The sequence below is a fragment of the Nocardioides anomalus genome, assembly GCF_011046535.1.
GTDB classification, from domain to species: Bacteria; Actinomycetota; Actinomycetes; order Propionibacteriales; family Nocardioidaceae; genus Nocardioides; species Nocardioides anomalus.
In genome coordinates this window covers 1,062,415-1,973,865 of the sequence record NZ_CP049257.1, presented here as the reverse complement: position 1 = coordinate 1,973,865, position 911,451 = coordinate 1,062,415, and the positions used below count along the sequence as shown (strand labels likewise).

The window sequence follows — 911,451 nt, the reverse complement described above, 5'->3', positions numbered from 1 at the left end:
GCGCGGCCGGACCACGCCGAGGGCCACCTGCCCGCTGACCTCGGTGACCCGCTCGCACGCGCCGGTCGCCACCCCGCAGCGGACCACGGCCTGCCGGGTGCCGTGGCGACGCGTGGAGGAGAGCGTGACGAGCGCGAGCACGTGCTCGTCGTCCTCGAAGACCACCCGGTCGACGCTCCCGGTCAGGTCGTCGACGGCGAAGGGGAAACGCGCCAGCTCCGCGCGGTCCGCCGTGCGCCGGACCACCACCGCCGGCACGGACGACCCGGTCCCCAGGGTCAGCGTCCGCACGCTCGCCTTGAGCGCACCGTCGTGGGTCCGGTCCTCGGTCTCGGGCGCGGCGCGCCGCCGGTGCACCCACGCGTCGACCAGGGCCTGGTCGGCCGGCGCCAGGTCGTGCGGTGCGCGGCGGTGGTAGACCGCGAGCTGCTCGCCGGTCCGGGCGTCGACCTCCCACAACGTCAGCGGCGAGGTCCGATCGGTGTGCTGGGCCCAGACGTGGCCGGTGCTCGCGACCAGCCGCGGTCCGTAGTCGTAGGTCTGGTAGGTCGCCCCCAGCCGCCGCACCGAGCCGTCGGCCGCGAGGGAGAAGAACCGGTCGCCGGAGTCCTCGCCGTCCTCGACGTACGCCGTCACCACCGGCCGCCCGTCCACCGCCCCGAGGATCTCGGCGTGGACGGCCTGGGCCGGGAACGACGTCCGCACCGTCGTGCCCCGCCAGGTCAGCGTGCCGTCCACCAGCGTCGGCACCAGCGTCGGCGGACCCAGCGGGAGGGTGGTGACGTCGATGACCACGGGCTGGGCGGCCGGGGCGGCGGGCTCCGGCACGGCCCGGCCGTCGTCGGCGTGGCACCCGGTCAGCAGCAGCGCGACGCCGACCAGCGCGGCGACGGAGGCACGGAGCGGCTGCACCCCGACGAGGCTACGCTCGCGTCCGGTCCGGAGCCCTCAGGCGAGCAGCTCCGCGACGGCGCGGATCTCCTCCGCACGGCCGAAGGACAGCAGCAACGTCGTCACGCCGGTCTCCTCCCACTGGGCGACCTTCTCCTTGACCTCGCTCGCGGTCCCGATGATGTGCATGTCCTCGACGAGCTCGTCGGGGATGAGTGCGGTGGCGCGGTCCTTGTCGCCGTTCAGGTAGAGCTTCTGCACCTCGGCGGCGAGGTCCTCGTAGCCCATGCGGACGAAGACCTGGTTGTGGAAGTTCATCTCCTGCGCGCCCATGCCGCCCATGTAGAGCGAGACGAAGGGCCGCATGGCGTCGACGACGGCGGCCTTCTCGGTCGCGTCGGCCACGACCTGGAGGTGACAGGTGGCGGCGATCTCGAAGTCGGCGCGGGTACGCCGGGCGCCGGGGCGCGCGAAGCCCTCGTCCAGCCAGGGCTGGTACATGCCGGCCGACTTCGGGGTGTAGAAGATCGGGATCCAGCCGTCGGCGATCTCGGCGGTCTGGGCGACGTTCTTCGGGCCCTCGGCGCCGAGCCAGATCGGGAGGTCGGCGCGCAGCGGGTGGGTGATGGGCTTGAGCGGCTTGCCGAGCCCGGTCGCGCCGGGGCCGGTGTAGGGCAGCGGGTGATGCGGGCCGGCGTGGGTGACCGGGGCCTCGCGGGCCAGCACCTGGCGGATGATGTCGACGACCTCGCGGGTGCGGGCCAGCGGCTTGCTGAACGGCTCGCCGTACCACCCCTCGACGACCTGCGGCCCGCTCACGCCCATGCCGAGCACGACCCGGCCGCCGGAGAGGTGGTCGAGGGTGAGGGCGTGCATGGCGATCGAGGTCGGCGTGCGCCCGGACATCTGGACGATCGAGGTGCCGAGGCGGACGCGGGAGGTCTCGCGGCCCCACCAGGCCAGCGGGGTGAACGCGTCGGAGCCCCAGGCCTCGGCGGTGAAGACCGCGTCGAAGCCGGACTCCTCGGCCGCGGCGACCAGGTCGCCGTGGTTCGCCGGGGGCTGCGCGCCCCAGTAGCCCAGCTGCAGACCCAGCTTCATGCCGCCACCCTCCGAGAGACCTTGAATCAGATTAGAACGTGTTCTAGTTTGCGTCCATGGCCCGCACCCTGTCCGCGCCCGTCACCGTAGCGTTCGACTACACCCGTTCGACCGGGCCGGTGCTGGGCCGCTTCCTGGGCGGGCTGCGCGAGGGCGTGGTGGTCGGCGGTCGTACGTCGGACGGGCGGGTCGTGGTCCCGCCGCCGGAGTTCGACCCGGTCACGCACGAGCCGACCCAGGACTTCGTCGAGGTGGCCGACACCGGCACCGTGACCAGCTGGACGTGGGTGCCCGAGCCGGTCAAGGGCCAGCCGCTGGACCGGCCGTTCGCCTTCGCGCTGGTCACCCTGGACGGTGCCGACGCCCCGCTGCTGCACGCGCTCGACGTGGCCTCGCCCGCCGACGTGCACACGGGCATGCGGGTGCGGATCCGCTGGCGCGAGGAGCGCACCGGCGACATCACCGACATCGCCTGCTTCGAACCGGCGCCGGACGCGGCCGAGGTGGCAGCGCCGCGCGAGCCGCTCCGGACGATCGACCCGGTCACCGGGATCGTGGTCCCGGTCGAGCTCGACTACCTCTACGCCGCCTCGCCCGAGGAGTCGTTGTTCTACACCTCGCTCAGCCAGGGCAAGCTCGTCGGCCAACGGTGCCCGCGGTGCGGGAAGGTCTACATCCCGCCGCGCAGCGCGTGCCCGTCCGACGGCACGCCGACCACCGACGAGGTGCCGCTGCCGGACACCGGCACGGTGACGACGTTCTGCATCGTCAACGTGCCGTTCCTGGGCCAGCGGATCACGCCGCCGTACGTCTCGGCGTACGTCCTGCTCGACGGCGCCGACATCGCCTTCCTGCACCTGATCCTGGACATCCCGGCCGAGGAGGTCCGGATGGGGATGCGGGTCAAGGCGGTGTGGAAGCCCGAGTCGGAGTGGGGCACGACGATCGAGAACATCAGCCACTTCGCGCCGACCGGGGAGCCGGACGCGGACTACGACACCTACAAGCAGCACCTCTGAGGGGGTCGGGATGCGTGACGTCGCCGTCGTCGGGTTCGCCCAGCGGCAGATGCAGGACTTCGACGGGTCGCCGACCTGCGTGGAGCTGCTCGTGCCGCTGTTCGCGGAGTGCTACGAGCAGACCGGCTGGACCCGGCGCGACGTGGGCTTCTGGTGCTCCGGGTCCAGCGACTACCTCGCTGGCCGGTCGTTCTCGTTCGTCCAGGCCGTCGACGCGATCGGGGTGATCCCGCCGGTCAACGAGTCGCACGTGGAGATGGACCTGGCCTGGGCGATGTACGAGGCCTGGCTCAAGATCCAGACCGGCGAGGTCGACACCGCGCTGGTCTACGCGTTCGGCAAGAGCTCGGCCGGCGTGCTGCGGCGGACGCTCAGCCTGCAGCTCGAGCCCTACACGATGACACCGATCTGGCCCGACACCGTCTCCCTCGCCGGCCTCCAGGCCCGCGCGGGCATCGACGCCGGCGTCTGGGACGAGCGGGCCATGGCCGAGGTGGCGAACCGGTCGCTGACGGACGCGGAGAAGAACGAGTACGCCGTGCGCAAGGGCGGCTCGTCGGTCGACGAGCTGCTGGCCCGGCCGGTGTACGCCGACCCGCTGCGCAAGCACGACTGCGCGCCGGTGACCGACGGCGCGGCCGCCCTGGTCCTCGCGGCCGGGGACCGGGCGCGCGAGGTGACCGACCGGCCCGCCTGGATCCGCTCGCTGGCCCACTTCGTCGACCCGATGAGCATGGGCACCCGCGACCTGACCCGCTCGCCGTCCGCGCAGCGGGCCGGCGAGGCCTGTGACCTGGACGGTGTGGAGGTGGCCGAGCTGCACGCGCCGTTCAGCCACCAGGAGCTCGTGCTGCGCCGCGAGCTGGGGCTCGCGGACGACGTGCGCGTCAACCCGTCGGGCGGGGCGCTGACGTCGAACCCGATGTTCTCCGCCGGCGGCATCCGGATCGGCGAGGCCGCCCGGCGGATCTGGAGCGGCGAGGCGGCCAGGACCCTGGGCCACGCGACGTCCGGACCGGCCCTGCAGCAGAACCTCGTGTGTGTGATGGGAGCTGACCACTGATGGGCAAGCAGCCGGCCGCGGTCGTCGGCGTGGGCCAGACCCACCACCGGGCCAAGCGTGAGGACGTCTCGATGGCGGGGCTGTGCCGCGAGGCCGTGGACCGCGCCCTCGAGGACGCCGGGATGACGCTCGACGAGGTCGACGCCATCGTCGTGGGCAAGGCGCCGGACCTCTTCGAGGGCGTGATGATGCCCGAGCTGTTCCTGGCCGAGGCCCTCGGCGCGGCCGGCAAGCCGCTGCTGCGCGTGCACACCGCCGGCTCGGTCGGCGGCTCCACCGCCATCGTCGCCGCCTCGCTCGTCCAGGCCGGCGTGCACCGCAAGGTGCTCACCGTCGCCTACGAGAAGCAGTCGGAGTCCAACGCCATGTGGGCGCTCTCGGTGCCCATCCCGTTCAACATGCCCGTGCACGCCGGCGCGGGCGGCTACTTCGCCCCGCACGTGCGCTCCTACATCCGGCGCTCCGGCGCGCCGAACCACATCGGCGCGATCGTCGCGGCCAAGGACCGGAACAACGCGCTCAAGAACCCCTACGCGCACCTGCACAACGAGGGCACCACGGTCGAGTCCGTGCTCGCCTCGCAGATGCTGTGGGACCCGATCCGGTACGACGAGACCTGCCCCTCCTCCGACGGCGCCTGCGCGCTGGTCATCGCCGCCGAGGACGTGGCCGGCGCCTCCCCCAACCCGGCCTGGATCCACGGCACCGTGATGCGCTCGGAGGCCACCACCGCCGCCGAGCGCGACCAGGTCAACCCGCAGGCCTCCCGCGACGCCGCCGCCGCGCTCTGGGAGCAGGCCGGCATCACCTCACCCCTCGACGAGATCGACGTGGCCGAGATCTACGTGCCGTTCTCGTGGTTCGAGCCCATGTGGCTCGAGTCCCTCGGCTTCGCGGACGAGGGCGAGGGGTGGCGGCTCACCGAGTCCGGCGGCACCGCCATGGACGGCGTGCTGCCGGTCAACTGCTCCGGCGGCGTGCTCTCCTCCAACCCCATCGGCGCCTCCGGCATGCTCCGCTTCGGCGAGGCCGCGCTCCAGGTCCGCGGCGCCGCCGGCGAGCACCAGGTCGACGGCGCCCGCAAGGCACTGGGCCACGCCTACGGCGGCGGCTCGCAGTTCTTCGCCATGTGGGTCGTGGGTGCGGAGAAGCCGACGCACTAGACGTACAGGCAGAACGGGTGGCCGTCCGGGTCGAGCAGCACCCGGACGTCCTCCTGCGGCTGGTGGGCGGCGAGCTCGGCGCCGAGCCCGACCGCGTGGCCCACGGCCGCGTCCAGGTCGTCGACCTGGAAGTCCAGGTGCAGCATCATCTGCTGCTCCCCCGGCGCGTTCGGCCAGACCGGCCGCACGTAGTCCCGCTCGAGGTGGAAGGTGAGGCCGGCGACCCCCTCCCCGGCGTCGACGGCCGCCTCGCCGGGGTCCATCTCGTCGGGCCGCCACAGCGGCCAGCCGAGCAGCTCGGAGTAGAACCGGGCGAGCGCCTCGGGGTCCGGGCTGTCGACGACCACGCCCCACCAGTCGTGGCGCGTCCAGCGGTCCTGGTCGGGTGTCCCTCGACGGCGACCGCGCATGCGGGCACCCTAGGGGAACGCCGGCCGTTGGGAGGGTCATGATCGAGATCGTCCGGACCAACGACGTCGCGTTGATCTCCGTGGTCGAGGGGCTGATGCAGGAGGCGGACATCCCCTGCTTCGTCGCCGACCGCAACTCCAGCGTCCTCGAGGGGACGCTCAACTTCCTGCAGATGCGGGTCATGGTGCCCGAGGAGCGCGAGGACGAGGCGCGCGAGCTGCTCACCGACGCCGAGCTGGGTCACTGGCTCAAGGCGCGCAGGTAGCGCGGCCGTTCGCCCTCCGCGAACGCCGGGCGCGACCGGCGCGTCGTACGACGTGCGGGCGTAGCCTCCGGACATGGGTGAGCTGATCCCGTTCCCGCGGCCGGAGACCGAGCCCGCGGAGCGTGAGCCGCTGTGGCGCGAGGCGGTGGGCCGCGAGCTGCGCGAGGAGCGTCACGACGTGGGCCGCACCCTGGCCGACGTGGCCGAGGAGGCGGGCGTCTCGACGCAGTACCTCTCCGAGGTCGAGCGCGGTCGCAAGGAGCCGAGCTCCGAGGTGCTCCAGGCCGTGGCCGGCGCGCTCGGGCTGCGGCTGGTCGACCTCACCACCCGCGTGGCGCGCCGGCTGACCGAGGTGCGCGGCCCGGTCTGCCTGGCGGCCTGATCAGTAGCCCGGGAAGACCGTCCGCAGGTCCTCCAGGCTCACGTCGCCGGTGACGGCGACGTCGGCCGGGGTGTGCTCCGGACGGAGCCGGCCCGTGATCAGCCGCACCCCGGCCTCGAAGGGCCCCTCGAAGGTCGCGGTGGCGCCCTCGGTGCCCGGCTCGAGGCGGACCGCGTCCTCGACGACCACGGTGTGGTCGCCGAGCGCGACCCTGGTCGGGCCGACGTCGCCGGGCTGGCCGACGAAGCCGAGCAGGAACGACATCGTCTCGGTGTAGTGCTCGGCCAGCAGCGACGCCGCCTCGTCGCTCAGCGTCGCCGCGGGGTCCAGCCCGGCGCGCACGTCCCAGGCGTGCAGCACGACCTCGTTCAGGCGCATGCCGACCGCGGTGGCCAACGGCACCGGCTGCGGCAGGAATCCGAGGTCGATCTGGGTCTGCTCGCGCTGCTCGGGCGTCATCGCCTCGTACGTCGCCACGAGCTCCTCGTCGCTGCCGAGGAAGCCGGAGGCCTGGTCGGCGGGGGCCATGGCGTTCCAGCGGTCCCAGATCTCGGTGTTCTCCGGGGCGTCCACGTCCGCGCTGGTCAGGGCGGCGACGACCGGGTAGCGGCCGATCTCCGCCCCGCTCCCGAGGTGGGAGAGGACGTCGGCGACCGACCACTCGCTCGCGCCGCTGGGCCCGGTCAGCTGCTCCTGGGTCAGCCCCGCCACCACCTCCGCCAGCTGGTCGTGCTGGGCGCGGAGCTCCGCGATGGACCGGTCGACGAGGTCGCTCACCCCTCGGACGGTAGCAACAGCATCGAGTCGCCGAACTCGTGCCAGAGGTAGTGCGGCGCCCCGGGCGCGGTGACGTCGGCGTACGCGCGGTCGACCAGCGCCCCACCGGCCACGGCCTCGAGCAGGTCCAGGTGCGAGGCCTCCGGCTCGTGCAGCCCGGTGAGCAGACCGCTCACCACCTGCGCCGGCCGGGCCGAGGAGAGCACCAGCGACGTCCACCCCGACGGCGGCCCGGAGGCGGCGCTCTCCAGGGCCCGCACCACCGTCGTCCCGACGGCGACGACGCGGCCGCCCTGGGCGAGCGTGAGGTCGACGAGCCCCCGGGTGGCCGGCGGCACGTCGTACCACTCCGCCTGGGGCGGCTCGTGGGCCTCCTGGCTGGCCACGCCGGTGTGCAGCACCAGCGGCGCCACCACGACGCCGGCCGCCATCAGGTCGACGAGGACCGCGCGGGACAGCGGCCGCCCGGCCGACGGCATCTCGGCGCTGCCCGGGACCGCGGCGTAGACGTTCTGCAGGTCCTCGATCGGCCACGCGCCGTCGACGTACGGGTAGCGGATCGGCTCGCCGTGCCGGCGCAGGTAGGCCACCCGGTCCACCACCGGCAGCGTGGTGGCCCGCCAGAGCCGGGTCTGGCCGGCCGGGTGCGGCGCGTGCAGCCGCAGGCGTACGCCGTCCGGGAGGCGCACCACCTCTCCGGCCGCGCCGCGCCGGGGGCCGTGCCCGTCGGGCCGGCGCAGCTCGACGACCCACGAGCCGTCGTCGAGCTCGGCCGAGACGTGCACGCCGCCGGGCAGGGCCGAGGGCAGCGTCGCGCTGGTGTTGACGACCAGCAGGTCGCCGGGCTCGAGCCAGTCGGCCAGCTCGCGGACCCGCCGGTGGTGGGTGCGGTCGGCGGTCACCACCGCCATCCGGACCTCGTCGCGGGCCAGGCCGCGGGCCTCGGGCGGCACCCGCGCCTCGCTGTCCGGCGGCAGCACGAAGCGCCGCGCCTGGTGCACCGCGCTCACGCCGGCACCGCCGCGAGCTCTGCGGCGCGGTAGCGCCCGCTGGGCAGCGTCCCCTCGAGCAGCCGGAGCAGGGCCGGGACCACCGTCTCCGGCTCCGGCCGGTCGGAGACGTCCTCGCCCGGGAACGCGTCCTGGTGCAGCTGGGTGCGCATGTCGCCCGGGTCCACGGCGTACACCCGCAGCACCGGCTCCTCGGCGGCCAGCACCCGCGAGGCGTGGTCGAGGGCGGCCTTGGAGGAGCCGTAGCCGCCCCACGTGCCGTAGGCCTCGACCGCGGCGTCCGAGCTGAGGTTGACCACGACGCCCGACCGGCGGCGCAGCTGGGGCAGCAGCGCCGCGGTCAGCACGACCGGCGCGACCAGGTTGACCTCCAGCAGCCGCACGTACGTCGCGGGGTCGAGCTCGGCCAGCGGCGGCAACGGGCTCAGGCCCAGGGTGCTGGCGTTGTTGACCAGGGCCGTGGCGCCGCCCAGCTCTGCCGCCACGTCGACCAGGTCCCGGCGGTGCGCCGGGTCGGCCACGTCGCCCGCGATGGCCGGGTGCGGGCCGCCGGGCAGGGCGCGGACGGCGTCGTGCAGGGCTCGTTCGTGGCGGGCGTCCAGGACCAGGGCCCAGCCGCGGCCGGCCAGCTCGTGGGCCAGCGCACGGCCGAGGCCCTGGGAGACGCCGGTGATGACAGCGACAGGAGTGCTCATGCCCACCAGCATGAAACTTCAAGTCCGCTTGAAGTCAACACCGGATCCCCTGATTCCCTCAGGAGGGCTCTTGCCGTGCCGATGGATGACCGAGCAACCCCTCTCGACCCGACCCCAGACAGAGGACCCGCTGTGACGACGACGACCACCTCCCGGCTCCCGGACTGGCTGCCGCGCGGCCGCGGCATCCCCGACAAGACCTGGGACATCCGGCACCGCTGGGTGGTCTGGATCCTCGTCGTCCAGTGCTTCGCGCTGTTCTGGTTCGCGCTCTTCCGCGGCAACAGCCTGACCCACAGCGTGTTCGAGGCCGCGCTGCCGGCGGAGTTCGCGCTGTTCGCGTCGGTCCAGTGGTTCAAGCGGTCGGTGCGCGCGGTCTTCGCCGCGACCGGCCTCATGGTCGTGTCCGCGACACTGGTCCACCTCTCCGACGGCTACATCGAGGCGCACTTCCACTTCTTCGTGATGATCCCGCTGGTGGCGCTCTACGAGAGCTGGCTGCCGTTCACGGTCGCGGTCGGGACCGTGCTGGTCCACCACGGCGTGATGGGGACCCTCGACCCCCAGGGCACGTTCAACCACGCGGCCGGCCAGCACCACCCCTGGGTGTGGGGTGGCATCCACGCCCTCGGCATCCTCGGCGCCTGCCTCGGCTCGATCGTCTACTGGCGCGCGCAGGAGAAGCTGCGCGACTCCCAGGCCCACCTCTCGACCAAGCTGGTGCACCAGGCCAGTCACGACGTCCTCACCGGGCTGCCCAACCGGGCGCTCTTCCTGGGCGAGCTCGAGCGGTTGCTCGACCTGCCGGTCGTGGACCGTCCCGAGGTCAGCGTGGTGCTGCTCGACATGGACGGGTTCAAGGAGGTCAACGACATGTTCGGCCACGGCTGTGGCGACCTGGTCCTCATCGAGGTGGCCCGCCGGCTCACCGCGTCCGTCCGCACCGGCGACATGGTCACCCGGCTCGGCGGCGACGAGTACGCCGTGCTCCTGGTCGGGGCCAACCGGCACGACGTCGAGGGCACCAGCAACCGGCTCCAGGAGGAGCTCTCCCAGCCCTTCGACCTCGGCGGCGCCCACGTCGACCTCGAGGTCAGCATCGGCATCGCGACCGCCGGCCCGGACCAGGACGCCGTGGCGGTGGTGCGCGACGCCGACGTGGCGATGTACCACGCCAAGGAGCAGCGGCTCGGCCGCGTGTTCTACGACGAGGACCAGCCCCTGCTCCACGTCGGTCCCCACACCGGCAACCGGCTGGCCCTGCTCGGCGACCTGCGCCGTGCCCTGGCCGAGCACGAGATCGTCCTGCACTACCAGCCCAAGGTGGACCTCACGAACGGGCGGATGGTCGGCGCCGAGGCGCTGGCCCGCTGGCAGCACCCCGAGCGCGGCCTGCTGCAGCCCGGCGCGTTCATCGACATGGTCGACCGGACCAACCTCAGCCGCGAGTTCACCGCCGAGGTCCTCGACATCGCGCTGCGCCAGATGCGCGAGTGGCAGGAGCTCGGCTTCGAGGTGCCGGTCTCGGTCAACCTGTCGCGCCGCTGCCTGCTGGACCCGTCGCTGCCGCGGATGGTCACCGACGCCCTGCGTCGCAACGGCGTGCGCCCGCACCTGCTCATCCTCGAGATCACCGAGATGACGATCGTGAGCGACCCCGAGCTGGCCGTGCGCATCCTGCACACCCTGCGCTCGCTCGGCGTGCGCATGTCGCTGGACGACTTCGGCACCGGCTACTCGTCGCTGTCCTACCTCAAGGACCTCCCGATCGACGAGCTGAAGATCGACCGCAGCTTCATGCGCCACCTCACCGAGGAGGGCTCGCGCGACTCGATCCTGGTCCGGGCCACCGTCGGCCTGGCCCACGACCTCGGCCTGTCGGTCGTGGCCGAGGGCGTGGAGGACCAGGCCACGCAGCGCGAGCTGGGGCTGCTGGACTGCGACGTCGCCCAGGGGTTCCACTTCGCCCGCCCCCTGCCGCCCAGCGACCTCGACGACTGGCTGCTGCGCGCCCAGCTGCCGACGCCGCGCGCGGTCAGCTGACGCTCAGCCGACGGGCAGCTTGCGCGAGTCCAGGACCGCGTCGGCCAGCCCGTAGGCGATCGCCTCCTCGGCCGACAGCACCAGGTCGCGCTCGGTGTCCTCGCGGATCTGCTCGGGGTCGCGGCCGGTGTGCCGGGCCAGGATCGACTCCATCTGCGAGCGCAGCCGGACGATCTCCTTGGCCTGGAGCGCCAGGTCGGGCAGCGCGCCCTGACCGCCGCCCGACGGCTGGTGGAGCACGACCCGCGAGTGCGGCAGCACGTGCCGGCGCCCCGGCTCCCCCGCGGCCAGCAGGACCGCGGCCGACGAGCCGGCCTGGCCGATGGCCGTCGTACCGACCGGCGAGCTGATGAACTGCAGGGTGTCGTAGATGGCCAGCATCGCCGTGACCGATCCGCCCGGGGAGTTGAGGTAGAGGTCGATCGGCGACGCCGCGCTCTCCGACTCCAGGTGCAGCAGCTGGGCGATGACGACGTTGGCCACGCCGTCGTCGATCTCGGTGCCGATGTAGACGATGCGGTCGGTGAGCAGGCGGCTGTAGATGTCGACCGCGCGCTCGCCGCGGACGGTCTTCTCGACGACGGACGGGATCGTGTACTGGCTCACCGGGCCAGCCCCATCCGCACCGGCTCGGCGCGCCGCGGGGTCACCTCGGCCACGTCGGTGAGCACAGCGTCGACGAAGCCGTACTCGCGGGCCTGCTCCGCGGTGAACCACCGGTCGCGCCGCGCGTCCCGCTCGATCCGCTCGACCGGCTGCCCGGTGTGCTCGGCGATGAGCCGCATCATCACGTTCTTGGTGTGCTCGAGGTTCTCGGCCTGGATCTCGATGTCGATGGCGGTGCCGCCGATCCCGGCGGAGCCCTGGTGCATCAGGATCCGGCTGTGCGGCAGTGCGAACCGCTTGCCCGGCGTGCCCGCGCTGAGCAGGAACTGCCCCATCGACGCCGCGAGCCCCATGGCCAGCGTGGCCACGTCGTTGGGAATCAGCCGCATGGTGTCGTAGATCGCGAGCCCGGCCGAGACAGAGCCGCCCGGGGAGTTGATGTAGAGCGCGATGTCGCGCCGCGGGTCCTCGGCGGAGAGCAGGAGCAGCTCGGCGCAGAGCTTGTTGGCGATGGCGTCGTCGACCTCCTGGCCCAGCACGATGATGCGCTGGTGCAGCAGCCGGTCGGCGGCGGAGAGGCCGGCGAGGTTGGGTGTCTGGCTCATGCTCCCGACGATGGTCGCCGGGCCGCCCCGGATCCAGGGGATCCGCTCAGAGCGGTTCTGCCCTCAGCAGCGCGAGCTCGTCCTCGGTCAGCTCCAGCGCGGCCGAGGCCAGCGCCGAGTCCAGCTGCTCGAGGGTGCTGACGCCCACGATGGGCCTCCAGCCGCGGCTCACCAGCCAGGCCAGGACCACCTGCGAGCGCGGCACTCCCCTGGCCCCGGCGACCTGGGTCAGCGCGGCGAGCCGCGCGGTCGTGCCCGGGTGGTCGTACGCCGCGGGAACGGCCGGTCGGCCCGGTCGTAGGAGCCCTGGACCAACGGGCTGTAGACCCACAGCTCGAGGTCGGGGTGGGTCTCGAGGTAGTCCACGGTCTCGTCGCTGACGAACCCGAACCGGTGGTCCTTGCCCGGCACCGGCGCACCCGGCCGCGGCCCGACGTACGACGTGGTGAGCTGCAGCGCGGTGTACGCCGCCACGCCGCTCGCCGCCGCCAGCGCCCGCGCCTGCTCGACCCGCCAGGTCGGGTGGTTGGAGACGCCGAGCCGCCCCACCAGGCCCTCCTCGACGAGCTCACCGAACGCGGCCACGGTCTCGGCCAGCGGCACGGACCGGTCCTCGCCGTGGGCCCAGTAGAGGTCGACCCGGTCTACGCCCAGCCGCTCCAGCGAGCGCCGGCACTCGCGGCCGATGACGTCGGCCGACAGCCCCTCGACCCCGCCGCCGTCGACCGGCTCCACCCCGACCTTGGTGGCCACGGTCAGCTCCTCGCGCACGCCCGGGTTGGCCGCCAGCCAGCGGCCGAGGACGGTCTCGCTCTGCCCGCCGTGCCCGGTGCCGGACGCCCAGAACGCGTAGCAGTTCGCCGTGTCGAGGATCCGGCCGCCCGCCGCGACGTAGCGGTCGAGCACCGCGAACGACGTCGCCTCGTCCGTGCGGGTGCCGAAGTACATCGTGCCGAGGACCAGCTCCATGCCCGTAGGCTTGCGCACATGATCGAGCTCCGCACCCCCGCGCAGGTCGAGGCGATGCGGCCGGCCGGCCGGTTCGTCGCCGAGGTCCTCGTCGCCCTGCGCGAGGCGGCCGCCGTCGGGGTCAACCTGCTCGAGCTCGACGAGCTGGCGCACCGGATGATCAAGGACCGCGGCGCCGAGTCGTGCTACATCGACTACCACCCGTCCTTCGGCGCCTCGCCGTTCGGCAAGGTGCTGTGCACCAGCGTCAACGACGCCGTGCTGCACGGGCTCCCCCACGACTACGCCCTCCAGGACGGCGACCTGCTGAGCCTGGACTTCGCCTGCGCCGTCGACGGCTGGGTGGCCGACTCGGCGATCAGCGTGGTCGTCGGCACCCCGCGCCAGGAGGACCTCGACCTCATCGAGACCGCCACCCTGGCCCTCGAGGCCGGCATCCTCCAGGCCCGGGTCGGCAACCGGCTCTACGACATCTCCGCGGCCATCGGCGACACCGCCCGCAAGGCCGGCCTGAGCGTCAACCTCCAGTTCGGCGGCCACGGCGTCGGCCGGACCATGCACGGGGACCCGCACGTGCCCAACGACGGCCGTGCCGGCCGGGGCTTCAAGCTCAAGCCGGGCCTGGTCATCGCCATCGAGCCGTGGTTCCTGCAGAGCACCGACGAGATCTACACCGACGCCGACGGCTGGACGCTGCGCAGCGCGGACGGCTCACGGGGCGCGCACATGGAGCACACCGTGGCCATCACCAAGGACGGTCCGCTCGTCCTCACCGACCGCGGCGGGCTCGAGTAGCGCGCCGGCCGCTCAGCCGGCGTAGGAGACCTGGAGCTCCTTGATCCCGTTGATCCACCCGTGCCGCAGCCGGCGCGGCTCGGCCAGCTGGGTGATGCCGGGGGCGTGGTCGGCCAGCGCGGTGAAGATGAGTCGCACCTCCTGGCGAGCCAGGTTGGCGCCGATGCAGTAGTGCGCGCCGTGGCCGCCGAAGGCCAGGTGCGGGTTGGGCGAGCGGGTGATGTCGAAGCGGTAGGGGTCGGCGAAGACGTCCTCGTCGTAGTTGGCCGAGCCGTAGAACAGCCCGACCCGCTGGCCCTGCCGGACCTCGACGTCGCCGACGCGGACGTCGTGCAGCGCGGTCCGCTGGAACACGTTGACCGGCGTGGCCACCCGGATCACCTCGTCGACCATGGTCTCGGGCCGCTCGTCGACCCAGAGCCGCCACTGGTCGGGGTTCGCCAGGAAGTGGTGCATGCCGTGCGTGATCGCGTTGCGGGTGGTCTCGTTGCCGGCCACGGTGAGGATGATGAAGAAGTAGCCGAACTCGTCGTCGGTGAGCCCGCGGCCGTCCTTGTCGGCGTTGATGAGCTTGGTGACGAGGTCGTCCCGGGGCTCCTCGCGGCGGGCCGCGGCCATCGTCATCGCGTAGCCGAGGATCTCGGCGGCGGCCAGGTCGGGCTCGCCCTGGTAGTCGGGGTCCTCGTTGGCCAGCATCTGGTTGGACCAGTCGAACAGCTTGGCCCGGTCCTCCTGGGGCACGCCGAGCAGGTCGGCGATCGCCTGGAGCGGCAGCTCCGCGGCGACCTCGGTCACGAAGTCGCCCGAGCCGCGGCGTACGGCGTCCTGGACGATCTGGTGCGCGCGCTCGGTCATGATCTGCTCGAGCGCGCCGATCGAGCGGGGCGTGAAGCCGCGGGAGATGATCCGCCGGGTGTTGGTGTGCTCGGGCGGGTCCTGGTTGAGCAGCATGACCCGCTGCAGCTCGACCATCTCGCGCAGCATCCCCTCCTGGAAGCGGATGATCGCGCCGTTCTCGGCCGAGGAGAAGTTCTTGGAGTCCTTCGAGACCGCCGAGACGTCGGCGTGCGTGGAGACGGCCCAGTAGCCGGTGCCGCCGAGCATCCCGTCGCGCGAGGACTGCGGCTGCTCGATCCAGTGGACCGGGGCCTGGCGCCGCAGCTCCTGGAAGCGCTCGTGCGGGACCGACTCCCAGATCACGTCGGGGTCGGTGGGGTCGTAGCCCTCGGGCAGCACGCTCGACTCTGTAGCACTCATCGGTAGGAGACCTCCAGCTCCTTGACTCCGTTGATCCAGCCGTGGCGCAGCCGCCGCGGCTCCCCGATCTGTCGGATGCCCGGTGCGTGCTCGGCCAGGGCGTCGAAGATCAGGTCGACCTCGAGCCGGGCCAGGTTGGCACCGATGCAGTAGTGCGCCCCGTGCCCGCCGAACGCCTGGTGCGGGTTGGGGTCGCGGGTGGTGTCGAAGGTGAACGGGTCGCCGAAGACGTCCTCGTCGAAGTTGGCGCTGGCGTAGAACAGCCCCACGCGCTGGCCGGCCTCGATGGGCACACCGCCGACCACCACGTCGCGCACGGCGGTGCGCTGGAAGACGGTGACCGGGCTGGCCCACCGGATGATCTCGTCGCCGGCGGTCGCCGGGCGCTCGCGCTTGTAGAGCTCCCACTGGTCGGGGTGCTGGAAGAAGGCGTGCATCCCGTGCGAGATCGCGTTGCGCGTGGTCTCGTTGCCGGCCACGGCCAGCAGGACCATGAAGAAGCCGAACTCGTCGTCGGTGAGTCCCCGGCCCTGCTCGCCGCTGGCGTCGATCTCGGCGCTCACCAGCCGGGTGATGATGTCGTCCTGCGGGTGCTTGCGACGCTCGTCGGCCAGCGCCATGGAGTAGGCCAGGATCTCCATGAACGCGACGGCCTGGTCGCCCTCCACCTCCGGGTCGTCGTAGCTCATCATCTGGTTGGACCAGTCGAAGAGCCGGCCGCGGTCCTCCTGCGGCACCCCGAGCAGCCCCGCGATGGCCTGCAGCGGCAGCTCGGCCGCGACGTCCTGGACGAAGTTGCCCTCCCCCCGGGCCACCGCCGCCTGCACGATCTCGACCGAGCGGCGTCGCAGGTCGTCGTGCAGCCGAGCGATGGCCCGCGGGGTGAACGCGCGGGAGACGATCTGGCGCAGCCGGGTGTGGTCGGGCGCGTCGTGGTTGATGAGCAGGAAGCGGGTGTTCTCCACGCCGTCGCGGTCCATGTCCGGGGCGAACCGGATGATCACGCCGTCGAGCCGGGTGGAGAAGTTGACCTGGTCCTTGGAGACCGCGGCCACGTCGGCGTGCCGGCTGAGCGCCCAGTAGCCGGTGTGGGCCGGGAAGCCGGCGCGCGCCGACGCCTCCTGCTCGACGTACGACACGGGCGCGGTGCGCCGCAGCTCCCGCATCGCCGCGTGCGGGACCCCCTCCTGCATCACGTCCGGATCGGTGAGGTCCGGTACGACGCTGGCGGGCTGCGCGGCGGTGGTCAAGGGCTGGCTCCTGGGGCCGATCTGGAACACGTTCTAGTGGGCGAGGCTACATACTCCCGGTACGCAGGGGAAGCGCTTGCTTGCCGCGAACGAGAACAGGTTCTACTTTTTCTGGACATGGGCACCCCCCGTGATCATCGACGCCGTCCGCACCCCGTTGGGCAAGCGCAACGGGTGGCTGGCCGGGGTGCACCCGGCGGCACTGCTCGGCTTCGTCCAGGGCGAGGTGCTGCGCCGCGCAGGACTCGACCCCGAGCTGGTCGAGCAGGTCGTGGGCGGCTGCGTGACCCAGGCCGGCGAGCAGTCCAACGACATGGTCCGCCGGGCCTGGCTCCACGCCGGGCTCCCCCAGCACACCGGCGCCACGACCATCGACGCCCAGTGCGGCTCCGGCCAGCAGTCGGCGCACCTGGTGCACGACATGGTCGCGGCCGGGACCATCGACGTCGGCATCGCCTGCGGGGTGGAGGCGATGTCGCGGATCCCGCTCGGCGCCAACGTGCCGCCCGGTCTCGGCGACCCCCGCCCCGACGACTGGACCATCGACATGCCCAACCAGTTCGAGGCCGCCGACCGGATCGCCGGCCGGCGGGGGCTGACGCGTGCGGACCTGGACGCCTTCGGGTTGGCCTCGCAGCAGAAGGCGCGCGTGGCCGTCGACGAGGGCCGCTTCAAGCGCGAGGTGGCGGCGTACGTCGCGCCCGTGCTCGGCGAGGACGGCGAGCCGACCGGCGAGACCCGGGTGGTCGACGCCGACCAGGGGCTGCGCGACACCACCCTCGAGGGGCTGGCCGGGCTGCGGACCGTGCTCCCCGACGGGCTGCACACGGCCGGCACGTCCTCGCAGATCTCCGACGGCGCCTCCGCGGTGCTCATCATGGACGAGGACAAGGCGCGCGCCCTGGGCCTCACCCCGCGGGCCCGGATCGTCTCGCACTGCCTGGTCGGCTCCGACCCCTACTACCACCTCGACGGGCCGGTCGAGGCCACCCAGCGGCTGCTCGACCGCACCGGGATGGCCATCGGGGACGTCGACCTGTTCGAGGTCAACGAGGCCTTCGCCTCCGTCGTCCTGTCCTGGGCCAGCCAGCACCGGCCGGACCTGGACAGGGTCAACGTCAACGGCGGTGCGATCGCCCTCGGGCACCCCGTGGGCTCCACCGGCACCCGGCTCCTGACCACGGCCCTGCACGAGCTCGAGCGGCGCGACGGCTCGACCGCGCTCGTCTCGATGTGCGCCGGCGGCGCGATGGCCACGGGCACGGTGCTCGAGCGGGTCTAGCCCAAGACGGCTCTCAGCGCCATGGCCTCTTCTGAGCATGGGCCGGCGCTGAGCCGCACCCCAAGATGAGGGGGTGCGCGCGAAGACTGTCCCTCTCCTTTTCCTCGGCCTCGTGGTCGGCCTGCTCCTCGGTCTGACAGGCACCGGCGCGACCGCCGCCTCGCTGACCAAGAGGAGCGTCAAGAAGATCGCCGCCAAGGTGGTCGACGCCAAGGCCGCCGACCTGACCGTCGCCCGCGCCACGACGGCTGACACGGCCAGGAACGCCGTCACGGTCGGGGGCGAGTCCGCCGCCCGGCTCGGGGTGCGACCGTTCGTCTGGACCAAGTCCGGCGGTGCCGTGGGCAACGGGCAGACGCTCCCGCTCGGGTCGGTGCCCTCCGGGTCCTACCTCGTGTCGATGCAGGTGCTCGACACCGGCTCGACCACCTGGCTGTCCTGCACCGTGACCAACACCGCGACCTTCGCGACGCTCGCCCTCGCCGCCAGCCCCGCGGCCCCGGGAAGGTTCGCCAGCGTCAGCGGCACGGCCCTCGCCACCGTCCCCGCCGGCAACACCCTGGGGCTCACCTGCAGCGGCAACGCCACCCTGCAAGCCGGGTCGAGCGTGCCGTGGCAGGTGACGCTGACCCCGGTCGCGAGCAGCACGCCGCTCGTCCCGTAGGCCGGCCTCAGCTCCCGTAGACCGGCTCCGGCTCGGGCGCCTGGGCCAGGAGCGCGCGCACCGCGGGGCCGACGTCGGCGGCCCGCCAGCGGGCGCCGGCGTCACGGGCCGGGCCGTGGGCCCAGCCGGTCTCGACGGTGAGGACGCTGCCGTCGATCTCGAGCACCCGGCCGGTGACGTCGCCGGAGTCCGTGGAGGCCAGCCAGGCCACGACGGGTGAGTTGTCCTCGGGCAGGGCCATGGCCGAGGTGTCGAAGGCGCCCTCGGTCATCCGCGTCTTCGCGACCGGGGCCACGGCGTTCACGGTCACGCCGTAGCGGCCCAGCTCCTGGGCGGCCACCAGGGTCAGCCCGGCGATGCCCGCCTTGGCCGCGGAGTACGTCGCCTGGCCGACCGAGCCCTGGAGACCGGCTCCGGAGGTGGTGTTGACCACGCGGGCCGCGCGCTGGCGGCCCTCCTTGGCCTCGGTGCGCCAGTAGGCGCCGGCGTGGCGCAGCGGGGCGAAGTGGCCCTTGAGGTGCACCCGGATCACGGCGTCCCACTCCTCCTCGGAGGTGTTGACGAGCATCCGGTCCCGGACGAACCCGGCGTTGTTGACCAGCACGTCGAGGCCGCCGAAGGTCTCCACCGCCTGGCGGACCATGGCCTCGGCCTGCGCGAAGTCGGCCACGTCGGCACCGTTGGCCACCGCCCGGCCGCCGGCCGCCTCGATCTCGGCCACCACCTCGTCGGCGGGCGAGTCGCCCGCCGCCTCGCCCGCGTTGGTCACGCCGTGGTCGTTGACCACCACCGCGGCGCCGTGGCGGGCCAGCTCGAGCGCGTGGGCGCGCCCGATGCCCCGGCCCGCGCCGGTCACGATGGCCACGCGGCCCTCCAGCAGTGCCGCCACAGCAGCCCCTCTCGTCCGGTTCAGTCGATGTGCAGGAAGACCGGCGGCTCGCCGCCGCCGTCGCAGGTGATCCGCGCGCCCGAGACGTACGACGCCAGGTCGCTGGCCAGGAACGCCGCGACCGCGCCGACCTCCTCCGGCCGGGCCATCCGGCCCAGCGGGATGGTGCGCTCGATCGCGGCCACGCGCGCGTCGCCGCCGTAGTGGTCGTCGCTGTCCTCGGTCCGGCACAGCCCGACGTCGATCGCGTTCACGCGCACCTCCGGCCCCCACTCCACGGCCAGGGACCGGGTGAGCGCGTCGAGCCCGGCCTTCGCCGCGCCGTACGCCGCGGTGGTGGGCGCGGGCCGGTGGGCGGCGATCGAGGAGATGTTCACGACCACCCCGCCGCCGGCCTGGCCCTGCATGACGGCGTGGGCGGCCTGGGCGACCAGCAGCGGGCTGAGCAGGTTGAGGCCGACGACCCTGTCGTGGAAGCGCGGGGACGCCGTGGCCGCGTCGGCCGCCGGGGCGCCGCCGGCGTTGTTGACGAGGACGTCGAGGCGCCCGTGGTCGCGCACCACCGCCGCGACCAGCGCGGCGACCGCGTCGGGGTCGCGGACGTCGCAGACGTGGTGGTCGGCGCTCACGTCGGCATCGACCTCGGAGCGGGAGCAGGTCACCACGTGCGCGCCGGCCTCCCGCAGCGCGGCGCTGACGCCGCGCCCGATGCCCCGCGTCCCGCCGGTGACCAGGGCCACCCGGCCGGTCAGGTCGACGGACAGCGGCATGCTGCTACCCTACCAAGCAAATGCTTGGTTTGTCGGCGAGGAGGTCCGGTGCCGGTCCGCAGTGAGCGCCGCGCCGACGGCATCCGCGTGGTGACCGTCGACGCTCCCCCGGTCAACGCGCTGACCGTCCAGGGCTGGTTCGACCTGGCCGCGGCACTCGACGAGGCGAGCGCCGACGCGCAGACGCGGGTCGTGGTGCTGCGGGCCGAGGGCCGCGGCTTCAACGCCGGCGTGGACATCAAGGAGATGCAGTCCACCGACGGCTTCGCCGCGCTGGTCGGGGCCAACCGCGGGTGCTTCGCGGCGTTCAAGGCGGTCTACGAGTGCGCGGTGCCGGTCATCGGCGCGGTGCACGGCTTCTGCCTGGGCGGCGGGGTCGGGCTGGTCGGCAACTGCGACGTGGTGGTGGCCAGCGAGGACGCCTCCTTCGGCGTCCCCGAGGTCAAGCAGGGCGCACTCGGCGCCGCGACCCACATGGCGCGGCTGGTGCCCCAGCACCTGATGCGCACGCTCTACTTCACCGCCCGCACCATCACCGCCGCCGAGCTGGTCCAGCACGGGTCGGTGTACGCCGTCGTGCCGCGCGAGCAGCTGGACGAGACCGCGCTGGAGCTGGCTGCCGACATCGCCGACAAGGACCCGCGGGTGATCCGCGCGGCCAAGGCCGCGCTCAACGGCATCGACCCGGTCGACGTGAACAAGAGCTACCGCTTCGAGCAGGGGTTCACCTTCGAGCTGAACCTGCTCGGGGTGAGCGACGAGCTGCGCGACGGCTTCGTGGGGAGGGACCGGTGACCAGGGGACCGCGCGACAAGACGATGAGCATCGAGCAGGTCGTCGACACCCTGGAGGACGGCCTCACCGTCGGCATCGGCGGCTGGGGCCCGCGGCGCAAGCCGATGGCCCTGGTCCGCGCGATCCTGCGCTCGGACCTGAAGGACCTCACGCTGGTCAGCTGGGGCGGCGCCGACGTCGGGCTGCTCACCCGCGCCGGCAAGGTCCGCAAGCTGGTCTACGCCTTCGTCTCCCTCGACTCGGTCCCCCTGGAGCCGAACTTCCAGCGCGCGCGCCAGGAGGGCACCATCCCCGAGGTCGTGGAGCTCGACGAGGGCATGTTCATGACCGGGCTGCAGGCCGCGGCCCAGCGCCTGCCGTTCCTGCCGATGCGGGCCGGGCTCGGCTCCGACGTGCTGACGCACAACCCCGCGATCAGGACCGTGACCAGCCCGTACGACGACGCGACCGAGCTGGTCGCCGTCCCGGCCCTGCGCCTCGACGTGGCCCTGGTCCACCTCAACCGAGCCGACCGGCACGGCAACGCGACGTACCTCGGCCCGGACCCCTACTTCGACGACCTGTTCTGCATGGCCGCCGAGCGCGCGTACGTCTCCTGCGAGCAGGTGGTCGACACCGCCGGACTCACCGTCGACACCCCGGTGCAGCGGGTGCTGCTCAACCGGATGATGGTCGACGGTGTGGTCGAGACGCCCCACGGGGCGCACTTCACCACGTGCACGCCGGACTACGAGCGCGACGAGCGGTTCCAACGGGCGTACGCCGCGGCGGCCGCCGGCAGCGACGAGGAGTGGGGGGCCTTCGAGGACCGCTTCCTGCGCGGCGACGAGACGGCCTACCAGGACGCGGTGCGCGCGTTCGCTCAGGAGCAGGCGTGACCCCGACCCGCGCGGACGTCTGCGCCGCCGCCATCGCCGATGCCTTCGCCGACGACGGCGAGCTGTTCGCCAGCCCGATGGGACTGCTGCCCACGCTCGGCGTGCGGCTGTGCCGGCTGACCCAGAACCCGGACCTGGTCCTCTCCGACGGCGAGGCGCTCTTCCTGGCCTCGCCCCCGCCGCTGTTCGCCCCGCTGTCGGCCGAGCGCGACGTGGTGGAGGGGTGGATCCCGTTCCGCAAGGTCTTCGACGTCATCGCCTACGGCAAGCGCCACGTGATGATGGGTGCCACCCAGGTCGACCGGCACGGCAACCAGAACATCTCCGCCATCGGCGACTTCGACCGCCCGAAGCGTCAGCTCCTCGGCTCGCGGGGAGCGCCCGGCAACACCGTCAACAACCGCACGTCCTACTGGGTGCCCAAGCACTCACCGCGCGTGTTCGTCGAGCAGGTCGACGTGGTCTCAGGGGTCGGCCCCGCGCGGGCGCGGGCGGCGGGCCCGGGCGCCGCGACGTACAACGACATCCACCGCATCGTCTCCAATCTCTGCGTCTTCGATGTGCAGGGCGAGGACCACACGCTAAGGCTGCGCTCGGTCCATCCCGGGGTGTCTGTGGAGGAGGTGCGGGAGGCGTCCGGCTGTGGATTCCAGGTGGACGGTGACGTCCCCGAGACCCGGCTGCCGACCGAGGAGGAGCTGGTCGTCATCACCGAGGTGCTGGACCCGAAGGGGCTGCGCTTCAAGGAGGTCCCGGACCAGTGACGGCACCGTGATCGCACAGCTGCTGCGCACGCCGTTCACCGACCTGGTCGGGGTGCGGCACCCGGTCGTGCAGACCGGGATGGGCTGGGTCTCCGGGCCGCGGCTGACCGTCGGCACGGCGAACGCCGGCGGGCTCGGCATCCTGGCCAGCGCCACCATGACCCTCGAGGAGCTCGAGCGGGCGATCCTCGAGGTCAAGCGCCGAACCGACCAGCCGTTCGGGGTCAACCTGCGCGCCGACGCCGGCGACGCCCCTGAACGGGTCGACCTGCTGATCAGGCACGGGGTGGAGGTCGCGTCGTTCGCGCTGGCGCCCCGGCAGGACCAGATCCGCAAGCTCAAGGACCACGGCATCGTGGTGATGCCGTCCATCGGGGCGGCCAAGCACGCCGTCAAGGTCGCGTCCTGGGGCGCCGACGCGGTCATGGTCCAGGGCGGCGAGGGCGGCGGCCACACGGGTGCCGTCCCGACCACGCTGCTGCTGCCCACCGTCCTGGACGCGGTGGACATCCCCGTGGTCGCGGCCGGCGGCTTCTTCGACGGTCGCGGCCTGGCCGCCGCGCTGTCGTACGGCGCCGCGGCGGTCGGCATGGGCACCCGCTTCCTGCTCACCCAGGACTCGGCGGTGCCCGACGCGGTCAAGCAGCTCTACCTGCAGACCGACCTCACCGGCACCGTGGTGACCAGCAAGGTCGACGGCATGCCGCACCGGATGCTGCGCACGGCGTTCGTGGACGAGGTCGAGGAGACCTCGTCGCTCAGGCGGCTCGGCCCGACCGTGCGGCGGACCCTGGAGTTCAAGCGCGACAGCGGCATGTCCTGGCGCCAGCTGGCCCGGGACGGCCGCGCCATGCGCACGGCCCAGGGCCGCACGCTGGCCCAGATGACCCTGGCCGCCAACACCCCCACGCTGCTCAAGGCCGGCCTCGTCGAGGGCGACACCACCGCCGGCATCCTGGCCTCGGGTCAGGTGGCCGGGGTCATCGACGACCTCCCGACGTGCGAGGAGCTCCTCGACCGCGTCGTCACCGGCGCGGTCGAGGAGCTGCGGCGCACCTCGTCGTACGTCCTCTAGCCGGCGTGGCCGTGGTCGCCCTCGGCCAGCGGTACCGGCGGTCCCGACGGACAGTGCCTAGAGGGAGCGCTGGAACTCCAGCTCGCGGCCGGCGATCCGGTAGCCGAGCTGCTCGTTGACGCCGATCATGTGGTCGTTGGACTCGGCGTTGAAGGTGCTGACGACCTCCAGCGCGGGCTCGGCGTCGCGCAGCCAGAGGTTCATCTCGGTCTTGAGCAGCAGCCCGAGGCGGTGGCCCCGGTGGTCCTGGGCGACGGCGGTGTCGTGCTGCCAGCCGCGGGCGGGCGTCTCCTCGTCGACGGCGACCACGCTGTGCCCGCCCAGCCGGCCGCTGTCGCGGTGCCGGGCCACGACGCGGTGGAGCCGGAAGCCGGCGGCGAGCTGGGCGTCCTCGTAGCCGCGGACCCGCTCGGGCGGGTAGACCTCGTCCTCGAGCTCCAGGTCGTCGGTGGGCGCGTCGTTGATCGCCTCGGTCAGCTCCCCCCAGCGCCACGAGCTGGTCGTCGGGGGTGCGGCCCTCCCACCGCTCCAGGTCGTACGCCGACGCGGCGGCCCGGGCCTCGTCGTGCAGGCGGGCCAGCTCGTCCCAGTCGAGCTCGTCGATCCGCTGCTGGCGCTGCACGGAGACGCTCTTCTGCTCGAAGCCGTGCCGCGCGGCGAAGCCGCGGGTCGTGTCGTCGTCCCAGCCGTCGATGCCGACCAGGGTGCGCCCGGCGGCCCTGGTCTCGACGAACAGGCGCGCCAGCAGCGCCGAGCCGTGGCCGCGACGCCGGTGGTCGGGGTGCACGGTCACGCCGAGCCAGGCCAGCTGCAGGTTGTCGTACTCGCTGACGGCGAGCGTGGCCACGCCGACCGGCGTCTCGTCGACCACGCCCAGGAACGGGACCTCGACCTCGCCGTCCCAGCCGTGCCGCAGCCGGGCCTCGGCGCGGCGCCGTGTCAAGGGCGGCTGCCACGGGGAGTCCACGGCCCGAGCGGCGCTCACGATCTCGGCGTACGCCGCGACCGGGTCGGTGTCGTCCGGGCCGAAGCGCGTGATCTCCACGCCTCGATGGTCACCGGCCGTCGAGCACCGCGCCACCCAATATCTCCAGCGCGGGCAGGGCGGCCTCGACCCGCTCCCGGTCGGCCGGGGGCAGCTCGGCCAGCCGGCGGCGCAGCGCCGCCAGCTTGGCCTCGCGTCCGGAGCCGACCAGTCGGCGTCCCTCGGGCGTGGCCGCGACCACCTGGGCCCGGCCGTCGAGCGGGTCCGCGCGGCGCACGACGAGGCCCTCGGCCTCGAGGGCGTTGACGATGCGGGTCATGGACGGCGCGGTGACCCCGATCGTCTCGGCCAGCGTGCCGATGCGCTGCGGGCCCTGCCCGTCGCCCTGACCGTCGAGCGCCACCAGCACGCTGAGGCCACCGGGGCCGACCGCGGAGCCCGGGACCTCCTGGCGCAGCGAGCGGACCAGCCGGGCGACGGCGACGTACAGCGCGAGGGCGGGGTCGTCGGCCACCGCTCAGTCCTCCTGGTGCACGTACTTGGCGCCGCCGAGGGCGGAGGCCGCCGCCGCGATGAGGCTCATGACCGCGGCGGCGAGGAAGACCACGACCAGCCCGTCGTGGAACGGCCCGGAGATGAGCTGGGGGAAGAACGTCTTCCCCGTCAGCGTGGTCGCGTGGTCGGCGGACAGCGAGTCCAGCGTGCCGGTCGGCTCGAGCAGGGTCTGGATGGGGTTGTAGCCCAGGAAGGAGGCGAACAGCGAGCCCACCGGCGGCAGGTCGGCGACCTGACCCGCCACGTCGCTCGGCACGCCCTGCGCGGTCAGCCCCGAGCGCAGGGAGCCGGGCAGGCTGCTGGCCAGGCCGGCCACCATGAGCGAGAAGAACAGGCCGATGGACAGCGCGCTGCCGGAGTTCATGAAGGTCCCGCGCATGCCGGACGCGGCACCGCGCTGGTCGGCGGGGACGCTGTTCATGATCATCGTGGCGTTGGGCGCGGCGAACAGCCCGGAGGCGAGCCCGTTGACCAGGAGCAGCAGCGCGAACACCCAGTAGTCGAAGTCCACCGGGATGAGCAGGAAGCCGATGAACGTGCCGGCCACCAGCACCAACCCGACGGTGGCGAACAGCCGCGCGCCGTACCGGTCGGACAGCCGGCCCGCGACCGGCCCGGCCACCAGGAAGCCGACGGTGAGCGGCAGCAGGTAGATGCCGGCCCACAGGGGCGTGGACTCGTAGTCGTAGCCGTGCAGCGGCAGCCAGATGCCCTGCAGCCAGATGATCAGCATGAACTGCAGGCCGCCGCGGGAGGTGGCCGCGAGCAGGCTGGCCAGGTTGCCGGCCGCGAACGGCCGGATCGCGAACAGGTGCATGGAGAACATCGGGTCCTCGACCCGCTGCTCGACGAGCACGAACGCGATCAGCAGCCCGATCCCGCCCACCAGGCCGGCCACGACCCACGGGTTGGTCCAGCCGGTGGCGTGGTCGCCGTAGGGCTGGATGCCGTAGGTGATCGCGACCAGCAGCGCGGTCAGCCCCACCGCGAAGGTCAGGTTGCCCCACCAGTCCATCGACGACGTGCGCCGGGAGCCCAGCTCGTGCAGCGAGCGGTAGCCCCACACCGTCCCGGCGATCGCGATCGGCACGCTGATCCAGAACACGGCGCGCCAGTCCCACTCCGCGACCAGCCCGCCGATGACCAGGCCGAGGAAGGACCCCGCCACCGCGGCGACGTTGTTGATCCCCAGCGCCATGCCGCGCTGGTGGGCCGGGAACGCGTCGGTGAGGATCGCCGCGGAGTTGGCGAAGATCATCGCGCCGCCGACGCCCTGCACGACGCGCAGCACGATCAGCCACATCGCGCCCGCGCCCTGGTCGAACGGGTCGACCGAGAGCAGCACCGAGCTGAGGGCGAAGACCAGGAAGCCGAGGTTGTACATCCGCACCCGGCCGTAGATGTCGCCCAGGCGACCGAGCAGGACGACCAGGACGGCCGAGACGACCAGGAAGCCCATGATCATCCACAGCAGGTAGCTGACGTTGCCGGGCTCGAGCGGGTCGAGGTGGATGCCGCGGAAGATCGCCGGCAGCGAGATGAGCACGATCGAGCTGTTGATGGTGGCCAGCAGCATCCCGAGCGTCGTGTTGGACAGCGCGACCCACCGGTAGTGCGGGTGGTCGGCGTCGACCCGGTGCGCCCGCGCCGGTCGGGAGGACTCGGTCGCGGTCACTCCCCGACGATACTTGACCTTGGCTAAGCAAATGCGGGGGGCCGTGCCTAGGCTCGGGGAATGGACCTGCACCTCCCCACCGAGACCCTGTCCCTCCCCCACGGCGCCGAGATGCCGCTGCTCGGCTTCGGCACCTGGCAGATCAAGGGCAAGGACGCCGTCCGCTCGACCGCGGCCGCGCTCGAGGCCGGCTACCGGCACCTGGACACCGCCACCGTCTACGGCAACGAGAGTGAGGTCGGCCGCGCGCTGGCCGAGAGCGGCGTGGCCCGCGACGACGTCTTCCTCACCACCAAGTGCCCGCCCAACCGCATCGGACGGGAGCTCGACACCCTGCGCGAGAGCCTGGACGCGCTCCAGACCGACCACGTCGACCTGTGGCTCATCCACTGGCCCGGCGACGACAACGTGGCGGTGTGGCGGGCCTTCGCCGAGGCCCAGGAGGCCGGGCTGGCCCGCGAGATCGGCGTCAGCAACTTCGACGCCGACCTGCTCGACGAGGTCACCGCGGCGGTCGGGGCCAAGCCGGCGGTCAACCAGATCGAGTGGAGCCCGCTGAAGTACGACGCCCGCGTGGCCGAGGCCCACCGCTCACGTGAGGTCGTGCTCGAGGGCTACAGCGCGCTGCGGGGCGGCACGCTGACCGACCCCGACATCGCCGCGATCGCCGAGCGGCTCGGCCGCACCCCCGCCCAGGTGATCATCCGCTGGCACCTGCAGCACCAGTTCGTGGCCATCCCCAAGTCGGTCAACGAGGACCGGATCCGCTCCAACGCCGACGTCGGCGACTTCGAGCTGAGCGACGAGGACATGGCCACGCTGGACTCGCTCTCCTAGTCGCGCAGACGCACAGAGGCCGCCACCCCCGAGGAGTGGCGGCCTCTGCTGTTCGTCAGGCCAGCGTCAGGTCAGCGTCAGGTCAGCCGACCGTCAGCGCCGTGTCGTCGATCACGAACGACGTCTGCAGCGAGCTGTCCTCGGTGCCGGTGAAGCTGATCGTCACCGTCTGCCCCGCGAGCGAGGAGACGTTGATCGACTTCTGGGTGTAGCCCGAGCCCTTGTTGAGGTTCGAGTACGTCGCCAGCGTGGTGCTGCCCGCCTTGACGGTCAGCTTGTCGTAGGCCGTCGAGGTGGTGGTCTCGGCGGTGTCGACGTGCAGCCAGAACGACAGCGTCGCGGTGCAGCCGGCCGGGATGGTGACCGACTGGCTCAGCGTGTCGGTGTGGGTGCTGCCGTAGCCGTCCAGCCACGCCTTCCACGAGCCGGCGTGGGCCGCCTGCTGCGCGGAGTTGTCCACCACGCCCGAGGACGCGGACCACGGTGTGGCCGACCCGGTCTCGAAGCCGGGGTTGCCGAGCTTCTGGCCGGGCGAGGTGCAGCCGCCACCGCCACCACCGGAGACGGTGAAGGTGAACGTGGCCGAGCCCGAGCCCCCGCCGGCCGCGGTCGCGGTGACGGTGGCGTTGTAGGTGCCGGCCGTGGTCGGCGTACCGGAGACGGTGCCGCCGGAGGAGACCGAGACGCCCGGCGGGAGGCCGGTGCCGGTCCAGGTGTACGGCGCGGTGCCGCCGCTGGCCGCCAGCGTGAAGCTGCTGATCGCCGTGCCGACCGTGCCGCTCTTGCTGCCCGGGTTGGTGACGCTCACACCGCCGGTGGCCGAGCAGGTCGGGTCGGCCGACTGCGCCGGCACCGAGACCGCGTCCCACGCCGCCTTGACCGCGTTGAACTCGGTGCAGCTGCCCGGGAAGAGGTTCTTCGCCGCGGTCAGCGTCCAGGTGCGGTACTTCAGGTAGGACGACGAGCTGGTCTTGAGCAGCATCGCGTTGTACATGACCTGCTGCGCCTTCTGGATGCCGATGCCGCTCACCGAGGAGCCGTTGCAGGTCGGGCTGGTCGGCTGGCCGTCACTCGGGTTCGAGCCCTCGGCGAGCAGGTAGTACCAGTGGTTGCCCGGGCCCGCCGCCGAGTGCACCTCGGAGCCGGGCGTCGAGGAGCTGTAGCAGTTGGCGTCACCGACGGCCGAGGGGTTGTACATCACCCGGATCGGGCCCTGGCCGACCAGGTTGACCTCCTCGCCCACGGTGAAGTCGGGCACGTCGGCCGGGTTGTTGGCGTACCACTCGGTCGCCGCCCCGAACGTGTCCGCGACGAACTCCTGGGTGCCGCCGCCGGAGATGCCACCGGGGGTCTTGTCGTCCACGCCGTGGCCGAACTCGTGCGCCACCACGTCGATGGAGCCGATCCACTTGCCACCGCTCTGGGTGTGGCCGACCTGCACCTGGGTGCCGTCGTAGTAGGCGTTGACGTCGTTGAGGCCGACGCGGATCGGCACCCAGCCGCCCGAGCCGTTCATGCCGTTGCGGCCGAGCCACGACGACAGCATCTGGCGCTCCTTCTCCGCGGAGTAGAACGCGTCCACGCAGCCGGTCTCGCGGTTGGTCGCGTCGCCGTTGCCCCACACGTCGTCGGTGCCGGTGAACGTGGCGTTGCCGCTGGCGTTCTGGCACTTGAGCGTCGTCGCGTTGCTGTTGGTCATGGAGTACGACGAGCCCGAGCCGCTGGTCGGGATGGTGACGTTGCCCTCCCACGCACCGGTGCCGGTGCCGGCGAGCACGTGCTCCTTGGTCGTCAGCACGCGGCCGGTCCGCGCGTCGACGTACACCGTCAGCCGGGACGGCTGGCCCTTCTTCGTGCCGGTCACCCAGGTCTCCCAGGCCAGCTTCGAGGTGCCGCGCTGGAGGACGACGAGCCGGGTCCGGCCGAGCTTCCCGTCGCGCACGCGCTGCAGGCTCTTGGCCCGCGCCGCCTGCTTGGCCACCGTGGCCTTCGTGCTCCGCAGCCTGGTCGGGCGGGTCTGCGCCACGCTCGTGGCCACCACGCGGCCGCGGTCGTCGGTGGAGACCACGAAGTCGCCGCCGACCACGGGCAGGCCGCGGTAGGTGCGCTGGTAGGGGACGTACTGCAGACCCAGCGAGGTCAGCACCTTGCCGGCCTTGAACCGGTCGTGCCGGGAGGCGTGGAGGACCTCCGGCTTCGCGGAGACCAGCCGGGCGGCGCTGGTGGCGGCCGCCACCTTGCCGCTCGGCGTCGCTGCCGCCTTCGTCGTCACCTTGGTCGCCGTGGCGTGCGGTGCGGCCGTGGCCCCGACCGCGCCGGCGCCGGTGGGCACCAGGGCGGTCATCGCCGCGGCGAGGGCGAACGACGCGCCCCCGTAGATGAGCCTTCTCACCCGAGAATCTCCTTTGGACGGGCTCGGTCGAGCCGTGAGTGGGGAGTGCCTGGATCAGGCGTGGCTCTGCTCGGGTGACGGACCGCCCGAGAAGGTCCAAGCGCTGACCTTCCTCCTGGCCGCTCGCCGCGGTCAACGGCCGACTTCTGCAGAAATGTGCAGTGCGAAGTTCTGCAAAAGTGCTCCTGACCGCCCGGCACACCTGCTGTCCTTTTGCCGTGTCCTCCCCCGCCCACCTCTCGCCGTCGCTGCACGCCCGACGGCTGCGCCACCTGGACCGCCCCGCCGCCCGCGCGACGTTCCGGCTGATGGCCGAGGTCTTCGGCGAGGACCACGCCCGGCTCCCCGACGAGCACCTCGACGCCCTGCTCGCCGACGACGGCTTCTGGGCCTACGCCGCCATCGAGGACTCCCGTGTCCAGGGCGGTCTCACCGCCCACCTGCTCCCCCGCACCCGCGAGGCCGGACACGAGCTGATGGTCTACGACCTCGCCGTCGCCACCGACCGCCAGCGCCAGGGCATCGGCCGGCTGCTCCTCGAGACGGTCCTCAGCGCCGCCCGCCACGTCGGCATCGCCGAGGTCTACGTCCCCGCCGACGCCCGCGACCTCGAGGCCCTGCAGTTCTACCGCGCGCTCGGCGGCGCCGAGGACCGCGTGCGGCACTTCAGCTGGCGCACGGGCGGGTGAGCACCGGAGGGCTCAGAGGCGCTCGATGATCGTCACGTTCGCCTGTCCGCCGCCCTCGCACATCGTCTGCAGTCCGTAACGGCCCCCGGTCCGCTCGAGCTCGTTGAGCAGCGTGGCCATGATGCGGGTGCCGGTGGCGCCGATGGGGTGGCCGAGCGCGATGCCGCCCCCGTTGACGTTGACCTTCTCGTGGGGCGCGCCGGTCTCGGCCATCCAGGCGAGCACGACGGAGGCGAAGGCCTCGTTGCACTCGAAGAGGTCGATGTCGTCGACGGTGAGGCCGGCCCTCTCGAGCGCGCGGTGGGTGGCGCGGATGGGGCCGGTGAGCATCCAGACGGGGTCGTCACCGGTGACGGAGAGGTGCACGACGCGGGCGCGCGGGGTCAGGTCGTACGTCGTCAGCGCGGCCTCGGAGGCGACGAGCAGGGCGGAGGACGCGTCGCAGATCTGCGAGGCCACGGCGGCGGTGATCCGGCCACCGGGAGCCAGGGGCTCCAGGGCGGCCATCTTCTCCAGCGACGTGTCCCGGGGGCACTGGTCGACCGCGAAGCTGGTGCCGTCGGGCAGGTCGACCGGGACCACCTCGCGGTCGAAGCGCCCCTCGGCGATCGCGGCCCGCGCGCGCTCGTGCGAGGCCAGGGCGTAGGCCTCGAGGTCCGAGCGCGAGAGGTCCCACCTCTCGGCGATCATCTCGGCCGAGCGGAACTGCGAGACCTCCTGGTCGCCGTACCGCTCGAGCCAGCCGGGTGACTCGGCGAACGGGGTGGAGAAGCCGTACTGCTGACCGACGACCATCGCGGCGCTGATGGGGATGGCGGACATGTTCTGCACGCCGCCGGCGACGACGAGGTCCTGGGTGCCGGACATGACGCCCTGGGCGGCGAAGTGCACGGCCTGCTGGGACGAGCCGCACTGGCGGTCGATGGTCACGCCCGGAACGTGGTCGGGCAGGCCGGCGACGAGCCAGGCGGTGCGGGCGACGTCGCCGGCCTGGGAGCCGATGGTGTCGCAGCAGCCGAGGATGACGTCGTCGACGGCGCCGGGGTCGACACCGGTGCGCTCGACGAGCGCAGCGATGCTGTGGGCGGCGAGGTCGGCGGAGTGCACGCCGGCTAGCGCGCCGCCGCGCTTGCCGACCGGGGTGCGGACGGCGTCGACGATGAAGGCCTCAGGCATGGAGGCTCCCGTTGGCGATGTCGACGCCGGCGTCGACGATGAGGGGCTGCGTCATCTCAGCCACGTTCGATCCCTTCGAGGAGGATGGAGAGGTACTGCTGCGCGATCTCGGTGTGCGTGCGCCGCCCGCCGGGGCGGTACCAGCTCACCGCGACCCAGACCGTGTCGCGGATGAAGCGGTAGGTCAGCTCGAGGTCCAGGTCGTCGCGGAGCACACCCGCGTCGACGCCGGAGCGCAGCAGCGTCATCCACACCTCGCGCGACTGCCGGTTGCGCTCGCCGAGGTAGGCGAAGCGGTCGAAGGTCAGCAGGTACGCCGCGTCGTTCTGGAAGATCGCCACCTCGTCGTGGTGCCGGTCGATGGCGTCGAAGGAGACGAGCACCGCGCGCTCGAGGCGGGCCCGCGGGTCGTCGTCGCTGGCCAGGATCTCGTCGTACTGGCCGAACAGCTCCTCCTGGAACGTCGACAGGATCTCGTCGACCATCGACTCCTTGGAGTCGAAGTGGTGGTAGAGGCTGCCGCTGAGGATCCCGGCCGCGTCGGCGATGTCGCGCACGGTCGTGTTGCGGAACCCCTTCTCGGCGAACAGGCGCGCGGCGATGCGCAGGAGCTCCTCGCGGCGGGTGGGTGTCGGCTCGGCGGTCACGTGCTCATGCTTGCTGACTCGACACGGCGACGACCTCGCCGGTCATGTACGAGGAGTAGTCGCTGGCCAGGAACACCATCACGTTGGCCACCTCCCACGGCTCGGCCGAGCGCCCGAACGCCTCGCGCGCGGTCAGCTCCTCGAGCAGCTCGTCGGAGGTCACCCGGGCCAGGAACGGGTGCATGACCAGCGACGGCGAGACCGCGTTGACGCGGATGCCGTACGGCGCGAGGTCCTTGGCCGCGCTCCGGGTCAGCGCCATCACCCCGGCCTTGGCCGCGGCGTAGTGCGCCTGCCCCTCCTGCGCCCGCCAGCCGATGACCGAGGCGTTGTTGACGATGACGCCGGGCTTGCCGGCCGCCACGAAGCGCTGCCCGGCCGCGCGCACGCACCGGAACGTCCCGGTCAGCGTGATGTCGAGGACCCGGCCCCACTGCTCGTCGGTCATCTCCAGCACCGAGGCGGTGCCGCCCAAGCCGGCGTTGTTGACCATCACGTCCACGCCGCCGACCTCGTCGGCCGCGTCGAGCAGCGCCTGCACCTGGGCCTCGTCGGTCACGTCGCACACCAGCTGGCGGACCCGGTCGGCGCCGAACTCCTCGGCCAGCGCGGCCTCGGCCTCGGCCAGCCGTCGCTCGTGGGTGTCGCTGAAGACCACGGCCCGCGCGCCCTCCTCGAGCGCGCGGCGCACGACGGCCGCGCCGATCCCGGCGCCGGCCGCGGCGGTCACCACGACGACCCGGTCGGCGAGCAGGTCGTGGCCCGCGACGTAGACGGGGGCGCTCACCGCTGCGCCCCCTTGGGCTCCCGGGGCAGGCCGAGCACCCGCTCGGCCAGGATGGTCCGCTGCACCTCGTCGCTCCCGCCGTAGATGGTGTCCGCGCGCGAGAACAGGAACAGCCGCTGCAGCTCGTCCAGCTCGTACGCCGAGTCCTCGGTCGCGGGCCGGGCCACCAGCCCGTCCAGACCCCGCACGTCCATGGCCACCTCGCCGAGGCGCTTGTGCCAGCCCGCCCACACCAGCTTGAAGACCGAGTCCCCACCCGGGGTCGCACCCGACAGCCCGCGCAGCGCCTGCCAGCGCATCACCTCGAGCTCGACGGCCAGCCCGGCCAGCCGGTCGCGCAGCACCGGGTCCTCGACCGCGCCGGTGGACCCGGCCAGGTCGACCACGGCCTCGAGCTCGCGCGCGAAGCCGATGACCTGGCCCAGCACCGAGACCCCGCGCTCGAAGCCGAGCAGCGCCATCGCCACCCGCCACCCGTCTCCGGGCGCGCCGACCACGTGCGAGGCCGGCGTCCGGGCACCGGTGAGGAAGACCTCGTTGAACTCCGAGCCGCCGGTCAGCTGCTCGATCGGGCGCACGTCCACGCCCTCCTGCTCGATCGGCACCAGCAGGAAGGACAGGCCCCGGTGGCGCTGCGAGCCGGGCTCGCTGCGGGCCAGCACGAACAGCCAGTCGCTGAGGTGGGCGTTGGACGTCCAGACCTTCTGCCCGTCCAGCACCCAGGTGTCGCCCTCGAGCGTCGCCCGCGTCGAGACGTTGGCCAGGTCCGAGCCGGCCCCCGGCTCGGAGTAGCCCTGCGCCCACAGCTCCTCGGCGGCCAGGATCGGCGGCAGGAACCGCTCCTGCTGCTCCGGCGTGCCGAAGGCCATCAGGGTCGGGCCGAGCAGCTCCTCGCCCAGGTGGTTGACCCGCGCGGGCGCTCCGGAGCGGGCGTACTCCTCGTGGAAGACCACCTGCTGCCACAGCGACAGGCCGCGCCCGCCGTGCTCGCGCGGCCAGCCGATCCCGGTCCAGCCGTGCTCGGCCAGGTGCCGGTTCCAGGCCAGCCGGCCCTCGAACGCCTCGTGGTCCTGGCCCGGGCCGCCCAGCCCACGGAGGGCGGCGAACTCACCGGTCAGGTGCTCCTCGAGCCAGCCGCGGACCTCGGCCCGGAAGGCCCGGTCCTCCGCCGACTCGATCAGGTCCACGTGCGCTACGCTACCAAGCAAATGCTTGGTTTGTCGCAGACGCTCCCCTCCCTGCTCCGCGAGGCCGCGGAGCGGTTCGGCGACCACGCGGCCTACGTCGAGGGCGACCGCGAGATCTCCTACGCCGAGCTCCTCGACCTCGTGGAGAGGACCAGCGAGGCCTACGTCGCCCGCGGCGTGCGCTGTGGCGACCGGGTGGTGCTCTGGGGCCCGAACAGCATCGACTGGGCCGTCGCCGCGCTCGCCGTGTCGTACGCCGGCGGGGTGCTCGTGCCGGTCAACAGCCGCTACGTCGGCCCCGAGGTCGCCGACGTCGCCGAGCGGACCCACGCCGCGCTGGTCGTCGTGCACGACGGGTTCCTGGGGCGCGACCAGCGGCGCGAGCTGGCCGACGCCGGCCTGAGCGCCGACGTCGTCACGCTGGCCGACCTCGTCGCGACCGCACGGGGCGGCGAGGGCCTGCGCCACGCGGACGTCGGACCCGACGACGTGGCCGACATCCTCTTCACCTCGGGCACGACGGGCCGCTCCAAGGGCGCGATGAGCGCGCACCGCCAGACCATCGGGGTGGCCCGCGCCTGGGCCGAGCTGGGCGGCGTGCGGCAGGACGACCGCTACCTGGCGGTCAACCCGTTCTTCCACTCCTTCGGCTACAAGGTCGGCATCGTGGTCGGGCTGCTCACCGGCTGCACGCTCTACCCCGTGGCCACCTTCGACGTCGGCGCGACCATGCGGCTCATCGAGGCCGAGCGGATCACGGTGTTCCCGGGCGCGCCGACGCTCTACCAGTCGATCCTCGCGGCACCCGACCGCGCCGAGCACGACCTGTCGAGCCTGCGGCTGGCAGTGACCGGTGCGGCCGTCGTACCCGTCGTCCTCATCGAGCGGATGCGCGACGAGCTGGGCATCGACCAGGTCGTCACGGCCTTCGGGATGACCGAGGCCGTCGTGGTGAGCATGTGCCGCGAGGGCGACTCGGCCGAGACCGTGGCCACCACCAACGGGCGCGCCATCCCCGGCATGCAGATGCGCATCGCGGACAACGGCGAGCTGCTGGTCCGCGGCGAGCACGTCATGCTCGGCTACCTCGACGACCCCGAGGCCACCCGCGAGGCCATCGACGCGGACGGCTGGCTGCACACCGGCGACATCGGCTCCCTCGACGACGACGGCAACCTGCGCATCACCGACCGGCTCAAGGACATGTACATCTCCGGCGGCTTCAACGTCTACCCGGCCGAGGTCGAGCAGGCCCTGCTGCGCATGGACGGCGTCGCCGACGTCGCGGTCGTCGGTGTCCCCGACGAGCGGCTCGGCGAGGTCGGCAAGGCCTTCGTCGTCGGCGACGTGACCCCGGAGGACGTCGTGGCCTTCGCGCGCGAGCGACTGGCCAACTTCAAGGTGCCGCGCCTGGTCGAGCGGGTCGACGCGCTCCCCCGCAACCTGTCCGGCAAGGTGCTGAAGGCGGAGCTGCGCCGTGGACCTTGAGCTGAGCGCCGATGAGCGCGCGTTCCAGGCCGAGGTGCGCGCCTGGCTGGCCGCGCACGTGCCGGCCGAGCCGCTGCCGTCCATGGACACCGCCGACGGCTTCGCGCGCCACCAGGAGTGGGAGGCCCGGCTCGCCGAGGCCCGCTGGTCGGTGGTGTCGTGGCCCGAGGAGTACCACGGCCGCGACGCCTCGCTGGTCGAGTGGGTGGTCTTCGAGGAGGAGTACCACCGCGCCGGCGCCCCCGGCCGGGTGTCGCAGAACGGCATCTTCCTGCTGGCCCCGATCCTGTTCGACCACGGCACCCCGGAGCAGCGCGACCGGTTCCTGCCGTCGATGGCGACGGGTGAGCGGATCTGGGCCCAGGCCTGGTCCGAGCCCGAGGCCGGCTCCGACCTGGCCTCGCTGCGGTCCACCGCCCGGCGCGACGACGAGCGCGGCGGCTGGGTCCTCAACGGACAGAAGACCTGGTCCTCGCGCGCGGCGTTCGCGCACTGGGGCTTCGGGCTGTTCCGCTCCGACCCCGAGGCCGAGCGGCACCGCGGGCTCACCTACTTCCTGTTCCCGCTCGACGCCGACGGCGTGACCGTGCGCCCGATCGCGCAGCTGGACGGCGAGGCCGGGTTCGCCGAGCTGTTCTTCGAGGACGTCTTCGTCCCCGACGCCGACGTCCTCGGCGCACCGGGCGACGGCTGGCGCGTGGCGATGTCGACGGCCGGCAACGAGCGCGGCCTGTCGCTGCGCTCCCCCGGCCGGTTCTGCGCCGCGGCCGACCGCCTGCTCGCGCTGTACGCCGAGCGCCCCGACGAGCGCGTCGCCGACCGGGTCGTCGACGCGTGGCTGGGCGCCCAGGCCTACCGGCTCTACACCTGGGGCACGGTGACCCGGCTCGCCGCCGGCGGCGACCTGGGCGCGGCCGGCTCGGTCAACAAGATCTTCTGGTCCGAGCTCGACATCGCGCTGCACGAGGCGGCCCTGGACCTCCTCGGCCCCGGGGCCGAGCTGGCGTCGTCGTGGCTGGACGGCTACACCTTCGCGCTGTCCGGCCCGATCTACGCCGGCACCAACGAGATCCAGCGCAACATCGTCGCCGAGCGCATCCTCGGGCTGCCGAGGGAGGCCCGGGGATGAGGTTCGAGCTCGACGCCGAGCACCGCGACTTCGCCGCCTCGCTCGACGCGCTGCTCGGCGCGGCCGGCACCCCGGCGGTCGCCCGCGCCTGGGCCGACGGCGACCACGAGCCCGGGCTCGCGCTGTGGGCGCGGCTGGCCGAGCTCGGCGTGACCTCGGTGGCCGACGCGCCGGTCTTCCTCGCCGTCGCCTTCGAGCGGCTCGGCTTCCACGCCGTGCCGGGGCCCTGGGTGGAGTCGGTGGCCTACCTCGGCCGCGAGGACGGCATCGGCACGGTCGCCGTGCCGCCCCACGTGCCGCTGGCCCTGGACGCCGACGCCGCCGGCCTCCCGGGGCTGGGTGCGCCGCAGGTGTCCGTCGACCGGACACGACGGCTGTTCCAGGTCGAGGCCACCGAGGCGGTCGACGAGGCCGCGTTCGACCGCGCCGTGCTCGCGGTCTCCGCGCAGCTGCTCGGGGCCGGCGAGCGCGTGCTGGCCGACTCGGTGGCCTACGTGAAGCAGCGCCGGCAGTTCGGCCGACCGATCGGGTCCTACCAGGCCGTCAAGCACGCGCTGGCCGACGTGCGGATCGCCCTGGACTTCGCCCGCCCGCTGGTCCTCGGCGCGGCCCTCGGCGAGGTGCCGACCTCGGCGGCCAAGGTCGCCGCGGGCGACGCGGCGTACCGCTCCGCGCGCACCGGGCTCCAGGTCCACGGCGCCATCGGCTACACCGCCGAGCTCGACCTGTCGCTGTGGCTGACCAAGATCCGCGCGCTCCTCACGGCGTGGGGCACGCCCGCGGTGCACCGGCAGCGGCTGCTCGAGGCGCTGACGGACGGGGCGGTCTGATGGACTTCGCGCTCTCCGAGGAGCAGCAGGCCCTCGCGAACACCGTCCGCGCGCTGCTCGACAAGCGGGCCGACGCCGGCGAGGACGAGCTCTGGCGGGCGCTCAGCGAGGAGGTGGGCGTGGCCGCGCTCGCGGTCCCCGAGGAGCACGACGGCGCGGGGGCCTCCCTGGTCGAGGCGGCGCTCGTGCTCGAGGAGGTCGGGCGCTCACTCGTGCCGTCGCCGCTGCTGGCCTCGGTGGTGGCGGCCGAGGCCCTGCTGGCCGGCGGCACCGACGAGGCCCGGGCGGAGCTGCTGCCCCGGATCGCGGCGGGCGAGCTCGCGGCCTTCGCGGTGCCGGGCGAGCCCGCCCTCTGGGCCGACCGGGCCGCGGTGCTGCTGGTGGCCGGCGACGCGCTGCTGCTGGCCGACGGACCGGGCCGGGCGCTGGCGTCGATGGACCAGACCCTCCACCTCGGCGTCGTGCCGGAGGCGGGCGGTCGCGAGATCGGCGACGCGGGCGCGGCCCGGGCGCGGGCCGACCTGGTCGGCGCCGTCGGCGTCGCCGCGCTGTCGGTCGGGCTGGCCTCCCGGGCACTCGAGATGACGGTGGCCTACAGCCGGGAGCGGGTGCAGTTCGGGCGGCCGATCGGCTCCTTCCAGGCCCTCAAGCACCGGATGGCCGACCTGCACGTCCTGGTCGAGATGTCCCGCTCGGCCGCCTGGGCCGCGGCGTACGCCGTCGCGCACGACACGCCCGACGCCGAGCGGCTCGCGCACGTGGCCAAGTCCTACTGCTCCGACGCGCTGAGCCGGGTGGCGGCCGAGACCGTGCAGCTGCACGGCGGCATCGCCATCACGTGGGAGCACGACGCCCAGCGGGTGTTCAAGCGCGCCCACGCGCTCGGTCAGCTCTACGGCGCACCCCACGTGCACCGCCGGCTCATCGCGCTGGCGGGGACTGCGCCGGCGGGTGCGTGACCGCCTCGAAGGCGCCGGCGGCCCGGCGCAGGTAGCGCTCCACCACGGCCAGCTCGTCCGCGGTGAACGAGGCGTCGAGCTCGGCGAGGCCGGCGAACATCGGCGCCAGGTGACCGAGGATCTCGCGCTGCCCTGACTCGGTGAGGTGCACCTCGACCCGCCGGCGGTCGTCGGCGTGCGGGCGCCGCTCGGCGTGACCGCGCTCGACCAGCCGGTCCACGATCCCGGTGGACGCGGCGGTGGATACCTCGAGCAGCCGCGCCACCTCGGCCGGCCCCATCGGCGCGCGGCTCAGGTGGTCCAGCGTGGTCATCTCTGTCTCCGACAGCCCGGCCCGGCGGGACACGGCGTGCCGCAGCCGCAGTCCTGCGCCGACGAGGTCGCGCAGCGCGAGAGTCGCTCCGGACGGGATCCGGCCGCCGGACACGTCGCCGGTCTGGGCCACTTTTGTCTCACCCACTTGGTTGCTAAGTTGCTTAGCGATCCTACTCGCTCAACCCAGGAGTCTGGCATGGTCCCGGTGCTCACCGGACGTCGTACGGCGTGGTTGGTCGCCCTCCTCCCCCTGCTGTTCGCCGGCGCCCTCATCGGGCTGCTGGGCGAGGCCGAGCACGACGCGAGGTCCACCGACGCGTTGCCGAGGGGTGCCGACAGCACCCTCGCCGCGCAGCTGCGGGACCGGCTGCCCGCCGACGACGCCTCGGTGGCGATCGTGCTCTGGACCGCCGACGAGGGCGCGCTGAGCCAGGCACAGCTGGGTGCGCTCCAGCAGCAGGCGACGGGGCTCGGCCAGGACGTCGCCCTGGTCCCGGCGCAGGACGGCACCGCGGCGCTGGCCGTCGTGCCGGTCGAGGCCACGTCGGCCACCCAGAACGCCGATCGGGTCGACGCGCTGCGCACCGATCTCGACCGCGGCGCCCCGGACGGGGTGACCGCGCAGGTCACCGGACCCGCCGCGGTCCAGGCCGACCTGGCCGCGGTCTTCGACGGCGCCAACACCCGGCTGCTCCTCGTCACCGCCGGCGTGGTCGCGCTGCTGCTGGTGCTGACCTACCGCAGCCCGCTGCTGTGGATCGTCCCGCTGGTCGTGGTCGGCGCCGCCGACCGGCTCTCGGCCGTGCTGGCCACGCACGTGCTGGCCCTGACCGGCACCGCGTGGGACGAGTCGACGGTCGGCATCCTCTCGGTGCTGGTCTTCGGCGCCGGCACCGACTACGCGCTGCTGCTCATCTCGCGCTACCGCGACGAGCTGCGCCGCCACGCGTCGCGGCACGAGGCGATGGCGCTCGCCGTACGCCGCACCGCCGAGGCCGTGCTGGCCAGCGCGACCACCGTCGTGCTCGGCCTGCTCACCCTGCTGCTCTCGCTCGTGCCGACCACGCGGGGGCTGGGCCTGGCCTGCGCCGTCGGCGTCGTGGTGGCCGCGACCTTCGTCCTGGTCGTGCTGCCGGCGGCGCTGGTGCTGTTCGGGCGCTGGGTCTTCTGGCCGCGGGTGCCGCGCGAGGGCGAGGTGTCCATCGTCGAGACCCGCTCGCTGTGGCGGCGGGTGGGCGACCGGGTGGCCGCCCGGCCGTCGGCGTTCATCGCCGGCACGCTGCTCCTCGTCGTCGCGCTGGGCTCCGGTCTGCTCGGCATCCGCACCGGCCTCGACAACGCCGACCAGTTCCTGGACGAGCCCGAGGCGATCGCCGCCTCCGAGCGGCTGGCCCAGTCCTTCCCGGCCGGCACCTCCGACCCCACCCAGGTGCTGACCCGCGCCGACGGCCAGCAGGTCCTGGCCGCCGTCGAGGGCTCGTCGGTGGTGGACAGCGCGCGCATCACCGCCCAGGGCGACGGCACCACCCAGATCGACGCCGTCCTGGACGCCGACCCCGGCTCGAGCGCGGCCGCCGACGACGTGCGCACCCTCCGCTCGGACCTGGCCGGCTTCGACGACACCCACGTGGGCGGCACCGAGGCGGAGACCATCGACGAGCGCGACGGCGCCCAGCGCGACGAGCTGGTGATCCTGCCGCTCATCCTCGGCCTGGTCCTCGTCGCGCTGGTGCTCCTGCTCCGCTCGCTGGTCGCGCCGCTGCTGCTCGTGGCCACGGTGCTCGCGACGTTCGCGGCCAGCCTGGGCGTCTCGTGGTGGGTGTTCACCGGCGTGCTCGGCTTCGACGCGCTCGACGTCGGCGTACCCCTGCTGGCCTTCCTGTTCCTCGTCGCCCTCGGCGTGGACTACAACATCTTCCTCGTCACGCGGGCGCGCGAGGAGGCCGTCGAGCACGGCAGCCGGGAGGGCATGCTGCGCGCGCTCGCCGCCACCGGCGGGGTCATCACCAGCGCCGGCATCCTGCTGGCCGCCGTGTTCGCGGTGCTCGGCGTGCTGCCGCTGGTCGTGCTGGCCCAGCTCGGCACCATCATCTGCATCGGCGTCCTGCTCGACACCCTGGTGGTGCGGACCGTGCTCGTGCCCGCCCTGGCCCTGCGCCTGGGCGACCGGTTCTGGTGGCCGCGACGCCCGGCCCGCCCGTCTGCCACCCTGGGCGGGTGAGCGATCCCGTCGTACCGGTCCGCGTCGTGCGCTTCGACGAGCTCGAGGCCGCCGACCCGACCCCCGGCATGCACCGCGAGCGCGCCTTCGAGCTGCCGATCCTGTGGTCCGGGCGCGTCACCACCCAGCCCGGCGCCCTCAGCGGGTGGCACCACCACGACCGCAACGAGACCAGCCTGTACGTCGTGCAGGGCGTGCTCCGCCTGGAGTTCGAGGGCTTCGACGGCCACGTCGACGCCGAGGCCGGCGACTTCGTGCACGTGCCGGCCTTCACCGTGCACCGCGAGTCCAACCCGACCGACCTGCCCTCGGTGGCGGTCATCGCCCGAGCCGGTGGCGCGACGCCGACGGTGAACGTCCCCGCTCCTCCTGGGCTCGCCTGACGGTCGGTGGGTGCAACCGCGCGCTGACCTTGTGGCAGGTGCTTGACACAAGGCGGGTGGGGTCGCAGGATCCGTTGTGTCAGGACCTTGGCACAAGGAGCGGGTGTGTTCGGGATCGGGATCGTCGAGTTGGCGGTGTTCGCGCTCGGCGCCGGCGCCCTGGTGGTGCTGGTGCTCTACCGCGCGACCCACGCCGTGGTCGTGGCCCTCGGCGGCCCCGGCGGGGAGACCGCCCCGGCCGCGCGCGCCTGGCAGCAGGTCCTCGCCGTCCGGGTGCTGGCCCTGGCCGTCGGCACGGTGCTCGCGGCGTTCACCTGGCGAGTGGGCGACCTGGGACGGGGCCAGATGCTGGCCCTGGCGGTGCTCGGCCTCTGCGTGCTGGCCGGCACGGCGGTCGGCGAGACCGTGATCCGGCCGCGCCCACCGGCCGGGCCGCGCACGGCGTCGCTGCGGCCGCGGCGGGTCCGCGACCACCTGCCGTGGACCGCCTGGCTGGTCGCGACCCAGGCGGTCCTGCTGGTCGCGCTCATGGTGCTGACCACGCTGACCGCGAGCACCGACGACCTCGGCCACGCGCGGGCGCTCGCCTGCTCGGCCGGAGGCCTGGGTGAACGGCGCTCGCCGTACCCGGGAGCGTTCTACACCGGTCCGCTCGCGATCGCGCTGCTGGTCGTCCTGGGCACCGCGACGCTCGCGGCGCGCCGGGTGGTCGACCGACCGCGCGGGATGGCCGACACCGAGGCGGGCGACGACCGGCTGCGGCGCGACTCGCTCGACGTCGTCGTGGCCGCGACCGGCGTCGCGCTCGGCTTCCCGCTGGCCGGTCTGGCCGCCACCGCCGGCTCGGCCATGACCGGACTGTCCGAGGCCTGCGCGCCCGGCTGGGCGCACCCGGTCGGTGCCGTCCTGCTCGTGGTCGCGCTCGTGTCGCTGGGCAGCGTCGCCGGGCTCCTCGGCCGGCTCTACCTCGGGCGGGGACCCCGCGGGTGAGGCTGAGCGTCGACCCGGCCGACCCCACCCCGCCGTACGAGCAGCTGCGCCGCCAGCTGCTCGACCTGGTGGGCACGGGCGCCCTGGCCCCGGGTGACCGGCTGCCGCCCCTGCGGCAGCTGGCCGGCGACCTGGGGCTCGCGGTCGGCACCGTGGCCCGCACCTACCGCGAGCTGGAGGCGGCCGGCGTGCTGACCTCACGCCGGGGCGGCGGCACCCGGGTCACGGACCAGGCGCGACGCCTGCCCGAGGCCGCCCGCCGCGCGCGGGTGCGCGAGCTCGCGGCGACCTACCTCGCGCACGCCCGGGCCCTCGGGGCCAGCGACGACGAGATCCGCGCCGCGCTGGACTAGGGACACCCCGCGGCGCTGCCCAGGTCAGGCCCTGGTCCGCCGTGAGCGAGCGCGTGCCGCCGGACCCGCGCCGAGCCGGGCGACCACCACGTCGTCGTCGGGCCAGGACGGCAGGGCCGGCGGCGGCGACGCCGTCAGGCGTTCTCGGCGTCGGTGGTGGCGTACTGGCCCCGGTAGAACAACAGCGGCCAGTCGATGCCGCTGTCGTCGGCGGGAAGGCCGAGGTCGAGGACGCGGCCGATGACGATGTGGTGGTCGCCGGCCTCGATGACCTGGTGGATGCGGCAGTCGACGTAGGCGAGCGTGTCCTGGATGAGCGGGGAGCCGGTGCCGGGCGCGGGGGTCCAGGTGACGCCGGCGAACTTGTCGGCGCCCTTGGAGGCCATCTGGTTGGAGAGCCAGGACTGGTCGGCGGCGAGGAAGTTGACGCAGAACTGGCCCGAGCGCTGGATGGCCGGCCACGCGCGGGACGTCTTGGCCGGGATGAACAGGACCAGCGGCGGGTTGAGCGAGACGCTCGAGAACGACTGGCAGGTCAGGCCGACCGGGGCGCCGCCGGAGATGGAGGTGACGACGGTGACGCCGGAGGCGAAGCGGCCGAGCACGTCGCGGAAGCGGCGGGCGGCGGCGACGGCCTCGGGGTCGTCCGCCTCGACGAGCACGTCCTCGCCGGCGCGCAGCTGCACGTCGTACATCGCATCGCCCAGCCAGGACTCGATGAGGTCGTGGCTCGGCCAGGTCTCGCGGGCGTCCGGCCGCATCCCCTCGGGGACCTCACCGTGCGGGACGCGGTGCCGATCGCTCACGGTGCCCACGGTAGGTCCTACGACCCGCCGCCGAAGTCGTGACCCCAGTAGGAGACGGCGGTCGACTCGCGGGCGACCCACTGCCGGTCGTCCACGGTGAGGCCGTCGGTGCCGAACTCGACGTCGAAGCCGGCCGGGGACTTCACGTAGAACGAGACCATCTCGTCGTTCATGTGCCGCCCGAGCGTGGCCGAGAGCGGCACCTGGTGCTTGCGGACCCGCTCCAGCGCGCGACCCACGTCGTCGAGCGCGGAGACCTCCAGCATGATGTGGACGCACTTGGCCGGGTTGGGCATCGGCAGGAACGCCAGCGAGTGGTGGCGCGGGTTCACGCCGAGGAAGCGCAGCCAGACCTTGGTGCCGGGCTCCTTGCCCACGAACTCCCCCGGCATCGACATCGAGTCGCGCAGCCGGAAGCCGAGGTCGTCGCGGTAGAACCGCAGCGCCTCCACGTCGTCGGTCACCGGCAGCACGACGTGGCCCATGCCCTGGTCGCCGGTGACGAAGCGGGCGGCGTACGGCGTCACGACGGGCCGGGCCTCGTAGGTGATGCCGTGGAACAGCTCGAAGACGTTGTCGAAGGGGTCGCGGAACCGCAGGAGCTCCTGGACCCGGCGCTCGTCGAGCTCCTCGCGGGTGCCCTCCTCGACCGCGATCCCCGCCTTCTCGAGGTGCTCGCGCGCCTCCTGGAGCGCGGCGTGGTCGGCCAGCTCCCAGCCGACGCAGTCGAGCTGGTCGACGTCGGAGGGGAAGACGACCAACCGGGAGGAGACCTCGTCGATGCGCCAGTACTGGTGGTCCGGCGACGGCCCGCGCCCGCGGGCCAGGCCGAGCACCTTGCCCGCGAACAGCTCCCACTGCTCGAGGTCGGTCGACGCCACGCGGACGTAGCCCATGGACTTGATGTCGATCATGACCGCTCCCGGTGCGCGGCCAGGAACGCCGTGGTCACCTCGGCGAACTCCTCGGCCGCCTCGATCTGCGCCCAGTGCCCGCAGTTGGGGAACACGTGCAGCCGGGCCCGCTTGATCGACTTGAGCGCGACCAGCGCGCCGTCGAGCGGGTTGACCCGGTCCTCGCGGCCCCAGGTGAGCAGGGTGTGGTGCTTGATCCGGTGCGCCTCGCGCCAGAGCATCCCGTCCTCGGCGGTGGCCGGGTCGAAGAACGACATGCCCATCGAGACCATCGCCTCGCGCGCGCCGGGCGCGGTGGCGTCGGCGTAGCGCATCTCCACGAGCTCGTCGGTCACCAGCCTCTGGTCGACGACCATGGTGGAGATGAACGCGCGGAGCGCCTCACGCGAGGGCTCGAGGTTGAACTCGGTGAGTCGGCGCACGCCCTCGGTGGGGTCGGCGTGGAAGAGGTTGTACGACAGCCCGCCCGGCCCCATGAGCACCAGCCGGCCGACGCGGTCGGGGTGCTCGAGGGTGAGGCGGGTGGCGGTGCCGCCGCCCAGGCTGTTGCCGAGCAGGTGGACCCTCTCGATGCCGAGCTCATCGAGCAGCCGCACGACGTGGTCGGCGGCGAAGCGGAAGTAGTTGCCGACCACCGACGGCTTGTCCGAGCCCCCGAAGCCCGGCATGTCCACGGCGAGGGTGCGGAACGACGTGGCGAAGCGCGGGATGGCCGGCTCGAAGTTCGACCTGGACGACGCCCCCGGGCCGCCGCCGTGCAGCAGCACCAGCGGCAGCCCCGCGCCGACCTCGGGGCGGGACGCGCCCTCGTCGTAGTAGGCGAGCGTGAGGTCGCCCGCCTTCGCGCTGTGCTGCCGGAGGGGCTCCTCCACCTCAGTACATCCCCGGGTCGATCTTGTGGCCGAACTCGTGGGCGCCGTACATCTGCAGCGCGCGCTCGGGGTCGTTGGCCGCGTGCACCCGACCGGCGTGCGCGTCGCGCCAGGCCCGCTGCAGCGGGGTGCCCTCGGCCAGCGCCCGACCGCCCGAGGCCTCGAAGAGGGAGTCGATCGCGTCGATCGCGCGCTGGGAGCCGATGACCTGGTCGCGGCGGACCTTGAGCCGCGTCTTGAGGGGGATCCGCTCGCCCTTGGCGACGTACTCCTGCTCCTCGCGGATGTTGTTGACCAGCAGCGCCCAGGCCGCGTCGATCTCGCTGCTCGCCCTGGCGATCCGGACCGCCGAGAACGGGTCGAGCGACGCCTTCTCCCCGAGGTACGCCGCGCGCGTGCGCTGCTGCTGCATGGCCACGTGGTCGTCGTAGGCGCCCATGGCGATGCCGATGATCGGGGTGGTGATGGTGCCGGTGAAGATCGAGTGGAACGGCAGCTTGTAGAGGTCGGAGGGGTTCTGCGCCTGACCCGGGCCCCGGCACTGGCCGGTCTCGCCCATGCTGAGGGTGAACGCCTCGGGCACGAACACGTCCTCGACCAGGATGTCGTTGGAGCCGGTGCCGGAGAGCCCGACCATGTGCCAGACGTCGAGGATCGCGTAGTCCTTGCGCGGCAGCATGAAGGTCTTGAAGTCGACGACGTTGCCGTCCTCGTTGAAGACCAGCCCGCCCAGCAGCACCCACTGGCAGTGGTCGCAGCCGGAGCTGAAGCTCCACTTGCCCGACAGCCGGTAGCCGCCGTCGGTCACGGTGGCCTTGCCGGTCGGGGCGTACGACGAGCTCAGCCGGGTCGCGGTGTCCTCGCCCCACACCGCCTGCTGCGCCTCGTCGGCGAACAGCGCCACCTGCCACGGGTGCACCCCGACCACGCTGGAGACCCAGCCGGTCGAGCCGCACGCGCTCGCGACGTCCCGGACCGCGGTGTAGAAGTCGACCGGGTCCGCCTCCAGCCCGTCGAAGCGCCGCGGCTGGAGCAGCCGGAAGAACCCGGTCTCCTCCAGTTCCTTGACCGACGACTCCGGGACGACCCGCAGCCGCTCGGCCTCGTCGGCCCGGTCGCGGAAGGTCGGGAGCAGGTCTCGGACCCCGTCGAGCACTGACTGAGTCGCAGCCTGGGACATCGCTCTCTCCTCCGTGTTGGTGCCCCTCCATACTAGAACACGTTCTAGTACGTGGTCGAGAGCGGGCCCCGGCCCCGGTCAGCCCTCTGCGGCGCGGGCCTCCCGCTCCACCTTCGCGACGTGGGCCGGCCAGTCGTAGCCGTCGTCCATGTTGGGGTCGCTCGCGTTCCGTCCGGCGGCGCCGTCGACCAGCTCGCGCACGATGTCGGCGTGACCCGCGTGCCGGTGCGTCTCGGTGGCCATGTGCACCAGGATCCGGTGCAGCGTCACCTCGTCGTCACCCTCGGGCCACCACGGCACGTGGCCGACGGTGTCGAGGTCGCACTGCTCGAAGGTGACCGCGGCGTGCGCCCAGGCCGTGCGGTAGAGGTCGAGCGCCCACTCCCGGCTCTCCCCGGCGGTGAGGAACAGGTCGTCGTTGGGGTCGGCGTCGTCGTCGTGCCAGGGCAGCGCGATGCCGCTGGGCCGCCCGAAGGTGTCGCCGAAGTAGCCGAGCTCGACGCTGGCGAGGTGCTTGACCAGACCGAGCAGGTTGGTGCCGGTCGGCGTGAGGGGCCGGCGGGCGTCGTGCTCGCTGAGGCCCTCGACCTTCCACACCACGGCGTCGCGCGCGGACTGGAGGTACTCGATCAGGGTCGCCTTGGGATCGTCCATGACCGCGACCCTGCCAACCACCACCGACAGGCGCCACCGCATTGCGTCGCATCCGCCACCCGGTGTGTGACGATCCTCCCCGTGACCGCCGAGGACGAGGCCCGCGCGCTGCTCCAGGAGCTCCAGGCGGCGGTCACCGACCGCGACCTCGACCGGCTCGTGTCCGTCTTCAGCGACGACCCCGTCGTCTTCGGCACCAACTCCACCAACCTCGGCGTCGACGAGCTCCAGACGTACGCCGCCGGTGTGCTCGCCGCCGAGCACACCCCGGTCTGGTCGTGGGACACCGTCATCGTGCTCGAGGAGTCCGACGACCGGGTGCTGTTCACGGTCATCGGCCGCACCGGCGTCGGCGCCGCCCTCAGTGAGCCGTTCCGGCTCAGCGCGCTGGCCGTGCGCCGGCCCGGCCGCGAGGCCGACTGGCGGCTGCGGCACTTCCACGGCTCCGTGCCCGAGCCGCTCTACTGAGGCGCCGCGCCCTCCCGGCTCCTGACCTGGCACGGCGCCTCCCGCACCGTGTGGGCTGCCGCAGCGACTGCGACCACGCTGGTCCGGCCCGCTAGGAGTTCGCGGCCGCCTTGTCGGCCTCGGCCCGGAGCATCAGCGCGATGTCGATGAGCTGGTCCTCCTGGCCGCCGATGAGCTTGCGGCGGCCGGCCTCGAACAGGATCTGGGCGCCGCTGACGCCGTAGCGCTCGGCGGCGTTGCCGGCGTGCTTGAGGAAGGAGCTGTAGACGCCGGCGTAGCCCATCATCAGCGTCATCCGGTCCAGCTGGCACTCCTCGGGCATGGCCGGCTTGATGACGTCCTCCGAGGCGTCGACGACCCGCAGGAAGTCCACGCCGGTGGTCCACCCGAGCTTGTCGCAGACGCCGACGAAGGCCTCGAGCGGGGTGTTGCCGGCGCCGGCGCCGAAGCGGCGGACGCTGCCGTCGATCTGGGTGGCGCCGGCGCGAGCGGCGATGATGGTGTTGGCGACTCCGAGGCCGAGGTTCTCGTGGCCGTGGAAGCCGACGTCGGCCTGGTCGCCGATCTCCGCGACCAGGGCGGCGACACGGTCGGCGGTCTGCTCCATGATGAGCGCGCCGGCCGAGTCCACGACGTACACGCACTGGCAGCCCGCGTCGACCATGACCCGCGCCTGCCGGGCCAGCACCTCGGGCGGCTGGGTGTGGCTCATCATGAGGAAGCCGACGGTCTCCAGCCCGAGCTCGCGCGCGAGCCCGAAGTGCTGGACCGAGACGTCGGCCTCGGTGCAGTGCGTGGCGATCCGGCAGATCTGGCCGCCGTTGTCCTGCGCGGCGCGGATGTCGTCCTTGGTGCCGACGCCGGGGAGCATGAGGAAGGCGATCTTGGCGCGCGTCGCGGTCTCGGCCGCGATCTTGATGAGCTCCTGCTCCCAGGTCCTGGAGAAGCCGTAGTTGAACGACGAGCCGCCGAGGCCGTCGCCGTGGGTCACCTCGATCACGGGTACGCCGGCCAGGTCGAGGGCCTCGACGATGTCGTGGCACTCCTGCGCGGTGAACTGGTGCCGCTTGTGGTGCGAGCCGTCGCGCAGGCAGGTGTCGGTCAGGCGCAGGTCGAGCGCGCCCCACGGCTCGGTGCCGTGGGTGCCGGACCAGGTGCGGGCGAGGTCGTCGCGCTCGTGCCTCACCGGCTCGCCGCCGTGGTGGAGGCCATCGACTCGCCGACCCGCGTCGCGGCGGCGGTCATGATGTCCAGGTTGCCGGAGTACGGCGGCAGGTAGTCGCCGGCGCCCTCCACCTCCACGAACACCGAGACCTTGAGGGCCCCCTGGGTGGCCGCGGACGGCTCGTCGAGCTGGGGCTCCTGGAGCAGCCGGTAGCCGGGCACGTACTCCTGGACCGCCCGCTCCATGGCGAAGACCGAGGCCACGATGGCGTCGCGGTCGGCATCGGGCGGCACCGCGCAGAAGATGGTGTCGCGCATGATCATCGGGGGGTCGGCGGGGTTGAGGATGATGATCGCCTTGCCCCGCTCGGCGCCGCCGATGCTCTCCACGCCGGCGGCCGTCGTCCGGGTGAACTCGTCGATGTTGGCGCGCGTCCCGGGGCCGGCGGAGACCGACGCGACCGAGGCCACGATCTCGGCGTACGACACCGGCGCGACGCGCGAGACCGCCGCGACGACGGGGATCGTGGCCTGGCCGCCGCAGGTGATCATGTTGACGTTGAGCGCGCCCAGGTGCTCGTCCCCGTTGACGGGCGGGATGACGGCCGGGCCGACCGCGGCCGGGGTGAGGTCGACCGCGCGGATGCCGGCCTCCTCGTAGCGCGGGGCGTAGTCCCGGTGGACGTACGCCGACGTGGCCTCGAAGATCAGGTCCGGCAGCTCGTCCTGCTCGAGCAGCCAGTCCACGCCCTCGTACGACGCCTCCAGGCCCTGCTCGGCCGCCAGCCTCAGCCCCTCGGAGGTCGGGTCCACGCCGATCATCCAGCGCGGCTCGATGACCTCGGAGCGCAGCAGCTTGTACATCAGGTCGGTGCCGATGTTGCCCGGCCCGACGATGGCGGCGGTCCTCTTCATCCCTGCTCCTCGAAGCTGACGGCGAGCGGCGCGAAGCCGCTGATGGAGGCGACGACCTCGTCGCCGGACGAGAACGGCACGAACGGCCCCAGCGCCCCGGACAGCACGACCTGGCCGGCGCGCAGCGGGTCGCCGAAGCGGTGGCACTGCACGGCCAGCCAGCGCAGCGCCTCGAGCGGGTCACCGAGGCAGGCCGCGCCGGTGCCCGAGGACCGCTCCTCGCCGTTGACGGTGAGCGACATCGTGACGTCGACCGGCGACAGCTCGTCCAGGGAGCGGCCGTCGGTGCCGACCACGAACAGCCCGCTCGAGGCGTTGTCGGCCACCGTGTCGGTGAAGGTGATGTCCCACGCCTCGATGCGCGAGTCCACGATCTCCAGGGCCGGCAGCGCCACCTCGACCGCGGCCCGCACCTCGTCGAGGGTGGGCTCGGCCAGGTCGAGGTCGGCGCCGAGCCGGAAGGCCACCTCGCCCTCGACCCGCGGCTGCAGCAGGGGTCGCATGGAGATCGGCGACTGCCCGGAGACGTCCATGTCGGAGAGCAGGTAGCCGAAGTCCGGCTGGTCGACGCCGAGCTGGTCCTGCACCGCCTTCGACGTCGCGCCGATCTTGCGGCCCACCACGGTGGCCCCGCCGTCCAGGCGCCGGCGCACCAGCCCCTGCTGCACGGCGTACGCCGCGGGGAGGTCGTCGGTGCCGATCAGGTCGCGCACCGGCGGGCACGGGACGCGGCTCTCCAGGGCGGTCGCCAGGCGCGCGGTGGCGGCCGCGACGGCGTCCGGGGAGGTCACCGGGTCAGAGTAGAACCTGTTACAGTTTTGCGCCATGAGCACCCCCCTCGTCGCCCTCCGGCGCGAGGGACCTGCCGGCCGAGGTGGACGTCGTCGTGGTGGGCGCCGGAGCGGCCGGGATGTGCGCCGCACTGGCCGCCGCCGCGCAGGGTCTGGACGTCGTGCTGCTCGAGAAGAGCGCCTTCTTCGGGGGCTCCACCGCCCGCAGTGGCGGCGGGGTCTGGATGCCCGGGAACGCCGCGCTCCGGGCCGCGGGCCAGGTCTCCCCCGACGACCTGGAGCAGGCCAAGCGCTACCTCGACGCCATCGTCGGCGACGACGTGCCCAAGACCCGCCGCGACACCTACCTCGAGCGCGGTCCCGAGGTCCTCGACTTCATCCACGCCCACACCCCGGTCCGGTTCACGTGGGTGCCGGACTACGCCGACTACCACCCCGAGGCGCCCGGCGGCCGCGCCCAGGGGCGCTCGTGCGAGCCGGTGCCGCTGGACGCGCGCTTCCTCGGCGACGAGCTGGAGCGCCTGCACCCGCAGTACACCAAGGCGCCGGCCAACCTCATCGTCACCCAGGCCGACTTCCGCAAGATCAGCCTCGGCCTGCGCACCTGGCGCGGGCCGGCGACCATGGCCAAGGTGCTGCTCAAGCGGGTGGTCAGCCTGCTGCGCGGACGGCGGATGTACGCCATGGGCAACGCCATCGCCATCGGCCTGCGCCAGGGGCTCGTCGACGCCGGTGTGCCGCTCCACTACGAGACCGAGCTGACCGGGCTCCTGCTCGAGGACGGCAGGGTCGTCGGCGTGGAGGCGGGCGGCCGCACCGTCCGCGCGCGGCACGGGGTGGTCCTGGGCAGCGGCGGCTTCGAGAAGAACCTCGCGCTGCGCGAGCAGCACCAGCCGCACCCGACGTCGATCGAGTGGACCACCGGGTCGCAGTTCAACGCCGGCGGCGGGCTGCTGGCCGGCGTCGCCGCGGGCGCGGCCACCGACCTCATGGACGACGCCTGGTGGGGGCCGACCATCCCGCTGCCGAACGGGCCGTGGTTCTGCCTGGCCGAGCGCAACCTGCCCGGCTCGATCATCGTCAACCAGGCCGGCCGGCGCTACATGAACGAGGCGCTGCCCTACGTCGAGGCCGTGCACGCGATGTACGACGGCGAGGCCACCGGCGTCGGCCACGTCCCGAGCTGGCTGGTGCTCGACCAGCGCTACCGCAACCGCTACCTGTTCGCCGGCCTCTCCCCCCGCCAGCCGTTCCCCGGCCGCTGGCTCAAGCACGGCGTGGTCAAGAAGGCCACCACCCTCGAGGCGCTCGCGGCCGAGATCGGCGTACCGGCCCAGGAGCTGACCGCCACCGTGACGCGCTTCAACACCTTCGCCGCGAGCGGCGTCGACGAGGACTTCCACCGCGGCGAGTCGGCCTACGACCAGTACTACTCCGACCCGACCGTGAAGCCGAACCCCTCGCTGCACGCCATCGACCAGGCGCCGTTCTACGCGGTGCAGATCGTGCCGGGCGACCTCGGCACCAAGGGCGGGCTGGTCACCGACGAGCGCGCGCGGGTGCTGCGCCCGGACGGCTCGGTCATCGAGGGCCTGTACGCCGCGGGGAACGTCTCGTCCGCGGTCATGGGCCACACCTACGCCGGGCCGGGGGCCACCATCGGGCCCGCGCTGGCCTTCGGCTACCTTGCCGCGGAAGACATCGCGACGAGGGTCGCGCGCAGGGAGAAGGAGAGCGCCTGATGCCGATCGACCCCGCCGTCGCGATCGGGGCCGAGCTCGGCCAGCGGCCGTTCTCCTGGTCCGCCAGCGACGTGCTGCTCTACCACCTGGCCATCGGGGCCGGCGGGAGTCCCGGCGACAACCTGGACCCGGCGGTGCTGCGCTGGACCGCCGAGCACGGCGACGCGCAGGTGCTGGCGTCCTTCGGCGTGGTCGCGCCGACCTTCCACGACACCGAGGCGCCGTCGGTGGAGATGCCCGGCGTGCAGATCGACCTCGGCCAGGTCGTGCACGGCTCGCAGTCCATCACCGTGCACGCGCCGATCCCGATGTCCGGCCGGGCCACCCAGACCACGACGATCACCGACGTCTGGGACAAGGGCAAGGCCGCCGTCATCTGGCAGGAGGCCACCGTCACCTCCGACGAGGGCCGCGACCTGTGGACCACCCGCTCGTCGATCTTCGTGCGCGGCGAGGGCGGCTTCGGCGGCGAGCGGGGCGGCTCCGAGCCGGTCGTGCTGCCCGACCGCGCGCCGGACGCCGAGACGACGTACGCCGTCGCGCCGAACCAGGCCCTGCTCTACCGGCTCTGCGGTGACCGCAACCCGCTGCACTCCGACCCGGCCTTCGCCCGGGCCGCGGGCTTCCCGGCCCCGATCCTGCACGGGCTCTGCTCCTACGGCATCGCCCTGCGCGAGCTGACCACCGCGCTGCTGGACGCCGACGCGACCCGCGTGGCGGGCTTCGCGGTGCGTTTCAGCGGCGTCGTCTTCCCCGGCGAGACGCTGCGCGTGCGCGGCTGGCACGAGGACGGCCGGATCGTCGGCGAGGCGACCGTCGCCGGCGGCGAGCGCGACGGGGCGCCCGTGCTCGGCGACGTGGTGCTCGAGCTCAGCTGACGAACGGCGCCACCAGCGCGACGAACGCCTCCGGGTCGTCGACCCACGAGAAGTGGCCGGCGCCCTCCTGGACGACCAACCGGCCGCGCGGGAACGCCGCGGCCACCTCGGCCATCGCGACGACCGGGTTGCCCACGTCGACGCTGCCGGCGAGCACCAGGACGTCGGCGTCGAGGGCGCGCAGGGCCGCGCGGGTGGCGTCCGGGTCGAGGGCACCCTCGGCGACGAAGTCCCAGGCCTCGGCGATCCGGCGCCCGTCCATCCAGCGGTCGTACGCACGGGTCTCGTCGTCCCACCGGCCGTGGGTGAACGGCGCGACCGCCCGCTCGTCGGCCGGGTCCTCCGAGCCGGCCTGGACGCGGGCCAGGGCGGCCGCGGCGTCGGCGTACCACGGCTCGGCGGAGCGTGACGCCGCCACGGCCGAGCGCGCGTCGTCGGGCACCGCCACGCCGAGGCCGCGGGGGCTCGGGGCGACGAGCAGCAGCCGCTCGACGCGGTCGGGGTGGCGCTCGGCGTAGCGGTAGGCCAGGTTGGCGCCCGCCGAGTGCCCCAGCAGGGCCAGCCGGTCGAGACCGAGGTGGCGCCGGACGGCCTCGACGTCGGGCACCTGCCGGTCGCAGCGGTACGTCGCGGGATCGGCCCGGTCGGACCCGCCGGTGCCGCGCGGGTCGAGCAGGGCCAGGGCCCGGTGGGAGGCCAGGCCACCGAGGTCGCGGAAGTACGCCGCGTCCAGCATCGGTCCACCCGGCAGGCAGAGCAGCGGCTCACCGGGGCCGTCGAGGAGGTGGAAGGCCAGCCGGGTGCCGTCGTCGGCGACCGCGTGTGTGGTCACGGGTGGCGGCCGGCCAGCACTCGCGCCACGTCGTCGGGAGCCGGCATCGCGGCGATCTCGGCGGCCACCCGCTGCGCCGCCGCGCGGAGGTCGCGATCCGCCAACAGCCGCTCGACCGCGACCCGGACCGCGTCCGCGCTCACCGCGCCCGGGCCCAGCACGAGCGCGGCGCCGGCGCGGACCCCGCCCTCGGCGTTGCGGAACTGGTCGGCGCCCTGAGGGACGCACAGCTGTGGGATCCCGCGGGCGAGCGCACCCAGGAACGTCCCGGAACCGCCGTGCGAGACGACGGCCGAGGTCCGGTCGAGCACGTCGCTCTGGTCCACCCAGCCCGCGACCGTGACGTGGTCGGGCTGCTCGCCCAGTGAGCCAGCGTCGAGACCGGGGCCGAGGGCCACGAGGACGCGGACGGGGAGCGCGGCGACGCCCCGGGCGAGCTCCTGGAGCAGCTCGACGCTGTGGTGGACGGTGCCCAGGGTCACGTAGACCAACGGCTCCGCCGGCCGCGGGGCCGGTGCCGCCGTGACGGGCCGGAGCGGCAGCACGTGGTTGATGTGCTCGGTGCTCGTCGTCTGCACGGCGGGAGGGCAGATGTCGAGGTAGCCGGCGTCGAAGCAGCCGGCGTGGGGCGGGACGTCGAGACCGTGCTCGCGCCACACCGGGGCGAGCCGGCGGCCGGCCTCCTCCAGCAGCGGCGGTGGGATCGCGGTGCCGAAGGAGTGGGTGACCACGGGCGCGCCGAGCACGGCGCCGACCAGCGGTGCGGCCAGCTCCGCCTGCTCGTGGACCAGGAGGTCCGGGCCCCAGTCGCGGGCGACGGCCAGGAGGTCCGCGGCCATGGGCGGGGCCAGAGCGGCGCCGAACATCCGGGGGAAGACGTACGCCGCGCGCTCCGGGCCCGGCCGCTCCTGCGCTCCGGTGAGGACCGCTGACCGGAGCGCCTGCTCCTCCGCGCCGTGCACGCCCGCCGCCACCGCCTCGATGCCGGCGGCGGTCACCAGTGGGGCGGCCTGGGTGGCGGTGGCCCACCGGACCTGGTGGCCGGCCTCCCGGAAGGCCCGGGCCAGCTGCAGCATCGGGACGACGTGTCCGGGGCCGGACGTCGAGGAGAACAGGACACGCATGGGCCACTGTGGCACGGGCCGGTCGCCCTCAGGCCGGCTTGCGCCCCACCACGTAGAGGCGGTCGGTGGCCTCCTGGCGCCGGGCGATCGCGCCGCGGTGGTACCACTCGAGGTCGCTCAGGCCGACCCGCTCGAGGAGCGCGATCACCGCGGCCGGGTCGTGGAGGACGAAGTCGAGGTCGACCGGGGCGCCGAACCAGTCGTCGTGGTGGCGGACCTCGGCGCCGGTGTGGAGCGCGACGACGAGCCAGCCGCCGGGCGCGAGCGGCCGGGTGAGGGCGCCGAGCGCCTCGGGCAGCTCGGAGCCGGCCAGGTGGATGAGGGAGTACCACGCCAGCACCGCCGACCAGCCGGGCGCGGACGTCGGGCGCATCAGCCGGCGCAGGTCGCCGACCTGGTAGTCGCCCTCAGGGAAGCGGCGCCGGGCCTCCTCGACCATCCGTGGCGAGAGGTCGAGGCCGGTGGCGTCGGCGCCGGCGTCGGCCAGGTAGGCGGTGACGTGGCCCGGCCCGGAGCCGACCTCGACCACCGGGCCACCGTCGGCGTGCGCGGCCACCCGGTCGAGCAGCCAGCGCTCGAAGGGCAGGTCGTCGAGCTCGGCGAGCAGGCTGGCGGCGTACCCCTCGGCGACGGCGTCGTACGACGCGCGCACGCGCTCGTCGCGCTGCTGACCGCCGGCCGCGAGCACCGAGTCGCGGTCGACCGCGGGCTCCGCCGCGGCCTCGGTGGCCACGGGCACGTCGCCGAGCAGGTGCGTCCAGCGGGTGTCGTGCTGGCCGCGCTGACGGGGCAGCTCGCGCACCAGCGGCTCCGGGCGCGCGGCCATCGCAGCGAGGACGGTCTCGACGGCGCCGCGGTCGGCGAAGGCGTGCAGCCGGTCCGTCCGGCTGCGCAGCTCGCCCGGCGCCTGTGGCCCGCGCAGCAGCAGCACCGTGACCAGGGCGCGCTCGGCGTCGTCGAGCTCGAGGACCTCGGTGAGGAGCTGGTGGTACTTCAGGGTCCGGCGACCGCTGTCGGACCACACGACCCGGACCAGGTGGCGGTCCTTGAGCCGCTTGAGCGCCGCCTCGACCGTCGGCTCGTCGTACTCCACGACGGGCTCGCGGCTGCTGGTCTGGTTGCAGCCGGTGCGGACCGCCGACAGGGTCAGCGGGTAGGTCGCGGGCACGGTGAGCTGCTTCTCCAGCAGCACCCCGAGCACCCGCTGCTCCTCGTCGTCCAGCACAGGCAGGGCCACACGGACACCCTACGAACACGGCACCGGCCGAGTCGCGTGAGATCTTCCGTGTCGACCGCTCATCAGGGGTCTGAAGCGCGGTCGGATCGTCTGCGGCTCGGCCGGTGTCGTGGTGGGGGGCAGCTGGTCTGTGGTGTCCCGTCGTCCAGGCTCAGGCGGCCAGGGTGCCGTTCAGCGGCTCGACGACCGGCTCGAGCAGCGGGTCGAGGGTCACGGCGAGGCGGCGCTCGAGGCGGCGCACCGCGCGGGCGCGGCGCCACTCGGTGGCCAGCGTGCGCAGCACCCGGAAGCCGTCGCGGAAGGTGCGCAGGTTGGACTCGCCGAACATCCGCAGCCGCTCCTGCGAGGGCACCTCGGTCACCGAGACGCGGGCGGCGGCGAGCCGGCAGCTGATGACGGTCTCGATCTCGAAGCCGTCGCCCCAGAGCATCGTGTCGCCGGAGGGCGCGGGGAGCCGGTGGTCGGGCAGGTCGAGCAGCGGCACCAGGTCGGCCCAGAACGCGTTGTAGCCGTAGCAGAGCTCGGTGTGCCGGACCCGGAAGAGCGTGTTGAAGACGCGGAGCAGGGCCCGGTTGCCGAGCCGCCGCAGCGGGGTGAGGTCGTCCGAGCCGCCCCCACCGGCGTGGCGGGTGCCCTTGGCGAAGTCGGCGCCCTGCTGGAGGGCCTCGACGAACCGGCCGATCTCGGCCGGGTCGGCCGAGCCGTCGGCGTCGAACATCACGACCACGTCGCCGGTGACCCGGGCGAAGCCGGCGGCCAGGGCGTTGCCCTTGCCGCGTCGCGACTGGAGCACGGTGATGAGGTCGGGCCGCGCCCGGCGGGCGGCCTGGACGGTGCCGTCGACCGATCCGCCGTCGATGAGGATCACCTCGTGCACCGGCGGCAGCAGCGGCAGCACCGCGGCCAGGTTCAGCGCCTCGTTGAGGGCCGGCACGACCACGCTGATCCGCGGGTCGCGGGTGTTGCGTCGTCCGACCCCGTCGGACAGGCCCTCAGAGCTGACCATGCGCGTGCCTCTCCCCTTCCCCCGTTCGTGCCGCGGCGACAGCCGGCGACGGCAGGAACGTTAGGCACGCCTCGACGCACCCGCACCCTGTCGCGCCGTTTCGTGTACCGATCGTGGAGGAGCGGCCCGGAATGTCACTGACTGGTGCCCCCGGTGTGGGTGTGTCTGGTGGGATCGGTCTGGACCCGCGCCCACGCCCGGGGCGATCAGGCCACGCTGACCAGCAGCTCGATGGTCTTCTCGTCGGGGTCCCAGCGCCGCAGCGTGGTGAGCCGGAGCACGACGTCCTCGGCGCCCACCGCGTCGACCGCGCGCTGGAGGTCGGCCCGCTCCAGGCGCCGGGCCAGCGTCACGTGGGGCAGCCAGCCCTGGTGCGGGAGCGCGCCGGTGGCGGCCCGCAGGTCCAGGACGGCGGCCAGGAGGGCGTCGGGCACGTCGACCGCTCGGGCCAGGGTCAGCCTGTGCCGGCCGAAGACGAGCAGCCCGGCGGCACGGACCTCGAGCGGCAGCAGCGCCCCGAGGTGCCCGACCGCGAGGTCGGCCGCGGCCGCCACGTCCGGAGCGGCCAGGAGGGTCACGTGGGGGGCGTTGCTGGCGCCGGTGTGGTCGAGCTGGGACGGCAGGCCGGCGTCGTGCAGGGCCTGCCAGTCCCGGCGTACGGCCTCCTCGCCGGCGTCGTCGGGGAGCAGCTCGAGGGCGTGCAGCATCAGGACGCGAGCCAGCGCTGCGCGCGGCGGGTGTGTTGGGCCTTCTTGCCGGGCGCCATGGCGTCGTAGAGGTTGGCCACCATCCGCGCGCGCGGGTTGGTCGCGAACACCTCACGGTGGTCGCGGATGAAGGTCCAGTAGAGCGCGTCCCAGTCCTCACGCCACTCCCCCGGCGGCAGGTCTGACATCTTGCGCAGGTAGTTGCTTCCCGAGACGTAGGGCTTGGTGGTGATGGCGGTGCCGGCGGCGAACTGGCTCATCGCGTAGACGTTGGGGACCATCACCCAGTCGTAGGCGTCGACGAACAGCTCCATGAACCACTCGTACGCCGCGTCCGGGTCGACGCGGAGCAGGCACATCGCGTTGCCGATCACCATGAGCCGCTCGATGTGGTGGGCGTAGCCGCGCTCCAGAGCGCGCTCGATGACCAGGTCGACCGGCGCCAGCCCGGTGGTGGCGTCCCACCACCCGTCGTCCAGCGTGCGGGTGTGGCCAAGCTGGTTGGTGGTGCGCATCCGTCGGCCCCACAGCACGTAGGTGGCGCGCATGTACTCCCGCCACCCGATCACCTGGCGGACGAACCCCTCCAGGCTGGCCAGGGGGACGTCGTCCACCGCCAGCGCCCGGTGGAGGACGTCCTGGGGACTCAGCAGCCCGATGTTGAGCCCCGGCGTGATCACGCTGTGGAAGACGAACGGGTGCTCGGCGCTCACCGCGTCCTCGTAGGGGCCGAACTGGTCGAACCGCTCGGCCAGGAACTGGCCGTAGCCCGCCTCGGCCTCCTCGTGGCTGGTCGGCCAGGCGAAGCTGTGGACGTTGCCGGGATGATCCGGGAACCGCTCACCGACCCAGGCGATCGCCTCCTCCACCTGGGGATGACGCGCGGGTGTGGACAGCTCCGGGACGGGGTGGCCCCTCGGGAGCTTCTTGCGGTTCTCCTCGTCGAAGGACCACTTCCCGCCCAGGGGCTGGTCGCCGCCCTCGACCAGCACGTCCAGGCGCTGGCGCTGCCAGGAGTAGAAGCTCCCCATGCGCGCGCCCCGGCCGGTGCCGTCGCCGAAGTAGCTCTTCAGGGTCGGCCGGTCGGTGAGGAAGTTCGGCGTCTCCAGCCACTCGGTGACCACCGGCGCCAGGTCGCGGCCGAGCCAGTCGTCCACCACGTCGTACGCCGTGACCTCGGTCGGGTCCAGCTCGTCCAGGACCTGGGCCAGGGCGGTCCGGCTCCGGCGACGGCCGTCGGTCTCGACGTAGCGCACCGCGAAGCCGGCCTCCTCCAGTCGCTCGGCGAACCGCTTCATCGAGGCCCGGTGCAGGACCAGCTTCTGGACGTGGAAGCGGTACTGCCGGAACAGCAGGTCGTGCTCGAGCAGCACGAACGTCGTCCCGTGCGGGGCGTCGAGGTGGTCCAGGAAGAGCTGGTGCGGCAGCACCAGCCGGACGCGCCGTTCCCCCATGGGTGACCGGTACCCCAGACTGCGGGCATGGGCGTTCTCGACGGCTGGGTGCAGGGTGAGTTCACCGCGAGCGGGGTCGCGCACCCGACGTACCGCAGGGGCAGCGGCCCCGGCGTGGTCATCATCGCCGAGATCCCCGGCATCACCGCCGACGTGGTCGGCTTCGCCGAGGAGGTCGTCGCCCTCGGCTGCACCGTCGTCCTGCCCCACCTGTTCGGGCAGGTGCCGTCCTCCGACTCCCCCGTCGCCGCCGCCCGCACCCTCGCCCAGTGCTGCGTGAACAGCGAGTTCAACAAGCTGCACCTGCGCCGCACCTCGCCCATCGCGGACTGGCTCCGCGCGCTGGCCCGCGACCTGCACGCCGAGCTGGGCGGCCCCGGCGTCGGTGCCCTCGGCATGTGCTTCACCGGTGGCTTCGCCCTGGCCATGATGGTCGACGACGCCGTCGCCGCTCCCGTCGTGGCCCAGCCCTCGCTGCCCTTCCCGATCGGCCGGGCCCGCGCCGCGGACCTCAACCTCTCCCCCGCCGACCTCGACCGCGTCAAGGAGCGCGCCGCCGCCGGCTGCCAGGTCCTCGGCCTGCGCTACACCGGCGACGTCGCCGTCGGCACCCGCTTCGAGACCCTCACCCGCGAGCTCGGTGACGCCTTCATCCGCGTCGAGTTCCCCGGTCGCAAGCACTCGACCCTCACCGCCCACCGCCAGCAGGCGGGCGTGGACGCGGTCCTCGACTTCTTCCGGGACAAGCTGCTCACGAGCGCTTGACCTCGAGCGCTCGAGGTTCCGCATGCTGGGGGCGTGACCGACACCACCACCGCACCGTGGCTGACGATCCAGCACATGGCCCGGCGGTCCGGCTTCAGCGAGCACACGCTGCGCTACTACGAGGACATCGGCCTGATCGGCCCGGTCCCGCGCGACGAGTCGAGCGGACACCGCCGCTACCCGCCCGAGGCGGCCGAGCGGATCGAGGCCCTCGCCTGCCTGCGCGCGACCGGGATGAGCATCGACGACATGCGTGCCTACCTGCGCGGGCTGTCCGCAGGGAGGGCGGCGGCGACAGAGATGGTCGACCTCTTCTCCGGGCACGCCGCGCGGCTGGAGGAGGAGCTGACCGCGCTGCGCCTGCGCCTGGACTACGTGCGGGCCAAGGCGGAGCTGTGGCAGTCGCGGGTCGACGACGACGAGCCCCGCGAGCAGCAGGCTCGGGCGCTCTCGAGCCGACTGGCGCAGCGGCTGCGCGGCGAGGACCGCGCATGAGCCACCGCGCCACCCGCCTCACCACCCCGTTCGGGCGCACGAGCAGCGCCGACGACGTGCTGCGGGGCGTGGACCTCGCCGGCCGGCACGCGCTGGTCACCGGCGCCAACACCGGCCTCGGCCGGGAGACGGCGCGGGCCCTGGCCGCCGCCGGCGCGTCGGTCACGGTCGCGGGTCGCAACGCCGACGCGGTGCGCGAGGCGGCCCGCGCGATCGCGGTGGCCACCGGCAACCCCCGGGTCGACCACCTGGTGGTGGACCTGGCGGACCTCGCGTCGGTCGACGCCGCGGTCGGGGGCTGGTCGCGACCCCTGGACGTGCTGGTCAACAACGCCGGTGTGATGGCCGTCCCCGAGCTGACCCGGACCCGACAGGGCCACGAGCTGCAGTTCGCGGTCAACGCCCTCGGCCACCTCGCCCTCACGCTCGGGCTGCACGACGCCCTGGCGCGCAGCGGCGACGCCCGCGTCGTCTGGCTGAGCTCCAACGCGCACCTGTTCTCGCCGCCCGTCCTCGGCGACCTCGACCGCCGCTTCCGCCCCTACGACCCGCTCCTGGCCTACGCCGAGGCCAAGGCCGCCACCGCCCTGCTCGCCGTCGAGACCGACCGGCGCTGGGCCGACGACGGCATCCGCGCCCAGGCCTGCAACCCCGGCGCGATCGCCACCGGCCTGCAGCAGCACACCGGCGGCCTGCAGACCCCGGTCGAGCGCCGGAAGACGGTGCCGCAGGGCGCGGCGACATCGGTCCTGCTGGCCGCCTCGCCGCTCCTGGCCGACGTCGGTGGACGCTACTTCGAGGACTGCGACGAGGCCGAGGTGCGCCACGAGAGCCCCGGGCTGTTCGGGACCGGGGTCGCCGACTACGTCCTCGACACCAGGCTGTCCGCGCTGCTGTGGGACCAGGCGGTCGCGCTGCTGTGAGGGCCCTCAGGGGCTGAGCGAACCGGCCCGTCGCTCACCCACGGGTGCAGTCGGCTCCCACCGGCGTCGAGCTCGGGCCGGCCGGCTGGCGGCACGCGGGTTCAGGTGAGGGCCTGGAGCACCGCCCCGTCCGCCACGGCGCCGGCGAGTCGGAAGCCGCCCAGGTGCAGCAACGGCGGCGCCAGGAAGCGGCCAGGGTCGACGCCGCGCGCCCGACCTGGACCGGCGAGAGCAACCGAGCAGGCCTACCGCAGAGGTGCTCGCCGACCCACGTCGTTGCCCACCCGGCGGCACCGAGCCGAGCCGAGCCGAGCCGCTCGGCGGGGAGCAGGGGTGATCGCCCCCTCCACGACACCCGACTCCAGGTGCCGGACGTCCCGCCACGTGCTGGTCACGGCGGGCACCGGGGTGCCCACGAGTGGGCGAGGACTCGGCGCCGTCAGGCGCTGAGGACGAGCCCGCTCGTCGGCACCCCGGTGCCCGCCGTGACCAGCACGTGCGGGACGTCCGCGACCTGGTTGACCGCCGTACCCCGGATCTGCCGGACCGCCTCGGCGATGCCGTTCATGCCGTGGATGTAGGCCTCGCCGAGCTGGCCGCCGTGGGTGTTGAGCGGGAGCCGGCCGCCGAGCTCGATGGCGCCGCCGGCGATGAAGTCCTTGGCCTCGCCGCGGCTGCAGAAGCCGAGCTCCTCGAGCTGCATGAGGACGTACGGCGTGAAGTGGTCGTAGAGGACGGCCATCGGCATGTCGCCGGGGGTGAGGCCGGACTGGCGCCAGAGCTCGCGACCGACGACGCCCATCTCGGGGATGCCGATGTCGTCGCGGTAGTAGGACGTCATCACGAACTGGTCGGCGCCGGAGCCCTGGGCGGCGGCGGTGACCACGGCCCGCGGGGCGGCGAGGTCGCGGGCGCGCTCGGCCGAGGTGACGACGAGGGCGACGGCGCCGTCGGACTCCTGGCAGCAGTCGAGCAGGTGGAGCGGGTCGACGATCATGCGGGAGGACTGGTGGTCCTCGAGCGTGATGGGACGCTGGAAGAAGAAGGCGTGGGGATTGGTGGCGGCGTGGCGCCGGTCGGCGACAGCGACGGCGCCGAAGTCGGCCGAGGTGGCGCCGTACTCGTGCATGTAGCGCCGCGCCTGCATGGCCACGGTCGCGGCGGGGGTGCCGAGCCCCATCGGGTAGGTCCAGGCGTTGTCCAGGCCGTTGGTGTTGACCTGGGTGGCGGCGGCCAGTGAGAACTGCCCGAAGCGCGACTCCGAGCGCTCGTTGAAGCCGCGGTAGCAGACCACGACGTCGGCCACGCCGGTGGCGACGGCCATCGCGGCCTGCTGGACGGTGGCGCAGGCGGCACCGCCGCCGTAGTTGATGCGGCTGAAGAAGCGCAGCTCGGGCAGGCCGAGCTCGCGCGCGACCGCGATCTCCGAGGAGGTGTCCATGGTGAACGTCGTGAGGCCGTCGACGTCGGCGGCGGTGAGGCCGCAGTCGGCCAGGGCGGCGCGGATGGCCTCGACCGAGAGCTGGAGCTCGGAGCGCCCGGACGCCTTGGAGAACTCGGTCGCCCCGATGCCGGCGATGGCGGCGGCGCCGGAGAGCGTCATGCGACGACCCGCACGGTGCCGGTGACGTGGTCACCCAGCGCGACCCGGCCGACGACGTCGATGGTGGCCACACCGTCGGACACGGAGGCGACGGTGCCGGAGAAGGTGAGCGTGTCGTAGGGGTACGCCGGCGCGCCGAGCCGGATCGCGATGCCCTTGAGCTCGACGTCGTGGCCGAGGGCGTCGGCGACGTAGCGCTCCACCAGGCCGTTGGTGGTGAGGATGTTCATGAAGATGTCCTGCGACCCGGCCGCCTGCGCGACGTCGCGGTCGTGGTGCACGTCCTGCCAGTCGCGGGTGGCGATCGCGGTGGCGACGATCGTGGTCGGGGTCAGCGGCAGGCTCCACTCCGGGAGCACGTCGCCGGGGCTCACGCCCGCCTCCAGGCCGGCAGGGTCAGCTCGTCGTCGATCCGCCGGAAGTCCACGCACAGCCGGTCGCCGATGGCGATCGTGTCGTCGGGCGCGTCGACCACCTCACCGACCATCCGCACGCCCTCGTCCAGGTCCAGCAGCGCGATGACCAGCGGCAGCTCCTTGCCGGGCACGGGCGGGTGCCGGTGCACGACGTAGGAGAAGACGGTGCCGAGCCCGGAGGCGACCACCCACCCCATGTCGTACGCCGGGCACGCGCGGCAGGCCGGCCCCGGCGGGAAGCGCAGGGTGCCGCAGGCGTTGCACCGCGGGATGCGCAGCTCGCCGGCCGCCGTGCCCTCCCAGAAGAAGGCCGAGTCGCGGTTCACCACCGGCCGCACGGTCACGAGGCGCGCTCCTTCGGGATGAACTTGAGGACGCGGAAGAGCATGGTCGCGACGACGTCGGCGCCGACGTACCAGGTGTTGCGCGAGGTCACGAAGTACCCCTCGCCCATCGCGGTCTGCTTCGGCCCCACCACGGAGTCCAGCGCACTGGTCACCCGGGGCCGCTCGCCCACCCGCAGGTAGCGCTCGTAGGTCTGCTCGCAGTTGGTGCCCAGCACCGCGGTGTAGCCCTGGGCGCTGAGGAACTCGGTCATCCGGCTGAGCGGGTCCTCGGGCGGCCGCCTGCGCCCGAGCCCCGGCATGGTCCACACCTGGGCCATCGAGGGCGGCGCCTCGTCGCCGTCGCGGAAGCGCGCGCTCTCGTAGCCCATCGCGTCCAGCCAGGTGCCGATGGTGGCGTCGTTGACGGGGTACGGCGCGAGCGACTCCGACGCCTCGCCGAGCGCCTTGATCCGCTCGGCCTCCGTCATGATCAGGTCGTGGCGGCCGGTCACCGCGGCACCCGTGGCAGCCCCAGCCCGAACATCGCGATCAGCTCGCGCTGCACCTCCTGCACGCCGCCGCCGAAGGTCAGCACGAGGTTCCGCTTCTTCTGCGCGTCCAGGTAGACCATGAGCGCGCCGGTCTCCGCCTCGGACGGGTCGCCGTAGCGGTGCACGACCCGGGTCAGCTCGTCGAGGAGCCCCTGGACCTGGTCGGCCGCGAAGACCTTGGACGACGAGGCGTCGCCGACCGAGATCTCGCCGGTCTCGGCGGCGCGGGCGACCTCCCAGTTGAGCAGCTCGTTGACGCGGAACACCGCGGTGGTCCGACCCATCAGCTCGACCACGTCGGGCCGCTCGGCCACGCCGGCCTTCCTCGCCCACTCGAGCACCCGGTCGCGCAGTCCCTCGATCCGGCCGGCCGGGCCGAGCATGACCCGCTCGTGGTTGAGCTGGGTGGTGATCAGCTTCCAGCCCTGGTTCTCCTCGCCGACCAGCATGTCGACCGGCACGCGGACGTCGTGGTAGTAGGTCGCGTTGACGTGGTGGCTGCCGTCCGCGGTGATGATCGGCGTCCAGGAGTAGCCGGGGTCGGTGGTGTCGACGATGAGGATCGAGATGCCGCGGTGCTTGGGCGCGTCCGGGTCGGTGCGCACCGCGAGCCAGACGTAGTCGGCCTGGTGCCCGCCGGTGGTCCACAGCTTCTGGCCGTTGACCACGTAGTGGTCGCCGTCGCGCCGCGCGCTGGTGCGCAGCGAGGCCAGGTCGGTCCCGGCGTCGGGCTCGGAGTAGCCGATGGCGAAGTGCACGTCACCGGCCAGGATGCGCTTGAGGAACAGCTCCTTCTGGCGCTGCGAGCCGTAGCGGATCAGCGTCGGGCCGACGGTCTGGAGCGTGACGGCCGGCAGGTGCACGTCGGCGTACTGCGCCTCGTTGGCGAAGACCGTCTGCTCGATCTCGCCGAGCCCCTGGCCGCCGTACTCCGCCGGCCAGCCGACGCCCATCTTCCCGTCCTCGCCCATCTGCCGCACGACGCGCTGGTAGGTCTCGCCGTGCCGGTCGAGCCCCATCTCGCGCTGGTCGTGCTGGGACGCGAGCCCGGTGAAGTACTCGCGGGTCTCGGCCTTGAACGCACGCTGGGCCGCGCTGAGCTCGAGGTTCTTGGTCGTCGGGTCCTCGACCGGGACCTGCTCGGCGCGCCCGTCGAGCAGGTGGACGATGTCGGTGACCCAGCTGGAGTAGTGGTGCAGGGGGTAGCTCTGGTCCACGCCCACGCCGCCGTGCAGGTGGTGACAGGTGCGCAGTGCGCGCGGCGCCTCGGTGCTGGTCCAGTACGCCGCGACGGCGAGGTCGTCGGCGGCCGGGATGCCGTGCCCCACGCGCCACGCGGCGTGGTCGGCGGCCAGGTCGAGGGTGCGCGAGGCGATGTAGACGTCGGCGACCTGCATCGCCACCGCCTGGAACTCGGCCAGGGTCCGACCGAACTGGGTCCGCCCCTTGACGTAGGCGGCGGTGAGGTCGCGCGCGCCCGCGACGAGCCCGGCCGCGGTGAGGGCGAGGCCGGCCGTCCACAGACCGGCCAGGAGCTCCGCGGCACCCGGCTCGAGGAGCTCGGCGGCCGCGCGGTCCAGGGCCACCGTGTACGTCGCGCCGACGGAGGAGCTCGTCCGGATCAGGCTCACCCCCGGGTCGCTCACCTCCACCAGCGCCACCACGGCCTCGTCGTGCTGCGTGCAGGTGACCAGCAGGTGGCTGGCCTGGCCGGCGTACGTCACCGCGAGCTTGCGGCCGGTCACCGTGCCGTCGGCGTACGTCGTGGGGGCGAGCTCCCTGACCGCGGGGGTGAGCACCCGCGTGCCGGTGACGACGTCGCGGAGCAGCGTGCGCTGGGCCTCGGAGCCGTGCGCGGCCAGGGTCAGCGCGCCGCAGCAGAGGGTCTCGAACACCGGCAGGTGCGCCGCCCGCGCGCCCGTCTCGCGGAGCAGCACCGCGACCTCGGGGAGTCCGAGGCCCTCGCCGCCGTACTCCTCCGGGACGGCCAGTCCCAGCAGGCCCGCGTCGGCCAGCTCGGCCCAGCCGCCGTCGCGCTCCAGCACGTCGGCGAGCACCGACCGGACCGCCGCCAGCGACTCCGCGCGCTCCGGCTCGAGCCCTGCCCGTCCGTCGGTCGCCACGGGCAAAACTGTAACGTGTTCTAGTCGGCGGGGCCACGCCCCGCGACCGCCGTGCGTGTGGGACGCTCGCCCCGTGAGCGAACGGCCCCAGGGTGCGGGCTGGCCGTCGTGGGTCTACGCCGTGGGCGTGCGCCCGGACCCACGGTTCAGCCTGGCCAACGAGCGCACCTTCCTGGCGTGGGTGCGCACATCACTGGCCATGCTGGCCGGTGGCGTGGCCCTCGACGCGGTCGACCTCGACGTCGACTCGGGACTGCAGACCGCACTCGCCGTCGCGCTCGTGCTCCTCGGCCTGCTCGGGGCGGTCGTCGCCTGGCTGCGCTGGGCCGCGGCCGAGCGGGCCATGCGCCTGCACCAGCCGCTGCCCGGCACCGCGGCGCTGGCCTGGCTGTCCCTCGTGCTCGTGGTGGTCGCCGCCCTCCTCGTGCTGCTGATCCTGTGACGACCCCCCGTGACCGTCCCGGAACCGTCCCGCAGCAGCCCGAGCACCTCGAGGACCAGGTCGAGCGCACCCTGCTGGCCTGGCGGCGCACCGCCCTCTCGATCCTGGCCGCCGGGCTGCTCATCGGCCACCTCACCGCCCAACGCACCAACCCGGCCGCGCTGGTCGTCTCGCTGCTCGGCATCGGCGCCGTGGTCGGCTTCGTCTGGCTCCGGCACGGCGTGAGCACGGCGGCGTCCGGGCTGGTCCTGGTCCTGGGCGTAGCACTGCTCGCCGTCGTCGTGCTCGTCGGCGTGGTGGCCTGAGACGGCGTTGACACCCGTCCGCGCCACCCCCAGGGTGGTCGGACCGCACGAGCAGTCTCGGGAGGACCTCGGTGAAGCGCTACCTCAAGGACGTCGACCCCGCGGTCTTCTGGGGCTCGGCCGTCGTCATCGCCGGCTTCGTGGTCTGGGGGGTCGCCGCCCCCGGGAGCCTCGGCTCGGTCATGACCACTGCCCTGAACTGGGTGATCGGCAACTTCGGGTGGGCGTTCATCGTGGTGGCCACCGGCGTGCTCGTGCTCTGCGTCTACCTCGCGATCTCTCCGTGGGGCCGGCTGCGCCTCGGCCCGGACGACTCGCGCCCGGAGTTCAGCACGTTCTCGTGGGTCTCGATGATGTTCGCCGCGGGCCTGGGCGCCGGGCTGCTCTTCTACGGCATCGCCGAGCCCGTCACGCACTGGTCCGCGCCGCCGCACGGCCTGGCCGAGCCGCGGACCGAGGAGGCGACGCTCACCGCGCTGCGCTACACCTACTTCCACTGGGGCTTCAACGGCTGGGCCATGTACGCCGTCATGGGCGGCGCGATGGCCTACTTCTCCTTCCGCAAGAACCTCCCCGTGCTGGTCAGCGCGACGTTCACCCCGATCCTCGGCAAGAACGCCACCACCCACCCGATCGGCCGGCTCGTCGACGCGCTCGCCATCGTCGCGACGCTGTTCGGCACCGCGACCGCGCTCGGCCTCAACGGGCTGCAGCTCAACAGCGGGCTCGACTACCTGCTCGACGTGCCGAAGTCGAACACCGTCGCCGTCCTCATCATCGTCGCGGTGACCGCGCTGTTCCTGGTCTCGGCCACGTCCGGCGTCGAGAAGGGCATCAACTTCCTGGCCAACCTGGGCTCGTTCGCCACCATCGGGCTGTTCCTGTTCTTCCTGATCGCCGGCGGCTCGACCGTGTTGATCGTCAGCAACGGCATCGAGTCCATCGGCAACTACGTCATCCAGGTGCTGCCGATGTCGCTGCAGACCGGCGTGGGCGACGAGCAGTGGATGGCCAGCTGGACGATCTTCTACTGGGCATGGTGGGTCTCGTGGGCGCCGTTCGTCGGCATGTTCGTGGCCCGCATCTCGCGCGGGCGCACCATCCGCGAGTTCATCGTCGGCGTGGTGGCGGCCCCGACCGGCTTCGGCTTCTTCTGGTTCGCGGTCGTCGGCGGCGTCGGCATCCGGCTCCAGGACACCGGCAAGGCCGACATCGTCGGCTCGCTGGCCACCCCGGAGCTCTCGCTGTTCACCGCCCTCGACGTGCTGCCGCTGCCCGTGCTCAGCTCCGCGCTGTGCATCGTGCTCATCGCGCTGTTCTTCATCAGCGGCGCCGACGCCGCCTCGATCGTGATGGCCACCATGGCCTCGCGCGGCAACCTCGAGCCGTCGAAGTTCGTGGTCGTCGTGCTCGGGGTGCTCATGGGCGGCATCGCCTGCGCGATGCTGCTGGTCGGCGGGCTCACCGCCCTGCAACAGGCGGCGGTGCTCGGCTCGGTGCCGTTCATGTTCGTGCTCATCGGGACGGCGTACTGCTGGGTCAAACAGCTGCGCGAGGACACGCGGGATCCCCAGGACGTGCAGGAGCGGGAGAAGGCCGAGTCCGCGGCATGAGGCGGCTGCTCCTGGCCGTGGCCGCTCTCGCGCTCCTCGCGGGTGGGTGCGGTGACGCCGGCGACGACACCGGCGGCTCGTCGCAGCCGCAGGGCGCGTCGCTGCGGGTGACCCTGGGGACCCAGGAGTTCCCCGAGGCGCGGATCCTCGGGGAGCTGTGGCGCCAGGCCCTGGCCACCAACGGGTACGCCGTCGACCTGCGCAAGGGCGTCGGGCCGGCCGAGGACCTCGACCAGGCCCTGCAGGACGGCACCATCGACGGCTACGTCGCCTACACCGGCACCGTCCTCTCCGTCGTGGCCGGCCAGGACGTCACCGGCCTGGACCCCGAGGAGACCTACGCCCAGGCCAAGGAGTTCTACGCCGGCCAGGACATGGTGATGAGCGACATGACGCCGTTCCAGAACAAGGACGCCATCGCCACCACCACGGCGTACGCCGAGGAGCACGACCTCACCGAGATCGGCGACCTCGCGGGGCTGGACTCCTTCACCCTCGGCGCGCGCCCCGAGTTCGAGGACCTCCAGCTCGGGCTGACCGGGCTGCAGGAGACCTACGGCCTCGACAACGCGGAGTTCGCGCCGGTCGAGCTGGGCGAGCAGTACACCGCGCTCGACGACGGCACCGCCCAGGCCGTCGACGCCTTCACCACCGACCCGCAGCTCGAGGGCGGCGGCTACCGGTTGCTGGAGGACCCCGAGCTGCTCTTCGGCTCGCAGAACGTCGTGATGGTCGTCGGGAAGGACGACCTCAAGAGGGTCGACGCGACGGCGTTCCTGCGCGTGGTGGACACCGTCAACAGCGAGCTCACCGAGGAGGCCATGGTGCGGATGAACGCCGAGGTCACCGAGGGCCGCAGCGACGAGGTGGTGGCGCGGGAGTTCCTGCGCAGCGTGGGGCTGGACCGACCGATCCGAGGAGACTGACCATGGCCGAACAGCCACCACGCAACCCCTTCGAGGGCGTCACCGACTTCTTCAGCGAGCTCGCCCGGATGCGTTCGATCGGGCTGCACGGCGGGGCCGAGCACGGCGTCGAGGCCGCCGAGCGGACGCACGCCTCGGCCTGGGTGCCGGCCACCGACATCCTGGCCCGCGGCGGCGACCTGGTCATCCGCGTCGAGCTCGCCGGCGTCGACCCCGAGGACGTCGACCTCAGCTTCAGCCACGGCGTGCTCACCGTGTCCGGCACCCGCCGCGCCGGCGAGGGCGACGACGACGCGGACTTCCTCATCCGCGAGCGCTTCTACGGCGCCTTCCGCCGCGCGATCACCCTGCCCGAGGGGACCGAGGCCGACCAGATCGCGGCCGAGTTCGACGACGGGCTCGTCGAGGTCACGGTCACCGGCGGCGTCCGGCCCGCCGACAGCACCCGCATCTCGCTGGCCGACCGGTCCGGCGGCGCGACCTCGCGGTCGGTGCGCGCGGACTGACCCCGTCCGGGCGGACGGGGCCGCCTCACTGGTGGATGAGGGCGATCCGGTCCCGCTCCTCGGGGCTGCCCGGCTCGGTCACGTCGGCCAGGTCGAAGCGGACGCTGTGGATCAGCCCCTCGAAGGCGTTGCGGACGGGCGGGTAGTCGTCGCACACCGGCGTACCGCGGTCGACACCGACGTTGAAGGTCTCGTCGAAGGAGAAGTAGTACGCCGTGGTGATCGGGATCCGCCCGGAGCCGACCTGGTGGCCGTCGACCTCGAGCACCACGCTGGCCCCGGAGCCGGGCGGCCCGCCGTCGTACTCGAAGCGGACGACCAGGTCGTGGCGACCGGGCAGCATCGGCTTGCCGCCGCGCACGACGGTGAGGTCGCGGCCCACGAAGTTGTAGGCGTAGTGCGGGATGCTGCCGACAGTGTAGAGCGACCAGCCACCGAAGCGCCCGCCCTGCGCGACCACCACGCCGTGGGTGCCGGTGACGACCTCGAGGTCGGCGGTGATGACGTGCGAGCGGTTCTTGACGTTGGGCGCGGCCTCTTCGGTGAGCCGGCCGACGCGCGGCCCGAAGGACATCGTGGACATGCCGGCGTGCAGGTCGAGGCGACCGGCGACCTCGGGGTTCTCGCGCTCGGTGACCCGGTCGTCGAGCGGGAAGACGTGGTGCCGGGTGGCCTCGGCCTCGAACACCCGCTTGAGCTCCTCCAGGCGCTCGGGGTGCTCGGCGGCCAGGTCGTGCGCCTGGCTCCAGTCGGTGCTGTGGTCGTAGAGCTCCCACCGGTCCTGGTCGAAGGGCCGGTCCACGCCGCCGACCATCTCCCACGGGATGCCGTGGCGGGTCACCGCGGTCCAGCCCTCGTGGTAGACGGCGCGGTTGCCGATCATCTCGAAGTACTGCGTCGTGCGGCGGTCCGCGGCGTCGGGGTCGTGGAAGGAGTAGGCCAGGCTGGTGCCCTCGATCGGCTGCTGCTCGACGCCCCCGAACTCCTCCGGCGCGGGCAGCCCGGCGGCCTCCAGGATCGTGGGCAGCACGTCGATGACGTGGTGCCACTGGTGCCGGATCTCACCGCGCGCCTCGATGCCGTTGCCCCAGCGCACGATCATGCCGTCGCGGGTGCCCCCGAGGTGGGCCAGCTGCTTGGTCCACGGGTACGGCGTGTTCATGGCCAGGGCCCAGCCGACGGGGTAGATCGGGTACGTCGTGGGGTCGCCCAGCGAGTCCAGGCGGGCGGCCATGTCGGCGGTCTCGTCCTGGATGCCGTGGCCCACGAGGTGCTCGCGGAAGGTGCCGCGCGGGCCGCCCTCGCCCGAGGCGCCGTTGTCGCCGAGCAGGTAGAAGATCAGCGTGTCCTCGAGCAACCCCAGCTCCTCGAGCGCGTCGACGAACCGGCCGACCTGCACGTCGGCGTGCTCGGCGAAGCCGGCGTAGGTCTCCATGAACCGCGCTGCGACCCGCTTCTCGGTCTCGTCCAGCTCGTCCCAGTGCGGCACGCCCTCGGCCCACGGCGCCAGCTCGGCGGTCTCGGGCACGATGCCGAGCTCCTTCTGCCGGGCCAGGGTGGCCTCGCGCTGGGCGTCCCAGCCGGCGTCGAACCTCCCGGCGTACTTCTCGCGCCACTCCGGGGCGACGTGGAACGGCGCGTGCGTGGCGCCGAGTGCGAGGTAGGTGAAGAACGGGCGGTCCGGGGTGATGGCCTGCTGGTTCTCCACCCACTGGATCGCCTGCTCGACCAGGTCCTCGGACAGGTGGTAGCCCTCCTCGGGCAGCTTGTCCGGCTCGATGGCGTAGCGGCCCTTGTAGAGCTGGGGGTACCAGTGGTTCATCTCGGCGCCCATGAAGCCGTAGAAGTAGTCGAACCCCTCCCCCATCGGCCAGCGCTGGAACGGCCCGGACGGGCTGACCTCGACCGGTGGCGTCTGGTGCCACTTGCCGATGGCCGCCGTGCAGTAGCCGTTGCCGCTGAGGATCTGCGCGATCGTCGCGGCGCTGGCCGGCCGGTAGCCGTGGTAGCCCGGCAGCGGCGTCGACATCTCGCTGGTCACGCCCATGCCCACCGAGTGGTGGTTGCGACCGGTCATCAGCGCCTGCCGGGTCGGGCTGCACAGCGAGGTCACGTGGAACCGGCTGTACCTCAGCCCCTCGTCGGCCAGCCGCTGCGCCGTCGGCATGTGCACCGGCCCGCCGTACGGCTCCGAGGCCCCGAACCCCATGTCGTCGATGAGCACCACCACGACGTTCGGAGCCTTGGGCGGCGTCTCGACCGGCCGGATCGGGCGGGTGCCCGTGTCGACGTCGAGCGGCAGGCGGCTGCGGTCGGGAGCGCGGTCGGGGGCGGCGGCGGCGTCGGCCACGGGTGGGGGACCTCCTGAACGTCGGACGGGTGTTCAGGCGTCACTGTGGGGGACGCGCCGGACTCCGGGCAAGCAGGCTCGCCCAGAGCGGTGAGACGACGCTCAGACCTCCGCTGGCTCGCGATCCGTCGTGCCGACGGCCTCGCGCAGCCGGTCCAGCTCGACCGGGAAGCGGCGGGCCAGGTCGTCGACGTCGTCCACGGCCTCGCGGCAGGCGATGACGCCGACCCCGACCCGGCCGTGGTGGGACATCACCGTGATGTTGAGCCCCGCGCCGTGGAAGACCGGACCGAGGGGGTAGAGGCCCTCGATGCGCGCGCCCAGGAAGTACAGCGGGACGGGCGGGCCGGGCACGTTGCTGATGACCAGGTTGTGCACGACGGGGTGCCGCTCGGCCAGGCGGAGCGAGGCGTACGCGCGGACGGCCAGCCCGAAGGTCCGGGGCGCGGCGAACTCGGCCCAGTCCTGGAGCGCGTCCGCGCTGATCGCCTGGTGGTGCTCCTTGGCGTGACGGTTGGCCGTGGCCAGCTCCTCGAGTCGCTCGAGCGGGTCCTCGACGTCGGTGCCGAGGCGGGCGAAGAGGGCCGAGACCTTGTTGGCGCCGTCGGAGCGCCGGGACTCCTCGCGCACCGAGACCGGGACGGTGGCCAGCAGCGAGGACGACGGCAGCTCGTCGCGGTCCTCGAGGTAGCCGCGCAGCGCCCCTCCGGCGACGGCCAGGACCACGTCGTTCACGGTGGTCCCGGTCGCCGCCTTGACCGCCTTGACGTCGCCGAGGTCCATGTCGGCCAGGGCGACGGCGCGGTGGCTGGTGATGGTGCCGTTGAACGGCGTGCGCGGTGCGGTCAGCGGCGCGGCCATCGCGGTGCCCTCGCGGGCCCGGCCGATGGTGCCGACGACGCTCCTCACCGTCGGCGCCAGCAGGTTGACGGTCTGGAACGGTCGCAGCCCGCTGCTCACCGCCGCGCGGCCGAGCAGCTCGAGCCGCCCGGGCTCGTGCGGCCAGCGCTTCTCCTCACCACCGCCGATCGGGTCGCCCTCGGGCTCCAGGCTGCACAGGTGCGATACCAGGTTGGCGCCGGAGACGCCGTCCACGGTGGCGTGGTGCATCTTGGAGAACACCGCGATCCGGTCGCGGCCGTCTTCGCCGGCGTAGCCCTCGATCACCCACATCTCCCACAGCGGCCGCGAGCGGTCCAGGGGCAGACCGGCCAGGTGGCTCGCGAGCTCGACCAGCTCGGCGTACCCACCCGGCGTGGGCAGCGACATCCGGTGCACGTGCCGCTCGATGTCGAAGTCGGTGTCGCGCACCCAGATCGGGTGGTCCAGGCCCAGCGGGACCCGGCGCAGCTTGCGGGTGAAGTCGGGGACGTCGCGCACCCGCTCCTCGATGCCGTCGCGGAACGCGCGGAACGAGTACGGCCCCGGCATCGTGGCCGGGTCCAGCACGATCAGCCCGCACACGTGCATCAGCTGTGCGGGGGTCTCGAGGTACAGGAAGCTCGCGTCGAGCCCGGACAGGCGGTCCATCATCCCTCCCTAGAACGTGTTCTACCCACCCCAACGAGCCAGACCGGCTCCCGGCTACGTGACGGCCGCCTCACCCCGGGGAACTCGCCGCCCCCGCGGGCCGTTGAGGCACCGTGCGCCTCGAGCAGGAACTCTCCCGCCAGTCCGACACCCTCCTCGCCCTGGGCTACCCGGCCGAGCTGGCCGCCGCAGCCGCCGCGCTGCTGGAGCCGCTGCGCGCCGTGGTCGGCGAAGAGGTGCGCTCGGAGCCGAGCGGCGCGTCCTTCGTGCTGGTCCCGGTGGGGCCGCCGGTCTCCGCACGCGTGCCGCTGCTGCGCCTGGGTGAGCGCACGGGCACGCTCAGCCGGCACTTCGCCGACGTGGACACCTTCGGCCCGAACCTCGAGGTGCCTCGGGCCGCGGCGTACGCCGTGGTGGGCGTCGAGCGCGGCGAGGAGTTCTGCGGCGTGCGGCCGGGCGAGGCGGCTCCGGTGATCGCCGACCGCGGCCGGAGCATGCTGACGCTCGAGGAGGGGCTGGCCTTCCTGCACGCCGTACCCAACGCGCTGGAGAAGAACCGCTGCTTCCACACCGGGGCGTCGCGGGGCACGGACAAGAGGGTGCCCGCGATCTGGATCGCGGAGCGGGCTCCCCACGTGGGCTGGTGCTGGGAGGGCAACCACCACACCTGGTTGGGCGTGGCCAGCGCCGCGGCCCGGGTGGCTCCGGCGCTCGCGGGGGCTGCCGGCGCCATGTGACCGACGAGTAACCTGGTGGGCGTGTCGTTCCGCCGCCGCGCCCTGCTGTACGCCGCCCTGACCGCCAACGCGATCCGCCCGCTGCCGGGGTTCCGCGCCGGCGTGCCGTCGTTCTTCGCGGGCTGGCTCACCACCGAGCTGGCGCCGCAGTGGCTCGCCGTGACCGCCGCCGACGCCGCCACCCACCTGACCGAGCGGCGCCGCGACCCGGTCGCCCTGGGCCTGGCCGGCGCGGCCGTGCTCGGCCTCGGCTACCTCGTCGACCAGGCCCGCCGCGACCGGCAGACCGCCGAGGAGGCGCTCACCGAGGCGCTGGGCGCCGACTACGCCGAGCAGCTCGACGCGCTGCCCACGCCGGCCGAGCTGGCCACGCCGTGGCGCTCGCTGGTCAACCCGTTCCGCACCTTCCGCAAGCCGCCGCAGACGATCCGGGTCGAGCGCGACATCGCCTTCGGGGAGGCCGGTCGCCGCAACCACCTGGACATCTACCGCCCGGCCGAGCCCACCGAGGACGCCCCGGTCCTGCTCCAGGTCCACGGCGGCGCCTGGATCCTGGGCAAGAAGGAGGAGCAGGGCGTCCCGCTCATGCAGCACCTGGCCGCCAAGGGCTGGGTGTGCGTGGCCATCAACTACCGGCTCTCCCCGCGCGACCCCTGGCCGGCCCAGGTCGTCGACGTCAAGAAGGCCGTCGCCTGGATCCGCGAGCACATCGCCGACTACGGCGGCGACCCGGCGTACGTCGCGATCACCGGCGGCTCGGCCGGCGGTCACCTCACCGCGCTGGCCGCGCTGACCCCCGGCGCGACCGAGTGGCAGCCCGGCTTCGAGGACGCCGACACCTCGGTCCAGCTCGCCGTGCCCCACTACGGCGTCTACGACTTCGCGGGCTCCACCGGCACCAAGGCCTCGACCAAGCTGCGCGACCTGTTCCTCACCAAGTGGGTCATGCAGACCACGTGGGAGGAGCACCCCGAGGTGTTCGAGGACGCCAGCCCCATCCTGCGCATCGGCCCGGACGCCCCCGACTTCTTCGTCATCCACGGCGCCCACGACACCCTCGTCCCCGTCGACCAGGCGCGGCAGTTCGTGGCCCGGCTGCGCGACGCCTCCCACCGCTCGGTGGTGTACGCCGAGCTGCCCGGCGCCCAGCACGCCTTCGACGTCTTCCCCTCGATCCGCTCGGCGCACGTGGTGCGCGCGATCGACCGGTACCTGCACTGGCACTGGAACCAGTACCGCCGCGACCGCGCCGGCGCCTCCCCCTCGGGGAGCACCCTGAGGACCGGGTCGGGGACACAATAGGGACAAATCCCGATGCGCGCGGTCGGTGCGCACGGGCAGGGTTGAGCCATGGCCTCCCCGACCCCGACCCCCGTGCACCGCCCCCGGCCGCCGCTCGACGCCGAGATGCTGCGGCTCATCCACCACGCGCGGCTGGCCAAGCGCCGCCGCCGCGCGCAGCGGGTGCTGACCCGCGCCTGACGGTCCTCGACCGAGCGTCAGCGAGGCAGCCCGAGGATGCGCTCGGCGGCCACGTTGCGCAGGATCTGGGTCGTACCGCCGGCGATGGACAGGCAGCGGGTGTTGAGCAGCTCCCAGAGGTCGCGGCGCAGCTGCTCGTCCGGGGCCAGCAGCCCGTCCTCCTGGAGCTCGACGACGAGCTCGGCGCCGTCCTGACGGTTGCGCACGCCGAGCAGCTTGGCCACCGAGGACTCCGCGCCGGGGCCGCGACCGGCCAGCGAGCGCAGGGTGGTGCGCACGCCGAGCAGCGCGCAGACCGTGGAGAGCGCCACGGCGCGGCCGACCCGGGCGCGCTGGGCGCCGGTCAGGTCGCGCTCGGCGGCGAGCGCCACGGCCCGTTCGGTCGACGTCCCCAGTCGGGTGGTGGCCATGGCCACGCGCTCGTTGGCCAGCGTGGTGCGGGCCAGCCTCCACCCGTCGCCGGGCGCGCCGACGAGGCCGTCGTCGGGCACGAACACCTCGTCGAGGAAGACCTCGTTGAACAGCGCCTCGCCGGTGATCTCGCGCAGCGGCCGGACGTCGATGCCCTCGGCACGCATGTCGACGAGGAAGTAGGAGATGCCGCGGTGCTGAGGCGCGTCGGGGTCGGTGCGGGCGAGGCAGATGCCCCAGTCGGCGCGCTCGGCCACGCTGGTCCACACCTTCTGACCGGTGAGCCGCCAGCCGCCGTCGACCCGCTCGGCGCGGGTGCGCAGCGAGGCCAGGTCGGAGCCGGAGCCCGGCTCGGAGAACAGCTGGCACCAGGTCACCTCGCCGCGCAGCGACGGCAGCACGAACCGCTCCCGCTGGGCGTCCGAGCCGTGCTCGAGGATCGTGGGCAGCGCCCACCCGGCGATGACGATGTCCGGCCGGGTGACGCCCGCCCGGGCCAGCTCCTCGTCGACCACCAGCTGGGTGACGGCGTCGGCCCCGAGTCCGTACGGCGCGGGCCAGTGCGGCGTGAGGTAGCCGGCCTCGACCAGCGCCGCTCGCCGCTCCCCCTCGGGCCGGGCCGCGATCCGCTCGGCGGTGGCCCGGGCCTCGGGTCGCACGGCGGCGTCGCGGCCCTCGAGGTCCACCGCCACCGCCCGGCGCACGCCGGCCACCGCCCGCTCGGTCAGCCGCACCGCGGCGGCGTCGGGATCGCCGACCAGCCCGCGCAGGGCCAGGGCCCGGCGCAGGTAGAGGTGCGCGTCGTGCTCGTAGGTGAAGCCGATCCCGCCCAGCACCTGGATGCAGGCCTTGGCCACGTCGACCGCGCCGTCGAAGCAGGTCACCGCGGCCACGTCGGCGGCGTAGGACCACTGCTCCTCGCCCGCCGCCGCCACCGATGATGCGGCGCCGGCCACGTCCCACGCGGCCGCGGTCACGGCCTCGGCGGTCTCGAGCATCTCGGCGCACAGGTGCTTGACGGCCTGGAAGGCGCCGATCTTCTGGCCGAACTGCTCGCGGACCTGGGCGTACTCCACCGCCGTCTCCAGGCACCACCGCGCCACGCCCGCGGCCTCGGCGGCCGCGAGGGTGACCGTCGCCCGGCGTACGACGTCGACCGGCTCGGCCGGCCCCACGCCCACCCGGCCCCAGCGCCGGGTCAGGTCGATGCCCGCCTCCGGGGTCGCCCCCTCCCGCTCGACCAGCCCGTCGGACCCCAGCACGTGGGTGGCGCCGGCCAGGTCGCCGGCCAGCCCGGAGGCGTGCACCACCGCGACCGCCGCCCCCTCGCCGAGGTCGGCCGACGGCGCCACCAGCGCGGCCACCGCGGTGGACAGCAGCGGCCCGGGGACCAGCGCGTGTGCGCACGCCTCGAGGGCCACCGCCTGGTCCAGGACCGAGCCGCCGCCCCCGCCGCACGACTGCGGCAGCGCGATGGTGGCCACGCCCATCTCGACGCACGCCTCCCACACGTCGGGGAACGCGGCGTCCGCCTCCGCCTCGTGCCGGCGCGCGAGCTCCGGGCCACCCAGCTTCGCCGCCCACTCGCGCACGCTGCGCGCCAGCTCGGCGTGCTCCTCGGTGATGCCGACGGACATGCGACTCCCTCGAACTAGAACGTGTTCTAACTCTACTAGAGTCGTCGGGTGACGGACACGCCCGCGGACCTGCCCGAGGCCTGGCTGAGCCACGCCCTGGACGCCAAGGGCTTCATGCCCGAGGACGAGGGGCTGCTGCTCCACCGCTGGGCCCGGGAGCGGCTGCCGCACGGACCGGCCCTCGAGGTCGGGACGTACTGCGGGAAGTCGGCGATCTACCTGGGCGCGGCGGCCCGCGAGGTGGGCGGGACGGTGTTCACCGTCGACCACCACCGCGGCTCGGAGGAGAACCAGGCCGGGTGGGAGCACCACGACCCGTCCCTGGTCGACCCGGAGTTCGGGCTGATGGACACGCTGCCGGTGTTCCGCCGGACGATCGCGCGCGCGGGGCTGGAGGACCAGGTGGTCGCGGTGGTCGGGCGGAGCAGGACGGTGAGCGCGCACTGGCGCGCGCCGCTGAGCCTGCTGTTCATCGACGGCGGGCACGCCGAGGTGCACGCGCAGAACGACTACGCGGGCTGGGCACCCTGGGTGCACGCCGGCGGCGCGCTGCTGATCCACGACGTCTTCCCCGACCCCGCGGACGGCGGGCAGCCGCCGTACCACGTGTTCCTGCGGGCGCTGGAGAGCGGGAGCTTCGAGGAGGTCGAGGCGCTCGGGTCGATGCGGGTGCTGCGGCGGACCTCAGGCGAGGCGGGCGACCCGGTCGGCTGAGGAGGGGCAGCCGCACTCCAGCGCGAGCTCGCCGAAGTGCGCGCCGAGCGAGGTGCCGCGCATGATGCCGGAGCCGGCGGTGGCGTGGCCGGCGACCTCGCCGAGGGCGTCGACGGCCAGGACGACGGCGGCGGCGGTGTACGTCGTGTGCTCGACCGGCCAGTGCACGTCGCGCGGCTCGTCGGTCGGGGTCCCGTCGTCGAAGACCCAGCCGGTCCAGTAGCGGCCGTCGTCCTCGCGCAGGTGCTGCACGTCGGCGAGCAGGGCCAGCGCGCGGCGGTGGTCGCCGATGGCGTCGAGGGCCATGGCCAGCTCGCAGGTCTCGGCGCCGGTCACCCAGGGGTTGGTGTCGACGCAGCGGATGCCGAGGCCGGGCACCACGAACTCCTCCCAGCGCGAGGCGAGCAGGTCGTGGGCCTCGGGCCCACGGACGGCGCCGCCCAGGACCGGGTAGTACCAGTCCATGGAGTAGGTCACCTTGTCCTCGAACCGGGCGCGGTGCTCGCGCACCGCGTGGCCGAGCCGACCGCCCGCCAGCTCCCACTCTGGCTGCGGGTCGTCGAGCAGCTCGGCCAGGGCGACGCCGGCGCGCAGCGACTGGTAGATCGACGACGAGCCGGCCAGCAGCGCGAACGGCTCGGTCGGCGTCCAGCGGATCCCGCCGAAGGGCAGCTGCTGGGACACGACCCAGTCCAGCCCGGCGCGGACCGACGGCCAGAACCGCTGCACGAAGGCCAGGTCGCGGCGCACCAGCCAGTGGTGCCACACCCCGACCGCGAGGTAGGCCGACATGTTGACCTCACCGCGCGCGTCCTCGGGCTCCCCCGCGACGATCTTCATCGGCCACGAGCCGTCGGCGCGCTGCATGGTCGGCACCCAGTCGTAGGCCGCCTCGGCGGCCTCGACCTCGCCGCCGACCAGCATGGCCATCGCGGCCTCGACGTGGTTCCAGACGTCGACGTGCTCGCCGACCGTCCACGGCACCGCACCACACGGCTCCTGCATGGCCGCGATCGCGGCGGCGGTCTCGGCGACCTGGCGCGCGGAGAGCACGCCCTCGACGTACGGCAGCTGCACGAGCGGGCTCACGCCGGCTTGCGGAAGTAGAGGACCAGGCTCTTGCCGATGAGGGGGTCGAGGACCCGGCCGGCCAGCTGGAGGGCCTTCGGCTGCTTCATGATCTCCCAGACCAGGAGCTTGTGGTAGGCCTTGGCCAGCGGGTGCTCGTCGTTGTCGACGCCGACCGCGCACTTGATCCACCAGTACGGCGCGTGCAGGCCGTGGGCGTAGTGCTTGCCCTCAAAGACCATCGCCTCGCCCGGCGTGCCGTCGTTCATCCGGCCCGCCTTGGTCACCTTGTCCACGAGCTCGTGGTCGGTGTAGATGCGGATGTGGCCGCCCTCGGCGTCGTGGTATTCGTCCGACAGCTTCCAGTTGATGACCTCGGGAAGCCAGCGCGGCACCGAGACGGCGAGCGTGCCGCCCGGGCGCAGGACCCGGACCAGCTCCTTGATCGCGTCGACGTCGGCGTGGATGTGCTCGAGCACCTCGGCGGCGACGACCCGGTCGAACTCGCCGTCGGCGAACGGCAGCTGGAGCGCGTCGCCCTGCTTGACGTCGGCCTCGGCGCCCGCGGGCACCTCGCCGGCCTGCTTCATGGCGTGGAACAGGTCGCTGACACCGGTCAGCTCGTCGGCGTCCATGTCGAAGGCGACGACGTCGGCGCCGCGGCGGTACATCTCGAAGGCGTGGCGGCCCGCGCCGCAGCCCATGTCGAGGACGCGGTCGCCCGGGCGCAGCCCGAGCCGGTCGAAGTCAACGGTCAGCACTAGCGCTTCTCCTGGTGGTACTCGTCGATCGTCTCGGCGTAGACCTGCGCGACCTGCTGGGCCACGGCCCGCCAGCTGAACAGCTCGTCGACGCGCCGGCGCCCGGCCGCGCCGTACGCCGCGCGGCGCTCGGGGTCGTCGAGCAGCGCGGCCAGGGCCGCCTCGAGCTCACCGACGTCGCCGGGCGTGACCAGGTCGGCGCACAGGCCGTCGGGGCCGACGACCTCGGGGATGGCGCCGGCGTCGGAGACGATGAGCGGCGTGCTGCAGGCCATCAGCTCGGCCGTCGGCAGCGAGAAGCCCTCGTAGAGGCTCGGCACGCACGCCACCTCGGCCGAGCCCATCAGCGCGACCAGCTCGGCGTCGCTGATGCCGTGCACGAAGCGGACCGCGTCGCCGATGGACAGCTTGTCGATGAGCTGCTCGGTGCGCCCGCCCGGTTTGGGCTGGGTGACCAGGACGAGCTCGACGTCGCGCTCGGTGCGGAGCTTGGCGAAGGCCTCGAGCAGGGTGGCGATGCCCTTCATCGGCGCGTCCGCGCTGGCCATGGCCATGATCCGGCCCGGCACCCGCGGCGCGGTCGGCGGCACGAAACAGTCGTCGACGCCGAGCGGGATGGAGAGCATGCGCGCGGGGTCGACCCCGAAGTCGGTGGCGATGTCGCGGCGCGAGGACTCCGAGGGCGTGATGACCCGGCGCGCGCGGCGCGCGACCTTGGCCTGCATGCGCAGGAAGCCGTACCAGCGGCTGAGGGTGAAGCGCCGCCACAGGCTCGGCGCCTGCGCGAGGTCGATGCGGCGGTCGAAGGTGATCGGGTGGTGGATGGTGGTCACCAGCGGCAGCCCCATCTGCTCGATCTTGAGCATCCCGTAGCCGAGGACCTGGTTGTCGTGGACGACGTCGAAGTCGCCGGTGCGCTCCGCGAGCAGCCGGGCTGCGCGGGTGCTGAAGGTCTTGGGCTCGGGGAAGCCGGCCGCGCACATGGTGAGGAACTCCTCGACGTCCACCCGGTCGCGGAACTCGCGCAGCTTCGGCACCCGGAACGGGTCGGGCTCGCGGTAGAGGTCCAGGCTCGGCACCTCGGTCAGCCGCACGCCCTCGTCGAGCTCGGGGTAGGGCTGACCCGAGAAGACCTCGACGCTGTGGCCGAGCGCGACGAGCTCACGGCTCAGGTGGCGGACGTAGACGCCCTGGCCTCCGCAGTGCGGCTTGCTGCGGTAGGACAGCAGTGCGATCCGCATCCGACTCCCCATCTCCCAGCTCCGGCGGGGCCGGCCCTGCGACGTACCAGAAACACGCCTGAAACTGGAACGTGTTCTATCATGGACCACTCCCGGTTAGCCTAGTGAGTGGCCCCAACGCGGGGCGCAGCAGGTTCCTGGTGGAAGGTTGGCGGGTGAGCAGCACGAACTCCCTGACGGTCGAGGACCTCGGGTCCGCCGCACAGCGCGACCGCCGCAAGCGCATCCTCGACGCCACCATCGCCCTGGCCACCCAGGGCGGCTTCGACGCGGTGCAGATGCGCGCCGTCGCCGAGCGCGCCGACGTCGCCCTCGGCACGCTCTACCGCTACTTCCCCTCCAAGATCCACCTGCTGGTCTCCGCCCTCGCCCGCGAGCTCGAGCGCGCCAACGCCGCCTTCGCCGACAAGCCCATCCCCGGCGACACCGCCTCCGAGCGCGTCATCTACGTGCTGCGCCGCACCAGTCGCGGCCTCCAGGGCGACCCGCACCTCACCGAGGCCCTCACCCGCGCCTTCATGTTCGCCGACGCCAGCGTCCAGGCCGAGATCCACACCGTCGGCATGCTGCTGTCCCGCATGACCACCCGCGCCATGCACCCCGAGCGCGAGGACGCCGAGCTCACCGACGACGACATCGCCATCGCGCGGGTCATCGGCGACGTGTGGCTGTCCGCGCTGGTGGGCTGGGTGACCGGCCGGACCTCCGCAGCCGACACCGCGGCCCAGATGGAGAAGGCCGTGCACCTGCTCCTGCGGGACTGACGTCCCTGCGTCGCAGGTGGGGTGCCTTCCCCACCTGGTCCGCCGCGTCGGCCGCTCCGTGATCCCCGGCCACCTGCTGGGGACGGCCTCAGCCGCACACGTGCCGGCGGATCCAGTCCCCGGTGTCCGCGGGTGCCAGGCGCCCGGCCAGCAGGTCGTCGGCGAAGACGACGGCCAGCTCGCTGAGCCGGCCGTCGGGTGAGTCCGGGCGGTCGCGGCGGGCGTGGACGCCGAGCCAGCGGGTGCGGTCGGCGCCGAGGACGGTGACGGCGCGGGCGGTGCCGGTGAAGTGGCGGGCCTGGCCGGCAGTGTGGTCGCGGAGCTCGGGGCGGAAGCCGCCGCCGAGCAGGCGGTTGCGGCCGCCGAGGAGCAGGGCGGGCCAGGCGGTGAGGGTGCCGCGCGGGATCCCAGCGACCTCGCGGGCGAGCTCGACGAGGAAGGTGCGCGGGTCGGGGTGGGCCGCGGCCAGGCGGTCGGCGGCGGCGGCGAGCTCGTGGCAGGCGTTCGGGGTCATGCCGACAGCGCCGAGACCTCGAAGAGGAAGCCAGCGATGCCGGCGGTGCCCTGCATCCAGCCGACGCCGGGCGGGAGGAGCGGGTCGTCGGCGCGGTGCTCGACGAAGCGCCAGTGCGCGCGGTCGCCGTCGACGTACGCACGGTCGGCCAGGGCGTCGGCCATCCGCAGCGCGAGGGCGGGGTCGTGCGGGAGGACCGCGGAGCCGACACCCGCGGTGCCGCAGCAGCGGCCGTCGTTGTCCCAGAAGCCGGGGTGGCGGCGCTCGGGGATGCCGGAGGTGCGCAGGGCCTCCAGGCAGCGCTCGAGCCAGACCGCGGGTGGATCGCCCGCGACATCGGTGACGCCGGCGGCGTCGAGGGCCTCGAAGAGGGCCAGGGAGCCGGCGGGGCCGTGGCACCAGTTCCAGGTGTAGGCGTCCTCGCCCGGCTTGGGCGGGATGCGACGGGGCACGGCGAGCGCGCCGCGCTCCAGCAGCGCGGGGTCCGCGAGGGAGACGAAGTGCTCGGCGCCGCGGCGGGCCGCGTCCACGAGGGCCGGGTCGTCGAGGGCCACGCCGGCGCGGGCCAGGACGCCGGCGATCCCGGCCAGGCCGTGGGAGTGGTTCGGCATCTCCACGGGCCGACCGTCCTCGAGCCTGTCGGGGGGCACGTGGCGGCGGGGCACGAACAGCCAGTTCAGCCCGTGCGGGGTCTCCTCGGCCTCGGCGAGCAGCAGGGCGGCGGCGTGGCGGACCAGCTCCGGGGCGTCCGCGACGAGGCCGCCGTGCACCAGCGCGCCCGTACCCAGCGTCACGTCGTTCCTGTGCTCCCACGTGGCCGGGTCGGCCGCCAGCAGCCGCGCGGTGATCGGCTCGACACCGGGCTCACCGAGCAGCGTCAGCGCCTCGAGGTCGCTGACCATCCCGTCGAAGAACGTCACGTCCTCGGTGGTGTGCGTGCGCAGCCGTACCCCCACGGCCTCGGCGAGCTCGGACTCGGCCGTGGTCCACGGCCGGACCAGCGCGACCCGGGTGAGCGCGTGGACGAGCCCGCCGACGCCGCTGTGCATGCCGTCTCGGTCCCAGCCGGGCTCGGTGTCGGCCGGCGTGAGCGGGATCCAGGGCCCGTGCTCGTCGTACCGCACCTGGTCGAGCACCCACGACCAGGCCGCCTCCGCCAGGGTGCGGTGGTCGGTCACGATCTCATCGTGTCAGCCCGGCGCAGGGGTAGCGTCCCTGTGTGCTCGTCGAGACCGCCGCAGCCCGCGTCCTCGGGGTGCCCGCGGACGCCGCGACCGTCCGGTTCGTCGAGGCGGACGAGGCGGAAGGGACCTGGGCCGGCCGACGACTGCTCCTGCTCGACGACCGGCCGGCGTACGAGCTGAGCTTCTGGTGCGGGACGTGCGGGCTGTTGTTCCGTCGTCTCGAGGGGGCCGACCACGCACCGTCGATCGACCACGACGACCTCCGCTCGAGGCTGGCCGCGGGGCTGGACGGCGTGGACAGCACGGTGGTCGACGCCTACGGCGCGGTCCTCGCGCGCGGCGAGCACCGGCCCCTCCTCCTCGAGCTCCGGCCACGCCTGGTGCAACCGGGCACGCCCGACGACTACTTCACCGTGGAGCAGGTCCGGGTCTGGGGCGTCGACCCGTTCTGGGGACTGCCGCAGTACCCCGCGACGCCCTACTACCGCACCACCACCCGCCGCCTGCAGGACGACACCACACTCCACGAGTTCGTGGTGGGGATGGTGCCGCCCCGCTACAACGACCCCGCCCAGGTCGACGCGTACGCCGATGCGATGGAGGCGGGGGCCGTGCCGTGCGCCGTGGCGGTGTCCGTGCTCGACGTCACCGCGCCGGCCACCACCCCGGGCGAGGAGTGGGGTTGGCACTGGGGCCTGACCCACTTCCTGCTGGACGGGCACCACAAGCTGCAGGCGGCGGCGCGCACCGGTCGGCCGGTCCGGCTGCTGTCCCTGCTCGCGCTGGACCACGGGCTCGCCACACGGGAGCAGGTGGACCGGGCGCTGGAAGCACGGGCGGCTACTCGATGAAGGCCGCCGTGGAGCCGCCCAGCTCCATGGCCGGCAACCCCAGCTTGCGGTGGTCCCAGGACCGCGTGCGCTCGACGTCGAGGCGGACGACGACCCGGTTCTTGGCCATGAACTCCACGAACGGCTTCATCTCCTCGGAGTACTGGCCGTGGTAGCGCTCGAACACGTCGATGCACACGTCCCACACCACGTCGGGGTCCTCGACCACGACGCCGGTGCCCTCGAGGGACACCCCGCGCAGCTGGTCGTAGGTGTGGCCGGCCTCGACCAGGAACGACATCCGCGGGTCGCGGCGCAGGTTCACGACCTTCTGCGACTTGGCCTTGGTCTCGATCCAGACCGTGCCCTCGCGCACGGCGTACCACATGCCGACGAGGTGGATCTGGCCCTGCGGACCGTACGTCGCCACCGTGGCCGAGCGCTGCTGGTGCAGGAAGGCGTCGACCTCCGCCTCGCTCATCACGACCTGGTCGCGCTGGTTGGCCACGCTCTGAACCTAGCCGCCGAAGGCGTGGGTCGCGGTGACGCCACCGTCGATGGCGATCTCGGCGCCGTTGATGTACGACGACTCGTCGGAGCCGAGGAACACGTAGAGCGGGGCCACGTCCTCGGGGTGGCCGACACGGCGCAGCGGGACCTTGGAGGCGCCGTACTCCATGGCCAGGTCGCCGCCGTGCACGCGCGTCATCGGGGTGTCGATCATGCCGGGGTGCACGGAGTTGACGCGGATGCCGAAGCGGCCCAGCTCGTGCGAGGCGCCCTTGGTCATGCCGCGGATCGCGAACTTGGTCGCGCCGTAGGCCACGGTGTTGGCCATGCCCCCGAGTCCCTCGGTGGAGGAGGCGTTGATGATCGAGCCGCCGCCGTTCGCCTTCATGGTCGCGACCACCGACTGCATGCCGAGCCAGCAGCCGAGCTGGTTGACCCGCCAGAGCAGCTCGACCTCCTCGACCGGCATCTCCTCGACGGTGCCGAAGCGCAGGATGCCGGCGTTGTTGGCCAGCACGCTCACCGGCCCGAACCGTTCCTCGGCGTCGGCCACCACCCTCGCCCAGGCGGCGCCGTCGGAGACGTCCAGCCGCGCGAAGTGAGCGGCGTCGCCGAGCTCGTCGGCCAGCGCCTGGCCCTGCTCCTCGGCCACGTCGGCCAGCACCACGCGGGCGCCTTCCGCGACGTACGCGCGGACGATGCCCTCGCCCTGCCCCATCGCCCCGCCGGTGACGATCGCGACCTTGCCTTCGAGCCGTCCCACGTCAGAGCGCCCCCTTCTGGGTCTGCAGGGCCATGATCGAGTCGGCCGCGAAGCCGACCGCGGGGTCGCGCTCGGAGAAGAACCCGCCGAGCTGGCGGTCCAGGTCCTCGGCGTCCCAGAGGCCGCCGGTCGTGTCGAAGCGCTGCTCGACCACCGGCGCCGCGACCAGGGCGACCATCCCGCCGTACACCACGAAGACCTGGCCGGTGATGCGCTCGGCGGCCGGCGAGGCGAGGTAGGCGACGAGTGGGGCGACGTGCTCGGGTGAGTACGGGTCGACCGCGAGGCCGGAGGTGTCCTCGCCGAAGACCTGCGCCGTCATGGCCGTGCGGGCGCGCGGACAGATCGCGTTGGCCCGCACGCCGGTCCGGGCCATCCCGCGCGCGGTCGAGAGCGTGAGCGCGGTGATCCCGGCCTTGGCCGCGGCGTAGTTGGCCTGGCCGGGCGAGCCGCCCAGGAACGCCTCGGAGGCGGTGTTGACGATGCTGCCGTACGCCGGCCCGCCGCTCTGCTTGGCCTGCGCACGCCAGTACGCCGCGGCGCCGCGCGAGAGCAGGAAGTGCCCGCGCAGGTGCACGCGGATGACGTCGTCCCACTCCTCGTCGGAGAGGTTGTAGAGCATCCGGTCGCGGGTCATGCCCGCGTTGTTGACCACCACGTCGAGCCGGCCGAACCCCTCGACCGCGGCCTCGACCATGGCGTCGGCGGTGGCCCGCTCCCCCACGTCGCCCTCGACGACGGCCACCTCGGCGCCGAGCCCCTTCAGCTCGTCGGCCGCCTCGTCGGCCGCACCCGGTAGGTCGTTGAGGACCACCCGCGCGCCCGCCCCCGCCAGGGCGACCGCCTCGGCCCGCCCCAGCCCGGCACCGGCCCCCGTGACGACCGCGACGCGACCGTCCAGCCCCGTGTCTGCCACCCGCTCAGTCCTCCAGCGAGATCGCCGCGCGCGGGCAGGCGGCCACCGCGCGCTTGACGTTCTCGATGTTCTCGTCGGTCGTCTGCTCGGTCTTGAGCTGGAGGAAGTCGTCGTCGTCCAGCTCGAACACCTCCGGGGCCATCGCCTCGCACAGCGCGTTGGACTCGCAGAGGTCGAAGTCGACCTTGATCCGCACCTTCAGCTCCCTTCACTGGAGTGGCCCGGGAACACCTTGGCGCTCGGGTCGATGGCCACGGTGGCGTTGTTGACGGCGGTGGCGGCCTCGCCGAAGCCGACCGCGATGAGCCGCACCTTGCCGGCGTACTCCGTGATGTCGCCGGCCGCGAAGACCCGCGGCAGGTTGGTGCGCATCGCCGAGTCCACGACGATGTGCCGCTTCTCCACCTCCAGGCCCCACTGCTGCATGGGACCGAGGTCGGCGATGAACCCGAGCGCGGCGACCAGCGCCTGCGCCTCGCGCTCCACGCTCTGGCCGTCGACGTCGAGGACGACGCTCTCCAGCGTGCCGTTGCCGCGCAGCTCGGTGACCTGGGCCTTGGTGATGACGTCCACGTCGGAGTCCAGCACCTGCTGCACCGTGCGCTCGTGGGCGCGGAACGCGTCGCGGCGGTGCACCAGCGCGATGGTCCGCGCGATGCCCTGCAGGTGCAGCGCCCAGTCGAAGGCACTGTCCCCGCCGCCGACGATCACGACGTCCTTGCCGGCGTACGGCTCGAAGGAGGGGACGAAGAACTCCATCCCCCGCCCCAGCCACCCCTCGCCGGCCGGCAGCGGCCGGGGGCTGAACTTGCCGATCCCCGCCGTGATGAGCACCGCCTTGGCCCGCACCTGGGTGCCGTCGTCGCAGGTGAGCGTGACGCCGTCGTCGTCGGTCTCGAGCGTGCTGGCCGTGCGATCGAGCAGGTACGCCGGCCGGGCCGTCGCCGCCTGCTCCACCAGCCCGTCCACCAGCGCCCGGCCCTTGACCGCCGGGAAGCCCGCCACGTCGAAGATCTGCTTCTCCGGGTACATCGCCGTCACCTGCCCGCCCAGCTCCGGAAGCGAGTCGACCACCGCCACCCGCAGCCCCCGGAACCCGGCGTAGTACGTCGCGTACAGCCCCGTGGGCCCCGCCCCGATGATCAGCAGATCCGTCTCGACGACCGCGTCAGCAGTGCTCACGGCGCCGATCCTCCCACTCGTCGAGACCACCCGGAACTGGAACGTGTTCTAGTTTGGCACGCCCGGCGCTGCGCCGCCACCACGGCGAGCACGGACCGAGGCACCCGACCGGCAGGCTCGGCGCGCCGGACCGTGCCGGGCGCCGCGTGTGCGCACGCGAGACGCGCCCAGCGCGGCGGGCGTGTGGACACGCGGCGCCCGGCACGGTCCGATGACAGCGCGCCGAGCACGGAGTGCCGGAGTCACGACCAGACTATTTGGTGTCGAGGTTGCTGACCACCCACCCGTCCTGCGTGTGGATGACCGTGACCAGGGCGCGGTACGGCGTGTAGGTGGTGTCGCCGCCGTCCTTGGAGATGTACTGGTTGAGGAAGACCAGGGCCTGGACCTCGGTGCGGGTCGCGTGCGTGACGCCCTGGGCGACGACGCGGGCCTGGACGACGGTCTTGTCGGCGACGAAGGCGTCCTTGATGTCGGCGGCGGTGGCGCGGTACTTGGTGGCGAAGTCCTGGGTCATCAGGGCGGCGGCCTCGTCGACCTCCTGGTCGTAGTCCTGCCAGCTGACGGCCACGATGGTCTCGGCGGCCTTGGCCGCGGCGTCGACGGCGGCGGTGGCGTCGTCGCCGCTGAGGACGACGGGCTGGGACGAGGGCTTCGCCGAGGCGTCGTCGCCGCGGGCGGCCCAGGCGAGGAGGGCGGCGGCGACCAGACCGAGGACCACCACAGCCGCGACCAGGACGCGGGTGGCCCGACGGCTGTCGAAGAGTGACGACAGCGGTGGCTGAGGAGGGCGTGCTGCGCCCGTCTCGAAGCCTGGTGACTCGGGGCTCCCCCCTCGACGCCGGCTCCTCGCTCGGCTGGCTTCGAGACGGTTGCTGCACAACCTCCTCAGCCACCGGGGGCGGCGCGTCCGGCGCGTCGTCCGGCGCGTCGTCCGGCGCGAGTGCCTCGGGCGCCGGGCGCTGGCCCGCGACGCGGCGGGGACGCGAGACCGGCGCGCGGGAGGACGCCGGGCGGCGGGGGTGCGGGCGGCTCACGAGACGAACTGCAGGTCGCTGGTCAGCCACCTGCCCTTCTCGAGGACGAGCTGGAGCTGGATGCGATAGATCTCGGCGCGGGGGGTGGGGCCGGTCTGCTTGTTCTGCACGGTCCCGTCGGTGGCCACGATGACGGTGGCGGAGTCGGGGTCCTGGGCGACGACCCCGGTCCACAGGACCTTGCCGGTGCGGACCGACTTGTTCTGGGTGAGCAGGTCGACGAGGGCGTCGGTGGACTGGGCGTACTGCTCCTTGAAGTCGCCGGTGGCCCCGGCCATGACCGCGTCGATCGAGGACTGGGCGTCCTCGTAGCTGATGTTGACGAAGGCGGTGGCCTCCTGGTTGGCCGCGGCCATCACGTCGGCGTAGCGCTGCTGCTCGCCGGCCGGGGCCTCGTCGAGCTCGACCATCCCCTGGACCGGGAGCGAGGTCGGTGCGGGGTCGTCCTGGAGCGCCCGGACGGCGGCGACGACGAGCAGCGCCGCGGCCGCCATGACCAGGACGTAGAGCAGGACGTTCACACGGGTGCGGGTCACGGAGCCGCCGCCACCGGCCCCACGAGCAGCCACTTCCACGCGTCGTCGCCGAGCACCGAGAGGTTGCCGGTGCTGCCCAGCCGCACCGGGTTCCCTGACTGGTCGACCACGCCGGAGATGATGCCGGACGTGGGGTCGTAGCCGCTGCGGTACGCCGCGCCGGGGTTGCCGTAGCGGCCCTCGGGTGAGTACGGCGTGCCGCGCTGGACGAAGGGCGGGCCGGCGGTGCACTGCGCCGGGTAGATCGGGGCGTCGGAGTAGTCCGACGGTGGTCGCCACTCGCTCGGCGGCTCGTAGCCCTGCGTGCAGGGCTGGACCCGCTGGTCCAGCTGCAGGTTCACGTGGCCGTAGCCGTCGCCCGGCGTTCCGGTGAAGCCGCTGGAGATGACGTGCGGGAAGACGACCAGCAGCTGCTCGACGCCGGCCAGGTGCATCATCACCGTCTGGTTGACGCTGGCCGTGTTGGCCAGGAGCACCGGCAGCGTCGGCTCGAGCTGGGTGAGCAGCTGGTCCACCTCGCGGGCCGTGCCCGGGGTGTCGGACAGCGTGGTGCGCAGGTCCTGGTCGCTCGCGGCCAGCGTCTTGGTGATCTTGGCCAGGTCGCGGGAGAAGGCGCGGATGTTCTCGCTCTGCCCCTGCTGGGTCTGCAGGACGGTGAGCCCGTCGTCGAGCAGCGCGCGGGTCTCGGCGGTGTGCGCGGAGGCCTCGTCGATGAACGTCGAGCCGCTGTCCAGCAGGGTCTGGAGCGGGCGGCCGGTGTCGTGGAACATCGTGCCGAGCTCGCGGACCACGACCTGGAGGTCCTTCTTGTCCACGGAGTCGACGAACGCGTTGAGCTCGACCAGCAGGTCGCCCTCGTCGACCGGGAGGGAGTCGGCGTCGCCGTGCAGGACGTCGCCGGCAGCGGCGTACGGGCCCCGGTCGTCGGGCGGCTCGAAGTCGAGGTACTGCTCCCCCACCGCCGAGAGGTTGTGGACGTACATCGGCGAGTCCTTGGGCAGCCGGGTGCCGTCCTCGAGCGCGAGGCCGAGGGTGACGCCCTTGGCCGTCGCGCTCATGTGCGAGACCTTGCCGATCTTGACGCCGCGGTAGGTCACCTCGCTGCCTACGTACAGGCCGCCGGAGGTCGGCAGGGTGGCCTGGACGGTCAGCCCGCGCCCGAGCACCTTGTCGACGAAGCCGAGGTAGGAGGCGGTGATGTAGACGATCCCCACCGCGCTCAGCACGAGGAACGCCGCGATCCGGATCCGGGTGCCGCGCGTCACGACCCACCTCCCAGCAGGCCGCGCGTGGTGCGGCCGGCCGCGGGCGCGCCGAGCGGGCCGAGGACGCCGTCGACCAGGCCCCCGAGGGTGTCGCCGAGTTCGTCGAGCGGGACCTGCGGGACGGTGTTGAGCAGCACGCACACCTGGTTGGTCTGGTACTTCGGCTGCTGGCACTTCTGACGCAGCTTGCTGAGCAGGTCCACGTCGGCCAGCACCTTGCGGCAGGCACCGCTGGTCAGGTCGCCGCTGTCGAGGCAGGCCTGGACGTCCTTGAGCACCTCACCGACCGGGGGCACGTCGGGGATCGGGATGTCCGGGATGGGGATGTCGGGGAACTTCGTGCCCGGCGGGAGGAGGTTCTCCAGGTTGATGTCGGCGCGGATCGAGGTGTTGGCGTAGTCACCGCGCACCACCTCCGAGGCCTCCTTGGGGAACGGGAAGCTGATGATCAGGTTGAGCCCCGGCGCGAGCTTGTCGCCGGCCTCGTGGAGCTTGGCCAGCACCGGCGCGAGGTGGTCGAGGGATCTGAGCAGGTCGTCCTTGCTGGACGTGATGACGCGGGTGCCGACCTCGCCGAGCCGGTCCAGCGCGGAGAGCATGGCGATCAGCTCGTCGTGCTGGTCGGCCAGCACCTCGATGGCCGGCCCGGCCACGTCGAGGGCGCCGGTGACGGTCTGCTTCTCGGCGTTGAGGGTGGCGGTGAGGTTGCTGACCGACTCCAGGGCCCGCAGGATGTCGGCCTTCTGGTCGTCGAGGGTGCCCACCACGTCGGTGAGCGAGCCGAGCAGGTGGCGCAGGTCCTCCTGCCGCCCGGTCATCGCCTTGTTGAGCTCCTCGGTGATGGTGCCGAGCTGGGCCACGCCGCCGCCGCTGAGCAGGAACGACAGCGCGCCGAGCACCTCCTCGACCTCCGGGTTGCGGCCGGTCGCGCTCAGCGGGATCGTGTCGCCGTCGCCGAGCCGGCCTGCGGACGCGGCCTCGGCGGGCGGCTCGAGGGCGACGTACTTCTCCCCCAGCAGGCTGACCTGGCGGATCTCGGCGATCGCGTTGTCGGGCAGGTCGACGTCCTGGCGCACCAGCAGCGTGACCTTGGCGTGCCAGCCGACCCGCTCGACGTCGGTCACCTCGCCGACGGTGACGTCGTCGACCTTGACCGGCGACTTCGGCACCACGTTGAGGATGTCGGCGAACTCCGCGGTGACGGTGAAGCCGTCCGAGGCGTCCACCGGGCCGCCCGGCAGCGGCAGGTCGTAGGCGCCGTCGAAGTCGCACGCCGAGGTCAGCGTGGCCAGCAGCGTGCCGGTCAGGAGCAGGACCAGCCCGCGCAGCGCCCGGGTCACGACCCACCTCCGAGCAGGCCCGTGAGGGTCGGGTCGAGGTCCGGGGCGTACTGCGCCTGCAGCTCGGCGGCCTGCCGGAGCTCGGCGCTGCGCTGCTGCTGCCGGGTGGGCGGCGCCGAGCCGCGCTCGGAGCGGATGTCGGCCTGCCGGCCCTGCGACGGGATGGGCGGGAGGTCGTCCTGCACCGGCTGGAGCAGCTGCTTGAAGATCGTGCAGGCCAGGTCCTTGGTGGCCTTGGGCATCGAGGACTGCTGGACGATCGCGCACAGGAACCCGTCGGCGTCCCAGAGCTGGCCCTGGATGCCGATGCGCGAGCCGATGCTCCCGGACTCCTGGTTGTAGGCCAGCGTCAGGTTGTTGATGGCCACCGGCGCCACCTGCAGCGCGGTGTCGATGCTGTCGCGCTCGGAGTTGATGGTCTTCATCAGCGAGGTCAGCTTCTCGACGTCGGTGACCAGCGCCTGCCGGTTGTCCTGCACGAAGGTCTTCACCGTGCCCACCGAGTCGGCCACCGCGCGCAAGGCCTTCGCGATCTCGGTCCGCTCGGTGACCAGCGACGCGGAGACGCCGGCCAGGTCCTTGACGAAGGCGCGCACCAGCTTGTCGTTGCTGGCCAGCGTGTCGGTGAACGTCGCGAGCTCGCTGACGGTGTCGAACAGCGGCCCGGCGCCGTCCCCGAACGTCGCGGCCGCCTGCGAGAGCTGGTTGATCATGTCGTTGCCGCGCTGGCCCTGGCCGTCCAGCGCGTTCGCACCTGCCTCGAGCAGGTGGTTGAGGGTGCCGTCCTCGTTCACACCGTTGGGCCCGAGCGCCTCGGCCAGGTCGCGGATGCTGGCGTAGATCCGGTCCAGCTCGACCGGTACGCCGGAGTCCGGCAGCGGGATGTCGGCGCCGTCACGGAGCTTCGGCCCGGCGGAGTAGACCGGGGTCAGCTGCACGAACCGGTCCGCCACCAGCGTCGGGGTGACCACCACGGCCTGGGCGTCCTCCGGGACGTCGACGTCGGCGTCGTACTCCATCTCCACGCGCACCGAGTTGCCCTCGGGGATCACCGCGGTCACCCGGCCGACGTTCACGCCGAGCACCCGCACGTCGGTGCCCTCGTACACGCTGACCGCGCGCGGGAAGTGCGCGGTCACCTTCGTGGTCTCCTCGGGCTGGCGCACCACGAAGAACGTCGCGGTCAGCAGCACGATGGCGATGACGACGACCCACAGGCGGGGGTTGAGGGAGAGGCGCACGGCGATCAGTCCGGGGGCCCGGGCAGGAACTCGCCCGTGGGGATCGCGGCCAGGTTGACGGCGTAGGCGTCGAACCACGGACCGGTGCCGATGATGTTGCCCAGGATCGAGGCGTACGGGCCGAGGGCGGCCAGGGTGGCCTTGAGCTCCTGGTCCTTGGAGTTGAGCAGCGAGAGCAGCTGGTCGACCTCGCGCAGGGCCGGCTCGAGCTGGGCCTGGTTGTCGGTGGCCACGCCCTTGAGCTGTTCCGACAGGTCGCGGGCGTTGACGAGCAGGCGGTGGATGGCGTCCTTGCGCTTCTCGACCTCCTCGAAGACCAGGCTGCTGTTGGACATCAGGTCGACGAGGTCCTCGCTCCGGTCGGCGAGCAGCGCGCTGACGTCGCGCGAGCTCTGCAGCAGGTGCTGGATCGCACCGTCGCGGGTGGCCACGCTCTGGCTGAGCCGCGCGATCCCGTCGAAGCTGGCCTGGATCTCGGGGGCCGAGGAGTTCACCGTGTCCGCGACCACGTCGAGCGCCTGGTCGAGCTGGGCGGTGTCGATCTGCTCGGTGGTCTCGGCCAGGTCTCCGAAGACGCCGACGATGTCGTAGGCCGACGAGGTGCGGTCCACCGGGATCGGGGTGTCCTCGTCGAGCTGGCCCTTGCCGTCGGGCTCGAGCTCGAGGTACTTCTCCCCCAGCAGGTTCAGCACCTCGACGCTGGCCTTGCTCTGCTCGCCGAAGTCCACGCCGTGGTCGACGTCGAAGGTGACCAGCACCTTGCCGTCGTCCAGCGCGACGTCCTGGACGCGGCCGACCCGGATGCCACCGACCTGGACCATGTTGCCCTGGTGCAGTCCGCTGGCGTCAGCGAAGTACGCCTGGTAGGTGTCGCCGCCGAAGCCGGGGAACTTGCTCAGGTTGAACGACGCCGCCATGACCAGCGCCATCACCACGAGCGTGATCGCGCCCAGGCGGAGCACCTGGGCGTCGGTGTAGCGCCTCACTGGCCCCCACCCCCGTCCGTGCTGCCGTCGGTGCCGGTCCCGGAGTCGTCGGACGGCGTCTCCGGGGCGCCGTTGCAGCGCGGGGCGGTGGAGTGGAAGTTCAGGTTGGCGACGGAGTCGAGGACCTGCTGCAGGCCGGGGATCGAGCCCAGGTTGCCGGGCAGCGTGATCCGGCCGGAGAAGCCGCAGACGTAGTAGTTGTACCAACTGCCGTAGGTGCCGGTGCGGGTCTGGTCGGTCATCGACTCGGGCAGCCGGTCGAGCAGCTCGACGACCTGCTGCTGGTTGGCCGGCTCGTTGAGCAGCTCGGCGAGCTTCTTGAGCTTCACCACGTCGGACCTGACCAGCGGCCGACCCTCGCGCAGCAGGTCGGCGACCACGACGGTGAGGTCGGAGATGTCGTCCAGGGAGCTGCCGATGGTGGTGCGGTCGCGGGCCAGGCCCGCCATCCAGCGCTGCAGCTGGGTGACCAGGGTGTTGAGCTCCTCGTGGCGCTGGTTGACGGTGTCCAGGGTGCCGGTGAGGTTGGTGATCACCTGGCCGATGAGCTGGTCGCGGTCGGCCAGGGTCGAGGTGAGCGAGGCGGTGTGGGTCAGCAGCTCCTGGATGGTGCCGCCCTCGCCCTGGAGGACCTGGATCAGGTTCATGCTCAGCTGGTTGACCTGGTCCGGTTTGAGCGCCTGGAACAACGGCTGGAACCCGTTGAACAGCGTGGTGAGGTCCAGCGCCGGCGAGGTCTGCGAGACCGGCAGGGTGTCGCCGTCCTCGAGCCGCTGGCCGGTCGGTCGGGGCGTGGTGGACACGGCCCGGGTGGCGGCACTGCCGGTGGCCGTCGCGGGGTCGTCGCCCACCCCCATCGACTCGGGCAGCGCATCGCCGTTCGCGTCGCCGGCCTCCAGGGCCAGGTAGCGGTCGCCGACCAGGTTGAGGAAGCGGATCTCGGCCCGGGAGGTCGTGGTCAGGGGCACGTCGGCCTTGACCCGGAAGGTCACCAGCGCCTGGGTGCGGTGGTAGTGCTCGACCTTGCGGACCTCCCCGACGCTGACCCCGGCGACGCGGACGTCGTCGCCCTTCTCCAGCATCGAGGCGCTGGAGAAGACGGCCCGGTAGGTCGTGCTGTCCCCGAACCCGAAGTTGCCCATGATCACCGCGAGCAGACCGGTGACCAGCAGCGAGACGATCGTGAAGATCAGCAGCTTGACCCCGGCCGCGATGGTGACGGCGTCGCGGGTGCTCACGGGCCGTCACCGCCGCGGACGACGGGACCGTAGAGCAGCGTCCCGAGCGCGCCGTACCCCGAGGCAGGCTTGCCGGTCTGGCCGGCCAGCAGCGCGTTGACCACCGCCTTGTCGGCCTCGGTGCCGGCGTACCCGCTGGCCATCCCGCCGCCGGCGGCTCCGTAGTCCGCAGCGGGGCGCCGCGCGCCGCCGCTGATGATCGTGGGGACGTCGGACGTCGGCGGGTGCTCGTCGATGTCCGAGCCCTCCTTGAACGCCGCGGGGGCGTTGGGCACGGGCGGGTCCGGGAGCCCGTCGCACCAGGGTCCGTGCCCGACCTCGCCGTACGTCGGTCGGTCGTCGGGGAAGTAGGAGTCGTACTGCGCGGTGCCGAACTCGATGTACTGCTTGATCTGGTTGCCCTCGAAGGTCTCGGCCAGGCGCGGGGCGTACTTCGCGGCACCCTCGATGAGGCAGGGGAACTCCGGGGAGTAGACGGCGAGCAGCTTGAGCACCGGCTCGGTGACCTGGCCGACCTGGATGAGGTTGGCCTCGTTGTCCGACAGGACCCGGGTCGAGGTGGTGGCCAGCCCCTGGAGGCCGGTGAAGAACGCGTGGAGGTCGTCGGCCTTCTCGATGACGGTCTTGCTGGTCACGGTGAGGTGGCCGAGCACGTCGATGAGGTCGGGGGCGGCCAGGTCGTAGGTGTCGGCCACGTCGGCCAGCGAGACCAGGTCCTCGCGCAGCGTCGGCAGCTTGTCGCTGATGGCGCCGAGGTACTCGTCGAGCTGGTCCAGGGTCTCGCCGAGCTGGTCACCGCGGCCCTGCAGGGCGGTGGCCAGCGCGTTCAGGGTGGCGTTGAGCTGGGCCGGCTCGACCGCGCGCAGCAGCGGGAACAGGTCGGACAGGATCTTGCTGAGCTCGACCGTCGTCTGCACCCGCTCGGCCGGGATCTGGTCGCCGTCCTGGAGGGTCCTGCCCGACGGGCTGTCCGGCTCGACGAAGGAGACGAACTTCTGGCCGAAGAGCGTGGTCGGGATGATCTGCACCCCGACGTTCTCGGGGATCTCGTCGGCGGCCTCGGGCTGGAGCGCGACGGTGATCACCGCCTGCCGGCCGTCCTGGCTGACGTCGCGGACCTGGCCGACGAGGACGCCGTGGAGCCGTACGTCGCCGTACTGCTCGAGCTGGAGCCCGGCCCGGTCGGCGTGGATGGTGATGGTGGTGACCGTCGTGAACTTCTTGGCCGAGATCGCGATGGACAGCGCGATGAGCAGGGCGATGACGGTGAGGAAGACGACGCCGGCCACCAGCAGGCGGGTGTGCTCCCGCCTGCTGTCGTGGTGGATGTTGACCAGCACCGTGGCGCCCCCTACCCGGTGATCCGCACCGTGGGGTTGCCGACCCACAGGGCATAGCTGATGAAGAAGTCGGCCACGACGATGGTCACGATGCTGGTGCGGATCGCGCGGCCCACGGCCATGCCGACGCCGGCCGGGCCACCGGACGCGGTGTAGCCGTAGTAGCAGTGGATGAGGATCACCGCGACGGCCAGCAGGATCAGCTTGAGGAAGCTGTAGAGGATGTCGATGGGCGGCAGGAACTGCAGGAAGTAGTGGTCGTAGGTGCCCGGCGACTGCCCGTAGATCAGGGTGACGATGAGCCGGGGCGAGAGGAACGACGCGGCCAGCGCCACGACGTACAGCGGGATGACGGCGATGAACGCGGCGACCATGCGCGTGGTGACCAGGAACGGCAGCGACGGGATGCCCATCACCTCGAGCGCGTCGATCTCCTCCGAGATCCGCATCGCGCCCAACCGCGCGGTGTAGCCGCAGCCGACGGTCGCGGCCAGGGCGATCGCGGAGACCAGCGGGGCGACCTCGCGGGTGTTGAAGTACGCCGAGATGAAGGCGCTGAACTTCGCGACGCCGAGCTGGCTCAGCGAGGCGTAGCCCTGGATGCCCACCTCGGTGCCGGCGAAGAAGGCCAGGAACGCGATGACGCCCACGGTGCCCGCGATGAGGGTGAGGCCGCCGGCGCCGAAGGTGATCTCGGCCAGGGTGTTGACGACCTCGCGCGGGTAGCGCCTGACCGCCCGCGGCGCCCAGGCCAGCGCCTTGACGTAGAACAGCAGCTGGTCGCCGTACTGCTCCAGGGCCCTGCGGCGTCCCTGGACCACCGCGCCCGCGACGCTGCCGATGCTCGCCATCCCCGTCCCGATCCCCTACAGCCCCGGTGGCGGGACGACCTGGAAGTAGATGGCCGTGATGACCGCGTTGAGGAAGAACAACAGCATGAACGCGACGATCACCGACTCGTTGACCGCGCGCCCGACGCCGCTGGGGCCACCGCCGGCGTTGAGGCCCTTGTAGGCGCCGACGATCGCGGCCAGCCAGCCGAAGACCACCGCCTTGATCATCGCGATGTAGAGGTCGGGCAGGCTCGCCAGGACGGTGAAGTTGGACAAGAACGCGCCGGCCGAGCCGCCCTGGACGATGACCGTGAAGAAGTAGCCGCCGCCGATGCCCGCGGCGATGACGATGCCGTTGATCATCGCCGCCACGAACATGGTGGCCAGCACGCGCGGCGCCACGAGCCGCTCGAGCGGGTCGACGCCGAGGACCTCCATGGCGTCGATCTCCTCGCGGATCTTGCGGGCGCCCATGTCGGAGCAGATGGCGCTGCCCGCGGCGCCGGCGATGATGAGCGCCGCCGCGATCGGAGCTGCCTCGCGGACCGTGGCCAGCACGGCGGTCGCCCCGGCGAAGGACTGGGCGCCGAGCTGTCCGGTGAGGTTGCCGACCTGGAGCGAGATGACCGCCCCGAACGGGATGCTCACCAGGATCGTCGGCAGCAGCGTGACGCTGGTGATGAACCAGGCCTGCTCCACGAACTCGCGGAACTGGAAGGGCCGGGTGAAGATCCGCTTGGTGACCTGGACGACCATCGCGGCGATCTCACCGGGGCCACGGATGACCGACACGGCACTGAACGCCATCGGTCACCTCCCCATACGTGCGACGGCCCAGGCAGAATAGAACGTGTTCTCGTTCTGCGCCACCGCCGCAGGCCACGACGAGGCCCACCCGCCTCCCCCGGGCCGGATCCGGGCGGCCTCGCCCTAGGCTGACCGCGTGGCGGAGCCGGTGTCGAGGGACGTGTGGTCGTCCTTCCAGCACGATCCCCGGGACCCGGCGAACGCCCCGCTGCGCGCCGCCGACGTCGATCGCGGTGTCGTCCAGCAGGTCCTCACCGAGGCCTTCGCCGACGGCCGCCTGGACCGCGAGGAGTACGACGAGCGCGCCACCGCCGCCCTCCAGGCGCGGACCCTCGGCGAGCTGCCACCGCTGGTGGCCGACCTGGTCCCCGACCGCCCGCTGCTGCCGGCGGCGAGCCCCCTGGCCGCGGCCACCTCGACCGACCTGGCTCAGCGCGCGCAGGAGAAGTGGGTGAGCGAACGGCGCGAGGCGGTGTTCAGCTTCCTCGGGTCGGTGCTCCTGTTCGGAGCCCTGTTCCTGTTCATCGAGGTGCCGTGGGTACTCATCGTCCCGTTGCTGGCCGGGCTCAGGATGCTGCGCACCCTCACCAGCGGGGACGAGATCCGGGCCGAGGAGGTCCGCCGGCTGGAGAAGAAGCGGGCCAAGGAGCTGCGCGCCCGCGACGAGCAGCAGCCCGAGTCGTGAACCGGGCCCTCCACTCGCTGCGGGGTCACCCCTCGGGCGTCCTGCTCGGCGGGCAGCTGCTCGTCGTCCTGGCCTTCCCGTTCCTCGACCACTCCACCGGCGGCCGCGCGGTGATCGGTGTGGTGCAGATGGTCCTGGTCTTCACCGCCGTGGCCGCCGTACGCCTCACGCCCGCGCTGTCGTGGGTGGCGCTGCTGCTCGGGCTGCCGGCCATGGTCTTCGCGGTCCTCGAGGCCATCGAGCCCGACACCGACTGGATCACGCTCACCTCCGCGCTCGTGCACGCGCCGTTCTACTTCTACGTCTCCTACGCGATGATCCGCTACCTGTTCCACGACGAGAAGGTCACGCGCGACGAGCTCTTCGCGACCGGTGCCGCCTTCACCGTCGTCGCCTGGGCCTTCGCCTACGTCTACGCCGCCGCCCAGGTGGTCTGGGGACCCGGCACCTTCGTGAGCGACGACGGCGACCACCAGCCGTGGTTCAACCTGCTCTTCCTGTCCTTCACCAACCTGACCAGCGTCGGCCTCTCCGACGTGCTGCCCATCGACCCCCACGCCCGCGCCTTCGTCATGGTCGAGCAGATCGTCGGTGTGCTGTACGTCGCGCTGGTCATCGCCCGCCTCGTCGGCCTCACCGTCGCCCGCGCCTCCGCGCGGTCCGACGGCGACGGCTGAGACCCCGCCGGTTCCCAGGCCCTCAGGGGTCCTCAGCCCTCCCAGCCAGCGGGGCAGTGCACCCGCGGCATGCGCCCGACGACGAGGCGGTAGGACTCGTCGACGGCCTCGAGCAGCTCGTCGTCGGGGACCCCGGCCAGCGACAGCGAGTTCCAGCCCGAGCGCCCGAGGTAGCGCATCACGGTGGCGGCGCCGGGGTGGCGCTCGAGCCACTCGTCGGCGACCTCGCGGGTGGCGCCGCCCTTGACCCCGACCTCGTCGGCGCCCAGGAACGCGAAGATCTTGCCGCGGTCGCCGGCGCCGACCTTGATGACCGGGTGGTCGTGCTCCCACGGGTGGTCCGCCCAGGCGCCCGGCTTGGCCAGGCAGTGCTCCTGGAGCCGGTCGACGTCCACGGGAGCCGACGCTAGCGCCCGCGCGGGTCGGGACCCCCTCACCCCTACGGGCGCCCCTTGCGGCAAAGTGCCACGTGAGGCGGGTGGGACGTCCTACGGTGTCAGCGCAGGGAGGAGGCGGCGTGGAGCTCTCGGAGCTGTACCGGGACATCGTGGAGACCTCCCCGGACGGGATCTGGGTCATCGACCTGGAGGGGCGCACCCTGTTCGCGAACCCCGAGATCGCCCGCATCCACCGCATCCCGCTCGAGGACGCCGCCCGGCTCACGGTCTTCGACACCCTGGACGAGCCGGGCCAGGAGCAGTTCCGCGCCCACCTGCGCGACGTGCGGTCCGGGCGGGTCAACCAGGCCGAGGTCGAGGTGCACTGGGTGCGCAGCGACGGCGAGCCGGTGTGGATGCTGTGCCGCGAGTCGGCGCTGCTCGACCGCGACGGCGAGGCGTGGGCGCTGCTGCACCGCTACACCGACCACACCACCCAGCACGAGCTGGTCGCGTCCCTGCGGGCCAGCGAGGACGCACTGGCCGACCAGGTCGCGCAGAACAACCTGATGCAGGCGGTGGCCAGCGCGGCCAACGAGGCCGAGACCCTGCGCGACGTGCTGCTCCAGGCGCGGCACATGGTGCTGCTGCACGACGACTGGGAGCGGGCCCGCGCCTTCGTGCCCGCCGCGGACGGCAGCGGCCGGGTCGAGCCGTTCTACGCCGTCGAGGGCGATGCCGAGGCCGACCGCGAGGACCCCTTCGCGGCGACCGAGCTGGAGCTGGCCCAGCAGTCCCACGACCGCCGAGCGGCGGTCTGGGACGAGCGCCGGCTGACCATCGCGTTCCCGGTCGTGCTCGACGAGGACGTGTACGCCGTCATCGCGATCACCTCCGCGCCCCCGTTGTGGCGCTTCGAGCTGATCGAGTCCATGGCGGGCCGGGTCGCTGAGCAGCTGGCCCGCGTGGCGTGGCGCGAGCGCGCCCAGCGCGAGCTCTCCCAGGCCCGCGACGCCGCGGAGGAGGCCTCGCGCCAGAAGTCGGAGTTCCTGGCCACCATGAGCCACGAGATCCGCACCCCGCTCAACGGGGTCATCGGCCTCAACGACCTGCTGCTGCGCACCGCCCTCAGCCTGGAGCAGCAGCGCCTCTCGACCGGCGTGCAGGTGGCCAGCCGCGCCCTGCTCGGACTGATCAACGACATCCTCGACTTCTCCAAGATCGAGGCCGGGCGGATGGAGCTGGAGCACCTCGACTTCGAGATCCGCCCGCTGCTGGAGCAGGTGGCCGGCATCCTCAACGAGGCCGCCCGCGACAAGGGCCTCGACCTCGTCGTCTCCTGTCACCCCGACGTCCCGGCCGTGCTCGGCGGCGACCCCACCCGGCTCGCCCAGGTGGTGACCAACCTGGTCTCGAACGCGGTGAAGTTCACCGAGCGCGGCGGCGTCATCGTGCGAGCCACCACGGCACCGGTCGAGGCCGAGGCGGAGTCCGGGGAGCCCGACGGGCCGCCGCGCGAGCAGGTGCAGCTGCAGGTCTCGGTGGGCGACACCGGCGTCGGCGTGCCCCAGACCAAGGTGGAGGACCTGTTCGACCCGTTCACCCAGGCCGACTCCTCCACGACCCGGATCTACGGCGGCACCGGCCTGGGGCTGGCGATCTCTCGCGAGATCGTCGAGGCCATGGGCGGCTCGCTCAGCTACGCCCCGAACTTCGGCGGCGGCAGCATCTTCACCGCCACCTTCGTCCTCGACGTCGGGAACCAGGACGGCGCCGGCGACCCCTCGGGCAGCACCGCCGACGCGCACGCCCGCCGGGCCCTGGCCGGGCGCCGCGCTCTGGTCGTCGACGACAACGAGACCAACCGCATCATCGCGCGCGAGCAGCTGGCCTGGTGGGGCGTGGAGTCCGACGAGGCGCCCTCGGTCGACGAGGGTCTCGCCCGGCTGGGCTCGGCCACGTACGACGTGGTGCTGCTCGACCTGGCCATGCCCCAGCAGGACGGCCTGGACCTGGCCCGCCAGGTCCGCGCCGACCACGCGAACGACGACCTGCGGCTGCTCATGCTGACCTCGGTCACCACCCTGCCGCCCGAGCAGCTGCGCGAGGCGGGCGTGGACGAGGTGCTGGCCAAGCCGGTCCTCTCCAGCGTGCTGCGCAGCACCCTGCTGCGGCTGCTGGTGGACGAGCCGCGACCCGAGGCGGTGAGCGAGCCCGAGCCGGTCCGCACCCAGACCAAGGGTCACGTGCTGGTGGTCGAAGACAACGCCGTGAACCAGATGGTCGCGACCGGGCTGCTCGGCGCCCTCGGCTACACCACCGAGACCGCCGACGACGGGCTGGCCGCGATCGAGGCCACCCAGGCCCGGGACTTCGACCTGATCCTCATGGACGTGCAGATGCCGCGGATGGACGGCTACACCGCGACCCGGCACATCCGCGAGGCCGAGGACGGGGCGCGCCGCCCGATCATCGCCATGACCGCCGCCGCCGTCGAGGGCGAGCGCGAGCGGTGCCTCGAGGCCGGCATGGACGACTTCCTCACCAAGCCCGTCGACCCCAAGCGGCTGGCCGAGACCCTGGAGCGCTGGCTGTCCCGCCCGGCGTACGCCGAGCGGCTGGAGATCGCACGACTCTCCGAGCTGCGCGAGCTCGACGACGGCGTCGGTCCGTCGTACATCGACCGGGCCATCGGCAACTTCCTGCGCAGCGCGGTGAGCGACGCGGAGGCGCTCACCGCCGCCGTGTCCGAGGGCGACCCGACCGCCGTCCGCAGCTTCGCGCACCGGATGGCCGGCGCGGCGCTCAACCTCGGCGCCCAGGCGCTCGGGACGACGGCCCGCGAGGTCGAGGAGCGCGCGGTGGCCGGTGACGTCGCCGGTGCGGCGGCCTTGCTCCCCCGGCTCGGTGCCGACCTCGAGGCCGACCTGGAGGCGCTGCGCGCCTACCAGCGCGAGCAGTTCCCGCTGCGCGCGCTCTGACTACTCGTCCTCGTCGCTGTCCTCGTCGCTGTCGTCGATGAGGCCCTCGCGCCGGGCGGCGGCCACGAGGTCGCGGATCTGCTGGACGCTCCCGCAGCCGGCGTCGATCTGCTCGTTGCGCTCCTTCAGGAAGGCCAGGCCCAGCTCGGCCCGGGCCTGCTCGCCGACCTCGTCCCGCGCGGGGTTGAGGATCGTGAGCTCCTCCTCGGTGAGGTGGTGGTTGATGAGCTTCGCGAGCTCCTCCACCGCGTCCTCGAAGGCCTGGGTGTCGGTGCCCTTGAGCTCGAGGACGGCCAGCATGGCCTCGTGGCCCTCGGCGTGCTCGTGCTCGCCGTGCTCGGCCTCCTCCTCGCTGATCGCGCGCTTGCGCTCGAGGCGTGGGTAGACGTGCCGCTCCTCGGCGATGGCGTGCGCGGTGTGCAGGGTCGCGAGCGCTCGGCGTACGGCGTCGCGGTCCGAGGAGCTGTCCCGCAGGTCGCGCAGCAGGGTCTCGAAGCGCCGGTGGTCGTCCAGGATCAGCTCGATGACGTCGCCCTGCACGGGGCGCCCCAGGTCGATGCTCGTCTCAGCCACGGCCGGCCAGTACCCGATCACGGCGCTTCGACGTGCGCCTCCCACCGGGCCCTGCGCTCGGCGTCGGTCTGCTCCCACCACGGCGGCTGGCCGCGCTCGCCCAGCGCGACCTTGGCCGCCTGGACGCCGTCTCGGGACCGGCGCTCCTCGTCGGTGCCCTTCGTGCGCCCGACCTCGCGACGCCAGGCCATCAGGACGTCGACCAGCTCCTGGCGGCGCTCCTCCGGGATGGCCGGGTCGCTGGCGCGCCAGCGGCGCCCGTCGATGACGACGTAGCGCCCGTCCTCGGTGTGCTCCACGCCACGAACCTAGGCTGGAGGCGATGACGGACCGTTCGCCCCGCGCCGCGCTGGCGCTGGTGGTGACGGTCACCGTGGTGCTCAGCGTGGTGCTCTCCCTGCTGCACCTGCCGTCCGCGGTGCTCTTCGCCTCGCTGATCGGCGGCATGGCGCACGCCCTGACGTCCCGGACGGTGCTGGAGTTGCCGGCGTGGTCCTACCGGCTGGCCCAGGGCGCCATCGGGGTGGTCATCGGCGCGGCCGTGAGCCTGCCCGCGCTGCGGCGCATCGGCCACGACGCGCTCCCGATCGGGCTGGTCATGGTGGCGACCCTGGCGCTCTCGGTCGCGGCCGGCCGGCTGCTCGCGCTGCGCCGCGACGTCTCGCCGGTGACCGGCGTCTTCTCGCTCATCGCCGGCGGCGCGTCCGGGGTCGTGGCCGTCGCGCGCGACCTCGGCGCGGACGAGCGGGTCGTGACGGTCGTGCAGTACCTCCGCGTCCTCGTCGTGCTGCTGACCATGCCGGTCGTCACCGCGGTCGTCTTCCACCCCGAGCGCGGCCAGGGCTCGCTGTCCGCCGCCGACGCCGGCCTGCCGCGCGACCTGGTCTTCGTCGTGGTGTCCCTCGCCCTGGGCAGCCTGCTGGCCCGGCTGGTCCGCTTCCCGACCGCCGCGCTGCTCGGCCCGCTCGCCGTCGCCGTGGCCCTCGCGCTCTCGGGCCGGCTCGGCGACGTGCAGGTGCCGACCGCGGTGCAGTACGTCGCGTTCGCGCTCATCGGCGTGCAGGTCGGCCTGCGCTTCACGAGGGCCAGCCTGGCCGCCATCACCCGGATGCTCCCGGTGGTGCTGGCCCTCATCGTCGGCATGGTCGTGGCCACCGCGCTCGTCGGCGCGCTGCTGGCCTGGGCCACCCCGGTCGACGGGCTCACGGCGTACCTCGCGACGACGCCGGGCGGCCTGTTCGCGGTGCTGTCCACGGCGGCCGACGCCGGCTCGGACGTGACCTACGTGCTCGCCGTCCAGCTCTGCCGCCTGCTGGTCATCCTCGCGCTCACCCCTCTCCTCGCACGCTGGCTGTCATCTCGGCGCGGTTGAGCACCGCGCGGGTGCGACGGCGGTAGCGCCAGACCTGGACCAGGCCCAGCGCCCAGAGCGGGTACTGCGTGGCCATCGCCCAGCGGAACCCGTCGGCGTCGTAGGCCGTGCTGGCGCCGGGCGTGCGCCAGTCGAGGACGAGCCCGATGGCGACGACCGCCACCAGACTGGCCGAGAAGCCGGCCTGGTTGATGATCCCGTTGGCGCTGGCCAGCCGCTCGGCCGGGTTGGACGTGCGGGCCAGGTCGAAGCCGATCATCGACGCCGGTCCCCCGATGCCTACGACCTGGGTCAGCACGACGAGCAGCCAGAACGGCGCGTGGCCCGGCCAGGCCAGCACCACCGTCCAGGTCGCGACGATCGCCCAGGTGATGACCAGCACCGTGGTCGACCGGTGCCACGGGTGCTGCCCGATGAGCCAGCCGATGGTGGGGCCGCTGTACATGAAGGCCACCACGACCAGGCTCAGCAGCAGTCCGGCCTGGCCCTCGCTCAGCCCCTCGCCCTTGACCAGGAACGGGAAGCCCCACAGCAGCGTGAACGCGTTGGCGCTGCACGGCGTGACGAAGTGCATCCAGAAGCCGAGCCGCGTGCCCGGCTGCGCCCAGCTGGCGGCCAGCCGCTCGCGCACGGTGGCCAGGGTCAGCCGCGGCCCGCGCAGGACCCGGCCCTCGGGGGCGTCGTGGACCAGCACCGCGACGGCGGCGGCGACGACCACGCTGACACCGGCCGCGAAGAGGTACGCCGGCGTCCAGCCGAGGTGCCCCAGCGCCCAGGTCATCGGGGTGGCCGCGGCGATGGCCCCGAGCTGGCCGACGGTGCCGGACAGCGCGGTGACCAGCGGGACCCGCCGGCCGGGGAACCAGCTGACCACCAGCCGCAACAGGCAGATCCAGGTGAGCGCGTCGCCCATCCCGACGAAGGTCCGGGCCAGCAGCGCCGCCCCGTAGCTCTGGGCCACGGCGAAGCCCGCCTGCGAGAGGGCCAGCACGACCGCGCCGGTGAGCATGACCGTCCGCGCGCCGTACCGGTCCACCAGCAGCCCGACCGGGATCTGCATCGCGGCGTACACCAGCAGCTGGAGCATGGTGAACGTCGCGAGCTGGGACGCGCTGATGTCGAAGCGGTCGGCCGCGGCCAGCCCGGCCACGGCCAGGCTGGAGCGGTGGAAGATGGCCAGGAGGTAGGCCGCGAGGCCGACGCCCCACACCACCCACGACCGCCGCACCCGGCCGACGCTATGCCTGTTCGCCGGGTCACACCGGCCCGGGTCAGCCCTCCCCGGGCAGGTCCTCGGTCACCTGCTCCCCCGGCTGGGTCGGGTCGATGGTGGTCTCGTCCGGGTCGGGGGCGTGCTCGTCCGGTGTCGTCGTCACGACCGGGCGGTACCCGGCTCGCGCTCCGGCGCGGGCGCCTCCGGGTCGTCGGTCCAGTTCGAGGCCCAGCGCAGCAGGTTGCCGCCGGAGGCGTCGTAGAAGTGCATGAGGCTGATCGGCGGGGAGTAGGCGTGCACGCTCACCGCCGGCGGGACCTGGTGGTTGCGCACGTCGTGGACGTACGCCGGCCCGAAGGCGACGGTGTCCCCGACCCGGCGCTGGTCGTTGACGAGCATGCCGCGCGCGTCGTGGCGCGGGCCGCTCCAGACGTACTCGGTCAGGGTGCCGCTGACCACGGTGAACGCACCCGAGGAGCCGCCGTGGTCGTGCAGCTCGGTGCCCTGCTCGGTGGTCCAGCTGATCAGCCACACGTCGACGTCGTCGTCCTGGTGGATGCGGACGTGGTAGCGGTCCTCGGTGTGGTACTCCGCGACGTGCTGACCGTCGCGCACGCGCTCGGCGTACTCGGCGACCACGGCCCGCAGCTCGGCGAGCGACAACTGGCGCCCGCTGACCGCGGGCCCGGGGAAGGTGGTGCTCACCGGACGATGGTGCCATAAACCGGAGTTAGTTGGTCAACATTGCCTACTAGTGCCGCTGGCGTGTCGAGAGCTGTGGTACGACTGCACCCGTGAGCGCCAGGTACTCCTCCGTCGACGAGCTGCTCGAGGCGGCCCGCGCCGACATCGTCCGGCTCGAGCCCGAGGCGGCCGCCGAGGCCGTCCGCGAGGGCGCCCGGCTGGTGGACATCCGACCCGAGTGGCAGCGGCGCGCGGACGGCGAGATCCCCGGTGCGGTCGTGGTGGAGCGCAACCACCTCGAATGGCGGCTGCACCCGGAGTCGGACGCGCGGATCCCGCTGGCCGACACCACCGAGCGCTGGGTCGTCTACTGCACCGAGGGCTACACCTCCTCGCTCGCCACCGCCGCGCTGGTCTCGCTGGGGGTGGACGCGTCCGACCTCATCGGCGGCATCCACGCCTGGCGCGCGGCCGGGCTGCCGACGGTCCCCGGCCCCACGCCCATCGAGCAGGTCGTCCGCGGCTGACGGCGGTGGAGCTCCGCTCGCTCGTCGCCCAGGCCCGCGGCCGGGAGCCCGTCGCCCCGCTGCTCACCGACGCCGCCCTGACGGCGCTGGACGAGGGCAGCCGACAGCTCGCGGAGCTGGCCGCGGGCGGCGAGGTCTACGGTCTCAGCACGGGCGTCGGGGCGCTGCGCGACGTCGCGGTGGACGCGGACGGCGGCGTCCCGCTCCGGCTGTGGCGCAGCCACGCGGCGCGCTTCGGCCCCGAGCTCGACGACGCCGACGCCCGGGCCGTCCTGCTGGCCCGCCTGGCCCAGCTGGCGGCCGGCCCGTCCGGGGTCTCGCCGGCGCTGGCCGTGGCCCTCGAAGGCGCCGTGGTGGCGGGCGCGGTCCCCGTCCTGCACGAGTACGGCGCGGTGGGGACCGCCGACCTGTCCGTCCTGGCCGAGCTCGCGCTGGCCCTGGTCGGCGAGGGGCCGTGGCGCGGCGCGGCGCCCCCTCCCGCGGTCCCGGCCGTCTCCGACGCGCTGCCCTTCCTCAGCAGCAACGCCGCCACCGTGGGCACCGGCGCGCTGGTCCACGCGGACCTCGTCGGGGTGCTGGCCGCCGCCGAGCGCGTCGCCGCCCTCTCCTGCCTCGCGCTGCGCGGCGCGCGCGAGGCCTACGACCCCCGGGTCTTCGACGAGCGCCGGGACCCGGAGGCCGCCGCGGTCGCCGCCCGCCTGACCGCCCTGCTCGACGCCGCGTCCGAGCGCGGCGCGCGCCTCCAGGACCCGTTCGCGCTGCGCACCCTCCCCCAGGTCCACGGCGTGGCCACCGCGGCGCTCGGAGGGCTCGAGGCCGCCCTGCGGGCCGAGCTCGACCACCCGCGCGAGAACCCGCTGCCGCTCCCCGGCGCGGCCCTGCACCACGGGCAGTTCCTGACCCAGCGCCTCGCCGCGGCGCTCGACGCCACGCGCGAGGCCCTGGTCGGCGTGGTCACTCTCAGCCAGGCCCGGCTCGCGGCCCTGGTCGACCCGCGCCTGAGCGGGCTCGCGGCCTTCCTGGCCGACGGGCCGCCGGGCAGCTCGGGCGTGATGATCCTGGAGTACGTCGCCGCCGACCTCGCCGCCCGCGTCCGCGGTGTCGCGCTCGCGACCACGCTCACCCGCACGACGCTCTCCCTCGGCCTGGAGGAGACCGCCAGCCACGCCACCCAGGGCGTGCACGCCGCCCGTGCGGTCGCCGGCCTCCTGCCCGACCTCCTGGCCTGCGAGCTCCTGGCCGCCGCCCGGGCCCTGCGCCTCGACCCCGCCCGGGTCCCGGACGGCGGTCCGGCCGCCGACCTGGCCCACTGCGCGCTGGCCGCGCTGGGCGACGTACCGCTGGCCGACCACCCGCTGGGCGACGAGCTGCGCGCCGCCGCGGACCTGGTGCGGGACTGGGCCGCGGACCCGGCCGTCAGCCGCTCAGCGCCGCCACGAGGCCGGTGAGGTCCTCGACCTCGACGTCGACACGGTCGTCTGCCGTCGGGCGCTCGGCTCCGGGGCGGGCGACGTACGCCGTGCGGAACCCGTGGCCCGCGGCGGCCCGCAGGTCCCACGGGTGGGCGGCGACGAACAGCGTGCGGGACGGCTCGAGGCGGAGCGTGTCGATGACGTGGAGGTAGGCCCGGGCGGCCGGCTTGAACGTGCCGACGGCGCCGGTCGACAGCACGACGTCCCAGCAGAGTCGTTGCGCGTGGGCGACCCGGGCCAGCGCGTCGAGGTCGCCGTTGCTCAGTGCCGCGACGAGCACGTGCTCGCGGAGCGCGGCCGTCGCGTCGGGCACCTCGGGCCAGGCGGCGTACGCCACGTCCACCGACGCCGCCACGGCCTCGGCCGCGTCGCCCCACGTCCCGCCGAGGGCGGTGACCGCGTCTCGGGCGGCCTCAGCCACCAGTCGCGCGTGCGGTCGCCAGGGGGCGCTCTCGGTGACCACGGCGGCCATGGCCGTGTCGAGGGCCGCGACCCAGCGATCGCGCAGCGACGAGGCGGACGTCACCCCGGTGTCGGCGGCCAACCGGCGGGCGGCGTCGACGACGACCGCGTCCTCGTCGACCAGCGTCCCGATCACGTCGAAGACCACCGCGTCGATCTCGGTCAGGGAGAACGGCGTCACGACGTCAGCCAAGCAGACCGGGGGCAGGTGCCGCGCCGACCTAGCGGTCGATGAGCGCCTGCATCGCCTCCGGGTAGCGGTCCCCCACCACCTTGACCTCCCGCGACGCCTCGTCGAGGTCGGCCAGGTCCTCCGTGGTCAGCTCGAGGTCGGCCGCGCCGAGGTTCTCCTCCAACCGTGAGCGCCGACGGGTGCCCGGGATCGGCACGACCCACGACCGCTGCGCGAGCAGCCAGGCCAGGGCGACCTGGCCGGTGGTGGCGCCGTGGCGCTCGGCCACCGTCCGCACCCGGTCGACCAGGGCCAGGTTGGCGGCGCGGGCCTCGGCGGTGAAGCGCGGCATCCCGGCCCGGATGTCGCCCTCGGTGAACTCCGTCGTGGCGTCGACCGCACCGGTCAGGAAGCCGCGGCCCAGCGGGCTGAACGGCACGAAGCCGATGCCCAGGTCCTCGAGCGTGGCCAGGATCTGGTCCTCCGGCTCGCGCCAGAAGAGGGAGTACTCGCTCTGCAGCGCCGTGACCTCCTGGACCGCGTGCGCCCGCCGGATCGTGTCGACCCCGGCCTCGGACAACCCGAAGTGGCCGACCTTGCCCTCGCCGATCAGCTCCCCGACCGTGCCGGCGACGTCCTCGATCGGCACGTCCGGGTCCACGCGGTGCTGGTAGAGCAGGTCGATCCGCTCGGTCCGCAGCCGCGACAGCGACCCCTCCACCGCCTCGCGGATGTGCTCGGGCCGGCTGTCGACCCTGCGGTCGCTGTCGCCGATGGCGAAGCCGAACTTCGTCGCGATGACCACCTGGTCCCGCAGTGGCTCGAGCGCCTCGCCGACGACCTCCTCGTTGTCGAACGGCCCGTAGACCTCCGCGGTGTCGAAGAGCGTCACCCCCACCTCGACCGCCTCACGCAGGAAGCGCACCATCTCCGGCCGCTCCGGCGACGGCCCGAACCCCTGGCTGATCCCCATGCAGCCCAACCCCAGGGCCGACACCTCGAGCCCGCTCGAACCCAGCTTGCGCGTGTCCATGACGCTCCCTCCGACGTGCGTGTCCTCGGCCTCCCGGTCGGTACCCGCGGCCGCTCCGCGTCCCTCAGCGCCGAGACCGGAGGAAGAGCCAGTAGCCGCCGACACTCGCCCTCGCCCGCTCCGCGGCCACCGCCACGCCAACAGCGACCACGGCGCTCAGGGCGAGGACGAGGCCGACCGCGAACACGGCGGGCGGCTCCCGTGGAGCGGTCGGGCCACGCCGGACCCCGGCCCTATGGGCGCGTGGCCGCGCGCCAGTCCGCCGCGGTCGCCGCGTCGTGGGCACGCGTGAACCCGCACGCCCAGGCGATCGGAGCGTCCAGCGGCGCCCCGCCCCAGCGCGGCTCCCCGCTCACGAGCAGCCGGGAGCCGATGTCGTACATCGCCGCGTCGCCCTCGGTCGGCTCCGCGCCCGTGCCCTGCAGGTCGACGGTGACCGTGTCGCCCTCGCCGCCGGCGAACCACTCGCGCACCTCGAAGGTCACGCCCGGGAACCCGAGGTCTGCTTCGCCGTCGCGGTCGGTGACCGACCGCCCGAGGTCTGTCACCACCCCGTCGAAGGCGAAGGCGCGCCCGGCCACCGCCTCGGGCGAGTACGACTCGACGCACGAGGCCTCGGCGCCACCGGCCTCCGGTCGGCCGGCGTCCGTGGTCGGGGTCACCACCCCCGAGGCGGCAACGGCGGGCGAGGCGTCGGTGGCGTCGGGACCGCTCGCCGGGCCGGCGCAGGCGGACAGCGACGTGGCCAGGCCGAGCAGGACCAGTGACGCCGCCTGTCGCCGCACCGCACTGCCTCCCGTCTGAGCACCCAGCCGTCGGACGCGCTGCCCCGGTCGCCGGGTTCCGGTCCGAGCAGCCTCCTCGCTCCGTGGCCGGACGACCAGCCTGGGACCGCGACCACGGACAGCGGGCGCGACGGGCCCCGTTCGAGCTCGCCGGGCGACTGCGCGACGAGATCAGCGAGCTCGAGGAGGAGCGGAGTCAGAGGGTGGCGGTCGCGAGCGCTAGCGAGTGGCCTCCATCATCTGGCGGAGCTCCTTCTTGAGCTCGGAGATCTCGTCGCGCAAGCGGGCGGCCACCTCGAACTGCAGCTCCGCGGCGGCGCCCTTCATCTGGTCGGTGAGATCCTGGATGAGCTGGGCGAGGTCGGAGCTGGGGAGGCCGGCGAGGTCCTTGGCGTGGTGGCCGGCGGCGCGGTCGCCGAGGACTGGGGTGGGCTGGCGGGGGCCGCCGCCCTTGGGCGGGCGGACGCCGCCGGCGCGGCCCTTGGCCTCGGTGCCGGCCCAGGTCTGGAGGAGCTCCTGGGTGGTCTCGTCCTCGCGGGCGAGCATCTCGGTGATGTCGGCGATCTTCTTGCGCAGCGGCTGCGGGTCGATGCCGTGGGCCTCGTTGTAGGCGATCTGCTTGTCGCGGCGCCGGTTGGTCTCGTCGATCGCGGCCTCCATGGAGGGCGTGACCTTGTCGGCGTACATGTGCACCTCGCCCGAGACGTTGCGGGCGGCGCGGCCGATGGTCTGGATGAGCGACTTGTCAGAGCGCAGGAAGCCCTCCTTGTCGGCGTCGAGGATGCTCACCAGTGAGACCTCGGGCAGGTCGAGGCCCTCGCGGAGCAGGTTGATGCCGACGAGGACGTCGTACTCCCCCAGGCGCAGGTCGCGCAGCAGCTCGATGCGCTTGAGGGTGTCGACCTCGGAGTGCAGGTAGCGGGTGCGGATGCCGGCGTCGAGGAGGTAGTCGGTGAGGTCCTCGGACATCTTCTTGGTCAGGGTGGTGACCAGGACGCGCTCGTTCTTCTGGGTGCGGTCGCGGATCGAGGAGATGAGGTCGTCGATCTGGCCCTTGGTCGGCTTGACCACGACCTGCGGGTCGATCAGGCCGGTCGGGCGGATGATCTGCTCGACCACGTGGGGCGGGGTGTTGCCGCCGACCTTGTCGAGCTCGTAGTTGCCCGGGGTGGCCGAGAGGTAGATCGTCTGCCCGATGCGCTCCAGGAACTCTTCCCAGCGCAGCGGCCGGTTGTCCATCGCGCTGGGCAGCCGGAAGCCGTGGTCGACCAGGTTGCGCTTGCGCGACATGTCGCCTTCGTACATCCCGCCGATCTGCGGCACCGCGACGTGCGACTCGTCGACCACGAGCACGAAATCCTCGGGGAAGTAGTCGAGCAGGGTGTTGGGCGCCGAGCCGGGCGTGCGGCCGTCCATGTGCATCGAGTAGTTCTCGATCCCCGCGCACGAGCCGACCTGGCGCATCATCTCGATGTCGTACGTCGTGCGCATGCGCAGGCGCTGGGCCTCGAGCAGCTTGCCCTCGCGCTCGAACTGGGCCAGCCGGTCCTCGAGCTCGAGCTCGATCCCGTGCACCGCCCGCTCCATCCGGTCGGGCCCGGCGACGTAGTGGGTGGCCGGGAAGACGTAGAGCTCCTGGTCCTCGGTGATCACCTCGCCCGTCACCGCGTGCAGGGTCATCAGCCGCTCGATCTCGTCGCCGAAGAACTCGATGCGGACCTGGTGCTCTTCGTAGACCGGGAAGATCTCGAGGGTGTCGCCGCGGACCCGGAAGTTGCCGCGGGCGAAGGTCATGTCGTTGCGGGTGTACTGCATCTGCACCAGCTGGCGCAGGATCGCGTCGCGGTCGTGCTCCTGGCCCACCTTGAGCCGCAGCATGCGGTCGACGTACTCCTGCGGGGTGCCGAGGCCGTAGATGCACGAGACCGTGGCCACCACGATCACGTCGCGTCGGGTCAGCAGCGAGTTGGTCGCCGAGTGGCGCAGCCGCTCGACCTCCTCGTTGATCGAGGAGTCCTTCTCGATGTAGGTGTCGGTCTGGGGGACGTAGGCCTCGGGCTGGTAGTAGTCGTAGTAGGAGACGAAGTACTCCACCGCGTTGTCCGGGAAGAGCTGGCGCAGCTCGTTGGCGAACTGCGCGGCCAGCGTCTTGTTGGGCTGCATCACCAGGACGGGCCGCTGGACCTGCTCGGCCACCCACGCCACGGTCGCGGTCTTGCCGGTGCCGGTCGCGCCGAGCAGCACGACGTCCTGCTCGCCGCCCTGGATCCGGCGCGTGATCTCCTTGATCGCGGCCGGCTGGTCACCCGAGGGCTCGAAGTCGGACACGACCTTGAACGGCGCCACGCGGCGCTCGAGGTCGGTGACTGGACGCATGCGTCGAGCCTACGGGCGACCACCGACAAGCGCCTGCGCCCAGCGCCAGGACCGCCTTACGATCGCGGCGTGAGCGCTCCCGGGACCACCGTGCGCGCCGTGACCGTCGACCGCCGACGGCACCGGCGGATCGTGCTCGACCTGGTCGTCGACCTGACCCGGCACCGCCCGGCGAGGTGGTGGGTGGGCGCGGCGCTGCTCACGCTGTTCGCGATCGGCGCCGGCCGTCAGGTCTGGTACGCCGGGCCGGCGGTCGCGGTCCCCGTGGTGCTCCTCCAGCTCCTCGTGTGGTGGCTCCGGGCCGCCCGCAGCGCCGCCGACGGGCTGGCCGTGGGACAGACGGTGAGCACCGGGTGGGCCGCGGACGGCGAGCTCGTCGTCACCGACGTCACCGGCCAGTACCGCCTGCCCCGGGGCTCGGTGCTGCTCGTCCGGCGCTCCGGACGCAACGCCAACGTCTACGGCCGCTCCCTGCAGTTCGTGATCCCGGGCGAGCTGCTCAGCGACGACGACGTCGCGTTCCTCGAGGGCCACGCGGCCGGACCCGGTCCGGTCGCGACATCCCCATCCGGGCTCGCCCGGTCCCTGCGCGTCACCGAGGAGGTGCAGACCCACCTGGTCGCGGACGCGACCTGGACCGTCGTCCGCACCGCCGACTTCCTCCTCCCTTACGTGGGCGCCGCCGGCTTTGCGCTGCTGGGGCTGCTCACCACCTGGGCCGGCTTCCTGTGGCTCGCCGGCGCCCTGCTGGCCCTCGCGGTCCCAGCCGCCGTGCGGTTCGTCCGCTGGCGCCGGGCGTTTCGAGCGGCGTTCCCGATCGGCCGGGTGCTGCACGCCGAGGTGACGCCCGAGCACCTCGCGGTCGAGACGCAGCACGGCACGCAGGTGCTGGCCTGGGACAACTTCGCGGCGGTCAGCAGCACCGACCACAACGTGCTGCTGCGGCACCGCCGACGCGCGTTCGGCGCCGCGCGCACGACACTGCTCCCCCTGGGACTGTTCCGGCCCGAGGACATCCACCAGCTCGCCGCCTCCGTGGGCGGTCGGCGCTGATGGCCGTCTCGCTCCTGCTCCGCCTCGTGGACGCCGACACTCCCGAGACCGTGTACGCCGAACCGGCCGGCCCGGCGTACCGCCTGACGCAGAGCGCGCTGGCCGCGCCGCTGGCCGCGGGCGACCTGGTGCGCTGCGCGAGGGACTCGGCCGGCGCCCTCCAGGTCGTCGACGTGGTCGAGCCGACCGACGCGGTGCTGACCGTCTTCGCGGCCGCGCCCGGACACGCCGAGGCGCTGGTGGCGCTGTGGACCGCCACCGGCGCGGGGGCGAGCCGGCGCGAGGGGCCGGTGCTGGTGACGACCTGGCCGGGCGTGCCCATGGACGCGGTGGCCCAGCAGCTCAACGGCGACGAGGACGCCGGGCGCGGTGAGTGGCTGCTGGCCGCGGAGCCCCACGAGCGGGTCCGCGCGACGCAGCACGACGTGGACTTCGGGCTCGGCTAGACGTCACTAGGCTGGAGGGGTGAGCGGGGCCAGCATGCAACGAGCGCTGCGGTGGCTCCGGCGGACCCTGGCGGTGGTGTTCGGGGTGCCGGTGCTGATCGGCATCGCGATGTCGCTGGTCGACTCCTACCGCCGGCGCGGCAAGAAGCCCAAGCCGTTCCCGACCACGCCGCCGGAGACGGTCGAGGTCGGCGAGGTGGGGATCACGACCTACACCTTCGGCCAGGACGTGTACGCCGACATGCTGGGCGCGATCGGGCGGGCGCAGCGGCAGGTGCTGTTCGAGACCTACATCTGGAAGGGCGACGAGGTCGGCGAGCAGTTCAAGGCGGCGCTGGTCGCGGCGGCCGAGCGCGGGGTCGAGGTCTACTGCATCTACGACGGGTTCGCGAACCTCGTGGTCTCGCCCCGTTTCAAGCGGTTCCCGACCTCGCTCAAGGTGCTGCGCTACCCGGTGTACGGCGCGGGGTGGCGCTTCTTCGACCTGCGGCGCTACGGCCGTGACCACCGCAAGATCCTGGTCGTCGACGACACCGAGGGCTACGTCGGCGGCTACAACATCGGCACGGCGTACGAGACCGAGTGGCGCGACACCCACGTGCGGGTGACCGGGCCCGCGGTGCAGGACCTGCGCCGGGCCTTCGCCGACTTCTGGAACCTGCACCGGCGCCGGCGGTTCCGGGCCAGCGAGCGGCCGCTGCTGGTGGAGACGGCCAGCGCGTGGGAGCCGCGGGTGCGGTTCCACCGCAACGTGCCGCGGCTGTGGATGTTCCCCATCCGCGGGATGTACATCGAGGCGATCAACCGGGCCTCGCGCAACATCTGGATGACCCACGCCTACTTCATCCCCGACACCGACTTCGTCGAGGCGCTCACCGCCGCCGCCCGCCGCGGGGTCGACGTACGCCTGCTGGTGCCGCTGAAGTCCAACCACGTGGTGGCCGACTGGCTCAGCCGCGGGTACTTCGCGCAGCTGCTCGAGGCGGGTGTGCGGATCTTCCGGTTCAAGGACGCGATGGTGCACGCCAAGACCTCGACCGTGGACGGCTCGTGGGTGACGGTGGGGACGGCGAACATCGACCGGCTCAGCCTCACCGGCAACTACGAGATCAACATGGAGGTCATCGACCCGGACTTCGCGGCCGCCCTGGAGGAGGTCTACCGCACCGACGAGTCCAACTGCATCGAGCTGACCCGCGGCGAGTGGGAGGCGCGCGACCTGCACCGGCGCTTCACCGAGATGGTCCTGAGGCCGTTGCGGCCGCTGCTCTGAGCTCGGGCGTCCGGGGGCTTCGGGTGCCTGCAACCGTGCGGTTGTAACGCTCAGTTACCGGCTCTTCCGACCCGTTGCGGCGGGTCGGAAGAGCCGGTAACTGCGCGTTACAAGCGGGGCCTGGGCCGGCGGGGGCGGTCAGCCCCCGGCGAGGCCCAGCTTGAGCTGGAGCATGAGCGCGAAGCGCTGGTCCGGGTCGTCCAGGTCGACCTCGGCGACCTCGGCGACGCGGCGCAGCCGGTAGCGGAACGTGTTGGGGTGCACGAACACCGCGCCCGAGGCGGCGACCACGTCGCCGAAGGCGTCGAGCCAGGCCGCGAGGGTGGCCACCAGCGTGCTGTGGTGGCGCCGGTCGTAGTCGAGCAGGCGCGCGAGCGCGCCGCTGGGCCGGTCGCCGCGGGCGGCGGCCAGGTCGCGCAGCTCGAGCACGAGGGCCTCGGCCTGGAGCTCGTCGAGGCGGCCGACGCGGCGGTCGGCGCGACCCTCGCGCAGCACCCGCAGCGAGCGGTCGACGCTGCTGCGGCTGTGGGCCAGGCCGGAGAGGTCGGGGGTGACCGGGCCGACCGCCGCGATGGTGGGCAGCCGGTCGCCGACGCGGTCGCGGAAGTCCTGGACGATGCGCACGGCGCTGGTCTCGCCCTGGTCGGCCGGGCCGAGCAGCGGCAGCAGCCCGTAGGCCACGCCGCCGATCTCGGCCACGGCGGAGCGGGGGTGGACGGCGGCGAGGTGCAGGGCGAAGGCGTCGCTGAGCCGCTGCCGCTCGTGGACCAGGTGGGCCGGGTCGGCGTCGCCGTCGTCCGGGGCGGCGTGGCGCTCGTCGTAGGCGATCCCGAGCACGAGCAGCGGCTGGCCGGTCAGGCCGAGCCGCTCGAGCGCCTCGGGGGCGCCGGGTCCGCCCTCGAGGGCGGAGCTGAGCAGGTCGGCCCGGACCCGGCGCTGGACGTCGGCGCCCGCGCGCACCCGCAGCAGGTGCAGGGCGACCAGGCCAGCAGCCTCGCGCAGGGCCTCGGTGCGCTCGGCGCTGAGCGGGCCGGGTACGGCGGCCCAGATCGAGCCCAGCACCTCGTCGCCGGCCCGGACGGCGATGGCCACGCGCGGGAGCGTGAAGCCCTGGCTGCCGTCGGCGATCGGCTCCACGAAGACCGGCTCGTCGCTGCGCATCAGCGCCCGGAACACGCCGGCCTCCTGCAGGTGCCGGGCGTAGCGCGCGGGCACCTGCCGGCCCAGGATCGTCTCCACGCGCGAGGGGTCGGCCTCGTCCTGGCGCCCGGAGAAGGCCAGCACCCGGGAGCTGCGGTCCTCGATGGTCACCGGTGCGTCCAGGAGGCCGGCGATGGCGTTGGCCACCGCGAACAGGTCCCCCGACGGCAGCCCGCCCAGCGACTCGGTCTCGCCGCCGCCCACGTCGCCGGCGGCCAGCACCGAGCGCAGCATCTCGGCGAGGTGCCCCCACGGCACGCCGCGCGACAGCCCGAGCAGGGCCACGCCCGCGGCGTCGGCGGCCGTGCGCACGTCGTCGGTCAGCACCACCGGCGCCCGCAGCACCACCCCGACGGCACCCTGCGCGCCGAGGGCGGACAGCAGCGCGACCACCTGCTCCGACGACTCCACGCCCACGCCGAGGACCAGGGCCCGCGCCGGCAGCACGGGCTGGTCGAGCGGATCGTGGATGACCACGCCGCCGAGCTCGCCCTCGTGCTCCACGTCTCCGTGCGCGAGGTCGAGCAGGGTCGCGCCCAGGTCGTCCAGGACGCGGCCCAGGCTGGCGCGCGGACGGGCGGAGGTCGTCGGCACCCCCCGACCGTAGGCCGCGAGCAGCAGGCCCGACTAGTGCCTCAGCACCAAACAGGCGTCCCGGATGGTGCTTCGGGACGAACTCAGAGCGCGATCCACTCGGTGGAGACGGTGACCTCGGCCAGCCGCTCCTCGAGCGGTACGACGCCCAGCCCGGGCCCGGTGGGCACGTCCAGGTGCCCGTCGGCCAGCACGAACGGCTCGGTCAGGTCCTCGGCGTAGTAGCGCCCCGACCCCGACGTGTCGCCGGGCAGCGTGAAGCCGGGCAGCGCGGCCAGCGCGACGTTGGCGGCGCGCCCCAGGCCGGTCTCGAGCATCCCGCCGCACCACACCGGGACGCCGGCGGCGACGCACACGTCGTGGATGCGCTTGGCCTCGAGGTAGCCGCCGACCCGACCCGGCTTGACGTTCACGATCCGGCACGCGCCCAGCCGGATCGCGGCCGCCGCCGTCTGGGCCGAGACGATCGACTCGTCCAGGCAGACCGGGGTCCTGATCAGCTTCGCCAGGTCGGCGTGGCCCAGGACGTCCTCCTCCTCCAGCGGCTGCTCGATGAGCAGCAGGTCGAAGGGGTCCAGCCGGGCCAGCTGTCCCGCGTCGGCGAGGGTGTAGGCCGTGTTGGCGTCGACCTGGAGCAGCACGTCGTCGCCGAACCGCTCGCGCACCGCACGCACCGGCTCGACGTCCCACCCGGGCTCGATCTTGAGCTTGATCCTGAGGTAGCCCTCGTCGAGGTAGCCGGCCACCGCGTCCAGCAGTTGCGGCACCGAGTCCATGATCCCGACCGAGACGCCGCACGGCACCCGTTCGTGCACGGCGCCCAGCTCGCGGGCGAACGACCGGCCGGCGGCCCGCAGCTCGGCGTCGAGCACGGCGGTCTCCAGCGCGGCCTTCGCCATCCGGTGGCCCTTGACCGGCGCGAGCAGCGGGGCCACGGCGTGCGCGCCGGTGAGCCGTCCGTCCGCCGAGCCGGCGGCCAGCCGCGGGACCAGGAAGCCGCGCAGCACGTCGGCCGCCGCGTCGGCGTACTCCGAGGAGTAGAGCGGCGCGGCCATGGCCACGCACTCCCCCCAGCCCTCGGCCGCATCGGTGACCACGCGGACGAGCAGGATGTCGCGGTCGGTCTCGGTGCCGAACGACGTGCGGAACGGCGACCGCAGCGGCATGGCCACCCGGCGCAGCTCGACACCGGTCATCTTCAGCGGCGTCACCGGACGCCCCGCACGACGTACCAGCCGGCGCGGTCGAAGCCGTCGATCCGCCCGCCCCGGCCGACCAAGGCGGTCAGCGCCTCGCGCACGGCCAGCCGCCAGCGCTGAGCCGTGGCCGGGTCGGTGGCGCGCAGCCGCCCGATGTCGGGGGGTACGCCGACCAGGAAGGTCCCGCTGCCGTCCAGCCGGCCGGGTGCGGGGCCGCCGTCGCCTCCCACCCCGAGCGCGACGGCGGCCCCGGTTGCGAGCTCGTCCGGAGCGGACGGGCCCACGCTCTCCCCGGCGCACGCCAGCGCGACGCGCGGGTCGCCGAGCCGCCACCGGACGAGGAGACGGTCGGAGTCGTCGTCGCCGTTGAGGGCATCGGCCATGGGGCCGTAGAAGTTGGGGAGGTACTCCGCCGCGGTCGCGCCCAGCTTGACCAGGTTGAAGTAGGCGTTGCGCGACACCAGCGGGTCGAAGGTCCAGGCGATCTCGCCGACGCCGCGCAGCATGGCCCACGAGCGCTGGTGCAGCTTGAGCGCGAAGCCGACGCTGCGCCCGCTCGCGGCCACGCCGGCGATGTGGCTGTGCAGCGCGTCCTCGCCCGGGGCGTGGAAGAAGCCGACGCAGGCGCCGACCAGCCGGCCGTCCTCGAAGGCGCCGCCGACGTAGTTGCCGGCCTTGGTGAAGGCCCGCAGGAGCTCGAGGGTCACCGGCGGGTTCTCGGCCCGGCCCCAGATCCCCGCGAACAGCGCGACCACGCCCTCGAGGTCGGCCAGGTCGGCGAGGTCGCGCACGGTCACGCCCGCGGCGCGCGCGGCGGCGTCGGCGGCCTGGACGGCGCGGTCCACGTCGCTCGCCACCCTCAGCTCGGTCATGGCTCCCATGCTGCTCAGGTCGTCGGGCGCGGTCATGGTCGCACCGCACCAGATGCGACGAGGTCGTTCGTCCGCACGGCCAGCAGCTCCTCGAGCAGCCCGCGCAGCAGCGCGGTCCGGCCGGGTAGCGCGTCGACGAGGACGTGCTCGTCCTCGGCGTGCGCACCGCCGCCGACCGCGCCGAGCCCGTCCAGGGTCGGGGTCCCGACGCCGGCGGTGAGGTTGCCGTCCGACGCGCCGCCCACGGAGGCGGCGCTGGGCGCAGGCAGGCCGAGCCGGTCCGCGACGGCCTGGGCCAGCGCGAACAGCGCGGCCGAGGCGGTGGCCTCCAGCGGCGGCCGGTTCGGGCCGCCGAACACCTCGACCTCGGCCCCCGGCAGCACCGGCGCCAGCGCCCGCAGGGCGCGGTCCACCCGCTCCTGCTCGGCCACCGTCCGCACGCGCACGTCGACCGAGAACGAGCCGCCGGCGGGCACGGTGTTGCTGGTGCTGCCGGACCGGCCGGCCGTCGGGGTGACCGTGGTGCCGGCAGAGGCGTCCCCCAGGCGCGCCACGGCCAGCACCTGGTGCGCGAGCTCGACGCTGGCGTTGACCCCGCGCTCGGGCTCCAGCCCGGCGTGGGCCGCGCGACCGGTCGCGCGCACGTCGTACAGCGAGACGCCCTTGCGCTCGGTCTTGAGCGCGCCGCCGTCGGCCGAGGCTTCGAGCACCAGGACGGCCTCGGCCAGCCGGGCCTCGTCCTCGACCAGGCCTCGTGAGCTGGGCGAGCCGAGCTCCTCGTCGCCGGTCACCAGCACGGTGACACCGTCCAGGCCGGCCGCGGCCGCGAAGGCCATGGCCACGCCAGCCAGCATGTCGAAGCAGCCCGGGCCGCGGAGCACGCCGCCCTCGACGGCGTACGGGCGGCGCTCGAGCGTGCCGAGCGGCCACACCGTGTCGTGGTGGCCGAGCAGCAGCACCCGCGACGGCCCGGAGCCGAGTCGCCAGCGCAGGTGGGTCCGGCCGTCCAGGACGATCCGCTCCGGCTCGACGCCCATCCGGGCCGCGCCGACGCCGGCGACCACGTCGGCGGAGCGCGCCACCGCGTCGAGGTCGGCCGACGGCGACTCGCACTCGACCAGCAGGCGGATGTCGTCGAGCAGAGCGTCCAGGTCGGTCACGACGAGACCTTGGGCGTGGCCCGCACGCCGAAGTGGAGGTACTTCTCGCCGGTCGGCAGCTCGTAGAACGTCACCGGCGCCCACGTCTCCACACCCGGCGGGCGCAGGGCGAACAGCGCCGGTCCGACGGGCACGAGGGGGTACTCCTCGACCGGGTCCGGCTCGAGCTCGGCCAGCGGCCCGGTCAACGTGGTGCGCAGCAGCGGCCCGTCCGGGCCCTGCTCGACGTCCATGCGCACCGAGGTGCGCTCGTAGGTGCCGACGTACGGCGTGATGTCGACCTCGGCGTCGGCCGGCGGGGTGAACCGCTCGGGCATCTGCACGCCGGCCAGCGCCGCGAACAGCTCGCGGTAGAGGTCCTCGTAGAGGTCGCGGGTGTGGCCCCCGTTGGTGAGCAGCGCGACGGCCAGTCCGCCGCCCTCGCCGTCGGGCAGCACGCGCAGGAACGCCGCCTGGCCCAGCGTGTTGCCGTCGTGGCCGACGAGCCGTTGCCCGCCCCAGCCGAAGCGGATCCAGCCCAGCCCCCAGGAGTCGCCCAGGATGATCTTGTCGGGCAGGTCGGCCTGGTGCGCGGCCATCGCGGCGGTGCTCTCCTCGCTCAGCAAGCGGGTGCCGTCGGCGGCGACGCCGCCGGTCAGGTGCATCCGGGCGAAGGCCAGCACGTCGGCCACCGGCGCCGAGACCAACCCGGCCGGTCCGATCGAGCGGGGCAGCTGCCAGGCCGCGGCCGGCACGGTCTCGCCGTCGCGCTGGTCGTGGCCCACGGCCGCGGCGTGCAGCAGCGCGTCCTCGGGCAGGGTGACCGTGCGCTCCAGGCCGAGCGGGACGTAGAGCTCGTCGCGCATCGCCTCGTCCCAGGTCTTCCCGGTCACCTGCTCGATGACCCGGCCCAGCAGCGCGTAGCCGGAGTTGCAGTAGGACCAGGTCGCGCCGAGCGGGTGGTTCTGCCCGGCCTCGCCGAGCACCTCGACGTACTTCTCCAGGCAGTCGTCGCCGCGGCCGGTGTCGGTGAACACGTCGCCGTCGATGCCGCTGGTGTGGGTGAGCAGGTGGCGCAGGGTGACCTGCTTGGTCACGTCGGGGTCGGCCAGCCGCAGCTCCGGCAGCACCTCGGCGATCGGGGAGTCCAGCTCGAGCAGGCCCTGGTCGACCAGTCGCATCGCGACGGTGGCGGTCCACACCTTGGTGATGGAGCCGATCTGGAAGAGCGCGTCGGTGCTGACCGGGTGCTGCGTGCGCACGTTGAGCACGCCGTGCGCCGCCTCGACCAGCTCGTCGGGCGCGCCGCCGCGGCCGGTGCGCAGGATGCCGAGCTGCGCGCCCGGGACGCCGTGCTTCTCGGCCAGCCGCTCGAGCCGGCGCTGCCAGTGCGCGGCGTCCAGCCGCGGCCGGCCGCCGCCGGTGGTGTACCGCTCGAGCCAGTCCAGGACCCGGCGGTTGAAGTCCAGGCGCTGCGACGGCGCCCCGAGCAGGATGAAGACGTGCGAGGCGCCGGGGTAGACGACGAGCTGGGTCTCCACTCCGAGCTCGACCAGGCTGGTGTGCCACTGCTGGCCCTGGCTGAGCGGGCAGGTCCGGTCGTCCTCGCCGTGCAGGACCAGCGTCGGGGTGCGGACCTGGGCGACCTGCGTGATCGGTGACATGGCGGCGTACCGCTCGGGCTCGTCCCAGGGCGTGCCGCCCAGCTCGTAGGCGGACAGGCAGAGGTCGTCGCTGGTGCCGTACATGCTGACCAGGTCGCTCACCGTCCCACCGGCGACCGCCGCGGCGAACCGGTCGTCGTGACCGGTGAGCCAGCAAGCCGTGAAGCCGCCGTAGCTGTAGCCGGCCACGGCCAACCGCTCCGGGTCGGCCAGCCCCTCGGCCACCAGCTGGTCGAGCGGCTCGAGGAAGTCCTTGGCGTCACCCACTCCCCAGGCGCCGTGCACGCCGTCGTAGAACGCCTCGCCGTAGCCGTCGCTGCCGCGCGGGTTGACCAGCAGCACCGCCCAGCCGCGCTCGACCAGCTCCTGGTGGTAGAGGTGGATCTCGTCGGCCGCGGCGTTCCACGCGTTGTGCGGGCCACCGTGCACGTCGAGCAGCAGCGGCTTGGGCCCGGGCCGCGCGGGGTCGTGGAGGAGCCAGCCCTCGACCTCGGTGCCGTCGGAGACCGTGAAGGTCCGCGCCTCGCGCGGGTGGTGCACGACGTCGGCCAGCGCCGCGCCGTGGTCGGTCAGCACGGTCTCGGTGCCGCCCTCGAGCGCCACGACCTCGCCGTACGACGTGGGCGTGGCCAGCGCCACGACCGCGCGGTCGCCGACCAACGAGAGCCCGGAGACGACCCGGCCCTCGCCGGCCAGCTCGGCGCGGGCGCCGGTGCCGTCGCTCGCGACCGACCACAGGTGGGTGCAGCCGCGCTCGCGCAGGCAGAACCAGACCCGGCCGTCGACCTCCACGGGCAGGCCGCCGGGGTAGGCCGGTGCACCCGGCATCACGTTGCGGTCCAGGCCCGCGGCCAGGTCGACCGGCTCGCCGCCGTCGAGCGGCACGCGCAGCAGGTGGGCGTGCCCGACCGGGTCGCCGGGGTAGCCCACCACGAGGAGGGCCGAGCCGTCCGGCGTCCACGTCGCGGCCGCGGCGATGCCGTCGGCCAGCGCGACCGTGCGGGGGTGGGCCAGCGCGTCGTCGACGTCGAGGGTGAGGACCGGGACGCGGAACCGCTCGCCCGTGCCTCGGGCGAAGACGAGGGTGCGGCCGTCCGGGCTCCAGCGCGGGGCGGCCACGTGGTGGTCGCCGTCGGTGACCTGGCGGACCGATCGCGCGGCCACGTCGAGGACGTGGAGCTGGCTGCGCGTCGCGCCGTAGGTCCCGGCGCCGTCGGCCTGGTAGTCGGTGCCGTCGGTGACCATCGGGCCCTCGGCCCCGCCGGTGGGGTCGACCGGGGCGGTGAAGGCCAGCCGCGCGCCGTCGGGGCTCCACTGCGGGGCACCGGCGCCGAGGGCCAGGTCGGTGAGGACGTCGACCTCGCCGCCGGCCACGTCGACCACCGCGACCTGGCCGCCGCGCAGGAAGGCCAGGCGGGAGCCGTCCGGTGACCACACCGGCGCGGTGTCGGCCGGACCGTGGGTGAGCCGCCGGTCCCGGTCGGTGACCAGCCACAGCTCGTCGACGTTGCGGTCCCCCTCGGCGTCGAGGGTGCGCAGCACGTAGGCCACGCGCGCACCGTCCGGGGAGAGGGCCGGCTGGCTCGGCACGGCGAACGCCGTGAGGTCGTCGATGCGGAGGCGTCGCGGCGAGGGGGGAGGTCATGACGGGGTGGTCCTTCCGGGTACGGCGGCCAGCAGCGCGCGCGTGTAGTCGTGACCGGGCTCGGAGAGGACCTGGGCGGTCGGCCCCTCCTCCACGATCCGGCCCTGGTGCATGACCGCGACGTGGCTGGCGACGTAGCGCACCACGGCGAGGTTGTGGGAGATGAACAGCATCGAGAGGCCCAGCTCGCGCTGGAGCTCGCGGACCAGGTTGAGCACCGCGCCCTGGATCGAGACGTCGAGGGCGGAGGTGATCTCGTCGGCGATGACCACCTGCGGACGACCGGCCAGGGCGCGGGCCAGGGCGACCCGCTGGCGCTGGCCACCGGAGAGCCGGGACGGGAGGTCGCCCGCGCGGGACGGGTCGAGGTGCACCATTTCCAAGAGCCGCTCGACCTCGGCGCGGCGTTCGGCGCGGGAGGCGCCCGGCGGCATGGCCTCGGCCACGCTCTGGCCGATGGACATCCGGGGGTCGAGCGAGGAGTAGGGGTCCTGGAAGACCATCTGGAGTGGCCGGCGCCGCCCACGGGTCGGGACCGGGGCGCCGTCGAGGGTGATCGTGCCGCCGCTCACCGGCGCCAGCCCGACGGCGGCGCGGGCCAGGGTGGACTTGCCCGACCCCGACTCCCCCACCAGCCCGACCACGCGCCCGGCGGGCACGGTGAGGCTGACGCCGTCCACGGCCAGCGTGCGGTCGTAGCGGACGGTCACGTCGTCGAAGCGCAGCTCGCTCACGGGGTCTCCAGCAGCTCGGACAGCTCGGCCAGGTCGGCGTCGGCCCGCACGACGGGGTCGGGCAGCGGCTCGCCGGCGTGCCAGCAGGCCACCCGGCCCTGGGCGGTGTCGACCAGGGGCGGGTCCTCCGCCCGGCAGCGCGCGTCGGCCAGCGGGCACCGCGGCGCGTAGGGGCACCCGGGCGGCACGGCGTCGGGGGTGACCGGGCGGCCGGGGATGGTGGCCAGCGGGGCGTCGAGGTCGGTGGCCATGTCCGGTACGGCGGCCACCAGCGCCCGCGTGTAGGGGTGCTGGGCGGCGGTGCGCAGACCGGCCGCGGGGAGCTCCTCGACGACCTGGCCGGCGTACATCACGAGGACGCGGTCGCAGACCTCGCCGACCACGGTGACGTCGTGGCTGATGAGGACCAGGGCCACGTCGTCGGCGTCGCGGATGGCGGCGAGCAGGTCGAGGACCTGCTGCTGGACGGTGACGTCGAGGGCCGTGGTCGGCTCGTCGGCCACGATCAGCGCGGGGGTGCCCATCAGGCCCATGCCGATCATGGCCCGCTGGCGCATGCCGCCGGAGTACTCGTGCGGGTAGCGCTGGGCGCGCTCGGCCGCGTCGGCGATCCGGACCGCGTCCAGCCGGTCGACGGCCCGGTCCAGCGCCTCGCGGCGGGTCATGCCGAGGTGGGTGGTGCCGACCTCGGCGAGCTGCCGGCCGATGCGCTGGGTCGGGTTGAACGACGTCATCGGGTCCTGGAAGACCATGGCCAGCGAGGTGCCGAGCATCCGGCGCTGGGCCGGGGTGTCCTGGGCCTGCAGGTCCTGGTCGAGCAGGGCCAGCCGGGAGGCGGTCACCGCGCCGGCGTCGACCAGGCACGACACCGCGAGCGCGGTGAGCGACTTGCCGGAGCCGGACTCCCCCACGATGCCGACGGACTCGCCGCGGCGCACGGTGAAGGAGACGCCGCGGACCGGGCGCACCGGCCCGTTCGCGCCGGGGAAGGTCACGACCAGGTCCTGCACGTCGAGGACCAGGTCGTCCTCGCGACCGGCCGCGGACCCGCCCGCGGGCGCCGCGTGGTCCACCCGGACGCGCCGGGTGTCGGGCAGCCGGATCCCGGCGATCGCGTCGACGCCGAGGCCCTTGGCCACCGACTCGCCGAACAGGTTGAAGGCCAGGCCGGCCAGGAGCACGGCGGCGCCGGGGACGAGAGCGGCGGCGGCGTTGACGTAGATCGAGCTGATCCCGTCGAACAGCAGCCGGCCCCAGTCGTACTGCGGCTGCTGGACGCCGAGGCCGAGGAAGGACAGCCCGGCGAAGGAGAGCAGCGCGCCGCCCGCGCCGATGGTGGCGTTGACGACCAGCGGCTCGGCGATGTTGGGCAGCACGTGGCGGACCAGGATGCGGGGGCGGCTGACCCCCGCGACCCGCGCGGCCGCGACGTAGTCACGCGACTCGACCCCGGCGACCATCGTCTGCACGAGCCGGCCGAAGGCCGGGGCGCCGGCCAGCCCGATGGCCAGCACCGCCCCCGTGGCGCCCACGCCGAAGATGACCGCGAAGAACAGCGCGAGCAGGATCCCGGGGAAGGCGACCGCGATGTTGATGACCGTGCCCATCAGCCGGCGCAGCCGGGAGCCCAGCAGGAACGACAGCGCGCCGAGGGCCAGCCCGGCGACCACGGCGATGACCGTCGCGGCCAGGGCGAGCCCGAGCGAGAGCCGGGTGGCGACCAGGGTGCGGTAGAGGATGTCGCGCCCGAGGTTGTCGGTGCCCGCCCAGTGCTGGCCGGACGGTCCGGCCAGGAGGTTGCTGGTGTCGATCGCGTTCGCGTCGTCGGTCCACAGCAGCGGACCGAGCACGGCCAGCGCGACGACCGCGACGGTCAGGGCGGTGGCGGCCAGGCCCAGGGGCGTGCGGAGCACGCTCGTCCATCGGCGCACGGCAGGTCAGTCCTCCCGGATCATCGAGCGCGGGTCGAGCAGCGCGAGGGCCACGTCGACGAGGGTGTTCACCAGCAGCACGCTGGCGCCGTACACGATCACCACGGCCTGCACGACCTGGTAGTCCTTGTTGAGGATCGAGGACACGATCGTGCTGCCGAGCCCGGGCCAGGCGAAGACGTTCTCGACCAGCACGGTGCTCGCCACCATCGCGCCCAGGATCAGCCCGCCGAGGGTGAGCGACGCGGTCAGCGCGTTGGGCAGCGCGTGGCCGAGGTAGACCCGGCGCTTGGGTAGCCGCTTGGCCCGCGCGGTGCGCACGAAGTCGGCCTCGAGCACCATCACCATCTCGATGCGCACGATCCGGGCCAGGATCGCCGCCGGGCCGATGGCCAGCGACAGCACCGGCAGGACGTACGCCGACGGGCTGTCGTTGCCGGCCACCGGCAGCCAGCCGAGGTTGACGCCGAAGACGTAGACGAGCAGCACGCCGAGCAGGAAGTCCGGGACGATGCCGAGGAACACGCTGGAGGAGGTGAAGACCAGCTCGGTGCGCCGCCCGTGGCCGCGCCGGGTCAGCACGCCCATGGCCACGCCCAGCGGCACGGCCACGAGCACGGCGACCAGGAAGGCCAGCAGGGCCAGCGCCAGCGTGGCCGGCAGGCGCTGCGACACGATCTCCGAGACCGGCAGCTGCGAGGTCAGCGAGGTGCCGAGGTCGCCGGTGAACAGGTGCTGCAGGTAGTGCCAGTACTGCACCAGCAGCGGGTCGTCCAGACCGATCTCCGCGCGCTTGGCCGCGACCAGCGCGGGCGGCGCGGTGGGCCCGAGGGCCGCGCGCACCGGGTCGCCCGGGATCAGGTGGATCATCAGGAACGACGCGGTGACCAGCACCCACAGGGAGACGACCAGCCGACCGAGCCGGCGCACGCCGAAGCGCAGCCAGGGGTGGACCGTCACCCCGCGCGCCGGGCGCACCGGCGCGGGGGGTGCAGGAGGGGCGACCGAGTTCGCCAGGGCCATGTCGCGGGACCGTCGCTGTCCGGGTCGCCGCTACTTGGCCAGCATGCGGATGCTGGTCGGCATGAAGGTGCCCGGGTAGTCGAACTGGGCGCCGTTGCCGTAGGTCTTCACCGCGCTGGTCGCGAAGGGGACGATGTCGGCGGCCGCGACCAGCTTGCTCTCGGCGTCGAGCCAGGTCTGGCAGCCCTCGGTCCCGGCCATCTGGGTGGCGGCCTTGACGCCCGCGGTGTAGTCGGCGTTGTCGATGCCGGAGAAGTTGGTGCCCTGGTCGGCCAGGCCCGGCCCGGAGAGGAACGGGACCAGCTGGTCGGGGCTGTTGACGTTGAGCGGCAGCCAGGCGATGTCCCAGTCCCCGGTCCCGAAGGTCGCTCCCTCGAGTGCGGTCTCGTCCACGCCCTTGGCGGTCACGTCGGCGCCGGCGGCCTTCCACTGCTGCACCGCGAGCTCCGCGGCCGCGGCCACGGCGCTGCCCGCCGCGCTGGAGTACAGGAAGGTCAGCTTCTGGCCGGCGAGCGGGCCCTTGGCCGCGTCGGCGTCCATGGCCGGCATGGCCGGGGTGATGGAGTCACCGGGGCAGGCGACCGGGGCCAGGCCCGCGAACGTGGTGGCCGGGCTGCCCTCGCCCGCCGTCGCCACCTTGGCCAGCTCGGCGTAGTCGACCGCCTGGGTCAGCGCCATCCGCACGGCGGGGTCGCTGGTGCCGTGGCCGGCGTCGTGGTTGAACCACTGCTCGCCCACCATCGCGGTGGTGCTGACGCTGAACAGCTTGGCCGCGTCGAGGCGCTTGGCGTCCGGGCCCTGGATGGTGGCCGCGTTGACCTCGCCGGACAGCAGCAGGTTGGAGGCGGTGCCCTCGTTCTGCACGATCTTCATCACGATCGTGTCGGGCATGCCGTTCTCGTCGGTGGTGGCGCCGTTCGGGCCCCAGGTGTAGCCGTCGCGGATCTGGTAGGTGTAGTGGTCGCCCGGCACGGCCTCGGTGAGCTCGTAGGGGCCGGTGCCCTCCGTGGTGTTCTTGAGTGCAGCCCGGTCCTGCATCCCCGAGGCGCACACCATCGGCAGGCTGGCCAGGCCGTTGAGCACGAACGGCGCGGGCTCGGCGAGCGTCATGGTGACGGTGCCGGCGGCGTCGTCGCCGGTGGCCTTCGCCCCGACCGGCACGAAGGTGCCGAGGTAGGGGCTCTTGTTCTTGGGGTCGCCCACGTAGCTGATGTTGTCGGCGGCCTGGCTCGCGGTGAACGGCGTGCCGTCGGAGCAGGTGATGCCCTGGGCGAGGGTGAGGGTGACCGTGGTGCCGTCGACCGTCCAGTCGGTGGCCAGCTGCGGCTCGACCTCGCCGGACTGCCCGTCCACGAAGACCAGGTTGTCGTAGGCGAGCTGGTTGACCGCGAACAGCTGGGTGCTGGCCGAGGACTGCGGGTCCAGCTTGCCGGGGTCGCCGGCCAGGGACATGGTGAAGGTCCCGCCGTCGACGTACTGCGACTCGGGGGCCGCGTTCTTGGTCTCGCCGCCGGCCGCGGGCTTGTCGTCGTCGCTGTCGCTGCCGCCCCCACAGCCGGCCAGGGCCGCGGCGACCGCCGTGGCGAGGAGGACGGTGCGCACCGTGCTGAGCTTCATGTCGTGATCTCTCTCGAGGCTGGCGGGAGGTCGGGTCGGGGCTGGGCGGGTCAGACGCCGGCGCGGCGCACGATGCGGCCGAGGAACAGGTAGCGCGAGCGCCCCTCGCCGTCGTCGCCGAGGAAGGCGTGCGGCATGTGCATGCCACGGTCCGGCTGGAGCGGGATGAGCATGTCGTCGCCGTAGCCCACGAGCTCGACGGTGCTGGTCTCCTCGCCGAGCTCGGCCAGGAAGCCCTTGGGCACGGTCTCGATCCAGACCCGGCCCTCGTCGTCCTGGCTGACGTTGAGGTCGTAGACCTCCGCGGAGTAGGTGCCGACGTAGCGGCTCGCGTCCACGGGCTCCGGGTGCGCGGGCGGCGTGGGCAGGGCCTTGGTCTGCACGCCGCCCAGCTCCTCGAGCACGTGGCCGACCACGTCGCGGTAGAGGCTGAACGCGTCCCCGCCGTTGCTGAGCAGCACGACCGCGAGCCCGTGCTCGGGCACCATCCGGCAGAACGCCGCCTGGCCGATCGTGTTGCCGTCGTGGCCGACGACCGCGCTGCTGGCGTCGTCGAAGCGCTCGAAGCCGAGGCCCCACGAGCTGCCCATCATGCCGATCGGCGGCAGGGTGACCTGCTGCTCCTGCATCCGGGCGCTGGTGCCCGGGGCCAGCACCCGGGTGCCGTCGGCCGCCGTGCCGTCCTCGAGGTGCATCCGGGCGAAGGCGAGCAGGTCACGGGCGCGCATGGTCAGCATCGAGCCGGCCGGTGCGTTGGAGCGGGCCATGGCCCAGACCGGCGCGGGCTGCTGGCCGCCACCGGGCTCCTGCTCCATGTGGCCGACGGCCGCCCGGAAGAGGATCGCCTCGTAGGCGTTGGTCGCGGTGTGGGTCAGCCCGAGCGGGCCGATGAGGTGCTCGCGCAGGGCCGCGTCGTACGTCGTGCCGCGGACCACCTCGACCAGCCGGCCGAGCACGCAGTAGCCGGCGTTGTTGTAGGAGAAGCGCTCCCCGGGCGGGAACAGCTGGGCGACGTCGCCGAGCGTGGCGACGTACTTCTCGACGCAGTCGTCGCCGAAGCCGGTGTCGGTGAAGATGTCGCCCTCGAAGCCCGCGGTGTGGCTCAGCAGCTGGCGCACGGTGATGACCGCGGCCGCCGCCTCGTCGGCGATCCGGAACTCCGGCAGGTAGGTCCGCACCGGCGCGTCGAGCTCGACCTCGCCCTCGTCGACCAGCTGCATGACCAGGGAGGCGGTCCAGAGCTTGGTGACCGAGCCGATCTGGAAGACCGAGTCCGCGGTGGCCTCGACGCCGGTGGACTTGCTCAGCAGGCCGCTCGCGCCGTCGACGACCTGCCCGTCGTGGAGGACGGCCCAGGCCGCGGCCGGGACGTCGTACTTCTCGAGCAGCTGCGGGACCTGCTCCTCCAACCAGCTGCCGACGTGCTCCAGATCACCCATGCCGACACGCTAGGAAGACCGGCAGCGGCGGTGTTCGTCGCGGGCGACCAACACCGCGGCGTGGCTTGGGGCGTCTCGACGAACCGCGGGGCTCAGCCGCCCAGGACCTCCCGGGTGCCGTCGGCCCAGACGACCAGGCCGGTGCGGCGCCGGCTGCGCAGCCAGCGGGCCGCGTCGCGGCCGAGGGCGAAGGCGGCCGTGGCATCGAGGTCGGCCCAGGTCAGGTCGTCGTGGACCACGGTGACCGAGGCGACGGCGTCGGGAACGGCCCCGGTGCGGGCGTCGACGACGTGGCCGCCGCGGTGGGCCAGCCCGGAGGTGGCGACGGCGCCGGCGCGGACGGGTACGACGGCCACGACGCGGGTGGGGTCGTGCGGGTCCTCGATCCCGATCCGCCAGGGCGGCGCGTCCGGGTCGGCCACGTGGGCGACCAGGTCTCCCCCGGCGCTCAGGCACACGTCGGTGTCGGGGAGCGCGCGCAACGGACGCGCGGCGCGCTCCACGGCCCAGCCCTTGACCACGCCGGTCGGGTCGAGGACGCCACCGCGGCGCACGTCGAAGGCGCCGTAGGACTGGAGCCGGGCCACCTCGCCGAGGGCCAGGACCTCGGCCACCTCGGGCGGCCCGTCGTCGACCGCCACCTCGCCGCGGCCCAGCCGGCTGACGAACGACTCGGGTCGGTAGGTGCTGAAGACGCGGTCCACGTCGCGCAGCGCGGCCAGGGCCTCGGCCCAGGCGCCGCGGGCGGCGGCGTCGTCGGTGTGCCGGCCACGCAGGGCCAGGCTGATGGGCAGGCCCATCACCTGCTCGACGTACCGCGCGGGCCTCGTCGCCGTGGCGCTCACGCCGACGCCTGGTCCAGGGCGGACTGCAGGGAGGTGAGGTAGCCCTGGCTGGTCACCGTGGCGCCGCTGACCATGTCGACGTGGGCGCTCTGGGCGTCGAGGGTCTCCTGGACCAGCCGGGGCAGGGCGAAGGAGTTGATCTGCTGGTCCTCGTGGCTGCCGCTGGGGTACTGCAGCACCTCGACGTCGGTGATGGTGCCGGAGGTGTCCAGGGTGAGCTGGACCTGGACCGGCCCCCAGCGGGTCTGGGCCACGTCGCCGGTCACCGTGCTGGTGCCCCCGCCCGTGCCACCGCCGCCCCCGCTGGCTGCGGCGACGCTCCTGGTCGACAGGCTGGCTCCGACCGGGGCCTGCGCGGTGGCGGCGGGGCCGGACGTGGACGTGTGGTAGCCGAAGAGCAGCACCACCGCCGAGAGCGTGCTCATCAGCCACAGGACGATGCGCTTCATGCGGTCACCACCGGAAGGTCTCGACGTGCAGGTGCTCGGGCGGGAGACCGGCGGCCAGGGCCGCGCGGCCGATCTCGGTGGCCCACTCCTCGGGGCCGCAGACGTAGACGTCGCGGTGGGCGAGGTCGGGCACGTGGTGCAGCAGGTGGCGCGGGTCGTTGCCGGGCGCGGTCCGGGAGCCGGGCAGGTCGACCACGCGCAGGCCGCGCTCGAGGCTCAGAGCGGCGAGCTCCTCGGCGAAGAGCGGGCGCTCGGCGTAGCGGTGGACGAGGACGGCCTCCCCCGGCCCGTAGTCCAGGCCCTCGGCCAGCGCGCGCAGCGGGGTGATCCCGACGCCGGCGCCGACGAGCGCGACGTGGCGCCGGGTGCGGACCCGCGCGCTGAGCCGGCCGTGCGGGCCCTCGACGAGCACGCGGGTGCCGGGACGCAGCCGCGCCACCTCGCGGCTGCCGTCACCGAGGTCCTTGACCGTGAGTCGCAGGCGGCGCCCGTCCGGCGCGGCGGACAGGGAGTACGGGTGCGCGCGGCTCCAGCCGGGACCGGCCAGGAAGCGCCAGGTGAGGAACTGGCCGGCCTCCACCGGCATCCGGTGCAGGTCGCGACCGGCCACGTGCACCGACACCACTCCGGGCGCCTCGGGGACGACTGCGGTGACGCGCAGGTCGTGGCGCAGGGTGCGGTACGCCGGGACGCCGACGCGCCAGACCAGCACCGCCACCGCGGCCAGCGCCCACGCCGTCCACCAGAACAGCGTGCGCGCCGCGGACCCGACGAACTGCTGACCGGTCCACAGCTGGTGCGGCAGGGCGAGGCCGACGCCGAGGTAGGCGTAGAGGTGCAGCAGGTGCCACGACTCGTAGCGCAGTCGCCGACGCGCCGCGCGGACGCTGGTCACCACGACCATGACCAGCGCGAGGGTGCCGGCAGCGGCGAGCAGCATCCCGGGGTCGTCGAGGACCAGCCGCCAGAGCCGGCCGGGGCTGGCGAGGAGGTCGCCGCCGGCGTACCCGACCGAGGTGGTGAGCACGTGGGTCACCATCAGGTCGAAGCCGACGAAGCCCACCACCCGGTGCACCCGCGCCAACCGGTCCTGGCCGAAGGCGCGCTCGAGCACCGGCACCCGAGCCATGAGCACGACCTGGGCCAGCAGCAGCACGCTGGCCACCAGGCCGGTGAGCCGACCCACGGACAGGACCAGGGCGCCACCGGCCAGCGGCGCGCCGAGCCCGCCGTCGGCGACCCACCAGTAGGTCACGAGCAGCAGGGACAGCCACAGCGTGGCGCCGGCGGCCAGGCGGGCTCCCTGGTCAGCGGCGGCCCGGCTCGGGCGCGGGCGCGCGACCGGGACCCGCGCGACCGTGGGGACGGTGGTCACGTCGGCGACCCGGAGGTGCCGCCACCCTGCGCGGGCGCGCCGGGGAGCTGACCGCCCGGAGCCTGACCGTTCTGGCTCCCGGTCTGGCCGCCGGGCAGGCCACCGTTCAGGCCACCGTTCAGGCCACCGGGCGGGCCCTGCTGCTGGAAGCCCGGCTGCTGGGTGCCCGCGTCGTCGGCGGTGGCCCGGCCCACGGCGAAGCCGCCCAGGCCCACGGCGACCAGGGCCGCCACCGCGGCGCCGGCGAGGGTCGCCCGGAGCCGGCTCCAGGGCGTCGGACCGGCGGGACCGGTCGGTGGCGTCGGCTCGGGGTGCGGTGTCTCGGTCATGTCCGGGAGTCTCCGGGGCTCATCTGATGACCGACCCGGCCCCGCCTGTGCGTCACCTGTGAGGACGGCGCGCTGCATGAAGACTCCGTGAAGCGACCGCGCGGGGTGCATCGTGGAGCCGTGCGGGTGCTGCTGGCCGAGGACGACCTGCGGCTGGCCGACGTCCTGACGCGGACGCTGGCCGAGGCCGGCTGGGACGTGGAGACCGTGCACGACGGGCTCTCGGCGTACCGCCGCGCGCTGCCCGACGGGATCCCCTACGACGTGCTCGTGCTCGACTGGATGCTCCCGGGCCTGGACGGGGTCGAGGTCTGCCGGCGGCTGCGCCGGCTGGGCGTGACCACGCCGGTGCTGGTGCTCACCGCCCGCGGCGAGGTGCGCGACCGGATCGAGGGGCTCGACGCGGGCGCAGACGACTACCTGCCCAAGCCGTTCGACCTCGACGAGCTGCTGGCCCGGCTCCGCGCGCTGCACCGCCGCACGGCGTACGCCGACCAGGACCACGTCAGTGTCGGCGACCTCACCGTCGACGCGGGCGCCCGGCGGGTGCACCGGGGCGAGGTCGAGGTCGAGCTGTCCACGCGGGAGTTCGACATCCTGTGGCTGCTGGCGAGCAACGCCGGGCGGGTGGTGTCGCGCTACGCGATCCTCGACGAGGTCTGGGACGGCGAGACCGACCTCAGCAGCAACGTCATCGACGTCCACGTCGCGGCCATCCGGCGCAAGGTGGACCGGCCCTTCGGCACCGCCAGCATCACCACCGTGCGGGGCGCCGGCTACCGGCTCGAGCGGTGAGCCGGCTCCCGCTCCGGGTCCGGCTGGTCGCCGGGTTCTCCCTGGCCATGCTGGTGCTGCTGACGGGGGCCGGCGCCTTCGTCTACTGGCGGGTGGAGTACGCCCTGGACCGCGGTCTGGACACCGACCTCACCCGCGCCACCGAGGTCATCTCCTCACGGGTCGGCGCGGACGGCACCGTGCGCGACCGCGACGAGGCCGAGGCGACCGGGACGACGTGGCAGGTCCTGAGCAGTGGGGGCGCCGCCCTCGACTCCGGCGGCCCGGCCACCGAGCGGCCGCTGCTGTCCCCCGCCGAGCTGGTCCCGGGCACCTACGACTCCGGGAGCCTGCTGCCGGCCTCGGACGAGCCCTACCGCATCCGGGTCTCCGACCTGCCCGGCGACCAGGTCCTCCTCGTCGGCGCGCACCGGGACCGCCGCGACGAGGCCCTGCGCGAGCTGCTCCTCCAGCTGGTCCTGGCCGGTGGCACCGCGCTGGTCGTCGCCTCGGCGGTGGGGTACGGCGTCGCGCGCTTCGCCCTGGCCCCGGTCGAGCGCTACCGGCGCCGCGCGGACGAGATCGCGGCCGGCGCGGTGGACGTCCGGCTCGACGTGCCGGACGGGGCCGACGACGAGGTCACCCGGCTCGGCCACACCCTCAACGAGATGCTGGACGCCCTCGACGAGTCGCTGGCCCGCGAGCGCCGCTTCGTGCAGGACGCCAGCCACGAGCTGCGCACGCCGCTGACCCTGCTCCGCTCCCGGATCCAGCTGGCCCGGCGCCGGCCCCGCTCGGTGGCCGACCACGAGGAGGTGCTCGAGGAGCTCGAGGTCGACGTCGACCGCCTGGCCGCGCTGGCCGAGCAGCTCCTGGAGCTCAGCACCGCCCGGCCCTCGCGCGAGGTGCTGCTCGACCGGGTCCGCACCAACCTGGTCACCAACGCCGAGCGGCACGGCGCCCCGCCCGTGCGGGAGACGACCGAGCGCCGCGGTGGCTACGAGGTGGTCACGGTCAGTGACGCCGGGCCGGGGATGCCGGCGGAGCTGCTGGCCACGGCCACCGAGCGGTTCACCCGCGCGCCCGAGGCCCGCTCGCGACCCGGGGCCGGCCTGGGCCTGGCCCTCGTCGCCCGCCTGGTCCACGACGCCGGGGGCGAGCTGCGCCTGTGCCACGCCGGCCACCACGTGTCGTACGGCGTCCCGACCGGGCTCGCCTGCACCCACGGCCCGGAGATGACCGCGACGGCGTACCTGCCCCTGGACTAGCCACGGACCGGCCGGGGGCACGCCGTGACCAGCGGCTTCACGTCCCCTTCATCTTCGCCGACCTAGGTTCCGGGTCGTGTTCGACACCGTCAACGGCCTGCCCGTCCACCCGCTCGTCGTGCACGCCGTCGTCGTGCTGCTGCCCCTGGCCTGCCTGGGGACCCTGGCCATCGCCGTCCGGCCGGCGTGGCGGCGCCCGTACGGCCCGCTCGTCGTGGCCAGCGCCGCTCTGGCCACCGTGCTGATCCCGGTGGCCACGTCCAGCGGCGAGCAGCTCGAGAAGCACGTCGGCGACCCCGGCCGGCACGCGGAGCTCGGCGACCAGCTCATCTGGTTCGCGATCCCGCTCCTGGTGCTGTCGCTGGCCCTGGTCGCGCTGGACCGCTGGCCGCGCGGCGGCACCGCGCTGGTCCGGACCGTCGGCGTGCTCGCTGTCGTGGCCGGCGTGGCCGCGTCCGTGCAGGTCTACCGGGTCGGCGACTCCGGCGCCCGCGCCGCGTGGGGCGACCAGATCTCGTCCTCCTCGGGCGGGGAGTGACTCAGCCCTCGAGCGAGGCCAGCAGCCGGTCCTGGCGCTGGGCACCGGTGAGGTCGACGACCCAGTCGCCGTCGCCCGTCGGCTGACCGCACGGCAGGGGCACGGCGTCGAAGTCCTGGCTCGGGTCGAGGCAGGCGACGTTGAGGACGGTCCCGGGGCCGCTGACCAGGCGCCGGACGGTGCCGCCGGAGCCGTCGTAGTCCACGTCCATGGCCAGCACCCGCGCCAGGGTGCGGCCGGGCACCGTGGGCGACGCGCTGTCCATCGCGCCGTCGACGGTGTAGCTGAAGTAGAGCTCGGTCGCGGCCTGGCGCAGCCGGATGGTCTGCGGGTTGGTGCCCACGGTGTCGCGGTGGGCCAGCATCTTGCCGTCCATGGACCGGACGACCAGGTCGAGGGACTCCACCGAGCCCGGGAGCAGGTCCGGGTCGGTCGTGGTCATGGAGAGCTGCTCGACCGGCTGCGCGGCCCGGATCCAGGTGCTGACCTCGACGCTGCCGTCGGCGGCGACGTCGCTGGCGACGTACATCCCCTCGGCCGGCATGTCCGCGGGGAAGGGCTGGACGTCACGCTCGACCTTGGGCCGCGACTCGGTCGGGGGCGCGGGGTCGGGGACGTCGTCGCGGTTGAACCAGGCGAAGGCCAGCGCGATGACGCCGACCACGACGGCCACGGCGGCCAGGGACCGCAGACCGCGGCTCACGGGCGCCGCACCGCCTTGGCCAGGGGCACGGCGGTCACCACGGCGAGGTTCTGGTAGCCCCCCCGCGCGGCGTCGTAGGGCCCCGCGCAGGTCACGAGGGTCAGCCGTCGCCGCCCGTCCGGGGAGTGCAGCGACGAGCGCGGGCCGATGGTGCCCTGCGGCCGCAGCCGCAGCGAGACGATGCGGAAGGCCTGCTTGAGGCCGGCGGACCAGACGTAGACCCGGTCGCCGCGGTGGACCGAGAGCAGGTCCGCGAACGGCCCCAGGCCCTGGGTCCGCGAGTCGACGTGAGCGGCGACGAGCGTGCTGCCGAACGGATCGCCCAGGCGAGAGCCCCCGCTCCACCAGCCGGCCACGTCGATGTCGGAGGGTACGTCGAGCAGCCCGTTGTCGGTGGTGCCTACCGGGCGGATGCCCACCCTGCGCCCGTCGGGGAGCTGGATGCCCTCCGGCGCCTCGGGGACGACGCCGCCGACGCGCTGGGCCACCGCCGCCGCGGGCGCGGAGTGCGGCGGCGGCGCGGTGGCGGCCAGGGTCGGGGTGGACGTCGCGGCCGGCTGGGGGTCGCCGACGGCGCACCCCGACCCGGCCGCCACGGCGACCGTGAGGGCGGCGGCGCTCACCGTCCGGAGAAGGTCCACACGCGCACCCGGTCGACCAGCCCCGCGGAGCCGGTGTCGATCTGGCTCGGCGCCTGGGACGCTGACGCGGTGCCGCCCGTCGTGCGGGTGATGACGTTCATCGAGCCGTCCTTGGGGTTGCCCACGGCGTAGACGGCCGTGATGGTGCCCGGCTCGAGGTCCACGTCGAGCGGGCCCAGGATCGGGTCGGCCTTGATGCCGGCGGGCAGCAGCGAGACCACGTGGGCACCCGCGGCCACGTCGGCCTGCGCGAACTCGCCGTTGGCGATGTTGGTGAAGACGGTCTGGCCGTCGACGACCACGTCGGCCGGCGCGGTGGTCGCGGTGTGCGCGAGCAGCACGCGGGCCTTGCCGGGGTCGATCGGGTCGCTCGGCGTCGGGTAGACGCTGACGACCGGCTGCCCGCCGACCTCGGCCGGGCGGTGCACGACGACGTCGCTGGCCTGGCCGGCGCTCACGTCGACGGTGGAGTCGATGGTCTGCTTGCCGTCGGTGAAGCTCACCTGGTGGCTGCCCACGGCCAGCTCGAGCGGACCGACGACGGTCCCCTCGGCGACGTCCTTGCGGACCGGCTGGCCGTCCACGGTGACGGTGAGCTGGACCTGTGGGACGGCCTGGATGAGCGCGACCTGGCCCACGGCGGCCTTGGCCGGGGTCTGGGCCCGGGGCGCCGCCTCCTGGGCGTCGCTGGCGAAGCTGACGGTGGCGACGGCGCCGGCCACGGTGAGCGCGGCGGCGGCCGAGACGGCACGGATGATGCGTGTAGGCATGACGGTGGATCCCCCCTGGGCGCGCACGGAGCGCGCCCACTCAGCACGCTATCCGGGGGCTGGTCGGCCAAAACGCTGGTCTGGTCAGGTCACCCCGAACTGGGTACGCGCCAGGAGCTGGCGCCGCTCGGCCGCCGTGGGGGCGAGCGCGGCGGCCCGCTCGAGCTCGTCGCGGGCCTCGGCCACGCGCCCGAGGCGCTGCAGCAGGTCGGCCCGCACGGCCGGCAGCAGGTGGCTCTCCCGCAGTGCCGGCTCGTCGGCCACCGCCTCCAGGGCGCTCAGCCCGGCCTCCGGACCCAACGCCATGCCCACCGCGACCGCCCGGTTGAGGGTGACCACCGGCGTCGGGGGCAGCAGGTCGTAGAGCGCCACCGCTCGCGACCAGTCCGTGTCCGCGGCACGTGCGGCCCGGTCGTGGACCAGCGCGAGGTGGGCCTGGACGGCGTACGGGCCCCGCGGCGGCGGCGCGAGCGCCTCGGCCTCGCCGATCGCCGACAGGTCCCAGCGACTGCGGTCCTGGTCCTCCAGCGTGACCAGCTCGCCGTCGACGACGCGGGCGTGGCGGCGGGCGTGCTGGGCGAGCATCAGCGCGAGCAGCCCGCGCGCCTCCTCCTCGTCGGGGAGCAGGTCCACGAGCAGCCGGCCGAGCCGGACGGCCTCGTCGGCGAGCTCGGGCGACGCGGCGCCGGCGTAGCCCTGGGTGAAGACCAGGTAGACCACAGCGAGCACACCGTCGAGCCGCTCGGGCAGGTCGCCCTCGTCCGGCACGCGGTAGGGGATGCCGGTGTGGGCGATGCGCCGCTTGGCCCGCAGCAGTCGTTGGCTCATCGTCGCCTCGGAGACGAGGAACATCCGGCCCACGTCGGCCGTGCTCAGGCCCGCGACGACCTTGAGCGTCAGCGCCACCCGGGCCTCGAGCGCCAGCGCCGGGTGGCAGCAGGTGAAGACCAGGCGCAGCGGGTCGTCCTCGATCACCGGTCGCTCCTCGGGTGGGTCGGGCGGCGACTCGGGGGCCGGCAGCTGGGCGAGCTTGGCCCGCTCCACCCCCGCCCGCCGCAGGACGTCGAGTGCCCGCCGGTGGGCGGTGGTGGTGAGCCAGGCCGCGGGGTTGCGGGGTACGCCGTCGCGCGGCCAGGTGCGCAGGGCGCGCTCGGCCGCGTCGGCCACCGAGTCCTCCGCCAGGTCCCAGTCGCGGGTGGTGCGGATCAGCGCCGCGACGATGCGCAGCCGCTCGGTGCGCACCGTCTCCGCCAGGACGTCCTCAACCTTCGACAAAGGGGCGCAGCTCCAGCCGTCCGCCCACCGCCATGGGGTGCTCGGCGGCGACCCCGATGGCCTCGTCGAGGTCCGCGCACTCCAGGACGTCGAATCCGACGATCCACTCGCGGGACTCGGCGTAGGGGCCGTCGGTGACCAGCAGCTCGCCACGGCGACGCACGACGCTGGTGGCGTCCTCGGCCATCCGGACCTGGTCGCCCATCAGCCGGACGCCCGCGGCGTCGTACTTCTGCACCCACTCCTCCACGTCGAGGGTGCCGGTCAGATCGTCGTCGCTCTGGTCGCGCTCCGGGTCGAGGGTGACGAGCATGAGGAACTTCATCGGGGTGCCTCCCTGGGCTGTGGGTGTCGGTCTCGCAGCACGACGAACGGGCGGGCCCGGATCCGACAGGCCTACCGCTTGACCGGCAGGTGGGTGCGCGGCGCCATCCGCGCGCCGTGCCGGGGCCGGTGCAGGCGGGCCACGGCGAGCAGGTGCGGCACGCGGCCGCGCTGGGGCCGCCACGGCTCGAGGAAGGCCTCCATCTCGGCGTCGTCGAACGGCGTGCCGGTCAGCGCCCAGCCGACGTCCTTGGCCACGTGGTAGTCGCCGAAGCTGACCGCGTCGGGGTCGCCGAACGCCTTCTGCCGCACCTCGGCGCTGGTCCACACCCCGACACCGGGCAGCGTCCGCAGGCGCCGGTCGGCCTCCTCGTGGCTCAGGGCGATCGTGCGCTCGAGGCTGTCGGCGACCCGGGCCACCGTCACCACGGTGCGGCTGCGCGCGGGGTCGATGTGCATGCGCAGCCACTCCCACGAGGGCACGGTGCGCAGCGCCTCGGGCGTCGGCTGCACCCAGAGCCGCCGCTCCACGCCGGGGCCGGGCGCGCGCTCGCCGTAGCGGTGCACCAGACGGCGGAAGCCCGCGAAGGCCTCCTGCCCGGTCACCTTCTGCTCGATGATCGCGGGGACCAGGGCCTCCATGACCAGGCCGCTGCGACCGAGCCGCACGTGGGCGTAGCGGCGGCGGATCTCGTGGAGGACCGGGTGGCGCGGCTCGAAGCCGCTCCAGTCGTCATGCGCCCCGAGCAGCGCCGGCACGTGCTCGAGCGCCCAGTCCGCGCCCTCGCCCCAGGCCTCCGCCCGGACCTCGCCGTGGCGCAGCGGGTCGATGGCCAACGTGGCCGTGCCGACCGGCGTACGGCGGCCGAGCCAGACCCGCCCGGACTCCTCCAGCCGGAACGTCGGGTCGCTGCCGCCGTGGCGCTGCTGGTGCAGCACGCTCACCACCGGGCAGGGCCAGTCGGGGCGCCACACCCGCACCTGACCGCCTGCCACGCGCACGAGCCTACGGCGCACCGCCGACGGGCTAGGTTGCGTGCCATGTCGCTGCAGGTGGCCGACGCCGACCGGGTCCGCACCCTCACCCTCGACCGGCCCGAGGCGCTGAACGCCTTCGACGAGGCGCTCTACGACGCGCTGGCCGACGCCCTGCTCGCCGCCGCGACCGACGACACCGTGGCCGTCGTCCTGCTCACCGGCGCCGGCCGCGCGTTCTGCGCCGGCACCGACCTGCACGAGATGCACCGGATCGCCACCGACCCGACGTTCCCACGCGGCCGGCACGGCTTCCCCGGACTCGTCGATGCCCTCGACGCCTTCCCCAAGCCGCTGGTCGTCGCGGTGAACGGCATCGGGCTGGGCATCGGCTGCACCGTGCTGGGCTTCGCCGACCTGGCCCTGATGGCCGCCGACGCCAGGCTCAAGTGCCCCTTCACCTCGCTCGGCGTCGCGCCCGAGGCCGCGTCGTCGTACCTCCTGCCCCTGCTCGTCGGCCGTCAGAACGCCGCCTGGCTGCTGCTGTCCTCGGAGTGGGTGAGCGCCGACGAGGCGCTCGGGATGGGGCTGGTCTGGCGGGTCTGCCCGCCCGAGACCCTCCTGGAGGAGGCCCACCGCCACGCCGCACTGCTCGCCTCGCGCCCCCTCTCCTCGCTGGTCGCGGTCAAGCGCACGGTCACCGAGCCCCGCCGCGCCGGCGTCGCGGCCGCCCGCGAGCGCGAGGGCGCCGCCTTCGCCGAGCTCATGGGCGGCCCGGCCAACCTCGAGGCGCTGGCCGCCTTCGCCCAGGGGCGGGCACCGGACTTCACGGCGCTGCCCCCCGGGTGGTGAGGTGAGCCCATGGCCCTCGTCTACCCCCACGCCACCCTCGAGCCGTCCAAGCGCGAGCTCATCGACGCCTGGCTGGCGTCGCGTCCCTGGTACGACGGTCAGCCGCGCAAGCCCACCGGCTCGTTCCGCTTCGACGACCCGGCCGGCGAGGTCGGGATGGAGGGCTTCCTGGTCGGCGGGGAGGGCCTGGACACGCTCTTCGTGCCGCTGACCTACCGCGCCGCGCCCCTCGAGGGCGCCGACGCGCACCTGGTCGGCACGACGGAGCACTCCGAGCTCGGCACGCGCTGGGTCCACGACGGCTGCGCCGACCCGGTCTTCGTGCGCGCCCTGGTGACCGCGATCGTCACCGGCGCCCGCGGGGTGGACCACGAGTACGACCTGGGCGACGGCCCCGAGACCAGGCCGACCAACGCCCAGGTCCAGGGCTCGGGCCGCGCGGACGCGGCGGTGGCGGGCGTCGAGCTCGTCGGGAGCCACGACGAGGGTCCGCTCACCGTGGTCGACGCCGGGCCGATCGAGCTCGTCGTCGCGCGCGTCGTCGGCACCCGGCTCGAGGCCGCCGAGGTGCTGCGGGCGAGCTGGAAGGGCGGCGAGGACGTCGCCATCGCCGGCGTGCGTCCCGGCTGAAGTCGACCAACTCAGTAGGCATACTCTGTTCAGAACGGGCAACCGGCAGGGCATGCGCAAGATCGTCCTGCTGGCCCTGGTCGGCCTCGGTGCGCAGCTGGTCGACGGCAGCACCGGCATGGCCTACGGCGTCACCTCGACCACGCTGCTCCTCGCGATCGGCACCAACCCCGCCGCGGCGTCGGCCACGGTGCACCTGGCCGAGATCGGCACCTGTCTGGTCTCCGGGGCCTCGCACTGGCGCTTCGGCAACGTCGACTGGTCGGTGGTGGCCAAGGTCGGGCTGCCCGGGGCGGTCGGGGCGTTCGCCGGCGCGACCTTCCTCTCCAGCCTGTCCACGGAGACCGCGGCGCCGCTGATGTCGGCAATCCTGCTGCTGCTCGGCGGCTACGTGCTGGCCCGGTTCACCTTCCGCGGGCTGTCGTCGGAGCACCTCGGCAAGCCCCTGCGCAAGCGCTTCCTGGCCCCGGTCGGGCTGGTGGGCGGCTTCGTGGACGCGACCGGTGGCGGCGGCTGGGGGCCGGTCAGCACCCCGGCGATCCTGGCCAGCGGCCGCCTGGAGCCGCGCAAGACCGTCGGCTCGGTGGACACCAGCGAGGTCCTCGTGGCCATCGCGGCCAGCATCGGCTTCATCGTCGGGATCGGCTCGGAGGGCGTCCGCTACACCTGGGTCCTCGCCCTGCTGGCCGGCGGCATCGTCGCGGCGCCGGTGGCGGCCTGGCTGGTCCGCCACATCCCGCCCCGCGTCCTCGGCTCGCTGGCCGGCGGGATCATCGTGCTGACCAACGCCCAGACCCTGCTGAAGAGCGACTTCGTCGACGCGTCGCTGACCACCCGCACCGCGGCGTACGTCGTGCTCGGGCTGGTGTGGGTGGCCGCGGTGGCGTACTCGTTCAGCGAGTACCGCAAGAACCGCGACGAGGAGCAGCGCATCGTCCGGCAGGCCGAGCCGGCCCTGGCCTAGGCCAGGTCGTGGTCCATCTCCAGCGGGGCCAGGGTCCCCAGTGACTCGGCGACGACGACCAGGTCGTCGCCGTGGGAGAGGCGGAAGTCCTCGGGCGGGTTGACGTAGGCCTGGCCGCCGCGGCTGACCGACAGCAGGGTGGCCCGGTGCTCCGAGCGCAGCTTGGCCGAGAGCTCGTCGACGGTGTAGCCGACGTAGTCGTCGGGCAGCTGGACGCGGTAGAGCTCGGAGCCGTCGCCGCCGGAGACGATGTCGGTGACCAGGTTGGCCAGCCCCGGGTAGAGCGAGGAGCGGGCCATGAGCCGCGAGACGAGCTGGCTCGAGACCAGGATCTCGTCGGCGTCGGCGCGCTGGAAGTGCTCGACGTGCTGGGGGTTGTTGACCTCCACGACGGTGCGGACCTGCGGGGCCAGGGACTCGATGGCCATGACGCACAGGATCGACTTCATGTCGGCCTCGTTGGACCCGTCGGCCGGGCAGACGACCGCGGCCATCGCGTCCTCGATGCCGGCCCGCTTGAGGTCCGCGGCGGTGGTGATGTCGCCGCTGACGAAGTAGACGCCCTCGCCGGCGGGGTTCTTGTCGGTGTCGTGGATGACCACGATCTTGGTCGTGTACTCGTCGGTCGAGAGCTCCTGGATCAGCTCGCGCGCGGTCGCGTTCCAGCCGCAGACGATGATGTGGTCGCGGTAGCCGGAGGCACCCATGCCCTGGCCCTCCTTGAGCAGGTAGTCGATGAGGAACCCGACCAGGGCTCCGGTGAGCGAGGCGACGATGGCGACGCCGAAGAGGATGAGCAGCCAGCCGACGACGTACCCGGTCACGGTGTGGACCCGGCCGGACTCGCCGGCGCTCATCACCGTGGTCAGCGACCAGTAGAACCAGCCGACGAACTGCTTGGAGAAGCCGCCGAGGCTGCTGAAGCCGCGGTCGGTCTCGTGGCGCTCCATCACCGTCACCAGCACCGAGGACAGCACCAGGATCCCGGCCAGGAAGACACCGAGACGGGAGAAGAACGAGGAGTCCATCCCGCTGGTCAGCCGCTTCACGTGGAAGGCGGCCCGGCGCAGGATCGGGATCGAGAAGAACGTCGAGAAGCGCTTCGGGATCACGGCCATGGCGCGGGTGATCATCCCACCGGCGGTGTCCCGCCCACATGACTCGTCCGAGTCATTGTGTCAGTCCGCGAGCAGCTCCGGCCGCGCCTCGGCGAGCACCTCGGCGCGGTCCTCGGGCAGGACGAACCCGGCCGCGACGGCCGCGTCGGTGGCCCGCTCGTACGCCGCGAGGTACGCCGCCCGGTCCGGCCAGAGCCGCCGCAGCACCTCGGCGTCGAGCGGGAGGGTGCTGCCGAAGAGCTGGCACAGGTAGGACGCGTCCGGGTCGGTGTCGCCGCGGTAGGTCTCCACCGGCGCCTCCACGCAGGGCGTCCGCACCCCGCCGACCGCGTTGCCGGCCCGGTCACGGACGAGCTCCCGGCCCTCGAGCGCGAGCCGGGCCGCGGTGGGCGCAGGGTCGCCGTCCCGGGCCCACCCGTCCAGCCAGCGCAGCGCCGCGCGCACCACGTAGGCCTGCTGGCCCCGGTTGACCGGCCGCGGACAGCCCAGCACCGCCTCGAACTCGCCGATCACGTAGCGGTCGGCGTGGGCCGTGCCGGCCACCTCCCACAGCCGCACCCGCGCGCCGTCGGGCTGGCGGGCGCGGACGTGGTCGAGCAGCCCGACCAGGTCGGTCTCGGTCTGCACCATGAGCACCGGCACGTCGAGGTCGTCGCGGATGGGCGCGGCCGCGCCGGTGCGGTAGGCCCGCGGGTCGACCGCCTCCCCCGGCTCGCCCAGCGGCATCGCCGCGGCACCCCGGGAGTGGATGAGGAAGCCGTCGAAGACGCCGGTCTGCTCGTGCACGACGTTGGCGAACGTGGTGAGCGCGTAGGCCGACTGCGACTCCCCCAGGGCCAGCCGGACGTCGACGACGAGGTCGGGCAGCAGGTCGTCGAGGGCCGCGGCCACCTGGGCGAAGATCGAGTAGGAGTACGCGTCGCCCGGGTGGTGCAGCGCGGCGTAGCGCTGCCGGCCCTTGATCCCGGTGGGCGCCACCCCGGCCACCCCGACCGCGGCGGCCCCGCCCTCGACGCCGACGTGCTGGGCCGAGACCCCGACCCAGGCGTGGCCCCGGCGGACGATCTCCGCCGCGAGGTAGGTCCAGTCCGGCGCGGCGTCGGAGCCGGAGGAGACGTTGAGCCACTCGACCACGACGGTGCCAGAGAACGACCCCGGGCTCGCGGGCCGGCGTACGGCGACCCGGGTGGCGTACGCCGCCGGCTCGTGCCCGGCGTACGAGACGGCGGTGCCGCGCGCGACGTGCTCGCTGCGCACGTAGTCCCAGGCGGCCAGGTCCGGCCCGGGCCGCGCCGACAGCAGCCCGTCGTTGCCCGGCGGCAGGGCCTCGAAGCTCGTCACCGCTGCTGGGCGACGCTCTGCTCGACCAGCGTCGCCAGCCGCGAGCCGGCCGGCCAGCCGGCGTAGTGGCACAGGAAGATGGCCGCCTCCCGCAGCGCCTCGGCGTCCAGGTCGCCGGAGGACAGCGCCGCCGGGACCTGGATGGTCAGCACGTCGTGGCCGCCGGTCCCGGTGAGCAGCCCGATCAGCAGCAGCCGGCGGTCCCGGTCGGAGAGGCCCGGGCGGTTCCAGATCTCGGCGAACAGGTGATCGGCGGTCAGGGCGAAGAAGTCACCCGACCCGTCGGTCATGTCGAAGCCGTAGACCTCCTCCATCCGCTCCAGCCCGCGGCGGCGCTCCTCGGGCAGGTCGTCGAACTTGCTCACAATCCGAGCCCCTTCGCCAGGTCCGCCCGCGAGAGCTCCGCGAGCGGTACGTCGACGTCCAGTGTGGCGGCCAGCTCGATGGCGAAGGACAGGTCCTTCTCGCCCAGCGCGCGGACGTGGTCGAAGACGCCCCACCAGAAGTCGTCCGGGTCGAGCGCCGCGGTCGTCGCGCGGTGCATGATCGCGCCCGGCCCGCCGGTGATCGCGTCGGTGTGGCGCACCACCTCGCCCAGCGCCCTGAGGTCCAGTCCCGACGCCTCGGCCAGCCGCTGCGCCTCGGTCACCGCGGTGAACGCGACGAAGTGGATGAGGTTGCGGGCCAGCTTCATCCGGGTGCCGGCCCCGAGGGGTCCGGCGTGCACGACCAGCGAGCCCATCGCCTCCAGCGCCGGGCGGGCCACCGCGACGTCCGCCTCGTCGCCGCCGACCATGATCGCCAGCGACCCGTCCGCTGCGCCCATCGGGCCGCCGCTCACCGGGGCGTCCAGGACCCGCAGGCCGAGGTCGGCCAGCGCGGCCGGCGTCTCGGGCGAGACGGTCGAGTGCACGACCAGCACCGGCGCGTGGCCGGATGCCCGCACCTCGGCCGCCACCGACCGCACCTGGTCGTCGTCGCGGACCATCACGCAGAGCACGTCGGCGTCGGCCACGTCGGCCACCGAGTCCACGGTCACCGCACCGTCCAGCTCGACCGGCACCACGTCGTGCACGCGCAGGTCGAACGGCACGGCCAGCCGCGCGGCCATCGGGCGGCCGATGGTGCCCAGCCCGACGAACCCGATGCGCGTCATGGCCGGAAGGTCTGGCCGCCGTCGACCGCGACGATCTGCCCGGTCACCCACGAGGCCTCGTCGGAGAGCAGGAACAGGCAGGCGCCGACCAGGTCCTCGGGCTGGCCCATCCGTTTGAGGGCGAGCCCCTTGACCAGCTCCCTCGCGGCGTCGCCGGCCTGCTTGTGCGTGGCCGCGGTGTCGGTCGGGCCGGGCGCGATCGCGTTGACCCGGATGCCCATGCCGCCGAGCTCGTGGGCCAGCTGCTGGGTCAGGCCGTTCAGGCCGGTCTTGGCCAGGCCGTAGAAGCCGGAGTAGAGGTATGCCGCGGTGGAGCTCTGGTTGACGATCGAGCCGCCACCGCGCTGCTGCATGGACCGGTAGCAGGCGCGGGTCATCACCAGGGCCCCGTCCATGTTCACCGACATGAACGTCCGGTAGTAGTCCCAGTCCACGCTGATCAGCAGGTCGAACTCCATGTCGCCGTAGATCGCGGCGTTGTTGACCAGCAGGTCGATGCCGCCGTACGCCGCCACCGCGGCCTCGGCCATCGCCGCCGCCGACTCGTGCGAGGAGACGTCGGTGCGGACGAACAGCCCGCCGATGTCCGCGGCGACCTCCTCCCCCGCATCGGCGTTGAGGTCGGCCACCACGACCGAGGCGCCCTCGCGGGCCAGCGCCCGGGCGTAGGCCTCGCCGATCCCCTGCGCCGCGCCGGTGACCACCGCGACCTTGTCCGTGAACCGGGTGCTCATGCGGGCTCCGCCATCGTCTTGGTCTCGAGGTACTCCTCGAAGCCGGCCACGCCCATCTCGCGGCCGACCCCGGACTGCTTGTAGCCGCCGAACGGCGCGTCCGGGCTGAACCACACCCCGCCGTTCACCGCGAGGGTGCCGGTCCGGATCCGCCGGGCCACCGCTCTGGCCCGCTCCAGGTCCCCGGAGTCCACCGAGCCGGAGAGGCCGTAGGCCGACTCGTTGGCGATCCGGACCGCGTCGTCGTCACCGTCGTGCGCGATGACCACCAGCACCGGCCCGAAGATCTCCTCCTGGGCCAGTCGGCTCGAGTTGTCGAGTCCCGCCACCACGGTGGGCTCGACCCAGAAGCCGTCCCGGTCGATCACGTGACCACCGGTGGCGAAGGTGCCGCCCTCCTCCTCGGCCAGCCGGAGGTAGGACTCGACCCGGTCGCGCTGCACCTGGGAGATGACCGGGCCGCAGATCGCGCCGGGGTCGGTCGGGTCCTGGGCCCCGATCGACTCCATCGTCTGCGCGGCGACCCGGACGGCCTCGTCGTACCTCTCGCGGGGCACGACCAGCCGCGTGGTGATCGCGCAGCCCTGGCCGGCGTGGATGCAGGCGGTGAAGGCCGTGGCGCCGGCCACCGCGGCGACGTCGGCGTCGTCGAGCGCGATCGCGGCCGACTTCCCGCCCAGCTCGAGGAACACCCGCTTGAGGGTCGGCGCCGCGGCCGCCATGATCGCGCGGCCGGTCGCGGTGGAGCCGGTGAACGACACCATGTCCACGCGCGGGTCGGTGGTCAGCACCGAGGCCACCTCGTCGGACCGCGGCGAGACCACGTTGAGCACGCCGGGCGGCAGGCCGGTGTGCTCGGCGGCCAGCCGGCCCAGCTCGCAGGCCAGCCAGGGCGTGTCCGGTGCCGGCTTGAGCACGACGGTGCACCCGGCCGCCAGCGCCGGGCCGACCTTGGCCAGGTTGATCTGGGTCGGGACGTTCCACGGCGTGATCGCGGCGACCACGCCGACCGGCTCGCGGCGTACCGTCCGCCGGCTCCGGATCCCCATCGGCGCCGCGACGCCGAGATCGGTCTCGTACGCGTAGGACTCGGCCAGGTCCGCGACCCAGCGCAGCCCGTCGACCGGGACGTCGAAGCCCGCCGCGGTCTGCATGAACGCCGGCATCCCGACCTCGGCGGTGGTCAGCGCCCCGAACGTCTCCGCGTGGTCGAGCAGCGCCCGGTGCAGCTGGCGCAGGCAGTGCACCCGCAGCGCGACGTCGGTCGACCAGTCCGACTCGTCGAACGCGCGCCGGGCGGCGGCGATGGCGGCGTCCACGTCGGCCGCGGTGGCGTCCGGCGCCTGGCCGATCTCGGCGCCGGTGGCGGGGTTGAGCACGGCGTAGGTCGCGCCGTCGCTGGCGGGGACCAGCGTGCCGTCGATCAGCAGCAGCGGCGGGGGCGGCAGGCTCACGCGTCCCCCACCACCGGCGGCCACACCGACGACGGCAGGTCGGCGTGGGTGAAGTGGCCCGGCTGCGACCTGCCGTCCAGCGACATCCGGTCCAGCAGCCCCTGCGGGGCCTTGCCGCTGCCGGCGATCTCCAGGAACGTCGTGGCGACGCTGCCCAGGTCGAACCAGTCCCGCTGCCAGGCGAACCCCTCGGGCGTCCAGCCGAACCACGAGCCGCCGATGCCGCGGATCTCGTACTCGCGCCCCGTGGCGTCGTCGGTGATCCCCGCGCGCTGCTTCCAGAAGCCGACGACCATCCCGTTGGTCTCGTCCATCACCGTGGCCACGTAGTCGTAGTGCCACCCGTCCAGCCCGGCCATCTCCAGCCCCAGCGCCCACTCGCGGATCTGCTCGCGGCCGACGGCCATGAAGTGCTCGTCGGGGGTGTACATCCAGCCGTACGTCGCGTCCTCGGTGTAGAAGTCCGCCATCGGCCCCCAGTCGCGCTCGGCCTCGGCGGTGCGGTTGGCGACCAGCCAGCGCTCCCAGAAGGCGTCCATCTCGGCGCGGTCGTACATCTAGGCCTCCTCGATCGACAGAGCCATGGCGGGGCAGTAGCGGACCGCGGCCTCGACCTCGGGCCGCAGGGTGTCGTCGGGGTGCTCCTGCAGGACGGCGACCCGGTCGTCGTCGGCGTGGCCGAACACGGTGGGCGCCTCGCCCTGGCACATCTGGTGGGCCTGGCACAGGTCCAGGTCGGCGACGACCCTCATGCCGGCCTCATCGCGCACGCTTCCGGTAGCGGACCCGGCACGGCTGCTGGAGCTGGATGACCATCTTGGAGACGTCGTCGCGGTAGCTCTCGCCGGGCTGGGTCATCTCGAACTCGTAGTCGCGCAGGAGGACCGAGAAAATGGCCTTGAGCTGCATCATCGCGAACGCGTTGCCCACGCACCGGTGCCTCCCGGCGCCGAACGGGATCCAGGTCCAGCGGTTCTGCAGGTCCTCCTGGCGGGGGTCCAGGTAGCGGCCCGGGTCGAAGAGGTCGGGCTCGGGGAAGTCCGTGGCGATCCGGTTCGAGACCCGCGGGCTCGCGGCCACCATGGTCCCGGGCGCGATCCTCTGCCCGGCCAGCTCGATCTCCTCCTGCACCACCCGGAGCAGGATGACCAGCGGTGGGTGCAGCCGCAGCGTCTCCTTGAGCGCCGCCTCCAGCCGCGGGATCGAGCGCAGCGCCTGGAAGCTGATCTCACTGCCGTCGGCGTAGAGGACGTCGAGCTCGGCCACCACGCCCTCCAGCACCTCGGGGTGGCGGAGCAGCTCGATCAGCGCCCAGGCCGCGGTGCCGGACGAGGTGTGGTGGCCGGCGAACATCATCGAGATGAAGATCCCGGTGATGTGGTCCGCGCTCATCTCGATCGAGATGAGGACGTCGAGCAGGTCGCGCTCCTCACGGGCGACCTTCCCGCGCTCCTGGCGCCGGTCGATGATCGCCTGGACCAGCGCGACCAGCTCCTCGCGGGCCGCGTCGCGGCGGCGGAAGGACTCGATGTCGGCGTACGGGTCGACGTAGGCCAGGGCGTCGGTGCCGCGCTCGAGCTCGTGGTAGTGCTGGGCGAAGCTCGCGTCCAGCTCCTCGCGGAACGGCTGGCCGATCAGGCAGCTCGACGTCGTGTAGATCGTCAGCTCGGCGAACCAGTCGAGCAGGTCGATCTCGCCCTCGTCGCCCCACTGGCCGACCATGCGGTCGATCTCGGCCTCGATGGTCTGCGCGTGGCCGCGCATCATGTCGCCGCGCAGGGCCTGGTTCTTCAGCATCTGCTGGCGCTCCTCGGGCGAGGCGTCGAAGACCACGCCCTGGCCGAAGATCGGCGTCATGAACGGGTACGCCGCCGCCTGGTCGAGGGTGGAGTCGGGCGCCCGGAAGAACTGCTCGTTGGCCTCCGCGCCACTGACCAGCACCACGTCGCGGTCGGCCAGCCGGAAGCGGCCGATGTCGCCGCACTCATCGCGGACCCGGTGGAACAGCCCGATGGGGTCCACCCGCAGCTCGGCCAGGTGGCCGAACCCGTCGTCGGGCACCGCGTAGGAGACCTCGGGGATGGTCATGCGTCCTCCAGGGGTGCTTCGGGGCTGACCTCGACCAGCTTGAGGTGCACGCCGCGCGGGGCGCCGACGACGGTGGCGATGGCCTCGGCCACGGCGGCCGGCTTCATGAAGTGCGGGTGGCGGGCCAGCCCGAAGCGCACCCACTGGTTGAGCACGAACGCCGCGTCGTCGGGATCCCAGTCCTCGCCCATCCCGCTCCAGGTCGGGCCGGGCCGGACCACGGAGGCGCGGACGCCGGTGCCCTCGAGCTCCAGCTGCAGGCTGGCCACCAGCCCCTCCAGCCCCCACTTGCTGGCGGAGTACGCCGCCATGAACGGCCGGGGCTGCACGGCGGTGTCGGAGGACACGAAGAGCAGGTCGCCGCGGCGCCGCTCCAGCATTCCCGGGACGAAGGCGCGGACCAGCCGGTGCGCCCCGACCATGGCCAGGTCCAGCTCGCGGGTGACGCGCTCGGAGTCGATCTCGGTCAGCTTGCCGGGGGCGACCGCGCCGGCGTTCGAGACGACCACCTCGATCGGGCCGAGCTCGTCGGTCACCGCCTTCGCGAACGCCTGCACCGACCCGTCGTCGGTCAGGTCGAGCGCGTGGACCGCTGCCTCGCCGCCGTCGGCCCGGATCTGCGCGGCGACCTCCTCCAGCCGGTCGGTGCGCCGGGCGCCGAGCGCGACCGGGAACCCGGCCCTGGCCAAGGTCAGCGCCGTGGCCGCGCCGATGCCGGAGCTGGCGCCGGTCACCACGGCGGGCCGGCGCGCGGGCTGGTCGTACTTGCTCATCGCGCCACCACGCTCATCGGGACCGAGGCGAAGCCGCGCACGTTGAGCGAGTGCACCCGGACGCTCCGGTCGTGGTCCACCTCGACCTCGCCGACCCGGCGCACCAGCGCGGTCAGCGCGACGCGGGCCTCGAGCCGGGCCAGGTTCGCGCCCAGGCAGAAGTGGCGGCCGCCGCCGAAGGACAGCAGCGGGGCCAGCTCGTCGGGCTCGCGGTGCACGTCGTACTCGTCCGGTCGGGAGAAGACGCGCTCGTCGCGGTTGGCCGAGCCCAGGCAGAGCAGCAGCTTGGAGCCGGCCGGCGCGGTGCGGCCGTGCAGCTCGACGTCCTGGAGGAGGAGGCGGGCCAGCAGCTGGCTGGAGGTGTCGAAGCGGAGCGTCTCCTCGATCCAGGGCGCGACCAGGGTCTCGTCCGCGAACACCGCCTCCAGCTGGTCGGGGTGCCGGGTCAGGTGGAAGACCGCGTGGCCGAGCAGCTTGGTCGTGGTCTCGTTCCCGGCCACCACCATGAGGAAGAGGAAGGCGATGACGTCCTCGTCGGTCAACCGGTCGCCGTCCACCTGCGCCGCGATGAGCGCGCTGGTCAGGTCGTCGCTGGGCGCGCGCCGGCGCCGGTCGACCATCTCCTGGTAGTACGCCGCGAGCCAGAGCGCGGCCTCCATGCCGGCCTGCGGCACGTCGTGCACGCCGTCCTCGCGGTGCACGACGACGTCGGCCTGCCGCCGCACTTCGGCCCGGTCCTCCTCGGGCACGCCCATCAGCTCGGAGATGACGTCCATCGGCAGCTTGCCGGCGAAGTCGGTGATCCAGTCGAAGGTGCCGGCGTCGAGGCACGCGCCGAGGTACCGGTCGGTGAGCGCCTGGATGCTCGGCAGCAGGTCGTGGACCCGGCGCGGGGTGAACCCGCGGGAGACGAGGGACCGGAGCCGCTTCTGGCGGGGCGGGTCCATCCCCAGGATGGACATCACGCGGTGCGCGTCCGGGCTCCAGGCCGACTTCTCGATGGCCACGCCGTAGGAGTTGGAGTAGGTGCCCTCGGTGCGCAGCGCCTCGGCGATGTCGGCGTGCCGGCTCAGTGCCCAGAGGTCGAGGTCGGGGTTGTGGTGCAGCGGCTCGTGCTCCCGGAGGTGGGCGTACGTCGGGTAGGGGTCCTCCTGGAAGCCGTAGTCGTACGGGTCGAGCCTCACGCGTTCCCCCTCACCACGGTCGTGACCACGCGCTCGAGCCGGGCCGGCAGGTCGGCGTAAGAGATGAGGCCGAGGCCGGTCTGCAGCAGCGCACCGGTGAGCGCCAGCAGCAGCGCGTCGAGGACGTCCTCGTCGGCTGCGTCGCCGAGCGCCTCCCGGAACCGGCCGACCAGCTCCGCGCCGATGCTGACCCGGACCCGCTCGACGTCGGGGTCGGTGCCGAGCAGCGCGTGGTTGGCCGCGGCCGCGAGGTGCGGCCGCTCCTGCAGCACGCGCGCCAGGTGGGTGGTCACGCTGACCACCCGGTCGCGTGGCGTTCGGCCGGCGATCTCCGGTGGGTGCGCCAGCAGGACCTCGCGGTGGAACAGCTCGGCGAACAGGTGGTTGCGCGAGCTCAGGTAGTTGTACGCCGTCGCGGTGGACGTCCCGGCCCGGTTGGCCACCCCGCGGATGGTGAGCGCCTCGACCCCGGCGTCCTGCAGCTCCTCGTCGGCCGCACGCAGCAACCGGTCCAGGGTGGCGGCCTGCGGCACCTTGACGGCGTTGGACACCTGTCCAAACTAGAACGTGTTCTCGTGCGGTGTCTAGAGGCTGAAGGCCAGCACGACCGCGCCGGCGGTGATGGCCACGGCCGGCAGCAGCCGGCGCCGGGCCGCCTGCTCGTGCAGCACGAAGGCGCCGATGACCACCCCGACCGCGATGCTCAGCTCGCGCAGCGCGGCGATGGCCGCCAGCGCCCCCGAGGTCTGGGCGACCAGCACCAGCCCGTAGGCCAGCAGCGACACCGCTCCCCCGGTCAGCCCGAGCAGGACCTGGCGACGCTCGACCTGACGCAGCCGGCGACCGCGGCGCACGACGGCGACCAGCGGCAGCACCCACGACTGCAGGAGGAACAGCCAGCCGGCGTACGCCACGACCGGCGCGCCGCCGGAGACCGCGAGCCCGTCCACGACGGTGTAGCCCGCGATGGCCGCGCCGGTCCCCAGCGCCGCGGCCAGCCCGCGACCCGGGCCGCGACCGCCGACCAGCGTGACGCCCAGCAGCCCGGCGACGACCAGCGCGACGCCCACGACGACGTCCGGACCGAGCGGCGAGCGCGGCGCGAAGAACGACGCCACCGCGGTCAGCGCGACGCCGGTCCCCCGGGCGATCGGGTAGGACCGGCTCAGGTCGCCGTGCTCGTAGCTGGCCCAGAGCAGCAGCATGTACGCCACGTGCAGGGCCGCGCTCAGGGCGGCCAGGGCCAGGTGGTGCCCGTCGATCGGCCCACCGGTCACCACCAGGACCGCGCCCAGCGCGAAGGCGGACGTGCACAGCAGCGCGAAGCCGACGAGCCGGTCCGTCGCCGCGTGCGCGATCGCGTTCCACGTCGCGTGCATGACCGCAGCGATCAGGACGAGCACCACGACCAGCGGTCCGGGGTCGAGGTGCACCCGCGGCACCTTACGGCTGCTCGTCCCGCCGTCGGCGCAGGAACCGGCGCTCGCGCTCGTCGGTGGTGAGCGCCAGCGCCCGCCCGTACGCCGCGCGCGCCTCGTCGTGGCGCCCGAGCCGGCGCAGCAGCTCGGCACGGGTGGAGTGCAGGTAGGGGTAGCCGTCGAGCCGCCCCGCCTCCGCGTCGACCAGCGCGAGCGCCTGCGCGGTGTCGCCCCGCTCGGCCACCGCGACGGCCCGGTTGAGCCGGACGACGGGCGAGCCGGTGCGCTCGGCCAGCTCGGCGTACAGCGCGGCGACCTGCTCCCAGTCCACCGGGTCGGCGGTCTGGAGGACGGCGACGGCCGCCTGGAGGGCGTACGGCCCGCGTGGGCCGATGGCCCGGTCCGCGTGGCGCCGGGCCTCGGCGAGCTGGGCGTGGTCCCAGCGGGTGCGGTCCTGGTCCGCGAGCAGGACCAGGTCGTCGCCGTCGCGGCGGGCGGCCCGGCGGGCGTGGTGGGCCAGCATCAGCGCCAGCAGCCCGTGCACCTCCGCCTCGTCCGGCATCAGCGCCAGCAGCACCCGGCCGAGCCGGAGGGCCTCGTCCTCGAGGTCCACGCGGCCGGCGTACCCCTGGTTGTAGACGAGGTACACCACGGCCAGCACGACCCCGAGCCGCTCGGGCAGGAGGTGGTCCGGCGGGACGCGGAACGGGATGCCGGCGCCGGCGACCTTCCGCTTGGCCCGGGTGAGCCGCTTCTTCATGGTCTCCGGGGCGACGAGGAACGCGGCGGCGATCTCCTCGGTGCTCAGCCCGCCGACCGCGCGGAGGGTGAGCGCGACCTGCGCGTCCTGGGCGAGGGCGGGGTGGCAGCAGGTGAAGAGCAGCTCGAGCCGCTCGTCGGGGATCGTGCTCGGGTCCACGTCGGCGACCTCCTCGGGCCGGTCGAGCAGCGGCAGCTTCGCCGCGAGGGTCCTGGCGCGCCGCAGCTGGTCCAGGGCGTGGTTGCGCGCGGTGCGGACGAGCCAGCCGGCGGGGTTGGCCGGCACGCCGTCGCGCGGCCAGCGCTCGGCGGCGGTGGCGAACGCGGCCTGGACCGCGTCCTCGGCCAGGTCGAGGTCGCGGAGCAGGCCGACCAGGACGGCGAGGACGCGGCCCCACTCGTCCCGGAAGACCTGCTCCAGCTCCTCCACGCTCAGCGCACCCTCGGCGCACCGTCAGTGGGGTGGCAGCAGGAAGGGCCGGACCTCGACCGCGCCGCCCATCCGGGCCGCCGGCACGCGCGCCGCGATCTCCAGCGCGCCGTCGAGGTCGTCGGCCTCGACCAGGTAGTAGCCGCCCATGACCTCCTTGGTGTCGGCGAACGGGCCGTCGGTGACCAGCGCGGAGCCGTCGGCGACGCGGACCGTCGAGGCCAGGTCGGCGCCCTGGAGGTGGCCGCCGCCCCAGACGCGGGGGTCCTCGCGGATCGCGAGGTACTCGGCGGTCACCGCCGCCCGCTCCTCGTCGGTGTCGCCGTCCTGGGCGTGCGGGTCGGTGTAGATGAGCAGGGCGTAGTGCACGGTGACTCCTCGGTGTCGGTGTCGTCTGACATCTTGATGACGAACGGCGCCCCGCTCCGGGGACACGCGCAGGCGAACTCGTGGAGGACTGTCCGATGCTGCTGGCCGACCTGGTCGCGACCTCGGCCGAGGTCGCGGCCACGCGCTCGCGCAAGGCCAAGACCGCGGCGCTGGCCGCACTGCTGTCCTCGGTCGGCACGGCACCGCCCGAGGAGATCGCGGTGGTGACGTCCTACCTGGCCGGCTCGCTGCGGCAGCGCCGGACCGGGCTCGGCTGGCGGTCGCTGTCCGCGCTGCCGCCGCCCGCTCCCTCGCCGTCGCTGAGCGTGCTCGAGGTGGACGCGGCCTTCACCGCCATGGCCGAGCTCTCCGGGCCGGGCTCGCAGAACGCCCGGTCCGAGGCCGTCGCCGCGCTGTTCGCCCGCGCCACCCCCGACGAGCAGCGCTGGCTGCGGGGCGTGGTCACCGGCGAGGTCCGCCAGGGCGCGCTCGACTCGCTGGTCCAGGAGGGGCTGGCCGCGGCCGGCGGCGTCCCGCTCGCGGCCGTCCGGCGCGCGGCCATGATGGCCGGCTCCACGGTGGCCGTCGCGCCCGCCGCGCTGAGCGGCTCCGAGGACGCGCTCGCGACGTACGCCCTCGAGGTGATGCGCCCGGTCCTGCCCATGCTGGCCTCGTCGGCCACCACCGTCGCGGCCGCGATGGCGAAGGCCGGCGGCGGCCCCGGCCGCCCCGTGGCCGTGGACACCAAGCTCGACGGCGTCCGGATCCAGGTGCACCGCTCCGGCTCCTCGGTGTCGATCGCCACCCGCTCGCTGGAGGACATCACCGCCCGCCTGCCCGAGGTGGTCGACGTCGTCCGCGCCCTGCCCGCCTCCCAGGTCGTGCTCGACGGCGAGGTCCTCGCTCTCGACGACCACGGCCGCCCCCGGCCCTTCCAGGAGACCGCGTCCCGCGCCGCGATGAGCGAGGGCGTCCACCTCACGCCCTACTTCTTCGACCTGCTCCACCTCGACGGCCGCGACCTCGTCGACGCCCCCGGCTCCGAGCGCCTCGCGGCGCTGGCCGCGCTCGTCCCCGACGAGCACCTCGTCCCCCGCGTCGTCACCGACGACGTCGACGAGGCCGACGCCTTCACCGCCCGCGTCCTCGAGCTCGGCCACGAGGGCGTCGTGGTCAAGGACCTCGCCGCGCCGTACGACGCCGGCCGCCGCGGCTCCGCCTGGGTCAAGGTCAAGCCGGTGCACACGCTCGACCTCGTGGTGCTGGCGGTCGAGTGGGGGTCCGGTCGGCGCCGCGGGTGGCTGTCGAACATCCACCTGGGGGCCCGGGACGGGGACGGGTTCGTGATGCTCGGCAAGACCTTCAAGGGCATGACCGACGAGATGCTGGCCTGGCAGACCGAGCGCTTCACCGCCCTTGCCCGCGACCCCGAGCACGTCCGCGACGCCCACGTGGTCGAGCTCCGGCCCGAGCAGGTGGTCGAGATCGCCTTCGACGGCCTCCAGCGCTCGACGCGCTACCCCGGCGGACTCGCGCTGCGCTTCGCCCGGGTGCTGCGCTACCGCGACGACAAGACCGCGGCGGAGGCCGACACCATCGAGACGGTGCGAGCGCTGCTGTGAGTCACAGCAACGCTCGCACGGTGCCTCGCTCAGCCCTTGATGAGGTGCAGCCAGTCCATCTCGCCGGCGAAGTAGTCGCAGCTGTCGGCACCGGTCGCGGGGTTGCTCGTGTCGCAGTCGAACTTGCCCCCGATCGTCCACGGCTTGCGGTTGTCGATGGTGCCCGTCGGCTTGCGGATGCGCTTGTTGAACACACCGTCGACGTAGAGGCGGACCTCGCTCGGGGTCCGCTCGCACCGGATGGTGTGCCAGGCGCCGTCGCTGGTGTAGATGCTCGACTTCACCGCGGCCTGACCCGAGGGTGACTTGAACATGCAGCTCATGTAGCCCCCTGGTTGCTGGAACTTGACCTGACCGCCCGCAGTCGTGGCCTGTCCCTTCTGCACCACGTTGCCGAACTTCACGGTGGAGCGGAACCGGAACTCCACGGTGAAGTTGCCCGCGCCCGGGTCGAGCGACCCGTCCGGCGCTTCGTTGACCATGATCAGGTGGTCCGCGCCGTAGTACGTCGTGGCGTCCGGCGGGTGCCGGTCGATCACCGCCGACGTCCCCGTCATCTTGATGTGCGACCCGATGGCACCGTTGTGCCCGAACCCTGAGCCGTCGACCGCGACGGTCGACCCGGGGCTCTCGTTGAACTCCAGGTCGAGTGTGGTCTGAGTGGCCGCATAGGCGGCCGGTGTCGAGATGCTGGTCGCGGCGAGCGCCGCCGCGACGCCCACCAACCCCATGAACTTCCTCGCGCGCACTGGTGTCTCCCTCTCTGGCAACCGGCGGCAACAACCGCGGCGTCAGGATGTCCCGTCAAGACGGCTCTGCCGGGCCGACCCCGCCATATCACCAACATCGGTGATGCCGGCGGTCGAGCCAACGCTGACGAACCCGTCACACTCGTGCAACTCGGAGTTGCACACCGTTTACCATCGGATCGTGGCCACCCGCGCACCCGAGACCGACGGCCGCCGCAGTGCGGCGGCGGCGCGGCGGCGGGCGCGGGAGAAGGAGATCATCGCGGCGACCCGGGCGCTCTTCGACGAGCGTGGCGTGCGCGACGCGCAGATCGAGGACATCGCGCGGGCGGTGGGGATCAACCGGGCCATCGTCTACCGACACTTCTCCGGCAAGGAGGAGCTGTTCGCGCTCACCCTGGTGAGCTACCTCGACGAGCTGCACGCGGCGCTGCAGGGCGCGGCCGGCGGCGGGCTGAGCCCGGAGCGGACGCTGGAGAGCCTGGTCGGGGCGTTCGTGGACTACGGGCTGGCCCACCCGGCCTTCATCGACTGCGCGCAGGCACTGATGCGGCGCAGCGGCCCGGAGCTCCTGGACGAGATCAGCGAGAGCGCGCTGTTCCGCCTCGGGCGCGGGATCAGCGGCTGCCTGGCCGTGCTGCAGGAGGCCCTCCAGGCCGGCGTCGACGCGGGCCGGTTCACCGTCGAGGACCCGGCGCTGCTGGCCAACACCCTGTACGCCAGCGGGCTCGGCGCGCTCCAGCTCGCGCGGGTCGGGATCCTGGTCGCCGAGGCCACGCCCGGCGTGCCGACGGTCGGCGAGATCTCGCCGGAGCAGGTCCGCGCCTACCTCGTCGACTCCGCCCTGGCGCTCGTCACCCGCTAGGACGGCGCGGCGCCCGGGCCGCGGCCCGCACGAACGCCAGAGTGCCCGGGTGGACCACGCCTGGCACATCGAGCAGCGCGAGTACGACCGCCAGGAGAGCCGCCGCGGCACCCGGCACGCGTGGGACCAGCTCGACCCGCGTCGTACGGCGCTGGTGGTGGTCGACGTGGTCCCTTCTTCTTCGAGGACAACGACTACGTCCGCGGCACGGTGCCGCGGATCAACACCCTCGCGACCGCACTGCGGGCGAGGGGTGGCACCGTCGCCTGGGTCGTGCCGACGTCGCGTGAGCTGCCCCCGCGCGACGTGGAGTTCTTCGGGGCGGACATCGCGGCGATGTTCAACGCCTCCGGCGGCAAGGGCCCGGTCCGCGCGCGGCTCTGGCCGGAGCTGGAGCCCGCGGACGACGACGTGTACGCCGAGAAGACGGCCTTCAGCGCGTTCTTCGCCGGCGCCAGCGACCTGCACGAGCAGCTGCAGGCCCGAGGGATCGAGAACCTGGTCGTCGCAGGCACCGTGACCAACGTCTGCGTGGAGGGCACGGTCCGCGACGCGGCCGGGCTCGGCTACCGCGTGGTCCTGGTCGCCGACGCCTGTGCGGCGCGGCGCGACCAGGACCACAACGCGACCCTGCACGTGGTCTACCGGACGTTCGGCGACGTCCGGCCGACCAGCGAGGTGCTGGAGCTGTTCTAGGGTGCGTCGACCACGTCAGCGCACCCTAGGCGCGCTCGAGGATCGCCACGACGCCCTGGCCGCCGGCGGCGCAGATCGAGATCAGGCCGCGGCCGGTCCCACCCGAGGAGCTCGCCAGCAGCTTGGCCAGCACCGGCACGATCCGGCCGCCGGTGGCGGCGAAGGGGTGGCCGGCGGCCAGCGAGGAGCCGTTGACGTTGAGCTTGGCGCGGTCGATCGAGCCCAGGGGCGCGTCGAGGCCGAGGCGCTCCTTGCTGAACACCGGGTCCTCCCAGGCCTTGAGCGTGGACAGCACCTGCGAGGCGAAGGCCTCGTGGATCTCGTAGTAGTCGAAGTCCTGCAGCGTGAGCCCCTCGCGCTGGAGCATCCGCGCGACGGCGTACGCCGGGGCCATGAGCAGCCCCTCGCCGCCGTGCACGTAGTCCACGGCCGCGGTCTCGTACGCCGTCAGGTAGGCCAGCGGCTCCAGGCCGTGCTCCGAGGCCCACTCCTCCGAGCCGAGCAGCACCGCGGAGGCGCCGTCGGTCAGCGGGGTCGAGTTGCCCGCGGTCATCGTGGCGGACTCCCCGCGACCGAAGACCGGCTTGAGCTTCGCCAGCTTCTCCACGCTCGAGTCCGGACGCAGGTTGTTGTCCTTCTCCAACCCGCGGAACGGCGTGATCAGGTCGTCCATGAACCCGGCGTCGTAGGCCGCGGCCAGGTGCTGGTGCGACGCGGCGGCGAGCTCGTCCTGCTCCTCGCGGCCGATCTGCCACTCCAGCGCGGTCAGCGCGGCGTGCTCGCCCATCGACAGCCCGGTGCGCGGCTCGCCGTTCTGCGGGATGGACAGCCCGATGTCGCCGGGCCTGATCGCGGCGAGGGCCTTGAGGCGCGAGGTGGTGTCGCGAGCCGCGTTGACCTTCATCAGCTTCTTGCGCAGCTTCTCCGAGATCGCGACGGGCGCGTCGGAGGTGGTGTCCGAGCCGCCGCCGACGCCGGAGTCGATCTGGCCGAGCGCGATCTTGTTGGCCACCTCGATGACGGCCTGGAGGCCGGTGCCGCAGGCCTGCTGGATGTCGATGGCGGGGGTCTCGGGCGAGAGCTTCGAGCCCAGGACCGCCTCGCGGGCGAGGTTGAAGTCGCGGGAGTGCTTGAGCACCGCGCCGGCCACGACCTCGCCGAGCCGCTCACCCTCGAGGCCGAAGCGGGTGGCCAGCCCGTCGAGGGTGGCGGTCAGCATGTCCTGGTTGGAGGCCGAGGAGTAGGCGGTGTTGGACCGCGCGAAGGGGATCCGGTTGCCGCCGAGGACCGCGACGCGACGAGTGGACGAGTTCATGGGGCAAGTTTCTCGCGGGTAACTTGGTGGGACAAGCCATTGAGGCGGGCGTCACGAAAAGTGGACACCCAGTTACACAGAGAGTTGCAATAGAGCCATGAGCGACCGCTACCAGGACTTCGCGTCCAACCCGATCGGCAAGCTGCTGGTCAAGAACCTCGGCCTCCCGAGCCCGACGAAGCTGGAGCGGTACACCGCCGGCGCGCCGCTCGTGGACGGCACCGTCGTCGTCGGCGGCACCGGCCGTCTGGTCGAGTCGCTCCCGGGCCTGCTGGACCAGCTCGGCATCGCCAGCACGGTCACGGCCGAGGACGGCGAGCGCTACAAGGGCCTGGTCTTCGACGCCACCGGGCTCGCGTCGACCGAGGAGCTGCACGCACTGCGCGACTTCTTCACGCCCAAGCTGCGCAGCCTCGGGACCTGCCCGCGCGTGGTCGTCATCGGTACGCCGCCCGAGCAGCTCAAGGGCTCCGAGCGCGTCGCACAGCGCGCCCTCGAGGGCTTCACCCGCAGCCTCGGCAAGGAGATCGGCAAGGGCGGCACCGTCCAGCTGGTCTACGTGGCCGAGGGGGCCGAGGCGGCCGCGACGTCCACGCTCGGCTTCCTGCTGAGCCCCAAGTCGGCGTACGTCTCGGGCCAGGTCGTCCGGATCGGCGCCCACGGGACCACGGAGGCCGGCGAGGTCGCTGACTGGACCCTGCCGCTGGCCGGCCGCGTCGCGCTGGTCACCGGCGCGAGCCGTGGCATCGGCGAGCAGATCGCCCGCGTGCTGCACCGCGACGGCGCGACCGTGGTCGGGGTCGACGTGCCCCAGGCCGCCGACGCGCTCCAGACGCTGATGAAGGAGCTCGGCGGCGACTGGCTGGCCCTCGACATCACCCAGAAGGACGCGCCGCAGCGCATCGCGCACCACCTGACGGAGAAGCACGGCGGCGTGGACGTGGTCGTGCACAACGCCGGCATCACCCGCGACAAGAAGCTCGCCAACATGGGCGAGGACAAGTGGGACGCCGTGATCGGCGTCAACGTGACCGCGCCGGAGCGCATCACCCGCGAGCTGCTCGACCAGGGCGTGGTCCACGCCAACGGCCGCATCATCGGCGTGGCCTCGATCGCCGGCATCGCCGGCAACGTGGGCCAGACCAACTACGCCGCCTCCAAGGCCGGCGTCATCGGGCTGGTCGACTCGCTGGCCGACGAGGTCGGCGACGGCATCACCATCAACGCCGTCGCGCCCGGCTTCATCGTCACCGACATGACCGCTGCCGTGCCGTTCGCGACCCGCGAGGTCGGCCAGCGGCTCAACGCCATGTCCCAGGGCGGGCTGCCGGTCGACGTGGCCGAGACGATCGCGTGGTACGCCTCCCCCGGGTCCACCGCCGTCAACGGCAACGTGGTCCGCGTCTGCGGCCAGATGATGCTGGGCGCCTGATGAGCAACCCCGCGCTCACCCTGGCCCGGGCGGCGCTGCCGTCGATCCCGCTGGTCAACCAGCTGCCCGGCATCCGCAAGACCGGTGGCGCGTTCGCCGGCCTCTCGCGCACCGGGCCGGCCACCACCATCGAGCGCGACCACGTCACGGCGTACGCGCGGGTCTGCGGCTTCCCGGACAAGGACACAGTGCCGCTCCCCTACCCGCACCTGCTGGCCTTCGGGCTGCAGATGGCGATCATGAGCGACCCGGGCTTCCCCGCGCCCGCGATCGGCACCGTGCACGTGGAGAACTCCATCACCCAGCACCGGCCGCTGCGCATCGGTGAGAGCGTCAACGTCACCGTCAACGTCACCGACCCGCGCCCGCACGCCAAGGGCACGGTCTACGACTTCCACACCCTCGTGCGCACCGACGGCGAGACGGTGTGGGAGGAGACCTCGTCCTACCTGCGGCGCGGGCGCGGCGACGACGGCGCGTCCTCCGGCCCGGCCTTCCCGGACGCCGAGCCCAACGGCGTGGTGTGGAAGCTGCCCGCCGACCTCGGCCGGCGCTACGCCGCGGTCTCGGGCGACCACAACCCGATCCACCTCTACCCGCTGACCGCCAAGGCGCTGGGCTTCCCGCGCCAGATCGCCCACGGCATGTGGACGATGGCCCGCTGCGTGGCCTACCTGGAGAACCGACTGCCCGACGAGGTCCGCGTGGACGTGGCCTTCAAGAAGCCGGTCCTGCTGCCCGGATCCGTGGCCTTCGGCTCGACGCCCGTCGACGGCGGCTACGCGTTCGCGCTGAGCAGCCCGAGGAGCGGTGCGCCGCACCTGGCCGGGCGGACCACCGCGCTCTAGCGAACCCGGCGGCCCGGCGGAGCGTCGTACCGGTCATGACGAGGTGGACGCTCCTGGCCCTGCTGCTCACGACCGCGCCGCTCGCGGCGGTGACCGCCGCTCCCGCGGTGGCCGCGCCGACCTGCGACGGGCGCGCGGCGACGATCTCCGGCGCCGGCGACCTGGTCGGCACCTCCGGCGCCGACGTCATCGTGGCCACGGACAAGACCGCGACGGTCCGTGCCGGCGGCGGCGACGACGTGGTCTGCGGCAGCCTGCACGTGTTCGGCGGCCGCGGCGCCGACCGGATCCTGTTCGACGGGCACGTCACCTGGCGCGACACGATCTACATCGAGGCCGGCGCCGGCGACGACCTGATCCGCTTCGACGGCGACCAGGAGAGCCCGGCCGCCGGCACCCGCGAGGGCATCTACGCCGGCTCCGGGGACGACACCGTCATCGGCTCCGACGGCATGCTGTGGTTCTTCGGCGGCCCCGGGGACGACCGGCTCGTGGCCCGCGGCGGCGGCGACCTCATGGACGGCGGCCCCGGCGACGACCTCCTCCTCGGCGGTCCTGGACAGGAGATCGCGGCCGGCGGCACGGGCAACGACGTCCTCAGGGGCCGCGGCGCCCAGGACGAGCTCGCCGGCGGCCCCGGCCGCGACGAGGCCTGGGGCGGCGGCGACACCGACGTCTGCTACGACAACGAGGTCCAGCACTCCTGCGAGGCCGACGACTGGGTCTAGGCGCCGCGCGGGGACAGGGCGATGGCCGCGGCGCCGAGCAGGGTGAGCGCGGCGGCGACCAGGGCGGCGTGGTTCCAGCCGGCGTACAGGTCGGCGCCGGTGTGGGTGGCCACGGTGACGAACAGCGTGATCCCGCAGGCGGCGCCGAGGTAGCGGGCGGTGTTGTTGGCCCCCGAGCCCATGGCGGCGCGGTCGGGTGGCACGGCGGCGACGGCCTCGCGCCCGAGCAGGCTGTTGAGGACGCCGGTGCCGAGCCCCGCGAGCACGAAGGGCAGCACCACCCGCCACAGCGGCGAGCCGGCGTCGAGGCCCCAGGTGAGGAGCTGGCCGGCGGCGACGACGACGAGGAACAGGGCGACCGGACGCGGGCCCTCGAGCGGGTGCGGGATCCGGCGGACGAGCAGGGAGGTGACGACGCCGGTGCCGGCCCAGGCCACGGCGGGCAGGCTGGCCGCCCAGAGGCCGCGGCCGTAGCCGAGCTGGACCATGGCCGGGCTGAACGACGCCATGCCGATCATCCCGGCGCCGAGGACCAGCGAGCCGGCGGTGGCGGCGCGGAAGCGCAGGTGGCGCAGCAGCTCGGGGTCGAGCAGGGGGGGCCTCGACCCGCCGCTCGACGAGGACGAACGCCGCGAGCGCGACCACCGCGGCCCCGGCGAGGACCACCGTGGGCAGGTCCACTCCGTTGCGGCCCTGGGTGAGCGCGGAGACGGCCAGGGTCATGCCGGCCACCAGGAGCACGAGGCCGGCCACGTCGACCCGGGCGCGCACCACGGCCGCGGACTCGGCCAGGCCGCGGCGACTGACCGGGACGAGCACGACGGCGGCCGCCGCGGTGACCCAGTAGCTCGGCCGCCAGCCCGACCCGACGTCCAGCAGCGAGTCGAGGAGCGCGGCCAGCAGCACGCCGCCGGCGATGCCGAGCCCGACGGCCGCACCCCACGCCGAGGTGGCCCGCAGCCGCTCCGGGCCGAGCGGGTAGCGGTGGGCCAGCGCGGCCAGCCCGCAGGCCAGCACCGCCGCGCCGCCGACACCCTCGACCACCCGGCCGGCCACGAACAGCACCGGCTCGGCGGCGACGCCGCACACGAGTGCTCCGAGCGCGGTGGCGACCAGGCCGGCGACGTACACCCGGCGCCGGCCGAGCGAGTCGCCGACGACCCCGGCCGCGAGCAGCGCGCCGGCCAGCCCGACGCTCATCGAGCTCAGCACCCACGCACGCGCCACCGGGCCCGCGCCGAGGTCGGCGGCGGTGGCCGGGATGGTCGCGATCGGTGTCACGTAGGTGACCAGGACCAGCGCGGTCCCGAGCACCACGGGGAGCAGGGGCGTCGAGGTGTCGACGGCCGGCGGAGTCAGTTTGATTTCCGAACTCACCCCTGGGACGCTAGCACCCGTGTCCGCCCCCGTCACCCTGGCCCGCCTGCCCGGACGACCGTGCCCGATCGCCGCGTCCCTCGAGGTCGTCGGGGAGCGCTGGGCCCTCCTGGTCGTCCGCGAGATCGTCCTCGGCAGCACCCGCTTCGACCAGATCGTGCGAGGCACCGGCGCCCCGCGCGACCGCGTCGCGGCCCGGCTCAAGGTCCTGGAGGAGGCCGGCGTGGTCGAGCGCCGGGCCTACCAGGAGCGGCCGCAGCGCTTCGAGTACGCGCTGACCGACGCCGGCCGCGCGCTGGTCCCGGTGCTCGACGCGCTGCTCACCTGGGGGCTCGAGCACGTCGTCGCGCCCGACGACCCGGACCGGGTGGCGCACTACCCGGCGCCGAGCGAGCGACTGCGCAGGCAGGCGTGAGCGCCGAGTGGGGTGCGCCCCGGACCAAGACGGTCACCTGGTACGACCCGTCCATCGGCGCCGCGCAGGGGCTGCGGATGGCCGGACTCGACTACCTCTCCGCCATCCGCGACGGCGTGCTGCCGCCCGCGCCGATCTCGGGGCTCATGGACTTCGGCGTCACCGAGGTCGAGGCGGGCCGCGCGGTGTTCACCTGCCGCCCCGACGAGTCGGCTTACAACCCGATCGGCGTCGTCCACGGCGGCCTGGTGTGCACGCTGCTCGACTCGGTGTGCGCCTGCGCCGTGCACAGCACGCTGCCGCTCGGCCGGGGCTACACCTCGATCGAGATCAAGGTCAGCTACCTCAAGGCGGTGACCTCGCGCAGCGGTCTGCTGACCGCCACCGGCACGGTGGTCAAGGTCGGCAGCCGGGTGGCATTCAGCGAGGGCGTGGTCACCGACGAGGCCGGCACCGCGGTCGCCACCGCGACCAGCACCTGCCTCGTCTTCGACGTGCCCCAGTCCTAGGCCGTCACCGGGTCGGGTTGCCGAAGGCGATCTTGCGCACCCGGTGGCTCTGGGCCGCCGGCGCGACCGCACCGCGCTTGTTGAACGTCGCGGTCGCCGGGCTCCACACACCGAGGTCGGTGAGCCCGTTGCCGTCCCAGTCACCGGTGACCGGCACGTCGCCGGGGGTGCCGAAGACGACCGTGGTCGTGTACGGCGCGCCGAGCGGGTCGGTCATCAGCAGCGTGAACGTCGCTGTGGTCCGGTCGTAGACGCCGAGGTCGGTCGTGCCGTTGCCGTCCCAGTCGCCGGTGACGGGCAGGTCGTCGGCGTCGCCGAGAGCGACCTTCTTCTTGCTCCCGTCGGCCATCCGCAGGATGAACTTGCCGGCCGCGGGCCGGCGCACGCCGATCTCCCACGGGCCGACGCCGTCCCAGTTGCCGGCCACGGGCAGGTCGGTCTTCTTGCCGAACTTGATGGTGGTGCGCTGGCGCTTCACCTGGAGGGTGAACACGCGCGAGCTGGGCTCGCGGACGCCGGGGTCGACCCGGCCGTTGCCGTCCCAGTCACCGATCACGGGCTGCGCGGCCGGGTCGCCGATCTTGATGACCCGCTCCTTGACGCCGGTGCGCGTGATGTGGAACGCCGCCGGGTCGGCGCGCCGGTAGACCATGACCTCGGCGCTGCGACCGCCGTACATGTCGCCGGCCAGCGGCACGTCGGTGATGTTCACGACGGGGGTGATGGGCGTGCCGCCGCAGTTCTGCGAGGTCAGGGCGGAGTTCATCGCGAACGCCGCGCCGTGGAACCAGGCGTCGACGACCGCCCCGGCCACGCGCTCCTCGAAGTGCAGGTGCGCGCCGTGGGAGTTGCCCGTGTTGCCGACCGTCCCGACCTGCTGGCCCGCGGCCACGACCTGGCCGACGGTGACCAGCACCGAGTCCATGTGCGCGTAGAGCGAGCTCTCGCCGTTGCCGTGGTCGAGGACGACGTACTGGCCGTAGCTGGGCTTGTTCTTGCCGACGACGGCCGTGATCACGGTGCCGGGGGCCGCGGCCACGACGGGCTTGCCCTCGTCGCCGCCGGCGTAGTTGAAGTCGACGGCCCGCGGGCTCGGCGTGTGGCTGGCCCGGGACGAGCCGGTCCAGGTCTCGCCGCAGGGGAAGGGCATCTCGTAGGGCGTCACCGGCGGCGGCGTCGGGCCGAGCGCCTTGGGGCTCTGGCCCGCGTCGCCGGCGAGGGCGTGGCCGCCGTTGGTCGCCGTCGGGTCGTGCTCGGGGGTGGGGTCGCCCCGGTCCGGCTTGCCGTGGTCGCCGGGCTTGGCGCCCTTCCCGGTCGGGTGGTGCTGGCCGGGCGCGCCGAAGCTGGCGCCGTCGGCGGCGTACGCCGCGGGGACGAGGGCGGCGACGAGGAGGACGCCCGCGCCGGCCGCCGCAGCGGCTCGCTGGGGGGTCGGTCGGCGCCGGGTGGGGGCTCGGTGCTTCGGCCGGTGCATGTCACGCAGTGAACATTCGTCCCACGCGCCCCGTCCGCGGATCGGGGTGAAATGGCCGAACGGAGGAGGCGACACACTTGACAACAGTGACTGGTGGGTCCCCTGTTACTGGTGTTACTCGTGTGACTCACCGTTGTGGACCAGTGGTCACCCGCTCGAGGGTCGCCGGACCGTTCAGTCCTCGCGGGGTCGTCGGGCCCGGATGACACCCTCCTGGGCAGCCGTCGCCACCAGGGTCCCCTCGGCCGTGTAGACGTAGCCGATGGCCAGGCCGCGGCCGCCGTGGGCGGAGGGCGACCACTGGTCGTAGAGCCACCACTCGTCGGCCCGGAACGGCCGGTGGAACCACAGGGTGTGGTCGAGCGAGGCCATCATGGCCTGGGCCGGGTTGACGTCGTGGACCGCGAGCGAGGCCCCGAGCAGGCTGATGTCGCTGGCGTAGGTGAACGCGGCGAGGTGGGCCACCGGGTTTTCGGGCAGGCCCTCCTTGAACCGCACCCACATCTGCGCCCGGGACGGGTGTCGCGGGTCGGGCTCCAGGCCGTGCCGGGAGTTGCCCAGGAACCGCACCTCGAGCGAGCCCCACTCCTTGCCGAGCTCGTCGGCGTCGGCGTTGCCGCGCCCGCGCATCAGGTCGACCAGGTCGAGCCCGTGCTCCGGCCCGGGGACGTCGGGCACCACGTCCTGGTGGTCGAACCCCTCCTCGGGGCGCTGGAAGTTGATGGTCTGGTGGTAGATCGGCCGTCCGTGCTGCCGGGCGGTGACCCGGCGGGTGAGGAAGGAGCGGCCGTCGCGCAACCGCTGCACGTCGAAGACGATGGGCACCGAGTAGTCGCCGGGCAGCAGGAAGTAGGAGTGGAAGGAGTGCGCGACGAACTCCGGGTCCACCGACCGGGTGCCGGCGACCAGGGCCTGGGCCGCCACCTGACCGCCGTAGACCCGGGCCCGGGCCGACGGCGGCTGCGCGCCGCGGTAGAGGTCGTCGTCGAGGGTCTCGAGGTCGAGCAGGGTGAGCAGGTCGTCGACCTCGGCCGTCACGCCTCGCGCCCCGAGTCGCTCGGGTCGCTCGAGCCGTCGTCGAGCCCGGCCAGGAACTGCTCGAACTGCCGCCCGATCTCCTCACCGGTCGGCAGCGGCTCGTCGGGCGCGAGCAGGTTCACGCCGGACTCCTCGGCGCGCTCGAAGGCGTCGTACTGCTGCTCGAGCGCCGCCACGACCTCGCCGACCTCGGCGTTGGCCTCGAGGTAGCGGTCGATCTCGCCCTCGCGCTCCCGGGCCAGCTCGTGCAGCTCGGTCAGGTCGATGGTGAGCCGCCCGGCCAGCTCGACCTGCTCGAGCAGCACGGCCGCGGCCTGGGGGTAGTCCAGCTGCGCGAGGTAGTGCGGGATGTGGGCGACGAAGCCCAGCATGTCGTGGCCCCACTCCCCCAGCCGGACCTCGAGCATCGACTGCGCGCTGCTCGGGATGCGCAGCTCGCCGCGCCACGGGCTGGTGCCGAGCAGCAGCTCGGGCCGGTTGGCGTGCGGCGTGATCGCGAGCGGACGGGTGTGCGGCACCGCCATCGGCACCGAGCCCATGGCCACCACGCGGGTGACCCCCAGCCGGTCCAGCACCTCGCGGACGGCCCGGGCGAAGGCCTCCCAGCGGTTGTCGGGCTCGGGGCCGTGGAGCAGGAGGTACGGCGTGCCGCCGCTGTCGTGCAGCAGCCGGACGACCAGCCGCGGCGCGTCGTAGGCCTCGTAGTGGTCGCGCACGAAGGACATGGCCGGTCGCCGAGCGCGGTAGTCGTGGAAGGAGTCGACGTCGAAGGTGGCCACGACCGGCCCCGACGACCCGCGGCCGCTGTCGAGGTCCGCGAGGTGGCGCGCGGCGTGGGCCGCGGCGTTCCCGGCGTCCAGGAACCCGTCGAGCACCAGCACCATCGTCAGGTCCGTGGCGCCCTCGAGCTCGGGGATCTCGTCGACGATGTGGACGAGCCGTTCCTGGGTCACCGGTCCAGTTTCTCAGACACCCCACAGTGCGGCCACGTGCCGGGCGTCGGTGCCGCAGCAGCCACCCAGGACGCGCAGGCCGGGGAGCCTCCCGGCGAGGTCCTGGCAGTCCCGGCTCAGCTGCTCGGGGTCGCCGTCGTCGAGCTCCTCGGCCTGGTCCAGCTCGGCGTGCGACGCCCGGCTCGCGTTGGGCCGCAGCCCGGCCACCCGGTGCCACGGCCCGTCCCCCTCCAGCGCCGGCGCGACGTGGCTCGGGTGGGCGCAGTTGACGAGGTACCAGTCCGGGCCGCCGGCCGCGTCGACGGTCGCGACGGCCTGCGCCAGCGCCGTGCCGTCCGGGAGCCGGCCGTCGGTCTCGACGGTGAACCCGATGGCCACCGGGATGCCCACGTCGCGCGCGGCGGCGACGATCCCCATGGCCTCGTCGGCGCCGGTCAGGGTGAGGGCGGTGGCCAGGTCGGCGTCGGCCGCCCGCACCGACGCCAGCTGGGGCCGGTGGTGCTCGGCGTACGCCGCGGGGTCGAGCCGGTCGCCGGCCACGTAGCCGTCGCCGCGCGGGCCGACGATCCCCCCGACCAGGACCTCGAGCTCGGGGTGCGCCTCGCGGCGCTCGTGCATGAGCGCCACCGCGGCCCGGTTGACCCGGTCGAGGTCGGCGGCGTCGTAGCCGAGACGCGCGCCCCAGTCCGGGTTGGCCCGCCACGTCGGGGACTCGAGCAGCAGCCCGGCGCCAGCCCGCGCCGCGATCGCGGCGTACGCCTCGTAGTAGTCGGTCAGCAGCGCGCGACCGCCCTCGTCCTCGACCAGGGGGAACGCGGCGAACTCGGGCAGGTCCACACCGTGGTGGAAGATCAGGTCGGTCTCCAGGCCACCATCGGTGACCCAGCGGCGCTCGGCGAGCAGCTCCATGGTCCGTTGTACTGCGCCGCGGCGCGCCCGTCCAGGTCAGCCGCCGCCGGGGCCGGTCAGCGGTCGGCCTGGACCTCGGCCCGCGGCGGGTCGGACAGCGCGGTGATGTCCTCGACGATGCCCAGGGCGATGGCCTGCGGGGTCAGCCCGATCTGCTCCAGGATCCGACCGCGCTTGGCGTGGCCCAGGAACTCCTGCGGGATGCCGTGCAGGCGGAACGGCGTGGTCACGCCGGCCGCGTTGAGGGTCTGCAGGAGCACGGCGCCACAGCCACCGGTCTCGCCGTTGTCCTCGATGCTCACCACGAGCCGGTGCTGGCGGGCCAGGTCGACCAGCGCCGGGTCGACGGGCTTGACCCAGCGGGGGTCGACGACGGTGACGCCGATGCCCTGGGCGACCAGCCGCTCGGCCACGTCGACCGCGGTGGTGGCCATGGCGCCGACGGCCACGACGAGCACGTCGCGGGTGCCGGTGCGCACCAGCACGTCGACGCCACCGACGGTGTCGACAGCCGGTACGTCGTCGGGCGGCGGGCCTTTGGGGAAGCGCAGCACGGTCGGGGCGTCGTCGACGTCGACGGCCTCGTTGAGCAGCTCGCGCAGCCGGGTGGCGTCGCGCGGCGCGGCCAGGCGCAGCCCGGGCACCACCTGCAGGATCGACATGTCCCACATGCCGTTGTGGCTGGCGCCGTCGTCACCGGTCACGCCGGCCCGGTCGAGCACGAAGGTCACGCCACAGCGGTGCAGCGCGCAGTCCATGAGGACCTGGTCGAAGGCCCGGTTGAGGAAGGTCGCGTAGATCGCCACGACCGGGTGCAGGCCGCCCATGGCCAGCCCGGCCGCCGAGGTCGCGGCGTGCTGCTCGGCGATGCCGACGTCGAAGGTCCGCTCGGGGAAGCGCGCCTGGAACTGGTGCAGCCCGGTCGGGTGCATCATCGCCGCGGTGATGGCCACGACGTCCTGACGGCGCTGGCCGATCCGGACGATCTCCTCGGTGAAGGCGTTGGTCCAGATGGTGCCCTTGGGGTCCTGCTCGCCGGAGTCCGGGTCGAACGGGCCCACCTGGTGGAACTGGTCGGCCTCGTGGCGCTCGGCGGCGTCGTAGCCGAAGCCCTTGCGGGTGATGGCGTGCACGATGACCGGGCCGCCGAACTTCTTGGCCTGGCTCAGCGCGTGCTCCACGGCTGCGCGGTCGTGGCCGTCGACCGGCCCGACGTACTTGAGCCCGAGGTCCTCGAACAGCCCCTGGGGTGCGACCGCGTCCTTGACGCCCTTCTTCATGGCGTGCAGCGCGTCGTACGCCGCGGGGCCGACGCCCGGGACGGCGTTCAGCCGGCGCTTGACCAGGTCGAGGACCTGCTCGTAGCGCGGGCTGGTGCGCAGCCGGGTCAGCGCGGTCGTCAGCCCGCCGATGGTCGGGGTGTAGGAGCGGCCGTTGTCGTTGACCACGATGACCAGTCGGGAGTCCTCGGCCACCGCGATGTTGTTCAGCGCCTCCCAGGCCATGCCGCCGGTGAGCGCGCCGTCGCCGATGACCGCGACCACGTGGCGGTCCTCACCGCGGATCGCGTAGGCCTTGGCCAGCCCGTCGGCGTAGCTCAGCGAGGTGGAGGCGTGGCTGTTCTCGACCAGGTCGTGGTCGGACTCCGACCGGCTCGGGTAGCCGCTCAGCCCGCCCTCGACGCGGAGCCGGTCGAACTCCGCGGCCCGCCCGGTCACCATCTTGTGGACGTAGGCCTGGTGCCCGGTGTCCCAGACGACGCGGTCGCGCGGGGAGTCGAAGGTGCGGTGGATGGCCAGCGTCAGCTCGACCACGCCGAGGTTGGGGCCGAGGTGGCCGCCCACGGGCGCGCAGGACGTGATCAGCCGGTCCCGGATCTCCGCCGCGAGGGTGGTCAGCTCGTCGTCGGACAGCCGCCGCAGGTCCTGCGGCCCCGAGATCGTGTCGAGCACACCCATGACGCGAGTCTACGGAGTCACAGGTCCACGTACGCGATCGCCGGCTCCTGCAGGCTGCTCAGCCAGACCCGCCCCCGGTGCTCCCGCACACCGGTCACGAAGCCGAAGTGCGCGCTCGGCAGGTCGAGGTCGTGGACCAGCCGGCCCGCGTCGTCGTAGGCCTGGACCCGGCAGCTGGGCGCCGGCGCCGGCTGCAGCCGCCTCGGCGTCGCGGCGGCGACCCGGCGCAGCCACCGCGGGCCGCGGCGGATGCGCGTGGCCAACGCCACACGCGGGCCGGCGATCGCCACCCACACCAGGCCGTCGGAGCCCAGGGCCGCGTTGTCCGGGTAGCCGGGCAGCTCGGGCACCAGCAGCTCCCGCTCCCCCGCCCTCGCTCCGGTCAGCCACAGCCGGACGAGCGTGCAGGCGCCGGACTCGGCCACCGCGACGTACGACTCGTCGGCGGCCAGCGCCACCCCGTTGGCGAAGTCCAGGCCGTCCAGCGCGGTGCCGACCGTCCCGTCCGGGTCCCGCCGCAGCAGCCGGCCCGAGCGCGTGGCCATGGCGATGTCGCCCTGGTAGTCCTCGATGCCGTAGTGCCGGGAGGAGTCGGTGAACCAGATCGTGCCGTCGGCGGCCAGCGCCGCGTTGTTGCAGAAGGCCATCGGCACGTCGCGGACCGCGTCCACGAGCACCTCGACCGCGCCGGTCGCGGGGTCCACGCGCAGCACCCCGCGGCGGGCGTCGCAGACCACCAGCCGGCCCGCGCCGTCGAGCTCGATCCCGAGCGGCCGGCCGCCGGTGTCGGCGACGCGCTCGACGCGGGTCGCCGTCACCCGCCACAGCGCGCCGTCCTCGGTCCCGGTGTACGCCGCGCCGTCGGCGCCGACCACCACGTCCTCGGCGCCCGGACCGGGGACGGGCAGGACCGTGGGGCTCACTTCCCGGTGAGCCGCTTGACCGCGCCGGTGTCCTTGAGCAGGAGCTTGATGGTGCGCCGGTGCTTGAAGTCGAAGAGGTGCTTAAGCGAGCCGGCCCGCTCGTCGGCCGAGGCGTCGCCGATCCGGCCGACACCCCAGTTGTCCTCGATGAACCTCAGGACCGACGCCTGCTCGGTCGCGTGGTGGTCGACGTGGTTGGCGCGGGCGTACGGCGAGATGACGAGCAGCGGGAGCCGGGGGCCGGGGCCGCAGCGGCCGGGCTGACCGGCGGGGGCCGCGACGGCGGCGCACATCGGCGAGTCGAGGCCGGGCAGGGCCGAGCCGGCCTTGAGCCCGGCGGCGCGGTGGTCGTACCAGCCGTCGGAGTCGTCGTAGGCCACGACGATCGCGGTGTCCTTCCAGTACTTCGACTTCTGGATCGCGTTGATCTGGCTGACCAGGAAGTGCTGCTCGTCGATCGGGTCGGAGTAGCCCGCGTGGCCGTCCTGGTAGGCGCTCGCCTTGAGGAAGCTCACCGACGGCAGGCTCCCGGCCTCGAGGGCCTGACCGAAGACCGACAGGTCGTAGTTGTGGTTGGCCTGGTCGGTCTTGCCCACGGCCGCGATCGACATCGGCGGCAGGTGGTGGGGGTTGGCCGTCGACTGGTAGTAGGAGAACGGGTTGTGGTGCGGGATGTAGTCCAGGCTGCTGCCGCCGCCGATGTTCTGGTGGGTGGCGCCGCACTGCGCGTAGCTGCCGGCCACGGACGGGACGGTCGGCGCGAAGCCGCCCTGGAACCAGCCCCACGTGACGCCCTTGGCGTTGAGCAGGTCGCCGATGTTGCGGCCCTTGCTGGTGACCAGCTTGGCCGGGACGGTGTGGTTGCCGGCCGAGCAGTCGTCGTAGTACGGCTGCGGGTCGTTGTTGACGGTGCCGACGCCGGTGGCGTCCGCGCCGGACAGCGTCGCGGTGCTCGGCGGGTTGGACTGCGCGCCGGTGACGCTGTCGAGCTCGACGAAGCCGTGGGTGTTGCCCGAGACCAGGTTGAGCGCACCCGGCGTGGAGGGGCCGAAGACGGTGCTGAAGAAGGAGTCGGACATCGCGAAGCGCTGGGCGTAGTTCCACAGCCCGGTCACGGTGTTGCCGTCGAAGTAGCCCATGGTCAGCCCGGGGGCGCCGAACATCCCGGTGCAGGTGTCGCGGCTGACCTGCTGGACGAACTGGTCCATCTTGCCGCCGTCGTAGGCGTTCTGCTCGGGGGGTGTAGGCGTGGTTCTGGTCGCAGGTCAGCGCCTGGTCCGGGGAGAGCCGGAACGGCTTGTAGAGGTTGGGGTTGCTCTTGAGCAGCTTGGCGGTCTTGAGGGTGTCGACCTTGGGGGTGCCCTGGGCGCCCTTGAACCTCGTGCCGCCCTGGTTGGTCGCCTTGGGGTAGGTGCCGAAGTAGTGGTCGAAGGACACGTTCTCGTCGAAGATCACCACCACGTGCTTGATCGGAGTCTTCGTCTTGGCCTTGGCCGCGAGGACCGCCGGGACCGCCGGGACGGCGTCGGGCGCCGCCGCGACCGCACGCGGGGACGCGGCCACCGGGGCGGCGGCGTCGGAGGCCGGGACGAGCGCGACGGCGAGGGCCGCGGTCCCGGCGGAGCAGAGGGTGAGCACGGTTCCCAGGCGACGAGGCACAGGCCGTCACGTTACGCCGGAGACGAGCCCTTGCCCATAGAAGTCGGCCGTGTCGCGGACGCCGGGCAGCGCGTAGAAGTAGCCGCCGCCGATGGGCGAGACGTAGTCGGTCAGCGGCTCGCCCGCCAGCCGCTTCTGCACGGTGACGAACGCCCGGTGCAGGTCGCTCTGGTACGCCGTGAAGACCAGCCCCATGTCGAGGTCGCCGTCGAGGTCCAGGCCGCGGTCGTAGTTGTGCGCGCGGCGCAGCATCCGGCTGCCGTCGGTCGCCGGCGTGCGCGGGTTGGCGAGCCGGATGTGGGCGTCCAGCGGCGTGGTCGCACCGACGGGGTCGGCGGTGTAGTCGGGCCGGTCGGTCTCGACCGAGCCGGACAGCGGCGCACCGGTGTCGCGGCGCCGGCCGATCATCCGCTCCTGCTCGTTGAGGCCCACGCGGTCCCAGAACTCCACGAGCATCCGGATCACCCGCACGGCCTGGTAGCTGCCTCCGGCGGCCCAGGCCGGCTCCCGGGCCGGGTCGGCCCAGACGAGCCGGTCGTACTCGTCCTCGGTGGGGTTGGCCGAGCCGTCCATGAAGCCCATCAGGTTGCGAGGCGTGCCGCTGGGCCGCGGGGGCGAGGCGAAGGCGTCCACCCGCCAGCGCGGCTGCAGCGCGCCCCGGGTGTGCCGGAGCAGGTCGCGCAGCGCGTGCACGACGGTGTCCGGGTGCGGCGCGGCCAGCACGAGCAGGAGGTCGCCGTGGCACAGGGCGGGGTCGAGGTCGTCGTCGGGGAACGGCGTCATCGTGGTCAGCCGTCGTGGCCGCAGCCGGCGCAGCCCGAAGCGGTCGTCGAACAGGCTCGCCCCCACCGAGACCGTCACGGTCAGGCCGTCGGCGGGCACCTCCGGGCCGAGCACGCCGGAGTCCGCCGGCGGCGCGGTGAGGCCGACGTCCGGCGGCCGCCCGCCGGTGCTGAGGAACCGCGCCCGCTCGGTCAACGTGCGCAGCGCGTCGGCGAGCTCGCCGCGCCGGTGCCCGACCACGTCCAGCGCGACGTACGCCGCCGACGCGGTCACGTCGCGGGTGACGCCCGGCTGGTGCACGCCGTGGAACGCGATCGGCTCCGCCGGCGCGGTGCCGTCCTGGGCGCCGGCTCGGAGGTCCGGCCCGAGAGACGCGCCGCCGACCGCGCCGCCGAGAGCGCCGACCGCGCCGGCGCGCAGCAGCCCGCGCCGCGCGATGCCCGTCACGTCACCCTCCGGGGCTCGAGGACCGTCGCGACCGAGGCCAGGTGCTCGGCCAGCTCGGCCACGACCGCGTCGACGCGCTGCCGCTGCGCGGTCGGCCAGTCGGCGATCGCCGTGCTCCCCATCGGGCCGCTCGCGAGGCGCGCGACCAGCCGGCGGGCCTGCCGCAGCTCGCGGAACAGCCGGGACAGGTGCGGGTAGCGGGAGGCCAGCGGCTCGCGGACCAGGCTCAGCACGGTGCGCGTGCCGTCCAGTCCGGCCGCGACCGTGCGCAGGTCGCTGTGGCTGCCGAAGTCGGCGTCGCCGGTGAGCACCGGCCGGAGCAGGTTCTCCGCGATCTCGTGGGCGCGCACGGTGAACTCCACGGGGTCCAGCTGGGCGCCGGCCAGCTCCGCACGGAGCCGGTGCACCGCGTCGGCCAGCGCGTCGGCCAGCGCCTCGGTGGCAGCGCCCCGGGGGCTGCCCGCGGGGTCCCAGAGGACCCGCTCGACCCGGTGGAACAGCCCGTCGGGCACGCCGTCGAGGACGCCGTCGAGGTCGCCGAACGCGCCGTACGCCGCGCCGAGCCGCGCGTAGCCGGCGTGCGCCTCGAGCCAGGACCGCCGGGCGGCGGCGACGTGCCCCCGCGCGACGGCGGCGGCCAGCGCCCGGGTCTGCTGCTCGATCGCGGGCAGCCGGCTGCGGACCGTGCGGGTGTAGCGCAGCGTGGCCCGGATCAGCTGGTCCTGCGGGACGGGCACGACGCCGCGCACGCCCGCGCCCGGCCCGGTCAGCTCCCGCGCCGGCCCGGTGACCGGCGACTGCTCCTCGAACAGGCACTGCAGGGCGTACTGCCCGGCGGCCAGCCGCACGTGCACGGTCACCGTCGTGCCCGGGCCCAGCGGCTCGACCTCGGCGAAGACCTGCTCGCGGTGCGCCGCGTCCACGCCGAGGACGCGCACCTCTCCCGAGCGCAGGTCGGCGTTGCGCAGGGTGAGCTCCTGCTCGCCGGCCGGGCCGGGCATCCACGTCGAGCCGCAGTCGGTGAGCGAGACGTCCACCGCGGCCGGGGCCGCGCCGGGCTCGGCGCCCGACTCGGCCGCGGCTGGCCGGTGCTCGCCCGTGGTCACCGCCGCGACGACCGTCGCGGACGTGGCCGCGACGGCGAGCACGAGGGACGTCACGACGAGGCGGCGCCGGCGGGTGGGGGCCATGGCGCCGACAGCGTAAGCCAGGCAGAGGACTAGGGCATCGCGTCGCGCAGCCGGTGGGTGCGCCGGCCGAAGCCGTTGACGACGTACCGCATCGTGCGGGGCACCGGGACGCGCACGACGGCGTGCTTGCGGACGTAGTGCTCGACGGTCCAGGTGACCCAGTGGCCGGCCGGGAAGTACGCCGCGTCGCCGACGCCGAGCAGCACGGGCGGCTCCTCGTCGACCTGGATGGAGCAGCCGCCCTCGATGATCACGATGGTCTCGTCGACGTCGTAGTACCAGCGGAACCGGCCGGCGGTGCAGTCCCAGGTCCAGTGCGAGGCGCTGCCGTCGGCGCTCTCGGCCCACTCCGAGATGCGGGCCAGGGGCCGGCCCTCGAGGACCCAGTCGGGGTTGATCGGGTGGTCGGCGAGCTCGACCTCGCCGCGCGAGACGCTCAGCACACCGCTGGTGATGACCTCGCTCATGGGAGCAATCTAGGAGACGCTCACGCGCTCTCGCCGGGAAACCGGACCGTGGCAGGGTGTCCGTCGTGCGCGCCGTGCTCCTCACCGTCCTGCTGGCCCTCCTCGCGCTCGTGGCGCCGCCGGCGGGCGCGGTCGAGCCGCTGCACTCGACCGGCTACGTCTACGGCGACGCGCCCGAGTCGCTCATCGCCCGCGACGGGCACGCGTTCAGCACCCTCGGCGTGGACGGGGTGACGCTCTCGCCCCGCGGCACCCGCGTGTCTACCACCGACGGCCGGATGGCCGCCCTCGCCCATACGCACGGGCTGCGCGCGGAGCTGCTGGTGAGCAACTACAGCGACCGGCTCGGCGACTTCGACCCCCGCGCCGGCGCCCGGCTGCTGCGCGACCCGGCGCACGTGGAGGCCGTGGCCGGCCAGCTCGCCACGGCGGCCGCCGCGCAGGGCTGGGACGGCATCCAGGTCGACCTCGAGTCCCTGCGCCGCGGCGACGCCGACGGGCTGCTCGCCCTCGTCACCCGGCTCCAGCAGCTGCTCCCGGCGGAGAAGACCGTCTCGATCGCGGTGATGGCCTCCGATCGCGCCGAGGAGTACGTCGCGCGCGGCTACCGGCTGGCCGAGCTCGGTGCCGCCGTCGACTCGCTGGCCCTCATGACCTACGACCAGCACGGTCCGTGGTCCGGTCCCGGCCCGGTCGGCGCCCTGCCCTGGCAGCGCCGCGCCGTCGCCGTGGTGACCACCGTCGTGCCGGCGGCCAAGGTCGACCTGGGTGTGGCCGGCTACGGCTACACCTGGCCAGGCGGGCGCACCGTCTCGCCGAAGCAGGCCCGCCAGCTCGTGGCCCGTGACGGCGCCACCGCCCGCTGGCGGGACGGCGCCGGCGAGTGGACGGCCCGGCTCTCCGACGGCACCCGCCTGTGGTGGTCCGACGCCCGGTCCGTAGCCCTTCGCCAAGAGCTGGCCGGCGACCTCGGGCTGCACGGCATCGCCCTGTGGCGGCTCGGCTCGGCCGACCCGCTGCGCTAGGCCGGCTGCCCGACCCTCGACACCGGCTCGGAGTGCCGGTCGCCCGCACCGAGCAGCTTGTGGCGCAGGGTGCCCGGCTCGTACGCCGTCGGGTAGCGGCCCCGCTCCTGGAGCACCGGCACGACGTGCTCGACCACGTCGACGAACGAGCCCGGTGTCACGACGTAGGCCAGGTTGAAGCCGTCCACGCCGGTCTGCTCCACGAGGTCCTCGACCTGGTCGGCCACCTCCTGCCCGGAGCCGACGACCAGCGACCCCAGCCCGCCGATGGCGGCACGCTCGCCGAGGTCGCGCACCGTCCACGGCCTGCCGTCGTCCCGCGTCCCGGAGAACGCCGCGGCGTAGGTGTGGATGGCGTTGCTGCTGACCGTGCCGAGCGGCTGGTCGAGGTCGTGCCGGGACAGGTCCTCGCCCATCCAGCCCGACACCAGGGCGAGGGCGCCCTCCACGTCGGCGTAGCGCAGGTACTCCGCGTGCTTGGCGTGCGCCTCCTGCGAGGTCGCGGCGGTGATGATCGTGAGCTTGGTGTAGATCCGCACGCCGTCGGGGTCGCGACCCGCGTCGTGCAGCGCCTGCCGGGCGCGGCCGACGACGGCCCTCAGCGACTCCGGGCTGGAGCCGCCCACGAAGATGGCCTCAGCGTGCCGGGCGGCGAAGGCCAGGCCGCGCGGTGACGCCCCGGCCTGGTAGACCACCGGCGTGCGCTGGGGGGACGGCTCGCTGAGGTGGAAGCCCGGGACGTCGAACCAGTGCCCGTGGTGCCCGATCGGGTGCACCTTCGCGGGCTCGGCGAACACGCCCGACACGCGGTCGCGGACCACCGCGTCGTCCTCCCAGGACAGTTCCCACAGCTTGCGGGTGACCTCGAGGTACTCCTCGGCCTGGTCGTAGCGCTCGTCGTGCTCGAGCTGCGTGGCGCCCATGTTGCGGGCGGCCGAGTCGAGGTAGCCGGTGACGACGTTCCACCCGACGCGCCCCCGGGTCAGGTGGTCCAGCGTCGACATCCGCCTTGCGAAGGGGTAGGGGTGCTCGGCCGAGGTGTTGGCGGTGACGCCGAAGCCGAGGTGCTCGGTGACCAGCGCCATCGCCGGGACGAGCATCATCGGGTCGTTGATCGGGACCTGGGCCGCCGCCCGCAGCGAGGCCGCGCTGTCGCCGCCGTACAGGTCGTAGGTGCCGAGCACGTCGGCCAGGAACACCCCGTCGAAGACGCCGCGTTCGAGCACCCGGGCCAGCTCGGTCCAGTGCTCGAGGTCGGTGTAGTGCTCCGACCGGTCCTCGGGGTGGCGCCACAGCCCCGGCGACTGGTGGCCGACGGTGTTCATGGCGAAGGCGTTGAAGCGGATCCTGCGGGCCACGGCCGGCCCCTCAGACCGACGCCGGCAGCGGCGCCTCGAGCCCCACCAGCTCCGGCCGGGGCGAGCGGTGGCCGCGGACCCGGTCGGCGAGCCGGTCCAGCCGGGCTCGCTGCGCGTCGTCGAGGCGTACGTCGACCGAGCGGGCGTTGCTCCGCGCGCGGTCGACCTGCTTGGTCCCCGGGATCGGCACCACGTCGTCCCCCTGGGCCAGCACCCAGGCGAGCGCGACCTGCCCGGCCTGGACGCCCAGCTCGGCCGCCACCTCGCGGACCTCGTCGGCCAGAGCCACGTTGTGACGCAGCTCCTCGCCGCTGTAGCGCTCGCGGCCCCGGAGCCGCTCGGGAACGTCGTCGGCGGACCGGATCAGGTCGGTGAGCAGCCCGCGACCGAGGGGGGAGTACGGCACCAGCCCGATGCCGAGCTCGCGCGCGACCGGCACGACCTCGTCCTCGATGTCGCGGCTGAAGACCGACCACTCCGACTGCACGGCGGTGACCGGGTGCACGGCGTGGGCCCTCCGGATCGTCTGCGGCCCGGCCTCGGAGAGCCCGAGGTGCAGGACCTTGCCGGCCTCGACCAGCTCGGCCAGGGCCCCGAAGGTCTCCTCGATGGGCACCTGCGCGTCCACCCGGTGCAGGTAGTACAGGTCGACGTGGTCGGTGCCGAGGCGCCGCAGCGAGGCCTCCAGCGCGGACCGGACGTACTCCGGTCGGGCGTCGAGGTCGCGGCCGCCCGGCTGGTCGCCGTCGAGGCGGTTGCCGAACTTGGTCGCGATCGTGACCTCGTCGCGACGCGGAGCCAGCACCCGGCCGACCAGCGTCTCGCTGATGCCCTTGCCGTAGATGTCGGCGGTGTCGAAGAAGCTCACGCCCTCGTCCAGCGCGGCCTCGATGACCTCGCGGGCGACCTGCTCGTCGGCGGGCTCGGTGGACTGCACGAAGCTCATGCAGCCGAGTCCGGTCGGCGAGACGTCGAGGGCGCCGAGCCTGCGGTGCGTGCTCACGCGTGGGTCTCCGTTCGTCGGTCGAGGCCCAGGCGGGCCGCGAAGGTCTCGTGATCGTCGTACTCGGTGCGGGTCAGACCGCGACGCTGCAGCTCGGGGACGACCAGCTCCACGAAGTCGCGCAGCCCGGTGGGGAGCGACTCGAACATGAGCACGAAGCCGTCGGCCGCACCCCCGTCGCGCCACTCCTCGAGGCTGTCGACGATGGTCGCGGGGTCCCCGACGAGCGTGCGGTGCCCGAGCGACCCCTCGCGCAGGAAATCGCCCACGGTGCGACCCGGCTCGTCGAAGAAGCTCAGCACGGACTGGCGGAACCCCTCGGCACCGCCACCGCTGCCGGCGCTCTCCCGGACCGCCGGGGGCAGCGGCTCGTCCAGGGCCAGCGACGCCGGGTCGACGCCGATGAAGTGGGCGAGACCGGCCAGGCGGGCGTCGGGCGAGCCCACCAGCTCGTTGAGGGCCTCCCGCTTGGCCAGCGCCTCGGCGCGCGTCTCGCCCACCGTGACCACGACGCCGGGGAAGAGCCGGACGTCGTCGGCTCGACGGCCCGCCTTCTCGGCACGGACGCGCAGGTCGTCGCGGTACTCGCGCGAGGAGGCCACGGTGAGCTGGGCCGCGAAGACGCCGTCGGCGGTGCGGGCCGCGAGGTCGCGACCCGCGTCCGATCCGCCCGCCTGGAACACGACCGGGCGGCCCTGGGGCGGCGGTGGCACCTGCAGCGGGCCGGCCACGGAGAAGAACTCGCCGACGTGGTCGACCGGGTGCACCTTGTCGGTGTCGATGAACGTCCTGGTCCCGCGGTCCAGGGCGAGCGCGCCCTGCTCCCAGGAGGACCAGAGGGCATCGACGACCTCGACGAACTCCCCCGCACGCCGGTAGCGCGCGTCCTTGTCCGGCAGCTGGGCCAGGCCGAAGTTGCGGGCCGAGTTGGGGTCGAAGGACGTCACGACGTTCCAGCCGGCCCGGCCTCGGCTGACGTGGTCGAGGGACGCGACGACGCGGGCCACGTGGTACGGCTCGGTGAGCGTGGTGCTGATGCTCGCCACCAGCCCGACGTGCTCCGTGACCGCGGCCAGGGCCGAGAGCGTCACCACCGGGTCGAAGGTCCAGCGCGGCTGGCGCCCGGACTCGGGCTGCAGCGCGGCGAAGTCGGCCAGGAACACGCCGTCGAGGCGACCCCGCTCGGCCAGGGTCGCGAGCTCGCGGTGGTAGTCGAGGCTGATGAACGCGCGGGGGTCGGCGCCCGGCGCCAGCCAGGCGCCGGCGTGCACGCCGGACGGCTGCATGTTGACGATGAGCGGCAGCAGGCTCGTGGTGGTCACGAACGTCCTCCAGGGGTCGTGCGTCTGTGGGGCGGGGGGTCCGGGGCGGGTCAGAAGAAGGAGCCCACGGGCGGCGGCGTCCCGTTGAGCGCGTGGTCACCGAGGACGCGCAGCTTGTACGACGCCGGGTTGTGCGCGATGACGGTCCGGGCGTTGCGCCAGTGCCGGTCGAGCGCGGCGCCGGCGCGGACCGCCGAGGCGCTCCCGGCCTCGAGCAGGCCGGTGGCCGCACGCGTCGTGAGCTCGTCGACGACGACCTTCGCGCGGGCCGCGTCCAACGCAGCGCGCTCCATGGCCGCGACGCTGCCGTCGGCCTGCGCCGCGGCCAGCGACCGGGCCGCTTCGAGGACGGTGGCGCGCGCGGCGTAGGCGTCGGCCGAGAGGCGGCCGACCGTCGTCTGCAGCACCGCGTCGTGGCGCGGCTCGGGCGCGGTCCCGTGGAAGAAGTTCCGGCGCCGGCCCCGGACCAGCGCCACCGCGTCCCGGGCGCAGGCCGCCGCGATCCCGGCGACGACCGCGGTCAGGTACACCTGGGCGAACGGGCTGCTCCGCCGGGCCGGCCGGGCCTCCACCTCGGCGGCGGTGACGACCTCGTCGGGGCTGAGGCGCACAGCCCGGAACACGGTCGTCCCGGACGCGGTGAAGCGCTGCCCGAAGCCGTCCCAGTCGTCGAGGCACGTGACGCCCTCGCGGTGCGTCGGCACCACGGCCACCGCGACGCCCCCCACCGGGCTCGGCCGCCTTGACCACGATCTTGTCGCTGTAGGCGTTGCCCGTGGAGTAGTGCTTGGTGCCCTCCAGCACGTAGCCCTCGGCGTGCCGGGTGAGGGTGGTCCCGAACTCCTCCGCCCCGGCCCGTGGCATGTCGGTCTCCCCGAACCCCAGGCCGAAGAGGAGGCCGTCGCCGATGTCGGTGAGCCAGCGTCCGTGGTGGGCCTCGTCGGCCAGCGCGCCCTCGACGAACAGGAAGTGGTTGCGCAGCAGGTGCGCCACGTTGGAGTCGGCCGAGGCCAGCTCCACGGTGGCCTCGACCAGCTCGATCAGGGTGGCGCCCGGCCCGCCGAGCCGCGCTGGGAGCCGCACCGCGCCGTACCCCGACTTCGCGAGCAGCCGCACCTCGTCGTACGGCGCCCGCCCGGTCCGCTCCCGCTCGACCTCGCCCTCGGCCAGCGCGACGACCTGGTCGGCGAACCCGAGGCGGACCAGCACGGGGAAGTCCTCAGTAGTGGACGACACCGCGCGTCCCTCCGCCGACGCCGACCGCGTCCCCGTTGACCGCGACGCTGCGCGGTGAGGCCAGGAAGGCCACCACGTCGGCCACCTCGGTGGCGTCGACGAGCCGGTTGAGCGCGTTGGCACCGAGCTCGTCCTCGAGCTCGGCCAGGGTGCGGCCCTCGGCGGCAGCCCGGGCGGTCAGCTCCTCGGCCAGCTCCGGTGTGCGGGTGAGCCCGGGGTGGACCGCGGTCACGTTGACACCGTGCGGTCCGAGCTCGTCGGCGAGGTTCTTGGTCAGGGCGGCCACGCCGACGTTGCGGACGGTGCGGACGATCGAGCGGGTCTCCCGCGCGCCCAGGCCGGCGATGTTGATGATGCGGCCCCAGCCCTGGGCGACGAGGTGGGGTGCCACCGCCCTCGAGGTGCGCAGGTAGCCGACCAGCTTGGTGTCGACGTCGTCCCAGAAGACGTCGTCGCCCGTCTCGGCCAGCCGGGGCATGTGTCGGCCGACCGCCTGGTTGGAGGCCGAGTTGACCAGGATGTCGACACCGCCCAGCACCTCGACGGCCCGGTCGACCATGGCCCGGACCGCCGCGTCGTCGCGGACGTCCACGACCACGACGTGGGCCGAGCGACCGCTGCGCTCGGTCACCGCGGCCGCGGTCTTCTCCAGGGTGGCGGCGGTCCGGCCGGTGAGGACCAGGTCGACGCCCTCGGCGGCCAGCGCGTGGGCGACCTCGCGGCCGATCCCCCCGGCGGCCCCGGTGACGACGGCCCGCTTGCCGGTCAGCAGCAGGTCCATCAGCGCACCGCCGGCGCCGGGTCGGGCAGCCCGAGGTTGCCGCGCAGCGTGGTGGCCTCGTAGTCGGTGCGGAACAGCCCGCGCCGCTGCAGCTCCGGCACCAGCTGCTCGACCACGTTGACCAGACCGTCGGGGAAGAAGTCGATGTTGAGGTTGAAGCCGTCGGCGGCGCGTCCGGTGAACCAGCGCTCGATGTCGTCGGCGACCTGCTCCGGGGTGCCGACCAGGCTGCGGTGGCCGTTGGGGTTCTTGTCGAGCAGCTCGCGGACGGTGAGGCCGTCGCGCCGGGCGAGGTCCAGGATGGCACTCGCGAAGCCCTGGCTGAGCCCCCCGGAGCGCTGCTCGATCGTCTCCCACGGCGGCGGCTGGTCCAGCTGCAGGTCGCCGGGCTCGAGGCCCAGGGTCGCGGTCAGCGCGTCGAGCTCCTCGTCGAAGCCGGCCACCTCGTCGAGCCACCGCTTGCGCTCGCGCGCCTCGGCCTCGGTGCTGCCGAGCACCGGGAACAGGCCGGGCAGGATCACGACGTGGTCGGGGTCGCGCCCGTGCGTGGCGGCCTGGGCCTTGACGTCGGCGTAGAACTGCTGGCCCCCCTCGAGGGTGTGGCTCACCGAGAACACCGCATCGGCGTACGTCGCGGCGAGGGCGGTGCCCTGGGGCGAGCCACCGGCCTGGAGCAGCACCGGTCGGCCCTGCGGCGAGCGCGGGACCTGGAGCGAGCCCTCGACCCGGAAGTGCTGGCCGCGGAAGGCGATCGGGTGGATGCGCGCGGTGTCGGCGAAGGTGCCCGACTTCTGGTCCGCGACCAGCGCCTCCGGCTCCCACGACTCCCAGAGCTCCAGCGCGATCCGCACCGCCTCCTCGGCTCGCGCGTACCGGTCGTCGTGGCTCGGCAGGTCGTCGAGGCCGAACAGGAGCGCGGCGACGGGGTTGCGCGTGGCGACCACGTTCCAGGCCGCGCGACCACCGGACACGAGGTCGAGCGAGGCCGTCGACCGGGCGATGTTGTAGGGGTGCTGGAAGCTCGAGGACTGGGTCGCGACCAGCCCGACGTGCTCGGTGACCCGCGCCACCGCGGTGAGCGGGACGAACGGGTCGAGCGCCTGCCACGGCCGGGAGACCTTCGGCTGACCGTGGTCGAAGCCGTCGGAGAAGAAGACCGCGTCCAGCCGGCCGCGCTCGGCCAGCCGGCCGATCTCCTCGAAGTAGCCGAGGTCGAGGAAGCCCAGGGGGTCGGGCTGCACCTGCCACGAGGCGGGGTGGCGCCCCGAGCTGTTGACGTTGACGTTGAGGTGCAGCCGCCGGGGTCCGGTCACGAGGCGCTCCTGTCGCTGGCCGGTCCCGCGTGGTCGACCTGCTGCTCCAGCTCGCCGAGCGGGCGGAAGGGGTGGGCGATGCTCCAGGGGTCGGCGACGTCGCCGGCGATGAGCCACCGGCCGATGGCGAACGGCTTCCACCGGGCGGCGTCGTGCAGGGTGTGGGTGCGCGCGTCGCGCCAGTAGCGGTCCAGGCCGAGCTCGGGACGCGTCGAGCTGGAGCCGCCGACCTCGAACAGGCCCGCGGTCGCGGTGAGCGCGGCACGGGTGCTGGCCAGCTTGGCCGCCGCGACCTCGTAGAAGACGTCGGCGACCTCCTCGAGCGACGAGTCCTGCTCCAGGGCGGCCAGCCGCCGGGCGGCCGACTCCACGAGGCGGCGGGCGGAGAGCGCCGTGACCCGCAGCTCCCCGAGCAGCGCCACGCCGAGCACGTCGTCGCCGAACTCCCTGGCCCCGCTCCCCCGGCCGCCGTGCACCGTGCGGGCGAGCGCCAGCGCCTCGCCCACGGCTCCTTCGGCGAGACCAGCGTCGATCGCCGCGTGCACCAGCTGGCCGAGCGCAGAGACGCGGTACGTCGCCACCGGGTCGCCCGGGTGGTCGAGCACGGCGATGTCGTCGATCGCCACCTCGTGGTACTCCGAGACCCCGGACGCGGTGGTCCGCTGCCCCATGCTCTGCCAGTCGTCGTGGACGACCACGCCGTCGGCGTCGCGCGGGACCAGCACGGTGCGCTGCGCGCCGGAGGGGTCGCGGACCTGCACCGCGATGTGGTCGGCCAGCAGGGCCCCGGTGCTGTAGACCTTGCGGCCGGTCAGTCGCCAGGAGCCCGGGCCGCCGTGCAGGGCCGACGCCGACTCGCCGGGCGGACGCTCGCCGGGCTCGGCCGAGGCGTTGCCGAGGACCGCACCGGCGCCGAGCACACGGAGCCAGTGCTCACGCTGACCGGGAGCCGCGGTGAGCCGGATCCGCTCGACGGTCATGAAGTGGTTCTGCGGGATCTGGCCGAGGCTGCCGTCCGCCGCCGCGACCAGCAGCACCGCCTGGACCAGCGTCTCCTGGTCCAGGCCGAGGCCGCCGTGCTCGACCGGGACGGTCAGAGACCAGAAGCCGAGCTCGCGCAGCTGGTCGATCTCGGCGACGGCGTACTGCCGCTCCCGGTCCCGGCGGACCGCGCCGGCCCGGACCCCCTCGACGACCTGCGTGAGGTCGTCGAGGAAGGTCCGCGCCGTGGTCAGGGTGGACGCCGTCACTCGGGGGCGCCCGCGTCGGGTACGGCCTTCTGCACCTCGTTGTAGCGAGGGTCGAAGCCGATGCCGACGTCCGGCAGCTTCGCGATCGCCCCGCCGTCGAACAGGCTCTGCGCCACGGCCTGCTCGCGGGTGATGAGGTCGTCGTCGAAGGCCTGGAACTGCCCACGACGCACCTGGAACTCGAAGTCGGCCCGGGCGTCGTCGACCTTGAGCTGCTTCTTGAGGATGTCCTTGACCTCGTCCGGGTGGTCGTCGTGCCACGCCCAGTAGCCCGACATCCGCGAGAAGAAGTCCTTGAGCGCCGCGTTCTTGTCGTCGTCGGCGAGCACGTCCTTGCGGGCCGTCCACACGTTCAGCGCCGGGATGTCGGTGTCGCTGTCGTCGAGGAGGATCTTGGCGTCCCCGGAGGTGAGCGAGGACAGGATCGCCCCGTGGGCGCCGGAGTAGACGTCGACCTCGCCGTTGTTGAAGGCCGCCGCCGAGGTCGCGCCGTCCGCGAACTGGGTCGGCTTGATGTCCTGCTCGCTCAGCCCGGCCTTGACCAGGGAGACGAGGTACTGGGCGTGGTTGTAGCCACCGAAGTTGTAGCCCCAGGTGTGGCCCTTGGCCTGGCTGAGGTCGTCGATCCCGGCCGAGGTGCGGACCGCGGTGACGAGCGGTGAGTACTCCTCGCTGTAGGGGTTGCGCCAGCCGGCCACGATCTCCAGCGGCGCGTTGTCCGCGGTCCACTCGGTCTTGGCGTTGGCCTGCTCGATGGTCAACGAGGTGTCACCCATGTGCCCCAGGTCGATGGCCCCGGAGTAGAGCGCCTGCAGGTTGGCGGCCGGGCCGGTCAGGTTGACCCACTCCACGTCGAAGTCCGCGCCGTCGAGCACGCCGGAGGCCTTGATGAGGGCCGGGAACGCGGTGTCCTGGTAGGAGATCGTGAGCTTGGTCTTCCCACCGGAGTCGCCTTCGCTGCCGAACGCCGAGCAACCGGTGAGTCCGGCGGTGACGAGCACCGCGGTGAGCAGGGAGATGAGCAGCTTCTTCATGACGTCTTTCCGTAGTCGTTGCCGTGGTCGCGGTGGGCCGGGTTGTCCCGGCTCACGTGCGGGGACACGTGGCTGAGCTGAGCCAGCACCTCACGCTTGATCGCGTTGAAGGCGACCGAGGTCGTGTCCCGGGGTCGAGGGGTCTCGACCTGGATGTCTGCCTGGATGTGACCGCCCCCGAGGACGATCACCCGGTCCGCGAGGAGCAGGGACTCCTCCACGTCGTGGGTGACCAGCAGGACACCTGGCCGGTGGTCCTGCCACAGGGTGAGGACCAGGTCCTGGGCCTTGCGCCGGGTGAACGCGTCGAGCGCGCCGAACGGCTCGTCGAGCAGCAGGAGGTCCGGGGACCGGTACAGCGCCCGGGCCAGGCCCACGCGCTGCGCCTCGCCGCCCGACAGGACCTTGGGCCACGCCTTGGCCTTGGGCAGCAGGCCCACCTCGTCCAGGGCGTCGAAGGCCCGCTGACGGCTCGCCGCCCCGCGGCCGTCGGCCAGCACCACGTTGCGCCACACCCGCTGCGCCTGGATCAGGCGCGGCTCCTGGAAGACGACCGACGTGCGCCGCGCGATGGTCGCGGTGCCCGAGGTGGCGTCCTCGAGGTGGCCGAGGATGCGCAGCAGCGTCGTCTTCCCCGTGCCGGAGGGGGCCGAGCAGGGCGACGAACTCGCCCTGGGCGATGGTGAGGTCGATCCCGTCGAGGATCACCTGGTCGCCGTAGCTCTTGGAGAGCCCGGACAGGCGGACGACCGGCTCCCCCAGGTGCTCGCCGCCCGCGTGGGGCGAGAGGTCAGTTGCCGTCATGGGTCGCCCTCCACGGGAGCAGGACACGCTCGAGGCCGCGCATGACTCCGTCGACGAGCAGTCCGAGGACGGCGTAGACGAGGATCCCGGCCAGGATGATGTCGGTGCGCTGGAACTGGTTGGCGGTGTTGAGGATGTAGCCGATGCCGGCCTGGCTGTTGATCTGCTCGGCCGCCACGAGGGCGAGGAGCGCGGTGCCCGCGGCATACCTCCAGCCGACGAGGATCCCCGGCATGGAGAGCGGGACCACGACGAGGCGGATGGTCGCCCACCGCGACATCTCGAAGGTGCGTCCGACCTCGAGCAGCTTGCGGTCGATGCCGCGGATGGCGTGGTAGGTGTTCAGGTAGACCGGGAAGATCGAGGCCCCGATGATCAGGCTGATCTTCGAGGTCTCCCCGATGCCGAACCACACGACGAACAACGGCACCAGTGCGATGAACGGGATCGTCCGGATCATCTGCAGCGGCGCGTCATAGGCGCGCTCCGCGGTCACCGAGAGCCCGGCGACGATGCCCAGGAACAGTCCGGCGCCGCCACCGATGAGCAGCCCCACCCCGGCGCGGCGCAGTGAGATGGGCAGCGCGGCCTGGAGGTCGCCGGTCTGCCACAGCTCGCGGTAGGCGTCGAGGATCGTGGTCGGCCCGGGGAGGGTCTGCTCGCTGACCCAGCCGCGACTGCTGCTGAGCTGCCAGAGCACGATCAGCACGACCGGGGCGACGACCCGCAGCACGAGCTGCGGGGTGCGACCCCAGCCGCGGCCCGTCAGGCGACCGCTGCGCGCGCGGTCGTAGGTGCGCGTGACCGTGCGCACCGGCGAGGACGTCGCGGCCGCCGCCTCCTGGACCGCGGTCACGGGCGCTTCTCCTCGAACGCGAAGTCCCGGTCGCCGGTCGAGGCCGGGACGAGGGAGTACTCCCAGTCGAAGTAGTCGCGGTACCACTGGTCACGGTCGGGACCGAACGGCGGCGGACCGGTCTGGTCGACCACGTCGCCGGCGTACTGCGGGTCGGCGTCGGTGAGGCGGTCGGCGACCGCCTCGACGCCACCGTCGAGGACCTGCACGCTCGCGCCCGCGGCGTTGGCCTCGGCGGCCGCGAAGTGCGGCTGGTACGACGCGTCGCCCACCAGGACCGCGGGAGCGTCGCGCAGCAGCTCGGCGAGGTGCTCGCGGCGCGCGTGCACCGAGCCCGGGAGGTGCCCGGCGGCGTAGGCCTCGGAGCTGCGCAGGTCCAGGACGCGGTCGCCGGGCCGGAGCGCGTCGGCGGAGACCACCGGGACCTCGGGCAGCGGGGTCGGCGTCGGCTCGGTGCCGGCGGACTCATCGACGACGAGCACCCGCAGCGGGCCGTCGTGGAGGTAGCGCAGCCACTGCACGGTACTCGCGCTGCGCAGGAGGTCCTCGGTGTCGACCAGCACCACCGTCGAGCGGCGGACGGCGAGCTGCTCGTCGGTGCCCTGGACCAGCTGCCCGCCCTGGACGGACCGGCTGCCCCGGACGTGGCCGGCGGCGTGCTCCTCGGGCCGGCGCACGTCGATGACGTAGGTGGTCCGGCCCGCATCGGCCTGCAGCTCCGCGAGCCGGGCCGCGCCGATCACCTCGGCGTCGGCGCTCTCGAGGGTCTGCTGGGCCCACTTGCGCAGGTCGTCACCGATCTCGGCGGGCGCCGCGAGCGGTTGGCCGTCGCCCCCCTCGATGGTGAGCCCGGCCCAGCCCCAGGCCGGCGTCCCGTTGTGGAGGGAGTAGACCGGGTTGACGATGCCGGTGTTGACCAGCGACTGCGCGCCCACGATGCCGCGGGTGCGCCCCGCGCAGTTGACGACGATCTTGGTGTCCGGGCCGCTGACCGCCTGCAGACCGCGGTAGGCGAGCTCCGCACCTCCGCCGGTGTCGAGACCGCCCGCCACGTGGTGGTGGACGTACTCCGTGTGCGGTCGGCTGTCGAGGACGACGACGTCCTCGCCGGCGTCGCGCCAGGCCTGGACGGTCTCGGAGTCGATCGTCCGGGTCGAGAACTCGGCCTCGATCCACTCGCCCAGCGTCTTGCTGCGCACGTTCGTGCCCGTGTAGAGCCGCTCTCCCGCAGCGGTCCACGAGTCGAGGCCGTCCTCGAGCAGCCGGACGTCCCGGTAGCCGAGCGCCTCCAGCAGCGCTGCGCCCCGGTCGTCCAGCGGACGACCGGAGGCGAGCACGATCGTGGTCGCGTGGTGCGGGACCAGCTCGTGGACCCGCTGCTCGAGGTCGTGGTAGGGCAGCCCGGCGCTCAGCGCCAGGTGGCCGGTGGTCCGCTCGAGGGGTGAGCGGAGGTCGAGGACCGCGAGCTCGCGGTCCGGGTCGTCGAGCAGGGCACGCAGCTCCGCGCCGGACGTCGTGGTGGGCATCAGCACCTCAGAGTTGATCGTCATTCATGACTGAACGACGTAACTCTACTGAGTTACTTATTTATGTGGCGCACCGGCCCACCGATTGGACGAGAGGTGTCTCAGATCACAGCCGCGCGACGTACCGCCGGCCGCGCAGCGCCTCCTCGACCAGCCCGACCGCGCGGCGCACGCCCGAGAGCCGTGCGTCCTCGGCCAGCCAGGTCTCGACCGCCGCGTCCACGACGTCCAGCGTGGCCACGTCGCGCAGCTCGGCGCGGGCCTCGCTCAGCCCGCGCTTGACCGCGGCCTGGCTGCCCTCGACGTGGAGCACGGCGAAGCGTGCGAGCACCACGACGTGGCGGCGCAGGGCTGGGTAGCCGCGGTACTCCGGCGGGCAGATGTCCAGCAGCCAGTTGACGGCCGTGCGCTCCCAGTCGGGGGCGTCGGGGGGACGGACCTCGCGGGGCCAGCCGGGCGGGGGAGACGAGCACCCGACCAGGATAGGTCAGGATTCGAACGCTTGTTCGATACTGGCGAGGTGTGGGTCACGCAGCCCCACGCCGTCGTAGGACCAGAACGGCTCGCCGTAGACCAGTGCCCCGCTCATCCAGGGCTCGTGGGCCGGGAGGAGCACGACCTGGAAGGCCGCCTCGGGGATCCGCACCGAGGGCCGCGTGAAACCGCGCGGGGTGGCCGGCGCGAAGCCGCGCGCGGAGTAGTAGGCCGGGTCGCCCTCCAGGAACACCGCGGGTACGCCGAGCGCCCGCGCGGCGTCGATCGCGGCGGCCACCAGGGCGGTGCCGGTCCCCCGGCGCTGGTGGGCGGGCGCGACCGAGAGGGGGCTGAGCACCAGGACCTCGACCAGCGCCGGCCGGGCGTCGATCCAGGAGCGGCTGAGCAGCACGTGGCCGACGACGTCGCCGTCCTCCTCGGCCACCAGCTCGGCCCGGCCGTGCGTGGCCCGCAGCGCCTCGGCGAGGTCGGCGACCCGGGCGCCCTCCGCGCCGAACGCGTCGGAGACGACGGTGCGGACGGCGGCGGCGTCGTCGGGGCAGTAGGCGCGGATCACGCCAGCAGCCAACCAGACGTCACTGCGGCGCCGGCTCCGCCGGGCGCAGCCCCAGCGAGCCGACCGCGGCCACGATGAGCGCGGCGCCGAGCGCGCCGGCGAGCGTGAGCCGCTCCCCCAGCAGCAGCACCGCGATGAGCACCGCGGTGACCGGCTCGAGCAGGGTGGCGACGACGGCGGTGCGGCTCGGGGTGGTCCGCAGCCCGGCGTAGAGCAGGACGTAGGCCAGCGCCATCGTGCCGACGCCGAGGTAGACCACGAGCAGCCACGACACCGGGTCGTCGCTGGTCACGGCCTCGCCGCGCGCGGCCGCGACCACCCCGCCGCAGACGACGAGCACGACCGCGGCGACGCTCATGGTCACCGCGGCCAGGGTGAGGCCGTCGTGCTCGTGCAGGGAGCCGACGGCCTCGGCGGACAGGGCGTACGCCGTCCCCGAGGCCAGCGCGGTGACCACCCCGAGCACCGGCCGCGACGCCGAGCCGTCGCCCGCACCGGCCAGCCCGATGAGCAGGAGGCCGGCGAGGGCGGCGAGCACGGTGAGGACCTCGAGGGTCGGCGGCGGGCGGCGTTCGCGGACCACCCGGATCACCTGGAGCAGCACCGGCGCCCAGCCGAGCGCGAGCACGGTGGCCACGCTGACGCCCACCGACACGACGGCGACGAAGAACAGCACCATGAACGTCGCGGTCAGCACCCCGACCGCGACCGCGCGCGGACCGTGCGCGGCGAGCAGAGCGCGGCACCGCGCGGCCCGGCCGGTCACCGCGACCGCGACCAGCAGCGCCAGCACGGCCGCGGTCGCCCGGTAGGCGCCGACCACCCACACCGACATCCCGGAGCGGTCGTCGACCACGTCGACGCCGGGGCCGATGGTGCCCCACACGACCCCGGCGGCGCAGACCAGCGCCAGCCCCCGCCAGGGGGCCGCGGTGGCGGCGCTCACCCGGCCAGGAAGCTGAACCGCACGGTCCGCTCGGCGTTGTCGACGTTGAGGTCGACCAGGCAGATGCTCTGCCAGGTGCCGAGGGCGAGCCGGCCGGCGAGCACCGGGACCGTGGCGTACGGCGGTACGAGGGCCGGCATGACGTGCGAGCGGCCGTGGCCGCGCGAGCCGTGCGCGTGCTCCCAGCGGTCGTCGGCGGGCAGCAGGTCCCCGAGCGCGCTGAGCAGGTCGTCGTCGCTGCCCGCGCCGGTCTCGATGATCGCGATGCCCGCGGTCGCGTGCGGCACGAACAGGTGCAGCAGGCCGTCGCCGCGGCCCTCGACGTACGCCGCGCAGTCGCGGGTCAGGTCGAGGACGACCTCGCGGTCACCGGTGCGGTACGGGCGCGTCTCGGAGTGCACCCGCCGATCGTGGCACGGGCCGCAGGAGGCGCACGACGACGGTCAGCCACACGCCGGCGTACACCGCGCTGGTGGCCACGTCGGTGAGGTGGTGGGCACCCTCGTAGAGCCGGCTCAGCGCCACGAAGACCGGGACGAGCGCGAGCAGCCCGACCAGCGCCCACAGCGCCCCGCCGGTCTCGCGCCGGCGCAGCCACAGGGCGAGCAGGACCGCGGCGCCGCCGTACACCGCGACCGCGGTGCCGACGTGCCCCGACGGGAAGCTGTGGTCGGGCACCAGCCCGCTGTCCAGGATCTTGACCGGCGGCCGGTCGCGCGGGTCGAGGTGGGTGCCGACCCAGTAGATGCCGCCGTGCCCGACGTCGGTGACGGCCATGACCACCAGCGGCAGGAACGAGCGCACCAGCAGCCCGAAGACGATGCCGACCACGGCCGCGAAGCCGAGCCCGACGGGGGTCTCGCCGAGCAGCGTGCCGAACTGCGCCACCGGGTCCAGCGTCCCCGTCCGCTCACCCGCGAACCAGCGCGAGACCGGGTCGTCGAAGCCGTCCACGGGGCCTTCGAGCGGGTGGGTGATCAGCCAGCCGACCCCCACCACGACGAGCCCGACGACGACGTACGCCGCGAGCAGGAGCAGCAGTCGAGCGCGCACCTCAGCCTCCTCCGGGTCCTCCCTGCACAGCCGGTCCGCCCTCCGCGGGGACCGCCGCACCGGAGCCGTACCCGGACTGCCCGCCCCTCAGCCCTCGCGTCCGCTCTCGTCCAGCAGCGCCCGGACCCGCTCGACCTTGGCGGTGAGCTGCCCGTCGTACCCGGGCCGGATGTCGGCCTTGAGCACGAGGCCGACCCGGGGCGAGACCTCGGCGACGACGTCGACGGCGCGCTTGACGACGGCCATCACCTCGTCCCACTCCCCCTCGACCGTGGTGAACATCGAGGTGAGCTCCCAGGGGAGCCCGGACTCCTCGACCACGCGGACGGCGGCGGCCACCGCCTCGGAGACCGAGCCGTCCTCGGCCGTGGCGGTGGGCGAGATGCTGAAGGCGACGAGCACGTTCCCAACCTAGGCCGCCCGGTGTCAGGCTCCGGGGGTGGACCTCGACGACGTCGACCGGATCGCCCGGTCGCACGACGGCGTCAAGCGCAAGGGCACCGCGGCGCGCCCGGCGTGGTACGTCGACGACCGGCTCGTCGCGCGGCAGCTGGACGCCACCTCCGTGGTCGTCCGGGCCGGGTTCGCGGCCCGAGAGCGGCTGCTGGCCGACCACCCGGAGACCTTCGGCGTCCCGCCGCGCTTCGAGCGCCACATGATGGTGGTCGTCGAGCTGGACCGGGCCGATCCCCGCGCCGTCGAGCGGGCGGTCAGCGAGGCGGTGGCCCTGCAGCGGCGGCGCTGACGTCGCCGTCCAGGTCGCCCTCCGGGTCGACGTCCGGGAGCGACGCGCGGAGCCGGGCCAGCGCGTCGCGGGCCTGGGACTTCACGGTGCCGACGGCGACGCCCAGCACGGCCGCCGTCTCCTTCTCGGTCAGGTCCTCGAAGTAGCGCAGCACCAGCACCGCCCGCTGCCGCGGCGCGAGCGAGCCGAGCGCGGCCCGCAGCGCCTCGCGCTGGTCGAGGTCGGGACCGGTCGCCCCGCGCTCGGGCGGTGCCTGCGTGCTCACCTCGCGCCAGCGTCGGCGCCGCCACCGCGAGACCGACTCGCGGGTCAGCACCTGCCGGACATACGGATCCGGCCGGTCCGCGACCCGCCTCCAGTGGGGCACCACCTTGACCAGCGCCGTCTGCACCAGGTCCTCGGCGTCGGCGTGGTCCCCGGTGAGCAGGTACGCCGTGCGCAGCAGCGCCGGCCGCCGCGCCGCGACGTACTCCTCGAAGGACGCCTGCAGGTCAGCGCGCACGACGCCTCCACAGCACGAGCCCCAGCAGGAGCAGCAGCAGGACACCGGCACCGACGCCCGCCGCGACGAGCCGCGGGTCGTGCGGCTGGGGCGGCGGCACCGCGTCGACCACCGGCGAGTCGAGCAGCCCGACGGCGAGTTGCTCGCCCGAGCGGTAGCTGCGGTCGAAGGTGGAGAGCACCTCCACCTCGCCCGAGGTCACGTCGACCGCCTCGAGCACCAGCCGGCCGTCGCGTGCCGTCTCCAGCACGACCCGGTCGTCGTCGAGCCAGCCGACCAGGGAGGGGAACCGCCCGACCCCGGCCTCGACCGGGCTCACCGGCTGGCCGTCCCCGACCGGGGCGGTGGTGAGCTGCCCCGTGCTCCCGCCCTGGTCCGGCTGGACCCACGCCAGGGTCTGCCCGTCCGGGCCCAGCGCGACGCGAGCGGGCTGGGTCTGCCCGAGCCGCAGTCGGGCGAGCGGGGTGCGCAGCAGGTCACTGGGCTGCCGGACGGCGTACCAGCTCCGGCCGGCGCCCGACGCGACGAAGCCGTCCGGGCCGGCCGGTCCCGACGGGCTCGCGAGGAGCCGCTGCGGGTCCTCGACCCGCTCCGGGGCGTCCGCGCCCGCCGGCCAGGCGAAGGACGCGACGAGGGTCGCGCTGGCGCCGTCGTCGCGGAGCTCGGTGTAGTCGTACTGGGCGAAGTAGACGGTGTCCCCGGCCCACCCGACCGGTTGGGGCGCGAGGCCGTGCTCGGTCTCGAAGCGGTGCCGGCGCACCGCCCCGGTGCTGGTGTCGAGGACGGCGATGCCGTCGGCGATCACCGTGCCGGCCTCGTCCGGAGTCGGTCCGTACCAGTACGACAGCCACCGGCCGTCGGTGGACAACGACCAGGTCGTGTCCTGACCGCCGGCGTCGCCCAGGAAGCCGGGCAGGTCGAGGAACGCGTAGGACTGGTCGACGGCCGACACCCCGACCAGCCCCGGGGCACCGTGGCCCAGCCAGTCGAAGTGCTCGGCCGGGAGGACCGCGACCAGCGGGCCGGTGGGTCCGTCCGCGGTCGGGAGCCGTGGGCTGGGCGTGAAGATCCGGTCCGGCAGCACCGTGCGCCCCTCCGGTGCCGCGGGCTGGACCGGGTGCAGCGGCCGACCGGCGACGCCGGCGGCGGACAGCGCGGCGAGCAGCGCCACGGCCAGCACCCCGCCGACAGTGGCAGCGCGGCGCCGGCGGGCGTACCGGCGGCCCCGGCCCCACAGGTCGGGGTCCGGGGCGCCGGGTCGGGCGTCCTCGGCCAGGTCGGCGAGGCGGTCGCGCAGGGTGCTCATGACCCTCTACACGCCGCGAGCGGCCCGGAGGGAGGGGTCAGCCGGCGTTGAAGATGACGTACTCGCCCTTGTGCAGGAAGAAGCCGAGGGTCTTGGTGCGGTGGATGCAGGTCACGCCCTGGCGCTCGCTGATGCAGGCGTACTTGCCCGAGGTCGTGGCCTCGCCGTACTCCAGCACCTGGGCGCGGGTGCGGATGGTGTCGGTGTTGCAGATCGGCAGCACCCGGTTGCCGCGGAACTCCAGGCGCCCGACCCGGTCGGAGACGGGGTTGCCCGGGCACGCGTCGGGGTCCTTGACGGAGCCCTGGTTGATCTCGCAGCCCTTGGGGCCGGCCTTGCCGATGTTGCAGTAGATGTTGCCGCTCGGCGTCACGAACTTCTTCAGCGCCTCGGTGCCGTTGGCCAGCTCGAAGTGGGCCAGCGCGGCGTCGTAGGTGCGCGGGATCCCCTTGTACGACGGCTCGGGCCGCTGGGCCTGGGCCGGCGCGGTGAGCGCGAGGGCAGCGGTCAGGAGGGTGAGGAGCACGACGAGGGCACGGCGCGGGGTCATGGCCCCGGACTCTAACGGCCGGGCCGGTCGTGGTCAGCGGTCGAGGAGGACGTACTCGCCCCGGTGCAGGAAGAACCCGCCCGAGCCCGAGCGGCTCACGCAGGTCACGCCGATCTCCTCGCTGACGCACGCGGTGTCGCGGGTGTACGCCGCCTGGCCGTACGCCAGCACCGGGGCGCCCGAACGAACGATCGTGTCGGTGTTGCAGACCGGGACGGCCCGCCCGCCCTGCAGCTCGAGGCGCCCGACCGTGGTCGTCGGCGCGCCCGCGCAGACGTCCGGCGACGGCACCGCGCCCTCGCGCAGCTCGCAGGCCGCCGGCATCGAGGCCACGTTGAGCGCGCAGTAGATGTTGCCCGACGGTGTGGTGAAGTCGGCCAGCTCCTCGGCCCCCTTGCGGGTCACGTCGTCGGCGGCCTGGACGTGGGCGAGCCCCTCCCGGAACGTCGTCGGCGGCGCGGAGAGGTCAAGGACGTCCAGCGTCGGCGACGCCGTGGCCCCGTCGGAGGGCGAGGCCCCGTCCGAGGGCGAGGCCCCGTCCGAGGGCGAGGTCGTCCCGGCGGTCGAGGTCTCCGTGGCGGGCGCCGTCACCGTGACCGTGGCGGTCGGCGCCGCACCCGCGTCCGGTGCGTCGTCGTCGCCGCAACCGGCGGCGGCCGCCACCATGGTGATGGTGGCGGCCGCGACCGCGAGCTTCCCGAGAGTGTTCACACGAGGTGGACGGATCAGCCTCGCCGCAGGTTGCGCAGGACGTACTGCATGATCCCGCCGTTGCGGTAGTAGTTGGCCTCGCCCGGGGTGTCGATGCGGACTACCGCGTCGAACTCGGTGTCGCCCGCCGTGACCTTGACCGTGCGCGGCGTGCTGCCGTCGTTGAGCCCGGTGACGCCGGTGATGGAGAAGGTCTCCTCGCCGGTCAGGCCCAGCGACTCGGCGTTCTGACCCTCGGGGTACTGCAGCGGCAGCACGCCCATGCCGATCAGGTTCGAGCGGTGGATGCGCTCGTAGGACTCGGCGACGACCGCCTTGACGCCCAGCAGCGCGGTGCCCTTGGCGGCCCAGTCGCGCGAGGAGCCGGAGCCGTACTCCTTGCCGGCCAGGACCACGAGCGGCGTCCCGGCGGCCAGGTAGTGCTCGGACGCCTCGTAGACCGTGGTCACGTCACCGTCGGCGGTGGTGAAGTCCCGGGTGAAGCCGCCCTCGGTGCCCGGCGCCAGCTGGTTGCGCAGCCGGATGTTGGCGAAGGTGCCCCGGATCATCACCTCGTGGTTGCCGCGGCGCGAGCCGTAGGAGTTGAAGTCGCGCTGCTCGACGCCGTGCTCGGCGAGGTAGCTGCCCGCGGGCGAGTCCTTCTTGATCGCACCGGCCGGGCTGATGTGGTCGGTGGTGACCGAGTCGCCCAGCTTGAGCAGCACCCGCGCGCCCTCGATGTCGGTGACCGGCTCCGGCTCGTCTGGCATCCCGTCGAAGTACGGCGGCTTGCGGACGTAGGTCGACTCCGGGTCCCAGGCGAAGGTGTCGCCCTCCGGCGTGGGCAGCGACTGCCACTGCTGGTCGCCGGCGAAGACGTCGGCGTAGTCGTCGGTGAACATGTCGGAGGTGATCGCGGTCGCGATGACGTCCTCGACCTCCTTGGCCGAGGGCCAGATGTCCCTCATGTAGACGTCGTGGCCGTCCTGGTCCTGGCCGAGCGGGTCGGAGAACAGGTCCACGTCCATCGAGCCGGCCAGCGCGTAGGCGACCACCAGCGGCGGCGAGGCCAGGTAGTTCATCTTCACGTCGGGGTTGATCCGGCCCTCGAAGTTGCGGTTGCCCGACAGCACCGAGACGACGGCGAGGTCGTGGTCGTTGACGGCCTGGCTGACCTCGGGGATGAGCGGGCCGGAGTTGCCGATGCACGTCGTGCAGCCGTAGCCGACGAGGTTGAAGCCCAGCTTGTCGAGGTACGGCGTGAGCCCGGCCTTCTCGTAGTAGTCCGAGACCACCTTGGAGCCGGGCGCCAGCGTGGTCTTGACCCACGGCTTGCGCTCCAGGCCCTTCTCCACGGCCTTCTTGGCCAGCAGGGCGGCGCCGATCATCACCGAGGGGTTCGAGGTGTTGGTGCACGAGGTGATCGCCGCGATGGCCACCGCGCCGTGGTCGACCTCGAACCTCGTCCCGTCCTCCAGCGTGACCAGGGCGGGGTTGCTCGGCCGGCCGCCGTCGGCCGGCGCCGCGGAGACGTAGTCGCGCGGCGGGGCCGAGCCGTTGCCGTTGTGGCTGGGCACGTCGGAGGCCGGGAAGCTCTCCTCGACCTCCTCGTCGTACCCGCTGGCGTCCGCGGCGTCGTCGGCGTCGTCATCGGCGTCGGCGGCGCTCACGTAGTCGCCGAGCGCACCGCGGAAGCCCTCCTTGGCCTCCGACAGCGAGACCCGGTCCTGGGGCCGCTTCGGGCCGGCCAGCGACGGGACGACCGTGGCCAGGTCGAGCTCGAGCTTCTCGGAGTAGCGCGGCTCGGCGTCCGGGTCGTGCCAGAGGCCCTGCTCCTTGGCGTAGGCCTCGACCAGCGCGAGCTGCTCCTCGGTGCGGCCGGTGAGCTTGAGGTACTCGATGGTCTGCTCGTCGACCGGGAACACCGCGATGGTCGAGCCGAACTCCGGGCTCATGTTGCCGATCGTGGCCCGGTTGGCCAGCGGCAGCGCGGAGACGCCCGGGCCGTAGAACTCCACGAACTTCCCGACCACGCCGTGCTGGCGCAGCATCTCGGTGATGGTGAGCACCAGGTCGGTGGCCGTGGCGCCCTCGGGCAGGTCGTTGTTGAGCTTGAAGCCGACCACCCGTGGGATGAGCATCGAGACGGGCTGGCCGAGCATGGCGGCCTCGGCCTCGATGCCGCCCACGCCCCAGCCGACCACGCCGATGCCGTTGACCATCGTGGTGTGGGAGTCGGTGCCGACACAGGTGTCGGGGTAGGCCGTGAGCTCGCCGTCGACCTCGCGGGTGAAGACCACGCGGGCGAGGTGCTCGATGTTGACCTGGTGCACGATGCCGGTGCCGGGCGGGACGACCTTGAAGTCCTCGAAGGCGCCCTGGCCCCAGCGCAGGAACTGGTAGCGCTCGCGGTTGCGCTCGTACTCGATCTCGACGTTGCGCTCGAAGGCCTCCGGCGTGCCGAAGACGTCGGCGATCACCGAGTGGTCGATGACCAGCTCGGCCGGCGCCAGCGGGTTGATCCTCGTCGCGTCGCCCCCGAGCTCGGCCATCGCCTCGCGCATGGTGGCCAGGTCGACGATGCACGGCACGCCGGTGAAGTCCTGCATGATCACGCGCGCCGGCGTGAACTGGATCTCGGTGTCCGGCTGGGCGTCGGCGTCCCACCCGGCGAGGGCGCGGATGTGTTCCTCGGTGATGTCGGCGCCGTCCTCGGTGCGCAGGAGGTTCTCCAGCAGCACCTTGAGGCTGAAGGGCAGCGACGCGACGTCGAGCCCCTCACCCTCCACCTGGTCGAGCCGGAAGATCTGGTACGACGAACCGCCCACCTCGAGCGTGCTCTTCGCGCCGAAGCTGTCCTTGCTGGCCACTGCTCACCATCTCCTCGTGTGCGGGCTTCTCTCGCCCATCCTGCCGCCGGTCCGCGGAGCGCGGTACCCGGGTCCCACCGCTGGCAAAGTCTCTTGATGTCAAGATACACGAGGTCGAGAGAGGCTGGCGACCCCGGCTCAGCCGGTGAGCGCCTCGGCCAGGAGCTCGACGTACCGCCCGACCAGCCGGCCGCTCGGGTCGTGGGTCGGGTTGACCTCGGTGAGGACCACGACGGCGAGCCGGTCCGAGGCCCGCAGGGTGGTGAGCACGGTGCGCAGCACCTCGAGCGACACCCCGGTGCCGTAGTGCGGGAAGTTGGCCAGGGCCAGCTCGCGGCCGTCGACCACGTCGACGTCGAGGTGCACGACGAGCCGCTCCCCCGCGAGCCCGTCCCGGGCGTCGGCGGCCAGGCCGGCGGGGTCCGCGGCCAGCTCGGCGTACGTCGCGTGCCGCAGCCCGGGTCGCGCCGCCAGGGCCTGCTCGTTGACGCTGCCCACGTCGTCGGGGTCGTAGCCGAGCAGCGCGACCGCGTGCTCGTCGAGGAGCGGGAAGACCGGGCCGACCCGCGCCAGCGCGTTGTCGGCGATGCCCAGCAGGTGCGCGACGCCGCTGGCGTCGAGCACACCGCTCGAGGTCGTCTCGGGCGTGTTGAGGTCGGCGTCGCCGTCGACGTAGGCCAGCGCCACCGAGCCCGACCGGCGCAGCCCGGCCACCACGCCGAGCGTCAGCGTGCAGTCGCCGCCGAGCACGACCAGGACCCGGTCGTCACGGGCCGCGCGCTCGACCGCGTCCGCGACCCGGCCGGCCACCGCGGCCACGGCGCTCAGGTTGCGGGCGGTGGCGTCCGACGCGTCGGGCACCCACACCGAGCCCTCGACGTCGCCGAGGTCCTCCGCCCCGAGCCGCTCGACCAGCCCGGCCGCGCGGAACGCGGCCGGCGCCAGGTCCTGTCCGGCGTGGTGGGCGCCCGCACTGGTGGGGACACCCAGGACCGCGAAGCTCACGTGAGCACCCGGGGCTCGACGCGGGTCTCGGTGACGCTGCCGTCGGCCTGCCGCTCCACGACGTACGCCGCGACGCCGGGCCGGTCGGCCACGGCCTCCACGAGCTCGGTGCCCTCGTAGACCAGCCCGACGCCGTCGTCCGTGGCGTGCGACGTCGGCAGCTCGCCCGCGCCCACGAGGGCGTGGAGCAGCGGCCGGCGCTGCGCCTCGGAGTCGTAGTGCACGCCGTTGCCGTAGGGCAGGAAGCCGAGCGCCGGCGGCGAGACCCGCAGGTCGCGGCCGTAGCTGTCGGTCGGGCCGCCGGCGTACCAGCAGATCGAGCCGGCCGACACGCCGCCGAGCACGACGCCGGCCTCCCAGCACTCGCGCAGCACCTCGTCGAGGCCGTGCACCCGCCAGACCGCGAGCAGGTTGGCCACCGAGCCGCCCCCGACCCAGATCACGTCCTGGGCCAGCAGGTGCGCGCGCACGTCGGGGACGTTGGGCATCGAGAACAGCTCGAGGTGCGACGCGCGGACCTCGGAGCCGGCGAAGGCGCGGTAGAAGCCGGCCGTGCCGTTCAGCGAGTCGCCCGCCGCGGTGCCGACGTAGCAGAACCGGGGCTGCGCCGGGTCGCCGGCCAGGTGGATCGCGTGCTCGATGATCGGGCCGCGCCGCCAGTGGTAGGCACCGGTGTCGGAGGGGGAGGAAGCCACCCGAGGTGGCCAGGATGCGCACCCGCCGAGACTAGGTGGCCGCCGGCCCGCGGCCCGCACCGCCGGTGCCTCAGGTTCCTGCAGGCTGCAGGAGTGCGACGCACTCCACGTGGTGCGTCATCGGGAACAGGTCGAAGGCGCGCAGCGCGGTGAGCCGGTAGCCGTGCTCGGCGAAGATCGCCACGTCGCGGGCCAGGGCGGCCGGGTCGCAGGCGACGTACGCCGCGGCGCGGGGCGCCCGGGCCACGACGGCCTCGACCACGGCGCGCTTGGCGCCCTCGCGGGGCGGGTCGAGGACGACCAGGTCCACCGGCTCGAGCGGCAGCGCGCTCAGCACGGCGCCGACGTCGCCGTGCCGCACGGTGGCGCCGGGGACGTTCGCCTCGGCGTGCGCGCAGGCGCGGCGGTCGCCCTCGACGAGCGTGACCAGGCCGGGGTCGCCCACCTCGGCGGCCAGGAAGCGGGCGAAGAGGCCGACGCCGGCGTAGAGGTCGAGGACGCGCTCCCCGGGCCGGGCGGCGAGCATCCCGACCACCGTCGAGACCAGCACCGACGGCGCCCCCGGGTGGACCTGCCAGAAGCCGGCGTCGTCCACACCGAACTCCAGGTCGTCGACGACGTGCGTCGCGGGCGGCCCGGCGATGAGGCAGTCGGCCACCTCGACGACCTCGTGCGAGCGGTGCTTGCGCATCCCCCTGCGCCCGCCGGGCAGGTCGACGTAGCGCTGCCGGGTGCGCCAGCGCAGCCCGTCGGTCTCGTGGGGCGGCTCGCCGGGGACCGGCTCCACCTCGACCGCGACGTCGAGCCCCGCCAGCCGGGACAGCTGCTCGCGCACCACCTCGGCCTTGAGCGCGCGCTGGCGCGGCAGGACCACGTGCTGGAAGTCGCAGCCGCCGCAGAGCCCGGGGCCGGCGTACGGGCAGGGTGGCTCGACCCGGTCCGGCGACGCCTCGAGCACCTCGACCGCGTCGGCGCGCCAGAACCGGTCGCCCTCGGTGCCCTCGGTGACCTCGAGGACCACCCGCTCGCCCGGCAGTGCGTGCCGCACGAAGACCACGCGGCTCTCCTCGCCCACCCGCGCGACGCAGTGGCCACCGTGGGCCACCGGACCGACCACGGCCTCGAAGCGTGCGCCCACGCGAGAGGCGCCCCGGGGCTTGCGGGCTCGGGTGGGGCGGCGGGTCACCGGCGCGCGTCGCGCCGGTCGACGTCGCCGCGGCGCAGGTCGCCGGGGCGGACGCGGAACTCGTCGCGCAGGTCGCGCTCGCGCGCGATCTGCGAGGAGCGCAGCTGGTAGGGCACGGAGGTGACCATGACGCCGGGGGTGAACAGCAGTCGGCCCTTGAGCCGCAGCGCGGTCTGGTTGTGCAGCACCTGCTCCCACCAGCGGCCGACGACGTACTCCGGGATGTAGACCGCGACCACGCCGCGCGGGTTGGCCTTGCGGATCTCGGTGGCGTACTCGACGATCGGCCGGACCAGCTCGCGGTACGGCGAGTGCAGGACCTTGAGCGGCACCTCGAGGCGGCGCTCGTCCCAGTCCTCCAGCAGCCGGTTGGTGTCGGCGGGGTCGATGGAGACGTAGACCGCCTCCAGGACGTTGGGGCGGGTGGCCTTGGCGAAGGCCAGCGCGCGCAGGGCCGGCTTGTTGAGCTTGGAGATGAGCACGATCGAGTGCACCCGCGTCGGCATGATGCGGTCCTCCTCGTCCGCGGCCAGCTCGTCGGCGACGTTGTCGTAGTGCCGGCGGATGCCGCGCATGATGAGGAAGAACACGACCATCGCCACGATCGCGATCCAGGCGCCGGCCAGGAACTTGGTGACCAGCACGATCACGAAGACCACGGCGGTCATGCCGAGCCCGAAGGCGTTGATGGCCCGGGAGCGGTACATCCGCCGGCGCACCGCGGGGTTCTTCTCGCTCTTCAGGTTCCGCGTCCAGTGCCGGATCATCCCGAGCTGGCTGAGGTTGAACGAGACGAAGACGCCGACGATGTAGAGCTGGATCAGCCGGGTGGTCTCGGCGTTGAAGGCGAAGATCAGGATGATCGCCATCACGGCCAGGAAGACGATGCCGTTGCTGTAGGCCAGCCGGTCGCCGCGCGAGCCGAGCGCCCGCGGGGCGAAGCCGTCGCGGGCCAGGATCGAGGCCAGCACCGGGAAGCCGTTGAACGCGGTGTTGGCGGCGAGCACCAGGATGATGCCGGTCATCGCGATGACGAAGTAGAAGCCCGGCGGGAAGTCGCTGAAGATCGCCTTGGCCAGCTGGGCGATGACCGTGTGCTGGTCGTAGCCCTTCGCGACGTGGCTGCCGTCGGCGTTGCGCAGCCGGTCGATGTCGTGCGGGTCGACGTACTTCAGGCCCATGTTGCGGGCCAGCACGATGATGCTCAGCAGCATGGTGATCGCGATCGTGCCGAGCAGCAGCAGGGTGGTCGCGGCGTTGCGGCTCTTGGGCTTGCGGAACGCCGGCACGCCGTTGGAGATCGCCTCGACGCCGGTGAGCGCCGCGCAGCCGGAGGAGAACGCGCGGGCCAGCAGCACGATCAGCCCGATCGTGGTCAGCTCGTCCTCGTAGCCGGGCTGCGGCACGATCGTCAGCTTCGCGCTCTCCACGTCGGGCAGGTCGCCGGTCAGCCCGAGCAGCAGGCCGTAGAGCGCCATCCCGATGATGCCGGCCATGAACCCGTAGGTCGGGATGGCGAACAGCGTCCCCGACTCGCGCACGCCGCGCAGGTTGAGCGCCATCAGCACGAGCACCAGGACCGCGGCGACCACCGCCTCGTGCCCGGACAGGAAGCCGATGGCCGAGGCGGCGTTCTGCACGCCCGAGGAGATCGACACCGCGACGGTGAGGACGTAGTCGACGAGCAGGGCACTGCCGACGGTCACGCCCGCCGTGGAGCCGAGGTTGACCGTGGCCACCTCGTAGTCGCCGCCGCCGCTGGGGTAGGCGTGCACGTTCTGCCGGTACGACGCGACGACGGTCAGCATCACCAGGGCGACGGCGATCCCGATCTTCCAGCTGAAGGCGTAGGCCGTGACGCCCGCCATCGACAGCATGATGAAGACCTCGTCGGGGGCGTAGGCGACCGACGAGAGCGCGTCGCTGGCGAAGACCGGCAGCGCGACCTTCTTGGGCAGCAGCGTCTCGCCGAGCTGCGAGCTGCGGAGCTTGCGTCCCAGCAGGATCCGCTTGGAGACGTCGCCGACACCCACGGCGGACAAGAGTACGCACGGGAGGGGCGCTCCCACGTCATCGCGGCGTCGATGCGGATACCGTGACCCGGTGCACGTCGTGATCATGGGCTGCGGTCGGGTCGGCTCGACCCTCGCCCGGAGCCTCGAGGACCGCAACCACACGGTGTCGGTCATCGACAGCGAGCCCGACGCCTTCCGGCGGCTGGGGCCGGGCTTCAACGGGGACAAGGTCACGGGCTACGGCTTCGACCAGGCCGTGCTGGAGAAGGCCGGGATCCGCCGCGCCGACGCCTTCGCCGCGGTCTCCAGCGGTGACAACTCCAACATCATCGCCGCGCGCGTCGCCCGCGAGACCTTCGGCATCCAGCAGGTCGTGGCCCGCATCTACGACCCCGGCCGCGCCGAGGTCTACCAGCGACTCGGGATCACGACCGTCGCGACGGTCAAGTGGACCGCCGACCAGGTGCTGCGCCGGATCCTGCCGGCCGGCGCCGAGCCGGACTTCCGCGACCCCTCGGGCACCATCCGGGTCGACCAGGTCCCGGTGCCCGAGCAGTGGGTGGGGCAGCGCACGGTGCACTTCCAGGAGCAGACCCAGAGCCGGATCGCCTGGATCGACCGTCTCGGCGAGGGCATCCTGCCGCACCGCGAGTCGGTCATCCAGGAGGGCGACCTGCTGCACCTGGTGATGCGCGAGGAGAACGCCGCACACGTGTTCAAGGTCATCGACGCAGGGCCGGAGGAGCACTGATGCGGGTCGCCATCGCCGGGGCCGGCGCCGTGGGCCGCTCCATCGCCCGCGAGCTGATCCAGAACGGGCACGAGGTCCTGCTCATCGACAAGGAGCCGGACTCCATCAAGCCCGAGCGCGTCCCCGACGCCGAGTGGCTGCTGGCCGACTCCTGCGAGCTCTCCTCGCTGGAGGAGGCGCGGCTGGACCGCTGCGACGTGGTCATCGCCGCCACCGGCGACGACAAGGTCAACCTGGTCACCTCGCTGCTGGCCAAGACCGAGTTCGGCGTGCCGCGCACGGTCGCCCGGGTCAACCACCCCAACAACGAGTGGCTGTTCAGCGAGGCGTGGGGCGTGGACGTCAACGTCTCGACACCGCGGATCATGTCGGCGCTGGTCGAGGAGGCGGTGACGGTCGGCGACCTGGTCCGGCTCTTCACCTTCCGCCGCGGCAACGCCAACCTGGTCGAGCTGACGCTGCCCGCCGACTCGCCGTACGTCGGCCAGCCGACCGGGCTCATCCCGTTCCCGGACAACTGCGCGCTGGTCTCGATCCTGCGCGACGGCCAGGTCTACGTGCCCGACGTGGAGCAGCCGGTCGAGTCCGGCGACGAGCTGCTGTTCGTGTGCCCCGAGGACCGCGAGGACGAGCTGGAGATGCTGCTCGCCCCGGAGGAGCACCGCTAGCCCCAGGTCAGGCCCAGGTCAGGCCCAGGTCAGGCCCAGGTCAGGCAGGGTCCGCCTCGGGCTCCGGCTCGGGCCGGGTCTCCAGCGGGGTGGCGTCGCGGGCCAGCAGCCAGATGATGAGCGACCACGACGCGATGCGCAGCGCCCAGCCTAGGCCGAGGCGGAGCACGCCGACGATGACCACGGCCGTGTCCTTGTCGAGGGTGCCGCTCCAGCCGAGCAGCCAGACCGGCCCCTGGAGCAGCACGCCGATCGCGCCGGGCGCGAGCAGCACCCAGGTGAGCCGGCTGCAGAGCTTCACGACCTGCTTGTCCTCGTGCCAGGCCAGCGGGTCGCCGGTGACGCTGCCGAGCATGAACCCGACCAGCGGCCAGCCGAACAGCGTCGAGGTCCCGAACACCACGGTGTAGCCGAGGCTGAACAGGATGCCGGGCAGGAAGTAGGCCAGCGCCTGGTCCGAGGCGTCCCCGCCGGCGTTGGCCGCGATCCGCGTGAAGAGGTAGCCGATGGCGATCGAGAAGGCCGCGTTGAAGACGTACTGCGGGGTCGAGCGCTGGATCAGCCGGGCCACCAGGGCGATGGCCACGCCGGCGCCGCCGACGACGAGCGCGAGCCGGATGTCCTTGGTGGCCAGCCAGATGACGGTGAAGAGCACGCCCGGGATGGCGGCCTCGACGATGCCGCGGCGCCCGCCCAGGGAGGCGGCCATCTGGGCGCGCACCATCGCCTCGACGGTCTCGACGGTCGGCGGCGGCTTGTCGCCGGTCGTCCCCCCGGTCGTCGCGCCCGTGGTCTCGCCCGAGGTGTCGGTCATGGGATGAGCGAGTAGCGCGGGTTGTACATGACGCGCATCCCGTCGTGGGCGCCGATGCGCCCCTCGATCTCGATGGCCCGGCCCGGCTCGATGCCGGCGATCCGCCGCCGGCCGAGCCAGACGACGGTGATGACGCCGGAGCCGTCGTTGAGCTCCGCTTCGAGGGCGGGTACGCCGGCGCGCGGGCGCAGCGTCACCGTGCGCAGCGACCCGCGCAGCACGACCTGCTGGCGGTCCGGCGCCTCGGCGATCGGGATGGTGCCGCTCTTGCCGGACCTGCCGGAAGGGGCGTACTCCTCGCGCAGGCGCCGGTCGTCCTCCTCCCCCGGGTTGGCCCAGTGGCTGAGGGTGCGGCGCAGCTTTGCCCTTGCTCACGCGTCCGGTCCCGCTCAGGCCTGGTCGACGCGGCGCGCCTGCGGCGGCATCACGACGGGGAGCGCCTCACCGACGGGCAGGGCGTGGGCGCCGCGGTGCACGCCGACCCGGCGGATGCTGTCCTCCCAGTCGGTCGCCTCCTCGGGGCGGGCCGCCGGGGCGCCGAGCAGGGAGGCGCGCAGCATCCAGCGCGGGCCGTTGATGCCGATGATGCGGGTCAGCTGCTGGGCGCCGCCGCGCTGGCCGACCTGGCAGACCAGCTCGGTGCCCCAGGGGCCCTCCCGCTCGGTCGCCGTGCCGCCGGACTGCGCGACCTCGGCCGCGATCTGGGGGCGCACCTCGTCCCACAGGTCGCCGTGGCGCGGCGCGGCGAACGCCCGCAGCTCCAGCGCCCCGTCGGGGCCGACCAGCTGCACGGCCTGGACGAAGCCGCTGGCTTGGTCGACCTGCATGCGCAGCTCGCGCTGCGGCTCGGCGGTGATGAGCAAGGAGCCGAGGTCGATGCGCTGGACGTCGCCGGCCGGGGGCAGGTCCTCGGAGTCGTAGGGGCCGTCGTACCGGTCGGGACCGGTCTCGGGCTGGGCCTCGTCCGCGCCGACGACGTCGTCGGCGGGGTCGGACTGCGCCTTGCGGCGGAACTTCACGTGCTCGCACTCCCTGCGTCGGTGGACCCGAAACCTCCGGTAGAACCGTAGCCGCCGTCTCCTCGCACGCTCTCGGGGAGCCGGTCCACCTCGGCGAACTCCGCCCGCTCGACGCGCTGGATGACCAGCTGGGCCACCCGGTCGCCGCGCCGCAGCTCGATCGGGTCGGCCGGGTCCAGGTTGACCAGCAGCACCTTGACCTCACCGCGGTAGCCGCTGTCGACGGTCCCCGGGGTGTTGACGATGGACAGCCCGTGCCGGGCCGCCAGCCCCGAGCGCGGGTGCACCAGCGCGACGTACCCGTCCGGGACGGCCAGCGCGATCCCGGTCGGCACCAGCGCCCGCTCCCCCGGCGCCAGCGTGACGTCGACCGCCGTCACCAGGTCGGCGCCGGCGTCGCCGGGGTGGGCGTACGACGGCAGCGGCAGGTCGGGGTCCAGGCGCACGACGGGCACGGGCAGCTCCACCCGCCGGAGGCTAGCCCCTGGCGCGGATGGGAGGATCCGGACCGTGGACGCGGGCCCGTACGACGAGCGCCTGGGCGTCCCCCTGCGCTGGTGGGTGCAGGGCGTGATGCTGGTCGCCACCCTCTGGCTCGCCCTGGTCGTCGCCGTCCCCGGCCCCGCCGCCTGGGTCTGCACCGCCATCGCCCTGGCCCTGCTCGCGCTGCTGCTCGTCACCTACGGCGGCGCCCGCGTGAGCGTGGCCGACGGCTGGTTCCGCGCCGGCCGCGCCCGCATCGAGGCCGTCCACCTCGGCACCGCCACCGCCCTGGACCCCGAGGAGACCCGCCGCGTCGCCGGCCCCGAGGCCGACGCCCGCGCCTTCCTGCTGCTGCGGCCCTACCTCAAGCGCGCCGTCCGCGTGGAGATCACCGACCCGGCCGACCCCACGCCGTACTGGCTGGTCAGCAGCCGCCACCCCGACGAGCTGGCCAAGGCCGTCCAGGGCCTCGCGGACTCCCACCGGCCCTGATGGGTACTGTCCGGCCATGGCTTCGGACAGCTCCAAGGTGTGGACCGTCATGTCCCTCGTGGCGGGCCTCGGCGCAGCCGCGGTGACCCGCAAGGTCCTCGACCGCAGCTGGAGGGTCGCCGCCGGCAAGAACCCACCCGAGAACCCCGCCGACCCCGACGTCTCCTTCCCCGAGGCCGTCGTCTGGGCCAGCGTCACCGGCGCCGCGATCGCCATCGCCCGCATGGTCGCCCAGCGCCGGGCGGCGCACTACTACGCAAGGTCCACCGGCCACCTCCCGCCGGGCCTGCGAGCCGGCGACACTCGGTAGTTCGCTCGTACCGTCCTGCTTCTTGCTGGCCCGTCGCCGTTTCTTGCTCGTTGGCGTGATCATTGCGTAGCGGCCGCGCGCTCACCACCCCGACTCCCGCTGTCAAGGACGCCTTCGGCGCCGCAAGCGGCGAACGGCGGGGCCTTCGGCCCGAGTGGTTCGTCCTTGACAGCGGGACCCGGTCGGGGCGTTAAGACGCGCTCAAGGGCGGGGCAAGCCCCGCCCGCAATGCGCGGCCGCCAAGGCGGCCACGCTTGCGTTCCCGTCTGCGAAAAACCCGAACCGCTTCCCCACCCACCCACGTGAAGGCGGAGACGAGACGGTGCCGCCGCCGAACCAGGCCGCCTGTGGGCTGACCCGGCCCCCGCCGGACCGCAGCCCCCTCGCCGAACGCTAGACCCGCGGCGTGGGGCACGCACACGAGACGTAAGAGGGCTGGGAGCAGTCGCGTGCAACACGGCGTCGGTTGCGTTCGGTGAGGGGGCGGCGGTCAGGCGGGGGCCGGGTCAGTCCACAGGCGGCCGGACCCGAGAGCCCGCACCACGAGAAGCAGCACCCAGACCACATGACAAACGCCCCGGACCGCCAAGGGCGGCCGGGGCGCAGCACCACGCCTATGCGCAGTCGAAGCAGATCATCTTCTTCGCATCGGCAAGCTGGCTCCGGTGGTGGACGAGGAAGCAGCTCATGCAGGTGAACTCGTCCTCCTGCTTGGGCTTCACCTCGACCGCGAGCTCCTCGTGCGAGAGGTCCGCACCGGGGAGCTCGAAGGACTCGGCGGCTTCCGCCTCGTCCTCGTCGACCTTGCCGGAGTTCTTGTCGTGGCGACGAGCCTTGAGCTCTTCGATGCTCTCTTCCGACTGGTCTTCGTCACTCTTGCGTGGCGCGTCGTAGTCAGTCGCCATGTCTGGTCACTCCCTTCGGCCGTTCTCACGTCTGGACATCCCCCGAGACCGACCTGATCGCGCCGTCGGCAGGGGAGGATTGTGCACCATCGACCCGGGAACGGACACACCGGAGGTCGATGCGCGGGGTGAACAGTGGGTGACGACCCGCTATTCCCCGGCGCTCAGCTCGTTGCGGCGGGCCCAGGAGGTGGACCCGCGAGGTACCCAGCGTCGTCCAGCGCACTCACGAACTCGTCGAACCCGGCCTCGGGACCGGCCATGAGGATGTCGCGGCCGCCGATGCCCGGCATGGTCTCGACGCGGGCGCCGGCGCGTCGGGCGACCAGGCCGCCGGCGGCGTGGTCCCAGAGGTTGACGCCCTCCTCCATGTAGGCGTCGAGCTGGCCGTGGGCCAGGGCACAGAGGTCGAGGGCGCAGCTGCCGAGGCGGCGGATGTCGCGGATGCGCGGGAGCAGGCGCAGCAGGGCGGCCGCCTGGATCTGGCGCTGGCGGGCCTCGTAGGAGAAGCCGGTGGCGACCAGGCGCTCGGCGAGGGGTACGACGGGCCGCACGCGCAGCGGCTGCCGGCCGTCGAGCAGGGCGGGGCCGTCCAGGGTGGCGGTGTACTCCGCTCCGGTGGCGACGTTGAGGACGACGCCGGCGACGACCTCGCCGTCGAGCTCGGCGGCGATGGAGACGGCGTACTGCGGGAGGCCGTAGAGGAAGTTCACGGTGCCGTCGATGGGGTCGACGATCCACCGGACGCCGGAGGTCCCGGGCTCGTCGTCGCCCTCCTCGCCCAGCACGGCGTCGTCGGGGCGGGCCGCGAGCAGGGCGCCGCGGATGAGCCGCTCGGCGCTGCGGTCGGACTCGGTGACGACGTCGGTGTCGCTGCTCTTGGTGTCGGCGACCTCGACGCCGCGGGCGGCGCCCGCTTGGACCAGGCGGCCGGCGTCGCGGGCGGTGGCGACGGCGAGCGCGAGGAGCTGGTCGGCCAGGGCGTCGGCCTGGGTCACGCGGGCTCCTGGCACAGCGCGGGCCGCTCGCCCTTGGGGTTGGGGCAGCAGTGGGCGGCGCAGCGGTCCCACGACGGCGGCAGGGCGCCGACGACCGGCCGGTCGACGGACTGGCCGCGCTCGACCGCGGCGCGCTCGACCAGCAGCTCGCGGACCATGGCCACGAAACGGGGGTCGGTGCCGGAGGTGGCGACGCGGCGGAAGGGCAGCCCGAGCCGCTCGGCGGTCTCGGCGGCCTCGGTGTCGAGGTCGTAGACGACCTCCATGTGGTCGGAGACGAAGCCGATCGGCACGACGGCGACGCCCGGGACGCCCGCGGCGGAGAGCGCCTCGAGGTGGTCGTTGACATCGGGCTCGAGCCACGGCACCTGGGGCGGGCCGGAGCGCGAGCAGTAGACGAGCTCGAAGGCCGGGTCGCCGACCTGGCAGGCGACCTCCTCGGCGACCGAGCGGTGCTGCGCGACGTACGCGCCGCCCTGCGGGCCGGCGGTCGCGGCCATGGCGTCCGGGATGGAGTGGGTGACGAAGGCCAGGTGGGAGCCCGCGGGCAGCTCGGCCAGCGCGGTGCGGACGGCGTCGACCACGGGCGCCACGAAGCCGGGGTGGTTGTAGTAGTGGCGCAGCTTGTCGAGGGCGGGGGCGCCGGGGACCTCGGCGACGGCGTCGAAGAGGTTCTCGCGGTACTGCCGGCAGCTGGACCACGACGAGTAGGCGCTGGTCACGAAGCAGGCCGCGCGGGTGATCCCGTCGTCGGCCATCTGCTGCACGGCCTCGGTGAGGTAGGGGTCCCAATTGCGGTTGCCCCAGTAGACGGGCAGGTCGATGCCCGCCTCGGCCAGGTCCGCCCGGATGGAGGCGAGCAGGTCGCGGTTGAGGTCGTTGATCGGCGAGCGGCCCCCGAAGAGGCGGTAGTGCTCACCGACCTCCTCCAGCCGCTCGCGAGGAATCCCCCGGCCGGCGGTGACGTTCTCCAGGAACGGCACCACGTCCTCCTGCTTCTCCGGACCGCCGAACGAGACCAGCAGCAGGGCGTCGTACGGCATCACGTCGGGCACGCGTTCGAGCGTAGTCACCGATTGGCGAGCCCCGACGGGGCGGCCCTAGCCTGCAGTCCCAGAGCCAGAAAGCAGCAGTCCCATGTTCTCCCCCTACCGCCGCGTCCTCGCGACGCCCGGCGCGCTCCTCTTCTCCGCCACCGGCCTGGTCGGCCGGCTGCCGATCTCCATGGCCGGGCTCGGCATCGTCCTGCTGGTGCAGGCCGGGACCGGCTCGTACGCCGTGGCCGGAGCGGTCTCCGCGACGTACATGGTGGCCAACGCGGTCTGCGCGATCCTCCAGGGCCGCTACGTCGACGGGTGGGGCCAGGGGCGGGTGCTCGGCACGCTGGCGGTCGCCTTCGGCGCTGCGGTCACCCTGCTGGTCGTCGCGGTGCAGGCGGACTGGCCGCAGCCGGTGGTCTACGTCGCCGCCGCGCTGGCCGGCGCCACGCTGCCCGGCGTCGGGAACTGCGTCCGCGCCCGGTGGACCTACGTGCTCCGGGGCGGCCCGCAGCTGCAGACGGCGTTCGCCCTCGAGGCGGTCGTGGACGAGATGGTCTTCATGCTCGGCCCGATCCTGGTCACCGTCCTGGCCACGACCATCGACCCGGTGCTCGGCCTGGCCACCGCGGCCGCGGCCGGCACCCTCGGCAGCCTGGCCTTCGCCGCCCAGCGCCGCACCGAGCCGCCGGCCCGGCCGCACCGCCGCTCCGAGGGCGTGCGCCCGCGACTGCCCTACCGCACCGTGCTGCCGCTCGCCGTGGTCTGCGCGGCGCTCGGCGTGCTGTTCGGCGCGGCCGAGGTGACCACGGTGGCCTTCGCCGACGAGCAGGGCCACAAGGGCTGGAGCGGCGGGCTGCTCGCGGTCTGGGCGCTCGGCAGCCTGGTCGCCGGCGTCGTCACCGGCGCGCTGACCTTCCGGCGCTCGACGGCCACCCGGGTCAAGATCGGCGCGCTCGGCATGGCGCTGGCCATGGTGCCGCTGTCCTTCATCGGCTCGATCCCGGTGATGGGCGTGTTCCTGCTCATCGGCGGGCTCGCGATCGCGCCGACCATGGTGGCCGCGATGTCGCTGACCCAGGAGGAGGTGCCGCCCTCGCGGCTCACCGAGGGCATGGCGATCATGCAGACGGGGGTGGTCGCGGGCGTCGCGCCCGGCGCCGCGCTGTCCGGCGTGGTCGTCGACGCCTCGGGTGCGTCCGCGGCGTACCTCGTCAGCCTGGCCGCCGGCGTCGTCGCCGCGCTGGCCGCACTGGCGATCCCGCAACGGTCGCCCTCGCGCCCCCTAGAGTCGCCTGGTGAGCACGTGGACCAACTGGTCGCGACTGGAGACGGCGCACCCGACGCGTGAGGTGACCCCGGCCTCTGCCGACGACGTCGCCGAGGAGGTGCGCCGCGCGGCGGAGTCCGGCGGCACCGTGAAGATGGTCGGCACCGGCCACAGCTTCACCGCCATCGCCGCCCCCGAGGGCACGCTGCTCCGCCCGGACCTGCTCACCGGCATCGTGGCCGTGGACCGCGAGGCCATGACGGTCACCGCCCGGGCCGGCACCCGGTTGGCCGAGCTCAACCTCCAGCTCGAGCGGCTCGGGCTGTCGCTGCACAACATGGGCGACATCGCCGAGCAGACCCTGGCCGGCGCGGTCTCCACCGGCACCCACGGCACCGGCGGGACCGCGGCCGGGCTGTCCGCCCAGCTGGTCGGGCTCGAGCTGGTCACCGGCACCGGCGAGCTGCTGCGCGCGTCCGCGCAGGAGAACCCCGACGTCCTCGAAGTCGCCCGCGTCGGCCTCGGCGCCCTCGGAGTGCTGGTCACGCTCACCTTCCGGGTCGAGCCGCTCTTCGTGCTCGAGGCGGTCGAGGAGCCGTTCGGGTGGGACGAGGCGCTCGCGGCGTACGACGGGCTCGCCGCGGACGCCGACCACGTCGACCTGTACTGGTTCCCCCACACCGACCGGGTCCAGATCAAGCGCAACTTCCGCCGCGGCCCGGACCTCTCCCAGCGCCGCCCCCTCTCCCGGGCCCAGCTGGCCCTGGACGACCACTTCCTGCAGAACACCGTCTTCGGCGCGGCCACGGCGGTCCTCAACCGCACCCCCGCCGCCATCCCCCGCTTCAACCGGCTCGGCGCGCGCCTGCTCAGCCACCGCACGTACGCCGACGTGGCCCACCGCGTCTTCACCGCCGAGCGGCACGTGGTCTTCCGCGAGATGGAGTACGCCGTGCCGCGCGCGGCCGGCCTCGACGTGCTGCGCGAGTGCCGCCGGCTCATCGACGCCTCCGACCTGCGGATCAGCTTCCCGGTCGAGGTCCGCACCGCGCCCGCCGACGACATCCCCCTGTCGACCGCCTCGGGCCGGGACTCGTTCTACCTGGCCTTCCACACCCACCGCGACGCCGAGCACCGCGACTACTTCGCCCTGCTCGAGCCGGTGCTCCGCGCCCACGACGGCCGCCCGCACTGGGGCAAGGTGCACACCCGCACCGCGGCCGACCTGGCGCCGGCGTACCCGCGCTTCGCGGAGTTCTGCGCGCTGCGCGACCGGCTCGACCCGCAGCGGGTCTTCGCCAACTCCTACCTGCGCCGCGTGTTGGGCGACTGAGGGTGCCCCCGCTGGCATAGGCTCGCGGCCATCCGGACAGAGGACCACAGCGAGGAATGTCGGCACCCGAACGCACTCCCAGCCTCCCGCCGGTCGCAGCGCGCCCGCAGCCCTCGACCGGTGGCGGTTACCTGACCCTCGTCGGCGTCACCCCCGACGGCCGCCGGCTCCGGCTGGCCGACCCGCACGACCCCTCCGGAGCGGAGTACACCGTCGACATCGACGCCCGGCTCCGCGCCGCCCTGGGCGTGCCGCCCTCGCCCCGCCCCGACGACCCGGTGCCCTCGGTGCCCCCAGTGGAGACCCGCATGGACAGCTTGCTGCGACCCCGTGACATCCAGGCGCGCATCCGCGCCGGCGAGACCCCCGAGTCGGTGGCCGCCGCCGCGCAGACCACGGTCGAGAAGGTCATGCCGTACGCCGCCCCGGTGCTGGCCGAGCGCGATCACGTCGCCGAGCGCGCCCAGAAGTCCTCGATCCGCCGCCCGGCCGGCGAGGCCCGCACCCTGCTGGGCGAGGCCATCACCACCCACCTCCACGAGCGCAACATCGACCCCGAGGTCGTGACCTGGGACGCCTGGCGCCGCGAGGACGGCCGCTGGGCGCTGACCGGTCGCTACTCCGTCCAGGGCCGCGAGGGGCTGGCCGAGCTCACCTTCGACCAGCCGGGCAACTTCGTGGTGCTCGACAACGACGACGCCCGCTGGCTGGTCGGCGAGCTCGCCGAGCCCGCCCCGGAGCCCGAGGCCCAGGCCGACCCGGACGCCGAGCCCGAGGCCGCCGTACGCCGGCTGTCCGCGGTGCGCCCGGCCGAGGACGACGCCCAGCTGACGCTGACCGACGAGCCCATCGAGGCCTTCCTCGACGACCGCCCGGGGCTCGACGAGTCCGAGCTCATCGAGGAGGCCGCCGACGCCGCCGCCCTCGACGAGGACCCCGAGCCGGAGCCCGGACCCGATTCCGAGCCGGCACGCCGCCCGGTCAAGAAGAGCCGCGGCCGCGCCTCGGTCCCGAGCTGGGACGAGATCATGTTCGGTGGCGGCCCGACCGAGGGCTAGCCGCTACCGCGCCCGGCCGTCCGGGGTCCAGCACATCGCCTGACCGGACCCGAAGTAGTCGACGTCGCGGTCCGAGCCCACCTGGATGGACAGTCGCTGACCCACCGGCACCGGGGTCAGCAGCCCGGCCGGGACGTCGGGGGCGGCCGAGTTGGCCGCCACGAGGGCGTCGCCGTCGGTGACCACACGCATCGCGAACAGCCCGCCGGTGCTGCTGTCGCGCCGGTGCGAGGCGAGCGGCACCCCGATGCCGTTGCAGGACGTCCTGGCCAGGTCCACGACGTCGCGCCAGATGCTCTGACCGGTCAGGTAGCGCGCGAAGGTGTAGGGGAACGGCTGCCCGCCGACGGTCGCCGTGCCCGAGCGGACCTCGGCGTTGCTGCCGGGCGTGGCCCGGATCAGGTTGGCGATCGGCACGGGTCCGAAGACGGTCACGTCCGCCTCCGGTGAGCCCGTGCCCCCGGAGTAGGTGCCGGGCCCGTGGGCGAGGCGGTAGGAGTACTGCCCCAGGGCCAGGGGCGGCACCGCGACGGTGCCGCTGCCCTTCTTGGCCCGCCTGCTGTGCGGGACCTTCGCCACCGTGCGCCAGCCCGCGCCCGATCGGCGCACCTGCAGCACCAGACCGACCCGCTGGTGCTTGTGGCGCCAGCTGTAGGTCAGCACCGGGCTGTCGCTGCTCGTGTACGTCGAGGCGCTGGTGGCCACCGTGAGCACCTCGGGCTTGCGGGGATGGTGGCCGGCGCGCTCGGCCGGCGCGGCGGAGGCCGGGGCGACGAGCGCCGCGCTGAGCGGGAGAGCGGCTGCTGCGAGCAGCGTCGCGACGGTCTTGGCACGCATGGCGACCGGATGCCCGAGTCGCACCCCGGTGAAACCTGCGCGACGGGCCTGTCTGCGCCGGTGACCAGTGGGTAACCTCCGCCCATGTCGTACTTCGTCACGGGGGCCACGGGGTTCATCGGCCGGCACCTGGTCCAGGAGCTGCTGGACCACCGTGACGGACCCGTCTTCGTGCTCTGCCGGGAGTCCTCGCTGCCCCGGATGGAGGCGCTGATCCGGGCCTGGGACACCGACCGGGTGGTCCCGGTGGTCGGCGACCTGGGCGCCGAGCGGCTCGGGGTGGACGAGGCGTGGGTCGGCGAGCACGAGGGCGAGGTCGACCACTTCTTCCACCTCGCGGCCATCTACGACATGACCGCGGACGACGCGACCAACGAGCAGCTCAACGTGGGCGGCACCCGCCACGCGCTGGAGCTGGCCGAGGCGCTGCGGGTGGGCTGCTTCCACCAGGTCTCGAGCGTGGCGGCCGCGGGTGAGTTCCACGGCGTCTTCGACGAGACGATGTTCGACGAGGGCCAGCACCTGCCCTCGCCGTACCACCGCACCAAGCACGAGTCGGAGAAGATCGTGCGCACCGAGGCGACGGTGCCGTGGCGGGTCTACCGGCCGGCCATCGTGGTCGGGCACTCCGAGACCGGGGCCATGGACAAGGTCGACGGCCCCTACTACTTCTTCCCGCTCATGAAGCTGATGCGCGACACCCTGCCCGGCTGGCTCCCGCTGGTCGGGCTCGACCTCGGCGACACCAACGTCGTCCCCGTCGACTACGTGGCCAAGGCCATGGACCACCTCGCGCACCTGCCCGACCGCGACGGCGAGGCGTTCCACCTGGTCAACCCGGAGCCGCAGCCGGTGGTCGACATGGTCAACGCGTTCTGCGCGGCGGCCGGCGCCCCGACCTTCGCCACCCCGGTCGACCGGCAAGCCACCCGTGGCGTGGTCGGCCTGCTCCCCCGCGCGCTGCGGCCCTCGACCATCGTCAACACCGTCCTGCGGACCGCGCCGGCCCAGGCCGCCCTGGACCTCACCGTCGGTCGGCTCGGCATCCCCGCCGAGGTGCTCTCCCACACCGCCTTCACCGCAACCTTCGACTCGCGCCGCACCGAGCAGGCGCTGGCCGGCTCGGGCGTCTCGGTGCCGCACCTGGACGGGTACGCCCGCACGCTGTGGAGCTTCTGGGAGGAGAACCTCGACGAGGCCTCCGGTCGCGACCCGCGCAACCGCGAGGCCCTCCAGGGCAAGTACGTCGTCATCACCGGCGCCTCCTCGGGCATCGGCCAGGTCACCGCGCTCAAGGTCGCGCAGTGCGGCGGCGTCCCCGTCCTCGTCGCCCGGGGCCAGGACAAGCTCGAGGCCACGAAGGCCGCGATCGAGGCGCGCGGCGGCACGGCGTACGTGTTCCCGTGCGACCTGTCCGACCTCGACGCCATCGACACGCTCACCAAGGAGCTCACCGAGACGCTGCCGTCGGTGGACTTCGTGGTCAACAACGCCGGCCGCTCGATCCGGCGCTCGCTCAAGCTGAGCCACGACCGGTTCCACGACTTCGAGCGCACCATGCAGCTCAACTACTTCGGCGCGATCCGACTGGTCATCGGCCTGCTGCCGGCCATGCGGGAGCAGAGGCGCGGCCACGTGGTGAACGTCAGCTCGATCGGCGTGCAGACCAACCCGCCGCGCTTCTCGGCGTACGTCGCCTCGAAGGCCGCGCTCGACTCGTGGTCCAACGTCGTGGCCAGCGAGCTGGTCGGCGACGGCATCACCTTCACCGGCATCCACATGCCGCTGGTGCGCACGCCGATGATCGCCCCGACCAAGATCTACGACAAGTTCCCCACGATCTCACCGGCGCAGGCGGCCGACCTGGTCATCAAGGCCATGGTCGAGCGGCCGCACGAGATCAACACGCTGCTGGGCAACGCCGGCGCCATCGCGCACACGGTCGCGCCCAAGTTGGCCTTCCGCGTGCTCAACATGGCCTACCACGTGTTCCCGGACTCGGCCGCGGCCAAGGGCGAGGTCAACCCGGGTGCGCGCGAGTCCGAGCAGATCATGCTGGCCCGGGTCTTCAAGGGGATCCACTGGTAGTGGAGGACTCCCCCCTTCGCCTCAACGCCCGGCGTTGGCCCGCTTCAGAGACGTCATGAACTCCCGGCGCGCCCTCCGCGACTTCTGCAGCGTCCTGTTGATCCGCTGCACCTCGCGCTGAGCGCGCTCGACTGCTGCCTTGTCTTCCTCGATCTGCCGTCGCAGGTACGTCTCATCCGCCATCGCGAGTCCTGTCCTCCTCTCCACCCAGCCTAGCGAGCAGCTCCTCGCGTTGTCTGGCGCTGTCCCCGAGCCGTTCTTGCAGTTGCTCGATCGTGCCCCTCGCCTCGCGGAGCTGTCGACGGAGCTCGTCGGAGCTGTCGATGAAACGCTGGGCCGGCGCGTCGGTCTCCACTGGCCCTGCGCCTCGGACCCACTGGCCACGCCGGGCGCGTACCGCTACGGAGATGAGCACGTAGATGATCACCACACCGACCAGCAACCGACTGCCGGCGACCAGTACGCGACTGTCGAAGACCGCATCCCAGGCGGAGTCGTGCGAGATGTCCGGCTCGTCGGTGTGGAGGTAGACCGCTGCGAAGAGCAGGACGCCGAGCGCGGCCACGGCCGCGAACTGGCCGCGGCGGCTAGCGACACTCTTCACGGTCAGACGGTAGACCGCGGAGACGGGCGCGCGGGTGCCTTGTGCACAGGGAGCGGGTTCACCTCGACCAGGTCCGGGGTCCCTCCGAGCCCGCGGCGTAGGTCTCCATCGGCACCTCGTCGGCCCGCCACGACTCCAGCACGGGCTCGACGATGCGCCAGCACTCCTCGGCGTTGTCGCCGCGCACGGCCAGCAGCGGGTCACCGTCGAGCACCCCGGCCAGCACCTCGCCGTACGCCGGGAGGTCGCCGTCGGCCAGGTCGGCCGCCGGGTCGGCGGAGTCCAGCGCGAAGGGGTCGCCCGGGCCGCTGACGTCCAGGTGCAACGCGATGCGGGCCGGCTTGAAGCCGATGGTCACCCGGTCGCGGGAGTCGTGGCCGACCAGGCCGTCGGGCAGGTGCGGGGTGCGCTTGAGCGTCACCACCGCCTCCTTGCGCGGCTGACCGAGCGCCTTGCCGGAGCGGAGCTTCACGGGCACGCCGGCCCAGCGCCAGGTGTCGACCTCGAGGTCGAGCTCGGCCAGGGTCTCGGTGCGGCGGCGCGGGTCGACGCCGTCCTCGCGGGTGTACGCCGGGACCCGGTGGCCGCCCAGCTCACCGGCGGTGTAGCGCGCTCGGCGCCCGGCGCCGCGCGGGCCGCCCCGCAGCCGGGTGTTGCGCAGCACCTGGGCCTTGGCGGCGCGCAGCTCGCGCTCGTCGATGCGGCTGATCGGGTCCATCATCAGCAGGGCCATCACCTGGAGCAGGTGGCTCTGGACCATGTCCATGAGCGCGCCGGCGTGGTCGTAGTAGCCGGCCCGGCCCTCCAGGGCCAGCGACTCGTCGTAGACGACCTCGATGGACTCCACGTGCTGGTTGTTCCAGATCGGCTCCAGCATCCGGTTGGCGAAGCGGACGCCCAGGATGTTGATGACGTCGCTGCGGCCCAGGAAGTGGTCGATGCGGAAGACCTGCTCCTCGGGCACCAGCGTGGTCACCAGCTCGTTGAGGGACCGGGCCTCGACCAGGCCGGTGCCGAACGGCTTCTCCATGGCCAGCACCGTGCCCTCGGGCAGGTCGACGAGCCGCAGCGCCTGGCAGACCCGGGCCGTCACCGCGGGTGGCAGCGCGAAGAAGATCGCCGGGGTCCCCTCGCACTGCTCGAGCAGGCCGCGCAGCTCCTCGACCGAGGTGACGTCGTGGGTCTCGTAGTGGCTGTGGCGGACGGTCTCGGCCACCCGACCGCGCGCCGTCCCCATCGCCTCCTCGACCCGGCGCCGCCAGGCTGCGTCGTCCAGCTCGCTGAGCCCGGTGCCGATGAGCCGCAGCGAGCGGCCGGGCGCCCAGTCGCTGGCCAGCAGTGACGCCAGGCCGGGGAGCATCAGCCGCCGGGCCAGGTCGCCGTCGGCGCCGAGGACGAGCAGGGTCCCGATCGTGGGGGTCATGGGTGTCCGGTGTCCGCTCAGAGCTCGACGACGGTCTTGCCGAAGTTGCGCCCCGCGAGCATGCCGACGAAGGCGTCCACGGCGTTCTCCAGCCCGTGGGTCACGTCCTCGCGGTAGCGGACCCGACCGTCGGCCACCCAGGCCGACATCTCCTCGAGGAACGCCCCGAAGTGCTCGCGCTCGAACTCGTTCTGGATGAACCCGCGCACGGTCAGGCTCTTGGTGAGCACGAGCCGCATGAACGCGTCGAGCCGGTCCGGCCCCTCCGGTGCGCTCGTGTCGTTGTAGCCGGCGACCAGCCCGCACACCGGGACGCGCGCGTAGAGGTTGAGGTGGCGCATGACGGCCCGCCAGACCTGGCCGCCGACGTTCTCGAAGTAGACGTCGATCCCGTCGGGCACGGCCTCGGCCAGCCGCTCGCGGAAGTCCGGCGCGCGGTGGTCCACGGCCGCGTCGAAGCCGAACTCCTCGACGAGCGCGCGGCACTTCTCCGGTCCGCCGGCGATGCCCACGGCCCGGGCGCCCCTGATCCGGGCGATCTGCCCGACCGCGGAGCCCACCGGCCCGGTCGCGGCGGCGACGACGACCGTCTCGCCCTCCTCCGGCCGGCCGAGCAGCAGCAGCCCGGCGTACGCCGTGAAGCCCGGCATCCCGAGCACCCCGAGCGCCGTGCTGGGCGGGTGGGCGTCGTCGAGCGCGCGGGTGTGCCGGGCGTCGGCGACGGCGTGGGACTGCCAGCCGGAATAGGACAGCACCAGGTCGCCGACCTGCCGGCGGTCCGAGCGGGACTCCACGACCTCGGCCACCGTGCCGCCGACGACGACGTCGCCGAGCTGGAGCGGGTCGGCGTAGGACTCGGCGTCGCTCATCCGCCCGCGCATGTAGGGGTCCAGCGACAGGTAGCGCACCCGGAGCAGGACCTGGCCGTCCTCGAGCGCGGGCAGCTCGGTGGTGACGGTCTCGAAGTCGTCCGGAGTCGGCTCGCCCTCGGGGCGTCGCCGGAGCCGGATCTGGGTGCTCTGCGTCAACTCGTCTCCACGGGTCGCTCGGGGTCGGTGATCCAGCCGGACCAGCTGCCGGGGTAGAGCGCGGCGCGCACCCCGAGCAGCTCCAGCGCGATCAGGTCGTGAGTGGCGGTGACGCCGGAGCCGCAGTAGACCGCGACCTCAACGCTGCCGTCGGTGGGCACGCCGGCCGCCTCGTAGAGGGCGCGCAGCTGGGCCGGGTCGCGGAACCGGCCGTGGGCGTCGAGGTTGGTGCTGGTCGGCACGTTGACCGCGCCGGGCACGTGGCCGGCCACCGGGTCCACGGGCTCGACCTCGCCGCGGTAGCGCTCGGCGGCACGGGCGTCGACGACGACCGGTACGTCGAGGAGCCGGTCGGCCTCGACGACCGGCATCGCCCCGGGGCCGGGCCGGAAGTCGCCCTCGGCCACGGTCGGCGTGCTGGCCTGCACCGCTCCCCCGGCCTCTCGCCAGGCGGACCACCCGCCGTCGAGCACGCGCACGTCCGGGTGGCCGTGGTGGCACAGCAGCCACCAGGCCCGACCGGCGGCGTGACCGGCCCAGTCGTCGTAGACCACCACGGGCCGGTCCGCGCTCACCCCGGCGCGCCGCATCGCGGCGCCGAAGGCCTCCGGGTCGGGCAGCGGGTGCCGGCCGCCCGCACCGGGCGGCGCGGCGAGGTCGCGGTTCAGGTCGACGTACGCCGCGCCGGGGACGTGCCCGGCGTCGTACTCCCGGCGGCCCGGTGGGCCACCCAGCCGGTAGCGGACGTCCAGCACGGTCACCTCGCCGCGGTCGAGCAGCTCCAGCAGCTTGGCGGCGTCGATCAGCGGTGAGCTCACGCAGCCATCCTGAACCGTCCGGGCGTGGTGCCGAGCAGCGCCCTGAAGTGCCGGGTCAGGTGGGACTGGTCGTGGAAGCCGACGGCCACCGCGACCTCGGCGGCCGGGACGCCGTCGAGCAGCAGCCGCCGGGCCCGGTCGAGGCGACGCCCGACGACGTAGCGGTGCGGCGGCAGCCCGTGCTCGCGGCGGAACACGCGGACCAGGTGCGAGGGGTGGGTGCCGAGCTCGCGAGCCAGGGCGTCGAGCGTGGGTGGGTGGTCGGTGTCCAGGCGGGCCCGGACCAACCGGGCCAGGCCGGGATCGCGGTCCGGGCTCGGACCGGCGGCCGACAGGTGGCCCGCGATCCGCTCGGTGACCAGCGCGAGGCGGGACTCGGCCTCGAGCGGGTCGGCGAGCGAGGCGTGGACCGCGGAGACCGCGCGGGCCAGCCCCGGGTCGTCGAAGGAGGGGTGGCGCAGCGCGGCGCCGGTGAGCGACGCCGGGAGCCACCGCTCGTCGACGTACAGCACGCGCTTGTCGAAGCCACCCGGCGAAGCCGACCGGCCGTCGTGGGAGACGTACGGCGGCAGGACGGTCACCCGCTGCGCCACGGCCTGCTGAGCGCGGCCGTCCAGCGTGTAGTCCACGCCGCCGGCGTCGACCAGCAGCACCGTCCACGACTCGTGCACGTGGGCCGGGTAGGCGTGGGCGTCGAAGTGGGCGTGCAGCACCTCGGCCAGCCCGGGCACCGCCGGGCGCCAGGCGCGCACCCGCTCGCTGGTCGCGCTGGTCCCGGGCATGTCAGGAACGTACAAGACCGGCCCCGCCCCACCCGACGACGCTGGGGCGGTGAGGTTCGACACCAAGATCGCCGTGCTCGTCCGCGACGACCTCGAGTCCTGGCAGCGGCTGAACGTGACCGCGTTCCTGGTCAGCGGGATCGCCGGCGCCCACCCGCAGCTGATGGGCGAGGCCTACGAGGACGCCGACGGCACGACGTACCTGCCCCTGCTGGGCCAGCCCGTCGTCGTGCTCGAGGCCGACGCCCAGACCCTCCGCGCGGCCCACCAGCGCGCGCTCGGCCGGGAGCTGGCCATGAGCGTCTACACCCGCGAGATGTTCTCGACCGGCCACGACGAGGCCAACCGGGCCGCGGTGCGCGCCGTGCGCCGCGACGAGCTGGACCTGGTCGGGCTGGCGGTCTTCGGGCCCAAGAACGGCGTGGACAAGACGGTCAAAGGAGCCCACCTGCACCCCTGAATAGGGTGTGCGGGTGGCCGAGCTCCAGTTCTTCACCGGGACCATGGACTCGGGCAAGAGCACGCTGGCGCTGCAGACCAACCACAACCGCGCGGCCCGCGGCCTGGTCGGCCGGATCTTCACCAGCCGCGACCGCGCCGGCACCGCGATGCTCTCGAGCCGGCTCGGCCTGCAGCACGAGGCGATCGAGGTCGACCCCGACTTCCACTTCTGGCGCTACGTCGTCGACGAGCTGACCCGCGGCGCGCGCGTGGACTACCTCATCTGCGACGAGGCGCAGTTCTACACCCGCGACCAGGTCGACCAGCTGGCCAAGGTCGTCGACGAGCTCCAGCTCGACGTCTTCGCCTTCGGCATCCTCACCGACTTCCGCAGCGAGCTCTTCCCCGGCAGCGCCCGCCTGGTCGAGATCGCCGACCGGATGCACGTCCTGCAGGTCGAGGCGCTGTGCTGGTGCGGGCGCCGCGCCACCCACAACGCCCGCACCGAGAACGGCGTCATGGTGGTCGAGGGCGAGGTCATCGTGGTCGGCGACGTCGACGCAGCCGACACCACGGACGCCACCGATGCCACCGAGCCGCCCGAGGTGGCCTACGAGGTCCTCTGCCGGATGCACCACCGCCGCCGGATGACGGCGGCCCGAGCCCACGCGGTGGCGCTCGGCGCCGAGCCGCTGCCGTTCGGCTAGGACCTCGCTACGGCGTCGCGGGCGCCAGCTCCTCCGGCTCGGCCGCGTCGCCCTGCTCCACCGGGTGGTCGTCGTCGGCGTGCGTCGCCGCCAGGTAGGCGACCAGAGCCGCGAACAGCACCAGCCCGAGCGCGGTGACCGGCCCAGTGCCCCACCCGATGCCGCCCTCGGCCGGCTTCTTGGCCATCCCGTCAGCCATCGAGGCACCCAGCGGCCGGGTCAGGACGTAGGACGCCCAGAAGGCGATGGTCGCATTCAACCCGACCCGCCACAGGACCAGCGGCACCAGGATGAGGGCGCCGAACAGCACGATCGACCACACGAAGCCGAGTCCGAAGTCGATGGCGGTGGCGTCACCGAGCGCCGTGCCGAGGCCGAAGGTGAGCAGCACGACGCCCCAGTAGAACCGCTCGCGGCGGGCCGTGGTGATCGAATGCACCGAGATCGTGCCCTCGCTGCGCTGCCACCAGGTCAGCAGCCCGACGAGCAGGACCAGGTAGACGATCGAGTCGAACCAGTACGGCGTCCCGAGGGCCACGTGCGGCCCGTCCGCGATCATCGTCCCGAACAGGGCCACGCCGAGCACCGTCAACCAGTAGCGCACCGGGTGGTACTCCTCCGAGCGCAGCTGGAACCAGAGCGCCAGGAAGAAGCCGCCGACCCCGACGACGCCCGCGAGCGGGATGCTCACCGTCCCCATGAAGTCCGCGCCGGTCTCCCCGATGCCGGTGGTGAGCACCTTGACCACCCAGAACAGCAGCAGGACGGCGGGGACCTTGGGGGCCGCGAAGGCTCGGTTGCGCATGGATCCGGACGGTAGGAGCGCGAACCTGCCCGCCACCTGACTGCTGCGGCGGGCCAGGCCGGGAGGGGTCAGCCGACCAGGATCGGGATGAGCATCTCGTCCGGCGTGAGCGAGCCGTGCAGGCCGACCAGGCTCATCTCGTAGGCGAAGTCCCTGCTGGAGAACAGGGCCAGGTCGCCGCGGGCCGCGACCACCACGTCGCCCAGGCGGGGCCCCACGAGCTCGGTGACGGCGCCGAACCAGCCGCGGTCGACCGCCTGCGCGCGGGTGAGCACCTCGGCGCGGTCGCCGAGCGTCTCGGCCCAGCAGGCGGCGACCGAGGACGCGGCGCCGTCGGCGACGTACAGGTGGCGGAAGCGGGCCTCGCCGCCCAGCAGCACCAGCCCGTCGCGCAGCTCCGGGTGGTCGTCGACGTCGAGGCGCGAGGCCGCGGTGGAGTCGACCATGCCGTGGTCGGCGACCACCACGAGGCGGACCTCGTCGGGCAGCGCCTCGCGCAGCTGGACGGTCTCCGCGTCGATCGCGGCGAGCTGCTGGAGCCACTGCGGGGAGTCGACGCCGTAGCGGTGGCCGGTCCAGTCGAGGTCGCCGTCGTAGAGGTAGGTCAGCGACGGGTGCCGCGCGGAGCCCGCGACCGCGGCGGCGATCCGCTCGCCGATCCGGTCGGCGCCGATGTAGCCGGCGCCGCGGTGCGCGGCGATGGTCAGCCCGCTCCGGTCGAACTCGCGCTTGTTGACCACGTCGACGCGGACGCCGGCGTCGGTGAGCCGGGAGAACGCCGTCGGGTGCGGCTGCCACTGCAGCGGGTCGACCGACTTGTCCCAGAACAGCGCGTTGAGCAGCTTGCCGGTCTCGGGCACCCGGCTGGTGAAGCCGACCAGGCCGTGGGTGCCCGGGGTCAGCCCGGTGCCCAGCGAGGTGAGGCTCGTGGCCGTGGTCGACGGCACGCCGGCCGTGCCCGGCTCGTGGTCGGTCAGCAGGGAGGCGAGGTACGGCGCGTGCTCGGCGTACCGCTGCAGGAGGTTGGCGCCGAGCCCGTCGACCAGGAACACGACGTACGCCGGCGCCTCGGGCAGGGTGAGCCCGGTCGGCGCGGGCAGCACGTCGGTGCCGAGCGCGCAGCCGACCGCCGGGACGACGTCCCCGAGTGCGCGGCGGCCGTAGGCGGGCTCGACGAAGCCGCTCAACCCTGGGTCCGCGCCGAGAGCTGCTCGGCGAAGGACAGCAGCCGGTCGACGGCGTCGGTGCCGTCGGCCGCCGCGGAGACGCGCAGGGAGAAGTCGTCGGAGGCCAGCACGCCGGTGTAGCCGTGGTCGGCCTCGCACTCGGGGTCGTCGCAGCCGGCCGGCTCGAGGTCCACACGCTGCACCCCGCCCCACCCGAGGGTGATGACGGCCTCGGCGGGCGGCGTCGGGCCGCTGGTCGGGTTGGTGACCATCCGGGTGACGACGACGGACGTCACCGAGCTGAGCCGGATCGCCTCGCTAGAGGTCGACGTGTAGGGCTCGGGCAGCAGGTCGTCCCCCGCGTGCTCGTCGGTGTGCACGATGATCAGCCGGCTCGGCGTCAGCACCATGACCGACAGGTGGCGACGCACCTCGTCGCGGTCGAAGGTCGGCTCGTGGTGGACGTAGAACGAGACCACCCGCTCCCCCGCCACGGCCGCGCTCACGCTGCCGGACACGACCTCCGGGTAGTAGCCGGTCCGGTCGATCGCGTCGCGCAGCTCGGGGCTCCGGTCGGTGTCGTCGGTGCGGCCGTCGGTGGTGCGCAGGGGCATGGCCTCGAGTCTGTCATGGCGAGGCTCGCGGCCACCCCCGGACTGCAGTGGCAGGCTCGGCGCGCCGGACCGTCCCGAGCGCCGACCGGAGCGAGCCCCTGGGCGAGCGAGGGAGGTGCTCGGGACGGTCCGTCTGAGCGCGCCGAGCACACCCGAGCGGAGCGAGGGTCATCCAGGGATGGTGTCCCCTCCGGCCGACGGCATCCGGCGCACGAACCAGTCCGAGCGCGGATCGCTCACCGGCTCCACACGCGCGGAGGCGGTGAGGACGCTGGAGCCGTGGGCGCCGGCCAGGACCAGGCCGAGCTCGAGCGAGCGGATCTGGGGCAGGTCGTTCTGCAGCTGCGAGACCCGCTGGATGAGCCGCTCCACCTCCTCGACGTCGACGACCTCGCCCCCGCGGTAGCCGAACAGCATCGGCGAGCTGCGCACCTCGCGGACCATCGAGGCGGCGTCGTGCTGGTAGATCGGCGGGATCCGGTAGGCCACGTCCGCGAGCAGCTCGATGATCGGCCCGGAGATGCCGAAGGAGACGACCGGCCCGAAGAGCGGGTCCTCGAGGCTGCGGATGGCGATGGGTACGCCGGGCGGGGCGTTGCGCTGGACCACGAACGACGCGGCCTCGGGGTCGTCGATGACCGCGGTGAGGTCCTCCCAGGCGTCACGCATCCCGCTCGGGCTGTCGATGCCGCGCACCACGTGGGCCTGGTCGGGCCGCTCGCGCAGGTGCTCGGCGGTGGCCTTGAGCACCACGTCCCAGCCGAGCTCGCGGCCGACCTTCTGGGCCTGCTTGAGCGTGGTCACCGGCACGGCCGGCCACAGCTCGATGCCGTACGCCGCGAGCAGGGTGGTCAGGTCGTCGCGGTCGAGGTCGGTGCCGTCGGGGTGCGCGGCCAGCACGGGGCCGATGACGGCCTGCGCGGCCGCCGGGTCGATCGACTCGACCTCGGGCGCGCGGCCGTCGGGGGTGCGCAGCCACACGGCGTACTCCACGACGCGGGCGAGCGCGCGGACGGCGGCCTCGACGGCGGGGTAGGACGGCACCGAGCCGCGGCCCGCGGTCGCGCCGGCGACGTCGGGCACGCGCAGCAGCTCGGGGATGCCCTCGGCGCCGAGGAACGTCGAGACCAGCGGCTTGTCGGACTGCTCACCGACCGCGGCCAGCACGTTGGCGATCTGCTCGCCGGCCACGTTGAGCGGCGGGATGTAGACCACGACCACGGAGTCGATGTCGGGGTCGTCGATGGCGTCGTCGAGGGCGTCCTCGAAGTCCTCGGCCGTGGGCTCCGTGCTCAGCGCGACCTGCTTGTTGACCACGAGCCCGGCGGCCGCGGCGGCGTCCGCGGCCAGCAGCCCCAGCGCGTCGGAGTTGCCGACGATGGCCACGCGCCGCCCGCGCGGCAGCGGCTGGTGGGCGGCCAGCTGGGCCACGTCGAACATGTCCTCGAGGGTGTCCACCTGGATCACCCCGGCCTGGCGGAACATGGCGTCCACGGCCTGCGGCGGCGCCGCGATCTTGCGCACCGCGTGGCCCATCGGCACGCCCTGCGTCGTGCGGCCCGAGCGCACCGCGATGATCGGCTTGCGCAGGCTCACCCGGCGCGCGATCCGGCTGAACTTGCGCGGGTTGCCGATCGACTCGAGGTACATCATCACGACCTCGGTCGACTCGTCCTCCTCCCAGTACTGCAGGAGGTCGTTGCCGGACACGTCCGCGCGGTTGCCGGCGCTGACGAAGGTCGAGAGGCCCAGGCCGCGGTTGTTGACCTTCTCCAGGATCGCCGAGCCCAGCGCACCGGACTGGCAGAAGAACCCGGCCCGGCCCTTCGGCGGCAGGATGCCGGCCAGGCTGGCGTTGAGGCTCACCTCGGGGTCGGTGTTGATGATGCCGAGGGCGTTCGGGCCGATCAGCCGCACGCCGTACGAGCGGGACAGCCCGACCAGCCGCCGCTGCCGCTGCCGTCCCTCCTCGCCGGTCTCCGCGAAGCCGCTGGAGATGACCACGAGCCCGTGCACGCCCTTGGCCGCGCAGTCCAGGACCACGTCCTCCACCGACTCCGCCGGCACGGCGACGATCGCGACGTCGACCTCGTCCTGGATGTCGGTGACGCTGGTGTACGTCGGCAGCCCGGACACCGCGCGGGCGCTCGGGTTCACGGCGTACACCCGCCCGGTGAAGTCCCCGGTGACCAGGTTGCGCACCAGCGCCTGCCCGATCGTGTCCTGGCGCCGGCTCGCGCCGATCACCGCCACCGAGCGCGGGTTGAAGAACCGGTGGATCGACGCCGCCTCGGCCACGTGCTCGCGGCCCTGCATGATCCCGATCGCGGTGTCGGTCGGCTCGATCGGGAACTCCAGCTGAAGCACCCCTTCCTCGTAGGCGCTCACCACCCGGTAGCCCGCGTCCCGGAACGTCTGGATCATCCGCTGGTTGTCGGGGAGCACCTCCGCCACGAACCGCTCGACCCCGCGCTCCCGCGCCGCCTGCGCCAGGTGCTCCAGCAGGATCTGCGCGATCCCCCGCCCCTGGTGCTGGTCCTCGACGAGGAACGCGACCTCCGCCTCCCCCGGCTTGACCACGTCGTAGCGCCCGACCGCGATCATCTGCCCCTGCAGCGTCAGCACGAACGCCACCCGCTGGTCGTGGTCCACCTGCGTGAACCGCCGCACGTCCCGGTCGGACAGGTGCGGCATGGGCGAGAAGAACCGGTAGTACTTCGACCGGTCCGACACCCGCCCGTAGAACTCCACCAGCAGCGCCGCGTCCTCCGGCCGGATCGGCCGGATGTGAGCCGTCTTCCCGTCCCGCAGGATGACATCGGCCTCCCAGTGCGCCGGCGCCACCGCCGCCGTCTGCTCACTGGTCACCCCTGAACCGTATCCGCAGGCTCGGCCAGCCACTCGGGTCTTCCCACGTGCCGTCGGCTCGCGGGGGCCCGTTCGTCGAGGGCCGGCTCCCGCTGACCCCGACGGTTCCTGCTGTGCGGGTGATCAACGCCGCGCGGCCGCGCGCGCCAAGGCGGCCACCCCGCGGTCCGGCGCCGAGAACTTGTAACGCTCAGTTGTAGGCACTGTCGACCCGTTGCAACGGGTCGGGACATCCCGTAACTGAGCGTTACAAGCTCCCGGCGGCGCCAGCCGTGGCGACCCGCACCGCCCCCACCCCACCCCACCCACGTGAAGGCGGAGACGAGACGGTGCCGCCGCCAGACCAGGCCGCCTGTGGGCTGACCCGGCCACCGCGGACCGCGACCCCCTCGCCGAACGCTAGACCCGCGGCGTGGGGCACGCACACGAGACGCAAGCGGGCTGGGAGCAGTCGCGTGCAACACGGCGTCGGTTGCCTTCGGCGGTGAACACCGGATCCGGCGGTGGCCGGGTCAGTCCACAGGCGGCCGGAAAGCACGAGAGCCGCACCACGAGACACAGCACCCAGACCCCCCGATGAATGCCGACGCCCCCGCGAGTCCACACCCCCATGACGCCCACCCCCATCACCCCCTGCCTCTGGTTCGACGACCAGCTCGAGGAGGCGGCGGCCTTCTACACCTCGGTCTTCCCGGACTCCTCCGTCGGGCACCTGACCCGCTACCCGGAGGGCGGACCGGGCGCACCAGGGACGGTGATGGCCGGGGAGTTCACGCTGCGAGGCACGACCTTCCGCGCCATCAACGGCGGGCCGGAGCTCGCGGGGTTCCACGAGTCAGTGTCGTTCTCGGTGACCTGCGCCGACCAGGCCGAGGTCGACCACTACTGGGAGGCGCTGTCGGCCGACGGGGGCGAGACGCGGGTGTGCGGGTGGCTGCGGGACCGCTTCGGGCTGTCGTGGCAGATCGTGCCGCGGCGGTTCTTCGAGCTGGCCGCGGACCCCGACCCGGCGCGGGCTGCGGCCGCGACCGGGGCGATGCTGCAGATGACCAGGATCGTCGTCGCGGACCTCGAGTCGGCGGCGGACGAGGTGGGGTCCTCGCGGTCCGCCGGGTGACCAAGGACACGGCCCGCGGGGGCGTCGTACGTCGTTAGCCTGAACGCAGTCCGTGGACTCCACCAGGGAGCCGCGAGACAGACGGGAGCTCGACGATGAGTGAAGAGACCGCCCCCTACGGCACCGGGCCGAGCAGTGCGCCGGCCCCCGTGCGGAAGGTGCGCACGCACCACCTGCGGGAGATGAAGGAGCGCGGCGAGAAGTTCACGATGCTCACCGCCTACGAGCAGTACGCCGCGCAGACCTTCGACGAGGCGGGCATCGACGTCCTGCTGGTCGGCGACAGCGCGTCCAACAACGTCTACGGCAACGAGACGTCGCTGCCGGTGACCGTCGACGAGCTGATCCCGCTCACGCGGGCGGTGAGCCGGTCCGCGCGCCGGGCGCTGGTGGTCGGTGACCTGCCGTTCGGCTCCTACCAGGCCTCGCCGGAGCAGGCCTACCTGACCGCGGTCCGGTTCATGAAGGAGGGCGGCGCCCACTGCGTCAAGCTCGAGGGCGGCGTGGAGATGGCGCCGCAGATCGAGCGGCTGACGCGCGGCGGCGTACCGGTCATGGCGCACATCGGCTTCACGCCTCAGTCCGAACACGCGCTGGGCGGCTACCGGGTCCAGGGCCGGGGTGAGACGTCCGCGCGCCTGCTGGCCGACGCCGAGGCGGTACAGGACGCCGGCGCGTTCGCGGTGGTCATGGAGATGGTGCCGGGCGACGTGGCCGGGGAGGTCACCCGCAAGCTGCGCATCCCCACCATCGGCATCGGCGCCGGGAACGAGACCGACGGCCAGGTGCTGGTCTGGCAGGACGCCTTCGGGCTGCGGACCGGCAAGATGGCCCGCTTCGTCAAGCAGTACGCCGATCTGCACGGCGTCCTCCTCGACGCCGCCCAGGCCTTCGCCGAGGACGTCAAGGGCGGCACCTTCCCGGGGCCCGAGCACACCTTCTAGCCCCCGCTCCTCAGGGCGCGTCGACGCGCAGCACCTCGAGCCGGTCGTGGCCGTGGTCGCGCACCACCCGCGCCGTCAGCCGGCCCGAGGCGCTCGGCCAGGTGTCGGCGGCGAGGTCGCCCGGGACGGCGGTGGCCGGGCCACCCGAGACGGGTGCGAGCCAGAGGTGCAGCGCGTCCGCCGTCCAGCCGACGTAGCCGGCGCCGGCGATGGGGGTGAACGGACGACCCTCCGGGACCGGCACCGGCGTGGGCGGCTGCTGCGGCCGGAAGAGGTCGGCGGTCCACAGCGTGTGCGGGTCCGCGATGCGCGGCAGCCGCTCGGTCCACACCAGCTGGTGCCGGCCGTCGTACGCCGCGGCGACCACGCGGCCGCCGCGGGTCAGCCGGCGCCGGGGTGTGTCGGGGTGCGGCTGCTGGTCGACCAGGTAGAGGTCGGCCGGCGTCCCGCGTCGGCCGTGGGCGAGCCGGTGCACCACCTCGATGCGCTCGTCGTTCAACTCGCCGACGAGCGTCGCGCGGCCGCGCCGGGCGGCCCACGAGACGCGCCCGGTCGACAGGTCGAGGGTCAGCAGCCGGCCCGGCGCGGTCGCGTCGACGAGGTGGCACCACCGACCGCCGCCCGGGAGCATCGTCAGCCGCCCGTGCGAGCGGTACGCAGTGACCGCGGCACCGGTCCGCCAGCTCGTCCACGTGAGCCGACCGGCGCCCCGGACGTAGGCCACGTGGTCGGCGTGCACGGCCAGGCCCCGCACGCGCAGCGGCAGCCGGTGGTGCGCGACGACACGGTAGGTCAGCGGCGCCGGCGCGGCCGCCGCCGCGGGCAGGGGCCGGGGCGGCGGTGACGGGCGGGCCGCCGGGCTGTCGCGGCACCCGGCCAGCCCGAGGAGCGCCACCACCACGACGACCAGCCACGCGCGCATGCTCCTGCGACGCGGCCCGGGCCGGGCCGGTTGTCCATGACACGTGTCACCCCCAGGTCGTGACGGCCGGGCGAGTGCCGTGGGCCCGACCGAGGACACGCTGAGGACATGACCCAGAACCAGACGCCGGCGGTCGCGCTGCACGGCGTGACCAAGAAGTTCGGTGCGGTCGAGGCGGTCCGCGGCATCGACCTCGAGCTGCACCAGGGCGAGATCGTGGCCTTCCTCGGGCCCAACGGCGCCGGCAAGACCACGACCATCGACATGGTGCTCGGCCTGTCGCAGCCGACCACGGGCACCGTGCAGGTGCTCGGCATGGAGCCGCGGCAGGCCATCGCGCGCGGCCTGGTCTCGGCGGTCATGCAGACCGGCGGGCTGCTCAAGGACCTCAGCGTCCGCGAGACCGTGCAGTACACCGCCAGCCTCTTCGCCGACACCCGGGCGGTCGACGACGTCCTGGCCAACGCCGGCATCACCGGCATCGCCGACCGCAAGGTCGCCAAGTGCTCGGGTGGTGAGCAGCAGCGGCTCCGCTTCGCGATGGCGCTGCTCTCCGACCCGGCCCTGCTGCTGCTGGACGAGCCGACGACCGGCATGGACGTCGAGGGCCGGCGCACGTTCTGGTCGGCGATCCGGCGCGACGCCGAGCAGGGCCGCACGGTGCTGTTCGCGACGCACTACCTCGAGGAGGCCGACCAGTACGCCGACCGCATCGTGCTGGTCAGCAAGGGCAAGATCGTGGCCGACGGCTCGGGCGCGGAGATCCGGGCGCTGGCCTCGGGCCGCTCGATCCGCGCCACCGTCACCGACGTCGACACCGAGCACCTGGCCGCCCTCGGCGGCGTGGACGGCGTCGAGGTGCGCGGTGACTCCGTGCTCATCCACGCCAAGGACAGCGACGTGGTCGCGCGCTACCTGCTGACCGAGACCGACGCACGCGACCTGGAGATCACCGCCAAGGGGCTCGAGGACGCGTTCCTCAGCCTGACCGGGAACGAGGAGTGAGCATGACGACCACCACCCCCACCACGATCGACGTCAGCGCGCGGAGCGTCCCGCGTCTGGGCGGGTTCAGCGCCACCGTGCTCGGCATCGAGCTCAAGCGGGTGCTGCGCAACCGCCGCACCCTCTTCTTCACCCTCGTCTTCCCGGCCGGGCTGTTCTTCGCCTTCGGCGGGACCGACGGGTGGGACGACCAGGCCGGCCACGGCAACGTGGCGGCCTACATCATGGTCTCGATGGCGCTCTACGGCGCCGCGCTCACCGCGGCCTCGGCCGGCGCCACGGTGGCCATGGAGCGCGCGATGGGCTGGTCGCGCCAGCTGCGGCTCACGCCGCTCAGCCCGGTCGCCTACATCCTCATCAAGGCCCTCGTCGCCCTGGTCATGGGCGCGATCGCGGTCGCGGTGGTCAACGCCGCGGGGCTGTTCCAGGGCAAGCCGGAGATGCCGGCCGGCCGCTGGGTCGCGTGCGCGGTGCTGTGCGTGATCTGCACGCTGGTCTTCGCCGCGCTGGGTGTCTTCGTCGGCTACCTGGTCCCCGGTGAGAACGCCATGCAGGTCCTCGGCCCCGGTCTCGCGCTGATGTCCTTCCTCGGCAACGTGTTCATCCCGATCGACGACCACACCAGCGTGATCTGGCACATCGCGCAGTGGACGCCGATGTTCGGCGTCGCGGAGATCACCCGGGCGCCGCTGACCGGTGAGCTCCCGTGGTACGCCGTCGTGAACGCCCTGGGCTGGCTCGCGGTCTTCGTCCTCGGCGCGGCGTGGCGGATGTCGAAGGACACCGCGCGCGTGTGACTACCGTGCTCGGTGTGACGGTGAGCGAGACCCGGCCGGCCGAGACGGAGGCGGCGGACGCCCAGTCCCCCAGCCACGTCGGCCGGCTCGGGCCGTTCTTCGCGGGCATCTGGCTGTTCTTCCTGCTCAACCCGCTGCTCGAGGGCTGGGCCCGCCGCGACGAGCTGCGCGGCGTGCTCGGGATGGTGACCACGGTCGCGTTCGCGGCCGTCTACATGCTGCTGTGGGTCCGCGCCCGCGCCGACCGGCAGCGCCTGGTGGTCGACCCCGCCCTGGGCTGGTCGCTGGCGTACGTCGGCGCGCTGGTCGGGCTGGCCGCGCTCACCGTGTGGTGCGTGGGCGAACCGGGGCTGGCCTGCGCGGTCTACGTCAGCGTCGCCTGCGTCATGGTCTTCCCGCTGCGGGTCTCGGCGCCGATCGCGGTCGGACTGGTCCTCGGCGCCATCGCGCTGAGCGCGGTCGAGGGCTGGGGCAGCCAGGTCGGCACGGCGTTCGCGATCATGGCCGCCTCGGTGGCCGTGTTCGGCCTGCGTGCGGTGATGACCCGCAACATCGACCTGGTCAACGCCCAGATCGAGAACGCTCGCCTGGCCGTCGACAACGAGCGCACCCGCTTCGCCCGCGACCTGCACGACATCCTCGGCCACTCGCTGACCGTCATCACGGTCAAGGCCGAGCTCGCCCAGAAGCTCCTCGACGTCGACGTCGAGCGCGCCCGGGCCGAGATCGCCGACCTCGAGCGGCTCAGCCGCGACGCGCTGGCCGACGTACGACGGGCGGTGGAGGGCTACCGCGACATCAGCCTGCCCGGCGAGCTGGTCCGGGCCCGCGTCGCGCTGCGCGCCGCCGAGATCAGCGCCGAGATCCCCAACAGCACCGACGAGGTGCCCTCGGAGCTGCGCGAGCTGTTCGCCTGGACCGTGCGCGAGGGCGTGACCAACGTGATCCGGCACTCGCGCGCCACCCACTGCGAGGTGCGCCTGGCCCCGGACCGCGCGGAGGTCGTCGACGACGGCACCGCGATCCCCTCGCCCGACGGCCACGGCTCCGGCCTGGCCGGTCTGCGCGAGCGCGCCGCCGACGTCGGCGCCACCGTCGTCACCCGCCAGCTCGAACCCGGCTTCTCCCTCTCGGTGGTCCGGCGGTGACCACCCCGTGACGATCCGCCTCCTGCTCGCCGACGACCAGGCGCTGGTCCGCGGGGCGCTGTCCGCGCTGCTCACGCTCGAGCCCGACCTCGAGGTGGTGGCCGAGGTCGGCGACGGTCCGTCCGTGCTGCCCGCCGTCCTGGCCGCCCGGCCCGACGTGGCCCTGCTCGACGTGGAGATGCCCGGGCTCGACGGCATCTCCGCGACCGCCGCGGTCCGCGAGGCCTCGCCGTCCACCCGCGTGCTGATCGTGACGACCTTCGGACGGCCCGGCTACCTGCGCCGCGCCCTCCAGGCCGGCGCGGCCGGCTTCGTGGTCAAGGACACCCCCCGCCGCCCAGCTCGCCGACGCCGTGCGCCGGGTGCACGCCGGCCTGCGCGTCGTCGACCCCGCCCTGGCCACCGACTCCCTCGTGGCCGGCGAGTCCCCGCTCACGCCCCGCGAGACCGAGGTGCTCCGCGCCGCCCGCGACGGCTCCGCGGTGGCCGCGATCGCCAAGAAGCTGCACCTGTCCGAGGGCACCGTCCGCAACCACCTCTCCGCCGCGATCGGCAAGACCGGCGCCACCAACCGCGCCGAGGCCGTCATCGCCGCGGACGGCAACGGCTGGCTCTGAGACCCCACCGCGCTCTCATCGAGCGCGGGTACGGTGCCGGGCATGCGCCCGGTGCTCGTCGCGACCGTCCTGGCCCTGCTCGTCCCGCTCGCGCCCGCCGCCCCAGCGGTGGCCGCGCCCGCCGAGGGTGCCGTCGCCGCCGCGCCGGCCAAGAAGGGCGTCCCGAGGCTCAAGGTCCGGCCGGTGGTGCGCCACCTCGACCACCCGTGGGACGTGCGGTCCCTCCCGGGCGGCGGGCTCATCTTCACCCAGCGCGACCGGGCCGAGCTCTCGGTGTTCGTCGGGGGCAAGGTGCACCGCGTGAAGTTCCCCCGCAAGCAGGTCTGGGTCTCCGGCGAGACCGGGCTGATGGGGCTCGAGGTCGACCCGGACTTCCGCAGCAACCGGCGGATCTACACCTGCCAGGGCGGGAACACCGACGGCGGCGGCCACGACGTCAACGTCAAGGCGTGGACCCTGGACAAGCGGCTCAGGAAGGCGAAGCTGGACCGGGAGCTGGTCGGCGGCTTCCCCACCAGCTCCGGGCGGCACGGCGGCTGCCGGCTCCTCGTGACCAGCGACGGCTCGCTGCTCGTCGGCACCGGCGACGCGGCCCAGGGCACCAACCCCGAGGACCTCGACTCGCTCGGCGGCAAGACGCTGCGGCTGGACCGGTTCACCGGCGCGCCGTGGCCGGGCAACCCGTTCGCCGGCGCACAGGGCCCGCGGCGCTACGTCCACACCTACGGCCACCGCAACGTCCAGGGCGTGACCGAGCGCGCCGACGGCACCCTGTGGTCGATCGAGCAGGGCACCACCCGCGACGACGAGGTCAACCTGCTGCAGAACGGCGGGGACTACGGGTACGACCCGGTGCCCGGCTACAACGAGACGGTCCCCATGACCGACCAGGGCCTGCCGGGCGACCAGATCGAGGCGAAGTGGAGCTCGGGCGACCCGACCGTGGCCACCTCGGGCGGCACCTTCGTCAACGGCACGAAGTGGCGCGCCCTCGACGGCGCGCTGGCCGTGGCCTGCCTCAAGGCCAGCCGGGTGCTGTTCCTGACCTTCGACGCCGCCGGCACCCTGCAGAGGGTGCGCCAGCCCCGGGCGCTGAAGCAGTGGGGCCGGATCCGCACCGCGGTGCAGGCGAGCAACGGCGACCTGCTGGTCACCACCGACAACGGCGGCGGGAACGACGTGATCCTGCGGGTCCGCCCCCGGGGCTGACCCCAGACGGAGTGGCTCAGGCGGTCCAGTCGAAGAGCGCCTCACCGAGGACGAGCACCGCGAACCACACCACCACCGCGATCACCGGCAGGAGCAGGGTGCGCCGCGGGTGCGGCGTCCACCACCGGGTGGCGACCACGAACAGGACCACCCAGACGGCCAGCAGCAGCACCACGCCGTACCACGGCGCGAGCAGCCCGCTCGCGGCGTACAGGAAGAAGCAGCCGGCCATGCCGACCATGGCCACGAACGGCCACGGCGACGCCTGGTCGCGCTGCGGGATGGCCACCGGCGGCGCTACTTCTTGTCGTTCCAGTTGGGGTCGTTGTCCCAGGCCTCGTTGCGCTCCTTGACCTTCTCCAGCGCGCGCTCGGCGTCGGCCTCGGTCTCGTAGGGACCCAGGCGGTCCTTGTAGGCGCAGCCGTCCTGGCCTTCGACCGCGTGGTGGTTGAGGCAGTACCAGTAGGACATGGCACCGAAACATAGCCGTCAACGACGTCACTAGGTTGGGTACATGGTGGCCATGTTCGACGGGTACGTCTCGTCGGGCCCCGCCTACGACGAGATGTTCGACGGGGACCGGCTCCGGCCGCCGTACGCGCGGCTGCGCACCAGCCTGGACACGATGACCACGCCCGAGCTGGTCAGCCGGGTGGAGGCGCTGCAGAAGGGCTACCTCGACCAGGGCGTCACCTTCGACATCGGCGGCGAGGAGCGGGCCTTCCCGCTCGACATCCTGCCGCGCGTCATCGAGATGGACACCTGGACGACCATCGAGAAGGGCGTCCAGCAGCGGGTCCGCGCCCTCGAGCTCTTCCTGGCCGACGTCTACGACGCGGGGCAGGTCTTCGACGACGGCGTCATCCCGCGCGGGGTCATCACCACCTCCTCGCACTACCACCGCGCGGCCGCCCACGTCCGCCCTCCCAACGGCGTGCGCGTGCACGTGAGCGGGATCGACCTGATCCGCGACAACGCCGGCGAGTTCCGCGTCCTCGAGGACAACGTGCGGGTGCCCTCGGGCGTGTCCTACGTGATGACCAACCGGCGCGCGATCTCCGCGGCACTGCCCGAGACCATCGCCGAGCACCGGATCCGCCCGGTCGCGGGCTACCCGCAGCGGCTGCTCCAGGCCCTGCGCGCGGCCGCCCCCGCCGGCGTCACCGACCCCACCGTGGTGGTGCTGACGCCCGGGGTGTTCAACGGCGCCTACTTCGAGCACGCCCTGCTGGCCCGGACCATGGGCGTCGAGCTGGTCGAGGGCCGCGACCTGGTCTGCCGTCGCGGCCGGCTGATGATGCGGACCACCAAGGGCCTGGAGCCGGTGCACGTGGTCTACCGGCGCATCGACGACGAGTTCCTCGACCCGGTGCACTTCCGCGCGGACTCCGTGCTCGGCGTACCGGGCCTCATCGACGCCGCCCGCGCCGGCAACGTGACGCTGGCCAACGCGGTCGGCAACGGCGTGGCCGACGACAAGCTGGTCTACACCTACATGCCCGACATCATCCGCTACTACCTCGACGAGGAGCCGGTGCTGCGCAACGTCGACACCTGGCGCATGGGCGACGCCGAGGCGCGCGCGGAGGTCCTCGACCGGCTCGACGAGCTGGTGCTCAAGCCCGTCGACGGCTCGGGCGGCAAGGGCATCGTCATCGGCCCGCACGCGACCCGCGCCGAGCTCGACGGGCTGCGCACCAAGGTGCTGGCCGACCCGCGCGCGTGGATCGCGCAGCCGGTGGTGCAGCTGTCCACGGTGCCGACGTTCGTGGACGGCTCGCTCGGGCCCCGCCACGTCGACCTGCGCCCGTTCGCCGTCAACGACGGCTCGCGGGTCTGGGTGCTGCCCGGCGGCCTGACCCGGGTGGCGCTGGCCGAGGGCGAGCTGATCGTGAACTCCTCGCGCGGCGGCGGCTCCAAGGACACCTGGGTGCTGGCCGGGCCGACCCAGGTCGAGCTGCAGGAGGCGGCCGAGGAGCCGGTGACCGAGCCGGTCGCCGCGGCGGCCGAGGTGCCCGAGGTGCCCGAGTCGCCGGTGGCACCGGTGGCCCCGCCGGTCCACCACGCCCCGGAGATGCCCGTCGGCCCGGTGCTCGCCGACCTGCACGCCCAGGCCGAGCAGCAGCAGCAAGGGGGTGGCCCGTGCTGAGCCGGATCGCGGAGTCGATGTTCTGGATCGGCCGGTACGTCGAGCGCGCGGAGGACACCGCCCGCATCCTCGACGTGCAGACCCAGCTGGTCCTCGAGGACGCCACCGTCGACGAGGACGCCACCTGCCGCTCGCTGCTGTCGATCATGGGCGTCGAGCACGTCGAGGGCCGCGCCGACCTCCCGCTGGTGCTCGACGCGCTCTGCTACGACCCGGCCTCGTCCATCTCGATCGCCTCCGCGCTCGCCGCCGCCCGCGAGGGCGCGCGCCGGGCCCGCGAGACGCTGTCGGTGCCGATGTGGGAGGCCCTCAACACGACGTACCGCGCCATCCCGAGCGGGCAGTTCCAGGCCATGCGCGCGCCGGCGATCTTCCAGTGGGTGCGCGAGCGGGCGGCGCTGGTCAACGGCACCGCCGACGCCACCACCGTGCGCGACGAGGGCTGGCACTTCCTGATGCTGGGCCGCTGCGTGGAGCGCGCCGACATGACCTCGCGGCTGGTGGCCAGCGCCGCGCTGGCCGGCGCCGGCCAGCCGTGGACGCCGACGCTGCGCGCGTCGGGCGCCTACGAGGCGTTCCTCCGCGCGTACCGCGGCATGGAGACCGAGCGCGCGTCGGCGGAGTTCCTGCTGCTCGACCGGCTGTTCCCGCGCTCAGTGGTCTTCGCGCTCAACCGGGCCGAGCAGTGCCTGGAGAACGTCGAGTCCTCCCAGCGCGCCGGCTTCCAGAACGACGCCCAGCGTCTCCTCGGGCGGATGCGCGCCGAGCTGGAGTACCGCTCGCTCTCGGACCTCATGGACGACCTCCCGCACCAGATGGAGCGGGTGCAGACGACGTGCGCGCTGGCCACCGAGGCAGTCACCCGGCGCTACTTCGCCGGCTCCGAGGCGCTCGCGTGGCAGGGGGTCCAGGGATGAGCATGCAGCTGCGGGTCGTGCACCGCACCACCTACACCTACGACGGCAAGGCGGTCGCGTCGTACAACCAGGCCCGGCTGACCCCGGTCACCACGCCCGACCAGATCGTGGTGCACAGCCGCCTGGAGATCTCCCCGAAGCCGTGGACCTTCGAGTACCGCGACTACTTCGGCACCCAGGTCACGGCGTTCGAGGTCGTCGACCCCCACGAATCGATGACCGTCACCGCCACGTCGACCGTGCACGTCAACCGCCCGCCCGTGCCCCAGCCCGCGACCACCTGGCCCGAGCTGACCCGACGCGAGGTCGCCGACCGGTGGACGGAGTACCTCATGCTCCCCACCGCGGTCGCCCCACCCGAGGACTTCGCCGTCCGCTGCCGCGAGGTCGCCTCCGCCGCCGCCCTCCCCGGCCACGCCGCCCGCCGCCTGTGCGCACTGGTGGCCGAGGAGGTCCGCTACGTCCCGGGCGCCACCGACGTGCTCACGCCCGCCGCCGCCACCTGGGAGCAGCGCGCCGGCGTCTGCCAGGACATGGCCCACCTGGTCATCGGCGGCCTGCGCTCCCTCGGCATCCCCGCCCGCTACGTCTCCGGCTACTTCCACCCCTACCCCTCCCCCGCCGTCGGCGAGCCCACCGAGGGCGCCTCGCACGCCTGGGTCGAGTGGTGGGACAACGGCTGGCACCCCTTCGACCTGACCAGCTCGGTCCAGCCCGACGACCGCTACGTCGTCGTCGCCACCGGCCGCGACTACGACGACGTCAAGCCGCTCAGCGGCATCTACTCCGGTGCCGGCACCAGCGCCATGGAGGTCTCGGTCGAGCTGACCCGGCTGGCCTAGGGCCTGTTGATCACGTCAGGCTGGCGCCGCGCTGAGTCGACCAACACGCCCTAGCCGTCGTCCAGGAGCGCATGCAGGACCTCCCGGTGCCTCCGGTACGCCGAGCGCCCGGGGCCGGTGATCTTGAACCGCGTCGTCGCACCCCGGCCCCGGCCGGACTTGGCCACCGCCACGTAGCCCGCGCCCTGGAGCGCCGTCATCTGCTTGGACAGGTCGGAGTCGCTGACCCCGAGGTGCTCGCGCAGGAACGCGAAGTCCGCGGACCCCGCGCGGCTCAGCACCCCCATCACCGCAAGCCGCTTGGGCGCGGTCAGCAGCGGGTCGAGCTCGGCCCAGGACGCCTGCCCCGTCCCCGTCGCGCTCACCCGAGCCGCGCCCGCGTGGCCGCGGCCGCCGCGGCGTACGCGCGCTCGTACCACCAGACCAGCGGCGTGGTCAGGACCAGCACCGCGACGGCGGCGGTGACCGGCTGGCCCACCAGGCACAGCACGAGGGCCAGCCCGGCCACCACGGCGAGGCCGACCACGAACAGCAGCAGCACCGGCCGCAGCTCGCGTGGCGCCCAGCCCGTGGGCATGGTGCCGCGGTAGCGGCGGTACCACGCGAGGAACCCGAGCTCGGCGCCGACCAGCACCACCAGGGCCAGCGAGCGGGCCACGCCGTCCAGCAGCCCCAGGGCCAGCGTCAGCGCCCCGGCCCAGAGGCCGACCGCGGGCGGGTACCACGCCGGCGTCGTCGGCAGCTCCACCCACGGCGCCGCCTCCGCCCGCTCGGCGGCTCGGAGCAGCTCCTCCGCCGTCGCTTCACTTTCCATGGTGGAAAGCGTACGCATCGCTTTCCGTTGTGGCAAGTGGTCCGCTCGACGGCCGCGTCAGGACCGCGTCAGGACCGCGCCAGCGAGCGGCCGCGCACCAGCCGGGTCGCCTCGTCGCCGTACGCACGGAGCATGCGCACCACCTCGCGCACGGCCTCGGGCTCCTGGCGGAAGCCGTCCGCGGTGATCGCCAGGACGACGTCACCATCGGCGTCGAGGACCGGGACGGTCACCGTCTCGACCGCGCGGAGAGCGTCGTCGTCCAGCGTCGGCGGCTCGACGGGTCCGAGGGCGCAGCCGCGCTCCCGCACCAGGGCCAGGCGGTCGGCCGCGTCGGGGTGGTGGTGCCTGGCACTGCGGTCGTCGACTCCTGGCCCCCAGGCGTCGAAGACCGCAGCACCGTGCGGTTGGGAGAGGGCCTCCGGCCCGACCAGTGCGGTGGGCTCGGTGGCGCCCTCGGGCGCGGGCGGCTCGAGCCGGCCCAGGACCACGACCCGGTCACCGCTGCGCGTGGTCACCAGGCACCGCAGCCCGCTGTCGGGCAGTCGGCGCAGCACGGGGCGGACCAGGTCCAGGCAGCGCAGCTGCCGGGTGAGCACGCCCTCCGCGTCGGAGGCGGTGAAGCTGAGCGGGCTGAAGCTGCCGTAGCCGCCACGGAAGAACAGCAGCGGCAGCTTGCTGCTCTCGATCCCCAGCGCGGTGACGTCGCCGAGGACGACGAAGTGGTCACCGGCCGCCTGCACCGACGCCGGGGTGCAGTCGATCCAGGCCACGACGCCGTCCAGCAGCGGGGCGCCGGCCGGCGAGGAGCGCGCCCCCACCCCGTCGAAGCGGCTGGCCGCCGGCGCCGTGGCGAAGCGGCGCGCCACCGGTTCCTGGTCGGCTGCGAGCACGTTGACGCAGAAGGCCGACGCGCCGCTCAGCTCCGGCCAGGTCTGCGAGCCGGCGCTGGGGAAGAAGGCGACCATGGGCGGGTCGAGCGAGACCGACGTGAACGAGCCCACGACCATCCCGCTGCGCGCCCCGGCGGGCGTCACCGCGGTCACCACGCAGACACCGGTCGGGTACTGGCCCAGGACCTGGCGGAACCAGTGCCGGTCGAAGGGCGAGCCCCCCATATCTGAGTACCTCTCAGACACGTTGTCGATCCCTCCTCGGCCGAACTGGACGCACCTGCGGTCGCGAGCGGCGACCGGATGGTCGCGGCACTGCAGGACTCCGGCACTCGGTGCGCCGCGTCGGTCCGGTCATCCTGCCTGCCGACACGAGGGGTTGCCAAGTGTCGGTTTCTGAGTAGATTCAGGTCTCGCTGAGAGCGCCGTCACACCCGCGCCGCAGCGCTGCCACCGCACGCGACCGACGAGGAGACCCGGCATGGCCCGCCCGGACCGCATGGACTTCGGCATCTTCATCGCGCCGTTCCACTCCAACGACGACAACCCCACGCTCACCCTGCGCCACGACCTGGAGCTCATCGAGCTGGCCGACCGGCTCGGCTTCGACGAGGCCTGGGTCGGCGAGCACCACTCGACCGGGGTGGAGCGCATCGCCGACCCCTTCATGGTGCTGTCGGCCGCGGCGGTCACGACCGCACGGATCCGGCTCGGCACCGGCGTGGTGAGCCTGCCGTACCACCACCCGCTCATGGTGGCCGACCGCACGGTGCTGCTCGACCACCTGAGCCGCGGTCGGGCCATGCTCGGCGTCGGGCCGGGCGCGCTCATCTCCGACGCCGACATGATGGGCATCGAGCCGGTGACCCAGCGCAGCCGGATGAACGAGGCGCTCGACGCCATCATCCCGCTGCTGCGCGGCGAGACCGTCTCGGCGAAGACCGACTGGTTCGAGCTGCGCGAGGCCCAGCTGGCCTTCCTGCCCCTCAACCCCGACGGCGTGCCGGTCGCGGTGGCCAGCACCACCTCCCCCTCGGGCGTGACGACGGCCGGGCGGCACGGCGTCGGCGTCCTCTCCCTCAGCGCCGGCTTCATCGGCGGCAAGAAGGACATGAAGGAGCAGTGGTCGATCGCCGAGAAGGCCGCGGCTGACGCCGGCACCGAGATCAGCCGCGACGAGTGGCGGATGGTGCTCCGCGTCCACCTCAGCAAGGACCGCGACCAGGCCATCCGCGACGTCGAGGCGGCCCGCGAGCGCGAGCGGCAGGTCTACTTCAAGCCGGTCCTGGGCCTCGAGAACGACTACACCCTGGCCGACGAGATCGCCGACGACAGCTCGATCATCGGCACCCCGGAGGACTGCATCGCCGCCATCGAGCGGATGGTCGAGCAGACCGGTGGCTTCGGCACCTTCCTGATCATGACCCACGACTGGGCCGACCGGCCCCAGACGCTGGCCAGCCTCGAGCTGTTCGCCCGCTACGTCATGCCTCACTTCCAGGGCACCCTCGCACCGGCGCAGCGCTCCGCTGCGACCGTCACCGCCAAGCGCCCGGGCTACAAGCCGCTGGCGCAGGCCGCCATCACCAAGGCGTTCTCCGACGCCGGCCGGGACCTCCCCGACGGCACCAACATCCAGAGCCTGCGCTGATCCGCACGGCCACTCGACGCTGCGACCTCTGCACCGACACCGCCCACCTCACTCCTCTCGGCTGACACCCCGGAAGGTCCTCATGAACACCACCTCTGCTCAGCGCGCCCTGATGACGATCGGAGCCCTCACCCTGGCCGTTGCTCTGGCGGGCTGCCGGGACGACCCGGGCGCCGACGCCGACGACGGGGGCGGGTCGGGCTCCAGCACCGCGCCGATCAAGATCATGCAGATCGGCACCTTCGAGAGCCCGTCGCTCTCGCTGACCGACGCCAAGGCCGGGCTCGACGCCCACGTGCAGGCGATCAACGCCGACGGCGGCATCGACGGCCGCAAGATCGAGGTCACCTTCTGCAACGACGCCTTCGACGCCAACACCGGCGCGGCCTGCGCCCGGCAGGCGGTCACCGACGGGGTCGTCGCGGTCGTGGGCGCGGCGAGCTCGCAGGCCCCCTCAGAGCTGCCGATCCTCGAGCAGGCCGGGATCCCGTGGCTGGCCGGCGCCGGCTCGGGCGGTCCGATCGAGGGCACCAGCGCGGTGTCCTACCCGATCCACGGCGGCACCCAGTCGATGCAGGTCGCGATGGGCCGGCTGCTCGCCGACAAGGGTGCGACCAACGTGGCCGTGATCGTGGCCGACGCGGCGGCGGCGTACGCCGCGGCCGACGACATCAAGCACGGGGCGGAGGCCGGCGGCGCCGACTCCTACCGCATCCTGGCCCCGCTCGGCGCGGCCGACTTCAGCGCCGTCGCCTCCTCGGCCCTGGCCAAGGACCCCGACGCCGTCGCGGTCGCCTCGACCGCCACCGACGCGCCGCGCATCATCCAGGCCGTCCGCCAGGCCGGCTTCGACGGCAACATCTCCACCCTGGCCAACATCTTCAAGCCGGCCGACCAGGAGGCCCTCGGCGACGCCGCGGACAACGTGTTCGTGACCTCGAGCCTGTCGCCGGTGACCAGCACCGACATCCCGCAGGTCCAGGAGTTCCTGGACGCGATGAAGAAGTACCACCCCGAGGCGGTCACCGACAACGGCTCCCTGGGCACCTGGACCGCCGTGACCTTCCTGGCCGGCATCGTGGACCAGATCGGCGACGGCGAGGTGAGCGCGAAGGCGATCACCGACAAGCTCGACGACCTCGACGGCCCCATCGAGTTGGGCACGGTGCCGGACTACGACGGCATCCCCGACCCGCCGCCGGTGGCCGACTACCCGCGGGTGCCGGGCTTCAGCGTCTACGTCTCGCAGGCCGAGGACGGCACCCTGGTCCAGGACGGCGACCCGATCGACCCGCTGGCCGAGTCCTGACCGTGGGACGCGCCACCGAGGGACCGGTCCTCGAGCTGCGCGGGCTCAGCGCTGGGTACGACGACCTGGCCGTGGTCCGCGGGATCGACGTCGCGGTCCACCCGGGCGAGATCGTCGCGCTGCTCGGCCCCAACGGCGCGGGCAAGTCCACCACGCTCCTCACCTGCGCCGGCGAGCTGCCACCGCTCGCCGGCGAGGTGAGGTGGCGCGGCGCGCCCGTCACCACGCCGCTGCACCAGCGGGCGCGCGACGGCATGGCGTTCGTGCCCGAGGAGCGCTCGGTGCTGATGTCGATGACCGTGCGCGACAACCTGCTGCTCGGGTCGGGCGGACTGGCCCCGGCCGTCGCGCTCTTCCCCGAGCTGGAGCCGCTCCTGCCGCAACGCGCCGGCCTGCTGTCCGGGGGGGAGCAGCAGATGCTCACGCTGGCCCGCGCGCTGGCCACCCGGCCCACGGCGCTGCTCCTCGACGAGCTGTCGCTGGGGCTCGCGCCCCTGGTGGTGGGCCGGCTGTTCGACGCCCTCCGCACCGCCGCCGACGAGCAGGGCGTCGCCGTCCTGCTCGTGGAGCAGCAGGCCCGCCGCGCGCTCGGGGTCGCGGACCGGTGGTACCTCATGCGCCAGGGGTCGATCGTCGCCGCAGGTGACTCCGCCGACGGCATCGAGACCGTGGAGTCGATGTACCTCACCGACGGGCGGCTCGACGTACCGGACGCCGGCGCACCCGTCCCGTCCCCCACCCCTCGATAGGGAGAGTCGTGGAAGTCCTCCACTTCGTGCTGCTCGGCCTCGGCATCGGCGCGATCTACAGCCTGGTGTCCCAGGGGCTCGTCCTGGTCTACCGCGGCTCGGGCATCGTCAACTTCGCCCAGGGCTCGTTCGTGATGGTCGGCGGCTACGCCTACTACGAGCTGAGGGTCGGGCTCGGCTGGGCGTCGGTCCCCGCGGTCGTCGGCTCGGTCGTCGTCGGCACGGTGCTCGGGGCACTCGTGCACCTGCTGATCCTGCGCCCGATGCGCCGCTCGTCGCCGATCGAGCGGGTCATCGCGACCCTCGGCGTCCTGCTCTCGCTGCAGTCGGCCGCCGTGCTGAAGTACGGCGTGAGCACGCTCAGCGTGCCCTCGGCGCTGCCGACCCGACCGGTGGAGCCCTTCGACGGCGCCACCATCGGGCTCGACCGGCTCATCATCCTCATCATCGGGGCGCTGATGACGCTCGGCCTCTACGTGCTGTTCCGCACCACGTCGTTCGGGCGGGTGGCCGGCGCCGTGGCGGAGAACCAGCGGGCGGCAGCCAGCCTGGGCCACTCCCCCGACCGGATCGCGACGACCAACTGGGCGCTGGCCGCCGGTCTGGCCGCCCTCGCCGGCGCGCTGCTCGCGCCGATCACCTACCTCCAGCCGACCCAGCTGACCCTGCTCGTCGTCCCCGCGCTGGCCGCGGCGCTGCTGGGCCGGTTCGTGTCCTTCCCCCTGGCCTTCGGTGGTGCACTGGCCATCGGTGTGGCGCAGTCGCTGATGACGCGCTACGTGACCGTCACCGGCTGGGCGGACAGCGTGCCGTTCATCCTCATCGTCGCCTACCTCGCCCTGCGCGGGACCTCGCTGCCGCTGCGCAGCCACGTCCTGGAGCGGCTGCCGTCGGTGGGCGACGGCCGGATCCGGGTGCTGCCCGCGGCCGCGGTGTTCCTCGTCTTCGCGCTGCTCATCGGCCTGGTCGTCGACCCGGTCTGGGCCCAGGCCCTCACCGTGACGATGGCCTTCGCCATCCTGACGCTGTCGGTCACCGTCGTCACCGGGTACGCCGGCCAGCTGTCGCTCGCGCAGTACGTCCTGGCCGGGGCGGGCGCGTTCGTCGCGGCCAACCTGGTGCACGCCTGGGGCTGGAGCTTCCTGGCCGCCCTCGGCGGGGCCATGGCGGTCTCGGCAGTCCTCGGCATGGTCGTGGCCCTCCCGGCGCTGCGCACCCGCGGGATCAACCTGGCGATCGCGACCCTGGGTCTCGGCATCGTGGTGTTCAGCCTGGTGCTCAGCAACTACGAGTACGGCGGTGGCGACACCGGCATCCTCATCGACCCGCCGTCGCTGTTCGGTTGGGAGTTCGGCGCGATCCTCTACCCCTACCGCTACGGGCTGGTCACCCTGGTCGCGCTCACGTTGGCGGCGATCGCGGTGGCCAACATGCGCCGCGGCAGCGCCGGGCGTCGGCTGCTCGCCGTGCGCTCCAACGAGCGGGCCGCGGCCGCGCTCGGCGTCGACGTCTTCGCGGCCAAGCTCTACGCCTTCGGCTTCGCCTCGGCGCTGGCCGCGCTGGCCGGGGTGCTGCTGTCCTTCCAGAGCGTCAACGTCATCCCCGCGCAGTTCGGCGTCATCACCTCCCTGCTCGCCATCGGCGTGGCCGTGGTCGGTGGCGTCGGCACCATCGGCGGCGCGCTGTTCGCCGCGACCCTGCTGCCCGGCGGGGTCGGCACCCAGCTGCTGCACGACGCCGACGGCCTGGAGCGCTACCTGCCGCTGGTCAGTGGTCTGTTCCTGCTCTACGTGCTGCGCAGCGGGCACGACGGCCTCTACGAGATGAACGTCGACCTGGCCCGCAAGCTGGGCCGACCGCTGCGTCGCCTGCTCGTCCGCAAGCCCTCGGCGGAGCCGGCGGCCGGCGTACCGGAGGCCGCGCGCCGCAAGCCCGAGCCGGTCGAGGGGGCGACGCTCGACGTGCGCGACCTGCGGGTCACCTTCGGCGGCGTCGTCGCCGTCGACGGGCTGTCGTTGCAGCTGCGCCCCGGCGAGGTGCACGGACTCATCGGCCCCAACGGTGCGGGCAAGACGACGGTCATCGACGCGCTCACCGGCTTCGTGCGGCCCGCCGCCGGCGCCATCGACCTGGACGGCCGCTCGATCCGCAGCTGGTCGGCGCGGCGCCGGGCCCGGGCGGGCGTGGCCCGCTCCTTCCAGTCCCTCGAGCTCTTCGCCGACCTCACCGTCCGCGAGAACCTCGCGGTGGCCTGCGACTCCGGGGCGCTGCTGCGCTACGTCACCGACGTGGTCCGCCCTGGGCGCATCACGCTCACCGGTCCCGCCTTGGCCGCGGTCGCCGAGTTCCGGCTCACCGACGTCCTCGACCGCCGCCCCGGCGACCTGGCCTTCGGCCAGCGGCGGCTGGTGGCCATCGCCCGCGCCGTGGCCGCCGGCCCCCGGGTGCTGCTGCTCGACGAGCCCGCGGCCGGGCTCAGCGACGAGGAGTCCCGCGAGCTCGCCGGGCTGATCCGCTCCCTGGCCCGCGACTGGGGCATGGGCGTCCTGCTCGTCGAGCACAACGTCGACCTCGTGCTCAGCGCCTGCGACGTCGTCACCGTCATGGAGTCCGGTCGCTGGCTGACGACCGGTGCCCCGGCCGAGGTCGGCACCGACCCGAAGGTGATCGAGGCCTACCTCGGCCCGGACGCCCACGACGCCGCCGGAGCGGGGGTGCCCGCGTGAGCGCGTCCGTGGCCGACTCACCCGTGACGCTGGCCGAGATCGCCGCCGAGGCGGAGGCCTTCTTCGCCGCGCGCGTGCCCCGGCGCACCGACGGCGTGGTCCACGGCTCGGGACCCGACGGCGTGATCGGCGTCGGCCACCACAGCGCCGAGTCGGAGGAGACCGAGCTGGCCCGGGCCCAGGCCTGGCAGCGCGAGCTGTGCGACGCCGGGCTGGCCTGGGTCGACGGGCCGGTCGAGTACGGCGGCCGCGGGCTCAGCGCCGAGCACGCGCACACCGTGGCCGAGGTGGCCGCGGGCTTCGAGGTGCCCATCACCTCGTGCTTCATGGTCAGCCACCAGATCGTCGGGCCGACGATCCTGTCCCACGGCACGCCCGAGCAGAAGCGCGCCCACCTGCCGGGGATCTGGCGCGGCGACACCGTGTGCTGCCAGCTCTTCTCCGAGCCCGAGGCCGGCTCGGACCTGGCCGGGTTGCGCACCACCGCACGTCGCGACGGCGACGTGTGGGTCGTCACCGGGCAGAAGCTCTGGTCGTCGTACGCCCACGTGAGCCGCCTCGGCGAGCTGATCGCACGCACCGGTGAGCCGGGCAGCCGGCACCGCGGCCTGACCGTGTTCCTCGTCGACATGGACTCGCCCGGCATCGAGGTGCGGCCGCTGAAGCAGATCACCGGCGGGGAGCACTTCAACGAGGTGTTCCTCGACGAGGTGCGGATCCCGGACTCCGCGCGCGTCGGCCCCGTCGACGGCGGCTGGGCGATCGCGATGACGACGGTGACCAACGAGCGCTCGGTGCTCGGTCGCGAGCACAACGGGATCATGCTCGACCCGGTCCGCCGGCTCTTCGCTCTGGCCGTCGACCGCGGCGCGGCCGACGACCCGGCGGTCCAGGAGCTCCTGGCCGAGTGCTGGGCGCGCGAGCAGCTGCTGCACGAGACCGCCTCCCGGTTGGCCGGGCAGCCGCGCGGGCCGTCCGTGGTGAAGCTCATGATGACCTCGGACATGGAGTTCTACTCCGAGGTCGCGGGCCGGCTGCTCGGCTACCGGATGGTGGCCGACACCGGCGCGTGGGGCACCTACGCGTGGAGCGAGCTGCTGCTCAACGCCCCCGCCCACCGGATCGCGGGCGGCAGCGACGAGATCCAGCGCAACATCCTGGCCGAGCGGGTGCTCGGCCTGCCGCGCGAGGCCCGGCCGTGAGCGCGGACGAGGGGGGAGCTCCACGCGTTGCGTGAGGTCACCCGGGCCCACCTGGCCACGCTGGCCCCGGCGACCACCGACGAGCGGGTGCTCGACCCGGCCGCTCCGCTCGACCGGGCCGCCTGGCGGTCCCTGGCCACCGGGCTGGGGCTCCCGGGGGTGCGGGTGCCCGAGGACCTCGGCGGTGCCGGGCTCGACCGGACAGCGGAGCTGGTGGTCCACGAGGAGCTCGGTCGGGCGCTCTACGACGGTCCGCTGCTCGGCACCCTCCAGGTCGCGGCCGCGCTGCTCGAGCTCACCGACGACCCCGTCAACCGCCAGCGCCTGCGGGCGATCGCCGGTGGCGAGCTGGTCGCCGTACCAGCCATGCCCGTCGAGGAGACCTTCCCGCTCCTCTACCCCGACGCCGAGCGCACCGGGGACCGCATCGTGCTGACCGGCTCGCTCCCCTGCGTCGTCGACGCCCAGGTGGCGGACGCGTTGCTGGTCCTGGCCGAGCACGAGGGGTTCCACGCCTACTTCTGGGTCCGCACCGACGATCCCGGCGTCCGCGTCCTCCCGCTGCCGACCCTGGACCTGACCCGGCGGATGGCCAGCGTGGTGCTCACCCGGGCGGTCGGTGAGCTCGTGGCCGAGCAGGACCGCGCTCGTGCGGCGGTGGCCGCCGTGCGCCAGGGCACCGCGCTCGCGCTCGCCGCCGAGTGCGTCGGCGTCGCGGACCGGTGCCTGGAGATGACCGTCGAGCACCTCAAGGTGCGGCGACAGTTCGGCCGCGAGATCGGCTCCTTCCAGGCGCTCAAGCACCGCTGCGCCGACCTGCTCGTGGAGCTGGAGACCGCGCGCTCCGCACTGGCCATCGCCGTGCGAGCGGTCGAGACCAACGACCTGAGGGGGCGCCGCCCCGAGTCCCTGGCCGGGCTGGCCGTGGCCCGGACCCGCTGCGGCCGGGCGGCGTTCCACATCGCCCGCGAGACCGTGCACCTGCACGGCGGGACGGGCTACACCTGGGAGCACCCGGCGCACCTCTACCTGCGCCGCGCCACCTCCGACCAGGCCCTCCTCGACTCGACCGGCCAGCAGGCCCGCCTGCTCGCGACCTCGGTCCTGGCCACCCTCCACGCGGAGGCGACCGCGTGATCGTCATCGACGGCACCGCGCTCGACGAGCCGTGGGAGTTCGGCCGGCTCTCGGTGCGCCTCACCGACCCCGTCGGCACCGTCGGCGACTGGGCGCGCCCGCTGCCCGACGACCACGTGGCCGTGGCGCCGGCGCTGCTCCTCGAGCTCGCGGGTCCGCTCGCCGCCGACCCCGAGTGGCGCGCCGGCCTCGACGCCATGCTCGCCTACGCCGGCCAGCACGGCTGGCTCGAGGACGACGGCTGGGTGCGCATCCACGTCGAGCGCTAGGCTGCCGCTGCGGATGGGCTGGCCGGGCGACCGCGTCGGCGTACCGAGAGGTGCGTCGCCGAGGAAGGTCCGGGCTCCACAGGGCGAGGTGGTGGGCAACACCCACCCGGGGTGACCCGCGGGACAGTGCCACAGAGAACAGACCGCCGCCCTCCTCCGGGGAGAGCGGTAAGGGTGAAACGGTGGTGCAAGAGACCACCAGCGGCCCGGGCGACCGGGCCGGCTAGGCAAACCCCACCTGGAGCAAGGTCAAGAAGTCCGGGCGAGAGCCCGGGCGCGTGTGCGTTCGAGGGCGGCCCGCCCGAGCACGCGGGTAGACCGCTGGAGGGGGTCGGCAACGGCTCCCGTAGATGGATGGTCGCCCCCCGGGAGACCGGGGACAGAACCCGGCCTACAGGCCAGCCCGTCCGCACCCCCCGGCAGGCTCTGCTCGCGCAGAGCCCGCCCGGGGTGCAGGGTCCTGCGTCCCGTCCCGTCCCGGCTCGGTCAGATCGGCAGGTACGCCGCGGTGCAGGTGAGGTCCGCGGTCGGGTTGGTGATCGTCACCGTGGCGTTGGTCGTGGTGCACGCGGCGTCACCGGACCAGCCGTTGAAGGCCAGGCCCCCGGACGTCGAGCTGGCGGTCAGCGTGACGGTCGCCGCGCCGGAGGGCACGGTGCAGCCGCCGGTGTTCGCCCCGTTCACGGCGCAGGAGCCGGCCGTCGTGGTGGCGGCGACGGCGCTGGCCGGTGCTCCCCCGGTGTTGTAGGTGACCGCCCTCGACGGGGCGAACGTCGCCGTGCAGGCCACGGTCGCGGTCGGGTTCGTGATCACCCGTCGCTTCTGGGTGTCCGTCGTCCCGGGGCAGCTCGCGCCGCTCCAGCCGGCGAAGGAGTTGCCCGCGGCCGCCACCGGGGTCAGCGTCACCGTCGCCGCGCCGCTCGGCACCGTGCAGGTGGCGCCGGAGCACACGCCGGCCGAGGTCGCCGCGGTGACGCTGCCCCCTGCCGTCGCGGCGCCGGTCACCGTCACCGTCGAGACGGTGAGGGCGGCCGAGGCACGACAGTTGTTGCCCTCCTTGCGCTCCTTCAGCTTGTCGGTGCTGTCGGCGCACGCGATCAGGTAGTAGGTGCCGACCGTCGGCGCCGGGACCTGCACCGTGGCGGTGAGCTCGGCCTTCTTGCGCGGCTTCACCTTCGGGGCCTTCACGGTGCCGACCACCGCGTCGTCCGACGAGGCCGTGGCGTCCCTGGAGACCGTGAGCGCGACCGTCGAGGAGCCGGCCTTCCTGGTCCCTGCGTTCTTGAGCTGCACCGACACCGAGAGGCTGGTGGTGCCGGTGACCTCCACCTGGGTGATCTTGAGGTCGGGCTTGGGCTTGGCCCGCTGGGCAGCGTCGGAGGCCAGGGCCGGCCCGCCCACGGCGAGGACGAGGACGACCGCAAGGGCGGTCAGAGGAGTGCGCATCCTCGGACCCTAGGTCCACCGGACCCGCAATCCGTCCACTGACGGCACGCCGCGCTGAGCCGGTTCTGACGGTGAGCCTCACCGGGAAGGGCCGACGCACGGGTGAAGCGGCTGGCCCCGCGGGGGACCGGAGCCAGCCGCCTCGTGATCACGATCGTGTGCCGCAGGACGGCGCCAGGTGGGCTGGACCAGCGCAGGCCACCCGACCGAGTGAGGAAGGGTCTCCTTTCGGGTGAGTGCGCCAGCTCGAGAGACACCCGCGTGGGTGAGGTTCGTCGACACTTCGCAGCGAACCTCGACACACGGGCCGTCGGCGGCGCAGAATCGCCCACGAGGGGTCGGGCGGACCCGCACCGCGCGTCGGGGGGAGCGGGTCCGCTCGCTCAAGGCGTACGGCAGACCGGGAGCACTGACGGCCGTGGCAGAACCACCCCGGCGCGAGCCGGACCACCTGCGCGACCCGCAGCCGCACGTGCTGTCCATCGGCGCGCTGGCCGCGGCCACGGGGATGTCGGTACCGGCGCTGCGGGCGTGGGAGGAGCGCTACGGCTTCCCGGCGCCCCACCGGACCCAGGAGGGCGGCGGGCACCGCCGCTACTCGGCCCGCGACATCACGACCATCCGGCGGGTGCTGGAGAGGCAGGCGGCTGGCACGGGCGTGCGCGAGGCGGTCGACGCGGCCCTGGCCGAGCGCGAGCGCGGGGTGCTGCTCTCGGTCCACGGCGAGGTCTCGGCCGCGCACCCAGGCCTGCCGCGGACCACGCTGGCCAAGCCCGCGGTCCTCGCCCTGTCCCGCGCGATCGAGGACGAGGTCGTGCTGAGCGGCGCCGGGGGCCACCTGTTCGGCGGCTTCCAGACCGTGCGGCACCACGCCGCGTCGCGAGCGCGGTGGCAGGAGCTCGCCGGCCTCGTGGCGTCGGCGCACGCCTTCGCGCAACCCGACCACAGCGACCACAGCGACCACAGCGGCTGGAGCGACGACGAGGTCGTCCTCGTCGACCTGCCGCCCGGCGTACCCCTCACGCGCGAGTGGCTCCTGGTCCACGACGGACCGGCGCTGGCCACCGCCCTGCTCGCTCGCGAGCGGCCGGACGACGGACCACGGACCTTCGAGGTCGTCTGGACCGTCGACCCGGCGGTGGTGCGCACCGCGGCACGCCGGTGCGCAGCGGCGGCGTCGGCGGCCGGCAGCGAGCGCGCGACCGCGCTGCTCGCCGGTGCGCTGTCCGACCCGCGGCGCACGCCGCCGAGCGGGCGGTGGGCCACCGAGCGCCTCCTGCAGGGCGTGGCGTCCCGCCTCGCACGTGGGTGACGTCACCCCCACCGAGGGCTCGGCGCGGCCGGACGGGATACCGGTGGGGTATGGCCATCATCGGATTCCTCATCTTCGGTCTCGTCGTCGGCTTCCTGGCGCGACTGCTCAAGCCCGGACGCCAGAACCTCGGACTGCTCGGGACGCTGCTCCTGGGCGTGCTCGGCTCGCTGATCGGCGGCATCGTCGCCTCCGCGCTCGGCACCGGCGACATCTTCGAGCTGAACATCCTGGGCGCGGTCGTGGCGATCATCGCCGCGGTGCTCCTGGTCGGCGTGGTGGAAGGCCTGATGGGCCGCAAGTCGCCCGCCCACCACTGATCGACTTCACCCCCAGGGGCCCTTCTGGCAACCCGAACGGGTGAAGAACTCCACGCCTGCGGGATGAGAGCGATCTTGCGGCCTAGCGTCGGCGCCGGTCGCAGGTTCAACCCCCGGAACCTGGGGGCCACGCACGCCCCGCCGGACCTCAGGTCCAGCGGGGCGTCGCTCGTCCGGGGGTGCGGCGGCGCCGCTCCCCCGCCGCCACGACCGCGAGCAGGACCAGCGCGGCCAGCACGAGCCAGCCGACCCAGTAGTGCCGGTCGAGCAGCGCGGGGTTGTGCACCTGGCGCCCGAACGCCCCGAGCACGGGTACGGCGAGCAGGGTCAGGCTGCCGAGCACGAGCAGGCCGATGGCCGCGGGCGCGCGGTACGCCGCGGGCAGCAGCCGCCCGCCGACGAACAGCACCAGCAGCACGAGGGGCGCGAGCACGCCGTCGTGCAGCACGACGCCGCCGACCAGCCAGGTGCCGGCGCTGACGAGCTGGTCGCGGTCCTGGGTGGTGAGCAGCAGCCAGGCGCCGTACAGCCCGACGACGCCGCCGAGGCCGCCGAGGAGCAGCCGGGCCCTCACGCGAGCACCTCGATCCGGGTGACCCACTTGGTCTGCAGCACGCCGGGCCGGTTGGGGGCGATGAGCCGCGCCGGGTAGCCGTGGTCCAGGGCCAGCGCCTCGCCGTTCAGCAGCAGCGCGAGCGTGGTGCGGTCGTCGTCGGCGAAGTTGCCCGGCAGGGTGGAGCGGCGGAACGCCCCGCTCTCCTGCAGCGAGGTCAGGTGCACGTCACTGCCCGCCGGGCGGTCCACGAGGTCCAGCAGGGTCCGCAGCCGCACGCCGGTCCAGGTGCCGCTGGCCGACCAGCCCTCGACGCAGGCGATGGGCAGCTCCTGGGTCTGCTGGTCCAGGGCCAGCAGCTCGTCGCGCGACAGGGTGACGGTGCGGTCGCCGCGCACCAGCTCCAGGCGGTACGCCGCGGAGGTGGCGGCCGCGCCCACGCGGGCGGCGTACGCCGACTTGGTCACCGGCAGGTCCTGCGGGCCGTCGCCGGAGTGCGGGGCCAGGACCGAGACCTTGCGCAGGAACGGCACGGTGTTGCCGGCCACGGCCAGGGCGGCGAGCCCGGCGGCCAGCCAGCTGGCCCGCACCAGGCCGCGCCGCGACAGCGCGCTGGGGCGGGTGGCGTTGCCGGAGTCGAGGGCGGGGTCCTCGACGTCGGTGCCCAGGGCCTCGCGGATCACGGCCAGCTTCACCGCGACGTGCACGACCAGCGAGCCGATCGCGATCCAGGCCAGGGCGTAGTGGGTGGGCCGGAAGGAGAAGTCCCAGGGGTACCACTCGGTGATGTTGGCCAGCCCGGAGGCGAGCAGGAACAGCGCCGAGGCCACCAGCGTGAGGATGGACAGCCGCTCCAGGCCGTCGAGGGCCGCCTTGCGCAGCTCGCGCGGCGGGCGCCGGAACAGCTGCGGGTAGACCGTCCAGAGCTTGACGAGCAGCAGCGGGACGCTCGCCGTACCGGTCACCACGTGCAGCCCCTGGGTGACCCGGTAGCCCCACGACGGACTGGTGGGGAACGGCACGGGCTGGCTCGGGCTCTGCGCGTAGTGGCTGATGAGTCCGGTGGTGAAGCAGATCCCGAAACACACGGCCAGGACCAGCCCGACCCGGGCCGCGACCGCGGCGCTGTGCAATCGTGAGGTGAAGGACTCGTCACTCGGTAGGCGGCTCACCGTGTCTCACCCCCCGGGGTGGGGTACCCATCCCGTGCACGTCCCGTGACGAACACCCTGATGGAGGACCACGTCTCGAGGGTACTGACGGTCCCAGCAGCAGGAGCCAGGAAGGGGTGCCACGGCTTGATCGAATCTCTCCGACAGGTCCAGGTCGTCGGCGCGCTCGCGCGCCTGGCGCGCACGGGCGGATGGGCCGACATCCTGGAGGGCCGGCCGCTGACAGACGAGCTGGACGTCGCCGACGCCCGGTTGCTGGTCGCTGCGCAGGTGCTGCGCGAGTCCGCCGGCGGCCGGCTCGAGCCGGTCGACCTGCACCCGTGGTACGACGACCCGCAGATCCTCGCCGCGAACCTCGTCGCCGAGCTGCGCCGCGCCCTGCACCACGGGCACGACGAGGACCGGCTGACCGCCACCGACCCGGACCAGATCCTGGCCATGGGCGTGGCCAGCCGCTCCGTGGCCGCCATCCTGGCCGAGGGCGTGCTCCCGATGCTCCCGGTGACCCGCGACCGGCTCGACGAGGGCCGCGCCCGCTTCCTCGACGTCGGCGTCGGCACCGGCGCGATCGCCCAGACCATCTGCGAGACCTTCCCCGGCACCAGCGCGGTCGGGCTCGACGTCTCGTTCGAGGCGCTCAGCATGGCCAAGGAGCACCTCGCCGAGTCCCCGGTCGGCCACCTCATCGAGCTGCGCCAGCAGTCGGTGGTGGACCTGGTCGACGAGGACGCGTACGACCTGGCCTGGATGCCCCAGATCTTCCTGTCGCGCGCCGACCTGGAGGTCGGCCTCGGACGCGTGCGACGCGCGCTCCGGCCCGGCTGCTGGCTGGTGATGCCGGTGGCGGCCAGCGCGGACGGCTGCACGCCGCTGGAGGCCGCGGCGCTCGAGCACGACGCGGTGCTGCGCGGCGGCGGGCCGATGTCGGTGCTGTGCGCGGCCGAGCTGCTGCGCGAGGCCGGGTTCGCGCGCGTGCGGGACATGCCTGGAGTGTCGCAGTCGCTGGTCATGGCGCAAGCGGCCTGACCCGCGCCCAGGTGGTCGCGAACCGCGATCCGGGCGCCAGCGCCGCCACCGCGTCGGCGTCGGCGACGGTGTCCACGTCGCGCAGCGTCGCTGCCTCCCCCACGCTCAGCCCGGCCCGCTCCAGGGCGGCGCGGGTGTCGGCGCCGGTGGTCGGGGTCGACATCTCGACCGCGGCCAGCGCCGCCGCGGCGGCCGGGTCCCGCAGCGCCAGCACCCACCAGCCGCCGTCCTCCGCCGGGCCCAGCACCGCGTCGTACGACGCCAGCCCGGCGAGCGCCTCCTCCAGCAGGGCGGGGGTCAGGTGCGGGGTGTCCATGCCGACCTGGACCACCGGTCCGGGCACGCGGGCGTGCGCGTCGGCCAGCCGCGCCCCGAAGTCCGGGCCGGCCTGGGGGTGCACGGTCCAGCCCGTGGTCGCGGCCGCCAGCTCCTCGGCGCGCACGGCGCCGCGCAGGTCGCCGGCCAGCGACAGGTGGCGCTCCGCGGCGACGGCCGAGCAGGCCGCGAGCGTGTCCAGCAGCGAGGCCGCGGCGACCTGCGCCGCCTCGGCCATCCCGATGTCGGCCCCGAGCCGGGTCTTGACCCGTCCAGGCTCCGGCGCCTTGGCCACGACAAGGACCGACGTCACGAGAGCACCCGCGCGAAGTCGCGGGCGGTGCGCAGGGTGCCGCGCACCGAGCCGGACACCTTGGACTTCGTGCCCTCGGCCCGCGGTCGGTAGGACACGTCGTGCTCGGAGAAGCGCCACCCCGCCCGGGTCGCCTTCTGCAGCAGCTCGACCGGGTAGCCGAAGCGCCGGTCCTCCACGCCCAGGGCCAGCAGATCGGCCCGGCGGCAGACCCGCATCGGCGCGATGTCGTGCGCGGGCAGCCCGATCCGGCGACGCAGCCAGGCCACGATCAGCGCGTTGCCGGCCCGCGCGTGCCACGGCCACGTGCCCCGCCCCGTCGGCCGACGGCGGCCGACGGCCAGGTCCGCGCGCCCGGAGCGGACGTCGTCGATGAGCGGCAGCAGCTCGACCGGGTCGAAGGAGCCGTCCCCGTCCATGAACGCCACCAGGTCCGCGGTCGCGGCCAGCAGCCCGGCGTGCACCGCCGCGCCGTACCCCGGCCGGTCCTCGACCACCACCGTCGCGCCCAGGCGGCGCGCCACGTCCGCCGTGGCGTCGCGCGAGCCGTTGTCGGCCACGATGACGCGGATCCCGTCCGGGACCTCGGGCAGCAGCGCGGCGAGGGCCGGTGCCTCGTCGCGGCACGGCAGCACCAGGTCGACGTCCACGTGACCCCTCCTCCTACGCTCACTGACATGTCGGGCCCACGCGCGGTACCCCGTGCCGTCCCCTGGCTCGGTCTCCTCGCCGCCGCGGTGCTCGTCACCTTGGCGTTCGTGCTCCCCCGGGAGCTCGGATGGGAGGTGGCCAGCCGCGCCCCGCGCAACGCCTCGCCCCGCGAGGTCCCGCCCCTGCACGGCTTGTGGCAGCCGGACCTGTTCGGTCCAGGCACGCTACCGGCGATCGCGATCGCCCTGCTCGGCTTCAGGTACGCCGCCGACCTGGCCGAGCGGCTCTCCTGGCGCCGGCTCCTGCTCGCGTCGTACGCCGCCTCGCTGGGCTGGCTGCTGTCCCTCGCCTTCGTCGACGGCACCAGCGGGATCTCCCGAGTGCTGGGCAACCCCTACGAGTACCTCGTCACCGCGCGCGAGGTCGGAAGCTTGCACACGCTGCTGCAGACCTACGTCGACCGGATCCCCTACGCGGCCTCCGACAACTGGCCGACCCATGTGGCCGGACACCCGCCGGGCACCCTGCTGTTCTTCGTCGGGCTGGTCACGATCGGGCTCGGCGGGGACTTCGCCGCCGGTCTCGTGGTGACCGTGCTCGCCGCGACGACGGTCGTCGCGCTCCTGGTCACCCTGCGCGCCCTGGGGGCCGAGTCCTGGGGTCGGCGCGCCGCGCCGTTCCTGGCCCTCACCCCCGCCGCGGTCTTCATGGCCGTCTCGGCCGACGCGCTCATCGGCGCGGTCGTGGCCTGGGGCATGGCCTGCCTGGCCCTGGCCACCCGCCGGCTGTGGTGGGCGGTCCCGGCCGGCCTGCTGCTCGGCTACGCCGTGCTCATGTCCTACGGCATGCCGCTCGTGGGGCTGATCGCCCTCGCGGTTCTCGTGGCCGGGCGCGCGTGGAAGCCGCTGCCCGTCGCGGCCGTCGCCGCCCTCGCCGTGGTGCTGCTGTTCGCCGCGCTCGGCTTCTCGTGGTGGGACGCCTACCCCGTCCTGCGCGAGCGGTACTACGACGGCATCGCCGCCGACCGGCCGCTGTCCTACTGGTGGTGGGCCAACCTGGCCCTGCTGGTCGTCAGCACCGGGCCGCTGCTGCTGGCCGGGCTGTTCTCCGCGCCGTTCGCGCGCCCCCTGCGCGAGGCCCGCGTCCCGCTCCTGCTCATCGGCGCGGGTGCACTGGTGGTCGCCGCCGCCGACGCCTCGGGCATGAGCAAGGCCGAGGTCGAGCGGATCTGGCTGCCGTTCGTGCCGTGGCTGACCCTGTCCTTCGCGCTGCTGCCCGCCGGCTGGCGCCGCTGGGGCCTCGGCCTCCAGGTGCTCGCCGCGCTGCTGGTGCAGCACCTCTTCTACACGTCCTGGTGAGTCGGCCCTAGGCCCGCAGCGGCGCCGTGGCGAAGGCCGGCAGCCCCTGGTCGGGGTGCACCTGGGCGGTGAAGTCGAGCTCGGCGGCGGCCCGGGCGGGCGAGGCGACGACGTGGCGGACGTCGCCGAGGCGGAAGCCGCCGGTGACCTCGGGCGCGAGGCCGCTGCCGGTGCCCTCGGCGACCAGGCGCGCGACGTCGAGGATGCCGACGGGGTGCCCGGAGGCCACGTTGTACGCCGCGTAGGAGCCCTCCGGGGCCTCGAGGACGGCCCGGAGGGCGGCCAGGTTGGCGCCGGCGACATCGCGGACGTGCACGAAGTCGCGCATCTGGCCGCCGTCCTCGTAGACCTGGGGCGCCTGGCCGCGCTCGATCGAGGAGCGGAACATCGCCGCGACCCCGGAGTACGGCGTGTCCCGGGGCATGCCGGGGCCGTAGACGTTGTGGTAGCGCAGCGCCACGGCCGACGCACCGGCCTGCCGGACCCAGGCGGCGGCGTAGTGCTCCTGGGCCACCTTGCTCGCGGCGTACGACGAGCGCGGGTCGAGCCGGGCGTCCTCGTCCACGAGCGCCCAGCCGAGCGCCCGTCCGCACACCGAGCAGTGGTTCTCGAAGTCACCGGACTCGAGCGCGGCGACCGCGCGCGGGGGCGGCACCTGGTCGCCGTGCTCGGAGCAGACGTAGCGACCCTCGCCGTAGACCACCATCGACGAGGCCAGCACCAGCCGGCCGACGCCGGCCTCGTGCATGGCGGCGAGGAGGGCGGCGGTGCCGAGGTCGTTGTGACCGGCGTAGTCCGGGAGGTCGCCGACCTTGACGCCGGCGCCCACGACGGCGGCCTGGTGACAGACCGCGTCGACGCCGTCGAGCAGCGCGGTCCACGAAGCGGCGTCGCGGACGTCGAGCTGGTGGGTGCCGGCGGGCGGCTGGGCCGCGCCGTGCGCCATCGGGAGCATGAGGTCGACGCGGACGACGTCGTGGCCGTCGGCGTCGAGGAGCTCGCCGATCGCCGTACCGATGAAGCCGGCCGAGCCGGTCAGGAGGATGCGCACAGGGTCACGGTGCCCCACTGGGCAGACTGGTGGGCATGTGGGGTGATCTGGCGCCGGCGCGACGGCGGCTGTACGTCGGGCTGCTGGCGCTCGTCGTCCTGGTCGCGGCGGCCGTGGTCGTCGCGGTCCTGCTGCGCGGCGGGGACGACGTGGAGCCGGTGGCGCAGGACCAGCCGGGGCCGGTCCTCCTGGTGCCCGGGTACGGCGGATCGACGGCCTCGCTCCAGGTCCTGGCCGACGCGCTGACCCAGGACGGCAAGGACGCCCGGGTGGTCAAGCCCCGGGGCGACGGCACCCAGGACCTGCGCGACCAGGCCGCCGACCTCGGCGACGCCGTGGACGCCGCGCTCGCCGACACCGGGGCGCCGTCGGTGGACCTGGTCGGCTACTCCGCGGGCGGGGTGGTGGTCCGCTACTACGTGGCCGAGCTGGGCGGCGGCTCCCACGTGCGCCGCGCGGTGACCCTGGCCTCGCCGCACCACGGCACCGACCTGGCCTCCCTGGCCGGCTCGCTGGGCTCCTCGGCCTGCCCCGAGGCCTGCCAGCAGCTCGACCCCGACTCCGACCTGCTGCGCGGGCTCAACGCGGGCGACGAGACCCCGCCCGGCCCGGCGTGGGTGGCGCTGTGGACCGAGGACGACGCCACCGTGGTGCCGCCCGACTCGGGCTCGCTGGAGGGTGCGCTCGACGTCGACCTCCAGGACGCCTGCCCGGGCACCACCGCCTCGCACCCCGACGTGCCCCGCACCCCGGCGGTCATCGCCCTCGTCGAGGCGGCGCTCGCCACGGGCGCTCCGACGGTCCCCGGCGACTGCTAGTCGGTGACGTCCTTGGTCATGAAGTTGGCCCAGGCGGCGCCGACGAAGACCACGACGTACACCGCCTGCAGCAGCACGCCGCGCAGGACGTCGCGCCAGAGGATGGGGTCGCGGAACAGGTCGACGAAGGCCAGCCAGTAGCGCGTGGGCAGGTACGGCGCGATGCTGTCGGCGGCGTCCAGGGTGAGCAGCAGCGTCGAGGCGACCAGGATGGCCATCGTGCCGAGTGCGGCGCCCAGGGGCGACTCCGCCACCGTGGACAGGAACAGCGCGATGGCCGCGACACCGAGCATGCACAGCATCGCGTAGGCCAGGGCCAGCAGCGTGCGCCCGATGAGCTCCGGGGTCGACATCGACGAGCCGGAGACGCTGGTCGCCGGGCCGGTGGCGGTCACGCTCTCGTTGCCGAGCAGCAGCACGCCGAGGACGTAGGCCGTCACCGCGACCACGAGCACGGTGAGGACCACGAAGGCCATCACCGCGACCAGCTTGGCCACCAGCAGCCGGGTCCGGCCGACGGGGCGGACCAGCATGTAGCGCAGCGTGCCCTGCTGGGCCTCCCCCGCGATGGCCTCGCCGGCGGTGATGGAGACCGCGATGGGCAGGAACAGCGGCAGCACGATGCCCATCGCCGCCAGCGGGAACAGCGTGCCGTCGGTGAGCACCGCGGACAGGAACGCCGGTCCGGTGCCGGGCCGCGGCCCGAGGTCGGTCACCGCCAGCAGCACGGCGACCAGCGCCGGCAGCGCGTCGATGAGCGCGATCGTCCACCACGTGCGGCGGCTGCGCACCAGCTTGACCAGCTCGACCCGGATCACCGCTCCAGCACCTCCGCCTCGCCGTGCGCGCGGTGGCCGTCGGCGCCGCGGTCGGAGCCGAACCGGTCCGCCGACGCGCTGGTGGCCGCCAGCACCACGTCCTCCAGCCGGCGCCGCTCCGGCACCAGCTCCCGGACCCGGACGCCGGCGCCCACCAGCCGGGCGTTGAGCGCGGCCGGGTCGGCGTCGCGGACCAGCAGCCGCTCGCCGTCGGCGTGCTCGACCACGCCGTTGAGCAGCTGGCGCACCCGGGCCACGTCGGGGGTGTGCACCTCGACCCGGCCGGTCAGCCCCTGCAGCGCGCTCAGCTGGTCCTGGACCACGAGCCGACCCCGGTCGAGCACGCCGACGCGGGTGCAGAGCTGCTCGATCTCGGCCAGCAGGTGGCTGGACAGGAAGACCGTGGTGCCCGCGGCGTTGAGCTCGAGCAGCAGCGTCCGGATCTCGTGGATGCCCTGCGGGTCGAGCCCGTTGGTCGGCTCGTCGAGGACCAGCAGCCGCGGACCCTGGAGCAGCGCGCCGGCCAGCCCGAGCCGCTGGCGCATCCCCAGGGAGTAGGCGTGCACCGGTCGGTCGTCCACACCGTCGAGGCCGACGCGCTCGAGCGCCTCGGCCACCCGCGCGCGGCGGGTGCGGCGCTCGGTGCCGCGACCCATGGCGTCGAACAGGGCCAGGTTGCGGCGCCCGCTCAGGTGCGGGTACGCCGCCGGCCCCTCGACCAGCGCGCCGACCTGCGGCAGCACCCGGCGCCCGGCGCCCGGCATCTGCTCACCCAGCACCTCCATCCGCCCCGAGGTGGCCAGCACCAGGCCGAGCAGCATGCGCACGGTCGTGGTCTTGCCCGAGCCGTTGGCGCCGAGGAAGCCGTAGACGTCGCCCTCGCGGACATCGAGGTCGACCGCGTCGACCGCGGTGATCCGCCCGAACCGCTTGGTCAGCCCCAGCGTGCGGATCACGCTCGTCGCACTCATCGACCATCCCCCGTGTAGACGAAACCGGACCGCACGTCGTCGGCCGCCCGGACCAGCGCCGACCGGGTCAGCGTGCCGGCCAGCAGCCAGCCACCGTCGCCGGGCCCGCCGGTGAGCACCACGCTCAGCGGCCCCACGCTCACCGCCGTGCGGCGGTCGTCCTGGTCCACGCCGGGCGTCGAGGCCAGCTGGTCGCGCAGCGCGTCGGCCTCCCGGTCGCGCAGCGGGATCGCGATCGCCTGGGTCAGGCCCTCGCCGTAGACCCCGACCGCGCCGTCGGAGGCGTCGCCCAGCGGGAGCCCGGCCGCGGTGGGCGGCGGCAGGAGCGGGGCGTACTGGTTGGCCGCGTCGGCGATGTCGAGGACGTCCTCGTAGCGCAGCTCGGTGCTCGGCGTCGGCGTGAAGGACACGTCGCCGACGGTGGGGCGCGCGGCGGAGAAGTCGCTCAGCGTGCTGCGGAACGCCGGGCTCGAGTCGTCGGCGTACACCTCGACGCGCAGCGGTACGCCGGTGTCCGGGTCGGCCCACAGGTCGACGTGGTCGATGCTCGAGAGCTCCGAGGACGGCACCACCCGCAGCCCGGGGGCGCTGATCCCGCCCACCCGCTCGGCCGGGATCCGGCTGACGTCGGCCTTGGTGACGCCCTTGAGGAACCGGCGCGCCAGCTCGGCCGGCACCAGGTCGGCGGTGCGCGGCAGCCGGATGTCGGGGTCGCGGCTCACGGTGGCCTCGGCGTGCTCGTAGTCCCACTCGGTGGTGCGCTCGCCGTCGTGGACCAGGTCGGTCTCGCCCGCGGTCAGCAGCCGGTCCACGCGCCAGTGGTCGGCGTCGCGCCACCAGACCCGCATCCGGGTGGCCTCGCCGAACAGCGCGCCCACGTCGCTGAACCGGTCGGCGTCGGGCAGCTGGAGGGTGCCCTCGGTCTCGGCGTACCCGGACCAGCCCTGGTCGGTCGACGCCCGGACCTGGGCCAGCAGCCGGGCCGCGCTCACGTCGCTCTCGGCCGCGGGCAGTGCGCGCAGCGCGACGGGCGTCGCCACGAGCAGCAGCGTGCCGACGGCGACGACGCACCAACGGCGCACCCGGGTCATCCCTTGAAACTACGTCGGCTCCATGAGGCCACGATGAGAGCGGCCAGCAGCGCCCCCGTCGTGCCGAGCGTCTCGTCCCCCAGCGTGTCGCGGTAGGCGCCGCCCGCCTCCTTGCCGGCGCGGATGAACAAGGCGTACTCCCCCAGCTCCCAGCCGAGCGCCAGCACCGCCCCGACCCCGGCCACCAGCGGCACCAGGACCCACCGCGGCCGGACGTGGTCCACGAGGAGCAGCGAGAGCCCGGCGGCCAGCAGGAACCAGTGCGCGAAGTGGCTCAGGTCGTCCCACCACCCGACCCGCCGGAACAGGTCGAGCCAGTTCGCGGTGGTGTCGGAGAGGAAGGGCAGCATGAGCAGCCCGAACGCGGCGTACGGCGCCCGGGTGGCAGCGCCGCCCGGTCCGCGCCGGCCGCGGGCCAGCCACCAGGCCAGGGGGCCGACGAGCATGAGCGCCGGGTAGGCGACCAGCCGCACCGCCCAGCCCTTGTCGTCGAACTGGTCGCCGACGACGACGACGGCCGCGACCAGCTCGGCGACGGTCACCGCCAGGACGGTGGCCGGGAACCAGGCCGGGCCGGGGCGGGTCATCCGGCCAGTGTGCGGGCCTTCCCTAAGACTGCTGGTCGGCCGCGTCCCCGCCGTGCGCGCGCAGCGCCACGGGCTGCCAGTGCTCCCAGGTCGCCAGCCGCTGCTCGTAGTCGGCCCGGGCGATGCCGAGCGGCAGGGCGCCGAAGAAGACCCGCAGCGGCGGCTCCTCGGCGTCGACGACCTCGAGGATCGGCCCGCGGGTGGCGACCGGGTCGCCGGGGGTGCCGCGGCGGCTGGGCCGGTTGGCGGCGGCCTCGCGGACGTCGGCGTAGGCCTCCAGCTCCTGCGAGCGGACCGCGGACGGGCCGCCCCAGTCGGTGGCGTAGCCGCCCGGCTCGACGAGGGTGACCTTGATGCCGAAGCCGGCCACCTCCTGGGCCAGCGCCTGGCTCAGACCCTCGAGCGCCCACTTCGAGGCGTGGTAGATGCCGACGGTCGGGAAGGCCGAGATCCCGCCGATCGAGGAGACCTGGACGATGTGGCCGCTGCCCTGCTCTCGCAGCAGCGGCAGCGCGGCCTGGGTGACCCACAGCGCGCCGAACAGGTTGGTCTCGAGCTGGTTGCGGGCCTCTTCCTCGGTGATCTCCTCGACCATGCCGAAGTGGCCGTAGCCGGCGTTGTTCACGACCACGTCGAGCCGGCCGAAGTGCTCGTGCGCCTGCTGGACGGCGGCGAAGGCCGCGGCGCGGTCGGTGACGTCGAGCCGCAGCGGCAGCACCGCGTCGCCGTACGTCGAGACGAGGTCGTCCAGCGCGGAGGTGTCGCGCGCGGTGGCGGCCACCCGGTCGCCCCGGTCGAGGGCGGCGATGGCCCACTCGCGGCCGAAGCCCTTGGACGTGCCGGTGATGAACCAGGTCTTGCTCATGGCTCCACTCCATCTCCTGGAGCGCGCTCCAGGTCAACTCGGTCGGGTCGGGCCGGGTCAGCCGGCCTCGAGGACCCGGCGCAGGAACTGCCGGGTGCGCTCGTGCTGCGGGTCGGTGAGGACCTCGGGGCCGCCCTCCTCGGCGATCACCCCGTCGTCGAGGAACAGCACCTGCTCGGCCACGTCGCGGGCGAAGCGGATCTCGTGGGTGACGATGACGAGCGTCCAGCCGTGGGTGGCCAGGTCGCGGATGACTGCGAGCACCTCGCCGACCAGCTCCGGGTCGAGGGCGGAGGTGGGCTCGTCCAGCAGCACGACCTGGGGGTTCAGGGCGAGGGCTCGGGCGATGCCGACGCGCTGCTGCTGGCCCCCGGAGAGCTGGGAGGGGTACTGGTCCTCGCGGCCCTCCAGCCCGACCTGCTCCAGGAGCCGGCGAGCGTCGGCGGTGGCCTCGTCCACGTCGCGGTGCTGGACCTGGACCGGCCCCTCGAGCAGGTTGCCCAGCACGGTCTTGTGCGGGAACAGGTGGTGGGACTGGAAGACCATCCCGCTGCGCGCCCGCAGCGCCTCGACCTCCCGGCGGCGCGTCGCGTTGTCGACCCCGGTCGCGGAGAAGTCCACGGCGGCGTCGGCGATGCGCACCCGGCCGGCGTCGGGAGGCTCCAGGACGTTGAGCGAACGCAGCACGGTGGTCTTGCCCGAGCCCGACGGGCCGAGCAGCGCGGTGGCGGTGCCCTCGAGGGCGGAGAACGAGACGCCCCGGAGCACCTCGCGCTCTCCGAAGGCCTTGCGCAGGTCCTGGACCTCGACGAGCGGCTGGTCGGTCGGCTGGGTCACGCGACGTACCTCCCGAGTCGGCGCTCGAGCGGGTCCTGGACCAGCGAGACCAGGAAGCACACCACCCAGTAGAACAGCGCGGCGAAGACGTAGAGCCAGAAGAAGTCGCCGCTCGACGCGGCCGCGTCCTGCGCGCGCTTGAACAGCTCGGGCACCAGGATCACCGCGGTCAGCGAGGTGTCCTTGATGAGCGAGAGCAGCGTGTTGGACAGCGGCGGCACGGCGATGCGGGTCGCCTGCGGCAGCACGATCCGGCGCATCAGCTGCGGGTAGTGCATGCCGATGGTCGTCGCCGCCTCGTACTGCCCGCGCGGCACCGAGAGGATCGAGGCGCGGATGATCTCCGCGGCGTACCCGCCGACGTTGAGGCTGAGCGCGATGATCGCGCTGGGCACGCTGGGGATCTTCAGTCCCAGCTGCGGCAGGCCGTAGAAGATGATGAACAGCTGCACCAGCAGCGGGGTGCCGCGGACGGCGGAGATGTAGATGCGCGCCGGGACCTGGAGCAGCCGGTTGCTCGAGATCCGGGCCAGCGCGACGAGCAGCGCGATGACCAGGCCCAGGGCGAAGCTCACCGCGGTGAGCGGGATCGTGTAGGCCAGCAGGCCCTTGGCCATCGGCCAGGCGGTGTCCTGGAGGACCGCACGGGTGCCGCGGGTGTCGGAGCCCTTCACGTCGACGTCGCCACTGCCCTCCTCCACCGAGACGTCGGCGCCGAAGTACTGCTCGGAGATGTCGGCCAGCGTGCCGTCGGCCGCCAGCGCCTCGAGCGCGGCGTCGGCCTGCTGTTGCAGCTGCGGCTCGTCCTGGCGGAAGGCCAGGGCCTGCTCGCTGACGTCGTCGCCCGCGTCGCCGGCGATCTTGATGTCCGCCGAGCCGTTGGACGCCAGGTAGTCGAGGACCGCGATGTTGTCGTTGACGATCGCGTCGACCCGGCCCTGCGCCAGCAGCTCAGCGGCCTGGGCGAACCCCTCGACCGAGCGGACCTCGGCGCCGGCGTCGCGGGCCACCTGCGACCAGTTGCTGGTCGCCGACTCGGCGGTGACCTTGCCCTTCAGGTCGGCCAGCGACGTGATGTCATCGGTGCCGGCCGCGGTGACGATGACGCCGTGGGAGTAGGTGTAGGGCGCGGAGAACAGGTAGCGCGCCTGCCGGTCGGGGTTGATGGTGATCTGGTTGGCGATCACGTCGATGCGCCCGGCGTCCAGGGCCGGGAAGATCGCGTCGAAGGGCGCCTCGACGAACTGCAGCCTCCAGCCCGCCTGGTCCGCGACCGCCTTGACGACGTCGATGTCGTAGCCGGTCAGGTCGTTCGACGACGGGTCGTGGAAGGTGAACGGCGGGTAGGTGCCCTCCGTGCCGACCCGCACCACCGGCCGGTCGCCGGTGTCGTCGGCGCACGCCGGGCCGGCGCTCACGCCCAGGCCGACGAGAACCGCGGTCAGGACGGCCAGGAGCGCCGGCAGGAACACACGCAGAGGGCGCGCCACGGGTCTGGTCACCGCTACGCTCCCGTCCTCAGCCGCTGCGCCACCCGGCAGCGGTACCCACCCTTGGAGGTCCCCGCCATGGTCCGCCTGCGTCGCGTCGCTGCCGTCCCGCTCCTCGCCCTGGCGCTGGGGGCCACCGCGGTCCCCGGGCCGGCGCACGCGGCGTACCCCTCCTCGGTGACCGTCAAGGACAGCCGCACCTCGGCGCGGGCGGTCGACATCTCGGAGGTCAGGCTCGAGGCCAGCTCGTACTACGACTCCGAGCAGTACCTGACCGTCACCGTGCCCGGCGGCTTCCGGCCCGGTCACCACCTGACGGTGTGGTTCGACCTCGACGGCGACTCCACGCCGGACGGCCACTACGACCTGCGCCTGAGCAAGCCCAAGAAGCCGGGCGGCAAGTACCTGGTGAAGAAGCAGGAGTTCCGGCGCGGCGGCGGCTGGGACGACCCGGGCACCAAGGCCCGGTGCAGCAACTCCGAGGACTTCCCGGTGTCCGCCACCCAGCTGCGCAAGGGCACCAAGAAGATCCCGCTGGGCCTCGACCTCTGGTACTGCCTCGGAGTGCCGAACCCGCCCGGCCTGGAGTCCGGCAGCTGGCGCGTCGCGGTCCGGGTGGCCCTGGGCAAGAGGGCGGACATGGCGCCGAGTGGGCGCGGCTGGAGCCCCTTCGTGGCCGGCTGGGAGCCCTGCGAGCCGTCCGCGAGCGGTGACTGCTCCTAGGCGCCGCCCGGGCCGGGCTCGGGAGCAATGAACGGCGTGTGACTGTTGACTGAACGGCAGTCGCGGGCGCTACCTTCGACATCGTGGCTGAGCGACCCGTCCGGTGCGGCGAGTGCGGTGCCCCGCTGCAGGAGGTGAGGGGCGAGGCGCTCTGCACGAGCCTGCTGTGCCCCACCAACCTGGCCGGCCAGGAGGAGACCCCGCTCGCCGCGGGCTGAGCCCGCACCCCACCGTCTCCCCGCGGCCCGAGCCGCCCTGTGGGACCATGGCCGCGCCATGGAGAGCCGGGTCGCAGCGTCGGTGCTGTGGCTGCGCGCGCTCTTCGCGGGCACCTTCGCGGTCTTCCTCGGCACCGTCGGCCACGTCATGGCCGACGGGCTGCTGCCGGCGCCGTCGTTCCTCGCGTTCCTCTACGTCGGCACGGTGCTCGGGAGCCTGCCGTTCCTGGCGCGGCCGGCCACGCTGCCCCGGCTGCTGGTGCTGCTCGTCGGCGGGCAGACCGTGATCCACCTCTGCCTGACCCTGACCGCGGGCCACCGGGGTGACCCGCGGGTCACCGCACCGGCGGCGCCGCCCCACCTCGGCGGGGCCAGCCTGCCCACGGTGGACGGGCACCGGGTGGGCTCGTTCCAGGACGCGTTCGCCGGGACCGCGGCGCAGCCCGCGCAGACCCCGACCCTGCCGATCCACCACCTGGTCGCCGACCTGCACGCCCACGCGCCGATGATGGTCGCCCACCTCGCGGCCGCCGCCCTGGTCGCGCTGTGGCTGGCCCACGGCGAGCGCGTGGTCTTCACCGTGCTGGTCGCCACCGCCGCGCTGGTGCTGGCCCTGGTCCGACCGGTCGTCCCGGTCGCGGTGCCGCCGCTGCGCCGCCCCTCGCTCCCCCAGGTCGCCGCCGTCCGGCTGCGCGACCTGCTCCTCGGCCGCGCGCTCTCCCGGCGCGGACCGCCTCTCCTCGCGGCCTGAGCGCCGCTGCGCCCCACCCGCTCGCCCTCCGTCCGGAGCCGGTCGAGCGGGCTGTCCTGCGTCCCTTCCGGCTCCGAGGAGAGCTCGATGACCTCTGCACCACTGACGCCTGCGCGCGTCCGCACCCCACCCGACGCACCACACACGGCCCGCACCAGCCGCGGCTCCGGCTGGTTCCGCGCGGTCTGGCGGTGGCACTTCTTCGCCAGCTTCCTGGTCGTCCCGGTCCTGCTGCTGCTGGCCACGACCGGGCTGATCTACCTGTTCCGGTTCCAGCTGGAGCCGCTGCTCCACCCCGACCTGCTGAAGGTCGAGCCGGGGGCCACGGTCCAGCCGTACGTCACCCAGCTGTCCGCCGTCGAGCAGGCCTACCCCGGCGTCACGCCGGTCAGCCTGGCCGAGCCGCGCGACGACCACAGCCCGACCATCGTCTCGGTCACCACCGCGGACGGCGAGGGGCGCGACGTGTACGTCGACCCCTACCGCCTCGAGGTGCTCGGCTCGATGAACCCCGACACCACCCTGTCCGGCACCGCCATCCGGCTGCACGCGAACCTGATGACCGGGACCTTCGGCGACCGGCTCATCGAGGTCGCGGCCTGCTGGGCACTGGTGATGGCGCTGACCGGCTACTACCTGTTCTTCCGCGGTCGACGCGCGCGGCGCCGGGCCCGGGCCGCGGACCGGCCCGGCTCCCGGCTCCGCTCGCGCCACGGCCTGGTCGGGCTCGTGGCCGGCGTCGGCCTGGTCACCCTGCTCGTCACCGGGCTGCCGTGGACCGGCTTCTGGGGTGCGCAGGTGCAGTCGCTGGCGACCAAGGGCGGCTCGTCGCTGTGGAGCACCGACCCGGGTGCGCTCAGCAACCCGACGTCGACGCTCGACGAGTCGCTGCCCCACAGCCACACCCAGGACGTGCCCTGGGCCCAGGGCGACACCGAGGTGCCCACCGGGCCGGCGCCCGCGGAGGGGGTGAGCGTGGCCAACGTCGACACCGCCCTGGAGGTGGCCGACCGCGAGGGACTGCGCCACCCCATGACGGTGGCGCTGCCCGCCGCGGACGACGCCACCGGCGTCTACTCGGTCATCGGCTACGCCTTCGACGCCCCCTCCGACGAGCGGACGGTGCACGTCGGCCGGTACGGCGGCGAGGTGGAGTCGACCTACGGCTTCGCCGACTACCCGCTGCTGGCCAAGGTGGTGGCGCAGGGCATCGGGCTGCACGAGGGCCGCAGCCTCGGCGGCTGGTCGATGGCGGGCTCGGCGCTGATGTGCGTGGCCATCATCGCCATGTGCGTGACCGGGCCGCTCATGTGGTGGCGGCGCCGACCCCGCGGCGCCGGCCGGCTCGGGGCACCGCGCGGGCGGATGCCGGTCCGGGCGACCCCGGTGCTGCTGGTCGGGCTGGTGACGCTGGGCGTCTTCCTGCCGCTGTTCGGGATCTCGCTGGTCGTCGTGCTGCTGCTCGACCAGCTCGTGCTGCGGCGGGTCCCGGCGCTGAGCGCCTGGTTCGGGACTACCTGACCTGTGCTGATGGCGGCGACTCCGTCGCCGCGTGCCCGGCGCGCTGACGACGAACCGGCGCGCCGGGCCTGGCGGGTCAGCGGACCCGGATCGTGACGCCAGCCTCGGCCGGCGCCAGCTCGCCGATGACGGGGTGGCCGGGCAGCTCGCCGGCGACCAGCAGGCCGCCGGAGGTCTGGGCGTCGGCCAGCAGCACGAGCTCGTCCTCGGAGACGCTCGCGTCCAGGTGCGGGCGCACCCAGTCGAGGTTGCGGCGGCTGCCGCCGGGGACGAAGCCCTCGGCGTACGACGACCGGACGCCGTCGAGGTAGGGCACCGCTGCGGAGTCGACGACGGCGGTGACGCCACTGGCCCGGGCCAGCTTGTGCAGGTGGCCGAGCAGCCCGAAGCCCGTCACGTCGGTCGCGCACACCACGCCGGCGGCCAGGGCGGCGCGGGAGGCGTCGCGGTTGAGCGCGGTCATCGACGCGATCGCCTGCGGGAAGACCTCGCCGGTCGCCTTGTGGCGGTTGTTGAGCACACCGACGCCGAGCGGCTTGGTCAGCGTGAGCGGCACGCCGGGGCGGCCGGCGTCGTTGCGCAGCAGTCGGGCGGGGTCGGCGATGCCGGTGACGGCCAGGCCGTACTTCGGCTCGGGGTCGTCGATGCTGTGCCCGCCGGCCAGGTGGCAGCCGGCCTCGCGGGCGGTGTCGGCGCCGCCGCGGAGCACCTCGGCGGCCAGCTCGAAGGGGATCTTGTCGCGCGGCCAGCCGAGCAGGTTCACCGCGACCAGCGGGTCGCCGCCCATGGCCCACACGTCGCTCATCGCGTTGGCCGCGGCGATCCGGCCCCAGTCGTAGGGGTCGTCGACCACCGGGGTGAAGAAGTCGGTGGTCATGACCACGGCCCGGTCGCCGTCGAGCCGCACGACCGCGGCGTCGTCGCCGGTCTCCACGCCGACGAGGAGGTCGTCGCCGGTCGCGGGGACGACGTCGGCCAGCACCCGCTCGAGCTCGCCGGGCGGGACCTTGCAGGCGCAGCCGCCACCGGCGGCGAACTGGGTGAGGCGCAGGGCCGGTCGCTGGGTGGGAGCGGTGGTCACCCCTCGATCTTGGCCGACGCCTCCTGACGCTGCGCCAACCGCTCCTTCTGTGGGACCACGACGTACTTCGGGTCGCGGGCGGAGGCCAGCCCGGCCTCGAAGATCCCGAAGCGCAGCACCACCGAGCCCGCGACGTACGACGCGCCGGCGGCGGCCCGGGCCAGCCGGGACCGGCGACCCAGCAGCGACAGCGCGGCGCCGGCCACGGTCAGCGCGCGGGAGGTCTTCATGAGCGCGCCCGGCTTGCCGATCTCGTAGGGCTCGGCCACCAGCCCGTGCCGCCGGACGATGGCCTCGGTGGCGGCCAGCTCGAGCGCGGCGCCGGCCAGGGCGAGCCGCAGGGCGGGACCGGACTCCTCGACCGGCGCCAGGACCATGGCCAGCCCGCCGCCGGCCGCGGCACCGGAGCCGCCGAAGACGAAGGGCAGCTCGCGACGGGCCTCGGCCCAGGCCGGGATCGCGGTGTTGGCGAACAGCGCCGCGGTGTAGGTGGCCAGCGGCGGCCCGAACGCGGCCGCGCCGACGCCGCACAGTCGGGCCAGCCGTGGGAGGCGGCCCAGCACCTGCAGCGCGAAGGCGCCCGTGGAGAAGGTCGCGAACGGCGCCAGGATGAACGAGCCGACCGAGAGCGGCGAGGTCGGCTTGAAGACCCGCAGCATGTTGAGGAACCGCTCGGGGCGACCGAGGTCGTGGATCAGGAACACCGTCCCGAGCCCCGCGGCGGCCGCGGCGGCGCCGCGGGTCACGGCCTCCAGCCGGGGCCGGTTGCTCAGCGCGGCGCCCTCGGCCAGCACCGCGGACGCGCCGCCCAGGCCGCCGAGGAAGAGGTAGAGCGGGACGTCGGGCGTCTTCCACGTCGGGGTCTTGAGGATCTGGCGGCCGTAGTAGGACTCGAACTCGGCGTCCGGCACCATCCGGGTCTCGCCGCGGCTCACGAGGACATCACCGGGGCCTCACCGCTTGCGGCCGAGGAAGGACGCGGCACCGAGGCCGGCGAGCGTGGCGGCGGCGTACCCGACGTGCCTCCAGACCGTGCCGAGCTGGCGGGTGGGCACCACGGGGTCCGGGGGCAGGCCGTAGACCTCGGGCTCGTCGAGGAGCAGGAAGAACGCACCGTCGCCGCCGACGCCGTCCTCGGGGTCGCGGCCGTAGAGCCGGGCCACGTCCACGCCCTTGTCCTGCAGCTCGGCCAGGCGCGCGTCGGCGCGCTCCCGGAGCTCGCTGAGCTCGCCGAACTGGATCGACTCGGTCGGGCAGGCCTGCGCGCAGGCGGGCTTCTGGCCCTCCTTGAGCCGGTCGTAGCAGAGCGTGCACTTGAAGGCCCGGCCGTCCTCCTTGCGCAGGTCGATCACGCCGTAGGGGCAGGACGGGACGCAGTAGCCGCAACCGTTGCAGACGTCCGGCTGGACCACGACGGTGCCGAACTCGGTGCGGAACAGCGCACCGGTCGGGCAGACGTCGAGACAGCCGGCGTGCGTGCAGTGCTTGCAGACGTCGGAGGACATCAGCCAGCGCACGCCCTCGCCGCTGCCGTCGGCCCCGGTCTCGGTCGCCTGGTCCTCGCCGCGGAACGACGGCATGCCCAGGTCGACCGCCGGCGTCACGGGCTTCTCCACGAAGGCGACGTGGCGCCACGTCGAGGCGCCCAGCGCGCTGGTGTTGTCGTAGGACTCGCCGGTGAGCAAGTAGCCGTCCTCGGGGACGTCGTTCCACTCCTTGCACGCCACCTCGCAGGCCTTGCAGCCGATGCAGACGGAGGTGTCGGTGAAGAAGCCCATCCGCGGCGGGGGGCTCCTCGTAGCCGGCGTCGGTGGTGACGTCGTCGAGGCGGCCCCAGAGGCGGCCCTCGCTGAACAGGTCGGAGAAGAGGGTCATCCGTCGGCTCCGCTCTCCTCGGGGTGGGCCATGTCGACGCCTGCGCGGCGACGGTACTCCTCGACGTACTCGAGCAGGGCCGGCCCGCGGGGGCGCCGGCCGGGCCTGATGTCGCAGGTGCCCACCTTGTCCTGGATGTAGACGTTGGGGTCCAGGGTCACGTTGACCAGGTCGTTGGGCGAGTCGCCCTGGGTGAGGCCGTTGCGGCCCCAGTGGTAGGGCAGGCCGACCTGCTCGACGTACCGGTCGCCCAGGCGCAGCGAGCGCAGCCGGTCGGTGACCAGCACCCGCGCCTCGATGGCCGAGCGGGCGGTGACGATGGTGACCCACTCGCCGTGGGTCAGCCCACGCTCCCGGGCCAGCCGCGGCGAGACCTCGCAGAACGGCTCGGGCTGGAGCTCGGTCAGGTAGGGCAGGGTGCGGCTCATGCTGCCCGCCGTGTGGTGCTCGGTCAGCCGGTAGGTCGTGAAGACGTAGGGGAAGACGTCGCTGTACGCCGGGTTGATGGGGTTGCTCGGGTGGTCGAGCTTGCGTCGCGAGGGGTTGTTCTGCTGGCCGTAGAGCGGGTTGTGGAGCGGTGACTCAGGCGGCTCGTAGTGCGTCGGCATCGGGCCGTCGGCCACGCCGAGCGGTGCGAACAGCCACGCCTTCCCGTCGGTCTGCATGATGAACGGGTCCTGGCCGCCGATGGCGTCGGGGCCCTTCGCGCCCTCCTCGGGCACGAAGTCGGGCGCCCGGTCGACGATGAAGTCCGGCACGTCGGGACCGACCCACCTGCCCTTCCCGTCGTCGGCGTCCGGGTCCCAGGTGATGTAGCGCTTGCGCTCGCTCCACGGCGTGCCGTCCGGCGCGGCCGAGGCCCGGTTGTAGAGCTGGCGGCGGTTGGCCGGCCACACCCAGCCCCACTCGGCGGCCACCCAGTCCTGCTCCCAGTGCGGCTTGCGGCGCCGCGACTGGTTGACCCCGTCGGCGTACACGCCGCTGTAGATCCAGCAGCCGCACGACGTCGAGCCGTCGTCCTTGAGCTCGGTGTAGCCGGACAGCGGGTTGCCGTCGGCGTCGGTGCCGTTGATTTCCTTCAGCACCGCCTCGCCCTCGGGGTCGCCCTCGTCGTCGACGGGGTAGTCCCAGGCCAGGTCGAGGATGGGACGGTCCATGTCCTCGGTGGAGTCGCGCAGCTTCTCGCGGATCCGCTGGCCCAGCTCGTAGTAGAACTGCAGCTCGCTGCGGCAGTCGCCCGGCGGCTCGACGGCCTTGTCGCGCCACTGCAGCATCCGCTGGGTCTGGGTGAACGAGCCGGACTTCTCCACGTGGGTGGCGGCGGGCAGGAAGAAGATCTCGGTGCCGATGTCCTCGGTGACGAGCTCGCCGGTCTCGATCTCCGGGCCGTCCTTCCAGAACGTCGCAGACTCGATCATCTGCAGGTCGCGCACCACCAGCCAGTCGAGGTTGGCCATGCCGAGGCGCTGCATCTTGCCGTTCGCGCTGCCCACCGCCGGGTTCTCGCCGACCAGGAAGTAGCCCTTGGTCCCGCCCTCGATCATCGACTTCACGGTGGCGTACGTCGAGTGGTCGCCGGTGATGCGCGGCAGGTAGTCGAAGCAGAAGTCGTTCTCCGGCTGCGCCGCGTCGCCCCAGTAGGCCTTGAGCAGGCTCACGGCGTAGGAGCGGACGTTGCCCCAGAAGCCGGCCTTGCCCTCGTCGTCGAGCACCCAGGCGTCCAGGCTCTGGTGCTGCGAGGCGTTCGGCATCGGCAGGTAGCCCGGCAGGATGTTGAACAGGGTCGGGATGTCGGTCGAGCCCTGGATGCTGGCGTGGCCGCGCAGGGCCAGGATGCCGCCGCCGGGGCGGCCGATGTTGCCCAGCAGCAGCTGGAGGATCGCGGCGGTGCGGATCATCTGGGCGCCGACGCTGTGGTGGGTCCAGCCCACGGCGTAGCAGAACGCCGTGGTCCGCTCCCGGCCGCTGTTGCGGGTCAGCGCGTCCGCGACCTCGCGGAACTGGTCCGGCTCGATGCCGGTGACCTCCTGCACCATCTCCGGGGTGTAGCGGGAGAAGTGGCGCTTGAGGACCTGGAAGACGCAGTTCGGGTCCTGGAGGGTCTCGTCGCGCAGGCCCTTGTACTTGACCGGCGCGCCGCCCGAGCCGTGGCTCTCCGAGCGGGCCGCCTCGTGCGACTCCGCGTGACCCTCGGCGTCCTCGTAGTCGTCGTTCTCGCGGTCCCGCGCCGCCTGGTCGGCGATCTCCGCCTGGTCCTTCGGGACGTAGCCCCACGTCTCGGGGTCGTACTGACGGGTCTCGGGGTCGAAGCCGCTGAACAGCCCGTCGAGGTCGTCGGTGTCCTGGAAGCGCGGGTCGATGACGTTGGCCGCGTTGGTGTAGGCCACGACGTACTCGCGGAAGTCGAGGTCGTTCTGGAGCACGTGGTTGACCAGCCCGCCGAGGAAAGCGATGTCGCTGCCGGCCCGGATCGGCACGTGCAGGTCCGCGACCGCGCTGGTCCGCGTGAACCGGGGGTCCACGTGGATGACCGTGGCCCCGGCCCGCTTGGCCTCCATGACCCACTGGAAGCCCACCGGGTGGGCCTCGGCCATGTTGGAGCCCTCGATGAGGATGCAGTCAGCCTTCGCGAGGTCCTGCAGGAAGGTGGTGGCACCGCCACGGCCGAACGAGGTACCCAGACCGGGCACCGTGGAGCTGTGTCAAATGCGGGCCTGGTTCTCGATCTGGATCGCGCCCATCGCGGTGTAGAGCTTCTTCATGAGGTAGTTCTCCTCGTTGTCGAGGGTCGCTCCTCCGAGGCTCGCGATGCCCATCGTGCGACGGGTGCGCTGGCCCTTCTCGTCCTCCCACTGCCAGAACTGCTTGCGCGTCTTGATGACGCGGTCGGCGATCATGTCGACCGCGGTGTCGAGGTCGAGGTCCTCCCACTCGGTGCCGTGCGGGCGCCGGTAGCGGACCTTGGTCACGCGCGTCGGGCTGGTCACCAGCTGCTTGCTGGCACTGCCCTTGGGGCACAGCCGGCCGCGGCTGATCGGGCTGGCCGGATTGCCCTCGATCTGGACGACCACCTCGTCCTTGACGAAGACCTTCTGCGCGCAGCCCACCGCGCAGTAGGGGCAGACCGAGTCGACGACGCGGTCGGCGGTGACGGTGCGTGGCTCCAGGGTCCTGCTGCGCTCGGACTGCACGGCCTCGCCGCGCCCGAGCGTGTCCCTGCCCGTGAGCTGCCGCAGCAGCGGCCAGCCGAGGAACTCCACCACGGGGCGACGGTATCCCCTCGCGCCCGCGATCATCGGCACCCCTGGGGGTGTGATGCTGTGGCGCATGGCTGATCCCACCGTGGCCGCCCTGCTGGAGTGGCAGGGCTCGAGACGCCGGCACGTGCTCGAGCAGGTCGAGGCGCTGACCGAGCCCGAGCGGCGCGCAGCCCGGCTGCCGTCCGGCTGGACGCCGCTCGGCCTGGTGCAGCACCTGGCCCTGGACGTGGAGCGCGTGTGGCTGCGCCGGGTGATGACCGGTGCGGACGTCGAGCTGCCCCTGGGGTACGCCGGGTGGACGGTCGGACCGGACGTGCCGGCCGACGCGGTGCTCGAGGGCTACCGCACCGAGTGCGCCCTGGCCGACGCGGCCGTCGTGGACCTCCCGTCCGACGCGGCGCCGGCGTGGTGGTTCGACGGCGGCGAGCCGCCGTACGACACGTTGCGCGACGTGCTGCTCCACGTGCTGGTGGAGACCGCCACCCACGCCGGTCACCTCGACGTGGTGCGTGAGCTGGCCGACGGCGGTCAGCGGCTGGTGCTGGACGAGCCGTAGGCTCGCCCACGGAGGCGTACCTCGTCTGGTGACGGGCGCGGTCCTCAAAACCGTTGTGGCCGAGCACCTCGGTCAGGCGGGTTCGATTCCCGTCCGCCTCCGCCAGACCTGACCGGAGGGTGCCCATGTCCGACCCGCGGCGCGCCGTCCCGCGCACCGACACGGTGCTGGCCGACCCGCGGCTGGCCGAGGCGGCCGGCCGGCTGGGGCGGGCGCAGGTGAAGTCGGCCGTGGTCGAGCAGCTGGCCCAGGTGCGGCGGGCGGCGCTGGCGCCGGAGGCCGTGGTCGACGCGGTGCTGGACGCGCTGCCGGCGGGCGGCACCTCGCTGCGGCCGGTCATCAACGCCACCGGCGTCGTGGTGCACACCAACCTGGGGCGCGCGGCGTACTCCCCCGCGGCGGTCGACGCCGTGGTGACCGCGGCCGGGCCGACCGACGTGGAGCTGGACCTGGCCACCGGACGGCGCGGTCGGCGCGGGGCCGCCGCGCTGGCGGCGCTGGCGGCGGCGGTGCCGGCGGCCGAGGCGGTGCACGTGGTCAACAACGGCGCGGCGGCCCTGGGGCTGGCGGCCGGGGTGCTGGCCCGCGGGCGGCGGGTCGTGATCGCGCGCGGCGAGCTGGTGGAGATCGGCGACGGCTTCCGGATCCCGGAGCTGGTGGAGTCCTTCGGGGCGGAGCTGCGCGAGGTGGGGACGACCAACCGGGTGCGGTTCGAGGACTACGAGCGGGCGGTCGACGACTCGGTCGCCTTCGTGCTCAAGGTGCACCCGTCGAACTTCCGGGTGGAGGGGTTCACCTCGGCCGTGCCGGTCTCGGCGCTCGCCGCGCTGCCCGTGCCGGTGGTGGCCGACACCGGCTCCGGGCTGCTCCAGCCGCACCCCCGGCTGCCCGACGAGCCGGACGCCACGACGACGCTGCTCGAGGGTGCGGCCCTGGTCACGTCGTCGGGCGACAAGCTGCTGGGCGGACCGCAGTGCGGGCTGCTCCTCGGCCGCCGCGAGCACGTCGAGCGGCTGCGCCGGCACCCGATGGCCCGGGCGCTGCGGGTGGACAAGCTGACGCTGGCCGCCCTCGAGGCCACGCTCACCGGCGGCCCGACGCCGACCGCGCAGGCGCTGGCCACGACCGGGCCCGAGCTGCTGGCCCGGGCCTCCGCGCTGGCCGAGGCGCTCGGGGCCGAGGCGGTGCCGACGAGCGCGCGCGTCGGGGGCGGCGGGGCGCCGGGCGTCGAGCTGTCCAGCGCGGCGGTGGCCCTGCCGGAGGGGCTGGCCGAGCCGCTGCGGCTCGGCGCGGTGCCGGTGGTGGGCCGGGTGCACGAGGGCCGGCTGCTGCTCGACCTGCTCGCCGTACCCCCGGAGGACGATGCGCGCCTGCTGGCCGCCGTCCGGGCATGCACGTAGTCACCACCGCGGGCCACGTCGACCACGGCAAGTCCGCGCTCATCCGCGCCCTCACCGGCCGCGACCCCGACCGGCTCGAGGAGGAGCGCCGGCGCGGGCTGTCGATCGAGCTGGGCTACGCGTGGGCGCCGCTGGCCGGCGTCGGCGACGTGGCGTACGTCGACGTGCCCGGCCACCAGCGCTTCCTCACCACGGCCCTGGCCGGGATGGGGCCGGTGCCGGTGGCGCTGTTCGTGGTGGCCGCCGACGACCCGTGGATGCCCCAGGCCGAGGAGCACCTGGCCGCGCTGGACGCGCTCGGGGTGCGGCACGGACTGCTGGCCGTGACCCGGTCGGACCTGGCCGACCCGGCACCGGCGCTCGAGGCCGCGCGGTCCCGCCTGGCCGCGACCGGGCTGGCCTCGGCGCCGCACGTGGTGGTCAGCGCCCGCACCGGCGCCGGGCTGGATGCGCTGCGCTCGACCCTGGCCGGGGTGCTCCGCGGCGTCCCGGCGCCGGACCCGGCCGCCCCGGTGCGGCTGTGGGTGGACCGGCGCTTCCACGTCCGCGGCGCCGGCACCGTGGTCACCGGCACCCTGCCCGAGGGCACCGTCCGGGCCGGCGACCGGCTGGCGTTCGGCGACGAGCCGGTGCGTGTGCGGGGCATCGAGTCGCTCGAGGTGTCGCGCACCGAGGTCACGGGCGTGGCGCGGGTGGCGCTCGACCTCGGCGGCCACGCGCCCGCCGGCATCGCCCGCGGCTCCGCCCTGGTCACGCCCGGTGCGTTCATCTCCACCGCCGCCGTCGACGTGCGCCTGGACGGCGGTGGCGAGCCCCCCGAGCGGCCCGTGCTGCACGTGGGCTCGGCCTCGGCGCAGGTGCGGCTGCGACCGCTGGGTCGGGGGTACGCACGGCTCCAGCTGCCCGAGCCGGTGCCGCTGCGCGCCGGCGACCGCGCCGTGCTCCGCGATCCGGGCAGCCGCGAGGTCTGGGGCGTGGTGGTGCTGGACGCCGCGCCGCCGGCGCTGAGCCGGCGCGGCGACGCCGCGCGCCGGGCGCGCGTGCTCTCGGGCGAGGAGGCAGAGGCCGTGCCCGAGCCCGCGCCCGCCGCTCCGGTGGCGGCGCCCGTGGTCGAGGACCCCGCGGCGGAGGCCGCACTCGAGCGGCTGCGGGAGCACCTCGCGGACGCGCCCTTCGACGCGCCGGACGCGCCCACGCTCACGGCGTACGGCCTGGACGACGGCACCGCTGCTCGCCTGCACAGGGACGGCCGGGTGCTCCGGGTGGCCCCGGGCGTGGTCCTGCTGCCGGACGCCGCGGACCTCTCCGTCGACGTGCTGGCCGGCCTCCAGGCGCCGTTCACCACCAGCGCCGCCCGTCAGGCGCTGGGGACCTCACGCCGGGTGGCGCTGCCGCTCCTGCTCCACCTGGACAAGACCGGGCGCACCGTGCGGCTGGCCGACGACACGCGCCGGCTGCGCGGCTCCTGAGCCCGTCCCGGCGGAGTCTGCTGGAGGCCTAGGGCGCGCCGGAGCTGGCGGGCGGCGGCTGCTGCTGCTCGTCCCCGCCCTCGCCGTCCCCGCCGCTGAGGGCGCCCACGAGGATGAAGATCCCGAGCACCACGACGGCGATGAGGATCACGAGGAAGAAGATGATCTTCCGGCCCGGTCGCGCGTCTGCCATGCGGAGCCGGTAACCGCTGACCGCCGGGACACCCCGCCGCTCGGCGGTGGGCTATCGCACAGCCGCGGGCGCAACCGGTGGGCCCGCGGCGACGAAAGGCGTCGTCAGGCCGCTCGGGCGATGCGGCGGCTGAACTCGAAGGTGTTCTTGTTCAGCGGCGTGGAGCTGCTGGTGCGGAACTTGTCGAACCAGCCCTGGTAGCGCTGGTCGGTGTCGAGGTCGCCGGGGAAGATCACCCGCACGTAGCCGCTCCAGCGCACGAAGTCGGGCGCGTTGAGGCAGCGGGCGGGCACCGTGGCCAGCACGCTGTTGCCCTGGAGCTGGGTGGTGGCGCCGCCGCACCTGATGGCGATGCCGCTGGGGTTGCGGAAGGTGATCTTGGGAGCGCGGCCGGGGGCGAAGGCGGAGATCGCGGAGAAGTAGCGGCCCTCGCGGTCGGTGGCGGCGAGCAGGCTGGTCACGGCGAACGCCTTGGAGCGGTCGACGCCGCGGAGCTTGATGGCGATCTTGACGGCGTCGTGGCGGTAGGTGACGCGCGAGCCGACCAGGTCGGCGCTGGCGACACCCGGGGCGGGGGTGTACGCGCAGCGCGGCTTGCACTTCTTCGCCGCGACGTCGTGGGCCGGGTCGCTGCCCCTCCAGCTGGCCGCCTGGGCCGGTGCGGCCGCTCCGACGACGGCGAGGGCGACGCCGCAGAGCGCGGCGGCGGCCTTGGAGATGCGCGTTGACTTCATGTTCTGGTCCCCCGGGTGTTGATTGCTGTGGCGGCCAGTATGCCCACAGGGTGACGTCCGACACCGCGTTCTCGCCGCTCCCCCACGGGGCGCGACCGCCCGGACCGCCCGCCTGTGCCCGCTCAGGGCGGCTCGCCTCCCGGCAGGAGCGGCGCGGCGTCGTCGTCCTCGGTCCCGGGCCGCAGGTGCACCGCCAGCGTCGGCGACGGCAGCGCCTGCCCGCCGTCGAGCCAGCCCTCGAGGTCCGGGCGGCGCAGCCGGGCGCCGGAGAAGAACGGCAGCAGCACTGCCGCGGCCAGGCCCACCGCGGCCAGCACCAGCAGGACCACGAGCGCGTCGTCGACGCCTGCGGCCAGGTCGCCACGTGACTGCGCGAGGTGGAGCACGACCGGCGCCACGGCGTACGTCGCGAGCGAGCGGAGCAGCTGCACCATCGCGAAGGCGCGCCCGAGCTGGGTCGCGGGGAGCCCGAAGCCGGTGAGGAACAGGCCCGGCGAGACCGTCGCGCCCGCCCCGAAGCCCAGCAGCGCCGCAGCCACCAGGACCACCGGTCGCCCCGAGCCCAGCGCGAGCAGGAGAGCGGGCGCCGCCGCCAGCGCGAGCAGTCCGGCGTCGACCAGCAGGGGCAGGTACGCCGTGCGGACGAGCACCCCGAGCAGCACGGCCGCCACCACCGCGCCGATCGGCGTGGGCCAGAACAGCCACGCCACGGCCTCCGGCCCGCGCCGCACCACGTCGGCCTGCTCGAGCTGGACCAGCTGCAGTGCGCCCACGAACACCGCGCCCCCGACCATCGCGGCCATGGTCCCCGTGACGGGGAGCTGCGAGGCGAGCTCGCGCAGCGGGATCAGCGGCTGCTCCTGCCGCTCCTCCACCACGAACAGCAGGGCCAGCGCGACCAGCCCGCCGGCCAGCGGGAGCAGCACCGGCCAGGAGACGAAGGCGTGACCGGTCAACAGCGACGTGCCGGTGAACAGCAGCGTCGTGGCCACCACGACCCAGAAGACGGCCTGCACGTCGAAGGGCCGCTCCGGGTCGGGCGGGTCGAAGCGCACGAACCCGGCCAGCGCCGCCCCCCAGGCCAGCGCCTCGAGCACCGCGACGACCACGAAGAACGCGCGCCAGTCCTCGGTCCCCGCCACCAGGCCACCGACGACCGGACCGAGCGCGCTGGCCCCGAACATCCCGACGTTCACCACCGCGGCGCTCACCGGCACCCTGCCGCTGCCGAACCGGGTCAGCAGCACCGGCAGCGAGCTGATCAGCATCGCGCCCGCCGCGAACCCCTCGGCGGTCCGACCGATCGTGAAGACCAGCCCGTCGCCGGCCAGCCCCGCCACCAGCGTGGCCACCACGATCACCGGCGTGTAGACCAGGAACAGCCGCCGCTGCACGAACCGCTGCCCCAGCTGGGCGGCCACCACCGCGCCCACGGCGTACGCCGCGTTGCCCAGCCCGCCGGCCAGCTGCACCGCCTGCGCCGAGGCGTGCAGGTCGCGCGCCACCAGGTCGGCCAAGGGCGCGAACGCCGTGGTCACCACGACGTACGGGCACAGGCCGAGCACCACCAGCGCCACTGCCAGCGGGTAGCCGGCCCTCGAGCGTGTGGTCACGGGCCGAGAGGTACCCCGAAGAAACTTCTCGCCGCTGTGTCGTACGCGCGCCGACCCCTTCGTGGAGTGGATGACGGAGCAGCACCGAGCCGCTCCCCCACCACCAGGAGCCCGACATGAGCGCCACCCTCACCCTCGCCGCCGACGCCCGGCCCACCACCGGTCCCCGCGTCACCTGGACCCGCGCCCTGGCCACCGGCCTGGTCGCGGCCCTCACCGTCACCGCCGTCGCCGCGGCCTTCGCCGCCACCGATCACGCGCTCTCGGTCACCGACGGCGCGATCCCCGTCCTGAGCTTCGGCCAGCTCGTCCTCATCGCCGCCGTGCTCGGCACCGTCCTCGCCCGCCACCTGAGCCGGACCGCGTTCCTGCGCACGGCGTCCGTGCTCACGGTGCTCTCGTGCGTCCCCGACGTGCTCCTCGGCGCCTCGGCCCTGGACGCCGCCGGTCTGGTCCTGACGCACCTGCTGGCCGCCGCCATCCTGATCCCGCGCCTGGCCCGCCGCTGAGGGGTCCCCTCCGCACCGTCTCTCGGCTCCTGCTTGCCCGCGACGGTTCTTGCTCGTACGGGGATCAATTGCGTGCGGCCGCGCGCTTACCAGCCCGACTCCCGCTGTCAAGGACGCCTTCGGCGCCGCAAGCGGCGAACGGCGGGGCCTTCGGCCCGAGTGGTTCGTCCTTGACAGCGGGACCCGGTCTGGCTGGTGAGGGCGCGCTGAGGGCGAGGCTGCGCCCCGCCCCACGAAAGCGCGGCCGCCTTCGGCGACCACGCTGCGGTCCCGATGTGCGAAGACCCGCACCGCACCCCACCCACCCACGTGAAGGCGGAGACGAGACGGTGCCGCCGCCAGACCAGGCCGCCTGTGGTCTGACCCGGCCCCCGCCGGACCGCAGCCCCCTCGCCGAACGCTAGACCCGCGGCGTGGGGCACGCATACGCAACGCAACCACGCTGGGAGCAGTCGCGTGCAACACGGCGTCGGTTGCGTTCGGTGAGGGGCTGCGGTCCGGCGGGGGCCGGGTCAGTCCACAGGCGGCCGGAAACACGAGAGCCGCACCACGAGACACAGCACCCAGACAGAGCCCATCACCCCCGGCCTGGACCTGCACGGTCCACACTGAACCGTCACCCCCGCTCGCCCGTACGGGGAGTGGAGGTGTCCATGGCCGAGCCGACCGCGCTCATGAAGCAGCTGCACGACGAGCACGCTGCTGCCCTGTGGGGCTTCTGCCTGCACCTGACCAGCGACCCGGTCCGGGCCGAGGACGTCGCCCAGGAGACGCTGCTGCGCGCGTGGCAGCACTCCGAGGTGCTCGACGAGTCGCGCGGGTCGGTGCGGTCGTGGCTGTTCACCGTGGCCCGCAACATCGTCATCGACGAGTGGCGCAGCAAGCGCTACCAGAACGAGAAGTACACCGACCAGGTCCCCGAGGCCGGCGACCCGGTCGACCAGACCGACGCGCTGCTGCAGTCGTGGGTCGTGGCCGAGGCGATCACGTCGCTGTCGCCGGAGCACCGGGCGGTGCTGCTGGAGTGCTACTACCGCGGTCACTCGGTGGCCGAGGCCTCGCGTCGGCTCGGCGTGCCGGAGGGCACGGTCAAGAGCCGGACGCACTACGCGCTGCGGGCCCTGCGGCTCGCGCTGGAGGAGCTGGGGGTGGGCGCATGAGCGGGTGCGGGTTCGAGCACGACGACGGGGCCTACGTCCTCGGCGCGCTCTCGTCGGAGGACCGGACCGCCTTCGAGCGGCACCTGTCGTCGTGCGAGTCGTGCTCCCGGTCGGTGCGGGAGCTGGCGGGCCTGCCGGGGCTGCTGGCCCGGGTGCCGGTGGAGATCCTCGACCCCGAGGAGCTGCCCGAGCCGGTGCCGGACACGCTGCTGCCCGGGCTGGTGCGCCGCGTACGCCGCACCCAGCGCCGCCGCACCTGGCTCACCACGGGCCTGGTCGCGGCCGCCGCGGTCGTGGCCATCGGCGCGGCCGGGGTGGCGACCCTGGGCGGCGACGACGACGGCGGCTCGCCGCGGGCGTCGGTCACCGCGTCGGCAGCGGCGATGCAGCCGGTGGGCCACGTCCCGATCACCGCGAGCGTGGCGCTCACGCCCGTCGGGTGGGGCACGCGGGTCGACTTCACCTGCGAGTACGACGACGACGCCGGCACCGACGGGCCGGCGTACCGCGACGAGTCGCAGCCGAGCTACGCGATGTACGTCCGCACGACGACCGGCGCCGAGGAGCAGATCGCGTCCTGGCGCGCGCTGCCGCACAAGGTGCTGCGGATCGCGGCGGCCACCGCGGCGGAGCGCGACGAGATCACCGAGGTCGAGGTGCGCAGCAGCACTGGTCGCACGGTGCTGCGGCTCGCCGCCTGACCGCTCGGGCCCGGTGTTGCCAGACTGACCCCATGAGCGAGGAGCGCCCGGTCCACACCTGGCTGACCGACATGGACGGCGTGCTGGTGCACGAGGAGGTGCCGATCCCGGGCGCGCCCGAGTTCGTCGAGGCCCTCAAGGCCAGCGGGCTGCGCTTCCTGGTGCTGACCAACAACTCGATCTTCACCCCGCGCGACCTGCGCGCCCGCCTGCTGGGCAGCGGCATCGACGTGCCCGAGGAGTCGATCTGGACCTCGGCCCTGGCCACCGCGCAGTTCCTCGCCGACCAGCGCCCGCACGGCACGGCGTACGTCGTGGGTGAGGCCGGGTTGACCACGGCGCTGCACGACATCGGCTACGTCATGACCGAGCGCGACCCGGACTACGTCGTGCTCGGCGAGACCCGCACCTACTCCTTCGAGGCCATCACCCGCGCCATCCGCCTGGTCGAGGCCGGCGCCCGCTTCATCGCCACCAACCCCGACGTCTCCGGGCCGTCGCCCGCCGGGTCGCTGCCCGCCACCGGCTCGGTCGCCGCCCTCATCAGCGCCGCGACCGGCCGCTCGCCGTACTTCATCGGCAAGCCCAACCCGCTCATGATGCGCTCGGCCCTCAACCGGCTCGAGGCGCACTCCGAGACCACGGTGATGGTCGGCGACCGGATGGACACCGACATCATCAGCGGCCTCGAGGCCGGCCTGCGCACCGTGCTGGTCACCACCGGCTCCACCCGGCCCGAGGACGTGGAGCGCTTCCCCTACCGCCCCACCCGCGTCGTCGACTCCATCGCCGACCTGGTCGACCTGGTGCGGCCGGCGGAGTCCGACGACAGGGCCTAGAGGAACAGGTCGGCCGTCACCGGCATCGACCGGACCCGCACGCCGGTGGCGTGCGAGGCGGCGTTGGCCACGGCGGCCGCGGTGCCGACGATCCCGATCTCGCCGATGCCGCGCGAGCCCATCGGCGTGGCCACGGTGTCGGACTCGTCCAGCCACTCCGCCCGCAGGTCGCGGACGTCGGCGTGCGAGGCCACGTGGTAGGTCGCGAGGTCCTGGGTGACGACGTGACCGAAGCGCGGGTCGCGGAAGGACTCCTCGAACAGCCCGGCCGACAGCCCCATGGTCAGGCCACCGAGCAGCTGCGAGCGCGCGGTCATCGGGTTGATGACGCGACCGACCGAGTAGACGCCGTACAGCCGCGGGACGCGGAGCTCGCCGGTGTGCCGGTGGACCCGCACCTCGGCGAAGACGGCGCCGAAGGAGTGCTGGGCGTACTTCTCCGCCTCGGGCGAGTCGGCAGCCGCGGCGGTGGTGGAGACCCCGGCGTCGGGGGCGTCGTCGTGGTCCTCGCGGAACAGCTGGGCGGCGGCCACGATCGCGCTGCCCCACGAGCTGGTGCCCGAGGAGCCGCCGGCCACGGACGCCGACGGCAGCGAGGTGTCGGCGATCTGGAGGCGGACGCAGGACGGGTCGACCGCCAGCGCGTCGGCGGCGATCTGCTGCAGCACGGTGCGGGCGCCGGTGCCGATGTCGACGGCGCCGATCGCGACGTCGTACTCCCCGCCCTCGAGCGCGGTCACGCGGGCGCTGTTGCCCGGCATGATCATCATCGGGTACGTCGCCGACGCGACCCCGGTGCCGACCCACCAGTCGCCGTCGAGGGTCGAGCGCGGCTCCCGGCGCGAGGCCGGCCACCCGAAGAGCTCGGCGCCGCGGTGCAGGCAGTCGACCAGGCGGCGGTCGTGGAACGGCTTGCCGGTCTCGGGGTCCACGTCGGGCTCGTTGCGCACCCGCAGCTCGACCGGGTCCAGCCCGCAGGCCTCGGCCAGCTCGTCCATGGCCACCTCGTGGGCGAACATGCCGGGCATCTCCCCCGGCGCCCGCATCCACGACGGCACGGCCACGTCGAGCGGGACGAGCCTGTGGCCGGTGCGGCGGTTCGGCGCGGCGTAGAGCATCCGGGTCGGCGACGCGGTCTGCTCGCCGAACTCCTTCCACCGCGACGTCTGCTCGAGCACCTGGTGCTCGATGGCCGTGAGCCGGCCGTCGGCGCCGGCGCCGAGCCGGAAGCGCTGGATGGTGGCGGTGCGGTAGCCGACCAGGGCGAACATCTGCTGCCGGGTCACCGCCAGCCGCACCGTGCGCCCGGGGACGGTCCGCGCGAGCAGTGCGCACGTCATCTCCGGCGCGTGCGGCATGCCCTTGCTGCCGAAGCCGCCGCCGACGTACGGCGCCACCACGTGGACCTGCTCCTTCGCCACGCCGAGCAGCGGTGCGAGGGCCTCGGCGACCGGGTGCACGCCCTGGGTGGAGTCCACGAGCGTGAGCTCGTCGCCGTCCCAGCGGGCCACGGCGGCGTGCGGCTCGAGCGGGTTGTTGTGCTCGTACGCCGTCCGGTATGTCTGGTCGACCACCACCTCGGCCGAGGCGAGCGCGGCGTCCACGTCACCGTCGGAGGTCGCCGCCGGCATGTCCGGGTTCACGGTCTCGGGCTCGTAGGACTCGGCGTCCTCGCTCAGCTCGGCGCTGAACTCCTGCTCGTCGTAGGACACCCGGACCAGCCGGGCACCCTCGCGGGCCGCCTCCGGCGTCGAGGCCAGCACCGCCGCGACGATCTGGCCGCGGAAGCGCACCTCGTCGTCCTGCAGCACCATCAGCTCGACGTCCGGCTCGTCCTCGCCGCCCTGCAGCCTCGGCGCCGACGTGTGGTCGACGACCGAGACCACGCCCGGCTGCGCGAGTGCCTCGGTGGCGTCCACGTCGCTCACCCGACCGCGGGCGACCGTCGACTGCACCAGCCACAGGTGCAGGACCTCGCCCTCGGCCAGGGCCTCGGGGTCGTCGCGGTGCTCCACGGCGTACGGCGCGCGGCCGGTCACCTTGGCCACGCCGTCGACGCGGTCGTGGTGCGACCCCACCGACCGGGTCTCGATCGGGGTGGGCAGGTGCTCGACGGTCACTGGAGTCCCTCCTGGAGCCGGTGCAGCGCGGTCAGCGTGGCGCCGCGCACCATCGGCAGCTTGTAGGCCGTCTGCTCGGTGGTCCGGGCGGCGACGAGCTCGAGGTCGACCGCGGCCGAGATCCCGTCGTCGCTGAGCCGGCGCGCGGTGAGCGCGGCCTCGGCCCGGCCCGCCCGCCACGGCTTGTGGGCCACGCCGCCCCAGGCCAGGCGCACGTCCCGCACGGTGTCGCCGTCCAGCTCGACCGCGGCGGCCACCGAGACCAGCGCGAAGGCGTACGACGCGCGGTCGCGCACCTTGACGTAGGTCGAGCGCCGCGCGGCCTGCGTGGCCGGCAGCTCGACGGCGGTGATCAGCTCGCCGTGCTCGAGCACGGTGTCGCGCTCGGGGTGGTCCCCGGGCAGCCGGTGCAGCTCGGTGGCCGGCACCCGGCGCTCGCCGTCGCGGCCGAGCACGACCACCTGGGCGTCCACGCAGGCCAGCGCGACGGCCAGGTCGGAGGGGTGCACGGCCACGCACGACTCGCTGGCCCCCAGCACCGCGTCGTAGCGCTCGTAGCCGCCGATGGCCGAGCAGCCGCTGCCCGGCTCGCGCTTGTGGCAGGGGGTCGTGACGTCCTGGAAGTACACGCACCGCGTGCGCTGCAGCAGGTTGCCGCCGGTGGTGGCCTGGTGGCGCAGCTGACCGGACGCGCCGGCCAGCAGCGCCCGGGCCACCGCGGGCCAGCGCTCACGGACCAGCGGGTGCGCGGCCAGGGTGCTGTTGCGCACGTTCGCGCCGACGCGCAGGCCGTCGTCGGTCTCCTCGACCTCGTCGAGCCCGAGGTGGCGCACGTCGACCAACCGCCCGGGCGTGGCCACGCCGAGCTTGAGGTGGTCGACCAGGTTGGTCCCGCCGGCGAGGTACGCCGCGTCCGGGTCCCCGTCGAGCAGGGCGACCGCGTGGGCCGGGTCGTCGGCCCGCTGGTACTCGAAGGGCCTCACCGCTGCGCTCCCGCCGCCTGGCGGACCGCGGCCAGGATCCCGACGTAGGCGCCGCAGCGGCACAGGTTGCCGCTCATGCGCTCGCGCAGCTCGTCGTCGCTGGCCTCGGTCTCCTGCTGGAGGTCGGCGGTGACGTGGCTCGGGTGCCCGTCGGCCAGCTCTCTCAGCACTCCCACGGCAGAGCACACCTGGCCCGGGGTGCAGTAGCCGCACTGGTAGCCGTCGTGCTCCAGGAAGGCCTGCTGCACGGGGTGCAGCTCGTCGCCCTCGTCGAGCCCGGCGGCGGTGACCACCTCGGCTCCGTCGTAGGACACCGCGAGGGCCAGGCAGGTCAGGTGCCGGCGCCCGTCGAGCAGCACCGTGCACGAGCCGCACTGGCCGTGGTCGCAGCCCTTCTTCGGCGCGGTCACGTCCAGCCGCTCGCGCAGCAGGTCCAGCAGCGTGGTGCGCGGGTCGACCTCGACGTCGTGGGTGACGCCGTCGACGGTCAGCTGCACACGTGGGTCGGGCACGGGGGTCCCCCTCCGGTCGTGGAGCCCGGTCGGTATCCCGTCGCGCCGCGCGGCACGCGCGCGTGCTCGGATCAGCCCACCGCGCGCGCCGCCGCCCGCCCGGCCACCCGGCCGGAGAACAGGCAGCCGCCGAGGAACGTCCCCTCCAGCGCGTTGTAGCCCATCATCCCGCCGCCACCGAAGCCGTTGACCTCACCCGCGGCGTACAGCCCGGGCAGCGGCTCGCCCGACGACGTCAGGCACCGGCCCTCGAGGTCGGACTCCAGGCCGCCGAGGGTCTTGCGGGACAAGATGTTGAGGCGCACGGCGATGAGCGGCCCGGCCTTCGGGTCGAGCAGCCGGTGCGGGGAGGCGACCCGGATGAGCTTGTCGCCGAGGTAGCGCCGGGCGCCCTGCATGGCGGTGATCTGGGCGTCCTTGGAGTAGGCGTTGTCGACCTCGCGGTCGCGCGCCTCGACCACCTCGCGCAGCGCGGCCTCGGTGAGCGCCGGGACGTCGTCGTCGGCGACCTCGTTCATCCCCCGGACCAGCTCACCGAGGGTGGCGGCGACCACGAAGTCCTCGCCGTGCTGCTTGAACGCCTCGATGGGGCCCGGCGCGCCCTTCTTGACCCGCGACAGCAGCAGCTTGAGGTTCTTGCCGGTCATGTCGGGGTTCTGCTCGGAGCCCGAGAGCGCGAACTCCTTCTCGATGATCTTCTGGGTCAGCACGAACCACGAGTAGTCGTAGCCGCTCTGCCGCAGGTGCTTGAGCGTGCCGAGGGTGTCGAAGCCCGGGAAGTACGGCGCCGGCAGCCGCCGGCCGGCCGCGTCGAGCCACAGGCTGGACGGCCCGGGCAGGATCCGGATGCCGTGGTTGGCCCAGATCGGGTCCCAGTTGCGCAGGCCCTCGACGTAGTGCCACATCCGGTCGGGGTTGATCAGCCGGGCGCCGGCGGCCTCGGTGATCTGCAGCATCCGGCCGTCGACGTGGGCCGGCACCCCGGCCACCATCGTCCTGGGCGGCGTCCCGAGCCGCTCGGGCCAGGCCTTGCGGACGAGGTCGTGGTCGCCGCCGATGCCGCCGCTCGTCACGATGACCGCCTGGGCGGTGAGCGAGAAGAAGCCGGTCTCGTCGCGGTTGGTCGCGGCGCCGCGCACGGCGGCGTCCGGCGCGAGCGTGTGGCCCTCGACGCCGACGACCGTGCCGCCGGCGACCACCAGGCCGTCGACGCGGTGCCGGAACCGCAGCCGGATCCGCCCGGCGGCCACGTGCTCGCGCACCCGCCGCTCGAACGGCTCGACCACGCCGGGGCCGGTGCCCCACGTGAGGTGGAAGCGCGGCACCGAGTTCCCGTGACCGTCGGCGCGGCCGTCGCCGCGCTCGGCCCACCCGACGACCGGGAACACGCGGTGGCCCATCGAGCGCAGCCAGGCGCGCTTCTCGCCGGCCGCGAAGTCGACGTACGCCTCGGCCCAGGCGCGCGGCCAGCGGTCCTCCTCGCGGTCGAACTGCGCGCTGCCCATCCAGTCCTGCCAGGCCAGCTCGCGCGAGTCCTTGACGCCCATCCGCCGCTGCTCGGGGCTGTCCACGAGGAACAGCCCGCCCAGGGACCAGAAGGCCTGACCGCCCAGCGACTGCTCGCCCTCCTGGTCGACCAGCACCACCGACCGGCCCGCGTCGGCGGCCTCGGCCGCCGCCACCAGCCCCGCGAGCCCCGCCCCGACCACGATGATGTCCGCGTCCACGGGCGGTGAGTCTAGGAGCAGGGCTCTAGGGTCGAGCCGTCATGAGCTGGACGACGTGCAGGCTGGGCCACCGCCACTGGGGGCCGCGCGGGGCCGCCGGGCTGCTCGTGGCCGACGCCGGGCGGGCGCTGCTCCAGCTCCGGGCGGGCTGGGCGCACCAGGGCGGCACCTGGTCGGTCCCGGGCGGTGCCCGCGAGCGCGGCGAGTCCGGCGTGGAGACGGCGCTGCGCGAGGCCGGCGAGGAGATGGCCATCCGACCCGCCGAGGTCGACGTGCGCGCGTCCTACGTCGCGGACTGCGGTGGCGGGTGGACCTACGAGACCGTGCTGGGCGTGCCGGCGACCGCGCCGCTGCACGTCGAGCACCTCTCGGAGTCGGTGCGCCACGTCTGGGCGGAGGCCGACGAGGTCGACGACCTGCCGCTGCACCCGGCCTTCCGCGCCGCGTGGGACGCGCCGGACGGCGAGCTGCGGGCGTTCGTCGGGGCTACCTCTCCAGCGTGAACTCGACCTTGCGGGTCGCCACGTCGGCGGTGGTGAGCCGCACGCGCACGTCGGTGCCGAGCGGGATGTCGGAGGCGGACACGACCGGCGCCTCGACGGCGGGCTCGGCGACCGTGACCGTGCCGCGGATCGGGTCCTTCTCGTTGACGTCGACGACCACGGCGTCGAAGCTCTCGCCGACCCGGCCCTGGAGCAGCCCGGCCTCGACCAGGTTGAGCACGGCGCTCTCGTAGCGGCTGGCCAGCTGCGACGAGGTCTGCATCTGCTTGGCCAGCTCCGGCAGGGCGGCGTGGACCCAGCCCGGCACGTCGTCGCCCGCGCACAGGGCGACGCAGATCTCCGAGGCGTAGCGGTCGCCGAGGCGGCGCAGCGGCGCGGTGACGTGGGCGTACTCCGCGTTGAGCGCGTGGTGCAGCGGGTCGGCCGGCACCTCGCCGTCGAAGGCGACGTACCCGCTCCCGCGCAGCAGCCGAGTGCAGGCCGAGATCATCGCAGCGTGCTGCGGCTTGGCCGGGTCCAGGCCACGGATGAAGTCGGGGTAGAGCAGCTCGGCCGGCCACTCGATGCCGAGGGCGTGGGCGGTCCGGTGCAGCCGCTGCACGTCGCGCGGGTCCGGCGGCGGCAGGGTGCGCAGGAAGCCGATCCGCGCGTACATCATCAGCGAGGCCGCCGCGAAGCCGGTGAGCAGCGACATCTGGGCGTTCCACTCCTCGACGGGGAGCAGCTCGCGGTAGGTCAGCGTCCACTCCGGCCCGGAGGTGTCGACCTCCTGTTCGGGCAGCGGCAGCGAGACGCCGCCGCGGGCGCGCTCGCGCTGCAGGCGCAGCTCGCCGACCACCTTGAGCAGGGCCAGCGACTCCGACGCGCTGCCGTCGTCGATCTGCTGCTGCACGCCCGGGTAGTCCAGCCGCGCCCGGCTGCGCACCCGGGCCCGCTCGACCTGCACGTCGGTGCGCGCGCCGTCGGCGTCCAGGGTGATGGTCCACAGCAGCGCCGGGCGGACCTGGTCGGGCAGCAGCGAGCCGCCCCCCTCGGAGATCACCGTCGGGTGCAGAGGGACCCGGCTGTCCGCGCCGTACAGCGTCTGGCCCCGGCGGTGCGCCTCGACGTCGACCGGGTCGCCCGGGGTGATGAACGCCGCGAGGTCGGCGATCGCGTAGTGCAGGACGTAGCCGCCGTCGCCGGTCCGTTCCAGGTGCAGCGCCTGGTCGAGGTCCATCGAGCCCTCCGGGTCGACGGTGACCAGCTCGAGGTCGGTGCGGTCCAGCTCCGGCAGCCGCGGGTCGGCCACCGCCGCCGCCGCGGCCTGCTCGACCTCGGGCGGGAAGTCCGGCGTCACGTGCAGCTCGGCCTGGATCTCCGCGATGCCCTCGCGGAGCAGCCGCTCGACGTCGCTGTCGGCCGTCCGGACCCGGACCACGCGGCTGCTCGACATGTCGCCCACCCTAATCTTCGGAATCGTGTTGATCCTGCTGCCGCCGAGCGAGGGCAAGAGCTCCCCGCGCCGCGGCAAGCCCCTCGACCTCACGGCCCTCTCGGCACCGGAGCTGACCGGCGCGCGCGAGCGGGTGCTCGACGCGCTGGTCGACCTGTGCGCGACGGACCCCGAGGCGGCGGCCCGCACCCTGGCCGTACCCAAGACCCAGCTCGAGCTCGTCGCGCGCAACGCTCGACTGCGCGAGGCGCCCACCGCGCGGGCCGACGCGGTCTACACCGGCGTGCTGTACGACGCCCTCGGGCTGCCCGGCCTGGGCGCGGCGGCGCGGCGGCGGGCCACGGCCCGGGTGCGGGTGACGTCGAGCCTGTTCGGGCTGGTGGCACCGGGCGACCGGATCCCGGCGTACCGCCTCTCCGGCGACGCCGCGCTGCCCGGCCTCGGCGCGGTGGCCGGCGTGTGGCGGGCCGAGCTCGGGCCGGTGCTCACCGACCTGGTCGGTGACGGGCTGCTGGTGGACCTGCGCAGCGGTACCTACGCGGCGTTCTGGAAGCCCACGCTCCCCCGGGTCGCCACGGTCCGGGTGCTGCACGAGACCGCGCCCGGGAAGCGACAGGTGGTCAGCCACTTCAACAAGGCCACCAAGGGCCGCCTCGTCCGGGCTCTGCTCGAGGACGGAGCGAACCCGCGCACGCCGGCGCGGCTGGCCGAGGCGCTGCGCGACCTCGGCTGGACCGTGGAGGTGGACGGCGGCGCGCTCGATGTGGTCGTCTCCGAGGTGTGAGCGCTGACGAGCTGGCCGGCGTCGCCCTGTCCCACCTGGACCAGCTGGTCTTCGACGACGCGGGCGTGACCAAGGGCGACCTGGTGCGCTACCTCGACGCGGTGCACGAGCGGATGCTGCCCGGTCTGCGCGACCGGGCCCTGTCGGTGGTGCGGGCCCGGCTGGGCCAGGCGGCCTTCATGCAGAAGAACCTCCCCCAGCACGCCCCCGACTGGATCCGGACCACGACCGTCTACGCCCGCGCCTCCCAGCGCGAGGTCCGCTACCCCGTCTGCGACGACCGGCGCACGCTGGTGTGGCTGGCCAACCAGCGGGCGGTGGAGTACCACCCCGCGCTCATGCGGGTCGACGACCCTCACCAGAGCGACCTCGTCCTCGACCTGGACCCGCCGGACGACGTGGCGCTCGAGGAGGGGTTCCGGCTCGCGGTGGCCGCGGCGCTGCTGGTCCGGCGGGCGCTGACCGGCGCCGGGCTGACCGGGGCGGTCAAGACGAGCGGCGCCAAGGGCGTGCACGTGGTCGTGCCGCTGGTCGAGCACGACGTCCCGGACGTGGCTGCCGCCACGAGGGCCCTGGCCGCGCGGGCGGCCGCGCTCGACCCCGCGGTGGCCACCACGGCGTTCGTGCGCGACGAGCGGGACGGGAAGGTCTTCGTCGACTCCACCCGAGCCGGCGGCGCGACGGTCGTGGCGGCGTACAGCCCCCGGGCCCGGCCGGGCCTGCCCGTGTCCTTCCCGGTCGGGTGGGACCGGCTGGAGGAGGTGCGGCCGGGCGACTACACGGTGCGGACCGCGGCGGACCGGCTGGACGAGGCGGTGTGGGAGCCGGGCGAGCCGCAGCTGCTGCCGGCCGACCTGATCGCCGAGGGCCACGAGATCCCCCTCGCCCGGGTGGTGGCGATGCACGAGGGCAAGCGGCGCAAGCGCGAGCTCAGCGAGGGTTGAGCGAGCGGTACTCCCGGGCCGCCGTCGTCCCCGGTCGATCGGGCAGGTCCACGCCCGCGTCCACCACGCACAGCGCCTCGGCCACCTCGACCGGGAGCCAGTCCGGGTGGACGTCGACGACCACCGGCGCGCCGACCTCGTCGAGCAGGACGTTGCCGAACAGCTGGGTGTGCACGAGCTGACCCTCGGGCCGCGGCGGCACCGCGGAGGCCAGCTCGGCGTGCAGAACGCGCCCGACGGCCAGGGTGACGTCGAGGTCGCGGGTGATCGTGCTGCCGGGCTCGTAGCGGCAGGCCGACCACCCGTCCACGACCCATGAGCCGTCCCGGGCCGGGACCGGTACGGCGAGTCGCAGGTCCTGTGGGCGCCGGCGCGGCCGGGTGTCCATGGCGACGGCGAGCCGGGCCAGCAGCGGGTTGAGCCAGTCCTGCACGGCCGGGTCGTGGCCGGGTGCGAGCACGAGGTCGCCGGCCACGACCGAGGCGTCGCCGAGCGGGATGACCGCGTCCGGGACCGCGAACAGGTCCAGGACGCGCTCGGAGGGGCTCACCAGGCCGACGCCGCGGCCGAGAAGGCGTCGCTCGGCCGCGCGTTGTAGAGCCGCATGCTCGAGCGGCCCTCCGGGAAGAACGACACGACGCTGACGGACGCGGGGCTCAGCTGCATGCGCCAGATCGACTCCAGCGGCGCGTCCAGGGCCCTGGCCACCAGGGTCTTGATGGGCGTGACGTGGCTGACCACGACCACGGTCTGCTCGGCGTGCCGCTCCAGGACCCGCTCCAGTCCGGCCAGCACCCGGGCCTGCACGTCCAGGAAGGACTCCCCACCGGGCGGCGCCACGTCGAGCGCGCCGAGCCAGCCGTCCAGGCCGGCCCGGTCGCGCTCGCCGACCTCGGCCAGGGTGAGCCCGTCCCACCGGCCGAACTCCATCTCGGCGAGGCCGGGCTCGACCTCGAGCGGCCGCTCCAGCCGGGCCGCCACGATCTCGGCGGACTCCTGCGCGCGGCGTACCGGTGAGGCGACCACGGCCCCGACCTCGGAGGCCAGCGGCGCCAGCCAGTCCGCGGTCGCGCGGACCTGCGCCCGGCCCTCGTCGCTCAGCCCGGGGTTGCTGCTGGCCAGGCCGCCGGAGAAGCGCTTGTCGGTGGTGTGCGCGGTGACGCCGTGCCGGATGAGCACCAGGGTCGTGGCCGGGCCGGGCGGACCCCAGCTCGACCGGGCGGGCACGACGGGCGCGGCGGGCGCCGGGGCGACCGGCTGCTCCCCCGCCACGGTGACGCCGCTCCGCTTGCCGTCCAGGGCCTCGTTGGCCAGCCGGTCGGCGTGCTTGTTCTGCTCACGCGGCACCCAGGTGTACGTGGTGCCGAAGGGCGCCAGCCGGGTGGCCTCGGTGGCCAGCGGCCGCATGTCGGGGTGCTTGATCTTCCAGCGGCCCGACATCTGCTCGACCACGAGCTTGGAGTCCATCCGGACCTCGATGTCGGCCTCCGGGGCCAGCTCCGCGGCCAGCCTGAGCCCGGCGATGAGCCCGGAGTACTCCGCCACGTTGTTGGTCGCCACGCCGATGGTCGTGCCCTCCTCGGCCAGGACGGCTCCGGTGGTGGCGTCCTTCAGGACCGCGCCGTACGCCGCCGGCCCGGGGTTGCCGCGCGAGCCGCCGTCGGCCTCGACGACGACCGACCGAGGGGCCGATCCGCTCACAGCCCGGATTCGTCGGTGCGGACCAGGATCCGCTGGCACTCGTCGTGGCGCACGACCTCGTCGGGCGCGGCGGCACGGATCGCGGCGAGCTCGGAGGGGTCGAGGGTGAGCCGGCAGCCGCCGCACTCGCGGCGCCGCAGCGCGCCCACCGCGACGCCGTTCTTGGCGATGCGCAGCCGCTCGTACAGCGCGAGCAGGTCGCCGGGGATGCCCGCCGCGGCGGGCTCGCGCTGGGCCAGGGTCTCCTCGAGCCGGGCGCCGAGCTCGGCGGTCTTCTCGTCGGCGGTCGCGGTCAGCGCGCCCAGCCGCTCGTCGGCCTCGGCGACCTGGGCGGTGAGCGTGTCGAGGTCCTGCTGGGCGTCCTCGAGCCGGGCCATCACCTCGAGCTCGTCGTCCTCCAGGCTGCCGATCCGGCGCTGGAGCGACTCCAGCTCGCCCTGCATCCGCTCCAGGTCCTTGGGGTTGCTGATGAGGCCCTGGTCCATCCGGTCCTGGTCGCGCTTGCGGCGGGTCTTGACCTGCTCGACGTCGGCGTCGACCTTGGCCTGCTCGGCGGTGAGGTCGTCCACGGCGATGGCCGCGTCGCGCCGCCGGCCGTCGAGCTCGGTGCGCGCGGCGGTCAGCGTGGCGATCTCGGCGAGCTCGGGCAGCGCCTCGCGCTGGTGGCGCAGGAGGTCGGCGCGGGAGTCGAGCTCCTGGAGGTCCAGCAACGCGAGCTGGGCGGCGGGGTCGGCTTTCAGCGCTCTTCTCCTGTGACTCGGTGGGTCCACGGGTCGGTGCGGATCTCGCTGACCCGGGTGTCCACCGTATCCCCGAGCGCGACCACGAGCCGCCGCGCCACCACCGGCAGCCAGGTCCACTCCGCCGCCCAGTGCGCCACGTCGACCAGCGCCGGCCCGTCGTGCTCGAGGAACTCGCTCGCCGGGTGGTGGCGCAGGTCGCTGGTCACGTAGACGTCGGCGTCGGTGCGCCGCACCGCGTCGAAAAAGGAAGTCGCCGGCTCCCCCGCAGAGCGCCACGCGACGCACCGGCCGGTCCGCGGCCCCCGCCACCCGCACCCCCTGCGCCGTCGCCGGCAGCGCGTCTGCCACCCGCTGGGCGAAGGCACCCAGGGTGGTCGACTCGACCGACCCGATCCGCCCGGTGCCGGTCGGGGCCAGTCCCGGGTCGGCCAGCTCGACCACGTCGTACGCCGGCACCTCGTAGGGATGCGCCGCCAGCAGGGCCGCCACCACCCGGGGCCGCGCCGCGCGGGCCAGCACGCACTCGACGCGGACCTCGTCGACCACCTCGAGCCGGCCGACCTCGCCGATGTGCGGCTGCGCACCCGCCAGGGGCCGGAACCGGCCCTCGCCGGGGCTGGAGAACGACGCGCTGTCGTAGTCGCCGACCACCCCGGCCCCCGCCTCGCCCAACGCCCGGCGGACCCGGTCGGCGTCCGCGGTGGGGACGTAGGTCGTGAGCTTGTCCAGCGCCGGGCCGTCCGCCGGCTGCAGCGGCGCCAGGTCGCTCAGGCCGAGCGCCAGCGCCAGGGCCTCGGACACCCCACCCGCGGCCTGGTCGGCGTTGGTGTGCGCGGTCAGCAGCGCGCAGCCGGCGTCCTGCAGCACCCCGAGCGTCCGGCCCTTGGGCGTCGTCCGGGCCACCCCGTGCACGCCCTTGAGGAACAGCGGGTGGTGCACGACCAGCAGGTCCGCGCCCCACGCCGCGGCCTCCTGCGCCACCGGCAGCACCGGGTCCACGGCGAACAGCACCTTCCGCACCGGCGCCTCCGGATCGCCGGCGACGAGCCCCACGGCGTCCCAGGAGTCGGCCGTGGCGGGCGGGTACCAGCCGTGCAGCAGGTCGACGGTCTCCCTCAGCGTGGGCACGCGCGCAGGCTAACCCGGTGCCCCGGTACGGCCTGATCGGGCCATCCCGCTCAGGAGCCGTCTCAGTGAGGATGGCGTGGTGCCGGACAACGGCGGTCGGGCGTTCTCCGCCGCTTACCCGTCCCTGGCCCTCGAGGACTTCGAGGGGTCCTCCGCCACCCCGGGCACCATCAAGTACCGCACCCCGCAGGCCGCGCTGTCGGCCGGCAACGGGGCGGGGTGCTAACCCGGTGGGCGCCATCGCGCCCGGGGTGCACTTCTTCGCCACCGGCAGCTCTCCGGACCGCAACCTGGCCGTGCTCACGCCGACGCAGGGCCAGGTGCCGTCGACGGCGATCGACGCGAACGACAGCGCCGACACGCTCGTCGTCGACTTCACCAGCCCGGTGGACACGGTCGGCTTCGACCTCGCGAGCTGTCCGAGCGAGCGCACGTGCACCCTCACCATCGGCTACGTCGACCTCTCGCCCGCCACCACCCGATCGGTGACGTGCCCGCAGTCGCCCGACCAGCGCTTCTTCGGCTTCACCGCCGATCGGCTCATCGACTACGTCACGCTGAACGGTGGCGTCTTCCTCGACAACCTCCGCTTCGGCACCCGGACCCCGACGCCTGCACCCACGCCCAGCAACGCCCTCGCCGTGGGGGCGGTCAGGACCGCGGCGCGCGCGGGGACCGCCACCGTGTCGGTGAGCGTCCCCGGCATCGGCACGACGACGGTCGGTGGGAAGGACGTGGCCGCGGCTTCGGTCGACTCCGCGCGGGCCAGGACGGTGTCGCTGCCCGTCGCGGTCACCGGCGCGCTGCGCAAGGCCCTCAAGCGCACGGGGAAGGCGACGGCCCAGGTCACGGTGACCTACGCACCGGTGGGCGGGACGCCGGCCTCCCGCGACGTCACCGTCAAGCTCAGGCTCAAGCACCAGGGGCGCTGACGGCACCGGCGCGGGGAGTGCGCCAATCGTCTGCGCGAGCGGCGCCGACCTCCCTACCCTCGTCGGCATGGACGAGGAGGCGACGGGACTGGTCGAGCTGGCCACCGCGGTGGTCGCGGCGCGGGCGGCGGTGGACATCGGCGTCGCCGGCGCCGAGGACCGCACGACCGAGGCCTACACGCGGCTGGTCGAGCGGCAGCTGGCCGAGGGGCTGGCGCACGACGCCCTCGAGACCGCCCAGGAGCTCGTCGAGCACCGGCGCACGGTGGCCGACACGAGCGTCGAGGGGCTGCTGCGCCACGAGCAGGCCCTGGCCCTGCTCGAGACCGCGCTCCCCCGCACCGCCGACGTGCGGCTGCGCGTGTCCGGCCTGCGCCAGCAGGCGCAGGTGCGCGAGCAGCTGGCCCAGCGCGACCCGGCCCACGTCACCTCGGCCGTGGTGACGATGCTCGAGCTGGCCACCGTGCTGCGCGAACAGGGCGAGCACCGCGAGGTCCGCACGGTCGCGGCCCGGGCCGCGGAGCTGGCGGCAGCCGTCCCTGACGAGCTGGACCGCACCTTCCTCGAGACCGAGGCCCACCTGCTCCGGGCCCTGGCCCTGGTCACCTCGCGGCGCCGGCGCAACCGCCTGGACGCCGTCGCTGCGGCCACCCGCGCCGTCGAGCTGACCCGCTCCGAGCGCACGCTGTGGACCCTGGCCACCATCCAGCAGACCCTCGGCCAGGGCGCCGAGGCGCTGGGCACCGTGGACGAGGCCCTCACGCTCCCGGCCCGCTCCCGCGACCCCGAGGTGCACGCCGACCTGCTGCGCCTGCGCGAGACGCTCACCGGCCGCGCGGCCAGCTAGTTGACCTGGCGCTCGCGCCCCTCCCAGTACGGCGCGCGCAGCTTGAACTTCTGCAGCTTGCCGGTCGCGGTCCGGGCCAGGTCGTCGCGGAACTCCACGCTGGTCGGCGCCTTGTAGCCCGCCGCCTTCTCCTTGCACCAGGCGATCAGCTCGGCCTCGGTGGCCTGCTGACCCGCCTCCAGCACGACGAGGGCCTTGATGGTCTCGCCCCACTTGTCGTCCGGGACGCCGATCACGGCCACCTCGGCCACGGCCGGGTGCAGGAACAGCACGTCCTCGACCTCGATCGAGGAGACGTTCTCGCCGCCGGTGATGATCACGTCCTTCTTGCGGTCGCTGATCGTGAGGTAGCCGTCCTCGCCGATGACGCCGCCGTCGCCGGTGTGGAACCAGCCGCCGGCCAGCGCCCGCTCGGACTCCTCCGGCTGCTCCCAGTAGCCCTCGAGCACCACGTTGGAGCGGGCCAGCACCTCGCCGGTCGCGTGGGTCTCGTCGGGGTCCTCCCCCTCGGGCATCTCGATCTTCAGGGTGACGCCGATGGCCGGCGCGCCGGCCCGGACCAGCTTGCCGGCCAGCTCCTCGCCGGACAGCTCGTCCCACTCCGCGCGCTTGCGGTTGATGGTGAGCAGCGGCGAGGTCTCGGTGAGGCCGTAGATCTGGATGAACTCCCAGCCCAGCTCCTCCTGGACCCGCATCACCGTCTTCGTCGGCGGCGGGGCGCCGGCCATGATGATCCGGACCCGGTCGCGGCCCGGGATCTCGCCCTCCCACGACTGCGCGGCCTCGAGCACCGCCGCCGCCACCGCGGGCGCCGCGCACATGACGGTCACCCCGTGGTCGCGGACCCGGCGCAGGATCTCGGCGCCGTCGACCTTGCGCAGCACGACCTGCTTGACCCCGAGGCCGGTCATCGCGAACGGCATGCCCCAGCCGTTGGCGTGGAACATCGGCAGCGTGTGCAGGTAGACGTCGCGGTCGCTCACGCCGGTGTGCAGCCCGAAGGTCACCGCGTTGGTCCAGATGTTGCGGTGGGTGATCTGCACGCCCTTGGGGCGCGCGGTGGTGCCGGAGGTGTAGTTGATCGTCGCGGTCGCGGTCTCGTCGTGCTCCCACGGGCGGGGCTCGGCACCGCCGTCGTCCGGAGCGGCGGCGTACAGGTCGTCGTCCTGGCCGAGCACGAACCGGTGCTCGACCGGTACGTCGGCCAGCGCGGCGTCGAGCTCGGGGTCGACGTACAGCACCCGGGCACCGGAGTGCTCCACGATGTAGCGGACCTCGTCAGGACGCAGCCGGAAGTTCACCGGGACCAGGACCCGGCCGAAGCCGGCCACGCCGAAGAACGACGTCAGCAGCCGAGCGCTGTTGTGGCTGACCACCGCCACCCGGTCGCCGGACCCGACGCCGAGCGCGTCCAGGTGCGCGGCCTGGCGCCGGGCCAGGGCCCCGACCTGGGCGTAGGTGAGGTCGCCCAGCGACGGGGCGGGCTGGTCCGGCTCGTCGACCACACCGGTGCGCTCGCCGTAGACCTGGACGGCACGGTCGATGAAGTCAGAGACGCTGAACGGGACGTGCACTGCTGCCTCCTGTGACGTGTGTCTCCCACCCTAGGACGCCCGGGTTGCCTGGGCGTTGCCCTCCCCGCGGATGAGAACCTCCTCATCGCGCTCTCACGCGCCGCCCACGGTGAGGGATGATCGTGGGGTCGTGCGCACGTTCTGGAAGGTCTTCGCCGCGCTCGCCCTGATGCTGCCCCTGGGGGCCTTCGTGGCGGGCACCCTCGTCGCGTCCGCGGCCGACGAGCCCGCGGAGCGCGACACCATCGTGATCCGCGACGGCGCGGCGTCGACCAGCCCCACCCCGGAGCCCGAGGACGACACCCCGGGGGTGGACACGGTGACGCCCTCGCCCGACGAGGTCCACGACGCGGGCGACGACCACGGCGGCGACCGTCCCGACGACCAGAGCGACGACCAGAGCGACGACTCCAGCGGCGGCGGCCACGGGAGCGGCCACGGGAGCGGCTCCGACGACCCCAGCGGCCACGGCAGCGGCCACAGCGGCAGCGGCAGCGGCAAGGGCGGCGGCGACGACCACAGCGGGCACGGTGGCGGCGACGACTGACCGCTGCGAGCGGACCCGGTCGGGCGCGTCGGTCCGGCTGCGGATCACCGCGGCGGTGGCGCTGCTGACGGTGCTGGCGCTGAGCGGGGCGGGCGCGATCGTCTACCTCATCGAGCGCGGCCGGGTCGACGACACCGATGCGCAGCTGGTGGAGCAGGAGTTCGGTGAGCTGCGGGCGCTGCAGCAGAACGGCGTGGACCCCTCGACCGGACAGCCGTTCGCCACCCCGCGCGACGTGGTCCGCAACTTCATGGCCCGCAACGTCCCGGCCGACAACGAGCTGCTGGTCGGGTGGTGGGACGGCGCGTCGCAGCTGCAGTCCCCGGCCTGGGACGGCGTCACCCAGGACGACGCCTTCAACGAGACCGTCGCGGGCCTGGTCGCCGGCAACGGCACGCGGACCGTCGACTCGTCGTACGGCGACCTGCAGGTCAACGTGCAGACCGTCGAGCAGGGCGCGCGCTCGGCGTCGCTGGTCGTGGTGGTGTTCAAGGCCAGGAGCGTGGCCGGGCTGCACGACACGATGCAGACCTACGCGATCGTGGCCGGGCTCTCGCTGCTGCTGGTCGTGGGGTTCGCGGCCGCCCAGTCCGGGCGCCTGCTGGCCCCGCTGCGCACCCTGCGCGAGACGGCCGAGGAGGTGACCGACTCCGACCTCTCGCGCCGGCTGCCCGAGACCGGGAACGACGACATCACGGCGCTCACCCGGACCTTCAACGGGATGCTGGACCGGCTCGAGTCGGCCTTCGTCGGCCAACGGCAGTTCCTCGACGACGCGGGCCACGAGCTCAAGACCCCGCTGACCGTGCTGCGCGGCCACCTCGAGCTGCTCGACGTCGGCGACCCGCAGGAGATCGCCGAGACCCGCGAGCTGCTGCTCGACGAGGTGGACCGGATGTCGCGGCTGGTGGGCGAGCTGATCCTGCTGGCCAAGAGCGACCGGCCCGACTTCGTCACGCTCCGCCCGGTCGACCTCACCGGGCTCACCGTCGACACGCTGTCCAAGGCCCGCGGCCTGGCCCCGCGGACCTGGACCCTCGACGAGACCGCCAGCGTCACCGTCCCCGTCGACGAGCAGCGGCTCACCCAGGCGCTGCTCCAGCTGTGCGACAACGCCGTCAAGCACACCGGCCCCGGCGACGAGGTCGCCCTCGGCTCGTCGTACGACGGGCGCACCGCGCGGCTCTGGGTCCGCGACACCGGGCCTGGCGTGGCGCCGGAGCACCGCGAGGTCGTCTTCGAGCGGTTCGGGCGCGGCGCCGTGCCCGCCGACGACGAGGGCTTCGGGCTGGGGCTGTCCATCGTCCGCGCGATCGCGCGGGCCCACGGCGGCTCCGTGTCCTACGTCGACGAGCAACCGCACGGCGCCCGGTTCGTCATCCACCTGCCCGTGTCCGACGACGAGCGACCTGAACCGACCGGCCCCGCCGCTCGTAGGACCGACGACACCCAGACCGAGGAGCTCTCCCTGTGGCCCGCATCCTGATCGTCGAGGACGAGGAGCGCATCGCGTCGTTCGTGGCGAAGGGCCTGAGCGCCGACGGGCACCGCACCACCGCCGTCGGCGACGGCCGGGTGGGCCTGGACCACGCGCTGAGCGGCGACTTCGACCTGATGGTCCTCGACATCGGGCTGCCCGGGCTGGACGGCTTCGAGGTGCTCGACCAGCTCCGCTCCCAGGGCTCGCGGCTGCCGGTCATCGTGCTCACCGCCCGCGACTCGGTCACCGACACCGTCTCGGCGCTGGAGGGCGGCGCGGACGACTACGTGCCCAAGCCGTTCCGGTTCGCCGAGCTGCTGGCCCGGATCCGACTGCGGCTGCGCTCCGCCTCCGACGGGGCCGGCGCGGGCCGCGACGACGTCCTCGAGGCCGGCGGCGTGCGCCTGGACGTGCGCACCCGGCGGGCCACGGTCGGAGAGCGCGAGCTGGAGCTCTCGGCCCGCGAGTTCGCGCTGGCCGAGACCCTCATGGTCAACGCCGGCCTGGTGCTCTCGCGCGAGCAGCTGCTCGACAAGGTGTGGGGCTTCGACTTCGACCCCGGCTCCAACGTGGTCGACGTCTACATCGGCTACCTGCGCAAGAAGTTCGGCGCGAGCGCCATCGCCACCGTGCGCGGCATGGGCTACCGCTTCGTCAGCTGAACGCCGGGAAGCGGTGCGCGCGGAAGAGGACACCGTCCTCGGCCTGTCGGACCTCGGAGTCCTCGTCGTCGTAGAACAGCCCGGCCGAGGCGCCCATCCGGCCGCGGAACGGCGGCGGGACGCAGTCGCGCGGCACCTCGACGACGACCGTCGAGCCGTGCACCTCGAGGTCGCCCTCGCAGTCCTGCGGTCCGGTGCGTCCCCGGAGCGCCACCCCGGTGATGTCGCGCTGCGGGATGGCCAGCACCGTGAGGTCCTCCTTCCGCTTGGCGTGCAGCCCGGTGCTGGCGGTGAAGAAGAGCTCGGTGCAGTAGCCGTTGCGCGCCGGCGGCACCGCCAGCGTGAACGCCACCTGCACCGTCCCACCGCGTCGCTGGAGCTCGACGCGGGTCAGGTCGACGATGCGCGTCTGGCCCGCCGACACCCCCGTCAGCGACTCGACGTCACCGGCAGGGTCCTTCGCCGCCGCCAGCGTCCGCACGCGCTCGGTGGTGGGGGCAGCGACGCTGTCCTCGCCTCGGGGCGCGGCCGCGGCCCCCGAGACCGGGAGAACCAGGAGGGCGGCGAGGGCGAGTCTCAGCACCGTCGGAGTCTGCTCGCTGGGGCGGCGGCCCGAACGACAGGCGCAGCTGGTCAGCCCGTGCGCGGCGTGCGACGGTGAGGGGCGTGCATCCTGGGACCCGGGAGGCGCTCGACGCCCTGGCCCGGGCGCTCGAGGCGCTGGGTGGCGTCCGGGCCCTGTGGGTGGCCGGCTCGCTGGCCACCGGCGACCACCACCCCGGCGTCAGCGACCTGGACCTGGTGGCCTGGGTCGAGCGGCCGCCGGACCGTGACGCCCTCACGGCGCTGCACCGGCGGCTGGACGACGGCGCGGCTCACGGGCTGGGCCTCGGCTGCCAGTACGCCGACGACGCGACCCTCGCCGACCCGGCCACGTCGTGCCCCACCTGGACCCACGGCGCCCTGGTGGACCGCACCGTCTCGGGGGTGACCCGGGCCGAGCTGGTCCGGCACGGCTGGTCGGTGCTCGGCCCGGCGCCGGCCACGGTGCTGCCCGCGGTGAGCGACGACGACGTGCGGGCCGCCGCCCGCGCCGAGGTCACCGGCTACTGGGCGATGGCCGCGCGCCACCCGCGGTGGTTCCGCGACCCGGTGCTGGCCGAGCTCGCCCTCACCGGGATGGCCCGCGCCCGCCACGAGCTGGCCACCGGCCAGCTGTTGACGAAGTCCGCGGCCATCGACCGGGCGGCCGCACCGGAGCGGCTGCGCGAGCTGCTCCGCCGGCGCCGGGCCGGCGAGGAGGTCGCCGGCTGGCCGCGGTCGCGGGCCGCGTGACTGGCGTGGCGCGACGTCCGACGGACCGTGCGGCTGGCGGTCAGCCCTGCGCGCCCAGCGAGCGCCAGTAGGCGTTGAGGGCGCCGTTGGTCTTGACGAACCACACGATGACGCCGACGAAGAAGAACCACCCGAGCAGCAGCGCCCACAGCCCGGTCGCCGCGCTGACCGGCTTGGCCTGGCCGCGGCGGGCGTAGAGGTTGCCCACCTCGTTCGGCGTCACGAACGCCATCACGATGCCGACGAAGATCGACAGCACGAGGGCCAGCCCGCCGCCGAGCCCGGCGCCGGTGTGCTGCTTCATCTCCTCGTGGGTCTTGTAGTACCAGTACAGGCTGTAGAACCCGAGGGTCACGATGGTCAGCAGCACGCAGGTGCCGGTGCTGCGGATCGTGCCGATCGGCGCGCCGCCGTGGCTCGGAGCCGGCACGCCGCCGTACGCCGGGGCGGGGATGCTGCCGTACGCCGGCGGCGCGGCGGGGACGACGGGCGGGGTCGGCTCGCTGGTCTGGCTCACGGCGTGGACCGTAGGCCGCCCGCGCGGGCGGCCGCGGTCGAACCGCCGATCCGCCCGCGCTGGTCCAGAACTCAGTACGACGCGACGCCGGCGCAGGTCTGGCCGCGGTAGCTGGCCTTGAAGGTGATCCGGTCGGTGCCGGCCCGGTCGGCCACCTGCCGCTCGACGCTGAACGAGCCGCTGCGCCCGCCGGTGGTGGCGGTGCCCTGGGCCACGACGACACCGTTGTCCTTGAGCTTCCAGCGCCAGCCCTGGCCGGCGGTCTTGCTGTCCACCTCGCCCTCCACCTCGAGGCCGCCGTCGTCGCTCTTCACCTTGAGCTTCCAGCGGGCGCCGTCGGAGCAGGAGCCGGTCTCGACGACGCGGATGCCGCCACCGCCACCGCCACCGCCGTGGTCGTCACCGCCGCCGTCGTCGTCGCCGTGGGAGGCGTACGCCGGGGCGCCGAGCGTGAGCAGGAGGGCGGTGGCCGCGGAGGCCAGCAGGGGCAGTCGGGTGCGGGTCATGGCAGGAGTCTGGGCACCCGGGGTGAGCCCGGCATGAGCGGCGGGTGAGGACGCTCTCACGAACGGCGCGACCAGGCGCGCAGCCGCCCGCCGGGCTCGGCGTCCGCGGACGGCGACTGCGACTGCGCCCAGACCCGGCGCCACTGGGCCACGTCGGGACCGGACGGGTTCGGGGTGTCGCCGGCGGCGGCCCGGCGGCGGGACTCCCACCAGGTGGTGGCGTCCTCGTCGAGCAGCGCGGCGACGGCGGACTTGATCCGCGGCGCGAACTCGCGCACCGACTCGCCCTCGCGCGGACGCAGGGGCTCGCCGAAGCGGATGGTGAGCTGGCGTCGACCGGGCGAGGGCCAGCCCTGGCCGCGGGGCATTGCGGCGAAGGTGCCACGGTGCGCCACGGGCACGACCGGGACGCCGTACTCGTGGGCCAGGAAGGCGGCGCCCATCCGGAAGTTCCCCATCCAGCCGTCCTTGGACCGGGTGCCCTCCGGGAAGATCACCAGGCTCCAGCCGTCGGCCAGCACCTCACCGGGCGTGGTCGCCATCGAGCCGCCGCGGCGGTCGATCGGGAAGGTGTTGAAGATCAGCGAGGAGCCGACCGCGCGCCACCAGGTGTCGAAGAAGTAGTCGGCCGCGGCCGCGACCGCCGTACGCCGCCGCCACGCGTCCGGCAGCGACAGCAGGACGAGCGGGGTGTCGAGGTGCGAGGCGTGGTTGGCGGCGAAGATGACCGGACCCTCGATGCGCTCGAGCACGTCGAGCCCCTCGACCCGGGTCTTGACCTGGGAGCGGAACAGCGGCTCCAGGCCGCCCTTCTGGGCGACCTCCCGGGCCACCACCGCCGGCCGCTTGCGCGACCAGTCGGACGGGAACACGGTCTGCTGCGCCGGCAGCACGTAGGGCTCGGCCGACCGCGGCACCAGCGAGCGCCGACCCCAGCGCCACCCGCGCGAGGCGGTCTTGAGGTCGGAGACGCCACCCCGCACCAGGCTCATCGGACGTCGGCCAGCAGGTGCGGCGGGTTGTGCAGGTAGGTGATCGACGGCGCGCTGCCCACGGTGCCCGACGCCATCTCCAGCGCGTCCTGCAGCGTGGTCGCGGCCCGGAAGCCCATCCGCGCCGCGGCCTTGCGGTTGCCGCCGACCCAGATGACCTCGCCGACGTGGTCCAGGGCGTGGGCGATCCAGTACCACATGTAGAACGGGTGGACGCCGTGGTAGGCGTGCGAGGTCCGGTAGAGGTGGATGTACCACGGGTCCTGGGCGAACTGCTGCTCGTACTTCTCGCCGACCACCGCGGGGTCGGTCGACTCGGCGAGGACCTCCTCGTAGAAGTCGACGTACGACGGGTGGTGCAGCTGGTTGAAGCCCTCGTCGAGCGGGTGGTAGAGGATCACCGCGCCGCCCTTCCTGACGACGGGCTGGCCGCGGTAGGAGTTGAAGTAGTAGCCGAGCCCCATGCAGGCGGCCAGGATCGGGTTCATCGAGCTGTTGACGTTGTAGGGCCCGAGGTAGGGCACGCCCATCACCATCACGTCGGACTGGCCGTTGACCTCGACCGAGTGCTGGGCGTGCACCTTCTCCAGGGTCCGCTCGTGCACCGCCTCGACCTCGCCGGCGTTGATCCCGGTGAGCCCGTAGACCGAGCGCACGTCGTGGAACAGCTTGTGCCGCGCCTTCTGCGGCGCCATGGCCAGCCCACGCCGCACCGCGAGCATCGAGGCCTGGTCGCGCACCGACCACTCCCACTCGCGCTTCTGCAGGAAGGCCAGCGAGGACGGGAAGACGTCGTTGTTGAGCGTGGTCTCGATCTGGAACACCTGCACGGTGTCCTTGATGATCCGGCCCATCCGCCAGGCCGAGTGGTGCATCGCGGAGTGCTTGTGGTCCATGAAGGACCGCGAGTGCACCATCGTCTTGGCGTTGTGGTGGTGGCGCAGCGACTTGTACGACGCCAGCCCGATGCCGACCGACTTGTGGCCGCCGTCCATCGCCACCAGGTTGACGTTGACGTAGACCAGCAGGTCGGACTCGGCGGCCCGCTTGCTGATCTCGATGTCCTCGCCCTTGTCGGTGGTGCCGAGGTGGGCGAGCTCGTCGCGGTCCTCGGCGTCGAAGTTGTAGAGGTCGCCCTGGGGGTAGAACGAGCGGAAGACGCGCTCCCCCACGATGTGCTTGAGCTCGGCCGCGGTCATCCGCCGGTGCAGCGCGTTGGCCGCGATGATCTTGACGTCGTCCACACCGGCCTCGGCCGCCATGGTCAGCACGGCCTCGATGACCCGGCCCCGGATGTCGGGCGACTTCATCGACGGCAGCGGCAGCGAGATGTCGTCGAAGGCGATGGTCAGCCGCATCCCCGGCCGCAGCAGCGCCGGCAGCGGCTCGGAGTCGACCGGGTGGCGCAGCGCGTGGTCGATGGCGTCGTCCACGTCGGGCACGGCGGGCAGCGACTCCGGCGGGTAGACCACGCGGGTGCCGAGCGGGAAGTTCTCCAGCCGGAAGCCGAGCCCCTCGTGCACCACCATCGGCGGGGTGCGGTCGTCGACCTCCAGGACGAAACCGGGCCTGCTCACTGCGAACTCCTAGGGTCGAAGGCCACCTTGACCGTGCCGAGACGGCCGGCCGCGTGGGCGTGGTCGAGCGCCTCCCGCCAGCGGTGCAGCGGGTAGGACACGACGGACTTGGACAGCTGGACGACGGGCTCGAGCGCGGCGAGCTCCGCGGCGAGCTCGAAGGCGCCCTTCCCGCTCTGCCCGTGGACCGGGGGTTCGTGACGGGACGAGGCGTAGGTCCCGACGAGCTCGAGCTCGCGGAACCAGGCGGCGGACAGGTCGGCGGCGGCCGGCATCCCGGACAGCACCACCCGGCCACCGGCGCGGGTGGCGCCGAGCGCGGTCTCCAGCGAGCTCTTGGACCCGACCGCGTCGACGGCGACGTCGACGCCGCCGAGGAGGTACGGCGCGGAGAACTCCGGCTTGAGCTGGAAGGCGCCGGTCTCCCGGCGTACGCGCCGCAGGGTCTCCGACGGGCTGACCACCTCGGTGGCGCCGAGCTCCAGGGCCAGCTCACGCTGGTGCGGGTGCTTGGCCACGACGGTGATCTGGCCGGCGCCGGTGAGCTGGCGCAGCGCCAGCGTGGCGAACAGCCCGACCGACCCGGCCCCGGAGACCAGGACCCGGTCGCCGTCGCGGACGCCGGCCCGCAGCGCGGTGTGCACCGCGCACGACAGCGGCTCCATCAGCAGCGCCTGCTCGTCGGACCAGCCCTCGGGCACGACGTGCATCTGGCTGCGGTGGGCGGTGAGCTGCTGGCCCCAGCCGCCGCCGGTGTCGCGGCAGAAGCCGGTCTGCAGCCCGGGCGCGAGGTCCCCGACGGTGATCCGCGAGCAGACGTTGGTGCGCCCGGCCGAGCAGTTCTCGCACGCCTCCACGCCGCGCGCGGCGCAGGTCAGCACGGGGTCCAGGACGACGCGGGTGCCGGCCGGCAGGTCCTCGCAGTCGTCGAGCAGCTCGGCGACGACCTCGTGGCCGGGCACGAAGGGCAGCGAGACGACCGCGGAGAAGTACAGCGACGTCGAGCCGGACAGGGCACCCAGGTCGGAGCCGCAGATCCCGGACAGGCGCGAGCGCAGCCGCGCCCACCCTGGGCGGTCGACCACCGGCGGGTCGATGGTCATGAGCCGCAGCGGGGCGGCGAAGCCGGACAGGATGCCGGGCATCCGGCTGCCCATGGCCTTGCCCGCCACCGTGCGCGGCAGGGACCGGAACATCTCGAGAGCGAGCATCACGAGCCACTCCCCGCGGGCGTCAGGCTGCGCACCGAGCCGGACGGGCTCGCCCAGTCCGCGACGTCCCAGTGCGAGCGGCGGGCGTGGCGGTAGAGGGGCACGTCAGGCCGCACCGCCACCGGGTGGCCCACCGCCTCGAGCAGCGGCAGGTCGGAGTGGCTGTCGGCGTAGGCGTAGGACGCCTTCATGTCGATGCCCCGCTCGGCCGCGTAGGACTGCATCCAGGCCGCCCGGGACTCCCCCACCAGCGGGCTGGAGGCGAGGTAGCCCGTGCAGACCCCCCGCTCGTCGGTGGCCAGGTCGGCGGCCTCGATGTGGTCGAAGAGCGGCAGCAGCGGGCGGGTCAGCGGCCGGATCGCGCCGGTGATGAGCACGGTCTCGTGACCGGCCGCGCGGTGCTCGCGGATGCGCCGCACCGCGTCGGGCGAGAGCCGGGACAGCACGTGGCTGGTGAGGTGCTCGTCGACGACCGCGTCGAGATCGGCGAGCCGGGCGCCGTCGTACTCGCGGTAGATGCCGCGCAGGAAGTCGCTGCGCGAGCGCCGCTCGGCCTGCACCAGGCTGGGGACCTTGGCCGCGATCCGGCCCAGCTCGGCCAGCCGGCCGGTGCTGTCCAGCTCGCGCAGCCGCACCCACAGGTAGGTCTCGATGACGTTCGACGACAGCAGCGTGCCGTCCATGTCGAAGAACGCCGCGATCCGCTCGCCCGAGGCGACGCCGCGCAGCCCGGTGGCCGCGGGCTTCTTGCGCAGCGCCCGGAGCTCGTCGAGGCGGCGCACCGGCTCGGTCACGGCCGGGCAGTGCACGTCGATGAAGTAGTGCGGCCAGTCGACGACCGCGGTGTCGAAGGCGAAGGTCTGCTGGTCCTCGGCGCTGAGCGAGGTGTAGAGCGCCATCGTGCGCTGGTCGGAGAAGCGCAGCTCGGCGGTGGCGTACTCCATGTAGAGGTCGAGGTAGCGGCGCAGGAACTCCAGGCGGCGGCCCTGCTGGTGCAGCTTGCGGGCCAGGTCACGGGCGCGGTCGCTGCGCGGCATGTGGCCCACGGCGTAGTCGGCGACCTTCCAGGCCTTCTCGCTGGTCGACAGCAGTCGCTCGACCGAGCGCGCTCCGGGGAAGCGCCACTCCGGCAGCCGGACCGCGCCGCGGTCGCCGTGGGTGAAGGGGTGCTGCTCGAAGTAGCGGCGCACCGAGGTGTACAGCACGTTGAACGTCAGCGGGTTCCGGTCGCCGCTGGAGACGTGGAAGTAGCCGACCTCCGCGGGCTCCGGCGGGTGGGCCAGGACCGCGACGATCGCGGAGACCACGTGGTCCACCGGGACGATGTCGACGATGGTGTCGGCCGCGGCCGGGAACTCCGGCAGCTCGCCGCGCCCGTAGGCCAGGATCAGCGGCTCGGCCATCTTGAAGCCCTCGATCCAGCCGACGTGCGGCCGCTCGAGCGCGGACTCGATGATGCTCGGCCGGACGATCGACGTGCGCTTGCCGGTGGCGGCCCAGCGCTCGACCACGCGCTCGCCCATGGCCTTGGTGAAGGTGTAGCAGTCGGTCCAGCCCAGGCTGCGGGCCCGCTCGGTGCCGATGCGGACCAGCTCGTCCTTGACCCACTGCCGGCGCGCGGCCTCGGTGGCCCGCGCCGCGGTGAGCAGCCCGGCCCGGCTGTGCTCGCGCTCGGCCTTCTTGCGCTCCTTGGTCAGCAGCTCGGCCTCGCGGGAGCGGTCCTCGACCGCCTTGCGCTGCCCGAGCCCCCACTCCAGCTCGCGGTCCAGGTCGACGTCGTGCTCGACCGGCGCCTCGGGGATGCTGCCGCGACGGCGCCCGGCGACGTACGCCGTGGAGATGTGCACGTAGTGGATGTCGCGGCCGGACGCCGCAGTGGCCTCGTCGATGCGGCCCAGCAGGTCGCGGGTGCCGACGACGTTGCTGGTGAACCCCTCGTCCACCGGCGGGTCGAAGGACACGTCGCCGGCGCAGTGCACGACCGCGTCGAGGTCCGTGGGCAGGACGGGCACGTCGGCCAGGTCGCCCTCGACGACGCCCACGCGGGCCGCCATCAGCGCCTCGACGCCGCCCGCGGCCTCGACGACCTCGGCGAAGATGGGCTTCTCGAGCAGCTTCGCGATCCGGTCGGTGCCGGTGATCGAGCCCTTGGGGCGCACCACCACCGAGGTGCGCACGCCGGGCACCTCCGCGAGCAGCAGGTGCAGCAGCGCCTCGCCGACGAAGCCGGTCACCCCGGTCACGAGCACGTGCTGCCCCGCCAGCCGCTCGGCCACCGAGCCGGGGGTCTGACTCACCACAGCGGACGATCCTGTCACAGGTGCTTCATCGCCTCCCGCCGGGACAGCCCCGAGAGACGCCCGCCCAGCCGCGCCACCTCCGCCCGCACCCAGTCCGGGTCGGTGCGGGCGTGCTGGCGCAGCGCCCACCCGATAGCCTTGCGCAGCCAGAACGACGGGTCGTCGACGTTCTGCTCGATCGCCCAGGTGAGCAGGTCCAGGTCGGTGGCGCCGCGGTGGCCGAGCTGGCAGATCAAGGCGGTCCGCCGCAGCCAGAGGTCCTCGTCGGTGGCCCAGGCGCGGACCGTGGGCGTCGCCTCGGCCCGGTGCGCGGCCAGCACGTCGCCGACCAGGTGGCTCGCGACCTCGTCGACCACATCCCACCAGGCGCCGGCGACCACCAGGTGCCGCCACAGCTCCAGGCTGACCGGGTCCAGCCAGGCGCGGGCCCGCCGGTGCCGGGCCACCGCGATCGCGGCGTACCACTCCTCACGGTGGGTGACCTCGTCCCACAGCGTCCGGACCGTGTCCTCCCACTGCGTGCGATCGACCGGCGCCCAGGCCCGCAGCAGCGGGCGGAGCGCGGTCTTGAGCTGGGGCGACGACACGCCGTGGTAGGGCAGCGCCGACTTCATGTAGCGCTGCTGGCCGGCCGCCCGCTCCTCGTCACCCGCCGCCGCGAGCGCAGCGCGGACGGCGGCGACCAGCTCCCGGTCCGCGGCCACCAGGGCACCCTAGGGAATCACCGGCCCGGCGCGGCCGTTCGGCCCCACGTGACCTCTGACGTGTTGACCCTGGACGACATCACGACCGTCGGCCTCATCGGCGCCGGCAACATCGGCACGGCGGTGGCCAGGCTGGCCCTGGCCGCCGGCCAGCAGGTGGTGCTCAGCAACTCGCGCGGACCCGAGACGCTCACCGGCCTCGTCGCCTCGCTCGGCGAGGGCGCGTCGGCCGACACCGCCGAGGGCGCGGCGACCCGCGGGGACATCGTCGTGGTGACCATCCCGCTCAAGGCCGTGACCGCCGTGCCGGTCGAGCCGCTGGCCGGCAAGGTCGTGCTCGACACCAACAACTACTACCCCGGCCGCGACGGCCAGGTCCCCGCGCTGGAGGCCGGCGAGGTGACCTCCAGCCAGCTGCTCCAGCAGCACCTGCCCACCTCCAAGGTGGTCAAGGCGTTCAACCACATCGGCTCGGGCGACCTGGAGTCCCAGGGCCAGCCGGCCGGCACCGAGGGGCGGCGCGCGCTGGCGGTCTTCGGCGACGACGCCGACGCGGTGGCCCTGGCCGGCCAGTGGCTGGACCGGCTCGGGTACGACGTGGTGAACGGCGGCGGCCTCGAGGAGAGCTGGCGGATCCAGCCGGACACCCCGGGCTACGGCCCCCGACTCGACGCCGATGGCCTGCGCCAGGCGCTGGCGGACGCGCAGCGCCCCTGAGGTCGCGGGCCGAGGGCGCGCGGACGGACACGCGCGGCGAGGGCCCGAGAGCCCCCACCGTGCGCGTCCGAGATCGCGACGACTTCCTCGACCGTTCCGGACCGGCCGAGGAGGTCTGGCGGCGGTGCGACCCGGCGGGACTGACGATCTCGGCCCGGGTCGCGACCGACACAGACCTGATGCCCGGGCCTCCGGGGGCCGAAACCTGGCTTCTGCAGGTCGTGTGGACAGACCGGTCGGCAGGGCGAGCACGGCGGGCGAGGTGGGTGGGCGCAGAGGGGATCGAACCCCCGACCACCTCGTTGTAAGCGAGGTGCTCTACCGCTGAGCTATACGCCCTCGAGGCGGGCAGCACCCTACGGGAGCGGCGCGGGCCGGCGGAAATGCGCGCCACGGTGCGGAAATGGAAGTTGAGCCGCTGGAGTCTCGGGTCACCAGCGGCTCAACAGGCAGAAAGTTAGCGCGCGGCCCCGGGGCCCCACAAACCCCCAGGTAGACCAATTCTCAACTGGTCCAGACAGAACTGCGCACCACCCGGGCGGGCCAGTCCGCCCTGGCCCGGTCGGTGCTCAGACCAGGTCGCCGAGCTGGCGCAGGTGCTCGTCGAGGTCGCGGCCCTCCGAGGTCGGGTTGTGCACCGACCAACGCAGCAGCCCCTCGCGGTCGACGACGTACGACGAGCGGCGCGCCGCGCCGGTGCGCTCGTCGAACACGTCGTAGGCCCGGCTGACCGCGCCGTGCGGCCAGAAGTCCGACAGCAGCGGGAAGTTCAGCCCGTCGGCGTCGGCGAACGCGCGCTGGGCGAAGACCGGGTCGCAGGAGATCCCGAGCACCTCGGTGTCGAAGGTGAGGAACTCGGCCAGCCGGTCGCGGATACCGGCCATCTCGCCGGTGCAGACGCCGGAGAAGGCGTAGGGGTAGAAGATCAGCGCCACCGCCTTGCGGCCGCGGAACGAGGACAGCGTCACGTCCTGGCCGAACTGGTCACGCAGGGTGAAGTCGGGCGCCGGGCCGCCCAGGGCGAGTCCGCTCACTCCTCGCCTGAGTCCTCGGAGTCGGAGCCGTCGTGGTCGACGAGCTCGCGCTTGAGCACCTTGCCGGTGGCGTTGCGGGGCAGCTCGTCGAGCACGACGATCTCGCGCGGCACCTTGTAGCGGGCGAGGTTGTCCTTGACGTGGGCCTTGAGGTCGTCCTCGCTGGCCGAGCTGCCGTCCTTGAGGACCACGAACGCACGCAGCCGCTTGCCGAACTCGTCGTCGTCCACGCCGATGGCCGCCACCTCGACCACGGCCTCGTGGCGGGCCAGGCAGTCCTCGACCTCCTGCGGGAAGACGTTCTCGCCGCCGGAGACGATCATGTCGTCGTCGCGGCCCTCGACGTAGAGCCGGCCGTCCTCGTCGAAGCGCCCGACGTCGCCGGAGCTCATCAGCCCCTCGATCATGTCCTTCTGGCCACCGCCGGTGTAGCCCTCGAAGAGCAGGCTGTTGCCGACGAAGATCCGGCCGGTCTCCCCCGGCGGGAGCTCCTGGTCGTCGTCGCCGAAGATCTTCACCGTCGTGGCCCACGGCGGCTTGCCGGCGGTCGAGGGCTCGGTGCGCATGTCCTCGGGCGTGGCGATCGAGGCGTAGGCGACCTCGGTGGAGCCGTAGGTGTTGTAGAGGTGATCGCCGAAGCGGTCCATCCAGGTCAGGGCCAGGTCACCGGGCAGCGCGGAGCCGGAGGCGGCGACGACCTTGACCGTGTCGAGGGAGTAGCGGTCCAGCACGTCGTCGCCGAGGCCGAGGATGCGCTGCAGCATCACCGGGATCACGACCAGCTCGTCGCAGCGCTGCTCGTCGACCACGGCGAGGACGCCCTCGGGGTCGAACTTGCGGTGCAGGACGACGGTGTGGCCGAGCAGCAGCGAGAGCATGAGGTGGGCGAAGCCCCAGGTGTGGAACAGCGGAGCCGCGATGTGCACGCGCCAGCCGTAGCGCAGCGGCATCCGCGAGAGCAGCGAGATGGCGGCGTCCACGCCGGCCTCGTTGCGGGGGGCGCCCTTCGGCGTACCGGTGGTGCCGGAGGTCAGGATGATGATCCGGGTGTGGTGCTCGGGCGGGTCGAGCGGCGAGGTGTCGGACTCCCCCTCGATGAGGCCCGCGAGCGTGTCCAGCCCGTCGGCCTCGCCGTAGGACAGGACCCGCTGCTCGACGTGGGCCTTCTCGAGCATCCCGGTGAACTCCTCGTCGTGCACCACGACGGTGGGGTCCTCGCGCTCGAGCACGTCGACCAGCTGGGGGCCGGCGAAGGCGGTGTTGAGGTAGATCAGGTCGGCGCCGAGCTTGGCCGCGGCCACGGAGGCCTCTACGAAGCCGCGGTGGTTGCGGGCCATGAGCGCGACCGCGTCGCCCTCGCCCACCCCGAGGCCGCGCAGCGCGCGGGCCAGGGCGTTGGTGCGCTCGTCGACCTCGTGCCAGGTCAGCTCGCCGTCCTCGTCGACAAGCCAGGTGCGCTCGGGCATGAGCGTGGCCATGGCCAGGAAGCCGCCCGCGGGGCCGGTGCCGTACTGCTGCAGCACGCGGCCGGCGCGGGCCAGGGCCAGCGGGGAGTACGGGCGGATGATCCCGGACTCGGCCAGGACCTTCAGGCCGTAGCCGGTGGAAGCGGCCTTGCCGGCCAGAGCGGCGAGCGGTGCGGGGAGGGTCGGCACGGTCGGCAGGATGTCACGCCCGGGTCTTGGGCGCGATCAACCGGGTGGCCGACCACTCCTTGCTCACCGAGGCGGTGGTCGTCTGCGAGAGCCCGGCGATCGGGGCCGCCTCCGCGATGTCGGCGGGGTCCACGGCGTTGGGCCGGCCGACCTTGGGCGTGAGCAGCCAGATGGCACCGCCCCCGACCAGGTCGGTGAGGGCGTCGACCAGGCCGTCGACCAGGTCGCCGTCCTCGTCACGCCACCACAGCAGGACGGCGTCGACCACGTTGCCGTAGTCCCCGTCGACCATGTCGGCGTCGATGGCGTCCTCGATGGCCACGCGGAGCGGGTCGTCGGTGTCGGAGTCCCAGCCGAGCTCCTGGACCACCATGCCGGAGCTGAAGCCGAGCCGCTCCGCTAGTCCCGGGGCACCGGTCTGGGTGGGTCCGCCACCCTCGGTCGAGCTCACGCCGTCCTCCTCGTGTCCTGCTGTCGTTGGCCTGCCAGTACGGCGGACCCCCGCGGCCGCGGGGGTCCAGTAGGGCGACAGTCCAGCGGAGTTGCGCGGCAGGCGCAAGCGCAGCTCGCCGCGCGGCGTACCCGTGGGTAGCAGAACGGCCGTCGAAGCGCTGGCCCGACGGTGACAAGATGAGTGGGTGACAGAGCAGACCACCGACCGCTCCGGCGCCCGAGCCACCACCCCCGGCTCCCCCGCTCCGGTGATCCACGAGGGGCTGCCCACCCAGCTCCCGGACATCGACCCGGACGAGACCACCGACTGGCTCGAGTCCTTCGACCAGCTGGTCGACGAGCGCGGCCGCGAGCGCGCGCGCTACGTGATGCTGCGGCTGCTGGAGAAGGCCCGTGAGCTGAACGTCGGCGTGCCCGCGCTGCGCAGCACCGACTACATCAACACCATCCCGCCGGAGCGCGAGCCGTGGTTCCCGGGCGACGAGGACGTCGAGCGGCGCATCCGCGCCTTCATCCGCTGGAACGCCGCGGTGATGGTCTCCGACGCCAACCGGCCCGGCCTGGAGGTCGGCGGGCACATCGCGACCTACCAGTCGGCCGCCTCGCTCTACGAGGTCGGCTTCAACCACTTCTTCCGCGGCAAGGACCACCCCGGCGGCGGCGACCAGATCTACATCCAGGGCCACGGCTCGCCGGGCATCTACGCCCGCGCGTTCCTCGAGGGCCGGCTCACCGAGGAGCAGCTGCTGCGCTTCCGCCAGGAGGTCCAGCACGGCGTGGGCCAGGGACTGTCGTCCTACCCCCACCCCCGGCTGATGCCGGAGTTCTGGGAGTTCCCGACGGTGTCGATGGGCCTCACCGGCATCAACTCGATCTACCAGGCGCGCTTCAACCGCTACCTGCAGAACCGCGGCATCAAGGACACCTCCCAGCAGCACGTCTGGGCGTTCCTGGGCGACGGCGAGATGGCCGAGCCCGAGTCGCTCGGCGCGATCCGCATCGCCGCGCGCGAGGAGCTGGACAACCTCACCTGGGTCATCAACTGCAACCTGCAGCAGCTCGACGGGCCGGTGCTCGGCAACGGCAAGATCATCCAGGAGCTGGAGTCCAACTTCCGCGGCGCCGGCTGGAACGTCATCAAGGTCATCTGGGGCCGCGAGTGGGACGAGCTGCTCGCCCGCGACGTCGACGGCGTGCTGGTCAACCAGATGAACCGGACCCCCGACGGGGCCTTCCAGACCTTCTCGGTCGAGGACGGCGCCTACAACCGCGAGCACTTCTTCGGCGCCGACCCGCGGCTGCGCAAGATGGTCGAGCACATGAGCGACCGGCAGATCGAGAAGCTGCCGCGCGGCGGCCACGACTACCGCAAGGTCTACGCCGCCTTCGACGCCGCGTCGAAGCACACCGGTCAGCCGACGGTGATCCTCGCCCACACCATCAAGGGCTGGACCATCGAGGCGCTGGAGGGCAAGAACGCCACCCACCAGATGAAGAAGCTCAAGCTCGACGACCTCAAGAAGTTCCGCGACCGGCTCTACCTGCCGATGAGCGACCGGGACATCGAGGAGGCCTACGAGACCACCGGCGCCGCGCCGTTCTTCCACCCCGGCGAGGACTCCCCCGAGATCGAGTACATGATGGAGCGCCGGCGTCAGCTCGGCGGCTCGATCCCGCGCCGCACGATCCGCGCCAAGTCGCTGATCCTGCCCGGCAAGGACATGTACGCCGAGCTCAAGCAGGGCTCGGGCAAGAACAAGGTCGCCACCACCATGGCCACCGTCCGGCTCCTCAAGGACTGGATGAAGGACCCCAACATCGGCCAGCGGATCGTGCCGATCGCGCCCGACGAGTACCGCACCTTCGGCATGGACTCGATGTTCCCGAGCGCCAAGGTCTACGACCCCGCCGGCCAGCAGTACGAGTCGGTCGACCGCAAGCTGCTGCTCGCCTACAAGCAGTCGGCCCAGGGCCAGCTGCTCCACGAGGGCATCTCCGAGGCCGGCGCGATGGCCTCGGCGACGGCCGCCGGGTCGGCGTACTCGACCCAGGGCGAGCACATGATCCCGTTCTACATCTTCTACTCGATGTTCGGCTTCCAGCGCACCGGCGACTCGATCTGGGCCATGGCCGACCAGCTGGCCCGCGGCTTCCTCATCGGCGCCACCGCCGGTCGCACCACGCTGACCGGTGAGGGCCTGCAGCACGCCGACGGCCACTCCCCGCTGCTCGCGGCCACGAACCCCGCGGTCGTGCACTACGACCCGGCGTTCGCCTACGAGGTCGCGCACATCATGGAGTCCGGGCTGCAGCGGATGTACGGCGAGTCCGAGGCCCACCCGCACGGCGAGGACGTCATCTTCTACATGACCGTCTACAACGAGCCGGTCTCCCAGCCCAAGGAGCCGGACGACGTCGACGTCGACGGCATCCTGCGCGGCATGCACCAGGTCACGGTCGCCGACGGCGACGGCCCCCGGGTGCGCCTGATGGCCTCCGGCGTCGGCTACCCCTGGATCGCCGACGCCGCGCGCATCCTGCGCGAGGACTGGGGCGTCCAGGCCGACCTGTGGTCGGTCACCTCCTGGAACGAGCTGGCCCGCAACGCCACCGCCGCCGAGGAGTGGAACCTGCTGCACCCGGGCGAGTCACCGCGCACGGCGTACGTCGCGGACCGGCTCGGCGGCTCCGACGCCCCGGTCGTGGCGGTCTCGGACTACATGCGCGCCGTACCCCTGCAGATCGCGCGCTGGGTCCCGGCCGACTACCGCGTCCTGGGCGCCGACGGGTTCGGCTTCGCCGACACCCGCCCGGCCGCCCGCCGCTTCTTCCACATCGACGCCCAGTCGGTCGTCGTCCAGGCCCTCCAGGCGCTGGCCGACGCCGGCCAGGTCGAGCGGGCCCAGGTGGAGAAGGCCTTCGCGCAGTACCGCATCGACGACCCCACCGCCGTCAAGGACGTGAAGCAGGAGGGCGGGGACGCCTGATCCCACCCGCCTCAGGAGTGGACAAGTTTCACCGGCTGGCCGGTGAAACTCATGCTTGGAGTACGAAACTCCCGCCCGAAACGTGAGTTTCACCGGCCGACCGGTGAAACTCACGCCTGTCAGGTTCGTGCAGCACGGCTCGGCCCTGCGTGGCAGCGTGGGGCCATGACGACGACGATCGCGATGATCACGCTGGACTGCGCTGAGATCACGCCGGTGGCGCAGTTCTGGGCGGCGGCCCTGGGCTACGAGCAGGTGGCCGGCGACGGCGAGAGCTACGCCATGCTGAGGGGCGCCGAGGGGCCGGCGCTGGGGTTCGGGACGGTCGAGGGCTACGAACCGCCGGGCTGGCCGAACGCGCACGGCAGCAAGCAGTTCCACCTCGACCTGGCGGCCGAGGACGTCGAGGCCGAGGCCGCGCGCTTGGTCGGGCTCGGGGCGACGCTGGCCGACCCGCAGCCGGGTGAGACGTGGCGGGTGCTGCTCGACCCGGCCGGCCACCCGTTCTGCATGACCAAGGCCGCCAACTGGGGCTAGGCGGTCACGTCGCTGACGTCCGGCACCGAGCGCACGGCGCGGACCGGCGCGGCCTCGCCGCCGGCGCGGAGCAGGCGGCGGAAGCGGGCGCGCGAGTAGGTGGCCGGCTCAGTGGAGCGGATGAACTCGTGGACCAGCTTGGCGAAGCGCTGCGGGTGGTCCTTGTGGGGGAAGTGGCCGGCGTCCGCGATCACCTCGACACGGGCGCCGGGCGCCAGGGCCGCGGCGTTGGAGGCGTGGCGCACGGGGATGACCCGGTCGTCGCGGCCCCAGATGACGGCCATGGGCATGGCCTCGGTGAGGTAGGCGCGGTCGGCCATGGTGACGATCTGTCCGCGCCAGTCCACGACGGCGCGGACGACGTGGCGGATGGCGGCGCGGGCGGCCGGGTCCTTGAAGGAGTCGTAGATCTCGGCGACCTCGTCGAGGTCGTGGGTGGCGCGCAGCCCGGTGCGGGACAGGGCGCGCAGGCCGGCGCGGCCGACGTGGCGCACGCCGGGCAGGGTGAGCAGGCCGAGGACCTGGTGGAAGCCGGGGGTGGTGATGGCCCGGATCGCCGGGGTCACCTCGGGGCCGAGGCCGCCGGAGGCCACCAGCACGAGCCGCTCGGTGCGCTCGGGGAACTGGTAGGCGAACTGCATCGCCACCCCGCCGCCGAAGCTGTGGCCGAGCACGGTGACCTTGTCGATGCCCAGGTAGGTCACCAGGTCGCGCATGCCGTTGGCGTAGCCGCCGACGCTGTAGTCGGCCCGCGGCTTGTCCGAGAGCCCGTGGCCCAGCAGGTCGGGGGCGATGACGGTGTAGCGCCGCGCCAGCGCGTCGATGACCGGCTCCCACGTCGTGTGGTCGCAGCCCAGCCCGTGCAGCAGCAGCAGCGCCGGCCCGGAGCCGGTCCGGACGTAGGCCCGGCGGTGACCGTGCAGGGTCACGAACTCGACCTCGTGCCGCGCCTGGTGCTGGAGCTCCGGCACTCGTCCCCCATGGTCAAGACACGGCTCAGCGCCACGTCGTCCGCCGATTCAACACCACGCACGCCCCGTCGGGGCAAGGGCCTCTCCACGGAGTGGGAGGATGTTCGGGTGAGCCGTACGGCGGACCCGGGCCGGGTGGCCGAGGAGCTGCGCCGGGCCACCGGCGCGCTCAGCACCGCCGCGACCGCGCGGATGGCCGAGGAGCTGCCGTGGTTCGGCGAGCTGAGCGCACAGGACCGCTCCTGGGTCGGCTCCATCGTCCAGGCCGGTGTGCGCGGGTTCGTGGACTGGTTCGAGCAGGGCGGTGACTCCCCCGCCGTGGTCACCGCCGTCTTCGGCGTGGCCCCACGAGCGCTGACCGGCGTCATCACGCTGCAGCAGACCGTGGACCTGGTGAGGCTCTCCATCGAGGTCGTCGAGAGCGACGTCGGCGACCTCCTGGCCCCCGCGGACGCGGACGCCGTGCTCCGCGCGGTGAGCCGGTACGCCCGCGAGGTCGCCTTCGCCACCGCCGAGGTGTACGCGCGGGCCGCGGAGGTGCGCGGCGCCTGGGACGCCCGCCTGGAGGCACTGGTCGTCGACGCCGTGCTGCGCGCGGAGACCGACGAGGCCGTGCTGTCGCGGGCCAGCGCCCTGGGCTGGAAGGCCAACGGCACCGTGTGCGTCGTGCTGGGCGCCGTGCCGGCCCGGCGCACCGAGACCGACGTCTTCGACGAGGTCCGCCGCACCGCGGGTGCGGCCGGGATGGACGCGCTCTGCGCGGTGCAGGGCGACCGGATGGTCGTGCTCCTGGGCGGCGTGGACGACCCGCGCGACGGCGCCGGCGTCATCGCGCGGCTGTTCGGCGAGGGGCCGGTCGTGGCCGGCCCGGTCGCGGCCGACCTGGCCGGCGCGGCCGCGTCGGCGCGCGCCGCGGTCTCGGCGTACCGCGCCGCCCCCGGGTGGCCCGACGCCCCCCGCCCGGTGCTGAGCGCCGAGCTGCTGGCCGAGCGGGCCCTCGGTGGCGACGGCCACGCCCGCCGCCAGCTGGTCGACGAGGTCTACCTCCCGCTGCTGCACGCGCGCGGCACCCTGGTGGAGACGCTCACCGCCTGGTTCGACCGCGGCTCCTCCATCGAGGGCGCCGGCCGGGCGCTGTTCGTGCACGCGAACACCGTGCGCTACCGCCTGCGCCAGGTCGCCGACCTCACCGGACTGACGCCGAGCCAGCCGCGCGACGCCTTCACGCTGCGCATCGCCCTCGTGCTGGGCCGCCAGTCCGGGCGGACCCTCGGACCGGCGGCCCAGGTGCACGAGGCGCGGAGCGAGACGGCCTGACACTTTTGTAGGGATCCCACAAAGACACCGCCCTCAGATTCGTGGGTGGCGGAGGCGAGGGCGGTCGGTCGGGAACGGCAGAGTGGGACCCGTGCTCGTGATCGTCGCGCCCGGCCAGGGCGCCCAGAGTCCCGGCTTCCTGACCCCGTGGCTGGAGTCCCCGGAGTTCCGGGCCCGCTTCGAGTGGCTCTCGACGGTCGCCTCGCTCGACCTGATCCACTACGGCACCGACGCCGACGCCGAGACCATCCGGCGCACCGAGATCGCCCAGCCGCTGCTGGTGGCCACCGGGCTGGTCGCGGCGCTGGGGATCTTCCCGCACCCGACCGACGCGTTCGGCAAGGTCAGCGCGGTGGCCGGCCACTCCGTGGGCGAGCTCACCGCCGCTGCCGGCGCCCGGGTCATCACCGCCGAGCAGGCCATGGTGCTGGTCCGCGAGCGCGGCAAGGCCATGGCCGAGGCGGCCGCCGTCACCGAGACCGGGATGACCGCGGTCCTCGGCGGGGACCCCGATGAGGTGCTCGCCACCATCGAGAAGCACGGGCTGACCGCGGCCAACAACAACGCCCCCGGCCAGGTCGTCGCCGCCGGCACCCTCGCGCAGCTGCAGGCACTGGCCGACGAGCCCCCGGCCAAGGCCCGGCTCACTCCGCTGAGCGTGGCCGGCGCGTTCCACACCGTGCACATGGAGCCGGCGGTCGGGCACCTGGCCAATCTGGCCCGCTCGGTCTCGGTCCACGACCCGCGCACCCGCTTCGTGTCCAACAAGGACGGCCAGGTCGTCCACGACGGTCGCGACGTGCTGCGCCGCATCGTCGGCCAGATCGCCCACCCGGTCCGCTGGGACCTGTGCCTGGACACCTTCGCCGACCTCGGCGTCACCGGGCTGCTGGAGATGCCGCCGGCCGGCACCCTCACCGGCATCGCCAAGCGCGCGCTGCGCGGCGTCGAGACCTTCGCGCTGAAGTCGCCGGACCAGCTCGACGAGGCCCGCGCGTTCTGCGACAAGCACGGCGAGTTCACCGAGATCGACACCACGCCGACCTGGCGGATGGTGGTCTCCCCGGCCAAGGGCACCTTCCACGTCGACCCCCAGGCCGCCGACGCCGACGTGCTGTCCAGCGGCAGCCCGATCGGCGAGGTGGCCAGCCTGCGCGACCGCATCGTCGTGACCGCGGCCCACGGCGGCCAGGTCGTGGAGTGGCTGGTCGAGGACGGCGACCTGGTCTCCCCCGGCCAGCCGCTGATCCGCCTGCACCCCGAGGGAGGCGCCGCGTGAACATCCGGACCGAGCAGGGTGCGGCCCACGCGGCCATCCGCGGCATCGGAGCCTACCGCCCGTCGCGGGTCGTCCCCAACAGCGAGATCATCGAGCGCATCGACTCCAGCGACGAGTGGATCCAGACCCGCTCCGGGATCAAGGAGCGCCGCTGGGCCACCGACGAGGAGACCGTGCGCCTGATGGCGGTCGAGGCGTCCAAGCAGGCCCTCGAGCGGTCCGGCGTGGACGCCCGGCAGGTCGACTGCGTCATCGTCGCGACGGTCAGCCACTACCAGCAGACCCCGGCCCTGGCCACCCTGGTCGCGCTCGACCTCGGCACCGACCGCGCCGCCGCCTTCGACATCTCCGCGGCCTGCGCCGGCTTCTGCCACGGCGTCGCGATGGCGGCCGACATGGTGCGCGGCGGCAGCGCCGGGTACGTCGTCGTCGTCGGTGTCGAGAAGCTCTCCGACCTCACCAACGTCACGGACCGCGGCTCGGCGTTCATCTTCGCCGACGGAGCCGGCGCCGCCGTCGTCGGTCCGAGCGACACCCCCGGGATCGGGCCGGTCGTCTGGGGCTCGGACGGCGAGAAGTACGACCTCATCCGGACCCCGTCCTGGCTGGAGGGGCTCGGGTCCGCCGACGCGCGGATGCCCTTCCTGGAGATGGACGGCAACCCGGTCTTCCGCTGGGCCTCCTATGAGATGGCCAAGGTGGCCCACCAGGCCCTGGACCGCGCCGGGATCACCGTCGAGGACCTCGACGTCTTCGCCCCGCACCAGGCCAACATGCGCATCACCGACGCCATGGCCCGCGCCATCAAGCTGCCCGCCCACGTCAAGATCGCCCGCGACATCGCCGAGCAGGGCAACACCTCGGCCGCGTCGATCCCGCTCGCCCTGGACCGGATGTACGCCGAGGGCGACGCCGTGTCCGGCGACACCGCGCTGCTCATCGCGTTCGGCGCCGGGCTGGCCTACGCCGCCCAGGTCGTCGTCCTGCCCTGACCCGAGCGCACCAGACCCGCACCAGACCCGCACCAGACCCGCACGAACCTGTCCGCACCACCCAACAGAGAAGGAACACGCCAGATGGCAACCACTGAGGAGATCCGCGCCGACCTCGCCGAGATCGTCAACGAGGTCGCCGGCATCGATGCCGATGACGTCCAGCTCGACAAGTCCTTCGTCGACGACCTCGACGTCGACTCCCTGTCCATGGTCGAGGTCGTCGTGGCCGCCGAGGAGAAGTTCGGCGTCTCGATCCCCGACGACGAGGTCAAGAACCTCAAGACCGTCGGCGACGCCGTCGCGTTCATCGAGCGCGCCCAGTCCTGACCCCCGGGCTCGACCAGCCTGACCCCCGCACCACCTCACCACCCCCAGCACGGAAGCGAGCAGCACCCATGAGCCGCACCCGCGTCGTCGTCACCGGCCTCGGGACCACCAGCCCGGTCGGTGGTGACGTCCCCAGCACCTGGGACGCCTTGATCAACGGACGCTCCGGCGTGCGTCGCATCGAGGCCGACTGGGCCGAGGACCTCCCGGTCAAGATCGCCGGCGTCGCCGCGGTCGAGCCCACCGAGGTCATCGAGCGGGTCAAGGCCCGGCGCATGGACCGGGTCACCCAGCTCGCGATGGTCGCGGCGCTGGAGGCCTGGCGCGACTCCGGGCTCGCCGACGCCGGCGACGACCTGGACCGCGACCGGCTGGGGGTGGCGGTGGCCACCGGCATCGGCGGCGTGCACACGCTGCTGAGCAACTACGACGCGCTCAAGGAGAAGGGCCCGCGCCGGGTCTCTCCGCTCGCCGTACCCATGCTCATGCCCAACGCGCCCGCCGCCAACATCAGCCTCGAGCTGCGCGCCCGGGCCGCGGCGAACACGCCGATCTCGGCCTGCGCGTCCGGCAACGAGGCCGTCGCGATGGCCATCGACGCCATCCGGCTCGGCCGGGCCGACGTGGTGGTCGCCGGCGGCAGCGAGGCGGCCATCCACCCGCTGCCGATGGCGGCCTTCGCCAACATGATGGCGCTGTCCAAGACCGGCTCGGAGGAGGGCGGCGACCCGACCACGGTCTCGCGGCCCTGGGACACCGCGCGCGACGGCTTCGTGCTCGGCGAGGGCGCCGGCATCCTCGTGCTGGAGTCCGAGGAGCACGCCCGGGCCCGCGGCGCCAAGATCTACGCCGAGGTCCTCGGCGCCGGCATCACCGCCGACGCCCACGACATCGCCCAGCCCGACCCGGAGGGCCGCGGCGGCTCGCGGGCCATCCTGCGGGCGCTGGAGGAGGCCCAGATCGGGCCCGAGGCGATCTTCCACGTCAACGCCCACGCCACCTCCACCCCGCTCGGCGACATCGCGGAGGGGCTGATGCTCCACGCCACCCTCGGCCAGCACGTCGAGCAGGTCGTGGTCACCAGCACCAAGTCCATGACCGGCCACCTGCTCGGCGGCGCCGGCGCCCTGGAGTCGGTGGCCACCGTGCTCGCTCTGCACCACCGGCTGGTGCCGCCGACGATCAACCTCGACGACCAGGACCCGCAGGTGGACCTGGACATCGCGACCAAGCCGCGCGACCTCCCGGTCGGCGACATCGCGGCCCTGAACAACTCCTTCGGCTTCGGCGGCGCCAACGTGGCGGTCGCCTTCGGGAGCGTGTAGATGACAGCCACCCAGGACGCCCAGGCGCCGAGCACCCCGGCCAAGCCGGCCAAGCCGCCGCGCGAGGAGGACCCGCGCCACCCCGTCAAGCGCCTCACCGCGCTGTACGACCAGGGCACGCTCGAGCTCCTCACCCCCGACGACGACTCGGGGATGCTCGCGGCGATCGGCAAGGTCGACGGCGCCCCGGTGGTGGCCTTCTGCTCCGACGCCACCACCATGGGCGGCGCCATGGGCGACGTGGGCTGCCGCGTGGTGGTCGACGCCTACCACCGGGCCCTGACCGACGGCATCCCGATCATCGGCCTGTGGCACTCCGGCGGCGCCCGGCTGGCCGAGGGCGTGCTCTCCCTGCACGCCGTGGGCCGGATCTTCCACGCCATGACCCAGGCCTCGGGCAAGATCCCGCAGATCTCGGTCGTGCTCGGCCCGGCCGCCGGCGGCGCGGCGTACGGCCCGGCGCTGACCGACATCGTCATCCTCGGCCCCGAGGGCCGGATCTTCGTGACCGGCCCGGACGTGGTCCGCTCGGTGACCGGCGAGGACGTCGACATGCTCCGCCTCGGCGGGCCCGAGCCGCACGGGCGCCGTTCGGGCGTGGTGCACATCCTCACCGAGTCCGAGGCCGAGGCGCTCCAGCGGGCGCGCACCGTGGCCTCGCTGCTGGGCGCCCAGGGCAGCATGGCCGTCGACGAGATCGAGGACCGCGACCTCGGCGCGATGCTGCCGGAGTCCAAGAAGCGCGCCTACGACGTGCACCCGCTGGTCGAGTCCATCCTCGATGAGGGCTCCGCGCAGGAGGTCCACGCCAAGTGGGCGCCCAACATCGCCACCGTGCTGGGGCGATTCGGCGGCCGCACCGTGGGCGTGGTGGCGAACAACCCGCTGCGGCTCGGCGGCTGCCTGGACTCGCTGTCGGCGGAGAAGGCCTCCCGCTTCGTGCGCATGTGCGACGCGTTCGGCGTGCCGCTCATCGTGGTGGTCGACGTGCCCGGCTACCTGCCCGGTGTCGGCCAGGAGTGGGACGGCGTGGTGCGCCGCGGCGCCAAGCTCCTGCACGCCTTCGGCGAGTGCGTGGTCCCTAGGGTCACCCTGGTGACCCGCAAGACCTACGGCGGCGCCTACATCGCCATGAACGCCCGCTCGCTCGGCGCCACCAAGGTCTTCGCCTGGCCCGGCGCGGAGGTCGCGGTCATGGGCGCCGTCGCGGCGGTGCGCATCCTGCACCGGCGCAAGCTCTCCGACGTCTCCCCCGACATCCGCCCGCAGGTCGAGGCCGAGCTGGCCGCCGAGCACGAGCGCATCGCCGGCGGCGTGGACAAGGCCCTGGAGATCGGCGTGGTCGACGAGGTCGTGCAGCCGGACCGCACCCGCTCCGCCCTGGCCCGGGCCATCGACGAGGCCGTCCAGACGGTCGGTGTGCGCAAGGGCCAGCACGGCAACATCCCGCTCTGACGTGACCCGGGCGCGTCGGGCTCGTTGAGCCCAGGAGAGACGGCCGTCACACGCCGACCCCGGGAGGTCCCGTCTTGCTCCGCAGCGTCCTCGGCACCACCGCCCTCGCCCTGCTGACCTCGCTCGGTCTCCCCGGACCGGCCGAGGCGAGCGCCCCGTCGCCGGCTCCGGCGCGCTACACCGACCCGTTGGCCGGTCTGCAGGAGCACCCGGAGTGGGGCTCGATCACCGGCGTGGACGGCCCGCTGCGCAAGGGGTGCAAGCCCTACGGCTACTCCTACGCCGTGACCCCGCCCGAGGGTGTGTGGGCCATCGAGGTCTACATCACCGGCCCCGGGCTCACGCCCCTGGCCGGCGGTGCGTTCCTGGACGGCTACGACCCGCTGACCGGCACCGGCTCCTACAAGCTCTGCCGCAACACGACCCGGTCCGGCACCTTCACCATCCAGGCCAAGCTCTCCGTCGACGACGGCTACGGCCACATCACCGAGGGCAAACTGCCGGCCGACACCTTCGTGCTCACGAAGAAGAAGAAGCGGCACCACCACCACCGCTGAGACGCGGCTCAACCCGCCGGACGGTGGCGGCCGACAATATGGCTCGGGCTGCTTCCCGACCGGCTCCGACCCCCTGGCCGGCCCGGGACGTTCCGGCTGTGCCGGCGCTCGACCAGGTCCGGGACCTGCGTCATCCGAGCGCGGGTGACCGCGGGCGACGACTTCCTCGGCTACACCGACGGCTGGCTGGCCGAATCGTCGTTCACGCCGACCACGGCGCGCCGGCACCGCTGAGCGGCCGGCTCACACCACCTGGTGCAACCAGCGGACCGGGGCGCCCTCGCCGGCGTGCCGGAACGTCTCGAGCTCGTCGTCCCACGGCTTGCCGAGCAGCTTGTCGATCTCGACCAGCAGCGTGGTGTCGCCCAGCGCGGCCTTGACCACGGCCGCCTTGAGCCGGTCCTCGGGGATCATGATGTCGCCGTGCATCCCGGTGACGGCGTGGAACACGCCCAGGTCGGGGGTGTAGGAGTAGCGCTGGCCCTCGGTCGTCGACGTCGGGTCCTCGGTGACCTCGAAGCGCAGGTGGTTCCAGCCGCGCAGGGCCGAGGCGATGGCCGCGGCCGAGCCGGAGTCACCGCTCCAGGACAGCTCGGTGCGGTAGGTGCCGCTCTGGGCGGGCTGCGGGATCCAGGACGGGTTCACGGCCGCGCCGAGCACGCCGCCGACGGCCCACTCGATGTGCGGGCACAGCGCGGACGGCGCCGAGTGGACGTAGAGCACACCACGGGTGGTGCTCTTGACCTCGGGGCCGAGCATCATGCGGGGTCCGTACATCTGCGCCTCCTCCATCCAGCGGCACGAGCTGCGCCTTCCCCAGCGGGCTCGAATCGGACAGCGAGACGTCGTACGAACGACAGCGGTGTAGTTGTGTGCCCATTGTGACCCATGGGACGGCTGTGCACCAGCCTGACGCGACGGTGCTCTAGACGCGGCAGGCGGCCACGGCCGCGACCACCTCGGGCGCGCGGGCGCCGAGGGGCAGCCGCGCGGCCGCCGAGGTCCGCAGCAGCCGGTCGGCCGCGCACCGGGCCACCGGTACGTCGACCCCGTCGCGCACCAGCGCGGCCGAGGTCCGGGCGCGGCCCACGAGCGCCGCCACGACGGCGGCCGAGGGCTCGCGGGTGGCGGCCGCCGGGTCGCAGGTCCGCAGCCAGACCGTCCCGTCCCGCAGTCCCGCTCGGGTGGCACCCGCCGGACCGGCCGCCGCCCAGGTGGCGAGGGCGGCCCGCATCTCGGCGGTGTCGGCGTCGGTGTCGCCGCGGAAGGCGGCCGCGAGGCAGTGCGCCCCGTCCTGGCGGAAGGTGACCGCGGCGTCGCCGCCCCAGCCGTCCACGGCGGTGAGCGCGTCGGCCACCGGCAACCGGGCCGAGAGCAGCGCGAGCCAGGCCAGCGGACCCGTGCCGGCCTCCTCGACCTGCTCGGCCCGGCCGCCGGGGTCCGGCGCCGGCACCGTGAGGTAGCCCTGGGCGTCGGCGAGCCGCGTCCAGGGGTCCAGCAGCGGCTCGTCGGTGCGGGGCGGGGTGCGGAAGAGGTCGTCGACCGCGGCGTCGCCGCCCTGCTGGGCGGCCAGGTCGACGAGCGGCGCGGCCAGGGCGTACGCCGGCCCGGCGGGCGGCTCGACCGGCGGCAGGCCCGTGCGCTCGTCCCGCGGGAGGCTGCGCGCCCAGGCGGCCTGGACCCGGCGGGCGTCGGCGTCGACCAGCGCGGCCACGACCGGCCGGCCGGTGCCGGCGGTGGCGAAGTGCTGGTCGAGCAGCGCCCGCACCAGCGCGGCCACGACCGCGGCCGGTCCGGCCGCCGTGACCTCGGCGCGCAGGCGGACCGGGTGCTCGAAGGCCAGCCCACGCTCCTGCTCGACGAAGCGGGCCAGCGGCGCGACGTCGGCGTCCCACGCGCTCGGGTGGCCCGGCTCCCCCCGCGCCGGCCAGCTCGTGGACCCCGGCGACGGCGAGCAGGGCGGCCAGCGCCACCAGCACCGCGCCCGCCCGGCCGACCCGGCGGCGCGGCGGCGGCGCCGGCTCCCCGCGCAGGGCGACGACGAGCTCGGCCTGGGCCGCGTAGCCGTCCTCGCTCATCGTCACGGCAGGAGGTTAAGGGCCTCCTGACGCCCTCGGGTCTGGTTGGCCGAGATCGGCGAGGAGGGGGTCACCTTGACCAGTCCGGTCGGCAACGACCGGGGCACGAGACGGCAACGACTCGGCAACACCGCACCGAGGAGCTCAGGGCCGCGACCGCGCCGCCCGGCGGGGTCCGAGGGCCAGGAGCGTGGCCAGGACCTCCTCGGCGATGCCCAGACCGCCCAGGTGGCTCTCACCGTCGATGGTGGTGAGCGTGGCGTCCGGGAGCAGCGACACCACGTGCTCGCCGTGGCGCCACGGCACGATGTGGTCGTCGTCGCCGTGCCACCAGCGCACCGGCACGCTGACGTCGCCGACGCGGGAAGCCCCAGTCCCGCGTGAAGAGCACCAGGTCGTTGAGGGGTGCCGAGGTCTGGAACCGGCTGCCGTTGAGCAGGTCGTCGAGGAACATCGCCTTGAACTCCGGGCGGCTCAGCAGGTGCCTGTCCCCCGGCGGCTGGACAGCGGCGTACAGGTCCAACGCGCTGCCGGCGAGCGGCCGCACCAGCCGGATGCCCTGGGTGATCGCCACCCCGAGCGGGACCCGGGCCGCCTGGAGCACCGGCGCGAGGCGTACGGCGAGCCGGATGGGGCCGCCGACGACCGCGTCCGGGCCGCGGGTCGGCGCCACCCCACCGAGCACGCCGACACCGTGCACGCGCTCGGGCAGCCGGGCGCCGGCGGCCAGCACGTACGGCCCTCCGCCGGACAGGCCGATCAGCCGGCAGCGGTCGATGGCCAGCGCGTCGAGCAGGAGCTCGAGGTCGGGGGTCCAGTCGGCGATCCGGTCGTAGAGCCAGGGCGTGGAGGAGCCGATGCCCGGGCGGTCCACGCCGATGATGCGCAGCCCGTGCGCGTCGGCGTACCGACGGGCCTCGAGCGGGATCTGGCGCCGCGAGCCGGGCGTGCCGTGCATCCACACCACGGCCTCGCCGCGGGGCGAGCCGAACTCGGCGAAGCTCAGCCGGCGCCCGTCGCGGACCGCGACGGTGCCCTCGAGGGTCGGCCGCTCGACGTGGTGCACGGCCGCAGTGTGGCAGAGGTCAGCTGACCCGCGGGAGGTGCACCGCGGCGGGGTCCACCACGTTGTAGGGGTCCGCCAGCGCGCCGTAGAGCTTGCCGTCGCCCACCACCCGGGGGCCGTCGACCAGGTCCAGGACCAGCACGGTGATGTTGTCGCGCCCGCCGGCGTCCAGGGCCATCCGGGTCAGCTCGGCGGCGGCCTCGTCGGGCTCGGCGCTGGCCAGGACCTCGGCGATCCGGCCGTCGTCGACCAGGTCGGTGAGGCCGTCGCTGCAGACCATCAGCCGGTCGCCGGGCGACACCTCGAGCCGGGTGACGTCCACGCCTGCCCCCTCGGGGTCGCCGTCGACCGAGCGCAGCACCACGTTGCGCCACGGGTGGGTGCTGCGGGCCTCCGGGCTCAGCTGGCCGGTGTCGACCAGGTGCTGGACGTAGGTGTGGTCGCGGCTGATCTGGCGCAGCACCCCCTGGCGCAGGAGGTACGCGCGGGAGTCGCCGACGTGGCCGAGCGCGACGTGGGTGCCGTCGGTGACCACCATCGTCAGCGTCGTGGCCATGCCCAGCCGGTCGAGGTCGCGCTGGACCCCCAACCGCACGCCGGCGGCCGCGGCGGCGTACGCCTCGGCCAGCACGGCCTCGGGCCGGCCGCCGGTGCGGCCGAGCGCGACCGCGCTGGCGGAGTACGCCGCGGTGGCCGAGGCGATCTCACCGGCGGCTGCGCCGCCGACCCCGTCGGCGACGAGCGCGACGTAGGGACCGAGGAACGCGGAGTCCTCGTTGTGCGGGCGCACCCGCCCGACGTCACTGCACCCTGAGCCCGAGAACCGGAGCATCACGACTCCTTCCGGAGACCACGCCCCCGAGATGGGCATGTGGTGCAGGAAGTACACCCCCGTGGTCAGCCTGCCGTCAATCTGCGCAGGCAGTACCCGCCACCGGCCCGCGCCAGCACCTCACCGGGACCATGACGTCGGTCACACCACAGGGGCGACCTAGGACTGGGCCTGCTTCTCCAGGTCGGCGGCCCGCTGGGCGGCGTCGGTGAGCTCCTCGGAGTCGATGGCCTGGGTGCGGTGGAACCAGGCCAGCGCCTCCTCGGTGCGGCCGGCCTCGGCCAGCGCGTCGGCGTAGGCGTAGCGCAGGCGGACCACCCACGGCTCGCGGGACTTCGACATCAGCGGCGCCTGCTCCAGGATGCGCAGCGCCGCGTCGACCTGGCCCATGTCGCGGCGCGCCCCGGCCTCGACGATGGTCATCTCGGCCTTGGCCGGCGGCGCGAAGCCCTCCACCGACGGGCTCTTGGCCAGCTTCACGGCCTGGTCGGGCTGGCCGAGGGCGCGGTGGCAGTCGGCCATGATCGGGAGGTACGCCGTGGCGCCGTTCATCCGCTTGGCCGCCCGCAGGTCGGCCAGGGCCTCGGCGTAGTGGCCCGAGGCGTAGGCCGCCTCGCCGGCGGCCTCGCGGACCACGGCCAGCCGCGGCGCGCGCGAGCGGGCGGCCAGCGCGTGCCGGTAGGCCAGCTCGGGGTCCTGGTCGATGTAGAGACCGGCCGCGGCCAGGTGGCGCGCGACGCGGGCGGCGAGCTTCTCGGGCAGGCCCTTGAGCTGGGCGGTCACCGAGCGGTCGAGCTCCTTGCCGGTCACGCTCTCGGGCAGGTCCGGGCCGTCGTACTCGGCCTGGTCCTTGGTGCGCGGGGGCCGGTCGTCGCGCGGCGGGCGGGCGGGCGAGCGGCCGCCGCGGCCCTGGGCACCGGACGTGGGCGCACTGCGGCCGGCGCCGCCCTGACCGCCGCTGCGGCCGCCGCCCTTGGCCTGCCCGCTGCCCCGGCCGCCGCCCTGACTGCTGCCCTGGCCGCCGCCCTGCCCTCGGCCCTGGCCGGCACCCCGGCCGGTGGGCGCGCCGCCACCCCGGCCGGCGGTGGTCTTCTTGCCGGTGGGACGCTGCGGACGACGGTTCTCGGGCACGATCCCCAAGCCTACGGAGTCGCGGGGAACGCCGCGATTCCCCGCACGTCGGCCGGGGTGCGGCAGCCGGCCAGGGTGAGCGCCTCGGTGACCTCTACGGCCAGCTCGGCGTGCAGCCGGGCCACCGCGGCCTCGCCCTCGGCCAGCGCCCAGACCGGCGGGCGCCCGAGGAACGCCGCATCGGCGCCGAGCGCCAGCGCAGCCACGACGTCGAGGCCGCTGCGGATCCCCCCGTCGACGTAGACCTGCGTCGCCCCGTCGACGGCGTCGACCACCGCGGGCAGCGCGAGCGCGGTGGGCAGCGCCCGGTCGAGCTGGCGACCGCCGTGGTTGGACACCCAGACCGCGGCGGCGCCGGCGTCCACGCAGCGGCGGGCGTCGTCGGGGCGGAGCACGCCCTTGGCCACCACCGGCAGGCCGCTCACGCCCGCCAGCCAGCCGAGGTCGTGCGGGCCGAGGTCGGTGGCCTTCTCCGCGCCGGGGCGGTCGTCGTACCCCTCGTCGAAGTTGACCCGCAGCCACTGCGGGTCGGCCAGCTCCCAGAACGACGACTCGGTGGGCTTGCGGGCCACGACCGGGGTGTCCACGGTCAGCACCAGGGCGGAGGCGCCGGCCTCGACGGCCGCGTGCAGCAGCGGCTCGGCCAGGGTCCGGTCGGCGGGGACGTAGACCTGGAGCCACCAGGGCCCGTCCGGCAGGTCGGCGAAGCGGGTGCCGGCGTTGCTGGAGACCACGGTGAGCGCCCCGGCCGCCGCGGTGGCCCGCAGCATCGCGGGCTCCCCGCCGGCGTGCACCTCGCGCTGGGCGCTGGTCGGCGCGACGCCCCACGGGACGGCGTACTCGTGGCCGAGCAGGGTGGTGGCCAGCGAGACCGAGGTGACGTCGCGCAGCACGTGCGGGGCGAGCCGGACCGCGCGCCAGGCGTCCGCCGCCTCGTCGCGGGTCGCGTTGCCGCCCGAGCCGGTGGCGACGTAGTCGAAGACGTGCGCCGGCAGGACCGCGCGGGCGCGCTCCTCGAGCCCCGCGAGCCAGCTCACGGGGCGGTGACCCCCGCGAAGTTCTTCTTGCCGCGGCGCAGCACCAGCACCCGGCCGCCGAGGAAGTCGTCCGGTCCGGGCACCTGCTCCGGGTCCTCGGCGCGCTCGTTGTTGACGTAGGCGCCACCTTCGGCGAACGCGCGACGCGCCTCGCCCCGGCTGGCCACCAGGCCGGAGGCGACGAAGAGGTCGGTGAGCGTCGCGCCCTCGGGGGCGGGCACCAACGGGCGGGCCGTGCCCAGCGCCTGGGCCAGCACGTCCGGGTCGACCCCCTCGAGCGAGCCGCCACTGAACAGCGCCGCGGACGCCGCCTCTACCTGCGCGGTGGCCCCGGCGCCGTGCACCAGCGTGGTGACCTCGGCGGCCAGCCGGCGCTGGGCGGCGCGCCGGAAGGGCTCGGCCGCGTGGGCCGCGACCAGCTCCTCGATCTCGGCGCGGGTGAGGAAGGTGAAGACCTTGAGCAGCTCCTCCACCTTGGCGTCCTCGGCGTTGAGCCAGAACTGGTAGAAGGCGTACGGCGACATCATCTCCGGGTCGAGCCAGAGCGCGCCGCCCTCGGTCTTGCCGTACTTGGTGCCGTCGGCCTTGGTGATCAGAGGCGTGGCGAAGGCGTGCGCGTGGCCGCCGTCGGCACGGCGGATCAGCTCCACCCCGCCGGTGAGGTTGCCCCACTGGTCCGAGCCGCCGAACTGCAGGGTCACGCCGTGCTGGCGGAACAGCTCGAGGAAGTCCATGGACTGCAGCAGGACGTAGGAGAACTCGGTGTAGCTGATGCCGGCCTCGAGCCGGCTCCTCACCACGTCGCGGGCCAGCATCCGGTTGACCGGGAAGTGCTTGCCGACGTCACGCAGGAAGTCGATGGTCGACAGGCTCGCGGTCCAGTCGTAGTTGTTGACCATCGTCGCGGCGTTCTCACCCTCGAAGGAGAGGAACGGCTCGATCTGGCGGCGCACCCGCTCGACCCAGTCCCGGACGGTCTCGACGGTGTTGAGCGTGCGCTCGCCGGACTCCTTGGGGTCGCCGATCATCCCGGTGGCCCCGCCGACCAGCGCGAACGGCGTGTGGCCGGCCTCCTGCAGCCGCTTGGCCGTGAGGATCTGCACCAGGTTGCCCATGTGCAGGCTCGGCGCGGTGGGGTCGAAGCCGACGTAGAACCGCACGCTCCCCGCACCCAGCGCCTCGCGCAGGGCGTCGAGGTCCGTCGAGTGCGCGACCAGGCCGCGCCACACGAGGTCGTCGAGGAGGTCGGGGTCGCTCACCCCTCCATCCTCCCCGATCCGCCGGCACCGGAGCGAACCGGTTCCACCGGGTACCCGTACGGTGGGTGGGCAGGAGGAACGGGTGAGCAGCAGTTGATCGGCGCATGACCACGACGGTGGTGGCGGGGCGGTACACGCTCGAGACCGAGGTCGGCCGCGGCGGCATGGGCGCCGTGTGGCGCGGCCGTGACGACGTCCTCGGCCGGACCGTCGCGCTCAAGCGGATCGGCGTCGCCCCCGGCGGGATCACCCCCGACGCCGTGCGGGCCGAGCGGGAGGCCAAGCTGGCCGCCCGGCTCAACCACGCCAACGTCGTGGCCGTCTTCGACCTGGTCAGCGAGGGCGACGTCCAGTGGCTGGTCATGGAGTACGTCGAGGGCACCGACCTCGGCGACCTGATCAAGCAGCGCGGGCGGCTCAGCCCCGACGAGGCCGTGCCGGTCCTGGCCCAGACCGCGAGGGCGCTGGCCGCCGCGCACGGGGCCGGGATCGTGCACCGCGACGTCAAGCCGTCCAACATCCTGGTCTCCCCCGACGGGCAGGTGAAGCTGTCGGACTTCGGCATCGCGCGCACCTCCTCCGACCCCGCGCTGACCCAGACCGGGCTCGTGACCGGCTCCCCGGCGTACCTCTCGCCGGAGGTGGCCAGCGGCCAGCAGGCGACGCCGGCCAGCGACGTGTGGTCCTGGGGCGCGACGCTGTTCCACGCGCTGGAGGGGCACGCGCCGTACCAGATCGGCGACAACCTGCTCGGCGCGCTCTACCGGATCGTCCACGAGGAGCCGCCGCGGCCCGCGCACGCGGGCTGGCTCACGCCGCTGGTCGAGGCCACGATGACCCGCGACCCGGCCCGCCGCTGGTCGATCGCGACGGCCGAGGAGTTCCTGGACCGCGGTCCCCGCGAGGCCACCGTGCCCGTCGCGCGACCCACCACGCCGGTGGGGCCGTCGGCCGCCGCGCGCACCCGCACCTACGACGACCAGGGCACCTCCCTCCTGCCGCTCGCCGCCGCCCCGGTCGGCACCCCCGGTCCTCCTCCTGCGACGGCGGAGACCCGGCGCCCGTCGGCCCGACCGGGCCGGCGCTGGCTCCTCGTGGCGCTGGCCGTCCTGGCGCTGGCCGTGGTCACCACGATCGCCTTCGTGATCGGGCTGGGCGGGGACGACGGCGACGGCGACGGCGCGAGCACGGCGCCGAGCGGGGGCACCACCGCGCCGCCGTCCTCGGAGGCCGCGCAGCAGCCGACGGCGAAGGGCATGGAGGACTTCGTGCGGACCTACATCGACACCGTCGTGTCCGACCCGACCTCGGCCTTCGACCTGCTCACGCCGGCGTTCCAGGACAAGAGCAACGGGCTGGAGGCCTACGAGAAGTTCTGGGGTCCGGTGCAGTCGGCCACCATCGACTCCGTCTCCGCCGACCCCCAGACGATGCGGGTCTCCTACACCTACACCTACCGCCGCGGCGGCGACGAGACGACCGAGGACATCACGCTGGTCCTGCAGTTCGCCGACGGGCAGTACCGCATCGCCGACGAGCTCTGACCTGCGGATTCCACCCCTTTTGGTGAGGCTCGCGGGGCGAGCCGCACGCGACTCGCCGCCTACATTCGGCTCCATCATGAATGCGCCGTCACGGGGCAGCGACCACCCGCTCGCTGTCGGTGTCTACGACGAGCCGGAGCTGATCGTCACCGGGGTCGGCGCCATGCTGGCGCGCTCGGGGGCGAGCGTCGAGGTGGTGAAGGTGACGGCGGACGGGGAGCCCCCGGCCGTCGACGTGCTGCTGTGCGACCCCATCGGGCGCACCATGCAGCTCGAGGAGTACCTGACCCGCGTCGTCCACCGCACCACCGCGCCCGTCCTCGTCTTCACCTGGACCAGCAGCCCCTCCAACCTGCGGCGCTCCCTGGCCGCCGGCGCGCGGGGCTTCGTCTCCAAGTCGGCCAGCGCCCAGGACCTCGCCGACGCCGTCGCCGCGGTCTCCCGCGGCGAGACCGTGGCGCCGACCGGCGGCCGGATCGGCGCACAGCCCGGCATGGCCGACCTCAGCGCGCGCGAGGCCGAGGTCCTCGAGCTGATCTGCCGCGGCCTGAGCAACCTGGAGATCGCGGACCGGTTGTTCGTGAGCGTGAACTCGGTGAAGACCTACGTGCGGCAGATCTACCAGAAGATCGGCGTGGCCCGGCGCTCGCAGGCGGTGGCCTGGGGGCTCGCGCACGGGTTCTGAGCCCTCCCGGACTCAGCGGTCCGGGTCCTCCTCGAACCGGGTGGGGCGGCTCGGCCGCGACCGGGGCAGGTCGCTGTCGGCGAGCGCCCCGGAGTTGCCGACGATCGCCGCCACGGGCGGGATCACCGCGGCCACCACGCTCATCAGCACCGCCGCGGTGGTGGACCACAGGCGCACGACGTTCCAGGCCAGCACGATCAGGCCCAGGCAGACGGCCATGAGCCAGAAGTAGGTGCGGTGTCGGCGAGCGCGTTGCACTCCCTTCCGTACCCTGGAGGACGTGGTCACCGTCGCCGCGCTGCACCTCGCCCCCGGCTCGCGGCTGCCGATGAAGGCGCGCGACGCCGTCGAGGTCGAGACCGCGGCCGGCATCGTCGGCGACCGCTACCACGGCTCCCGGCACCGCCAGGTGAGCGTGCAGTCCGCCGAGAGCATCGCCGAGGCCGAGGAGCTGTTCGGCGCCCCGATCCCGCTCGGGCTGACCCGGCGCAACGTCACCGTCTCCACCGGCGAGGTGCCCCGCCAGCCCGGCTCGCTCATCCGGCTCGGGCCGGTCCTGCTCGAGGTGGTCCGCGTGGCCGCGCCCTGCAAGCTGCTCGACGACACCATCGGCCGCGGCGCCCAGGAGGCGCTGCGCCGGCGCGGCGGGTCGATCTGCCGGGTGCTCGCCGGCGGCCACCTCGCGGTCGGGGACCCGGTCGAGCTCGAGGTCCTGGCCGCGGCCTGAGCGGCCCGCGGGCGCCTACCAGCGCCCGGTGGACCTCACGATGGCCCACACGACCACCGAGCCGCCCGCGACCACGCCGAGGATGACCAGGAAGCCCTCGGCGCCGCTCACCCACCGAGCCTCGCAGGTCACGCCCCCACCCGCATGACGCGTCCGGGTCCACCCGCAGGTGCGTCGGGTGGCCCACCTGCGTCCGCGGCATGACCCGTCCTGACCATGCCGTCAGCGCCACCCTGACCCGCCCTGACCTGCGCAAACGCGGCCGGACGGCGTACGGCGACGCCCGCCGCCTGGTGCATCGGCACTAGCCGCCGATGGCTCGAACGCCCGCGCAGGATGGCTTGAAGGGGCCTCCCGCGCGCCGCCGCCCCGTCCTAGCGTGGTGAACGCCACCCGTCGGGTGACCAGGGATCACCCTCCGGGTGACCGGACGACACCGGACCGACGTGGCGCGGTCCCCCCGCCTCTCCCGGGCCGGGGGGACCGCCCTGAACACCTTTTGAAACTGAACTGAACGTTCATTACAGTCGAGGCATGAGCAGAGTCTGGTTCATCACCGGCGCAGCTCGCGGCCTCGGTCGCGAGGTCGCGCTCCACGCACTGGCCGCGGGCGACGACGTCGTCGCCACCTCGCGCGCGGGCGACGCAGGGCTCGCCGACCACGGCCCGGGACGCCTGCTCGAGGTGGCGCTCGACGTGACCGACGACAGGCAGGTCGACGCCGCGGTCCGCGCCGCGGTGCAGCGGTTCGACCGGATCGACGTCCTGGTCAACAGCGCCGGCCACGGGTTGCTCGGCGCGGTCGAGGAGACCTCCGACGACGAGGTCCGCGCGGTCTTCGAGACGAACCTGTTCGGGTTGCTCGCCGTGACGCGAGCCGTGCTGCCCGGCATGCGCGCGCGCCGGTCGGGGCACGTCGTCAACATCGGCTCGATGGGCGGCTTCGCCCAGGTCGCGGGCTGGGGCGTGTACGGCGCGACGAAGTTCGCCCTCGAGGGGGTCAGCGAGGCGCTGCAGGCCGAGCTCGCCCCGCTGGGCATCCGGGTCACCGTCGTGGAGCCGGGCGGGTTCCGCACCGGGTTCCTGGACGCCGTGCGGACCGCGGCCGTCGAGCTCGACGACTACGCCGACAGCTCCGGGGCGGTGCGCCGGGCGGTCCGTACGGGCTCGGTCCAGCAGGCCGGCGACCCGGCCCGGGCGGCCGCCGCTCTCCACACCGCTCTCATGTCCCCCGAGCCGCCGTTCCGCCTGCAGCTCGGCGCCGACGCGGTCGAGATGGTCGAGGACAAGCTCGACCGGGTCCGGGCCGAGCTCGAGCGGTGGCGCGAGCTGGCCGCGTCCACGGCTGGCCCGCCGTCGTGACCGAGGCCCGGCCGGTGACCGGCCGCGGGGAGCGGGCCCGGCAACGCGTGCTCGACGCCGCCGCGGAGCTGCTGGACGCGGGCGGGCTCGCCGCCGCCACCGTGGACGCCGTCAACCTCCGGTCGGGCGTCTCGAAGGCCACGATCTACAAGTACTGGCCCAACCGGTTGTGCGTGGCCATCGACGCGTTCGCCGACCGTCTCGAGCACGGCACCCAGCTGCCCGACGAGGGGTCCGCCGAGGCCGACCTGTCCGAGCAGACGCGGCGGGTCGCGCGCTTCTACGGCTCACCCACGGGTCGGCTGCTGGTCGAGCTCCTCGCCGCCTCCCTCGCCGACGCCGACGCCGCGGCCCTGATGCGGACCAGGCTGCTCGACAGCCGCCGACACGCCGTCCAGGAGCTCTGGGCCCGGTCGGTCACGGGCGGCGACGTGCGGCCCGACCTGGACCCGGACGTCGCCCTGGACGTCGCCTTCGGTCCGGTGATGTGGCGGCTGCTGCGCAGCGGCGCGGTCACCGGCGACGAGGCCGCAGCGCTGGCGGACGCCGCCTGGCGCGGTCTCGCCTCCGACCCTGAGCCGCCCGCACCCCGCGGCTGACCCGCGGGATCCCCAAGATCAAGGACGCCCGGTGAGAGCCGTCTTCAATACGGTGGTCGAGGCCGCGCCGCCGGTTGTCCCCCCAGGTCGCGGCGGCGCGGCCACCAGTGCTTCGTCACTGCGCCCCGACCAGATGGGGGTGCGGCGGTCCGGGACCGTGGTCATGCTCTGCGTCCGTGGCGACGCGCTCGCCGTCAGGATGCCTCTGTGGGGCGGGTGGGGCTCGAACCCACGACCCAGGGATTATGAGTCCCCTGCTCTGACCGACTGAGCTACCGCCCCTCGACGGCGGAGCCTAGGGCACCGCTCGTCCCCGACGACGTCCCGCACAGCAACCCGCACCGAGACTCGGTCGAGCATGCGGCGGTTGATCGGAGGGTGGCTGGTTCGAGTCCGACAGGGGGAAGCGCGCACAGCGACGACGACCTCCGGAGAAGGCCCGCCAGGGCCGACTCGGAGGTCGTCGTCGCGAAGTGTGCTCCCCCGGTTGGACTCGAACCAACAACCCTTCGATTAACAGTCGAATGCTCTGCCAGTTGAGCTACAGGGGATCGGGTTGCGCTGCTTGCGCAGCCCGGAAACCTTAGCAACGAGGATCCGGGCGGGAGAAATCAGCGGTCACCGACCTCCTCGCGCGCGCTCAGGAGCGCCTCCTGGGCGGCCTGGGCGACGAAGGGGTCGTCGGGGTCGATGCCCTCGTCGTACTCGAACAGCCAGGTGACCCGGCGCTCGCCGGTGGGGGCGCGGCGGGCGATGACGCGGACGCCCTTGGTGCCGCGCATGGCGACGTGGCGCTGCAGCAGGATGGTGGCGGTCACGCGCTCGCGGACGAGCTGAAGCAGGCGGTCGGGCTCGTCGAGCGTGAGGGCGTACGCCGCGCGCTGCTCGCCCCAGGTGCCGACCTCGGAGACCTTGAAGGTGGTGGAGTCGAGGTCCCAGTCGGCGGCCTCGATGCTCTCCCAGGGGATGCGGTGGCCGTCGGGGAGGTAGAGCGCGGCGCCGGTGCCGGCGACCGGCCCGTCGGGCGAGGTGGCGTGGGCCAGGACCTTCTCCCCCGGGTCGACGGCGACGTCCGGGACGTCGCGGCGGCGGAAGCCCCTCACTGCGCGCCGATGATGTGGTCGCGGAGCTTGCGGCGGTGCTCCTCGAGGGCGGCGAGCTCGCCGAACATCCGGTTGAAGGCTTCGGCGTGCTCGACGGGGTTGGTGCGCTGGAGCCTGGCCTTGACCTCGGCGATCCGGCGCTGGGCGGTGAGCTCGAGCAGCCGGAACACGTGCTCGGCGATGTAGTCGCCGGTGGGCTGGCGCTTGAGGGGCTCGACGCTGAGCTGGTTGAGCACGGGTACGACGTCCGGCGCGGCCGCGTCGCGCAGCCGGGCCACCCAGCCGGCGTCGCCCGCGCCGGCGGACGGGCCGCCGGCGGCGGAGACGACCTCCCACACGGCGCGGTAGGCCGGGTGGGTGAAGTCGTCGGGGCCGATCTCGGCGGTGGAGCGGCCGATGGCGGTGGGGTGCTGGACGACGAGCTTGAGCGTCTCGCGCTCGATGAGGAACCGCGGGTCGAGCAGGCTGGGCGCGGCTCGGCGGGCGGGCGGCTCGGGCGCGGCCTGGGGAGCGCCGGAGGAGGAGCGGCCGCGGCGCACGAACTGGTCCATCTGGGCCTGCACCTCGAGCGGGTCCAGGCCGGTGAGCTGGGCGATCTCGCGGGCGTAGGAGCTGCGGGCCGCGGCCTGGTCGCGGCTGCTGAAGACCAGCTGCATCGCCTCGCGGGCGGCGCCGACGCGGCCGTCGGCCCGGTCGAGGTCGTACTTCTCGACCAGGTTGCGCAGCACGAAGCGGTACAGCGGCACCCGTCGGGCCACCAGCTCGCGGACCGCGGCGTCGCCCTTCTTGATGCGCAGGTCGCACGGGTCGAGCCCATCGGGCTCGACCGCGACGTAGGTCTGGGAGACGAAGTTCTGGTCGCCCTGGAACGCCTTGAGCGCCGCCGCCTGCCCGGCCGCGTCGCCGTCGAAGGTGAAGATCACCTCGCCTCGGAACTCCTCGTGGTCGGCCATGTAGCGCCGCAGGACCTTGGCGTGGTCGTCGCCGAACGCCGTGCCGCACGACGCGACCGCCGTACCGACGCCGGCCAGGTGGCAGGCCATCACGTCGGTGTAGCCCTCGACCACCACCGCCTGCGACGACCGCCCCATCTCGCGGCGCGCCAGGTCGATGCCGTAGAGGACCTTGCTCTTCTTGTAGATCGGCGTCTCGGAGGTGTTGAGGTACTTCGCCTCGACCCGGTCGTCCTCGAAGATCCGCCGCGCCCCGAACCCGATGGTCTCGCCGCTCGCCTCCCGGATCGGCCACAGCAGCCGCCCCCGGAACCGGTCGTACGGCGAGCCGCCGCGCTGGCTCGGCACGGCCAGACCGCCGACGGTGATCTCCTCGGAGGTGAACCCGCGCGCCCGCAGGTGCTTGAACAGGTCGTCACCGCCGCGCGGGGCGAACCCCAGCCCGAACTGCTCGGCGCTCGCGCCGTCGAAGCCGCGCTCGGTCAGGAACTGCCGCGCCACCGCGGCCTCGGGCGTCAGCAGGTGCTCAGCGTAGAACTCCTGGGCGACCCGGTGCGCCTCGACCATCTTGCCGCGCGCCGGCCCCTTGGGCCGGTCGTCGAAGCCCTCGCCGTCCTCGCGCTTGAGCTCGACGCCGTACTTCTCGGCCAGCCGCTCGACGGTCTCCATGAACGACAGCCCGTCGATCTTCATCACGAACGAGATGACGTCGCCGCCCTCGCCGCAGCCGAAGCAGTGGAACGACTGGCGGCTCGCGTTGACGTTGAAGGACGGCGTCTTCTCGTCGTGGAACGGGCACAGCCCCTTGCGGGAGCCGGCGCCGGCGTTCTTGAGGGTGACGTACTGGCCGACGACCTCCTCGATGGAGGCCTTCTCGCGCACCTCCGCGATGCTCTCCTCACGGATCCGGCCGGCCACCTCCTGATCCTACGGGCGTCTCAGTACTCGCCGGTCATGACGTTCACAGGCTGCTCGCCGGCGGCCAGGCGGTGCAGCTGGTCGCGGACCAGGCGGTACGCGCGCGGCCACATCGCGCTGCTCGAGCCGCCGACGTGCGGCGAGACCAGCAGCCCGGGGCAGTCCCACAGCGGGCTGTCGGCGGGCAGCGGCTCGGGGTCGACGACGTCGAGGGCGGCGCGGACCCGCCCGGCGTGCAGGGCCTCGACCAGGGCGTCGGTCCCCACGACCGCGCCGCGGGCCACGTTGACCAGCAGCGCCCCGTCCCGCATCCGGGCCAGGAAGGTGGCGTCGACCAGGCCGCGGGTCTCGTCGGTGAGCGGCAGCACGAGGACGACGACGTGGGCGTGCGGGAGCAGCTCGGGCAGGGCGTCGATGGCGTGGACGCCGTCGCGGGCGGTGCGGGCCACCTTGACCACCTGGCACTCGAACGGCGTGAGGCGGGCCTCGATGGCCGCCCCGATCGCGCCGTACCCCACCAGGAGCACCTGCTTGTCGGCCAGCGACTCGTGCCAGCCCGGGGTCCACTCGTGGCGGTCCTGGGCGCGCACGAAGCCGGGCACGCCGCGCAGCGAGGCCAGGGTCAGGGTCAGCACCAGCTCGGCCGTCGAGGTGTCGTGGATGCCGCGGCCGTTGCAGAGCGTGACCCCGTCGGGCACCACGTCGCGGAGGTTGTCCACGCCGGCGGTCAGGGTCTGCACCACCTTGAGCGACGTCATCCGGGGCAGGACGTCGCGGACCTCGGGGCCGACGGAGTACGGCGGCACGAAGATCTCGACGTCTTCCACGGAAGCCGGGACCTCTTCCAGGGAAGCGACCACCTCGTAGTCGAGGCCGTCCGGCGGGTCGCCCAGCTCGGCCGGGTCGAAGGGCAGCCAGACGAGCGGACCGGTCACGGCGCCGAGACCGCGGCGGCGGACGTGATGGTGTCCACCCGGGTGAACGTGACGGTGTTCGGGGTCTGCGGCGACGGGACGCTCCTGATCGTGCTGCCGTTGCCCTCGGCCCGGAAGCGCAGGGTCGATCCGGCCGCCACCTCCAGAGCGGTGCTGCCCGAGCACGAGATCGTGTACGCGGTGCCCCCCTCGACCGCGCTGAACGCCAGCCGCGTCGCCCCGCTGTCGGAGCTCAGCTGGCAGAAGAGGGCCGTGACGTTGCTCGAGACGTCGAAGGAGGCCGAGTAGGACACCACGTAGCGACCCGCAGGTAGACCGGGGAACACGTAGTTCAGGTTCGCCGTGGGCGTGGTCGTCGTCGGCAGGCGGTACTGGAAGACCGGGGTCTGCAGCGCACTCGCGGGCAGGCCGCCCACGGCCTGGGCGTCGAGCGCCGTGGCCGCCCGGTCCGCCGTGCTGGCGCGCGCGACCGAGAGGCCGGGAGCCTGCTTCTCGACCACCGAGGCAGCGAGCTTCTTCACCGCCTTCTTGGTCAGGCCGGAGGCGGCCGCCGGCGCGACTCCGCTCCCCAACAGGACCCCGATCACGAGGGCGACGGCTACGGCGACGGCGACACGGGTCCGGGTCATCAGTGCTCCTGCGACGAGGGATGGTGGGAGGAGGCTACGCGCGCCAGCCGGCCGCACCGGTGCCGTGGCGGACCAGCCGGTCGTGCCAGGTCACCGCGCTGGCGTCGGTGAGCGAGGCGACCTGGTCGACCACGACCCGCAGCCGCTCGGCGTCGTCGCCCGCACGCTCCCAGTCGTCGGCGAAGGACCGGTCCAGCGACGCCGGGGCGTGCGCCAGCAGCGCGGCGACCAGCTCGGCGACCAGGGTCCGCTGCCGGGCCATCAGCTGGACCCGGTCATCGGCGTGCATGACGTAGTGCGCGGCGATCCCCTTGAGCACCGCCATCTCCAGCACGGTCTGCTCGGGCACGACCAGGTCGGCCCGGTAGCGCACGAACGGGCCCGGGGCCGCCGCGAATGTCGCCTCCTGCACCGCCCCGCAGAAGCGGCCGATCAGGTCGCTGGTGAGGTTCTTCAGCGCGGCCAGGGTCCGCCGCGTCCCGTCGTACGCCGCGTCCGGCCAACCGTCGACGCTCCTCAGTCCGTCGAGGGCGGCGCCGAGCTCGTCGTCGGACGCCTCGGGCAGGTAGCCCGCGCGCACGGCCGCCCAGACCGCGTCGCGGTCCAGCCGGGTGAGGTCCACCCGGCCCGCCACGACGCCGTCCTCGACGTCGTGCACCGAGTAGGCCACGTCGTCGGCGAGGTCCATGATCTGCGCCTCGACGCAGCGACGTGGCCCACCGAGCGGACCGGCCGGGGCGCCCTCGCGCAACCAGGTGAAGACCGGCAGGTCGTCGGCGTACACCCCGAACTTGCGCAGCCCCTCGGCGGCGGGCCAGGGGTACTTCGTGCAGGCGTCGAGCGTCGCCCGCGTCAGGTTGAGCCCCGCCGACTCCCCCGACGCGCCGAACGTCTTGGCCTCCAGCCGGGTCAGCAGCCGCAGCGTCTGCGCGTTGCCCTCGAAGCCCCCGCAGGGCGCGGCCAGCTCGTGCAGCGCCTGCTCGCCGTTGTGCCCGAACGGCGGGTGGCCCAGGTCGTGCGCCAGCGCCGCGGTCTCCGCGATGTCCGGCTGCGACCCGAGCGCCCGCGACAGGTCCCGCGCCACCTGCGCCACCTCGAGGCTGTGGGTCAGCCGGTTGCGCACGAAGTCGTCGACCTGCGGCCCGTGCACCTGCGTCTTGCCCGCCAGCCGCCGCGACGCCGCCGCGTGCACCACCCGCGCCCGGTCCCGCTCGAACGGCGTCCGCTCCGGCGCCTCCACGCGCTTGGGCGGCTCCGCGACGAGCCGCTCGCGGTCTCGCTCGTCGTAGCGGTCGGTGCTGTCCATCAGCACCCGAGCCTAGGTGACCGCGCCGACGGGCCGTCCACGGCCGGACGCCACGGCGCGGACCCCGCACCGGCTGGCGCCGTCGCGCGGCGCGACCGCCGCCGACCACTGCGACCGCGGCCGCGGCTCGGTGAGGACCGAGCGCAGCGAGGTCAGTTCACCGAGACGTGCACGTGGTCGTAGTGGTTCGCGGTGGCGGACCCGCGAGACGGCATCATCCGCCAGCCCTCACTCGACCGGACCGGCGTCCAGATGTGCTGGCGCCAGATGACGTCGTACAGGTTCAGCTCGGAGGCGTGGGCCTGGAGGAACTCGGCGATGGCGGTGCCGAGGGCGACGTCGCTGGTCATGATGTCGATGGCCTTGCCGCTGGCGTGCTCGCCGTGGGCGTCCCAGCCGCCGTAGGAGGTGATCTCCGGGAAGGCGTGGCAGACCGAGCGGTAGACGTAGACGGCGGCGTCGGTGAGGCCGTTCTCCACGCTGCCGTCGGGGCAGGGCTCCATGGAGAGGCCGGCGCCGGCGCCGGCGGGCTTCTCGTCGGCGAGGTAGCCGGTGGTGACCCAGCGCGACTGGCCGTCCAGCACGATCTCGGTGCGGCCCCAGAAGGTGCGGCCGGTGACGAGGACCTTCTTGCCGGCCTCGATCTCACCGAGCTGGGTGGCCTTGTCGCCGGGCTGGTTCCAGATGTTCAGCTCGTCGGTCGTCCACTGCTTCCTCTTCGCGCCGTCCACCGCGGCCTGGATGGCGGCCTTGGACATGGCGTTCGGCGGGACGGGGGTGAGCCGGACGTGCTTGGCGCGGTCCTCGGCGCGGGTGACGACCTCGGAGCGCTGGGACGGTACGGCGCTCAGCCCGGCAGCGGGGGCGTCGGCGCTGATCTTGGTCAGGTCGGACGCCGCGGGGTCGGCGGCCCCGACGCCGAGGGCGACCACACCGGCGGTCGCCAGGACGGCGAGCGGTGCGATGACGGCCATGGCCGGGGGCTTGCGGCGGGCTTCGGTGTCCCGCTTGTGGCGATGCTCGCCCACAGCGCTGATCCTCTGCTGGTTGGTGACAACGACATGCGTCGACCGGATTGTCACGGACAGGTCACGGCCGACGCGATTGACGACTCAACCACACGCCCCGCGGAGCAGCCAATCCCTGACACCCCATCCGGGTGACGCGGGCCACTGTCGGAGCCCCGGCTGAGCGGGCCGGCCCGCCTCGTCCTGAGACGCGGATCTCACCCGCCGGTGGTCTCCACGGCGTCCTCGGTGAGCCCGCAGCCGGTCCCGTCGGTGTCGTCGAGCCACCCCTCGGGGAGGGCGACGCGGTCGCGCGGCGAGCCCTGGCGGCCCCGCGGGGCCCCCAGCTCGGAGACCGGGAACGGCTCGTCGGGGTCCAGCCGCTCGAGCAGCGCGTCGAGCTCGGCCAGCGAGCTCACCATGGCCAGCGAGCGGCGCAGCTCGCCGCCGGCGGCGAAGCCCTTGAGGTACCACGACACGTGCTTGCGGAACTCGGTGCAGCCGCGCTCCTCGCCCAGGTGGTGGGCCAGCAGCTCGGTGTGGCGGCGCATCATGGCGGCCACCTCGCCCAGCCGCGGCAGCGTGGCCACCTCGGTCCCGTCGAACGCTGCCGCGAGGTCGCGGAACAGCCACGGCCGGCCCAGGCAGCCGCGCCCGACGACGACCCCGGCGCAGCCGGTCTCGGCCACCATCCGCAGCGCGTCGGCCGCCTCCCAGATGTCGCCGTTGCCGAGCACCGGGATGTCCACGTGCTCGACCAGCCGCGCGATCGCGGACCAGTCGGCGGAGCCGGAGTAGGCCTGGGCCACGGTCCGCCCGTGGAGCGCGATCGCGGCCACGCCGGACTCCTGGGCGATCCGGCCGGCGTCGAGGTAGGTCTGGTGCTCCTCGTCGATGCCGATCCGGGTCTTCATGGTGACCGGCACGTCGTACGGCGCGGCCGCGGCCACCGCGTGCTCGAGGATCTCGCCCAGCAGCTGCCGCTTCCACGGCAGCGCTCCCCCGCCGCCCTTGCGGGTCACCTTGGGGACCGGGCAGCCGAAGTTGAGGTCGACGTGGGCGACGCCGTACTCCGCGCACAGGATCTCGGTGGCCTTGCCGACGTAGACCGGGTCGGTGCCGTAGAGCTGCACCGACCGCGTCGTCTCGCGCTCGTCGAAGACCAGCATGTCGAGCGTGTGCTGGTCGCGCTCCACGACGCCGCGGCTGGTGATCATCTCGCAGACGTAGAGCCCGGCGCCCTGCTCTGCGCACAGCCGGCGGTACGCCGCGTTGGTGATCCCGGCCATCGGCGCGAGCACCACGGGCGTCGCCACCTGCAGCGGGCCGAGGGTGAGTCCGGACATGCCCCCCATTCTCCGTGCGGAGGCGCCCGATGCGGGAATCAGCGCGGGACGAGCCCCAGGCGCGCGGTGGTGGGCGCCGTGACCCGCTCACAGTCCCCCGTGACCGTGCAGCGCACCAGCCACCGCCGTCCGCCCGTGCCGACCACGGCCAGCAGGTCGCCGTCGGCCTCCCAGGCCACCGGTACGCCGGTCGTGCCGGCCAGTGCGAGCGCGGGCAGTGCCACGACGGCGCCGTCGCTGACCCGGCGGACCTCGAGAAGGGCGCGGCGGCGGTAGGTCTCGCCGGCGACCCACGCGCCGTCCGGCGAGACCGCGGAGGGCTCGAAGTCGGCGCTCCACGCCGGCGTCCCCGGAGCGCTGAGGGCGGTCGGGCCGACCTGGTCGTCGTCCTCGTCGTCGCCGTCCCCGGACGGGGTCGCGACGAAGAGCAGGTCGTGGTCGGGGTCGGCCAGCTCCGCGACCGGGCCCACCTTGGTCGACCGCTCCCCCGGGACCCAGCGCAGCGTCGGCCGCTCCCAGAAGCCGACGTAGAGCGCGTCGTCGTCCTGCCCGATGACCGAGGTGCCGTCGAACCACGCCCGGCTGCCCACCACGTCGCCGTCCAGGTCGAACACGGTCAGCTCGGTGCGCCCACCCCGGTCGGTGACCGACTCGACGACCTGTGCCGCGCCGCGGCGCAGCTGGTAGCCGACCGCCTCCTCGGCGTACCGGTGCAGCCAGACCTGGCGGACCGTCCTGCCGCGCACCGCCAGCACCCGGTCGTCGGCGCTGTCCACCGCGACCAGCCACTGGCCGGCGCGGCGGCCGAGCACCTCGACCCGGCCGCGGACCGGGAGGGTGACGCTCGAGCCGTCGGGGAGGTGCACCACGGTGCCCGTCGCGTACGCCACGGCCGGCGGCTCGGCGGGTTCGGCGACCGCGGGGGCACCCAGCCCGACGGCCAGGAGGGGGACGACGCAGGCGAGGAGACGCAGCACGCCCCGAGCGTCGCGTCGGCGGCGGCCCCGGACCATGGCCCGTCCGGGCCATCGACACGCGCGCGGACCGGGACTAGCCCCCGCGCTGACCGCTCTTGTTCTTGCCGCCCTTGCCGCCCGCCGGCTTCGGCGGCTCGGGGTCCTGCAGCTCGCCGGACCAGGTGATGGGGTCGAACTCCTGGGTGGGCCGGAAGCTCACCGCGGTGAGGTCGCCCTGTCGCGGCACGAGGTAGACCAGGCAGACCTTGGTCTTCTTGCCCGTGGGGAACTTCTTCGGGAACGCTCCAGGCTGGCAGGCGGTGAAGGCGCTGGCGAACGACGTGGCCTCGATGAGGGTGTTGTCGCCGTCCACGACGTAGAGCGGCACCCGCCGCCCGCCGAGGTCGGTGTCGCCGCGGTTGGTGATGGTGGCGCGCACGAAGTAGGGGCTGGCCTTCTTCTGGCCCGCGTCGAGGTCCCAGCCCTCGAACGACTTCTTGATCGTGGTCTTCTCGAGCCGGGTGATGGTGATGTCGAGGACGCCGACCTCGTCCTGCTTGGGCTGGTAGGCCACGGTCGCGGTGTCGCCGACCGCGAGCTGGCTGCCCTGCGGGCTCAGCTCGACGCCCGCCGGGACCGGCAGCGAGCTGGCCGAGGCCGACGGGCCAGCCGTGCCTGCCGTACCGGTCTCGCCGGCCGTGCTGGCGCTGCTGCTGCCGTCGCCGGCGTCGGGGTCGGACCCGCTGTCGTCACCCGAGCAGCCCGCGAGCACGCCGCCGGCCAGCACCACCGCGGCGAGGCCCGCGCCGACCCTCCTCAGCACCCCGTCATTGTGCAGGCGGGACGGCATCAGCAGCCGAAGAAACGCTCGGCGAAGTACGACGTGATGCCGGCCAGCGGGACCCGCTCCTGCGCCATGGTGTCGCGCGAGCGCACCGTCACCGCGTCGTCCTCGAGGGTCTCGAAGTCGACAGTCACGCAGTACGGCGTGCCGATCTCGTCCTGGCGGCGGTAGCGGCGGCCGATGGCCCCGGAGTCGTCGAAGTCGACGTTCCAGTTGCGGCGCAGCTCGGCCGAGAGCGCCTTGGCCTTGGGCGAGAGGTCGCTGTTGCGCGAGAGCGGCAGCACCGCGACCTTGACCGGCGCCAGGCGCGGGTCGAGCTTGAGCACGACCCGCTTGTCCACGCCGCCCTTGGTGTTGGGCGCCTCGTCCTCGGCGTAGGCGTCGACGAGGAAGGTCATCAGGCTGCGCGAGAGCCCGGCGGCCGGCTCGATGACGTAGGGGTAGTAGCGCTCGTTGGCGGCCTGGTCGAAGTACGACAGGTCCTGGCCGGAGTGCTTCGCATGCGTCTGCAGGTCGAAGTCCGTGCGGTTGGCGATGCCCTCGAGCTCGCCCCACTCCGAGCCCGCGAAGCGGAAGCGGTACTCGATGTCGACGGTGCGCGTCGAGTAGTGGCTGAGCTTCTCCTGCGGGTGCTCGTAGTGGCGCAGGTTGTCGGGGTCGATGCCGAGGTCGGTGTACCAGCGGGTCCGCTCGTCGATCCAGTACTGGTGCCACTCGGCGTCCTCGCCGGGCTTGACGAAGAACTCCATCTCCATCTGCTCGAACTCGCGGGTGCGGAAGATGAAGTTGCCCGGCGTGATCTCGTTGCGGAAGCTCTTGCCGATCTGGGCGATGCCGAACGGCGGCTTCATCCGCGAGCTGGTCACCACGTTGGCGAAGTTGATGAAGATGCCCTGGGCGGTCTCGGGGCGCAGGTAGTGCAGCCCCTCCTCGTTCTCCAGGACACCGAGGTAGGTCTTGAGCAGGCCGGAGAACTGGCGCGGCTCGGTCCACGCACCACGCGTCCCGCAGTTGGGGCAGGCCACGGTGGCCAGGTCGACCTGGTCGGGGTCGTCGAGGCCCTTCTTCTCCGCGACCTCCTCCTGGAGGTGGTCAGCGCGGAACCGCTTGTGGCAGACCTGGCACTCGGTGAGCGGGTCGGTGAAGGTGTCGACGTGGCCGCTGGCCTCCCACACCGGGCGCGGCAGGATCACCGAGGAGTCCAGGCCGACCATGTCGTCGCGCGACTGGACCATCGCGCGCCACCACTGGCGCTTGATGTTCTCCTTCAGCTCCACACCGAGCGGGCCGTAGTCCCAGGCGGAGCGGGTGCCGCCGTAGATCTCCCCGCACGGGTAGACGAAGCCCCGGCGCTTGGCCAGGGAGACGACGAGGTCGACGGTGGACGCGGGGGCTTTGGCCACGAGATGCTCCGGATGGTCACGGCCGGCTGGCTGCCGGTCTGGCGTTTGGGTGAACCCTCAGCCTATCGACCGTGTCGAGGCGGAATTGAGCTCGGTCCCCGGCTCGACCAGCTCGTAGGCACTGGGCTCGTCCACCGCGCGGCTCAGCAGCGGCACCGCGTGCATCTTGACGTCGTACGACGAGAGCGCGCGCCGGTAGGCGCCGACGTTCTCCCACCGCGTGGTGAGCACCCACAGCTCGGGCTCGTCCAGGTTGCGGCCGACGTGGCCGTCGACGTAGCCGGGCCGCTCGGCCAGCACCGCGTGCGCCCCCGCCAGCTCCGCGCGGAACGTCTCGCCCTCGCCGACCGGGACGCGGAAGCGGCTCACCACCAGCACCCCCCGACCCTAGCGAGGACCTCGGGGGCGGTGTCGACTTGAAAATGGTTCTCACTTGTGGTGAGAATCGTTCTCATGCGGATCGCCCCCCTCCTCGCCCTGGTCCTGGTCTCGACGACGGGCTGCGCGGCCTTCAGAGAGGACAGCGCGACGGCGAGCGGCAAGGTCGGCGTCGCGGCCGCGTTCTACCCGCTGGCCTTCGTGGCCCAGGAGGTCGGCGGCGACCACGTCGCGGTGACCAACCTGACCCAGGCCGGCAAGGAGCCGCACGACCTCGAGCTGGACATCAAGACCACCGCCGACGTGGCCGACGCCGAGCTGGTGCTGGTCGAGCACGGCTTCCAGCCGACCGTGGACGACGCGGTGGCGCAGGTGGCGACCGGCGACGTCCTGGACGTGGCCGACGTGGTGGACCTCGAGGGCGACGACCCGCACTTCTGGCAGGACCCCGCCCGGATGGCCACCCTCACCGAGGCGGTGGCCGACGAGCTGGCCGACCTCGACCCCGACCACGCCGACACCTTCCGGGCCAACGCCGACCGGCTGGTGGGCGAGCTCCGCGACCTCGACGGGGCGTACGCCGACGGGCTGCGCGGGTGCGAGCGCGACACGATCGTGGTCTCGCACGACGCGTTCGGCTACTTGGCGAAGTACGGCCTGCAGATCGAGGGCATCGCCGGCCTCTCCCCCGAGGCCGAGCCCACGCCCGCCGACCTGGCCCGCCTCCAGGACCTGATCCGCAGCGACGGCATCACCACGGTGTTCTCCGAGCGCCTGGTCAGCCCGCGGCTGACCGCGCAGCTGGCCAAGGACATGGGCATCACCACCGAGGTCCTGGACCCCATCGAGGGGCTGAGCGACGAGACCTCGCAGGAGGACTACCTTTCCCTGATGCGCGAGAACCTGGCCGCGCTCGAGCAGGCCAACGGGTGCCCGGCGTGAGCCTTCCCCTCCGCCTCACCGACGGCGCGGTCGCCATCGCCGGCCGCCCGGTCGTCCGCGGCGTCTCGCTGACGGTGCGGCCCGGGGAGTTCGTGGCCCTCATGGGCGCCAACGGCTCGGGCAAGTCCACCCTGGTCCGCGCCCTGACCGGACTGCTGCCGCTCACCGGCGGATCCCTGGAGCTGTACGGCGAGCCGATCGCGTCGTTCGCGGACTGGCGGCGCATCGGGTTCGTGCCGCAGCGCATCGGCGCCGCGTCCGGCGTACCGGCCTCGGTGTGGGAGGTCGTGGCCTCGGGCCGCCTCACCCACCGCCGGCTGCTGCGGCCCCTGTCCCGCGCGGACCGGACCGCGATCGACGAGGCGCTCGAGGTGGTCGGCCTCGCCGACCGGGCCCGCGACGGCGTCTCCCAGCTCTCCGGCGGCCAGCAGCAGCGCACGCTCATCGCCCGCGCGCTGGCCGGCGAGCCCGAGCTGTTCTTCCTCGACGAGCCGACCGCCGGCGTCGACCTGCCCAACCAGGTCGCCCTGGCCGCGTCGCTGGGCCGGCTCAAGGCGCGCGGGGCGACGGTCGTGCTCGTGGCCCACGAGCTGGGCCCGCTGGGCAGCCTGGTCGACCGGTCGGTGGTGATGCGCGACGGCCGGATCGCCTACGACGGCAGCCCGCTGGCCGACCACGCGGTGCACTCCCCCGGCTTCGGCGAGACCCACGCGCACCACCACCACCCCGACCCGGCCCGGCGCGACCACCTGCCCGCGGTCAGCTCGCCCTTCGAGGAGAGGTGGGACTGAAGGCCATGGACCTCTTCACCTACGGCTTCATGCAGCGGGCGCTCATCGCGGCCGTGGTCACCGGCCTGGCCGCACCGGCCGTCGGCACCTACCTGGTTCAGCGCCGGCTGGCCCTCATGGGCGACGGCATCGGCCACGTCGCGGTCACCGGCGTGGCGCTCGGGCTGCTCACCGGCACGTCGCCGACGTGGACCGCGGTCGTGGTCGCGGTGCTCGGCGCGGCGCTCATCGAGCTGATCCGCGAGCGCGGGCACGCCAACGGCGACGTGGCGCTGGCCCTGCTGTTCTACGGCGGCCTGGCCGGCGGCGTGCTGCTCACCGGCATCGGCGGCGAGAGCGCGGCCCGGCTGCAGCAGTACCTCTTCGGCTCGATCACCACCATCTCGGTGAACGACGTGCTGGCCACCATGGTCCTGGCCGCGGTCGTGATCGTGGTCTGCGTGGGGCTGTCGCCGCAGCTGTTCGCGGTGGCCCAGGACCAGGAGTTCGCCCGGGTGGCCGGGCTGCGCGTCCGCGCGTACAACCTGCTCATCGCCGTGCTCGCCGCGGTGAGCGTGACCGTCGCCATGCGGACCGTCGGGCTGCTGCTGGTCTCGGCCCTGATGGTCGTCCCGGTGGCCACCGCCCAGCAGGTCACCCGGTCCTTCCGCACCACGCTCGGCGCGGCCATGCTGCTCGGCTGCCTGGCCTCGCTCGGCGGGCTGGTGGTGGCGGCCTTCGCGTCGTACGAGGCCCGCGTCGCGCCCGGGCCGAGCATCGTGCTGCTCTCGCTGGCCGGCTTCGCGCTGGCCTGGCCGGTCGGCGTGTGGTCGCGGCGGCGGCAGCGGCTGGCCGCCCCGTTCGCGTACGCCGGCACGACGGTCCACGAGGAGGCGACGGCGCACGGGCACGACCACGGGCCGGAGTGCGGCCACCCCGCCGTGCGCCACGGCGACCACGTCGACTACGTCCACGACGGCCACCGGCACGCGCCGCACGGAGAGCACTATGACGAGCACTGACGGCTCGATGCGGCCGACCAAGCAGCGGCGCGCGGTCGTCGAGGCGATGGGCTCCTTCGACGACTTCCGCTCCGCGCAGGAGATCCACGACCTGCTCGGCCGCCGCGGCGACCCGGTCGGGCTGGCCACGGTCTACCGCACGCTGCAGCGGCTGGCCGACGCCGGCGATATCGACATGCTGCGCACCGAGGACGGCGAGGCCGTCTACCGGCGCTGCTCCGACAGCCACCACCACCACCTGGTCTGCCGCTCGTGCGGCCGGACCGTCGAGGTGGAGGGGCCGACCGTCGAGCGCTGGACGCGCGCCATCGCCGACGAGCACGGCTTCTCCGACGTCAGCCACACCCTGGAGATCGTCGGCACCTGCCGCGACTGCGCCTAGGCCGGGCTAGCCGACCACCGAGGGCTCGTCGCGCGGGGCGCGCGGGCGCGGCGGCGGCGCGTCGAGCGGCAGCCGGACGCGGAACGCCGAGCCGCGGCCGGGCTCGCTCTCGACCTCGATCCGGCCGCCGTGGCTGTCCACGATGGCCTTGGTGATGGACAGCCCGAGCCCGATGCCCTGGATGGACTGCTCGGCGGCGTGGCGGGCACGGAAGAAGCGGCTGAAGACGTGGTGGCGGTCGCGGGTGCTGATGCCGATGCCGGTGTCGCGCACCTCGAGCTCGACCCGCTCGTGGGTCACCGCGAGGTCGACCTCGACGTGGCCACCCGCGGGCGTGTACTTCACGGCGTTCGACAGCAGGTTGTCGACGACCTGGCTGAAGCGCTGCGGGTCGACCAGCACGAACAGGTGCTGCGGGATGCGGCACTCCAGGGTGAGCCCGGCCCGCTCGAGCGCGGGCCGCACGGCCTCCGCGGACTGCCGCACCAGGTGGGCGAGGTCGCAGCGCTCGCGCTCGAGGTGCACCAGGCCACGCTCGACCTGGGCCGTCTGGAGCAGGTCCGCGACCAGCCGGTCCAGCCGGTCCACGTTGCGCGCGACCACGCCGAGCTGGTGGCGGACCTCCTCGGGCAGGTCGTCGCGCTCCAGGACCAGCGCGGTGAAGCCGTGGATCGAGGTCAGCGGGGTGCGCAGCTCGTGGGAGACCGAGGCCACGAACTCGTCCTTGACCTCGAGCGCGCGCATGAAGTCGGTGACGTCCTTGTAGGCCAGGGCGGCACCGGCGAAGCGCCCGGCGTCGTCGCGCACCACCCGCGAGGAGACCGAGAGCGCGCGGCGGGTCAGCGGGTCCGCCCCGACCCAGATGAGCTGGTCGTCGAACTCCTCGCCCTGGGTGGCCCGGTGGGTCGGCATCTCGTCGCGGTCGACCAGCGTCTCGCCGTCCTCGTGGTAGACGTCGCCGAGCTGGCCGGCCACCCCGGCGTGCCCGCCGGGGAAGGCCAGGCGCATGAAGTCCTCGTGGCGGCGGTTCTTGTTGAGGTAGCGGCCCTCGCCGTCGAGCAGGACCAGCCCGACGTCGACGGTGTCGAGGATCGCCTCGCTGATCCTGCGCTGCAGCTCGATGGTCTCCTGGCTGCCCCGGACGCGCTCCACCACGCCGGCCAGGGCCAGGGCCACGACCACCGCGATGATCGTGGTGGTGACCAGCCGCGACACCACCACGCCCGACGGGCCGACGTACAGCAGGCCGGGGACGCTCACCAGCCCGACCGTGGCCACGCCGGTGACGACCGCGCCGCGGACGCCGTACACGTAGCCGAGCCAGAGGGCGGGGACGACGACCATCAGGGCCGTGCCGCCGACGGGGTCGAGCCGGCCGAGGCCGATGAGCCCGAAGTCCACGACCAGCAGGGCGAGCCGGCACCACTCGGGCACCCGCCGCCACGGCACGAGCAGGCTGACGACGAAGACCAGGGGCGCCAGGACGAAGCCGATCAGGGGCCCGGTGCGCAGCTCCACACCGCCGATCTGGCGCAGCGCGAGGTCGAGGAGGAAGAGCGCGGTGAAGCCGACCTGGAGCAGGCGCGGGTCACGCGGCTCCAGCCACAGCCGGCGGACCTCCTCGCTCAGGCGGGCCTTCACGTCCAGCAGGCTCCCACTTCAGGGACCCGCGCGCAGGCGTAATGCGGGGGCCGGATCAGGCCCGTCCGTACCGGCGGTTGCGGGCGGCGTAGGTCTCGATCGCGGCCCAGAGGTGGCGCCGGTCGACGTCGGGCCACAGGACGTCGGTGAAGACCATCTCGCTGTACGCCGCCTGCCACAGCATGAAGTTGGACAACCGCTGCTCCCCCGAGGTGCGCCAGACCATGTCGGCGTCGGCCTGCTCGGGCACGTAGAGGTGGCGCGCGACGGTGCGCTCGTCGATCTTCTCCGGGTCGAGCCGACCGGCCGCGACCTCGCGGGCGATCGAGCGCACGGTGTCGGCCAGCTCGGCCCGCCCGCCGTAGTTGACGCACATGGTCAGCGTGAGCACGTCGTTGTCCTTCGTGAGCTCCTCGGCGACCTGGAGCTCCTTGATCACCGAGCGCCACAGCCGGGGCGCCCGACCGGCCCAGCGGACCTTGACCCCCAGCTCGTGCATCTCGTCGCGGCGGCGGCGGATCACGTCGCGGTTGAAGCCCATGAGGAAGCGGACCTCCTCGGGCGAGCGGGTCCAGTTCTCGGTGGAGAACGCGTACGCCGAGACCGCCTCGACCCCGATCTCGATGGCGCCCTCGACCACGTCGAACAGCGACGACTCGCCCGCCTCGTGCCCCCGGGTGCGCGGCAGCCCCTGCTGCTTGGCCCAGCGGCCGTTGCCGTCCATGACGATCGCGACGTGCCGCGGCACCAGCTCCGCCGGCAGCTCCGGCGGGCGGGCGCCCGAGGGGTGCGGGGTCGGCGGGCGGACGGCCCGGCGGGTGGGGCTGTCCTTCGTGGCGCGGCGCACGGGCTCAGCGTTCCACGTAGGCCAGCGAGCGCAGCCCCCGCTCGACGTGCCAGGCCAGGAACGCCGCCACGAGCGTGCTGGCCTCCTTGAGGTGGCGCGGGTCGGCGGCCTCGACCACCGGCCACTCGCCGGCCAGCAGCGCGCCGAGCACGACGATCGTCCCCGCGGCCGGGCTCGCCGATCCCGGCACCCGGCAGGTGGTGCACAGCATCCCGCCGTACGACGGGTTGAACCAGCGGTGCGGCCCCTCCAGACCGCAGCGGGCGCAGTGCTCGAACGACGGCGCGTAGCCGGCCACCGCGAGCGAGCGCAGCAGGTAGGAGTCGAGGACCTGGCCCGGGCGCCGCTCGCCGCCGACCATCGCCCGCAGCCCGCCCACGAGCAGCAGGAACTGCTGGGTCGACGGCTGCTTCTCCTCGGTGACCAGCCGCTCGGCGGTCTCCAGCATCACCGTGCCGTTGGTGTAGCGCTCGTAGTCCGCGCCCAGCGGCGCCGCGAACGCGTCGTGGGTCTCGGCCTGGGTGACCGTGTCGAGGTTGCGGCCCTCGGCCAGCTGGACGTCGACGTGGGTGAACGGCTCGAGCCGCGAGCCGAACTTCGACGTCGTGCGCCGCACGCCCTTGGCCACCGCGCGCACCCGCCCGTGCTCCCGGGTCAGGAGCGTGATGATGCGGTCTGCCTCACCCAGCTTGTGGGTGCGCAGCACGATCGCCTCGTCGCGGTACAGCGGCACCGCACCATTCTGCCCGGCGTCAGGTCGTGCGGGCCGGACGGCGGCGGCGCGTCGGCTCGGTCTCCCAGACCTCGAGGGCGAACGCCGCGGCCTCGTGGTCCAGGCGCTCGGGGGCGACGCGCCACTCCAGGATGCTGCGGGCGCGCACGAACCGGGCGTTCGGCAGCTCCTCGGCCAGCATCGCGGCGTCGGCGGCGGGGTGGATGGGGTCGGCGGGGTGGCCGACGACCAGGGCCGGTACGGCGATCTGGCGGCGCCGGCGCGACGACGGCGCGATCCGGCCGAAGAACAGCCCGTGCACCACCGCGGCCACCGAGGCCGAGCGCTGGTCGAGGGTGTCCAGGAAGATCCCGGCCCAGAACGGCACCAACCCGCGCGGGATCGGCCGGGTGACCAGCCGCAGGCCGTCCACGGTGAAGGGCAGGAAGCGGGCCGCGAACATCAGCGGCGCGAAGGCCAGGATCCCGGCCTCCACGGCGTTGTCGAGCACCGGCATCTCGCAGATCAGGCCGCGGACCCGATCCGGGGCCAGGTCGGCGACCTCGAGCGAGACGTTCGCGCCGAGCGACGTGCCGCAGATGACGGCCTCCGGCGCGCCCAGGTGGTCGAGCAGCGCGACGACCTGCTCGGCGAAGGCGGACATGGAGTAGACGAGGGGGTCCGCGGGCCGGTCCGAGCGGCCGTGGCCGAGCAGGTCGAGGGTCACCACGTGCAGCCCCTCGGCGGCCAGTGCGCGGGCCAGGGGCTGATGCATCCGGCGCGGCATCAGCTGGCCGTGGAGCAGGACCACCCAGCGCTCGCCAGCGCCGTACTCGGTGTACTCCAGCCGGTCGCGCCCCGAGCCCGCGTCGACGAACAGCTGGCCGATGCGTTCGGAGACCAACACGGGCGCCACCTTATGTCGGCGATATCACCCCTGAGGGGTGGATGTGACCGAGACTGATCCGGTGACGCCCGCCGACCGACCCCTCGGCTGGGCGCCGGCTGTCGCCCTGCTCGTGGGCGCGGCCGGCGCCGCGGCCGCTGCCGTGCGCCTCGCGCCGGCCGGTCAGTCGGTGGCGACGTTCTGGCCCGCGGCCGGGCTCGGCCTGGTCGCGGTCGTGCTGAGCCCCCGGGCGCGCTGGAAGGTGCTGGTCCCCCTGCTGGCCGTCGCGATCGCGGTCGGTGACCTCGTGGTCGGCCGGGGGGTGCGCATCGCGGTGCCCCACGGCGTGGTCGAGGGGCTGGCGCTGTTGCTGGCCGCGCTGGTCCTGACCTACGGCGGGCGACGGCAGCCGGCGCTGGAGGAGCAGGAGCAGTTCGTCCGGCTGCTGGCCAGCGCAGCCGTCGTCGGCGGCGCCGTGGCGCTCGGCGGCGCGGTCGTGTCCCGGGTGGTCGACTTCGACCCGGTGCTGCCGCCACTGGCCGCGACCTTCGCGGCCCACGCCGCCTCGGTGCTGGTGCTCGTGCCCCTCGCGGTGGTCCGCGCTCAGCGCTGGGCCGGTAACCGCGCCGAGCTCGTGCTGCAGGTGCTGCTGCTCGCGGGCGCGTCAGCGCTCACCTTCGTGCCCGGCGCGAGCGCCACGCTCACCTTCGCCCCGGTGCTGTTCCTGGCCTGGGCCGCGCTCCGCTTCGACCTGAGGGTGGCCTGCGCCCAGCTGGCCCTGTTCAGCGTCTTCGTGACCGCGCAGACCGCTCTCGGGACCGGGCCGTTCGGCGACGGGATCGAGGCCGACGCCTTCACCGCCCTCACCGGCGGCGCGCTGACCCAGGGCTACCTGGGCTTCGCGGCCCTGCTGGTGCTGCCGCTGGGCATCGCCATCCAGCGCAACACGCTGCTGCTGGAGCGGATCACCACCGACGGCCGGCTGTTCCGGCGCAACTTCACCGAGTCCCTGCTCGGCATGGCCTTCCTCGAGCCCGACGAGACCGGGGCCGACCTGGTCATCGTCGACCTCAACGACACGGCGTTGGACATCCTGGGCCGCACCGAGGAGTCGCTGCTCGGCCTGCGGATCAGCGAGGTCCTCGACGTCGGCCCGGAGTACGCCGCCGCGCTCCCCCGGCTCGTCGACGGCAGCCTGGAGGGCTGGCGGGTCGAGGGCGCCCTGCGCTCACGCGCCGGCCGGGTCACCCTCCAGCTCTCCGCACTCGGCGGCGACAGCGACGAGGCGACGTTCTTCGCCGCCCAGCTGCTCGACACCACCGCCGAGCACGACGCGCGCCACGGCCTGGAGGCGGCGCAGACGCTGACCAACGCCACCCTCGACACCACCAACTGCATCATCATGGTCACCGACACCGACGGCATCGTGGTGCGCGTCAACCAGGCCACCTCCGCGATCACCGGCTACCGCGAGGACGAGCTGCTCGGCCGCAAGGTGTGGGACACCGGCATCACGCCGGCCGACGCCGCCGACGTGGAGGCCCTCTTCACCTGGCAGGACCGCAGCGGCGCACCGATCGTCCGCGAGTCCGACGCCCTGACCCGCTCCGGCGAGAAGCTGCGCATCGTCTGGAACACCAACATCGTGCGCGACGACCGCGGCGAGGCGATGTACGCCGTCATGACCGGCATCGACGTCACCGCCGAGCGCACCACCGCCGGCCTGGTCAACCACCTCATGGAGGCCTCGCTCACCACCGCGATCATCGGCGTCGACACCGCCGGGCGGATCTCGGTGGCCAACTCCGGCCTGCAGCACCTGCTCGGCTACGAGCGCGGCGAGCTGGTCGGCGAGCCGTTCCACAAGCTGCTGAAGCCCCACGAGCTCCTCGAGCGCACCGGCGCCGACACCCTCGACGGCGCGTTCGACGTCCTCGTCCGGGGCCTCGGCCGCGACGGCGAGACCCGGGCCCGCGACTGGACCTGGGTGGCCAAGGGCGGCGGCGAGCAGCTGGTCTCGATGACGCTCTCGGTGGCCCAGGACGCCTTCGCCGCGCAGACCGGCTACCTCTGCGTGGCCCGCGACGTCACCGAGCAGCGGCACAGCCAGGAGATGCTCATCGCCGCCCTGGACAAGGAGCGCACCGCCGTGGAGCGGCTCCGCTCGCTCGACCAGGCCAAGAACGAGTTCGTCTCCACCGTCTCCCACGAGCTCCGGACACCCGTCACGAGCATCGTCGGCTACACCGAGATGATGTCCGACGGCTCGATCGTCGAGCCCCTCCCCGAGCAGCTGCCGCTCCTGGAGACCATCAACCGCAACGGCCAGCGGCTCATCGCCATGATCAACGACCTGCTGATGCTCTCGGGCCTGGACAGCGACTCGGTGGCCTGGCGCCACGACCCCGTCGACCTCGCCGCCACCGTCGGCCCCATCGAGGACGCCATCCGCCCGCTGCTGCACGGTCGCCACCTCACCTTGGAGACCGACCGCCCCACCGGGATGGTCCCCGTCCTCGGCGACCGCGCCCAGCTCGAGCGCGTGATGATCAACCTGCTGTCCAACGCCGTGAAGTTCACCGAGGACGGCGGCACCGTCGCCTTCACCGTCGGCACCGACGGCGACGACGCCGTCATCACCGTCCGCGACACCGGCATCGGCATCCCCGCCGCCGAGCAGGCCGAGCTCTTCCAGCGCTTCTTCCGCTCCTCCACCGCGCAGGTCCGCCAGATCCAGGGCACCGGCCTCGGCCTCTCCATCGTCGCCGCCATCGTCTCCGGCCACGGCGGCACCATCGAGGTCGAGTCCGAGCACATGCAGGGCTCGACCTTCACCGTCCGGCTCCCCCTCGCCCCCTCGGAGCGGCTGACCCGCGCGGTGTGAGGAAGCGGGACGCCCGCGTCAGCGGTGGCCGAAGAAGCTCACCACCTGCTGGAAGGTCGGGCGGTTCTGCCAGTCGATGGGGCGCACGCCGACGATGCCGGCGGTGTTGGCGCGGATGTCGTCCTGGGTCTTGTCGTAGGTCAGCTGGTTGACGCTGCTCTTGCCCTGGTCGGAGAGCACCCGGGCCACGGCGGCCGCGAGCGAGGCGCGCAGGGTGGTGCGGCACGCCGCCAGGGAGCCCTGGCCGCAGTAGCCCGTGGAGTACGGCGCGTCGACCTTCTTGCCCAGCACCGTGCGCAGGTCCTTGGACAGGTAGCCGTACCAGGCGATGCCGTTGAACGACGAGCCCTGGCCGGAGCGCGGGTGGTCGTCCAGGCCCTGGGGCAGCTTGCGGACCAGGCCACCGAGGCGGTCGCCCATCACGTCGTAGGCCACCGACCGGGAGCCGGACTCCCACCAGGCGTCGAAGAGCGCGATGGCGGCCTGGTCCTCGTAGGTGCCGTTGCGGTCGCGGTCCACGCGCATCGCGCCGTCGCGGAGCCAGCCCTTGAGCAGCGTGGTGACGGGTGCGAGCTGCGGATCCTTGCCGATGACCTTGAGCAGCCACGGCAGGGTGTACGCCGCACGCGAGTCCGCGGTGGCGCCGCCGGCCATCACGCCGACCAGGCCGGGGAGGTCGATCTTGCGCTTGCCGCGGATCTGGTGCTGCAGCCGCTTCTCCAGGGCCTGCGAGCGGTAGACCGGCCCGTAGCTCCAGGTGTCGTCGGCGGCGGCGAAGCCGGGCGCGGGCTTGTTGTTCCAGCTGACCAGGTAGCCGCGCTGGGGGTCGGTCTGGTGCACGTGCTTCTTGAACGGCAGCCACCCCTTCCAGTCGAAGCGCCGACCGGCCCAGTGCGGCAGGTCGGGCTCGACCTTCTTCGAGCGCTTGGGCAGCAGCCCGGAGGAGAAGTAGGAGATGTCGCGGTCGTCGGCGTAGAACCAGTTGAACGTGTAGTCGATCTGACCGGCCGCCTGCTGGAACGACGCGGCGTCGTGCACGAAGCCGGGGTCGTTGAAGAGGCCGAAGCCCAGCACGGAGTCCACCTCGTGGCCGTACGTCGAGCGCTGCAGCACCAGGGCGACGGGCTTGCCCTTGACCGTGGTGCGCTGCTGGACGATGCCGTGGCGGGTGCGCAGCACCTGGAAGCGGTACGTCGTCGCGGGGGCGGGCGCCGTGAAGTTGGGCGTGGTCGTCTCGGTGTGCACGTCGGACTGCATCGGCACGCACGCGCCGTCGACCCGGTAGCCCGTCGAGGTCACCGACGGCTTGGAGCCGTCGGCGTTGCAGAGCCGCTCCACCACGGTGTCGACCACGTCGCTGCCGGCCGAGGTGGCGGACCAGGCGTAGTCGACGCCGCGGCCGAGCTGCACGAACAGGTTCGCGCCGGCGAAGGCCACGCCGCGCGCCTGGATGCCGGGACCGTTGAGGACCTGCTCGACGAGCAGCTGGGGCGCGAAGTAGCCGGTCTGCGGACCCATCACGGCCAGCGGCTTGCCCGTCTTGGACTCCTTGCCGGACACGAGCAGCGCGTTGCTCATCCCGTGCGCGCCGAGCTGGGACAGGTCGACGTGGACCCCGCCGGGCAGGTCGAGCGACGGCTCGGCCCCCGACGGCGCGGGCGCCGAACCGCGCAGGGTCGCGCCGGTGCCGGGCGCCGTCGGGCCCTTGAGGTCCGGTAGCGCCACCCCGGGCAGCGAGGGGTTGAACGGCTTGGCGTCGTAGGTCGTGCGGCGGGTGGCCGTGGTCGGCGCCTCGGGGTCGTTCTCCTCACGCAGGTCGGCGTAGATGCGCAGGGCCCGCTGCTGGCCGAACTTCTTCTTCAGCGCCTGCCACCACGCGGCGTTCGCGGTCTCGCCGCCGCCGCCCTTGCCGAAGATGCCGCCGACCAGCGAGGCGACGTAGACGATGTCGGCCCGGGTCCAGGCCGTCGGGGTCTTCTGGAGGCCGACGTACTCCGCGGGGCACGTGGGCGCGGCGACGGTCGGGCACAGGTCCTGCTGGGCCTGGTTGATGCCGGCCAGGAACGCGTCGACCCCGCTGAGCAGCCGCGCGCCGTAGGGACCGGCGTCGGCGGCCGCCGCGGCGACCTGCGCCTCGGCCTCCGCGGGCGTGTAGAAGGCCGAGCGCAGCTGGCTCTGGTCCATCGCGACGTTGCCCGGGGTGTTGCCGGTGAACTCGGCCATCCGGCCCGCGCCGGTGTGGCGCAGCACGTCCATGAGGAACATCCGGTCCTGGATCGCGGCGTACCCCGCGCCGAACTCGGTGTCCTCGAACGTCGCGCCGGTGATGAACGGGACCCCGTAGGCGTCGCGCTGGATCGTCGTGCCGGCCCGCGGCGTCTGGGTGCTCACCACGGTCGCCGGGGTCAGGTCGGCGCGCTTGTAGAGCCGGTCGAGGTCGCCCGGGTCGATGCTGCCCGGCGTCTGGCGCGTCAGCGCGTCGTACATCTCCAACTGGTCGGCCGCGTTGGTCGGCTTGCTCGGCGTGGCCGTGCTGCCGCCGAGCGCGGCCAGGTCGAGCGGCGTGACGTTGCCCCGCGAGCCCGGCGGCAGGATGTTCCACAGCGTGCCGAAGGAGTCGGCCCTGGCCGTCGGAGCGGGCCGCCCGGTGGTCCCGGTGTCGTCGGCGACCGCCGTCGGGGCCGTGGTCGCCACCAGCGCTCCCGCGGCGAGGAGACCGACCAGACCTGCGGCAGCGCGTGACCTCATCGCGCGAGCGTACGACGCGCTGCCGACAGCGCCTAGGACCTCCCCGTCGGCTCAGCCCGCGGCGCGGTTGACCGCGCTGATCACGGCCTTGAGCGAGGCGGTGACGATGTTGGCGTCCACGCCCACGCCCCAGTAGACCGAGTCGCGCACCAGGCACTCGACGTAGGCCGCGGCCAGGGCGTCGCCACCGGCCGAGAGCGCGTGCTCGGCGTAGTCGAGCACGCGCACGTCGAGCTCGTGGGGCAGCCCGTTGATGGCCCCGACGAAGGCCGAGAGCGGGCCGTTGCCCTCACCGTGCAGCGAGGTGAGCTCGCCGTCGACGTAGACGTTGACGTCGAGGGCGTCCTTCTCCCCCGCCGCCGAGGAGGTGTGCACCGAGTTGAGCTTGAGCGGGACCTCGCGGTCGAGGTACTCGGCGCGGAAGACGCTCCAGATCTCGTCGGGCGTCATCTCGCCGCCCTCGGCGTCGGTGCGCTCCTGGACCACGCGGCTGAACTCGATCTGCGCGCGGCGCGGCAGGTCGAGCTTGTGCTCGGCCTTGAGGATGTAGGCCACGCCGCCCTTGCCGGACTGGCTGTTGACGCGGATCACGGCCTCGTAGGTGCGGCCGACGTCGTGCGGGTCGATGGGGAGGTACGGCGCCTCCCAGGGCAGCTGCCCGACGGGGACGCCCTGCTCGGCGGCCTGCCGCTCGAGGTCCTCCAGGCCCTTCTTGATCGCGTCCTGGTGGGAGCCGGAGAACGCCGTGTAGACCAGGTCGCCGGCGTACGGGTGGCGCGGGTGGACCGGCAGGTTGGTGCAGTACTCCACGGTCCGGCGGACCTCGTCGATGTCGGAGAGGTCGACCTGCGGGTCCACGCCCTGGCTGAACAGGTTCATGGCCAGGGTGACCAGGTCGACGTTGCCGGTGCGCTCGCCGTGGCCGAACAGGCAGCCCTCGACGCGGTCGGCGCCGGCCATCATGGCCAGCTCGGTGGCGGCGACGGCGGTGCCGCGGTCGTTGTGCGGGTGCAGGCTGATCACGGTGTTCTCGCGCCGGGTCAGCTGGCGGCCGAACCACTCGATCTGGTCGGCGTACACGTTGGGCGTCGCGACCTCGACGGTGGCGGGCAGGTTGAGGATGATCTCGCGGCCGTCCTCGGGCTGCCACACGTCGGTGACGGCCTCGCACACCTCGACCGAGAACGGCAGCTCGGTGGAGGTGAAGATCTCGGGGCTGTACTCGTAGCCGATGACCGTGGTGTCGAGGTAGCTCTCGATCCCCTTCAGCACCGCCTGGGTGCCGCGGACCGCGATGTCCTTGATCTCGTCCTTGCTGGCCCGGAACACCACGCGGCGGAACAGCGGCGCCAGCGCGTTGTAGAGGTGGATGTTGGCCCGGGGTACGCCGACCAGGGACTGCACCGAGCGCTCGATGAGGTCCTCGCGCGCCTGGGTCAGCACCGAGATCGTCACGTCGTCGGGGATGTGGTCGCCCTCGATGAGCTGGCGCACGAAGGAGAAGTCGGTCTCGGAAGCGCTGGGGAAGCCGACCTCGATCTCCTTGTAGCCCATCTTCACCAGGAGCTCGAACATCGCCATCTTGCGCGCCGGGCTCATCGGGTCGATGAGGGCCTGGTTGCCGTCCCGCAGGTCGGTGGAGAGCCAGCGCGGCGCGGCGGTGATGGTCTTCGACGGCCAGGTGCGGTCGGGCAGGTCGATCGGCGCGAAGGGCCGGTAGCGCCCGAACGGCATCGGGCTGGGCTGCTGCGGAGGGATCGTGGTCATGGCGTGTCCTCTGTCGGCCCACGGGGGCCAGGTGGTCGGGGCGCCGGCCGCGCACACGCACTCCGCAGCGAGGGGGTCCGGCTGTGCTCAGACCTCGCTGCGGCAGCCAAGGAGGAGGCGTCGCGTCATGACCCGCTCACCCTACAGTGGCGGGATGAAGACGCGCATCCAGTGCCCGTGCGGCGAGACGATCGTCGGCCAGGACGAGGACGACCTGGTGGAGCTCACCAACGCGCACCTGAGCGAGCAGCACGACGGGCGCACCTACGACCGCGACATGATCCTCATGATGGCGACCTGAGGGTCAGCGCTTCTTCTTCCGCTTGACCTTGCCCGTCCACGTCGCCGGCGTCGGGTCACTCAGTCCAGCAGCCACGGCGCGCACCGCGAACGTGTGCTTGCCCGCCTTCAGCTTGAGCCTCACCCCCGACGTGCACGCGGCGTACGCACCGCCGTCCACGCTGCACTGGAACGTCGCGCCGGGCGTTGTGGAGGTGAACGCGAAGACGATCTTGGCCTTCTTCTTTCGGGTCTTGACCTTCGACCCCGGCGCCTTCGTGAGCGTGGTGTCCGGCGCAGCGACCGAGCGGTACGTCGCGGAGGTGGTCGAGCACGCAGAGTCGTCGCGGCCGACCGCACTGGCCTTGGCGTAGAGGGTGGTGGTCGCGCCGGCCGGGACCTGGGCAGGGATGCCGGCGCCCGCGAAGGCCGCCGCGCTCCCGCTGCCGAGCGGCGTGCCGGTGCACGACGCGTTCGGGAAGAGCCAGACCGTGGAGCCCGGGTCCGCGCTCCCGACCACGCTCGGCGTCACGGACGTGCCCTGGGTGGCCGGACTCGTGCCGCGCACGGTCGGCACGGGCACCCGGGTGCCCGTGACCGGACTGAGCGAGACGTCGTCGACCAGCATGTTGGTCACGCCCTCACCGCCGTTGCGGTAGCTGAACGCGAGCACGTGGCCGGTCCCGTCGGCGTACGCCGACAGGTCCACGACCTGCTTGGTGTACGCCGGGTCGGCCACGGTGCTCTCGGTGATCGTGCGCACCGTCCGGCCGTCGACCTGCACGAGCAACTGGGCGTCGTACGGCGCGCTCACGTCGCTGTTGCGGTACCAGAACGTGAGGGCCACGGCACCGCCCGCCGGGAGCACGACCGACTGGCTGACGCTGCCGGTGTGCCCGGCGTCGGGGAACCCGCCGAACCACACCCAGGCCTTGCCGGAGCGGGGCGCGCTCTCCGACCCGGGCGTGTAGATCGAGCTGGTCACGACCGGCGTGCCGGCGAGCGAGTCGGCGGCTGTCCAGAAGGGCGTGACCGCGGGGTTGCCGCTGGCCGCCTCGAAGCCGCCGTCGGGGAGGTCCGCGGTGTAGGCGAGGGGCGCCGAGCAGGCCGAGACACCGCCGGCGGCGTTCGTGGCGGTGGCCCGGTAGGTGGTGGTCGAGCCCAGCGTCACGGTGAGCGGCACGCCGGCGCTCAGCGCGCTCGCGCTGACCGTGGCGACCGCCGTGCCGGTGCACCCGGAGGTCGTGTAGAGCCGCACCGTCGAACCGCTGTCGGACGTGCCTCGGATCACCGGGGAGGTGGAGGGGTTCGGACTGGTCGGCGTCACGCTCGTGAGTCGTGGGACCGCGGGCGGCGCGGTGTAGGTCAGGCTCACGTCGTCGATCGACATCACCTTGGTGCCGCTGGTGGTGTTGGCGTAGACGAACGCGACGGTGTGGCTGGCGCCGTTGGCGTACTGCGAGAGGTTCACCGTCTGCTGGGTGTACGACGCCTGCGCGCTCGAGCCCTCGGTGTGCGTCTTCACCGTGGTGCCGTCGACCTGGACGCGCACGGTGGCGCAGGCACAGGAGCTGACCGCCTGGTTGGCGTACCAGTAGGTCAGCAGCGCGGTCCCGCCCGACGGGAAGGTCACCGACTGGCTGACGCTCGCGTTGTGGGGGGCGGTCGAGGGGCTGCCCCCGAAGGCGACCCACCTGCTGCCGCCGTGCGGCGAGACGCCGTTGCACGTCGAGGTCGAGCACAGGGGCGAGCCGCTGCGGCGGTTGTCCGCCTCGGTCCACGAGGGGCTGTTCAGCGGGTTGCCGGTGGCGTTCTCGAAGCCGCCGTCACCCAGCAGCTCGGCGGCGCTGGCCGGCGCGGCCGCGAACGGCGCGAGCACCACCAGCGAGGTGGCCACCAGGGCGGCTCCGCACGCGGCGGCACAGCGTCTGACCAGCGACATCGGCTCTGCTCCCCCATGATCCCCACGAGCAGCCGCGACGGCACAGCCCTGGTGACCAGTCTGACCGACGCCGGGCGGTGGACCAATGGCCCGGTCGCGTCATACCGCCCTAGGTATCTCGGGTGGGGTGCACGAACGGGGGCCGGCCGAGTGGCCGACCCCCGCCGTGCGGTGGATCACGCCCGGATGGCCTTGACCGCCGGGCGGTGCGGGTGGGCGACGAGCCACGCGGCTCGAGCCAGGACCGCGACCCAGATCAGCAGGGCCAGCACAGAGAGGGCGGCCATGGATCAGGCCGTCTTCTTGCTGCGGGTGAAGGTGCCGTTGGTGCCCTTCGGGAAGAAGCCACCGCGTCCCTTGGCCTTGGTGGTCAGGTAGGCGATGTTGTGCACCTGGAACGGGTCACGCGAGTAGGTGATGCCGTTCTTGTCGGTCGGGACCAGGTTGGCCGTGGTGGCGTCCCCGATGCCCTGGTCGATGTCCTTCTTGCCGTCGAGCGAGTCGCGGGCGTCGGACAGCTTCTGCACCTGGGCCTGGAGGCCCTTGGAGTACAGCGCGCTGCGCACGATGCCGGCGTGGTAGGCCTCGACCGAGAGGATGCCGGCGGCAGCCTCGAGGTAGGTCTTGTTGCTGATGAGCGGAGCCGCACCCTTGTAGGCCGTCACCCCGACGTCCTCGAAGAGGAAGGCCGCCAGCAGGAAGCTGTCCTCGTCCAGGAACGGGTTGAAGGTCTGGCCGGCGGTGATGAGACCGGCCGCGGTCGCGGCCGCGGTGAAGCTGCCCTGCAGGTCGATCGCGGGGCGGGCCACCTTGGCCGAGCCGAGCGCGGTGCGCAGGAACTTCACGTGGTCGAGCTCGTCGCCGGCGATCTCACGGGCGTACGCCGCGATGGCCGGGGTCTTGAACGGCACCGCGGAACCGCCCACGACACCGCCCTTCTTGCCCTTGCCGCCGGTGAGCTTGGCGGGCAGGCCCTGGCCGTAGACGGCCAGGTTGTAGAACTCCGCCTCGAGGTACTCGAGGTTGAGGGCGAAGTTGAGGATGGCGCCGTCGCTGATCTTCGGCGCGGCCTCCGCGGCACCGCCGAGGGCGCCGACCGTGGCGGTGGCCCCCACGACACCGAGGCCGGTGGCTCCGGCGGCCCGGAGGAAGGACCGGCGGTCCGCCTCGTTCTCCGCGCTGCGGTTGATCATGTCCTTCATCACTGCTTTTCCGAACACGCTGATCTCCAGTTCTGACGGGATGGGCACGGACATGCGTGTGCCACGGGTGGGGTTCGGAGTGCTGCGGGTCACGGACTGGTCGAAATCCACTTTCACCCGTCGGGGTGGGGGATCGGGCCGCATGCTGAGAAAGGACCACCCATCCGGTTCCAGGGCGGCTCCGAACTGCTCATGCCGAGGTCCGCGGAGCCGCCGCCGGACCGGCCCGCGGGAGGTCCCGGTGTTCCAGGAGCGCAGCCGCACCATCCCGCGCGCGTTGGTCAAGGGCCCGCTGCCCCTGCTCGGCCCGGCGTTCGTCACCGCGATCGCCTACGTCGACCCCGGCAACTTCGCGACCAACCTGACCGCCGGCTCGACGTACGGCTACCTGCTGGTCTGGGTGGTCGTGGTGAGCAACCTGATGGCGATGCTCATCCAGTACCTCTCGGCCAAGGTCGGCATCGCGACCGGGCTGAGCCTGCCGGCCCTGTGCCGCGAGCACTTCCCGCGGCCGGTGACCCGAGGGCTGTGGGTGCAGGCCGAGGCGGTGGCCATCGCGACCGACCTGGCCGAGGTCGTCGGCGGCGCGCTGGCGCTCAAGCTGCTCTTCGGGCTCCCGCTGCTGGTCGGCGGCACCATCACCGCCGCGGTGGCCTTCGCGCTGCTGGTCCTGCAGACCAAGGGCCACCGGCCCTTCGAGGTGGCCATCACCGGGCTGCTCGCCGTCATCCTCATCGGCTTCCTGTACGACGTGGCGCGGTCCGGGCTCGAGCCGCTGGCCATCGCCTCCGGGACGGTGCCGCGCCTGGACGGCCCGGACTCGCTGCTGCTGGCCACCGGCATGCTCGGCGCCACGGTGATGCCGCACGCGATCTACCTGCACAGCGCGCTCACGTCGCGGCGCTACGCCCGCCGCACCGAGCCCCAGCGGCGCGCGCTGCTCTCCAGCCAGCGCGCCGACGTCGTCACCGCGATGACCATCGCCGGCGTGATGAACCTGCTCCTGCTCGTGGTCGCCGCCGCGGCCCTGCGCGGCGGGGCGCCGGTGGACACCATCGAGGGCGCGCACGCGGCGTTCGGCGCGAGCCTGGGCTCGGGGGCGGCGCTGCTGTTCGCGCTGGCCCTGCTGGCCTCCGGCTTCGCCGCCTCCTCGGTCGGCACGCTCGCCGGCCAGGTCGTCATGGAGGGGTTCCTGCGCCGCCACCTCCCGCTGGTCCTGCGCCGGCTGGTCACCCTGGCGCCGGCTCTCGTGGTCCTGGCCATCGGCGTCGACCCCACCCGCGCGCTCGTCGTCTCGCAGGTGGTGCTGTCCTTCGGGATCCCGTTCGCCCTGGTGCCGCTGGTCCTCTTCACCCGCCGGGCCGACCTGATGGGCACCCTGGTCAACCGGCGGCTGACGACGCTGGTCGCCTCCGCGGTGGCCGCGGTGATCATCGCGCTCAACCTGGTGCTGCTGCAGCAGACACTGCTCTAGGACGCCTGGCCGGCCAGGTCGCGAAGGACCTCCCCCGCCGGCCGCTGGGTGGCGTTCCGGTAGCCCGCACCGGCCCACAGGTTCACGTGCTCGGGGTCGCCGGCCGCGGCGGCCGCGCGTCGGATCGGCGCGGTGAGGTGGTGCAGCGCCGGGTAGCCGAGCGGCCCCCGACCGTCGTACGCCGCGAGGAAGGCGTTGCGCAGCCCGCCGGCCGGGCGGCCGCTGAACGCATGCGTGGTCACGGGCGCACCGCGGTCGGTGGCCAGGCCGGCGCGGTGCGCGGCGCTGGTGCCGGCCTCGGGCGTGCGCAGGAGCAGGGTGCCGACGGCGACGGCCTCGGCGCCGGCGGCGACGGCGGCCCGGACATCGTCGGGTCCGCCCGTCCCCCCGGCGGCCAGCAGGGCCAGTCCGGGGAGGGCGGCGCGGACCGCCCGGACCAGCGTCGGCAGGTCCGGGGCCACCGGCGGGCGGCGCGGGGTGAAGGTCCCCCAGTGCCCGCCGGCGCTGCGCGCCTGCACGGCCAGCCCGTCCATCCCGGCGCGGGCGCCCGCCCGGGCCTCCTCGACGCTGGTCACGGTCTGCACCAGCGCGCAGCCGGCCCTCCGCAGGGCGGCCGCGGACGAGCCGTCCGGCAGCCCGAAGGTGAACGACACCACTGGCGGCGCGGCGGCCACCAGCACGTCGACCTTGTCGTGCCACGCGTCGTCGTCCTCGCGCGGAGCCGCGGGCAGCTCGACGCCGAACCGCTCGGCCAGCGGCTGCAGCGCGAGCCGGTAGGCGGCGTACGCCGCGGGGTCGACCGGCAGCGGGCTGGGCGCGAACAGGTTGACGCCGTAGCGCTCCACCCCCGCCTCGCGCACCTCGCGCACCCGGTCGGCCAGCGCCTCGGCGCCCAGGTAGCCGCCGGCCAGGAAGCCCGCCGACCCGGCCGCGCTCGCCGCTGCGACCAGTGAAGGCGTGCTCGGTCCACCGGCCATCGGCGCCGCCACCACCGGCAGCCGGCTCCCGAGCACCTCCAGCAGGGTCACGGCCCTAGCCTGGCACCGTGCCGCGCCCTGCTCGTCGTCCACCACGCCCCGACGCCGAGCGTGCAGCGACTCGCCGAGGCGGTGGTGGCCGGGGCGCACGACGACGCGCTCGAGGGCGTCGAGGTCGTGGTGCGCCCGGCGCTGGCGGCCGGCGCGGACGACGTGCTGGCCGCCGACGGCTACGTCCTCGGCACACCGGCCAACTTCGGCTACATGTCCGGCGCGCTCAAGCACTTCTTCGACACCGTCTTCCTCCAGGCCGGCGGCGCGCTCGGCGAGGACGGGTCGGCCGCGGGTGGCGAGCCCGGGGTCCGCAAGCCGTTCGGACTGTGGGTGCACGGGCGCCACGACACCACCGGCGCGGTCCGCTCGGTGCTGAGCATCGTGGCGGCGCTGGGGTGGACCCAGGCGGCCGACGTGCTCGAGGTGCTGGGCGACGTCGGCGAGGCCGACGAGGCGGCCGGCTACGAGCTGGGCGCGACCCTGGCGGCTCTGCTGATGGGCTGACCGGCGGCTCGGTAGGGTTTGCTCGGTTCGGCGAGGGGAGGTCTGGTGCGCGGTCGCAGCAGGCGCGCCCTCGCGCTCCTCGGCGCCGTGGCTCTGGCCGTGGCGCTCGGCGGCTGCGGCGACCACGACGGCGACGGCTCGGGCGACCAGGACCCCGGCCAGGTCGACGCGGTCGACGCGCCCGAGCTGGGCGCCTGCCGCGTGCTGACGCCCGAGGACGTGGCCCAGCCCACCAACGCCAGCCGCGCCGTGGCCTGCACCGAGCCGCACACGGCCGAGACCTTCGCGGTCGGCGACCTGCCCGCCGAGCTGCACGACGCGGCGTACGACGCGGGCGAGCTGGGCGCCTACGCCTACCAGACCTGCAGCCAGAAGTTCGAGAAGTTCCTCGGCGCCGACGAGAGCACCGTCATGCGCACGGTGGTCAGCTGGGCGTGGTTCCGGCCCTCGGAGAAGGCCTGGGACGACGGCGCGCGGTGGTACCGCTGCGACGTCGTCGGCGGCGGCGAGAAGAGCACGGCGTACGTCGACCTCCCCCAGACCGCCGCCGGGCTGCTGGCCCAGGCACCGCCACCGGACGAGTGGATGGCCTGCGTGAACGGCGCCTCGGTCAACGCCGCCCCGAAGGTGCCGTGCACGGAGCCGCACACCTGGCGCGCGGTCACCGCGATCAAGGTCGGCAACCCCGACGACCCCTACCCCGGCGACCGCGTGGTCGAGGTGACCACCCGCGACTACTGCTCGGACTGGGTCGGGAGCTGGCTGGGCTACCCGCCGGAGTACGACTACGGCTACACCTGGTTCCACGAGGAGGAGTGGAAGGCCGGCAACCGCCGGTCGGTGTGCTGGGCGGCGACGACGGCATGAGGGCCGGCACGAGTCGGGTCGGCCGGGCCGCCCGCGTGCTCGTCGTGGTGCTGGCGCTCGCCGGCGCCGCGGCCTGCAGCTCCGACGACGGCGGCGGCGACGAGCCGGCCGCGGCGGCCTCGACGTCCAGCTCGCCCAGCCCGACGCCGACCCCGGCTCCCCCGCCGCCCCCCGCGCCCGCCGACGGCGCCTGCTACCGCGTCTCCTACGACGAGGCGCTGGCCCCGACCAACTCCGAACCCGCCCTGGACTGCGGCAAGCCGCACACCAGCCAGACCTACGCGGTCGGCGAGCTGGACCTGGTCGCGGGCGGTCACCTGCTGGCCGTGGACTCCGAGGCCGCCCGCCGCCAGGTCGCGCGGCGCTGCCCGACCCGGCTCGCGGCGTACGTCGGCGCGACCCCGGAGCAGCTGCGGCTCTCGCTGCTGCGCGCGGTGTGGTTCACCCCGACCATCGAGGACTCCGACGCCGGCGCGGCGTGGTACCGCTGCGACGTCATCGCCGTCACCGGCGACCAGAGCGTCGCCAAGTTCACCGGCGACCTCAAGGGGGCGTTCAAGCGGCCCGCGGGCGACGACTTCGCCATGTGCGGGACCGCCCAGCCCGGCTCGCCCGGCTTCACGCGGGTGCTGTGCCGCGACGACCACACCTGGAAGGCCATCTCGGTGGTCGACCTGTCGGCCGGCGCCAAGGGTCCGCCGAACAGGCCCGCCTACCCCGGCGAGAAGGTGGTCCGCGCCGCCGGCGAGGACACCTGCCAGGACGCCGCCCGCGCGATCGCCTCCGACGCCCTGGACTACGAGTGGGGCTACGAGTGGCCCACCGCCGAGCAGTGGCAGGCCGGGCAGACCTACGGCCGCTGCTGGGCGCCCGACCCGGACTAGGTCATCGCCTGGACCAGCCGGTCCAGGAGCCTCTCGGTGGCCGCCGGCCGCCGCCCCTCGCGGGCGACCAGGCCGAGCGTGGCCGTGACCTCGGCGTCGGCGACGACCAGCGCGTGCACGCCGTCCTCGCCGCGGACCATCGACGGGCTGAGCAGCGCGACCCCGGCTCCGCGGCGGGTCAGTCCGAGCAGCGTCTCGGGCGAGCTGGCCTCCAGGTCGACGGGCCGCTCGAGCCCGGAGAGGTCCACGGCCGCCCGGACGCCGGTCCCGCGGACCAGGCCGAGCAGCGTCTCGCCCTCGAGGTCGCGCCAGCGCACCGTCCTGTGCCCGGCCAGGCGGTGCCCGTCGGGCACGACCGCGGCGACCGGCTCGTCGACCACCACGGTGGCGCTCAGGCCCTCGAGCACGTCGCCGGCCCAGCCGACGAGGGCCAGGTCGAGCTCGCCCCCGAGCACGTGGCGCTGCAGCACCTCGGAGTCGTCCTCGGCCAGGGCCAGCTCGACGCCCGGGTGCTCGCGCCGGAACGCCGCCAGCGCGTCGAGGAACGGCGGGATCGAGCAGCCCCGCACCATGCCGAGCCGGACCCGCCCGCGCACCGCGCCGGCGTACGCCGCGCTGACCTCGGCGATCTCCGCCACGCCCTCGAGCACCGCCCGGGCCAGCGGCAGCACGGCCTCGCCCGCGGCGGTCAGCGCCAGCGACCTGGGGCCGCGCTCGAGCAGGCGCTGGCCGAGCTCGTGCTCGAGCTTGGCCACCTGCGCGCTGACCCCGGACTGGCTCACGTGCAGCCGCTGCGCGGCGGCGGTGAACGAGCCGTCCTCCACCACGGCCACCAGGTAGCGCAGCTGGTGCAGCTCCATGACTGGCGATGCTAGCAGCGAGCAGAACCATCTGTTGGAGTTGTTGCTCGTCCTCGACCAGGCTGGAGACATGAGCACACCGAGAGAGCTGGCCGAGACCTACTTCGCCGCCTGGCAGGCCCGGGACGCCGCCGCACTGCGGGCCGTGCTGGCCGACGACGTCACCTTCGCCGGCCCGATGGCCACGCTCGAGGGCGCCGACGCGGCCGTGGAGGGCCTGATGGGTCTCGCCGCGGCCACCACCCGCCTCGACGTGCTGGCCCGCGTGGACGACGGCGACGACGTGATCACGTGGTTCGAGTTCACCCTCGGCGACCGGGGACCGGTCCCGACGGCCAACTGGAGTCACGTCGAGGACGGGCGGATCGCCGCCGTCCGGGTCACCTTCGACCCCCGGCCGATCCTCGAGCAGGACGGCTAGCCGAACAGCTGGGCCGCCATCGCCGCGATGAGCACCTCGAGGCCCTTGGCCGGGCGGACCATGACCGTGAACTCCGTCAGCCGACCGTCGGCACCCCACTGCAGCATGTCCACGCCGTGCACCGCGAGCCCGTCGAGCTCGGCCTCGAACTCGAGCACGGCCGAGTCGTCGGCGTACCACTGCCGGTGGTAGACCAGGCTCGGGCCGAGGACGGCGATGGCCGCGGAGAGGTACGCCGTGGTGACGGCCTTGCCCTCCTGCGGCGTGTGCACGGCGGGCGAGCGGAAGACCACGTCGTCGGCCAGCAGCGCGTCCAGTCCGGCGGGGTCGCGGGCCTCGGCGATCGCGTGCCAGGCGGCGACGGGCGCGGGGACCTCCGGCATCAGAAGCCCAGCTTCCGCAGCTGGCGCGGGTCGCGCTGCCAGTCCTTAGCGATCTTGACGTGCAGGTCGAGGTAGACCGGCGTGCCCAGCATCGCCTCGATCGAGACGCGCGCCCGGCTGCCGACGTCCTTGAGGCGGGCGCCCTTGCGGCCGATGACGATGCCCTTCTGGGAGTCGCGCTCGACGTAGAGGTTGGCGTGCACGTCGAGCAGCGGCTTGTCCTCGGGCCGGCCCTCGCGCAGGCCCATCTCCTCGACCACCACGGCGATCGAGTGCGGGAGCTCGTCGCGGACGCCATCGAGGGCGGCCTCGCGGATCAGGTCGGCGACCAGCAGCTCCTCGGGCGCGTCGGTGAGCTCGCCGTCGGGGTAGAGCACCGGCCCCTCGGGCAGCAGCCCGACCAGCAGGTCCGCGAGCAGCTGGACCTGGTCGCCGGCCACCGCCGAGACCGGCACGATCTCGGCCCACTCGGTGCCGGTCTCCTGGCCCAGGGCCTGGATGTCGAGCAGGTGCTGGCCGATCCGCTCGGGGGTGGCCAGGTCGGTCTTGGTGGCCACCGCGATCTTGACGGTACGACGGACCTTGGCCAGCTCGGTGACGATGAACCGGTCGCCGGGGCCGATCTTCTCGTCGCTCGGGAAGCACACCGCGACCACGTCGACCTCGGCCCACGTGGTGCGGACCAGGTCGTTGAGCCGCTCCCCCAGCAGGGTGCGCGGCCGGTGCAGCCCCGGGGTGTCGATGAGCACGAGCTGGGCGTCGTCGCGGTGCACGATGCCGCGCACCACGGTCCGGGTGGTCTGCGGCTTGTCGGAGGTGATGACGATCTTCTGCCCGACCAGCGCGTTGGTCAGCGTGGACTTGCCGGCGTTGGGCCGGCCCACGAAGGAGGCGAAGCCGCTCTTGAAGGGATCGCTCACGACCGCGCCTCGTCGTAGGACGCCCAGATCTCCTGGTCGCTGAGCCCGGCGGCCTTGCCCGCGCGCCAGACCGGCCCGGGGTCGACGCCCCGCGGCTGGCGGCCGGTGGAGGCGCGCCAGTAGCCCATCACGTCGTACGCCGCCGCGGGCAGCGCGCGCTCGCGCATGAGGTGCTTGCGGACCGCGCGCATCTGCGCGGACTCCCCGGCCATCCAGAAGTAGCCGTCGCCCGGGGGCCAGTCGATTCCCTCGACGACCTCGGCCAGCGGCCGGTCCACCCAGGTCACGTCGGTGCCCGGCGGGAGGTAGGAGGCGAGGTCGTCGGCGTCACCACCCGGGTCCACCCAGACCCGCGCCGGCAGCGACGTGGTCTCGACGATCCGCGCGACCGCGGGCAGCCCGGTCAGGTCGGCGACGAGCAGCTGCCACTGCGCCCCCTCGGACGGCGCGTAGGAGCCCTTGGCCTCGGTGATGGTCACCTCCGAGCCGACGCAGTCCGGTTGCTGCACCCACTCGGTGACCAGCCCGACCTCGTGGACCACCACGTCCAGCACGAGTACGCCGTCGGCCCAGGAGCGCACCGTGTAGTAGCGCGACTGGAACTGCCCCGGCACCACCAGCCCGACCCATTCGTCGGGCACCCCGGTGCTGACGAGGCCCTCGGCTGCCAGGGTGAGCCGGACCAGGTGCGCCGACAGCGCCTCGCGCGTCTCGACGCGCGCGGCGCACGTCGCGGCCCGGGTGCTCACACCCTCACGCTAGCTACGGGCGCCAGTCGTGCCGCAGCGGGTAGCCGCTCACGCCGTCGACGGTCTTGGTGGCCAGCACGTGGTGGAGCTGGGTCTCGTTGCGCTCGAAGCCGATCCGCGACCCGGCCATGTAGAGCCCCCAGACCCGCGCGGTGCCCTCGCCCACCTCGGCCACGCACTCGTCCCAGTTCTCGACCAGGTTGCGGCACCAGCCGGTGAGCGTCTTGGCGTAGTGGACCCGGAGGTTCTCCTCGTGCTGCACCTCGAGGCCGGCGTCCTGCACGTCCTTGATGATCTGGCCGGAGCCGGTGAGCTCGCCGTCGGGGAAGACGTAGCGGTCCAGGAACGCCCCGGTCTCGCGGAAGTGGTTGTCGTGGCGGGTGATGCAGTGGTTGAGCAGCCGGCCCTGCGGACGCAGGCGGTCCTCGATGAAGGCGAAGTAGGAGGCGTAGTTCTTCACGCCGATGTGCTCGGTCAGGCCGATCGAGGAGATCGCGTCGAAGTCGCGCTCCTCGACGTGGCGGTAGTCCATGTGCCGGACCTCGGCGAGGTGGTCGAGCCCCTCCTCCTTGATCTTCTCCTGGGCCCAGGCCGCCTGCTCGCGCGACAGGGTGACGCCGAGCGCGTGCACGCCGTACTCGCGGGCCGCGTGGCGCACCATCCCGCCCCAGCCGCAGCCGAGGTCGAGCAGCCGCTGGCCCGGCTCGAGGTCGAGCTTGCGGGCGACGAGGTCGTACTTCTCGAACTGCGCCTCCTCCAGCGTCGAGGTCTCGGTCGGGAAGACCGCGCAGGTGTAGGTCATCGACGGGCCGAGGACCAGCTCGTAGAAGCGGTTGGAGACGTCGTAGTGGTGGTGGATCGCCTCGGCGTCACGGCCCAGCGAGTGGCGCAGCCCCTCGACCGTGCGGCGCAGCCGCGACGGCGCCTCCTGCGGCGGCGGGGCCGGCGGGCGCAGCGTCGACAGGCCGAGCGAGCGGAGGATGGACACGACCTCGCCGGCCGAGGGGCGCTTGAAGCTCAGGTTGCTCTGGACCAGCTTGAGCGCCTCGTAGGGGTCGCCCGGGTGGACACCGCTGAGCTGGAGGTCGCCGGCGACGTACGCGCGACCGAAGCCGAGGTCGCCCGGAGCGGTGAGGATGTAGCGCAGGCCGCGCTCGTTGGCCAGGTGCAGGCCGTAGGCCGAGTCCTCGGGGCCGCTCGCGCTGCCGTCGTACGCCGTGAAGCGCAGCGGCAGCGGCGCCTTGAGCAGCGAGTTCAGGGCCTCGGCGATGCTGAGGGTCGTGGTCATCGGTCGCGTACCGCCTTGTCGTAGAGGCTGAGGAGCCGGTCCTCAGGGTCGTACTGCTGCTTGACGGCGGCCAGGTGCGGGCCGTCGTAGAGCCGGTCGAAGGTCTCCCGGTCGTAGAAGGCCTCGGAGTACAGCGACTTGTGGCCGCCCAGCTCCATCACCTTGGCCTCGATCGCGCGGTTGCGCGGTGCGTCGGGGGCCTCGGGGCCGACGTGCACCGTGCCCCAGAAGCCGACGTTGACGTAGGTCGTGCCCGGCCGCAAGGGGTAGGTCGGCCACTGCGCGCCGGTGGACGTGCCGGGGCTGACCAGCGGGCACAGCCACACCGGCCGCATGCCGACCTCGGCGTCGAACCAGTCCAGGAACTCACCCAGCCGCTCGACGGGCACCTCGACGTCCTGGACCACCATCTCGCGCTGCGGCCGGCCCTTGCGCCGGTCGAGCCAGTCCATGAAGCCGGTGCGGCGGTTGAGCCCGATCAGCCGGTGGTAGACGTCGCTGCGGCGGTACCTCCGCGGCCACAGCCGGCGCACCGTCGGGTTCTGCACCCCGAACGCGCCCGAGCACCAGAACCAGTCGGTGTCCCAGCGCCACAGGTAGTCGTGCATGGTCAACAGGTCGGTCTGGCGCTGCTGGATCGAGCGGTAGTAGACCTGCTGGCCGGTGTAGTCGCTCGTCGGTGGCTGAGGTGCGAGCGCAGCGAGCCTCGAAGCCTCCGGCGCGTCGCCGCGGTCCGCCAGGGGCTCGAACCAGCGGGCCAGGGTGAGGTAGTACTCCCCCGGCGCGAAGGCCACGCCGTCCAGGCCGTCGACCTGGAGCCCGTCGTGCTCGCGGGTCTCCACGATCTCCGCGATCGTCTTGGACAGCAGCCCGGGGTCGTCGAAGCGCACGTGCCGCAGCTCGACGCGGTCGGGCACCCGCTCCAGCCCGATCCGGATCCGCGTGGCGTAGCCGAGGCTGCCGTAGGAGTTGGGGAAGGTGTCGAAGAGGTCGTCACCGGGCCGAGTCGTCACCACCTCGCCCGCGCCGGTGAAGACGTCCATCTCCTCCACCGACTCGTGCGGCAGCCCGCTGCGGAAGCTGGTCGACTCGATCCCCAGCCCCGTCACCGCCCCGCCGAGCGTGATGGTCTTGAGCTGCGGCACGACAAGCGGGATCAGGCCGTGCGGCAGCGTCGCCTCGACCAGGTGCTCGTAGGTGCACATCCCCTGCACCTCGGCGGTCTGCCCCACCGGGTCGACCTCGATGACGCCGTCCAGCCCCGACACGTCGAGCCCGTGGCTCGTCGCCGCCCGGGGACGGAAGAGGTTGCTGGTCTTCTTCGCGAGCCGGACCGGTGAACCCGCCGGGATCGCGTCGTACGACGCCTGGAGGCGCGCCACCGCGGCCTCGTGCGCCTGCCACGAGGAGGTCACCCGCCGCACGTTACTCCCGAGTCGTGTCGGCGAGATTTCGGGTCGCCGTCCTGGTCAGAGCCAGGGCGCGCCGATGCTGACGCGGTAGCCCGGCAGCGGGGTCCGGCCCGCGGCGCGCAGCAGCGCCTCCCCGTCGGGGAGGTTCCACGAGGCGCCGCGGAAGGTCGTCTGGGCGTGGCCGCCGTCACCGTCGACGCGGACCAGGTCGCCGGACACCACGTGCTCGACGACGTCGTCGAGCTCCGTGAGCAGCTGGCCCGAGCCCTCGTCGCAGGCGTCGCAGCCGCAGTGCGGCGAGGCGTCGATCCAGACCGGCGGGTCGCCGACTCCCAGGTCGACGATGTTCTCGGCGACCCCCTCCACGCCGCGGTAGCCGAGCGTGAGCGGCAGCGCCCCCGGGGCGGTCGGCTCCCACCGCGCGACGCGCTCCGGTGGGGCCGCTTCGATCATCGGCGCGACGCCGGTGATCTCGACGTCGCAGGCTGCGCCGCGCTCGACCAGGACGTCGCGCCAGGCCGCGAGGCGGGCGCGCACGATGAGGTACTTCGCGGGGTCGAGCATGCGGGAGTACTCCTCCTCGCGCGGCGCCTCGTGGTCGCTGCGCGGTGGCGGCCAGCCCGGGGTGTCCGCGCCGGTGACCGCGAAGCGCTCGTCGACGGCCCGGCGCAGCGGGCTCAGGTCGTCGTCGACGACGTCACCGCGCCGCGGGGGTCGCCGAGCAGCACGGGGACGCCGGGGCCGGCGAAGTCGCGCAGGGCGTCGAGATCGCCGGCGGCGACCTCGGTGGCGTCGGTCAGCAGCACGGCGGCCTCGAGACCGGCCGAGCCGCCGGAGTGGGCCATGGCCACGCAGACGCCGAGCGCGGAGACCGACAGCGAGGGCAGGGCGAGGGTGGCGGCGGCGTAGGTGCGGCCGTCGGTGTCGCGGACGGCGGCGCCGTCGGGGCCGCCGGTGCGGCCGCGGGTGGCGCGGGCGAGGGTGACGAGCTTCTGGTCCTCGGGGGCGAGGGCGGTGGCGAGCGGGTCAGTCACGGGCGGCGGCCTCCTGGACGACGTCGGGTTCGGGGTCGGGCTCGACCCGGACGATGCGCACGGTGCCGACCTTGTTGCGGCGCCCGGCGGTGTCCTCGGCGGTGAAGCGCAGCCCGTGGGCCACGACCTGCGAGCCGGGGATGGGGACCAGGCCGAGGTGCTTGGCCATCAGCCCGCCGACGGAGTCGACGTCCTCCTCCGCGACGTCGAAGCCGAACAGCTCGTCGAGGTCGTCGATCGGGTAGCGGCTCGAGACGCGCACCGACCCGTCGTCGAGGGTCTCGGTCTCGACCTCCTCGGCGTCGTACTCGTCGGTGATCTCGCCGACGATCTCCTCCAGCAGGTCCTCGATGGTGACCAGACCGGCGGTGCCGCCGTACTCGTCCACCACGATCGCGAGGTGCTGGCGGCGGGCCTGCATCTCCGAGAGCAGGGCGTCGATGGGCTTGGACTCGGGGACCCAGTACGCCGGGCGCATGACCGACTCGATGCGCTGGGTGAACTCCACGTCGGGCGCCTCGAAGTCGCGGCGCACGATGTCCTTGAGGTAGGCGATGCCGACCACGTGGTCGAGGTTGTCGTCGATGACCGGCACGCGCGAGAACCCGGAGCGCAGGAACAGCGACATGGTCTGGCGCAGGTTCTTGTGGCGCTCGATGAAGATCACGTCGTTGCGCGGCACCATCACCTCGCGCACGGTGGTGTCGCCGAGCTCGAAGACCGAGTGGATCATCCGGCGCTCGCCGGCCTCGATGAGCGCGGAGGACTCGGCGAAGTCGACCAGCTCGCGCAGCTCGGTCTCGGTGGAGAACGGCCCCTCGCGGTAGCCCCGGCCGGGTGTCAGCGCGTTGCCGATGAGGATCAGGAGCTTGGGGATCGGGCCGAGCACCGTGGTCACGAACCCGAGCGGTGCGGCCGACCACAGGGCCACCCGCTCGGCGTGCTGGCGGCCCAGGGTGCGGGGCGCGACGCCGATGACCACGAAGCTCACGACCAGCATCACGCCGATGGTGACCAGCGAGGTCTGCCACCACGAGTCGTCGAAGACCGTGAGCGTCTCGCGGGTGACCAGCACGATCGCGGAGATCTCGCAGAGCAGGCGCAGCAGCAGGGCGGTGTTGAGGTACGGCGCCGGGTCGGCCAGGAGCGCGACCAGCCGCCGCGAGCCCGCCTGGCCGTCGGCCAGGAGCTCGTCGGCCCGGGCCCGCGAGAACGAGGTGAGAGCCGCGTCCGCCATGGAGAACAGGCCGGCCAGCACGACCAGCGCGGCGGCCAGCACGAAGATCAAGAGCTTCGCCACTCCTCGAGGAGCCGGTCCTGGAGCCCGAACATCTCCGCGTGCTCCTCCGGCTCGGCGTGGTCGTAGCCCAGCAGGTGCAGGATGCCGTGGACGGTCAGCAGCTCGAGCTCTGCCTCGGTCGAGTGCCCGGCGGTGACCGCCTGCTTCTCCGCGATGGTCGGGCACAGCATGAGGTCGCCGAGGATGCCCTCCTCGGGCTCCTCGTTGGCCAGTCCGGGCCGCAGCTCGTCCATCGGGAAGGCGAGCACGTCGGTCGGACCGGTGCCTTCCATCCACTTCTCGTTGAGGCCGGTCATGGTGTCCTCGTCCACGGCCTTGATGCACAGCTCGGCCAGCGGGTGCACCCGCATCCGCTCGAGCACGAACCGGCTCAGCCCGACCAGCCCGTCGACGTCGAGCGGCTGGCCGGACTCGTTGAGTACCTCGATGCTCACGGCCCGGTCACTGCCGGCTCGTGCCGCGCGGGGCGCGCGGCTCGGCGTGCTCCTGGCGCGCGTCGAACTCGTCGTACGCCGCCACGATCTTGCCGACCAGGCGGTGCCGCACCACGTCGTGGGAGGTGAGCCGGTTGAACGACAGGTCCTCCACGCCGTCGAGGATGTCCTGGATGACCCGCAGCCCGGACTTGGTGCCGCCCGGCAGGTCGACCTGGGTGACGTCGCCGGTGACCACGATCTTGGAGCCGAAGCCGAGGCGGGTCAGGAACATCTTCATCTGCTCCGGCGTGGTGTTCTGCGCCTCGTCGAGGATGATGAAGGAGTCGTTGAGCGTGCGCCCGCGCATGTAGGCCAGCGGCGCCACCTCGATGGTCCCGGCCGCGAGCAGCTTGGGGATCGTCTCGGGGTCGATCATGTCGTGCAGCGCGTCGTAGAGCGGCCGCAGGTAGGGGTCGATCTTCTCGCTGAGCGTCCCGGGCAGGAACCCGAGCCGCTCACCCGCCTCGACCGCCGGCCGGGTCAGGATGATCCGGTTGACGTTCTTGGACTGCAGCGCCTGCACGGCCTTGGCCATCGCCAGGTAGGTCTTGCCCGTGCCGGCCGGGCCGATGCCGAAGGTGATCGTGTGCTTGTCGATCGCGTCGACGTACCGCTTCTGGTTCAGCGTCTTGGGCCGGATCGAGCGGCCGCGGTTGCTGAGGATGTTGAGGCTCAGCACGTCCGCCGGGCGCTCGGTCGTCTCCGCGCGCAGCATCGCCAGCACCCGCTCCACGGTCTCGGTGCTCACGCCCTGGCCGGTGCGGATCAGCTGGACGAGCTCCTCGAGGAGCCGCTCGGCCAGCGCGATCTCGGCCGGCTGGCCGATGAGCGTGATCCGGTTGCCGCGGACGTGGACGTCGGCGTCGAAGGCCTGCTCGATGAGACCGAGGTGCTCATCGCCGGGCCCGAGCAGGCTGACCATGTTGATGCTGTTGGGCACGACGACGGTGTGCTTGGCTGGCTGGGGCGTCGTCCCCACATCGGTGGATTCAGTCATGTGTGCCCGGACGGGCAGGCCTCTCTGTCGGAGCTGGGTCTCTCTCCATGCTACGCAACGCCCGCACGCCGGCCCACCGCCTTTCCGCGCTGTTCGCCCAGGGCCGACGTAGGGTGCGCTCATGCCGCGGGTCGAGGACGAGCCCGACCACGACGACGAGTACGACGACGGGCTCGGCGACGAGAACACGCCGCCCTCGTGGTTCCCGGGCGGGCACCTCCCACCCGACGCCCGTCGCATGGGACTGACCCACCACGTCCCCGACGGAGCCCTGCTCGACTTCGCCGGCAAGCTCGACGGCGCCAAGCCGATCCACCGGATCACCGCCTGGGTGCTGCTGGTCGTCTTCGGCCTGCCCGTGGTGTTCGCGGTCCTGCGGCTGCTGCAGGCCTTGTCCTACTAGGCGAGCCCCCACCCGGTCGGGTGAGATGTGTCTTAGCCTGCGCAGGTCATCACCTCCTTCAGCTCCTGGCTCATCAACCCGGCGAGCTTCCGCGGCCTGGTGCTCCGGCCCGCCGGCGCGCCCGGCACCTACACCCTCCTCGCCAAGAGCACGACCGGCTCCGGCACTGACCGGGTGAGCGTCGCCACCCGGATCCCGGTCCACGCCGACGACGTGATCGCGCTCCAGGCCCTCAGCACCGTCAACGCGTACTGCACCAAGGCAGCGACGAGCGGCAACACCACCCGGTCGGTCGCCGTCGCCGACTTCGACCCGGACAGCGACGTCGCCGTCGACTTCAATGGCTCCTCGCCGGTCAGCAACCAGCAGGTCAACCTGTCCGCGGTCCTCGAGCCGGACGTGGACGGCGACGGCTACGGCGACGTGACCCAGGACCTCTGCCCGACCGACCCGACCCGCCAGGACGCGTGCCCTGCGCAGCCCACCAGCACGCCGACGACCACCCCCACCGGCACCCCGACCAGCACCCCGACCAGCACGCCGACGACCCGGCCGCTGCCGGACACCGTGCTGGCCGGCCAGGTGGCCGAGAAGACGACCAAGCGCAAGGTCACGCTGAGGTTCTCCTCGCCGACCTCGGGTGCGACGTTCACCTGCCGGGTGGACAAGAAGGCGGCGAAGCCGTGCGCGTCGCCGTTGAAGAAGAAGTACAAGCGCGGCAAGCACGTGGTCGTGGTGACGGCGAAGGACCCGGTCACCGGACTGGTCGACCCGACGCCGCTGACGGTGCGGTTCAAGGTCACCCAGAAGCGCTGAGGGCCGGCGCCGGCCTGGTCCGTCAGGCGGCGGGGTCCTCGTCGTCGTAGGCCACCGAGAGCAGCCCGAGGCACATCTCGTCGGTCGAGCCCTCGGCCCAGATGACGTAGCGGTCGTCGCGCTGGGTGGCGAAGGCGGGCAGCCGGTCGCGCAGCCACTGCTGGTGCTGGCAGGTGACGCGCAGGGTGTCGCCGGCGTCGAGGTGGACCGGGTCGACGGGCTTGCTGCCCTGGTTGTCGAAGTCCCAGACGGGGATGCGCAGCAGGTTCGCGGCGTCGGGGGTGCCGGGGTTGGCCTCGATGCTGATCTTGCGGCCGAGCAGGTGCATGTGGCCGGCGGCGGCGAGCACGGTCATGCCGCGGCTCACCCGGCGGGTGCAGCTGGTGGTCTCGCCGGGCTCGACGGTGGTGCCGCACAGCAGGTGGAGCAGGTCGTTGGTGCCGCCGACGCCGCCGAAGCGCTTCTTGACGTCGACCATCGCGGCGCCACGGTCGCAGAGCGGGCTCTGGTCGTGGCCGGGGCGGCACGGCAGCTCGACGGGGGCCGGCATGAGGTAGGTGTGCAGCGGCGTGAGGTCGGTCGAGCCGGGCATCCAGCGCAGCTGGGTGGACGAGCGGTCGGGCTCGGCGCCCTTGAGCAGGTTGTAGTGGACCTGCATGACGATCCGCGAGCCGGCCTCGAGGCGGACGCCGTAGCCGTCGGGCGTCTTGGTCTCGTCGCCGCCGGGCGCCCACGCGGCCAGCCAGTTGGCGTCCTCGAGGTCGTTGAACTCCCCGGCCAGGCCGGTCCCGCCGAAGCAGGTCCAGCCCGGGTCGACGGTGGCGGCGTCCTTGGCCTCGGCGTCGGCCACGGCGTCCGGGCCGATCTTGAACAGGATCACGTGGTGCACGACGTCGGGGTTGCCGGGCAGCACGTTGCTGCCGGTCAGCCACACGTCCTGGTCGACGCCGGGGTCGAGCAGGAAGCAGCGGTAGTCGTCGGTGCCGGTGCCGTACGGCGCGGAGGGGGTGTAGGTCTCCGGCATCGTCAGCGTCATCCGGTCCTCTCCCTTGCGCAGCGGGAGCAGGTCGCCTGTCGGGGTGTTGGCCAGCTGCTGCGCCTGGACCTCGGGCGGCTCGGTCGGCTGGAGCAGCGACCCGGGGTCGCCGGCGCGGCGGCCCTCCTCGTCGGAGGACGTCGTGCACGACGCGGCGAAGGGCACCAGCAGCGCGGCTACGGCGCCCGCGGCCAGCAGCCGGAGCCTCACGCCAGCGGTCCCGTCAGCTCGCCGGCCAGCAGGTGCAGGTGGGCGTGGAACACGGTCTGCCCCGCGCCGGCGCCGGTGTTGTAGACCAGGCGGTAGTCGTCGGGGTGGCCCTCGTCGGCGGCCACCGCGGCGGCCACGGTGACCAGCTCGGCGCTCACCTCGGGCGCGGCGTCGGCCAGCTCGGCGGCGTGGGCGTGGTGCTCGCGCGGCACGACGAGCACGTGCACGGTGGCGGCCGGGTTGATGTCGCGGAACGCCACGACCCGGTCGGTGCTGTGCACCACCTGCGCCGGCACGTCACCCGCGACGATTCCGCAGAACAGGCACCCCTCCACGACCCACCTCCACCCTCGACCCCGGTGTCGATGGTCGCACAGGCCACCGACACGCCGCCGCGGCGAAGGCGCGTGGTCCCACCAGTCACAGCCGTCCCACCGGAGGATGGGCCCATGCGCACCACCCGCCGCCGTACCCGCCTGCTGCCCGGCCTCCTCGCCGCTGCGCTCACCGCGGTCGTGCTGGCCGGCTGCGGCACCGACGAGGGACCCGACGTCGCCGACGACGAGCCCACCAGCGCGGGCTCGGGCGCGAGCAGTCCCACCAGCGAGCCGCCCGCCACCGAGAGCGCCTCGCCCGCGACGAGCAGCGCGACGCCGGCGGCCGAGACGGTGGCCGTCCCGGTCTACTTCGTCGGCGACACCCCGCTCGGGCCCCGGCTGTTCCGCGAGTTCCGCGACGTCGGGGCCGACGACCCCGTCGACGAGGCGCTGGCCCTGCTGACCGCCGGGGACGCCCTCGACCCTGACTACCGCACGCTGCTGCCGGCCGGCTCGATCACCCTCGCCGGGCACGACGAGAGCATCGCGCTCACCGCCGACCCGGCGTATGCCGAGCGACCCGACGGCATGAGCCCGGCCGAGGCCAAGCTGGCCGTCCAGCAGGTCGTGCGCACGGTGCAGGGAGCGCTGCAGAAGTCGGTCCCGGTCGCCTTCGACACCGACATGCTGGGCCTCGGCACGAGCTTCAAGGCCGCCGGGGACAACGCCGTGCTGGCCCTGGTCAACATCACCGAGCCGGCCGAGGGCGCCACCGTGAGCGGCACGTTCACCGCCAGCGGGGTGGCCAACTCCTTCGAGGCCACCGTGCCGTGGCAGATCCGCGACGGCTCCGGTCAGAAGGTGCAGGAGGGCTTCGCCACCGCCGAGGGCTGGGGCGACAAGCTCTACCCCTGGCAGGCGCCGGTCGACGTCAGCGCGCTGGCCCCCGGCACCTACACCTTCGTGGCCTCGACCGACGACGCCGCCGACGGCGAGGGCGCGGGTCCGACCGAGGACACCAAGACCATCACCGTCCAGTAGCGGCCGTGCAGCTCTCGGCGCGCGCCCTCAACCGGACGCTGCTGCGCCGCCAGCACCTGCTCGCGCGCACCGACGCGAGCGTCCCCGAGCTGGTCCGGCACCTGGTGGGCCTCCAGGCCCAGGAGAACCTGTCGCCCTTCCTCTCCCTGGCGGCGCGGCGGGAGTCCTTCGACCCGCGCGAGGTGACGGCCGGGCTCGAGGACCGCTCGCTGGTCCGGTTCCTGACCCTGCGCGGCACCGTGCACCTGCTCGTGGCCGACGACGCGCTGCGCCTGCGGCAGTGGACGGCGCCGGTGCACGAGCGTGAGATCGGGATCAGCGGCTCGGTCGGCACGGCCCGCGAGGTCGACCGCGAGGCCTTCCTGGCCGCGCTGTCCGACCTGCTGGCCGACGGACCAGTGACCCAGAAGGCGCTGGGACTGGCGCTGGCCGAGCACTTCCCGGCGTACTCCCCGACCCAGCTGGGCCAGCTGGCCCGCTCGGCCGCGCCCCTGGTCCAGTGCCCGCCGCGCGGCACCTGGCGCGGGTCGGGCGGCGTGGTCTACCAGTACGCCGACCGCTGGCTCGGCCGTCCCTTCGTCGAGCCCGACGTGGCGGAGCTGGTGCGGCGCTACCTCGCGGCGTGCGGCCCCGCCACCGCCGCCGACGTGACCACCTGGTCCGGGGTCACCCGCCTCGCGCCGGTCCTCAAGGGCCTGGACCTCGTGGTGCACGAGGGGCCGGACGGCAAGGCGCTCTACGACGTCCCCGACGCGCCGCTGGCCGACGAGGACGCGCCCGCGCCGGTCCGGCTGCTCGGCCAGTACGACAACCTCTGGCTCTCCCACGCCGGCCGGGACCGGGTGACCACGCCGGAGACCCGGCGGGTGTGGCAAGGCCCCAACGGCGGGCTCGCGAACACCGTGTTCGCCGACGGCATGCTGGTCGGTCTGTGGCGCGCGGCGGACGGACGCGTGGTCCTCGACGAGCCGGTCCGACCGCTCAGCCCCGCCGAGCGCGAGCAGCTCGACGTCGAGGTGACCCGGGTCGAGGCCCTGCTCGCGGTGCCCGCGAGCGCTGGGTAACGGCAGGCATGGCCGAGTACCCCCACCTGCTCCACACCGTCCTCGACACCACCGACTGCCGAGGGCTGGCCGAGTTCTACCGGGCGCTGCTCGGGCTGCAGTACCGCCCCGGCGACGAGGACCGCGACGACCCCGACTGGCTGGTCCTCACCGAGGCCGACGGCACCCGCCGCCTGGCTTTCCAGCAGGTCGACGAGCTCGCGCCGACGACCTGGCCGGCGCCGGACGTGCCCATGCAGCTGCACCTCGACCTGACCGTCCCCGACGTCGACGCCCTCGAGCGGCAGCGCCGGCGGGCCGAGGCGCTCGGCGCCCGGCTGGTGCTGGACCGCAGCGACGACGACGAGGAGCCGCTCTACGTCTTCGCCGACCCCGCCGGCCACCCGTTCTGCCTCTTCGTCGGCTGAGACCTAGCCCCAGCGGGGCGTCCGGGCCAGCAGCGCGGCCACGGCGGCCACGCCGGCGGTCGACGTGCGCAGCACCTCGGCGCCGAGCCGGACGGTCTGCGCACCAGCGGCGGCGAAGGCCTCGAGCTCCTCCGGCGCCAGCCCGCCCTCGGGGCCGACCACGAGCAACACGTCGTCGGGCACCGACGCCGGCAAGGCCGATGTGGCCTCCTCGTGCAGCACCAGCGCCAGCGACGCCTCGGCGACCAGTGCGGCCACCTCGTCGGTGCTCGCCAGAGGCGTGACGGACGGGAACCACGCCCGCCGGGCCTGCTTGGCCGCCTCGCGGGCGGTCGCCTGCCACTTGGCCAGGGACTTGGCCGCGCGCTCGCCGCGCCAGACCGCGACCGAGCGCGAGGCCGCCCAGGGCACGATCCGGTCGACGCCGATCTCGGTGAGCACCTCGACGGCGAGCTCGCCGCGATCCCCCTTCGGCAGGGCCTGGACCACGGTGACCCGCGGGGACGGCGCCGGCACCTCGGCGACCTCGGCGACGAGGACCTCGAGCCGGGCCTTTCCGGTCGCCACCACCGACCCGGTGGCGAGCCGACCGGACCCGTCGGTCAGCTGCACGGGCTCACCGACCGCGAGGCGGCGTACGGCGACCGCGTGGTGCGCCTCGGCCCCCTCGACGCTCACGCCCGCGCCCGCGGACACCCCGGCCAGGGACGGCACGAGGTGGACGTGGAGCGACACGGGACCGGGAGGGCTCAGTGCGTGTTGAACGCGTCGCGCAGCCGGCCGAAGGCGCCCTTGCGGGACTCGGGGCGGGCCTTGCCGGTGGGCTGCTCCTCACCGCGCAGGGCGGCGAGCTCCTTGAGCAGCTCCTCCTCGCGGGCGTTGAGCCGGGTCGGGGTCTCGACCGCCACGGTGACGATGAGGTCGCCACGACCGCCGCGCAGCCCGGGCACGCCGCGGCCGCGCAGGACCTGCTCGGTGCCGGACTGGGTGCCGGGCCGGACCTCGAGATCGAAGGTCGTCTCGAGGTCGGTGGTCGCGCCCTCGGGCGGCACCACGTCGGCCTCGAGCGTGGGCAGCTCGAGCGTGGTGCCCAGGGCCGCCGCCGTCATCGGGACCGTGACCGTGGTGTGCAGGTCGTTGCCCTCGCGGGTGAAGGTCTGGTGGTGCGCGACGTGGATCTCGACGTACAGGTCGCCGGCGGGGCCGCCGCCGGGGCCGACCTCGCCCTCCTCGGCCAGCTGCACGCGGGTGCCGTCGTCGACGCCGGCGGGGATCTTGACGCTCAGCGTGCGGCGCGAGCGGACCCGGCCGTCGCCGGAGCACTCCCGGCAGGGGTCGGGGATGATCGAGCCGAAGCCGCGGCAGGCCGCGCACGGGCGCAGGGTGCGGATCTCGCCGAGGAAGGACCGCTGCACGTGCGCCACCTCGCCGGCCCCGCGGCACGTCTCGCAGACCTGCGGGTGGGTGCCGGGCGCGGTGCCCTCGCCATGACAGGTGCCGCACACCACAGCGGTGTCGACCTTCAGCTCACGGGTCGTGCCGAACGCCGCCTCGGCCAGCTCGACCTCGAGCCGGATGAGCGCGTCCTGACCGCGCCGGGTGCGCGGCCGCGGGCCGCGGGTCTGGCCCGGCCCGCCCTGGCCGCCGAAGAAGGCGTCCATGATGTCGGTGAACGAGAACCCGGCGCCCTGGCCGAAGCCCGCGCCCATGCCGCCGCCGAACGGGTCGGCGCCGCGGTCGTACGCCGCGCGCTTCTGCGGGTCGCTCAGCACCTCGTAGGCGCGCCCGACCTCCTGGAACTTCGCGGACGCGTCGGGGTCGGGGTTCACGTCAGGGTGGAGCTGCCGGGCGAGCTTGCGGTAGGCCTTCTTGATGGCGTCCGCGTCCGCGTCACGGCTCACGCCCAGGAGGGCGTACAGGTCCGGCTGAGACATCTCTTCCTTCGTCTGGTGGGAGAGGCCTAGGCCTCGTCGAGGATGCGGGACACGTAGCGGGCCACGGCACGCACCGCAGCCATCGTGCCCGGGTAGTCCATGCGGGTCGGCCCGACGATCCCGAGCGTCGCGACGGCCTCGTCACGGGGTCCGTAGCCGGTGGTGATGACGCTGGTGGCCGAGAGCTGCTCGTAGGGCACCTCGGCGCCGATGGTGACCGTCACGGAGTCGCCCTGGGCCTCGCCGAGCAGCTTGAGCAGGACGACGTGCTCCTCCAGCGCCTCCAGCAGCGGGCGGACGGCGGAGTCGAAGCTGTCGCCGTAGCGCGCCAGGTTGGCCGCGCCCCCGACCACGATCCGCTCGTCGAGGCGCTGGTCCACCATGGCGTCGACGAGCGACTCGACGACCGCGGAGGTCTCCGCGCCGTCGCGCTCGGGCACGCAGCCACGCAGCCCGGTCACCGCGTCGGCGATGATCTGGCCGGAGGCCACCGAGTTGAGCCGGGCGCGCAGGTCGGAGAGCCAGCCGTCGTCGAGCTCGGCGCCCAGCTCGACCACGCGCTGCTCGACCCGCCCGGTGCTGAGGATGAGCACGGCCAGCAACCGGGTCGGGGCCAGGGCGACCAGCTCGATGTGGCGCACCGTGGAGCGCGAGAGCGTGGGGTACTGCACGAGCGCGACCTGGCGGGTCAGCTGCGACAGCACCCGGACCGAGCGGGAGACCACGTCGTCGAGGTCCACGGCGCCGTCGAGGAAGGTCGCGATGGCCTTCCGCTCGGCGGAGCTCATCGGCTTGACGGTGGTGAGCCGGTCGACGAAGAGCCGGTAGCCCTTGTCGGTCGGCACCCGCCCCGCACTCGTGTGCGGCTGGGTGATGTAGCCCTCGTCCTCCAGGGCGGCCATGTCGTTGCGGACAGTGGCCGACGAGACGCCCAGCCCGTGGCGCTCGACGAGCGCCTTGGAACCGACCGGCTCCTCGGTGGCCACGTAGTCCTCGACGATGGCGCGCAGGACGGCGAGTCGACGTTCCTCCTGCACCGCGCACCTCCCGAGCAGCCTGGCTGGCACTCACGTTTCCTGAGTGCCAATGCTACTCGCCGCGACGACGGCACGCTCGTACGCCGGAAGTAGGTTAGGCTTGCCTTACCTGACCGTCTCGACCAGGAGTCGCCGTGACCGACGCCGAGCTCGCCCGCAGCATCCTGTCCTGCCCCGACGGCGCCGAGGTCGCCGTGGACGGCTTCCCGGCCGCCGGCTGCGACGACGAGCTCGGGATGCGCGACGCCGACGGCGTCCCGACCTTCTCCTGCCGCCTCGGCTCCCCGATGGCCGACGCGGGACGGACGGGCAGCCCCGCGCTGGTCACCCTGACCAGCGGGCTCGGCCCGGGCGGCAGCGCCGACCGCGCGCTCACGCTGACCCTGACCGGCTCGCTCTCCATCGGCGAGGTCGAGCACTGCACCTGCTGCGGCGAGCAGCGGCTCGAGGTGGTCCTCGACCTCGACTTCGTCGTGCTCGGCCGGGACGGGGAGCAGCGCCGGGTGCCGCTGCGGGAGTTCCGCGACCCGGGCCTGCGGCTCAACCGGGGCTACCTGCAGCGGGCCCGCGAGCACGCCAACGACTGCCACCGCGAGCAGCTCTCGCAGGTGGTCACGCGCACCACCGGCACGCCGGCCGAGCACCTCCTCGACGTCTCCCTCGTCGACCTGACCACGCACGGCGCGGAGCTGTCCTGGATCGACCGGCGCGGCGGCCACCGGGCGGCGCTCTGGTTCTCCCGTCCCGCCGCCAGCGTCGAGGAGCTCGGCGTGCTGCTGCGCCACGAGCTGCACGCCGGCATCTGCTAGACCTGCAGGGTGCCGTTCACCGAGGTCGCCCACGACGTCTGGGTCTCTCGCCAGGAGTGGTTCGACCTCAACGTGAGCGTGGTCCGCGGGTCGGCCGGGCTGCTGGTGGTCGACACCCACGCCTCGGCGCTCGCCGCGCGCGCCGTCGTGGAGGAGGTCCGCGCGCTCGGAGCCGGCGAGGTCGTGGCGGTGGTCAACACCCACGAGCACTTCGACCACACCTTCGGCAACGGCACCTTCCGCGCGGCGTACGGCGACGTCCCGCTGCACGCCCACGAGGTGGCGGCCGAGCGGACGGTGACGGCCGGCGAGCGGATCAAGGCGGAGTACGACGAGCCGGAGAACCGCGACGACCCTCACCGCGCGGAGGTCCAGGAGACCGAGATCGTGCCGGCCGACACGACGTTCTCCTCCGCGGTCGCGCTCGACCTGGGCGACCGGTACGTAGAGCTGGTCCACCCCGGTCGCGGCCACACCGCCGGCGACCTCGTCGTGCGCGTGCCCGACGCGGACGTGGTGCTGGCCGGGGACCTGGTCGAGGAGTCGGCGGCGCCGGGCTTCGGCGCCGACTGCTACCCGATGGACTGGCCGCTGACCCTCGACGTGGTGCTCGGGCTGCTCACCCCCGCCTCGGTCGTCGTGCCGGGGCACGGCGCCGTCGTGGACCGCGAGTTCGTCGAGATCCAGCGCAACGACATCGGCATCCTGGCCGAGACCATCCGCGACCTGGCCACGCGCGGCGTACCCGTGGACGAGGCGCTCGCCGGCGCCGAGTGGCCCTTCCCCGCCGACGGCCTCGCGCGGGCGGTCGCCCGCGGCTACGAGCAGCTGCCCCGCAGCCAGAAGCGCCTGCCGCTCGTCTGACGACGCGACCGGCGCGGGGCGGGTACTGACCCCCCATGAGCGAACAGCGCGACGAGCAGGACGCGACCGGCATCTCCGACGAGCAGCTGCCCGAGGACCTCCAGCCCGGCGAGGACAACCCGCTGGCCGAGCCGCTCGACGACAACGAGACCGCGGGCGACCTCGAGCCCGGCGAGCTGCTGGAGGAGGGCAAGACGCCCAACCAGTGGGACGAGGAGCACAGCGAGGACTGACGCGGGGGCGCGTGTTGGTCCCGACCGCTGTCGGTGGACCGACCTACGGTCGATGGTCATGACCGACCGCTACGGGACCGACGTGCTCGCCGGCGACTGGCGCGTGCCCAAGCGGGGCCGCGCCGTCGAGGCGGCGGCCGAGCTGGGCAGCGTGGTCGAGGAGGTCACCACCGACTTCTGCGGCGAGGTCGTGGCGGTGGACCGGGACCTCGACGTGCTCACCCTGGAGGACCGGCGCGGCCGGCGGCGGACCTTCCCGCTCGGGCCCGGCTTCCTGCTGGACGGCAAGCCGGTCATCCTGCGGGCGCCGGTGCGGCAGGCCGCCCCGGCCAAGCCGACCCGCACGGCGTCCGGCTCGGTCGCCGTCCCGGACGCGCGGGCCCGGGTGGCCCGGGCCAGCCGGATCTACGTCGAGGGCCGCCACGACGCCGAGCTGGTGGAGAAGGTCTGGGGCGACGACCTGCGCATCGAGGGCGTCGTCGTGGAGTACCTCGGCGGCGTCGACGACCTGGCCGAGCACCTGCGCGCCTTCGGCCCCGGGCCGGGCCGCAAGGTCGGGGTCCTGGTCGACCACCTGGTGCCGGGCTCCAAGGAGAGCCGGATCGCGGCCTCGGTGTCCGGGCCGCACGTGCTGGTCGTCGGCCACCCCTTCGTCGACGTCTGGCAGGCGGTCAAGCCCGACCGGATCGGGCTGACGGCCTGGCCCGAGATCCCCCGCTCGGTGGAGTGGAAGAAGGGCGTCTGCGCCCACCTCGGCTGGCCGCACGCCGACCAGGCCGACACCGCCCGGGCCTGGAAGCACATCCTGGGCCGGGTCTCGTCCTACGACGACCTCGAGCCGGCCCTGCTCGGCCGGGTCGAGGAGCTGATCGACTTCGTGACCGCCGAGGACTGAGCCGCTTCAGCTCCTCAGGATGTAGCCGCGGGAGTCCTTGGCGTCGTCCTTCACCAGGATGATGATCCCGTCGATGATGCTCCACAGCCCGCAGGTGAAGAAGGCCACGAGCAGCTGGGCCACGCCGATGCCGGTGAAGCCCATGTAGAACCGGCCCACCCCGAACGGGATGAGGATCTGCAGCAGCCCGGCGACGAGCTTGGACTTGTCGGAGTAGGGGATGCCGGTGCCCGGGTGCAGGCCGTACGGCGCCTGCGAGCTCACGCCGTACGCCCCGGCCGGGAGCCCGGGCGGCTGGTAGCCCTGGTAGCCCGGGTAGCCGCCGGTCGGCGGGGGCGGGGGCGGGGGCGGGGGCGGGGGCGGCGGCGGGGGCACGGCGCCGGAGAAGCCGTAGGGCTGCGTCTCGTCCGGCTGCGGGTCGGTGGGACCGGTGGTCATGGGGCCAGCCTAGGAGCCGCGAGGCCCGGACCGGTCGCTCCTCAGGGAGAAGTCAGGGGCCGGTCCGGGCGGCTCAGAGCAGGTCGCGGACCACGCCGTCGGCGAGCAGCCGGCCGGCGTCGGTGAGCACCAGCCGGTCGCCCTCGACGCGGACCAGGCCGCGCTCGACCTGCTCCGGCACGCCGGCCCGACCGTCGTCGTCGAGCACGTCGAGGGGCAGCCCGCCGCGCAGCCGCAGCTCGAGGAGCACCCGCTCGACCCGCCGGGTCTCGGCGTCGAGCACCTCGCGCGCGTGGGCCGGGCTCACCCCGGCGGCGATCCGGTCGGCGTACGCCGCGGGGTGGCGCACGTTCCACCAGCGCACGCCGCCGACGTGGCTGTGCGCGCCGGGGCCGACGCCCCACCAGTCGGCGCCGGTCCAGTACAGGACGTTGTGCCGGCACTCCGCGCCCGGCCGGGACCAGTTGGAGACCTCGTACCACCCCAGCCCGGCGGCACCCAGCCGCGCGTCGGCGACGGCGTACTTGTCGGCCAGGTCGTCCTCGTCGGGCATCGGCAGCTCGCCGCGCCGCACCCGCCGGGCCAGGGCGGTGCCGTCCTCGACGATGAGGGAGTACGCCGAGACGTGGTCGGGCCCGCAGGCCAGCGCCGCGTCCAGCGAGGTCTCCCAGTCGGCGAGCGACTCCCCCGGCGTGCCGTAGATGAGGTCCAGGCTGACCTGGTCGAAGCCGGCGTCGCGGGCCCACGTGACCACGTCCGGGACCCGCTCGGGGTCGTGGGTGCGGTCGAGCACCCGCAGCACGTGCGGGACCGCGGACTGCACGCCGAAGGAGATGCGGGTGAAGCCCGCGTCGCGCAGCGCGACCAGGTCGGCCTTGGTCACGCTGTCCGGGTTGGCCTCGGTGGTCACCTCCGCGTCCGGCGCCAGCCCGAGCTCGTCGCCGACGGTCCGGAGCAGCTTCGTCAGGTCGGCCGGGTCCAAGAGCGTGGGCGTGCCGCCGCCGAAGAACACCGTGCGCACCGGTGCGGCCTCCTCCCCCAGCACCCGCCGGGCCAGCCGCACCTCCTGGACCGCCGCGTCGGCGTACGTCGTCCGCGAGGCGCCGGGCACGCCGCTGGCGGTCCCGAGGTCGGCCACGGTGTAGGTGTTGAAGTCGCAGTAGCCGCAGCGCACCGTGCAGAACGGCACGTGCACGTAGACCCCGAACGGCCGCTCGCGCGCGCCGGTCAGCGCCGCCTGGGGCAGCGACCCGTCCGGCGGCGCCGGGTCACCTTCGGGCAGGGCGGACGGCACCCCTCCAGTATCAGACCGGCACCTTGAGGGAGAGCGTGTAGCCCTCCTCGACCGAGCCCGTCACCGACGCCAGCTGCAGCGAGTAGCCGTCGCTGAACACGTTGTCGGAGTCCAGGCTCACCCGGTCCAGGTTGTCGACGCTGGCGTCGTAGCCGTCCGCCACGCCGTACACCTCGCGGCAGGTCGCCTCGGGCAGCGCCAGCTGGGAGGTGCGCAGCTTGTTCGTGTACGTCGTGGCCGAGTCCAGCGACTCGTAGACCTCGAAGTGCATGTGCGGCCACCGGCCGTCGTAGCACGCCGGGAAGATCGTGGTGAACCGCACCGTGCCGTCCGCCGCGGTCTCCTGCACCCCGCGCAGGTAGTTCTCGTCGGTGATGCCCTCGGAGTACATCGAGTAGCGGCCCTCGCGGTCGCAGTGCCACAGGTACAGCGCCGCGCCGGCCAGCGGGCTGACCTCGCTGCCGTTGAGGTCGTAGACGGTGAGCTCGACGGTGACCGGCACGCCCTCGGCCACCCCGGACGCCGAGCCGAACGAGCGCGTCAGGTCGCTGCGCACGATCCCGCTCTCGCTCAGCACGTTGACCCCGTTGGAGCCGTCGCCCGGGTAGGGCCCTGCCGTCTCCTCCGGTATCTCACCCTCCCCGACCTCGACCGCCGACTCGGCGTCCGCGCCCCCGCCGCCACGTGCCGGCGGCTGGCCGCCCGGCGGCTCGGACTGCGCGGTCGTGGTCGACCCGGTCAGCGTGGTGTCGTCGTCCCCCGTGCCGCAGGCGACCAGCGCCACCGCGCCCGCCCCGCCGAACAGCCCCAGCAGCCCCCGCCGCGCCAGCCGCGGCAGGTCGTGGGACAGCCCCAGGTCGTGGTCCTCGATCTCGTGCTCGCTCATGCCCCCGAGCCTGCGGGGCCAGGCTGTGCGCCTGCTGTGGACCGCCACGGCGGCGCCTAGGTGGCCCAAGTGGCCGCCCATGCGGACGAACAGGTGGCCGCCAAGGTGATGGGCAGGCTCGGCGCGCCGAACCGCGTCGGGTGCCGTCGTTCCGCGCCCCGGCGCGCGCGCCGCGGCGGAGCCCGGCGCACCGAGCGCGCCGGGGCGCGGAACGGCGGCACCCGACGCGGTTCGATGAGAGCGCGCCGAGCAGAGGTGGCGGAGCCGCCTCAGTTATAGAAGCTCTCGATGCGGTCCTTGTTGTTCTCCTGGACCACGTTGCGCTTGACCTTCATCGAGGGCGTGAGCTCACCGGACTCGATGGACAGGTCGTGGTCGAGCAGCTCCCACTTCTTGATGGTCTCCCAGCGGTTGAGCTTCTCGTTGAGCTGGTCGACGTACTGGCCCACCATGGTGTGGACGGCGTCGGAGGAGACGACCTCGGTGTAGGACGTGCCGGCCATGCCGTTCTCGGCGGCCCAGCCGGCCATCGCGTCCTCGTCGAGGGTGATGAGCGCGACGCAGAAGTTGCGCTCGTCGCCGAAGACCACGAACTGGCTGGCGTAGGGGCACAGCGCCTTGAACTTCGACTCGATGGCCGAGGGGGCGATGTACTTGCCGCCGGAGGTCTTGAAGAGGTCCTTGATCCGGCCGGTGATGGTGAGGAAGCCGTCGGCGTCGATGGCACCCTTGTCGCCGGTGCGGAGCCAGCCGTCCTCGGTGAGCGCCTTCGCGGTCTCCTCCGGCAGGTTGTGGTAGCCCTCCATCACGTGCGGGCCCTTGATCATCACCTCGTCGCCCTCACCCAGCTTGATCTCGCTGCCGGGGATGGGCGGGCCGACCGTGCCCATCTTGTAGTCGTCGGGGTGGTTGACCGTGGCGCCGGCGGCGTTCTCGGTCATGCCGTAGCCCTCGAGGATGAGGATGCCGGCGGCGTTGAACCACTCCGCGATCTCCTGGTTGAGCGCGGCGGAGCCGGAGATGAAGAAGCGGACCCGGCCGCCGAAGCGCTCGCGGACCTTGCTGAAGACCAGCTTGTCGAACAGGCCGTGCTGTACGCCGAGCAGGGGCGGCACGGACGTCCCGGCGCGCTTGCGGCGGTCGACCTCGAGGCCGACCTTGAAGGCCTGCTTGAAGATCTTCTCCTTGAGCCCGCCCTCGGCCTGCTGCATGGTGACGATCCGGCCGTGGGCCTTCTCGAAGATGCGGGGCGCCGCGCCCATGAAGGTCGGCTTCACCACGCCGAGGTTGTCCACGATCTTGTCCACGCGGCCGTCGATGGCGGTGGCGAAGCCGCAGGCCAGCTGGGAGGACAGCAGCACCTTGCCGAAGGAGTGCGCCATCGGCAGCCACAGGAACTGCAGGTCGTCCTCGTGCAGGATGTCCTGCGCCTTGATGGCGGCGCCCTCGTAGACCCACGCCTTGTGCTGCAGGCGCACGCCCTTGGGCCGCCCGGTCGTGCCGGAGGTGTAGATGAGGGTGGCCAGGTCGTCCGGGCCGATGCCCGAGACCACGTCGGTGACGGCGTCGGGCTGCTCGACCAGGTGCTTCTCGCCCAGGTCGGCCAGCGCGTCGAGCGAGATGACCCAGTCGCCGTCGGCCGAGTCGAACACCGGGTCGAAGGTGACGACCTTGCTCACGGTCGGCAGCTCCGCACGCCTCTCGACGAGCTTCTTGATCTGCTCGTCGTCCTCGGCGAACACGACCTGGCACTCGGAGTCGCTGAGGATGTACGCCGTGTCCTCGGCGTTGGTCGAGGGGTAGACCGTGGTCGTGGCGCCGCCGGCGCACATGACCGCGAGGTCGGCCAGGATCCACTCGTAGCGCGTGGAGGAGGCGATGCCGACCCGCTGCTCCTTCTGCACGCCGAGCGCGAGCAGCCCGGCGGCCAGCTTGGTCACGCGGTCCCCGGCCTGGGCCCAGGTCACCGACTCCCAGCCCTCACCCTTCGGGAAGCGGTAGGCCTCGCCGGGGCCGGACTCGGCGACGCGGTCGAGGAAGAGCTGGGCGAAGCTCGGGGTGAGATGGTCGACGAAGCTGGTGTCCACCTGACGCGACATGCGACGTAACCTAGTTCACAACCCCTACCGATCGGTAGGAAGCCGCGACGTGGTCCTCGGCCCGCCGGCGCAGCTTGACGGCCAGGCCGTCCACCTCGAGCAGGCGCGGCAACAGCTCGGGCTCGCCCATCGCCGCGCGGAACGCCGTCCGCATGGTCACCCCGTGCCCGGGACGGTGCACGACCTCGACCGGGTCGCCCTCCTGGAGGGTGCCCTCCTGGAGCACGCGCAGGTACGCCCCGGGGTGGCCGTGCTCGGCGAAGCGACGCACCCAGCCCCGGCTGTCGTGACCACCACGACCCATCCAGGTCTTGAAGTCGTGGCACGGCGTGCGCACCGAGGCGACCTCGAGCAGCGTGGTGCCGATGCGCCACCGCTCCCCCAGCTCGGCGTCGTCGACGACCACGCCCTCGGTGGTGAGGTTCTCGCCGAACTCACCGTCGCGCAGGTCCGTGCCGAGCTGCGCGGCCCACCAGTCCAGCTCCTCGCGGGCGAAGGCGTAGACCGCCTGGTCCGCGCCGCCGTGGTGGCGGGTGTCGGAGACCTGGTCGCCGCCCAGTCCGAGCCGGCGCACCTCCACCGGACCCGCGACGGCGACCTTGTCGATGGACGTGCGGCCGATGCCGGCCCACGCCGCCTCGCGCGGCGTGCCGACGTTGACCGAGCGGACCAGTCCCTGCACGCGACCATCATGCGCCCGCTCCTCAGTCCTGCACCGCCTTGGCGATCGCGACACACATGGTCAGGTAGTCGCGGTCGGGCCCGTCCGGGTGGTCCTGCAGCTCCCAGAGCGCGTTGTGGAGCATCCTGACCACCACCCAGTCGCGGGCCCGGTCCTCGTCCAGGTACGCCGCGTCGACCAGCGTGTGGAACCGGCGGCGCACGGCCCCGCGCACGTCACCCGAGGCCACGACCTCGTCCCACCGGTTCCACAGCATCGGCGCCGGCTCGTAGTGCGGGTCCCCGCTCACCGGCTTGGGGTCGATGACCAGCCACGGCTCGCGGTCGGCGGCCAGCACGTTGGCGTAGTGCAGGTCGGCGTGGATCATCGTCCCGCTCGCGCGCTCGTCAGCGGCCAGGTCGCGGCCCAGGGAGACCGCCTGCTCGACCATCCGGTGCGGCACCGGCGCGTCGCGGGGCAGGGCGGCGAGCTCGTCGGTCCAGCGCGCGACGTACGCCGGGAGCGGGCGCAGCTGCGGGGGCGCGGGGACGTGCAGGCGCGCGTAGCGCTCGCCGACGACCTCGCAGGCCTCGACGTCGGACAGCGACGAGAGGTCCACGGGGTGCAGCCGCTCCAGCAGCAGCGCCCGGCGCCGCGGGTCGGCGCGCAGCAGGCGGACCACGCCGTCCCCGCCCCAGCGCTGGAGGGCCAGGGCCTCGTGCTCGCCCTCGTCGTCGGGGAAGCTCAGCTTGAGCACCGCCTCGCCGCCGTCGTGGCGCACCGGCAGGGCGAGCGAGCACCAGCCGGACACCGGCTCGCCGTCCGGGGTCAGCCCCCACTCCTCGCTGACCTCACGGACCAGCCGCGGCAGCCGGTCCACGAAGGCGGCCCACTCCGGTCCGCGCGTGGCGAAGGCCAGGACCTCGGCGGGCAACGGGACGACGGGCACCACCCGATGGTGGCGGACGTGGACAAGGACGGTGGACCGCGCTTGGATGGGCGGTACGGCGGGCCCGTGGGGGGACCGCCGAGCGAACAGGTCCGTGGGGGGCGTCTGTGGCGACTGGGGTGCGCGCACGCGTGCCGGGGCGAGCGCGCCTCGCGACGGCGCTGGCCGCTGCCCAGGTCCCGGGCGTCCTGCTGGCCGGCGCCCTCGCCGGCGAGTCCCTGGTCCCCGCATTGGCCGCCACGGCGGTCGCGCTGGCCGTGGCGTGGGCGGCCGACCTGCACCGCCCGCGGCTGGTGCTCGCCGTCACCGCCGACCTGCCCGGCCTGCTCCTGGCCGCGGGGGCGGCGACGCTGACCCTGCTCGCGCTGGGCGGTGCCACGTGGTCCTCCGCGCCGCTCGCCCTGGCCGGTCTGGTCCTCGGCCACACCCTCGTCCTCGGCGGTGCCCTCCTGCTGCGCCGGACCGGCCGGCTCGGGCGGCGGGTCCTGGTCGTCGGCACGGGTCGCGAGGCCCGCCGGCTGGGCGCGACGCTGCTGGGGGCGCCGGGGCTCGGGCTCCGGCCGGTCGGGTTCGTGGCGGCCACCGACCCACTCGACCCGACCCGAGCCCGCGGACTCCCGGGCCCGCTGCTCGGGACCCTGACCACGCTGCCCCGCGCGATGGCCGAGGCCCGCGCCGACGCCGTCGTCCTGGCCCACGACGGGCCACTCGACGCCGCCGCCCTGGAGGGGCTGCTCGCGTCCGGTGCCGAGCTGTACGCCGGCCCCGAGGCGGCCCGCACCGCGCCCGGACACGTCCGCCCGCCGGCCGAGCTGGTCGACGGTCTCCCCCTCGTCCGCCTGGAGCGCCGCGCGGCGCCGGCGCCCGTGCGGGTGGTCCGACGGGTCGCCGAGGCGCTCGTCGCCCTCGTGGCCCTGGCCGTGCTGCTGCCGCTCACGGTGGTGCTCGGCGTCCTGGCCAAGCTCGAGACCGGGGGCGTCCTGGTGGCCACCGACGGCGGGATCCGCTTCCGCACCCGGCGGCCGCGGTCCGTGGGTCGCCCCGGTCCGGTCGGTCGGGTGCTGCGCCGCAGCCACGCCGACGCGCTGCCCGAGGCGGTGGCCGGCTGGGCGCGCCGGCTGCGCAAAGCCGGCGGCGCGGCTCCGGTGCCCTCAGCGCCCCCGGCGCTGACCCACCAGGCGCAGGTAGACGCGGGCCAGCTCGCGAGCTGACGTCGTCACGTCGTGGTGGGTCTCGACGTGCGAGCGCCCGAGCCAGCCCTCGTCCTCGGCCAGCTCGGGGTCGCGCAGCCGCTGCACCAGCGCGGCCACCAGCCCCCGCGCGTCGTCGCCGTCGACCACGGCGCCGGCACCCTCCGGCAGGCTGTCCACGACGCCACCGACACCGGTCGCCACGACGGTGCGGGCGCAGGCCATCGCCTCGAGCGGGACCAGGGCCATGCCCTCCCACCGGGACGGGACCGTCACGACGTCGGCGGCGGCCATCCACTGGGCCACGTCGGTGCGGGCGCCGGCGAACAGGACCCCGTCCAGCGGCTCGGCCAGCCGCTCCAGGGCGCGGCGGTCCGGCCCGTCCCCGACCAGGACCAGCTGCGCCTCAGGCACCTGCGCGCGGACCTCGCCCCACCCGGCCAGCAGGTCCTGCTGACCCTTCTGCACCGTCAGCGCCCCGACGCAGAGCACCGTGGGCACGTCCTCCAGGCCGAGCAGCTTGCGCGCGTGGACCCGGTCGCGCGGCCCCGCCGGCCGGAACGCGGCCAGGTCGATGCCGTTGGGGATCACCGAGCTCGACGCGTGGACGCCGAGGCTCTCGCCCAGCTGCCGCTCGGTGGCGCTGACGCAGACCAGCTCGGTGGTCCAGCGCGCGGCGTACTGCTCCCAGCGCAGGGCCAGGCTCTGCACCCCGGTGCGCGGGGCCAGGAAGGACCAGGCGTGCGGCTGGAAGACCGTCGGCACCCGGTCCCGCACGACCAGGCGGCCCAGCAGCCCGGCGCGACCGCTGTGCAGGTGCACGACGTCGGGGCGGGTCGCGGCCACGATCCGGCGCAGGCGCGCCGCCGCGCCGAGGGTGGTGCTCGAGTCGGTCTCGGAGCGCCACCAGCGCACCGTCGCGCCCGCCTCGCGGGCGGCGTAGCCGAGGTCGCCGTGGGAGGGGCAGGCCACGGTGACGTTCCAGCCGCGCTCGACCTGGTCGCGCACGTAGCTCGTCGCGACCGAGGCCACGCCGCCGGTGGTCGGGACCGACACGTGCAGCACGTGCAGGCGGCGGTGCGTGGGCACCGCCGAGGTGGGCCGGGCGGCCACCTCAGGCGGCCTTCCGCCCGGGCTCCCGGCCGACGAGGACGACGCCGAGCAGGTGCGCACCCGCCGCGCGGATCCGGTCGGCGTGCGCCCGCAGCGCGCCGGCCGAGACCGACTGCTCGACCAGCGCGAGCACGAGGGCGCTGTCCGCGGCCATGGCCCGCGAGTCGTCGCAGACCTCCAGCGGCGGCCCGATGACGACGACGTGGTCCGCCCCGGCCGCGGCGGCCTCCATCACGGGCGCGAACCGCTGGGCGATCAACTCGGCCACGTCCGCGTCGCCGTAGGTCCCCGCCGGCAGGACCTGCAGCAGGTCCACGGGGCCGGGGCTGAGGGCGGTGTCCAGGTCGGCGCCGAGGAGGACGTCGTAGAGCCCGGGGGTGTCCGGGGCGTCCTCGACCGGCGTCCCGAACCGGTCGCCCATCCGCCCGTCCACCAGCAGCACCCGGCGCCCGGTGCCGGCCAGGGCCAGCGCCACGTTGGCCCCGATCCAGACGTTGACGTCGCCGTCGGCGATGCCGGCGATGACCACACGCGGCGACCCCTCCTCTGCCCTGGCCTCCAGGGCCAGTCGCAGGTGCCGGAACAGGTCCGCCTCGGCCGTCCCGGGATGGAGGGCGGGCATCGCGGTGAGGTCGTCGGGCGGGTCGAGGTGGGCCAGCAGCGGCGCGGTGGCCGCGTCCTCGACGCCGGCCGCGTCGTCCACGGTGTGGGTACGCCGGTCGCGCGCGACGGCGGCCGCGGTGGCCAGCCCCAGCGCGAGCAGCAGGCCGACGCTGATCACCAGCCGCAGGTCGGGCCGGCTGGAGCTGTCGGGGACCGCGGCCGGGTCGCCCAGGGTCAGGTCGAGGGAGCGGTCCAGCGCCGGTCCCACCAGCGCCGGCGCGGTGCGGTCGTCGGTCAGCACCTCTGCGACGCCGTTGGCGACCTGGGCCGCGGCGTCCGGGTCCCGGTCCTCCACGGTGACGTCGACCAGGACGGTGCCGCGCACCCAGTGGCCGGTGATGGCCCGGCGCAGCTCGGCCACGCTGCGGTCCACCCCCGTCCGGGCCCGGACCTGGTCGACCACGCCCTGCGAGTCCGCGAGCTCGGCCAGGGAGGCGCGCAGCGCATCGGGGTCGTCCTCGGACCCGGCGCCGTCAGCCGCGCCGGGCTGCCCCGCCGCGCTGATCGTGGCGGTGGCGGCGTACGACTTCGGGGCCAGTGCGACCCCGAGCGCGGTCGCCCCGCCCGTCAGCACGAGGACGAGCAGGACCAGGGTCCGCTGGCGCCACAGCGCCACCCCCACGTCGCGCACGTCCACAGGTCGTCCTCACGCTCTGCTGCGACCGCAGGCGTCAGCCCCCCTGAGCGCCTGTCCTCCCCGTGTCCACCGAGCCTGCCGTGACACGTGCCCCAGCCCGGCGGCGCCCCCCGCGCTGCGCATCGGGCGCACCGCCACCAGGGCAAGTTTCTCCGGTGGACGGGCACCTTGAACGTCGAATTCACGATCCGGGCGCCACCTGTCCAGACGTCCTCCGGTCCGCGCTGGCCGGCAGCAGGGCGCTGCGCAGCGGTGGCGGGCGGCCCAGCGCCCACGCCAGCGCGGCCAGCAGCCACAGCGGGAGGGCCAGCTGCTGGGTCTCCAGCAGCGACACCGCGACCAGGGCGCCGAGAGCGACCAGGACGTCGCCGGTCAGCCGCCCGCGGGTCCTCCGCCAGCGCCGCACCGCACCGAGAACCGGCAGCAGCCACCCGGCGTACAAGGCCAGGGTGCCGAGCACGCCGATCTCGGCCGCGGACTCCAGGACCGTGCTGTACGCCGTGTCCACGTCGGGCGGCGCGTCCTCGCGCCCGGCGTACGACGCCGGCCCGTGGCCGAGGACCGGGCCCTCCCGGGCCAGCGCCCAGGCGACCTGGCGCTGGTCGTTGCGCTGGGCGATCCCGGGGTCGGAGTAGCGCTGCGGGTCGCTCAGCACGTCCCCCACCGGGACCGGCAGCAGGGCGACCGCCACCGCGACCAGCGTCACCACCACGGCCAGCAGCGCGCCGGCCCGCCGCCACGGGAGCAGCCCGGTCGCCACCCCGAGCACGGTCATCACCACCAGGCCCACGAGGGCCGGGCGCGACTGGGTGCCGATCCCGGCCAGGAGCAGGACCGTGGCGCAGCCCCACACCCACCACACCGGGTCCTCGCGCCGGCCGCGGACCGTGCCGACCAGGGGCAGCGCCGCGAGCAGGAAGAAGGCGGTGCCGTCCGCGGTGTCCACCGGCCCCACGGGCGCGACGACCCGGTGCCGGTCGGCGAGCACCGCGGTGACCAGGCCGCAGACCGCGGCGGCCGTGCAGGCCAGCACGTAGGTCCGCGCCACCGTCCGCGGCGCCAGCGGGCCGGAGCTGCCGGTGGCCAGGCTGTCGGCCAGGACCAGGCCGACGACGGCCAGCCCGCCCCAGCGCAGCACGACGGCCAGCCCCTGCGCGCCGAGCGGGTGGACGGCGTACGACGCCACGAGGGTGGCGACCAGCACGGCCGCGGGCAGGACCAGGGCGCCGAGCCGGTGCGGTGGCCGCCGGCCCCGGGCTCGGCGCACCAGCCAGGAGAGGACCAGCACCAGCCCGAGCCAGGGCACCACCCCCGGGGAGAGGCGGTCGAGGTAGCCCTCGAAGACCGAGCCCACCACGAGCGCCGGCACCGCCCACTCCAGGCGGAGCAGCAGCACCAGCGACGCCGCGACCGTCACCGCGACGACCAGCGTGACCACCGGCGCCAGGCCCGCTCCGAGGCCCAGCGTCACGGCGAGCAGCAGCGGCAGGACGAGCAGCGTCCGCGCGCGCGGACGGGTCTCCGGCACCTCCCGGTCGGGCAGCGCGAGCACCGCGGCCGGCGTTGGGGCGGGCACGCTCAGGACGAGCGGAACAGCCACCCGAGCGGCTTGCCGGACGTCTCGGCGTCCTCGCCGTCCGCCGCGGCCGTCGACCGGTCAGCCGCGCCTTCCGGCGACCCGCCGGCCGACCCACCGGCTGACCCACCGGCTGACCCGCCGGCCGAGCCGTCGGCCCGGCCGGCCGGGTCGTCGGCGCGGTCGTCCGCGGGCCGGTCACCGGCGCGCCGGGTCTTGGACCGGGCGGTGGCGCGCATCGCGTCGCGGGCGTAGCGCGCCCCGACGTCGGTGTCGTCCAGGGGCGGCAGCGGCGGGTCGCCGTGGTCGACGTGCGCCGAGAGCAGGAAGGCCTCGGTCGCGGTCCGGGGCGGCTCCGCGCCGGTCTCGGCCGGATCCGCGTCGGCCGCGTCGTACACCGGCTCGGCCGCCGGCACCGCGCTGTCGGGTGCCATGCCGTCGACCCAGCTGCTGGCCGGGCCGTCCTCGTCCTCGGTGCCGGCGTCCTCGCCGGGCAGCGTCGAGCGGATCAGGTGGTCGATCGGCTCGGGGCGCGGCGGCCGTGGCGGCTCGACGGGCTCGGGGGGCACGCTCATGCGGCCCCCGCCGCCTGCCGAGGCGCCGGCGTCGGCGTGCCGCGGCGGCTCGGTGAACGCCGTGGTCCCGGCCTCGCCGAGGGACTCCGTGGTGTGCACCCGCAGCGAGTCCAGCGCACCCAGCATCTCGCCGATGTTGGCCACCGCGGCCTCCATCGAGACACCGAGGATGCGCACCGACGCCTCGATGTCGCCGATCATCCCCTGCTGGCGCTCCTGGACGCGGGCCAGCTCGCGCCGGCTCTGCTCGGTCACCTCGCGGGTGACCTGCTCGGTCAGCTCGGCGCGGACCCGGCGGCGGTACTCCTCGACCTGGGCCTCGGCCCGGGCCCGGACCGCGTCGGCGGCCGCGCGGGCCTGCCGGGTGATCTCCTCGGCCTCCGAGCGCGCCCTGGCCACGACCCCCTCGGCGCGGGCCCGCGCGTCGGTGGTGACCCGGTCGGCCTCGCTCCGGCTCTCGCGCACCAGCTGCTCGGAGACCTGCTGGGCCTCCTCGATGATCGCGTCCGCGTCCGCGACCGCGGCCTCACGGGTCGCGCTGGCCTCGGCCAGCAGCGACTCGATGTCGCGGCGTGCGCTCAGGCTCGCGCGCAGCTCGGTTGCGCGCGCGCTGCCGCTCGCGGCGTCGTTCGGCTCCATGCCGTCATCCCCCACACTTCGCGGCCACTCCCCACAAGCGGCCGTCCCCGAGACACCCCCACCGATGCCTGGACCGACGCGGGTCGAGGGCATCTCGCGGCACAGGGTATCCCGGCGACCCACCAGGTCCGCGATCCCCAGAACAGGGGGTGTTGCGGCGCGTCGCGGCCCGCACGGACGCCGCTGCGGGGCCCTTGGGGCGGCTGGGACGAGGGTTACTTCTGGGACTTGTCGCCGGTGGAGAGCGCGGCGACGAACGCCTCCTGGGGGACCTCGACGCGGCCGACCATCTTCATCCGCTTCTTGCCCTCCTTCTGCTTCTCGAGCAGCTTGCGCTTGCGGGTGATGTCTCCGCCGTAGCACTTGGCCAGCACGTCCTTGCGGATCGCGCGGATGTTCTCGCGGGCGATGACCCGGGCGCCGATGGCGGCCTGGATCGGCACCTCGAACTGCTGGCGCGGGATGAGCTCCTTGAGCTTGCCGGCCATCATCACGCCGTAGGAGTACGCCGCGTCCTTGTGCACGATGGCCGAGAACGCGTCGACCGGCTCGCCCTGGAGCAGGATGTCGACCTTGACCAGCGCCGCGGACTGCTCACCGGAGCGCTCGTAGTCCAGCGAGGCGTAGCCCTTGGTCCGCGACTTCAGCTGGTCGAAGAAGTCGAAGACGATCTCGCCCATCGGCAGCGTGTAGCGCATCTCCACGCGGTCCTCGGAGAGGTAGTCCATCCCCAGCAGCGTGCCGCGCTTGGTCTGGCACAGCTCCATGATGGTGCCGATGTAGTCGCTCGGGCTGAGGATCGTGGCGCGCACGACCGGCTCGCGGACCTCGGCGATCTTGCCCTCGGGGAACTCGCTGGGGTTGGTCACCTCGAGCTCGGTGCCGTCCTCGAGCGAGACCTCGTAGACGACGTTCGGGGCGGTCGAGATCAGGTCGAGGTCGAACTCCCGCTCCAGCCGCTCGCGGGTGATCTCCATGTGCAGCAGGCCGAGGAAGCCGACCCGGAAGCCGAAGCCCAGCGCGCCCGACGTCTCCGGCTCGTAGGTCAGCGCGGCGTCGTTCAGCTGCAGCTTCTCCAGGGCCTCGCGCAGGTCGCCGTACTGGTCGCCGTCGATGGGGTAGAGCCCGGCGTAGACCATCGGGTTGGGGTGCTTGTAGCCGCCCAGCGCCTCGGTGGCGCCGTGGTGCTGGGTGGTGACGGTGTCGCCGACGCGCGACTGGCGGACGTCCTTGACCCCGGTGATGAGGTAGCCCACCTCGCCGACGCCGAGGTCGGTGGCCTTGACCGGCTCGGGGCTGATCACGCCCACCTCGAGCATCTCGTGGACCACGCCGTTGCTCATCATCTTGATCCGGTCGCGGTGCGTGAGCTTGCCGTCGACGACCCGGACGTAGGTCACCACACCGCGGTAGGTGTCGTAGACCGAGTCGAAGATCAGTGCTCGGGCCGGCTTGTCGGCGTCGCCGACCGGCGGCGGGGTCTCGGCCACGATGTGGTCGAGCAGCTCGGCCACCCCGACACCGGTCTTGGCGCTGACCCGGAGCACGTCCTCGGGCCGGCAGCCGACCAGCCCGGCGAGCTCCGCGGCGTACTTCTCGACGTTGGCGCTGGGCAGGTCGATCTTGTTGAGCACCGGGATGATGTGCAGGTCCGCGCCCATGGCCAGGTAGAGGTTGGCCAGCGTCTGGGCCTCGATCCCCTGCGCCGCGTCGACCAGCAGCACCGCCGCCTCGCACGCCTCGAGCGAGCGGGACACCTCGTAGGTGAAGTCCACGTGGCCGGGGGTGTCGATCATGTTGAGCACGTAGGTGCCCGGCTCGGCGCCCTGCCCGTCGCCGGGCTCGACGGTCCACGGCATCCGGACGGCCTGGCTCTTGATGGTGATGCCGCGCTCGCGCTCGATGTCCATGCGGTCGAGGTACTGCGCCCGCGCGCTGCGCTCGTCCACCACGCCCGTCAGCTGCAGCATCCGGTCGGCCAGCGTCGACTTGCCGTGGTCGATGTGGGCGATGATGCAGAAGTTGCGGATGGTCGCCGGCGGGGTCTGGCCGGGCGCCGGGGCGTTCACGGTGCGGGTCATGTCGTGGGAAATCCTCCCACGGGTCAGGTGGACCGCCGATTCCTCAGGGACTCGACCAGCGCCTTGAGCCGGCCCTCGGCCGCCAGGACCAGGATCGGGACGTAGCTCGTCGCCGGGAGGAGCAGCATCACCGCCAGCGCCACCAGGAGCAGGAGCGCGGTGAGCAGGCTGCCCAGCGGGCCCTCGTACGCCGCGCCGTCGGTCAGCTCCGGGTGGCGCTGGACCTCGGCCCGGAGCCCGGCGTTGAGGAGGACGCCGAGGGCGACGGTGCCGACGTAGAGCACCTTGACCGTGGCCTGCCCACCGGACGCCGCGACCAGCGAGGTCGGGAACGGCAGCACCACGATGGTGAACGCCCACGTCAGCAGCAGCGTGGTGGTGCGCGCGTTGCCCACCACCAGCGGCGCGACCGCGTGGTGCTGGCCCAGCCAGATCCGGGCGATGACGTAGAAGCTCAGCGCGACGGCCCACAGCTCGTCGGAGTGGTCGCGCAGCAGGTCGGCGGCACGGCCGCCCTCGTGGAGCTCCGGCGCCAGCTCGACGAGCGGCAGCACCAGCAGGGTGATGGCGATCGCGACGATCGCGTCGACGAAGGTGAGCAGCCGGTCCAGGTCGCGGTGCCGCTCGCGCTCGACCGCCCCACCCGCCGCGCTGTCCACGGCCGCAGACTAGGGCGTGGGCCGGGGCGTCGCGCCGCGCGGCGAGACCAGGCCGTGGTCGAAGGCGTAGACGATGGCGGCGGCCCGGTCGCGCAGGTCGAGCTTGGTGAAGATGCGGCCGATGTGGCTCTTCACCGTCACCTCCGAGATGAGGAGGGTCGCGGCGATCTCGCCGTTGCTGAGGCCGCGGCCCATGAGCTCGAGGACCTCGCGCTCGCGGGCGGTCAGCTCCTCGACCGGGCGGCCGGGCGGCGCACCGGTCTCGGCGCTCCGGTAGCGCTCCAGGACCCGGCCGGTGACCGCGGGGTCGAGGAGGGCTTGGCCCGCGGCGACGGCCCGGACGCCGCGGACCACGTCCTCGGCCGCGCTGTCCTTGAGCAGGAAGCCGGCCGCCCCGGCGCGCAGGGCGCCGGAGAGCAGCTCGTCGTCGTCGAAGGTGGTGAGGACCAGGACCGGCGGCGGGTCCGGTACGCCGCGCAGCGCGGCGGTCGCCTCGATGCCGCTCGTCCGGCGCATCCGCAGGTCCATCACGACCACGTCCGGGCGCAGCCGGCGCACCGCGTCGACCACCTGGTCACCGTCCTCGCACTCCCCCACCACCGTGAAGCCGTCGCGGGGGCGCAGGATCCGGGTCAGGCCGGAGCGGACCAGCTCCTGGTCGTCCACCAGGAGCACCCGCACCCTGCTCGGCTCGTCCCCGTCGTTCATGTCCCCGTCGCTCACGTCCGGGCCGCCTGTCCGTGCCGGGTCCGGCGGGGACGCTCCGGCTCCGGCTCCGGCCGGGAGCGCGGCAGGTCCACGCGGACCTCCCAGCGGCGGCCCTCGGGGCCGGCACTCAGCCGGGCGCCGAGCTGCTGCGCGCGGGCCGCCATGCCGCTGAGACCCGAGCCGCCGGCGTTGCGGCGTACGGGCCGCGGCAGGGTGTTGGTCACCACCAGGCTCGGGTCGTCGCCGAGGTCGAGGCGGACCTCGGCGTGCGAGCCGGGCGCGTGCTTGGCCACGTTGGCCAGCGACTCCTGGACGATGCGGTAGAGGCCGAGCCCGGTGGCCTCGGGCACGCCGCGCGGGTCGCCCGCGGCGTGGAGGGTGACGTCGACGCCGGCGCGCTGGAACTCCGCGACCAGCGCCGGGAGGTCGGCCAGCCCGCGCGGGGCCGCCTCGCCCGCGCCGTCCTGGCCCAGCAGGTCGACGGTGCTGCGGATGTCGGCCATGGCGCGGCGGCCCACGCGCTCGGCCTCGCTCAGCGCGTCGAGCGCCTCGCCCAGGTCGCCGCTGCCGGACGCGGCGTCCTCGAGGTCGCGGCGTGCGGCGGTCAGGTGGAGCATCGTGACGCTCAGCGAGTGGCCGACCAGGTCGTGCACGTCGCGGGCGATGCGCTGGCGCTCCTCGAGCACCGCCTGCCGCTCGCGCACCTGGTGCTCGCGGGCCTGGGCCTCGATCCGCAGCTGCTGGGCGCGCAGGATGAAGCCCATGTCCAGGCCGACGACCACGGCTGCGGCCCAGATCGCCACCTCGGCGCCGGCCATGTCTCCGCCCAGCCCGGCCGCGACGACCACCGCCTCGCCGGCGACCAGGACCAGCAGGCCGCGGCCCACGCCGGCGACCGCGGTGACGTGGCCGACCATCAGGACCATGAGGAACGGGACGACCTCGTAGTCCACCGGCCGGCTCAGCATCAGCGTCAGCGTCGCGCCCCCGGTCAGCACCACGAACGCCACCCACGTGTGGTCGCGGCCCCACAGCTCCAGCACCCACGGCACCAGCGCGACCAGGACCAGCGCGGCGGCCAGCGGAACGCCGTCGCCCCAGCGCTGCAGCACCGCGACGGCACCGGTGAGCAGGGCCGCGGAGTCGATGAGCGCGGCGATCCAGAGCGGGTAGTCGGGCAGCCCGCGCGCCACCCACTCCCGCTTGCGCCGCTGGATGAACGCCGCGAGGCTCACCCGCCGAGGGTAGGGCCGCCCGCGCGTGCGCACATCCGTCTCCGGTCGGAGCCCTGGCGGGACGCTGGTGACCCGGTGGCCGCCCGAGGTCGGTCCCGGCGAGGATGACCCGGTGTCCTCCCACATCCCGCACGGCCGGACCGCCCGCCGCCTGGACTGGGTGTTCCTCCCGCCCCGGGTCCGCGCGGAGGTCGAGGGCCGATTGGGGTCGGCGGTGGTCGAGGCCGCGTCTCAGGACGCCGGGTTCACGCCCGGGTTCGCCTCGGTCCTCACCTGCGCCGACGGCAGCCGGCACTTCGTCAAGGCGGCATCGGTCAAGGCGCAGCGGATGTTCGCCGACGCCTACCGCGAGGAGGCCCGCAAGCTCGGCGCGCTGCCCGCCGAGGCGCCCGCTCCGCCGCTGCTGTGGAGCGTGGAGGTCGACGACTGGTTCGTGCTGTGCACGCAGTACGTCGAGGCGCGCCAGCCCGCCCGACCCTGGCGCGAGGACGAGCTGGCCCTGTGCCTGCAGACGCTCGCGGCCGCCGTACCCGTGCTGACGCCACCGCCCCTGCCGCTGCCGACCGCGGCCGAGGAGTTCGCGGCGTGGCCCGCGCTGTGGGACGACCTCGACCTCCCGCACCGCGAGGAGGCGAGCGCGCTGGCCGCGGCGTTCGCCTCGGTGATGGCCGGGGACACCGTCGTCCACACCGACGTGCGCGACGACAACATCCTGCTGACCACCGACGGCCGGGCGCTGCTGTGCGACTGGAACTGGCCGTTCGCGGGCGCACCGTGGCTGGACTCGCTGTTCCTGCTCATCGGGCCGCGCGGCGACGGCGTGGACGTGGAGGCGGCCATCGCGGCCAGCCCGCTGCTGTCCGTGGTGCCGGCGGACTCGGTCGACGTGGTGCTGGCCCTGGTGACCGGCTACTTCTTCACCAGCGCCGCCCAGCCCGTCCCGCACACGTCGCCGCACATCCGCGAGGCCCAGCGCTGGCAGGGCGAGGCCTGCTGGGCGTGGCTCCGCGAGCGGCGGGGGTGGACGTGACCGCTCCTCGCGCGGTCGGCGCCGAGCTGGGCGCGCCGGTCGTCTCGGTCGCCGAGCAGGCCGGCGGCACGTCCCCCGGCTGCGCCACCCGCGTGGTCACCGCCGAGGGACGGCGCGCGTTCGTCAAGGCCGTCGGCGCCGACCTCAACCCGCACACGCCGACGCTGTTCCGTCGCGAGGTCGACGCACTGCGGCTGATCGGCACCCATCCGCTGTGGGCGTCGCTGCTCGCGCACACGACGACGGAGAGTGGGTCGCGCTCCTGCCCGAGGACGTCGAGGGGACCACACCCGACCTGACCGACGACGCCACGTGCCCGACCTGCCGCCCGACGCCGTGCCGTCGTGGGTCCGCGCCCGGCTGCGCGACCTCGAGCCGCTGGTGGACGCGTTGCTCGACGTGCCGTCGGCCAAGCTGGACGGACCCCCTCCTGGCGCGGCTGGAGCGGGTGGACTCGCCTGGTTCGACGCGTCGCTGGCCACCTCGCCCGCCCTGGCCGCCGCCGGCGAGGACCTGCGCACGGCGTGGCTGCTCGGCTTCGGCGTGCACGCCGCCTGGCGGGCCCACACGGCGGTGGACCAGAACCTGCCCACCCTGAGAGCGTTCCGCCAGGCGGAGTCGGCGAGGATGTTGGCCGCCGCGGGTCGCCGGCTCGGCCGCTGAGGCCCGCCGCACGATTTTGGGGCCGTCGCAGCCCGCTGTTACCGTTGTCCGTCGCGCTGGCGTCCTGTCGCCGCGCCCCCGAACTCCAGACCCAGTCCACCACGCACCGAGAGAAGCCCAGTGGCCAACATCAAGTCCCAGATCAAGCGCAACAAGCAGAACGAGAAGGCGCACGAGCGCAACAAGGCCGTGAAGACCGGCCTCAAGACCGCTGTGCGCAAGTTCCGCGAGGCCGCCGAGGCGGGCGAGACCGAGCAGGCCCAGACCCTGGCCCGCGACGCCGCGAAGAAGCTGGACAAGGCCGCCTCCAAGGGCGTCATCCACAAGAACCAGGCCGCGAACCGCAAGTCCGCGATCGCCAAGAAGGCCGCGTCTCTCTGAGGCCCTCTGCGCACGACCCGCTCTCCAGGGAGCGGGTCGTTCTGCATTTCCCGGCGCGGTTCCCGACCGTCGGCTAGCGCGGCTCGCGCAGCCCGGTGATGGTGAGCACCAGCCGTTCGAGCGTGTAGTGGGCGTCGGAGGCCGCGCCCTTGATGTCGGCGTCGGCCTGGGCCACCGCCCGGATGGCGTGGGCCAGCCCGGTCTCGGACCAGCCGCGCGACTGCTCGCGCAGGGTGCGCAGCTTCCACGGCGGCACGCCGACCGCGCGGGCCAGGTCGGCCTCCCTCATCCGCGCGGGCGCGCCCTGGTAGCGGGCCAGTCCCCGCACCCCGCCCGCGAAGGCCGAGGTGACGAGCACCGGTGGCGTGCCGCCGTCGAGGGCCCAGCGCAGCTCCTCCAGCGCCGCCTGCCGACGGCCGCTGAACGCCGCGTCGGCCACCGCGAAGGACTTGGCCTCGGCCCGGCCGCCGAAGTACTTCTTGACCATCGACTCGCTGATCGACTCCCCCGGGAAGTCGTGGGTCAGCTGGTGCGCCGCCGCGGACAGCGACCGCAGGTCCTGGCCCACCGCCTGCACCAGCGTGTCGGCAGCCTCCCGGTCGATCCGCGCCCCGAGCGCGCCGACCTCGGAGGTGACGAACTGGGGGTACTCGCTCGGACGCAGCTCGGCCGACTTCGACTCCGTCACCGCCGGCAGCTTGCGCAGCTTGGTCAGCACGCCGCTGCCCCGCTGCCCCCCGGAGTGCACGAGGACCAGCGCGACGTCCTCGGCCGGCGCGGCGGCGTACTCCAGCAGGCCGTCCACCGACTCCTCCGGCAGGTCCTCCAGGGCACGCACGACCACGCAGCGCACCGAGCTGAACAGTGACGGCGCCGCCAGCTCCCCGAAGGTGGCCAGGGTCAGGCCGGCCGCGCGGGTCTCGGAGAACTCCGCCTCGGGGTCGGCCGTGCGGACCGCGTCGCGGACCGTCGCCACCGTCCGCTCACCGAGGAACTCCTCCTTGCCGGTGACGAGCGTGATGCGGCCCAGGACGTCCACGGCGGCCAGCCTAGGTGGTGGTGCCGACGGTCCTCACCGGCTGGTGACCACCTCCGGCTCACCGCCGTCCACGACGACGGCGAGGTCGCCGTCCTGGTCGGTGCGGTAGAGCGCGGCACCGTCCCGCTCGAGCGGCTCCATCGCCGACGCCGCCGGGTGTCCGTAGTCGTTGTCGGCGCCGACCGACACGAGCACGTCGCGCGCGTGCAGGCTGCGCAGCCACTCCTCGTCCTGGTGGGCGCTGCCGTGGTGGGGCAGCTTGAGCACGTCCACCTCGAGCCCCGGCCACAGCCGCGCCAGGGCCTGCTGGCCCTCCGGCTCGATGTCGCCGGTGAGCAGCAGCCGCAGCCCACCGGTCTCGACGAGCAGGACCACGCTGGCCTCGTTGGCCGTCGACCCGTCGCCCGGACCGCGTTCGGCCTGGTCCGCCGGCGGCCACAGCACCTGGAACCGGGCCTGCCCGACCGCGAACGTCCGCCCCTGCGCCACCTCCTCCGGTCGTACGCCGGCCTCCGCCGCCGCATCCACTACCTCCCGCACCCCGCCGGGTGGGTCCTGGAGCCGGGTGGTCCACACGCCGCCCACCTCGCGGCCACCCAGGGCACCCTCGATGCCGTCGACGTGGTCGGCGTGGAAGTGCGTCAGCACGGCCACCGGCACCCGCTCCACCCCGAGCCGGTCCAGGCACCGGTCGACCGCCCGCGCGTCCGGTCCCGCGTCGATGACCACCGCGGTGTGCGGCCCGGCCGCCACCGCCAGGGCGTCGCCCTGCCCGACGTCGCAGGCCACGAGGAGCCAGCCGTCCGGCGGCCAGCCCAGCCGCGGCGGCCGGGCCAGCACCGCCACCACCAGCAGCGCGGCCAGGACCAGGCTGGTGATCGGGTTGCGCAGCAGCCGGGGGCCGACGAGGGCGATCGCGACGGTGGACGCCGTCAGCGCCGCGAGCGCCACCGGCCCGGTCCCCCACCCGATGGCCGCCGTCGGCAGCGCCGCGCCGTGCTCGGCCACCGTGATGACCCAGGCCACGCACCAGGACGCCAGCGTCCCGGCCACCTGCCCGACCGGCGCCCACACCAGGGTCAGCAGGCCGCCGGCCAGGCCCAGCACCGTCGCCGGACCCACCACCGGCGCCACCAGCAGGTTGGCCACCACCGCCACCAGGCTCACCTGGCCCGACAGCGCGGCCACCAGCGGCGTGCAGGCCAGCTGGGCCGCGGCCGGCACCGCCACCGCCTCGGCCAGCCACCGCGGCAGCCACCGGCCCAGCGCGTCACGCCACGCCGGCGCCAGCAGCAGGATCCCGCCCGTGGCCAGCACCGACAGCGCGAACCCGGCGCTCACGGCCAGGGTCGGGTCGAGCAGCACCAGGACCACCACGCTGCCGCCCAGGGCCCGCAGCGCCTTGTGGCGCCCCGCCGTACCCATGGCCAGCAGTCCGATGCTCCCCATGACCGCGGCCCGCAGCACGCTCGGCTCGGTGCGCGCCATCAGCACGAACCCGACGATCCCCGCCGCCGCGACCAGGTGCAGCCACCGCCCGCGCACCCCGGCCCAGCGGGCCAGCACCAGCAGGAACCCGACCACCAGCGTGAGGTTGGTGCCCGAGACGGCCAGCAGGTGGGTCAGGCCCGTGGTCCGGAACGCCTCCTGCAGCTCCGGGTCCACCGCCGCGTCGTCGCCGTCCACCAGCGCCGGCACCAGCGCCCGCTGGTCCGCGGGCCGCCGCGCGACCGAGTCGCGCAGCGCCTGGCGGACCGCCCCCGCCCCGCGCCACCAGACGTCGGGCCGTCGGCTCGTCCGCGGGTCGCCGCTGGCCTTGAGCAGCGCGCTGACCTCGCGGTCGTCGTCCGCCGTGACCAGTCGGCCGTGGACCTCGACCTGCGCCCCCAGCGCCGGCCGCGCCCTGTCGGCCCCGGCCAGGACCAGCACCTGCGCCCGCAGCTCGAGCGTCTGCCCCCGTCCGGTGACCCGCCCGACGGCCAGCCGCCAGACCACCTGGTCCGCGAAGCCGCCCTGCACGGTGTGCGGGTCGGAGGCGACCGTCCCGACGACCGTGACCGCCGCACCCTCGCCGGCCAGGACCGCGACCGGGTTGTGCGCCGTCCGCTCGGCCCGGAACGCGGTGACGCCCGCGGCGGCGAGCGCGACCAGGAGGAGGGCGGCCACCGCGACCCTGGCCGCTCGGCGCCGTACGGCGAGGGTGGCCCCGGCCGCCGCGCTGCTGATGAGGACGGCCGCCAGGACGCGGCCGGTCGTGAGCGAGGCGGCCAGGGACCCCAGCCAGGCGGCGGCACCGAGCAGGGGCATGCGGAGGTCGAGGCGCTCGTGGAGGGCGGGCGCCTCATCGGGGTCGTGGCCGTCCGCGGCGTGGCCCTCGGCGGCGTGGCCCACGGCGGCGTCACGGCCGTCGGGGTCGTGGCCGTCCGCGGCGTGGCCCTCGGCGGCGTGGCCGACGGCGGCGTCACGGCCGTCGATGTCGGTGCCCTCGGCGGGGGGGCGTCGGGGTTGCTGTGCCCGGCGGCACCGCGGGTGGGACGGGCGTCGGCACCGGTCGTCACCTCGCGGCCGGGCGTGGACGGCATCGAGCGTGCACGCTCCGGCGGCGGCGCCCATCGAGGGCGGCCTGCGCCGCGCGGCGCGGCGCGCCCGGGTCGGCGTGCTCGGCCCGACCGCGCCTGCGCGTCCGTGCGGCCGAGGCGCAGGGTCGCCGTCGGCGGGGCGAGGCGAGCGCAGGCGGCGCTGGCGAGTGGAGCGGTTCTCTCGCCGAGTGCCGTAGCGCGGCCTTCAGCGGTGACACCAGGTTGCGGCGGCACGAGGTCGGATGCGCGGAAGGCGCGGTGGAGCGCGGCCGCGCAGACGGCGGGCAGACCCCCGCGTACGACGGGCGGCGCGGGGCACGGAAGGCGCGCGCGGGCGCTGCCCGGCCACTGAGATGGCGGGCGAGCGCGGCCGTGCGGTCGGCGTCCGTGCTGTCCGACGGCGGGGCCAGGCGAGCGCCGGCGGCCAGCGCGGGTGAGGCGGCGCTCCCGGGAAGGGCGCGAGAGCGCTCAGCAGCGGTCACGGGGCGCCTTGGCGACGCCACGTCCCTGGTGCAACCCGCGCGGCCCAACAGCCCGGCCCACTTCGCAATCAGCAGGTCGGGGGCGCCGGGAAGCCCGGCGGTGCAGCCGGCGGCCCAGGGCGACGCCGCGTTGTCGGCGAGGCCGGCGCTGCCGCGCTGAAGCGTGGCGGCGCGGGCGGCGCCCGAAGTCGATGTCACGCCTTCAAGGGCGGCCGGCGCGGTCGCGGAGGAGCGCAGCGGCGCGGTCAGCCCGCCGGGTCGGCCACGGCGCGGTGACCATGGCGCCGGCGGGGAGGGCGGACGCCGCCGCGGTGCGGGGTGGCGGGCAACGGAGGACGGCGGTCACGGGGGGTCAGACCGTGACGTAGGGCGCGAGCTTGCCGAGGGTGACCTCGCCGATGCCGTCGACCTCGAGGAGCTCGTCGACGCTGGAGAAGCCGCCGTGCTGGTCGCGCCAGGTGAGGATGGACTGGGCGGTGACGGGGCCGACGTCGGGGAGGGTGTCGAGGTCGGCCTCGGTGGCGGTGTTGAGGTTGACCACGGTGGCGGGGGTGCCGGGGGCGTTGCCCGCGGACGAGGTCGAGGTCGCGCCCGAGCCGGAGCCCGCGGGGGGCGGTGAGGCCGCGGCGGCGAGGCCGGTGGGTGGGTCGGTGCCGACGAGGACCTGCTCGCCGTCGACGAGGACGCGGGCGAGGTTGAGGCCGGTGAGGTCGACGCCGGGCTTGGCGCCGCCGGCGGCCTGGAGGGCGTCGACGACGCGGGCGCCGGCGTCGAGGACGGCGATGCCGGGGTGGCGGACCTTGCCGGCCACGTCGACGGTGACCGCGGCGGGAGCGGGCGAGGCGGCGCCGGACGGGGGGCGCGGCCGAGGCGCCGGCCTCGACGACCGGCTCCACGGCGGGGGCGTCGGAGACGAGCGCGCGGGCGGGCGCGGCCGCGAGGTCGTCGGCGGGGTGGGCCGAGCCGCGCACCAGCCACCAGGCGGTGACGGCCAGGGCGAGGGCGACGACGACCGCGACGACGGCCAGCTGCGGGGCGCCGAGGCTCAGGTGCGCGCGGTCGGCGAGGTGGCGACCCGGCACGCGGGTCGGCCCGGGGAGCGGGCGGGCGGCGGGGCGCGCCGCGGGCCGGGGCGAGGCGGTCCGGGTGTGCTCGTCCCACCACGAGGCGTCGGTCGGGTCGACGCGGGGGGCCGCCTCCGGCCGCGCGGTTCGTACGCCGGCCAGGTCGTTGCGCAGCTGGCTCAGGCGCCGGTCGAGGTCGGCCTGGGAGAGGTCGGGTGGGCGGGTGCGCATGGGGGGAACGTAGGCGGATCCGGCGACGGGTGTCGGGGGTGCGGGCGGGGCCTGTGGAGAACCCGGTCGGGGGCGTCGGCTGTGGAGAGGCGGTGGCTCAGAGCAGCGGGGCGACGCACACCGCGAGCATCCCGGGGCCGACGTGGGCGCCCAGGACGGCGCCGAGCTCGGCGCAGCCGACCTCGCGGCCCTCGAGGTTCGGGGCGAGCCGGGTGGCGAGCTCGGTCTGGAGCTGGCCGGCCCGGTCGGGCGAGGCCAGGTGGGCGACGGTGACGTCGCAGGGCGCCGACCCGGCCGCGGTCACGGCCAGCTCGGCGAGCCGCGCGAGCGCCCGCCCGGAGGTCCGGACCCGCTCCAGCGAGGCCACGCGGCCATCGGTGATGGTGAGCAGCGGCTTGACCGCGAGCGCACCGCCGAGCAGCGCGGCGGCGGCGCCGATCCGCCCGCCCCGGCGCAGGTACTCCAGCGTGTCGACGTAGAACAGCGACGAGCACAGCGCGGCCCGCTCCGCCGCCGCGGCAGCGGCAGCACGAGCAGAGGCACCCGAGGAGACCGCGTCGGCCGCCGACAGCGCGGCGTACCCCGTCGCCACCCCGACCTGCCGGCTGTCCACCGCCACGACGGGCACCGGCGCGTCCCGGGCCGCGAGCTGCGCCGACTCGAACGTCCCGCTCATCTCCGAGGACAGGTGCACCGAGACGATCTCGGTGGCGCCGGAGGCGGCGAGCGAGGAGTACAGCTCCAGCAGCGCTGCCGGCGTCGGCCGGGAGGTCGAGACCGGCCGGAAGGCCTTGAGCGCCTCGGCCACGAGCTCCGGTGTCGCGCCCTGGGAGCCCTCGTCGTACACGTCCGCCCCGATCACCACCTGCAGGGGCACCACCACGATCCCGCGCTCGGCGGCGACCTCCGGCGACAGGCACGCCGTGGAGTCGGTGACCACCACGACGGACATGGACGCGAGGCTAACCGGTCGTCGTGCGCTCCACGTGAGCCCGCAGGCTCAGCGCGATGCCCTCGGGGTCCGCGCCGGGCTGGCCGGCGACGAAGCCGCCGTGGTGGCTGGGGAACTGCGCCACCGGTACGCCGACCGCGGCCGCCACCGCGCGCCCGCCCCGCGCGGCGAGCGTGTCGCCGGAGCCGGTCCCCACCGCGACCACCAGCCGCTCCCCCAGCGCCCCGAGCGCGGCCACGTCCGGTGCGTAGCGGTTGCAGGCCGGCATGTTCCGGATCAGTGGGTTGGTCCGCGAGCCGTCGTCCTCGGCCGACAGCCCGAAGGCCGTCGGGTCGGGCGCGGGCCGGGCCAGGTAGGACCGGTCCACCTCGCCGTCGTGCAGGACCAGGGCGATGAACTTCGCCATGGCCGGCCCGTCGCCGGAGCGGTGGTACGTCGCGACGATGTCCTCGAGTGCGGACAGCACGTGCTCGGCGTCGGGCAGCCCGACGACCGTGGGCGGCTCGTGGGCCACCACCGCGCCCAGCACCTCCGGGTGCAGCTCGGCCAGGCGCAGCAGGTTGACGGCGCCGCCGGAGGTGCCGAAGCAGTCCACCGGTCCCGCGTCGAGCGCGGTGATGAGGCGGTACAGGTCTTCCGCGTGCTCCTCGGGCGTCAGCGGCCCGGTCCCGGCCGGGTTGCGCCCGGCTCCCCGCGGGTCGAGCGTCACCACCGGCCGGTCGGGGAAGAACGACACCAGCGTGGCGAACTCGGCGGCCTCCATCGGCGAGCCGAACAGCAGCAGCGGCGTCCCCGCGGAGAGGTCACCGCGCACGTCGTGGGCGAGGAGGTCGGTCGTCGAGGCCATGCCTCTCCGACCCCGGAAACCCGCTGGACTCATCGCCCTAGGGTGACGAAGTGAGAATCGTCTACGCGAACGCCGGCGGACCGGCCGGCCATCCCGACGCGTCGCCCGAGCTGGCCGACGTGGGCCGCTACGCCCGCCGGGTCGTCCGCCGGTTCGTGGCCCAGGCCCGTGCCGACGAGCAGCCGACGTTCCGCTCGATCGTGGCCGAGCACCTCGGTCGCGGGGTCGAGGACCTGCCGGTGACCGAGGAGGGCTGGCCGGGCTACGAGCACGTCAACGTCCAGCGCGCGCTGGACGCCTGGCTGGCCGGGGACGGCCGCGAGCACCGGCTGGTCGGGCTCACCGACTACCGCCACCGCGGTCAGTTCGGGCTGGGCGACCTGCTCGCCGCCGACGAGGTGTCGCGGATGCACGCGACCCGGCCGGGGGCCACCACCCGCGTGGCCCGCGCCTCCGGTCCGGACGGCGCGACCGAGGAGTGCCTGCGCGCCGCCCTGGTCCTGGCCAGCGACGGCGAGGAGCGGCTGGCGGCGCTGGTCCGCGGCCCGGACCACGAGTCCGACCAGAACGGCGTGCGCGTCGAGGTCGTGGCCACGAGCGACGAGGCCGCGCGCGCGTTCACCCGGTCCCTGCGCGACCTCGCGCTGGAGCGCAACGTCTACCGCGGCCAGGTCGTGTCCTTCGGCCGCGACATGTTCGGCGAGCGCGGCTCGCTGCTGAGGTTCCGCACCCGCCCGCGCGTCGGCCAGGACGCGCTGATCCTCCCCGAGGCCACCTTCGGCGACATCCGCCGTCAGGTGGTCGGCGTGGCCCGCAGCCGGGACCGGCTGCGCGCGGCCGGGCAGCACCTCAAGCGCGGGCTGCTGCTCTACGGACCGCCGGGGGCCGGCAAGACGCACACCGTGCGCTACCTGATGAGCGAGCTGGCCGACACCACCATCGTCGAGCTCACCGGCGAGAGCCTCCACGCCCTGCGCGAGGCGTGCTCGATCGCCCGGTCGCTCCAGCCGGCGATGATCGTGGTCGAGGACGTCGACCTCATCGCCGAGCAGCGCGACCACTACGGCGGCGAGACGCCGATGCTGTTCACCCTGCTCAACGAGATGGACGGCCTCGACGAGGACGCCGACGTGGTCTTCCTGCTCACCACCAACCGGGCCGACCTCCTCGAGCCGGCCCTGGCCGCGCGGCCCGGCCGGGTCGACCAGGCCGTGCACGTGCCACTGCCGGACGCGGCGGGCCGGCGCCGGCTGCTCGACCTCTACCGGGGTCGGCTCGAGCTCGACGCCACCCGCCTCGACGACGTCGTCGAGCGCACCGACGGCGTGACCGCGTCGTTCCTCAAGGAGCTGCTGCGCCGCGCCGCCGTGGTGGCCGCGGCCGAGGGCGACGACGCCGAGATCCGGGTCGGCGCCGACGACCTCGACGCCGCGCTCGCCGACCTCCTGGACACCCGCAACGCGATGACCCGCGCCGTGCTCGGGTTCCAGGAGGAGACGCCCTAGGAGCTAGACGACGACGTTGACCAGCGCCGGCTCGCGGACGATGACCCGGCGCACCTCGCGACCCTCGACCGCGCGGACCACGGCGGGGTCGGCCAGGGCCAGCGCCTCCAGGTCGGCGGCGGAGATGTCGGGCGCGACGTCCAGGCGGGCCTTGACCTTGCCCTGGACCTGCACCACCGCGACGACCGAGGACTCGACCAGCAGCGCCGGGTCGACGTGCGGCCAGCCGGCGCGCGCGACGGTCGGCTCGTGGCCCAGGCGCGACCACATCTCCTCGGCGGTGTACGGCGCGACCAGCGACAGCAGCACGGCGACGGCCTCGACGGCCTCCCGCACCGCGGGGTCGGCCGGGCCGCAGCCCGAGTCGATGGCCTTGCGGGTGGCGTTCACCAGCTCCATCACCCGCGCGACCATGACGTTGAAGCGCAGCCCGGCCAGCAGCTCGTCGGCCTCGTGCACGGTCTTCGCGGTGACCCGGCGCAGGGCCGGGTCGCCGTCCTCGACCGGGGTGCCCGGCGCCGAGGCGACGTCGCCGCTCAGCCGCCACGCGCGCTGCAGGAAGCGCAGCGAACCGCCGGGCGACATGTCGGCCCAGTCGATGTCGTCCTCGGGCGGACCGGCGAAGACCAGGGTCAGCCGGACCGCGTCGACGCCGTAGGCGTCCAGCTGCTCACCCAGGTTGACGCCGTTGCCCAGCGACTTCGACATCTTCTTGCCCTGGTTGATGACCTGGCCCTGGTTCATCTGGGCCGCGAAGGGCTCGACGAAGTCGATCATCCCCATGTCGTGCAGGACCTTGGTGAAGAACCGCGCGTACAGCAGGTGCAGCACGGCGTGCTCCACGCCGCCGACGTAGATGTCGGCCGGCATCCACTCGCGCACCGCGGCCTCGTCGAACGGGCCGTCGGTGAAGTGCGGCGAGCAGTAGCGCAGGAAGTACCACGAGGAGTCCACGAAGGTGTCCATCGTGTCGCTGTCGCGCTTGGCCGGGCCGCCGCAGGTCGGGCACTCGACGTTCACCCAGTCCTCGGCCGCGGCCAGCGGCGAGACGCCCTTGGGCTTCAGGTCGGCGCCGCGCAGGTCGGGCAGGACGACGGGCAGCTGGTCGTAGGGGACGGCGACCTCGCCGTCCTTCTCGCAGTGGATGATCGGGATCGGGCAGCCCCAGTAGCGCTGACGGCTCAGCAGCCAGTCGCGCAGCCGGAAGTTCACGGTGCCGCTGCCGACGCCGTCGGCCTCCAGCTGCTCGGTGATGGCGCGGATGCCGGCGGCCTTGTCGCTCAGCCCGTCCAGCGGTCCGGAGTTGACGTAGGTGCCGTCGCCGGTCGTCGCGACGTACGTCGTCTCGGGGTCCTCCTCGCCCGTGTCCACCACCGTGCGCACGGGCAGGTCGAAGGCCCGGGCGAAGTCCAGGTCGCGCTGGTCGTGCGCGGGCACCGCCATGATCGCGCCGGTGCCGTAGTCGGCCAGCACGTAGTCGGCCGCCCACACCGGGACCTGCTCGCCGCTGACCGGGTTGGTCGCGTGCACGCCCAGGAAGACACCGGTCTTGGGCCGGTCCGTGGCCATCCGCTCGATGTCGGAGGACCGGCGGACCTGCTCCAGGTACGCCTCCAGGGCCGGGCGCTGCTCGTCGGTGACCAGGCTCTGGGCCAGCGCCGCGTCGGCCGCGACGACCATGAACGTCGCGCCGTACAGCGTGTCCGGCCGCGTCGTGAACACGGTGATGGGGTCGTGGCCCTCGACCGCGAAGGTCACGTGCGCGCCCTCGGAGCGGCCGATCCAGTTCTTCTGCGCGGTCAGCACGCGCTCGGGCCAGGTGCCCTCCAGGGGCGCCATGTCGTCCAGCAGCCGCTGGGCGTAGTCGGTGATCTTGAAGTACCACTGGGTCAGCTCGCGCTTGGTCACCTCGGTGCCGCAGCGCTCGCAGTGGCCGTCGACGACCTGCTCGTTGGCCAGCACGGTCTGGTCGTGCGGGCACCAGTTGACCGGGCTGTTCTTGCGGTAGGCCAGCCCGCGCTCACGGAACTTCAGGAACAGCCACTGCGTCCAGGTGTAGTACTCCGGGTCGCTGGTGTTGAACCGGCGCGACCAGTCGAAGCTGATGGCGTAGTTGCGGAACGACTCGTACTGGGTGTCGATGTTGGCGTAGGTGTAGGTCGCCGGGTGCTCGTCGTTGCGGATCGCGGCGTTCTCCGCGGGCAGGCCGAAGGAGTCCCAGCCCATGGGGTTCAGGACGTCGTGGCCCTTCTGCCACCAGTAGCGCGCGATCACGTCGTGCAGCGCCATCACCTCGGCGTGGCCCATGTGCAGGTCGCCGCTCGGGTAGGGGAACATCGTCAGCGCGTAGCGCTTCTCCGCGCCCTCGGGTCCGCTGCCGGCGCGGAAGGCGTCCAGGCCGTCCCACACCTGGCGCCACTTCTGCTGGACCGCGTGGACGTCGTACGCCGTCCCGGTCGTCTGCTCCTGCTCGTTGGTCGTCATCGTCGTTCCTCTTCTGGATCCTGGTCCCGGGCATGAAAAAGCCCCTCGGGCAGAGGGGCGGCCGCGTCGACGTCAGTGCGTGGTCAACGCGGCTGGGTAAGGAGCAGGGTCCTGGCCACGGGACAAGCCTACCGGAGGCGGGTGGGGTCTGCTCAGACCGTGCGGGGCAGCGGGCTGAGGGTCATCGGGAGCAGACCGTGCACCTGGCCCACGAGGCGGGGCAGGGCCTGCTCGTCGCCGGTCACGTGGCCGAGCAGCGCGGCCTGGAAGACCCCGTCCAGCACGGCGTACGTCGAGTCGGGGTCGAGCGCGACCTCGCGGTCGGCCAGCTCGGAGTAGCGGGTCACGACGCGCCAGCACATGTCGCGCAGCCAGCCGTCGATGACCAGCACGGTCTCGCGCAGGCGGGCGTCGAACATGCTCTGCACGCGCAGGTCGTACCAGAGGCGGTGCATCGGGGCCTCGGTGCTGATCGTCTCGACCAGCTTCTCGGCGAACCCGTCGAGCAGCTCGGCCTCGGTCGTCGCCGACGCCACCACGCCGTCATAGCGACGCGCGCACACCTTCTTGTAGTGCGTGATGCTGTAGAGCACCAGCTCGAGCTTGTCGGCGAAGTAGTAGTGCAGGACCCCGTGGCTGAACGGCGAGTTGCCGGCGATGTCGCGCAGGCTGGTCCGGGCGTAGCCCAGCTCCCCCAGGGTGAGCAGGGCGGACTCGGCCAGCTCCTGGCGGCGGTCGTCGTGACGGTCCGCAGGCGTGCGCCGAGAACCAGTGGACGGGATCACCGGTCCATGGTCGCAGCCGGGGCGCCGAGGGGTCCAGACCGATCCGGACAGTTGTCAAGACAATCCTTGACACTTGTCCAGACGAGAGGGAACGTGGAGCCCCACGAGAAAAGTCCGGGACCGCGGCGCGGCGGGGACCACTACCCCCCGGTGGCCTCCGCCCGCCCGTCCCGGGCCCATGAGCTGGCCCGCTCGACCGCGCCGACGCTGATGGAGTACTCCTCGTAGTACTCCCGGACCCCCGCCCGCTGCGCCTCCCGGTGCTCCGGGTCCCGCGCCCAGGTCTCGTGGCCCTCGCGGTCCGCGAAGGTCACCAGCGTGACCCGCTCGCCGTCCTCGGCGGTGAACACCTTGTGCTCGACGTACCCGGGCACCGCCCGCGCCAGCTCGCTCATCCGCGCCGCGTGGTCGGCGTACGCCGCGAGCGCCCGCTCGTCTCGACGCAGCCGGCTCCGGAAGACGGTGACGACCTGGCCGCGCTGGGGCTGCATGGCCTCACACTAGGCTCCGCGCCATGCCCTCCACCCCCGTCCTCGACCGGTTCCGGCTCGACGGCAAGGTCGCGGTCGTGACCGGCGCCTCGAGCGGTCTCGGCGTCGCCTTCGCCCAGGCCCTCGCCGAAGCCGGCGCCGACGTCGCCCTCGGCGCCCGCCGCGTGGACCGCCTCGAGTCGACCGCCGAGCTCGTCACCGCCGCCGGCCGCCGCGCCCTCACCCACGGCACCGACGTGTCCGACCCGCAGTCCTGCACCGACCTGGTCGCCCTGGCCGTCGAGGAGTTCGGCCACGTCGACGTGCTGGTCAACAACGCCGGCATCGGCACCGCCGTCCCCGCCACCCGCGAGACCCCCGAGCAGTTCCGCCAGGTCATCGACGTCAACCTCAACGGCTGCTACTGGATGGCCCAGGCCTGCGGCCGCGTCATGCCGCCGGGCTCGAGCATCATCAACATCAGCTCGGTCCTCGGCCTCACCACCGGCGGCCTCCCCCAGGCGGCGTACAGCGCCTCCAAGGCCGCCCTGATCGGCCTCACCCGCGACCTGGCCCAGCAGTGGACCGGCCGCAAGGGCATCCGCGTCAACGCGCTGGCGCCGGGCTTCTTCGAGTCCGAGATGACCGACGCCTACCCCGAGGGCTACCTCGACGCCCAGCTCCACCGCATCCCCGCCGGCCGCAAGGGCGACCCGGCGGAGCTCGCGGCGACGGTGGTCTTCCTGGCCTCCGACGCCGCGGCGTACATCACGGGCCAGACGCTGGCGGTCGACGGGGGCATGACGATCGCTTAGGTCTTCTCCGGGTTTCTCTGGCTCCCGCTGGACCGGTGTCGTTCTCGTCCTCGACGGGACCAATTGCGTAGCGGCCGCGCGCTTACCACCCCGACTCCCGCTGTCAAGGACGCCTTCGGCGCCGCAAGCGGCGAACTGCGGGGGCCTTCGGCCATCGGGAGTTCGTCCTTGACAGCGGGACCCGGTCGGGGCGGTAAGACGCGCTCAAGGGCGGGGCACGCCCCGCCCGCAATGCGCGGCCGCCTCTGGCGGCCACGCTTGCGTTCCCGATCTGCGAAAACCCGAACCGCACCCCACCCACCCACGTGAAGGCGAAGGCGAGGGTGCCGCCGCCAGACCAGGCCGCCTGTGGGCTGACCCGGCCCCCGCCGGACCGCAGCCCCCTCGCCGAACGCTAGACCCGCGGCGTGGGGCACGCATACCGGACGCAACCACGCTGGGAGCAGTCGCGTGCAACACGGCGTCGGTTGCGTTCGGTGAGGGGGTCGCGGTCCGGCGGGGGCCGGGTCAGTCCACAGGCGGCCGGACCCGAGAGCCCGCACCACGAGCCGCAGCCCCCAGTCCAGCAACCCCAACCGCGAAGCGGCGCGCCGCCCAACCCTCATGCAACCCCCCGGGAGAAGATGACTCCATGCCCCGCCGCAACACCCCCCAGGAGGTCCCCGACGACTTCGAGGAGCACATCCTCGACACCGACATCCGCCAGGAGATGGAGTCGTCGTTCCTGGAGTACGCCTACTCGGTCATCTACTCCCGTGCCCTGCCGGACGCACGCGACGGCCTCAAGCCGGTGCAGCGGCGGATCCTCTACACGATGAACGACATGCGGCTCTTCCCGGACCGCGGCCACGTCAAGTCGGCCCGCGTCGTCGGCGAGGTCATGGGCCGGCTGCACCCGCACGGCGACGGGGCGATCTACGACGCGCTGGTCCGGATGGCCCAACCGTGGGCGATGCGGGTGCCGATGGTGGACGGGCACGGCAACTTCGGGTCGCCGGACGACTCGCCGGCGGCGATGCGCTACACCGAGTGCCGGATGGCGCCGCCGGCGGTGGCGATGACGGCGTCGATCGACGAGGACACGGTCGACTGGAAGCCCAACTACGACTCGCGCGAGCGGGAGCCGGTGGTCCTGCCCGCCGCGCTGCCCAACCTGGTGGTCAACGGCACGACCGGCATCGCGGTGGGCATGGCCACCAACATGGCGCCGCACAACCTGGTCGAGGTGGTCCAGGCGCTGCGGCACCTGATCGTGCACCCGGGCACCGACGTGGACGGGCTGATGCGGTTCATCCCGGGCCCGGACCTGCCGACGGGCGGCAAGATCATCGGCCTGGACGGCATCCGCGACGCCTACGTGTCGGGGCGGGGCTCGTTCCGGATGCGGGCGACCGCGCGCGTGGAGGCCGTGGGCCGGCGCAAGGGCATCGTGGTGACCGAGCTGCCGTACGCCGTGGGCCTGGAGAAGATCGTCGAGCGGATCAAGGTCCTGGTCCAGGGCAAGAAGCTCCAGGGCATCGCCGACGTCAAGGACCTCACCGACATGACCCACGGCACCCGCCTGGTCATCGAGGTCAAGAACGGCTTCGTGCCCGAGGCGATCCTGGAGCAGCTCTACAAGCTGACCCCGATGGAGGAGTCCTTCGGCATCAACAACGTGTGCCTGGTCGACGGGCAGCCACGGACGCTGGGGCTCAAGGAGCTGCTCGAGGTCTTCCTCGGCCACCGCTACGACGTGGTGCGCCGCCGGACGCAGTACCGCCGCGACAAGAAGGCCGAGCGACTGCACCTGGTCGACGGCCTGCTGATCGCGCTGGTCGACATCGACGAGGTCATCCAGGTCATCCGGACCAGCGACGACGCGGCCACGGCGCGCGAGCGGCTGATGAGCGTCTTCGACCTGAGCGAGGCGCAGACCAACTACATCCTCGAGATGCAGCTGCGGCGCCTGACGCGCTTCAGCCGGATCGAGCTGGAGAAGGAGCAGGAGACCCTGCGCCGCGAGATCGAGGAGCTCGAGGCGATCCTCGCGGACGAGGCGCTGCTCAAGAAGGTGGTCTCCGACGAGCTGGCCGAGGTGGCCAAGACCTACGGCACCCCGCGCCGCACGGTCCTGCTCGAGTCCGCCGGGACCACCGTCACCGCGGCCGCCGCGCCGCTGGAGGTGGCCGACGACCCGTGCTTCGCCTTCCTGTCCTCCTCCGGTCTGCTCGCGCGCACGTCGAGCAGCGAGCCGGTCGGCGAGGGCGGCGGCCGGGCCAACCACGACGTGGTGGTCAGTGCGGTGCCGACCACGGCGCGCGGCGAGGTCGGGCTGCTGACCAGCCGGGGCCGGCTGGTGAAGGTGAGCGTGCTGGACCTGCCGGCGCTGCCGGCGAGCGCCAACGACCCCAACCTCCAGGGCGGCTTCCCGCTGAGCGAGCTGGTCTCCCTCGAGCCGGGCGAGCGGGCGCTGGCCCTGAGTCGGCTGGCCTCCGACGGGCCGGGCCTGGCCCTGGGGACCCGGTCGGGCGTGGTCAAGCGGGTCAACCCCGAGGTGCTGGGCAAGGACGAGTGGGAGGTCATCCGGCTCGACGACGGCGACGAGGTCGTCGGCGCGGCCGAGCTGGCCACCGGGACCGAGACGCTGTGCTTCATCACCAGCGACGCCCAGCTGCTGCACTTCGGCGCCGACGCGGTCCGGCCGCAGGGCCGCTCGGGCGGCGGCATCGCCGGCGTCCGGGTGACCGGCGGCGAGCGCGTGGTGTGGTTCGGCGTGCTGGAGGCCGGCGCGGAGAACGTCGTGGTCACCGCAAGCGGCTCGTCCACCGCCCTCCCTGGCACCGAGGCCGGCGCGGTCAAGGTGACGCCGTTCGCCGAGTACCCCGGCAAGGGCCGCGCGACCGGCGGCGTGCGCTCCCACCGCTTCCTCAAGGGCGAGGACACCCTGGTGACGGCCTGGGCCGGCGACGCGCCGGCCCGCGCGGCGGCCGCGAGCGGGGCGCCCGTCGAGCTGCCCGAGGCCACCGGCAAGCGGGACGGCTCGGGCCTGCCCGGCAGCCAGGCGATCGCCGCCGTGGCGGGTCCGGTCGGCGCGCGACTGGCGCGCTTCGGCGCGGACGAGGGTGTGCAAGGCTGAGGGCGTGAAGCGACCTGCGCGCCGGCTGGCCGCCCCGCTCGTGCTCGCCCTCGCCCTCACGGTGACCGCGTGCAGCGGCGACGACTCCGGCAGCGGGGGCAGCGGGGGCGGTGACGGGGGCAGCCAGGCCAGTCCCGCCGAGGTCCTCGCCGCCGCGAAGAAGAACCTCGACGACACCACCGGCGTGGCCATCACGCTGTCGACGAAGAACCTGCCCGACGGCGTGACCGGCATCAGCTCGGCCGAGGGCACCGGCGTGCACCCCTCGGCGTTCGAGGGCAGCTTCGACCTCAGCGTCAACGGCCTGCCGGCCACCGCTGACGTCATCGCGGTGGGTGGCACGACCTACGCCAAGAACTCGCTGCTCCTCCCCGACTGGACCGAGATCGACCCGGCCGACTACGGCGCCCCCGACCCGGCGAAGCTCATGGACCCCGACGGCGGGTTCTCCGGGCTGCTGGCCCAGGCCACCGACGCCAAGGCCGGCGACCAGGTCCGCGGCGGGTCGGACAACAAGGAGATCCTCACCGAGTACACCGGCACCGTCCCCAGCGACGCCGTCGCCGCGCTCATCCCCGACGCCGCGGGCGACTTCGACTTCACCTACACGATCAGCAACGACGACCAGCTGCGCCAGGCGGTGCTGACCGGCGCGTTCTACGGCGAGAAGGCCGGCGAGGTCACCTACACGCTGACCCTCGACGACTACGGCACCGAGAAGCAGATCACCGCGCCGTGACGGTGCCGTGACCGGGCGGTCGCCGCGGCTGCTGCTCACCCTGGCCGCCGTCGCGGTGGCCTTCGCGGCCGCCGACACCTACGTCGTCGTGCTCGCCCTGCCCGAGATGATGGGCAGCGTCGGCATCCCGATCGAGGAGCTCCAGCGCGCGGCCCCGATCGTGTCCGGCTTCCTGCTCGGCTACGTCGCGATGCTGCCGCTCATCGGGCGGATCGCCGACCTGCGCGGCCGGCTGCCGGTGCTCACCGCCGCGCTCGTGGTGTTCGCCGTCGGCTCGCTGGTCACGGCGTTGGCCTACGACCTGCCCAGCATGGTCACCGGCCGCTTCCTGCAGGGCGTCGGCGGCGGCGGGCTCGTGCCGGCCACCCTCGCGCTGGTCGCCGACCTCTACCCGGCCGAGCGCCGCGGCGTACCCCTCGGCGTCGTCTCGGCCGTCCAGGAGCTCGGCTCGGTCCTCGGCCCGCTGTACGGCGCGGTCGTCCTCGCCGTGTCGTCGTGGCCCGCGATCTTCGCGGTCAACCTGGCCGCCGGTCTGGTCCTCGCCGCCGCCCTCCGCGCCACCGGCGGCCGCGCCCCGGCCCGAGCGCGCGGGCGCCCGGACCTGCTCGGCGCGCTGCTGCTCCTGGTCACCCTGGTGTCCGGCGCCATCGTCTTCCTGCGCCCGGCCGAGCTGGTCCGCGACCTGCGCTGGGGCGAGTACTTCATCCCCTTCGCCGGCGACGGCCGCTGGCTCACGCCCGTCGGCGTGGTGCCGATGGTCGCGCTGGCACTCTTCGTGGTCCGCTGCGCCACGGCCCGGCGGCCGCTGGTCGACCTGCCCGGGTGGGGCCGCAACGCCCGGGAGGCCGACCTGACCGGCGCGCTGTTCCTGGCCGTGGCCCTGGGCGGGGTGATCCTGGCCTTCGCCACCGCCGACCCGCAGGTGCAGGTGTTCTCCGACCAGGGGCTCTGGTACCTCCTCGGCGCCGCCCTCGCCACCGTCGCCTTCGTGTTCCACCTGCGTCGGTCCGAGGCGCCCCTGCTCCCCCGCGGCGCGCTGCGGCGCACGCCGGCGTGGGGTGCGGTGGTCGTCAGCTTCTTCGTCGGTGCGGCCCTGATCGCGGCGCTCATCGACATCCCGATCTTCGCCCGCACCACGACGTACCGCACCTCCCAGCTGATGGCCGCGCTCGTGCTCGTCCGCTTCCTGGTCGCGCTGCCGGTGGGCGCGGTGGTGGGCGGCTACCTCATCCGCACCCGCAGCGCCGGGGCGGTCGCCGCGGCCGGCATGGGGCTCTCGGCGCTCGGCTTCGGTCTGATGACGCAGTGGGACGCCGACACCCTGGAGCACCTCTCGTCCAACGTCGCGCTGATCGTCTGCGGCTTCGGGTTCGGGCTCGCGCTGGCCCCGGTCAACGCCGCGGTACTGGACTCGACCGACCCCGACGTGCACGGCGTCTCCACGGCGATGGTCGTCGTGGCCCGGATGGTCGGGATGCTGGTCGGGATCTCCGCTCTGACCACGATCGGGCTGCGGCGCTACTACGCCGAGCAGGGCGCCCTCGACACGGTGTCCGACGTCTGCGGCGAGCCCCGCATGTGCTCGGCGTACCGCGAGCTCCAGAAGGCCGCGGGCGTGGCCCAGGAGCAGACCGTCTTCGCCGGCGCCGTGGTGTGCGCGCTCCTCGCCGGCGGGCTCGCGCTGGTGCTGTTCCGGGGGGCCGCGACCCGAGCGGTCCACGCGGGCGAGGTGCTGCGGGCGCACGGCTGATCGGCCGGTACGGTTCGGAGTCGTGGGTGACTTCGACGACCTCCTCGGCGCCAACCGCGAGTACGCCGCGCACTTCGACCTCGCCGGCTTCGACGGCATCGCCCGGGCCGGCGTGGCCATCGTGACCTGCATGGACTCGCGGATCGACCCCCTCAACATGCTCGGGCTCAAGGCCGGCGACGCCAAGATCTTCCGCAACCCCGGCGGCCGGGTCACCTCCCCCGCGCTCGAGGCCCTGGTCCTCGGCGTGCACCTGCTCGGCGTCGAGCGCATCCTCGTCATCCCCCACACCCGCTGCGCGATGAGCCGGCACACCGAGCTCGAGCTGCGCGAGAAGATCGGCGAGTCCGCCGGCGTCGACGCCACCTGGCAGGCCTTCGGCGTCATCGGCGACCCGATCGGCACCCTGGAGGACGACGTGCACCGGGTCCGCTCGCACCCGCTCATCCCGGACACCGTCCACGTCGGCGGCTTCATGTACGACGTCGACACCGGCCTGCTCGACCAGCTCTTCTAGGTCTGCGCCGTGCGCGTCGCCGCCGCCGTGCTCACCGGGGTGCTCGCCCTGGTCGGCTGCAGCGACGCCGGCGACTCGTCCCCGGCCGAGGCGTCCGGCCCGTCCCCCAGGCCGTCGTCGTCGTCGCCGACCGCCGCCGCGCCGGCCCGGTCCGCCGCACGGGTCAGCCGGCCGCACACCGCGGCCGAGGCGGCCGCCGCGCTGGCCGCCGCCGAGCCCGCCGTCCGCTCGTCCGCGACGTCCGAGAAGGACCTCGTCCGCGCCGCCCGCGCCCAGCAGCTGGCCTACCGCGAGCTGGGCGCACACCCGCGCTGGGACGCGGCCGTGCTGCGCGGCGTACCGGCGGAGCTGCGCGACGACGTGCGCGCGAACGTGGCCTCGCGCCGGGAGTTCCGGGCGATGCACACCACGCTGTCCGACACCCTCCCCGCCTGGCGGATCGTGGCGCCGTCGCCCGCCGAGGACCTGCAGCGCTTCTACCGGCAGGGCGAGCGCACCTTCGGCGTGGAGTGGGAGTACCTCGCCGCCATCAACCTCGTCGAGACCGCGATGGGCCGGATCCGCGGCACCTCGGTGGCCGGCGCCCAGGGGCCGATGCAGTTCCTGCCCTCGACCTGGGACCGCTGGGGGCGCGGCGACATCGACGACCCGCACGACGCGATCCTGGCCGCCGCCCGCTACCTCGCCCACAACGGCGGCGGCCGCGGGCAGATCGCGCAGGCGCTCTACCGCTACAACAACTCCGAGCACTACGTCCGCGGCGTCACCCGCCTGGCCGAGGTCATGCAGCGCGACCCGCGCGCCTACCTCGGCTACTACCACTGGGACGTCTACTACCTCACCACCCGCGGCGACGTGCGCCTTCCGGTCGGCTACGACCAGCGGCGGCCCGTCCCCGTCGCGGACTGGCTCACGGACCACCCGCAGCAGGGTTGAGCCTGCCCAGCACCACCGTCCCCGGGCCGATCCCCGGCCCCAGCACCGACCACCCGTGCGCGGCGTACATCCGCCGGGCCGGGTCCGCCGCATCGGCCGTCGTCGTCAGCAGCCACCGCTCCTGCGCCAACCCCGCGCACACCGCCTCCAGCAGCCGACCGCCCACGCCCGCACCCCGCGCCGACGGCAGCACCCCGATGCTCACCAGCTCGAAGTGCCCGCCCAGCCACTCCTCGGCCACCGCCGGCTCCAGCACCGCGGCCACGTGGTCGGTCCACCACTGCCCGCGCTGCCCGGTGTAGCCGTAGGCGAACCCCACCAGCTCGCCGTCGCGCCGCGCCCGCGCCAGCCGGAACCCCTCGCGCTCGACGTGCCGGTCCCAGACCTCAGCCCGCCACTCGTCGTACGACGCGTGGTCGCCGAAGACCGCGTCGTAGACCGGCCACAGCTCGACGGTGTCCGCCACCGTGACGCTGCCGACGGTCCCCATCACGACGTCGGCTCCGCTCGCCGCTCCCCCGCCGGCGCCCGCTGCACCTGCCACTCGTAGGCCTCCGGCAGCAGCTCGCGGACCGGCACCGCCCGGGTTGCGCCGCCCGCGTCGGGCACCAGCACCGCCACGTCCGGCTGGAGGTCCAGCAGCACCTGCCGGCACCGACCGCACGGCGCGATCACGCCGCGTCCGCGGTTGCCCACGGCCACCACGAGCACGAGTCGTCCGTCGCCGGCCGCCGCCGCGTTGGCCAGCACCACCAGCTCCGAGCACGGGCCGCCGGTGAAGTGCGAGAGGTTCAACCCGGTCACCACCCGGCCGCCGACGGTGAGCCCCGCGGCGGCCACGGTGTGCACCGCCCCGTCGGCGGCCGCCTCGACCAGGGCGGTCGCGGCGGCGACCAGGGCCTCGGCGTCCGCACTCACCCGTTCACCGTAGTGAGTGGCCGTTCAGCGCCGGCCGCCCGAGAAGACGACCTCGACGACAGGTGGGCTCGCCGAACGGCGGTGCGCGGCGCCCGGCCGACGGATCGAGAGTTCCAGCCCGTGAGCGAGCGGAGCCAGTCAGGCGTCGAGGGTGTCCGCGTCGATCTCGTACGCCCCCTGCACGATGAACTCCTTGCGAGGGGCGACGTCGGAGCCCATGAGGAGCTCGAAGATCTCCGAGGCGGACTCGGCGTCGTCGACGGTGAGGCGGCGCAGGGTGCGGCGGCGGGGGTCCATGGTGGTCTCGGCCAGCTGGTCGGCGTCCATCTCGCCGAGGCCCTTGTAGCGCTGGACCGGGTCCTTCCAGGTGACGCCCTTCTTGGTCAGCTCGGCGAGCTTGCGCTGCAGCTCGTCGTCGGAATAGGTGTAAACGTACTTGTCCATGCCCTTCTTGGGGTTGGACAGCTCGATGCGGTGCAGCGGGGGCACGGCGGTGTAGACGCGGCCCTCGCGGACGAGTTCGGGCATGTACTTGAAGAACAGCGTGGCCAGCAGGCAGCGGATGTGGGCGCCGTCGGAGTCGGCGTCGGCCATGAAGATGATCTTCTGGTAGCGCGCGGCCTCGAGGTCGAAGGTGCGCCCGGAGCCGGCGCCGACGACCTGGATGATCGAGGAGCACTCGGCGTTCTTGAGCATGTCGCCGACCGAGGCCTTCTGGACGTTGAGGATCTTGCCGCGGATGGGCAGCAGCGCCTGGAACTCGGAGTTGCGGGCGGCCTTGGCCGTGCCCATCGCGGAGTCGCCCTCGACGATGAACAGCTCGCTGCGGTCGTCGGTGGCGCGGCAGTCGTTGAGCTTGGCGGGCAGTGCGGAGGACTCGAGCGCGTTCTTGCGGCGCTGGGTCTCGCGGTGCGTACGCGCGGCGATGCGGGTCTTGGCCGCGTTGGCGACCTTCTCCATCACCAGCTTGGCCTGGGCCTTCTCGGCCCGCTTGGTCGAGGTGAGGAACTTCTTCAGCTCCGCCGAGACCACCTTGCGCACGACCGTGCGCACCTGCGGGGTGCCCAGGATCTCCTTGGTCTGGCCCTCGAACTGGGGCTCGGCCAGCCGCACGGTGACCACGGCGGTGAGGCCCTCGAGCACGTCGTCCTTGGTGACGTCGTCGTCGTTCGCGCGCAGCACGCGCGCCGCCTTCATGGCGTCGTTGAAGGTACGCAGCAGCCCCTGCTCGAAGCCGCTCACGTGCGTGCCGCCCTTGGGGGTGGCGATGACGTTGACGAACGAGCGCAGCTCGGTGTCGTAGCCGGTCCCCCAGCGCGCCGCGACGTCGACCAGGAGCTCGCGCTCGACCTCCTGCGGCGTCATGTGGCCCTGCTCGTCGAGCACCGGAACGGTCTCGGTGAAGGTGTCGCTGCCCTGCAGGCGCAGGATCTCGGTGACGGGCTCGTCCTTGGCCAGGAAGTCGGCGAACTCGGCGATGCCACCCTCGTGGCGGAACTTCTCCTCGCGCCGCTCCGGGCCGCGCAGGTCGCGGATGACCAGCTCGAAGCCCGGCACGATGAACGCCGTCTGCTGGGCGCGGCCGAGCAGTCCGTCGAACTCGAACGTCGCGTCCTGGGTGAAGATCTGCCGGTCCGGCCAGAACCGGATGCGGGTGCCGGAGCGGTTCTTGGCCACCCGGCCGCCCTTGCGGGTCAGGCCGGACTGGGGCGTGAACCTCGCCTTCGGGCCCTCGCCCTCGAAGACCCCGGGCACCCCGTGCTTGAAGGACAGCCCCTGCTCTGACGGCGGACGCTGCACGTCGATGTCCATGCGGGCCGAGAGCGCGTTCACGACCGACAGGCCGACGCCGTGCAGACCGCCGGTGGCGACGTACGAGCCGCCGCCGAACTTGCCGCCCGCGTGCAGCTTGGTGGCCACCACCTCGACCCCGGGCAGCCCGGTCCGGGGCTCCCTGTCGGTCGGGATGCCGCGGCCGTCGTCGTGGACCTCGACCGAGTCGTCGGGGTGGAGGGTGACCTCGACGTGGTGCGCGGCGCCGGCCAGGGCCTCGTCCACGCCGTTGTCGATGATCTCCCACAGACAGTGCATCAGGCCGCGGGTGTCGGTGGAGCCGATGTACATGCCGGGCCGCTTGCGGACCGCCTCGAGGCCCTCGAGGACCAGGAGGTGTGCGGCGTTGTAGGCGGTGTCGATCGGGCTCTCCTCGAACGTGTCTGGACCATGTGGCATCCGGATACCGTGGTGGAACCGAATCTACCTACGACACGCCGAACCACCACGGAGGCTCGCCTGCAGGCCGGGTCTACCGTGACCGCACAGCAGCAACCTGCAGGGATCAGCAAGCGAACCGAGCACCACCGCACCAGGCTTCACCGTTCTCGCCCCAGCGAGGTCTTCTGGACCACACACTTGGTCCGGGAGTGGGACACCGCGCAGGCGGGAACACCTTCCGTGGTTGGATTGGGATGTCTGAGGGGAACTGACGTCGCCGGGGAATCTTTGGAGACCCTGTCTACGTTCAACCCACGACACCAGATGAAGAAATGAGGCCGTCGTGAACACTGCAGTCGCTCCCAGCTCTCCGCTGACCGCAGCGGACCGCTGCGACCGTTGCGGGGCCCAGGCCTACCTCCGAGTCGAGTTGCAGTCCGGCGGTGAACTCCTGTTCTGTGCCCACCACGCTCGTGAGCACGGTGACAAGCTCAAGGAGATCGCCGTGGCGCTCGTCGACGAGACGGACAAGCTCCACGACAAGCCCGCGTCCGCGCCCAACGTCGAGCGCTGACCGGCCCGCACCGTACCGGCTTGCAAGGCCCCGGATCCGACAGGATCCGGGGCCTTCTGCTTGCCCCGGACTGTGACAGGCTCCTCGGGTGAACGGCGTCGAGGTGCTCGTGGCCCTGGCCATCGCGGTCGGGCTGGTCGGCATCCTCGTGCCGATCCTGCCGGGCTCCGTGCTCATCCTCGGCGGGGTGCTGGTCTGGTCGTGGTACGTCGGCGGCGCGACCGCGTGGGTCGTGTTCGCCGTGGTCGCGGCCCTGCTGGTGGCCGGCACCGTCGTGAAGTACCTCATACCCAACCGGCGGCTCAAGGAGGTCGGCGTGCCCGCCTCGACCCAGTGGGCCGGGGCGCTGGTCGGTGTCGTCGGCTTCTTCGTGGTCCCGGTCCTCGGGCTGTTCCTCGGCTTCGTGCTGGGGGTCTACCTCGCCGAGCTGCGCCGGGTCGGCTCGGCCTCGGCGTGGCCGTCGACCAAGCACGCGCTCCGGGCCGTCGGGCTGAGCATCGTCATCGAGCTGGTCGCCGGCGTCGCGGCCACCTGCGTCTGGGTGGCGGGGGTCCTGGCCACGTGACGGTCCTGCTCTCGCTGCTGGCCGCGGTGTCCTACGGCTTCGGCGACTTCAACGGCGGCATCTTCTCCAAGCGCGGCGGGGCCTGGGCGGTCTCGCTGATGGCCCAGGTCGCCGGTACGGCGTGCGTGCTGGTCTACGCCCTCGTCGACGGTGGTGACCCCGCCGCGTCGGACTTCGCGTGGGGCGCGCTGGCCGGCGTCGGCAACGGCTTCGGCACGGCGTTCCTCTACCGCGGGCTGTCGTCCGGGCGGATGGGGGTGGTCGCGCCGGTCTCGGGAGTCGGGGCGGTCGTCGTACCCGTGGCCGTCGCCGTGGTGACCGGCGAGCGACCCGGGCTGCTCGTCTGGACCGGCGTCGTGCTCGCCCTGCCGGCCGTGTGGCTCGTGTCGAGGGAGCCGGCCGCCACGGCGGCCGGCGCTCCCCCGGCGGCCGGCTCGGGCGTGCTCGACGGCGTCCTGGCCGGGCTCGGCTTCGGTGCGTTGTTCGCGGCCCTCGGCCAGATCCCGGAGGAGGCGGGCTACCTGCCGCTGGCCCTCAACCAGCTGGTGGCCGGCGTGGTCATCGTGGTCGTCGCGCTGGTGCTGCGCCAGGACTGGGTGCCGCGCAACCGGTGGGCCCTCGGCGGCGCGGTCAGCGGCGTGCTCGGCGCGCTCGCCACCGGACTGTTCCAGGCCGCCACCCAGCAGGGCTACCTCAGCGTGGCCGCGGTCATCACGTCGCTCTACCCGGCGTTCACCGTGGTGCTGGCCGCCGTGCTGCTGCGCGAGCGGGTGCACCGGACCCAGGGCGCCGGCCTCGCGCTCTGCGCGGCTGCTGTGGTCCTCGTCGCTGCCGGCTAGCCGGTCGGGACGGGGTCGCTGGGTACCGGAGGGCATGACCGACGACTCCGCCGCCCGCGACGAGCTGCTCCAGGAAGAGCTGCGGCACCAGGACGGGGACGACCCGTTGCGCGGCTCGCGGACCAGCGGCTTCTGGGCGGCCACCGTCGGCCTCGGCCTGGTGCTGTTGCTCCTCATCATCTTCATCGCGCAGAACACCCGGAAGACCACGGTCTCGTTCCTGGCCTGGGACGGCCAGGTCCCCGTGGCCGTGGCCCTGCTCATCGCGGCCGCGGCCGGGCTGTTCCTGGGTCTGCTCGCCGGACTCCTGCGCATCCTGCAGCTGCGCCGGCGGGTACGACGTACCCGCCGCTGAGGACTAGTCCCTCTCCGCGAGCTTCTTGATCCGCAGCAGGCGCTGCTCCCAGGCCCGGCCCACCCGCTCCAACTCGCGCGCCACGTCGCTGAGCCGACCGCCGAGCGCCCGGTGCACCAGCTCACGACCCCGCCGCTCGGACTCCACCAAGCCGGCCGCGGTCAGGACCTCGAGGTGCTTGACGATGGCCTGCCGGCTGACCGGCAGCTCACGGGCCAGCGCCGAGGCCGATGCGGGCGCCTCGCCCAGCCGGGCGAGGATCGCCCACCGGGTGTCGTCGCCGAGTGCGGCGAACACCGGCGTCAGCTCACCGGTCGCGCTCACGCGGCGGACCGCAGCACGAACCGGCGGGCGGCCTCGAGCTCGACCTCCCAGCCGTGGGTGTTCTCCGTGATCTGCTGGTCGATCGCGGCCCGGTCCTTGCGCAGCCGCGAGAACCCGCTCTCGACCACCCGCAGGGTGACCCCGCCCGGCCGCTCGTCGATCCAGAACTCGACCGTCGTCCCGGCCTCCGGCGCGACGTTGTCGACCCAGTGGAAGGCCACGTAGCGCGGCTCGTCCTGCTCCAGCGTGCGCAGCCGGAACTCGCCGTACGTCGGGTGGACCAGCACGGTGTGCCCGTCCTCCTCGCGCAGCTCGGGGTTGGCGTCGACCTCCTGCTCGTTGATCCACCAGCCGGGCCGCTGGACCAGGGCCCAGACCCGGTCGGCGGGTGCGTCGATGTCGATGCTGCGCTCGATCCGGTCGAGCTCGGTGTCGGTGCCGGTGTCGGTCACGGTGGTCTCCTTCGGGTCGGGACGTGCAACCACAGCATTGCACCGACTCCGCCGACATGCAACCGTCCGTCTGCAGGTGGCTGACGAGCGACGGGCCGACGCGGCCGCCGTGGGTGGTGGCGGCGGCGCCGGCCCGTGGTGCCGACGGCCGGCCCGGAGGCCGGCGCGCGGGTCAGGCAGGCTGCTGCTCCGCCTGGCAGTCGGCCAGGCGCTGCTCGGCCTGGGCCAGGCGCTGACGCTGGGCCGCCTTGTCCTTCTTGGCGTGCTGCTTCGTGGCCAGGGCCTTGTCGAGCCGGGTCTGGAGGCGCGCCTTCTCCTCGTCGGTGGTGGCGTCGGTGAGCCGGTCCTGGAGCTTCTCCACCTTGCTCTTCTGGTGGGCGAAGACCTCGGTCACCCGGGCGAGGGCGTCCTCGGCCTTGTCGACCTGCTTCTGCTCCTGGGCGCACGGCGTCTTGTCGGGCTTCCCGGAGGTCGCGTGCGAGGCGGCGTCGGCCGGCGCGAGGGACCCGAGGGTGCCCAGGGCGAGGGCCGCGACACCGGCGGCGGCGTACGTGCGGATGGCGTTCATGCGTGCTCCTTCTCCGAGGGATCGGTGCACTCCCTGTCTGTCGCCCGGGTGGCGGAGCGTTACAGGCCCCGCTCGCGGCAGGCGTCAGGCCGGTCTGGACCTGTGTGTGAGCCATGTCGCGATAACACGTTCCAGCTCCGGCCGTTGACCCTGGCAGGACCCCACGCTCGGGCGCTGGGCCGGAGGGAGCACGACGTGACCAAGGCAGAGACGGACGAGAAACGCAGGCGGCTGGTGCACGTGAGGTACGCCGTGGCCGCCGTCGGCGAGGCCGAGCACAGCCTGCACGAGGCGGTCGGCCGGGCGCGGTCCGAGGGCGCGAGCTGGGCGGAGGTCGCCGACGCGGTCGGCGACTCCCCCGAGGCGGCCGAGCAGCGGTTCAGGGACGCGGAGCACCACGAGGAGAGCTCGAGGCGGACCCGCTCGACGTAGCCGCACAACGGTGAGGCCCGACCTCGCCACCCGGTCAGGGGTCAGGCGCGCCCGTCGTCGGACTCGACCTGGGCCCTCGTCACCCGCGTCCACGCTCCCGGCGCGAAGCACTCCACGTCGACCCCGCGATCATCGACGATGAGCGCACCGTTCACGACACGGAAGCCGAGGTCCTCCTCGGACCGCTCCGCGAAGGAGATGAACGGCGTGCGCCCCCATCCGCCGGTGCGCTCCGCCGGCGCTCGACCCCGGCTGGCGTGTGGGATCTCGACGACGGCGCCACTGCTCAACGTGACCCTCAGGACCGTCGCCCCCTGCTTGGCCACGGCGCGGCGTACCGGAAGTCCGCCCCAGCCTCAGTCGAGGTAGTCGCGCAGGACCTGCGAACGGCTCGGGTGACGCAGCTTGGACATGGTCTTGGACTCGATCTGGCGGATCCGCTCGCGCGTGACGCCGTAGACCTTCCCGATCTCGTCCAGGGTCTTGGGCTGGCCGTCGGTGAGACCGAAGCGCATGCTCACCACGCCGGCCTCGCGCTCGGAGAGCGTGTCGAGGACGGCGTGCAGCTGCTCCTGCAGGAGGGTGAAGCTGACCGCGTCGGCCGGGACGATGGCCTCGGAGTCCTCGATCAGGTCGCCGAACTCGGAGTCGCCGTCCTCGCCGAGCGGAGTGTGCAGCGAGATGGGCTCGCGGCCGTACTTCTGGACCTCGATGACCTTCTCGGGGGTCATGTCGAGCTCCTTGGCCAACTCCTCCGGGGTGGGCTCGCGGCCCAGGTCCTGGAGCATCTGGCGCTGGACGCGGGCCAGCTTGTTGATGACCTCGACCATGTGCACCGGGATGCGGATGGTGCGGGCCTGGTCGGCCATGGCGCGGGTGATGGCCTGACGGATCCACCAGGTGGCGTACGTCGAGAACTTGTAGCCCTTGGTGTAGTCGAACTTCTCGACCGCGCGGATCAGACCGAGGTTGCCCTCCTGGATCAGGTCGAGGAAGAGCATGCCGCGGCCGGTGTAGCGCTTGGCCAGCGAGACGACGAGGCGCAGGTTGGCCTCGAGCAGGTGGTTCTTGGCGCGGCGGCCGTCCTCGGAGATCCACTCGAGCTCCTCGAGGAGCGCGGGCTTGAGCTTGCCGCCCTTGGCCAGCTTCTCCTCCGAGAACAGGCCAGCCTCGATCCGCTTGGCGAGCTCGACCTCCATCTCGGCGTTGAGCAGGGGGGACCTTGCCGATCTGCTTGAGGTAGTCCTTGACCGGGTCGGCCGTCGCACCGGCCACCATGACCTGCTGCTCGGGCTCGCCGGTGTCGTCGGCGTCGGAGACGACGAACGACGCCTCCTTCTCGTCCTCCTCGATGGAGGGGTCGGCCTTGACGTCCTTCTCGAACTGCTCGTCCGGCAGGTCCGGGAGGACCTTCTTGCCGTCGGGACCCACCTCGGCCTGGGCCTCGTCGACCTGGACCTCGACGGTGGCGCCGTCGGCGGGCGCGGCCTTCTTGGCGGCGGGCGCGGCCTTCTTCGCCGGCGCGGCCTTCTTGGCGGCCGGGGCCGCCTTCTTGGCGGGCGCGGTCGCGGTCTTCTTGGTCGTCGTCGCGGCGGCCACGCGGGCGCCGCTCACGTCGATGTGCACGGTGATGCCGAGCGTCGTCAGGTGCGCCAGCAGCCCCTTGAGGTGGCGTGGCTCGACCTGCGCGACCTCACTCGCACGGCGCACGTCCTCCGGCGTCAGACTGCCCCGGGAGCCCTGCTCGACCAGCGCGACGACGGCGGGGTGGGTGAGCACTTGCTCGGGGACCATGTGCTGCTTCGAGGACACGAACACCTCTTCAATCGTAGGACCGGAGGCCGGGGGGCGAGCGAGTTCTGGGCGCGGCACGACCCGCTGTCGTCAAGAGCCGCTCTGTCATTCTGCCACGCACCCAAGGGCGCACCCGCATCGGCGCGCAGCCGGTCCCACCCAGCGGGTCCCCGGGCCGTCGACCGGTGTCGGCTCAGGGGTCGACGACGTACGTCGACCGGTGTCGGCTCAGGGGTCGACGACGTACGTCGACCGGTGTCGGCTCAGGGGTCGACGACGTACGTCGACCGGTGTCGGCTCAGGGGTCGACGACGTACGTCGACCGGTGTCGGCTCAGGGGTCGACGACGTACGTCGACCGGTGTCGGCTCAGGGGTCGACGACGTACGTCGACCGGTGTCGGCTCAGGGGTCGACGACGTACGTCGCCGGGCCCTCCGGCTCGGCGGCGCGGGTGGTGAACGTCAGCCGCCAGTCGTCGCGGGTCTCGCCGTCGATCTCGAGGACCCACTGGTAGCGCTGGCCCGGCGTGAGCGGCAGCGGCCCGATCTGGAAGGCGAGCGGGAAGTCCACGTCGGCGCCGGGCACCAGCCCGGCCGGGCGCCCGACCTCGGCCTCGCCCTCGATCTGCACCGTCGTCGGTCCCTCGGGACCGGGCAGCAGCACGGGGTCGCCGTCCTGGCCGATGAGCAGCAGCCGCAGCGACATCGTGCGGTTGGTCTGGTCCCACGGCACGTCGACCTTGACCGCGATCGCCGACGGCACCGGGTCGGGGCCGGTGACGCTCCAGCCGCCGCCGTTGATGTAGAGCTTCCCGTCGGCGACCACCGCGTGGTCGGCCAGCATCAGCGTCGCGCGCACCCGGCCAACCTACTGCGCGCCCCGACGACCGCTCAGCCGGCCTCGGCCCCGGCCTTGGCCTTCGCCTTCACGGCCTTCTTGTGGTCGCGCACCTTCTGCAGGCTGCTCGGGTCGGTGACGTCGGCGACCGAGCGGAACCCGTCCTCGGCGTACGCACCGGCCGCCTGCTCCCAGCCCTCGGGTCGTACGTCGAGCTGCTTGGCCAGCAGTGCCACGAAGATCTGGGCCTTCTGCCGCCCGAAGCCGGGCAGCGCCTGGATGCGTGCGAGCAGGTCCACGCCGGTCTCGGCCTCGGTCCAGAGCCGTTCGGTGTGACCGGCGTACTGGTCCTCGACGAGGCGGGCCAGCTCCTGGAGGCGCGCGGCCATCGACCGGCCGTAGCGGTGGATGGCCGGCGGTGTCGTGGCCATCGCCGCGAACTCCTCGGGGTCGGCCTCGGCGATCGCCTTGGGCTCGACGGTGCCGAAGCGGGTGAGCACCTTGTGCGGCCCCCGGAACGCGTGCTCCATGGGGTACTGCTGGTCGAGCATCATCCCGACGAGGAGCGCGAACGGGCTGTCGGTGAGCACCTGGTCGGCGGCGTCGTCACCGGTGATGTGGATGGCCATGGGGCCATCCTGGCGCACGCGCCTCGCCCAGTCCTCAGTCGGACTTGACGGCCAGCACCGGGCAGGAGGCGTCGAGCAGGATGCGCTGGGCGTTGCTGCCCAGGATGAGCTTGCCGACCGGCGTACGGCGGCGCAGGCCGATCACGATGAGCTCGCAGGCGACCTCGTCGGCGATGGCCAGCAGGTCCTCGGCGGCGTCGAAGCCGGTCTCCGGGTGGCGCAGGTCGACCTGGACGCCGGCAGCCTCGACCCGCGCGCGGACCTCCTCGAGCTCGGCCTGGATCCGGCCGTGGGCGCCCGCGTCGTCGTGGTGGGAGCGGTGGGAGTTGACCACCACGAGATCGGCTCCGCGCAGCTGAGCCTCCGCGATGGACGCGGCCAGTGCGGCCTCGCCCTCCGGCTTGGGCACGTAGCCCAGGACCACCGTCGGCATCGTCTCTCCCTCCTGTGGACTGCGGCTGTACCCGTTCACCCCTTCGGGCACGCTAGCGGACCCGGGCCGCGGCGGCCTGTGGAGAGCCGGCGTCGGTCGCTCGCTTCCCGGGCAGGGTCGTCGCGGTGGAGGGACTGCGCGAGCCGCTGCCGGGCGAGACCCGGGCGCTGCTGCGCGAGGCCGTGCGGACGCACGTGCGGACGGTGCGCGGGCAGCGGGTGCAGACGCCGTGGTTGCACACCGGCACGCCCGGCGGTGCCGTGCAGAGCGTCCCCCTCGACCGCGCGGAGCCCTTCGACCCGGGGCTGCGGTGCGACGTGGTCGCCGCCCTGCGCGTCCGCGCCCGGGACGCGGCCCGGCTGGTGTGGCTCACCCGGGCCGGTGACCTCGCACCGCAGGACGTCGACGGCGTGTGGCTGTCCGCCGCACGGTCGGCGTACGTCGAGGCCGGGCTGGAGCTGACCTTCGTGGTCGTGACCCGGCAGGGGTGGCGCGACCCGCGCAGCGGGCTGGAGCAGCGGTGGGCCCGGGTGCGGCCGTGAGCTGTCAGTCCCAGGTGTGGACGGGCTCGTTGGTGTGCATGCGCTCGCGGTACTCCCCCAGCGTCGCGCGCAGCGCGTCGAACCGCTCGGTCCCGCCGGCCGCCTCGCGCTCGTGCATCCGGCGTACGAACCACTCGGCGCCGTTGGTCTGCAGCAGGCAGCGCTGCTCGATGATCCCGAGCAGGCGGTCGCTGGTCGCGCCCTCGACGCCCCACGCGTCCAGGCCCTCGCGGGCCATCGGCAGCAGCCGGCGCAGGGTGAGCTCGGTGGCGGAGACCTGGCCGACGCCGGGCCAGTAGAGCTGGGCGTCGATGCCGTGCTGGGCGGCGACGTGGAAGTTCTCCTCCGCGGCGCTGAACGACATCTGCGACCACAGCGGCCGCTCGCTCTCGGCCAGCGCGCGGACCAGCCCGAAGTAGAACGCGGCGTTGGCCACGGTGTCCGCGACCGTGGGGCCGGCGGCCAGGACGCGGTTCTCCACGCGCAGGTGCGGGACGCCGCCGGCGATGTCGTAGACCGGGCGGTTCCAGCGGTAGATCGTCCCGTTGTGCAGCTTGAGCTCGGGCAGGGTCGGCACACCGCCGTCCTCGAGCACCGCCAGCGGGTCCTCGTCGTCGGTGACCGGGAGCAGGGCCGGGAAGTAGCGGACGTTCTCCTCGAACAGGTCGAAGACCGAGTTGATCCACCGCTCGCCGAACCACACCCGGGGTCGTACGCCCTGCGCCTTCAGCTCCTCCGAGCGGGTGTCGGTGGACTGCTCGAAGAGCGGGATCCGCGTCTCGCGCCAGAGCTCCTGGCCGAGGAGGTACGGCGAGTTGGCGCACAGCGCTAGCTGGACCGAGGAGATGACCTGGGAGGCGTTCCAGTACTCCGCGAAGGTGTCGGGAGAGGTCTGCACGTGCAGCTGCGTGCTGGTGCACGCCGCCTCCGGGACGATCGAGTCGGTCGTCGTCTCGAGCCGGTCCTGGTTGCCCGGGCCGGCGATCGAGATGGCGATGTCCTCGCCGCGGGCGTCGAGGATCTGCTCGCCCAGCAGCTTGTAGCGCGGGTTGGCGCTGATGCTCCCCGCCGTCATGTGGTCGGGGGCGAGGGTGGGGAGGATCCCGATCATCACCATGTGCGCGCCGACGGCCGACGACTTCGCCTCGGCCTCGTTGAGGTCGGTGCGCAGCATCTCCTCGAACGTGTCGAGCCCGCCCTCGCGCAGCTTGACCGGCGGCACGTTGATCTCGACGTTGAACAGACCCAGCTCGGTCTGGAACGCCTCGTCCGCGATGGCCTCGAGCGCCTCGGCGTTCTTCAGGGCCGGGTCGCCGGCCTCGTCGACGAGGTTGAGCTCGACCTCCAGCCCCGTCATCGGGTCGTCGGTGTCGAACGCCGCCTCGCGCAGCATGCGCGCGAACACGTCGAGGTTGCGCCGCACCTTCTCGCGGTACCGCGTCCGGTCCGCGCGCGAGAACTCCTGGGCCTCGACCTCTTCCCCCATGTCGGGACCCTAGTTCCGACCGGCGGGCTCTGGGGAGGCCCACGCCTCGTGCGTCCTGGTCACCACGTCGTCCACGACCCCCTCTACCGCACCGCTCCGCTCGTACGCCGCCCGCTGCCGCGTCGCGCCCGTCCCGCTCAGCACCCGCTCGACGCCGTTGCGGACGCGCTCGCTGTCGCCGGCCCTGTCCACCCTCGTCCGCACGTGCTCGACCAGCCGCTCCAGCACCTCGCGGGCCGGGCGCAGCTCGTGGGTCACCGGGTCCAGCAGGTCGTCGGCCAGGCCGTAGCGCGACGCGCGCCAGCGTGCGGCCCGCAGCTCCTCGGCCCGCCAGCTCGCCTCCTCGCCGCTGCCCTCCGCCGCCGTCTCCACCAGCCCCCGGACCAGGGCGGCCAGCAGCCCGGTGTCCTCGACGTCGGTGGCCACGTCCAGGATCCGCACCTCGAGCGTGGGGTGGCGCTCGGAGAGGCGGGCGTCGAAGTACAGCATCCCGGTGTCACGCGCCGCCCCGCTCGCGATCATCCGCTCGCACGCCCGCCGGTAGCCCGCGACGCTCCCGAACGCCTCCGTCGGCCCCGCGCTCGGCCACGTCGACCACTGCTGGGTGCGCCAGGAGGCGTACCCGGTGTCCGACCCCTCGGCGTACGGCGAGTTCGCGCTCACCGCCAGCAGCACCGGCAGCCACGGCGCGATCCGGTCCAGGCAGGCCACGCCCTCCTCCTCGGAGGCGATCCACACGTGGACGTGCATCCCGCACGTCGTGCCCAGTCGCGCCACGTGGCCGTAGCGGACCATCATGTCGGCGTACCGGCTGTCCGGCGTGACCTCCAGCCGGTCGAGCCCCGTCGGCGCCGCGGCGCACGCGGCCACCGCGAGGTCGTGCGCACTGGCTGCCTCCTGCGCCTCGCGGCGGGACGTCACCACCTGGCGGACGATCTCGGCGATCTCGACCGTCGGCTCGGTCCGCAGCTCGACCATGTGGCGGAACAGCTCCTGGTCGATGCTGTGCGTCCCGCGCTCGGCGTCGGTCTTGAGGACCTGGCGCGCCCGCGACGTCACGATCCGCGTGGCCGGGTCGACCACGAGGAGCTCCTCCTCGACGCCGACCGTCCGGGTGTCCACGGCTGGCCAGTACCCCGACGCGCACGACCTGCCCCTCCCGGCCGCGCGCCGGCCGACCTCGCGCCGGCCGACCGCGGCGACGCGGCGACGCAGCGACGCGGCGACGCGGCGACGCGGCGACGCCCGACCGTGCGCCGGCCGACCGCGGCGGCGCGGCGGCGCCCCCGCGCGCGCCGCCGCACCCCGGGCGCCCCACCACGCCGTGGGCCGCGGGCCGCCCCACGTCGTCCGGTGGTCGCGCGCCCCCGCTGCCGCGCTACCGGGGTCCCCCGCGTCGTGTCGGGGGCCTCACGTCACCACGAGCACGCTCACCACCGGTCGCGGCCCCGCGACACCCAGTCCTCTCCCTTCTCCCCTGGCCCGCCCACCGCCACCACCTCCGCTGGTGCCGTTCCTGCTGTCTCGCCGGTCCTGCTGTGCGGCGGGGCCGCACTCAATGCCTCGGCGTGCCGCCACCGACCCCGTGGCGCACCTCGCGGTGCCGGCGCGGCCGCCGTCCTCGCGCTCGCCGCGCGGCTGGCCAGCCACGGGGCCTTCTACTGGTGCGCGGTCGACCGGGCCCGGGCCGCCGATCCGGACGACGCCCGACCCGCGCTGGTCGCCGACGTCCTCGCGGACGTCGGGCCGCGCGAGGTCTGGGAGGGCGCCGTCAGGCGACCTGCCAGGCCGAGGGTGGGACGGCGTTGGTGAGGACGTCCGCGACCAGGGCGGCGAGGGTGTTGTCGGGATCGGCGGCCCTGGCCCGGTCGACGGCGCACCAGGCGAAGGCGCCGTGGCCGGCCAGCCAGGCGGCGAGCGCGAGGACGGCGGCGGGGGCGGCGACGAGGTCGTCGGGGGCGCGTTGGACGGCGTCGCTCCAGAGGCGGACGTGGCGCAGGGCGGCGTCGCGGGACAGGGCGGCCCAGGCGGCGTCGCGGCCGGCGGGGTCGGTGAGGCCGAGCAGGACGCGGGCGAGCTCGGGGTCGGGCAGGCGGCCGGCGTCGAGGCGGGTGTCGACGAGGTCGGCGATCTCGTCGGGTGGGCTGGGTGAGGCGCGGCGGACGGCCTCGGCGACGGCGGCGACGCCCTCGGGGCGGGGTCGCAGGACGGCCTCGAGCTCGGCGCGCGAGCCGTGGACGACGATGCCCTCGAGGACGGCCTGGGCGCGGAAGCGGTGGTCGCCGACGTCGTAGGGCACGCCCGTGGGCGGGGCACCGGGCCGGCCGGGGGCGTACCACCGGCCGTCGGCGGCGCGCAGCACCTCGACGACGTCGATGCCGGCGGCGGTGAACGAGCGGCGCAGGCGGCGGATCGCGGTGCGGGCGGGTGGCCCGTCGTCGGCGTAGACCACGAACACCACGCGCTCGACACGGTGCCGCAGCGCGGGGTCGAGCAGGAGCGCGACAGCCTCGTCGGCGGCGTGGGGCGGGGGGAGGTCGACGCGGGCGTGGAAGGCCTCGAGGCCGCCGAAGGTGAGCATGACGACGGAGTCGCGGGGCTCGAAGCCGAGGACGACGGGCACGGCGGCCAGCACGTCCTCGGGCGAGCGGGCGGTGAGGGTGGTCGGGCGGGTCATGGCCAGGACGCTGCCCCGGCCGACCGACGGTCGGGGGTCGAGGCGGAGGCCCTGTGGAGAGGGCGCGTGGGCGGGCCGGTTGTGGAGACGGAGGGGACGGTCGGTGCCCGCGGGTACGTTGCGCGACGTGCGCGCCCACGCCTCGGTCCTCCACCTGGACCTGGACGCGTTCTTCGCCGCGGTCGAGCAGCGCGACAAGCCCTCGCTGCGGGGCAAGCCGGTCGTCGTGGGCGGCGTCGGCGGGCGCGGCGTGGTGGCCACGGCGTCCTACGAGGCCCGCAAGTACGGCGTCCGCTCGGCCATGTCCACCCGCGAGGCGCGCAGCCGGTGCCCGCACGCGGCGTTCCTCACCGGGCGCTTCCACGCCTACCGCGACGCCAGCACCATCGTCATGGGCCTGCTCCGAGCCGCGAGCCCGCTGGTGGAGCCGCTGAGCCTGGACGAGGCGTTCGTCGACCTCGAGGCCGCGGGCCTGCCCGACCTCGAGGTCCCGACCGTGACCGCGTTCGCCCAGGAGCTCCGCGAGAGGGTGCGCGACCAGACCGAGGGCCTCACCGCGAGCGTCGGCATCGGCACCTCGAAGTTCATCGCCAAGGTGGCCAGCGACCTCGACAAGCCCGACGGCCTGGTGGTGGTGGCGCCCGGGACGGAGCAGGAGCTGCTGCGCCCGATGCACGTCAGCGTCATCCCGGGCGTCGGCCCGGTCACCGTCGAGCGGCTGCGGCGTGCGGGCATCCACACCGTCGCCGACCTCGAGGCGGTGAGCCTCGAGGAGCTGGTCCGCCTGGTCGGCAACGCCCACGGCAGCGGCCTGTTCGCCCTCGCCCGCGCGGAGGACGACCGCACGGTCGAGCCGGAGCGCGAGACCAAGTCGGTCAGCTCCGAGGGCACCTACGACACCGACCTGACCGACCGCGCACTCATGGAGCAGCTGCTGACCCGCCAGGCCCGCGAGGTCGCGGCCCGGTTGAGCAAGCAGGGCCTGTCCGGGCGCACGGTCACCATCAAGGTGCGCCTGCACGACTTCACCACGCTCAACCGCTCGACCACGCTGCCCAGCCCCACCGACAGCGGCGCGACCATCGCCCGGCTCGCCCGCGGCCTGCTGGCCGACCTCGACACCTCCGGCGGGGTCCGGCTGCTCGGGGTCGGCGTCTCGGGCCTGGCCGACTGGATCCAGGAGGACCTGTTCGGCGAGACCGAGCAGGAGGAGGAGCCCGAGGCACCGGAGCCGGAGATCGTGCGCAGCCGCGACCGGCCGGGGTGGGCGCCGGGCATGGACGTGGTCCACGACGAGATGGGGCGGGGCTGGGTCTGGGGTGCCGGACGGGGTGTCGTCACGGTGCGGTTCGAGACGGCTCAGACCCCGGCCGGCCCGGTCCGCTCGTACGCCGACGACGACCCGCACCTCCACCACTGGCGTCCCGAGCAGGCCGAGGCCGGCGCGCCGCCCGAGGAGTAAACCGGTCGCCCCCAGCACTCCGCCTCCCTACGCTGGCGGACCGTGGACATCACCGAGCTGAGCGAGGCCGACCTCGCCGACGACGCGCTCATGCGCGAGGCCTACGAGCTCAGCCGCCGCGCCGAGACCCTCGGTCGCGAGGGGATCCCGTTCTGGAGCCTCGAGGAGTTCCTCGGCGCCTTCCGCGCCCCGGACCCGGGCGAGCGCCAGCAGCTCTTCGCGGGCCGAGAGGACGGCGACCTCGTGGCCTTCGCGGTCCTGTGGTCCTTCCTGCTCGACAACACCGACAAGGCCTTCGCCAGCATCGACGTCGACGTCCCCGCCCGCCGCCGCGGCCACGGCCGGGCCCTGGTCGAGCGCCTCGCCGACGTCGCCCGAGCCGACGGACGCAGCCTGCTGCTGGCCGACGCCAAGCTGCCCTACGCCGACCGCGAGGACCACGCCCACCGCCGCTTCGCCGAGGCCTGCGACTTCGAGCTGTCCAACTACGAGGTGGTCCGCCACCTGGCCCTGCCCGTCCCCGACGAGCAGATCCAGGGCTGGCTCGACCAGTCGGCGCCCCGCCACGAGGGCTACACGCTCGAGACCTTCGCCCACGACGTCCCCGCCGACCTGATCGAGTCGCTCTGCGTGCTGCTGGGCCAGCTCGCCGTCGACGCTCCGACCGGCGCGGTCGACTTCGAGGAGGAGGTGATGACGCCCGAGCGGTTCGCCGCCATGCTCGACGGGGTGGGGGCCATGGGCCGGGCCCGCTACGAGACGGTCGCGCTCACGCCCGACCGGCAGGTCGTCGCCCACTCCACCCTCGCCGTCCCCCTCGGCGACAACACCACCGTCTTCCAGTGGGGCACCTTCGTCCACCGCGAGCACCGCGGCCACGCCCTCGGCCTGGCCACCAAGGCCACCAACCTGCGCGCGGCGCAGCGGTTCCGCGACGACCTCACCCTCGTCACGACCCAGAACGCCGAGACCAACGACCACATGGTCGACATCAACACCACGATGGGCTTCCGGCCGGTCGAGGTCTCCGCGGAGTTCCTCAGGCGCCTGTGACGAACCGGAGCGTCTCCCCCGGCCGCGCCTGACCGCACTGCCACAGGTCGTCGGGGTGCACCACGGCCAGCACCGGGTAGCCGCCCGTCGGCGGGTGGTCGGCCAGGAACACCACCGGCTGACCGTTCGGCGGCACCTGGACCGCACCCAGCACGACGCCCTCGCTCGGCAGCTCCTCGGTGCGCACGCGCTCCAGCGCGGGTCCCTCCAACCGGAGCCCGACCCGGTTGGAGTCGGCGCCGACGACGTACGCCGCCTGGCACAGCCGCCTCAGCGCGTCCGACCCGAACCAGTCCGCCCGCGGGCCCGGCCGGACCCGCAACCGCCCCGGCCGCGGCAGCCGGGGCGCGTCCACCGCCTCCGGCGGCCCCTGCGGTACGCCGACCGGCAGCGTCGCGCCGTCGAGGACCCGCGGCGGCCCGACCCAGGCCAGGGTGTCGGTGGAGCGCGATCCGAGCACCGCTGGGACGTCCACGCCGCCGGCCACCGCGACGAAGCTCCGCAGCCCCCGCACCGGGGCGCCCAACCGCAGGAGCGAGCCGGCGGGCAGCCGCTCGGCCCGGTGCAGCCCGCGACCGGCGCCGTCGACGTCGACCTCGACCTCCGCGCCGGTCACCGCCACCCAGACCCCGGCGTCGGAGACCAGCTCCAGCCCGCCGCCCGTGACCTCGAGCAGGGCCGCGTCGGGGCCGTTGCCCACCAGCCGGTTGGCCAGCTCCGCGGCGGGCCGGTCCAGCGGGCCGGCCCGGGGCACGCCCAGGTGCGCGAGGCCGGTGCGGCCGCGGTCCTGGACCAGGGTGAGCGGCCCGGCCCGAACGACGGTGAGGACCACGGCTCACACCGCCCGGAACCGCACCCGCGTCCCCGGCGCCAGCAGCGCGGGCGGGTCGCGATCGGGGTCCCAGAGCACGAGGTCGGTGCGTCCGAGCAGCCGCCAGCCGCCGGGCGACGCCGAGGGGTAGACACCGCACCACGTCCCCGCCAGGGCGACGGCGCCGGCCGGGACCCGGGGGCGGGGCGACGCCAGCCGCGGCACCGCGTCCGCCTCGGGCAGGCCGGCGAGGTAGGCGAACCCCGGCGCGAAGCCGCAGAAGGCCGAGACGAACTCCGTGGCCGTGTGCCGCGCCACCACGCCCTCCTCGTCGGTCCCCCACCGCGCGGCAACGTCGGCCAGGTCGGCGCCGTCGTAGACCACCGGCACCTCGACCAGCTCGCCCGCGATCTCGCCGACGTCCGGGCGCCAGGACCGCAGCACGCCGTCGAGGCGCTCGCGGTCGCCGACGCCGTCGAGGAGCACGGTCCGCGCGCCCGGGACGACCTCGGTCACTGCGACGCCGGAGGCCCGCACGTGCGCGGCGAGCGAGCGCGCGGCGGCGCTGTCGGCGACCTCGGCCAGCACCGCGTCGCGGCCGCAGGGCCGCAACTCGACCTCGGCCCCACCCCCGATCGCGGGCCCGGTCGGGAGGGTGGTCATGCGAGCAGTCTGTCCCGGACGTTCACCGAGATGTGCGCCACACGTGGCCCGTTCGGTTTGCCCGCGTCCGTGCGCGGCGGTCACAGTGGGAGGGCAGGAACAGGTGAGGGCCCCTTCCGCTGGTATGAGCAGCGGAAGGGGCCCTCGGTTTGAGGCGGAAACGGTGACGCCCACCTCGACCGCACGCGCACTGCGTCCCCGCCGTCCCCGTCACCGGGCCGACGCCGCGAGTCGCCTCGCGGTGTGGGTCGCCGCTCTCGTCCGGCCCCGACCCCGCTCCGGCGAACCGGTGCTGGGTCGGAGTGGAGGGCGGGCGACGGTATGAGCGCCACCCGACCTCCGACCCTGGGCCACGTCCGGCGAGCCGGCTGCGGTTCCAGGTCCCCGTCGCGGTCCGGCAGGGCCGGTCCTCGACGGAAGCGTAGGTGAGGGCCACTCGACGGTATGAGCGGCAAGTGGCCCTCGGGTCGAGGAGGCTGGGTGACGTCCCCCTCGATCGTGCCGGCGCTCCGACCCCGTCGGACCCCGTCACCGGGCCGACGCCGCGAGTCGCCTCGCGGTGCGGATCCTTGCTCCTGCTCGATCCCCGATCTCCGTGCTTCCCTGCCTTGCGGCCTGGCCGCCGGTGGATCGGTGAGAGAGTTCTATGCCCCGCTCCGGGCGAGCCGCAAGGGGTGGCGGGCACAAACTTTCACAAACTTCTGGTCCCACAACCTGCTCCACAGGTGGAGGGTCCGAGTCCACAACTTCGGTGCTTCCTCCACAGCTTTCCTCCACAGGTTTCCTCCACCGCTGTGGACGACGACCGGTGGACGATTCGTGGCTGTGGAGAGGTGCTGGACGACCTCACAGACCGGCCAGCACCCACCCGGCGTCCTCCAGCGCGCGCCGTACGGCGTGGGCGTGCGCGACGGCGCCCGGGGTGTCCCCGTGCAGGCACAGCGAGTCGAGCCCCGGGTCGGTGCCGGCGGCCAGCCGCAGCGCCTGGGCGGCTATGTCCTCGGTGCCGGTGAGGAGCGCCCCGTCCTCGCCCCGCGGCACCAGCCGCCCCGACGCGGTGTAGCCCCGGTCGGGGAACCCCTCGTGGAAGACCCCGCGCCCGGCCGCCGCCGCGCCGGCCAGCAGCCGCCCGGGCATCCCGAGCACCGGCAGGTCGCCGGAGCCGGCCAGCACCGCCGCGGCCTGCTCCTCGTCGTCGAGCACCCGGTGGTAGAGCGCGCCGTGCGGCTTGAGGTAGCGCACCGCGGTCCCCGCGGCGGCGGCGATCGAGGACAGCGTGCCGACCTGGTCGGCGACCTGCTCGCGGAGCACGTCGTGGGCCACGTCCCGGGCCACCCGCCCGAAGCCGGCCCGGTCGGCGTAGGACACCTGGGCCCCGACCGAGACCCCGAGCTCGGCGGCCCGCTCGCACACCGCGCGCATGATCGCCGGGGTGCCGGCGTGGTAGCCGCAGGCGACGTTGGCGCTGGTCACGACGGCCAGCAGCGCCTCGTCGTCGGTGACCTCCTCGCCCAGGTCCGCGTTCAGATCCAGGCGGTGGTCCAGGTGCCCCGGCACCGGCTCACGGTACGGCGGATAGGTTCGCCGGGTGCAGCCCCCCGTCGCCGAGAAGCGCCCCGTCAGCACCGAGCACCACGGCCGGACCCGCATCGACGAGTACGACTGGCTGCGCGACAAGGAGGCGCCCGAGGTCACCGCCTACCTCGAGGCCGAGAACGCCTACACCCAGGAACGGACCGCGCACCTGGCCGGGCTGCGCCAGGCGATCTTCGACGAGATCAAGGCCCGCACCCGCGAGACCGACCTGTCGGTGCCGACCCGCAACCGGGACTTCTGGTACTACGGCCGCTCCTTCGAGGGCCGCGAGTACGGCGCGAGCTGCCGCGTCCCGGTGCGCGGCCCCGACGACTGGACGCCGCCCCAGCCCGCCGAGGACACCGCTCCGGACCAGCCCGCCCTGCCCGGCGAGCAGCTGCTGCTCGACCTCGACGCCCTGGCCGAGGGCCACGAGTTCTTCTCCCTCGGCGGCTCCAGCACCAGCCCCGACGCCACGCTCCTGGCCTACGCCACCGACGTGGTCGGCGACGAGCGCTACACGATCCGCGTGCTCGAGATCGACAGCCGCGAGCACCGCGGCGACGAGATCACCGGCGCCATCGGCGGCGCCACGTGGGACCCGGACGGCGAGCACCTCTACTACGTCACCGTCGACGAGTCCTGGCGTGCGGACAAGGTCTGGCGGCACCGGCTCGGCACCGACCAGGCCGACGACGAGCTGGTCCACCACGAGCAGGACGGCCGGTTCTTCGTCGGCGTGGGCCGCAGCCGCAGCCAGCGGTTCGTGATCGTGGCCGCGGGCTCCAAGACCACCTCGGAGTACCGCTTCTTCGACTCCCAGGCCCCTGAGCTCGGCTTCCGGGTCTTCGCCGAGCGGCGCGAGGGCCTGGAGTACTCCCTCGACCACGCGGTCATCGCCGGCCAGGACACCTTCCTGGTCCTGCACAACGCCACCGGCGCCGACTTCGAGATCGGCACCGCTCCGGTCGAGCCGACCGCCCCGGAGGACTGGGTCCCGCTGGTCCCCCACGACCCTGCGGTGCGGCTGGAGGACGTGGACGCGTTCGCCGGGCACCTGGTCGTGCACCAGCGCAGCCAGGGCCTCACCCAGCTGCGGATCCTCCAGCTCGGCGACAGCGGCGTGGGCGACGACTACCTCGTGGAGTTCGACCACGAGGTCTACACCGTCGGCAGCGGCGGCAACCCGAACTTCACCCAGCCCACGGTCCGCCTCGGCTACACCACGATGGCGGTGCCGTCCTCGGTCTACGACTACGACGTGCGCAGCCGCGAGCTCATCCTGCTCAAGCGGGCGCCGGTCCTGGGCGGCTACGACCCGGCCGACTACGAGGAGCACCGGCTGTGGGCCACCGCCGAGGACGGCGCGCGGGTCCCGATCTCGATCGTGTGCCGTCGCGGCGCGCGCGAGGACGACGGCGGCGGTACCCGCCCGGTGCCGACCCTGCTCTACGGCTACGGCGCCTACGAGATGTCCATCGACCCCTACTTCTCGGTCGCGCGCCTGTCGATGCTGGACCGCGGCGCGGCGTTCGCCATCGCCCACGTGCGCGGCGGCGGCGAGATGGGCCGCCACTGGTACGACGACGGCAAGCTCGCCCACAAGCAGCACACGTTCTCGGACTTCGTCGCCTGCGCCCGCCACCTCGTCGAGACCGGCTGGTCCCGGCCCGAGACCCTCGTCGCCGAGGGCGCCAGCGCCGGTGGCCTGCTGATGGGCGCGGTGGCCAACCAGGCACCCGAGCTGTTCGGCGGGATCCTGGCCGGGGTGCCGTTCGTGGACACCTTGACCTCGATGCTCGACTCCTCGCTGCCGCTGACGGTCACCGAGTACGACGAGTGGGGCGACCCGGAGGGCGACCCGGAGGCCTACGACACGATCGCGGCGTACGCGCCGTACGACAACGTGACGGCGCAGACCTACCCCCCGATCCTGGCCGAGACCTCGCTCAACGACACCCGCGTGCTGTACGTCGAGCCGGCCAAGTGGGTGGCCCGCCTGCGGGCCACCGCACTCAACGGCGACGACGTGCTGCTGCGCACCGAGATGTCGGCCGGTCACGGCGGGGTGTCCGGGCGCTACAAGGCCTGGCACGACCGGGCCTTCTCGTTGGCCTGGGCGCTCGACCGGATGGGGCTGGCCGAGGTCGAGCCGGGCTGAGCGTCGGGGTCAGGCGGCCCCGAGCGCGCCCAGGATCCGGCCGTAGCGCTCCTGCGGCTCCAGGGTGAGCCCGGACTTGATGAAGCGCGCCCAGTCGTCGCCCAGGACCTCCTCGGCCCCGGACTCGACCGCGTCCAGGGCCGCACCGGCCAGGTCGGCGGGGCTGAGCTTGGGCACGTCCATGCCCGCGGCCATGTCGGTGTCGACCAGGCCCATGTGCACGCCGACCACGTGCGTGCCCTGGGCCGCCAGCTCGAGCCGCGTGGCGTCGGTCAGCATCCAGGCCGCCGCCTTGGACGCGGCGTACGCGCCGCCGCCCGGCACCGTGAACCACGACAGGGCCGAGAGCACGTTGACCACCGCGCCGCCGCCGTGCGCGCGCAGCGCCGGCGCGAAGGCCCGGGTGGTGCGCAGCGGTCCGTAGAAGTTGGTCTCCATCTCGCGCCGGATGGCCGCCTCGTCCCCGGTGACCAGGGAGGTCCCGGTGGAGATGCCGGCGTTGTTGACCAGCAGCGACACGTCGCCGGCGGCCACGACCGCGGCCTCGACCTGGGCCGGGTCGGTGACGTCGAGGGCCACCGGGACCACGCCCTCCGCGCGCACCGAGCGCGGGTCCCGCGCGGCGGCGTACACCTTGGCCGCGCCGCGCTCCTGCAGGAGTCGGACGAACGCCGCGCCGATGCCCCGGTTGGCCCCGGTGACGAGGGCGACGGAACCCTGGATCTGCATGCTGTGCCTCAATCTGTAGTGATCGTTACGAATTGAGACGACCGTAGCACATTCCGTAGTGATCACTACGGTATGCTGGACCCATGGCCGGACGACCGCGGAGCTTCGACAGGGACACGGCCCTGGCCGCCGCGGTGGAGCAGTTCTGGCGTGAGGGGTACGACGCGAGCTCGGTCGCGACCCTGACGGCCGCGATGGGCATCTCCCCGCCCAGCCTCTACGCCGCGTTCGGCGACAAGCAGGCTCTCTTCGAGGAGGCCTCGCAGGCCTACGCCCAGCGGATGCTGGATGGGCTCGACCGGGCCCTGGCCCTGCAGACCACCCGGGAGGCGGTCCAGCGGGTGCTGGAGGACACCGCCCGGGCGCACACCGACCGCGCCACGCCGCCCGGCTGCCTCGCGCTCACCGAGCCGCGGCTGGCCGGCCAGCGCGACGAGGTGCGCCGGCGCCTGCAGGCCAGGCTGGACCAGGGGGTCAGCGAGGGCGACCTCCCGGCGGGCACCAGGACCGACGAGCTCGCGGCGTACCTCGTGGCGGTCCTGCGGGGCATGTCCGGCTGCGCCCGCGACGGCGGCGCCGCGCCCGAGGTCCGGGCGATCGCTCGGTCTGCACTCGCGGCCCTGCCGGGCTGAGCACGAGTTCGGCCCGTCGGCATCCGCAGACGGGGTCCGCGACGAAGTACGGATGGACGAGCGACCAGGTGCCCTGAGAAGTCCCTGAGAGTTCGTCGCCCGTGCAACTAGGCGGGTGACTCGCTCGTCTGTACGGGCAAGAGCCCACGTTTCGCCGGGGAATCCGACGGACACCGTGGGCGTTGAGACCAACGTGGGACGGCTGCGAACTCCCACGGTACCTAGGAGGGAAAAATGGCGACTCGCACCAGCGGTGCCACTCGCGAGATCGAGGGCCGCGACAGCGTCGGCCTGTACCTCGACGAGATCGCTCGCAACGCCCTCCTCGACGCGGCGGCCGAGGTCGAGCTGTCGAAGACGATCGAGGCCGGCCTGATGGCCGAGCACCTGCTCCGCGAGGGGCGGGTGGGCCGCAAGAAGGGCGGGGCCCCGATGTCGGCCACCGAGGAAGAGCTCGAGTGGCTGGCCGAGGAGGGGCGCAAGGCGGTGGACACGTTCATCACCGCCAACCTGCGGCTGGTGGTCTCCATCGCCCGCAAGTACGGCCGCGCACAGATGCCGATGCTGGACCTCATCCAAGAGGGCAACACCGGCCTGATCCGCGCGGTCGAGAAGTTCGACTACACCAAGGGCTACAAGTTCTCGACGTACGCCACCTGGTGGGTGCGCCAGGCCATCACCCGCGGCATCGCGCAGCAGGCGCGCGTCGTGCGGCTGCCCGTGCACGTGGTCGAGGAGCTCAACCAGGTCGGCGGCGCCCGGCGCACGCTCGAGCGCCAGCTGGGCCGCGAGCCCGAGCCCGCGGAGATCGCCGCGGAGCTGGGCATGGACCTCGACCGGGTCCTCGACCTCATGGCGTGGGGCCGCGAGCACGTCTCGCTGGACTCCCCCGTCGACGAGGACGGCGACACCTCGCTCGGTGACCTGATGGCGCAGGAGACCTCCCCCGGCCCGGACCTCACGGTCCTCGACGTCGAGGCCCGCGACCGGCTGAACATGCTGGTCGAGCACCTCGACGAGCGCGCCGCGGACATCATCCGCAGCCGCTACGGGCTGGTCGACGGCCGGCAGCACAAGCTGGCCGACATCGGCGCCAAGCACGGCATCTCCGCCGAGCGGGTGCGCCAGCTCGAGCGGGAGGCGCTGCAGAAGCTGCGCCGCATCGCCGACCCGGACCTGGCCGCCTGAGCCCGACCTCAGGCGCCACCCAGACGGAGCGCTGAGACCCGAGACTCAGCGGTCCCACGAGAAGCGAGAGCCCCCGCCGACACGTTCGGCGGGGGCTCTCGTGCGTCGTCAGCCGGCCAGCTCACCGATGCGGCCGACCGGCTCGCCGACCTCGGGGCAGACCCACCACGCCTCGTCGTCGAACGCCCGGGCGTTGGCGGGGTGTTGGTGTCCGGGACAGGGGGGCAGCGGCCGACCCCAGGCGCCGCGGAGCCAGAGGTTCCCGTCGTTCTGGAGCTGGTCGGCGACCCAGACGACCAGGGCGGCGCGGGACAGGGGCACACCCGGGCCACCGCGCAACCGGTCCGCCGCGGACGCGACCTGCGCGACGGACCCGAAGTCGGTCAGCACCCGCGTGACCGCCGCCTCGATCTCGTCGGCCGTGCTCACCGGGCCGTCAGCTCGGCGTGGATCTCCTCCACCCGGGCGCGGAGCTGCTCGAGCGTGCCGGTGTTGTCGATGACGTACGTCGCGATGGCCAGCCGGTCCTCGCGCGAGGCCTGGGCGGCGATCCGGGCCTCGGCGTCCTCGCGGGTCCACCCGCGCTCGCGGACCATGCGCTCGACCTGGAGCTCGACGGGCACGTCGACGACGAGGACCTCGTCGAAGGTGTCGGCGCGACCGGACTCGGCCAGCAGGGGGATGTCGTGGACGACCAGGTCGTCGGGGCCGGCGGCGGCCTCGAGCTCGGCGTACCGCTCGAAGATCAGCGGGTGCGTGATCGCCTCGAGCCGCTTGCGGGCCGCCTCGTCGGCGAACACGATCCGGCCGAGGGCGGGCCGGTCGAGGTCGCCCTCGGGCGTGAGCAGCTCCTCGCCGAACGCCGCGACGACCTGGGCCAGTCCCGGCGTACCGCGCGCCACCACCTCGCGGGCCAGCGCGTCCCCGTCGATGAGGACCGCGCCCAGCTCCACCAGCATCGACGCCACCGTGCTCTTGCCGGAGGCGATGCCCCCTGTCAGTCCCACGCGCACGGGGCCAGCCTGTCAGGTCAGGCGGCCAGGGCGTTCTCGGCCGTCGCCCGGCAGACCTCCTCCCACGGCGTCGGGGACAGCCCGAACCGCTCGCGGATGGCCGAGGAGTCGAGCACGTAGGGCCGGGCGAACTGGTACTCGGTCTCCCGGAGCTCGCGGAGCATCGGCACGAGCACGCCGCCGACCGCGAGGACCGCGTGCGGCACGGCGCGCACGGCACCGATCGTGCGACCGACCGACGCCGCGACGTCCTCGAGCACCCCGCGCTGGGTCCTGGCCGGGTTGGTCGGCGCGTGCCAGACCCGCCCCCAGGCGTCCGGCTCCCCCGCCACGGCGACCAGTGCGCGGGCCACGTCGCGGACGTCGGTGAAGGAGTGCGGCTGGTCGGTGCGGCCGAAGACGTACGCCGTGCGACCGGCCAGCGCGGCCGGCGCCACCCGGGCGACGTGCCCGGTCGTGGTGGAGATGCCCGGCCCGACGTAGTCCGAGCCGCGCACCTCGACCGCCCGGATCCGCCCGGCCTCGTGACGCGCCTTCGCCTCCGCCCACATCCCGGCCCGGATCCGTGCCTTCGTCGTCGTCGCCGCGTCCGGCAGCCCCTCGACCATCGGCCGGTCGAGCGGTCCGTAGGGGTAGAGCGCGCCCGCGGTCACCAGCGTCGCGCCCGTCTCCTCCGCGGCGCGGAGGAAGGCGGCGGCCACCGGCGGCCAGAACGTCGCCCACATCGGGTAGGACGGAGGGTTCACGCAGTTGTAGACCACGTCGGCCCCGCGCGTCAGCGCGACCAGGCGGTCGCCATCCGCGGCGTCCGCGGCCTCCCGCCGCGCCCCAGGCACGTCCGGCCCGGCGCCGGAACGGCTGACCAGCGCGACGTCCTCGCCGCGTCCGGCCAACAGCCTGGCCACTCCAAGCCCGACCGGACCCGCTCCCACCACCACGTGTCGCTCACCCATCGACGTCTCCTCGCCAAGAACGAGAGCGGTGCTCTCTGTTGTCTCGACCGTACGACAGGCACGCTTGGGAAACAAGAGCACCGCTCTCAGTTGTGGCAGACTGCACCCGTGCCGACCCGCGCCGAGAACCGTGCCGAGCTGACCCGCGCGATCCTCGACCGCGCCGCCGCGCAGCTGGCCGAGGTGGGTCCGGCAGCGTTGTCGGTGCGTCAGATCGCCCGCGACCTGGGCCTCGCGTCGTCCGCGGTCTACCGCTACTTCCCCAGCCGGGACGCCCTGCTGACCGCACTCCTGGTCCAGGCCTTCGACGCCGTCGGCCAAGCGGTCGAGGACGGCGCCGCGTCCGGCTCCGGGGTGCGCGAGCGGTTCCTCGGCGCCTGCCACGGGCTGCGCGACTGGGCCCGCGACCACCCCCACGAGTACGCCCTGGCCTACGGCTCTCCCGTGCCCGGGTACGCCGCCCCGCCGGACACCGTGACGTCGTACCTGCGGGTCGCGCTGGTCCTGCTCGGCACCGTCCGGGACGCGCAGCTCGACGGGCGGCCGGTCGGCGCGCCGACGGCACCGGTGACGGCGACGGAGCGCGAGGCGGTGCGCCGGATCAGCACGTTCGTGGACCCGCCGCTCGACGACGCCCACACCGCGCGGGCGCTGGTCGTGTGGGTGGCGCTGCTCGGGCACGTCTCGCTGGAGCTGTTCGGGCACACCGCGAACGCCGTGCTCGACCACGACGAGCACTTCCGCACCGTAGTCGAGCAGCTGGCCGACGACCTGGGGCTGTGAGGCTCAGCAGCCGTGGTTGGCCTGAGCGCAGGTGTCGGTGGCCCAGGCGAGCGCGAAGGAGTAGCTGAAGGAACCCGCGGTCACGTCGACCTCGATGGGCGGCCCTTTCGTCTCGTTGCCGGGGCCCGGGTCGTAGGCGTAGACCATCCGCCACCACCAGCGCCCCCGGGCGTCGGTGCCGAGCACGGCGTGCTCGGTGTGGCCGTCGGGGAAGGTGTAGGCGACGTCGAAGGGATCGGCGCCCGCGGGGACCGGGCCGCCGGCGACCCGGACGGCGGAGAACCCGGTGGCGGTCGGGGGATACGTGCTGGCCACGCGGTAGGCGTCGACGCGCTGGGCCTGTGGCGCGAGGGGCAGCGGCTGGGTCACCGTCGTGGTGCCGTCGGCCTCGTAGCAGACGGAGTACTGCTCGCCCCTGACCCAGTAGGAGAACGGCTCGGCGCCGAAGACCTCCTCGGCGCCACGCAGGACGTTCCTCAGCTCGGTCCGGCAGGAGCCGGTGCCGACCTGGCTGGCGGTCTCCGTGGGGTGCGGCGCGACCACCGTCGACGTGGGGGCCACCGGCACGGTGGTGGGCGTGCTGACCGCGGGTTCAGGCCCCTGGTCGTCGCCGCCGAGGCCCACGGACCACCAGGCCGCGCCGGCCACGAGCGCGACGGCGGCGGCGGCCGCGAGGGGCACGGCCCAGGAGCGTGAGCCCGGCCGCTGGGCCAGCAGCTCGGCCCTGATCCGCGCGCGGGCCTCCTCCGGCAGCGGGCGGTCGGGCGGGAGCGTCGGGGTCGGCTCAGTCATCGGACACCTCCTGGGCGAGCCGGGCGCGGGCCCGGGACAGCCGGGAGCGCACGGTCCCGACGGGTACGTCGAGCGCGGCCGCGGCCTGCTCGTAGGTCAGCCCGGCCCAGGCCACGAGGCCGAGCACCTCGCGCTCGTGGGCCGGGAGTGCCTCGACCTGGGCCAGGACGGCCCGCATCCGGGCCTCGGAGCCCAGCCGGTCGGTCACGGCCTCGGCGTGGTCGGCCTCGCTGGCCGGGTGCGGGAGCCGGGCCAGCGCGCGCTGGCGCCGGCGGCGGGAGCGCCCGGCGTTGCGGCAGACGTTGGTGGCCACGCCGTACAGCCACGGCAGCGCCGACCCGTTGTGCAGCCGCACCCGCCGCCGGTGCCGCCAGACCTCGAGGAACACCGACGAGGTGGCGTCCTCGGCCTCGGCCCAGTCGCCGAGGTGGCGGAAGCAGTGGTTGTAGAGGCGGTCGCCGTAGCGGTCGAACAGCGTGGCGAGGGCGGCCGGGTCACCGCCGCGCAGGTCGGCCACGAGCTCCCGCTCGTCACTGGTGACCACCGCACCTCCTCGCTCCACACCCTCACATGTCCGCTCGCGGGGGCGGGTTCCCTACTGTTTCCCGGTGAGCAGGACGGTGAGCACGACGCTGGGCGAGGGCGACCGGGTCGCGCTGCTGGTGCCGGGGTCGCTGGACTACCTGGACGCCGTGCTCGGGCTGCTGGCCGCGGGGGTGGTCCCGATCCCCCTCGACCCGCGGCTCACGGCGTACGAGCGGGAGCGGATCCTGACGCCGCTCTCCCCCGCCCTCGTGGTGACCAGCGCCGCCGAGCTGGACCGGGTGCGGGCGGCGTACCCGGACACCCGAGGCCTGCCCCGCGCCCGGCCGGTGCACTGCACCAGCGGCACGACCGGGACGCCCAAGGGCGTGTGGAGCGGGCTGCTGTCGGCCGAGGACGCCCGTGCGCTGGTGGCCGAGGAGAGGTCGCTCTGGAGCTTTGTCGACACGGACGTGAACCTGGTCCTGTCGCCGCTCCACCACTCCGCGCCGCTCCGGTTCGCCATGGGCACCGCGCTCGCGGGGGGCCGGGTGGTGGTCCCCGGCCCGTTCGACCCCGCGCTGGTCACCGCCGCGATCGAGGCCGAGCGGCCGACGTCGATGTTCTGCGTGCCGACCCACCTGCAGCGGCTGTTCGCGCACTGGGACGAGGTCGGCGTGCCCGACCTGTCGTCGTTCCGGCTCGTCGCGCACGCCGGCGCGCCCTGCCCGGACGCGGTCAAGCGGCGCCTGGTCGAGCTGTTCCCGGCCGGCAGCACGTGGGAGTTCTACGGCTCGACCGAGGGGCAGTTCACCGCCTGCCGCTCCGAGGAGTGGCTCGAGCGGCCCGGCACCGTCGGCCGCGCCCGCCCCGGCCGCACGCTGTCGGTCGACCCCGACGGCACGATCTGGTGCACGGTGCCGCGGTTCGCCCGCTTCTCCTACTTCGGCGACCCGGACAAGACCGCGGCGACCTGGCGCGGCGACGCGTTCACCGTCGGTGACCTCGGCCGGCTGGACGAGGACGGCTACCTCCACCTCGACGGCCGCCGGGAGGACCTGGTCATCAGCGGCGGCGTCAACGTCTACCCGCTCGAGGTCGAGCAGGTCCTGCAGGGGCACCCGGGCGTCGACGACGTGGCGGTGTACGGCGTCCCCGACGAGCAGTGGGGCCAGCGGGTCTGCGCGGCGTACGTCGGGACGGCGAGCGCCGCGGAGCTGGACGCGTTCGTCCGCGAGCGGCTGGCCCCGCCCAAGCGGCCCAAGACCTGGCACCGCCTCGAGGAGCTGCCGCGCACGCTCACCGGCAAGGTCCTGCGCTCGGACCTGCCCCGCTGACTACAGCAGCTTCGCCGACGGCCAGAGCTCGGCCAGGTCCAGCCCGGGGAAGCGCCGCTGGACGGCGTCGTAGACCGGCGCGAAGTAGCGCGCGATGGTCTCGGCCGCGCCGTCGGGCAGCTGGGCCGACTTGGGCGAGGTGTTGACCTGCCGGCCCAGGTCGGGCTCGTGGAAGTCGACGCCGAGGAACGCGCACAGCTCCTGGAGGGTGTCGCGGCGGAAGAGCCGCTCGTAGAAGCCGTACCAGACGTCCTCGCGCCCGAACGCCTCCTCCAGCGCCGCCATGGTCAGGTCGTAGCGGGTGCGCTCGGCGTACATCGGGTGGTCGTACATGTGGCCGATCCGCGTCTCCGGGTCCTCCGGCGCCGCCTCGCCCATCCGCCGCATGTCCATGCGCGAGGCCGACCAGACCCGCTCGACCGGGTCGCGCAGGAGGTACGCCGCGACCGGGCGCACGCCACGCGCCCGGAAGCCGTCGCGCACCATCGCGAACCGCTCCACCGCCAGCGCGGCGTAGGCCGGTGTGATGTCCGCGGTCAGCCGCACGCCCGCGGGCTCGAGCAGCCCCGCGAAGTAGTCGAAGTAGGTCTCGGGGTCCGCCAGGAACGCCGCCCGCCGGCCGCCCTGGCCCTCGATGCGCTGGCGCGCCAGGCGCCCGGAGTCCAGGTCCAGGGCGTCCCAGACGTGGTACTCCTTGCGGAACCCCGGATCGCACTGCGGCGAGGCCTCGAGGTAGCGGTGCATCCACGCCGTGCCGCCCTTCTGGCAGCCGACGCCGAGCAGGAAGGTGCCGGGCACCCCGGAACTCTAGGCGACGCCCGAGAAGCTCCGGCGGTACTGCTGGGGGCTCACGCCGCGCGAGCGCGTGAAGTGGTGCCGGAAGGTCGCGGCGTTGCCGAAGCCGACCTCGGAGGCGATCCACTCCACCGAGCGGTCGGTCTGCTCGAGCAGCTCCTCGGCGCGCAGCACGCGCTGCTGGGTGACCCAGGAGTGCGGGGTGGCGCCGGTCTCGGCGCGGAAGCGGCGGGCGAAGGTGCGCGGCGACATCAGCGACTTGCGCGCGAGGGTGTCGACGTCGAGGTCCTCCTCGAGGTGGGCGATGATCCACTCCAGCAGCGGGCCGAAGGTCTCGCTGTCGCACTCCGGGACCGGGCGGGCGATGAACTGGGCCTGGCCGCCGTCGCGGTGCGGGGGCACGACGATCCGGCGGGCCATGCTCGCGGCCACGCGGGCGCCGTACAGGTCGCGGACCAGGTGCAGGGAGGCGTCGATGCCGGCGGCCGAGCCGGCGCCGGTGAGGACGTTGTCGTCGTGGCAGTAGAGGACGTCGGGGCGGACCTTGGCCTCGGGGTACATCGCCGCGAGCCGCTCAGTGTAGCGCCAGTGCGTGGTGCACTCGCGGCCGTCGAGGAGGCCGGCGGCGCCGAGCTCGAAGCTGCCCGAGCAGTGTGCGTAGAGGATCGCGCCGCGCTCGTGCGCGGCGCGGATGGCCTCGAGCACGGCGGGGTCGTGGTGCAGGAAGTCCCAGTGCGGCGAGACGCAGACCAGGTCGGCGTCCTCGGTGGCCTCGAGCCCGCGCTCGACGTGCAGGTCGTAGTCCGAGCGGCCCCGGACCCGCCCGGGCCGCGGCGTGCAGACCTGGAAGTCGAAGACCGGGGTCTGGTCCTCCGGGTGCTCCGGCTCGCCCCAGACCTCGACCAGCGAGCCGAGACCGAACGGCTCGGCCTGGTCCTGGACGATCACCGCGACCTTGGCGACGGGCGACTGCACCGTGGGCACCGACTGCACTGGCATGTGGGGCATCCTGCCCCAGCATTGGCAGAAAATCAACGCACCATGTCATTCCTGCCACTCCTGGCAGGATCTTCAGCGCAGCATGATTACTGCCATGACCTTCATCATCCTCCTGCTGGCGGTCGCTGCGGTCCTCACCGCCGCTACCGTCCGTCTCGTCCGCCACGACGGCCAGGGCTCCCTGCGTCCCCCGACCTCCCACTTCCAGGACCCCGACTTCCTCGCGCCGACGGCGCGCTGACCGGGTCGTCCCTCACCGACGTACCACCGCGCAGGCGCTCGAGCGGGCCGTCGCCGGCCCCTCGGCGCCGTCGCGCACCGCGACCCAGCGCACCCACACCGCCCGGGCGTCCGCGTGCAGCGTGCGGCGCGGCGCCGGCAAGTCGGAGCCGTTGACGAGGAACCGCGCGGACGGCGGCGGGGTGGCGCGACAGCGGCCGACCGTCGCCACCAGGAGCGTGTACGACGCGGCGCCGCTGACCCGCCGCCCGGTCGTCCGCACGCGGCCGTCCCGCTTGGCCACCGCGGACACGTGGGTGACCGCGCCGGGCCGCGGCACGGTCTCGACCGGCGGCGGGGCCGGGGGCTGAGGCACCGGGTCGGCCGGCAGGTCGACCCGCACGACGTTGGACCAGCCCGACGGCGACTCCGCGATCCAGAACCCCTTGAGCGGCCGGGTCTGGAACTCGAACCGGTGGCCCCCGGCCAGCCCCAGCGCGAGGTACGCCGTCCCCGGCGCGGCCGGTTCGATGCGCCGCCAGGACCCGCCGGCGGTGAGGTCGCGCTGCCACACCTCCGAGCTCCCCGAGCCCGGCGAGCGCACCCACGACAGCGTGGCCCGGTGCTCGCCCGGCTCGGCCGAGAGCACCGGCGCGATGACCGGCCCGCGCGGCACGTCGACCAGCGGTCGGTCGGCCGCAGGCCCGATGCCGAGCTCGTGCAGGGCGTCCGCCACCCCGGCGGCGATCTTGAGCTCGCCGTGCGCGTTGGGGTGGGCGCCGTCGAGGGTGTCGGGCGTCAGCTCCACGCCTGCGTCGCTGTCGGCCACGACGACGCGCGAGCCCGGGGTGTCGAGCTCTTCGGCCAGGTCCGGGAGCAGGTCGTTGAGCGCCGCGACCTCCTCGCGCCACGGCTGCGGCACGCGCCCCAGCACGACGTCCACGCCCGGGTCGGCGGACCGCGCGTCGGCCACGAAGTCGGCCAGGTCCTCGGCGACCTGCTGCGGCGTGCGGCCCAGGAAGGCCAGGTCGTTCGAGCCGAGCAGCTCGACCACGACGTCGGGGTGGTGGTCGGAGACCAGCTGCTCGACAGGCGCGAGCTGCGCGTCGAGCTGCTGGAGCGCCATGCCCCACCGGGCGGCGTGGTCTCGGTCGAAGGCCGGGTCGGCGTACCGCTGGTCGCCGGGGACGTTGTCCAGGTAGTCCCACAGGTCGTCGCGCGGCCCCACCAGGTCGACCGGGACCTCGTGGTCGACCAGGTGCCGCCACAGCCGGTAGCGCCACGTCCAGTCGCCCGACGAGCCCTGGGTGATCGAGTCGCCGACCACCAGGATCCGCACCGGCTCCGGGGCGGCGGCCTGCGCCGGCCCCTGCGGCGGCGCGAGGAAGGCCCCGGAAACGGCGACGAGCGCGGCCAGCGTGGTGCTGGCCGCGCTCGTGCGCACGGTGAGGCTCTCGATCAGCCCTCGGTCAGCTCGCGCCGCCGGTGAGCTTCTCGCGCAGCGCCTGCAGCGCCTCGTCGGAGGCCAGCGAGCCGCCGTCGGAGGTGCTGTCGTCGTCGGTGCCACCGGAGGAGTAGGACGTGGCCTCGCCGGCCTCGACCTCGGCCTCGGCGGCCTCCTTCTGCTGCTTGACGTGGGCCTCCCAGCGGGCGTGCGCCTTGGCGTACTGGTCCTCCCAGACCGCGCGCTGCTCGTCGAAGCCCTCGAGCCACTCGCCCGTCTCGGGGTCGAAGCCCTCGGGGTAGACGTAGTTGCCCTGCTCGTCGTAGGTCGCCGACATGCCGTACAGCGTCGGGTCGAAGTCCTCGACGTCGGTGGCCGCGGTGGTCTCGTTGGCCTGCTTGAGGCTCAGCGAGATCCGGCGACGCTCGAGGTCGATGTCGATGATCTTGACCATGACGTCGTCGTTGACCTGGACGACCTGCTCGGGGATCTCCACGTGGCGCTCGGCCAGCTCGGAGATGTGCACCAGGCCCTCGATGCCCTCCTCGACGCGGACGAAGGCACCGAAGGGCACCAGCTTGGTGACCTTGCCCGGCACGATCTGACCGATCTGGTGGGTGCGGGCGAAGTGCTGCCAGGGGTCCTCCTGCGTCGCCTTGAGCGACAGCGAGACCCGCTCGCGGTCCATGTCGACGTCGAGCACCTCGACGGTGACCTCGTCACCGACGGCCACGACCTCCGAGGGGTGGTCGATGTGCTTCCAGGACAGCTCGGAGACGTGCACCAGGCCGTCGACGCCGCCGAGGTCCACGAACGCACCGAAGTTGACGATCGAGGAGACGACGCCCTTGCGGATCTGGCCCTTCTGCAGCTGGGTCAGGAAGCCGTGGCGCACCTCGGACTGGGTCTGCTCCAGCCACGCGCGGCGCGACAGGACGACGTTGTTGCGGTTCTTGTCGAGCTCGATGATCTTGGCCTCGAGCGTCTGGCCGACGTACGGCTGCAGGTCGCGCACCCGGCGCATCTCCACCAGCGAGGCGGGGAGGAAGCCGCGGAGCCCGATGTCGAGGATGAGGCCGCCCTTGACGACCTCGATGACGGTGCCCTCGACGACGCCGTCCTCCTCCTTGACCTGCTCGATCGTGCCCCAGGCGCGCTCGTACTGCGCACGCTTCTTGGACAGGATCAGGCGACCCTCCTTGTCCTCCTTCTGGAGGACGAGCGCCTCGACCTTGTCGCCGACCTGGACGACCTCGTTGGGGTCGACGTCGTGCTTGATGGACAGCTCGCGCGAGGGGATGACGCCCTCGGTCTTGTAGCCGATGTCGAGCAGGACCTCGTCGCGGTCCACCTTGACGATGGTGCCGTCGACGATGTCGCCGTCGTTGAAGTACTTGATGGTCGCGTCGATCGCGGCGAGGAAGTCCTCTTCGGACCCGATGTCGTTGACCGCGACCTGCGGCGCATCGTAGTCCGGCTGAACAGAGAGGGTGGACGTCATGAGGTGGATGGGTTCCTTGGGTGGGCAGATGTCGTGCGGGCACGCGAGGAAGTCGGTTTCGCCACCGAGGTGACGGCGAGCCGTGGGTCCGCTCTGTCCGGGACGTGGGCAGACTTCTACGCAATAGAACAGACTACGCCGCTCAGCGAGGGGCCGCCAACTCCGGTGCCGCGGCGTCCCGGGCGCGCGCCACGCCGCGCAGCAGCCGGTCCGCTCGTGCGGCCACCGGGCTGGCCGCCCGACGGGTGGCCAGGTCGACCAGCGCCCAGAGGTCGGCGGCGCGCGCCAGGGCCAACGCCTCCTCGGGCGGGGTGCCCCGGCGCTCGGCGTACGCCGCCAGCACGGCCTGGGTGTACGCCTCGTCGCGTTCGAAGCGCAGCATGTTGCCCAGGTCGGTGAACGGGTGGCCGGCGTGGGCGAACTCCCAGTCGAGCACCGCGACGAGCCGGAGGGTGTCGGGGTCGACCAGCAGGTTCTTCGGGTTGAGGTCGCTGTGCACCAGGCAGGTACGGGTGACGGTGTCGAGCAGGGTCTGCGCCTCGAGGGCGACCTCGCGCAGCCCGTCCACCTCGTCGGGGCTCAGGTGCCCGAGCTCGGGCAGCCGCTGCTCGACGTACGCCGGGAGGCCGTCGACCCCGAAGCGCCCGAGCCGCAGCTCGGCGTCCACGAACGGTCCCGGGCGCGGCATCGGCATCGCGCCGAGGTCGGCGGCCAGCGCGCCCAGCGCCGGCGCCACCTGCGCTAGCCGGCCGGGGCTCAGCAGGTCGCCGCGCACGCCCTCGACGTACGCCGTGACGAGCAGGCCCGGCTGGTCGAGCTCGGGTCGCGCCGGGCGGACCTCGAGCACCTCGGGCACCGGCACCAGCCCACGGACCAGCCGCAGCACCGCGGCGTCGATCTCGGCACCGCGGTCCTCGCGCGTGCCGGGCGGGTAGACGCGGACCACGCTCCGCTCCCCCGCCACCTCGGCCAGGAAGGTCTGGCCCGACCAGCCACCGTCCAGGGGTTCCAGAGCCGACAGGTCCACGCCCTCCAGTCTTCCCCCACCGTTCACCGCGTGCCGATGGGGTCGAGGCATGACACCCCTCGCACGGTGGTTGGGGCTCGCCCTGGCCGCATCGTCGCTCGCTCTCCCCGCCACCGCGGCCGCCCACGGCGGTCACGACCACCACCCCCACCCCGGCCACGGGCCCGGGCACGGTCCGGGCCACGGCCACGGCCACGGCCATGGCCACGGTCAGACCGTCGTGGTTCCGACCCTGGAGGCCAGCGCCCGCCTCTCGGCGGACTACCTCGCGCCCGGCCCGCCGTCCGGCGCCCAGGCCACCCCCGCCAACGGGCGCACCGGCCCCTTCGCGGGCCAGGTCATCCCCGGCTTCTCGGCCGTCGTCGAGGTCGGCGACGGCACCTTCTGGGCCCAGCCCGACAACGGGTTCGGGGCCAAGACCAACTCCGCCGACTACCTGCTGCGCATCTACCGCGTGCAGCCGCAGTGGTCGACCGGCAAGGTCGACGTGCTGAGCTACCTCAGCCTGCGCGACCCGGACCGCAAGGTGCCGTTCCCGATCGTCAACGACGCGACCGGGGACCGGCTGCTCACCGGCGCCGACTTCGACATCGAGTCGCTGGTCCGCCAGCCGGACGGCACGTTCTGGGTCGGCGAGGAGTTCGGCCCGTTCCTGCTGCACGTCGACGCCACCGGCAAGGTCCTGCAGGCGCCCGTGCCCTTCCCCGACGGCAGGTCCCCGCAGAATCCCTACCTCCAGCCCGGCGAGACCCCGCGCATCGCGGCCAGCAAGGGCTTCGAGGCGATGGCCGGCTCGCGCGACGGGCGCTACCTCTACCCGATCCTCGAGGGCCCGTTCGTCGACGACGCCGACCAGCGGCGGCACTTCGTCTACGAGTTCGACACCCGCTCCTCGTCGTACACCGGCACGCGCTGGGCCTACCAGACCGACGAGGCGCCGAACATGGTTGCCGACGCGTTCACCAACGGCCAGGGCAAGCTGCTCGTGCTCGAGCGCGACAACTACGACGGCCCGGCCGCGGTGACCAAGAAGGTCTACCAGGTCGACCTGCGGCGCACCGACCGCGAGGGGTTCCTCGAGAAGACCCTCGTCGTCGACCTGCTCAAGCTGGCCAACCCGCGCCACCTCGGCTACGGCCAGGACCCCTACGCGTTCCCCTACGTCTCGGTCGAGACCATCGTGCAGCTGCGCGACGGCCGGCTGCTGACGGCCAACGACAACAACTACCCCGGCGACGACGCGCGCGTGCCCGGCACGCCCGACGACACCGAGCTGGCGATCATCTCGCTGGAGGAGGAGAGGGCGCCCCGCGAGCACACGGCCACGCTCATCGGGCACCGCGGCTCCTCGGGGACCCGTCCCGAGCACACCCTCGCGTCGTACGAGCAGGCCATCCAGGCGTGCGCGGACTTCATCGAGCCCGACGTGGTCTCCACCAGGGACGGCGTCCTCGTCGCCCGCCACGAGCCGGAGATCGGCGGGACCACCGACGTGGCCAGCCACCCGGAGTTCGCGGACCGCAAGACCACCAAGGTGCTCGACGGCGTCCCGGTGACCGGCTGGTTCGCCGAGGACTTCACGCTGGCCGAGCTCAAGACGCTCTACGCCGCCGAGCGGCTCCCCGCCGTGCGGCCGCAGAACACCGCGTTCGACGAGCTCTACCGGATCCCGACCCTCGACGAGGTGCTCGACCTGGCCCGCCACTCGCGGACCTGCGACGGCGACCCGGTCGGCGTCTACCCCGAGACCAAGCACCCGACGTACTTCGCGCAGCAGGGGCTCGGCACCGACGGGCCGCTCCTGGACGAGCTGGCCCGCAACGGCATCGACGCGGACTACCCGGTCTTCATCCAGAGCTTCGAGACCTCCAACCTCAAGGCGCTCGACCGCCGCACCGACATCCCGCTCGTCCAGCTCGTCGACTGCACGGGTGCGCCGTACGACCTCACGGCGCGGGGCGAGCCCACGACGTACGCCGACCTGGTCAGCAAGAAGGGCCTGAAGAAGGTGGCGCGCTACGCCGACGGCGTCGGGCCCTGCAAGGACCTGCTCATCCCCCGCGACGCCCAGGGCCGGTTGCTCCAGCCGACACCAGTGATCGAGGACGCCCACAGGGTGGGGTTGATCCTGCACCCCTTCACGTTCCGGGTGGAGAACCAGTTCCTGCCGCTGCAGTACCGCTCCGGCACCGACCCCAACGCCCCCGGTGACCTCGCGGGCGAGCTGCGGGCCTTCCTCAGGGCCGGCATCGACGGGTTCTTCACCGACAACCCGACGATCGGGGCACGTGTCGTCTCCTGACCCGGATACCGTCGCCCCATGACGGTGGCGACGGCCCTGGTCTCCGCGGTGACCCTGCCGGTCCGGCTGGGGGTGGCCTTCACCAGGACCACCCTCCAGCTGGGCCGGCTCACCGCGCCGGACGGCCCGGTGCTGCGGCCCGGCGGGTACGCCGAGCGCCTCGACGTCCTGCGCGAGCTGGCCTCGCCCGACCGGCCGCTGGGCCGGCTGCTGGCCGAGGGCAGCGTCCTCGACCGGGTGCTGGCCGACGACGGCGCGGTCGAGCGACTGCTCGGCGAGGGCGGTGCACTGGATCGGCTGGTGGCCGAGGGCGGCGTCCTCGACCGGCTCCTCGCCTCCGGCGGCGCCCTGGACCGGATCACCGCGCCGGGCGGCGTCCTGGACCGGCTGCTGGAGCCCGGCGGGCTGGCCGACCGGATGCTCACCGACGACGGCTTCGTCGAGCGGCTCGTCGCCGAGGGCGGCACGCTGGAGCAGCTCGTCGCCCTCGGTCAGACCCTGGAGGACATCCGGCCGCGGCTCGAGCAGCTGGCCGACCTGATCCCCGAGCTGCACGAGGCCGTCGAGGTGCTCGGCCGGTCGGTCTCCCCGCTCGGCGAGCTGGCCAACCGGCTGCCGATGAGCCGGCGCCGCTCGCTCGGGGCGTCGTCCTGAGCCCCACCGACGGGCCCTCGCCGCCCTACGACCGCCCGGTCCGGGTCGAGCGCCGCGCCGTCGACGAGGCCGAGTCCCGCCACGCCAACGGCCCCGACTGGGACCGCTACGCCGACGAGTACCAGGCCACCCACGGCCCCTTCCTCGGCGACGCCGGCTTCGTCTGGGGGCCCGAGGGGCTGACCGAGGACCAGGCCGGCGTGCTCGGCGACGTGAGCGGCAAGGACGTGCTCGAGGTCGGCTCCGGCGCCGGCCAGTGCTCGCGCTGGGTCCGCGAGCACGGCGGCCGCGGCTTCGGCGTGGACCTGTCCTTCCGCCAGCTCCAGCACGGCCGGCGCCTCGACGACGCGACCGGCGTACCCGTCCCGTCGGCGCAGGCCACCGCCACGGCCCTGCCGTTCCGCGACGACTCCTTCGACGTCGTCTTCAGCTCCTTCGGCGCGCTGCAGTTCGTCAGCGACCTCGAGGCCGCCGTGGCCGAGACCGCCCGCGTGCTGCGCCCCGGCGGTCGCTACGCCTTCTCGATCACCCACCCGACCCGCTGGATGTTCCCCGACGACCCGGGCCAGCCCGGCCTCACCGCCAGCCAGTCCTACTGGGACCGCACGCCGTACGTCGAGGTCGAGGACCGCACCGGCGAGGTCGCCTACGTCGAGCACCACCGCACCCTGGGCGACTGGGTGTCCCTGCTCGCCGCGGAGGGCTTCCGCCTCACCGACCTGCTGGAGCCCGAGTGGCCCGAGGGCCACGAGCGGGTCTGGGGCGGCTGGTCGCGGTTGCGCGGCCGGCTCACCCCCGGCACCGCGCTCTTCGGCGCGGACTGGGAGCCCCGCTAGCCGAGCCTCAGACGGCGACCTTGTCGTCGTCGCGGTCGGCCACCCGCTGGCCGCGCGCACGCTCGCGCGCCACCATGACCAGCCCGCCGATGAGGCAGATCGCGCCACCGATGAAGCCGATGAGCGGGACCAGGGTCAGCAGCACGAACAGCGACTTGCCGTTGTCCTTGGCCTCGTCGACGGCCTTCTTGACCGACGCGTCGGTCCCGGTGAGCTGCACGTCGGCGACGGGCGTGCCGTCGTCGAGGTACTGCTGCTGGTCCTGGCCGCTCTTGACGATCGAGCCGGTCTTGGGGTCGACGTTGACGGTCACGACGTTGTCGTAGGTCCCGGTGATGCCCTCGCCGATGGTGATGGGGGCGTCCTTGACGGTGTACTGGAAGCGGTAGGTCTTGAGGCCGAAGAGGTTCTCGACGCCCTGGTACTCCATGTCGACGGCCGAGCCGACGTCACCGTCCCAGAACGGGTAGCTCTTCTTCTGCACGTCGAACGGGAACTTGTTGATCAGCCCCTCGTGCGGCACGGCGTCGGCCGGCAGGTTCTTGTCGTCGACGGCCAGCGCGGTCTTCCGGTCCTCGGCGAAGACGTCGATGCTCGCCGTGATGAGGTCGGGGTCGTTGCCGTTGACGCACTCCTGCGCGCCGCCGGTGTCGAAGACCGCGCACGCCGTCTCGGCCATGATCACGTGGTCGTCGCTGGACTTCTTCGAGTCCGCCTTGGTGATGCGGATCGCGTAGGCCGGCTTCTTGTCGAAGGCGCCGGTGGCCGGGTCGAGCTTGGCCGCCTCGCCCTCGTAGACCGTGGTGGTGTCCACGTCGAGAGGGGTCTTCTTCACCACGCCCGGCGCGTAGGCGACCGCGAGGACGCCCAGCACGACCAGGAACGCACCGAGTCCGATGAGGACGCGTGCCAGAACCTTCATGACTTCCCCTCCCAGAAAGTTGGCCAGAACCTACCAGTGAGTCACCTTCCGTGTGCAAGCGGTCACACGAGTTGTTGACGCGTGTCTGGACGGCAGTGCGTGCCACACTTCGCGGCGTGTCGGACGCCCCTGCTCCCCCGGGTGCCACCCGGGGCCGGCGCCGACCGAGCCGGCTGGTCGTCGCCGGGCTCGCCCTCGTGGTCGCCCAGCTCGTCTTCCGGGCCTGGGCGCTGCACGGCTCGTGGTTCTACTTCGACGACCTGGCCTTCATGTCGCGGGCCATGAACCAGCCCCTCGACGCCCACTACCTGCTGGAGTCCTACGGCGGCCACCTCATGCCCGGCGGCTTCCTCGTCGCCTACGGCCTCACCGAGGTCGCGGCCTTCAGCTGGGGCTGGTGGGCCGCCCTGCTCCTGCTCATGCAGGCCGTGGCCGGCGTCGGCATGCTGCGGCTGCTGCTGTCCATGTTCGGGCCACGGCCGTTCGTCCTCGTCCTGCTCGCGGGCTACCTGTCCTACGTCTTCACCCTCTCCGCCGGCATCTGGTTCGCCGCCGGGATCAACCAGCTCCCGATGCAGATCGCCCTGACCTTCGGCCTGCACGCCCACCTGGCGTACCTGCGGCACCGCCGGGTCCGCTCACTCGTCACCTGTCTGCTGTGGACGGCGTTCGGCCTGGTCTTCTACGAGAAGACCCTGCTCCTCTTCGGCGTCTACGCCCTGGTCACCCTCGGCTGGTTCAGCCACGGCCGCACCCCCGAGCGGCTGCGCCACGTCTGGGACACCTACCGCCCCGCGGTGATCGCGTACGCCGCCGTCGGCGCGGCGTACCTCGCGGCGTACGTCGAGTGGGGGCTGGACTTCTCCCCCGGCGACAGCAACGCCCAGCCGTGGTCGCCCATCGCCCTGAACCTGGTCGGCCTGGCCTTCTCCACCGGCGTCATCGGTGGTCCGTTCCGCTGGGAGCCGCTCGCGGTCGGCTCGTTCGCGGACCCCTCGCAGATCGCCATGGCCCTGTCCTGGGCCGCCGTCCTCGGCGTCGCGATCTACGCCTACCGCACCCGCACCCGCACCAAGCGGGCCTGGAGCCTGCTCGGCTTCACCCTGTTCTGCGACGTCGTCCTGCTCGCCTCGGCCCGCGCCAACATCGTCGGCCCCGACATCGCTCGCGAGTACCGCTACCAGACCGAGTCCGCCGCCCTCTTCGTGCTCGGCCTCGGGCTGGCCTTCCTGCCCCTGGTCGGCGCCACCGAGAACGGCGGGCTCCGCGAGGGGGTTCCCCTCACCTACGAGCGCCCCCGGTTCGTGGCCCTGGTCGCCCTCGCCGTGGTCGCGGCCGCGACGTACTCCAGCGTGCGCTACGTCGACCTCTGGCAGGACCGCAACCACACCCGGAGCTACTTCGACACCGTCGAGCAGCAGCTGCGCGCCACCGACGCGGCCACCGGCACCCGGGTGCCGCTCGTCGACGTCGGGATCCCGCAGACCCTGCTGTGGGCCTACCGCTACCCCGAGAACACCTACAGCCACCTGTTCCGCCCGCTGTCGCGGTGGACGAGCTATCCCGACCAGGCCGTCGACGACCTCTACCTCTTCGACGACACCGGCGAGCTCACCCCGGTCGACGTGCCGCCCACCCGCAGCGCCCGTGAGACCACCGGCTGCGGCTACCGCCTGGACGACGAGCAGACCTCCGTCCCCCTCGACGGTCCGGTCTTCGGCGACGGCTGGTGGATCCGCGTCGACTACGAGGCCGACGCCCCGACCCCGGTCACCGTCACCGCCGGCGACCTGAGCCACGACCTCGACCTCCCGGCCGGCGAGCACACGCTGTTCGTCACGGGCGAGGGTGAGTTCCGGTCGGTGTCATTCGCGGGCTACGACGCCGACGCGGAGGTCTGCATCGGCTCGCTGCGGCTGGGTCTGCCCGAGGCCGGGCAGTGACCTCGCTCGACACGGCTCCCCCCGCACCTCGCACCGACCGAGCCGTCACGGTCGAGTCCCGCATCTCGGCGGCCGTGGAGAGGACCGTGGGGCTCGTCCGCACCGACCGCGTCCTCCAGGTCGCTCTGGGGATGGTCGCCGTGCAGCTGGTCGTGCGCGGCTACGCGGCCTACGGCGGTTGGTTCGTGCTGGACGACTTCAACTTCATCGCCCGCACGGGCCACTTCGGCCTGGACCCGTCGGTGGCGGCGCGCAGCTACAACGGCCACGTCATGCCCGGCGGCATGTACCTCTCGTGGTTCAACCAGCACGTCGCGCCGTGGCAGTGGTGGCTGCCGGCCACCGAGCTGCTGCTCATGCAGCTGGTCGCCGACCTCGCGATGCTCCGGCTCCTGGTCGTCCTCCACGGGCGCCGCCCGGGGATCCTGCCGCCCTTCGCCCTCTTCCTCTTCTCCGTCCTCACCCTGGAGAACGCCGTGTGGTGGGCGGCGGGGATCAACGCGCTGCCCTTCTCGATCGCGTTGCTGCTCGCGCTGGCCTCGCACGTGCAGTACCTGCGGTCAGGCCGGCTCCGGCACGTGTGGGCAGCAACCGTCTGGGTCGCGGTGGGCCTGCTGTTCTACGAGAAGACCGCCCTGGTCTACCTGGCCGTGGCGATCGTCAGCGTCACGTGGTTCGCCGAGGGCTACGGCTGGCGCCGGGTGGCGTCGGCGGTCCGCGGCCGGCGCGCCGGCCTGGCGGTCTACGCGGCCACCGGCGCGGCGTACGTCGCCCTCTACGTGACGCTCAGCCGGGACACCGAGGTGGTGCGGCCGACGACATTCCCCACCTGGCAGGTCGTGCAGGCCATGGTCGTCGACGAGCTCGTCCCGGCGCTCGTCGGCGGGCCGCTCCAGTGGGCTCAGTTCGGCGTCTTCAGCGCTGCCGACCCCGGGGACCCGGTGGTCCTCGCCGCAGTGCTGGGGCTCGGGCTGGTCCTGGCGGAGCTGCTCCGCCACCGACGTCACGCCGCCCGTGCCCTGGTGCTGCCCGTGGTGTTCCTGGTCGTCGACGTGGTGCTGGTGCTCCTGACCCAGCGCCTCGGCTCGGAGTCCGCCTTCGTCTTCGACTACCGCTTCCAGGCCGAGATGGCCGCCGTCAGCGCGATCGCGCTGGCCGCGATGACGATGCCGGTGCGGGGCGCGCTCCGTTCCTCGAGCAGCGCCTCCCCCAGCGAGCTGCTGGACCATCCCCGGCGCGTGGCCGCGGTCGTCGGACTGACGAGCGCGCTCGCCGTGGTCTCCGCCGCCGGCTGGACCTCGAACTGGCACTCGGACCGGCGCGCGGAGCAGTTCGTGCGCACCCTGACCGGCGCGGTGCGGGATGCCCCTGCGCCGGTGCCGCTGGTCGACCGCACGGTGCCCGACTTCGTGATGGCGCCGATCGACCGGTCCGGCGGGCTGGCGAGCCGACTGCTGTCGACCGAGCCGAACGCCCGGTTCCCCGACGTCGCGACCGACGACCTGCGCGTCATCGACGACGAGGGCCGCCTGCGCGAGGCGCTGGTCCCGGGCACGCGCCGGGCCCAGCCCGGTCCGGTGGCGGCTTGCGGCTACCAGGTCGCGACCGACCCGGCCCGCATCCCGCTCGACGGGCCAGTGGCCTTCGAGGGCTTCTGGGTGCGCATCGGCTACCTCAGCAGCGGCGCCAGCCCGGTGACCGTGCGCGTCGGGGACCTCAGCGTCGAGACGTCGGTCCGGCCCGGTGTGCACGCGCTGTTCGTCCGCGGGGGCAGTAGTTTCGACTCCGTGCAGCTCTCCGGGCTCGACGAGGGCACGACGCTGTGCACCGACGACGTGAGCGCCGGCGTGCCCGAGCCGCTCGACCAGCCCGACCCAGCCGACCAGGGAGCCAGCTCGTGACCTCCGCAGCGCAGGCACCGGCCGAGGCCGGGTCAGAGGGGTTCCGGGACCGCGCCTTCCCGACCTTGACGGCCGTCCGCGCCATCGGGGCGGTGATGGTCGTGCTCACGCACGCGGCGTTCAACACCGGTCGGATCAACCAGGGCTGGACCGGCGCGGTCCTGGCCCGCTTCGACTTCGGGGTGACGATCTTCTTCGTCCTCTCCGGCTTCCTGCTGAGCCGGCCGTGGTTCCTGGCCCGGGCCCTGGGCACCCCCGCCCCGTCGACACGGCACTACCTGTGGAAGCGCGCGCTCCGCATCCTCCCGCTGTACTGGCTGGTGGTCGTCGTCGCGCTGACCCTGGACCCGGAGAACCGTGACGCCGGCTGGGCCGACTGGCTCAGCAACCTCACGCTCACCCAGCTCTACCGTGGCGGGCTGCTGCCCAGCTCGCTCACCCAGATGTGGAGCCTCTGCACCGAGGTCGCGTTCTACGTCCTGCTGCCGCTGCTGTGCGTCCTGGCGCTCGGTCGGGGCCCCGGCCTGGACGTGCGTCGGGTGGCGGTGCGCCTGGGACTGGTCTCGGTCGCCGGTGTGGTCTGGCAGGTCGTCGTCGCGCAGATCCCGGGCCGCGAGGGTCACTTCGCGCAGTGGCTGCCGGGCTTCCTGCCCTGGTTCGCCGTCGGCATGCTCTTCGCGGCCCTGTCCGCCGACCTGACGGTGCGACCGCGTCCGCACCTCGTCGAGCGGCTGGCTCGGGACCTCCCCGGCTGCTGGATCCTGGCCACCGGCGTCTTCGCGATCGCCTGCACCCCGCTCGCCGGACCACGACTGCTCCTGGTCCCCGGCACGTGGGAGGCCGGCTCCAAGGTCGTCCTGTACGCCGTGGCCGGCGCGTTCTACCTGCTCCCGCTGGTCTTCGGTCCCGAGCGCGACGGGTGGGTGCGCACCCAGCTCACCGGCCCCGTACCGACCTGGCTGGGCGAGGTGTCCTACGGGATCTTCGCCATCCACATGCTGGTGCTGAACCTGGTCTTCCGCCTGCTCGAACTCGACGTCTTCACCGGGCGCTTCCTGACCGTCGCGGCCCTGTCCCTCGCGCTCACCGTCGCGCTGGCCACCGCGTCGTACCACCTGCTGGAGAAGCCAGCCCTGCGGTGGAAGGACGCCCGCTTCGTCGCCCGGACCGAGCACGCACCGGCCGCGGCCCGCGGAGCCACGTCCAGCTGATGGTCACCGCGCCCGTCCAGGACGCACCCGCCCCGATGTCCGCGCCTCCTCGCCGCCGGACCCCCTCGGTGTGGGTGGCCGGGCTCGTCGTGGTCACCGCCGCCACGGTCTTCCGAGCCTGGGCGATCGGGCCCGCCTGGTTCTTCTACGACGACCTGTACTTCATCCAGCAGGCCCGCCGTGAGGGGCTCACGTGGGCCTACCTGGTGCAGCCCTACAACGGGCACCTGATGCCGGCCAGCTGGCTGCTGACGTGGGTGAACGCGCGGGCCGGGGCCTTCGACTTCCGCTTCCCCGCCGTCGAGCTGGTCGCCCTCGCCGGGCTGTTCGGGCTCGGCACGCTGCGGCTCCACCTCCGACTGTTCGGCCAGCGCTGGGCCGTGGTCGTGCTGGTGGCGCTGACCCTGTTCTCGCCGATCCTGCTGCCGGCGACGACGTGGTGGGCGGCGGGTGTCAACCAGCTGCCGATGCTCGTCGCCCTGACGTTCGGCCTCACCGACTTCGTCGCGCACCTGCAGGAACGGCGCACGCGACACCTCGTGGCCAGCCTGCTGTGGGTGCTCGTCGGACTGGCCTTCGTCGAGCGCACGCTGGTCGTGGTCCCGGTCATGTGGCTGCTCGCACTGCTGTTCTTCGCGACCGGCACCGTGCCCGAGCGCGTGGTCCACCTGTGGCGCCACTACCGCAGTGCGCTGACGTCGTACGCCGTGCTGACCGTGGCCTACCTGGCCGTCTACGTCCCCCACGCCCAGAACTTCGAGACCCAGCAGGTCGCCAGCCGGCCCTTCTTCGGAGTGCTCGGCCAGCTCGCGGGCGTCGCCTTCCCGAGCGGTACGACGGGTGGCCCGCTGCGCTGGAGGGTCTCCGACATCACCCAGAGCGAGGCGGACCCCCCACAGCTCGTGCTGGTGCTCTCGTGGGTGGTGCTCGGAGTCCTCGTGCTGGCCTCGGTGCGCACCCGCCGGCGGGGCGCCCGGGCCTGGCTGATCCCCCTGACCTCGCTCGTGCTCAACGCGCTGCTGGTCGCGGTGAGCCGCGCGATCTTCTTCGGAGCCGAGATCTCCCTCGACTTCCGGTTCCAGACGGAGGTCGCGGTGCTCATGCCGCTCGCGGTCGGTCTGGCCTTCCTGCCCGCGCCCGGTGCGGCGGAGTCGTCCGAGCCCCGCGACAGCGGTTGGCGGATCGACACCGCGAGCACGGTCGTGCCCGCTCTGGCGGTGTTCCTCGTCGCCGCCACGGTCTCGGCGTCGTCCTTCCCGCTGCGGCACCTCACGACGACCAGTCCGCGGCGCTACGTCGAGACCTTCGAGGCCTCCGCCCGGGCCGACCCCGGACGGCAGGTGCTCGACACCACCGTGCCGACCTACGTCTGGTCGCCGCTGGCCTACCCGACCAACCTCACCAGCCGGATGCTGGGGCCGCTGGCCGGTCTGGTCGACTTCCGCGTCCACACCACCGACACCGCGTGGCGCGTCGACGAGACCGGCGCGCTGGTCCCGGTGGAGGTCACCGAGGCCCGCGCCCAGGAGGCGGCGACGGACGCGCGCGGCTGCTTCGCCACGGTCCGGGACGACGACCTGCGGGTCGCCCTGGACGGGCCGGTGCTCGGCGCGCAGTGGTACGTCCGGCTCGCCTACCAGGCGACCGGACCGGGCGCGCTGACCCTCGGCACGGGCGACGCCGAGCAGACCGTGCGGTTGGCGCCGGGGCGGCACTACGTCCTGGCCCCCGCGGGTGGCGCGTACGACGAGGTGGTGCTCTCCGCCTCGGAGGACTCAGGCCCGGTGTGCCTGCGCCATCTCGGGATCGTGGCCGTGGACGGGCTCGACCGTCTCACGCCGTCCTGACCGCGTCGCCAGGGCGGCCACCACGCACGCCACCGCCGCCAGGCTGCACACCTGGCGCCAGTCGTTGGCCCAGTCCGCCTCGTTGATCGGTGCCCAGCTGAGCCCGACACCGACCAGCAGCGCACCCAGGGCGGCCAGGAGCCCCCAGGCGCCCAGCCACCGCGACGTCAGCCGCCCGAGCACCGCGGCGACCACGAACGCCGCGATGCCCCACCCGCCGGCCAGCAGTCCGCCGGCGGCGACGACCACGAGGACGTCGAGGATGCCGACGCGGCCGTCCGCCAGCCGGGCGAGCCCGGTGCGCCGTCGCGCTGGCAGCAGGGCCCCGGCCAGGCAGAGCAGCACCCCGAACCCGCCCGCCAGCAGGGCGCCGGTGAAGGTGCCCGAGGGCTCGTAGTCGAAGCGCACGGTGCCGGCGCTGCCGGCCGGCAGCACCCAGCCCTGCTTCCAGCCGTCGACGCGCTGCGGCTCGAGCCGGTCCCCGTCCAGGGTGGCGATCCACCCCACGTTGGTGTTCTGGGGAAGCGACAGCACCGAGCGGTCGGACCGGGCGGGTACGGCGGCCGAGACCGGCGCCCCGGCGGCGTCGCGGCGCACCTCCACCGGCGTCGCGGTCGCGGCGGTGGCCCCGATCCGGGTGAGCGTGAGGGTGTCGGCACGGAACAGCGCCGAGGGTGCCGCGACCACGTCGGTGGCGCCCGCGGCCAGGTCGACCTCGTTCGCCGCGCAGGGCGTGAACGGCACCGACGCACCGCGCACCAGGTCTCGCACCGAGGCCCGGACGGCGGTGGGCACGGTGGTGGTGCCGAGCCGGACCGCGGGGCCGGTCCCGCACGGGTAGGTCACCGCGGCCCGCGGCTGGTCGACCAGGCGGTGGCGGTTGACCGAGAGCTCGGTGATGCCGGGCGGTGCGGTGAGGAAGTCGCGCCCGGAGACCAGGAAGGCCTGGTCGGTCTGGAGGACCTTCAGGCTGAGCGTGGACACCGGCCAGCCCGGGAGGTCGCCCCGGCCCTGGCTGTCCAGGTCGACCTCGGCCGTGCGACCGCCGCTGCTGACCTCCACCGTCGTCGGGGTCGAGGCGGGGGCGTCGGGATCGACCATGATCCGGAAGCGGTCCACGACCGTGGGCTCGGGGAGCGTCACCTCGAGCGTGTCGTCGTCGTCCGTGGCCACCCAGGTGGTGCCGCGGTCGCCGTCCACGGCCGCGCCCGGACCGCGGGCCACGTCGCGCAGCAGGTCCGCCGAGGGTTCGACGACCGCCGTCGCGCCACCAGGAACCAGAGGAGTGCCGGCGATGTGCCGCCGCAGCGACACGGTCCCGGAGAGCCGGTAGGAGTCGGGCTGCTCGAGACGCACCCGCCGAGCCAGCTCGTCGCCGTCCTCGCCAGGCGCACCGAGCGCGTCGTCGCAGGCGACCGGGTGGCCGAGCGGGACGCACGCGGCGCGATCGGGGTCGCGCGCCAGGCTCACCACGTCGACGGGGCGGTCCGCAGCGGGCGTCGGCAGCTCGAGCAGCCGCAGCTCTTCCAGCCCGGGCACCGTCACCTCGGCCAACGCGAAGCTCGCGGCCACGCCGAGGTCGGGGCCGGCCGCGGTGATCCGCAGGCTGTCGCCCGTCGACGCGAGCGGGTACGTCGCCGCCTGGCCCGGCTCGGGGGCGTCGACCACCTGGGGGTCGGCGTCCCCGACCTCGAGCGCGAGCCGCTGCACCGGCGCGGAGTCCGCGGCGAGCCGGACGGTGACCGAGGGGACCGACACCTGGCGGGCGAAGGTGACCAGCCACGACTCCCCCACCGGCTCCAGGTCACCGGAGGAGCGCCAGGCGGTCGTGACGTCACCGTCGATCGCGGCGCCGGGGTGCGACCCGATCTCGAGCGGGACCTTGCCGTCGGCGAACGCCTGGCTCGAGGTGGCGGTGACGTCCGCGACGTCACCGGCCCAGACCTCGGTGGTCTGCCAGCGGTCCTGGTCCTCCAGGAACCGGTGGGTGTGCTCGGGGCCGGGCAGGCGGTACGAGCGCAGCGCCGACATGGTCGCCGACTCGTTGCTGCGCACGGCGGCGAAGTTGGTCTCGCGGCGGCGGGTCCCGTCGGTGAGCACCTGCCCGGTGTCCGGGTCCACGGCGTCGGCGCCGGCGGGGACGTCGGCGTCCTCGGCCAGCACCCCGACCGCCGCCGCCACGCGGTCCACGTCGCGGCGCAGCCCGGTCGTCGGGTCCCCGACCACGGCACGGGGGCTGGTCACCAGCACCCCGTCGCCTCCGCCCGTGAGGCGGGGATCGACGTCGTACACGTCGACCGACCCGGTCTCCAGCGACAACCCGTTGCCGGCCACGACCCGGGCGTCACCTTCGTCCGTCTCGACCACGGAGGAGGCGGGCTGGCCCAGGGTCGGCCCGAAGGAGCGGGCGAGGGAGAGGCCGGGCGACTGGTCGAGGACCGCCCGGACCAGCGAGGGGTCCGGCGCGCCGGTCTGGAACCGGTCGAGGTCGTTGCGCACGACGAGGCGACCGACCCCGTTGTCGGCGAGGTAGCCCGCGAGGGTGCTGCTGGGGCGGCCGGACTCGATGGTGCGCGTCACGGCGTCGAGCACCTCGACGTTGCCGGGCTGGGCGAGCGGGATGACGTTGCGGACCGCCCACGGGCTGCGGGCCAGGCCCTGGAGGACGTCGTCGTGCGTGTTGCCCCAGGTGTGGACGCCGAACGCGGCGGCCGGCACCTCGAGGGACACCGAGCCGTCGTCGGTGTCGGCGAGGTAGTCCGCGACCTGGTGCCAGTACGCCGGGACGGCCTCGACGCCCTGACGCGGGGCGATGCGGTCCTGCGCCCAGGGCAGCGCGAGGCCGGCCAGCGCGAGGACCGCCATGGCGCGGACCGCGAAGGCGGCGCCGCGGCTCGCGCTCGGTGACTCCGGGGTGCGGACCAGCGCGGGCAGCCGGGCCATGGCGTGGGCCAGGCCGAGGACGAGCGGGAGGCGGAGCACGACGTCGAACTTGTGCAGGTTGCGCAGCGGGGCGAGGGCGCCGTCGAGGGCGTCGAGGCGCTGGCTGGCCCAGAAGCCGGACAGGTCGCCGGCGTACCCGAAGCCCACGAGCACCAGTCCGGTCAGGAGGCCGAGGGTGAGGAAGCGGCGGTGGGCGTTGTCGCGCAGCGCGATGCCGAGCAGGCCCAGCGCCACGACGGCGGCCGCGTCGAGCATGAGGAACGGCGTGGACACGAGCTGCTGGCCGGCCTGGTAGTCGATGCCGGCGAAGTAGGCGACCCAGTCCGACTCCCCCACCAGCGTGCGCGCCAGGTCGGTGGGGACGGTGGTGATGGTGGCGTTCTCGATGTAGTCCAGGAACGGCACGCTGTAGCGCCCGAGCAGCAGCAGCGGCAGCCACCACCACGCGGTGGCCAGGGCGGTGAAGAGCGTCCACCAGCCCATGAGTCGCCAGCGGCGCGGGCCGCGGGAGCGGGTCACGACGAAGACGACACCGAGGGGCAGCACGGCGGCCACCGCGACCGCGTTGACCCCGCCGCAGGTCGCGACGACCAAGGCGCTCAGTGCGGCGTACCGCCGGACCGAGCCCTGCTCGCTCGCCACCACCAGTGGGAGCAGCACCCACGGCGTGAGGGCCATCGGCCAGAGCTCGACGGAGGTCTCGCCGAGGAGCGTGGTGAAGCGGGGGGTGAGGACGAACGCGAACGCCGCGAGGACCTGCGTGCCCGGGGTGCCCAGGTCCAGGCGGCGGGCCAGCCGGAGCACGCCGAAGAAGCCGACGCACAGCAGGAGCGCCCACCAGAGCCGCTGGACCACCCAGTCCGGTACCTGCACCAGGTCGCCGAGCACGAAGAACGGCCCCATCGGCCAGGCGTAGCCGTAGGCCTGGTTCTGCAGCTGCCCGAACGCCGCGGTCGGGTCCCAGAGCCGGAGCCCGCGGCTGACGAAGCGCCACGGCGCGGTCACCAGGTCGAACTTGGTGTCGGCGACGACCTGGCCGGCCGACTGGGCGAAGGCGAACGCGGTGAGCACGACGGCGTACCCGACCTGGCGCAGCGCGGACGTGTGCACCGACGAGGGCCGCTCCGGCGCCTCGGTCACCACCGGCGCACCACGAGCACCAGGTTCCAGGTCAGCAGCTCGCGCAGCCCGGGCACGCGGGTGAGCCCGTGGCTCCAGCGCGGGTTGTACCTCGGCACGACGTCGAGGACCTCGCCGAGCCGCTGGTCGCGCGCCCAGGCGACGCCCTCGGCGACGGTGACCTTGAACAGCGACTCGGCGTACTTGTTCTTGGGCTCGTGGCCCTGCCGGGCGGTGTAGCGCCGGCGGGCGCGGGTGCCGCCGAGGTAGTGCCAGGGGGAGGTCTCGTGACCACCCCAGGGGCCGTACCAGGTGGTGTAGGAGATGAAGGCGACGCCACCCGGTCGCGTCACGCGGAGCATCTCCTCGGCCATCCGCCACGGCTCGCGGACGTGCTCGAGGACGTTGGAGGAGTAGCAGAGGTCGAAGGCCGCGTCGCGGAACGGCAGGCGCATCCCGTCGCCGATGACGGTGCCCGTGGCGATGTCACCCTGGCCGGACAGCTCGCCGACGTCGGCGTCGAGGGCCCAGTACGTCGCGCCGGCGGCCTCGAAGGCGTCGCGGAAGTAGCCGGGGCCACCGCCGACGTCGAGCATCGTGGCGCCCCCGAGGTCGAGGTAGGTCGAGAGCTGTCCGACCGAGTCCGCGGCCAGTGCGCCGTAGAAGCGGGCCGGGTCGCTCTGCTCGACCCGGAAGTCGGCGAACAGTCGGCGCGAGCGGCTCAGGTCGGCCCGCCACGGCGCACCGCAGCGCGGGGCGGGGGGACGAGGCACGGAGGGAGACTGTAGTTACCCGCGGGTCAGATCGGCAGTCGGCGGAAGAGCGGCCGCGGCACGTGCCGCAGCCCGGACATGACGAACCGCATCGCGCTCGGCACCCAGACCAGCTCGCGGCGTGCGGCCACCGCGTCGACGACGGCCGCGGCGACGTCGTCCGCACCGACCGCCAGAGGGGCGGCGCCACGGCCCTCGGTCATCTTGGTGTGCACGAACCCGGGGCGCACGATGAGCACGTGGCCGCCGTGCTCGCGCAGCGCCTCGCCGAGCCCGAGGTAGAACCCGTCCGCGCCGGCCTTGCTGGCGCCGTAGGCGAAGTTGGAGCGACGGACCCGCTCACCGGCGACCGAGGACAGGAACACGATCGTGCCGTGGCCCTGGCGCCGCACCTGCGCAGCGAGCGCGGAGCCGACGCTGACCGGACCGACGTAGTTGACCTCGGCCAGCCGTACGGCGGCGTCGTGGTCCTGCCAGGCCTCCTCCTCGTCGCCCAGCACGCCGAAGGCCACGACGGTGACGTCGAGGTCACCGCCGGCCGCCGCGCGCTCGACGAGGGCGGGGTGGCCGGCGGTGTCGGTGGCCTCGAAGTCCAGGGGCTCGACCCGGTGGCCGAGGGCGCTCAGCCGCGCGACGGCCTCGTCGCGACGCGGGCCGGGCCGGGCGGCGAGCACCACGCGGAGCGGTGCCGTCGCGGCGTACCGCTCGGCGACGGCCAGCGCGATGTCGCTGGTGCCCCCGAGGAGGAGCAGGGACTGGGGCTGGCCCAGGGCGTTCAGCATCAGGGGTCCTAGAGGTCGAGGCGGCGGGCGAGGTCGGAGGTGAGGACGCCGTCGGGATCGAGGTCGCGTCGCAGGGCGCGGAACTCGTCCGCCCGCGGGTAGGTGCGGTCGAAGAGCTCGCGCGACATCCGGGCGTCCTTGGCCAGGTAGAGCCGGCCCCCGGCCTCGGCGGTCAGCCGGTCGAGGTCGCGGAACAGCGGCACGAGGCCCGGCGCGGCCGGCAGGTCCAGGGCCAGCGTCCAGCCCGGCTGCGGGAAGGACAGCATCCCGGGACCGGCGGCCCCGAACCGCTTCAGCACGGCCAGGAACGACGGCTGCCCGGCGGCCGCGAGCAGGCGCAGCGCCTCGGCCACCGCGGCCTCGGCGTCGTCGGGGACGACGAGCTGGTACTGGACCAGCCCACCCCGGCCGTAGAGCCGGTTCCAGCCCTCCACCGCGTCGAGCGGGTGGAAGAACGTTGCGAGCGACTCCAGTCCGACCGCGTCCCTGGGGGCCTTGCGGAACCACAGCTCGTTGAAGGCCCGGACGCCGAGCCGGTTGACCGCGCGCAGGGTGACGGGCACCGCGAGTCGCGGGTCGGCCGGCCCGCGCCAGGGGTGCCGGGCCGCCCCGCCGCTCAGCTCGGCCGCCGGGGCGTGGTCACCCCGGGTCAGCACCGAGCGACCGAGCGACCGCCCGGAGGCGAGGGTGTCGACCCACGCCACCGAGTAGTGGTACTCGTCGTCGTGCGCACGCATGGTCCGCAGCAGCGCGTCCAGGCCGCCGATGCGCTCGGTCCGCACGGTGACGTACGCCGACTCGATGCGCGGCGCCCGGAACCGCACGGAGGTGATGACCCCCGTCAGGCCCATGCCGCCGACCGTGGCCCAGAAGAGGTCGGGCTCGCGGTCCGGATCGATCGTGCGGAGCGCGCCGTCTGGGGTGACCAGGTCGAGCGAGAGAACGTGGTGGCCGAAGGAGCCGTCGCGGTGGTGGTTCTTGCCGTGGATGTCGGCCGCGACCGCTCCCCCGACCGTGACGTAGCGCGTGCCCGGCGTGACCGGCACGAAGCGCCGCTCGCGCAGGAGCCGGCCCATCAGGTCGTGCAGGCTCGTGCCCGCCGCCGCGGTGACCACGCCGGTCTCGTCGTCCACGGTGGTCGGGCCGGGGATCGGGGCGAGGACCGTGCCTCCGGCGTTCTGCGCCGCGTCGCCGTACGAGCGTCCGAGCCCGCGCGCGATGACCCCCCGCTCCGGGCGCGAGCGCAGCAGCCCGGCCACGTCGCCGGTCTCCACCAGCGTGGCCGCGCTCGGCGCGGTCCGGCCCCAGCCGGTGAGCAGCGTCCTCACGTGGTCAGCACGCCGAGGCAGACCGTCACCAGCCACACGGCACCGAGCAGCTGGAGCACGCGGTCGCGGTAGACGATGTCCTCCGGCTCGGCGGCGGTGCCGGCGTCCACGTCGACGGCGTACCGGAGCAGTCCCATGAGGAACGGCGCGATGGAGATCGTGTGCCAGGGCACGCCGTCGCCGGTGGGCTGCTCGAAGGCCCACAGGCTGTAGGAGATGAGCGTGGCGCCGGCCGCGGTGCTCCACACGAAGCGCAGGTAGGTGTCGGTGTAGCGGACCAGGCTGCGTCGGGTGCCGGCCTCGCTGCCGAGGGTGTGCAGCTCGGAGTACCGCTTCCCGGCCACGATGAACAGCGAGCCGAACCCGGCGACGAGCAGGAACCACTGCGAGAGCAGCAGGTCGGCGGCCAGGCCGCCGGCGACCGCGCGCATGAGGAAGCCGGCGGCGACGATCGAGATGTCGAGCACCGGCTCGTGCTTGAGCCAGAACGCGTAGGCCACCTGGATGGCGAGGTACGCCGCGAGCAGGAGGGCGAGGTTCGGATCCGCGACCAGACCGAGGCCGACGGCGACGAGGCCGAGCACCACCGCCACGCCGACGGCGACGGGCACCGGCAGGACCCCGGAGGCGATCGGCCGGAACCGCTTGGTCGGGTGGGCGCGGTCCGCCTCGCGGTCGGCGGTGTCGTTGACCAGGTAGACGGCACTGGAGGCCAGGCAGAAGCCGACCAGGGCCAGCACCGTGGCGGCCAGGACGTCGCCGTCGCCGAGCTCGCCGGCCGCGAGGGGCGCGGCGACCACGAGCAGGTTCTTGACCCACTGGCGCGGCCGAGCCGCGCGCACCAGTGCCCGCGCCACCCCGCGCTGCGGGGTGGCGGCCGAGCCCACGGCACCCTCGGTCACCATCGCCGGCGAGTCTCCCACGCGGCGGCGCACGCCCTACCCTTCCTCGCGTGCTCGAGGACGACCCGCTGCGGGGCAAGGAGGTCGCGTTCCTCAGCTGGCGCGACACCCGCAACCCCGAGGGTGGGGGCGCCGAGCGCTACCTCGAGACCATCGCGGCCGGCCTCGTGGCCCGGGGCGCCCGGGTGACGGTGTTCTGTGCGGCCCACGCCGCGGCCCCGCCGGAGGAGGTCGTCGACGGGGTGCGGTTCGTGCGGCGCGGCACCAAGCTGTCGGTCTACCTCGAGGGGATGCGCGCGCTGCGGCGAGGCGACCTCGGCGACCCCGACGTGGTCGTGGACGTGCAGAACGGGCTGCCGTTCTTCACCCGCCTGGTCACCCGCAAGCCGGTCGTGGTGCTGGTGCACCACGTGCACCGCGAGCAGTGGCCGGTGGTCTACCCCGGGCTCACCGGCCGGGTGGGCTGGTTCATCGAGCGCCGGGTCGCACCGCTGCTCTACCGGCGCAGCCAGTACGTCGCGGTCTCGCGCGCCACCCGCCGCGAGCTGGTCGACCTGGGTGTGCGCGGGCCGCGGGTGGCCGTGGTGCACAACGGCACCGACCCGGTCGTGCCGGTGGCGGGCGGCGAGTCGGCCACGCCGCTGGTCGCGGTCGTGGGCCGGCTCGTGCCCCACAAGCGCGTCGAGCACGCGATCGACGCCGTGCTCGACCTGCGGGCGACGTACCCGGACCTGGTGCTCGAGGTCGTGGGCAGCGGCTGGTGGGAGGCGCGGCTGCGCGAGCACGCCGCGAGCCGCGGCGCCGACGACGCCGTGGTGTTCCGCGGGCACCTGGACGAGGCGGCCAAGCACGAGGTCTACGAGCGCGCCTGGGTCCTGGCCCTGCCCTCGCTCAAGGAGGGCTGGGGCCTCGTGGTCGGCGAGGCCGGCATGCACGGCACCCCGACCGTCGCCTACCGTGAGGCCGGCGGCACGCAGGAGTCGGTCGTCGAGGAGGTCTCGGGCGTCCTGGTCGACGACCCCGACGGGTTCACCGCCGCGCTCGGCGCGCTCCTCGGCGATCCCGAGGAGCGGGCTCGCCTGGGGCGCGGGGCGCGCGTGACGAGCCACGCCTTCACCTGGGAGCACGCGCAGGAGTCGTTCGCGCAGGTCGTCCGCGCCGCACTGGCGGGACGACGGGTGGACGCTGCGGACTAGTTGTTGGAGCCGTACTCGAAGGTCGGCGAGTCCACGTTGGTCGGGGACTTGTCGGGTGCAGCGGTCTGCGACGAGACCAGCCCGTACATCGAGCCGGCCGCGATGCCCGCACCCACCACCATGGCTGCGAACGTGGTCAGAATCTTCACTGTGGCCCTCCCTGGTCCGCCGCCAAGGTACCCGACGGGGTGTGACGAGTGCTACTCGCCGGTCACCGGCGCGTCCGGCGCCGTCGCACCGCCGTCGACACGGCCGCGAGCGGACCGCCGACGAACGCCGCCCAGGCGAGCGCCATGGCCGCCCGCCACCCCGCCGGCACGTGCCGTTCCCGGACGTCGGCGAGCCCGGTGACCTGCAGCGTCGGGTCGTCGACCAGCCGCTCGCCGGCCACGTCCGGCTGGTCCGCGCCGGCCGGGGCGGTCCGGTCGGTGGCCACGGCGCCGATGCCGAGCGCGGCCAGCCCCGCGGCCCGCCGTTCCGGGGTCGGCGCCTCGAGGGCCCGCGCGGCCGCGGTCACCCGGGGGTCCTCCCCCGCCAGCGCCACGCCGTCGACGACGAGGACGTCGCTGGCCACGTAGTCCCGCCGCAGGACCCGGCCGAGCGGGTCCAGGACCAGACCCCCGTGGTTGTACGCCGGCGCGCGGTAGCTCGACAGCGGCAGGACCAGCACGTCGCCCCTCGTCCCGGCCAGCGCGTCGCGCGCCTCGGCGTACGCCGCGGGGTAGGTGGCCGGCTCGAGGCGCTGTCGCGCGCCCCAGCCGAGGTCGGGCAGCAGGGCCACCGGGAGCAGCACGGCGCCGACCCCCAGCACCGCCCGGGCCGGGGCGACCGCGACGGCGTCCACCAGCACGCGGACCCCGTGTGCGACGAGCACGACGAGCAGCGGGGCGCACAGCACGAGGGCGCGGGCGCCGTCGCGCACGACGCCGGCGCCCGGCACGTGGTCGGCCGCCCAGCCGAACGCTCCCGGGACCAGCCAGGTCAGCACGCCGAGCGCCCAGCCGACCGCCCAGCAGACGAGGAGCGTGGTGCGGTCGCGGGCCGCGGTGCCGCGCCACCACGCACGCACGCCGAGAGCGGCCAGCCCCACCAGCGCGAGCAGGGCCACCCAGCCCAGGGCGCCGGTGCGGGAGCCGGGGTGGACCTGGGTGTTCCAGATGCCCCCGAGGGTGAGCGCGGCCAGCGGCGCCGGCACCGACCCCTCTCCTCGGAGCGCGAAGACCCCCGCTGCCGCGGCGTCCGACGTGGCCGAGCCGGCGTGCAGCAGTCCCGCCACCCACCACGGGGCGTTGGCGACGGCGACCAGGAGAACCGCTCGTGCCGTGCGTCCGCGGCCGGCCGCGCCCGCCAGCAGCGCCACCGCACCGGCCAGACCGGCGCTCGCGCTCAGGCTGCCGAGCGGGAGCAGCACGAGGAGCGCCGCCGGCAGCCGGCCGTCCTCGCGCCAGCGGCGCGCCGCGGCGAGGAGCCACGGCAGCACGGCGTACCCGACCAGGAGCGGCCACGCACCCATGAGCAGGCGCTCCGCGACGAGGGCGTTCCAGCCGTAGAGCGAGACCGCGGCCAGCCGCGGCACGAGCGTCGCCTCCGCCGGCAGCAGGCGGGTGGCGCCGACCCCACCGGCCGCCAGCGCGCCGACCAGCACGAGCTTCTGGAGCAGCAGGCCCGGCACCACCTCGTCGAGGACCGCCACCACCGCGTCCGACGGCACCGCGCGGGGCAGCCCGGACCCCAGTCCGAGCACGTCCGAGCGCAGGGCCAGGTCCGGCACCCAGACCATGTCGCGGACCAGCAGGAAGCCGTCGCCCAGGCCCGGGCCGAGCACCAGCAGGGCCAGCGCGAGGGACCAACCCACAGCCGGCGCGTCGTACCGCCAGCCGCGCCGCATGGCGACGATCCAACCACCCGCCGTGGATGCGGAGCGCCGTGTCGGGGGCCATTAGGCTGCCCCTCCGTGAGCAAGATGGCCACCGAGACCAGCCAACGGCTGCGCAGTGGAGCGGTCATCGCCGTGGCGATGGGCATCATGAACCTCGCCACGTACGGCTACACCGTGCTCGCGGCGCACACCATCGGCAAGGAGCCCTACGGCGCGTTCTCCGCGCTCATGGGCGCGCTGCTGGTCATCAGCGTGCTCTCGCTCGGGCTGCAGGCGACCGGGGCCCGGCGCATCTCGTCGGCGCCGGACCAGGTGGTCGCGATCGAGCGGGTCGTGCTGTCGGTGGGCCTGCGCAGCGCGCTGGTCCTGGCCGCCCTCGGCTTCGCCATCGCGCCGCTGCTCAACGCCGTGCTGCACCTCGAGAGCCTGCCCACCGCGCTGCTGGTCGGCCTGACGGCGTTCCCCCTGACCTACATGGGCGCCCAGCTCGGTGTGCTCCAGGGCGAACGGCGCTGGGGTCCGCTCGCGGCGGTGTACCTGGCCCAGGGACTGGGCCGCTTCGGCTTCGGCGCCGTCCTCATCGTCATCCGTCCCGGGGAGTTCAGCGCGATCCTGGGCGTGGCGCTGGGCGCCTGGCTCCCGGTCGTCGTCGGCTGGTGGGCGCTGCGCCGACCGCGGACCGGCGCGCCCCACTCCGAGGGTCATCCCGGCCTCGACCTGCTGCGCGAGGTCGGCCACTCCAGCCAGGCGCTGCTGGCCTTCTTCGCCCTCTCCAACGCCGACATCCTGGTGGCCCGCGCCACCATGTCGGACTCCGAGGCCGGGCTGTACGCCGCCGGTCTCATCATGGTCAAGGCGGTGTTGTTCCTGCCGCAGTTCGTCGTGGTCTACGCCTTCCCGTCGCTGTCCCAGGAGTCGAGCAACCGCCGCACCCTGGTCCTGGCGCTGGCCATGTCGGCGGCACTCGGTCTGGTGGCGGTGCTGGCGGTCGCAGTGCTGCCGGGGCTGGCGCTGCAGTTCGTGGGCGGCGATGACTTCGCCGACATCAAGGGCGACATCTGGAAGTTCGCCATCGTCGGGACGCTGCTGTCGATGCTGCAGCTGCTCGTCTACTCCGCGCTCGCGCGCCGCCAGGGCCGCGCGATCCTCTTCATCTGGACCGCCCTGGCCGTCCTCGTCGGTCTGGCCCTCTCGGTGGCGACCGCCACCTCGCTGGTCATGGTCGTCGTCGCCGTCGACGCGGTGCTGTTCCTGGGCCTGCTCACCATGGCCCTCGCCCAGGCCCGCCCCGGCGTCCAGATTCCGGCGGAGACCCGTCCCGCTTAGTGGGCCGCCTCGTGCCAGCTGTGGCCGGTGCCGACGGAGACGTCGAGGGGGACGAGGAGGTCGGCGGCGGAGCCCATCTGGTCGCGGACGAGGGCGTCGAGGGCGTCGCGCTCGCCGGGGGCGACCTCGAAGACGAGCTCGTCGTGGACCTGGAGGAGCATGCGGGAGGCGAGGCCCTGGTCGCGGATGGCGTCCTCGACCTTGAGCATGGCGATCTTGATGAGGTCGGCGGCGGAGCCCTGGATGGGGGCGTTGAGGGCCATGCGTTCGGCCATCTCGCGGCGCTGGCGGTTGTCGCTGGTGAGGTCGGGCAGGTAGCGGCGCCGGCCCATGATGGTCTCGGTGTAGCCGGTGCCGCGGGCGGCGTTGACGATGCCGCCGAGGTAGTCGCGGATGCCGCCGAAGGTCTCGAAGTACTCGTCCATCAGGCCCCGGGCCTCGCCCGGGTCGATGCCGAGCTGGGCGCCGAGGCCGAAGGCCGAGAGGCCGTAGGCCAGGCCGTAGTTCATCGCCTTGATCTTGGCGCGCATCTCGACGGTGACGTCGTCGGCGGGGACGTCGAAGACGCGCGAGGCGGTGGTGGAGTGGAAGTCGCGCCCGCTGCGGAAGGCCTCGATGAGGAGGTCGTCCTGGGAGAGGTGGGCCATGATCCGCATCTCGATCTGGCTGTAGTCGGCGGTCAGCAGGCTCTCGTAGCCCTGGCCGACGACGAAGCCCTCGCGGATGCGGCGCCCCTCCTCGGTGCGGATGGGGATGTTCTGCAGGTTGGGGTCGGTGCTGGAGAGGCGGCCGGTGGCGGCGATGAGCTGGTTGAACGTCGTGCGGATGCGACCGTCGGGCGAGACCGTCTTGAGCAGGCCCTCGATGGTCTGGCGCAGCCGGGAGACGTCGCGGTGGCGCAGCAGGTGGAGCAGGAACGGGTGCTCGGTCTTGACGTACAGCGCCTGCAGCGCGTCGGCGTCGGTGGTGTAGCCGGTCTTGGTGCGCTTGGTCTTGGGCATGCCGAGCTCGTCGAAGAGCACGACCTGCAGCTGCTTGGGCGAGCCGAGGTTGATCTCCTTGCCGATGACGGCGAAGGCCTCCTCCGCGGCGAGCTTCACCTCGGCGGCGAAGTGGTCCTCGAGCGAGCCGAGGTGGTCGCCGTCGACGGCGATGCCGGTGCGCTCCATCTGGGCGAGCAGGTCGACGAGGGGCAGCTCGATCTCGGTGAGCAGGCGGGTGCCGCCGCGCTCCTCGAGCTCCTCGTCGAGGGCGGCCGCGAGGTCGAGCACGGCGCGGGCGTGCAGCATCTCGGTCTCGCCGGCGCCGGGTCCGCTCGCCGCCACGTCACCGTCCAGCCCGTCGAGGCTGAGCTGGCCGTCGTCGGCGGGGCCCTGGCGCAGCTCGCGCTTGAGGTAGCGCACGGTGAGGTCGGCCAGGTCGTAGGAGCGCTGGTCGGGCCGGGCGAGGTAGGCCGAGAGCGCGGTGTCGCGCTCGAGCCCGGCCAGCGGCATGCCGCGTGCGGCGAAGGCGAGCATCGGCCCCTTGGCGTCGTGGAGCACCTTGGGCAGCGAGCCGTCCTTGAGCCAGGTGGCCAGCGCCTCCTCGTCCTCGACGGTGAGCGCGTCGGTGGTGACGTACGCCGCGCCCTCCTCGGTCGCGAGCGCCAAGGCGGTGAGGTCGCCGGTGCCGGCGCGCCACTGCCCGACCGGGTGGATGCCGACCCGGGCACCGGAGGAGGCGTGCTCGGCCAGCCAGCCGGCCAGCTCGCCCTCGGCGAGCACGCGCATGGTGACGTCGAAGCCGGAGTCGTCGATCTCCGCCTCCTCCTCGGTGGGCAGCGCCTCGAGCAGCCGGGTGCGCAGCACCTGGAACTCCAGGCCGTCGAAGAGCGTGTGCACCGCCTGGCGGTCCCACGACGGCCAGGCCAGGTCGTCGACGCTCTTGTCGAGCTCGAGGTCGCAGACCAGCCCGTTGAGGTGGCGGTTGCGGATCACGTCGGCGAGGTGCTCGCGCAGCGCCTCGCCCTTCTTGCCGGTGATCTTGTCGGCGTTGGTGATGAGGTTGTCCAGGCCGTCGTACTGGTTGAGCCACTTGGCCGCGAACCCCTGGCCCACGCCCGGCACCCCGGGCAGGTTGTCGGAGGTCTCCCCCACCAGCGCGGCCAGCTCGGGGTAGCGGGTCGGCGGGACGCCGTAGCGCTCCTCGACGGCCTCGGGCGTCATCCGCTTCATCTCCGAGACCCCGCGCATGGGGTAGATCACCGTGGTCCGGTCGTCGACCAGCTGGAAGGAGTCGCGGTCACCGGAGCAGATGAGGGTCTCGAAGCCCTGGGCCTTGGCCTGGGTCGCGAGGGTGCCGATGATGTCGTCGGCCTCGTAGCCCTCCTTCTTGACGAAGGGGATCCGCATCGCGTTCAGCACCTCCTCGATGAGGGGGAGCTGGCTGGAGAACTCACCGGGGGTCTTGGAGCGGCCGGCCTTGTACTCGGCGTACTCCTGGAGCCGGAAGGTCTGCCGCGAGACGTCGAAGGCGACGCCGACGTGGGTGGGCCGCTCGTCGCGCAGGACGTTGATGAGCATCGAGGTGAAGCCGAAGACAGCGTTGGTCGGCTGGCCGGTGGTGGTGGAGAAGTTCTCCAGCGGCAGCGCGAAGAACGCGCGGTAGGCCAGTGAATGGCCGTCGAGCAGCAGCAGCCTGGGGCCCTCGGTCACCCGACCAACCCTAGTCGCGAGGACCGACAGCAGGGCTAGGCGGAGTCCTCACCCGTACGCCGGTGCAGCTGGCGGCGCGCGGCGAGCAGCTGGCCGAGGTGACGGCGCCCCGCGACCCGGTCGGTGACCCGCGCGCTGGCCGGCTGCATGGCCGCGAGCTTGGCGCGCACCAGCGGCGTGGTCGAGGCGCGCAGCACCGCCTGCGGACCCAGCGAGAGGCGGGCCATGAACCGGTTGCCCACCCGCGAGCCGGCGGGCGCGGCGCTGGTGATGTGGCCGACGCCCAGGTCCTCGGCCCACTGCACCGCGGCCTCCATGAGCGCACTGCCGATGCCCTTGCCGCGGAAGCTGGCGTTCACCTGCGGGGCGACGGCCTGCACGGCCGGCTCGAGGTTGAGCGGGGTGATCGGCACGACGCGCAGGAGCACGGCCCCGGCCGGCTCACCGTCGTACTCCGCGACCAGGAGCCGCCGCTCGGCGGACTCCTCGGCCTCCTTGACGATGAGCTCGAGGTCCGAGACCTGCTCCTGGCGATCAGCGCGCCGCAGGCCGTCGGCCCACAGCTCGACCAGGAACGGCACGTCGTCCACCGTGGCCTGGCGCATCGACACCGGCTGCCGACTCATCGAGGTGACCCCTGTCCCTGGACCGCACCCGCTCCCCCGGGCCCGGGCGTGGCGAGAGCGCCGAGTGCGCGAGACTGTGCCCGCCCTCCCTCACCACAGGAGCCTCCCTTGTTACCGGGTCTCGCCTCGCTGGTCAACGTCACGACCGTCCTTCTCGGCGCGACGCTAGGAGTCCTCTTGGGCAACCGGCTCCCGGTCCGGACCAGGGATCTGGTCACCGACGCCCTCGGACTGGTCACGCTGCTCATCGCCGCGACGTCCGCGATGGACGTCCTCTCCCCCGACCTGTCCGACGCGGTGGGCGACAGCGCGCCGATGCTGATCGTGCTCGGCGCGCTCCTGCTGGGCGGGATCGCGGGGTCGCTGCTGCGGCTCGAGCAGCGCGTCGAGCAGTTCGGCGGCTGGCTCCAGCGACGGCTCGCGGGCGACGCCGGCTCCGGCGACCGCGCCCGCTTCATCGAGGGGTTCGTGGTCTCCTCCTTGGTCTTCTGCACCGGTCCGCTCACCATCCTCGGTGCACTGAACGACGGGCTCGGAAACGGGGGTGACCAGATCCTGCTCAAGGCCGTGCTGGACGGGTTCGCGGCGGTGGCCTTCGCGGCGTCGTTCGGCTGGGGTGTGGCCGCCAGTGCGGTGACCATCGTGGTCGTCCAGGGCGGGCTGACCCTGCTCGGGCTGGCCCTCGGCGACGTCCTGCCCGACGCCCACCTCGCGGCCATCACCGCCGCCGGCGGCCTGCTGCTCGTCGGCGTCGCCCTGCGGCTGCTGCGCATCCGCGAGATCCCCGTCGCCGACCTGCTGCCGGCCCTGCTCGTCGCGCCGGTGCTGGTCGAGGTGGCCGCGGGGTTCCACTGAGCCGCCTCGCCACGGCGTACGACGGGCGTCCGGGTCAGGCCCACCTGGCCCGAAATACACCCTGACCTGGCCCGTGTGGCGCATTGACGTAACGGTTTGGTGACGAGAGGGTTCCACGAAGCGCGGCCGCCTCCGTGGCAATTACGGTTGCCGTGCCGTACCCGGCTTCCGGGGGTTGGGGCCGCGGTGAAGTGCACTCACTAGAAGAAAGGTTCACGACGTGAATCGATCCACCATCGCCACCAGGCGGTTCAGGCGACTGACGGCCACGGTCGCCATGGGCGCGGCTCTGGGGTTCTCGCTCGTCGCCTGCGGTGACGACTCCGACTCCGGCGACGACACCTCGGGCAGCGACGAGTCCAGCAGCGCCTCCGCCGACACCTCGGAGTCCGCCTCGGAGTCGGCGAGCGCAGACGCCGGCGGCTCCTTCACCAACGACAAGTGCGCGGGCAGCGACACGAGCGCCAACAAGTTCGCCGTTGGCGGCATCCTGCCGCTGACCGGCAACCTGGCCTTCCTCGGCCCGCCGGCCGTGGCCGGCGTCGGCCTCGCGGTCTCCGACATCAACGCCGCGGGCGGCGTCAACGGCGCGCAGGCCTGCAGCAACATCCTCGACTCCGGTGACTCCACCGACATGTCGATCTCGACCGCCTCGGCCGGCACCATGGTCGCCGCCAAGCCGTCGGTCGTCATCGGCGCCGAGTCCTCCAGCGTCTCGCTGAACTTCGTGGACACCCTGACCGACGCCAAGATCACCCAGATCTCGCCGGCCAACACCGCGATCGACCTGTCCGGCTACTCACCGTTCTACTTCCGCACCGCTCCCCCGGACACCGTCCAGGGCAACGCGCTCGGCACGCTGATCTCCCAGGACGGCTACACCAACATCGGCTTCCTGGTCTTCAACGACACCTACGGCACCGGCCTGCGCAACGCGGTCCAGCAGACCGTCGAGGCCGCCGGCGGCAAGTGCGTCTACGGCTGCAAGGGCGACGGCGACGAGTTCCCCGCCGGTCAGACGACGTTCTCCGCCGAGGTCCAGGCCGTCACCGCGGCCAAGCCCGACGCGATCGTCATCATCGCCTTCGACGAGACCAAGTCGATCGTGCCCGAGCTGGCCTCGTCCGGCTTCGACATGAGCAAGACCTACTTCGTCGACGGCAACCTGTCCGACTACGGCCAGGACTTCGAGCCCGGCACCCTCGAGGGCGCCCAGGGCACCCTGCCCGGCCAGGACCCCGACCAGGGCTTCAAGGACAACCTGACCGGCTGGTACAAGTCGGCCAACGGTGAGGACCTGAAGGACTACTCCTACGGCGCGGAGTCCTACGACGCCACCATCCTCGCCGCGCTCGCCGCGGCCAAGGGCGGCGCCAACGACTCGCAGACCATCCAGAAGAACCTGGCTGCGGTCTCCGGCGCCACCGACGGTGAGGAGTGCAGCACCTACGCGGACTGCCTCAAGCTCATCGAGGGCGGCTCCGACATCCACTACACCGGCCCGTCCGGCATCGGTCCCCTCGACGACGAGAACGACCCGTCCTCGGCGTTCATCGGGATCTACCAGTACGACGCCAACAACAAGAACATCCTGAGCGGCACGGTCGAGGGCTCCAAGCCCGAGTGACCCCGTCGGCCGTCAGGCCGACACGCTGTTCGCAGTTCTGACGAAGGCCCCGGACCGTTGAGGTCCGGGGCCTTCGTGCTGTCCGGCGCGCTCGCCGTCCTGTCTCTGCCTGCCTTCGACGGTTCTTGCTGGTTCGGGTGATCCATTGCGTAGCGGCCGCGCGCTCACCAGCCCGACTCCCGCTGTCAAGGACGCTACGCGCCACTTCGTGGCGGACGGCGGCCTTGGGCGAGAGGTCCGTCCTTGACAGCGGGACCCGGTCTGGCTGGTGAGGGCGCGCTGAGGGCGAGGCTGCGCCCCGCCCCACAAGCGCGGCCGCCTTCGGCGACCACGCTGAGGTCCGCCTCCACGCACTTGTAACGCTCAGTTACGGGAACTGTCGACCCGTTGCAACGGGTCGGAAGATCCGATAACTGCGCGTTACAAGTTCTCGGCGGCGCCGGCCGCGGCAACCCGCACCACACCCCCACCCACCCGTGGAGGCGGAGACGAGGGTGCCGCCGCCAGACCAGGCCGCCTGTGGACTGACCCGGCCCCCGCCGGACCGCAGCCCCCTCGCCGAACGCTAGTCCCGCGGCGTGGGGCACGCACACGCAACGCAACCACGCTGGGAGCAGTCGCGTGCAACACGGCGTCGGTTGCGTTCGGTGAGGGGGCTGCGGTCCGGCGGGGGCCGGGTCAGTCCACAGGCGGCCGGAACCCCGAGAGCCGCACCACGAGACGAAGCACCCAGACAACTACATGTCCTGTGCCTCGATCCGAAGCGTCATCTTCTTGAGCAACCCGTTCAGCTGACCCAGCTCCTCCCGCGTCAGCGCCGCCGCGGTCAGCTCCTCCGCCGATCCCCGCAGCGCCATCGCCTCCCGCCAGAGCCGCAGCCCCTCCCGGGTCGCCTCGACCTCGACGCGGCGCCGGTCGTCGACACCGGGCTTGCGCTTGAGCCAGCCCTTCTTCTCCATCGAGTCCAGGCGCCCGGTCATGCCCGCACCGCTGACGTCCAGCGCGGCGGCCAGCTCACCGGGCGAGGCGTGGCCGGGGGTGTCGCGGATCATGAGCGCGTGGAGGGTCTGGTACTCGAAGTCCTGCAGCCCGACCTCCGCGAGCGCCCTCTTGGTGGTGGCGCGGAACCACTTGCCGATGTGGTGGATCCGCACGGTCATGGCCTCGACGTCGTCGTCGAAGGCCTTGTCCAGCACCCAGTGGTCGCGCCAGCGCTCGACGTGCAGGTCGGCCTCGTCGGTGGTCACGGAGTGATCCTAGGTTCTTCGTTGACTAACATTTCGCCAGCGAACTAGCCTGCGCGCATGTCCTCGCACCCGCTGCGCCACCCGGCGTTCCGGTGGCTGGTGTCGGGCGCGACGGTGAACCTGCTGGGCAACGGGATCGCGCCGGTGGCGCTGGCCTTCGCGGTGCTGGACCTCGGGGGCGGGGCGACGGAGCTGGGTCTCGTGGTGGGGCTCTACGCGTTGGCCGACGTGGGGGCGGTGCTGTTCGGGGGCGTGCTGGGCGACCGACTCCCCCGCACCGTGATGCTCCAGGGCTCGTCGCTGGCCGCCGCGGTGGTGCAGGGCGTGGTGGCGTGGTCGCTGGTCGGCGGATGGTCGAGCATCCCGCTGCTGGCGGGACTGGGCGTGCTGAACGGCGTGCTGAGCGCGCTGGCCGGGCCGAGCTCGTCGGCGCTCACCCGGCAGACCGTGCCGGAGGCGTCGCTGCAGCAGGCGATCTCGTGGCGGCGGATCGCGCAGAACGCCAGCCTCATCGTGGGGACGGGGCTGGCCGGGGTGCTCGTGGTGGCCTTCGGGAGCGGGTGGGCGCTGGCGATCGACGCGGCGACGTTCGCGGTGGCGGCGGCGCTGTTCAGCCGGATCCGGGTCGAGGACGCACCGCGCGCCGAGCAGCGGGCCGGGCTGTGGCGCGAGGTCGGCGAGGGGCTGCGCGAGGTCCTGCGGCACACGTGGCTGTGGCTGCTGATCCTGCAGGCGCTGCTCTACCACCTGTTCTACGGCGGCGCGCAGAGCGTGCTCGGGCCGATCGTGGTCGGCGACGAGCTCGGCCGGGCGGCGTGGGGGTGGGCGCTCTCGGCGATGATGGTCGGCTTCGTGGTCGGCGGGCTGGTGACGCTGCGCTGGCGACCGCGGCGGGCGCTGTACGTCGGCACCTGGTTCCTGGCCCTCACCGCGGCGTTCCCGCTGGCCATGGCCTGGTCGGACTCGCTGGCCCTGGTGCTGCTCGGGGCGTGGCTGCACGGGTTCGGCCTGGAGATCTTCAGCGTCGGCTGGGACCTGTCGATCCAGGAGAACGTCGCGCCGGACAAGCTGGCGCGCGTCTACTCCTTCGACATGATCGGCTCGTTCATCGCGCGCCCGGTCGGCCTGGTGCTGACCGGCCCGCTGGCCGCGCTGGTGGGCGCGCGGGTCTGGCTCACCGTCGTGGGCGCGGTGATCCTGGGCAGCGTGCTGGTCGCGACGACGTCGCGCGACGTGCGACGGCTCGAGCGCCGGGATCCGGCGCCCGAGCCGGCTACTGCTCCGGTGTGACGTCGGTGCGCTCGGCCTCGACGTCCTCGGCCAGGGTGCCGAGGTAGAGCTCGATGACCTTGGGGTCCTTGGCCAGCTCGTGGCCGGTGCCCGTGTAGGCGTCGCGACCCTGGTCGAGGACGTAGCCGCGGTCGCAGATCTGCAGGCAGCGGCGGGCGTTCTGCTCGACCATGACCACGCAGACGCCGGTCTTGTTGATCTGGCGGGTGCGGATGAAGGTCTCGTCCTGGCGCACCGGCGAGAGGCCGGCCGAGGGCTCGTCGAGCAGGAGCACCGAAGGCTCCATCATCAGCGCGCGGGCCATGGCCAGCGACTGGCGCTCACCGCCGGACAGCGCGCCCGCCGAACGGGTACGCCGCTCGTGGAGGTTGGGGAACAGGTCCCACATCGCCTCGAGCCGCTGGCGGACCTTCTTGGGGCGCAGGAACAGCCCCATCTGGAGGTTCTCCTCGATGGTGAGCGAGGGGAACACGTTGTTGTTCTGCGGGACGAAGCCGACGCCCATCTCGACCAGCCGGTTGGTGCGCAGGTTGGTGATGTCCTGGTCACCCAGGTGCACGTTGCCCGAGCGGATCTTGACCAGCCCGAACATGGCCTTGAGCAGCGTGGACTTGCCCGCGCCGTTGGGGCCGATGATGCCGATCATCTCGCCGGGGTAGGCGACCAGCGAGCAGCCGTTGAGGATGTTCACGCCGGGCAGGTAGCCCGCGACGACGTCGGTGGCCTCGATGACCGCGGTGCCCTGCCGGGGCTCGGTGGCGGTGGCGGTGGTCATGACCGGTGCTCCTCCTCGCGGTGCGCCTGCTCGGCGGCGACCTCCTGCTCGATCTGGGTGAGCGACTCCTCCGAGAGCACCTCGTCGCTGCCGAGGTCGGTGTCGTGGTGGGCGCCCAGGTAGGCGTCGATGACGGCCTGGTTGGACATCACCGTGTCCGCGGGGCCCTCGGCCACGATCCGGCCCTCGGCCATGACCACGACCCAGTCGGAGATGTGGCGCACGACGTGCATGTCGTGCTCGACGAACAGCACGGTGGTGCCCTCGTCGCGCAGGGACTGGATGTGGCCGAGCAGGGACTGGGTGAGCGCGGGGTTCACGCCGGCCATCGGCTCGTCGAGCATGATCATCTTCGGGTCGCTCATCAGGGCCCGGGCCATCTCGAGCAGCTTGCGCTGACCACCGGACAGCGAGCCGGCGTAGTCGGTGCGCTTCTCCAGCAGCTTGAACCGCTCGAGCAGCGAGACCGCCTTCTCCTCGACCTGCTTCTCCTGGTTGCCCCAGAACGGTCGGAACAGCGACTTGGCGAGCTTCTCGCCCTCCTGGTTCTGCGCGCCGAGCATCATGTTGTCCATCACCGTCATCCGGCTCAGCGCCTTGGTGAGCTGGAAGGTGCGCACCATGCCGGACTTCGCCACGCGCGACGCCGACGTGCGGTCGAGCGTCGCCCCGTCGAAGCTCCAGTGCGCGCCCTTGCCGGCGGTGGTGGGCCGGTCGAAGCCGGTGATGAGGTTGAAGAACGTCGTCTTGCCGGCACCGTTGGGGCCGATCAGCGCGGTGATCAGGCCGCGCTGGACCTCGAGGTGACCGACGTCGACGGCGGTGATGCCGCCGAACTGGCGCACGATGTTGTCGACCTTGAGGATCGCGTCCGGCTTGGCCGACCCGGGCTCCTCGTCGACGCCGGACATCAGGCGCTGGCGCTCGGCGGGGTCGGCCATGCCGCCACGTGCGGCGGTGGTGGTGGTCGGTGCAAGTGACTCAGACATTGAACCTCAGCTCCCTCTTGTCCCCCAGGATGCCTTGTGGTCTGAAGATCACGAGGAGCATCAGGGCCACGCCGACGACGATGAAGGCGAACTGGCTGGTCTGCTGGCCGTTCATGACGTTGAGGTACTTGTCCGAGGACAGGTAGGTGTTGGCGATCGCGATGATGCCGATGCGGCCGGAGAAGAAGATCAGCGAGCCGAGCACCGGCCCCCAGATCGTTGCGGCCCCGCCGAGCAGCAGCGCGGTGTAGGCGAAGAACGTGATGTTGCGGCCCAGGGCGTCGGGCTGCACGGTGGCCGGCAGCACGTAGATCATGCCGCCGAGGGCACCGAACAGGCCGCCGATGACCAGCGCCTGCATCTTGATGGCGAAGACGTTCTTGCCGAGGCTGCGCATCGCGTCCTCGTCCTCGCGCACCCCCTTGAGCGCGCGGCCCCACGGGCTCCTGGTCAGCCCGAGCACCAGCAGGGTGGCCACGGCGACGAGCACCCACGCCACGAGCGTGAACCACCAGCCGTCCACACCGGTGTTGCGCGCGTTGACCGGCGCGAGGAACAGCGCCAGCAGCAGCACGAGCACGCTCAGCCCGACCAGGGCGCCGGTCCGGGCGCCGCCGGTGAGACCGGCCTTGCCACGGGCCACGCGCACCATGAACCAGACGACCGCGATGACCAGCAGCCAGCCGATGACGCGCACGAGGGTCGAGCCGCCGCCCACGTCGTGGTAGTTGAACGGCAGCAGCGTGGTGTCGCCGTTCTTGATCGGCGACAGGCTGGTGAACGGGTCGCGGTACTGACTGCCGGGGATGCCCTGGGCACCGCCGGTGAGGTTGAACAGCCACTCCACACCGACGGATCTGCCGACGTACCGCACGATCTCCGCGGCGGAGATCGTCACGATGGCGAGGTAGTCGCCTCTGAGCTTCAGCGTCGGTACGCCGAGCACGAGCGCGAACACGAACGCGACCAGCAGGCCGATGATCACCGCGAAGAACATGGGGATGTCGTGGGTGATCGAGATCGCGAACCCGTAGGCGCCGAGCAGCATGAAGGCGGACTGGCCGATGTTGAGCAGGCCGGTGTAGCCGAAGTGGATGTTGAGGCCGATGACCGCGATCGCGACCGCGGCCGTCTGCGGGTCGACCGCGACCCGCATCATCGCGTTGAGGATGCCCTGGATGTCTTCCATCGCTTGGTCCCTTCTACCCGACCCGCTGGGCCCGGCCGAGCAGACCTTGCGGTCGCACCAGCAGGAGCAGGATGAGGATGAGCAGTGCGGCGGCGTACTTGAAGTCGCCGGGGATCACCAGCGGCGACAGCTCCACCACCAGGCCGATCACCAGCGAGCCCAGCAGGGCGCCGAACGCCGTGCCGAGACCGCCGAGGGTGACCGAGGCGAACAGCAGCAGCAGGATCTGCAGGCCGGTGTCCCACTTGATGCCGTTGACGACCAGCGCGTAGAGGATGCCGGAGAGGCCCGCGAGCCCCATCGCGAGCGTCCAGACCAGGCGGATCACCTTGTCGGTGTCGATGCCGGAGGCCTGCGCCAGCGCCGGGTTGTCGGAGACCGCGCGGGTCGCGCGACCGATCCGGGTCCGCAGCAGGCCGTAGCCCACGGCGAGCAGGACCACGATCGAGATGCCCATCGCGGCCAGGGACCGGTCGGTGATGAGGACCGGGCCGAAGGTGCGCACCGTGGCGTTGTCGACCACCACGCGCTTGGTGGCGGCGCCGACGAAGAACTGGAAGGCGTACTGCATGGCCAGCGAGAGCCCGATGGTCACGATCATCAGCTGGGTCAGCCCCAGCCCGCGGCGGCGCAGCGGTTGCCAGATCACCCGGTCCTGGGCGTAGCCCGAGGCCGCGCAGATCAGCACCACCCCGATGCCACCGATCAGCAGCGGCAGCCCGGCCACGTTGACCAGGCCGTAGCCGACCATGCCGCCGAGCGTCACCTGCTCGGCGTGGGCGAAGTTGGACAGGCCGGTCGTGCCGTAGATCAGGCTCAGCCCGATGCTGGCCAGGGCGAGCAGCAGGCCGAGGCGGATGCCGTTGACCGCCGACTGGAGGAACTCGTCGAGCTTGCTGGTCGAGTCGTCGAAGCCGGCCGCGCGGACCGTCAGGGTGGCGGCGTACGACTTTCCGAGGGTGACCCCGTTGACCTTGAGCGCCCCGTCGGGGCCCTCGAGCGCGGTGTTGGCCGGCGGCCGGAGCTCCGAGCCCTTCGGCAGGGTGTCCGGGTCGACGCCGACGAGGTAGTCACCCGGCTCGGTGACGGTGAAGCTGAACTTGCCGTCCTCGGCGGTGGTCTGGGTCTCGCTGGAGCCGTCGGGCTTGGTCAGGATGACGTCGACGTCGGCGATCGGGTCCGTGCGGCTGCCCATGGTGCCCGCGATGCACGCGCTCTCGTCCGCCTTCGGCAGGCAGAGCTCGAGGGCGTGCGCGGACCTGCTGGAGAACAGCAGGAGGAGCGGGGCCACCAGCATGAACAGGCCGAGGACGGCGACGGCTCGAGCGAGCAGACCTCGCTCGAGCAGGCTCGTTCGGTCCAACAAAATGGGTCCTCCTCCCCATCGCACCCGGCTGGATGCTGCCCGGCAGTCTAGGGGTGGGCACGTCGAATCGCGCCACCCCAGCGATGCGGGTCGGCGTAGTTGACCAGACCGTGACCCGGGCGTCACACACCGGGGGGGCCCGCTGGCCCTGCCGCGCGTCTCGCGGGTCGGTGCTCGGTCAGCGTTGGGCGAGCCCCGGGCCGTGCTCCACGACGCCGTCGGCGACCTGGCGCATCGAGAGGCGCAGGTCCATCGCGGTCTTCTGGATCCAGCGGAACGCCTCGGGCTCGGACAGGCTCAGCTGCTCCATGAGCAGGCTCTTGGCCCGCTCGACCGCCTTGCGCGTCTCGAGCCGCTCGGTGAGGTCCTTGACCTCCTGCTCGAGCTGGCCCAGCTCCGCGAACCGGCTCAGCGCCATCTCGATCGCGGGCACCAGGTCGGCCTGGGTGAACGGCTTGACCAGGTAGGCCATCGCGCCGGCGTCGCGCGCCCGCTCGACCAGGTCGCGCTGGCTGAACGCCGTCAGGATCACCACCGGCGCGATCCGCTGCGCCGCGATCTGCTCGGCCGCCGCGATGCCGTCCAGGACCGGCATCTTCACGTCGAGGATGACCAGGTCCGGGCGGTGCTGCTCGGCCAGCTCGACCGCCGTGGCCCCGTCGCCGGCCTGGCCCACGACGTCGTAGCCCTCGTCGGTGAGCATCTCGGCCAGGTCCATGCGGATGAGGACCTCGTCCTCGGCCACCACGACCGTCCGCGCCCTGCCCTCCCCCGCCTGCTGCGTCACGCGCCACAGGCTAACGGGATCCGAGCGCCTCCCCGACCGGCGGCTGAGCGGCGGACACCTCGACACCCTGTGCGCGCGCCAGCAGGAACTGCTCGACCTCGGCGCGCTCGACCCGGGCGCGGGCACACGCGGTCGCGGCCCCGCGCGCGTTGGCGAGCGCCTGCTCGTGGCTGGCCACCGCCCAGCGCCACACCGTGCGTCCCGAGAGCATGCGCCAAACTGTAGTGAATTGGTCGACTTCTGCCAAGGGCGGGTGACCGACCGCACTCCGGTAACCTCGGTCGGCGGTTGCGCCCCGATAGACCAACCGGCAGAGTCAATGAGCTCAAACCTCATCCAGTGTGGGTTCGAATCCCACTCGGGGCACCACCCGCCACCGGCCCGTCGGCCGCCTAGGCCTTGGGCGGCTCCGGGCGGCGGTAGGCCGGGGCCACCTCGTGGATGGCGTCGCCCATGCGGTGCACGCGCAGCGCGTTGGTCGAGCCGGGAATGCCGGGGGGCGCGCCGGCGACGATGACGACCAGGTCGCCCTCCTCGACGCGGCCGATGTCGAGCAGCTGCTCGTCGACCTGGCGCACCATCTCGTCGGTGTGCTCGACCTCGGCGGTCTTGAAGGTCTCGACGCCCCAGGTCAGCGCCAGTTGGGAGCGGGTCCGGCCGTCGGGGGTGAAGGCCAGGACGGGGATCGGGCTGCGCAGGCGGGCCATGCGGCGGGCCGAGTCGCCGGACTGGGTGAACGCGACGACGTACTTGGCGTCGATGCGCTCGGCGACCTCGCCGGCGGCCTTGGTGATGACGCCGCTCTTGGTGTGCGGGTCCCACTGCAGGGCGCGCAGGGTGCCGACCTCGCGCTGCTCGAGGGCGTGGCGCTCGGTGGCCTGGACGATGCGGGCCATGGTCTCGACGGTGTGGATGGGGTACTCCCCCACGCTGGTCTCGCCGGAGAGCATCACGGCGTCGGCGCCGTCGAGGATGGCGTTGGCGACGTCGGAGGCCTCGGCGCGCGTCGGGGTCGGGTTGCCGATCATCGACTCGAGCATCTGGGTGGCCACGATGACGGGCTTGGCGTTGAGGCGGGCCTTGTCGATGATCGTCTTCTGCAGGAAGGGCACCTCCTCCATCGCGCACTCCACGCCGAGGTCGCCGCGGGCGACCATGAAGCCGTCGAAGGCCGCGATGATCTCGTCGAGCTTCTCGATGGCCTGCGGCTTCTCGATCTTGGCGATGACGGGGATGTGGATCCCCTCCTCCTCCATCACCCGGCGCACGTCCTCGACGTCCGCCGCGCTGCGCACGAAGCTCAGCGCGATGAAGTCGACGGTCAGGTGCAGCGCGAAGCGCAGGTCCTCGATGTCCTTGTCCGACAATGCCGGCACGGACACGGCGACACCGGGCAGGTTGATGCCCTTGTGGTTGCTGACCTTGCCGCCGACCAGCACCTCGGTGACCACGTCGGTGCCGTCGACCACGTCGGTGACCCGGAGCCGGACCTTGCCGTCGTCGATGAGGATCGGGTCGCCCTTGGCCACGTCGCCCGCGAGCCCCTTGTACGTCGTACCGGCGATCTCGCCGTCGCCGTCGACGTCACGCGTGGTGATCGTCCACACCTGGCCGCGCCGCAGCTCGACCGGACCGCCGGAGAACTTCTCCAGGCGGATCTTCGGCCCCTGCAGGTCGGCCACGATGGCCACGCCGTGGCCGCTCGTGTCGGAGGCCTGGCGGACCAGCCGGTAGTTCTCCGCGTGGTCCTCGTGGCTGCCGTGGCTCATGTTCAGCCGGGCCACGTCCATGCCGGCGTACACCAGCTCCTTGATCCGCCGCTCCCCCGCCACCGCGGGCCCCAGCGTGCAGACGATCTTCGCTCTTCTCACGCGGCCCAAGGGTAGTGGGCTTTGGATCGATCAAACAGGCAGAATGCGGCTCGATCAGGGGCGAATTGCTCCCGAGTCTGATCAATGGCGCGGACGGGGTCCGCGCGTGCTCAGACGACCAGCGGGCGCTCGGTCGGCTTGATCGGGTAGGGCAGCGTGGTCGAGCCGGTGAGGTACTCGTCCACGGCGGAGGCCGCGGCGCGGCCCTCGGCGATGGCCCAGACGATGAGGCTCTGGCCGCGGCCGGCGTCGCCGGCGACGAAGACGCCGCTGACCGAGGTCATGTACGCCGTGTCGCGCACGATGTTGCCGCGCTCGTCGAGGTCGACGCCGAGCTGCTCGACCAACCCGGGCTGCTCGGGGCCGACGAAGCCCATCGCGAAGAGCACCAGCTGGGCGGGGATCTCGCGCTCGGAGCCCTCGACCTCCTCGAACCGGCCGTTCTCGAAGCGGACCTCGACCAGCCGCAGTGCGGAGACGTGCCCGTCCTCGTCGCCGAGGAACTCCTGGGTCGAGACCGAGTAGACGCGGTCGCCGGCCTCCTCGTGGGCCGAGGAGACCCGGAAGGTCATGGGGTACGTCGGCCACGGCTGTCCGGCGGGCCGCTGGTCCGGGGGCTCGGGCATGATCTCGAGCTGGGTGACGGAGCGGGCGCCCTGGCGGGTGGCGGTGCCGAGGCAGTCGGCGCCGGTGTCGCCGCCGCCGATGATGACGACGTCCTTGTCGGTGGCCAGGACCTGCCCCTCCACCTCCTCGCCCAGGGCGGTGCGGTTGGACTGCGGGAGGTAGTCCATGGCCTGGTGGATGCCGTCCAGGTCACGGCCGGGGATCGAGAGGTCGCGCGGGGCGGTGGCGCCGACGGCGAGCACGACGGCGTCGTAGCGGTCGCGCAGGGAGTCGGCGGTCAGCTCGGAGCCGACGTCGACGCCGGCGCGGAAGACCGTGCCCTCGCGGCGCATCTGGTCCAGGCGCCGGTCGAGGTGCTTCTTCTCCATCTTGAACTCGGGGATGCCGTAGCGCAGCAGCCCGCCGATCTTGTCGGAGCGCTCGTAGACCGCGACGGTGTGACCGGCCCGGGTCAGCTGCTGGGCGGCGGCCAGGCCGGCGGGGCCGGAGCCGACCACCGCGACCGTGCGGCCCGAGAGCCACTCGGGCGGCTGGGGGCGGACGTAGCCGCTCTCCCAGGCGCGGTCGATGATCGAGACCTCGACGTTCTTGATCGTCACCGGGTCCTGGTTGATGCCGAGCACACAGGCGGTCTCGCACGGCGCCGGGCACAGCCGGCCGGTGAACTCCGGGAAGTTGTTGGTGGCGTGCAGGCGCTCGATCGCACCTTCCCAGTCGTCGCGCCAGACCAGGTCGTTCCACTCGGGGATGATGTTGCCGAGCGGGCAGCCCTGGTGGCAGAACGGGATGCCGCAGTCCATGCAGCGCCCGGCCTGGGTGGAGATGATCGGCAGCAGCGCGCGCCCGACCCCGTCGGGGTAGACCTCGGCCCAGTCCTGCACGCGCTCCTCGACCGGGCGGCGCTGCGCGACCTCGCGGTCGTACTTCAAGAAGCCCTTGGGGTCAGCCATCAGGCACAGCCCTCCCTCATCGTGCAGCGATCACCCATGGAGGGCCTCCATCATCGCGGTCGCGACCTCGCCCTCGGACTTGCCCTCGGCCTCGGCCTTGGCCTTGGCCTCGAGCACCGTGCGGTAGTCGGTGGGCATGACCTCGGTGAAGCGCGACAGCGCGGCGGGCCAGTCGGCCAGCAGCGCCTCGGCCACCTCGGAGCCGGTCTCCTCGGCGTGGTCGCGGACGAGCTGCTCGAGCTCGAGCGCGGCCTCGCCCTCGACCGGGCCGAGCTCGACGAGCTCCTTGTTCACGCGGTGCTCCTTGAGGTCGAGCACCCAGGCCACGCCGCCGGACATGCCGGCGCCGAAGTTGCGACCGGTCTTGCCGAGCACGACCACGCGGCCGCCGGTCATGTACTCGCACGCGTGGTCGCCGACGCCCTCGGTGACGGCCCACGCGCCGGAGTTGCGGACGGCGAACCGCTCCCCCACCCCACCGCGGATGTGGATGCGACCCGAGGTGGCGCCGTAGGCGATGACGTTGCCGGCGATGATCTGCTCGTCGGCCCGGAACGTCGCGGCCCGGTCGGGACGCACGACGATCCGACCGCCGGACAGCCCCTTGCCGACGTAGTCGTTGGCGTCGCCCTCGAGCCGCAGCGTGATGCCGCGCGGCACGAACGCGCCGAAGGACTGCCCGGCTGAGCCCAGGAAGGTCAGGTCGATGGTGCCCTCGGGGAGCCCCTCGCCGCCGTGGGCCTTGGTCACCTCGTGGCCCAGGATCGTGCCGACGGTGCGGTTGACGTTGCGGATCGCGACCTGCGCCCGCACCGGCTCGCCCCGCTCGATCGCCGGCCGGCACAGCGGCACCAGCTCGGTGACGTCGAGGGACTTCTCCAGGCCGTGGTCCTGCTTCTTGGTCTGGCGCACGTCCTGGCCGGGGAACGCCGAGAGGTCCGGCTCGTGCAGGATCGGCGAGAGGTCGAGGCCTGCGGCCTTCCAGTGGTTCACCGCGTCGACCATGTCCAGCGCGGACACCTGGCCGATGGCCTCGTCGAGCGAGCGGAAGCCGAGCTCGGCCAGCAGCTCGCGCACCTCCTCGGCGATGAACTCGAAGAAGTTGACGACGTACTCCGCCTGGCCGGCGTACCGCTCGCGCAGGACGGGGTTCTGCGTGGCGACGCCCACCGGGCAGGTGTCGAGGTGGCAGACCCGCATCATGATGCAGCCCGAGACCACGAGCGGGGCGGTGGCGAAGCCGTACTCCTCGGCGCCGAGCAGCGCGGCCACGACCACGTCGCGGCCGGTCTTGAGCTGGCCGTCGGTCTGCACCACGATCCGGTCGCGCAGCCCGTTGAGCAGCAGGGTCTGCTGGGTCTCGGCCAGGCCGAGCTCCCAGGGACCGCCGGCGTGCTTCAGCGAGGTGAGCGGCGAGGCGCCGGTGCCGCCGTCGTGGCCCGAGATGAGCACCACGTCGGCGTGCGCCTTGGACACGCCCGTGGCCACCGTGCCCACGCCGACCTCGGCCACCAGCTTGACGTGCACGCGGGCCGACGGGTTGGCGTTCTTGAGGTCGTGGATCAGCTGCGCCAGGTCCTCGATGGAGTAGATGTCGTGGTGCGGCGGCGGGCTGATCAGGCCGACGCCCGGCGTGGAGTGCCGGGTCCGGGCTACCCACGGGTAGACCTTGTGGCCGGGCAGCTGGCCGCCCTCGCCAGGCTTGGCGCCCTGGGCCATCTTGATCTGGATGTCGTCGGCGTGCGTGAGGTACTCCGACGTCACGCCGAAGCGGCCGGAGGCGACCTGCTTGATCGCCGAGCGCCGCTCGGGGTCGAGGAGCCGGTCGGCGTCCTCGCCGCCCTCACCGGTGTTGGACTTCGCGCCCAGCCGGTTCATGGCGATGGCGAGGGTCTCGTGCGCCTCCTTGGAGATGGAGCCGTAGGACATCGCGCCGGTGGAGAAGCGCTTGACGATGTCCGAGACCGGCTCGACCTCGTCCAGCGGGACCGGGTCGCGCCCGGTGACCTCCGCGCCCTTGAACTTGAACAGCCCGCGCAGCGTCATCAGCCGCTGGGCCTGCTCGTCGACCCGCGAGGTGTACTGCTTGAACACGTCGTAGCGACCGGTGCGCGTGGAGTGCTGGAGCCGGAAGACGGTCTCGGGGTCGAACAGGTGCGGCTCGCCCTCGCGGCGCCACTGGTACTCCCCGCCGATGGACAGCTCGCGGTGCGACGGCGCGATCCCGCCGCGGGGGTACGCCGTGCGGTGGCGTCGGGCGACCTCCTCGGCGATGACGTCGAGGTCGATGCCGCCGAGCTTGGAGGTGGTGCCGGTGAAGTAGCGGTCCACGACCTGCTGGGACAGCCCGAGCGCCTCGAAGATCTGGGCGCCGGTGTAGGAGGCGACGGTCGAGACGCCCATCTTGGACATCACCTTGAGCACGCCCTTGCCGAGCGCCTTGATGAGGTTCTTGACCGCGACCTCGGGCTCGGCCTTGACGTAGTGGGCCTCGCGGGCGAGGTCCTCGACCGACTCCATGGCGAGGTAGGGGTTGACCGCGGCCGCGCCGTACCCGATGAGCAGCGCGACGTGGTGCACCTCGCGGACGTCGCCGGCCTCGACCAGCAGCCCGACCTGCGTGCGGGTCTTCTCGCGGACCAGGTGGTGGTGGACCGCGCCGGTGAGCAGCAGCGACGGGATCGGCGCCAGCTCCTGGGTCGAGTGCCGGTCGGACAGCACGATGATGCGCGCGCCGTCGGCGATGGCCTGGCTGACCTCGGCGCACAGCTCGTCGATGCGGGCCGCCAGGGCGGTGCCGCCGCCCTCGACGTCGTACAGGCCGCGCACCACGTGGGTCTGGAAGCCCGGCATGTCGCCGTCGCGGTTGATGTGGCGGATCTTGGCCAGGTCGTCGTTGGAGAAGACCGGGAACGGGAGCACGATCTGGCGGCAGGAGGCCGGCTGCGGCTCGAGCAGGTTGGCCTCGGGGCCGATCGAGCCCTGCAGCGAGGTGACCAGCTCCTCGCGGATGGCGTCCAGCGGCGGATTGGTCACCTGGGCGAACAGCTGCGCGAAGTAGTCGAACAGCAGCCGCGGCTTGTCGCTCAGCGCCGCGATGGGGGTGTCGGTGCCCATCGAGCCGATCGGCTCGGCGCCGACGTTGGCCATCGGCGTGAGCAGGACCCGCAGCTCCTCCTCGGTGTAGCCGAAGATCTGCTGGCGGCGGGTGACCGAGGCGTGGGTGTGGACGATGTGCTCGCGGTCGGGGATGTCGTTGAGGTGCACCTGGCCGGCGTGCAGCCACTCCTCGTAGGGGTTCTCCGCGGCGAGCCCGGACTTGACCTCGTCGTCCTCGATGATGCGGTGCTCGGAGGTGTCGACCAGGAACATCCGGCCCGGCTGCAGCCGGCCCTTTCGCACCACGGTGGCGGGGTCGAGGTCGAGCACGCCGACCTCGGAGGCCAGGACGACGAGCCCGTCGTCGGTGACCCAGTAGCGGCTCGGGCGCAGGCCGTTGCGGTCCAGGACCGCGCCGATCTGGTCGCCGTCGGTGAACACGACGCAGGCCGGGCCGTCCCAGGGCTCCATCAGGTTGGAGTGGAACTCGTAGAACGCGCGCCGGGCGGCGTCCATCTCGCCGTGGTTCTCCCAGGCCTCCGGGATCATCATCAGCACGGCGTGCGGCAGCGAGCGGCCGCCCATGTGGAGCAGCTCGAGGACCTCGTCGAAGGACGCGGAGTCCGACGCGCCGGGGGTGCAGATCGGGTAGAGCCGCTCCAGGTCGCCCGGGATCAGGTCGGAGGCGAGCAGCGCCTCGCGGGCGCGCATCCAGTTGCGGTTGCCCATCACGGTGTTGATCTCGCCGTTGTGGGCGATGAACCGGAACGGGTGCGACAGCGGCCAGCTCGGGAAGGTGTTGGTCGAGAAGCGGGAGTGCACGACCGCGAGGGCCGAGGTCATCCGCTGGTCGCGCAGGTCGGGGAAGACCTCGTCGAGCTGCGCCGGGGTGAGCATCCCCTTGTAGACCAGGGTCCGCGAGGACAGCGACGGGAAGTAGGCGTCGGTCTCCTTCTCCGAGCGCCGGCGCAGGCAGTAGGCCAGCCGCTCGAGGGCCATGCCGGTGAGGCGCTGGCCGGAGGCGGTGACGAAGAGCTGGGCGAACGACGGCATCACCGCGTGAGCGGTCTTGCCCAGCGAGGACGGGTCGACCGGCACGTCGCGCCAGCCGAGCACGTCGAGGTGCTCCTCGGCCGCGATCTCCTCGATCCGGCGCTTGGTCTTGGCCACCTCCTCCTCGTCGCCGGGCAGGAAGGCGGTGCCGACGGCGTACGAGCGGGGCGGCGGGAGCTCGAAGCCGGCCTCGGCGCTCACCGCGCGCAGGAACGCGTCCGGGACCTGCAGCAGGATGCCGGCGCCGTCACCGGAGTTGGGCTCGGCCCCGGCGGCGCCGCGGTGGTCGAGGTTGAGCAGCGCGGTGACGCCCTTGCGCACGATGTCGTGGCTGGCCTCGCCGGTGAGCGTCGCCACGAAGGCCACGCCGCAGGCGTCCTTCTCGTGGCGCGGGTCGTAGAGCCCCTGGGGCGGGGGGAAGGCGTGCTGGTAGGGCATCCTTCGTCTCCCGTCGTCGTGAGGTGGGCGGGGCCCACCTGGTGCATGCGGATCGAGCAGTGGCACTGCTGTGCCGAGGAACTGCGTGCAGGGGACGACATTGGCCCTGAGCTACGTCCGGGAGCCTATCAAGCAGAGGGACCCGGACCCGCACGTGTTTCCGGGTCGTGAACAGCCCGGCCCTCCACCGTCTCGCCGTCCGGGCGCGGCGGGGTCACGTCGACCGGCTCACCGGTGGGGGGCTCGTCGCCCCGGCCGTCGTGCCCCTCGACGTACACCGACTCCTCGCGGCCCGGCCACAGCCGCAGGCTGACCACGAAGTAGATCGCCGCGACGACGAACAGCACGATCGAGGTCCAGACGTTGAAGCGCAGCCCGCCCACGTCGCTGAGCTCGACGGTGTCGATGCGCAGCATCTCGATCCAGCCGCGGCCGAGTGTGTAGCCCATGACGTAGAGCGCGAGCATCCGGCCGTGCCCGATCCTGAAGCGCCGGTCGAGGGCCAGGAGCACGCCGAAGACGCCGAGGTCCCACAGGCACTCGTAGAGGAACGTCGGGTGGAACGTCGTCTGGTCCTCGTAGCCGGGCGGCCGGTGCTGCGGATCGATCTCGAGCGCCCACGGCAGGTCGGTGGGCTTGCCGAAGAGCTCCTGGTTGAACCAGTTGCCCCAGCGGCCCAGCGCCTGGGCGACCAGCAGGCCGGGGGCGAGGATGTCGACCATCGGCGCGATCCGCATCCCGCGGCGGTGGGCGGCGATCATCGCCCCCACGGCGCCCAGGAAGATCGAGCCCCAGATGCCGAGGCCGCCCTTCCAGACGTAGAGGATCTGCCACGGGTTGCCGTCGGCGCCGAAGTAGCGCTCGTGGTCGGTGGCCACGTGGTAGAGCCGGCCGCCGACCAGGCCGAAGGGCACCGCCCACACGGCCAGGTCCTGGATCTCCCCCGCGCGACCACCGCGGGCCGCCCAGCGGCGCTCGCCGATCCAGATCGAGGCGACGATGCCGAGGATGATGGCCAGGGCGTAGCCCCGGATCGGGACCGGCCCGAGGTGCCAGACGCCGTTGGACGGGCTCGGGATGAAGAGCGGGATCACGGCTTCCCCAGGAGGGTGTGGATGTCCTGGGCGAACTGCGCCGAGGACGTGGTCGCACCCCAGTAGATCGGGGCCTGGTCGTCGCTGTCGATCCCCGTGACCTGGGTGGTGTGCGCGTCGGACTGGTAGCTGCCGTCGGGCTGCTTGGTCCCCAGCGCGGCCGCGACCGAGCCCGCGACGTCCTCGAGCTGCTCCAGCGAGCCCGTGACGCCGATGAAGCTCTGGTCGTAGCGGTCGACGTACTGCCGGATGACCTGAGGGGTGTCGTAGGCCGGGTCGGTGGTCGCGAAGACCACGTCGACCTGCTTGCGGTCGGAGTCGCTGAGCCGCGTCATCGCCGAGGCCAGGTTGGCCATCACCGCCGGGCACACGTCGTCACAGCGGGTGTAGCCGAAGAAGAGCAGCGTGAGCCGCTTGTCGGTGTCCTTGGTCAGGGAGTACGGCGTGCCGTCGGTCGTCTGCAGCTCGTCGCCGGCCACGTCGAAGGGCGGGTCGAGCACGCTGCCGTGCAGCTCGCCGGCCTGGACGTCGTCGCCGCCGCACGCACCGAGCAGGAGGAGCAGAGCTAGCAGGACCGGGGCGAGGACCCTCCTAACCACGCCGGACACCGGCGGCGAGGTCCTCGGTGAGGTCGCGCAGCGCGCGCAGCCCGGCCGCGCGGTCGTCGGGGTGGTCGAGCAGGGTGCGCACGAAGGCCGAGCCGACGATCACCGCGTCGGCGTACGCCGCGATCTCGGCCGCCTGGTCGCCGTTGCTGACCCCCAGCCCGACGCCGACCGGCAGGTCGGTGGCCTGCTTGGTGCGCCGCACCAGCGGCTCGGCCAGGTCGCTGGTCGTCGACCGGGCGCCGGTGACGCCCATGACCGCAGTGGCGTAGACGAAGCCGCGGCAGGCGGCCGTGGTCATGGCGATCCGCTCCTCGGTCGAGGACGGCGCGACGAGGTAGACCTTGTCGAGGTCGTGAGCGTCCGCGGCGGCCGGCCAGAGCGGGTCGGCGTCGGGCGTCAGGTCGGGGGTGATGAGACCCGATCCCCCGGCGGCGGCGAGGTCGCGCGCGAAGCGGTCCACGCCGTAGCGCTCGACGGGGTTCCAGTAGGTCATGACCACGGTGGGCACGCCGGTCGCGGCGACCGCCTCCACGGTGGTGAACACGTCGCGGACCCGGAAGCCGCGCTCCAGGGCCTGCTGGGCGGCGGCCTGCACGGTGGGGCCGTCCATCACCGGGTCGCTGTAGGGCAACCCGACCTCGATGGCGTCACAACCGGCCTCGACCATGGCCGTGAGCGCCTCGACGCCGCCGGCCACGTCGGGGAAGCCCGCCGGGAGGTAGCCGAGCAGGACCGCACGGTCCTCGGCGCGGGCCTTCGCGAAGGCCTCGGTGGTGCTCACAGCTGTTCGACCGTCTTCTGGCCCAGGCCGAACCACTCGCGCGCGGTCTCCATGTCCTTGTCGCCGCGACCGGAGAGGTTGACGATGACCAGGCCGTCCGGGCCGAGCTCGCGGGCCACGTCGTAGGCGCCGGCCAGGGCGTGCGCGGACTCGATGGCCGCGATGATCCCCTCGGTGCGGGCCAGCACGGCCAGCGCGTCCATGGCCTGGGCGTCGGTGATCGGCAAGTAGTCGGCGCGCCCGCTCTTGGCCAGGTGGGCGTGCTGCGGCCCGACGCCGGGGTAGTCGAGGCCGGCCGAGATCGAGTGCGACTCGATGGTCTGCCCGTCCTCGTCCTGCAGCACGAAGGTCCGCGCGCCGTGCAGCACCCCGGAGTCGCCGGCGTGGATGGTGGCGGCGTGCCGGCCGGTCTCCACACCGTCGCCGCCGGGCTCGAAGCCGTAGATGCGCACGTCCCGGTCGCCCAGGAACGCGGTGAACAGCCCGATCGCGTTGGAGCCGCCGCCGACGCAGGCCGCGACGGCGTCGGGCAGCCGGCCGGTCAGCTCGAGGCACTGGGCCCGGGCCTCGTCACCGATGCCGCGGGTGAAGTCACGGACCATGCTGGGGAACGGGTGCGGGCCGGCGGCGGTGCCGAAGAGGTACGCCGTGTGGTCGACGCTGGCCACCCACTCGCGCAGCGCCTCGTTGATGGCGTCCTTGAGTGTGGCGCTGCCGGACTCGACCGGGACCACCTTGGCGCCCAGCAGCTCCATGCGGGCCACGTTGAGGGCCTGGCGGCGGGTGTCGACCGCGCCCATGTAGACGGTGCAGTCGAGCCCGAAGTACGCCGCCGCGGTCGCGCTGGCCACGCCGTGCTGACCGGCGCCGGTCTCGGCGATGACGCGGCTCTTGCCCATCCGCTTGGTCAGCAGGGCCTGGCCCAGCACGTTGCGGATCTTGTGGGCGCCGGTGTGGTTGAGGTCCTCGCGCTTGAGCAGGATCCGCGCGCCGCCGATCCGCTCGGTGAGGCGGGAGGCGTCGTAGAGCAGGCTCGGGGTGCCGGCGTACTCGCGCGAGATGGTCTCGAAGTCGTGCACGAACGTCGGGTCGGCCATCGCGTCGCGGTAGGCCTGGGTGAGCTCGTCGAGCGCGGCCACGAGGGCCTCGGGCATGAACCGGCCCCCGAAGTCGCCGAACCAGCCCTGCTCGTCGGCGTCCCAGCTGCTCACGTCTCCGGTGGTCGTGGGGGGTGTCACGTCGGTGCTCACGCCTGCACTCCTGTCATCGCACGGACCGCGGCCTCGGGGTCGCCGTCCTTGACCAGCGCCTCGCCCACGAGGACCGCGCGTGCACCCTCGGCGACGTGGCGCTTGACGTCCACGGGTCCGAAGATGCCCGACTCGGCCACCTTGACCCGGTCGTCGGGGATCTGCGGAGCGAGCCGGCCGAAGGCGTCCTGGTCGACCGCGAGGGTCTTGAGGTCGCGGGCGTTGACGCCCACCAGCTCGGCGCCGAGCGCGACGGCCCGCTCGGTCTCGGCCTCGTCGTGGACCTCGACCAGCACGGTCAGCCCCAGCTCGCGGGCCTGGTCGTGCAGGCTCCTCAGCGCGTCGTCGTCCAGGGCGGCCACGATGAGCAGGACCAGGTCGGCGCCGGCGGCCCGGGCCTCGAGCACCTGGTAGGGCTCGACCACGAAGTCCTTGCGCAGCAGCGGGGTGTCCACGGCCGCGCGCACGGCGCGCAGGTCGGCGAGGCTGCCCCCGAAGCGGCGCTGCTCGGTGAGCACGCTGATCGCGGCGGCCCCGCCGGCGGCGTACTGCCGGGCCAGGGCGGCCGGGTCCGCGATGTCGGCGAGGTCGCCCTTGCTGGGGCTGCGCCGCTTGACCTCGGCGATGACGCTCGAGCCCTCGGCGCGGAACGCCGGCATGGGGTCGCGCGGCGGGTCCACGTCGGCCAGCGCCGCCCGGAGGTCGGCCTCGCTGACCGCGGCACGCCGCGGTCCGAGGTCCTCGCGCACGCCGGCGACGATGTCGTCGAGCACGGACATGCGGGACTCCTCTGGTGTGGACAGGCGTCCCCCAGTCTCTCACCCACGTTTAGGGCGGCCCCCCGGCGGTAGGGTCCCCGAGACGAACTCGGCCTCTCTGCGAAGGAGCTCCCGTTGAGCTACGACAACCCTCCCCCGCCGCCCCCGCCCCAGTACGGCGCGCCCGTGCCCGGCGCCGTGCCCGCCGGCACCAACAAGAAGGCGATCTGGTCGCTGGTGCTCGGCATCGTCGGCCTGCTGTGCTGCGGCTTCATCGCCGGCATCCCGGCGATCATCCTGGCCAACATGGCCAAGAAGGAGATCCCGGCGCGCGGACAGGGCGGCAACGGCCTGGCCACCGCCGGCCTGGTCCTCGGCGTGATCGCGGTCGTGTGGAGCGTGATCAACCTGATCCTGGCGCTGTCCGGGAACGGGATCTACGACTTCGAGTTCAACAGCAACTGACCTGCCACCGACACCGGCTCAGGGCGCCAACCAGGCCCCTGGGCCGGTGTTGCGCATCACGGTGAAGATCACCAGGACCGTGACCAGCGCCCACACGAGGGGCCTCACCCTCGCCCACGGCAGCGACAGCCGCGTGCCCCGCCAGCTGGTGAAGGCCCAGAGGGCGAGCAGCCCCACGGCGACCGGGATCAGCGAGGTCACCACGACGTTGCTGGACAGCGCCGCCCCGACGTCGCCGTTGGTGAGGTCGTTGACCGCCCGCAGGCCTCCGCACCCGGGGCACCAGAAGCCCAGCGCGGCGCTCGGGCAGAAGCCCCAGCTGCCGCTGGTGTGCGGGTCGCGGAAGTGCAGCGCGACGGTCGCGGCGGTGAGCCCGCCGATGGTGGCCAGCGGCACGACCATCCGCCGGGCCCGGGTCTCCTGGGCCGGCGCGGGTCGGGCGTCGAGCGTGGTCACCGCTGTGCCTGCTGACCCGGTGGGGTCAGTGGTCGCCCATCCCGAGGCGATCCATCACCACGAAGACGACGCCGGCGGCCACGACGATGCCGACCCCGACGTAGAAGATCACGTAGCTGACCGGGTCGAGCATCAGCCCGACCCCGCCCACGGTGAAGCCCAGGAGGGCCAACACGACGGCGGTCCAGGCGGCCGGGGTGTTCCCGTGGTGCGCTGACATGCGGGGAAGTCTAGTGGGGGCTCACGCGGTCGGGTCGCGGCCCTGGTCCATGTCCTTCCAGAGGTCGAGGTTCTCCCGCTCCTCCGGGGGCGTGGCCGCCGCGACCGGCTGGTCCGCGGGCGCGTCGTAGCGCCGGCCCATCTCGGGCCAGCGCGGCGTCAGCACCGCCGCGGCCACACCCGCGGCCAGGGCCAGGACGGCCGCGACCGCCGCCACCCAGAACCAGCCCGTGGTCCCGACGCTCCCGCACCCGGCCGTCGGGTCCTCGTCGAAGGCGTCGCGCGCCGTCTGCAGCCCCAGCACCACCGTCGGCGCGAGCCCCACGGCCAGCACGGCGACGAGGAACGACACCGCGCGGCGTACCCGCCCCCGGGTGACGAGCAGCACGCCCCACGCCGCCAGCAGGGCCAGCGCCACCGCGGTCGTCCCGGGCGAGTCCGCGGACCCGCCCACGGGCACGTCGCAGCCGGACGCCCGGGCCCAGGCCTCGTTGCCCGCGACCGCCGCCAGCCCCGCCCCGGCCAGCCCGGCCAGGACCACCGGGCCGAAGGTGCGGCGCTCAGCCATCGGCGAGCAGGACGTCCGCGTCGAAGCAGGTCCGGTCGCCGGTGTGGCAGGCCGCGCCCTCCTGGTCGACGGTCACCAGCAGGGTGTCGCCGTCGCAGTCGAGCCGCACGCCCCTGACCCACTGGCGGTGGCCGGAGGTCTCGCCCTTGACCCAGTACTCCTGGCGGCTGCGGCTCCAGTACGTCGCCCGCCCGGTCGTGAGCGTCCGCGCCAGGGCCTCGTCGTCCATCCAGCCCAGCATCAGCACCTCGCCCGAGCCGGCCTGCTGCACGATCGCCGGCACCAGCCCGTCCGCGGTCCGCTTCAGCCGCGCGGCGATGTCCGGAGCGAGCTCAGTCACTGAGCCATTGTGCCGGGTCAGCCCGCGAGGCGTTCCTCGACGTAGGCCACGATGTTCTTGAGCGGGGTGCCCTTGACCAGGTAGCCGTCGGCGCCGGACTGCAGGACCTGGTCGCTGACCGCGCCGTTGAAGGCGGACAGGACGATGATCTGGGCGTCGGGGACGAGCGCGCGGATGAGCGGGAGGGCCTCCACGCCGTCCATGACCGGCATGGCCAGGTCGAGCAGGACGACGTCGGGGCGCTCGGCGCGGACCAGGTCGACGCCGGCGCGGCCGTCGCCGGCCTCGCCGACGACCTGCATGCCGCTGCGGGTGAGGACGGTGGTGAGGAGGAGGCGGATGTCGCTGGTGTCGTCGATGACGACGACGCGCACCTCGTCCCCGCGCTGGTCCTGGGCGGTGCTGAGCATGGTCGCCTCCCGGCTGCCGGCCGCCCCACGTGGGCCGACCCCAGTCACGGTGCCACCCGATCGGGTGGTTCAGACCGGCCCGGACCCAACTGTGGCCCAGCTGTGCAGCCCGCGGGGCAGCCGTCGGCCGTCCCGTGTACGGGCCGTGGAGAAGTCCACGCAGGTCAGCGACCCTGCTGGGCCACCCAGGAGGCGTGCAGGCCGGCGTAGACGCCGTCGCGATCGCGGAGCAGCTGGGCGTGCGGGCCGCGCTGGACGATGCGGCCGTGGTCGACCACGACGACCTCGTCGGCGGCCTCGGCCGTCGAGAGCCGGTGGGCGATGGTCACCGAGGTGCGCCCGGACATGAGGCGCTCGAGGGCGCGGCCGATGCGCATCTCCAGCTGGGGGTCGACCGCGCTGGTGGCCTCGTCGAGGACGAGCAGGTCGGGGTCGGCCAGGTGGGCGCGCAGCAGGGCCACGAGCTGGCGCTCACCGGCGGACAGCGACTCGCCGCGCTGGCCGACGCGGGTGCCGAGGCCGCCGGGCAGGCCGGCCAGCCAGTCGCCCAGCCCGAGCTCCTCGGCGCTGGCCCGGATCTCGTCCTCGGTGGCGTCGAGCCGGCCGTAGCGGACGTTGGCGGTGATGGTGTCGTCGAAGAGGAAGCCCTCCTGCGGCACCAGCACCACCGAGCGGCGCAGCGAGGCGTCGGCGATGTCGCGCACGTCGACGCCGTCGAGGAGCACCCGGCCCCGCGAGGGGTCCATGAGCCGGGTCAGCAGCTTGGCCACGGTGGACTTGCCCGAGCCGGTCTCGCCGACGACGGCGACCCGGCGACCGGCGGCGATGTCGAGGTCGATGTCCTGCAGGACCAGCGGCCCGCCGGGGTAGGCGAAGGAGACGTCGTCGAAGCGCACGTCGATGGGCCCGCGCGGCAGGGTCTGGCCGTCGGCGCCGGGGTCGACCAGGTCGGCCGGGGTCTCGAGGATGCCGATGACGCGGCGCCAGCCGGCGATGGCGTTCTGGGCGTCGGTGAGGATCTGGGTGCCCATCTGCACCGGCCCGACGAACAGGGTCACCAGGAAGGCGAAGGCCAGCACCGTCCCGACCGACAGGTCACCGGTGAACCCGAGCCAGACGCCGATGATGATGACCCCGGCGTTGGCCAGGCCGGCCGAGACGCCGCCCAGCGAGAACGAGATGACCGTGTAGCGCTGGGCGATGGTCGAGGCGGCCTTGAACTCGTCGATGGCGTGGTCGATGCGCGCCTGGGTGCGGTCCTCGACGGCGTACGAGCGCACCACCGCGGCGCCCACGACCGGCTCGGAGATCGCGGCGAGCATGCCGCCCATCGACTGCCGCACCACGCCGTACGCCGCGGAGAGCTTGCGCTGGAACCACCGGATGGAGAGGAACAGCGGCGCGAAGGCCACCCACACCACCAGGGCCAGCTGCCAGCTGTAGATGACCATCACCACGGTCGCGACCAGCACCTGTCCCACGCTGACCACGAACAGCAGGCCCCCGAAGACCAGGAACTGGCTGACCTGGTCGACGTCGCTGGTCACACGCGAGACCAGGGCGCCGCGGCGCTCGGTGCTCTGGGTCAGCAGCGGCAGGTCGTGCACGTGGCGGAAGGCCTTGACCCGCAGCGTGGCCAGGCCGCGCTCGGAGGTGGTGAAGAGCCGGGTCGTCATGAGGTACGACGCCACGCTGGTCAGGGTGATGGCGACGGCCGCGATCACTCCCATCCAGACGGTGAACGAGACGTCGGGGCCGCTGTCGGCCCCGAGCCCGTGGTCGATCGTCTGCTGCACCACGACGGGCACGACGATCTGGCCGACCGAGGCCACCACCGCGAGCGCGAGCGTGCCGCGGATGCCCTCGGTGAGCTCGGGACTCACCGCGACGCCGCGGCGGATCGTCTCGATCGCCTGGAGCTCCTCGCCGGAGTCGAAGACGGTGCCGCTGCTCACGACGGCTCCCCCGCCAGCTGGTCGAGCGGCTGGCTTCCAGGCCCGTCGTCGGGGTGGTCGGCGTCCTCGTAGGCGTTGACCAGCCGGGCGTACGACGAGGAGCGGGCCAGCAGCTCGGCGTGCGTGCCGCGGTCGACGACCCGGCCGCCCTCGAGGTGCACGACCTCGTCGGCCAGCGCGATGGTCGCCTTGCGGTAGGCGACGACCACCAGGGTCGCGTCGGTCTCGCCCTCGCGCAGCGCGGCCAGGATGCGGGCCTCGACCTCGGGGTCCACCGCGCTGGTGGCGTCGTCGAGGACGAGCAGCCGCGGCCGGCGCACCAGCGCGCGGGCCAGCGAGATGCGCTGGCGCTGCCCGCCGGAGAGCGACGTGCCACGCTCGCCCAGCTTGGTGTCCAGGCCGTGCGCGAGTGCCGCGACGAAGCCGTCGGCCTGGGCCGCACGCAGGGCCGCCCACACCTGCTCGTCGGAGACGTCGGCACCGAGCGTGACGTTGCCGCGGACGTCGTCGTCGAAGAGGAACGCGGTCTGCGGCACCACCGCAGCCACCTCGGCCAGCTCCCCGCGCCCGAGGTCGCGCAGATCGGTGCCGTCGAGCAGGACCCGGCCGCGGTCGGGGTCGACGAGGCGCAGCAGGAGCGCGGTGAGGGTGCTCTTGCCCGACGCGGTGGCCCCGACGACCGCGACGGTGCGGCCGGGCTCGACGGTGAAGTCGACGTCGTCGAGCAGCCGCTGGCCGGGCACGTAGGAGTAGGCGAGGTGCTGGACCTCGAGGCGCGCGCCGCGCGCGGACGGCTCGGGCGCCGGCTGCGCCCCGTACGGCATCTCGCCGGTGGCCTCGACGACCCGGCTGACCCGGCGGAACCCGACCACGCTGCGGGGGAACTCCCCCAGCAGCCAGCCGATGGAGCGGATCGGGAAGCTGACGATGGTGAGCAGGTAGGCGACGGTGATGACGTCGCCGGCCACGGTGCCGCCGTTCAGCACCCGGCTCACGCCGACGGCCAGGACCACGAGCACGCCGATGTTGGGCAGCGCGGCCAGGGTCGGGTCGAACGCCGCGCGGATCCGGCCGGCGCGGACGTTGACGTCGCGCAGCTCGCGGACCTTGGCCTGGAAGCGCGCGGTCTCCTCGTGCTCGCGGCCGAGGGTCTTGACGACCATCGCGCCGTCGAAGGACTCGTGCGCGATCTCGCTGACCTCCGCGCGCAGCTCCTGCGCACGGGTCATGAGCGGCGAGGCCAGCCGCTGGTAGGCCAGGTTGGCCACGATGACGGCCGGGAAGACGAGCAGCCCGACCACGGCCAGCACCACGTCGGCGGCGAACATCTGGCCGACGGCGATGACCATCATGGCCACCGTGCCGACCGCCATCGGCAGCGGCGCGATCGGCCCCCAGGCGGCCTCGACGTCGGAGTTGGCGTTGGACAGCAGCTCGCCGGTCGGGTGGCGCTGGTGCCACTCCATCGGCAGCGACAGGTATTGACGGGTCACGGCGCGACGGGAGTGGGCCTGCATGCGGTACTGCATGATGCCGGCGCCCAGCCGGCGGGCCACGATGCCGACGGCCCGCAGCAGCGCGACGCCGAGGAAAAGGGCCAGGACCGCGAGCAGCATCCCGGCGCCGATCTCACCGTCGTCGAACGCCGGCAGCAGGACGTGGTCGGTCGACCAGCCGAGGACCCACGCGTCGGCCACCGTGAGCAGGCCGAACAGCACGCTGCCGATGGTCGACAGCGTGAAGACCCACGGCTCGCGCTTGATGGCGACCCACAGGACCGCGAAGCCCTCGGCGGTGGTGGCCGCGCGCGAGGACCCGTCCGTCTCGCTCACCTGACCACGCTCTCCTCGTCCGCACCCTGACCCGGTCACAACCCGGCCGTCCCGGCAGGCTATTCCCGACCGGGGACAGTGCACGAACCGGTTACCGTCGCAGACGTGCCCCTGCCCTTCCACCGCCGCGAGCGGCACGCCCTGTGCGACACCGCCCTCGCGCTCGGCCCCGACGCCCCTACGCTGTGCGGCGCCTGGACCGCCCGCGACCTCATCGCGCACCTGCTGGTGCGCGAGGCGCCCGGCCTCGGCGCGGTCGGCATCGCCGTCAAGCCGCTGTCGGGGCTGACCGAGCGGGCGATGGACCGCGCCGCGCGTGCGCCGTACGACGCGATGGTGGCCCGGCTGCGCGACCCCGGGCTGACGCCGTACCGCCTGCCCGGCGTGGAGCGGCTGGTCAACACGGTGGAGTACGTCGTGCACCACGAGGACCTGCGCCGCGCCCAGGACCCGTGGGCGCCGCGGATCCTGCCGCCCGAGGACGACGAGCAGCTGTGGACGCTGGTCCGCGGCGCGGCCCGGCTGAGCAGCCGCCGGCTCCCGGTCCCGGTGGTCGCCGCGCGCACACTGTACGACGACCTGCCGCCCGAGACGGTGACGCTGCGGCGCGGCGACGACCCGGTGGTGGTGAGTGGGCCGACGGTCGAGCTGGCCCTGTTCTTCTCCGGCCGGTCCGAGGTCGCCCGGGTAGAGCTCGAGGGGCCGGACGACGCCGTGGCGAGGGTGCGCGAGGCCGACCTCGGCTTCTGACGCCTCAGGCGGGACGGGTGGCCTGGATCGTGTAGCTGTGCGGCAGCCGCCACGGCCGGTCGCGCAGCCGGTGCTCACCGCCCGGCCGCTCCTCGGTCCAGCCGGGGAACGGGTCCCACGGCACCGAGTCGTGCTCGACCAGCGCGTCCAGCCGCAGGCCCTGCCCGAGGAGCGCGGTCACGATCTCGCCGAGGCCGTGGTTCCACTCGTGGGTCACGGTGTGCTGGAAGGCGTGGTCGGTCTCGACGTACGTCGAGTCGTCGTCGAAGACCATCGGCTCCTCGCGCTCGAAGTACGGCAGCTCGACCCGCAGCGCACCGTCGGCCGGCGGGTCGCCGAGCGCCCACATCATCGGGTGTCCCTCGCGGATGAACAGCCGCCCACCCGGCGCCAGCAGCCGCGCGACGACCTCGGCCCACCGCGCCACCGACGGCAGCCAGCACAGCGCACCGATGCCGGTGAAGACCAGGTCGAAGGCGCCGTTCGGCAGCAGCTCGGCGGCGTCGTACACGTCGGCCTCGACGAACTCGACGCCCGCGCCCAGCTCCTCGCTCAGGGCCCTCGCCTGCGCCACCGACGCCGGGCTGAAGTCGAGCCCGGTCATCCGCGCCCCCAACCGCGCCAGCGAGATCGTGTCGGTGCCGATGTGGCACTGCAGGTGCACGCCCCGCAGCCCCGCGACGTCGCCGAGCAGCGGCAGGTCGAAGCGGACCACGTCGGAGACGTACGCCGGGTCGCGCCGGAAGTCGTCGAGGTTGTAGTCCGGCGACGCGGCGTGCGCCGGCGCCCGCTCGTCCCAGCTGGCGCGGTTCAGGCTGCGGTAGTCGTCGCTCACGCCGCCATCATCGGCGCCGGGCGACCGGGACCGCGAGGGACAGCCGTCCCGGGCGTGCCGGAGCCCGGCACCACGAGGGTGCCGGGCTCCGGTGCTGCCTGTCGTGCTGGTCCAGGGGCGGGGTCAGCGCCTGGACTTGACCGTGACCTTCACCTTGTCGCTGGACGCCGCGAACCCGGTGTCGGGCACGAAGGTGACGACCAGGCGCTTGGTGCCGGTCTTGGTCTGCACGGGCAGCGTGACCTTGACCTTGCCGTCCACGACCTTGCCGGTCACCTTCTTGCCGCCCAGGCTCACGGTGACCGTGCCGGTCGGGGTGAGGCCCGGGGCCGCGACCTTGATCTTGACCTTGACCTTCTGGCCCGTCTTGATCTTCTTGGGCGCCTTGACGGTCGTGGTGGTCGCCGCCGGCTTGACCACGTCGGTCTGCGCCGAGGACACCGAGCCGTTCGCGAGGCCGGCCTTGGCGCCGGTCGCGACGACCGTGACCCGCTTGCCGGCGTCGGCCGGGCGGACCTGGTACGTCGTGCCCGTGGCGCCGGCGACCGGCTGACCGTCGACCTGCCACTGGTAGGTCACCGCCACGCCGCTCTGGGTGAAGACCGGAGCCCCGGCCGTCAGCGTCTGGCCGACGGTCGGCGTGCCCGAGATCGTCGGGGCCTGGCTGGCCGCGACGAACGTCTTGCCGATCCTCAGCTCCATCCGGCCGGTCGACTCGTCGGAGCTGACGACCTGGATCTGCGCTCCGACACCGGCCACCTGCGTCGAGTACCACTTGGTGCGCGCGTCCGTGGCGTCGTAGTAGGCGTTCGGGTCGGTGTCGTTGAACACCGAGATCCCCGGACGCGCGGGGGCGTCGTAGCTCTGCGTGCCGTTGGTGGCGTCCTCACGCTTGAGGCTGAGTGCGTCGGTCTGGTCCACGTCGAAGGTCGCGTCGTAGGCCTGCAGCTTGCTGCCGGCGTACTTCGTGGTGCCCGGCCCGGGGTTGGCGCCGTTCATCCAGTAGCCGTACTTCGCGTTGGCGTCGACCGGGAGGGCCTGGCCACCGCCGGGGTGCGTGATGGTGTTGTTGTCGCTGTAGAGCCCGTTGCGGTACCAGATGAGCAGACCGTCCTGGTAGGGGAAGTGGTCCACCTTGTCCGGGGCGCTGACGGCGTAGTCGAAGTTGTACGGCCCGGTCTTCAGCGTCTTGTCGTAGCCGGTGTACTGCTTGTTCTCGGCGACGTAGTAGCGGGCGTAGGCCTTGTCGTACTTGCCGGCGTTGGTGAGCGAGAAGCCGTCCAGCGTCCACCCGCCGAGGCCACCCTCGAAGTCGCTGACGAGGGTGCCGTTCAGCTTGATGGTGTCCACCGAGAAGCCCACGCCGTGGGTGTTCTCGTCGTTGGTGACACTCCAGCGCATCGTGACCGTCTTCCCGGCGTACGCCGAGAGGTCGGCGGTGAGGTCGACCCACGTGGGGGGTGCAGACGTTCGCGCCGGTGCCCGCGCCCGTGCCGGTGCCCGAGCAGTTGGTGATGCCCTGCCCGAGGTTGGCGCCGTACGGGTTCGTCGTCGTCGACTTCGACGTGGCGACGTTGGTCCACGTCGTGCCGTCCTCGGAGACCTGGAGGTAGGCGTAGTCGAAGTCCTTCTCCAGGTCGTAGCTGACCCGAGCGGACAGCGTGGACGTGCCGGCCGGCACGGCGACCTGGGGGCTCGTCGCGGTGACGACCATGTCGTCGTTCGGCCCCGAGTAGAGGTCGTGCTGTGATCCCGCGTCGGGCGCCATCGCGTTGAGGGTCTGGCTCCCCGGCGGGAGGTTGACGACGACCGCTTGCGCGCCCACGTCGGTGGCGTGCTCGGACGGGCCGAGGACGACCTGCTGGGCCGCCGCGGCGGTGCCGTCGACGGTCTTGAGGTCCTTGCCGGCGATCCAGCCCAGGAACAGCTTGGCGACCGCGTCCATGTGGTTCGGCGTGGTGCCGATGGCGTCCTGGCCGTGGCTGTTCCAGGAGCCCGAGCTCATGAGCGTCCAGAAGGACGTGCCGTTGTCGCCGCCCTGGGTGTCGTAGTAGTCCGGGAGGCCGAGGTCGTGGCCGAACTCGTGGCTGAAGACGCCGAGGCCGCCGTTCTCGGGCTCGGTGGTGTAGTCCCGGATGAAGTAGCCGGTGGTGCCGATCTGGACGCCACCGATCTTGTTCGGGACGCCGCCCACCGTCGGGCCGACGTTCAGGCCCTGGCCGGCCGCCCAGCGGTGGGACCAGATGGCCCACGGGTCGGCGCCCGCCTCCTCGCCCTCACCGGCGTGGATGGCCTGGAAGTGGTCGATGTAGCCGTCCGGCTCGTTGTAGTCGCCGTCGCCGTCGAAGTCGTAGCGGTCCCAGACGTCGAACTTCTTGAGGTAGGCGACGATCTCCGCGTCGGTCTTGCCCGCCGCCTTCTGCGCGTCGTACCAGGCGTTGGCGGTGTCGCCGACGTACTTGGTCATCGAGGCCTGGTCCTCGTCACCGGTGGCCGACTGGTAGTAGGCCTCCGGGTTCGGGACGGTGATCCAGTCCGAGACGTCGCCCTCGAGGTCGAAGCGCCCGTCGGACATCTCCTTGTAGATGTCCTTGAACGACTCGCCGCCCTGGCTGGGCAGACCCTTGAAGAACATGTCGAGGTAGTGCTCGCGGTCGAACGTCGGCACCCAGTAGGTGCTGTTGTCGCTGCGCGCGGGCTCCGGGATGTCACCGGCGACCGGTCCCTCGGTCTCGGTGGGGTACGCCGGGTTGGTCGCGCCGTCGCCGAAGTCGACCAGGAAGGTGAGCAGCTGGGCGGTCTGGTTGACCGGGTAGTCGATGCTCGCCCCCTCGCTGGTCTTGATGGTGCGGTCGGCGCCCTTGCCCTTGAGCGTGGCGTCGCCGGCGACCAGCTGGTCGACGGCCTCCTGGCGCTGCTGGCTGCGCAGCGCGGCCATCGGGTCGAAGCGGTTGTGCGACTGGGCCTTGTCCGGGGCCGAGGCGCTCGGCGCGTCGGTCGTGGCCTTCGGGCCCGGGTCGGCCTGCGCTGAGGGCGCGGCGGTGGCCGCGAGCCCCAGCGTCGCGACCACGGTGGCTGTGCCGGCGATGCCGACGACAGCCCTGTTCGTGCGGGTCACATGTTCCTCCGAGAAGTGACGAGGGATGGGTCGCCCAAGTCACGGCATGTTTCGCCGACGAAATGACCCGAGCGCCCGCAGCCTTGTCGGCGCTCCCGGTCGCTGTCAAGGACACCGAGGGGTGAAAGAAGACCGAACGGTCAGGAAAGTTCCGGATACCGGACCGGGTGTCCGGCCGCGGCCAGGGTGGCCTTCACCTGACCGATGCGCAGCGTGCCGAAGTGGAACACGGTGGCGGCCAGCACGGCGTCCGCGCCGGCGTCGACGGCGGGCGCGAAGTGCTCGAGGTGGCCGGCGCCACCGGAGGCGATGACCGGTACGCCGACCTCGCGGCGGACCGCGCGGACGAGCTCGAGGTCGAAGCCGTCCTGGGTGCCGTCGGCGTCCATGGCGTTGAGGAGGATCTCGCCGGCGCCGAGCTCGGCGGCGCGGTGGGCCCAGGCCACGGCGTCGAGGCCGGCGGACTCGCGGCCGCCGTGGGTGGTGACCTCGAAGCCGGAGTCGGTGCCGACCCCGGGGCCAGCCCTGCGGGCGTCGACCGAGAGGACGAGCACCTGGTTGCCGAAGCGGTCGGCGATCTCGGCCACGAGCTCGGGACGGCGGATGGCGGCGGTGTTGACGGCGACCTTGTCGGCGCCGGCGCGCAGCAGCCGGTCGACGTCCTCGACGCTGGCCACTCCCCCGCCGACGGTGAGCGGGATGAAGACCTCCTCGGCGCAGCGACTGACCACCTCCATGGTGGTGGCCCGGCCCTCGTGGGAGGCGGAGATGTCGAGGAAGGTCAGCTCGTCGGCGCCCTCGGCGTCGTAGGTGCGCGCGAGCTCGACGGGGTCGCCGGCGTCGCGGAGCTCGCGGAAGTTGATGCCCTTGACCACCCGGCCGCCGTCGACGTCGAGGCACGGGATCACGCGTACGGCGAGGCTCACGCGGTGCCCGTCGGTCGGGTCAGCGCGAGGGCGGACTCCAGGCTGAACCGGCCCTCGTAGAGGGCGGTGCCGATGATCGCGCCCTCGACCCCGTCGGCGACCAGCCCCTGGAGGGCCTCGAGGTCGGCGAGCTCGGTGATGCCGCCCGAGGCCACGACGGGACGGTCGGTGGCGGCGCAGACCTCGCGGAGCAGGTCGAGGTTCGGGCCCTGCAGCATGCCGTCCTTGTTGACGTCGGTGACGACGTAGCGCGCGCAGCCCTCGGCGTCGAGCCGGGCCAGCGTCTCGTAGAGGTCGCCGCCCTCCTCGGTCCAGCCGCGCGCGGCCAGGGTGCGGCCGCGCACGTCGAGGCCGACGGCCACGCGGTCGCCGTACGTCGCGATGGCATGTGCGCACCACTCCGGCTGCTCGAGGGCCGCGGTGCCGATGTTGACGCGCCGGCAGCCGGCGGCCATGGCGGCCTCCAGCGAGGCGTCGTCGCGGATGCCGCCGCTCATCTCCACCTGGATGTCCAGGGTGGCGACGATGCGCGCCTGGAGCTCGCGGTTGTGGCCGCGGCCGAAGGCGGCGTCGAGGTCGACGAGGTGGATCCACTCCGCGCCGGCCTCCTGCCAGCGCAGCGCGGCCTCGACCGGGTCGCCGAAGCGCTTCTCGGAGCCGGCCACGCCCTGCACGAGCTGGACGGCCTGGCCGCCGGCGATGTCGACGGCGGGCAGCAGCTCGAGGTACTCGCTCACGGGGTCAGCCCTTCCGGAAGAGGATCATGTGCACGATCGGCGCGCCCAGCACGCTGGCCACGAGGGTCAGGCCGGTGACGTACCAGTCGCGGGTGAAGGCGAAGACGAGCAGGTTGAGCGCGATGAGCACCGCCACCAGGACCCGCAGCTCGCGTGAGCGCTTCTCCGCCAGCACACCGGTCGGCCGACCGGACGGCTGCGTGGGCACCCAGCCGGTCAGTCGCTGCTTGCGCGCGTCCTTGCGCGCTCGGCGCTCGGCCTCGACGGCGCGGGCCGAGGCGGCCGCCGCCTGCTCGGCCTCGCGCACGGCCCGCCGCTGCTGGCGCTCCTTGCTCACAGGCTCTGCACCCAGTTCTGGAGCAGCTGGGCGCCGGCGTCGCCGGACTTCTCGGGGTGGAACTGGGTGGCCCAGAGCGGGCCGTTCTCGACCGCGGCCACGAACCGGTCGCCGCCGTGGTCGGCCCAGGTCACCAGCGGCGGGGTGGTCCGGCCGTTGGTCTCGAGCTCCCAGGACCGCACACCGTAGGAGTGCACGAAGTAGAACCGCTCGTCCGCCACGCCGGCGAACATCCGGGTGCCGGTCGGGACGTCGACGGTGTTCCAGCCCATGTGGGGCACGACGGGCGCCTGCAGCCGCTCGACCACCCCCGGCCACTCGTCGCAGCCCTCGGTCTCGACGCCGTGCTCGACCCCGCGCTCGAAGAGCACCTGCATGCCCACGCAGATGCCGAGCACGGGCCGGCCGCCGGCGAGCCGGCGCCCGATGGCGCGCGGCCCGTCGACGGCGCGCAGGCCGGCCATGCACGCGGCGTACGCCCCCACACCGGGGACCAGGAGCCCGTCGGCGGCCTCGGCGGCGTGCCGGTCACCGGTGAGGGTGACCGTGGCGCCGGCCCGCTCGACCGCGCGGACGGCGGAGCGGAGGTTGCCGGAGCCGTAGTCGAGGACGACGACTGCCTTCTTCTTTGACACAGTCTTCAGAGCGCACCCTTGGTGGAGGGGACGCCGGTCTCGCGGGGGTCGAGCGCGACGGCGTCGCGGAAGGCCCGGGCGAAGGCCTTGAACTGCGTCTCCACGATGTGGTGCGGCTCGCGGCCGGCCAGCACCCGCACGTGCAGGGCGAGGTGGGCGTGGAAGGCCAGGGACTCGAAGACGTGCTGGGTGAGCGAGCCGAGGTAGTCGCCCCCGAGCAGGACGTACTGCTGGCCCTCGGGCTCGCCGGTGTGCACGCAGTAGGGGCGGCCGGAGACGTCGACGACGGCCTGCACCAGCGCCTCGTCGAGCGGGACCGTGGCGTCGCCGAAGCGGCGGATGCCGGCCTTGTCGCCGAGCGCCTGGCGCAGCGCCTGGCCGAGCACGATCGCGGTGTCCTCGACGGTGTGGTGGGCGTCGATGTGGGTGTCGCCCTCGGTCTGCACGACCAGGTCGACCAGCGAGTGCCGGGCGAAGGAGATGAGCATGTGGTCGTAGAAGCCGACCCCGGTCGAGACGTCGTGGCGGCCCGAGCCGTCGAGGTCGACCTCGACGAGCACCTTGGACTCGCTGGTCTGCCGCTCGATGCGGGCGGTCCTGCTCATGCCACTTCCTCCGTCACCTGGCTCAGGGCCAGCTCGAACGTCTTGGTCTCGTCCGGGGTGCCGACCGAGACCCGGAGCCAGCCGTCCGGGCCGGTCTCGCGCACGATCACGCCCCGGTCCAGCAGCCCCTGCCAGACAGCATGACGATCCCGGAACCGGCCGAACAACACGAAATTGGCGTCCGACTCCGCCACCTCGTGGCCCTGCTCGCGCAGCCACCCGACCAGCGCGTCGCGCTCGTCGCGGAGCTCGTCGACCTTGCCCAGCAGCTCGCGCTCGTGGCGCAGGGCGGCCAGCGCGACGGCCTGGGTCACCGCGCTCAGGTGGTAGGGCAGCCGGACCACGCGGATCCCGTCGCACAGGGCCGGGTCGGCGGCGAGGTAGCCCAGCCGCGCGCCGGCCAGCGCGAAGGCCTTGCTCATGGTGCGCGTGACGACCAGGTTGCGGTGCTCGGGCAGCAGCTCGAGCGCGGACGGCACGCCGGCGCGGCGGAACTCGCCGTACGCCTCGTCGACGACCAGCAGACCGTCGGCCGCGGCCTCGCACAGCCCGGCGATGGCGTCGTGCGGCAGCGCGGTCCCCGTCGGGTTGTTGGGGCTGGGCAGCAGCACGACCGCGGGCCGGTGCTCCTCGATGAGCGCGCGGGCGTGGTCGAGGTCGAGCGAGAAGTCCTCCTCGCGGTGGCCGACCACCCACTGCGTGCCCGTGTCGCGGGCGTACTCGGGATACATGGAGTACGTCGGCGCGAAGCTCAGCGCGACCCGCCCCGGTCCGGCGTAGGCCTGGAGCAGCTGGAGCATGACCTCGTTGGAGCCGTTGGCCGCCCACACCTGCGCGGGCGTGATGCCGTGCGGGGTGTCCTTCGACAGGTAGCGCGCCAGGGCCTCGCGGAGTGCGACGAACTCGCGGTCGGGGTAACGGTTGAGCGTGCTCGCCGCCTCGGCCACCGACCGGGCGATGTCCGCGACGCACTCCGGCGAGGGACCGTAGGGGTTCTCGTTGACGTTGAGCTGCACGGGGACGTCCAGCTGCGGGGCGCCGTACGGCTCCAGCCCCCGCAGCTCGTCGCGCAGAGGCGGCCAGGTCACTGGAACCGCACTCTGACCGCGGCGCCGTGGCCGGGCAGGTCCTCGGCCTCGGCCAGCGTGACCACGTGGTCGGCCACCTCGGCCAGCGCCTCGCGGGAGTAGTCCACGACGTGCACCGACTTGGTGAACGCGCGCACCGACAGCCCGGAGGAGTGGCACGCGCAGCCCGCGGTGGGCAGCACGTGGTTGGAGCCGGCGCAGTAGTCGCCCAGCGAGACCGGCGCGTGCGCGCCCACGAAGATCGCGCCCGCGTTGCGGATGCGCGCCGCCACGGCGCTGGCGTCCCGGGTCTGGATCTCCAGGTGCTCCGCGGCGTAGGCGTTGGCCACGTCGACGCCCTGGTCGAGGTCCTCGACGAGGACGAAGCCGGACTGCTGGCCGTCGAGAGCCGTGCGGATCCGCTCGGTGTGCTTGGTGGCCAGGACCTGGCGCTCCAGCTCGACCTCGACGCGGGCCACCAGCTCCTCGCTGTCGGTGACCAGCACGGCCGCGGCGAGCGGGTCGTGCTCGGCCTGGCTGACCAGGTCGGCGGCGACGTACGCCGGGTCCGCGGTCTCGTCGGCCAGCACCAGGATCTCGGTCGGGCCGGCCTCGGAGTCGATGCCGACCTGGCCCTTGAGCAGCCGCTTGGCCGTCACCGTCCAGATCGAGCCCGGCCCGGTGACCAGGTCCACCCGCCGGCACGGGCCGACGCCGTAGGCGAACATCGCGATCGCCTGCGCGCCGCCGACGGCGTACACCTCGTCGACACCGAGCAGCGCGCACGCCGCCAGGATCGTGGGGTGCGGCAGGCCGCCGAACTCCTTCTGCGGGGTGCTGCTCAGCGCGAGGGAGCGCACGCCCGCGGTCAGAGCGGGGACGACGTTCATGAGCACGCTGGAGACCAGCGGCGCGAGGCCGCCGGGCACGTAGAGCCCGACCCGGTCGATCGGCACCTTGCGGTGGGTCACCACCGCGCCCGCGCCCAGCTCGGTGCGCGCGTCCTGCTCCAGCTCGGCCGCGCACGTGGCCCGCAGCCGCCGGATCGACTCCTCCAGCCCGGCCCGGATGTCCGGGTCGACCTCGGCCAGCGACCGCTCGATGGCCTCGGCCGGCACCCGGATGTCGGTCTGCTCCACGCCGTCGTACTGCGCGGACATCTCGGTGATGGCCTCAAGCCCACGGGTGCGGACCGCCTCGCAGATCGCATGCACCGCCGGCACCGCCGCCTCGACGTCGAAGTCGGCGCGCGGGACGACGTCCCGGTAGTCCTCGGGACGCGAGCCGCGCAGGTCGATCCGGCGCATCATGGCTCCGATTCTACGGAGGGGACCGCTCCACCCCCGACTCGTCGCGTCCTGCCGAGACGCAGACCCGGCCCGGGAGTACGTTGGCAGCCGTGAGCACGACGCTGCCGATGTTCCCGCTCAACGCGGTCGTGTTCCCGGGTGTCAGCGTGCCGCTCAACGTCTTCGAGGACCGCTACCGCGCGCTCGTCCACCACCTGCTGCGGGTGGAGGACCCGGCCCAGCGGCTGTTCGGGTCGGTGGGGATCCGCGAGGGCTACGAGGTCGGCGAGCACGGGTCGCAGTCGCTGTTCCGGGTGGGATGCCGGGTGCAGCTGACCGAGGTGGAGTCGCACCCCGACGGGACGTTCTCGATCGTGGCCGTGGGGCTGGACCGGATCCAGCTGGAGCGGCTCGACACCACCGGGACGTTCCCGGTGGGGCAGGTCGTGGACCGGCCCGAGACGGGCGGGTTCGTGGACGCCGACCTGGTCGACGAGGCGCGCGAGACCTTCACCGCCTACCGGGAGGCGCTCTCCGACATCCGCGCCGACCCCTACACGGGCACCTTGCCGAAGGACGCGTCGTACCTCTCCTGGACGCTGGCCGCCTGCGCTCCCCTGCCGCTGCACGAGCGCCAGGCGCTGCTCGAGGCGGAGGACGCCTCGCACCGGCTGCGCATGGTCACCGACCTGCTGCGCTCCGAGCTGCGCGCCATGCAGGTGCTGCCCTCGCTGCCGGCCACCGACGTGGCGCGCACGCGCTGGAGCCCCAACTGACTCCAGCGGTGGTGGCGCTCCGGGCGGCCGGGGTGGCGTTCACGGCGCACGAGTACCACCACGATCCGCGCTCGACCTCGTTCGGGCTCGAGGCGGCCGAGGAGCTCGGACTGGACCCCGACCGGGTCTACAAGACGCTGATGGCGAACGTCGACGGCCGGCTGGCGGTCGCGGTCGTGCCGGTGAGCGCCCGGCTCGACCTCAAGGCCCTGGCCCGGGCGCTGGAGGGGTCCAGGGCGGCCATGGCCGACGTGCGGGACGCCGAGAGGGCCACCGGGTACGTCGCGGGCGGGATCTCGCCGTTCGGCCAGAGGAAGGCACACCCGACCGTCGTCGACGAGAGCGCCGAGCTGTGGGAGACCGTGTACGTCTCGGGCGGACGGCGGGGCCTGGACGTGGAGATCGCCCCGGCCGACCTCGTGGAGGTGACCGGGGCGATCGTGGCCGACATCAGTCGGTCGTGATCCGCACGATGCCGTGGGCGACGTCGTCGTCGACCCAGCTCTCCGCGCCGATCCCCGAGACCGGCTTGATGTTGTCCAGGAGCTCCTGGTCGCCGTCGCCGCTCATCGCGTCCTGGAGGGCGTCCTCGAACTCGTTGACGTTGACGAAGACGATGGCGCTCGCGTCGTCGGCCTCGCGGATGACGTCCTTGAACACGTCGTCGTCCCCGAGCCCGCCGTCCGCGAGGACCTCCCGGCGGAAGTCCTCGTCGGGCCCGACCACGACGGTGTCGCCCTCGGCGTCGGAGCCGAGCACGTAGTCGTCGGGACCGGCCATCTCGCGCAGCTTGTCGAGCACGCCCTCGATCTCGTCGGCGTCGCCCTGGATCTTCAGCGCGACCGGCACGTCCGAGCCGTCCTCGGACTCGAACAGCGCGCTCGGGTCGAAGTCGGAGCCCAGGACCAGCGCAGCCGAGTCACCGGCGAGCGCCTCGGCGTCACCGGGCAGGTCGAGACCGGTCATGTCGGACAGCTCGCCCATCAGCTCGTCGGACGACTCGCTGCCGACGTACGGCGCGATGTAGTCGACCAGGTCGCCGAACCAGCCGTCCGCGAAGCCGACGCCGAGGACGGCGCCGGTGTCGGCCGGCAGGGACTTCACGACGTCGGCCGTGCCGCCGCCGCTGAGCATGCTGAGGGCGGGCACGCTGCTGTCGCCGGCGCTCTCCAGCTCGACCGCGCCGTCGTCGAAGCGGACGGTGATGGCCATGCCCTGGAAGTCGCGCAGCTGCTGCTTGAGGTCGTCGGAGACCGCCGAGCCGGACGGGTCCACGTCGGCGCAGGCGCCGCCGTCGCTGTAGTCGCTGTAGTCGCCGCCGTCGCCCGTCCCGTCGTCGTAGCCGCCGTCGTCCGAGGAGGTCGCCCCGAGGACCAGCCCCTCGGTCACGCCGCAGGCGACCTCGCCGAGCCCGCCCAGGCCGAAGAGGTCGTCGGCGTGGTCGGCGAAGTAGTCGCCGGCCTCCGGCCCGGCGTACATCGACACGACGCCGGGGTCGCCGGCCTCGTCGGTCCAGCGCTGGAAGTCCTCGTCCTCGGCCAGCGAGCCGTCGGCGGTCGCCTTGACCACGTCGTCGGCGATGTCGTCGGTCTCGGCCAGGACGGCCCAGTCGCCGTCCACCTTCCACCCGAGGTCGCCGCCGCCGCAGTCCTTGATCTTGTCGAGACCGGCGTCGGCCTGGTCGGCGTCCTTGACCTGGACGACCACGACGGGGCTCGGCTCGTCCTGACCGAGGTCGACCGCGGCCACGGCGGCCCGGTCGCCGAGCCAGGGCTCGACGTCGTCCTCCCAGTCGAGGCCGTCGCAGCCGGCGCCCTCCTGGATCTTGTCGAACAGCTCCTTGCGCAGGTCGTCGTCGGGGTCGATGCCGACCTTGTCCTTGAACGCCGGGAACTTGTTGAGGGTGCGCAGCGCCTCGATCTTCTGCCCGCCGCTGGGGTCGAGGTCGATGCTGGCGTAGCCCAGCGTCGCCGCGGGCAGCGCCTCGGCCGGCTGCGGACCGGTGGAGAAGAAGCCGTACGCCGCCCAGGCGCCCACCGCGACCGCGCCGAGGCCGACCACGCCGCCGCCCACGAGCAGCCCGCGCTTGAGGCCGCGGCTGCGGCGCGGCTCCGGCGGCACCGGGTCGCCGCCACCGCTCTGCAGGAACTCCGGCGGACCGCTCGGGGGCGGTCCGGGGGGTCCGCTGGGCGGACCCGCCGGCGGGGGCGGCGGGGGTGGGAGCGTGCTCGACATGCGTCCTCCGAGGGAGCCGGGAAGCCGGACAGTTCGCCGGTTCGACGCCGGGAGCCTACCGAGGGGTTCCCTCGCCCAAACCCTGTTCGGGCGAACCCTCGGGGGTCTGTGGACCCTGCGCGGAGCGGCCGCCGGTGAGGGCGTAGACCAGGGCCAGTCCGACCAGCGCCCCGAACGGGAACGCGCCCCGCGGTGGCCACTGGTCGACGCGCAGCGCACCCTGGAGCCGGGTGCCGTCCTTGGCCGTCCTGGCGGCGATCTGCGGGTCCGGCGGGCTGAGGTGGTAGCCGACGACGAGCATGAGGTACGCCGCCAGCACGGACCCGGCGAGGACCGCGACCAGGGTCACCAGCTCGGCGCGGCCGAGGAACCACGCGCACAGCAGGCCGAGGACGAGGCCCGTGGGCGCGGCGACGACGACGTACCACGCGACGCCGGCGAAGTCGTCGCGCAGGCCGTGCTCGTCGGTGTACCACTGGTGGCCGGCGACCAGGCCGCGGGGCGAGTCCCAGAGGTGGTGCCAGAGGTAGCCGGCGCCGAGCCCGGCCACGGCGAACAGCGCGAGGACGACGAGGGCCTGCACGAGCACCACCCGCACCGGACGACGGGCGCGGGCGGGCGGGGCGGCGGGCGGCTCGTGGATCGGGGCGGCGGTCAGCCCGTCAGACATCCCGGGCCCAGCAGCTGCTTGAGGTCGGCGAACAGCGCCGGGCTCGGGGTGACCCGGAGCCGGTCGTCGAGCCGCATGACCGTGGTCTTCTCACGCGTCAAGAGTCGCAGCCGGACCTCGGTGACCCCAGGGTGGGTGCCGAGGACGTCCTTGAGCTGCGAGATCGTCGGCGGGGTGCACCGGGTCGAGGGCAGGCTGATCACGACCGGGCCGCTCGGGCCGTCGGAGATGTCGGGAGCGGTGACCTCCTGGGCGCGCAGCTCGGGCTGCTCCTTGTCGCGCGACAGCGACCCGCGGATGCGCAGGATGCTGTCCTCCATCAGCAGCGTGCTGGCCAGCTGGTAGGTGCTCGGGAACAGCAGCACCTCGATGCCGCCCTCCAGGTCCTCCAGCGTGATGGTGGCCCAGGTGTCGCCGCGCTTGGTGATCTTGCGCTGCACCGAGGTGACCAGTCCGGCGACGGTGACCGTCGAGCCGTGCGGGCGCTCCTCGTCGAGCAGCAGCTGACCCACCGTGCAGTCGGTGCCCTGCGAGAGCACGTGCTCCAGGCCCAGCAGCGGGTGGTCGGAGACGTAGAGCCCGAGCATGTCCCGCTCGTGGCCGAGCAGCGTGGTCTTGTCCCACTCCTCGATCTCCTCGGGGATGGTCACCGAGACCCCGAAGCCCGAGGTGTCGTCGACGCCGCCGAACAGCGAGTCCTGGCCGATCGCCTCGTTGCGCTTGATGTCGACGTACTGGTCGACGGCCTGCTCGTGGATGGCCACCAGCGCGCGCCGCTTGTGCTTCATGTCGTCGAAGGCGCCCGCCTTGACCAGCGACTCGACCACGCGCTTGTTGCAGACCAGCGCGGGGACCTTCTCCAGGAAGTCGTTGAAGTCGACGTAGCGGCCCTTCTCCTGGCGCGCGGCCACGATGCCCTCGACGACGTTGTGGCCGACGTTGCGGATCGCGGTCAGCCCGAAGCGGATGTCGTGGCCGACCGGGGCGAAGTTGGCCTGGGACTCGTTGACGTCGGGCGGGAGCACCTGGATCTTCATCTTGCGGCACTCGTTGAGGTAGATCGCCGACTTGTCCTTGTCGTCCTTGACGCTGGTCAGCAGGGCCGCCATGTACTCGGCCGGGTAGTTGGCCTTGAGGTAGGCGGTCCAGTACGACACGACGCCGTACGCCGCGGAGTGGGCCTTGTTGAAGGCGTAGTCGGAGAAGGGCAGCAGGATCTCCCACAGCGTGGTGATCGCGGCCTGGGAGTAGCCGCGCTCAAGCATGCCCTGCTGGAAGCCGGCGTACTGCTTGTCCAGCTCCTCCTTCTTCTTCTTGCCCATCGCGCGCCGCAGGTTGTCCGCCTGTCCGAGCGAGAAGCCGGCCAGGACCTGCGCGATCTCCATGACCTGCTCTTGGTAGACGATCAGGCCGTAGGTCTCCCCCAGCACCGGCTCGAGCGCCTCGGCCAGCTCGGGGTGGATCGGGTCGATCGGCTCGCGGCCGTTCTTGCGGCGGGCGTACTTGTTGTGCGAGTCCGCGCCCATCGGGCCCGGCCGGTAGAGCGCGCCGACGGCGGAGATGTCGGCGAACTTGTCCGGGCGCATGCTGCGCAGCAGCGCGCGCATCGGCCCGCCGTCGAGCTGGAAGACGCCGAGGGTGTCGCCGCGCGAGAGCAGGTCGTAGGTCGCCTGGTCGTCGAAGGTCAGCTCCTCGAGGACCACCGTCTCGCCGCGGTTGTTGCGGATGTGCTCGAGGGCGTCGTCGAGGACGGTGAGGTTGCGCAGGCCCAGGAAGTCCATCTTGACCAGCCCGAGCGCCTCGCACATCGGGTAGTCGAACTGGGTGATGATCGCGCCGTCCTGCTCGCGCTTCATGATCGGGACGATGTCGATCAGCGGGTCGCTGGACATGATCACGCCGGCCGCGTGCACGCCCCACTGGCGGATCTGGCCCTCGAGGCCGACCGCGGTCTCGTAGATCGTCCGGACGTCGACCTCGTTCTCGTGCAGCTGGCGGAAGTCCTGGCCCTCGCCGTAGCGCTTGTGCTCGCGGTCGAACAGCGCCTTGAGGGGCACGCCCTTGCCCATCACGTCGGCCGGCAGCGCCTTGGTGATCCGGTCGCCCACCGCGAAGCCGTGGTCGAGCACGCGCGCGGCGTCCTTGATGGCCTGCTTGGCCTTGATCCGGCCGAACGTCGCGATCTGGGCGACCCGGTCGGTGCCGTACTTGGCCGAGACGTACTGGATGACCTCGCCGCGCCGGCGCTCGTCGAAGTCGATGTCGAAGTCGGGCATCGAGGGGCGCTCGGGGTTGAGGAAGCGCTCGAAGATCAGGCCGTGCTCGAGCGGGCACAGGTCGGTGATGCGCAGGGCGTACGCCGCGATCGAGCCCGCACCGGACCCGCGGCCCGGGCCCACCCGGATGCCGTTCTCCTTGGACCAGTTGATGAAGTCGGCGACCACGAGGTAGTAGCCGCAGTAGCCCTTGGTCGTGATGACCGCGAGCTCCATCTCGACGCGGTCCTTGACGTCCTGGGTCAGCAGCTCGCCCGGGTAGCGCGCCTCGATCCCGCGCCACACCTCCGCGCGGAACCACGACTCCTCGGTCTCCCCCGCCGGCACGTCCGCGCGCGCCATGTAGCCGCCCGTGGACTCCACGAACTCCACCGAGCACCGCTCGGCGATCTCGAGGGTGTTGTCGCAGGCCTCCGGCATCCCGTGCTTGTCGGCCCACAGCGCCCGCATCTCGGCCGCGGACTTGATGTAGTAGCCGCCGCCGTCGAACTTGAGCCGCTTGGGGTCGGAGATCGTCTTGCCCGAGGCCACGCAGATGAGCGCGTCCTGGGTCGAGGCGTCCTCGGGGTTGTTGTAGTGCGAGTCGTTGGTCGCCACCGGCCGGATGCCCAGCTCCTTGCCGAGCCGCAGCAGGTCCTCGCGGGTGCGCTTCTCGATGCCGATGTCGTGGTCCATCAGCTCGAGGAAGAAGTTGTCCTTGCCGAAGATCTCCTGGAACTCCGCGGCGGACTTGCGCGCCTCGTCGTACTGGCCCAGGCGCAGGCGGGTCTGGATCTCCCCCGACGGGCAGCCGGTCGTGGCGATGAGGCCGGGGGCGTACTGGTTGAGCAGCTCGCGGTCGGCGCGCGGCTTGTAGTAGTAGCCCTCGAGGCTGGACCGGCTGCTCAGCCGGAACAGGTTGTGCATGCCCTCGGTCGTCTCCGACCAGATCGTCATGTGGGTGTAGGCGCCACCGCCGGCGACGTCGTCGCCACCCTCCTCGGCCAGGTCGCCCTTGCCCCACCGCACCCGCTTGCGCTCCGAGCGGTGCACCTGCGGCGCGATGTAGGCCTCGATCCCGATGATCGGGTTGACCCCCGCGCGCTTGGCCTTGGCCCAGAAGTCGTAGGCACCGTGCAGGTTGCCGTGGTCGGTCATCGCGATCGCCGGCATCCCCTGGTCCACCACGCGCTCGAACAGGCCGTCGAGCAGGGAGGCACCGTCGAGCATGGAGTACTCGGTGTGGACGTGCAAGTGGACGAACGAGTCGTTGCTCACGCGGCTGCCTTCCGGACCGTCGTGCGGGCGTGCGGACTACAGGGGGTCGACGGTGAGCCGACGGACCTGGGGGAAGGGGGCCAGCCTACGTCGTCGGGGGACGTGGTGGTGGATGTGGTTCGGGCGGGTCCTTGAGCATGTCGGTGACGGTATTCGAGGGCACCGACAGTGGGTCTTCTGCTGGGTGCTGCGGCTCGTGGCACCGCTGCTCGTTGTGGTGGCCCCCTGTGGGCTGACCCGGCCCCCGCCGGATCCGGTGTTCACCGCCGAAGGCAACCGACGCCGTGTTGCACGCGACTGCTCCCAGCGTGGTTGCGTTGGGTGTGCGTGCCCCACGCCGCGGGTCCAGCCTTCGACGGCGAACCCCGGCCCGGCGGTGGCCGGGTCAGCCCACAGGCGGCCGGGTCCGGCGCGTGGCCGTCGCCTCCGCCTTCACGTGGGTGGGTGGGGCGGCCGCGGGTCAGCTGCTCCGCAGCCGCCCCCGCCGCCCCCGCTTGTAACGCTCAGTTACGGGAACTTCCGACCCCCTGCAACGGGTCGGAACATCCGACAACTGAGCGTTACAAGTTTAGTGGTGACCGCCCGCCCTCGCTTTCCCATCCCGGGGGACCTGGGCGGCGGCGGGGAGGAAGGACCCGATGGTCTCAGCCTGCAGAAGCCTCGAGGCTCTCGGTGATGATCGCGTGCACGATGCGGGTCAGCCGCTCCTCGCCGAGGGTCGGCGCACGGAGGGCCAGGGCCTCGACGATCTCGCGTTCGCGGGCCGGGTCGCGGTTCGTGGAGGGCTTGTGGTCCTGGACGGCGCGGGTGAGGGCGGCGCGGCGGTTGAGGAGGTCGCCGAGGTCGGTGTCGACCTCGTCGATGAGGCCTCGGAAGAACGCGACGGGATCGTGGCCGGGCCAGGCCAGCCGGAGGTCGGGGGCTCGTTCCTCGTTGGCGCTGCCGTCGGTGCGTTCGAGCTCGACGAGGCCGTGGCGGCGGTAGAAGGCGCGGGCGGGGGTGTTCATCTCGAAGACCCAGAGGCAGAAGCCGGCCGAGCGGTGGGCCTTGACCAGGTCGAGGAGGGCCGAGCCGACGCCGCGGCGGGCGGCGGTGGGGACGACGTACAGGTCGTCGAGCCAGGTGTCGGTGAAGCGGGCGTAGCCGACGGGGTCGCCCGCGCGTTCGGCCAGCCAGACGGTGTCCTGGGTGAGGCGGCCGGCGAGCCAGTGGCGGACGTCGTCGTCGGTGTGGACGCCGGGCGGCATGGGGGCGGCGCGGCGCGAGGCGAGGTGGACCTCGGCGACGAGGTCGGCGTCGGACCCGTCGGCGGGGCGGAGGGTCAGGTCCGGGTCAGTCGGCACTGCGGACCAGCTCGAGGGCGTGGGCCAGGTCGTCGGGGTAGTCGGAGGAGTACTCGACGTGCTCGCCGGTGTCGGGGTGGGTGAAGCCGAGGCGTACGGCGTGCAGCCACTGGCGCTCCAGGCCGAAGCGCTTGGCCAGGGTGGGGTCGGCGCCGTAGGTCAGGTCGCCGACACAGGGGTGCTTGAGGGCGGCCATGTGGACGCGGATCTGGTGGGTGCGGCCGGTCTCGAGGTGGACCTCGAGCAGGCTGGCGAAGCGGTGGGCCTCGAGGGTCGCGTAGTGCGTGACGCTGGGGCGGCCGTCGGCCATGACCGCGAACTTGTAGTCCGCCTTCGGGTGCCGGCCGATCGGGGCGTCGACGGTGCCCTCGAGCGGGTCGGGGTGGCCCTGCACGAGCGCGTGGTAGACCTTGTCGATCTCGCGGTCGCGGAAGGCCTGCTTGAGCACGGAGTAGGCGTGCTCGGACTTGCAGATGACCATGACGCCCGACGTACCGACGTCCAGGCGCTGCACGATGCCCTGCCGCTCGGAGGCGCCGCTGGTGGCGATCTCGAACCCGGCCGCGGCCAGGTGGCCGACGACGGTGGGGCCGGTCCAGCCGGGCGAGGGGTGCACGGCCACGCCGACCGGCTTGCTGATCACCACGATCGAGGAGTCGTCGTGGAGGATCTGGATGCCCTCGACCTCTTGGGGTACGACGGCGAGCGGGTCGACCTCGACCGGGATCTCCACGTCGAGCAGGGCGCCGGCCAGGACCCGGTCGCTCTTGGCCGCCTCGGCGCCGTCGACCAGGACCATGCCGCGCGCGATGAGGTCGGCCGCGCGGGTCCGGCTCAGGCCGAACATCTGCGCCATCGCGGCGTCGACGCGCTCGCCGGCGAGCCCGTCCGGCACCGGGAGCGTGCGGTGGTCGAGCTGGGTCACTCGGCGTCCCCGGCCGCGTGCGCCCCGTCCTCGTCCTTCTCCGCGCGCGTGCCGTCGAGCCGGACGGCCCGGAACGCCTGGATGAGGATGAGGGCCGCGGCGACGTTGATGCAGACGTCGGCGACGTTGAAGACCGGCCAGTTCGGCAGCATGAGGAAGTCGACGACGTGCCCGCGCAGCACGCCCGGGTCGCGGAACACCCGGTCGGTGAGGTTGCCGAGGATCCCGGCCAGCAGCAGCCCGAACGCCGCCGCCCACAGCAGGCTGCGCACCCGGCGGCTCAGCCACAGCACCACGCAGACCGCGATGATGGCGAGCACCGAGAACAGCTCGGTGTAGCCCGTGCCGGTGCTGAACGCCGCGCCCGCGTTGCGGGTCAGGTGCAGGACCAGGAGGTCGCCGACCAGACTCCGGTCGGGCTCGCCGGTGAGCCGGTCGACCGCCAGCCACTTGGTGAGCTGGTCGACGGCGTACGGCAGGGCGAAGCAGAGGACCAGCAGGCTCCGGACGGCGAGTCCGGAGGGGTGGGACCGGGTGTCGGTGAGGCTGGAGTCGTCCGGACTCAGCGACGTTCCTCGCGCTGCTTGCATGTCATGCACAGTGTCGCACGGGGCATGAACTTGAGCCGCTCCTTGCCGATGGGCTCCCCGCACGACTCGCACACGCCGTAGGTGCCGTCGTCGATGCGCGCCAGGGCCCGGTCGATCTGGGCCAGCTTGTCGCGCTCGATGGTGAGGACCTGCAGCTCCTGGTCGCGCTCGTACGTCGTCGCGCCCACGTCGGCCTGGTCCTGCCCGGCGCCGTCACCGGAGTCGCGCATCAGGCCGGTCAGCTCCGAGGAGTGCGCCTCGACGATCTCCAGGCTGTGCTCACGCTCGGCGTTGAGCTGGGCCAGGACCTGCTTGAGCTCGGCCTTGGTCCACTTCTCCTCGCCGGCCTTGACGACCAGCGCGCTCGGCGGCGCCTTCTTGGTGGCGGCCGGCGCGGGCGCGGCCTTCTTGGCCGGGGCGGCCTTCTTGGCCGGGGTGACCTTCACGGGGGCCGCGGCCTCCACGGCGGGAGCGGCCTTCTTGGCCGGTGCGGTCTTCTGGGCGGGTGCGGTCTTCTGGGCAGGTGCGGCCTTCTTGGCCGTCGGGGCGGCCTTGGTGGTCGGCGCGCTCTTGGCCGCGGCCTTCTTGGCCGACGGGGCCGGCTTCGCGGCGACCTGCTTGGTCGAGGCCACCTTCTCGGCCGGCGCCGCCTTCTTCGCCGGCGCCTTCTTCGCCGGCGCCTTCTTCGCCGGCGCCTTCTTCGCCGGCGCCTTCTTGGCCGGCGCGGCCTTCTTGGCCGGCGCCGCCTTCTTGGCCGGCGCCGCCTTCTTGGCCGGCGCCGCCTTCTTGGCCGGCGCCGCCTTCTTGGCCGGCGCCGCCTTCTTGGCCGGCGCCGCCTTCTTCACGGGAGCCTTCTTCGCCGGCGCCGCCTTCTTGGCGGGCGGCGCCTTCTTCGCGGGGGCGGCCTTCTTCGCGGGGGCGGCCTTCTTGGTGGCGGCCTTCTTCGCCGTGCCGACGGCCTTCTTGGCGACGGAGGCGGCGCGTCCGGCGAGGGAGCGACGAGTGGTGGTGCGGGCCATCGGTGGGCCTTCCTGTGGCCGGTCCGTGGCGGGGACCACGGCTGCTGGCCGGAAACCTAGCGGGTGGACCGCCCGGTTCCCAAGAGGCGCGCTCACGTCGTGGAGCGGCAAAGCGCAGGTCAGGACGGTCCTGGGACCGTCCTGACCTGCGCCAGGCGTTGCTGAGAGGGCTCTCAGACCTCGTCTTCGCCGAGGATGGAGCGCAGCCGCTTGGGTGCGGGCGGCTGCTCGTCGCCGGCCGCCGGGGACTCGCCGGGGCCGGAGAGCGACTCGAGCTGCTGGGTGAAGTAGCTCTTGAGGCGGGAGCGGTACTCGCGCTCGAAGGCGCGCAGCGTCTCCACCTCGCTGTTGAGCTTGTCGCGCTCGCGCTCGAGCTCGCCGAACATCTGCTGGCGGCGCTCGGCGGTCTCGGAGTCGAGCATCTGGGCGCGGGTGCGGGCGTCGGACTCGAGGCGGTCGGCCTTCTGCTTGGACTCGCTCTCGAGGCGCTCGGCCTTGGTGCGGGCCTCGCCGATGATCTTGTCGGCCTCGTCCTTGGCCTGGTCGACCAGCTCGTCGGCGTTGCGGGTGGCGATCTCCAGCAGCCGGGCGGCGGCGTTGGAGGCCTGCGGCACGGTCTCGACCCGGACGGTCTCGACGACGGGGGCCGGCGCGGCGGCCGCGGCGACCGGCTCGGGCGTGGGCTCCGGGGTGGGCGGAGGCGTCGGCTCGGGCTCGCGGATCGGCTCCTGCACGGCGGGCGTCTGGGCCGTGGGCGGGTTGTCCTGGAAGCTCGAGCCGCCACCGGTCTGGGCCGCGGCGAGCTTCTGGCGCAGGTCGTCGTTCTCCTTGGTGAGGCGGGCCAGCTCGGCCTCGACCTCGTCGAGGAACTGGTCGACCTCACCCATGTCGTAGCCCTCGCGGAGCCGGACCGGCGTGAAGCGCTTGTTGCTCACGTCCTCAGGCGTCAGTGGCATGTTTCCACCCTTACATCTTCATCGGTGTTCGCCAGGATCGACGATGGTGTGCTCTTGGTCGCCTACGGCGCGCGCCCGGCGAGTCTTCCTCGGAACTGTAGCGCCTGGCGTGGGGCTGGTGTGACAGGTGCTGCAAGCAAAGACCGGCGCGAGGCGATCAGACGCTGTTGAGGAGGTTCCCCACGACGTACAACAAGATGTAGGCCACCAGCATCACGATGATGAAGGACAGGTCGATGGCGATCGTCCCGATCCGCAGCGGCGGCACCACGCGGCGCAGCGCCTTGATCGGCGGGTCGGTCACCGAGTAGACCGCCTCCAGCACGATGAGCAGGAAGCCGGTCGGCGCCCAGTTGCGCGCGAAGACCTGCACCCAGTCGACCACGAAGCGGATCCACATGAGCGCGATGAAGATCCACAGCGCGACGTGGATGAGCGAGAGGACGAGGTGCACGCGACGATCATGCCGGGTCGGCCAACCCCCACGCGCATCGGCGCGCGGGCGGTCAGGACCGCTTCGGGCCCCGGTCAGCTCTGGTTGAAGAAGCCGCCCTCGACGATGCGGGCCTTGTCCTCGGCGGCGACCGAGACGTTGGGCGGGGAGAGCAGGAACACCTTGCTGGTGATCCGCTCGATGCTGCCGCGGGTGGCGAAGACCAGGCCGGCCGCGAAGTCGACGAGTCGCTTGGCGTCGGAGTCGTCCATCTCGGAGAGGTTCATGATCACCGGGGTGCCGTCGCGGAAGTTCTCCCCGACGGTGCGGGCCTCGTTGTAGGTCCGCGGGTGCAGCGTGAAGATCCGGGACAGCTCGGCCACGCGCGGGGCGGTGGCCAGGGCGGTGCCGCCGCCCGCCGGGCGGCGGTGCTCGTCGAGGTGGGCCACCGTGGCGGCCTGGCGGGCCTCGCGCTGCTCGCGCTGGACCTCGCGCCGCGACGGCTTGGCGGCCACCGGGGCGGTCTCCTCGGTGTAGCGCTCGTCGTAGCCGTCGTCGTAGGTGTCGGCGTAGTCGTCGTCGTACCGGCCGGTGTCCTCGAGCAGGCCGAGGTACTCACCGATCCTGCGCATCGCGCCGCTCATGGTTGTGCCTTCCGGGTCCGGCGGCCCCGTCGCAGAGGCCGCTTGTTCGTGAGGTTAGTGGTTGGTGGGTCTCGATCCGAGGACCGCGGAGCCGACACGCACGTGTGTCGCACCGGCTCGTACGGCGTGCTCCAGGTCGCCGCTCATCCCCGCTGAGAGCCAGGTGGCGTCCGGATGGTCGGCCAGCAGTCCGGCGTGCACCTCGACCAGCCGGGCGAACGCCGCGGCGGGGTCCTCCCCCAGCGGTGCGACCGCCATCAGCCCGCGCAGCCGCAGCAGCCCGGCCTCCTCCACCGCCGCGGCCAGCGCTGGCACGTCGGCGGGGTCCGCGCCGGAGCGGCCCTCCCGGTCGGGCGGGTCGAGGGAGACCTGGAGGAGCACGTCGACGGCGTGGTCGCACTGGTGGGCGCCCTTGCTCAGCGGAGCGACCAGCTTGCGGCGGTCGACGGACTCGACCACGTCGGCGTACGCCGCGACGGCGGCCGCCTTGTTGCTCTGCAGCCCGCCGATGAAGTGCCAGCGCAGCCCGAGGTCCGCGCACTCGGCGGCCTTGGCCTCGGCCTCCTGGTGGCGGTTCTCGCCCACGTCGGTGACCCCGAGCTCGGCCAGCAGGCGCACGTCGGAGGCCGGGAAGAACTTGGTGACCACGACCAGGGTGACCTCGCCCGGGTCGCGGCCGGCGTCCGCGGCCGCGCCCGCGATGCTCTCGCGGACCCGGGCCAGCCCGCCCTCGAGCTCGTCGCGGCGGCTCACGTGAGCCACACCAGCCCGGCGAGACGTCCCGAGGCGGCGCCGTCGCGGCGGTAGGAGTGCAGGTCGGGGTCCTCGAGCGTGCACCGGCCGACCTCGACGACGGCCACGTCGCGCGTGGCGAGCTGGGCGGCGACGCCGGCCCCCAGGTCGAGCGACGGCGTGCCCCACGACGTCTCGGCCCGGGTCTGCGGCACCACGGCCGCGACCTCGTCGCGCAGGTCCGCGGGCACCTCGTAGCAGCGTCCGCACACGTGCGGGCCGACCCACGCCTGCAGGTCGGTCGCCCCGAGCTCGCGCATCCGCTCGACGGTCCGCCCGACCACGTCGATGCTCACCCCGACGCGTCCGGCGTGCACCGCGCCCACGACGCCGGCAGCGGCGTCGGCCAGCAGCACGGGAACGCAGTCGGCCGCGCGGACCATCAGCCCGAGCCCGCGCCGCGTGGTGACCAGCGCGTCGCCCTCCCCCGCCACCGGCTCGTCGACCACGAGCACCTCGTCGCCGTGCACCTGGCTCAGGCGGGCGAAGGACACCCCGCAGTCGGCCTCCACCTTCGCCAGAGCCTCATCGAAGCCGGGCTTGGGCCCCTGGAGGTCGAGCGCAGCATCGGTGAAGGCGACGTCCACCCGGACGTCGCCCTCACTGCGGGAGTCGGTGAAGGAGTACAAGCGGCTACTTCAGGAAGTCCGGGACGTCCAGGTCGTCGTCGTCGAACTGCATCGGCGCGGGGGCCGGGGTCGACGACTGGCGCGGGGGGTGGCCTGGGGCGCGGACGGTGCGGTGACCCGCTCGCGCTCCTTCTCCTCCTGGCGCTGGGTGGCCACGGCGGCGACCGCAGCCCGGGTCTCGGCCTGGCTCTGCTGGGGCTGGGCCGGCGTGCGCCGCAGGGCGGAGCCCTCGTGCGCACGCTTGGGCGTGCCGCCGTCGAAGCCGGCCGCGATGACCGTCACCCGCACCTCGTCGCCCAGCGCGTCGTCGATGGTCGCGCCGAAGATGATGTTGGCCTCGGGGTGCACGGCGTCGGCCACGAGCGCCGCAGCCTCGTTGATCTCGAACAGCCCGAGGTCGGAGCCACCGGCGATGGAGAGCAGCACGCCGTGGGCGCCGTCGATGCTGGCCTCCAGCAGCGGGCTGGAGACCGCCATCTCGGCCGCGGCCACCGAGCGGTCCTCGCCGCGGGCCGAGCCGATGCCCATGAGCGCGGAGCCGGCGTTCGCCATGACCGACTTCACGTCGGCGAAGTCGAGGTTGATCAGGCCCGGGGTGGTGATGAGGTCGGTGATGCCGCTGACGCCCTGGAGGAGGACCTGGTCGGCCTGCTTGAAGGCGTCGAGCACGGAGACGTTGCGGTCGGAGATGGACAGGAGGCGGTCGTTGGGGATGACGATGAGGGTGTCGACCTCCTCGCGCAGCTGCGCGATGCCCTCCTCGGCCGAGTTGGCCCGGCGGCGACCCTCGAACGCGAACGGCCGGGTCACCACGCCGATGGTCAGGGCGCCGAGGCTGCGGGCGATGCGGGCCACGACGGGCGCGCCGCCGGTGCCGGTGCCGCCGCCCTCGCCCGCGGTGACGAAGACCATGTCGGCGCCCTTGATGACCTCTTCGATCTCGTCGGCGTGGTCCTCGGCGGCGCGCGCGCCGACGTCGGGGTTGGCGCCGGCGCCGAGGCCCCGGGTCAGCTCACGACCGATGTCGAGCTTGACGTCGGCGTCGCTCATGAGCAGCGCCTGGGCGTCGGTGTTGATGGCGATGAACTCGACCCCCTTGAGGCCGACCTCGATCATCCGGTTGACGGCGTTGACGCCGCCTCCGCCGATGCCCACGACCTTGATGATCGCGAGGTAGTTCTGCGCTGCTGCCACGGTCCGCTCTCCTCCGGCTCAACTGTCACCCTCAGGCTGAGGGTTATAGTTATGTCAACCTCTCCGTGGTCATGACAGTAGGTACGCCGGGCCGCCCGACCGTGCAGACACGCCGGGTCGGATCAGCGGGTCGTGGGTTTCGACGGCACCGAGACGTCGTAGGTCTGGGCGTCGACGGTGGCCAGCAGCGTCTCGAGCACCTCGGCCTTGGTGTCGGAGTCGTCGGCGCTCCCCCACTGGACCGTGCGCCCGTCCTTGAGCACCAGCGAGATCTGGTCGACCGTGGTGACCTGCACGTGGTCGATCAGGATGGTCAGGTCGTCGGGCAGGGCGGAGATGACCTTGGCCGCCTCCTTGAGCGCGGCGGCGGTCGTGCCGATCGAGGTCTCCACGCGCGGGAGCTCGGGCGGGGCCTTCTTGTACTGCCGGAACACCACGCCGTCGGCGTCCATCCCCCGCAGCTGACCGCCGATCTCGACCACGGCGATGGCGGTGCGCTCCTCGATGGAGACCAGCACGCCGTGCGGCCACTGGCGGGTGACCTTGACCGAGCGCACGACGGCCAGCGAGCCGATCCGGCGCTCCGCGCTGTCGAGGTCGACCTGGACCAGCGGCTCGCCGACGTCGATGCCGGACACCTGGCGGATCTGGGTCGTGCTGACGGTCTCGGCGCCGGAGACCTCGATCTTCTCCACGGCCAGCCAGGAGGAGAACCAGACGGCGTAGATCCCGCCCGCGGCCAGCGCCAGGACCACCACGACGGCGAGCACGACCCGCCAGGCCAGCCAGCGGCGGCGCCACTGACGGCGCGCGAAGCGGCGGCGGCTGCGGCGGGTGGCCTTGTCGACACCGTCGCCGTCGTCGGTGCGCGCCACCCGGCGCAGCGGGCTACGCACCGAGCAGCTCCAGCACCCGTGGGCCGACCCCCGTGACCGTCCCGGCGCCGAGGGTCAGCACCAGGTCACCCGGGTGGGCCCGCGCCACCAGCGCGGCGGGCACGTCGTCCAGTGCGGGCACGAAGGCCACCTGCTCGCCCAGCAGCGGCACGGCGTCGGCGACGAGCGCGCCGGTCACCGCCGGGTCGGGCTGCTCGCGGGCCAGGTAGACGTCGGTCACCACGACCTGGTCCGCGGCGCCGAGCGCGCGGCCCATCTCCTCACCGAACAGCCGGGTGCGGGAGACCAGGTGGGGCTGGAAGGCCACCACGACCCGGCCGGCGCCGGCCAGCACGCGGGCCGAGGCGAGGTCGCCGGCGATCTCGGTCGGGTGGTGGGCGTAGGAGTCGTAGACCCGCACCCCGCCCGCCTCGCCCTTGAGCTCCATGCGCCGCTTGGTCCCGGAGTACGACGCGATGCCGCGGCGCAGGTGCTCGGGGTCGTGGCCCAGCTCGACGCCGGTGGCGAGCGCGGCCAGTGCGTCGGCGAGGTAGTGGTCGCCCGGCGCCCAGAGCGTGACGCCGTCCAGGGCCTCGGGACTGGCGGTGGTCACGGACACGACCCGACGTCCGGCGGCCCGCTGCCGCTCGCCCAGTGCGGCGGCGCCGGGGTCGTCGGCGCACACGACGAGGAAGCCGTCCGGCGCGACGGTGTCCGCGAAGGCGTCGAAGGCCGCGGCGTAGGCCTCCGGTGAGGACCAGTGGTCGAGGTGGTCGGCTTCGACGTTGGTGACCACGGCGGCGTGCGGCGCGTAGTGCAGGAAGGCGCCGTCGCTCTCGTCGGCCTCGGCCACGAACAGGTCGCTGCTGCCCTCGGCCGCGTTGACGCCGGTCGCGGCCAGCTCGCCGCCGATGGTGTACGTCGGGTCGGCGCCGGCCGCCTGGAGCGCGACGGTCAGCAGGCTGGTGGTCGTGGTCTTGCCGTGGGTGCCGGCGACGGCGACGACCCGGCGACCGGCCATCAGCGCGGCCATGGCCTCGGCCCGCGACTGCACCGCGAGGCCGCGGCGCAGCGCCTCGGCGTACTCCGGGTTGTCGGGCTTGACCGCGGCGGAGACCACGACGGTGTCGTCGGGGCCGAGGTGGTCGAGGTGGTGCGGGTCGTGCCCGACGTGCACGTCCGCGCCCAGCGCCCGCAACGCGGCCAGCGTGGGCGAGTCGACGCCGTCGCTGCCGCTGACCGCGACGCCGCGCGCGAGCAGCACGCGGGCGATGCCCGACAGCCCGGCGCCGCCGATCCCCACGAGGTGGACGGTCACCGGGCGGTCTCCAGCACGATGCGCGCCAGCTTCTCGTCGGCGTCGCGCGGGATGACGCCGGACGCCGCCTTGCTCATGGCGGCGAGGCGCGCGGGGTCGGTGACGAGCGGCGGCACGTGCGAGAGCACCCAGTCGGCGGTAAAGGCCGCGTCCTCGACCAGCAGCGCTCCCCCGGCGTCCACGACCGGCCTCGGGTTGAGCGACTGCTCGCCGTTGCCGATGGGCAGCGGCACGAACACGGCGGGCACGCCGACCGCCGCCGCCTCGGTGACCGACGAGGCGCCGCCGCGGCAGACCATGAGGTCGGCGGCGGCCAGCGCGTAGTCCATCCGGTCCACGAACCCGATCGGCACGTAGGTCGGCACGCCCTCCTGCGGCGTCACGTCGTTCTTGGGGCCGACCACGTGCAGCACCTGCACCCCGGCCTCGCCCAGCGCGCGGGCTGCGCCGGACACCGCGCGGTTGAGCGACTGCGCGCCCTGCGAGCCGCCGGTCACCACCAGCGTCGGCAGGTCGGGGTCGAGGCCGAAGAACGCGCGGGCCTCGGCGCGCAGCGCGTCGCGGTCGACCGAGGAGATGAGCGTGCGGATCGGCAGCCCGACGTACTCCGCGTGCCGCAGCGGGGTGTCGGGGAAGCTCACGGCGACGCGGCGAGCCGAGCGTGCGCCGACCCGGTTGGAGAGCCCGGGCTTGGAGTTCTGCTCGTGGACCACGACGGGCAGGCCGGCGCGGCGCGCGGCGAGGTACGCCGGCACCGAGACGTACCCGCCGTAGCCGACGACCACGTCGGGCCGGACCCGGTCGAGCACCGCGCGCGCTTCCTGGACCGCGCCCCGCAGCCGCGCGGGCACGCGCAACAGGTCGCCCGACAGCTTCCGCGGCAGCGGCACCGGCGCGATCAGCTCCAGGGGGTAGCCCGCCTCCGGGACCACGCGGTTCTCCAGCCCGCGCGGCGTGCCCAGGCAGGTGATCTCCACGCCCGGCTCCAGCCGGCGCAGGGCGTCGGCGGTGGCGAGCAGCGGCGAGGTGTGCCCGGCGGTGCCGCCGCCGGCGAGGAGGATGCGCATGGTGCCCAGAGCCTAAGGACTCCTGCGGCGTTCAGCGGGCCGACAGGCCTGCCGAGCGCTGCTTGCGGCGCTGGGCCAGGGCCCGGGCGGCCTCGGGCTCGCGCCGGGCGAAGCCGACGAGCATGCCCAGGGCGACCAGGGTCGGCACCAGCGACGAGCCGCCGTAGGAGATGAGCGGCAGCGGGATGCCGATGACCGGCAGCAGGGACAGCACCATGCCGACGTTGATGATCATCTGCCCGACCAGCCAGACGATCAGGCCGAAGGTGGCGTAGCGGACGAACGGGTCCGCCGTACGACGCGCGACCCGCAGGGCCGCGAAGGCGACGGTGAGGAACAGCGTGATGACCAGCAGCGTGCCGGCCAGCCCGAGCTCCTCGCCGAGGACGGCGAAGATGAAGTCGGTGTGGGCCTCGGGCAGCTGGCCCCACTTCTGCTGGCTGGCGCCGATGCCCTCGCCGAAGAAGCCGCCGGAGGAGAGCGCGAACAGACCGTGCGCGGGCTGCCAGCCGCGGTCGGCGTAGTCGGCCAGCGGGTCGAGGAAGCTGGTCACGCGCCCGAGCCGTTCGGTGTTGGTCGTGACGAGGACGAGCAGCACGACGCCGGCGACCGAGAAGAGCATGGTGAAGAAGCGACCGGGGGCGCCCACCACCCACAGCAGCCCGAACAGCAGCGCGATCATGACCAGCGCCGTGCCCAGGTCGTTGCCGAAGACCACGAGGCCGGTGGCCAGGACCATGCCCGGCACCACCGGCACGATGATCTCGTGGGTGCTGTGCAGGCGGCGCTCCTTGTTGGCGTAGATGTGCGCGGCCCAGACCACGAGCGCGAGCTTGGCGATCTCCGAGGGCTGGATCTGGACCGGGCCGAGGGCCAGCCAGTTCTGGTTGCCGTTGATCCGCACGCCCAGGAACGCCGTGAGCAGCAGCAGCACGAGCGAGGCGGAGAAGCCGGGGTAGGCCAGGCGGCGGATGAAGCGGTAGGGCAGCCGGCTGGCCACCCAGGCCGCGGGCAGGCCGATCGCCACCCACATCAGCTGGCGGCGCACCACGGCGTAGGAGTCGCCGTGGTAGTGCTCGTAGGAGTACACGCTGCTGGCGCTCAGCACCATGATCAGCCCGATGGTGAGCAGCAGCGCGGAGGCGCCGACGAGCAGGTAGTACGACGTAAGCGGCCGGTCCAGCGCGACGCGCAGCGAGCCGAACCAGCTGCGCGGGCGGACCTTGTTCGTGGTGGCCACGGCGTGCGCGAGCTGGGGGCGGAACGACGGGAGCCCGAGCTTGCCGAGCCTGGGGAGCCTCGGCAGCCGGGACGGGGTGCTCTCCGGGTTCGCGGTGGTCACCTGGTCCCCTCCCGGGCTGTCGTCTGCGGCGCTAGGCCAGCCTCTCCCTGACCGCCGCGGCGAACGCGTCCCCGCGTGCGGCGTAGTCGGTGAACATGTCCATCGAGGCGCAGCCCGGGGCGAGGAGCACCGTGTCACCGGGCCGAGCCAGCTCGGCGGCGGCGGTCACGACGCGTCGCATCGGTCCAGCCACATCAGGCACATCTTCACCGTCAGTCACAGCAGTCTCACCGGTCTCCAGGACGATGACCGGCACATCCGGCGCGTGTCGCGCAAGAGCCTGGGCGATGACGTCGCGGTCGCGACCGAGCAGCACCACGCCCCGCAGCCGGCCGGCCACGGTGCGGACCAGGTCGTCGAAGGACGCGCCCTTGGCCAGGCCGCCGGCGACCCAGACGACGGGGTCGTAGGCGAGCAGCGAGGCCTGGGCGGCGTGCGGGTTGGTGGCCTTGGAGTCGTCGACCCAGGCCACCCCGTCGGCCTCGCCGACCAGCGCGATCCGGTGGGCGTCGGGCCGGAAGCCGCGCAGCCCGTCGCGGACCGCGGCCTGGTCGACGCCGTGGGCACGGGCGAGGGCCGCGGCGGCCAGCGCGTTCTGCACGGTGTGCGGCGCCGGGCCGGGGGTGCCGGGGGCGGCGAGGTCGGCCAGCGTGCAGAGCTCGGCCGCACTGGTCTCGCGCTCCTCGACGAAGGCGCGGTCGGCCAGGATGTCCTCGACCACGCCGAGCATCCCGACCCCGGGCATCCCGAGGGTGAAGCCGATGGCCCGCGCGCCCTCGACCACGTCGGCGTCGCGGACGAGCCGCTCGGTCACGGGGTCGGCGACGTTGTAGACGCAGGCGCGCTGGGCGTGCTCGTAGATCCGGCCCTTGTCGGCGGCGTACGCAGCCATCGAGGCGTACCAGTCGAGGTGGTCCTCGGCCACGTTGAGCACCGCGGCGGCCTGGGCGCTCATCGACGTCGTGTAGTGCAGCTGGAAGCTGGAGAGCTCGACGGCCAGCGCGTCGTACGGCTCGGGGTCCATGACCGCCTCGACCAGCGGCAGCCCGACGTTGCCGGCCGCGACCGTGCGCCGCCCGCCGGCGCGCAGGATGGCCTCGAGCATGCGGACCGTCGTGGTCTTGCCGTTGGTGCCGGTGACGGCCAGCCACGGGGTGTCGTGGTTCGGGTCGCGCAGCCGCCAGGCCAGCTCGACCTCGCCCCAGACCGGTACGCCGCGCGCGCGGGCCTGGGCCAGCAGCGGCGCGTCCGGCCGCCAGCCGGGCGAGGTGACGAGCAGGTCGACGTCGTCAGGCAGCGTGGCGGTGCTGCCCTCCCCCAGCCGGACGTGGGCGCCGAGCACCTCGAGGAGCTCGGCCTTCTCGGCGCGCTGGTCGGGGCCGTCGGCGCGCTCGTCCAGGGCCGTGACGCTCGCGCCGAGGTGGAGCAGGTTGTCGGCGGCGGCGAACCCGGAGACCCCGAAGCCGGCCACGACGGCCCGGACGCCGTCCCAGGAGTCGTGGCGGCCCAGCGACGAGGGGTCGGTCATCCGATGCCCGAGACCCACTCGGCGTAGAACACGCCCAGCCCGGCGGCCACGCAGATGCCGGTGATGATCCAGAAGCGGATGGTGACGGTGACCTGCTCCCACCCGAGCATCTCGAAGTGGTGGTGGATGGGCGCGATGCGGAACACCCGCCGGCCGGTGCCGGTGAGCCGCTTGGTGACCTTGAACGTGGTGACCTGGAGCATCACCGAGACCGTCTCGAGCACGAACAGCCCGCCCAGGATGATGAGCAGCAGCTCGGTGCGGGTGAGGATCGCCAGCCCGGCCAGCGCACCGCCGAGGGCCAGCGAGCCGGTGTCGCCCATGAAGATCGCGGCGGGCGAGGCGTTCCACCACAGGAAGCCGAAGCAGGCCCCGGTGAGCGCGGCGGCCACCACCGCCAGGTCGAGCGGGTCGCGCACGGTGTAGCAGAGACTGATGTTGTCGGGGTCCAGGCTGGTGCTGGCGCAGGACTGGTTGTTCTGCCAGATGTTCACCAGCATGTAGGCGCCGAAGACCATCATCGAGGCGCCCGCGGCCAGGCCGTCGAGGCCGTCGGTCAGGTTCACCCCGTTGCTGGTCGCGGTGACGATCAGCCAGATCAGCACCATCACCACGACGACGGGCAGCGCGAAGCCCTGGTAGTCGCGGATGAACGAGACGTGGTCCGAGGCGGGCCGGATGCCGTCGTCGTCCTCCAGCCACGGCGACAGCGCGAGCCCGCCGAAGACCAGCGCGACCACGGTCTGGCCGACCATCTTGGCCTTGCTGCGCAGGCCGAGGCTGCGCTGCTTGACGATCTTGATGTAGTCGTCGAGGAAGCCGACCGCGGCCAGCCCGACGAAGAGGAACAGCAGCAGCAGCGCCGAGGCCGTCGGCGCGCTCATGGTGAGAAGCTTGGCGCCGAAGTAGCCGACCAGCGTGGCCAGCACGATGACCAGCCCGCCCATGGTCGGCGTGCCCATCTTGGTGTGGTGGCTGGTGGGGCCGTCGTCGCGGATCTGCTGGCCCAGCCCCCACTTGCGGAACTGGTTGATCGCCACGCGGGTGCCGAGCAGGGAGACGAAGAGCGCGAAGGCGCCGCTCAGGAGGATCGCTCTCATCCGCTCGTGCTCCTCCCGTCCTGGTGCTCGTCCTGGTGCCCGTCCCCGACCGCTGGCCCATGATTCCGTACGGCGCCGCGTGGGCCGAACCGCCCCGCCGGTGACGTCCCCCTCAGCGGTGCCCCGTCAGCAGGTCGCGCACCACGGCGCGGTCGTCGAAGGGGTGGACGACGTCCCCGACCTCCTGGCCGGTCTCGTGGCCCTTGCCGGCCACGACCACGATGTCGCCGGGCCGGGCCCGGTCCAGGGCCGCGGCGATGGCGGCCCGCCGGTCCCCCTCCTCCAGCACCTCGGCGGTGCCGGCGCGGGCGCCGGCGAGCACGGCGGCACGGATCGCGGCGGGGTCCTCGCTGCGGGGGTTGTCGTCGGTCACGACCACCACGTCGGCCAGCCGGGCCGCGATCTCGCCCATGATCGGCCGCTTGCCGGGGTCGCGGTCGCCGCCCGCGCCCAGCACGATGAGCAGGCGCCCGTCGGTGAGCGGGCGCAGGCTCGCCAGCGCGGCCTGGACCGCGTCCGGCTTGTGGGCGTAGTCGACGACCACGGTGAACGGCTGACCGGCCTCGACGCGCTCGAAGCGGCCCGGCACGCCGGCCCCGGCCGCGATGCCGGCGGCCACGGCCCCGGCGTCGGCGCCCGCCTCGGCGGTGGCGGCCACCGCGGCCAGGGCGTTCGCCACGTTGAAGGAGCCGGGCAGGCTCACCCCGGCGGGCACGTCGACACCGCCGGGTCCGCGGACGCGGAAGGTCGTGCCGCCGGGCCCGGGCGCGACGTCGTACGCCGTCCAGTCGGCCTCGGCGCCGCCGGCGGCGCCGGTGACCGAGAAGGTGCGGACCGGGAGCGCGGTCTCCCCCGCCAGCCGGCGCCCGTGCGCGTCGTCGGCGTTGACCAGGGCCAGCCGCGCCCGCTCGGGGGTGAACAGCGAGGCCTTGGCCCGGTAGTAGTCCTCCTCGTCGGTGTGGAAGTCGAGGTGGTCGCGGCCCAGGTTGAGGAAGACCGCCACGTCGAAGACCACGCCGTCGACCCGGCCGAGCACCAGCGCGTGGCTGCTGACCTCCATCGCGCAGGCCTGGACCCCGCGCTCGCGCATCACCGCGAACAGAGCGTGCAGGTCCGGTGCCTCGGGTGTGGTCAGCGCGGTCTTCAGCTCCTCGCCGAGGATCCGGGTGCCGACGGTGCCGATGACGGCCGCGGGGACGCCGGCGGCCTCCAGCCCGGCCTCGGCCAGCCGGGTCGTGGTGGTCTTGCCCTGGGTGCCGGTGACGCCGACCATCCGCATGCTGGTGGCCGGCTCGCCGTAGACGTGGGCCGACAGGGCGCCCAGCACCCGGCGCGGCTCGGGCACGACGACGTCGGCCCCCGGGCGGTCGCTCAGGACCGCGACGGCGCCACCGGCCCGGGCCTCGTCGGCGAAGTCCAGGCCGTGCGCGCGGGCGCCCGGCAGCGCGACGTACAGGTCACCCGGCCGGGTGCGCTGGGTGGACAGGGTGATGCCGGTGACGACGGTCCCCGGCTCGCCGTGCTCCTCGACCTCGGTCCGCTCGCGCAGCCACTGCACCAGGTCGCCGAGGCGGGTCGCCGGCGGCGACGCCGGTCGGGTCTGCGCGGTCACCACGCGCTGGTGTCTACCACTCGACGGGGAGGACGGTCTGCTTGCGGTGGCTCGGGGCCACGCCGTAGCGGTGCAGCGCGTAGCCCATGAGCTTGGAGAAGACCGGGCCGGCCGTGCTGCCACCGCCGGCGCCGGAGATCCGCGGGTTCTGGATCACGACGTAGACGGTGAAGCGGGGGTCCTCGGCCGGGGCGAAGCCGGCGAAGGAGACGGTGTTGCTCCCGTCGTAGCAGCCCTGCTTGACGCCGTTGACCGTGCACGTGACCACGCGCTGCGCGGTGCCGGTCTTGCCGGCCACGCGGTAGCCCGGGACGTTGGCGGCCGGCGCGACGCCGTCGTCCTCGTCGACGACCCGCTCCATCATCAGCGTCATCTGGCGGGCCGCGTCGGCCGAGACCACGCGGCGGGTGGTGGAGACGTCGGTGCCGATCTCCATGCCGTCGTCGCGGCGCGCCTCGCCCTGGATCAGCGTCGGGTCCACCCGTACGCCCTTGTTGGCGATGGTGTTGACCGCGGCGGTCATCTGCATGGCGTTGACCGAGAGCGACTGGCCGAACGCGATCCGGTCGCCGACCTGCGAGGTCCACAGGGCCGGGTCCGGCAGGTTGCCCCGCGACTCCGCGCCCAGCCCGACGTTGGTGGGCTGGCCGAGGCCGAACTTGGCGAGGTAGGCCCGCAGCTCACCGGGGGCGAACTTGTCGGAGGCCAGCACGGTGCCGACGTTCGACGACTTGGCCAGCACGCCGGCCAGGGTGAGCTTGATGAGCCCGTGCTCCCAGTGGTCGTGGATGACGCGGTCCTGGCGGTCCAGCTCCCCGGGCACCAGCAGCCGGTCGCGTGCGGTGGCCTTGCCGGCGTCGATGAGCGCGGAGAGGGTCAGCACCTTCTCCACCGAGCCCGGCTCGTAGGCCAGGTTGAGCGAGCGGGCGCGCCGGTCCTTCACCTTCGCGGCCGCAGGGTCCGAGGCGCTGAACGTCGGGTCGTCGGCCAGCGCCAGCACCTCGCCGGTGCGGGTGTCCATGACCACGGCGATGCCGGAGTCGCCCTTGGCGTCCTCGACGGCCTGGCGCAGGGTGCGCTGGGCGTACCACTGCAGGTCGCGGTCGATCGTGGTGTGCAGGTCCTGGCCGTCGCGCGCGGGCTTGGTCACGCTGTCGCCGAGCGGGATCCGGTTGCCGTCGCCGACCTCGTACTTCTCGCTGCCGTCCTGGCCGGACAGGTCCTTGTCGAAGACCTCCTCCAGGCCGCCGTAGGGCTTGTCGATGCCCATGAAGCCGGTGATGTTGGCGCCGATGTCACCACCGGGGTAGGTCCGCACCGGGTCGCGCAGTGAGGTCAGGCCCTCGAAGTGCCGGCTCTCCGCCTGCTGCAGGACCTGCTCGCCGACCGTGGCGGGGACGTGGCGGGCGAGGTACTCGAAGCGGGCCGGCTCGCCGGTCTTGGTCTTGTGCTCGCGCAGCAGGGGCAGCACCCGGAAGTAGTCGACGTCGAGCTGCTCGGCCAGGAACTTGGCGATCTGCGGCGCCTGGTCGGCGGTCATGGTCGGGTCGCCGATGATCGCGACGCCCTCGATGGACTGGGCCAGCGGCTGGCCGTTGCGGTCCAGGATGTCGCCGCGGGTGGCCGGCAGGACGACGTCGACGGTGCCCTCGGCCGCCGCCATGGCGGCGTACTGCTCCGGGTCGAGGCCCTGGAGCTGGACCAGGCGGGCCCCGAACAGCGACAGGACCATCGCGATCATCACGAAGCCGGCGCGCAGCCGGAACTGGGGCGAGCCGCGGCGGCTCAGGCGGGGGTCCGGTCGGCTGGTGCGGGGCACGGTCGCTGCCTGTGGTCCTCGTGGTCGGTGTGACGGGTGTGGTCAGTGTGCTCTCGTGTGACGCCGATTCGCGTCAGCGACGAGCCGTGTCGGCCTGGTGCTGCTGGTTCTTGTGCCGGCCGTGGTGGCCGTTCCCGCTGCCCGGGGGCGGCGCCACGGTGACGACGTACGGCGCCGGGGCGTAGACGTGCGGGAGCTTCGGCTTCTCCGGGTTCAGGCGGGGGGTGTTGTCCGCGGTCGCGGGGGTGCAGTCGGACTCGGTGGTCCCGGCGGCGAGCCGCACGGTGCAGGCGCTGTCGGGGACGACCATGCCGGCGGCCTGGGCCTCGGTCGCCAGGTGCTGCGGGCTGCGCAGCTCCTGGAGCTCGTCGTGCAGGGTCTGCTCGCGGGCGGCGAGGCTGGTGGACTGCTTCTCCAGGGCGGTGGCGGCGAAGGACGCCTGCTGCATCTGGGTGTTGAAGCAGAGCAGCCCGACGACCCCGCCGAGCAGCACCAGGCTGACCAGGGTCACGAAGGGCATCCGCGCGGCCCTGACCCGGCGACGGGGTACGACGGTGAGCCGCGCCTTGGCGACGGCGTCCTCCGCGATCCGCGGGAGGCGCTCACGGAGCTGGATGGCCGGACTGCTCATGCTGCTGCTCCCCTGGGCTTGCTGGGCGTGGAGGCCTTGGTCCGTTCGAGCGCGCGGAGCCGGACCGAGGCGGCGCGCGGGTTGGTGGCGATCTCGTCGGCGTCGGCCTGCTCGGCGCCGCGCGTGAGCAGCCGGTAGGCCGGCTCGAGCTCCTCGGGCACCACCGGCAGGTCCGGCGGCGCCGTGGAGCGGGTGACCGCGGTGAAGGCCTGCTTCACCAGCCGGTCCTCGAGGGAGTGGTAGGACTCGACGACCACGCGGCCACCGACCCGGATCGCGTCGATCGCGGCCGGGACCGCGCGGCGAAGGACCGCGAGCTCGTCGTTGACCTCCATGCGCAGGGCCTGGAAGGTCCGCTTGGCCGGGTGGCCGCCGGTGCGCCGGGCGGGCGCCGGGATCTCGGCGTACAGCAGCTCGACCAGGGGCGCCGACGTGGTGAACGGCGTCCGCTCCCGCTGCCGCACCACGGCGGCCGCGATCTTGGAGGCGAACCGCTCCTCGCCGTACTCCCGCAGGATCCGGGTCAGCTCCTTGGCCGGGTAGGTGTTGAGGACGTCGGCCGCGGTCGGTCCGGTCGTGCCGTCCATGCGCATGTCCAGCGGCGCGTCCTCGGCGTAGGCGAAGCCGCGCTCGCGGACGTCGAGCTGCATCGACGAGACGCCGAGGTCGAACAGCACGCCGTCCACCGCGTCCAGGCCGAGCTCGTCGAGCACGTCGGGCAGCTCGTCGTACACCGCGTGGACCGGCGTGAACCGCTCCCCGAACGCTGCGAGCCGCTCCCCCGCCCGGCGCAGGGCCTCGGGGTCGCGGTCGATGCCGACGACGCGGGCCAGGCCGCAGCGGGTGAGCACGGCCTCGGAGTGGCCGCCCAGCCCGAGGGTTGCGTCGACGAGGACCGCGCCCTCGCGGTCGAGCGCGGGCTGCAGGAGGGCCACGACCCGGTCCAGCAGGACGGGGACGTGGGCGGGGCCGGTCATCTCCGGGTCAGCCCTGCTGGCCGAGGTGGTCGATCACCAGCAACGCCGTGGCCAGGGCCAGCGAGGTGCCGAGGGAGAACGCCATCAGCACCAGGGCCTCGCGCGCCTGGTCGCGCACCCGGCGCGGCGCCGGCGGCGGCTCGGTCGTGCTGACGGGCGGGTGCATCGATCGACCCTTCGACGTACGGACCACTGCGGTGGTGGGGGGAAGTGGAGGGGTGGGGTTCGCAGGGCCAGGTCTCAGGCCCGTCCTGCCGCCTGGGACCGGGGAAGGTGACCCAGGAGGCGGTGCCGTGGCGGTCCCAGACCGGGGAAGGTGACTGGGTCGTCGCCGCTGGCCCACCCGGGGTGGGACGTCGCCTGACACCGGGGAAGGTGAGTCAGGAGACACCCGAGTGGCGTGGAGCGGGCCGAGACCTCGCCCTGCGAACCCCTGTTGAGTTGTCCTGCTGTCCTGCTGGGTCCTGCTAGTCCTGCGGTACGCCGTCCTCGTCGAGCTCGGCGAAGTTCTCCTGGGCCGCGGCGTTGTAGTCGCGCCACCGCGACGGCTCCCAGATCTCCACCCGGTCCATCGCGCCGATGACGACCACGTCGCGACTGATCGCGGCGTACTCCCTCAGCGGCGGCGGGACCGCGATCCGGCCCTGCTTGTCCGGCACGACCTCCTCCGCCGAGGCGAAGAGCATGCGGATCTGGTCACGCCCGCTGCGCGAGGTCATCCCCTTGGCGCGGGCGCGGTCGGCCTCCTCCATGAACACGTCCGACGGGAAGACGTCGAGGCACTTCTCCTGCCCCTGAGTCACCACGAGCCCCTCCGCCAGCCGGTCCCTGAACTTGGCCGGGAGGATCAGCCGCCCCTTGTCGTCGAGCTTCGGCGTGTAGGTGCCCATGAAGAACATCGGGCCCCTCCACCTCCGTGGCTGTTTCCTCCACTTTCCACCACAGTACTCCACTTCCCTCCACCGTCAACCACAAATCGCCACAACCGCTCCATCTGTCGCGCCTTCGGCACGACGTGCTCGGCACGCTCGTGACGAACCGGCCCGGTTCGGCGCGCCGAGCGGTGTGGTCGGGTCCGGCTCCTCGGCGTGAACCGATGCGGGATCGTGACCGTCAGGAGGAGCAGGGTCTCCCCGCCCAACCCGTAAGTTGCCGGGACGCCCTACCGTGGTCGCAGATAAGGGAGTGGGAAGGGACCGACGTGGAGACGCCGATTGCGGGAGCCCGTGCTGCGGGAGCCGACCTGGAGACGCTGGCCCGGGTCGTGGGTCGCATCCGCACCAACATCGAGAAGGTCATCGAGGGCAAGGCCGACGTCGTGCAGTCCACGCTCGTCGTGATGCTGGCCGAGGGCCACCTGCTCATCGAGGACGTGCCGGGGGTCGGCAAGACCCAGCTGAGCAAGGCGCTGGCGCGCAGCATCGACTGCTCGGTGCGGCGCATCCAGTTCACGCCCGACCTGCTGCCCTCGGACGTGACGGGCGTGTCGGTGTTCAACCAGAACAGCCGGGAGTTCGAGTTCCGGCCGGGCGGGGTGTTCGCCAACATCGTGGTGGGCGACGAGATCAACCGCGCCTCGCCCAAGACCCAGTCCGCCCTCCTGGAGTGCATGGAGGAGCGGCAGGTCACCGTGGACAACACGACCTACCAGCTCGAGCAGCCGTTCATGGTCATCGCGACCCAGAACCCCATCGAGATGGAGGGCACCTACGCGCTGCCCGAGGCCCAGCGCGACCGGTTCATGGCGCGGGTGTCGGTGGGCTACCCGGTCGAGGCGGCCGAGATCGCGATGCTCGACTCGCACACCCAGGCCAACCCGCTCGACGACCTCGAGGCGGTCGCGGACGCCGGCGAGATCCGCAAGCTGATCGGGATCGTCGGCCAGGTCTACGTCTCCCCCGCCGTGCAGCGGTACGCCGTGGCGCTGACCGCCGCCACCCGGCGCACCGAGGAGCTGTCGCTGGGCGCCTCGCCGCGCGCGACGCTGCACCTGGTCCGGGCGGCCAAGGCGATGGCGGCCATCCAGGGTCGCGACTACGTGCTCCCCGACGACGTCCACGGCCTCACCCGCCCGGTGCTGGCCCACCGCCTGCTGCCGAGTGTCGAGGCGTCGATGAGCGGTCGCTCCACCGGCGCGATCCTCGACGGCATCGTCTCGAGCGTGCCGGTGCCGGCGGGCGAGTAGCACCGTGCGAGAGGCGCTCTCGGGGCTGACGGTCCGCGGCCGGGCCTTCGTGGCCGCCGGCGTGACCGCTGTGGTGTGCGCGATCCTGCTCGGCCAGCCGTCGCTGAGCCGGGTCGGCGTTCTCGTGCTCGCCCTCCCCCTCGTCAGCGCCTTCTTCATCGGTCGCAGCCGCTACCGCCTCGCGCTGGTCCGCACGGTCCACCCGCAGCTGGTCACCGCGGGCCAGCCCGCCTCGGTGAGCCTGTCGCTGTCCAACGAGGGGCGCACGCCGAGCGGCGTGCTGCTCCTGGAGGACCACCTGCCCTACGTGCTCGGCACCCGTCCGCGGTTTGTGCTCGAGGGCATCGGCCACGGCTGGCACCGCGACGTGACCTACCAGGTGCGCTCCGACGTGCGCGGCCGCTTCGAGATCGGGCCGGTGACCGTGCGGGTCAAGGACCCGTTCGGACTGGTCGAGCTGGGCCGCGCGTTCCGCACGACGGTGCCGCTCACGGTCACGCCGCGCACGGTGGCGCTCTCCCAGATCCCGCTCGGCGGCGCCTGGACCGGGTCCGGCGACAACCGACCGCGGGCCTTCGCCATGGGCAGCTCGGAGGACGTCACGGTCCGCGAGTACCGCCGCGGCGACGACCTGCGCCGGGTGCACTGGCGCAGCTCCGCCCGCGTCGGCGAGCTGATGGTCCGCCGCGAGGAGCAGCCCTGGGAGTCGCGCGCGACGCTGTTCCTGGACACCCGCCTCGGTGCCCACCGCGGCCAGGGCATCGCCTCCTCGCTGGAGGCCGCCGTCTCCGCCGCCGCCTCGATCGCGGTCCACCTGAGCAAGCGCGGCTTCACGGTGCGCCTGGTCACCGCGGCCGGCGAGGACAGCGGCCACGACTGGCACACCCGCAACGCCGACCTCAACACCGGACCGCTGCTGGAGGCCCTCGCCGTGGTCGAGCCCATCGCCCGCCCCAACCTCGACACGGGCTGGCTCACCGAGGCCGGCGGTGACGGGCTCCTGGTCGCGGTCCTCGGCCACGTCGACCACCGCGACGTCCCGGTGCTGCGGCGGATGCACGCCCACAGCGGCTCCGCGCTGGCCGTGGCCGTCGACGTCAACGCCTGGCTCTCCCCCGACGCCGCCGGGCAGGACGCCGCCACGATGCTGACCCAGATGGGCTGGCGCTCGGTGGCGCTGCGCCCGGCCGACCGGCTCGAGGCGGTCTGGCAGGAGCTGGGCCGCCGGCACACGCAGAGCTCGCGCTCGCGCGGCGTGCACGACGTACCGGCGCCGCCGCCGGAGGCCGGGGACCCGACCGTGGTGCCGACCGAGGGGGTGGCCCGGTGACCAGCCGTTCGCACCCGGTCACGCTCGTGGGGCTGTCCGCGGTGGCGGCCGCGACGACGCTGATCTCGCTGCTGTCCTGGCAGGGCTTCACCGAGGCGTACGGGCGGACCCTCGGGCCGCTGTTCGTCCTCGCGCTCATCGTGGCCGGGACCGGAGCCCTCGGACGCTGGTGGCGGGTGCCGCGCCTGCTCCTGGTCGTGGTCCAGCTGCTGCTGGTGGGCATGGTGGTCAGCGCCTACGTCTGCGGCTCACCGCTGCCGTTCGGCGAAGCCTGGGACCGGCTGCAGCTGGCCTTCACCGACGCGGTCGACTCCGCCAACACCTACGCTCCCCCGGTCCCGGCCGAGGCGCCCGGCGTGCACCCGCTGCTCATCGCGGGCGGCGCGGCCTGCCTGCTCCTGACCGACGTGCTCGCCTGCACGCTGCGCCGGGTCCCGCTGGCCGGGCTGCCGCTGCTGCTGGTCTACAGCATCCCGGTGAGCATGACGGGCGACGGACCGCACTGGCTGCTGTTCACCCTCACCGCCATCGGCTTCCTCGTGATGATCTTCCTGTCCGAGTCCGAGCAGGTCGCGCGGTGGGGCCCGATCCTGGCCGAGGACCACGGCGGCGGCGTGGCCCCCAAGCCGCTGGCCGTGGCCACCTGGCCGCGCACCGGCGCCCGCGCCATCGGGGGCGTGGCCACGGCGCTGGCGGTGGTGGTGCCGCTCATCATCCCGACGTTCAGCATCCACCTGTTCGACTTCGGGGCCGGCGCCGGCGGCAGCGACGACATCAACATCAAGAACCCGATGGTCGACCTGCGCCGCGACCTGGTCCGCGGCCGCGACGTCCCGCTGGTGCGCTTCCGGACCGACGACCCCAACCCGGCCTACCTCCGCATCGCCGTGCTCAACCGGTTCTCCTCGAACGAGTGGAGCTCCGGCGACCGTGAGGTGCCGACCGGCCAGACCGCGGACGGGCCGATGCCCGCGCTGGTCGGCGTCTCCACCCTGCTGCCGCGCCAGGAGTACGACTACTCCTTCTCCGCGACCAGCGACTTCACCTCGATCTGGCTGCCGACCACCGCACAGGTCGCCTCGGTCGAGGCACCCGGCGACTGGCGCTACGACTCCTCGACCATGGACTTCATCGCCGGCGACGACGACCTCGACACGGCCGGGATGGATTGGGACGTCCGGGGCATCCAGCTCGACTACAGCGCCGACCGGCTGGCCGACGCCGGCGCGGTCAGCGGCCTGGTCCCGCGTGAGCTCACCAGCGTGCCCGGCAACCTGGCCCCGATCGTGCGCCAGCTGGCCCTCGAGGTCACCGCCGACGCCCCCACGCGCTTCCAGAAGGCCGTCGCCCTCCAGAACTGGTTCCGCGACCCCGACAACTTCACCTACTCCCTCGACACCTCGCTCAGCAACGGCGCCGACGACCTGGCGACGTTCCTGACGCCGGGCGACAACGGGCGCACCGGCTACTGCGAGCAGTTCGCGGCCGCGATGGCGGTGATGGCCCGCCAGCTCGGCATCCCCGCCCGGGTCGCGGTCGGGTTCCTCCAGCCCGAGCAGATCGCGCCGGACACGTGGGAGTACAGCGCCCACGACCTGCACGCCTGGCCCGAGCTGTTCTTCGCCGGCTCCGGCTGGGTGCGCTTCGAGCCCACGCCCCCGACCCGCGCGAGCGGCGTGCCGTCGTACACCACCGAGACGATCAGCAACCCCGCGGACGACGTCACGGCCACCGCCGGCGACAGCGAGTCCGCGGCCAACCCCGCGCAGGACAACAACCGCCCCGACACGGCCGACGACACCCAGACCCAGGCCGACCAGTCCACCGACGAGAGCGGCTTCCCGTGGGTCTGGCTGCTCGTCGCGGTGCTGCTCGTCGTCGTGGTCCTGGTCGTCGCCCTCGGCCCGCGCACCCTGCGCCGCCGGCGCCGTGACCAGCGCGGCGACCTCGGCCCCGAGGAGGCCTGGGACGAGCTGCGCGACACCGCGATCGACCTCGGGTTGGCCTGGCCCGCCCGGCGCTCGCCCTGGCAGACCCGGGAGGCGCTGGTCCGGCTGTTCGGGGCGAGCCGCGACGAGTACACGCCCGAGCGCCCGCGCCGCGGGGTCGACACGAACCCGGACGCCGTCTTCGCCCTCGACCGGCTCGTCCACGCCCTCGAGCGCCTGCGCTACGCCCGGCCGGACGAGACCGACCACGGCACCTACCGCGCCGAGATGCAGGCGTGCGTCGACGCGCTGTACGGCGGGGCCCCCCGCCGCGCCCGGCGCACGGCCGACTGGTGGCCGCGCTCGGTCTTCACCCGCCCGGCGCCGCGGCGTGCACCCACCGCCGGGCCGGCCGAGCCCGCGCTCACCGGCAAGGTCGTCGACCGGGTCGGCTGAGGCCCCGGCCCGACCGGCCAGCCCTGCGCCCCGGGGCCACCGTTACCGGCAACCGCTGACCGGCAACCGCGCCACCCGGCCCCGGCCCGACGCCGGTGGCGCCGGCGGGCTGCCCGGCCGGCTCGGCCTGATGCCGTCCTGGCGCCGTCCTGGCGCCGGCAGCCCACGGGTGCGCGGGCGCCGGGAACGGCGAAGGCCCCGGTCTCCCGGGGCCTGCTCAGGTGTCGCGGCGTGCGTGGGTGCGGTGCATCACCGCTGAGCTCAGAAGCCGCCCTGCTCGCGGCGGCGGCGCCACCGCTCCTCCATGCGCTCCATGAAGGTGCCCGCGCTGCCGCGCCCGCCCCGGCGGGGGCGGCGCAGGCGCGAGGTGCGGCCGCCGTCGATGACCTGGAAGCCGCCGCGCGAGGGGTGGTGCAGGCGCGGGTCGTCCGAGCCGGGCGGCGGGGCCGCGGCGGTGTGCTGGCTGCGCATCGAGGTGAGCGCGACCGTGGCCGAGGCGAGCATGACCACGAAGCCGGCGATGCCGATGGTGAAGCCGACCTTGTGGTTGGCGATCATCACGCCGCCCATGAGGAGCGCGATGCCGAGCACGAACACCACGCCGGCGGCGATGGCGCGGCGGCGGGCCGAGCGGCGCAGCGACGTCCCGCGCAGGGTGGAGGCGAACTTCGGATCCTCTTCGACGAGGGCGCGCTCCATCTGCTCGAGCAGTCGCAGCTCCTCTTCGGAGAGTGGCACCGTTCCTCCCACAGGGGCCTGACGCGCGGGTGCGCGGCGGTGGATCAGAGCCAAGTGTAGGCAGGGGCTCCGCGCTTCACTAGGAGTGTTCCGAAGATTTAGTACCCACGGGTAGAGGCGCCTCACCTGTGGACCGCTCCGACCGCGCCCCGGGCGGCCCGGTGGAGGACGCCTCATCGCGTCCGGCGGCCCGGTCGAGCAGGCTCGCGGGCTGCACCGCGGCCCGCCCGAAGCGGCGGGTGGCACGGTCCACGGCGCGGTCGGCCTCGGACCAGCCGCGGTCGCGCTCGCCCAGGACGCCCTGCCGGTGCACCGAGCTGCGCGGCACCAGCCCCTCGACCCGCACGCCGACCAGCCGCAGCCGGGCGCGCTGCAGACCGAGGGCGTCGTAGAGGCGCACGGCGGCGCGGTAGATCTCCTGGGTCACGTCGGTCGCCTCGGGGATCGTGCGGGCGCGGGTGAGGGTCGTGAAGTCGGCGAACCGCACCGTGAGCGAGACCGTGCGGCCGGCGACGCCGGCCACCCGCATCCGCTCGGCCACCTTGGCGCTCAGGGTGAGGACCTCGCGCAGGATCACCTCGCGGTCGTCGATGTCGCGGCCGAAGGTCTCCTGGGCGCCCATGGACTTGTCGGGGTCGCCGCCGTACCCGAACACGCTCACCCGCCCCGGCGTGACCGCGCGGGTGTCGCGCCCCCAGGCCAGGTCGTGCAGCATCCGGCCGAGGCCCTCCCCCACGGCGCGCTGCAGGGTGCGCAGCGGGGTGTGCGCGACGTCGCCCACGGTGACCAGCCCGAGCCGGTGCAGCACAGCCTGGGTCTTCTCCCCGACGCCGTAGAGCTCGCCCACGTCGAGCGGGTGCAGGAAGGAGGTGATCTCCTGCGGCGGCACCACGACCACGCCGTCGGGCTTGGCCCGCCGGCTGGCCAGCTTGGCCACCGAGATCGAGGCGGCGACGCCGACCGAGCAGGTGATGCCCTGCTCGTCGTGGATCACCGCGCGCAGGTGCTCGGCGATCTCGATCGGCGTGCCGAGGCGTCGGGTGGAGCCGCGGACGTCGAGGAACGCCTCGTCCAGCGAGACCACCTCGACCTGCGGGGTGACCCGGCGGAAGTTCTCCACCACCGCCCGCGACACCGTCCCGAACAGCTCGTGGTCGGCCGGCACCCGGACCGCGTCGGGGCACAGCCGGCGCGCCCGGGTCGAGGGCATGCCGGAGCGGACGCCGTACGCGCGAGCGTGGTAGTTGGCCGACAGGATCACGCCGCGGTAGCCGCCGCCCACGATGACCGGGACGTCGCGCAGCTCGGGCCTGTCGCGGGTGGCCACCGAGGCGTAGAAGGCGTCCATGTCCACGTGCAGGATCGGGGTGGTGACGGCATCGCCCGTGGCCGGGGACGCGCTCACCGCGCGCCCCGGGCGGGGTCAGCGGGTGGCGAGGACGTGCAGCTGGGTGGCCAGCGGGAGGTACTCCGCTCGCTCGGCCACGGCCCGCTCGAGGTCGAGCAGTGCGGCGGTCGTGCCGGGCTCGAGCTCGAGGAGCGCTCCGGGGACCAGGTCGGCGAAGACCCGGACGCCGTGCACGGTGCCGACCCGGAACCCGGCCCCGACCAGCAGGGCGGTCGCCTCGTCGGCGGTGAACCGGCGGCCGGTGCGGCCGGTCGCGCCCTGGTCGTCGAGGAGGGCGAGGGCCTGGCCGAGGTGACCCGCCATGGCGCGGGCGATGACGGCGGCGTGACGCTGGGCCACCAGCAGCGAGAGCCGGCCGCCGGGGCGCAGCGTGCCGGCCAGGGCGGCCAGGGCTGCGGCCGGGTCGTCGACGACCTCGAGGACGCCGTGGCACAGGGCCAGGTCGGCACTGGCCGGCTCGACCAGGTCGGCCAGCGAGCCGAGGTCGCCCTGGAGCCCGGCGACCTCGACGCCGACCTCGCGGGCCCGGCGGGCCAGCGCGGCGAGGGCGTCCGGGCTGGGGTCGACCACGGTGACCCGGTGGCCGCGCTGGGCGACCCGGACGGCGGAGACACCCGTGCCGCCGCCGATGTCGAGCACGTCGAGGGTCGGGCCGTCGAGCACCTCGGCGAGGTCGTCCCAGACCACGACGGTGCGGGCGCTGTCGCGGCGTTCGCTGGCGGTCCCGGGCATGCCGCCCAGCCTAGGGCGCACCCGTCGACGCGCCTCGGCGCCGTCACCCCGGGCTCCCGGGACTGCGGTGCCACAGCTTGCGGGCGACCTCGCGGGTGTCCTCGCCGGCCGGCTTGACGTCGGCGTACGGCGAGAGCGCGAAGCCGCTCGAGTGCATGAGCACCCGGCGCCGCGCCATGCCACCTGCGGTGTGCTGGCCGGTCCCGGCCTCCGCCTCGGGGTCGCCGGGTCCCGAGCCTCTCGAAGGGGAGGTCGGCGGCTTGGCCACGACGGGCCGCGACGACCGGGACTGCGCCGCGCCCGCGGCGGCCAGCTCGACACCGACGGCGCCGAAGCCCTCGGGCACGACGGCCAGCCGCTCGCGGACCGCCTCGATGCCCTCGCGGCGCCAGAGCGCGGCGAGCACCGGCAGCTCCCAGCAGCCGGTGGCCCGCAGCGAGACGCCGCGGTAGCCGGTGCGGCGCAGCACGCCGCGCACCACCAGCAGCCAGGAGTGGAAGACGGTGGCGGCGTAGGGACCCTGCGCGTCCTCGAAGAACGTGGCGTCGACCGGGCCGGTGGCGTCGTCGAGGGTGAGGAACACGACGCGCCGCCCGGAGCGGATCGGTGGGGTCTGGGTGGCGACCTTGACCCCGGCGACGAGCAGCTCGGAGCCGCTGCGCTCGCGGAGCAGGCCGGCGCTGCGCACCACGCCCAGCTCATCGAGGAAGGCGGCGTAGGAGTCGACGACGTGCCGGCTCGCGTCGAGGCCGAGGATCTCCAGCTCGGCCTTCATCCGCTCCTCGGGCGTCAGCTCCGGCAGCCCCGACACCTCGCCCTCGGCCGGCTCGTCACCAAGGTCGAGGGTGAGCTGGACCGAGTCCACGGGCGGCGGCGCCGGCGTGGCGCGCGACTGCGCGGCGGCGCGCGCCCACACGCCGGCGTCGCCGAGCGGGTGCCGCTCCAGCTCGGGCACGCTGTCGCGCACCCGGTGGTCGGAGCTGTTGCGGGCCGCGGCGTCGTCGGCCTTGGCCCGGGCCACCGAGCCCTCCCGGCTGCCCGACGCCGACGGCGTGCGCGCACGACCCAGGCCTCGGCTGCGCCCGGCGCGCTCGACGGCCCGGGCGTGCCGGTCGAGCCCGGCCACCTGGAGCAGCAGGTCGCGGCGGGTCACCCGGTTGCGCCGCGAGACCCCCTCGGCACCGAGGTCGATGCCGTAGACCGCGTCGAAGCCGCCGGCCAGCACCAGCCGCTCCACCACCGGGCGCGAGACGCGGGCGCGCTGCCAGAAGTCGGTGAGCGAGTGGTAGGGCCGGGCGGCCACGATCCGCTCCACCTCGCCCTCGCTGATGCCCTTGACCTCGGCCAGGGCGAGCCGGATGCCGTCGCGGCGCTGCGCCCCGGCGCCCGCGCGGACGTCGGGCGCGACGCGCTCGACGACGTACTCCTTCTCGCTGCTGTTGACGTCGAGGCCGAGGATGACGATGCCGAGCTGGCGGGCGTCGTCGAGGATCAGCCGCTTGGGGTACATCCCCGGGTCGTGGGTGAGCACGCCGGCCAGGAAGTGCGCCGGCCAGTGGGTCTTGAGCCAGGCGGACTGGAACGTCGGCAGCGCGAAGGCCGCGGCGTGGGCCTTGCAGAACCCGAACGAGGCGAAGGCCTTGAGCACCTCCCAGATCCGGGTGACCACGCTCAGCGGGTAGCCCCGGGCCAGCGCGCGCGGGAAGAACCAGACCTTGGTCTCGGCCATCCCCTCGACGTCGCCCAGGGCCCGCCGCCGCTCGTCGGCCTCCGCCAAGGTGGTGCCGGTGAGCTGGGCGATGATCTCGATGACCTGCTCGTGGAAGACGACCACGCCGTAGGTGCCGCGCAGGATCGGGCGCAGGTCCTCGTGGAGGTGCGTCGGGGCGCGCCACTGCTGCTTGCCCTCGAGGTAGGGCGTGACCATGTCGCTCTTGACCGGGCCGGGGCGGAACAGCGAGATGTCGGTGATGACGTCCTCGAAGCAGTCGAGACCGGACTTGCCCACGAGCTCGCGCTGGCCCGGAGACTCGATCTGGAAGACGCCCAGGGTCTTGGCCGAGGAGATGAGCTCGTAGGTGGCCGGGTCGTCGAGCGGGACCTGCTCCTGGTCGTCGAGGTCGACCTCGAGGCCGTCGGTGCGGCGGATCTCCACCACCGCGTGGGCCATCGCGGACTGCATGCGGATGCCGAGCACGTCGAGCTTGAGCAGCCCGAGGTCCTCGACGTCGTCCTTGTCGAACTGGCTCATCGGGAAGCCCGCGAAGCTGGCCTCGACCGGCGTCCGGTCCAGCAGGGTGGCGTCGGACAGCAGCACCCCGCACGGGTGGACCGCGACGTGGCGGGGCAGCCCGTCGAGCCGCTCGACGAGCTGGAAGACCAGGTCGAGCCGGGCGTCGTCGAGCCCGCTCGCCCGCAGCTCGGGCAGCTCGCGCAGCGCGATCCGGGCGTCGCGGGCCCGGATGTGCGGGAAGGCCTTGGCGATGACGTCCACCTCGGCCGGCGGCATGCCGAGCGCCGCGCCCACGTCGCGCACGGCGTGCCGGACGCGGTAGGTGTCCATCATGGAGACGCACACGCACCGCTCGCCGCCGTAGCGGTCGAGGATCCGCTCGTAGACCTCCAGCCGGCGCGCGGACTCCACGTCGACGTCGATGTCGGGCAGCGCCTCGCGCAGCGGCGAGAGGAACCGCTCCATGAGCAGGCCGTGCCGGACCGGGTCGACGCCGGAGACCCCGAGCAGGTAGTTGACCAGGCTGCCGGCGCCGGAGCCGCGCGCGGCGCACCGCACCCCCAGGTCGCGGATGAGGTCGGTGACGTCGCCGACGGTCAGGAAGTACGACGCGTAGCCGAGCCCGCGGATCAGCTGCAGCTCGTCGTCGAGCCGCTTCCAGACCACGGCCTTGGGGCCCGAGCCGTAGCGGTCGCCGATCGCGCCCTCGCAGCGGGCGCGGAGCATGGCGTCGGCGTCGGTGCCGGCACCCGACAGCGCGAACTCGGGGAAGTGCACCTCCCCCAGCCCGAGGTCGGCGCGCGGGTCGAGGGCGCAGCGGTCGGCCACCGCCCGGGTGTGGGCGAGCAGCCGCTGCGCCTCGCGCCCCGGGTCGGCGGCGAGCCCGGACTGGCGCGCGACCTCCTCGGCGATCTCGGCCATCTGCTTGCCGGACTTGAGGAACCCCTCGGCGTTGCCGCGGTCGACGTGGCGCCGGTCGAGGGCGACCAGCCGGCGGGCGGCGTCGAGGACGTCGACCGTCGGGGCGTCGCGCCGGTCGGCGTAGCGGACCGCGTTGCTCAGCACCGTGCCGAGCCCGGCGTCGCGGGCCACGCGCGCCATCCGGGCGGCGTGGGCGGTGGTGCCGGGCCCCCAGCCGTCGCGCGGGCTGCCGGGCAGGCGGTGCGAGACCAGCTCGACCTGGAGGTGGGTGCGCGGCACCAGGGCCCGCCAGGGCTCGAGCGCGGCCCGGGCCAGGTCGTCGCGCCGGCGGGTCGCCGCGCGGGCCAGCTCGGAGTGCGGTCCGAGCAGCACCACGAGGTGACCGGCGGCGACGTGCTCGCGCACCTCCGCGCCGAGATCGCCGCCGAGCCGGCCGTCGGCCAGGGCGCCGAGGTCGAGCACCGGGTCCCCGCGCTCGCCGGCCAGGTGGGTGGCCGAGACCAGCCGGCACAGAGCGGCCCAGCCCGCGCGACCGCCACCCCGGCCGTCGGCGCTGGCCAGGAAGGTCACCCGGGGCAGGCCACCCGGCGCGCTCGGCGCCGGGTCGCGCAGCGCCCCGCCGCGGACCGGCGTCCGCGGGCGCGGTCGCGGCGGACCCCACGGCTGGGTCGGGTGGTGGGCCAGCTCGACCCCGAGCACCGGCCGGATGCCCGCGGCGTAGCAGGCCCGGGCGAACTTCACCGCGCCGTAGGTCCCGTCGCGGTCGGTGAGGGCGAGGGTGTCCATCTCGTGCTCGACGGCCCGCTCGACCAGCGTGTGCGGGTGGGAGGCGCCGTAGCGCAGGGAGTAGCCCGAGGCGACGTGCAGGTGCACGAACGGGTCGGACATGCGGGGTGCGTCCTCCTCGTGGTGGTGGGTCCAGGTCGTCTCCGCTCAGCGCGCCGTCAGCCGACGCGGCGGTCGCGCAGCGCGGTGACGGTGCCGCCCGTCCCGGGCGCGGCGATCGGCGGCACGAGGTAGGGAAGCGTGGGCGCGTGCGCCGCCAGCCCGAGCGACTGCTCGACCACGGCCAGGAACCGGTCGGCGTCGCGGACCAGGTCGTCGGCCTCGCGGTCGGTCACCGCCCGGCGGGAGCCGGCCTCGGCAGCGGCCCGCTTGCCGGCGCCGGCGGCGAAGAACCCCGCCCACTCGGACAGCTCGGGCGCCACCTCGGCGAGCAGGACCCAGGCGTTCTTCTGCGGCTTGCGCCGGGTCGGCGCCACCGGTCGGGCCTTCGCGGCCAGCAGCGCGGCGGCGGCCCGGAGTGCGGAGACGTGCGCGCAGGCGTAGCGGGTCGTCGCCTCGGTCGCACCCACCGCCTCGCTCAGCGACTCGGCGCTGCGGGCCAGGTAGGAGTGGGTGGTGGCGGGCAGGACGTGGGGGTTCTCCATGGTCGTGCGTCCTCTCGGCTCGGGGCGGGTCTCTAGTCGGTGCAGCCGACGAGGGTCCAGCGCCCGTCGGTCCAGTCGAAGGACAGGTCGAAGACCCCGCCGCCGTCGGGCTCGCCCTCGGGCGTGGTCCGGCCGCGGCCGGCCTCGACGCGCCACAGCTCGCGCTCGGCCAGCAGGTCGCCCAGCGGGACCGGGACGCGCGCCGTGCGCTCGTCGGTCGCGCCGCCGTCCGCGCCCCGGGCGGCCTGCGCGCCGGCGGAGTGCCACCACGGCCCGGTCTCGACCCAGTGGGCCAGGACGGCGCGCACCTTCCACAGCCGGCCGTGCCAGAGGAACTGCTGCGGCCCCTCGCTCGCGCCCTGCGCGCCCAGGCCGCGGGCGTCGTCGTCGAGCGGGCCCTGCCGCACCTCGACCGGGTCGGCGTAGCGCCTCATGCGGGTCCCCTCTCGACGGTCTGTTCGAACACGTGTTCGAACAACTCGAACGGTACCCCACCGCACGGACAGCACGTCAACCCCGGATCCACAGGGTGGGTCCGGGGTCGGAGGGGGCCGGCTCAGGCCCGGGCGCGGTCCTCGCCGGGGGCGTTCCAGGAGCCGCGCAGGTAGGCGGCGGTGTCCTGGTGCCACAGGAAGAAGACCGCCACCGCCTCGATCGGGAAGGAGGCGATCGACAGCACCATGAAGGTCAGCGGGGCCCCGGTCCGGAGCCCGGCGATGGTGCCGACGGCGAGGAAGAACAGCGTGACGGTGAGCGCCACCCGCGCCCAGGGGTAGCCCTTGCGCAGGAACTCGGTCAGCACCCAGATGAGCATGGCCACCACCACGAACAGCACGATCGCCACCGGCACGAACGCCGGGACGTGCACGTCGCCGTTCTTGACCGCGTCCAGGCCCTGGGTGTCGAGGACCCGGCGCAGGTCGCGGCGGCCCTCGGCCCAGGACCGGATCAGCTGGTCGTGGAGCACCACGATGAGCACCGTGACGAGGAGCCCGAGCGCGACGATCGCGTAGAGGAGCCGCACCGCCCACGTCACCGAGGCTGGCTGCTGCGCGCTCACCGCTCCCCTTCCTAGGCTGTGGCCCGTGACCGAGCCCACCGAGCCAGTCTCCACCGAGCACCCGTCCATCACCCGGTTCCGCGAGGCGCACGCGCGGCTCGGCGGGACGGGCGAGGTCGTCATTCTGCCCGACTCCGTCCACACGGCCGCACTGGCCGCCGAGGCGCTGGGCTGCGAGGTCGGCGCGATCGCCAACAGCCTGCTCTTCGACGCCGACGGCTCCCCGGTGCTGATCCTGACCTCGGGCGCGCACCGCGTGGACACCGAGGCGACCGCGCGGCGGGTCGGCGTACCGGCCCTCACGAGGGCCAAGCCGGAGTTCGTGCGCGAGCACACCGGGCAGGTCATCGGGGGCGTCTCGCCCCTCGCCCACCCCGCCCCGGTACCGACGTGGCTCGACGTCCAGCTCCAGCAGTACGACGTGGTGTGGGCCGCCGCCGGGCACCCGGCGGCGGTGTTCAGCACGACCTACGACGAGCTCGCGCGGATGACCGGCGCCGAGACCATCGAGGTCGACTGACCCCGTGACAACCTGACGCGCGGCCCACGACGTACAAGCAGTGTGGTGCGACGCGACCGCCGTGAGCGGGAGTTCACGGAGTTCTACGCCGGCACGGCGACCGCGCTGCGCCGCACGGCCTACGTCGTGGTGCGCGACTGGCACGTCGCGGAGGACCTGACCCAGCAGGCCTTCGCCAAGCTGTACGTCGCGTGGCCGCGCGTGCGGGAGGAGACCCGGCTGGCCTACGCGCGCCGGGTCGTGGTCAACGAGTGCCTCTCGCACCTGCGCCGGCACCGCCCCGAGACGCCGACCGAGGACCTGCCGGACCGCGCCGCGCCCGTCCCGGACGGACCCGACCTCGGCGCCGCCCTCGCCGCGCTGCCCGACCGCCAGCGCGCCGTCGTCGCCCTGCGCTTCCTCGACGACCTGCCCGTCGCCGAGGTCGGCCGCCTGCTCGGGATCAGCGACGGCACCGTCAAGAGCCAGACCGCCCGCGCCCTCGCCACGCTGCGCGAGCGGCTGCCCGAGCTCGACCTCCAGGAGACCCGATGAACCAGCTCGCCACCCTGCTCCGCGAGGACGTCGCGGCCACCGAGCCCCCGCACGGCCTGGACGCCCGGGTGCCCGTCGCCCTCGGTCGTCGACGGCTGCGCGCCCGACGCCTCGTCGCGGGCGCTGCCGCGGCCGCGGTCGTGGCGGTCGCGGCCGCCGCCGTCCCGCTCGCCCTCGGGGACGAGCCGGTGGCGCAGCCGAGCTCGACACAGGGCGGCTGGGCGGCCCACGTACGGGCGGAGCTCGAGCCCGCGGCAGGTCCGCTGCCCGTGGCCAGCACGCGCCGCCAGGGCGACGCGACCCTCTTGGGTCTGGGACCGTCCGAGGGCGGCTGGCACTTCTTCACCGTCGAGCTGCGGCGCGGCGACACGCTGACCGATCCGGCGGCGTACTGCCGGGACCGGATGGCGCTCGGCTACGTCTCCTGCACGCCCACGACGGGCGCCGACGGCCGGCCGGCCGTCGTCCAGGAGCTCGCCGTGGTCAACACCGGCGCCGTGCAGACCCAACGGGTCGGGCGCAGCTGGGATCTCACCTTCGCGCGCGTGCCGGTGTCCGAGCTGGACGAGGTGAACCCCGACGAGCGGGTGTTCCGCCGCCAGGTCATCGCGACCACCCCGACCGGCACGGTCACCGTCACCGAGCAGCTCGCCGCGACGAGCCCCGAGAAGGCAGGCTTCCGGGTGCCGGTGGAGGACCTGCTCGCCGCGGCCGTCGAGCCGGGGGTCGGCGCACCCTAGGCTCTCGGCGTGGAGTCGTTGCCCCTGGCGTTCTCGAGCGGCTGGGCCAGCGGCGTCAACGCCTACCTGGTGGTGCTGGTCCTCGGTGTCGCGGACCGGATCAGCGACCGCTCGGACATCCCCGACGTGCTGGCGCGGTGGGACGTGCTGGCCATCGCGGGGTTCCTGTACGCGATGGAGTTCGTGGCCGACAAGATCCCGTACGTCGACTCCACGTGGGACGTCGTCTCCACCGCGATCCGGCCCACGGCGGGTGCCGTCATCGGCGCGCTGCTGGCCGGGCAGGTGCCCGAGGACGCGCGGCTCGACCAGGTCGCGCTGGCCGCCGTCGGGGGCGGCACGGCGCTGGTCTCGCACCTGACCAAGACCGGGCTGCGGCTGGCCGTGAACACCTCGCCCGAGCCGGTCACCAACATCGGCGTCAGCCTCGCCGAGGACCTCGCCGTGCTCGGCGTGGTGGCGGTCGCGGTCCAGCACCCGCGGATCGCCGCGGCCGTCGCGGCCGTGCTGCTCGTGGCGGGCCTGCTGCTGCTGTTCCTGGCCATCCGGCTGGTCCGGCGCGGCTGGCGGCGTTGGCAGGCGCGGCGGGAGCGGCGCGCCGCGGGCACCGCCCGGTGACCGACCTGACCGACCTGACCGACCCGGACGTCCGGGCCGCGGTCGCCGACCGGCTCGGCGCCGAGCTGTGGGGCGGACGGCCGGTGGTGCTCGGGCCGTACGTGCTCGCCGGCGCCACGCCGTACGTCGGGTGGCTGCGCGGGCTGGGCTGCCCGGTCCTGGTGGTGGCCACGACGGGCGGCGCGGGCGAGGTCCCGGCCGACGACACGTGCGAGGTGCGGTGGCTGACGCCGCCCGCGACCGCGACGATGACCGACGAGCTGCGCCTGCACGACCACCTGGCCCACCACCTGCCGGCCGAGCTGAGGGCGGCCGTCGACGCGTTCGACCCCGATCGGCGCGGCGCGTGGTGGGCGACGCCGTTCGTCACCAGCGACGAGCCGATCGACGGCCGCCCGGTGACCGGCGGCCGGCCGGGGGCGTTCGTGGCGCTGGAGGACAAGATGCGGGCCGATGCGCTGTGGGAGGCGGCGGGGGTGACGGGCCCGGCGCACGAGCTGGTCGACCTGGCCGACGACGCCGCGCTGCGGGCGGCGGCCGAGGACCTGGCCGGGCCGCTCGGCACGGTGTGGTCCGGCGACGCGCGCGACGGCTTCAACGGCGGCGGCAACTACGTCCGGTGGGTGCGCGACGACGCCGACCGGGCCGAGGCGCTGGCGTGGTTCCGGCCGCGCTGCGACCGGGTGCGGATCGCGCCGTTCCTCGACGGCGTGCCGTGCTCGATCCACGGCTTCGTGCTGCCCGACGGGACCGCCGCCCTGCGGCCGGTGGAGATCGCGGTGCTGCGCGACCCGGGCACGCGGACCTTCCGCTACTGCGGTCTCGGCACGACGTGGGACCCGCCGGACGCGGACCGCGCGGAGATGCGAGCGGCGGTGCACCGGGTCGGCGCGCACCTGCAGCGGGTCCACGGCTACCGCGGCGCCTTCGGCATCGACGGGGTGCTGACCGCCGACGGCTTCCGCCCGACCGAGCTCAACAGCCGGATGTCGGCGGGCGCGTCCACGGTCGCAGAGCTGGACCGGCGCTTCTTCGCCTTCCTCCAGGCGGCCCTCCTCGCCGGGCACGACACGGGGCTGACGGTGGACGACGTCGAGGCGCTGGTGCCGGCGATGGACGCCCAGCGCTCCGGCAAGGTGGTGTGCGTGGGCGAGGGCGGCGTGGGCACGGCGGCGCAGAGCCACCCCCTGGCGTGGGACGGCACGGACTTCAGCAGATCGGAGGTGGACACCGGCAACGCGTTCTCGATCGGGGCGACCCCGAGCGGCTCCTACGCGCGCGTCGAGCCCTGTGCCGCGCTCCGACCGGGCGAGCGGCTGGCGCCGGTCACCGCCGCGCTGCTGCGCTACGTCGAGCGGACCTGCGGCGCGGGGACGGCGGTCGCGGGTGCCTTCGAGCCGGCGCCGGACGTGCGGGTCCCCGCGTGAGGGTCGTGGTCGTCGGCGGCGGCTTCGGCGGCCTGGCCTCGGCGGCGCGGCTGGCCAAGCTCGGCCACGACGTCACCCTGCTCGAGCGGCTGGACACCCTCGGCGGGGCCGTGGGCACGGTCGAGGCCGACGGGTTCGCCTGGGACGCGGGCCCGACGTACACCCTGCTGCCGGCGGTGGTGCGCGACCTGTTCCGCAAGAGCGGGCGACCGCTGGAGCGCGAGCTGAACCTGGAGCCCCTGGACCTGGTGCGCGAGCACTGGTTCGCCGACGGCACGGTGCTCGGGCTGCCCGGGCACTCGCGGGCCGCGCAGCTGCGCGCGTTCGACGAGCTCGGCGACGGTCTCGGCCAGCGGTGGGTGGACTACGTCGATGCGTTCACCGAGGACTGGGAGGTGCTGCGGCGCGCGTACTTCGAGAACCCGTGGGACCCGACCGACCTGCCCCGGGAGGTGGCCGCTCGCCTCGACAGCCGCGAGGTGCTGGCCCGGCGGCTGAAGCGGACGTTCAAGGACGAGCGCGTGCGGGCCGTCGCCGCGCACCCGTTCGTGGCCGACGGGCACGACCCCCGCAACGTGCCCGCCTGGATGGGGCTGGTCGCCTACCTCGAGCAGCGGTTCGGCTCCTGGACCGTGCCGGGCGGCTTCGCCCGGCTCTCGACGGTGCTGGCCGACCGGATGGCCACCCGGCGCGTCACGGTCGCGCTCGGCACGGCGGCCACCGACATCGTGGTGCGCGAGGGCCGGGCGGTCGCGGTGGCCACCGACGCCGGCCCGGTCGACGCCGACGCCGTGGTCTGCGCGGTCGACCCGCGGATGCTGCCCGCCCTGGCGCCGTACGTCGAGCGGACGATGCCCGCCATGCCGCCGGTGGTCTGCCACGTGGGCGTCGAGGAGCCGGTGCCCGACCTCGCTCACGAGGTGGTGCTGCACGGCGACCCGTTGCTGGTCGTGCGCACGGGTGGGACGGCGCCCACCGGCGGCGCGGCGTACACCGTGCACGGCCGCGGCAAGATCGCCGAGGATCTCCTGCGCGCCCTGGCCCGTCAGGGCATCGACCTGCGGTCCCGGCTGGTGACGCGGGTGGACCGCACGCCGCGCGACCTGGTCGAGCAGTGGCAGAGCTCGCCGTACGGCGTGCTGTGGGAGGGCCGCGGCACGGTCCGCCGACGGCTCGGGCCGCGGACACCGGTCCCGGGCGTGTACGCCGCGGGCGCGCACGCCACGCCGGGCGCCGGCATCCCGTTCGCCGGGCTGTCCGCGGCGCTGGTGGCCCAGGCCATCGGCCCGGCCTAGGCCGACGGCTCAGACGAGCGCGAAGGTCACCGTCAGGACCGCGGCCAGCGCGGTCTCGCCGGGCTGGAGGCCGACGTCGGCCTTGGCGGCCAGGGTGCGCGTGAGCGGCGGCCCGGAGACCGCGCCGCCCTCGCTCAGCGACTCGACCTGGCCCAGCGTCGCGCCGGCCAGCGCGGCCAGGTGCTCGGCCTTGGCCCGGGCGTCGGCGAACGCGGCCTCGCGGGCCTCGCCGATGGCGGCCGTGGGGTCCTGGACGGTCAGGTCGACGCCCTCGACGACCAGCCGGTCCCCCACGTCGTCCGACAGCAGCTGGAGCAGGTGGTTGGCGTCGGCCACGCTGTCGGTGGCGATGGTCAGGGTGTGCCGGGCCTCGAACTGCGCGGGCGCCCGCCCGCTGTCGCGCACCGGCCACACGCTGAGGTTGACCGTGGAGACCACCAGGTCGTCGGCGGCCGCGGCGATCGAGGCCCGGGCCGACTCCGCGCCGGCCAGCGCGTCGGCCAGCGAGTCGGCGCGGTGGGTGGCGGAGACCCGGACGACGGCGGTGTCGGGGACGGCGGTGGCCTGGCCGTGGCCGGTGACGGTGAGGGTGCGCACGCCCCCGAAACTAGCCGGATGCGCTAGACGGTCACGTTCAGGGCGTGGAAGATCTCGAGCGTCGCCTTGGAGCGGTTGAGCGTGTAGAAGTGCAGCCCGGGTGCGCCGCCGTCGAGCAGCGTCTCGCAGAGCTCGGCGGCCAGCGCGATCCCCTCGGCCCGCATGGCGGCGGTGTCGCCCTCGTGGGCGGCGATGCGGCGCACGACGTTCTCGGGCACGTCGGTGCCGATGAGCTCGCCTTGCCGGCGGACGGCGCCGAGGTTCAGGATCGGCATGATGCCGGGGAGGATCGGGATGGTCACCCCGCGCGAGCGGACACGCTCGACGAGGTCGAAGTAGTCGTCGGCGCGGAAGAACATCTGGGTCACCGCGAACTCCGCGCCGGCCCGCGCCTTGGCCACCAGCACGTCGGCGTCGGCGTCGCGCGAGGCGGCCGAGGGGTGACCCTCCGGGAACGCCGCCACGCCGATCCGGAAGTCTCCGCGTGAGCGGGCCAGCTCCACCAGCTCGAGCGCGTAGGTGAGTCCCCCCTCGGTCGGCACCCACTCGGACCGCGGTCCCTCCTCCGGGTCACCGCGCAGGGCCATGACGTGCTGGATCCCCTGCTCGGCGTACGCGTCGAGGATGGCCTCGAGCTCGGCCCGGGTGTGGCCGACGCAGGTCAGGTGCGCGACCGGCGTCATCGACGTCTCCTGCGCGATCCGGCCGGTGATGCCGATGGTCTTGTCGCGGGTGCCGCCCCCGGCTCCGTAGGTCACCGAGACGAAGCTGGGCTCGAAGGGCTCCAGCGCGCTGATGGCCTGCCAGAGCTGCTCCTCGCCGGCCTCGTCCTTGGGCGGGAAGAACTCGAACGAGAACGACCGGTCGCCGCGGTCGAGCAGCTCCCGGATGCTGGGGCCCCGGCGTTCCGTCATGAGCAACGAGCCTAGGTCACCGCCGGCTCGATCCGGCCCCTGTGCGCACTGCGAGACATCTCACCCTAGGGTCGAGGCGTGGGTACGGCGTGGGACCAGGCCGGCTTCCGGGGCCGGGTGCAGGCGGCGCTGGAGGCCTTCCTCGACGAGCAAGCCGAGCGGTTGCTGCCGCTCGGGCGCGACGCGGCCCGGCTGGTGGCCGAGGCGCGGACGTCGGTGGCCGGCGGCAAGATGTTCCGCGCGTCCTTCTGCTGGTGGGGCCACCAGGCGGTGGCCGCGCCGACCGACGAGGACGCGGTCGTCCGGGCCTGCGCGGCGCTGGAGCTGCTGCACGCCAGCGCCCTGGTCCACGACGACTTCATGGACGCCTCGGACTCCCGACGCGGCCGCCCCTCGACGCACCGGACCTTCGAGCACGAGCACCGCGGCTCGGGGTGGCGCGGCGACCCGGAGCAGTACGGCGCCGCGGCGGCGATCCTGCTCGGCGACCTGCTGCTGTCGTGGGCCGACGAGCTCGTCCGCCGCTGCGGGCTGCCGCTGGCCCAGGTGGCGCCGGCCCTCGACGTGCTCGACCTGTGCCGCAGCGAGGTCATCGCCGGGCAGTTCCTCGACGTCTCGGTCCAGGCCCGCGGCCACGCCGACGTCGACACCGCGATGACGGTGCTGCGCTACAAGTCGGCGAAGTACTCCATCGAGCGGCCGCTCCACCTCGGCGCCGCCCTGGCCGGTGCGGGCCCGGAGACCCTGGCCGAGCTGAGCGCCTTCGGCCTGCCGCTGGGCGAGGCCTTCCAGCTCCGCGACGACCTGCTGGGGGTCTACGGCGACCCGCAGACCACCGGCAAGCCCGCCGGCGACGACCTCGTCGAGGGGAAGCGCACGGTGCTCGTCGCGCTGGCCCTCGACGGCGCGCCGGCGAGCGACGCCGCTCTCCTCGACCGTGCGCTCGGCACCCCGCTGGACGAGGCCGACGTCGAGCGTCTGCGGGGGGTCATCGACGCCTCCGGAGCCCACGAGCAGGTCGAGGCGGTCATCGACCAGCTCACCGACGTGGCCCTGGCCGCGCTCGACCGGGCCTCCGTCGACGACGACGCCCGTGAGGTGCTGCGCTCGCTGGCCACCGCGGTGACCCGGCGCACCGTCTAGCCCGTCACTCCAGGAGCGGTACGTCGAGCGCGGGCCCCTCGCCGCGCAGCAGCGTGGTGAGCGCGTGCTCGCCCAGGATCGTCCGCACCGCGGCGAACGCCGCCTCGTCGGCCCGGGCGAGGGTGCCCCAGCCGTCCCAGAGCAGCACGGTCGCGGCCGGCACGTCGCGCAGGCAGTCGTTGAGCGCGTCCAGGTTGCGGCCGTAGTGCGGCGCGAACGCGAGCGCCTCCCCCACCGCGGTCAGGAACTCGGCCCGGGTCTGGTGGCGCCAGCCGTCGACGTACCCGAACCGCCAGCCGGCCCGCTCGACGGTGTGCGCCACGTCCTCGGGCGGGGCCGCGGCGACCCAGCGGTAGACGCCCGGTCCGTGGTGGTGGGCCAGCAGACCGGCCAGCCCGCTCACGAGCCGGCCCGCAGGATCCGCGCGAAGGACTCGTAGTGGTCGGCGGTCCAGTAGTACTCCCCGCCGTCCCCGGCGATGACCCGACGCGCGCCGCGGTCGCGCGAGCCCGGCGTCGGGACGGTGTACTCCGCGTAGTAGCCGCGCTCGTGCGCGGGCAGCAGCCCCTCGAAGTTGCCGAACGTCGAGCCGTCCTTGTCCGGGTACGGGAACGGGCCGCCCGCGTCGATGCGGTCCAGGGTCTCCTGCGCCTCGGGCGGCAGGGCGCGCTCGGCCACGAACGGCAGCCCGCTCTCGGGGTCGACGCTGGGCGCGGGGTCACCCGGGCCGTCCGAGGTGGCCGGGACCGTCGAGGTGACGCCCTCGGCGCCCCGGTCCGGCGCGCGGTCGTCATCGCCGTCGCCCCCGGTGAGGAACAGGTAGGCCAGGACGACCAGCAGCACCGCCCCGAACGCGACCAGCGACGAGCGGTGGCGGTTCACGGCAGTGCGGTCGCGCGGCTCACAGGGCCATGGCCTGGGCGCGCCGCTTGGCCTCCGAGCCGCGGTTCTCGCGCAGGGCGTCGATGGGCCGCCCGGGCAGGTCGGCGTCGGTGAACAGCCAGGCGATGATCTCCCGGTCGTCGTACCGGCCGTCGCTCAGCACCGTGAGGAGCCCGCTCAGCCCCTTGACCGGCTGGCCGGCGTCGTCCAGGAAGGCGGCCGGGACGCGCGGGCCCTCACCGGCGACCGGCACGGCGGCGGCGAGCTCGTGGTCGCGCACCATGGTGCGGACCTTGGCCTCGGAGACGCCGAGCCGGTCGGCGGCCTCGCGCCAGGTCAGCCACTCCTCGACGAGGACGGACAGATCAGCCTCCGCGAGCGTCATGGTCCCATGCTGGCACGGACCCGGCGGACGGCTCGCCGGAGCCTCGGAACTGCCCGTTCGGCCCGCGCGTCCGTACGATGGAGCATCCGGATCCTTCCCCGTCCGGGTGCAGGAGGTCGCCGTGAGTCCTGACCGGCATGCCCCCCAGGGTGCGGCTGGGCGGCCGAGCGACCCCTCGCGCGACACCGACCACCTCCGCGGACGGGTCCTGGACAACCGCTACCTGATCGGCGCCCGCATCGCGCGCGGCGGGATGGCCACGGTCTACGAGGCCACCGACCTGCGCCTGGACCGCACCGTCGCGGTCAAGGTCATGCACCCCGGGCTGGGCGACGACGACGAGTTCGCGGCCCGGTTCGTGGCCGAGGCCCGCGCCGCGGCCAAGCTCTCCCACCCCAACGTGGTGAGCGTCTTCGACCAGGGCAACGACGACGGCACGGTCTTCCTGGCCATGGAGCTGATCCCGGGCCACACCCTGCGCGACACGATCGGCAAGGAGGCCCCGCTCTCCCCCGCCCGCGCGCTCGCGCTGCTGGAGCCGGTGGTCTCCGCGCTGACCGCCGCCCACCGCGCCGGGCTGATCCACCGCGACGTCAAGCCCGAGAACGTCCTCATCGCCGACGACGGCCGGGTCAAGGTCGCCGACTTCGGGCTGGCCAAGGCCGTCAGCGCCAACACCCAGCACACCGCCACCGGCGTGCTCATCGGCACGGTCTCCTACGTCGCCCCCGAGCTGGTCGTCGAGGGCCGCTCCGACGCCCGCGCGGACGTGTACGCCGTCGGCGTGATCCTCTACGAGCTGCTGACCGGCAAGAAGCCCCACGAGGGCGAGACGCCGCTGCAGGTGGCCTACAAGCACGTGCACGAGGACGTGCCCGCCCCGTCGCGGCTCGCGCCCGGCGTACCCGACTACGTCGACGCACTCGTCGCCCGCGCCACCGCCCGGGACCGCGAGCAGCGGCCGGCCGACGCCGGCGTGCTGCTGCACCACCTGCGTCGCGTCAACCAGGCCGTCACCCACGGGGTGCGCTCGGACCGGGACCTGGTCGAGGACCTGGTCCCGCGCCACCACGCCGACACCGCCGAGGTGCTGCGCCGGCGCGGCCCCGGAGACCGGGACACCAACCCCGAGCCCTGGGACCACGCCGAGATGGCGGCGTTGCTGTCGCCGCCGCGCGAGGTCACCTCGACCATGGAGCGCCAGCCGACGCGCACGACGGTCAGCGACCGGCCGCGGCCGGTGCCGCCGCCGGCCGCGCCGCCGCCCCGACGCCCTCGCCGCCGGCGCCGCGGCCCGCTGCTGCTCGTCCTGGCCCTGCTCGTCGCGGCCGCGGTCGGCACCGGGGCGTGGTACTTCGGCTGGGAGCGCTACACGAGCACGCCCGCCGTGCTCGGCCTGTCCCAGGCCGACGCCACCGCCAAGCTCGAGGCGGCCGGGCTCGACGTCGAGGTCGGCGAGCCCGACTACAGCGACAACGTCGACAAGGACCTCGTGCTCAGCGTCGACCCGCGCGCGGGCGAGCGGGTGCTCAAGGGCACCGACGTCACGCTCCACCTGTCCCTCGGCCGCGCGGTGGACAAGCTGCCCAAGCTCGCCGACCTGACCGAGGACGAGGCGCAGGACCGGATCCTCGCCGCGCACATGGCCAACGGGACGTCGACGCAGAAGTTCTCCGAGACCGTGCCCGAGGGCATCGTCATCTCCTCCGATCCCGCCGCGGGCGAGGTGCTGCGCTTCGGCACCGTCGTGGACCTCGTGGTCTCCAAGGGCCGCCGCCCCATCCCGGTCGGCAGCTGGGTCGGCAAGGACGCCGACGACGCGCGGGCCGCCCTGGAGCAGCGCGGGCTGCAGGTCGAGGTCTCCCAGCAGTACGACGACGACGTGCCCGACGGCCAGGTCATCTCCCAGGACCCGGACGACGGCACCCTCTTCAAGGGCGACACCGTGAAGCTGCTGGAGTCGCTGGGCCCCGAGCTGATCGAGGTGCCGAACGTGCAGGCCTACGGCGTCGACGACGCCACCTCGACCCTCCAGGCCGCCGGGTTCCAGGTCGACGTCCAGGAGTCCGACGGCTACCTCGGCCTGGGCTACGTCTTCTCCATGGACCCGGGCGCCGGCACCGAGCTCCCGAAGGGCTCCACCGTCACGATCTACCTCGTGTGACGGGGGCCGAGGCCACCGTCGGGACCCACCAGCGCCGTCGCCAGCTCCTGGCCACCGGCGCGCTGCTGGCGGTCACGGCGAGCTGGGGCAGCACGTTCTTCCTCATCAAGGACCTGCTGGAGCGCGTGCCGACCCTCGACTTCCTGGCCGTGCGCTTCGCCATCGCCGGCGTGGTCGTCTTCGCCGTCGCCCACCGCTCGGTGCTGGCGCTCGACCGGACGGTGCTGCGCCGCGCCGTCCTGGTCGGCGCGGTGTACGGCGTCGCGCAGGTCCTGCAGACCGCCGGGCTCGCGCACACCGCGGCCAGCGTGTCCGGCTTCATCACGGGGATGTACGTCGTGTGCACGCCGCTGCTCGCCGCCCTGCTGCTGCGCACCCGGATCAACGCCCTGACCTGGGCGGCGGTGGCGCTGGCCACGGTCGGGCTCGGCGTGCTGAGCCTGGACGGCTTCTCGGTGGGCTACGGCGAGGCGCTGACCTTCGTGGCCGCGGTCCTCTACGCGCTGCACATCGTGGCCCTGGGCGCCTGGTCCACGGCCCGCGACGCGCTCGGCATGTCGGTGGTCCAGCTGCTGGTGATCGCCGTGATCTGCCTGGTGGCGACCGCACCCGACGGGGTCGTCGTACCCGAGCGCGCGGCGGACTGGGCCGCGGTCGTCTACATGGCCCTGGTCGCGGGCGCGCTGGCCCTGGTCGCCCAGACCTGGGCCCAGTCGCAGCTGTCGCCGACCCGCACCGCGCTGGTGATGAGCATGGAGCCGGTCTTCGCCGCGGGGTTCGCGGTCGCCCTGGGCGGCGAGCACGCGACGGCGCGGATGCTCCTCGGCGGGGCGATGGTGCTGGCCGCGATGGTCGCCGTCGAGCTCGGACCGCGGCGCAAGGTCGAGGGCGAGGTCCCGCACCTCGCCGTCTAGGCGCCGAGCGCGTCACGAGTTCGTAACACCTGTCCGCATCGTGAGTCCGGCGTCTCACCCGACGGCACGCGCGACCTACGGTCGCGGCATGGTCGTGGTCATGGTGCCCGGCGCGACCGACGAGCAGATCGCCGCCGTCGTCGCCCGGGTCGAGTCCGTCGGGGGCGAGGCGTTCGTCTCCAAGGGGCTGACGCGCACGATCATCGGCCTGGTCGGCGACATCGACTCCTTCCACCACCTCAACCTGCGCACGCTGGCCGGCGTCGCGGACGTGCACCGGATCTCCGACCCGTTCAAGCTGGTCAGCCGCCAGCACCACCACGAGCGCTCGACGGTCTGGGTCGGCACCCGCCAGCAGGTCCCGATCGGGCCGGACACCTTCACCTTCATCGCGGGGCCGTGCGCGGTGGAGAGCCGCGACCAGACCCTCGAGGCGGCGCACATGGCGCGCAGCGCGGGCGCCACGCTGCTGCGCGGCGGGGCGTTCAAGCCGCGCACCTCGCCGTACGCCTTCCAGGGCCTGGGGGTCGAGGGACTCGAGATCCTGGCCGACGTCGGCGCCGCGACCGGGCTGCCCGTGGTCACCGAGATCATCGACGCGCGCGACGTGGCCGTGGTGGCCGAGCACGCCGACATGCTCCAGGTCGGGACCCGCAACATGGCCAACGTCGGGCTGCTCCAGGCGGTCGGCACCTGCGGCAAGCCGGTGTTGCTCAAGCGCGGGATGACCGCGACGGTCGAGGAGTGGCTGATGGCCGCGGAGTACGTCGCGCAGCGCGGCAACCTCGACGTGGTGCTGTGCGAGCGGGGCATCCGGACCTTCGAGACGGCGTACCGCAACACCCTGGACCTCTCGGCCGTCCCCGCGGTGCAGGCGGTGAGCCACCTGCCGGTGGTCGTCGACCCCAGCCACGCCGCCGGCCGCAAGGACCTGGTCGTCCCCCCTGGCCCGCGCGGCCATCGCGGTCGGCGCCGACGGGGTCCTGGTCGACGTGCACCCACACCCCGAGCTCGCCCTCTGCGACGGCCCGCAGGCGCTCGAGGGCAGCGCGCTGCGCGAGCTCGCCACCGCGGTCCGGCGGCTGCCGCCGGTGGTGGGTCGGGTCGACGCGGCCTCCCTCGTCCGGACGCCCTGACCTGGCCCGACGCCCTGTCGCGGTTACGATCCCCTGCGGAGAGGGGGTGGGCCATGAGCACGTGTGCGACGTGCGGGCACCAGCTCGGCGTCGGCCGGTTCTGCACCCACTGCGGTGCGGGCGTCGACGACGCCGCTGACTGGCGTACCGACACCGCCGAGCGCAGGCTCCCCCGACCCGCGGTCACGACGCCCGATCCGCGCACCCCGCCGTCGGCCGTCGCGCCCCCGCCCCCGCCGCGCTACCCGCTGTACGCCGACGAGGTCGAGGCCTACTCCGCCCAGGGGCCGCTGACGGTCCCGGCCGCGCCGCTGCCCGAGCCTGCGGAGGCCGCGCCCGGGCCGGCACCCGACGCGCCCCTGCTGGGCTACGAGTCGTACGAGTACCACGAGGAGCGCCGCTCCCCGGTGCTGTGGATCCTCATCGCCGCCCTGGTGCTGGCCGTGGTGGCCGGCGGCTGGTGGTTCCTGGTCCGCGAGGACGGGGCGTCCGGCGGCGACAGCGCGCGCGATCCCTCGGGGTCGTCGGCCTCGGCCGAGGCGCAGGGCACGGACGTGGCCGGCCGCGCGGACGCCGAGGCGCCGGTGACCGCTCCGCCCAACCAGGACGTCGACGGCCACCAGGTCTCCTACGACGCGAGCAACATGCTCGACGGCGTGCCCGCGACCGCCTGGCGGATGCCCGGCGACGGCACCGGCACGGTGCTGACCTTCACGCTGCCGGAGCCGACCCGGCTGACCCAGGTCGGCCTGGTCAACGGCTACGCCAAGACCTCGACCGACGACAAGGGCCGCACCTACGACTGGTACCGCGGCAACCGGCGCGTGCTCGCCGTCGTGTGGTCCTTCGACGACGGGACCAGGGTCCGTCAGCAGCTGACCGAGGGCCGGGACGTGCAGCGTCTCGACCTGGACCAGCCCGTGCGCGCGAAGACGGTCAAGCTCAAGCTCGTCAAGGTCTCGGCGCCCGGCCAGGGTGACACCGGGCGCGACTTCACCGCGATCAGCGAGGTCTCGCTCGTCGCGGTCAGCTGATCTTCGTCAGCACCTGGGCCGCACGCTCGGCGTCCTCGCGGCTCACGTCGAGGTGGGTGACCATCCGCACCGCCGTCGGCCCGACCGTGGCGATCCGCACGCCGTGCTCGGCCGCGGCCGCGACGTACGCCGGCGCGTCGTGGCGCTCGACGACCACGATGTTGCTGTCCACGGTCTCCGGGTCCAGCCCGCAGGCCTCGGCCAGCAGCCGGGCGTGGGCGTGGTCCTCGGCCAGGCGCTCGAGGTGGTGGTCCAGCGCGTGCAGCCCGGCCGCCGCGAGGATCCCGACCTGGCGCATCCCGCCGCCCATCCGCTTGCGGCGCACCCGGGCCTCGTCCACGGCGTCGCGCGAGCCGACCATGAGCGAGCCGATCGGGGCGCCGAGGCCCTTGGACAGGCAGACCGCGAGGACGTCCGCGATCGCGCCGTACTCCGCGAGGGGCGTGTCGGTGGCCACGTGCGCGTTCCAGATGCGGGCGCCGTCGAGGTGCACGCCGGTGCCGACGCCGGTGGCCCACTCGCGCAGCTCCTGGAGCTGCTCGAGCGGCGTGACCGCGCCGCCGGCGAAGTTGTGGGTGTTCTCCACGGCGACCGCGGCCGTGCGCACGAAGAACGGCCCCATGTCCGGCGCGAACAGCGACCGGATCGCGGCCAGGTCGGGCCGCCCGCGGTGACCGGTCCAGGTGCGCATGGTGATGCCGCCGATCGCGGCGTGCGCGCCCAGCTCGGCCCGCGCGATGTGCGCCGACGACTCGCAGAGCACCTCCTGGCCCGGCGCCACCAGCGAGCCGACGGCCAGCACGTTGGCCATCGACCCGGTCGGCGTGAACAGCGCCGCCTCGTGCCCGAACAGCCCCGCGACCCGCTCCTCGAGCTCGAGGACGGTCGGGTCCTCGCCGTACACGTCGTCGCCGACCTCGGCGCGCGCCATCGCGGCGCGCATCGCCTCGGTCGGGCGGGTGAGGGTGTCGGAGCGGAGGTCGACGAGCTCGCTCATGCCTGGCGCAGCATCTCGGCGACCAGGAAGGCCAGCTCGAGGGACTGCACGCGGTTGAGCCGCGGGTCGCAGACCGACTCGTAGCGGTGCGACAGGTCGACCTCCTCGAGGTTGTCCCCGCCGCCCACGCACTCGGTGACGTCGTCGCCGGTGAGCTCGACGTGCACGCCGCCCGGCCAGGTGCCGAGCGAGCGGTGCACGTCGAAGAAGCCCTGGACCTCGTCGATGACGTCGTCGAAGCGGCGGGTCTTGTAGCCCGAGCTCGCCTCGAAGGTGTTGCCGTGCATCGGGTCGCAGACCCACGCCACGTCGATGCCCGAGGCCGCGACCTTCTCCACCAGGTGCGGCAGACCGTCGCGGATCTTGCCGGCGCCGAAGCGCGTGATGAAGGTCAGCCGGCCGGGCTCGTTGTCCGGGTTGAGCCTGGCCGCGAGGGCCAGCGCGTCGTCGGGCGTCGTGCTCGGCCCGAGCTTGACGCCGATCGGGTTGCGGATGTGGCGGAACAGCTCCACGTGCGCGCCGTCCAGCTGCCGGGTCCGTTCGCCGATCCACACGAAGTGGCCCGAGACGTCGTACGGCGTCCCGGTGCGCGAGTCGATGCGGGTCATGGCGTGCTCGTAGTCGAGCACCAGGCCCTCGTGGCAGGTGTGGAAGTCGACGCGGTGGAACTCGTCCGGGTCCGCCCCGATCGCCTGCATGAACGTCAGCGCCCGCGCGATCTCCGCCGCCACCAGCTCGTAGCGCTGGCCCACGGGCGACTCGCGCACGAAGTCGGTGTTCCAGGTGTGCACCTGCCGCAGATCGGCGTACCCACCGGTCACGAACGCGCGCACCAGGTTCAGCGTCGCCGCCGACGAGTGGTAGACGTCGACCAGCCGCTGCGGGTCCGGCACCCGGGACGCCTCGGTGAAGTCGTAGCCGTTGACCGCGTCCCCGCGGTAGGCCGGCAGCGTCACGCCCTCGCGGGTCTCGAAGTCACTGGAGCGCGGCTTGGCGTACTGCCCCGCGATCCGCCCCACCTTCACCACCGGCACGCTCGCGGCGTAGGTCAGCACCACCGCCATCTGCAGCAGCACCCGCAGCTTGTTGCGCACGTTGTCGGCGGTCACGCCCGCGAACGTCTCCGCGCAGTCGCCGCCCATCAGCATGAACGCCTCGCCCCGGGCGACCGCCGCGACCTTGTCCTTCAGCTCGTCGCACTCACCGGCGAACACCAGCGGCGGCATGGTCCGCAGCTTGGCGACGGACGCCTCGAGCGCCGCGGTGTCCGGGTACGTCGGCTGCTGCGCCGGTCCCAGCGCCCGCAGGGCCTCCAGGTCGGGGATGGTGCTCACCGGTCCAGAGTACGGCTGAGCGGTTGTCCCGGGCCTATCGTCGATCGCGCCTGAGACGGTCTGTGCTTGCCGTCCTGTCTCTGCCTGCCTCGACGGTTCTTGCTGGTTCGGGTGATCACTTGCGTGCGGCCGCGCGCTCACCAGCCCGACTCCCGCTGTCAAGGACGCTACGCGCCACTTCGTGGCGGACGGCGGCCTTCGGCGACAGGTCCGTCCTTGACAGCGGGACCCGGTCTGGCTGGTAGGGGCGCGCTGAGGGCGAGGCTGCGCCCCGCCCCACACAAGCGCGGCCGCCTTCGGCGACCACGCCGCGGTCCGCCTCCACGCACTTGTAACGCTCAGTTACGGGATCTTCCGACCCGCTGCAACGGGTCGGAAGAACCGATAACTGCGCGTTACAAGCTTTCGGCGCCGGGCGCGGCAACCCGCACCGCACCCCACCCCCACCCGTGAAGGCGGAGACGAGACGGTGCCGCGCCGAACCAGGCCGGCTGTGGGCTGACCCGGTCACCGCCGGACCGCAGCCCCCTCGCCGAACGCTAGACCCGCGGCGTGGGGCACGCACACGCAACGCAACCACGCTGGGAGCAGTCGCGTGCAACACGGCGTCGGTTGCGTTCGGTGAGGGGGCTGCGGTCCGGCGGAGGCCGGGTCAGTCCACAGGCGGCCGGACCCGAGAGCCCGCACCACGAGCCGCAGCACCCAGAAGCCGAACCCCTACTCCAAGTGCTCGATGTCCCGGAACCCGGTCTTCTTCGCCCGCACGCCCCGATTCATCACCCAGGTGATCGCCCACAGCACGATGCCGATCAACAACAGCACCGCCGCGACCTCGTAGATCTGCCCGTCACGGTCGACCCAGGGGCCGAGCAGGAACGCACAGGCGACGGCGGCGATGGCCGGGGTCAGACCGGGCGAGGTGAAGGCGGAGTCGCGGCCGTCGCGACGCAGGATCAGGCAGGCGATGTTCACGACGGTGAAGACCGCGAGCAGGAGCAGCGACGTCACACCGGAGAGGGTGGTCACGTTGCTCTCGGAGGTCTGGGCGACGTACACGATGAGCGCGATCGCGAGGAGCGTGGAGAACGCGATGCCGGCGTACGGCGAGCGGCGGTTCGGGGAGACCTTGCCGAGGGCGCGCGGGAGCACGTCCTGCTGGGCCATGCCGTAGAGCAGGCGGCTGGCCATGAGCATGTTGATGAGGGCGGTGTTGGCCACCGCGAAGACGGCGAGGAACGGGAAGACCCGGTCGATCGGGAAGTCGGGCGCGCCTTCCTGGACCACGGCGAGGAGGGCGCCGCCGTCGGGGGCGTCGGCGATCTGGTCGGGGGTGAGGATGACGACGACGCTGATGGCGACCAGGACGTAGATGATCACCGCGATGCCGAGGCCGGTGAGCAGGGTGCGCGGGAAGATCCGCTCGGGCTCCTGGGTCTCCTCCACCATGTTGACGGAGTCCTCGAAGCCGACCATCGCGAAGAAGGCGATCGAGGTGGCGGCGGTGACGGCGAGGAACAGGCCCTTGTCCTCCGGGCTCTCGAAGACCGTCACCCGGCTGAAGTCGGCGTCGCCGCTGCCCATGGCCACGAAGCCGACCACGATGACGATGGTCAGCGCGGTGATCTCGACGAGGGTGAGGACGACGTTGAACTTCACCGACTCGCCCACGCCGCGCAGGTTGACCAGCGCCAGCAGGACCATGAAGGCCAGCGCGATCCAGGTGATCAGCCCCTTCGAGGGCTCACTGTCCATCCAGCCGTTGGCCATCAGGCCGCCGGTGAAGTTCTGGGCCAGCACGTTGGAGCTGGTCGAGGCGCTGGTGATGCCCGAGCAGATGACGGCGAAGGCCACCAGGAACGTGACGAAGTGGATGCCGAACGCCTTGTGCGTGTAGAGCGCGGCGCCGGCGGCCTGGGGGTACTTCGTGACGAGCTCGAGGTAGGACATCGCGGTGAGCGCGGCCACCGCGAAGGCGACGAGGAACGGCACCCAGACGATGCCGCCCACGACGCCGGCCATGTCGCCGGTGACGGCGTACACGCCGGCCCCGAGGATGTCGCCGACGACGAAGAGCAGCAGGAGCTTGGGGCCCATCACCCGCTTGAGGTCGGGCTCGGGCCCGTTGACGTCGACGGGCTCGCTCGCGGTGGTGCTCATCTCGCTCCTCCGGGTCCAGCGGCGGTGAGTGACCTCAGCCGTACCCCAAAGGGTGAGCGACCAATCTCCCCTCCCGCGCCGGCGGCGGTAGGTCAGCCGAAGAAGACCGCGGCCTCGGCGTACTCCTCGGCGCTGACGAGCTTCAGCTCCGCGGTGCCCTCGCTCAGCGGCACGCGGACGATGTCGGTGCCGCGCAGCGCCACCATGGTGCCGAAGTCCTTGTCGGCCACCGCGTCGATGGCGTGCAGCCCGAAGCGGGTGGCCAGCCAGCGGTCGAACGCCGTCGGCGTGCCACCGCGCTGGACGTGGCCGAGCACGACCGCGCGCGCCTCCTTGCCGGTGCGGGCCTCGATCTCACCGGCGATCCGGTCGCCGATGCCGCCCAGCCGCACGTGGCCGAACGCGTCCTTCTCGCCCGACACCAGCGTCATGTCGCCGCCCTCGGCCGGCACGGCGCCCTCGGAGACCACGATGATCGGCGCGTAGTGCGTCTCGAAGCGCGTCTCGACGTAGTCACACAGCTTCTCGATGTCGAACGGCTGCTCCGGGATGAGCACCGCGCTCGCCCCGCCGGCGATGCCCGCGTGCAGCGCGATCCACCCGGCGTGCCGACCCATGACCTCGACGACCAGCACCCGGTGGTGCGACTCGGCGGTGGTGTGCAGCCGGTCGATGGCCTCGGTGGCGATGTTGACGGCGGTGTCGAAGCCGAAGGTGAAGTCGGTCCCGGACAGGTCGTTGTCGATGGTCTTCGGTACGCCGACCACGTCGACCCCCAGCTCGGCCAGCTTGGTCGCCACGCCGAGCGTGTCCTCACCACCGATGGCCACCAGCGCGTCCACGCCGTGCTTCTGGAGGTTCTCCTGGATCTGCTCGACCCCGCCGTCGATCTTGAACGGGTTGGTCCGCGACGACCCGAGGATCGTCCCGCCCCGCGGCAGGATCCCCCGGCACTGCTCGATCCCCAGCTCCATCGTCAGCCCCTCGAGCGGCCCCCGCCACCCGTCCCGGAACCCGACGAACTCGAAGGAGTGGTCGCGCACCCCCCGCCGCACGACGGCCCGGATGACCGCGTTCAGCCCAGGGCAGTCGCCCCCACCGGTCAGCACACCCACACGCATGTTTTGCTCCTGGCTCTGGAGAAAATTGGATCGTTCAAGTCGTGGTCGAGGGTAGTGACCAAGGCGTCCGCGCACCACTCCCAGGTTTCCTGCGTGTGACGCGGGCCTGCCGTGGGGGTTCTTCGTGCTTGGCGTCCGGTCTCTGCCGGCATCGACGGTTCTTGCTCGTGCCGAGACCAATCACGTTGCGGCCGCGCGCTCACCAGCCCGACTCCCGCTGTCAAGGACGCTGCGCGCCACTTCGCGGCGGACAGCGGCCTTCGGCGACAGGTCCGTCCTTGACAGCGGGACCCGGTCTGGCTGGTGAGGGCGCGCTGAGGGCGAGGCTGCGCCCCGCCCCACAAGCGCGGCCGCCTTCGGCGACCATGCTGCGGTCCCGATGTGCGATGACCCGAACCGCACTCCCCCCACCCACGTGAAGGCGAAGGCGAGGGTGCCGCCGCCAGACCAGGCCGCCTGTGGGCTGACCCGGCCATCGCCGGACCGCAGCCCCCTCGCCGAACGCTAGACCCGCGGCGTGGGGCACGCACACGAGACGTAAGAGGGCTGGGAGCAGTCGCGTGCAACACGGCGTCGGTTGCGTTCGGTGAGGGGGCTGCGGTCCGGCGGAGGCCGAGTCAGTCCACAGGCGGCCGGACCCGAGAGCCCGCACCACGAGCCGCAGCACCCAGAAGCACCCCCACCCCGCCACTAGGGTCCCCTCATGACCTTCTCGATCGTGGCCCGCTCCGCAGACGGCGAGTCGTGGGGCGTCGCGGTGGCCTCGAAGTTCCTGGCCGTGGGCTCGGCGGTCCCGGCCGCGGTGGCCGGGGTCGGCGCCATCGCCACGCAGGCGGACGCCAACGTGGCCTACAAGGGCCAGGCCCTCTCGCACATGGACGACGGCGCGACCGCGGGCGTGGCCCTGCAGCGGCTGCTCGAGGACGACGAGGGCCGCGACCACCGGCAGGTGGGGATCGTGGACTCCGACGGCGGGGCGGCCTCGCACACCGGGCAGGCCTGCCTGGACTGGGCGGGGAGCGTGACCGGGGACGGGTACGCGATCCAGGGCAACATCCTGGCCGGTGAGGAGGTCGTCGACGCCATGGAGGCGGCGTGGCTGGGCTCGGACGAGACCGCGCCCCTGGCCGAGCGGCTGCTGGCCGCGCTCGCGGCCGGGGACGAGGCGGGCGGGGACGCGCGCGGGCGGCAGTCGGCGGCGCTGCTGGTGGTGCGCGACGGCGCGGGGTACGGCGGGCTGGACGACATCGCGGTCGACCTGCGGGTCGACGACCACGCGACGCCGATCCCGGAGCTGTCGCGGTTGCTGGCGCTGAACGAGCTCTACCTCACCGCGTCGACCGAGTCGGAGAAGGTCCCGGTGACCGCGGAGCTCGAGGAGGAGCTCGAGTCCTTCGCGCGGGCGCAGGGCGCTCGGGACTTCCAGGCGTGGGTCGGCACCGAGAACTACGAGATGCGGGTCGCGCCCGACAGCTCCTGGATCGACCAGCGGATCCTGGACATCGTGCGGCAGGCCCAGGGGGCGCAGTGAGCGTCCTGGCCATCGACGCCGGGACGACGGGCGTGACGGCGGTCGTGGTGACGCCGGAGGGCGGGATCGCGGCCAAGGGCTACGAGGAGTTCCGCCAGCACTTCCCCCGGCCGGGGTGGGTGGAGCACGCGCCGGAGGAGATCTGGCAGGCCACGCTGTCCGCCGTACGCTCCGCGGTCGACCAGGTCGACGCCTCCGAGCTGCGGGCGGTGGGGATCACCAACCAGCGCGAGACCGTGCTGCTGTGGGACCGCGAGACGCTGGGGTCGCCGCGGCGGGCGATCGTCTGGCAGGACCGGCGGACGGCGGACATCTGTGCGCGGCTGCGCGACGAGGGGCACGAGGACCGGGTCCGGGAGCTGACCGGGCTGCGGCTGGACCCGTACTTCTCCGGCACCAAGCTGGTGTGGCTGGCCGAGAACGAGCCGCGCACGTGGGCGCTGGTCGAGGAGGGCCGGTACGCCGTGGGGACGGTCGACTCCTACCTGATCGCGCGGATGACGCGCGGGCTGCACCACGTCACCGACGTGTCCAACGCGTGCCGGACGCTGCTGTTCGACCTCACCACCGGGGACTGGTCCGACGAGCTGTGCTCGCTGTTCGGCGTACCCCGCGACGCGCTGCCCGAGCTGGTGCCCAACTGGGGCGAGGTCGCGACCACCGACCCGCGGACGTTCCTGGACCTCGAGCTGCCGATCGCGGGGATCGCGGGCGACCAGCAGTCGGCGCTGTTCGGGCAGACCTGCTTCGACCCCGGCGACGCCAAGTGCACCTACGGGACCGGGTCGTTCATCCTCACCAACACCGGCACGACGCTGGAGCGCTCGGACGCCGGGCTGCTCAGCACGGCGGCGTGGCGCGGGCCGGACGGCGAGCTGACCTACGCGCTGGAGGGCGCGATCTTCGTGACCGGCGCGGCCGTGCAGTGGCTGCGCGACGGGCTGCAGATCGTGGGCTCGGCGGCCGAGACCGCGGCCATCGCGTCGACCGTGGACGACTCCGACGGGGTGGTCTTCGTGCCGGCGCTGACCGGGATGGGCGCGCCGCACTGGGACCCGCACGCGCGCGGTCTGATCATCGGCCTGACCCGGGGCACGACGCGCGCGCACGTCGTGCGCGCGACGCTCGAGGCCATCGCCTTCGAGGTCCGCGACGTGCTGGCCACGATGCCCAACGGCGACGCGCCGCTGCGGGTCGACGGCGGGGCCAGCGCCAACGACCTGCTCTGCCAGCTCCAGGCCGACCAGCTCGGTCTCGAGGTGCGCCGGCCCGAGCTGGTGGAGACCACCGCGCTCGGCGCGGCGTTCCTGGCCGGGCTCGGCACCGGCGTGTGGGACTCCACCGACGAGCTGCGCGAGACCTGGCAGCTCGACCGGGCCTTCACGCCCACCGCCGACCGGTCCGCCGCCGACGCCGCGCACGGGCGCTGGCTGGACGCCGTCGAGCGGGCCAAGGGCTGGGCCTAGGCCTCCAGCTTCTCCACGGCCTTCCGGGCCGCGTCGCGGGCGCCGGTGGCCTCGGAGACGGCCTCCTGGGCCTCGTCGCGGACGTCCTCGGCGTCGGAGATCTCGTCGTCGACCTGCTCGGCGGTCTCCTCGAGCTCGGCCAGCTTGCGCTTGAGCTCGTCGATCTCGGCCTGGACCTGCATGGAGCGCGCCTCGAGGTCGGCCAGCTCCTTGCTCGCGGTGTCGAGCCCCGCGGCGGCCTCGGACAGCTCGTCCTCGGCCTCCTCCAGCGCCTGGCGGGCGGCCTCGAGCGCCTTCTCGTCCTGGTCGGGGTCGGGCACGACGTGCAGGTCGGGCCGGCCGGGCGGCTCGGCCGCCCGGGTGGTCGCCTCGAAGCCGAGCGCCTCGGGCAGCGCGACCGCGGCGCCCAGGTCGGAGACCTCCATGCCGCTGACCCGGAGTGCGGCCACCAGCATCCCGCTGCGCACCGCCCGGCCGGCTTCCTCGTCGGCCATGGCCGCGGTCAGCGTGGCCTCGACCTGGTCCGCGACGGCCTCGGTGACCTTCTGGCCCTCCTCGCGGGCCAGCCGGCGGGCCTGGGTGGTCACCGCCGCGGTGAGCTGGCGGCGCTGCCGGGTCAGCTGGCGCAGCTCGTCGCCGGACATCGAGGCCTGCGCCTCGCGCAGGGCGGCGCCGACCTGGAGGACCTGCTCGACCTGCGCGGTGTCGCGGCGCACGAGCAGGTTGACCACCCACGCCGCCAGGGACGGCTTCTTGAGCGCCTTGAGCTGCTTGGCCAGGTCGGTGCCCTTGTGCTCCTTGGCCTGCGCGTCGCGGGCCGGGGTGAACTCGGCCAGGCTCAGTGCGTAGAGCTCGTCCGCGATCGCGAGCAGCTCATCGGCCATGGGCCGAGTCTGGCAGGCGCAGCTGGAGCTCGGTCGGGTACGGCGGCCACTCGGCCGGCTGGGTCCGCCCGGTCGGCTCCCAGCCCAGGTGGGCGTAGAGCCGCCGCGCGCGGTGGTTGGCCTGCAGGGCCCACAGCCACGGCGCCACGCCCCGGGCACGGAGGTCGGTGACGGCCAGGCCCAACCCCGTGCGGCCGAGTCCCTGGCCCCAGCGGTCCGGGTGCACGGCCAGGTGCCGCACCCGGCCGGTGTCGTCCCAGGCGCACAGGGCGCCGTCGGTCAGCCGGACCTCGACGCCCGGTTCGGCCAGCGTGGCCCGCCACCGCGCCAGCACGCCCTCGTCGGGGAACGGCCGGTCGCCGAACACGTGCGCCAGGCCGACGACGTTGGCCGCGCGCTCGAGGTCGCGCAGCGCCACGGCGTCCTCGGCGGTGGCCCGCCGCCAGGTCACGGTCGGCCCGCGGCGTCCCACGCCACGTGCTTGGCCCACTGCGCGTCGTACAGCGCTCGGAGCTCGGCCCCGTCCACGTCGTCGAGCGGCAGCCGGGCCGCGTCGGTCAGCGCCGCCCGCCACGCGTCGTACGTCGTCAGCTCGGTCTCGGTGGTCCCGGACGGCTCGGTGCGCAGGCGCAGGCAGCCGCGGACCGTGTCCACCCCGGTCGCGTCGCGGTGCTGGACGACCAGGACCCTGGCGAAGCGACCGTCCCCGGGTGCGGTCAGCTGCGCGTGGGAGGCCGCGACCTCCGCCGGCCCGACCGGCCGCGGCGTCACCTCCACACCGGTGAACGTCCCGGTCCGGTCGTGCCGGAAGGACCAGCCGTCGGCGCGGACCTCGGTGACCTCGTAGTCGAAGCCGTCCTGGCCGTGCCGGCCCACGACCACCGGCACGGGGTCGCGGAACGCGTCGCCCAGTCCGACGTCGAACCACCAGCGGCCGTCCGGGTTCTCCGGGGTCGGCACCTCGTCGACCTCGAGCACGAGGTGGTTGAGGAAGGCGCCGGCGCGGTCGGCCTCGTCGGTCCACACGTGCCCGTGCCGCCGGGTCACCGCGAAGCCGAGCCCGGCCAGCACCAGCGCGAGCGCGCCGTTCTGGTGGAAGCAGTAGCCCGCCCGCCCGACCTCGCCCACCCGGGCCAGGCTGTCGGCGGGCTCGACCGACGGCGGCCGGCCCAGCATCGTGCAGAGGTTCTCGTAGGGCACCGCGTCCAGGTGCGCCCGGTGCAGCCGCAGCAGCGTGTCGTACGACGCCGGCAGCTCCTCGCCGTCGAGGCCGACGCGGCGCAGGTACGCCGCGACGGCGTCACTGCGGTGCGTCGTCGCCGTCATCGTCGAGCCCCTGCGCGATGGCGTAGCGGGTCAGCTCGACCCGGTTGTGCAGCTGGAGCTTTCGCAGGGTGTTCTGCACGTGGTTCTGCACCGTGCGGTGCGAGAGCACGAGCCGCTCCGCGATCTGCTTGTAGGACAAGCCCTTGGCGACCATCCGCAGCACCTCGGTCTCCCGCTCGGTCAGCGACGGCCCCTCCGGCTCGCGCGACTCCGGCTCGGACAGCCGGCGGTACTCCCCCAGCACCAGCCCCGCCAGCCCCGGCGTGAACACCGCGTCGCCCCGCGCCACCCGGCGTACCGCCTCGAGCAGCTCGGCCCGGCTCGCCGACTTGACCAGGTAGCCCGTCGCCCCCGCCTTCACCGCCGCCAGCACGTCGTCCTGCTCCCCCGAAGCCGACAGGATCAGCACCCGAGCCGACGGGTCCTGCCGCAGCACCTCCGCGGTCACCTCGACGCCGTTCGGCGCGGGCATCTGCAGGTCCAGCACGACCACCTGCGGCCGGCACGCCGGGAACCGCGCCAGCGCCTCGCTCCCGTTGGCCGCCACCCCCACCACGTCGAACCCCGCATCCTGCAGGTCCCGCTCCACCGCGTCGCGCCACATCGGGTGGTCGTCCACGACCATCACCCGGACCGGCGACTGCGCCGCGACGGCCTCGCCGTCCGCGGGCGTCTCGGCGATGGCCATGTCGGGCATCCAACCACGCGGGCAGTTCCGCGTTCACCGGACAGCCGGAGCCCTCGGCGACCACGATGGACGCCGTGAGAGAGCTGGCGCGGCGCACCGCGACCTCGGCCCGGGGACGGACCGACCTGGTGCTGTTCCTGTTCTTCTTCGCGGTCTTCGTGGTCACGGCCGGGCGGGCCCACCTCTGCTTCGACGTGTGGACCTCGAACTACGCGTCCTGGCGGTTGGCGACCGCGCACACGCCGTACATCGACGGGGTGCGCATCCCCGAGCTCGAGAACAACGTCATCAGCTGGGTGTGGATCCAGGACGCCCCCAACGGCCACACGGTCATCACCCGTGCGCCCGCGGCCGTGCTGGCCGGCCTCCCGGCCTACCTCCTCACCCAGCCGGACCACATGACGGTGCTCCCCGCTGCCGTCACCGCCGCGGCCCTGACCGCCCTGGCCGTCGTCCTGGTCCACCGCGCGGTGCGCACGGTCGTCGAAGGCTGGCAGGCCACCGCCGCAGCCGCCGCCTTCGGGCTGACGACCCCGGTCTGGAGCGTGGCGGCCAACGGCATCTGGCCGCAGACCATCACCGTGCTCGGCATCGCCATCGCGGCGTGGGCGATGACGGTCGACCGGTGGTGGTGGGTCGGGGTCGCAGGTGTGCTGCTGCTCTGGGCGCGACCGCACGCCGCGGTGATCGTCGCGGTCGTCGCGCTCGCCGCGGCCTGGCGCGCCCGGGACGTCCGGATCGCCCTGCGGGGCGGCCTGCCCGGTGCCCTCTCGCTGCCGCTGCTATGCCTCTGGACCCACTGGATCTACGGATCCTGGAGCCCGATGCCGCTGTTCGGGTCCGGCGCCTTCTCGCAGGTCCAGCAGAGCCTGCTGGACCCGGTGAACCAGGCCGCCATGTGGGTGTCGCCGGACCGGGGGCTCTTCGTCTTCACCCCCCTGCTGCTGCTCCTGCTCCCCACGGTGGTCCGCTGCTGGCGGGGGCTGCCGCGCTGGTCGACCGACCTCCTGCTGGCCGGCCTCGCCTACACGGTGATCCAGGCCGCCCTCATCGGCTTCTCGGGTGGCTACCCGATCTACGGCTACCGCTACGGACTCGAGTTCCTCGCCTGCGCCACCCCGGCGTACGCGATCGCGGCGTGCCGCGCCACCGGCTGGGCCCGACGGGTCATCGCGCCGGTGCTGGCGCTGCAGTTCACCGTGATCGTCCTCGGCGCCGTGGTGGACCGGGTGACCCTGTGGGACACCGACGGCTGGACCGACAACGCCTTCGTCCACGCGATGGTGCACGGCGGGCCCGCGGTCGCCGTCCTGGCCGTGGCGGTGCTGTTCGCCTCCTACTCGGGTATCCGGGCGTGGACCGACGCCCAGCTGCGGCGGGCCAGGCGCGAGGACGCAGCGCCGGTGCCGGTGGGCTAGGGGCGCATCCAGCGCCCGCGGCGGTGGGCCAACGGCTCGGTGTCCGGGCCGACCTCGACGTGCTCGACCACACAGGTGAGCTCCCGTGACCAGCCGACGTCGCGCCCCTGCTCCAGCCGTACGCCGGCCCAGGTCGCAGCGTGCGCGAGCCGCGGACCCCACCCCGTGTCGGTGAACTCCGCCTGACGGAACAACCCACCGGGCGCGGGCGCGGTCCCCGCGAAGGCCTCGGCGAGGTCGCGATCGGGCCAGGCCAGCAGCTGCACCACCGCGGTCCCGGTCTCCTCCACCGCCAGGGCCAGGTCGGAGTCCGGATCCACGAGACCCAGCACCCGCGGCGGGTCGCCCAGCGCGACGAGCAGCGAGGTCACGGTCAGGCCCGCCCGATCGACTCCGGAGCCGGTGGTCCACAGCGTCACCGCGCCGCCGAGCCGGCCGCGCAGCCGCCGCGCGGGGTCGGGCTCGGCGTCGGCGAACGGGTGCGTGCGGTGGATCGTCACGGCCACCAGCATGCCCGCCGCGACTTCGCCGATTCGCCGTACGTCGCCGCGGCCGGGCCCGAACAATGGTGCGGTGCGCACCTGGACGACCCGCAGGCTGGGCGCGTCGTTGTTCCTCGTGACGTTCCTGGTGTTCGCCGCGACCGCCAGCCGCGGCTACCTGTGCCTCGACGTGTGGAGCTCCAACCTCGCGTCCTACCAGCTGGCGACCACCGGATCGCCGTACCTCGACGGGGTCGAGGTCCCCCAGCTGGACGGCCACGTGCTCCGCTGGGTCTACGTCGACGACGACGCCCCCAACGGGCACCACGTCATCACGCGGGCGCCGGCCGTGGTCATCGCCGGGCTGCCGGCGTACCTCCTGACGCAGCCCGACACGATGACCGTCCTCCCCGCCGCGGTCACAGCGGCCCTGCTCACCGCGCTCGCGGTGCTCCTCGTCTTCCTCGCGCTGACCACCCGGCTCGAGCGACGGACCGCCCTGGTCGCGGCCGCCGCCTTCGCCTTCACCACGCCCGTGTGGAGCACCGCGGCCAACGGCATCTGGCCCCAGACCGTCAGCGTGCTCGGCATCGCCCTCATCGCCTTCGCCGCCCCGCGCGAGCGGTGGTGGACCGTGGGCCTCGGCGGCGTCCTGCTGCTGTGGGCGCGCCCCCACGCCGCGCTCATCGTGGCCGTCGTCGGTCTGAGCGTCGCGTGGCGACGCCGCAGCCTGGCCGTGGCCGCGCGCAGTGGCCTTCCCGGGCTGGCCTCCCTGCTGTTGCTGTCGCTGTGGACGAAGTGGGTCTACGGGTCGTGGGACCCGACGGCGCTGTACGGCGCCGGCGCGTTCTCGGAGGTGAGCAGGAGCCTCGTCGACGTGCCGAACCAGCTGGGCCTGTGGGTCTCCCCCGACCGCGGCATCCTGGTCTTCACCCCGGTCCTCCTGGTGCTGCTCCCGGCGCTCGTGCGGGCCTGGCGCGAGCTGCCGCTCTGGGCGACGTCGCTGCTGGCCGGGGGCCTGGTCTACACCCTGCTGCAGGGGGCGTTGATCGGCTTCACGGGCGGTGACCCGATCTACGGCTACCGCTACGGCCTCGAGTTCCTGGCCGCCGCGACGCCGGCCTTCGCGCTGGCCACGCCGTGGGCCGGGCGCGTGGCCCGCGCGCTGCTGGCGCCGGTCCTCGCGGTGCAGTTGGTGGTCATCCTGCTCGGCGCGGTCGTCGAGCGGGTGGCGCTGGACTACCGGCTGGCGTGGACCCACAACGCGTTCGTGGACGCGATGGCGGCCGGCAGCGGGGCGCTCCGGGCCAGCGCGGTCCTGGTCGTGGTGCTGTTCCTGCTCGTCGTCCGGCTCGTGCGCACGGCTCAGAGCGGGAGCGACAGCTCCCACTCGGTGCCGTCCGGCCCGGTCGTCACCGAGGCGCTCCCTCCGAGGTCCGCCATGCGCCCCCTGATCGAATGAGCGACGCCCAGCCGACCGTCGGCCTCGGCCCGCTCGAGCCGGCCGGGCGGGATGCCGGGGCCGTCGTCGCGGACCGAGACCGCCACGCGGTCGGCGTACGCCTCGAGGAGGACCCAGGCGCAGGCGTCGGGACCGGCGTGCTGGGCGACGTTGTCCAGGCAGGCGCCGACGACGGCCACCAGCTCGGCGGCCGCGGGGGCGGGGAGCTCGACCCGGCCGGAGGTGACCACCTCGACGCGGGGGCGGGCACCGAGGTGGACGAGCGCGGCGGCCAGGTCGACGAGACCACCGTCGGGAGCGGCGACGGAGTCCTGCTCGCGGATGAGCGTGCGGAGCGCGGCCTCCTGCTCGCCGGCCAGCCGCGCCAGCGCAGCGCCGTCGCCGCCGAGCTCGCCGCCGCGCCGCTGGACCAGGCCGAGGACCTGCAGGACGCCGTCGTGGACGGCGCGGGCCAGGCGGGCGCGCTCGGCGGCGACCACGGCGGCCCGCTGCGCGCGGTCGCGCTCGTCGGCCATGCGGTGCAGCGACTCGGCCATGGAGCCCACGATGAGGCCGCCGAGGACGAGCAGGAAGACGTTGCCGGCGTTGGCCTGGGTGACGTGCTGGCGTACGACGAGGTCGGCGGCGGCCAGCGCGGCGCCGGCCAGCAGGCCGCCGAGCCACCGGTAGTGCACGGCCCAGGCCATCAGGGCGCCGATGACCCAGAAGCCGGGCACGGTGGCGCTGAAGCCCTCGCCCTTGACCGCGGGCGAGACCAGGATGAGCGCCACGGCCAACGCCAGGTCGAGACCCAGCAGCGGCAGCGTGCGCCGGTGCGGGGCGGTGAACAGCCAGGACGTGAGCGGGGTCCAGGCCAGCATCACCAGGACGCAGAGCAGCCCGAGCCAGGGCCGGGTGAAGTTGTCCGCGCGGTAGGCGTTCAGCACCACCGCGTCGGCCAGCACCAGGAACCGCAACACCGCCAGCCACCGGAACAACCGGTCCTCGACGGTGAGGGCCGGCCCGAACCACCAGGTCGCGAGCCGGCGCACGACAGGCGGAGCTACGACGCCTTCTTCTGCTCGTCGGCGGGCGCCGAGGAGCCGTCGGTCGCCTTCTTGGACTCCTCCTTGGCGCGGGAGGCGTACATGTCGACGTACTCCTGACCGGAGAGCCGCATGATCTCGTACATGATCTCGTCGGTGATCGAGCGCAGGATGTAGCGGTCGTTCTCCATGCCCTCGTAGCGCGAGAAGTCCAGCGGCTTGCCGAAGCGCACGATCGGGCGGGTGAACTTGCCGAAGGTCTGGCCGGGCGGGGCGACCACGTCGGTGCCGACCACGGCCACCGGGACGACCGGGACCTTGGCCTCGAGGGCCAGGCGGGCCACGCCGGTCTTGCCGCGGTAGAGCCGGCCGTCGTGGGAGCGGGTGCCCTCGGGGTAGATGCCGAACAGCTCGCCGGCGTCCAGGATGCGCTTGGCCGCGGACAGCGCGCCCTCGGCGGCGCTGGCGCCGGAGCGGTCGATGGGGACCTGGCCGGCCCCGGAGAAGAACTTCTTCTGGAACCAGCCCTTGATGCCCGGGGTGTTGAAGTACTCCGCCTTGGCCACGAACGTCACGCGCCGCGGCAGCGTGAGCGGCATGAACATCCAGTCGGAGTACGACAGGTGGTTGCTGGCGAGGATCGCGGGGCCGGTGGCGGGGACGTGCTCGGCCCCGGTCACCTGGGGCCGGAAGACGAGCCGGAGCCACGGGCCGAGCGCTACCCACTTGAGGAACCAGTAGAACACCCAGCGACCCCCTCGAGACCGATCCCGCAAACCCGTCGAAGCCTAACCCCCTCCCCGTTCGGCGTACGCTCGTCCCGTGCAGCGCGACAGCGACGAGGACGCCTGGCGCGCCATCGTCGAGAACTACGGCGACCGGGTCGAGCTGGACGACGACCCCGTCGACCAGTCGCCTGCGCAGCCGGGCGCCGACGCCGGTCGCGAGGAGCGGCTCGAGCGGCTCTTCCGGCCCCTGCCGCAGCCCGCGGAGGCCCGCGAGCCGGTCCAGGAGGACCCCGAGGACGCCTTCGTCCCGCCGCCCCCGCCGCCGCTGCCCACGGTCGCGCCGGACCGGATGGTGGCCTGGGGCGGGCTGTTCGGCTCGCCGTCGGTGCTGCTGATCTGCCTCATCCTCGGCGTGCACCTGCCGCCGTGGCTGGGCTACCTCCTGGTGGCGGCCTTCATCGGCGGCTTCGTCTACCTGGTCGTGCACATGCCGCGCGGCGAGGACGTCGACCCCTGGGACGACGGCGCGCGGCTCTAGAGCTCGTCGCGGACGCCGAACCAGCGCCCCCGGCGGTCCCGGCGGCGGTCCGCCCGACGCGAGCGGCGGGCGGCCGAGCGGGCCATGTCGGCGGCGCCGATGAAGCCGGCCTGCGGCCCGAGGACGGCGGGTACGACGGGCGGCTCGGCCCGGTAGCCGCGGCCGACCAGGTGCCGCACCATCGAGTCGCGGGTGGGGGCCAGCAGCAGCTCGCCGGCGTCGGAGACCCCGCCGCCGATGATGACCGCGCTGGGGTCGAAGGCCGCGACCAGCCCGGCCACGCCGGTGCCGAGCCAGCGGCCGACGTCGGCGATCAGCTCGACCGAGATGGGGTCGCCCGCCTGGGCGGCCGCGGTGACCTGCGGGCCGCTCAGCTGGTCCGGGTCGTCGCCGCACAGCTCGCGCAGCGCGTGGGCCATCGGCGAGCGGGCCACGACCAGCTCGCGGGCCTCGCGCTCGAGGGCGTTGCCGGAGGCGTACTGCTCCCAGCAGCCCCGGTTGCCGCACGGGCAGCGGTGGCCGTCGGGCACGACCTGCATGTGGCCGAACTCGCCGGCCATGCCGTTGGCGCCGCGGTAGACCCGGCCGTCCAGCACGATCGCGCCGCCGATGCCGGTGCCGAGCGTGATGCACAGGACGAAGCGGTGACCGACGCCCGCGCCGAAGCGCGACTCCCCCAGCGCGGTGGTGTTGGCGTCGTTGTCGACCACGACCGGGATCGACATCCGGGCGGTCAGCCGGTCGCGCAGCGGCTCGTCGCGCCAGGCGAGGTGCGGGGAGAACATCACCGTGGACCGGCTCGCGTCGACGAAGCCGGCCGCGCCGACGCCGACCGCGGCGACGTCGTACTGCTGCTGGAAGCCCTGGACCAGATCGACGATGGTGTCCTCGACCAGCGCGACGTCGTGGCCGGTCGTGGGCCGGCGCTGCACCTCGACGACCGAGCCGTGCGAGTCGACGACGCCGGCGAGGATCTTGGTGCCGCCGATGTCCACGCCGACGGTGAGCGGGTCCCAGCGAGGGACCCGGGTACGCCGGGCCGGTGCGGCCACCGTCACCGCCGGGCCAGGTCGGCCGCGCCGATCAGGCCGGCCCGGTTGCCCAGCCGGGCCTTGCGGATCTCCAGCACGGGTCGGTGCCCGCGGCCGGTGAGCTGGGACTGGAACGCCGCGCGCACCGGGGTGATGAGCAGGTCACCGGCCTCGCTGACGCCTCCGCCGAGGACCACGACGGCCGGGTCGAGCACGGCGGTGAGCGAGGCGATGCCCTCGCCCAGCCAGCGGCCCAGCCCGGCCAGCTGCTCGGTGGCGAAGGGGTCGCCGGCCCGGGCGGCCTCGGTGATGAGCGGCCCGGTGATCTGGTCGGGGTCGCCGCCGGCGAGGTCCAGCAGCCCCTGCGCCAGCAGCGAGCCGGCCCGGGCGGCCGCGCGGGCGTCGCGGACCAGGGCGCTGCCGCTGGCGTACTGCTCGAAGCAGCCGCGGTTGCCGCAGCCGCACAGGATGCCGTCGGGCACGACCCGCATGTGGCCGATCTCGGCGCCGATGCCGAAGGCGCCGCGCAGCAGCTCGCCGTCGTGGACGATGCCGCCGCCGATGCCGGTGCCCACCGTGACCAGCAGCAGGTCGTCGACGTCGTGGCCGGCGCCGAAGGTGAACTCGCCCCAGGCGGCCGCGTTGGCGTCGTTCTCCACCACGACCGGGAGGTCGACCAGCGCCTCGAGGTCGGCCTTGAGGCTGACGTCGCGCCAGGCGATGTTGGGCGCGAACCGGACCGTCGAGCGGGCCTTGTCGATGTAGCCCGCCGCCCCGACCCCGACCGCGGCGATCTCGTGGCGGCTCTTGAGCTCGGTGACCAGGTGCTCGATGGCCTTCTCGATGGCCTCGGCGTCGGTCGCGGGCGACTCGACGCGCAGCTCCTCGACGATCGAGCCGTCCTCGTCGACCACGCCGCCGAGGATCTTGGTGCCGCCGACGTCGACGCCGCACGCGAGGGTCACGAGAGGTCCTCCCCGTCCGGGTCGCCGTCGAGGTCGATGGTCTGCACGCGCGGCTGCGCGGGCGGTGGCGTGGTGCCCGCCGCGCTCAGCAGGCCGGCCGCGGCCTGGAGGAACGACGACGCGGCGGTGGTCAGCTGGGCCTTGAGCTCCGGGCTGGCGTTGCGCACGGCGTGGACCGTGCGGCACACGGGGCAGTAGAGGCACTCGGTGCTGCCGGTGGCCAGGTGCTCGTCGACGTCCCCGACGTGCTCACCGGCCCAGTCGGCCAGCGCCCCGAACAGCTTGGCCGCCTCCTCGCCGACGCTGCCGACCGGCTCGTCGCCGGAGGGTCCCTCACTCATCCGACCGCCTCGCTCGCCGGGTCGCGGAACGTCACCTGCAGCACCCCGTCATCATCGACGCGCGCCCCGGCGACCCGCAGCCGGGCCAGTCCCTGGGGCAGCGTCAGCAGGCGGCGGTAGGAGCCGACGGTGACGACCAGCTCGTCCCCGCTGCGGGCGAGGTGGACCTGGTCGCGCGTGACGAACGGCAACCGGAGCCGCAGCCGGACGCCGCCGGTCTCGGTGACCACCTCGAACGGACTGCGCACGCCGCCGCGCCCGAGCGGGTCGCTCCCGGCGTACAGGTCGCGGGCCAGGTCCCCCAGCGCCTCAACGCCGACCGGCTCGCCGGGGCGGTACTCCGAGCGCCACAGCGGCACGCCCGCGAACGACTCCTCCACCTGACCGAGGACCTCGTCCTGGGCCAGGACCCAGCCGGCGCGCCAGTCGTCGGCGCCCTCGGAGGGGAAGACCCGGTTGGCCACGACGCCGTCGACGCGGTAGCCGAACAGCGACAGCGTCGTGTACGCGCGGCGCGCCTCGGCCAGCACCACGGCCTCGGGCGTGAGCACGATCCGCACGCTGGCGTCCGGCCCGGACAGCAGGGCGCGCACCTCCTCGAGCTCGGCGTGCAGGCGCTGGACGGCGTCGAAGACGCCCCCACCCGGCATGGGCACGCCCGCCGCGCGGCTCAGCACCGGGCGCAGGGCCTTGACCACCTTCTGCTGGACCGGGAAGACGCGCTGCATGTACCAGCCCAGGGCCTCGGGCAGCGCCAGCAGCCGCAGCGTCTCCGCGGTCGGCGCACAGTCCACGACCACCACGTCCCAGTCGTCGGAAAGGACCTGGACCCGCAGCTCGAGCAGGGCCAGCACCTCCTCGGCACCGGGGATGACCGTCAGCTCCTCGGCGGCCACCGGGTCCATGCCCGTGGTGTCCAGGACCGAGAGCAGGTAGCCCTGGATCTCGGCCCAGGACTGCTCGAAGCGCAGTTGGGCGTCGACCTGCTGGACGAAGAGCCGCTCGGCCACCTGGGTCGGCTCCGGGCCGACCGGTGCGCCGAAGGCATCGGAGAGGGAGTGCGCCGCGTCGGTGGACAGCACGAGGGTGCGCTGGCCCGAGGCGGCGGCGAGGGCGGCGGTCCCGGCGGCCACGGTGGACTTGCCGACACCGCCCTTGCCGGTGAAGAGGAGGATGCGCAAAGGGGCTACCCGAGCGACTCGACGCGCTTCTTCAGCCCCTTCAGCGCGGTGTCGATGAGGATCTTCTCGCCCTTGCGCTTGAGCATGCCGATGAGCGGGATGGAGACGTCGAGGGCGAGCCGGTAGTTCACCTCGGTGCTGCCGCCGAGGTCGCGCAGCACGTAGGCGCCGTCCAGCGCGCGCAGCATCTTGCCCTCGACGAGGGTCCACGTGACCTCGCGGTCGCCGTCCCAGTCGTAGGACAGCGTGTACTCGTCCTTGATCGGGCTCACGTCGAGGGCGAAGAACACCTCGCGGGCCCGCCCGTCGTCGTACGACGAGCGCGTCTCGGCCTGGGTCACGCCCTTGGCCCACTGGGGGTAGGCGTCGAAGTCGGCGATGACGTCCATGACCGCCGCCGGCGGCGCGTCGACCGTGATGGAGGACGTCGTCTGCTCCGCCACCGATACCCCCTGCGCGCTGGTCCTGCCCTGGTCGTGCTCCGGTCCTCCGACTCGGCTTGCGAGCGTACCGGATCGACGCCCTCTCGTTGCCCGGCGGTAACGTGCGGCCGTGCGCGAGTACTCCACGCCGTCGACCATGGAGCCGCCGACCTCGGGGAACCTCACCGACGACGTGGTCACCAACGCGCGCGACCACGGCTCCGACGAGGTGTTCAGCCGGCCCGGGCCGGACGGCTGGACCGGCGTCACCGCCGCCCGGTTCCGCGACGAGGTCGCCGCCGTCGCCCAGGGGCTCATCGCCTCCGGCATCGAGCCGGGCGACCGGGTCGCGCTGATCTCCAAGACGCGCTACGAGTGGACGCTGTTCGACTACGCGATCTGGTTCGCCGGGGCCGTGACCGTGCCGGTCTACGAGACGTCCTCGGCCGAGCAGGTGCAGTGGATCCTCGAGGACTCCGGTGCCCGCGCCGTCGTCGCCGAGACGCCCGAGCACGTCGCCCGCATCACCGAGGTCCGCGCCGACCTCACCGAGCTCAACCACGTCTGGTCGCTGACCGACAACGCCGTGGACATCCTCAGCCGGCTCGGGCAGGACATCCCCGAGGCCACCCTCGAGGAGCGCCGGACCGCCGCCGGTCCCTCGGACCTCGCGACGCTGATCTACACCTCCGGCACCACCGGGCGCCCCAAGGGCTGCATGCTCACCCACGGCAACTTCATGGTCGAGCTCGGCGTGGCCGTCGGCGAGCTGGACCGGCTGTTCGAGACCGAGGACTCCTCCACCCTGCTCTTCCTGCCGCTGGCCCACGTGTTCGCGCGGATCATCCAGATCGGCTGCGTGAAGTCGCGGACCCGCCTCGGGCACAGCGCCGACATCAAGAACCTGGTCGCGGACCTGCAGGCCTTCCGCCCGACGTTCGTGCTCGCCGTACCCCGGGTGTTCGAGAAGGTCTTCAACACCGCCTCCCAGCGCGCCACCGCCGACGGCCGCGGCGGCATCTTCGACCGCGCCGCCGAGGTCGCGATGGCCTACTCCCGCGGCGTGGAGAAGGGCAAGGTCCCGTTCCGGGTCCGCGCCCAGCACGCCGTGTTCTCGCGGCTGGTCTACGGCAAGCTGCGCGACGCCCTCGGCGGCCGGTGCGAGTACGCCGTCTCCGGCGGCGCCCCGCTCGGCGAGCGTCTCGGCCACTTCTACCGCGGGATCGGCGTCACCGTGCTCGAGGGCTACGGCCTGACCGAGACCACCGCCGCCCTCACCGTGAACCTCCCGGACGCCGTCAAGATCGGCACCGTCGGCCGCCCGCTGCCCGGCACCGCCGTCCGCGTCGCCGAGGACGGCGAGCTGCTCTTCCAGGGCGGCCAGGTCTTCACCGGCTACTGGCACGAAGACCAGGCCACCGCCGAGGTCCTCGAGAGCGACGGCTGGTTCCACACCGGCGACGTCGGCGAGGTCGACGACGAGGGCTTCGTCCGGATCACCGGCCGCAAGAAGGAGATCCTCGTGACCGCCGGCGGCAAGAACGTCGCCCCTGCCGTCCTCGAGGACCGCGTCCGCGCCCACGCCCTGGTCGACCAGTGCCTCGTCGTCGGCGACGGCCAGCCCTTCATCGCCGCCCTGGTCACCCTCGACCGCGAGGCCCTCGACGCCTGGGCCGACCAGCACGGCAAGACCCACAAGATCGAGCAGCTCGTCGACGACCCCGACCTCAACGCCGCCATCCAGGACGCCGTCGACGACGCCAACAGGGCCGTCTCCAAGGCCGAGTCGATCCGCAAGTTCCGGATCCTCGTCGACGAGTGGACCGAGGAGGGCGGTCAGCTGACCCCCAGCCTCAAGCTCAAGCGCAACGTCGTGATGCGCGAGAACAAGGACGACGTCGCTGGGTTGTACTGACCGGGCCTCCGGCACGGTCTGCTCGTCGCGCTGTCATCGAACCGTCCCGGGTGCCGCCGTCGCGCGCTGCGTGCGCAGCACGCACTCCACGCGCGACGGCGGCACCCGGGACGGTTCGGCGCGACGAGCGTGGTGGTGGAGTCCGGTGTCGACCCTCGCCGTCGGGCTGAGCCTCCGCCGTTCGAAGCATCGCTCTGACCTGCAGTGACCAGGCCGACCTGGCCCGTCCAGGCGGCTGGCGCGCTGACGCATCTCCCGTCCCACGAGTTCCGGCAAAACGCGTACGGGCGGGGCGGCTCGTTCCTAGAGTTCTAGACCGAGGGACAGCACTCGTGGGACAGGGGCTGGTCGGCAGATCAGCCTGCCTCCCCGTGGGACGGAAAGGTCTGGTCGATGGACCGACGCAGGATTCTCTTGGTCGTGGCCGTGCTGGTGGCAGCACTGGGCTCGGCCCTCGTCTTCCTCTACACCAAGGGTGCCGACACCCGGGCGGAGAAGAAGTTCGACACCGTCGAGGTGCTCCGCGCGACCGCGCAGATCAACCCGGGTGAGACGTTCGAGGACGCGCAGGCGGCCGGCAAGCTGGCCCTGCAGGCGGTGTCGCAGGACTCGCTGCTCGACGGCTACCAGACCACGACGGACTCCCTGGGCGGGACCGTGGCGCTGGGCACGATCTACCCCGGTGAGCAGATCATCGCGGCGAAGTTCGGGACCTCGGCGGCCGTGCAGACCAGCCTGCAGATCCCGGACGGGATGATGGCCAAGTCGATCAACCTCACCGACCCGGGTCGCGTGGCCGGCTTCGTCAACCCCGGCTCGACCGTGGCGGTCTTCTACTCCGGCACCGACCAGGCCAGCGGCCAGCCGTTCACGCGGCTGCTGCTGGACAAGGTGACGGTGCTCGGCGTCGGCTCGACCACCCCGGTCTCCACCACGACGACCGACCAGACGGGCATCGCGACCACCGAGCAGCTCCCCCGCACGCTGATCACGCTGGCCCTGTCGCAGAAGCAGGTCGAGCAGACCACCTGGGCCGAGTCGAACGGCGAGCTCTCCTTCGCGCTCCTGACCGACAAGAGCGAGGTGCAGCCGGACACCGCCGGCATGGACGCCACGACCCTCTTCAAGTGAGGAACCCCCCACATGCCCGTCGTCGTTGACCCCGACCCGATGATCGTGGAGTCCCTGCTGGCGTCCATGCCGGCCGGGGCCCACGGCGTCGAGTCGATCGACCGCCTCTCCGCGTGGCTCGGGTCGCACAGCGAGGAGTACGTCGTCCTCCTGGGCCCGACGCTCACCGACGAGGACTCGGTCCTCACCTGCGAGGCGCTGCGCACCACGCACCCCGCCATCAGCACGATCCTGGTCCGCGAGACCCTGGACGGCGAGCTGCTGGCCGCGGCGATGCGGGCCGGCGCGCGCGACGTGGTCCACGTCAGCGACACCACCACGCTGGCCGTCGCGCTCAACCGCGCCCTCGAGCTGTACGTCGCGCTGCGCGGCCCCAGCGGCGGTCTGCACGTCAGCAAGGTCATCGCGGTCTTCTCCCCCAAGGGCGGCGTCGGCAAGACCACGCTCTCGGTCAACCTCGCCCTCGCCCTCACCGAGAAGGGCGCGCGCCGGGTGTGCCTGGTCGACCTCGACCTGGCCTTCGGCGACGTGGCCATCACCATGCAGCTGTTCCCGACGCACTCGATCGAGCAGGCGATCGGCTCCGAGGACTCCCTCGACATCGAGATGCTCGACGGGCTGCTCACCCGGCACCAGGACTCGCTCATGGTGCTCGCCGCTCCCCCGCACCCGGACACCCGCGAGCGGGTCACGCCGCTGCTGGTCTCCAAGATCATCCGGACCCTGCGCGAGACCTTCGACTACGTCGTCATCGACACCGCGCCGGCCTTCGACGAGCAGGTCCTCACCGCCCTCGACGAGACCGACGAGGTCGTGCTGGTCACCACCCTCGACGTACCGACGCTGAAGAACGTCAAGGTCGCTGTCGAGACCTTCGACGCCCTCCACATCGCCCGCGACAACCGACACCTGGTGCTCAACCGCGCGGACGACGAGGTGGGCATCAACGCCGACAAGGTCGAGGGCATCCTCGGCATGAGCGTGGACGCCCAGATCGTGAGCTCCCTCGAGATCGCCGCGGCGACCAACGCCGGCAGCCCGGTGATCGTGGCCGACCCCGAGCACCAGATGAGCCAGGCGGTCAAGCAGCTGGCGAGCGCCCTGGCCGGCGAGATGATCGGACACCTCGGCGCCGACGCACCCGCCCCGCAGAGCGAGCCCGAGTCGCGCGGCCGCCGCCTGAAGAGGAGCCGCAAGTAGCCATGAGCCTTGCCGACCGTCTGGCCGCCGCCCGCGAGGCGCGCGGCGACTCCCTCACCGACGAGATCCCCGACGACGAGCTCGTGCCCGCCGGCGCGGAGCCCGCCCCCGCCGGCGGCGGCGGCAAGCGGCGTGCGGACACGACCGCCGTGGCCGCACCGACGCCTCCCCCGGCCCCCAAGCCCGTCGCGCCCGAGGCGCCGCGGGCGGCCCGCGCCAACGCGCAGCAGCAGGACCGCATCGAGGAGCTCAAGAGCAGCGTCCACGTCCAGCTGCTGCAGCAGATGGGCCCGCGGCTCTACGACTCGGAGATGGACCAGAACGAGCTCGACAACGAGGTCCGCAAGATCCTCGCCGACGTGCTCGGCTCCCAGGACCGGCCGCTCAGCAACAGCGACCGCACCCGGGTCACCCAGGAGATCAGCGACGACATCCTGGGCTACGGGCCGATCGAGCCCTACCTGCGCGACCCGGACGTCTCCGAGATCATGGTCAACGGCTACGCCAGCATCTGGCTGGAGAAGTCGGGCCGCCTGACGCCGGCGCCCGCGCAGTTCAGCGACGAGGCGCACCTGCGCCGGACCATCGACAAGATCGTGTCCCGCATCGGTCGCCGCGTCGACGAGTCCAGCCCGATGGTCGACGCCCGCCTCCCCGACGGCAGCCGCGTCAACGCGGTCGTGCCGCCGCTGGCGGTGGACGGCTCGGCGCTGACCATCCGCAAGTTCGCCGCCGACCCGCTGACCGTGCAGAACCTCATCGACTTCGGCTCGCTCAGCCCCCGCACCGCGGAGTTCCTCGACGCCTGCGTCCGCGGCCGGCTCAACATCATCGTCTCCGGCAGCACCGGCGCCGGCAAGACGACGACGCTGAACGTCCTCTCGTCGTTCATCCCGAACGACGAGCGCATCGTGACCATCGAGGACGCCGCCGAGCTCCAGCTCAAGCAGGACCACGTCGTCCGGCTCGAGTCGCGTCCGGCCAACATCGAGGGCAAGGGCTCGGTCACCATCCGAGACCTGGTGAAGAACAGCCTGCGCATGCGGCCCGACCGCATCGTCGTCGGTGAGGTCCGCGACGCCTCCGCGCTCGACATGCTGCAGGCGATGAACACCGGCCACGACGGCTCGATCACCACCCTGCACTCCAACGGTCCCCGCGACACCCTGGCCCGCATGGAGACGCTGGTCCTCATGGCCGGCATGGACCTGCCGGTCCGCGCCATCCGCGAGCAGGTCGCCTCCGCCGTCGACCTGATCGTGCACCAGACCCGCTTCAAGGACGGCACGCGCCGCATCACCCACGTCACCGAGGTGGAGAAGATGGAGGGCGACATCATCACCCTCCAGGACATCTTCCTGTGGGACGGCAGCCGCGGCTTCGACTCCGACGGCCGCACCCTGGGTCGCCTGGCCGCGACCGGTCTCCGCCCGAAGTTCCTCGAGAAGATGGCCTACGCCAACGTGACCGTGGACCCCCTCATCTTCGCCCCGGAGCGCTGATGGCCCTCCGCACCCTGACCCGCGTCGCCGCCGGTCTCCTGGCCGCCGGCCTGGGCCTGGCGCCGACCGCCGCGTTCGCCGCCGACGCCTCCATCAGCCACGTCGAGACCAAGCCGGGCTCGGTCCAGCTGCTGGTCTCGGTCCCGGCCGACGCCGACGTCGACCTGGACAAGGTGACGGTCACCGTCGACGGCCAGCAGGCCGCCGCGACGGCCGAGCCGGCCGGCGAGGACAACACCGTGCGTCGTACGGCGGTGCTCGCGATCGACACCAGCATGTCGATGAAGGGCAGCCGGTTCGACGCCGCCAAGGTCGCCGCCCAGGAGTTCCTCACCAGCGTCCCGGCCGACGTCTTCGTCGGCATCGTGACCTTCGCGGGCGACGTCACGACCGTCCTCGAGCCGACGACCGACCGCGGGGCGGCGCAGGCCGCGCTCAGCGGCCTGACCCTCAGCAAGCAGACGCGCCTCTACGACGGCGTCGTCCAGGCCGTCTCCGAGGCCGGCACCGACGGTCAGCGCAGCCTGCTGGTGCTCTCCGACGGCGCGGACACCAGCACGACGCCGATCGACGACGCCACCCAGGCCATCAAGGACGGCGAGGTCCTCACCGACGTCGTCGCCCTCGACCAGGACGGCAAGGCACTCGACGCCCTCCAGCAGCTGGCCACCGCCGGTGACGGCCAGGTCATCTCCTCCGACCCGGCCGCGCTGCAGGCGGCGTTCGCCGCGGAGGCCGACGTCCTGGCCCGCCAGGTCCTCGTCACGGCGACGCTGCCGTCCGGCTTCGCCAAGAGCGAGGCCCAGCTCAAGGTCACGCTGGCCACCTCGGCCGGCTCGGTGACCGCGGAGGCCTTCTCCAGCGTGGTGCCCGGCGCCGCGCCGCTGGTCCGCGAGACCGCCTGGACCCCGCCGTCCTGGGCGCTGTACGCCGGCCCGGTCGCGCTCGCCCTCGGCCTGGTGCTGGCCGTCGTCCTGCTCGCCCCGCGCAAGCAGCCGAAGCTCAGCGCCGAGGACCGGGTGACCCGCTACACCCAGGGCCAGGGCGCCGCCGCGGGCGACGGCGGGGGCGGCCTGCTCGGCGACACCGACGTCACCTTCGCCGCGGCCAAGGAGACGGCCGCCAACGTCCTGCGCCGCAACGAGGACCTCGACGCGCGGATCAGCGCCCGCCTCCAGGCGGCCGGCTCCGAGCTGAAGTCGTCGGAGTGGCTGCTCGTGCACGGCGCGATCTTCTTCCTGTCCGGCCTGCTCGGGCTGTTCCTCGGCGGCGGCAACCTGATCTTCGGCTTCCTCTTCATCGTGCTCGGCGCCGTGGGTCCGTGGTTCTACCTCGGCTTCCGGCGCTCGCGCCGGCGCAAGGCCTTCAACGCGAGCCTGCCCGACACCCTCCAGCTGATGTCCGGCTCCCTCGCCGCGGGCCTCTCGCTGGCCCAGTCCATCGACACCATCGTGCGTGAGGGCGCCGAGCCGATCGCCTCGGAGTTCCGCCGGGTGCTGGTCGAGACCCGGCTCGGCGTGACCCTCGAGGACGCGCTCGAGGGCGTGGGCGAGCGCTTCGACAGCAAGGACTTCGAGTGGGTCGTCATGGCCATCAAGATCCAGCGTCAGGTCGGCGGCAACCTGGCCGAGCTGCTCGACACCGTGGCCGCGACCATGCGCGAGCGGGAGTACGTGCGCCGTCAGGTGGCCGCCCTGGCCGCGGAAGGAAAGCTCTCCGCCTGGGTGTTGGGCGGCCTCCCGCCGCTGTTCATGATCTACCTTCTGTTGACGAACTACGACTACGTGATCGTCATGTTCCAGGAGCCTCTGGGCTGGGCGATGCTCGCGGGCGCCGCGACCATCCTCGGTGTCGGGGTCTTCTGGATGAGCCGACTGGTCAAGGTGGAGGTCTGAGGTGACCCTTCTCTTCGTGCTGGGCGTCGCCCTCGTGCTGCTGGCCATCGTGCTGGTCGGCTCGGCGCTGTCCAGCAGCGCCGAGGGAGGCGGGGTCAACCGCTCCCTCGCGGTGCTCGAGGCCATGACCAACGCTCCCAAGGAGATGACGCGGGAGCTCGACAAGCCCTTCGCCGAGCGGGTGCTCGCCCCCCTCCAGGCGCGGGCCACGAGGATCGGCCGCCGGATCTCCGGCGCCGACACCTCCGACCGGATCCGGCGCAAGCTCGACCTCGCCGGCAACCCGGCCGGGTGGACCGTCGACCGGGTCCTGTCCGGCAAGGTCATCGGCGCCGTGGTGGGCCTGTTCCTCGGCATCGTGTTCTCGCTGATGCTCGAGTCGCCGACGGTCAAGATCCTGGTCATCGTGGGCGGCGCCCTCGCAGGCTTCTTCGCCCCGAACATGTACCTCTACCAGAAGGCCCACGACCGCGCCGAGAAGCTGCAGAAGGAGCTGCCCGACGCGATCGACCTGCTGACCATCAGCGTGGAGTCCGGTCTCGGCTTCGACGCCGCCGTGCAGCAGGTCGCCCGCAACACCGAGGGCCCGCTCGCCGAGGAGTTCTCCCGCGTGCTGCGCGAGATGCAGATCGGCCAGGGTCGCGCCGACGCCCTGCGCGCCATGGGCGAGCGTGCCGACGTGGCGGACCTGCGCTCCTTCGTCGGCTCGATGGTCCAGGCGGACTCCTTCGGCATCCCCATCGCGCAGGTGCTGCGCGTACAGTCAGCCGAGATGCGCGTCAAGAGGCGCCAGCGGGCCGAGGAGAAGGCGCAGCAGGTCCCGGTGAAGATCACGATCCCGCTGATCTTCTGCATCCTGCCGACCCTGTTCATCGCGGTCATGGGACCGGCCGTGCTCAGCATCATGGACAGCTTCAGCAAGAAGTGAGCGCCGAGTGATGAGGGTCCGCGAACGCCAGCACGTCCGCCTCGCCGCTGCGGCGCGGGCGTTCGTGCTGATCGCGCTCCTCGGACCGGTGCTGTGGGCGCAGGACGCCGCGGCCCTGGTCGCCCTCATCGTCATCGGCGTCGTCTGGACGCTGACCACGCTGGCCGACTGGCGCCAGCGCCTGCCGGTGATGGTGCTCATCACCGTCGAGGCGGCCATGGTCGGCGCGGTCTGCGGCTTCACCCTGCACAGCTCGCTGGCCGTGCTGGGTGCGCTCGCCGTGCCGCCGTTCACCGCGGGTCTCTACCGCTCCCTGCAGGGCGTGGCCCTCGGGCTCTCGGCCGAGCTGACCGCGGTCGTGGTCCTCTCCTTCGTCTCCTACGACGGGCTGAGCACCCAGCAGGGCTTCGGCGCGTTCAGCTGGAGCATGACCGGCCTCGGCCTCGGCCTGGTCGGCACCTTCCTGCACTCCGCGCTGAACGAGAAGCCCGACCCGCTGGCGCCGTACCACTACGCGCAGGGGCTGATCCGGCAGCTCATCGACATCTCCGGCGGCCTGGACAACGGCCTGGACCCGGTGGCCCTCGGCGGCGCGATCCTGAGCGCCGTCCGCGACGACCTGCCGACCTCTGCGCTGGTCATCAGCGTCCCGCGCGGCGACACCCTCACTCCTCTCGTCACCAAGGCCATGGGGGCCCAGGTGAACATCAACGAGTGCGAGGACATCGCCGTCGAGGCGTGGGCGGTCGGGCTGCCCGTGCTGCACGACCACGTCTTCGCCTTCCCGCTCAACACCGAGGCCGGCACCACGGCGATCGTGGCCGGCGTGCTCTCCTCGCGCGTCGACCCGGCGCGCATCGGCGTCGAGGACCGGATCCGCAAGCTGATGCGACGCCTCGGTCCCAGCGCCGTCCACCTGGACACCGCACTGCTCTTCGCGGCGTTCCGCGACGCGGCCACCGCCGAGGAGCGGCGGCGCCTCTCCCGCGAGATGCACGACGGCGTCGCCCAGGACATCGCCTCGCTCGGCTACCTGGTCGACACCCTGCGGGTCGGGATCACCTCGCCCGAGCAGGCCGAGCGGATCGACATGCTGCGCGACCGGATCTCCGCGGTCGTCGCCGAGATCCGCCGGTCCGTGGTCACCCTGCGCACCAGCGTGGGCCAGAGCGAGAGCCTCGGCACCGCCATCGGCTCCATCGCCCGCAACCTCTCCGAGGTGTCCGGCGTACCGATCCACGTCACCCTCGACGAGCACACCCAGCGCCTGCGCGGCGAGGTCGAGGCCGAGCTGTTCCGCATCGCCCAGGAGGCGATGAACAACGCGGTCCGCCACGCGCAGGCCTCCGCGATCAACGTCCACTGCGTCGTGCACGCCCCGGAGGCCCTCATCACGGTCTCCGACAACGGCCGCGGCCTCCAGACCGCCCGGTCGACGTCGCACGGGCTGCACATCATGAAGGAGCGGGCCCTGCTCATCGGGGCCTCGCTCGAGATCGGCGAGACCCCGTCCGGTGGCCTGTCGGTCACCGTGCGGCTCGCCGGCGACGCCTCGTCCGACTCCCCCGTCCCGGACACCCTCCAAGAGAAGGTCACCGCATGAGCACCGCGACCCCCACCACGGTCCTCCTCGTCGACGACCACGAGCTCATCCGCAGCGGGCTCGCCGCCGTCTTCGACCTCGAGGAGGACATGACGATCGTCGCCCAGGCCGGCTCGGTCGTCGAAGCCCTCCGCACCTACGACGAGCTGCGGCCCGACGTCGTGGTCGCCGACCTGCAGCTCCAGGACGGCACCGGCCTCGACATCGTCCGCTCGATCCGCAAGGTCAGCAACACCACCGGCCTGGTCGTGCTCACCATGCACTCCGGCGACGACCAGATCTTCGCGGCCATGCAGGCCGGCGCCTCCGGCTTCGTCGGCAAGGACGCCCCCTCCGGCGAGGTCATCCGCGCCGCCCGCCACGCCGCGGTGTCCCCCCGCTCGTTCGTCTGCACCGGCCTGGTCGGCGCCATGATGCGCCGCAGCGCCGCCGAGTCCACGCGGCTCTCGGACCGCGAGCACGAGGTGCTCCTGCTGCTCGCCGACGGCCTCGGCGCCGCCCAGATCGGCGAGAAGCTGTACCTCAGCGAGTCGACCGCCAAGTCCCACATCGCGCGGATCTACCAGAAGCTCGGCGCCTCCAACCGCGCCCAGGCGCTCGTCACGGCCATGCGCATCGGACTGCTGTCCAGCGTGCGGCCCGTGGACAACTGACACCTGACCCTCCGCTCCTCCGACCGGCCCGTCGGCTCCCCTCCCGGGAGCCGGCGGGCCTCGTCGTGCGCCCGCGGCAGACGCGACCGGCGCGACCTCGCATAGTCCGAAATGACTACCCGAACCACCACACGGCTGGACTCGTCGGATTCGGCCTCGAAGGGGTCCCGCGCTCACCAGAATTGTTCTCACCGGGGCACCCCCGGCCCCGTCTCGTGGGACCCATCCTGAAGGAGAACCTCCAATGCTCGACTACCTCCGCATCATGCTGAACGCCCGCACCGCCAAGATGTCCGAGCGCGGCGCCTCCGCGGTCGAGTACGGCCTGCTGATCGCCGGCATCGCCGCCCTCATCGTCGTCGTCGTCTTCGCCTTCGGTGGCAGCCTCAAGGGCATCTTCACCGACACCTGCTCGAAGGTGACCGCGTCCGCGACCACCAAGAGCTGCAGCTGACCCGAGGTCCACTGCACCGGTTCTTCGGCACGGGGGGCTCCACCGGCTGCTGCGCGCAGCGCCGGTGGGGCCCTTCGGCTTGACCCGGGCGGTCCAGGATCCGGCCGGGTGCACCCCGCCGGTCAAGCGCAGGAAGAAGGTCCACGTTGACCCAACGGCTCCCCCGGCCCACGCGCCGGGCCCGGCGTTCCGAGCGAGGCGCCGGCGCTGTCGAGTACGGACTGATGATCGCCGGTGTCGCGGCGATCATCGCGGCCGCCATCTTCGCGTTCGGCGGCGGCTCCACGGGCATGTTCCAGAACAGCTGCAAGACGATCTTCGCGGACCGGTCCGCGGGCTCCTGCAGCTGACCAGCTCCACCTCACCGCCCCGGCGCCCTCGGCTCCGGGGCGGTGTCGCGTCCGGGGTCAGCCGTCCTGGGCGAAGCGCTGGGCCAGGGCGATCCGCTGCAACACCGTGGGGTGGCTGCCGAACCAGAACTGGGTGACCCGGTACGGCGTGGGATCGGCCAGGGAGCGTCGCGCCAGCTCCTGCTGCAGCGCGATGAACGACGCGGGATCGCCCGTGGTGCGCAGCGCGTCGGCGTCGGCCCGGGTCTCGATCTCGCGGCTGATCCCGTTCTGCAGCGGACTGGCGAGGAACGTGGCCACCGCGAGCAGCGCGAGGACGCGCGGCACCCGTCGCGGGTCGGCCACGTCGCGCAGCAGCAGGCCGAGGAGGCCGACGCCGAGGAGCGCGCCGGCGGCGCCGAGCAGCGAGCCGGTCAGCACGTCGTCGTGCTCGGCGTGGGCCAGCTCGTGGGCGACCACCGAGAGGACCAGGGGCTCGTCCTCGTCGTCGACCAGGTTGTCGTAGACGACCACCCGGCGCGAGGACCCGAAGCCGCTCACGTAGGCGTTGAGGGTGGTGGTCCGCCGGGAGGCGTCGGCGACCAGGACGTCGTCGATCTGCACGCCCTCCTGGTCGGCCAGCGCGAAGACCTGGGTCCGCAGGTCGCCCGCGGGGAGGGGCTCGAAGCGGTTGAAGAGGGGCTCGACCAGGAGCGGGTAGACGAACGAGCCGACCAGCACCAGTCCGGCCAGGAGCAGCCCGGCGACCGCGGGCCAGGCGCGCGGCCAGCGCCGGGCCACCGCGACGACCAGGAGCAGTCCGAGCGACGTGGCGACCGCGTCGACCGCGAAGCCCTTGACCACGTCCACGGCGTACGCCGACCAGGCCTGGTTGGACAGACCGGCGTCCAGCGCGTGTCGCCGCAGCAGCACGGAGAACGGCAGCGTGACGACCCGCCCGACCAGGGCCAGGCCCACGACGGCGACGACGACGCGCCACCACCAGGGTCCTCGGACCCGGTCCACGGCCCGCGCGCCGAGGCGGGTGAAGCCGAGCACGCCCGCCACGAGCAGCGAGACCGCCAGGGAGCTCCAGCTCCACAGCCGGGCGATCGAGGCGTAGTCCTCGGCGCGCCGGATCTCGGCGCCGGTGAAGTACGCCGAGGCCGGCGGCGGGTGCAGCGGACCGCCGGGCACCGGGTCCCACGGCACCAGGAGCGCGGCGAGGACGGCGAAGGCCACGGCTCCGACGAGCGCGACCAGGAGGGCGACTCGGCGGCCGGTCATGTGCCGTCCGACGATGCGTCGGCCAGCGCCCGCAGCCGCTGCTGCCAGCGCTCGGTCAGCCCGGTCGACCCGAAGCCGAACAGCGACCGCATCCGTGCCTCGGGGTCACGCCCCGCCGAGACGTCCTCGTAGAGCCGCACCAGGGCATCGTCGCCGCCCGCGTCGGCCAGCACCACGCAGGCCAGCCAGGCACTCTCGTACGCCGCACCGAGATGCGAGTCGGTGGCGTCGAACTCGGCCTGCCCCGGCAGCTGGTCCGGCACGTCGTCCTGGCGGACCTGGGCGATGATCTGCGCCGCGGTCGTGCTCACGGGGAGGTCCACGTCGTGCAGCGCCACGAAGTCGGCGAACCCCTCGAGCAGCCACATCGGCACCCCGGTGGTCAGCGGGGCGCCGGTCGCCGCGTGGGTCGCCTCGTGGCTGAGCACGACCTGGCCGCCGACGGGGTCGAGGCCGTCGTACACGGTCGGGTTCACGAACACGTGCACCTGTGCGTCCGGCGTCACGGTGCCGTCCACGGACGCGGTGACGGCGGCGATCCCCTGGTAGGTGTCCGGGTCGGCGCCCAGCACGGCGTCGAGTCCCTCCTCCGAGGGCGGCACCTCGACCACGAGGCCGCCGGACCACTGCGGGAGGACCCGGTCGACCACGGGCACGGCCGCCTCGGCCCGCTGGCTCAGCAGGTCGGCCTCGGCCGCGGACGTGGCCAGGACGAGCGTCCGGTCCGAGCGCCGCACCTCCAGCGGGCCGCTCAGCCACAACGGCGAACGCCGGTCGCCGCCGCCGAAGGCCTCGATGCCCGCTCCCCCGCCGTCGCCGTCGGCGCTGAAGGACACCAGCACCTCCTCGTGCACCGGCTCGGCGTCGAAGCCCTCGAAGCGCCAGGTCATGTCCACCGCCGCCTGCCAGCGCCCATCGCCGTCGACGCCGCCCACCGCGTCGACGTAGCGCGCGCTGAAGTCCCGCACGTCGAGCGCGTCGGCGTTGCCGACGACCGCCGTGAGCAGGTCGGCGGCGTCCGGGTCCGAGGTCGGGGCGAGCGCGGCGCCCGCCTCGGTGTCGCGGTCCTCCACGGCGGACTGCAGGGCACGCAGGGCGTGGGCCGCGGCCGCCGGATCAGCGGCGGGGGCGCGGTCGCCGCGAGGCTGCGCGACGTACGGGTCGGAGCGGACCAGCAGCCAGGTCACCAGCGCGACGGCCAGGACGAGCGCCGTCAGGGCGCCGCCGAGCACCCAGTGGCGGCGTCCGGTCACCCCGGAAGTCTGTCAGCCGGGTGGGAGCCGCAGCTCAGCCGACGACTCAGCCCACCAGCCGGGTGGCCCCGGCGTACGGCATCGAGAAGACCGGCGAGACGCGCACGCCGGCGCTCGGGTTGGCCGCCTCGACGATGAGCCCGTTGCCGATGTACATCGCGACGTGGCTGATCGGTGAGTAGTAGAAGACCAGGTCGCCGGGCTGCAGGTCACCGGACGCGACGTGCCGGCCGACGCCGTACTGCGCGCTCGAGGAGTGCGGCAGCGAGATCCCGGCCTGCGCCCAGGCCATCATCATCAGCCCGGAGCAGTCGAAGGCGCTGGGGCCGGCGGCGCCGTAGACGTAGGCCTTGCCGACCTGGGCCATGGCGTAGGAGATCGCGGTCTTGGCGGCGCCGGTCGCGGAGATCCCGGACGGCAGCTCGACCGAGCCGCGGCTGAGCAGCCGCTCGCGCTCCTCGGCCTTGAGGTCGTCGAGGAGGTCCTTGGCCTCGGAGTACTTCTCGTCGATCGTCTTCTTCTCGGCCGCCAGCTCGTCCTGCTTCTGCTGGACCTCGGCGGTGCGCTGCTCGGTCGCGCGGGCGCGCAGGTCGAGGGCCTTGGCCTGGGTGGTGAAGGAGTCGAAGAGCTGCGCCTGGAGCTGGTTGTACGCCGACATGGTCGACAGGCTGGAGACGAAGGAGCCCGCGTCGTCGGCGGCTGTGACGGAGCTGAGCGCGGTGAGGTGCTGGCCTTCGTACTGGCTGACGATCGAGTCCTGCAGGTCCTCGCGGGCGTCGTCGAGCTGGGCGTCCTGGCGCTGCTGGTCGGCCTGGAGCGAGACCAGGTCGCCGCGCAGGTCGGTGAGCTCGATCTTGGCGTCGTTCAGGCGCTCCGAGGCCTGCTCGGCCTGGTGGTAGAGCGTGTCGACCTGCTTCTGCACGTCGTCGATGTCGGGCTCGGCCTGTGCGGGGGTGGCGGGGGCGAAGCCCACGACGCCGACCGTGGCGGCCAGAGCAAGTCCTGAAAAGGCTGCGGCCAGCCGCTTCCGTCCGTGACGCACGAGGCGGAGGTCTCCTTGGGTGTCGTACGCCTACCGGGTGAGCTGACGGGTTCGGGCACGACGTGGCCCTACCCCAGCTCCCTCACCCCGGCCTCGCGGTCGTGGCGCCCTCGCTGGGGACTCACCCCAGGTGCCGTCTGGCGACGGCGAGTGGTTCCCCGGCCCCCACCTCGTCCGAAGACTCGGCGGAGCTCGACGCGGTGTCCGCGCGATCCGGTTGGACCACTTCCACGGACACCTGAGCCAGCACCGTAGTAGGTGGGAGGCGGGGTCGTCCAAACCCGATCGCCGCGCGTGCGGGGTCTTTTCGTCCCGACTCCGGCGGATCGCGCCACGCCCGTCACAGCAGCCACACCAGTCACAAGACGTCAAGCAGACTCGACGTCCGGACCGTGCACCGGCTGCACGAGCCGCAACGGCGGGACGAGCCCGACGTCGGCCAGGACGTCCAGGGCGCGACGCTCGTCGTCGTCGATGGTCAGCTCGGGTGGCGGCCCCAGCAGCACGGTCACCACGCAGTCGTGGCACGCCAGCCCGCGCACCACGCAGGTGTCGCAGTCGATTCGCGTCGTCATGCCGAGAACGGTGACAGGCGCCACCGACAGTCAGCCCGCGAGCGCCCGGACCTGCGCCACGGTGGCGCCCGCGCGGCGCAGGTCGGCGCCCAGCGCCTGGTCGTCGGTGACCACCACGACCACCCGGCCGGCGGGCTCGGCCGCCACCAGCTCGCGGAGCACGTCGTCGGCGATCACCCCGGCCGGGCTGAAGACCACCCGGACCCCCCGCGGGGCGGGCGCGGTCGGTGCCTTGGTGTCCGCGCCGTCGAACACCACCGTCGTCTCGGCCCCCGTGCGCGCGACCAGCGCCCCCAGCACGGTCAGCAGGCGCGAGCGCTGCGCCTCGAGGCTCAGCGTCGGCCACACGGTCTTGCTCACGTTGTAGCCGTCGACCAGGAGCCGCGAACGCGGCATCGAGAGGTACGACGTCAGCCGGGTCGCGTCCTGCACCGTCGGCCCGGACGGGGCCGGCTCGGGCGCCGCGGGCGCGTAGGCCTCCTCGACCCGCTCCCCCGGCGTACCGCTCACCGGCGGCAGCGCCAGCTCGCGCCGCAGGCCCGCGACGGCGTCGCCGAGCGTGTCGAGCAGCATCCGCGCGCGGAGGGTGACCTCGTCGCGCTCGGAGCGGGTCCGCCGGCGCTGCTCGCCGGCCTGCTCCTCCAGCCGAGCGACCTGGCTGCGCAGCGACCGCACCTCGCGGTCCAGGCGGGCCGCCTCGTCCTCGGCCGCGGCCCGCGCCGCCTCGGCCTCCTCGCGTGCGGTGCGCTCGCGCGAACGGGTCTCCCCGAGGGTGCGGCGGACCGTGGCCAGCTCGGCCTTGACCGCGTCGAGCGCCTCGCGGTGGGCCCGCCGCTGCTCGCGCAGCGCGCGCTCGGCCTCCTCGGCCCGCTCACGCAGGCGCTGCTCACGGTCCTGGCGCGCACCGTCCTCGGCCCGGGGCCGCTCCGCGGCCCGGCGTACGGCGTCCTCCCAGCCGTCCCCGCGCTCCAGCCAGGCCAGCGCCGCGACGTCGGCCGCGTCGCCGGTGGCCCGCGTGGCCACCTGGGTCGCCACCCGGGCCCGCAGCTCGTCGTCGCGCTCGAGCTCGGTCACGATCGCGCCGGCCCCGAGTCGGGCCCGACGGGCGGGGGCGAACCCCGCCACCTGCTTGAGCGCGGGCGGCAGGGGCGTGACGTCGCTGAGACTGGCGGCGACCAGCGTCACGAGACGGCTGCGCACCGCGTCGGGGAGGTCCACGATGTCCACCGTCTCACCCGGCCGGAGCGGACGCTCAACCGTCCTGACCGGGACCGCACTCGAACCTGGTCCACCGGGACTCCGAGCGGCTGCGGAAGTCGAGGAGCTCGGCGCAGATCTCGTCCGCGTCGGCCGGGTCCGGAGCGTAGAGGTCGACGGTCTGGTGCGAGCTCGAGACCGGCGAGGCGCCGGTGATCCGGCCGGCCAGCGTCCAGCTCGTGGGGATCTCCCCGTCGAACCAGTCGGCGTAGATCGCGACGAGCCGGACCCCGCTGCGCCGGACGATCGCGTCCATCCAGCCCGGATCACCGCCGTCCAGCCGGGCGACCCGCGCGTCCTCACTGGCCAGCCCCCAGAGGTCCAGGACTGGCTGACCACCTCGGAACGCGACCAGTCCGAGGTCGTTGACCGCCACGGGGCGGCGCCACTCGTCGCGGACGAAGGCGGCCGTCTGGGCCTGCTGCGACCAGATGTCCCGCGAGGCCGACGGCGTCGCCAGGGTGTTGAAGAAGAGCGGCGTCTGCCCCACCAGCGCACTCAGCCCCAGGACGGCCACCAGCGCGGGGAGCGCCGCCCGGCTGCGCCACTGGGTGGCGAGGCGCACCAGGAGGGGCAGGAGGCCGAGGTAGACGTACAGCTCGTACCGCCCGAGGCCGTTGAAGTGCCCGGCCAGCCCGTGTCCGACCAGCACGACACCGGCGAAGGTGTGCAGCACCGTCCAGCGCCTGCGGAGCAGGGCGTTGAGCGCGACCACCACGACGCAGACGACGAACCCGGGCTGAGACAGGGCGATGGACACCTGGTCGGCCATCGCCGCGGGCAGCGAGCCGGCACCTGTGTCGGACTTGACCAGCACGGACGAGGGCAGGGGATCGAGTCCCGACCACACCAGGAAGCCCGAGAACGACGCCGCCAGGGCCAGCCAGGTGCCGGTGGCCAGCGCCGCGGCACGGCGGTGGCCGAGCGCGAACAGCACCACGGCCGCGGCCACCGAGAAGGCCGCGAGCTCGTAGCGCAGGAGGGGACCGACGACCACGGCGGCGACCAGGGAGCGCGGGAGCACGGCCGGTGTGTCCACGAGCGCGAGCACCCCCGCGGTCACGATCACCGCGAGCAGGATCTGCGGGGAGTTCTCGAGCCCCGTGAACACGACGCCCACGCCGTTCATCGCGACGAGCACCAGCCCGGTCGCCACCGCCGCCGCCCCCGCCGACACGCTGCGACGCAGGGCGCCGTGCAGGACCACCGCCGTCGCGACCAGGCACACCCCGTTGACGACGAGCGGCCAGACGTCCCCCCACGGGAGCGGCACGAGGGCGGCCATCAGCACCGGCCACAGGATCGAGGACGACGGGCTGGACGCCTCGCCGGGGTTGATGCCGTAGTGCCCGTCGGCGATCTGCTGAGCGAGCGCCAGGTGGATGTAGGGGTCGTCGAGCGTGTAGGTGAAGTGGCCGTCGGTCGCCCACAGGACTGCCGCCAGGAGCCCGGCGAGGCAGGCGACCACGAAGGCGACGAGGAGCGCGAGCGGCCGGCGGCCCGACGACGCCACCGTCGGGTGCGCGACGGCGACGGTGGTCTCGCTCACGGCCATGGAGCGAGTATCGGACGAGACTGTCGCAGCCCTCAGGGGAACGGAGAAGTCCGTCGTGTGCTCAGGTCTCGACGACGTAGACCAGGATCATCGGGCGGCGCCGGTGGACCCGGCTCACCTGCGAGCCGATGGAGCGCCGGATCACCCGGCGCAGCTCGTCGGCGTCGACCGGCTCGGCCAGCGGGGCGTTGGCGATGTCGTCGGCGACGCGCTGACGGATGTCGTCGAGCGGCGCCTCCTCGTCGGCGAAGCCGCGGGCCGAGATCTCCGGCCCCGCGACGACCCGGCCGGAGCGCGAGTCGACGACGACCACCGCGGAGATGAAGCCCTCGTCGCCCAGGATCAGCCGGTCGCGCAGGCTCTCCTCGCCGACGTCGCCCACCCCACCGCCGTCGACGTAGGTGAACCCCGCCGACACCTGACCGACCACCGACGCCTTGCCGTCGCCGAGGTCGACGACCGCGCCGTCGCGGACGACGAGCACCCGGTCCTCGGGTACGCCGACCCGCATGGCCAGCTTGGCGTGCGCCCGCAGGTGGCGGCCCTCGCCGTGGACCGGCATGAAGTTGCGCGGCTTGAGCGCGTTGAGGACGGTGAGCAGCTCGCCCGCCGCCGCGTGCCCGCTGACGTGGATCGGCGCCTGCTGGCGGGTGATGACGTCCACCCCGTTGTAGGCGAGCCGGTCGATGAGGCGGTACACCGCGCTCTCGTTGCCCGGGATCAGCGAGCTGGCGAAGATCACCGTGTCGCCCTGGCTGAGCGTGAAGTCCTTGTGCTGGCCCCGCGCCATCCGGCTCAGCGCCGCCTCGGGCTCGCCCTGCGAGCCGGTGCACAGCACGAGCATGGCGTCGTCGGGCAGCTTGTCGACCTCGTCGACGGTCAGCACCAGCCCGGGCGGCACCGAGAGGTAGCCGAGCTCGTTGGCGATCCCGGCGTTGCGGATCATCGAGCGGCCGATGATGGCGACGTGCCGCTGGCGGTTGCGCGCGGCGTTCAGGACCTGCTGGATGCGGTGCACGTGGCTCGAGGTGCAGACCACGAACACCCGCCCGGACGCCTCGCCGATCACCCGGTCCAGGACCGGCCCGATGTCGCGCTCGGTGGCCACGAAGCCGGGCACGTCGGCGTTCGTCGAGTCGCTCAGCAGCAGGTCGACCCCGCGCTTGCCGAGCTCGAAGAACGCGCCCATGTCGGTCAGCCGGGCGTCCAGCGGCGTGGGGTCCGCCTTGAAGTCGCCGGTGTGGAAGAGCGTGCCCGCCTCGGTCGTCACCGCCACGGCCAGCGCGTCCGGGATCGAGTGGTTGACGGCCACGAACTCGCACGCGAACGGACCGAACCGCACCGTCTGCCCGGCCGCCACCTCGACCTCGTCGGAGTCCAGCCGGCGCTCGGTCAGCTTGGCGTCGAGCAGCCCGAGGGTGAACCGCGAGCCGACGATCGGCGCGTGCAGGCCGGCCTGGATGAGGTACGGCACGCCGCCGATGTGGTCCTCGTGGCCGTGGGTGAGGACCACCGCCTCGACGTCGTCCCACCGGTCCTGCAGGAACGTGAAGTCCGGCAGCACCAGGTCCACGCCCGGCTGGTGCTCCTCCGGGAACAGCACCCCGCAGTCGATGACGAGCAGCCGGCCGCCGTACTCCAGCACGGTCATGTTGCGGCCGATCTCACCCACGCCGCCCAGGGGTACGACGCGCAGGTGGCCCGGGGGCAGGGGCGGTGGCGGTTGCTCGAACGATGACATCGTCTTCAGCCTAGTCAGGCGTGTGCTCCGCCGCGGTGTCGGCGCTCCCGCCTAGCGTCCGGACCGTGAGCACGACGACCGCCCGCTGGGAGTCCCAGCGCACGTTCGACGAGCTGGGGCGCCCGCTGCGCGACCTGACCTTCGTCGTCGTCGACCTCGAGACGACCGGCGGATCGGCGGCGGACGGTTCGATGATCACCGAGATCGGCGCGGTCAAGGTCCGCGGCGGCGAGGTGCTGGGCGAGTTCCAGACCCTGGTCAACCCGCAGACCCAGATCCCGCCGTTCATCGCCGTGCTCACCGGCATCAGCAACGCGATGGTCGCCGACGCCCCGCCGATCGAGTCCGCGCTGCCGGCGTTCCTGGAGTTCGCCGCGGGTTCGGTGCTGGTGGCCCACAACGCACCGTTCGACGTCGGCTTCCTCAAGCACTTCGCCCACGAGCAGGGCCGCCCGTGGCCCAACTTCGAGGTCGTCGACACCGCCAAGGTGGCCCGCCGCGTCATCACCCGCGACGACGCGCCCAACTGCAAGCTGTCCTCGCTGGCCCGGGTCTTCCGGTCGGGCACCACGCCCAACCACCGGGCGCTCTCCGACGCCCGCGCCACCGTCGACGTGCTCCACGGGCTCATGGAGCGGCTCGGCGGCCTCGGCGTGCACACCCTCGAGGAGCTCCAGACCTTCTCGGCCAAGGTCTCCACCGCCCAGCGCCGCAAGCGCCACCTGGCCGAGGGGCTGCCGCACTCCCCCGGGGTCTACCTGTTCTGCGACGACTCGCGCCGGGTGCTCTACGTCGGCACCTCCCGCGACCTGCGCACCCGCGTCCGCACCTACTTCACCGCCTCCGAGACCCGCTCCCGGATGGGCGAGATGGTCGGCCTGGCCACGACCGTGGAGGGCATCGTCTGCAGCACGCCTCTCGAGGCCCAGGTCCGCGAGCTGCGCCTCATCGCCGAGCACAAACCGCGCTACAACCGGCGCTCCCGCTTCCCCGAGCGTATGCACTTCGTCAAGCTCACCCGCGAGCCCTGGCCCCGACTCTCCCTCGTGACCAAGGTGCTGGCCGACGACGCCGACTACCTCGGCCCCTTTTCCTCCCGCAAGGCGGCCGAGAAGTGCCTGGCCGCGCTCCACGACACGTTCCCCGTCCGCCAGTGCAGCGACCGGTTCGGCAAGGTCCCCTCCCGCAGCCCGTGCGTCCTGGCCGAGCTGGGGCGCTGCCTCGCCCCCTGCGACGGCAGCGTCGACCACACGACGTACGCCTCGGTCGTGCGCCTGCTCCAGGACACGCTCGTGCGGCGCCCCGACGAGGTCGTCGAGGCCATCAACCAGCGCATGGAGGCTCTGGCCGGCGACGAGCGCTTCGAGGAGGCCGGCGTCCACCGCGACCGCCTCGCGGCGTTCGTCCGCGCCGCCGCCCGCACCCAGCGGCTCTCCGCCCTCTCCCGCTGCCCCGAGATCGTCGCCACCCGCCGCGAGGACGACGGACGCTGGTCGGTGCACGTCGTGCGCCACGGCCGCCTCGCCGCCGCCGGCGTCATCCCGCCCGGCGCCGACGCCCACCAGTACGTCCACGAGCTGCGCCTGTCCGCCGAGACCGTCGATCTCCCCCTCTCCCCCGCCCTCGGCCCGGTCCCCGCCGCCACCGCCGAGGAGTCCGAGAAGGTGCTGCGCTGGCTGGAGTCCGACGGCGTCCGCCTCGTCGACGTCGTCGGCGAGTGGGCCTGCCCCGTCGCCGGCGCCGGCCGCCACCTCGCCGTCCACGACGCCGTCGAGCACTCCCGCCGCTCGCTCGTCCCCTTCCGCGACCGCCGCGACCTCGGCACCGTCGCCCAGCCGGCGCGCTAGCGACGTGGCTAGGCTCAGCCCGTGATCACCGCCATCAGCTTCGTCAAGGCCGAGGTGGCCCGCATCCCCGAGGTGGCCGAGGCGATCGCCGCCCTCGACGGCGTCAGCGAGGTCTACTCGGTCACCGGCGAGATCGACCTGATCGTGCTGGTCCGCGTCAAGGCCCACGAGGACGTCGCCGACGTCGTCGCCGACCGCGTCAACAAGGTCCCCGGCGTGCTGTCGACCGAGACCCACATCGCCTTCCGGGCCTACTCCCAGATCGACCTCGAGGCCGCGTTCTCGCTCGGGATCGAGTAGCCGCCCGTCGGCGGCCCCGCCCGTCCGGGCCGTTCTGACCGGAACCGCGGACCTGGGGTCACCTCCGCACCTAGCCTGCTGGGGACAGGAGGCGGCATGACGACCACGGCCCCCGGCCCCATCCCCACCGACACGCCCGGCCCACCCGACGCCGGCGCCACCACGCGAGCGCCCGAGACGGGCACCAGTCCCGTGACCTTCGTGGCCCGCACGGTCGTGCCGGCCGCGATGTTCCTGGCCACCCTCGTGGTCATGGTGCGGACCGCCGCGGCGCCGCTGTCGAACCCCGACACCTTCTTCCACCTCCGGTTCGGCCGCGAGTTCCTCGAGGGCTGGTCGCTGCGCTCACCCGGTCACGTCACGTCGTGGGCGACCGCCGACTGGGTGCCGACGCAGTGGCTCCCGCAGGAGGTCATGGCCCAGTTCGACCAGTGGTTCGGGCTGCCCGGCGTCGCGTGGCTCGCAGGGTTGCAGTTCGTGGGCCTGGCCCTCACCTTCTACCTCGCCGCCCGGCGGTGGGCCGACCGTGTGGTCACCGCCCCGCTGGTCGTGGTCGCGCTCCTGGCCTGCGCGCCGAGCATCTCGATGCGCCCGCAGGTCCTCAGCTACCTGGCCACCACGCTCGTCACGGCGCTCTGGCTCGCCGTCCGCGCCGGCTCGCGGCGCTCGCCCTGGTGGCTCGTCCCTCTGCTCTGGGTGTGGGCGATGTGCCACGGCATGTGGCCCCTCGGGGTCATCGTGTCGGCCGTGGCCGTGCTCGGCCTGGTCCTCGACGGAGTCGTGCGGGGACGCAGGGCCCTGCTCCTGGGCGCCGTACCGGTCGTCGCCGGGCTGGCCGGCGGGCTGCTGACCCCCGTGGGCGCCAAGCTGCTGCCGGCCGTGCTCCTGGTGAACTCCCGGGGCCAGTACTTCTCGGAGTGGAAGCCGCCCGACTTCACCATGCCGAACTGCCTGGCGCTGCTGCTCCTCCTGCTGGTCACGGTGCTGGTGATGGTCAAGCGCAGCGCGGACTGGACGACGATCCTGCTGGTCGGGCTCGCCGCCGGCTTCGCGGTGTACTCCGCGCGCACGGTCCCCGTGGCAGCCGCCCTGCTCGTCCCGGTGGCGGCCGCCCAGCTGCAGCGGGTGGTCGGCCCGGTGCGCCGGCAGCGGCGGCGGGAGCGGCTCTTCGCCGTCGGCTCCTCGGTCACCGCGCTCGTCGTACTGGCTCTCCTGGTGCCGACCACGAGCGACCACACGCCCCCGCAGCCGGAGTGGGTCGACGGCGCCTTCGCCTCGATGCCGGCCGGGACGCGGATCCTGGACGAGTCGGTCTTCGGCGGCTTCCTCATGTACCGCTACCCCGACCTCGACTTCATGTTCAGCGGGTACGGCGACATCTACACGACCCACGAGCTCGAGACGATGTCCAAGATCAACGACCTCCAGCCCGGCTGGGACGACATGATCCGTGACGCGCAGCCGGCGTACGCCTTCCTGGACCCCGAGACGCCGCTCGGCTACGCGCTGGTCCACTCCGAGGGCTGGACCGTCGTCGAGGACAGCGAGGACGTGCAGCTGCTGGCGCCGCCGCCGGGCTGGATGTCCGACTCCGACTGATCCTCACGCAGCCCCTCCCGGGTGAGACCGATCGTCGCTGACGGGTAGTCCGTTCGGGCCATTGGGTGCCCGTTCGTCGATCGGCCCTCCCCGGTCCTGCTTACCGTCGTCTGGTCCACTTCCCGGGAGGCTCCGTGACCGTCCGTCCCCACCCCGCACGCGCCCGCCGGGCAGCGCTGCTGGTCCTGCTGATCGCCCTCGTCCTCGGGACCGCGACGGCCCTCGGCGGGCCGGCCCAGGCGGCCGGGGTCGGCACCCCCGACGGTCTCCAGCCCCAGGGCGGCGTGACCGACGTCAACCCGGTGCTCTCGTGGTCGCCGGTCAAGGGCGCGACGAGCTACGACGTCCAGGTCTCCGCGAACGGCGACTACTCCAGTCCGGTCTACGACCAGGGCACGGTCAACACCCACGCCACGCCGACCGAGCAGCTGCCGATGACGAAGCTGTACTGGCGGGTCCGGGCGCGCAAGGACGGCGAGACCGGTGGGTGGGCGAACGGCTCGTTCAGCCGCAACAAGCTGGCCGGCCCGACCCTGCTGGCGCCTGACGACGGGGCCACCCTGGCCCAGCCTTCCCAGGCCCCGCTGCTCCGCTGGAACCCGGTCGCCGGCGCCACCTCCTACACCGTCGAGGTCGACAAGGGCGCGACGCCGGACTGGGTGGACAGCCGGACGGCCGGGACACGAGGCACGTCGATGGTCTGGGCCGAGGGGAGCCAGCAGGACGTCGGGACCTACAGCTGGCGCGTCACGGCGACGGTCGGCAGCGGCCAGACGACGTTCTCGTCGGCGGCCCGGTCCTACACCATCGGCACGCTGGGTGCGATCACCGTCACGTCCCCCGCGCCGGACGCTCAGGTCGAGCAGGTCGTCTTCGGCTGGAACCCGCTCCCCGGCGCGATGACCTACGACATCCGCGTGAGCACCGACGACTCGTTCAACACGATCATCGACCAGCGCAACCTGCGCGGGACGCGGTTCTCCCCGCCGAAGACCTACGACGTCGACGACTACTGGTGGCAGGTCCGGCCACGGTCGATGTTCGACAAGGCGCCGGACTGGACGACGGTCCCGGTGCGCCACTTCCAGCGCACCTGGGAAGGGGCCGGCGCCGTCCCGGTGCTGACCTACCCGGCGAACGCGCTCTCGCCCACCGTTCCGGACGACTTCTACTACCAGTGGACGCCGGCGCGCCTGGCCTCGCGCTACCGCCTCGACGTCGGGCCGAACCAGAACTTCTCGCCCGGCACCTACGACTCCTGCTTCACGACCCAGACCACCTTCGTGCCGTTCGCGCTGAACGGACCGGGAGCCATCGGCTGCCAGCCCGGCCCCGGCCAGGTCCTCTACTGGCGCGTCAAGGCCCTCGACGGCGCCGGGTCCGAGATCCAGGGCGTCTACTCCGCGATCTCGAAGTTCGTCTACAACCCGGGTCACGTCGAGGTGATCTCGCCCAAGAGCGGGTCCGTGGACATCCCCACTCTCCGGTGGAAGCCGTTCCTCGACGCCGAGCACTACCGGGTCACGATCAGCTGGAACGGCGGGGCCGTCGTCGCCGACACCAAGTCGCTGTCCTACACCCCGACGAGCCTCGACCCCGCCAACAGTCCCTTCTCGTGGACCGTGCAGGCCTACGACGCCTTCGGGACCAGCAACCCGATCGAGCTGTCCCCCCCAGGGCACCTTCAGCCTGACCGGGACGGTGCCGACCACGGCTGCCGCTCCCCTCACCCCTCTCGCGCCGTCACCGTCAGCCTCGACCACCCGGTTCCCGGCCCTGCGGTGGGAGCCGATGCCGGGAGCGGCTTACTACAAGATCTTCGTCGGCACCCAGGGCAACCCGTTCGTCTCCGCGCTCAGCGGCAGCCCGACGTTCCCCGCGTGGACCGACGACTCCTCGCAGTTCCTGAACGCCGGTGACTACTACTGGTTCGTCCGCGCGTTCAACTCCAACAACTCCCCCATCGGCGACGGCGTCACGGGCGACTTCACGATCGCCGAGCTGGACCCCGTCGACGGACAGCGTGTCGCGCTGCACCCGAAGACGCTCCTCGACAACGGGAGCGGCGGCACCAAGCCGGTCGCGCAGCCCGGCGGCTGCGCCCAGGATCCGGTCAGCGGCGTCGTGCAGATCTGCACGACCATGCGCGAGACTCCCGTGCTCGACTGGGACCCGGTGCCCGATGCGGACCTGTACATGGTCTACGTCTCGCGGGACCGCAACTTCCAGAACATGGTCTACGGAAGCTACTCCGACTCGGGCTCGCTCCCGCGCACGACCAACACGCGCTGGAGCCCCACCATCGCGATGCCCGACAGCCAAGCCGGGGTGGCCTACTACTGGTTCGTCCGGCCCTGCAAGTCCTACGACAACTGCGCCCCGGACCCGCTCAAGGCCAACCACGCCTTCGACAAGACCTCGCCGACGGTGCAGGGGCTCCAGGTGTCGGCGGACGACGGCGACGACATCACGTTCTCGTGGCAGGACTACGGCGCCACGAGCCAGAACCCGGCCAACGCCAGTCCCAGCACGGGCGAGGTGGGCACACAGACCGCGATGAGCTACCGCGTCCAGGTCGCCACGAACGAGGCGTTCACCAACATCATCGACGACAACACCGTCGACCAGACGACGTACACGTCCGCTGATCGCCTCTACCCCGAAGGCCAGCTCTACTGGCGGGTGCAGGTCGTCGACGGCTCGGGGAACCTGCTCACCCTGCCCAGCACGGCGTCGACCTTCACCAAGGCCTCGCCTGCGCCGCAGCTGCTCGGGCCCAGCGGCCCGAGCCCAGCCACCCAGCCGTTCCAGTGGAGCGCGAGCAACTACGCGAGCTCCTACACCCTCGAGGTCTACCAGAACGGCGACACGGCCGCGTCGCCGAGCAACCTGGTGCTCTCGCAGGGCGGTGTCCAGCAGACCGCGTGGGCGGACTTCCAGGAGCTGCCGAGCGGGACGTCGTACGTGTGGCGCGTCCGTCGGGTCGACAGCGCAGGCAACAACGGCCCGTGGAGCGCCTGGGGCCAGTTCCAGGTGCAGCCGGGGATGCCAGCCCTGGTGTCCCCCGCGGCCGGCGTCCGCCTCCCGGTCCGCGACTCGCTCTTCACGTGGACCGCGGTGACCGGAGCGGCGTCGTACCGGTGGGAGCGTCGGGCCGCTGGGTCGACCAACGGCGAGGTGGTCACCACCCGCGCAAGCGCGTGGGCGCCCACCGGCCAGCTGGCCACCGGCAGCTACCAGTGGCGAGTCAGTGCCCTGGACTCCTCCGACCACGTCATGGGCACCAGCGACTGGCGCGCCTTCAGCGTGGACGCGACCGTCCCGACGATCACCAAGCGCAAGCCGGACGGCGGGCTCAAGGTGAAGGCGGCGATCACCCTGACCTTCAGCGAGAAGGTCCAGGGGGTCTCGGCCAAGACCATCCAGCTCAAGGGCAAGGGCAAGGGTGGGAAGGTGAAGTTCAAGGTGAAGCTGGACAAGAGCGGCACCAAGGCCAAGATCTCCCACAAGGGGCGCCTGAAGAAGGGCGCCGTCTACCAGCTCAAGATCAAGGACGGCATCACCGATGTGGCCGGCAACCCGCTGGCGGCCGCGACCTTCTCCTACACGGTGTCCTGACCCAGGTCCCGACTCCGCCGAGGGGGTGCCGCGGACCGCGACCACGGTCCGTGGCAGCCTCTCCGCGCTCGTCCTGGCCGTCGTCGTCGGCGTCCTGCTCGTCCGCAGCGCCGGGCCGCTGGACAACCTCGACACCTACTTCCACCTCCGCTTCGGCCACGAGTTCCTGACCGGCGCGTGGTCGATCCGGCACCCGGGGTCGGTGAGCACGCTCGCCACCGCGGACTGGGTGCCGACGCAGTGGCTGCCGCAGGTGGTGATGGCCCGGACCGAGGAGTGGTTCGGGCTGCCGGGGGTGGCGTGGCTGTCGGGGTTGCAGTTCCTGACCCTGGCGCTGGTCCTCTACTGGTCCTGCCGCCGGTACGCCGAGCCGCTGGTCGCGGCGGTGCTCGTGGCCCTGACCCTGGTGGCGTGCACGCCGGGCCTGTCGATGCGGCCGCAGGTGATCAGCTACGTGCTGGTCGTGGTCACCACCGCGCTGTGGCTCCGGGCCCGCGACCGCGGACGGGTGCCGTGGGTGCTGGTGCCGGTCACCTACGTCTGGACGACGTGCCACGGGATGTGGCCGATCGGGATCGTCGTGGGGTCCGTGGCGGTGGCGGGGCTGGCGCTGGACCGGGCGCACCCGCGGCGGACCCTGGTGCGGATGGCGGCGGTGCCGGTGGCCTCGGCGCTGGCGGCGCTGCTCACGCCGGTGGGACCGGGGTTGTTCCCGGCGGTCCTGCAGGTGACGTCGCGATCGCGGTACTTCTACGAGTGGGGGCCGCCGGACTACCACCGCGGGTACGCCCTGGTGCTGCTGCTCCTGCTCGCGGCGGCGGTGGTGCCCCGGCTGCGGCGGGGGCGGGTGCCGTGGTTCGACATCGGGCTGCTGGGGCTGGCGGCGGCGTGCGCGGTCTACTCGCTGCGCACGGTGCCGGTCGCCGCGTGCCTCGCCGCTCCCCTGGCCGCGATCGCGGTGCAGCCGCTGCTCGGCGCGCGTCCCGTCGTACGCCGACCTGAGCGGCTCCTCCTCCGGGCCGGGTACGCCGCGGCGCTGGTCGCGCTGGCCGTGGCGGTCCCGCACACGGCGGACGAGCCGCGGGCCACGGCGCCGTGGCTCGACGGTGCGCTGGGCGGGCTGCCGGCGGGCACGAAGGTGGTCGACGACGCGGGGTTCGGCGGCTACCTGATGTGGCGCTTCCCGCAGCTGGACGTGGTCATCCACGGCTACGGCGACACGTTCACCGACGACGAGCTGGAGCGCAACGCCGACATCGAGCAGGTCCGCGGCGGCTGGGTCCAGCTGCTGCACGACACCGGCGCGGAGTACGCCGTGCTGCCGCCGGGCTCACCGCTGGCCTACAGCCTGCGCGTCGTCGAGGACTGGGACGTGCTCGAGGAGGGCGACGACCTGCAGCTGCTGCACGCGCCCGACGGCTGGAACGGCTAGCGGCTGCTGGCCTCGACCCAGCGCTCTAGCGCGGCGCGGGCCGCGCCCGTGTCGATCGCCGACCGGGCGCGGGCGATGCCGGCGTCGAGGGCGGCGGCCACGGGCTCGCCGGTGGCGTCGTACACCGCCAGCGCGGCGCCGGCGTTCAGCAGCACGGCGTCGCGGACCGGGCCGGCCTCGCCGTCGAGGAGCCGGCGCACGACGGCGGCATTGTGGGTCGCGTCGCCGCCGCGCAGGTCGTCGGTGGTGGCGGGCGCGAGCCCGTGCGTGGCGGGGTCGACGGTGGCGGTGGAGACCTCTCCCCCGCGCACGACCCAGACCGAGCTGGTACTCGTGGTGGTGAGCTCGTCGAGGCCGTCGTCGCCGCGGAACACCCAGGCGTCGACCCCGCGGGCGGCGAAGACGCCGGCCATCACCGGCGCCATCCGGGGGTCGGCGCAGCCGACGGCGTTGGCCTGGGGCCGGGTGGGGTTGGCCAGCGGACCGAGGAAGTTGAAGGTCGTGCCGACGCCCAGCTCGCGGCGCGGGACGGCGGTGTGGCGCATCGCCGGGTTGAAGGCGGCGGCGAAGAGGAAGGTGATGCCGGCCTCGTCGGCCAGGGCGGCGACCCGCTCGGGCGGCAGGTCCAGGCGGATGCCGAGCGCCTCGAGGACGTCGGCCGAGCCGGACTGCGACGAGGCGGAGCGGTTGCCGTGCTTGACCACCCGGGCGCCGGCGCCGGCGGCCACGATCGCCGCCATGGTCGAGATGTTGACCGACATCGAGCGGTCGCCGCCGGTCCCGACCACGTCGAGCAACCGGCCGGGTACGTCGATCGGGGTCGCCCGGGAATACATCGCCTCCACGAGCCCGGTCAGCTCAGCGACCGTCTCGCCCTTGGCCCGCAGCGCGACCGCGAAGCCGGCGATCTGCGCGGGTGTCGCCTCCCCGGAGAGGATCTCCCCCATCGCCCAGGTGGCCTGGTCGGTGGTGAGGTCGGTGCGGGCAACGAGCGCGCCGAGCACCTCCGGCCAGGTGGACACGGCCGGGCGCAGGGTCAGCTGGTGGCGGGGACCCGGGACCGCAGCAGCCCCGTCACCGCCTCGGCCAGCTGGATCGGGTCGATCGGGTGCGGCACCGCCGCGTCGGCCCGGGACCAGGTGGCCAGCCAGGCGTCCTGGGGCCGGCCGGTCAGCACGACGACCGGCGGGCACTGGTAGATCTCGTCCTTGAGCTGCTTGGCGATGCCCATGCCACCCGCGGGGACGGCCTCGCCGTCGAGGATGGCCAGGTCGATGTGGCCCGAGTCCATGTTCTGGATGACGACCGGCTCGGTCGCGACCTCGACGTACTCCAGCTCCGGCAGGTCGGGGTGCACCCGACGGCCCAGCGCGAGGATGACCTGCTGGCGGGTGTTGAGGTCGTCGGAGAAGACGAGCACCCGGAGGTTCTTGTCGGCCACGAGCCGTGATGCTACCCGTCGGACCGGGCCGCCTCCGCACGGGCGCGGGCCTCGAGCAGGTCGAGCCGGCGGTCCTCGCGGGCCGCCTCCTTGAACGAGGAGCGCACCCACTGCGTGAACAGCACCCCGAACAGCAGCAGCCCGACCAGGTCGCCGGAGGACCACAGCAGCCCGCCGGCCAGGTGCTGGTCGGATATGGCGTCGGGGAGCCAGCCGTAGCCGGGCTGGTCGCGCAGGGCGAGGTAGTGCTCCCCGCCGAGCAGCGTGTCCTGGCCCATGATGGTCACGCCGAGGAAGGCGTGGAACGGCAGCGTGAGCACGACCAGCAGCATCCGGACCGGGTAGCCGACGCGCCCCGGGACCGGGTCGATGCCCACGATCGGCCAGAAGAACAGCGAGCCGACGACCACGAGGTGCACGTGCATCAGCTCGTGCAGCCAGACGTGGCTGAGCGTGGCGTCGTACCAGCCGGAGAAGTACAGCGCCCAGGGCGAGACGACGTACAGCAGCAGGGTCAGCGGCGGGAAGGACAGCACCGTCGCGACCCGCGAGTGCAGGACGGTCAGCAGCCAGCGCCGGGGCCGGGCGGGCAGGGTGCGCAGCGCGAGGGTGACCGGGGCACCGAGGGCCAGCGCCAGCGGGACCAGCATCGAGAGCACCATGTGCTGGACCATGTGGACGCTCAGCAGCGTGGTGTCGTACGCCGCGAGCCCGGACGAGGTGGCGACGAAGAAGGCGCCCATCCCGACGCCGACGAACATGACGGTCCGGCCGACCGGCCAGGAGTCCCCGCGGCGGTGCAGCGCACGGACCCCGAGGAGGTACAGCCCGGCCGCCCAGACGGTCGCCACGAGCGGCACGGGAGCGAGCTCCCAGCCCGTCAGGAGGCGTTCAGCACCGAATGGTGACACCTTCGGATAGTAGGCACGGCCGGTTGCAGGAAACTGGGTGGGATCCGACACGCCACCCGGGGCTGACCCTGAGAAACTGCCGAGACATAATGGCCAGGTGGCGACAGCAACGACCATCCCGGCCTCGCGGCTGCACGGGCAACACGACCGTCCGAGCATGGTCTCCGTGGGGACGATCATCTGGCTCTCCAGTGAGCTGATGTTCTTCGCCGCGCTCTTCGCGTCGTACTTCACGATCCGCTCGGTGAGCCCGGAGCTGTGGGCCCAGAACACCGAGAAGCTCAACGTCCCGTTCGCCTCGGTCAACACCACGATCCTGGTGCTGTCGTCGGTGACTTGCCAGCTCGGCGTGTTCGCGGCCGAGCGCGGCCAGGTCGGCCGGGCGGGCTCGCTGTTCAACGTGCGCGGCTGGGGCCTGCGCGAGTGGTTCCTGCTGACCTACGTGATGGGCGCGATCTTCATCGCGGGCCAGGTCACGGAGTACACCTCGCTGGTCCAGGAGCACACCACGATCTCGGCCTCGGCCTACGGCTCGATGTTCTACCTGACCACCGGCTTCCACGGCCTGCACGTGACCGGTGGCCTCATCGCGTTCCTGCTGGTGCTCGGGCGGACCTACGTCGCCAAGCGCTTCACCCACGAGCAGGCGGTCAGCGCGATCGTCGTCTCCTACTACTGGCACTTCGTCGACGTGGTGTGGATCGGGCTGTTCGCCACGATCTACGTCATCAAGTGACCCGGGCCCTGTGAGGACTCCTGTGCGCTTCCTGAACCGCTCCGCCGGTCGCCTCTCCCGCCACCGTCGCCGCCCCGTCGCGGGGCTGCTCCTGATGCTGCTCGGCCTGGTGCTGACCGGCTCCCTGTACGCCGCGTTCGCCCCGTCGTCCTCGGCCGACTCCGCCCAGAGCGACCAGGAGCTGGTCGAGCAGGGCCGCAAGCTCTTCCTGGTCGGCTGCTCGTTCTGCCACGGCCAGAACGGCGAGGGCGTGCTGACCCAGGACGGCAACCAGCTCGGCCCCTCGCTGGCCGGCGTCGGCGCCGCCGCGGTCGACTTCCAGGTCGGCACCGGCCGGATGCCCATGGTCCAGCCGGGCGCGCAGAACCCCACCAAGCCGCAGGCCTACAGCGAGGACGAGATCGACGCCCTCGCGGCGTACGTCGCGAGTCTGGCCCCGGGCCCGGCCGTGCCGAACCCCGAGGACTACAGCCTCGCCGGCCTTTCGCCGGAGGAGCGCGAGGAGGCCGTCACCCGCGGCGGCCAGATCTTCCTGACCAACTGCACCGCCTGCCACAACTTCGCCGGCAAGGGCGGCGCCATGCCGCGCGGCGGCTACGCGCCCAACCTGAGCAACACCACGGCCCGCCACATCTACGAGGCGCTGCTGACCGGCCCCGGCCAGATGGACACCTTCTCCAACGGCAACCTCTCGCCGGACGAGAAGCGCGACGTCATCGCCTACCTCTACTCCCTGCGTGAGCAGCCCGAGTACGGCGGCTTCAGCCTCGGTGGCCTCGGCCCCGTGAGCGAGGGCCTGTTCGCCTGGGTCGTCGGGATCGGCGGCCTGGTGGGCTTCGCCGTCTGGATCGCGGCGCACACCGCCCGCACGACCAAGAAGAAGGAGAGCGCCGCCGCATGAGCGACCACGACGACTCCTCGAACCTGCCCGACCAGCGCGTCAGCGCGAACACCCCGGCGCACGACGAGCCCCTGGCCAACCCGGGCCTGCCCGAGCACACCTGGCGGCCCACCGACGTCGACCCGCAGGCCGAGCGCCGCGCCGAGCGGCAGGTCGCCGCCCTGTTCGGGCTGTCGGCCGTCTTCGCGGTGCTGTTCGTCGTCTCCTACTTCGTCTTCAACATCAACGGCGGCAGCGACGTCGACACCATCTTCGGTCTCGGCGCCTCCAACGTCGCCCTGGGCACCTGCCTGGGCCTGGCGCTGCTGCTGATCGGCGTCGGGATGATCCAGTGGGCCCGCAAGCTCATGGGCGACCACGAGATCGTCGAGATGCGCCACCCCTCCCGCTCCTCCGACGAGGACCGCGACGAGACCCTGCGGGTGCTCGCCCTGGGCGCCGAGGAGTCCGGCATCGGCCGCCGTCCGCTGGTGCGCAACTCGCTGCTCGGCGCCGTCGGCGTGCTCCTCGCGCCGGTCGTCGTCCTGCTGCGCGACCTCGGCCCCACCCCGGGCCAGGTCGAGGACGACGCCGACTACCCCGGCGCCGGCCTCGAGCACACCGTGTGGGACACCGGCGTCCGCGTCGTGCGTGACGTGGTCGGCACGCCGATCCGCCCGGGCGACATGGAGATCGGCGACCTGTTCAACGCCGAGCCCGAGACCATCTTCCAGGTCGACGACGAGGGCGAGCCCGTCCTCGAGGGCGTCGACCTGCAGATCGCCAAGTCCAAGGGCGCCGTGGTGCTGATCCGCATGGAGCCCGACGAGAACAAGCCCGCCCCCGGCCGCGAGGACTGGGCCGTGGACGGCATCCTCTGCTACTCCAAGATCTGCACCCACGTCGGGTGCCCGATCTCGCTCAACGAGCGCAAGACCCACCACCTGCTCTGCCCGTGCCACCAGTCGACGTTCGACCTGGCCGACGCGGCGAAGGTGGTCTTCGGTCCCGCGGCCCGTCCGCTCCCCCAGCTGCCGCTCGCGGTGGACGACGAGGGATACCTCGTGGCCCAGAGCGACTTCAAGGAGCCGGTCGGTCCCAGCTACTGGGAGCGCAACTCCCAACAGAGCACCAGCAAGTGACACGACCCCGTGACACGAGCAATTGAGATGAGAACCTCATGAGCATCGACACCAGCAAGGTCGCCACGACGAACTCGACCGCGGCCACCGCCAGCAAGCCCAGCAAGGTCGGAGCGGCCGCCACCTGGGCCGACGACCGGCTGGGACTCGCCACGCTCGCCAAGAAGAACCTGCGCAAGGTCTTCCCCGACCACTGGTCGTTCATGCTCGGCGAGATCGCGCTGTGGAGCTTCGTGACGCTGCTGCTCAGCGGTGTCTTCCTGACGCTCTGGTTCGACCCGAGCATGAGCGAGACCCACTACGAGGGCTCCTACGCCCAACTGCGCGGCATCGAGATGTCGCGGGCCTACGCCTCCGCGCTCGAGCTGAGCTTCGACGTGCGCGGCGGCCTGCTCATGCGCCAGATCCACCACTGGGCGGCGATGCTGTTCATCGGCGCGATGATGGTGCACCTGCTGCGCGTGTTCTTCACCGGTGCGCACCGCAAGCCGCGTGAGCTCAACTGGGCCATCGGCGCGATCATCCTGCTGCTGGGCACCCTCGAGGGCTTCACCGGCTACTCGCTCCCCGACGACCTGCTGTCGGGCACCGGCATCCGGGCCGCCGACGGCTTCGTCAAGTCCCAGCCGATCGTCGGCACCTACATGTCGTTCTTCCTGTTCGGCGGCGAGTTCCCGGGTGAGCACATCATCCCGCGGCTGTACGCCATCCACATCCTGCTGATCCCGGGCATCCTGCTCGCCCTCATCAGCGCCCACATGCTGCTGCTCGTGTACCACAAGCACACCCAGTGGCCCGGCCCCGGCCGCACCGAGGAGAACGTCGTCGGCTACCCGATGCTCCCGGTGTACGCCGCCAAGGCCGGCGGGTTCTTCTTCATCGTCTTCGGCACCGCCGCGCTCATGGGTGGTCTGCTGAGCATCAACCCGGTGTGGAAGTACGGGCCCTACGACCCGTCGAAGGTGACGGCCGGCTCCCAGCCCGACTGGTACATGGGCTGGCCCGACGGCGCGCTGCGGATCATGCCGAACATCGAGCTCCACATCTGGCACCACACCTGGGCGCTCAACGTGTTCCTGCCGATCATCGTGCTGCCGCTGCTGATGTTCACGATCCTGCTGATGCTGCCGTTCATCGAGGCCTGGATCACCGGCGACAAGCGCGACCACCACCTGCTCCAGCGGCCGCGGGACGCTCCGACGCGCACCGCGACCATGGTCGCGCTCATGACGATGTACGGCCTGTTCTGGGCTGCCGGTGGCAACGACATCATCGCCATCAAGCTGCACCTGTCGATCAACCAGATCACCTACTTCATGAGGGCCGCCGTGTTCATCGGCCCGGTGATCGCGTTCATCATCACCCGACGCTGGTGCATCTCCCTGCAGCGCAAGGACGAGGAGACCCTCCTCCACGGCTACGAGACCGGCATCATCATGCGCTCCCCCGAGGGCGGCTACTCCGAGCGGCACCTGCCGCTCCCGGCCGACCGGGCCTACGTCCTCGCGGCGAGGGACCGGGACCCGGACGTCATGGGCGAGCTCGAGGCCGACGGCCCCGACGCCAACGGCGTGGAGAAGCAGTCCGGCCTCGCCGGCCGCCTGGCCGGCGTACGCCACCGGCTGCGCAAGCTGATGTACGCCGACAACGTGCAGAAGCCCACCGCCCACGAGCTCGAGGAGGCGCACCACCACGCCGAGCACGAGCACGAGCTCCAGGCCCCCATGGAGGGCCACCCCGCCGAGGGCCACACGGAGGACCCGACGCACGGCGCCGCGGCTCGTCCGATGACCGTCGACGACTGACGAAGCGCACCACCCTGAGGCCCGGTCCCGTTGGGACCGGGCCTCAGTGCGTTGGTGGGGCTCACTCGCCGCCGTTCATCGGCCGATCCGCGGCGCCGTGCGTCGGGTCCTCCGCGTCTCCCTCGGCGCTGCTCGGGCGCGACGGACAGTGGGCCGCTAGTCGCGGCGGACGCGCACGCTCGCGGTCAGGTCGCTGGCGTTGTTCTTGCCGCGGACGCCCAGGTCGGTGCTCAGGCGGACCGACGACAAGTCGGCGCCTGGGAAGCACGGGTCCTGTGCGCGCACCCGGATCGCGTCACGCCTCATGTCGTAGCGAGCCCGAGCGGTGCAGGTGGGGTGCCCGAAGTCCAGACCCGTCGGGGTCCACGGATAGACGACGGCCACCGGCTCACCGTGCGAGAACTTCACCGACACGAAGAAGTCGAAGTCCCGGGAGCCGCGGGCCACGAGGTCGACCCCCAGCTGGTCGCTCGTGTGCAGCCGGCCCGTCCGAGCCACGACCGAGAGGGAACCGGTCCGGTTGGTGTACCGCACGTTCACCAGGTCGTGTCCGGGGAAGACCTCGTTCCCGACGTCCTGGGGCTGGTCGACGGTCTCGGCGTCGGCCGCCGGAGCCCCCGAGACGCACGCGAGCAGGGTCACCGCCACGAGGGCCAGTCGACGCATGCCGGGACGCTACCCGACCACCGTTCCCGCTCGTCCGGCGCGCAGGCGAGTCCAGCCGTCCGAGCTCACCAGTCCGCGTAGGCGACACCCCGCCCGGGCACGGCCAGCCACTCGTGGCGACCGGAGGCGTCGACCACCCACACGCCCGGTTGGGCGGTGCCGTCGGCCGCCGGTGGACCGTCGCTGCGGACGACCACGCGGCGGCCGTCCGGCGACCAGGCGGGGGCGTCGTCGAGGCCGGGGGTCGCGAAGAGCGTGGTCGGGTGGGTGCCGTCGGGCCGGATGGTCAGGACCGCGGTCTGGCGGCGCCGGTCGAACTGGCCTCCGGCGGCGAGCGTGAAGGCGATCCGGTCGCCGCGCGGCGACCAGGAGGGGTCGAGGGCGGAGCCGCCCTTCCCCTGGGTCAGCCGGCGGACCGGTCCCCCGTGGGTGCCGGTGACCACGAGCCGGCTCACGTCGGTGTTGTCGGTGAGGCTGAAGACCAGCCGGCGGCCGCTGGGCGCGAACGAGGGGTGGGACACGGTGTCCACGTCGTTGTCGGAGATGCGCCGGCACTCGCGCGTGCGGCTGGCCAGGGTGTATGTGCACAGGCGCGGCCCGTCGCCGTACGCCAGCACTCCCCCGCCGGGGGCCCAGGCGAGCTGGGGCGGCTGGAAGCCGACGTCGGTGCGCCTCTTCGCGCCACTGCCGTCGGCGCGGATGGTCCAGAGCGCGTGGGCGCCGCGGCGGTTCCGGGCGACGAAGGCGATCATCCGGTGGTCCGGCGACCACGCGGGCGAGGTGATCCGACCGCGGGTGGTGAGGCGGCGGACGTCCGCACCGTCCGGTCGGGCGGTGAAGAGGTCGAAGCCGGTGTCGGTCATCGCGACGTACGCCAGCCGGGGGCCGGAGGCCGCGCGGGCCGCGGTGGTGCCCGGGAGCGGGGCCGTGAAGGCGGGGCGCCACTGCGCGCCCCAGCCCTCACGGACCACGAGCTGGCGGTCGGTGCCGTCGGGGCGCAGGGTCCAGATGCCGTCCATGGTCGGGTAGAGGTCGGCGACGCTCGAGACGACCACCCGGCTGCCGTCGGGCGACCAGGACGACCCGGCGTCGGACCCGTCCAGGGTCAGCACCGGCGTGCGCGCGGTGCCGTCGGGGTGGACGAGGAACACGTCGCCGCTGTACTCGCCGCCCCGACCGCCGTAGTGCTCGGTGTACATCAGCCACGTCCCGTCCGGCGACCACAACGGGTCGATCCCCTCCGGCGAGGTCCCCGGCACGGCGGCCAGCCCGCTGCCGTCCGCGTGCACCGTCCAGAGCTGGGTGTCGCTCGTGTAGTCGTCGCCATCGGCGCTGATGCGCGTGAACGCCAGCGACGAGCCGTCCGGCGACCAGGTCGAGGAGTCCACCGCCGGCCAGTCCGCGGTGGTCGGCACGACGACCGTCCGCTGTCCCGTCACCAGGTCGACGACACACAGGCCCTCGTCGCACGCGAAGGCCAGCCGCCGGCCGTCCGGCGCCCACGAGGGCGACCGGCCGCCCGGCACCACGAGGTGCTGGCCGCCGCCGGTCGCCGTCATCAACCCGACCCCGCGCAGCGTGCTGTAGGCCAGCGTGCTCCCGTCCGGCGACCACACCGGCCCGTAGGCGTTGCCCCGCTTCGTGATGACCTGACGGTGCGACCCGTCGGTCCACACGGTCGCGATCCGCGTCTGGCCGCGGCTCCCGACCCCGAACGTGTAGGCGAGCATCCCGGCGCTGCCGGGCTCGGCGGCGGCCACCGCGGCTCGCGGCCCGGCTGCGGGCGCACCGTACGCCGCACCGCTCGTGGTCACCAGTGCCGCAGCGGCACCCACCGCCAGCGCCGTCCGGCGCCACCGTCCCAACATGTGCCTCATCATGCGCTCCCCTCGGCCTCGTGTCGTCAGGTGTGATGCGCGGTCCCCCGGTCCGGTTCGCCGACGGCACCCCGGCCATCCAGCGGACCGCCGCGGGTGAGCACGCGCCCAGGACGGCGAGGACGGCCAGCCCGGCGCCGAGGTGGTGACCGACCCCGACGGTCACCAGCACGAGTCCGGCGGTGCGGAGCGCGCCGCGCGCGTACTGCCGGCGGGCCAGCGGCGTACGCGCGGGGGCCGAGACGAAGAGCAGGCCGGCCCAGCCCGCGGTGCTGACCACGAGCGCCGCGAGCGGTGGCCAGGGTGACTCGGCCACGGCGTCCACGACCAGCGCGGCCGCGGCAGCGCCGGCCGTCGCGCGCCAGACCCGGTCGTGGAGGGGCCTGCCGGCCCTCACCGCGGCGCGCTCCCGGCCATCCGCGGCAGCCAGGCCCGGTGCCCGACGAGGGCCGCGAGCACGAGGACGGGGTAGCCGGCGCCGACGACCGGCCCCAGGGTGAGCGGCAGCACGAACCCGGCCCCGAGGGCCAGCCGGACGGGGACCGGCACCCGGGCGAGGAAGGGGACGCACCAGACCCAGTGGTGGATCCAGGCCACCGGGGAGACCAGGCAGGCGGTGAGCCCGGCGATGCCCGCGGCGAGGACCTCGTCCCCCGCGCGAGCAGTCCGCCGGGCGAGCAGGAGGCCGCCGACCAGGGCCGGGACCGCCACCAGGAGCCACAGGGCGGTGCCGGCGCCGGTGCCCAGCGCTCGTTCGGCCAGACCCCGCAGGGCCTGGTTTCCCACGTGGTCGAACCCGCCGACGCCCGGGGCCGCGAGCACGTCGTGCGTCCAGTACCGCCACGACGCCGCGGGCGACACGACCGCGCCGAGGGTGGAGGCGGCCAGGAAGGTGGCGGTCGCCGTCCTGGCCTCGCGACGGCGACCGCAGAGGACCAGGTAGACGACGAAGACCGCCGGCGTGAGCTTGACCGCGGCGGCCAGACCCACCCCCACCCCGCTGCGGCGCACGAGCAGGTCGTGCAGGACGAGGGCGGCGAGCAGCAGGTTGACCTGACCCCAGGACAGCGTGTTGACGACCGGGTGCGTCGCGGCGAGGGCCGCCAGCCCCACGGCGGCCCCGAGACGCTGGCCGACGTCCGGTGCGGACCGGCGCAGGACGACGTACAGCGCGGCGCAGGAGGCCGCGGTGAGCACCGCGAACATCGCCGGGAGCGGGAGCCACGCCACCGTGGCGAAGAGCGCGGCCGCCACGGGCGGGTAGGTGAACCCGAAGTCGCCGACGCGCAGGTCGTAGAGGTCCCCGCCGTGCAGCACCGCCTGACCGCCCGCGCGGTAGACGGCCATGTCGCCCGTGTTGGCGCGGGTGAGCGCGTAGGCGACGGTGAGTCCGATCGCGAGGACCAGGACGACCGTGAGGGGTGCGGGCCGCGGGCGTGGTCGACGGCCCGCGCCGGCGTACGACGAGGGGGCGGGCGAGGGGGCCGAGCGGGCGGCCGCGAGGGCCTGAGCACTGCGCACACCGGGAACCCTGACCGCGGCTCGTCGCCGTCGCGTCGTCGTGCCGCCACGGTCGTGTCACGGTGGCCGGGCGCGGCGAGCCGGGTCCTGTCGACAAGTCGTGACGTTCCTGCGACACCCCCGCGACCCGGTGCGCACGGCGCCGTGGCAGGGTCGGGACATCGACGCGATGCCGCCCCGGGAGGAGTTCGATGCCGCGCCTGCTCATCATCGAGGATGACGACGCGGTCGCCGAGGCCCTGCAGCTCGCGCTGACCCAGCTCGGGCACACCGTCCGCACCGCCCCGTCCGCCGAGCCCGGTCTGGCCATGCTGGACGACGGGACGCCGACCGACCTGGCGATCGTCGACGTCATGCTCCCCGGCATGGACGGCTTCGAGCTGTGCCGCCGGGTGAGCGCCACCCGCCCCCTGCCGCTCGTCCTGCTGACCGCGCGCAGCGACCCGATCGACATCGTCGTCGGCCTCGAGTGCGGGGCCGACGACTACGTCGCCAAGCCGGTTGAGCCGCGCGTGCTCGACGCCCGCATCAAGGCCGTCCTGCGCCGCTCGGCCACCGAGCCCACCCGGACCCTGACCCAGCTCGGCGACCTGACCGTCGACGAGGCGGCCATGCGCGTGCACCGCGACGGCGAGCCGGTGCTCCTGACCCCGACCGAGCTGCGGTTGCTGCTGGAGCTGCTGCACCACGCCGGGCAGGCCCGCTCGCGACGCGTGCTGCTCGAGCGGGTCTGGGAGTACGGCTTCGTGGGCGACACCCGCTTGGTCGACGCCTGCGTGCAGCGCCTGCGCGCCAAGGTCGAGCCGAACCCGTCCAAGCCGACGCTCATCCAGACGGTCCGTGGCGTGGGGTACCGGCTGGAGCTCCCGTGAGGCGGTGGCGCGACCGGCTGACGATCAGGATCACCGGCCTGTTCGTCTTCACCGTCGCGTGCGTCTCGGTGACGATGGCGGTCGCGGCGTTCCGGGTGAGCATGTACAACCCCGGCAAGCTCCACCACGCCATCGTGTGGATCGGCATCGGCGGCTTCGTCCTGTCCCTCGGGCTCGGTCTCGTGGTCGCGCTCGCGATCACCCGGCCCCTGCGGCGGACGGCGAGCGCCGCACGACGATTCGGCGCCGGCGACCTCGACGTACGCCTGCCCACGGGCGGCCGGACCGAGCTGGCCGACCTGGGCGACTCCTTCAACGCCATGGCCGCGCAGCTGTCCGACACCCTGCGCGACCTGCACGAGTCCCAGACCCTGCAGCAGCGGTTCGTCGCGGACGTCTCCCACGAGCTCCGCACCCCCCTGGCCGCCATGATCGCCGCCGACGAGGGCCTCGAGAGCCCCGATCAGGAGGCGCGACGACGCTCCGTCGACCTCGTGCGTGGCCAGACCCGCCGCCTCGTCCGCCTGGTCGACGACCTGCTGGAGATGTCGCGCTTCGACGCCGGCCAGACCAGCATCGAGCGTGAGCACATCGACCTCGCGGTCCTCGCCGCCGACGCCGCGCACACCGTCGCTCCCGGCGAGGACATCCGGATCGCCCGGCTCGGCGACACCTCCGCGGAGGTCGACGCGCGGCGCCTGCACACCGTGCTGCGCAACCTGCTGAGCAACGCCCTCCAGCACGGCCGACCACCCGTGGACGTCGTCATCGACGGCCGCGACCCCGGCGCCGTCACCCTGAGCGTCGCCGACGACGGGGCCGGCGTGCCCGCCGAGCTGGCGCCGACCGTCTTCGACCGCTTCGTCCGTGCCGACGAGGCCCGGACCTCGCAGGGCGCGCACAGCGGCCTGGGGCTGTCCCTGGCCTACGAGAACGCTAGACTGCACGGCGGGACGCTGTCGCTCTCGACCGCGGGACGCACGACGTTCACCCTGCAGGTGCCCCGGAGCACGCCCCACGAGGCCCCCGGCGACGACCTCCAGCCCGAGGGGGCTGCGCCCTCACCGGACCGCGACCCCTCCTGAGCCCTCCCCCGGCGGCACGTCGTCGGACACCAGCTTCTCGAGCAACCGCACGAACGTCGCCCGCTCGTCGGGCGTCAGTGGGGCCAGCAGGTCGTCCTGCACGCCGTGGAGCGCGGCGTCGAGGCGCTCGAGACGGCCGACGCCGTCGGGCGTGGTGGTCACGACGTTGCGCCGGCGGTCGGTCCGGTCGGGCTCGCGGGTGGCCAGCCCCCGCGCGACCAGGTCGTTGACCGTCGCCACGATGTCGCTCCGGTCGATGCCGGTCAGCCGGCCCAGGTCGGCCTGACTGCGGGGTCCGTGCTCGTCCAGCGCGGCCAGCACCCGGAAATGGTAGCCGCGGAAGCCCTCGGCGCCGAACGCCTCCCCCAGCAGGCGTTGGGCCCGGGCGTGGGTCCGGCTCACCAGCCAGGTGGGCTGCCCCGCGACGCGCCGCAACGTGGTCATGGAGCGATCCTAGAAGTTGTTGGCGCAGCCAACGATTCGTGGCTATCGGTGGCCGCACCAACGAACAGAGGAGCCGCCACATGACCACCCCCTTCGGACCACAGCTCATCGGCGAGACCGAGAAGTCGCTCGGCGCGGTGTTGCGCCGCCACCTGGCCGACGTCGACCTCACCGAGCCGCAGTGGGTGACGCTGCGCGTCGCCGACCAGCTGTCGGGGGAACGCCTGCCCACCGGGCTCGCACCCGAGGTGGCGGACCGCGCCCACTTCGAGGACGCGGCCGAGCTCGTCGCGGGTCTCGTCGAGCGAGGGTTGCTGCGCGAGGACCGCCTGACCGACCAGGGCGCTCGGTTGCTGCACCGCACCCAGGCGGCGCTCGCGACCGACACCCGCAGCATCTGGGACGGCCTCGACGCCGACGACGTCGGCGCCGCAGAGCGGGTGCTCGGTGAGGTCGTCACCCGGGCCCGGCGAGTGCTGGAGCGCGCCTGAGGCCGACAAGACCGGCACCCGGCGACGGGTGCGACGGCTGGGACTGGTCCTGGGCTGGCTGCAGGCAGGGTGGAGCGGCTGGCCCGACGGCCGAGCCTGCGAGGCCTCAGGACAGGGCGGAGCCCTGCTTGTAGTTGGCCCAGGAGTAGTTCCAGTCGTCGTAGCCGTTGCCGGGCTCGATGGTCCGGGTGGTGCCGGTGTACTGGACGACGTCGCCGCGCTGGGACATGTGGTAGAGCCAGTCGGCGTTGTCGGTGCTCATGCCGGTGCAGCCGTGGCTGACGTTGGCGTGGCCCTGGGAGCCGACGGACCACGGGGCGGCATGGATGAACTCACCGCTGTTGGTCAGGCGCATGGCCCACTGGACGCCCTCGATGTTGTAGGCGTCGGCGCCGGTGATGCCGACGGTCTCGGAGTTCATGTCCTTGGAGTCGAACTTCTCCATGATGACCTTGGTGCCGGAGCGGGTGGTGTACTCCGGCTGCTGGCCCGTGGTGATGGGGATGGTGCGCAGCAGCGTGCCGTTGCTGGTGACCTTCATCTGATCGGTATTCATGTCGACCTTGTAGATGTTGGCCGCCCCGACCTTGAACTGGACCGCGCGGTCCTCCTGGCCGTAGATGCCGTTGCCGGCGTCGATGCCGTTGACGTCGAGGTTGACGTCGACGGTGGTGCCGGCCTGCCAGTAGCTCTTGGGGCGGTAGTGCACGACCGTGTCGCTCATCCAGTGCCAGGTCCCCTTCTGCTCGGGGCTGGTGGTCACGTGCATCTGCTTCTCCATCGACGCGCGGTCGGTGACCGGGACGTCGAAGGTGACGATGACGGGCATGCCGACGCCGACGGTCTCGCCGGGCAGCGGCGCGACGGAGGCGTAGGTCTGCTGGTCGAGCGTGAGGTCCTGGGTGGTGAACTTCTGGCGCCGGGTGGCCTGCTCACCGTCCGCGCCGGAGAGCGTGGCCTTGACGGTGTACGTCGTGCCGGGCTCGAGCCGGTCGCCGGCGGTCCAGGTGGCGCCATCGCCGGTGATGGAGCCGGTGAGGGCGCCCACGTCACCGGACCCGGTGACGTCGACGGTGGAGAGGCGGCCGTCGTGGGCGCTGACCTCGAGGAGCGTGGAGACCGGGACGCCGGCCTTCTTCTTGACGTTGGTGCTCATGGTCGCGGCCGGGGCGTCATCGCCGGAGTCACCCGAGTCACCGGAGTCGGCGCTGTCGCCGGAGCCGTCATCGCCCGCGGCGGGGCGGGCGGTGTCGTCGGCCGAGGACTTGCCGGGGAGGTCGTCGCCGTTGTCGCAGGCGGTCAGGACCGAGGCGCCGAGCAGCAGGGCGGACAGCGCCACCAGCCCGCGCAGACGGCGGCGGGGTGCGGACATGCTCGACTCCCAGGAGCTCCGAGAAGGTGCCCGGACCGGACGGTCCAGACCTCCCGATTCTACGGGCGCCTGATGAGAACCCACGAAACCACGCATGCTTCTTCAGACGGCGTGGCGCGCCCCGGAGTTGCCGTCGGCGGCGCGGAGATCTGGGGCGATCTCAGTGAGCGTGGACACCCCGGTAGTACTCGTAGATCCAGCCGCACAGCGCGATGGCGCCGAGCACGCCGCCGATGATGAACAGCCACCACGCACCGGCGGCGACACCGGCCACGCAGGTGCCCAGGGTGAGGGCGGTCCACAGCGGCCACCAGGAGTACGGCGGGAAGAAGCCCAGCTCCCCGGCGCCGTCGGAGATCTCGGCGTCCTTGCGGTCCTCGGGGCGCGCATCCATCTTCTTGGCGTGGAAGCCGAGGTAGACGGTGACCATGAGGGTCAGCAGGGTGGTCATGACCAGCGCGGAGGTGCCGGTCCAGTCGCCGCCGTGCTCGCTGCCGTCGGTGATCAGCCAGTACGCCGGCGTGACCAGCACGAGGAAGATCGTGCAGGCGGCGAAGATCCAGGCCTCGGCCTTCACCGGCGGTCCCCGTCCTCGTCGATGTCGTCGGTGGTGGCGCGGTCACCTGCGCCCGTGTTGGGCCGCTTCTGGCCCTCCATGCGCTCGGCGATGACCTCCTCGCGACCCTCCATGCTCGGCGCGTCCGCCGCGCCGCCGTTGGCCGCGGCCGGGTTGTCCTCGAGCTCCATCGCCGCGATCTCCGGGTGGTGCAGGTCGAAGGCCGGCGACTCCGAGCGGATCCGCGGGATCGTCACGAAGTTGTGCCGCGGCGGCGGGCACGAGGTCGCCCACTCCAGCGAGCGGCCCCAGCCCCACGGGTCGTCGACCTCCACGAGCGGGCCCTTGGAGGAGATGTAGACGTTGTAGAGGAACGGCAGCGTCGAGGCGCCCAGCAGGAACGCACCGATGGTCGACACCTGGTTGAGCGTGGTGAACCCGTCGCTGGGCAGGTAGTCGGCGTAGCGCCGCGGCATGCCCTCGACGCCCAGCCAGTGCTGGACCAGGAACGTGGTGTGGAAGCCGACGAACAGCAGCCAGAAGTGCACCTTGCCCAGGCGCTCGTCGAGCATCCGGCCGGTCATCTTGGGCCACCAGAAGTAGAAGCCCGCGAACATCGCGAACACCACCGTGCCGAACACGACGTAGTGGAAGTGCGCGACCACGAAGTAGGAGTCCGAGACGTGGAAGTCCAGCGGCGGGCTGGCCAGGATGATGCCGGTCAGACCACCGAAGAGGAACGTCGTCAGGAAGCCGACCGACCACAGCATCGGGGTGTCGAAGGACAGACTTCCCCCCACATCGTCCCGATCCAGTTGAAGAACTTCACGCCCGTCGGTACGGCGATCAGGAACGTCATGCCGGAGAAGAACGGCAGGTCGACCGCGCCGGTCACGAACATGTGGTGCGCCCACACCGCGACGGAGAGGATCGCGATGCCGAGCGTGGCGCCGACCAGGCCGATGTAGCCGAAGATCGGCTTGCGACTGAAGACCGGGAGGATCTCGGTCACGATGCCGAAGAACGGCAGCGCGATGATGTAGACCTCCGGGTGGCCGAAGAACCAGAACAGGTGCTGCCACAAGATCGCGCCGCCGTGGGCGGCGTCGAAGACGTGGGCGCCGAGCTGCCGGTCGGCCTCGAGCGAGAGCAGCGCGCCGGCCAGGACCGGGAACGCGATGAGCACCAGCAGGCTGGTGATGAGCGTGTTCCACACGAAGATCGGCATCCGGAACATCGTCATGCCGGGCGCGCGCATGCAGATGATCGTGGTGATGAAGTTGACCGCGCCGAGGATGGTGCCGAGACCGGCCATCCACAGACCCATGATCCACAGGTCACCGCCGACCCCCGGGCTGCGCACCGCGTCGGACAGCGGCGTGTAGGCGAACCAGCCGAAGTCGGCCGCGCCGGTCGGGGTCAGGAAGCCGGAGGCGGCGATGAGGCCGCCGAAGAGGAACAGCCAGTAGCTGAACATGTTCAGCCGCGGGAACGCCACGTCGGGCGAGCCGATCTGCAGCGGCATGATCACGTTGCCGAAGCCGAAGAACAGCGGCGTCGCGAACAGCAGCAGCATGATCGTGCCGTGCATGGTGAAGAGCTGGTTGTAGAGCTCGTCGTTCACGACCTGCTGTCCGGGGTAGGCCAGCTCGGAGCGGATCAGCATGGCCATCGCGCCGCCGATCATGAACCAGGCGAACGACGTGCCGAGGTAGAGCTTGCCGATCAGCTTGTGGTCGGTGGTGGTCAGGACCCGGACCACGGTCTGGCCGAGCTGGCGGCGCGGGGCCGCGACGGTGGTCGGGTGCGAAGCGGTGGCGGTCACTCGGATTCTCCCTCGGACTCCAGGCCCGCCTGCGTGTAGGCCTCCTCACCACCGATGAGCGGCTTCTCGGAGGTCAGACCGGCGTCCTCCAGGTCCTGGAGGTGCTGGTCGTACTCCTCGCGGCTGACCACGTGGACGGTGAAGAGCATCCGCGAGTGGTAGGTGCCGCAGAGCTCGTAGCACTTGCCGGTGAAGGTGCCCTCGCGGGTGGGGGTAATGACGTAGTGGTTGACCCGGCCGGGGACGACGTCCATCTTCATCAAGAAGGCCGGCACGCCGAAGTCGTGGATGACGTCGGGGCTGCGCAGATTGAAGCGAGTCGTCTCGTCGACGGGCAGGTAGAGGTCCGGGATGTAGGAGCCGGTGCCGCCGTCGTGGACGTAGGACTGGTAGGGGAAGTCGTCGTCGAACCGGTCGTCGTCGGCCTTCTGGTCGACGTCACCGAGGCCGTAGTTGAAGGTCCACGACCACTGCTGGCCGGTCACCTCGACGATGTTGTCCGGCGGGTTGCTCGGCTCGTCCTCGAGCACGGCGTTCTGGGTGCGCACCGTGTGGCTGAAGAACACGATGACCATGACGACCGGCGCGATCGTGTAGAAGATCTCCAGCGGCAGGTTGTAGCGCGTCTGCACGGGGATCTCGTTGTCGTTGCGCCGCCGGAAGCGGATCACGACGTAGAAGATGAGGCCCCAGACCACGATGCCGGTGATCCAGGCCGCGATCCAGGCACCCTGCCACAGGTCCAGCGTGTGCTGACCCTGGGCCGAGGCCGGCTCTGGCATGGCCAGCCGCCCCGCCTCGCTGTCGTCGGCACAGCCGCTCAGCAGGAGCAGCCCACCGGCGAGCGGAACGCCCCACCGCCACAGGCGCTGACGACCCACGGACAAGCCCCTCTCGACACGACTTCCGGTCCCGTCCGAGGCACTCCTCGGACACTGCTGACGATAGCCCAAGGGAGTGCTGAGAGAGCCGGTGGGTGGGGGTAGCCCGGGTCTGTACTTTCGACTCGTGGCCGCCGAGCTCTACCTCGACACCGCCTCGTCCGAACCGCTCCACCCGGCGGCGCGCGAGGTGCTGCTGGCCGCCCTCGACCACGGGTACGCCGACCCGCGGCGGCTGCACTCCCCCGCCCGCAACGCCCGGCTGCTGCTGGACAACGCGCGCGAGGTGGTCGCGCAGGCGCTCGGCGCACGCCGCGACGAGGTCTCCTTCACCTCCTCCGGGACCGACGCGGTGCACCGCGGCCTGCTCGGACTGGCCCCTCAGGGCGCCACGGTGGCCCACAGCGCCGTCGAGCACTCGGCGGTCCTGCACGCCCTGGCCTGGCGGCCCGACCTGACCGTGCGGTCCCTGCCGGTCGACGCCCAGGGCCGGGTCGACCCCTCCGACCTCGGACCGTACGACGTGCTCGCGCTCCAAGACGCCAACCACGAGGTCGGCACCGTGCAGCCGGCCGTGGGCGAGGGCCTGGTCTTCCGCGACGCCTGCGCCTCGATGGGTCGCGTGCCCTTGCGCGAGGGGTGGTCGGTGGCCGCCGGCTCGGCCCACAAGTGGGGCGGGCCGGCCGGGGTCGGGGTGCTGCTGGTCCGCAAGGGCGTGCCGTGGCGCACCCCGTTCCCGGTCGACGACCGGGTCGACGAGCGGGTGGCCGGCTTCGAGAACGTCCCGGCCGCCCTGGCCGCCGCGGCCGCGCTGCAGGCGGTCGTGGCTGAGCGCGAGGAGGTGGGCGCCCGCCAGCACGCGCTGGTCGACCGGCTGCGGGTCGGGGTCTCCGCGATCCCCGACACCGAGGTCGTGGGCGACCCGGTCGACCGACTCCCCCACCTGGTGACGTTCTCGTTCCTCTACGTCGACGGCGAGGCCCTGGTGGACGCGCTCAACCGGCGCGGCTTCGCGGTGGCCAGCGGCTCGGCGTGCACGGCCTCCACGCTCGAGCCGAGCCACGTGCTGGCCGCGATGGGCGCGCTCACCCACGGCAACGTCCGCGTCTCGCTCACCCGCGAGGCGACCGCCGACGACGTGGACCGGCTGCTGGCCGCCCTGCCCGAGGTGGTGGCCGACATCCGGGCCGAGGCCGGCCTGTGAGCGGGCCGGTGACCGCCGACCTCGAGCTGGACTGCCGGGGCATGCTCTGCCCCCGGCCGGTCATCGAGCTCGGCCGGCGCATCGGCGAGGTCGAGGTGGGCGGGCTCGTCGCGGTGGCCGCGACCGACGCGGCCGCGGCGTACGACGTGCCGGCGTGGTGCCGCCTGCGCGGCCAGGAGTACGTCGGGCAGGAGCCGGCCGCCGACGGCGTGCCGCGCTACCTGGTCCGGCGGGTCGGCTGACCCGTCAGCCGACCAGCGCGCCGAGGTGCGGGCGCACGGCCTCGGCGGACCCGCCGCCGTAGGACTCGCTCAGCCGGCCCAGGAACTCCTCGGTGGTGAAGGAGTAGTCCTGGGGGCCGACGGTCTCCACGACGTACGCCGCGAGCACGCAGCCGACCTCGCACGCGTGCTCGGTGCTGAGCCCCCAGGCGAGCGCGGCCAGGAACCCGGAGCGGAAGGCGTCGCCGACGCCGGTCGGCTCGACGGCCTTGACGCCCGCCGCGGCGGGCCGCTCGACGAGGAGCCCGTGGCGGTCGGTGACGCGGACGCCGTCCTTGCCCAGCGTGGTGACCTGGGTGCCGACGCGCTCGAGGACCTCGGCAGCGGACCAGCCGGTCTTCTGCTCGATCATGTGCGACTCGTACTCGTTGGAGAACAGGTACGCCGCACCGTGGATCAGGTCCCGGATCAGCTCGCCGGACCCGAAGGCCAGCTGCTGGCTGGGGTCGGCGATGAAGGCGTAGCCACGCTGGCGGCACTCCTCGGTGTGGCGCAGCATCCCGTCGGGGTCGTCGGCGCCGATGAGCACGTAGGACGGCGCCCCGACCGTGGCCACGATGGGGGCCAGCTCGACCAGCCGGGCCTCGCTCATCGCGCCGGGGTAGAACGACGCGAACTGGGCGCCGGTGGTGTCGGTGGTGCACACGAACCGCGCGGTGTGCTTGGCCTCGGAGATGCGCACGTGGTCGCAGTCCACGCCGTGGCGCTCGAGCCAGGAGCGGTAGTCGGCGAAGTCGTCGCCGGCGCAGCCGACGAGCACCGGGCGCAGCCCGAGCCGGCCCAGGCCGAAGCACATGTTGGCGGCCACGCCGCCGCGACGGATCTCGAGGTCGTCGACCAGGAAGGACACCGAGAGCTTGTGGAGCTGCTCGACGACGAGCGAGTCCTCGAACTTCCCGCCGAAGCTCATCAGGTGGTCGGTGGCGATGGAGCCGGCGATGAGCAGCGTTCCGCTGGGTTCAGGCACGTTGCGACAGCCTAAGTCGTCGCGGCAGAGGGGTGAAATTCCTACCGGCGCGTAGCGGTAGGGCTACCCGGCGGTAGCCCCTAGCGTCGTGGACATGACCGCCTACCACGACCTCGACAGCCCGCAGACCATGCACGCGGACGCCGCCGTCGTCGGCGCGAAGCTCCCCCTCGCCCGCGAGCCGGCCCGAGGGTCTGGACCTCTACGCGACGTACCCGACCGACCTCCCCAAGCCGGAGATCGAGGTCAGTGAGGCCGCCCGCCGGCTGGCCGACGCGATCTACGGCTAGCCGCACCCGGACGACGACGAAGGCCCCCGCCACTGGCGGGGGCCTTCGTGTGTGTCTGAGCTCAGTGGAAGCTGTCGCCGCAGGCGCAGGAGCCGGTGGCGTTGGGGTTGTCGATGGTGAACCCCTGCTTCTCGATGGTGTCCACGAAGTCGATCATCGCGCCGTTGAGGTAGGGCACGCTCATCCGGTCGACGACCACGGCCACGCCGTCGAAGTCGGTGACGACGTCGCCGTCGAGGCTGCGCTCGTCGAAGAACAGCTGGTAGCGCAGACCCGAGCAGCCGCCGGGCTGGACGGAGATGCGCAGCGCGAGGTCGTCGCGGCCCTCCTGCTCGAGGAGGCTCTTGACCTTGCCGGCCGCCACCGGGCTGAGGTTGATGCTGTCGGTGCGGCGCTCGGTGGTGAGCTCGGTGTTGAGCTGCTCGGTCATGTGGTGATCGCTCCCAGGTCTCGGCGCAGGGTGGTGCTTCTGCCTGACCCCAAGTGTCCCACACCCGCGGGTATTCCCAAGGCCGCCGGGTGCCCGGTGGTCAGGGTGCTCACCGGGACCAGGTCCGCGCCGTCCGGGCGGCCAGCTCGGCCAGCGCGGCGGCGGGCTCGGCGAACGCGCGCTGCTCCCCCACCAGGTCGACCAGGGAGTACGCCGACTCGATGCCGAGCGCGCGCATCTCCCGCGACCCGACCAGGACGGCACCGGCCAGCACGACGCACGGGCGCAGCGCCTGCTCGGCCACGCCCGCGACGCCGTGCGGGACCTTGCCGGCCCGGCTGGAGAAGTCGAAGGCGCCCTCGCCGGTGATGACCAGATCGGCCCGCCGGGCCCGCTCGGCCAGCCCGACGGCCTCGACGACCAGGCCGATGCCCGGCTCACGGGTGGCGCCGAGCACCAGCGCGGCGTAGCCCAGGCCGCCGGCGGCCCCGGCGCCCTTCTCCAGGGCCACGCGCCGGTCCAGCGTCGCGGCGTACTCCTCGAGCAGGCCGTCGACGGCGGGCAGCCGCTCGTCGGGGATGCCCTTCTGCGGGCCGAAGGTCTTGGCCGCACCGAAGAGCCCGGTCAGCGGGTTGTCCACGTCGGAGGCCGCGACCAGGCGTACGCCGGCCACCCGCGCGCGGGCCGCCGCGACGTCGACGGTGCCGACGCCGGCGAGCCCGGCCGCGCCGGCGTCGAGCGGCACGTCCGCCGTGGCGCCCAGCGCGGCCAGCATCCCGGCGCCGCCGTCGGTGGTCCCGCTGCCGCCGAGGCCCAGCACGACGGTGGCGGCGCCGGCGTCGACGGCCGCGGCGACGAGCTCGCCCACGCCGTACGACGTCGCCTCCTCGGGACCCTTCTTCTCCGTCAGGTGCAGGCCGCAGGCCTGGGCGCTCTCGACGTACGCCGTGGCGTCGGCGAGGAGCACGGTCGCCGGTGTCGGGGCGCCGTGCGGTCCGCGGACGGTGACCGCCAGCAGCTCGCCGCCGAGGGCCTCGTGGAGCACGTCCACGAAGCCGGGCCCGCCGTCGGACATCGGGGCCAGGTCGAGCTCGTCGTCCGGCCGGGCGCCGCGCCAGCCGGCGGCGACGGCCTCGGCCGCCTCCACCGCCGACAGCGTGCCGGCGAACTTGTCGGGGGCGACCAGAACTCGCATGCGTGCATCCTGTCCTACTGCCTAGGGTGCGGGGCGTGGTGACGATCCGGCCGATGCGGCCCGAGGACGTGCCCGAGGCCGAGCGGGTCAGCGACGAGGGCTTCTTCGCCCTCGACACCCGCCAGCGCCGCGTCGACGAGCCCGAGGCGGCCCGGCGGACCGACGCACACCGCGCGGTGTGGATCGAGCGCACGCTCCACCTCGTCCGGCACGACCCGGAGGGCTGCTGGGTGGCCGAGGACGAGACCGGCATGGTCGGGATGGCCACGTCGTTGCGGCGCGAGGTGGTCTGGTGCCTGGCGACGTACGCCGTGCTGCCGGGGCGTCAGGGCCAGGGCATCGGCCGGCAGCTGCTGGCCGCGGCCATGCACCACGGCCGCGCGTGCAGCCGGGCCATGCTGTCGGCGTCCACGGACGCGGCCGCGGTCCGCGTCTACCACCAGGCGGGGTTCGCGCTGCACCCGCAGATGTACCTGACCGGTCGCGTCGAGCGGTCCGCGATCCCGGTCGTCGACCGGGTGCGGGAGGGCACGGCCGCCGACGTCGACCTGATGGACTCCCTGGACCGGGCCGCGCGCGGCGCCGGCCACGGGGTGGACCACCCGCTGATGCTGGGCGCCTGGCGGCTGCTGGTCTCCGACACCCGGAGCGGGTCGGGCTACGCCTACGTCGACGAGCGGGGCCGGGTGGCGCTGCTGGCCGCCTCGGACCGGCGGACCGCTACCCGGCTGCTGTGGGCGGCGCTGGCCGACGGGCCGGCCGAGACCACGATCGGGCACGTCACCGGCGCCAACCAGTGGGTCCTCGACGTGGGCTTCGCCGCGCGGTTGACCTTGAAGCAGGACGGGTTCCTCGGGCTGCGCGGGATGAAACCGCCCGCACCGTACGTTCACCACGGAGCCCTGCTCTGACGCTCCCTAGGATGGCGCCATGACCACAGTCGTCGACCTGCCGCTCCTCCCGCTCGGTCGGGGCGTGGACCTCGGCTCCGAGCGGGGCGTCGAGTGTCCTGGCGACCTGCCGTCGCCGTCGGACCCGTCGCTGGTCGCCCGCGCGCTGGCCGCCAAGGAGGCGCTGGGGTCGCGGGTCTTCGTGCTCGGCCACCACTACCAGCGCGACGAGGTCATCCAGTTCGCCGACGTCACCGGCGACTCCTTCAAGCTGGCCCGCGAGGCCGCGGCCCGCCCCGACGCGGAGTACATCGTCTTCTGCGGCGTGCACTTCATGGCCGAGTCCGCCGACATCCTCACCGCGGACTCCCAGAAGGTCGTCCTCCCCGACCTGGCCGCCGGCTGCTCGATGGCCGACATGGCCCGGCTGCGGCAGGTCGAGGACACCTGGGCCGCGCTCGAGGCCGCCGGCCTGGCCGACGAGGTCGTGCCCGTGACGTACATGAACTCCTCGGCCGACATCAAGGCGTTCTGCGGCAAGCACGGCGGCGCGGTGTGCACCTCGTCGAACGCCGAGACCGCGCTGGAGTGGGCCTTCGCGCAGGGCTCGAAGGTGCTGTTCCTGCCCGACCAGCACCTGGGCCGCAACACCGCCGTGCTCAAGATGGGGATGTCGCTGGAGGACTGCGTGGTCTGGGACCCGCACCGTCCCGGCGGGGGCCTCACGCCCGAGGAGCTGGCCGGCGCCAGGATGATCCTCTGGAAGGGCCACTGCTCGGTGCACGGGCGCTTCTCCGCGGAGACCATCCCCCAGCTGCGCGCCGACGTCCCCGGCGTCCAGGTCATCGTGCACCCCGAGTGCACCCACGAGGTCGTGCTCGCGGCCGACCTGGTCGGCTCCACCGAGTTCATCATCCAGACCATCGAGGCCGCGCCCGCCGGCTCGGCCTGGGCCGTCGGCACCGAGCTGAACCTGGTCAAGCGGCTGGCCTCCGAGCACCCGGACAAGCGCATCGTGTTCCTCGACAAGACCGTCTGCTACTGCTCGACGATGAACCGCATCGACCTGCCCCACTTCGTGTGGGCCATGGAGTCGCTGGTCGACGGCGTCGTGGTCAACCAGATCGAGGTCGACGCCGAGACCGAGAAGTGGGCCAAGGTCGCGCTGGACCGGATGCTCGCGCTGCCCGGCAAGACGCACAAGGACTGACGCCCCGGCTCACCGCTTGCGCTGCAGGTAGAGCACGGCGACCACCACCACGACCAGGGCCAGGAACAGCCACGGGTAGTGGTGGAGCAGGTAGAACCCGCCGACCGTCCGCTGGCTCACCATGTCGTTCCGGTAACCGCGACCAGCGACCTCGCACACTGGACGGGTGCTGCACCGCCACCCGTTCCTGAGCCTGGTGACGCTGGCCTACCTGGCCTTCGTCGGCTGGGTCACGCTCACGCCGGGCGACGCGGCGCCGACGTCGAGCGAGCTGGTGCTGCGGGTGCTGGCGCGGCTGCAGCGCTACGAGCAGCTGGACTGGCTGACCTACGACCGCGCCGAGCGGCTGGCGAACGTCGGCCTGTTCGTGCCGGTGGGGTTGTTCCTCGTCCTGCTCTTCGGCAGCCGGCTGTGGTGGCTGGCCCTCGCCGTCGGCATCGCACTGACGTCGGCGATCGAGACCGCCCAGCGCGAGATCCCCGGGCGGGTGCCCGACGGCACCGACGTCGTCAACAACACCCTGGGCACCGTCGTCGGCATCGTGCTCTGCCTCGTCCTCACCTTCCCCAGCACGCTGCGCCGCTGGGTCGCCGAGGACGAGTCACGCGAGCGCCGACGCCACCCCGCCAACGCCCGCTGAGCCCACCGGGACCCACCGACGCCAGCCGCCGCTCCGATGACGCCGGCCGGACCGACCTCACCACCACGCTCGGCGCGCCGAACCGCCTCAGGTGCTCCGCTCGCACGTCCGGCGGCCCCAGCGACGCACCGCAGGTGCGAGGTGGGTGCCGCTGGGCGTGCGAGCGGAGTGCCTGAGGCGGTTCGATGAGAGCGCGCCGAGCACGCGGCGACGGAGTCGCTGCAGTTCAAACAGCGACGGAGTCGCTGCAGTTCAAGCAGCGAGCGACTGACCAGCCGAGCGGATGGTGGCCTTCATGGTCACGCCGCGGCGGGGCTCGTAGCTGACCGTCGAGCCGACCTCGGCACCGAGGATGGCCTGGCCGAGGGGGCTGCCGGGGGTGATGGTGTCGACGCCGGCGAAGGCCTGCTCGACGGGGCCGATGAGGTAGGTCTCGTCGCCGTCGCCCAGGTCGAGGGTGACGACGTCGCCCAGACCGACCACGCCGTTCTGGTGGGGGCGGCGGCGGGAGTCGGCGATCTCGAGCTCGAGGCTGGCGATGCGCTCGTCGAGGCTCTGCAGACGGATGAGGGCCTCGACGTTGGTGGCGCGGTCGGCGACGTCGCCGGAGGCCTCCAGGGTCGTCTCGGCGAGGACCCGGGCGCGCTCCTCGCGCAGCACCGAGAGGCGGTCGTTGAGGAGGGTGAGGCTGTCGGTACCGGCGGGGACGGTCATGTGGGTGGCTCCGGAGCTGGTGGGGACGAGCGGGGTTGCTTTGCTTTAGCCGCTCAGGGCGTGGGCCAAACCACCTCTGACCCGGTTTCCTTCCCCTGTTTGCTGAGAGTTCGCCGTGAGCTGCGTCAGCCCCTCCCTCGGGGTGGTCGCAACAGTCAGTCCGGGAGCTCGAACCAGAAGCGCGCGCCCTCGGTGCACGTCGGGTCGATGCCGATCCGGCCGCCGTGGGCGCCGACGATCCGGCGGCAGGTGGCCAGCCCGATGCCGCTGCCCTCGACCGACTCGTCGGCGCGGGCGAGGGGCTCGAAGACGCGGTTGCGGTCGGCCGGCGGGACGCCGCGGCCGTTGTCGGTGATCTCGATGCGCCAGGCGCGCTGGACGTGGCGGGCCCCGATGTGGATGTGGGGGGGCGCGGCCGGGGTCGCGGTACTTCGCGGCGTTGGCCACGAGGTTCTGCAGCACGGCGCGGAGCTGGGCCCGGTCGCCGAGGACGCTGGGCAGCCGGTCGATCTGCACGGTCACGTCGGTCAGCTCGGCCGACAGGTCTTCGAGCACCTCGCCGACGACGAAGGCCAGGTCGACCTCGGTGGCCTTGAGCGTGCCGCCGAGCCGGGCGTAGTCGAGCACGTCGTCGATCAGGTCCGACATCCGCTCGCTGCCCTTGATGGCCCGGTCGAGCAGGCCGAGGTGGTCGACGCCGACGCGACCGGAGTCCAGGTCCTCGCGGATCAGCGACAGCGAGAGCGAGAGCGTGGTCAGCGGCGTCTTGAGGTCGTGGCTGACCTGGCCGGCGAACGACGCGAGCCGCTCGTTGGAGCGCTCGAGCTCGGCCTGGACGGCCTGGATCTCCATGATGCTGAGCGCGAGCTCGCGGTTGCGCAGCCGCAGCTCGAAGACGTCGACCACGCGGGCGGCCAGCGTCTGCAGCGCGATCTCCTGGGCCTCGGTGAGCTCGCGCGGCTCCTCGTCGAAGACGCACAGCGTGCCGAAGGCGACGCCCTCGCTCGTGACGAGCGGGTACGACGCGTAGAAGCGGACGTCGGCGATCACGCCGGTGACGAACGGGTTGTGCGCGAAGCGCGGGTCGAGGGAGGCGTCGCGCAGCCGCACCGGCCGCGCCTCGCGCAGGGTGACGGTGCACATCGAGTCCTCGCGCCGGCACACACCCGGCTCGAAGCCCACGGCGGCGATCTGGTGCTGCTCGGTGGCGGTGATGACGTTGACCGTCGCCTTGGGCACCTCGGCCACCCGGGCGGCCAGCTCGACCACCGACTGGAGCTCGGCGCGCGGCGGCAGCCGGACAGCGTCGTACGCCGTGATGGCGGCGACCCGTCGCTGGTCGTCGATCCCGGCGGCGATCACCGCCCCAGAATAGGGACAGGGGTATCCGGAATGCCGGTGATCCAGGAAGGCCGGCTCAGGTCACAGACCGGGTGCGCCCCACAGGGCCATCCACCCCGAGAGCTCGGGCTCGATCGGGAGCTCCCCCTGGAGGGTGTCGCGGACCTGCAGCTCCAGGAGGTTGTCGCGACTGCTGGGACCGGTGGGAGCGAAGGGGTAGAAGGTGCCCTTCTTGTAGAGGTAGACCAGCCCGACCCGCCGCCCTGCCCCGTCGGAGAAGGGGATGAGGGAGCAGAGCAGCCCGGGACCGAAGCCGGCCGCCTCGAGCGTCGTGTTGACCGCGTGGAGGTCGGTGCAGAGCGCCCCCATGTCGACGCCGGAGTCCCCCGTGGCCGGGTCCGGGGAGCCGTGCGGGGGCCGCTCGACCTGGAGCCAGGTGAAGCCGAACTCGTCGCGGGTGGTCTGGACCGCCGGCGCGTCCGCGCTGCGCTCGAGCAGGTCCACCGCGTCGTCCTGGGTCTCGTGGAACCCGGCGCCGGCCGCGGCGCGGTAGCAGACCGAGCCGGACCCGGTGGGCAGCAGCCCGGCCGCGGTCTGGAGGGTGATGGAGGCGCTCGGGACGAGGAACAGCGCGTCGAGGTCGGCCTGCTTGGGGCGGCTCCGCCCGGTCAGCGCGGTCCAGAGACCCACGGCGTCAGCCGTTGGGCCGGCTGAGCTCGGCCTGGATCTTGGCCAGCTGCTCCAACCGCTGCTCGAGCGAGGGGTGGGTGGAGCTGAGGGTCTTGAGCGAGACGCCGCTGACCGCCGGGGCGATGCACAGCGCGCTCGCCGCGCTGACCTGGCGCAGGTCGCGCTGCGGGATCTGGTTGATGCCGCCGGTGATCTTGGTCAGCGCCGAGGCCAGCGCGTCGGGGCGCATGGTGAGGTAGGCGCCGGCCCGGTCCGCGGCCAGCTCGCGGTAGCGCGAGAGCAGCCTCAGGAGCACGAAGCTCACGGCGTACACCGCGAGACTGACCAGGAGGACCACCAGCCAGACGGGCAGGCCGTTGTTGTTGTCGCGGCGACCGAAGAAGCCGTAGGCGCCGTACTGCGCGCCCTGGGTGAGCATCCCCGCCGCGATGCCGGCGCTCGAGGCCACGGTCATGACCAGGACGTCGCGGTGCGCGACGTGGGACAGCTCGTGGGCCAGGACGCCCTCGAGCTCCTCGGCGGTCAGCATGCCGAGGATGCCGGTGGTCACGCAGACCACCGCGCGCTCGGGTGAGCGTCCGGTGGCGAAGGCGTTGGGCACCGGGGTGTCGGCCACGCCGACGCGCGGCTTGGGCATGTCGGCCAGCGCGCAGAGGCGGTCGATCATGCCGTGCAGCTCCGGCGCCTGCTCCGGGGTGACCTCGCGGGCGCGCATCGCGCGCATCGCGACCTTGTCGGAGTTGGCCCACTGGTAGACCGCGACGCCGATGCCGACGATCCCGATGAGGATGCCGAGACCGCCACCGACCGCGTAGGCCAGGCCGACGACGAGCGCCACGAACAGGGCGCCGAGCAGGAACATGACGGTGGTCATCCGGGCCGTGAGCCCGGCGTCACCGACGAACCGAGAACGAGCCATGTCGCCAGTCTCTCCGGTCACTCCAAGAGGAGGCTGAGGAGAGGTCAGCCGGGGATGAGCCCGTCGTCGTTGAGCATCTCGCGGACCTGGTCGATGGTCGCGTCCGCGGGCGGCAGGATCAGGTCGGACTCGTCCAGGCTGTCGGCCGGGTGCTCGGCACCCACCGTGCGCACGCCGTCGAGCAGCTCGGTCAGCGCCGAGGAGAACGCCGCGTCGTCACCGGCCTCGACTGCGGACTCCAGCGTGGCGTCGAGCTCGTTGAGCCGGCCCAGCGCGGTCTCCGGGACGTCGTACTGACCCTCGCCGAGGATCCGCACGATCACGGCTGGCCGTCCTTGGTCTCGGTGGCCGGCTGCGGCTGCTCGGCCAGGATGTCGCCCTGCGGCGCGGCCTCGATGGCCTCGGGCTGCTGCGCGGCGGGGAGGCTGTCGCCCCTGAGGCGGGCCAGCTCCTGCTCGACCTCCGCCTGCGAGCTCATCGACTCCAGCTCGCGGGTGATGTCGTCACCGCGGTTGAGCGAGCTGGCGTCGTCGAGGGCGCCGGAGGCGATGAGCTCGTCGATGGCGCCGGCCCGGGCCTGCATCTCCGAGGTCTTGTCCTCGGCGCGCTGGATGGCCATGCCGACGTCACCCATCTCCTCGCCGATGCCCGACATCGCCTCGTTGATGCGCGTCTGGGCCTCGGCCGCGGTGTAGGTGGCCTTGATGGTCTCCTTGCGGGTGCGGAAGGCCTCGACCTTGGCCTGGAGCCGCTGCTGGGCGAGGGTCAGCTTCTCCTCCTCGCCCTGGAGCTGGGCGTGCTGGGCCTTGAGGTCGCTGATCTGGCCGTTGAGCCCGGACTTGCGGGTCAGGGCCTCGCGGGCGAGGTCCTCGCGGTTCATCGCGATGGCCTTCTCGGCCTGGTCCTGGAGCTTGGCACCCTGCTGCTCCAGCTGGGCGACCTGCAGCTCGACGCGCTTGCGGCTGGTGGCCACGTCGGCGACGCCCCGGCGCACCTTGGACAGCAGGTCCAGCTGACGCTGGTAGCTGTAGTCGAGCGTCTCGCGCGGGTCCTCGGCACGGTCCAGGGCCTTGTTGGCCTTGGACCGGAAGATCAGGCTGATCCTGCTCATCAGGCTCATGCGGTGCGGGTCCCTCTCGATGCGTGTGGCACAGGTCGTCAGGTGCTCCTCACCCTACGGCGCTCCGGCAAGGCGCCGGTAGGCTGCGTCGTACCGCCCGCCCCTGACAGTCGAGGCCACGTTGTTCCGTCGCACCAGAGAAGAAGTCGCCACTCCTCCCGAGGACCTGGACACCAGGCCCACGGGCAAGGGTCGGCCGACGCCGTCGCGCAAGGAGGCCGAGGCGGCCCGCAAGGCCGCGGCCAAGCCTCCGCGCACCCGCCGCGAGCAGGCGGCCGCCCAGCGCGGCGCCAAGGGCGAGTCCAGCGCCCGGGTCCGCCAGGGGATGCGCAACGGCGAGGAGAAGTACCTCCTGCCCCGCGACAAGGGCCCGGTGCGCCGGTTCATCCGTGACTTCGTGGACGCCCGGTTCAGCTTCATCGAGCTGATCATCCCGCTGCTCGTGGTGACCATGATCCTCGGCTACTCCGGCAACTCCGGGCTGGCGTCGTTCGGCAACGCGCTGCTGTTCGGCTCGATCCTGCTGGTGGTCCTGGACATGCTGCTGCTGCGCTACCGGCTGCGGCGCCAGCTGGCCGCGCGCTTCCCGGACCAGACGCTCAAGGGCACGACCTACTACGCGGTGACCCGCGCGATGCAGATGAAGTTCATGCGCCTGCCCAAGCCGAAGGTGAAGATCGGTCAGGAGCTCCCCGAGCACTACCGGTGACCCTCCTCGGGGTCGCGCTCGGACTGCTCTCGGCCGCCGTCTTCGGCGTCGCCGCGGTCGTCCAGGCCCAGGCGGTCCGCGGCTTCGACGACACCCCGGACGGGCTGTGGTCCTTCGTGGCCCGCTCGGTGCGCGACGGGCGGACGATGCTCGTCGTCGCGGCGTACCTCGTCGGCTTCGTGCTGCACGCCGCCGCGATCTGGCTGCTGCCGCTCTACCTCGCCCAGGCCACCGTGGCCATGTCCCTGCCGGTCACGGCCCTCGTCTCGCGGCGGGTGGAGGACGACCTCACCCGCGCCGGCTGGGCCGCGGTCGGCCTGGTCACGGTCGGGCTCGCGCTGCTCTCGCTGGGGGCGGGCAAGCCGGGCGACGTCCGCACCGACACGGCCTTCGTGGTGCCGCTCTGGATCGGGGTGGCCGCCCTGGCCGCCGCCTCGGCCGCGGCCCGCCGGATGCCCGGTCCGCTGCTCGGCCTGCTCGCCGGCCTCGGGTACGCCGGCTCGGCGATCTCCGTGCGCGGGGTCGGGACGCCGATCACGGTCAGCACCGTGATCGCCGCCCTGGCCGTGCCCTCGCTCAGCGTGGTGGCCTTCTGGCTCTACTCCCTGGGCATGCACCGCGCCGCCGTGCCCTCGACCACCGCGGCGCTGGTCGTGACCCAGACCTTCGTGCCGTCGGCGATCGGCGTCGCGCTGCTCGGCGACGGGGTCCGGGACGGCTGGTGGCCGCCCGTCGTGCTGGGCTTCCTGCTCTCCACCGCCGGCGCCGTGGTGCTGGCGCGCGAGAGCGGGCCGGCCCGACAGACGGTCTAGGGCGCGTTGGTCACGACGGCCTAGCGGCGCACCCGCCGCAGGCGCGCCCGCACCGCGCGCCGCGCGACCGGGCCGAGGTCGTCGACGGCCTCGAGGAGCACCCCGAGCCGCTCCAGCGCCGCGAGCGCGGCGGCCGCACCGTCGGGGTCCACGCCCTCGTAGAGCTCCAGCCCGATGAACGCGGCACTGATCGCGCGGGCCAGCCCGTCGGCGTCGACCACGTCGGCCACCGGGCTCGGTGCGAGCACGCGTCGCACGACGCTCTCGACCTCCGCTCGCCACAGGTCCATGGCGGCGCGACCGGCCGCGGCCAGCACCGGGTCGCGCTGGGCGCCGGCCATGAGCTGGGCCATCACGGCGACGTTCCCGGTCTGCTGCTCGCGGGCGTGCACGACCTCGCCGAGGGCCAGGAGCGCGGTGAGCGAGTCGACCGCGGCGAACTGCTCGCGGTAGTGCGCGACGCTCTCCTCGCACAGCGCCGTGGCCGCGGCGGCGGCCAGCTCGCTGACGGTGCCGAAGTGGTAGAAGACCAGCGCCTGGTTGACCCCCGCCCGCGCGGCGACGGTGCGGGCCGAGAGCCCGGCGATCCCGTCGGCGACCAGCGCCTCCTGGGTCGCGCGCAGCAGCTTGTCGCGGGTGCTCATGCGGACCGTCGACCCCCGAGGACCACCCACCGCCCGACCACGGCCCCGACGATCCCACAGGGCAGGGCCAGCCACGGCCACGCCTCCCAGCCACCCGACACCAGGCGTACGCCGACCGCGGCGGCCAGGGCCGACACCGCGGCGCTGGTGAGCACCGCCGAGGCCGTGGTGCGCAGGGCCGGGCTGAGCACCGCGAGCACGACGGCCGACGGCGCTCCGACCACGGCCCCGACGGCCGCGCCGAGCAGGCCGCCGACCGCGACCACGCCGGCGACGGCGCCCGCCGCCGCCGGGTCGCCGCCCGCCCCGCCGACCCCGACCACCAGCGCGACGAGGAGGCCGCTGACGCCTCCGGCGAACGGCGCGACCAGGCAGCCGCGGAGGAGGACGAGCAGTGGTCCGGCCCCGGTCACCGCTCCTCCCCCAGCACCACCGCACGCCCCAGCACCAGGCCGGTCGCCGTGGCCAGCCCGGCCAGCGCCGCGGTCGTGGTGAGCGGGAGGCCGGACAGGGCGGCGAAGGCGACCGCACCGACCAGCGACGACGCGGCCCCCGCGAGGCGGGCCTGGGCCGCGCCGTGCAGGTGGCGGGCGAACGGGACGAGGGCCAGGAAGGCGAACAGGCCGACGGCCAGCCCCACCGCCCCGCCCAGCAGGCCGCCGTACGCGAACCCGCCGAGGACCGCGGGGCCGATCCCGTCCTCGGCCACCACGCCCGTCTGCCACATCGCGAACGGGCCCAGCAGCAGTCCCAGGAACGCCCCCGCCAACCCGCCGCCCAGACAACCCCTCGCGAACAGACCCAGCACCACGACCGCCTCCTGCAATTTGAGCGACTGCTCAAGACCCTACACCCGTACTTGAGCAGTCGCTCAAATCGAGCTGCTGCGAGGATGGACCGCGTGAGTGGTGCCGACGTCTCCGTCCGCGTGGCCTGGGCCGACGACGCCCCCGCGATCGCTGCGGTCCAGCTGCGCGCCTGGCCCGTGCTGTACGCCGGGCTGGTGCCGTCCGAGGCCTTCCCGTCCGGCCCGGAGGCCGAGCAGGCCGCGGCGGCGGCATGGGTCGAGTCGCTGCAGAAGCCGGGCGACGCGCGCAACCGGGTGCTCGTCGCCCTGGAGCGCAACCGGGTGACGGGCTTCGCGATCACCGGACCGGCGAGCGACCCCGACCGCGACCCGGTGGCCGACGCCGAGCTGCGCGAGCTGACCGTGGACCCCGAGGAGCAGCGCCGGGGCCACGGCTCGCGGCTGCTCCAGGCCGCGGCGGACACCATGACCGCGGACCGGTTCACGCTCGCGGTCACGTGGGTCAACGTCGGCGACGACGCGCTGCGCGCGTTCCTCACCGGCGCGGGCTGGGCCGCGGACTCCGCGCACCGCGAGCTGGACCTCGACGGCAGCGGCACCACCACGGTGAAGCAGGTGCGGCTGCACACGCGGCTGGCGTGAGCACCCCGGACGCGACCGAGGACCGCCGCGCGGTCGTCCGCGACAGCCTGGGCGTCGGCGTGGCCACCGGGCTCTACGGCGTCTCCTTCGGCGCGGTCTCGGTGGCGGCGGGGCTCTCGGTGCTGCAGACGTGCGCGCTGTCGCTGCTGATGTTCACCGGCGCCTCGCAGTTCGCGCTGGTGGGCGTGCTGAGCGGTGGCGGCACGGCGTTCTCCGCGGCCGCGACCGCGGTGCTGCTCGGGACCCGCAACACGCTCTACGGGCTGCGGGTCGCTCCCCTCCTCGGCTTCCGCGGGCGCGCGAGGGCGGGCGCCGCGCACCTGCTCATCGACGAGTCGACCGCGATGTCGGTCAACCGCACGACCCGCGCGGGTGCCCGCACCGGCTTCCTGGTGACCGGCGGCAGCATCTTCGTGCTCTGGAACCTGTTCACGCTCGTCGGTGCGGTCGCGGGCAACGCCATCGGCGACCCGCGCACCTACGGCCTGGACGCCGCGGTGGGCGGTGCGTTCCTGGCCCTGCTGTGGCCGCAGCTGCACAGCACCGGGCACCGGCTGGTCGCCCTGCTCGCCGTGGCCGTCGCGCTCGGCGTGGTGCCGGTCGCGCCGGCCGGCGTACCGGTCCTGGCCGCGGGCGGCGTCGCCCTCCTGGCCGGCCTGCTCGTCCGGGGCCGCTCGTGACCTGGGCGGCAGTGCTGGCGGGCGCGGCCGGGTGCTACCTGCTCAAGCTCGCCGGGCTGTCGGTCCCCGCGAGCGTGCTGGAGCGACCCGTCGTACGTCGCGTGGCCGGCCTCATCCCGGTCGCGCTGCTGTCCGCTCTGGTCGCGGTCCAGGTCTTCTCCGACGGCCACCGCCTGGTCGTCGACGAGCGGGCGGCGGGGCTGGCCGTCGCGGCCGGGCTCCTGCTGCTGCGCGCGCCGTTCCTCGTCGTGGTCTTCGGCGCCGCGGTGACCGCCGCGCTCCTGCGCCTGGTCCTCTGACGCGACGGAGCCCGCACCACCAGGTGGTGCGGGCTCCTGTCCGTGCCGTTTCCGTCCGGCACGGACGCAGGGGTCAGCCGAGGCTCAGCCGACGCTGACGGCGCTCCAGGCGGCGGCCACGGCGGCGTACTGCGTCGAGCCGGCGCCGTAGAGGTCCTGGGCCGCGCTGAGCGTGGCCGTGCGGGCCTGGGCGTAGGTCGTGCCCGAGGTCATGTAGACGGTCAGCGCGCGGAACCAGATCCTCTGCGCGGCGTCCCGGCCGATGCCGGTGACCGTCGAGCCGTTGCAGGTCGACGAGCTGTGGGCGACCCCGCCGATGGTCTTGGCGCCCGAGCCCTCGGCCAGCAGGTAGAAGAAGTGGTTGCCGACGCCCGAGGAGTAGTGGACGTCGAGGTTCTTCGTGCCGCTGCTCCAGCAGTTCGGGGACTGGCCGTCGGAGATCGGGTTGTCCATGCGACGCAGCCCGGCGTGCTTCTTGAGGTCGAACTCCTCGCCGATGAGGTAGTCGCCCGGGTCGTTGGCGTTGTTCGCGAAGAACTCCACCATCGTGCCGAAGATGTCGGAGGTGGCCTCGTTGAGCCCGCCGGACTCACCGGAGTAGGTCAGCCCGGCCGTGTTCTCGGTGACGCCGTGCGACATCTCGTGGCCGGCCACGTCGAGCGAGACGAGCGGGCCGTAGCTGACCCCGTCGCCGTCGCCGTAGGTCATCTTGGTGCCGTCCCAGAACGCGTTGACGTAGTTCTTGTCGTAGTGCACCCGGTTGAACGAGCCCGTGCCGTTGCCGAAGATGCCGTTGCGGCCGTGCACCTGGTTGTAGTAGTCCCACGTCATGTTCGTGCCGTACTGCGCGTCGACCGCGGCCGAGGCGCGGTTGCCGGTCGTGCCGTTGCCGAACGTCGTGGAGGTGCTGGTCACCTGGGTGCCGGTCGAGCAGCCCGAGCCGAACAGCTGGCACAGGAACGAGTCGGCCTTGTTGTTCATGTCGGTCGTGTAGGTGCCGCCGCGGGTGGTGTCCTTGAGCTGGTACGTCGAGCCGGACTGCGTGAGCTGGAGCGGCACGGTGCCGCTGTAGAGGCTCTGGCCCGAGCCGTCGACGGTCTCGATGCCCTCCTCGCGGCGCAGGACCTTGCCGCTGCGCGCGTCGACGTACGACGTGAGGCGACTCGGGGTGCCGTCGGTGCGCTTCCCGGCGGTGGTGACGGCCCAGGCCAGGCGGGGCCGGTGGCCGACCGCGTCCACGACCAGGCGCGGGGCGCCCTGGGCCCGCAGGCCGGTGATGTCGCGGGTGGCCTTGGTGCGCACGAGCGCGCGGGCCTGGGCGGCCTTCTCGGCCAGGCCCGGGGTGGTGCTCATCCGCAGCGGGGCGGTGAAGCTGCGGCTCACGCCGGCGTACGACCCGTCCGCGGCGCGGTGCACGACGACGTCGCCGCCGAGGACCTCGAGCCCGTGGTAGGTCCGGTCCATGCGCACGTGGCTGCCGCCGGAGCGGTCCATGACCACGTCGGTGGAGCGGAACGACTGCCCGGGCGTCAGCCGCAGGTCGGTGGCGTGCTCGCGCAGCGCGGTGAGGGCGCCCGCGACGACACGGCCCTGGTCGGGCTGGGCTGCCTGGGCTGCTTGGCCTGCCTGCGCTGCCTGGGCTGAGGCGTCGGGTGCCTGCGCACCGAGGACGCCGGCGGCCAGGAGCGCCGCGGTGGCGGCGGCTCCGGCGCGCGTGGGACGAACGTGCATGGTCTACCTCTTCTTCTCGCACGCCCCGAGTCGGGCGAGTGGTGGCGCCGACGTTGCCCCGGCGCCCCTCCCGCTGGGTAGGCGCGGGCGCTCGCAGGAAGTTGCACTGCACAAACCTGCAACTCCGTGCGGTCAGTCGAGGCCGAGGACGTGCTCCAGGCCGACGGTCAGGCCGGGCCGGTCGCCGATGGCGCGGAGCCCGGCCAGCACGCCGGGGGTGAACGACGCGCGGTCCATCGAGTCGTGGCGGATGGTGAGCGTCTCCCCCACGCCGCCGAGGACGACCTCCTGGTGGGCGACCAGCCCGCGGGCGCGGACGCTGTGCACGTGGATGCCGTCGACCTCGGCGCCGCGCGCGCCCTCGAGCCCGGTCGACGTGGCGTCCGGGACCGGGCCGCTGCCGGCCTCGCGGCGGGCGGCCGCGACGAGCTCGGCGGTGCGGCGTGCCGTGCCGGACGGCGCGTCGGCCTTGGTCGGGTGGTGCAGCTCGATGATCTCGACCGACTCGTAGTACGGGGCCGCCGCGGCGGCGAAGCGCATCATCAGCACCGCGCCGATGGAGAAGTTGGGCGCGATGAGCACGCCCACGCCGGGCGCGTCGGTCAGCCAGCCCTCGAGGGTGCGCAGGCGCTCGTCGTCGAAGCCGGTGGTGCCGACCACGGCGTGGATGCCGCGGCCCACGCAGAACTCGAGGTTGCCCATCACCGCATCCGGGTGGGTGAAGTCGACGACCGCGTCGGCGCCGGCCTCGGACAGCTGCTCCAGGGCGTCGTCGACGTCGAGGGCGGCGACCAGCTCGAGGTCGTCCGCGGACTCGACCGCGCGACAGACCTCGGCGCCGACCTTGCCGCGTGCGCCGAGCACGCCCACGCGCCGTACCGCAGTCACGCGCAGGAACCTACCGGGAGGTCGGCTGACCTGCGCAGGGACGTCTGGCAGGGTGGTCCTCATGGCGGTGCAGACGATCCCGGCCCGGATCCGGTGGGCCGTGGACTTCATGGAGGTCCAGCCGAACGACCACATCCTCGAGATCGGCTGCGGCCCCGGTGCCGCCGCGGAGCTGATCTGCTCGCGGCTGGAGACCGGGAAGCTGTTCGCCATCGACCGCTCCGAGTCCGGCGTGGACCGGACCCGGCGCCGGTGCGCGAAGTACGTCGAGGCCGGCCGGCTCACCGTCCGCCAGATCGACCTGGCCACGCTGCGGGTGCCGGTGAAGCGGTTGACCAAGGTCTTCGCCTTCAACGTCAACCTGTTCTGGGTCCGCGACTGTGCGGACGAGGTCGCGCTGCTGCACGAGCGGGTGCTGCCCGGCGGGTCGGTGTACCTCTTCTTCGACGCCACCCGCCCCGACCAGGTCCCGACGATGGTCGAGAAGGCCTCCGCCGCCCTGCAGACCGCCGGGTTCCGGGTCTCCGTGGTGGAGCAGAAGGCGCCCGCCGTCGTCGGCATCATCGGTAAGCGCTGAAGTCTTTGATCTTCACCGGACTCACATCAGGCTATTTCCTGATGTAGTCTGGATGCAGTCCCCAGGCTTGACCTGCCCTGCTGCGTGAGGAGCCACGCGTGCGCGTCCTGGTCCTCACCGTCGACCAGCGGGGCTCGACGCGCGCCGGGGCCGGCGACCGGGTGCCCGAGGTGCTGGCCGGGCTGGCCACCCTGACCACGCCCGCCGGCGCGGGCGTGCTCCGGGCCTTCGAGCGGACCGCCGGCGACGAGTTCCAGGGCGTGCTGGACGACCCGGACCTGCTGGCGCCCGTGCTCGAGCGGCTGCTGCGCGGGGGCGGGTGGAGCATCGGCATCGGCGTCGGCGAGGTCGAGGAGCCGCTGCCGGAGAGCACGCGGGCGGGCCGCGGGGCGGCGTACCTCCACGCGCGCGAGGCCGTGACCTCGGCCAAGTCCGCGCCCTGGCACCTGCGGGTGGCCGGGGACCGCCCGGCCGCGCGGGACCTGGAGTCCGCGCTGTGGCTGTGGGCGGCGCTGCTCGCCCGGCGTACGGCACGCGGGTGGGAGGTGGCCGACCTGGTCGACTCCGGGTTGCGCTACGACGAGGTGGCCGCCCGGCTCGGCGTCACGCCCTCGGCGATCAGCCAGCGCGCCGCGGCCGCCGGCATCCTCGAGGGGCTGCGCGCCCGCGAGCTCGTCACGACGATCGTCGGTGGGCTGCTGCAGGATGGCTCTCCCCCCGCCGTCGGTGCAGAGAGGAGCCACCCGTGAGCGCCGAGAACACCACCCAGCTGGTGCTCGTGCTGCTCGCGGCCGCCCTGCTCTTCGCCGCCCTCGGCTGGCTGCGCAACGGCGAGGCCGTCGGCCCGCCGCTCGCCGTCGTCGCCCTCGCCGCCGCCGCGGTCGTCGCCGCCACCGCCGACGACCTGGCCGCCGGCCGCTGGGCCGCCACCGTCCTCGTCGCCCTCTGCGGCGCCCTCGCCGTCGCCGGCGGCGGCCCCCTCACCACCCGCGTCTTCACGATCGTCGACCGCCAGGACTCCGCCCGCCAGAGCATCGACCAGGCCGCCGCGGTGCTCCGCGGCGGCGCCTGGATCGGCGGCCTCGAGCGACTCGCCGTCTTCGCCGGCCTCGCCGCCGGCTTCCCCGAGGGCGTCGCCGTCGTCCTCGCCCTCAAGGGCGTCGGCCGCTTCCCCGACCTGCGCAAGGAGGACGGCGGCGGCGCCGCCACCGAGCGCTTCATCATCGGGACCTTCACCAGCGTGCTCTGGGCCGCCGGCTGCGCCGGCATGGTCGCACTGGTCCTGCGCTGACGCGCGCTGGTGGGCCGGCGGTGCGGGCCGGCGGTGCGGGCCGGCGGTGCGGGCCGGCGGTGCGGGCCGGCGGTGCGGGCCGGCGGTGCGGGCCGGCGGTGCGGGCCGGCGGCGCGGGGACGCCGAGGGGACCTGTCGGGCGCCGACGCGGCCCCGGGCGGCGGGTGCGGGCCGTCGGTGCGGCAGCGCGACGCCGGACTACGGGCGCCAGCGCGGCAGCGCTCGGGACACAGAGCCCCGGCTACCGCTTGCGGCGGCGCAGCTCCTCGGCCAGCGAGCTGATCTTCGCGTCGGAGGGCGAGGCGGCGTCGCGGTTGCTGGCCTCGAGCTCGACGAGGAGCTCGGCGCGGTGGACGGCGACCGAGCGGGGGGCGTCGATGCCGACGCGGATGCCGTCGCTGCGGACCTCGAGGATCGTGATGGTGATGTCGTCGCCGATCACGACGCTCTCGCCGACGCGGCGGCTGAGGACGAGCACCTAGCGCACCTGCTCGTGGGACGGCGCGCCGCGGCGGCACCGACGAGGAGCCCAGACAGACATAGGCGCAGGCTACCCGCGGGGGTCAGGCACTGAGCGGTGCACTCACCGAGAGGTCGGCGTCGTCGACGATGACCTGGCAGGCGCGGCGGTTGGCGGTGTTGAGGACGACGGGCGCCTTGAGGTTGGCGGTGGAGGTGAGCAGCGTCTCGCCGGGGTTGAGCACGACGAGCACCATCACGTCCTCGACCGAGCTGATGTCGAGGTCGGCGATGGTGGCGTCGTCGATCTCGGGGGTGTAGTCGGGGAAGAACGTGTTGGGTGGCGCGACCAGGAAGCGCAGGTCGTCGTGGTCGAGCGAGGTCAGCGAGCAGAGCTGCCCGCTGCCGTCGAGGTCGACCAGGGCGAAGCGGCGGTCGTCGGGGAACCCGGGCAACGGGTGCACCAGGTCGATCACGGGGAGGGTCTGCGCGCTCATCGCCCTCAGCGTAGGAAGTCGACGAGGCTGGGCTGCACGACACGCGCGGTGGCGGCCAGAGCAGCTTGGTAGGCGACCTCCTGCATGTTGATGTCGATCATCGTGCGGGGCAGGTCGATGTTCTCGATGTCGGTGAGCGACTTGGTGAGGTCGAGCTGGGTGTCCTGGATGTCGTCCTGGGCGCGGTCGACGCGGTTCTGGGCGGCGCCGAGGTCGGCGTGGGCGGTGCCCATGGTGTCCAGCCGACCGGCGAGCTTCGCCAGCCCGGTCTTGATGCCGGCGTCGTCGCCCGCCCGCAGCGCGTTGGCCAGGTCGTCGAGCTCGGTGAACACCGAGTTCGCGCCGTCGCCGAACACGGCGCGGCCGTCGACGTCCACGCGCACCCGCGTGTTCTCCCCGACCCGCCGCGTCACCTCGCCGGGCGTGCCCACGTAGGCCCCCGTGTCGTCGTACGCCGCCGCGCCGTTGGTCACGCCGCCGAACAGCGGCCGCGAGAGGTACGTCGTGTTGGCCTGGTCGAGCAGCGAGGCGCGGACCTGGTCGAGCTCGGTGGCGAGCGCGGCGCGCGAGGCCGGGGAGGAGCTGCCGGCGTTGGCGCCCTGGAGGCCGAGCTCGCGGGCGTGGGCAACCAGCTCGGTCGACGTGGTGAGGGCCTGGTCGGCCAGGCCGAGGCGGCTGACGCCGTCGGCGGCGTTGCGCGAGTACTGCTCGAGCGAGGACAGCGACCCGCGCAGTCGCATGGCCTGGGCGGTGTCGGTCGGCGAGTCCGAGGGTCGGTTGAGGCGCCGGCCGCTGGACATCTGCTCCTGCAGCTCGGCCAGGCGCGACAGGCTGCCCTGCAGGCGGGCGGTGGAGCCGCCGACGATCATGTTCTGGGTGACGCGGAACGACGTCATGCTCAGGCCCCCGTCCGGTTGATGAGCGTGTCGAGCATGGAGTCGAAGGTGCTCATCACGCGCGCGGCGGCCTCGTAGGCCCGCTGCGCCGCCATCAGGTTCACCGTCTCCTCGTCGAGGTTGACCCCGGTGAGCTGCTCGCGGGTGCTGTCCACCTGCGCGGTCAGCAGCCCCTGGGTCGTGGCCAGCCGCTTGGTGGAGGCCACCTCGGTGCCGAGCCCGCTGACGACCCGCTGGTACGCCGTGTCGGCCACCTTGAGGTCGCCCAGCGAGGCGGCGATGCCGACGTCGAGCACGCCACCGGGCTGCGACGAGGCCGCGACCTCGCGCGGGTCGGTGATGGCCACGGTGAGCGACGACGCGGCTCCGGCCGGGTCGTAGCTGAAGAACGGCGTGCCCGCGTTGCCGTCCTGGTCGTAGCCGGTGGTGTGCAGGGAATTCACGCTGTCGGCCAGCAGCTTGGCCACCTGGTCGAGCCCGCTGCGGAACGCGGGGAGCGTGGTGGTCAGCAGCTCGCCGACCGCGCCGGCCTCTCCCCCGATGGCGCCGGGCGTGACCGCCGTACCGCCCACGGCGAGGGCCAGGGGCTGGCCGTCGTCGGAGCCGTCGGCCGCGACGCCGCCGGTCACGGTGAGCTCGACCGCGTCCTTGCCGGTCACCAGCGGCTGGCCGGCCACGGTGACGTCGATGCCGCCGTCGGGGCGCACCGTGCTGACGCCACCGGTGAGCTCGGAGAGCCGCAGTGCGAGGACGTCGCGCTGGTCGCGCAGGTCGCTGTCGTCGACGCCGGGTCCGGCCATGGCGATGCTCTTGTTCACGGTGGCCAGGTCGTGGGCCACGCTGTTGACCTCGTGCACCACGTCCAGCAGGTGGGCGCGCTGGTCGGAGAGCTCCGAGGTGACGTGGCCCGCCTGGGTGCGCAGGGCCTCGGCCAGCGAGGAGCCGGTGGCCAGCACCTGGCTGCGCGCCGCGCCGGAGTCCGGGTTGGACTCCAGGTCCTGCCAGGCGTTGCGGAACTCGTTCATGGCCGCGCTGACGCCGGAGCCCCCCGGCTCGCCCAGCGCGCTCTCGACGCGGGTCAGCACCGCGACCCGGGCGTCCAGGTAGGACTGCGTGCCGTGCTCACGACGCGACCGCGCGTCCATGAGGGGGTCCGCCATGCGTGTGATGCCCGAGGCGGTGACCCCGTCACCGGCACCGTCGTAGCGCGACCACATGGCCAGCTGCGCCGGCGCACCCAGCGCCTCGGCCTCCGCGCGGCGGCGGACGTAGCCCTCGGTGCTGGCGTTCGCGATGTTGCCGGACGCGACGTCCATCGCCACGCGCTGGTAGCGCAGCGCGCTCAGCGAGGTGTTGAAGCTGGAGAACGTCCCGGTCATGACCGCTGCCTCAGAAGACCCGGTCCAGGCGGGTCGGCGCGACCGCGGCCGCCCCGACCACGGCGCTGCCGTCGGCGGCGTACCCCTCGGTGGCGGCGTCCAGCGCCATCAGCGTCTCGCGCGCCGAGCGCAGCCCCGAGCCGATCAGCTCGCGGTTGCCGTCGGCCAGCGCGGTGATCTCGCGGGTCAGGGTCGCGAAGGCGGCCCGGTGCTCCCGGAAGATCTCCCCCCACGGCTCCGGCGAGACCTCGCCGAGCTGGCGCAGCGACGGGTTCGGCTCCAGCCCCAGCGCGGCCGCGACCTGGTCGGCGGCGACCGCGCGCATCAGCTCGGTGCGGCGCATGTCGTCCAGCACGGTCTCCACCCCGGTGGCCGCGCGCATCAGCCAGCGGGTCCGCCCGCTGGCGAGGACCAGCTGCTCGACCTCGAGCTTGTACTGCAGCTCCTCGAGCAGCTCCCGCTCGCGCCACAGCACCTGCGACAGGCGCTCCACCGCTTGCTCCATGACCCCGGCCCTTCCTCGACCCCTGCTCCGTCGCAGTGCTGTTCGGCCGCGCCGGAGGGCACCTGAGGGGTTCCCCAGGACTTTGGTCGGCCGATTCGCGTGCGCGGCTCGGCGACCCGCCCCCTGGGGCCGAGCGACCCGACACGCGGGGTCGGGCCCCCGCGGAGTAGTCCGTTGTGACTACGCCAACCAAGGCCGACGGCCAGATTCCGAAGATTCCCCTCATACCGTCTCTCATGAGGTAGTTGGTTTCTCTCTCGTGACCCCGCACCTCGCCCCCCAGGACGTGGACACCTACCTGGAGTCCCCCCGCTCCGCGAACCGCCCCGTCCACCCGGCCACGACCCCGGCCACCGACGCCGACGCGCTCGCGACCACGCACCTCCCCCTGGTCCAGCACCTCGTCCGCGAGACGATGAGCCGCGTCCCGGCGCACGTCGACCGCGACGACCTCAGCTCGGCCGGACTGGTCGCCCTGGTCCAGGCGGCCCGCGCCTGGGACCCCGAGCGCGGCATCCCGTTCCCGCGGTACGCCGCCACCCGGATCCGCGGCGCGCTGCTCGACGAGCTGCGCTCGGTCGACTGGGCCTCCCGCTCGGTGCGCCGCCGCGGCCGGGAGATCGACACCGCCCGCTCCGCGCTCGCGGTCAGGCTGCGCCGGGTCCCCGAGGACACCGAGGTCGCCGCGGAGCTGGGCGTGGCCCTGGCCGAGATCCAGCGCTCCGACGACGACCTGGCCCGCGCCTCCGTGCTCTCGCTGGACGCCGGCGAGGACGGCACCGCGGCCTCCGAGGCCCTGGCCTCCCCCGAGCCGACCCCCGACGCGATGGTCGAGCACCGCGAGCGGCTGCAGTACCTCGAGGCCGCCGTCGTCGAGCTGCCCGAGCGGCTGCGCCACGTCGTGCAGGGCTACTTCATCGACGAGCGGCCGATGGCCGAGCTGGCCGAGGAGCTCGGGGTCACCGAGTCCCGCATCTCCCAGCTCCGCGCCGAGGCCCTCGTCCTGCTCCGCGACGCGCTCAACACCGCGCTCGACCCCGAGCTGGTCGCGCCGGCCGAGCGCCCCGAGGGCGTCGCCGCCCGCCGGCGCACGGCGTACTTCCGCGCGGTCGCGGACCGCCACGCCGCGGCGTACAGCTTCGTGCGCCAGGTCCCCGCGCTCCCGACCACGGCCTGAGCACCGCTCACCCCGCCTCGGTCTGGACCAGGAACCCGTACACCTCAGGTCGGCCACCCGGCCGCCGATGAATCCCCCGACGGAGCCCACGGACGGGCTCCAGCACCACCGACTCGACACCAGGAGGGAACACCATGAGTCTCCGCATCAACCAGAACATCGACGCCTTCAACTCCTACCGGAACCTGTCCGTCACCCAGGGGCAGATGTCCAAGTCGCTCGAGAAGCTCTCCAGCGGCTACCGGATCAACCGGGCGGCCGACGACGCGGCCGGCCTCGCGATCTCGGAGGGCCTGCGCTCGCAGATCGGCGGCATCAAGGTCGCCGTCCGCAACGCCCAGGACGGCGTCAGCGTCGTGCAGACCGCTGAAGGTGCACTCACCGAGACGCACTCGATCCTGCAGCGGATGCGCGACCTGGCCGTGCAGTCGGCCAACGACTCCAACGACCAGACCTCGCGCGACGCGATCAACGCCGAGGCCACGGCCCTCAACTCGGAGCTGGACCGGATCGCGAGCAAGACGACGTTCAACAACGTCAACCTGCTCGACGGCACCTTCACCGGCAAGGAGTTCCAGGTCGGCTACAAGGCCAACGACGTGATCCAGGTCGACGTGGTCGCCAACGGCGCCCAGGGCGTCAAGGCCTCGTACGCCAACGGCGCCGCGACGGCCACCGCCGCGGCGGCGACGTTCTCCTTCGGCGGCGTCAGCATCACCACGGCCGCGCTCACCGCGAGCACGGACGCCAACAACATCGCCAACCAGCTCAACGGCGACGCCAACTTCTCCGCGGCCCTCACCGCTCGGGTCACCAGCACCGGCGGCCTCGAGATCCAGGCCAACGACTCCAGCGTCACCGCGACGGCGATCACCGTCGGTGGCGGCCTGTCGGGCACCAAGACCGACGCGGCCAACACCACCACCGGCAGCGGCGGCTTCTCCTCGTCCGGTCTGGGTGTCGCCGGTGTCAACCTGGCCAGCAAGGCCGGCGCCAACACCGCCATCGCCGACATCGACAAGGCGATCACCGCGGTCTCCACCTCGCGCGCCAAGCTGGGCGCCCTGCAGAACCGCTTCGAGCACACGATCACCAACCTGAACGTGACCTCGGAGAACCTGTCGGCGTCGGAGAGCCGCATCCGCGACACCGACATGGCGCAGGAGATGATGTCCTACACCCGGTCGCAGATCCTGTCCCAGGCCGGCACCGCGATGCTGGCCCAGGCCAACTCGGCTCCGCAGAACGTCCTCCAGCTGCTCCGCGGCTGATCCAGGACTGACCACGGCCGTCCACGACGGCCGTCCACCCGCAAGCGCGGGCGGTCGGCCGTCGTGCCGGTCTCAGAGACCGCACCGAGGAGCGGGAGGAGGACCAGGTGGCCAGCAGCGCCAGCATCAGCGGACTCGCGTCCGGGCTCGACAGCGCGACGATCATCGACCAGCTCATGCAGCTGGAGGCGGCGCCGCAGACCGCGCTCAAGACGCGGGTGCAGACCGAGAAGAGCCTGGTCACCACGCTCCAGACGCTCAACACCAAGGCCGCGCTGGTCGCCAGCAAGGCGGCCGCCCTGGCCAAGCCGGCCACGTGGGACGCGGTGTCGGCCTCGGCCACGGGCACCGCGCTCACGGTCAGCGCCGGTGCCACCGCCGGCCCGACCCGGCTCACCGTCACCGTCACCTCGGTGGCCCGCACCCACCAGCTCGGCTTCGCCAACGCCGCGGCGCTCACCGACCAGGTGACCGGCGCCTCGACCAAGGTGAGCCTGGACCGCTTCGACGGTTCGCCCGTGCTGGTGGACAGCAAGGACGGGACCCTCAAGGGCCTGGTCGACGCGATCAACGACCCGGCCAACAACACCGGGCTCCGGGCCACGACGATCAAGACGACCGGCGGCTACCGGCTGCTGGTCGAGTCGACCGCGACCGGGGCGGCCCAGGACTTCACGCTGACGGCCGAGGACGGCTCGGCGCTGCTCGGTGGGGCCACGGTCCGCGCCGGTGCCGACGCCTCGATCGACCTGGGCTCGGGCATCACGTCCACGTCGTCGACGAACACCTTCACCGACCTGCTGCCCGGCGTGAACCTCACGGTCTCCCCCGACGCCGCGGTCGGGGCGACCTCCACCGTGGAGGTCAAGCGCGACGCCGCCAAGCTGAGCGGCTCGGTGGCCGACATGGTCGCCTCGCTGAACGACCTGTTCGGCGAGATCGACACGCAGACGGCGTACAGCAGCTCGACCAACACCAGCGGTCCGCTGGCCGGCGACGCCACGGTCCGCAGCCTGCGCAGCTCGCTGCTCAACTCGGTCTTCACCACCGACGGGAGCACCCTGGCCTCCGTCGGCATCCAGACCGACCGCAGCGGCAAGCTGACCTTCGACTCGGCCAAGTTCGCCTCGGCGTACGCCGCCGACCCGGCCAAGGTCGAGGCGATGTTCACCACCGCGACCGACCCGGCCGGCAACGGCTTCGCCGCGCGGGTCGACAAGGTGGCCCGGGGCGCGAGCGACCCGACCACCGGGAGCCTGACCGGCTCCATCACCAGCCGCCGTTCGGGCATCGACCGGCTGCAGGACAGCATCGACAACTGGGACCTGCGCCTGGACCAGCGCCGCGAGACGCTCAAGCGCCAGTTCACGGCCCTGGAGACCGCGATGAGCCAGATGAGCAGCCAGTCCAGCTGGCTCGCCGGCCAGCTCTCGTCGCTGCCGTCCTTCGGCGGCTGAACCCCCACCTCTGACCACCCCACCCACGTGCAGCCACGGAAGGCGCCACCATGACCTACTCCCCCCGCCCCGACGCCTATCTCGACGCGTCCGTCGCGACGGCCTCGCCCGCGCGGCTGCTGGTCATGCTGTGCGACCGCCTGGTCCTCGACCTCACCCGCGGGCTCGAGGCCCAGCGGACCGGTGACTTCTCGACGGCCCACACCCAGCTGCTGCACGCACAGGAGATCGTGCTCGAGCTCCGCGCCAGCCTGCGCACCTCCGACTGGGAGGGCGGCCCCGGGCTGGCCTCGCTCTACGACTTCCTGCACCTCGAGCTGGTCCGCGCCAACGTCACCCGCGACGCCGGCACCACCGAGGGCTGCCTCGGGCTGGTCACCGACCTCGCCGCCACCTGGCGCGAGGCCGCGATGCAGACGGTGGCCGACCGCTGAGCGAGCACGAGACCCGCTTCGCGGCCTGGGAGGTCGCGCTCGACCGGATCGAGCTCGACGTGATCCGCGCCGAGCGCGCGCTGACCACCGGTCTCGGGCTCGCACAGGCCCCGGACGAGTGGCGCGTGCCGGACGACTACGGGCCGATCCCGGTGGCGCTGCGGACCAGGGCCCAGGAGCTGCTGGCCCGTCAGGGGGAGGCGCTCCAGGGGATGGCCACCCAGCTCGGGGTCAACGCGCAGCACCAGTCGCTGGTGCGTGACGTCGAGCGCGTGACGACCCGCTCGGGCGACGGCCCGGTGTACGTCGACGTGGCGTTCTGACCCGACGTACCTGACCCAACTGGACCACCGCGAGATCGACCGGCGGAACTCCTCAGGTCGCCCCCGGAGCGGCCGACCAGTACGCCGAGAGCACGGACTGCTCCGACCCCCGCCGACGGACCGGCACCCAGCTTCCCCCTGTGGAGGATGACGTGTCCGTCCCTGCGCTCGGTGGCCTCAGTGGAGGCTCCGGCTCGGTGCTCAACGTCCTGGCGACCGCTCTCGACGGTCTGACGACGCGCAGCGAGGTCATCGCCGACAACATCGCGAACGTCGACACCCCGGGCTTCCGCGCCTCGACCGTCGAGTTCGAGTCCTCGCTGCGCGACGCCGTGGCCAAGGGCGACGCACCCACCCTCGACCCCGAGGTGCTGGCCGTGCAGTCCCCGGTCGGCCCGAACGGCAACAACGTGGACCTGCGCAAGGAGCTGATGGCGGCCTCGCAGACCCAGTTCTCCTACCAGCTGATGACCCGCGCGGTGTCCGACCAGTTCGCGCTCCTCTCCACCGCGGTCGGTGCCTGATGGGTGCCTTCGACGCGCTGGACATCGCGAGCTCGAGCCTCGGGATGCACCAGACCTGGCTCGACGCGCTGGCCAACAACATCGCCAACGCCAACACCGTGGTCAGCACCGACCAGCAGGCCTTCCAGGCGCAGATGGTCATCGCCCAGGCCGACCCGTCGGGCGGCGTCGACGTCGCCGGGATCGCCGAGGGTGACGGCGAGGGCGTCATGGAGTACGCACCGGACCACCCGCTGGCCGACGAGGACGGCTACGTCCGCGCGCCGGCGATGGACCTGGCCAGCCAGATGACCCAGCTGGTGATGGCCCAGCGCGGCTACCAGGCGTCGGTCCAGGTGACCAAGTACGCGCAGGACTCCTACTCCAGCGCGCTGACGATCGGCGGCCGCTGATGCCGGTGCCAGGAGTGGGCGCCGTCGGTGGCGTCGGCGGCATGGACTTCACGCCGTACGTCGCGCCGCGGGCGGACGTCGGGCCGGCCGGCTCGGCCGCCCGCGTCGGCGGCGCGCACCGGGCCGAGGGGCCCAGCGGCCCGGACGGGCCGGACTTCGGCAAGCTCGTCCTCGACGGCCTCGACCGGCTCGAGGGCGTCCAGGCCCAGAGCGACCACCTCGCCGTGCAGGCCGCCACCGGTGACCTGCAGGCCATCCACGACTACACCATCGCCGCGACCCAGGCGCAGGTCACCACGCAGCTCACGGTGGCCGTGCGCAACAAGGCGGTCGAGGCGTTCACCGAGATCCTGAGGATGCCTGTCTGATGCGCGACCAGGTCACCCGCGCCCTGGGGCGCGGGCGCAGCACGTTCGCCGGGTTCACCACCGGGCAGAAGGCGGTCACGGTGCTCGGCACCCTGGCACTGCTGCTCGGCGGCTTCCTGGTGTTCCGCTGGGCCTCCACCCCGAGCTACGGCCCGCTCTACTCCAACCTGTCCGCCAGCGACGCCTCGGCGGTCGTCGACCAGCTCGACACCCAGGGCACGCCGTACGAGCTCACCGACGGCGGCAGCACGGTCATGGTCCCGCGCGACCAGGTCTACGCGACCCGGATCGCGCTGAGCGGCGAGGGGCTGCCGGCCGACTCCGACAACCAGGGCTACTCGATCCTCGACGACCAGGGCATGTCGCTCTCGCAGGACCAGCAGGACGTGAACTTCAAGCGGGCCATGGAGGGCGAGCTCAGCAAGACCATCGAGGCCATCGACGGCGTCGAGACCGCGGTCGTGCACCTGGCGATCCCCCAGAAGGAGGTGTTCGCCGAGGAGCAGGACCCGGTGACCGCGTCGGTGCTCGTCAAGACCCGCCCCGGGTCGACCCTCGACCCCGAGCAGGTGCAGGCGGTGGTCAACCTGGTCGCCTCCAGCGTCGACGGCCTCGACCCCGACCAGGTCACCGTGGCCGACGCCACCGGCGCCGTGCTCAGCGCCCCGGGTCAGACCACCGGCGACAGCTCGCGCAACCAGATGGTCACCGACGTGCAGGACCAGTACCGCGGCAAGCTCCAGGCGATGCTCGACCGGGTCCTGGGCGCGGGGAACTCCACGGTCCAGGTCACCGCCGTGCTCGACTTCGACGACGCGGTCGTGGAGACCACCGACTACTCGGTCGCCGAGGGCGTGCCGCCGCGCTCGCAGAGCAGCAGCAGCGAGACCTACAACGGCCCCGGCAGCGCCTCGCAGGTCGGTGGCGTGGTCGGCACGGACGGCAACACCGAGGTGGGCGCCGGCGGCTCGGCCGACTCGAGCTACCAGTCGACCACCACGACCCAGGACAACGCGATCGACAAGCGCACCGAGCGCCGGGCGTCCGCGCCGGGCTCGATCGAGAGCCTGAACGTCGGCGTCGCCCTCGACTCCGCCGCCCTGGCTCGGGCCGGCATCGACCCGACCGAGGTGCGCAGCCTGGTCGTCGCCACCGCCGGCATCGACAAGGCCCGCGGTGACAAGGTCGCGATCAACGAGCTGACCTTCGACCGCACCTCCGAGGAGGCGGCGGCCAAGGCGCTCAAGGCGGCCGACGCGGACCAGGCCGCGGCCGACCGCCAGCAGCTCTACCGCAACATCGGCCTCGGCGTGCTGGTCGCGCTCATGGTGCTCCTCGCCGTGCTCACGGCCCGCCGCCGGGCCAAGAAGCGCGAGGAGACCACGGCCTACCTCGTCGAGCAGCTGCGCGCCGACCAGCTCGGGCGCGTGACCGCGACCCAGATCATGGAGCCCAGCCCCGCCGAGCTCGCGCTGGCCGAGTCCGACGCCTCACGCGGTCGCCACATGAAGGCCGAGATCGACGACCTCATCGCGCGGCAGCCCGACGACGTGGCCGCCCTCCTCCGCGGCTGGCTGGCGGAGCGCCCGTGACCGCGCTGTCCCCCGCCGGCCCGGTCGCGGTCGGCCTGTCGGCCCAGGGCGTCCGCAAGGCCGCCGTCCTGCTCGTCCAGCTCGGTCGGGAGCAGGCCTCGGCCGTCCTCGCCCGGCTCTCCGACGCCGAGGTCGAGGCGGTCACCGCCGAGATCGCCCGGCTCGAGTCCGTCAGCCCCGAGGAGGGCGAGGGCGTGCTGGAGGAGTTCCGCGAGCTGGCCCGCGCCCGCCAGCACATGGCCCAGGGCGGGATGAGCGTGGCCCGGCAGCTGCTCGAGGAGACGCTCGGCGCCGACCGGGCCGGTGAGATCGTGGACCGGCTCAGCGCCGCCGCGGTGCAGTCGCCGTTCCACTTCCTGCACAACGCCGACCCGGCCCAGCTGCGCTCGTTCATCGCCGACGAGCACCCGCAGGTCATCGCCCTGGTCATCGCCCACCTCAACCCGGACAAGGCCTCGCTGCTGCTGTCCGGTCTGGACCCGGAGAAGCAGGCCAAGGTCGCCCACCGGATCGCGGTGATGGACCGCACCTCCCCCGACATCGTCAAGGCGGTGGAGACCACCCTGGAGCGCAAGCTCTCCTCGATGCTCCAGCCGACCGGGGCGTCGCGGGTGGGTGGGGTGACCCCCCTGGTCAACATCATCAACCGCTCCGACCGGTCCACCGAGCGCCAGATCGTCGAGGGACTCGAGGCCCTGGACCCGGCGCTGGCCGACGAGGTCCGCAGCCGGATGTTCATGTTCGAGGACATCGTCAGCATCGACGACCGCTCGATGCAGCAGGTGCTGCGCCTGGTCGACACCGCCGAGCTGGCCTACGCGCTCAAGGGCGTCGCGCCGGCGGTGCGGGAGAAGATCCTGACCAACATGTCCGAGCGCGCCGCGGCGACGCTGCTCGAGGAGGTCGAGCTGCTCGGCTCGGTCCGCCTGGCCCAGGTCGAGGAGGCCCAGCAGGGCGTCATCCGGGCCATCCGCCAGCTGGAGGAAGAAGGCAAGATCACGATCCGCCGCGGAGGTGACGATGACTTCGTCGAATGAGTTCCGTCCGTTGCCGACGCCCGAGCTGCGCACCGGCGACCTGACCCGCTTCGGCGGCTCGACCGTCCTCGGCGACGAGGTCACCGAGCACGCGCTGTCCTCGCTGGTCGAGCAGGCCCGCACCGCTGCGCGCTCCCAGGGGTACTCGGTGGGCTGGGCCGAGGGGCGCCGCGACGCGGCGGCCGCGGCGGCCCGCGAGGCCGAGGAGCGCGAGGCCGCGGCCCGGGCCGCCCGCGAGCACGACGAGTCGCGTCACAAGGACGTCCTGCAGGCGCTCACCCGCGCCACCGAGGGCGTCGTCCAGGCCGTGACCGAGGCCCAGAGCGCGGTGCACGCCCAGGCCGTCGAGCTGGCCCGCGAGCTGACCGAGGCCATGGTCGGCCACGAGCTGCGCGCCTCCGACGCAGCGGGTCAGACCGCGGCCGAGGTCGTCATGCGGGTGCTCGGCGAGGCGCCGACCGGCCAGCCGTTCGTGCTCCGGGTCCACCCGCTCGTCGCCGACACCTCCGCGCTGGCCGAGCTCGCCGAGGCCGGCGTCCGGATCGTGCCGGACGCCCTGCTCGCGGCCCACGACGCGATCGTGGAGGTCGACCACCGGCTGCTCGACCTGCGCATCTCGGCCGCGATCGAGCGGGTCCGGGAGGTGCTGACGTGACCACCGCGGTGCTCGAGCGGGTCCGCTCCCAGGCCCTGGCCGCCGCCCGACCGGTCCACCGCGGTCAGGTCGTCGAGGCCATGGGCCTCCACCTGCGGGTCGGCGGGCTGAGGGCGGCCGTCGGCGACCTGCTGGAGATCGAGGACTCCGGCCTGCTCGCCGAGGTCGCCGCCACCGACACCCGGGGCCTGGTCTGCCTGCCGCTGGGCCACACCCGCGGCATCGAGGTCGGCGCGACGGTCCGGCACACGGGCGCGCCGCTGCAGATCCGCGTGGGCGCCGAGCTGACCGGCCGCGTCCTCGACGGGCTCGGCCGGCCCGTCGACGACGGACCGTCCCTGGACCACCTGCCGCTCGTCGGTGTGGACAACGACACCCCGGCCGCGCTGAGCCGCCCGCGCATCGACACCCCCCTCGGCCTGGGCGTGCGCGCCCTGGACGCGCTGGTGCCCGTCGGGCGCGGGCAGCGGCTCGGCATCATGGCCGGCTCCGGCGTCGGCAAGTCCAGCCTGCTGTCGATGATCGCCCGCGGCACCGAGGCCGAGATCTCCGTCATCGCCCTGGTCGGCGAGCGCGGCCGCGAGGTCCGCGAGTTCCTCGAGGCCGACCTCGGTCCCGAGGGCCTGGCCCGCTCGGTCGTCGTCGTGGCGACCTCCGACGCCCCGCCCGTCGAGCGGTTGCGCGCGGCCTTCGTGGCCACCCGGATCGCCGAGTTCTTCCGCGACGAGGGCCGCCACGTCGTGCTGATGATGGACAGCCTCACCCGGGTGGCCATGGCCCAGCGCGAGCTCGGCCTCTCCGCCGGCGAGCCGCCCGCGACCCGCGGCTACCCGCCGAGCGTCTTCGCGCTCCTCCCCCGTCTGCTCGAGCGGGCCGGCACCGCGCCCACGGGCTCGATCACCGGGCTCTACACCGTCCTGGTCGAGGGCGACGACCTGCAGGACCCCGTCGGTGACACGGCGCGCTCCATCCTGGACGGCCACGTCGTCCTCAGCCGACGACTGGCCACCTCGGGCCACTTCCCCGCGATCGACGTCCTCGAGTCCATCTCCCGGGTCACCGGCGCCGTGACCACGTCCGAGCAGCGTGGCGACGCGGTCCGCCTGCGGCGGATGCTGGCGGCGCACCGCGACGTGCGCGAGCTGGTCGAGATCGGGGCGTACGTCGGGGGCACCGACCCCGACGCCGACGCCGCGCTGGCCCGCGCCGGCGCCATCGACGACTTCCTGCGCCAGGACATGGACGACAGCACCCCGCGCACCGAGACCTGGCAGCAGCTGGCCGGGCTGGTGGCCCCGTGATTGCCGACGACCGCGGCCTGGCCGCCGTGGCCCGCGTCCGCGAGGTCCGCGAGCAGGACTCGCGGATGGGGCTGGTCCACGCCGACCGCGAGCACCGGGCCGTGGTGGCCCGCGCCGAGGAGCTCGACCACCTCGTGGACACCCACCAGGCCGCTGCCGGCGAGCCCCTGCCCGCCGGGCAGTGGGCGGCGCAGCGCACCGTGCTCGGCACCGTGGCCGCCGCCGCCCGGCGTACCCACCGGGAGGCGGACGCCGCCGGCGTGGTCCGCACCGCAGCGCAGGAGCACTGGCAGCAGGACCGCAGCCGGCTGCGCGCCGTGGAGACCCTGCTCGAGCGCCGCGCCGAGGCCCGCCGGGCCGAGGCGGCGCGCGCCGAGGGCCGGCTCCTCGACGACCTCGGCGCTCAGCGCTGGCTGCGCGCCCGCGAGGAGCAGGCCGAGTGAGCGTCAGCGAGGTCACCAGCCGGATCGCCCAGATCCAGAGCCAGCTCGCCCAGCTGGCCCCGCGCACCGCCGGCAGCGGCGCGTCCGCGCGTACGTCGTTCAGCAGCGCGCTCGACGGCGCATCGCAGGCCTCGGGCACCTCCAGCACGGCCGGCAGCGCGCTGCTCGACGGAGCCGCCGACGCCTCGACGCTGGCCGGCCTCGGCATCGACACCTCCGGCCTGGGTGAGCAGGGGTCGACCTCCGGCGCTGACGTCGTGGCCGAGGCCCGCAAGTACCTCGGCATCCCCTACGTCTGGGGTGGCACCGACCCGCAGAAGGGGCTCGACTGCTCCGGGCTGGTGCAGCTGGTCTACAAGAACCTCGGCGTGGACCTCCCCCGCGTCTCGCGCGACCAGGCCCGCGAGGGCACCGCGGTCCCCAGCCTGGACCAGGCCCAGCCCGGCGACCTGCTCGCGTTCGGCTCGCCCGTGCACCACATCGCGATCTACGCCGGCAACGGCCAGATGATCGAGGCGCCCCGGCCCGGTCTCGACGTCCGCGTCAGCGACGTCTACGAGACACCGAGCGCGATCCGCCGCGTCCTCGACCCGTCCGCGGCCGCGCCCACCTCCGCCCTGCTCGGCGCCGGCGGGCTCGGCGCCCCGAGCGGCACCGCCGCTGTCGCGGGCGTGCCGTACGCCGACCTGTTCAACCAGGCCGGCCTGGAGCACCAGGTCGACGCCCGCCTGCTCGCCGCCGTGGCGCGCCAGGAGTCCGGCTTCGACCCGAGCGCGGTCAGCCCGGCCGGCGCCCAGGGGATGATGCAGCTGATGCCGGGCACCGCCGCCGGCCTCGGCGTCACCGACAGCTTCGACCCGGCGCAGGCCGTGGACGGCGCCGCCAAGCTGCTGTCGCAGCTGCTCGACCGCTTCGGGAGCACCCCCCTCGCGCTGGCGGCGTACAACGCCGGGCCGGGTGCGGTCATGCGCTACGACGGCGTCCCGCCGTACCCCGAGACCCAGAACTACGTCCGCTCGGTCATGGGCATGCTGGGGAGCAGCTGATGCGCGTCTCCACCGGGCCCGCCGCGCCGGCCACGCTGCCCGGTGCCGCCGACGGGGCTGGTCCCCTGGGGGACCCCGCCGCCGCCCCCGCGACCGGCTTCGAGGCGCTGCTGGCCGCCCTGGTCCCCAGCGCGCTGCTCCCCGTGCCGGTGCCCGTGCCCCTGCCGGTCGGGACCGACGCCGACGCGGGTGCTCCCGGCACCCCGGTTCCGGATGTCGCCGCCGCGGCCCCGGCCCCGGCCCCGGCCCCGGCACTGGTCCCGGCCACCGCTCCTCCGGCTGCCGCCGCCACCCCCACGGCCCCGCCCGCGCCGACCCGGGACCCGGCGCAGCCGGCCCCGGAGGCGACGGCCGAGCCGGCCGCGAGCCCGACGCCCGCAGCGCCGGCGACCCCCACCTCGACGACCCCCACCACCGACGCCGCGGCGACGACCACCCAGGCGCCGGCGGCACCGGCGGCACCGGCGGCACCGGCGGCACCGGCGGCCACGGTCGCACCGGTCGCCGTGCCGGCGCCGCCCACGATCGCCGCACCCGAGCCGCGGTCCGCGACGCCGGGCCCGCAGCCGGTGCACCGCCAGGTCTTCGAGGGCATCGAGCGGCTGGCCAGCTCGGGCACCGGGGTGCACCGCCTCACGCTCCGGCTCGACCCGGGCACGCTCGGTGAGGTCCGCGTGCACCTGACCGTGCGCGACGGCCTGGTCCGGGTGCGCCTCGGGGCCGGCGTCGAGGCCGGCGCCGCGCTCCGCGAAGGGGCGCCCCAGCTCGAGCGGCTGCTGCAGCAGAGCCGCGGCACCGAGGACGTCCGCGTCGCCGTGCACCGCCTGGCCGAGCCGGCGGGCCCGGCCGCCACCGGCCTCGGCGGGCTCACCGCGGCCGCCGCGACGAGCAGCACCGCCGCCGCCCCCGCCGCGGCGAGCCCCACCCCGCTGGACGGCTCGGCCGGACAGCCCTCAGACCTGCTCGGGGCCCACCAGGGCTCGGAGTGGTCCGGTGCCGGCACCGGACACCCAGGAGCACCCGCAGGGACGCGGCGTGCCACCACTGCCAGGGACGGCGACCAGGACCGGGTCCGAGGACCCGGCTCCGCCGAACCGGCGTCGCGCACCTCCGGTGTCGACGTGCGCATGTGAGGAGGCACCCGTGACCATCGGCGCGACCGAGGGCACGACCGCCGCCCAGTCCGGGAACGGACTGGGTGTCACCAGCACCAGCGGCTCCAAGGACAAGGACATGTTCCTGCAGCTGCTGGTGGCCCAGATGAAGTACCAGGACCCGACGAACCCGACCGACTCCAGCCAGTTCCTGGCCCAGTCGGCGCAGTTCACGTCCCTGGAGAAGATGGAGTCCATCGCCGACCAGACCGGGCTGCTGCTCGGCAGCTCGCTCGCCTTCGGGGCCAGCGGTCTGGTCGGACGCACGGTGACCTTCACCCTCGACGACGGCACCCAGGGCACCGGCGTCGTCAGCGGCGTGCAGTTCGGCACGTCCGGCCCGGTCCTGACCGTGGGCGACCACCAGGTCCCGGTCTCGAACCTCGTGAGCGTCACCGACGGCTCCGCTGCGCCCACCTCCTGAACCACCTACCCGGAAGGAAGTTCCCCCATGCTCCGCTCCCTCTTCGCCGGCATCAGCGGCCTGCGCGCCAACCAGTCCGCGCTCGACGTGGCCGGCAACAACATCGCCAACGCCAACACCGTCGGCTTCAAGTCGTCCTCGGCGATCTTCCAGGACACCCTGAGCCAGATGCTGACCGGCGGCTCGCGGGCCAACGGCGCCCGCGGCGGCGGCAACCCGGTCCAGGTCGGCCTGGGCGTCCAGCTCGCGGCCACCGCGCTCAACCTGGGCCAGGGCTCGGCGCAGCCGACGGGCCGGCCCACCGACCTGATGATCTCCGGCGACGGGCTCTTCGTGGTCAAGGCCGACGGCGAGCAGCTCTACACCCGCGCCGGCGCCTTCACCTTCGACGACCAGGGCGTCCTGGTCACCCCGTCCGGCGCCCGTGTCCAGGGCTACCAGCTCGACGCGAACGGCGATCCGACCGGCGCCCCCGGCGACATCACCCTCGACCCGGCCAACGCGGTCCCGGCCGCCCCCGCCGGCGTGCAGCTGAAGTCCTACAGCTTCGGCAGCGACGGCAAGCTCACCGGCGTCTTCGACGACGGCGTCAGCCGCCAGCTCGGCCAGATCGCCCTGGCCGACTTCAACAACCCGATGGGGCTGGAGCGGATCGGCGAGACCGCCTTCCGCGCCTCGCCGAGCTCCGGGACGCCCCAGCTGGACGTGCCGAGCGAGGGCCGGCGCGGCACGATCATGGCCGGCACGCTGGAGATGTCGAACGTCGACCTGGCCGCCGAGTTCACCAACCTGATCCTGGCCCAGCGCGGCTTCCAGGCCAGCTCGCGCGTCATCAGCACCTCCGACCAGGTGCTCGAGGACCTGGTCAACATCAAGCGCTGACCCCGCCGCACGCGCAGCCGCACCAACAGAGGACCCCCGGGCCTGCCCGGGGGTCCTCGCACGTGGTGTGGCCGCCCCCACTGGACCGGACCGGCTGCGGCTCTTCCCCGCGACCGCTCAGGTCCACCTCGCCCGGGCCGAAGGCGAAGGGGACGGCCACGGACGGCCGTCGCAGCACCCAACGCCACCAAGGACGGTGACCATGATCCGGCTGACCCGACTCTCGGGCGCCCCGTTCGTGCTGAACGCGGACCTGATCGAGCGCATCGACCGCACCCCCGACACGGTCATCACGCTCGGCGACGGCACCAAGTACGTCGCCGCGGAGGACATCGACACGGTCGTGACCGCGATCCGCATGCACCGGGCCGAGATCATCGCGCTCAGCGAGTACGTCCGCGTGGACTTCGGCGAGCAGCAGGCCGAGGGCCGAGAGACCCTGGCCAGCGTCACCGACCTGACGACCGCCGCCGGCGCCGTTCGCAGCGACGAGGGGGTGCGCTGATGGACAGCGCGACCGCGATCGGCGTCGGCGGCGGGTTCGCCGTCATCATCGGCGCCAACGTGATGGAGGGCGGCAACCCCTCCAGCCTCATCCAGATCCCGGCCCTCGTGCTGGTCTTCGGCGCCACGCTCTGCGTGACCCTGGCCGGCGGCACCCTGGCCGACGCCAAGAACGCCGTGGCCGCCCTCAAGAAGGCCTTCACCGGCAAGGTGACGCCGGCCGCCGACGTCGTGCCGACGATCGTGGGGCTGGCCGACAAGGCCCGGCGCGAGGGCCTGCTGGCCCTCGAGGACGCCGTCAAGGACATCGACGACGAGCTCCTGGTCAAGGGGGTGTCGCTGGCCATCGACGGCAACGACCCCGAGGAGGTCCGGACCATCCTCGAGTCCGAGGTCATCGCCAAGCGGCGCGCCGACAAGCAGGCGGCCAAGTTCTTCAGCGACGCCGGCGCCTACGCGCCGACCATCGGCATCATCGGCACGGTCATGGGCCTGGTCCACGTGCTCGAGAACCTGGCCCGGCCCGAGGAGCTCGGTCACCTGATCGCCGCCGCGTTCCTCGCCACCCTGTGGGGCGTCATGTCGGCCAACGCGATGTGGCTGCCGATCGGCAACCGGCTCAAGCGGCTCAGCGAGCTCGACGTGGCCCGCATGGAGGTCGTCATCGAGGGCGTCTCGGCCATCCAGTCCGGCGCCAACCCGCGGGTGGTCCGCCACCGCCTGGTCTCGCTGCTGCCCGCCGAGGAGCAGTCGGCCCTGGCCGAGGCGGCCTGACGTGAGCGCCCCCCGACGTTCCCGGCTCCACGAGGAGCACGAGGAGCACGAGAACCACGAGCGGTGGCTGGTCACCTACGCCGACATGGTCACGCTGCTGATGGTGCTGTTCATCGTCATGTTCGCGATGAGCCAGGTCGACGAGAAGAAGTTCATGGCCCTCAAGGAGGGACTCGCGGCCGGCTTCGCCAACAGCGCCTCGGTGCTGCCCGGTTCCGACACCCTGCTGGAGCAGTCCGGCACGTCGCCCATGGCGCCGATCGCCCCCGACCACCGCGTCGAGGACATCACCAAGCTCACCGTCGGCGCCCTCGACGCGCCGCGCGACGCCCAGAGCGCCGAGCACCGCGCCCAGGCGCTGGACGAGGCCAAGAAGCTGGGCGGCATCGCCGGCGAGGTCCGGGAGGCGCTCAACGCCCAGGGCCTGGCCGACGACGTGACGACCAGCATCGACGAGCGCGGGCTGGTCATCAGCCTGGTCTCCAAGCACGTGACCTTCAAGGCCGACCAGGCCACCCTCACCCCCCGCGGTGCGGCCGTCGTCGATGCCCTCGGGCCGGTCCTGCGCCGGCTGTCGGAGGACATCGAGGTCGCCGGCCACACCAACCAGGTCCCGGTGACCCCCCGGTACTACGCGACCGACTGGGACCTGTCCGCGGCGCGCGCCGTCACCGTCCTGCGCCGCCTGAACGAGCAGCTCGGTCTCCCCGCCGACCGGCTGTCCGTGGCGGCGTACGGCAACACGCGGCCGCTGGTCGACCCGACCCAGCCGGGCTCGCAGTCGATCAACAAGCGCGTCGACCTGGTCGTGCTGTCCTCGGCCGACGAGCAGACGCGCGCGCTGCTCCAGAGGTACGCCGGGCAGGCGACGGCCGACGCGACCGCCGAGCAGCCGGCCGGCACGGCCGGGACGGCCGGGAAGGCCGGGAAGGACGGGACGACCGGCGGCGCCGAGACGCAGGCCGGGGCCGGAGCCGACGCGGGACACACCACGACCGAGAAGGGACGACACTCATGAGCACCGCCGAGGCCGAGGCCGTCGAGGAGGCGAAGGGCGGCAAGAAGAAGCTGCTGATCATCGTGCTCGTGCTGGTGCTCGGCGCGGCCGCAGCCTGGTGGTTCCTGCTGCGCTCCCCCGCCGGCGCCAAGGACGAGCCGGAGCCGGGCGAGGTCGTGGCCCTCGACCCGATCCAGGTCAACCTGGCCGAGGGGCACTACCTGAGCGTCGGGATCGCCCTGCAGACGGTCAAGGGCGCCGAGGAGCTCGACGGCAGCAAGGCGCTGGACGCGGTCATCGAGCTCTACAGCGGACTGGACCAGTCCGAGCTGGTCAAGCCCAAGGGCCGGCAGAAGCTCAAGGCCGAGCTGCGCAAGGAGCTCGCGCACCTTTACCACGACGAGGTGATGGACGTGTACCTGACGCAGTTCGTCACCCAGTAGCCGCCCGGCCGGCCCCGCCCCGACGGACCGGCCGCGAACTCAGACCCTCGTTCTCCTCAGGAGTCCCGCCTCCCGGCCGATCAGGCCCTTCGTGGAGGTCCCGTCGACGATGCACCCGAGCACGGGCGCGGCTGCGCGCCGTCGCGCCGGCGGCATCGTCGACCGACCTGCCGCCAGCTACGACTTCCGGCGCCCGCTCCAGCTCTCCCGCGAGCACAGCCGGGTCCTGCAGGGCGTGTTCGACGGCTTCGCCCGCCAGGCCACCACGATCTTCACCTCCACCCTGCGCACGGTGTGCCAGGTCAACCTGGAGTCCGTCGAGCAGCGCACCTACGCGGAGTACGTCGAGTCGCTCGGCTCGATGACCTACCTGACCAAGTTCTCCGCCGAGCCGATGCCCGGCCTGGGCGTGATCGAGCTGCCGCTGCCCGCGGTCATGTCCTGCGTGGACCACATGCTCGGCGGCCCCGGCGCCACCGACCAGCCGCAGCGGGTCCTCACCGACATCGAGTCGGTCGTGGTCCGCGGCCTGGTCGACCGGCTGCTGGACGGCCTGCGCTACGGCGTGTCGGAGCTGGTGGCCATCGAGCCGGTCGCGACCGGCGTGGAGTACAGCCCCCAGTTCGCCCAGGTCGCCAGCGGCAACGACGTGATCCTGGCCGTCACCCTGACCGCCCGGATCAACGAGCAGCCGCACCGGCTCACGGTGTGCCTGCCCTTCAACGGCCTGCTCCCCCACCTGACCGCCGCGGCCGCCCCGGCCCCGGTCTCCAACCGCGAGCGCGCCGAGCGCGCCGCCGCGGCCGAGCTGCTGGACCGCCGGCTCCAGGACGTCCCGGTGGACGTCGCGGTCCGCTTCCGCCGCACCCTCCTCACGCCCGACGCCTTCGCCTCGCTGCGCGCCGGCGACGTGCTCCGCTTCGGCCACCCCGCCTCCGCGCCGCTGGACGTCGTCGTCGACGAGGCCGTCTTCGCCCACGCCACGGCCGGCTCCACCGGCGCCACCCTCGCCGCCCGCATCGTCTCGACCCCGCAGGAGCTCCGATGACCACCACCCCGCTCGCCGCCCCCGCCGAGCACCTCGCGCTCGCCGCCGGCGAGGCGGCCGCCGCCGTCCTGCCGGCCGCCGACCTGCTCACCGCGAGCACCACGGCCCCCGCCGGACCGGACATCGCCGCGCCGTACGCCGGCGCCGTGGTCGCCGCGCTGGCCGGTGGCCTCGACGGCACCGTCGCCCTCCTGGTCGGCCAGGAGCTGGTCCACGCGGTGGAGAGCGGTCCGGGCATCGACCTGGCCGGCGCCGCGCAGCCCGCCCTCGACGCCGTCGGCGCCGTGCTCGGCGGCTCGGCCCAGGTCGGACGCGTCGTGCCCGCCGCGCTGGCCCTGGCCCAGTTCGCCGGCCCCTGCACCGCGGTGACCCTGACCGACGGTCGCGGCCCCGCCGCCGTCCTCCTCGTCTCCGACGGGCTGCTCGCCTCGGGCGCACCCAGCCTCCCGGCCCCCGCGCCGGTGGCCGCGCCCGCCGCCGCGCCCGCCGCCGGCTCTCCTGCCGGCCGGCTCGTCGGCTCGTCGCGCGGCCTGGAGGTGCTGCACGGCGTCGACATGGAGGTGACCGTCGAGCTCGGCCGCAGCCGGCTGACCGTCCGGGAGCTGCTCGCCCTCGCCCCCGGGCAGGTGCTGGAGCTGGACCGCGCCGCGGGCAGCCCCGCCGACCTGCTCGTCAACGGGCTGCTGATCGCCCGCGGCGAGGTCGTCGTCGTGGACGAGGACTTCGGGCTGCGGATCACCGAGATCGTGGACGAGAGCGTCGCCAGCTGACATGACCGAGCTCGTCGTCCGGCTGGTCTTCTCGCTGGCCGTGGTCCTGGGACTGCTGCTGCTCTGCGTGCGCTTCGCCGGACGCCGCTTCACCAGCCGCGGCGACGCCCTGGTCCAGGTCGTGCACCGCCAGGCCATCAGCCGCTCCGCCGCGGTCAGCGTGGTGAACGTCGGCGGCCGCGTCCTGGTCCTCGGCACCACCGAGCAGGAGGTCCGCCTCCTCACCGAGCTCGACCCGGCCAGCCTGGAGCTGGACGACGACACCGACGCCCACGACGCCGACGAGGAATCGGACGAGCTGCTCCGCACCCTCGACCACCCGGCCCTGGCCGTGGTGCGCGACCGCCCGACCAGCATCGCCCTCGAGCTGCTCGCCCAGGAGCCGCAGGCCCTCGTCACCGAGCCCGCGGCCCAGCCCGTCGCTCCCGCGGCCCACGGCCGGCACGCCGCCCCGCGGCACGGCGGCGCTCGCCGCGCGGCCCCTCGCCCTTCTCGGGCGGCCCGGACGCCGCAGGCGAGCCGGACGGCGACCAAGGACACCCCGCTCGCGGGCTCGGTCCTCTCCCCCTCGACGTGGAAGCAGGCCTGGGGCGCGGCCACCGGTCGCGCCTCGTGACCACGGCCCTGCGGCGCCTGCTCGGCGCCGTGCTCCTCGCCGCCGCGGCGTGGCTCGTGCTCGGCGCGCTGGCCACGCCCGCTCAGGCGACCCCGGCGACCGTCACGCACACAGCGGTCGCCGGCCACGTGGCGGACGACACGGTCACCGACGACCCGCTGACCGACGGCAGCCTGGACAGCACCGACACCGGCGAGGACGAGCCGACCGGCGGCCCGACCGGCCCGGCCGGTCCCGCGGGACCCAGCCAGGGCACCGGCGACAGCTCGGTCACCGTCGACCTGGGCGACCTGGGCAAGAAGCCGAGCTCGTCGATCACGGTCATCATCGCGCTCACGCTGCTCTCGCTGCTGCCGGCGATCGTGCTGAGCTGCACCTGCTTCACAAAGTTCCTGGTCGTGCTGGGGCTGACCCGCAACGCGCTCGGGCTGCAGCAGACGCCGCCCAACCAGGTCCTCGCCGGCCTGGCGCTGTTCCTCAGCCTGTTCGTGATGGCGCCGGTGATCAGCGACATCTACGACGCCGGCGTGAAGCCCTACATGGACGGCGACGCGACCTCGGCGCAGGCCTGGGACGACGGCATCGCGCCGCTCAAGACGTTCATGCTCAAGAACGCCGACGACGACGAGATCGAGCTGCTGACCAACGTCGCCGACCGCGACCTGCCCGACACCCGGGCCGAGACGCCGATGACGACGCTGGTGCCGGCGTTCATCCTGAGTGAGCTCAAGGACGCCTTCATCATCGGCTTCATCATCTTCATCCCGTTCCTGATCATCGACATCGTCGTCAGCGGGGCGCTGATGGCTCTCGGCATGATGATGATGCCGCCGGTCATGGTGTCGCTGCCGTTCAAGCTGCTGCTCTTCGTCCTCGTCAACGGCTGGGGCCTGGTCATCACCGCCCTGGTCGGGAGCTACGGGTAGGGATCGACATGTCTGACGCCACCCTCATCGACATCGCGACGCAGGCCATGCTCGTGGCCCTCAAGCTGTCCGCGCCCATCCTGCTGACCTCGCTGTGCATCGGGTTCACGATCTCGCTGTTCCAGTCGATGACCCAGATCCAGGAGTTCACGCTCGCCTTCGTGCCCAAGGTCGTCGGCGTCGGGATCGCGCTGCTCATCAGCGGCAACTGGATGCTGCACACGATGCTCAACTACACCGAGTCGCTCTGGACCTCGATCCCGAGCCTGCTGGCCTGAGCGGACCGACCCGGTGAACGTCGCGATCGCGGGCGAGCCCGCCCTGGCCTTCCTCATGGCCTCGGTGCGCATCGTCGCGTGGCTCGTCGTCGTGCCGCCGTTCTCCTCCAAAGCCGTCCCGACCACGGCCAAGGTCATCCTCGCCGTCGGGCTCTCCTTCGCCACCTCCCCCGGCCTGGACAGCGACCTCAGCGCCGACACCTGGTCGGTCGTCTCCACGCTCGTGGTCCAGATCGGCGTCGGCCTGGCCATGGGCTTCGTGACGATGATGCTGTTCAGCGCGGTCGCCGCGGCCGGCAGCCTGGTCGACGTCTTCGGCGGCTTCTCGCTGGCCCAGGGCTTCGACCCGCTGGGCCTCAACTCCAGCACCGTGTTCGGCACCTTCCACCAGATGCTGGCCAGCACCCTGCTGTTCCTCAGCGGCGGCTACCTCGTGGTCATCGGTGGGCTGCTCAAGACCTTCACGCTGCTGCCGGTCGGCGCCGTTCCCGACATCGACGCCGGCCCCGAGATCATCCTCACCGCGTTCCGGCTGTTCTTCGTCACCGCGGTGCAGGTGGCCCTGCCCCTCGTCGTGGTCCTGTTCATCTCCGACCTCGGCCTGGCCCTGCTGACCAAGGTCGCGCCGCAGCTCAACGCGCTCAACGTGATGTTCCCGGCCAAGATCGGGCTGACCCTGCTGCTGGTCGGGATGTCCTTCCCGCTGCTGCCGGGCGTCCTGGACAACGTCGTCGAGCACACCCTCGACGCGCTGGCCGCCGTGGCGGGAGGGGGTGGCTCGTGACCGGGGAGAAGACCGAGAAGGCGACCCCCAAGCGCCGCAAGGAGGCGCGCAAGGAGGGTCAGGTCGCGCGGACCCCCGAGCTCGGCTCCTGGGCCGCGCTGCTGCTGGCGACCATTGCCCTGCCGGGGCTGGTGCGCCACGAGATCACGGCGTTCGAGGTGCTGATGAGCGACGCCCTGCGCTCGATCCAGGACCCGACGATCCCGCAGGCGATGCGGCTGCTGCGCGAGGGCGGCACGCACGCGTTCATCTCCCTCGTGGTGCTGGGCAGCGGCGTGATGGTCGTCGGCGTGGCCGCCGCGCTGGCCCAGGGCGGCTTCTTCCTGGCCACCAAGCTGGTCAAGCCGAGCGCCAAGAAGCTCAACCCGGTCTCGGGCTTCAAGCGCCTGTTCGGACCGCACGCGCTCTGGGAGGGGCTCAAGACGCTGGTCAAGAGCGCCGCCGTGGGCCTGCTCTTCTGGCTCACCCTGCGCTCGATGCTCCCCGTGGTCGGCGCGCACGCGGGCGCGGACGCCCTGCTCGCGCACACGGGCGACCAGGCGGTGGCCCTGGCCCGCAACATCGCGCTGGCCGGCCTGGCCATGGCCGCCCTGGACTACGCCTGGCAGCGCCGCAAGACCTCCAAGCAGACCAAGATGTCCAAGGAGGACGTCAAGCAGGAGCACCGGCAGAGCGAGGGCGACCCGCTGGTCAAGAGCGCCATCCGCGCCCGCCAGCTGGCGGCGGCCCGCAACCGGATGATCGCCGACATCCCCGAGGCCGACGTGGTCCTGGTCAACCCGACGCACGTCGCCGTCGCCCTGCGCTACGACGCCGCGAGCGGGGCACCCCGGGTCGTCGCCCGCGGGGCCGGGGTGATCGCGGCCAAGATCCGCGAGGTGGCCACCGAGGCGCGCGTGCCGCTCGTGCGCGACGTACCGCTGGCCCGGGCGCTGTACGCCTCCACCGAGGTCGGCCACGAGATCCCGGCCGAGCTGTTCGCCGCGGTGGCGCAGGTGCTGGCCTTCGTCATCAACCGGCGCAACCTCGGCCAGCGCGGCGGGGAGCACCGCAGCCCGCGGCGCGAGACCGAGCTCTCGGCCCCGGCACGCCACGCCCGCCGGCGGCACGCGGCCGGCGGCCACCGCGGCCCCCGCCGCGAGCAGGCGCTGCCCGCGGCGTCCCCAGGACGTCGCGCGGACTCCTCAGGTCGGGTGCTCGCCGGCCGATAGGCACCCCTGGACGACCACCGGCGCCAGGACGGCGCCGGTCAGCAGCAGCCAGGACGGCGCCCGACCCTGAAGGGGTCCGATGTCCCTGAAGCGGCTGACCCAGCTCGGCGTGCCGATCGGCATCGTCGCGATCGTGGTGATGCTCGTCATCCCGCTGCCCACGGTCGTCCTCGACGTCCTCATCGCGGCCAACATCACCGGGGCGCTGCTCATCCTGCTGGTGGCCATGTTCGTGGTCCGCCCGCTCGACTTCGCGTCGTTCCCCGCCCTGTTGCTGGTGATGACGCTGTTCCGGCTGGCGCTCAACGTGAGCGCGACCCGGCTGGTCCTGCTCGACGGCTTCGCCGGCAAGGTGATCGACACCTTCGGCCACTTCGTGGTCGGCGGCTCGCTCATCGTCGGCATGGTCATCTTCGCGATCCTGCTGGTCATCCAGTTCGTGGTCATCACCAACGGTGCCGGCCGCGTGGCCGAGGTCGGGGCGCGCTTCACCCTCGACGCCATGCCCGGCAAGCAGATGGCCATCGACGCCGACCTCAACTCCGGTCTCATCGACGAGGACGAGGCCCGCCGCCGCCGCGCCGAGGTGCACGCCGAGGCCGACTTCTACGGCGCGATGGACGGCGCCTCGAAGTTCGTCAAGGGCGACGCGATCGCCGCGATCGTCATCACCGTCATCAACCTGCTCGGCGGCTTCGCCATCGGCATGGCCCAGAAGGGCATGTCGGCCGGCGACGCAGTCTCCACCTACAGCCTGCTCTCCGTCGGCGACGGCCTGGTCTCGCAGATCCCGGCCCTGCTGCTCTCGGTCGCGACCGGTCTGGTCGTGACGCGCAGCGTCAGCCAGGAGGACATGGGCTCCGACATCGTGCGGCAGCTCACCCAGAACAAGATGCCGCTGCGCATCGCCGGCTTCGCGGCCCTCGGGCTCTGTCTGATCCCCGGTCTGCCGAAGATCCCGTTCCTGCTCACCGGCGGCACGCTGCTGCTGGTCTCCTCGCGGATCCAGGAGGACGGCGGCAAGCGCGGCGTCGCCGGGGTCGGCGCCGACGGCACCGGCGAGCCGGGCGCCCTGCCGGCCGTACCGGAGACGCCCGAGATGCTGGCCGCCGAGATCCAGGTCGACCCGCTCGGCCTCGAGCTCTCGGCCGACATCATCGACCTGGTCGACCAGGGCTCCGGCGGCGACCTGCTGGACCGGGTCCAGGCCCTGCGCCGCAAGGTGGCCATGGACATCGGCATCCTCATCCCGCCGGTCCGCACCCGCGACAACGTCCAGCTGCCGCTGCGCACCTACGTCATCAAGCTGTTCGACATCGAGGTCGCGCGCGGCGAGGCGCCGGCCGGCACCGTCCTGGCCATCGGCGACTTCCTCGGCTCCCTGCCCGGCGAGCCGACCGTCGAGCCCGTCTACGGCCTCGAGGGCAAGTGGATCCCGCGGGAGCTGGCCCGCCAGGCCGAGCTCGGCGGTGCCACCGTGGTGGACCGGACCGCGGTCATCACCACCCACCTCGCCGACGTCGTCACGCGGTACGCCGCCCGCCTGCTCGGGCGCGAGGAGGTGCGGCTGCTCACCGACGTGGTCAAGCGCAACCACCCCGTCGTGGTCGAGGAGCTCACCCCCGCCCTGCTCAGCCTGGGCCAGGTCCAGCGGGTCCTCCAGGCCCTGTTGGAGGAGGGCGTCTCGGTCCGCGACCTGGTCCGGATCTACGAGGCCCTCTCGCTCAGCGCGACGATCTCGAAGGAGCACGAGGTCCTGGTCGAGGCCGCGCGCGCCTCCCTGGGCCCGGCCATCGTCGCGCCCCACGTGCGCGACGGCGTCGTCCACGTCATCAGCTTCGAGCCCCAGCTCGAGCAGCGGATGCTGGAGTCGATCCGGCCCAGCGACGAGGGCCCGGTCCTCGTGCTCGACCCGCTCATCGCCCAGCGCGTCATCAGCAGCCTGGCGCACCTGCTCATCGAGGCCGAGAACCAGGACCTGCGCCCCGTCCTGGCCTGTGCCCCGCAGATCCGGCTCGCCGTGCGCCGCATGGTCCGCCCGGCCATCGACCGGCTCGCGGTCCTCTCCTACTCCGAGCTGACCGGGAGCGCGCAGGTGCGCTCGGTCGGCGTCGTCAACGTGCACACCGACCAGCGCGCCGTGGAGGTGGCGTCGGCATGATCAACCTCGGAACCGTCCTCGGGCTCGCCGCCCTGCCGACCTCCCCCGCGCTCTACCGCGGGTTCGTCACCGGGGAGCTCCCGGTCGACGTGGCCCTGACCCGCTACCTCGTGGCCGTGGTGGCGGTGTGGGTCGCGCTCTCCCTGCTCGCCGGTCTGGTGGGCCCGTCCACCCCGGCGCCCGTGCTGGCCGTGGACGAGGCCGACACGCCCGGAGCCGCCGGCACGGCCGAGGCCACCCCGCCGCAGTAGCCGCGCTCAGGCGTCGGCGCGGGGCAGCACGACCCGGACCGTGGTGCCCACGCCCTCCGCGCTCTCCAGCGCGATGGTGCCGCGGTGCGCCTCGACGACCGAGCGGGCCACGGCGAGCCCGAGACCGGCACCGGCGCTGAGCCGGGCGATCGCGCCCGGCGCGCGGTAGAGGCGCTCGAAGACCTTGTCGACCTGGGCCGCGCTGATCCCGATCCCGGTGTCGGCGACGGTGACCGTCGCCGAGGACGCGTCCGCGTCGAGGCTGATGCGGACCTCGCTGCCCGGCGGGCTGAACTTGCAGCCGTTGACGACCAGGTGGTCGACCACCCGGCCCAGGTGGTGAGCGTCGCCGCGCACGGCCACGGGCCCGCTGGCCTCGAGGACCAGCCGCACCCCCGCGGCGTGGGCGTACGGCGCGCGCTCCTCGACCACGGCGGCGACCACGGCCACCAGGTCGACCAGGTCGGTCGTCAGCCGGGTCAGGTGCTCCTCGGTGAAGGTCACGGCCAGCAGGTCCTCCACGAGCAGCAGCTCGCGGCGGGCGTTGCGGTAGACGATGTCGACGAGCCGGCGCGCGACCGGGCCGAGCTCCTCGTCGGGCAGCTCGCGCAGCAGCTCGGCGTACCCCACCACGGAGGTCAGCGGCGTCTTGAGCTCGTGGGAGACGTTGGAGGCGAGGTCGTCACGGATCCGGTCGTTCTCGTGCTCCAGGGCCAGCCGGGCGGAGATGTCGCGCACGAACACGCCGGTCAGCGGCCCGCCCTCAGTGGGCACGGGCACCAGCGAGCACTCCACCGGTACGGCGCCCCCGTCGGCGCGCCGGGCCTCGACCCGGGTGGACCAGTGCGCGGCCGCCTCGACGCTCGGCCGGTGCCAGCCGGGGAGCAGCTCGCGCAGCGGTCGCCCGACCAGCGCGTCGCGGCCGGTGCCGAACAGCCCGGACACCGGTCCGCCCACGTGTCGCACGACGTCCGAGGCGTCGACCACGAGGACAGGGTCGGGCGCGTGCTCGAGCAGGCGCACGACGTTCGCGCCGGCACCCGCGACCGCCTCCGACATACGGGAGAGGGTATGTGACCGATGAGGCCCCTGAGCCGGGTTTCCGCTCTCCTGCTGGCTCTCAGGCGGTGAGCTGTCTAGGCCGGGCCGACGACGGCCAGGATCTCCGGCTGGCTGAAGACCTGGCGGGCGACGTCGCGGACCTGCTCGAGGCTCACGCCGTCGATGCGGGCCATGACCTCGTCGATGGCCAGGAGCTCGTCCTGGACCAGCTCGGCCTTGCCGATGCGCGACATCCGGGACCCGGAGTCCTCCAGGCCGAGGACCAGACCGCCGCGCAGCTGGCCCTTGCCCCGGGCCAGCTCCTCCTCGGTGATGCCGTCGCGGGCCACCCGGGCCAGCTCGGTGCGCACGACGGCGAGGACGTCGTCGAGCTTGTTCGGCAGGCAACCGACCGAGACGCCGACCAGGCCGGAGTCGGCGTGGTGGCTGGCGAAGGAGAACACGGAGTAGGCCAGCCCGCGGACCTCGCGGACCTCCTGGAACAGCCGCGACGACGTGCCGCCGCCCAGCGCGGTGTTGAGCACGCCGAGCGCGAAGCGGCGCTCGTCGTTGCGGTCCACGCCCTCCATCCCGAGCACCACGTTGACCTGCTCGAAGGGCCGGGTGGCCTCGACGGTGCCGGGCGTGACGCGGACGCGCTTGGTGCCGTGGCGCGGCGCGACCGGGGCCTCGTCGCGGTCGAGCCACCCGCCACGGCCGAAGGCCTTGCGGACCATGCGCACGACCGCGCCGTGCTCGAGGTTGCCGGCCGCGGCGACCACCATGGTCGCCGGGCGGTAGTGCCGCTTGTAGAAGCGCGCGATCTGGGCGCGGGTCAGCGCCTCGATGGAGCCGACGGTGCCGGCGATCGGGCGCCCGAGCGGCGAGTGCGCGCCGTAGGCCTGCTCGGTGAACAGGTTGTGCACCACGTCGTCGGGGTCGTCGTCGTGCATCGCGATCTCGTCGAGGATCACGTCGCGCTCGGCCTCGACGTCCTCGGCCGCGAGGGTCGAGGAGGTGATCATGTCGCCGAGCACGTCGACGGCCAGCCCGAGGTCCTCGTCGAGGACCCGGGCGTGGAAGACGGTGTACTCCTTGGCGGTGTAGGCGTTGAACTCCCCGCCCACCGCGTCGAGCGCGATGGAGATGTCCAGCGCCGTGCGCTCCTGGGTGCCCTTGAAGAGCAGGTGCTCCAGGAAGTGCGAGCAGCCGTGCAGGGTCGGGCTCTCGTCGCGCGAGCCGACGCCGACCCAGACCCCGATGCTGGCCGAGCGGACGCCGGCCAGCTGCTCGGTGATGACCCGGAGGCCGCCGGGCAGGACCGTGCGCCGGACGCGTGAGGTCACGCGTCCGGCGCCGTCCTTCTCCGTCTGCAGGGTGCGGGTGGTCCCGCGCCCCAGGTCCGGCGTACGAGCGGCCGTGGTCAGGCCTCGACCTGCTCGGTCTCCGCCGCGGCGTCGGAGGAGTCCGAGCCAGCCTCGGAGCCCTCGTCCTCGACGACCGGGGTCAGCGACAGCTTGCCGCGGTCGTCGATCTCGGCGATCTGGACCTGGATCTTCTGACCGACCGAGACGACGTCCTCGACGTTCTCGACCCGCTTGCCGCCGGCCAGCGGACGCAGCTTGCTGATGTGCAGCAGGCCGTCCTTGCCCGGGAGCAGCGAGACGAAGGCACCGAAGTTGGTCGTCTTCACGACGGTGCCGAGGTAGCGCTCGCCGACCTCGGGCATCGTCGGGTTGGCGATCGCGTTGATGGCCGAACGGGCCGCCTCGGCCTGGTCGCCGCTGGTCGCGCCGATGTAGATCGTGCCGTCGTCCTCGATCGAGATCGAGGCGCCGGTGTCGTCCTGGATCTGGTTGATGACCTTGCCCTTGGGCCCGATCACCTCGCCGATCTTGTCCACCGGGATGTTGATGCTGATGATCCGCGGCGCGGTCGGCGACATCTCCTCCGGCTCGTCGATGGCCTCGGCCATCACGTCGAGGATCGTCATGCGGGCGTCGCGCGCCTGCTGCAGCGCCTGCCCGAGCACCTCGGCGGGGATGCCGTCGAGCTTGGTGTCGAGCTGGAGCGCGGTGACGAACTGGCGGGTGCCGGCGACCTTGAAGTCCATGTCGCCGAACGCGTCCTCGGCACCGAGGATGTCGGTCAGCGCGACGTACTGCGTCGAGCCGTCGATCTCACCGGAGACCAGGCCCATCGCGATGCCGGCGACCGGCGCCTTGAGGGGCACACCGGCCTGGAGCAGCGACAGCGTCGAGGCGCAGACCGAGCCCATCGAGGTCGAGCCGTTGGAGCCCATGGCCTCCGACAGCTGGCGGATGGCGTACGGGAACTCCTCGCGGCTCGGCAGCACCGGCAGCAGCGCGCGGCGCGCGAGCGCACCGTGGCCGACCTCGCGACGCTTGGGCGAGCCCACGCGGCCGGTCTCACCGGTGGAGAACGGCGGGAAGACGTACTTGTGCATGTAGCGGCGGTGCTTCTCGGGCGACAGCGTGTCGAGCTGCTGCTCCATCTTGAGCATGTCGAGGGTGGTGACGCCCAGGATCTGGGTCTCACCGCGCTCGAACAGCGCCGAGCCGTGCACCCGCGGGATCACGCCGACCTCGGCGTGCAGCGGCCGGATGTCGGCCAGGCCACGGCCGTCGATGCGGACCTTGTCGCGCAGGATGCTCTCGCGGACCAGCGACTTGTTGACCGAGCGGAACGCCGCACCGATCTCCTTCTCGCGACCCTCGAACTGCGGGCCGAGCTGGTCCAGCGTCCGCGCCTTGAGCTCGTCGGTGCGGTCGTTGCGCTCGGTCTTGTCGGCGATCCCCATCGCGGCGGCGAGGTCGGAGCGGACGGCCGACTCGACGGCGGCGAAGACGTCGTCCTCGTAGTCGAGGAAGACCGGGAAGTCCTGGACCGGCTTGGCGGCCTGCTTGGCCAGCTCGCTCTGCGCGTCGCAGAGCTGCTTGATGAACGGCTTGGCGGCGTCGAGGCCCTGGGCCACGACCTCCTCGGTCGGCGCCTGGACGCCGCCCTCGATGAGGGTCATCGCGTGCTCGGGCGCCTCGGCCTCGACCATCATGATCGCGACGTCACCGGTCTCGGTGACGCGACCGGCCACCACCATGTCGAAGACGGCGTCCTCGAGCTGGCTGTGGGTCGGGAAGCACACCCAGGTGCCCTCGATCAGTGCCACGCGGACGCCGCCGACCGGGCCGGAGAACGGCAGGCCGGAGAGCTGGGTGGACATCGACGCGGCGTTGATGGCCAGCACGTCGTAGGGCTGGTCGGGGTTGAGTGCCAGCACGGTGATGACGACCTGGACCTCGTTGCGCAGGCCCTTCTTGAAGGTCGGGCGCAGCGGGCGGTCGATGAGGCGGCAGGTGAGGATCGCGTCCTCGCCCGGGCGGCCCTCGGAGCGGAAGAAGGAGCCGGGGATCTTGCCCGCGGCGTACATCCGCTCCTCGACGTCGATGGTGAGCGGGAAGAAGTCGAACTGGTCCTTGGGCGTCTTGCCCGCGGTGGTCGCCGACAGCAGCATCGTGTCGTCGTCGAGGTAGGCGGTCACGGCGCCGGCGGCCTGCCGGGCCAGCAGCCCGGTCTCGAACTTGACCGTGCGCTGGCCGTACTGGCCGTTGTCGAGGGTGGTCTCGACGGCGGAGATCACGGGTTCGGTGGAGTTGTCACTCAAGAGGTTTTTGCCTTCTCTGTCGCGGAGCGATCCGCAGCGTCCCGCATCAAGAGAGGCCGGTCTTCGATCGAGGCCCGCAGAGCGTCGGTCTGTCCGGGGACAGCGGTTCTGAGAGCCACTACCGAGGACCGGGCCAGAACGGCGGGTCGCTCCTGTGGTTGCTGATCGGTGTTCTGTTGTGAAATGTAGCGGAGCCCCCGCGCGGGCGGGGGCTCCGGTGAGTCAGCGGCGCAGGCCGAGACGCTCGATGATCGAGCGGTAGCGCTCGATCTCGGTCTTGTTCAGGTAGTTGAGGAGCCGCCGGCGCTGGCCGACGAGCAGCAGCAGACCACGACGGCTGTGGTGGTCGTGCTTGTGCTCCTTGAGGTGCTCGGTGAGGTGGCTGATCCGGTGGCTGAGCAGCGCGATCTGCACCTCCGGCGAACCGGTGTCGCCCTCGGTCGTGGCGTACTCGGCGATGATCTTCTTCTTGGTCTCCGCGTCGGTTCCGACTGACATGCGGGCTCCCTCTCGGTTCTCGTCTGCGCGGCGCGCCGGGGCCTGTCCACCCGGGCACTCTGGATCCGCGGCCGTTGCACGGCGGTTCAGCAGGTGCTGGTCGCCCACGACGGGCAACCGGGCAAGGCTAGCAGCGGGCTGGGGGCGGGCCCAATCCTGAGCCGGGCGGCGAGGGCTCGGCGTGCGGTCGGGCCACGGTCGCTCAGGCCACCGTCACCGGGTGCCGGACCACGGCGTCGAAGAAGTATCCCTGGTCGTTGAACGGCGAGGCCAGGGGCTGGGTGCGCCCGTCGGTGTCGGTGGCGCGGGCCAGCAGCTGGTAGGAGCCGGCCGCGGGCCGGTCCCACTCGACCGAGAAGCGCGTCCAGCCGTGGCCGCGCACGGTGGCCACGCCGGCGCCGCGGCCGTCCTCGTCGCGCAGGTCGGCGCGCTGCCAGCTCTGCCCACCGTCGAGGCTCACGTTGACCTTCTTGATCGGCGCGGCGCCGCTCCAGGCGCGACCGGTGAGGGTGTGGCGGCGACCGGCGCGCAGGGTGGCGCCCGAGGCGAGCTCCCAGGCGGAGCGGACGGGGTTGACCGTGAGCGGCGGCTCGGTCGTGGAGTACGTCGGCCCGGTCATGCGGTACCACTTGGTGTTCCACGGCGAGGTCAGCTGGGTGTTCGACACCTCCAGCGAGCCGAGCCACTTGATGGAGCCGATGCCGACCCAGCCGGGCAGCACCAGCCGCAGCGGGTAGCCGTGGTCGGGCAGCAGCTCCTCGTCGTTCGCGCTCCACGCCAGCACCGCGTCGCGCAGGGCCTTGCTCACCGGGAACGGCCGGCGCACCGGGCCGTAGTCGACGCCGCCGGAGACGTAGCTCGGGTCCAGGCCGGTCGCCTGGATGGAGACGGCGTCGTCGCCGAGCCCGACCTCCTTGAGCAGGTCGCGCAGCCGCACGCCCTCCCAGACCACGCTCCCGACCGCGCCGAGGGTCCAGGCGGTGCCGGCCGCCGGGGTGCCCTGCTGGCTGGCGAAGAAGCTGCGGCCGTTGCCGGTGCACTCGTGCACGCTCAGCACCCGGGTGTGCGGGAGCCGGCGCAGGTCGCGGAAGCTGAGCGTCAGCGGGTCGGTGGCCGGTCGCGGGGTGGCCAGCCCGTCGCCGAACACCCTCAGCCGCCACGCGCTTTTGTCGATGACCGGCGTCGAGGTGTGGTTGCGCACGAACAGCCGAGGCTGCGGGGTGAGGTACTTGCGCGGGTTCACCGTGGCCCAGCGCATCTCGGCGTTGGTGCCGAAGTCGGTGAACTGATCGGCCGGCGTCGGCTTGAGGATCGCCGGGTACGCCGCCCGGGCCGGGTCGAGCAGGGCGCCCCACCCACCGCCCGCGACGAGCGCCCCCCGGCGGCGGCGGAGGTGACGAGGGAGCGGCGGGTCAGGAGCGGCTTCGGCATCCGGTGATGATAGACGAGTAAGTCAGTAGAGTTGAAGAGCCCGTAGGTTGGTCGTCGTGCACCGGTGGGTCAAGCTGAGCGGCCTGGGGCTGGCCGCCGCCGGCGCGGCGTACGTCGTGGCGGTGCTGGTCGCGGGCGACGACCTGCCGCGCGGCACGTCGATCGGGGGCGTCGCCGTGGGCGGGCTGTCGCGGTCCGCGGCCGAGCAGCGCCTGGCCGAGGCGTACGCCGACCGGCCCGGCCTCGAGGTCGCCGTGGGCGGCACCGAGCGCGAGGTCTCCCCCGCCGACGCCGGGCTGCGCCTGGACGCGGAGGCGTCGGTGGACCAGGTGGCCGGCGGCGCGCGGTGGTCGCCGACGACGCTGTGGGACCGGTTCACCGGCGGTGACGACCTCGAGCCCGTGGTGGCCGTGGACGACGACGCGCTGGACGGCCTGCTGGACGAGCTCGACGAGCGGGTGGCCGACGAGCCGGTGGACGGCGTGGTGCGGCTGACCCGCAAGGGGGTCAGGGTGCGCGACCCGGAGCCGGGGACGGCGCTGGACCGGGACGCCGCGGCGGACGCCCTGGTCGCGGCGTACGTCGACGGCGGCCGGGCGGAGCTGGAGACCAGCGAGGAGCAGCCGGCCATCGACGCGGGCGACGTGAGGCAGGCGCGCGAGGAGTTCGCGGAGCCCGCGCTGTCGGGTCCGGTGACGCTGCGCTTCGACGCGTCCGCGGTGACCCTGGAGCCACGCCAGTTCGTGCGGGCCCTGCGACTGGTGCCCGAGGACGGTGAACTGGTGCCGACGCTGCGCTCGGGCGTGCTGGCCCGGCAGCTGTCCGGGCTGGTGGCCAAGGACGGGCAGCCGCCGGTCGACGCCGAGGTCCGGCTGGTGGCCGGCAAGCCCCGGGTCGTGCCGGGCAAGCCGGGCGTCAGCTTCGACCAGGACGTGGTCGACGAGGCGTTCCTGGACCTGGTGACCGCGCCCGAGGGCGAGCGCGAGCTCGAGGTCCCGGCCGAGGTCGTGGAGCCGGCCTTCACCACCGAGGACGCCGAGGCGCTGCAGATCACCGAGCAGGTCTCGCAGTTCACGACCTACTTCCCCTACGCGGAGTACCGCAACACCAACATCGGTCGCGCCGCCGAGCTGGTCGACGGCACCGTCGTCAAGCCGGGCGAGACCTTCTCCCTCAACGGGACGGTCGGCGAGCGGACCGCGGAGAACGGCTTCACCGACGGCTTCATCATCAGCAACGGCATCTTCAAGGAGGACCTCGGCGGCGGGGTCTCGCAGATGGCCACGACGACGTTCAACGCGGCCTTCTTCGCCGGCATGACCGACGTCGAGCACAAGCCGCACTCCTTCTACATCGACCGCTACCCCGTCGGCCGGGAGGCGACGGTCGCCTGGCCGACGGTCGACCTGAGGTTCCGCAACGACACGCCGTACGGCGTGCTCGTCCACGCTCACCTCACCCCCAGCACGCCGTCGTCGCAGGGCGTGGTGACGGTGCGGATGTTCTCCACGAAGTACTGGGACATCACGACCAAGACGGGTGACAGCTACAAGCTGACCTCGCCGGCGACCCGGACCCTGGACACTCCGGACTGCTACCCCAACACCGGCTACGGCGGCTTCGACATCGACGTGTGGCGCTACTGGCGCCGGGCCGGCTCCGCCGAGCTCGAGCGGACCGAGAAGATGCACACGACCTACACGCCGTCGGACACCGTGATCTGCAAGCCGCCGGGCTCGCTGCCGGACTGATCCCGCACTAGGTTCGAGGCGTGGAGAAGCGGATCGGCGTCTGCAACCTGTGCGAGGCGATCTGCGGCCTCGAGCTCACGATCGAGGACGGGGCCGTCACCGGCATCCGCGGCAACCCGGCCGACCCGCTCTCGCGCGGCTACGTCTGCCCCAAGGGCGTCGCACTGGCCGACGTGCACGCCGACCCCGACCGGCTGCGCCGGCCGGTGCGCCGCGACGGCGACGACTGGGTCGAGATCGACTGGGACGAGGCCTTCGGCCTGGTGGCCGAGCGGCTGCGGGCGGTCGCCGACGAGCACGGCCGGGACGCGGTCGGTGTCTACCTCGGCAACCCCAACGCGCACTCGCTGGGCTTCCAGACCCACGGCGTCCCGTTCGTCAAGGCGCTGCGCACGCACAGCCGCTTCAGCGCCTCGACCGTCGACCAGGTCCCGCACCAGTTCGTGGCCTGGCAGCTCTTCGGCCACCAGCTGCTGCTGCCGGTGCCCGACGTCGACCGCACCGACTTCTTCCTGGTCATGGGGGCCAACCCGATGGCCTCCAACGGCTCGCTGATGACCGCCCCGGACTTCCCGAACCGGGTGCGCGAGCTCAAGGCGCGCGGCGGCCGGATGGTCGTGCTCGACCCGCGGCGCACCGAGACCGCGAAGGTGGCGAACGAGCACCACTTCGTCCGGCCCGGCTCGGACGCCTTCGTGCTGCTGGCCATGCTGCACGTGCTGTTCGCCGACGGGCTGACCACTCCCCCGGCGTACGTCGACCACGTGGACGAGGTGCGCGACCTGGTGGCCGGCTTCACCCCGGAGCGGGCCGAGGCGGCCAGCGGGCTGCCGGCCGACACCATCCGCGCGCTCACCCGCGACTTCGCGGCCGCGGACCGCGCGGCGGCGTACGGCCGGATGGGGCTGTCGACGCAGGGCTTCGGGACGGTCTGCCAGTGGGCGGTGAACCTGCTCAACCTGCTGACCGGGAACTTCGACCGCGAGGGCGGCGTGCTGTTCCCCGAGCCCGCGGTCGACGTGGTCGGCACCCGCGTGGTCGGGCCCGGCCACCACGACGTGTGGCGCAGCCGGGTGCGCGGGGTGCCGGAGTTCGCGGGCGAGCTGCCGACGGCGACGATGCTCGAGGAGATGACGACGCCGGGCGAGGGCCGGATCCGCGCCCTGGTGACCGTCGCGGGCAACCCGGTCCTCTCCACCCCGAACGGCCGAGCGCTGGCCGACGCGCTCGACGGGCTGGACTTCGTGGTCGCCGTCGACATCTACCTCAACGAGACGACGCGGCACGCCGACGTGATCCTCCCGCCGACCACGGCGCTGGAGCGCGACCAGTACGACGTGGTCTTCCACGGCTTCGCGGTCCGCAACACCGCGCGCTTCACGCCCGCGGTCTTCGAGCGGCCCGACGACGCGCGCCACGACTGGGAGATCTTCGACGCGCTGGCCGAGCGGCTCGGCGGCCGGGCCGTCGGCGCGGAGCCGGCGGCGCTCATCGAGATGCTCCTCGACGCGGGCGGGCGGACGACGATGGCCGAGCTGCGCGAGCACCCCGAGGGCGTCGACCTCGGCCCGCTCCGGCCGAGCGTGCCCGGGCGGCTGCAGACCGACGACCACCGCATCGACCTCACGCCGCCGCTGGTCGTGGCGGACCTCGCGCGGGTCGAGCGGTCCGCTCCGGAGCTGGCCGACGGTGAGCTGCTGCTCATCGGCCGGCGCCACCTGCGTGACAACAACTCCTGGCTGCACAACACCACGCGCCTGACCCGCGGCCGGGCGCGGCACCACCTGCTCATGCACCCCGACGACCTCGCCGAGAGGGGGCTCGAGGACGGCGCGGTGGTGCGGGTCCGCTCACGCGTCGGGCAGGTCGACGTCGAGGTGAGCGCGGTGGACGACGTGATGCGCGGGGTGGTCTCGCTCCCGCACGGCTACGGCCACCAGGTGGGCGGGACGCGGTTGCGGCACGCGTCCGGCGTGCCGGGGGTCTCGATCAACGACCTGACCGACCCGGGCCTGCTGGACGTCAGCGGGAACGCCGCGCTGAACGGCGTCCCCGTGACGGTCCGGCCGGTCTGACACCCCCCGTGGGGCCAGACCGGCCGGACCGCGCTCAGTGGACGGCGCTCAGACCTTCACGCCGTTCAGGACGGCGAGGACCTCGTCGGCCGAGCCGGCCGCCCGCAGGCGGGCCACGGCGTCGGCGTCGGTGAAGGTCTCCGCGATCCGCGACAGCAGCGCCAGGTGGTCGTCGCCCGCACCGGCGATGCCGATGACGAACTCGGTCGGCTTGCCGTTCCAGTCGATCGGCTGGTCGTAGCGGACGAAGGAGATGCCGGTGCGCCGGATCAGCTCCTTGGCCTCGTTGGTGCCGTGCGGGATGGCCAGGCTGTTGCCCATCGCCGTGGACACCGAGCGCTCCCGCTCGTGCATCGCGTCGACGTAGCGCGAGTCGACCGCGCCCGCCCTGACCAGCAGGTTGCCGGCCTCGTCGATCGCGGCGTCCCGGCTGGTCGCCGTACCGCCGAGGACCACCGACTCCGGGGCCAGCACGTCGCCGCCGCCCGTCGGAGCCGCCGCGGCGGCCGCCGTCGCGCCGCCACCGTTGGACGACTGCTCGACCAGCTCGACGATCTCGTCGTAGCGCGGGCTGGCCATGAAGTTGTCCACCGACACCTGGATCGCCGACGGGGTCTTCTGGCGCGCCCGGTCGGTGAGGTCCTGGTGGGTCACCACGAGGTCGTAGTCGTCACCCAGGCTGGAGATCGCCTTGTTGACGACGGTGACCTCGGGGTGGCCGGCGTCCTGGATCTTCTTGCGCAGGACCGAGGCACCCATGGCGCTGGAGCCCATGCCGGCGTCGCAGGCGAAGACGATCGAGCGGATCGCGCCGGTGTGGCCGGCGCCGGTCAGCATGCCGGCGACCGAGGACTTCTTGCCCTTGTTGGCCTCCATCTGCGCGGTGGCGGCGGCGAGGTCGCCCTCGTCGCTGCCCTTCTCCAGCTTGAGCAGGAAGCCCGCCACCGCGAAGCTCACCGCGGCGGCCAGGATCACCGACAGCGTGACCCCGACGAAGCTGCTGGCGGGCGCGGCGAGCCACACCGCGATGATCGAGCCCGGTGAGGCCGGGCTGCGCAGGCCGGAATCGAAGGCCTGGTTGACGGCGACGCCGGTCATGCCGCCGAGGATCACCGCCGCGATCAGCTTGGGCTTCATCAGCACGTACGGGAAGTAGATCTCGTGGATGCCGCCGATGAACTGGATGAGGATCGCGCCCGGGGCCGAGGACTTGGCGGCGCCGCGACCGAAGACCATGAAGGCGAGCAGCAGGCCCAGGCCGGGGCCGGGGTTGGCCTCGACCAGGAACAACAGCGAGTGGCCCTGTCGCGACGCCTCGTCGAGGCCGAGCGGGGTGAAGACGCCGTGGTTGATGGCGTTGTTGAGGAAGAGCACCTTGGCCGGCTCGACGAAGATCGACGCGAGCGGCATCAGGTTGTGGCCGACCAGCCAGTCGACGGCGTGCCCGGCGCCCTTGGAGAACTGCTCCACGAACGGACCGGCCACCGCGAAGCCGGCGATCGCCAGGATCATGCCCCAGATGCCCGCGGAGAAGTTGTTGACCAGCATCTCGAAGCCGGGCCGGATCTTGCCGTCCCACAGGGCGTCGAGCTTGCGCATCGACCAGCCGCCGAGGGGGCCCATCACCATGGCGCCCAGGAACATCGGGACGTCCGCGCCGGTGACCGCACCCATGGTGGCGATCGCGCCGACCACGCCGCCGCGGATCGCGTCCCCGCCGTAGGCCATCCGGCCGCCGGTGTAGCCGATGAGGATCGGCAGCAGGTAGGTGATCATCGGCCCGACGATGCCGCCGCCGTCGGCGTCCCAGCCGCCGAGCTGGGAGACGAAGCCGTAGTCGTACTGGCCGGCGTCGAGCCCCGGCGCGTAGCCGAAGATCTTGTCGCCGATGAGCGTGATCCACCCGGTCTGGATGAACAGGGCGGTGATCAGGCCCCAGGCGATGAAGGCGCCGATGTTCGGCAGGACCATGTTGGACAGGAAGGTGCCGAACTGCTGCACCCGCACGCGGGTCCCGCCGCGCGGGGCCGCGGTTGTGGCGGTGGAGGCCATCTGTTTCCCTCTCGTTCGGCGGCGCGTGACGCCCGTCACGACCGTGTGCAGGGAAGTCTGCACACAATCGGGCACGTTGCCAAGCATCCGGGCAGAATTTCCTGCCCGTTGATGTGGTCTTTTCTTCGCTGCCCTACTAGCGTCAGGCCCATGAAGGCACTGCGCTTCTACGCGCCGGAGGATGTCCGACTCGAGGACGTCGAGGAGCCCACCTGCGGCCCCGACGAGGTCAAGCTGCGGGTGAAGAACTGCTCGACCTGCGGCACCGACGTCAAGATCTTCTACAACGGCCACCAGAACCTCACGCCGCCGCGCACCATCGGTCACGAGATCGCCGGCGAGGTCGTCGAGGTCGGCGCGGACGTCAACACGACGTACGGCTCGGACTGGCAGGTCGGGGACCGCGCCCAGGTGATCGCGGCCGTGCCGTGCGGTGAGTGCTACGAGTGCAAGAAGGGCTGGATGGCGGTCTGCCAGAACCAGACCTCGGTCGGCTACCAGTACGACGGCGGCTTCGCGGAGTACATGATCGTCCCGAAGCAGGTCCTCAAGGTCGACGGCCTCAACAAGATCCCCGACAACGTCGGCTACGACGAGGCCAGCGCCGCCGAGCCCTTCGCCTGCGCCATCAACGCCCAGGAGCTGCTCGGCATCGAGCCCGGCGACACCGTCGTCGTCTTCGGCGCCGGCCCCATCGGCTGCATGCACATCCGCATCGCCCGCGGCGTGCACCAGGCCGGCCCGGTCTACCTCGTCGACGTCAACGCCGAGCGCCTCAAGATGTCGGCCGAGGCCGTCCAGCCCGAGGAGACCATCGACGGCTCCCAGGTCGACGTCGTCGAGCGCGTCATGGAGCTCACCGGCGGCCGCGGCGCCGACGTCATCATCACCGCCACCGCCGCCAACATCACCCAGGAGCAGGCCATCAGCATGGCCGCGCGCAACGGGCGGATCAGCTTCTTCGGCGGCCTGCCCAAGACCGACCCGTTCATCAAGTGCGACAGCAACCTGGTGCACTACCGCCAGCTGCACATCCACGGCGCCAACGGCAGCGCCCCCGAGCACAACAAGCGCGCGCTGGAGTACATCTCCACCGGCCAGGTCCCGGTCAAGGACCTCATCACCCGCCACGTGCCGCTGGAGAACGTGCTCGAGGCCTTCCAGATCGTCAAGAACGGCGAGGCGATCAAGGTGACGGTCGAGCCCTGAGCCACCCGGGCGGTCCACCTGGTGGGGCCCTCTGGTTGCGTGGGGCGGCGTCCTTCCGAAGCCACCAGCGTGTGACGCCGCGCCGGGGCCGTCAAGGACGCCTGCGGCGCCGCAAGCGGCGAAAGAGCGGGGCCTCCGGCCCGAGAGATTTTCGTCCTTGACCGCCCCGGTCCAGCGCTGAAAGACGGCTGGGCATCGGGACGACGCCGGCCCTGTTCGACCGCTGCGGTCCTGCGGCGGGCGACTGCTCCGAGGTGATCGGCTCCGGAGCCGAGGACAGCCACACTCCGGGCGGCAACCCGATCCTGGCTCGCTTTTGCGCCCGGGCAGGCTGTCAACCCGCCTACGAGAGCCGAACGAAGGCACCCAGGCTTGACAGTCTGTCCGGGCGTGAAAACGATGGCAGGTCGGGTTGCCGCACGGACGCAACCACAGACCTCGACCAGCGAGGCCCTAGCCCAGCAGCGCCCGCACGGCGTCCCGCCCGGCCATCGGGTCCGCCGCAGCCAGCGCCGCCTCGGCGGCCTTGCGGCACGTCTCGGTCGAGACCGCGGAGAGCTGGGCGCCGACGGCACGCACGGCGGCCGGGGCCATGGACAGCGAGGTGATGCCCATGCCCACCAGCGCGACCGCGAGCAGCGGGTCCGCGGCGGCCTCGCCGCAGACGCCGACGGGCTTGTCGGCGCGCTGGCCGGCGGCAGCCGTGGTGGCGATGAGCTGGAGCACGGCGGGCTGCCAGGGGTCGGTGAGGTGGGCCAGGTCGGAGGCCAGGCGGTCGGCGGCCATGGCGTACTGCGTGAGGTCGTTGGTGCCGATGGAGAGGAAGTCGACGACCTCGAGCATCCGGTCGGCCAGCAGCGCGGCCGAGGGGACCTCGACCATGATCCCGGCCTTGAGGCCGCGCTCGCGCACGGCCGCGGCGAAGTCGCCGGCCTCGGCGACGGTGGCGACCATGGGGGCCATCACCCAGGTCTCGGCGCCGGTGGCCTGCGCGGCGGCGGCGATGCCGTCGAGCTGGCGCTGCAGCAGGCCGGGGTTGTGCACGGCCAGCCGGAGACCGCGTACGCCGAGCGCCGGGTTCTCCTCGTCCTCGAGGGTGGCGAAGGCGATCGGCTTGTCCGAGCCGGCGTCGAGGGTGCGCACGACGACGTAGCGGTCCTCGCCGGTGAACGCGTCCAGCACCTCGCCGTAGATCTTGGCCTGCTCGTCCACCGACGGCTCGTCGCGGCGGTCCAGGAAGCAGAGCTCGGTGCGGAACAGGCCGACACCCTCGACGGGCGCCTCGCTGGCGGTGCGGGCCGAGGGGCCGTCGGCCACGTTGGCCAGCAGCTTCACGTGCACGCCGTCGGTGGTGGTCGCCGGGCCGGTCCAGGAGTCGAGGGCCGCCCGGGACTCGCGGTCCCGGGCCACCAGGTCGGCGGCCGCGGAGGGGTCGGCGGTGGGGTCGACGGTCCCCGCGGTGCCGTCGACCAGCACCGAGCCGGACAGGGTGAGGGCATCGGCGACCCCGACCACGCAGGGGATGCCGAGCTGGCGCGCGATGATCGCGGTGTGGCTGGTCGCGCCGCCCTTCTCGGTGACCAGGGCGAGCACGACCGCGGGGTCGAGCCCTGCGGTGTCGGCGGGCGCGAGGTCGTGGGCCACCAGCACCGAGGGCTCCCCTGGCGTGGTGACGCCGGGCTCGGGCTCCCCGACCAGGCGGGCGACCAGGCGGCGCTCGATGTCGCGCAGGTCGGTGGCGCGCTCGGCCATGAGCCCGCCCATCGCGGTGAAGACGTCGACGAACTGGGCCACGCCGGCGTGCACCGCGTCGAGCAGTGACGTCCCGCCGTCGACGCGCTGGGCCACGGCCTGGCGCAGGCCCTTGTCGCGGGTCAGGCCGGCGCTGGCGGTGAGCACCTCGGTGGCCGCACCGCTGGCCCGCGCGGCCTTGGCGCTGAACCCCTCGGCCACGGCCGCGGCCGCCTCGTCGTAGGCCGCCATCGCGGCCTCGCTGTCGCCGGGCCCGTCGCCGTACGCCTCGATCGCCGCGGACGAGACCTCCTGGGCCACGAGCACGACGGGGCCGAACGCGAGGCCGGGGACCACCGGCGTGCCGCGCAGGACGGACGGGGAGGAGTCAGTGACCATGGCCACATCCAAGACCACTCGATCCTTGACAGTCAACACATTCGGGACTAAAACAACATACTCAAAGATCGGGTCGTCGAGGTCCGGGGCAGGAGCGCAATGTACGCCGAGGAACGGCACCAGGCCATCGCCGAGCTGGTCGCCAGCCGGGGCCGGGTCGCCGTGACCGAGCTGGCGTCACACTTCGACGTGACCACCGAGACCGTGCGCCGCGACCTCTCGCAGCTGGAGCGGCTCAAGCTGCTGCGGCGGGTGCACGGCGGGGCCGTCTCGATGCGCTCGGTGACGATGCTCGAGGCCCAGCTCTCCGACCGCGACCAGGCCCAGGCCGGCGAGAAGGAGCGGATCGCGCGCGCCGCGGCGACGCTGCTGCCCGAGGGCGGGTGCACGCTGCTGCTCGACGCCGGCAGCACCACGATCCGGCTCGCCGGGCAGCTGCCGCCGACCGAGCAGTGGACGGTCATCACGCACGCCGTCCCCATCGCCGCCCTGCTCGCCCCGCTCCCCCACGTCGAGGTGCACCTGCTGCCCGGGCGCGTGCGCACGGCGACCCAGGCCGCGGTCGGCCACGCCACGGTCGAGGCGGTGCGGCACCTGCGCGCCGACCTCGCCTTCGTGGGCACCAACGGGATCTCGGTGCGCCACGGCCTCTCGACGCCGGACCCGGAGGAGGCCGCGACCAAGAGCGCGATCGTGGCCAGCGCGCAGCGCGTCGTCGCACTCACCGACGCCTCCAAGGTCGGCCAGGAGCGCACGGTGCGCTTCGCCGAGCTCGAGGACGTCGACGTGCTGGTCACCGACTCCGGGATCGAGCCCGCGGACCTCAAGGCCTTCGAGGCCGCCGGCGTGGAGGTCCTCACCGCATGAGCGGCCCGATCGTCACGCTCACCGCGAACCCGAGCTTCGACCGCACCGTCGCCCTGCCCGGTCCCCTCGAGCGCGGTGCCGTCGTCCGCGTGCAGGCCACGACCTCCCAGGCCGGCGGCAAGGGCGTGAACATCTCCCGGGCCGCGCACAGCGCCGGGCTGCCCACCGTGGCGGTGCTGCCCGCCGTACCCGACGACCCGTTCGTCCACGAGCTCGAGGTCGCCGGCATCGACTGCCGCACCTCCCGGCCCGCGGGCGACATCCGGGTCAACCTCACGCTCACCGAACCGGACGGCACGACGACCAAGCTCAACGGCCCCGGCGCCAAGGTGGACGCCGAGCACCTCGACGACCTGGCCGCCGCCCTGGTCACCAGCGCCGCCGGCGCCGCCTGGACCGTGCTGGCCGGCTCGCTGCCGCCGGGCGCCCCGCAGAGCTTCTACGCCGACCTGGTCCCCCGCCTGCGCCGCGTCAGCCGGATCGCCGTCGACACCAGCGAGGGCCCGCTGGCCGAGCTGGTCGACCGCCTCCCGGACGTCGCCCCCGATCTGCTCAAGCCGAACGCCGAGGAGCTGGCCTCCGTCACCGGCACCGACCCGGCCCAGCTCGAGGCCGACCCCGGCGTCACCGCCAAGGCCGCCCGCCTCCTGGTCGACCGCGGCGTCGGCACCGTCCTGGCCACCCTCGGCGGCCACGGCGCCGTCCTGGTCGACGCGGACGGCGCCTGGCACGCCCTCCCGCCGCCCACCACCGTCGTCAGCACCGTGGGCGCCGGCGACTGCACGCTCTTCGGCTACCTGCTGGCCGAGCAGCGCGGCCTCGCCGCCCCCGACCGCCTGGCCCTGGCGGTGGCGTACGGCGCCGCCGCCGCCGGCCTCCCCGGCACCACCATCCCCGGCCCGGCCGACCTGCACCCCGAACGCGTCGACGTCCACCGGCTCGACTGAACCCAAGAGGAGACTCCATGCCCAGCAAGTCCGTCACCGTCGGCTCGTCCGTCGGCCTGCACGCCCGCCCCGCCGCCCTCATCTCCGAGGCGGCCGGCGGCCTCGGCAGCACGGTGACCATCAACGGCGTGGACGCCAGCTCCTCGCTGATGATCATGACCCTGGGCGCGAAGCACGGCGACACCGTCGAGGTGTCCGGCGACGAGCAGGCGGACGTCGACACCATCGCGGCGATGGTGGAGCAGGACCTGGACGCCTAGCTCCCGACCACCCGCTCTCCCCGGAGCCGCCTCCCACCGCCGAGCACAGGCCCCGCGCTCACCGGCCCCGACCGGCTCCGCTCCGCCCGTCGCGACGGCCCAGAGAGCTTGTAACGCTCAGTTACGGGATCTCCCGACCCGTTGCAACGGGTCGGGAGATCCCGTAACTGAGCGTTACAAGCTTTCGGCGGCCCCGGCCACGGCAACCCGCACCGCCACCCCACCCCACCCACGTGAAGGCGGAGACGAGACGGTGCCGCCGCCAGACCAGACCACCTATGGTCTGACCCGGCCACCGCCGGACCGCGAGCCCCTCGCCGAACGCTGAATCCGCGGCGTGGGGCACGCATGCCGGACGCAATGGGGCTGGGAGCAGTCGCGTGCAACACGGCGTCGGTTGCGTTCGGTGAGGGGGTCGCGGTCCGGCGGGGGCCAGGTCAGCCCACAGACGGCCGGAACCAAAGACCCGCACCACGAGCCGCAGCACCCAGCTAGACCAACTCGAACTCCCGCTCGTCGACACGCTCCCCCAGCGGAACCGGCCGCCGCGAAGGCCACCACACCCGGTCCCCGAGCAGGCACAGCACCGCAGGCAGCATGACCAACCGGATGAGCGTCGCGTCCAGCAGGATCGCCCCGGACAACGCGACCCCCATCATCTTCATCTCCAGCATCGACAGCGTCGCGAAGATGCTGAACACCGACACCATGACCGCGGCGGCGCTCGTGACCACACCGGCGGTGTCGGCGACGCCCTGGCGGACGGCGAGGCGGGTGGGCAGGCCGCGCTGGACGTGCTCGCGGATCCGGCTCAGCACGAACACGTGGTAGTCCATGGACAGCCCCACGAGCACGACGAGCACGAACAGCGGCAGCCAGTCGATGACGAAGCCGGGGCTGCTGAAGTCCAGCGCGCCCTCGAGCCAGCCGTGCTGGAAGACCAGCGTCATCAGGCCGAAGGCCACGCCGACGGAGGCCAGGTTCAGCACCGCCGAGATGAGCGCGATCGGGACGCTGCGGAAGGTGACGCCCATGACGAGCAGGGTGAGCAGCAGCACGAAGCCGATGACGAAGGGCAGCCGCGACTGCTCTCGCTGCACGAAGTCATAGGACTCCGCGGCGTCACCGCCGACGGCGTACTCGGCGTCGAGGCCGTCGAGGGCCCGGGGCGCGTACGTCGTGCGGAGCTTCTCGATGGCGTCGTCGACGCGGGCGTCGGACTCCTCGAAGGGCATGGCCAGGATGAGGATCGAGGTGGTGCCGTCGGGTGAGACCTCGACCGGGGTGCCCGAGGCCTGGAACAGCGCCGAGCCCTGTGCGGTCGCCTCGACGTCGGCCAGGGCGGCGGCCACCTGCGCCTGCTCCGACGCCGGGGCCCGGACCACGAGCTCGGCGGTGGTGCCCTCGGAGGGGAAGGCCCGGCTGAGGTCCTGCATGGTCTTGGCCTCGGGGACCGAGGAGGGCAGCGTCTCGAGGTTGGCGCCGTGGGTCTTCATGCCGAGGGCGGGCACGGCGAGCAGGACCACGACCACCAGCGAGAGGGCCAGCGCGGCCGCGGGGTGGCGGGTGACGGGACCGAGGACCCGGCCGGCAACGGCCCCCCGCTTGGTCCCGGCCAGGGCGCGGTGGAGGAACGGCACCCGGGGGCGGTCGACCCAGCGGCCGAGCTTCGAGAGCAGCGCGGGGAGCACGGTGATGGAGCCGAGGACGGCGACCGCGACGACCAGGATGGCGCCGACGGCGAGGGAGTTGAAGGTGGTGTCGCCGACCACGAACAGGCCGGCCATCGAACAGATCACCGCGAAGCCGGAGACCAGGATGGAGTGACCCGAGGTCTGCGCGGCGATCTCGACGGCGTCCCGGGTGGTGTGGCCCTTGGCCCGCTCCTCGCGCTCGCGCTTGAGGTAGAACAGCGAGTAGTCGACGCCCACGGCCATGCCGATGAGCACGATCATGCTGCTGACGGTGTCCTCGGCGTGGACCAGGTGCGACAGCGGCGCGAGCAGGCCGATGGTGGCGGCCACGCTGGTGCCGGCGAGCAGGACGGGGATGCCGGCGGCGATGAGCGCGCCGAAGGCCAGCAGCATCAGGATCAGGGTGAGCGGCAGGCTGATGGTCTCGGCCGAGCCGAGGTCGTCGCCGACGCGCTCTCCGATGGCGCCGTCCAGGCTGACGTCGCCGGACTCGCGCACCGAGAGCTGCGGGAAGTCGGCGGCGACGTCCCCGGTCACGGCCTGCAGCGGGGCGACGTCGGACTGGTCGCGGGCGAGCTGCACCGAGACCAGGTACGCCGAGCCGTCCGGGCTCACCTGGGGATCGGCCACGGCCTCGACGCCGTCCAGGGCGTTCATGCCGGCGACGACCTCGGCTGCGGCCCGCTGGGCCGCGGCCTGGTCGAGGTCGCCCCGGGCGGCGGTGATGAGCACCTGCTCGGTGTCGGGCTCGTCGAAGCCGGCGCGGGCCACGAGGGCGTCGGCGCGGCCGGACTCCCCCATGCGGTAGTCGGCGTCGGTGGCGTCCTGGGTCGGCACCATCGTGGCCAGGCCGACGGCGATGGCCACGAAGGCGACCCAGCCGAGGATCGCGCGCCAGGGGTGGAGGGCGCACCAGCGGGCCGTGCGGTGGGCGAGGGAGGAGAGCGGGTTCGTCATGGCTCCAGCCTTCGCGTCCAGAGCCGCCCGGTCAGGGGTCCTGGGTCGACACCCGTGGTGGTGCTGGCACCACTGTCCGCAGCGCGCAGGTCGGCCAGGATGGTGCCGTGGACGACCGCACCCCGCCGAGCCGGCTGCTGCTCACGGCGTACGCCGTGGAGCAGGTCGCGTGGCTCGTGCCGCTGCTGGTCGGGCTGGTCCTGTTCGTGGTCGGCGGCCTGCTCGTCGTGGTCTGGGTGGGCGTGCTGCTGGTGATGGCGGCGGTGCCGACCGTGCGCGCGGTGGCCGGCCGGCAGCGCCGGATCGCCGCTCGGGTGCTGGGCGTCGACCTGCCGCCGCCGTACCGGCCCACGCCGGCCGGCGGACCGCTGGTGCAGCTGCGCTCGTTCCTGCTCGACCCGATGACCTGGCGTGACCTGGCCTGGACGCTCTGGGCGGTCACCGTGGGCTGGGTGGTCTCGCTGCTCGTCGTCGTGCTGCTGCTGGGGGGTGGTGACGGGGTTCTTCTGGTGGTTCGGCTCCTACCCGCTGCTGCGGATGCGCTCGTTGGTGGACCGGTTCTTCCTGTGCCCGAGCAGCACCGAGACCCTCGAGCGCCGGGTCGAGACGCTGACCCGCAGCCGCGAGGCCGCCGTCGACCACTCCGCCGCCGAGCTGCGGCGCCTGGAGCGCGACCTGCACGACGGGACCCAGGCGCGGCTGGTCGCGGTGTCGATGAGCCTGGGGATGGCCGAGGAGCTGTTCGAGCAGGACCCGGACGCGGCGCGCCGCACGGTCTCCGAGGCCCGCGCGGCCACGTCGGCCGCGATCGCCGACCTGCGCTCGGTGGTCCGGGGCATCCACCCGCCCGTGCTCGCCGACCGCGGCCTGGACGGGGCGATCCGTGCGCTGGCCCTGGACATGGCGGTGCCGGTGGAGGTCGTCGGCACGCTGGCCGGGCGCCCGCCCGCGCCGGTGGAGTCGGCGGTCTACTTCGCGGTCGCCGAGTGCCTGGCCAACTCGGCCAAGCACGCCGCGCACTCCCAGTCGTGGGTCGAGCTCGGCCACGACGGTGCGGTGCTGCGCGTGGTGGTCGGCGACGACGGCCGCGGCGGCGCCGACGTCGACGCGGGGACCGGCATGCGGGGCGTGATGCGACGCCTCGGCGCCTTCGACGGCACGATGTCGGTGTCCAGCCCCGACGGTGGGCCCACGATCGTCACCCTGGAGGTCCCGTGCCGCCTCAGCGACTCGTCCTCGCCGAGGACAACGCCCTCCTCCGCGCCGGCCTGACCCAGCTGCTCGAGGGCTCCGGCTTCGAGGTGGCCCGGGCGGTCGACAACGCGCCCGCCCTCGACGAGGCGCTGGCCGACCCGGAGATGCAGGGCGCGGTCCTCGACGTGCGGATGCCGCCGACGTTCACCGACGAGGGTCTGCGCGCCGCGATCGCGGTGCGCGAGCGCCGGCCCGGCTTCCCGGTGCTGGTCCTCTCGCAGTACGTCGAGCAGCTCTACGCCCGCGAGCTGCTGGCCAGCGGCGAGGGCGCGGTCGGCTACCTGCTCAAGGACCGCGTCTCCGACGTGCGGCAGTTCGTGGACGGCGTACGACGGGTTCTCGACGGCGGCACCGTGCTCGACCCCGAGGTGGTGGCCACGGTGATGGCGCGCCGGCGCGACGAGCCGCTGGACCGGCTCACCGACCGCGAGCGCGAGGTGCTGGCCCTCATGGCCGAGGGCAGGTCCAACGTGGCCGTCGGCGCGGCGCTGCACGTCACCGAGAAGGCCGTGGCCAAGCACATCAACTCGATCTTCGCCAAGCTCGACCTCCCGGTCGACCTCGAGGTCAACCGGCGGGTGCAGGCGGTGCTGGCCTACCTGCGCCTGTGACCGGCCGGTCGCGCAGGGCCAGGTAGACCGCGCGCACCCCGACGGCCCGGCGCAGCTCGTCCATCACGTCGCCGAAGAACTGCTCGCGGTAGGTCTCGTCGGTCACCGTCGACACCGTGAGGTAGAGCCCCGAGAAGGCCGAGAGGAACGCCGAGACCTTGGCCAGGTCGACGGTCAGCCCGCTCTCCCTGGTGTCCAGCCACGACACCATCACGCCCTCGGACATGATCAGCGAGCCGAAGACCAGCAGGAACACGAACACCGACAGCGTCAGCAGCAGCACCTGCACGCCCTGGATGACCACGAGGACGAGGACCAGGTTCCAGCGCTCGTAGCCCTGCACCTCGGCGTACGACGCCGGGTCGGGTCCGTCGTCGTCCACCAGCTCGTGCGCCGCGCTCTCCACCGGGGTGCCGGCGCAGACCTCGAGCAGGGTCGCGTCGTCGAGGTCGTCGTCGGCCTTGTCCACCTCCTCGGGCAGCCGCACGAACAGGAAGGCCAGGCCGAGGAACAGGAACAGCACGACCACCAGCCACAGCTGGCCGACGGTGAGGAACGAGGCGACCTGCCAGACCTCGGTGTTGATGAACAGGAACGTGATGGCCAGCAGCAGCAGCGGCAGGGCCCGGGTGGTCATCGGGAGCAGCCGGAACAGCGACCCGAAGGTCCGGCCCAGCGCCCAGCGCAGGATCGGGCCGACGTGCAGCCGGACCAGCCCGTAGGCGAGCGCGCCCAGGCCGACGAGCGAGAGCAGCGTGGCCGGCGCGGCGCTGACCTCGTCGGAGACGAAGGCGAGCGCGATCCCGCCGCCCAGGCTCACCAGCACCACGGCCAGCAGCACCGGCAGCGTCCGGCGCACCCGGAGCGCGTCGCGGACCGAGCCGCGCATCTCCGGCACGAAGTAGGTCAGCCCGTGCTGCTCGAACCAGGTCTCGGTGGCGTGCAGCGTCTGGTCCCGGTCCGGCACCCGCGCACCCTAGCCGCACGGTGCCGGGCCGACCGGCCGACCCGGTCCGCCTGAGAGGATGAGCCATGGCCGACGTGACCACAGCCGAGCTCGTCCTGCTCGACGCCGACCTCGGGGCGGACAAGGACGCCGTCATCCACGCCCTGGCCGACCACCTGGCCGCGGCCGGGCGCGCCTCCGACGCCGACCGGGTCGCCACCGACGCCCTGGCCCGCGAGGCCACCTCGGCCACCGGGCTCCAGGGCGGCCTGGCCATCCCGCACTGCCGGACCACCGGCGTCACCGAGCCGGCCCTGGTCTTCGCCCGACTCGCCGACCCGGTCGACTTCGGCGCCAAGGACGGCCCCGCCGACCTGGTCTTCCTCATCGCCGCGCCCGAGGGCGGCGGCGACGCCCACCTGCAGCTGCTGTCCCGGCTGGCCCAGTCGCTGGTGCGGCCGGCGTTCACCGACGCGCTGCGGGCCGCGGTCGGCGCGGAGGAGGCCGCCCGGCTGGTCGGCGCGGCGCTGGACGGCCAGCCCACCGCTCCCCCGCCCCCGGCGGTCCCACCGCCCGCACCCGAGCAGGGCGTCGTCACCGGCGCGCTGGTGACCCTGGACGCCGACCTCGGCGCCGACAAGCAGACCGTGGTCCGGGCCCTGGCCGCCCGCCTCGGCACCGCCGGTCGCTCGACCGACCCCGATCGGGTCGCGGCCGACGCCCTCACCCGCGAGGCCGCCGGCGCCACCGGCCTCAGCGGCGGGCTCGCCCTCCCGCACTGCCGCACCGCCGCCGTGAGCGAGCCGACCGTCGCCTTCGCCCGGCTGCGTCCGCCCGTCGACTTCGGGGCCAAGGACGGCCCGGCCGACCTGGTCTTCCTCATCGCCGCCCCCGCCGACGGCGGCCACGTGCACCTGCAGCTGCTCGCCAAGCTGGCCCAGTCGCTGGTCCGGCCGGAGTACGCCGCCGCGCTCCGCTCGGCCTCGAGCGAGCAGGAGGCGGCCGGGCTGGTCGCCGCGGCGCTGCGCTAGGTCCGCCTACGCGTCGAGGATGCCGCGGGCGTGCTCGACGTCGTCGGCCATCTGCACGATCAGCGCGTCGATGGAGTCGAAGGCGACCATGCCGCGCAGCCGGTCGACGAAGGCCACCTCGACCTCGACGCCGTAGAGCTCCAGGTCGGTGCGGTCGAGCACGTAGCTCTCCACCCGGCGCGCCCGCACGCCGTCGAACGTCGGGTTGGTGCCGACCGAGATCGCCGCCGGGAACCGCTCGCCGGTGTCGAGGCGGCGCAGCCACCCGGCGTACACCCCGTCGGCCGGTGCCGCGGTCAGGCCGTCGGTCGGGACGTTGGCCGTCGGGTAGCCGAGCTCCCGGCCGCGCTGGTCGCCCTGCACGACGATCCCGCGCACGGCGTACGGGTGCCCGAGGGCCTCGGCCGCGCCGGCCACGTCGCCGGCGGCCAGGCACGTGCGGATGTAGGTTGAGGACCACACCATCGGGCCGCCGTCGAGCGGGATGCCCTCGACGCCGAACCCGTGGTCGCGGCCGTACGCCGTGAGCATGGCCACGTCACCGGCCGCCTTGCTGCCGAACCGGAAGTTCGCGCCCACCACGACCGCGGCGGCGTGCACGGTGTCGACCAGCACCCGCTGGGCGAACTCCTCGGGCGCCCAGGAGGCCATGTCGGCGTCGAAGGGGAGGGCCAGCACGTGGTCGGCACCGGCCTCGGCCAGCAGCTCGGCCCGCCGCGGGATGGTGGTGAGCTGGGTCGGCGCGTGGTCGGGGCGCAGCACGGCCATCGGGTGCGGGTCGAAGGTCACCGCCACGACCGCCAGGCCGCGCTCGTCGGCGAGCTGCCGCGCCCGCGCGAGCACCCGACGGTGCCCGAGGTGGACGCCGTCGAAGTTGCCGATCACCACTGCGGTCGGCCCCAGGTCGGCCGGCACCTCGGCGAGCGAGCGCCAGATCTCCACGTCGGGAAGCCTAAGGCTCAGACGAAGACGGCCACCGGCCGGGCACGCCCGTCGCGCGGCTCGTAGAGCGCGAGGAAGGTCCCGCCGGGGGCGAAGACCGCACTCAGACCGCCGAGGGCGAGGTCGAGCGACCGCCCGACCCGGACGTCACCGGCCTGGGCGTCGTCGAGGTCGACGGCCGGGAACGCCGCCCGCGCGGCCGCCGCGATGGGCAGCACCGCGAAGTCGTCGGCCAGCTCGTCGAGGGTGCGGGCCACGTCGAGCCCGTAGGGGCCGACGGCGGTCCGGCGCAGCGCGGTCAGGTGCCCGCCGACGCCCAGGGCGGACCCCACGTCGCGGGCGATGGCCCGGACGTAGGTCCCGCTCGTGCAGCGCAGGCTGACGTCGGCCTCGACCGTCTCCGGCCCGAGTCGCACGTCGTGGACGACCAGCTCGCGCACGGTCACCGGTCGCGGCTCGAGGACCACGTCCTCGCCGGCGCGGACGCGCGCGTAGGCGCGCTGGCCGTCGACCTTGATGGCCGAGACGGCGGTCGGCACCTGCAGCAGGTCGCCGGTCTGCTGGGCGAGGGCCGCCCGGATGGCCTCCTCGCTCAGCCCGGCGGTCGGTGCGGTGGCGACGACCTCGCCCTCGGCGTCGTCGGTGGTGGTGGCCACCCCGAGCCGCACCGTGGCGTCGTAGGCCTTGTCGGTGAGCATGAGGTGGCCCAGCAACCGGGTGGCCCGGTCCACGCCGAGCACAAGCACACCGGTGGCCATCGGGTCGAGGGTGCCGGCGTGGCCGACCTTGCGGGTGCCGGCCAGCCGCCGCACGCGCGCGACCACGTCGTGCGAGGTCAGCCCGCCCGGCTTGTCGACGACGACCAGACCGGGCTCAGTCGTCATCCTCGGCTTCGGAGTCGTCCTCGTCCTCATCGGCGGCCTCGCGCGGCTTCTTGTACGGGTCCTCCTCGCCGGCGTACGCCGAGCCGCGGCGCGCCGCGACCTCCTCGTCCAGGGCGCGGGCCTTGGCCAGCACCTCGTCGAGGTGGCGCGCCGTCTCCGGCAGCGCGTCGGCCACGAACTCCAGCGTCGGCACGTGGCGCATGCCGAGCTGCTTGCCGACCTCGGAGCGGATCAGCCCCTTGCCGGACTCCAGCGCCGCCGCGGTCGCGGCCAGCGCGGCCTCGTCGCTCTCGCCGCCGACGGCGCCGGCGAGCACGGTGTAGAAGACCGTGGCGTGCTGGGTGTCGCCGGTGACGCGGACGTCGGTCACCGTCACGAACCCCAGCCGCGGGTCCTTCATCCGCCGTTCGAGCATCTCGGCGACGATCTGCTGGATGCGGTCCGCGATCTTCCTGACCCGGGGGTTGGGCATGTCCTCTTCCTACTCCTGCGCCGAGCCGGCCCCACCCCGGGGTGGGGCGGAGCCGGCTCTGGTGGTGGTGCTGGGCGGGTGACCGGCGGTCAGCCGCGCGGGATCTCGCGCATCTCGAAGGCCTCCACGACGTCGCCCTCGCGGATGTCCTGGAAGTTGCGCAGGACCAGACCGCACTCGAAGCCCTCGCGGACCTCGGAGGCGTCGTCCTTCTCCCGCTTGAGAGAGGCCAGGTCGAGGTTGTCGGCCACGACGTTGCCGTCGCGGACCACCCGCACCTTGGCGTTGCGGCGGATGACCCCGCTGGTGACCATGCAGCCGGCGATGTTGCCGATCCGGCTGGAGCGGAAGATCGCGCGGATCTCCGCCTGGCCGAGGGTCGACTCCTCGTACTCCGGCTTGAGCATGCCCTTGAGGGCCGCCTCGATCTCGTCGATGGCCTGGTAGATCACCGAGTAGTACCGGATCTCCACGCCCTCGCGCTCGGCCAGCTCCGTCGCCTTGCCCTGCGGGCGGACGTTGAAGCCGATGATGATCGCGTCGGAGGCCGCGGCCAGGTCGACGTTGGTCTCGGTGATCGCACCGACACCGCGGTCGATGACGCGGATGCCCACGTCGTCGCCCACGTCGAGCTGGGCCAGGGCGTCCTCGAGCGCCTCGACCGAACCGGAGACGTCGCCCTTGAGGATCAGGTTGAGCTCCTGGTTCTCGGCGCCCTTCTCCATCGAGGCCATGAAGTCCTCGAGGGTGCGGCGCACGCGACGCTTGGCCTGCATGGCCGCCCGCTCGCGCGACTCGCGCTTCTCGGCGATCTGACGCGCCATCCGGTCGTCCTCGACCACGATGAACGTCTGACCGGCACCGGGCACGGCCGTGAGGCCGAGCACCATCGCCGGACGACCAGGGTCGGCCGCCTCGATGTTCTGGCCGTACTCGTCGAGCATCGCCCGCACGCGGCCGTAGCCGGCGCCGGCGACGATCGAGTCGCCCACGCGCAGCGTGCCGCGCTGGACCAGGACGGTGGCCACGGGACCACGACCGCGGTCGAGGTGGGCCTCGACCACGATGCCCTGGGCGTCCTGCGTCGGGTTGGCCCGCAGGTCCAGCGACGCGTCGGCGGTGAGCACGATCGCCTCGAGCAGCTTGTCGAGGTTGAGGTGCGACTTGGCCGAGACGTCGACGAACATCGCGTCGCCGCCGTACTCCTCGGGCACCAGGCCGTACTCGGTCAGCTGGCCGCGGACCTTGGTCGGGTCGGCGTCCGGCTTGTCGATCTTGTTGACCGCCACCACGATCGGCACCCCGGCGGCCTTGGCGTGGTTGAGCGCCTCGACCGTCTGCGGCATCACGCCGTCGTCCGCCGCGACCACGAGGACCGCGATGTCGGACTGCTGCGAGCCGCGGGCACGCATGGCGGTGAACGCCTCGTGACCCGGGGTGTCGATGAAGGTGATGCGCCGCTCGTTGCCGTCGACGTCCGCGGTGACCTGGTAGGCGCCGATGTGCTGGGTGATGCCACCGGCCTCTTTGTCCACCACGTTGGCGTCGCGCAGCGCGTCGAGCAGCTTGGTCTTGCCGTGGTCGACGTGACCCATGACCGTGACGACCGGGGGCCGCAGGACCAGGTCGGACTCGTCGCCCTCGTCCTCGCCGAACTCGATGTCGAAGGACTCGAGCAGCTCGCGGTCCTCGTCCTCGGGCGAGACGACCTCGACGTTGTAGTTGAGCTCCTCACCGAGCAGCTCGAGCACCGCGTCGTTGACCGACTCGGTCGCCGTGACCATCTCACCGAGGCTGAACAGCATCTGCACCAGCTGCGCGGCGTCGACGCCGATCCGCTCGGCGAAGTCGGTCAGGCTCGCGCCACGCGGCAGGCGGACGGTCTCGCCGTCGCCCTTGCGGACGCGCACGCCGCCGATCGTCGGGGCCTGCATGGCCTCGAACTCCTGACGACGCGCCCGCTTCGACTTGCGGCCACGGCGCGACGGGCCGCCCGGACGCCCGAAGGCACCCTGGGTCTGGCCACGCTGACCGGGACGGCCACCGCCACCGGGGCGACCGGCGAAGCCGCCGGGGCGACCCGGCGCACCCGCGCCGACACCGCCACCGGGGCCGCCACGGCCAGGAGCACCGGGGCGACCGGGGCCGCCGGGGCGACCGGGTCCACCCGGGCCACCGCGACCGGGGCCACCGGGACCACGGCCGCCGGGACCGGCGCCGAACGCGGCCGGGGACTTGGGCATCATCGCCGGGTTGGGGCGCGGCATGCCGGGACGACCACCGGGGGCCGGCGGGCGCGGCGGACGCTGCGCCTCGGCACCGTCGGCGGCGCCGGCCTCGGCCGGCGGACGCGGCGCGGGGCGCGAGCCCATGCCCTGGCTGGACGCGAACGGGTTGTTGCCCGGGCGCGGGGAGCCGGGGCGGCCGACCGGGCGCGGGGCCGGCGGCTTGGGAGCCGTCGACGAGGGCGACGGCGAGGCCGACGCGGCGGGAGCCTCCGGCTCGGCCGGCGGCTCCGGGGTCTCGGTGCGCTCGGGGCGCGACGGGGCACCCGGCGGGCGCGGCGTCGCGGTCGGTGCCGCGGGCGCGGCCGGGGCGGAGGTCGCCTCGGGGGCGGCCGGAGCCTCGACGACGACGGCGCCGTTCGACGTGCCGTTCGACGCGCCGTTGGAGGCCGCGGGCTCGTCAGCGGACGGGGCGGCCGCCTTCTTCGCCGGCGCGGCCTTCTTGGCGGCCGGCTTCTCCTCGGCGGCGGGCGCGGAGGTGGCGGCAGCCTTCAGCTGCTCGCCGTACTCCTTCTCGAACCGCTTCTCGACGGGGAGCTCGACGGTGGAAGAGGGCGACTTGACGAACTCGCCCATCTCCTTGAGCTTCTCGAGAACGAACTTGCTCTCGACGTTGTACTTCTTCGCGAGTTCGTGAACTCGGGTCTTGGCCACGTTTCTCCTTGACTGGCCACCAGACCCGGTCCGGGTGCTGGCAGCGCTAGTGGTGGTGCAAACTCATCGGGAGTGACTCATCGAGTGCTCATGAGCTGCTGCTCCAGCCTTCTTCTCGCTGATGATCGGTCTGTGTCTCGTGCGGTGCTGCGTGCGGCGGGCCGGTGACGTACTCGCGCACCGCCACGCTCTCCAGCCCTCCCGGACCACTCCAACGGAGGGCTCGGCCGAAGGCCTTCTTGCGCACGGCGAGCTCGTAGCACTCGGTCGTGGGGTGCAGGTGCGCCCCCCGCCCGGGTGCGGTTCCCTGCGGATCGGGCACGACGGCCGGGCGGCCGTGCGCATCCGAGCCGACGGTCACCCGCACCAGCTCACGCTTGGCGGCTCGGGATCGACATCCGACACAGGTCCGGACCGGTTCGCTCGCCACCAAGGGTCAACCCTACCGCTCCTGCGGTCGTTCCCCGAACCCACCGGGCGGCACTACCGTCGGCCCATGGCCGCCGGCGCTGCTGACGCTCCCGCTGGACCGGGGTGGTTCGAGGACCGCTTCACCGGTCCCGGACTCGACCCCGAGACCTGGCTCCCGAACTACCTGCCGGCCTGGTCGTCGGCGGCGCAGACGCGCGCGAGCCACCGGTTGGAGAACGCCGCGCTGGTCCTCGACATTCCGCCCGAGCACCCGCTGTGGTGCGAGGGCGACCACGACCCTCCGCTGCGGGTGTCCGGCCTGCAGTCGGGCAGCTGGTCCGGCCCGGCGGGCTCGACCCGGGGCCAGCAGCGGTTCCGCGAGGGACAGGTGGTGCGCGAGGAGCAGGCGCGGTTCGAGGGGTGGCTCCCCCGCTCCGGGCGGGTCGAGGTGTCGGCCCGCATGGACCTCTCCCCGCGCTCGATGGCCGCGCTGTGGCTGAGCGGGTTCGAGGACGACGAGGCCCAGGAGCAGTGCGGCGAGCTCTGCGTCTTCGAGGTGTTCGGCCGCGACCTCGGCCCCGTCGACGAGCCGTCCGCGGAGGTCGGCGTGGGCATCAAGGCCTTCCGCGACCCCGCCCTGACCCAGGACTTCGCCGCACCGCGGGTGTCGATCGACGTGGTCGAGCCGCACGTGTACGCCGTGGACTGGGACGCCGACGAGGCGGTCTTCACCGTGGACGGCACCGTGCTGCGCCGCTGTGCCCGGCCCCCGACGTACCCGCTCCAGCTGATGCTGGCCGTCTTCGACTTCCCGCACTGGTCCACCGGCGACGACGACCACCTGGTGCCACGGCTCGTCGTGGACCGGATCGCCGGGACCCGACCGTGAGCGCGCTGCAGTGCCCGACCACGCTGGTCGTCGCCCGGCACGGCGAGGCGGCGTACGAGTCCGCGCTCTGGGGCGACCACGGCGGCAGCCTCACCGCCCTGGGCCGCCGGCAGGCGACGCAGCTGGGCGAGTCGCTGCGCGGTCGGCGCATCGCCCACGTCTGGTGCAGCACGATGGCCCGCGCGGTGCAGACCGCCGAGCTGGCCGCCGCGGTCCTCGGCGTCGAGGTGACCACCCGCGAGGGGCTGCGGGAGTTCGGGGTCGGCGAGCACGCCGGCGTGCCGCGCGCCGAGGACCCGTTCGTCGAGACCTACCTCGGGTGGCGCGAGGGCCGCGTCGACACCCGTGTGCCCGGCGGCGAGACCGGCCGGGAGATCGCCGAGCGCGTGACGGCCGTCCTGCGCGAGGTCGCCGACGCCCACCCGGGCGAGACGGTGCTGGTGGTCTCGCACGGCGGCGCGATCGGCCTCGGGGTCCCGGCCGCGGCCCGGCTGCTGGTGGAGCAGCGGAGGCTCGGCAACGGCGACACCGTCGAGGTGACCGCCGACGCCGAGGGGTGGGCGTGCACCCGGTGGGGACCGGACGCATGAGGACGGCGGTCGTGGTGGCCCGGCACGGCGAGGCGGAGTACGAGCGCTCGGAGTGGGACGACGAGGGCGGCTCGCTCACCGAGCTCGGGCGGCGTCAGGCGGCCGCGCTGGCGGACTCGCTCGCCGACCGCGGGATCACCCACGTGTGGACCTCGACCCTGTCCCGCGCCGTGCAGACCGGCGAGATCGTCGCGGCCCGGCTGGGTGTCGCGGTCACCACCCGGATCGACCTGCGCGAGGTCGAGTCCGGCTCGCTGGAGGAGCACGTCGGCGTCGAGGAGTGGGTCGCGGTCTGGGACCGCTGGATGGCCGGCGACCTCGAGCCCGGCGTGCCCGGCGGCGAGACCGGCCACCAGGTCGCGGCCCGGTTCGGCGCGGTGCTGCGGGAGGTGGCCGGGGCCCGCCCGGGCGAGACCTCGCTCGTCGTCGCCCACGGCGGGATCATCCGGATCGGGGTGCCGGTGCTGGCCCGGATGGACGTCGAGCGCGCACCGCTGGACAACTGCGACACCGTCGAGCTGGTCGTCGACGCCGACGGCTGGGTCTGCACGAGCTACGGCCCGCCGTCCCGGGAGGGCTAGGGTCCGGCGCATGGGTGCAGTTCCACCGCGTGACCCTGCCCTCGAGGACCCCCCGATCCTGCGGCGGGTCCGCGAGTCGGTGATCGGCGACGACCAGCTGATGCACGGGCCGTTCGGCCCGCGGCGGGTGACCTACGCCGACTACACCGCGAGCGGGCGGGCGCTGTCCTTCATCGAGGACTTCATCCGCGACGAGGTGCTGCCGCGCTACGCCAACACCCACACCGAGAGCAGCGGCACCGGGCTGCAGACGACCCGGCTGCGCGAGGACGCGCGGGCGCAGATCCACCGGTCCGTGGGCGGCGACGACGACACCGTGGTGATCTTCTGCGGCAGCGGGACGACCGCCGCCATCGACAAGCTGGTCGGGATCCTCGGGATCCGGCTGCCCGCCGACCTGGACCGGCGCCACCGCCTCTCGGCCGCGATCGCGCCGCACGAGCGACCGGTCGTCTTCATCGGCCCCTACGAGCACCACTCCAACGAGCTGCCCTGGCGCGAGTCCCTGGCCGACGTGGTCACCATCCACGAGGACGCCGACGGGCACGTGGACCAGGCGCAGCTGGCCGCCGAGCTGGAGCGGTACGCCGACCGCCCGCTCAAGGTCGGCGCGTTCTCGGCCGCCTCCAACGTCACCGGGATCGTCACCGACACCCACGCCATCACCCGGCTCCTGCACGAGCACGGCGCGCTGGCCCTGTGGGACTTCGCCGCCTGCGCGCCGTACGTCGAGATCGAGATGAATCCGCCCGGCGACCCGCTGGCCCGCAAGGACGCGGTGTTCCTCTCCCCCTCACAAGTTCATCGGAGGCCCCGGGACGCCCGGCGTCCTGGCCGTGAGCCGACGGCTGCTGACCAACTCGGTGCCCGACGTGGTCGGCGGCGGGACGGTGTCCTACGTCAACCCGACCGAGCACCGCTACGTCACCGACCCCGCCCACCGGGAGGAGGGCGGCACCCCGGCCATCGTGGAGTCGATCCGCGCCGGGCTGGTCTTCGCGCTCAAGGACGCGGTCGGCGTGGCGACGATCCGCGCGCACGAGGAGGACTTCCTGCGCCGCGCGGTCACCGCGTGGGCCGACCACCCGGCCATCGAGGTGCTCGGCAACCCGGACGCCGAGCGGCTCTCGATCGTCTCCTTCGTGATCCGCCGCCCCGGCGGCCGGTACCTCCACCACAACCTGGTGGTCTCGGTCCTCAACGACCTGTTCGGCATCCAGAGCCGCGGCGGCTGCTCGTGCGCCGGCCCCTACGGCCACCGGCTGCTCGGCATCGACCTGGACCGTTCGCACGAGTTCGAGCGCGAGATCGCCGGCGGCTGCGAGGGCATCAAGCCGGGCTGGGTCCGCATCAACTTCAACTACTTCCTCAGCGAGGCGGTCTTCGAGTACGTCGTGCGCGCGGTCGCGCTCGTCGCCGACCACGGCCACCGGCTCGCGCCGCAGTACGCCTTCGACCCCGCCACCGGCCTCTGGCAGCACCGCGCGGGCCCGGTCGAGCCCCCGCTGCGCCTCACCCACCTCTCCTACGACGAGGACGGCGTGCTGACCTACCCGCGTCGCCACGACACCGCGCCCGAGTCCGCGCTGGCCGGTCACCTCGCCGAGGCCGAGGCGCTGTTCGCGTCGCTGCCCGAGATCGAGGACGACGGCTCGGAGCGGGTCAGCGAGGACTTCGAGCACCTGCGCTGGTTCGACCTCCCGGCCGTCTGCCTCGAGCCGACCGCCGCGCCCGCCTCCCGCTTGTAACGCTCAGTTACGGGATCTTCCGACCCGTTCGAACGGGTCGGAAGATCCCGTAACTGAGCGTTACAAGCGGCGGGCGGGGGCGGCTCAGGCGGCGAGCAGCTCCTCGAGGTGCGGCCAGACCAGCGCGCCGAGGGCGGCGTCGGCCTCGGGCGTGCCGCCGTGGACCAGGTGCGACGGCGGGGCCGGCTGCTCCCCCGGCAGCACGACCCGGTGACCGGCGCGGGGGTGGGTGACCAGCTCGGTGCGGCGCCCGGCCGCGGCCCGGCGGTCCACGATGTGCTCGGCGAAGTCGCACGACGGCCAGAGCCGGTCGTCGCCGCCGGCCACGAGCAGCACCTCGCCGTCGATGCGCTCCACGGGGATGCGGGCGGCGGGCACGCGGTCGGCGTGGGTCTCCAGGGACTGCTCGTACATCCCCACGAACTCGACCGGGTCGGTGTCCGGGACCACCCGTCGTCGTACGGCACGAAGGAGAGCGGCTCCCCGCCGCGGGTGAACGACGAGCGCTGCGGTCGCTCCTGGCTCAGCGCCGCCCAGACCACGTCGGGCCCGGAGACCGCGACCACGGCGTCGATCTCGGGGTGCAGCGCGCCCAGCAGCAGCGCGGCCTCGGCGCCCTTGGACGTGCCCAGCACCACCAGCCGCCCGCAGCGCTCGTGCAGCGCCGACAGCGGCTCCTCGAACGACTCGAGGGGGACGCGGTCGACGCTCTCGCCGAACCAGCGGTACGACGCCGCGGTGGCGCCGAACGCGGAGGCCAGCACGTCGCAGCGGGCGGACTCGACCCGGCCGCTGGAGCCCGAGAGCACCAGCACGCCGGTCGGACCGTCCCCCGTGACGTGCACGACTCAGGCCTCGACGGGCGCCTCGTCGGACCGGATGTCGATGCGCCAGCCGGTGAGGCGGGCGGCGAGGCGGGCGTTCTGGCCCTCCTTGCCGATGGCCAGCGAGAGCTGGAAGTCGGGCACGATGACGCGCGCCGAGCGGGCCTCGAGGTCGACGACCTCGACCGCGTTGACCCGGGCCGGCGACAGCGCGTGGGCCACCAGCTCGGCCGGGTCGTCGGACCAGTCGACGATGTCGATCTTCTCGCCGTGCAGCTCCGACATCACGTTGCGGACCCGCTGGCCCATCGGGCCGATGCAGGCGCCCTTGGCGTTGACGCCCGGGGTGTTGGACTTCACCGCGATCTTGGTGCGGTGGCCGGCCTCGCGGGCGATGGCGGCGATCTCCACGGTGCCGTCGGCGATCTCGGGCACCTCGAGCGCGAACAGCTTCTTGACCAGGTTGGGGTGGCTGCGCGACAGCGTGATCTGCGGGCCGCGCATCCCCTTGCGCACCGAGAAGACCAGGCACTTGATCCGCGTGCCGTGCTGGTAGGTCTCGCCCGGCACCCGCTCGGCCACCGGCAGCATCGCCTCGAGCTTGCCCAGGTCGACGAGGACGTCGTCGGGGTTGCGGCCCTGCTGGATGACACCGGAGATGATGTCGCCCTCCTTCCCGGAGAACTCGCCGAACCGGATGTCGTCCTCGGCGTCGCGCAGCCGCTGCAGCATGATCTGCTTCGCGGTCGTCGCGGCAATCCGGCCGAACCCCTCGGGGGTGTCGTCGAACTCGCCGACCTTCGCGCCCTCCTCGTCGAGCTCGGCGGCCAGCACCGTGACGTGGCCCGACTTGCGGTCCAGGACCACGCGGGCCTGCTCGGCCGCGCCCGGCGTCTTCTGGTACGCCGTCAGGAGGGCCTGCTCGATGGCCTCCACGAGCACGTCGAAGGAGATCTCCTTCTCGCGCTCCAGGCTCCGCAGGATGGTGAGGTCGATGTCCATGGTCAGTCCTCTTCGTCTGCCGCGACCGAGCCGTCGTCGGGCTCGTCGTCCGGCTCGTCGGCGGTCTTGCGGTTGAACTCGATCTGGACCAGCGCCTTGCTCACGTCCGCGTAGGCCACCGCGCGCGAGGTGCCGTCGACGTCCAGGGTCGCGGCGCTCTCGTCGGAGCCGACGATCCGCCCGGTCACGCTCTGGCCGTCGGTGGTGGTGACCTTGACCAGCCGGTCGGCGTTGCGACGCCAGTGCCGGGGCAGGGTCAGCGGGCGGTCGACGCCGCGGGAGGTCACCTCGAGCGTGTAGGCCTGCTCGCCCATGACGTCGCTGGCGTCGAGCACCTCGGAGATCGTGCGGGTGGCGTCGGCGACGTGGTCGAGGGTCACCCCGTCGTCGCCGTCGACGGCGATCCGCAGCACCCGGCGCTTGCCGGCCGGCGTCAGCTCGACCGCCTCGACGTCCAGCCCGAGGGCAGCCAGAGGGGTCGCGAGCGCCTGCTCGATGCGGGCGGGGACGGTGTCCTGCGCGCTGGCCACGGCGGCGACCTCCTGTGTGCTGTTGTGCGGTGCGTGTGCGGTGCTGGTGTCCCTGTCCACGTTAGCGGACGTCGCCGCGGACCCGGCTAACCTCAGCGCGTGCCCGACCAGCCGCTCCTCCGTCGCCGCGCGGTGGTGACCGGGGCGGCCGGCCTGGCCGCGACGGTGCTCGCGGCCGGGTGCGACAGCGGCGACGACATCACACCGCCCGCGGCGAACGGTGCGGCCTCGACCAGCCCCTCGCCGATGGCCTCCGCGAGCTCCTCGGAACCGGCCGCGTCCGCCGACGAGACCCTGGTCGACGAGGTCCTGGCCCAGCTGGGCGGCGCGATCGGCGTGCTCGCCGGCGCCCGCCGGACACCGGCCCTGCGGGCCGCGGTCACCCCGGTCCTCAAGGCCCACCGCGCCCACGTCGCCGCGCTCGAGGCCGAGCCGGACGCGACGGCCACCGCGGCCGGCGGCCTGCGCGTGGTGCGCCAGAGCGAGCGGGCGCTCCAGGCGTTCCTGGCCGACGCCGCCGGCCGGGCCGAGAGCGGCGCCCTGGCCAGGCTGCTGGCCTCGATGTCGGCCTCGACCGCCCAGCACCTCACGAGCCTCGAGGCGGTGCCGGCGTGAGCGCCGGCGCGAGCGAGCTCGACGCCCTCCAGATGACGCTGGCCGCCGAGCACGCCGCCGTGTGGGTCTACGGCCTGCTCGGCTCGCGGACCTCGCAGACGGCCGAGGCGGACCTCTACACCGCCCTGCGCGCGGCGTACGACGCCCACCGCGCGCGCCGCGACACCCTCATCGGCGAGATCGCGGCCCTGGGCGGCACCCCCAGCCCGCCGCGCCGGCGTACACCCCGCCGCCGGGGCTGGACACCACCGACGGCAGGTACGCCGCGGCGCTGGCCCTGGAGCAGGCGTGCGCGGAGACCTACGCGGCCCTGGTGGGCGAGACGACCGGCGAGCGCCGGGTCGAGGCGATCGGCCTCCTGGACGACGCAGCGGTCCGCGCCTTGTCGTTCCGGGGAACTCCCGAGACATTCCCCGGAGCCGACGAGTACGCGGACCGCTGAAGCGAGAACCCGAGTTCCCGCCGTCGTCCTGAGCACCACTCTGCGCGACTGCGAGCCGGAGCGCGACACCGCAGCAGGTGCACAAACTCGCATTGCATGTTCTTGCAGAAGTGGCCCGGCACGGTCAGCCCCAGTGCCGGACCACCTCCGGCAGCTCGTCGACGCCCTGGATGACCGCGTCGGGCTCACCCTCGGTGTGGCCGACCTGCTCGGGCGGGATGGTGCTGTGCGGCAGGTGCACGGCGCGCAGGCCGGCGTTCTGGGCGCCCCACACGTCGTCGAAGAGCCGGTCGCCGACGTACACGCACCGGCCCGGGTCGCTCACCCCGACCGCGTCCATGGCCGCGCGGAAGGCGTGCTCGGAGGGTTTGGTCCACGCGATCTCGCTGGTGTAGACATCGCCGTCGAGCAGGTCCAGGACGCCGTCGCGCGCGAAGATCCGCTCGTGCCACGCCCGCGGCCAGATGGTGTTGGAGAGCACCCCCACCCTGATGCCGTCGGCCCTGAGCGCCTCCCAGGTGGGTCGCACGGCCGGGTCGGTGAGGGTGTGCGGCTCCCAGAACTCCCAGTACGCCGTGAGCAGCTCGGGGTCGTGCTCGAGCCCGGCCTCGGTGAACAGGTCCGCGACCGTGGCGCTCTGCTGGTGGTCGCGCGAGCGGCCCCAGATCAGCGACCCCGCAACGTGCAGGCGCTCACGGGAGACCTCGACGTCGTGGTCGGCGCCCACCACCGCCTGGGCCAGGGCCAGCGACTCCGCGTGGAAGTCGATGTCGTGCCAGGCGGTCAGCGTGCCGCCCCAGTCGAAGATCACGGCGTCGATCGGCATGGCCCGCAATGTAGGGCCGGCCACCGACCGGCCTAGATTCGTGGGCGTGGACATGACGCACCGCCCGCTGGGCGAGTCGGGGTTGATGGTGAGCGCGGTCGGGATCGGCTGCAACGCGTTCGGGCGCCGGGTGGACCCCGACGGCGTCGCGGCGATCCTGGACGCGGCCGAGGACGTCGGCGTCACCCTGCTCGACACCGCGGACATCTACGGCAGCCGACCCGGTGAGAGCGAGACGCTGCTGGGCGAGGCGCTCCTGGGCCGGCGCGACCGGTTCGTGCTGGCCACCAAGTTCGGCATGGACATGCAGGGCACCAACGGTGCCGACCACGGCGTGCGCGGCTCGCGGCGCTACGTCCGGCGCGCGGTCGAGGCCAGCCTGCGGCGGCTCCAGACCGACCACCTCGACCTCTACCAGCTCCACCAGCACGACGCGGTCACGCCGCTGGAGGAGACGCTGTCGGCCCTCGACGACCTGGTCCGCGAGGGCAAGGTGCTCTACGTCGGCTGCTCCAACTTCGACGGCTGGCAGGTCGCCGACGCCGCCTGGACCGCGAGCTCGGGCGGGCTCACGCCGTTCGTGTCGGTCCAGAACCGCTACTCGCTCCTCGACCGCACCGTCGAGGCCGAGGTGACCCCCGCCTGCGAGCGGTTCGGCCTCGGGATCCTGCCGTTCTTCCCGCTGGAGTACGGCCTGCTCACCGGCAAGTACCGCCGCGGCCAGGACGCGCCCGAGGGCTCCCGCGCCGCCCTCGACCCCGACCGCAGCGCCTGGCTGCGCGAGGCGGACTGGGACCGGATCGAGGCCGTCGAGGAGTACGCCGCCGCGCGCGACCTCAGCGTCCTCGACGTGGCCATCGCCGGGCTGGCCGCCCAGCCGGCGGTCTCCTCGGTCATCTCCGGCGCGACCCGTCCCGAGCAGGTCCGCACCAACGCCGCCGCGCTGCGGTGGGAGCCGAGCGCCGAGGACCTCGCCGAGCTCGACGAGGTCACCGGGCGCTGAGCCACCCGGCGATCTCGCCGGCCAGCCGCTCGGGCTGGTCCAGGGCCACGAAGGTCCGGGCGCCGGGGAACTCGACCAGCGTGGCGTCCGGGAACGCCGCGAGCAGCCGGTCCCGGAGCGCGTCGGTGAAGAACGGGTCGCCCGGCGCCCAGGCCAGCAGCACCGGCCGCGCCCAGCGACCGAGCCACTCCCCCGAGCCGACCAGCTCCCGGCCGGTCCACGCCCGCGCGAACGACGCCACGTCCCGGCGTACGCCGGCGTCGGTGAGGTAGGGCTGCACCCAGCCGCGGCTCTCCTCGGGCGCCAGCCGCCGGCGGACCAGCCAGCCGAACCCCAGCTTGCTGTTGCGCACCGCCGCGACGCGAGTCGCGCCGAGCACGGCGCGCATCGCGGCCGGGTGCCGGGCAAGGCGGAAAAGCCAGGTGAACGGGAACGGCGGGAAGGTGTCGAAGGCGTCGCAGTTGGTCAGCACCAGCGCGCCGACCCGGGCCGGGTCCTCGCTCAGCACCAGCTGGCTGACCCCGCCCCCGGTGTCGCTGCCGACCAGCACCACGTCGTGGAGGTCCAGCGCCTCGAGGAAGGCCAGCACCAGCCGGGCCAGCCCGCGCGGCGACAGGTCGGCGTCGGCGACCATCGGCAGGCGGTGCGAGGCCAGGGGCCAGGTCGGCGCGTAGGTCCGGTAGCCGGCGGCGGCCAGGCGCTCGGGCACGTCGGACCAGAGCGTGTCGTCGACCAGGAAGCCGTGCACGAAGACCACCGGCCGGCCGTCCTCAGGACCGGCGGCGCGGTACTCCAGCGGACCGGCGACCAGCTCGACCCGCTCGCGTGTCGTCTCCGTGACCATCTCGTCCTCCGCTATGTTGCGTACACGTTGTACGCAACTTACGGACAGGCTGTATGGAAAGCAAGCGCACCCAGGCCGAGCGGTCGGCGGCGACCCGCGCCGCCCTGCTCGACGCCGCGCGCCCGCTCTTCGCCGAGCGGGGGTACGCCGCCGTCGGCACCGACGAGCTCGCCCGGGCCGCGGGCGTCACCCGCGGGGCGCTCTACCACCAGTTCGACGGCAAGCTCGGGCTCTTCGCGGCCGTCTTCGAGGAGGTCGAGGCCGAGCTGGTCGAGCGCGTCGACGTGGCCTTCGCCGAGCTCTTCGCGAGCGACCCGCTGGCCGCCGTGCGCGCGGGGGTGGACGGCTGGCTGGCCGCCGCCCTGGATCCGGCCGTCCAGCGCATCGTCCTGCTGGACGCCCCCGCCGCGCTGGGCTGGGAGCGGTGGCGCGAGATCGGTCGGAGGTACGCCGTCGGGCTGGTCGAGGGCGCGGTGGCGGCGCTCATCGAGGTCGGCGTCTACCCGCCCCAGCCGGTCCGCCCGCTCGCCCACCTGCTGGTGGGCGCGCTCGAGGAGGGCACGCTCTACGCCGCGAGCGCGGCCGACCCGGCCAGCGCGACGGCCGAGGTCCGCGCCGCCCTCCACGCCCTCCTGGAAGGGCTGAGCTCAGTGCCGCTTCTTCCTGCGCACCTCGAAGCGGACGGTCGCCGGGGTGGGGTCTGACACCCCGGCCAGGACCGCACGCACCGCGAAGGTGTGCCGGCCCTTCTTCACCCTGAGCTTCGCGGGCGAGGCGCAGGGCGCGAAGGGCTTGGCGTCCAGGCTGCACTCGTAGGTCGCACCGGGGTTCGGGGACCCGAAGCTCACCTTGACCTTGGCCTTGCGCTGGTGGGTCGTCACCTTGCGACCCGGCGCCTTGCCGAGGGTCGTCTCGGGCACGGTCGTGGGCGGCGTCCAGGTGATCGACACCGACGCGGGACCCGTGGCGCCGGTGACCAGCAGTCGACTGGCGCCGACCGCGAACCCGCTCGAGCCGCCGCCACCGCCGGCGGCCGGGGCTCCCCCGGCGCCGCCACCGCCCCCGTAGAGCCCGCCGCCACCGCCGCCGCCCGCGTCACCGCCGGGGCCACCGGCCCCGCCGGTGCCGAGCTGGCCGGAGCCACCGGAGCCACCGCCCGGGCCGCCGGTGACCTGGCTCGCGCCGCCACCGGGGACGGCGCCGTTGATCCCGGGCGCGCCGGACGCGCCCGCTCCACCCCCGTCGACGTTCCCGGCGCCACCCGCGCCGCCGTTGAACGCCGAGCCTCCGCCCGCGCCGCCGCCACCGGCCGCCACCACCAGCCGCGACGGCAGGCTCGCGCCACCCTGCAGACGCGGCACGGTCCGGACGTCGCTGGCCCCGCCGCCGCCGGCACCGCGCTGGCCGCCCGAGGGCGCACTGCTGCTGCCGCCGCCGTTGAAACCACCGGCAACAGACGTCCCGGCGCCGCCGACCTCGACGTACAGCACCGCCCCCGGCGTCACCGGGACGGTGGCCGCCGCGGTGGCCCCGAGCCCGCCGCCAGGCCCGCCGCCCGCGGCGCCCGTGGCCACGACCTGGACCGCGGTGACCCCGGCCGGCACGACCCACTGCTGCTCGGCGCCGGTGTAGGAGAAGCGCACCGTCTGCGGCTCGGCCGCCCGCGCCGGCGCGTCCACGGTCGTCAGCCCTGCGACCACCAGGGCCGCGACGGCGGCCGCTGCGGTCCGGCGCAGGGCGCTCACGCCTTGACCAGCCGGACCACGTGGTCGACGACGCCGTCGACGGCCACGTCCTCGCGCTCGCCGCTGGCCCGGTCGCGGACCTCGACGGTGCCCTCGGCCAGGTTGCGGCCGACGACCATGATGGTGGGCACACCGATGAGCTCGGCGTCCTTGAACTTCACGCCGGGGCTGACCTTGGGGCGGTCGTCGTAGAGGACCTCCACGCCCTGGTCGGCCAGCTCGCGGGCGATCCGGTCGGCGGCGGCGAAGATCTCCTCGTCCTTGCCGGTGGCCACGAGGTGGACGTCGGCGGGCGCGACGTGGCGCGGCCAGCAGAGGCCGAGCTCGTCGAGGGTGCCCTCGGCGATGGCCGCGACCGCGCGCGAGGGCCCGATGCCGTAGGAGCCCATGGTCACGGTGACGAGCTTGCCGTTCTCGTCGAGGACCTGCAGGTCGAGGGCGTCGGCGTACTTGCGGCCGAGCTGGAAGATGTGGCCCATCTCGATGCCGCGCGCCGACTCCAGGACGCCGCCGTCGGTGTCGCCGCAGACCGGGCAGGGGTCGCCGTCGCGGACGTCGCCGACGTCGATGGTCCCGTCGCCGTCGAAGTCGCGACCCGCGACCAGGTCGAGCACGTGCGAGCCGCTGACGTCGGCGCCGGTCACCCAGGCGGTGCCCGAGACCACGCGGGGGTCGAGGAGGTAGCGGATGCCGGCCTCCTTCTTCTCCCCCAGCGCGCCGGGGCCGATGTAGCCCTTGGCCAGCGAGGGCCGGGCCGCGAACTCGGCCTCGGACATGGGCTCGAAGACCACGCCCTCGCCGAGCTTGCTCTCCAGCCGCTTGGCGTCGACGTCGCGGTCGCCGGGCAGCCCGATGGCGATCGCCTCGGTGGTGCCGTCGGGGTGGCGCACCGTGAAGACGACGTTCTTGAGCGTGTCCGAGGCGGCCCAGGGCCGGTCGGCGCGCGGGTAGGCCTCGTTGAGGTGGTCGACCAGGGTGTCGATGGTCGGGGTGTCGGGCGTCTGCTCGGCGTGGGCCGCGGGCAGGTCGTCGTACGGCGTGGGCGCGGGGGCGGGCGTCTCGACCGCCTCGACGTTCGCGGCGTAGTCGCAGCGCGTGCAGCGGACGTAGGTGTCCTCGCCGACCGCGGCCTTGGCCAGGAACTCCTCGGACTTCGAGCCGCCCATCGCGCCGGCCTCGGCCTGGACGATGACGTACTCGAACCCGAGCTTGTCGAAGATGCGCCGGTAGGCGTCGCGGTGCCTCTGGTAGCTCTCCTCGAGCCCGGCGTCGTCGACGTCGAAGGAGTAGGAGTCCTTCATCCGGAACTCCCGCCCGCGCAGCAGCCCGGCGCGGGGCCGCGCCTCGTCGCGGTACTTGGTCTGGATCTGGTAGATCACCAGGGGCAGGTCCTTGTAGGAGGAGTACAGGTCCTTGACCACGAGGGTGAACATCTCCTCGTGGGTGGGGCCGAGCAGGTAGTCGGCCTCCTTGCGGTCCTTGAGCCGGAAGATCCCGTCGCCGTACTCCGTCCAGCGGCCGCTCGCCTCGTAGGGCTCGCGGGGCAGCAGCGCCGGGAACAGCAGCTCCTGCCCGCCGATGGCGTCCATCTCCTCGCGGACGATGTCCTCGATCTTGCGCAGCACCCGCAGCCCCAGGGGCAGCCAGGTGTAGATCCCGGGCGCTGCGCGGCGGATGTAGCCCGCGCGGACCAACAGGCGGTGGCTCGGGACCTCGGCGTCCGCGGGGTCGTCACGCAGCGTGCGCACGAACAGGCTGGACATCCGCAGGATCATGCGGAGAAGGGTACGGGCGCGGGGCGGGTCGGCCCGAACCGGTTTCCGGACAACCACCGCCCCCGTCCGGGCGTCCCACCCGTGTGCCCCCGCTCCTCGTCGCCCTGCTGCTGACGCTGCCCGCCCCGGCCGCGCCGGAGGTGCGCCTCGACCTGCACCTCGACCGCGGCCCCGCGCCGGCCGTGGCGCACGTCGAGGGGACCACGGTGGTCGACGGCCACCGCCGCATCCCGGTCGAGGCGTCCGACGTGCAGCTCGTCGGCCCGAGCGGCACGTGGTACGTCGTGGTGGCCGACGGCACGCGGGTGCAGCGGGTCGCCTCGCACGGCCGGGTCACCGACCTGGGCGCCACCGACGGCGACCCGGTCCGCCTGTCCGTCGACGGCTCGCAGGTCGCGGCCACCGTCGCCGGGTCCGGCCGGACGACGCTCACCCTCCGGTCCGCGGTGACCGGCGCAGAGGTCGGCGAGCGGTCGCTGCGCGGCGCGGTCACCGCGCTGGACGTCGACGCGGGCCGGGTCGTGGCGAGCGGACCGCGGCGGACCCTGGTGTGGAACGCCGTGAGCGGCCACACCCGCGTCGTCAGCCGCCGGCCGGCGTACGCCGCGAGCTTCGGGCACGACCTCGTGGCGCTCGAGGGACGTCGACTGGCCGAGGGCTCCTGCACGCGACTGGTGCGGCTCAGCACCGGCGCCGAGCACTGGACCTCGTGCACGGACTCCCTGCTCTCCTTCGGGCCGGACGCGAGCCGCTGGGTCACGACGGCGGCCTACCAGGACGGTCCGACCAGCCGGGTCACCCTGCGCGACGGCACCGGCCGGGAGCTGGCCCGCTACCGGCTCGCCGGCGGTCTCCAGCTCGACGAGCTGCGCTGGGAGGACGTCGACACCGTCCTGCTCCGGGCCAGTGGCCCCCAGGCGAGCGTGTGGTTCCGCTGCGTCGGCGCCGACTGCGAGCTGGCCGGCCCCGTCTCTGCGAGGCTGGGCGCCTCGTCCGCCCACTGACCCCAGCACCGAGAGGAACCCGTGCGCCCGCTCCCCGGCCTCCGGCCCGCCGCGCTGCCCGCCGCCCTGCTCGCTGCCCTGCTCGCGGCGCTGCCCGTCGTGCCGTCGGCCCCCGCGTCGGCCGCCGGCCGCGAGGTCGTGCTCACGCCCACCAGCGTCGGCCGCGGCCCCGACATCACCTCGCCGCACGTCGACATCGACGGCCGGACCGTCGTCGACGGCACGGTCCGGTTCCCCGTCGTCGCCGAGCGGGTGGTACTGCTCGGGAAGGCCGGCCTTGCGTCGTACGTCGTGGCCACGTCGAACGACCAGGGCGGCGGGGGCCGGGTCTGGCGCTACGCCGCCGACGGCACCGGGGTGCTGCTGGCCAAGGCCGGCCTGGAGCGGGTCGTCCTCGCCGGCGACGCCGCCACCCTGGTGGTCAGCCGGCCCGAGCGGCGGACCGGGCGCTCCACGATCACGGCGTACGACGTCGCGACCGGCGCGGTGCGGGCGCAGCGCGAGTTCGGCGACCACGCGATCGCCCTGAGCGCGCAGGACGACCGGGTGGTCCTCGGCGGCACCCGGAAGACCCGGCTCTGGACCACGAGCACCGGCACGGTCGGGACGCTGGCCCGCGACCCCGGCTACTTCGCCGACCTCGCCTCGGACGTCGTCGCGACCTTCACCCAGGACCCCTACGACGGCGGCTGCTCCGAGCTGCGTCGGGTCAGCAGCGGCGCGCTGGTCTGGCGCTCGTGCCGGCAGCGGGTCTTCTCCGTGAGCCCCGACGGCTCGCGGCTCGCGACCCAGGACATCTTCATCGACTTCCCCGGCCCGCCCGTGGTGGACGTGCGCACGATCACCGGCACCAAGATCGCGCGCTACAGCGTGGTCACCTACTCCTTCGGCACCATCGCCTGGGAGTCGCCCACGGCCCTGCTGCTCGAGGTGGTGCGCGACCACAAGGGCTACGTGGCGCGCTGCACCGGCACGTCGTGCGAGCGGGCGACGGAGTACTACGACGCGAACCCCTCTCAGGTGTAACCGATCCGCTCCGCCGGGCGTCTACGTCCACGGACCCGCACGCACGACGAAAGGACGCCCGATGCGCCCGCTCCCCCGCCCCTCCCGCCCCCTCCGGCTCGTCGTCGCCGCCGCCCTGGTGGCCCTGCTGCCGGCCGCGCCGGCGACCGCGAAGCCCTCCGTCTCGCTCACCCCGGGTGCGCTCGACCGCGGCCCCGACGTCGCGGTCCCCCACCTCGACGGCCACACCGTCGTCGACGGCACGGTGCGCGTGAGCGTGGCCGGCGCCCAGGTCCGGCTGCTCGGCACGTCCGGCGCGGCGTACGTCGTGGGGACGGCGAGCGAGCGGGGCGGGCACGGCCGGATCTTCCGCGTCACTGCCGACGGCACCAGGACGCTGCTGGCCAAGGCGCACCCGTTCATGGCCGTGCTCTCCGGCGACGGCGCCACCCTGGTCACCACCCGGACCGGCCGGACCGCGGCGAGCACCATCACGGCGTACGACGTCGCGACCGGCGCGCAGAAGGCGCAGCGGGTCTTCCGCGACTACGCGGTCGCGCTCGACGCGCAGGCCGACCGGGTCGCGCTGGGCACCACCAAGAAGACCCAGCTCTGGACCACCACCGGCGACACCGTGGCGACGGTCTCGCGCGATCCCGGCTACGTCGCCGACCTGGCCCACGAGATCATCGGGACCTTCACCAAGGACCCGTACGACGGCGGCTGCTCCGAGCTCCGCACGATCGCCACCGGTCAGCTGCTGTGGCGCTCGTGCACCGAGCAGGTCGCGGCGTTCAACGCCGACGCCACCCGGATCGCCACCATCTCGATCCTCTCCGACGGTCCGGGCCCCGGCCGGGTGGACGCCCGCACCGTCTCCGGACAGCACCTGGGTCGCTACCAGGCCCAGGGCTACATCGGCGACATCACCTTCGAGACGCCGACCGCCCTGCTGCTGGAGGTCAACGGCCGCCGCAAGTCGTTCACCGCCCGCTGCACCGACGCGACGTGCGAGCGGGCCAGCGACCTGCGCAAGGCCGTGCCCCTGCGCTCAGCGGCCTGACGCCACCCTCACCGCGAGGCCGAGCGCGGGGCCGAGCGCGCGGCCGCGACCGCGGCCCGCACCATCGGCACCTGGAGCGGCAGGCGGCCCCAGGCCACGGCCTGGAACGCCGGGCTGGAGGACCGCCTGCTGTCCAGCGCCATCTGCCAGTTGCCCGGCCACACGCCGAGCAGCAGCGCGGCGCTGGCCCAGCCCGCCGCCCGGCGGGTGCGCGGCACGACCAGGCCGACCGCGCACGCCAGCTCGGCGACGCCGCTGCCGAGGATGACCTCGCGGCGCGCCGGCACCCAGGCCGGCATGAGCGGCTCGAAGACCTGCGGGCGGACCAGGTGGACCAGCCCGCTGCCCGCGAAGCCCGCGGCGAGCAGTCGCGCTCCGAGTGGTAGAGACATGTGGTGCAACCTAGCCCCGGGTGGGGTAGGACGTGCGTGGGGACGAAGCCTTGGGGGGCCGACATGTCGCACACGCACCCGCCGCACGCAGCCGCGGCGTACTACCCGACCGGCGGGCCGACCGCGGGCGGGCCACGGGACCTGACCGCGCTCGGCGTGCTCGCCTTCGTGAGCGCCGCCGTCGCCACGGCCTGCACCTGCGCCTCGGCGATGGTGCTCGGCCGCGCGGCGCGCATCCGCTCCGAGCAGGGGCTGGACGCGCTCGACTGGAGCCTGGGCGTCTACTACGCCGGCGCCGTCCTCGGCGCGATCAGCCTGCTCGCCGGCTGGGTCACCGGCTCGCTGTGGCTGCACCGCGCCCGCGCCAACGCCATCGCCCTCGACCCCGACCGACCACAGCCGCTCGGCGGCGGCTGGGCCTGGGGCGGCTGGCTGACCCCGGTCCTCGCGCTGTGGTTCCCGCTCAAGATGGTCCGCGACGTCCGGCGCGCCACCACGCCGCGCGCCTCCGCCGGCCTGCTCGGCTTCTGGTGGGCACTGTTCCTGGCCACCGAGATCGGCCTCTGGGCGTCGTTCAACCTCCAGGGCGACGCCCTGGCCCGCTTCGACCACGCCGCCACCGCCCACCAGATGTCGGTGATGACCGCGGCCGTCATGGTCGCCGCCCTCGCCGGCTGGGGCGAGGTGCTCCGCGCGGTGACCACCGAGCAGCACGCCCGGATGTACGCCGCGCCGCCGCCGGTCCCGAGTGCGGCCTAGAACATCACCGTCGAGAACCGCGCCGACTCCCGGAACCCCACGCGCTCGTAGGCCCGCCGGGCCGGCGTGTTCCACTCGTTGACGTACAGCGACACCGTCGGCGCGATCTCGCGCCGCACCAGGTCCACCACCGCGGCCATCCCGCTGACGGCCAGGCCCTCGCCCCGCCGTTCCCGGGGCACGAACACGCCCTGGATCTGCGCGGCGTACGGCGACGCGCACGCCACCTCCGCCTTGAACACCAGCTCCTCGCCCTCGAACCGCGCGAACGACCAGCCCCGGCTGATCAGCTGCTGCACCCGCGCCCGGTAGAGCTCCGCCCCACCGCCCGTCTCCGGCGACACCCCGACCTCCTCGGTGTACATCGCCACGCACGCCGGGTAGAGCAGCTCGAAGTCCGCTCGCGTCGTGCGCCGCACGTCCGGGTGCGCCTCCACCGAGGGCGCGCCGTCGATCTGCAGGTGCGGCTGGCGCCACCGCAGCTCCCGCGGCCGCCCCCACGACGACGCCACCGTGTTCCAGAAGACCTCGACCGCCTCGTGCGGCCCCACGATCGTCGACACGCTCCGGCTCCGCGTCAGCGCCCGCTCCGCGAACGCCCGCGCGTCGTCCGCCGACGCCTCCACCGGCACCAGGTTGGCCCCCACGTGGCATGCCGCCACCAGGTCGCCCCCCTCGAAGCGCCCCCACATCTCCCCGCCCAACCACCGCGGCTCCAGGTTGGTCGTGCGCGCCCGGTGATCCGCGAACACGTTCACCACCGGACTCCGCGAGGTCAGCGCCAAGAACGCGTCCAGGTCGGCCACACCCAGAGGGCGGACGCCGTGACGCGTGGTGAGCACGGCGTGAGCCTACGACTTCGTCGCGGCTCCCCCTGCCCACACCACGCGTCACGGCGTCCGCCCTCTGGGTGTGGCCGACCTGGACGCGTTCCCGGCGCTGACCTCGCCCGGCGAGTCGGGTCGTGACAGCCCGGGACGATCCCTTGGTCCGCGGTCTGGGGATCGTGGCGACCGACAGTGAGGTTTCAGCAGCGTCGCCTGTCCGGATCGACCGAGATCCGGACGCAAGCCTGCTGCGTCACTCCGCCGCTCAGCGGACGCGTCCGGACCGCCGGAGAGAGCAACGGACCTCAGGCAGTGCTGTTGAGGATCAGCTGGGTCGCTTCGATCGGGGCATCCCACTGTGGAAAGTGACCGCACCGCTCGAACCAGTGCAGGACAGCGTCGGGGAACAGCTCCGTGGCACGCGTGGCCTGTCTCGGCACCGTCACCAGGTCACGACGACCCCAACCGATCGTCACCCGCCCGGGGGCTGTGCCTGCCGGGGCTCCCTGTTGCTTGGGCCCTTTGGTCAGAGCGTCCAAGGCAGCGCCGGTCGATGGGGAGTCGGCCAGCCCGCGGACGTCCGGCAGAACGGTCTCGCGCGTAAGCGCCCATGGGCGCGCCGAGAGCTGTGCGAGAAGGAGAGTCCGTCCCGCAGCACTGCCGAGCAGGGCTGGCAGCATGCCGCGCAGCGCCCGGACCAGAGCGATCGACGGTCGGAGGGTGGCGCCGAAGACGACGAGCTCACGGTCACTCCAGAAGCCGCCCGGGTCCAACGCCACAGTGTCGCCGCCGACGCCCCGCCGCGCGAGCTCGAGCACGATCCGACCGCCCATCGACTGGCCGACGGTCGAGACCCCGTCCAGACCCTCGTCGCGGATGAAGTCCGCGACGGAGTCCGTCAGGGTGGCGATCGAGACCTCGCCGGTCAACGGCGGCGTTTCTCCGAACCCCGGCAGGTCGACGGCGATCACCTCGTGGTGCTCGGCCAGCTCATCGAGGATCGGGGCCCAGGACCGCCACCCAGCGCCCAGGCCGTGCACGAGTAGCAGCGGGCTGCCGCTCCCTCGCCTTACGTGGTTCAACCTCACTCAGTTGACCCCGAGCTGGGTGAGGATCCCGACCTCGTCGGTGCTGCCCCAACGTTCGGTCAGCTTGCCGTCGGCGAACTTGCTGATCTGCAGGCCGCGGACCTGGACCGACTTGCCGGTGGCTTCGTGCCCTCGGAAAGGTCCTTCATGGGTGCCGGTGAGGGTGTAGGCGAACGCAACCTGGTCGTCGTCGGCGACCAGGTTCTCGACCTCGATGTGAAGATCGGGGAAGGCGGTGCGCATCTCGGTGAAGAACTGCTTGTAGCCCTCCGGTCCGGGCTGTTGCCCCGGTGCCGGGTCGTGGTCGACGCTGTTCGGGTCGACGAGGCCGTCGAAGGCATCGAGGTCGCCGGTGTTGACGGCCTCGCCGAAGGCTTCCTGGGCCGCGATGTTCGTCTTCTTGTCGAACATGAGTTCCTCTCCCATCCGTGGACTGGATTGTGCGGATGCACTCGGGGAGTGGGACCAGGTGGTGGTTGCGCAGACCACCTGGTCGCCATCCCGTGCGTCGACGGTCATGGACGCGCCCACCTCGTCGAGAGGGGGCGAGCGCGTCCGGCCAAGCCTCACGTTCATGAGCGCCGCTGCTCCTCGGGGTAACCGCAACCGTCAGGGACATGCGACCCACCGCTACCGGAGGCCGTCCACGCGTGTCGCAATCCGTGCGCCGACGGGGCGTCACACCGCCGCGCATGAGGCACCGCGACCACCCGGATCTGCCGCGATCAGCGCGCCGATGTGCCGCTACCCGGACGCACCGGTCTGCCGATGGACACATGGACGTCTTCCCACACCAGCGGGTCCGCCCGATACTGCGGGAGTGGGTCTCGCGCAGCAGTTCGGTCGCCCCTCAGGCGTACTGGGCGCCGTCGTCGGTCGCGGCATGGCGAAAGGGAACGCCGCACTGAGCCGTTGGGTCGTCGACCGGGTGGCCGCTCATCTCGGACGTGCGCCCGAACGCATCGCCGAGCTCGGGCCCGGCCCAGGGGTCGGGCTCGAGGCACTGCTCGCCACGTTCCCCGACGCGCAGGTGTGGGGCGTCGACATCTCCTCGGTCATGCTCTCGCAGTCGCGAAAGCGCAATCGAGCAGCAGTGGAAGCAGGGCGGTTGACCCTGCTCGAGGGCGGGGTCGACGCGGTGCGTGCCTGCGCTCCCGCGGACCTCGTGATGGCGAACCACGTCCTCTACTTCTGGACGGACCCGGTCGCCGACCTCGTCGCCCTCCGCTCGTTCCTGCGACCCGGGGGCGTCCTCGCCCTGGGCTACCAGCTCCGACCCCACATGCCGGCGATGGCCCAGAAGCGCTTCCCCGCCGCGGGCCACCGCCTCTACGAGACAGAGGAAGACGTGACCTCCGTGGCCGTCGCAGGTGGTTTCACCTCCGTCGTGCATGAGGTCGAGGGGACGCGGGAGGCGCCGGAAGGGCGCATCATGTTGGCGACCGCCTGACCTCAGGTCGCTGTTCCCCAACCGGATCTGCCCCGACCCGGGCGGTCCGACGGGGAGAGTCTCGGCCGCACGCGGCGCCGAGCGGTCGCTGCTCGTCGTGGCGCGAGCTGAGCGACGCCCCCGGTCATCTTCTCCAGGACGCTGTCGCTCGTGCTGTGAGGATGGCTGGGTGACGCAGCAGACCAGGGTGTTGCTCGATGTCGACACCGGGATCGACGACGCGCTGGCCCTCCTCTACGCGACGGCGACGTCGCGGCTCGATGTCGTCGGAGTGTCAGCGGTGGTCGGGAACGTGCCCGTCGACGTAGGCGCTCGCAACACTGCGGCGGTGTTGGCCGCGGTCGGCAAGGCCTCGATCCCTGTTGCGGCCGGCGCGGCTTCTTCGACCGAGGGCAACGGTCCTCGCCTCGGGCCGACCAACCACGGTCCCGACGGTCTCGGAGGTGTGCGGGTGGGAGCGCCCGGGCCGGTGGGCGAGCCGCACCCGGACGCGATGCGGCTCTTCGACGTGCTGACGTCTGATCGTCCGGTCACGGTGGCCGCCTGCGCTCCGCTGACGAACGTCGCGCAGTACACGTCGCGCCCGGGCGCCGAACGGGTGGTGCTGGTCGGCGGCGAGCCGGTCGTCGAGGACGAGCCGGAGTTCAACGTGGGACAGGACCCGGCTGCTGCGGTCGCGGTGCTCGAGGCGGGCCTGCCGACGACGGTGTACCCGGTCGATCTGTTCGACACGGTCGTCGCTTCGCCGGCACTCGTCGCGCGGATGCAGAGCGCGCGCACACCTGCGGCCCGTCTCGCGGGTGAGCTGCTCGGAGTCCGCCGCGGCCACGTGCTCGGTGACGCCGGCGCACTGGTATTCCTGACCCACCCTGAGCTGTTCGAGGTCACCACGTCCCGCATGGCCGTCGTGGACCGGCGGTTGGTCCCGATCGCGGCCTCGCAGGCTGGGTTCGTCGTCGACCTGGTCGTCGCAGTGCATGATCCGCGGGGCGGCCACCGGCTTCTACCCCTACCCGTTCTTCAACCCCCACCACGTCGGCGGCTACGGCGGGGTCGCGGCGTACTGCGCAGTCCTCCTGCTCGCCTTCGTCGCCCTGGCCTTCGTGGTCCGCCTGCTCGGCGCGCGAGGCACCAGGAGGACCTGACCGTCCACCCGGCCGGGCTGCGCACCAGCCACCTGCCGGCTGGTGACGGATCCCGCAGAGTCAGTGCCGCGGTCAGCCGGGTTCCGCGACCTCGGACAGCCGGATGCCGGACCGCGAGGCGGCGAGCAGTGCTGCTCCGAGCGCCTCGGCGCGAGAGCCCAGCTCGGCACGGACGATCTGGACGTCGTGGTTGGCCACCGGAGGGAGGGCCTGGTCGAGGGCCTGACGCGCGGCCACGAGCAGGGCCTCGCTGGACTCCGGCCGGGCGGTGAGGTCACCACCGACCACGACCAGGCTCGGGTCTGCGATGGTGCACACCCCGGCCAGGGCCTTGCCGAGCACGTCGCCGGCGTCGGTGAGCAGGCGCAGCGCCCCCCGGTCACCGGCGTCCGCCAGGTCGAGCAGGGTGCCGACGCCGGCCTCGAGGCCCCTCGTGTGCGAGAGGGCCGAGACCAGAGCCCGCTTGCTCACGACCGTCTCGAGACAGCCGCGAGCCCCGCACCGACAGATCTTGCCGTCGCGGACGACAGGGAGGTGGCCGAGCTCCCCGGCGGTCCCCGACGCACCCGTGTGCAGGCGACCGCCGAGGACCAGACCGCAACCGACCCCCTCGCCCAACATCACGTACACGAGGTCGTCGACAGCGGTCCCGGCGCCGAGGCGCCACTCGGCGAGCGCGCCGAGCGTCGCGTCGTTCCCGATGTGGACCGGGAGCCCGGTCCGCTCGCCCAGGACGCCGGCGATGTCGACACCGCCCCAGTCCAGCAGCATCGGCGGCGACGCCAGCGCACGCGAGTCGACCACCGGCGCGGAGACGGCCACCCCTACGGCGAGCACCCGGACCCGGTCGACGTCCGCCGCCGCGAGCAGCTCGGCCGTGCTCCGGGCCAGCTGGTCCAGGGACGCTGCCGGCTCGTGGTCGACGTCGAGGAAGTGGCGCTGCTGCATCAGCATGGTCCCGTCCAGGGACGTGAGCACCACCCGCAGGTCGGCGTGGCCGAGGTGGATCCCGACCAGCGATCCGGCTCGGGGTGCCACACCGAGGGCCACGGCCGGCCGGCCGCCCGCGCCCGACGCCTTGGTGCCGAGCTCGACCAGCACCTCGGCCTCGATCAGGTCGGCCACGAGCGTCGAGACGGCAGAGGTGGACAGGCCGGTCACCCGCGCCACGTCGGCCCGGCTGCACCGTGGCCTCGACTGCACCGCAGCGACGACGGCTTGCCGGTTGCGACCGCGCAACGACTCCCGACGTCCCGTGGTCACGCGGCAAGCGTAGTGGCCTCCGTTAGTCCTTCAAAGGACAAACAAGCGGTAAAGACGTCGCTTGTTCGTCCTTGACGCAGCGCGCGCCCGGCCCTACGTTCTGAGAGCCACGTCACACTCGGACCCGGGTGGTGGACCTGGTGCCCTACTCGGAGCGCACCCCTGCGCGCTATCTCGGAGCAGCCTCATGGTGAGCAGTCCTCGCCGACCCGTCGGCACATCCACCGGTCTCAGCCCTCGCGGCGAACCCCCTCGCGGCGAGCCCCCTCGCCGCGACCGGCGTCGTGGGCCTCTCGGCCACCGCACCACCCTCGACACCCGCGGCCCCGGCCGGCGCGGCGTCCTGTCTGTCGTCGCACCCGGTCCCACTCGACCGTCTGCGTTCCCTACCTCCCACCCGAGGGGAATCTGATGAAGAAGGTGTCATCCGTCCTGCTGGCGTCCGTGGGGTCGCTCGTCCTCGCGGGCTCCCTGTTCACCACCGGAGCCGACGGCCACGAAGCAGCGAGCAGCGCGGGGAGGAGCGAGGCGAGCAGCGTCACCAAGGCCGTCGAGACCACGATCCCCGCGTCGGCTCCGAAGGCCCCGTCGCCCCAGGCCCCGGCCGCGCCCGCAGGAACGCTGCCGGTGGGGCCCTCGGGGAAGTCGGTCGTCCAGAACCCGACCACCTACACCAACCCCATCTCGCTCACCCAGGGTTCGGAGCGGATCCTGACGGCCGGCGAGCCCGTCATCAAGATCTTCGACGGTGACTACTACCTGTTCACCCGGGGCAGGAAGGGCTACTGGTGGTCATCTGACTTCAAGGACTGGAACTACGTCGACGCGCCCAACCTGCTCGGCGGGATCGTCGGCATGACCGAGATCGACGGCAAGCTGTACAACTACGCCGGCAACACCAACAACCGGGTGATGACGACCGACGACCCCAAGACGGGGATCTGGTACGACGCCGGCACGTTCTCCAGCAACAACTACGGCGACGCCAGCATGCTCTACGACGAGGACACCGGCCGGCTGTTCATGTACTACGGGTGGTCGCAGATCCTGGGCATCCGCGTGGTCGAGCTGGACAAGCACACGTTCAAGGAGATCAGCAAGCCTCAGGTCGTGCTGTGGGGCGACCCGCACAACCACGGCTGGGAGACCCGGTACTCGGAGGACCTGATCTTCCCGTACTTCACCGACAGGGAGTACCGCCCGCAGGAGTACGGGTGGACCGAGGGTCCGCACCCGCTGAAGTACAAGGGCAAGTACTACGTCCTGTACTCCTCCATCGGCCTCGAGTTCGCCTCCTACGCGCAGGGCGTGTACGTGGCCGACGACCCGATGGGTCCCTACAAGTACGACGAGCACAACCCGCTGACCCGGATGGTGTCGGGCTCCGCGCCGGGCGCGGGCCACGGCAGCTTCTTCCAGGACAAGCAGGGCAAGCTCTGGACCATCGCCATGGTGGCGTTCACCCAGAACGGCGGTGCCGGCAACACGCTCATGTCGCTGTTCCCCACCGACGTCGACAAGCAGGGCGTGATGCACGGGGACGTCGAGTACGGCGACTACCCGCAGTACCTGCCAGGGGTCAAGAAGAACCCCATCAAGGACAACTTCACGGGCTGGACGCTGCTGTCGCTGAACAAGAAGGTCGAGACGTCGTCCACGCAGGTCAACTACTGGCCGGCCCTGGCGGTGGACGAGAACGGCAAGTCGTTCTGGAGCGCCCAGACAGGTGATCCGGGCGAGTACCTGACCGTCGACCTGGGCAAGGAGAGCGACATCCGCGGGATCCAGACCCAGTGGGACAAGGCCGGCGCTCGTGGGACCGGGGCGATCCCCCGCTACGAGTCGTACACCGTCCAGGTCTCCAGCGACAACCAGAACTGGACCACGGTCATCGACAAGAGCAACAACCCGCAGGACCTGCAGAGCGACTACGTCGAGCTCCCCACGGCCGTGACGGGGCGCTACGTGCGACTCACCAACGTGTTCACGCCCGACAGCGGGAAGTTCGCCGTGAAGGAGTTCCGCGTCTTCGGCAACCCCGGTGCGTCGACCTTCACCAAGGTGCCGAAGGGTCAGGTGATGGCGGTTCGCAACCAGGTCGACCGCCGCCGGGCCGACCTGCTGTGGCAGCCGGTGGAGGGCGCCGAGGGCTACGTGGTGCGCTACGGCATCGAGCCCAACAAGCTGTACCAGAGCGAGATGGTCTACGGGAAGAACTCCCTGGCCATCAAGAGCCTCAACGTCGACCCGGAGTACTACTTCCAGGTCGAGGCCTTCTCCAGCGGTACGCCTCGTTACGTGGAGAACCCGTTCGAGACCCGAGGCCGAGGCGCTGAGCTCGACTTCACCCGGCAGCCGACTGGCGGGGCGAGGACCACGGAGAAGGTGATGACGTACGAGACCTACGGGAGGGACGAGAAGTACGTCTTCGACAACGTCACGCCCGGCACCTACACGCTCAAGCACACCTACGGCGTCGGCATCTGGGGCCCGCAGGAGCTGACGGCCGATCAGCTGATCGGCACCGGGACCAAGCCCACCTACACCGCTCTGAACCTGACGCAGTTCGGCAACGGTTCGACGCAGTGGGGAACCATCGAGGTGCGGGTGTACCCGGGTGCGACGAGTGGACGGGTCGAGGTGACCTTCCACTACACCGATGACACCTCCGGGCCCACCGTCACCGTCAAGAACGGGCCCGGCGAGACCTCCGGCAACGCCACCGACGGCTACCAGCAGGTCTCGTACAAGCTGTTCGACAAGAGCAAGGTGGACAAGGTCGTCATCAACGGGGTGACCAAGGACCTGACCGACAACCAGTACTCCGACGTCAACTTCATCAAGCCGGGCGTCTTCGGAGCGCAGCTCGGCGACAACACCATGGACGTCTACGACGCCATCGGTCAGGTGACCACGCTCCACTTCACCCTGGTCCCCTGACGACACTCGTGGCCCCGGCCACGACCGGCTGACGCGGTGGCGTCCACCCACGGGTGGGCGCCACCGTCCTTTGCTGACCCCTCGCCCGACCAGCCCGCCGCTGCGAAGGCGCCTCGTCAGGCGAGCCGGGGTTCGTGGTGGCGCGTCGACCGTGGACCTGGGCGACCCGTCGATCCGCGCCCAGCGCCGCGGTCCGCGCGAGTCGGCCTCCGCCTGTGCCGCTCCCCCGCGCGAGGCTGCGGCCAGCACGCTTGGAAGACGCCGAGAATCGGTCGCCCTGCCGATGGCAGACGCGCGTCTCGCAGCGGTGCCATGTGCCTGTCGACGGACCCACCGGTGGTCCGGCCACCGCTCCGAGGAGGGCTCCATGCGCATCGGCCTCATCGCCCCACCGGTGATCCCGGTCCCGCCGCCGGCCTACGGCGGCACCGAGGCCGTGATCGACCGGCTGGCGCGGGGCCTGGCCAGAGCGGGCCACGAGGTGCTCCTGGCGGCTGCGGCGAACAGCTCGTGCCCGGTGCCTCGCGTGGCCGGCACCAGTGTGGCTGACCGGAACGCACCCGCGTGCTCCGGCACGATCGGCGAGCTGCGTCACGTCATCACCAGCTACGCCGCGATGGGCGACGTCGACGTCGTGCACGACCACACGCTGACCGGGCCGCTGTACCGTCGCCCGGCGTCGGGAGCACGGGTGGTGACCACGGCCCACGGCCCCTTCGACGCCACCTTGGGCCCGGTGTACCGGGCGATGCGTGACGTACCCCTCCTGGCCATCTCGCACCACCAAGCCGCGTCCGCTCGAGGCGTCGACGTGGTGGGCGTGATCCACCACGGCGTCGACCTCGACTCCGTCCCGGTCGGCCGCGGGGACGGCGGGTACGCCAGTTTCCTGGGACGGATGTCGCCCGAGAAGGGGCCGCGGGAGGCGGCGCTCGTCGCCCGTGCGGCCGGGGTCCCGCTGCGGATGGCGGCCAAGCTCCGCGAACCGGCCGAGCAGGAGTACTTCGACGCCGCGGTCCGACCCCTGCTGTGCTCGGACGTCGAGTTCGTCGGGGAGCTCGGGTACGCCGAGAAGCTGGAGCTCCTCGGATCCTCCTTCGCCCTGCTGAACCCGATCCAGTGGGCCGAGCCGTTCGGGCTGGTGATGGCCGAGGCGCTGGCGACGGGCACACCCGTCGTCGCCACGCCGGTGGGCTCGGCGCCCGAGCTCGTCCAGGACGGGGTCACCGGACACCTGCGCCTTGGGACCGGAGCACTCGCCGCGGCCCTGGTGGACGCGCCTCGGCTCGACCGCGCAGTGTGCCGGGCCGCTGCGGTGAGCAGGTTCAGCAGCGACCGGATGGTCGCCGACCACGTCCGGGTCTACGGGAGGATCCTGAGCAGGGCCGCTCCGGGATCGCGTGCGGTCGCCGAGCCGGTGGTCGGCACCGCGTGACACCGCGAGGCCGGCGCCGGTCGGGGTGGTGGCCGATCGGCTACCTGCTCACCCACCGCGGGTCTGCCCGCGGGACCAGTTGTGGTGGACGGTCACCTCGGGTGGCGTCCCCTCGACCACGACCGAGTCCCCGTCGATGCTCAGGTCGATGCGGGCCTCCCCCAGCGCGACGCCCTCCACGCGCAACGGGGTGAACGCCGGCGGCAGGACGGGATCGACCCAGAGCTCGTGGTCAGGCAGCTCGGGATCGAAACGGAGCAGGGTGCGGATCAGGTGGATGGGTGCGGCCGCCGCCCAAGCCTGCGGCGAGCACGAGGTCGGGTACGCCACCGGCTCGTCGTACTCGTCCCGATCGAAGCCGCAGAACAGCTCGGGCAGGCGGCCGCCGAATCGTTGCGCGGCCTCGAGCAGCGCCTCCGCCACCCGTTGCGCCTGCGCCACGAAGCCGTAGCGCAGGAGACCCGCCACGATGAGGGCGTTGTCGTGGGGCCACACCGACCCGTTGTGGTAGCTCACCGGGTCGTAGGCACCCATGTCGCTGCTCAGCGTGCGGATCCCCCACCCGCTGAACATCTCGGGCGACAACAACCGCTCGGCGACCAGGGGCGCCTTGTCCTCGTCGACGATGCCGCTCCAGAGGCAGTGCCCCATGTTCGAGGCGCACGCGTCCACCGCACGCTTGTCCCGGTCCAGGCCCAGGGCGAACCAGCCGCGGTCGCCCAACCAGAACCGCTCGTTGAACGCGGCCCGGAGGGCATCGGCTCGGGAGTCCCACTCCCGCGCGACGTCCTCGGCCTGCACCGCGCGAGCCAGGCGGGCCCGCGTGCGGTAGGCGTCGTAGACGTAGCCCTGGACCTCGCACAGCGCGAGCGGCGCCTGCGCCGGCTGCCCGTCGGCGAACGTGATGCCGTCCCAGGAGTCCTTCCACCCCTGGTTGGCCAGCCCCCGTTCGCTGGTGCGCTGGTACTCCACGAAGCCGTCGCCGTCCCGGTCGCCGCTGCGCAGGACCCACTCCAGGGCGCGGTCGGCGTGGGGCACCAGCTCCGCGACCTCCCGCGGGTCGGCCCCCCACCGGGCGAGCTCCCCCAGGAGCACGACGAAGAGGGGCGTGGCGTCGACCGACCCGTAGTAGACGCTCCCGCCGCCGAGGGCCAGCCCCGACTCCACCCCCAGACGGACCTCGTGGAGGATGCGCCCCGGCTCCTCTTCGGTGAGCGCGTCGGCGACCCGGCCCTGGTGCCGGGCGAGGGTGCGCAGCGTGCCCAGCGCCAGGCTGCGATCGACCGGCAGCGCCATGTAGGCGGTGAGCAGGGAGTCCCGGCCGAACAGGGCCATGAACCACGGTGCACCCGCAGCCACGGCCGCGAGGGAGTCGTCGCCGGGCCCGAAGATCCGGAGCGCACCCAGGTCCTGCTGGCTGCGTCGCAGGACCCGCTGGAGGCCGTCGTGCCCGGTGGTCGCGATCGGTGTGGACGCCTGCCAGCGCTCCCGGCGCCGGGCCGGGAGTGCGGCCCGGAGCGGGCGGCCGAGCGGGAAGGACGGCTCGAGCTCCTCCCCGTCCACGACCGGGTGGGCCTGGAGCGACGTCCTCCACTCCCCACGGGCCGGGACGACGACGTCGTACCCGACGCGTCCGACTGCGTGGCCGAGGCTGTCGCCGGCACAGGAGATCGTGGCCAGAGCGGCACCGGGGGCCAGCACGACGACGCCACGGCGCTCGTCGCGCCACCTCCTGTCCACGAGCAGTCGATCGCCCCGCTTCTGGACGCTCCGCTCACCCTTGGCCTGGACACGCCGCTCCTTGACCTCGAACAGGTCCGCGAAGTCGGCGTCGACGACCACCGTGACCGTGCAGGTGACCGGCTCTCCCGCGAGGTTGCGGATGACCACGTCCTCGCGCAGCCCGCTCCCGACCCAGCGGTCGCGCTGCACCAGGAGGTGCGTGTCGGTGCGGCCGCCCCGTCTCGGCACCCGTCCCAGGAAGGTGCCGCGGTAGGGCTCAGGCGTCAGGGCGGCGAGGGGCTCCGGCGCCGAGCCGTCGACCTGCAGGTCCCAGCGCGACAGGATCCGGGTGTCGCGGAAGAACACCCCGTTCGGCTCGGTTCCGAGGAGGTCGCCACCGGAGGTGGAGAGGCAGAAGCAGGAGCCCTCCACGAGCGTCACCGATCCGGCCGCGACGTGCGTCGGCTCCACCTCGGGCGTCCAGACGCTCACACCTCGGCCCTCCGGTCCTCGCCGCGTCGAGGGACTCCTCAGCAGGTCCGGCGGCCCTCGCGCTCCCCCTCCACGCTGAACGCGCTCGACGACGCACCGCAAGTGGCCGTCCTGCCGATGGAGCGGACCCGACCACGCCGTGCACGTCCGCGGGCGGCGACCAGCTGGCGAGCTCGGCCCTCAGACCCCGTGCTTCATCGCCAGCACCGTGAGCTCGACTCGCGAGTGGATGTCGAGCTTGGCGTACATGTGCTTGAGATGGGCGTCCACGGTGTGACGAGAGATGTAGAGCTGGTCCGCGATCGCGCGGTTGGTCAGTCCCCCGGCGACGCACGAGACCACCCGGTGCTCCGCGTCGGTGAGCGTCGTCCACCTGCGCGCGATCCGCTCCTCCTCGTCTACCTGCGCCAGGACCGCCGGCTCGCCCGTCGTCGCGATGACGAGGGGAGCCGACGCGTGCTCGGCGGGAGGCACGAAGTGCGGGTCGTCGATCATGGTCCGGGCCAGCAGGACCCGGGGGTGGGTACGCAGCACCTCGACCAACATCTCGACCCCGAACTTCTGCAGGTCGTACAGGCACATCAAGATGCAGGGCGACTCATCGACCAGGTGGTTGAGCGCGGACTCGTAGCGGAACAGCTCGGTCCACCCGGGGGGGCGGGGCAGCACCCAGGACATCTCCCCGGCGGCGCGGAGGAGCTCGAAGCCGTCGTCGAGCGCAGCGTCCACGCTCTTGCCGAGGAAGCTCGTCATGCGGTCGACGCTGAACTCCCCCGCACGCAGGTAGCTGTCCGTCGCCCGGTGGACCTCGAGCTGCGCCGAGCGCCGGGAGTGCTCCGGGCCGGGCTGTCCTACGACGAGGTCACGGACCAGCGCTGGATCGACGTCGTCGATCAGGCACAGGCACTTGTCGCCGTGCTGGAGGCCCTCGTCGAGGAAGGGGAACAGCAGTCGGTCGCGCTCGGCCGGCCCTGAGTAGAGCGCACAGAAGTGCGCTCCTGGGTGCACACCGCCCACACCGGGGACACCAAGACGCAGACTGTTCATGGTCGCCCGCGTTCCGTCCGTGGTCGCCAGTCGCTCTGGTCTTCACGACACTACTCGCACCGACGCGGACTGTCTGTACCCGCAGGACCGACAGGTACCAGAACACGTGATGCGGAGCCGCGCGGATGACGCCTAGCGTTGCTGCGACAGGCGCACCGCCCCCTGGCACCGCGATCACGGAGACCCTGGCCCAGAGACGTTCTCCGCCACCACGCACGGGTCGACCACCCCGGCCGGGGATCGTTGTGCCCACCCCACGGATGGACCGATGGACCAGACCCCCACATTCCGAGCCACGCTCGCCGCCTATCGGCGGAGCGGGCGTGGCTGAAGCACTCGGGACCGGCATGGCGAGCGTCGCGGCGTCCTCCGCCCCGCTCCCGAGGAGGGCACGGGCCCTGCTGGACGCCCTGCGGTCGGCGGTCCCCTTCGACGCGGCGTGGCTCGCCCTGTCCGACTCGGTGTCCGGCACGTACGTCCCGCTGGCCAGCGTCGGGCTCGGGCAGCACGTCCTGCACTTCCTCCGCGGCCCGGCGTTCGCGGGTGACCTCGCGACGACGGGTGCCGACCGGGACCGACCACCGATGAGCCGCTCCGACCTGCCGTACCCGGCCGAGCGGCTCGCGACGTGGTCCGACTGCCTCCTACCGGCTGGCATCCAGGAGTCCCTGACCATCGCCCTGTTCACCCCCTCGGGGCGTCGGGTCGGCCTCGTCGCACTCTTCTCCAAGAGCAGCTGCGCGCCGGCACGGACACCACGTCGACGTCTCATGGCCCTGGCCCACCTCCTCACGCTCGGCATCGACACGACACCGTGCCTGCTCGCGACCGCCCGCCTGGTCCGCGGGGCCACGGCCGGCCGCGTGCTCCGGACCGACGGCGGGACCGAGCCGCTGCCGGGCCTGCGGGACGACCCCCTCCTCGCCCCGGGCTCCGCCGTGGTCGCCGCCGCACGTGGCCTGGGCGGCGAACTTCCGTACTCGTCCTTCCTGTGGCCCCTGGGAGACCGGTACGCCGCCGACGGGCACGTGCGAGTGACCGTGGTGACCGCACCCACCGACGTCCCGGCACACCTGGCCGGCGTGGCTCTGGTGTCGCCCGCTCCGCACCTGCGCGACCTCACGCCTCGTGAGCTCGAGGTCCTCGGCCTGCTGGTCGACGGGTGCTCCAACCACGAGATCGCGCGGACGCTGGTGGTGGCGCCACGCACCGTGGCCGCACACGTCGAGCACGTGCTCGTCAAGCTTGACGCCACGACCAGAACCCTGGCCGCGGTGCGCGCGGAACGCGCGGGCCTGTACGTGCCCTCCCTCCCGCAACCGTCCGGCCAGCACGCCGTCGGTGGTCACCGTGCGCCGTAGCCGACGAGCAGCGCACGGGTCGTCGTGCCCAGGGGCAGAGCGTCGCCCCCGCCCTCCGGTGGGACCGCGGTGAGGGCGGCGTCCGAGGGCGACGACCTGACGGTCCTGGTGGCGGGCGCTCTGCATCTGGTCCCTCGTGCCGAGCACGCCAGTCTGGCCGTGCGGAGGACCCGCCGCAGGCTGGAGACGGCGGCGAGCTCGTCGGCGATCGCCGCGCACGTCGACGGGCTGCAGCACCAGCTCGGCGCGGGGCCGTGCGTCGAAGCCGTGGCGACGGGCCAGGTCTGCCTGGTCGACGACGTGCGCAACGACCACCGGTGGCCGGCCTGGTCCGACGGGGTGACCGCCCTGGGGGTGGGGTCCGTGCTCTGCGTACCGCTAGCGGCGTCGGCAGAGCCCCTCGGAGCACTGACCGTCTGCTCCCGCCAGGAGCACGCGTTCGACGCCGAGGGGCTCGACGTCTCGGTGGCCCTGGCCGGCGTGGTCGGCCACCTGGTCCAGGTCAGGGAGGAGCGCGACCAGCTGAGCGTGGCGCTGCAGAGCCGCCACACGATCGGGGTCGCGCAAGGGATCTTGATGGCGCGGTACCACCTGGGCGTGGAGGGCGCGTTCGCGGTGCTCCGGCGCCTCTCCGCCGACCACAACACCAAGCTGCGGGACGTCGCCGCCCAGGTCGCCGCCGGTGGGGACCTTCCCGACGGGGCGACGGGCGACGGGCGTCGGTGAGGTGGCGCCCCGCAGCCTGACGGGGGGACGGGGGCGCAGGGCGCCACGCGCCCATGGTGTGGCACGACCCCTCTCGGGGCGCCCACGGACGAGTTCCGTGCGCGATGCGGCCACGGCGCGGCGCGGGGCGGACACCGCCGCGCCGCGGGTTCGGACGATCGCGCCGCCCGCTCCTGGCCTGATCTGCGCACCGCCACCACCCCCTCCGTGGACGGGCACCGAGAGGACGACCAGCCGCACGTGACGCCGTACACCCGCCACGCCACCGACGACCGCGACGAGGCCGAGCAGGTCGTCGCCGAGCTCTACCTGCCCCACCGCCTCGACCTCACCGAGGGCTCCGCCCCGCTGGAAATGCGGATGAGCGGGCTGCGCCTGGGTGCAGTGACCGTGGGGCGGCTGACCTACGGGCGCGCGGTGGGCCTGCGCACCGCCGACGCCGAGAACGTCCACCTGAACATCCCGTTGCGAGGGCGGGCGAGCTCGCGCAGCGGATCGAGCGACGTTGTGGTCACCGGCCCGGGTGAGGGCCTGGTCTTCTCCCCGGGCGTCCCGGCGGACATGTCGTGGTCGACCGGCTGCGAGCAGCTCTGCCTGATGGTCCCCCGCAGCCGCCTCGAGGACGAGCTCGAGCAGCTCGTCGGGCGTCGCCTGCGGGGCCGGCTCGCCTTCGACTTCGCCGTCGACCGTGAGCGGCAGGGCGGGCGTGCAGGCGAGCATCCGGCGTGCGGTCGAGCTGATGCAGGACGCCCCGGCCGAGCCGTGGACGACGGTACGGCTGGCCGCCGAGGTGCACCTCAGCCCCCGCGCGCTCCGGGCCGGGTTCCGCCGGGACCTCGCGACGCCGCCGATGACCTTCCTGCGCGAGCTCCGCCTGCGCCGGGCACGCGAGATCCTGCGTGCCGCGGACCGGGACGCCACCACGGTCCGCGCGGTGGCCCTCGGTGTGGGCATGGTGCACCTCGGCCGCTTCGCCGGCGCCTACCGCGAGGCCTTCGGCGAGATGCCGTCGGACACCCTCCGCCGACCCCACCCCGAGCGGCGCGTCGTCACTGGCCGAGGTTGGTGACGAGGTTGATGGCGACGGCGAGCACGCCGGTTCCGAACGCGTAGGAGAGCAGCGCGTGCCCGAGCGCGACGCGCCTGATCCGGGTGGTCGTGGGCTCGGTGTCGGAGACCGCGAACGACATCCCGACGGTGAAGGCCAGGTAGGCGAAGTCGCTGTACGTCGGCTCGTCCACCTCACCGAAGTCGATGCCGCCCTCGTCGGGTTCGTCGAGGTAGAACATGCGTGCGTACTTGAACGCGTAGACGGTGTTCACCAGGGCCCACGACAGGGCCACGCTCACCACGCTGAGCAGCACGGACGCGACCGCGACCGGACCGCGCTGGGCGCTGGACTGCACGAGGGCGACGACGACCACGGCCAGGCTGGCCACGGCCGCTGAGATCAGCCACACGTCGGTGGAACGGGTGGACTGCTCCTGCTCGGCGAGCCGCTTGGTGCCACGGGAGTCCTGAGGCCAGCTGGTCCGCCAGACCCACGCGAGCAGGACGGCGGTGGTGACCGTCCAGGCCGTCAACGCAAGCAGCCGGGGCGTGGCGGCAAGCGCCACCACCGCCCCGGCTGCGAGCCCGGCGGCAAGGCTGAGGAGCGCACGCCGGGCCGACAGGAGGCGGTCGGGTGCGTGACCCCTCGCCGCCCACCGAACCGATGTGGCCCGTCGGGACGGCGATCCGCCGCCGTCGATGTCGCTGCCGCTGGGAGAGGTGCTCAGGCGCCGGGCACGAACACCGCGCGGACGCACCCGTCCTCCTTCTCCTTGAACATGCGGTAGCCCGTGGGGCCCTCCTCGATGGACATCACGTGGGTCGCGAGGTGCTCGGTCCGCACCTCGTCGCGGCTCATCCGGTCGAGGATCTCGGGGATGTAGCGGTGGCCGTGCTGCTGAGCGCCGCGGAGGGTGAGCCCCTTGTTCATCACGGCGCCGAGGGGGAACTTGTCCACCACTCCGGCGAACACGCCGAGGGTGAAGACCGTCCCGCCCTTGCGGCAGGCGTAGATGGCCTCACGGACCGCGGTCGGCCGGTCGGTCTGCAGCCGCATCTGCTGCTTGACCTGGTCGTAGAGGTGCGCCGGCCCGGGGCTGTGCGCCTCCATGCCGACTGCCTCGATGCACACGTCCGGTCCCCGCCCGCCGGTCATCTCGCGCAGCTCTGCCGGGACGTCGACCTGCTCGTAGTCGAGCGTCTCCGCGCCGATGTGCGTGCGCACCTGCTCGAGGCGGTTCGCGAAGCGGTCGACGACCACGACCCGTTCCGCGCCCATGAGCATGGCGGCGCGGGCGGCCATCTGCCCCACGCCCCCGGCACCCCACACCGCGACCACGTCACCCTGCTGGACGCCGGCCTGGTCGGCCCCGGTCCACCCCGTGGGTGCCGCGTCGGAGGCGAAGAGGGCTCGCTGGTCGGATACCCCGTCCGGGATGGGGAAGGCGCCCTGGTCGGCGTACGGGACCCTGATGTAGCGGGCGTGGCTTCCCGCGTAGCCACCCAGGGCGTGGGAGTAGCCGTAGCACCCGCCGATGGACTGACCCCACAGCGCCTCGGTCATCCCGGGGTTGGGGTTGCCGTTGTCGCACAGGGAGAACAACCCCTGCTTGCAGTACCAGCACTGTCCGCAACTGGTGAAGGACACGACGACGACCCGGTCCCCGACCTGGTGCTTGGTCACGTCCGGCCCGATGTCGACGACCTTGCCCATGAACTCGTGCCCCAGCACGTCGCCGGCCCGCATCGCGGGGATGTAGCCGCCCAGCAGGTGCAGGTCCGAGCCGCAGACCGCGCTCAGCCCGACCTCCACGATGATGTCGTGGCCGTTGAGGATGCTGGGCTCCGGGACGTCCTCCACGCCGATCTCGTTCACGCCGCGCCACGTCACCGCCCTCATCGCACGCCTCCCTCGGGGGCCGCCTTGGTCCAGGACTCCAGGAGCGCCCCGGTGGGGGTGGGCGTCCGCTTGCCGTGCGGGGTCGGATCCACGCGCAGCACCTCACCGACCTCGATCAGCTGCTTGGCCCGGCGCAGGGCCGAGCGGAGCTCGCCCTCCTCGTCATCGCCGCTGAGCCGCTGAGCCGCACTGGCCGGCCGCGGCCGGTCCCGCAGCCGCGCGCACAGCTCGGTGCCCTTGTCACCGGCCGCCGGGCGCACCCTCACCTCGACGCGGTCAGCGAGCTCGGCGAGGGGCGCGGGGAGCGCGGCCTCGTCGAGATCGGAGGGCTCGCACAGCACGGTCACGGCCAGCCAGCCGGATGAGGGCCGGCGCCCACCGGCGGGCTGTGAGGACGACGGGTCCAGCGTCGTGCGCAGGTGCCGGACCAGGCTGCCGCCGGCGCGCACGGCTCGGGAGGTGACGGTCTCGCTCATCGTCGGCCTCCTGCTCCGGAGCGCTGGGGGGCCAGGGCGAACTCGCGCACGATGCGCTCGCAGAACGCCGGCAGGTCGTCCGGAGACCGGCTCGTCGTGATGTTGGCGTCCGTGACGACCTCCTCGTCGACCACCTCGGCCCCCGCATTGCGCAGGTCGGTGCGGATGCTCGGGAACGACGTCAGCCGGCGTCCCCGGGCCACGCCCGCCTCGGCGAGGGTCCACGGCCCGTGGCAGATCGACGCGACGGGCTTGCCGGACTCGACGAAGTCCCGGACGAACCGGACGGCCGCGTCCTCCATGCGCAGCTTGTCCGGGTTCACGGTGCCGCCGGGCAGCAGCAGCGCGTCGTAGTCGTCCACCGAGACGTCGGACACGACCTCGTCGACGGAGAAGGTGCCGGCGTCCTCGAGGTCGTTGTTGCGTGCCTGGATCTCGCCACTGCTGATCGAGACCACGGCGGTGTGTGCACCGGCGTCGTCGAGCGCGCGGCGGGGCTCCTCCAGCTCGACTCGCTCCACACCGTCGGCCGCCAGGATGGCGACCCGGCGTCCGTCCAGGGTCGTGGCCACGTCACACCCCCGCCGGGTGGAGGACGACCTTGGTCCAGCCGTCGTCGCGGGCGTCGAAGTGCTTGTAGGCGTCGGGCGCCTCGTCCAGGGACAGCTCGTGGCTGACGATGAACGACGGCTCGGCCTTGCCACCCGCGACCAGGTCGCGCAGCTGGCGGTTGTACTTCTTGACCGGCGCCTGCCCGCTGCCGATGTGCTGTCCCTTGAACCAGAACATCCCGTAGTCGAAGGCGAGCTTGCCCTCCTTCGCCAGCTCGTCGACCCCGCCTGGGTCCTGGGGGACGAAGACACCGACGTTGCCGATCTTGCCGGTGAAGCGCACGGAGGCGACGAGCCGGTTCATGGTGAGGTTCGGCTGCTCCTGACCGTCCGGCTCGTGCGCCTGGTAGCCCACGCACTCGCAACCGTTGTCGGCGCCCAGCCCGAGCGTCTGCTCGAGCACCGCCTCCACCGGGTCCACCTTCGAGTCGTCGATCGCGATGGCCCCGATGGACTCGGCCAGCCGCAGCCGGTCGGGGTGCCGGTCGACGACCATCACCTTGCTCGCGCCCCGGATCGTGGCCGACAGCGCAGCCATCAGGCCGACCGGACCCGCCCCGTAGATGACGGTCTGGTCGCCGGGCTGCACCCCCGCCAGCTCGGTGGCGTGGTAGCCGGTCGGGAAGATGTCGGCCAACATCACGTAGTCGGTCTGCCGCTCCTGGGCGTCCTCGCCCAACCGCAGGCAGTTGAAGTCACCCCACGGCACGCGCAGCAGCTCCGCCTGTCCGCCCGCCCACGGGCCCATGTCGGCGAAACCGTACGCCGCCCCGGCCAGCTGCGGCTCGGGCTGGGCGGTGAGGCAGTAGTTGGTGAGCTGGCGCTCGCAGTTCTTGCAGTGGCCGCAGGCGATGTTGAAGGGCAGGACCACGTAGTCGCCCACCTGGACCTTGTCCACGCCGTCACCCACCTCGACCACCTGCCCGAGGTTCTCGTGGCCGAACCAGCGACCGGGCTCGAAGTCGGTGCGCCCCTCGTACATGTGCAGGTCGGACCCGCAGATGTTCGTGGACGTGATGCGGACCAGCACGTCCGTCGGTCGCTCGATGGTGGCATCGGGCACGTCCTTGACGCTGACCTGCCGTGGACCGTCGTACACCACTGCTCTCATCGTGTCTCCTCCGTCGTGGGGTCCTCGCCTCCCGGTGGGCGGGGCAACTCCATTCAAGGAGCGGTCGCGGGCGGCCGGTATCGGCAGATCTGCCCACGTGTGCGACCGGGTGGCCACGCACCGTGTCGGTGGGGGCGCCTCGGGTACTCGCAGCACATGGTTGCTCTCCGCGTCGGGCTCGTGGCGGACCCCGCGGCACCCACCGAGGTGGCGCGCCGGCTCGCCGACCTGACCTCGGGCGACGAAGACCAGACCTGGGACATCACGGTCGTGAGCAAGCCCTTCACCACCGGCTCCGAGGACGTGTGGGCCGCCGCGGACCGGCTGCGCGACGACCGGAGGGAACGGGAGTGGGACCTCGTGGTCGGGTTGACCGAACTCCCGCTCCACGACCCCGACGGTGGTCACGTGCTCGTCGAGAGCGACCCGGAGGAACGCGTCGCGGTGCTCTCCCTCCCCGCGCTCGGCCCCGTGCGCAGGAACGCCAGGGCGCGCCGGGCGGTCCACACGCTGGTGAGCGGGATGGCCGACCACGACGCCCACCGCGAGGGGCGCGTGCGGCTGCCCCAGGCCGGTGGGAGCTGGCGGCTGCTCCTCGGCATGGTCCTGGCCAACCGGCCGTGGCTGCTGGTGCCCGGCCTCAAGTCGGCGCTGGTCGCCGCGCTAGCGACGGGCGCGGTCGCGACCATCAACTCCACCGTCTGGCTCCTGGCCGGCTCCCTGTCCTGGTGGCGCCTGGTGGTGGCCACGGTGGCCTCGATCGCCCTGGTGGTCGTCTGGCTCATCGTCGACGCCGAGCTGTGGGACCGCCCCGACAGCGACTCCACGCGATCGCGCCAGCGTTCCCGGCTCTACAACGCGTCCACAGTGTTGACCCTGGTCACCGGCGTCACCCTCTGCTACGTGGCGCTGTACGTGGTGAACCTGGCGTGGGCGCTGTTCATCCTCGACCCCGCCATCATGGGCGACTACCTGCAGGCGGGCTACAGCTACCCAGACCTCTTCGTGCTCTCGTGGTTCGTCGCCTCCGCCGCGACGGTGGGCGGCGGCCTCGGCTCCGGCCTGGAGTCGGACGAGGCCGTCCGCGCGGCCGCCTACTCCAAGCGCGAGGAGGACCGACGCAACCGGCTCCAGCGCGACCAGCGGGACGGCTGAGCGGCTCGACCGTCCCGTGCGTCCGGGGCCGCGGAGACCCTCATCGAAGAGGCCATGCGCATCGCCGAGGGCATGGAGACCGTCGACGGCGCGGCCGGCTCGGTCAGCGGCGGCTGAGCCGCCGGAGGCCGAGGAACGAGGCCGGGAGGTGGATCAGCCGACGGTGACCGAGGCCGCCGCGCCGTCGACGGTCTCCATGCCCTCGGCGATGCGCATGGCCTCTTCGATGAGGGTCTCGACGATCTCGGACTCGGGGACGGTCTTGATGACCTCGCCGCGGACGAAGATCTGGCCCTTGCCGTTGCCGGAGGCGACGCCGAGGTCGGCCTCGCGGGCCTCGCCGGGGCCGTTGACGACGCAGCCCATGACCGCGACGCGGAGGGGGGACCTCCATGCCCTCGAGGCCGGCGGTGACGCGCTCGGCGAGGGTGTAGACGTCGACCTGGGCGCGGCCGCAGGAGGGGCAGGAGACGATCTCGAGCTTGCGGGGGCGCAGGTTGAGGCTCTGCAGGATCTGGATGCCGACCTTGACCTCCTCGACGGGAGGCGCGGAGAGGCTGACGCGGATGGTGTCGCCGATGCCCTTGCTGAGCAGGGCACCGAAGGCGGTGGCGGACTTGATGGTGCCCTGGAACGCCGGGCCGGCCTCGGTCACGCCGAGGTGGAGCGGCCAGTCACCGGCCTCGGCGAGGAGCTCGTAGGCGCGGACCATCACGACGGGGTCGTTGTGCTTGACCGAGATCTTGAAGTCGTGGAAGTCGTGCTCCTCGAACAGGCCGGCCTCCCAGACGGCGGACTCCACGAGGGCCTCGGGGGTGGCCTTGCCGTACTTGTCGAGGATCCGCTTGTCGAGCGATCCGGCGTTCACGCCGATGCGGATGGAGGTGCCGTGGTCCTTGGCGGCCGCGGCGATCTCCTTGACCTGGTCGTCGAACTTGCGGATGTTGCCCGGGTTCACGCGGACGGCGGCGCAGCCGGCCTCGATGGCCGCGAAGACGTACTTCGGCTGGAAGTGGATGTCGGCGATGACCGGGATCTGCGAGTGCCGGGCGATCTCGGGGAGCGCGTCGGCGTCGTCCTGCGAGGGGCAGGCGACGCGGACGATGTCGCAGCCCGTCGCGGTGAGCTCGGCGATCTGCTGGAGGGTGGCGTTGACGTCCGAGGTCAGGGTGGTCGTCATCGACTGCACCGAGATCGGGTGGTCGCTGCCGACCCCCACCTTGCCCACCTGGATCTGGCGGGTCTTGCGGCGCGGTGCGAGCACCGGCGGCGGGGCCGCGGGCATCCCCAGGTTGATCTCGGTCACGCCCTCCAGCGTACGGCGCGGGAGGGCGCGTCCCGAATCAGAGCGGTGTGAGATCAGCCGGAGGTTCAGCCGGTGATGTGGATGGGCACGACGAGGTCGCCGACGATGAGCACCAGGCTCATCACGAGCATCGCCGAGGCCATCACGTAGGCGATCGGCAACAGCTTCGCGGCGTCCACGAACCCGGGGTCCGGCAGCCCGCGCAGCTTGGCCAGCCCGCGGCGCACGGCCTCCCACAGCGCGCTGGCGATGTGGCCACCGTCCAGCGGGAGCAGGGGGATGAAGTTGAAGGCCCCGATGAAGAAGTTGAAGCCCGCGACGAGCAGCAGCAGGAAGGTGATCTTGGCGTCGTTGGGCAGCCAGGTGGCCGAGGCGGTCTCACCGGCGATCCGGCTGCCGCCCACGATGCTGACCGGGCTCTCGGGGTCGCGGTCCTGCACGCCGACGATGGCCTTGGCCACGCCCCAGACCCGCTCGGGCAGGCGGACCATCGCCTCGACGGTCTGCTCCGCGGTGTAGCCCATCTGCACCAGGGTGTAGAGCGGCCCGCCGGTGACCCGGTGGGTCGTCGGGGCCACGCCCAGGAAGCCCACGGACTCCAGCTGGTCGGGGTGGTCGGTGTCGACCGGGCGGTCCTGCAGGAGGGTGCTCGTCGTCGTGGTGTACGCCGTGCCGTCGCGCTCGTAGCCGATCTCGGCCCGGCCGTCCTTGTTGGCCCGGATCAGCTCCTGGAGCTGGTCGTAGCTGGTGATCGCGGTGCCGTTGAAGCTGGTGATGGTGTCACCGGGCCGCAGGCCCGCCTCGAAGGCCGGGCTGAGCTGGTCGCCGGCCTCGCAGGCCGTGCGCTGCTCGGAGGCCGGGATCACGCACTTGTTGACCGAGGAGATCACCGGGGCGCCGGAGTCGACCGCGTCGTCGGTGGGGTTGCCGTAGGTGGCGAAGACGGTCCAGAACAGGAAGAACGCGATCGCGATGTTCACCGACGGGCCGCCGGCCATCACGACGACCTTCTTCCACCAGGCCATCTTGTAGAACAGCCGCTCGTCGTCGGCGGGGGTGATGAGCTCCCACTCGGCCGCGCGGGCGTCGGAGATCAGCTGGGTGAAGATCCCGGTGTTGGACTTGCGGATCCGGGTGACCTGGTTGCCCTGGTCGTCGTACTCGACCGTCCCGAGCTGCTCGGCCCCCGGCGGCAGCATGCCGACGATCTTGACGTAGCCGCCGAGCGGGATGGCCTTGACGCCGTACTCGGTCTCGCCGCGCCTGCGGCTCCACACGGTCGGCCCGAAGCCGATGAAGTACTGCGTGACCTTCCCGCCGAACGCCTTGGCCGGGATCATGTGCCCCAGCTCGTGCAGCCCGATCGAGACGAGGATCGAGACCACGAAGATCAGGATCCCTGCGATGTAGAGAAGGCTCGTCACCCTCTGCTTCCCCCTTGCTCACCCACGACCGGCTCCCCCAGGTCGGCGGCCGTGCGCGCCCACGCGTCGGCGGCGAGGACGTCCTCCACCCCCAACGACCTACCCGGGGTCGAGGGTACGTCGTGCTGCGCGAGCACACGCGCCACCGTCGGCACGATCTGCGTGAACGCCATCCTCCCCCTGCGGAAGGCATCCACACACACCTCGTTGGCGGCGTTGTAGACCGCAGGCGCCGTCCCGCCGAGCTCCGCGGCCCGCTTGGCCAGTGCCACCGCGGGGAACGCCTCCTCGTCGAGGGGGAAGAACTCCCACGTCTCCGGTCTGGTCCAGTCGACCGCGGGGGCGGTGTCGGGCACCCGGTCGGGCCAGTTGAGCCCGAGCGCGATGGGGATCAGCATCGTCGGGGGGCTGGCCTGGACCAGCGTCGCGCCGTCCACGAACTCCACCATGGAGTGCACCACCGACGTCGGGTGCACGACGACCTCGATCCGGTCGATCGGCACGCCGAACAGCAGGTGCGCCTCGATGACCTCGAGGCCCTTGTTGACCAGGGTCGCGGAGTTGATGGTGACGACCGGGCCCATGTCCCACGTGGGGTGGGCCAGCGCCTCCTCCACGGTGACGTCGTGCAGGTCCTCGACGCTGCGCCCGCGGAACGGGCCGCCGCTCGCGGTCAGCACCAGCCGCCGCACCTCCTCGGCCGACCCGCCGCGCAGGCACTGGGCCAGCGCGCTGTGCTCGGAGTCGACGGGCACGATCTGTCCCGGCGCCGCGCGCTCGAGGACCAGCGGGCCGCCGACGATCAGGCTCTCCTTGTTGGCCAGCGCGAGCACGTTGCCCGCCTCGAGCGCGGCCAGCGTCGGCCGCAGCCCGACCGCGCCGGTGATGCCGTTGAGCACCACGTCGCAGGCGTACGCCGCGGCCTCGGTCGAGGCGTCCTCCCCCAGCCCGGAGTACGCCGGGCCGAACTCCGCCACCTGCTGCTCGAACAGCTCGGGCTGGCTCCCACCCGCGGTCAGCCCGACCACGCGGAACCGGTCCGGGTTGGCCCGGACGATGTCGAGGGCCTGGGTGCCGATCGAGCCGGTCGAGCCCAGGATCACCACGTCGCGCACCGGGCCATCCTGCCCGACGGGACTAGATTGCGAGCATGAGCACCGGAGGTCCCTCGCTGCCCCAGCAGCGCACGCTCGTCACCGAGATCCCCGGGCCGGAGTCCCTGGCCCGCCTGGACCGCAAGAAGGCCCACGTCGCCGACGGAGTGGGCACGACGCTACCGGTCTTCGTGGTCGCGGCGGGCGGCGGCGTGCTGGTCGACGTGGACGGCAACTCCCTGATCGACCTCGGCTCCGGCATCGCGGTCGCCACGGTGGGCAACGCCGCGCCGGGCGTGGTGCAGCGGGTGGTGGAGCAGGTGCAGGCCTTCACCCACACCTGCTTCATGGTCACGCCCTACGACGGGTACGTCGACGTCTGCGAGCAGCTGGCCGAGGTGACGCCGGGCGACCACGCCAAGAAGTCGGCGCTGTTCAACTCCGGCGCCGAGGCGGTGGAGAACGCCGTCAAGATCGCGCGCGTGGCCACGGGCCGCGACGCGGTGGCGGTCTTCGACCACGCCTACCACGGCCGCACCAACCTCACGATGGCGATGACGGCCAAGAACATGCCCTACAAGAACGGCTTCGGTCCGTTCGCGGGCGAGGTCTACCGGGCGCCGATGTCCTACCCGTTCCGCGACGGCCTGTCCGGCGAGGAGGCCGCGGCCCGCGCCATCGACCACCTCGACAAGCAGGTCGGCGCGGACAACCTCGCGTGCCTGGCCATCGAGCCGATCCAGGGCGAGGGCGGCTTCGTGGTCCCGGCGCCGGGCTTCCTGCCGGCGCTGGCCGCGTGGGCGGCCGACCACGGGATCCTGTTCTACGCCGACGAGATCCAGAGCGGCTTCTGCCGCACCGGCGACTGGTTCGCCTCCGAGCACGAGGGCGTCGTGCCCGACCTGCTCTCCCTGGCCAAGGGCATCGCCGGCGGGCTCCCGCTGTCCGCGGTCACCGGTCGCGCCGACGTCATGGACGCGGTGCACGCGGGCGGTCTGGGCGGGACCTACGGCGGCAACCCGGTCGCCTGCGCCGCGGGTCTCGGCGCCCTCGCCGAGATGCGCGAGCACGACCTCGCGGCCCGCGCCCGGGCCATCGGCGAGCGGATGACCGCCCGGCTGCACGCACTCCAGGAGGCGCACCCGGTCATCGGCGACGTGCGCGGTCGCGGCGCGATGATGGCCATCGAGCTGACCACGCCCGGCACGCTCGACCCCGAGCCGGCGCGCACGGCCGCGGTCTCGGCGTACTGCCACCAAAACGGCGTCGTCACCCTCACCTGCGGGACGTGGGGCAACGTGTTCCGGTTCCTGCCGCCGCTGTCGATCTCCGACGCGCTGCTCGACGAGGCCTTCGACGTGGTGGCGGAGGCGTTCGCCGCCACCGCGTGAGCGGCGACACAGACGGTTTGCCCGCGCCACCCGCGGGGGACGTGGAGGGCATGGGGTTCTCGAGGGACGGGGTGACGGCTCGCCGGCTGCGCTCCCTGCGCAGCCTCATGGTCGTCAACGCGATGATCGGGCTCGCGCTGGTGCTGACCAGCCTGGTCTACGAGCCGGCTCCCCCGCACGCGGCGCTGCGGTGGACCAGCATCGTCGCGGTCTTCGTCGGGCTCGGCACCCTCATCGGCTGGACCGAGGTGAGCCTGTCCCGCCGGGCGCCGGCCACGCGCGCGATCCCCGGCGTGGCCGTCGCCCTGGGCCTGCTGACGTGCGGCATCGCGATCGCCCTCGCGCCGTCGTACGCCGAGACGCTGGCCTTCCCCGTCGAGCTGGTGCCGGCCTCCGCGGTCGTGGTGCTCGGGGTGTGGGGGCTGCTGTTCACCGCGCACCCGGAGCGACCGGAGCAGGGGCGCCGCCCCCGCGAGCGGGTGGTCAGCTCGCGCCGGGGCTGACCGGACCCTCGTACTCCCGCAGCTCGTCCACGAGGCGGAAGCCCAGCCGTGCGTTGGTGCGGCGCATCGCGACGTTGTCCTGCTCGCAGTAGGTCTGCACCCGCCGCCGTGGCCCGAGCAGCCCGGCCGTCTCCTGCAGCAGCCCCAGGTTGGCCGCCTTGAGCCGCAGCCCCAGACCGCGTCCGCGGTACGCGCGGTCCACGAAGGTGTCGTCCTGCACCACGACCCGCTCGTCGTGGGCCGAGACCAGGAGCTCGGTGTAGCCGCGCCCCGCGCCGTCCGGGCCGAGGGCCATGGTGCGGACCTTGGTCCAGCCCTGCTCGGTCATCGCGCGGTCGGACTCGCGGACCCGGTCGGCGTCGACCTGCCGCGGGGTGATGCTCAGCTCCCCGATCGGCACGTCCTCGGACATGTGCGTCCGCATCCGCGCCCACTCGTCCAGCCGGTCCTCCGGGCACGGACCGACCCAGGACACGACCTCGGTGTCGTCGGGGTCGTCGGTGGCCGGCGCCGCGAGCCGCTCGGGCGCCACGGGCAGGTCCAGCACGAACCGGTGCTCGCGCTCGAGGCAGCGCAGTCCGCGGGCCTCGGCGAACCGTGCGCCCGGCCAGTCCTCGGCGCCGTCGGGCACCAGCACCTCGGCCTGCGCGACCGCCCGGCCCTCCTGGGCCGCGACCTCCTGCACGGCCTCCCACAGGGCCTGGCCGACGCCACGGTGCCGGTGCGGCCCCGGCACGCCCAGGTCGACGCCGAGGGTGTGCACGTCGTCGTCCAGCGGCAGGGAGAGCTCGGCCCCGCCCACGACCGCGCCGGCGTCGTCGGTGGCCACCAGCGCGACGTGCCGGGTCCGGCTCTCGGCCCGCGCGAAGTAGACCCGCGCCGACTCCACCGACTCCCACCAGCCGGGCTCGCGACCCTCGGCGTACGCCGCCGCGATCGCCGCGTGCCACGCCCCGAAGCGCTCGTCCCCTGGCCCGATCCGCTCGACGTCCACCACGACCCGAAGCCAACCAGCCGCGGCCGCCGTACGCTCGACGGGGTGGACCAGCAGCGCAGTGTCGACGCCGCCCTGGTGCCGCTCGTGGCCTCGCTCGCGCCGTGGGGCGTGGAGGAGGCGCACTGGCTCCCCGACCGCGACGGTGTCCCGGTCGTGTGGGTGCGCGTCCGCACCGCCCTGCAGCGCGTCTCGCTGCAGGCCCAGCCGTGGGTGCTGGCCCAGGTGCAGGTGACCCTGAGCCGGCTCGGCGTCGCCCCGCACGTGGTGCTGGCCGCCCGCGTCGAGGTGACCTCCGCCGAGGACGAGGCGCAGCTGTTCGAGGAGTGAGCTAGAGCGCTTCGTCGAGGCGGTCGGCCAGCCGCGCGACGGTGCCGTCGACGTCGCCGAGCTTGTCCAGCCCGAACAGCCCGATCCGGAACGTCGAGAAGTCGTCGCGCTCACCACACATGAGCGGGACGCCGGCGGCGACCTGCAGGCCGTGCGCCTTGAGCGCCGCGCCGCTCTTGAGATCGGGGTCGGCGGTGTGGGAGACGACGACGCTCGGCGCGGCGTACCCCTCGGCGGCGACGGACGCGAAGCCGCGCTCGGCCAGCAGCGAGCGGACCCGGGTGCCGAGCGACCACTGCGCCTCGCGCAGGTGGTCGAGGCCCGCGGCCCGCGTCTCGAGCATGAGCGCGGCGTCGCGGGCGAGGGCGTCGGTGGGCATCGTGGCGTGGTACGGCGTCTGCCCGTCGAGGTAGGCCTCGGTGATCGTGAGCCACTTCTGCAGGTCGACGGCGAAGCTGGTCGAGGTCGTGGCCAGCACGCGCTCGCGGCCGGCCGCGCCGAGCATGACGAAGCCGGCGCACGGCGAGCCACTCCAGCCCTTCTGCGGGGCGCTGAGCAGCACGTCGGCGCCCAGGTCGGTCATGTCGACCCACAGCGCGCCCGAGGCGATGCAGTCGAGGACGAAGAGCCCGCCCACCGCACGGGTGGCCGCAGAGACCGCCCGCACGTAGTCGTCGGGCAGCAGGATGCCGGCCGCGGTCTCCACGTGGGCGGCGAAGACCACCTCGGGCCGGTCACGCTCGATGGCCGCGACGACCTCCTCCACCGGTGCCGGCGTCCACGGCGCCTGCCGCTCATCGGCCACGGGGCGCGCTCGGCAGACCGTCACCTGGTCGGTGATGCCGCCGGTCTCGAGGATCGCCGACCAGCGGTAGGAGAACAGCCCGTTGCGCACCACCAGCACCCGCCGGCCAGTGGCCAGCTGCCGGGCCACCGCCTCCATCGCGTAGGTGCCACCGCCCGGGACGAGCGCGACGGTCTCGGCGGCGTACGTCGAGCGCAGCACGTCGACGACGTCGTGGACCACGCCGACGAAGCGCTGCGACATGTGGTTGAGGGAGCGGTCGGTGAAGACGACGGAGTACTCCAGGAGGCCGTCGGGGTCGACGTCGGCGCGAGGCAGGTCCACGTCGGCAGCGTGCCACAGGCACGGGCCGGCGCACGTCCCCCCACCATGGCTGATGGCGTGCGCCGGCCCGTCCCCTGGGCCCGAGACCCTGGCCGGACCGCTAGGCGTCCAGCTCCTGCATCCCCCAGGGGCTGCCGTACTCCGTCAGCAGGTCCAGGAACGGGACCGCGTCGAAGGCCTCGGGGCCGAGCACGCCGGCGCCCGACCAGGTGCCGCGCGCGAGCAGCTCGAGCGCGACGACCGGGTTGATCGCGGTCTGCCAGACCACGCACTGGTGGCCGTACTCGCGCATCGTCCACTCGTTGTCGACCACGTGGTATAGGTAGGTCGAGCGCGGCTGGCCGTCCTGGCCGGTGCCGGTGACCCAGAGCCCCGCGCAGGTCTTGCCGGTCATCCGCGGGCCGATGGTGGCCGGATCCGGCAGCACCGCGGCGACCACGTCACGCGGGGAGACCTCGACGCCCTTGACCCGGACCTTCTCGGTGGAGTCCAGGCCGAGGGTGTGCAGCACCTTGAGGATCGTGATCATCTCCTCGCCGAGGCCGTACTTGAAGGTCGCGCGCTTGCAGTCGACCCAGCGCGGCATGAGGAGCACCTCCTCGTGCTCGACGTTCACGCACTCGACCGGGCCGATGCCCTCGGGGAAGTCGAAGACCTCCGGCTCGCTGAACGGCGCCGTGGTGTGCCAGTCCCCGTCCTGCCAGACCACGGGCGGGTTGAGGCACTCCTCGATCGTGGTCCACATCGAGAACGACGGCGCGAAGACCTCGTTGCCGGCCTCGTCGGCCACGACCAGGTTGGCGCCGTCGCGCGTGCCGAGCTCGTCGATCTCGCTGAACAGGTGGTCGGCGGCGTAGCGCGCGAACACGTCGGACAGCCCCGGCTCCACGCCGATGCCGACGAGCGCGAGCCGGCCCGCGGACTCCCACTCCCCCGCGACCGCGAACTGCTCGTCGCCGAGCTTGACGCCCGGCCTCTCGTACGGCGTCTCGGGGTGCGGCTTGCTCAGCGACATCGCCATGTCGAGGTAGTCGGCCCCGGCCGCGAACGCGCCCTCGAAGATCGCCATGTTGAAGACCGGGTCGACGGCGTTCATCACGTGGGTGATCCGGTGCTCGCGGCACAGCGCCTCGACCGCCTCGGCCGACGAGGCGTCGACCTGGGCCGCGACGTACCGCTCGTCGGTGGCCGCGGCCTTCTCGGCACGCTCCAGGGAGTAGTCGCTGACGACGACGGTCTCGAAGAAGTCGCGGCGCGCGGCGATGGCCGTGAACGCACCACCGACGCCGCCGGCGCCGACCAGGAGGATCCTCACCGGGTGGTCCTCACTGGCCGATCCAGCTCATGACGTGCTTGATGCGGGTGTAGTCCTCGAGGCCGTACATCGACAGGTCCTTGCCGTGACCGGAGTGCTTGAAGCCGCCGTGCGGCATCTCGGCCACGAGCGGGATGTGGCAGTTGATCCAGACGCAGCCGAAGTCGAGGGCCTTGGACACCCGCAGCGCGCGACCGTGGTCGCGGGTCCAGACGCTGGAGGCCAGGCCGTACTCCACTCCGTTGGCCCACGCGAGGGCCTCGGCCTCGTCGCTGAACTGCTGGACGGTGATGACCGGGCCGAAGATCTCGTTCTGGATCTGCTCGTCGTCCTGGCGCAGCCCGTCGAGGACGGTGGGCTCGTAGAAGTAGCCCCGGTCGCCCTGCCGGTGCCCGCCGGCCGCGACGGTGGCGTGGTCGGGGAGCCGGTCGACCATGCCGGTGACCCGCTCGAGCTGGTCGGCGTTGTTGAGCGCCCCGAACAGGACGTCCTCGTCGTCGGGCAGCCCGGTCTTGAGGCTCTTGGCCTGCTCGGTCAGCGCGGCCACGAAGTCGCCGTGGATGCCGGGGCCGGCCAGCACGCGCGTGGCGGCGGTGCAGTCCTGGCCGGCGTTGAAGTAGCCGCCGATCGCGATGTCCTCGGCCGCCTTCTCCAGGTCGGCGTCGTCGAAGACGATGACCGGCGCCTTGCCGCCGAGCTCGAGGTGGGTGCGCTTGAGGTCCTTGGCCGCCGAGCTCGCGACCTCCATGCCCGCGCGCACCGAGCCGGTGATGGAGACCATCTGCGGCGTGCGGTGCTCGACGACCGCGCGACCGGTGTCGCGGTCACCGCACACCAGGTTGAGCACGCCCGGCGGCAGGAACTCCTGGCACAGCTCGGCCAGCAGCGCCGAGCTCGCCGGCGTGGTGTCGCTCGGCTTGAGGACCACCGTGTTGCCCGCGGCCAGCGCCGGCGCGATCTTCCAGACCATCATCATCAGCGGGTAGTTCCACGGCGTCACCTGACCGACCACGCCGATCGGCTCGCGGCGGATCCAGGAGGTGAAGTCGCTCATGTACTCCCCCGCCGAGCGCCCCTCGAGCACCCGCGCGGCCCCGGCGAAGAACCGGATCTGGTCGATGGCCGGCGGCAACTCCTCCTCGGTCGTCAGCCCGAGCGGCTTGCCGGTGTCCTTGGACTCGACCCGGACGAACTCCTCGGTCCGCTCCTCGAGCGCGTCGGCGATCTTGAGCAGCGCCTTCTGCCGCTCGCTCGGCGTGGTGTTCCCCCACGACTCGAAGGCCTGCGACGCGGCCCGGTAGGCCCGGTCCACGTCCTCGGCCCCCGACATCGGTGCGGCGGCGTACACCTCGCCCGTCGTCGGGTCCACGACGTCGTAGGTCTCCCCCGACACCGCGTCCACGAGCTCACCGTCGACGACGTTCTGGAACCGCTGGTCAGCCATGCCGGGAGCCTAGGCGGCAGACGACGGAATCGGTAGGGATGTGTCCACGCCAGGTGCGGAATCAGTCGTGCACGACCGTGCCGTCCACCCAGGTCGACAGCACCCGAGCGGCGCCGATCTCCTCCGGCGGCCCGGCGAACGGGTCCCGGTCGAGCACGACGAGGTCCGCGGCGGTGCCCACGTCGAGGCGGCCGGCGTCGTCCCGGTGGCAGGCCCAGGCGCTGCCGGAGGTGTACGCCGCGAGGGCGACGTCGAGCGGCACGGCCTGCTCGGGCAGGAACGGCTCGGTGCCGGCGCGACCGGGGTCGGCGTACGTCGTGCGGGTGACGGCGGTGTGGATCGCGGCCAGCGGGTCGGGCGTCGAGACCGGCCAGTCGCTGCCGGCGACCAGCCGGCCGCCGGCGCGGTGGATCGCGCCGAAGGGGTACTGCCAGCCGGCGCGCTCGTCGCCCAGGAACGGCAGCGTGAGGTCGACCATCTGCTCGTCCCAGCACGCCCAGAGCGCCTGCACGTTCGCGGCCACGCCGAGCTCGGCGAAGCGCGGCACGTCGTCGGGGTGCACGAGCTGCAGGTGCGCGACCTGGTGCCGGTGGCCCGGGTCGGTGCCGACCAGGGCGTCGAGGGTCTCGCGCACACCGCGGTCGCCGATCGCGTGCACGTGCACCTGGAAGCCCTCGGCGTCGAGGGCCCGGACCGCGTCGCGCAGCGCGGCCGCGTCGATGAACGAGTGGCCGCGGTTGTCGGTGGCGTGGCCGCACCGGTCGAGGTAGGGCTCGAGCAGCGCCGCCGTCCCGTTCTCGGCCACGCCGTCCTGCATGATCTTGACGCTCGTGGCCCGGAACCGCCCGCCCGTCAGCGCCGCGCGCCGCCCGGCCAGGTCCGCGACCTGCTCGACGCCGAGGCGCCGTTCCCACCACAGCGCGCCGACGACGTACGCCGTGAGCTCGCCGCTCTCGGCCGCGGCGACGTAGGTGGACGCCGGGTCGTCCATCCCGCTGTAGGAGCCGACGATCGCGTCCTGCCACGCCGTCACCCCCAGCGAGTGGAGGTAGCGCTGGCCCTCGAGCAGCGCCCGCCGGTAGTCCTCGCCCGTCGTGCGCGGCAGGTGCCGCGAGACCAGCGCGGTCGCGCCCTCGTGCAGGGTGCCGCTGGGTCGGCCGTCCGCGTCGCGCTCGATCCGCCCGTCGGGCGGGTCCGGCGTGCGCGCGTCGATCCCCGCGCGGCGCAGCGCCGCGCTGTTGACCCACGCGCCGTGGTGGTCGCGGTTGGGCAGGAACACCGGCCGGTCCGGCACCACGGCGTCCAGGTCCGCGGCCAGCGGTGTCCCACCCGGGAACGCCGGCATCCCCCACCCGCCGCCGAGGACCCACTCGTCGTCGTGACTCTCGGCGTAGCGCCGGATCTCGTCGAGGTACTCCTCGCGCGTCGACAGCTCCGACAGGTCGCACCGCAGCCGCTCGAGCCCGCCCTGGATCGGGTGCACGTGCGCGTCGGTGAAGCCCGGGGCCAGGAACGCCGCGTCGACGACCTCGTCCGGCTCCCCCTCGGCCACGATCCGGCCGCCGCGGACCAGGACCTCGGCCGGACCGACGTGGCGCCGCCCGTCGAAGGCCGCCGCCGCCCGGAACAGCGTCGTGGTCATCGACCCTCGAGCAGCGGTCCCGCCGGGTCGTGGTCGAGGCCCACCTTGCGCGCCGCGATCCCCGACAGCGCCTCGAGGCACACCCGGTTGGCCAGCGCCGCGGTGATGTCGGCGTGGTCGTAGGGCGGCGACACCTCCACCACGTCGATGCCGGCCACCGGCAGCTCCAGGCAGATCCGGCGTACGGCGTCCAGCAGCTCCCTGCTGGAGAGGCCGCCCGGCTCCGGCGTACCCGTCCCCGGCGCGTGCCCCGGGTCGCACACGTCGATGTCGACCGAGAGGAACACCGCGTCGCAGTCGTCCAGCGCGATCTCGAACGCCTCGTCCAGGCACGCGCCCAGCCCGCGCGCCACGATCTCGGTCATCTCGAAGGACCGCATGGACTGCGAGGCCATCCAGTCGAGCGTCTCCGGCCCCGGCCAGTAGCCACGCAGCCCCACCTGGAGGAACCGGTCCCCGCGCAGCGCCCCCGACTCGATGAGCCGCCGCATCGGCTGCCCGTGCCCGTACAGCGACCCGAACTCGATGTGCCCCGTGTCGGCGTGCGCGTCGAAGTGGATCATCGACACCCGCCCGAACCCCAGGTGCCGCGCCACCGCCGTCGCGTCCGGCAGCGTGATCGAGTGGTCGCCGCCCAGCACCAGCGGCACCGTGCCCTGGGACGCCACCGCGTAGACCGCGTCCTCGAGCGCCTGCCGGGACCGCTCCTGCTCCCCCGGTGGCATCTCGACGTCGCCGGCGTCCACCACCCGCAGGTCCTGCATTGCGTCGACCCGCAGGGCCAGGTGCGGGCGCGAGCCGTCGTGGCCGAGGTAGTCGGTGCCGCGGATCGCCTGCGGGCCGAAGCGCGTGCCCGGCCGGTGGGACGTGCCGCCGTCCCACGGAGCACCGACGATGACCACGTCGGCCGCGGCCAGTGCCTCCGTGTCCTCCAGGTCCACGGGATCGACGCCGAGGAAGGTGAAGTCGGGGCCGAACTGCTGGCCGTAGCGGGTCACGTCCTATCAGTACCGCTTCGTGGGGGGTGGCGTCATGGGGGGTGGTTTTGGTCTGGGTGCTTCGTCTCGTGGTGCGGGCTCTCGGGTCCGGCCGCCTGTGGACTGGCCCGGCCCCCGCCTGACCGCCGCCCCCTCACCGAACGCAACCGACGCCGTGTTGCACGCGACTGCTCCCAGCGTGGTTGCGTCTCGTGTGCGTGCCCCACGCCGCGGGTCTAGCGTTCGGCGAGGGGGCTGCGGTCCGGCGGGGGCCGGGTCAGCCCACAGGCGCCCTGGTTCGGCGGCGGCACCGTCTCGCCTTCGCCTTCACGGGTGGGGGTGGGGGAGCGGTGCGGGTCATCGCACATCGGAACCGCAAGCGTGGCCGCCAGAGGCGGCCGCGCATGGCGGGCGGGGCTTGCCCCGCCCTTGAGCGCGTCTTACCGCCCCGACCGGGTCCCGCTGTCAAGGACGAACCACTCGGGCCGAAGGCCCCGCCGTTCGCCGCTTGCGGCGCCGAAGGCGTCCTTGACAGCGGGAGTCGGGGTGGTAAGCGCGCGGCCGCACGTGATTGGTCTCAGCACGAGCAAGAAGCGTCGAGGCAGGCAAGAGCCTGTCTGATTCCGTCGTGACGGGACGCGCGGACGACGGATTCCGTTGCGCAGAGGTGGAGAAACGGGGCGTCCCGGCGCATGATGGCCTCATGGCTCTCGACGCTCAGCAGCTCCAGCAGGCCGCCAAGGACCACTTGTGGCTGCACTTCACCCGGCACGGCTCCTACGACCACGCCGACGTGCCCGTGATCGTGCGTGGCGAGGGTGCCTACATCTACGACGACCAGGGCAAGCGTTACCTGGACGCGCTGGCCGGCCTGTTCGTGAGCCAGCTGGGCCACGGGCGCACGGACCTGGCCGAGGCGGCGCGCAAGCAGGCCGAGCAGCTGGCGTTCATGCCGCTGTGGTCGTACGCGCACCCGAACGCGATCGAGCTGGCGCAGCGGGTGGCGGGGTACGCGCCGGGGAGCCTCAACCGGGTGTTCTTCACCAGCGGTGGCGGCGAGGCCGTCGAGAGCGCGTGGAAGCTCGCGAAGAACTACTTCAAGCTCACCGGCAAGCCCATGAAGCACAAGGTGCTGAGCCGGACCATCGCCTACCACGGCACGACGCAGGGAGCGCTCAGCATCACCGGGCTGCCGGGGCTCAAGCAGCAGTTCGAGCCGCTGGTGCCCTCGACGTTCCGGGTGCCGAACACCAACTTCTACCGCGCGCCCGAGCACGTGAGCACCGACGTCGAGGCGTTCGGGTGCTGGGCGGCCGACCAGATCGCGGTGCAGATCGAGAACGAGGGCCCCGACACGGTCGCCGCGGTGTTCCTCGAGCCGGTGCAGAACGCCGGCGGGTGCTTCCCGCCGCCGCCCGGCTACTTCCAGCGGGTCCGCGAGATCTGCGACGAGTACGACGTGCTGATGGTCAGCGACGAGGTGATCTGCGCGTTCGGGCGGCTGGGCCACATGTTCGGGGCCGAGCGCTACGGCTACGAGCCCGACATGATCACCTGCGCCAAGGGCATCACCTCGGGCTACGCGCCGCTGGGCGCGATGATCGCCAGCGACCGGCTGATGGAGCCGTTCCTGGAGGAGGGCGCGATGTTCGCCCACGGCTACACCTTCGGCGGCCACCCGGTCAGCACGGCGGTGGCGCTGGCCAACCTCGACGCCTTCGAGAACGAGAAGGTCCTCGACCACGTCAAGAGCAACGAGGGGGCGTTCCGCAGCACGCTGGAGCGGCTCAAGGACCTGCCGATCGTGGGCGACGTCCGTGGGGACGGCTACTTCTACGGGATCGAGCTGGTCAAGGACAAGCAGACCCGGGAGACGTTCACGGCCGAGGAGTGCGAGCGGCTGCTCTTCGGCTTCGTCTCCAAGCAGCTGTTCGCCGAGGGGCTCTACTGCCGCGCCGACGACCGGGGCGACCCGGTGGTGCAGCTCAGCCCGCCGCTGATCTGCACCCAGGAGCACTTCGACGAGATGGAGCAGATCCTCCGCGCCGTGCTCGACAAGGCCGGTTCACTGCTCTGATCCCCCCACCGGCATGCGAGGCTGTGCCGGTGCCTGACTCCTCGTCCGGGCTCCCGGACCCGGAGAGCGAGCGCCTCGCGTGGCGGCTCGCCGTCGACGCCGCCGGTGTCGGCGCGTGGGCCTGGGACCTCGCGACCATGGAGCTGCGCTGGGACGAGCGGCTCCTGGAGCTGTTCGGGCTGACCCGCGAGACCTTCGGCGGCACCATCGAGGCCTTCAACGAGTCCGTGCACCCCGACGACCGGGAGCAGGTCACCGAGGCGCTGACCGCGGCCATCGAGACGTGCGGGGTCTACGAGGCGGAGTACCGCATCGTGCTCCCCGACGGCGAGCTGCGCTGGATCTTCGCCCGCGGCCGGGCCCTCCCGGGCCCGGACGGCTCGGCGGCGCGCGTGCTCGGCGCGGCGTACGACACCACCGCGGCGCAGGACGGCGAGGCCCGGGTGCGGCGGGTGATGGAGGCGATGCCGTCGGCGTTCTTCCACCTCGACCCCGAGTGGCGCTTCACCTTCCTCAACGCCGAGGCGCGCACCCTGCTCGGCGCGGTCGGCTCGGACCTGGCCGGGCAGAGCATGTGGGAGCTGTTCCCGCAGGCCCTGGGCAACCACATCGAGGACCACTACCGCCGCGCCGCCGCGACCGGGACACCGGTCACCTTCGAGACCTACTACCCCGCGCCACTGGACCGGTGGTACGAGGTGCACGCCTGGCCGACCCCCGACGGGCTCTCGGTGCACTTCGCCGACATCACCGACAGCCGCAAGGCGCAGGCGGTCCTGGACTCGGCCCGGGCGCGCGCCGAGCTGCTGGCGGGCGTGACGGCCGTGCTCACCGAGACCCTCGACACCGACACCGCGGTGGCCGAGCTGGCCCGCCTGGTCGTGGACGCCCGGCTGGCCGACTGGAGCGTGGTCTCCCTCGTCGACGGCGGCGGCCCCGAGGGCTCGGGCGGCTGGAAGCGCGGCCTGTACGACGTCGCCGGGTGGCACGTCGACGCCGACCTGCGCCCGGCCGTCCAGCGCTACACCGAGCTGCGGATCCCGGCCCTGCGCGACCAGGCCTTCCTGGCCCGCGCCCTGGCCGAGGCCAGGCCCGTGCTCATCGACCGCGACGCCACCGAGCGGATCGCGCAGGTCTTCGAGCCGGGCGAGGCGCGCGACCTCTACCTGAGCCTGGCCCCGGAGTCGGCGGTGATCGTGCCGGTGCGCGGGCGCAGCCGCACCGTCGGGGTGCTCAGCCTCTTCCGCTCGGCCGAGCGGCAGCCGTTCTCCGCCGAGGACGTCGACGTCCTGGCCGAGGTGGCCGGCCGCGCGGGCCTGGCCCTGGACAACGCGCGGCTCTACGCCGAGCAGCGCGACCTCGCCGCCGGCCTCCAGCGCACCCTGCTCACCGCGCCCCCGCAGCCGCCCGGCGTGCAGATCGCGGTGCGCTACGAGCCGGCCGCGGAGGCGGCCCAGGTGGGCGGCGACTGGTACGACGCGTTCCTCCAGCGCGACGGCGCCACCGTGCTGGCCATCGGCGACGTGATGGGTCACGACACCGAGGCCGCGGCGGCCATGGGTCAGCTGCGCAACCTCCTGCGCGGCGTCGCGGTCACGACCAGCGAGGGCCCGGCCGGCGTGCTGCACCTGGTCGACGAGGCCATGCAGACCCTGCTCATCGACACCACCGCCTCGGCGGTCCTGGCCCGGCTCGAGGACGGCCCCGAGGGCGGCACCCTGCTGCGCTGGTCGAACGCCGGCCACCCGCCGCCGCTCGTCGGCCGCGGCGGCCAGGTCACCGCCCTCTGGCCCGACCAGCCCGAGGCGCTGCTGGGCATCCACCCGTCCCTGCCGCGCAGCGACCACGGCCTCCCGCTGCGGGCCGGCGACACCGTGCTCTTCTACACCGACGGCCTGGTCGAGCGGCGCGGCCGCGACCTCGACACCGGGGTCGAGCAGCTGCGCGCGGCGTACGCCGAGCTGCTGCCCGAGGTCGCCGACCTCGACGAGCTCTGCGACGGTCTGCTCGGCCGCCTGGTCCCCGACCGGCCCGACGACGACGTCGCGCTGGTGCTCGTCCGGCTCGGCTAGGGGATCAGAACGGTCGCCGGAACACCCCGGCGCACGGCTTGGGCTCGAAGTACGTCGTCTTCGGCGGCACCGTCCCGCTCCGGTCCGCCAGCGCGACCAGTGCGCCCAGCGGCGGCGGCGCCAGCGTGAACAGCACCCCGCCGTCCGCGTCGCAGCGGCGGGTCAGCTCCTCCACGGGTGTCTGCGCGTGGGCGATCTCCACCGGCCGGGCCAGGCGGTCGAGCACCTCGGCCTGCAGGACCTCGACGTCGAGCGCGCCGTCGGCAGGCGGCAGGGTGACCAGCGACCAGCGCCCGCCGGCGTACAGCCCGACCGAGCCGGCCCGTGGCTCCGGCGCGGCCGCGACCGGCTGCACCACCGAGGTGGCCAGCAGCGCGGCCAGCGGCTCGGCGTCGACCGGGCCGAGCACCCGGCGGTGGAAGGCGGACAGGTCGAGCCCGTCCATCGGGTGCACCACGCAGAGCACGCCCGAGCCGTCCGGCTCGCCGGCACGGTGCCAGGCGGTGAGGGAGGCGGCGACCCGGTGGTGCCCGTCGGCGATGTAGTGCGTGGCGCCGCTCAGCTCGGCCGCGAGCTCCGCGGTCAGCTCCGGCGCCACCCGCCACACCGTCTGCCGCAGCCCACCGGGTCCGTCGAAGTCCAGCAGCGGCGGCGCCTCGAGGCTCGCGACGACCGCTCGCTCGTACGCCGGCCCGGCCGGGTGCAGCAGCGCCACGAGTGCCGGCGGGGCGTCGGTGCGCAGGTGCGCGACCAGGCTCTCGACCCGCTGGGCCTGCACGGCCTCGTGGCCGCGGACCCGGCCGTCGGTGAAGGCCCGCACGTCCACCTCGGCGACCACCCCGACGTGCTCGCCCTGGCGGTAGACGTAGAGCGCCTCCTCCACCAGGTCGTACGCCGCGGGGTCGGGCGGGGCGACCGGCGGCAGCGTGCCGGTGTCCTCCGGCAGCTCGGCCAGTCCGCTGACCAGGCGGCGGGCGTACTCGGGCCGGACCACCCGCGCCGCGAAGGGGCGGACCACGCTCACGCGGAGCCCGCTGGGCTCGCCGGGTCGAGCGTCACCTCGGCCACGCTCAGCACGTGCGGCAGCGCGCGCAGGGCCTCGACCAGCACGTCCGAGGACTCCCCCGCCACGTCGATCGATGCGACCGCCGCCTGGCCGCCGCGGAAGACGCGGTTCTCCATGTGCTCGACGTTCAGCCCGGCGCTGCTGACCTGGTCGAGGACCTGCGCGAGCACGCCGACCCGGTCGTGGTGGCGGATCGTCAGGGTGAAGGAGCCGAGCCGGCTGTGGTCGAGGTTCACGCAGTGCCGGACCTCGCCGTGGGTGAACGCCTCGACGATCTCGGTGACGCCCTGGGCGATCGCGCGCTGGGCCTGGGCCGTGGACGCGCCGATGTGGTGGGTGCCGACGACGGCGGGGTGCTGCGCGACCTTCGAGGTCCAGGCGGTCTGCCCCGAGCCGGGCTCGTCGGCGTACACGTCGAGGCCGGCGCGCACCCGCCCCGCGTCCAGCGCGGCCAGCAGCGCCTCCTCGTCGACCACGTCCCCGCGAGAGGTGTTGAGCAGGACCGCGCCGTCCTTCATCTGGGCGAGGAAGGCGGCGTCGACCAGGTGCTCGGTGTCCGGGCCGGCCGGCACGTGCAGGCTCACGACGTCGGAGGTGGCCAGGAGCTCCCCGAGCGAGTCGCACCAGGTCACGCCCAGCTCCTCGGCGCGGGCGACGGTCTGCGCCGAGCGACCCGGCCGGGTCTGCGCCTGCACCCTGATCCCGAAGGCGGCGGCCCGCTCCGCGACCAGCAGCCCGATCGAGCCGAGTCCGAGGATCGCCATGGTCGAGCCCAGCAGCCCCTCGGCCTTGCCGTAGCGGTCCTTGTCCCACCGGCCCGCGCGGAGGTCGGCCACGTTGTCGGCGATCCGGCGGTCCACGGCCAGCAGCAGCCCCAGGGTCAGCTCTGCCACCGCGGCGGCGTTGCGCCCGGGCACGTTGCACACGAAGACGCCGCGCTCGGCGGCCGCGTCGGTGTCGATGGTGTTGGTCCCGGCGCCGGCCCGGACCACGAGCGACAGCCGGTCGGCGGCCTCGAAGACCGGGCGTCGCACCTTGGTCGAGCGCACCACCAGCCCGTCGAAGCCGGTGATCCGCCCGGCCAGGTCGTCGGCCGAGAGCCCCGGCTCGACGACGCACTCGTGCCCGCGGGCCTCGAGCTCGGACAGCGTCTGCTCCGACAGACGGTCGGCGAACAGCAGCCGCACCACGCACCTCCGCACCAGCACCCTCCCCGACGCCCTCCCGGCGCGGAGTCCGGTCACGCTAGCCGGTGCGGTGCCTGCGCGTCACGGTGCACGGCGGCCCCACGTGCGAATCGTGCCGCGGCGACCTGGGGGGAGGGGTCGCCGCGACACGATCACCCTCCACAACGAACCGTGACCTCGCGCGTTCCTCACCCGGTCGGGTGTTCTTGGCAGCGGTCTGGACAACCGCCGGCGTCCCTGGCTGGCGCACCCGGTCGGGGAAGCGGCCCGCGCCGTCATCGCGGCTGGTCAGAGGCTGTAGCGTCCCCCCATGACGCGCAGCCAGCCGCGCTCCCGCCCACAGCTCGACGCGGTGTCCAAGGCCATCGTCGAGCAGCTGCAGCAGGACGGCCGGCGCTCCTACGCCGCGATCGGCAAGGTGGTCGGCCTCTCCGAGGCGGCGGTGCGCCAGCGCGTGCAGCGCCTCACCGACGCCGGGATCATGCAGGTCGTCGCGGTGACCGACCCGATGGAGCTCGGCTTCGCCCGCCAGGCCATGGTCGGGGTCCGCGTCACCGGCGCGATCGAGCCGGTGGCCGACGCGATCGCGGCCCTCGACGAGGTCGACTACGTCGTGGTCACGGCCGGGTCGTACGACGTGTTGGCCGAGGTCGTGGCCGAGACCGACGAGCACCTGCTGGAGATCGTCAGCGACCGGATCCGCTCCATCCCGGGCGTGCTGACCACCGAGACGTTCATGTACCTCCACCTGCGCAAGCAGACCTACTCGTGGGGCGTGCGCTGAGCTACCGGTCGCTCTCCCTCTGGCACGAGACGACGCCGACCGACTGGACGCCGCGGGCGCCGCTGGGCGGCGACGCCGAGGCCGACGTCGTGGTGGTCGGCGCCGGGCTCACCGGGCTGTGGACCGCCTACTACCTGTCCGTCGCCGACCCGTCCCGGCGGGTGGTCGTGGTCGAGGCGGAGGTGGCCGGGTTCGGCGCCTCCGGCCGCAACGGCGGCTGGTGCTCGGCGCTGTTCCCGACCGATCTCGGCCCGGCCCAGGACGCCGCGATGCGGGCCACCGTGGACGAGGTGCTGCGGGTCGCTGCCGCCGAGGGCATCGGCTGCCACGCGGCCAAGGGCGGCACGATCACCCTGGTCCGCAACCGGGCCCAGCTGGCCCGGGTGCGGGCGGCGGACGGCAACGCGGTGCTCTCCCCCGCCGAGGCTGCCCAGCGGCTGCGGGCGACGCGGACCCTCGGCGCGACGTACACCCCGGACTGCGCGGCGATCCACCCCGCCCGGCTGGTCCGCGGGCTGGCCGACGCGGTCGGGCGCCGCGGGGTGACGATCCACGAGCGGACCCCGGCGCTGGCGGTCGGGCCCGGCGCGGTGCGCACGCCGTCGGGCACGGTCCGTGCTCCGCACGTCGTCCGGGCCACCGAGGGCTACACGCCGCGTCTGCCCGGGCACGCGCGCACGGTGGTGCCGGTCTACTCGCTCATCGTCGCCACCGAGCCGCTGCCCGCGCACGTCTGGGACGAGATCGGGCTGGCCGAGCGCGAGACGTTCTCCGACCACCGGCACCTGGTCATCTACGGCCAGCGCACTGCCGACGACCGGCTGGTCTTCGGCGGCCGCGGCGCGCCGTACCACCTCGGGTCGCGGGTCCGGCCGTCCTTCGACCGAGACCCGCGCGTGTTCGCCGGACTGCACGCGACGCTCCTCGACCTGTTCCCGGTCCTGGCCGGCACCCGCTTCACCCACGCCTGGGGCGGCCCGCTCGGCATCCCGCGGGACTGGTGCGCGTCGGTCGGGCTCGACCGGGCGAGCGGGCTGGCCTGGGCCGGCGGGTACGTCGGCGACGGGGTCGCCACCACCAACCTGGCCGGGCGCACCCTGGCCGACCTCCTCCTCGAGCGCGAGAGCGACCTGACCCGGTTGCCGTGGGTCGGGCACCGCTCGCCGCGGTGGGAGCCCGAGCCGCTGCGGTGGCTCGGCATCAACGCCGGCCTGCGCACCATGACGCTGGCCGACCACGAGGAGGCGCTCACCGGGCGGCCGTCGCGCCTGGCCCGGATGATGGCGCCGATGCTGGGTCACTGAGCGCCGGGAGATGATGCTGGCGTGCAGAAGCGCGCGCTCGTCCGCAGGCCCGGACCCCGTCTCGCCGAGGGGCTGCTGACCCACCTCGAACGCTCCGAGGTCGACCTCGAGCTGGCCCGTCGGCAGTGGCTCGGCTACGCCGCGGCACTGCAGGCCGAGGGCTGGGAGCTCTACGAGGTCGAGGCCGCCGACGACTGCCCCGACGCGGTCTTCGTGGAGGACACCGCGGTGGTCTACGGCGACCTCGCGGTCATCACCCGGCCCGGCGCCGACGAGCGCAAGCCGGAGACGGCCGGGACCGAGCGGGCACTGGCCGGGCTCGGCTACCGGCTGGCGCGCATCGAGGCGCCGGGCACCCTCGACGGCGGCGACGTGCTCAAGCACGGCGGCACGGTGTACGTCGGGCGGGGCGGCCGCACCAACCGCGAGGGCGTCGAGCAGCTGCGCGCCCACCTGTCCCCCCCTGGGCGCCGAGGTCCTGGAGGTGCCGACCAGCAAGGTGCTGCACCTGAAGTCCGCGGTCACCGCGCTGCCCGACGGCACCGTCGTCGGCTTCGACCCGCTCGTCGACGACCCGAGCCTGTTCCGCGCGTACCTCTCGGTGCCGGAGGAGCCCGGCGCCCACGTGGTGCTCCTGGACGGTCACACCGTGCTCATGTCGGCCGCGGCGCCCCGGACCCGGGAGGTCCTCGAGGGCCGCGGGCTGCGCGTGGTGGCCGTCGACATCTCGGAGTACGAGAAGCTCGAGGGCTGCGTGACCTGCCTGTCGATCCGGCTGCGCTAGCGGCTCAGAAGCCGTTCTCCACCGTCGGCGCCGGCACCGCGCGCCGGCGCAGCCAGGTGTCGAAGAACGCCGTCAGGTCCTGCCCGGAGGTCGCCGCGGCCAGCGCCTGGAACTGCGCGACGGAGCCGTTGCCGCCCGCGTGCTGGGCCAGCCAGGTGCGCAGCAGCGGCCAGAACACCGCGTCCCCGAGCCGGTGCCGCAGCGCCTGCACCGCCATCGCGCCCCGGGTGTAGACCGCCCCGTCGAAGATCCGGTCCGCACCGGGGTCGTCGATCGGCAGGTCCCAGAACGCCTTGTCGTCCTGGAACGAGCGGTAGGTGTCGGCCAGCCAGTCCTGCGCGCTCTGCCCACCGGTGACCTCGGTGTAGTAGGTCTGCAGGAACTGCGCGAAGCCCTCGTTGAGCCAGATGTCGCGCCAGCTCTCGACCGAGACCAGGTCGCCGAACCACTGGTGCGCCAGCTCGTGCGCGACCAGCGGCGCGGTCGAGCCCGGCAGCGCGGGGTAGGTCGGCCGGGTCTGGTTCTCCAGGGCGAAGCCGACCGGGAGGCTGGTGACCAGGCCGCCGGTGGTCGAGAACGGGTAGGGCCCCAGCACCGGGGTGTACGCCGCCAGCACGTCGCAGGTGCGCTGGAGCAGGTCGCCGGCCGCGGTGCGGCGGGCCGGCTGGGGCTGGTGGCGCGAGACCGCGACGTACGTCGGCACGCCCGCGCAGTCGCCGGTGCGGGTCTCGAAGTCGCCGGCGGCGAAGAAGGCCAGGTAGGTCGCCATCGGCTCGGCGGCGCTCCAGTGCCACGTCGTGCGCCCGTCGTGGCGGCGCCGGTCCGCGAGCACACCGTTGGCCACGACCTGCTTGCCGCGCGGCACGGTCACGGTGATGTCGAAGCTCGCCTTGTCGCGCGGGTGGTCGTTGGCCGGGAACCACCACGTCGCCATGTGCGGCTCGTTCATGGCCACGACCTCGCGGGAGTCGGACAGCCAGTTGCGCTCGCCGCGCGAGGCGTGCCGAGCCGGGCGGTCGGCGTACCGGACGACGACGCGGAAGGCCTGTCCGGCCACCAGGGGTCGGGCCGGGGTGATGCGCAGCTCGTGGTCGCCGCGGCGGTGGAAGGCCGCGCGCCGGCCGTCCACGCGCACCGAGTCGACGTCGAGCAGGAAGTCCAGGTCGAAGCGGGTGAGGTCCTGGGTGGCGACGACGTCCAGGGCGGTCCGGCCGGTGAGCCGGCCGGGACCGAACGCGTACCCGACCCGCACGTCGTAGTGCTGGACGTCGATCCCGCCGTTGCCGTCGCTCGGGAAGTACGGGTCGCCGATGCCCGCCGAGCCGACCGCGCCCGAGCGCGCCGGGGCCGCCTCGGCCGGGGCCGGGCCCCCCAGCGAGGCCGCGAGCAGGAGGGCGGCGGCCGCGGCCAGGGTGCGGGATCGGGGGGTCACCGGCGCAACCTACGCCAGTCGGGTGCACAAAACCGGTTGCGGCCCGTGGCCGGGGGTCGTCACCATGGGCCGCGACGCCGGGGACCCGCCCGGTGCTCCACGAGAGGAGGCGCGACGTGACCACGACTGTCGCCGGCCTGCCCGCAGACCGCCTCTCTCACCTCTGGAGCACCACCACCCATGTCCCACCCGTCCTTTCCTGACGACTTCACCACCTCCCGCACCACCACCTCCGACGACCTCGACGACGTCGACGAGCGCTTCGTCGTCGACTGGCGCTCCTACGAGGAGCTCGGCGACGGCCAGCGCTGGTCCACCTGGCTCAGCGTCGAGCCGCTCTCCCGTGGCCCGGAGCCGCGGCCCGACTGGCTCGTCACGTCCCAGGGCGCCGTCGACACCGAGCTCGGCATCCTCAAGACCGGCAAGGAGGCCGACGTCCACCTCCTCGAGCGGGCCGACCCGCACGACCCGGAGGGCGGCGTCGTGATGGCCGCCAAGCGCTACCGGTCCACCGACCACCGCACCTTCCACCGCTCGGCGTCCTACACCGAGGGCCGCTCGATGAAGCGCTCACGCGACGAGCGCGCGGTCAAGCGCAAGAGCACCTTCGGCCGGCTCGTGGCCGCCGGCGAGTGGGCGGTCTCGGAGTGGGCCGCGCTCGTGCGCTTCTGGGAGCTCGGGCTCCCGGTCCCCTACCCCGTCCAGATCGACGGCACCGAGATCCTCATGGAGTGGATCACCGTCGTCGACGAGGACGGCAGCCTGCAGAGCGCGCCGCGCCTGGCCCAGACCCGGCCGTCCCCGGAGCTGCTGCGCTCGTACTTCGACCAGCTCACCGACGCGCTCGCCGTGATGGTGCAGAACGGCGTCGTGCACGGCGACCTCTCGGCGTACAACATCCTGGCCGCGGGCGACCGGCTGGTCGTCATCGACCTGCCGCAGATCGTGGACCTGGTCGGCAACCTCAACGGCATGGACTTCCTGCAGCGCGACTGCGCGAACGTCTGCGGGTGGTTCCGCCAGCGGGGGCTCGACGTCGACCCGGACGCGCTGTTCGCGGAGCTGCTGGCCCACGCGTTCTGAGCGGTCTCTGGGGCTGCTCACAGTCGACCACAGGTTGCTGACAGGTTCGGTGGTCAGGCTGTGGTCATGAACGCGAAGCTGAGGAAGGCAGGGCTCGCCGCGGCCGCCGTGGTGACGGTCGGCGCCGGCGTGGCCGGCGGCGCCGCCATCGCCACGGGGGCCGACGACGGGGGTGCCGGCCGGCACGGGTACGGCTACGGCCCGGTCCCCGGCGCCCCGGGTGTCCCGGGTGCCCCCGGGGCCGAGGGGGTGGAGCCGTGGCGGCACGGGGGCCCGTTCGCCGGCGACGCGGTGAGCGGCGACGAGCTGGCCTCGGTCACGAAGGCCGTGGCCGGGCACGACGACAGCCTCACCGTCGAGCACGTGGTGAAGGCGGACGACGGGTCCTACCTGGTGCTGGCCACGACCGCCGACGACGCCCGCACCGCGCTCACCGTGAGCAAGGACCTGGCCACGGTGGCGGAGGTCGCGGACGGGCCGTTCGGCCACGGTGGCCCTGGTGGCCCGGGTGGCCCGGGTGGCCCCGGTGGTCCTGCGGGGACGGAGGTCACTGGCGACGAGCTGGCCGACGTGACCAAGGCCGTCACGGCGTACGACGACTCGCTGAGCGTCGAGCACGTCCTGCAGCGCGACGACGACGGCGACTACCTGGTGCTGGCCACCGGCGGCGACGACGAGCGGACCGCGCTGCGGGTCAGCGCGGACCTCAAGACCGTCGAGGAGCTGCCCGGTCCCCCGGCCGGCGGTCCGCACGGACCCGACGGCGACGGTCCGCCCGCGCCGCCGGAAGGTACCGTCGCCGGGTGAGGCGCAGCCGCGGGCGGGTCGTGCAGATCGGCTCGCTCGCGGACTTCGACCGCCGGGTCGCGGCGGGCGCCACCCGGCTGTCCGGCTGGCGGGTCCGCTCGGTCGACCTGTCCGCGCGCAGCGAGGTGCTCGCGGAGCTCCGGGTCGCCGGCGCGACGTTCCTCGGCTGCACCTTCGCCCCGGGCGTCGAGGAGCGGCTGGCGGCGGCCGGGGCGCTCGTCCTCCCGGCGCTGACCATCGCGCCGGTCGACGTCTACCGCTCGGCGCTCTACACGCCCGAGGAGCTGTACGACGCCACGCCCTACGCCCGGTCGCTCGACGCTCGCGCCTACGCGTGGTCCCAGACGCCCGGCGGCGCCGACGACGCCCTGGCGCGCTCGCTGCACGACCACGCCGTCGACGAGGCGCTGCAGGAGTGGGTGCGCGGGCGCCGCCTGGTCGGCGTCATGGGCGGGCACGCGGCCCAGCGCGGCGAGCCGGGGTACGCCGACGCCGCCCGCCTCGGCCACGCCCTGGGCGCGACGCACGTGGTCGCCACCGGCGGCGGCCCGGGCGCGATGGAGGCGGCCAACCTCGGGTGCGCACTGCCCGCGGACGGCGACCTGGACACGGCGCTGGCCGCGCTCGCCGGCGTACCGTCCTTCCGGCCCTCGGTCGACGCCTGGCTCGAGCCCGCCCTGGCCGTGCGCGCCGGCCTCACCGACCCGCGGCCCTCGCTGGCCATCCCGACCTGGCACTACGGCCACGAGCCGTCCAACGTCTTCGCCACCGCGATCGCGAAGTACTTCCGCAACGCCGTGCGCGAGGCCATCCTCCTCGAGGTCTGCGACGCCGGCATCGTCTTCCTCCCCGGTGCCGGCGGCACGGTCCAGGAGGTCTTCCAGGACGCCTGCGAGAACTACTACGCCGACGAGTCCTCGATCGCCTCGATGGTGCTGGTCGGCCGCACCTACTGGACCGAGACCCTGCCGGCCTGGCCGCTCCTCCAGGCGCTCGCCCGCGGCCGCACGATGGAGTCCCGCGTCCACCTCGTCGACACCGTCGCCGACGCCGCCGCCCTCCTCGCCCAGGCCCCGGCCGCCCGCTTGTAACGCTCAGTTACGGGGTCTCCCGACCCGTTCGAAAGGGTCGGGAGATCCCGTAACTGAGCGTTACAAGCGAGCGGTGCGGTCAGGCGACCAGCGCGCGGTAGCCGGTCATGGTGGCGGCGACGTCGCGGTAGTGCTCGACGAGCCGCTCGTTGACGGCGTACCACGAGCGGTCTTCGACCGAGCGCCGCGCGGCGACGCCCATCCGGGCCCGGAACGCGTCGTCGCGGGCCAGCCGGTCGACGTACCCGCCCAGGTCGGCGGCGTCGCCGGGCTCGTAGAGGAAGCCGGCCACGCCGTCGTCCACCACGTCGATGGGGCCGCCGGCGCGCGGCGCCACGACCGGTACGCCGGACGCGAGCGCCTCCTGCGCGGACTGGCAGTAGGTCTCGTGCCGGCCGGTGTGCACGAAGACGTCGAAGGACGCGTACGCCCGGCTCAGGTCGGCGCCGTGCAGGATCCCGGCGAAGTGGGCGTCCGGGAGCAGCCGGCGCAGGCGCGCCTCCTCCGGTCCCCCGCCGACGACCGCCAGCGCGTAGCGCGGGTCGTGGGAGAGGTAGGTGAGCAGCTCGAGCTCCTTCTCAGGGGCCAGCCGGCCGACGTACCCGACGAGCAGCCGGTCGCCCGCCAGCCCGCGGCGCCACCGCTCGTCGCGGTGGCGCGGGTGGAACGACTCGAGGTCGACCCCGCGCGGCCACAGTGCGGTGCGGGCGACGCCGAGCTCGTCGAGCTGCCGCAGGCTGGCCGCGGACGGCGCGAGCGTGCGGTCCACGTCGGCGTGCACCAGGCGGGTGAGCCGGGCCATCGCGCGGCTGCCGCCGGGGATGCCGTAGCGCTCGGCGAAGCCGACCAGGTCGGTCTGGTAGACCGCGACCGTCGGGATCCCCAGCTCGTGCGCGGCCCGGATGGCCTGGTGGCCTAGCACGGCCGGGGAGGCGACGTGCACGACGTCGGGCCGGAAGCGCAGCATCTCGGCGCGCAACCGGCGGCAGGTCACCGGGCCGATGCGGAAGTCGGGGTAGAAGGGCAGGTTGCGGCCGGGGACGACGTGCACCGGGAAGCCGGCGTACGACGCGGGGCCGCTCGGCGCGACGAGCTCGGCCTGGTGGCCCTCGGCGGCGAGGTGCTCGAGCACGCGGCGCACGGAGTTGGTGACGCCGTTGACCTGCGGGAGGAAGGACTCGGTGACGACCAGGATCCTCATGTGCCGACCGCCGCGCCGCGGTGGCAACACACGTCGAGCCGCGGGCGACGTGTCGGTGAACCCCTGGTGGCCCTTGGGCCGTGCGGCCGGGGCTCAGGCCTCGGTCGCGGCGAGCTGGCCGCACGCGCCGTCGATCTCGCGACCGCGGGTGTCGCGCACCGTGGTGGGGATGCCGCGGGCCTCGAGACGGCGCACGAACTCGCGCTCGTCGGCCGGGTCGGACGCGGTCCACTTCGAGCCGGGCGTCGGGTTGAGCGGGATCAGGTTGACGTGCACCCAGCCCCAGTCGGCCCCGGTCGCGTAGAGCACGTCGGCCAGCAGGTCGGCGCGCCAGGCCTGGTCGTTGATGCCGCGCATCATGGCGTACTCGATGGAGACGCGACGCTTGGTCTTCTCGGCGTACTGGAACGCGGCGTCGACGGTCTCGGCCACGGAGAAGCGGGTGTTGATGGGGACCAGCTCGTTGCGCAGCTCGTCGTCGGGCGCGTGCAGGCTGAGCGCGAGCGTGACGGGCACGCCCTCCTCGGTCAGCTGCCTGATCCGCGGCACCAGCCCGACGGTGGAGACGGTGACGCCGCGCGCGGACATCCCGAGGCCGTCCGGGGCGGGGTCGGTGAGCCGGCGTACCGCCCCCACGACCGCCTTGTAGTTGGCCAGCGGCTCGCCCATGCCCATGAAGACCACGTTGGAGACCCGGCCGGGGCCGCCGGGCACCTCGCCCCGGTCGAGCGCGCGGGCGCCGGCCAGGACCTGCTCGACGATCTCGGCCGTCGACATGTTGCGCTGCAGCCCGCCCTGGCCGGTAGCGCAGAACGGGCAGGCCATGCCGCAACCGGCCTGGCTGGAGACGCAGATGGTGGCGCGATCGGGGTAGCGCATCAGCACCGACTCCACCAGCGCGCCGTCGAAGAGCTTCCACAGCGTCTTGCGGGTGGTGCCGCGGTCGGCCTCCATGGTGCGCAGCGGCGTCATCAGGGGCGGCAGGAACGTGCCCACCAGCTCCGCGCGCTGGGCGGCGGGCAGGTCGGTCATCTGCTCGGGGTCGTCGGTCAGCCGACCGAAGTAGTGGGTGCTGAGCTGCTTGGCCCGGAACGCCGGGAGCCCGGCCTCGCGGGCCACCTCGAGGCGCTCGGCCATCGAGAGGTCGGCCAGGTGGCGCGGCGGCTTGCCGCGTCCCTTCGGTGCCTCGAAGACGAGCGGGAGCGTCTTCCCCTCAGGCTGTGGCGCGCTCACTGCTGGTGCTCGACGAGGTACCAGAGGACCAGCGAGCCGACGCCGACCACCACGACGGCGGTGAGGACCATGCCGAGGAGGAAGTACTTGCCGAAGCGGCGGGTGCGCTTGCTGGCGATGAGGGCGAGCGGCACGACGAGGGTCAGCAGCACGAACGGGAAGAGGTCCTCGGCCTCCTCGGTGTCGAAGACCACGCTCAGCACACCGACGAAGGCGGCCGGCACGAGCGCGACGAAGAGCAGGCCGGTGAAGAAGCCGCTGAGGGCGGAGAACGTCGGGTGGTCGCGGTGCCACCAGCTCGGCGCGGGCTTCGCGTCGTCGGTCGGCTCGCCCTCGGCGCGCGCGTCGTCCTCGACGGGCGCCTCGACGGCCTGCTCCTCCGTGCTCATCGCTCCCAGTGTCGCACCCGAGCGGCTCAGAACCACGCCGGCGCGGCTCCGGTGTCGGCTCAGTAGACGGCGTAGTGCAGGAGCAGCCAGATCGGCGCGACGGTGGCCAGCAGCGAGTCGAGCCGGTCCATGAGGCCGCCGTGGCCGGGGATGACCTGGCTCATGTCCTTGATGCCGAGGTCGCGCTTGATGACCGACTCGCACAGATCGCCCAGGGTGGCCATGACCGCCACGATGACGCCGAGCGCCACACCGACCCACCAGTCGCCGTCGAGCAGCCAGACCACGAGCGCGACGCCCGCGGCGATGGTGAAGACGAAGGAGCCGGCGAGCCCCTCCCAGGACTTCTTCGGCGAGATGACGGGCGCCATCGGGTGCTTGCCGAAGAGCACGCCGGCGAAGTAGCCGCCGGTGTCGGAGGCGATGGTGACCAGGATGAAGGTGATGATGCCGGCCACGCCCGCGTCGTCGACGCCCGCGCCGGTGCGGCCGCCCTCGGCCAGCAGGAGCGCCACGAACGAGCCGAGGAACGGCACGTAGACGGTGGCGAAGACCGACGCGGTGACGTTCTGGACGTAGCCGTCGATGCCGCGCTGGAGCAGCCACAGCATGGTGACCAGCGCGGTGACCGCGGTGGCCGCGGCGAGCGCGGGCGCTCCCCAGACGTAGGCCACGACCACCATGACCGCGCCGCCGACCATCAGCGGCTGCTCGGGCAGGTCGATGCCCTTGGCCAGCAGGCCCTGCCGCAGCTCCCAGATCGCGACCACGACGGCGGCCACGACGATCAGCATGAACGCCGGCTTCCAGAAGGCCAGCGACAGCGCGATCGCGCCGAGGAGGACGAAGGCCGAGGCGAACGCGGCCTTCAGGTCCCGACCCGCCCGGCCGTGGTCCTTGGCCGGGGCCGGCTGGGTGCCGGTCATACCTCGAGGAGCTCGGCTTCCTTGTTCTTCAGCATCTCGTCGATCGCGTCGGTGTGCTTCTTGGTGATGCCGTCGAGCCGCTTCTCGGCGCCGGTGACGTCGTCCTTGCCGACCTCGCCGTCCTTCTCGAGCTTCTCCAGGCCCTGCTTGGCCGTGCGGCGCAGGTTGCGGACCGCGATCTTGCCGTCCTCGGCCTTGGTGCGGGCGACCTTGATGTACTCCTTGCGCCGCTCCTCGGTCAGCTCGGGGAACACCGCGCGCAGCACCTTGCCGTCGTTGGACGGGTTCACGCCGAGGTCGGAGTCGCGGATCGCCTTCTCGATGTTGTTCATCGCGCCGATGTCGTAGGGCTGGATGAGGATGATCCGCGCCTCCTGGGAGGTGAAGGAGGCCAACTGCTGCAGCGGGGTCGGGGTGCCGTAGTAGTCGACGTTGATCTTGCTGAACATGCTCGGGTGCGCGCGACCCGCCCGGATCGCGGCGAACTCCTCGCGCGTCGACTCGACCGACTTGTCCATCTTGGCGTCGGCCTCGTTGAGGATGTCGTTGATCACCAGTGCTCCCTGTCCTGCCTCGTCCAGCCTGCCTCGACCGCTCGCTCGGCCCGCGCGTACGTCTGTGGTCAGCCCGCGCTGACGATGGTGCCGATCTTCTCACCCTGCACCGCGCGCAGGATGTTGCCCTCGGTCTGCATGCCGAAGACGATCATCGGCAACTTGTTCTCCTTGCAGAGCGTGAACGCCGTCTGGTCCATGATCTTCAGCCCGCGCTCGATGGCGTCGTCGTAGGTCAGCTCGTCGAACTTGGTCGCGCTCGGGTCGACGTGCGGGTCGGCGCTGTAGACGCCGTCGACCCCGCTCTTGGCCACGAGGACCACGTCGCAGCGGGTCTCGAGCGCCCGCTGGACCGCGACGGTGTCGGTGGAGAAGAACGGCAGCCCCATGCCGGCGCCGAAGATGACGACCCGGCCCTTCTCCATGTGCCGGATGGCGCGGCGCGGGACGTAGGGCTCGGCGACCTGGCCCATGGTGATGGCGGTCTGCACCCGGGTCTCGACGCCCATCTTCTCCAGGAAGTCCTGGAGCGCCAGGCAGTTCATGACGATGCCGAGCATGCCCATGTAGTCGGCGCGCACGCGGTCCATGCCGCGCTGCTGGAGCTCGGAGCCGCGGAAGAAGTTGCCGCCGCCGGTCACCACCGCGATCTGGGCGCCGGCCTCGACCACCGCCGCGATCTCGCGGGCGACGGTCTGGACGACGTCGGGGTCGACGCCGACCTTGCCTCCCCCGAACACCTCACCGGAGAGCTTCAGCAGCACTCGTTCGTACATCGGGCTCCTGTTCGCCTGGGTGAGGTGTTCGGGGCTGAGGCTAGCGTCAGGCGCCGACCTCGATGCGGGCGAACCGGGTCAGCGTCGTGCCGGCCTCGTCGAGGACGGCCTTGACGGTCTTCTTGTTCTCGGTCACCGACGGCTGCTCCAGCAGGACGACGTCCTTGAAGAAGCCGTTGAGCCGGCCCTCGGTGATCTTGGCGATCGCCTGCTCGGGCTTGCCCTCCTCGCGGGAGGTCTGCTCGGCGATCTCGCGCTCCTTGTCCACGACGTCGGCCGGGACCTCGTCGCGGGTGAGGTACTGCGGGCGCATCGCGGCGATCTGCATCGCCGCACCGCGCGCCGCGTCGGCGTCGCCGGTGTACTCCACGAGCACGCCCACGGCCGGGGGCAGGTCGGCCGCGCGCTTGTGCATGTACGCCACGACGTCGCCGTCGAAGCGGACGAAGCGCCCGAGCTCGATCTTCTCCCCGATCGAGACCGCGAGACCCTCGACCACGTCGCCGATCGACTGGCCGTCGAGGTCGACGTTCTTGAGCTCGTCGAGGTCCTTGGCACCGGCCGCGGAGGCCGCGTCGGCGATCTTCTGGGCGGTCGCCACGAAGTCGTCGTTCTTGGCCACGAAGTCGGTCTCGCTGTTGAGCTCGACCAGGACGCCCGGCGCGTGCGCAACCAGCCCGGCCGTCGCCTCGCGCTCGGCGCCGCGCTTGGCCGCCTTGGCGGCGCCCTTCACGCGGAGCAGCTCGATCGCCTTGTCCAGGTCGCCGTCGCTCTCGTCGAGCGCCTTCTTGCAGTCCATCATCCCGGCGCCGGTGAGCTCGCGGAGCTTCTTGACGTCGGCAGCGGAGAAGTTGGCCATGCCCTCTTCTTTCTTCGGTCTGTGGTGTGCGGGGGGTGGGTGGCTCAGGCCGGGGTCTCGGAGCTGGCCTCGGCCGCAGCCGCGGGCTCCTCGGCCGGGGCCTCCTCGGTGGCGGCCTCGGCGGCCGGCTCCTCGGTGGCGGCCTCGGCGGCCGGCTCCTCGGTCGCGGCCTCGGCGGCCGGCTCCTCGGTCGCGGCCTCGGCGGCCGGCTCCTCGGTCGCGGCCTCGGCGGCCTCCACGGACTCCGCACCCTCGCTGGAGGCGCCGGTGGCCTCGGTGGCGCCGGCCTCGGCGTCGGCCGGGGCGCCGGTGGCGGCCTCGGCGGCCTGCTCGGCCTCGCCGCCCAGGAGCTCGCGCTCCCACTCGGCCAGGGGCTCCTCGGCCGCGGGTGCGCCCTCGGTGCTCGCGCCGCCGCCGGAGCGGGCGATGAGGCCCTCGGCCACGGCGTCGGCGACCACGCGGGTCAGCAGCCCGACGGCGCGGATGGCGTCGTCGTTGCCCGGGATCGGGAAGTCGACCAGGTCGGGGTCGCAGTTGGAGTCGAGGATGCCGATGATCGGGATCCGCAGCTTGCGGGCCTCCTCGACGGCCAGGTGCTCCTTGTTGGTGTCGACGATCCACACCGCGGACGGCGTCCGGCTCATCTCGCGGATGCCGCCGAGCGACTTGTTGAGCTTGTCGCGCTCGCGGCGCATCTGCAGCAGCTCCTTCTTGGTGCGGCTGCTGCCCGCCACGTCGTCGAAGTCGATCTCGTCGAGCTCCTTGAGGCGGTTGATCCGCTGGTGCACGGTCTGGAAGTTCGTGAGCATGCCGCCCAGCCAGCGCTGGTTGACGTAGGGCATCCCGACGCGCGTCGCCTGCTCGGCGATGGCCTCCTGGGCCTGCTTCTTGGTGCCGACGAACATGATCGTCCCGCCCTTGCTGACGACCTCCTTGATGAAGGCGTAGCTGCGGTCGATGTAGGCCAGCGACTGCTGCAGGTCGATGATGTAGATGCCGTTGCGCTCGGTCATGATGAAGCGCTTCATCTTCGGGTTCCAGCGACGGGTCTGGTGTCCGAAGTGGACGCCGCTCTCCAGGAGCTGGCGCATGGTCACGACTGCCATGGGGTTCTCTTCTTCCTTGTGTGGAGCCCGCGCGCCGCCTGCCCGCGCTTGTCGCAGCGCGAGCCGGCACTCGGGTCCGGTCGGGTTCTCAGTTGTCACGCCCGAGCGGTTGCTCGGACGTCCTGACGCCTGCGCGCGACCCCACCAGCTCCGGAGAGAAGGACTGAGGATCGTCGCCCACGGGAGGTCGGGCCCCACAAGAAAGCCCGTCGCGGTCTGCCTGCGTGCGAAGTCAGCCCCGGAGGGCTGCCTGCCCAGACTACGCGACGCCCCTGACCAGCCGCCAATCCTCCACAGCCGCCCACCCCGGGCCGTTCTCCACCGTCTGCCCGCTCGCGCCTCCCGCCCGTCCCCCGCCTCGCCTTGGCTGGACCCGTGCCCCCGCTCGCCGCCCTCGTCCTCGCCGTCGCGCTCAGCCTCGCGCCCGGCCCCCGCACGGCTCCCCCTCCGGGCCTGCTCGGCGCCACCGTCCCGGTCGGTGTCTGGCCGCTCCAGCCACGACCCGAGGTCGTCGCGCCCTTCGACCCGCCCGACTCGCCCTACGGCCCCGGCCACCGCGGCGTCGACCTGCTCGGCGCCCCCGGCCAGGCAGTCCACGCCGCCCTCCCCGGCACCGTGACCTACGCGGGCCGCCTCGCCGGCCGGGGGGTGGTCGTCGTCGACCACGGCGCCACGCGCACGACGTACCAACCGGTCGTGGCGAGCGTGAGCGTCGGCGCGACCGTCACCGCCGGCGCCGTCCTCGGCACCCTCGAGCTCCCCGGCTCGCACTGCTTTCCGCGCGCCTGCCTGCACTGGGGCTGGATCCTCGGCGCGCAGACCTACCTCGACCCGCTCCTGCTGGTCGGCCTCGGTCCGGTCCGCCTGCTCCCGCTCTGGGGCGGCGAGCCGGCCCGCGCGCCGCCTACTCGATGAGCCGGATCGGGTCGCCGTCGATGCGGGCGGTCCAGGTCGTCGTGTCGTTGGGCGCGCTGCCCGTCCAGTCGAACGTCACCCGGAACCAGCAGCCACCGGTGGCGTTGACGTTGCAGGTGTACGACGCCGGGATGGGCACGTTCACGAACTGCCACTTGCCGTTGTAGTTGCTGCTCGACACGTTGTTGAGCCGACAGCCCGCCAGGGCGCCGGTCACGACCGCGCCGCCACCGGTGCAGTTGGCCAGGGCCACCGGCAGGTTGGAGTCCGACGGACCGAGGATGGTGATGGTGCCCGGGTTCGAGGCGTCGCCGACGTCGAAGAAGCCGATCTTGAGCGTCTTGGTGGCCGCGGCCGGCACCACCCGGACCAGGTTGAAGGTCTGCAGCGAGCCGCTGTAGTTGGCGTACACACCCATGTGGTCGTAGCCCGCGATCGAGACCCCGGCCCGGCCCGGTCCGCGCACCCGCAGCGACCAGCGGTTGTTGCCGTTGCCCTTCACCGACGTGTCGTCGCCGGTCTGCTCCCACACCTTTGAGTTGTTGGTGAAGCCGCCCTCGCCGTCGGAGGAGCCCCCCGAGCTTCACGTTGGTGCGGACCTGGAGGTAGTAGTCGCCCTCCGCGGTCGGGCGGAAGGTGCAGAGGTCGACCCACTGACGGAAGACCTTGGCCACGTCCTCGCGGTACTTCGTGGTGGAGCTGTCGACCACCTCGCTCTTGGTGGCGTTCGAGTCGTAGCCCGGGTACTGCTTCTCGCAGTTGGGCATCGCCGGCGCCAGCTTGGGCTGGTAGGTGTCGGTCGGCGAGCGCAGCACGAACGACGTGATCAGGTCGCTGGCGTTGCCGCCGTTGAGCACGTCACCGTTGCAGAACGCCGTGCCGGCGCCGGGGGCGTAGCGGTCCTTGCCGTCCTGGGGCGTGTAGACGCTCATGTTGTCCTTGAGCGCCGTCGTGGTCTTCGGACCGTCCCCACAGGAGTCGCCCACCTGGACGAAGGCGGGGTCGTAGATCTGCACCGTGACGTCGGTGCCGACGGCCGCCGCGCCCACCCGGACCATGTAGAAGTAGCCGGTGGGGTCGAAGTCGGAGTTGGTCGAGCCCGAGCAGTTGGACTGGCCCGAGCTGCACGTGCGGGTCATGTAGGCGTCGCCGTTGCCCTTGGGGGTGTCGGGGCCGGCGATGGCGCCCCAGAACTGCGGCGCCGAGGTGCAGGTCGCCCCACCCGGCGGCACGACGATGACGCTGCCCCGGGGTCCGCGGTTCACGTCCGGTGTCAGCGCGCCTGAGGGCTCGTTGCCGAAGGTGTTGCACGGGCTGCCCATCGGGGCCGGGCCGTTGTAGTCGGCCACGGCGGAGCGCTCGATGGTGGCGAAGTCGGCGTTGAAGTAGCCCGCCAGGCTGTTGCGGATCCGGCTGGAGACGGTGACCTTGAGCTGGGTGGGCTTCGAGCCCAGCTCCACCTTGACCGACGTGCTGCCGGAGTTCGGGTAGCCGTTGCGGGCGGCGACGGAGATCGCGGTGTCCTCGGCGCTGTCGAGGTCCGAGGGCAGGTAGGTCACGCCGGCCGTGGCGGCCGCGTCCGCGGCGTTCTGCACGCGCTGGATCTCGACGTACCACCGGGAGACGTCGACGGCGAGGGCCGCGACCGGGATGAAGACGGCGGCGGTGAGCATGCAGACGAGGAGCGCGGCGTACCCCGCCTCCTGCCGCCGGCGGGCCCACCGGCTGCGGGGATCGGTGCGCCGCGCGCTCGCGGTCCGGTCCGGTCGGCTCATGGGTGCGGGGTGAGGGTGCCGGGCTTGCAGCTGTTGTTGTCCAGCGGCTCGAACTGCATGACGGTGCGCTCCTCGAGGTCGACCCCGTTGCCGAAGAAGCCGGTGATCCAGTCGTGGTGCGAGCGCATCGCGACGCCCACCGCCATCAGGCTGGCGTCGTTGACGCAGGCGTTGATGCTCCGCGAGTCCCACTGCCCACTGAGGTAGCGGAACTTGTCGAGGTCCTTGTCCCACACGTACTTCACGCAGTCGGTGGAGCAGGTGGTCAGGCTCTTGTTGCTGTCGGGCAGCGGGTAGCCGGACGTGTTCGCGCGGTAGACCAGGATCCAGTCGATGGAGTCCTTGGGCATGGCCGAGCCCGCCCGCTGGATCGCGTCGGCCGCGACCTGGGCGACCCTCGGAGCCTTCTGCGGGGTGCAGGTGGTGTCCCCTGCCTTGCAGGTCCCGGGACCGGCGCCGGCGGCGGTGGAGGCCATGCGCGCGCCGACGCGCACCGCGCTGCTGGTGGCCATCACGTCGCGCATGAGCAGCGACATCTCGATGATCCCGAAGACCAGGATCAGCAGGAGCGGCGTGACCAGCGCGGCCTCGACCGCGACGGCGCCACGCTCGGAGCGCGCTCGCGAGCGACGCATCCAGTACATACCCCACCCCTCACCGAGCAACCAGTGGGAAGCGTAGGGAGAACGGCACCTCCCGCGACGCAGAACGGCGACGTTCGTCCGGACGGCCTGGGGTCAGTAGTCCGTTCGGACTACCCAACCCGCGGGTAACCGGCCGTTCTCCACAGGCGGCGTCGCAGCGGCCCGGTCTGGTCCACGCTCCCGGCGATGCTCGTCGCAGGAGGTGGACAGATGACGACTGCAGCCAGCAGGCAGGCGGTGGGGGCGTACGGCGAGAGCGTCGCGGCCCGGTTCCTGACCGGGGAGCGGGGCATGGTGCTGCTCGACCGCAACTGGCGCTGCGCCGAGGGCGAGCTCGACCTGGTCCTGCGCGACGGGCCGGTGCTCGTGGCGTGCGAGGTCAAGACCCGGCGCGGTGACGGGTGCGGCTCCCCGCACGAGGCCGTCGACGCGGTCCGGCTCGACCGGCTGCACCGCCTCGTGTGGCGCTGGGTCGAGGAGCACACCGGCGCGGCGGGGTCGGTCGACGAGGTCCGCGTCGACCTCGTCGCCGTGCTCCGGCCGCGCCGCGGCGCCGCGGTCGTCGACCACGTGGCGGGGCTGGCCTGATGCCGTTCGCGACCAGCCGCACCGTCTCGCTCATCGGCGCCGTCGGCCACGTCATCGACGTGCAGGCCGACGTGTCGCCCGGCCAGGTGGCCACCGTGCTCGTCGGGCGCCCGGACGCGGCGCTCAACGAGGCCCGCGACCGCTGCCGGATGGCCATCATCAACAGCCAGCTCCCCTGGCCGTCGACCCGGCGGACCACCATCCTGCTGTCGCCGGCCGACCTGCCCAAGCGCGGCACCCACTACGACCTGGCCATCGCCGTGGCCGTCCTGGGCGCCACCGGCAACGTCTCGCGCGATGCTCTCGACGGGGTGGCGTTCCTCGGCGAGCTGACGCTCGACGGCGGGCTGCGCTCGGTGCCCGGGGTGCTGCCGATGGTGCTGGCCGCCGCGCGGCAGGGCGTGCACCGCCTGGTCGTGCCCGAGCCTCAGGCGGCCGAGGCGGCGATGGTCCCCGGCGTCGACGTGCTGGGCGTGCGCTCCCTGTCCCAGGTCGTGGCCGAGCTGCGCGGCGAGCCGGTTCCCGAGGCGCCCGCCGTGACGGAGATGGCGGGCTCGCGCCTGCTGTCCTGGCGGGGCTCGGGGCGGATGGAGCAGCTCGACCTGGCCGACCTGGTCGGCATGGAGGACACCCGCTTCGCGGTCGAGGTGGCCGCGGCCGGTGGGCACCACCTGCTGCTCAGCGGGCCCAAGGGCTCGGGCAAGACGAGCATCGCCGAGCGCATCCCGGGGCTGCTGCCCGACCTCACGCGCGAGGAGGCGCTCGAGCTCACCGCGGTGCACTCGCTCGCCGGCGCGCTCGAGCCGGGCGACGGGCTGCGCACGCGACCGCCGTTCACCGCGCCCCACCACGACGCGTCCACGGCCAGCCTGGTCGGTGGCGGGGCCGGGGCGGTGCGGCCCGGCGAGATCAGCCGCGCCCACTGCGGGGTGCTCCTGCTCGACGAGTTCCCCCTCTTCCGGACCGACGTCATCAACGCCCTGCGCCAGCCGCTCGAGAGCGGCGAGATCACCGTGGCCCGCGCCGAGGAGTCGGTCGTGCTGCCGGCGCGCTCGATCGTCGTGCTGGCGGCCAACCCCTGCCCGTGCGGCGAGTTCCACGCCGACGTGCGCCACAACAAGTGCCAGTGCCGGGAGGTGCAGCGCCGCGACTACCGCCGCAAGGTGACCGGGCCGATCACCGACCGCATCGACATCACCCGCCACCTGACCGCGGCCACGCCCTACGCGAGCCGCGACCCGCTCGCCGTCCGCGAGTCCACCGCCACGGTGCGGTCCAGGGTCGAGGCCGCGCGCGAGCGGCAGGCGCAGCGGTACGCCGGTGAGGGGTGGCGGCTCAACGGCCACGCGCCCGGACCCGCTCTCGCCGCGCAGTGGCCGCTCGACGACGAGGCCGGACGGCTGGTCGACGAGCACCTGTGGTCCGGACGCCTGACCCGCCGTGGCGTCACCCGGGTGCACCGGCTGGCCTGGACCGTCGCCGACCTCACCGGCCAGGACCGACCGGGCGCCGAGGAGGCCGACACCGCGCTCCGCTTGCGCTCCGGCACTCCCCTCATGGCCAACGCGCTGCAGAGGCGGGCCGGGTGATCGACGAGCGGCTGGCCCGCCTGGCGCTCAGCCGGCTCGGCGAGCCGGGCGGGCTCAAGATGGCCGGCCTGGTGGCCGAGATCGGCGCGGTCGCGCTCTACGACGAGCTCCGCGCGGGCCGCGACGCCCGGGGGCTCCTCACCGACGTCGCCGGGAGGCTGGCGGAGATCGAGCCCGAGCGCGACCTGGAGCGCGCCGTCCGGCGCGCGATCCGCTGGATCGTCCCCGGCGACGAGGAGTGGCCCGCGTCCCTCGACGACCTGGACCGTGCCGAGCCGCTGCACCGGATGGGACGGGCTCCCCTGGGCCTGTGGGTGCGCGGCGCGGTCCGGCTCCACGAGCTGACGACCCCGGTCGCGGTGGTGGGCTCCCGCTCGGCCACCACCTACGGCACGGGTGTCGCCGCCGACCTGGGCGCCGGCGTGGCGCGGGCCGGTGCCGCCGTGGTCTCGGGCGCCGCGTTCGGCATCGACGAGGCCGCGCACCGCGGTGCGCTCGCGGCTTCCGGCACGACCGTCGCGGTGCTGGCGTGCGGCGTGGACCGCGCCTACCCGGCCGCCCACAAGCGGCTGCTCGACCACCTCGCCGAGCACGGCGCCGTGGTCTCCGAGCTCGCGCCCGGGTGCGCACCGACCCGGCTGCGGTTCCTCGCCCGCAACCGGGTCATCGCCGGGCTGTCGCAAGGCACGGTCGTGGTCGAGGCGGCGGTCCGCAGCGGCGCCCTCAACACGGCCAGCTGGACCTCGCTGCTGCACCGCCCGCTCATGGGCGTGCCGGGGCCGGTGACCAGTGCGCCGTCCGAGGGCGTGCACGAGCTGGTCCGCTCCGGGGCGGCCACCCTGGTCACACGGGCCGGCGACGTGCTCGAGCTGGTCGGCGGCATGGGCGAGCACCTCGAGGAGGCACCCCGCGCCCCCGTGACCGCACGCGACCTCCTCGACCGCGTCCAGCAGCGCGTCCTGGAGGCGGTGCCGGTCCGGCGGCCGGCCTCGCCCGAGTCGATCGGCCGCACCGCCGGCCTCGGCGCGGAGCGCGTCCGCTCCGTCCTCGACGACCTGGCCCGGCGCGGCCACGTCGACCGGTTGCCCACGGGCTGGCGGCTCGCGGAGGCGACAGATGCCGTCCGCTAGCCGCTCACCTCCCTACGCTGGTCGGGTGAGCGAGGTCGTCGAGGACGAGGGTGTGCTCCCGGAGCCGATGGCCACGACGCTGGCGGCCTACGAGCGCCACCTCACCGCCGAGCGCGACCTGACGCCGCACACGGTCCGGGCCTACTCCGGCGACGTGGTCACGCTGCTCGACCACGCGAGCCGGTTGGGGCTGACCGAGCCGGGCGAGCTCGACCTGCGCACGCTGCGCAGCTGGCTGGCCAAGCAGCAGACGCTCGGGCTGTCGCGCTCGACGCTGGCTCGGCGGGCCACCGCGGCGCGCGTCTTCACCGCCTGGCTGCACCGCTCGGGTCGCGCGCCGCGTGACGCGGGCGCCAGCCTGGGCTCGCCCAAGGCGCGACGGACGCTGCCGCCGGTGCTGCGCGCCGACGAGGCCGCCGACCTCATCCGGGCCGCCGCCGGGCTGGCCGACGACGGGAGCCCGGTGGGGCTGCGCGACGTGGCGATGCTCGAGCTGCTCTACGCCACCGGCATCCGGGTGGGCGAGCTGGTCGGCCTCGACGTGGACGACCTCGACCGGTCGCGCAACGTGGTGCGCGTCCTGGGCAAGGGCCGCAAGGAGCGCAGCGTCCCGTTCGGTCACCCGGCCGCCCGGGCGCTCGACCGGTGGCTCGAGGTGGGCCGCCCCGCCCTCCGCGCGGACGGCGCCGGACCGGCGCTCTTCCTGGGTGCGCGGGGTCGGCGCATCGACCAGCGGGCCGTCCGCACGCTCGTGCACCGCAGGATCGCCGACGTGCCCGGCGCGCCGGACATCGGCCCGCACGGGCTGCGGCACACCGCGGCGACCCACCTGCTCGAGGGCGGCGCCGACCTCCGCTCGGTCCAGGAGCTGTTGGGCCACGCCTCGCTCGCGACGACCCAGCTCTACACCCACGTGACGACCGACCGGCTGCGTGCGGCGTACCGGCAGGCGCACCCCCGCGCCTGACGGCGGGCCTCACCGGGACGGGTCAGCAGGCCAGGTCAGCAGGCCAGGTCAGCAGGCCAGGTCAGCAGGCCAGGTCAGCAGGCCAGGTCAGCAGGCCAGGTCAGCAGGCCAGGTCAACAGGCCAGGTCAACAGGCCAGGTACGGGTCGGCCGCGGTGCCCGCGCGGGCGGTCTGCACCCGGGCCTCGGCGCTCTGGGTCACCACGCCGCCGTCGGGCACGGGCAGCAGCTGCAGGTCGAGGCTGTGGAAGGACACGGTGACGGTGACCAGCCCGCCGTCGCTCGGGACCGCCGGGGAGGTGGTCACGGTGACCGGTCCGATGGCGGGGCCGCTGGCCAGGTCGCGGGCCTGGGCCGCGACGCAGGCGGGGTCGGTGCCGACGGCGAGCTGGCGGGCGGCCTCGCGGGCGGTGGCGGAGGCGGTCTCGAGCGCCCAGTAGTGGTAGCCGTACTGCAGGATCGCGGTGAGCAGGGGCAGGATCACCAAGGGCAGCACCAGCGCGAACTCCACGACCACACTGCCGCGCTCGTCCCGGGTCCGGGGCGCGCGCGGGCTCACCGCACGAGCCTGATGACCTTGGGGCCGCTGCCGAGGTACGACGTGACCGGGCCGGCGTAGTCGGGGTCGACGGCGGGCAGGGCGCCGGGGTTGATGTTCATGACGCGCAGGGCGACCAGGCGGTCGTCCGCGGGGGCGCTCTTGTCGACGACCAGGCCGTGGGCCTCCACCTTCTGCGCCGCCGCGCTGTCGCCGAGGGTCGAGAGCAGGCTGCTCAGCGTCGGGTCGGTGCCGACGAGGGCGTTGAGCGTGCTGACGATGCCGCCGAGGCCCAGGCCGTTGAGGAGCGAGATGCCACCGCTGTAGACGGCACGCGCCTCGTTGCCGAGCTCGAGGGCGAGCGCGCTCAGCAGCTTGCGGCCGGCGCCGGCGGTGGGGCTCTCCTGGGTGATGAAGGCCGGCCGGAAGGTGAGCACGGGGTACGACGCGGAGGTGCCGGTCGTGTAGACGGTGGTGAGGACCGGGGACCAGAAGAACCGCGGCGAGGCGTAGATCCCCTGGTCGACGGCGTCGTTGGGGGTCAGCACCGGCACTCCGGGCTGCAGCATCGTGTCCAGACTGGTGAAGAGCAGGTCGTCGAGCACGGTCTGCGGGTGGGTGCTGTCGATGAAGTCCTGGACCCGGTCGTCGTTGTAGGTGCCCGGGAGCCCGAGCTCGCTGCCGCTGAAGCTCCCGTGCGGGCAGTTGTCGTCCAGGGCGCAGCTGAGCCGCCCGTCGGTGGTGAGGAAGCCCCGGGTGAAGGCGCGGTTCCAGGCGCGGGTGGTGTCGACGGACAGGCAGTTCGGCGAGCGGGCGGCGTTCGCGGTGGTGTCCTTGACGTCCAGGGCGCCGCTGCCGCAGGAGAGGGCGAACTTCGTCGGGTCGTTGACGAGCGAGCCGACCAGCGAGCCGAGCGAGGTCGTGGCCGGGTTGGTGAGGCCGGCCGCGGCGGTGACCAGCGTGGGGTGGGTGCCGAGCGGGTGGTCGATGCCGGTGCGGATGTTCTGGACGAGGTCGTCGGCCGGGTCGGCGGCGGGCGGGTTGCGGGGGCTGAGGACGGGCTTGGCGCAGCTGAGGAGGTTGTCGAGGTCGGTGAGGTCGTTGCTGGCCAGCCCGATCACCAGGTCGACGTCGTTGCTCGACTGGCGGTTCTGGTAGACGGGCAGCGGGAGCAGGCTGGTGACCATGGGCGCGACCACCTTGACCTTCCAGGTCCCGGGCGCGCTGAGCACCTGGGCGGGGATGGCCACCGTGACGGTGCCGAGGAGCGAGACCACCGCGGAGGCGGAGTACGTCGTCGTGCCGCGCCCGAACCACACCGTCACCGGTCGCAGCAGCAGCTGGTTGAGCACGAGGTTGCCGAGCAGACCGAGCCCGGAGTCGCTGTCGTAGCTCACCGTGACGCTGCTGCCGACCACGGTCGCCGACGAGACGGTCAGGCGGGCCGGGCTGGTCGGCTGGACCGGCGTGGGCGACCAGGTGGCGGTGACCGAGGAGCCTCCCCCGCTGCTCGAGCCGAGCAGGTTGGCGCCCTTGCCCGCCGCCCAGTAGTTGACGGGCACGAGCTTCGACAGCGTGTCGCCCACGCCGAGCAGGCCCGTGTTGTTGGCGGCCGCGGCGATGCAGCCGAGCGAGCCGCCCATGGGCAGCACGCTGCCGGGGCTGAGCACGCGCGCGGTCGCCGCCTTGCGCTGGAGGGTGTCGTCCACGCCGGCCGCGCGCGCGAACCCGTAGTCCACCCGCGCCCACGGCGTCGTCACCTCGATCTGGTCGGGGGTCGGGAAGCGGATCGAACCCGCGGTGATGAGCGCGGCCGCCGGGGTGTCGTACGTCGAGTCGGCCGGCCCGGAGACGGTCGAGCAGAAGGCGGAGCCGTCGGCGTTGCGCGGGAGCGGGTACCCGTCGTTGACGGAGGCGGCCTGGCCGGGGACCGGGTGGCAGGCGAGGTAGTACACCGCCGCCTTGGCCGCCGCCAGCCGCGCGGGCGCGGTCGCCGCCGGGAGGTAGGTGCCGGCGAACAGTGCGGCGTTGTCGGCCTGGGTCTGCAACTGGCCGCGCCGCGCCCAGGTGTTGCCGAGGTCGACGGTGAGCGCGGCGACCAGCACCAGCACCGCGGAGGTGAGCAGCGCGGTGATCACCACGACCGCTCCGCGCTCGTCCCGGCGCCGGGGCGCCCGCCTCACAGACATGACGTCGTCGTGACCTTCACCTGCGAGAGCCGCTGGGTCGCCGTCTCGAGGACCGCCCCCGAGCCCGGGAGGGGCAGCAGGCTGGACAGCTGCCGGGCGACCGGGATCGTGACCGAGACCTCGACGTCCGCGCCGAGGTCCGGGAGCACCCGCACCACGGTGGCCGCGACCCCGATGGCCGACGGCGCGACGTCGAGCTGCCCGGCCAGGGTGGTCAGGTTGCCGGCGACCAGCTCACGCACGCGGGCGCTGAGCTCCGAGCAGCTCCAGGTGCCGGCCACGCTGCCCTGCGGCACGGCGGTCACGTCGAGGGTCCGGACCCGCTGGGCCTCCCAGAAGTAGTGACCCCAGTAGAGGACCCCGGACAGCAGGGGCGCGAGCACCACCGAGCTCATCAGGGCGGCCTCGACCGCGGCCGCTCCCCTCTCGGTGCGGGGGCGGCGACGTGCCGGCACACACGACATCCACGAACATCCTCAGCCCTACCCCCTGAGCCCTCCTCGCGGAGCGCTTGGGCGTGACGCTAGGAGCCCATCTGGACCAGTCTCCCGGCTTCGACCGGCACCAGCCCGACCGGGCTGACCCGATCGGACGTCAGAGCCCTCTTGTCAGCGCGCGGGCGCGAGGTGGTCCAGTCCGGAGCCGGGCCCTCAGGCGGGCTTGGGCGGGTCGATGTCGGACTGCGCCAGCTCCTCGACGTTGACGTCCTTGAACGTCAGCACCTTGACGGTCTTGGCGAACCGCGCGGGGCGGTACATGTCCCACACCCAGCAGTCGCTCATCGAGACCTCGAAGAACACCTCGCCGGACTCGCTGCGCGCCTTCACGTCGACCTGGTTGCACAGGTAGAAGCGGCGGTCGGTCTCGACGACGTACTTGAAGATGCCGACGACGTCGCGGTACTCCCGGTAGAGCGTGAGCTCCATCTCGGTCTCGTACTTCTCGAGGTCCTCGGCGCTCATGCTGTTCCGTGGTCCCCGCGGAAGCGTGCGCGCTCCGCGCGCAGCGCACCCACCGCGCGGTCTCGTGGGGTGGTCACGACGCCGACTCTAGACCGGGGAGGTCGACCTCCAGCCCGGCGGCCCGTCGCACGTTGACGAACCGCATCCGGTGCACCGGCGAGGGCCCGTGGGCGGTGAGCGCCGCACTGTGGGTCTCGGTGATGTAGCCCTTGTGCGTCTTGAAGTCGTACGCCGGCCAGTCGGCGTCCAGCTCGGTCATGATCCGGTCGCGGGTGACCTTGGCCAGCACCGAGGCCGCCGAGATGCAGGCCGCGACCCGGTCGCCCTTCCAGACCGCCAGGCCGGGCACGCCGAGGCCGTCGACGGGGAAGCCGTCGGTGAGGACGTACGCCGGGGGCACGTCGAGCAGCGCGACGGCCCGGCGCAGCGCCTGGACGTTGGCCACGTGCATGCCGAGCCGGTCGCACTCCTCGTGGGAGACCACGACGACGGCCCAGGACACCGCGCGGCGCAGGATCTGGGTGTAGCAGCGCTCGCGGGCCTTCTCGGTGAGCAGCTTGGAGTCGGCCAGGCCCGGCACGATCCCGGCCTTGCCGGGCGGCAGGATGCAGGCGCCGGCCACCAGCGGGCCGGCGCACGCGCCGCGGCCGGCCTCGTCCACGCCGGCGATCGGCTCGATGCCGTGGCGGCGCAGGGCGCGCTCGTATCCGTAGAGCCCGGCGTCGCGACGTACGGTCAGTCCTCGGGGCAGCTCGGACATCGGCTCCAGACCAGCTACTTCGCGTCGGGGACCTTGTCGAAGGCGTCCGCGCCGCCCACCCCGCCGAAGTGGCTCAGCGGCCAGACGAGGGCGAACACCTTGCCGACGACCAGGTCGTCGGAGACGAACTCGCGGCCGGGCACGCAGTCGGTCTGCCCGTCCACGCACATGTGCACGGTGGAGTCGGCGGAGTGCGCGCGGTTGTCGCCCATCACGAAGACGTGGCCCGCGGGCACCGGGCCGGCGGTCCAGTTGCAGTTGCCGGTCATCGGGCCGTAGCACTCGGTCTGGCCGTTCTTGCCGGGCAGGGCGTATCCCTGCTCGTCGACGGTCACGCCGTTGACCGAGATCCGGCCCTGCTCGTCGCAGCACTTGATGGTGTCGCCGGCGACGCCGACGACGCGCTTGACCAGGTGCCCGCCGGACGGGTAGAGCCCGACCTTCTCCAGGGCCTTGGTCACGGGGCTGTCGGGGCCCTGGACGTCCTCGGCACCGAGCCAGCCGCCCGGGTCCTTGAAGACCACGACGTCGCCGCGCGAGGGCGAACCGCCGCCCCAGTAGGAGACCTTCTGGACCAGGATCCGGTCGTTCTTGACCAGGCCCGGCTCCATGGACTCGGAGGGGATGTAGAAGGCCTGGACGAAGAAGGCCTTGAGGACCACGGCCAGCAGCACCGCGATCACCAGCAGGATGATCGTCTCCTGCCAGATCGGGATGTGCGGCCGGTCGCTCCGGGCCCGAGCACGGGCCGAGCGTCCCGGCGGCGCCTCGAGCGCGGTGCGGTCCCCGGCGCGGTCCGCGCCGGTGTCGGCGTCCTCGATCGTCACGGCAGCGAGTCTAGGTGGCCGCTCAGGCCTCGCGGCGCTCCTTGATCTTGGCCGCCTTGCCGCGCAGGTTGCGCAGGTAGTAGAGCTTCGCGCGGCGCACGTCGCCGCGGGTCACGACCTCGATGTGGTCGAAGATCGGGGAGTTGAGCGGGAACGTGCGCTCGACGCCGACGCCGAAGGAGACCTTGCGGACCGTGAAGGTCCGGCCGACGCCCGAGCCGTGGACCCGGATCACGACGCCCTGGAAGACCTGGATGCGGGACCGGTTGCCCTCGACGACCTTGACGTGCACCTTCACGGTGTCACCGGCGCGGAAGGCCGGGACGTCGTCGCGCTTGTGGACGTTGCCGAGCTCGGCGATCACGTTGCTCATGGGAAGCTCCTCGCGAGTGCCACAGGTCAGCCGCGGATGTCGGAAGATGTGCATGGAGTTGTTGCGGTGGCGCAGCACGCGCTGGACCTGACCCGGTGGGCTGCGGGTTCCCCTGTGGCAGAGACCCGGCCGTCTGGGCCAAGGAGGAAGTCTGCCACAGCGGCACGAGGGCTACCCAATCGTGCGGCGCTTGGTGAGGACCACCGCGCGCGGCGGCGCCTCGAGGTCCGTGCGGACCCGGAAGCCGGCCTTCTTGTACATCCGGATGTTGTCGGCGCTGCGGGCCCCGGTGAACAGGACGTACGACGTGGCCTCGGCCGGCGCGGCGGCCTGGATGTGGTCGAGCAGCACCCGGCCGAGCCCCCGGCCCTGCAGGTCCGGGGCGACCATGAGCCGCCCGATGTCCCAGGCCGTGCCCTCCAGACGGCCGCGGACCGCACCGACGAGCCGGCCCTCGCTGCGGACCACCCACGTCGACCAGGTGCCGAGCCAGGCGCGCACGTCCTCCAGCGACTCGTGCAGCGGCGGGATGTGGGCGAGGTCGTCGTTGGCCAGCGCCTCCTGGACCCAGCACGCCCGCTGGAGCGTGAACAGCTCGCCGGCGTCGCCCAGCGTGGCCGGCACGACGTCCCACGCGGTCGCGGCCGCGCTGGGGTGGAGAAGGTCCGGCCGGCGCTGCGCCGTACGACGCCGCGCGGCCTCGGACCGCCAGGCCGCGATCCGCGCGTGGTCGCCGGACAGCAGCACGTCGGGCACGTCGAGGCCGCGCCAGGAGGCCGGGCGGGTGTAGACGGGGTACTCCAGCAGCCCGTCCTCGTGCGACTCCTCGACCAGGGACTCGGCGTTGCCCATGAAGCCGGGCAGCAGCCGGACGACGGCCTCGGTGACGGCCAGGGCGGCCACCTCACCGCCGTTGAGGACGTAGTCGCCGAGCGAGACCTCGACGACCTCCGCCCGGGTCGCGGCGTGGTCGAGGACGCGCTGGTCGATGCCCTCGTAGCGCCCGCAGAGGAAGACCAGCCGCTCGCGGGTGGCCAGCGAGCGGGCCAGGGCCTGGGTGAACGGCGTCCCGGAGGGAGTCGGCACGACCACGGTCGCGCCGTCGAGGTCGAGGGCGTCGAAGGCCTCTCCGAACGGCTCGGGGCGCAGCACCATCCCCGCTCCCCCGCCGAACGGCGCGTCGTCGACGGTGCGGTGCCGGTCGTGGGTCCAGGTGCGCAGGTCGTGGACGTGCAGCTCGAGCAGCCCGCCCTCGGCGGCCTTGCCGGTCAGCGACTGGCGCAGCGGGTCGAGGTAGTCGGGGAAGATCGTGAGGTAGTCGAGCCTCACGCGTCGTCCTCGGGGAACGGCGTGACCAGGCCCGGGCGGTCGGCGATGACGACGCGCCCGCCGGCCACGTCGACCTCGGGCACGAGCGCGGTCACGAACGGCACCAGCGCGTCGCGGCCGTCCGGCGTCCGCACGGTCAGCAGGTCCTGGGCGCCGGGGACGAGCGCGGTCACCTGGCCGAGGTGGCGTCCCTCCACGTCGTACGCCGCGAGCCCGACCAGCTGGTGGGCGTAGAACTCCTCGGGGTCCTCCGGGCTGGCGTCGGCCGGGAGGTGGGCGTGCAGGACCCGCCCGCGCAGCGCCTCGGCGGACTCGCGGTCCGCGGCCTCCTCGAAACGCACGAGCAGCACGCCCTGGTGCCACCGGGTGGTGGCCACCGTGAGCGTGCTGCTGCGAGCGGCGTGGCTGGACGGGGTGGTGCTGTCGAGCGCGGCGCCCGGGACGAACCGGAGGTCCGGCTCGTCGGTGCGGACGTCGACGGTCACCTCGCCGCGCAGGCCGTGCGGCTTGCCGATCCGGCCGACGACGACCTCGATGAGCTCGGGGCCGCCGTCGCCGGAGGTGCGACCGTCAGCGTCGCTTGTCGACATCCACGAAGTCGATCCGCGCGTCGGACTTCCCGGCCAGGGCCGAGATGACGGTGCGGAACGCGGTCGCGGTGCGCCCGCCGCGGCCGATCACCTTGCCGAGGTCGTCGGGGTGCACCCGGACCTCGAGGATCGAGCCGCGACGCAGCTGCTTGTCGCGCACGACGACGTCGTCGGGGTGGTCGACCACCCCGCGGACCAGGTGCTCCAGCGCGTCGGCCAGCACGAGATCAGTTGTCCGCGTCGGCCGGGTTCGTGTCCGGCTTCTCGGCGGCCTCGGCGGCCTCGGCGTCGGCCGCGGCCCCCTCGGGCGTCTCGTCGGCGGGGACCGGGGCGGCCTCCTCGGCGGCGGCCTCCTGCTTGGGAGCCTCCTCCTTGGGCGCAGCCGTCTTCTTGGCCGCGGCCTTCTTCGCGGTCACGGCGTCACCGGAGTCGGTGCCGTGCGCGTCGGCGAGCGCCTTGTTGAACACGTCGAGCTTGTCGGGCTTGGCCTCGGCGGTCTTCAGCGTGCCCTCGGTGCCCTTGTAGCCCTTGAAGGTCTGCCAGTCACCGGTGATCTTGAGGAGCTTGGCGACGGCCTCGGAGGGCTGCGCGCCCACGCCGAGCCAGTACTGCGCCCGCTCGGAGGTCACGCTGATGAACGACGGGTCCTCCTTCGGGTGGTACTTGCCGATCTCCTCGATCACCTTGCCGTCGCGCTTCTTGCGCGAGTCGACGACGACGATGCGGTACTGCGGGACCCGGACCTTGCCCAGGCGCTTCAAACGGATCTTGACGGCCACTGGTGTGGTGTCTCCTCGATGTCATGTGGTGGTGGAGGCCGGCACACACGTGTGGGGCACCGAGCGACGGACTCCGATGGGCCTCGGCACCGGGGGATGAGAGGGTCCCCGGGCGCACAGGACTCAACCGAGAAGTCTGCCAGACTGCGCGCGTGCCGCCGAATCTGCACCGGGACCGGGCGCAACCAGGCCGCCCCGGACCGCATCACACCGACGTGAGCACCACCCGCCTGGCCCTGACCCGCCGCCGCGTGACCGAGCGGCACCCCTGGCTCTACCCGCTGGCCGTGCGCGCCCACCAGCTGCGCCGCCACGTCGCCTGGGCCACGTCCGGCACCCGCTGGGCCACCCGGGCGCCCGGGACCCCGGAGCTGCCGGTCCGGGTCAAGAAGCACGGCTCGCTGCTCCTGCGCGAGCTCTCCCCCGACGAGATGGCCCTGCAGCACAACAAGGTCGTCAACCTGCGGCTGGCGAGCGCCCGCACGGACGGCGTGGTGATCCGCCCCGGCGAGACGTTCTCGTTCAACAAGGTGGTCGGCAACTGCACCGCCCGCAAGGGCTACGTCGTCGGCATGCGCCTGTCCAACGGCGAGGCCAGGGCCGGTGTCGGCGGCGGCATCTGCCAGCTGGCGAACCTGCTGCACTGGATGTTCCTGCACTCCCCGCTCACCGTCGTCGAGCGCTCCGAGCACAGCTTCGACCCGTTCCCGGACAAGTCCCGGGTCCTGCCCTGGGGGGTCGGCTGCTCGATCGTGTGGAACTACGTCGACCTCGTGGTCCGCAACGACACCGACACGACGTTCATGGTCCACACCTGGGTGGAGGACAAGCACCTGCGCGGCGAGCTGCGCGCGGACCGCCCGGTCGAGCACTCCTACAAGGTGGAGGCCCGGGACGAGGAGTTCGTCCGCGTCGGTGACCGGGTCTGGCGCCGCAACGAGATCTGGCGCTCCCTGGTCGACCGCCGCACCGGGTCCGTGGTGGGCGAGGAGCTGGTCAAGCGCAACTGCGCGGTGGTGAAGTACCCGCCGCCCGAGCACCTCGTGGTGGACCTGGACCAGGACGGTCAGCGCACGACCGCACCCCGGAGCACCACGCGCGAAGGCGTCCTCAGCACCGCGAGGTCCTGACGCGGGTCGGCGTCGTAGACCACGAAGTCCGCCGGCGCCCCCTCCTCGAGCGTCGCGTTCAGCCCCAGCCACTCCCGCGCCCGCCACGACGCCGCGCCGAGCGCGTCCTCGGCCGGGATGCCGTAGGACGCGAGCTCGGCCACCTCGCCGGCGATGCCGCCGTGCGGCAGCACTCCCCCGGCGTCGGTCCCGGCGTAGATCGGCACGCCGGCCTCCCAGGCCGCCATGATCGTGTCGCGCCGGCGTGCGTGCAGGTCGCGCATGGTGGCGGCGTACGCCGGGAACTTCTCGCCCGCCTGGTCGGCGTAGTTCGGGAAGTTGTCGAGCTGCATCGCCGTCGGGACCAGTGCGGTGCCGCGCTCGACCATGGCGTCGATGAGGTCCTCGGTCAGGCCCGTGCCGTGCTCGATGCAGTCGATGCCGGCGTCGATGAGCATCGGCAGCACCTCGGTGCCGAAGCAGTGCGCGGTGACCTTGGCGCCGAGGGCCTGCGCGGTCGCGATGGCCGCGGCGAAGGCGTCGGCGGGGAACGACGGGGCCAGGTCCCCGCGGTCGCGCTCGATCCAGTCGCCGACGAGCTTGACCCAGCCGTCACCCTGCTGCGCGGCGCGCTCGACGTACGACGTCAGCTCGTCGGGCTCGACCTCGTGGGCGTAGTTGCGGATGTAGCGTCGGGTCCGGGCGATGTGCCGGTCGGCGCGGATCAGGCGCGGGAGGTCGTCGCGCTCCTGGACCCAGCGGGTGTCGGCCGGGCTGCCGCAGTCGCGCAGCAGGAGCGCGCCGGCGTCGCGGTCGGCGACGGCCTGCTCCTCGGCGGTCTGGCGGTCGACCTCCCCGTGCTCGTCGAGGCCCACGTGGCAGTGCGCGTCGACCAGTCCGGGGACGACCCAGCCGCTGGCCACCGTCTCCGCGCCGGGCTGGTGCTCGAGGGTGATGTGGCCGTCCACGACCCAGAGGTCACGGGCCTCCCCGTCGGGCAGGACCGGTCCGGAGACGTGGAGAGCGACCACGCCTCCGGACCGTACCCCCTGGCCCCGGACTCAGCGGGTGCGGAGCCCGAACCCGTAGCGGTAGAGCGGGTCGTAGTCGGCGTCCCCGACGTTGATCGGCTCCTGCGCCACGTTGCGCGGCCACGTCACCGGCAGCTTGCCGGTGAACGCCTTCTTGCCGAACAGCACGTCCGCGACGCCCATCCCCTCGCTCCCGGGCAGCCACGACGCGACGAGCGCGTCGATCTGGCCGAGGAGCTCCGGCGGGATGATCATCGGCCGGCCCGCGACGACCAGGACGGTGCAGGTCGCGGCCCGGGCGCAGACCTTGCGGACGGCGACGGCGTCGGCCTGGCTCAGCTCCATGGTCTTCTTCGGCCGCGGCACGCCGTTGTCGCCCGGGTCGTAGCCCCACTGCGGGCCGTTGACGTCACCGAAGCCCTCGGCGTACGGCGTCTCGCCGACCACGACGATGCCGTTGGCCCCGGCCGGGATCGGGTCGGAGGCCGTCTCGCTGAACTGCACCCGACCCTTGGCCGTGTCGCGCACCGCGTCGAGCACGGTGTCGCCCGGGACCACGTTGGTCGAGCCGCCCTGCCAGGTCAGCGTCCAGCCGCCGGCCTGGTTGCCGATGTTGTCGGCGTTGCTGCCGGCGACGTACACCGGTGCCTGCTTGCTCGTGCTCAGCGGCAGGGTCTGCTTCTTGTTCTTCAGCAGCACCTGGGACTCCGCCACCGCCTGGCGCGCCACCCGGCGATGGGCCTTGCTGCCGATGGTGTCGATGTTGCGGCGGTCGGTGAACGGGTGCTCGAAGAGGCCGAGCTCGAACTTGGCGGTGAGGATCCGGCTGACCGCGTCGTCGATGCGGCTCATGGGGACGTCCCCGCTGGCCACCAGGGCGGTGAGCGTGGGGATGAACTCGTCCCAGCCGGTCGGGTTGTTCGGCGCCTGGATCGGCTCCATGAACATGTCGATCCCGGCGTTGACCGACGCGCGCACCTGGTCGGTGTAGGTCCCCGGCAGCTGGCGGATGGCGCGCCAGTCGGTGATGACGATGCCGTCGAAGCCCTGCTGCTGCTTGAGCCAGCCGGTGATGAGCTCGGAGTTGGCGTGCATCTTGACCGGGTTGCCGATCCCGTCCTCGGTCCAGTCGACGCTGGAGAAGGACGGCATCACCGAGCCCACGTGGTGCTTCTTGACCGCCGGGACGTACGGCGCGAGCGCGAGCCGGTCGAAGTCCGCGCGGCTGACCTGGTCGATGCCCTGGTCGACGGTGTAGTCACCCTCGCCGGTTCCGTAGGTCGTCAGCCCGTCGCCGGCGAAGTGCTTGGCGGTGGCCAGCACGCGGTCCGGCCGGGCCAGGTCGCGCACGTCGGTGCCCTGGAGGCCGTCGATCGCGGTCTCCATGCTCGTGACCAGCTTCGGGTCCTCGCCGAAGCTCTCGTAGGTCCGGCCCCACCGGTCGTCGCGCGCCACGCAGACGCACGGCGCGAAGGCCCACTGCGGGCCGGTGGCGCGGGTCTCCATGGCGGTGATGTGGCCGATCTGCTCGACCAGATCGGGGTCGCGGGTCGCGCCGAGCCCGATGTTGTGCGGGAAGAGCGTGGCGCCCTGCAGGTTGTTGTGGCCGTGGACCGCGTCCACGCCGTACAGCAGCGGGATGCCGAGCCGGGTCTCCAGCGCCTTCTCCTGGTAGCCGTCGACCATGTCGGCCCACGCCTCGGGCGTGTTGGTCGCCGGCACCGAGCCGCCGCCCGAGAGCAGGCTGCCGAAGCCGTAGGTCGTGATGAGCGACGGGTCGGCGTCGACGTCGATCCGCTCGGCCTGGGTCATCTGGCCGATCTTCTCGGCCGTGGTCATCCGCGACAGCAGGTCGGCGACCCGCTGCTCGGTGGTGAGGTCGGCGTTCTTGTACGCCGGCTCGGCCTTCTTGGCCGCCGTCTTCGTGGAGGGTGGCGCTGCGGCCTGGCCGGGGGCCTGGACCAGGCCCACCGCCAAGGTGGTGACGAGGGCGGCGCCGAGGAGGGCGCCGCGAGGGGTGCGCAACATGGGGGTTTCTCCTTGCCCGATCAAGAAGCCGGTCGGCCACCATGGCCTCCGGTGCTGCTGGTGCCGGCCTGTGACGACCGCCACATCAACGTAGGAACGGGCATTGGTCCCGGTCAATGCCGAATGAGTCCATCTGGCGGTCCAGTTCGTCCTCTTTCCGTACATATCTCCGTACGCTTGAGCCATGGCTTCCTCCGGTGCCCTCGAACGGCTGCGCGCCGGCAACTCCCGCACGGTCCTGGGCCTCCTGGCCGGCGAGGGACCGATGAGCCGGGCCGACCTGGTCCGGGCCAGCGGGCTGTCCCGCACCACCGTGTCCAGCCTGGTCGCCGACCTCATCCGCACCGGCCAGGTCAGCGAGACCGACGACAAGGCCCGGCCCCACAAGGGCGGCAGCGGCCGACCGCCGGTCCTGGTGCGCCTCAGCGCCCCGGCCGGCGGTGTGGCCGGCGTCGACATCGGCCACGGCCACGTCCGGGTCGCGGTCTCCGACCGGGCCGGGACGATCCTGGCCGAGGAGCACGCGCTGGTCGACGTGGACTCGCACGGCGCCGAGGTCCTCGACCGCACCGCCACCACCGTCCGCGCGCTGCTGGCCCGCAGCGGGCTGCACGACGACGAGCTCCAGGCCGTCGGCATGTGCGTGCCCGCCCCCGTCGACCGCCGCTCCTCCCGGATCCGGACCGGCATCATGCCGGGCTGGCAGGGCCTGCTGCCCGGCGAGGAGCTGGAGCGCCGGCTCGGCGTGCCCGTGCACGCCGACAACGACGCCAACCTCGGCGCGCTGGCCGAGCTCCACCACGGCATCGCCCGCGGGCGGCACGACGTGGTCTACCTCAAGATCGCCAGCGGCGTCGGCGCCGGCATCGTCCTCGGCGGTCGCCTGCACCGTGGCACCAGCGGCATCGCCGGCGAGATCGGCCACGTGCAGGTCGGCGAGGAGGGCCACGTATGCCGCTGCGGCAACCGCGGCTGCCTGGAGACCCGCGTCTCCGCCGCGCACCTGCTCGAGGCCCTCCGCCCGGCGTACGACGAGCCGCTGAGCATCGACCAGGTCATCGAGCTCGACCGCGCCGGCGACCCCGGCGTGCGCCGCGTCCTCACCGACGCCGGCCTCACCATCGGCCGCGCCGTCGCCGACCTCGCCAACAGCCTCAACCCCGAGCTCGTCGTCGTCGGCGGCACCCTCGGCGGCTCGCCCTCGCTCATCGAGGGCCTGCGGCTCTCGATCGACCGCTACGCCCAGCCCGACACCGCCAGCTCCGTCGAGGTCGTCCCCGGCGCCCTCGGCGTCCGCTCGGCCGTGGTCGGGGCCGTGGCTCTCGCCATCGCCAGAGTAGCTGTCTGAATGGTCGCGACTCCGTCGCGACGTGTTCGGCGCGCTCTTGTCGAACCGGCGCGCCGAACCGGGTGGTTCCGTCGGGTCTGCGGGCTCTACTGCTCCAGCTCGGCGAGGAGCCAGGCAGGCCCCAGCGACGAGGCGCCCTTGCTGGCGGCGCGGGCCTGGAGCATCCGGTCGGCGGTCACCACGGTGACCACGTCGCCGGGCCGGTCGGCCTGGGCCACGATCTCGTCGTCGCCGCTGCCCTTCGCGTGCACCACGCGGACGTCGCCATCGCGGCCGGCCCTCACCCCGCCCTTGGCCCCGCCCTCGAGGACCAGCACGACCTCGTCGTAGGCCAGGTCGGCCACGAGCAGGCGTTCGTGCAGGCGGCGGGCGGCGCCGGGGCGGTCCTTCCACCAGCCGTCGGGACGGCTGCCGACGACGTTCGCGCCGTCGACGACCAGGACGCGAGCCACGGCCCCATCATCGCCCGGACGCCCTAGGGTGGGCGCCGATGACCCCCTCCCCCCGGTCGCTGCTGGCCGCCGTCGCGGCCCGGTGGCCGACGGTGCTGGCGTGGTTCCTGGCCGGGTGGCTGGCGCGGGTGCTGCTGGTCCGGCTGGCCGGCCACGCCGGGAACGTCGACGCGGTCTGGGGCCTGCTGGTGCTGCCGCTGGCGGTGCTGGCGCGGCTGGTGAGCTACGTGGCCATCTTCATCGTGGTCCGCGACGCGCTGGCCCGGGCCGGGGCCGAGCCGGCGACGGAGCCCCTGTCGCGCCGGCAGCGGACGCGGGAGCTGGGCGGTGCGCTGCTGGAGGCGGTGCTGCCGTTCCTCATCATCTACGCGGCCTGGGCGATCATCGATGAGGACGTGGTGGCCTACGCCCGCGCCTCGCTGGACCTCGACACGGTCGGCGGTGACGCACTGTCGGTGTCCATCGGCTGGCTGTCGGTCACGATGGTGGTGGTCGCCTTCGGGCTGCGGATGGTGCTCGAGCGCCTGGAGGAACGCCGTCCGCAGTGGACCGGCGCGGTGCTGGCCTACCTCGAGGCGGTCTGGGCGCTGGTCACCGTCCTCGTGCTGCGCACGCTCCTGGGCGGCGTACCGGAGTGGCTGACCTCGCGGCGGATGGTGGCGTGGCTGCTCGACCGGGTCGACGACCTGCGGGCCGAGTTCGCCTGGGTCGGTGATCTTCTCGACGGCATCGGCCCGGTGTGGTCGGTGGTGAGCGACGTGGCGCTGCTGCCGCTGGCCTGGCTCGCGCTGGCCGGCGTGGTCTTCGCCGGCGCGCTGCACGACGGCGACGACCCGCGGCACGTGGTGCGCGTCCGCGAGCGGTACGGCCGGCTGTCCTCACGCTGGCAGCGCGCCGTGGAGCTGGCCAGCCGGGAGGTGGTCGAGCGCTGGGAGCCGGTACGCCGGGTGGCGACGCTCGCGTGGCGGGCGGGACCGCTGCCGGTCGCCACGTACCTCCTGGCCTTCGCGGTCGTCACCGCCGCCCCGGCGTGGCTGAGCGTCGGGTTCGAGCACCTGGCCGGGCCGCACCCGCGGGCGTGGTGGGCGGGGACGTCCGGCCTGGTCGACCTGGCGACGGACGTGGTGGTCGTGCCGCTCCAGCTGGCCGTGGTCGCGGCCGCGCTGTCCCTGCTCAGCGCGCGGGCGCGCCGGCCAGGTCGAGCCGCACCGCGGGCACCGCTGCCGGCGGCCTCGTGACCTCCAGGTCGACCCGGCCGGCGACCTCCGTCGGGACGACGAAGGCCTCCTGCAGCTCGTAGGGCGCGGTCTCCTCGTCGTCGCAGTAGGTCGCGAAGCGGTCGGGCGCCGACCAGCTCGTCTCGGTGAAGGAGGCCGCGTCCCACCGCGTGCCCTCCGCTCCGCCGTCCACGAGCGCCAGGCCGCAGATCCCCAGGGGGTCGTCGGCGTCCGGCACCACCTGCAGCGTGACCACGACCAGCGTGGCGTCCTCGGCCACGTCCAGCCGCTCTCCGGCCCGGCTCCCGCCCACGACCGACCGCGTGCCGGTGACCGTGAAGGCCGTGCCCTCGAGGACCGCGGGCGCGCCCGCCGCCACCGCGGACTCCCCCGGCAACGAGTCGCGGTAGGGCCTCCCGTCCAGGTGCAGCGTCCACCCCACCGTCCCGGCGCCGAGGAGCCCGGCGAGCACGAGCGCCGCCGCCTCGCGCCGCAGCCAGCGGCTCACCGGGTCACCACGTGGTCACCACGTCACCGCGTCGTCCGCTCGGGCGCGGTGAGCTCGACCAGCGCCTCGGGCTCCAGGTCCGTGAGGTCCACGGGCACCTCGACCACCGAGTCCAGACGCGGGTCCGACTCGGTCGCGAACCGCACGCGCGCCTCGCCGCCGTCCGCACGCAACGCGGCGGCGGGCACCTCGAAGACCAGGGTGCCGCGCACGGGCAGCCGGGGCGACAGGCGCGCGGCGCCGAGGGCGGCGTCCCCCGGCCGGTCGGACGCGTCGTAGCGGCGGTCCCCGAGCCACAGGCTCGCGTCGAGGGAGGCGGCGCGCAGCGTCGTCTCCGCCGTCGCCGCGACGACGACCCAGACGCCGTCCGTCGTACCGGTCCACTCGCCGTCCGTGACCCGCGTCGCCAGCCCCACGTCGTCCACCCGCGCGCCGACCGTACGGGCCTGGCCCCAGTCCCCCGCGTCCGCGGCGACCACGAACGGCGCGACCTGCTCCTCCTCGCTCGGGGTGGTGCGGTGCGCCACGACCGCGGCGGCGGTGAGGACGAGCGCGAGCACGAGGGCCTTCACGACACCGGCACCTCCACCACCGCGCCGACGCGGTAGTCCGTGGGCACCAGCCCGGAGGCGACCCGCGACTCGATCTCGGTCCAGTCGACGACCTGGACCCGCAGCGTGTCGCCCGGTGCCACGGTGTCGCCCTCGAGCTCCCAGGCGAAGAGGACCTCGGCGGGCAGCCCCGGCTGCACGGCGGCCGACCGGCTCTGCGGGTCGCGCGCCACCGTGACCGTGCTCGCCGGGCCCAGGTCCACCCCGGCCGGCACCAGGAGGTCGCCGGTCGCGTCCCGGGTCCGGTCGGTGCGGTTGTCCACCCGCGCGCGGACGACCAGGAACCGCGTCCCCGGCTCCGGGTCGAACGACGACGCCGGGTCCCGGTCGGTCACCTCGGCGCTCAGCACGCTCGTGGCGAACGGGTCCGACACGTGCCGCTGCCCGGGCGCCAGCCGCTGCGCCGAGGCGTCGGCGCGGTCGACGTGGTCCCACCCGCCGAGGGGCACGGCCAGCAGCAGCGCCACGACCACCACGAGCGCGGCCCACAGCCAGCCCGGGACGCGTCGCACGGCTCGACCGTACTGGACGTGAAGAGAGCCGGCGGGGCGCACAGGGTCGACTCGATCCCCCAATCAGTCGACCCAGAGCCGCCCCACCGGCCCTCGCCCTTCAAGAGTGGCATGCCCGGCCCCAGATACGTTCTTGTTGTCTGGACCTCTGATGCTGGAGGGACTCGGGGGCCTACGGTGAACACAGCCGTGTCGCCGCTTCGATCCCCCAAGCGGCGGCGCGGCCCGAGCGCGCTCCGGGCCTCGCGCCCCACAATCTTGGGTACGCCGGGCGCCGACGCCCCACCGGCCCCGTCCCGCGTGCCAGGCTCAGGACCTGCGCCCCTCCGGCTGTCCCCGTGGCTGGAGGGGCGCTCTGCTGCCCGCCCGCCGGGGCCGACCGGCTACTTGAGGAACTTCGAGAAGTCCTTGGGCAGCTCGAGCGCCGCCGCGGCCTTCTCGTAGTCGACCTCGTCGCCGCCGGGGTTGCCGAACGGGTTGGCGGCCGTGGCGGCCGCCTTCTCCTTGGCCGCCGCGGCGTCCTGGGCGGCCCGGGCCGGGTTGCCGGAGACGCGGCGACCCTTGCCCTTCTTCTGCTGGGCCTTCTGCTTGCCGCGCTTGCCGCCACCGGCCATGCCCGGCATGCCGGGCAGCCCGGGCATGGCGCCCTTGGCGAACTGCTGCATCATCTTGCGCGCCTCGAAGAAGCGGTCGACCAGGCTGTTCACGTCCGAGACCTGGCGGCCCGAGCCCTTGGCGATGCGCGCGCGGCGCGATCCGTCGATGATCTTGGGGTTGGCCCGCTCGGCCGGCGTCATCGACTGGATGATCGCCTGGATCCGGTCGATCTCGCGCTCGTCGAAGTTGTCCAGCTGCTCGCGGAACTGGCCCATCCCGGGCAGCATCCCCATGATCTTCGACATCGAGCCGAGCTTGCGGACCTGCTGCATCTGCTCGAGGAAGTCGTCGAGGGTGAACTCGCCCTGACCGCCCAGCAGCTTGCCCGCGGCCTTGGCCGCCTGCTCCTGGTCGAAGGTCTTCTCGGCCTGCTCGATCAGGGTGAGCATGTCGCCCATGTCGAGGATGCGCGAGGCCATCCGGTCGGGGTGGAACAGGTCGAAGTCGGTCAGCTTCTCGCCGTTGGAGGCGAACATGACCGGCCGGCCGGTCACCGACGCGATGGACAGCGCGGCGCCACCGCGCGCGTCGCCGTCGAGCTTGGTGAGCACGACGCCGTCGAAGCCGACGCCGTCGAGGAAGGCCTGCGCGGTGTTGACGGCGTCCTGACCGATCATCGCGTCGACGACGAACAGCACCTCGTCGGGCTGCACGGCGTCGCGGATGTCCGCGGCCTGCTGCATCAGCTCGGCGTCCACGCCGAGGCGGCCCGCGGTGTCGACGACGACGACGTCGTAGAGCTTGCGCTTGGCCTCCTCCAGCGACTCCCGCGCGACCGCGACCGGGTCGCCGGTGCCGTTGCCCGGGGACGGCGCGAAGACGGGTACGCCGGCGCGCTCGCCGTTCACCTGGAGCTGCTGGACGGCGTTCGGGCGCTGCAGGTCGCAGGCCACGAGCACCGGGCTCTTGCCCTGCTCCTTGAGCCACAGCGCCAGCTTGGCCGCGAGCGTGGTCTTGCCGGCGCCCTGGAGGCCCGCGAGCAGGATGACCGTCGGGCCGGACTTGGCGTAGCGCAGTCGCCGCGTCTCGCCGCCGAGGATCGTCACGAGCTCCTCGTTGACGATCTTGACGATCTGCTGGGCGGGGTTCAGCGCCTGGCTGACCTCCTCGCCGCGCGCCCGCTCCTTGACCGCGGCCACGAACTCCTTGACCACCGGCAGCGCGACGTCGGCCTCGAGCAGCGCGATCCGGATCTCCCGGGCGGTCGCGTCGATGTCGGCCTCGGACAGCCGGCCCTTCCCGCGCAGGTTGCGGAAGGTGTCGGCGAGGCGGTCGGACAGTGTGGCGAACAAGGGGGTTCCTCAACGCTGGAGGGGCTGGGACAACCTCATCAGCCTACCGGCGCAGCCCGCTCCGGGCCGACGCGGCGGCGGGCCGCGGCGGGGTCCAGTTTCACCGGCCGGCCGGTGAAACTCACGCTTGGAGTACGAAACCCACGCCGCAGACGCCAGTTTCGTACTCCCAGGTCAGCCGGCCAGCGCAGCCCGCACCGCATGAGCGGCCTCGGCGGCCCGCTGGTCGCCCAGCGCGCCGGCGGCGGCCTCCTGGAGGTAGAACACGTCGACGGCCTGCGGACCGAGCGTGTCCACGTGCGCGGACCGCACGGCGACGTCGAGGCGAGCCAGCGCGGCGCAGACCAGGTAGACCACCCCGGGCCGGTCGGCGGCGCGCACCTCCAGCACGGTGGCCTGCGCCGACGCCTCGGGGCGTACGGCGACGGTCGGCTCGAGCGCCTGGGTGGCCGGCGGGGCCAGGCGGGGCGCGGGGTCGATGCGGCCGTCCTGGATGGCCTCGAGGCGCGCGCGGAGGACGCCGGCGTCGACGTGCTCCTCGGCGACCTCCCAGACCGAGACGCCGTACTGGTCCTGCGACCACACCCGCGCGGCGCGGACGCTGATGCGCTGGAGGGCGAACATCGCGGCGAAGTCGGCCAGGAGGCCGACCCGGTCGACGGCGATGACGGTGACACGGGAGCCGTCGGGGACGGGCTCGACGGTGATCGCGGGCAGGTCGGCGGGGACCGCGAGGTCGTCGTTGGCCACCGGCGGGAGCCCGGCGCCGGAGGCCAGGGCGGCGCGGGTCCGCCGGGCCAGGTCGAGGATGAGGCCCGAGCGCCAGGACGACCAGGCCTTGGGCGAGGCCGCCCGGGCGTCGGCCTCGGTGAGCACGGTGAGCAGGTCCAGCGCCTCGACCGAGCCGAGCCGGGAGGCCAGGGCGGCCACGGTGGCGGGGTCGTCGGGGTCGCGGGTGGTGGCGGTCTCGGCCAGCAGCAGGTGCCAGCGGACCAGCAGCGCGATGAGGTCGACCGACGACGGCTCGAAGCCCATCCGGGTCGCGATCGCCCGGGCCAGCGGCTCGCCCGCGACGCTGTGCTCGGTGAGCGAGCCCTTGCCGATGTCGTGCAGCAGCGCGGCGACCATGAGCACGTCGGGCCGCCCGACGTTCCGGATGAGCGCGGAGGCCTCGATGCAGGTCTCGACCACGTGCCGGTCGACGGTGAAGCGGTGGATGGCCGAGGCGTGGGGCAGCAGCCGGATCCGCTCCCACTCCGGCAGCACGCCGCCCAGCGCGCCGGTCTCCTCCAGCGTCTCCCAGGTCGCGAGCAGCCCGCGCCCGGACGCGAGGAGACGCACCAGCAGCTGGCGGGCCTCGGCCGGCCAGGGGTCGGGCAGCGGCGCGCACTCGCGGGCCAGCCGGGCCGCGGTCGGCGGCGCGAGGACGACGTCACGCTCGGCGGCCTCGGCGGCCGCGCGCAGCAGCAGGGCGGGGTCCGCGGCGGGGCGGGCCCGCCGGTCGAGCACGATCTCGTCGTCGGCCAGGGACACGCCCTCGGCCACCGGCGTCAGCGCGGGCCGGCGCACGCCGACGTGGGCCGGGCGCTTGAGCACGTCGTCGACCCGGCGCCAGGTCAGCCGGGACAGGTGGGTGATCCGGCGGCCGAGCTCGCGCACGTGGACCTGCGCGGCCCGGGCGTCGGGTACGCCGAGCCGCGGCGCGAGCTCGCCCCACAGCTCCGGCGCGATCCGGTCGGTGGCCCGCCCGGCCAGGTCGTGGACGTGGTCGCGCACGTCGAGCAGCGCGAGCCGGCTCCGCTCGAGCTCGACGTGGGGCACGTCGACCAGCCAGGTCGCCACGAGCGCCTTGAGCACGGTCGCGTCGCGGACGCCGCCCTCGGCCTCCTTGAGGTCCGGCACCGACTCGTGGGCCAGCTCGCCCATGAGGTCGTGCCGCTGCCGGACCAGCCGGTGCAGGTCGGGCAGCCGCTCGCGCGCCGTGCGCCGCCAGTGGGCCAGCATCGTGGTGCGCAGCCGCAGGGTGAGGTTCGGGTCGCCGGCCACGTGCCGCACGTCGAGCAGCCCGGTGGCCACGCGCAGGTCGCCGTCCGCGGCGGCGAGCATCTCGGGCAGGGTGCGGACCGAGTGGTCGACGTTCGCGCCGGAGTCCCAGAGCGGGTACCACAGCTGGCCGGCCACCTGGCCGAGCAGCTGCTCGTCCGCGCCGGTGCCGTCCCGGTCGGACACGAGCACCAGGTCCAGGTCGGAGTGCGGCGCGAGCTCGCCGCGCCCGTACCCGCCCACCGCCACCAGCGCGAGCCCGGTGTCCGGGGCGCCGACGTCGGCCCACGCCTTGGCGCACAGGGCGTCGGCGTCCGCGGTGCGGCGGGAGCGCTCCTCAGACGTCAAACAGCCGACCCGTCCGTCTCGCCGGTGCGGACGCGCACGACGCTGTCGACCGGGACGACCCAGACCTTGCCGTCGCCGATCCGCCCGGTCTGCGCGCTCTTGGTGATCGCGCCGACCACGGCCTCGAGGTCGGCGTCGTCGACGACGATCTCCAGGCGCACCTTGGGCACCAGCGCGATGTCGTACTCCGCGCCGCGGTAGACCTCGGTGTGGCCCTTCTGCCGGCCGTAGCCGCTGACCTCGCTGACGGTCATGCCGGTGACGCCGACGGCCTCCAGGGCGACGCGGACGTCCTCCCACTTGTGCGGCTTGACGACCGCGGTCACGAGCTTCACGACATGCCTCCTGGGGTGCTGCGGGTGGGCCGATCATGTCACCGGCCCGCCCCTCCGCAGCGGAGGGCCGGGCCGGTGGACACGCGGTGGCGCCGGGCCTAGAGGGCGGCGGCGTCGCGGTCGCCGGTGCGCACCCGGACGACGGTCTCGACGGGGCTGACCCACACCTTGCCGTCCCCGATCCGGCCGGTCTGCGCGGTCTTGACGATGATCCCGGTGACGTCCTCGACGTCACCGTCGTCGACCACGATCTCGATGCGGATCTTGGGCACGAGCGCGATGTCGTACTCCGCGCCGCGGTAGACCTCGGTGTGGCCCTTCTGGCGTCCGTACCCGCTGACCTCGCTGACGGTCATGCCGGTCACGCCGAAGGTCTCCAGCGCCTCGCGGACGTCCTCCCACTTGTGCGGCTTGATGACCGCGGTCACGAGCTTCACGCGTTGGCTCCTTCGTTGCGGACCGAGGGGGCGACGGGTGTGGTCGCCGCGGCCAGGACGCCAGTGCTCCCGCCGCTGCCACCACCGGTGTGGATGTCGTACGCCGACTCGCCGTGCTCGGCCACGTCGATGCCCTCGACCTCGGCGTCCTCGTCGAGGCGCAGGCCGAGCGTGTACTTGATGGCCAGGCCGATGACCAGCGTGATGATGCCGGAGTACAGGATCGCCACCAGCGCACCGAGGGCCTGGTCGCCGAGCGAGCCGAGCCCGCCGCCGTAGAAGAGGCCGTCGATCCCGCCTGCGCCCTCGGAGGTCGAGAACAGGCCGATGAGGACGGTGCCGATGATGCCGCCGACCAGGTGCACGCCGACCACGTCGAGCGAGTCGTCGTACCCGAGCTTGTACTTCAGCCCGACGGCCCAGGCGCACACCGCGCCGGCGATGAGGCCGATGGCCACCGCGCCACTGAGGTTGACCGCGCCACAGGCCGGGGTGATGGCGACCAGGCCCGCGACGATGCCCGAGGCGGCGCCCAGCGAGGTGGCCTTCTTGTGCAGGATCCGCTCGACGACGAGCCAGCCGATGATCGCGGCCATGGTGGCCAGCGTGGTGTTGGCGAAGGTGCGCCCGGTCTCGGAGAAGAAGCGGGCGTCGAAGGCGTCGCCCTCCTCGCCGGCGAAGACGATCGAGCCGACGTTGAAGCCGTACCAGCCCATCCACAGCAGACCGGCGCCGAGCATGGTGAGGGTCAGGTTGTGCGGGCGCATCGGGTCCTTGCCGAAGCCGAGGCGCTTGCCCAGCAGGATCGCCAGGACCAGGCCCGCCATGCCGGCGTTGATGTGGACCGCCGTGCCGCCGGCGTAGTCCTGCGCGCCGATCCGACCGCAGATGAGCGAGTTGTCGGTGCAGCTGAACACCATGTGCGCCATCGGGAAGTAGCACAGCAGCGCCCACAGCGGGGTGAAGACGACCCAGGCGGAGAACTTGAGGCGGTCGGCCACCGCGCCGCTGATCAGGGCGACGGTGATGACCGCGAAGGTGAGCTGGAACATCACGCCGATGTAGGTGTCGGTGGTGACCCCGTCGAGCCAGAACAGGTCGAACGGGTTGTGGAAGAACGTGCCCTCCCCACCGAAGCCCATCGACCAGCCCACGGCGACGTAGAGGATGCCGACGATCGCGACCGCGATGTAGGACATCATCATCATGTTCAGGACCGACTTGGACCTGGACATGCCGCCGTAGAAGAGCGCCAGCGCGGGGACCGTCATCATCAAGACGAACGCTGTCGCGATGAGCATGAACGCGTAGTAGCCGTCCACAGAACCTCCATCGAAGTGGACCCATGACTGGGCTGAGCGGGACCGGCCCTCGGGTGGACGACGTTGTCGCGGCCACACTCCCGCTCTGTTGACGTGAACCCTGGTGGCGCGACGTTTCGCCCCCATCGGCACTGTGTTGCGGGCATGCAACGGGTTCCCGCCCGGTGTTACTTCGGTGTTACGCGCGCCGGTCCGCAATGATGGCGCCGTGAGCGCGCCCCCGTTCGAGCCCGCCTGGGCGCGCCTGGTCCACGCCTGGCTGGCCTCCGACGACCCCGACGCGCTGCTGCGCGACGCCCTCGAGCGCGGCGTGCACGCGCTGACGCTCCCGCCGGCCGAGGGGTACGGCGTCGGGCAGGGCCGGCGCTGCGAGATCGCGCTCGTGAGGCTGGCCGGCGCGGTGGACGAGGCCGGCTACCTGGCCCACAACCCGCCTCAGGCCGAGCGCGGCGCCGAGCCCGTCGACCACTTCTGCCGCCGGGGCTGGCGGATGCTGCGCAACCCGTCGCTGGAGTTCGACGTGTGGTGGTACTGGGCGTCCTACCTCGACCCGGCCGACGACTCCGAGACCGCCACCAACCCGCTGGTCCACTACCTGCTCGACGGGCGGCACCGCGGTCTGCTCCCCCTCCCCCGCCGGGTCGGGCGGGCGCCACACTCCCTGCCCGTGGGGCCGCGCCGGGCCTGCCTGTTCGCGGCGTACGACGCGCAGGGGCTGGTCGACGACACGGTGGTGGCCTACGTCGCCGAGCTGGCCCGGCACGCGGACGTCTTCGTCTGCTACGACGGCTCGCTGCAGGACGGGCAGCTGGACCGCCTGGCGCCGCACGTCGCCGGCGCGTGGGTCCGCGACCAGGGCGCGCACGACTTCGGCTCTTGGAGCGTGCTGGCCCGCGAGCTGGTCGGGTGGGAGGCGCTGGCGGCCTACGACGAGGTGCTGCTGGTCAACGACTCGTGCTGGCTGGTGCAGCCGCTGGACGACGTCTTCGCGCGGATGGACGCGCGCACCTGTGACTTCTGGGGCCTGCAGCTCACCGCCCGCCGGTTCGAGCCCGAGCCGCTCCAGCCGCAGGAGGTCCCGCTGGAGGAGGTGAAGCGGTCCTGGCTCCCGCCCACGGCGTACCGCCACCTCGAGCTGGTCCACGTCGGTTCCTACTTCCTGGCCCTGCGCCGACCGGTCCTCGACGACCCGGGGCTGCGGCGGCGGCTGGACACGGTGCGGCCACAACGCGACCGGACCAACCTGGTGCAGAAGTACGAGACCGGGCTGACGCAGTACCTCGTGGGCCAGGGCTTCGAACTCTCCACCTGGGTGCCGGCGCTGCTGCCCAACCACCCGGTCTACGGACCCCGCGCCTTCACGCTCCTGGCCGACGGCTTCCCGGTGTTCAAACGACGCTTCCTGGTGGACAACCCCTACGACACCCCCGGGCTCGAGGACTGGCAGGAGCGCATCCGCGCCGCCGTGCCCGACGCACCGGTCGACGCCTTCGCGCGGCACCTGCAGCGGCTGCACGGCTGAGACCTATCCTCGGTCCGGTGGCGAGACTGGCGGTGCTGGCGCACTTCGACCCGCGCGGCGCCGTCGGCCCCCACGTCCGCCGGCAGGCCGAGGCGCTCGCCACGGCCGTCGACGACCTCGTCGTCGTCAGCACGGCGGAGCTGACCGACGCCGCTCGCACCTTCCTCTCCTCGGTCGGCCGGCTGGTCGAGCGGGAGAACACCGGCTACGACTTCGCCTCCTACCGGGCGGGCCTGGGGACGCTCGACCTCGAGCGCTACGACGAGGTCACCATCACCAACGACTCCTACGTGGGCCCGCTGGTGGCGGCCCGGTCGGTGTACGCGCGGCTGGCCGGGCGCGAGGCCGACTTCTGGGGGCTGACGGAGACCGACCGGGTCAAGCACCACGTGCAGAGCTTCTTCGTCACCTTCCGGCGCAGCGCGATCGAGTCCGAGGCGTTCCGGAGGTTCTGGGGTGAGCTGGCCGTGCTCGACGACCGGTCCCAGGTCATCCGCCAGCACGAGGTGGGGCTGAGCCGTCGCCTCTACAAGGCCGGACTGCGCTCGGCGGCGTACTACACCGAGACAGAGGTCGACCGGCGCACCGCCCGTCGCCGGGTGCGGTGGTGGGCGCTGCGCCGTACCGGCCTGCCGAAGACCCGGGCCGACGTCGCGCTGCTCCGCAAACGTGGAGCGGTGCCGTGGAACCCGTCCACCGCGCTCGCCGACCGCGCCCTCGACGGCGGGCGGCTGCCCTACGTGAAGATCGACGTGCTGCGCCACGACCCCTACGGCCTCGGTGCGGGACGACTGCTGGACCTCTGCGAGCAGGAGCTGCCCGAGGCCTTCGAGGGGGTCCGCGGCTTCCTGGCCGACACCGCGCGGTTCTACCCGACCCGACCGGCCGAGGTGCTCCAGCCGGTGCCGGTGGTGGCGCAACCGCTGCGCCGGCTGGTGGAGTACGGCCGTGCCTGACCTGCCCCCGTCGCTGGTCGACACGGAGTGGGTCGAGGCGCAGCGGGCGGTCGGCGTCGACGACCCGTCGCCGCACCCGCTGCTGGAGCTGGACTGGGCTGCGCCCGGCCGGCCGTGGGGCGCGGGCAGCGCGGTCGAGTGGTACCTCGCCGACCCCGAGCACCGCACTCGCTCGACCCATCCGCTCTTCGCGCTGGCCGTCCTGGACGAGCTCCTGCCGCACGCCCGGAACCACCCGCTCGGTCCGGCCGCGGCCTGGCTGGAGCACGTCGGCGGCTCGCTCGACGCGGTCCTGCCCGCGCGCGCCGACTCGCCTGCGTTGACCCTGGGCCGGCTGCGCGAGCTGGCCCTGTCCGCGCTGCACAGCGCGGTGAGCGTCCCCGCCGGCTCGGGCGGCGTGAGCCTGGTCCTGCCGGTCGGCGCCGAGGTGGCCCGCACCGTCAACTGGATCCGGTCGGCCGCCGAGGCCGGCGTCGAGCTCGTCCCCGTCGCCGGCGAGCTCCCGCGCAGCCACCGGGTGCTCGCCGACACCGTCGCAGCGGCGTACGGCGTCCGGCCCGTGCTGCGCCACGACGGACCCGACCGGGTCTCCGCCGCGGTCGCGGCCGCCGCCGGCTCGCGGCTGGTGCTGGTGCGACCGGGCGCGGTCCCCGACGCCGCAGCGGCGGTGCGGCTCGCCGGAGTGCTCGACGACCCCGGCGTGGCCGCCGCGCAGCCCCTCCTGGTGGACCGGTCCGACGTCGTGGTGAGCGCCGGCGGGGCCTTCGTAGCCGACGGGCTGGCCTCGCACCTCCAGGGGCACGCTCCCCGTGACGCCGAGGTCCTCGGCCGCGTCGACGTGCCCACCCTGCTCTCCCCGGTCGTCGCACTGCCGCGCGCGGCCTGGGACGCGGCGTGGGGCTTCGCGCCCCTGGACGAGGTGGGGCTCGGACTGCGCCTGCGCAAGCGCGGCCGGGTCGTCCTCGAGCCGTCGGTGCGGATGACGTGGGTCAGCGGCGGGCTGCCCGGCTCGCCCGCGTGGCACCGGACGCGGTCCTCGTTCTCCGGCCGTGCGCCCGAGGCGTCGCCCCGCGCGCACGTGGTCGAGGGCACCGGCCGGCTGCGCTGGACCATCGACACCGCAGCGACGGCCGGCGCCGCGGGCGAGACCTGGGGCGACCTGCACTTCGCCCGCTCACTGGCCGCCGCCCTGGAGCGGCGTGGCCAGCACGTCGCGGTCGACCCGGCGCCCGCTCGCGAGCGGTGGAGCCGCGAGCTCGACGACGTGGTGCTGGTGCTGCGCGGCCTGGACCGCGTGGTCCCGCGGCCGGGCCCGCGGCACGTGCTCTGGGTGATCAGCCACCCCGAGGACGTCGCCGCCGAGGAGGCCGCGGCGTACGACCTGGTGCGGGCAGCCAGCCTCTCCTGGTCCCGCACGCGGAGCGCCGAGTGGGGGCTGCCGGTCGAGCCCCTCCTGCAGTGCACGGACGTGGCCCTCTTCCATCCCCAGCGGGCCGAGCCGGACAGCGGGGCTCCGGTGCTGTTCGTCGGCAACCGCCGCGGTGCCGCCCGGCCCGCGCTGGACGGCGCGCTGGCGGCGGGGGTCGAGGTGACGGTGTACGGCTCGGGGTGGCGACCGATGCCCGTGGCGGGCACGCAGGTCCCGAACGCCGACCTCGGCGCCCTCTACGCGGCGGCCGGCGTGGTGCTCAACGACCACTGGAGCGACATGCGGCGCGAAGGGTTCCTGTCCAACCGGCTCTTCGACGCCGCTGCGTGCGCCGCGCGGGTGCTCAGCGACGACGTCCCCGGCATCGCGGAGGTCTTCGGCACCCAGGTCCGGACCTTCACCGACCCGTCCGAGATCGGACCGCTGCTCGCCGAGGCGCCCCAGGGTTGGCCGGCGTACGACGAGCGGCTCCGGCTCGCTGAGCGCGTGGCCCAGGAGCACTCCTTCGACGCCCGCGCCGCCGAGCTGCTGGACGCGGTGCTGGGGCTGCGCTAGCCGAGCAGGGCGTCCACGAACGCCTCGGCGTCGAACGGCGCGAGGTCGTCGGGGCCCTCGCCGAGGCCCACGAGCTTGACGGGGACGCCGAGCTCGCGCTGGACCGAGACGACGATGCCGCCCTTGGCCGAGCCGTCCAGCTTGGTCAGGACGACGCCGGTGACGTCGACGACCTCGGAGAAGACGCGGGCCTGGATGAGGCCGTTCTGGCCGGTGGTGGCGTCGATGACGAGGAGCACCTCGGTGACGGGGGCCTGCTTCTCGATGACGCGCTTGACCTTGCCGAGCTCGTCCATGAGGCCGGCCTTGTTCTGCAGGCGGCCGGCGGTGTCGATGATGACGGTGTCCACGCCGTCGTCCACGCCGTGCTTGACCGCGTCGAAGGCCACGCTGGCGGGGTCGGTGGCCTCGGCGCCGCGGACCACCTCGACGCCGACCCGGTCGCCCCACGTGGCCAGCTGGTCGACGGCGGCGGCGCGGAAGGTGTCGGCCGCGCCGAGGGTGACCCGGCGGTCCTCGGCCACGAGGATGCGGGCCAGCTTGCCGACGGTGGTGGTCTTGCCGGTGCCGTTGACGCCGACGACCAGGACCACGCCGGGCTTGCCGTCGGCGCCGCTGACCTGGAGGCGGCGGTCCATGGACGGGTCCACGATCTTCACGAGCTCCTCGCGGAGCGCGGTGCGGGCGTCCTCGGGCCGACCTTCGACCCGCAGCCGGGTGCGCAGGCCCTCGACGACCTGCTGGGTGGGCTGCACGCCCAGGTCGGCGGTGAGCAGCACGTCCTCGATGGACTCCCAGGTGTCCTCGTCGAGCCGGTCGCGGCTCAGCAGGGCCAGCAGCCCGCGGCCGAAGCCGCCCTGGGCGCCGGCCAGCCGCTGGCGCAGCCGGACCAGCCGGGTCGCGGTGGGCTCGGGCCGCTCGATGGTGGCCGGCGGCGCGCTCACCTCGACCGGCGGGGCGTCGGTGTCGGCGTCCGTCGCGGGCGGCGGGGTGACGATGACGTCGGTGTGGGTGTTGGGCAGCGGCGCGGGCTTGCGCCCGCGCACCAGGAACCCGACGACCGTGCCGACCAGCAGCACGGCGACGACGGCGATGATGAGGATCAGCAGCGCCAGAGCGGACATGCCGACCATCCAATCAGGAGCGGGTCAGGACTCCCGCACCAAGGGCGCGACGACGGCCCGGATCGCCTCCGGAATCGGCGTCACCGGCCGCGCCGGGTCGGTGTTGTCGACGTAGACGTGCACGAAGGTGCCCTCCGCCGCCGCCCGGTCGCCGGGGCCCTGGAAGAGCCCCACCTTGTAGGTGACCGACGACGTGCCCAGGCGCTCGACGTACACCCCGACCTCGACGGGCGCGGGGTAGCCTACCTCGGCGAAGTAGCGGCAGCCGACCTCGGCCACCACCCCGATGGCCGGGAGCCGGCGGATGTCGGTGCCGGTGGCCTGCTCGAGGTGGTTGTTGACCACCGTGTCGATGAGCTCGAAGTAGCGGGCGTTGTTCATGTGCCCGTAGACGTCGATGTCGGCCCAGCGGGTGGTGACGCTCTCCCAGTGGACGTAGCGGTCGCGGGTGGGACGCTCCCGCGGCACTAGGAGGCTTCCGCCTCGCGCAGCCGCTGGCTGATCACCGCGGAGACGCCGTCGCCGCGCATGGTCACGCCGTAGAGCGCGTCGCCGACCTCCATGGTCCGCTTCTGGTGGGTGATGACCAGGAGCTGGGAGTTCTCGCGGAGCTCCTCGTAGATCTCCAGCAGCCGGCCGAGGTTGGTGTCGTCGAGCGCGGCCTCGACCTCGTCGAGGATGTAGAACGGCGACGGGCGGGCCTTGAACAACGCCACCAGGAAGGCCACCGCGACCAGCGAGCGCTCGCCGCCGGAGAGCAGCGAGAGCCGCTTGACCTTCTTGCCCGGCGGGCGGGCCTCGACCTCGATGCCGGTGTTGAGCATGTCGTCGGGGTCGGTGAGGACCAGCCGGCCCTCACCACCCGGGAAGAGCCGCGCGAACGTCGCGTCGAAGGCCTTCTCGACGTCCTGGTAGGCCTCGCGGAAGACCTGCTCGACGCGGGCGTCGACCTCGCGGACGATGTCGAGGAGGTCCTTGCGGGTCTTGCGGAGGTCCTCGAGCTGCTCGCCGAGGAAGCGGTGCCGCTCCTCCAGCGCGCTGAACTCCTCCAGGGCCAGCGGGTTGACCGTGCCGAGCATGGAGAGCTCGCGCTCGGCCTGGCGCAGCCGCTTGGCCTGCTCCTCGCGGACGAACGGCGTGGGCTCGGGCTCCTCGGCGCCCTCCTCGACGGCACCCGCGAAGGGCACCAGCTGGTCCGGGCCGTACTCGCTGACGAGTGCGTCGGCGGCGAGGCCGAGCTCGGTCAGCGCGCGCTCCTCGAGCTGCTCGATCCGCATCCGCTGCTGCTGGCGGGCCATCTCGTCCCGGTGGACGGAGTTGACCAGCTCGTCGTGCTCGCGGTTGAGGTCGCGCAGCTGCTTGCGCACGGCCAGCAGCGCCTCCTCGCGCCCCTTGCGGGCCTGCTCGACCTCGGCGCGCGCCGCGGCGGCCTGGGCGATGGAGCCGTCCAACCGGTCGAGCACGACCAGCACGGCGGCACCGACGGCCTGGGCCCGCTCGCCCTCGCGGAGCAGCCGGCGGCGCCGCTCGAGCTCGCGGGCGCGGGTCTCGCGCTCCTCGCGGGCGGCGCGCAGCAGCTGGTCGGCGCGGCCGTGCAGCGCGCGGGCGCGCTCCTCGGCGGTGCGCAGCGCGAGGCGCGCGTCCATCTCGCCCTGGCGGGCGGCGCGGGCGGCCTCGGCCAGCTCCTCGCGGCCGTCGGCGGCGTCCTCGAGCTCCGGCTCCTCCTCGGCGCGGGCCAGCCGCTGCTCGAGCTCCCCGAGCCCCTCGAGGTCCTTGGTCCGGGCCTCCTGGGCCTCGGCGATGGAGCGCTCGAGCCGCTCGGCCTCGCCGCGCGCGGCGCGGGCCTGGGCGCCGTACTGCCCGAGCTCCTCGGCCACCGCGGCCAGCGTCGCGTCGGACTCGTGGAGCTTGGCCAGCGCGACGTCGACGCCCTTCTGGGCCTCGTGGCGCTCGCGCTCGAGGCGGCTGGTGTCGAAGCCGAGCCGCTCGGTCGCGGCCACCGCCTCGGCCAGCTGGGCGGCGGCCTCGTCGACCGCGGCCTGGATCTCGATGAGGCTGGGCTGGCTGGCCGAGCCGCCGGCCGCCAGGTGGGCGCCGAGGAGGTCGCCGTCGCGGGTCACCGCGGTGAGCGAGGCGTCGCGCGCGACCAGGCCCCGCGCGGCGTCGAGGTCGTCGACGACCGCGATCCGGTCGAGCAGTCGGGCCAGCGCGGGGCGGACCTCGTCGGGGCAGGACAGCACGTCGAGGGCGTACGCCGCGCCGTCGGGCAGGGTGGGCCAGCCGCTCACGTCGTGGGCGGGACCGGAGCCGAGCAGCAGCTCGGCGCGGCCGAGGTCCTCGGTCTTGAGGTGGCCCACGGCGGCGACGGCCGCATCGGCGCTCTCTACCGCGACCGCGTCGGCGGCCGAGCCGAGCGCACTGGCCACGGCGGCCTCGTAGCCGCTGCGCACGGTGAGCAGCGCGGCCACCGAGCCGAGCAGCCCGGAGACCTGGTCGGAGGCGGCCAGCAGCGCGCCGGCGCCGTCCTTGCGGTTGAGGCCGATCTCGAGGGCGTCCTTGCGGGCGGCCAGTGCGCTGCGGTCGTTCTCGGCGCGCCGCATCTCCTCGCGGGCCTTGGCCAGCCGCTCCTCGAGGTCGGAGAGCTGGTGGGCGGCGGCCTCGTGCTCGGCGTCGAGGCCCTCCTCACCGGCGTCGAGGCCGGCGACCCGGGTCTCCAGGGCGGTGAAGTCGCGCTGGGCGCGGGCCGCGCGGGCCAGCGCGGCCTCGTGGGCCTGGGTGAGCCGGCCGATCTCGTCGTCGGCGGCCGCGGCCCGCGAGCGCAGGGCGTTGACCTGGCCGATGAGCCGGGCCATGCCCTCGCGGCGATCGGCCGCGGCGCGCTGCTGGCCGGCGACCCGGCGCTCCTCCTCGGCCACGGCGTCCTCGGCGGTGCGCCGGGCGGTGACGGCCTGCTCGAGGGTGCCGCGGTGCTGCTCGACCTCGGCCTCGATGGCCTGCTCCTGGGCCGAGACCTGCACGGCCTCCGCCTCGAGCGCCTCGGGGTCACGGCCGGAGCCGACCTCGCCGGTGGACACGCCCTCGGCGTTGCGGACCCGCTCGGCGGCCAGCGAGGCCGTGCCGCGCAGCCGCTCGCGCAGCCCGGACAGCGCGAACCAGGTCTCCTGGGCCTGGGCCAGCGCCGGCAGGTCCTCGCGCAGCGCGGCCTCGAGCGCGCTCTCGCGCTCGATGGCCTGGGCCTGGGCGCCCTCGACCTCCTGGCGCCGGGTGAGCAGCACGCTCTCGTCGGCCAGCTCCTGCTCCAGCGCCCCGCGGGCGGTGACCAGGTCGTCGGCCACCAGCCGCGCCTTGGCGTCGCGCACCGCGGCCTGGACGCCGGCGGCGCGACGGGCCACCTCGGCCTGGCGGCCCAGCGGCTTGAGCTGGCGGCGGATCTCGGTGAGCAGGTCGCCGAGGCGGGTGAGGTTGCCCTCGCAGGCGTCGAGCTTGCGGAGCGCCTTCTCCTTGCGCTTGCGGTGCTTGAGGACGCCGGCGGCCTCCTCCACGAAGCCGCGGCGGTCCTCCGGCGTGGCGTGCAGGATCTGGTCGAGCTGGCCCTGACCGACGATCACGTGCATCTCGCGGCCGATGCCGGAGTCGCTCAGCAGCTCCTGGACGTCGAGCAGCCGGCAGGGGGTGCCGTTGATGGCGTACTCCGAGCCGCCGGCGCGGAACATGGTCCGGCTGATCGTGACCTCGGAGTACTCGATCGGCAGCGCGCCGTCGGTGTTGTCGATGGTCAGCAGCACCTCGGCCCGGCCGAGGGGCGGGCGGCCGGAGGTGCCGGCGAAGATGACGTCGTCCATCTTGCCGCCGCGCAGCGACTTGGCGCTGGCCTCGCCCATGACCCAGGCCAGCGCGTCGACCACGTTGGACTTGCCCGAGCCGTTGGGGCCGACGATGCAGGTGATGCCCGGCTCGAGCTGGAGCGTGGTCGAGGAGGCGAAGGACTTGAACCCCTTGAGGGTCAGGCTCTTCAGGTACACGGGGGCTCCCTCGCAGATGACGACAACACCAGCTGACGCGGGGGAAGCTCAGCTCTGCCGAACCCTACCGGCGCCCACCCCCAGGGCCGCGAATTGCGGGCGTGTTCAGCGGTAGTTCTCCGAAACGGCCGCCAGGCCGCTGACGAGCATCTCCACGCCGAAGTCGAACCGCTCGTCCCCGCTGCCCGCGGTCAGCTCCACGACGTATTTCGCCAGGACCGGGAACCGGTCGCCCATCCCCTCCACGAAGGCCCGGAGCTGCTCGTCGACGGCCTCGTGGTCGGTCTCCCTCGCCTGCTGGGGTCGAGTTCTCCCGCGTGGTCCACACCGTCTCCTCGTAGGCCACCGCCCCCACGAACGCCGCGCAGATGTCGCAGAACCAGGCCGCCGCCTGCGGGGTGATGCCGCCCGCCAGCGCGATGGCCATCATCGCGTCGGCCGCCCGCAGGCCGCCGTCCATCGACGGGATCATGCCCATCGCCGCCCGGGCCGATCCCGGGTGCTCGCGGTAGAGCCGGCGCATGTCGCGCATCACCTGCTTGAGCTGCTCCTGCCACCGCTCCGGGTCCGGCTCGGGTACGTCGAGCAGCCGGGAGATCCGGTCCACGACGTGCTGGTCGAGCTCGTCCTTGTTGGCCACGTGGGCGTAGAGCGAGGCCGGCCCGGTGTCGAGCTCGCGGGCCAGGGACCGCATGGAGACGCGGTCGTAGCCGTCGCGCTTCATCAACGCCATGGCCGCGTCGACGATGCGGTCCAGGGTGAGGGGCGCCTTGCGCGGCTCCGGCTGCTTGCCCGGCGGCAGCGTCACGCGGACCCGGACCGGGCCGGCCTGCCAGGTGCGCTCCCGGTCCGTGCTCACCCCGACACCCTACTTGACCACGAACACCGTTCGGTTGTAGAACACCGTTCGTGAACAACGAACACCGTTCGACAACCAGCGTCACCCCCGCCGCGGGTCGCGGCTACCGCTACCGCTGGATGGTCATGGCCGTCGTCATCGCCGCTGACGTCATGGACCTGCTGGACGCCACCATCGCCAACCTGGCCGGGCCCTCCATCCGGGCCGACCTGGGCGGGAGCGAGAGCACCCTGCAGTGGGTGCTCGCGGCATACACCACCGCCTTCGCGGTCGGGCTCGTCGTCTCCGCCCGCGCCGGCGACCTGGTCGGGCGGCGGCGGATGTTCCTCATCGGCATGGCCGGCTTCACCGTGGCCTCGCTGCTGTCCGGGCTGGCCCCGACCGCCGGTGCCCTCATCGCGTTCCGGGTGCTGCAGGGCGCGTTCGGCGCGGTGATGATCCCGCAGGGGCTGGCCATGGTGAAGCAGTCCTTCCACCCCGACGACCTGCAGAAGGCGTTCATCCCCTTCGGCCCGGTCATGGGCCTGGCGGCGGTGCTCGGGCCGATCCTGGCCGGCTTCCTCATCGACGCCGACCTGTTCGGCAGCGGCTGGCGGCTGATCTTCCTCGTCAACGTGCCGGTCGGCGTGGTCGGCACCGTGCTGGCCGCGCGCTACCTGCCCGACGTCCCCCGGGACCGCGACCAGCGCCTCGACGTGCGCGGCTCGCTGCTGCTGGCCGGCGCCTCGGCACTGCTCATCTACCCGCTCGTGCAGGGCCGCGAGGAGGGCTGGCCGGCGTGGTGCTTCGTGCTGATCGCCGCGGCCGCGCTGCTCTTCGCGGCGTTCGTGGTCTCCGAGCGGCTCAGCGAGCACCCGGTCATCGAGCGCTCGCTGTTGCGCAACCGGGGCTTCGTGGCCGGCGTGGTCTTCCTCGCGGCGTTCTTCGTGGCCATGAACGGCGTGATGCTCATCGTCAACCTGTTCATCCAGGTCGGCCTGGGCTTCACGCCGATGCACACCGGCATCGCGATGACCCCGCTCGCCGTCGGCCTGGCCATCGGCGCGGCCAGCTCCGGCGCCGCGCTCGGCCCGCGCTTCGGGCGGCGGGTGCTGCACGGCGGGCTCCTGGTCATCGGCCTCGGCATGCTCGCGCTGTGGTGGACCATCGACCGCCACGGCACGGCGGCGAGCGGCTGGGACCTCGCCCCCGCCCTGTTCGTGGCCGGCCTGGGCTCCGGCGCGATCTTCGCCCCGCTCTTCGACATCATCCTGGCCGACCTCGGCGACCAGGAGGTCGGCACCGGCTCGGGTGTCCTCAACGCCGCCCAGCAGTTCTCCGGCGCCCTGGGCGTCGCGATCGTCGGCACGCTGTTCTTCCAGTGGCTGCCCCACGACGGGTGGAGCCGCGCCACCCAGGGCGTGCTGTGGGTCAGCCTGGCCTGCTACGCCGTGGCGTTCCTGGTGGCCTTCCTGCTCCCCCGCGAGGCGCGCGAGGGCGCGGAGCTGGCCTAGGTTCGGACGCGTGGAGCTGCTGGCGAGCGGTCGGGACTGCGAGGTGTTCCTCCTCGACGACGGCCGGGTGGCCCGGGCCTACACCGACGGGCGCCCGGCCGAGGCCGAGGCCACGCTCATCCGGCGGCTGCACGCGCTGGGCTACCCCGTGCCCGAGGTCTTCGGCTGGGAGGGGCCGCGCATCGTGATGGCGCGCGTGGCCGGTCCCACCCTCGGCGAGCAGCTCTTCGCCGGCGAGGTGACCGTCGCGGAGGCCGCCGCCACCCAGGCCGACCTCCAGGCCCGCCTGCACGCCCTCCGCTGGCCCGGCGGCGAGCCGCTGCTCCACCTCGACCTGCACCCGCTGAACGTCCTGGTCGGCCCGAGCGGCCCGGTCGTCATCGACTGGACCAACGCCCGGCCCGGCCCGCCCGGCCTCGACGTGGCCATGTCCGCGCTGATCCTGGCCGGCGTGGCCCTCACCGGGGAGGTCCCCGAGGCCCGCGACCTGCTCACGGCGTACGCCGCCGTCGCGCCCGCGCCGTACGCCGACCACCTCGACGAGGCCGCCGCCCTGCGCCTGTCCACGCCGCACACCACCGCCGACGAGCGGCGGCTGATGGCGCAGACGGTGGCCCTGGCCGCCTCGCCCTAGGCCCGCCGGTCCATCGCGTCGGCCACCAGCGCCTCGCGCGGGCCGCCCTCGGCGCGCAGCCCGGCGACCACGCCGGCGCGGTCCTCCGCGGAGCGGTTCTGGCTCAGCTTGGCCTTGGCCTCGACCCGCTCGACCTCGAGCTCCAGGCCGACGATGCCGCGCAGCTGCTGGTCGACGTACGCCGCGGGCGCGTCGGTCACGGCCCAGGGCTCGGCGCGCTGCCCCTCGTGGAGGTCGGTGAGGAGCGTGACCGCCTCGCGCAGCCAGTCGGGGTCCTCGTGGCGGCGGAGCCGGCCGGTGAGGTGGACGGCGGAGTAGTTCCACGTCGGCACGACCCGGCCGTGCTCGGCCTTGGTGGCGTACCACCCCGGCGAGACGTAGGCCTCCGGTCCGGTGACCACGGCGAGGGCGGGGACGGCGTCGTCGGCGGGCACCGCGCGCCAGTGCGGGTTGGCACGGGCGAGGTGCATGACCAGCCGGTCGCCGTCCCAGACCACGGGCAGCCGGGTCGCGAGCGGGTAGCCGTCCGGGCCGGTCGAGACCAGCTCGGCGGTGCCGGCCGCGCGGACCAGGGCGCGGACGGCGTCCGGGTCGTCGAGGACGTTGGGGCGAGGGACGTACACGGGGCTCAGTGTGGCTCAGCGGGCGCGGCGGGTGCGTCCAGCGGCCGTCCCTCGTCGGAGTGGGCCAGGTGGTGCAGCTGGCCCCAGATGACCACGACGAAGACGGCGGACCCGGCGAAGGCGAACCAGAACGGCGCCGTGACGCCCCAGTGCTGGGCCAGCACGCCGCCGATGCCGGCGCCGACGACGAGCCCGCCGTAGGTGCCGAGCGCGTTGACCGAGCCGACCCGGCCCTGCAGCTCGGTCGGGACGGCGCGCTGGCGGATGGTGAGCGAGGTGGTGCCCCAGATGAAGGCGTGGGCGCCGAAGACGAAGAAGACCGGCATGGCGACGTACGCCGACGTGGTGACGGCGAGCACCAGGTGCGTCAGGGTCTCGATGACCAGGCCGATGCGCATCAGGTCGCCCATGCTGAGCCGCCGGGTCAGCCAGCCGTAGCCGAAGGTGCCGAGCAGCCCGCCCACGGCCTGGACGGTGGTGATGAGCCCGAAGCCGACGCTGCCCAGCCCGAGGTGCTCGGTGGCGTAGAGGACCAGCACCGACCAGGCCGCGCCGAAGGTGACGTTGAAGATGAGGATCGTCAGCACGAGCGTGCGGACCGCGGGGTGGTGGACGGTCCAGCGGACCCCCTCGACGATGTCGTGCCAGACCCGCCGGTCCGCGGTCGCCTCGCGGCCGTGGGCCGGGAGCCGCAGCTGGCCGATGAGCAGCACGGCGAGGAGCCCGACGAGGACCTCGGTGACGAACGGGACGGCGCGGCCGGCGGTGAAGAGGAAGGCCCCGATCGGCGGGCCGACCAGGGTGCTGAAGGTGATGATCCCGGTGGTGATCCGGGCGTTGGCCACGGGCAGGTCGGCCCGGTCGACCAGCATCGGTGTCAGGGTGCTGGCCGCGTTGTCCACGAAGACCTTGGCCGAGCCGAGCAGGAACATCGCGACCAGGACCAGCACGATGGTGGCCGCGTCGAAGGCGAGCGCCGCGGCCAGCAGGGCCACGACCGCGAACCGCAGCAGGTAGCCGACGATGATGATCCGGCGCCGGTCGAGACGGTCGGTGAGCGCGCCGGCCCACAGGCCGAAGACCATCGGCGGCGCCCACTGCAGCAGCGCGGCCAGCGCGACCAGGAACTCCGAGTCGGTCTGCGAGGCGACCAGCAGCGGCCCCGCCGCCAGGGAGATGCCGTCGCCGATGTTGCTGGTCCACGACGAGGCGAGCAGCCAGCGGAAGCCCGTCCCGAGCCGGGGCGGGACGAGGACGTCGACCAGCCGGCTCACGAGGTCAGGACGCTAGCGTGAGGCGGTCGTGCGGTCACCCCGGTTTCCGGGGCGGTGGTGCCTGGGGATCAGGCGGGCTGCATCTCCTGCACGCGGGGAGCGGTGTCGACCAGCAGCTCGGCGGCGCGGGCGGCCACGAGCCGGTCGTTCTCCTCGCTGAGCCGGACCACGAGGGCCTCCAGCTCACGGACCCGCGCACGCAGCCGGCTGTTCTCGGCGGTGAGGCGGGGGTCGCGCAGGTCGCTGTTCAGGTAGCCGATCAGCGCCTTGGCCATGGGTGAACCTTCCGGTGGATCGAGGGTGTTCGAAGAGGGTGCTGCGGGTGCCGGTCCGGGTCCCGGACCGTCTTCAAGAGTCCCACTCGCGGGGGCTCCGGTCAATCTGACGGCACCCCCCTGTGGAGCACCTGTCGACCTGCCCTCACTCCGCCGGGACGACGCTGCGGACCGGCGTACGACGGCGGCGCGGGACGGGCTGGCAGACCGGGCAGAAGTACGACGACCGGTTCATGAACGCGACCCGGCGCACCGGCGTGCCGCACCGGTCGCAGGGCTCGCCCTCGCGGCCGTAGGCGTGCAGCGCGCGGTCGAAGTAGCCGGACTCGCCGTTGACGTTGACGTAGAGCGCGTCGAAGGACGTGCCGCCCTGCCCGAGCGCCTCGCCCATCACCTCGCGGGCGTGGCCGAGCAGCTCGCGGACCTGGGTGCGGGTGAGCCGCTCCCCCGGTCGCTCGCCGTGGATCTGCGCGCGCCAGAGCGCCTCGTCGGCGTAGATGTTGCCGACGCCGGAGACGAGGTTCTGGTCGAGGAGCTGACGCTTGATGCCCGAGGCCCGCCGGCGCACCTTGGCCACGAAGGCCTCGTCGTCGAAGTCCGGGTCGAGCGGGTCCCGCGCGATGTGGGCGATCTCGGGCGGCAGGTCGGCGCCGCCGGCGGAGACCGACAGCCCGCCGAACATCCGCTGGTCCACGAAGCGCAGCTCGCGGCCCTCGGCCGCGCCGTCGAGCCGCAGCCGGACCCGCAGGTGCCGCTCCGCGGGCGAGTCGGGCGGCTGGACCAGCAGCTGGCCGCTCATCCCGAGGTGGCCGAGCAGGGCGTCGCCGTTGTCGAGCGGGAGCCAGAGGTACTTCCCGCGCCGCCGGGCGTCCTCGATGCGGCGCCCGGTCAGGGCCTCGGCGAACCCGGCCGGGCCGCGCGGGTCGCGGCGCACCGGCCGCGGGTGCAGCACCTCGACCGAGGTGATCGTGGCGCCGAGGACGTGCCGGGCGAGGCCGGCGCGGACGACCTCGACCTCGGGGAGCTCGGGCACCGGGTCAGGCGTCCTCGGGGGCGTGCTCGGCGGCCTGCTCGGCGGCCTGCTCGACCGGGTCCGCGACGCCGAGGCCGGCGGCGATCTCGCCGTACGCCGTCTCGGCCGCGGCCTGCTCGGCCTCCTTCTTGGAGCGGCCGACGCCGTTGCCGTAGAGCACGGCGGCCACCTTCACCTGGGCGGTGAAGACCTTCATGTGGTCCGGGCCCTCGTCGGCGATGACGTACTCCGGGACCCCGAGGCTGTGCTCGGCGGCCAGCTCCTGGAGCGAGGTCTTCCAGTCCAGGCCGGCGCCCAGGGCCGAGGCGGCCTCGATGAGCGGGTCGAAGAGCCGGTGGACGACCTTGGCGGACTCCTCGATGCCGCCGCTGAGGTGCACCGCGCCGATCACCGCCTCGACGGTGTCGGAGAGGATCGAGGCCTTGCCGCGACCGCCGGTGGTCTCCTCGCCGCGGCCGAGCATGAGGTGCTCGCCGAGGCCGATGGTGCGGGCCACCTCGGCCAGCGCGCGGGCGTTGACCACGGCCGCGCGCAGCTTGGCCAGCCGGCCCTCGGAGAGGTCCGGGTGGGTGGTGTAGAGCGTCTCGGTGACGACGACGCCGAGCACCGAGTCACCCAGGAACTCCAGGCGCTCGTTGGTCGGCAGTCCGCCGTTCTCGTAGGCGTAGGACCGGTGCGTCAGGGCGCGGTCCAGCAGCTCGGGGTGCAGGACCGGCTCCCCGAGCGCGGCGCGGAGCTGCGCGTAGTCGGACAAGCGCGGGGTCAGAGGACCTGACGACGGTCGTTGCGCGCGCCGTACTGGCCGCAGTTGCCGCACGCGCGGTGCGGCAGGTGCTGGGCGCCGCAGGCGGGGTTGGCGCAGGTCACCAGGGTCGGCGCGGTGGTCTTCCAGGCCGAGCGGCGGTGGCGGGTGTTGCTGCGCGACATCTTCCGCTTCGGGACAGCCATCTGTTTCTCTCTCTCAGTTCTGCTCGGTCTGGAGCTCGGTCAGCGCCGCCCACCGCGGGTCGATGGGCGCCTCGTGCGTGTGGTCGGGGTCGTCGGCCAGGCGTGCACCGCACTCGGGGCACAGGCCGGGACAGTCGTCCTGGCACAGGGGCTGGAACGGCAGTGCGAGCACCACCGCGTCCCGCAGCAGGGGCTCCAGGTCGACCAGGTCGTCCCGGAGCGTGCTGACCTCGTCGTCCTCCCCCTCGGAAGGGGGCAGGGCGTGGTCCTCGTAGACGTAGAGCTCCTGGAAGTTCACCGTCACCTCGTCGGTGATCGGCTCCAAGCAGCGCACGCACTCGCCTTCCAGCGAGGCCTGCGCCGTCCCGGTGACCAGCACCCCCTCCATGACCGCCTCGAGGCGCAGGTCCAGTTCGACCGGCGACCCCTCGGGGACACGGAGGACTTCGATGCCCAGATCCGCCGGCGCCGGAACCGTCCGCGACACCTCACGCTGGGACCCCGGGCGGCGGCCGAGCTCGCGTGTGTCGAGCACGAGCGGCGCTCTCGGGTCCAGTTTGTTCGACGTCACTTTCCGGTTCCGGTCAGACAGATCCAATCGAGAATCGTACGCGGCGGGCCCGGAGACGACCAAACCGCGGCCCGGTCCGCGTCTGCGCAGGTCAGCCGCGGGCCGCCAGACGCTCGGTCAGCGGGCCCAGCACGAAGTCCGGGACGTACGCCGCCACGTCGCCCCCGAAGGCCGCGACCTCCTTGACCAGGCTGGAGGAGACGAAGCCCCACTGGGCACTGGTGGGCACGAAGACGGTCTCCACCCCCGTGAGCGAGGCGTTCATCTGCGCCATCGGCAGCTCGTACTCGTAGTCCCCCGCCCCCCGCAGTCCCTTGACGATGGCCTGCGCCCCCTGCTCCTGGCAGAACGCGGTCAGCAGGCCGGTGAACCCGGCCACGCGCACGTTGGGCAGCTCCGCGGTGGCCTGCTCCAGCATCGCCACCCGCTCCTCGGGCGTGAACAGCCGGTTCTTGGAGGCGTTGACGCCGACCGCCACGACCACCTCGTCGAACAGCCCGGCCGCGCGCCGGAAGATGTCCACGTGCCCGTGGGTCACCGGGTCGAAGGAGCCCGGGCAGACCGCTCGCGTCACAGCGCGTGACCGTACCAAAGCGTGGTCTCGCCGTACTTGCGGCTGCGCTCGGCCTCGATCCCCGCCGGCCACGTCGGCTCCGGGCTGCGCGAGGACCGCTCCACCACCACCATCGCCCCCGGCACCAGCCAGCCGTGGCCCGCGAGGTTCTGCAGGTCCGCGGCCAGCCGCGGCTCCTCGAGGGGGTACGGCGGGTCGAGGAAGGCCACGTCGTACGGCGCGGACGGCGGGCGGCCAAGCGCCGTCGACACCGCTCCCCCGACCACGTCGGCCTTGGCGAAGCCCAGAGCCCGGGCGTTCTCGCCGATCAGCCGGGCCGTGCGCCGGTCGGACTCCACCAGCGTCACCACCCCTGCCCCGCGCGACCAGGCCTCCAGGCCGACCGCGCCCGAGCCGGCGTACAGGTCGAGGAAGCGCAGGCCCTGCAGCGACCCGCACCACGCCTCGATGGAGGAGAACAGGGCCTCGCGCACCCGGTCGGTGGTGGGCCGGGTGTGCTGCCCCGTGGGGGCACTCAGCCGCCGTCCCCCGGCGTGGCCCCCGATGATGCGCGTCATGTGGTCGCGAGCCTAGGACTTCTCGATGAAGTCGGCGTGGGCCGAATCCTCCATCTGGGTGACGACGTCGCGCAGGAGCGGGTGGGCGGCGAGGTCGGGGTCGTCGTCCAACAGGGCCTCGGCGGCGCCGCGGGCCTCGAGGATCGTCTTCTCGTCGCGCAGCACGCGGAGATTCTGCAGCGTGGAGCGGAAGCCCGACTGGGAGCGGCCCAGGACGTCGCCCTCGCGGCGCTGCTCGAGGTCGACGCGGGACAGCTCGAAGCCGTCGGTGGTGCCGGCCACGGCGTCGAGCCGGTCGCGGGCCGGCGTGCCCACGTCGGCGCGGGAGACGAGCAGGCACAGGCCGGGCAGGCCGCCGCGGCCGACGCGGCCGCGGAGCTGGTGGAGCTGGGAGATGCCGAACCGCTCGGCGTCCATGAGCACCATCGTGGTGGCGTTGGCGACGTCGACGCCGACCTCGATGACCGTGGTGGAGACGAGCACGTCGAGCTCGCCGGCGGCGAATGCCCGCATGGTGCGGTCCTTCTCCTCCGGCGGCAGCTTGCCGTGCAGGACGCCGATGGGCAGGCCGGCGAGCGCACCTCCGGTCAGCTCCTCGGCCAGGTCGGTCACCGCGGTGAGGCCGTGCACCGTGGGCGCCGGGGCGGACGGCGCGTCCTCGTCCGCGTCGTCGTAGGCCGGGTCGGCCTCGCCCTGCTCCAGCTCGTCGCCGGTGATGCGCGGGCAGACGACGTAGGCCTGGTGGCCCTTCTCGACCTCCTCGCGCACCCGCTGCCACACCCGGGAGATCCACTGCGGCTGCTCGGCGAGGGGTACGACGTTGGTCTGGATGGGCGCGCGGCCGGCGGGCAGCTCGGAGAGGGTGGAGACCTCGAGGTCGCCAAAGACCGTCATCGCGACGGTGCGCGGGATCGGGGTCGCGGTCATGACCAGCACGTGGGGAGGGGTGCCGGCCTTGTCGGTGAGCGCGGCGCGCTGCTCGACGCCGAAGCGGTGCTGCTCGTCGACGACGACCAGGCCGAGGTCGAAGAACTGCACCTGCTCCTCCAGCAGGGCGTGGGTGCCGATGACGATCCCGGCCTCGCCCACCGCGAGACGCGAGAGCGGCTCGGTGCGCTGGGCCTTGGTCATCGAGCCGGTGAGCAGCTCGACGGTCGTGCCGCCCATCAGCGCGCCGCCGGCGAGGTCGCCGAGCATGGCGGTGATCGAGCGGTGGTGCTGCTGGGCGAGGACCTCGGTGGGCGCGAGCAGCGCGGCCTGCCCGCCGGAGTCGACGACCCGAAGCATGGCCCGCAGCGCGACCAGGGTCTTGCCGGAGCCGACCTCGCCCTGGAGCAGGCGGTTCATCGGGTGCGGCTGGGCCAGGTCGTGCTCGACCTGGGCGCCGACCTCCTCCTGGCCGCGGGTCAGCGTGAACGGCAGGCTCGCGTCGAAGGACGCCAGCAGGTCGCCCTGGCCGCCGTCGCGCGGCCGCGCCCCCATCGCCCGCACCGCGCGGCGGCGCCGGCCCAGGACCAGCTGGGTGACCAGGGCCTCCTCGAAGCGGTAGCGGCGCTGCGCCGAGGTGATGTCACCCCACGAGTCGGGCTGGTGGATCCGGTCGAGGGCGTCGCGCGCGGGCAGGACCCGGTGCTCGGCCCGCACCGCCTCGGGGATGGTGTCGGGGACCTCCTCGACCACCTGCCGAGCGAAGGAGATCGCGCGCTGCAGGTCCCACGACTCCACGCCGCGGGTCAGCGGGTAGATGGGGTAGAACGCACCGATCGACTCCAGGCTCAGCTGGGCGTCGGGGTCGGGCACCTCGTCGTCGGCGCCGAACAGCACCATCTGCGGGTTGGTCAGCTGCCACTCGCCGCGGAAGGTGTCGGCCTGGCCGAGGAACAGCCCCCGCCGCCCCGGCCGCAGCCGGCCGGCCTGCCAGTCGGCCACGCCCTTGTTCTTGGCGAAGAACGACATCCGCAGGCTCGGGCCGTCGGTGCGCAGCACCGCGTCCAGGCGGTACGCCGTGCGGCGGGTCCGGCGGTCCATGTAGGTGTTGACCCGCGAGCTGGCGATCTCGCCGACCAGGGTCAGGAACTGGCCCTTCTCGAGCTCGTCGAGCGCGGTGAGCTGCCCGGTCTCGACGTAGCGCCGCGGGAAGTGGTGCAGCAGGTCGCCGACGGTCTCGATGCCGAGTCCCTCGACGATCCGCTCGTTGCGGGTGCGGCCCTTCTTCTCCTTGGGCTCGCCGAGGACCGTCTCGACGGGCGAGTCGAGGTCGATCACGTGCTCTGCTCCCTCCTCGACGACTACTCGACGGCCACCAGCAGCGGGTAGCGCTCCTGCCCCCCGTCGTACACCACGACGTCGACAGTCGGGTGCCGCTCCTCCAGCCAGGAGGCGCACGCCTGGGCCAGCGCACCGCCGGCGTCCTCGGCGCCCGAGACGAGGGTGACCATCTCGCCGCCGCCGCCGAGCAGCCGGCCCAGCACGTCCTGGGCCACCGCGGTGAGGTCGTCGCCGACCGCCACGAAGTCGCCACCGATGATGCCGAGGACGTCGCCGGGCTCGCACGGCCCGGCCATGGTCATGGCCTGCCGGGCCGCGATGGTGACGCCGCCCTGCCGGGCGTGCCGGGCCGTCGCGGTCATCTCCAGCACGTCCTGGTCGAAGGTCCGCCCGGGCTCGTGCACGGCCAGCGCGGCCAGGCCCTCGACCTGCGCCGTGGTCGGCAGCACCGCGACGCGGACGCCGTGGTCGGTCTCGGCCGTGCTGGCCGCGACCTGGGCGGCCCGGACCGAGTCGGGGTCGTTGGGCAGGACCACGACCTCCTGCGCGCCGGACTGCTCGATGGCCTCGAGCAGCATCCCGGTCGACGGGCGGTTGCGTGGGCCGCCGCGGACCACGACCGCGCCGGCCTCCTCGAACAGCTGCGCCAGCCCCGGTCCCGCGGCCACCGCCACGATGGCCCGACCGGTGCGCCGCCTCGGCTCGCGGGCCGCGACCTGCTCGGCGAAGTGGGTGACCCGGACCCGGTGCGGGCGCCCGGCGTCGATGCCCGCCTCGATGGCGGCGCCGACGTCGTCGACGTGCACGTGGACGTTCCACAGGCCCTCACCGCCGACGACGACGAGCGAGTCCCCCAGCCCGGCCAGCGTCGCGCGGAGCCCGGCGATGGCGTCGTCAGGGGCGTCGAGGAGGTACATCACCTCGTACGCCGGCCCGCCGTCGACCAGGTCCGCGCCCGGCTCGGGCAGGACCGGCCGCGGGAGCGGGTGGGCCACCCGGGGCGGTCGGCGTCCGGTCAGCGCGGTCTCGGCGGCGTCCAGGATGACCACGACGCCACGGCCGCCGGCGTCGACCACCCCGGCGTCCTTGAGCGCCTGGAGCTGCTCGGGCGTGCGGGCGAGCGCCTCGCGGGCGGCCCGCGCGCTGGTGGTCAGCACGTCGCGGGAGCGGACCGTCGGGTCGCCGGCCAGCAGCGCCTCGGCCGCCTCGGCCGCAGCGGCGCAGACGCTGAGCATGGTGCCCTCGACCGGCGTGCCGACCGCGGCGTAGCTGGCGTCCGTGGCCCGCCGCAGGGCGTCGACCATGACCGCCCCGTTGCGCTCGTCGGGCCGGGCGGCCGCGATCCGGCGGATGATCGCGCGCAGCATCTCGCTGAGGATCACGCCCGAGTTGCCCCGGGCGCCCAGGAGCGCGCCGCGCGTGAACGCGGCGTACACCTCGGCCGCGCTGCTCGGGTCGGCCGCGCGCACGGCGTCGCGGGCCGCGGCCATGGTGAGGTAGAGGTTCGTGCCCGTGTCGCCGTCGGGGACGGGGTAGACGTTGAGCGCGTCGATCTCCTCGCGCGCCCCGGCCAGCGCGTCCACCGCGATGTCGGCGAACTGGAGCACGGTGGCCAGCTGGATGCCGCTGCCGACGGTGCCCGGTTCGCCCACGGAGGGCACAATAGGGGTGGCCCGGGTGACCGCGCGGTTTGGGCGCTCACGCACCTCTCGGATATTCTTCCTTGGTTGCCCGCTCAGCGGGCCCCCGTCTTCGAACCGCCTCGATCCACTACTCAGGAGTCCTCTGATGGCCGCCGTCTGCGACATCTGCGCCAAGAAGCCCGGCTTCGGCAACAACCGACCGTGGTCGCGCAAGATCACCAAGCGTCGCTTCGACCCCAACATCCAGCGGGTCCGCGCGACCATCAACGGCACCCCCAAGCGGCTCAACGTCTGCACCGGCTGCCTGAAGGCGGGCAAGGTCTCGCGCTGACCCCCGCCCCTTGCTGAGGCCGTCACCCCGTCGGGGTGGCGGCCTTTCTGCTCGGGCCTAGAAGTGGGTCCAGCCCGCGTCGCCGTCGTACGCCGCACCGTCGACGGTGACGCCCTCCCCCTCGCTGACGGCGCCGATGACCGTCCAGCCGTCCGGCACCCTGTCGGCGTCGGGGAACGTCGCGAGCAGCGAGTGGTCCTCGCCGCCGCCCAGGACGTAGCGGACCGGGTCGGCGCCGGTGGCCTGCGCGACGGCCTGCAGCGGCTCGGGGATCTCCAGGGAGTCGCTGAGCACGTCGAGCGCGACGCCCGAGGCCTCGGCCAGGTGGCCGGCGTCGGCCAGCAGCCCGTCGGAGACGTCGATCATGGCCGTGGCCCCGGCCTCGGCGGCCGCCGGACCCGCGTCGTACGGCGGCTCGGGCCGGCGGTAGGCCTCGACCAGCGCCCGCGGTGAGCGGAAGCCGCGGGTGAGCACGGCCAGCCCGCCGGCCGACCAGCCCTGGCGGCCGGCCAGCGCGAGGACATCGCCGGGCCGGGCACCGCCGCGGCGCACGGGCGTGAGCTTGCAGGCGCCGAGCACCGTGACCGCGACGACGACCTGGTCGCAGCGGGTGAGGTCGCCCCCGACGACGCTGGCGCCGACCTTCGCGCACTCCGCGGCGAACCCGGCGGCGAAGCTGAGCGCCCACCGGGCCGGCAGGTCGGCGGGCGCGCCCAGGCCGATGGTCAGGGAGTGCGCGCGGCCGCCCATGGCGTTGATGTCGGAGAGGTTCTGGGCCGCGGCCCGGTGGCCGACGTCGACGGCCTCGGCCCAGTCGTTGCGGAAGTGCTGGCCCTCGACGAGCAGGTCGGTGGAGACCACGACGTGGCCCTGCTTGACCCGCAGCACCGCGGCGTCGTCACCCGGGCCGACCAGCACGTGGTCGCCCTGCTCGAACAGGGCGGTCAGCTCGGCGACCAGCGCGAACTCCCCGACGTCCGCGAGCGTGGCCTCGGGTGGGAACGGCATGGCCACATCAGACCAGATCCGCGGGCCGGATCGAGACAGGCGGCGGCTGTGCCCCTCCCGCCCGGTCACGGTAGGTTGGCGGCGTTCCCCCGACCACTGAGCCAGCAGGGAGTTCCGCACATGGTGGTGCAGGCCTACATCCTGATCCAGACCGACGTCGGCAAGGCCGCCGAGGTGGCCAACGCCATCGCCCAGGTCAAGGGCGTCACGATGGCCGAGGACGTCACCGGCCCCTACGACGTGATCGTGCGCGCCGAGGCCCGCAACGTCGACGAGCTCGGCAAGCTGGTCGTGGCCAAGGTGCAGACCCTCGAGGGCATCACCCGGACCCTGACCTGCCCGGTCGTCCACATCTGATCCCGCTTCTCAGCGCCCCGCACCCCACCGGTGCGGGGCGCTGTGCTGTGACAGGCTTCGCCGCATGAGTGCCGACGAGTTCCCCGGCCCGGTCGCGGTCATCGCCGGCGGCCTGAGCCACGAGCGCGACGTCTCGCTGGCCTCGGGACGCAACCTGGTCCGCGAGCTGCGCGGGCTGGGCGTGGAAGCGCACGCCTACGACTTCGACCGCAACCTGCTGCACACCCTCGAGCACGACAAGGTCGTCGCCGCCCTCCCGGCCCTGCACGGCCAGTTCGGCGAGGACGGGGAGATCCAGACCCTCCTCGAGCTCATCGGCATGCCGTACGTCGGCTCGCGCTCGCGCGCCTGCCGCGTCGCCTACGACAAGGGCACCGCCCGCGAGCTGCTGCGCCGCGACGGCATCCCCGTGCCCGACTCCGTCGGGCTCTCGGCCCAGACCTTCCGCGACATCGGGGCCGCCGCCCTCATGGAGTTCGTCATGCAGCGGCTCGGCACCCGCGTCGTGGTCAAGCCCAGCCGCGGCGGCTCGACGCTCGGCGTCGCGGGCGTCGACGGGCTGGCCGCGCTGCCCTCCGCGCTGGTCGGGACCTACGCCTACTGCGAGGACGCCCTGGTCGAGCGGTTCCACGTGGGCGTCGACGTGTCCGTCGTGGTGCTCGAGACCGCCGACGGCCTGCGCTCGCTCGAGCCGGTGGCCATCGAGTTCGAGAAGGGCCACGAGTTCGACTTCTCGGCCCGCTACACCGCCGAGTTCGTCTCCCTCACCCGCCCCGACCTGCCCCAGGAGCAGATCGAGCGGCTCGGCGACGTCGCCCGCCAGGCCCACCGCACCCTCGGCCTGCGCGACGTGTCGCGCTCGGACTTCATCGTCTCCGCCGACGGCTCGTTCGTCGTCCTGGAGACCGCGATCACCCCGGGCACGACCGAGACCTCGGTCTTCCCCTTTGCCTGCGGCCTCAGCGGCACCTCGCTCGGCGAGGTCGCGCGCGACCTGCTGGCCCGGGCGATCGAAGCGGGAGCTCCCGTCTAGCGGAGGCCGGTCCGGCGCTCGAGGGCGAGCTGGATGAGCTCGTCGATCAGCTCCGGGTAGGGGACGCCGGAGGCCTCCCAGAGCTTGGGGTACATCGAGATCGGCGTGAAGCCGGGCATCGTGTTGATCTCGTTGAGCACGACGGTCCCGTCGGCCTGCACGAAGGTGTCGACCCGCGCGATGCCCTCCGCGCCGACGGCCTCGAAGGCCAGCACGGCGAGCTCGCGCACGCGCTCGCTCACGGCGTCGGGCACGTCGGCCGGGATGTCGAGGCGGGCGGTGTCGTCCTCGATGTACTTGGCCTCGAAGTCGTAGAACTCGCCCTCGGTCTGCACCACGATCTCGCCGACCACCGAGGCGCGGGGCGCCGCGTCTCCGTGACCACCGAGCACCGCGCACTCGATCTCGCGGCCCTCGACGCCCTCCTCGATCAGCACCTTGGGGTCGTGGACCTGGGCGTCCTCGACCGCGCGCTCGAGGTCGGCGAGGTCGTCGACGCGGGTCACGCCGAGCGAGGAGCCGGCGCGGGCGGGCTTGACGAACAGCGGCGGCTGCAGCGCCTTGACCCGGGTGAGCACGTCCTCGCGGCGCTGCGACCAGTCGCGGGGCGAGACGACGACGTACGGACCGACCGGCAGGCCGTGCGCGGCGAAGACCAGCTTCATGTAGTGCTTGTCCATCCCGACCGCGGAGGCCAGGACGCCGGAGCCGACGTAGCGGACGTCGGCCAGCTCGAGCAGGCCCTGGACGGTGCCGTCCTCGCCGAACGGGCCGTGCAGCACAGGGAAGACCACGTCGACCTGGCCGAGGACCTCGGGCACCGCGCCGGCCTCGAGGACCTGGAGCTGGGGTCCGTCGGCCGACGTGGCGAGCACGACCTCGGAGCCGGCCGCTGCGGTGACCTCGGGCAGCCGGTCGGAGCGCAGCTCCCACAGGGCGGGGTCGTCGGAGGCGACCACCCAGCGGCCCTCGCGGGTGATGCCGACCGGCACCACGTCGTACCGGTCGCGGTCGATGGCCTTGAGCACACCGGCCGCGGTGGCCGCGGAGATCGCGTGCTCACCGGAGCGTCCGCCGAAGAGCAGCGCCACCCGCACCTTGCGCTCAGTCATGGGGATCCACCCTACGCAAGCGCGGCGGCCACCTCGTCGAGGCGCGCGCCGCGGGAGGCCTTGACGAGAACCGCGTCACCCCCGCGCAGGTGCGCGCGCAGCCAGGCGACCGCGGCCTCGTTGTCGTCGACCAGCGTCCCGCCCCCGCCGGCGTGCACCGCGGCCGCCGCCCGGCCCACCACGAGGAGCTCGTCGACCCGCTCCGCGGCGTACTCCCCCACTGAGCGGTGGGCCGCCTCGCTGTCCGCACCCAGCTCGCGCATCTCGCCCAGGACCGCGATCCGCCGCCGCACGCCACCGAGCGAGGCCAGCGCGTCGAGCGCGGCGCGGACCGACTCGGGGTTGGCGTTGTAGGAGTCGTTGAGCAGCACGACGCCGCTGGGCAGCTCGTGCAGCTCCATGCGCCACTTGGACAGCCCGGTGACCGCGCTGAGCGTCCGCGCGGCGTCGGCCAGCGGTACGCCGACCACCTGCGCCGCCGCGGCCGCCGCCGCCGCGTTGAGCGCCTGGTGCGCACCGACCAGCTGGAGCGTCACGGGCGCGCCGCCCAGGGTGAAGCGCGGCCGGCCGAGCCGGTCCAGCTCCAGGCCCTCGAGGCGGACGTCCACGTCCTCGGCGGTCCCGAAGGTCACCACCCGCCCGCGGGTCCGGCTGGCCATCGCCGCGACCCGCTCGTCGTCGGCGTTGAGCACCGCGGTGCCGGTCTCGTCGAGGGCCTCGACCAGCTCGCCCTTGGCCTGCGCGATCGCGTCGCGGGAGCCGAACTCGCCCACGTGCGCCGTGCCGACGTTCAGCACCAGCGAGACGTCGGGGCGGACCAGGTCGGTCAGCTCGGTGAGGTGGCCGATGCCGCGCGCGCCCATCTCGAGCACGAGGTAGCGGGTGGCCGGCTCGACCCGCAGCGCGGTGAGCGGCATGCCGAGCTCGTTGTTGAACGAGCCGTGCGTGGCCACCGTCGGACCGGCCTGGCCCAGGACCGCGGCGAGCAGGTCCTTGGTCGAGGTCTTGCCCTGCGAGCCGGTCAGCGCGAAGACCGTCAGCCCGCCCGCTGCCCGCACGTGCGCCACGACGTGCGCCGCGAGCCGTTGCAGCGCGTCCTGCGCGTCGTCGACCACCACGGTCGGCAGGCCGGTCGCGCGGGTCCCGAGGACCGCGACCGCGCCCTGCTCGGCGGCCTGCGGCACGTGCTCGTGACCGTCGGTGCGCTCGCCCACGAAGGCCACGAACAGCGACCCCGGCCCGGCCTCGCGCCCGTCGATGACCACCGGTCCGTCGACCACGACGCCGGCGCCGTCCCCCTCGACCCGACCGCCGACGATCTCGGCGACGACCTCCAGCGGCAGCGCGATCACCACCCAACCCTAGGGTTGAGGCATGCCCGAGCCGCTCCGACCCGCCACCGTCGCCGTCACCGCCGGGCGCCCCCCGCACGAGCCCGACCAGCCGCTCAACGAGCCGATCACCATGGCCTCGACGTACGTCGCCGGCGGGGACCGCGAGTACGGCCGCTACACCAACCCCAGCTGGACCGCCTTCGAGGACGCGCTCGGCGCGCTCGAGGGCGGCCGCTGCCTGTCCTACGCCTCGGGCATGGCCGCCGTCACCACCCTGCTCGACCTCGTCGCCACCGGCGACAAGGTCGTCGTGCCCCGCCACACCTACCAGGGCACACTCGTCCAGCTGGCCGACCTCGAGATGCGCGGCCGCCTCACCACCGAGCTCGTCGACATCACCGACACCGCCGCCGTCGCCGCCGCCTGCCACGACGCGGCCCTGGTCTGGTTCGAGTCCCCCACCAACCCCGCCCTCGAGGTCGCCGACGTCCCCGCCGTCATCGAGGCCGCCCACGCCGCCGGCGCCCGCGTGGTCGTCGACAACACCTTCCTCACCCCGCTGCTGCAGAAGCCGCTCGACCTCGGCGCCGACATCGTCCTGCACTCGGCCACCAAGTACCTCGCCGGCCACTCCGACCTCCAGCTCGGAGCCGTCGTCACCCGCGACGACGAGCTGTACGGCGTGCTGAAGAACCGCCGCGACGTCCAGGGCAACCACCCCGGCCCGTTCGAGGCGTGGCTCGCGCTCCGCGGGCTCCGCACGCTCGCCCTGCGCGTGGAGCGGGCCTCCACCAACGCCGCCGAGCTCGCCGTCCGCCTCTCCTCGCACCCCCTCGCCGTCGAGGTGCGCTACCCGGGCATGGGCGGCATGGTGTCGCTCGTGCTCCCGTCGGCCGACCATGCCGACCTGCTGGTGCGCTCCACCTCGCTGTGGGTGCACGCGACCTCACTCGGCGGCGTCGAGTCGACCTTCGAGCGACGGCGACGCTGGAAGTCCGAGCCGACGACGATCCCGGAGGGCCTGGTGCGGCTGAGCGTCGGCATCGAGGACGTCGAGGACCTGTGGGCGGACCTCCTCAGCGCGCTCGACGGTCTCCCGCGTTCCTGATCGCACGGTTCTCGCACGTCGTGCTGGGCTCCTGCTGGCCCGTCGCCGTCTCTGTTGGTTGGCGTGATCAATTGCGTAGCGGCCGCGCGCTCACCACCCCGACTCCCGCTGTCAAGGACGCTACGCGCCACTTCGTGGCGGACGGCGGGGCCTTCGGCCCGAGTGGTTCGTCCTTGACAGCGGGACCCGGTCTGGCCGGTGAGGGCGCGCTGAGGGCGAGGCTGCGCCCCGCCCCACGAAAGCGCGGCCGCCTCTGGCGGCCACGCTGAGGTCCGCCTCCACGCACTTGTAACGCTCAGTTACGGGAACTGTCGACCCGTTGCAACGGGTCGGAAGATCCGATAACTGCGCGTTACAAGTTCTCGGCGGCGCCGGCCGCGGCAACCCGCACCACACCCCCACCCACCCGTGAAGGCGGAGACGAGACGGTGCCGCCGCCAGACCAGGCCGCCTGTGGGCTGACCCGGCCACCGCCGGACCGCAGCCCCCTCACCGAACGCTAGACCCGCGGCGTGGGGCACGCACACGCAACGCAACCACGCTGGAAGCAGCCGCGTGCAACACGGCGTCGGTTGCGTTCGGTGAGGGGGGCCGCGGTCAGGCGGTGGCCGGGTCAGCCCACAGGCGGCCGGACCCGACAGCCCGCACCACGAGAAGAAGCACCCAGAAACCGCTAAGCGTTCTCCGCCTTGGTCTCGCGCCTGAGGATCTCCCCCATCATGTCGTTCGCGGTCAGCCGGCCGTTGACGACGTCGTCGACGTACTGCGCGACCGGGGCGTCCACGCCCGTCCGCTCGGCGAGCTCGCGCAACGACGCGCACGACTTCGCACCCTCCGCCACCTGCCGCGTGGACGCCACGATCTCGTCGGTGGTGAGCCCCTGACCGAGCTTCTCGCCGAAGGTCCGGTTCCGCGACAGCGGTGAGGAGCACGTGGCCACCAGGTCGCCCAGCCCGGCCAGCCCCATGAGCGTGAGCGGGTTGGCGCCGAGCTTGGTCGCCAGCCGGGCGGTCTCGGCCAGTCCGCGGGTGATGACGGAGGCGGTGGTGTTGTCGCCGAAGCCGAGGCCGACGGCCATGCCGACGGCGAGGCCGACGACGTTCTTGTAGGCGCCGCCGAGCTCGCAGCCGAGGACGTCGACAGAGGTGTAAGGGCGGAACGCCGGTGAGTGCACGCGGTCCTGCAGCATCTTGGCGACGTCCTCGTCGGCGCAGGCGACGACGGAGGCGGCGGGCTCGCGGCGGGCGATCTCCTTGGCCAGGTTGGGGCCGCTGATGACGGCGACGCGGTCGGGTCCGGCGCCGGTCTCCTGCGCGATGACCTCGCTCATCCGGTTGAGGGTGCCGAGCTCGACGCCCTTCATGAGCGAGACGAGGACCGCGTCGTTCGAGAGGTACGGCGCCCAGTCGGTCAGGTTGGCGCGGAAGGTCTGGGAGGGCGTGGCGAACACGACGACGTCGGCGTCGTGCGCCGCCTTCTCCACGTCGTGGGTCGCGGTGATGGCGGGCGGGAGCTCGATGCCCGGGAGGTAGTCGCCGTTCTCGCCGGTCTCGTTGATCGCCGCGGCGACCTCCTCGCGGCGCGCCCACAGCGTGACGTCGTTGCCGCCGTCGGCGAGGACCACGGAGAAGGCGGTGCCCCAGGAGCCGGCCCCGAAGACCGCGACCTTGCTCATGACGCCTTCCCCCTGCGGTCCTTGTGCGGGTTGCCGAACTCGGCCACGCCGGCCGTGCGCGGATCGAAGCGCTCGAGCGGCGCGGGCTCGCCCCGCACGTCGGCGACGAGTGCGGTGATGGCGGCCATGATGCGGTCGGTCGCGGCGTTCACCTCGGTCGGGCCGAGCCCGGACAGGTCGACGGGGTCACCGACCTTCATGGTGATGAGCGAGGGCGGGAACAGGTGCGGCTTCTTGGCGTACGGCGCGAGCACGCGCTGGGCGCCCCACTGCCCGATCGGGATGACGGGTGCGCCGGTGGCCAGGGCGATGCGGGCGGCGCCGGTCTTGCCGACCATGGGCCACAGGTCGGGGTCGCGGGTGAGCGTGCCCTCGGGGTAGACCACGACGCACTGGCCGTCGTTCACCGCCTGGACCGCGGCGTCGTAGGCACCGATCGCGTTGCGCGAGGCGCGGTAGACCGGGATCTGGCCGGCGGCCCGCAGGAAGAAGCCGAGGAACCGGTTGCGGAAGAGCCCGTCCTTGGCCAGGTAGCGCGGGATCCGGCCGTGGTCCCACACGATGTGGGCGACGATCAGCGGGTCGACCTCGGAGATGTGGTTGAGCACCAGCACGAAGCCGCCGCGGGCCGGGATCTTGTCGCCGTCGAGCCAGCGGCGCCGGGTCGTGACGAGCAGCAGCGGCTTGACGATGGGCACGGCGATCCACCACGCCCACCCGCGCCTGCCCTCCTGGAACTGCCGCCTCTTCACGCGCAGAACCCTACTGCGCAGTCACCTGCGGGAGAGGGCTGAGAGGATCGTGGTGATGCAGAGGTACGTCGCGCTGGTGCCGGTCAAGCCGCCCGCGCTCGGCAAGTCGCGGCTGGTGGGGCTGGCCGACGACGAACGCCGTGCGCTCGCCGCCGCGTTCGCGCTCGACACGGTCGCCGCGTGCCTCGCGGCGGAGCACGTCGCGCAGGTGCTCGTGGCCACCGACGACGCCGCGTTCTCGGTGCGGCTCGGCGAGCTCGGCGCGGTGACGATCCCCGACGGCGTCGCGATGGACCTCAACGGCACGCTGACCCAGAGCGCGGCCGAGGCGCGGCGACGCTGGCCCGACCTCGTGCCCGTGGCGCTCACCGCCGACCTGCCCGCGGTCACCGGCCCCGACCTCGACGCGGTCCTCGCCACGCTCGCGCCGGGCGAGCCGGCGTACGTGCCCGACGCCGAGGGGCTCGGGACGACGCTCTACACCGCGGCGTACGGCGACTTCCGGCCGCGCTTCGGTCCGGGCTCGGCTCTGGCGCACGAGGGCACCGGCGCGCGTCCGCTCACCGACGCGCACCCGCGGCTGCGCCGCGACGTCGACGACCTCGACGACCTCGCCGCGGCGCTCGCGCTCGGCGTCGGTCCCCGCACAGCAGAGCGGGCCGCCACCCTCAGGTGACGGCCCGCTCGGCGGAGCCGGGGCTCAGGACTTCTTGGCGGCCTTCTTGGCCGGGGCCTTCTTGGCCGCGGTCTTCGCCGGAGCCTTCTTGGCCGGGGCCTTCTTGGCCGCGGTCTTCGCCGGAGCCTTCTTGGCCGGGGCCTTCTTGGCCGCGGTCTTCGCCGGAGCCTTCTTGGCCGGGGCCTTCTTCGCCGCGGTCTTCGCCGGAGCCTTCTTGGCCGGGGCCTTCTTCGCCGCGGTCTTCGCCGGAGCCTTCTTGGCCGGGGCCTTCTTCGCCGCGGTCTTCGCCGGAGCCTTCTTGGCCGGGGCCTTCTTCGCCGCGGTCTTCGCCGGAGCCTTCTTCGCGGGGGCCTTCTTGGCCGGCGCCTTCTTGGCTGCTGCCTTCTTGGCCGGCGCCTTCTTGGCGGCGGTCTTCTTGGTGGTGGTCTTCTTCGCCGGAGCGGCCGCGGCGGCGACACGCTCGGTGATCGGCGCGACCGCCTCGAGGGTCACCTTGGGGAGCTTCTTCGCGCCGGACACGACGTTCTTGAGCTCCTGTCCGGCCTTGAACTTGGGCACGTGCGTCTCCTTCGCCTTCACGGATTCACCGGTGCGAGGGTTGCGGACCATGCGCGCCTTGCGGAGCTGACGCTCGAAGGAGCCGAAGCCCGTGATGGCCACCTTCTCGCCCTTGGCCACCTCGCGGGTGATGGTGTCGAGGACCGACTCGAGCGCGTGGCGGGCGGCTCGCTTGTTGCCGCCGAACCGCGACGCGAGCGCGTCGATCAGTTGATTCTTGTTCACGAGCTTCCCTTTCGGATGTCTCTTCCGAACCGACATTTCGAGCGGTTCTTGAAGGGCAACCTAGGAGCACAATGCAGCACGAACAACGACCACGCCGTGCGTTCGCCCAAGTTTTTCGCGCGCTCTCAACGTGCGAGGAAGTCGAGCAGGGCTCGGTTGAACTCCTCGGCGTGACTGACGTTGAAGCCGTGCGGTCCGTTCTCGACGACGACGAGCGTGCTGTTCTCGAGCATCTCGGCGGTGCGCTGACCCGACACCTCGAACGGCACGACCGCATCGGCAGAACCGTGGATCACCAAGCAGGGTTGGGAAATCGAGCTCACGTCGCCACGGAAGTCGGTGCGCCCGAACGCCGCGATGCACGCGACGACGGCCTCGTCGCTCGCCTGTGTCGACAGCTCGTAGGACGCGTCGACGCGCTCCTGGCTGACGGCGAGCTCGCCGTTCGCGGAGTAGAAGTTCGTGAGGAAGTCGCGCAGGAACTCTTCGCGGTTCGAGCGCGCACCGTTCTGCATCCCCTCGACGTCGTCGTCGCTCAGACCACCGTCGGGGTTGTCGTCGGTCTTGAGCAGGTACGGCGGCACCGCACCCGCGAACACACCACTGCGCACGCGGTCCCCACCGTGGTTGGCGAGGTAGCGCGCGACCTCACCGCCACCCATGGAGAAGCCGACGAGCGTCGCGTCCTCCACGTCGAGCGACTCGAGCAGACCGGCGAGGTCGGCCGCGAACGTGTCGTAGTCGTAGCCGTCCTCGGGCTTGTCGGAGGCGCCGAACCCGCGCCGGTCGTAGGCGATGACGCGGTAGCCCGCTTCGACCAGCACCTCCTTCTGCGCCGACCACGACGCACCGCTCAACGGCCAGCCGTGGATGAGCACCACCGCGCGGCCGTCCCCTCCGGTGTCCTCGTAGTTGAGCGTGATCCCGTTGGTCTCGAGCGTCGTCATGGGCGGGCGGTACCCGAACGTCGCGACGCCTAGGTCGGCGTCGTGGACGAGCGGACGCAGCAGCGGGTCGACGCATGGTGGCGCGCCCTGTTCGAGGTCGGCGACGAGCTCTGGTCGGCGGTGACCGTGCGGCACCCGCACAGCGCGCTGCTCGGTGACTACGAGGGCTGGTACGTCGCGTGGCGCGACGCCGGCGTGCACGTCTCGGCACCGACGTCGGCCGCGGCCGACGAGATCGCCTCGCTGCGCGACGAGCCGGCGCTCGCGCTCCAGGACGCGGCGTTCTGGGCCGCCTTCGCGCACCAGCGAGGGCTCGACGTCATCGGCCCGGGCGTGCACCGCTACCTCGACGTCGACCCGGGTGTCGGCCACGGCGTGCGCGAGGCGTCACCGCACGAGCTGCGACGGCTGCTCGCGCGCGTGCCCGAGGCGGACGCGTGGGAGTCCGGCCTCGACGATCGGCTCGACGAGCCGGGCGTCGTCGCCTTCGGCGCCGACGGTGCCGACGGCGAGCTCGTGGGCGGCGCCGTGCTGGGCGAGCTCGACGGCGCACCGCGCAACGTCACGCTCCTCGTCGCACCCGACGCGCGTGGTCGCGGCCTCGGCACCGGGCTCGGCCGCGCGGCGGCGTCGTACGCCGTGCGTCACCACGGCTACGCGCGCTGGCGCTCGCGCGACACCAACGTGCCCTCGTCCCGCGCCGCCGAGCGGCTCGGCTTCGAGCCCTACTGCACGCAGCTGGCGATCAGGCGTGGATCGTCTGGGGCTTGAACGCCGGGCGCTCGGACTCGAAGGCCGTGATGTCGTCCTCGTGGCTGAGCGTGATGCCGACGTCGTCGAGGCCGTTGAGCAAGCGCCACCGCGTGTAGTCGTCGATGTCGAAGCTGTCCTCGATCGCGTCGACGCCGTCGCCGGCGCGCACCGTGCGCGACTCGAGGTCGACGGTGATCAGGCCCCCGGGGTTGTCGTCGAGGAAGTCCCACAGGCGCTGGACGACCTTCTCGTCGACGCGGGCGGCGACGAGGCCGGCCTTGCCGGAGTTGCCACGGAAGATGTCGCCGAAGCGGGGCGAGATCACGACGCGGAAGCCGTAGTCCATGAGCGCCCACACGGCGTGCTCGCGCGAGGAGCCGGTGCCGAAGTCGGGCCCGGCGACCAGGACCGTGCCGGCGGCGTACTCGGGGCGGTTGAGCACGAAGTCCGGCTCGTTGCTGCGCCACGCGGCGAAGAGCCCGTCCTCGAAGCCGGTGCGCGTGACGCGCTTGAGGTAGACGGCCGGGATGATCTGGTCGGTGTCGACGTTGCTGCGGCGCAGGGGCACGCCGGCGCCGGTGTGCGAGGTGAACGCGTCCATGTCAGAGCTCCTCGAGGTCGGCCGGGGACGACAGGGTGCCGCGGATCGCGGTCGCGGCGGCGACCGGCACGGACACCAGGTGGGTGCGGCCGCCCTTGCCCTGGCGGCCCTCGAAGTTGCGGTTCGACGTGGACGCGCTGCGCTCGCCGGGCTCGAGGGTGTCGGGGTTCATGCCCAGGCACATCGAGCAGCCCGCGCCGCGCCACTCGGCGCCGGCCTCCTTGAAGACCACGTCGAGACCCTCCTGCTCGGCCTGGAGGCGCACGCGCACCGAGCCGGGCACGACGAGCAGGCGGGTGTGCTCGTCGACCTGACGGCCCTTGACGATCTCGGCGGCCAGGCGCAGGTCCTCGATGCGGCCGTTGGTGCACGAGCCGACGAAGACGGTGTCGACCTTGATGTCGCGCATCGGGGTGCCGGCCTCGAGGCCCATGTACTGCAGCGCCTTCTCGGCCGCCGTGCGGTCCTGGCTGTCCTCGAAGTCGTCGGGGCTCGGCACGCTCGCGCCGAGCGGCACACCCTGGCCGGGGTTGGTGCCCCAGGTGACGAACGGCGTCATCGTGCTCGCGTCGAGGACGATCTCCTCGTCGTAGGTCGCGTCGTCGTCGGTGACCAGCGTCTTCCAGTAGGCGACGGCGGCGTCCCACTCCGCACCCTTCGGCGCCTCGGGCTTGCCCTCGATGTAGGCGAAGGTCTTCTCGTCCGGCGCGATGAGCCCGGCCTTGGCGCCCCACTCGATGCTCATGTTGCAGACCGTCATCCGACCCTCCACCGAGAGCTCCTCGATGGCCGGGCCGCGGTACTCCACGACGTACCCCTGACCGCCGCCGGTGCCGGTGTGCGCGATGAGGGTGAGCACGAGGTCCTTGGCGGTGACGCCGGCGGGCAGGCTGCCGTTGACGGTGACCGCCATGGTCTTGGGCTTGGCCTGCATCAGCGTCTGGGTGGCGAGCACGTGCTCGACCTCGGAGGTGCCGATGCCGAAGGCCAGCGCGCCGAACGCGCCGTGCGTGCTGGTGTGGCTGTCGCCGCACACGATCGTCATGCCGGGCTGGGTCAGCCCGAGCTGCGGGCCGACCACGTGGACGATGCCCTGGTCGAGGTCGCCGAGCGGGTGCAGCCGGACGCCGAACTCCTCGCAGTTGCGGCGCAGCGTCTCGACCTGCGTGCGCGAGACCGGGTCCTGGATCGGCTTGTCCCAGTCGACCGTCGGCACGTTGTGGTCCTCGGTGGCCAGCGTGAGGTCGGGCCGGCGCACGCCGCGACCGGCGAGCCGGAGCCCGTCGAACGCCTGCGGACTCGTCACCTCGTGGATGAGGTGGAGGTCGATGTAGAGCAGGTCCGGCTCACCCGCGACCGACCGGACGACGTGCTCGTCCCAGACCTTCTCCACCAGTGTCTTGCCCATGACCATCCTTCGTGACCGGTTCCACTCGCGTTCCTCAGCATAGGACTTGCGTCCCATGGAATGAGACGGGAGTATTGCCATATGGACAACGGATCGGGCGTCGGGGTGCTCGACAAGGCCGCGCTCGTGCTCACGGCACTCGAGTCCGGACCCGCCACGCTGGCCGGTCTGGTCGCCGGCACCGGGCTCGCCCGGCCCACCGCCCACCGTCTCGCGGTGGCCCTCGAGCACCACCGGCTGGTGGCCCGCGACATGCAGGGCCGCTTCGTCCTCGGACCGCGCCTGGCCGAGCTCTCCGCGGCCGCCGGCGAGGACCGCCTCCTGGCCACCGCCGGCCCCGTCCTGGCCCGGCTGCGCGACATCACCGGCGAGTCCGCCCAGCTCTGGCGCCGCCAGGGCGACGTCCGCGTCTGCGTCGCCGCCGCCGAGCGCCCCTCCGGTCTGCGCGACACCATCCCCGTCGGCTCACAGCTGACCATGCGCGCCGGCTCCGCCGCGCAGGTGCTGCTCGCCTGGGAGGACCCCGAGCGCATGCACCGCGGTCTGCAGAACGCCGCCTTCTCGGCCGCCGCGCTCTCCGGCATCCGCCGCCGCGGCTGGGCCCAGTCCGTCGGCGAGCGCGAGCAGGGCGTCGCCTCGGTCTCCGCCCCCGTCCGCTCCCCCAGCGGCAAGATCATCGCCGCGGTCTCGGTCTCCGGACCGCTCGAGCGGCTCTCCCGCCAGCCCGGCCGCATGCACGCACCCGCGGTCCTCGCCGCCGCCGAGCGGCTCTCGGAGTCGCTGCGCCGCGCGGCCGCCGCGGACTCCGCCTGAACCGCTAGACCCACTCCAGCGCGATCGCCGCGAGCAGCAGGGCGCCCGCGGTCTCGCTGTCGTGGATGGTGCCGTCGCGCACCATCCGCTTGACCTCGGACCAACCCACGGCCTGCACCTCGGTGATGCCCTCCTCGCGCTGCTGCTCGCCGTCGTGTGCGCTGAGCCCCCGCGCGAGGAACACCTCGGCCCGCGCGTCGGCCACACCGTTGAGCGCGTACTGCGCGCCGAGGTGCGTCCACTCGCGCGCGGCGTACCCGGTCTCCTCGAGCAGCTCGCGCTCGGCTGCCGCTCGGAGCTCCTCCCCGTCCGAGCCACCCGCCGGCACCTCGACCGACCTCGTGCCCGTGGTGTAGCGCTCCAGCGTCACCAGCAGCACGCGGTCGTCGTCGGTCACCGCCACCACGAACACCGCCGGCTGCCGGACCTCCACCACGCCGTACACCCCGGCGCTGCCGTCGGGCCGCGTCACCTCGTCCTCGCGCACCCGGATCCACGCGTTGCCGTAGACCTCCCGCGATCCGTGCGTCTGCCAGCCGCTCACGGGTCCAGTTTCACCGGCCGGCCGGTGAAACTGGATCTTGGAGTACGAACCTTGAGCCCAAGAGTCCAGTTTCGTACTCCGAGGTCAACCACCAGGCGAGATCGGCGTGCCGGACCGTCTCCGGTGCCGGCGCCGCGGGTCCGGGGCGTGCTGACGCGCCGGGCGCGCCGGGCGCGCCGGGCGCGGTGCCCGAGACGGTCCGTGGGAGCGCGCCGGGCACGCCGTGCCGGAGGCGCGGCCATCAGAACAGCGCGTCCTGCTCGAGCTCGAGCAGCGTCTGCTTGCGCTCGAGGCCGCCCGCGTAGCCGGTCAGGGTGCCGTTCGCGCCGATGACCCGGTGGCACGGGATGACGATGGGGATCGGGTTGCGGCCGTTGGCCAGGCCGACGGCGCGCGAGGCGGCGTTGGTCTTGCCGATGGCGTGGGCGAGCTGGCCGTACGACGAGGTCTCGCCGTAGGCGATGTCGCGCAGCGCCCGCCACACCACCTGCTGGAAGGCCGAGCCGACCGGCGCGAGCGGGAGGTCGAACTCCTTCAGGTCGCGCGCGAAGTACGCCGCGAGCTGGCGGGCCGCCTCCACCAGCAGCGGCTGGGAGTCGTCGCGGGCGCCGCGTGGGCGGCCGTCGAGCTCGGCGAACGGCGAGAACTCGATCATGGTGAGCGCGCCGTCCTGCTCGACCAGGCGCAGGGCGCCGACGGGGCTGTCGATCACGGTCCAGGACATGTCAGTCCCCTTCCAGGGGCAGTGCGGGCATGAGGGTGTTCCAGAGGTGCATGAGGGCGTAGGAGCGCCACGGCCGCCACTGGTCGGCGCGGGCGATGACCCCAGCGGGGTCGTGCCCGAGGCCGGCGAGCGCGTTGCGCACGCCGATGTCGGTGGGCAGGAAGACGTCGGGGTGGCCGAGCGCGCGCATGGCCACGTAGTCGGCGGTCCACGGGCCGATGCCGGGCAGCGCGAGCATCGACGTGCGGACCTCGTCGCGGTCGGCGCCGCGGTCGAGCGCGACGTCGCCCGAGGCGAGCGCCGCGGCCAGTCCGACGAGCGCGCGGCCCCGCGCCCGCGGCATCGGGAGCGTCTCGGGGTCGGCCGCGGCCAGCGCGGCCGCGGACGGGAACAGGTGGGTCAGCCCCGGTACGGTGGTCTCGACCGGCGTGCCGTACGCCGCGACGATCCGCCCGGTGACGGTGCGCGCACCGGTGACCGAGACCTGCTGGCCGATGACGGTCCGCACCGCGGTCTCGTCGCCGTCGACCTGTCCGGGCACGCGCAGCCCCGGGCACACGCGCACGAGCGGTCCGATGACCGGGTCGCCGAGGAACTGGTCGTCGACGGCGACGGGATCGCAGTCGGCGTCGACGAGGCGGCGGGCCCGCTCGACCGCGGCGGTGGTGTCGCGCAGGTCGTGCAGCGTGAACTCCGCGGACACGAACGCGGTCTCCCCGGACGAGCGCGCGTCGACCAGGCGCAGGAGCACGGTGCCGGGACCGTGCGGCAGGTCGAGGGTGCGGGCGTACCACCCCGGTCCGACCGCCTCCACGCCCGGCACCACGTGGTAGGCCAGGAAGTCCAGCAGCCGCGAGCCGGCGAACGGCGTGCGCACCGCGAGCCGCATGGTGACCGTGCCGGGCGACGAGGTCGTACGGCGCCGGCCGCGCAGGTCGGTGGGCGTCGCGGCGTACACCTCGCGGACGGTGTCGTTGAACTGCCGCACGCTGGCGAAGCCGGCCGCGAAGGCCACGTCCGCGAACCCGAGGTCAGTGGTCTCCACCAGCACCCGGGCGGTCTGGGCGCGACGAGCGCGGGCCAGGGCCAGCGGTCCGGCGCCGAGCTCGGCGGTGAGCAGCCGGCTCAGGTGGCGTGGGGTGTAGCCGACCCGGCGGGCCAGCCCCTCCACGCCCTCGCGGTCCACGACGCCGTCGGCGATCAGCCGCATCGCGCGACCGGCGGCCGTGGCGGCGACGTCCCAGTCCGGGCTGCCGGGGGTGGCGTCGGGCAGGCAGCGCTTGCAGGCGCGGAAGCCGGCCGCCTGGGCCGAGGCCGCGGAGGGGTGGAAGGTGACGTGGGGGAACGCCGGCGTCCGGGCCGGGCACGAGGGCCGGCAGTAGATCCCGGTCGTGCGCACCGCGGTGTAGAAGACGCCGTCGAAGCGCCGGTCCCGCGACTTCACCGCGCGGTAGCAGGACTCGGGGTCGAGCCGCGTGGCGGGAGAGCTGGTCACGGGACCATCCTGACCCACGCCACCGACACTCGCTGGCGGGAATCGGACACCGGGACGGAGTGCCGTCTCCGCAGGCCAGACGGGTACCGGACGGGTGGCGTTGGGGGGACGTGCCACGATTCGTCAGGTGGGAGGGGTGCGCGTGGAGCGCCGACATCGTCGTACCGTCGTGCTGGTCATCGTGCTCACCCAGCTCGTGGTCGCCGTCCTCACCGGAGCCGTCATCTCCGTGGCCTACGGCAAGCTCGACCGCAACTTCCGCAGCGGCGACGAGATCGAGCACCAGACCAAGAAGAAGCACCTCATCGGCGGCGACCCGCTCAACATCCTCGTGATGGGCTCCGACAGCCGCGCCGGCGCCGGCAACGACATCGACGGCCAGACCGACATCGGGCAGCGCTCGGACACCACGATCCTCGTGCACGTCTCGGCCGACCGGAAGACGGTGTACGGCGTCTCGCTCCCCCGCGACGCCATGGTCGCCCGACCCGAGTGCAAGAGCTCCGACGGCGAGGCGCCGGCGGCGGACCCGGTGATCTTCAACGACGCGTTCTCGCTCGGCGGGCCGAAGTGCACCGTGGAGCAGGTCGAGGCCCTCACCGGCATCTACATCGACCACTACGTGACGCTCGACTTCGCCGGCTTCAAGGAGATGGTCGACGCCGTCCACGGCGTCACCGTCTGCATCCCCGAGGACGTCGACGACCAGGCCCACGGCATCGTCTTCAAGGCCGGCACCCAGGAGCTCAGCGGCCAGCAGGCGCTCAACTACGTGCGCGAGCGCTACGTCCTCTCGGCCAACTCCGACATCGGACGGATGAAGCGCCAGCAGGCGTTCATCGCCTCGATGATCAACAAGGTCGTCAGCGCCGGCACCCTCACCCGGCCCAGCCGCGTCTACAACTTCCTCGAGGCGGCGACCGGCTCGATCACCACCGACCCCGGCCTGAGCTCGCTCAGCAAGCTCGTCCACCTCGGGTGGGAGTTCCGCCGCACCGACCTGAGCAACATCAGCTTCATCACGGTGCCGTTCGAGGAGTACCCGCCCGACCCCAACCGGCTCCAGTGGGCGCCCTCCGCCCGGGGTCTGTGGAAGGTCATCCTCAACGACCAGCCGCTGCCCAAGAAGTACCGCGAGCAGGTCATCTCCGCGGCCACGCCCCCGGGCACCCCGAGCGGTACGCCGACCGGCTCGGCCACCGCATCGGGCTCACCGTCCCAGTCGCCGAGCCAGACGCCCGGCGAGTCGGCCAGCCAGTCGCCGTCGGGCACGCCGACCGGCACGCCCGAGGCCGACCAGAACGGCCTCTGCACCTAGGGCGTGGCGCTGCCGCCCTTGCCCGCGTCGGCGTACGACGCGACGACGGAGACGCTCAGCGGGAAGTCGACCGCGGCGCCGCGGAAGACCAGCCGGCCCGCGGTGGCCGCCGCCGCCTCGACGTCGGCGGCGACCGCCTCGGCCAGGTGGGTCGGGGTGTGCACGACGACCTCGTCGTGCAGGAAGAAGACCAGGTGCGGACGCTGCTCCAGCGGGCCGTTGCCGCCGAGGCGCCACAGCCGGCCGCGCAGGTCGGCCAGCCAGCACAGCGCCCACTCGGCGCCGGTGCCCTGGACCACGAAGTTGCGGGTGAAGCGGCCGTAGGCGCGGCGCCGCGAGGCCTCGCGCGCCAGGCTCTCCTCGTCCGGCGGCGCATCGGGCGACTCCTGGTCCCACGCCCCGCTGATCGGCGGGCAGCCCCGGCCGAGCAGGGTGCGCACCCCCTCGCCGCGCTCGCCCGCCCGCGCCGCCTCCTCGACCAGGCCGAACGCCTGCGGGTAGCGCCGGGTCAGCCCCGCCACCAGACGTCCGCTCTGGCCGGTCGTGGCGCCGTACATCGCGCCGAGCAGGCCGAGCTTGGCCTCGTTGCGGCTGGCGACCGCCCCCGCCTCCACCATCCCCTGGTAGAGGTCGCCGCCGCGCGCCGCCGCGGCCAGCGCCCGGTCGCCGCTCATCCCGGCCAGCACCCGCGGCTCGAGCTGGGCGACGTCGGCGACCACCAGCCGCCACCCCTCGTCGGCCACCGCGGCCGTGCGGACCTGCACCGGCACCGACAGCGCCCCGCCGCCGTTCGACGACCACCGGCCGGTGGTCGAGCCCGCCGGTTGGTACGACGGCCGGAAGCGCCCGTCGCGCACCCACTGGTCGATCCACTCCCACCCGTTGGTGGTCCACAGGTGCGCCAGCTGCTTGTGGCGCAGCAGCGGCTCCACCACCGGGTGCTCGAGCCGCCGCAGGGTCGATGCCCGGGTGTCGGTCACCGCCAGGCCCTGGCGCCGCAGGGCGTTCACCAGCTCCGGCTGCGAGTCGGGGTTGAGCCGCGGCGCCTCCAGCAGGCTCCGGACCTCGTCGGCCGCGGCCTCGAGCAGCGCCGGGCGGGCGCCACGCGGCGGGCGCGGACCCAGCCGCTCGACCAGCAGGCGCTCGTGCACGTCCACCCGCCACGGCAGCCCGGCGTACGTCATCTCCGCGGCCACCAGCGCGCCGGCCGACTCCGCCGCCAGCAGCAGCCCCAGCCGCCCGGACTCCGGCGACGCCGCCACCGCCCGCAGCTGCCGCGCGTCCTCCACGTCCGCTCGCAGGTGCTCGGCCCGGTCGTCGACCGAGAACAGCACCGCCTCCGACGGCCCGCCCGGTCGCAACCGGTCCCACACGTCGGCGTCCGGGCCGTCCATTAGGGCCTGGTCGAGCGCCGGCGCCCGCCGCAGCAGGTCGTGGCCGAGGCGCAGGTCCTGGCAGCGCGCCACCCGCACGCCGGCGGCCAGGAGGGGCGGGTACCACCGCGCGGTGTCGTCCCACACCCACCGCGGCTCGTCGTCTCGCGCCTCGCGCTCGGCGACGAGGTCGGGCAGCTCCTCGCGGGCGAGCTCGACCGCGCCGGACCCGTCGGAGACCGCGACGCGCTCTCCCGGCAGCCGGGAGAGCGCGATGCGGGTCACGAACGCACTCTGGCACCCCCGGCCGACAACGCGACGTCCCACCCGGCGCCGTGGCGCGCGAGCCCCATCAGGACGATCGCGGCCCACTCCAGGGCGTGGGTGGCCTCGAGCCCGCCGGCGTCGCGGGGCCGCAGGTCGACACTGCGCAGGAACTCCGCGAACCGCGCCCGACCCTCCTCGTCGCCGCCCGCGAAGAGGACGTCCAGTCCTGGCGTCTCGGCCAGCACGTCACGGAAGACCGTGTTGAACGCCTTGAGGACCTGCGTGTCCTCCGGCACCGCCTCGGCGAGCGCCTGGGTCACCGAGTGCCCCGGCGTCGTGACCACGCCGGTGCCGTCGGCGTCGAAGGGGTTGGTCGTCTCGACCACGACCTTGCCGGCCAGCGCGTCGCCGTACGCGCGCACGACCTCCGCGGCGCCCGCGTGCAGCACGGCCAGGAAGACCAGGTCGCCCCGCGGCGGCTCGGCGTACGTCCCGACCGTGACGTCGCCGCCGATCTGCTCGGCCGCGGCCTCTGCCTTGGCCCGGTCCCGGGCCACGACCTCGACCGTGTGGCCGGCCCGCGCCGCCCGGCCGCCGATCGCGGTGGCCATGTTCCCGGCGCCGATGATGGTGATGGTGCTCATGCCTGCTCCTCTGCTCCGATGGTGGGGGGTCAACATGAGGCACCCCTCCGCTTTCATCAGGCCCAACGGAGGGGTGCCTCAGGTTGTTCCGGAGGGGGGGCCTCGACTTTCCGCGTAGGCTGGAGTGGTGACCGAGAGCGCCGTCGAGAGCACCGGGCGACCCCTGCGTCGTGACGCCCGGGCGCGCCGCGACCAGCTCCTGGCGGCGGCACGGGCCGAGTTCGCCGCCCGGGGCGCGGACGCCTCGCTCGAGCGGATCGCGCGCGAGGCCGGGGTGTCCATCGGGACCCTCTACCGCCACTTCCCCACCCGCCTCGACCTGCTCCTGGCGGCGTTCCGGCCCCGGGTCGAGGAGTTCCTGCTCCTGGCTGACGAGGCCCTGGAGATGGACGACCCGTGGGAGGGCTTCGCGCACTACCTCGAGAGCCTCTTCGCCATGCAGGTCGGCGACCGCGGCTTCAACGACTTCCTCTCGCGCCGCTTCACCGACAGCGCCGAGACCGAGCGCGTCCACGACCTCATGTGCGCCCAGATCGCCGAGGTGCTCGCCCGCGCCCAGGAGGCCGGCCGCGCCCGCCCCGACCTCCGTCAGGCCGACATCGTCAACCTGATCTGGGCCAACGGCCGGATCATCGAGGCCACCGACACGGCGGCCCCGGACGCCTGGCGCCGCCACCTGCACCTCATGCTCGACGCCTACCGCGCCGAGCGCGCCCACCCGCTGCCCGAGCCGCCCATGACCGACGCGCAGCTGTACGCCGCGATGGTGCACCTCAACGAGACGAGGTAGGGCGCTCCACCGGGGCCGGCCGGGCTCAGCCCTGGGACCCGGCCGGCGGCCCGAACGCGAGCACGGCCACGTCGTCGCGCACGGTGTCGCCGTCCTGGTAGGCGAGCACCGCGGCGGGCAGCGCCACGACCAGGTCGGCCGGCACGGGCCCGATCCGTCCCACCGCGTCGACGAGCCGCTCCTCGCCGTACATGGTGCCGTCGCGCAGGGCCTCGGTCACGCCGTCGGTGTAGAGGACGACGACGTCGCCGGGCTCTAGGCCGACCGTGGTGTCGGTGAACGCGGGCCGGTCCAGCACGCCGAGCAGCGGCCCGAAGCGGCCCAGCGGCTGCACGACCCCGTCGGCGCGCAGCAGCAGCGGCTGCGGGTGGCCGGCCAGGCCGAGGGTGACCTCCCAGCGCCCGTCGACCCGGCGCAGGCGCAGCAGCACGGCCGTGCAGAACCGGTCGGTGGGGTCGTGGTGGAGCACCTCGTCTAGCGCGCTCAGCACGGCACTGGGGCGCGGCTCGTTGACGCTGAGCGCACGGATGGTGTGGCGCACCAGCGAGGTGACCACCGCGGCCTCGTACCCCTTGCCGCACACGTCGCCGAGCGTGATCACCCAGTCGTCGTCGCGGACCTTGAACACGTCGTAGAAGTCGCCGCCCACCTCGGAGCCCTGGCCCGCGGGCAGGTACGTCGCGGCGAGATCCAGCCCCGGGACCTGCGGCGGGGTCGGGGGGATGAGGGTCTGCTGGAGCGCGCGCGCCAACGCCTGCGCCTCCCGCTCGGACTCCTCGGCGCGCCGCTTGGCCTCGACCAGCTCGCGCTCGTAGCTGCGCCGCTCGGTGGCGTCGAAGAGCGCGATCCGGATCGCGCGCGGCCGCCCGTCCTCGCCCCGGGCGAGGGAGGCGTTGGCCAGCACCGGCAGGCGCCCGCCGTCGGCGGTGAGGAGGTCCAGCGCCACCTCCTGCACCAGGTCCGACATGAGCAGCGCGGGGCCCAGGTGGGTGCCGTAGTAGATGCGGCTGCCCACCGCGAGCAGGTCGGCGAAGAAGACCTCGCCGACCAGGTCGGCGGCGTCGCGCCCGACCCAGCGGCGGAAGGTGGCGTTGGACTTCACCACGACCCCGTCGGGGGTGGTGGTGACGAAGCCGCACGGCGCGGACTCGTAGAGCGCGACCGGGTCGTCGTGGACCAGCGCGTCGAGGAACGCCGCCCGGGCCCGGTCCGACGGCGCCGGGCCCGCGGTCGCGGTCACGTCGTCGCCGGGACGGGCGTGGACACGCCGAGGAACTCGCGGATCGCCGCCACGGTCTCCTCGGGGGCGCTGAGGTGCGGGCAGTGCCCGGTCGCGTCCAGCACCACCAGCCGGCCGTCGGGGACCTGCGCGGCGACGTACTCCCCGACGTGCACCGGAGCGATGACGTCCTGCTGGCTCTGGAGCACCAGCGTCGGCACGCTGACGTGCGGGAGCTCGGTGCGACAGTCGCTGAGGAAGGTGACCCGGGCGAACTGGCGGGCCACGTCGGGCGCCATCCGGCAGAAGCTCTCCGTCAGCTCCGCGCCCAGCTCCGGGCGCTCGGGGTTGCCCACGATGGCGGGCGCCATCGTGGCGGACCACCCGAGGTAGTTGCTCTCGAGCGAGGAGAGGAGGTCGTCGATGTCGGAGCGGGAGAACCCACCGCGGTAGTCACCGTCGTCGATGAAGCAAGGCGAGGGCCCGATCATCACCAGCCCGGCGAACCGGTCCGGTTCGCGCACGGTGGCGACCATCCCGCTCATCGCCGAGACCGAGTGGCCGACCAGAACGACGTCACGCAGGTCGAGGGCGTGCACCACGGCGAGCAGGTCCTCGGCGTAGGCGTCCAGCGAGACGTAGCGGTCCGGGTCCCAGGCAGCGGGGTCCGAGCCGCCCGCCCCGACCAGGTCCAGCAGCACGACCCGGTGGTCACGCTCGAAGGCCGGCGCCACCAGTCGCCACATGTGCTGGTCGCAGCCGAACCCGTGCACGAAGAGCAGTGGTGGGCCGTCGACCGCGCCGGAGATCCGGACGTTGAGCTGGTCGGGCCGGGCCACGGCGCTCACCCTACCGAGTCGTGGACGGGCGCCCTGGGCGCATCATACGAAGGAGGCCCAGCCGGTCGTGTCTGACCGCCTGAGCCTCCTCAGTGGTACCCCGTACGGGATTCGAACCCGTGCTTCCGGCGTGAGAGGCCAGCGTCCTGGGCCGCTAGACGAACGGGGCGTGCACTGTTGCTCCTGCTCGGTGCAACCGGCTGAACTCTACGGGAGAGCCCGGCCGAGACACCAAATCGCGACGGTGGGCCAGGGCCTGCGCCGCGATCTCGCTGGGATACTAGGACTCGAACCTAGACTAACTGGACCAGAACCAGTCGTGCTGCCAATTACACCATATCCCACTGTCTTACTGGTGTTCGACCCGGATTCCGCTGTCCTGCGACGCGGCCTCCGAGCCGAGGAGAAACCTTACACGCGGGGCTCGGACGGCTCCAATTCGCTCGCACTGCTCGCGGTGGTGCTGGCGATGCCGAGGCGGCGGGCCGCCCAGATCGCGAGGCCGAGGTAGACCAGCGACTGGGTGAGGGTGACCGGGATGTTCCACCAGCTGCCGCCGGTGGGGTTGAGGGCCGAGCTCATGTCGCTGAAGGCCAGGGCCAGCCCGAAGGCCAGGAAGTTGTTGAGCACGTGCATGGCGATGCCGGCCTCGAGGCCGCCGGTGGCGATGACGAGGATGCCGGCGACGACACCGAAGGCGAAGCGGTCGAAGAAGATCGGGGCGTCCTGGGCGCCGTGGGCCAGCGCGAAGAGCAGCGCGGGCGCCAGCACGGCGGCGGCACGGGCGGCGCGGGGGCCGAGGGGCTCGAAGATCCCGCCGAACGCCTGGGTGAGGTAGCCGCGGAAGGCGTACTCCTCCCCCGCGGCCTGGAGGGGGGTGAGCAGGACGATGACGATGAGGAAGTCGCGGACCTGGCTCGTCCAGGGGTTCAGCGAGCTGCCGAGCTCCTCGCCGTCGCCGCCGGAGGGCAGCACGGCGGAGACCACGAGTGTGGCGAGCAGGGCCACGAAGGCCAGGCCCAGGCAGACCAGCAGCCACTTCCACCGCATCCGGCCGGCGACCGAGGCGACCCAGCCGGGACGCAGCCGGTGCAGCAGGAAGGCGATGAGGAGGACGGCGGGGATGGCGCCGGCCAGCGACAGGTTGAGGTAGGCCAGTCCGGCCGGGGTGACGTGGTCGGTGTCGATGACCCGGTTGAAGTCGTCGGAGAACGTGTCGGTCGTCGACCCGGTGGCGAACAGGACCAGCGCGAGCCCGATGCCCAGGGCGATCTGGATGACCAGCAGCACGGACAGGGCGACGCACAGCACGCCGACCAGGGGCCGCCACCAGCCGCTGTCGCCCCAGCGGCCGACGTGGCGCTGGACGAGGTGGTACTCGACCCGCTGGGTCATCGCCCGGCGGCGAGCCGGGCCAGCGACCGCTCGCGGCCCAGGAGCTCGAGGGACTCGAAGAGCGGCGGCGAGACCTTGCGGCCGGTCACCGCGATGCGGACCGGGCCGAAGGCCAGCCGCGGCTTGAGGCCGAGCCCGTCGATCAGCGCGTGGCGCAGGGCGGCCTCGATGTCGGCGGTGGACCAGGTCTCCAGGCCGGCCAGGGCGTCGTGCGCCGCGCGTACGACGTCGCGACCCGCCTCGTCGACCTCGTCGACGCGCTCGACGTCCTCGGCGAAGAGGAAGCCCAGCATCGGGGCGGCCTCGGTCAGCTTGTTCATCCGCTCGGCCACCAGCGGCATGGCCTGCTCGAGGAGCTGGCTGTCGGCGTCCGACATCGGGTCGCCGACGACACCGGCCTCGCGGAGGTAGGGCAGCACGCGACGGGTGAGCTCGTCGAGGGACAGCAGCCGCATGTGGTCGGCGTTGATCGCCTCGGCCTTCTTCATGTCGAAGCGGGCCGGGTTGGGGTTCACATCGCGGATGTCGAAGGCCTCGACCATCTCCTCGAGCGTGAACACGTCGCGGTCGGCGGCGATCGACCAGCCGAGCAGGGCCAGGTAGTTGAGCAGCCCCTCGGGCAGGAACCCCTGGTCGCGGTAGAGGAACAGGTGCGACTCGGGGTCGCGCTTGGAGAGCTTCTTGTTGCCCTCCCCCATCACGAACGGCAGGTGGCCGAACTGCGGCACGACCGTGGAGACGCCCAGCGCGACCAGCGCCTGGTGCAGCGGGATCTGGCGCGGGGTGCTGGAGAGCAGGTCCTCGCCGCGCAGCACGTGGGTGATCTCCATGAGCGCATCGTCGACCGGGTTGACCAGCGTGTAGAGCGGGTCGCCGTTGGCCCGGCAGAGCGCGAAGTCCGGCACGAAGCGGGTCTCGAAGGTGATCTCGCCGCGGACCAGGTCGTCCCAGGTGACCGAGCCGTCGGGCATCCGGAAGCGGACCACGGGCTCGCGGCCCTCGGCCCGGAACGCCGCGACCTGCTCCTCGGTCAGGTCGCGGCAGAAGTTGTCGTAGCCCTGCACCTTGGAGCCGGACGCCTTGCGGCGCGCGTCGACCTCCTCGGTCGTGCAGTAGCAGTCGTAGGTGTACGACGACGCCGCCAGCTGGGCGAGCACGTCGCGGTAGACCTCGCCGCGCTCGGACTGGCGGTAGGGCCCGTGCGGGCCGCCGACCCCGGGGCCCTCGTCCCAGTCGAGGCCGAGCCAGCGCATCGCGCCGAGCATCGCGTCGTACGACTCCTCGGTGCTGCGGGCCTTGTCGGTGTCCTCGATGCGGAAGACGAAGGTGCCGCCCTGGTGGCGCGCGAAGGCCCAGTTGTAGAGCGCGGTGCGCGCGAAGCCCACGTGCGGCGAGCCGGTCGGGCTCGGGCAGAAGCGGACGCGGACGGTGCTGTCGCTCATCGGGCGGCCACCGGGTTCGCCAACGAGCCGAGGCCCTCGATGGAGACCTCGACCTCGTCGCCGACCTGCATCGGCCCGACGCCCTCGGGGGTGCCGGTGAGCAGCACGTCGCCCGGCAGCAGCGTCATCACGCTGCTCACGTGGGCGATGAGCGTGGGGATGTCGAAGATCAGGTCGGCGGTGCTGCCGTCCTGGACCACGTCACCGTTGAGGTAGGTCTGCACCCGTCGCCCCTCCGCGAAGTCGTGCGGGTCGAGGTCGTCCTCGATCCACGGCCCGAGCGGGCAGAAGGTGTCGAAGCCCTTGGCCCGCGTCCACTGCCCGTCGCTCTTCTGCAGGTCGCGGGCGGTCACGTCGTTGGCGATGGTGTAGCCGAAGATCACGTCGGTCGCGCGCTCGACCGGCACGTCGCGGCAGATCCGACCGATCACGACCGCGAGCTCGCCCTCGTAGTGCAGGTCCTGGGTCTGGCGCGGGTAGCCGATCGGGTCGCCCGGGCCGATCACCGACGTGTTGGGCTTGAGGAACATCAGCGGCTCGTCGGGCACGTCGTTGCCCATCTCGGCCGCGTGCTTGGCGTAGTTGCGCCCGATCGCCACCACCTTGCTGCGCGGGATCACCGGCGCGAGCAGCCGCACGTCCGAGAGCCGGTGCTCCTCCTCGAGCAGCTTGATGCCGACGTACAGCGGATCGCCGGCCAGGGCGACCACCACCGCGTCCTCGTCGAGCTGGCCGTGCTCGTCGAGGTCACCGGCGACGACGCCGTACTGGGGGTCCTCACCGGCGGTGAATCGGGCGATGCGCACCCGCCGAGCCTATCGAGGGGTGGGGTAGTCCCCGCCGGGCACGTCGAAGAACTCCTCGAGCGTCCGCACCCCGGTGCGCCGCAGCTCCAGCGCGAGCGCCCGGCCGACGTAGCGCAGGTGCCACGGTTCCGGCCGGTAGCCGGTGATCGCCGTGGTGCCGGGCTGGTAGCGCACCACGAAGCCGTACGCCGCGGCGTGGGTCGCGAGCCACCGACCGGCCGGGGTGCGGGCGAAGCACGGATCGAAGTCACAGCCCGGGTCGCCGGGCGTGACCAGGTCGACAGCCAGACCGGTCTGGTGCTCGCTGTGACCCGGCCGCGCGCTCAGCCGGTCGGCGGCCTGCTGCCCCCGCGCGGCGACCGTGGCGGCGTGCACGTGCTCCTGGTAGGCGTAGGAGCGGTAGGCGCTGGCGATCTTGAAGCCGAACCGCGCACCCGCGCCGAGGAGCCGCTCGAGGGGCCGGGCCGCGGGCCGCGCGACCTGGTAGCCGCGCACGATCGCCAGCTCCGGCCGGAAGCCCGCCGGCAGCGGGTGGGTCTTGTTGACCACCACCCACACGCTGGCCGGGTCGGTGGTCGAGTGCGCCGTCGCGTCGACCTGGTGCACCGACGAGGTGAGCACCGCCACCAGCGCGAGGAGCCACCCGACCACACCCGCCTGACGGGTGCGGGCGCCCTGCCGGTTGCTCCCTATCCTGGGCCGGTGCCGGTCCTGGAGCTGAGGAGCCTTCCCGAGGCGGTCTGGCGCGCCCGCGCGGCGGCGCACGAGGACCGCGTCGACGCGCTCGTCGCCGAGCACCTGGCCCGGCGCGGGACGGGTGGGAAGCACCCGGTCCACGACTTCCTGTTCACCTACTACTCCTTTAGGCCGGCCCAGCTGCGCCGCTGGTCGCCGGGGTACGGCGTGGCGCTGGAGGGGGGTCCGGACACGCCGACGACCGAGGACGTCCGCGCCCGGCACGACCTCGTCGCCGGGACGCACGCGCTGCTCGTGGCCACGGCCGGCCGGCCGGCGAACCTCGGGTGCTTCGGGCTGCACGAATGGGCGATGGTCTACCGCGCCTCGGCCGAGGAGGTCCGGCACGCGGCGTACCCCCTGCGCCTGGGCGGCGCCGGAACCGACGCGGTCGTCGACGGCCACCGGGTCGCGTGCTCGCACTTCGACGCCTACCGCTTCTTCACCCCGGCCGCGCGCCCGCTCAACGCCCTCTCCCCCGCTGCGCACGACCGCCCGGCGCACGAGCAGCCGGGCTGCCTGCACGCCGGCATGGACCTCTACAAGCACGCGTTCCGGCTGGCGCCGCTGGTGCCCGCCGAGCTGGTCGCGGACTGCTTCGAGCTCGCCCGCGACATCCGGGTGCTCGACATGCGCGCGGCGCCGTACGACCTGACCGCGCTCGGCTACGAGCCGGTGCGGATCGAGACGGCCGAGGGCAAGCGGGAGTACGCCGAGGCGCAGCGCGGCTTCGCCGAGCGGGGCGCGCCGCTGCGGGCGCGGCTGGTCGAGGAGTGCGCGCGGCTGCTGGCGGCGGCGTGAGCCGCCCGCACGTGCGCGGCGCGTTCCCCTGGCTGCGCTCGGGTCCGCTGTGGCGGATGCGCTCGGACACCGAGCCGGCGCTGGCGGCGTACCTCGACCGGGAGGGCTTCCGACGCTTGGACCTCGACGGCCGGCTCCTCACCTCGCGGGCAGCCGCGCACGCCGAGCTGGGGCGGCTGCTCGCCTTCCCGGACTGGTACGGCGCGGGGTGGGACGCGTTCCACGACTGCTTCTTCGGCTTCGTCAGCGAGCACGCCGACGAGCGGGTGGCCGTGGTGTGGAGCCACCTCGACGCGGCCGCGCCGGCCACCGGCGTCGAGGTCGGCTGGGCGCTGCTCACCGCGGCGTTCGAGCACCGGTGGTCCGAGCAGGGCCGCCCGACGCTGTGGCTCGAGGTGTTCGCGCTCGGCGACGGCCCGGACTTCGACGGGCCCTAGCCGGCGCTCGTCGCGAGACCGAAGCCGATCGACTGCGTGCCCTGACCGGCCAGGCCCAGGTCGAAGGTGACCTGCCCGTCGAGGCCGGCCTTCTCGGCGTGGGGGAAGGCCAGGACGACCGGCGTGCTGGCGCCGGCCTCGACCGTCGCGGGCGCGCGGGTCCTGGTGCCGTTGAGGATCTGGTCCTGCTCGATGTAGACCCCGGGCTCCGGCGAGACCGGCACGTCCCCGGCGGTGACGGTCACCGTGACGAAGAGGGTGCCGCTCTGTGGCGAGCGGTAGGCGAAGTCGGGCTGCACCTCGTAGAGCCCCTCGGCCGCGACCGGCGCCTGGTCGCCCAGGTCGACGAGGGAGTCGTCGAGCGCGACGTCGTTGACCGTGAAGTCCGTCAGCGCGCCGTCCTCGCCCTCCAGGTCGGACCAGGTCACGCACTCGTCGGGCTTGCCGGTCCCGCCGCAGGCCGTGAAGCCGCCGTCGACGGCCTTGACCTCGGAGCCGGCCACCGGCTGCCCGGCCGCATCGGCGGAGGCGGCGTAGTCGCCCAGGTAGCCGAGGTAGGCCTGCGCCGGAGAGCCGTCCCGCGCGACCTCGGCCGCGGCCGCGAGCGCGTCGGTGTCGTAGGACGCCACCGCCCCGAAGTACGCCGTCAGCTCGTTCTGCGTCGGCAGGTCGGGACCCTTCTCGGGCTCCTCGTCGCCGCTGCACCCGCTGAGGGCGAGGACGAGGGCCGTCGCGAGCACGCCGAGAGACCTCACGGCGTCATCATGCCTGTGTGAGAGTCACGGACATGGCAGCGCACGGGCCGGCCGCGTCGTGAGCGCGGCGCACCACGCGGCCCCGCGCCGCTCCCTGGTCGAGAACGACCTCCTGACCCGCGAGGACGGGTGGCCCTGGCGCACCGAGGGGTCGTTCGATGCCTGAGCCGACGTCCGAGCCGGTGGCCGAGGTCCGCGGCGAGGACTGGTACGGCGAGGACCTCGGCGCGGTGCGGTACGCCGGCACCCGGTTCGTCGAGGTCGACCTCACCGAGGCCCGCACGAGCGGCGCGGTCTTCGAGGGCTGCACCTTCGAGCGGTGCCGCCTCAACGCCTCCGTGCACGAGGCCACGGCGTTCGTCGGGTGCACGTTCAGCGGCACGAGCCTCTTCGACGTCACCCTCGACGGCTGCAAGCTGACCGGCTCGACGTTCGAGCGCTGCACGCTCAAGCCGTTGACGGTGCGCGGCGGCCAGTGGCGCGGGGTCGGCCTGCGCGGGGCGGACCTCACCGGCCAGTCGCTGGCCGGCGTCGACCTGCGCGAGGCGGACCTGTCCCTCGCGGTGCTGGTCCGCACCACCTGGACCGGCGCCGACCTCGGCGGCTGCGAGCTGCGCGAGGCCGACCTCAGCGACGCCGACCTGCGCGGAGCCGTGCTGGCCGGCAGCGACCTCGGCGCGGCGACGCTGCGCGGCGCGAAGGTCGACCTGGCCGGCGCCGTGCTGCTGGCCGAGCTGACGGGCGCGGTGGTGGACCCGGCGTGACCACACCGGACGCTCGGGTCCTGCGACCCGACGCGGCCACCTGGCGGGCGTTCGTCAGCCGCCCCGACCGCGCCGTGCTGAGCCTCGCCGGCGGCCTGCTCGTCTCCACCGTCGGCGGCCTGTCCGGGCGGGGGGACGTGGTGGGCCTCGGGGTGCTCCTGCTCGCGGCGGTCCTGGGCGCGCTCGGCCACGTCGCGGTGACGCTGCGGACGAGCAGCATCGACCTGCGCCCCGGGCAGGTGACCTACCGGCGCTGGGGGCGGACCACGACGCTCCCGGTCGGCGACACCGTCGGCGTGCTCGCGCCGTACTCCCAGCCCCTGGTCAGCCGCACCCTCGCCCTCCTGGTGCTGCGCCGCCGCGACGGCGGCCCGCGGATCCGGCTCAACGGCGGCTTCTGGTCGCAGGAGGCGCTCGTCGCCATCGCGGCCCACGCCGGCGCCGAGGTGGGCACGGAGCCGCTCACGGCGCGTGAGCT

General features: G+C 73.4%; 892 protein-coding genes, 7 tRNA genes, 1 other RNA gene, 17 pseudogenes and 1 riboswitch (2 of these 918 cut by a window edge). Of the genes and pseudogenes, 352 read left to right on the top strand and 565 right to left on the bottom strand.

The features are described from left to right. Positions 1-912: the 5' portion of a hypothetical protein gene (locus tag G5V58_RS10000; protein ID WP_165231792.1), read on the bottom strand. 12 nt of this gene lie to the left of the window's left edge; 912 of the gene's 924 nt are visible here — the first part of the coding sequence; the start codon lies at positions 910-912; its stop codon lies off the left edge, out of view. A gap of 36 nt (positions 913-948) precedes the next feature. Further along, a complete protein-coding gene (locus G5V58_RS09995; RefSeq protein ID WP_165231789.1) occupies positions 949-1,992 on the bottom strand; it encodes an LLM class F420-dependent oxidoreductase in 1,044 nt (347 codons plus the stop codon). A gap of 56 nt (positions 1,993-2,048) precedes the next feature. Between G5V58_RS09995 and G5V58_RS09990 the strand changes: the two genes are divergently transcribed. From G5V58_RS09990 to G5V58_RS09980, 3 genes are read left to right on the top strand one after another with little or no spacing between them, the layout of a single operon-like run. Next, complete coding sequence (locus G5V58_RS09990; RefSeq protein ID WP_165231786.1) at positions 2,049-3,011, top strand: Zn-ribbon domain-containing OB-fold protein; 963 nt, start codon at positions 2,049-2,051, stop codon at positions 3,009-3,011. A gap of 10 nt (positions 3,012-3,021) precedes the next feature. Further along, the gene (locus tag G5V58_RS09985) at positions 3,022-4,074 is read left to right on the top strand and encodes a thiolase domain-containing protein (RefSeq protein ID WP_165231783.1); all 1,053 of its coding nucleotides are present in this window, start codon (positions 3,022-3,024) and stop codon (positions 4,072-4,074) included. After that, on the top strand, positions 4,074-5,237 hold the full coding sequence (locus G5V58_RS09980; RefSeq protein WP_165231780.1) for a thiolase domain-containing protein: 1,164 nt from the start codon (positions 4,074-4,076) through the stop codon (positions 5,235-5,237). Before G5V58_RS09985 ends, G5V58_RS09980 begins: the two co-directional genes overlap by 1 nt. Here G5V58_RS09980 and G5V58_RS09975 read toward each other — a convergent pair. Then, positions 5,234-5,647, bottom strand: a complete 414-nt coding sequence (locus G5V58_RS09975; protein WP_165231777.1) for a VOC family protein — start codon at positions 5,645-5,647, stop codon at positions 5,234-5,236. The genes G5V58_RS09980 and G5V58_RS09975 overlap by 4 nt on opposite strands. 38 nt (positions 5,648-5,685) lie before the next feature. Here G5V58_RS09975 and G5V58_RS09970 point away from each other — a divergent pair, with 38 nt between their 5' ends. Both G5V58_RS09970 and G5V58_RS09965 read left to right on the top strand, forming a co-directional pair. Beyond that, positions 5,686-5,913, top strand: coding sequence for a putative signal transducing protein (locus G5V58_RS09970; RefSeq protein WP_165231774.1), 228 nt, complete (start codon positions 5,686-5,688; stop codon positions 5,911-5,913). 73 nt (positions 5,914-5,986) lie between these two features. After that, the gene (locus tag G5V58_RS09965; RefSeq protein ID WP_165231771.1) at positions 5,987-6,295 is read left to right on the top strand and encodes a helix-turn-helix domain-containing protein; all 309 of its coding nucleotides are present in this window, start codon (positions 5,987-5,989) and stop codon (positions 6,293-6,295) included. On the opposite strand, the gene G5V58_RS09960 is transcribed toward G5V58_RS09965, so the two are convergent. From G5V58_RS09960 to G5V58_RS09950, 3 genes are read right to left on the bottom strand one after another with little or no spacing between them, the layout of a single operon-like run. After that, the gene (locus G5V58_RS09960; protein ID WP_165231768.1) at positions 6,296-7,072 is read right to left on the bottom strand and encodes a maleylpyruvate isomerase family mycothiol-dependent enzyme; all 777 of its coding nucleotides are present in this window, start codon (positions 7,070-7,072) and stop codon (positions 6,296-6,298) included. It abuts the gene before it with no gap. Then, complete coding sequence (locus G5V58_RS09955; RefSeq protein ID WP_230487243.1) at positions 7,069-8,082, bottom strand: S-adenosylmethionine:tRNA ribosyltransferase-isomerase; 1,014 nt, start codon at positions 8,080-8,082, stop codon at positions 7,069-7,071. The genes G5V58_RS09960 and G5V58_RS09955 overlap by 4 nt, the downstream gene beginning before the upstream one ends. Further along, positions 8,079-8,777, bottom strand: a complete 699-nt coding sequence (locus G5V58_RS09950; protein ID WP_165231765.1) for an SDR family NAD(P)-dependent oxidoreductase — start codon at positions 8,775-8,777, stop codon at positions 8,079-8,081. Before G5V58_RS09950 ends, G5V58_RS09955 begins: the two co-directional genes overlap by 4 nt. A gap of 132 nt (positions 8,778-8,909) precedes the next feature. On the opposite strand from G5V58_RS09950, the gene G5V58_RS09945 reads away from it, so the two are divergent. Beyond that, complete coding sequence (locus G5V58_RS09945; RefSeq protein ID WP_165231762.1) at positions 8,910-10,820, top strand: putative bifunctional diguanylate cyclase/phosphodiesterase; 1,911 nt, start codon at positions 8,910-8,912, stop codon at positions 10,818-10,820. A gap of 3 nt (positions 10,821-10,823) precedes the next feature. Here the strand turns inward: G5V58_RS09945 and G5V58_RS09940 are convergent, their stop codons facing one another. From G5V58_RS09940 to G5V58_RS09930, 4 genes are read right to left on the bottom strand one after another with little or no spacing between them, the layout of a single operon-like run. Further along, a complete protein-coding gene (locus tag G5V58_RS09940; RefSeq protein WP_165231759.1) occupies positions 10,824-11,426 on the bottom strand; it encodes a ClpP family protease in 603 nt (200 codons plus the stop codon). Continuing rightward, positions 11,423-12,031 (bottom strand): ClpP family protease, encoded by a 609-nt coding sequence (locus G5V58_RS09935; RefSeq protein WP_165231756.1) that lies wholly within the window; start codon positions 12,029-12,031, stop codon positions 11,423-11,425. Before G5V58_RS09935 ends, G5V58_RS09940 begins: the two co-directional genes overlap by 4 nt. A gap of 46 nt (positions 12,032-12,077) precedes the next feature. After that, complete coding sequence (locus tag G5V58_RS26575; protein ID WP_329957564.1) at positions 12,078-12,236, bottom strand: aldo/keto reductase; 159 nt, start codon at positions 12,234-12,236, stop codon at positions 12,078-12,080. Positions 12,237-12,259: 23 nt separating this feature from the next. Beyond that, a complete protein-coding gene (locus tag G5V58_RS09930; protein ID WP_329957563.1) occupies positions 12,260-13,000 on the bottom strand; it encodes an aldo/keto reductase in 741 nt (246 codons plus the stop codon). 18 nt (positions 13,001-13,018) lie between these two features. Between G5V58_RS09930 and map the strand changes: the two genes are divergently transcribed. Continuing rightward, positions 13,019-13,795, top strand: a complete 777-nt coding sequence (gene map / locus G5V58_RS09925) for a type I methionyl aminopeptidase (protein WP_165231753.1) — start codon at positions 13,019-13,021, stop codon at positions 13,793-13,795. Positions 13,796-13,807: 12 nt separating this feature from the next. On the opposite strand, the gene G5V58_RS09920 is transcribed toward map, so the two are convergent. Together G5V58_RS09920 and G5V58_RS09915 are read right to left on the bottom strand one after the other, a co-directional pair. Next, positions 13,808-15,052 carry a cytochrome P450 gene (locus G5V58_RS09920; protein ID WP_165231750.1) on the bottom strand — a complete coding sequence of 415 codons (1,245 nt, stop codon included), beginning with the start codon at positions 15,050-15,052 and terminating at the stop codon, positions 13,808-13,810. Next, positions 15,049-16,302: a cytochrome P450 gene (locus G5V58_RS09915; protein WP_230487242.1), complete on the bottom strand. Its 1,254-nt coding sequence runs from the start codon at positions 16,300-16,302 to the stop codon at positions 15,049-15,051. The genes G5V58_RS09920 and G5V58_RS09915 overlap by 4 nt, the downstream gene beginning before the upstream one ends. A 130-nt stretch (positions 16,303-16,432) precedes the next feature. Between G5V58_RS09915 and G5V58_RS09910 the strand changes: the two genes are divergently transcribed. After that, positions 16,433-17,584, top strand: coding sequence for a steroid 3-ketoacyl-CoA thiolase (locus tag G5V58_RS09910; RefSeq protein WP_165231747.1), 1,152 nt, complete (start codon positions 16,433-16,435; stop codon positions 17,582-17,584). Positions 17,585-17,657: 73 nt separating this feature from the next. Continuing rightward, positions 17,658-18,248: a hypothetical protein gene (locus G5V58_RS09905; RefSeq protein ID WP_165231734.1), complete on the top strand. Its 591-nt coding sequence runs from the start codon at positions 17,658-17,660 to the stop codon at positions 18,246-18,248. A 7-nt stretch (positions 18,249-18,255) separates the two neighbouring features. On the opposite strand, the gene G5V58_RS09900 is transcribed toward G5V58_RS09905, so the two are convergent. Then, on the bottom strand, positions 18,256-19,137 hold the full coding sequence (locus tag G5V58_RS09900) for an SDR family oxidoreductase (RefSeq protein WP_165231731.1): 882 nt from the start codon (positions 19,135-19,137) through the stop codon (positions 18,256-18,258). Between the two features lie 20 nt (positions 19,138-19,157). Beyond that, positions 19,158-19,907 carry an SDR family oxidoreductase gene (locus G5V58_RS09895; RefSeq protein WP_165231728.1) on the bottom strand — a complete coding sequence of 250 codons (750 nt, stop codon included), beginning with the start codon at positions 19,905-19,907 and terminating at the stop codon, positions 19,158-19,160. Between the two features lie 48 nt (positions 19,908-19,955). On the opposite strand from G5V58_RS09895, the gene G5V58_RS09890 reads away from it, so the two are divergent. From G5V58_RS09890 to G5V58_RS09875, 4 genes are read left to right on the top strand one after another with little or no spacing between them, the layout of a single operon-like run. After that, entirely contained in the window at positions 19,956-20,702 is a 747-nt protein-coding gene (locus G5V58_RS09890) for an enoyl-CoA hydratase family protein (protein ID WP_165231726.1), read from the top strand. Beyond that, positions 20,699-21,580, top strand: a complete 882-nt coding sequence (locus tag G5V58_RS09885; RefSeq protein ID WP_230487241.1) for a CoA transferase subunit A — start codon at positions 20,699-20,701, stop codon at positions 21,578-21,580. The genes G5V58_RS09890 and G5V58_RS09885 overlap by 4 nt, the downstream gene beginning before the upstream one ends. Further along, positions 21,577-22,344, top strand: coding sequence for a CoA-transferase subunit beta (locus G5V58_RS09880; protein WP_165231723.1), 768 nt, complete (start codon positions 21,577-21,579; stop codon positions 22,342-22,344). The genes G5V58_RS09885 and G5V58_RS09880 overlap by 4 nt, the downstream gene beginning before the upstream one ends. 7 nt (positions 22,345-22,351) lie before the next feature. Continuing rightward, positions 22,352-23,419: an NAD(P)H-dependent flavin oxidoreductase gene (locus tag G5V58_RS09875; protein WP_196240576.1), complete on the top strand. Its 1,068-nt coding sequence runs from the start codon at positions 22,352-22,354 to the stop codon at positions 23,417-23,419. Positions 23,420-23,476: 57 nt separating this feature from the next. Here the strand turns inward: G5V58_RS09875 and G5V58_RS25950 are convergent, their stop codons facing one another. The 4 genes and pseudogenes from G5V58_RS25950 to G5V58_RS09860 form a co-directional block, all read right to left on the bottom strand. After that, a complete protein-coding gene (locus G5V58_RS25950; protein WP_230487240.1) occupies positions 23,477-23,770 on the bottom strand; it encodes a hypothetical protein in 294 nt (97 codons plus the stop codon). A gap of 346 nt (positions 23,771-24,116) precedes the next feature. Further along, a pseudogene (locus G5V58_RS26715) lies at positions 24,117-24,290 on the bottom strand (GNAT family N-acetyltransferase); the annotation flags it as partial. 184 nt (positions 24,291-24,474) lie between these two features. Continuing rightward, positions 24,475-24,918 carry a MarR family winged helix-turn-helix transcriptional regulator gene (locus tag G5V58_RS09865; RefSeq protein WP_165231717.1) on the bottom strand — a complete coding sequence of 148 codons (444 nt, stop codon included), beginning with the start codon at positions 24,916-24,918 and terminating at the stop codon, positions 24,475-24,477. A 3-nt stretch (positions 24,919-24,921) separates the two neighbouring features. Beyond that, entirely contained in the window at positions 24,922-26,634 is a 1,713-nt protein-coding gene (locus G5V58_RS09860; RefSeq protein WP_230487239.1) for an MFS transporter, read from the bottom strand. 60 nt (positions 26,635-26,694) lie between these two features. On the opposite strand from G5V58_RS09860, the gene G5V58_RS09855 reads away from it, so the two are divergent. Beyond that, positions 26,695-27,471 carry an aldo/keto reductase gene (locus tag G5V58_RS09855; protein ID WP_230487238.1) on the top strand — a complete coding sequence of 259 codons (777 nt, stop codon included), beginning with the start codon at positions 26,695-26,697 and terminating at the stop codon, positions 27,469-27,471. An 82-nt stretch (positions 27,472-27,553) separates the two neighbouring features. Here G5V58_RS09855 and G5V58_RS09850 read toward each other — a convergent pair whose 3' ends face one another. Beyond that, entirely contained in the window at positions 27,554-29,863 is a 2,310-nt protein-coding gene (locus tag G5V58_RS09850) for a M4 family metallopeptidase (protein ID WP_230487237.1), read from the bottom strand. A gap of 218 nt (positions 29,864-30,081) precedes the next feature. On the opposite strand from G5V58_RS09850, the gene G5V58_RS09845 reads away from it, so the two are divergent. After that, entirely contained in the window at positions 30,082-30,552 is a 471-nt protein-coding gene (locus tag G5V58_RS09845; RefSeq protein ID WP_165231714.1) for a GNAT family N-acetyltransferase, read from the top strand. A gap of 12 nt (positions 30,553-30,564) precedes the next feature. Here G5V58_RS09845 and G5V58_RS09840 read toward each other — a convergent pair whose 3' ends face one another. The 4 genes from G5V58_RS09840 to G5V58_RS09825 are packed head-to-tail and all read right to left on the bottom strand — an operon-like array spanning position 30,565 to position 34,349. After that, a complete protein-coding gene (locus tag G5V58_RS09840; protein WP_165231711.1) occupies positions 30,565-31,728 on the bottom strand; it encodes an acetyl-CoA C-acetyltransferase in 1,164 nt (387 codons plus the stop codon). A gap of 56 nt (positions 31,729-31,784) precedes the next feature. Then, positions 31,785-32,375, bottom strand: coding sequence for a TetR/AcrR family transcriptional regulator (locus tag G5V58_RS09835; RefSeq protein ID WP_165231708.1), 591 nt, complete (start codon positions 32,373-32,375; stop codon positions 31,785-31,787). A 4-nt stretch (positions 32,376-32,379) separates the two neighbouring features. After that, the gene (locus G5V58_RS09830; protein WP_165231705.1) at positions 32,380-33,162 is read right to left on the bottom strand and encodes an SDR family oxidoreductase; all 783 of its coding nucleotides are present in this window, start codon (positions 33,160-33,162) and stop codon (positions 32,380-32,382) included. After that, a complete protein-coding gene (locus G5V58_RS09825; RefSeq protein ID WP_165231702.1) occupies positions 33,159-34,349 on the bottom strand; it encodes an acyl-CoA dehydrogenase family protein in 1,191 nt (396 codons plus the stop codon). The genes G5V58_RS09830 and G5V58_RS09825 overlap by 4 nt, the downstream gene beginning before the upstream one ends. A gap of 21 nt (positions 34,350-34,370) precedes the next feature. On the opposite strand from G5V58_RS09825, the gene G5V58_RS09820 reads away from it, so the two are divergent. Genes G5V58_RS09820 through G5V58_RS09805 form a run of 4 tightly spaced genes read left to right on the top strand, consistent with a single transcriptional unit; the run spans position 34,371 to position 38,755 of the window. Next, positions 34,371-35,837, top strand: a complete 1,467-nt coding sequence (locus G5V58_RS09820) for a FadD3 family acyl-CoA ligase (RefSeq protein WP_165231699.1) — start codon at positions 34,371-34,373, stop codon at positions 35,835-35,837. Next, positions 35,827-36,966, top strand: a complete 1,140-nt coding sequence (locus G5V58_RS09815; protein ID WP_165231696.1) for an acyl-CoA dehydrogenase family protein — start codon at positions 35,827-35,829, stop codon at positions 36,964-36,966. The genes G5V58_RS09820 and G5V58_RS09815 overlap by 11 nt, the downstream gene beginning before the upstream one ends. Next, on the top strand, positions 36,963-37,796 hold the full coding sequence (locus tag G5V58_RS09810) for an acyl-CoA dehydrogenase family protein (RefSeq protein WP_165231693.1): 834 nt from the start codon (positions 36,963-36,965) through the stop codon (positions 37,794-37,796). The genes G5V58_RS09815 and G5V58_RS09810 overlap by 4 nt, the downstream gene beginning before the upstream one ends. After that, on the top strand, positions 37,796-38,755 hold the full coding sequence (locus G5V58_RS09805) for an acyl-CoA dehydrogenase family protein (protein WP_165231691.1): 960 nt from the start codon (positions 37,796-37,798) through the stop codon (positions 38,753-38,755). The genes G5V58_RS09810 and G5V58_RS09805 overlap by 1 nt, the downstream gene beginning before the upstream one ends. Here G5V58_RS09805 and G5V58_RS09800 read toward each other — a convergent pair. Then, on the bottom strand, positions 38,718-39,200 hold the full coding sequence (locus G5V58_RS09800; RefSeq protein ID WP_230487236.1) for a MarR family winged helix-turn-helix transcriptional regulator: 483 nt from the start codon (positions 39,198-39,200) through the stop codon (positions 38,718-38,720). The genes G5V58_RS09805 and G5V58_RS09800 overlap by 38 nt on opposite strands. 66 nt (positions 39,201-39,266) lie before the next feature. Between G5V58_RS09800 and G5V58_RS09795 the strand changes: the two genes are divergently transcribed. The 4 genes from G5V58_RS09795 (at position 39,267) to G5V58_RS09780 (ending at position 43,017) form a co-directional block, all read left to right on the top strand. Then, positions 39,267-41,291 (top strand): MMPL family transporter, encoded by a 2,025-nt coding sequence (locus G5V58_RS09795; protein WP_165231689.1) that lies wholly within the window; start codon positions 39,267-39,269, stop codon positions 41,289-41,291. Further along, on the top strand, positions 41,288-41,674 hold the full coding sequence (locus tag G5V58_RS09790) for a cupin domain-containing protein (RefSeq protein ID WP_230487235.1): 387 nt from the start codon (positions 41,288-41,290) through the stop codon (positions 41,672-41,674). Before G5V58_RS09795 ends, G5V58_RS09790 begins: the two co-directional genes overlap by 4 nt. 105 nt (positions 41,675-41,779) lie before the next feature. Beyond that, positions 41,780-42,664 carry a hypothetical protein gene (locus G5V58_RS09785; RefSeq protein ID WP_165231687.1) on the top strand — a complete coding sequence of 295 codons (885 nt, stop codon included), beginning with the start codon at positions 41,780-41,782 and terminating at the stop codon, positions 42,662-42,664. Next, positions 42,661-43,017: a GntR family transcriptional regulator gene (locus tag G5V58_RS09780; RefSeq protein WP_165231685.1), complete on the top strand. Its 357-nt coding sequence runs from the start codon at positions 42,661-42,663 to the stop codon at positions 43,015-43,017. The genes G5V58_RS09785 and G5V58_RS09780 overlap by 4 nt, the downstream gene beginning before the upstream one ends. 134 nt (positions 43,018-43,151) lie before the next feature. Here the strand turns inward: G5V58_RS09780 and G5V58_RS09775 are convergent, their stop codons facing one another. The 5 genes from G5V58_RS09775 to G5V58_RS09755 form a co-directional block, all read right to left on the bottom strand. After that, positions 43,152-43,823 (bottom strand): flavin reductase family protein, encoded by a 672-nt coding sequence (locus G5V58_RS09775; RefSeq protein ID WP_230487234.1) that lies wholly within the window; start codon positions 43,821-43,823, stop codon positions 43,152-43,154. Between the two features lie 17 nt (positions 43,824-43,840). Beyond that, entirely contained in the window at positions 43,841-44,737 is an 897-nt protein-coding gene (hsaC, locus tag G5V58_RS09770; protein WP_165231683.1) for an iron-dependent extradiol dioxygenase HsaC, read from the bottom strand. Then, positions 44,734-45,609: a 4,5:9,10-diseco-3-hydroxy-5,9,17-trioxoandrosta-1(10),2-diene-4-oate hydrolase gene (hsaD, locus tag G5V58_RS09765; protein ID WP_165231680.1), complete on the bottom strand. Its 876-nt coding sequence runs from the start codon at positions 45,607-45,609 to the stop codon at positions 44,734-44,736. The genes hsaC and hsaD overlap by 4 nt, the downstream gene beginning before the upstream one ends. A gap of 1 nt (position 45,610) precedes the next feature. Further along, positions 45,611-46,789, bottom strand: coding sequence for a 3-hydroxy-9,10-secoandrosta-1,3,5(10)-triene-9,17-dione monooxygenase oxygenase subunit (gene hsaA, locus G5V58_RS09760; RefSeq protein WP_165231677.1), 1,179 nt, complete (start codon positions 46,787-46,789; stop codon positions 45,611-45,613). 78 nt (positions 46,790-46,867) lie between these two features. Further along, on the bottom strand, positions 46,868-47,443 hold the full coding sequence (locus G5V58_RS09755; protein WP_165231674.1) for a DinB family protein: 576 nt from the start codon (positions 47,441-47,443) through the stop codon (positions 46,868-46,870). An 81-nt stretch (positions 47,444-47,524) separates the two neighbouring features. Here G5V58_RS09755 and G5V58_RS09750 point away from each other — a divergent pair, with 81 nt between their 5' ends. Continuing rightward, positions 47,525-47,911, top strand: coding sequence for a nuclear transport factor 2 family protein (locus tag G5V58_RS09750; RefSeq protein ID WP_165231671.1), 387 nt, complete (start codon positions 47,525-47,527; stop codon positions 47,909-47,911). A 91-nt stretch (positions 47,912-48,002) separates the two neighbouring features. Here G5V58_RS09750 and dmpG read toward each other — a convergent pair whose 3' ends face one another. Genes dmpG through G5V58_RS09735 form a run of 3 tightly spaced genes read right to left on the bottom strand, consistent with a single transcriptional unit; the run spans position 48,003 to position 50,781 of the window. After that, positions 48,003-49,097, bottom strand: coding sequence for a 4-hydroxy-2-oxovalerate aldolase (gene dmpG / locus G5V58_RS09745; protein ID WP_165231668.1), 1,095 nt, complete (start codon positions 49,095-49,097; stop codon positions 48,003-48,005). Further along, positions 49,094-49,990 (bottom strand): acetaldehyde dehydrogenase (acetylating), encoded by an 897-nt coding sequence (locus tag G5V58_RS09740; RefSeq protein WP_165231665.1) that lies wholly within the window; start codon positions 49,988-49,990, stop codon positions 49,094-49,096. Before G5V58_RS09740 ends, dmpG begins: the two co-directional genes overlap by 4 nt. After that, entirely contained in the window at positions 49,987-50,781 is a 795-nt protein-coding gene (locus tag G5V58_RS09735) for a 2-keto-4-pentenoate hydratase (RefSeq protein WP_329957562.1), read from the bottom strand. Before G5V58_RS09735 ends, G5V58_RS09740 begins: the two co-directional genes overlap by 4 nt. A gap of 83 nt (positions 50,782-50,864) precedes the next feature. Between G5V58_RS09735 and kstD the strand changes: the two genes are divergently transcribed. Both kstD and G5V58_RS09725 read left to right on the top strand, forming a co-directional pair. Beyond that, positions 50,865-52,523 carry a 3-oxosteroid 1-dehydrogenase gene (kstD, locus tag G5V58_RS09730; protein ID WP_230487233.1) on the top strand — a complete coding sequence of 553 codons (1,659 nt, stop codon included), beginning with the start codon at positions 50,865-50,867 and terminating at the stop codon, positions 52,521-52,523. Further along, positions 52,523-53,401: a MaoC family dehydratase gene (locus G5V58_RS09725; protein ID WP_165231659.1), complete on the top strand. Its 879-nt coding sequence runs from the start codon at positions 52,523-52,525 to the stop codon at positions 53,399-53,401. The genes kstD and G5V58_RS09725 overlap by 1 nt, the downstream gene beginning before the upstream one ends. Here G5V58_RS09725 and G5V58_RS09720 read toward each other — a convergent pair. The 6 genes from G5V58_RS09720 to G5V58_RS09695 form a co-directional block, all read right to left on the bottom strand. Further along, the gene (locus tag G5V58_RS09720) at positions 53,394-54,233 is read right to left on the bottom strand and encodes an alpha/beta fold hydrolase (RefSeq protein ID WP_165231656.1); all 840 of its coding nucleotides are present in this window, start codon (positions 54,231-54,233) and stop codon (positions 53,394-53,396) included. The two genes, G5V58_RS09725 and G5V58_RS09720, sit on opposite strands and share 8 nt — an antisense overlap. Then, a complete protein-coding gene (locus tag G5V58_RS09715; protein ID WP_165231653.1) occupies positions 54,230-55,357 on the bottom strand; it encodes a glycosyltransferase in 1,128 nt (375 codons plus the stop codon). Before G5V58_RS09715 ends, G5V58_RS09720 begins: the two co-directional genes overlap by 4 nt. Positions 55,358-55,385: 28 nt before the next feature. Next, positions 55,386-56,594 (bottom strand): DUF480 domain-containing protein, encoded by a 1,209-nt coding sequence (locus G5V58_RS09710; RefSeq protein WP_165231650.1) that lies wholly within the window; start codon positions 56,592-56,594, stop codon positions 55,386-55,388. A gap of 151 nt (positions 56,595-56,745) precedes the next feature. After that, positions 56,746-57,600, bottom strand: a complete 855-nt coding sequence (locus tag G5V58_RS09705; RefSeq protein ID WP_165231647.1) for a glycosyltransferase family 2 protein — start codon at positions 57,598-57,600, stop codon at positions 56,746-56,748. Between the two features lie 206 nt (positions 57,601-57,806). Next, the gene (locus G5V58_RS09700) at positions 57,807-58,307 is read right to left on the bottom strand and encodes a 2'-5' RNA ligase family protein (protein ID WP_165231644.1); all 501 of its coding nucleotides are present in this window, start codon (positions 58,305-58,307) and stop codon (positions 57,807-57,809) included. Beyond that, positions 58,307-59,761, bottom strand: coding sequence for a cryptochrome/photolyase family protein (locus G5V58_RS09695; protein WP_165231641.1), 1,455 nt, complete (start codon positions 59,759-59,761; stop codon positions 58,307-58,309). The genes G5V58_RS09700 and G5V58_RS09695 overlap by 1 nt, the downstream gene beginning before the upstream one ends. A gap of 27 nt (positions 59,762-59,788) precedes the next feature. On the opposite strand from G5V58_RS09695, the gene G5V58_RS09690 reads away from it, so the two are divergent. The 3 genes from G5V58_RS09690 to G5V58_RS09680 are packed head-to-tail and all read left to right on the top strand — an operon-like array spanning position 59,789 to position 61,944. Next, a complete protein-coding gene (locus G5V58_RS09690) occupies positions 59,789-60,526 on the top strand; it encodes a dienelactone hydrolase family protein (RefSeq protein WP_165231638.1) in 738 nt (245 codons plus the stop codon). Positions 60,527-60,559: 33 nt separating this feature from the next. Continuing rightward, entirely contained in the window at positions 60,560-61,021 is a 462-nt protein-coding gene (locus G5V58_RS09685; RefSeq protein WP_230487232.1) for a MerR family transcriptional regulator, read from the top strand. Next, positions 61,018-61,944: an SDR family NAD(P)-dependent oxidoreductase gene (locus tag G5V58_RS09680; protein WP_165231635.1), complete on the top strand. Its 927-nt coding sequence runs from the start codon at positions 61,018-61,020 to the stop codon at positions 61,942-61,944. The genes G5V58_RS09685 and G5V58_RS09680 overlap by 4 nt, the downstream gene beginning before the upstream one ends. Positions 61,945-62,383: 439 nt before the next feature. Here G5V58_RS09680 and G5V58_RS09675 read toward each other — a convergent pair whose 3' ends face one another. Genes G5V58_RS09675 through G5V58_RS09660 form a run of 5 tightly spaced genes read right to left on the bottom strand, consistent with a single transcriptional unit; the run spans position 62,384 to position 66,963 of the window. Continuing rightward, the gene (locus G5V58_RS09675) at positions 62,384-63,547 is read right to left on the bottom strand and encodes a lipid-transfer protein (RefSeq protein ID WP_165231632.1); all 1,164 of its coding nucleotides are present in this window, start codon (positions 63,545-63,547) and stop codon (positions 62,384-62,386) included. Further along, a complete protein-coding gene (locus G5V58_RS09670) occupies positions 63,544-63,921 on the bottom strand; it encodes a MaoC family dehydratase (RefSeq protein WP_165231630.1) in 378 nt (125 codons plus the stop codon). Before G5V58_RS09670 ends, G5V58_RS09675 begins: the two co-directional genes overlap by 4 nt. Beyond that, positions 63,918-64,307 carry a Zn-ribbon domain-containing OB-fold protein gene (locus G5V58_RS25945; protein ID WP_230487231.1) on the bottom strand — a complete coding sequence of 130 codons (390 nt, stop codon included), beginning with the start codon at positions 64,305-64,307 and terminating at the stop codon, positions 63,918-63,920. The genes G5V58_RS09670 and G5V58_RS25945 overlap by 4 nt, the downstream gene beginning before the upstream one ends. Continuing rightward, positions 64,304-64,801 carry a MaoC family dehydratase N-terminal domain-containing protein gene (locus G5V58_RS25940; RefSeq protein ID WP_230487230.1) on the bottom strand — a complete coding sequence of 166 codons (498 nt, stop codon included), beginning with the start codon at positions 64,799-64,801 and terminating at the stop codon, positions 64,304-64,306. Before G5V58_RS25940 ends, G5V58_RS25945 begins: the two co-directional genes overlap by 4 nt. Continuing rightward, positions 64,798-66,963: an acyl-CoA dehydrogenase gene (locus G5V58_RS09660; protein ID WP_165231628.1), complete on the bottom strand. Its 2,166-nt coding sequence runs from the start codon at positions 66,961-66,963 to the stop codon at positions 64,798-64,800. The genes G5V58_RS25940 and G5V58_RS09660 overlap by 4 nt, the downstream gene beginning before the upstream one ends. A 73-nt stretch (positions 66,964-67,036) precedes the next feature. On the opposite strand from G5V58_RS09660, the gene G5V58_RS09655 reads away from it, so the two are divergent. The 5 genes from G5V58_RS09655 to G5V58_RS09635 all read left to right on the top strand — a co-directional run bounded on the left by G5V58_RS09655 (position 67,037) and on the right by G5V58_RS09635 (position 70,755). After that, on the top strand, positions 67,037-67,405 hold the full coding sequence (locus G5V58_RS09655; protein ID WP_165231626.1) for a YidH family protein: 369 nt from the start codon (positions 67,037-67,039) through the stop codon (positions 67,403-67,405). After that, positions 67,402-67,710 (top strand): DUF202 domain-containing protein, encoded by a 309-nt coding sequence (locus tag G5V58_RS09650; RefSeq protein ID WP_165231624.1) that lies wholly within the window; start codon positions 67,402-67,404, stop codon positions 67,708-67,710. Before G5V58_RS09655 ends, G5V58_RS09650 begins: the two co-directional genes overlap by 4 nt. A gap of 71 nt (positions 67,711-67,781) precedes the next feature. Beyond that, positions 67,782-69,323, top strand: coding sequence for a BCCT family transporter (locus G5V58_RS09645; RefSeq protein WP_165231610.1), 1,542 nt, complete (start codon positions 67,782-67,784; stop codon positions 69,321-69,323). Continuing rightward, positions 69,320-70,249, top strand: coding sequence for an ABC transporter substrate-binding protein (locus tag G5V58_RS09640; RefSeq protein ID WP_165231608.1), 930 nt, complete (start codon positions 69,320-69,322; stop codon positions 70,247-70,249). The genes G5V58_RS09645 and G5V58_RS09640 overlap by 4 nt, the downstream gene beginning before the upstream one ends. Before the next feature lie 2 nt (positions 70,250-70,251). Then, entirely contained in the window at positions 70,252-70,755 is a 504-nt protein-coding gene (locus G5V58_RS09635; RefSeq protein WP_165231606.1) for an Hsp20/alpha crystallin family protein, read from the top strand. A 25-nt stretch (positions 70,756-70,780) separates the two neighbouring features. Here G5V58_RS09635 and G5V58_RS09630 read toward each other — a convergent pair whose 3' ends face one another. Next, positions 70,781-73,105 carry an arylsulfatase gene (locus G5V58_RS09630; protein ID WP_165231603.1) on the bottom strand — a complete coding sequence of 775 codons (2,325 nt, stop codon included), beginning with the start codon at positions 73,103-73,105 and terminating at the stop codon, positions 70,781-70,783. 102 nt (positions 73,106-73,207) lie between these two features. Beyond that, positions 73,208-74,635, bottom strand: coding sequence for a WS/DGAT/MGAT family O-acyltransferase (locus G5V58_RS09625; RefSeq protein WP_165231601.1), 1,428 nt, complete (start codon positions 74,633-74,635; stop codon positions 73,208-73,210). Positions 74,636-74,748: 113 nt separating this feature from the next. Here G5V58_RS09625 and G5V58_RS09620 point away from each other — a divergent pair, with 113 nt between their 5' ends. The 3 genes from G5V58_RS09620 to G5V58_RS26400 are packed head-to-tail and all read left to right on the top strand — an operon-like array spanning position 74,749 to position 76,854. Beyond that, positions 74,749-75,372 (top strand): DUF5701 family protein, encoded by a 624-nt coding sequence (locus tag G5V58_RS09620; protein ID WP_165231599.1) that lies wholly within the window; start codon positions 74,749-74,751, stop codon positions 75,370-75,372. 21 nt (positions 75,373-75,393) lie between these two features. Continuing rightward, the gene (locus G5V58_RS09615; RefSeq protein WP_165231597.1) at positions 75,394-76,674 is read left to right on the top strand and encodes an alpha/beta hydrolase; all 1,281 of its coding nucleotides are present in this window, start codon (positions 75,394-75,396) and stop codon (positions 76,672-76,674) included. A 48-nt stretch (positions 76,675-76,722) separates the two neighbouring features. Continuing rightward, complete coding sequence (locus tag G5V58_RS26400; protein WP_268991270.1) at positions 76,723-76,854, top strand: hypothetical protein; 132 nt, start codon at positions 76,723-76,725, stop codon at positions 76,852-76,854. Between the two features lie 17 nt (positions 76,855-76,871). Here the strand turns inward: G5V58_RS26400 and G5V58_RS09610 are convergent, their stop codons facing one another. Then, positions 76,872-78,902, bottom strand: coding sequence for an acyl-CoA dehydrogenase (locus G5V58_RS09610; protein ID WP_165231595.1), 2,031 nt, complete (start codon positions 78,900-78,902; stop codon positions 76,872-76,874). A gap of 48 nt (positions 78,903-78,950) precedes the next feature. Between G5V58_RS09610 and G5V58_RS09605 the strand changes: the two genes are divergently transcribed. Further along, complete coding sequence (locus tag G5V58_RS09605) at positions 78,951-79,616, top strand: class I SAM-dependent methyltransferase (protein ID WP_230487229.1); 666 nt, start codon at positions 78,951-78,953, stop codon at positions 79,614-79,616. Here G5V58_RS09605 and G5V58_RS09600 read toward each other — a convergent pair. From G5V58_RS09600 to G5V58_RS09590, 3 genes are read right to left on the bottom strand one after another with little or no spacing between them, the layout of a single operon-like run. Then, positions 79,587-80,705, bottom strand: coding sequence for a prenyltransferase/squalene oxidase repeat-containing protein (locus G5V58_RS09600; RefSeq protein ID WP_165231592.1), 1,119 nt, complete (start codon positions 80,703-80,705; stop codon positions 79,587-79,589). The two genes, G5V58_RS09605 and G5V58_RS09600, sit on opposite strands and share 30 nt — an antisense overlap. Then, positions 80,702-81,445: a class I SAM-dependent methyltransferase gene (locus tag G5V58_RS09595; RefSeq protein ID WP_165231588.1), complete on the bottom strand. Its 744-nt coding sequence runs from the start codon at positions 81,443-81,445 to the stop codon at positions 80,702-80,704. Before G5V58_RS09595 ends, G5V58_RS09600 begins: the two co-directional genes overlap by 4 nt. Next, positions 81,445-82,686 (bottom strand): glycosyltransferase family 4 protein, encoded by a 1,242-nt coding sequence (locus G5V58_RS09590; protein WP_165231585.1) that lies wholly within the window; start codon positions 82,684-82,686, stop codon positions 81,445-81,447. The genes G5V58_RS09595 and G5V58_RS09590 overlap by 1 nt, the downstream gene beginning before the upstream one ends. Positions 82,687-82,841: 155 nt before the next feature. Between G5V58_RS09590 and G5V58_RS09585 the strand changes: the two genes are divergently transcribed. Then, positions 82,842-83,450 (top strand): TetR family transcriptional regulator, encoded by a 609-nt coding sequence (locus G5V58_RS09585; RefSeq protein ID WP_165231582.1) that lies wholly within the window; start codon positions 82,842-82,844, stop codon positions 83,448-83,450. 88 nt (positions 83,451-83,538) lie between these two features. Here G5V58_RS09585 and G5V58_RS09580 read toward each other — a convergent pair whose 3' ends face one another. Together G5V58_RS09580 and G5V58_RS09575 are read right to left on the bottom strand one after the other, a co-directional pair. Next, complete coding sequence (locus G5V58_RS09580; RefSeq protein ID WP_165231579.1) at positions 83,539-83,964, bottom strand: hypothetical protein; 426 nt, start codon at positions 83,962-83,964, stop codon at positions 83,539-83,541. Next, positions 83,961-85,142: a lanthionine synthetase LanC family protein gene (locus G5V58_RS09575; RefSeq protein ID WP_230487228.1), complete on the bottom strand. Its 1,182-nt coding sequence runs from the start codon at positions 85,140-85,142 to the stop codon at positions 83,961-83,963. Before G5V58_RS09575 ends, G5V58_RS09580 begins: the two co-directional genes overlap by 4 nt. Before the next feature lie 41 nt (positions 85,143-85,183). Here G5V58_RS09575 and G5V58_RS09570 point away from each other — a divergent pair, with 41 nt between their 5' ends. Further along, on the top strand, positions 85,184-85,999 hold the full coding sequence (locus tag G5V58_RS09570) for a hypothetical protein (protein WP_165231576.1): 816 nt from the start codon (positions 85,184-85,186) through the stop codon (positions 85,997-85,999). On the opposite strand, the gene G5V58_RS09565 is transcribed toward G5V58_RS09570, so the two are convergent. The 15 genes from G5V58_RS09565 to G5V58_RS09495 form a co-directional block, all read right to left on the bottom strand. Next, positions 85,989-86,486 carry a pyridoxamine 5'-phosphate oxidase family protein gene (locus tag G5V58_RS09565; RefSeq protein ID WP_230487227.1) on the bottom strand — a complete coding sequence of 166 codons (498 nt, stop codon included), beginning with the start codon at positions 86,484-86,486 and terminating at the stop codon, positions 85,989-85,991. The genes G5V58_RS09570 and G5V58_RS09565 overlap by 11 nt on opposite strands. Before the next feature lie 9 nt (positions 86,487-86,495). Then, the gene (locus tag G5V58_RS09560; RefSeq protein ID WP_165231573.1) at positions 86,496-87,251 is read right to left on the bottom strand and encodes a glucose 1-dehydrogenase; all 756 of its coding nucleotides are present in this window, start codon (positions 87,249-87,251) and stop codon (positions 86,496-86,498) included. A 1-nt stretch (position 87,252) separates the two neighbouring features. Next, the gene (locus tag G5V58_RS09555) at positions 87,253-88,167 is read right to left on the bottom strand and encodes a 3-oxoacyl-ACP reductase (protein ID WP_165231570.1); all 915 of its coding nucleotides are present in this window, start codon (positions 88,165-88,167) and stop codon (positions 87,253-87,255) included. A gap of 4 nt (positions 88,168-88,171) precedes the next feature. Next, complete coding sequence (locus tag G5V58_RS09550; protein WP_165231568.1) at positions 88,172-88,363, bottom strand: ferredoxin; 192 nt, start codon at positions 88,361-88,363, stop codon at positions 88,172-88,174. Between the two features lie 2 nt (positions 88,364-88,365). Further along, entirely contained in the window at positions 88,366-89,349 is a 984-nt protein-coding gene (locus G5V58_RS09545; protein ID WP_165231565.1) for an NAD(P)/FAD-dependent oxidoreductase, read from the bottom strand. 253 nt (positions 89,350-89,602) lie between these two features. Continuing rightward, a complete protein-coding gene (locus G5V58_RS09540) occupies positions 89,603-90,073 on the bottom strand; it encodes a hypothetical protein (RefSeq protein ID WP_165231562.1) in 471 nt (156 codons plus the stop codon). Positions 90,074-90,382: 309 nt separating this feature from the next. Further along, the gene (locus tag G5V58_RS09535) at positions 90,383-90,922 is read right to left on the bottom strand and encodes a hypothetical protein (protein ID WP_165231559.1); all 540 of its coding nucleotides are present in this window, start codon (positions 90,920-90,922) and stop codon (positions 90,383-90,385) included. Beyond that, entirely contained in the window at positions 90,919-92,187 is a 1,269-nt protein-coding gene (locus G5V58_RS09530) for an MCE family protein (protein WP_165231556.1), read from the bottom strand. The genes G5V58_RS09535 and G5V58_RS09530 overlap by 4 nt, the downstream gene beginning before the upstream one ends. Next, positions 92,184-93,527 (bottom strand): MCE family protein, encoded by a 1,344-nt coding sequence (locus G5V58_RS09525; RefSeq protein WP_165231553.1) that lies wholly within the window; start codon positions 93,525-93,527, stop codon positions 92,184-92,186. Before G5V58_RS09525 ends, G5V58_RS09530 begins: the two co-directional genes overlap by 4 nt. Further along, complete coding sequence (locus G5V58_RS09520; protein ID WP_165231550.1) at positions 93,524-94,768, bottom strand: MCE family protein; 1,245 nt, start codon at positions 94,766-94,768, stop codon at positions 93,524-93,526. The genes G5V58_RS09525 and G5V58_RS09520 overlap by 4 nt, the downstream gene beginning before the upstream one ends. Before the next feature lie 5 nt (positions 94,769-94,773). Further along, positions 94,774-95,754 carry an MCE family protein gene (locus G5V58_RS09515; RefSeq protein WP_165231547.1) on the bottom strand — a complete coding sequence of 327 codons (981 nt, stop codon included), beginning with the start codon at positions 95,752-95,754 and terminating at the stop codon, positions 94,774-94,776. Next, positions 95,751-96,992 (bottom strand): MCE family protein, encoded by a 1,242-nt coding sequence (locus G5V58_RS09510; RefSeq protein ID WP_230487226.1) that lies wholly within the window; start codon positions 96,990-96,992, stop codon positions 95,751-95,753. The genes G5V58_RS09515 and G5V58_RS09510 overlap by 4 nt, the downstream gene beginning before the upstream one ends. Next, positions 96,989-98,332 (bottom strand): MCE family protein, encoded by a 1,344-nt coding sequence (locus tag G5V58_RS09505; protein WP_165231544.1) that lies wholly within the window; start codon positions 98,330-98,332, stop codon positions 96,989-96,991. The genes G5V58_RS09510 and G5V58_RS09505 overlap by 4 nt, the downstream gene beginning before the upstream one ends. 11 nt (positions 98,333-98,343) lie before the next feature. Then, positions 98,344-99,183: an MlaE family ABC transporter permease gene (locus tag G5V58_RS09500; RefSeq protein WP_165231541.1), complete on the bottom strand. Its 840-nt coding sequence runs from the start codon at positions 99,181-99,183 to the stop codon at positions 98,344-98,346. A gap of 15 nt (positions 99,184-99,198) precedes the next feature. Further along, the gene (locus G5V58_RS09495) at positions 99,199-99,972 is read right to left on the bottom strand and encodes an MlaE family ABC transporter permease (protein WP_165231538.1); all 774 of its coding nucleotides are present in this window, start codon (positions 99,970-99,972) and stop codon (positions 99,199-99,201) included. 136 nt (positions 99,973-100,108) lie between these two features. Between G5V58_RS09495 and G5V58_RS09490 the strand changes: the two genes are divergently transcribed. Both G5V58_RS09490 and G5V58_RS09485 read left to right on the top strand, forming a co-directional pair. Further along, a complete protein-coding gene (locus G5V58_RS09490) occupies positions 100,109-100,657 on the top strand; it encodes a DUF1707 SHOCT-like domain-containing protein (protein ID WP_230487225.1) in 549 nt (182 codons plus the stop codon). Continuing rightward, entirely contained in the window at positions 100,654-101,334 is a 681-nt protein-coding gene (locus tag G5V58_RS09485; RefSeq protein WP_165231535.1) for a two pore domain potassium channel family protein, read from the top strand. Before G5V58_RS09490 ends, G5V58_RS09485 begins: the two co-directional genes overlap by 4 nt. A 32-nt stretch (positions 101,335-101,366) precedes the next feature. Here G5V58_RS09485 and G5V58_RS09480 read toward each other — a convergent pair whose 3' ends face one another. Further along, the gene (locus G5V58_RS09480; RefSeq protein ID WP_165231532.1) at positions 101,367-101,729 is read right to left on the bottom strand and encodes an MmcQ/YjbR family DNA-binding protein; all 363 of its coding nucleotides are present in this window, start codon (positions 101,727-101,729) and stop codon (positions 101,367-101,369) included. A gap of 122 nt (positions 101,730-101,851) precedes the next feature. Between G5V58_RS09480 and G5V58_RS09475 the strand changes: the two genes are divergently transcribed. After that, positions 101,852-104,692 carry a hybrid sensor histidine kinase/response regulator gene (locus tag G5V58_RS09475; RefSeq protein ID WP_165231529.1) on the top strand — a complete coding sequence of 947 codons (2,841 nt, stop codon included), beginning with the start codon at positions 101,852-101,854 and terminating at the stop codon, positions 104,690-104,692. Here the strand turns inward: G5V58_RS09475 and G5V58_RS09470 are convergent, their stop codons facing one another. Together G5V58_RS09470 and G5V58_RS09465 are read right to left on the bottom strand one after the other, a co-directional pair. Continuing rightward, positions 104,693-105,265 (bottom strand): hemerythrin domain-containing protein, encoded by a 573-nt coding sequence (locus tag G5V58_RS09470; protein ID WP_165231526.1) that lies wholly within the window; start codon positions 105,263-105,265, stop codon positions 104,693-104,695. A gap of 17 nt (positions 105,266-105,282) precedes the next feature. Beyond that, positions 105,283-105,564, bottom strand: coding sequence for a hypothetical protein (locus tag G5V58_RS09465; protein ID WP_165231523.1), 282 nt, complete (start codon positions 105,562-105,564; stop codon positions 105,283-105,285). Between the two features lie 23 nt (positions 105,565-105,587). Between G5V58_RS09465 and G5V58_RS09460 the strand changes: the two genes are divergently transcribed. Next, positions 105,588-106,637 (top strand): AbrB family transcriptional regulator, encoded by a 1,050-nt coding sequence (locus tag G5V58_RS09460; protein WP_165231520.1) that lies wholly within the window; start codon positions 105,588-105,590, stop codon positions 106,635-106,637. Here G5V58_RS09460 and G5V58_RS09455 read toward each other — a convergent pair. After that, positions 106,594-107,865 carry an MFS transporter gene (locus G5V58_RS09455; protein ID WP_230487224.1) on the bottom strand — a complete coding sequence of 424 codons (1,272 nt, stop codon included), beginning with the start codon at positions 107,863-107,865 and terminating at the stop codon, positions 106,594-106,596. The two genes, G5V58_RS09460 and G5V58_RS09455, sit on opposite strands and share 44 nt — an antisense overlap. 144 nt (positions 107,866-108,009) lie before the next feature. After that, the gene (locus tag G5V58_RS09450; RefSeq protein ID WP_230487223.1) at positions 108,010-108,555 is read right to left on the bottom strand and encodes a cysteine dioxygenase; all 546 of its coding nucleotides are present in this window, start codon (positions 108,553-108,555) and stop codon (positions 108,010-108,012) included. Positions 108,556-108,644: 89 nt separating this feature from the next. Between G5V58_RS09450 and G5V58_RS09445 the strand changes: the two genes are divergently transcribed. Further along, entirely contained in the window at positions 108,645-109,061 is a 417-nt protein-coding gene (locus G5V58_RS09445) for a rhodanese-like domain-containing protein (RefSeq protein ID WP_165231517.1), read from the top strand. Positions 109,062-109,066: 5 nt separating this feature from the next. Continuing rightward, positions 109,067-110,509, top strand: a complete 1,443-nt coding sequence (locus tag G5V58_RS09440) for an aromatic amino acid lyase (RefSeq protein WP_165231514.1) — start codon at positions 109,067-109,069, stop codon at positions 110,507-110,509. On the opposite strand, the gene G5V58_RS09435 is transcribed toward G5V58_RS09440, so the two are convergent. From G5V58_RS09435 to uvrB, 4 genes are all read right to left on the bottom strand, one after another. Further along, positions 110,478-111,176, bottom strand: a complete 699-nt coding sequence (locus G5V58_RS09435; protein WP_165231511.1) for a haloacid dehalogenase type II — start codon at positions 111,174-111,176, stop codon at positions 110,478-110,480. The genes G5V58_RS09440 and G5V58_RS09435 overlap by 32 nt on opposite strands. A 40-nt stretch (positions 111,177-111,216) precedes the next feature. Continuing rightward, entirely contained in the window at positions 111,217-112,200 is a 984-nt protein-coding gene (locus tag G5V58_RS09430) for an aldo/keto reductase (RefSeq protein ID WP_165231507.1), read from the bottom strand. A gap of 233 nt (positions 112,201-112,433) precedes the next feature. Further along, positions 112,434-112,985 carry a hypothetical protein gene (locus tag G5V58_RS09425; protein WP_165231504.1) on the bottom strand — a complete coding sequence of 184 codons (552 nt, stop codon included), beginning with the start codon at positions 112,983-112,985 and terminating at the stop codon, positions 112,434-112,436. 219 nt (positions 112,986-113,204) lie between these two features. Continuing rightward, positions 113,205-115,361 carry an excinuclease ABC subunit UvrB gene (gene uvrB, locus G5V58_RS09420; protein WP_165231501.1) on the bottom strand — a complete coding sequence of 719 codons (2,157 nt, stop codon included), beginning with the start codon at positions 115,359-115,361 and terminating at the stop codon, positions 113,205-113,207. A 69-nt stretch (positions 115,362-115,430) separates the two neighbouring features. On the opposite strand from uvrB, the gene G5V58_RS09415 reads away from it, so the two are divergent. The 3 genes from G5V58_RS09415 to G5V58_RS09405 are packed head-to-tail and all read left to right on the top strand — an operon-like array spanning position 115,431 to position 118,133. Further along, on the top strand, positions 115,431-116,414 hold the full coding sequence (locus G5V58_RS09415; RefSeq protein WP_165231498.1) for a hypothetical protein: 984 nt from the start codon (positions 115,431-115,433) through the stop codon (positions 116,412-116,414). Continuing rightward, entirely contained in the window at positions 116,414-116,860 is a 447-nt protein-coding gene (locus G5V58_RS09410) for a hypothetical protein (RefSeq protein WP_165231495.1), read from the top strand. Before G5V58_RS09415 ends, G5V58_RS09410 begins: the two co-directional genes overlap by 1 nt. Before the next feature lie 19 nt (positions 116,861-116,879). Continuing rightward, positions 116,880-118,133 (top strand): phospholipase D-like domain-containing protein, encoded by a 1,254-nt coding sequence (locus G5V58_RS09405; RefSeq protein WP_230487222.1) that lies wholly within the window; start codon positions 116,880-116,882, stop codon positions 118,131-118,133. Between the two features lie 138 nt (positions 118,134-118,271). On the opposite strand, the gene G5V58_RS09400 is transcribed toward G5V58_RS09405, so the two are convergent. From G5V58_RS09400 to G5V58_RS09335, 14 genes are all read right to left on the bottom strand, one after another. After that, entirely contained in the window at positions 118,272-119,927 is a 1,656-nt protein-coding gene (locus tag G5V58_RS09400) for a PucR family transcriptional regulator (RefSeq protein ID WP_165231493.1), read from the bottom strand. An 83-nt stretch (positions 119,928-120,010) separates the two neighbouring features. Then, positions 120,011-121,138, bottom strand: a complete 1,128-nt coding sequence (menC, locus tag G5V58_RS09395) for an o-succinylbenzoate synthase (protein ID WP_230487221.1) — start codon at positions 121,136-121,138, stop codon at positions 120,011-120,013. Then, positions 121,135-121,998, bottom strand: coding sequence for a GNAT family N-acetyltransferase (locus G5V58_RS09390; protein ID WP_165231490.1), 864 nt, complete (start codon positions 121,996-121,998; stop codon positions 121,135-121,137). The genes menC and G5V58_RS09390 overlap by 4 nt, the downstream gene beginning before the upstream one ends. Positions 121,999-122,030: 32 nt before the next feature. Beyond that, positions 122,031-123,158 (bottom strand): M20/M25/M40 family metallo-hydrolase, encoded by a 1,128-nt coding sequence (locus G5V58_RS09385; RefSeq protein WP_230487220.1) that lies wholly within the window; start codon positions 123,156-123,158, stop codon positions 122,031-122,033. After that, complete coding sequence (locus G5V58_RS09380; RefSeq protein WP_230487219.1) at positions 123,155-126,352, bottom strand: serine hydrolase; 3,198 nt, start codon at positions 126,350-126,352, stop codon at positions 123,155-123,157. Before G5V58_RS09380 ends, G5V58_RS09385 begins: the two co-directional genes overlap by 4 nt. Before the next feature lie 90 nt (positions 126,353-126,442). Further along, positions 126,443-127,180 carry an ABC transporter ATP-binding protein gene (locus G5V58_RS09375; RefSeq protein WP_165231487.1) on the bottom strand — a complete coding sequence of 246 codons (738 nt, stop codon included), beginning with the start codon at positions 127,178-127,180 and terminating at the stop codon, positions 126,443-126,445. Beyond that, complete coding sequence (locus G5V58_RS09370; RefSeq protein ID WP_230487218.1) at positions 127,177-129,093, bottom strand: dipeptide/oligopeptide/nickel ABC transporter permease/ATP-binding protein; 1,917 nt, start codon at positions 129,091-129,093, stop codon at positions 127,177-127,179. Before G5V58_RS09370 ends, G5V58_RS09375 begins: the two co-directional genes overlap by 4 nt. Positions 129,094-129,117: 24 nt before the next feature. Next, a complete protein-coding gene (locus G5V58_RS09365) occupies positions 129,118-130,134 on the bottom strand; it encodes an ABC transporter permease (RefSeq protein ID WP_165231481.1) in 1,017 nt (338 codons plus the stop codon). Between the two features lie 30 nt (positions 130,135-130,164). After that, positions 130,165-131,751 carry an ABC transporter substrate-binding protein gene (locus tag G5V58_RS09360; RefSeq protein ID WP_165231477.1) on the bottom strand — a complete coding sequence of 529 codons (1,587 nt, stop codon included), beginning with the start codon at positions 131,749-131,751 and terminating at the stop codon, positions 130,165-130,167. Positions 131,752-131,801: 50 nt separating this feature from the next. Then, complete coding sequence (locus tag G5V58_RS09355) at positions 131,802-133,190, bottom strand: serine hydrolase domain-containing protein (RefSeq protein ID WP_165231474.1); 1,389 nt, start codon at positions 133,188-133,190, stop codon at positions 131,802-131,804. 92 nt (positions 133,191-133,282) lie between these two features. Next, positions 133,283-134,035: an FAD:protein FMN transferase gene (locus G5V58_RS09350; protein ID WP_230487217.1), complete on the bottom strand. Its 753-nt coding sequence runs from the start codon at positions 134,033-134,035 to the stop codon at positions 133,283-133,285. Further along, positions 134,032-134,484 (bottom strand): FMN-binding protein, encoded by a 453-nt coding sequence (locus G5V58_RS09345; RefSeq protein WP_165231471.1) that lies wholly within the window; start codon positions 134,482-134,484, stop codon positions 134,032-134,034. Before G5V58_RS09345 ends, G5V58_RS09350 begins: the two co-directional genes overlap by 4 nt. A gap of 4 nt (positions 134,485-134,488) precedes the next feature. After that, entirely contained in the window at positions 134,489-135,859 is a 1,371-nt protein-coding gene (locus G5V58_RS09340; RefSeq protein ID WP_165231468.1) for a ferredoxin reductase family protein, read from the bottom strand. Then, positions 135,856-136,188: a hypothetical protein gene (locus tag G5V58_RS09335; RefSeq protein WP_165231465.1), complete on the bottom strand. Its 333-nt coding sequence runs from the start codon at positions 136,186-136,188 to the stop codon at positions 135,856-135,858. Before G5V58_RS09335 ends, G5V58_RS09340 begins: the two co-directional genes overlap by 4 nt. A 120-nt stretch (positions 136,189-136,308) precedes the next feature. Here G5V58_RS09335 and G5V58_RS09330 point away from each other — a divergent pair, with 120 nt between their 5' ends. From G5V58_RS09330 to G5V58_RS09320, 3 genes are all read left to right on the top strand, one after another. Beyond that, complete coding sequence (locus G5V58_RS09330) at positions 136,309-136,983, top strand: response regulator transcription factor (protein WP_165231462.1); 675 nt, start codon at positions 136,309-136,311, stop codon at positions 136,981-136,983. Beyond that, positions 136,980-138,230: an ATP-binding protein gene (locus tag G5V58_RS09325; RefSeq protein WP_230487216.1), complete on the top strand. Its 1,251-nt coding sequence runs from the start codon at positions 136,980-136,982 to the stop codon at positions 138,228-138,230. Before G5V58_RS09330 ends, G5V58_RS09325 begins: the two co-directional genes overlap by 4 nt. A gap of 76 nt (positions 138,231-138,306) precedes the next feature. After that, positions 138,307-138,768: a DUF2231 domain-containing protein gene (locus G5V58_RS09320; RefSeq protein ID WP_165231459.1), complete on the top strand. Its 462-nt coding sequence runs from the start codon at positions 138,307-138,309 to the stop codon at positions 138,766-138,768. A 1-nt stretch (position 138,769) separates the two neighbouring features. On the opposite strand, the gene G5V58_RS09315 is transcribed toward G5V58_RS09320, so the two are convergent. The 6 genes from G5V58_RS09315 to G5V58_RS09290 form a co-directional block, all read right to left on the bottom strand. Then, positions 138,770-139,471 carry a hypothetical protein gene (locus G5V58_RS09315; RefSeq protein ID WP_165231456.1) on the bottom strand — a complete coding sequence of 234 codons (702 nt, stop codon included), beginning with the start codon at positions 139,469-139,471 and terminating at the stop codon, positions 138,770-138,772. Beyond that, on the bottom strand, positions 139,468-140,094 hold the full coding sequence (locus G5V58_RS09310; RefSeq protein WP_165231453.1) for a class F sortase: 627 nt from the start codon (positions 140,092-140,094) through the stop codon (positions 139,468-139,470). Before G5V58_RS09310 ends, G5V58_RS09315 begins: the two co-directional genes overlap by 4 nt. Continuing rightward, a complete protein-coding gene (locus tag G5V58_RS09305) occupies positions 140,091-140,882 on the bottom strand; it encodes a DUF4397 domain-containing protein (protein ID WP_165231450.1) in 792 nt (263 codons plus the stop codon). Before G5V58_RS09305 ends, G5V58_RS09310 begins: the two co-directional genes overlap by 4 nt. 84 nt (positions 140,883-140,966) lie before the next feature. Beyond that, complete coding sequence (locus G5V58_RS09300; RefSeq protein WP_165231447.1) at positions 140,967-142,157, bottom strand: RNA polymerase sigma factor; 1,191 nt, start codon at positions 142,155-142,157, stop codon at positions 140,967-140,969. Then, entirely contained in the window at positions 142,144-142,482 is a 339-nt protein-coding gene (locus tag G5V58_RS09295; RefSeq protein ID WP_165231444.1) for a YciI family protein, read from the bottom strand. The genes G5V58_RS09300 and G5V58_RS09295 overlap by 14 nt, the downstream gene beginning before the upstream one ends. 71 nt (positions 142,483-142,553) lie before the next feature. Beyond that, entirely contained in the window at positions 142,554-143,477 is a 924-nt protein-coding gene (locus G5V58_RS09290) for a DNA-3-methyladenine glycosylase family protein (RefSeq protein WP_165231441.1), read from the bottom strand. A gap of 45 nt (positions 143,478-143,522) precedes the next feature. Between G5V58_RS09290 and G5V58_RS09285 the strand changes: the two genes are divergently transcribed. From G5V58_RS09285 to G5V58_RS09275, 3 genes are read left to right on the top strand one after another with little or no spacing between them, the layout of a single operon-like run. Continuing rightward, on the top strand, positions 143,523-144,308 hold the full coding sequence (locus G5V58_RS09285; RefSeq protein ID WP_165231438.1) for an enoyl-CoA hydratase/isomerase family protein: 786 nt from the start codon (positions 143,523-143,525) through the stop codon (positions 144,306-144,308). Positions 144,309-144,317: 9 nt separating this feature from the next. Beyond that, positions 144,318-144,938, top strand: coding sequence for a maltokinase N-terminal cap-like domain-containing protein (locus G5V58_RS09280; RefSeq protein WP_165231435.1), 621 nt, complete (start codon positions 144,318-144,320; stop codon positions 144,936-144,938). Positions 144,939-144,990: 52 nt separating this feature from the next. Beyond that, the gene (locus tag G5V58_RS09275) at positions 144,991-145,902 is read left to right on the top strand and encodes a sulfite exporter TauE/SafE family protein (protein WP_165231432.1); all 912 of its coding nucleotides are present in this window, start codon (positions 144,991-144,993) and stop codon (positions 145,900-145,902) included. On the opposite strand, the gene G5V58_RS09270 is transcribed toward G5V58_RS09275, so the two are convergent. The 15 genes from G5V58_RS09270 to G5V58_RS09200 are packed head-to-tail and all read right to left on the bottom strand — an operon-like array spanning position 145,899 to position 158,726. After that, positions 145,899-147,035 (bottom strand): potassium channel family protein, encoded by a 1,137-nt coding sequence (locus G5V58_RS09270; RefSeq protein WP_165231429.1) that lies wholly within the window; start codon positions 147,033-147,035, stop codon positions 145,899-145,901. The two genes, G5V58_RS09275 and G5V58_RS09270, sit on opposite strands and share 4 nt — an antisense overlap. Before the next feature lie 45 nt (positions 147,036-147,080). Further along, on the bottom strand, positions 147,081-148,361 hold the full coding sequence (locus G5V58_RS09265) for an alpha/beta hydrolase domain-containing protein (protein WP_230487215.1): 1,281 nt from the start codon (positions 148,359-148,361) through the stop codon (positions 147,081-147,083). Beyond that, positions 148,358-148,726 (bottom strand): carboxymuconolactone decarboxylase family protein, encoded by a 369-nt coding sequence (locus G5V58_RS09260; RefSeq protein WP_230487214.1) that lies wholly within the window; start codon positions 148,724-148,726, stop codon positions 148,358-148,360. The genes G5V58_RS09265 and G5V58_RS09260 overlap by 4 nt, the downstream gene beginning before the upstream one ends. Further along, positions 148,723-149,517 (bottom strand): NAD(P)-dependent oxidoreductase, encoded by a 795-nt coding sequence (locus G5V58_RS09255; RefSeq protein WP_165231426.1) that lies wholly within the window; start codon positions 149,515-149,517, stop codon positions 148,723-148,725. The genes G5V58_RS09260 and G5V58_RS09255 overlap by 4 nt, the downstream gene beginning before the upstream one ends. Next, positions 149,514-150,251, bottom strand: coding sequence for an SDR family oxidoreductase (locus tag G5V58_RS09250; protein ID WP_165231423.1), 738 nt, complete (start codon positions 150,249-150,251; stop codon positions 149,514-149,516). The genes G5V58_RS09255 and G5V58_RS09250 overlap by 4 nt, the downstream gene beginning before the upstream one ends. Beyond that, positions 150,248-151,705, bottom strand: coding sequence for an aldehyde dehydrogenase (locus G5V58_RS09245; protein WP_165231420.1), 1,458 nt, complete (start codon positions 151,703-151,705; stop codon positions 150,248-150,250). Before G5V58_RS09245 ends, G5V58_RS09250 begins: the two co-directional genes overlap by 4 nt. Further along, positions 151,702-152,262 (bottom strand): nuclear transport factor 2-like protein, encoded by a 561-nt coding sequence (locus G5V58_RS09240; protein ID WP_165231417.1) that lies wholly within the window; start codon positions 152,260-152,262, stop codon positions 151,702-151,704. The genes G5V58_RS09245 and G5V58_RS09240 overlap by 4 nt, the downstream gene beginning before the upstream one ends. After that, positions 152,263-152,457, bottom strand: coding sequence for a ferredoxin (locus G5V58_RS09235; protein ID WP_165231414.1), 195 nt, complete (start codon positions 152,455-152,457; stop codon positions 152,263-152,265). Between the two features lie 7 nt (positions 152,458-152,464). Beyond that, positions 152,465-153,793 carry a cytochrome P450 gene (locus tag G5V58_RS09230; RefSeq protein ID WP_165231410.1) on the bottom strand — a complete coding sequence of 443 codons (1,329 nt, stop codon included), beginning with the start codon at positions 153,791-153,793 and terminating at the stop codon, positions 152,465-152,467. Continuing rightward, on the bottom strand, positions 153,790-154,566 hold the full coding sequence (locus tag G5V58_RS09225) for an SDR family oxidoreductase (RefSeq protein ID WP_165231407.1): 777 nt from the start codon (positions 154,564-154,566) through the stop codon (positions 153,790-153,792). Before G5V58_RS09225 ends, G5V58_RS09230 begins: the two co-directional genes overlap by 4 nt. After that, positions 154,563-155,750 carry a cytochrome P450 gene (locus G5V58_RS09220; RefSeq protein ID WP_165231404.1) on the bottom strand — a complete coding sequence of 396 codons (1,188 nt, stop codon included), beginning with the start codon at positions 155,748-155,750 and terminating at the stop codon, positions 154,563-154,565. The genes G5V58_RS09225 and G5V58_RS09220 overlap by 4 nt, the downstream gene beginning before the upstream one ends. After that, the gene (locus G5V58_RS09215; protein WP_165231401.1) at positions 155,747-156,301 is read right to left on the bottom strand and encodes a TetR/AcrR family transcriptional regulator; all 555 of its coding nucleotides are present in this window, start codon (positions 156,299-156,301) and stop codon (positions 155,747-155,749) included. Before G5V58_RS09215 ends, G5V58_RS09220 begins: the two co-directional genes overlap by 4 nt. 33 nt (positions 156,302-156,334) lie before the next feature. Then, positions 156,335-157,183: an EamA family transporter gene (locus G5V58_RS09210; RefSeq protein WP_165231398.1), complete on the bottom strand. Its 849-nt coding sequence runs from the start codon at positions 157,181-157,183 to the stop codon at positions 156,335-156,337. A 10-nt stretch (positions 157,184-157,193) separates the two neighbouring features. After that, positions 157,194-158,357: an RNA polymerase sigma factor gene (locus G5V58_RS09205; protein ID WP_230487213.1), complete on the bottom strand. Its 1,164-nt coding sequence runs from the start codon at positions 158,355-158,357 to the stop codon at positions 157,194-157,196. 24 nt (positions 158,358-158,381) lie between these two features. Further along, complete coding sequence (locus G5V58_RS09200) at positions 158,382-158,726, bottom strand: YciI family protein (protein WP_165231395.1); 345 nt, start codon at positions 158,724-158,726, stop codon at positions 158,382-158,384. A gap of 95 nt (positions 158,727-158,821) precedes the next feature. Here G5V58_RS09200 and G5V58_RS09195 point away from each other — a divergent pair, with 95 nt between their 5' ends. Next, positions 158,822-160,348, top strand: coding sequence for an ATP-dependent DNA ligase (locus G5V58_RS09195; protein ID WP_165231392.1), 1,527 nt, complete (start codon positions 158,822-158,824; stop codon positions 160,346-160,348). Between the two features lie 29 nt (positions 160,349-160,377). Here the strand turns inward: G5V58_RS09195 and G5V58_RS09190 are convergent, their stop codons facing one another. After that, positions 160,378-161,097 (bottom strand): LamG-like jellyroll fold domain-containing protein, encoded by a 720-nt coding sequence (locus G5V58_RS09190; RefSeq protein ID WP_165231389.1) that lies wholly within the window; start codon positions 161,095-161,097, stop codon positions 160,378-160,380. 181 nt (positions 161,098-161,278) lie between these two features. On the opposite strand from G5V58_RS09190, the gene G5V58_RS09185 reads away from it, so the two are divergent. Beyond that, a complete protein-coding gene (locus tag G5V58_RS09185) occupies positions 161,279-161,962 on the top strand; it encodes a TetR/AcrR family transcriptional regulator (RefSeq protein ID WP_230487212.1) in 684 nt (227 codons plus the stop codon). Between the two features lie 120 nt (positions 161,963-162,082). After that, positions 162,083-162,658 (top strand): cysteine hydrolase family protein, encoded by a 576-nt coding sequence (locus G5V58_RS09180; RefSeq protein WP_230487211.1) that lies wholly within the window; start codon positions 162,083-162,085, stop codon positions 162,656-162,658. A 25-nt stretch (positions 162,659-162,683) separates the two neighbouring features. Here the strand turns inward: G5V58_RS09180 and G5V58_RS09175 are convergent, their stop codons facing one another. After that, positions 162,684-163,973: an acetyl-CoA C-acetyltransferase gene (locus G5V58_RS09175; RefSeq protein ID WP_165231383.1), complete on the bottom strand. Its 1,290-nt coding sequence runs from the start codon at positions 163,971-163,973 to the stop codon at positions 162,684-162,686. Positions 163,974-164,070: 97 nt separating this feature from the next. Here G5V58_RS09175 and G5V58_RS09170 point away from each other — a divergent pair, with 97 nt between their 5' ends. From G5V58_RS09170 to G5V58_RS09160, 3 genes are read left to right on the top strand one after another with little or no spacing between them, the layout of a single operon-like run. Then, positions 164,071-165,405 (top strand): 3-oxoacyl-ACP reductase, encoded by a 1,335-nt coding sequence (locus G5V58_RS09170; RefSeq protein WP_165231380.1) that lies wholly within the window; start codon positions 164,071-164,073, stop codon positions 165,403-165,405. Further along, complete coding sequence (locus G5V58_RS09165; RefSeq protein ID WP_165231377.1) at positions 165,405-166,253, top strand: MaoC family dehydratase; 849 nt, start codon at positions 165,405-165,407, stop codon at positions 166,251-166,253. The genes G5V58_RS09170 and G5V58_RS09165 overlap by 1 nt, the downstream gene beginning before the upstream one ends. Before the next feature lie 35 nt (positions 166,254-166,288). Then, positions 166,289-166,981 carry a calcium-binding protein gene (locus tag G5V58_RS09160; protein ID WP_165231374.1) on the top strand — a complete coding sequence of 231 codons (693 nt, stop codon included), beginning with the start codon at positions 166,289-166,291 and terminating at the stop codon, positions 166,979-166,981. On the opposite strand, the gene G5V58_RS09155 is transcribed toward G5V58_RS09160, so the two are convergent. Further along, the gene (locus tag G5V58_RS09155; RefSeq protein ID WP_329957578.1) at positions 166,978-167,547 is read right to left on the bottom strand and encodes an MFS transporter; all 570 of its coding nucleotides are present in this window, start codon (positions 167,545-167,547) and stop codon (positions 166,978-166,980) included. The two genes, G5V58_RS09160 and G5V58_RS09155, sit on opposite strands and share 4 nt — an antisense overlap. A gap of 304 nt (positions 167,548-167,851) precedes the next feature. Continuing rightward, a pseudogene (locus tag G5V58_RS26710) lies at positions 167,852-168,262 on the bottom strand (MFS transporter); the annotation flags it as partial. A gap of 115 nt (positions 168,263-168,377) precedes the next feature. Between G5V58_RS26710 and G5V58_RS09145 the strand changes: the two are divergent. After that, positions 168,378-168,773 (top strand): winged helix-turn-helix transcriptional regulator, encoded by a 396-nt coding sequence (locus G5V58_RS09145; RefSeq protein ID WP_230487209.1) that lies wholly within the window; start codon positions 168,378-168,380, stop codon positions 168,771-168,773. Then, entirely contained in the window at positions 168,770-169,282 is a 513-nt protein-coding gene (locus G5V58_RS09140) for a PaaI family thioesterase (RefSeq protein ID WP_230487208.1), read from the top strand. Before G5V58_RS09145 ends, G5V58_RS09140 begins: the two co-directional genes overlap by 4 nt. Positions 169,283-169,286: 4 nt before the next feature. On the opposite strand, the gene G5V58_RS09135 is transcribed toward G5V58_RS09140, so the two are convergent. The 11 genes and pseudogenes from G5V58_RS09135 to G5V58_RS09090 all read right to left on the bottom strand — a co-directional run bounded on the left by G5V58_RS09135 (position 169,287) and on the right by G5V58_RS09090 (position 181,083). Further along, positions 169,287-170,756: a M23 family metallopeptidase gene (locus tag G5V58_RS09135; RefSeq protein WP_165231371.1), complete on the bottom strand. Its 1,470-nt coding sequence runs from the start codon at positions 170,754-170,756 to the stop codon at positions 169,287-169,289. A gap of 174 nt (positions 170,757-170,930) precedes the next feature. Then, on the bottom strand, positions 170,931-171,794 hold the full coding sequence (locus G5V58_RS09130) for an acyl-CoA thioesterase (RefSeq protein WP_165231368.1): 864 nt from the start codon (positions 171,792-171,794) through the stop codon (positions 170,931-170,933). Beyond that, positions 171,791-172,747, bottom strand: a complete 957-nt coding sequence (locus G5V58_RS09125) for a proteasome assembly chaperone family protein (protein WP_165231365.1) — start codon at positions 172,745-172,747, stop codon at positions 171,791-171,793. The genes G5V58_RS09130 and G5V58_RS09125 overlap by 4 nt, the downstream gene beginning before the upstream one ends. Before the next feature lie 12 nt (positions 172,748-172,759). Further along, positions 172,760-173,656, bottom strand: a complete 897-nt coding sequence (locus tag G5V58_RS09120) for a homocysteine S-methyltransferase family protein (RefSeq protein WP_165231362.1) — start codon at positions 173,654-173,656, stop codon at positions 172,760-172,762. A gap of 56 nt (positions 173,657-173,712) precedes the next feature. Next, positions 173,713-175,614, bottom strand: coding sequence for a 1-deoxy-D-xylulose-5-phosphate synthase (gene dxs / locus G5V58_RS09115; protein ID WP_165231359.1), 1,902 nt, complete (start codon positions 175,612-175,614; stop codon positions 173,713-173,715). 17 nt (positions 175,615-175,631) lie between these two features. After that, positions 175,632-176,537, bottom strand: a complete 906-nt coding sequence (locus G5V58_RS09110; protein WP_165231356.1) for an SMP-30/gluconolactonase/LRE family protein — start codon at positions 176,535-176,537, stop codon at positions 175,632-175,634. Then, a complete protein-coding gene (locus tag G5V58_RS09105; protein WP_268991269.1) occupies positions 176,534-177,745 on the bottom strand; it encodes a phospholipase C in 1,212 nt (403 codons plus the stop codon). Before G5V58_RS09105 ends, G5V58_RS09110 begins: the two co-directional genes overlap by 4 nt. A gap of 88 nt (positions 177,746-177,833) precedes the next feature. Beyond that, positions 177,834-177,974: pseudogene (locus tag G5V58_RS26395) on the bottom strand (hypothetical protein); the annotation flags it as partial. 228 nt (positions 177,975-178,202) lie between these two features. Then, on the bottom strand, positions 178,203-179,426 hold the full coding sequence (locus G5V58_RS09100) for a Dyp-type peroxidase (RefSeq protein ID WP_165231353.1): 1,224 nt from the start codon (positions 179,424-179,426) through the stop codon (positions 178,203-178,205). Next, positions 179,423-180,616 carry an EfeM/EfeO family lipoprotein gene (locus G5V58_RS09095; RefSeq protein ID WP_165231350.1) on the bottom strand — a complete coding sequence of 398 codons (1,194 nt, stop codon included), beginning with the start codon at positions 180,614-180,616 and terminating at the stop codon, positions 179,423-179,425. The genes G5V58_RS09100 and G5V58_RS09095 overlap by 4 nt, the downstream gene beginning before the upstream one ends. 29 nt (positions 180,617-180,645) lie before the next feature. After that, positions 180,646-181,083 carry a cupin domain-containing protein gene (locus G5V58_RS09090; RefSeq protein ID WP_165231347.1) on the bottom strand — a complete coding sequence of 146 codons (438 nt, stop codon included), beginning with the start codon at positions 181,081-181,083 and terminating at the stop codon, positions 180,646-180,648. Between the two features lie 56 nt (positions 181,084-181,139). Here G5V58_RS09090 and G5V58_RS09085 point away from each other — a divergent pair, with 56 nt between their 5' ends. Next, positions 181,140-182,108, top strand: a complete 969-nt coding sequence (locus tag G5V58_RS09085; protein ID WP_165231345.1) for a glycosyl hydrolase family 18 protein — start codon at positions 181,140-181,142, stop codon at positions 182,106-182,108. Here G5V58_RS09085 and G5V58_RS09080 read toward each other — a convergent pair. The 18 genes and pseudogenes from G5V58_RS09080 to G5V58_RS08995 form a co-directional block, all read right to left on the bottom strand. Continuing rightward, positions 182,105-183,466 carry an LLM class flavin-dependent oxidoreductase gene (locus tag G5V58_RS09080; RefSeq protein WP_165231342.1) on the bottom strand — a complete coding sequence of 454 codons (1,362 nt, stop codon included), beginning with the start codon at positions 183,464-183,466 and terminating at the stop codon, positions 182,105-182,107. The genes G5V58_RS09085 and G5V58_RS09080 overlap by 4 nt on opposite strands. Before the next feature lie 10 nt (positions 183,467-183,476). After that, complete coding sequence (locus tag G5V58_RS09075) at positions 183,477-184,469, bottom strand: aldo/keto reductase (RefSeq protein WP_230487207.1); 993 nt, start codon at positions 184,467-184,469, stop codon at positions 183,477-183,479. Then, complete coding sequence (locus G5V58_RS09070) at positions 184,466-185,791, bottom strand: NtaA/DmoA family FMN-dependent monooxygenase (RefSeq protein ID WP_165231339.1); 1,326 nt, start codon at positions 185,789-185,791, stop codon at positions 184,466-184,468. Before G5V58_RS09070 ends, G5V58_RS09075 begins: the two co-directional genes overlap by 4 nt. A gap of 50 nt (positions 185,792-185,841) precedes the next feature. Continuing rightward, the gene (locus G5V58_RS09065; RefSeq protein ID WP_165231336.1) at positions 185,842-186,519 is read right to left on the bottom strand and encodes an acyl-CoA dehydrogenase family protein; all 678 of its coding nucleotides are present in this window, start codon (positions 186,517-186,519) and stop codon (positions 185,842-185,844) included. A gap of 238 nt (positions 186,520-186,757) precedes the next feature. Then, positions 186,758-187,000, bottom strand: a pseudogene (locus G5V58_RS26705) (acyl-CoA dehydrogenase family protein); the annotation flags it as partial. Between the two features lie 10 nt (positions 187,001-187,010). Next, a complete protein-coding gene (locus tag G5V58_RS09055) occupies positions 187,011-187,808 on the bottom strand; it encodes an SDR family NAD(P)-dependent oxidoreductase (protein ID WP_165231333.1) in 798 nt (265 codons plus the stop codon). Further along, entirely contained in the window at positions 187,808-189,121 is a 1,314-nt protein-coding gene (locus G5V58_RS09050) for an LLM class flavin-dependent oxidoreductase (RefSeq protein WP_165231330.1), read from the bottom strand. The genes G5V58_RS09055 and G5V58_RS09050 overlap by 1 nt, the downstream gene beginning before the upstream one ends. Continuing rightward, a complete protein-coding gene (locus G5V58_RS09045) occupies positions 189,118-190,371 on the bottom strand; it encodes an acyl-CoA dehydrogenase family protein (RefSeq protein ID WP_230487206.1) in 1,254 nt (417 codons plus the stop codon). The genes G5V58_RS09050 and G5V58_RS09045 overlap by 4 nt, the downstream gene beginning before the upstream one ends. Continuing rightward, complete coding sequence (locus G5V58_RS09040; RefSeq protein WP_165231327.1) at positions 190,368-191,405, bottom strand: ABC transporter substrate-binding protein; 1,038 nt, start codon at positions 191,403-191,405, stop codon at positions 190,368-190,370. The genes G5V58_RS09045 and G5V58_RS09040 overlap by 4 nt, the downstream gene beginning before the upstream one ends. Further along, the gene (locus tag G5V58_RS09035; protein WP_230487342.1) at positions 191,402-192,019 is read right to left on the bottom strand and encodes an ABC transporter ATP-binding protein; all 618 of its coding nucleotides are present in this window, start codon (positions 192,017-192,019) and stop codon (positions 191,402-191,404) included. Before G5V58_RS09035 ends, G5V58_RS09040 begins: the two co-directional genes overlap by 4 nt. 176 nt (positions 192,020-192,195) lie before the next feature. Continuing rightward, positions 192,196-193,065: an ABC transporter permease gene (locus tag G5V58_RS09030; protein ID WP_165231324.1), complete on the bottom strand. Its 870-nt coding sequence runs from the start codon at positions 193,063-193,065 to the stop codon at positions 192,196-192,198. Further along, positions 193,062-194,615 (bottom strand): rhodanese-like domain-containing protein, encoded by a 1,554-nt coding sequence (locus tag G5V58_RS09025; protein ID WP_230487205.1) that lies wholly within the window; start codon positions 194,613-194,615, stop codon positions 193,062-193,064. The genes G5V58_RS09030 and G5V58_RS09025 overlap by 4 nt, the downstream gene beginning before the upstream one ends. 82 nt (positions 194,616-194,697) lie before the next feature. Then, on the bottom strand, positions 194,698-194,925 hold the full coding sequence (locus G5V58_RS25930; RefSeq protein ID WP_165231321.1) for a hypothetical protein: 228 nt from the start codon (positions 194,923-194,925) through the stop codon (positions 194,698-194,700). 153 nt (positions 194,926-195,078) lie between these two features. Further along, the gene (locus G5V58_RS09015) at positions 195,079-195,642 is read right to left on the bottom strand and encodes a GNAT family N-acetyltransferase (RefSeq protein WP_165231318.1); all 564 of its coding nucleotides are present in this window, start codon (positions 195,640-195,642) and stop codon (positions 195,079-195,081) included. 19 nt (positions 195,643-195,661) lie between these two features. Beyond that, positions 195,662-196,588 carry a DMT family transporter gene (locus G5V58_RS09010; RefSeq protein ID WP_230487204.1) on the bottom strand — a complete coding sequence of 309 codons (927 nt, stop codon included), beginning with the start codon at positions 196,586-196,588 and terminating at the stop codon, positions 195,662-195,664. After that, positions 196,585-196,989, bottom strand: coding sequence for a YjbQ family protein (locus G5V58_RS09005; RefSeq protein ID WP_165231315.1), 405 nt, complete (start codon positions 196,987-196,989; stop codon positions 196,585-196,587). The genes G5V58_RS09010 and G5V58_RS09005 overlap by 4 nt, the downstream gene beginning before the upstream one ends. After that, positions 196,955-197,641 (bottom strand): phosphatase PAP2 family protein, encoded by a 687-nt coding sequence (locus G5V58_RS09000; protein WP_165231312.1) that lies wholly within the window; start codon positions 197,639-197,641, stop codon positions 196,955-196,957. Before G5V58_RS09000 ends, G5V58_RS09005 begins: the two co-directional genes overlap by 35 nt. 87 nt (positions 197,642-197,728) lie before the next feature. Beyond that, entirely contained in the window at positions 197,729-198,043 is a 315-nt protein-coding gene (locus tag G5V58_RS08995) for a thiamine-binding protein (protein ID WP_165231309.1), read from the bottom strand. 37 nt (positions 198,044-198,080) lie between these two features. Here G5V58_RS08995 and G5V58_RS08990 point away from each other — a divergent pair, with 37 nt between their 5' ends. Continuing rightward, positions 198,081-198,386 (top strand): hypothetical protein, encoded by a 306-nt coding sequence (locus G5V58_RS08990; RefSeq protein ID WP_165231307.1) that lies wholly within the window; start codon positions 198,081-198,083, stop codon positions 198,384-198,386. On the opposite strand, the gene G5V58_RS08985 is transcribed toward G5V58_RS08990, so the two are convergent. From G5V58_RS08985 to G5V58_RS08940, 9 genes are all read right to left on the bottom strand, one after another. Beyond that, entirely contained in the window at positions 198,352-198,888 is a 537-nt protein-coding gene (locus tag G5V58_RS08985) for a SigE family RNA polymerase sigma factor (protein WP_165231304.1), read from the bottom strand. The genes G5V58_RS08990 and G5V58_RS08985 overlap by 35 nt on opposite strands. Next, positions 198,878-200,194 (bottom strand): hypothetical protein, encoded by a 1,317-nt coding sequence (locus tag G5V58_RS08980; RefSeq protein ID WP_165231301.1) that lies wholly within the window; start codon positions 200,192-200,194, stop codon positions 198,878-198,880. Before G5V58_RS08980 ends, G5V58_RS08985 begins: the two co-directional genes overlap by 11 nt. A gap of 37 nt (positions 200,195-200,231) precedes the next feature. After that, on the bottom strand, positions 200,232-200,744 hold the full coding sequence (locus G5V58_RS08975; protein WP_165231297.1) for a hypothetical protein: 513 nt from the start codon (positions 200,742-200,744) through the stop codon (positions 200,232-200,234). Positions 200,745-200,777: 33 nt separating this feature from the next. Continuing rightward, positions 200,778-201,455, bottom strand: a complete 678-nt coding sequence (locus G5V58_RS25610) for a DUF6636 domain-containing protein (RefSeq protein ID WP_196240575.1) — start codon at positions 201,453-201,455, stop codon at positions 200,778-200,780. Positions 201,456-201,469: 14 nt separating this feature from the next. After that, positions 201,470-204,304, bottom strand: a complete 2,835-nt coding sequence (locus tag G5V58_RS08960) for an aconitate hydratase (RefSeq protein WP_165231292.1) — start codon at positions 204,302-204,304, stop codon at positions 201,470-201,472. Positions 204,305-204,442: 138 nt separating this feature from the next. Next, positions 204,443-205,309, bottom strand: a complete 867-nt coding sequence (locus tag G5V58_RS08955) for an arginase family protein (protein WP_165231289.1) — start codon at positions 205,307-205,309, stop codon at positions 204,443-204,445. Further along, entirely contained in the window at positions 205,306-206,004 is a 699-nt protein-coding gene (locus G5V58_RS08950) for a Type 1 glutamine amidotransferase-like domain-containing protein (RefSeq protein ID WP_165231286.1), read from the bottom strand. The genes G5V58_RS08955 and G5V58_RS08950 overlap by 4 nt, the downstream gene beginning before the upstream one ends. 70 nt (positions 206,005-206,074) lie before the next feature. After that, positions 206,075-207,142, bottom strand: a complete 1,068-nt coding sequence (locus tag G5V58_RS08945) for a class I SAM-dependent RNA methyltransferase (protein ID WP_230487203.1) — start codon at positions 207,140-207,142, stop codon at positions 206,075-206,077. 44 nt (positions 207,143-207,186) lie between these two features. Continuing rightward, the gene (locus G5V58_RS08940) at positions 207,187-209,223 is read right to left on the bottom strand and encodes an APC family permease (protein ID WP_230487202.1); all 2,037 of its coding nucleotides are present in this window, start codon (positions 209,221-209,223) and stop codon (positions 207,187-207,189) included. A 70-nt stretch (positions 209,224-209,293) separates the two neighbouring features. Between G5V58_RS08940 and G5V58_RS08935 the strand changes: the two genes are divergently transcribed. Both G5V58_RS08935 and G5V58_RS08930 read left to right on the top strand, forming a co-directional pair. Further along, positions 209,294-209,956, top strand: a complete 663-nt coding sequence (locus G5V58_RS08935; protein WP_165231278.1) for a potassium channel family protein — start codon at positions 209,294-209,296, stop codon at positions 209,954-209,956. After that, complete coding sequence (locus tag G5V58_RS08930) at positions 209,956-210,624, top strand: potassium channel family protein (RefSeq protein WP_165231275.1); 669 nt, start codon at positions 209,956-209,958, stop codon at positions 210,622-210,624. Before G5V58_RS08935 ends, G5V58_RS08930 begins: the two co-directional genes overlap by 1 nt. Before the next feature lie 40 nt (positions 210,625-210,664). On the opposite strand, the gene G5V58_RS08925 is transcribed toward G5V58_RS08930, so the two are convergent. The 4 genes from G5V58_RS08925 to dut form a co-directional block, all read right to left on the bottom strand. Beyond that, a complete protein-coding gene (locus tag G5V58_RS08925; protein WP_165231272.1) occupies positions 210,665-211,438 on the bottom strand; it encodes a DUF3159 domain-containing protein in 774 nt (257 codons plus the stop codon). Beyond that, complete coding sequence (locus G5V58_RS08920) at positions 211,435-211,659, bottom strand: OB-fold nucleic acid binding domain-containing protein (protein WP_456237801.1); 225 nt, start codon at positions 211,657-211,659, stop codon at positions 211,435-211,437. The genes G5V58_RS08925 and G5V58_RS08920 overlap by 4 nt, the downstream gene beginning before the upstream one ends. A gap of 168 nt (positions 211,660-211,827) precedes the next feature. Beyond that, entirely contained in the window at positions 211,828-212,457 is a 630-nt protein-coding gene (locus G5V58_RS08915) for a DUF3710 domain-containing protein (RefSeq protein WP_165231253.1), read from the bottom strand. After that, entirely contained in the window at positions 212,454-212,924 is a 471-nt protein-coding gene (dut, locus tag G5V58_RS08910) for a dUTP diphosphatase (RefSeq protein WP_230487201.1), read from the bottom strand. The genes G5V58_RS08915 and dut overlap by 4 nt, the downstream gene beginning before the upstream one ends. A gap of 43 nt (positions 212,925-212,967) precedes the next feature. Here dut and G5V58_RS08905 point away from each other — a divergent pair, with 43 nt between their 5' ends. Next, on the top strand, positions 212,968-213,432 hold the full coding sequence (locus G5V58_RS08905; protein ID WP_165231250.1) for a DUF3093 domain-containing protein: 465 nt from the start codon (positions 212,968-212,970) through the stop codon (positions 213,430-213,432). A gap of 16 nt (positions 213,433-213,448) precedes the next feature. Continuing rightward, on the top strand, positions 213,449-213,742 hold the full coding sequence (locus tag G5V58_RS08900; RefSeq protein WP_165231247.1) for a DUF4235 domain-containing protein: 294 nt from the start codon (positions 213,449-213,451) through the stop codon (positions 213,740-213,742). A 614-nt stretch (positions 213,743-214,356) separates the two neighbouring features. On the opposite strand, the gene G5V58_RS08895 is transcribed toward G5V58_RS08900, so the two are convergent. The 3 genes from G5V58_RS08895 to G5V58_RS08885 all read right to left on the bottom strand — a co-directional run bounded on the left by G5V58_RS08895 (position 214,357) and on the right by G5V58_RS08885 (position 216,688). Further along, complete coding sequence (locus tag G5V58_RS08895; protein WP_165231244.1) at positions 214,357-214,647, bottom strand: DUF4193 domain-containing protein; 291 nt, start codon at positions 214,645-214,647, stop codon at positions 214,357-214,359. A 164-nt stretch (positions 214,648-214,811) separates the two neighbouring features. Beyond that, positions 214,812-215,645: an inositol monophosphatase family protein gene (locus G5V58_RS08890; protein ID WP_165231241.1), complete on the bottom strand. Its 834-nt coding sequence runs from the start codon at positions 215,643-215,645 to the stop codon at positions 214,812-214,814. Further along, the gene (locus G5V58_RS08885; protein WP_165238843.1) at positions 215,642-216,688 is read right to left on the bottom strand and encodes a ferrochelatase; all 1,047 of its coding nucleotides are present in this window, start codon (positions 216,686-216,688) and stop codon (positions 215,642-215,644) included. The genes G5V58_RS08890 and G5V58_RS08885 overlap by 4 nt, the downstream gene beginning before the upstream one ends. A 94-nt stretch (positions 216,689-216,782) precedes the next feature. On the opposite strand from G5V58_RS08885, the gene G5V58_RS08880 reads away from it, so the two are divergent. The 3 genes from G5V58_RS08880 to sepH are packed head-to-tail and all read left to right on the top strand — an operon-like array spanning position 216,783 to position 220,343. Next, entirely contained in the window at positions 216,783-218,033 is a 1,251-nt protein-coding gene (locus G5V58_RS08880; RefSeq protein ID WP_165231238.1) for an MFS transporter, read from the top strand. Next, on the top strand, positions 217,981-219,285 hold the full coding sequence (locus G5V58_RS08875) for a D-arabinono-1,4-lactone oxidase (RefSeq protein ID WP_230487200.1): 1,305 nt from the start codon (positions 217,981-217,983) through the stop codon (positions 219,283-219,285). The genes G5V58_RS08880 and G5V58_RS08875 overlap by 53 nt, the downstream gene beginning before the upstream one ends. A 56-nt stretch (positions 219,286-219,341) precedes the next feature. Then, a complete protein-coding gene (sepH, locus tag G5V58_RS08870; RefSeq protein ID WP_165231235.1) occupies positions 219,342-220,343 on the top strand; it encodes a septation protein SepH in 1,002 nt (333 codons plus the stop codon). A gap of 3 nt (positions 220,344-220,346) precedes the next feature. Here sepH and G5V58_RS08865 read toward each other — a convergent pair whose 3' ends face one another. Next, on the bottom strand, positions 220,347-221,180 hold the full coding sequence (locus G5V58_RS08865) for a hypothetical protein (protein WP_165231232.1): 834 nt from the start codon (positions 221,178-221,180) through the stop codon (positions 220,347-220,349). 84 nt (positions 221,181-221,264) lie between these two features. On the opposite strand from G5V58_RS08865, the gene G5V58_RS08860 reads away from it, so the two are divergent. Beyond that, positions 221,265-223,268: an SDR family oxidoreductase gene (locus G5V58_RS08860; protein WP_165231229.1), complete on the top strand. Its 2,004-nt coding sequence runs from the start codon at positions 221,265-221,267 to the stop codon at positions 223,266-223,268. Between the two features lie 172 nt (positions 223,269-223,440). On the opposite strand, the gene G5V58_RS08855 is transcribed toward G5V58_RS08860, so the two are convergent. From G5V58_RS08855 to G5V58_RS08835, 5 genes are read right to left on the bottom strand one after another with little or no spacing between them, the layout of a single operon-like run. Then, positions 223,441-223,872 carry a hypothetical protein gene (locus G5V58_RS08855; protein WP_165231226.1) on the bottom strand — a complete coding sequence of 144 codons (432 nt, stop codon included), beginning with the start codon at positions 223,870-223,872 and terminating at the stop codon, positions 223,441-223,443. 58 nt (positions 223,873-223,930) lie between these two features. After that, a complete protein-coding gene (locus G5V58_RS08850; protein ID WP_165231223.1) occupies positions 223,931-225,295 on the bottom strand; it encodes a glucose-6-phosphate dehydrogenase in 1,365 nt (454 codons plus the stop codon). Positions 225,296-225,312: 17 nt separating this feature from the next. Beyond that, positions 225,313-226,323, bottom strand: coding sequence for an NADP-dependent oxidoreductase (locus G5V58_RS08845; protein ID WP_165231220.1), 1,011 nt, complete (start codon positions 226,321-226,323; stop codon positions 225,313-225,315). Further along, complete coding sequence (locus G5V58_RS08840; RefSeq protein WP_165231217.1) at positions 226,320-227,141, bottom strand: sulfurtransferase; 822 nt, start codon at positions 227,139-227,141, stop codon at positions 226,320-226,322. The genes G5V58_RS08845 and G5V58_RS08840 overlap by 4 nt, the downstream gene beginning before the upstream one ends. Further along, on the bottom strand, positions 227,138-227,923 hold the full coding sequence (locus tag G5V58_RS08835; protein ID WP_165231214.1) for an AraC family transcriptional regulator: 786 nt from the start codon (positions 227,921-227,923) through the stop codon (positions 227,138-227,140). The genes G5V58_RS08840 and G5V58_RS08835 overlap by 4 nt, the downstream gene beginning before the upstream one ends. A 49-nt stretch (positions 227,924-227,972) precedes the next feature. Between G5V58_RS08835 and G5V58_RS08830 the strand changes: the two genes are divergently transcribed. Continuing rightward, positions 227,973-228,383 (top strand): DUF2000 family protein, encoded by a 411-nt coding sequence (locus tag G5V58_RS08830; RefSeq protein ID WP_230487199.1) that lies wholly within the window; start codon positions 227,973-227,975, stop codon positions 228,381-228,383. Positions 228,384-228,396: 13 nt separating this feature from the next. Beyond that, the gene (locus G5V58_RS08825) at positions 228,397-229,071 is read left to right on the top strand and encodes a thymidine kinase (protein WP_165231208.1); all 675 of its coding nucleotides are present in this window, start codon (positions 228,397-228,399) and stop codon (positions 229,069-229,071) included. Positions 229,072-229,078: 7 nt separating this feature from the next. Here the strand turns inward: G5V58_RS08825 and G5V58_RS08820 are convergent, their stop codons facing one another. The 4 genes from G5V58_RS08820 to G5V58_RS08805 all read right to left on the bottom strand — a co-directional run bounded on the left by G5V58_RS08820 (position 229,079) and on the right by G5V58_RS08805 (position 234,524). Next, a complete protein-coding gene (locus G5V58_RS08820) occupies positions 229,079-229,876 on the bottom strand; it encodes a COG4705 family protein (RefSeq protein ID WP_165231204.1) in 798 nt (265 codons plus the stop codon). Between the two features lie 68 nt (positions 229,877-229,944). Further along, on the bottom strand, positions 229,945-231,063 hold the full coding sequence (locus G5V58_RS08815; protein ID WP_165231201.1) for an alkaline phosphatase family protein: 1,119 nt from the start codon (positions 231,061-231,063) through the stop codon (positions 229,945-229,947). Next, on the bottom strand, positions 231,060-231,656 hold the full coding sequence (locus G5V58_RS08810; RefSeq protein WP_165231198.1) for a DUF5998 family protein: 597 nt from the start codon (positions 231,654-231,656) through the stop codon (positions 231,060-231,062). Before G5V58_RS08810 ends, G5V58_RS08815 begins: the two co-directional genes overlap by 4 nt. A gap of 168 nt (positions 231,657-231,824) precedes the next feature. Further along, a complete protein-coding gene (locus G5V58_RS08805) occupies positions 231,825-234,524 on the bottom strand; it encodes a bifunctional acetate--CoA ligase family protein/GNAT family N-acetyltransferase (protein ID WP_165231195.1) in 2,700 nt (899 codons plus the stop codon). Between the two features lie 610 nt (positions 234,525-235,134). Here G5V58_RS08805 and G5V58_RS08800 point away from each other — a divergent pair. Next, positions 235,135-235,641 carry a VOC family protein gene (locus tag G5V58_RS08800; RefSeq protein WP_165231192.1) on the top strand — a complete coding sequence of 169 codons (507 nt, stop codon included), beginning with the start codon at positions 235,135-235,137 and terminating at the stop codon, positions 235,639-235,641. A 95-nt stretch (positions 235,642-235,736) separates the two neighbouring features. Continuing rightward, positions 235,737-236,585 (top strand): 3-methyl-2-oxobutanoate hydroxymethyltransferase, encoded by an 849-nt coding sequence (gene panB, locus G5V58_RS08795; RefSeq protein WP_165231190.1) that lies wholly within the window; start codon positions 235,737-235,739, stop codon positions 236,583-236,585. Between the two features lie 10 nt (positions 236,586-236,595). Here panB and G5V58_RS08790 read toward each other — a convergent pair whose 3' ends face one another. Beyond that, positions 236,596-237,507 (bottom strand): hypothetical protein, encoded by a 912-nt coding sequence (locus tag G5V58_RS08790; protein ID WP_165231187.1) that lies wholly within the window; start codon positions 237,505-237,507, stop codon positions 236,596-236,598. Between the two features lie 108 nt (positions 237,508-237,615). Here G5V58_RS08790 and G5V58_RS08785 point away from each other — a divergent pair, with 108 nt between their 5' ends. The 5 genes and pseudogenes from G5V58_RS08785 (at position 237,616) to G5V58_RS08765 (ending at position 242,283) form a co-directional block, all read left to right on the top strand. Further along, complete coding sequence (locus G5V58_RS08785; protein ID WP_165231184.1) at positions 237,616-238,512, top strand: ABC transporter ATP-binding protein; 897 nt, start codon at positions 237,616-237,618, stop codon at positions 238,510-238,512. 2 nt (positions 238,513-238,514) lie between these two features. Beyond that, entirely contained in the window at positions 238,515-239,309 is a 795-nt protein-coding gene (locus tag G5V58_RS08780) for an ABC transporter permease (RefSeq protein WP_165231181.1), read from the top strand. A 14-nt stretch (positions 239,310-239,323) separates the two neighbouring features. Then, positions 239,324-240,457, top strand: coding sequence for a sensor histidine kinase (locus tag G5V58_RS08775; RefSeq protein WP_230487198.1), 1,134 nt, complete (start codon positions 239,324-239,326; stop codon positions 240,455-240,457). 7 nt (positions 240,458-240,464) lie between these two features. Continuing rightward, positions 240,465-241,074 (top strand): annotated as a pseudogene (locus tag G5V58_RS08770) (response regulator). A gap of 42 nt (positions 241,075-241,116) precedes the next feature. Next, the gene (locus G5V58_RS08765) at positions 241,117-242,283 is read left to right on the top strand and encodes a PQQ-dependent sugar dehydrogenase (protein ID WP_165231178.1); all 1,167 of its coding nucleotides are present in this window, start codon (positions 241,117-241,119) and stop codon (positions 242,281-242,283) included. 16 nt (positions 242,284-242,299) lie between these two features. On the opposite strand, the gene G5V58_RS08760 is transcribed toward G5V58_RS08765, so the two are convergent. Both G5V58_RS08760 and G5V58_RS08755 read right to left on the bottom strand, forming a co-directional pair. Further along, positions 242,300-242,572 (bottom strand): hypothetical protein, encoded by a 273-nt coding sequence (locus tag G5V58_RS08760; protein WP_165231175.1) that lies wholly within the window; start codon positions 242,570-242,572, stop codon positions 242,300-242,302. A gap of 8 nt (positions 242,573-242,580) precedes the next feature. Further along, positions 242,581-242,754 carry an SPOR domain-containing protein gene (locus G5V58_RS08755; RefSeq protein WP_165231172.1) on the bottom strand — a complete coding sequence of 58 codons (174 nt, stop codon included), beginning with the start codon at positions 242,752-242,754 and terminating at the stop codon, positions 242,581-242,583. Positions 242,755-242,797: 43 nt separating this feature from the next. Between G5V58_RS08755 and G5V58_RS08750 the strand changes: the two genes are divergently transcribed. The 3 genes from G5V58_RS08750 to G5V58_RS08740 are packed head-to-tail and all read left to right on the top strand — an operon-like array spanning position 242,798 to position 246,191. Continuing rightward, entirely contained in the window at positions 242,798-244,432 is a 1,635-nt protein-coding gene (locus tag G5V58_RS08750) for a circularly permuted type 2 ATP-grasp protein (protein ID WP_230487197.1), read from the top strand. Next, positions 244,426-245,349, top strand: a complete 924-nt coding sequence (locus tag G5V58_RS08745; protein WP_165231169.1) for an alpha-E domain-containing protein — start codon at positions 244,426-244,428, stop codon at positions 245,347-245,349. The genes G5V58_RS08750 and G5V58_RS08745 overlap by 7 nt, the downstream gene beginning before the upstream one ends. Beyond that, positions 245,346-246,191: a transglutaminase family protein gene (locus tag G5V58_RS08740; RefSeq protein WP_165231166.1), complete on the top strand. Its 846-nt coding sequence runs from the start codon at positions 245,346-245,348 to the stop codon at positions 246,189-246,191. Before G5V58_RS08745 ends, G5V58_RS08740 begins: the two co-directional genes overlap by 4 nt. Positions 246,192-246,241: 50 nt before the next feature. On the opposite strand, the gene G5V58_RS08735 is transcribed toward G5V58_RS08740, so the two are convergent. The 3 genes from G5V58_RS08735 to G5V58_RS08725 form a co-directional block, all read right to left on the bottom strand. Next, the gene (locus G5V58_RS08735; RefSeq protein WP_230487196.1) at positions 246,242-246,556 is read right to left on the bottom strand and encodes a transcriptional regulator; all 315 of its coding nucleotides are present in this window, start codon (positions 246,554-246,556) and stop codon (positions 246,242-246,244) included. After that, positions 246,553-247,005: a hypothetical protein gene (locus tag G5V58_RS08730; protein WP_165231163.1), complete on the bottom strand. Its 453-nt coding sequence runs from the start codon at positions 247,003-247,005 to the stop codon at positions 246,553-246,555. Before G5V58_RS08730 ends, G5V58_RS08735 begins: the two co-directional genes overlap by 4 nt. A 68-nt stretch (positions 247,006-247,073) precedes the next feature. Beyond that, complete coding sequence (locus G5V58_RS08725) at positions 247,074-248,123, bottom strand: flavin reductase (protein ID WP_165231160.1); 1,050 nt, start codon at positions 248,121-248,123, stop codon at positions 247,074-247,076. A gap of 256 nt (positions 248,124-248,379) precedes the next feature. On the opposite strand from G5V58_RS08725, the gene G5V58_RS08720 reads away from it, so the two are divergent. The 8 genes from G5V58_RS08720 (at position 248,380) to rnpB (ending at position 257,351) form a co-directional block, all read left to right on the top strand. Then, entirely contained in the window at positions 248,380-249,549 is a 1,170-nt protein-coding gene (locus G5V58_RS08720) for an LLM class flavin-dependent oxidoreductase (RefSeq protein ID WP_165231157.1), read from the top strand. Positions 249,550-249,661: 112 nt separating this feature from the next. Further along, positions 249,662-250,858, top strand: a complete 1,197-nt coding sequence (locus G5V58_RS08715; protein WP_165231154.1) for an ABC transporter substrate-binding protein — start codon at positions 249,662-249,664, stop codon at positions 250,856-250,858. A 2-nt stretch (positions 250,859-250,860) separates the two neighbouring features. Continuing rightward, positions 250,861-251,607: an ABC transporter ATP-binding protein gene (locus G5V58_RS08710; RefSeq protein WP_165231151.1), complete on the top strand. Its 747-nt coding sequence runs from the start codon at positions 250,861-250,863 to the stop codon at positions 251,605-251,607. An 8-nt stretch (positions 251,608-251,615) separates the two neighbouring features. Next, the gene (locus G5V58_RS08705; RefSeq protein ID WP_230487195.1) at positions 251,616-254,333 is read left to right on the top strand and encodes an ABC transporter permease subunit; all 2,718 of its coding nucleotides are present in this window, start codon (positions 251,616-251,618) and stop codon (positions 254,331-254,333) included. Continuing rightward, positions 254,330-255,535, top strand: coding sequence for an acyl-CoA dehydrogenase family protein (locus G5V58_RS08700; protein ID WP_165231148.1), 1,206 nt, complete (start codon positions 254,330-254,332; stop codon positions 255,533-255,535). Before G5V58_RS08705 ends, G5V58_RS08700 begins: the two co-directional genes overlap by 4 nt. A 27-nt stretch (positions 255,536-255,562) precedes the next feature. After that, positions 255,563-256,672, top strand: a complete 1,110-nt coding sequence (locus tag G5V58_RS08695; protein ID WP_165231145.1) for an acyl-CoA dehydrogenase family protein — start codon at positions 255,563-255,565, stop codon at positions 256,670-256,672. Then, a complete protein-coding gene (locus tag G5V58_RS08690; RefSeq protein WP_165231142.1) occupies positions 256,669-256,941 on the top strand; it encodes a hypothetical protein in 273 nt (90 codons plus the stop codon). The genes G5V58_RS08695 and G5V58_RS08690 overlap by 4 nt, the downstream gene beginning before the upstream one ends. A gap of 14 nt (positions 256,942-256,955) precedes the next feature. Further along, positions 256,956-257,351: RNase P RNA component class A (gene rnpB, locus G5V58_RS08685), an RNA gene on the top strand. 76 nt (positions 257,352-257,427) lie between these two features. Here rnpB and G5V58_RS08680 read toward each other — a convergent pair. Then, positions 257,428-258,387 (bottom strand): CARDB domain-containing protein, encoded by a 960-nt coding sequence (locus G5V58_RS08680; protein WP_165231139.1) that lies wholly within the window; start codon positions 258,385-258,387, stop codon positions 257,428-257,430. Positions 258,388-258,805: 418 nt separating this feature from the next. On the opposite strand from G5V58_RS08680, the gene G5V58_RS08675 reads away from it, so the two are divergent. After that, on the top strand, positions 258,806-259,699 hold the full coding sequence (locus G5V58_RS08675; RefSeq protein WP_165231136.1) for a DICT sensory domain-containing protein: 894 nt from the start codon (positions 258,806-258,808) through the stop codon (positions 259,697-259,699). Between the two features lie 50 nt (positions 259,700-259,749). After that, positions 259,750-260,019, top strand: coding sequence for a GlsB/YeaQ/YmgE family stress response membrane protein (locus G5V58_RS08670; RefSeq protein WP_230487194.1), 270 nt, complete (start codon positions 259,750-259,752; stop codon positions 260,017-260,019). A gap of 148 nt (positions 260,020-260,167) precedes the next feature. Here the strand turns inward: G5V58_RS08670 and G5V58_RS08665 are convergent, their stop codons facing one another. Continuing rightward, entirely contained in the window at positions 260,168-260,593 is a 426-nt protein-coding gene (locus tag G5V58_RS08665; protein ID WP_165231133.1) for a hypothetical protein, read from the bottom strand. Next, entirely contained in the window at positions 260,590-261,705 is a 1,116-nt protein-coding gene (locus G5V58_RS08660; RefSeq protein ID WP_230487193.1) for a molybdopterin-dependent oxidoreductase, read from the bottom strand. The genes G5V58_RS08665 and G5V58_RS08660 overlap by 4 nt, the downstream gene beginning before the upstream one ends. 165 nt (positions 261,706-261,870) lie before the next feature. Between G5V58_RS08660 and G5V58_RS08655 the strand changes: the two genes are divergently transcribed. Further along, the gene (locus tag G5V58_RS08655) at positions 261,871-262,770 is read left to right on the top strand and encodes a class I SAM-dependent methyltransferase (RefSeq protein ID WP_165231127.1); all 900 of its coding nucleotides are present in this window, start codon (positions 261,871-261,873) and stop codon (positions 262,768-262,770) included. On the opposite strand, the gene G5V58_RS08650 is transcribed toward G5V58_RS08655, so the two are convergent. Further along, on the bottom strand, positions 262,751-263,398 hold the full coding sequence (locus G5V58_RS08650; RefSeq protein WP_165231124.1) for a TIGR04282 family arsenosugar biosynthesis glycosyltransferase: 648 nt from the start codon (positions 263,396-263,398) through the stop codon (positions 262,751-262,753). The two genes, G5V58_RS08655 and G5V58_RS08650, sit on opposite strands and share 20 nt — an antisense overlap. Continuing rightward, on the bottom strand, positions 263,395-264,048 hold the full coding sequence (locus G5V58_RS08645) for a glycosyltransferase family 2 protein (protein WP_165231121.1): 654 nt from the start codon (positions 264,046-264,048) through the stop codon (positions 263,395-263,397). Before G5V58_RS08645 ends, G5V58_RS08650 begins: the two co-directional genes overlap by 4 nt. A 27-nt stretch (positions 264,049-264,075) precedes the next feature. On the opposite strand from G5V58_RS08645, the gene G5V58_RS08640 reads away from it, so the two are divergent. Further along, positions 264,076-265,407 carry a hypothetical protein gene (locus G5V58_RS08640; RefSeq protein WP_165231118.1) on the top strand — a complete coding sequence of 444 codons (1,332 nt, stop codon included), beginning with the start codon at positions 264,076-264,078 and terminating at the stop codon, positions 265,405-265,407. Between the two features lie 7 nt (positions 265,408-265,414). Here G5V58_RS08640 and G5V58_RS08635 read toward each other — a convergent pair whose 3' ends face one another. Next, a complete protein-coding gene (locus G5V58_RS08635) occupies positions 265,415-266,458 on the bottom strand; it encodes an NAD-dependent epimerase/dehydratase family protein (protein ID WP_165231115.1) in 1,044 nt (347 codons plus the stop codon). Positions 266,459-266,493: 35 nt separating this feature from the next. Between G5V58_RS08635 and G5V58_RS08630 the strand changes: the two genes are divergently transcribed. After that, on the top strand, positions 266,494-267,276 hold the full coding sequence (locus G5V58_RS08630; RefSeq protein WP_165231112.1) for a lipase family alpha/beta hydrolase: 783 nt from the start codon (positions 266,494-266,496) through the stop codon (positions 267,274-267,276). Here the strand turns inward: G5V58_RS08630 and G5V58_RS08625 are convergent. Genes G5V58_RS08625 through G5V58_RS08595 form a run of 7 tightly spaced genes read right to left on the bottom strand, consistent with a single transcriptional unit; the run spans position 267,273 to position 273,935 of the window. After that, positions 267,273-268,094 carry an ABC transporter permease gene (locus G5V58_RS08625; RefSeq protein ID WP_165231109.1) on the bottom strand — a complete coding sequence of 274 codons (822 nt, stop codon included), beginning with the start codon at positions 268,092-268,094 and terminating at the stop codon, positions 267,273-267,275. The two genes, G5V58_RS08630 and G5V58_RS08625, sit on opposite strands and share 4 nt — an antisense overlap. Beyond that, complete coding sequence (locus G5V58_RS08620; RefSeq protein ID WP_196240574.1) at positions 268,091-269,065, bottom strand: ABC transporter ATP-binding protein; 975 nt, start codon at positions 269,063-269,065, stop codon at positions 268,091-268,093. The genes G5V58_RS08625 and G5V58_RS08620 overlap by 4 nt, the downstream gene beginning before the upstream one ends. Continuing rightward, positions 269,062-270,156 carry a transcriptional regulator gene (locus G5V58_RS08615; RefSeq protein ID WP_165231106.1) on the bottom strand — a complete coding sequence of 365 codons (1,095 nt, stop codon included), beginning with the start codon at positions 270,154-270,156 and terminating at the stop codon, positions 269,062-269,064. Before G5V58_RS08615 ends, G5V58_RS08620 begins: the two co-directional genes overlap by 4 nt. Then, positions 270,153-270,743: a hypothetical protein gene (locus G5V58_RS08610; RefSeq protein ID WP_165231103.1), complete on the bottom strand. Its 591-nt coding sequence runs from the start codon at positions 270,741-270,743 to the stop codon at positions 270,153-270,155. The genes G5V58_RS08615 and G5V58_RS08610 overlap by 4 nt, the downstream gene beginning before the upstream one ends. Before the next feature lie 22 nt (positions 270,744-270,765). Then, positions 270,766-271,608 (bottom strand): SDR family oxidoreductase, encoded by an 843-nt coding sequence (locus G5V58_RS08605; RefSeq protein WP_165231100.1) that lies wholly within the window; start codon positions 271,606-271,608, stop codon positions 270,766-270,768. A gap of 57 nt (positions 271,609-271,665) precedes the next feature. After that, on the bottom strand, positions 271,666-272,445 hold the full coding sequence (locus G5V58_RS08600) for an amino acid ABC transporter ATP-binding protein (RefSeq protein ID WP_165231097.1): 780 nt from the start codon (positions 272,443-272,445) through the stop codon (positions 271,666-271,668). Continuing rightward, positions 272,442-273,935: an ABC transporter substrate-binding protein/permease gene (locus tag G5V58_RS08595; protein ID WP_230487192.1), complete on the bottom strand. Its 1,494-nt coding sequence runs from the start codon at positions 273,933-273,935 to the stop codon at positions 272,442-272,444. The genes G5V58_RS08600 and G5V58_RS08595 overlap by 4 nt, the downstream gene beginning before the upstream one ends. Positions 273,936-274,013: 78 nt before the next feature. Between G5V58_RS08595 and G5V58_RS08590 the strand changes: the two genes are divergently transcribed. The 4 genes from G5V58_RS08590 to G5V58_RS08580 all read left to right on the top strand — a co-directional run bounded on the left by G5V58_RS08590 (position 274,014) and on the right by G5V58_RS08580 (position 277,148). After that, positions 274,014-274,658, top strand: coding sequence for a hypothetical protein (locus tag G5V58_RS08590; RefSeq protein ID WP_165231094.1), 645 nt, complete (start codon positions 274,014-274,016; stop codon positions 274,656-274,658). 83 nt (positions 274,659-274,741) lie between these two features. Continuing rightward, positions 274,742-274,876 carry a hypothetical protein gene (locus G5V58_RS26390; protein ID WP_268991268.1) on the top strand — a complete coding sequence of 45 codons (135 nt, stop codon included), beginning with the start codon at positions 274,742-274,744 and terminating at the stop codon, positions 274,874-274,876. 58 nt (positions 274,877-274,934) lie between these two features. Beyond that, positions 274,935-275,627, top strand: a complete 693-nt coding sequence (locus tag G5V58_RS08585; protein WP_165231091.1) for a hypothetical protein — start codon at positions 274,935-274,937, stop codon at positions 275,625-275,627. A gap of 87 nt (positions 275,628-275,714) precedes the next feature. Further along, entirely contained in the window at positions 275,715-277,148 is a 1,434-nt protein-coding gene (locus G5V58_RS08580; RefSeq protein WP_165231088.1) for a PepSY-associated TM helix domain-containing protein, read from the top strand. A 76-nt stretch (positions 277,149-277,224) separates the two neighbouring features. On the opposite strand, the gene selD is transcribed toward G5V58_RS08580, so the two are convergent. The 4 genes from selD to fdh all read right to left on the bottom strand — a co-directional run bounded on the left by selD (position 277,225) and on the right by fdh (position 283,400). Beyond that, the gene (gene selD / locus G5V58_RS08575) at positions 277,225-278,229 is read right to left on the bottom strand and encodes a selenide, water dikinase SelD (RefSeq protein ID WP_230487191.1); all 1,005 of its coding nucleotides are present in this window, start codon (positions 278,227-278,229) and stop codon (positions 277,225-277,227) included. Further along, positions 278,226-279,164 carry an NrfD/PsrC family molybdoenzyme membrane anchor subunit gene (gene nrfD / locus G5V58_RS08570; protein WP_230487190.1) on the bottom strand — a complete coding sequence of 313 codons (939 nt, stop codon included), beginning with the start codon at positions 279,162-279,164 and terminating at the stop codon, positions 278,226-278,228. Before nrfD ends, selD begins: the two co-directional genes overlap by 4 nt. Positions 279,165-279,182: 18 nt before the next feature. Then, positions 279,183-280,007: a 4Fe-4S dicluster domain-containing protein gene (locus G5V58_RS08565; RefSeq protein WP_165231085.1), complete on the bottom strand. Its 825-nt coding sequence runs from the start codon at positions 280,005-280,007 to the stop codon at positions 279,183-279,185. A 93-nt stretch (positions 280,008-280,100) separates the two neighbouring features. Continuing rightward, a complete protein-coding gene (fdh, locus tag G5V58_RS08560) occupies positions 280,101-283,400 on the bottom strand; it encodes a formate dehydrogenase (RefSeq protein WP_268991277.1) in 3,300 nt (1,099 codons plus the stop codon). Positions 283,401-283,431: 31 nt separating this feature from the next. Here fdh and G5V58_RS08550 point away from each other — a divergent pair, with 31 nt between their 5' ends. From G5V58_RS08550 to G5V58_RS26385, 4 genes are all read left to right on the top strand, one after another. Further along, positions 283,432-283,920 carry a mycothiol transferase gene (locus G5V58_RS08550; protein WP_165231079.1) on the top strand — a complete coding sequence of 163 codons (489 nt, stop codon included), beginning with the start codon at positions 283,432-283,434 and terminating at the stop codon, positions 283,918-283,920. Between the two features lie 10 nt (positions 283,921-283,930). Further along, positions 283,931-284,025: transfer RNA gene (locus G5V58_RS08545), tRNA-Sec, on the top strand. A gap of 20 nt (positions 284,026-284,045) precedes the next feature. Continuing rightward, positions 284,046-285,320, top strand: a complete 1,275-nt coding sequence (gene selA / locus G5V58_RS08540) for an L-seryl-tRNA(Sec) selenium transferase (RefSeq protein WP_165231076.1) — start codon at positions 284,046-284,048, stop codon at positions 285,318-285,320. Beyond that, on the top strand, positions 285,311-286,789 hold the full coding sequence (locus tag G5V58_RS26385) for a selenocysteine-specific translation elongation factor (RefSeq protein WP_165231073.1): 1,479 nt from the start codon (positions 285,311-285,313) through the stop codon (positions 286,787-286,789). The genes selA and G5V58_RS26385 overlap by 10 nt, the downstream gene beginning before the upstream one ends. Positions 286,790-286,817: 28 nt before the next feature. Here G5V58_RS26385 and G5V58_RS08530 read toward each other — a convergent pair whose 3' ends face one another. The 3 genes from G5V58_RS08530 to G5V58_RS08520 form a co-directional block, all read right to left on the bottom strand. Then, the gene (locus tag G5V58_RS08530) at positions 286,818-286,982 is read right to left on the bottom strand and encodes a hypothetical protein (RefSeq protein WP_165231070.1); all 165 of its coding nucleotides are present in this window, start codon (positions 286,980-286,982) and stop codon (positions 286,818-286,820) included. A 104-nt stretch (positions 286,983-287,086) separates the two neighbouring features. Further along, positions 287,087-287,716, bottom strand: a complete 630-nt coding sequence (locus G5V58_RS08525; protein ID WP_165231068.1) for a hypothetical protein — start codon at positions 287,714-287,716, stop codon at positions 287,087-287,089. Between the two features lie 122 nt (positions 287,717-287,838). Beyond that, entirely contained in the window at positions 287,839-289,329 is a 1,491-nt protein-coding gene (locus tag G5V58_RS08520) for an MFS transporter (RefSeq protein ID WP_165231065.1), read from the bottom strand. Positions 289,330-289,445: 116 nt separating this feature from the next. Between G5V58_RS08520 and G5V58_RS08515 the strand changes: the two genes are divergently transcribed. The 4 genes from G5V58_RS08515 (at position 289,446) to G5V58_RS08500 (ending at position 292,538) form a co-directional block, all read left to right on the top strand. Further along, positions 289,446-289,838 carry a DUF6069 family protein gene (locus G5V58_RS08515; protein ID WP_165231062.1) on the top strand — a complete coding sequence of 131 codons (393 nt, stop codon included), beginning with the start codon at positions 289,446-289,448 and terminating at the stop codon, positions 289,836-289,838. A gap of 653 nt (positions 289,839-290,491) precedes the next feature. Further along, positions 290,492-290,998 carry a sigma-70 family RNA polymerase sigma factor gene (locus G5V58_RS08510; protein WP_230487188.1) on the top strand — a complete coding sequence of 169 codons (507 nt, stop codon included), beginning with the start codon at positions 290,492-290,494 and terminating at the stop codon, positions 290,996-290,998. Next, on the top strand, positions 290,995-291,699 hold the full coding sequence (locus G5V58_RS08505) for an anti-sigma factor family protein (protein ID WP_165231060.1): 705 nt from the start codon (positions 290,995-290,997) through the stop codon (positions 291,697-291,699). Before G5V58_RS08510 ends, G5V58_RS08505 begins: the two co-directional genes overlap by 4 nt. Positions 291,700-291,731: 32 nt before the next feature. Continuing rightward, positions 291,732-292,538 (top strand): HAD-IIA family hydrolase, encoded by an 807-nt coding sequence (locus G5V58_RS08500; RefSeq protein ID WP_165231057.1) that lies wholly within the window; start codon positions 291,732-291,734, stop codon positions 292,536-292,538. On the opposite strand, the gene G5V58_RS08495 is transcribed toward G5V58_RS08500, so the two are convergent. From G5V58_RS08495 to G5V58_RS08480, 4 genes are all read right to left on the bottom strand, one after another. After that, the gene (locus tag G5V58_RS08495) at positions 292,535-294,658 is read right to left on the bottom strand and encodes a xanthine dehydrogenase family protein molybdopterin-binding subunit (RefSeq protein ID WP_230487187.1); all 2,124 of its coding nucleotides are present in this window, start codon (positions 294,656-294,658) and stop codon (positions 292,535-292,537) included. The two genes, G5V58_RS08500 and G5V58_RS08495, sit on opposite strands and share 4 nt — an antisense overlap. Beyond that, positions 294,655-295,641 (bottom strand): FAD binding domain-containing protein, encoded by a 987-nt coding sequence (locus G5V58_RS08490; RefSeq protein ID WP_165231053.1) that lies wholly within the window; start codon positions 295,639-295,641, stop codon positions 294,655-294,657. The genes G5V58_RS08495 and G5V58_RS08490 overlap by 4 nt, the downstream gene beginning before the upstream one ends. After that, positions 295,638-296,153 (bottom strand): 2Fe-2S iron-sulfur cluster-binding protein, encoded by a 516-nt coding sequence (locus G5V58_RS08485; protein WP_196240573.1) that lies wholly within the window; start codon positions 296,151-296,153, stop codon positions 295,638-295,640. Before G5V58_RS08485 ends, G5V58_RS08490 begins: the two co-directional genes overlap by 4 nt. Before the next feature lie 71 nt (positions 296,154-296,224). Then, complete coding sequence (locus tag G5V58_RS08480) at positions 296,225-297,880, bottom strand: FAD-binding dehydrogenase (protein WP_165231049.1); 1,656 nt, start codon at positions 297,878-297,880, stop codon at positions 296,225-296,227. 41 nt (positions 297,881-297,921) lie between these two features. On the opposite strand from G5V58_RS08480, the gene G5V58_RS08475 reads away from it, so the two are divergent. Next, a complete protein-coding gene (locus G5V58_RS08475) occupies positions 297,922-298,383 on the top strand; it encodes an NUDIX domain-containing protein (protein ID WP_165231047.1) in 462 nt (153 codons plus the stop codon). Here G5V58_RS08475 and G5V58_RS08470 read toward each other — a convergent pair. Then, positions 298,367-299,818, bottom strand: coding sequence for an RNB domain-containing ribonuclease (locus G5V58_RS08470; protein ID WP_165231043.1), 1,452 nt, complete (start codon positions 299,816-299,818; stop codon positions 298,367-298,369). The two genes, G5V58_RS08475 and G5V58_RS08470, sit on opposite strands and share 17 nt — an antisense overlap. Before the next feature lie 25 nt (positions 299,819-299,843). On the opposite strand from G5V58_RS08470, the gene yaaA reads away from it, so the two are divergent. Next, on the top strand, positions 299,844-300,602 hold the full coding sequence (gene yaaA, locus G5V58_RS08465; RefSeq protein WP_165231040.1) for a peroxide stress protein YaaA: 759 nt from the start codon (positions 299,844-299,846) through the stop codon (positions 300,600-300,602). Continuing rightward, positions 300,599-301,546, top strand: coding sequence for a DNA polymerase domain-containing protein (locus tag G5V58_RS08460; protein WP_165231037.1), 948 nt, complete (start codon positions 300,599-300,601; stop codon positions 301,544-301,546). Before yaaA ends, G5V58_RS08460 begins: the two co-directional genes overlap by 4 nt. Here G5V58_RS08460 and G5V58_RS08455 read toward each other — a convergent pair. From G5V58_RS08455 to G5V58_RS08440, 5 genes and pseudogenes are all read right to left on the bottom strand, one after another. Next, complete coding sequence (locus G5V58_RS08455) at positions 301,533-302,096, bottom strand: hypothetical protein (protein ID WP_165231033.1); 564 nt, start codon at positions 302,094-302,096, stop codon at positions 301,533-301,535. The two genes, G5V58_RS08460 and G5V58_RS08455, sit on opposite strands and share 14 nt — an antisense overlap. Beyond that, on the bottom strand, positions 302,093-303,247 hold the full coding sequence (locus tag G5V58_RS08450) for a bifunctional RNase H/acid phosphatase (protein WP_165231030.1): 1,155 nt from the start codon (positions 303,245-303,247) through the stop codon (positions 302,093-302,095). The genes G5V58_RS08455 and G5V58_RS08450 overlap by 4 nt, the downstream gene beginning before the upstream one ends. After that, on the bottom strand, positions 303,244-304,017 hold the full coding sequence (locus G5V58_RS26825) for a zinc ribbon domain-containing protein (protein WP_456237807.1): 774 nt from the start codon (positions 304,015-304,017) through the stop codon (positions 303,244-303,246). The genes G5V58_RS08450 and G5V58_RS26825 overlap by 4 nt, the downstream gene beginning before the upstream one ends. Continuing rightward, complete coding sequence (locus G5V58_RS26380; RefSeq protein ID WP_268991276.1) at positions 303,984-304,196, bottom strand: Nif3-like dinuclear metal center hexameric protein; 213 nt, start codon at positions 304,194-304,196, stop codon at positions 303,984-303,986. The genes G5V58_RS26825 and G5V58_RS26380 overlap by 34 nt, the downstream gene beginning before the upstream one ends. Positions 304,197-304,305: 109 nt before the next feature. Continuing rightward, a pseudogene (locus G5V58_RS08440) lies at positions 304,306-305,118 on the bottom strand (Nif3-like dinuclear metal center hexameric protein); the annotation flags it as partial. Positions 305,119-305,197: 79 nt separating this feature from the next. Here G5V58_RS08440 and G5V58_RS08435 point away from each other — a divergent pair. From G5V58_RS08435 to G5V58_RS08425, 3 genes are all read left to right on the top strand, one after another. Further along, on the top strand, positions 305,198-305,344 hold the full coding sequence (locus G5V58_RS08435) for a hypothetical protein (protein WP_165231027.1): 147 nt from the start codon (positions 305,198-305,200) through the stop codon (positions 305,342-305,344). A 4-nt stretch (positions 305,345-305,348) separates the two neighbouring features. Next, the gene (locus G5V58_RS08430) at positions 305,349-306,050 is read left to right on the top strand and encodes a hypothetical protein (protein WP_165231024.1); all 702 of its coding nucleotides are present in this window, start codon (positions 305,349-305,351) and stop codon (positions 306,048-306,050) included. A 67-nt stretch (positions 306,051-306,117) separates the two neighbouring features. Then, positions 306,118-306,897 carry a tetratricopeptide repeat protein gene (locus G5V58_RS08425; protein WP_165231021.1) on the top strand — a complete coding sequence of 260 codons (780 nt, stop codon included), beginning with the start codon at positions 306,118-306,120 and terminating at the stop codon, positions 306,895-306,897. Here G5V58_RS08425 and G5V58_RS08420 read toward each other — a convergent pair. Beyond that, positions 306,894-308,471: a long-chain-fatty-acid--CoA ligase gene (locus G5V58_RS08420; RefSeq protein WP_165231018.1), complete on the bottom strand. Its 1,578-nt coding sequence runs from the start codon at positions 308,469-308,471 to the stop codon at positions 306,894-306,896. The genes G5V58_RS08425 and G5V58_RS08420 overlap by 4 nt on opposite strands. 130 nt (positions 308,472-308,601) lie before the next feature. Here G5V58_RS08420 and G5V58_RS25910 point away from each other — a divergent pair, with 130 nt between their 5' ends. Genes G5V58_RS25910 through G5V58_RS08410 form a run of 3 tightly spaced genes read left to right on the top strand, consistent with a single transcriptional unit; the run spans position 308,602 to position 311,160 of the window. Next, positions 308,602-309,018: a hypothetical protein gene (locus tag G5V58_RS25910; protein WP_230487186.1), complete on the top strand. Its 417-nt coding sequence runs from the start codon at positions 308,602-308,604 to the stop codon at positions 309,016-309,018. Further along, positions 309,002-310,504: a sensor histidine kinase gene (locus tag G5V58_RS08415; protein WP_230487185.1), complete on the top strand. Its 1,503-nt coding sequence runs from the start codon at positions 309,002-309,004 to the stop codon at positions 310,502-310,504. The genes G5V58_RS25910 and G5V58_RS08415 overlap by 17 nt, the downstream gene beginning before the upstream one ends. Then, positions 310,489-311,160, top strand: a complete 672-nt coding sequence (locus tag G5V58_RS08410; RefSeq protein WP_165231015.1) for a response regulator transcription factor — start codon at positions 310,489-310,491, stop codon at positions 311,158-311,160. Before G5V58_RS08415 ends, G5V58_RS08410 begins: the two co-directional genes overlap by 16 nt. Here G5V58_RS08410 and G5V58_RS08405 read toward each other — a convergent pair. Then, on the bottom strand, positions 311,153-311,743 hold the full coding sequence (locus G5V58_RS08405) for a hypothetical protein (RefSeq protein ID WP_165231013.1): 591 nt from the start codon (positions 311,741-311,743) through the stop codon (positions 311,153-311,155). The two genes, G5V58_RS08410 and G5V58_RS08405, sit on opposite strands and share 8 nt — an antisense overlap. An 83-nt stretch (positions 311,744-311,826) precedes the next feature. Between G5V58_RS08405 and G5V58_RS08400 the strand changes: the two genes are divergently transcribed. Next, entirely contained in the window at positions 311,827-312,495 is a 669-nt protein-coding gene (locus G5V58_RS08400; RefSeq protein WP_230487184.1) for a nucleotidyltransferase family protein, read from the top strand. Positions 312,496-312,535: 40 nt separating this feature from the next. Here G5V58_RS08400 and G5V58_RS08395 read toward each other — a convergent pair whose 3' ends face one another. From G5V58_RS08395 to G5V58_RS08365, 7 genes are all read right to left on the bottom strand, one after another. Then, complete coding sequence (locus tag G5V58_RS08395) at positions 312,536-313,012, bottom strand: DUF4234 domain-containing protein (RefSeq protein WP_230487183.1); 477 nt, start codon at positions 313,010-313,012, stop codon at positions 312,536-312,538. Between the two features lie 71 nt (positions 313,013-313,083). Further along, positions 313,084-313,518: a hypothetical protein gene (locus tag G5V58_RS08390; protein ID WP_165231010.1), complete on the bottom strand. Its 435-nt coding sequence runs from the start codon at positions 313,516-313,518 to the stop codon at positions 313,084-313,086. Positions 313,519-313,574: 56 nt separating this feature from the next. Beyond that, positions 313,575-314,510, bottom strand: coding sequence for a lysophospholipid acyltransferase family protein (locus G5V58_RS08385; RefSeq protein ID WP_165231007.1), 936 nt, complete (start codon positions 314,508-314,510; stop codon positions 313,575-313,577). Then, entirely contained in the window at positions 314,507-316,087 is a 1,581-nt protein-coding gene (locus G5V58_RS08380) for a lactate racemase domain-containing protein (RefSeq protein ID WP_230487182.1), read from the bottom strand. The genes G5V58_RS08385 and G5V58_RS08380 overlap by 4 nt, the downstream gene beginning before the upstream one ends. After that, positions 316,084-317,298, bottom strand: a complete 1,215-nt coding sequence (locus tag G5V58_RS08375; protein WP_165238805.1) for a zinc-dependent alcohol dehydrogenase — start codon at positions 317,296-317,298, stop codon at positions 316,084-316,086. Before G5V58_RS08375 ends, G5V58_RS08380 begins: the two co-directional genes overlap by 4 nt. Next, positions 317,298-319,595 (bottom strand): HAD-IB family hydrolase, encoded by a 2,298-nt coding sequence (locus tag G5V58_RS08370; protein WP_230487181.1) that lies wholly within the window; start codon positions 319,593-319,595, stop codon positions 317,298-317,300. Before G5V58_RS08370 ends, G5V58_RS08375 begins: the two co-directional genes overlap by 1 nt. A gap of 17 nt (positions 319,596-319,612) precedes the next feature. Then, positions 319,613-320,302, bottom strand: a complete 690-nt coding sequence (locus G5V58_RS08365; RefSeq protein WP_165231004.1) for a DNA alkylation repair protein — start codon at positions 320,300-320,302, stop codon at positions 319,613-319,615. 48 nt (positions 320,303-320,350) lie between these two features. On the opposite strand from G5V58_RS08365, the gene G5V58_RS08360 reads away from it, so the two are divergent. Then, a complete protein-coding gene (locus tag G5V58_RS08360) occupies positions 320,351-321,019 on the top strand; it encodes an NADPH-dependent F420 reductase (RefSeq protein ID WP_230487180.1) in 669 nt (222 codons plus the stop codon). 267 nt (positions 321,020-321,286) lie between these two features. On the opposite strand, the gene G5V58_RS08355 is transcribed toward G5V58_RS08360, so the two are convergent. From G5V58_RS08355 to G5V58_RS08340, 4 genes are all read right to left on the bottom strand, one after another. Then, positions 321,287-321,358 (bottom strand) — tRNA-Val (locus G5V58_RS08355). Between the two features lie 230 nt (positions 321,359-321,588). Then, positions 321,589-322,053, bottom strand: a complete 465-nt coding sequence (locus tag G5V58_RS08350; protein ID WP_165231001.1) for a peroxiredoxin — start codon at positions 322,051-322,053, stop codon at positions 321,589-321,591. Then, positions 322,050-323,708 (bottom strand): AMP-binding protein, encoded by a 1,659-nt coding sequence (locus tag G5V58_RS08345; protein ID WP_165230998.1) that lies wholly within the window; start codon positions 323,706-323,708, stop codon positions 322,050-322,052. The genes G5V58_RS08350 and G5V58_RS08345 overlap by 4 nt, the downstream gene beginning before the upstream one ends. Positions 323,709-323,721: 13 nt before the next feature. Next, the gene (locus G5V58_RS08340) at positions 323,722-324,159 is read right to left on the bottom strand and encodes a DUF3052 domain-containing protein (protein ID WP_165230995.1); all 438 of its coding nucleotides are present in this window, start codon (positions 324,157-324,159) and stop codon (positions 323,722-323,724) included. A gap of 187 nt (positions 324,160-324,346) precedes the next feature. Here G5V58_RS08340 and aceE point away from each other — a divergent pair, with 187 nt between their 5' ends. Both aceE and G5V58_RS08330 read left to right on the top strand, forming a co-directional pair. Continuing rightward, a complete protein-coding gene (gene aceE / locus G5V58_RS08335; RefSeq protein WP_165230992.1) occupies positions 324,347-327,148 on the top strand; it encodes a pyruvate dehydrogenase (acetyl-transferring), homodimeric type in 2,802 nt (933 codons plus the stop codon). A 165-nt stretch (positions 327,149-327,313) separates the two neighbouring features. Next, positions 327,314-327,685 carry a VOC family protein gene (locus G5V58_RS08330; RefSeq protein WP_165230989.1) on the top strand — a complete coding sequence of 124 codons (372 nt, stop codon included), beginning with the start codon at positions 327,314-327,316 and terminating at the stop codon, positions 327,683-327,685. Here G5V58_RS08330 and G5V58_RS08325 read toward each other — a convergent pair. Next, positions 327,682-328,656 (bottom strand): alpha/beta fold hydrolase, encoded by a 975-nt coding sequence (locus G5V58_RS08325; RefSeq protein WP_230487179.1) that lies wholly within the window; start codon positions 328,654-328,656, stop codon positions 327,682-327,684. The genes G5V58_RS08330 and G5V58_RS08325 overlap by 4 nt on opposite strands. A 108-nt stretch (positions 328,657-328,764) precedes the next feature. On the opposite strand from G5V58_RS08325, the gene G5V58_RS08320 reads away from it, so the two are divergent. The 7 genes from G5V58_RS08320 (at position 328,765) to G5V58_RS08290 (ending at position 335,911) form a co-directional block, all read left to right on the top strand. After that, entirely contained in the window at positions 328,765-329,973 is a 1,209-nt protein-coding gene (locus G5V58_RS08320; protein ID WP_230487178.1) for a PucR family transcriptional regulator, read from the top strand. A gap of 91 nt (positions 329,974-330,064) precedes the next feature. Continuing rightward, the gene (locus G5V58_RS08315) at positions 330,065-331,252 is read left to right on the top strand and encodes an acyltransferase domain-containing protein (protein WP_165230986.1); all 1,188 of its coding nucleotides are present in this window, start codon (positions 330,065-330,067) and stop codon (positions 331,250-331,252) included. Next, positions 331,249-332,244, top strand: coding sequence for a beta-ketoacyl-ACP synthase III (locus tag G5V58_RS08310; protein ID WP_165230983.1), 996 nt, complete (start codon positions 331,249-331,251; stop codon positions 332,242-332,244). Before G5V58_RS08315 ends, G5V58_RS08310 begins: the two co-directional genes overlap by 4 nt. 84 nt (positions 332,245-332,328) lie before the next feature. After that, on the top strand, positions 332,329-332,574 hold the full coding sequence (locus tag G5V58_RS08305) for an acyl carrier protein (protein ID WP_165230980.1): 246 nt from the start codon (positions 332,329-332,331) through the stop codon (positions 332,572-332,574). A 68-nt stretch (positions 332,575-332,642) separates the two neighbouring features. Further along, entirely contained in the window at positions 332,643-333,899 is a 1,257-nt protein-coding gene (fabF, locus tag G5V58_RS08300; RefSeq protein ID WP_165230977.1) for a beta-ketoacyl-ACP synthase II, read from the top strand. After that, on the top strand, positions 333,900-335,354 hold the full coding sequence (locus tag G5V58_RS08295) for an acyl-CoA carboxylase subunit beta (protein ID WP_165230974.1): 1,455 nt from the start codon (positions 333,900-333,902) through the stop codon (positions 335,352-335,354). It abuts the gene before it with no gap. A gap of 74 nt (positions 335,355-335,428) precedes the next feature. Then, positions 335,429-335,911 (top strand): hypothetical protein, encoded by a 483-nt coding sequence (locus G5V58_RS08290; RefSeq protein ID WP_165230971.1) that lies wholly within the window; start codon positions 335,429-335,431, stop codon positions 335,909-335,911. Positions 335,912-336,154: 243 nt separating this feature from the next. Here the strand turns inward: G5V58_RS08290 and G5V58_RS08285 are convergent, their stop codons facing one another. The 8 genes from G5V58_RS08285 to tyrS all read right to left on the bottom strand — a co-directional run bounded on the left by G5V58_RS08285 (position 336,155) and on the right by tyrS (position 343,314). Next, positions 336,155-336,688: a DUF3145 domain-containing protein gene (locus tag G5V58_RS08285; RefSeq protein WP_268991267.1), complete on the bottom strand. Its 534-nt coding sequence runs from the start codon at positions 336,686-336,688 to the stop codon at positions 336,155-336,157. Positions 336,689-336,836: 148 nt separating this feature from the next. Further along, positions 336,837-337,691, bottom strand: a complete 855-nt coding sequence (locus G5V58_RS08280) for a hypothetical protein (protein ID WP_165230968.1) — start codon at positions 337,689-337,691, stop codon at positions 336,837-336,839. A gap of 442 nt (positions 337,692-338,133) precedes the next feature. Continuing rightward, positions 338,134-338,268, bottom strand: coding sequence for a hypothetical protein (locus G5V58_RS26375; protein WP_268991266.1), 135 nt, complete (start codon positions 338,266-338,268; stop codon positions 338,134-338,136). Further along, positions 338,225-339,055: an alpha/beta fold hydrolase gene (locus G5V58_RS08275; RefSeq protein WP_230487177.1), complete on the bottom strand. Its 831-nt coding sequence runs from the start codon at positions 339,053-339,055 to the stop codon at positions 338,225-338,227. Before G5V58_RS08275 ends, G5V58_RS26375 begins: the two co-directional genes overlap by 44 nt. Before the next feature lie 19 nt (positions 339,056-339,074). Beyond that, positions 339,075-339,887, bottom strand: a complete 813-nt coding sequence (locus G5V58_RS08270) for a PP2C family protein-serine/threonine phosphatase (protein WP_165230965.1) — start codon at positions 339,885-339,887, stop codon at positions 339,075-339,077. Positions 339,888-340,046: 159 nt separating this feature from the next. Further along, positions 340,047-341,018 (bottom strand): tetratricopeptide repeat protein, encoded by a 972-nt coding sequence (locus G5V58_RS08265; protein ID WP_196240572.1) that lies wholly within the window; start codon positions 341,016-341,018, stop codon positions 340,047-340,049. An 11-nt stretch (positions 341,019-341,029) separates the two neighbouring features. After that, complete coding sequence (locus G5V58_RS08260; protein ID WP_165230962.1) at positions 341,030-342,055, bottom strand: alpha-hydroxy acid oxidase; 1,026 nt, start codon at positions 342,053-342,055, stop codon at positions 341,030-341,032. Continuing rightward, complete coding sequence (gene tyrS / locus G5V58_RS08255) at positions 342,052-343,314, bottom strand: tyrosine--tRNA ligase (RefSeq protein WP_165230959.1); 1,263 nt, start codon at positions 343,312-343,314, stop codon at positions 342,052-342,054. Before tyrS ends, G5V58_RS08260 begins: the two co-directional genes overlap by 4 nt. Positions 343,315-343,418: 104 nt before the next feature. On the opposite strand from tyrS, the gene G5V58_RS08250 reads away from it, so the two are divergent. Both G5V58_RS08250 and G5V58_RS08245 read left to right on the top strand, forming a co-directional pair. Next, positions 343,419-344,858 carry a serine/threonine-protein kinase gene (locus tag G5V58_RS08250; RefSeq protein WP_165230956.1) on the top strand — a complete coding sequence of 480 codons (1,440 nt, stop codon included), beginning with the start codon at positions 343,419-343,421 and terminating at the stop codon, positions 344,856-344,858. 76 nt (positions 344,859-344,934) lie between these two features. Next, positions 344,935-345,543, top strand: a complete 609-nt coding sequence (locus G5V58_RS08245) for a response regulator transcription factor (protein WP_165230953.1) — start codon at positions 344,935-344,937, stop codon at positions 345,541-345,543. Positions 345,544-345,555: 12 nt separating this feature from the next. On the opposite strand, the gene G5V58_RS08240 is transcribed toward G5V58_RS08245, so the two are convergent. Then, the gene (locus G5V58_RS08240) at positions 345,556-345,801 is read right to left on the bottom strand and encodes a DUF3099 domain-containing protein (RefSeq protein WP_230487176.1); all 246 of its coding nucleotides are present in this window, start codon (positions 345,799-345,801) and stop codon (positions 345,556-345,558) included. A 22-nt stretch (positions 345,802-345,823) separates the two neighbouring features. Between G5V58_RS08240 and G5V58_RS08235 the strand changes: the two genes are divergently transcribed. The 3 genes from G5V58_RS08235 (at position 345,824) to G5V58_RS08225 (ending at position 348,231) form a co-directional block, all read left to right on the top strand. Further along, positions 345,824-346,270: an MOSC domain-containing protein gene (locus G5V58_RS08235; protein WP_230487175.1), complete on the top strand. Its 447-nt coding sequence runs from the start codon at positions 345,824-345,826 to the stop codon at positions 346,268-346,270. A 534-nt stretch (positions 346,271-346,804) separates the two neighbouring features. Next, positions 346,805-347,632 carry an oxidoreductase gene (locus G5V58_RS08230; RefSeq protein ID WP_165230944.1) on the top strand — a complete coding sequence of 276 codons (828 nt, stop codon included), beginning with the start codon at positions 346,805-346,807 and terminating at the stop codon, positions 347,630-347,632. Then, positions 347,629-348,231: a TetR/AcrR family transcriptional regulator gene (locus G5V58_RS08225; protein WP_165230941.1), complete on the top strand. Its 603-nt coding sequence runs from the start codon at positions 347,629-347,631 to the stop codon at positions 348,229-348,231. The genes G5V58_RS08230 and G5V58_RS08225 overlap by 4 nt, the downstream gene beginning before the upstream one ends. Positions 348,232-348,439: 208 nt before the next feature. Here G5V58_RS08225 and G5V58_RS08220 read toward each other — a convergent pair. The 13 genes from G5V58_RS08220 to G5V58_RS08160 form a co-directional block, all read right to left on the bottom strand. Then, a tRNA-Ile gene (locus G5V58_RS08220) sits at positions 348,440-348,513 on the bottom strand. 196 nt (positions 348,514-348,709) lie between these two features. Continuing rightward, positions 348,710-348,782: transfer RNA gene (locus G5V58_RS08215), tRNA-Asn, on the bottom strand. A 60-nt stretch (positions 348,783-348,842) separates the two neighbouring features. Continuing rightward, entirely contained in the window at positions 348,843-349,334 is a 492-nt protein-coding gene (locus G5V58_RS08210) for a hypothetical protein (protein WP_165230938.1), read from the bottom strand. Then, complete coding sequence (dnaG, locus tag G5V58_RS08205; protein ID WP_165230935.1) at positions 349,331-351,205, bottom strand: DNA primase; 1,875 nt, start codon at positions 351,203-351,205, stop codon at positions 349,331-349,333. Before dnaG ends, G5V58_RS08210 begins: the two co-directional genes overlap by 4 nt. A 20-nt stretch (positions 351,206-351,225) precedes the next feature. Further along, positions 351,226-352,140, bottom strand: a complete 915-nt coding sequence (locus G5V58_RS08200; protein WP_165230932.1) for a 2-hydroxyacid dehydrogenase — start codon at positions 352,138-352,140, stop codon at positions 351,226-351,228. After that, complete coding sequence (locus G5V58_RS08195; protein WP_165230929.1) at positions 352,137-352,769, bottom strand: hypothetical protein; 633 nt, start codon at positions 352,767-352,769, stop codon at positions 352,137-352,139. The genes G5V58_RS08200 and G5V58_RS08195 overlap by 4 nt, the downstream gene beginning before the upstream one ends. A 34-nt stretch (positions 352,770-352,803) precedes the next feature. Then, positions 352,804-354,075, bottom strand: coding sequence for a deoxyguanosinetriphosphate triphosphohydrolase (locus G5V58_RS08190; protein WP_165230926.1), 1,272 nt, complete (start codon positions 354,073-354,075; stop codon positions 352,804-352,806). A gap of 152 nt (positions 354,076-354,227) precedes the next feature. Continuing rightward, a complete protein-coding gene (locus G5V58_RS08185) occupies positions 354,228-355,103 on the bottom strand; it encodes an SH3 domain-containing protein (RefSeq protein ID WP_230487174.1) in 876 nt (291 codons plus the stop codon). 197 nt (positions 355,104-355,300) lie between these two features. Continuing rightward, entirely contained in the window at positions 355,301-356,428 is a 1,128-nt protein-coding gene (gene dusB, locus G5V58_RS08180; RefSeq protein ID WP_165230923.1) for a tRNA dihydrouridine synthase DusB, read from the bottom strand. A gap of 38 nt (positions 356,429-356,466) precedes the next feature. Continuing rightward, entirely contained in the window at positions 356,467-357,405 is a 939-nt protein-coding gene (locus G5V58_RS08175; RefSeq protein ID WP_165230920.1) for a hypothetical protein, read from the bottom strand. A gap of 73 nt (positions 357,406-357,478) precedes the next feature. Then, a complete protein-coding gene (locus G5V58_RS08170; protein ID WP_165230917.1) occupies positions 357,479-358,207 on the bottom strand; it encodes a hypothetical protein in 729 nt (242 codons plus the stop codon). A gap of 26 nt (positions 358,208-358,233) precedes the next feature. Further along, the gene (locus G5V58_RS08165) at positions 358,234-359,631 is read right to left on the bottom strand and encodes a glycine--tRNA ligase (RefSeq protein ID WP_165230914.1); all 1,398 of its coding nucleotides are present in this window, start codon (positions 359,629-359,631) and stop codon (positions 358,234-358,236) included. Positions 359,632-359,688: 57 nt separating this feature from the next. Beyond that, a complete protein-coding gene (locus G5V58_RS08160) occupies positions 359,689-360,009 on the bottom strand; it encodes an antibiotic biosynthesis monooxygenase family protein (protein WP_165230911.1) in 321 nt (106 codons plus the stop codon). 75 nt (positions 360,010-360,084) lie between these two features. Here G5V58_RS08160 and G5V58_RS08155 point away from each other — a divergent pair, with 75 nt between their 5' ends. Genes G5V58_RS08155 through G5V58_RS08140 form a run of 4 tightly spaced genes read left to right on the top strand, consistent with a single transcriptional unit; the run spans position 360,085 to position 363,125 of the window. Continuing rightward, the gene (locus tag G5V58_RS08155) at positions 360,085-360,951 is read left to right on the top strand and encodes a metal ABC transporter substrate-binding protein (RefSeq protein WP_165230908.1); all 867 of its coding nucleotides are present in this window, start codon (positions 360,085-360,087) and stop codon (positions 360,949-360,951) included. Further along, on the top strand, positions 360,948-361,742 hold the full coding sequence (locus G5V58_RS08150; RefSeq protein WP_165230905.1) for a metal ABC transporter ATP-binding protein: 795 nt from the start codon (positions 360,948-360,950) through the stop codon (positions 361,740-361,742). The genes G5V58_RS08155 and G5V58_RS08150 overlap by 4 nt, the downstream gene beginning before the upstream one ends. A 5-nt stretch (positions 361,743-361,747) precedes the next feature. Beyond that, on the top strand, positions 361,748-362,743 hold the full coding sequence (locus tag G5V58_RS08145; RefSeq protein ID WP_165230902.1) for a metal ABC transporter permease: 996 nt from the start codon (positions 361,748-361,750) through the stop codon (positions 362,741-362,743). Next, positions 362,730-363,125, top strand: coding sequence for a Fur family transcriptional regulator (locus G5V58_RS08140; RefSeq protein ID WP_165230899.1), 396 nt, complete (start codon positions 362,730-362,732; stop codon positions 363,123-363,125). The genes G5V58_RS08145 and G5V58_RS08140 overlap by 14 nt, the downstream gene beginning before the upstream one ends. A 6-nt stretch (positions 363,126-363,131) precedes the next feature. Here G5V58_RS08140 and G5V58_RS08135 read toward each other — a convergent pair whose 3' ends face one another. From G5V58_RS08135 to G5V58_RS08120, 4 genes are read right to left on the bottom strand one after another with little or no spacing between them, the layout of a single operon-like run. Then, positions 363,132-364,766, bottom strand: a complete 1,635-nt coding sequence (locus G5V58_RS08135) for a sensor histidine kinase (protein WP_165230896.1) — start codon at positions 364,764-364,766, stop codon at positions 363,132-363,134. A 55-nt stretch (positions 364,767-364,821) separates the two neighbouring features. After that, positions 364,822-365,613 (bottom strand): isoprenyl transferase, encoded by a 792-nt coding sequence (locus G5V58_RS08130; RefSeq protein ID WP_165230892.1) that lies wholly within the window; start codon positions 365,611-365,613, stop codon positions 364,822-364,824. A gap of 4 nt (positions 365,614-365,617) precedes the next feature. Continuing rightward, a complete protein-coding gene (gene recO, locus G5V58_RS08125) occupies positions 365,618-366,346 on the bottom strand; it encodes a DNA repair protein RecO (protein ID WP_165230889.1) in 729 nt (242 codons plus the stop codon). Between the two features lie 19 nt (positions 366,347-366,365). Continuing rightward, entirely contained in the window at positions 366,366-367,232 is an 867-nt protein-coding gene (locus G5V58_RS08120; protein WP_230487173.1) for an alpha/beta fold hydrolase, read from the bottom strand. A 61-nt stretch (positions 367,233-367,293) separates the two neighbouring features. Here G5V58_RS08120 and G5V58_RS08115 point away from each other — a divergent pair, with 61 nt between their 5' ends. After that, the gene (locus G5V58_RS08115) at positions 367,294-370,095 is read left to right on the top strand and encodes a PAS domain S-box protein (protein WP_165230886.1); all 2,802 of its coding nucleotides are present in this window, start codon (positions 367,294-367,296) and stop codon (positions 370,093-370,095) included. Positions 370,096-370,113: 18 nt separating this feature from the next. Here the strand turns inward: G5V58_RS08115 and G5V58_RS08110 are convergent, their stop codons facing one another. Both G5V58_RS08110 and leuA read right to left on the bottom strand, forming a co-directional pair. Beyond that, complete coding sequence (locus G5V58_RS08110) at positions 370,114-372,843, bottom strand: penicillin acylase family protein (protein ID WP_165230883.1); 2,730 nt, start codon at positions 372,841-372,843, stop codon at positions 370,114-370,116. A 51-nt stretch (positions 372,844-372,894) separates the two neighbouring features. Then, entirely contained in the window at positions 372,895-374,610 is a 1,716-nt protein-coding gene (gene leuA, locus G5V58_RS08105; protein ID WP_165230880.1) for a 2-isopropylmalate synthase, read from the bottom strand. Between the two features lie 154 nt (positions 374,611-374,764). Here leuA and G5V58_RS08100 point away from each other — a divergent pair, with 154 nt between their 5' ends. Further along, the gene (locus G5V58_RS08100) at positions 374,765-374,911 is read left to right on the top strand and encodes a DUF1059 domain-containing protein (protein ID WP_165230877.1); all 147 of its coding nucleotides are present in this window, start codon (positions 374,765-374,767) and stop codon (positions 374,909-374,911) included. Between the two features lie 3 nt (positions 374,912-374,914). Here the strand turns inward: G5V58_RS08100 and G5V58_RS08095 are convergent, their stop codons facing one another. Both G5V58_RS08095 and G5V58_RS08090 read right to left on the bottom strand, forming a co-directional pair. Next, positions 374,915-376,786, bottom strand: a complete 1,872-nt coding sequence (locus tag G5V58_RS08095; protein ID WP_165230874.1) for a hypothetical protein — start codon at positions 376,784-376,786, stop codon at positions 374,915-374,917. A 335-nt stretch (positions 376,787-377,121) separates the two neighbouring features. Then, complete coding sequence (locus G5V58_RS08090; protein WP_230487172.1) at positions 377,122-378,081, bottom strand: ferritin-like domain-containing protein; 960 nt, start codon at positions 378,079-378,081, stop codon at positions 377,122-377,124. A 193-nt stretch (positions 378,082-378,274) separates the two neighbouring features. Here G5V58_RS08090 and G5V58_RS08085 point away from each other — a divergent pair, with 193 nt between their 5' ends. Next, positions 378,275-379,507, top strand: coding sequence for an Nramp family divalent metal transporter (locus G5V58_RS08085; RefSeq protein ID WP_230487171.1), 1,233 nt, complete (start codon positions 378,275-378,277; stop codon positions 379,505-379,507). Here G5V58_RS08085 and G5V58_RS08080 read toward each other — a convergent pair. After that, positions 379,504-380,535, bottom strand: a complete 1,032-nt coding sequence (locus G5V58_RS08080) for a nitronate monooxygenase (RefSeq protein ID WP_230487170.1) — start codon at positions 380,533-380,535, stop codon at positions 379,504-379,506. The two genes, G5V58_RS08085 and G5V58_RS08080, sit on opposite strands and share 4 nt — an antisense overlap. Positions 380,536-380,595: 60 nt before the next feature. Here G5V58_RS08080 and G5V58_RS08075 point away from each other — a divergent pair, with 60 nt between their 5' ends. The 3 genes from G5V58_RS08075 to G5V58_RS08065 are packed head-to-tail and all read left to right on the top strand — an operon-like array spanning position 380,596 to position 382,793. Next, positions 380,596-381,042: a flavodoxin family protein gene (locus G5V58_RS08075; RefSeq protein ID WP_165230865.1), complete on the top strand. Its 447-nt coding sequence runs from the start codon at positions 380,596-380,598 to the stop codon at positions 381,040-381,042. 45 nt (positions 381,043-381,087) lie between these two features. Next, a complete protein-coding gene (locus G5V58_RS08070) occupies positions 381,088-381,909 on the top strand; it encodes a septum formation family protein (RefSeq protein WP_230487169.1) in 822 nt (273 codons plus the stop codon). After that, a complete protein-coding gene (locus G5V58_RS08065; RefSeq protein WP_230487168.1) occupies positions 381,858-382,793 on the top strand; it encodes a septum formation family protein in 936 nt (311 codons plus the stop codon). Before G5V58_RS08070 ends, G5V58_RS08065 begins: the two co-directional genes overlap by 52 nt. Here G5V58_RS08065 and G5V58_RS08060 read toward each other — a convergent pair. Then, a complete protein-coding gene (locus G5V58_RS08060) occupies positions 382,790-383,653 on the bottom strand; it encodes a LysR family transcriptional regulator (RefSeq protein WP_165230862.1) in 864 nt (287 codons plus the stop codon). The two genes, G5V58_RS08065 and G5V58_RS08060, sit on opposite strands and share 4 nt — an antisense overlap. Before the next feature lie 70 nt (positions 383,654-383,723). Between G5V58_RS08060 and G5V58_RS08055 the strand changes: the two genes are divergently transcribed. Beyond that, the gene (locus G5V58_RS08055; protein WP_165230859.1) at positions 383,724-384,074 is read left to right on the top strand and encodes a nuclear transport factor 2 family protein; all 351 of its coding nucleotides are present in this window, start codon (positions 383,724-383,726) and stop codon (positions 384,072-384,074) included. On the opposite strand, the gene G5V58_RS08050 is transcribed toward G5V58_RS08055, so the two are convergent. Genes G5V58_RS08050 through G5V58_RS08005 form a run of 10 tightly spaced genes read right to left on the bottom strand, consistent with a single transcriptional unit; the run spans position 384,071 to position 392,633 of the window. After that, entirely contained in the window at positions 384,071-384,457 is a 387-nt protein-coding gene (locus tag G5V58_RS08050) for a nuclear transport factor 2 family protein (RefSeq protein WP_165230856.1), read from the bottom strand. The genes G5V58_RS08055 and G5V58_RS08050 overlap by 4 nt on opposite strands. Next, entirely contained in the window at positions 384,457-385,377 is a 921-nt protein-coding gene (era, locus tag G5V58_RS08045) for a GTPase Era (RefSeq protein ID WP_230487167.1), read from the bottom strand. The genes G5V58_RS08050 and era overlap by 1 nt, the downstream gene beginning before the upstream one ends. Continuing rightward, positions 385,374-386,126: a siderophore-interacting protein gene (locus G5V58_RS08040; protein ID WP_165230852.1), complete on the bottom strand. Its 753-nt coding sequence runs from the start codon at positions 386,124-386,126 to the stop codon at positions 385,374-385,376. Before G5V58_RS08040 ends, era begins: the two co-directional genes overlap by 4 nt. Before the next feature lie 13 nt (positions 386,127-386,139). Further along, a complete protein-coding gene (locus G5V58_RS08035) occupies positions 386,140-387,414 on the bottom strand; it encodes an SAM-dependent methyltransferase (RefSeq protein WP_165230849.1) in 1,275 nt (424 codons plus the stop codon). After that, positions 387,411-388,829 (bottom strand): FAD-binding oxidoreductase, encoded by a 1,419-nt coding sequence (locus G5V58_RS08030; protein ID WP_165230846.1) that lies wholly within the window; start codon positions 388,827-388,829, stop codon positions 387,411-387,413. Before G5V58_RS08030 ends, G5V58_RS08035 begins: the two co-directional genes overlap by 4 nt. A gap of 54 nt (positions 388,830-388,883) precedes the next feature. Then, positions 388,884-389,498 carry a DUF6226 family protein gene (locus tag G5V58_RS08025; protein ID WP_230487337.1) on the bottom strand — a complete coding sequence of 205 codons (615 nt, stop codon included), beginning with the start codon at positions 389,496-389,498 and terminating at the stop codon, positions 388,884-388,886. A gap of 5 nt (positions 389,499-389,503) precedes the next feature. Then, positions 389,504-389,860: a cytidine deaminase gene (locus G5V58_RS08020; protein ID WP_165230841.1), complete on the bottom strand. Its 357-nt coding sequence runs from the start codon at positions 389,858-389,860 to the stop codon at positions 389,504-389,506. Continuing rightward, positions 389,853-391,097 (bottom strand): hemolysin family protein, encoded by a 1,245-nt coding sequence (locus G5V58_RS08015; RefSeq protein WP_407939749.1) that lies wholly within the window; start codon positions 391,095-391,097, stop codon positions 389,853-389,855. Before G5V58_RS08015 ends, G5V58_RS08020 begins: the two co-directional genes overlap by 8 nt. 47 nt (positions 391,098-391,144) lie before the next feature. Beyond that, on the bottom strand, positions 391,145-391,594 hold the full coding sequence (gene ybeY, locus G5V58_RS08010) for an rRNA maturation RNase YbeY (RefSeq protein WP_165230835.1): 450 nt from the start codon (positions 391,592-391,594) through the stop codon (positions 391,145-391,147). 7 nt (positions 391,595-391,601) lie between these two features. Then, the gene (locus tag G5V58_RS08005) at positions 391,602-392,633 is read right to left on the bottom strand and encodes a PhoH family protein (RefSeq protein WP_165230832.1); all 1,032 of its coding nucleotides are present in this window, start codon (positions 392,631-392,633) and stop codon (positions 391,602-391,604) included. Positions 392,634-392,754: 121 nt separating this feature from the next. Here G5V58_RS08005 and G5V58_RS08000 point away from each other — a divergent pair, with 121 nt between their 5' ends. Next, positions 392,755-393,036, top strand: a complete 282-nt coding sequence (locus tag G5V58_RS08000) for a hypothetical protein (RefSeq protein WP_165230829.1) — start codon at positions 392,755-392,757, stop codon at positions 393,034-393,036. 99 nt (positions 393,037-393,135) lie between these two features. Then, a complete protein-coding gene (locus tag G5V58_RS25605; protein ID WP_196240571.1) occupies positions 393,136-393,852 on the top strand; it encodes a hypothetical protein in 717 nt (238 codons plus the stop codon). A gap of 22 nt (positions 393,853-393,874) precedes the next feature. Here G5V58_RS25605 and G5V58_RS07990 read toward each other — a convergent pair whose 3' ends face one another. Both G5V58_RS07990 and G5V58_RS07985 read right to left on the bottom strand, forming a co-directional pair. Further along, positions 393,875-395,098, bottom strand: coding sequence for a hypothetical protein (locus G5V58_RS07990; RefSeq protein ID WP_165230827.1), 1,224 nt, complete (start codon positions 395,096-395,098; stop codon positions 393,875-393,877). Continuing rightward, entirely contained in the window at positions 395,095-395,433 is a 339-nt protein-coding gene (locus G5V58_RS07985) for an HIT domain-containing protein (protein ID WP_165230823.1), read from the bottom strand. Before G5V58_RS07985 ends, G5V58_RS07990 begins: the two co-directional genes overlap by 4 nt. A gap of 114 nt (positions 395,434-395,547) precedes the next feature. Between G5V58_RS07985 and G5V58_RS07980 the strand changes: the two genes are divergently transcribed. The 3 genes from G5V58_RS07980 to G5V58_RS07970 are packed head-to-tail and all read left to right on the top strand — an operon-like array spanning position 395,548 to position 397,927. Beyond that, the gene (locus G5V58_RS07980; RefSeq protein ID WP_165230820.1) at positions 395,548-396,456 is read left to right on the top strand and encodes a Gmad2 immunoglobulin-like domain-containing protein; all 909 of its coding nucleotides are present in this window, start codon (positions 395,548-395,550) and stop codon (positions 396,454-396,456) included. Between the two features lie 5 nt (positions 396,457-396,461). Then, positions 396,462-397,520, top strand: coding sequence for a winged helix DNA-binding domain-containing protein (locus G5V58_RS07975; RefSeq protein ID WP_165230817.1), 1,059 nt, complete (start codon positions 396,462-396,464; stop codon positions 397,518-397,520). A gap of 8 nt (positions 397,521-397,528) precedes the next feature. Next, complete coding sequence (locus G5V58_RS07970; protein ID WP_165230814.1) at positions 397,529-397,927, top strand: VOC family protein; 399 nt, start codon at positions 397,529-397,531, stop codon at positions 397,925-397,927. 3 nt (positions 397,928-397,930) lie between these two features. Here G5V58_RS07970 and G5V58_RS07965 read toward each other — a convergent pair whose 3' ends face one another. The 3 genes from G5V58_RS07965 to hrcA are packed head-to-tail and all read right to left on the bottom strand — an operon-like array spanning position 397,931 to position 400,898. Then, the gene (locus tag G5V58_RS07965) at positions 397,931-398,662 is read right to left on the bottom strand and encodes a 16S rRNA (uracil(1498)-N(3))-methyltransferase (protein WP_165230811.1); all 732 of its coding nucleotides are present in this window, start codon (positions 398,660-398,662) and stop codon (positions 397,931-397,933) included. 14 nt (positions 398,663-398,676) lie between these two features. Beyond that, complete coding sequence (gene dnaJ, locus G5V58_RS07960; protein ID WP_165230808.1) at positions 398,677-399,861, bottom strand: molecular chaperone DnaJ; 1,185 nt, start codon at positions 399,859-399,861, stop codon at positions 398,677-398,679. A 26-nt stretch (positions 399,862-399,887) separates the two neighbouring features. Next, positions 399,888-400,898 carry a heat-inducible transcriptional repressor HrcA gene (gene hrcA / locus G5V58_RS07955; protein WP_165238781.1) on the bottom strand — a complete coding sequence of 337 codons (1,011 nt, stop codon included), beginning with the start codon at positions 400,896-400,898 and terminating at the stop codon, positions 399,888-399,890. Between the two features lie 134 nt (positions 400,899-401,032). On the opposite strand from hrcA, the gene G5V58_RS07950 reads away from it, so the two are divergent. From G5V58_RS07950 to G5V58_RS07935, 4 genes are read left to right on the top strand one after another with little or no spacing between them, the layout of a single operon-like run. Further along, the gene (locus G5V58_RS07950) at positions 401,033-401,707 is read left to right on the top strand and encodes a hypothetical protein (RefSeq protein ID WP_165230805.1); all 675 of its coding nucleotides are present in this window, start codon (positions 401,033-401,035) and stop codon (positions 401,705-401,707) included. A gap of 9 nt (positions 401,708-401,716) precedes the next feature. Beyond that, positions 401,717-402,571: an MBL fold metallo-hydrolase gene (locus G5V58_RS07945; protein WP_165230802.1), complete on the top strand. Its 855-nt coding sequence runs from the start codon at positions 401,717-401,719 to the stop codon at positions 402,569-402,571. A gap of 35 nt (positions 402,572-402,606) precedes the next feature. Further along, a complete protein-coding gene (locus tag G5V58_RS07940; protein ID WP_165230799.1) occupies positions 402,607-402,804 on the top strand; it encodes a hypothetical protein in 198 nt (65 codons plus the stop codon). Between the two features lie 58 nt (positions 402,805-402,862). After that, positions 402,863-403,699 (top strand): DUF3097 domain-containing protein, encoded by an 837-nt coding sequence (locus G5V58_RS07935; protein WP_165230796.1) that lies wholly within the window; start codon positions 402,863-402,865, stop codon positions 403,697-403,699. Between the two features lie 6 nt (positions 403,700-403,705). Here G5V58_RS07935 and G5V58_RS07930 read toward each other — a convergent pair whose 3' ends face one another. From G5V58_RS07930 to G5V58_RS07905, 6 genes are all read right to left on the bottom strand, one after another. Next, positions 403,706-404,137 carry a TM2 domain-containing protein gene (locus G5V58_RS07930; protein ID WP_165230793.1) on the bottom strand — a complete coding sequence of 144 codons (432 nt, stop codon included), beginning with the start codon at positions 404,135-404,137 and terminating at the stop codon, positions 403,706-403,708. 73 nt (positions 404,138-404,210) lie between these two features. After that, positions 404,211-405,431, bottom strand: coding sequence for a radical SAM family heme chaperone HemW (hemW, locus tag G5V58_RS07925; RefSeq protein WP_165230788.1), 1,221 nt, complete (start codon positions 405,429-405,431; stop codon positions 404,211-404,213). 10 nt (positions 405,432-405,441) lie between these two features. Further along, entirely contained in the window at positions 405,442-406,317 is an 876-nt protein-coding gene (locus tag G5V58_RS07920; RefSeq protein WP_165230785.1) for a dioxygenase family protein, read from the bottom strand. A gap of 269 nt (positions 406,318-406,586) precedes the next feature. Further along, positions 406,587-408,416, bottom strand: a complete 1,830-nt coding sequence (locus G5V58_RS07915) for an AMP-dependent synthetase/ligase (protein ID WP_165230782.1) — start codon at positions 408,414-408,416, stop codon at positions 406,587-406,589. 10 nt (positions 408,417-408,426) lie between these two features. After that, positions 408,427-409,098 (bottom strand): MOSC domain-containing protein, encoded by a 672-nt coding sequence (locus G5V58_RS07910; protein WP_196240570.1) that lies wholly within the window; start codon positions 409,096-409,098, stop codon positions 408,427-408,429. A gap of 22 nt (positions 409,099-409,120) precedes the next feature. Continuing rightward, positions 409,121-410,026: an aminoglycoside phosphotransferase family protein gene (locus tag G5V58_RS07905; protein ID WP_230487166.1), complete on the bottom strand. Its 906-nt coding sequence runs from the start codon at positions 410,024-410,026 to the stop codon at positions 409,121-409,123. Between the two features lie 119 nt (positions 410,027-410,145). Here G5V58_RS07905 and G5V58_RS07900 point away from each other — a divergent pair, with 119 nt between their 5' ends. Then, complete coding sequence (locus G5V58_RS07900; protein ID WP_165227610.1) at positions 410,146-411,237, top strand: nucleoside-diphosphate sugar epimerase/dehydratase; 1,092 nt, start codon at positions 410,146-410,148, stop codon at positions 411,235-411,237. On the opposite strand, the gene G5V58_RS07895 is transcribed toward G5V58_RS07900, so the two are convergent. The 8 genes from G5V58_RS07895 to G5V58_RS07860 form a co-directional block, all read right to left on the bottom strand. Then, entirely contained in the window at positions 411,178-412,329 is a 1,152-nt protein-coding gene (locus tag G5V58_RS07895; protein ID WP_230487165.1) for a glycosyltransferase family 4 protein, read from the bottom strand. The two genes, G5V58_RS07900 and G5V58_RS07895, sit on opposite strands and share 60 nt — an antisense overlap. A gap of 1 nt (position 412,330) precedes the next feature. After that, the gene (locus tag G5V58_RS07890) at positions 412,331-413,629 is read right to left on the bottom strand and encodes a hypothetical protein (protein WP_165230776.1); all 1,299 of its coding nucleotides are present in this window, start codon (positions 413,627-413,629) and stop codon (positions 412,331-412,333) included. A 181-nt stretch (positions 413,630-413,810) separates the two neighbouring features. Beyond that, the gene (locus tag G5V58_RS07885; RefSeq protein ID WP_165230773.1) at positions 413,811-415,205 is read right to left on the bottom strand and encodes an O-antigen ligase family protein; all 1,395 of its coding nucleotides are present in this window, start codon (positions 415,203-415,205) and stop codon (positions 413,811-413,813) included. 2 nt (positions 415,206-415,207) lie between these two features. Continuing rightward, the gene (locus tag G5V58_RS07880) at positions 415,208-416,419 is read right to left on the bottom strand and encodes a hypothetical protein (RefSeq protein WP_165230771.1); all 1,212 of its coding nucleotides are present in this window, start codon (positions 416,417-416,419) and stop codon (positions 415,208-415,210) included. Between the two features lie 215 nt (positions 416,420-416,634). Further along, entirely contained in the window at positions 416,635-418,500 is a 1,866-nt protein-coding gene (lepA, locus tag G5V58_RS07875; RefSeq protein WP_165230769.1) for a translation elongation factor 4, read from the bottom strand. A 23-nt stretch (positions 418,501-418,523) separates the two neighbouring features. Next, entirely contained in the window at positions 418,524-419,159 is a 636-nt protein-coding gene (locus G5V58_RS07870; RefSeq protein WP_165230767.1) for a TMEM175 family protein, read from the bottom strand. A 9-nt stretch (positions 419,160-419,168) separates the two neighbouring features. Next, positions 419,169-419,867, bottom strand: coding sequence for a response regulator transcription factor (locus G5V58_RS07865; RefSeq protein WP_165238775.1), 699 nt, complete (start codon positions 419,865-419,867; stop codon positions 419,169-419,171). A gap of 11 nt (positions 419,868-419,878) precedes the next feature. Next, on the bottom strand, positions 419,879-421,102 hold the full coding sequence (locus tag G5V58_RS07860; protein WP_165230764.1) for a sensor histidine kinase: 1,224 nt from the start codon (positions 421,100-421,102) through the stop codon (positions 419,879-419,881). Positions 421,103-421,214: 112 nt separating this feature from the next. On the opposite strand from G5V58_RS07860, the gene G5V58_RS07855 reads away from it, so the two are divergent. The 4 genes from G5V58_RS07855 (at position 421,215) to rpsT (ending at position 423,176) form a co-directional block, all read left to right on the top strand. Next, on the top strand, positions 421,215-422,132 hold the full coding sequence (locus tag G5V58_RS07855) for a phosphotransferase (RefSeq protein WP_165230761.1): 918 nt from the start codon (positions 421,215-421,217) through the stop codon (positions 422,130-422,132). Further along, positions 422,129-422,431, top strand: a complete 303-nt coding sequence (locus tag G5V58_RS07850) for a hypothetical protein (RefSeq protein WP_165230758.1) — start codon at positions 422,129-422,131, stop codon at positions 422,429-422,431. Before G5V58_RS07855 ends, G5V58_RS07850 begins: the two co-directional genes overlap by 4 nt. A 13-nt stretch (positions 422,432-422,444) precedes the next feature. Further along, entirely contained in the window at positions 422,445-422,795 is a 351-nt protein-coding gene (locus tag G5V58_RS07845) for a hypothetical protein (RefSeq protein ID WP_165230755.1), read from the top strand. A 120-nt stretch (positions 422,796-422,915) separates the two neighbouring features. Then, positions 422,916-423,176: a 30S ribosomal protein S20 gene (gene rpsT, locus G5V58_RS07840; RefSeq protein ID WP_165230752.1), complete on the top strand. Its 261-nt coding sequence runs from the start codon at positions 422,916-422,918 to the stop codon at positions 423,174-423,176. Positions 423,177-423,249: 73 nt separating this feature from the next. On the opposite strand, the gene holA is transcribed toward rpsT, so the two are convergent. The 5 genes from holA to G5V58_RS07815 all read right to left on the bottom strand — a co-directional run bounded on the left by holA (position 423,250) and on the right by G5V58_RS07815 (position 430,370). Next, positions 423,250-424,215: a DNA polymerase III subunit delta gene (gene holA / locus G5V58_RS07835; RefSeq protein WP_230487164.1), complete on the bottom strand. Its 966-nt coding sequence runs from the start codon at positions 424,213-424,215 to the stop codon at positions 423,250-423,252. A gap of 33 nt (positions 424,216-424,248) precedes the next feature. Beyond that, positions 424,249-426,606 (bottom strand): DNA internalization-related competence protein ComEC/Rec2, encoded by a 2,358-nt coding sequence (locus G5V58_RS07830; protein WP_230487163.1) that lies wholly within the window; start codon positions 426,604-426,606, stop codon positions 424,249-424,251. Between the two features lie 1,022 nt (positions 426,607-427,628). Continuing rightward, a complete protein-coding gene (locus G5V58_RS07825) occupies positions 427,629-428,087 on the bottom strand; it encodes a helix-hairpin-helix domain-containing protein (RefSeq protein ID WP_165230749.1) in 459 nt (152 codons plus the stop codon). A 581-nt stretch (positions 428,088-428,668) separates the two neighbouring features. Next, positions 428,669-429,523: a DegV family protein gene (locus G5V58_RS07820; RefSeq protein WP_165230746.1), complete on the bottom strand. Its 855-nt coding sequence runs from the start codon at positions 429,521-429,523 to the stop codon at positions 428,669-428,671. 10 nt (positions 429,524-429,533) lie between these two features. Then, positions 429,534-430,370: an alpha/beta fold hydrolase gene (locus G5V58_RS07815; protein WP_230487162.1), complete on the bottom strand. Its 837-nt coding sequence runs from the start codon at positions 430,368-430,370 to the stop codon at positions 429,534-429,536. A gap of 50 nt (positions 430,371-430,420) precedes the next feature. Between G5V58_RS07815 and G5V58_RS07810 the strand changes: the two genes are divergently transcribed. Next, positions 430,421-431,875, top strand: coding sequence for an AAA family ATPase (locus tag G5V58_RS07810; protein ID WP_165230740.1), 1,455 nt, complete (start codon positions 430,421-430,423; stop codon positions 431,873-431,875). Positions 431,876-431,878: 3 nt separating this feature from the next. Here the strand turns inward: G5V58_RS07810 and leuS are convergent, their stop codons facing one another. From leuS to G5V58_RS07795, 3 genes are all read right to left on the bottom strand, one after another. Next, complete coding sequence (leuS, locus tag G5V58_RS07805) at positions 431,879-434,359, bottom strand: leucine--tRNA ligase (RefSeq protein WP_165230736.1); 2,481 nt, start codon at positions 434,357-434,359, stop codon at positions 431,879-431,881. A 152-nt stretch (positions 434,360-434,511) separates the two neighbouring features. After that, entirely contained in the window at positions 434,512-435,144 is a 633-nt protein-coding gene (locus G5V58_RS07800) for a TetR/AcrR family transcriptional regulator (RefSeq protein ID WP_165230733.1), read from the bottom strand. Between the two features lie 140 nt (positions 435,145-435,284). Continuing rightward, a complete protein-coding gene (locus G5V58_RS07795; protein WP_165230730.1) occupies positions 435,285-435,635 on the bottom strand; it encodes an antibiotic biosynthesis monooxygenase family protein in 351 nt (116 codons plus the stop codon). 23 nt (positions 435,636-435,658) lie between these two features. Here G5V58_RS07795 and G5V58_RS07790 point away from each other — a divergent pair, with 23 nt between their 5' ends. The 6 genes from G5V58_RS07790 to G5V58_RS07765 all read left to right on the top strand — a co-directional run bounded on the left by G5V58_RS07790 (position 435,659) and on the right by G5V58_RS07765 (position 443,489). Continuing rightward, the gene (locus G5V58_RS07790) at positions 435,659-436,429 is read left to right on the top strand and encodes an SDR family NAD(P)-dependent oxidoreductase (RefSeq protein ID WP_165230727.1); all 771 of its coding nucleotides are present in this window, start codon (positions 435,659-435,661) and stop codon (positions 436,427-436,429) included. A gap of 631 nt (positions 436,430-437,060) precedes the next feature. After that, on the top strand, positions 437,061-439,547 hold the full coding sequence (locus G5V58_RS07785) for a DNA gyrase/topoisomerase IV subunit A (RefSeq protein WP_165230724.1): 2,487 nt from the start codon (positions 437,061-437,063) through the stop codon (positions 439,545-439,547). Positions 439,548-439,551: 4 nt separating this feature from the next. Beyond that, on the top strand, positions 439,552-440,286 hold the full coding sequence (locus tag G5V58_RS07780) for an LppX_LprAFG lipoprotein (RefSeq protein WP_165230721.1): 735 nt from the start codon (positions 439,552-439,554) through the stop codon (positions 440,284-440,286). A 7-nt stretch (positions 440,287-440,293) separates the two neighbouring features. Beyond that, positions 440,294-442,036 carry an MFS transporter gene (locus G5V58_RS07775; protein ID WP_165230718.1) on the top strand — a complete coding sequence of 581 codons (1,743 nt, stop codon included), beginning with the start codon at positions 440,294-440,296 and terminating at the stop codon, positions 442,034-442,036. 22 nt (positions 442,037-442,058) lie between these two features. After that, a complete protein-coding gene (locus G5V58_RS07770) occupies positions 442,059-442,553 on the top strand; it encodes a beta-class carbonic anhydrase (protein WP_165230715.1) in 495 nt (164 codons plus the stop codon). Positions 442,554-442,562: 9 nt separating this feature from the next. Further along, the gene (locus G5V58_RS07765; RefSeq protein WP_165230712.1) at positions 442,563-443,489 is read left to right on the top strand and encodes a lytic transglycosylase domain-containing protein; all 927 of its coding nucleotides are present in this window, start codon (positions 442,563-442,565) and stop codon (positions 443,487-443,489) included. Here G5V58_RS07765 and G5V58_RS07760 read toward each other — a convergent pair. From G5V58_RS07760 to G5V58_RS07750, 3 genes are all read right to left on the bottom strand, one after another. Further along, positions 443,464-443,979, bottom strand: coding sequence for a GNAT family N-acetyltransferase (locus G5V58_RS07760; RefSeq protein WP_230487336.1), 516 nt, complete (start codon positions 443,977-443,979; stop codon positions 443,464-443,466). The two genes, G5V58_RS07765 and G5V58_RS07760, sit on opposite strands and share 26 nt — an antisense overlap. Beyond that, positions 443,979-444,407, bottom strand: a complete 429-nt coding sequence (locus G5V58_RS07755) for a cytidine deaminase family protein (protein ID WP_165230706.1) — start codon at positions 444,405-444,407, stop codon at positions 443,979-443,981. The genes G5V58_RS07760 and G5V58_RS07755 overlap by 1 nt, the downstream gene beginning before the upstream one ends. 138 nt (positions 444,408-444,545) lie before the next feature. Beyond that, positions 444,546-446,639: a DNA gyrase/topoisomerase IV subunit B gene (locus G5V58_RS07750; protein WP_165230703.1), complete on the bottom strand. Its 2,094-nt coding sequence runs from the start codon at positions 446,637-446,639 to the stop codon at positions 444,546-444,548. Between the two features lie 325 nt (positions 446,640-446,964). On the opposite strand from G5V58_RS07750, the gene G5V58_RS07745 reads away from it, so the two are divergent. The 4 genes from G5V58_RS07745 to G5V58_RS07730 all read left to right on the top strand — a co-directional run bounded on the left by G5V58_RS07745 (position 446,965) and on the right by G5V58_RS07730 (position 448,954). Then, positions 446,965-447,195, top strand: coding sequence for a DUF7455 domain-containing protein (locus G5V58_RS07745; RefSeq protein WP_165230699.1), 231 nt, complete (start codon positions 446,965-446,967; stop codon positions 447,193-447,195). Positions 447,196-447,283: 88 nt separating this feature from the next. Further along, entirely contained in the window at positions 447,284-447,760 is a 477-nt protein-coding gene (locus G5V58_RS07740; RefSeq protein ID WP_165230696.1) for a DUF456 domain-containing protein, read from the top strand. After that, positions 447,757-448,599 (top strand): EamA family transporter, encoded by an 843-nt coding sequence (locus G5V58_RS07735; RefSeq protein WP_165230693.1) that lies wholly within the window; start codon positions 447,757-447,759, stop codon positions 448,597-448,599. Before G5V58_RS07740 ends, G5V58_RS07735 begins: the two co-directional genes overlap by 4 nt. A gap of 34 nt (positions 448,600-448,633) precedes the next feature. Then, the gene (locus tag G5V58_RS07730; RefSeq protein WP_165230690.1) at positions 448,634-448,954 is read left to right on the top strand and encodes a lipopolysaccharide assembly protein LapA domain-containing protein; all 321 of its coding nucleotides are present in this window, start codon (positions 448,634-448,636) and stop codon (positions 448,952-448,954) included. 3 nt (positions 448,955-448,957) lie between these two features. On the opposite strand, the gene G5V58_RS07725 is transcribed toward G5V58_RS07730, so the two are convergent. The 3 genes from G5V58_RS07725 to G5V58_RS07715 all read right to left on the bottom strand — a co-directional run bounded on the left by G5V58_RS07725 (position 448,958) and on the right by G5V58_RS07715 (position 450,298). Beyond that, entirely contained in the window at positions 448,958-449,278 is a 321-nt protein-coding gene (locus tag G5V58_RS07725) for an ArsR/SmtB family transcription factor (RefSeq protein WP_165230688.1), read from the bottom strand. Continuing rightward, on the bottom strand, positions 449,275-449,730 hold the full coding sequence (locus G5V58_RS07720; RefSeq protein ID WP_165230685.1) for an SRPBCC domain-containing protein: 456 nt from the start codon (positions 449,728-449,730) through the stop codon (positions 449,275-449,277). Before G5V58_RS07720 ends, G5V58_RS07725 begins: the two co-directional genes overlap by 4 nt. A 172-nt stretch (positions 449,731-449,902) precedes the next feature. Next, positions 449,903-450,298, bottom strand: a complete 396-nt coding sequence (locus G5V58_RS07715; RefSeq protein WP_165230682.1) for a hypothetical protein — start codon at positions 450,296-450,298, stop codon at positions 449,903-449,905. A 195-nt stretch (positions 450,299-450,493) separates the two neighbouring features. Between G5V58_RS07715 and G5V58_RS07710 the strand changes: the two genes are divergently transcribed. Then, positions 450,494-450,730: a hypothetical protein gene (locus G5V58_RS07710; protein WP_165230679.1), complete on the top strand. Its 237-nt coding sequence runs from the start codon at positions 450,494-450,496 to the stop codon at positions 450,728-450,730. 41 nt (positions 450,731-450,771) lie between these two features. On the opposite strand, the gene G5V58_RS07705 is transcribed toward G5V58_RS07710, so the two are convergent. The 5 genes and pseudogenes from G5V58_RS07705 to G5V58_RS07685 all read right to left on the bottom strand — a co-directional run bounded on the left by G5V58_RS07705 (position 450,772) and on the right by G5V58_RS07685 (position 454,424). After that, a complete protein-coding gene (locus tag G5V58_RS07705; RefSeq protein WP_165230676.1) occupies positions 450,772-451,020 on the bottom strand; it encodes a hypothetical protein in 249 nt (82 codons plus the stop codon). A gap of 66 nt (positions 451,021-451,086) precedes the next feature. Continuing rightward, a pseudogene (locus tag G5V58_RS07700) lies at positions 451,087-452,548 on the bottom strand (RNA polymerase sigma factor). A gap of 379 nt (positions 452,549-452,927) precedes the next feature. Continuing rightward, positions 452,928-453,383: a DUF6941 family protein gene (locus G5V58_RS07695; RefSeq protein ID WP_165230673.1), complete on the bottom strand. Its 456-nt coding sequence runs from the start codon at positions 453,381-453,383 to the stop codon at positions 452,928-452,930. A gap of 32 nt (positions 453,384-453,415) precedes the next feature. Beyond that, the gene (locus tag G5V58_RS07690; protein WP_165230670.1) at positions 453,416-453,991 is read right to left on the bottom strand and encodes an HhH-GPD-type base excision DNA repair protein; all 576 of its coding nucleotides are present in this window, start codon (positions 453,989-453,991) and stop codon (positions 453,416-453,418) included. Positions 453,992-454,025: 34 nt separating this feature from the next. Beyond that, positions 454,026-454,424, bottom strand: a complete 399-nt coding sequence (locus G5V58_RS07685; RefSeq protein WP_165230667.1) for a universal stress protein — start codon at positions 454,422-454,424, stop codon at positions 454,026-454,028. Positions 454,425-454,549: 125 nt separating this feature from the next. On the opposite strand from G5V58_RS07685, the gene G5V58_RS07680 reads away from it, so the two are divergent. Beyond that, positions 454,550-454,966 carry a hypothetical protein gene (locus G5V58_RS07680; RefSeq protein ID WP_165230664.1) on the top strand — a complete coding sequence of 139 codons (417 nt, stop codon included), beginning with the start codon at positions 454,550-454,552 and terminating at the stop codon, positions 454,964-454,966. Between the two features lie 4 nt (positions 454,967-454,970). On the opposite strand, the gene G5V58_RS07675 is transcribed toward G5V58_RS07680, so the two are convergent. The 3 genes from G5V58_RS07675 to G5V58_RS07665 all read right to left on the bottom strand — a co-directional run bounded on the left by G5V58_RS07675 (position 454,971) and on the right by G5V58_RS07665 (position 459,129). Continuing rightward, positions 454,971-456,452 carry a glutamate--cysteine ligase family protein gene (locus tag G5V58_RS07675; RefSeq protein WP_165230661.1) on the bottom strand — a complete coding sequence of 494 codons (1,482 nt, stop codon included), beginning with the start codon at positions 456,450-456,452 and terminating at the stop codon, positions 454,971-454,973. A 9-nt stretch (positions 456,453-456,461) separates the two neighbouring features. Continuing rightward, positions 456,462-457,574, bottom strand: a complete 1,113-nt coding sequence (locus tag G5V58_RS07670; protein ID WP_165230658.1) for a carboxylate-amine ligase — start codon at positions 457,572-457,574, stop codon at positions 456,462-456,464. A 649-nt stretch (positions 457,575-458,223) separates the two neighbouring features. After that, positions 458,224-459,129 (bottom strand): DUF4192 domain-containing protein, encoded by a 906-nt coding sequence (locus G5V58_RS07665; RefSeq protein WP_165230655.1) that lies wholly within the window; start codon positions 459,127-459,129, stop codon positions 458,224-458,226. Positions 459,130-459,256: 127 nt separating this feature from the next. Between G5V58_RS07665 and G5V58_RS07660 the strand changes: the two genes are divergently transcribed. Next, the gene (locus G5V58_RS07660) at positions 459,257-460,591 is read left to right on the top strand and encodes a DNA polymerase IV (RefSeq protein WP_165230652.1); all 1,335 of its coding nucleotides are present in this window, start codon (positions 459,257-459,259) and stop codon (positions 460,589-460,591) included. A 42-nt stretch (positions 460,592-460,633) separates the two neighbouring features. Beyond that, positions 460,634-461,644: a GNAT family N-acetyltransferase gene (locus G5V58_RS07655; RefSeq protein ID WP_165230649.1), complete on the top strand. Its 1,011-nt coding sequence runs from the start codon at positions 460,634-460,636 to the stop codon at positions 461,642-461,644. On the opposite strand, the gene G5V58_RS07650 is transcribed toward G5V58_RS07655, so the two are convergent. The 3 genes from G5V58_RS07650 to G5V58_RS07640 form a co-directional block, all read right to left on the bottom strand. Further along, complete coding sequence (locus G5V58_RS07650) at positions 461,631-462,476, bottom strand: 5-oxoprolinase subunit C family protein (RefSeq protein ID WP_165230646.1); 846 nt, start codon at positions 462,474-462,476, stop codon at positions 461,631-461,633. The genes G5V58_RS07655 and G5V58_RS07650 overlap by 14 nt on opposite strands. Before the next feature lie 3 nt (positions 462,477-462,479). Continuing rightward, positions 462,480-463,118, bottom strand: a complete 639-nt coding sequence (locus G5V58_RS07645; protein ID WP_165230644.1) for a 5-oxoprolinase subunit B family protein — start codon at positions 463,116-463,118, stop codon at positions 462,480-462,482. A gap of 846 nt (positions 463,119-463,964) precedes the next feature. Beyond that, positions 463,965-464,675 (bottom strand): 5-oxoprolinase subunit PxpA, encoded by a 711-nt coding sequence (locus tag G5V58_RS07640; protein WP_230487161.1) that lies wholly within the window; start codon positions 464,673-464,675, stop codon positions 463,965-463,967. Between the two features lie 31 nt (positions 464,676-464,706). Here G5V58_RS07640 and G5V58_RS07635 point away from each other — a divergent pair, with 31 nt between their 5' ends. Beyond that, positions 464,707-466,854 (top strand): S9 family peptidase, encoded by a 2,148-nt coding sequence (locus G5V58_RS07635; RefSeq protein ID WP_165230638.1) that lies wholly within the window; start codon positions 464,707-464,709, stop codon positions 466,852-466,854. A 9-nt stretch (positions 466,855-466,863) separates the two neighbouring features. Here the strand turns inward: G5V58_RS07635 and G5V58_RS07630 are convergent, their stop codons facing one another. Further along, a complete protein-coding gene (locus tag G5V58_RS07630; RefSeq protein WP_165230635.1) occupies positions 466,864-467,583 on the bottom strand; it encodes an SDR family oxidoreductase in 720 nt (239 codons plus the stop codon). An 83-nt stretch (positions 467,584-467,666) separates the two neighbouring features. Between G5V58_RS07630 and G5V58_RS07625 the strand changes: the two genes are divergently transcribed. Both G5V58_RS07625 and G5V58_RS07620 read left to right on the top strand, forming a co-directional pair. Then, complete coding sequence (locus G5V58_RS07625) at positions 467,667-468,215, top strand: TetR/AcrR family transcriptional regulator (protein ID WP_165230632.1); 549 nt, start codon at positions 467,667-467,669, stop codon at positions 468,213-468,215. 234 nt (positions 468,216-468,449) lie between these two features. Continuing rightward, positions 468,450-469,403, top strand: coding sequence for a sigma-70 family RNA polymerase sigma factor (locus G5V58_RS07620; RefSeq protein WP_165230629.1), 954 nt, complete (start codon positions 468,450-468,452; stop codon positions 469,401-469,403). A 108-nt stretch (positions 469,404-469,511) separates the two neighbouring features. Here G5V58_RS07620 and G5V58_RS07615 read toward each other — a convergent pair whose 3' ends face one another. From G5V58_RS07615 to G5V58_RS07605, 3 genes are read right to left on the bottom strand one after another with little or no spacing between them, the layout of a single operon-like run. Further along, the gene (locus tag G5V58_RS07615) at positions 469,512-469,832 is read right to left on the bottom strand and encodes a hypothetical protein (RefSeq protein ID WP_165230626.1); all 321 of its coding nucleotides are present in this window, start codon (positions 469,830-469,832) and stop codon (positions 469,512-469,514) included. Continuing rightward, complete coding sequence (gene coaE / locus G5V58_RS07610) at positions 469,829-470,416, bottom strand: dephospho-CoA kinase (protein WP_165230623.1); 588 nt, start codon at positions 470,414-470,416, stop codon at positions 469,829-469,831. The genes G5V58_RS07615 and coaE overlap by 4 nt, the downstream gene beginning before the upstream one ends. A gap of 17 nt (positions 470,417-470,433) precedes the next feature. Continuing rightward, a complete protein-coding gene (locus tag G5V58_RS07605; RefSeq protein ID WP_165230620.1) occupies positions 470,434-471,369 on the bottom strand; it encodes an NAD-dependent epimerase/dehydratase family protein in 936 nt (311 codons plus the stop codon). A gap of 108 nt (positions 471,370-471,477) precedes the next feature. Between G5V58_RS07605 and G5V58_RS07600 the strand changes: the two genes are divergently transcribed. Further along, positions 471,478-472,152: a TetR/AcrR family transcriptional regulator gene (locus tag G5V58_RS07600; RefSeq protein ID WP_165230617.1), complete on the top strand. Its 675-nt coding sequence runs from the start codon at positions 471,478-471,480 to the stop codon at positions 472,150-472,152. A 3-nt stretch (positions 472,153-472,155) separates the two neighbouring features. Here the strand turns inward: G5V58_RS07600 and G5V58_RS07595 are convergent, their stop codons facing one another. Both G5V58_RS07595 and G5V58_RS07590 read right to left on the bottom strand, forming a co-directional pair. After that, positions 472,156-472,944 carry a hypothetical protein gene (locus G5V58_RS07595; protein ID WP_165230614.1) on the bottom strand — a complete coding sequence of 263 codons (789 nt, stop codon included), beginning with the start codon at positions 472,942-472,944 and terminating at the stop codon, positions 472,156-472,158. Beyond that, the gene (locus tag G5V58_RS07590) at positions 472,937-473,488 is read right to left on the bottom strand and encodes an RNA polymerase sigma factor (RefSeq protein WP_165230611.1); all 552 of its coding nucleotides are present in this window, start codon (positions 473,486-473,488) and stop codon (positions 472,937-472,939) included. The genes G5V58_RS07595 and G5V58_RS07590 overlap by 8 nt, the downstream gene beginning before the upstream one ends. 64 nt (positions 473,489-473,552) lie before the next feature. Between G5V58_RS07590 and G5V58_RS07585 the strand changes: the two genes are divergently transcribed. Beyond that, positions 473,553-474,803: a class I adenylate-forming enzyme family protein gene (locus tag G5V58_RS07585; RefSeq protein ID WP_165230608.1), complete on the top strand. Its 1,251-nt coding sequence runs from the start codon at positions 473,553-473,555 to the stop codon at positions 474,801-474,803. On the opposite strand, the gene G5V58_RS07580 is transcribed toward G5V58_RS07585, so the two are convergent. Beyond that, entirely contained in the window at positions 474,804-475,601 is a 798-nt protein-coding gene (locus G5V58_RS07580; protein WP_165230605.1) for a sulfotransferase, read from the bottom strand. It abuts the gene before it with no gap. Between the two features lie 9 nt (positions 475,602-475,610). Further along, positions 475,611-476,597 carry a GlxA family transcriptional regulator gene (locus G5V58_RS07575; RefSeq protein ID WP_165230601.1) on the bottom strand — a complete coding sequence of 329 codons (987 nt, stop codon included), beginning with the start codon at positions 476,595-476,597 and terminating at the stop codon, positions 475,611-475,613. A gap of 94 nt (positions 476,598-476,691) precedes the next feature. Here G5V58_RS07575 and G5V58_RS07570 point away from each other — a divergent pair, with 94 nt between their 5' ends. Continuing rightward, complete coding sequence (locus tag G5V58_RS07570) at positions 476,692-476,838, top strand: hypothetical protein (RefSeq protein ID WP_165230598.1); 147 nt, start codon at positions 476,692-476,694, stop codon at positions 476,836-476,838. 12 nt (positions 476,839-476,850) lie between these two features. Here G5V58_RS07570 and G5V58_RS07565 read toward each other — a convergent pair whose 3' ends face one another. From G5V58_RS07565 to G5V58_RS07555, 3 genes are all read right to left on the bottom strand, one after another. Then, positions 476,851-478,260 carry a GDSL-type esterase/lipase family protein gene (locus tag G5V58_RS07565; protein ID WP_165230595.1) on the bottom strand — a complete coding sequence of 470 codons (1,410 nt, stop codon included), beginning with the start codon at positions 478,258-478,260 and terminating at the stop codon, positions 476,851-476,853. Between the two features lie 25 nt (positions 478,261-478,285). Beyond that, entirely contained in the window at positions 478,286-479,761 is a 1,476-nt protein-coding gene (gene rpsA / locus G5V58_RS07560) for a 30S ribosomal protein S1 (protein ID WP_165230592.1), read from the bottom strand. A gap of 142 nt (positions 479,762-479,903) precedes the next feature. Next, positions 479,904-480,788 (bottom strand): phosphotransferase family protein, encoded by an 885-nt coding sequence (locus tag G5V58_RS07555; RefSeq protein ID WP_230487160.1) that lies wholly within the window; start codon positions 480,786-480,788, stop codon positions 479,904-479,906. A 220-nt stretch (positions 480,789-481,008) separates the two neighbouring features. Between G5V58_RS07555 and G5V58_RS07550 the strand changes: the two genes are divergently transcribed. The 3 genes from G5V58_RS07550 to G5V58_RS07540 all read left to right on the top strand — a co-directional run bounded on the left by G5V58_RS07550 (position 481,009) and on the right by G5V58_RS07540 (position 484,580). Then, on the top strand, positions 481,009-483,090 hold the full coding sequence (locus tag G5V58_RS07550; protein ID WP_230487159.1) for an esterase-like activity of phytase family protein: 2,082 nt from the start codon (positions 481,009-481,011) through the stop codon (positions 483,088-483,090). Between the two features lie 18 nt (positions 483,091-483,108). Further along, positions 483,109-483,744 carry a hypothetical protein gene (locus tag G5V58_RS07545; RefSeq protein WP_165230583.1) on the top strand — a complete coding sequence of 212 codons (636 nt, stop codon included), beginning with the start codon at positions 483,109-483,111 and terminating at the stop codon, positions 483,742-483,744. Between the two features lie 200 nt (positions 483,745-483,944). After that, the gene (locus G5V58_RS07540; protein ID WP_230487158.1) at positions 483,945-484,580 is read left to right on the top strand and encodes a class I SAM-dependent methyltransferase; all 636 of its coding nucleotides are present in this window, start codon (positions 483,945-483,947) and stop codon (positions 484,578-484,580) included. Between the two features lie 7 nt (positions 484,581-484,587). Here the strand turns inward: G5V58_RS07540 and G5V58_RS07535 are convergent, their stop codons facing one another. Beyond that, positions 484,588-485,502 carry a DUF3068 domain-containing protein gene (locus G5V58_RS07535; RefSeq protein ID WP_165230580.1) on the bottom strand — a complete coding sequence of 305 codons (915 nt, stop codon included), beginning with the start codon at positions 485,500-485,502 and terminating at the stop codon, positions 484,588-484,590. A gap of 116 nt (positions 485,503-485,618) precedes the next feature. Between G5V58_RS07535 and G5V58_RS07530 the strand changes: the two genes are divergently transcribed. The 4 genes from G5V58_RS07530 (at position 485,619) to G5V58_RS07515 (ending at position 492,404) form a co-directional block, all read left to right on the top strand. Beyond that, complete coding sequence (locus tag G5V58_RS07530) at positions 485,619-487,445, top strand: hypothetical protein (protein ID WP_165230577.1); 1,827 nt, start codon at positions 485,619-485,621, stop codon at positions 487,443-487,445. Between the two features lie 86 nt (positions 487,446-487,531). Further along, positions 487,532-489,346 carry a hypothetical protein gene (locus G5V58_RS07525; protein ID WP_165230574.1) on the top strand — a complete coding sequence of 605 codons (1,815 nt, stop codon included), beginning with the start codon at positions 487,532-487,534 and terminating at the stop codon, positions 489,344-489,346. Continuing rightward, entirely contained in the window at positions 489,343-490,557 is a 1,215-nt protein-coding gene (locus tag G5V58_RS07520) for an acyltransferase family protein (RefSeq protein ID WP_165230571.1), read from the top strand. Before G5V58_RS07525 ends, G5V58_RS07520 begins: the two co-directional genes overlap by 4 nt. Beyond that, entirely contained in the window at positions 490,557-492,404 is a 1,848-nt protein-coding gene (locus tag G5V58_RS07515) for a hypothetical protein (protein WP_165230568.1), read from the top strand. Before G5V58_RS07520 ends, G5V58_RS07515 begins: the two co-directional genes overlap by 1 nt. Here the strand turns inward: G5V58_RS07515 and G5V58_RS07510 are convergent. The 5 genes from G5V58_RS07510 to G5V58_RS07490 are packed head-to-tail and all read right to left on the bottom strand — an operon-like array spanning position 492,333 to position 500,254. Further along, complete coding sequence (locus G5V58_RS07510; protein ID WP_165230565.1) at positions 492,333-496,487, bottom strand: alpha-(1->3)-arabinofuranosyltransferase domain-containing protein; 4,155 nt, start codon at positions 496,485-496,487, stop codon at positions 492,333-492,335. The two genes, G5V58_RS07515 and G5V58_RS07510, sit on opposite strands and share 72 nt — an antisense overlap. Then, complete coding sequence (locus G5V58_RS07505) at positions 496,484-497,239, bottom strand: class I SAM-dependent methyltransferase (RefSeq protein ID WP_165230562.1); 756 nt, start codon at positions 497,237-497,239, stop codon at positions 496,484-496,486. Before G5V58_RS07505 ends, G5V58_RS07510 begins: the two co-directional genes overlap by 4 nt. 26 nt (positions 497,240-497,265) lie before the next feature. Continuing rightward, a complete protein-coding gene (locus G5V58_RS07500) occupies positions 497,266-498,021 on the bottom strand; it encodes a decaprenylphospho-beta-D-erythro-pentofuranosid-2-ulose 2-reductase (protein WP_165230559.1) in 756 nt (251 codons plus the stop codon). Positions 498,022-498,029: 8 nt separating this feature from the next. Continuing rightward, complete coding sequence (locus G5V58_RS07495) at positions 498,030-499,349, bottom strand: FAD-binding oxidoreductase (RefSeq protein WP_165230555.1); 1,320 nt, start codon at positions 499,347-499,349, stop codon at positions 498,030-498,032. Continuing rightward, on the bottom strand, positions 499,346-500,254 hold the full coding sequence (locus tag G5V58_RS07490; protein WP_165230552.1) for a decaprenyl-phosphate phosphoribosyltransferase: 909 nt from the start codon (positions 500,252-500,254) through the stop codon (positions 499,346-499,348). The genes G5V58_RS07495 and G5V58_RS07490 overlap by 4 nt, the downstream gene beginning before the upstream one ends. 47 nt (positions 500,255-500,301) lie before the next feature. Here G5V58_RS07490 and G5V58_RS07485 point away from each other — a divergent pair, with 47 nt between their 5' ends. After that, the gene (locus tag G5V58_RS07485) at positions 500,302-501,447 is read left to right on the top strand and encodes a glycosyltransferase family 4 protein (RefSeq protein WP_165230549.1); all 1,146 of its coding nucleotides are present in this window, start codon (positions 500,302-500,304) and stop codon (positions 501,445-501,447) included. Here G5V58_RS07485 and G5V58_RS26370 read toward each other — a convergent pair. Further along, a complete protein-coding gene (locus G5V58_RS26370; RefSeq protein WP_268991265.1) occupies positions 501,444-501,569 on the bottom strand; it encodes a hypothetical protein in 126 nt (41 codons plus the stop codon). The genes G5V58_RS07485 and G5V58_RS26370 overlap by 4 nt on opposite strands. 89 nt (positions 501,570-501,658) lie before the next feature. After that, positions 501,659-503,302, bottom strand: coding sequence for a hypothetical protein (locus G5V58_RS07480; RefSeq protein WP_165230546.1), 1,644 nt, complete (start codon positions 503,300-503,302; stop codon positions 501,659-501,661). A 108-nt stretch (positions 503,303-503,410) separates the two neighbouring features. Between G5V58_RS07480 and G5V58_RS07475 the strand changes: the two genes are divergently transcribed. After that, on the top strand, positions 503,411-504,652 hold the full coding sequence (locus G5V58_RS07475) for a lipopolysaccharide biosynthesis protein (protein WP_407939748.1): 1,242 nt from the start codon (positions 503,411-503,413) through the stop codon (positions 504,650-504,652). Here G5V58_RS07475 and polA read toward each other — a convergent pair. Together polA and G5V58_RS07465 are read right to left on the bottom strand one after the other, a co-directional pair. After that, complete coding sequence (gene polA, locus G5V58_RS07470) at positions 504,649-507,345, bottom strand: DNA polymerase I (protein ID WP_165230540.1); 2,697 nt, start codon at positions 507,343-507,345, stop codon at positions 504,649-504,651. The two genes, G5V58_RS07475 and polA, sit on opposite strands and share 4 nt — an antisense overlap. Positions 507,346-507,380: 35 nt before the next feature. Continuing rightward, positions 507,381-507,971, bottom strand: a complete 591-nt coding sequence (locus G5V58_RS07465; protein WP_230487157.1) for a GNAT family N-acetyltransferase — start codon at positions 507,969-507,971, stop codon at positions 507,381-507,383. Positions 507,972-508,079: 108 nt separating this feature from the next. On the opposite strand from G5V58_RS07465, the gene G5V58_RS07460 reads away from it, so the two are divergent. Then, positions 508,080-508,826: a DUF554 domain-containing protein gene (locus G5V58_RS07460; protein ID WP_165230537.1), complete on the top strand. Its 747-nt coding sequence runs from the start codon at positions 508,080-508,082 to the stop codon at positions 508,824-508,826. Between the two features lie 220 nt (positions 508,827-509,046). Further along, entirely contained in the window at positions 509,047-510,453 is a 1,407-nt protein-coding gene (locus G5V58_RS07455) for an ABC transporter substrate-binding protein (RefSeq protein ID WP_230487156.1), read from the top strand. Between the two features lie 737 nt (positions 510,454-511,190). Here G5V58_RS07455 and G5V58_RS07450 read toward each other — a convergent pair. Further along, the gene (locus G5V58_RS07450; protein WP_230487155.1) at positions 511,191-511,700 is read right to left on the bottom strand and encodes a MarR family winged helix-turn-helix transcriptional regulator; all 510 of its coding nucleotides are present in this window, start codon (positions 511,698-511,700) and stop codon (positions 511,191-511,193) included. A 57-nt stretch (positions 511,701-511,757) separates the two neighbouring features. Here G5V58_RS07450 and G5V58_RS07445 point away from each other — a divergent pair, with 57 nt between their 5' ends. Beyond that, positions 511,758-512,990 (top strand): MFS transporter, encoded by a 1,233-nt coding sequence (locus tag G5V58_RS07445; RefSeq protein ID WP_165230534.1) that lies wholly within the window; start codon positions 511,758-511,760, stop codon positions 512,988-512,990. On the opposite strand, the gene G5V58_RS07440 is transcribed toward G5V58_RS07445, so the two are convergent. The 6 genes from G5V58_RS07440 to G5V58_RS07415 all read right to left on the bottom strand — a co-directional run bounded on the left by G5V58_RS07440 (position 512,974) and on the right by G5V58_RS07415 (position 518,307). Next, on the bottom strand, positions 512,974-513,765 hold the full coding sequence (locus G5V58_RS07440; protein WP_165230531.1) for an ABC transporter ATP-binding protein: 792 nt from the start codon (positions 513,763-513,765) through the stop codon (positions 512,974-512,976). The two genes, G5V58_RS07445 and G5V58_RS07440, sit on opposite strands and share 17 nt — an antisense overlap. Next, on the bottom strand, positions 513,762-514,754 hold the full coding sequence (locus tag G5V58_RS07435; protein WP_165230528.1) for an ABC transporter ATP-binding protein: 993 nt from the start codon (positions 514,752-514,754) through the stop codon (positions 513,762-513,764). The genes G5V58_RS07440 and G5V58_RS07435 overlap by 4 nt, the downstream gene beginning before the upstream one ends. Continuing rightward, positions 514,747-515,943, bottom strand: coding sequence for a branched-chain amino acid ABC transporter permease (locus tag G5V58_RS07430; protein WP_165230524.1), 1,197 nt, complete (start codon positions 515,941-515,943; stop codon positions 514,747-514,749). Before G5V58_RS07430 ends, G5V58_RS07435 begins: the two co-directional genes overlap by 8 nt. A gap of 13 nt (positions 515,944-515,956) precedes the next feature. Then, entirely contained in the window at positions 515,957-517,306 is a 1,350-nt protein-coding gene (locus G5V58_RS07425) for an ABC transporter permease subunit (protein WP_230487154.1), read from the bottom strand. 181 nt (positions 517,307-517,487) lie between these two features. Further along, on the bottom strand, positions 517,488-518,027 hold the full coding sequence (locus tag G5V58_RS07420; protein WP_165238759.1) for an ANTAR domain-containing response regulator: 540 nt from the start codon (positions 518,025-518,027) through the stop codon (positions 517,488-517,490). A gap of 79 nt (positions 518,028-518,106) precedes the next feature. Beyond that, the gene (locus G5V58_RS07415; protein ID WP_165230521.1) at positions 518,107-518,307 is read right to left on the bottom strand and encodes a hypothetical protein; all 201 of its coding nucleotides are present in this window, start codon (positions 518,305-518,307) and stop codon (positions 518,107-518,109) included. 81 nt (positions 518,308-518,388) lie between these two features. Here G5V58_RS07415 and G5V58_RS07410 point away from each other — a divergent pair. Then, positions 518,389-518,465 (top strand) — tRNA-Leu (locus tag G5V58_RS07410). Between the two features lie 23 nt (positions 518,466-518,488). On the opposite strand, the gene pyk is transcribed toward G5V58_RS07410, so the two are convergent. From pyk to trpC, 8 genes are all read right to left on the bottom strand, one after another. Next, on the bottom strand, positions 518,489-519,967 hold the full coding sequence (gene pyk, locus G5V58_RS07405; protein ID WP_165230518.1) for a pyruvate kinase: 1,479 nt from the start codon (positions 519,965-519,967) through the stop codon (positions 518,489-518,491). Between the two features lie 110 nt (positions 519,968-520,077). Further along, a complete protein-coding gene (locus G5V58_RS07400; protein ID WP_165230515.1) occupies positions 520,078-521,544 on the bottom strand; it encodes a glutamate synthase subunit beta in 1,467 nt (488 codons plus the stop codon). 30 nt (positions 521,545-521,574) lie between these two features. Beyond that, positions 521,575-526,134, bottom strand: a complete 4,560-nt coding sequence (gene gltB / locus G5V58_RS07395) for a glutamate synthase large subunit (RefSeq protein WP_165230512.1) — start codon at positions 526,132-526,134, stop codon at positions 521,575-521,577. Between the two features lie 128 nt (positions 526,135-526,262). Then, positions 526,263-527,228: a prolipoprotein diacylglyceryl transferase gene (gene lgt, locus G5V58_RS07390; protein ID WP_165230509.1), complete on the bottom strand. Its 966-nt coding sequence runs from the start codon at positions 527,226-527,228 to the stop codon at positions 526,263-526,265. Next, positions 527,225-527,827: an SCO family protein gene (locus G5V58_RS07385; protein WP_165230506.1), complete on the bottom strand. Its 603-nt coding sequence runs from the start codon at positions 527,825-527,827 to the stop codon at positions 527,225-527,227. The genes lgt and G5V58_RS07385 overlap by 4 nt, the downstream gene beginning before the upstream one ends. Then, on the bottom strand, positions 527,820-528,617 hold the full coding sequence (trpA, locus tag G5V58_RS07380) for a tryptophan synthase subunit alpha (protein WP_165230503.1): 798 nt from the start codon (positions 528,615-528,617) through the stop codon (positions 527,820-527,822). Before trpA ends, G5V58_RS07385 begins: the two co-directional genes overlap by 8 nt. Further along, positions 528,614-529,771 carry a tryptophan synthase subunit beta gene (gene trpB, locus G5V58_RS07375; protein ID WP_230487335.1) on the bottom strand — a complete coding sequence of 386 codons (1,158 nt, stop codon included), beginning with the start codon at positions 529,769-529,771 and terminating at the stop codon, positions 528,614-528,616. Before trpB ends, trpA begins: the two co-directional genes overlap by 4 nt. Positions 529,772-529,863: 92 nt before the next feature. Then, positions 529,864-530,646, bottom strand: coding sequence for an indole-3-glycerol phosphate synthase TrpC (gene trpC, locus G5V58_RS07370; protein WP_165230500.1), 783 nt, complete (start codon positions 530,644-530,646; stop codon positions 529,864-529,866). 114 nt (positions 530,647-530,760) lie between these two features. On the opposite strand from trpC, the gene G5V58_RS07365 reads away from it, so the two are divergent. Continuing rightward, positions 530,761-531,090: a DUF4190 domain-containing protein gene (locus G5V58_RS07365; RefSeq protein WP_165230497.1), complete on the top strand. Its 330-nt coding sequence runs from the start codon at positions 530,761-530,763 to the stop codon at positions 531,088-531,090. An 18-nt stretch (positions 531,091-531,108) separates the two neighbouring features. Here the strand turns inward: G5V58_RS07365 and G5V58_RS07360 are convergent, their stop codons facing one another. The 7 genes from G5V58_RS07360 to G5V58_RS07330 form a co-directional block, all read right to left on the bottom strand. Next, positions 531,109-531,546, bottom strand: a complete 438-nt coding sequence (locus G5V58_RS07360; protein ID WP_165230494.1) for a DUF2752 domain-containing protein — start codon at positions 531,544-531,546, stop codon at positions 531,109-531,111. Between the two features lie 25 nt (positions 531,547-531,571). Then, positions 531,572-531,766, bottom strand: a complete 195-nt coding sequence (locus G5V58_RS07355; protein ID WP_165230491.1) for an HGxxPAAW family protein — start codon at positions 531,764-531,766, stop codon at positions 531,572-531,574. 21 nt (positions 531,767-531,787) lie between these two features. Beyond that, entirely contained in the window at positions 531,788-532,333 is a 546-nt protein-coding gene (locus tag G5V58_RS07350; RefSeq protein ID WP_165230488.1) for a Trp biosynthesis-associated membrane protein, read from the bottom strand. Further along, complete coding sequence (hisI, locus tag G5V58_RS07345; RefSeq protein ID WP_165230485.1) at positions 532,326-532,673, bottom strand: phosphoribosyl-AMP cyclohydrolase; 348 nt, start codon at positions 532,671-532,673, stop codon at positions 532,326-532,328. Before hisI ends, G5V58_RS07350 begins: the two co-directional genes overlap by 8 nt. A gap of 17 nt (positions 532,674-532,690) precedes the next feature. Beyond that, complete coding sequence (locus G5V58_RS07340; protein WP_165230482.1) at positions 532,691-533,083, bottom strand: response regulator; 393 nt, start codon at positions 533,081-533,083, stop codon at positions 532,691-532,693. Between the two features lie 164 nt (positions 533,084-533,247). Then, positions 533,248-535,038 carry an ABC transporter ATP-binding protein gene (locus G5V58_RS07335; RefSeq protein ID WP_165230479.1) on the bottom strand — a complete coding sequence of 597 codons (1,791 nt, stop codon included), beginning with the start codon at positions 535,036-535,038 and terminating at the stop codon, positions 533,248-533,250. After that, positions 535,035-536,870, bottom strand: coding sequence for an ABC transporter ATP-binding protein (locus G5V58_RS07330; RefSeq protein WP_165230476.1), 1,836 nt, complete (start codon positions 536,868-536,870; stop codon positions 535,035-535,037). Before G5V58_RS07330 ends, G5V58_RS07335 begins: the two co-directional genes overlap by 4 nt. Positions 536,871-536,975: 105 nt before the next feature. On the opposite strand from G5V58_RS07330, the gene G5V58_RS07325 reads away from it, so the two are divergent. Further along, complete coding sequence (locus tag G5V58_RS07325) at positions 536,976-537,620, top strand: TIGR03085 family metal-binding protein (protein ID WP_165230474.1); 645 nt, start codon at positions 536,976-536,978, stop codon at positions 537,618-537,620. 4 nt (positions 537,621-537,624) lie between these two features. On the opposite strand, the gene G5V58_RS07320 is transcribed toward G5V58_RS07325, so the two are convergent. From G5V58_RS07320 to hisD, 11 genes and pseudogenes are all read right to left on the bottom strand, one after another. Beyond that, positions 537,625-538,455 (bottom strand): class I SAM-dependent methyltransferase, encoded by an 831-nt coding sequence (locus tag G5V58_RS07320; protein WP_165230471.1) that lies wholly within the window; start codon positions 538,453-538,455, stop codon positions 537,625-537,627. A 123-nt stretch (positions 538,456-538,578) separates the two neighbouring features. Then, complete coding sequence (locus tag G5V58_RS26365) at positions 538,579-539,805, bottom strand: Ig-like domain repeat protein (RefSeq protein ID WP_407939747.1); 1,227 nt, start codon at positions 539,803-539,805, stop codon at positions 538,579-538,581. After that, positions 539,782-539,874 (bottom strand): annotated as a pseudogene (locus tag G5V58_RS26700) (hypothetical protein); the annotation flags it as partial. The gene G5V58_RS26365 and the pseudogene G5V58_RS26700, both read right to left, overlap by 24 nt. 163 nt (positions 539,875-540,037) lie before the next feature. After that, positions 540,038-541,393: pseudogene (locus G5V58_RS26360) on the bottom strand (M6 family metalloprotease domain-containing protein); the annotation flags it as partial. A gap of 320 nt (positions 541,394-541,713) precedes the next feature. Beyond that, complete coding sequence (hisF, locus tag G5V58_RS07305; protein WP_165230463.1) at positions 541,714-542,499, bottom strand: imidazole glycerol phosphate synthase subunit HisF; 786 nt, start codon at positions 542,497-542,499, stop codon at positions 541,714-541,716. Beyond that, complete coding sequence (priA, locus tag G5V58_RS07300; RefSeq protein ID WP_165230460.1) at positions 542,496-543,236, bottom strand: bifunctional 1-(5-phosphoribosyl)-5-((5-phosphoribosylamino)methylideneamino)imidazole-4-carboxamide isomerase/phosphoribosylanthranilate isomerase PriA; 741 nt, start codon at positions 543,234-543,236, stop codon at positions 542,496-542,498. The genes hisF and priA overlap by 4 nt, the downstream gene beginning before the upstream one ends. Before the next feature lie 4 nt (positions 543,237-543,240). Further along, complete coding sequence (locus G5V58_RS07295) at positions 543,241-543,573, bottom strand: hypothetical protein (RefSeq protein ID WP_165230457.1); 333 nt, start codon at positions 543,571-543,573, stop codon at positions 543,241-543,243. Beyond that, a complete protein-coding gene (gene hisH / locus G5V58_RS07290; RefSeq protein WP_165230454.1) occupies positions 543,570-544,208 on the bottom strand; it encodes an imidazole glycerol phosphate synthase subunit HisH in 639 nt (212 codons plus the stop codon). The genes G5V58_RS07295 and hisH overlap by 4 nt, the downstream gene beginning before the upstream one ends. Before the next feature lie 5 nt (positions 544,209-544,213). Beyond that, entirely contained in the window at positions 544,214-544,813 is a 600-nt protein-coding gene (hisB, locus tag G5V58_RS07285) for an imidazoleglycerol-phosphate dehydratase HisB (protein ID WP_165230451.1), read from the bottom strand. Continuing rightward, positions 544,810-545,901: a histidinol-phosphate transaminase gene (locus tag G5V58_RS07280; protein ID WP_165230449.1), complete on the bottom strand. Its 1,092-nt coding sequence runs from the start codon at positions 545,899-545,901 to the stop codon at positions 544,810-544,812. The genes hisB and G5V58_RS07280 overlap by 4 nt, the downstream gene beginning before the upstream one ends. Continuing rightward, positions 545,898-547,190 carry a histidinol dehydrogenase gene (gene hisD, locus G5V58_RS07275; RefSeq protein ID WP_165230446.1) on the bottom strand — a complete coding sequence of 431 codons (1,293 nt, stop codon included), beginning with the start codon at positions 547,188-547,190 and terminating at the stop codon, positions 545,898-545,900. The genes G5V58_RS07280 and hisD overlap by 4 nt, the downstream gene beginning before the upstream one ends. Positions 547,191-547,279: 89 nt before the next feature. On the opposite strand from hisD, the gene G5V58_RS25905 reads away from it, so the two are divergent. Next, complete coding sequence (locus tag G5V58_RS25905; protein ID WP_230487153.1) at positions 547,280-547,945, top strand: LON peptidase substrate-binding domain-containing protein; 666 nt, start codon at positions 547,280-547,282, stop codon at positions 547,943-547,945. Positions 547,946-547,953: 8 nt separating this feature from the next. After that, a complete protein-coding gene (gene ybaK, locus G5V58_RS25900) occupies positions 547,954-548,409 on the top strand; it encodes a Cys-tRNA(Pro) deacylase (RefSeq protein WP_230487152.1) in 456 nt (151 codons plus the stop codon). On the opposite strand, the gene G5V58_RS07265 is transcribed toward ybaK, so the two are convergent. From G5V58_RS07265 to mraZ, 25 genes are all read right to left on the bottom strand, one after another. Continuing rightward, entirely contained in the window at positions 548,396-550,180 is a 1,785-nt protein-coding gene (locus tag G5V58_RS07265; RefSeq protein WP_165230443.1) for a DUF3352 domain-containing protein, read from the bottom strand. The two genes, ybaK and G5V58_RS07265, sit on opposite strands and share 14 nt — an antisense overlap. Before the next feature lie 55 nt (positions 550,181-550,235). Further along, positions 550,236-550,850, bottom strand: coding sequence for a hypothetical protein (locus tag G5V58_RS07260; protein ID WP_165230440.1), 615 nt, complete (start codon positions 550,848-550,850; stop codon positions 550,236-550,238). Beyond that, positions 550,835-554,335 (bottom strand): DNA polymerase III subunit alpha, encoded by a 3,501-nt coding sequence (dnaE, locus tag G5V58_RS07255; protein WP_230487334.1) that lies wholly within the window; start codon positions 554,333-554,335, stop codon positions 550,835-550,837. Before dnaE ends, G5V58_RS07260 begins: the two co-directional genes overlap by 16 nt. A gap of 692 nt (positions 554,336-555,027) precedes the next feature. After that, on the bottom strand, positions 555,028-555,726 hold the full coding sequence (locus tag G5V58_RS07250) for a GNAT family N-acetyltransferase (RefSeq protein ID WP_165230433.1): 699 nt from the start codon (positions 555,724-555,726) through the stop codon (positions 555,028-555,030). Further along, a complete protein-coding gene (locus G5V58_RS07245; protein WP_196240594.1) occupies positions 555,716-556,582 on the bottom strand; it encodes an RluA family pseudouridine synthase in 867 nt (288 codons plus the stop codon). The genes G5V58_RS07250 and G5V58_RS07245 overlap by 11 nt, the downstream gene beginning before the upstream one ends. A 65-nt stretch (positions 556,583-556,647) precedes the next feature. Then, positions 556,648-557,241 carry a signal peptidase II gene (gene lspA, locus G5V58_RS07240; protein WP_165230430.1) on the bottom strand — a complete coding sequence of 198 codons (594 nt, stop codon included), beginning with the start codon at positions 557,239-557,241 and terminating at the stop codon, positions 556,648-556,650. Further along, complete coding sequence (locus G5V58_RS07235; protein ID WP_196240569.1) at positions 557,214-558,260, bottom strand: TraR/DksA family transcriptional regulator; 1,047 nt, start codon at positions 558,258-558,260, stop codon at positions 557,214-557,216. The genes lspA and G5V58_RS07235 overlap by 28 nt, the downstream gene beginning before the upstream one ends. 173 nt (positions 558,261-558,433) lie before the next feature. After that, positions 558,434-559,216 carry a DivIVA domain-containing protein gene (locus G5V58_RS07230; protein WP_165230427.1) on the bottom strand — a complete coding sequence of 261 codons (783 nt, stop codon included), beginning with the start codon at positions 559,214-559,216 and terminating at the stop codon, positions 558,434-558,436. 157 nt (positions 559,217-559,373) lie between these two features. Next, positions 559,374-559,670 carry a YggT family protein gene (locus G5V58_RS07225; protein WP_165230424.1) on the bottom strand — a complete coding sequence of 99 codons (297 nt, stop codon included), beginning with the start codon at positions 559,668-559,670 and terminating at the stop codon, positions 559,374-559,376. Positions 559,671-559,744: 74 nt separating this feature from the next. Then, positions 559,745-560,293, bottom strand: a complete 549-nt coding sequence (locus G5V58_RS07220; protein WP_165230421.1) for a cell division protein SepF — start codon at positions 560,291-560,293, stop codon at positions 559,745-559,747. 54 nt (positions 560,294-560,347) lie between these two features. Further along, complete coding sequence (locus tag G5V58_RS07215) at positions 560,348-561,046, bottom strand: YggS family pyridoxal phosphate-dependent enzyme (protein ID WP_230487151.1); 699 nt, start codon at positions 561,044-561,046, stop codon at positions 560,348-560,350. Next, entirely contained in the window at positions 561,043-561,714 is a 672-nt protein-coding gene (locus tag G5V58_RS07210) for a polyphenol oxidase family protein (RefSeq protein WP_165230415.1), read from the bottom strand. The genes G5V58_RS07215 and G5V58_RS07210 overlap by 4 nt, the downstream gene beginning before the upstream one ends. Positions 561,715-561,723: 9 nt before the next feature. Further along, positions 561,724-562,908 (bottom strand): cell division protein FtsZ, encoded by a 1,185-nt coding sequence (gene ftsZ, locus G5V58_RS07205; protein WP_165230412.1) that lies wholly within the window; start codon positions 562,906-562,908, stop codon positions 561,724-561,726. A 122-nt stretch (positions 562,909-563,030) separates the two neighbouring features. Next, positions 563,031-563,804 carry a cell division protein FtsQ/DivIB gene (locus G5V58_RS07200; protein WP_230487150.1) on the bottom strand — a complete coding sequence of 258 codons (774 nt, stop codon included), beginning with the start codon at positions 563,802-563,804 and terminating at the stop codon, positions 563,031-563,033. Beyond that, positions 563,797-565,101 carry a UDP-N-acetylmuramate--L-alanine ligase gene (gene murC / locus G5V58_RS07195; protein WP_165230410.1) on the bottom strand — a complete coding sequence of 435 codons (1,305 nt, stop codon included), beginning with the start codon at positions 565,099-565,101 and terminating at the stop codon, positions 563,797-563,799. The genes G5V58_RS07200 and murC overlap by 8 nt, the downstream gene beginning before the upstream one ends. Continuing rightward, a complete protein-coding gene (gene murG, locus G5V58_RS07190; protein WP_165230407.1) occupies positions 565,098-566,168 on the bottom strand; it encodes an undecaprenyldiphospho-muramoylpentapeptide beta-N-acetylglucosaminyltransferase in 1,071 nt (356 codons plus the stop codon). Before murG ends, murC begins: the two co-directional genes overlap by 4 nt. A gap of 31 nt (positions 566,169-566,199) precedes the next feature. Beyond that, positions 566,200-567,510, bottom strand: a complete 1,311-nt coding sequence (gene ftsW / locus G5V58_RS07185) for a putative lipid II flippase FtsW (RefSeq protein ID WP_230487149.1) — start codon at positions 567,508-567,510, stop codon at positions 566,200-566,202. Between the two features lie 31 nt (positions 567,511-567,541). Continuing rightward, complete coding sequence (gene murD / locus G5V58_RS07180) at positions 567,542-569,038, bottom strand: UDP-N-acetylmuramoyl-L-alanine--D-glutamate ligase (protein WP_165230404.1); 1,497 nt, start codon at positions 569,036-569,038, stop codon at positions 567,542-567,544. Continuing rightward, complete coding sequence (mraY, locus tag G5V58_RS07175; RefSeq protein WP_165230401.1) at positions 569,035-570,138, bottom strand: phospho-N-acetylmuramoyl-pentapeptide-transferase; 1,104 nt, start codon at positions 570,136-570,138, stop codon at positions 569,035-569,037. Before mraY ends, murD begins: the two co-directional genes overlap by 4 nt. A 112-nt stretch (positions 570,139-570,250) precedes the next feature. Further along, positions 570,251-571,753: a UDP-N-acetylmuramoyl-L-alanyl-D-glutamate--2,6-diaminopimelate ligase gene (locus G5V58_RS07170; protein ID WP_456237800.1), complete on the bottom strand. Its 1,503-nt coding sequence runs from the start codon at positions 571,751-571,753 to the stop codon at positions 570,251-570,253. A gap of 10 nt (positions 571,754-571,763) precedes the next feature. After that, the gene (locus tag G5V58_RS07165) at positions 571,764-573,569 is read right to left on the bottom strand and encodes a peptidoglycan D,D-transpeptidase FtsI family protein (RefSeq protein ID WP_230487148.1); all 1,806 of its coding nucleotides are present in this window, start codon (positions 573,567-573,569) and stop codon (positions 571,764-571,766) included. Between the two features lie 73 nt (positions 573,570-573,642). Continuing rightward, complete coding sequence (locus G5V58_RS07160; RefSeq protein WP_165230395.1) at positions 573,643-574,200, bottom strand: hypothetical protein; 558 nt, start codon at positions 574,198-574,200, stop codon at positions 573,643-573,645. Further along, positions 574,197-575,177, bottom strand: coding sequence for a 16S rRNA (cytosine(1402)-N(4))-methyltransferase RsmH (gene rsmH / locus G5V58_RS07155; protein WP_165230391.1), 981 nt, complete (start codon positions 575,175-575,177; stop codon positions 574,197-574,199). The genes G5V58_RS07160 and rsmH overlap by 4 nt, the downstream gene beginning before the upstream one ends. Before the next feature lie 7 nt (positions 575,178-575,184). After that, positions 575,185-575,343, bottom strand: coding sequence for a hypothetical protein (locus G5V58_RS07150; RefSeq protein ID WP_165230388.1), 159 nt, complete (start codon positions 575,341-575,343; stop codon positions 575,185-575,187). Positions 575,344-575,644: 301 nt separating this feature from the next. After that, positions 575,645-576,076, bottom strand: coding sequence for a division/cell wall cluster transcriptional repressor MraZ (mraZ, locus tag G5V58_RS07145; RefSeq protein ID WP_165230385.1), 432 nt, complete (start codon positions 576,074-576,076; stop codon positions 575,645-575,647). Positions 576,077-576,378: 302 nt separating this feature from the next. On the opposite strand from mraZ, the gene G5V58_RS07140 reads away from it, so the two are divergent. Genes G5V58_RS07140 through G5V58_RS07130 form a run of 3 tightly spaced genes read left to right on the top strand, consistent with a single transcriptional unit; the run spans position 576,379 to position 581,076 of the window. After that, positions 576,379-577,362, top strand: coding sequence for an AAA family ATPase (locus G5V58_RS07140; RefSeq protein ID WP_268991264.1), 984 nt, complete (start codon positions 576,379-576,381; stop codon positions 577,360-577,362). 4 nt (positions 577,363-577,366) lie between these two features. After that, positions 577,367-578,692 carry a DUF58 domain-containing protein gene (locus G5V58_RS07135; protein WP_165230382.1) on the top strand — a complete coding sequence of 442 codons (1,326 nt, stop codon included), beginning with the start codon at positions 577,367-577,369 and terminating at the stop codon, positions 578,690-578,692. After that, positions 578,689-581,076, top strand: coding sequence for a transglutaminase family protein (locus G5V58_RS07130; RefSeq protein WP_165230379.1), 2,388 nt, complete (start codon positions 578,689-578,691; stop codon positions 581,074-581,076). The genes G5V58_RS07135 and G5V58_RS07130 overlap by 4 nt, the downstream gene beginning before the upstream one ends. A 261-nt stretch (positions 581,077-581,337) precedes the next feature. On the opposite strand, the gene G5V58_RS07125 is transcribed toward G5V58_RS07130, so the two are convergent. The 7 genes from G5V58_RS07125 to G5V58_RS07095 form a co-directional block, all read right to left on the bottom strand. Then, complete coding sequence (locus G5V58_RS07125) at positions 581,338-581,814, bottom strand: DUF3040 domain-containing protein (RefSeq protein WP_165230376.1); 477 nt, start codon at positions 581,812-581,814, stop codon at positions 581,338-581,340. A 79-nt stretch (positions 581,815-581,893) separates the two neighbouring features. Next, positions 581,894-583,219 (bottom strand): DNA polymerase IV, encoded by a 1,326-nt coding sequence (gene dinB / locus G5V58_RS07120; RefSeq protein ID WP_230487147.1) that lies wholly within the window; start codon positions 583,217-583,219, stop codon positions 581,894-581,896. Positions 583,220-583,237: 18 nt separating this feature from the next. After that, a complete protein-coding gene (locus G5V58_RS07115; protein WP_165230374.1) occupies positions 583,238-583,954 on the bottom strand; it encodes a methyltransferase domain-containing protein in 717 nt (238 codons plus the stop codon). Between the two features lie 43 nt (positions 583,955-583,997). Next, positions 583,998-587,996: a DNA polymerase III subunit alpha gene (locus G5V58_RS07110; protein WP_165230372.1), complete on the bottom strand. Its 3,999-nt coding sequence runs from the start codon at positions 587,994-587,996 to the stop codon at positions 583,998-584,000. Positions 587,997-588,052: 56 nt separating this feature from the next. Further along, positions 588,053-588,538: an SAV_6107 family HEPN domain-containing protein gene (locus G5V58_RS07105; RefSeq protein ID WP_165230370.1), complete on the bottom strand. Its 486-nt coding sequence runs from the start codon at positions 588,536-588,538 to the stop codon at positions 588,053-588,055. A gap of 32 nt (positions 588,539-588,570) precedes the next feature. Continuing rightward, complete coding sequence (locus tag G5V58_RS07100) at positions 588,571-588,972, bottom strand: DUF6504 family protein (protein ID WP_165230368.1); 402 nt, start codon at positions 588,970-588,972, stop codon at positions 588,571-588,573. 122 nt (positions 588,973-589,094) lie between these two features. Continuing rightward, positions 589,095-589,598 (bottom strand): hypothetical protein, encoded by a 504-nt coding sequence (locus G5V58_RS07095; RefSeq protein ID WP_165230366.1) that lies wholly within the window; start codon positions 589,596-589,598, stop codon positions 589,095-589,097. 25 nt (positions 589,599-589,623) lie between these two features. On the opposite strand from G5V58_RS07095, the gene G5V58_RS07090 reads away from it, so the two are divergent. Genes G5V58_RS07090 through G5V58_RS07065 form a run of 6 tightly spaced genes read left to right on the top strand, consistent with a single transcriptional unit; the run spans position 589,624 to position 594,732 of the window. Then, entirely contained in the window at positions 589,624-590,118 is a 495-nt protein-coding gene (locus G5V58_RS07090; RefSeq protein WP_165230364.1) for a YbaK/EbsC family protein, read from the top strand. Positions 590,119-590,163: 45 nt separating this feature from the next. Further along, positions 590,164-590,652, top strand: coding sequence for a SigE family RNA polymerase sigma factor (locus G5V58_RS07085; protein ID WP_165230362.1), 489 nt, complete (start codon positions 590,164-590,166; stop codon positions 590,650-590,652). Continuing rightward, entirely contained in the window at positions 590,649-591,392 is a 744-nt protein-coding gene (locus G5V58_RS07080; protein WP_165230360.1) for a hypothetical protein, read from the top strand. The genes G5V58_RS07085 and G5V58_RS07080 overlap by 4 nt, the downstream gene beginning before the upstream one ends. 9 nt (positions 591,393-591,401) lie before the next feature. Beyond that, entirely contained in the window at positions 591,402-592,010 is a 609-nt protein-coding gene (locus G5V58_RS07075) for a DUF4126 domain-containing protein (protein ID WP_165230357.1), read from the top strand. Beyond that, complete coding sequence (locus tag G5V58_RS07070) at positions 592,007-593,437, top strand: hypothetical protein (protein WP_165230355.1); 1,431 nt, start codon at positions 592,007-592,009, stop codon at positions 593,435-593,437. The genes G5V58_RS07075 and G5V58_RS07070 overlap by 4 nt, the downstream gene beginning before the upstream one ends. Next, positions 593,434-594,732 (top strand): phytoene desaturase family protein, encoded by a 1,299-nt coding sequence (locus G5V58_RS07065; protein WP_165230353.1) that lies wholly within the window; start codon positions 593,434-593,436, stop codon positions 594,730-594,732. Before G5V58_RS07070 ends, G5V58_RS07065 begins: the two co-directional genes overlap by 4 nt. Before the next feature lie 9 nt (positions 594,733-594,741). Here the strand turns inward: G5V58_RS07065 and G5V58_RS07060 are convergent, their stop codons facing one another. Both G5V58_RS07060 and metF read right to left on the bottom strand, forming a co-directional pair. Then, the gene (locus G5V58_RS07060; RefSeq protein ID WP_165230351.1) at positions 594,742-595,329 is read right to left on the bottom strand and encodes an SIMPL domain-containing protein; all 588 of its coding nucleotides are present in this window, start codon (positions 595,327-595,329) and stop codon (positions 594,742-594,744) included. A gap of 23 nt (positions 595,330-595,352) precedes the next feature. Further along, positions 595,353-596,243, bottom strand: coding sequence for a methylenetetrahydrofolate reductase [NAD(P)H] (metF, locus tag G5V58_RS07055; protein WP_165230348.1), 891 nt, complete (start codon positions 596,241-596,243; stop codon positions 595,353-595,355). Positions 596,244-596,321: 78 nt separating this feature from the next. Between metF and G5V58_RS07050 the strand changes: the two genes are divergently transcribed. Beyond that, positions 596,322-597,386 (top strand): polyprenyl synthetase family protein, encoded by a 1,065-nt coding sequence (locus tag G5V58_RS07050; RefSeq protein WP_165230346.1) that lies wholly within the window; start codon positions 596,322-596,324, stop codon positions 597,384-597,386. A 4-nt stretch (positions 597,387-597,390) separates the two neighbouring features. Here the strand turns inward: G5V58_RS07050 and G5V58_RS07045 are convergent, their stop codons facing one another. The 3 genes from G5V58_RS07045 to G5V58_RS07035 are packed head-to-tail and all read right to left on the bottom strand — an operon-like array spanning position 597,391 to position 598,653. Then, positions 597,391-597,789, bottom strand: coding sequence for a barstar family protein (locus G5V58_RS07045; RefSeq protein ID WP_165230343.1), 399 nt, complete (start codon positions 597,787-597,789; stop codon positions 597,391-597,393). After that, the gene (locus tag G5V58_RS07040; protein WP_230487146.1) at positions 597,786-598,268 is read right to left on the bottom strand and encodes a ribonuclease domain-containing protein; all 483 of its coding nucleotides are present in this window, start codon (positions 598,266-598,268) and stop codon (positions 597,786-597,788) included. Before G5V58_RS07040 ends, G5V58_RS07045 begins: the two co-directional genes overlap by 4 nt. A gap of 19 nt (positions 598,269-598,287) precedes the next feature. Next, on the bottom strand, positions 598,288-598,653 hold the full coding sequence (locus G5V58_RS07035) for an Rv2175c family DNA-binding protein (protein ID WP_165230340.1): 366 nt from the start codon (positions 598,651-598,653) through the stop codon (positions 598,288-598,290). 121 nt (positions 598,654-598,774) lie between these two features. Here G5V58_RS07035 and pknB point away from each other — a divergent pair, with 121 nt between their 5' ends. From pknB to aroF, 3 genes are all read left to right on the top strand, one after another. Continuing rightward, positions 598,775-600,817: a Stk1 family PASTA domain-containing Ser/Thr kinase gene (pknB, locus tag G5V58_RS07030; RefSeq protein ID WP_230487145.1), complete on the top strand. Its 2,043-nt coding sequence runs from the start codon at positions 598,775-598,777 to the stop codon at positions 600,815-600,817. Next, on the top strand, positions 600,814-601,731 hold the full coding sequence (locus tag G5V58_RS07025) for a DMT family transporter (protein ID WP_165230334.1): 918 nt from the start codon (positions 600,814-600,816) through the stop codon (positions 601,729-601,731). The genes pknB and G5V58_RS07025 overlap by 4 nt, the downstream gene beginning before the upstream one ends. Before the next feature lie 88 nt (positions 601,732-601,819). Then, positions 601,820-603,901, top strand: coding sequence for a 3-deoxy-7-phosphoheptulonate synthase (aroF, locus tag G5V58_RS26820; protein WP_456237799.1), 2,082 nt, complete (start codon positions 601,820-601,822; stop codon positions 603,899-603,901). Here aroF and G5V58_RS07010 read toward each other — a convergent pair. The 4 genes from G5V58_RS07010 to G5V58_RS06995 all read right to left on the bottom strand — a co-directional run bounded on the left by G5V58_RS07010 (position 603,894) and on the right by G5V58_RS06995 (position 609,510). Beyond that, on the bottom strand, positions 603,894-604,898 hold the full coding sequence (locus G5V58_RS07010) for a threonine aldolase family protein (protein ID WP_165230328.1): 1,005 nt from the start codon (positions 604,896-604,898) through the stop codon (positions 603,894-603,896). The genes aroF and G5V58_RS07010 overlap by 8 nt on opposite strands. Then, positions 604,895-606,232, bottom strand: a complete 1,338-nt coding sequence (locus G5V58_RS07005; protein WP_165230325.1) for a class II 3-deoxy-7-phosphoheptulonate synthase — start codon at positions 606,230-606,232, stop codon at positions 604,895-604,897. The genes G5V58_RS07010 and G5V58_RS07005 overlap by 4 nt, the downstream gene beginning before the upstream one ends. Positions 606,233-606,949: 717 nt before the next feature. Beyond that, positions 606,950-608,389 (bottom strand): APC family permease, encoded by a 1,440-nt coding sequence (locus G5V58_RS07000; protein ID WP_165230322.1) that lies wholly within the window; start codon positions 608,387-608,389, stop codon positions 606,950-606,952. Between the two features lie 92 nt (positions 608,390-608,481). Further along, positions 608,482-609,510, bottom strand: coding sequence for a 6-phosphofructokinase (locus G5V58_RS06995; RefSeq protein WP_165230319.1), 1,029 nt, complete (start codon positions 609,508-609,510; stop codon positions 608,482-608,484). Between the two features lie 703 nt (positions 609,511-610,213). Here G5V58_RS06995 and G5V58_RS06990 point away from each other — a divergent pair. Next, the gene (locus G5V58_RS06990) at positions 610,214-611,041 is read left to right on the top strand and encodes a DUF1028 domain-containing protein (RefSeq protein ID WP_165230316.1); all 828 of its coding nucleotides are present in this window, start codon (positions 610,214-610,216) and stop codon (positions 611,039-611,041) included. After that, on the top strand, positions 611,038-612,507 hold the full coding sequence (glpK, locus tag G5V58_RS06985) for a glycerol kinase GlpK (protein ID WP_165230313.1): 1,470 nt from the start codon (positions 611,038-611,040) through the stop codon (positions 612,505-612,507). Before G5V58_RS06990 ends, glpK begins: the two co-directional genes overlap by 4 nt. Here the strand turns inward: glpK and G5V58_RS06980 are convergent. The 4 genes from G5V58_RS06980 to G5V58_RS06965 are packed head-to-tail and all read right to left on the bottom strand — an operon-like array spanning position 612,504 to position 615,405. After that, positions 612,504-613,391: a hypothetical protein gene (locus G5V58_RS06980; protein ID WP_165230310.1), complete on the bottom strand. Its 888-nt coding sequence runs from the start codon at positions 613,389-613,391 to the stop codon at positions 612,504-612,506. The two genes, glpK and G5V58_RS06980, sit on opposite strands and share 4 nt — an antisense overlap. Then, positions 613,381-613,842: a GNAT family N-acetyltransferase gene (locus G5V58_RS06975; RefSeq protein WP_165230307.1), complete on the bottom strand. Its 462-nt coding sequence runs from the start codon at positions 613,840-613,842 to the stop codon at positions 613,381-613,383. Before G5V58_RS06975 ends, G5V58_RS06980 begins: the two co-directional genes overlap by 11 nt. Next, positions 613,839-614,717: an arylamine N-acetyltransferase family protein gene (locus tag G5V58_RS06970; RefSeq protein WP_165230304.1), complete on the bottom strand. Its 879-nt coding sequence runs from the start codon at positions 614,715-614,717 to the stop codon at positions 613,839-613,841. The genes G5V58_RS06975 and G5V58_RS06970 overlap by 4 nt, the downstream gene beginning before the upstream one ends. Continuing rightward, a complete protein-coding gene (locus G5V58_RS06965) occupies positions 614,692-615,405 on the bottom strand; it encodes a response regulator (protein ID WP_165230301.1) in 714 nt (237 codons plus the stop codon). The genes G5V58_RS06970 and G5V58_RS06965 overlap by 26 nt, the downstream gene beginning before the upstream one ends. A 74-nt stretch (positions 615,406-615,479) precedes the next feature. On the opposite strand from G5V58_RS06965, the gene G5V58_RS06960 reads away from it, so the two are divergent. Beyond that, positions 615,480-616,823, top strand: coding sequence for a hypothetical protein (locus G5V58_RS06960; RefSeq protein WP_165230298.1), 1,344 nt, complete (start codon positions 615,480-615,482; stop codon positions 616,821-616,823). Here the strand turns inward: G5V58_RS06960 and G5V58_RS06955 are convergent. After that, positions 616,820-617,323 carry a flavin reductase family protein gene (locus tag G5V58_RS06955; protein ID WP_196240568.1) on the bottom strand — a complete coding sequence of 168 codons (504 nt, stop codon included), beginning with the start codon at positions 617,321-617,323 and terminating at the stop codon, positions 616,820-616,822. The two genes, G5V58_RS06960 and G5V58_RS06955, sit on opposite strands and share 4 nt — an antisense overlap. 73 nt (positions 617,324-617,396) lie before the next feature. Between G5V58_RS06955 and G5V58_RS06950 the strand changes: the two genes are divergently transcribed. Further along, positions 617,397-618,767, top strand: coding sequence for a hypothetical protein (locus tag G5V58_RS06950; RefSeq protein ID WP_165230292.1), 1,371 nt, complete (start codon positions 617,397-617,399; stop codon positions 618,765-618,767). Here the strand turns inward: G5V58_RS06950 and macS are convergent. Both macS and G5V58_RS06940 read right to left on the bottom strand, forming a co-directional pair. After that, the gene (gene macS, locus G5V58_RS06945) at positions 618,671-619,798 is read right to left on the bottom strand and encodes a MacS family sensor histidine kinase (protein WP_165230289.1); all 1,128 of its coding nucleotides are present in this window, start codon (positions 619,796-619,798) and stop codon (positions 618,671-618,673) included. The genes G5V58_RS06950 and macS overlap by 97 nt on opposite strands. Before the next feature lie 11 nt (positions 619,799-619,809). Continuing rightward, positions 619,810-620,538 carry a lysophospholipid acyltransferase family protein gene (locus G5V58_RS06940; RefSeq protein WP_165230286.1) on the bottom strand — a complete coding sequence of 243 codons (729 nt, stop codon included), beginning with the start codon at positions 620,536-620,538 and terminating at the stop codon, positions 619,810-619,812. Positions 620,539-620,614: 76 nt separating this feature from the next. Here G5V58_RS06940 and G5V58_RS06935 point away from each other — a divergent pair, with 76 nt between their 5' ends. Continuing rightward, the gene (locus G5V58_RS06935) at positions 620,615-621,058 is read left to right on the top strand and encodes an NADH dehydrogenase subunit 6 (RefSeq protein ID WP_165230283.1); all 444 of its coding nucleotides are present in this window, start codon (positions 620,615-620,617) and stop codon (positions 621,056-621,058) included. Here G5V58_RS06935 and G5V58_RS06930 read toward each other — a convergent pair. The 5 genes from G5V58_RS06930 to G5V58_RS06910 are packed head-to-tail and all read right to left on the bottom strand — an operon-like array spanning position 621,055 to position 625,019. Next, positions 621,055-622,110 (bottom strand): ROK family glucokinase, encoded by a 1,056-nt coding sequence (locus G5V58_RS06930; protein ID WP_230487144.1) that lies wholly within the window; start codon positions 622,108-622,110, stop codon positions 621,055-621,057. The genes G5V58_RS06935 and G5V58_RS06930 overlap by 4 nt on opposite strands. 2 nt (positions 622,111-622,112) lie before the next feature. Further along, the gene (locus tag G5V58_RS06925) at positions 622,113-623,054 is read right to left on the bottom strand and encodes an ROK family glucokinase (RefSeq protein WP_165230277.1); all 942 of its coding nucleotides are present in this window, start codon (positions 623,052-623,054) and stop codon (positions 622,113-622,115) included. Next, positions 623,051-623,395, bottom strand: coding sequence for a hypothetical protein (locus G5V58_RS06920; protein ID WP_165230274.1), 345 nt, complete (start codon positions 623,393-623,395; stop codon positions 623,051-623,053). Before G5V58_RS06920 ends, G5V58_RS06925 begins: the two co-directional genes overlap by 4 nt. After that, on the bottom strand, positions 623,392-624,576 hold the full coding sequence (locus tag G5V58_RS06915; RefSeq protein ID WP_165230271.1) for an ArsA family ATPase: 1,185 nt from the start codon (positions 624,574-624,576) through the stop codon (positions 623,392-623,394). Before G5V58_RS06915 ends, G5V58_RS06920 begins: the two co-directional genes overlap by 4 nt. Positions 624,577-624,581: 5 nt before the next feature. Continuing rightward, on the bottom strand, positions 624,582-625,019 hold the full coding sequence (locus G5V58_RS06910) for an SRPBCC family protein (protein ID WP_165230269.1): 438 nt from the start codon (positions 625,017-625,019) through the stop codon (positions 624,582-624,584). A 109-nt stretch (positions 625,020-625,128) separates the two neighbouring features. Between G5V58_RS06910 and G5V58_RS06905 the strand changes: the two genes are divergently transcribed. The 10 genes from G5V58_RS06905 to G5V58_RS26350 all read left to right on the top strand — a co-directional run bounded on the left by G5V58_RS06905 (position 625,129) and on the right by G5V58_RS26350 (position 636,629). Next, positions 625,129-626,913 carry an AMP-dependent synthetase/ligase gene (locus tag G5V58_RS06905; RefSeq protein ID WP_165230266.1) on the top strand — a complete coding sequence of 595 codons (1,785 nt, stop codon included), beginning with the start codon at positions 625,129-625,131 and terminating at the stop codon, positions 626,911-626,913. Between the two features lie 420 nt (positions 626,914-627,333). Further along, positions 627,334-628,044 carry a Flp pilus assembly protein CpaB gene (gene cpaB / locus G5V58_RS06900; protein WP_165230263.1) on the top strand — a complete coding sequence of 237 codons (711 nt, stop codon included), beginning with the start codon at positions 627,334-627,336 and terminating at the stop codon, positions 628,042-628,044. Between the two features lie 12 nt (positions 628,045-628,056). Then, on the top strand, positions 628,057-629,244 hold the full coding sequence (locus G5V58_RS06895; RefSeq protein WP_165230260.1) for an AAA family ATPase: 1,188 nt from the start codon (positions 628,057-628,059) through the stop codon (positions 629,242-629,244). Between the two features lie 2 nt (positions 629,245-629,246). Further along, positions 629,247-630,746: a CpaF family protein gene (locus G5V58_RS06890; RefSeq protein WP_165230257.1), complete on the top strand. Its 1,500-nt coding sequence runs from the start codon at positions 629,247-629,249 to the stop codon at positions 630,744-630,746. Continuing rightward, positions 630,746-632,641, top strand: coding sequence for a type II secretion system F family protein (locus G5V58_RS06885; RefSeq protein ID WP_165230254.1), 1,896 nt, complete (start codon positions 630,746-630,748; stop codon positions 632,639-632,641). Before G5V58_RS06890 ends, G5V58_RS06885 begins: the two co-directional genes overlap by 1 nt. A gap of 1 nt (position 632,642) precedes the next feature. After that, complete coding sequence (locus G5V58_RS06880; RefSeq protein ID WP_165230251.1) at positions 632,643-633,569, top strand: type II secretion system F family protein; 927 nt, start codon at positions 632,643-632,645, stop codon at positions 633,567-633,569. Positions 633,570-633,579: 10 nt separating this feature from the next. Further along, on the top strand, positions 633,580-635,172 hold the full coding sequence (locus G5V58_RS06875) for a sensor histidine kinase (protein ID WP_165230248.1): 1,593 nt from the start codon (positions 633,580-633,582) through the stop codon (positions 635,170-635,172). Further along, positions 635,169-635,825, top strand: a complete 657-nt coding sequence (locus tag G5V58_RS06870) for a response regulator transcription factor (RefSeq protein WP_165230245.1) — start codon at positions 635,169-635,171, stop codon at positions 635,823-635,825. The genes G5V58_RS06875 and G5V58_RS06870 overlap by 4 nt, the downstream gene beginning before the upstream one ends. A gap of 244 nt (positions 635,826-636,069) precedes the next feature. Further along, on the top strand, positions 636,070-636,279 hold the full coding sequence (locus G5V58_RS06865) for a Flp family type IVb pilin (RefSeq protein WP_165230242.1): 210 nt from the start codon (positions 636,070-636,072) through the stop codon (positions 636,277-636,279). Between the two features lie 224 nt (positions 636,280-636,503). After that, a complete protein-coding gene (locus G5V58_RS26350; protein ID WP_268991263.1) occupies positions 636,504-636,629 on the top strand; it encodes a hypothetical protein in 126 nt (41 codons plus the stop codon). Positions 636,630-636,686: 57 nt separating this feature from the next. Here the strand turns inward: G5V58_RS26350 and G5V58_RS06855 are convergent, their stop codons facing one another. The 7 genes from G5V58_RS06855 to G5V58_RS06825 all read right to left on the bottom strand — a co-directional run bounded on the left by G5V58_RS06855 (position 636,687) and on the right by G5V58_RS06825 (position 645,318). Next, entirely contained in the window at positions 636,687-637,895 is a 1,209-nt protein-coding gene (locus G5V58_RS06855; RefSeq protein ID WP_165230236.1) for a M48 family metalloprotease, read from the bottom strand. Continuing rightward, positions 637,892-639,148, bottom strand: coding sequence for a hypothetical protein (locus G5V58_RS06850; protein ID WP_165230233.1), 1,257 nt, complete (start codon positions 639,146-639,148; stop codon positions 637,892-637,894). The genes G5V58_RS06855 and G5V58_RS06850 overlap by 4 nt, the downstream gene beginning before the upstream one ends. A gap of 46 nt (positions 639,149-639,194) precedes the next feature. Further along, positions 639,195-640,121: a C40 family peptidase gene (locus G5V58_RS06845; RefSeq protein WP_230487143.1), complete on the bottom strand. Its 927-nt coding sequence runs from the start codon at positions 640,119-640,121 to the stop codon at positions 639,195-639,197. Positions 640,122-640,202: 81 nt separating this feature from the next. Beyond that, a riboswitch (cyclic di-AMP (ydaO/yuaA leader) is annotated at positions 640,203-640,388 on the bottom strand. A 170-nt stretch (positions 640,389-640,558) separates the two neighbouring features. Further along, entirely contained in the window at positions 640,559-640,765 is a 207-nt protein-coding gene (locus tag G5V58_RS06840; protein WP_165230227.1) for a hypothetical protein, read from the bottom strand. A 30-nt stretch (positions 640,766-640,795) separates the two neighbouring features. Beyond that, positions 640,796-641,983, bottom strand: coding sequence for an NYN domain-containing protein (locus G5V58_RS06835; protein WP_165230224.1), 1,188 nt, complete (start codon positions 641,981-641,983; stop codon positions 640,796-640,798). A 34-nt stretch (positions 641,984-642,017) separates the two neighbouring features. Further along, positions 642,018-643,577, bottom strand: coding sequence for a GumC domain-containing protein (locus G5V58_RS06830; RefSeq protein WP_165230221.1), 1,560 nt, complete (start codon positions 643,575-643,577; stop codon positions 642,018-642,020). Positions 643,578-643,638: 61 nt separating this feature from the next. Next, positions 643,639-645,318 (bottom strand): ribonuclease J, encoded by a 1,680-nt coding sequence (locus tag G5V58_RS06825; protein WP_165230218.1) that lies wholly within the window; start codon positions 645,316-645,318, stop codon positions 643,639-643,641. Between the two features lie 65 nt (positions 645,319-645,383). Here G5V58_RS06825 and G5V58_RS06820 point away from each other — a divergent pair, with 65 nt between their 5' ends. From G5V58_RS06820 to G5V58_RS06800, 6 genes are all read left to right on the top strand, one after another. Then, positions 645,384-647,165 (top strand): DEDD exonuclease domain-containing protein, encoded by a 1,782-nt coding sequence (locus G5V58_RS06820; protein WP_230487142.1) that lies wholly within the window; start codon positions 645,384-645,386, stop codon positions 647,163-647,165. A gap of 21 nt (positions 647,166-647,186) precedes the next feature. After that, positions 647,187-647,465 carry an Lrp/AsnC family transcriptional regulator gene (locus tag G5V58_RS06815; protein WP_165230214.1) on the top strand — a complete coding sequence of 93 codons (279 nt, stop codon included), beginning with the start codon at positions 647,187-647,189 and terminating at the stop codon, positions 647,463-647,465. 96 nt (positions 647,466-647,561) lie between these two features. Continuing rightward, on the top strand, positions 647,562-649,064 hold the full coding sequence (locus tag G5V58_RS06810; protein ID WP_165230212.1) for a hypothetical protein: 1,503 nt from the start codon (positions 647,562-647,564) through the stop codon (positions 649,062-649,064). Positions 649,065-649,198: 134 nt separating this feature from the next. Further along, positions 649,199-650,983, top strand: a complete 1,785-nt coding sequence (locus tag G5V58_RS25895; RefSeq protein ID WP_230487141.1) for a fibronectin type III domain-containing protein — start codon at positions 649,199-649,201, stop codon at positions 650,981-650,983. 223 nt (positions 650,984-651,206) lie between these two features. Further along, positions 651,207-652,682, top strand: a complete 1,476-nt coding sequence (locus tag G5V58_RS26570; RefSeq protein WP_329957575.1) for an Ig-like domain-containing protein — start codon at positions 651,207-651,209, stop codon at positions 652,680-652,682. Between the two features lie 25 nt (positions 652,683-652,707). Then, complete coding sequence (locus tag G5V58_RS06800; RefSeq protein ID WP_165230206.1) at positions 652,708-654,114, top strand: hypothetical protein; 1,407 nt, start codon at positions 652,708-652,710, stop codon at positions 654,112-654,114. On the opposite strand, the gene trpD is transcribed toward G5V58_RS06800, so the two are convergent. From trpD to G5V58_RS06785, 3 genes are read right to left on the bottom strand one after another with little or no spacing between them, the layout of a single operon-like run. After that, entirely contained in the window at positions 654,111-655,136 is a 1,026-nt protein-coding gene (trpD, locus tag G5V58_RS06795) for an anthranilate phosphoribosyltransferase (protein ID WP_165230203.1), read from the bottom strand. The two genes, G5V58_RS06800 and trpD, sit on opposite strands and share 4 nt — an antisense overlap. A 14-nt stretch (positions 655,137-655,150) precedes the next feature. Continuing rightward, complete coding sequence (locus G5V58_RS06790; RefSeq protein ID WP_165230200.1) at positions 655,151-655,555, bottom strand: Rv3143 family two-component system response regulator; 405 nt, start codon at positions 655,553-655,555, stop codon at positions 655,151-655,153. 11 nt (positions 655,556-655,566) lie between these two features. After that, complete coding sequence (locus G5V58_RS06785; RefSeq protein WP_230487140.1) at positions 655,567-656,406, bottom strand: cytochrome c oxidase assembly protein; 840 nt, start codon at positions 656,404-656,406, stop codon at positions 655,567-655,569. A gap of 217 nt (positions 656,407-656,623) precedes the next feature. Between G5V58_RS06785 and ctaE the strand changes: the two genes are divergently transcribed. Genes ctaE through qcrB form a run of 4 tightly spaced genes read left to right on the top strand, consistent with a single transcriptional unit; the run spans position 656,624 to position 661,029 of the window. Next, entirely contained in the window at positions 656,624-657,202 is a 579-nt protein-coding gene (gene ctaE / locus G5V58_RS06780) for an aa3-type cytochrome oxidase subunit III (RefSeq protein WP_456237798.1), read from the top strand. Positions 657,203-657,224: 22 nt separating this feature from the next. Then, positions 657,225-658,103, top strand: a complete 879-nt coding sequence (qcrC, locus tag G5V58_RS06775; RefSeq protein ID WP_230487139.1) for a cytochrome bc1 complex diheme cytochrome c subunit — start codon at positions 657,225-657,227, stop codon at positions 658,101-658,103. Further along, positions 658,100-659,224, top strand: coding sequence for a cytochrome bc1 complex Rieske iron-sulfur subunit (qcrA, locus tag G5V58_RS06770; protein WP_165230191.1), 1,125 nt, complete (start codon positions 658,100-658,102; stop codon positions 659,222-659,224). The genes qcrC and qcrA overlap by 4 nt, the downstream gene beginning before the upstream one ends. A 38-nt stretch (positions 659,225-659,262) precedes the next feature. Beyond that, positions 659,263-661,029 carry a cytochrome bc1 complex cytochrome b subunit gene (gene qcrB / locus G5V58_RS06765; protein WP_165230188.1) on the top strand — a complete coding sequence of 589 codons (1,767 nt, stop codon included), beginning with the start codon at positions 659,263-659,265 and terminating at the stop codon, positions 661,027-661,029. Positions 661,030-661,185: 156 nt separating this feature from the next. Here qcrB and G5V58_RS06760 read toward each other — a convergent pair whose 3' ends face one another. The 3 genes from G5V58_RS06760 to G5V58_RS06750 form a co-directional block, all read right to left on the bottom strand. Next, positions 661,186-661,695 (bottom strand): hypothetical protein, encoded by a 510-nt coding sequence (locus G5V58_RS06760; protein WP_165230185.1) that lies wholly within the window; start codon positions 661,693-661,695, stop codon positions 661,186-661,188. A 65-nt stretch (positions 661,696-661,760) separates the two neighbouring features. Continuing rightward, positions 661,761-663,563: a PD40 domain-containing protein gene (locus G5V58_RS06755; RefSeq protein ID WP_165230182.1), complete on the bottom strand. Its 1,803-nt coding sequence runs from the start codon at positions 663,561-663,563 to the stop codon at positions 661,761-661,763. A gap of 402 nt (positions 663,564-663,965) precedes the next feature. Further along, entirely contained in the window at positions 663,966-665,093 is a 1,128-nt protein-coding gene (locus tag G5V58_RS06750; RefSeq protein ID WP_165230179.1) for a glycosyltransferase 87 family protein, read from the bottom strand. A 191-nt stretch (positions 665,094-665,284) separates the two neighbouring features. On the opposite strand from G5V58_RS06750, the gene G5V58_RS06745 reads away from it, so the two are divergent. Together G5V58_RS06745 and G5V58_RS06740 are read left to right on the top strand one after the other, a co-directional pair. Next, positions 665,285-665,965, top strand: a complete 681-nt coding sequence (locus G5V58_RS06745; protein ID WP_165230176.1) for a response regulator transcription factor — start codon at positions 665,285-665,287, stop codon at positions 665,963-665,965. Beyond that, a complete protein-coding gene (locus tag G5V58_RS06740; protein WP_165230173.1) occupies positions 665,962-667,050 on the top strand; it encodes a sensor histidine kinase in 1,089 nt (362 codons plus the stop codon). Before G5V58_RS06745 ends, G5V58_RS06740 begins: the two co-directional genes overlap by 4 nt. Here the strand turns inward: G5V58_RS06740 and G5V58_RS06735 are convergent. After that, positions 667,027-667,494, bottom strand: a complete 468-nt coding sequence (locus G5V58_RS06735) for a MarR family winged helix-turn-helix transcriptional regulator (protein WP_165230170.1) — start codon at positions 667,492-667,494, stop codon at positions 667,027-667,029. The two genes, G5V58_RS06740 and G5V58_RS06735, sit on opposite strands and share 24 nt — an antisense overlap. A gap of 80 nt (positions 667,495-667,574) precedes the next feature. On the opposite strand from G5V58_RS06735, the gene G5V58_RS06730 reads away from it, so the two are divergent. Beyond that, positions 667,575-667,985, top strand: a complete 411-nt coding sequence (locus G5V58_RS06730) for a hypothetical protein (RefSeq protein ID WP_165230167.1) — start codon at positions 667,575-667,577, stop codon at positions 667,983-667,985. A gap of 106 nt (positions 667,986-668,091) precedes the next feature. Here G5V58_RS06730 and G5V58_RS06725 read toward each other — a convergent pair whose 3' ends face one another. From G5V58_RS06725 to ctaC, 4 genes and pseudogenes are all read right to left on the bottom strand, one after another. Continuing rightward, positions 668,092-669,357 (bottom strand): L,D-transpeptidase, encoded by a 1,266-nt coding sequence (locus tag G5V58_RS06725; RefSeq protein ID WP_165230164.1) that lies wholly within the window; start codon positions 669,355-669,357, stop codon positions 668,092-668,094. Between the two features lie 160 nt (positions 669,358-669,517). Further along, on the bottom strand, positions 669,518-669,934 hold the full coding sequence (locus G5V58_RS06720) for a cytochrome c oxidase subunit 4 (protein ID WP_165230161.1): 417 nt from the start codon (positions 669,932-669,934) through the stop codon (positions 669,518-669,520). Continuing rightward, positions 669,931-671,738, bottom strand: a pseudogene (gene ctaD / locus G5V58_RS06715) (aa3-type cytochrome oxidase subunit I). Before ctaD ends, G5V58_RS06720 begins: the two are co-directional and overlap by 4 nt. Beyond that, positions 671,735-672,619: an aa3-type cytochrome oxidase subunit II gene (gene ctaC, locus G5V58_RS06710; RefSeq protein ID WP_230487138.1), complete on the bottom strand. Its 885-nt coding sequence runs from the start codon at positions 672,617-672,619 to the stop codon at positions 671,735-671,737. The pseudogene ctaD and the gene ctaC overlap by 4 nt, the downstream one beginning before the upstream one ends. Before the next feature lie 127 nt (positions 672,620-672,746). Here ctaC and G5V58_RS06705 point away from each other — a divergent pair, with 127 nt between their 5' ends. Both G5V58_RS06705 and G5V58_RS06700 read left to right on the top strand, forming a co-directional pair. After that, entirely contained in the window at positions 672,747-673,823 is a 1,077-nt protein-coding gene (locus tag G5V58_RS06705) for a cysteine desulfurase family protein (RefSeq protein ID WP_230487137.1), read from the top strand. Beyond that, complete coding sequence (locus tag G5V58_RS06700) at positions 673,820-674,065, top strand: sulfurtransferase TusA family protein (RefSeq protein ID WP_165230156.1); 246 nt, start codon at positions 673,820-673,822, stop codon at positions 674,063-674,065. Before G5V58_RS06705 ends, G5V58_RS06700 begins: the two co-directional genes overlap by 4 nt. Positions 674,066-674,069: 4 nt before the next feature. On the opposite strand, the gene G5V58_RS06695 is transcribed toward G5V58_RS06700, so the two are convergent. From G5V58_RS06695 to G5V58_RS06685, 3 genes are all read right to left on the bottom strand, one after another. Continuing rightward, complete coding sequence (locus tag G5V58_RS06695; protein ID WP_165238727.1) at positions 674,070-675,014, bottom strand: carbohydrate kinase family protein; 945 nt, start codon at positions 675,012-675,014, stop codon at positions 674,070-674,072. Positions 675,015-675,422: 408 nt separating this feature from the next. Beyond that, positions 675,423-675,791, bottom strand: a complete 369-nt coding sequence (locus G5V58_RS06690; RefSeq protein ID WP_165230153.1) for a HesB/IscA family protein — start codon at positions 675,789-675,791, stop codon at positions 675,423-675,425. A 109-nt stretch (positions 675,792-675,900) separates the two neighbouring features. After that, on the bottom strand, positions 675,901-676,986 hold the full coding sequence (locus G5V58_RS06685; RefSeq protein WP_165230150.1) for a glycerate kinase family protein: 1,086 nt from the start codon (positions 676,984-676,986) through the stop codon (positions 675,901-675,903). 35 nt (positions 676,987-677,021) lie between these two features. Between G5V58_RS06685 and G5V58_RS06680 the strand changes: the two genes are divergently transcribed. The 3 genes from G5V58_RS06680 (at position 677,022) to G5V58_RS06670 (ending at position 679,726) form a co-directional block, all read left to right on the top strand. Further along, positions 677,022-677,897 (top strand): GNAT family N-acetyltransferase, encoded by an 876-nt coding sequence (locus G5V58_RS06680; protein WP_230487136.1) that lies wholly within the window; start codon positions 677,022-677,024, stop codon positions 677,895-677,897. A 19-nt stretch (positions 677,898-677,916) separates the two neighbouring features. Then, positions 677,917-679,086, top strand: a complete 1,170-nt coding sequence (nadA, locus tag G5V58_RS06675; protein WP_165230147.1) for a quinolinate synthase NadA — start codon at positions 677,917-677,919, stop codon at positions 679,084-679,086. 166 nt (positions 679,087-679,252) lie between these two features. Further along, entirely contained in the window at positions 679,253-679,726 is a 474-nt protein-coding gene (locus tag G5V58_RS06670) for a VanZ family protein (RefSeq protein WP_165230144.1), read from the top strand. Positions 679,727-679,978: 252 nt separating this feature from the next. Here the strand turns inward: G5V58_RS06670 and G5V58_RS06665 are convergent, their stop codons facing one another. Genes G5V58_RS06665 through G5V58_RS06640 form a run of 6 tightly spaced genes read right to left on the bottom strand, consistent with a single transcriptional unit; the run spans position 679,979 to position 684,510 of the window. Beyond that, positions 679,979-680,440 (bottom strand): GreA/GreB family elongation factor, encoded by a 462-nt coding sequence (locus G5V58_RS06665; RefSeq protein ID WP_165230141.1) that lies wholly within the window; start codon positions 680,438-680,440, stop codon positions 679,979-679,981. Positions 680,441-680,485: 45 nt separating this feature from the next. Further along, the gene (locus G5V58_RS26815; protein WP_165230138.1) at positions 680,486-681,802 is read right to left on the bottom strand and encodes a sensor histidine kinase; all 1,317 of its coding nucleotides are present in this window, start codon (positions 681,800-681,802) and stop codon (positions 680,486-680,488) included. 60 nt (positions 681,803-681,862) lie between these two features. Next, complete coding sequence (gene pspAB, locus G5V58_RS06655) at positions 681,863-682,471, bottom strand: PspA-associated protein PspAB (protein WP_165230135.1); 609 nt, start codon at positions 682,469-682,471, stop codon at positions 681,863-681,865. Positions 682,472-682,475: 4 nt separating this feature from the next. Beyond that, complete coding sequence (gene htpX, locus G5V58_RS06650; protein ID WP_165230132.1) at positions 682,476-683,390, bottom strand: zinc metalloprotease HtpX; 915 nt, start codon at positions 683,388-683,390, stop codon at positions 682,476-682,478. A 44-nt stretch (positions 683,391-683,434) separates the two neighbouring features. After that, positions 683,435-683,713: a PspA-associated protein PspAA gene (gene pspAA / locus G5V58_RS06645; protein WP_165230129.1), complete on the bottom strand. Its 279-nt coding sequence runs from the start codon at positions 683,711-683,713 to the stop codon at positions 683,435-683,437. Beyond that, positions 683,710-684,510 carry a PspA/IM30 family protein gene (locus tag G5V58_RS06640; protein WP_165230126.1) on the bottom strand — a complete coding sequence of 267 codons (801 nt, stop codon included), beginning with the start codon at positions 684,508-684,510 and terminating at the stop codon, positions 683,710-683,712. Before G5V58_RS06640 ends, pspAA begins: the two co-directional genes overlap by 4 nt. Before the next feature lie 121 nt (positions 684,511-684,631). Between G5V58_RS06640 and G5V58_RS06635 the strand changes: the two genes are divergently transcribed. Continuing rightward, entirely contained in the window at positions 684,632-685,219 is a 588-nt protein-coding gene (locus G5V58_RS06635) for a DUF3043 domain-containing protein (RefSeq protein WP_165230123.1), read from the top strand. Then, positions 685,216-686,031 carry a hypothetical protein gene (locus G5V58_RS06630; RefSeq protein WP_165230120.1) on the top strand — a complete coding sequence of 272 codons (816 nt, stop codon included), beginning with the start codon at positions 685,216-685,218 and terminating at the stop codon, positions 686,029-686,031. Before G5V58_RS06635 ends, G5V58_RS06630 begins: the two co-directional genes overlap by 4 nt. A gap of 20 nt (positions 686,032-686,051) precedes the next feature. Here the strand turns inward: G5V58_RS06630 and G5V58_RS06625 are convergent, their stop codons facing one another. From G5V58_RS06625 to G5V58_RS06615, 3 genes are read right to left on the bottom strand one after another with little or no spacing between them, the layout of a single operon-like run. After that, positions 686,052-686,675, bottom strand: a complete 624-nt coding sequence (locus G5V58_RS06625) for a TetR/AcrR family transcriptional regulator (RefSeq protein WP_165230117.1) — start codon at positions 686,673-686,675, stop codon at positions 686,052-686,054. Then, a complete protein-coding gene (locus tag G5V58_RS06620; RefSeq protein ID WP_165230114.1) occupies positions 686,672-687,088 on the bottom strand; it encodes a hypothetical protein in 417 nt (138 codons plus the stop codon). Before G5V58_RS06620 ends, G5V58_RS06625 begins: the two co-directional genes overlap by 4 nt. Continuing rightward, positions 687,085-687,486, bottom strand: coding sequence for a hypothetical protein (locus tag G5V58_RS06615; RefSeq protein WP_165230111.1), 402 nt, complete (start codon positions 687,484-687,486; stop codon positions 687,085-687,087). Before G5V58_RS06615 ends, G5V58_RS06620 begins: the two co-directional genes overlap by 4 nt. A 90-nt stretch (positions 687,487-687,576) precedes the next feature. On the opposite strand from G5V58_RS06615, the gene G5V58_RS06610 reads away from it, so the two are divergent. From G5V58_RS06610 to G5V58_RS06600, 3 genes are read left to right on the top strand one after another with little or no spacing between them, the layout of a single operon-like run. Then, complete coding sequence (locus G5V58_RS06610) at positions 687,577-688,125, top strand: GNAT family N-acetyltransferase (protein WP_407939685.1); 549 nt, start codon at positions 687,577-687,579, stop codon at positions 688,123-688,125. Continuing rightward, the gene (locus tag G5V58_RS06605) at positions 688,122-688,805 is read left to right on the top strand and encodes an AzlC family ABC transporter permease (RefSeq protein WP_165230105.1); all 684 of its coding nucleotides are present in this window, start codon (positions 688,122-688,124) and stop codon (positions 688,803-688,805) included. The genes G5V58_RS06610 and G5V58_RS06605 overlap by 4 nt, the downstream gene beginning before the upstream one ends. Next, positions 688,802-689,104 carry an AzlD domain-containing protein gene (locus G5V58_RS06600; protein WP_165230102.1) on the top strand — a complete coding sequence of 101 codons (303 nt, stop codon included), beginning with the start codon at positions 688,802-688,804 and terminating at the stop codon, positions 689,102-689,104. The genes G5V58_RS06605 and G5V58_RS06600 overlap by 4 nt, the downstream gene beginning before the upstream one ends. A gap of 84 nt (positions 689,105-689,188) precedes the next feature. Here G5V58_RS06600 and G5V58_RS06595 read toward each other — a convergent pair whose 3' ends face one another. Both G5V58_RS06595 and dapB read right to left on the bottom strand, forming a co-directional pair. Continuing rightward, positions 689,189-690,835: a M4 family metallopeptidase gene (locus G5V58_RS06595; protein ID WP_165230099.1), complete on the bottom strand. Its 1,647-nt coding sequence runs from the start codon at positions 690,833-690,835 to the stop codon at positions 689,189-689,191. A 132-nt stretch (positions 690,836-690,967) separates the two neighbouring features. Beyond that, the gene (dapB, locus tag G5V58_RS06590) at positions 690,968-691,723 is read right to left on the bottom strand and encodes a 4-hydroxy-tetrahydrodipicolinate reductase (RefSeq protein WP_230487135.1); all 756 of its coding nucleotides are present in this window, start codon (positions 691,721-691,723) and stop codon (positions 690,968-690,970) included. A gap of 61 nt (positions 691,724-691,784) precedes the next feature. On the opposite strand from dapB, the gene G5V58_RS06585 reads away from it, so the two are divergent. From G5V58_RS06585 to G5V58_RS06575, 3 genes are all read left to right on the top strand, one after another. Then, positions 691,785-692,300 carry a class I SAM-dependent methyltransferase gene (locus G5V58_RS06585; RefSeq protein ID WP_165230093.1) on the top strand — a complete coding sequence of 172 codons (516 nt, stop codon included), beginning with the start codon at positions 691,785-691,787 and terminating at the stop codon, positions 692,298-692,300. 98 nt (positions 692,301-692,398) lie between these two features. Beyond that, positions 692,399-693,049, top strand: a complete 651-nt coding sequence (locus tag G5V58_RS06580; protein ID WP_196240567.1) for a transposase — start codon at positions 692,399-692,401, stop codon at positions 693,047-693,049. Next, positions 693,046-693,591 (top strand): hypothetical protein, encoded by a 546-nt coding sequence (locus G5V58_RS06575; protein ID WP_165230090.1) that lies wholly within the window; start codon positions 693,046-693,048, stop codon positions 693,589-693,591. Before G5V58_RS06580 ends, G5V58_RS06575 begins: the two co-directional genes overlap by 4 nt. A 241-nt stretch (positions 693,592-693,832) precedes the next feature. On the opposite strand, the gene csrA is transcribed toward G5V58_RS06575, so the two are convergent. From csrA to G5V58_RS06550, 5 genes are all read right to left on the bottom strand, one after another. Next, complete coding sequence (csrA, locus tag G5V58_RS06570) at positions 693,833-694,069, bottom strand: carbon storage regulator CsrA (RefSeq protein WP_165230088.1); 237 nt, start codon at positions 694,067-694,069, stop codon at positions 693,833-693,835. 85 nt (positions 694,070-694,154) lie between these two features. Beyond that, positions 694,155-694,547 (bottom strand): flagellar assembly protein FliW, encoded by a 393-nt coding sequence (fliW, locus tag G5V58_RS06565; protein ID WP_165230084.1) that lies wholly within the window; start codon positions 694,545-694,547, stop codon positions 694,155-694,157. Between the two features lie 5 nt (positions 694,548-694,552). Continuing rightward, positions 694,553-695,443: a flagellar hook-associated protein FlgL gene (flgL, locus tag G5V58_RS06560; protein WP_165230081.1), complete on the bottom strand. Its 891-nt coding sequence runs from the start codon at positions 695,441-695,443 to the stop codon at positions 694,553-694,555. A gap of 2 nt (positions 695,444-695,445) precedes the next feature. Then, positions 695,446-696,822 carry a flagellar hook-associated protein FlgK gene (gene flgK / locus G5V58_RS06555; protein WP_165230078.1) on the bottom strand — a complete coding sequence of 459 codons (1,377 nt, stop codon included), beginning with the start codon at positions 696,820-696,822 and terminating at the stop codon, positions 695,446-695,448. 10 nt (positions 696,823-696,832) lie between these two features. After that, positions 696,833-697,327 (bottom strand): flagellar protein FlgN, encoded by a 495-nt coding sequence (locus G5V58_RS06550; protein ID WP_165230075.1) that lies wholly within the window; start codon positions 697,325-697,327, stop codon positions 696,833-696,835. 259 nt (positions 697,328-697,586) lie between these two features. Between G5V58_RS06550 and G5V58_RS06545 the strand changes: the two genes are divergently transcribed. From G5V58_RS06545 to G5V58_RS06400, 30 genes are all read left to right on the top strand, one after another. After that, positions 697,587-698,504: a sigma-70 family RNA polymerase sigma factor gene (locus G5V58_RS06545; RefSeq protein ID WP_230487134.1), complete on the top strand. Its 918-nt coding sequence runs from the start codon at positions 697,587-697,589 to the stop codon at positions 698,502-698,504. Positions 698,505-698,638: 134 nt separating this feature from the next. Further along, positions 698,639-699,775 (top strand): flagellin N-terminal helical domain-containing protein, encoded by a 1,137-nt coding sequence (locus tag G5V58_RS26565; RefSeq protein ID WP_165230069.1) that lies wholly within the window; start codon positions 698,639-698,641, stop codon positions 699,773-699,775. Positions 699,776-699,882: 107 nt separating this feature from the next. After that, the gene (fliD, locus tag G5V58_RS06535; protein WP_165230066.1) at positions 699,883-701,232 is read left to right on the top strand and encodes a flagellar filament capping protein FliD; all 1,350 of its coding nucleotides are present in this window, start codon (positions 699,883-699,885) and stop codon (positions 701,230-701,232) included. A gap of 50 nt (positions 701,233-701,282) precedes the next feature. Further along, positions 701,283-701,666: a flagellar export chaperone FliS gene (gene fliS, locus G5V58_RS06530; protein ID WP_165230063.1), complete on the top strand. Its 384-nt coding sequence runs from the start codon at positions 701,283-701,285 to the stop codon at positions 701,664-701,666. 59 nt (positions 701,667-701,725) lie between these two features. After that, positions 701,726-701,989 (top strand): hypothetical protein, encoded by a 264-nt coding sequence (locus tag G5V58_RS06525; RefSeq protein ID WP_165230060.1) that lies wholly within the window; start codon positions 701,726-701,728, stop codon positions 701,987-701,989. A gap of 152 nt (positions 701,990-702,141) precedes the next feature. Then, a complete protein-coding gene (locus G5V58_RS06520) occupies positions 702,142-702,513 on the top strand; it encodes a flagellar basal body rod protein FlgB (RefSeq protein WP_165230057.1) in 372 nt (123 codons plus the stop codon). Continuing rightward, positions 702,513-702,905 carry a flagellar basal body rod protein FlgC gene (locus G5V58_RS06515; RefSeq protein WP_165230054.1) on the top strand — a complete coding sequence of 131 codons (393 nt, stop codon included), beginning with the start codon at positions 702,513-702,515 and terminating at the stop codon, positions 702,903-702,905. The genes G5V58_RS06520 and G5V58_RS06515 overlap by 1 nt, the downstream gene beginning before the upstream one ends. Beyond that, on the top strand, positions 702,905-703,273 hold the full coding sequence (gene fliE, locus G5V58_RS06510) for a flagellar hook-basal body complex protein FliE (RefSeq protein WP_165230051.1): 369 nt from the start codon (positions 702,905-702,907) through the stop codon (positions 703,271-703,273). Before G5V58_RS06515 ends, fliE begins: the two co-directional genes overlap by 1 nt. Beyond that, positions 703,273-704,865: a flagellar basal-body MS-ring/collar protein FliF gene (fliF, locus tag G5V58_RS06505; protein ID WP_165230048.1), complete on the top strand. Its 1,593-nt coding sequence runs from the start codon at positions 703,273-703,275 to the stop codon at positions 704,863-704,865. The genes fliE and fliF overlap by 1 nt, the downstream gene beginning before the upstream one ends. Next, entirely contained in the window at positions 704,862-705,902 is a 1,041-nt protein-coding gene (fliG, locus tag G5V58_RS06500; protein ID WP_230487133.1) for a flagellar motor switch protein FliG, read from the top strand. Before fliF ends, fliG begins: the two co-directional genes overlap by 4 nt. Further along, entirely contained in the window at positions 705,886-706,557 is a 672-nt protein-coding gene (locus G5V58_RS06495; RefSeq protein ID WP_165230045.1) for a FliH/SctL family protein, read from the top strand. The genes fliG and G5V58_RS06495 overlap by 17 nt, the downstream gene beginning before the upstream one ends. Continuing rightward, positions 706,554-707,858 carry a FliI/YscN family ATPase gene (locus tag G5V58_RS06490; protein WP_165230042.1) on the top strand — a complete coding sequence of 435 codons (1,305 nt, stop codon included), beginning with the start codon at positions 706,554-706,556 and terminating at the stop codon, positions 707,856-707,858. Before G5V58_RS06495 ends, G5V58_RS06490 begins: the two co-directional genes overlap by 4 nt. Then, on the top strand, positions 707,855-708,301 hold the full coding sequence (locus tag G5V58_RS06485) for a flagellar FliJ family protein (protein WP_165230039.1): 447 nt from the start codon (positions 707,855-707,857) through the stop codon (positions 708,299-708,301). The genes G5V58_RS06490 and G5V58_RS06485 overlap by 4 nt, the downstream gene beginning before the upstream one ends. Continuing rightward, a complete protein-coding gene (locus tag G5V58_RS06480; protein ID WP_165230036.1) occupies positions 708,298-709,347 on the top strand; it encodes a transglycosylase SLT domain-containing protein in 1,050 nt (349 codons plus the stop codon). The genes G5V58_RS06485 and G5V58_RS06480 overlap by 4 nt, the downstream gene beginning before the upstream one ends. Next, positions 709,347-710,480 (top strand): flagellar hook-length control protein FliK, encoded by a 1,134-nt coding sequence (locus G5V58_RS06475; protein ID WP_165230032.1) that lies wholly within the window; start codon positions 709,347-709,349, stop codon positions 710,478-710,480. The genes G5V58_RS06480 and G5V58_RS06475 overlap by 1 nt, the downstream gene beginning before the upstream one ends. A gap of 10 nt (positions 710,481-710,490) precedes the next feature. Then, positions 710,491-710,925, top strand: a complete 435-nt coding sequence (locus G5V58_RS06470; protein WP_165230029.1) for a flagellar hook capping FlgD N-terminal domain-containing protein — start codon at positions 710,491-710,493, stop codon at positions 710,923-710,925. A 27-nt stretch (positions 710,926-710,952) separates the two neighbouring features. Further along, on the top strand, positions 710,953-711,807 hold the full coding sequence (locus G5V58_RS06465; RefSeq protein ID WP_165230026.1) for a flagellar hook-basal body complex protein: 855 nt from the start codon (positions 710,953-710,955) through the stop codon (positions 711,805-711,807). A gap of 202 nt (positions 711,808-712,009) precedes the next feature. Then, complete coding sequence (locus G5V58_RS06460; RefSeq protein ID WP_165230023.1) at positions 712,010-712,312, top strand: flagellar FlbD family protein; 303 nt, start codon at positions 712,010-712,012, stop codon at positions 712,310-712,312. Continuing rightward, complete coding sequence (locus tag G5V58_RS06455; RefSeq protein WP_165230020.1) at positions 712,312-713,085, top strand: motility protein A; 774 nt, start codon at positions 712,312-712,314, stop codon at positions 713,083-713,085. Before G5V58_RS06460 ends, G5V58_RS06455 begins: the two co-directional genes overlap by 1 nt. A 1-nt stretch (position 713,086) precedes the next feature. Then, on the top strand, positions 713,087-714,103 hold the full coding sequence (locus G5V58_RS06450) for an OmpA/MotB family protein (RefSeq protein WP_165230017.1): 1,017 nt from the start codon (positions 713,087-713,089) through the stop codon (positions 714,101-714,103). After that, entirely contained in the window at positions 714,100-714,525 is a 426-nt protein-coding gene (locus G5V58_RS06445) for a flagellar basal body-associated FliL family protein (RefSeq protein ID WP_165230013.1), read from the top strand. The genes G5V58_RS06450 and G5V58_RS06445 overlap by 4 nt, the downstream gene beginning before the upstream one ends. A gap of 91 nt (positions 714,526-714,616) precedes the next feature. Next, positions 714,617-715,573, top strand: a complete 957-nt coding sequence (locus G5V58_RS06440) for a flagellar motor switch protein FliM (RefSeq protein WP_230487132.1) — start codon at positions 714,617-714,619, stop codon at positions 715,571-715,573. Further along, positions 715,570-716,343: a flagellar motor switch protein FliN gene (gene fliN, locus G5V58_RS06435; RefSeq protein ID WP_165230010.1), complete on the top strand. Its 774-nt coding sequence runs from the start codon at positions 715,570-715,572 to the stop codon at positions 716,341-716,343. The genes G5V58_RS06440 and fliN overlap by 4 nt, the downstream gene beginning before the upstream one ends. A gap of 1 nt (position 716,344) precedes the next feature. Then, positions 716,345-716,959, top strand: coding sequence for a flagellar biosynthetic protein FliO (locus tag G5V58_RS06430; RefSeq protein ID WP_165230007.1), 615 nt, complete (start codon positions 716,345-716,347; stop codon positions 716,957-716,959). Continuing rightward, a complete protein-coding gene (gene fliP, locus G5V58_RS06425) occupies positions 716,956-717,885 on the top strand; it encodes a flagellar type III secretion system pore protein FliP (protein WP_230487131.1) in 930 nt (309 codons plus the stop codon). The genes G5V58_RS06430 and fliP overlap by 4 nt, the downstream gene beginning before the upstream one ends. A gap of 8 nt (positions 717,886-717,893) precedes the next feature. Beyond that, complete coding sequence (gene fliQ, locus G5V58_RS06420) at positions 717,894-718,163, top strand: flagellar biosynthesis protein FliQ (protein ID WP_165230004.1); 270 nt, start codon at positions 717,894-717,896, stop codon at positions 718,161-718,163. A 13-nt stretch (positions 718,164-718,176) separates the two neighbouring features. Further along, entirely contained in the window at positions 718,177-718,947 is a 771-nt protein-coding gene (locus G5V58_RS06415) for a flagellar biosynthetic protein FliR (RefSeq protein ID WP_165230001.1), read from the top strand. Continuing rightward, the gene (locus tag G5V58_RS06410; protein ID WP_165229998.1) at positions 718,944-720,158 is read left to right on the top strand and encodes an EscU/YscU/HrcU family type III secretion system export apparatus switch protein; all 1,215 of its coding nucleotides are present in this window, start codon (positions 718,944-718,946) and stop codon (positions 720,156-720,158) included. The genes G5V58_RS06415 and G5V58_RS06410 overlap by 4 nt, the downstream gene beginning before the upstream one ends. Positions 720,159-720,237: 79 nt before the next feature. Continuing rightward, positions 720,238-722,319, top strand: a complete 2,082-nt coding sequence (locus G5V58_RS06405; protein WP_165229995.1) for a flagellar biosynthesis protein FlhA — start codon at positions 720,238-720,240, stop codon at positions 722,317-722,319. Beyond that, complete coding sequence (locus G5V58_RS06400; protein WP_165229992.1) at positions 722,316-722,570, top strand: hypothetical protein; 255 nt, start codon at positions 722,316-722,318, stop codon at positions 722,568-722,570. The genes G5V58_RS06405 and G5V58_RS06400 overlap by 4 nt, the downstream gene beginning before the upstream one ends. A gap of 6 nt (positions 722,571-722,576) precedes the next feature. Here G5V58_RS06400 and G5V58_RS06395 read toward each other — a convergent pair whose 3' ends face one another. The 5 genes from G5V58_RS06395 to G5V58_RS06375 form a co-directional block, all read right to left on the bottom strand. Next, positions 722,577-723,629 carry a PAS domain-containing sensor histidine kinase gene (locus G5V58_RS06395; protein WP_165229989.1) on the bottom strand — a complete coding sequence of 351 codons (1,053 nt, stop codon included), beginning with the start codon at positions 723,627-723,629 and terminating at the stop codon, positions 722,577-722,579. 77 nt (positions 723,630-723,706) lie between these two features. Beyond that, a complete protein-coding gene (locus G5V58_RS06390) occupies positions 723,707-724,957 on the bottom strand; it encodes a M16 family metallopeptidase (RefSeq protein WP_268991262.1) in 1,251 nt (416 codons plus the stop codon). A gap of 77 nt (positions 724,958-725,034) precedes the next feature. Next, entirely contained in the window at positions 725,035-727,269 is a 2,235-nt protein-coding gene (locus tag G5V58_RS06385) for a polyribonucleotide nucleotidyltransferase (RefSeq protein ID WP_165229986.1), read from the bottom strand. 246 nt (positions 727,270-727,515) lie between these two features. Continuing rightward, entirely contained in the window at positions 727,516-727,791 is a 276-nt protein-coding gene (rpsO, locus tag G5V58_RS06380) for a 30S ribosomal protein S15 (protein WP_165229983.1), read from the bottom strand. A 202-nt stretch (positions 727,792-727,993) separates the two neighbouring features. Beyond that, the gene (locus G5V58_RS06375) at positions 727,994-729,049 is read right to left on the bottom strand and encodes a molybdopterin-dependent oxidoreductase (protein WP_165229980.1); all 1,056 of its coding nucleotides are present in this window, start codon (positions 729,047-729,049) and stop codon (positions 727,994-727,996) included. 229 nt (positions 729,050-729,278) lie between these two features. Here G5V58_RS06375 and G5V58_RS06370 point away from each other — a divergent pair, with 229 nt between their 5' ends. Together G5V58_RS06370 and G5V58_RS06365 are read left to right on the top strand one after the other, a co-directional pair. Further along, the gene (locus G5V58_RS06370; RefSeq protein ID WP_165229977.1) at positions 729,279-730,973 is read left to right on the top strand and encodes a VanW family protein; all 1,695 of its coding nucleotides are present in this window, start codon (positions 729,279-729,281) and stop codon (positions 730,971-730,973) included. 20 nt (positions 730,974-730,993) lie between these two features. Continuing rightward, entirely contained in the window at positions 730,994-733,048 is a 2,055-nt protein-coding gene (locus G5V58_RS06365; protein WP_165229974.1) for a molybdopterin-dependent oxidoreductase, read from the top strand. A 48-nt stretch (positions 733,049-733,096) separates the two neighbouring features. On the opposite strand, the gene G5V58_RS06360 is transcribed toward G5V58_RS06365, so the two are convergent. Then, positions 733,097-735,100 carry a PTS mannitol transporter subunit IICBA gene (locus tag G5V58_RS06360; RefSeq protein ID WP_165229971.1) on the bottom strand — a complete coding sequence of 668 codons (2,004 nt, stop codon included), beginning with the start codon at positions 735,098-735,100 and terminating at the stop codon, positions 733,097-733,099. Positions 735,101-735,250: 150 nt separating this feature from the next. On the opposite strand from G5V58_RS06360, the gene G5V58_RS06355 reads away from it, so the two are divergent. Further along, positions 735,251-736,309 (top strand): zinc-dependent dehydrogenase, encoded by a 1,059-nt coding sequence (locus G5V58_RS06355; RefSeq protein ID WP_165229969.1) that lies wholly within the window; start codon positions 735,251-735,253, stop codon positions 736,307-736,309. Positions 736,310-736,762: 453 nt separating this feature from the next. On the opposite strand, the gene ptsP is transcribed toward G5V58_RS06355, so the two are convergent. Further along, positions 736,763-738,439: a phosphoenolpyruvate--protein phosphotransferase gene (gene ptsP, locus G5V58_RS06350; protein WP_165229966.1), complete on the bottom strand. Its 1,677-nt coding sequence runs from the start codon at positions 738,437-738,439 to the stop codon at positions 736,763-736,765. A gap of 99 nt (positions 738,440-738,538) precedes the next feature. Between ptsP and G5V58_RS06345 the strand changes: the two genes are divergently transcribed. Genes G5V58_RS06345 through G5V58_RS06335 form a run of 3 tightly spaced genes read left to right on the top strand, consistent with a single transcriptional unit; the run spans position 738,539 to position 740,513 of the window. Beyond that, a complete protein-coding gene (locus G5V58_RS06345) occupies positions 738,539-739,306 on the top strand; it encodes a DeoR/GlpR family DNA-binding transcription regulator (RefSeq protein ID WP_165229963.1) in 768 nt (255 codons plus the stop codon). After that, a complete protein-coding gene (locus G5V58_RS06340; protein ID WP_165229960.1) occupies positions 739,303-740,253 on the top strand; it encodes a 1-phosphofructokinase family hexose kinase in 951 nt (316 codons plus the stop codon). The genes G5V58_RS06345 and G5V58_RS06340 overlap by 4 nt, the downstream gene beginning before the upstream one ends. 17 nt (positions 740,254-740,270) lie before the next feature. Continuing rightward, a complete protein-coding gene (locus G5V58_RS06335) occupies positions 740,271-740,513 on the top strand; it encodes an HPr family phosphocarrier protein (protein ID WP_165229957.1) in 243 nt (80 codons plus the stop codon). A gap of 491 nt (positions 740,514-741,004) precedes the next feature. On the opposite strand, the gene G5V58_RS06330 is transcribed toward G5V58_RS06335, so the two are convergent. Beyond that, entirely contained in the window at positions 741,005-743,164 is a 2,160-nt protein-coding gene (locus tag G5V58_RS06330) for an MMPL family transporter (protein WP_165229954.1), read from the bottom strand. Positions 743,165-743,271: 107 nt separating this feature from the next. On the opposite strand from G5V58_RS06330, the pseudogene G5V58_RS26680 reads away from it, so the two are divergent. From G5V58_RS26680 to G5V58_RS25870, 3 genes and pseudogenes are all read left to right on the top strand, one after another. Then, positions 743,272-743,661: pseudogene (locus G5V58_RS26680) on the top strand (sensor domain-containing protein); the annotation flags it as partial. Between the two features lie 40 nt (positions 743,662-743,701). Beyond that, on the top strand, positions 743,702-744,436 hold the full coding sequence (locus G5V58_RS25875) for a sensor histidine kinase (RefSeq protein WP_407939745.1): 735 nt from the start codon (positions 743,702-743,704) through the stop codon (positions 744,434-744,436). Further along, positions 744,379-745,029 carry a response regulator gene (locus G5V58_RS25870; protein WP_230487129.1) on the top strand — a complete coding sequence of 217 codons (651 nt, stop codon included), beginning with the start codon at positions 744,379-744,381 and terminating at the stop codon, positions 745,027-745,029. Before G5V58_RS25875 ends, G5V58_RS25870 begins: the two co-directional genes overlap by 58 nt. Here G5V58_RS25870 and G5V58_RS06320 read toward each other — a convergent pair. Continuing rightward, complete coding sequence (locus G5V58_RS06320) at positions 744,986-745,996, bottom strand: hypothetical protein (RefSeq protein WP_165229951.1); 1,011 nt, start codon at positions 745,994-745,996, stop codon at positions 744,986-744,988. The genes G5V58_RS25870 and G5V58_RS06320 overlap by 44 nt on opposite strands. Positions 745,997-746,061: 65 nt before the next feature. On the opposite strand from G5V58_RS06320, the gene G5V58_RS25865 reads away from it, so the two are divergent. Further along, entirely contained in the window at positions 746,062-747,006 is a 945-nt protein-coding gene (locus G5V58_RS25865; RefSeq protein ID WP_230487128.1) for a PTS sugar transporter subunit IIA, read from the top strand. A 6-nt stretch (positions 747,007-747,012) separates the two neighbouring features. Here G5V58_RS25865 and G5V58_RS06305 read toward each other — a convergent pair whose 3' ends face one another. The 5 genes from G5V58_RS06305 to G5V58_RS06285 all read right to left on the bottom strand — a co-directional run bounded on the left by G5V58_RS06305 (position 747,013) and on the right by G5V58_RS06285 (position 752,610). Continuing rightward, positions 747,013-747,948: a bifunctional riboflavin kinase/FAD synthetase gene (locus G5V58_RS06305; protein WP_165229948.1), complete on the bottom strand. Its 936-nt coding sequence runs from the start codon at positions 747,946-747,948 to the stop codon at positions 747,013-747,015. Between the two features lie 17 nt (positions 747,949-747,965). Then, positions 747,966-748,832 (bottom strand): tRNA pseudouridine(55) synthase TruB, encoded by an 867-nt coding sequence (truB, locus tag G5V58_RS06300; RefSeq protein ID WP_165229945.1) that lies wholly within the window; start codon positions 748,830-748,832, stop codon positions 747,966-747,968. Then, positions 748,822-749,304: a 30S ribosome-binding factor RbfA gene (gene rbfA, locus G5V58_RS06295; protein ID WP_165229942.1), complete on the bottom strand. Its 483-nt coding sequence runs from the start codon at positions 749,302-749,304 to the stop codon at positions 748,822-748,824. Before rbfA ends, truB begins: the two co-directional genes overlap by 11 nt. An 89-nt stretch (positions 749,305-749,393) precedes the next feature. After that, positions 749,394-752,243 (bottom strand): translation initiation factor IF-2, encoded by a 2,850-nt coding sequence (infB, locus tag G5V58_RS06290; protein WP_165229939.1) that lies wholly within the window; start codon positions 752,241-752,243, stop codon positions 749,394-749,396. A gap of 88 nt (positions 752,244-752,331) precedes the next feature. Continuing rightward, entirely contained in the window at positions 752,332-752,610 is a 279-nt protein-coding gene (locus G5V58_RS06285) for a YlxR family protein (RefSeq protein ID WP_230487127.1), read from the bottom strand. A 129-nt stretch (positions 752,611-752,739) separates the two neighbouring features. Here G5V58_RS06285 and G5V58_RS06280 point away from each other — a divergent pair, with 129 nt between their 5' ends. The 5 genes and pseudogenes from G5V58_RS06280 (at position 752,740) to G5V58_RS26340 (ending at position 756,462) form a co-directional block, all read left to right on the top strand. Then, positions 752,740-753,543, top strand: a complete 804-nt coding sequence (locus G5V58_RS06280) for a glycoside hydrolase family 16 protein (RefSeq protein ID WP_165229933.1) — start codon at positions 752,740-752,742, stop codon at positions 753,541-753,543. Further along, positions 753,540-754,133 (top strand): histidine phosphatase family protein, encoded by a 594-nt coding sequence (locus G5V58_RS06275; RefSeq protein ID WP_165229930.1) that lies wholly within the window; start codon positions 753,540-753,542, stop codon positions 754,131-754,133. Before G5V58_RS06280 ends, G5V58_RS06275 begins: the two co-directional genes overlap by 4 nt. Then, on the top strand, positions 754,130-754,714 hold the full coding sequence (locus G5V58_RS06270; RefSeq protein WP_165229927.1) for a histidine phosphatase family protein: 585 nt from the start codon (positions 754,130-754,132) through the stop codon (positions 754,712-754,714). Before G5V58_RS06275 ends, G5V58_RS06270 begins: the two co-directional genes overlap by 4 nt. Before the next feature lie 10 nt (positions 754,715-754,724). Next, positions 754,725-755,396 (top strand): annotated as a pseudogene (locus G5V58_RS26345) (aminotransferase class V-fold PLP-dependent enzyme); the annotation flags it as partial. A gap of 154 nt (positions 755,397-755,550) precedes the next feature. Continuing rightward, entirely contained in the window at positions 755,551-756,462 is a 912-nt protein-coding gene (locus tag G5V58_RS26340) for an aminotransferase class V-fold PLP-dependent enzyme (RefSeq protein WP_268991261.1), read from the top strand. Positions 756,463-756,546: 84 nt separating this feature from the next. Here the strand turns inward: G5V58_RS26340 and G5V58_RS06260 are convergent, their stop codons facing one another. From G5V58_RS06260 to rimP, 3 genes are all read right to left on the bottom strand, one after another. Further along, a complete protein-coding gene (locus tag G5V58_RS06260; protein ID WP_268991260.1) occupies positions 756,547-756,912 on the bottom strand; it encodes an acyl-CoA thioester hydrolase/BAAT C-terminal domain-containing protein in 366 nt (121 codons plus the stop codon). A gap of 398 nt (positions 756,913-757,310) precedes the next feature. Further along, positions 757,311-758,288, bottom strand: a complete 978-nt coding sequence (nusA, locus tag G5V58_RS06255; protein ID WP_165229924.1) for a transcription termination factor NusA — start codon at positions 758,286-758,288, stop codon at positions 757,311-757,313. A gap of 2 nt (positions 758,289-758,290) precedes the next feature. Then, complete coding sequence (gene rimP / locus G5V58_RS06250) at positions 758,291-758,818, bottom strand: ribosome maturation factor RimP (RefSeq protein WP_165229921.1); 528 nt, start codon at positions 758,816-758,818, stop codon at positions 758,291-758,293. 99 nt (positions 758,819-758,917) lie between these two features. Here rimP and G5V58_RS06245 point away from each other — a divergent pair, with 99 nt between their 5' ends. Both G5V58_RS06245 and G5V58_RS06240 read left to right on the top strand, forming a co-directional pair. Further along, positions 758,918-759,433: a hypothetical protein gene (locus tag G5V58_RS06245; RefSeq protein ID WP_165229918.1), complete on the top strand. Its 516-nt coding sequence runs from the start codon at positions 758,918-758,920 to the stop codon at positions 759,431-759,433. A gap of 32 nt (positions 759,434-759,465) precedes the next feature. Further along, a pseudogene (locus G5V58_RS06240) lies at positions 759,466-759,875 on the top strand (DUF4439 domain-containing protein). A gap of 124 nt (positions 759,876-759,999) precedes the next feature. Here the strand turns inward: G5V58_RS06240 and G5V58_RS06235 are convergent. Continuing rightward, positions 760,000-760,701, bottom strand: a complete 702-nt coding sequence (locus tag G5V58_RS06235) for an HAD family hydrolase (RefSeq protein ID WP_165229912.1) — start codon at positions 760,699-760,701, stop codon at positions 760,000-760,002. Between the two features lie 52 nt (positions 760,702-760,753). On the opposite strand from G5V58_RS06235, the gene G5V58_RS06230 reads away from it, so the two are divergent. After that, complete coding sequence (locus G5V58_RS06230) at positions 760,754-761,704, top strand: aldo/keto reductase (protein ID WP_165238711.1); 951 nt, start codon at positions 760,754-760,756, stop codon at positions 761,702-761,704. Here the strand turns inward: G5V58_RS06230 and G5V58_RS06225 are convergent. Then, on the bottom strand, positions 761,691-762,548 hold the full coding sequence (locus G5V58_RS06225; protein WP_165229909.1) for an alpha/beta fold hydrolase: 858 nt from the start codon (positions 762,546-762,548) through the stop codon (positions 761,691-761,693). The genes G5V58_RS06230 and G5V58_RS06225 overlap by 14 nt on opposite strands. Positions 762,549-762,601: 53 nt before the next feature. On the opposite strand from G5V58_RS06225, the gene G5V58_RS06220 reads away from it, so the two are divergent. Further along, complete coding sequence (locus tag G5V58_RS06220) at positions 762,602-763,252, top strand: TetR/AcrR family transcriptional regulator (protein ID WP_165229906.1); 651 nt, start codon at positions 762,602-762,604, stop codon at positions 763,250-763,252. On the opposite strand, the gene G5V58_RS26335 is transcribed toward G5V58_RS06220, so the two are convergent. Together G5V58_RS26335 and G5V58_RS06210 are read right to left on the bottom strand one after the other, a co-directional pair. Continuing rightward, the gene (locus G5V58_RS26335; protein ID WP_165229903.1) at positions 763,196-764,293 is read right to left on the bottom strand and encodes a glycine-rich protein; all 1,098 of its coding nucleotides are present in this window, start codon (positions 764,291-764,293) and stop codon (positions 763,196-763,198) included. The genes G5V58_RS06220 and G5V58_RS26335 overlap by 57 nt on opposite strands. Then, positions 764,290-766,068, bottom strand: coding sequence for a proline--tRNA ligase (locus G5V58_RS06210; protein ID WP_165229900.1), 1,779 nt, complete (start codon positions 766,066-766,068; stop codon positions 764,290-764,292). Before G5V58_RS06210 ends, G5V58_RS26335 begins: the two co-directional genes overlap by 4 nt. Before the next feature lie 83 nt (positions 766,069-766,151). Here G5V58_RS06210 and G5V58_RS06205 point away from each other — a divergent pair, with 83 nt between their 5' ends. From G5V58_RS06205 to G5V58_RS06195, 3 genes are all read left to right on the top strand, one after another. Further along, positions 766,152-767,072: a hypothetical protein gene (locus tag G5V58_RS06205; protein WP_165229897.1), complete on the top strand. Its 921-nt coding sequence runs from the start codon at positions 766,152-766,154 to the stop codon at positions 767,070-767,072. A 21-nt stretch (positions 767,073-767,093) separates the two neighbouring features. Beyond that, complete coding sequence (locus G5V58_RS06200; RefSeq protein ID WP_165229894.1) at positions 767,094-768,098, top strand: hypothetical protein; 1,005 nt, start codon at positions 767,094-767,096, stop codon at positions 768,096-768,098. A gap of 61 nt (positions 768,099-768,159) precedes the next feature. Then, positions 768,160-769,140, top strand: coding sequence for an SMP-30/gluconolactonase/LRE family protein (locus tag G5V58_RS06195; RefSeq protein ID WP_165229892.1), 981 nt, complete (start codon positions 768,160-768,162; stop codon positions 769,138-769,140). Between the two features lie 8 nt (positions 769,141-769,148). Here the strand turns inward: G5V58_RS06195 and G5V58_RS06190 are convergent, their stop codons facing one another. Beyond that, the gene (locus G5V58_RS06190) at positions 769,149-769,532 is read right to left on the bottom strand and encodes a DoxX family protein (protein WP_165229889.1); all 384 of its coding nucleotides are present in this window, start codon (positions 769,530-769,532) and stop codon (positions 769,149-769,151) included. A 63-nt stretch (positions 769,533-769,595) separates the two neighbouring features. On the opposite strand from G5V58_RS06190, the gene G5V58_RS06185 reads away from it, so the two are divergent. Next, a complete protein-coding gene (locus G5V58_RS06185) occupies positions 769,596-770,291 on the top strand; it encodes a DUF4328 domain-containing protein (RefSeq protein ID WP_165229886.1) in 696 nt (231 codons plus the stop codon). Here G5V58_RS06185 and G5V58_RS06180 read toward each other — a convergent pair. The 3 genes from G5V58_RS06180 to G5V58_RS06170 all read right to left on the bottom strand — a co-directional run bounded on the left by G5V58_RS06180 (position 770,288) and on the right by G5V58_RS06170 (position 772,725). Further along, on the bottom strand, positions 770,288-771,133 hold the full coding sequence (locus tag G5V58_RS06180) for a GNAT family N-acetyltransferase (protein ID WP_165229883.1): 846 nt from the start codon (positions 771,131-771,133) through the stop codon (positions 770,288-770,290). The two genes, G5V58_RS06185 and G5V58_RS06180, sit on opposite strands and share 4 nt — an antisense overlap. 290 nt (positions 771,134-771,423) lie before the next feature. After that, the gene (locus G5V58_RS06175) at positions 771,424-772,158 is read right to left on the bottom strand and encodes an alpha/beta fold hydrolase (RefSeq protein WP_230487126.1); all 735 of its coding nucleotides are present in this window, start codon (positions 772,156-772,158) and stop codon (positions 771,424-771,426) included. Positions 772,159-772,206: 48 nt separating this feature from the next. Then, positions 772,207-772,725, bottom strand: coding sequence for an ester cyclase (locus G5V58_RS06170; protein ID WP_230487125.1), 519 nt, complete (start codon positions 772,723-772,725; stop codon positions 772,207-772,209). Positions 772,726-773,026: 301 nt separating this feature from the next. On the opposite strand from G5V58_RS06170, the gene G5V58_RS06165 reads away from it, so the two are divergent. The 3 genes and pseudogenes from G5V58_RS06165 (at position 773,027) to G5V58_RS25595 (ending at position 774,801) form a co-directional block, all read left to right on the top strand. After that, positions 773,027-773,656 (top strand): class I SAM-dependent methyltransferase, encoded by a 630-nt coding sequence (locus tag G5V58_RS06165; RefSeq protein WP_165229878.1) that lies wholly within the window; start codon positions 773,027-773,029, stop codon positions 773,654-773,656. Then, a pseudogene (locus tag G5V58_RS26675) lies at positions 773,598-774,503 on the top strand (nucleoside hydrolase); the annotation flags it as partial. The gene G5V58_RS06165 and the pseudogene G5V58_RS26675, both read left to right, overlap by 59 nt. Before the next feature lie 130 nt (positions 774,504-774,633). Further along, positions 774,634-774,801, top strand: coding sequence for a Pr6Pr family membrane protein (locus G5V58_RS25595; RefSeq protein ID WP_196240566.1), 168 nt, complete (start codon positions 774,634-774,636; stop codon positions 774,799-774,801). 72 nt (positions 774,802-774,873) lie between these two features. Here G5V58_RS25595 and G5V58_RS06155 read toward each other — a convergent pair whose 3' ends face one another. Further along, a complete protein-coding gene (locus G5V58_RS06155) occupies positions 774,874-776,064 on the bottom strand; it encodes an ROK family transcriptional regulator (RefSeq protein ID WP_165229872.1) in 1,191 nt (396 codons plus the stop codon). A 411-nt stretch (positions 776,065-776,475) separates the two neighbouring features. Between G5V58_RS06155 and G5V58_RS06150 the strand changes: the two genes are divergently transcribed. Together G5V58_RS06150 and G5V58_RS06145 are read left to right on the top strand one after the other, a co-directional pair. After that, the gene (locus tag G5V58_RS06150; RefSeq protein ID WP_165229869.1) at positions 776,476-779,004 is read left to right on the top strand and encodes a discoidin domain-containing protein; all 2,529 of its coding nucleotides are present in this window, start codon (positions 776,476-776,478) and stop codon (positions 779,002-779,004) included. A 367-nt stretch (positions 779,005-779,371) separates the two neighbouring features. Next, positions 779,372-780,439, top strand: coding sequence for a glycosyltransferase family 4 protein (locus G5V58_RS06145; RefSeq protein WP_165229866.1), 1,068 nt, complete (start codon positions 779,372-779,374; stop codon positions 780,437-780,439). A gap of 48 nt (positions 780,440-780,487) precedes the next feature. Here G5V58_RS06145 and G5V58_RS06140 read toward each other — a convergent pair whose 3' ends face one another. Continuing rightward, positions 780,488-782,653: an amylo-alpha-1,6-glucosidase gene (locus G5V58_RS06140; RefSeq protein WP_165229863.1), complete on the bottom strand. Its 2,166-nt coding sequence runs from the start codon at positions 782,651-782,653 to the stop codon at positions 780,488-780,490. Positions 782,654-782,833: 180 nt separating this feature from the next. Further along, positions 782,834-783,700 (bottom strand): MEDS domain-containing protein, encoded by an 867-nt coding sequence (locus G5V58_RS06135; protein ID WP_165229860.1) that lies wholly within the window; start codon positions 783,698-783,700, stop codon positions 782,834-782,836. Between the two features lie 323 nt (positions 783,701-784,023). On the opposite strand from G5V58_RS06135, the gene G5V58_RS06130 reads away from it, so the two are divergent. The 4 genes and pseudogenes from G5V58_RS06130 (at position 784,024) to G5V58_RS06115 (ending at position 786,856) form a co-directional block, all read left to right on the top strand. Then, positions 784,024-785,061, top strand: coding sequence for a helix-turn-helix transcriptional regulator (locus G5V58_RS06130; RefSeq protein ID WP_230487123.1), 1,038 nt, complete (start codon positions 784,024-784,026; stop codon positions 785,059-785,061). Between the two features lie 159 nt (positions 785,062-785,220). Next, on the top strand, positions 785,221-785,787 hold the full coding sequence (locus G5V58_RS06125) for a GAF and ANTAR domain-containing protein (protein WP_230487122.1): 567 nt from the start codon (positions 785,221-785,223) through the stop codon (positions 785,785-785,787). Between the two features lie 207 nt (positions 785,788-785,994). After that, a pseudogene (locus G5V58_RS26670) lies at positions 785,995-786,435 on the top strand (cupin domain-containing protein); the annotation flags it as partial. Positions 786,436-786,475: 40 nt separating this feature from the next. Further along, positions 786,476-786,856, top strand: a complete 381-nt coding sequence (locus G5V58_RS06115; RefSeq protein WP_165229854.1) for a helix-turn-helix domain-containing protein — start codon at positions 786,476-786,478, stop codon at positions 786,854-786,856. Here G5V58_RS06115 and G5V58_RS06110 read toward each other — a convergent pair. The 5 genes from G5V58_RS06110 to G5V58_RS06090 all read right to left on the bottom strand — a co-directional run bounded on the left by G5V58_RS06110 (position 786,837) and on the right by G5V58_RS06090 (position 790,935). Next, positions 786,837-787,370, bottom strand: a complete 534-nt coding sequence (locus G5V58_RS06110; protein WP_230487121.1) for a DUF1345 domain-containing protein — start codon at positions 787,368-787,370, stop codon at positions 786,837-786,839. The two genes, G5V58_RS06115 and G5V58_RS06110, sit on opposite strands and share 20 nt — an antisense overlap. A 191-nt stretch (positions 787,371-787,561) precedes the next feature. Further along, positions 787,562-788,737, bottom strand: coding sequence for a zinc-dependent alcohol dehydrogenase (locus G5V58_RS06105; protein WP_165229851.1), 1,176 nt, complete (start codon positions 788,735-788,737; stop codon positions 787,562-787,564). After that, positions 788,734-789,213, bottom strand: a complete 480-nt coding sequence (locus G5V58_RS06100; RefSeq protein ID WP_165229849.1) for a hypothetical protein — start codon at positions 789,211-789,213, stop codon at positions 788,734-788,736. The genes G5V58_RS06105 and G5V58_RS06100 overlap by 4 nt, the downstream gene beginning before the upstream one ends. After that, the gene (locus G5V58_RS06095) at positions 789,210-789,785 is read right to left on the bottom strand and encodes a type 1 glutamine amidotransferase domain-containing protein (protein WP_165229846.1); all 576 of its coding nucleotides are present in this window, start codon (positions 789,783-789,785) and stop codon (positions 789,210-789,212) included. The genes G5V58_RS06100 and G5V58_RS06095 overlap by 4 nt, the downstream gene beginning before the upstream one ends. A 1-nt stretch (position 789,786) precedes the next feature. After that, positions 789,787-790,935, bottom strand: coding sequence for a glutathione-independent formaldehyde dehydrogenase (locus G5V58_RS06090; protein ID WP_165229843.1), 1,149 nt, complete (start codon positions 790,933-790,935; stop codon positions 789,787-789,789). 156 nt (positions 790,936-791,091) lie between these two features. On the opposite strand from G5V58_RS06090, the gene G5V58_RS06085 reads away from it, so the two are divergent. After that, positions 791,092-792,090 (top strand): hypothetical protein, encoded by a 999-nt coding sequence (locus tag G5V58_RS06085; RefSeq protein WP_165229840.1) that lies wholly within the window; start codon positions 791,092-791,094, stop codon positions 792,088-792,090. A gap of 153 nt (positions 792,091-792,243) precedes the next feature. Here G5V58_RS06085 and ispG read toward each other — a convergent pair. The 3 genes and pseudogenes from ispG to G5V58_RS06070 all read right to left on the bottom strand — a co-directional run bounded on the left by ispG (position 792,244) and on the right by G5V58_RS06070 (position 795,935). After that, positions 792,244-793,375: pseudogene (gene ispG, locus G5V58_RS06080) on the bottom strand (flavodoxin-dependent (E)-4-hydroxy-3-methylbut-2-enyl-diphosphate synthase). Positions 793,376-793,461: 86 nt separating this feature from the next. Beyond that, positions 793,462-794,820, bottom strand: coding sequence for a M50 family metallopeptidase (locus G5V58_RS06075; RefSeq protein ID WP_165229837.1), 1,359 nt, complete (start codon positions 794,818-794,820; stop codon positions 793,462-793,464). After that, entirely contained in the window at positions 794,817-795,935 is a 1,119-nt protein-coding gene (locus tag G5V58_RS06070) for a 1-deoxy-D-xylulose-5-phosphate reductoisomerase (protein WP_165229834.1), read from the bottom strand. The genes G5V58_RS06075 and G5V58_RS06070 overlap by 4 nt, the downstream gene beginning before the upstream one ends. Positions 795,936-795,970: 35 nt before the next feature. Here G5V58_RS06070 and gabT point away from each other — a divergent pair, with 35 nt between their 5' ends. Together gabT and G5V58_RS06060 are read left to right on the top strand one after the other, a co-directional pair. Further along, entirely contained in the window at positions 795,971-797,305 is a 1,335-nt protein-coding gene (gabT, locus tag G5V58_RS06065; RefSeq protein ID WP_165229831.1) for a 4-aminobutyrate--2-oxoglutarate transaminase, read from the top strand. Positions 797,306-797,355: 50 nt separating this feature from the next. Further along, positions 797,356-797,808 carry a hypothetical protein gene (locus G5V58_RS06060; protein ID WP_165229828.1) on the top strand — a complete coding sequence of 151 codons (453 nt, stop codon included), beginning with the start codon at positions 797,356-797,358 and terminating at the stop codon, positions 797,806-797,808. Here the strand turns inward: G5V58_RS06060 and G5V58_RS06055 are convergent. Continuing rightward, the gene (locus G5V58_RS06055; RefSeq protein WP_165229825.1) at positions 797,789-798,805 is read right to left on the bottom strand and encodes a GNAT family N-acetyltransferase; all 1,017 of its coding nucleotides are present in this window, start codon (positions 798,803-798,805) and stop codon (positions 797,789-797,791) included. The two genes, G5V58_RS06060 and G5V58_RS06055, sit on opposite strands and share 20 nt — an antisense overlap. A gap of 42 nt (positions 798,806-798,847) precedes the next feature. Here G5V58_RS06055 and G5V58_RS06050 point away from each other — a divergent pair, with 42 nt between their 5' ends. Continuing rightward, positions 798,848-799,132: a hypothetical protein gene (locus G5V58_RS06050; protein WP_165229822.1), complete on the top strand. Its 285-nt coding sequence runs from the start codon at positions 798,848-798,850 to the stop codon at positions 799,130-799,132. Between the two features lies 1 nt (position 799,133). Here G5V58_RS06050 and G5V58_RS06045 read toward each other — a convergent pair whose 3' ends face one another. From G5V58_RS06045 to speB, 5 genes are all read right to left on the bottom strand, one after another. Then, a complete protein-coding gene (locus G5V58_RS06045) occupies positions 799,134-800,261 on the bottom strand; it encodes an aminotransferase class V-fold PLP-dependent enzyme (protein ID WP_165229820.1) in 1,128 nt (375 codons plus the stop codon). 100 nt (positions 800,262-800,361) lie between these two features. Continuing rightward, the gene (locus G5V58_RS06040; RefSeq protein ID WP_165229817.1) at positions 800,362-801,576 is read right to left on the bottom strand and encodes a saccharopine dehydrogenase family protein; all 1,215 of its coding nucleotides are present in this window, start codon (positions 801,574-801,576) and stop codon (positions 800,362-800,364) included. A gap of 10 nt (positions 801,577-801,586) precedes the next feature. Continuing rightward, entirely contained in the window at positions 801,587-803,020 is a 1,434-nt protein-coding gene (locus G5V58_RS06035; protein WP_165229814.1) for a gamma-aminobutyraldehyde dehydrogenase, read from the bottom strand. A 61-nt stretch (positions 803,021-803,081) separates the two neighbouring features. After that, positions 803,082-804,662 (bottom strand): amidohydrolase, encoded by a 1,581-nt coding sequence (locus G5V58_RS06030; RefSeq protein WP_165229811.1) that lies wholly within the window; start codon positions 804,660-804,662, stop codon positions 803,082-803,084. Then, positions 804,659-805,660, bottom strand: coding sequence for an agmatinase (gene speB / locus G5V58_RS06025; protein ID WP_165229808.1), 1,002 nt, complete (start codon positions 805,658-805,660; stop codon positions 804,659-804,661). Before speB ends, G5V58_RS06030 begins: the two co-directional genes overlap by 4 nt. Positions 805,661-806,342: 682 nt before the next feature. On the opposite strand from speB, the gene G5V58_RS06020 reads away from it, so the two are divergent. Beyond that, positions 806,343-807,716, top strand: coding sequence for an aspartate aminotransferase family protein (locus G5V58_RS06020; RefSeq protein ID WP_165229805.1), 1,374 nt, complete (start codon positions 806,343-806,345; stop codon positions 807,714-807,716). A 29-nt stretch (positions 807,717-807,745) separates the two neighbouring features. Then, complete coding sequence (locus tag G5V58_RS06015; protein WP_230487120.1) at positions 807,746-809,788, top strand: SpoIIE family protein phosphatase; 2,043 nt, start codon at positions 807,746-807,748, stop codon at positions 809,786-809,788. A gap of 4 nt (positions 809,789-809,792) precedes the next feature. On the opposite strand, the gene G5V58_RS06010 is transcribed toward G5V58_RS06015, so the two are convergent. Together G5V58_RS06010 and G5V58_RS06005 are read right to left on the bottom strand one after the other, a co-directional pair. Then, positions 809,793-810,812 carry a DUF1015 family protein gene (locus G5V58_RS06010; protein WP_165229799.1) on the bottom strand — a complete coding sequence of 340 codons (1,020 nt, stop codon included), beginning with the start codon at positions 810,810-810,812 and terminating at the stop codon, positions 809,793-809,795. Then, entirely contained in the window at positions 810,809-812,041 is a 1,233-nt protein-coding gene (locus G5V58_RS06005; protein ID WP_165229796.1) for a phosphoglycerate dehydrogenase, read from the bottom strand. Before G5V58_RS06005 ends, G5V58_RS06010 begins: the two co-directional genes overlap by 4 nt. A 310-nt stretch (positions 812,042-812,351) precedes the next feature. Between G5V58_RS06005 and G5V58_RS06000 the strand changes: the two genes are divergently transcribed. From G5V58_RS06000 to G5V58_RS26560, 3 genes are all read left to right on the top strand, one after another. Next, positions 812,352-812,825 (top strand): Lrp/AsnC family transcriptional regulator, encoded by a 474-nt coding sequence (locus G5V58_RS06000; protein WP_165229793.1) that lies wholly within the window; start codon positions 812,352-812,354, stop codon positions 812,823-812,825. Continuing rightward, positions 812,810-814,129, top strand: a complete 1,320-nt coding sequence (locus tag G5V58_RS05995; RefSeq protein ID WP_230487119.1) for an NAD(P)/FAD-dependent oxidoreductase — start codon at positions 812,810-812,812, stop codon at positions 814,127-814,129. The genes G5V58_RS06000 and G5V58_RS05995 overlap by 16 nt, the downstream gene beginning before the upstream one ends. Positions 814,130-814,613: 484 nt before the next feature. Next, positions 814,614-814,913 carry a hypothetical protein gene (locus G5V58_RS26560; RefSeq protein ID WP_329957559.1) on the top strand — a complete coding sequence of 100 codons (300 nt, stop codon included), beginning with the start codon at positions 814,614-814,616 and terminating at the stop codon, positions 814,911-814,913. Positions 814,914-814,917: 4 nt separating this feature from the next. On the opposite strand, the gene G5V58_RS05985 is transcribed toward G5V58_RS26560, so the two are convergent. Further along, positions 814,918-816,345, bottom strand: coding sequence for a M1 family metallopeptidase (locus tag G5V58_RS05985; protein WP_165229790.1), 1,428 nt, complete (start codon positions 816,343-816,345; stop codon positions 814,918-814,920). A gap of 180 nt (positions 816,346-816,525) precedes the next feature. Between G5V58_RS05985 and G5V58_RS05980 the strand changes: the two genes are divergently transcribed. From G5V58_RS05980 to G5V58_RS05970, 3 genes are all read left to right on the top strand, one after another. Next, positions 816,526-817,428 (top strand): serine protein kinase RIO, encoded by a 903-nt coding sequence (locus G5V58_RS05980; protein WP_165229787.1) that lies wholly within the window; start codon positions 816,526-816,528, stop codon positions 817,426-817,428. Between the two features lie 66 nt (positions 817,429-817,494). Beyond that, positions 817,495-818,235: a hypothetical protein gene (locus tag G5V58_RS05975; protein WP_165229784.1), complete on the top strand. Its 741-nt coding sequence runs from the start codon at positions 817,495-817,497 to the stop codon at positions 818,233-818,235. After that, entirely contained in the window at positions 818,232-819,326 is a 1,095-nt protein-coding gene (locus G5V58_RS05970) for an LOG family protein (protein ID WP_165229781.1), read from the top strand. The genes G5V58_RS05975 and G5V58_RS05970 overlap by 4 nt, the downstream gene beginning before the upstream one ends. Before the next feature lie 79 nt (positions 819,327-819,405). Here the strand turns inward: G5V58_RS05970 and G5V58_RS05965 are convergent, their stop codons facing one another. The 8 genes from G5V58_RS05965 to rpsB all read right to left on the bottom strand — a co-directional run bounded on the left by G5V58_RS05965 (position 819,406) and on the right by rpsB (position 826,370). Continuing rightward, on the bottom strand, positions 819,406-820,527 hold the full coding sequence (locus tag G5V58_RS05965; RefSeq protein ID WP_165229779.1) for a glycosyltransferase family 4 protein: 1,122 nt from the start codon (positions 820,525-820,527) through the stop codon (positions 819,406-819,408). Between the two features lie 93 nt (positions 820,528-820,620). After that, on the bottom strand, positions 820,621-821,760 hold the full coding sequence (gene rlmN / locus G5V58_RS05960) for a 23S rRNA (adenine(2503)-C(2))-methyltransferase RlmN (protein ID WP_165229776.1): 1,140 nt from the start codon (positions 821,758-821,760) through the stop codon (positions 820,621-820,623). Further along, on the bottom strand, positions 821,757-822,149 hold the full coding sequence (locus G5V58_RS05955; protein ID WP_165229773.1) for a hypothetical protein: 393 nt from the start codon (positions 822,147-822,149) through the stop codon (positions 821,757-821,759). The genes rlmN and G5V58_RS05955 overlap by 4 nt, the downstream gene beginning before the upstream one ends. A gap of 59 nt (positions 822,150-822,208) precedes the next feature. Next, on the bottom strand, positions 822,209-823,075 hold the full coding sequence (locus G5V58_RS05950) for a phosphatidate cytidylyltransferase (protein WP_165229770.1): 867 nt from the start codon (positions 823,073-823,075) through the stop codon (positions 822,209-822,211). After that, a complete protein-coding gene (gene frr, locus G5V58_RS05945) occupies positions 823,072-823,626 on the bottom strand; it encodes a ribosome recycling factor (RefSeq protein WP_230487327.1) in 555 nt (184 codons plus the stop codon). Before frr ends, G5V58_RS05950 begins: the two co-directional genes overlap by 4 nt. Positions 823,627-823,697: 71 nt before the next feature. Next, positions 823,698-824,405 carry a UMP kinase gene (pyrH, locus tag G5V58_RS05940; RefSeq protein WP_165229764.1) on the bottom strand — a complete coding sequence of 236 codons (708 nt, stop codon included), beginning with the start codon at positions 824,403-824,405 and terminating at the stop codon, positions 823,698-823,700. A 46-nt stretch (positions 824,406-824,451) separates the two neighbouring features. Continuing rightward, positions 824,452-825,264: a translation elongation factor Ts gene (gene tsf / locus G5V58_RS05935; RefSeq protein ID WP_165229761.1), complete on the bottom strand. Its 813-nt coding sequence runs from the start codon at positions 825,262-825,264 to the stop codon at positions 824,452-824,454. Between the two features lie 44 nt (positions 825,265-825,308). Further along, positions 825,309-826,370: a 30S ribosomal protein S2 gene (gene rpsB / locus G5V58_RS05930; RefSeq protein WP_165229758.1), complete on the bottom strand. Its 1,062-nt coding sequence runs from the start codon at positions 826,368-826,370 to the stop codon at positions 825,309-825,311. A gap of 375 nt (positions 826,371-826,745) precedes the next feature. Here rpsB and G5V58_RS05925 point away from each other — a divergent pair, with 375 nt between their 5' ends. After that, positions 826,746-827,285, top strand: coding sequence for a murein hydrolase activator EnvC family protein (locus G5V58_RS05925; protein ID WP_165229755.1), 540 nt, complete (start codon positions 826,746-826,748; stop codon positions 827,283-827,285). On the opposite strand, the gene G5V58_RS05920 is transcribed toward G5V58_RS05925, so the two are convergent. Together G5V58_RS05920 and G5V58_RS05915 are read right to left on the bottom strand one after the other, a co-directional pair. Beyond that, positions 827,192-829,060 carry a pilus assembly protein TadG-related protein gene (locus G5V58_RS05920; RefSeq protein ID WP_165229752.1) on the bottom strand — a complete coding sequence of 623 codons (1,869 nt, stop codon included), beginning with the start codon at positions 829,058-829,060 and terminating at the stop codon, positions 827,192-827,194. The genes G5V58_RS05925 and G5V58_RS05920 overlap by 94 nt on opposite strands. Then, positions 829,057-829,704 (bottom strand): TadE/TadG family type IV pilus assembly protein, encoded by a 648-nt coding sequence (locus G5V58_RS05915; RefSeq protein ID WP_165229749.1) that lies wholly within the window; start codon positions 829,702-829,704, stop codon positions 829,057-829,059. The genes G5V58_RS05920 and G5V58_RS05915 overlap by 4 nt, the downstream gene beginning before the upstream one ends. A gap of 210 nt (positions 829,705-829,914) precedes the next feature. Here G5V58_RS05915 and G5V58_RS05910 point away from each other — a divergent pair, with 210 nt between their 5' ends. From G5V58_RS05910 to G5V58_RS05895, 4 genes are all read left to right on the top strand, one after another. Beyond that, complete coding sequence (locus G5V58_RS05910; RefSeq protein WP_165229746.1) at positions 829,915-830,292, top strand: YraN family protein; 378 nt, start codon at positions 829,915-829,917, stop codon at positions 830,290-830,292. Continuing rightward, positions 830,292-831,881: a YifB family Mg chelatase-like AAA ATPase gene (locus G5V58_RS05905; RefSeq protein ID WP_165229743.1), complete on the top strand. Its 1,590-nt coding sequence runs from the start codon at positions 830,292-830,294 to the stop codon at positions 831,879-831,881. The genes G5V58_RS05910 and G5V58_RS05905 overlap by 1 nt, the downstream gene beginning before the upstream one ends. Continuing rightward, positions 831,878-833,011: a DNA-processing protein DprA gene (dprA, locus tag G5V58_RS05900; protein WP_230487118.1), complete on the top strand. Its 1,134-nt coding sequence runs from the start codon at positions 831,878-831,880 to the stop codon at positions 833,009-833,011. The genes G5V58_RS05905 and dprA overlap by 4 nt, the downstream gene beginning before the upstream one ends. A gap of 67 nt (positions 833,012-833,078) precedes the next feature. Beyond that, a complete protein-coding gene (locus G5V58_RS05895) occupies positions 833,079-833,978 on the top strand; it encodes a tyrosine recombinase XerC (protein ID WP_230487326.1) in 900 nt (299 codons plus the stop codon). A gap of 126 nt (positions 833,979-834,104) precedes the next feature. Here the strand turns inward: G5V58_RS05895 and G5V58_RS05890 are convergent, their stop codons facing one another. From G5V58_RS05890 to rpsP, 12 genes and pseudogenes are all read right to left on the bottom strand, one after another. Then, a complete protein-coding gene (locus G5V58_RS05890; protein WP_165229737.1) occupies positions 834,105-834,536 on the bottom strand; it encodes a TadE/TadG family type IV pilus assembly protein in 432 nt (143 codons plus the stop codon). Continuing rightward, complete coding sequence (locus G5V58_RS05885; RefSeq protein ID WP_165229734.1) at positions 834,533-836,704, bottom strand: hypothetical protein; 2,172 nt, start codon at positions 836,702-836,704, stop codon at positions 834,533-834,535. Before G5V58_RS05885 ends, G5V58_RS05890 begins: the two co-directional genes overlap by 4 nt. Beyond that, entirely contained in the window at positions 836,695-837,159 is a 465-nt protein-coding gene (locus G5V58_RS25850; RefSeq protein ID WP_230487117.1) for a hypothetical protein, read from the bottom strand. Before G5V58_RS25850 ends, G5V58_RS05885 begins: the two co-directional genes overlap by 10 nt. A 195-nt stretch (positions 837,160-837,354) precedes the next feature. After that, positions 837,355-837,666 carry a DUF2469 domain-containing protein gene (locus G5V58_RS05875; protein ID WP_165229731.1) on the bottom strand — a complete coding sequence of 104 codons (312 nt, stop codon included), beginning with the start codon at positions 837,664-837,666 and terminating at the stop codon, positions 837,355-837,357. Between the two features lie 73 nt (positions 837,667-837,739). Continuing rightward, positions 837,740-838,426: a ribonuclease HII gene (locus G5V58_RS05870; RefSeq protein WP_165229728.1), complete on the bottom strand. Its 687-nt coding sequence runs from the start codon at positions 838,424-838,426 to the stop codon at positions 837,740-837,742. 14 nt (positions 838,427-838,440) lie between these two features. Then, positions 838,441-839,253, bottom strand: a complete 813-nt coding sequence (gene lepB / locus G5V58_RS05865) for a signal peptidase I (protein ID WP_230487116.1) — start codon at positions 839,251-839,253, stop codon at positions 838,441-838,443. Between the two features lie 22 nt (positions 839,254-839,275). Continuing rightward, positions 839,276-839,626: a 50S ribosomal protein L19 gene (gene rplS, locus G5V58_RS05860; protein WP_165229725.1), complete on the bottom strand. Its 351-nt coding sequence runs from the start codon at positions 839,624-839,626 to the stop codon at positions 839,276-839,278. A 171-nt stretch (positions 839,627-839,797) separates the two neighbouring features. Next, on the bottom strand, positions 839,798-840,094 hold the full coding sequence (locus tag G5V58_RS25845; protein ID WP_329957574.1) for a GNAT family N-acetyltransferase: 297 nt from the start codon (positions 840,092-840,094) through the stop codon (positions 839,798-839,800). Between the two features lie 192 nt (positions 840,095-840,286). Continuing rightward, a pseudogene (gene trmD, locus G5V58_RS25840) lies at positions 840,287-840,955 on the bottom strand (tRNA (guanosine(37)-N1)-methyltransferase TrmD); the annotation flags it as partial. Beyond that, on the bottom strand, positions 840,952-841,545 hold the full coding sequence (rimM, locus tag G5V58_RS05850) for a ribosome maturation factor RimM (protein ID WP_165229719.1): 594 nt from the start codon (positions 841,543-841,545) through the stop codon (positions 840,952-840,954). The gene rimM and the pseudogene trmD, both read right to left, overlap by 4 nt. Continuing rightward, complete coding sequence (locus G5V58_RS05845) at positions 841,526-841,768, bottom strand: RNA-binding protein (protein ID WP_165229716.1); 243 nt, start codon at positions 841,766-841,768, stop codon at positions 841,526-841,528. The genes rimM and G5V58_RS05845 overlap by 20 nt, the downstream gene beginning before the upstream one ends. Before the next feature lie 4 nt (positions 841,769-841,772). Continuing rightward, positions 841,773-842,324 carry a 30S ribosomal protein S16 gene (gene rpsP / locus G5V58_RS05840; RefSeq protein WP_165229713.1) on the bottom strand — a complete coding sequence of 184 codons (552 nt, stop codon included), beginning with the start codon at positions 842,322-842,324 and terminating at the stop codon, positions 841,773-841,775. A gap of 215 nt (positions 842,325-842,539) precedes the next feature. On the opposite strand from rpsP, the gene G5V58_RS05835 reads away from it, so the two are divergent. Further along, positions 842,540-843,454: a VanW family protein gene (locus G5V58_RS05835; RefSeq protein WP_230487115.1), complete on the top strand. Its 915-nt coding sequence runs from the start codon at positions 842,540-842,542 to the stop codon at positions 843,452-843,454. On the opposite strand, the gene G5V58_RS05830 is transcribed toward G5V58_RS05835, so the two are convergent. Both G5V58_RS05830 and G5V58_RS05825 read right to left on the bottom strand, forming a co-directional pair. After that, a complete protein-coding gene (locus tag G5V58_RS05830; RefSeq protein WP_165229707.1) occupies positions 843,391-844,464 on the bottom strand; it encodes an amidohydrolase family protein in 1,074 nt (357 codons plus the stop codon). The two genes, G5V58_RS05835 and G5V58_RS05830, sit on opposite strands and share 64 nt — an antisense overlap. A gap of 30 nt (positions 844,465-844,494) precedes the next feature. Further along, positions 844,495-846,492, bottom strand: coding sequence for a glycoside hydrolase family 3 protein (locus G5V58_RS05825; RefSeq protein WP_230487114.1), 1,998 nt, complete (start codon positions 846,490-846,492; stop codon positions 844,495-844,497). Positions 846,493-846,676: 184 nt separating this feature from the next. Between G5V58_RS05825 and G5V58_RS05820 the strand changes: the two genes are divergently transcribed. After that, positions 846,677-847,840, top strand: a complete 1,164-nt coding sequence (locus G5V58_RS05820) for an ROK family transcriptional regulator (protein WP_165229702.1) — start codon at positions 846,677-846,679, stop codon at positions 847,838-847,840. An 86-nt stretch (positions 847,841-847,926) separates the two neighbouring features. Here G5V58_RS05820 and G5V58_RS05815 read toward each other — a convergent pair whose 3' ends face one another. Then, positions 847,927-848,292: an NYN domain-containing protein gene (locus G5V58_RS05815; RefSeq protein WP_165229699.1), complete on the bottom strand. Its 366-nt coding sequence runs from the start codon at positions 848,290-848,292 to the stop codon at positions 847,927-847,929. A gap of 38 nt (positions 848,293-848,330) precedes the next feature. On the opposite strand from G5V58_RS05815, the gene G5V58_RS05810 reads away from it, so the two are divergent. Continuing rightward, positions 848,331-849,530: a hypothetical protein gene (locus G5V58_RS05810; protein WP_165229696.1), complete on the top strand. Its 1,200-nt coding sequence runs from the start codon at positions 848,331-848,333 to the stop codon at positions 849,528-849,530. On the opposite strand, the gene G5V58_RS05805 is transcribed toward G5V58_RS05810, so the two are convergent. The 8 genes from G5V58_RS05805 to G5V58_RS05770 all read right to left on the bottom strand — a co-directional run bounded on the left by G5V58_RS05805 (position 849,466) and on the right by G5V58_RS05770 (position 857,574). After that, positions 849,466-850,017: a hypothetical protein gene (locus G5V58_RS05805; RefSeq protein WP_165229693.1), complete on the bottom strand. Its 552-nt coding sequence runs from the start codon at positions 850,015-850,017 to the stop codon at positions 849,466-849,468. The genes G5V58_RS05810 and G5V58_RS05805 overlap by 65 nt on opposite strands. A gap of 23 nt (positions 850,018-850,040) precedes the next feature. Further along, positions 850,041-850,589, bottom strand: a complete 549-nt coding sequence (locus G5V58_RS05800) for a hypothetical protein (RefSeq protein WP_165229690.1) — start codon at positions 850,587-850,589, stop codon at positions 850,041-850,043. Then, a complete protein-coding gene (locus G5V58_RS05795; RefSeq protein ID WP_165229687.1) occupies positions 850,586-851,140 on the bottom strand; it encodes a hypothetical protein in 555 nt (184 codons plus the stop codon). The genes G5V58_RS05800 and G5V58_RS05795 overlap by 4 nt, the downstream gene beginning before the upstream one ends. A 383-nt stretch (positions 851,141-851,523) precedes the next feature. After that, positions 851,524-853,089, bottom strand: coding sequence for a signal recognition particle protein (gene ffh, locus G5V58_RS05790; RefSeq protein ID WP_165229684.1), 1,566 nt, complete (start codon positions 853,087-853,089; stop codon positions 851,524-851,526). A 174-nt stretch (positions 853,090-853,263) separates the two neighbouring features. Continuing rightward, positions 853,264-855,480: a [protein-PII] uridylyltransferase gene (locus G5V58_RS05785; RefSeq protein ID WP_165229681.1), complete on the bottom strand. Its 2,217-nt coding sequence runs from the start codon at positions 855,478-855,480 to the stop codon at positions 853,264-853,266. Beyond that, positions 855,477-855,815 (bottom strand): P-II family nitrogen regulator, encoded by a 339-nt coding sequence (locus G5V58_RS05780; protein WP_165229678.1) that lies wholly within the window; start codon positions 855,813-855,815, stop codon positions 855,477-855,479. The genes G5V58_RS05785 and G5V58_RS05780 overlap by 4 nt, the downstream gene beginning before the upstream one ends. A gap of 98 nt (positions 855,816-855,913) precedes the next feature. Then, positions 855,914-856,252, bottom strand: a complete 339-nt coding sequence (locus tag G5V58_RS05775) for a P-II family nitrogen regulator (RefSeq protein ID WP_165229675.1) — start codon at positions 856,250-856,252, stop codon at positions 855,914-855,916. Next, a complete protein-coding gene (locus tag G5V58_RS05770; RefSeq protein WP_230487113.1) occupies positions 856,249-857,574 on the bottom strand; it encodes an ammonium transporter in 1,326 nt (441 codons plus the stop codon). The genes G5V58_RS05775 and G5V58_RS05770 overlap by 4 nt, the downstream gene beginning before the upstream one ends. 208 nt (positions 857,575-857,782) lie before the next feature. Here G5V58_RS05770 and G5V58_RS05765 point away from each other — a divergent pair, with 208 nt between their 5' ends. From G5V58_RS05765 to G5V58_RS05755, 3 genes are read left to right on the top strand one after another with little or no spacing between them, the layout of a single operon-like run. Further along, positions 857,783-859,096: a rhamnan synthesis F family protein gene (locus G5V58_RS05765; RefSeq protein ID WP_165229672.1), complete on the top strand. Its 1,314-nt coding sequence runs from the start codon at positions 857,783-857,785 to the stop codon at positions 859,094-859,096. 17 nt (positions 859,097-859,113) lie between these two features. After that, on the top strand, positions 859,114-860,052 hold the full coding sequence (locus G5V58_RS05760; RefSeq protein ID WP_165229669.1) for a rhamnan synthesis F family protein: 939 nt from the start codon (positions 859,114-859,116) through the stop codon (positions 860,050-860,052). After that, positions 860,045-862,036: a glycosyltransferase family protein gene (locus G5V58_RS05755; protein WP_165229666.1), complete on the top strand. Its 1,992-nt coding sequence runs from the start codon at positions 860,045-860,047 to the stop codon at positions 862,034-862,036. The genes G5V58_RS05760 and G5V58_RS05755 overlap by 8 nt, the downstream gene beginning before the upstream one ends. Here the strand turns inward: G5V58_RS05755 and ftsY are convergent. From ftsY to G5V58_RS26810, 4 genes are all read right to left on the bottom strand, one after another. Continuing rightward, the gene (gene ftsY, locus G5V58_RS05750) at positions 862,033-863,160 is read right to left on the bottom strand and encodes a signal recognition particle-docking protein FtsY (protein ID WP_165229663.1); all 1,128 of its coding nucleotides are present in this window, start codon (positions 863,158-863,160) and stop codon (positions 862,033-862,035) included. The two genes, G5V58_RS05755 and ftsY, sit on opposite strands and share 4 nt — an antisense overlap. Before the next feature lie 24 nt (positions 863,161-863,184). After that, positions 863,185-863,628 carry an acyl-CoA thioesterase gene (locus G5V58_RS05745; RefSeq protein WP_165229660.1) on the bottom strand — a complete coding sequence of 148 codons (444 nt, stop codon included), beginning with the start codon at positions 863,626-863,628 and terminating at the stop codon, positions 863,185-863,187. Continuing rightward, positions 863,628-867,182, bottom strand: coding sequence for a chromosome segregation protein SMC (smc, locus tag G5V58_RS05740; RefSeq protein ID WP_165229657.1), 3,555 nt, complete (start codon positions 867,180-867,182; stop codon positions 863,628-863,630). Before smc ends, G5V58_RS05745 begins: the two co-directional genes overlap by 1 nt. A 64-nt stretch (positions 867,183-867,246) precedes the next feature. Beyond that, a complete protein-coding gene (locus G5V58_RS26810; protein WP_165229653.1) occupies positions 867,247-868,041 on the bottom strand; it encodes a TetR/AcrR family transcriptional regulator in 795 nt (264 codons plus the stop codon). A gap of 50 nt (positions 868,042-868,091) precedes the next feature. Here G5V58_RS26810 and G5V58_RS05730 point away from each other — a divergent pair, with 50 nt between their 5' ends. Next, positions 868,092-869,534: an MFS transporter gene (locus G5V58_RS05730; protein ID WP_230487112.1), complete on the top strand. Its 1,443-nt coding sequence runs from the start codon at positions 868,092-868,094 to the stop codon at positions 869,532-869,534. Positions 869,535-869,544: 10 nt separating this feature from the next. After that, positions 869,545-870,168: a phosphotransferase gene (locus tag G5V58_RS05725; RefSeq protein ID WP_165229650.1), complete on the top strand. Its 624-nt coding sequence runs from the start codon at positions 869,545-869,547 to the stop codon at positions 870,166-870,168. Here G5V58_RS05725 and G5V58_RS05720 read toward each other — a convergent pair. The 11 genes from G5V58_RS05720 to G5V58_RS05670 form a co-directional block, all read right to left on the bottom strand. Beyond that, positions 870,165-870,791: an FMN-binding negative transcriptional regulator gene (locus tag G5V58_RS05720; RefSeq protein WP_165229647.1), complete on the bottom strand. Its 627-nt coding sequence runs from the start codon at positions 870,789-870,791 to the stop codon at positions 870,165-870,167. The genes G5V58_RS05725 and G5V58_RS05720 overlap by 4 nt on opposite strands. A gap of 5 nt (positions 870,792-870,796) precedes the next feature. Then, positions 870,797-872,065: an MFS transporter gene (locus G5V58_RS05715; RefSeq protein ID WP_165229644.1), complete on the bottom strand. Its 1,269-nt coding sequence runs from the start codon at positions 872,063-872,065 to the stop codon at positions 870,797-870,799. A 68-nt stretch (positions 872,066-872,133) separates the two neighbouring features. Then, a complete protein-coding gene (locus G5V58_RS05710; RefSeq protein WP_165229641.1) occupies positions 872,134-872,340 on the bottom strand; it encodes a hypothetical protein in 207 nt (68 codons plus the stop codon). 145 nt (positions 872,341-872,485) lie between these two features. Beyond that, the gene (gene mutM / locus G5V58_RS05705) at positions 872,486-873,373 is read right to left on the bottom strand and encodes a bifunctional DNA-formamidopyrimidine glycosylase/DNA-(apurinic or apyrimidinic site) lyase (RefSeq protein WP_165229638.1); all 888 of its coding nucleotides are present in this window, start codon (positions 873,371-873,373) and stop codon (positions 872,486-872,488) included. 4 nt (positions 873,374-873,377) lie between these two features. Continuing rightward, positions 873,378-874,127: a ribonuclease III gene (gene rnc, locus G5V58_RS05700; RefSeq protein WP_230487111.1), complete on the bottom strand. Its 750-nt coding sequence runs from the start codon at positions 874,125-874,127 to the stop codon at positions 873,378-873,380. 8 nt (positions 874,128-874,135) lie between these two features. After that, positions 874,136-874,321: a 50S ribosomal protein L32 gene (rpmF, locus tag G5V58_RS05695; protein WP_165229635.1), complete on the bottom strand. Its 186-nt coding sequence runs from the start codon at positions 874,319-874,321 to the stop codon at positions 874,136-874,138. 13 nt (positions 874,322-874,334) lie between these two features. Then, a complete protein-coding gene (locus G5V58_RS05690; protein ID WP_456237797.1) occupies positions 874,335-874,709 on the bottom strand; it encodes a YceD family protein in 375 nt (124 codons plus the stop codon). Between the two features lie 274 nt (positions 874,710-874,983). After that, on the bottom strand, positions 874,984-875,466 hold the full coding sequence (gene coaD / locus G5V58_RS05685; RefSeq protein ID WP_165229631.1) for a pantetheine-phosphate adenylyltransferase: 483 nt from the start codon (positions 875,464-875,466) through the stop codon (positions 874,984-874,986). Continuing rightward, complete coding sequence (rsmD, locus tag G5V58_RS05680) at positions 875,463-876,023, bottom strand: 16S rRNA (guanine(966)-N(2))-methyltransferase RsmD (protein ID WP_165229628.1); 561 nt, start codon at positions 876,021-876,023, stop codon at positions 875,463-875,465. Before rsmD ends, coaD begins: the two co-directional genes overlap by 4 nt. A gap of 12 nt (positions 876,024-876,035) precedes the next feature. After that, positions 876,036-878,288: an ATP-dependent DNA helicase RecG gene (locus G5V58_RS05675; RefSeq protein WP_165229625.1), complete on the bottom strand. Its 2,253-nt coding sequence runs from the start codon at positions 878,286-878,288 to the stop codon at positions 876,036-876,038. A 23-nt stretch (positions 878,289-878,311) separates the two neighbouring features. After that, positions 878,312-879,943, bottom strand: coding sequence for a DAK2 domain-containing protein (locus G5V58_RS05670; protein WP_230487109.1), 1,632 nt, complete (start codon positions 879,941-879,943; stop codon positions 878,312-878,314). A 136-nt stretch (positions 879,944-880,079) separates the two neighbouring features. Here G5V58_RS05670 and rpmB point away from each other — a divergent pair, with 136 nt between their 5' ends. After that, a complete protein-coding gene (gene rpmB / locus G5V58_RS05665) occupies positions 880,080-880,265 on the top strand; it encodes a 50S ribosomal protein L28 (protein WP_165229619.1) in 186 nt (61 codons plus the stop codon). A gap of 57 nt (positions 880,266-880,322) precedes the next feature. On the opposite strand, the gene G5V58_RS05660 is transcribed toward rpmB, so the two are convergent. Continuing rightward, positions 880,323-881,273, bottom strand: a complete 951-nt coding sequence (locus G5V58_RS05660; protein ID WP_165229615.1) for a thiamine-phosphate kinase — start codon at positions 881,271-881,273, stop codon at positions 880,323-880,325. A 120-nt stretch (positions 881,274-881,393) separates the two neighbouring features. Here G5V58_RS05660 and G5V58_RS05655 point away from each other — a divergent pair, with 120 nt between their 5' ends. After that, entirely contained in the window at positions 881,394-881,630 is a 237-nt protein-coding gene (locus G5V58_RS05655; RefSeq protein ID WP_160874186.1) for an Lrp/AsnC family transcriptional regulator, read from the top strand. 64 nt (positions 881,631-881,694) lie between these two features. Further along, the gene (locus G5V58_RS05650; RefSeq protein WP_165229612.1) at positions 881,695-882,663 is read left to right on the top strand and encodes a D-alanine--D-alanine ligase family protein; all 969 of its coding nucleotides are present in this window, start codon (positions 881,695-881,697) and stop codon (positions 882,661-882,663) included. Here the strand turns inward: G5V58_RS05650 and G5V58_RS05645 are convergent. Both G5V58_RS05645 and G5V58_RS05640 read right to left on the bottom strand, forming a co-directional pair. Continuing rightward, the gene (locus G5V58_RS05645) at positions 882,660-883,775 is read right to left on the bottom strand and encodes a D-alanine--D-alanine ligase family protein (RefSeq protein WP_165229609.1); all 1,116 of its coding nucleotides are present in this window, start codon (positions 883,773-883,775) and stop codon (positions 882,660-882,662) included. The two genes, G5V58_RS05650 and G5V58_RS05645, sit on opposite strands and share 4 nt — an antisense overlap. An 11-nt stretch (positions 883,776-883,786) precedes the next feature. Next, positions 883,787-885,127 carry a UDP-N-acetylmuramoyl-tripeptide--D-alanyl-D-alanine ligase gene (locus G5V58_RS05640; protein WP_165229606.1) on the bottom strand — a complete coding sequence of 447 codons (1,341 nt, stop codon included), beginning with the start codon at positions 885,125-885,127 and terminating at the stop codon, positions 883,787-883,789. A gap of 22 nt (positions 885,128-885,149) precedes the next feature. On the opposite strand from G5V58_RS05640, the gene G5V58_RS05635 reads away from it, so the two are divergent. After that, on the top strand, positions 885,150-886,217 hold the full coding sequence (locus tag G5V58_RS05635) for a trans-sulfuration enzyme family protein (RefSeq protein WP_165229603.1): 1,068 nt from the start codon (positions 885,150-885,152) through the stop codon (positions 886,215-886,217). A 673-nt stretch (positions 886,218-886,890) separates the two neighbouring features. On the opposite strand, the gene G5V58_RS05630 is transcribed toward G5V58_RS05635, so the two are convergent. Together G5V58_RS05630 and G5V58_RS05625 are read right to left on the bottom strand one after the other, a co-directional pair. Then, positions 886,891-887,892, bottom strand: a complete 1,002-nt coding sequence (locus tag G5V58_RS05630; protein WP_165229600.1) for an NAD(P)H-dependent glycerol-3-phosphate dehydrogenase — start codon at positions 887,890-887,892, stop codon at positions 886,891-886,893. After that, a complete protein-coding gene (locus G5V58_RS05625) occupies positions 887,889-888,644 on the bottom strand; it encodes a lysophospholipid acyltransferase family protein (RefSeq protein ID WP_165229597.1) in 756 nt (251 codons plus the stop codon). The genes G5V58_RS05630 and G5V58_RS05625 overlap by 4 nt, the downstream gene beginning before the upstream one ends. A 55-nt stretch (positions 888,645-888,699) precedes the next feature. On the opposite strand from G5V58_RS05625, the gene cofC reads away from it, so the two are divergent. Beyond that, positions 888,700-889,320 carry a 2-phospho-L-lactate guanylyltransferase gene (gene cofC / locus G5V58_RS05620; RefSeq protein ID WP_165229594.1) on the top strand — a complete coding sequence of 207 codons (621 nt, stop codon included), beginning with the start codon at positions 888,700-888,702 and terminating at the stop codon, positions 889,318-889,320. A 24-nt stretch (positions 889,321-889,344) separates the two neighbouring features. On the opposite strand, the gene G5V58_RS05615 is transcribed toward cofC, so the two are convergent. Both G5V58_RS05615 and G5V58_RS05610 read right to left on the bottom strand, forming a co-directional pair. Beyond that, complete coding sequence (locus G5V58_RS05615; RefSeq protein WP_165229591.1) at positions 889,345-890,103, bottom strand: HU family DNA-binding protein; 759 nt, start codon at positions 890,101-890,103, stop codon at positions 889,345-889,347. A 125-nt stretch (positions 890,104-890,228) separates the two neighbouring features. Beyond that, positions 890,229-891,050: an alpha/beta fold hydrolase gene (locus G5V58_RS05610; protein ID WP_165229588.1), complete on the bottom strand. Its 822-nt coding sequence runs from the start codon at positions 891,048-891,050 to the stop codon at positions 890,229-890,231. A gap of 42 nt (positions 891,051-891,092) precedes the next feature. Here G5V58_RS05610 and G5V58_RS05605 point away from each other — a divergent pair, with 42 nt between their 5' ends. After that, positions 891,093-891,821, top strand: coding sequence for a GNAT family N-acetyltransferase (locus tag G5V58_RS05605; RefSeq protein ID WP_165229585.1), 729 nt, complete (start codon positions 891,093-891,095; stop codon positions 891,819-891,821). Here the strand turns inward: G5V58_RS05605 and leuD are convergent. Together leuD and leuC are read right to left on the bottom strand one after the other, a co-directional pair. Then, a complete protein-coding gene (gene leuD, locus G5V58_RS05600) occupies positions 891,796-892,404 on the bottom strand; it encodes a 3-isopropylmalate dehydratase small subunit (protein WP_165229582.1) in 609 nt (202 codons plus the stop codon). The genes G5V58_RS05605 and leuD overlap by 26 nt on opposite strands. Position 892,405: 1 nt before the next feature. After that, entirely contained in the window at positions 892,406-893,812 is a 1,407-nt protein-coding gene (leuC, locus tag G5V58_RS05595; protein ID WP_165229579.1) for a 3-isopropylmalate dehydratase large subunit, read from the bottom strand. A gap of 81 nt (positions 893,813-893,893) precedes the next feature. On the opposite strand from leuC, the gene G5V58_RS05590 reads away from it, so the two are divergent. Then, positions 893,894-894,625, top strand: a complete 732-nt coding sequence (locus G5V58_RS05590) for an IclR family transcriptional regulator (RefSeq protein WP_165229576.1) — start codon at positions 893,894-893,896, stop codon at positions 894,623-894,625. Between the two features lie 4 nt (positions 894,626-894,629). On the opposite strand, the gene G5V58_RS05585 is transcribed toward G5V58_RS05590, so the two are convergent. From G5V58_RS05585 to G5V58_RS05575, 3 genes are all read right to left on the bottom strand, one after another. After that, a complete protein-coding gene (locus tag G5V58_RS05585) occupies positions 894,630-895,169 on the bottom strand; it encodes an NUDIX domain-containing protein (protein WP_165229573.1) in 540 nt (179 codons plus the stop codon). 241 nt (positions 895,170-895,410) lie between these two features. Continuing rightward, entirely contained in the window at positions 895,411-895,893 is a 483-nt protein-coding gene (locus G5V58_RS05580) for a methylated-DNA--[protein]-cysteine S-methyltransferase (RefSeq protein ID WP_230487108.1), read from the bottom strand. A gap of 1 nt (position 895,894) precedes the next feature. Next, positions 895,895-897,388 carry a DNA-3-methyladenine glycosylase 2 family protein gene (locus G5V58_RS05575; RefSeq protein WP_165229570.1) on the bottom strand — a complete coding sequence of 498 codons (1,494 nt, stop codon included), beginning with the start codon at positions 897,386-897,388 and terminating at the stop codon, positions 895,895-895,897. Positions 897,389-897,515: 127 nt separating this feature from the next. On the opposite strand from G5V58_RS05575, the gene G5V58_RS05570 reads away from it, so the two are divergent. Continuing rightward, complete coding sequence (locus G5V58_RS05570) at positions 897,516-898,706, top strand: LCP family protein (protein ID WP_165229567.1); 1,191 nt, start codon at positions 897,516-897,518, stop codon at positions 898,704-898,706. Here G5V58_RS05570 and G5V58_RS05565 read toward each other — a convergent pair. Together G5V58_RS05565 and G5V58_RS05560 are read right to left on the bottom strand one after the other, a co-directional pair. Beyond that, positions 898,703-900,364, bottom strand: a complete 1,662-nt coding sequence (locus G5V58_RS05565) for a bifunctional 3'-5' exonuclease/DNA polymerase (RefSeq protein WP_165229564.1) — start codon at positions 900,362-900,364, stop codon at positions 898,703-898,705. The two genes, G5V58_RS05570 and G5V58_RS05565, sit on opposite strands and share 4 nt — an antisense overlap. Next, entirely contained in the window at positions 900,361-900,990 is a 630-nt protein-coding gene (locus G5V58_RS05560; protein WP_165229562.1) for an NADPH-dependent F420 reductase, read from the bottom strand. The genes G5V58_RS05565 and G5V58_RS05560 overlap by 4 nt, the downstream gene beginning before the upstream one ends. Positions 900,991-901,117: 127 nt before the next feature. Between G5V58_RS05560 and G5V58_RS05555 the strand changes: the two genes are divergently transcribed. After that, positions 901,118-901,780, top strand: a complete 663-nt coding sequence (locus G5V58_RS05555) for a TetR/AcrR family transcriptional regulator (protein WP_165229560.1) — start codon at positions 901,118-901,120, stop codon at positions 901,778-901,780. A 25-nt stretch (positions 901,781-901,805) separates the two neighbouring features. Here the strand turns inward: G5V58_RS05555 and G5V58_RS05550 are convergent, their stop codons facing one another. The 8 genes from G5V58_RS05550 to G5V58_RS05515 form a co-directional block, all read right to left on the bottom strand. After that, on the bottom strand, positions 901,806-903,020 hold the full coding sequence (locus G5V58_RS05550; protein WP_165229558.1) for a PP2C family protein-serine/threonine phosphatase: 1,215 nt from the start codon (positions 903,018-903,020) through the stop codon (positions 901,806-901,808). Continuing rightward, complete coding sequence (locus tag G5V58_RS05545) at positions 903,017-903,838, bottom strand: alpha/beta fold hydrolase (protein ID WP_230487107.1); 822 nt, start codon at positions 903,836-903,838, stop codon at positions 903,017-903,019. The genes G5V58_RS05550 and G5V58_RS05545 overlap by 4 nt, the downstream gene beginning before the upstream one ends. Before the next feature lie 93 nt (positions 903,839-903,931). Further along, positions 903,932-904,007, bottom strand: a tRNA-Glu gene (locus G5V58_RS05540). Positions 904,008-904,110: 103 nt separating this feature from the next. Continuing rightward, positions 904,111-904,182 (bottom strand) — tRNA-Gln (locus tag G5V58_RS05535). Positions 904,183-904,249: 67 nt separating this feature from the next. Further along, a complete protein-coding gene (locus G5V58_RS05530) occupies positions 904,250-905,233 on the bottom strand; it encodes a CPBP family intramembrane glutamic endopeptidase (RefSeq protein WP_165229555.1) in 984 nt (327 codons plus the stop codon). After that, positions 905,230-906,675 carry a glutamate--tRNA ligase gene (gene gltX / locus G5V58_RS05525; RefSeq protein ID WP_165229552.1) on the bottom strand — a complete coding sequence of 482 codons (1,446 nt, stop codon included), beginning with the start codon at positions 906,673-906,675 and terminating at the stop codon, positions 905,230-905,232. Before gltX ends, G5V58_RS05530 begins: the two co-directional genes overlap by 4 nt. Further along, positions 906,672-907,481 carry a fumarylacetoacetate hydrolase family protein gene (locus G5V58_RS05520; protein WP_165229549.1) on the bottom strand — a complete coding sequence of 270 codons (810 nt, stop codon included), beginning with the start codon at positions 907,479-907,481 and terminating at the stop codon, positions 906,672-906,674. Before G5V58_RS05520 ends, gltX begins: the two co-directional genes overlap by 4 nt. 9 nt (positions 907,482-907,490) lie before the next feature. Continuing rightward, positions 907,491-908,132, bottom strand: coding sequence for a M15 family metallopeptidase (locus G5V58_RS05515; protein ID WP_165229546.1), 642 nt, complete (start codon positions 908,130-908,132; stop codon positions 907,491-907,493). Positions 908,133-908,183: 51 nt separating this feature from the next. On the opposite strand from G5V58_RS05515, the gene G5V58_RS05510 reads away from it, so the two are divergent. Next, positions 908,184-909,017 carry a 3-methyladenine DNA glycosylase gene (locus G5V58_RS05510; protein ID WP_165229543.1) on the top strand — a complete coding sequence of 278 codons (834 nt, stop codon included), beginning with the start codon at positions 908,184-908,186 and terminating at the stop codon, positions 909,015-909,017. Further along, positions 909,014-909,454 carry a barstar family protein gene (locus G5V58_RS05505; protein ID WP_165229540.1) on the top strand — a complete coding sequence of 147 codons (441 nt, stop codon included), beginning with the start codon at positions 909,014-909,016 and terminating at the stop codon, positions 909,452-909,454. The genes G5V58_RS05510 and G5V58_RS05505 overlap by 4 nt, the downstream gene beginning before the upstream one ends. Here the strand turns inward: G5V58_RS05505 and G5V58_RS05500 are convergent. Then, entirely contained in the window at positions 909,451-910,209 is a 759-nt protein-coding gene (locus tag G5V58_RS05500) for a hypothetical protein (protein WP_165229537.1), read from the bottom strand. The two genes, G5V58_RS05505 and G5V58_RS05500, sit on opposite strands and share 4 nt — an antisense overlap. 158 nt (positions 910,210-910,367) lie before the next feature. Between G5V58_RS05500 and G5V58_RS05495 the strand changes: the two genes are divergently transcribed. Next, complete coding sequence (locus tag G5V58_RS05495; RefSeq protein ID WP_165229534.1) at positions 910,368-910,973, top strand: pentapeptide repeat-containing protein; 606 nt, start codon at positions 910,368-910,370, stop codon at positions 910,971-910,973. Beyond that, positions 910,970-911,451, top strand: the beginning of a protein-coding gene (locus G5V58_RS05490) for a hypothetical protein (RefSeq protein ID WP_165229531.1). It continues 550 nt past the right edge of the window; the window shows 482 of its 1,032 coding nt (coding positions 1-482); its start codon is at positions 910,970-910,972; the stop codon falls past the right edge of the window. The genes G5V58_RS05495 and G5V58_RS05490 overlap by 4 nt, the downstream gene beginning before the upstream one ends.

Bases quoted from the DNA above. Each gene is read 5' to 3' on its own strand.
- G5V58_RS08515 (WP_165231062.1), top strand. From the start codon at position 289,446: ATGAGCGCCACCCTCACCCTCGCCGCCGACGCCCGGCCCACCACCGGT.
- G5V58_RS05580 (WP_230487108.1), bottom strand. From the start codon at position 895,893: ATGTCCTGGACCGTGATCGACAGCCCCGTCGGCGCCCTGCGCCTGGTC.
- lspA (WP_165230430.1), bottom strand. From the start codon at position 557,241: ATGCAAGCAGCGCGAGGAACGTCGCTGAGTCCGGACGACTCCAGCCTC.
- G5V58_RS07820 (WP_165230746.1), bottom strand. From the start codon at position 429,523: ATGTCCGTCGTGGTGGTCACCGACTCCACGGCGTGCCTGTCGCCGGAG.
- G5V58_RS05895 (WP_230487326.1), top strand. From the start codon at position 833,079: ATGGCCACGACGCTGGCGGCCTACGAGCGCCACCTCACCGCCGAGCGC.
- G5V58_RS08285 (WP_268991267.1), bottom strand. From the start codon at position 336,688: ATGTACGGACCCCGCATGATGCTCGGCCCCGAGGTCAAGAGCACCACC.
- G5V58_RS06150 (WP_165229869.1), top strand. From the start codon at position 776,476: ATGAAGAAGGTGTCATCCGTCCTGCTGGCGTCCGTGGGGTCGCTCGTC.
- G5V58_RS09255 (WP_165231426.1), bottom strand. From the start codon at position 149,517: ATGACGCGCATCGGGTTCGTCGGGCTGGGCACCATCGGCCGCCCGATG.
- G5V58_RS06170 (WP_230487125.1), bottom strand. From the start codon at position 772,725: ATGACCGTCGACGCACGGGATGGCGACCAGGTGGTCTGCGCAACCACC.
- G5V58_RS07980 (WP_165230820.1), top strand. From the start codon at position 395,548: ATGCGCACCACCCGCCGCCGTACCCGCCTGCTGCCCGGCCTCCTCGCC.
- G5V58_RS08820 (WP_165231204.1), bottom strand. From the start codon at position 229,876: ATGCGCAACCGAGCCTTCGCGGCCCCCAAGGTCCCCGCCGTCCTGCTG.
- G5V58_RS09855 (WP_230487238.1), top strand. From the start codon at position 26,695: ATGGACCTGCACCTCCCCACCGAGACCCTGTCCCTCCCCCACGGCGCC.
- dnaJ (WP_165230808.1), bottom strand. From the start codon at position 399,861: ATGTCTCAGCCGGACCTGTACGCCCTCCTGGGCGTGAGCCGTGACGCG.
- metF (WP_165230348.1), bottom strand. From the start codon at position 596,243: ATGACGGAACGCCGGGGCCCCAGCATCCGGGAGCTGCTCGACCGCGGC.
- G5V58_RS09625 (WP_165231601.1), bottom strand. From the start codon at position 74,635: ATGGACCGCCTGTCCGGGCTCGACGCGAGCTTCCTGTACCTCGAGACC.
- G5V58_RS09725 (WP_165231659.1), top strand. From the start codon at position 52,523: ATGCCGATCGACCCCGCCGTCGCGATCGGGGCCGAGCTCGGCCAGCGG.
- G5V58_RS07440 (WP_165230531.1), bottom strand. From the start codon at position 513,765: ATGACCACCGCCACCGCCACCGAGCCCCGGCAGGGCACCGCGGTCATC.
- hsaA (WP_165231677.1), bottom strand. From the start codon at position 46,789: ATGTCCCAGGCTGCGACTCAGTCAGTGCTCGACGGGGTCCGAGACCTG.
- G5V58_RS09120 (WP_165231362.1), bottom strand. From the start codon at position 173,656: ATGGAGCTGCTCGCCGAGCGCCGCTGGGTCACCGATGGTGGCCTGGAG.
- G5V58_RS08790 (WP_165231187.1), bottom strand. From the start codon at position 237,507: ATGCGCGCGTGGCTGGTCGTCGTGGTGGTGGCGCTCCTCGGGCTGGCC.
- G5V58_RS05885 (WP_165229734.1), bottom strand. From the start codon at position 836,704: ATGTCTGTGAGGCGGGCGCCCCGGCGCCGGGACGAGCGCGGAGCGGTC.
- G5V58_RS07920 (WP_165230785.1), bottom strand. From the start codon at position 406,317: ATGAGCGAGCACGAGATCGAGGACCACGACCTGGGGCTGTCCCACGAC.
- G5V58_RS07575 (WP_165230601.1), bottom strand. From the start codon at position 476,597: ATGCCAGTGCAGTCGGTGCCCACGGTGCAGTCGCCCGTCGCCAAGGTC.
- G5V58_RS08295 (WP_165230974.1), top strand. From the start codon at position 333,900: ATGACAGCCACCCAGGACGCCCAGGCGCCGAGCACCCCGGCCAAGCCG.
- G5V58_RS06640 (WP_165230126.1), bottom strand. From the start codon at position 684,510: ATGAGCCTGATGAGCAGGATCAGCCTGATCTTCCGGTCCAAGGCCAAC.
- G5V58_RS05870 (WP_165229728.1), bottom strand. From the start codon at position 838,426: ATGTCCGAGCTGCCCCGAGGACTGACCGTACGTCGCGACGCCGGGCTC.
- G5V58_RS08860 (WP_165231229.1), top strand. From the start codon at position 221,265: ATGTCGTACTTCGTCACGGGGGCCACGGGGTTCATCGGCCGGCACCTG.
- G5V58_RS06920 (WP_165230274.1), bottom strand. From the start codon at position 623,395: ATGAGTGAGGGACCCTCCGGCGACGAGCCGGTCGGCAGCGTCGGCGAG.
- G5V58_RS06335 (WP_165229957.1), top strand. From the start codon at position 740,271: ATGCCCAGCAAGTCCGTCACCGTCGGCTCGTCCGTCGGCCTGCACGCC.
- G5V58_RS07630 (WP_165230635.1), bottom strand. From the start codon at position 467,583: ATGCAGATCCAGGGTTCCGTCGCCCTCGTCACCGGGGCCAACCGGGGC.
- G5V58_RS07515 (WP_165230568.1), top strand. From the start codon at position 490,557: ATGGTCACCGCGCCCGTCCAGGACGCACCCGCCCCGATGTCCGCGCCT.
- fliS (WP_165230063.1), top strand. From the start codon at position 701,283: ATGACCTACTCCCCCCGCCCCGACGCCTATCTCGACGCGTCCGTCGCG.
- G5V58_RS07400 (WP_165230515.1), bottom strand. From the start codon at position 521,544: ATGGCTGACCCCAAGGGCTTCTTGAAGTACGACCGCGAGGTCGCGCAG.
- G5V58_RS08390 (WP_165231010.1), bottom strand. From the start codon at position 313,518: ATGACCCGCACCCGACTGCCCCTGCTGGCCTCCGCGGCCACCGCCCTC.
- G5V58_RS06810 (WP_165230212.1), top strand. From the start codon at position 647,562: ATGACGACCACGGCCCCCGGCCCCATCCCCACCGACACGCCCGGCCCA.
- G5V58_RS09985 (WP_165231783.1), top strand. From the start codon at position 3,022: ATGCGTGACGTCGCCGTCGTCGGGTTCGCCCAGCGGCAGATGCAGGAC.
- murG (WP_165230407.1), bottom strand. From the start codon at position 566,168: ATGCGCATCCTCCTCGCCGGCGGCGGCACCGCCGGGCACACCTCGCCG.
- G5V58_RS06595 (WP_165230099.1), bottom strand. From the start codon at position 690,835: ATGCACGTTCGTCCCACGCGCGCCGGAGCCGCCGCCACCGCGGCGCTC.
- G5V58_RS06360 (WP_165229971.1), bottom strand. From the start codon at position 735,100: ATGGCCTCCACCGCCACAACCGCGGCCCCGCGCGGCGGGACCCGCGTG.
- G5V58_RS06235 (WP_165229912.1), bottom strand. From the start codon at position 760,701: ATGCCGATCGACGCCGTGATCTTCGACTGGGGCGGCACGCTGACCGCC.
- G5V58_RS06865 (WP_165230242.1), top strand. From the start codon at position 636,070: ATGCTCGACTACCTCCGCATCATGCTGAACGCCCGCACCGCCAAGATG.
- G5V58_RS26565 (WP_165230069.1), top strand. From the start codon at position 698,639: ATGAGTCTCCGCATCAACCAGAACATCGACGCCTTCAACTCCTACCGG.
- G5V58_RS07790 (WP_165230727.1), top strand. From the start codon at position 435,659: ATGCCCTCCACCCCCGTCCTCGACCGGTTCCGGCTCGACGGCAAGGTC.
- G5V58_RS09580 (WP_165231579.1), bottom strand. From the start codon at position 83,964: ATGACCCCGAACGCCTGCCACGAGCTCGCCGCCGCCGCCGACCGCCTG.
- dusB (WP_165230923.1), bottom strand. From the start codon at position 356,428: ATGTCCGGACTCACCCTCGGCCCGCTGCAGGTGGCGACGCCCGTGGTG.
- gltB (WP_165230512.1), bottom strand. From the start codon at position 526,134: ATGCCCTACCAGCACGCCTTCCCCCCGCCCCAGGGGCTCTACGACCCG.
- G5V58_RS09920 (WP_165231750.1), bottom strand. From the start codon at position 15,052: ATGAGTGCTACAGAGTCGAGCGTGCTGCCCGAGGGCTACGACCCCACC.
- gabT (WP_165229831.1), top strand. From the start codon at position 795,971: ATGAGCACCGGAGGTCCCTCGCTGCCCCAGCAGCGCACGCTCGTCACC.
- G5V58_RS09965 (WP_165231771.1), top strand. From the start codon at position 5,987: ATGGGTGAGCTGATCCCGTTCCCGCGGCCGGAGACCGAGCCCGCGGAG.
- G5V58_RS08530 (WP_165231070.1), bottom strand. From the start codon at position 286,982: ATGGCAGACGCGCGACCGGGCCGGAAGATCATCTTCTTCCTCGTGATC.
- G5V58_RS08835 (WP_165231214.1), bottom strand. From the start codon at position 227,923: ATGCCCGGGACCAGCGCGACCAGCGAGCGGGTGCGCGCCTGGCGCCCG.
- G5V58_RS05825 (WP_230487114.1), bottom strand. From the start codon at position 846,492: ATGTTGCGCACCCCTCGCGGCGCCCTCCTCGGCGCCGCCCTCGTCACC.
- G5V58_RS06665 (WP_165230141.1), bottom strand. From the start codon at position 680,440: ATGACCGTCCCCGCCGGTACCGACAGCCTCACCCTCCTCAACGACCGC.
- G5V58_RS08975 (WP_165231297.1), bottom strand. From the start codon at position 200,744: ATGACCCCGCGCCGTGCCCTCGTCGTGCTCCTCACCCTCCTGACCGCT.
- G5V58_RS06210 (WP_165229900.1), bottom strand. From the start codon at position 766,068: ATGATCCTGCGGATGTCCAGCCTGTTCGTGCGCACGCTGCGTGACGAC.
- G5V58_RS08610 (WP_165231103.1), bottom strand. From the start codon at position 270,743: ATGACCCGCCCCGGCCCGGCCTGGTTCCCGGCCACCGTCCTGGCGGTG.
- G5V58_RS07080 (WP_165230360.1), top strand. From the start codon at position 590,649: ATGAACCAGCTCGCCACCCTGCTCCGCGAGGACGTCGCGGCCACCGAG.
- G5V58_RS09715 (WP_165231653.1), bottom strand. From the start codon at position 55,357: ATGCGTGTCCTGTTCTCCTCGACGTCCGGCCCCGGACACGTCGTCCCG.
- qcrB (WP_165230188.1), top strand. From the start codon at position 659,263: ATGAGCATCGACACCAGCAAGGTCGCCACGACGAACTCGACCGCGGCC.
- G5V58_RS06840 (WP_165230227.1), bottom strand. From the start codon at position 640,765: ATGACGACGCGAATCGACTGCGACACCTGCGTGGTGCGCGGGCTGGCG.
- G5V58_RS09230 (WP_165231410.1), bottom strand. From the start codon at position 153,793: ATGACCATCCCCGAGGTCTCCTACGCGGTGCCCGACGACGGGTTCGGC.
- G5V58_RS09495 (WP_165231538.1), bottom strand. From the start codon at position 99,972: ATGGCGTTCAGTGCCGTGTCGGTCATCCGTGGCCCCGGTGAGATCGCC.
- G5V58_RS06885 (WP_165230254.1), top strand. From the start codon at position 630,746: ATGGCCCTCCGCACCCTGACCCGCGTCGCCGCCGGTCTCCTGGCCGCC.
- G5V58_RS06585 (WP_165230093.1), top strand. From the start codon at position 691,785: ATGGCGGTGCAGACGATCCCGGCCCGGATCCGGTGGGCCGTGGACTTC.
- G5V58_RS07730 (WP_165230690.1), top strand. From the start codon at position 448,634: ATGACCGACGACTCCGCCGCCCGCGACGAGCTGCTCCAGGAAGAGCTG.
- G5V58_RS05495 (WP_165229534.1), top strand. From the start codon at position 910,368: ATGCCTGAGCCGACGTCCGAGCCGGTGGCCGAGGTCCGCGGCGAGGAC.
- G5V58_RS08270 (WP_165230965.1), bottom strand. From the start codon at position 339,887: ATGCTCCGGTTCTCGGGCTCAGGGTGCAGTGACGTCGGGCGGGTGCGC.
- G5V58_RS25865 (WP_230487128.1), top strand. From the start codon at position 746,062: ATGGCCGACGTGACCACAGCCGAGCTCGTCCTGCTCGACGCCGACCTC.
- G5V58_RS08765 (WP_165231178.1), top strand. From the start codon at position 241,117: ATGCGCCCGGTGCTCGTCGCGACCGTCCTGGCCCTGCTCGTCCCGCTC.
- G5V58_RS09805 (WP_165231691.1), top strand. From the start codon at position 37,796: ATGGACTTCGCGCTCTCCGAGGAGCAGCAGGCCCTCGCGAACACCGTC.
- G5V58_RS06190 (WP_165229889.1), bottom strand. From the start codon at position 769,532: ATGTCTCTACCACTCGGAGCGCGACTGCTCGCCGCGGGCTTCGCGGGC.
- gltX (WP_165229552.1), bottom strand. From the start codon at position 906,675: ATGAGCGACAGCACCGTCCGCGTCCGCTTCTGCCCGAGCCCGACCGGC.
- cofC (WP_165229594.1), top strand. From the start codon at position 888,700: ATGCAGAGGTACGTCGCGCTGGTGCCGGTCAAGCCGCCCGCGCTCGGC.
- truB (WP_165229945.1), bottom strand. From the start codon at position 748,832: ATGACGACTGAGCCCGGTCTGGTCGTCGTCGACAAGCCGGGCGGGCTG.
- G5V58_RS06465 (WP_165230026.1), top strand. From the start codon at position 710,953: ATGCTCCGCTCCCTCTTCGCCGGCATCAGCGGCCTGCGCGCCAACCAG.
- hisD (WP_165230446.1), bottom strand. From the start codon at position 547,190: ATGATGCGCCGGATCGACCTGCGCGGCTCGCGTCCCGAGGACTACCGG.
- G5V58_RS08060 (WP_165230862.1), bottom strand. From the start codon at position 383,653: ATGGAGCTGCACCAGCTGCGCTACCTGGTGGCCGTGGTGGAGGACGGC.
- G5V58_RS07935 (WP_165230796.1), top strand. From the start codon at position 402,863: ATGACCGACCGCTACGGGACCGACGTGCTCGCCGGCGACTGGCGCGTG.
- G5V58_RS06980 (WP_165230310.1), bottom strand. From the start codon at position 613,391: ATGGCCGATGAGCTGCTCGCGATCGCGGACGAGCTCTACGCACTGAGC.
- G5V58_RS05645 (WP_165229609.1), bottom strand. From the start codon at position 883,775: ATGACTGAGCGCAAGGTGCGGGTGGCGCTGCTCTTCGGCGGACGCTCC.
- G5V58_RS07230 (WP_165230427.1), bottom strand. From the start codon at position 559,216: ATGCCACTGACGCCTGAGGACGTGAGCAACAAGCGCTTCACGCCGGTC.
- G5V58_RS07685 (WP_165230667.1), bottom strand. From the start codon at position 454,424: ATGCCGACGGTGGTCCTGGGCTACGTGCCCAAGCCGGAGGGCGAGGCC.
- G5V58_RS07115 (WP_165230374.1), bottom strand. From the start codon at position 583,954: ATGCCCGGGACCGCCAGCGAACGCCGCGACAGCGCCCGCACCGTCGTG.
- G5V58_RS07675 (WP_165230661.1), bottom strand. From the start codon at position 456,452: ATGGGGGAAGAGGTCGAGGCCCAGGAGTTCTCGCGCGCGGACCGGACG.
- G5V58_RS09935 (WP_165231756.1), bottom strand. From the start codon at position 12,031: ATGAGCCAGACACCCAACCTCGCCGGCCTCTCCGCCGCCGACCGGCTG.
- G5V58_RS09675 (WP_165231632.1), bottom strand. From the start codon at position 63,547: ATGACGCTCTCCGGCGCCGCCGCCATCGCCGGCATCGGGGCGACCGAG.
- G5V58_RS06890 (WP_165230257.1), top strand. From the start codon at position 629,247: ATGAGCCTTGCCGACCGTCTGGCCGCCGCCCGCGAGGCGCGCGGCGAC.
- G5V58_RS09500 (WP_165231541.1), bottom strand. From the start codon at position 99,183: ATGGCGAGCATCGGCAGCGTCGCGGGCGCGGTGGTCCAGGGACGCCGC.
- G5V58_RS09095 (WP_165231350.1), bottom strand. From the start codon at position 180,616: ATGGCCCCCACCCGCCGGCGCCGCCTCGTCGTGACGTCCCTCGTGCTC.
- rbfA (WP_165229942.1), bottom strand. From the start codon at position 749,304: ATGCCCAACCCCCGGGTCAGGAAGATCGCGGACCGCATCCAGCAGATC.
- G5V58_RS06550 (WP_165230075.1), bottom strand. From the start codon at position 697,327: ATGGAGCAAGCGGTGGAGCGCCTGTCGCAGGTGCTGTGGCGCGAGCGG.
- G5V58_RS07010 (WP_165230328.1), bottom strand. From the start codon at position 604,898: ATGAGCGAGCTCGTCGACCTCCGCTCCGACACCCTCACCCGCCCGACC.
- G5V58_RS05950 (WP_165229770.1), bottom strand. From the start codon at position 823,075: ATGACCGGCACCCAGCCGGCCCCGGCCAAGGACCACGGCCGGGCGGGT.
- G5V58_RS07760 (WP_230487336.1), bottom strand. From the start codon at position 443,979: ATGGGGACCGTCGGCAGCGTCACGGTGGCGGACACCGTCGAGCTGTGG.
- G5V58_RS07150 (WP_165230388.1), bottom strand. From the start codon at position 575,343: ATGCACCCGCCCGTCAGCACGACCGAGCCGCCGCCGGCGCCGCGCCGG.
- G5V58_RS05810 (WP_165229696.1), top strand. From the start codon at position 848,331: ATGACCCCCTCCCCCCGGTCGCTGCTGGCCGCCGTCGCGGCCCGGTGG.
- G5V58_RS06895 (WP_165230260.1), top strand. From the start codon at position 628,057: ATGCCCGTCGTCGTTGACCCCGACCCGATGATCGTGGAGTCCCTGCTG.
- G5V58_RS07245 (WP_196240594.1), bottom strand. From the start codon at position 556,582: ATGGCGCAGATGTTCGGCCTGAGCCGGACCCGCGCGGCCGACCTCATC.
- G5V58_RS08885 (WP_165238843.1), bottom strand. From the start codon at position 216,688: ATGCCGTACGACGCCCTGCTGCTGGTCTCGTTCGGCGGTCCGGAGAAG.
- G5V58_RS09460 (WP_165231520.1), top strand. From the start codon at position 105,588: ATGACGGACCGTTCGCCCCGCGCCGCGCTGGCGCTGGTGGTGACGGTC.
- G5V58_RS09365 (WP_165231481.1), bottom strand. From the start codon at position 130,134: ATGGCCCTGGCGAACTCGGTCGCCCCTCCTGCACCCCCCGCGCCGGTG.
- G5V58_RS06270 (WP_165229927.1), top strand. From the start codon at position 754,130: ATGAGGACGGCGGTCGTGGTGGCCCGGCACGGCGAGGCGGAGTACGAG.
- G5V58_RS08250 (WP_165230956.1), top strand. From the start codon at position 343,419: ATGACCACGACGGTGGTGGCGGGGCGGTACACGCTCGAGACCGAGGTC.
- G5V58_RS06395 (WP_165229989.1), bottom strand. From the start codon at position 723,629: ATGTCGGAGGCGGTCGCGGGTGCCGGCGCGAACGTCGTGCGCCTGCTC.
- G5V58_RS09640 (WP_165231608.1), top strand. From the start codon at position 69,320: ATGAGGCGGCTGCTCCTGGCCGTGGCCGCTCTCGCGCTCCTCGCGGGT.
- G5V58_RS07915 (WP_165230782.1), bottom strand. From the start codon at position 408,416: ATGTCGCGTCAGGTGGACACCAGCTTCGTCGACCATCTCACCCCGAGC.
- G5V58_RS07465 (WP_230487157.1), bottom strand. From the start codon at position 507,971: ATGAGTCGGCAGCCGGTGTCGATGCGCCAGGCCACGGTGGACGACGTG.
- G5V58_RS06020 (WP_165229805.1), top strand. From the start codon at position 806,343: ATGGCTCTCGACGCTCAGCAGCTCCAGCAGGCCGCCAAGGACCACTTG.
- G5V58_RS05610 (WP_165229588.1), bottom strand. From the start codon at position 891,050: ATGACGACGCTCGAGACCAACGGGATCACGCTCAACTACGAGGACACC.
- G5V58_RS09695 (WP_165231641.1), bottom strand. From the start codon at position 59,761: ATGGGGGAACGGCGCGTCCGGCTGGTGCTGCCGCACCAGCTCTTCCTG.
- uvrB (WP_165231501.1), bottom strand. From the start codon at position 115,361: ATGCGTCCAGTCACCGACCTCGAGCGCCGCGTGGCGCCGTTCAAGGTC.
- G5V58_RS08605 (WP_165231100.1), bottom strand. From the start codon at position 271,608: ATGAGCAAGACCTGGTTCATCACCGGCACGTCCAAGGGCTTCGGCCGC.
- G5V58_RS06330 (WP_165229954.1), bottom strand. From the start codon at position 743,164: ATGACGAACCCGCTCTCCTCCCTCGCCCACCGCACGGCCCGCTGGTGC.
- G5V58_RS05905 (WP_165229743.1), top strand. From the start codon at position 830,292: ATGCCGTTCGCGACCAGCCGCACCGTCTCGCTCATCGGCGCCGTCGGC.
- leuA (WP_165230880.1), bottom strand. From the start codon at position 374,610: ATGACCACGATCCCTCCGCAGCAGCCCAGCCCGATGCCGTTCGGGCGC.
- G5V58_RS09755 (WP_165231674.1), bottom strand. From the start codon at position 47,443: ATGGACGATCCCAAGGCGACCCTGATCGAGTACCTCCAGTCCGCGCGC.
- G5V58_RS05650 (WP_165229612.1), top strand. From the start codon at position 881,695: ATGAGTGCCGACGAGTTCCCCGGCCCGGTCGCGGTCATCGCCGGCGGC.
- G5V58_RS07625 (WP_165230632.1), top strand. From the start codon at position 467,667: ATGGCCGGACGACCGCGGAGCTTCGACAGGGACACGGCCCTGGCCGCC.
- G5V58_RS08670 (WP_230487194.1), top strand. From the start codon at position 259,750: ATGGCCATCATCGGATTCCTCATCTTCGGTCTCGTCGTCGGCTTCCTG.
- G5V58_RS09175 (WP_165231383.1), bottom strand. From the start codon at position 163,973: ATGAACTCGTCCACTCGTCGCGTCGCGGTCCTCGGCGGCAACCGGATC.
- G5V58_RS08375 (WP_165238805.1), bottom strand. From the start codon at position 317,298: ATGCTCGCTCTCGAGATGTTCCGGTCCCTGCCGCGCACGGTGGCGGGC.
- ftsY (WP_165229663.1), bottom strand. From the start codon at position 863,160: ATGTCCGCTCTGGCGCTGCTGATCCTCATCATCGCCGTCGTCGCCGTG.
- G5V58_RS08510 (WP_230487188.1), top strand. From the start codon at position 290,492: ATGGCCGAGCCGACCGCGCTCATGAAGCAGCTGCACGACGAGCACGCT.
- G5V58_RS05920 (WP_165229752.1), bottom strand. From the start codon at position 829,060: ATGAGCCGACCGGACCGGACCGCGAGCGCGCGGCGCACCGATCCCCGC.
- G5V58_RS06355 (WP_165229969.1), top strand. From the start codon at position 735,251: ATGAAGGCACTGCGCTTCTACGCGCCGGAGGATGTCCGACTCGAGGAC.
- G5V58_RS26400 (WP_268991270.1), top strand. From the start codon at position 76,723: ATGGCCTCCCCGACCCCGACCCCCGTGCACCGCCCCCGGCCGCCGCTC.
- G5V58_RS09165 (WP_165231377.1), top strand. From the start codon at position 165,405: ATGAGCAACCCCGCGCTCACCCTGGCCCGGGCGGCGCTGCCGTCGATC.
- G5V58_RS09610 (WP_165231595.1), bottom strand. From the start codon at position 78,902: ATGTCCGTCGGCATCACCGAGGAGCACGCCGAGCTGGCGCGCAGCGTG.
- G5V58_RS07665 (WP_165230655.1), bottom strand. From the start codon at position 459,129: ATGACCCGCCCGACCACCCTCACCGCCCGCTCGCCCGAGGACGTGCTG.
- G5V58_RS06280 (WP_165229933.1), top strand. From the start codon at position 752,740: ATGGCCGCCGGCGCTGCTGACGCTCCCGCTGGACCGGGGTGGTTCGAG.
- G5V58_RS08145 (WP_165230902.1), top strand. From the start codon at position 361,748: ATGGACCTCTTCACCTACGGCTTCATGCAGCGGGCGCTCATCGCGGCC.
- G5V58_RS07970 (WP_165230814.1), top strand. From the start codon at position 397,529: ATGGCCGAGTACCCCCACCTGCTCCACACCGTCCTCGACACCACCGAC.
- G5V58_RS08930 (WP_165231275.1), top strand. From the start codon at position 209,956: ATGCGGGTCGCCATCGCCGGGGCCGGCGCCGTGGGCCGCTCCATCGCC.
- G5V58_RS07795 (WP_165230730.1), bottom strand. From the start codon at position 435,635: ATGCAGCCCCAGCGCGGCCAGGTCGTCACCGTCTTCCGGAGCCGGCTG.
- G5V58_RS08980 (WP_165231301.1), bottom strand. From the start codon at position 200,194: ATGAGCACCCTGCGCGACCGCCTCGCCGACCTGGCCGAGGACGCCCGA.
- leuC (WP_165229579.1), bottom strand. From the start codon at position 893,812: ATGGGCAAGACACTGGTGGAGAAGGTCTGGGACGAGCACGTCGTCCGG.
- G5V58_RS08470 (WP_165231043.1), bottom strand. From the start codon at position 299,818: ATGTCGAGCAGCCGCGTGGTCCGGGTCCGGACGGCCGACAGCGACGTC.
- G5V58_RS06995 (WP_165230319.1), bottom strand. From the start codon at position 609,510: ATGCGTGTGGGTGTGCTGACCGGTGGGGGCGACTGCCCTGGGCTGAAC.
- G5V58_RS05955 (WP_165229773.1), bottom strand. From the start codon at position 822,149: ATGAGCACGGAGGAGCAGGCCGTCGAGGCGCCCGTCGAGGACGACGCG.
- G5V58_RS06230 (WP_165238711.1), top strand. From the start codon at position 760,754: ATGACGCACCGCCCGCTGGGCGAGTCGGGGTTGATGGTGAGCGCGGTC.
- G5V58_RS07350 (WP_165230488.1), bottom strand. From the start codon at position 532,333: ATGGCTGAGCGCCGCACCTTCGGCCCGGTGGTCCTGGCCGGGCTGGCC.
- G5V58_RS05655 (WP_160874186.1), top strand. From the start codon at position 881,394: ATGGTGGTGCAGGCCTACATCCTGATCCAGACCGACGTCGGCAAGGCC.
- G5V58_RS07445 (WP_165230534.1), top strand. From the start codon at position 511,758: ATGTCCTCGCACCCGCTGCGCCACCCGGCGTTCCGGTGGCTGGTGTCG.
- fliE (WP_165230051.1), top strand. From the start codon at position 702,905: ATGCCGGTGCCAGGAGTGGGCGCCGTCGGTGGCGTCGGCGGCATGGAC.
- G5V58_RS08810 (WP_165231198.1), bottom strand. From the start codon at position 231,656: ATGCCCCTGCGCACCACCGACGGCCGCACCGACGACACCGACCGGAGC.
- G5V58_RS09930 (WP_329957563.1), bottom strand. From the start codon at position 13,000: ATGGAGCTGGTCCTCGGCACGATGTACTTCGGCACCCGCACGGACGAG.
- G5V58_RS06475 (WP_165230032.1), top strand. From the start codon at position 709,347: ATGCGCGTCTCCACCGGGCCCGCCGCGCCGGCCACGCTGCCCGGTGCC.
- G5V58_RS06495 (WP_165230045.1), top strand. From the start codon at position 705,886: ATGACTTCGTCGAATGAGTTCCGTCCGTTGCCGACGCCCGAGCTGCGC.
- flgL (WP_165230081.1), bottom strand. From the start codon at position 695,443: ATGACGTCGTTCCGCGTCACCCAGAACATGATCGTCGGCGGCTCCACC.
- G5V58_RS09355 (WP_165231474.1), bottom strand. From the start codon at position 133,190: ATGGGTGATCTGGAGCACGTCGGCAGCTGGTTGGAGGAGCAGGTCCCG.
- G5V58_RS07160 (WP_165230395.1), bottom strand. From the start codon at position 574,200: ATGAGCAGTCCGGCCATCCAGCTCCGTGAGCGCCTCCCGCGGATCGCG.
- G5V58_RS06100 (WP_165229849.1), bottom strand. From the start codon at position 789,213: ATGAGCGAGACCGTCACCTCCCGAGCCGTGCGCGCCGGCGGCAGCCTG.
- G5V58_RS05690 (WP_456237797.1), bottom strand. From the start codon at position 874,709: ATGGAGGGGGTGCTGGTCACCGGGACGGCGCAGGCCTCGCTGGAAGGC.
- G5V58_RS08425 (WP_165231021.1), top strand. From the start codon at position 306,118: ATGGACGAGGAGGCGACGGGACTGGTCGAGCTGGCCACCGCGGTGGTC.
- G5V58_RS09040 (WP_165231327.1), bottom strand. From the start codon at position 191,405: ATGAAGAAGCTGCTCATCTCCCTGCTCACCGCGGTGCTCGTCACCGCC.
- G5V58_RS08505 (WP_165231060.1), top strand. From the start codon at position 290,995: ATGAGCGGGTGCGGGTTCGAGCACGACGACGGGGCCTACGTCCTCGGC.
- G5V58_RS07570 (WP_165230598.1), top strand. From the start codon at position 476,692: ATGACCTTCATCATCCTCCTGCTGGCGGTCGCTGCGGTCCTCACCGCC.
- qcrA (WP_165230191.1), top strand. From the start codon at position 658,100: ATGAGCGACCACGACGACTCCTCGAACCTGCCCGACCAGCGCGTCAGC.
- G5V58_RS08015 (WP_407939749.1), bottom strand. From the start codon at position 391,097: ATGGCGGACGCGGCTCTCACCTCGTTCTCGCGGGCCCGGGCCGACGAG.
- G5V58_RS07100 (WP_165230368.1), bottom strand. From the start codon at position 588,972: ATGAGGCGCTACGCCGACCCGGTCGAGGTGCGGCAGGGCCCGCTCGAC.
- G5V58_RS06460 (WP_165230023.1), top strand. From the start codon at position 712,010: ATGATCCGGCTGACCCGACTCTCGGGCGCCCCGTTCGTGCTGAACGCG.
- G5V58_RS05910 (WP_165229746.1), top strand. From the start codon at position 829,915: ATGACGACTGCAGCCAGCAGGCAGGCGGTGGGGGCGTACGGCGAGAGC.
- G5V58_RS09995 (WP_165231789.1), bottom strand. From the start codon at position 1,992: ATGAAGCTGGGTCTGCAGCTGGGCTACTGGGGCGCGCAGCCCCCGGCG.
- G5V58_RS06085 (WP_165229840.1), top strand. From the start codon at position 791,092: ATGGTTGCTCTCCGCGTCGGGCTCGTGGCGGACCCCGCGGCACCCACC.
- G5V58_RS25595 (WP_196240566.1), top strand. From the start codon at position 774,634: ATGATCCGCGGGGCGGCCACCGGCTTCTACCCCTACCCGTTCTTCAAC.
- dnaE (WP_230487334.1), bottom strand. From the start codon at position 554,335: ATGCTCGACGGTGCCTCCCTGCTCGACGGCCTGTTCGAGCGCGTGGTG.
- G5V58_RS09795 (WP_165231689.1), top strand. From the start codon at position 39,267: ATGGTCCCGGTGCTCACCGGACGTCGTACGGCGTGGTTGGTCGCCCTC.
- G5V58_RS09105 (WP_268991269.1), bottom strand. From the start codon at position 177,745: ATGGACCAGTTCGTCCAGCAGGTCAGCCGCGACACCTGCACCGGGATG.
- G5V58_RS25875 (WP_407939745.1), top strand. From the start codon at position 743,702: ATGCGCTCGTTGGTGGACCGGTTCTTCCTGTGCCCGAGCAGCACCGAG.
- fliF (WP_165230048.1), top strand. From the start codon at position 703,273: ATGCGCGACCAGGTCACCCGCGCCCTGGGGCGCGGGCGCAGCACGTTC.
- G5V58_RS06090 (WP_165229843.1), bottom strand. From the start codon at position 790,935: ATGAGAGCAGTGGTGTACGACGGTCCACGGCAGGTCAGCGTCAAGGAC.
- G5V58_RS08630 (WP_165231112.1), top strand. From the start codon at position 266,494: ATGTGGGGTGATCTGGCGCCGGCGCGACGGCGGCTGTACGTCGGGCTG.
- G5V58_RS08725 (WP_165231160.1), bottom strand. From the start codon at position 248,123: ATGGGGGGCTCGCCCTTCGACCGGCACTGGTTCCGCCAGGTCCTGGGC.
- G5V58_RS06870 (WP_165230245.1), top strand. From the start codon at position 635,169: ATGAGCACCGCGACCCCCACCACGGTCCTCCTCGTCGACGACCACGAG.
- G5V58_RS08140 (WP_165230899.1), top strand. From the start codon at position 362,730: ATGACGAGCACTGACGGCTCGATGCGGCCGACCAAGCAGCGGCGCGCG.
- G5V58_RS07415 (WP_165230521.1), bottom strand. From the start codon at position 518,307: ATGCTCTCGGGACGCACGGTGTGGCGCTGGGCGGTGGCCAGCCACGAG.
- G5V58_RS08035 (WP_165230849.1), bottom strand. From the start codon at position 387,414: ATGACCACGACCCTCAGCATCGCCGAGGCCCTGAACTCGCTGCTCAAG.
- rpmF (WP_165229635.1), bottom strand. From the start codon at position 874,321: ATGGCTGTCCCGAAGCGGAAGATGTCGCGCAGCAACACCCGCCACCGC.
- G5V58_RS06340 (WP_165229960.1), top strand. From the start codon at position 739,303: ATGAGCGGCCCGATCGTCACGCTCACCGCGAACCCGAGCTTCGACCGC.
- fliQ (WP_165230004.1), top strand. From the start codon at position 717,894: ATGTCTGACGCCACCCTCATCGACATCGCGACGCAGGCCATGCTCGTG.
- G5V58_RS07815 (WP_230487162.1), bottom strand. From the start codon at position 430,370: ATGGCCTCGACGACCGACCTCCTCGCCCACGACGTGCGCGGTGACCTC.
- G5V58_RS06830 (WP_165230221.1), bottom strand. From the start codon at position 643,577: ATGGCCGTGAGCGAGACCACCGTCGCCGTCGCGCACCCGACGGTGGCG.
- G5V58_RS09275 (WP_165231432.1), top strand. From the start codon at position 144,991: ATGCGCAAGATCGTCCTGCTGGCCCTGGTCGGCCTCGGTGCGCAGCTG.
- G5V58_RS08385 (WP_165231007.1), bottom strand. From the start codon at position 314,510: ATGAGCCTGGTGCGGGGTGGCGTCTCCGACCTCAAGACCGCCTCGCGC.
- G5V58_RS08590 (WP_165231094.1), top strand. From the start codon at position 274,014: ATGGTCCGCCTGCGTCGCGTCGCTGCCGTCCCGCTCCTCGCCCTGGCG.
- G5V58_RS06515 (WP_165230054.1), top strand. From the start codon at position 702,513: ATGGGTGCCTTCGACGCGCTGGACATCGCGAGCTCGAGCCTCGGGATG.
- G5V58_RS05710 (WP_165229641.1), bottom strand. From the start codon at position 872,340: ATGGCCAAGGCGCTGATCGGCTACCTGAACAGCGACCTGCGCGACCCC.
- G5V58_RS06220 (WP_165229906.1), top strand. From the start codon at position 762,602: ATGGAAAGCAAGCGCACCCAGGCCGAGCGGTCGGCGGCGACCCGCGCC.
- G5V58_RS06745 (WP_165230176.1), top strand. From the start codon at position 665,285: ATGCCGCGCCTGCTCATCATCGAGGATGACGACGCGGTCGCCGAGGCC.
- G5V58_RS08640 (WP_165231118.1), top strand. From the start codon at position 264,076: ATGTCGGGCCCACGCGCGGTACCCCGTGCCGTCCCCTGGCTCGGTCTC.
- G5V58_RS06145 (WP_165229866.1), top strand. From the start codon at position 779,372: ATGCGCATCGGCCTCATCGCCCCACCGGTGATCCCGGTCCCGCCGCCG.
- G5V58_RS08195 (WP_165230929.1), bottom strand. From the start codon at position 352,769: ATGACCCGGACCCGTGTCGCCGTCGCCGTAGCCGTCGCCCTCGTGATC.
- G5V58_RS08100 (WP_165230877.1), top strand. From the start codon at position 374,765: ATGAAGACGCGCATCCAGTGCCCGTGCGGCGAGACGATCGTCGGCCAG.
- G5V58_RS06060 (WP_165229828.1), top strand. From the start codon at position 797,356: ATGGGGTTCTCGAGGGACGGGGTGACGGCTCGCCGGCTGCGCTCCCTG.
- G5V58_RS07035 (WP_165230340.1), bottom strand. From the start codon at position 598,653: ATGACGCTCGCGGAGGCTGATCTGTCCGTCCTCGTCGAGGAGTGGCTG.
- trpC (WP_165230500.1), bottom strand. From the start codon at position 530,646: ATGTCCGTGCTCGACGACATCGTCGCCGGCGTGCGCGAGGACCTCGGA.
- flgK (WP_165230078.1), bottom strand. From the start codon at position 696,822: ATGACCGGGACGTTCTCCAGCTTCAACACCTCGCTGAGCGCGCTGCGC.
- G5V58_RS08800 (WP_165231192.1), top strand. From the start codon at position 235,135: ATGACGCCCACCCCCATCACCCCCTGCCTCTGGTTCGACGACCAGCTC.
- G5V58_RS06690 (WP_165230153.1), bottom strand. From the start codon at position 675,791: ATGACCGAGCAGCTCAACACCGAGCTCACCACCGAGCGCCGCACCGAC.
- sepH (WP_165231235.1), top strand. From the start codon at position 219,342: ATGTCGGCACCCGAACGCACTCCCAGCCTCCCGCCGGTCGCAGCGCGC.
- G5V58_RS07420 (WP_165238759.1), bottom strand. From the start codon at position 518,027: ATGGACCTGGCCGAGATGCTCACCGACGAGGGCTACGACGTCGTGGGC.
- G5V58_RS07715 (WP_165230682.1), bottom strand. From the start codon at position 450,298: ATGAACGCCATCCGCACGTACGCCGCCGCCGGTGTCGCGGCCCTCGCC.
- hsaC (WP_165231683.1), bottom strand. From the start codon at position 44,737: ATGATCGACATCAAGTCCATGGGCTACGTCCGCGTGGCGTCGACCGAC.
- G5V58_RS09090 (WP_165231347.1), bottom strand. From the start codon at position 181,083: ATGAGCGAGGTCATCACCAGCGGTGTGCTGAGCGTCTCGCGCGGCGAG.
- rsmD (WP_165229628.1), bottom strand. From the start codon at position 876,023: ATGACGCGCATCATCGGGGGCCACGCCGGGGGACGGCGGCTGAGTGCC.
- G5V58_RS06855 (WP_165230236.1), bottom strand. From the start codon at position 637,895: ATGACCGGCCGCCGAGTCGCCCTCCTGGTCGCGCTCGTCGGAGCCGTG.
- G5V58_RS05530 (WP_165229555.1), bottom strand. From the start codon at position 905,233: ATGACCCAGCGGGTCGAGTACCACCTCGTCCAGCGCCACGTCGGCCGC.
- G5V58_RS26370 (WP_268991265.1), bottom strand. From the start codon at position 501,569: ATGGTGGTGGGTGCGGGCATCGCGGCCGGCTCGATGTACGGGCTGGTC.
- pyrH (WP_165229764.1), bottom strand. From the start codon at position 824,405: ATGTACGAACGAGTGCTGCTGAAGCTCTCCGGTGAGGTGTTCGGGGGA.
- ctaE (WP_456237798.1), top strand. From the start codon at position 656,624: ATGGTCTCCGTGGGGACGATCATCTGGCTCTCCAGTGAGCTGATGTTC.
- G5V58_RS09295 (WP_165231444.1), bottom strand. From the start codon at position 142,482: ATGAAGTTCCTCATGCTCGTCACCCTCGACCCGGAGCGCGACCAGAGC.
- G5V58_RS08000 (WP_165230829.1), top strand. From the start codon at position 392,755: ATGCCGCGGGTCGAGGACGAGCCCGACCACGACGACGAGTACGACGAC.
- G5V58_RS09705 (WP_165231647.1), bottom strand. From the start codon at position 57,600: ATGGTCAGCTCTGAGGGCCTGTCCGACGGGGTCGGACGACGCAACACC.
- G5V58_RS09980 (WP_165231780.1), top strand. From the start codon at position 4,074: ATGGGCAAGCAGCCGGCCGCGGTCGTCGGCGTGGGCCAGACCCACCAC.
- G5V58_RS09820 (WP_165231699.1), top strand. From the start codon at position 34,371: ATGCTTGGTTTGTCGCAGACGCTCCCCTCCCTGCTCCGCGAGGCCGCG.
- G5V58_RS08550 (WP_165231079.1), top strand. From the start codon at position 283,432: ATGGCTGATCCCACCGTGGCCGCCCTGCTGGAGTGGCAGGGCTCGAGA.
- G5V58_RS05560 (WP_165229562.1), bottom strand. From the start codon at position 900,990: ATGAGCACCATCACCATCATCGGCGCCGGGAACATGGCCACCGCGATC.
- aroF (WP_456237799.1), top strand. From the start codon at position 601,820: ATGGTCGTGGTCATGGTGCCCGGCGCGACCGACGAGCAGATCGCCGCC.
- G5V58_RS08620 (WP_196240574.1), bottom strand. From the start codon at position 269,065: ATGAGTGCGACGAGCGTGATCCGCACGCTGGGGCTGACCAAGCGGTTC.
- G5V58_RS06730 (WP_165230167.1), top strand. From the start codon at position 667,575: ATGACCACCCCCTTCGGACCACAGCTCATCGGCGAGACCGAGAAGTCG.
- G5V58_RS09895 (WP_165231728.1), bottom strand. From the start codon at position 19,907: ATGCCGCTGTCCGTCGACCTGACCGGCCGGGTGGCCCTGGTCACCGGC.
- G5V58_RS09680 (WP_165231635.1), top strand. From the start codon at position 61,018: ATGAGCCACCGCGCCACCCGCCTCACCACCCCGTTCGGGCGCACGAGC.
- G5V58_RS09135 (WP_165231371.1), bottom strand. From the start codon at position 170,756: ATGCACCGGCCGAAGCACCGAGCCCCCACCCGGCGCCGACCGACCCCC.
- G5V58_RS05975 (WP_165229784.1), top strand. From the start codon at position 817,495: ATGAACGCGAAGCTGAGGAAGGCAGGGCTCGCCGCGGCCGCCGTGGTG.
- G5V58_RS06965 (WP_165230301.1), bottom strand. From the start codon at position 615,405: ATGGCCATCGCCGAGACGCCCGCGGACGGCGAGGCCGTCGCGGCGCAG.
- G5V58_RS09055 (WP_165231333.1), bottom strand. From the start codon at position 187,808: ATGGACCTGCTGCTGACCGGCAAGCGGGCCGTCGTCACCGGGGCCGCC.
- G5V58_RS08880 (WP_165231238.1), top strand. From the start codon at position 216,783: ATGTTCTCCCCCTACCGCCGCGTCCTCGCGACGCCCGGCGCGCTCCTC.
- G5V58_RS08750 (WP_230487197.1), top strand. From the start codon at position 242,798: ATGGTGGCCATGTTCGACGGGTACGTCTCGTCGGGCCCCGCCTACGAC.
- G5V58_RS08230 (WP_165230944.1), top strand. From the start codon at position 346,805: ATGAGCAGAGTCTGGTTCATCACCGGCGCAGCTCGCGGCCTCGGTCGC.
- G5V58_RS09635 (WP_165231606.1), top strand. From the start codon at position 70,252: ATGGCCGAACAGCCACCACGCAACCCCTTCGAGGGCGTCACCGACTTC.
- G5V58_RS07260 (WP_165230440.1), bottom strand. From the start codon at position 550,850: ATGTCTGACGGGCTGACCGCCGCCCCGATCCACGAGCCGCCCGCCGCC.
- G5V58_RS09360 (WP_165231477.1), bottom strand. From the start codon at position 131,751: ATGAAGCTCAGCACGGTGCGCACCGTCCTCCTCGCCACGGCGGTCGCC.
- G5V58_RS07435 (WP_165230528.1), bottom strand. From the start codon at position 514,754: ATGTCTGAGTCACTTGCACCGACCACCACCACCGCCGCACGTGGCGGC.
- G5V58_RS05630 (WP_165229600.1), bottom strand. From the start codon at position 887,892: ATGAGCAAGGTCGCGGTCTTCGGGGCCGGCTCCTGGGGCACCGCCTTC.
- G5V58_RS07940 (WP_165230799.1), top strand. From the start codon at position 402,607: ATGAGCGAACAGCGCGACGAGCAGGACGCGACCGGCATCTCCGACGAG.
- G5V58_RS26570 (WP_329957575.1), top strand. From the start codon at position 651,207: ATGCGCGAGACTCCCGTGCTCGACTGGGACCCGGTGCCCGATGCGGAC.
- G5V58_RS07000 (WP_165230322.1), bottom strand. From the start codon at position 608,389: ATGAGCACCACCGCGAGCGAGCCCGTCGACGTCAACGGGCCCGAGCCC.
- G5V58_RS05590 (WP_165229576.1), top strand. From the start codon at position 893,894: ATGGACAACGGATCGGGCGTCGGGGTGCTCGACAAGGCCGCGCTCGTG.
- G5V58_RS07500 (WP_165230559.1), bottom strand. From the start codon at position 498,021: ATGCTGAACGCCCTGGGCCAGCCCCAGTCCCTGCTCCTCCTCGGGGGC.
- G5V58_RS09690 (WP_165231638.1), top strand. From the start codon at position 59,789: ATGGGCGTTCTCGACGGCTGGGTGCAGGGTGAGTTCACCGCGAGCGGG.
- G5V58_RS07235 (WP_196240569.1), bottom strand. From the start codon at position 558,260: ATGGCCCGCACCACCACTCGTCGCTCCCTCGCCGGACGCGCCGCCTCC.
- rpsO (WP_165229983.1), bottom strand. From the start codon at position 727,791: ATGTCAGTCGGAACCGACGCGGAGACCAAGAAGAAGATCATCGCCGAG.
- rsmH (WP_165230391.1), bottom strand. From the start codon at position 575,177: ATGACCGGCCCCGCCCACGTCCCCGTCCTGCTGGACCGGGTCGTGGCC.
- G5V58_RS08475 (WP_165231047.1), top strand. From the start codon at position 297,922: ATGAGCTGGACGACGTGCAGGCTGGGCCACCGCCACTGGGGGCCGCGC.
- rplS (WP_165229725.1), bottom strand. From the start codon at position 839,626: ATGAGCAACGTGATCGCCGAGCTCGGCAACGTCCACAAGCGCGACGAC.
- G5V58_RS09160 (WP_165231374.1), top strand. From the start codon at position 166,289: ATGACGAGGTGGACGCTCCTGGCCCTGCTGCTCACGACCGCGCCGCTC.
- murD (WP_165230404.1), bottom strand. From the start codon at position 569,038: ATGACCGACCCCTCGTCGCTGGGCCGCCACGACTCCTGGGACGGCGTC.
- G5V58_RS05660 (WP_165229615.1), bottom strand. From the start codon at position 881,273: ATGCCGTTCCCACCCGAGGCCACGCTCGCGGACGTCGGGGAGTTCGCG.
- G5V58_RS08305 (WP_165230980.1), top strand. From the start codon at position 332,329: ATGGCAACCACTGAGGAGATCCGCGCCGACCTCGCCGAGATCGTCAAC.
- G5V58_RS07750 (WP_165230703.1), bottom strand. From the start codon at position 446,639: ATGCCACATGGTCCAGACACGTTCGAGGAGAGCCCGATCGACACCGCC.
- G5V58_RS08925 (WP_165231272.1), bottom strand. From the start codon at position 211,438: ATGACCGACACCTCGGGCGAGACCACGGGCGCGACGACCGGGGGGACG.
- G5V58_RS09235 (WP_165231414.1), bottom strand. From the start codon at position 152,457: ATGAGGGTCGTCGCCGACCTGGACCTGTGCCAGGCCCACCAGATGTGC.
- G5V58_RS08330 (WP_165230989.1), top strand. From the start codon at position 327,314: ATGACGACGACGATCGCGATGATCACGCTGGACTGCGCTGAGATCACG.
- G5V58_RS09970 (WP_165231774.1), top strand. From the start codon at position 5,686: ATGATCGAGATCGTCCGGACCAACGACGTCGCGTTGATCTCCGTGGTC.
- G5V58_RS08585 (WP_165231091.1), top strand. From the start codon at position 274,935: ATGGAGAGCCGGGTCGCAGCGTCGGTGCTGTGGCTGCGCGCGCTCTTC.
- G5V58_RS05965 (WP_165229779.1), bottom strand. From the start codon at position 820,527: ATGAGGATCCTGGTCGTCACCGAGTCCTTCCTCCCGCAGGTCAACGGC.
- G5V58_RS06405 (WP_165229995.1), top strand. From the start codon at position 720,238: ATGTCCCTGAAGCGGCTGACCCAGCTCGGCGTGCCGATCGGCATCGTC.
- G5V58_RS08755 (WP_165231172.1), bottom strand. From the start codon at position 242,754: ATGTCCTACTGGTACTGCCTCAACCACCACGCGGTCGAAGGCCAGGAC.
- fliN (WP_165230010.1), top strand. From the start codon at position 715,570: ATGACCACCACCCCGCTCGCCGCCCCCGCCGAGCACCTCGCGCTCGCC.
- G5V58_RS06695 (WP_165238727.1), bottom strand. From the start codon at position 675,014: ATGAGCTTCGGCGGGAAGTTCGAGGACTCGCTCGTCGTCGAGCAGCTC.
- G5V58_RS07595 (WP_165230614.1), bottom strand. From the start codon at position 472,944: ATGACTGAGCCGACCCCGACGCTCCCGCCCGACCGCCCGCTGCCGGAG.
- G5V58_RS05875 (WP_165229731.1), bottom strand. From the start codon at position 837,666: ATGAGCGCCGAGGACCTCGAGAAGTACGAGACCGAGATGGAGCTCACG.
- G5V58_RS08050 (WP_165230856.1), bottom strand. From the start codon at position 384,457: ATGCCGGAGGTCCCCGCGCCCGTCGCCGCCTGGCACGCGATCGCCGAG.
- G5V58_RS26385 (WP_165231073.1), top strand. From the start codon at position 285,311: ATGCACGTAGTCACCACCGCGGGCCACGTCGACCACGGCAAGTCCGCG.
- G5V58_RS09740 (WP_165231665.1), bottom strand. From the start codon at position 49,990: ATGAAGAGGACCGCCGCCATCGTCGGGCCGGGCAACATCGGCACCGAC.
- G5V58_RS07490 (WP_165230552.1), bottom strand. From the start codon at position 500,254: ATGGTGACCGAGGGTGCCGTGGGCTCGGCCGCCACCCCGCAGCGCGGG.
- G5V58_RS06035 (WP_165229814.1), bottom strand. From the start codon at position 803,020: ATGGCTGACCAGCGGTTCCAGAACGTCGTCGACGGTGAGCTCGTGGAC.
- G5V58_RS08245 (WP_165230953.1), top strand. From the start codon at position 344,935: ATGAATGCGCCGTCACGGGGCAGCGACCACCCGCTCGCTGTCGGTGTC.
- G5V58_RS07645 (WP_165230644.1), bottom strand. From the start codon at position 463,118: ATGACCACCCTCCCGACCGGGCCCGCGATCGGGGGTGGGGCCGAGGTC.
- G5V58_RS05980 (WP_165229787.1), top strand. From the start codon at position 816,526: ATGTCCCACCCGTCCTTTCCTGACGACTTCACCACCTCCCGCACCACC.
- G5V58_RS06970 (WP_165230304.1), bottom strand. From the start codon at position 614,717: ATGACGGCGACGACGCACCGCAGTGACGCCGTCGCGGCGTACCTGCGC.
- G5V58_RS08780 (WP_165231181.1), top strand. From the start codon at position 238,515: ATGACGACCACCACCCCCACCACGATCGACGTCAGCGCGCGGAGCGTC.
- G5V58_RS06375 (WP_165229980.1), bottom strand. From the start codon at position 729,049: ATGCGCTGGGCCACGGTGAACCCGCGCAAGTACCTCACCCCGCAGCCT.
- G5V58_RS06345 (WP_165229963.1), top strand. From the start codon at position 738,539: ATGTACGCCGAGGAACGGCACCAGGCCATCGCCGAGCTGGTCGCCAGC.
- rpsA (WP_165230592.1), bottom strand. From the start codon at position 479,761: ATGACGTCCACCCTCTCTGTTCAGCCGGACTACGATGCGCCGCAGGTC.
- G5V58_RS07880 (WP_165230771.1), bottom strand. From the start codon at position 416,419: ATGGAGCCGAACGACGCCGCGAGCGGCAGCGCGCGCGCAACCGAGCTG.
- G5V58_RS09430 (WP_165231507.1), bottom strand. From the start codon at position 112,200: ATGGACACGCGCAAGCTGGGTTCGAGCGGGCTCGAGGTGTCGGCCCTG.
- G5V58_RS08005 (WP_165230832.1), bottom strand. From the start codon at position 392,633: ATGACTGAATCCACCGATGTGGGGACGACGCCCCAGCCAGCCAAGCAC.
- G5V58_RS06685 (WP_165230150.1), bottom strand. From the start codon at position 676,986: ATGCGAGTTCTGGTCGCCCCCGACAAGTTCGCCGGCACGCTGTCGGCG.
- leuS (WP_165230736.1), bottom strand. From the start codon at position 434,359: ATGACGACCAACGAGCAGGAGCAGACGACCGGGACGGCGTACGACGTC.
- G5V58_RS06755 (WP_165230182.1), bottom strand. From the start codon at position 663,563: ATGTTGGGACGGTGGCGCCGGACGGCGCTGGCGGTGGGTGCCGCTGCG.
- G5V58_RS06000 (WP_165229793.1), top strand. From the start codon at position 812,352: ATGACGCGCAGCCAGCCGCGCTCCCGCCCACAGCTCGACGCGGTGTCC.
- G5V58_RS09025 (WP_230487205.1), bottom strand. From the start codon at position 194,615: ATGACGATCAACTCTGAGGTGCTGATGCCCACCACGACGTCCGGCGCG.
- G5V58_RS07340 (WP_165230482.1), bottom strand. From the start codon at position 533,083: ATGCTCAGCACCGCCCAGGACCAGCGCGGGGACGAGGTGCGCGTCGTC.
- G5V58_RS09840 (WP_165231711.1), bottom strand. From the start codon at position 31,728: ATGCCTGAGGCCTTCATCGTCGACGCCGTCCGCACCCCGGTCGGCAAG.
- G5V58_RS07785 (WP_165230724.1), top strand. From the start codon at position 437,061: ATGCCCCGCCGCAACACCCCCCAGGAGGTCCCCGACGACTTCGAGGAG.
- G5V58_RS08900 (WP_165231247.1), top strand. From the start codon at position 213,449: ATGGCTTCGGACAGCTCCAAGGTGTGGACCGTCATGTCCCTCGTGGCG.
- G5V58_RS07355 (WP_165230491.1), bottom strand. From the start codon at position 531,766: ATGTCAGCGCACCACGGGAACACCCCGGCCGCCTGGACCGCCGTCGTG.
- G5V58_RS06760 (WP_165230185.1), bottom strand. From the start codon at position 661,695: ATGCGTCGACTGGCCCTCGTGGCGGTGACCCTGCTCGCGTGCGTCTCG.
- selA (WP_165231076.1), top strand. From the start codon at position 284,046: ATGTCCGACCCGCGGCGCGCCGTCCCGCGCACCGACACGGTGCTGGCC.
- G5V58_RS09700 (WP_165231644.1), bottom strand. From the start codon at position 58,307: ATGCTGCACGCCCTCGAGCTGCTCCCCGACGACGCCGGCGAGGAGGCC.
- G5V58_RS08580 (WP_165231088.1), top strand. From the start codon at position 275,715: ATGACCTCTGCACCACTGACGCCTGCGCGCGTCCGCACCCCACCCGAC.
- G5V58_RS09335 (WP_165231465.1), bottom strand. From the start codon at position 136,188: ATGACCGAGACACCGCACCCCGAGCCGACGCCACCGACCGGTCCCGCC.
- G5V58_RS06105 (WP_165229851.1), bottom strand. From the start codon at position 788,737: ATGAGGGCGGTGACGTGGCGCGGCGTGAACGAGATCGGCGTGGAGGAC.
- G5V58_RS08565 (WP_165231085.1), bottom strand. From the start codon at position 280,007: ATGGGCTTCTTCACCGACACCTCCGTCTGCATCGGCTGCAAGGCCTGC.
- G5V58_RS06725 (WP_165230164.1), bottom strand. From the start codon at position 669,357: ATGTCCGCACCCCGCCGCCGTCTGCGCGGGCTGGTGGCGCTGTCCGCC.
- G5V58_RS09305 (WP_165231450.1), bottom strand. From the start codon at position 140,882: ATGCCTACACGCATCATCCGTGCCGTCTCGGCCGCCGCCGCGCTCACC.
- G5V58_RS07545 (WP_165230583.1), top strand. From the start codon at position 483,109: ATGACGGTGGCGACGGCCCTGGTCTCCGCGGTGACCCTGCCGGTCCGG.
- dxs (WP_165231359.1), bottom strand. From the start codon at position 175,614: ATGGGTGTGCTCGACACGATCTCGGGGCCGCAGGACCTGCGGCGGCTG.
- G5V58_RS08715 (WP_165231154.1), top strand. From the start codon at position 249,662: ATGACGATCGGAGCCCTCACCCTGGCCGTTGCTCTGGCGGGCTGCCGG.
- G5V58_RS09390 (WP_165231490.1), bottom strand. From the start codon at position 121,998: ATGACCGAGCTGAGGGTGGCGAGCGACGTGGACCGCGCCGTCCAGGCC.
- tsf (WP_165229761.1), bottom strand. From the start codon at position 825,264: ATGGCCAACTTCTCCGCTGCCGACGTCAAGAAGCTCCGCGAGCTCACC.
- G5V58_RS08740 (WP_165231166.1), top strand. From the start codon at position 245,346: ATGAGCATGCAGCTGCGGGTCGTGCACCGCACCACCTACACCTACGAC.
- G5V58_RS09195 (WP_165231392.1), top strand. From the start codon at position 158,822: ATGCTGCTGGCCGACCTGGTCGCGACCTCGGCCGAGGTCGCGGCCACG.
- G5V58_RS08055 (WP_165230859.1), top strand. From the start codon at position 383,724: ATGAGCACACCGAGAGAGCTGGCCGAGACCTACTTCGCCGCCTGGCAG.
- G5V58_RS07865 (WP_165238775.1), bottom strand. From the start codon at position 419,867: ATGAACGACGGGGACGAGCCGAGCAGGGTGCGGGTGCTCCTGGTGGAC.
- nusA (WP_165229924.1), bottom strand. From the start codon at position 758,288: ATGGACATCGACCTCACCATCCTGCGGAGCCTGGAGCGCGAGAAGGAG.
- G5V58_RS08720 (WP_165231157.1), top strand. From the start codon at position 248,380: ATGGCCCGCCCGGACCGCATGGACTTCGGCATCTTCATCGCGCCGTTC.
- G5V58_RS09410 (WP_165231495.1), top strand. From the start codon at position 116,414: ATGGCCGTCTCGCTCCTGCTCCGCCTCGTGGACGCCGACACTCCCGAG.
- G5V58_RS06135 (WP_165229860.1), bottom strand. From the start codon at position 783,700: ATGAACAGTCTGCGTCTTGGTGTCCCCGGTGTGGGCGGTGTGCACCCA.
- rimM (WP_165229719.1), bottom strand. From the start codon at position 841,545: ATGTCGACAAGCGACGCTGACGGTCGCACCTCCGGCGACGGCGGCCCC.
- G5V58_RS09990 (WP_165231786.1), top strand. From the start codon at position 2,049: ATGGCCCGCACCCTGTCCGCGCCCGTCACCGTAGCGTTCGACTACACC.
- G5V58_RS26350 (WP_268991263.1), top strand. From the start codon at position 636,504: ATGATCGCCGGTGTCGCGGCGATCATCGCGGCCGCCATCTTCGCGTTC.
- G5V58_RS06195 (WP_165229892.1), top strand. From the start codon at position 768,160: ATGCGCCCGCTCCCCCGCCCCTCCCGCCCCCTCCGGCTCGTCGTCGCC.
- G5V58_RS05915 (WP_165229749.1), bottom strand. From the start codon at position 829,704: ATGTACTGGATGCGTCGCTCGCGAGCGCGCTCCGAGCGTGGCGCCGTC.
- G5V58_RS08190 (WP_165230926.1), bottom strand. From the start codon at position 354,075: ATGGACAGCACCGACCGCTACGACGAGCGAGACCGCGAGCGGCTCGTC.
- G5V58_RS08525 (WP_165231068.1), bottom strand. From the start codon at position 287,716: ATGAAGTCAACGCGCATCTCCAAGGCCGCCGCCGCGCTCTGCGGCGTC.
- G5V58_RS07105 (WP_165230370.1), bottom strand. From the start codon at position 588,538: ATGGAGAACCCCCACGTCCTGCCCGCCACCACCCACTCCTACCTGGCC.
- G5V58_RS09280 (WP_165231435.1), top strand. From the start codon at position 144,318: ATGGCCCTCGTCTACCCCCACGCCACCCTCGAGCCGTCCAAGCGCGAG.
- G5V58_RS08680 (WP_165231139.1), bottom strand. From the start codon at position 258,387: ATGCGCACTCCTCTGACCGCCCTTGCGGTCGTCCTCGTCCTCGCCGTG.
- lepA (WP_165230769.1), bottom strand. From the start codon at position 418,500: ATGACCCGCACCGTGAACGCCCCGGCGCCCGGCCAGACCCCGCCGGCG.
- G5V58_RS06445 (WP_165230013.1), top strand. From the start codon at position 714,100: ATGAGCACCGCCGAGGCCGAGGCCGTCGAGGAGGCGAAGGGCGGCAAG.
- G5V58_RS06030 (WP_165229811.1), bottom strand. From the start codon at position 804,662: ATGACCACGACGCTGTTCCGGGCGGCGGCGGCCTTCGACGGGCGGCGC.
- G5V58_RS05820 (WP_165229702.1), top strand. From the start codon at position 846,677: ATGGCTTCCTCCGGTGCCCTCGAACGGCTGCGCGCCGGCAACTCCCGC.
- G5V58_RS07605 (WP_165230620.1), bottom strand. From the start codon at position 471,369: ATGGGTGAGCGACACGTGGTGGTGGGAGCGGGTCCGGTCGGGCTTGGA.
- G5V58_RS07430 (WP_165230524.1), bottom strand. From the start codon at position 515,943: ATGGAAGACATCCAGGGCATCCTCAACGCGATGATGCGGGTCGCGGTC.
- G5V58_RS07110 (WP_165230372.1), bottom strand. From the start codon at position 587,996: ATGTCCGACCCGTTCGTGCACCTGCACGTCGCCTCGGGCTACTCCCTG.
- G5V58_RS07220 (WP_165230421.1), bottom strand. From the start codon at position 560,293: ATGAGCGGCGCGATGCGCAGGATCGGTGAGTACCTCGGCCTGCTCGAG.
- G5V58_RS09250 (WP_165231423.1), bottom strand. From the start codon at position 150,251: ATGAGCACCCGGTTCACGGACAAGGTCGCGGTGGTCACCGGCGCGGCG.
- G5V58_RS09225 (WP_165231407.1), bottom strand. From the start codon at position 154,566: ATGAGCAAGTACGACCAGCCCGCGCGCCGGCCCGCCGTGGTGACCGGC.
- G5V58_RS08110 (WP_165230883.1), bottom strand. From the start codon at position 372,843: ATGAGGTCACGCGCTGCCGCAGGTCTGGTCGGTCTCCTCGCCGCGGGA.
- hisB (WP_165230451.1), bottom strand. From the start codon at position 544,813: ATGAGCAGGACCGCCCGCATCGAGCGGCAGACCAGCGAGTCCAAGGTG.
- G5V58_RS08615 (WP_165231106.1), bottom strand. From the start codon at position 270,156: ATGACCCGGGTGCGCCGTTGGTGCGTCGTCGCCGTCGGCACGCTGCTG.
- G5V58_RS06825 (WP_165230218.1), bottom strand. From the start codon at position 645,318: ATGTCATCGTTCGAGCAACCGCCACCGCCCCTGCCCCCGGGCCACCTG.
- G5V58_RS08895 (WP_165231244.1), bottom strand. From the start codon at position 214,647: ATGGCGACTGACTACGACGCGCCACGCAAGAGTGACGAAGACCAGTCG.
- G5V58_RS07535 (WP_165230580.1), bottom strand. From the start codon at position 485,502: ATGAAGGTTCTGGCACGCGTCCTCATCGGACTCGGTGCGTTCCTGGTC.
- G5V58_RS05635 (WP_165229603.1), top strand. From the start codon at position 885,150: ATGCCCGAGCCGCTCCGACCCGCCACCGTCGCCGTCACCGCCGGGCGC.
- htpX (WP_165230132.1), bottom strand. From the start codon at position 683,390: ATGGCTCGTTCTCGGTTCGTCGGTGACGCCGGGCTCACGGCCCGGATG.
- panB (WP_165231190.1), top strand. From the start codon at position 235,737: ATGAGTGAAGAGACCGCCCCCTACGGCACCGGGCCGAGCAGTGCGCCG.
- mraY (WP_165230401.1), bottom strand. From the start codon at position 570,138: ATGAGAGCGATCCTCCTGAGCGGCGCCTTCGCGCTCTTCGTCTCCCTG.
- G5V58_RS07265 (WP_165230443.1), bottom strand. From the start codon at position 550,180: ATGTCGAGCACGCTCCCACCCCCGCCGCCCCCGCCGGCGGGTCCGCCC.
- G5V58_RS09170 (WP_165231380.1), top strand. From the start codon at position 164,071: ATGAGCGACCGCTACCAGGACTTCGCGTCCAACCCGATCGGCAAGCTG.
- G5V58_RS07475 (WP_407939748.1), top strand. From the start codon at position 503,411: ATGGCCACCGAGACCAGCCAACGGCTGCGCAGTGGAGCGGTCATCGCC.
- G5V58_RS06185 (WP_165229886.1), top strand. From the start codon at position 769,596: ATGTCGCACACGCACCCGCCGCACGCAGCCGCGGCGTACTACCCGACC.
- G5V58_RS06625 (WP_165230117.1), bottom strand. From the start codon at position 686,675: ATGAGCACCCGCGACAAGCTGCTGCGCGCGACCCAGGAGGCGCTGGTC.
- G5V58_RS07930 (WP_165230793.1), bottom strand. From the start codon at position 404,137: ATGACCACCGGTCCCACCGACCCGCAGCCGGACGAGACGCAGCCCTAC.
- G5V58_RS08865 (WP_165231232.1), bottom strand. From the start codon at position 221,180: ATGCGTGCCAAGACCGTCGCGACGCTGCTCGCAGCAGCCGCTCTCCCG.
- G5V58_RS09285 (WP_165231438.1), top strand. From the start codon at position 143,523: ATGTCGCTGCAGGTGGCCGACGCCGACCGGGTCCGCACCCTCACCCTC.
- G5V58_RS07690 (WP_165230670.1), bottom strand. From the start codon at position 453,991: ATGGCCATCCACATCACCGGTGACGACGCCGCCGACCAGGTGCTCACC.
- G5V58_RS06875 (WP_165230248.1), top strand. From the start codon at position 633,580: ATGAGGGTCCGCGAACGCCAGCACGTCCGCCTCGCCGCTGCGGCGCGG.
- G5V58_RS06455 (WP_165230020.1), top strand. From the start codon at position 712,312: ATGGACAGCGCGACCGCGATCGGCGTCGGCGGCGGGTTCGCCGTCATC.
- G5V58_RS09240 (WP_165231417.1), bottom strand. From the start codon at position 152,262: ATGTACGACCGCGCCGAGATGGACGCCTTCTGGGAGCGCTGGCTGGTC.
- G5V58_RS09975 (WP_165231777.1), bottom strand. From the start codon at position 5,647: ATGCGCGGTCGCCGTCGAGGGACACCCGACCAGGACCGCTGGACGCGC.
- rpmB (WP_165229619.1), top strand. From the start codon at position 880,080: ATGGCCGCCGTCTGCGACATCTGCGCCAAGAAGCCCGGCTTCGGCAAC.
- nadA (WP_165230147.1), top strand. From the start codon at position 677,917: ATGACCACAGTCGTCGACCTGCCGCTCCTCCCGCTCGGTCGGGGCGTG.
- G5V58_RS09950 (WP_165231765.1), bottom strand. From the start codon at position 8,777: ATGAGCACTCCTGTCGCTGTCATCACCGGCGTCTCCCAGGGCCTCGGC.
- fliW (WP_165230084.1), bottom strand. From the start codon at position 694,547: ATGAGCGCGCAGACCCTCCCCGTGATCGACCTGGTGCACCCGTTGCCC.
- G5V58_RS06735 (WP_165230170.1), bottom strand. From the start codon at position 667,494: ATGACCACGTTGCGGCGCGTCGCGGGGCAGCCCACCTGGCTGGTGAGC.
- G5V58_RS06225 (WP_165229909.1), bottom strand. From the start codon at position 762,548: ATGGTCACGGAGACGACACGCGAGCGGGTCGAGCTGGTCGCCGGTCCG.
- G5V58_RS08785 (WP_165231184.1), top strand. From the start codon at position 237,616: ATGACCCAGAACCAGACGCCGGCGGTCGCGCTGCACGGCGTGACCAAG.
- G5V58_RS06990 (WP_165230316.1), top strand. From the start codon at position 610,214: ATGACCTTCTCGATCGTGGCCCGCTCCGCAGACGGCGAGTCGTGGGGC.
- G5V58_RS08730 (WP_165231163.1), bottom strand. From the start codon at position 247,005: ATGGAAAGTGAAGCGACGGCGGAGGAGCTGCTCCGAGCCGCCGAGCGG.
- G5V58_RS06430 (WP_165230007.1), top strand. From the start codon at position 716,345: ATGACCGAGCTCGTCGTCCGGCTGGTCTTCTCGCTGGCCGTGGTCCTG.
- ptsP (WP_165229966.1), bottom strand. From the start codon at position 738,439: ATGGTCACTGACTCCTCCCCGTCCGTCCTGCGCGGCACGCCGGTGGTC.
- trpB (WP_230487335.1), bottom strand. From the start codon at position 529,771: ATGCCCGAGGCCCTCGTGGCCGCGCTCGACGAGCTCACCCAGGCCTAC.
- G5V58_RS08500 (WP_165231057.1), top strand. From the start codon at position 291,732: ATGAGCGAGGAGCGCCCGGTCCACACCTGGCTGACCGACATGGACGGC.
- G5V58_RS09590 (WP_165231585.1), bottom strand. From the start codon at position 82,686: ATGCGGATCGCACTGCTGTCCTACCGCAGCAAGCCGCACTGCGGAGGC.
- G5V58_RS07620 (WP_165230629.1), top strand. From the start codon at position 468,450: ATGGCGACTCGCACCAGCGGTGCCACTCGCGAGATCGAGGGCCGCGAC.
- fabF (WP_165230977.1), top strand. From the start codon at position 332,643: ATGAGCCGCACCCGCGTCGTCGTCACCGGCCTCGGGACCACCAGCCCG.
- G5V58_RS09810 (WP_165231693.1), top strand. From the start codon at position 36,963: ATGAGGTTCGAGCTCGACGCCGAGCACCGCGACTTCGCCGCCTCGCTC.
- rpsB (WP_165229758.1), bottom strand. From the start codon at position 826,370: ATGGCAGTCGTGACCATGCGCCAGCTCCTGGAGAGCGGCGTCCACTTC.
- G5V58_RS08155 (WP_165230908.1), top strand. From the start codon at position 360,085: ATGCGGATCGCCCCCCTCCTCGCCCTGGTCCTGGTCTCGACGACGGGC.
- G5V58_RS09345 (WP_165231471.1), bottom strand. From the start codon at position 134,484: ATGAAGCGCATCGTCCTGTGGCTGATGAGCACGCTCTCGGCGGTGGTG.
- G5V58_RS06400 (WP_165229992.1), top strand. From the start codon at position 722,316: ATGATCAACCTCGGAACCGTCCTCGGGCTCGCCGCCCTGCCGACCTCC.
- G5V58_RS09270 (WP_165231429.1), bottom strand. From the start codon at position 147,035: ATGATCACCCGCGCCATGGCCGTGATCCCGAAGCGCTTCTCGACGTTC.
- map (WP_165231753.1), top strand. From the start codon at position 13,019: ATGATCGAGCTCCGCACCCCCGCGCAGGTCGAGGCGATGCGGCCGGCC.
- leuD (WP_165229582.1), bottom strand. From the start codon at position 892,404: ATGGACGCGTTCACCTCGCACACCGGCGCCGGCGTGCCCCTGCGCCGC.
- mraZ (WP_165230385.1), bottom strand. From the start codon at position 576,076: ATGTTCTTCATGGGCACCTACACGCCGAAGCTCGACGACAAGGGGCGG.
- G5V58_RS08850 (WP_165231223.1), bottom strand. From the start codon at position 225,295: ATGACCCCCACGATCGGGACCCTGCTCGTCCTCGGCGCCGACGGCGAC.